This is a genomic window from Varibaculum prostatecancerukia (genome assembly GCF_943169825.2).
GTDB lineage: Bacteria > Actinomycetota > Actinomycetes > Actinomycetales > Actinomycetaceae > Varibaculum > Varibaculum prostatecancerukia.
Genome location: NZ_OW968402.1, coordinates 229,997 through 1,152,742 on the forward strand (window position 1 = coordinate 229,997; position 922,746 = coordinate 1,152,742).

Genomic DNA, 922,746 nt, shown 5'->3' on the forward strand with positions numbered 1-922,746 from the left:
TGGTAGTTGACGTGGTAGAAGAACGTAAGAAAGCGCAGGCAAGGCGGCAGGCAGCGGCGGCACCCGCACCTGCACCGGCACCCGAGCCGGCTTCAGCGCCACTTCCTGCAAGTTCACCAGCGCCACAGGCAGCTGTCCGCGAAAAAGAGCGTCCCGTATCCCGTCCGAGACTTTCTCGGGGACTACCGCTGACCGCCTACGGTGATGACCAGTTAGATGACCTGCTCGCTTGGATTCGTTCTGACGGTAAGAATCGATCCGCAGAGGAAGAGGTAGATTTACTCTTTGGTGAATTAGGTTTGCGCCGCAGGGATACCCAGGTAGAAACGATTCTGAAGAACGTAGTCACCCGGAACCGGTAACCGTGAAACACCCCGCGGCCCGTACCTACTCCCAGGTGGATTTGCAGCGCATCCAGGAAGGTAAACCCACTTCATGGCAGGAAAGCGCGGATCCAAGCCCGGATCAAGGTGGGCAGCAAGAAACTGCTAACCAGCGCCCCGAGGTGGATTACCTATCCGAACTCCCGCCCCATTGGCGCGAACATAACCAGTAGCCCTCATTTGGGTTTTTTCGGTAACACCGGGGTACGCGCGGGAGAAGTTTTTCCTCCTGCCCAAGAATTCGGAAAACGTAGCGGCGTTTTCCGAATTCTTATGCCCACCGCGCCTACTCGGATAAAACTTCTCCCCCGCGCAAGGGTCGCGGCCGGTAAAAGATACGAGAGGGGCTTGACCGGCGAAGCCGGTCACGGGGTCCCCGGAGTGCTTTTACCGAGCCAGACCCGTGACGAGGTTAGCTATTTTGGGCGGAAGATTTTTCGGATTGCAGCAGGTCGCGGATTTCGGTTAGCAGTTCTACCTGGGGATCTACTTCCGGTTCTTCTGCTTCCTCTTCGGCCTTTGCTTTAGCATCGCGTATGCGCATCAGCTTATTCATCGGCACAATGATGCAGGTGTAAATCGCTAGCGCCACCAGCAGGAAGTTCACTAGAGCGGTGATAATTGCTCCCGGTTGCACAATGGCGCTGCCCAGATGGAACTCTAAAACGTTATCGAAGTTCGGCTTGCCTACCAGTCCGGCGATCAGCGGGTTGATGAATTTGTCTACGATGGCAGTGACTACCGCTCCGAAGGCAGCACCAATAACTACTCCAACTGCCAGGTCGATCGCATTTCCCCGGGAAATAAACTCTTTGAATCCGGCAATGAATCCGGTTTTTTCTGCACTCATTAGTCCTCATTTAGTTGGTTTTATCCTGTCCTGGCTAATTGTAGCGGTTCAGCCTTGCTAGCTTGAACTAGCAGTGCTGCTTGCTGAGGTTGCACCGCCACCTCGATAGTTGCTGCTTTTTGTCCGCCAGTCAGTGACCCGCTGGCGGCACTGACCGATAAGACTCTGGCAGTTATCTGTGTGGAGAGTCCCTTACTCTCCGACAATTTGTTTTCTGCCTCCTGGCTACCTTCGGGAGGGTTATCGCCGCTAGTAGCGGTGTCATTGTCTGGGGATGCCGCTTGATCAGTAGGAGAGTTTCCGAGAAAGAAAATTACTTCATCCCCGGCGCTGGCCAAGCCCTGATCACTTTCTCGCAGGGGCAGCGCCAATATCACTTGCCCTTTATAAGATTCTCGCGCAAATGGGGAGGAGGAGAATAACGCTGGAAATAGGGCAGTGCCGGTAGCAATCGGAACCGCCGTCCGCTGCCCAACTACTTGGGAAACTTTTTGATACGCCTGGGGAGGTAGCGCCGCTACTGGAATCGATTTAACTGCCAGTTGATCAGGGGTAATAACTGTGCCGGGGGCAATGGTAGTGGCAGATACTATCATCGGTTTGGTGGCAATCTGAGGCAGCACTATTCGCAGCAAAGTGACTATCACTGCCACTGCCGCGGCTAGGGCGATGGTGCGTCGCCAGCGCCATAGAAACTCTCGCATAGCTAAATTCTCACCAGTTTTCTGGCAGTCAAAGAAAGCCTAGATAATCCGCCGGAAAACATTTTGGTTATTTCCCTCTGGGGACAGGCAAAGCACTACCTGGAATAACCATTAATCGAAGGGTTATTGTCACCCTTTGCAAACAAGTAAAACCCGGGAAAGCTTAGCCACGAAGCCAGCCGCCACAACAGGCCACTAAGGACCAAAAGAGCTCAGACTGCTCCTCGCCGCCCACCTCCGGCAGCGCCACCGAGCTAGTCGCTGCCTAGTTTTTGTAGCCGCCCTTCCGGAGTCAGCACCTGGTCAACGAGCTGGTCGTGAGGCTCCCGAGGCAGTGTCCCTGCCTGCAGCACCTCCCCCTCATGCACCAGAGCAATCAGCTGGGGACGGGTAGCACAAGTCGGGTCACAGTGCGCTAAGGCCTGGTCGTACCAGCCGGCTCCCCGCCCTAAGCGCACTCCCGTCCTATCCACCGCTAAGGCAGGTAAGAAAATAAATCTCAGCCCCAACTTCGCTAGCTCATCGCATAGCATTTCCCTAGCAAGCAGAGGAGGGTGCGGGTTGAAACGGCGGTAGAGGGCGCGAGTGTGCTGCACCGGATCCAGTTCCCCCCACCGTGACTGCTCCAGACCGCAAGGAACTATCAGTTTCAAACCGGCAGCTAGAATCGCTTCGTTGAGTAAGAAAGTAGGCACCTCGGTGTCGAAAGAAAGATAACTAGCCACTACCTCGCCAGGCTTTAAGGAATCCAAAAGTGGTTTCGCTGCTGCTAAGACCTGCGATTCTGCCTGGTGGCGCAGCGCGGGCGAAAATGACAGGCGGCGGCGATCTAAAAACTTTTGTCGCAGCGTCCGCTTGCTAGTCACTAAATCCATGAATCAATGATAGACGTTTACGCGTTTGACTCCAGTCGGCTTTTCATCGTTGCGGCTAGGGAGCGGGCAGGTAACCTGGAAACAGTACTAGACCTCAGGAGGGCGAATGCGCACTGTTGCGGAACATTTGAATACTTGTCTATCTCTAGTGGCACCGCTAGATCCACTAGATGTGCTGCTACCAGATGCAGTGGGGTGTGTCCTGGCCGAGGACGTGAGCGCGCCATTCGATTTGCCGGTCACCGATCAGGCAACTTTAGATGGATATGCGGTTCGTTCCCGAGATATCGGGGGCGCCGGGAAAATGCGCCAGGTACGCCTGGAGGTAATCGCCGAGGTGAAAGCGGGAGACGCGGAACCTTGCACCCTGGTGGAAAATAGTGCAGTCCGGATTGCCTCCGGGGCGCCGCTACCAGTCGGAGCCGATACCGTGGTTCCCCTGGAGGAAACCGACCAAGGCAGTGCCCAAGTACAGATACTGTCCGCTCCGACTAAAGGGAAAAACATTATCCGCCGGGGGCAAGACGTAAGTGCTGGTACCGTGATTTTGCGCGCAGGCTCACGGGTCGGTTCTAGGCAAGTAGCGCTGCTCGCGGGAGTAGGGCGTCTGCGGGTGACTGTGCGTCCTCGTCCTCGGGTAGTGATTTTGTCAATCGGTGACGAGCTGATTGAGCCGGGTGAGGCGATACGAGCCGGGGCAGTATTTGACGCTAACGGGCATGCGCTTTCCTCCGCGGTGGAAGATGCCCGGGCAGATACTTTCCGGGTCGCGGCGGTTCCCGATGAACAAAATGCCCTTTCCGAAACCATCGAAGACCAGCTGGTACGGGCAGATATTATTATCACCACCGGCGGTCTTTCCTACGGCAGTGCCGACACGGTTAAAGAGGTGCTAGCTCCCCTGGGTACCGCGCGTTTCGATAATGTGGCGATGACTCCCGGCAAACAGCTCGGCTACGGCACCGTAGGGGAAGGCACTCCGATTTTTTGCCTGCCTGGAAACCCGGTAGCTGCCCAAATCAGTTACGAGATTTTTGTGCGGCCTTGCCTGCGCCACCTGGCAGGTTGGGAAGAGCTTTATCGCCCTTCCCTGCGGGCGCGGGTAGATCGCGGGTGGCGTTCTCCGGCGGGTAGACGCCAGTTTGTGCCGGTAAAAATCGTGGGTGCCCCGGACAGCGGTTACCGCGCGCGCCTGACCGGGGAACCTGAAGACCTGTTACTTTCCAATATGGCCAGGGCAAACGCGCTAGCGGTTATCCCCGAGGCGGTCACTTCGGTTTCCGAAGGCGACTATTTTCACTGCATGGTGCTAGATTAGGGCGCTGTTTTGTTTTACAGGGCATCTGCTTCTCGTCTGCGTGCACGTTACCGAGCGCAGCTGGATAATCCGGTAGGCCTCGGCCTGATAAAACCGGGGAATCCGCCCATAAAACAGCTATTGGTTCAGGAAATGAACGCCCGGGATCATCGTTTAGCTGCGCAGGTGCGCGCCGATAATCACTGTTGGTTGGCGCCTTGGGAGGCGTCTGCGGCTCCCGGGTATCCCAGCGAAAATATGGAGCTGCGGGTTTTTATCAGACGTAGCGCCCGACTGACGCGGAAAGGACGCTACTATTCCTTCGCTGTTTGGGCTGATGGGAAGCTAGTAGGGCAGATAAGTATTGGCGATATTGCCCGGGGAGCTTCGCACTCAGGAAACTTGGGTTATTGGGTTGCCGAGAAATATAGCGGTCGGGGAGTGATCACTACCGCGGTGGCGATGGTGTTGGATTTGTGTTTGGGTGCGCCCGGTCTACATCGGGTAGAAATCAATCTGCGCCCTGAAAATAAGGCTTCGCGTCGGGTAGTAGAAAAGTTGGGGTTGCGTTTCGAGGGACGCAAACGCAATTTTTATTTCATCGCCGGACAGTGGGCTGACCATTTAGGGTATGCCGCGACTGCAGAGGAGATTCCCGCGGGTGGATACCTGGCACAACTAAAGAAACGGGCTCGCCTGAAAGCGGGGGAGTCGGTAGCTATAACCGACGAGGACGAGAGGTAGCTGAAGTATCCTGGGTTTTGTTCCGTTTCTTATACTGGGGTCAGTTGATTTACCTGGTGTTGATTATAGCTTGCGATAATCTGCTCTGGGGTGGCGTAGCCTAGGGATTCGTGGAGGCGGTGGTTGTTCCACCAATACACCCAGTTCAGGGTTGCCCGCTCTACCTGGTTACACGAGCGTCAGGTGTGAGAGTAGATCAACTCGGTCGTGTAAGCCCGCCCGCGGTTTCTGCTAGGGCGTTATCGTAGGAATCACCAACAGTTCCGGTCGATGATTTGATACCGGCTGTTGCCAGGCGTTCACTGTATTTAATGCTTGTGTATTGTGATCCGTGATCGCTGTGGTGTATCAAATCTTTAAAGCTTACCTTGGCGCATTGGATTGCCTGTTCTAAGGCCTCTAAGGGCAGCGCCTCAGTAGTTATGGTTGAACGGGTGGATCAGCCAATGATCTTTCGGCTAAACACATCGGTTACGAACGCTGTGTAAATAAAGCCCGATAAGGTTCTAACGTAGGTAATATCGGCTACCCATAGCTGGTTAGGTTCTGTAACGCTGAAATTACGGTTGACTAAATCAGGACGGTTATCAATCATTTTAGCGGGCCTTGTAGTTAAGGGTTTTCGACCCCTGACCACACCCTTCCACACCGGCTAGGCGCATTAGTCTGGCAACCTGGTCACGGCCAACCTCGGAGCAATCTCGCTAACAGCCCTCCACTGCGAACACGAGTTATCCTGGCTCAAACGATCACGAACCGTCTGAACCGCGCGATCCTTAAAACCCTACGAATACCTTCTAGGTATGTCCCCAAATCCTCTCAAAAACGGGAAGGAACAAAACCCAGGATTCTTCTATATTTGTCAAGCGGTTATGGAAAGCTCGTGTTGGGCATTGAGTGTGCGATAGACTCGGCGAGCGATATAGCGTTTGAGACAGCGTCGGATTTCTCGGTCTGTTTTTCCTTCTTCGCGTCTTCTCGCCACGTATTTTCTTGTTTCCTCGTCATGGGTCATTTTCACGATGGCAACCATGTGTAGAGCGCTGTTAAGCTTACGATCTCCTCCGCGATTGAGCCGGTGTCGAACCGTGTTGCCTGACGAGGCCGGGATTGGATTAACGCCTGCAAGTGACGCGAATTCTGCCTCCGTTCTTATTCTTCCGTAGTGAGACCAGGCCGCGAGACATTTCGCCGCACTCACGGCGCCAAATCCTGTCTCTTGAAGTAATGGTGCGGCTTCACTGATCTGGACCAGTCCAGCAAGATCACGCTCGTTGGCCCCCAGTTCGCAATCGAGTTCAAGAATCTGGTGAGCAAGTCTTTTCGCTTCGGTTCTAGCAACCCGTAACTCGATATCCTCCCCGCGCATTCGCCACGAGGCAATCTGTTCGATCTGAGTTCGTGATAACGAGCTACGCGCATCGATACCCAACGGGTTGCCACGCACAAGAGCAGTCAGCGCGTTTACTTTCCGGGTGCGTTCACCTGCCAGTAGTTCTCGAGAAGCGACAAGGATCCGGATTGCTTGACGAATACCTTTACCGAGGCGAGGCCGACGCAACTTATCCACCGGCAACCCCAGTGCTGCTCGCGCGATCCTTGCAGAGTCCAATTCATCAGTCTTCCCCACACCGGCACGATGCTGAGAATCAACACGGGGCGCTTCAGCGACCGAAAAATCACTCGCCAGCACCATGCCTGTCAGAACAGCATCATAAGAAGAAGTGCCTTCAATCACCCACAAAGCTTCCACATGTGAACGAGTGCGATGAACAACCCACCTCATCGCACGTTTCAGCCTTGCTTCCGTCGTGGGAAACTTCTGCGATCCTAAAAGTTCGCCCGTGGAAGAGACAAGAACTGAATACACGTGATGGCGAGCATGAGTATCAACACCCACAACATACGGGTGAACATGAGCAACAATAGACATAGCGGTAATACCTTCCCCATAAGTGGAAACCAACGACCGTCAGGCCGATACCGACCTAGGAAGGAATCACCTCGGAACATGTCTGTAAGGAGTCACGAATTCACACGGACAATCTTCTGATCAAGCTACCGACGTGGGCTAGGCGGTATCGGCCGCACCATCGAATAGCGGACAAATCCTGGGAAAGACAATCTTGTCAAACGCTTCAAGAGTCACACCACACGAGAGTAACGGCCAATACCAATCCTGCCAGCCAATCCCAGACCAGCCACCCCAAGACTTACATACGCTTCAAACAATCTATTTCGCGCTCAAACTAAATGAGGCACCACACCGCCTTCGCGCTCAAAATATGTAAGGTACGCCGGCCTATTGACGTGATTATTTGGTTTTGATAAACTTTGCCCATATTTAATACACAAAGGTGGAGTTCTGCTTCTGGCTGACTGCGAAATATCAGTTAGAAATGATTCCATAAGGCAAACTTTGCTAGACCTTGATGGGTAGTCGATGTCTTGTTTGAATGGTGAGCAAATACAATCTGGGTGTTGGACAAGCTGTATTGGAGGACGATGGTGTCCAGGGGTGTTGCATTAGCAGAGTCGTGGCTGCTTACTTTGATTTACGCGGCCAGCGCCTACGGCAAGTTTCTGCAAAGTAGCCATCAGCGAGTTGGTGATGTCCAGGGGTACCGTATATTGCCAATAAAATGGTCCAAGCCAGTTGCTATAGCTGTTCCAGTACTGGAAGCGATTTTAGCGCTTGGCTTGAATACTAAACAAACTAGGAAAGGTTCAGCAATAGCGTCGACTCTACTGATGCTAGTTTTTAGCGGTGCGATCGCTAGTGCTGTACTACGTGGCTTAACTAATGATTGCGGATGTTTCGGTGCGCTTAAAGCGTCGAGAGTATCTCTGAAGGTAGCTGTCAGAGACTTGGTCTTAGCAGCAGTATCAACGCACATTGCAATAAAAGCAGATTAGGGGAGTGAATATCATGTATATAAATCGTCGTAGTTTCTTAAGACTTAGTGCCCTCTCCACAGGAATTGCTGGGCTAGGTGGTTTTTTCCCGGAAGTCGCAGTAGCCAAAACGGCTATGCGCAGAAGGCTTGGTGAAGAGCTTCCGTGGTATGCGGAAGAACGGATAGAAGCGGTTTCAATCGGTGCTTCTGAGCAGGGTGCAAAAGTGTTGATGCAGGTTAAAAGTATTAGTGAAACTGCTAGGGATGAGCGACACTTTATGCTGACTACCAGGAGCGGACGTAAAATTGAGGCCACTAGCATAGCCTTGAACGATAGCTCATTCGCTTTGCATTATTCTGAGATTTTGGATGGTGGAAAAATAGGGAGGGTTGAGCAGCAACTTTGGTCTTACGATAGAGAATCTGATTCGATAATGCGAATCGATCTTCCTGTTGGGTTGAGAAGTGCTAAACATTGTCCAACAGGAACCTATCCTAAGCGAGTTTGTACAGCAGTATCTCGTTCCAAAGCATTATCTTGTTGTGGGAGTTGGGCTTTAACGCCACTTGGGTTTGCTGGTTGCGGGAGGACAGCGAACATTTGGTACAATGCTGGCTGCATAGCTGCTTTCATGGCGATATGTTCCGCCTGCCTGGAGTATGCTTGCACTTCGCACACTTATATCTGCGTCAATCCCTAGAGATTTGGTCAATTGAGTCATGGAAGCTGAAGAGCGAAATTCTGGCTACCTCAAGGTTGATAAGAGTGTGGGCACGAAAATTATTGAAATAAGTTTGCTGTTGTTAGTAAATTTTTTAATAGGAGTTTGTTTTATTTTCGCTGTCAAGTTTGCTCTTGATAAGGGACCAATCGAAAAACCTGTTGATCTTCTAAACTGGATTGTTCCGATACTTTTCATCGTGTCTAACGGGTTCTGGGAAGTTTTTCGTTATTTGCGTGGAGAAACTAAAAAGTCTTAGAGCCGCTTTGAGTAGTGAATCTTTCAGTGAAGCGTACTAGGTTTTGTTCCGTATGCGTCTAGCAGGTGTCAGAGGGAAGATGAAGGGCAAATGCCCGATAACTACCCGGAAAGCCGGTAGGGAAGATACCCGTCCTGATTTGGTAAAGCGTGACTTTAGAGCGCCAGCTCCGAATCGTTTGTGGGTAGCAGATATTACCTATGTTCGCACGGGTAAGGGATTTGTGTATGCAGCGTTCGTAACTGACGTGTTTTCCCGCAAAATTGTTGGTTGGGCGCTATCGGATTCGATGCGTACGAAATCCCTACCGTTGCAGGCACTCAATCATGCGGTCGTGTCAGCTAAGGAAACTGCGGGTCTGGTACATCAGTCAGATCATGGTTCCCAATACGTAAGCATACGTCTATAAAGGAACGCGCACCGATGCCGGGGATTAGGCCGTCAACCGGAACCATTGGTGATTCTTACGATAACGCGCTAGCAGAAAACGCTAACGGCTCGTATAAAAATGAGCTCATCCACCCCCGCCGGTGGAACGACGTAATAGAGGTAGAAATCGCGACAATTCAGTGGGTGTCATGGTGGAACGAACACCGCCTCCACCAGGTGCTAGGCTACCGCACACCCAGAGAAATAGAGACCGAATATTGGGATACACACAAACACCAAGCAATAATAGAAAACAAGGCAAACGCCTAGGAACAAAACCCAGGGCAGTTCACTGGGGACACATAGCCGACGAGGATTAACCTCACCTACACTCCTACTCGGATAGAACATGAAAAAATAACTAATGCCAGTACAGATGAATTAATTTTGTTAATCTTTATTCATGTCATCTCTATATATACTTGGCAATGGCTTTGACCTGAGCCATGGGTTACCAACCAAGTACGATCCCGATTTACGTCGTGTGATTGAGAAATACGGTACTAAAAATAGAACAGCTCAGTTAATTAAGCAAATGTATTTCAGCAAGACAGACTCATGTGACAACGCGAATCGCAGATATCTCTTGGACAGAGGTATTAGCGAAATACTGAACACAGAATTACAAGAAGATGAAGGTTTATGGCGTGTTTTTGAGTCACGCCTTGGCATCGTCAGTAAAGATGTATTAAATAAGTTGCAGGATGCACTTGAAAATAATGAAGATTGCTACAATGCGTGTGTTGGAGATTGGCAAAATCTGGCACCAAATTCTGATAATGAAGGTGAGGCATACGAGTGGGATACTGCCTATCAAAATCTAGAAAATACGCGGGATAGGTACATAGCCGATTTCAATGCACTTATCGATGACATAATTGATATCCCAGAAACTATCAATCAAGGCATTGAAGAAATGGTGAAGCTCGCGAATTCATTATTGCCAAATACCAGGCCAGAATTTAACTTTGAGCAAGATTCATATTTTTTGACCTTTAACTATACCGACACGTTAGAAACTCTTTACAATATTTCAGATAATCAGGTGCTCCATATTCATGGGCGCCTTAACCAAGAAAATCCAAATATAGTTTTTGGAAATATGCCAGACAGGATTACTGCCGTTAATAACATTGAACCTGCTAGAGGGTTTCACGAAATAGAAGATATATACGTAATAAACACAACGTGCATATTGCCCCAGACCCCGGAAGCTTGGCAAAAAGGCATGCAGGTGGATCACAATCAGCTTTACCAAGATTTGGTGCAAGCTTTTAATTGCACCAATAAGGAATTAATCAAACAAGTTACAGTGGAGGATCTAGAAACCTTTTTATGTGAAGCTAAGATTGACAAATTCATTATTATTGGACACTCGCTGAGTGAAGTTGATCTTAAGTATTTCCAATGGTTAATAGGAGAATTTCCATACGCTAAATGGCTGGTTTCATATCATCGCTGTAGTGAGCGCAAAGAATTTGCGCACAAGCTGGAAAGAATCGGCTTAACTAAACTCCAATATAAATTGATTTGCGTAGAAGAATTGAAATTGTGAACGGGTTAAGCGCAATCTTATAAAATGACATACAGTATCGGCCAAGATATTTCTGCCTACGCTTGACCCTGGGAAATATTTTTCACTTTGCGAATTGGTGCAATTTTCGGGTTAATACCCAAATGTTACTTAGCCCGAACTTCTTTTCTCATCTGAAAGAAGAAATGTTCAACAATGATTCATTTACTTCCATCAGTGAGCTACCCATAGCGGTTAATCAGTACATACATTGGTACAATACTGAGCGTATGCAAGAACGGCTCGCGGGGATGACCCCAAACGAATACCGCCAGCACGCGCTAGCCACCATGGGATAGAATCACACTGTCCAAGAATTGGGGTTCAGTGCATTCACCATATGGTATTGGTGAGAGTCCAAAGTGAAAGGTTCACTAATGAACATCAATAACATTAACAATTCCGGCGACTGGAACACTTTCAACCAAAATATTGGCGGTAGGACCGTAGAGGACATCTTTGATAAAGGCGAATTAGCTCAAGAGTGGTGTCACAAGAAAATGGTCAGAGACAACGCTTTTTCTGCACGAATGAAAAGATCATCAGTCGAGGTTGTTGTAGCGGCCATTCTGTTGGCTATTTACTGTTTCACCGCGAGGGCATCTGGAGATTTTGACAGTATGGACGCGTTCCTTAAATTCATAAGAGATGTACTTTCAGGGTCAATATTGCCACTTTTACGTACTGTTTTATTTGGGTTTGGCGGGTTCATAGCAGTGTTAGGTGGCGGAGGCTTCTTCCGCAGAGATGCCGTTGAGAGAAGAAACCATCAAGGTATGATGTTGATTGACCAGCGTGCCGAAGACCTTGGTTTCAAGAAAAAAGACTGGAACATTGCGAAGAGGCAGGCAAAGAGTATTAACTAGAATCTTTTCCAGATAATGGTAGGAATGTTTCTCAGCTTTACTATTTGTCTGGAGATTGAATCTTGCATCCAAATTACCCGCTTTGCACCCAAAACCGCACCTCTCCATCCAAAAAGACGGCTTGTATCAAAATGAGCGTCTAAACATCCACGCGAGAATGATTATTGCCGCGCGTCCAGGCTTTGACCCTGGTATTTTCCCCGTTAAGAGGAAGACCCCTATTGTCGGGAAGGCTGACTGTCGCCCCTGGGATTTAGTACCTGTGTGAGTAATAGTACAATATCGGTACTTTCTTATTTTATCAGGTAGTTCCCGACGTCGGTTTCTATGTGACCGCGTTTCAAACCTTTCGGTATTGATTTGAGCGGAAACGCCAGCACGAAGCAACTATAACGCAACCAAACCCACAGCAGACCCTTAGATGCCTGCTAAAAGCTAGCGTGAGATTGGTTAAAGAATAAGTCCTTCACGCGGGTAGCTGCGACCGAAATTAAAGAAAAAATGTGGCTATTGGTGCAATTGTTACGAATGTTGCATTTTGCTAAAAATTCCATAACTTTCCCTGCTCAACACGCCTTTATGGAGAGAGATTCTGGCAGCTAAATAGCCTATTTTTGATATGTGGAGTTTATAGGATTGGCCTTACCAATTTTGGTATTGATTCTCGGGGGAATATACCTTCCCCTTTTAATCGACACCAAACGGCGGCAAGCCCATTCCCACGGCGATGACCGTTTCAGCGCGAACCTGCGGGTGTTGGACACCCAGGCACACCCAGAAAAACGGCAGCGTTACAGCGTAAACCCCCCAGTCCTAGGAGGAACTATGCAGCGACCAGTAGCACCAACTCAGCGTGACCACAGTGAACTGATGGCCGCGAAGATTAACCGGGCTCAGCAGATTGAGCGTCGTGCGCAGGCTGCCCGTCGCCGCCTCACCCTGCTAACTGTGCAGTTTGCGGTGGGGATTGTGCTAGTAGCGGCAGCTGCGGTGACCTCTTTTTCCTGGTTATGGTCATTGATTCCCCTTGCTACTATGGGCGCTACCTTGTTCCTGGGGGCTCGTGCCGCGCAAGCTGGACGCGAAAACGATCAGCGCGCCCTCGAGCGGATTCGCGCGCTTGAAACCCGCCCCGCCAAGGGCCACCGCATGAGCGAGAGTGAAAAGAAGTATGCACAGCTCAGCGCGAAAGCAGAAGAGGACTTAAGCTCGCAGGCGAAAGCGGAAACTAAAGCTGAAAGCGAGAGCGTAAAAACCTCTGAACAGCTAGAAAAGACCAAAACCATTACTGCTGATACGGAAGCAGCGGATTCTGACCAGCAAACGAGCGGGAGCTTGGGACAGTCTGCCCTAGGTAAATTAGCGGCTGCTGCTCGCCGAGCCGCGAACTTCCGGGAATACTTTGTGCGCGGTGAAGCCGAAATCGCAGCTAAAGCCCAGGAAGAAACCGCCGAGACTACCTCGGAAGGCGAGGTAGCCAGCCAGCATCAGGCCGAAGCCCCAACGGAAACCGCGGCACCTGCAGTCGCGGTGAGTAAAGAAACTGACGCTCCCGAATCGAAGGCGAGCGAGATGGCCGAGGTAGTGGCGGAAACTGAAACCGAAGCCGCCGTGGAAATCACGGCTGATAAAGCAGATGTAGAACCGGCAAAGAGCGATGCGACCAGCGAAGCTGAAAGTACCTCGGCTGAGCGTAGCTGGACTCCCGCGCCCATGCCGAAACCGATTTACGCCCTCAAACCGCGGCTAGCTCGCCGGGACGTAGATGCCTCCGAGCTGCTCGCAGAACATTTAGCAGCGCGAGGTAGCGCACCCTATCGCCCTTCGCGTCCGCGCCCACACACCGAAGAATCTTTGACCACCGCCCAGTTGGTGGCGCAAAGCAAACCGGTAGATTTGGAAGCTATTTTGGACAGCCGGCGGATCGCCAACTAATAACTGGGCAGGTAAAAGCCTTAACGGTAATCCCGCGCGCCGAAAACATCGGTGCCAATACGCACCAGGGTTGCGCCCTCGCTGATGGCGATTTCTAGGTCCCCAGACATCCCCATCGACAGGTGGGTCGCGTCCTGTCCGCGTCCTCCGGCCCTAACTGTGCGATCGCGCAGCTCGCGCAAAATCCGGAAAGACTCGCGAATGCGTTGTTCATCAGGGCTAAGGGCTCCGATAGTCATAAATCCGCGCAGACTTAGCTGCTCCATTTGCAAAACTTGCTGAGTTAAGTCCCAGGCGTCTTCTGGGCTGATCCCCTCTTTGGAGGCTTCGCGCGAACAGTTCACCTCAATAAAACAAGGCAGAACACGTCCCGGATAGTTGGCCTCCAGGCGACGCACTAACCGCTGGGCAGTTTTCAGAGAATCTACCGTTTCCACCAGGTCACACACCTTGAGGGCGGCGGTTATCTTATTGCCCTGCAGACGACCAATAATATGCACTTCCGCATCTAAATCTGCTGCCCGCACTGCCTCATTGGTAGCTTGCGCCTCCTGAACGTGGTTATGGCCCAGCACTACCGGCAGGCCACGTATTTTCAGTTCGCGGCCAGCCGCAATAATCTGCTCACTAGTACGGGTTTTCACCGCCAACTCTAAAGTAACTTCGCTGCGCCCTCGTCCAGCCTGCTCACAAGCCTTAGTAATCCGCTGGTCTACTTTTTCAATCCCAGTAGCTATATCCATAACTCCCACTCTAGCGGGCACGGCAAATCTAGAAAGTTCCGCGTGCAGAGCCCTAGGTTAGATCCCCATAGGCAACCAGGTACGGTTGCAACTCCCTGCTCTCATCAGTTTTTGCAATATCCAAGGCAAATAGCATTCGCCATTCCCAAAGGCCGCTGCCGTCATCCACTTCTTGTAGCAGCGCCCAAACCTGCTTGCCGGCAAGTAGCTCGCTATCAGGATCAAGGTAGCGAGAAAGCAGTTCCCGCGCCTTTTCACCCTCGCTAATCACCGCATGACTACTGGCGCGCGCCCCCTGATCTAAAGTCAGGTCATCGTAGCGCTCCCAATAGTCATCCAACAGAGCCCCACGTTCCTCATCAGACCAGGCATTCCCCTCGGGATGTAAATCTTGACAGGCCTCCAGGCGGGGCAGACTATCGAAAGCTACTGCCTCCACGCGCTGCCAGGCAGCATTACGGAACTGGCGACGTAAAGCGAAAGGATTAGCACTGGGCAGCTGATTTTCGCCGCTCCCAAAGGCGGGTTCTTCCTCGGCTTCCTCCGGGCTGCCCTCACGCCGTTTCCCACTGGCCAATGCCTCCCACTCATCTAGCAGCGAGGAATCCACCCCTTTAACCGTGTTCCCCAACCAAATTAATAGCTGGTCGAAGTCCTCATTCCGGCGTTCCGGCGGCACGATTTGTCCCAGGGCGCGATAGGCGTCGGTCAGGTAGCGGAGCACCACGCCTTCGCTGCGCGCCAACTCGAACCGGGAAATGAATTGGGTAAAAGTCAGCGCATTTTCTACCAGGTAGCGCACTACCGATTTGGGGGAGGGGGTAGAACCGTAAACCCAGGGGTTGGAGTGGGCAAAAGTCTTAAACGCGCCCGCAATCAATTCTTTCAATGGCTGTGGCCAGGTAGTTTCTTCGAGGATTTCTTGACGCTGGTTGTACTCCACTCCTTCGGAACGCAACTTTTGATACACCTGGTCGCGCTGGGCTTTTTGCTGGGCGATCAGCACTTGGCGGGGATCCTCCAACACCGACTCCACAATCGAAACTAAATCCAAGGCGTAATCGGGGCTATCGGGATCCAATAAATCCAAAGCAGCCAGGGCAAAAGGCGATAAGGGCTGGTTAAGCGCAAAATCTTCCGGCAGGTCATGGGTGAGCACTAGGCGCCCGAGCTTCCCCGCCTGTTCAGAAGACAAATGCCGAACCACTTCCGCCTGTTTCAAAGAGGAATAAACCTGCCCTAAACGGCGTAAATGGGGGTTAGACTCCTGTGGAGCATCGTGGTTATTGCGTGCCAGCCACAGTAAATGCTCCCCGGCGTCGCGCTCACCGGAAAGCACATTGAGCGCCAAGGAATGGTCGATTCGGAAATGGGAGCGCAGCGGCTCCGGCTGGGCGGCGACCAGGCGTTCAAAAGTAGACCGCCCCCAGGAAATCTTCGGTTTTTGATTGTTTGTCGCCGGCGCGCTCTTGCGTTTTTGCCCCTTCGCCGCCAACTTCTTGGCCTCGATCACCTCGAGCGGTGCCTGCACCTCCACAAACCCCATAGTGTCGAACCCGGCGCGCCCGGCTCTGCCCGCAATCTGGTGGAACTCGCGCGCCGAAAGATGCCGCTGGCGGCGCCCATCGAACTTGACTAGGGAAGTAAATACCACGGTGCGGATAGGAACATTTATCCCCACCCCTAAAGTGTCAGTTCCGCAAATCACTGCCAAAAGACCTTGCTGAGCGAGCTGTTCCACCAACAGGCGGTAACGGGGTAGCATCCCTGCATGATGCACCCCCACGCCCAGGCGCAAAAGTCGCGACAGGGTTTGCCCGAATCCCTTGGTGAAATGGACTCCCTTTAACTGGGCAGCAATTTTTTCGCGTTTTTCGCGGTCCAGCAGATTAGCGGAAGCCAAGCCGGCTGCGGTTTTCACCGCATCATTTTGGGCGAAGTGCACCAAATATATCGGCCAGCGCCCCGCCTTAACCAGGCTTTCTAGCAAGTATTGGGGGTCGTCCTCGCTATATTCCATCTCTAGAGGCACCGGGCGCTCCGCCCCGTCCACCAATGCCACGTCCCGCCCGCTGCGTTCCTTTAAGTCCTGGAGGAAAAAATCGACGTTTCCCAAGGTTGCTGACATTAAGACGAATTGCACATTCGGTAGTTCCAGTAGCGGCACCTGCCAGGCCCAGCCGCGGTCAGGGTCACCGTAAAAGTGAAACTCATCCATGATGACTAATCCGGCATCCAGGTAGGAGCCATCGCGAAGCGACTGGTTAGCCAAAATCTCTGCGGTGCAACAAATGATCGGCGCCCCCGCATTTAGGGAAATATCGCCGGTAATCATCCCCACATTCCGAGCCCCAAATAGTTCCACCAGGTCAAAGAATTTCTCTGACACCAGGGCTTTTATAGGGGCGGTGTAGTAGGAACGCTGGTCTTTTGCCAGCGCTGCCAAGTGTCCCGCTAAGGCGATCATGGATTTGCCCGAACCAGTAGGAGTTGCCGCAATCACGTGGTTGCCAGAAAAAATTTCGGTGGCGGCCTGCTCTTGATGGGGATAGAGCGCCCGGCGGGTGGAAGCCGCCCAATTGGTGAAGCCGGCGAGGACTTCTAAAGGATCATTTAACTTCCCCGCGTCCTCTAAATCGTCCAACAGCTGATTTAGGGGGGCACTACTCATGCGGCTATTCTAACTAGCTTCCGCAGTATGGACACGTTTGCATAGAAACCTCCTTCCCGACTGTCCTAATAGGGGCGCCCAAAATAGTCTTGGGCGGATGAAAGGACAGAAATAACGTGGATCAAGCCGCCGAAATCGTCAAGCAAATAGCTGATGCCATCGCACTCTATGCCGAAATTTGGATCCTAATCGGATTGGGAATTTTCTACACGGTGATTACCCGGGGAGTGCAATTCCGCTTCTTCCGCCACATGTGGAAAGTGGTTTTTGCTTCCCGCCAGGGGGCGCAGGGAGGAATCTCCTCCTTCCAGGCTTTCACCATCTCCTTGGCGGCCCGGGTAGGGGTAGGCAACGTGTTTGGGGTGGCAGCGGCGCTAATCATCGGCGGTCCGGGCGCGATTTTCTGGATGTGGATAGTAGCGCTAGTGGGGATGGCTACCTCTTTTATGGAATCCACCCTGGCGCAGATTTTCAAAGTCAGGAACGCGGACGGTACTTTCCGAGGCGGCCCGGCCTACTATATGTGGCTAGGGCTGCGTAAACGTTGGTTTGGTTCCATCTTTGCGATCATTGCCATCATTACCTGCGGTTTCGTGATCACTTCCGTGCAGTCCAATGCGATTGCCGGCTCGATTATGGCCACTATGGGCACGACTGAAGCCCAGCAGGGCGCCCATTCGGCGATTATCGCGGTAATCCTGTTCGTTTTCGCAGCTCCGATTATTTTAGGAGGAATCCGTTCGGTAGCGCGAGTAACCGAATGGATGGCTCCGATTATGGCGGTGATTTACGTGATTATCGCCCTGATTATCCTGGTCATGAATATCGGGCAGATCCCGGCGATCTTGGCGTTAATCGTTAAAAGCGCCTTCACTGGCGGGGCGCTGGGAGGCGGCGTCGGCGGAGGAATCTTTGCTGCCCTCATCAACGGGGTACAGCGCGGCCTGTTTTCTAATGAGGCCGGGCAGGGTACTGCCCCCAACGCCGCGGCTACGGCTACGGTTTCCCATCCGGTGCGCCAGGGTCTGATTCAGTCGCTAGGGGTTTTCGTAGACACCATCATCGTTTGTTCCGCCACTGCCATCATCATCTTGAGTGCTCCCAAGTCGGTACTAACCGGTACTGATCCCTCCCAAGCGGCCTCTTTGACCAGCGTGGCGGTAGCCTCCCAACTGGGGGGCTGGTCAACCTACTTAATGTTGCTGATTATCTCAGTACTGGCCTTCTCGTCGATTATCGCCGCCTACGTTTATTCCGACGTAAATATGTCCTTCGTTACCACGAAGTCTTGGGCATCTTGGCTGGTGCGGATAGTTTCAGTGGCATCGGTGGTACTGGGAGCAGTGGTTTCTCTACCGCTGGTGTGGAATGCGGTCGATATCGCTATGGCAGCCATGACTATCACCAACTTGATTGCGATTACCTTGCTGTGGAAGTGGGGGGCGGGCGCCTTGAAAGATTACTCGGCCTCACGGCGGCGTGATAAGAACGTGGTACCAGTATTTGTGGCTAAGGACAATCCCTATTTACCTGGGGAATTACCCACCGATGTTTGGGATGATACCGATGATCAAACCGTTTCCACAGCCAAGGCCTAGCCTCCCTTGCCTGCCAGAAAAATAAGTGACTTAGTTTTCAGGTTTTCGCGTATTCGATGCCCTAAGGCAAAATAGTGGCTATGGAACAAACCCCAAAAACAGTCCATTCTGATTTCACGCGGCTAGACCATTTGAAAGCCTGGGCGGTACACGCTTTTACGGCCTCGGCAGTAATCTGGGCAGGCTGCGCGGTGTTGGCGTTGATGCGCCGCGACTACTTGCAGATGTGGGGCTGGTTGGCAATTAGTTTGGTTGTTGACGGCTTGGACGGCACCCTGGCTCGGCGTTGCCGGGTAAAAGAGGTGGTTCCCTGGTTTGATGGCTCCGCCCTCGATCTAATCGTTGACTATTTAACCTGGACGTTTATCCCCGCGATTTTCATGTCCCAAACCATAGTGTTTGCCCCGGGAACTCCCGGCAAAGGAATAGACCTTGTGGTGACGGAAGTGCTGATGGTAGCGGTTTGTGCGTCCTCTATGTTTTGTTACTGCAATAAGAAAGCAAAAAGCTCCGATAACTATTTCGTAGGGTTCCCCGCCGCCTGGAATATCGTAATCCTATATTTGTACCTGGTGGCGCTTCCCTGGTGGTTCAATCTGGCAATAGTGCTGCTGTTCATCGTGTTAACGCTCTCCCCGCTCACGTTCTGTCACCCCTTCCGGGTGGAAAAACTGCGCTGGCTCAATATCTTGTCGGTAGTTATCTGGCTGGCCTGCATCATTTGGCTCACCATCTACTTCCCGGAGCGCAACCCGCTGGTCTGGTGGGCATGGTGGATTAGCGGTATCTATTTCATAGGCAACGGGGTGGTGCGCACCTTCGTCGGTCCCCAAGCCGTGCGCAAGACAAAGTAGCTAACTAGCTGAATCGCTAGTGCCGCTAACGTGGTGTTAACAGGAAGTTCACTAGGTAACGTTCCCGTAAATATTTGGTGCCTTCTACCAGGAAACCGGAAATAATAAACAAGATTACGATCACTATTACATAGGTGGGGTAGTCTTTACCGGTCATCGCAAAATACACATAGGGAGCCGCGAAAGTAATCGCGGTGGTAAAGGTGCCTACCATCCGCACCCAGCGACGTTTGGCGGTGAACATAGCCAGCACCCCCCAGGTATAGGGGATGGCGGTAGCAATATCCATAGTCCACAGCACCAGCAGCGAACCGTGAAACTCTTTAACCAGGCTTACCGGTAAAACCCGCAAACTGGAATAGGTGATAACCACCAAATAGGCCAGCACTTTCGGGTCGGTACACCATTTCACTAGGCGGGAGCGGCGGGTTTGGGTAATTCCGCATGCCTTAAGCGCTCCCGAAAGTTCCGGGGGCATCCGGGTAGCATCGATTCCCTGGAAAGTTTGTCGCACCCGCTGCCTAGTGTTTTCGCTGAGGTCTTCCCAGCGGTCAATGATCGCTCCCATCAGGTTGCGCGGATCTAACATCCAGGGACGTTCGGGGTCTGTATCCTGCTCAGAAGCGGGAATCGCTCCCACTAGGCGTTTTCTATATTCCATGCCGTCAGGGTAGTGGGCAGCGTCCACTAAAGTGGAGCTACCGAGCAGGTGGGCGAGGCGTTCGGCCTGCGCGCCGCTGCCTCCTCCTAACCAGACAGAGAGGGGGCGTTGCAAGTCCCAGCGCAGTTCCCCCAAGAACCGCTCCCCGTCCTCAGAGGCTATAAAATCATCGAAACCTTGGTTTGGAAGGGTGAAAAGCCAGGAAACATCGCGGGTACTGCCCCTCCCCAATTCGGAAACCCGATGCAGACCAGTGCCACGACATAGAACTACCGGATCCACAGAATATTTAGATACCACGGCTAGATCGGTGAGCTTTCGCCCTTTATTCGAGGAGGATTCGATCGTCGCCACGGTCTCCAGTCTAGGAGAATTCCAGATTTTCCGGTCTTTTCATGGCGAGAAAGCGAAAAAATGGTCATACTAGAACTATGAAGGTTTTAGTAACTATCGCCTCCAAGCATGGAGCCACAGAAGAAGTCGGGAAAGTCATCGCCGAGGAACTGGAAAATGCGGGTCTGGAAGTAGACCTGGAAAAACCAGAAGAGGTCTACAGCCTAGATGGATACGGGGCAGTAATCATTGGGTCAGCTGTTTATCTAACCAAATGGATGGATAATGCCACCGACTTCTGCCGCCGCTTTGCATCGGAGCTGCGGCGCACCCCGCTCTGGGCATTTTCTGTGGGACTTTCGGGAGTGCCACAAGATAAAGTCCAAGATCCCTCTAGGGTAGGACCTGTGCTTTTGAACATTGAGCCCAAAGAATATGTGACTTTCCCCGGCAAGCTCGATCCCACAGAACTGTCTTTGCGTGAACGCACAGTAGCGCGTATGGGGGGAGCTGTTGAGGGCGACTTCCGCGATGACCAGATGGTTCGCGATTGGGCGCAAAAGATTATCAAAGAGATTAAGGCGTAACTTTTCTGTTAGGTTCCCAACTGGTGTGCGCAGACGACCAGTTGACCAGTCCCTAACCTGGTCAAGGTCATCTGCGCGCATTTAGTAGCTAATTGAGGCTTTGGTGACGCGCTAAGAATTTGTAGACGATCGCGTCATCTACTCCTGGGAAGGCTCCCGGTGGGACTGCCGCCAACAGGTGGGAATGGGTTTTCACTTCCGGATATGCTTTCCCATCCCATTCGCTGGCTAGGCGCGGATCCGCCAACCGGCAGCACCGAGGATCCGGGCAGGTAGAGGCAAGACGATTCTTGGTGTCGCGTCCGGCAAACCACTTAGACTCCGCGAAGGGAACCCCAATCCCGATGGAGTATTTCCCGGTGGATGTGGGGACTATCTGGGCGCTGCAAAAGAAGGTTCCCATTGGGGTGTCGGTATATTGCCGATAGGGTTTGCTCGCGTCCTCCTGCTTAAAAGCCTGCATAGAAGCATATTTACGGCATATAAGTTGCCCTTCGATAGCCCCGGAAACATCCTCAGGAAAACTAATCCCGTCATTGGCATAGATTTTGGTGAGCACCCCGGCAGGGGATACCCGGTCAAAATGCAGGCGGATTCCCAGATGCCGCGTTGCCAGATTGGTGAAGCGGTGGGCAGCGGTTTCATAACGCACCCCGTAGCGATCCACCAGCGCTCCCACTTCCAGTTCGCGCGCTTTCTTCGCTGCCTGCAACATGGCTACTGTCGGCTTTTCCGGTAGCAAAATAGCAGCCGCGAAATAGTTAGCGGCGATGCGTTGGCGCAAAAACTCTCCAAAACTGTGGGGGGTATCGTGTCCAAGTGCCACTCCGGCTATTGAACGCAGCCCCAAGGAGCGCACATATTTTTCCCCCGGCTGGTTGGGGCGTAAATAAATCCGCCGATTCTTCATATCCCGAATCGCGCGAGCGGCTGCCGGCAGATCATCGACGCGGATCAGGGTATATCCCAGGTGGCGGACTATACGTTCTAAATCGCCAGGGGCGCGCGGACCGTTTTCCATATCCAAGGCACCCAGAATATCCGCGGCCACCTGCTCGATCTCCGCTAGATAGTTATCGCGGGCGCGCATTTCCTCCCGTAACTTGCGATTTTCAGCGCGCGCTTTTTCCGGGGTTCCAGCGTGAACCCGTCGGGAGGACGCCAGCTCGCGTTGTAGACCCACGATTACTCGCAAAGCGTCGGTAGGCAGGCGGGAAGAAGGGTTAAGCCGGGGCAAGTCCAGTTTTTGATAGGAGGATTGTGCCTGGTAGCTGGCAAGTTCCAGTTCCAGTCGGGCGCGCTCGTCGGGCGCCTTGTCTTCTAGTAGGTATGAGGGAGTAACCGAGAGCGCCTCGGAAATCGCTTTCAGCAGGGAAAGCCGGGGTTCACGTTTGCCGTTTTCGATTTGAGAGATTAGCGAGGGTGCGCGATCAACCGCTTCTGCCAGTTGCTTTAAGGTGAGTTGCTTCTGTTTTCGCGCGTGCCGAATCCTCGCCCCCAGGATGGCGCTGGGGGAGAGCGCCAACTTTTCTTCATCACTAGCCATAGATTCCTCAAAAATTCGCAAATTGTGAATTATTTCAATAGTTTACAGCAAATTGCTAGACATCGAGAGATTTTATTGCGCAATACTCTAACTAAGGCCTCCAGCGAGGGGTTGGTCAGAAAAGGCTCAAGACTTAGAGGAGAACATCATGAGCACTGCAGAAGAAATCCAGAAGCGCGCAGCAGCAATTCAGAAGGAATGGGACACCAATCCCCGGTGGAAGGGCGTAGAGCGTCCTTACTCCGCACAGCGGGTAGCCGAACTGCAAGGCTCCATCGTTGAAGAACACACCCTGGCTAAGCGGGGCGCTGAGCGGCTATGGAAGTTGCTGCACGAGGAAGACTACATCAACGCTTTGGGTGCCATCACCGGTAACCAGGCAGTGCAGATGGTGCGGGCGGGTCTAAAAGCGATTTACCTGTCCGGTTGGCAGGTGGCCGCCGATGGCAACACCTCCGATAACACTTACCCCGACCAGTCCCTGTATCCCTATGATTCCGCCCCCAAGATGGTGCGCCGCATCAACAATGCGTTCAAGCGTGCCGACGAAATTACCTGGTCGGAACATCAGGATGTGGACTTTGATTGGTTCGCCCCGATCGTAGCCGATGCTGAGGCTGGATTCGGCGGCGCCCTCAACGCCTACGAATTAATGAAGAACATGATTAAGTCCGGTGCCTCCGGGGTTCACTACGAAGATCAGTTGGCGGCAGAAAAGAAATGCGGTCACCTGGGCGGGAAAGTTTTGATCCCCACTTCGCAGGCGATTCGCAACCTGGATGCGGCTCGTCTGGCTGCGGACGTGCAGAACACCTCCACTTTGATCGTGGCACGTACTGACTCGTTGGGCGCCAACCTAATTACCTCTGATGTTGACGAAATTGATCGCCAGTTCCTAACCGGTGAGCGTTCTGCCGAGGGTCACTACTACACCAAGGCTGGTAAAGAGGTAGTTATCGCTCGTCTACTCGCCTTTGCTCCCCACGCTGACCTGGTCTGGGTGGAAACCGCCACTCCGGATCCCGAGTTGGCTCGCGACGTGGCCGAAGCGGTTAAGGCAAAGTACCCGGACAAGATGCTGGCCTACAACTGCTCGCCCTCCTTCAACTGGAAAGCTAACCTGGATGATGCTCAGATTGCTTCCTTCCAGAAGGATTTGGCAGCTATGGGTTACTGCTTCCAGTTCATCACCCTGGCCGGATTCCACCAGATCAACTACGGTATGTTTGACCTGGCCAAGGGCTATGCACAGCACGACATGAGCGCCTTCGTAGAGCTGCAAGAAAAAGAGTTCGCAGCCGAGAAAGATGGTTACACTGCTCACCGTCACCAGCGCGAAGTGGGCGCCGGTTACTTTGACATGGTTTCCACCGCTATTAACCCCGAGTCGTCCACTCTGGCGATTAAAGGTTCCACCGAAGAAGCCCAGTTCTAAACCAAAAGGCATAGGAAAGAATGAATAACCATACTGATATAAGGGAAGGGAAGGTCGAGGTTCGCTACCCCCAGCATGAAGATCCGGGGACTAACCTCACCGACCGTTTCGATGAGATTTTAACTGATGAGGCTTTAGAGTTCTTGCGCCAGTTGCAGCTACGTTTTGGTGCTACCCGCGCAGAATTGCTAAAGGCACGCCATGATCGGCGTCAGCGCCTCACCAACGGCTACTTGCCGCACTTCCTAAAGGAAACCAAAGCTATTCGCGAGGACGATTCCTGGAAAGTAGCGTCATTTGCTCCCGGCTTGGAAGATCGCCGCGTGGAAATCACCGGTCCGACTGAACGGAAGATGACCATTAATGCCCTTAACTGTGGCGCTAAGTGCTGGTTGGCAGACCTAGAGGATGCCAACACCCCGCATTTCACCAATGTTATTGGCGGCCAGGTGAACCTCTATGACGCGATTCGTCGCACCATCGAGTACACCAACCCGGCCAATGGCAAGCACTACCAGTTAAATGAGGGCGAGCTGCCCACCATTATCGTGCGTCCGCGTGGGTGGCACCTGACGGAAAAGCACATCCGGATTGGGGGGCATTCCTCTTCCGGTTCGCTCACCGACTTTGGTCTCTACTTTTTCCACAATGCGAAAGAGCTGATCAAGCGGGGCAGCGGCCCCTACTTCTACCTGCCGAAGATGGAAAGCCATCTAGAGGCACGGCTGTGGGCGGACGTGTTTAACTTCTCGGAAGAATACCTGGGGATTCCGCACGGCACCATTCGGGCAACCTGCCTGATTGAAACCATTATGGGAGTCTTCGAGATGGAAGAAATCCTGTATGAACTGCGGGATTATTCTTCCGGTTTGAACGCGGGTCGTTGGGACTACATTTTCTCTGCGATTAAGAAGTTCCGTGACTCTGGCCCCAGCTGGGTGTTGCCGAATCGTTCCGACATCACTATGCAGGTTCCGTTTATGCACGCCTACACCGAGTTGCTGGTCAAGACCTGTCACAAGCGCGGCGCCCACGCGATCGGAGGAATGAGCGCCTTTATTCCCTCTAAAGATCCGGCAGTGAACGCCGAATCGGAACGCAAGGTGCGCGAGGACAAGACCCGCGAGGCCGAGGCCGGATTTGACGGTTCTTGGGTGGCTCACCCCGGGATGGTCAGCTATGTACGGGAAGTCTTTGATGGATACCTTAAGGATCGCCCCAACCAGGTAGATCGTCAGCGCGACGATGTAAACGTGACTGCCAAGGAGTTGCTGGACTTTGCTTCTACTCCGGGCGCTATCACCGAGGCGGGGGTGCGCACCAATGTGGCCGTAGGACTGCGTTACCTGTACTCCTGGTTAGGTGGAAATGGAGCCGCGGGCATTTATGGGTTGATGGAAGATGCCGCTACCGCGGAAATCTCTCGTTCCCAGATTTGGCAGTGGCTACGCTACCAGTGCGAACTAGATGATGGCCGCAAAGTTACCCAGCAGCTGGTAGAGGAACTATTTGCCGACGAATACGACAAGTTCCTCGCAGAGGTGGGCGAAGAAGGCAAAGAACGCGGGCAGCAATCTGCACGGATCTTCAAAGAGGTCTGTATGCAAGGGGAGTTCCCTACGTTCTTGACGGTTCCGGTCTATGCCAACGAGTTGGAATAGTCTGGCGCCAGAATTCACTAAGCGCCTGAATAATCTTGATTGATTGCTTCAGGAGTGGAGCCAATAAATAAATAGTTTACTGACCGGTGACCGGCGGGGAGATTTTCTCCCCGCCGGTCATTCCACAACTACTGCTCTTTCACGCGTTCTTTGGCGCCGACTGGAAAACTATCTGTGTTTTTAGCATCAGAGTTTCGTAGCTACATTCCGATTATCGCGCCAAGAAAAGTATCTCTAGTCACATGGAAGCCTTTCAGTTATGCATAACTATTCATTACTTGATATAAATATTCACTATGAAGGTTTCAATTATTGGTGCCAGCGGATTTGCCGGAGGAGAAATCCTGCGGATAGTTGCGGCGCACCCCGCCTTTGAGGTTGACCAGCTATGCGCGTCCTCCTCAGCGGGTAAAAAGCTAGGGGAGTTCCACCCCCAACTTCCTCAGTTAGCGCAGCGGAAACTAACAGCAGTAGACCCGGCAGCGCTAAAAGAAAGCGCCTCGATTTTCCTGGCGCTCCCGCACGGACAATCCGGCAAAATAGCGGGGCAGCTACGCGAAGCCGGGGTGGAAAGCCTGCTGGTAGATTGCGGAGCTGACCATCGCCTCACTTCCCAAGCAGCCTGGGATCACTACTATGGCGGGGAATACCACCAGGCCTGGACCTATGGGATGCCGGAACTGCAGAGCTTTAGCGGCCCGTCTCAGCGCGAGCAGCTGAAAAAAACTCAGCAGATTGCGGTTCCCGGATGTAACGTTACTGCTGTCACCTTGGCCTTTCAGCCGCTGGTAGCAGCCGGGTTAATAGATCCGGGCGATATTGTGGCCACCTTGGCGGTGGGGTATTCGGGAGCTGGAAAATCACTAAAACCGCATCTCTTGGCCACGGCCGCCCTGGGAAATGCCCAACCCTACGCGGTAGGAGGAACCCATCGGCATATCCCTGAAATCGCACAAAACTTTGCGGTTAGCAGCAAAAATGACGCCGAGGACTTTAAAATCACCCTCACCCCGGTCTTGGTGCCGATGTCCCGGGGAATTCTGGCAACCGTAACCGCCAGTGCCACCGAAAAAACTTCCACCGAGCAGCTGCACGCCCTCTATCAGGATTTTTACCAAGAAGAAAACCTTATCCAGGTACTTGAACTCGGCTCTTGGCCGCAAACCCAAGGGGTGACCGGGAGCGCAAACGTGCAGGTGCAAGTGGCGCTGGATCAGCGTTCCGGAAAGATTATTGCCCTCAGCGCCCTCGATAACTTGGGGAAAGGAACCGCGCAAGCGGCCGTGCAATCGGCCAACTTGGCGCTGGGACTACCCGAATATAGCGGCATTAACCAGATTGGAGTTGCCCCGTGAAAAAAGATGAAAGCCTGCAAGGCGTAACCAGCGTACCGGGGTTTAAAGCCTGCGGAATCGCCTCGGGAATGCGTAAAAACCAGCGCAAAGACTTAGCGCTCGTCCTTAATACCGGCGCAAATCCGGTGGCCGCCGGAGTGTTTACCTCTAATCGCTTCGCCGCCGCTCCCGTGCTTTACTCGCGGGCAATGCTCAGTAAAGGGGCGACCGGGATGCGTTCGGTAGTGCTTAACTCCGGCAGCGCCAATGCTTGCACCGGCAAAAGCGGGCTCAAAGATGCAGTTACCACCGCCAAGGCAGTCGGAGCCGCCCTGGCAATCGATCCGCGGCAAGTGCTAGTGTGCTCCACCGGGATGATCGGGGTGCCGCTGCCGATGGAGAAAATGTTATCCGGGATTGAAACTGCAGCCACCAGTCTTAGCGAAGAGGGCGGCGCGGATGCCTCCTGGGCGATTCTCACCACCGATAATGAACCGAAAACAGTTCACTACCAGGCAGAAGGCTACCAAATCGCCGGCATGGCAAAAGGGGCAGGAATGTTAGCGCCGGCCCTGGCCACTATGCTTTGTGTAATCACCACTGACGCTCTCCTAGATGCCGAAACCGCCCAAAAATCCCTAGAAGTTGCCTGCGCGAAAACCTTTAACCGTCTGGATTCCGATGGGTGCATGTCCACCAATGACACCGTAATTTTGTTGGCCTCCGGGGAAAGTGGGAAGGCGCCTAGCGGATTTACCGCGGCACTGACCGAAACCTGTGCCCAGTTGGCGCGGAAACTCGCTGATGACGCGGAAGGCGCACAGCACACTGTAGAGATTGCGGTTACCGAAGCCGAAAGCGAAGCCGGTGCATTGATCGCGGCGAAAACTATTTCCCGCTCAAACCTGGTTAAAACAGCTATCGCCGGGTGCGACCCCAATTGGGGAAGAATCGTTTCCGAACTGGGAACCGTCCCAGAAAGTGTTTGCCCCTATGACCCCGCGCAGGTATCGGTGCTGTTCAACGGGGTGCAGGTGTGTAAGGACGGTGCCGCTTGGGGGAACCGGGAAGACGTCCCCTTTGACAGTCGAGAGGTGCATTTAGAAGTGCGCCTGGGAGCTGGAAATGCCCAGGCCAGCGTACTTACCAACGACCTTACCCACGAATATATTCATATCAACGCGGACTATTCATCATGATTGTTAAAAACCTATCTGCCTGGGATAAAGCCGGGATACTGCTAGAAACCTTGCCGTGGCTACGCGAATATTCCGGCTCGCGGATTGTCATTAAGTACGGCGGCAACGCCATGATTTCGGAAGAGCTCAAGACTGCTTTTGCCCGGGATATTATTTTCCTGCACGAATGGGGGATTGAACCCGTAATTGTGCACGGCGGCGGTCCCCAAATCAGTTCTATGCTAGAAACTCTGGGAATCGAAACTCCGTTTGTTTCCGGTTTACGCGTCACCAGCCCGGAAGTAATGAAAGTGGTGCGGATGGTGCTCACCGGGATGGTGCAGCGCGAACTGGTTTCTTTGCTTAACGAAACTTCGATTGCGGCGATTGGGATGTCCGGGGAGGACGGAGCGTTCTTAAAGGCTGTTAAAAAGAGCGCTAGCGTAGAGGGAAAACCTGTTGACCTGGGGTTAGTTGGCGAAGTGACTGCAGTTGATCCCGGACCTATAGAAGATTTACTGCAGTCCGGACGCATCCCGGTAGTGTCCTCGATTGCGGTTAATCAAGATGACCCCACCCAGGTTTTGAACATTAACGCCGATTTAGCGGCTGCGGCAGTCGCGGGAGCTATTGGAGCGAAGAAACTTATCGTCCTCACCGACGTGAAAGGACTCTATCGCAACTGGCCAGACCCTGATACCCGGATTTCGCAGATAAAAGCCAGTGAGGCCGCCGAAATGCTGCCCACCATAGAAGCGGGAATGCGCCCCAAAGTGCAAGCCTGCATTCAGGCCTGTCAGCAAGGGGTACCCCGGGCAACTATTATTGACGGGCGGGTGCCGCACTCGATGCTGCTAGAAATCTTCACCGATACCGGATTTGGAACCATGGTGAAGGGAGATAACTATGAATAACGCCGAATGGATAAGCACCTACCAAGAAAACCTTCTAGGGGTTTTCGGGCAGCCTCAAGCCTGTTTCACCCATGGTAAAGGCACTAGGGTTTGGGACGCCGATGGTAAAGAATACCTGGATCTGCTGGCAGGGATCGCGGTAAACGCTCTCGGGTATGCCCATCCAGAAATAGTGAAGACTATCGGGGAGCAAGCCAGCCGCTTTACCCACGTCTCTAACTTTTTCACTACCCCGCAGCAGGTAGAGGCCGCGGCGGCAGTAAAGAAAATCTGCGCCGCCGGTTGGTCAAGTCAGACGAGCGAAAAAATCACTGCGCAGGCACGGGTGCTGTTCGTGAATTCGGGCACCGAAGCCAATGAGGCCGCCCTAAAAATGGCGCTAGCTGCCCAGCCGGGAGGGCGGGCGATTGCACTGAAAGGCGCATTTCACGGACGCACCCTGGGGTCGCTTTCACTGACCTATAAAGCTCCTTACCGTGAGCCCTTTGCTCCCTTCGTCGGCCCTACCGAGTTTGTGGAGGCCTCGGTAACAGGAATCGAGGCAGTAGATCCGAAAGGAATATCCGCGATTTTCCTGGAACCGCTGCAAGGCGAAGCGGGAGTAATCCCCCTAGCCCCCGAAGTTTTAGCCGCCGCGCGTAAGCTCGCCGACCAAACCGGCGCTTTGCTAATTTTTGACGAAGTGCAAACCGGGATGGGTAGATGCGGAAAATGGCTCGCCCACCAGGGGATTAGTCACGACGGAAAAGAAATAATCCCGGACGTGGTGACTCTGGCGAAAGGCCTAGGCGCCGGAGTGTCGGTAGGGGCTTGTGTGGCGATGAACCAGCGCGCCGCCAGCGCCCTAAAACCGGGAAGTCACGGCACCACTTTCGGGGGGAACCCGCTGGTAACCGCGGTAGTGGCGCGCAGCATCACCTTGATGGAGGAACTGGATTTACCGACTCACGCCGCCAAAGTTGGGGACGCCTGGATGCAGGCGATCGCAAATGCCCAAATCCCGGGGATCAAGACGACCCGGGGGCAAGGACTGCTACGCGGCCTCGTCCTCGAAAAAAATGTTGCCCCGCAACTAGCGAAGGCCCTGTTTAAGGCCGGGTTTATTGTAAATGCCCCGGCTGCCAACATTATTCGTTTGGCGCCGCCCCTAATTATTGAACTTGAAGAAGCAAAAACCCTGATACCGGCGTTAAAGGAAGCGCTCGCGCAGGTAGAACTAGACCTAGAAAAAGGAGAATAACCATGAGTAAAGATCGGGTAGTACTGGCATATTCGGGCGGATTGGACACTTCGGTGGCCATCGGCTGGATCGGGGAACAAACCGGCAAAGAGGTGATCGCCTGCGCCGTTGACGTAGGGCAAGGCGGGGAAGACCTGGAGGTAATCCGCCAACGCGCCCTCGATTGCGGGGCAGTCGATGCCTATGTGGCTGACGCGAAAGACGAATTCGCCGAAGAATATTGCCTGCCAGCAATCAAAGCTAATGGTCTTTACATGGATCAATATCCGCTGGTATCGGCGCTTTCTCGGCCGCTGATTTGTAAACACCTGGTGAAAGTAGCCAATAAGTTCGGCGCCGACACCGTCGCTCATGGTTGCACCGGGAAAGGCAACGACCAGGTACGTTTCGAGGTGTCGCTTACCAGCCAAAACCCGGAAATTAAATGTATATCGCCGGTACGGGATCTGGCGCTGACCCGGGACGTGGCGATTAAGTATGCCGAAGAACACGAGCTGCCGATCGAAACCACCAAACATAACCCCTTCTCCATTGACCAGAACGTGTGGGGGCGTGCGGTAGAAACCGGATACCTGGAGGATCTATGGAATCCGCCCACTAAAGACGTCTATGTTTACACCGATGACCCCGCCTATCCGCCAGTGCCGGATCAGGTAGTAATCAGTTTTAAGCAGGGCGTTCCGGTGGCATTGGACGGACAAAAAATGTCAGTTCTGCAGATTATTCAGGAAATGAATCGCCGGGCTGGTGCCCAGGGGATAGGGCGCCTAGATATGGTGGAAGATCGCCTGGTAGGGATTAAGTCGCGGGAAATCTATGAGGCGCCCGGCGCGGTTGCGCTGATCATTGCCCACCAGAATCTAGAAAATCTGACTTTGGAGCGCGAACAAGGACGCTTCAAACGGCAAGTGGAACAACGCTGGTCAGAACTGGTTTACGAAGGGCAATGGTATTCACCGCTGAAAGGCTCCCTCGATGCTTTCGTAGAAGACAGCCAAAAATACGTCACCGGCGATATTCGGATGATTCTGCACGGCGGGCGGGCAGTAGTTGATGGACGGCGCTCCGAAGTCGGCTTGTATGACTTCAACCTGGCGACCTACGATTCAGGAGACAGCTTTGACCAGTCTCTCTCGCGCGGATTCATCGGAATCTATGGGCTATCAACCCAGTTGGCAGCGGCGCGGGAACAAAAAGAAAGCAAGAAATAATATGAGCGAGCAGGTATCGCTATGGGGAGGCCGCTTTTCGGGCGGCCCTTCCCAGGCTTTAGCGGCACTTTCAGTATCCACCCAGTTCGATTGGCGCCTGGCGCTCTATGATATAGCCGGTTCGCGCGCCCATGCCCGGGCGCTCGCGGGAGCCGGTCTGCTAGACGCGGAAGAACTATCACAGATGCTGGCAGTATTAGGGCGGCTGGAAGAAAAAGTTAAAAGCGGTGCCTTTACCCCGGACCCCGGTGATGAGGACGTGCATACCGCCTTAGAGAGAGGACTCCTAGAGGAGGCCGGACCGCATTTAGGAGGGAAACTTCGCGCTGGACGCAGCCGCAACGACCAGATCGCCACCCTGATCCGGATGTACCTGCGAAACCAGGCACGCGCCCTCGCCGAGCGCATCATCGAGGTCGCAGAAGCCCTGCTGAGCCAGGCGAAAGCTGCCGGGGATACGGTCATGCCCGGGCGCACCCATATGCAGCACGCCCAGCCGGTATTGCTTGCCCATCAGCTCTTGGCTCACCTGTGGCCCCTGCTGCGGGAGATAGAGCGTTTTCAGGATTGGGATCGGCGCGCCGCCGCCAGTCCCTACGGATCCGGCGCGCTCGCAGGTAACACCCTGGGACTCGATCCGGTGCAAGTGGGGGAAGACCTGTCCTTTGATCGGGTAGTAGAAAACTCCATAGACGGAACCGCCACCCGCGACGTGGTAGCCGAGTTCGCGTTCATCTGTGCCATGACCGGGATCGATATTTCCTGTCTAGCGGAAGAAATAATTATTTGGAACACCAAAGAGTTCGGGTATGTCACTTTGGACGATGCGTTCTCCACGGGATCATCGATCATGCCGCAAAAGAAGAACCCGGATGTGGCAGAACTGGCGCGCGGCAAAGCCGGTCGCATGATTGGGGATTTAACCGGCTTGCTGGCAGTCCTAAAAGGACTCCCCTTCGCCTATGCGCGTGACCTGCAAGAAGACAAAGAACCGGTCTTTGACCAGATCGACACTTTAGAGGTGCTGCTGCCTGCCGTCAGCGGGATGGTAGCCACTATGAATATCGACTACGGCCGCCTAGAAGAACTCGCTCCCCAAGGGTTTTCGCTGGCCACCGATATAGCCGAATGGCTAGTGGCGCGAGGAATGCCCTTCCGGCAAGCACATGAAGTATCCGGAGCCTGCGTACGTAAATGTGAAGAAAACGGGATAGAACTGGCGGATTTGAGTGACGAGCAGTTCGCCGCTATCGATCCGCTGCTGACTCCCGAGGTGCGGGAAGTGCTCAGCCCCGCCGGTTCGGTGCGGGCTCGCGCTGGACACGGAGGTACGGCGCCCGCGCAGGTCGCGCGGCAGATCGAATCCGCGGAGCAGCAGATAGCGCGCATCCGCACCGATTTCGCCGGCAAACACCTGGAATTCAAATAGTTCCTTCCTCAGCGTTCGGTCTGGAAAAACCTATTTCCGCGCGTGCGGGCGGATTTTGCCTGCGTACGTTCCACGCGGAGGCTAGGTTTTTCCTCCTGCCCCGGGCTTACGTGCAGATTTTGCGCTTGTCAGGAAGGGCGGAGGATGGCGAAGGGGTCAGTTACCTGCAGGGTTTGCTTGGTGAAGCGGAAACGACGCGCGGGGCGGCCACCTTTGGTGCCGGGGGCTTTACGTTGACCGGTGGGGGCGAGCTGCCCGCGGCGAGTTAGAACCCGCTGCAGATTGGTGGGGGAGACTTCATGTCCCAAAGCGGCCTGGTAAAGACGGGTTAGCTCCGCCATAGTGAAATCCGGAGGCGCCAAGGCGAACGCAATATTGGTGTAGGAAAGTTTCGCCCGCAACCGGTCTACCCCCTCGGAAATAATATCGGCATGGTCATAAGCCATTGGCGGCAGGTCGTTTACCGGTACCCACTGGGCATGAGGAGGAATTGCGGTAGTCACGTCGGCAGGCACCAGCCCTAAATAGGCGGTGGCCACGGTACGTTGGCTGGGGTCACGGGAAGGATCGGAGCGAGTGCCGAGCTGTTCCATATAGGAAAGTGCCGCAATATCCATTTTTTCGGAAAGATGTCGAAAAGCGCTGGCACCTAGAGTTTCTTCCGGTTCTAAAGGGCCAGAGGGGAGGGCAGGTAAGCCCTGAAAAGGTGGGTGCTCTCGGCGCGCCACCAGCACCATTAGCTGCGGGGAATCTCCACGAATTTGCAAGACTACGCTCAGTGCCTCATGCCGGTAGACGGCAGCTCCTTCGGCGTCTCGCAATTGGGTTCTCACAAAATCTTATGGTAGCTTAAATTTCAGTTTTCGACTATTAGGCGAAAACTGAAGAAGTTACCTCGAGAAGGAAAGTCTCCAAGATGAAACAACGTATAAAAGGCTGGTTATCGCTATTTTTCATTGATGCGATGACCGGTATGGCACACGGGCTGTTCGCCTCCCTGATTATCGGCACCATCATGGTGCAAGTGGGTGGTTTCATTCCGGGAATCATCGGGCGGGGACTGGTGCTGATCGGCTCAGTGGCCTCGGTACTTACCGGTGCCGGCATCGGGATGGGGGTAGCTCATCGCCTGAAGGCCTCCACCTTTGTGGTAGTTGGAACCGGACTAGCTGGAATGATTGGGGCGCATGCCGCCAAAATCTTGAGCGGTGGAATCGTGGATGGTCTTTCTATGCAGCTGAAAGGACCGGGCGAGCCGCTGGGGGCGTTTATCGCCTCCTTCGTGGCAGTTGAGTTTGGCCTGCTGGTTTCAGGTAAAACTCCGGTAGATATCCTGGTTACACCCTTCGTTACGGTTACCAGCGGCACTATCGTAGGTCTAGCCATCGGGCCAGGTATCTCAGAGCTAATGACAGCTTTAGGAGCCATCATTAACTGGGGAACTGAGCGCCAGCCCTTCCTGATGGGCATTATTGTGTCGGTGCTGATGGGAATGATCTTGACGCTTCCGATTTCCTCGGCAGCCCTGGGAATCGTCTTGGGACTATCCGGCCTGGCAGCCGGGGCAGCCACTGTGGGCTGTAGCGCCCAGATGGTAGGTTTCGCCGTCGCGTCCTATCGAGAAAATAAAGTTTCCGGCCTAATCTCGCAGGGGATCGGTACTTCCATGTTGCAAGTGCCCAACATTATGCGGCATCCCTTAATCTGGATTCCCCCCACTTTAGCTTCCGCGATTCTCGGTCCCATCGCGACCATGGTGTTCAAGATGGAATCGAATGCGGCCGGCTCCGGAATGGGAACTTCCGGCCTGGTGGGACAGATAATGACCTGGAACGTTATGGGGCCGACCACCTCCTGGCCGGCGCTGCTGGGAATGATTCTGTTGCTGCACTTTATCGCCCCCGCCGTCCTCTCCCTGCTATTTGCCGAGTTTATGCGGAAGCAGGGTTGGATTAAGGCCGGAGATATGCTGCTCGAAAAATAGGGAGTATTCCGGATAGGAGGCAAACCCCCAGCCGTGTCCGTCGGTGGGTTAGACTGAGCCGAGAAGAGTAACACCGTATTCACCTCAGAGGGTGAGCGGCGGGTTTAACCTGCAGGAGAAAGGAATATCGTGGCCGATATTATTGATGAGCTGGAATGGCGGGGCTTACTTGCCCAGCACACCGATCTGGAAAAACTACGCCAGGCACTTGCCAGCGGGCCGGTCACCTTCTATTGCGGTTTCGATCCCACCGCAGCATCGCTGCACCACGGACACCTGGTGCAGCTGCTGATGATGCGGCATTTGCAAAAGGCCGGGCATCGTCCTATTGCCCTGGTAGGGGGCGCTACCGGCTTAATCGGGGATCCCCGGATGACCGCCGAGCGGCAGTTGCAGCCTAAAGAGGTAGTCGCGGGCTGGGTGGAACGCCTGCGCGGTCAGATCAGTCGCTTCCTCGATTTCGAGGGCGATAACCCGGCAATCATGGTTAACAATATGGATTGGATCCAGAACCTGGGAGCGATTGAGCTCCTGCGTGACCTGGGTAAAAACTTCCGGATGGGAACCATGCTGGCCAAAGATGCGGTGGCGCGACGCTTAAACTCCGAGGAAGGCATTTCCTACACTGAGTTCAGTTACCAAATCCTGCAAGCCTACGATTTCCTGCAGCTTTACCGCCGTTACGGCTGCACTCTGGAGACCGGAGGCAACGACCAGTGGGGCAACCTAGTGGGCGGCATGGATCTCATCCACAAGGTAGAGGGTAAAGACGTCCACGTAATGACCACTCCCTTGATCACCAAGGCTGATGGCTCCAAATTTGGAAAATCCGAGGGCGGGGCGATTTGGCTGGATCCGGAAATGCTTTCACCCTACGAGTTCTACCAGTTCTGGCTGGGAGCCGAGGATGCGGACGTAGTTCGGTTCTTGAAGGTATTCACTTTCCTGCCGCGTGAGGAAATCGAGGCGCTGGCGGTAGAGGTAGCTGAGCGTCCTCATAAACGGGAAGCCCAAAAGGCGCTGGCCGCCGAAGTTACCCGCCTGGTACATGGGCAGGAGGCTCTTGACCAGGTGTTAGCAGCTACCGCAGCCCTATGGGGTAGCGGGGATCTGCACCAGGTTGACGGTAAGACTTTAAAGGGAGCGACTGCGCATTTGCCCAGCGCCAAGGTCGAAATCGGGAAAACGAACTTGGTGGATCTGCTGATAGAAGCCGGTTTTGAAAAGGGTCGGGGTGCGGCCATGCGCACCATTAAGAACGGCGGCGCCTATCTGAACAATCAGAAAGTAACTGATCCGGATCGGATTATTACTTCCGAGGACGTGCTGCCGGGTTCTTTGGTGCTTTTCCGGAAGGGCAAGCGTAATCTAGCTGCCGCTCACCTGCAGTAATAGGGCATTTTTGGCAGTGTGTGAGAGCTCACCGCGTCTGAGTTTGAAGTTTTCTGAGCGCAGTGGGTAAGTTATTACCTGTTGCCTCGGCAAGGGACTTCGGTTCTTGGTCAGTGGGCTAGATTGTTTGACTTAGTATTTAACAGAAAAAACTGGTTTTATGGCCTGTTTCACTTAGAAATAGGTTGAAATCGGAAAATCGAATCTGTTAGACTGAGACTCGCGCGTTTTTCGCGCAGCAACCCTTATTGATCGTTTTTGGTTGGTTTGTGGTTTGGTTGTTTGTGTTCTCGATAGTGTGTTTTTTTGTTTTGTTTGTGTGGGATTGAACTGGGGTGCCTGGCTGTTTGGTTGGGTGTTTTGGTTTTTTCTTGTTTTTGTTTTTTTGATGCTGATGATTTTGGAACGTTTTGTTTTTATGATTGTTGGTGTTTGTTTTTGCTGGATTGTTTTCTGGCTTGAATCATTTTTTTGGTTTTTGTTGGAGAGTTTGATCCTGGCTCAGGATGAACGCTGGCGGCGTGCTTAACACATGCAAGTCGAACGGGATCCAGGGGTGCTTGCATCCTTGGTGAGAGTGGCGAACGGGTGAGTAACACGTGAGTAACCTGTCCTTTTCTTTGGGATAAGCATTCGAAAGGGTGTTTAATACCTTATGTTCTGTCTGCCTCGCATGGGGTGGGTGGGAAAGGCTTTGGCTGGATTTGGGTGGGCTCGCGGTCTATCAGCTTGTTGGTGGGGTGATGGCTTACCAAGGCTTTGACGGGTAGCCGGCCTGAGAGGGTGGTCGGTCACATTGGGACTGAGATACGGCCCAGACTCCTGCGGGAGGCAGCAGTGGGGGATATTGCACAATGGGCGAAAGCCTGATGCAGCGACGCCGCGTGGGGGATGAAGGCCTTCGGGTTGTAAACTTCTTTTGCTCTGAACAAGGCATGCCTGTGGGGTGTGTTGAGTGTAGGGGTTGATTAGCGCCGGCTAACTACGTGCCAGCAGCCGCGGTAATACGTAGGGCGCGAGCGTTGTCCGGAATTATTGGGCGTAAAGGGCTTGTAGGTGGCTGGTTGCGTCTGTCGTGAAAGCTCATGGCTTAACTGTGGGTTTGCGGTGGGTACGGGCTGGCTTGAGTGCAGTAGGGGAGGCTGGAATTCCTGGTGTAGCGGTGGAATGCGCAGATATCAGGAGGAATACCGGTGGCGAAGGCGGGTCTCTGGGCTGTTACTGACGCTGAGGAGCGAAAGCGTGGGGAGCGAACAGGATTAGATACCCTGGTAGTCCATGCTGTAAACGTTGGGAACTGGGTGTGGGGGGCTTTTTTGTCTTCTGCGTCGTAGCTAACGCGTTAAGTTCCCCGCCTGGGGAGTACGGTCGCAAGGCTAAAACTCAAAGGAATTGACGGGGGCCCGCACAAGCGGCGGAGCATGCGGATTAATTCGATGCAACGCGAAGAACCTTACCAAGGCTTGACATGCACTGGACCGGCCCAGAGATGGGTTTTCCTTTTTGGCTGGTGTGCAGGTGGTGCATGGTTGTCGTCAGCTCGTGTCGTGAGATGTTGGGTTAAGTCCCGCAACGAGCGCAACCCTTGTCCTATGTTGCCAGCAAGTTGTGTTGGGGACTCGTGGGAGACTGCCGGGGTTAACTCGGAGGAAGGTGGGGATGACGTCAAATCATCATGCCCCTTATGTCTTGGGCTTCACGCATGCTACATTGGCGTCTACAAAGGGTTGCGATACCGTAAGGTGGTGCGAATCTCTTAAAGGGCGTCTTGGTTCGGATCGGGGTCTGCAACTCGGCCCCGTGAAGGTGGAGTCGCTAGTAATCGCAGATCAGCAACGCTGCGGTGAATACGTTCTCGGGCCTTGTACACACCGCCCGTCACGTCACGAAAGTTGGTAACACTCGAAGCTTGTGGCCTATCCGTTTTACGGGGGGAGCGGGTGAAGGTGGGGCTAGCGATTGGGACGAAGTCGTAACAAGGTAGCCGTACCGGAAGGTGCGGCTGGATCACCTCCTTTCTAGGGAGAAATTATTTATTTAGCGCAAATAAAACGAGGAAACACTTTCCTCCCTTCTTTTTGGGGGGCTATCGGGTATAGGAACAATCAGGCCTTAAGGGTTTGTTTGTTTGGCTCATTCACTTTTGAAAGTTTGTTGCTTTTGGGGTTTTTTGGGTTGGTTGTTTGTTTTTTGGAGAGTGGATGTGAGTGTCTTTGTGATGCTTTTATTGTGAGAATCTTGTTCGTTGACCACCTTTGGGTGGTTGGTGTTTTTTTTGTTTATTGGTTTGTTTTTTGTTTTTGAGCGTTTGGTGGATGCCTTGGCATCGTGTGCCGATGAAGGACGTTGTGGCTGGCGATAGCCTCGGGGAGTTAGCGAGCGAGCGTTGATCCGGGGGTTTCCGAATGGGGTAACCTAACCATAGTTGTGTGTGGTTGGCGCGCACTGAAGTTTTTGTAGGTGTGTGTTGGTAGGGTGGGAAGTGAAACATCTTAGTACCGCCTTTTGTGAGATAGTCCGTGTGTAGTGGTGAGCGATAGCGGGTGTTGGCTAAACCGTTTGCGTGTGATACTCGGCAGGGGTTGCGCAGGCGGTGTTGTGGGACTGAATCGTCAAGCAACTGCCGTTGTTTGGAACGTTTTTGTGTGTGTGAGGTGAATAGGTTGGGATGCCTTACCGGAGACCGTGAGAGTCGGGTAGCTGGTTACATATGCAGTGCGTTGGGTTTTGTTCCCGAGTAGCGCGGGGCTCGTGGAATCTCGTGTGAATCTGCCCAGACCATTGGGTAAGCCTGGACGGGCGCGGTGACCGATAGTGGATTAGTACCGTGAGGGAATGGTGAAAAGTACCCCGGGAGGGGAGTGAAATAGTTCCTGAAACCAAGCGTTTTTAAGCCGTCAGAGCCGCGGGGCCTTCGGGTTGGTGTGGTGGTGGCGTGCCTATTGAAGAATGAGCCTGCGAGTTATGTTGCGTGGCGAGGTTAACCCGTTGTGGGGTAGTCGTAGGGAAACCGAGTCCTGGGGGCGTTTTAGTTGCGTGGTATAGACCCGAAGCGGGGTGATCTACCCATGGCCAGGATGAAGCGGCGGTAGAACGTCGTGGAGGTCCGCACCCACCAGGGTTGAAAACCTGGGGGATGAGTTGTGGGTAGGGGTGAAAGGCCAATCAAACTCCGTGATAGCTGGTTCTCCCCGAAATATATTTAGGTATAGCGTTCCATTTTTTGCTTGCGTGTGGTAGAGCTACTGGTTGGTTGATGGGCCTTGTTGGTTACTGAGATCTGCTAAACTCCGAATGCGCGTTAAGTTGGTGGGGCAGTCAGACAGCGGGGGATAAGCTTCGTTGTCGAGAGGGAAACAGCCCTGATCATCGGTTAAGGTCCCTAAGTGTGTGCTAAGTGGGAAAGGATGTGTAGTTGCGTTGACAGCCAGGAGGTTGGCTTAGAAGCAGCCACCCTTGAAAGAGTGCGTAATAGCTTACTGGTCGAGTGATTGTGCGCCGATAATGTAGTGGGGCTTAAGCATGCCACCGAAACTGTGACTACAGCATTTTTTGTGTTGTGGGGTAGGGGAGCGTCCTGCATTGTTGTAGCGGCCTGGTGATGGGTCGTGTGTGGTGTGGGAGTGAGAATGCAGGCATGAGTAGCGAGTCCAGCGTGAGAATCGCTGGCGCCGATAAACTAAGGGTTCCAGGGGAAGGTTTATCCGCCCTGGGTTAGTCGGGTCCTAAGGCGAGGCCGTCAGGCGTAGTCGATGGTTGAGCAGTTGATATTCTGCTACCGGGATGGGACCGTTTTTAGCGCTTTTTCTTTTAAGCTTGACGCCCTATTTAGGTGTTTGGCTTCCTTCGGGTTGCTGAGTGTCTTTGGGGTTTTGGGTTTTTGGTTTGAGTGTTTTAGCTTCGTGGTGACACAGTGAGATTGCCTGGCGCGGTGATGGTTTACCGTGTTCAAGCCTGCAGCCTGTCTTCTAGGTCAAATCCGGAAGACGTAAGGGTCAGAGGTGATGGTGGGGCCTGTTTGGGCCGATAACAGGGTTGGTCTGTGCTGTCTAGAAAAGCTGCGTTGTGAGGTGTTATTCCGCCCGTACCCTAAACCGACTCTGGTAGTTGGGTAGAGAATACTAAGGCGAGCGAGTGAATCGTGGTTAAGGAACTCGGCAAATTGCCTCCGTAACTTCGGGAGAAGGAGGCCCCACCCCTTGAAACCGCTTTGCGTGGTTAGGGGGTGTGGGGTGCAATAGCAAGATGGAAGCGACTGTTTATCAAAAACATAGGTGCGTGCGAAGCCGTAAGGCGAGGTATACGCACTGACGCCTGCCCGGTGCCGGAAGGTTAAGAGGAACTGTTAGCATTTTTGCGAAGCGGTGAATTTAAGCCCCGGTAAACGGCGGTGGTAACTATAACCATCCTAAGGTAGCGAAATTCCTTGTCGGGTAAGTTCCGACCTGCACGAATGGCGTAACGACTTCTGTGCTGTCTTGACCGCGAACTCGGCGAAATTGCATTACGAGTAAAGATGCTCGTTACGCGCAGCAGGACGGAAAGACCCCGGGACCTTTACTATAGCTTGGTATTGGTAGCTGGTTGTGTTTGTGTAGGATAGGTGGGAGACAAAGAAGCAGGAACGCTAGTTTTTGTGGAGTCGGCAAGTGAAATACCACTCTGATGTTGCTGGTTATCTGAACCTGGGCCCATTATCTGGGTTAGGGACAGTGCCTGGTGGGTAGTTTAACTGGGGCGGTTGCCTCCTAAATGGTAACGGAGGCGCTCAAAGGTTTCCTCATCCTGGTTGGTAATCAGGGTTTGAGTGTAAGTGCACAAGGAAGCTTGACTGTGACACTGACGGGTGGAGCAGGTACGAAAGTAGGAACTAGTGATCCGGCAATGGCTTATGGAAGCGTTGTCGCTCAACGGATAAAAGGTACCCCGGGGATAACAGGCTGATCTTGCCCAAGAGTCCATATCGACGGCATGGTTTGGCACCTCGATGTCGGCTCGTCGCATCCTGGGGCTGGAGTTGGTCCCAAGGGTTGGGCTGTTCGCCCATTAAAGCGGTACGCGAGCTGGGTTCAGAACGTCGTGAGACAGTTCGGTCGCTATCCGCTGCGCGCGTTAAGACTTGAGAAAGTCCTGTCCCTAGTACGAGAGGACCGGGATGGACGAACCTCTGGTGTGCCAGTTGTACCGCCAGGTGCATGGCTGGTTGGCTATGTTCGGAAAGGATAACCGCTGAAAGCATCTAAGCGGGAAGCCTGCTTTAAGATAAGGTCTTTTAGGTTCCCAGTAGACTACTGGGTTGATAGGCCAGAAGTGTACACGTTGTAAAACGCAAAGCTGACTGGTACTAAAGAACCATTAAAAAACAAACACAAAAAACACGCTAGTGTTCAAGCATCCACACAAAAATGTCGTCACGAAGACGCTCACACCCACTCTCCGAAACCCCCCTATACAAGACAGGGGACACACCCAAACAAAAATGGTGAACAGCCCTAACAAGGTAACACCAGAAAAACAAACCGGGTGTGGAATATATAGTCTTGTGGTGGTCATAGCGCCTAGGACACGCCCAGTCCCATCCCGAACCTGGAAGCTAAGCTAGGCAACGCTGATGGTACTACGCCCCAACGAGCGCGGGAGAGTAAGACACCACCACAACCACATTACAAGGAGGCCAAACCCCAAACGGGGCTTGGCCTCCTAACTTTTAAAAGACAGGCTACAAAAACTAATAACAGTTTTTATACCCTGCCTTGCTATATACAGACGGCAGGATAGGACAACCAAGATAGTTTCCCCTAACCAGCCTTGCTTTATACAGGCAGCTGAAAATGATCACCACCACCGCTTTTTGCTCCGGGTTTTAAAAAAATATGTAAAACCTTCAGGCAAGAGCTTAAAAGCAAAGGATCCTAGATTAATTCGTAACGAACATAGTGATTGGTCAAGCCCGGGGGTACTTGATCGATCTGGGTAATAACCGTATCTTTAAAGCAAGCCTAAGTGTGAGGCAATGCACATGACGGAAAAATCTGTGTATTTTCGCTGAAAAAGCGTAATTCAGGTACTTATCTTAATTATTTCCCAATTTTTAACTCTTAACGTAGGTCATATTTTTATTGCATACTACCAGTGAGGAAGAAGCGTTCCCCTTCTCTTGAGTGTGCATTTCTATTCTCGGGTGGTAGGTGCGTGACTTTCGGCTATTTAGGTTATTGGAGTAGGTACGCAAATGCTTTTCAAGTGTCGTCGTGAGGAATCATCTGCGGAGCAGATCAACGACGGCTTTTTCGCGGTTGATGAGGGATCTACCCTTGCGAAAAAGAACTTAAGGACGCGGATATCTTTTCGACGCTCCTTTCGTCCTTTCAAAACCGCAAAAACTTGGGTACGTCTACTGGGGGCATTTGTTGCTTACACCCTGATTGCTGGGGCATTAGTAGTCGGCGTGCAAACTGAGGGCGGGCAGCTATCTAAGGCGGGGGCTGCCCCATATTTAGGCTCAACGGATCCGGTAAGTGGGGAAAGTCAGCTCGACCTAAGCAAGCCCTATCAATCGATTGTGGGTGCAACGAATCCGCCAAAAGTATTGACATTTACCCCGGGGCCTCCCGATCCCTCGGTGATGGGAAAACCGCCCAAAGTATTGCCCGGAACCCAAAAGAAAATCGGGGGCAACGTCTTGTATCAACGGTGGGGTAGTTCCGAAGTTGGCAGGATCGATTGGCTGTTAAATGATGCCGGGACTGCCTATGCGGGATATGAAAAACCTACCGCCATGCCGATGGTGGGGGTGCGGGTCTATGCCCGTTACATGAAAACCTGTGGTCCACTTAAAGGGTACGTTTCCAACACTTACACTGCCGTCACCGATTATCGCGGTCACTATGAGATTCAGATGGGCGATGAGATTACCCCTGGCGGTTTAGTAACATTCGATGCCGATCCCACCGTTTCAGCGGGGTGCGAACGCTGGAAAGTCTGGGCCACGAACCCAGACCCGGACACCTACAGCACGCTATACACTCCCGGTTTCGGAAACTATTTCCCCTCTAACGTCGGTGGCAATGTTAATGATACGACTTGGGCAACCAACGATGTTGCCGCGGACCACCTGTACAACACCAAGATTGCCTATGGGGATCGCATCAAGAATCAGGCTATGCATATTACCGATATCCATGGGAATATCGTTGATACCACCTATGAGGAAAACCAGAAATACGATGACAAACAGGGCGGATATGTTAACTCGCGCGTGGGGTGGAACCTAAATAAGTCCAAAGGATCGGCAACCTGGGGGCCAATAACTGCGCTAGGAGATCCCGGTGACATAGGGGCAAAAGGGACTAAGGTGTACGCCTCCTACCTGTCTGACTATGCCGTGGATCAGATTTATAACGGGAGTGCCGCGCGGGACATTGGCTGGAACGCGAAGATTCGGCAGGATAGCGCGGGATGGAATAACGCGTGGGAAGCCAAACTACAAAACTGGATTAAGAAGAAAATAGCGAAAGAGACCCAGACCTACTTAGCACAAGTAGATCAAGGTAAGGATGTTGCGGCGTGCCAGGCATACCGGCACCAAGATGAAACCAGTATTGATGCGGAAACCTGTAAAAATCGGGCATTTATAGCCGCACAAAAGAAGTGGATTGCCGAGACCGTTTCCGCCTATACCAAACCTGCCGAAAACGGTCCTCCCCCGAATGCAACAGATTCTGGAACCCCCGGAACCTGGGCTAGGTTACAGTTTGCGGGCACCTATGGCAACACCTGGGATGCTTGTGGATTGGCTGCGGAAGTACAGTTTTCCTGTAAAAAAGAAAACGGGCAGTATAAGTATTGGCGTCGGGTCGCCGGCAGCAGAGAAGGGGATCCGATTGGTATCTGGCCGCAATCTAATGTAGTGGCGGCATCAAAACACGTTAATGGTGACTGGTTGTTTGTTTCCACCGAGACGATGCCGGGAGTTTCGGCGGCTTCACCATTCCACGCTAACTGGTACGGGGCGATAGATCCCCTGTCACGTCCCATTAAAATACCTGTTCCCTACCAAAATGGAGGTGGCGACAGTACAACTAATGGTGCTGGCTGGGTCGGAATCGATTGGGATCGCGAAGGTGACAGCACCAAGCGGGTAGACTTCGCGCTCTTCCCGGCGGAGCTCTACTTTGATGTTACCCCCTGGGACGACAATGAGCACCTGGCGGTAGCTACTGACACCGCGCATACCCGGGCCTCGGGGGTACCCAGCGTCGGATTCCAGGAAGGTACTTTCCAAATCGAGTGGTATGACGAGCAGGGAAACAATGTGAAGAATTGTAAAGGCTTGCGCCCCTTAGCTAATGGAACGCTGCCTTCCTGTGATCTGGACGTGCCCAAGGATCTCGCGCAACCAACCAGGTACTATGCGCATCTATATACGGTTAACGCTCTGGGAGCAAAGAGTAACGACCCAATCGGGTCTGACTCTTTTACCGCTGTGCCAGTATATATGCCGCGGATGACCTTGCATGATGTCTATCCCAGTGCCCCTCAGGATGATATTGCAAAAAATTACCCGTCTGGACAATATCCAGACGGCAAAACCAAGGTAAGTATCTATCCCAAGAAGATGGGGCCGGCAGGATGCGCGAATGTAGCTACCCAACTTTATGACCTCAACCGCACCGGTACCCTACCGAAGGGATTAAAGGTGGACAAGTGTGGGGTAATTTCTGGAGCACCAGAAGAGACGGGTATTTTCAGGCAAGAGATTTCCGCGGTACGAAAAGTTACCCAAGGTCGCACGACTTACGACATACCGATGAAATACTTCCTGGATATCACGGTTACAGATTCCTCCTTGCCAGTTATTAAAACCGAGAAAGGTACCGAATACCACGCGCAAGTTGGAAAAGCCTTTACCGTTGATTTTGCCAATGTGAAAGGCAAGGCGCTACCCCACGGGTTTGCTGGGGCAATGCACGCGAGCGATCCAAATGCAGAACCAGCACAGAAATGGCGGCTCAAAGGGATTAAGTCCATAGAACTTAGCCCGGAACTAACCCAAGCGGGTTTGACGGTAACGGGCAGCAAGATCACGGGCGTTCCCACCCAGGTAGTCGAGGCTCATCAAAAGGCACCACAGGCGAACGATGACCCCGCAACTGTGGATATCAACGAAACTAAAGGCCCCAATGTTTGGGTTACCTATGAGCTGGAGCGGGACGGCGCCCCTCTATATAAAACTGATTGCAAAACCGATGAATCCGGGGTTCAAAAATGTATGAATGTGCCCCAAACTGATGCGCAGGGCAATCAGCTTTACGGGAAAGAGACGGTGCAGTGGACTGATGCGATTCCGTTGGCTATCGCCAAGGTTAGCTACGTGTCAGCCATCGTGGAAGGGAAAAAAGAACTACGTGAGGGGAGTAAAACTGGTAAGCTGCTCAGTCCGAAAGCTTTGGACCAGCAAGATATTCCCTTCCGTTTCCAGCTGAAACAGGATACCACCAGCGCGGGATGCGCTGGTGGTGGGGACGGATTCGATCCCGAAAACTACTTTAATCTGACCCCGGGAGCAGATACTCCCTATACGAAGGTAACCGATCCTACTTTGGCGGCGGCAACTGGCATCTGGATAAAGACTCTCACCTACGGGGATCAGACAGATAATATCGGAGAGTTTGAGTTCCCGAAGATGCAGTTCTCGAAAGCGGGAACCTACTGTTTCACCCTGAGTGAGCTTGCCAGCAATAAGGGTTTCGTCAGTGATGACACTTTGGCTCGGCAAGTGAAAGTTACGGTTACCGAGGATGCAAACGGGCTGGTTACCGGAAATCCGACGGTGACGATCACGAAGGCGTCCTCGCCGGGTGCAGGGGGCGGAACCGAGCCCGGAGATACTTTCGTAAATGTCTGGAATGGAGTGCCCGTACCTAGCCTTCCGCTATCCGGGGGACTGGGGGCGTTTATCTTTTGGCTGCTGGGGGCATTAAGCTGCGTGGTCGGGTTAGTAGCAGCTAGTAGGAACTTCAATATGCACCCTGAGGTAGTCCGCGGAGCAGATTCAGCTGACGCGCGGCCAGTTAAGAGGAATGGGGTGGTGCGGTCATAAAAATAGTGTGCCGTTTCCCAGCCCTTACCGGCCGCATTACCGGCTGGAATAGAAGGAGCTAGTCGGTATGACGGCTGCGGGAAGGCAAATAAGAAGAATCAAAGTTTATTTTTAGATCTAATAAAAAACTAAAGGAATGAACCATGAAACTAAAGAAACTGATTGCGGTTTCGGCGGCTGCTGCCGTTAGCGTGCTAGGTTTGGCGGTTGCGCCAGCCTTCGCCGCTGAGCCAGCACCGGGAGATATCCCTGCCGGGAAAACCGGAACCTTAACTGTACATAAGTACGCAAACCCCGGTATTGCCGATGGCGCGAAAGCGGACGGGACAGAGACCAGTAAGTTTGAAAGCGCAACCCCTATTAAAGGCGTTAAGTTTAAGGTCACTAAACTGAAGATGGATCTGACCACGGTGGCGGGGTGGCAGGCTCTGCCTACCAGTGCTGACACGGTTACCGATGCGCAAAAAGATACCTTCACTGCCGAGATGACAACGGGAGATGACGGCTCTGCCAAGTTTGAAAACCTAGCAGTGGGTGCATATCTGGTAGAGGAAACCGATATTTCCGGTGCGGCACCTAAGGTAAAAGACGATGGTAAAGCGGCATCGTTTATTGTTACTGTGCCTTATAACAACAAGGATGCCGGGTGGCTCTACGATGTGCACGTCTACCCGAAGAATGATATTGAGAGCGGTACCGCCAGCAAGACCATTAAAGAGGTGCCCGGTGCCACCTATATGAAGGGCGATGTCATCCCCTGGAGTTTTGAACTACCGGTTAACCCCTTGGCAGCGGGTAAAACCAGAACCGCCTTTGGCGCCTGGGATGCGATTGCAAACTATCTAACGTTCAAGGATGTTACGGGAGCTAAGTTTATTTCTGCGGCGGGCGTAGAACAAGATATCTCGGTGTCCTGTGACGCAACTACCGACACCTGGGCAGCGGCTGGTTATGGTCATAAGCTCTATAAGTGTCTGGTGGCTGCAACCGATCTCCCCAAGCTGAAAGCTGGCGGGAAAGTAGTGTTCACCGTTAACACCACCTTGGGAGATATTCCCGCAGATAAGAGTGCGGTTGAACAGGCATTTACGCCTATCGATTCTACCGAACCGGGGGGCACCGTGCCCCCTCCGGGCCCCGGTGATAACCCGATTAGCCCGCAAAAAACCCCGTATGTAGGCGACTTGGAGTTCAGCAAAGTTGATGCCAAGACTGCTAACCTCGCCTTGGGGGGAGCCAAGTTCGAATTGCATAAGCTGGGTGGGGACGGTACCTGTGCAACACCTGGCGACAAGCTCACTGGAGCCGAGGCAACTTCGGAAAAGAGCACCGGTAAAGTGGTATTTAACAATGTATTCGTCAAGCTGGACACTCCCGGCCAAGATGCCACTGCGCAAAAAGGGATGAAAGCGGATTACTGCCTGGTGGAAACCGAGGCTCCGGCGGGGTATGTAAAGGCTAATGCTACGAAAGTGACTATCACTGCCGGTACTACCGCCACAGCTGGCGGATTGGCAAATAAAGTCTTTACCAACACCAAAGATAATTCCATAATCCCGAGCCTGCCCTTAACCGGTGCAGCCGGACGAGTATTGCTGGGTCTGCTCGGCGCAGCGGTAATCGCTCTCGGGATTGGATTTGGGATTCGCAGCGCCCGTAAACAATAGGGCCATCGCGATTGTTTATTCACTGCGAATAACTCAATAGGTGTTTAACCAAGTAGGCAGCGCGAACATGGCGGGAAAGCCGCGATGTTCGCGCTGCTTTTTGGGTGTCACCTGTCTGGGAACTTCTAGTTTTTCCGGATATTGTTCCCGGAGGTGAAATCACCATTCCTGCTCTGGTTGTCAACCGGTGCTCCCTCGATATAAGAAATTATGAAAAAACAACTCGTTAATGCAATCTTCGTTTCGCTAATGGTTTTCACGGGCGTGATGACTCTGCTGTACCCGTCAATCGCTAGTTGGCGGATGCAGCTGGCGCAAAACCAGGTTATAGCGCAAAGCTACAGCAAGATACCCGAGGCTAATCCGAAAAAAGAGGAACAGTTGAAGGCGGCGCGGCGTTACAATCAGGCACTGGCGGCGGGGGCATTGGTAAAAGCCCACGAACGTAAAGCGCTGGGCACTGGTTATATGCGGGCTGCAAGTGAGGAAATCTGGGACTATCAAGATCTTTTGCGGATGAGCCCGGACGGGATGATGGGCAGGATAAAAGTCAAGAGCGCCGATATTGACCTGCCGATCTATCACACTTCCTCTGACGAAGTGCTGCTTAAAGGGGCGGGACACCTGCAGGGAACCTCGTTGCCGGTGGGAGGTAAAGGAACCCGCGCAGTTATCACTGCGCACCGGGGTCTAGCATCAGCGAAAATGTTTACTGACTTGGATCAGGTGAAAAAGGGCGATGACGTGGTCTTGGAGATATTCGGTGACGTATATGCTTACCGAGTCTTTGAAACCCGAGTTATCGATCCGGGAGACACCCAGGCCATTAAGGCTGATCCGAACCGGGATTTGCTGACCCTGATTACCTGTACTCCGCTGGGAATCAATACTCAACGCATTATCGTTACCGGGGAGAGGATCTATCCCACCCCCAAAAATTATGCAGATCAGGCTGGGGGGCCTTCGGAGTTGCCGCGTTTTCCATGGTGGAGTCTGGTGATTGCCGGGACTCTATTATTGATTGCCATCTGGATGTGGTGGAACGTGCGGGTCTATAAACGCAAGAAGGCTGTAATCGCCCAGAATCCAGACCCGGAGGAAAAGAAAGCACCTGTCAAACCAAGGCGCAAGGCTAGAGGAAGACACAAGAAGCCCTGATTAGCATGAGGAAACAGCTAGTAGAGCACGCTCTTAGGCTGCCGCTGCGCGTTAAAGACACCGGTTAACAGGTTTAGATGTTACTAGGCGCGAAAGATAGAATGACTGGCATGCGTATCGGGATAGTTACAGATTGCTACCCCCCACATATGGGCGGAATCGAAACCCAAACCTATAACTTGGCGCAACGTCTAAAGGCCGCGGGGCATTCTCCAGAAGTTATAACCGCTACCCGCGATGGATCTTTCGTGGGGCGACGGATTGAAGATCAGATCCCGGTACATCGCTTAGGAATGCCCACAATCGGGTTTACCCCCATGAACCCGTTTGCAGCTCCGCTATTCCGGGCTATTTTTCCCCGCTTTGATTTGCTTCACGTACACGTGGGGGTACTATCCCCCTTTGCCCACCTGGCACTGCAGGTGGCAGCGCAAGGGAACATTCCTACTTTGGCTACTTTCCACTGTGAGCTTTCTACCTGGGCGCCGATTATGCGTGCCAGCGGATTTTTTGATCGCTGGGCAGAGGCGGGAGTTTTATTTTCCGGGGTATCCTCCCTAATGAACTCGCAAATCAACCAGGTGCTACAACCTCGAAATCGCCGGAACTGGCCAATAATCCCCAATGGAGTCGATACTAACTTTTGGGCGCCTAACGAGTCCGCTGCGCAAATAGATGGCAAAGCTCCACAGGAAAAAAACAGCGGAGGCATGCCCGCGGAAAGTTCAAATCTTGGCGGGGCTAGTAGCTTTGAAGCCGTGAGCGCTATTCGTCTGATGCCCCGGAAACGACCCTTAGCCCTGATCAAGTTCACCGAAACCATAAATGATCTGTTGGGTGAGCGTGGCAACTTTTCCCTGAAAGTTTTTGGCGAGGGCGCATTGCGACCTCTGCTGCGCCGCCAACCTGCAGTCACCGCTGGACAAGTCAGTTTACCCGGGCGCGAAGACGCTGCAGGTCTTTTAAAGACCTACCGACAGGCGGACTTGTTTATTACCCTGTGCTTGCACGAAAGTTTCGGAATCGCGGCCGCAGAAGCACGCGCCAGCGGATTACCGGTAATCGTGCGCTCTCAAAGCCCAATCACTGATTTTATTAACGATGGTATGACCGGCATTACCGCTGGTAGCGATCAGGAATTGGCGGAGAAAACTGCCGCCGCCCTCCTGGATGGAAGCATTAGGAAAATGCAAAAAAACTGTCAGCAGCAGCCCTGCCCAGTTTCCTGGGAGCGTTGCTTAGCGGCCACTTTTGCCGCCTATCGGGAAACCCAAAGCCGTTCGGCGCGCTGAAACTATTTACCTTCCGCTTGCTTGCGCTTTGCGGCGATAATCCCTTCCGCACGCCGCATAAAATCCGAGAGCCTAGTGGCGGCAGCCACCACCGCGGGGCCATGAACCCTGCCCGGTTGGCGCCCCATACGATCGATGGGGCCGGAAACACTAAGAGCTGCGACCACCTTGCCAGAAGCTAAGCGTACCGGAGCGGAAACCGAGGCTAACCCGGGTTCGCGTTCACCGATGGATTGGGCCCAACCCCGGCGGCGGACTACCGAAAGCTGGGTGGCGGTAAAAGAAGCCCCCTGTAAGCCGCGGTGCAGGCGGTCAGGTTCCTCCCAGGCCAGTAAAATCTGAGCCGCAGAACCGGCTTTCATGGACAGTGCCGAGCCGGTAGGCGTGGAGTCGCGTAGCCCCAAAGGGGACTCGCAACTGGCAACCACGATTCGCTGATCTCCCTGGCGGCGATACATTTGAGTAGATTCTTGGGTGTGTTCGCAAAGCGCTTTGAGAATCGGGCGTGCGGAAGCAAGCAGACGATCTTCACCAGCAGCTGAAGCCAGTTCCCCGATTCGCGGACCGAGAATAAAACGCCCATTAACATCGCGCGCCACAAAACGGTGATACTCCAAAGCAACCGCCAGGCGATGGGCAGTAGGACGTGCCAGACCGGTACTGGTGACTAGCTGAGCCAGAGTACCCGGCCCCGCCTCTAGCGCACTTAGGACGAGTGCGGCCTTGTCGAGAACCCCGACCCCGCTTCCTTCAGTTTGATTGTCCATGTTCTGATACTGCCATCTTAAAGCGTGGAATTCCAACTACACTTTCCGAAGATACAGCAAATCAGGGGCGTAAAACCTAGGAGGTGCGCATGGCTAAGACCTTGGCAGAAAAAGTTTGGGCTGCTCACGTGGTTAAACATGGCGAAAACGGAGCGCCTGACCTGCTATATATCGACCTACATTTATGCCATGAAGTAACTAGCCCCCAGGCCTTCGCGGGCTTGCGGATGGCGGGACGAAAAGTACGCCGGCCGGACCTGACTATTGCCACCGAGGATCACAACACCCCCACGGTGGATATCGATTTGCCGATAAAAGACCAGACTTCCGCCACCCAGATTCATACCTTGCGGGAAAATGCTAAAGAGTTTGGAATCCGCCTGCACTCTCTGGGGGATGCTGATCAAGGGATCGTGCACGTGGTGGGTCCGCAACTAGGACTGACCCAACCGGGGATGACGATCGTGTGCGGCGACTCCCACACCTCTACTCACGGAGCCTTCGGAGCCTTAGCTTTTGGGATTGGTACCTCTCAGGTAGAGCAAGTATTGGCCACCCAGACACTGCCGCTAAAACCTTTTAAAACTATGGCGGTTAATATCCCCGGGAAGCTCCGCCCGGGAGTGTTTGCCAAAGATATTATATTGGCGATTATCGCCAAGATTGGCACCGGCGGTGGACAGGGATACGTGATTGAATACCGCGGGGAAGCTATCGAAAACCTCTCGATGGAAGGCCGGATGACCGTGTGCAATATGTCGATTGAGGCGGGCGCGCGGGCAGGTATGATTGCCCCCGACCAAACCACTTTTGACTATATTAAAGGACGCCCGCACGCTTCCGAAGGCGAGCAGTGGGAAAAAGCCGTGCGCTACTGGCAGAGCCTGCGAAGTGACCCGGACGCCGAGTTTGACCGGGAAGTCACGATCCCCGCTGAAAGCATCGAACCCTTTGTCACCTGGGGAACTAATCCGGGGCAAGGGGTGGCGCTGAGCGGAAAAGTGCCCGACCCCGAGCAGATGCGCACCGATAGCGAGCGAGATTCCGCCCGGCGAGCCCTCGAATATATGGGGTTAACCCCGGGTACCCCGATGCGTGACATTCAAGTGGATACAGTGTTCATCGGCTCTTGCACCAACGGGCGAATCGAAGATTTACGCACCGTAGCCCAGGTTTGGCAGGGGCGTAAAAAATCTGAGGACGTTCGGGTATTGGTAGTTCCCGGTTCGGCGCGGGTGCGTCTGCAGGCCGCGGCCGAGGGGCTGGATAAAATCTTCACCAGCTTCGGGGCCGAGTGGCGCAACGCCGGATGCTCAATGTGTCTGGGAATGAATCCCGACAAACTGGGGGAGAAGGAGCGCTCCGCCTCCACCTCGAACCGTAACTTTGAGGGGCGGCAAGGAAAGAATTCGCGTACGCACCTGGTGTCGCCGGCGATTGCCGCTGCCACCGCAGTTACCGGACATCTAGCTAGTCCGCAGGAGTTACCGACAGTATCTACCAGGAAAGAGGTATAAGCGATGAAAAAGTTTATTTCCCATACCGGTATTGGGGTGCCGCTGCGGCGCTCGAATGTAGATACTGACCAGATTATTCCGGCGGTCTATCTAAAACGGGTGACCAAAACCGGCTTCGAGGACGGACTGTTTGCTGCCTGGCGGCAAGATAAAGACTTTGTACTAAATCTCGCTCCCTTTAGAAACGGATCGATTCTGGTGGCGGGCCCTGATTTTGGTACTGGATCCAGTCGCGAACACGCAGTTTGGGCATTGCGTGACTACGGATTCCGAGTAGTGTTGGCTCCCAAGTTTGCCGATATTTTCCGCGGTAATTGCGAAAAGGACGGGATGGTAGCGGCAGTTATTAGTCCGGAGGATTGCCAGGCCCTATGGAAAATGTTAGAGGCGGAGCCGGGCAAAGAAATCACAGTTGACTTAGAAAAACGACTGGTTACTTGCGGTTCTTTTAGCTGCAGTTTCCAAATTGACGACTACACTCGCTGGCGGCTGTTGGAAGGGCTAGACGATATCGACCTTACTTTGCGTGATGAGGAGGCGATTAGCGCCTATGAGGAAGCAAGGCCGGATTTCATGCCGCGTACCCTGCCCGCTAAGCATCTGCCCCCAGCTGAGGTAGTTTCTGCCCGGGAAGTTACCCTCGGGATTCCTGAGGTCAAGCGCTCTTAATCTCGTAGCGTAAAACCTGCTTTTGTCCAGGTGGCTTTCCCCAAGGTTTATCTTTGCTCTTAGCCTAGTTTTCTTGAAAACACCCTTGTTAATAGGGTATTTTCTCCCAGTTGTCTACTTGAAGTCGCGCAGGCAGGTAGACTGGGAACACTGGGAAAAGCGGAAAGGGAAGTAACACGTGGAACCGGTTCTAGAAGTGCAAGGCGGACATCCGCTGACAGGTCGTATTAAGGTGCGGGGGGCAAAGAATTTTGTACCTAAAGCGATGGTAGCGGCGCTGTTAGGGAAAACTCCTTCCGTCTTGAAAAATGTGCCACTTATTCGTGACGTAGATATTGTCTGCGGTTTGCTGGAACTGCACGGAGTGAAAACCGACTACGATTCCGCTAGTGGACAATTGTTTATTGACCCCTCTAATATCGAGGCTGCCCAGGTGGCCAGTATCGATACCCTGGCAGGTTCTTCGCGAATCCCGATCCTATTCTGTGGGCCACTCCTACACCGCCTCGGGGAAGCGATCATACCTGACCTGGGTGGGTGCGTAATCGGGACTCGTCCTATTGATTTCCACCTGTCGATTCTGCGTTCTTTTGGGGCGCAGGTAGACAAGATGCGTTCCGGCATTCATATCGCCGCTCCAGAAGGTTTGCGGGGAGCAGTCATCGAACTGCCCTACCCTTCAGTAGGCGCAACTGAACAGACCCTGCTGGCGGGGGTACAAGCCGAGGGGATTACGGAGCTGCGTGGTGCCGCCATTGAACCGGAAATCATGGATTTGATCAATGTGCTGCAAAAGATGGGCGCCATCATCAGCGTAGATACTGATCGCACTATCCAGATTGAAGGGGTCGAAAACCTGGAAGGTTTCACTCACACCGCCCTCTCCGATCGCATCGAGGCCGCCTCCTGGGGGTCAGCCGCCCTCGCCACCCACGGAGATATTTTTGTGGAGGGCGCCTCCCAGCCGGAAATGATTACCTTCCTTAATGTGTTCCGCAAGGTGGGGGGCGCATTCTCGGTGGAACGAGACGGGATTCGTTTCTATCATCCAGGCGGGGAACTAAAACCGATTGTGCTAGAAACCAATGTGCATCCCGGATTTATGACTGACTGGCAGCAACCCTTGGTGGTGGCGCTCACCCAGGCTCACGGACTGTCAATCGTGCATGAAACCGTCTATGAGCAGCGTTTTGGATTCACCACCGCCCTCAATAAGATGGGGGCGCAAATTCAACTGTATCGGGAATGTCTAACCGGATTGGCCTGCAGATTCGGGCAAAGAAACTATTATCATTCGGCGGCGATTTCCGGGCCGACCCCGCTGCACGGAGCCGATATTACCATCCCCGACCTGCGGGGAGGGTTCTCCCATTTAATTGCGGCGCTGGCCGCCGAAGGGAAATCTACAGTCCGCGGAATCGATATGATTAGCCGCGGGTACGAGCATTTCCTTACTAAACTGGGAACATTAGGTGCGCAAGTCAAGCTGGAAAAATAAGGGGTAAGCATGGCCGGTAAATTTTCTCGCTTCTATAAGTTTTGTGTACGCGTAGCGCGTATACCTGTAGGGGCGGTCACCCGCCGGCATTGGGAAGGGCAAGAAAACCTGCCTAAAGAGGGCGGGTTTGTGGCTGTTGTTAACCACATTTCCGAGTTCGATTCCATGACCATGATGCACTTTATGACCAGTGCGGGATATCCGGTGCGAGTTCTTTGTAAAGAGGAACTTTTCAAGGTTCCGGTGTTGGGTTCGATTTTGCGTGCTTGCGGGCAAATTCCGGTTTATCGGGAATCCACCCACTCCCGGGACGCGCTTTCTGCCGCGATTAAGGGGCTGCAAGCAGGCGAATGTATCACGGTTTACGGGGAAGGCACCTTGACTCGAGATCCCGATTTTTGGCCGATGCGGATGAAAACCGGGGCGGTGCGGATGGCGCTGCGTGCGCGAGTGCCGCTGGTTCCGGTGGTGCAGTGGGGGGCGCAGGATGTGCTGGATCGTTACGCTCGCCGTCCAGACTTGAAGGGTAAAAAGGATGTGTGGGTACATGCTCTGCCCGCCGTAGACCTATCTGACCTGTATGATCGGGCTGATGATCCTGAAGCTTGGTATCAGGCTACCGAAAGAATAGAAGCGGCGATTTGCCGCGGCCTGGAACAGATTCGAGGAATAAAAATGCCGCACCGTCCTCTAGATCGTAAATCTGCCCGGATGCCCTCAAAGAAACAATTAGGGGTAGCTGCGAAGGCATGGCGAGCAGATCACCCCGAAAAGCCGGTAACTGCGCGGGAACTAGGAGAGCTCGGCCCTTATCTTAAAGGCGGTTCTACCAGCACTAACCCTGAGTCTCAACAGGAGGGGTAGTTCGTTATGTCCGCCTCCTCCGTTCGCAAAGTCGCTGTGCTCGGCGCCGGAGCTTGGGGAACCGTATTTGCGCAAATACTTGCGGATGCTGGCAATGAGGTACGGATCTGGGCGCGGCGAGCAGAACTTGCCGAACAAATCAACGCGGGCGAAAATCCGCGGTACGTGCCGGGAATAAAACTGCATGGACTCAGTGCCGCTAGTGACCTGGAATGGGTTTGCCAAGGTGTCGGGATGGTAGTGGTGTCGATTCCTTCAAATGGGGTGCGCGCCCTCATGGAGCAAGTCCGTGACTTTCTTCCCCTAAATGCCACCGTGATTTCGCTGGTAAAAGGGTTAGAAGCAGGAACCTTGCAAGTAATGACGGAAGTTATCTCCGAGGCCGGACGGATACACCCTTCCCGGATAGTGGCGGTGTCGGGGCCGAACCTTTCTGGCGAGATTGCCCGACACGAACCCACCGGAGCCGCCGTTGCCGGGGAAGACTCTTGGCGCGCAGGCTTGGTGGCTTCGCGCATTCACACCCATTATTTCCGTCCCTATGTGGCAGAAGATGTAGTGGGGGTAGAAATCGGCGGGGTAGTCAAGAACATTGTCGCTATGGCGGTTGGCGCCGCTGAAGGTCTGGGACTGGGAGTCAACTCCCGTTCTTTCCTGATTACTCGCGGGCTGGCCGAAATGGTGCGTCTCGGGGTAGCGATGGGCGCAAAGTCAGATACCTTCCTGGGACTAGCGGGACTGGGCGACCTGGTAGCAACCTGCTCTTCCTCATCCTCCCGCAATTTTGCTTTCGGTTATCGACTAGGGCAGGGGATGGATATTTCCCAGGCGCTGGAGGCTTCGGCGGGCACGGTCGAGGGGGCACGCTCGTGTCCGGTAGTGCGCGAATTGGCGCATAAGAAGGGAGTTTCAATGCCGATTAACTCCGCCGCCTATCGGGTGATTAGTGGTAAACAGACTTTAGAAGAAGCGTTAGTATCTTTGAGTACTGGGCCGCGGGTAACTGATGGACCCAGCGCGCGAATGGTATAGAGAGGACAGGCCATGACGCCAAGCGATAAAAGTAAACCTCGGGTATTAGTGCTGTTCGGGGGAGAATCCGGGGAGCATGGGATTTCTTGTGCGACCGCGGCCGGGGTTGTCGAGGCGATCGACCATGACCGTTTCGAGGTAGTTACCGTAGGGATTACCCCGCAGGGACAGTGGGTACCGGTAGATTTTAGTTCCGACCAGTTCCAAATATCCGAGGAGGGAGTGGCTCAGGTTCCTGCCGCAAACCGGCAGCTTTTCTTGTCCCCTGGAGACGGTCATGTGGTGAGCTTGCCCACCCAGCTGGGACCAGAATTTTCCCTTGCTGATTTGGGCAGTTTTGATGTGGTGTTTCCCTTGCTGCACGGGCCTTTCGGTGAAGATGGAACTGTGCAGGGACTGCTAGAAATGATGCACTTGCCCTATGTGGGTTGCGGGGTATTAGCTTCGGCGGCTGCGATGGATAAACCCACCACTAAGATACTTTTACATGAGGCTAATCTGCCGGCCGGAAGATGGGAAACTGTGACCGCGAGTCAGTGGAGCCATGACCGTTCCGGGGTGCTGGAGCGGTTGGCACACCTGGGACTGCCGGTCTTTGTAAAACCCGCGCGCGCCGGCTCCTCTTTAGGGATTACTAAAGTGAGCAACGCAGACGCTATGGAAGCAGCAGTTATCAAGGCACAAGCGGTGGATCCCCGGGTGATTGTGGAACAGGAGCTAACCGGTTTTGAGGTGGAATGCGCGGTGTTGCAGGGAGCTGACGGGCGTCCTCGTACCACTGAGCCGGGGAAAATCGCTATGCGCGATGACGTGGTATTTTATGACTACAAAACCAAGTATTTCGGGGAAGACAGCGTCAGTTTAGAAATCCCGGCGAAGATACCCGAGCATTTGGCTACCCAGGTGCGCGAGATTGCCGCCAAGGCGTTCGAGGCGCTGGGGTGTGAAGGGTTAGCGCGGGTAGACTTTTTTGTCGATCCCGAGAAGGATTCGGTGGTAATTAACGAGGTGAACACCATGCCCGGGTTTACCCCGTTTTCTATGTACCCCAAATTATGGGAACATATGGGTATTGGGTATTCCCAGCTTATGGAGGAATTGATTTCTTTAGCGCTGGCGCGTCCGGTGGGGTTGAGATAACAAACATCGGAAAAATGGAGTTCATTTCCTGAGCTAACGAAGAACTAAACAATTAGGGTTGGAGATATGGCGAAGAAACGCGTGACCTTGGTAACTTGTGCACAGTATCCGAATTTATCTGAGGACGAGGCGGGACTGGTTGATGAATTAAACTCTCGCGGAGTCGATGCCCGGATTGCGATTTGGAATGATCCCGAGGTGGATTGGGAAGAAGCAGGGGTATGCGTAATCCGTTCGGTGCGCGACTATGCCGCTCACCAGGAGGAGTTCGTGCAGTGGGCACATCAGGTTCCCCGCTTGTTAAACCCGGCAGATGTTGTCAAATGGGCAACAGACAAACACTACCTGCTGCAGCTGGAGGAGCGGGGAGTTCCGGTGATTCCTACTACCTGGCTACAGCCGGAACAAAAGCTTAATAAACACCAGGTACATACCCGTTTTCCCGCTTCCGGTGAGTTCGTAGTTAAACCGGCGGTTTCTTCCGGGGGGCGCGAAATGGGACGTTACGACGCCAATAATGGGACGGCCCGGACGGCGGCCATCACTCACGCCTACAGCCTGTTACAAGAGGGACGTTCGGTGATGGTTCAGCGTTACCTCTCGCAGGTAGATGAACACGGCGAATACTCCCTGGTCTATATGAATGGAGTGTTGTCGCACTCGGTAGAAAAAGCCGCTATGCTCACTAACCCGAATACCACCGAAGTGCAGGCCGACGAGGAAGTCACCGGAAACCGGCAACCCAAACCGGAAGAATGGATGTTCGGGGAAAAGGTACGTTCCGCAATCCACTCGATGATTAAAGACCGCTTGGGACACGATCAGCACCTGCTGTTCTTGCGGATAGATATCGTTCCCGATGGCAAAGGTTCTTACTACCTGATGGAAGTTTCCCCGGTAGACGGTTCGCTATATCTACGTACGCGCGAGGACGGGATTGCTACTTTTGCCGACGCGATTTGTAACCGGGTCTTTTGGTAAGAACAGTATTTGACCTGCGCTAAGGGCAGGTGTGAGCGGATACATAGGCTAGCTTAGCGACAATAATTTTATCTGGAGCCTTTGGTTAGATAAAGTGGGTATTCGTTGCTATGCGATAAATGGTGGCTGTAGTTCAGTTGGTAGAACGCCTGGTTGTGGTCCAGGAGGTCGCGGGTTCGAGCCCCGTCAGCCACCCCATACGGCAGCTGTGTTGCAGTTTGCCGCAGAGGCGGTTCAAATGATTCCTTGGGCTTGCGGTGGCAGATAACACACTGTCTGGACAGGGATTTTGTTTGATAAACGCCGCTGGTATCGACTAGCCTAGTTAGTCGGTGCCGGTTGTTTGGAAGACCGGCTGGGTTCGGTTTTCCGGACAAAAGAAAATGTACGTGACTAAGGAAATGAGCAGCAAAGTGGTCTACGCGATCGTCAAGGCGGGCGGACGTCAAGAAAAGGTCTCCGTCGGGGATGTAGTCGTCGTCGACAAGCTGGCAGCAGAGGTTGGCGATACTGTCGATTTCAAGCCAGTGATGGTAGTTGACGGTGACAAGGTCACCTCCGACGCCGCTGATCTAGAGAAAATCAAGGTAACGGCAGAGGTCTTAGAACAGACCAAAGGACCGAAGATTCGGATTCAGAAGTTCAAGAATAAGACCGGTTATACTCGCCGCATGGGCCACCGCGCAAAGCTGACCCAGGTAAAGATCACCGAGATCGCCTAACCTCAGGCAAGAAAGGAAAAGAAAATGGCACATAAGAAAGGGCTGGGTTCCTCTTCTAACGGCCGTGACTCTAACCCGCAGTACCTGGGGATCAAGCGTTACGGTGGGGAAAACGTCAACGCCGGAGAAATCCTGGTTCGTCAACGGGGCAGCAAATACCACCCGGGAATGAACGTAGGGAAGGGTAAGGATGACACCCTCTTTGCTCTGGCCGCCGGATCGGTAGAGTTCGGTCGCCGGCGTGGCCGTAAAGTCGTAAACGTGGTTTCGGCTTAACGCAAAGCTAATAGCTTAGAGGTAGCGGGGTCGCCTAGCGACCCCGCTACACTTATATAGCAACAGGTGTGTGGTTAGTAATGGCTTTTCAGCCAGGGCGCTAAGGAGTAATCATGGCCAGTTTTGTAGATCGAGTAAAAATCGATGTTACCGCCGGGAATGGTGGTAATGGCTGCGTCAGCATCCGGCGCGAGAAATATAAACCGCTGGGTGGTCCCGATGGGGGAGATGGGGGACGTGGCGGCAGCGTTTTCTTAGAGGTTGATCCCCAGTCACATACCCTGCTCGACTACCACCATTTGCCGCATCGTAAAGCCACTAACGGCACTCCCGGAATGGGGGACAATCGCGAGGGCGCGAATGGCGAAGATCTGGTGTTGCCGGTTCCTCCCGGCACCGTGGTTAAAGCCGAAGATGGCGAAATCCTGGCTGACCTGCAAGGAGCGGGTTCTCGCCTGGAAGTTGCACGCGGAGGTGCTGGCGGGAAAGGCAATGCGGCACTGGCTACTCGCAAACGTAAAGCCCCTGGATTTGCTCTTTTGGGTGAGGAGGGTGAATCTTGCGTCCTCATCTTGGAACTAAAATCAATGGCCGATGTGGGACTGGTGGGGTTCCCCTCCTCCGGAAAGTCTTCTCTGATAGGAGCGATTTCCGAGGCTAAACCGAAGATTGCGGATTACCCGTTCACAACCTTGGTTCCGAATCTGGGAGTGGTCAAGGCTGGGGAGGAACGTTTTACGGTGGCGGATGTTCCGGGTCTGATTCCTGGTGCCTCTCAAGGTAAAGGGTTGGGTCTGGATTTCCTGCGCCATATTGAACGTTGCGCGGTGATTGCGCACGTGGTGGACTGCGCCAATATGGAAGCTGACCGTAATCCGGTCGACGATATCAAGGCTCTGGAAGCGGAGCTGGCAGCCTATGAAAGTGACCTGGACGAAGTTTCTGGTTATATTCCTTTAGCTGATCGACCTCGGGTGATCATCCTCAATAAGATGGATATTCCCGACGCCCTAGAGATGGCAAAATTGCAGGCAAAACAGCTTGCGGAGTTCGGGTGGCCGATGTATGCGGTTTCTGCGGTCAGTGGCCGTGGTTTGGAGGCCTTGGTATTCGCCCTGGCAGAAATGGTTATGGAACTGCGCCAGCGAGAGCCAGAAACTGAAGCCCAACCCTTGCAGGTACTGCGACCCCGTGCCGTGGGGGAAGCCGGGTTTACGGTCACACCCCAAAAAACTGGGCAGGGACTGGTATATCAAGTGCAGGGAGAAAAACCGGAACGCTGGGTTAAACAGACTGATTTTGCCAATGATGAGGCAATCGGATTTCTCGCGGACCGGCTTTACACTTTGGGAGTAGAAACCGAATTAATTAAAGTCGGTGCTACCAGTGGAGATACTGTGGTGATTGGTCCAATGGAGGGCGGAGTTATCTTTGACTTCGAGCCTTTCCAGTCGGCTGGTGCCGAACTATTGGGGGCACGGGGGCAAGATCTACGTCTTGAGGAATCGACCCGGCGCACTAACCAGGAACGGCGCGAACAATACCACCAGATGATGGACGGGAAAGAGGAAGCCCGCCAGAATCTGCGGGAGGAAGCGGAGGCCGGGCTATGGACGGATCCTTCCGCAGACTAAGGGATATCTTCCCCAAGACAGCTGTTTTGCAGACAAAATATTTACTTAAGTCAAGAAGCGCGATAAAGCATATTAGCACTGGCTCACTTTTGCTAGGATTGGAATAACCGGCCAAGCAGACAAGCTGGCAAGAAGGGGAACTCAATGACGGTAGGCGTCGGCGTCGACGGTAGACGCATTGGAGTAATGGGTGGAACCTTTGACCCTATTCATAATGGTCACTTGGTGGCTGCTTCCGAGGTGCAGCATCGCTACGGCCTGGATGAAGTAATTTTCGTGCCTACTGCCACTCAGCCTTTCAAGAGGGGGCGGCGGGTAACTATCCCGGAGCATCGCTATTTAATGACTTCCATTGCCACCGCTTCTAATCCGCGTTTTACAGTGTCACGGGTGGATATTGAACGCGGGGAAACTACTTACACGGTGGATACCCTGCGTGATTTGAAACGTGAAAGGCCGGGCTGTCATCTATTTTTTATTACTGGCGCCGATGCTTTGCGGCAAATCATGGATTGGAAAAATGCTGAGGAGCTATTTCAATTGGCGCGATTTGTGGGGGTAACTCGCCCTGGTCACCGCTGGGGCGATACTGATCAGTTACCTGCCGAACGGGTGTCACTGTTGGAGGTGCCCGCGATGGCGATTTCCTCTACCGATATTCGTCAGCGGGTGGCGTCCCGGGCGCCGATCTGGTATTTAACTCCGGATGGGGTGGTGCAATATATTGCGAAATATGGTCTCTATCGGAAGGAAGCCCAGCAATGAGTGAATCAGATTTTCCCACTCGTGTCCCTGGTGAACAGGCGTATTCGCCGATTTCGAAATATGGGCAGATTTCCATTGCCGAACAGCTGGCTCGTCTTGAGGAGATCCGCAATGGAGGACGCCGCCCAGCTTATCGCCCTCAGACCTCGTCCCAAGAGTCGCAATGGGGACAGATTCAAGAAGGTTTTAGCCAGGTAGAAAGCGATTTGTCCCGGCAGTTACGGCAGATGCCCCCGGAGAAGCCTAGCCATCCACAGCGCACCCTCAGTCCCGATCAGGATGGGCGTAGCTGGGTGCAGGAGTATCGCGAAAAGCAGCGGATGCGTAAAGTTGCACAGGAGGCGCGGGCACAGGCCGAAGCGGATTTGCAGCGACTACTTAAAGAACGCGAAGAAGCGCAAGCGCGGGCACAGGAACAAGAGCGTTTAGCCGCTGAGGCAGCGGAGCGTTTACGCAAGTTAGAAGAGGCCGAGCAAGAGGCTTTGCGCACTGCTGCCCGGGAGCAGCAACGCCGCGAACAGCGAGTTTTAGATGCCCAGGTGGCGGAAGAAAAAACTGAAGCCGAGAAAATGGCGGAGCTATTGGAGTCTTTCCAAAATCCCCCGGCTGCACCCGCGGTTCCAGATGTTGCTGAGCCCCCGGCTACGGCATTGCCGGCGGTGCCGATTGTGCACGCACCTGCACCTGAGCAGACGGTGGCAGCACCGGAGTCAGCCCCTGGTGTACCAGTGTCTGCTGAGGAAGTTACCCCACAAGCGCCTGCCATGCCAATGTCCGCCGCACCCCAAACCTTATCGCAGGTATCCGCCCGTCCGACGCCGCCCCCTGCAGTTTCCACACAACATTCGGGGATTACCCCACAGGCACAACCGGTTCCGGGTTCTGCTCAAACTCCTCCACGTATTTTCACTGATCAGCAAGGAGCTGCGGGACATAAACCAGCCGCGAGCTCTGCTGCTACCAGTGGTTTTGATCAACCCAGTGTACTAGCTGCCGGCTCGCCCGATGGTGACACCACCCAACCGATTAAAGTAACCCCCATTGATTCTTTAGCCGATGCCGCTGATGATCGGGCGTTGGCAGATCAGCTAGCTTTGGCCTCTGGAGGCAAACCGGTTTCTCCGCGGGGATCTGCGCCTACAGCTGCACCCGCGCCTTTCACGCCCGCCGCAGCGAGTAAGCCTGCTCCCAGCACGTTGCCCACCCAGTATGCGGCGCCGGCAGCGGAGCTTGCCCAGCAACGCGGCAGCACTCAGCAATATCCTGTCGGTTCGGCTGATAATCTTGATCGCCCGCAGCTGCCAGCTAGTGCAACTACCAGCGTAAATATGCCTGCCGGGATTGCATCTAAAGGTGGTGCGGCAAGCGGAGTTCCCTTAAATATAGCTGCGGCTGGGGCAGGATCTGCTGCCGAGTTATTCCAGCAGGCATTGGCACAAACCCGCCAGGCCGGGGCGACTACGGCCGCCCCTGCTGGTGCAGCTGCAGCAATTGCCTCGAACTTGGCGGCTCCGGCACCCGCGTCGCCCAGGGTTACACCAGCGCCGACGTCTCCCGATGTAACGACCTCTGCAAGTTCTTCCCAGGTAGCAGCGTCGCCGGCAATAGTCCCCACGGCAGCGCCGGTATCACCAGCTAAGCAGCAAGCGGCTCCTTTAGCAGCGCGCACTGGAAGTTTGGCGGAGCAAAGCGGCAACCAGGTTTCTCCGCGTCCGGCTCCGGCACCTCCGGTTACAACTATGCAGCCGTCACCGGGCGCAGCACTTGCTCCCGCTGCCGCGCAACCAGCGCCGACAGTGCAGCCGGCTTCTGCGCCAGCTCCTGTTGCCGGGCAGGCAGCACCGTTAGCTGAAATCGATTTGCCGGCGGCTGCTGCCGATAGGCAAACAGCTCCTGCAGCTCGACCGGTGGTTATGGCTCAACCAACGGCTCCTGCACAGCCCTATCATCCTGCCCCCTCGTCGGTAAAAGCCAGCCCTGCCGGGATTTATGGTGCGCAGGTAAGCCCGATGGCTGCGACTACTGCGGCTCCCGCGCCCTCTGTGCCTACTGTGGCGACTCCTGCAAGCCCGGCTCCTGCAGTGGCTGCTCCGGCGGCTGAGGTTGGGGCAGCTCCAGTACAGGAAGCTGTACCCACTCAGGCAGTTGCTCCGCCAATAACTACCGCGGCGCCCTCGGAAAGTGAAAAGAGTGCTCCGCCATCTACTTCCGAAAGCGAGGAGCCTCCGGAAGAAGAAAAAACCCGGTGGTGGCAGCGGAAGCGAAAAGCAAAAAAAGCTGAGGCCCCGGAGCCGGAGGATACTCGCTACGGGGCGTCGCTAGAATCCAGTGAAGACCAGGGCGAGGAAGAGCCGCTAACATTTATCCAAACGTTCTTGCGTTGGACGTTGCGGCTGTCAATCTTGCTGATTATCGCTTTGGGAATGGTATTGACCATGGATCGCCCGGTTATTTCTCAGACAATGGGGCAGGATATGGTGCAACCCGGTATCGTAGATGAGGTAAGCGTTTTACAGATATAGGAGTTCTTCTTGGTCGATAAGCCTGAACCGCGCCAACTGGCAGAGATAGCTGCCAAGGCTGCCGCCAGCAAACTGGCAACTGATGTGGTAGCCATCGATGTTCATGAGCAAACCATTATCACTGATATTTTCTTGATCTGTTCCGGGGATAATCCGCGGCAGGTGCGGGCAATTATGAACGAGATTGACCACGCCTGTCACGATTGCGGTGCCGACCCGATGACTATCGAGGGCAATGACGAGTTTCGCTGGGTGCTAATGGAATTACCGGGGGTAATCGTCCATATTTTCCTAGCTGAAGAGCGGGAATACTACGGTTTGGAGCGGCTGTGGAATGACTGTCCGCGAATCGATTTGCCGGATTTGGAGGAAGCCGCTCAGGTGGGGAGGGCGCAGGCTCAATCTCCGGACGCGCAGCAGGACGCTGAAAATCTGATTGTTGGTTTAGAGTAGGCGATTCATGGCTACTAAGATTATTTTTTGGCGACACGGTCAAACTGACTATAACCTGCAAGGACGGGTGCAAGGGCAGGTTGATATACCCCTTAACGAGACGGGTATTGCCCAAGCTGAGGCGGCGGCGAAAGAACTGGTGAAAGTAAATCCGGAACGGATTATCTGTTCGGATTTGCGACGCGCTCAGGCAACCGCGCAGGCGCTGGCCGATACTTGCAACCAGGAGATTGCACCGCTGCCGGATGAACGGTTACGAGAACGGGCATTCGGAGATTTTGAGGGACTGTCCGCGAAAGAACTAAAGGCAAGGTTTGCACCGCGTTATGAAGAGTGGCGAGCTACCGGAGAATGCCCGATGGCGGGAGTAGAGTCGCGCGCGGAAGTGGGCTCGCGGGTCGCTAAATGCGTACTTGAATATTTTGAGCAGGTTGAGGGGGTGCTAGTGGTGGTTTCCCACGGTTCGGCGCTTACTCAAGGGCTGGTGAAGATTCTGGGATTGGATCCTGTGGCCTGGCAGGGACTGCGCGGTTTAGATAACTGCCACTGGTCTACGTTGATTCCTTATTCGCGTGAGCCTGGATGGCGTCTGGTCTCCCATAATCTCGGGGTTGCCGATCCTGCCGGCTCGGCGCTGCCTTCCATGGCCTAGTCGCTTTCGGGGCGGTTTACGCTGGCTGAAGGCGGGTATGTCGCAATACACAGGCCAGAGATTTGAAGAAGAGGCACCCTGTTAGTTAGAGTTATTTGGTGCCTACCGAGCAGGATTGCTGCGGTAGAAATAGCTTGGGGCTATAGCGCAGTTGGTAGCGCGCTTCCATGGCATGGAAGAGGTCGCGGGTTCGATTCCCGCTAGCTCCACTAACTGCCTGCTGGAGTTGATACAATTTCGCGCCAGCAGGTTTTGTTTTGTCATTTTGCTCCAAAAATTGCTCGTTTGCTCCAAAATAGGGGTTACGCGAAATTGTTGTGTTGAGCTGGGTAAATAGAAAGCCAGCAACCGAAATGATCGGTGCTGGCTTTCTATTTGGGGAGCTTTCTGGCTATTGCGCTTGTGTGCTGGTTCCGTCTTTCCAGATCACGGTCGCTTTGCCACTTGGTGCTATCTCGATGCGTTGGCACAGGGCGTGGAAGGTGGCGGGGTTAAAGTCGCCTACACTGTCTAGTGTGGTGAGGGTGCGCCGGTAGTGGTTGAGTGTGGCTTTGATGCCTGTGCGCCGTTCAATCTCCGCCGTGGTTGCTTCGTAGGCGGTAATGGTTTCGCGCTGGCGGGTTTCGAGCTGGGTGAAGCGCTGGTGGTAGTCGTCTTGATTTTGGGAGTGATGCGCATTCGCGTTGATAGCTTGCTCGATCAGTTTCGTGGCGATTTCTACTTCAGCAGCTTGCTCAGCAGCTTGGGTTTCCAGCTCGCTAGTGTCGGTGAGTACAGCGGTGAGGAGTTTCCAGTCAATGAGGCCGCGTTGCTCAATGAGCTGGGCGAGCGCGCTCTGGAACATGGCTTGGAGCTGTTCATCGCGCAGGATCGGCATTTTACCTGGGTGAGGTGTAGAGAATTTGTGGTTGCATTGCCAGATGACGGCGCGATACTTGCTTGTGGAGTGCCACGTTTTGCTGCCATAGGCTGCGCCGCAGTGAGCACAGTAAACCTTGCCTGTGAACACTCGCTCGCGTCGGCCGTTACCTCGAGCCGCGAATTCCGCTTGGGTGAGTTCCCAGGTTTCAGGGTCGATGATGGCTGGGTGGGAGTCGGTCACGTAATACTGGGGCACTTCGCCCTCGTTGGTTTTTACAGCCTTGGTGAGGAAATCGACGGTGAAGGATTTTTGTAGCAGAGCATCACCCTTATATTTCTCGTTGGTGAGGATGGATTGGATGGTGGTGTGGCTCCATTTGTGTTTACGGCGAGGGGTCAGAATCCCGTCTGCATCCAATGCTGCGGCAATCTGCGGGATGCTCATGCCTTCGAGGTAGTGGCGGTAGATGCGGCGTACTGTTTCGGCCTGTTCGGGGTTAATGACGGGCTTGCCGCCTGGGCCGCGGTCGTAGCCGAGGAAGTTCTTGAATGGCATATTTACTTTCCCGTCGGCAAAGCGTTTGCGCTGACCCCACGTGACGTTCTCGGAGATGGATCTGGATTCTTCTTGGGCAAGGCTTGACATGATGGTGATGAGGAGTTCGCCTTTGGAGTCGAGGGTCCAGATGTTTTCTTTCTCGAAAAACACCTCCACGCCTTTATCCTTCAACTTCCTCACGGTTGTCAAGGAGTCGACGGTGTTGCGAGCAAACCGGGAGACGCTTTTGGTGACGATCAAGTCGATGCGACCAGCTAAGGCGTCGGAGATCATGCGGTTGAATCCCTCCCGGTGTTTCGTGGAAGTGCCAGAGATTCCTTCATCGGTGTAGATGTCGACGTATTGCCAGCCGTCGTGGTTTTTGATGTAGCGCTCGTAATAATCCACTTGCGCCTCATACGAGTTCGCCTGGTCAGCGTCATCGGTGGAGACGCGAGCATAGCCAGCTACGCGGCGAAGCGAGGGCAAAGCCGTGGGTGAGGTGTGTATCTTTTTGGTGGCAGGGATAGCGGTAATCCGTGGCATCAGGCAGTCACCTCCTCACCGTTGCGGTAGTCAACCGTGGCAGTGTTTCCACTACTGAGGTGGATGGTCAGGAGCCAGTTTGGGCTGGCCTCAATTCGCTCGATCCGATCAACCACCTGCTGGTCGTCCCAAGCATGAAGCCCAAGCAGGCGCTTGATGATGGCGTACAGGTGTTCTTCTCGTAGTTGATGAACATGGCAGGGGTTGCCCTTGCCCTTCGTGGCGGTTTCGCACCACCAGTATTTATAAGTCGAGTGCGCCAAGCGGCGGGTACGCCGATGATAGTTCCTGCCACAGATAGTGCAGGTGATACGGTGCGTAAGAGCGCTACTCCCACCGGTTGGGGTCAAGCCGCGTCCGCCCGTGGCACGCCGCCTAGCTAGCTCTGCCTGGACGGCATCAAAAACGCTACGCTCGATAATCGGTGGGTGGGAGTCTTCCACAATATATTTATCCAGCTCGCCACGATTCAGAGTCGGTGTGTTATCTCCGGCATGAGCACTGAAGTACTGTTGCAAGATTGCGGTACCGATATAGGTGGGGTTTTCCAGCCAATCCCGGGTCACCGAGGCGCGGAACTTGCCGCCAACACGTGAACGCAAACCCTCTTGGTTCATTTGTTTGCAGGTTTTCTCTGGGCTGATCCCTTCAAGAAACTCGCTGAATACACGCCGCACAATAACGGCTTCTTCTTCAACGATGTCGAGCTGGCCGTGGTGGTAGTGGTATCCGTAGAGTTGGCGCGAATGCAACAGCCCATCCTTGTACTTTTTTCTGATGCCCCACTTCGCATTAGCCGAGATAGATTCGGATTCGGCTTGCGCGAACGAGGCTAGTAAAGTGAGGAGGACTTCGCCCTCAGCGTTGGCGGTGTCGATGTTTTCACGTTCAAAACGCACGCTCACCCCAGCGGCTTTCAGGGCTCGCACAGTGGTGAGTAGGTCGACGGTGTTGCGGGCAAACCTGCTAATCGATTTGGTGAGAATAATGTCGATGCTCCCTGCGAGTGCTTGCTCGATCATCTGGTTGAACTCGCCGCGCCCCGAGATAGACGTACCTGTCGTTGCGTAGTCGCTGTAGACCCCGGCGTATTCCCAGCCTGGCGTTGAGCTGATCAGCTTGTTGTAGTAGGAGACCTGAGCAGAGAACGAGTGAGTGAGGCGCTCGGATTCGCGTGAGACCCGCACATACGCCGCCACCCGCGTGAGCTTCAACGCTGCTGGTTTGGGTGGTAGTTTGCGGATTTTCATGCGCGTCTCCTTGTATCACGTTCGGTGTGAACCTTTGCTTCTATACATCACTCTGAAGCCCAGATTTATCCAGCCGCTGCGGCAATAACAGCGCCATAATCGCAGGATGATACGAACCAATGAGAGTATCTCGTATCCGCTGATAATCACCCTGACAGATGGCACCAGCTACGCGGAGTTTTTCGGCAAGTGCGAGCGTGACCCTGCAGACTGCCTCATGTTTCATCTGAACCGCTTTCATGCCGTGCCTCTGTGGGTCACGTAGCAGGCATGGGAGCAATACTTGCGTTTCTTGTTGCCGTAGGCAGTGAATGTGGTTGCGCAGCCAGCGCAGGTGAAAGTATAGATAGCAGTGCGCCTTTTCGCCTCAGGGTGTGCTTTCCACCAGGCACGCCGATGCTCGCTACAACAGAATCGCTGCTTTTTGCCGTCAAGGCGTCGATATAGACGACCCCCACACCACGGGCACCAACCGAGCACATCATCAGGAACACGGGTGGTGCTTGCTGGAAGGTCATTAACAAAACGAAGAACCGATGTTGGTGGCAAACCCAGGATCTGGCTAATGCGCCGATATGGTACGTGGTCAGCGTGCAATCGGCGGATTGCCTTTTGCTCTCTGGTATCAAAACCCATAGCATGCTCCTAACTCGATGAACTTGCTTTCGCTTTAAGCCACCCCAGAAGCCCAATCCGGACGGTCTATTTCTGCGATGGCGCTATACGTCCGTGAAGAAGAGGCGAACCGGATGGGTAGAAACAAAAAAAGAGCCACCCCAGCAAGACGGTGACGTCTCGCCAGAGCGGCTCTTATTCAGCGTGGTTATTCAGTTGTTGCCTTCGGCTGGTTAGCCAAGGATTTGGTTGACTCGGTTTTGTACTTGTTGGTAGCTGTAGCCAGCATTGGTGAGGCGGTTGTAGCGTTCTTGCCCGTTACCCCAATCCCCACGAATCACCTCACGCGCCAGGGTCTCGATGGACTTGCCCGCAGGTTTGGATTTGAGCCCGAGGATTTCGTTGACGCGGGCTTGCACGGCGTCGTAGTTGAACCCGGCCGCGGTGAGTCGCTGGTGGCGGTCATTGCCGTTACCCCACGAACCATTGATGACTTCACGTGCGAGAGTGTCGATGCTCTTGCCACCAGTGGTGGTTGGCTTCGAGGCAGGTGCTGGCGTAGCGGATACTTTGCTGGAGGTCATTTGGTCGTACCAGTAGCCGGCTCTTGCCATGTAAGCGGCGTGTTGGGATCCGGCTATGGAGGCGGGGCATTCGGTTGCGGAAAAGTCGCGGTGTCCGAATATGTTTTTGCCCCAACAGGGTCGGCCGAGCTTGTAGTAGTGACACAGGGCGGCGACCAGGTGTGCCCCGTTTTCTAGGCAGGCATCGGAGATGCGGTAGGGGTGGGTGGATGCGTCTGCGTGTTCGATTCCAATCGAGGTGGTGTTGGCTACCCAATTTCCCGCGTGCCAGGCAGTATCCCGATCCCAGACGAGTTGGCCGATGCGGCCACTGGTTTCTACTTGGTAGTGCGCGGAGGCGGGTCGGGTTTGCCATACGTTCCAGCATCCTTGTATGGAAAGGTTTCCATCGTTGTGGTGCAGGATTATTTTGTTGATGGATCGGCCTTGTCTGCCTTTGGTGAAGTGTTTGTTCATCAAAAGGTTCAGGTCAGCTTCTAGAGTGTTCCAGTTCTTCATTTTGGGTTCTCCGTTTCTTTGTTGGTTGGTTTAGCCGGTGGCCAGGATAAAAAGTGCGAGCAGGTAGATAAGCGGGGTCAGTATCCATGAAAGGAATAAGGCGAAAAGGAGCCAGATCCCGGCGGTAAGTAGCGTTAAGACTGCTAGGAGTGCCAGGAATTTAAGAATTGTTTTCATGGTTTTTCTATTTCGTCGGGGAGGGCGTGTTGGGGCAGATATTTGCCCGGGCTGGTCTGGCCTGCCTGAGGGGTTGGCGGGGAGTATTTATCTGGACTGCTCGCCTTAGCGGGTGGTGTTGAGCTGGTTTTTAAGGCGGGCTGGTTTTGACCGGTTTGCTTGATTGTGTCTAATGCTTGTTTTAGTCCGCCCGGGATCGGCAGACCTAACAGTGCAGCGTTTTCGAGGACGGAGATGCCCTCGTTAGATAGGTAGAAGAAGATGGTGGCGGTGCGTAGCACTCCGGGGGTGCCAAGAATATGCACGTCTAATAAGTGGGCTAGTCCGATGAGGGCGAAGATTAGGATTTTGCGGGCGATACCGCGAAACCCTACCGAGCTGGATAGTTTGTGGGCGTTGATTGCGGCTAGTATTCCGGTGGCGTAGTCGATGATGGTGAAGGCTACGATGGCGTAGAGCAGGGAGTCGGTTCCACCGAGGAAGGCTCCTAGCCAAGCACCTATAGCGGTGATTACGCCTTGGAATAGCGTCCAAATGGTTTTGATAGACAAAATTCTTGCTGTCCTTTCAAAATAGTTAACGGGTTAGCACAAGCGTGGGGGATTGCGGATATAGGAAATGCCTGCACAAGGCAGGCATTGAAACTTCAAACAAGGCGGTGCTATTCGGTTTGTATATATGGGCGCTTTAGGGCTTGCAGCGTGAGGCGGGTGATATCCATAGTGTTTTTTCTAGGTATCACCATTATGGGATTGTCTGTGTTTTTTGTTTTTCCTGGCGGGGCTGGTTTTGGGTCAGAAGGGATCGGGATTATCGCTTGCTCAATCATGAGGTTTCTCCTTTGCTTATGGCTTGTTCTACTGCTTCGCTTAACGCGCAGAATGCTTCTGCTTGTTGCCCGGATAGCTCACCGTCATAGGTTTCTATGAGGCTTTTTACTTCTTGGAGATGGTTTTGGTAGGTAGGCCCAGATACTTCGGCCAGGGAATCGAATAGGCTTTGACGAGCGGCGAAGAATTCTTGGGCTTTTTCTGGGCATGCCAGGGTGAATGTTCCCCCAGCATCGATGCGGGGTTTGCCGTTTTCGTTTAGGGAGGCGTATTGGGTTACCAGTTCGTATTCGTCATCGCTAAAACGCTTGGTGGCCTGCCGTACTAGCTCGAGCAGTTTGGTTCTAGCTCTAGAAGGGCCAGGTTTAAGACTCATAGCGGCTAATAGTTCTGTTAGTCCGGTTAGGTGCTTGTTAGCTATCCAAATTTTCATGATGTATTCCTTTCTTGAATACAGCCTGGTTTAGGCAGTGTTGGTAGACATTGGTTGATACCCGGTGTTATGGAAGTAGGTCCAGGAGATGGTGCCATCCGCTTTGGAGGTTATGGTGCTGATCCATCCCTGGTTAAGCAGCCCGATGAGCCCGTTTACCCGGATCATAAGGTCTGAGAGCCGGTCGAAAAGTCGGGTCATGTTATAGAACGTGCCGTTGGTGACGATCATGACGTCATAGGTGTGGAATACTACTTTGGCTAGCTTTGTCGGCCCGACCCATCCTGGATGCGTGCCCCTATCGGTTAGTACACAATCTTCCAAGGTGACCGATCTGTTTTCGGTGGTATAGAACTTGTAACCATTCGTGCGCAGATCAGCCCCAAGGTGGATGCCAGCCGAATCATAAAACCGTCCCTTTGGGTCTAGGGTCAAACACGTGAAATAGTCCCCGTTTGGAGCGTCTTGGTAGGTCCAGGCAACATAGTCACCCTCGTTGGCTAGCGACGTGGAGATACCCTCTATTTCCTCATGATCCTTTTTATGGCCCCTGCCTAACTGTCCGATATATCGATTCCCGTACCAAAACTGCATCCCGGTACTAGCGATTTTTCCTTCCAGTTCCGAACCGTTATACCAAGAGATCTGGGTGGGGTTGATGCGAATATTACTTGTCCACCCGGCAAGACCAACCTGGATCGCGTTAGCGGAAAGCTTATCTGCCGTAATGGATGCCGCAGCGATCCGGTTGGCGTCAAGCAGACCAGTGGTGATCTTGCTGGCATCTATGTAAGCAATCTTCGCTGAAGTTATTGCAGCGTCGCTAATCATTACTGTTTGGATGTATCCGTTAGCAATCGTGAGCTTATCGCTAGTGATGCTCCCGGCAGCAATCCGCGCGGACGCTAGGGTACCGGTGGTTATTTTATCTGCGGACAGCTCACCGATTTTAGCGTTAGTGATAGCCGCATCGGCAATCATTGCGGTACCGATTACGGCGTCATCTATTGAGGTTTGCCCACTGATGTGTACTTTTGCTGCATCAATCAGCACGGTTTCATTCGACAGATTGATTTGGGTAATAATCTCGGCTCTTTTAACTCTCAGGTTCACGTTGTCTGAAACCATCGTCAAGGAGGAGTTAATGTTTTTGGTTTCATCTGCTACCTGCACTTTGAACGCTTCTAGAGCATTTTGAGTGCTGGTAGCATCCTGGAGAGCTTTTTCGGCTTGAGCTTTTGCAGTCGCTGTATCGCTACTGGTTTTTACTAGCTCGCTTTGGGTTTGTTTAAGGCTTGCTTGGACTTGCTCAACGCTAGCGTTTGCTTGCGCGATCTGGGTTTTAGCTGCTTGCAGGTTCGCCGCCAGTTCGGCTCCGTTCAAATCGGTGGCAAGACTTATCCATCCGGGCTGGCCAGTATCGGTGGCCTTATAGATCCAGATTCCTACTTGCTCACCATTTTCTTTAAACCACACATCCCCAAGCCGGGCGGATACTGGTTGGGTGGTGCCATAGTGGTTGGTGTTTTTCCCGTCCGCGCTAGCTAGCGCAATACTTGCCACCTGCTGGGCTTGGATAGCCTCGCTGCGGGCAGCGGTGATGGTGTGGGTGATGTCGGTGAATTTAGAGGCGGTGCTACCTAGCTCAATGCTTATATATTCTTGGCCAAGCGGGTTGTAGTCATAGGCCAGGACCCGCGAGGTTAACTCCACGCCTAAGTCGCTATGACGTACGGTCACGCTATCACCCAAGGCTAGGGTTTCTACCTCGCGCAGATCTGCGTATTCTTTGGCGGAGGTAAGGTCAACAAATGAAATCTTGTAGGCACAAGATGGCTGATCAACCAGGCCAAGTTTGTACTCGCTTTTGGCTAGGTCGCGCAGCCATGCGTGTGCTTGCTCTAGGGGCAGTTCGTCCTCACGTGGCTTGCCTGGGTCTTTGATGGCCTTGACTTGCCCATAGCGGATTACCTTGATACGCGGCGCAATATAGTCGCTGATGCGAGGGCTGTCCACGTACAGTTCAGGTAGGAGCAGACCGTCGTAACCAACCGGCAAAATCCGGGTAACTATGGTGGTGTAGTCCAGGCTCGATTCGTATCCGGACAGGTTTTTACGATCCCTTATAACCACGCCATGATTAGCACCTATGCGCGGCGCGTGGTGGATATGCCAGTTATCGAAAGTAAGCTCGCCGCCCCAACGCGAAATAAAACTGTTGTCGCTGTCACCTAACAAGGCCGCGCTGAGTGGGGTTCTAACTATGCGGGCAGAGGATCGATGGGAGTTATCAGAACTACTGGCGCTAAAACCGTGCGGGCTATTGGCCGCCCCTAGCAGCTGATCTAGGGCTGCTTTTGCGGTTTTATTTACCACATAGGTGTCAGCGATAAGGTTTGCAGAAAGGTCATAGAACAGGTGATGGGCAACTACTTCGAGCGTCCCGTCAAGGCTGGTGGTGACTTCGCTGATACGAAATCCTTGCCTACCGTTTATTCCTGGAACCGGGGCGGCCACGATGTTTTCTATTACCAACAGGTTCGCTGCTGGCCCATCAAGGGGGTAGGAAAACGTTAGGGAAAACTTTCCGTTTAGTTCCTGAGTGACTTTCGGGTCTATAAGGTGGCGATCTAGCACCGCTAACCCACTGGCAGTGAAATCGTTAGCGCTACGATCGTGAATCGTAATCATCTGGTTAGTCCTTTCTACAAGGTACGCCAGTTACCTTTAACTTCGATTCTTGAAATACCTGTGCCCAGCTCGATGTGGTTAGCACCAGGAGAAAGTTGCGGGAACGGCCCTGAAATCCCATCGGTTTGGGTTTTACCTGCAACGTGGGCTGTAAGCCGGGCAGTATCGATAGTTAATTGCCCGCTAGGAGCACAAACTATCAAAGCAGTATCGTTTATTTTTAGTTCCAACTCCCCGGTACCAAAAACAGTTATTACCGGATCGGAAGCTAAAAGACCAGGATTACTAATCGTGCCCGAAGCGCTCAAAGTTAGCTGTTTAAGCCCGGTTTCCAGGTAGGTAAACGGCTGGCAACAAAGCTCGGCTTCAAACATTACCCAAGTGGCCAGCGAGCCTAGCGCTGGTGATATTTTGACGTGTTTAAGATACCTGAACATGCCAGGCTCACCGCTAAACCCAATCGTGTGGGCCCCAGTCAGCGCGTGAGCGGCTTTGCGGTATGCTTCCAGCCCGCCACGCACCGCTAGTTTCAAAGTTATTTCACTGTCTTGCCACCCTTTAAAGCGGGTAAGAGTACCGGCCCGCCCTGACACCTCAATATCCTCTATCCCCATGGTGGCAGTAGGGATTTCTACAGGTGCGCAAAAACGGATACCCAGGCTTTTAGAGCTAACCTTATGGTCGAGAACAAACCCGTACATTGATTTACACCCCCGCAGCTAGCAGATTGGCTCGCCGAGATATCCGTGATAGTTGCTGATCAATTTTGGGTGCGAGTTTGCCGACCAGCGTCCCATCACTTAAAACAACCTTGATATCCAAACCCTTAAGAATCCGGGTAGCTGTAGCATCTGCTACCCCTTGAACATCAACGCTGCGAGTTTTAGTTTCCTTTTCAGTTTGCGATGTTTGGTTAACCGGGGCAGGGGTGAGATCGGTGCTTGGCAATGACAAATCCTTACTGACCTTGATAGGTACGTTAACCCCGTTAGTTAACTCGCCCATAGCGTCCATGGTGTCTTTTGCCATGTTCGCTGCCGCATCTACAGCCTTATGGCCGCGCGTGGTTATTGCTCCGGCTAGACCAGCAACTAGCATGTCACCAACCCACGCCATTTGCTTAGAAGGAGAATGGATACCGAAAAACCCGAGAATCCCATTCCAGATTGAAGACACCCAGTTAGCGACCCGGTTCCACAACCAGCCCGCTAGTGACTGAATACCCTGCCATAACCCAGAAACCAGGGATGCCCCAGCGTTAATCATCTGTCCGACCCCGCCCATCACTGCTCGAACAATGCCGTAAATAATCCTCGGGATAGCCGAAACGACAGTGCCGATAATGGTCGGTAAAGCCCGTATCAGGCTGGTTAATAGTTGGATGCCAGCTTGTACAAGAAGGGGGATAGCCCCACCAATAGCAGACAGTATGGCAGAGATGATTTGAGGTAAAGCCGCCACAATCGCGTTAATAATAGTTGGTAACGCCCCAATAAGAGCCGTCAACAATTGCACGCCCGCGTTAATCAACTGGGGGATTGCCTGGATGATCGCGCTAAGGATAGAGGTAATAATCAACGGCAAAGCCCCGGTGATAGCGGTAATAATTTCAGGCAAGGCACCAACCAGCGCGGTTAACAGCTGGATACCAGCTTGGATAATCTGGGGGACGGCTCCGATTACGAAAGAAATAATCGCACCAATCAACTCCGGTAGAGCCTCAACAAGCACCGGGATAGCCGCAATTAACCCCTCAGCAAGACCAGTAATTAACTGCAGGGCTGCATCCAAAATAAGTGGCAAATTATCGATGAGCCCCTGGATCATGGTCATCAGCATTTCTACCGCCGCCGGGATCAGTTCCGGTAGAGCCTCGCCGATACCAGCTACCAAGGTGGCGATAATCTGGACCGCTGCCTCCAACAGGCTCGGAAGTGCCTCAATAATTGCTTCCACCAATGCCACAATTAACGTCACGGCAGTGTCTGCCAAGGAAGGCAGAACAGCGATAATGCCCTCCAACAAAGAGGTGAGGATACTCATCCCGGTATCTACCACTTGCGGGAGCTGGCTAGAAATAAACTCCAGGGCTTCCTTCAAGATTTCTCCGAGGGTGTCGATAAAGGCCGGTGCGCCCCCGGTCTCGAACGCTTCGGTGAGTTCATCGACCCAACCATTAACCATCGGCATCACCGTGCCGGCCAAAGCCGTGGTCAAACCTCCAGCAAGTAGGCCTTTAAGGTTATCGACCCCGTCTTTTAGCGTAGCTAGTTGGCCAGAGAAGGTTTTGGATTGGGCATCCATCGCCCCATAAAACCGGCCACCCTCACTTGTGGCACTAGCAAACGCATCCGCAACCATATCCGCACTGATCGCGCCCTTAGCCATCTCTTCTTTGAGCTCACCGATACTTTTACCGGTCTTACGGGAAATCTCCTCTAAAGGGTTGAACCCCGCGTTAATCATCTGGTTCAAATCCTGACCCGTCAGCTTGCCAGTAGAGCTCATTTGAGCAAACGCCAACGTTAGGGATTCGAACTTTCCAGCATCCCCCTGGCTGATATCACCTAACTGTTTGAGGCGTACCTGGGATTCTTCAGCGCTCATGCCGAACCCCATCAACGTTTGGGTGGCCTTGGCTAGATCCTCCATCCCAAATGGAGTACGAGCCGCTTCCAACTTGAGGTTATTAACCAGTTTCTGAGCCTTGGCTTGATCACCCAGCATCGTGGTAAACGAGGTGGTGTATTGCTCCATCCGGGCGTTATAGTCCAAACCATCCTTCATCGCTGAGCCGAAGCCTTTAGCGATACCCGCGATGGCGTGCCCGATAGCTTTAACCCCACCAACAACAGCTTCCGCTGCCAGGCTGGCTTTAAGCACGTCACCAAAAATGCGGGTCTTCGAACTGGTACCGTCCATCTGAGAGCCCAGCTCATCTACAGCATTTTCTAGGTGTCCGGTGTCCTTAGCTGCAGTTTTCGCATCATCACCCGCACCGTCAGCCTCATCGGCAAACTTGGAAAGAGCAGAATTATTCTCTTTAAGCTCACCCTCAAGACCATTCAAAGTCGCCTGAGCGTTATTGAGCTGAATCTGCCAATTCTTCGTCCGAGAATCATTTTCCCCAAAACTGGTAGCAGAGTTATCAAGAGCACTCTTAAGGGTCTGGATCTTGGCTTTTTGCGCCTCAATCTCTTTGCCCAAAACCTGGTTACGAGAAGTCAACGCTGAAGCGGACTTATCGTTCTTATCGAACTGAGAAGCCACCAACTTCATCTCGGATCCCAAAACCCGCATCTCACGATTAATATCCGTGATCGCGCGCTTAAACTCCCGCTCACCCTCAAGGCCAATCTTCAAACCAAAAGACGAATCAGCCATGACGGGATGTCACCTCCTATGGGACACTGGAATTGTCTGGGTTAGCGGATGAAGGGATGAACCATGGAAACGAGTGCAGAAGACACCGAGGAAATGCGGGCGTATGAGCTCGCCGCAGTTCTCGGCGAGTTGGCAGATCATCTACCTCTATCGGACGCCCTCGAAGCAGCGACAATGCAGGAAAGTGGGCGCTGGTGGTTTTCTCAACGAACCCATTTGACAGGCTGTTTAGCAGGCACCGCCCTTAAGGAAAATTGGGAAGGTGCTATTGCTAAAAATATTTGGTGTAATCAGCAAAAGCTCAAGCGCGTGGATGCCAGGCTATGGGTCCTTGAGGCTCTCGGTCTCGTTACCGAAAACGATCGTTATATCCTCGAACACCTTTTGACCATGCATAAAGAAAGAACTGGCGGTCACCAATTCAACAAAAAAGCGTTCGAGTATTTGAATGAACTTTTCCCGTGGGACTTAATCGAGGCAAGAGCAAGAGAACATCAAAGAAATCTCAAGAAAACAGATAAGGCTAGATACCCGCTGGAATTACGTCGTCGATAAACCAGAGGCGAGCAGGTTTGGCTCTGCCTGTTTCGATGCGCCAGCAGTCCACCAGGTCCAATAGTTCACCGAATATGGTCAGGTCGATTTGTCTGCGGGTTAGTCCCAGGTGGGCGAGCCCGATATAGGTCAGGCGGGTAAAGATTGCCTCGTCACTATCTATTAGGTGTCCTTTTTCTTGGTTTGCCCTTTTGGGTCTGGGGTCTCGGTCATGATTGCTCGCCGGGTGCCGCGCTGTAATGCCTGGGCGATAGCCTCCCGATAGTCAGCTAAATCTGCAGGCACAGTTAGTAACTCTACTGCTTCTTCGGTCAGTTCTGGGCGCTTATCGTCTGGATGGGTGAGGTTGTGTATTTGTACGGACTGGTTAGCGAGCAGGGCGATAAGCCAGATTACCTCACCGAGTGACTTATCCATATCTTCGCTAGTTTCCAGGGATTGACCTAAATGTTCTAGCCCTCCGTAACGTTGAGCTATAAGGCGGGTCGCACGGGTAGTGAGGACGAGCTCGTATTCTTGACCTGCGATAGTGATTGTCGCGCTCTTTAAAGCGGAGCTACCTGTCGGGCTGGTTTGGGTTTTCGCTGTCATGGCTTACCTGCTGTTCTAGTTGTTTGTCGGTTTAATGCTGGTTGTAGCGGCAGGCTCATACACCTGCCTGTACCAGCTGGAGATAGTCTCAGCTTTCACGCCGGTGGCTCCTTCGGTGACTTCGGCTTTCCACGGGTGCTTGCCGGTAGCGTCTGGTTTATTACGCCGCAGAATCGTTCCCTCAATACTCGGGGTAGAGAACGTGATCGAATCAGCTTTGGTCGCCAGCGTGGTTCCCGGCAGAGCAAATTTGACGCGGTAAAGCCAAAAATACTGGTACTTCCCGTTAGAGCGTGCAGCTCTAAAACCAATAGCCACGGGTGTGCCACCATCCTCAGAAGTGCTGATAAGTACCCCGTTGGCGTCCAGTCTCGCACCAGTTAAGGCAGCTGCAGCCTCTGCCCCGAGATCATCAACCCCAAGAGTGAGCGTTCCAGATTTGAATTCCTTGACAATCTCGGATGCCCCGTCATCGGCATACAAAATCGCCTCAGCCACCTCCACAGACAATTCTGCAGATATTGCTTTAGCGAGCGGTTTAGGAACGGCATAGGTTTCCTCACCGCTAGTGGGATCCTCAGTGATGGTTGCGTAGTAGAGCTTGTCTAAACCAATAGTTGCCATGATGTTTCTCCTTTTGGGTAGTAATTTTCGTGACATGGGTGTCTTTAGATGTCATCGAGAGATAGAATTGGGGAATGAGAGAGAAAAAGCGATGCTTGACCTATGCGGTGTTCGGGATTTATCTGCTCTTGTTGTTGTGGATGGTGCTGTTCAAATTCGCCACCAGCGTTGACGACATACTGGGCATGCGGCATGGGCGCTACTTAAATCTGATCCCATTTACAGATTCTGCGAATCTTTACGGGTCGAACTTCTTTGATGAGATCGTGGTCAACTTCCTTATTTTCATCCCGTTTGGCTTGTACATGAGGATGTTGTTGAAACGGCGCTCATGGTTAATTCAATTGCTCCCACCGTTTTTAGCAAGCGTGGCATTCGAGGTCGTTCAGTACGTTTTCGCTATTGGGATCAGCGATATCACCGATGTCATAATGAACACTGCTGGAGCCGCTACTGGCTTAGCAGTTTTTGCTCTGCTAGCCAGATTCTGGCCTGAAAAGAGCGAAAAAGTCATTAACGTCATCGGGTTAGTCCTGGAGATCTTGTTCATCGGATTTTTGACTTTCCTGATCATTGCAAACTCTTAAGGACAGGCTCTAAAACTCGAAACATCGATGGAATAGTGGTGAAAACCGGTATCCGCCTCGTATCCGATATAGCGCCTGCCTGTAATAACCAGGCGAGCGCTGATTAGAGCTTTCGTGATCTGGTCTCTTAGTGCCAGGTAGTTGGTTTTCGTGAACAGGCTGATTCGGGCTTCTTCTATTTCGACGCCGGGGGTGTTGTCGGCGAAGATCTCGAAAGAATCTGTTAACGGGGTGAATACTAGATACGTGTCTGGGGCTGGGGAGGCGGTGTAGCAGCTGACTGCATAGGCGAGCCCAAGTTGTTTAGCGATTTGGCTTAGGTTTTCTAAAAGCCCGTTCATGGTTTCACCTGCTGAATTCGCGCGGCCAGGGTTTGTTTCATTGCGGTGATTGCGGCTCGCCTGGTTTGTGAACGCGTGGGGGCTAGGAAGGGTCTAGCGGGCTGGTTGGAGCGTCCGTGTTCTAGAACGTTAGCGATTAGTGCGTTAGCTCTACCATCGTCTCGGTTCTCGGCGAAACCAACTTTGACGTTGTAGTCTCCTCGGCTATTGACTTTTACTGGCGCGGTTCCTAACGCTTTGGCGAGCTGTCCGGTAGAGCGGGAGGGCTGTTTCGTTGAGCTGCCGATGGCGGCAGAAAGGTTAGAGCGCATACCCGGCTCCACTATGTTAGCCCCGGCTTTAAGTACTTGCTCAGCGGAGTTATCAATGAGGCTGCTGGCTGAGTCGAGTGCGTCAATGAAATCGTTGGGAAGCTTGATTTGTACTCTAGCCATCAGGGTGCTCCTTCTGCTTCGGTGCGGTGGGCGAGGATCTCGATATAGCGGCCGAGGTATTCGACAGCATCAATCACACACCTGCCACGTGCGGAGCTGATTTGCATTGCCTCGGTTATTTTTATGCCGGGTATTGCTCGGATCCTAAATAACAGGTCTGCTTTGGTGTAGGCGGCGCGGTTGACCCACGCACCACTTGCGTGCCGCACTTCCATATATGCGCGCACCGAAGCAATAATCTCGTTACCAGTAGTGGCGAACCCGGCAGCGTCTTTAGTAACCACTGGCTGTATCAGGTCGATGTGCTCGCTCATTTTGCCTAGCGTTGCCATGGGGCGCGTCTTTCTTTAGATTTTCCAGTCCCGATCCAGACGAAGCAGGGTGTTAACTGCGTTCCACACGGCGCGGGCAGCATCGGTTTTGTCTGCCCAAAACCCGGCGGTTGCTCCATCTCTGGATTCATAGAAATGGGTGGCGAGCATGATAATGCCTTGCCGGGTTGCCTGCGACATGGGCTCCGTTTGGTAGTAGCCCTCGGGCAGATGTTGATAAGCGGTAGCGTAGGAGATGGCAGCCAAAACAAACGAGGCAATCAAAGAATCATCCTCGCTATGGTCGACCAGCAGATTCTGCTTGACTAAAGCCATGAGTTCGTCTGTTTTCATGGCTGCCACCTCCTAACTATTTTTCTGGTTTACCCGGCGGTCTTCTGGGTAAGAACCTTGATCGCCTCGGGCAAGACGAGCTTGCCGTCTAGGCGTTGGGAGGCGAGGAACCCGATCTGCCCGGTGGTTGCAAATAGCTCGTTTAGGCGTTTGAAGGAGCGACCTTGCCGGTCAGCAATCCAATAAAAACCGAGGTCACCGAACGCTACTGTGCGCGCCCCGGCTTTGACCTCAGGTGCAAAAACACTGGTGTAGACGGGTCGGCCAAGGATCATGTCTGGAGTCCCAGCAGTTAGGGCTGGTTGCCACAGGTACTGCCCGTTACCGTCTTTGAGCTTGCGTACGGTCTTTACTGTTGCATCGTTCATCAGCCACACCGCGCGCGCCCGGTACGGGGCGCGCAAACTATAGTGCAGATCGATGAGTTCATCAGCGCTAATGTCGGTAGGCTTACTGGTGGTCACGCCTAAGTCTGCTCCGCCGGTGGGGTTGAAGATACCGGTGGGTTTACCTTTACCATCGCCAACCAGGAAGGCTTCTTCTTCAGCAGCTCCAATACGGCGAGCAAACTCGCTCGCTAGGTATTGTTCAACGTTAAATGCTGCGTCGTTGAGCAGTTCTTCGCTGATTTTGAGGAAGGTACCCAGCTTGAACGCCGACAGGGAGATTTGGGTGAAGGCTTCATCGGATTCGTTGTATGGTTTGCCTTCATCCAGCCAGGTAGCGGTGCCATGGGTAGACACGACCGGGATTTTACGATCCCCGCTAGTGGTCTGGATAACCTTGGCGAGGGTGCGCATGATGTTTTGGTCGGCTAAAGACTGCACTAGGGTGCGTTCGAACTCGTCAGGCACTAGGTATCCGCCCTCAGAATCCACCCCCTCGCTTAGCGCATTCCTTACTTCCATGGGGGAGGTGTTAAGCCGCATCGCATCCCAAAACGCCCGCTTGTAGGAAGCTGTAGCACGGGCAGGCTTGACCTTACTGTCTTCGCCCATGGCGCTTCCAGGAGCGGAAGTGATGGGATTACAGGTCGCCTTGGCAAGAGTGTTTTCTAGGTGTTCGGCTCGCTCACATCGAGCAATCTCGCCGCTAAGTGCCTCAATCTCGGCCTCCATTTTGGCGTAGGCCGCGTCATCTTCGGCGTTTAGACAGCCAGTCTCGCTATCGCGCCGCTCATCTAGAAACTTCTTAGCTTTATTCCAGGTTTGGGCACGGCGGGTATACAAATCAGTAACAGTAGTCATAATGGAATATTTCCTCTCTTAGTTAATGGGGTTGGTTGGTTAAATGGGCGTATAAATCAACAACCCGCCGACCACAAGAGGCAGCGGGCTTTAAACAAGGATGCTCACTTACAGGAGGCGGCGGCCCGGGAGGGGCAGCACTTTTACCGTGCATATCTAGTTGGGCAACAAGTTGTTGCTCTGAAACCTTTCTGGAAAACACCACGCCGCGCTCATTTTTCGCTCGCCCCGGTACTTTCTTGCTCGCGGATTCTTCATCCTCTCCATCACCAGGATCATCACCCTTGTCAGGATTGGCCTTATTGGGTTCGTCATCTTTGTCTGGAATAGAGCCCTGTTTACTGGTGAGGATTTTATTTGCGAACCCCAAGTCGATAGCAGCTGTTGCGTCCATCCATGTCTCCATATCCATGAGCTTGGACAGTTTCGCCCGGGACAGGCCAGTTTTTAGCTGGTAGGCGTTGATAATCGAGTCTTTGACCGATTCGAGCATGTCGAGGGCACGCGACAGCTCGGTTTTATCTCCCATAGCGAGCGTGGCGGGATTATGGATCATGAGCATCGAAACCGGGCTCATTGCCACCGTGGGCGCCGCCATAGCAATCACAGATGCCGCCGATGCCGCGATCCCGTCAATATTCACCGTGACTTTATCGGGATAATCCAGCAGCATGTTGTAGATACGAGCAGCTGCCACTACGTCACCGCCAGGGGAGTTCAGCCAGATAGTGACCGGCCCAGACCCCGCGTTTAACTCGGAGGCAAAAACCGCTGGGGTTATGTCCTCATCTAGCCATGATTCCTCAGCGATAACCCCGTTAATACGCAAAACCCTTTCACCCCCATCACTGTCCGGGCTGGTTTCCTCTGGGGTTAGCCAGTTCCAAAAACGCTTCACATTCTCCTCCTCAATAGTTGGTTCTCTCTAGGTTCATCACCAGACTCGCCTTCTTTAGCTTGTTGTGAGTCGGCATAAGCCCCAGCCATAGGAAGCGGGAGCATGTTCCCGTTCACCAGGTACAGATCCCCGCCATCAGCCGCCTCGATCCGGTCAAGGTTTTCTAACTCTCGGATATCGTTGGCGCTCATCCACCCGTTTTGGCGAGCTACCGCGTATCCCTCCATACGTGACTGGTAATCCCCGCGCAGTAGGCCCTCGACATTGAACTTCACAAACAACTGCTGCTTTTCACGCGGGTTCAAGAGAGTTTTCGTGATGGCTTGTTCCCAGCGGATTACCCACGGATCAAGCGTGTATTTCACAAACTCTAAAGACTGCTGTTCAATATTGGAAAACGAGGATTTTTCCAGGTCGCCAATCATGTGGGGCGGAATACGAAATATTCGGGCGATCTCATTGAGCTGAAACTTCCGTGTTTCTAAAAATTGTGCCTGCTCCGGGCTTACCGATATCGGCGTGTACTTCATACCCTCTTCCAAAACAGCGACTTTGTTGCCGTTACGAGCGCCACCGAAGGTTGCCTGCCAGGATTCGCGCACCCGAGAAGGGTCTTTGATCGTGCCTGGATGCTCTAACACCCCGCCAGGAGCCGCCCCATTAGCAAAAAATGAAGCACCGTAATCCTCGGTGGCCTGCGCGAGCCCGATAGCGTTTTTTGCCATCGCGATCGGGGAATAACCAACCAACCCATCAAAACCAAGACCTGGAACATGAAGCACATCGTTAGGGGTAAGACGGATGGTTTTATACTCTCCTGCGGGTTCGTCCCAGGAGGTCTGGTACTCGTAATACAAAGCCTTGCTGTCTAGATCCCTGCCTACGCTCATCCGATTCGGTTGCAGCGGATACAGTCCAATGACTTCGCCTAGACCGTTACGCACTACCTGAGCAAACGCATTACCCCACAACAACAGGTGCGTCATGAGGGTTTCTCTAAACACGAAGCTCGTCATCTCTGGGTTAGGTTCATCATGCAACAGCCGGTATAAGGGGTGGTCTAGGGCTTTTTTCTTGCCGCCACCGTCCTTGTAACGGTAGACGTGCAGTGGTAGCCCGGCTATCGCCTCAGCCAAGATCCGCACGCAGCCATAGACAGCAGTCATCTGCATCGCGCTACGTTCGGTCACCGGACGCCCAGCAGACGTCGGCCCAAACAAAAAGCTGTAGCTGGTGGACAGCTGGTGATTCTCGACTGGTTTCACTCTGCCGCGTAGCCAGTTGAATAGGCCCATGGTTTTTCCCTTCTGCTCATGAAAAAATGAGTGCATGCAAAGGTGGAAAAGACGCGGCACCTGCATGCGCTTTGGCGGGCTTTTCGCGTGCTATCTTTTACTGCCTGCTCTCATGACAGCCGCCATCGGAGTATTCAGCGCCCCTGATTCAGGAATGACGCTGTTTATCTTGATGCTGTTCATAGCGTTTCCACTCGCCACTATTGCGCTAGCCGCCTGGGACGCAGTCACGGAGGGATTCACGGTTTTATGGATAGTGATGCCGATACTGTTTTTCATGGTGCCCACGGTTATCTTTTTCAACGAATCCGCGCTCATCTACGGAGCCATCTATTCAGTGCTAGCAATAGTGGCCAATGGTGTCGGTAGCCTGTTTCACCCAAAATCTCACAGCACCAATAGTCCCCGCGAATCATAAACTGAGCTCGCCTCTGGGGTATTGCCGCACCTGATTGCCCGATCCAAGGCCATGATGGTTGCGACTACGCCGTCGATCTTCTCCGTGGACTTTTGCTTATCTGGCTTAATGTTGCCTGCCGGGTCGGTGCGCACGTGAATGTTATCGACCATCCAGGCCAGCACCGGGTGCCCTCCATGCGCCAACCGTCTTTCGAGGGCGAGTTTCATCAGTTCCTTTGATGGTGGGGACATGTCTTTGAAGCCTTGCCCAAACGGCACCACCGTAAACCCGGCATCCTCCAAATTCTGTGACATTTGGACAGCGCCCCACCGGTCGAAAGCGATTTCTCGGATATTGAATCGGGTGCCAAGATCCTCAATGAACTTCTCGATATACCCATAGTGCACCACGTTGCCTTCAGTCGTGAGTAGGTGGCCTTGCTGATGCCATAGGTCGTAGGGGACGTGATCCCTAGAAACTCTGAGTTTGAGGTTGTCTTCGGGTATCCAAAACCAGGGCGCGACCGTGTATTTGTCATCGTCATCCGTGGGTGGGAATACGAGAACGAAAGCAGTGATATCGGTGGTGGATGCCAGGTCGAGCCCGCCGTAACAAACACGTCCTTCTAACTCATCTAAGTGGACTGGGCCATCGTTTTTGTTCCAGGTGTTCATGGGCATCCACCGCACAGACTGTTTGACCCACTGGTTCAAACGCAATTGTCTGAAGGTGTTTTCTTCAGCCGGATTCTGCCTGGCACTATTACAAGCGTCCCTAACTTTCTGGATTGGCACCGTCACGTCCAAGGATGGGTTGGCTTTATGCCACACGGCTTCATTAGTCCAATCATCATCTTGCGCTGCCCCATATATGACTGGATAAAAGGTGGGGTCGTGCTTTTGTCATCTAGAATGTCTTGGGCTTTTGGTGTTGCTCGTAGCAGATGCTGTGGGTGTCGGTGCCGGCGGTTGTGATCAGGAAGTACAGCGGCTGGGTGCGAGCATCCCCACTGCCTTTGGTCATCACGTCGAAGAGCGCCCGGTTGGGTTGGGTGTGTAGCTCATCGAATACCACTCCGGAAATATTGAATCCGTGTTTGGAATAGGCCTCGGCGGATAGTACCTGGTAGAAGGAATTAGTAGGGGAGTAGATGATACGTTTTGGCTTCTAAGGATCTTTACCCGCTTGGCTAGTGGGGACACATTCTCACCATGTCGGCTGCCACTTCGAACACGATGGATGCTTGTTGCCGATCGGCAGCACACCCATAAACTTCAGCGCGTTCCTCGCCATCGCCGCAACACAGCAAGAGCGCGACGGCGGCGGCTAGTTCAGATTTCCCTTGCTTTTAGGGATCTCCACGTAAGCGGTAGTGAATGGCGAAACCCGTCAGGTTTGACCACCCCGAAAAGGTCGCGAATGATTTGTTCTTGCCAATCAATCAACTTAAAGGTTTTCCTGCCCACCGGCCTTTCGTATGCTTTAAGGCTTGGATGAACGCGACCGCAAAATCGGCTCGACGCTTGTCGTAGCGCGAGCTTTCAGCCATGAACCGTGTCGGTTGATATTCAGCTAGCTGACGCATACGAATCAGTTACCTTCTGTTGGTTAAAAGTCAGTTGCTACCGGCGATAGCAGGTGCCCTCATGCCCGGCGGACTAGGCTTCGGGCAGATTAGCTAACGCCCAGGCGATCGCATGTCCTGCGTCAGCGAAAAGGTGGTCTGACTCAGCGATGAGTTCGAGTTCGCATTCTCCGCGGCCTCGAGTTGGGCTGAACCCGCTGACGGGTTCTTCCATCAACCGGTAGATTTGGGCGTTATTGCCAAATCCTTCAGTCTTGGTCAGGTAGCAAAACTTGCTAGCGTGTAGCCTCCGTAGGCAAGAACCGTCCCGTAGGAATCAACGCTCATCTGGAGGGTTTCGCTGGTGACCTTTGTGCTGTTCATGGCTGGTGCCTTTCTGTTGTGTACCGTTTCGGTATGTATATACAGCCATAGACTTCGCTACTTATCCAGTCATTTTCCGCCTATTTTCAAGAAAACTTAGAGATGTACATCTCTAGGTCATAACGCTTCACGATAAAGGCAAACCCCACGCCAGGTGGGGTTTGCCTTTGTGTTTAGTTTTAACGGGTCAGGTGGTAGTTGACAACGTTTCCTGGTGTAGCATGCTCAAGTTCACGCACCATCGCTGCTGCCCGCCCGTATCCCTCGGTGACTTGTTCGATGTTGTCTAGGTTCAACGCTCCGTAGGCGGTGGTTTGCATCCGCCATTGATCGGTTTCAAAATCCCGGTCAAGCTCCGGGGTGTAGGGAACAGCGGGGAAGGAACAATAGAAATCGCGACCCGGCCAGGTTCAATCTCAATGCTGGTGATGGTGTATCCCAACCGGTTAGCACGTCCGATAAGGCGTTCGGTGTTTTCTTCCTCGACGCTGCATTCAGGTTCTTTGGTGTTCATGGCTGTTCTTATGTGTTGTGTACCGTTTCGGTATGTATATACAGCCATAGACTTGCCTACTTATCCAGTCATTTTGCCGCCTATTTTGCCTAATAAATAGTGGTTTACATCTCTTGGTTAGTGTTTACTTGTGGCGGGGTTTTCCATGCAGAATCACCGTTTAATGGTGCAAGTAAGATCTTGCGTACTTCCTTATTTTCTTTACCAGAAAGTCCGATGCGGTAAAGCAGGGAGCGCAGTTCATACTTCTCATTCACCACCTTGTCACTCGCGGCGCGGTGGGTGGTGAGCCCGATGCGTTTCGCATATGCGACCATTTTGCTTAGGAACTCGGTGTATGCCGTGATCTTCTCGAACTCTGGCAGCTCATCCCACCAAGGAAAACTCAGCCCCTCGCTACTGGTGGTGATGCTAAGCTGGCTCGCGCCGAGCGCTTTAGCGATCAAGTCTTTCTTGGCTGCGATAAGTTCATGCAGCCTTGCCAGCTCAGTCTCATCAAGCGTGGCGGGTAGGGTGACTACGAGTCCGTAGTTTTCAGCCTTTTTGGTGTTCACCATTGCTCATCCTCCTCACCATCAAATTCGATGCTTTGAACGTCCAGCCATGTGCGGATGAGGCGCATGAAGTCGTGCGGGAAGTTGGAGACAATCATTTCTACGTGCTCGTAGCCGTGGTCTTCGGCTGCATCCCACACCGCACCAATATCGGTCAGGTCGACTCCGAGGTTTTCGATTTCTTCTAGATCGGCGTATAGCTGTCCCATCATCACCAAACCCTCTCTTTCTTGCTGGTTGTTTGGTCATGTACATACAGCCATAGCTTCGCGGGCTTATCCAGTCATTTTCGCCTTAAAATCAAGGAGTTTTAGTGGTCTCGGCGACTATCTGAGTGAGCACGAGTTTGGCGCACGGCAAAGCTATCCCGTTTCCCCACAGCTTGTATAACGCCCGGTCAGTGACGGGATTGGCGAGCCATTTTTTCACTTGTGCTCTTGTTTTGGTTTCCTTCAAACCTGCCGCTACTGCCCACCTGGCCCAGACCTGCCACCAGTAATCCAACTGTGAATCTGTAGGATTGCTGATTGCTAAATCTCGTGTCCAATCGTCAGGGAAGCCTTGTAGGCGGGCGCACTCGGTGGGCGTAAGCCTGCGCACCCTATAACCGCTAGGTTGTGGCGCGGTGACAATAGGCGGATCAGTAAAATCCGAGGCAAGTAGAGGCCCGGTGAGGTTGTTGGTGCCCTTGCAAAAGAAATCACTCTTTGATGCCGAAACTACCGTGTCGACTATCGCGATCCCACCCTGATTACAGGTCGGGCAGATACCGCTTGTATCTAAAGTTTTTGCGACCTCGGTTTCGTAGCCGTACCTGCCAGTCCGGCTTTTACGCTTGGTATGTATAGCGTTGAAACCATAAGCGATCGGCTCAAAAATCCTCTGATCGTTATTACAACCAAGCCTGCCAGAAATATCGGTTTGGATAAGCGGGCCTTTACCACCTCCAGGTTTCCCGCCATGCATCCGCAACGTGAACGAGCGCGCTACACCATTTCTGCTGCTTGCTGTTTGAGGGCTTGATGCAGGATTGCTGGTAGCGGCTTGCCCCTGGTCGCAGCCCGCCTGAGTATTCCGGCGCAGGCTCGGGGGCTCAAAGAGTATGTGTCCGGCACGCTCGCTTGCAAAATCTGCGATAAGGAAGATCCGTTTGCGTCGTTGGGGCAGGCCGAAAAATTGCGCGTCCAATACTCGCCACGCAATACTCCATTGGTCTGCCACGATCGCTCCAGCTTTATGCCACTTTTGTACTCGAGGTAGGTCAGCCGCTGCCGTTTCGTCGACAACCGAGATGAGGTTTTGCAGGACGCTGTGGAAGTCTGCCCCTTTATTGCTTGAGAAGGCTCCGGGCACGTTTTCCCAAACAGCGAATCTTGGATATAGACCATGACTTGCCTTTCTCATTTCTCTGATGACTCTGACGGCTTGGTGGAATAGACCCGAGCGTTCGCCAGCTAAACCTGCCCTTTTACCTGCTACCGACAGGTCTTGGCAAGGAGAGCCAAACGTGACCACATCCACCGGCTCTAGCTGACTGCCGTCAATGTCGCAGATGTCGCCTAGGTGTTGCATTTGCGGAAGGCGCGTGGTGGTGACCAGGATCGGGAAGGGCTCAATCTCACTTGCCCACACCGGCACTATGCCAACCTTGGTGGCGGCGAGTGGGAAACCACCTGAGCCATCAAAAAGCGAGCCAAGCCTTAAAGTTTGTGTCAAGGGTTAGCCTTTCTGCTTGGGGCGGTCGACCTCTTTGACCAGATCCAGGTAGGCGTATTGCCCACCGCCTCGCTCACACGTGATCCCTGCTGCGTCTCCGGTTGCTTCGGCATAGCGGCGCACAATCACGGAAGCGTATTTCTCATCTAGCTCCATGCAATAGCAAGTGCGGTCTGTGGCTTCTGCAGCCATTAGCGTGGAACCAGAGCCAGCAAACGTATCTAGCACTATCGCGTTGGTTTGGGTGGAGTTACGAATCGGGTAAGCCAACAGGTCTAGTGGCTTCGAAGTCGGATGGTCACTGTTTTTGCGGGGCTTGGCGAAATTCCACACCGTGGTTTGTTTGCGGTCGGCATACCAAGCGTGAGAGCCGTCTTTCTTCCACCCATACAGCACCGGTTCGTGCTGCCACTGATATGGGGAACGACCAAGTACGAGGGAGTCTTTGACCCAAATACAACAGCCCGACAGGTAGAAACCAGCATCAAGAAACGCTTTACGGAAGTTGAGGCCTTCGGTGTCGGCGTGGAAAACATAGGCTGACCCTCCCTTATCTAGGGATGCCGCCATGTTGGTGAATGCAGCTAGTAGGAACTGGTAGAAGGTGTTGGCGTCTTGTTTGTCGCCTGCGATTTTCAGGCCGCTGTTCGATTTGAAGTCCACGTTGTAAGGCGGGTCTGTGACCACCAGATTAGCCTGTTTGCCATCCATCAAGGTTTCGACGTCGCTTGGGTTCGTGGCATCCGCGCACATTAGGCGATGCCTACCAATCCTCCAGATATCGCCTTTTTCGACAAAGGCTGCCGCTTCTAGGGCGGCGTTCAGGTCGAAGTTATCGTCCTCGATACTGTCGCCGTCAAGAGAACCTATTAACTGTTGTATTTCGGATTCGTCGAAACCGGTGAGTTCAACCTCGAAATCGGAAGCATCCAGGTCGGCTATAAGTAGGGCGAGTTTGGAATCATCCCAATCGCCACTGATCTTGTTTAGAGCAACGTTGAGCGATTTTTCGCGGGTTTCGTCTAGCTCGACGACCACGCAGTCCACGGTTTTATAGCCCAGATCAGCCAGTACTTTCAGACGCTGATGCCCACCCACAATATTTCCGGTGGTTTTGTTCCAGATGACTGGCTCCACATACCCAAACTCGCTCAGGGAGCGCCTTAACTTTTCGTAGTCCGCGTCCCCAGGTTGTAGGTCTTTGCGGGGGTTGTAGTCAGCTGGGGTGAGATCACTTATAGCTATTTGCTTGATGCGCATGGTTTTTCACCGCCTTGACAATTTCGCGGCTAGTAGTCCAGGTGTCTTCCCACTTGCGTGTGTAATCCCCGAAATGCCCATACGTCGAATAGCGCACATAGCCGGGTGCTCGCAGCCCAAACTGGTCGATGATTGCTGCTGGCCGAAGATTGAACACATCTCGAGCCGCAGCCGTGATTATTTCGTCGGTGTATTGGCCGGTGCCGAGCGTGTCAACACTGAAAGCAACCGGGTCGGCTTTACCAATCGCGTAACTAATCGCCACCTGGCACCGGGATGCAAGATCCGCATCCACCACGGTTTTCGCGATCAGCCGCGCCATATAAGCACCCGAGCGGTCAACCTTAGAAGGATCTTTACCACAGAAAGCTCCACCACCATGAGAAGCTAGCCCGCCATAGGTATCAACCATAAGTTTTCGACCAGTGAGTCCAGTGTCAGCTTTAGGGCCGCCCTCCACGAACCGCCCAGAAGGATTCACCAAAATAGTCGTGTTCTCATCGACAGGAAGATACGAAGAGCAAGCTGGACCGATAATCAGCGAAGTTATTTCACGGCGCAACACCTCGAAATCCTTGGATTTATCGTGCTGGACGGAAACCACCACCGTCTCTACGGCTTGCGGTTTTCCTGCGTCGTCGTAGCGCACCGAAACTTGTGCTTTACCATCCGAAAGGATCCCAGTGATGGTTCCTTGCTTGCGCGCATCATCTAGCCGCTTACAAATCTCGTGGGCTAAAACAAGAGGCAATGGTAAACGCTCAGGAGTATCAGTGCAGGCATAACCGTAGACCGTGCCTTGATCACCAGCACCCTGAAGACAATAAGCAGACTCATCACCATGGCGAGCCTCTAAAGATGTGGTCACCCCGCCGTTAATATCACTAGATTGACGCCTCACCCACACATACACCAAAAATCTCCACGGCTTATAGCCAGCCGCAGTCAGTGCAGTTCGTACGCAATCACGCAAGTCCACACGAGCATTAGTGCTGATTTCACCAGTAACAATAATCCGCCGCCCAGTAGCCATGACCTCTACCGCGACGCGGGCGTTGCGATCAGTGTAGAGAATCTCGTAGAGAATCTGATCAGCAATTAAATCGCACAGTTTATCGGGGTGACCGATACACACTGCTTAAGCACTGCGAACCATAGTCATAGGAATGCCCTTTCAGTAGAAAAATCAAAAGAAATAAAAACTCCCCACCATGTCAGCCAGGAGTGGGGAGCGAAGATAAAGAGGCGAACCCGAGTCAGGTGTTACACTGGAATACGTGCAAGACGAAACGAGTAAACCTAATCCGCCAGAGCCTTCCGGCGGCGATGGTAGGGCCGTGGTTTACGGGATGATTGCTGGGATGATGGCCGGCATTATCTTTGGGTTCATTATGAATAATATTGCCTTAGGGGTAGGTATTGGCACCGGAGTTGGAATCGCGCTAGGGGCAGGCTTTAGCGAAACAAAAGGCTCCAAATAGCCCCGGGAAACAAGTAGGACGCATCTACGAGCGTGCTTTCAACAACTGCTCCATAACCTCATCACCCGGAGCCGCACCCGAATAGTCACTAGTGCAGTTAGCCCGCACAATCTCAAAAATCTCATACCAATACACGTTTGCCTGTTTACCAAAAGACTGGGACATCGCAACGAACGGGGAAGCGATAGCAGCCCCAGTGGTCGGGTGCTTGCCGAGCAAACCGAACTTGGAAATCGCCTGCTCACACTGCACATAGCGGGCGAACGCCTGGGCGTAGGCCTCAATCAGACGCTTAGAAACAAACCTCGTGCAACCACGCTCATCCAACCACCGCCAGGTTTCTTTGTAGACAAGGTCAGCACCCAAGGGTTTGCCATCGCGCTGAACCTCCGACAGATACTCAGAAGGCTCCGGCATCACCTCACCAGCAAGCACCGCGCCATCACCAACATCTGCGCCCTCAAAATCAAAAGGGGTCGCTAGCGGATCTTCCAGGCGAGTAGCAGGCAGACCCTTGGCGAGTTTCTCATTGAGCGGGTCGGGTTTCGCGCCAGCCCTCACGCGGCGCCCACCGCGATTGGTTCCGTCTTTCGCCACGGCTATCAGCCTCCTATCTGACCTGCGGTGGCCAGAAAAAACGGCCTTCAAATATGCGCTAGGTTAATACCCTGTTTGATTCGGTCTTTTTGCGTACGGTTGGCCCCGCCCGCTGACCTTCGCCAAGGCTGTAGAGATTCGAGGCCCCCAACCCCTAACCGAATCCTCGACTGCTCCCGTAACGTGGCGTGGGAACAAGATCGATATTTTTAGGGTGGGGAAGTGCTTGGTGGTTATGTCGCGTTTTTCAAAAAATCTAGTAGGTGTAGACCTGAAGGGCTTGCCTCCATCTGTCACCGTCTAACGCGCTCTGCCTGGAGTGGCAGGGTTTGCACAGGCTGCGCAGGTTAGAAAAGTCGTGGCTGCCACCATGCTCTAAGGGCAGGACGTGGTGGACTTCCTGAACTGGGGTGGTCACTCCTTTTTCCAGGCAGTCTTCGCACAAAGGATGTTGCGCGATGTATGCGGCGCGAATCTTGCGCCAGCGCGCACCGTAACGCTTGTTGATTCTCGGGTCACGTTGAAACTTACGGTAGTTCTTGTCCGCCTCCTGGGCGTGGATCTCGCAGAATCTTTCGCGGGTCAGTTCGGGACAGCCAGGCGCAGAGCAGGGGTGTTTGGGTTTGCGTGGCATTCCCGTTATCTCCTGTGGTGATGGTAAAGCCCCGAGGGAATGTATCCGTTCGGGGCTTTGACCTTTTTCTAACTAGTTACACTATATCGGGTTTGATTCGGGAATGTCGTCCGGGTTTTGTCCAACCGGGTTTAGCGTCCGTAGAGGAGACTGGTGAGGTGGTCGAGGGCGGTTTTGCGCCGGTTGTAGGCGGTGGAGCGCTCCACATTCAGCCGCTCTTGCACCTCATAAATCGCATCAGTGGCGGACTCGTACCCGGAAAGGAAGCAAACCTCTAGCACGTCACGCTCCTCATCGGTGAGCGCTTGCCAGGCGGGGTTGAACCAGTCCATGTAATCCTTGGCTTGCAGGTACTTCCTCGTACGGTTATCGATCCGTTCCAAGTGGTTAAGGATTTTGTCCTCGGCCGCGGTGGGATTAAACGCACGGCGGCTGCCATCCAAGACGGGGGAGGACAGGCTGGGCAGGTCTGCTTCGATAGCTTTCAGGTCGTCGGGAGTGTTATCGATGATGGTTTCCATAGTGGCGTAGTCACGCAGCGCGTTGATAGCAGCGGCGCGGCGGTCAACGTAGCGCCAAGTGATGTCGGTTTCTTGATGCGTAACGCTCATTTGGTTTCTCCTTTCAAGGTCTGCGCTACCGCGTCGATGAGCGCCGACTGGGTCATGTTCTTCGATTCGAGTGCCGATAAGATCCGCTGATCTACCGAATCTTTGGTCGCAATATGCGTAATAGTCACCGGCTTGGTCTGGCCTTGCCGATACAGGCGGGCGTTGGTTTGCTGGTAGAGCTCAAGGCTCCAGGTGAGGGAATACCAGATGAGGATTGAGCTGCCTTGTTGGAGGTTGAGCCCATGCCCAGCGCTGGCTGGGTGAATCAACCCGAGTGGGATTTCACCGTCATTCCAAGCCTCAATATCCGCTGAAGTTTTTAACTGTCTGGCTTGCGGGAAGCGCTCACGGATGCGTGCTAGGTCGTGCTGCCACCAATATGCCACAAGCACGGGATTTCCATTCGCTGCTTCGATGAGGTCTTCGAGAGCGTCGAGTTTGCGGCCGTGTACCACAATGGGGTCGCCGGCTTCGGTGTAGATCGCGCCGGACGCTAGCTGGGTGAGCTTGCCAGCCAGGACGGCAGCATTGCTTGCGTCAATCACCTCATCGCCCAGCTCGACTACCATCTCTGCCGCTAGCTGGTTGTAGACCTTGCGCTCCCTGCCGTTCATGGTCACCTCGGTGGTCGTGACAGTCAGTGGTGGGAGGGTGAGGTAGTCGCTGGTTCGCATAGACAGCGTGATATCCGAGATTGCTCGGTAGATTTCGTCCTCAGCGCTAGGTTTGGGCTTGTAGGTGAACACCTGCATCCCACTGCGCTTATCGGGCACGAACCATCTAGCGCGGTAGTGGGAAATGTAGCGTCCGAGCCGCTCACCTAAATCGAGGAGTCGGAACTGGGCCCATAAATCCATCAACCCATTGCTGGCCGGAGTGCCGGTCAGGCCAATAATCCGCTTCACTTGGGGGCGGATCTTCATCAGCGCGACGTGGCGTTTGGCGCGGTGGTTTTTGAAGGAGGAGAGTTCGTCGATGATGACCATATCCCACTGCCACTTGATGCCACTATGGGTAATAAGCCAGTCAACGTTCTCCCGGTTCATCACTGTGATGTCTGCGCCTGAGTTGAGTGCTTGGCGGCGTTGGCGTTCGGTGCCGACAGCCACCGCCAGGCGTAGCTGGCGTAAGTGGCTCCACTTTGCCTGCTCAGCAGGCCACGTGTCTCTCGCTACGCGCAGCGGTGCGATAACCAGCACCTTGTGTATTTCAAAGCTGTCGAAGAGGAGATCTTGTATTGCTGTCAGGGTGATGACGGTCTTGCCAAGACCCATACCCAATAGCAGTGCTGCAACCGGGTGTTCCTCAATGAAGGTGGTGGCTAGGGTCTGATAATCATGCGGCTGATATTGCATGGCACACCTCCTCAACCTCATCAGGGTTATTGAGGACGAGTGCGGTGAAGCCTAGGTGCTTCAACTGCCTGAGCCTGTGTTTTTGGATTGCGCGAACTTTACCGCCGGGTGCCTTGACTTCCACGAAGCCGACATGCCCATCAGGTAACAGCACGATTCGGTCAGGTACACCGGCGGTTCCGGGGCTGACTAGTTTCCAGCAGACCCCGCCCAAAGCCTCAACGGTTTTTACGAGTGCTTGTTCTAAATGTTGTTCTTTCATCACGTGTTGCTTTCTGCTCACGTGGTGACGGTCTATGACGGTCGTCTACATAACCTTTTATAGAAAGAAGTAGTAAAAAATTGCTTCCTATGTAAGGACTAGTACACGACTGGCACTGACCGTCACCCGCTCACTGTTAGAGGTCGAATTCGCTCTTGAGCTGCAGGCCGTCAACGAAGCGCCCGCTCTTGGTGCGGCGACGGTTGAAGCCCATTTGTTCGAGTGCGGTGTAGAAATCGGAGGTGGATCTGGCGTACTCGCCAATCGAGAGCGCGAAAGCCCGATAGTCGGCATACAAGTCACCAGACTTCTGCTCAAAAGCCGGGTTTATATCGCAGCGCTCATCGAGAAAGTGCTGCAGCCAATCATTCGATGACTTATACGAATCAATCGCGGCCTGTACTCGCGGCGGTGGAGTCAGGTGGTAGTCCTCGGCGATAATCTTCTTGGCCCCGTCCACAATCCACTGCAAAATCGCGCCGCCAGCATCCTGCAATAGGAACTCTGCATAGTTTTTTACGTCAGAGTTGCCTTCGATTTTTGCCTCGAATGGGATCACAATCAGCCGCCTCCAGATGCCTGCGTCCATGGCACCAACCTTGGGTAGATGGTTGGTGTAGAGCACGAGCGTGTGGGTTGGCTGATAAGCAAACGGAGCCTTGAACTTCTTTTCCGCATATATCTCGTCAGTGGAAGAAAGCTGCTTCGCATTCGAAGTGGACAGCCTCATACCCTCTTCCATCTCCGCTGCAATCAGGAGCCTTTTGCCTTTAGCCTCGGCTAGTTCGGGTTTGACGTTCCTGCGGTTAGAAACCGTGAGCACATCAGCAGAAATATGACCCGCATACGAGCCCAACACCCTGGCGATCGTGTTCCAAAACGTGCTCTTACCGTTACGTCCATCCCCATAAGCGATGATGAGGGCTTCGACGTAGACTTTGCCGATAGCGGTCAGCCCCACGATTCGTTGCACATAGTCGATCAGCTCGCTATCGCCTTGGAAGAACACCTCGAGCGCAGCCAACCACGTGTCCATGCCTTTGGTGGCGGGGTCGGTGGTGGTTTGTTTGGTGATGAAATCCCCATAGTCGTGCTCGTACATTTGCCCGCTGGTGAGGTCAATGGTGCCACCAGGGGCGTTGAGAGCGAAAGGGTCTGCGTCAAGGTCCGCTTGGGTGACTTGCAACATCGGAGCTGCCTCCTTCAGTGACGCTGTAATCGCCTTGCTATCCCTGCGTTTGAGCACATATTTCTCATAGGCCTGAGCATCAGTGAGCTGCTCGTAAGCGGTCCACTGCTCGGTGGTAAATAGATTTTTCGCTTTGGTCAGGCTCATTGCCGACAGCAACTGAGTGACCCCAGTGGAATCACACGCCTCACGGGCTTTCTCCAACAGGTCTGTGGCTTGCTCTAACTGGCGCGTGGTGAGTTCTTGGGCGATGGCGCGCGAGCCGGGTCTGGTTTCTTCCCAAAACGAGCCGTTATACACCAGCCAATCTGTTGCCTCAGAGAATGCGAGTTTTTGTGCATATTCGTCTGCCAGGACGGTGGCTTGACCGACATCGGTGAAGTCGGTGGGACGCAGTCCTTGGATTTCGGCGTAGCGTTCGGGTGGAATATAACCCGGTGTTGCAGCTACTTTTGCACCAAACTTCAATGCCGAGGCCCAGATTGCCTCCAGCTCGGCATCGGGCAAGGGTGGCACGCAGGTGTGTGCTTTCGTCTCGAAAAGCTGGCGTGCTTGCTCAGTATTGCCAAAACGCACAATCACTCGCCCAGCGAAAGCGCTCATGGTCGCATTGCGTGCGCCTTCCCGAATCTCACCAGTAGCCATTTCGAGCGCGGCGAACGCGTCAGCATCAAGGAAATCGGTGATGGATAGGGCACCGTCTACCCAGGTGACCTCAGCTGTCGGGTTTCCGTAAATAAATCTGGCGGCATCGAGAGCGTTGCGGTCGAAGATTCCGGTGTAAGAGGCAAGCTTCTTCTTGATTCCCGTATAGACTCCAGAGTCGGTGACTGGCCTGATAGGGAAGTAGGCGTGGAAGCGCGGCCTGGCGGTCTTTTCGCCCTTCGGCTTTAAATGATTACGCGAAGTGGCGGTCGCTAGGGCAACGCCTGGGAATACGAGAGCCAAGGATTGTGGTGTAACCCAATCAGCCGGAGAGTTCGACTGGTCGTTATCGATGTCCATCACCACACACGCGGAGTTCAAGAACTTGTCGGTGGAACGGATATCGCCCTCATATTCGGCCGCCACATGGTCACGTGCCACAGCGTTTTTCAAATCAGCCGCGCTCGTGATGTGCCGGTGATTCGGGTATTTGAGGTTGCGTTGCGCGCTCACCAGATTAGTCGTGCACAAAATGAAGTCAGTCATGTAGTTCTACCTCCGCGAAGTTGTGGTCAAAATAGGTAATCGGGAGTTCGAGTTGGTGTGCCCAGGAAATTTCGGCTTTCATGCCTGGAGAGACGCGCGGCGTATACACCCACATTGCTTCGCACTTGGATAGCAGCACGCGACCCATGAACATGGCGAGGTCGCGATCCCACGGATCGGTATCATCCATAAACTGCGGAAACAGCAGGTGAGGTGCAAGTGGGATACGGCGACAGCGCACCGCATAAGCTGAGAAATTCCTTGCCAACTCCACATTCATCTGCACGTCCCCGGAGTAAGGTGAGCAGATATAGGTCAAGGGACGGTGGCCGAATTCGGATATTTCCAGAGCCCGCAGCGCCCTATATGCAGTCGGGTCTGCGTAGCCTTTGGAGTTACGCCACGGTGTTAGATCACTGATTAGTGGTCGGTCATCTTGGAGTGTGTTCATTTGGTTTCACCTGCTTGTCGTTCGATAACCGGCAGGATCTGGCAGCGGTTTTTCAACAGGTCATAGATGAACAGGCGGCCTTTCTGCGTCCAATACGTGTGCATCACCGTCTTGCCGCTCTCCAGCAGGTGGGTTTTGGATTGGGTGTAGCCACATTTCGCATACTCGGCATACAGATACCAGATGCCTGACTGTTTGAACTGGATATGTTCATCAGCTAACAGTCGGTTGAGTTTCTTCGCACTCAGCCCGTAGTCCTTGGCGATAGCAGTAATCGGCATCAACGACGGCGATTGCAACACGATATCGTAGTAGGAGAGCTTCGGTGCTGCCTCGAGTAGCGCCTGCTCGGCAGCAAGACGCTTGACACGCTCGGCACGTAGACGTGTGAGGGCTTGTTCGAGCAGATCATCGTTGTCGAGTAGTTCATCGATCGCGTACAGGCCGTGGTGGCGGATCGATGGCAGCACCTCATCAAACACCCAGGCTTCGAAGTTCTCTGCCGCTGGCAGGTGGCTGGAGACAATCAGCCGATAAACATCACCCTCGGTAATGAAGCGGGCTTGCTGGGTGCGCCCGAGGCTATCGACGATGGGGTGGTATTTTGCCACCCCACGGCAGTGCAGTTTGATCGCATTTACCGGGTCTTTGTAGCCGAGTGCGATGGCGACGTCTTTACCAGCAAACGTGGTGGTGCCATCCACGGTGATGGTGCGAATCTGCCCAAACACGGGATTGGTAAAAAACTGAAGGTCAGCAGCCATTCCTGGCTCCTTTCATGGACTCACAGAGAGCCACCTTGTGTGGATCTCGCTATAAGCCACGGCAGGAGCCCAATCCGGACGGGCGCGCCACAATTCGTTTTCCGGCAATGGCGCAATACGCCCACGGCAAGACCCAAAACCGGACGGGGTTGGAGAAAAAACGGACTGTTTCGAAGCGGTAGTATTTCGCTATTGCTGATGACGGTAGGGCTCTGGTATATTTACCTGTGGACGCATTTCGGTGCTCCACTTCCGAAGCCCGCGATTTCGCGGGCTTTCGTGTTCGTAGCGGGAGGTGACGTGTACGTCGGGTATTTCGATGAGTTTGGGCATAACGGCGCATACGTGAGTCGATTCGACCCGTCCTATAAGACTCACCCAGTATTCGGACTCGGCGGTTTCGTGATCCCAGCCCAGAACATTCGCAAGCTATCTGGTATTTTCCGTTTCGTTAAGGAGCGTGGGCTACGTGAAGAAATTGAGGCGAAAGTAATCTCGGCAGGTAAGCGCGTGGAGCATTGGGAAAAGAAAGGCTCAGCGCTGCTCACCACGAAGAATATCGAGAAGTATCGGGAAACTCGCCGCCTCATTTTCAGGGTTTTAGAAACGCTGAAATCGTTGGATGCTCGCGTGGTGTTTTATGGGCAGGAGAAACTGCGCGGTACTCCGATTGAGGCCCCTGAGACGAATGCTGAGCGTTACGACCATGCGATGAAGCAGCTGATTCAACGAGTGAATTGGGATTTGCCTGATGCTGAGAATCTGTTGATGGTGCTCGATAAACAGGGTGAGAAGGAACGACTGGAGATTTTCGCTGGCGCAGCAGCGTTCATGTTCAGCAGTGAAGATGCCACGAAACTTGTGGAGCCGCCGATGGAGGTGGAGAGTCATCTTTATCAAACGGTTCAATGCGCGGACTGGATATGTGCAATCCTTGGCCGCATTGCTGCATACAAGTATGATTCGAATTTTGCTGAATATAGGTGGGCACTCAAGTATTTTGGCGACCGGCTTAGCAAGATCACGAGCGAACACTCCAAAATCCGCGCCGCAAGCAGCGCCACGAAAGATCTCTACCCGAAATTCCTCGGCAACTACGCCACCTGCTACTAGATCGCGAGCCGTGCACTCAATCCTTCTGATAGAAGTCGCACTCGTACCCAGTAGCATCAATCGGTAAACCCTCAGCCCATTCGGGTAGCTCGTTCATGAGGGCGCATATGTCAGCAACGGTGATGTCAGAATTGATGGGTTCGTCGATGACGACCTCATCGTGAACATGCATCACAATCCGGTGCCCGGCACTCTCGATACGGGTGATGGCTTCTGCGAGGAGGTCTCTGGCAGTTGCTTGGACGATGTTTTCCACTAGCTTGCCGCCGTAGGTTTCGAGCTTCTGCCACTTCCGAGCAACACCTTGACCCCAATACGTGATCGCAGTGCCACCGAACCGATTTACCCCGATACCAGGTTTCACGTATGCCAAGCGTCTACCCGAGGATAGAGTAATGAACAGCATCCCGGATTTCTTCTCGAAGACGAGGTTCCGTAGGGTCACAGGTCTACCCGTGCTGATTACCCTGGTCGCAGCATCATCGACCTCTCGCCACAGCTGCACAATGTGCGGGTTTGCTTCTCGCCAAGCATCGACGATTAGCTGCAGCTCGTCTTCAGCAAGTCCCATCTTCAAAGCGCCCATAGCTTTGAGCGCACCCACGGAGCCGTTGTAGCCGCAGGCCAAAACGGCGATTTTGCCTTTCTGCCGAAGCTCACTATTGGCTCCGTGCTTTTCCACAGGTACACCAAACATCGCCGAAGCGGTAGCACAATACAAGTCCTCGCCGTTTTTGAACGCGGTGAGCGTGGTTTCCTCGTCAGCGAGCCACGCCAACACGCGCGCCTCGATTGCGCTGTAGTCGGCAACGATGAACCGATGCTCCTCGCTCGGGATGAATGCGGTGCGGATGAGTTGGCTAAGGGTATCGGGCACGGAGGGATAGAGCATATCCAGCGCCTCACCATTACCAGCACGCACCAAACTACGTGCCTGAGCGAGATCCGGCAGATAATTCCTCGGCAGGTTTTGCACTTGCACGAGACGTCCAGCCCACCTGCCGGTGCGGTTAGCCCCATAAAATTGCAGGAGCCCATGCGTGCGTTGGTCGGTGCAGGTAGCATCCATCATCTTCCTATATTTCGCCACAGATGAGCGCGATAACTCCTGGCGCAGTTCGAGAGCTTCTTTCACCTCGCCACTGGCATATGCCAGGGCATCATCGACTGATTCTTTAGCCATCGACTCTATCGGGCAGCCATGCTGGTTTAACCATTCTTGTAGCTGCAATGGTGAGGCAGGATTATCCAAGCCAGTGAGTTCTTGCGCACGGGCGAGTGCTTGCGCACGGTGTTCTTCGTCAATCGTTATAGCGTTTGCGGCCAGTGTGGTGTCTATACGGATACCACGGTCGTTAATCCGCTGATCCACCTCATACTGCTCCCAGAGGTAATCAGGTACTGGAAAGTTGGCGAGCTTTTGACGGATAGCCGTTTCTACCTGGACGTCGCGGGCGTTGTAGCTCTGAAAAAGTTTCCAGCCAGCCGGGTCGCTGCTGGGGAGCCGCCGCTGGCTGTTTTCATCCGGTACGCAGAAGTGCTTGATGAGTTCTTTACCTTCATCCATCTTTTGCGCGTCAAGATTCAGCACTTTGCCGACATCTTTAAGAGAAAGTGGCAGGCCAAGGGTTGCCGCCCACACCATGGAGCATCGCCACCCAGCTGGATCAAGTCGTCGTCCGAGGTAGGTGCTGAGACAGGTGCGTTCAAAAGCAGCGTTGTACGCCCACTTGGTGACGGCCGAATCATCTAACGCATCAAGAACGGCATCCGGGAGTGGCTCTCCAGATGCTAGATCCACGGTGCGCACCGTGCAACTGTCGATCGCGTAGGAGAAAAGGAGAATCTTGAAGTCAGGGTGGTTACAGTATTTGTAGACTCCGGCTTTGGCTAGGTTGATTGGTGAGTAGGTTTCGATGTCGATACTTAAGGTGCGCATAAGGTTCCTTAACGAGTGAGTGGGGCGGAGCCAACCGACTTGACTCCGCCCCTTGAGTGGATTGGTTTGCTTTAGGCGAGGAAGTCTTCGTCTGCATCCCAGGTATCGAACTCGGATGCCGCGCTCACGTGCCCGCCGAGTGGCTCACCATCACGGGTCTTTTGAATATTGCCAAGACCGCAGGCCACGCCACGGTTCCCGTTGGTGTTGAAAGCGTAGAAATTGATGGAAACTCGCCCGTAGCAGCCAGAATAGACTTCGGAGCGATCAAGGATGGGGTTTACGTCTTGATCCACGATCTGCGGAGCATTAATACTGTTGGCATTCACGAAATAATGTCCGGCATAAGCGTCATCGTCACGCTCAGTATCTCCATCACGTAGCGGCAGCTTCAGTGATGCGCGTGGCGGGATCTTCCCTCCGAACTTCCCAATACCCTCGGTGATTGCTGCCTCGATAGCAGCATTAATTGCATCGATAGTTGCAGCATCATCTTTAGGAATAAGAAGCGATACTGAGAACTTCGGTTTGCCGCCGTTAATGGATTTTGCTTCCCACACGTTCGCGTAGCTCAAGCGTATTTCGCCGGTAATAACCTTGGTCGGATTATTCTTCTTATTCTTGGTGTTCACGCGGTTCGACATTTTCGTTACCTTCTTTCTTTTCGTTATTTGTCGATGTTTGTGAAATCATCAGCCGCAGTACTAACCTGCAGTTCTGGGCGTTTGTCAGTGACGGGAACCAGAGTGGGTTTACCCTCGGGCTTGACCACTAGATTCCCGAGGATTTCGGAAAAGTTCTTCTTTCCCATGAGCTTTTCCATCGCGGTAATAGTGAGCAGTGATCGTTTATAGATATCGCGGTAGCCTGCAGCTTTCGCAGCCTCAGCCACCGCAGTCTCATCGGTGTATTTGCGGATCGAGCGGCCAGCAACCAACTTGAACCCCTCGTAGAGCTCACCGCTTAGGGCTTGACTGAGTGCATAGTCCTGCACGTCTGACGCCCACCGCGTGAGTTCTGGTATTTGCGCCAACACCTCAGCCACCTCATCAGCCGATAGTTCGGCGGGCGGGGTGAAATCGAATTTAGCCAGCTCAAGGTTCGCTTCAGCCCTGGCTCTACAGGTGGAGGCGATGCGGCAGAACTGACACCAGGTACCAGCACAAAACTCGCCTTCACCTTTCGCTGCTAGTTCGGCGGCAGGCTTGAGCGTCTGCTCGGCCCACTTGTTCAGTTCAGTGACGCTAATCGTCCAGGTGGATACGTTTGCGCGCCGTGGCTGAAAAACAGTTAATGCCACCTGCTCAATGTCGTAAAGAGCGTCGAATAAGGCAAGTGCACCGAGCGCGTAGAGCATCATTTGCGGGTTCCACTCAGCTTCTACCAGCACGCCCAAGCCATATTTCAAATCGATAACGTGCAAGGTGCCATCAGCCACGATGAGGCAGTCGCCAGTGCCGAAGCCACCAGGCACGACATAGCTGAAGTCGAGGCGCTGTTCGATATAAATTACCGCGCCAGGCGTCGCCTGTTTGGCTTGCTCGTATTGTTCGAGCACGTAGGAGACGTAATCATCGGTGTGGGCATTCATCTCGTCATCTTCGTATTTGGAGACGGGGCGTTTAGATTGCTGCTTGAGTGCTCGGCGCAGCTTATGTTCTGCCAGAGCGTGAGCCGCCGTACCTTGAAGGGCGGCTTCACTTGGAGCCTCTGTCACCCCAGCCGTGAGTTTCGCGGATGGGGGACAGTGCAACCATCGATGCGCCGACGAGGCGCTCAAGAGTGCGTGTTTTTGCGGTGGCATCAGGCACCACCAGCCTCAGCCTCAGCTGCGACGAGCACCGCGTTGGCCTGCTCCACCGTCAACTGCGAGAGCTTAGTGTGCCCATGCTCGCGGATCTGGGATTTGATGAAGTCGCTCAAGCCCGAGCGTGCATAATTCGCCAAGACTGCACGTACCTGCTCAATTGGCAACAGCTCAACGATCGGCTCGGGCTCGACTGTGGTCTGTTCTTCGTCGGGTTCGTCTTCGACGAGTTCTGTATCCAGAATGTCCTCATCCGCATAGGGGCTTTCGAGGCGCGCTGCCGTGATTGGGCGCTCGCCCGGCATTCCGGCGTGATCTTCGATACCGTCCCACGCGGCCTGCTCGACAATCGCGCTGAGGCGAGTCACATCCTCAGCAATCGAGTTCAACAGCCCAATAATGCTGTTCGCAGTACTAATATTCATTCCTGCTCACCGCCTTGGCGCTCGTAGCGCTCGGGGTAGAGGGCACGTGCCAGAGCCATCAAATCGTCATCGTTATCCACGAGGCTGACCGTTTCTGGCACGGGGCGGCGCATCGAGTGTTTCTCAATGGTGGTGCGTTCGGTGCGTCCAGTGATTCGCCGCATCAGTCGGCGCAACCGGCTTTCGTTTCGCTTATGTCGCATCGCAATTACTCCTTCACTTGATTCGGTTTTGTTGCTTCGCTCTATAAGCCACGCCAAAGCTCGATTCCGGACGGTCGGCCTCGAGAATTCTTCGTGCCCGCTTAATCGCACGGTTATAGGCATGACGAATAGCTGACTCGTCCTTGTTTTCGGCTCGCGCTATTTCAGCAAAGGAGTAGCCGTCTAAGACGACTGCTTCGATTAGGAAGCGTTGGCGCTCGGACAGTCCAGCGAATGCCGTAGCGACAGCCTGTTTGTTGATGAAGTCGCGTTCGATATCAATATCGGCAGCGAAATGCATACCCTCCTTGGGAAACTCGGATGGGGAGGAGTGCCGATCTCGGCGGGTGTCTGCTCGGTTTGTTTTCTTCCACCGCGCATCATGCTCAAGCAGCGCCTGCGTAATCGGGCTATCGGTTGGGAGTTGGACTTCGATGCGCTCGTCAGTGACGTAATCGAAGCTGAAAGTGACGTGATTTTGATTGTTGTCGGTCGTGCTCATGGCAGCGCCCTTTCTTTGTCAGAAAGAGCCGCATGAGCGAGCTGCCGTTATTCACTTGTGTCTGTAAACCGAAGTCGTCTTGAGCGCTGATAAAGAAGCGGCGGGCAACCCGTTCGGATTGCCCGCCAGCGTCAGCTCACTCAATTGGCTCCCTCGGTTTTACAGAGGAATCTGCCTGTGTAGCTTGCACCGGCATCAGTGGAGCCACACGCCGATGTTTGCAACCATCAGCGATCTAGCTGGGCGAACCTGCCACCAGCTTTGCGCACCAAGCGAGCTGAGCTATTTTTAGAGCCAATTTCGATAGAATTAACTCTGGAAATCTCTCGCACAACTTAGGCTTCGATTCGCTTGGCTTCTACGATAGAAAACAGACATTCGCCGATCGGTATGGTTTAGGACAGGGCAGGACAGGCAGGACAAAACTGATGGGGTGAGGTGAGCGATGAGCCTATTCACAGAGCTGATGAAAGCCGCTTACCCGCACCTTAGTGAGGGAATGAACGTTGCTCCTTACATGCGGAGCATGATTAGTCGACTTTGTTCTGTGCCCGAAGAACTCTGGTACACCTCACGAGACAAAACCCCAGACGTTGCCCGGTCGGATAGAACCCTAGAGCAGTACTACAAACGCGGAGCATCGAAGAAGTTAGCGCGGGAAATGCTGAACAATCCAACCCGCAGGGAGTTCGTTGATTCGCTCGATTATATTGAGGGCGTCCCAACTGAGGCCGCAGATGAGGTAAAAGCAGCACTTGCCGAATCCATCGCCCCATTTATCGACAAGGAAGTAAGCGTCGATAACGTTGGAGACGTATTCTTCGATCTGATTCAGGAATCGCTGCGTTTAACTGTCGATCCGTCTCTTGAAGCTGGTCGTAAGCTGCAGCGAGCCAAAACAGGCTCGATGGCAGCTATTAATAAATACGGGTCGCTTCTCCTCGAAGACTGTAAATACGTGTGCTCAAAACCCGGTTGCGGAGAATCTCTACAAAATGTTGCTCCTAGTGGGCAATCGCAGGCTGTATATGAAGCCGCACGTATCGCCGGAGATAAAGCCGAATACGGAAACCTCGTGGCTTTGTGCTCCAAGTGCTTCAATCAGTATGTTCTCGGCCATAAAAAGGCCGAGGAAAAAGAACTGAAAAAGATTAAAGAAATTCAAGAACGAAGCGCCAGAGCTAGGCAAACCCTCAGCGCTGTCCAGATTGAGCGTGGCATCACGAGGGTAGTAGAAAACCTGGCACGCGCGAATCCGAAAGACTTCGAACCACTTAACTTCGATCCCGTAGCGGTTAAAAGCAAAATAGACGAGGCCTCCGACTTTTTCCTTTTCGATGAGGTCATGCAGCACGTGACAAGATTCTTCAGATTCATCCAAAACCAACTAAAAGAACAGGCCCGTATTAAAACTTTCGATGAAGAACTCCTGCGCGCTCAAATAAAAGCTTCCTATCGAAAGCTCGCGGACAAGAAGTTCGACAAGCTCATCATTCACAGCGAACTATCAAAACGCCTGAGCCAAATCACGAAACAAGACCAAAGATACTGCGCCTACGTGATCTCCTATTTCGTTCAATCCTGCGAGGTGTTCGATGCTGCTACCAAGTAAACTCTTCGCCTACCAAGACAGCGTGCTACCACTGCTACCAGAAATCCTGCGCCACCTCGATACCCCCAAAACGCCCAACGAAATCGCTCAAGATCTTGCCAGCACCAATACTGATCCGACTAGGCTCATTGAAGCCCTAGATTGCCTGTATGCGCTTGGCCGGATTGCGCTCAGCGAAGAAGGGAAACTATACCGATGCTAAAACAAATCAGCTGCCGATTATTCCGTGAAGACGGACAACTACGCCCACCTATCAACTTCACTAAAGGCCTGAACACCATCCTCGGCGCGATCAAAGGCGAAGCAGGCTCTATCGGCAAATCAACCATGATGCTCATCATCGACTTCGCATTCGGCGGCAACACGTATGTTGGTAGTGATGCTGTCAAAGAACTGGACGACCACACGATTTACTTCACATTCGAATTCGCTGACGGGCAGTACCACTTCGCTAGGACTCCCACCGATCCAAAACTTGTCGCACAAGTCGATGAAAACCAAACCGTCATTGGAACAATGAAAATTGAAGAGTTCAACGCGTGGCTTGCTGCGAAATACCACATGGACCTGCCAGGACTGAAATACAGGAATACGCTCAGCCGCTTCTTCCGAATCTACGGCAAGAACAACCACAACGAACTCAAACCTCTCCAAACCCGAGGAGGAGACGAATCCCAAAAGGACGCAATTACCGTCCTAATCGCGCTATTCGGGTACTATGACGAAATCAAGGACTTCAAAGAACAACTGCAACAAGCCGAAAACAAAATCTCAGCGTTCAAAATGGCACGCCGCTATGAATTCATACCCTCAGCTGTAGATGGGATGACCAAATACAAGCAGAACGTAGTAGAAATCGCTGCTCTAGAGGAAGACCGTAGCAAACTCGCCCAATCCGATGAGACTGATGTAGAACCGGCAGAAATCGAGAAAGCGAACGAACGTAACGAGCTCAAGCGCCAGCTCAATGATCTGCGCCGCGAGATTACAAGCAAGAAAGACGAGCTACACCTGCTTGACCTGAATATTCACCACGGCGCATACCCAACCGAAGCTGACCTCAAAAGTCTGAAAGAATTCTTTCCAGGGGCGAACCTTGCAAAGCTCATGGAGATTGAAAAGTTCCATACGAAAATACAAGCAATCCTCGGTGAAGAACTTGAAGCCGCTCACACCCACGTTACCAGGCAACTCGCTACGCTCGAGGGGCAGGCCACCGAGCTACTATCTAGCATAGATTCCATACCAGCATCAAAAGCATTCACAGACGAGTTCCTGGATGCCTACACATCCTTAGACCGCCGTATCAATAAGCTGCAAGACGAAAACGATGCTTTTGATACTCGTGACAGGCTCCAAAAAGAAAAGCAAGAAGCGAACACACGCTACCAACAACAGCTCGATGCGGTGCTCTCGTCTATTGAAACTGCAATCGACAGCCAGATGGAAGCCATCAATGAAGAAGTAACCGGCGGCGAATACAACGCTCCAAGGCTCTCGCTTAGCGCGTTCAACAGCTACGACTTTGAAACCCCGAGAGATAAAGGCACTGGCACTAACCATCGTGGCGTCATCATTTACGATCTGGCGATAGCGCAGAACACAGCGCTTCCGGCCATCGCGCACGACTCGATCATGTTCGACTCCATGTCACGCACCGACCTCAGCAACCTCATCCGCGTATACAACGACCAGGTAGAAAAGCAGATCTTCATAGCCGTTGACAAAGTTAGTGACTGCACTGACGAAGCCAAAGCTATCATCAAGCGAACCATGGTGCTCAAGCTCGACAACAACGAGCACGCCCTGTTCGGGGAGAAGTGGAGCCGAAAGGAACGCCCGTGAAAATCAAATACAACAAACTCCGGAAAATCCTTTTAGGCAAGAACATGAACAGAGTACAGCTCCGTGAAGCAGCAGGCGTACGAGAGAAGCAGATACTTCGCAGGCGTTTTTCAATTACACGCCCTTGGAACTCTGGCTAATACCGGGTTAATACCTAAAAATGGGGGTGCGGATTGTTTTTTGGACAGTTACAGCCAGTAGGTGCAGGCTTCGAGGCAGGTGCCACTGCTGGGGTGGATGTAAAGAACCTCGGTTACTTATTCTTGACGAAGCTACCTCGGGGCTGGACCAGAGAACTGAGGCAAGTCTATACGAGTCGTTAAGTAGATTGGGTTGTGCCTTTGTGACAATTACGCACCGCCTCGAGACACGTGGAGACGGTGTGTTTGATGACGCGAGTGTAGTCGCGGAAAGCCTTGTTTATCAGGGGTTTTGCGTGATTTAATTTGAATGAGATTTGGTGGCGAGGGCTGATTGGATGTTCGGGGGAACTGGTCAACGGGTTTTCGGGGCGAATTGCTCAGAGGGTTGAGTAGTCGATTTTGCTTTTGTCGTTTTTGAGTGGGTGAGATTGATATTTCGGCTGCTGAGTGGGTGAGATTGATGAAGGCTGATGAAAAGATCGAATGCGAGGAAGAACAAATTTGAATTCATAGGAGGTAACGATGAACAAGATTACTTGTGTTTGTTTAGGTGTCAAAGATATGGAAAGGTCAATCAAGTTTTATAGAGATGGATTAGGATACAAAACTGATTGTAGAGAAGATAATCCGCCGGTATGCTTTTTTGATACTCCGGGAACTAAGTTTGAACTGTTTCCTTTGGAGCAATTAGCAAAAGATATTGATGAAAATAATCCACCAAAAGGAAGTGGATTTTCAGGAATTACCTTGGCTTACAATGTTGAACATAAAGAAGATGTAGATACCGTAATTGAATTAGTAAGAAAAGCAGGTGGAAAAATCGTAAAAGAGCCACAGGAAGTTTTCTGGGGTGGATATCACGCATATTTTTCAGATTTGGATGGATACTATTGGGAAGTATCATGGGGTTCAGATTTTCAATTTGATGAAAATGGATTGCTGAAATTTTAAGAGTGCGTGGGAAAAGATTATGGCATCTTCAAAGGACTACCTGGACTTCATTTTAGAACAGCTCGCTGGTTTGGATGAGATTTCTCATCGGGCAATGATGGGTGAATACATTCTCTATTGCCAAGGGAAAGTCTTTGGCGGGATTTATGACGACCGCTTTTTAGTTAAGCCAACCAAATCAGCCATAGCAATGATGCCGGATGCAAAGAAAGAGCTGTCCTATGAAGGAGCAAAAGCAATGCTCCTCGTAGAAAATGTAGATGATCGAGCGTTCTTGCAAAACTTAGTTCAGGCGATGATCACGGAATTACCGGCGGTTAAAAAAAGAAAACAGCTGATGGGTGGTAGAGAGATAAATTGAAAGTTGGAGGTGAATACGCGTGAAACGAATCTTCTTTGTCGAAGATGATTTGAGTTTAATAAATGGCCTGTCTTTTGCAATTAGGAAACAGGGCTATGAAGTTGATGTTGCTCGGACAAGTGTAGAAGCAGCAAATCTATGGAAGCAGGACAGGTATGACTTAGTCATATTAGATGTATCTTTGCCGGATGGCTCTGGTTATGATCTGTGTAAAAGAATCCGACAGACTTCAAGGATACCGATTATTTTTTTGACTGCAGCAGATGAAGAAACCGATATTATTATGGGCCTTGATATAGGTGCTGACGATTATATTACGAAGCCTTTCCAATTGGGCGTATTTTTATCAAGAATTAATGCTCTCCTCCGAAGATGCGAGAACTTCACTCAACTTAATACAGAGTTGAAATCTAATGGAATAACGGTGCATCTATTAAGGCATGAAGTTTACAAGGGTGATATTCCTATTGACTTAACAGCAGGAGAATACAAATTGCTATGCCTATTTATGGAAAATCCCAATATAGCATTATCGTCAGAGCAGATTTTAAGTAGACTCTGGGATTCTGAAGGAAACTACATCAACACTAGCACCCTAACGGTATACATCCGAAGATTACGAACTAAAATTGAAGACAATCCAGATTGTCCACAAAAGATCATCACTCTTCGTCGTGTGGGTTATAAGTGGAATGTGATAGCATAAGGCGCACGATGAGATTATTGGCAAACCGAAGAATTAAAAATCTCTTTATTTATATTCTGTTGATTATTGTTGGTTTTTCATCATTTTCTATTGCTGCTGTCATTATGCAGTGGGAGTTCGCAGTATTACATATATTGATCTCTACAATTTTAATGGGATTTTTGATTTTAATTTTTCTGTATTTCTATTTTAGAAAACAGGAGAAAATTATGGAAAATGCAGTGACACAGATACGAGAGTATATTTCGGGTAACCACAATGCCAGAATTAGCTGCGATGATGAGGGTGAACTGTACCAGCTATTCCATGAGATAAATACTTTGGCTACAATCTTAAATTCTCGCGCGGAAAATGAGGAAAAAGCAAAGATTTCTTTAAAAAATACTATATCAAATATTTCTCATCAACTAAAAACACCTCTTGCAGCGCTGAACATATACAATGGAATTCTAAAAGAAGAAACAGTGAATTCCCCGACAATTAAAAAATTTACAGATCTTTCTGAACAAGAGCTCTACCGTATAGAAATTCTCGTCAAAAATCTTTTAACGATTGCGAAATTAGATGCTGGAATAATTATTTTTGACAAAAGTAAACACTATATTGATGACATAATGAAGCAAATCCAGCAACGTTTTGCATTTCAAGCACAGCAACAAAATAAAATTTTAAATTTTATTGAACACGATACTGCTACCATCCTGCTTTGTGATCCATATTGGCTTATGGAGGCAATCAGTAATGTTGTTAAAAATGCTTTGGATCATACAACAGCAGGAAGTACCATCGAAATTTCATGGCGCAAGTCATTATCAATGGTGCAAATTATGATAAGAGATAACGGAAGTGGCATACACTCAGAAGATCTCCCCCACATTTTTAAGCGATTTTATCGTAGCCGCTTTTCAAAAGATACACAGGGTGTTGGATTAGGACTTCCTCTTACGAAAGCGATCATAGAAGCTCATAGCGGAACAATAGAAGTAGATAGTGACTTAGGCAAAGAAACAATATTCATAATCAATTTATTGATTCCTACAAATTTGTAGGAAAAAAGTCATTTAGCTGTAGGGTTCACGTAATACTCTTTCTATATGAAAGCAGAAAGGGGTGTTAATACAGTGAGCTTACTAGAAGTGCAAAACCTATCAAAAACCTATGGAAATGGTGAGACTGCTGTTCATGCATTAAAAGATGCTACTTTTTCCGTTCCAAAAGGTGAATTTGTTGCTGTGGTTGGTGAATCTGGCTCTGGCAAAAGTACTCTACTGAACCTGATTGGCGCGTTGGATACTCCAACTTCAGGCAAAGTGTTTATTGATGGCAAGGATATTTTTGCCATGAAAGACCGTAACTTGACTGTATTTCGTCGTAGAAATATCGGCTTTATTTTTCAAAGCTTCAACTTGATTCCAGAGTTAACAGTCGAACAGAATATCATTTTCCCAGTGTTGTTAGATTATCAAAAACCCGACAAAAATTTTCTGGAAGATTTGCTTTCGATATTAAAACTGTCTGCGCGGCGCGATCATCTTCCCAATCAACTTTCTGGTGGACAGCAACAACGTGTTGCTATTGGACGCGCGTTAATTACACGCCCTGCTCTTATACTAGCAGACGAGCCAACTGGAAATCTGGATACTCAAAACACTAGTGAAGTCATTGCTTTCTTGAAAGAAGCATCCAGAAAATATGAGCAAACAATTATCATGATTACTCACAGCAAAAGCATATCCCAGGTCGCAGACCGCATTTTACAGGTATCTGATGGTGCATTGACAGATTTTGGGAGGTGCCGTGAATGAAAAGTTATCTCAGTCTTATCCCGATCTCAGCCAAAGCGCACCACAGACGAAATCGCATGACACTATTTTGCATTGCTCTTGCAGTGTTTATGGTAACTGCTGTATTTAGCATGGTCGAAATGGGCTTACGAATGGAACAAGAAAGACTGTCTAGTAAGCATGGGAGTATCTCTGTTCTAGATATTCTTACCAGCTCAATGGGACAAACTCTTCTTTCTGTCGCGACTGTTCTGTTTCTGCTAATTTTAATTGCAGGCGTTTTGATGATTTCCAGCACAATGAGTAGTAGCGTCGCACAAAGAACCAAGTTTTTTGGAATGATGCGCTGTATTGGAATGAGTAAACAGCAGATTACACAGTTTGTCCGTTTGGAAGCTTTAAGCTGGTGCAAAAAGGCTATACCTATCGGACTTGCCTTAGGGGTTGTTGCTACATGGATACTATGCGCAGCCTTACACTTTATAGTGAGAGGAGAGTTCTCTCATATTCCTCTTTTTGGCATCAGCGTTTTGGGTATTGCCAGCGGTATTATTTTAGGCCTAACTACTGTACTTATCGCTGCGCATGCTCCGGCAAAATGCGCTGCAAAAGTATCGCCTATTACGGCAGTATCAGGAAATGCAAATCATGAGAAAACAACACGTTGTGCATCATATATAAGATGTAGAAAAATTGAAGCGGCTCTCGGGATTAATCATGCAATCACTAGGAAAAAGAATCTGTTCTTGATGACAAGCTCTTTTGCACTTAGCATCATCTTATTTTTAAGTTTCTCTGTCCTAGTCAGTTTTGTTAACTACCTGATACCTCAGTCAGCTGCCACATCAGATATTGATATCGCAAGCACTGATGGCAATTCTATTCCTAAAGAACTGCTCGCATCTATTCGTAGAATGGATGGGGTCAAGGAAGTTTACGGTCGTCGCAGTGCATTTGATATTCCTGCCAAAGTGAACGGCGATAGTCACTCTCTGAGTACAGTTGATTTGATTTCTTATGATAATTTTGATCTGCAATGTCTGAAAAAAGACAGTGCTTTAAAAACTGGGAGCGATCTATCAAAAGTATATGGAGACAGCGACTCTGTTTTAGCAACATCTGACCAGAACAGCACATGGAAAATCGGCGATACGGTTCAAATTGGAGAGAAAACTCTCACAATAGCTGGATTGTTAAAGAATGATCCATTTAGCGATAACGGATTGACAAACGGAAAACTCACGTTGATTACCTCTGATGATACGTTTGTTCGTCTAACAGGAAATGAAAAGTATTCTCTCGTGTTAATACAGACAACAGCAGATGCTACGGATAAGGATATTCAGACAATCCATAATTATGTAGGTAAGGCATACAGCTTTCAGGATAAGCGCAACGAACGCACCACGGGAACCTATGTAGCTTTTGTCTTTTGTATCTATGCGTTTTTGGCTGTTATTGCACTAGTAACAGTGATGAATATCATCAATAGTATTTCCATGAGCGTATCTGCTCGCACAAAACAGTATGGGATGATGCGTGCAGTAGGAATGGATGGACAGCAAATGACGAAAATGATTATTTTTGAAGCGCTCACTTATGCCCTTTTAGGGTGCCTATCCGGTTGTGTTTTTGGTTTGCCAATTAACAAAATGCTGTACGATTTCCTTATTATTCAGCATTTTCCATCTGCGGTATGGCAATTCCCAATTCTCTCTCTAGGCATCATTCTTTTGTTTGTCTCACTAGCGACAATTGCAGCTGTATATTCCCCGACAAAGCGGATTCGTGATATGTCAGTTACTGAAACGATTAATGAACTATAGCTCTATGATTGTCACATAGAAACTTTTTATAGGAGGCATATTTTGAAAGTCGCTTTTTTAGATAGAGATGGAACGTTAAATAAAGATTATCCTGATAATGAATGGTTTGATAAAAGGACTCCCGAAATCCTACCAGGCACAGTGGATGGACTAACTTATTTAAAAGAAAAAGGATATGAATTAATAATTATTACCAACCAATTATAGGGGAAGGGTATATTTCATATTCACATTATGAAGAATTTAATGATAAGTTAATAGCCGCATTGAGGAAAGAAAATATAGAAATATTAGATATATTTCGCTGCCCACATAGCAGGAAAAGTAAATGCAATTGCCATAAACCCTCACCGGGTTTGATCGTTCAAGCTCTTAATAAGTATCCTGATATTGATTTGGAAAGCTCTATTTATATTGGAAATTCTATATCTGATTTAGCTTTAGCCAATGAATTTAGGTTAGAATTTTTTAGGTTAGAATTCTATGGTATAAATTTTAATTGCAAAAATCAATTTGATAGTTTATCTCAAATTAGAAAGTATATTCTGTGAAGTAGATAAGCAGGTATTTTTAAAATGTACTACACACAGCAAATTCAACATATAGGCTGGAACTATTATGAGAATATAAAAGTTCCTGTATCATAAAAACTAGGGATTAAAGAATTGGATTCGTCAAGTCCAAATACCGAGATCCTCTTCTTCTTTATGCATAAATTTGCATGGTGTGTTCAATGCCTACAATGATGCCGGATGCAAAGAAAGAGCTGTCTTAGAAGGAACAAAAGCGAAGCTCCTCATAGACAATATAGTTGACCGCGAGTTCTTGCGAGACTCAGTTCAAGCGATGGTTTCAGAATTACAGGCGCTAAAAAAGAAGCATACTAGTAAGAGTCGATAATGCAGTAATTGACTTGAGTCGGCTATCTTTTAAATCTGATTGTTTATGCATTCATCTCCACCCCTGACTTGAACTGCACCTTGATTCTCCCCTCCTCGATGGTAATGCGCTCGATGAGGCGACCAACGAGGGCTTCGTCAAAGCCATCTTTTTTGGAGCTGCAATAATCGCCTACATTTGTGCCGAGTGGGGTTCTGGTTTTATCTATACCACTTTCGGGGCAAGTCGTCGACCTGCAAGGTTTATCGCATCTAAACTTTTTTGGCCACTAGCGTTTTCGCTATCAACATTCTTTGTAATTCTAATGGCGATTATTCCTCTCGAAGGCATCTTAGTATCACATGACACGCCATACACGATCACTCTAGCTGATGCTACAGTTTGGAGGCAGATCCTAGTCGCGTGTTTCAATTTGGCTACTAGTGTGTTGTTTGCGGGTGGATTGGCGTTTATCTTTCGCCATGCTGCTTCCGCGATCGGATCATATATTGCGATAAGCCTGATAGCTCCTATTGTATTTGGTCTTATACCGCTAGACATTTCAAAGACAATCAGTTCTTGGCTGCCCAACAATGTTTACGGATACTTGATTACACAAGATCCTGTGATGACAGGCACATTGAACTATCCACTCCTATTTTGTGCTGCTATAGCGTATCCCGTGATTTCGGTTTTGGTTGGATTTGTTAGATTCAAAAGGAACGTAGTCTAAGCCGGTGGTAGCGATTAAGAGCTTGCGGCGTGTTCTCCGCATGAAAAGTTCTCACTTGGGTGGTTTTAATCCGGTTACAAATTGCCTGGAAAATCAGAACGACCTGCTACTATGTTCCGCGACCGCAGCAGAAACCAGCGCTGCCAAGGAAAAACCGCCCTATACGACAAAACAAGAGAACACCCATTTTGGTACAGAGTGCTGGGCGGGTACAAAAGTCAATAGCCTGGGTACACAAATTTTTATTTCGAGAGAATATTCTAAAGCAGTGAACTTTAGATTTACCAGATTGGTTACACGTTTTTATACCACAAGTTTTCCGCTCTTTTCTTGGCATTCTTCCACTGTCTCGTTGAGAAATTAAGATCAATTACGCGACGTGCGATCAGATCCATAGTCTCCCTATTTCTTTTCTCAGCATCGCTGCGGTGGCAAGCATCTGAGCTTCCCACCAGCGTTGCAAAAGCTCCCACTATAAAAGTTAGTATTGTGATGATGGCTTCTTTTGACAGCTCTCCTAAGAAGGAAAAGAATGCTGGAATACTGTCGACGGCGCCTTCAGAAAAAGCAACGAAAAGACATACCCCCAGTAGAACCAAGCCGAGAACAATCTTCAAAATTGAACTTTTAACCCGTGATTTACGAGTCTTGGTAACAACATTTTTTCTGTGACACCATTCGTACGCTAGGTCATCAATATCAAAGAGGTCATATATGGATTTGCCACCAATATTTTGATTGAAAATGTTTCCATCGCCAGAGTTATTTATGTTATTGATGGACATTTTATGACTTCCTCCAAAATATATCTGACTGCTAATATAGCTTATACAAGCATCTATTCTTGCCCCAAGATAAACTGTCAACGAGCTTTGGGTTTGATGAAATACCAGACAATTGGCCAGGTAATGTGGATTATCGCCAGTCACGACCGTTGGCTGATTGACCACTGGCACGGTCATCGCCTTAATCTAAATCCTGTACTCCCGTCAGCTTCACCACGAGAATGACAATCCGTCACGGAAAGTGAATACAATGATGCCGTCTGCGTCTACTACGGAAGAATCAATGATCCGGCAGAAGAATGTGGAGCAACCTTTGCGCGGGAGGAGTAACTTTTTCGCGGCACGGCTTTCGCGGGGTAAAGCCCGCTCCAAAATTCGTAGACAGATAATCCATTAGTGATGTGCTCCGATCATTTGCGACCAAACCAATGCCTCCCGGCTCAGGTCCGTAATCGGCATTTTGGCTTGTTATCAGGCGGAAAAGCCTGCTTGCACCGTCGCCCTCGAGCCGAACATTTTGTATCATCTTCAGCAGCTACATAACTAAAATGTTGGAGCCCCAGGTTTATCCTGGGGCTCCAACATTTTATAAGCTGAGGGAATCGAACCCGCGAGGGCTGGCGCGGGGAGGTTGCGAACGCGGGTTGAGCATTCGCCCGCGCCAGTGGTTTTAAAGTGCGCTGCGGGTCTGGCACGGTAAAAGCACTCCGGGGACCCCGTGACCGGCTTCGCTGGTCAAGCCCCTCTCGTATCTTTTACCGGCCGCGCCCCTTGCTCACACCGTGAAGTCAGATTCCACGGCACCCATTCGGATAAAACCTAGCCCCCGCACCTCGGGGTCGAAGTTCGTGAAAGCATGTACAAAACCCTAAAAGCCCTAGCAAAACCACTAAAATCAGCGGCTAATGCCCATTTTGTGTATCTTTTTCCGGGCGCGTCGGTTTTTATTAGTGCGGGTGAGGAAACGGTGCGCAACACGAAGTGTTGCTGGCACGGCGAACCCGAACGGTGCGAAAACCGTTCGGGTTTTCGGTATTAACCCGAAATGCGTGAGGTATGTCAGATTATTGACACCAGGGAAGGAACATGCTTTAATCAAGTATTAAATCGAATGATTGAATATTCTTTGGTTAGAGTCCACCACCGCACCTCAACCACTCTTTGCTCGGATGTGGTGCGACCCAAATTTAGAAAGAAAGTCGTGGTTATGAGCTTTAGCGTACGAAAAATATTTTCTAGTCTCGTTGTCAGCGTAGCAATGATCTGTTCACTGGCCGGCTGCGGTGCTCCGGGAGGGAGCTCTTCTGCCTCTAAATCGGATCAGGCAACAACATCCGCGTCCCAAGGCGTAACTATCACGGATGTTACAGGCAATACTGTTAAATTGAAGAAACCGCTTGAGAAGGCGGCTATTCAATTGTCGGGCTCGGGCGGACCTCTCTTGACGATGGCGGCTCTCGACCGAGACAACTACACTTCTAAGATTGGCGCAATGGACAAGGGGCTGGAATCTAACCGCCAAGACCTCTGGTCACTCTTACTCAAGGCCAACCCGGAGTTAGCTGATATCCCGAAAATTGGTGATGCAACAAAGGATCAGCTCACCGCCGAGCAATTGCTGGCGGATAATGTCGATGGAATCATCGCTCCTGTTACCCAAAAAGCAAAGATGGACGTTATCGCTGATAAATCAGGGTTGCCAGTTATCTACATTGATTATCATGGGCAAGACCTGAAAAACCATATCAAATCCACGAAGATCATCGCGGAGGCAACCGGCCTAACTAAGAACGAAAAAGCAATCACAAAGTTCTATTCTGACATCGTCGGGGACATAGAAAAGCGTGCTGCGAAACTTAAAAAATCTGAATCAGTGTATTTTGAAACTACGTCGAGTGGGCCAAAGGAATTTGGAAACACCTATGGCTCAGGAACGATGTGGGGTGCAATCCTCGAGGATGTTGGCGCCGATAACATCGCAAAACAGTTTCTCGATGCAAAAGATGCGCAACCGCTTTCCGCTGAACAAGTGCTGGTAAGTAACCCAGACAAAATTATCTTCTCGGGTTCCCTGTGGGCGGATCAGCCGGATTCAGTGAAGATGGGTTTCTCCGTGTCGAAGGAAGAAGCGCGGGCATCTATCGCCCCCTTCCTGGAACGTGACGGCTGGGACAAACTAAAGGCAGTAAAGAACAAAGAGATATATGCGATCGGCCATCCGCTGACCCGTGACATGCTTGACTTTTACTCCTACGCAAGACTTGCCAAACTGTTCCATCCAAAGGAATTCGATGATCTCGATCCGGATGCGTTAATCAAGGAGTACTTCGACAAGTTCATGCCTATTAAGTACCAGGGGACATGGTTTATCAAGTATGAGTAGTGCGAAAGTGCGGCATCTTCCGCGCGGGCTGTGGATCGTACTTGCCGCTTTAGCGGTCATCGCTCTGTTTGTGGTTGACCTTTGTGTTGGCCCTGCGAAGATCACACTCTCGAATCTGGCCGTGGTGTTTGACCCTAATACAGTCGAGCATATTGCATTCTTCCGAATACGCATGCCCGCAGCTCTCATGGCAGTCGGGGTGGGCTTAAGTCTTGGGTTGGCCGGCGCGGTAATGCAAACAATATTGAACAACCCGCTGGCCTCTCCATTTACTCTCGGTGTTTCTTCCGCAGCGAGTTTGGGGGCGGCAATTGTATTTGTGATGGCAGTGCCGATGGTGTTCGTCACCGGTGGCGCGCTACTTGTGGCGCTCCTTTCGGTGTTCGTGATCTTCGCGGTGGGAAAGTACATTGCGATGAGCAACTCTTCGCTGGTACTCGCTGGTATTGCGCTGAATTTTCTATTCGACGCATTTTTGTCGTTGATTCAATACCGTGCCTCAGAAGAAAGCCTTTCGTATATTGTCTTCTGGACCATGGGTGGCCTCACTCGCGGCTCGTATACTCAAGGCTGGATAATGCTTTCAGTGTTCGTCATAGTATTTGCCGTGCTCTTGCGCAATGCATGGAATCTCACAGCGTTGAAGTTCGGTGAAGCACGTGCGGATGCGCTTGGGGTGCCAGTCCAACGAGTAAAAATTGTGTCGCTGATATCGGCATCAGTGCTCACAGCACTGGCGGTGAGTTTTTGCGGGAAAATTGGTTTTATCGGGCTGGCGGCGCCGCACTTGGCACGAAGGCTCGTGTCTGAGGATCAGCGATTCTATTTGACCGGTTCTGCGATTCTTGGCGCAATGATTCTGCTTTTCTCTTCGATTGTTTCCAAGCTGATTGTTCCCGGTGTGGTTGTGCCAATCGGCATCATCAGTTCCATTATCGGCATCCCATTCTTGGTGTATGCCCTAGTTAGCCAGCGGCGTCAACGATAGGTGTAGAACGTGATTAATGTCAGTGATTTCTCGTTTAACTATGGCAGTCGCCGAATCATCGATGGTATTAGTTTCCAGGCGAAACCTGGTCAGGTCACCGTATTTATGGGCCGCAATGGCGCTGGGAAAACCACGCTGATGAAGGCGATTGTGCATTCGAGCAGGGAGAAGCCGCGCCCGGGCACGGCAAAGTCGATTGAGGCCGTCGGTACGATGTCATATCTCAACCAGCATACCGAGGCCGATTTGCCGTTTTCGGTGTTCGAGACCGTGTTGATAGGAAAGGTAGCGAAACTCGGGTTGCGGACTGCGCAACAGGATGTTGACGATGTTAACGAGATCTTAGACATGCTTGAACTGCAGCCCCTCAAAAACGTTGCCATCAGAAACCTGTCCGGCGGTCAACGTCAAAAGGTATTCATAGGCCAGGCAATGGTGAAAAACCCTGATGTCCTTCTTCTTGACGAACCTACGTCAGCACTCGATCTAGAAAATCAGTACCGTATTCTGCAGCAGATAAAATCACTAACCGTGGCTCGGCACATCACAACTGTGGTTACCCTGCACCAGATCGACCTCATTGAGCGTTTTGCGGATCACATTGTCGTCCTCCACGAAGGCAAGATTTATGCGGAGGGCGCGCCCAACAAGGTTTTTACGAAGCAACTCTTCAGGGAAGTTTATACGGTGGACGCAATATTGGAGTCAGTTAAAGACCGGATTCTTTTCGGGTTCGACCTCTTGGACGACCCGCATAAGTAGGCCACTCAGCAGCACACCTCCAAGTGTTGCCAGAATTAGCGTTAACTGAGCAAGTTACATGGCCAACCCTGGCCAAAAATCATCACCTCGCCAAGTGTGTAACTTCTTCTTCTGGATAATCTGGCGCTCAACAAGGAAGTGCTCACTAGCTAGTTTTCAACATGTTTGCCTGCCCGAAACGATGGTGATCCGTTCCGTATCGCTTTGGAACCAATGCACCACCAGGTGTTTCCTACTCGACGAATACAAGTACCGTCCCTAGCGAGACTGCGGCGATTAGGACACTCAGGATTATTCCGAGGATGAGGGCGCGCCCTCCGGATTTTATAACGTTGCGTAAGTTTACCCCCGCCCCCATTGCGCCCATCGCTACGGTGAGCAACAAAGTAGCTACTGTGCCCCCTAGGATACTGAAAACGTTATTGACAGTGGAAATACCGGCAAACACTGAGGCCAGCGCGACTGCGACCAGAAACCCCACAACAAATCCGGGAATCAGCGGCGGGCGCTTGCCAGAGCTAGCTTTTTGTGCCTGTTCATGGCGTACTTGCACCACGCGCCGCTCGATAATCCCCACAATCGCCACTACGACCGCCAGGCAGGCCACGCGCCCAAGCTTGGTGGCCGTGGCCAAATCAGAGATCGCCGGGTCGTAAATATTTGCTGCCGCCACTACCTGGCCGACCTCATGAATGGAAGCACCCAGCCAGACGGCAGCTTGGGTGGGGGACAGGTGCAGTGCGTGGGCGGCAGCCGGCAAAGCAACGAGGGAAATCGTCCCAAATAGGGTAACGCAAGCGATAGCGGTGGCGACCGCGTCATCGGCGTCCTCGCGACTGCGGGCAGACACCACTGGGGAGATACCGGCAACGGCAGACGCTCCACAAATAGCCGTACCCGAGGTAGTGAGAATCCCAGTGGCGTGACTGACCCGCATAAAGTAAGTCAGCAAGTAACCCGCCACCATAGTTACCGCAACCGCGCAGATGATAGTCACAATCGCGCCAGTACCTAGCGCGGCAATAGCCGGTAGCGATAGTCGAAAACCAAGCAGCACCACCCCGGCGCGCAGAATAGTCTTCGCGGAAAAAGCGATTCCGGGTTCGCAGACAGCCGGAATTAGCTTAGTGTTACGGACTGCTACCCCCAGCAGGATCGCCACCAGCATCGATGACAGCAGGGGGATAAACAGGTTAATCAGCCAGGCGATACCGGCGACTACGCACGCGTAGGCTACTCCCGGCAACAAGCGTTTAAAGTTATTCCAAAAGTCCACTTGCCAGGTATACCACATGTTTTAGGCGATGGAGCTTAGTGAACCGGCAGAGAAAACCTCGATAGAGGCAGATAGTTGATAACCGGCAGTGAACAATTCGAAGAAAATAACTTTCAACTCGTCTGTCAGATATTTGGTGGCTATCACTAGAACTATGGAACCAGCTACCTGCTCCCTTGCTGTTTGTAGTACCCGCGCGAAAGTCCTTCAATAATCTGCTAATAAATCAAGGTGAATTCCTCGTTTGCCAAAGCTAAGTACGACCTTCTCGACGCGCTCAAAATAAGTGAGGCACCAGTCCCAGCATGCGTTCAATATACGTAGGGTACGTCGTTTATGGCTGTAGCTCTGAGAGAGCCGGGAACGATTGCTAATTCAAGGTAAGGTGACTGATAAGTAACAATTTCACCAAGAAGGGTATGCGGTGAGTGAAGTAGGCAGCCGGCGGCGGGCAGCGGAGCATTTCGTGCAACAGTGGACAGGTCGCGGCTACGAAAAGGGCGAAACCCACAGCTTTTGGCTCTCCCTGCTGCAAGACGTGCTGGGGATGCGCGAAGTTTCCACTAAGTGCCGTTTTGAGCAGCGCACCCGGACTCGCGGATTTATTGACGTGGTGATTCCATCAGCGCGCACCATCGTGGAACAAAAATCTTCTGGCGTAAACCTAGATGGGGGTGAGCTGCGTCAGGGGCAGATAGTTACCCCGTTTGAACAGGCTAAACGTTATGCCGATGCGCTGCCGAATCGGCAACGCCCAGACTTTATTATTGTTTGTAACTTCGAGCATTTCCGGATTCATGACCTCAATAAAGATGATCCGGCCGGCGATTTTATTGAATTTTCCTTAACGGAACTGCCTGAACAGTCCTATCTGCTGGATTTTTTGATTGACCCGGCATATTCTCGCACGGAGAAGGAACGCCAAGTTTCTATCCGTGCCGGGGAACTGATAGGAAAGCTGCATCGCGGGTTGCTGGTGCAATACCAAGACCCCGATTCTCCCTGGTCGCAGCACTGTCTGAATGTGCTGTGTGTGCGCTTGGTGTTCTGTCTTTTTGCCGAGGACGCGGGGCTTTTTGGTAAGGACGCGTTGCTGCGTTACCTGCGAGGTTTTACCGCCTCCCAAACTCGGGTGGCGCTGCAACGCCTGTTTAAAGTGCTAGATACTCCACTTGAGCAGCGGGATCCCTATCTGGAGGAAGAACTCGCGGTTTTCCCCTATGTGAATGGGGGACTGTTTCGGGACTCCGCTGCCGGCGCTCCTCACTTAAAGGGTGCTGGGGAAAGTTCGGATGAAGAAGGCGGGGAGAGCACATTTCCCTCTTCGTTTGCGGTTGAACCGGGACGAAGTTTAGAGATTCCGAACTTCACCGCGGAGTTACGCGACCTGCTGCTTAACGAGGTATCGCAAGGAACCGACTGGTCACAGATTTCTCCTACCGTTTTCGGGGGCGTATTTGAGTCGACTTTGAATCCGGAAACTCGCCGCAGCGGAGGGATGCACTACACCAGCCCAGAAAATATCCACCGGGTAATCGATCCGCTTTTCCTTGACGGTTTAAAGAATCAACTAGAGGGGATCCTGTCTGATCCCGGGATTTCCGATAGGTCACGGCGGGCGAAACTGCGGGCTTTCCAAAACCGTTTGGCCAGTTTGACCTGGATGGATAGCGCCTGCGGGTCCGGGAACTTCTTAACCGAAACCTATATTGAGGTGCGACGCCTGGAAAACCAGGTGATTGCGGAGCTAGAGCGGGGGCAACAGGCTTGGGAGTTCGAGCAGGAGGGCGCCACTACCAACCAGATAAAAGTGAATCTGGGACAGTTCTACGGGATTGAGATTAATGATTTTGCGGTCGCGGTGGCGCGTACCGCGCTGTGGATTGCCGAGCTGCAGGCTAATGGGGAAACAGCCGCGATTTTGCAGCGGGAAGTAGCGGATTTACCGCTGCACGATGACTCCAATATTGTGCTGGCAAACGCGGTCCGCATGGACTGGGAGCAGCTGCTACCTGCGGAAAAGTGTTCATATTTAATTAGTAACCCTCCCTTTATTGGCTATTCGAACCACACCGCGGAGCAAAAGCAGGATCGGGCAGACCTATTTGGTAAGCGGGGGGGGGTGCTGGACTATGTGGCCTGCTGGTACCAGAAAGCCGCCAATTATATGCAAGGCACCGAGATTCGGGCCGCCTTCGTATCTACCAACAGTATTTGCCAAGGACAGCAGGTTACCCCGCTATGGCGACCGCTATTTGAGCAAGGGATTCGCATTAACTTCGCCCATCGCAGTTTCGTCTGGGACAACGAAGCCGAGAATCAAGCCCATGTACACGTGGTGATTATCGGGTTTTCTTATCAGGATGACGAACCGAAATATCTTTTTGAGCACCCTAAAGAGGGAGAATCCCGCCGTCAGCAGGTAGGACATATTAACGGCTATCTGACAGACGCCCCGGATGTGTTTGTGGACAAACAGATGAAACCGCTTTCTGATGTGCCAGGAATGGCGCAGGGATTCAAACCTGCTGACGGCCAAAATCTATTGCTTTCTGCCCAGCAACGCGACGAGCTACTAGCTAAAGAGCCGGCAGCCGAAAAGTGGGTTCGTCCCTTTTCTATGGGAGCAGAATTTATTAAAGGCATCGACCGTTATTGCCTGTGGTTACCGCAGATTACCGGAGCGGAACTGAAAAAAGTGCCGGAAGTGCGCAAACATATTGAGGCTTGCCGCGCCTGGCGTGAACAGCAAATCCCGACGGGTGATGCCTATAAGTTGGCTGATCGTCCCCACCTGTTGCGTCCCTGTGGAAAATTCCGAGACGGAACCTATCTCGGGTTCCCAAAGGTGTCCTCAGAGCGTAGACACTATATACCGATTGGCTTTGTGACTGATGGGATGATTCCGGGAGACATGCTGTACTTCGTTCCCACCGCTGATATTTACCATTTCGGTATCCTCTCTTCCCAGTTCCATAACGCCTGGATGCGGGCAGTCGCAGGCCGTTTAGAGATGCGGTATCGCTATACGAATACTCTGGTTTATAACACTTTTATTTGGCCAGACCCTACGCCGCAGCAAAAACGAGCAATTGAGGAGGCCGCCGCCCTCGTCCTCGAAAAGCGGAAAGTCTATGCCCCAGCTACCTTGGCGGAGCTGTATGACCCGGACAATGATTTCCTCTATCCGGAGTTAACCCGGGCGCACGCCCAGCTAGATCGGGCAGTAGAAGCTGCCTACGGGGTGAACTTTGCCGGTGACGAAAGCAAAATCACCGCCCACCTGTTCACCCTCTACCAAGCCGCCACCACTTCCTGACCGCGGTAAAAACCTCAAGCCCGCAGGGGAGTCGCTAACTGCCACTAACCCTGGTACGCAGTAGAGACACCTGCCGCTCGCGACTTATATGTAAAGCAGTTTTACATATCGGGAAAACGAATAGGTTGACGTGAAGTCCCTTATAACCATAAGACATGTGTTTGGAATGGTTATTTCCACCAGTATCGCCTAGTTCTCTGGGTAGGAACTCTATTTTGCGCAAGTGTTGCGATATGCGATACATACGCAGTATATTGGTTGCGTGGGTGAAAGAAGGGGGATGGTCGCTGTGAAATCCGCAAGCGTGAATGTTCGTATTCAGGAAAACGTGAAGGCTAAGGCCGAAGAAATCTTGGATACTATGGGGGTTTCTCGCGCGACCGCGATTGATATGTTTTATCGGCAAATCATCATGCACAATGGGATTCCTTTTCCCCTTACTATCCCTAGTGAGCTCCCATCTCGTGATGCTCTGGACGAGAAAAAGTTTAACGCCCTGATGAGCGCGGGGTACTCCCAAGCTCTATCAGGTGACTCCTACGGTATTGACGAAGTATTCGACGATTTGGGCAAAAATCTGTGATGGATCAGTATGCAATCCGCTTTACCGCACAGGCGCGACAACACCTGAGGCTCATTAGGGACTATATTGCTGTAGACCTGCGAGAGCCTGAAATCGCGAAAAAACTATTGGAACTGTTGCAAAAAGAAATATCCACGCTGTCATTTATGCCCTATCGGGTGAAACTAATCGAAGAGAAGCCTTGGCGTGATATGGGTTTCCGCAAAATTCGGGTGAAAAATTATTACATTTACTTTTGGGTCAATGATGATACTAAGGAAGTCAATATCATTGCCGTAATTTATGTCAGACGCGACCAAGCCCAGCAATTGGAATCGCATATTTGGTGAAGCTCGTGAGCTTGTCTATCTGCGCCAACTCTAACAAGACGCTAGTTCGCTCAAATATGTAAAGCAGTTTTACATATCAAGGGAACGTGTAAAAAAATCGGCGAATTTTTTACACGTTCCCGATTTTACCCAGCCTGCGGGCAAGGTTTTGCAAGCTTTTATCGGCTTGGCGATACTTTAAGGGAAGATACCTAGATGCTTGAGAGGTTACCGATGCTCACTTGTCCCGAACCTGCGGAAAATCCCGTGCTTTGGCCTTGGGGAGCCAAGCGGGAGGATGATGGACAGCTATCTTTTGCCGGACAAAAAGTAACTGAGCTGGCTCAGGGTTTCGGCACCCCCTCCTACCTGTTTGACTTGGATGATTTTGCTGCCCGCGCCCAAACTATTGCCTCGGCGATGGCCGAAGAGTTTTGGGAAGGTTACGGATTTTCCGGTGCCAGCGTCTACTACGCGGGGAAGGCTTTCCTGTGCACCGCTTTAGGTGATGCCATCACCAGGGCGGGGATGGGAATCGACACCGCCAGCCTGGGAGAACTTACGGTGGCGCTTGATCCGGCGATGGGGGCTGAACCTAAGAAAATCGGGCTGCACGGGAACAATAAATCCCTTGAATGCTTGCGGCTGGCACTACGAAGCGGCATCGGACGGATCATCGTAGATTCCCTACCTGAAATCGACCTTTTGCAGTCTCTGAGCGAGAGCGAAAACATGACTGCTCCGGTGATGGTGCGGGTGACCACCGGTGTCCACGCTGGGGGGCACAGTTTTATCGCCACCGCCCACGAAGACCAAAAATTTGGCCTCTCCCTGGCATCTGGAGCTGCCCTCCAGGCGGTAAAGAAAATTATTGCCGCCCCAAATCTGCGCCTGGTGGGGCTGCATTCCCATATCGGCTCCCAAATCAAAGATTTAGAATCCTTCCAGGTGGCAGCGGAAAGACTGCTGGCATTCCGCGCCCAGGTGCAAAAACTAGGTGAGGCCGTCCCCGAAGTTGACCTGGGTGGGGGCTTAGCTATCTCCTATCAGGGGGAGGAAGTGCCTACCGCCAGTGAATATGCGCGCTCTCTGGCGGCCTCGGTAAAGAGAGCCTGCCAGCAGGCGGGCACCGATATTCCTCATATTTCGATTGAACCCGGACGTTGGTTGGCCGGTCCGGTATGCGTCAGTCTGTACCAGGTGGGGACGGTTAAAGACGTGCAGCTAGAGGACGGCAGCATCCGCAAATACGTGAGCGTAGATGGCGGCATGAGCGACAATATTCGCCCCGCCCTCTATGACGCCGGATATGTGGCCACTTTGGCCTCACGGGTGTCGGATGCGCCTGCGGTCAGCTGCCGGGTAGTGGGAATGCATTGCGAATCCGGGGATATTTTAGTGCCTGAGATTGCCCTGCCTGCTGATATTTGTGCTGGTGATTTACTGGTGATTCCGGCTACTGGAGCCTACGGGAGGGCGATGGCCTCGAACTACAATCTGGTGCCTCGCCCCGGGGTGGTGGGGCTTAGCTGTAAAACACCCCCGCGCTACATCATTGCGCGAGAAACCGTTGCTGACCTGCTGCGACTTGATACTGGAGCGCGCGGTCTATCTCAGTGAAAAATCTCGAACGCGCCCAGCCACAAATAACCGCTAGAGTAGAAAGCCCCGGCAGGAAAATACGCCCTGCTGGATGCGACGAAAAGGGTGAGAAATGAAGCAAGCGGTGAAAATAGCAGTCCTCGGGTGCGGAACCGTGGGCGCCCAGGTAGTGCGCCTACTGCAAGAGCGCGCTGCCGATTATCAGGCTAGGTGTGGAGCCAACCTGGAGATTATCGGTATTTGTGTAAATAATTTGGCTGCCCCGCGCCCCGATTTTATTAGCCGCGATCTGCTCACCGACCAGGCGGAACCCTTGATTGACCAAGCGGACCTGGTGATTGAACTAATCGGGGGAATCGAGCCGGCACGCACCTACATTACCCGCGCCCTCGAAGCCGGAAAATCCGTGGTCACCGGCAATAAAGCGCTGCTGGCGCAACACGGCCCGGAACTTTTTGATCTCTCTCGCGAGCGGGAAGCCGACCTTTACTATGAGGCCGCAGTAGCGGGCGCCATCCCGGTAGTCTATGGTCTGCGGGAATCTCTGGCGGGGGATCGCGTCGAGGTGGTGCAAGGAATCGTTAATGGCACCACCAACTACATGCTTGACCAGATGGAAAAGAAAGGATGGTCATTTGACCAGGCGCTTTCTACCGCACAAGAACTGGGCTATGCCGAAGCTGACCCGACTGCCGATATTGATGGGCTAGATGCCGCCGCCAAATGCGCCCTGCTTGCGCAGTTGGCTTTCCATACTCGGGTTTCCCTAGATCAAGTAGCGGTGAAGGGAATTCGCCATATCACCGCTGACGATATTCAAGATGCGAAGGAATCCGGGCACACTATTAAACTGCTGGCCATTGCGCAGTTGGCGCAAGATGAACAAGGACGCGAATGTGTATCTTGCCGGGTAGAGCCGGTATTGGTGAAACCAGAAAATCCGCTGGCAAACATCGCGGGAGCCTTTAACGCGATTGTGATTGATGCTGAGGCCGCGGGCAGACTAATGTTCTACGGTCAAGGCGCCGGCGGGGTACAGACCGCCTCGGCAGTGCTTTCGGACGTGGTCGCCGCCGCGTTCCACCTGGTATCTGGGGGTGCCGCACCCCGCGAATCTTCCTATGCCGACTTGCCGCAAATGCCGGCCGGACAAGTGCGTTCTAAGTACAGCATCCGCCTAGAGGTAGAGGACGCAACCGGGGTATTAGCCGAGGTAGCGGGGATTTTTGCCCGGCGCGGAATCTCGATAGAGCAGGTGCGTCAAAGCAATGACAGCGAATCCGGTAAAGCGGTAGTTTCCCTATCGACTGCCTGGGCGCGGGCGGACGCCATAGACTTAACAGTAAAAGATTTGGAAGCCGCACAGCCGGTGAGCCGGGTAATCCAAGTAATCAGTATGGAGGGCTAAAAAATGGCGCATCTTTGGCAGGGAATAATCAACGAATACCGTGATTGGCTCCCGGTAAAGGACGAAGAAGAAATCGTCACCTTACAGGAAGGTGGCACTCCGCTGGTTTATTCGGATGATCTGTCTAATGAAGTAGGGGCGAAAGTCTATATCAAAGTCGAGGGTGTGAACCCCACCGGCTCTTTTAAAGATCGCGGGATGACCATGGCCATCACCAAAGTGGTCTCTAGCGGGCAAAAAATGGTGGCCTGTGCCTCTACCGGAAACACTTCTGCTTCGGCGGCCGCCTATTCGGCGAAAGCCGGCTTGGAATGCGCGGTGATCCTACCTGCGGGGAAAATCGCTGCCGGTAAACTTGCCCAGGCGATTGTGCATGGCGCGCGGTTAGTGGCAGTAGACGGAAACTTTGACCAGTGCCTAACCATTACCCGCCAGCTCACCGAAAGCTATCCGGTAGCCCTGGTTAATTCGATTAATCCCTACCGCCTGCAGGGCCAAAAGACCGCGGCCTTCGAAATCGTTGACTTCCTGGGGGATGCCCCTGATATTCACGTACTACCAGTAGGAAACGCCGGAAACATCTCGGCCTATTGGATGGGGTACAACGAATACGCTGGTCGGCGCACCGCGGCCTCTTTAGAAAAAGAAACTAAACTCGGGCAGGCACGCGCTAGTAAAGTACCGCAAATGTGGGGTATCCAGGCCAAAGGGGCAGCTCCCTTCGTAGCCGGACACCCGATTGACAACCCGGAAACGGTAGCCACCGCCATCCGGATTGGTAACCCCGCCTCCTGGGATTATGCATCGGCGGCGCGGGATGATTCTCACGGTTTCATCACCGCAGTCACAGACGAAGCTATTTTGGCGGCACAGGCGCGGCTCGCGGCCAGTACCGGGATCTTCGTAGAGCCCGCCTCGGCGGCCTCGATAGCCGGACTTTTACAAGCTGCCAGCCAGGGGAAAGTGCCTGAGGACGCGACTATTGTTTGTACCGTTACCGGCAATGGTCTAAAGGACACTGCCACCGCGCTGGGGGAGCGGGATATCAATCCGCAGGTAATCGCGCCCACCCTCGAGGCTGCCCTGCATGCCCTCGACCTGAAATAGCGGGAACTAAAATAGCGATATGCGAATCGTAAAGGATGAAGCGGAAGTCAAAGTTCCCGCCACCTCGGCTAATTTAGGTCCCGGATACGACTGTATGGGGCTGGCGGTTTCCCTCTATGATCGAGTTGGTTTTCGGGCGACTGTGGGGAAAACCCAGGTTCATGTGCGCGGGCAAGGCAAAGATCAGTTGCCAGAGGACGAAAATCACCTGGTAGTGCGAGCAATCCGCCTGGGGCTAGACGCGGTAGGAGCATTCCAAGTGGGGGTATCCCTTTGGCAAGAAAACCAGATTCCCCAATCGCGAGGCCTGGGGTCTTCTGCCTCCGCGATCGTTAGCGGTTTGGCTATCGTGCGGGCGATTATTTCCGATCCCGAGGTTTTGGACGCCGATACTATGCTGCGAATCGCGACCTACCTGGAAGGACACCCCGATAACCTGGCGCCGGCAATTTACGGGGGAATCACCCTAGCGGGCATCCATCGCACTTCCAGTGAAGAGGCTGCCACTACCAAAGAACTCACCTCGCCCTTTTTAGAAATGGGGGAAGATGACGAAGCTGCGCAGGATACCAGCTCTGACCAGCCCGTCCTCAGCGGGGATTTTCCCAAGACCTGGGCAGTGAAAATCGAGAATCAATACGGATTGCGCCCCACGGTGTTTATCCCCGACTTCGAGTTGGATACTTCCCAGGCACGCGCCCTGCTGCCTGAACAGGTACCCCACGCAGATGCTGCCGCGAATGTGGCTAATGGAGCGCTTTTGGTGCGCGCTCTACAAGATCATCCTGAGCTATTGATGGCGGCAACCACCGATTATTTGCATCAAAACTATCGCCGTGCCGGCATGCCCGCCTCCTTGGATCTAATGTATTGGTTACGCGCCCAGCAGCTACCAGCAGTTATATCCGGAGCGGGACCGTGCGTGCTAGTGCTAGCAAACGTCGATGACCAGGTGAAATCACGAGCGGAAAAAGTGGGTTGGAAGGTGCGCACCTTGGAATTAGACACTCGCGGGGTGCGGGAACTCTAAGGAGCTATTGCCACCTTGACCTTTATTGTTAGCTCGACGCCAGATATGCCGATGGCGCCAGCAGCATGGTCAGGTTCACTAAGCGCAAGTTACCGACTGGCCGCAAATCCTGGTAAGCTAAATTCACGAAGGCAAAAGCACCTGGCGGCTTGAACGTTAGGAACGCTCAGTTCCAGCCTTCAAAATCGAGACCTATTTCTCTCGGTTCTTAATATCCAGGCGCGTCTGCGTCATACCTACATTCAGAAGGAAAGTTTGTGAGCACAAACGAGAACGCTAATGATCTTCGCACTATGAAGCTGGATGAGCTAAAAGCCCTAGCAGCAAAAATGCAGTTGCGAGGGATTTCCCGGCTGCGCAAGAACGAGCTAATCGAAAAAATATCCGAGGCTCGCCAATCCTCCGGCACTGTTGCTGAGGATACTCAGAAGGCTGCCGTCACGAAAGATGACTTACCTAAGCGGACTGCGGATGCGCGAGGACGCAAAGGACGCCGTCACGGTGCGGTGCGCCAAGATTCCGGCAGCAAAGAAGAAGCGAAGGAACAGCTAAAGCAAGACTTGGCGCAGCGCGCCAACAAGAATAATAAGCAAAATAAAGCTGGTAAAAGCAAGGCGGAGGCTCCGCATTCCGTTGATGAGATCGCTCTCCCCAGCGCAGAAGATGAGGAACGCGGGGAAGGTCGCGGACGCGGACGGCGTAATCGGCGCCGCGACCGTAATCGGCGCCGCGACGACAATTGGAATGACAATCGCGGAGAGCGCGGACGCGGCAAATTCGATAACGACGAAGACTCCAGCGAGGACAACGAGGAAGAACTCCTGCCGATTGCAGGGGTTCTGGACGTGCAAAGCAATCATGCTTTCGTGCGCACCTCGGGATATATTGCCGGTCCCAATGACGTTTATGTGACCCTCGGCCAGGTGCGCCGTTGGGGATTGCGTTCCGGGGACGCGGTACAGGGAGCGGTGCGTCCTCCCAAAGAGGGAGAAAATAATCGCCGGCAAAAATACAATGCCCTGGTGCGTTTAGACACCGTAAACGGCATGAGTGTCGAGGAGGCGCGGGCACGCACCCAGTTCAAAGATTTGGTCCCGCTGTATCCGAATGAACAGTTGCGCTTGGAGAACACTCCCAAGAACATTACTCAACGGATAATCGACTTGATTGCCCCTATAGGTAAGGGTCAGCGCGGGTTGATTGTTTCTCCGCCTAAAGCCGGTAAAACCATTATTTTGCAGCAGATTGCCAATGCGATCACTACGAATAATCCGGAATGTCACCTGATGGTGGTACTGGTAGATGAACGGCCCGAAGAGGTCACCGATATGCAGCGCACGGTGAAGGGGGAAGTTATTGCTTCTACCTTCGACCGGCCAGCTTCAGACCATGCTTCGGTAGCAGAACTAGCGATTGAACGAGCAAAACGCCTGGTAGAGCTAGGTCAAGACGTGGTGGTACTGCTGGATTCGATTACTCGCTTAGGGCGTGCCTATAACTTGGCGGCCCCGGCTTCGGGACGAATCCTCTCCGGTGGTGTGGATGCTTCGGCGCTTTATCCTCCCAAGAAGTTCTTCGGGGCGGCCCGCAACGTTGAAAACGGTGGTTCGCTAACTATTCTGGCTACTGCCTTGGTGGAAACTAACTCCAAGATGGATGAAGTTATTTTTGAAGAGTTCAAGGGCACCGGCAATATGGAGCTGCGCCTATCGCGGCAGCTGGCTGACAAGCGTCTGTTCCCGGCCGTAGATGTGAACGCTTCGGGTACTCGCCGGGAAGAACTGCTGCTAAACAAAGAAGAGTTGCAGGTCACCTGGAAGTTGCGGCGGATGCTTAGCGCCTTGGATTCTCAGCAGGCTACCGAGTTTGTGCTTTCGAAACTGAAGAATACTAACTCTAACGCCGAATTCTTGATGATGATCGCCAAGATGAGCACCCAAGTTTAGCTGCTAGCAGACTTAGTGTTTAGATAAATAGATAAAACATCAGGCGCCCCGCCGATTCTCGGCGGGGCGCTCTATTTTGTCTGCCCAAACTGTGGTAACGGCTACGAATATAACGATTTGGTAGCGAAAAGGTTGCGTATTGGTCTAAACTGATTTCTGCCTGGTTAAAACAGGCAGGTTATTGTGTCGACTGAATGGGATAATCGTGGGACGTCATTGCCAAAAGAAGAAACCATTCCGCCATTTGCTCTGGCAGGCCGGATTAGCCACCGCAGTGATCGCGGGGGCAGTCGGCACCTCAGGGGCGGTAGCTCTGCATACTTCCTCGCTGCCTGCCGGTCAGCCGGTACCGGAAGTTACCGCGCAAACTATTTCCGCCACCAACCCAGTTGCCCAAGCGGACGGTGATTTGGGGCTTCAGGTAATTAATGCGAAAGTGCTTACTGGCGCGGAAGCTGATCCTGCCGGTGGCGCCGCCTCACCCGGACAGTATTCTTTAGCTGCGCTGCGCAGTGCCGGGGTTATTAACTGGGGTGGATACAAGTTCACCTACTATTCCCAACAGGTTTTACCTGGTGGCGGTCTCAATATTCCGGGACGTCACGTAAATGGGGGCGGCTTTGTAGCCGATGGGGACGGATATATCGTGCTGGCAAACGATGCCCCCAAAGGTACGGTTATCAAAACTCCGTTTGGCGCTCCCGGCAAAGTCTATGACCGGGGTACCACAGGTAACCATTTCGACGTTTACACTTCCTAAGCCTCCGCCTTATGGCCAGGCGCATCCTCGAGAATGATTTTGCCCTGTTAAGCAGGCGAAGTGAACTAGCTAGCGCTCTCATCTAGGATATAAACGATGAGTTTGCAAGCCGTTGTAGAAGAAATTGCCAGTGAACCGGCAGCTAAAGAGTTCTTTTCTCACCCCGCCAGTGCCCAATCACTGTATTGCCCCGTGGGGCTACGACCGGCGCTAATCGCTGCAGCAGCGCAAACCAATGCGACTACCGGGAAATTTTCTCCTCTTTTCTCTCCTATACAGAAGCTCCCGGAAGCCTCTCAAAGTAAACAGATAACACCTGCGCACGGATTAATCCTGTATGTAACCGCGTCAGGACGCTCCGCGGAACAGGTAGAGGCAGAACTGGCAGGTTATCTGCCACGAGTTGCCCGTTTTCCCTCTTGGGAGACTCTGCCTCATGAACGTCTCTCGCCCCGCGCTGACACTATGTCGCAGCGGATAGCCGCCTTGCGTCGCCTGACCCATCCCGAAAAAAGCGGACCGGGGGAAACGATTTCTATATTGGTTGCTCCTATCAGGGCGCTATTACAGCCGGTAGTAGCAGGTCTAGCCGAGATTGAACCCCTAAAAATTTCCGAGGGTGAAGATTACCCCCTAGATAAACTGGCGGCGCGCCTGTTGGAGTTGGGATACGAGAAAACCGATTTGGTATCTAGCCGGGGACAGTTTGCGGTGCGAGGAGGAATCGTCGATGTCTTTGTTCCCGGGGAATCACATCCCCAGCGTCTAGATTTCTTTGGCGACACTCTCGAGGAAGTAACTTATTTTTCCCTCTCTGATCAGCGCAGCCTAGAAAAAAGTCCTTCCGGGGTATGGGCGCCGGCATGTCGGGAACTGTTACTGACCGACCAGGTGAAGAGTCGCGCTAGCGAGCTGCAATCCTCCTTGCCGGGTGTGGCAGATATGTTAGAACTGATCAGCCAGGGGATAGCAGTACAGGGGATGGAATCCTTAGCTCCGGTATTGGCGCCGGGGCTGCAAAGCGTGGTTTCTCTGCTGCCGGAAGATACCACCATCGTGATGGATGAGCCGGGGAAGATAGCGCGCCGGGCAGCAGACTTGCTAGCTACTTCCCATGAGTTTGAGCAGGCCGCCTGGCAAGCGGCCGCTGGCGGAGGAAAAATTCCTGTCCGAGCCTCCCGCGCCCTCCAAAGTCTCAATGATTTCAACCAAGAGGTGCGCGATAGAGGTTTAGGCTGGTGGGAGCTAAGCGGGCTGCCTGGCGCGGATATTTTGGCCACCGAAAGCGAGGAATCGGCGGGGGAGGAACTCGCGGATCTGGGGGGAGAAGCGGCAGAAAATACGGGGGAACTAACTGGCGGTGAAGAAGACAGAGGGTTGAGTGAAACCACCCGTCCTACCTATGTTTTTAGTGGTCAAAAGACCCTAGAAGCGCGGGCGGCTAAAGGCTATCGCGGACATATTGACCAGGCAGTTAAAGACTTAAATCAATATCTAAATGCTGGCTGGAAAGTGATTTTGTCTTGTTCTGGGCGCGGCCTGGCCAGCCGGTTTGCGTCCAATCTTTCCGAGGCAGGCCTGCCTGCCAAAGCGGTAGCAACCCTGGCTGCGTCCTCGGATATAGAAAAGGGAAGCGTACTGGTCACCCCCGGTAAAATCACCGGTGGCTTTGCCTTGAAAGCCTCGCACCTGCTGGTACTGGCCGAGGCGGATCTGACGGGACGGTCTCCGCGCCTAGCGCAAGCTCCCCGCAAATTGGCTAGTCGGCGCGGGAAATCGATAGTTGATCCCCTTTCTCTAAAACCCGGGGACTATGTGGTGCATAGCCAGCATGGGGTGGGGCGTTTCGTGCAGATGACCAAACGCACTATCGGTAAAGGTCAAGACGCGGTTACCCGCGAATACCTGGTGATTGAATATGCCCCTTCGCGGCGGGGACAAGCCGGTGACCGGCTCTATGTTCCTACCGACTCTTTGGATTTGGTGTCCCGCTATGCCGGGTCTGATACCCCGCAGCTCAATAAGATGGGGGGAGCGGATTGGGCGAAAACTAAGAATCGCGCCCGCAAAGCCACCCGGGAAATCGCGGCGGAGTTAATCCGCCTCTACGCGGCGCGGCAGGCTACTAAAGGTCACGCTTTCGGTCCCGATACTCCCTGGCAAAAGGAACTTGAGGACGCTTTTGAGTACCAGGAAACCCCCGACCAGCTCGCCACTATCGATGAGGTCAAGGCAGATATGGAAAAGCCTGCCCCTATGGATCGGCTGCTTAGCGGAGACGTGGGATTCGGGAAAACCGAAGTAGCGGTGCGCGCGGCGTTTAAAGCTATCCAAGAAGGTTATCAAGTCGCGGTACTGGTCCCGACCACGCTGCTAGTAAAACAACATTTTGAAACTTTCTCAGACCGCTTTGCCCCCTTCCCGGTGAAAATCGGGCAGCTTTCGCGCTTTTCCACTCCCGCCCAGGCGCGGGAAGTCAAAGACCAGTTGCGCGGCGGAGAAATTGATCTGGTGATTGGCACCCATAGCTTGATTACCGGGGAAGTGGGGTTTAAGAACCTGGGGCTGGTGGTAATCGATGAAGAGCAACGTTTTGGGGTCGAACACAAGGAAACCTTGAAAGCTCTGCGCACCAATGTGGATGTACTGTCTATGTCGGCCACCCCGATTCCGCGTACCTTAGAAATGGCGGTCACCGGGATTCGGGAACTATCTACCCTTTCGACTCCCCCGGAAGAACGCCACCCGGTACTAACCTTTGTTGGTCTCTACCAGGATAAACAGGTAAAAGCGGCGATTCGTCGCGAATTGCTACGTGATGGACAGGTCTTCTATGTCCACAACCGGGTGGAGTCTATCGACCGGGTGGCTGCCCATCTGGCAGAACTGGTGCCAGAAGCCCGGATCGCAGTGGCACACGGGAAAATGCATGAAAAACAACTGGAAGAGGTGATGATTGATTTCTGGAATCACCAGGCTGACGTGCTAGTTTGCACCACTATCGTGGAAACTGGGCTAGATATTTCCAATGCCAACACTCTGATTGTTTCCGGAGCCCATCGGATGGGTCTCTCTCAGCTACACCAACTGCGAGGACGAGTAGGGCGCGGGCGGGAACGCGCCTACGCCTACTTCTTCTATCCGGGCGATAAACCGCTGACGGAAACCGCGCAAGAACGCCTGCAAACCATTGCTACGAATACCGATTTAGGGGCAGGTACTGCGGTGGCGCAAAAAGATCTGGAGATTCGCGGCGCAGGGAATCTCCTGGGCGGTCAGCAGTCGGGCCATATCGCCGGGGTTGGTTTTGACCTCTATATCCGGATGGTGTCCGAGGCCGTGCGCGGCTTTAAAGAGGGCGCGGATCAGGAAGAAGAAGACAGCGAGGTTCGAATCGAACTGCCGATCGATGCCCATATTCCGCCTGAATATATGGATTCGGAGCGGTTGCGCCTAGAGATGTATCAAAAGCTCTCTAGCGTGCGTAAAGAAAAAGAGTTGGAGGCGGTGCGCGAAGAAATGACTGATCGCTACGGAGTGCCTCCGGCAAATGTTGAACTGCTGTTTACGGTGGCGAAGCTGCGGATGCAAGCGCGCGTCCTGGGAATCAAAGAAATTGTGGCGCAAGGGCGGTTCGTGCGCTTTTCCCCGATTAGTTTGGCGGATTCACAAATGCTGCGGATAAAGCGGTTACATCCGGGGACGGTGATTAAACCGGCGGTACGCCAAATCTTGCTGCCCGCTCCCAAAGGGGAAAAACTGGGTCAAGGCTCGCTCCATGATGAACCTTTAGCGCAGTGGGTATCGCAGTTGCTACAAAATGTGCTTACCCCCTTTGGGAAAGTAAAAACAGATGCCCAAAAATAGAGCTGGCCGCGCCCTCTTGATAAACTAACCCTAGCTATTAGCTTCAGAAAGACAGTCTTATGAATAACAAAGTTCTTCGCGTTATTGGTATTTGCGCCGGCACTGCCCTGTTAGGGGTGGGGCTTGGGGGATGTTCTTCCTCTGAAAAGGCGAAAGATAGTTTCCCCGTGGAACAGGTGGCTTCCGAGTTAAACGCTGTCACCCCTACTGACACGCAGCAAGCAGCCGGTATGCAGCAGATGCGGTTAGACGTGCAAAAACAGCTGGGAACCGGAGTGTATCCCCAAGCTGTTTGGGAGTCATTTGAAAGGGGAGAAATACCTACCCAATCCCTCGCCTCGTGGGCACCAGCGATGAAGGTTGCCAAGGAAGAACTGCGGGGCCAGCCCGGATACACCGATGCCGATATTAATAAGTGGCTTTCTGAACAGGTGAAACAAGGGGTTTTGCGGAAAGCAGATTTTTCTAAGGACACCCTAGATTTCTGGCGGCTGCAAAAATTATCTAGCGATCAGCAACAGGGGAAGTTAAACCCAGATTTAGCGAAACGAATTCAGCCGAAACTCCTGGCTGCTCAAAAAGAGGGTGCCAAACAGGCTGCGGGATTGAAAACCAACGCCCTATTAACTCAAGTGTTGTCGGCGTCAACCGGGACACCAGTGCTAGAACCTGACCTGGGTCCGGGAGTTAAACTACAGGGGTTTGCCAAAGCGGAGCAAGTAGTGCAAACCCAAATGCAGCAAGGCGCACAGCCCGCTAAATAAAAATTCCGTATTTCCCGTACAAGAACGGGACTTTTGCAACCTGCCGACTGGCTTTGCTTCCAGTAGACTGTAGTTAAGTCATCAACAAATCTATAAGGAGCATGACCGTGTCACTAATCATAGCTATTAATGCCCGTGAGATTCTGGATTCTCGCGGAAACCCCACAGTGGAAGTAGAAGTCCTTTTGGATTCCGGCGCTTCCAGCCGCGCCGCGGTTCCCTCCGGTGCTTCTACCGGTGCCTTTGAAGCAGTAGAACGTCGGGACGGCGATGAGCACCGCTACCAAGGCAAAGGCGTACAGGATGCCGTACAGGCAGTTATTGACGATATCGCCCCGGAGCTAATCGGTGAGGATGCTTGCGAGCAGCGCCGTATTGACGACATTATGATGCGTCTGGATGGCACCCCGAATAAGGGCAAACTGGGCGCCAACGCGATTTTGGGTGTTTCCCTAGCCGTCGCTCATGCAGCAGCGGAAGATTCCGATATGCCGTTGTTCAAGTACCTGGGTGGGCCAAACGCCCACGTACTGCCGGTTCCTATGATGAACATTTTGAACGGTGGATCCCACGCGGACTCCAATGTGGACATTCAAGAGTTCATGATTGCCCCCATTGGTGCCGAAACTTTCGCCGAAGCACTGCGGATGGGTGCCGAGGTCTACCACACTTTGAAGAGCGTTATTAAAGATCGTGGTCTTTCGACCGGTCTAGGTGACGAGGGCGGTTTCGCCCCCAACCTGGACTCCAACGCAGAAGCTTTGGATTTGATTTGCGAGGCTATCAAGAAGGCCGGATACGAACCGGGTAAGGATGTAGCTCTGGCACTGGATGTGGCGTCCACCGAGTTCTTCGAGGATGGCAAGTACAACTTCGAGGGCGAGGCGCGTGACACCGAATACATGGTGAAGTACTACGACGAGCTGGTTGCCAAGTATCCGATTGTATCCATTGAAGATCCCCTGTCGGAGGACGAATGGGATGCCTGGAAGGCTCTGACTGCCCATATTGGTGACAAAGTTCAGCTGGTGGGCGATGACCTGTTCGTGACTAACCCCGAGCGTTTGGCGCGTGGCATTAAAGAGGGTATCGCTAACTCTCTGTTGGTAAAGGTAAACCAGATTGGTAGCCTGACCGAAACTCTGCAGGCGGTAGAGGACGCGCACCGCGCCGGTTACACCACTATGACTTCGCACCGCAGCGGTGAGACCGAAGATGTAACTATCGCTGACCTTGCGGTAGCCACCAACTCTGGTCAGATCAAGACTGGCGCTCCGGCGCGCTCCGAGCGGGTCGCGAAGTACAACCAGCTGCTCCGGATTGAGGATGAGCTCGGTGAAGCCGCCGTCTATGCTGGGCGTAGCGCCTTCCCGCGCTTTAAGGCCTAGTAGCTGACGCAAATAATAACTTAATAAAAAAATGGGTGGGGGCGAAACTAAGTTTCGCCCCCACCCCTTTTATCCGTTCAAACTATTCGCTGTCGGCGTCAGCTTGGCTATCAGATAACTCTTGGGGCTCCTCATTTTCGGAATACTCGGGGAAATCCTCCTTAAAGCGGTGATAGAGATCTAGGCGGGAGGAAGCGGGTCTGCCTTGAGCCGCATAGGCGCGCCTAATGCGCTGTACATAGGTGTTCACCGTGTTGGTGGTGAGCCCTAGCTGGCGGGCAACCGTTTTCGCTGGCAGTCCCCGAAAACCGTAGAGTTCTAATACTCGCAGTTCATTAGGGCTAAGCAGTAAACAGTTAGGTTGGGGGGACTCTGAATTTTCATCGGCCTTGTTGCTTTGCCCCCGGTTCTTTTCTCCGTGGGGTTGACAGAGCGCAGTAAGCAAGTGTGCTAGCGGCTCACATTTGAAAACTGTTTTATTGCAGCAGGGGCGCTTGGTGACTGCGGGTACCAAGGCGGTTTCCTCTGATTGCAGGTAGGGCAGAACCGTAAAACCTAAGGCACATAGCCTGTCTAGGTTGTCCAGAAGTTGGGAGTCGTCAGCTAAATTACCGGCTAGGATGACCGCAATCGAGGAGTTTTCATCCGCTTTCTCTTCCGGAAAACTCTGTAAAAAACCATTTATAGTGTTGAAACTTCCCAAAAAGGTCATGGCGGTGTCCTCTAAAATCACCTCGCGAATCCCGAGGCCGATTGCGGGTTGTTCGTCCAATACCGCTACAGATTTAAGCATCTTCCTCTCCTGTCTTAAAAATTAGACACCCTTTATATAAGGGAGGAGTTGAATATCAGATTAGAGAAAATCACGTCTAATTTCCGGTGAATTCAGACTTAATACTTAGACAATGTACGGGCAGGTAGAAGCGATTTAAGTGGTTTATTTACCCTTAGGTTCGCACACAACCGACTCTGACCGAACCTTATTGTAAACCTAGAAAAAGCAGGACTTAGTGCCTATGGAAACCGCCTTATATGAGGAAGGGTAACGATTAGAATAAAAATAATCAGATTAAATCCTCACGAGTGTCACGATGTTAGAAATATATTCCTCTCAAGAATTGGCAGCTGTTTTAAATCAGGCCCGTCAGACGAAAGTGTCGGCGGGTGAAAAGGGCTACTCTATCCGTGACCTCGCTAAACGTCTTGATCTCGCACCTAGCACCCTGCAGGGGTGGCTACAGGGTGCGCATCTGCCCACCCTCGCCCTACGCGAGAAATTCTTGCAGCTGCTGGACGAGCTGGGATTATTAACCCCCGAGGACAATGAATCTTTCTGGCAGCGCACTCTAGATACACTTTCCCGCTCTAAACAGGGATGGATCGGCTGTCCCTACCAGGGGTTACTGCCTTATAGCGCACAGACTGAAAGCGTATTTTACGGGCGTGAACAGCTGCTGGGGGAACTGGAAAACGCGATCACCACCGCTCAAGGCAAACGTACAAAACTGGTAATAGTGCTCGGCGCTTCCGGTGCGGGAAAAACTTCTCTGCTTTCAGCCGGTTTAGTAGGTAAATCCTGTCAACCATCTGGGCGGCTCAGCCACTACCAACCCCGGACTCTGTCGGCGGGAGAAGTGATTAAACAGCTTCCGCAGCTATTAGCGCCTGCCGATAAAACTCAGTGGGCAAAATCCTTGCTGATAATCGATCAACTTGAAGACTTTCTGATTGCAAACCCGGATAAAGTTACTACCGCGCTGGATGCCCTCTATGAACTGGCAGAAACCCGGGTAGTAGTTTTGGGGGTGCGTTCAGATGCCCTGGATGCATTATTGCAGGATGTACGCTTTTCCCGAGCTCTTTCCAGTCCGCTGATCGTCACGGCTCCCAGCGTCGTTGAATATGGGGAAATTATTTCCCGTCCCGCCCTGGATGCGGGGCGAAAGATCACTCCTGAACTTAAAGAGCTGCTGCTTTCTCAAATCCAGGAATCTACTGCCGAGGACGCCAGCGTACTTCCGCAGCTGTCTAACTTGCTGTTGATGGTTTGGAAGTCCACCAATAACTCGCTTTTGACCGTTAGTGATTACCTGAAAGTAGGCGGATTGGCGGGTAGCCTGGAAAAACTAGCCGACCAGTTTTACCAAAAACTCTCGGCCTCTGAGCGCGAAAAATTACGTTCTCTGCTGCTTTCGCTGGTGGAAGTGGGCGAACATCGGGTTACGCGGCGAGTAATAGCTCTTAGCGATGTTCCTGAAGAGTATCTGGAACTACTGGAAAGTCTCAGCCGCGAACGCCTGGTGGTAATCGATGGAAATAACACTCAGATCAGCCACGATACCTTGCTTTCTAGCTGGAGAACTTTAAAAGGGTGGATTGAAGAATCCCGGATTGATTTGGGCTTGGTTCGCCAGATTCAGATTGCCGCCCAGCTGTGGGCGGAATCGGGGAACTCCGTAGAGGCCTTGCGCCCCTCCCTATTTTATGCGTGGGAAAACCGCAAAATAACGCGGCAGGTGGCTTTCACCAAGCAGGAAGAGGAGTTTTTAGCAGCATGTGCCCGGGAGGCCAACCGCCAGGAAGAAGAACAACAAAAGCGAATCGCAGATTTGCGCCATCGGAATCGGGTAGTGACCTTGATTGCGACGGTAGCGGGGGTGCTGCTGGTAGCAACGATTGCCGGTTTCTTTCAGGCATATCACTATCAAAAGCAGGCAACTGCCTCCAAAAAGGATGCAGAATCGCGGCAGATGGCGTTGATTTCGCGGGAAGTGCGTAACTCGGACACCAACTTGGCGGCGCAGTTTGCCTTGGCCGGGTTGAATATCGCTAACACCCGCGAGGCACGTTCAGCGCTGATTGAAACTACCTCGGTTCCGATTCCCGAACGGATCCTGGGTGAGGGCGGAACGGTACGGGTGGCCGGCACCAGTGATGGCAAAGTGATTGCCCGTGCTGACTCTAAAGGGGTAGTGAGCCTGTGGCGAGGAGGCAACATCAAAGAAAAGCCGGAAACCTTCTCGCCCAGTTCCGGTCAGCTTTTTACCCTGGCGGTACGTAAAAATGCCGGTAGAATCCTTTTGGCGGTCGGGGGACAAAAGACCGCTTCTCTGTGGGATGTGACTGCTAAGCCCCGCCGGATTGGCGAATATGGGGCAAATGACGTGGCCTATTCGGTAGCTTTAACCGATCGGTATTTGGGGTTTGGGTTCCTGAATGGGAAGGCGAGTCTGTGGGAGCTGGATCAGATCGATAAACCTCGCGCGGCCTCCTCCTTCCAGCTAGATACCCCCACGGCGGTGACTGCTTTAGCTATTTCCCCTGATCAAAGCCAGGTAGCTTATGGAGGGCAGCCGGGGAAACTCTATCTTTCCGACCTTAGTGGAAATAATAAAAAGCTACTTGATTTGGGAGAAGGCTCTGCGTTAGATGTGAAGTTTTCTCCCGATGGTCAGGAGCTAGGGGCGGCGCTGACCAGCAGGGAGGTTCGTCGCTGGCAGGCGCGTGGCGACAATGCTGCACTCTCCAGCCTTGGCGGCTTCTTTTCCTTCGTAAACACCCTGGAGTATGACCAGGATCAGATCATTGTGGGCTGCTCGGATACCACCACTACTATTTGGGATCGCGCGGGACGCAAACTGACTTCGCTGCCGGGTCGTGAAATTATCACTGCCGCCACCAAGGTCGGAAACCGAATTATTACCGGAAGTGTCGACGGGCAGCTGCGGCATTGGCCGCAATCTGTGCTTCCTTTAGTTAATGAGGACGGGTATCTGATTGATTCCCACACTGATCGCAAGAACTGGGTGTTTGTTTCCCGGCGCCTAAAAACTCCCGCGTTGTTGAAGACTGAAAAAGATGGTTTGCACCGGATGAAAGACCCGGTGATGCCGGCGAAATTTAAGTCTGCCACGCGCACCGAAATTGCCGAAGATGGAGAGTTCCTGGTTACCGGGACCCAAAGCGGGGAGCTAATCACCTGGCCGCTAGGTCAAAAGGGTGCAGGTAGCCCGATTGTTTCCAAGATTGGGGACGAGTTTCTGGGGGAAATTCGCCTCTCTAGTGACCATAAAACCGCGGCGGTAGCCAAGGCTGATGAACTGGGTGTTTATCTGCTCAACTGGGATGGCAAGGGCTGGAAACAGTATGGGGAACTACCGGGGCAGCATTACATAATGCGGATTTTAGGGAATCGGGGACTGATGGCGACCGCCGCTGAGGATGCTTCGGTGGCGATATATACCTTGGATGCCCACCCTAAACGGGTGGGGACTATAAAAACTGAATCTTTGGCTTCTGCGCTGCACTATGACGCTAAACGAAAATATCTATATGTGGGAGAAACCGGCGGCAGGATCACTATTAATGATGTGAAGAACCCGAAGAAGCCACGTCTGGTTGCCCAGTTGCGGGGATTGCAAGCCTCGGTCAATGAACTGGATGTTACTTTGAGCGACAAATACCTGTTCGGGATTTCGTCAGATAAGAAACTGTGGGTGTGGTCTCTGGAGCCGCTAAACCCCAACCCCTATCTATCTGTGCAAATCGACCAGATTCCTTATGCTATCGCGGACACGCCAGCGGGTTACCTGATTGGCGGGGATAAAGGAGTGGCAACCGTATATCCGCATTCGATTTTGGAAGCGCGCAAACAGGTTTGTAAAACTATCGGCGAACCAATCAGAAAGCAAGAGTGGGATGCGGTAGCCCCCGGGGTGCAGCCGGTTTCTGCTTGCAAGAATAAGTAACTAGTTTTCCGGCAGTAAACAGCGAATAGCGGCTGCCCTCAGAATGCCTGACTGCCAATCACTGATATCAATGGAATAATGAAGCCGTGAAGTCGCCGCAACCGCCAAAAAGTGTGCAAAGAGAGAACACCCGGAAGCAAGGGTCTGCTTTCCGGTCGGTATCGCCTTTGGTGCGCAGTGCGCGGCGTAATCGAGGACGCTCCCCGGTGGCCAAGGCAGCTAACCGGCGAGTAAAGCTAGGATCGCGGTTTTCGGTAACCGTAGGTACCATTCTGGTGGTGGCTTCCATCTTTTTGCTATTAGTAGGGGCGCCCCTATTTGACCTGGTAAGCCAGATAGAGCAACGCAATAAGGTACACGGGCAACTGGTTGCGGCGCAGCAGGAGAATCGAGAACTGCGTCGCCAATTAGAGCTATGGAATGATTCGGACTATTTAACCCAGCAGGCACGGGAACGGCTAGGTTACGTCAAACCCGGGGAAACCCGGTATGCGCTGGTTGATCCCGGCAAAGATTATCAGGCTCGCCGGGAGGCCCGCCTAGAAAAACTTCCGGAGCGCCCCTGGTATTTAGAGGTTACCCATTCGGTGAAAATGGCTGGTCAACGCGGGCAAGGTAAAGATGCGTCCGCGCAAAGCCGCCCAAAACCAGCACCGGGAGCCACTGCGCAAAGCGAAGAGGAAAACAAAAAGTGAGTTTACAACCTAACCAGGTTACAGATGCTGATCTTCAAACCCTGTCTTTACAGCTAGGGAGGGTTCCGCGAGGAGTGGTGAGAGTAGCCGCGCGCTGCGTATGTGGCGCTCCAGCGGTAGTAACTACCGCGCCGCGCCTAGAAGACGGATCTCCTTTTCCCACCACTTTTTATTTAACCCTCCCTTCTTTGGTACGCGTCCTCTCCGGCCTGGAAGCCTCCGGTAAAATGGTTGATTACCAGCAGTTACTATCTGAAGATGAGGATTTAGCGGCAGGGTATCGGCGCGCACACTTGGAGTATATTGCAGCTCGCCAGCGCGTAGGGCAGAAGGTAGGGATGGGCGAAGTTCCCGAAATTGCGGGAGTAAGCGCTGGCGGAATGCCAGAGCGGGTTAAATGCCTGCACGCCCTGGTCGGGCACGCGCTTGCAGCCGGTAAAGGAGTTAATCCCATCGGTGATTTGGTATTAGCCGACCTAGCGGCCAGCGGACTATGGAACAGCGAACACTGCCAATGCGAATAAGGCTGCACTTTCCTGGAACCCTTCCCGTTTAGATATATACGCCTCCTATTAGTTGCCAATCCTGATTCCGTGGAAATATAGGGGTATGGCATTAGTTGCAGGTATTGATTGTGGCACCAACTCCATTCGTTTAATCATTGCGCGCCGAGAAGCCCCGGACGCGCCCTTAGAGGTACTAACCCGGCAGATGCGGATAGTGCGCCTGGGAGAAGGCATCGATAAAACAGGGGAATTTGCCCCCGCTGCCCTGGAGCGCTGCTTTGCGGCGGCCGAAGAATATGCGCAGATCATCGCGGAATATGGGGTGGATAAAATCCGTTTCGTTGCCACTTCGGCTAGCCGGGATGCTAAGAATCGCGAAGACTTTTTCACCGGTATTAAGGAACGCCTGGGGGTAACCCCGGAAGTGATTTCGGGAGAGGAAGAAGCCACCCTATCTTTTAAGGGCGCCACTTCCTCCTTTAAAGACGAGGATGAACCGGTGTTGGTAGTCGATATCGGCGGAGGATCTACCGAGTTTGTTCTCGGGCAGCGCGGGAGGGTAATAGACACCATTTCCACCAATATGGGGTCGGTGCGGATTTTTGAGCGCTACTTGGCTCCGGTGATTTTGGCGGCAAAGGAAGGGGATGGCTCCCTGGATCCCCGCCAGACCCCCGGCATCGCTAAAGCCCTGATAAAAGCCTCTTTTGCGATTGATGGACTGATTGATGAGGCCGATAAGAAACTGGGGTTAGATCGGGCACGTACCTTGATTGGAGTGGCCGGAACGGTCACTACTATTACCGCTCACGCCCTCGGTTTAGAGGAGTACCAGCCCGAAAAAATTCACGGTTCGCGGATTACGCCCGCGCAAATGCTGCGTTCTTGTAACTGGATGATGAATCAGCCGGTATCCGTGCGCGCTGCCCTGGGCTATATGCCCACCGGGCGGGCAGATGTTATCGGAGCGGGCGCGCTAGTGTGGTCGCGGATTATTGAACGTGTCAATGGGGAAATAGAATTGGATGGCAGCGGCTTAAAAGAAATTTTGACTTCCGAAACCGATATTTTAGACGGTATTGCCCTCTCGCTTCTGCCCTAGCTACGTTTTCCTCCTCGCCTCCCTAATAGAAGACGAGAAGCATCCTAAATCCAGGAACTAAACCACATCCGCCAACCCCAGTGAGAATAGGGAATCGGCATTCCGCTCACAACCGGATAGAAGAAAATCGCGACTAGTAAAATCACAATTACCAGGGCAATCCCCATCGAAACCGCGATATCGGGAGTGCGTTGCGGTGGGGGAACCAGCTGATCTCGGCGAGCTAGCAACGGCTCAGGGAGGGGGAGCAGCAGCCCCAGTAAAAGCCCGATTAGATAGGTAACCGCTATGGCCAGGAAAGGGGTTAACACCACCATATAGAACATGAAAATGGTGCGGTACCAGTAAAGCATCCAGGGAGCCCAGAGCCCTAGGTAGCCGAGCAAGATTATTCCTGCACGCCAGTCACGGCGGATAAGAGTACAGTAAATAATCACTGCCAGGGCGATTACCCCCACCCACCACAGCATCGGGTTACCCAACGAAGACATGGCTTCTACCGTGAAATCTCCGTTATCACCATGCGGTTTTTCAAAAAGCATCGAGGTGGGACGCTGATTGATCAGCCATTGCCAAGGGTAAGACTGATAAGGATGTTTACTGGTTACCCCGGTATGGAACTTCATTACCTCACTCATATAGGTGACGTAATCAGAAATTGGGTCCAGCCAGGAGGTATGCCCGGCGGCGGTGGCGGTTTTTCCGTGACCCCAGGCGCGCGGGTGGGTAAACCAGTTCCACCAGTTCAGCAAATACACCCCGAAGGCCACCAACACCAGTTGCGCAAATGCCGGCAGTCCTCCCCGCACAATTGCTCCCAGCCAGGCGCGGCCCTGGCCTTTTACCCCGGGATATTGCTTGCTGAGGGAGCGCGGAGATATCCGCAGCGCCGAAAGCCTCAGGGTCAGATCCCGCAAGAACACAAAAATCCCGCATACTGCTAGCAGATAAAGCCCAGACCATTTCACTGCGCAAGCACAACCTAGCCAAATCCCGGCCGCGACCAGCCACCAGCGCACCCCCGCCAGGTCATTACCCAGCTCTGCTCCCAGTAGCCGGCGAGCCAGCGTCTGGCGCACCTGCAGCTGGTCATAAACTATACAAAGTACCCCCGCCAGGCAAAACGCAGCTAAAATTCCGTCCAGCAGTCCCACTCGAGAAAGAGAAATCGCCACGCCATCGGTGGCGATAAACATGCCGGCAATCCCAGTCAGGATCCACGAGTTAAATAGCGCCCAGGCCAGGCGGCAAGTCAGGTAGACCAAGATAATCCCGCAAATCGCGGTAGCGATCCGCCAACCGAAGGGGTTTGACCAGCCAAAAATCTTCATTCCCAGGCCGATGATCCATTTACCCAGGGGAGGATGCACTACGAATGCGGGATCCGCGGAAGCTAGCGCAAAATCACCCACCGCGAACTTAGAGTCGGCACTCTTAGGCCAGTTAGTTTCGTAACCAAAACGCCACAGGGAATAGGCATCCTTCACATAGTAGGTTTCATCGAAAATTAGCTTGCGGGTAGCTCCCAGTCGTACCAGGCGGGCGATCGCCGCAATCACGCAGACGATAACGGTAACTATCCAGGCGCGGCGGTTTTCGATTGCCTCCCTTTCCCGCTGCCCGCGCCATCCATGCAGGTAGAGACGAGATAGCGGGGTAACGGAGGTCCACAGAGGCGCGTGCGGACGGGGGCGACGGCGTGTAGTTTTCCGCCTATCGCCTTTCGTCAAAGTTTGCCGTGCCGCTGCCGGCGGGGGCGGAGCGGGACGTCCAGGCATTGCTTGCATATACTCGATATTAACCGGATAGGGCATAATTGTGAGAGTGGAACAGTTTTCCTGGGATACCGGCACCATCGCTTTAGCAGCTACCCCGATTGGTAATCTTGCTGATGCTACCCCCCGCCTAGTTAGCGCCTTCGAACAGGCAGATTTGATTGCAGCTGAAGATACCCGCCGCACCGGGTTGCTGCGCGAACGCCTCGGGGTAGGTAGGCGTGCCCCTTTAGTTTCGTGTCACGAACATAACGAGGCCGATAAAGCCGAACAAATAGTTTCTTGCGCGGCGGACGGTCAGCGAGTTCTGCTGGTATCTGACGCGGGTATGCCCACGGTCTCTGACCCGGGGTATGTGATTGTGCAGGCAGCGATTAAACGGGGGATCCCGCTGACAGTCCTGCCCGGCCCCTCGGCGCCCTTGCTCGCCCTCGCCCTCTCCGGACTTCCTACAGATCGTTTCTGCTTTGAAGGATTCTTGCCCCGCAAACAAGCGGCCCTCATGCGGCGTCTAGAGGAGCTTTCCGGCGAGGAGCGCACCATGATTTTCTTGGAATCTCCCCGCCGTCTAGCAGCCAGCTTGGGGGCACTCGCCCAGGTTTTTGGGCCTTCTCGCCCTGCTGCGGTCTGCCGGGAACTCACCAAGATGCACGAGGAAGTGTGGCGGGGAACCCTCGGTGAGCTTAAAGAAAAAGCTAAAGACGTACGCGGAGAAATCGTGATTGTAGTTGCCGGAGCCTCGCCGCAGGCTCCCCTGGAGGAATCGGAAGCGGTAAAGCTCGTCCTCAGCCGGGTGGAAAGCGGGGAAAGACTAAAGGATGCCGCCAAAGTGGTGGCAGCCAAAAATGGACTTAGCGCCAAGACGCTTTATAACCGGATACTCGCTGAGCGAAAATAACCGGGTCTTTAGGTATATTTTGCTCCCGGCAGCGGGGCATTAGGATAAAGGTATGACTCATGTTCTATCTGCTGTTGCTTGGCCCTACGCCAACGGCCCGCGCCATATTGGGCACGTAGCCGGTTTTGGCGTCCCCTCCGATGTTTTCAGCCGCTATATGCGGATGGCAGGCTACGAGGTGCTGATGGTTTCGGGAACCGATGAGCACGGCACCCCGATTTTGGTGCAGGCCGAAGCAGAGGGGATCTCTCCCCAAGAACTCGCTGATCGCAATAACCGGCTCATCGTCGAAGATTTGGTGAACCTGGGACTGTCCTACGACCTGTTCACCCGGACCACCACCGGCAATCACATTGCGGTCACTAAAGCCATGTTTGCGCAGGTGCGCGAGAACGGATACCTGATTGAAAAGCGGGCAATGGCCGCGATTAGCCCCTCTAGCGGCCGGGCGCTACCTGACCGCTATATCGAAGGTACCTGTCCGCTGTGCGGAGCCAGCGGCGCACGCGGGGATCAATGTGACAACTGCGGCAAGCAGCTAGACCCCATTGATTTGATTGACCCGGTTTCGAAGATCAATGGCGAAACCCCTAAATTTGAGGAAACCTCTCACTATTTCCTAGATTTGCCGGCTCTTGCCGATGCCTTAGCCAAGTGGCTAGATGAACGTGAGGCCTCTGGAACTTGGCGGCCCAATGTGATCCGTTTTTCCAAGAACATTTTGGCGGAAATCAAACCCCGCGCTATGACCCGCGATATTGACTGGGGGATTCCGGTTCCCGGGTGGGAAGATCAACCAAGCAAACGCCTCTACGTGTGGTTCGACGCAGTAGTGGGATACCTATCTGCCAGTATCGAATGGGCGCGGCGTATCGGCCAGCCGGAACGCTGGCGGGAATGGTGGAATGATCCTCAGGCTCGTTCCTACTACTTTATGGGCAAGGACAATATCGTTTTCCACTCCCAGGTTTGGCCGGCCGAGTTGCTTGGCTATAACGGTGAGGGCGACAAGGGTGGTGAGCCCGGAGACATGGGGCGGCTCAACCTGCCCACCGAAGTGGTTTCTTCGGAATTCCTAACCATGGAAGGTAAGAAGTTCTCTACCTCTAAATCCGTGGTGATTTATGTACGGGATATGCTTTCGCGCTACCAGGCCGACGCCTTGCGCTATTTTATTTCCGCAGCTGGCCCCGAAAATCAAGATGCCGATTTCACCTGGGCAGAGTTTGTACGCCGTACTAATGATGAACTGGTAGCCGCCTGGGGGAACCTGGTAAACCGGGTGGCCTCCATGATTCATAAGCGGGTCGGTTCCATTCCTCAGCCAGGGCAGTTACACCCCGAAGACCAACAGCTATTAGACCAGGTAGAAGTAGGTTTTGCTGAAGTTGGGGAACTGATTGAAACTCATCGGCAAAAGGCGGCGCTGCAGCAGGTTATGCACCTGGTGTCACTCGCTAATCAATATGTGGCTACTACCGAGCCTTTCAAGTTGAAAACTCCGGAAACCCAGGAGCGTCTCCACACTATTTTGTGGGTGTTAGCGCAGGTAATCGCGGATCTGAATCTAATGTTTTCGCCTTTCTTACCGTCTTCGTCGAATGCGGTTGACCGTGTGTTCGGGGGAGCGGGGGAGATTGCCCCTATGCCTCGTATTGAAGAAGTTACCGATTTAGACCAAACTAGAGAAGATGGTTCAGATTTCACCTATCCCATCATCACGGGTGATTACACCCAGGTTCCGCGGTGGGGAAGGCACGAAATTGAAATCGGAAGATCGGTTTCTAAACCTAAACCCGTGTTTATTAAGCTAGATTCTGAGATTATAGAAGAGGAATTAGCCAGGCTCGCATAGAGCTGAGGCATAAAGGAGAAGGTACGTGGCTGGGTTTTGGCAACGCTTGAAAAGACTCTTTCGGGGGTCTTCAGCTCGTGATGACGAGCGCGACTCCCGCCTGCCTTTAGCATTGGAAAGCGCTGATAAAGAAGCAGACAAAACCGAGGGTGAACGTAAAGTTTACGAATCCTCCGGGGTGGTGATTTTAGAAGGCGGCGCGGTCGAGGACTCGCCAAGCGAAGAAAAGCCTGCCGCTTCTCCCGCGCCTAATCCGCCGGAAGAAAAAACAGCTTCAGAGGTAGAAGAAAAGGTTAAAGATAGCGAAGCTAGCAATAAAGAGCAGATGCAGACTGCTCCGCCAGCAGTCCAAAGTCCTGAATCTGCTCAGCAAGAACCCGGGAAAGATGACTCCGCTTCCGAAGATGAAAGCTCTCAACCTCCAGCTGAACCGGTGGTGGAGCCCGACCGGAAACTTCCGGTACACGGGGTGAAAACTGCTGATATTTGTGCAGCTAGTGGCAATGAGATCTATGCTTCACCCGCCATTGACCGCACCCCGGGACGCAAACTGATTTTAGCTTTCGAAAAACGCACTCCCCAGGGGCGTTGCCAAGTGTGGTACACCCGCAGCAGCGACCACGGCATCAGCTGGGAAGAACCGCGCGTCCTCTTTGACCCGGAAACCTACACTGATTCTGGCGAATGTTTTACCTCCCCACAGATTATTATTTCCCAGGTGACTGGCCGGGTGTTCATCGCAGTCACTACCCGTACCGCTGGCGATGACTCCAAGAATCGGATCGCGGTGGCTTTCACCGATGATGAGGGCGACTCTTGGGGTTACCGGGATTTGACCAGCCTAGTAGACGGGGACCAGAACTGGGTGTCACGGCGCACCGCCCATGGACACGGGGTGCAGATGCGTCACGGAATTTGGACCGGTCGGCTGGCCTACGTGGCGGTAGCTACCGACAAAGAAGGCCGGCGCGGCGCAGTAGCGGTTTGTTCCGACGACCAGGGTATCTCCTGGTGGGCAGGTAAACTCACAGGTGAAAGGGTACTGCAAGCCACTATCACCGAGCTCACCAACGGTGAACTGGTTTTGGGCTGCGTTGAGGAAACCGACGAGGGGCTAACTTTTAACGCCTATGCCTCCGCTGACGGGGGACGCAGTTTCACCCGATCCTTAGAAAAGAAAGCTTTCGGGAAAGCCTTACCAGTAGCGGTCGAACGCGCTTTTTATTCCGCACCTGAGCATACTGAACAGTCTCGGGTGATGCTGGCGGTGGCACGCGATCAAAATGGGCAAGGAACTGTGCGCTCCATGTTCGATTTCGCCTCTGAGCTCTTAGGAATCGTACCGTTCACCTCCCATCCGGTGAATTCCCTTGACGTGGTGTCTTTGGAAGATATACGGATTGTATGCGTGGCCTATGAAACGGATTCCGGTATTTCAGTGGCAGTGTTCTGCATTGATTCTTTGTCTTTGAAATATCTAGCGGTCGGCTGGAACGCAACCGAGGCGGAACAGAACCAAGTCTTGCGTCGTGCCGGTCTGCTTTCTAGAAAATAATCTTCGATAACCAGGTTTAATGATCGATTTTAACGCTCTTTTTGCTGGCGATACCCCTGCGCCCCAAACCATGCTTCCCGGGGGAGTTTTTACCTCTCCTGACCCCACCTATGCAGATGCGCCCACAAACCCTGAAGAGATAGTTTCCGGGTTAAATGACCCGCAACGACAAGCAGTCGAACATCAAGGTAGCCCGCTGCTGGTAATGGCTGGCGCGGGATCCGGTAAGACCCGCGTCCTCACCCGCCGGATTGCCTATTTATTGGCCACCGGGAGGGCACGTCCTCAAGAAATCCTGGCGATTACTTTTACCAATAAAGCTGCCGCGGAAATGCGGGAACGAGTCAGCGCCCTAGTAGGGGCACAAGCTGGGCAAATGCTGGTCTCAACTTTTCACTCTGCCTGCGTGCGGATCTTGCGTCGCTATGCCGAGGCTGCCAATCTAAAATCCTCTTTCACTATTTATGACCAGAACGACGCCACTCGTTTGGTGTCGATGATTCTCAAAGAAGCCCAGCTTGACCCTAAGCGCTTTGCCGCGAAGAAAATCCAAAATCGGATCTCGGATTTAAAAAATTCCCTGATTGATCCCGATACTTTTGTCAGTTCTGCAGGGCCGGGTCCGGATGAGGAAGTACTGGCCAAGGTTTACCCGATTTACCAACGCCGCCTAATCGCCGCCAACGCCCTGGATTTTGATGACTTGATTATGCGCACGGTGCAGCTGTTCCGCAACAACCCCCTGGTGCAAGCCAGTTTCTGCCACCGTTTCCGCCACGTTCTGGTAGACGAGTATCAAGATACCAACCATGCCCAGTATGTGCTGGTAAAACTGCTGTCGGGAGTCGCAGGCGCGGCAGTTAATCACCCGGAGCAAGTATCGGGGGAATCGGTCACTCCGGCGGAACTTACGGTAGTTGGAGACTCTGACCAGTCTATCTATGCTTTCCGCGGTGCCACTGTGCGCAATATTGAAGAGTTCGAGAAAGATTTTCCCGGGGCGCGCACTATTTACCTAGAGCAGAACTATCGTTCCAGTGGAAATATTCTCGCGGCCGCTAACGCAGTGATTTCGCATAACCAGAGTCGGCATAAGAAAAGGTTATGGACTGATTCTGGCGAGGGCGAGAAAGTGGGGCTGCGGGTATCTTCGGCTGACCGCGACGAGGCGTTAGCGGTAGTGGAAGAAATAAACAAGCTAGTAGCCGGGGGATACACCTATGGCGATATTGCGGTTTTTTACCGGATAAACGCCCATTCGCGTCTCTTGGAAGAAACTTTGACACATGCGGGGATTCCCTACCGGATTATCGGCGGCACCAAGTTCTATGAGCGCAAGGAAATCAAAGACGCGATTGCCTATCTGCAGTTGGTGGTTAATCCCGATGACACCGTGTCTTTCACCCGAGTGATAAATACTCCCAAACGTTCTCTGGGAAACAAGTCGCAAGAGGCGCTGCAGGCCGCAGCCAACACCTATGATATTTCTCCAGGGCGGGCGGCTGCGTTGGTGTGGAAACAAGAGCTAGGGGAGGAACGCTCTTGCGCCGCCGCCGACCCCAATCTTTCAGGAATCAGCGAGGCAACTGCAGATTCCGCGCAGGTGCCAGGATTACCACCGCGGGCGCGTACCAATATCGCCAAATTCTGGGATTGTTTAGTTTCCGCACGTCAAGCCTATATCGAGGGTGCGCCGTTAAAAGATATTTTACAGACGGTACTGACCGAATCGGGATATTTGAAGTCTTTGGAGGGCTCTAAAGATCCCCAAGATGGGGTGCGCTTGGATAACCTTTCCGAGTTCTATAACGTGGCTTCTCAGTTCAGCGAAGATGAACCAGAAGGTACTTTGGTGGATTTCCTAGAGCGGGTCGCCCTGGTGGCAGACGCGGATCAACTTCCAGGTGACCAGCGCGGACAAGTTACTTTGATGACCGTACATATGGCTAAAGGGCTAGAGTTTCCGGTAGTTTTTGTTACCGGCCTGGAAGAAGGAACCTTCCCCCATTCGCGAGCTTTGGGTGAGGCTGGGGAAATGGCGGAGGAACGCCGTCTGGCCTATGTGGCGATTACACGCGCGAAGAAAAAAGTATATTTGACCGCCGCGCATAACCGACAGATGTGGGGGGAAACTCGCTGGCAGCCGCTGTCACCCTTCCTGCTAGATGTTCCTACTGAACTTTTGGATGAGCCTGAGCAATTGAGTAAGGACAGTGGGCAGTTGGATTTTTCCTCCGATACTTCCTCTTGGAGTTACGGAGGCAGTTGGGGAAGCAGTTCCCGCGGGCACACTGGCAGTTCCGGGTATCGCAGCCGCGGCCAGGGCTACGGACAGCGCCGCTCTGGCAGCTATCGGGATGAGGACGTCTCGGGTCCTGCTTTCGGAGCAGGCGGTACTGGGAAGGTGTCGCGGCGAGAGACCGGGAAAGTAAAACGTCTGGGTACCGAGCTGAACGCGCGCACCGATGCCAATGCTTCCATTGGTAAAGCCGCCGGGGTAGGAACCGGGGATCGGGTACGCCACGACAAGTTTGGTGAGGGCAGGGTGATTGCGATCGAGGGTCGCGGTCGTTCCCAGAGTGCCAAAGTGGAATTTGCTGGGGGAGTCACCAAACGCTTACTGCTGCGTCTAGCACCGATGGAAAAAATCTAGCGCACTTGCATTAGCTGCTAAATGATTATCTTGATTAGTTCTACTTAAAAATATTGGGGGGTTGGGCAAGAATGCCCAACCCCCCAATATTTTGTTCTCCCGTCCCCGCAGGGCGGGAAAACCGAAAAGGAGTTTAGAGGATTCCCAGTTCCTTAACGGTGGCGATTTCCTCTTGCGCAGCCTTCGCGTTCTTAGCAATATGCTGCTTGGTCTTTTCAGGTAGTTCTAGCCCTTCTACCACCTGGTACTTCCCATCTTTGCAGATGACGGGCATACCATAGATGAGGCCTTCCGGAACTCCGTATTCCCCATGAGAGGGGCCGGCGAAAGTAGACCAGTCGCCCTCGGGAGTTCCTAGTGCCCAGGTGTGCATATGGTCGATAGCCGCCGAAGCCGCCGAAGCCGCCGAAGAAGCGCCCCGTGCCTCGATAATGGCAGCGCCGCGCTTGGCTACCGTGGGTACGAAGTAGTCGTCCAGCCAAGCCTCGTCTACCAGTTCCGGAGCCGGCTTGCCGTCAACGGTAGCGAAGGTAAGGTCGGGATATTGATCAGCAGAGTGATTGCCCCACACAATCATCTTCTTAATGTCTTTGACCGCGGCGCCAGTCTTTTCTGCTAGCTGGGAGATAGCGCGGTTGTGATCCAGACGCATCATCGCGGTAAAGCGTTCTGCCGGCACATCCGGAGCTGACTTGCAAGCGATGTAGGCGTTGGTATTAGCGGGGTTGCCCACTACCAGTACCCGAATATCCTCTGCGGCATGGTCGTTAATGGCCTTGCCTTGCGGACCGAAAATACCACCATTGGCGGCCAGCAGGTCTGCGCGCTCCATACCTTTGCCGCGCGGACGAGCACCTACCAAAAGGCCGTAGGAGCAACCTTCAAACGCCTGGTTGGGGTCATCATAAATATCTACGCCTGCCAGTAGCGGGAAGGCGGAGTCGTTTAGTTCCATCGCAGTACCCTCGGCGGCCTTAACCGCTTGCGGGATTTCCAGCAGGTTCAACTTGACCGGCTGATCCGGTCCCAGCATAGCGCCCGAAGCGATGCGGAACAGTAGGGCATAGCCGATATTACCGGCAGCACCAGTAACGGTTACGGTAACGGGTTTCTTGCAGCAGCATTCTGCCATGTGATTCTCCTTCAGTGAGAAATTTTCTTACCGACCGCGCGCGGCCGGCCAAGCCAACTAGACTTATGCTTTAACCCTAGCGCTTTAAGGTGGCATCTGCCACTACTAATTTTTATTTACAGCAATAAAACTGCAGATAACATGGTGCGTCTCGATATCGAGAAATAATTTAGACCTTCGTTTATTCGGGCTGGTTGGATTTATCGTTCCTAAATTTTTCCCGAGGACGCGCAGGGGTATCCGCGCGTACGACTATTGCTTGACTCCGGTAAAAATAGTGTGTTCGTAGAGGAAAAAACGCAGAATAGTACCCAATACCAGCCCAATCACATTAGCGGATATATTATCAGCCAGCAGCGAGGTGAATCCCAATAAGTAGTGGCTGATCCCTAAACAGATAACTGCAGGTAGCATCCCCAGTACATTAACTACCGCGAATCCCAGGAATTCTTGCATCCGCCGGTTAGTTCGTTTATTGCGGAATGTCCAATAGCGATTAACCACCCAAGAAAAAATGGTAGCTACTGCCGCGGCCAACACTTTTGAAGTTAGCGGATGAGAAGATAAAATCCCGGTTCTTAATAGGTTGAATGCTGATACGTCTACTAGGTAGTTCATCCCGCCCACCAGGCAAAACTTAACTATTCGGCTGATGCGTCCCGGGGAGCGTAGATAGGCGTAAAGTTTTCCCACAGCTTAAGATTACAGGCGGGAATATACCGGAGTTAGTTGCGCGGTACGAGCATTTGAAAGCCGGTCGCTGCGCCGCCCATCTGCGAGCTGGCCTTGCGCCCAATTGCCCAGGCAATACATGCTGTTCTGTTTATCGAGCATACAGGTGAAGGTATTACCCATAAACAGAGTGGAACGGGCATTCGCCCCCAGGCGAGCATCTAAACCGCTGAGGGCGGGAGCAGCTCCAATAGCCGTTGAGCCATTGGCTGCAACCCGCTTGGTGAGACCGATACTGGGACCGAGTTGTCCAAAGTCATTGCGCCCCCAGCAGTAGGTGGCGCCGCCAGTGGTAACTGCGCATCCGCCATAAAATCCCAGGTAAACTTGCCCTACTTCCGGCAGCGAGCTGACCAGTTCCGGTTGGAGGATCCCCAGATTATTGGACATATTTCCGGGTTTTCCTGCCTGGCCGTCGCTGTTGATCCCCCAACAGTAAAGCCGTTTATTTTCGGCGATCGCGCAGCTGTAATCACCGGCTGCCCGCAAGGACACAAACTTCATATCGGATACTGCCGTCGGGCGAAGTTGGTAATCTACCACTAGCTCGTTATTCCAAGAATCTAGGCGAGACTTAACTCCCCAGCAATACACGGTGCCATCTTGTTTGAGGGCGCAGGTGTGGTCATTGCCCGCGGCGACCTCTTTCACATCGGTCATTACCGCTACTGGTTTCAGTTGATTTCCGATATTGGTACTGTTGCCCACTTGTGCCATTTCATTAGCGCCCCAGCAGGTAAGTACCCCGGAGTTTGAAAGGGCGCAGGCGTGACGTCCTCCAGCAGCAATCTGCACGGTATCTGCCGGTAGCGCCGTAACCCGCAACGGATTAAAAGAGCCGGAGAGCTGATTACGAGGGCGCGCCTGCCCCAACTGCCCATAGGCGTTATCGCCCCAACAGTAAACAAAGCTGTCGGTACCCAGGGCGCAGGTATATTCGCGTCCAGTGGAGATTTGGGTAAACTTCACTGGCTGGTTAGCGATAGTTTGGGGGGTAATCGCCGGTTGCCTGGTGATAGGAACCCCCAACTGGCCGGACTTGTTAACCCCCCAGCAGCGGGCAGTGCCATCGGTGCGCAGACCACAAGCGAAAGAACCAGATGCTGAGGCGCGCCGCAAATCCTGGGCGACCCCTACCGGTTGCACCGTTTCCGAGGGTGCAGGAGTTTGATTGAAGGTAGGAACCGGAGAAGGGCCAGGTTGTACTGGGCGCAGTGACAAGATGATGCGCGGCCCGTTAAAAGTAGGAGTCGGAGAAGGCCCGGGTAGCACCGGATCGTAATCAGAATCAGAACTAGGAGAAGCGGATGTAGGCTGAGGATTCACCGGGGTCAGAGTAATTTCATAGGTAGGTTTGGTATCTCCCGCAATCGAAAAAGTAGGGGAAATAACTAGAGCTCCCAAGGCCACTAGCAGCGCTAATACTGCCAGGGTTACTTGCAGACCAATGCGCCGTTTCGACGCTGCGTCACGCACCCCGCTCACCTCCCGTCCTACCTCGGGAATCCTACAATCCTTCTGAGTACATTCTAACCTATTTTTAACAAACTTTGAAGTTAAAAATAGGGGAAATCCAGGCTAAATTCTACTTCGAGGGTCGTTAACGATAGCAGGACTTACGCACTAGGGTAACCTGTCTATATGAGCATTTTAGTAGTAGGTGGCGCCGGTTATATTGGCGCGCACGTGGTTCGGCTCCTAGCTGAGCGCGGGGAAAAAGTAGTTGTTATCGACGATTTGTCTTATGGCACTCCAGATCGGATTGGTGACGCCAAACTGGTGCAACTAGACGTGGCCTCTTCCGGAGCGCGGAAGAAGATTTTCCAAACCCTGATTGATGAGGACGTAACGGCGGTTATTCACTTTGCGGCGCGCAAACAGGTCGGCGAATCCGTAGAAAAGCCGATGTGGTACTACCAACAGAACGTGGGAGGCCTAGCGAACGTGATGTCCGCTATGCGTGATGCCGGTACCCGGCAGATGATTTTCTCCTCTTCGGCAGCGGTTTATGGCCAGCCCGATGTGCCGGTGGTTCCCGAAGAATTAGCTGGTAAACCCATTAACCCCTACGGGGAAACCAAGCTGATTGGCGAATGGATGATGGCGGACTGTGAACGTGCCTGGGGTCTGCGCTGGATTGGTTTGCGTTACTTCAATGTAGCGGGTTCCGGTTGGGACGATCTGGGTGATCCCGCCCGGCTCAACCTGATTCCCATGGTGTTGGAGCGCCTATCCAAGGGGCAAAACCCCAAGATCTTCGGCACTGATTATGAGACTGCTGACGGTACCTGTGTCCGGGATTATATACACGTTCGCGACCTCGCCGATGCCCATCTGCATGCCCTCGACTATGTGGCGTCCGGCCAAGAAATGGAAAACCATGTTTTCAACGTGGGAACTGGGCAGGGAACTTCGGTACGGGAAATCGTTGAGGGAATCCATGAAGTTACCGGCATTGATTTTAAGATTGATGAGGAAGCGCGTCGAGCCGGAGACCCGGCGCAGCTAATCGGGGATACCACCCGGATTCGGGTAGAACTCGATTGGAAAGCGGAAAACGGGATTAAAGAAATCCTGGAGTCCGCCTGGAGTGCCTGGCAGGACGGCCCCGATAAAATCCCGGGAGTATAGGGCGGCTTTAGGAAAAACACTTTCTGTACCCTGGTAAAAGGTGGCTTTTGCAGGGTACGGGAGGGGAGGCAATTCTCCTTACCCGAAATATGCGAGGGATTCTTGAGCTGCTTGCCGCATGCCGCTTCCCTGTAGCTACTGAAACTGGTGATATTGACTAGGTTGCAGCGTACCCTTTTGGAAGGCAGACCAGAAACTCGGGGTCTTCTGTTTATCGAGGAGCACCATTGCCCCGTGCGCACCATCATAGTAGGCCATATTGGCGATCGGAGGTGCCCCAGTGAGTCTATTCTTAGCGGCGCTGCGGTAGGTGAGTAACAGTTTTCCGAGCGCCCAGGCACCTGAATCAGTATCGCAAGTAAGGTTTTGGGCGCCTGCGATTGCCAGGTCGCGCTGCTTAAAAGGATTCAAAAAGGTAGAGGGGGTAATCAGAGTATCTGCCAGTTTGGAAACTACCTGCCGCTGTCGCTCCGCCCTACCAATATCACCTTTAGGGTCTTGCTGGCGCATCCGGGAGAACGCTAGCGCGGTCGCCCCGTCTGCCTGATGGCAACCGCTTTGCCACTTCAAAGCAGAATCGGGGTCATCAACGTCATAGTCAAGGCAGAGTTCAATTCCTCCCACGACGTCTACTAGCTGAGTCACCGATCCCATAGTGACTTCCACATAGTGATCAACTTTTACTCCGCTTATCCCTTCGACCGTTTTTACCAGTAGTCTTGGTCCCCCGAAAGAGTAGGCGGCATTGAGTTTATTTTGGCCATATCCGGGGATAACTACTGCAGTGTCCCGGGGGAGGGATACGATTGCTGACATTGAATTTACTTTGCGTACCAGCATAATCGAGTCTGAGCGGGCTCCTATATCCGCTCCAGAAACGCCGCCATCGCTACCATCGGAACGTTTATCGGAGCCGGCAATCAGCCAAGTTTCGCCCTCGCCAGCCGGCAGAGTCGAAAGGGCCTCAACTCGGTTTAACTGTGAATTCGCCAGATGGCAAAGATAGAGTGGCCAGGCAATAACAAAAATAAGGGTCAGAGTCAGAACTGCTGCGAAAATGCGGCGGAATTTAAAATTGGGGCGAGAAATCCGACGTTCTTTAGTAGACGGAATTGGCTCTAAACGGCTAGGAGTTTTCGGGCTTTCCTGATCTACCCGTGATTTCTCTGCTCTTTCTTGGGGCAATACCCGGGTGCGCGAGGGGGCTGGACGTCTGGAAAATCGCGAACCAGTGCGTGATTGCACCGGAATTTCTTGGGCGTTAGCCAAGTGCGTTTCTTCTCGCCGCGTCGGAGTGCTTTCTAGCTTTCTTGAGATTGCAGGGCGAGCAGCATGCCCACCAGGGGTATGGGAGTGGTGACCTGCTTCCTGAATATTGCCAGGAGAGGAGGATGTTTGTTGATTAGTTTTGTTTGAGCCCCCTGGGCGGATTCTTCGTTCCTTAGGGGAATAGGAAGGAGGATTTTCCTGCCTGCGCTGGGGGCGAGGTCGTTTAGGCGGGGTGAATGACTCTGGCAGATCCTGCTGACTCAAGTTGCTTACTCCCTGATTAAAACTTGGGTATCTGACCTATTTTTTCGCTTCGCACTTCCTTTGCAGTTCGACTAGGTCATCGTTTGGTTTCTGAGAACTGGTGGCATCCCCGTTATTTTGGGAGCTCGAAGAACTGGTGGTAGGTTCAGGGCTCTTGGTGGCGCTTTCACCGCTGGAGCTGGTTGAGGGGGAAGTTGAGGTTTCCGCTTCAATAGTGTAAACCTTGCCATTAGCGTCACGAACTTCGATTCCTGCTGGTAGCGGGGTGTCATTGATAAAAGTATCCCAGATAGGTCTTATTTCATTCGCGTTTACAATCACCCGATTGGGGTCATTTGGTGCAGGATATACCGGCAGGGTAACGAAACGGAGATTCTCTGGCTTTAAGGATTGCAATGACCAGCCTAAACCAGCCATTTCGGACACGGAAGATATCCCGTCAGAAATGCTTAATGAGCTCAAGCCGCTACCGATAAAATCGTAAAGCTGATTGAGAGAGGTTAACATATTTTTTTGCAGGGCGGTGCGCATCATAATCCCCATGACCGCCTGTTGCCGTTCAATCCGTTGCAGGTCAGAACCGTCCGATCCTTGCACTCCGTGTCGGACGCGGGCATAACCTAATGCTTGCTTACCATCGAAATGGACGCATCCGGGTTCTAATTCTAGGCCAGAATTCCGCTGGTCATGAATCTCGGTGGGAATATAGACATTAATCCCTCCCAGGGCATCGATCATGGAAGCAAATCCGCTGAAATCGACCACTACTGATTCGTCAATCCGCATCCCAGAAAGCTTTTCTACGGTTTTCCAAGTGCAAAGAACCGCTGAAGTCCGGTCACCGTCTTCACCGCCAATGGAGTATGCCCAGTTAAACTGAACTCGTTGCGGTCGCGATTGTGTTCCGTCTTTATGTTCACAAGCGGGAACATCAACAATTAAATCCCGGGGTATCGAAACTACGTTTACATGGGAACGATCCTTGGAAATATGCATAACCATGGCAGTATCGGATCGCTCTCCCTCGCTGCCATCGTTGATTAGAGCCTGATTGTCTTCCCCGGTGCGAGAATCAGAACCAATAATCAAAATGTTGATAGGACGCCCACTATAAGAATCAGGCGGAGTACGTCCTAACTTCTTGGCAGTGCTGATATTGTTCACACGACTAGATAGGTCGTGGTAAACCAAGAAAGCCCCGGTGAGAGAGAAGGATAGGGCGAACACTAAGGCACTGATTACCCCCCGCAGCAGCCTACGCGGGTAGGGCGGATTAACAGCGTGACGGATGCGCCCTAGGTAGGTTTTTGCGCTTTTCTTGTGCGAACTCACGTGTGCCACTCTATACTGTCTTGACTAAATTGTAACGATTTGGATAACGAATTATGGAAGTTGCCAGTTAATGGGGCTTGTTCCCAGCTGTTGCAGCAAAGAATTAGTGCGCGAAAAAGGACGGGATCCGAAGAATCCGCGAGAGGCCGATAGGGGCGAGGGATGCGCTGACTGAACAATCGGAGTATTTCCAAGGGCGGGAGCTAGGGATTGAGCTTGTTTGCCCCAGAGAATAGCCACCAGCGGACGATCTCGCGCTACTAAAGTGGAAATGGCGCGGTCGGTTACCTCCTCCCATCCGCGTCCGCGGTGAGAGCCAGCTTCGTTAGGGGTAACCGTAAGAACCCTGTTTAGTAGCATTACCCCCTGCTCTGCCCAGGGGCGAAGATCTCCGCTGGTGGGGACGGAGCACCCTAAATCGTCATGGAGTTCCTTAAAAATATTGTTTAAAGATTTCGGGATAGCCACTCCCGGTTTTACCGAGAAGGATAGCCCCATCGCGTTCCCGGGAGTCGGATAGGGATCCTGCCCCACGATTAGCACTTTTACTTGATCAAAGGGGTAGGTGAAAGCGCGAAAAATATCCCCACCGGAGGGAAGGTAGTTGTTGCCTTCATGGCGCAGCATCTCGCCCATTTCGGAGATCTTCGGGGCGGCAGGATTCATTACCTCTGCCCAGGAAGGGTGCATGATCTTTTCCAGGTTGGTGCTCATAGTTTCATTTTAACCTGTTCGCCTAGCTAAGCTAACGCGGGTAAATACTGATTCTCGGCGTGGCAGTCGCCCCTTGACTGGTCGAATACGGTTAATCTGTCTTTGTGAGTAAACAAGAGTTTCCGGAAGATGAGTTCGATGCACTGGCCGAAGAAGGCCCTTCAGGTGCTCATCGCCGCCCTGTAAGGCGCTGGCAGGCGTTGCTACCTATTCTAGTGGTGCTGGTGCTAGGACCGGCTTTGGCCTGGGGTGGGGTGGCGCTGATGAAAGGTACCGGGCATACGCAAACTCCTGCTGCCACTAAAACTGCAACCACAACTACTGCAGCGACTCCTACTACTAGCCCTAAAAAAATTGCTAAACCCAGTGAGTCTTCCAAAAAGGAAACTGCCACCAGCCCCACTGCCAGTGCTTCGGCTACGAATAAGGCGGAGGCGCGAGTGCGGGTGTTGAATGCTTCTAATCGTTCTGGCTGGGCAAAAGAGGTCGCGGATAAACTGGCGGCTGACGGTTTCACCAACCCGAATGCCAGTAATTCTCAAGCTCGCGGATTAAAGGATTCCACGGTGCTTTATCGCGGTTCCCAGTTTGAAGCTGCTGCTAAAGAGGCCGCTAAGGTTGCAGGCATCAGCAATGTGCAGGACGCCGATAGCGGCGGATATCAAATCGGGGAAACCGATATTGCCATTTATCTAGTTCGCTGACGGTTGCTACTCTCGGATAGGAGTCAGGGCTGTTACTGCGGAAACCAGCTGCTTCAGCTAGCTTGATTCACTTTCATTCCCGATAACCTATTGCAAAATCTAGAAGTTTCACTCAGAGGGTATTTTCTATTCTGTTTTCGCCTGAAAGTTTGCACTTGCCTTAGGAGAGTGCCAAAATCATATTTAGCACTCGAACCTAGAGAGTGATAAAAACCGAGTCCTTGGTGAGGGGGCGACGTTCCGAGACAGGATCGGCGCGGAGTCCTCGTCCGTCGCGGGCATCAGGGCTGGGTCAAAGATCTAACCGCGTGACGCGAACGTGTCGCGATGGAGGGAATACAAGCATATGAGCAAGATTATTGCTTTTGATGAGGAAGCTCGTCGGGGAATGGAGCGGGGTCTGAACACCCTGGCTGACACGGTAAAAGTAACGCTGGGGCCGCGTGGTCGCAACGTAGTTTTGGAAAAGAAGTGGGGAGCTCCCACCATCACCAAAGATGGCGTGTCCGTAGCCAAGGAAATCGAACTCGAAGACCCTTACGAAAAGATTGGCGCAGAGCTAGTCAAAGAGGTCGCTAAGAAGACCGACGATGTAGCAGGTGACGGTACTACTACTGCTACCGTATTGGCGCAGGCGCTGGTACGCGAGGGGTTGCGCAACGTGGTGGCCGGGGCGAACCCGATTGCTCTAAAGCGCGGGATTGACAAGTCGGTAGAGGCAGTTGTGGATCAGCTGCACGCCGACGCCAAAGAAGTTGAGACTCGTGACGAGATCGCGGCTACCGCGTCTATCTCCGCAAATGACCCCGAGATTGGGGCTTTGATTGCGGACGCCATGGAAAAAGTGGGCAACGAAGGGGTTATCACCGTCGAGGATTCCAACTCTTTCGGCACTCACCTGGAAGTCACCGAGGGTATGCGCTTCGATAAAGGCTACATCTCTGGCTACTTCGTAACTGACGCCGATCGTCAGGAAGCGGTGCTCGAAGATCCCTACATTCTGCTGGTGGAATCGAAAGTTTCCCAGATTAAGGATCTGCTGCCGCTACTGGAAAAGGTAATGTCCACTGGCAAGCCGCTGCTGATTATTGCCGAGGACGTTGACGGAGAAGCGCTGACCACCCTGGTTCTGAACAAGATTCGTGGCACCTTCAAGACCGTAGCGGTTAAGGCTCCGGGATTCGGCGACCGCCGCAAAGCAATGCTCCAGGATATGGCGATTTTGACTGGCGGTCAGGTAATTTCCGAGACCGTGGGGCTCACCCTGGAAAACGCGGAACTGGATATGCTGGGCAAGGCGCGCAAAGTGGTTGTCACCAAGGACGAAACCACCATTGTAGAAGGCGCGGGAGCTGGCGAAGATATCGAGGCGCGTGTCAAGCAGATTCGTCAGGAAATCGAAAACACCGAATCTGATTACGATCGCGAGAAACTGCAAGAACGCCTAGCCAAGTTGGCTGGCGGAGTCGCAGTTATCAAGTCGGGTGCGGCCACTGAAGTGGAAATGAAGGAGCGCAAGCATCGGATTGAGGACGCGGTTCGTAACGCGAAAGCGGCAGTTGAAGAAGGCATTGTCGCTGGCGGCGGGGTTGCCCTGCTGCAGTCCGGTCTGAAGGCTTTGGACAGCTTAAAGCTAGAGGGCGACGAGGAAACTGGCGCTTCTATCGTGCGGGTGGCGCTGTCCTCCCCGATGCGTCAGATCGCCGAGAATGCCGGTCTGGAAGGCTCGGTAGTGGCTGAACGGGTAGCGCATCTGCCTGCTGGCCAGGGCCTAAACGCTGCCAATGGCGAGTACGAGGATCTGCTCAAGAGCAATATCGCTGATCCGGTGAAGGTGACTCGTTCCGCTTTGCAGAACGCGGCCTCTATCGCGGGGATGTTCTTGACCACCGAAGCTGTGGTAGCTGACAAGCCAGAACCTCCGGCTCCCGCTGGTGGCGATGATGCTGCAGCAGCCGGTATGGGCGGAATGTACTAAACCGGGTGTAGGCTGAGCGGTCTAGCCGCTATAAAGCTGATACCAAGAAGTGGGGGCGAACCGAAAGGTTCGCCCCCACTTTGTCTGCCATTTTGATTAACCCCGAAAGTAGGTTACGGCTATTTTTGATAGTTGTTGCCTGGTGTTTTGTTTGGGTTGGTTTATTTTCGGGTTGTGGTTTCTTTGGCTACTTCTAGGAAGGCTTTGGGTTCGTGTGCGAAGCGTCCTAGGAATAGTCCGTCGATGGTGTTGTCGAGTTTGGTTATTAGTCCTGGTCCTGCTGAGCCGCCGTAGAGAATGGTTAGTGAGGCTAGTTCGGGTAGGCCTTCTCGGATGTTTTGGCATATCTCAGAGACGTATTTTGGGCTTGCTGGCTGCGCGGCGCCGATAGCCCAGTAGGGTTCATATCCCAGCCATATTTCTGTGGGTGTGGCGTATCTTAATGCGGAGCGTACTTGTTGGATGCATAGTTTTGCTGCTTGTTTGGGGCTGGTTTTTTCGGGTTCGCCTATGCATAGCAAGGGAGTTATGTTGTTGCGTTTAGCTGCTGCAACTTTTTTGGCGATCATGTCGTCGTCTTCACGGAAAATGGTTCTACGTTCCGCGTGACCAATTTCTGCTACTTTGACACCGAAATTTGCTAGATCTGCTCCTGAAACTTCACCGGTAAAGGCTCCTCGGTCTTCATAGGCTAGATCTTGGGCACCTAGGATAATGTTAGTGTCTTTTAGAATTTCCGCCGCTTGGGGGATGGCTAAAAAGTCCGGCAGGATCGCCAGGCGTACATTATCGATTAAACCCTCTTCGCTGGCAATTAAACTTTTTAATTCACGACAATATTGTAAAGTACGCGATTGCGAAAAATACATTTTTAGGCTTACAGCAGCCACTGGTTTATTCATTTAATTCTCCCGAATAGGTGAATAGATAGCTAGTTATTCTGCTTCGTATTCACAGATTCGGGCAACCTTATCTTTGCTGCGCGAATTAGGATCGAAATCGTTTTTAAGATATTCCTCTAAAAACACTTCTGCAGATTTAATACCTACTACCTGGGAACCAATAGCAATCATGTTTGCATTATTGCTAAGGGTGGCTCGCTGTGCCTGGTACACATCAGCGATGCAAGCGCAATAAGCTCCTTTTACCTTGTTTGCCGCTATTGAAACCCCGATACCGGTACCACAAACCACTACGCCGCGATCATATTCACCAGCTGCCACGGCCTCGGCTACCGCTACCGCAACATTAGCGTAAATAGGATCATCGGAACCAAAATCTTTAACCTCATGCCCCAAATCCTCAGCCTTAGCCATAAGAGCCTGCTTAAGATCCGTAGCGTTTGGATCACAACCAAAAGCGAGTTTCATTATTCACCTAACCTTATTAAAAATAAATACTTACATTCTAGGTTACCTTATCTATAAGAAATTCATACCTTTTAGGTGTTATTTCTTCCTATTTAGGAGTAATAAAGACATCTATAGAGCACATTCGAGATACTTTAAGATTATGCTGGTTTGTGGTTCACAACTCGTCTAATATGGATGGTATGAAATATAGGCGGTTAGGTAATTCTGGTCTTCGCGTTTCTGTTTTGGGATATGGCGCAAATAATTTGGGTCGAAAGGGATCGGCTTCTGAAAATATCGCAGGTGCGAAGAAAGTTGTGGATGCGGCGTTGGATGTAGGCGTGACCTATTTTGACACCGCAAATGTTTACGGGCATGAACCGGGACTATCAGAGACCTTGCTGGGACAGGCACTAGGTAAGCGGCGTGGCGATGTCGTGATTGCAACGAAATTTGGGTTACCCATGGCAGGAGAGCCTAGGGAATTAGCGCGTGGATCGCGTAGATACATTATGAAGCAATGCGAAGCATCTTTGTCTCGACTAGGTACTGATTGGATTGATCTTTATTACTATCATTCCCCTGACACCCTCACCCCAATCGATGAAACCATCGATGCGTTGGACACTTTGGTAGATCAAGGAAAGATTCGTTACTACGGAGTGTCGAATACTACTGGATGGCAATTGGCGGATGCGTGGCATCATTCACGTCGAGGGCGACTTGTTGCGACGCAAAATCATTACAATCTTCTCGATCGCCGAGCCGAGCAGGAGATTGTTCCGGCAGCGCAAAATTTTCACTTAGGCCTCGTTCCGTATTATCCATTGGCGGCAGGTATATTGACAGGAAAATACACTCAGGGAGTGCCCAAAGACGCCCGATTGAAGCCGGGAGATCCAAAACTTGCTGCAGCCAATATTGAGGTCTTGCGTGAATACCAGGACTTTTGCTCTCAACGCGATATGCAACAGGCATCAGTAGCAATTGCGTGGCTTGCTTCGCAGTCTCCCGTGGCATCTATTATTGCAGGTGCTACCCGTCCTGAGCAGATTTGTGCAAACGCCCAAGCTGTTGAGCTTGAGTTGAGTGGGGATGATTTAGCTGCGCTAGACAGGATTTTCCCCCGTCCCGAAAAGGTAGCGTTGTTCTAATGGATGATGAGATTGAGGCAAAACTTGCTGTTCCACCAACAAAACAAGATTTGAGACGGGACGCTATTACTGAGCGCGTTCTTGAGATTGGATCTGTCCGCATCGATACGCTGGTTGATGAACTTGGCGTATCGAGGATGACGATTCACCGCGATCTGGATGCCTTGGAAGCAAGAGGCGTGCTGCGAAAATCTCGGGGTGTCGTAACTGCGGTCGCTTCGAGCCTATTTGAAGCGTCAACTGATTATCGTTTGCGGCAGCAGTCCGTTGAGAAACGTGCGATTGCCAAACTCGCCTTTGAGTTGATTGAACCCGGGGAAGCGATTGTGCTAGACGACTCGACGACAGGCTTAAATTTAGCCGAATTGTTGCCCCAGAAAGAACCTTTGACAGTTATTACTAATTTTGGGCGCGTACTCGACATGCTTGGTAGCAAGAGAGGCATCTCCCTTGTCTCTACGGGGGGAGAATATTACCAGCTGTGCGATGCCTATAAAGGTAACCTGTCGCTTTCGGCTTTGAGTCAATTGAGCGCAGACACCTATTTCATGTCGACACCTGCTATCAGTAATGGTGTGTGTTTTCATCAACAGCCTGAGTTAATCCAAGTTAAGCGCGCCATGTTCAAATGCGCGAAGAAGCGTGTGCTAATCGCTGACCATACGAAATTTTCTAAGCGAGCGTTGTATTCGATGATGCCAATCAGTGAATTTGACTTTGTAATTTCCGATGCAGCGTTAAGTCGCGAACATGTTACTGAACTTCGGCGAAGTGGTGTGCAACTAATTATTGCGAAGACGCGCTCGGGAAAAACTGAGATTAGTTAGTCCCGAACGCGTCTGCACTGGATTCGATGGCGTTCCTATTACAGTGTAGTCAGCTTATTGTTGAGAATTTTGTCGGAGAAATTATTATATTTTCCGATTTCCCATTCACCATTAATCATGTCCCACACTATGGTGTTCAACAGGTCAGCGAATTCTTCGTCAAGAATATGGTGATCTGTCCAGATGAGATCTACCACATTTGTATCGACCTTCGACCACATCCGCTTCAGCATGGCAGTTGCCCGGCGCGACCACTGTGGATGCTTCTCATCGGGTTCCCAAACCGGCCCGTCGCCATTCCCTTCTGCCCAGCCGCGCTCACGCGTACACAGGGCAGCTTCTTGGTCATAAGCGGACCAGCCGCGCATAGGAATTACGAATGCGCAGGGCCCCTTAGAACCATTCAAGGTATCGGCGAGAAAATCAGAGAGTTCGATAACTTCTGGAATGGTAGGAACCATCTCAGTGACGTTCTCATTGTGAATGTAAGGCTTACCTGTATCGCGGAAGCCTTTACGCTTGCCGGTGCGGAAGTCCTCTACATATTCTTCCTTCATGGTTTCAAACGCGCCATAGGCGCATTGATCCAAACCTCCAGGTACAACTACATTGGGGATACCCATATCCGGCGCAGCAGTCATACGTTCTCCCTGCCAAGTTTTCGGTGTTCCATAGACGGAGTCGTACATATTATTGGTTAATTCACCGGGCGTCATATCTACAACAGCAGTGATATCACCGGAGCGAATCAAATCTTCCATCGTGGCGCCAACTCCCACAGCGTGGAAAGTCGAGCAGTCCCATCCATGATCGTTGAAGAACTTAGTAATTCGCATCTGGGTAGGTGTCGTCGTTCCATAGCTAGTAACAGCGGCAAGCGGACGTCCAATCGGCGGGTCGTCAACCTTGGCCATGGCAACAATACCGGCGCAAGCTTGCGTGACAATCTTTGAGGTCACTGCAGTGATACCTTGTTCAGCGGTTGGCGAGACAATGAAAATATCTTTATTACCCAGCCATCCTGACACGTCAGATGATGCCATATCGGTCATCAGAATCTTGGGAACCCCAAATGGTAGCGCCCTCATCGCAATCGAAACGGTGGTGGATCCTACTGAACCCGCCCAACTAATGATACCGTCGCATCGTCCTTCATCATGTAGCTTGAGAGCCATTTGCGCGCCGGCTTCCCCAATTTTTTTAATCGCGTCAGCTCGCGGACCAGCAAAGACTTCATCCATGTCCAAAGAAGCCAACTCGCCAACCTCCTGGTTGGAAATGTCAGCAAAATCTACACTGCCACCAAGCGAAAGATCCATAATCAACGGTTCACCACCGTTGGCACGTACCTGTTCGGCAACGAATTGGATTTCCGTACCTTTTGTGTTGCACATCCCCGTACACAAGATGACGGGTTTATCTTTTTTATTCATCTGTTACTCCTTTGTCACAGGTGACTACTAGTCATTGAGTATGTTTTTGTATTCACGAGTAATTGCCAAAATTGCTTTTTCAATTGGCATGCGCTCCGCAGCAGAACCGCCGATGAAACCATGCGCAGAAGTATTTTTAATTACGTGCGCTGCTTCGGCGGGACCTTCGATGGGGCCGCCGTGTGCGAATAGGATGACATCCGGATTCTCTTGGAGAGCCGCGTCGAACATTTCTTGGCTGCGTTCGGTGGCTTCTTCGAGTGTCATATCAGATGCGGCGCCTTTGAGCCCACCGACTGTAGAACCAAAGTGAGTGGCGATGGAATGGGCACCGACGCTGGCCATCACTTTTGCCTCTTCGGGCGTAAAGGCATAAGCGAGGGTAAACATATCCATCTTTACAGCTGTTTCAATGAATTCGACTTCGCGCTTCCAGCCAATGCCGATCTTGTCCATCTGCGCTACCGTTTCATCTCCGTAAATCTTGATCATGAACGGGTTAATTCCGCTCACGCCGGCATCCCGCAGCCGCTCCAGATGCTCTTTATGCGGCAACAGCGGATTAAAGGCTCCAGATAGGGTCATGACCGGCGCTTCAGAAACATTGGCGACGATTTCGGGAAGTAAATCAAAAAGGACCTGGTTGATATCACTGTTCGGCATGAGTGCAGAGAGAGATCCTTGCCCCTTCATCCGCCAGTAGCTCGTCCCGGAGGCGATAATTAAATCAGCCCCGCCCATTTCCTGTAGTTTTGCAGATAGTCCGAATCCACAGTTCGGTGCGAATAACGGCCTGCCCGCGTCAATCTCTGCGCGTAAACGGGAGGTAACTTCTTTTGCCGTGTAGAGTTTTGCCATTGCATTCTCCTTTGAATAATCGGGACCGGTCATTAGGTTCCGGTCAGAGTTGGTAGCGATTCAAAAATGCAGACGAATTGACGTCACGAATTGCGACGACGTCGTCTGTTGAAATCACAGGATCGGGGGTCTCCTGCAACTCCGCAATAAGCAAGTCGAGGTTACCCAGTGTTTTTTCGTAACTATAGAGGGGCATATCAGATCCGAATAGAATTCGATCAACCGCCCCCGCCCACGTCTTGACCATCGTAATGAGATGGCGCAAGGGGTGGGTCTGGAAGTTTGGATCGCGTCCAATTACTGAGCTGATATCTACGTATACATTGGAGTGTTTCCGCAGTAATCCCGCCGTTCGAGAAAAGTCGATACGCCCCGCATGCCCCAGGATGGCTGGCATTTGCGGAAAATCGCAAAATACTGAGTCAAAGCGATTGACGCTCGTATACTGATCATTGAGCGGAAGGACGCCGATATCACCCGAGTGAAAAAGGACGGGTTTCTGTGCTTCTTCCAGAACTTTATAAATTGGCCACAGCTGCGGATCATCTACACCCATATTTTGAAATGCGCCGTGGAATTTTAAACCTTTATGGCCGTTCGCGAGTGCTTCCGCCACAATTTTCTCCGCATGTGGGCTGCGCGGATTCACACAACAAAACGGAATCAAACGCTCAGGATATTTGTTACATTCGCGTAAAACGAAATCATTGATGCGTCTAATATGTGCATCAGATAAATCTGGTTCATATGCAAGGGCGACCGCAATCGACAAATTAATGCCGTTTTTATCCATAGCAGCGATTAAAGCATCGGCATCGCAGGAAAGTGAACGGCTGGAGTCGTAGCCGCTAATCTGAGGTGGAATATCCGATTCTTCCCAAATATGGGAGTGGACGTCGACGCGTTTGCTCATTTGACTACTCCAAATACATCTAAAGCGGTTGCTAATTCGCTATGTTCGCGAGCTGCTTCTTCCAATGTCACACCATCCATGTAGGCGTCAATTGCTTGGCGCATCGCCCTAACGCCTGCCGCAGGTCCTTGGGGGTGTCCTTGAATGGCTCCACCTGATGCCAGAACGATATCTGTGCCTAAGTCCTCTAAATATCTGTATACGACCCCGGGCTTAACTCCCCCCCCAACGACCGGGAACGACGGCTGAAGGTTGCTCATTGGCGTGAGCATTTTGCGCGCGGTAGCTAGATATGCCGCTTTCCGCATGGGATAACCACTGTAGGGAGTGTTAATAACCGCCATGTCGGCACCCACGAGCCTTGGGAAAAACCCGAGCGCTAAGGCAGCTGACATGCCGGAGGAAGCGTTTTCGTAATAGGTATTAGCCGAGGCATAGTGGCCGAGAATTGGCACATCAAACTTTTCTCGCAATTCGACGACGCTGCCGTACCCGACCGCGGCATAGCACACCATGAGTGCGCGCGCTCCGGCATTGATAGCGCGCTTGGCATTTTCGAATAAAGCCGTGCCTTGCGCAGTGATATTAGGTACGTAGATGGTACGGTGGCCAGTTTCTTCAAAAGCTTGCTGTGCAGCTTTGTTATAAGCGGTAACACGCTGATCAATAGGAGAGAATTCGGGGTCTCCCATGAGTTCATCATCTTTGATTAGATCAGGGCCGCCTAATGCTGTCTCGCGGAAGATTTCACTTCCCTGAGCTGGGGTAAGACCAGTGCATGGTTTGATCATGTTGAGTAGAAGCGGGCGCGAAGGGATGCCGAGAAGCTTTCTGATCCCAGCCACACCATGCTTTGGACCTGGAAGCTTGCTTGTCATCGACGCAGGGAGCTGAACGTCAACGAGTTTTGCCGCCATGGAAGTCGAGGCGTCATTGCCCAGCAGCGAGGTAAAAAGCCTCGGTATGTCAGCTCCTATGCTCACCGCCGGCAAGGAAAGAGTTGCGGTGTACGTTGTGGTATTTCCGCCTTCGGTTACCAGATCGCTGGGATCCAGGGTTTTAATGTCGACGACTTCACCTTGGTAGTTGTCAACCATTTCTTGTGTTAGACCGGGAACATCAACCCAGGTTCCAATAGTTTGACCGATTGCGAAAGCGCGAACTTTTTCTAGGGGGTCAACATCGGCAGGGATGGAAAAGGTATATGTCGCAAGAACCGCGTCATTCTTGTTGGAAGCCTGTGGCATGTTGCTCCTTCGCATTGCTTAAAATGTTACATGTACATGATATATGAACCAATGCGGATGTTGCAAGTATGTATAAAAAATGTGATATTTTGGTATAGAGCCCATTTATTTTTAAGGATTAGAGCTATGCAAAAGGTTGACGCACGTATTATTCTTCTCGGTACAGCAGGTGGCGCAGTGACTTGGGGAAGTGCGGATTCGTCAGCTATGTGCCGCTACGGGACTTCAACGGCTCTAGTTATTGGTGGAAAGATTTACGTCGTCGATTTCGGTATGGGTGTTGCGCGGCAGTTAACTAGAGCGAACCCCCTAGGGCGTCCGGAATCACAAATATTCGAAGACTTGCAAACGTTGTTTATCACGCATATGCATTCTGATCACACATTAGATCTGTCAAACCTGTTGTTGTGCGGATATAACCAGGGGTGGCCGTCGCATCGAGTGGAAGTGTATGGTCCTTGGGACAGAGTTCTTAGCCCTAGTTTTTACTCGGATTTGCCAGAGTCGGATGTATGGACGCCAGGTGCTGAAAAATTCGTCAATGATCTACTGGTCGCATTTGAGGCCGAAACTTTAGACAGAGTCTATGGCGCAAAAAAACGCTCTCCGCAGGACATGATTGTCGGCGTTAATGTCCAACGTCCTGGGGTAATAGACCGCGACACTCATGGGAAGTTTTGCCAATCTGGGGAAGCTGACCCTGAGGTAAAACTTAACCACAATGAAGCGCCTGTGGATCCGTTCTTCGTTTACGAAGATGATCGCGTGTATGTGACCGCCACACTGGCGGAACATGGAACTATGTATCCTGCATTTGCCTACCGTTTTGACACGGATGAGGGATCCGTAGTCTTCTCTGGAGATACTGGTCCTTCTGAGAACCTAGTACGACTTGCTGCGGACGCAAATGTGCTGATTCATGAAGTAATTGATCCAAACTATGCGCGTTGGCAATTTGGGAATCCTCCATATACCCCCAAGCAGCAGCAAGCACTAGATGTCGTATTTAAGAAACACTGTTCGGTCGAAGTTGTGGGGACGATTGCCCAACGCTGCTCAGTGCAAACATTGGTGCTTAACCATTTTGTTCCGGGTAACCTGCCACAAGGATTATGGGCTTCGAAAGTGAAGGGATTCGATGGGCGCATTATCGAAGGTCGCGACCTGGACACCGTGTATCTTGCTAACGTTTAGCGGAACTACTGTGCGATCTAACCGTGTGCAGGTGTTTGGATACTAGAAGGCATTCTCTAACAGCAGAGAGCCTCAGTAACTAAGCAATATAAAATTTTAAAGATTGACCGTGCGTTGCTGAACTGCAAAATAGAGCTAGCTATTTCTGTAAGAGAGCAGATGAGGGCGATTACCCTCTACAAATAGTGACTTTGCGCAACCCAATTTTTTCGTAGCCACCCGCAAAGAATTTGAAATAAAAGAAGCCTAATAACTGGGCTGATATCCACTTTTGTTTTTATTTCACTATTCTTACGGGTGGCTACAGATAATTTGTGGTTTTTTAGCTTTTGGATAACTCACGCATATCCATAGCTGGTTCTGTCAGCAGGCAAACACTAAGGAGAGGAAAAGTAAGTTTCGACCAGGGTATTAACCAGCAAACATGGCGGCCGCGCCACTTTCGGCATCTTCATAACTGACGGAAGCAGCCTGCAAGGCTTGGCCGATGGAATCGAGTGCGGCTTCCATCTGAGCTTGGGCAGCGCGCCAACGGGTTGCACAATCGGCGAAGGAACTGGCGGCTGCCCCGGTCCAGGATCCTTGCAGGGACTGTACTTGTGCCATCATGGCTGCGGCGTCGGTGCGCAGTTGCCCGGCAATAGCGGCCGCCTGAGCTCCTGCTGCGGACACCTGACTAGAATCTACATTGAACTGTGCCATATTGCTTTCTCCTAAAAGTAGTTGATTGATTGGCTATCGCCCTCAATCTAGAAGCGAAGCAATAAAGACAGAATAGTTCCTATAACTTCTCCAGGAAATGACAGCATTAAGTGCTGCTGGGTACAAATCTACAAATCTAACTAGCACCAACAGGTTTATATCTGGCAGCGCCGTATCTAGATCTCGGTAAGCGAATCTTCATCGTCGGCCGAAGAATACATAGTTTCCTCTACTTCTTCTTCCTCTGGCTGCGGAAGGGATTCTTCATCTTCGGTTTCATCCATACTTTGAGCAGCACGGCGTTCAATTTTTGATAAATCGATCTTTCGCATGGTCAAGGTGGAGAACTGGTCAGCTACATTCTCCATTGAAGACAGCCCATTTTCGGTGGCGCTAGCAGCATTTTCTGCTTGAAGCTGCGCAGCGCGTTCTTCTAAGGCTTTTCTTTCGGTGGCCGACAGTTTCACTACCGGAATCTTGGTGGAAGTAGTTTTATCTTCCGGTGTCAAGATGGATTGGCGCGACACTGTGCGGTTAGGGGCAGCTTTAATCACCACAATTTCTGAGGTGTCGGCATCGGAATTTTTCGGTTTATTCTTAGTACGCGATGCAGTTTTTTCTTTCCCGGTGGGTTCTCCGGGAATCAGCGCCGAAAGTTTCGCGTATTCGCCCTCCAGATTCTGTCGTGCCGCACTCTCGTTTCCGCTGCCTAAGGGGGAATGGAAAATAGTGTCGCGCGCCAGTAGCTTCGAGATTAACGAGCGACGCAGCCGGGCGTAACGGAGTTGATCCATAGCAGCCATCTCCGCCCTCATTAGCTGGCAGTAACTGCGATAATCCTGAGGGGAGGCACCCAAATATGAAATAGCGGCATCTACAAAAACACAGGCGTCTAAATCGTCAGTAGGAGGCTGTCGCCCCTCCAACATCAAAATCAGTTCACCGACCCGAATCGTATTTTCTTTTTGCGCCCCCAGGTGCAAGAGACGATCCAGCGCAAAATCGGAAGAAGCAGGATAGTTTTCGTAGTTAGTGGTATTTTTAGCTCTCGTCTGTGACTGGGTAATTACCCCGTGATACCAGGCGGCGACGGTTAAAACTGCAGGTCGCTGCGATGTGTTAGTGAAGTGATCCAAACAGGTTAGTAAGCGAATCAAATGGGAAGTGGTGTGAAATTCGCGTCCGGACGACTGCCACATTTGTAGGAGTTTATCTGCTTCTTTTCGCAATAAGGCATCGTCGGTGACCCCTAGCTCCCGCATGGCTTTGACGAATCCCGTCTGCAGCCAAGATGGTGCACCTGGCATAGCCTCTGTACCCCCGACTAATGAATGTTGCAGTGGTTATCCTACGGCTAAAAGCTCAGGAGAGAAAATAAAACATAAAAATACTGCTCAAACTAGATAATATTAAAGCAGGTCTAGGCAAAATCTTTGCCCGGAATCTTTGGGGAGGGCTTATCTGCACCCTTCTTGAAGACCTTCCCCGTCTTTTTTCCCGCTTTTTTCTCGGAGCGCAAAGGGTCGATTGCGGGGAAAGATACCCGAATGGTAAGTCCGCCCCCCGCAGTTGCTAGCGCCCGGGCGGTTCCGCCGTGCACCGCGGCAATAGCTGCCACAATCGAGAGGCCAAGGCCGGTGCCACCGGTTTCTCGCGAACGGGAACCGTCCCGGCGATAGAAGCGCCCAAAAATCTCATCGAGTTGATCCTCGGGTACCCCCTCACCATGGTCACGCACCTCTAAAATGGCCTCCCCGGCGCTAATCCCCGCCAAGATTTCAACCGGGACTTGCGCGGAAGTATATCGTTCCACATTGCCAATTAGATTGGTCATCACCTGGGTTAGCTGATCGCGATCGGCTAGCACCAGTGCGCTTTCTCCCCGGTCTAACTCTAGGTTGGAACCGTTTAGGTGCAGGAGACTGATATCTCGCTCCGGCGAAAGTGCAGTTAAATCCAGGGCTCCCGCCGCGGCAATTCGATACAAATCGACTGCCTCCATTTTTATCTGTCGCCCCTCGTCCAAGCGCGCAAGTTTCAGCAGATCCTCTACCAGCAGCCCCATCCGGGTGGCTTCGGACTCGATGCGCCCCATTACCTCGTCAACCCGTTCCGGGGGTACCCCGCCCATTTTGTAAAGTTCCCCGTAACCGCGAATAGCAGCCAGGGGGGTGCGCAACTCATGAGAGGCATCAGATACGAATTGACGCACTTTTTGTTCACTGCGCTGCTGGGTGACAATAGTTTCCTCAATTCGAGAAAGCATAAAGTTTAGCGCTGACGCCAGGGATAGAACCTCGCCGGCGCGTACCTGGGATAAATCAATACGTTCATGCAGGTCACCGGAGGAAATCTTTCCGGCGACCTCCTCCATTTGCCGCAGTGGACGTAGGGAGACTTGCACCAACACGTAGGCTAAAACCCCGCCTATCAAAATAATGATGACGGAAGTACCCAAAACGTTAATTCCGGTGGCAGTAACTGTTTGGGTAACGGTTTGCAGCGGCAGTGCCACGATTAAAGTTCCGGTGATTTTAGCGTCTTGAGCGCTGCGAACCGGCAACATAATCGCACGCCAAGCCGAGGACGATTCGCCTGCAATTGTGAAAGGCTTTTCCCAAGAGATATCTCGCGATTTTTCTGCGAGTTCCAAGGCCTTAGGATCCGGGCGCCCCATATCTGCAGTTGCACTAGAGGAAGTAGCTTCCGCGACCTGCCCGGCGTAGTTGACCCTCACGAAATAGTTAGTGGGTTGATTGCCTTGGAAAGTGCCTTTATCCAGCAGATCCACCAGATCATTAGTTTTTATCCGCGAGGCGGTAGCTTTTAAATTGGAATCAATCTGCGCCGCCAAGTGGGAATGTAAAATCCCTAGCATCGCGGTTCCGGTTCCTCCCAACCCTCCAGCAAGGAGCGCCATAATAATTAACACTAAACGCCAGGTGAGTGGGATTCTTTGCCAGTAGGTGCGGTGCTGTTTACTTTCTTTAGGTGCCAGATTTTCCGCAGATTTTCCTGCTGCTTCACCGGCTTTCGGCAAGGTCATTAGCGCTTTCCAGAACGAATCATATAGCCGATACCGCGGCGGGTAGTAATAATATCCCCGCAAGATCCGGGCACATCTAGTTTGCGTCGCAGGTAGGAAATATAGGATTCCACGATGGCGGCCTCGCCGTTCCAGTCATATTCCCAAACGTGGTCAAGGATTTGAGCTTTAGAAACTACCCGCCCTTCGTTAATCATCAGGTAGCGCAGCAGCTTGAACTCGGTGGGAGAGAGATCTATTACTTGCCCGGCGCGGCGTACCTCGTGCGCGTCCTCGTCTAAAGCAATATCGGCCACCCGGATGACCGCATCTTCCCCGGCAATTCCCCGGGTGCGCCGCAAAATCGCGTTGATGCGTGCAACTACTTCTTCTAACCCGAAAGGTTTAGTTACGTAGTCGTCTCCACCTACGGTTAAGCCCTGGACTTTATCGCTCATATCGTCTTTTGCGGTCAGGAAGAGGATGGGGGTGGTGAAACCATTTTCGCGGAGGCGGCGGGTGACAGTGAAGCCGTCTACATCTGGAAGCATTACATCCAATACGATTAGATCCGGGTTGGCGGATTCGGCCTGTTTAATAGCTTCGGAGCCATTGGAGGCAGTGAAAACCTCGAATCCGGTATAGCGTAAAGAAGATGCGAGAAGATCACGGATATTAGGTTCATCGTCTACCACCAGCAGGCGGGCAGCGTCTTTAGTAGTCATGCGGTAATTATCCCTAAGAAACCTGAATGGTAGCTGAATGGGCTCTGGAAGGCGAGTGGGTAAAGTGTTAGAGAGTTCGGGTGTTAATCCTGCCCGCTCGCGGGTAGAATCAAGCCAGCAAGGAAAAGATAACTTGAGGGAAATAGCGTGAATAATCTGAAAGAACCGCTGGTAGTACATGACCGTCAGACCTTGGCGCGGGCAGAAAAAAACGCCGGAACCGTGGGGCTGATTGTTACCCGCGGTAACTGGCATTCTGGACATCAGGCTGCTTTTACTGAGGCTAGCGGGCGGGTAGATACCCTGGTGGCTTCGGTTTATACCGATCCGGTAGGGCCGGCCTTTGAAACTACTTCCGATATGATTAGTTCCGCCGATTTGCAGCTAGCGGCACGTAGTGGGGTAGATATTATTTTTGCGCCCTCAACCGAGGCTTTCTATCCTTTCGGGGCGGCGCAAACCGTGCTTGATCCGGGACAGATTATCCGGCAATACGAGGCTGCTCATCATCCGCAGCAGGCGCTGGATCGGCTAACCCAATTGGTGAAAATGTTGGGGATCGTCCGTCCTCATAAGGTGTTTATTGGACAGTGTGACGCCCAGTTATTAGCGGCAGTGCGCCTGGTGGTGCGGGATCTGGATATTCCGGTGACGGTAGAATCGGTTCCTACTTTCCGGGATTTAGATGGGCTTACAGTTTCCCAAACTACCCGGGCGCTTTCCCCTGCGCAGCGCGAGGATGCTGCTGTTTTTGCGAAAGCTCTCTTTGCGGGGGTGCGCCAGGCGGCGGCCACCGGATCTGGGGAGGCAGTAATTGCTGCTACCCGGGAAGCGCTCAATGATAGTGATGCCGAAATTGAGTACCTGGATTTGGTAGATCCGATTTCCTTTGAGCCCTGGCAGGCAGCTGCTCCTAGTACCGCCTGCCTAATCGCCGCGGTTAAGTTGGGCGAAGTGCGGCTGAGCGATAACCAGTTAGTGGTACTTTCCCGCCCCTAAACCAGGTCAAATCCCAGGGCGTAATAGCTTTAAAGCGGTTTGCGGGTCTTCCTGTAGTTTTAGGAAGACCCGCAAACCGGTTTTATTTGTTTATTTTCTAGCTGCTAGTTAGGGCGGCGGCGCAGTAGCGCGAATCCCACCAAGAACAGCACACTCGCCCCGAATCCCAAGATGGTGGTATCCACGGCTCCGGTTTTGACCAGGGAGTCGGGAATCGGAACTATCTCTGCCGTACCCGTTCCAGGTTTTCCTCCTCCCGGCTGAGTGCCCGGCTGGGTTCCCGGCCGCTGACCACCTGGCACGGCACCAGGATTACCGCAGGGTTTACAGGGTTTGCAGGGAGTATCCGGCTTTTCTGACCGTTCCTTGTAATCCAAAATCACAGTGAACTTAACGGTTCCGTCTTCCTGGAGTTCACAAAGCGTATCAGCCGGGCATTTCATCTTGGAAAAATTCTTTTTACCCTTTTCGGTAAGGGGAACCACTACTTCCGCTTTCTTCCCCCTACTTACCGGATCTTTGGGATTGAAAGGTTGTCCCGCATGGTTTAGATATTTTACATTGGCGAGATCATAGCTAAACATCCCCGCCAGCGGGTTCGGATTTCCCTCATCATCAGGGTCATAGGCAGGCATTACTAGCTCTTGCCAATTGCCTTCCTTGACCTGGTCATAATCTTGCGCGGTGGGAGTTTCCGGAGTAGCAATCGGCTCTACCGATACGGGAGCAATCGCGATGCGCTGCTTGATTCCCGCTTCATTAGAGCCGACTTTGGATTTCGCCTTAGTATCGGCGGGGAAAGCGGCATTAGCGTAAGACAGAGTAACCGGAATTTCCGCTCTATCGCCTTTCCTGGCATCTTTGTGCGGGGTTACGGTCAGTTCTCCGGTGGTGGCATCAATTGCCACCTTCCAGATTTTTCCGTTAACTTCTACCGTTTCTGGTGCGCTATAGGTGGCCGTGGTGGCGTTAGCAGCGTCCTTAGTGTAAGTAGTAGTTTTCACCGGGGATTTAACTTCCTTGCCGGGTTCGGTTTTTACTTCCTCGTATTTGGGAGGCAGCATCGATAGACGCCAGGCGTCTACCTTCTTTCCGGCTTCGTCAGCCACCCCCGGGTTCACTGCGCTTCCGGCGACTGGCAGGTAAACCCCGTACCCATCCGCAAAGTTGATGCCGCCGGTAGCTCTCAGCGAAGAACCAGTACTACCGAAGCCGATAACATCACCTGGTCCGGAGAAATTGGCGCTTCCGGACGCGGCAATAGCGCTTCCTTTTGGAGTGGTAATGGTGGTGTCTTTGGCGGTAGAAAAGTTGGCATTTGTCCTAGGCATAATACCAATCGGCGTCGATTCTTTCGATGTTGCGTTAATGGTTAGCTGCGACTTTTCGGTTACATTGACATTTTGGGCGCTATAAATTCCGATAGTGCCGGCCTTGCCAGGCCCTTTAAGATCGATATTTACCTGCGAGTTCCCCGCAATAGTGGTATCAGTTTTAGCGGGTGAAAACATGCCGATGACATTGGAGCCTTTAGATGCGGGATTCGGATTACTGTTGATATTCAACTTAACATCCCCGGAAATATTTAGCTTCCCGCCATCTTCGGACGGCTTGGGTCTGAAATCAATCCCGAAAATCTGTACAAACTTTCCGGAGCCGTTGTACCCAGGATTAACATTGACAGTGCCTTTACCTCCGATATTGAGCTGGGAAGCAAAACAGCGCAGTCCAGTTATCGTATTGGGGTTTTTACTGTCGGCAACGCCAGCATCTAGAGTCAGGGTTGAATCCGGTGTTTCCCCTTCTAGATTAAATGTGAGTGGGTCTCCTGCTTCGAGAGCTAATGCCAAACCGTCATCTAAGTTACTCTCGCCACCCTCGATGTGTTTAATCAGGTTATTTCCCTTGAATTTGACCGTAACCTTGTCAGTTCCTGGCTTATCAACATCGAATTTTATAAAAATGAGGCCAGCGGTTGAATGGGATTTAAAGTTGGTATCCACGAGCTCAAAGTTGTCGAAGGTGAAAACTTTGTTTTCGTTGTCCCAGTACCACCAGCCCTTTTGGCCTTTCCCCTTAATGTTGTCGGTCAAGCAGTAATGACTGTTCCCCATATACATATGGGGATTTTCGCCACATGCGCCGGTGTTTGTCCTGCCCACATCGGTCGCATCCTCGTATCCTGACGGGGGATCGGCTTGGGCTACCGGGGATAGTAGCACCCCGGTCAGGATCACAAATGCCGCGGCCAAGGCGGAGATTACTAGGCGTACAGTTTTCTTCATGTTTACCTTCTCTTAGTCGCGCGAAGAACTCTCAACTATCTATTGTTAGCACATAAAACATGGCTTTGACAAGGGAAAATAGGATAAAAAAGTCTGATGAAGTGTAAATCATAGGTTTCTCGGAATAGGGATCTTATAGAATGGTGATCGCGGCGAGGATTCTGAAGTAAAGCCGCTAACTTTCGCCCCTCGCCCTCGGCTAGCTAACATGGAGGGCGTGAGTGAAGCTAATAACCAGAGTGTGCCTGAACAGATTCGTATCCGCGCTGAGAAACGTCAGCGGCTGATTGACGCTGGACGCAACCCCTATCCCATTGCGGTTCCCATTACCCATACCCTGCGCCAGGTGCGGGAAAAATATCCAAACCTAGCTGCCGGGGAAGAAACTGAGGACTTTGTAGGGGTCGCCGGGCGGGTAGTGTTTTCCCGTAATACCGGCAAGCTCTGTTTCGTAACTTTGCAGCAAGGCGATGGTACTCGCCTGCAAGCTATGCTTTCTGCCGCCCAGGTAGGTAAAGAATCCCTAAGTGACTACAAGACCGATGTTGACCTGGGAGATCACCTCTTTGTCTATGGGCGGGTAATCGCCTCCAAACGCGGGGAACTGTCAGTAATGGCGCAGCCGGGCGCGGACGGTCAACCCGCCTGGCAACTCACCTCAAAATCTTTGCGTCCTCTGCCGAAAACTTTCAAAACCGAAGACGGACAGGAAGTTTCCCTCTCTGAAGACCAGCGGGTACGTCACCGGGAAGTTGACATGATTACCCGGGCAGCTGCTCGAGAAATGGTGCGCACCCGCGCGCAAGTGGTAGCTTCTCTGCGCGCTACCCTGAGTGGGGAAGACTTCATTGAGGTAGAAACCCCGATGCTGCAGACCCTGCACGGCGGGGCAGCCGCGCGCCCCTTCGTTACCCATATGAACGCCTATGACACTGACCTTTACCTGCGGATCGCTCCCGAGCTGTTCTTGAAGCGTTGCTTGGTGGGCGGGATTGACCGGGTTTTCGAAATCAACCGCAATTTCCGTAACGAGGGTGCAGACTCCTCCCATTCCCCCGAGTTCACCATGTTGGAGGCCTACCAGGCCTACGGGAATTATCGGCAGATCGCGGAACTGACCCGCCAGCTGGTGCAAAACGCGGCGCAGGCGGCCCTGGGAACCACCGTTGCTACTTTGCCGAACGGGGAATCCTATGATCTGGGGGGAGAGTGGGAATGGATTGACCTTTATGGGTCGCTGTCAAAGGCCTTGAACCAAGAAATCTCCCCGCGCACCCCGCGAGAGGAACTGGTGAAACTAGCGCAGGCGCGCGAGATTGAAGTGGAGAAGTTCTATACTCCTGGCAAGCTCGTGGAGCTGCTGTGGGAAGCGGAAGTAGGGGACGACCTCTACGCCCCCACTTTCGTAGCGGACTTCCCCGAAGACACCTCTCCGCTGGTGAAATCGCACCCCGAAAAACCGGGTCAGGTGCAAAAGTGGGATTTGTATGTGCGCGGATTTGAGCTGGCGACTGGCTATTCAGAGCTCAACGATCCGGTGATTCAGCGGGAACGTTTCGAAGCGCAATCCCTAGATGCCGCCAACGGCGATCCCGAAGCCATGCAAGTTGATGAAGAGTTCTTGCAGGCAATCGAAGCGGGAATGCCACCAGCCGGAGGTATGGGAATGGGCCTTGACCGCCTGCTAATGGCGATCACCGGTCTGGGAATTCGTGAAACTATTACATTCCCGCTGGTAAAGCGAATTTAAGTAACCTGGTCGCGCCGGAAAACCTAGCGCGTCCTCCAAAAGTTTTATTTCAGTAATTAGGAAGGGAAAAATAATGCCCGTAAAAACTACCCATGTGGGTTCCTTACCGCGAACTCCGGAACTGCTAGAAGCCAATAACCTGCTGTCCGCCGGGAAAATCAGCCCGGACCAGTTCGAGGAAATCATCGAACGTGCCGCGGCCGAAGTGGTGGCTAAGCAACGTGAAATCGGGATCGATATCGTCAACGAGGGCGAGTACGGACATATAACCTCGGGGGCAGTCGACTATGGCGCCTGGTGGAACTATTCCTTCTCCCGCCTTGGGGGGCTTACCCAAACCGATGAAGATCGCTGGGCCAAAACCGAGGTCATTCGCTCCGAACCCGGCAAAATTCGCCTCACCACCTTCACTGACCGGCGCGACCGCAACCTATTCCGCGAAGCCTATGAGGATCCGGATTCGGGAGTGCTTGGTAACCGCAACTCGGTAGGCAACCCGGTGATTACTGGCCCACTCAGCTATATTGGGGCTGACGCTGCCAGGCGAGATGTGAATCTATTGCTCAAAGGGCTGCAAGCTAATGGTCTAGATGCTTCCTCCGGTTTTATTGCTGCCCTGTCACCCGGATCTTGTGCGCGGGTAGATAACCGTTATTACCGCACCGATGAGGAAGTGGTTTGGGCGTGCGCGGATGCGATGCGCCAAGAATACAAGATCATCACCGATGCCGGGCTCACGGTGCAGATTGACGACCCTTCCATCGCGGAATCCTGGGATCAAATCAATCCGGAACCCTCCCTGGAGGACTACAAAAAGTTCATCGGGGTGCGCATTGAGGCTCTGAACTGGGCGTTAAAAGATATTCCCACCGAACTTACTCGATTCCACGTGTGTTGGGGTTCGTGGCACGGTCCGCACACCACCGATATTCCTTTCGCCGATATTGTGGAGGACGTGCTGCGGGTAGATGCCAAAGGCTACACTTTCGAAGCCTCTTCCCCGCGCCATGCCCACGAATGGCGCATCTGGCACGAATATCAATTGCCGGCGGACAAGGTGCTAATCCCGGGGGTGGTTTGCCATTCCACGAATATCGTGGAACATCCCCAGCTGGTAGCCGATAGGTTGTCGCGTTTCGTGGCGGCAGTTGGCCCCGAGCGGGTAATCGGTTCAACTGACTGCGGCTTGGGCGGGCGTCTGCATTCCTCAATCGCCTGGGCAAAACTGCAGTCCCTGGTGGACGGCGCACGGCTAGTTTAGGGCAGGGAAGGTTCGTAAAGTGCTGAGGCTTTCCGGGGCGGTCAAAGATTACGCTTGGGGATCAACCAGCGCTATCAGTGACTTTACCGGGATTGATTTTGGGGGCCGGCGGGTGGCCGAACTTTGGTTCGGTGCCCATAACGGAACCCAGGCCTTAGCGGGAGGACGTCCCCTTGCGGAAGTTATTGCCGCAGATCCAATCGGGATTTTAGGGGAGGACGTTTCGGCGCGTTTTGACGGGCAACTGCCGTTCCTACTGAAACTAATCGCTCCCGAACAACCACTATCCTTGCAGGTACATCCCGGTAAGGAACTGGCGGAGTCCGGTTTTCAGGCGGAAGAAGAAGCCGGGATTCCTCTGGATAGTCCCCGGCGAAACTATCGGGATCGTAACCATAAGCCGGAGATGATTTTCGCGCTTACCTGCTTCGAGGCTTTCGCCGGTTTTCGCGCACCTCGTCGGGCTATCGAGGTGTTAGAGAACCTAAATGCACCTTTAGCACGGGAAATGCGGGAAATCTTGCGGGCAAATCCCGGATATCGCGGTTTGCGGGCAGTGGCACGCAAACTTTTAGCGCCTTTGGATGAGGAACGTCAAACCCAAATAGAGGCAGTAATCACCGCCTGCCAAGATCGTCTGGATCGGGGAACTTCCCCCTCGCTTAGGGTTGATCGCCAAGCGGTCGCCCTCGCCCGCACCTATCCGTCCGATCCCGGAGCGGTGTTATCTTTGCTGCTTAACCCGGTTACATTGCGCCCCGGGGAGGCTTTATTTATCCCTACCGGTGCCGTTCATGCCTACGTTTCCGGTCTCGGTATTGAAGTGATGTCTTCCTCCGATAACGTGTTGCGTGCCGGGCTAACTCCCAAGCACATCGATGCCGGAGAAGCCCTGCGCTGTATGGATTTCCACGGCGCACCCCCGGTACGGATTGCCCCAGAGATGAACGGTCGCGGAACTGGGATCTACTATGCACCGGTGGATGATTTCGAACTTTCCGTATCTGAGATTACCGGCGAGGAATGGATTCCGATTCCCGGGCGCGGACCGCGAATCCTACTGGGAATCTCCGGGGATTTAGAAGTGGGGATTGGGGGCTCCATAGAAACTATCCGCACCGGTGAAGCCGTTTTTATTGCTGCTGCCGAGGGTGCAGTCCGCTCGCGCGGAAACGGAAAACTAGCACAGGCGGGAGTGCCCTAATGGAAACCAAATATTCCTGGGATAACCACTGGGTGAGCGCGCTTGCCGGGATCCCTTCCCCCCGCCTTACCTGGTATGGAGAACAACGCATAGAGCTATCTGGCCAGGTAGTTAGTAACTGGGTAATTAAAACCCAAAATCTTTTGGCCGGTGACCTAGCTGCCGAGCCCGGCGGAGTCTTGGCTCTAGAATTAGGGCTTTCTTGGCGAGATCTGCTCTGGCGAACCGCAGGCTGGGGACTGGGACTGACCGTTAAAAACCTGACAGATTCGGTGGCTGCTAACCAGGAGTTAGTCGCTAATCCGAATTTAGTTGCTTGCGCAGTTACGAGCCCAGAAACCGGTTCCTGTTTTCTGGATGCCGGAATCGAAACCTATCTGGTTAGCCTGTCCCCGCTAGCCTGGCGCTACCCTGGCTCCCTCCCGGCAGGATTCCTCGATGGCAACCGGGAAGTACTTTCCCAAGCTGACCAACTGCTGTATCCCTTACCTGGGGAAAATCTTGCGCTGGCGGATGCCGATTTCAAGGTACATGCAAACGGAAAAGCAATAGCTGATTTTCCTTGCTGGTGCGAACAAAACTGTCCGGGCGGCCGAATCCTAATCAAAGTAACCGCGGATTCGAATCCGCAAGCTTTAGCCCTAGTCATCGGGCAGATTTGGCGTTATCAGGGCGCCGCGGTAGTTCTGGAGCCAAATTGTGGTGAAATCGAGAAAATTTCTTCTCTAGAACATATTACTAAAATTATTGAACTAAACCGCAGGTAGATAGGCTTTTCTAGCCTTTAATAGGGGTAGAAACCATAAAAAATACATACCATTTTTTTAGCTGACTTCCCCGAATGACACGCATGTAGTTTATACTCGTAGAGAAACCTATTTTTGCGAGGAGAAAAGTATGTGGAACATATTCGGCGAGGGTCCCATCTCGTCTAATCCGCAGTCCTGGCAAATTGGGCAGGATGACCAAGGCCCCCTCTCCTGGCAGGAACAAGCACTATGTGCCCAAACCGACCCCGAAGCGTTCTTTCCTGAAAAAGGCGGTTCCACTCGGGAAGCAAAAGCGGTTTGTGAGCTCTGTGAAGTTCGCGATGAATGCCTCAGTTATGCCTTAGAAAATGATGAACGCTTTGGAATCTGGGGGGGCCTCTCAGAGCGGGAACGGCGCAGACTGCGGCGCAATGTAGGTTAGCGCAGTGGCTTCCGCCTCGGAAACTTCCGCTCCCTACCGGCACCCCAGCGTGCAGGTTTTTGTAGCCACGCGGGGACACACTCCCTATCTTGAGCAAACTTTAAAAGCGCTCCGCTCCAGCCGTTACTCGATAACTTCCCTGGTAATAGTGGATTCTGATCCCGCGAGTGACCTCACCCCTGATGACCTCCGTCCCTATGCACCCTTGCATTATTCGCAGGTAAAAGCCGCTAACCTGGGGCAAGCAGTAAGCGCTGCCCGCGCCGACAATTTGGAGGCAGTGGATTACCTGTGGCTCCTTCACGATGACTCTGCCCCCGATGCCTCTTGCCTGGGCGAACTTATCCAGGCTTTTGAAAACTCCACCACTTTAGGGGTCGCTGGCCCCAAAGCACTGGATTGGGATAAACCCGAAACTCTCGCCTCGGTAGGTATTCACGCCACACGCGGTGGCGAGCGCCTCGCCCCCTTCGATCCGGGCGAAGTTGATCAGGGGCAATATGACGGGATTAGCGATGTACTGGCCGTAGGTACCGCGGGACTGTTAATAAAAGCCCAGCTTTGGGATCGCTTGCGTGGAACCAATCCTCTGCTTGGTCCCTTTACCGAAGGCTTGGAACTTGGGCGCCGCGTACGCATGGCGGGCTACCGGGTTTGCCTGGTGCCGGCGGCACGGATTTACCACGCCCAAGCCGGCCTCTACCATCTGCGGAAATATCTGCAGAATCAAAACTCCGCTGCTGACGACAAAAAAGATACCGGAATTAAGGCGAAGCCGGGCGGGGAACAGCCCCTCGAGCCTAGTCCGCAGACGGATGAACAAGGAGAGCCGGCTTCGGACTCAGAAGAAATCCCGCAGGTAGAGGGGTTGTCCTCGCCCCCAGGGGTAGCCAGCGACCCCGAATATGCCGTATCTCAAGAGGATGCTTTACTAGCAGAGGAAAAAGACGCAGCGGAAACTGGTGACCAGGAGGAAACCGCGGGGGATTATCAGCCGGAAGATCCGGACGCTCCCGTTCCTCACCAGCCGGTTTACGTTTATGATCCGGTTCCGGTTACTCCGGTGGCTGCTCAGGCACTCCGGGAGAAAGAAAAATCCTGGGCGGCGCGACGCGCAGACAGCTATATTTATCGCGCCCTAACTATCAACTCCCTGCTGCTGCCGCTGTGGGTGCTATTTCTGCCTCTAAAATCGGTGCTGCTAGCCCTGTACTGGGGGCTGCGTTCACAAGGGCAGCGGGCAACGGTAGAGATAAACGCCGCTAACCGGGTGTGGGGATCATTAGGGAAGATACTTTCGGCGCGCCGGATTCAGCGGCGTCAATCCCAGATTTCCCGGCGGGAACTTTCCCGCTTGGAAGTACCCGCCAGTCAACTACGGAAAAACCGCCGCCTGATCCGGCGGGTAAATCGGGAACGCGGGCAGGCCGTCCTCAAACTAGGGGCGGTAGCAAAAACTCAACTCGAAAACATTACTTGGCGCGCTCAAATAATTACTTGGTCACTCGCCCTATTCTTCCTGGTAATCAGCCTTTTGGGGATGCGAGCATTCCTAGGCGGAATGCACGGCGGATTCTGGAGTGTCTTGCCCGGTAACTGGCACGACTTTTGGCTTTTGGCCACCAACTCTTGGCGTACCTTGTCTACCGGAGTAAGTGGTCCGGCTGATCCGATTGCCTATCCGTTGCTAGTTATCACCGCTCCCTTCGCTATCTTAGGGATAGCCCCCACCGCGGTTTTACGGTGGCTACTGATTTTGTCCCCACTGGGGGCAGCCATTAGCGCCTGGGTGGCATCAGCGGCACTCACCCGCGTGAACCCGCTGCGCGCCCTGATCGCGCTGAGTTGGGGAGCGGCGTTACCACTATTGCTTTCGATGCAGGCCGGTAATGTTTCCGCTGCCCTTAGCCACGTGTTTTTACCCCTGGCAGTTTGGGGTGTGCTTTCCTATTACGATTTGCGCCGCCCCTACTTTTTGGCGGGAGTTTTGGGTACCGAGGAGTACCTGCCTAACTATTCGCGCAGGTCTGCGGCAGGGATCGGGGCGCTCGCCCTAATAGTTGTAAGCGCCGGCGCCCCTTGGCTCTGGCTAGTGGCGTTAGCTTTGGTTTTAGTCTGTGCCCTCAGGGCGGCAATAAAGAACCATTTGCCTTGGCGGCGTAGCTGTTCGCAGCTAGGGGGCGGGATAGCGGTGCTGATACCCGCCCTGGTTACGCTCTTACCGTCTTTTATTTGGGCGCTGCGTACCCACAGTTTGCGGGCTTACCTATTCCTCACGCCCTCCTCGTTTACCCCGCTGTCAATGCGCTCGCAACTGCAGGTTATGGGGCAAGTATTATCGGGGGCGCCCCTATTTTTGGGGATAGGGGCCTTCGCCTGCGTACTTTTGGCTGCTGCCGGTGCCTTATTTACCGGACGGGAACTACTAGCTACTCGCGTGGCCTGGTTGTTTGCCCTTTTAGGCGTCTTAATAGGGGTGTTTTCTGCGGCGCAGATGGTGGCGCCCGGACAACGACCGTGGCCACTGCCGGCGTTTTCGCTGTTGCTGATAGGTTTATCGGGTGCGACGGCGCTGGGATGGAGTACAGTGCAACCAGCCAAACCGCTGCGCTATCTGCTAGGAAGCTTGCTGGCGGTGGCACTGATATTGCCACTGGCTACTGCAGCAACCTGGGCAGTTCCTGGCCCTAATACGCCGTTAAAGGCGGGTGCCGACCGCGCTCCGGTAGCTTTCTCGATATTATCCGCCTCAGAAAAAAGAACCCGGATGCTGCTAATAGATCGGCAAGGTCGCAGCTACCAGGTAGCGATGCGCCGAGACGCCGGACCCGGAATGCTGGCCACCAACTGGGTGATCAGGGCAAAATCACCCGGTCAGATTGCCGCTCCTGAAAGCCGGATTCTAGCGGCGCTAGTGGCCGGAAACGACCGGCAGGGCGCAACCCTCTGTGCCGATTTAGCGGTAGAGCAATTGTTGATCACCAAACAGGCGGCGGCTGATGGGCTAAATGCCAAACTAGCTGCCTCCAGTTATTTCCATCCGGTGTCCACCAATGCCGATTTCAGCGTGTGGCGCCTAGACACCTCCAAGTTTTCTCCGCCGCGTTCGGATGCGCGGGTGCGAATCGCCGCCGGCAAGCACCAGGAAACCGTACCGGCTGGGGTATTAAGTGCCGAAAAAAATATTTCCTCCTCCTCCGATCAGCGCAAACTGTTGCTGGCAGAATCTTTCTCTCCGGCTTGGAAAGCTCGGGTAGACGGGCGCGCTCTGCAATCTCGATCCGAGGGAGGACTGCAAGCCTTCACGATCCCAGCTGGGGTTTCAGGAAAACTTGAAGTGTATCTCGCGAATCCGGGGCGCTACCTGATGATAGGGCTGATCCTGCTGGTCTATCTGGGTGCTGTAGCCGCCTGTCTGCCGCTGGGAGAAAGGAGTGAGCGCAAATGAAGAAACCGGCTGCTAACTCCTTGATTTCGTTGTTAACCGCGTTAGTTATCCTCCTGGCTGCCGGGGGGCTCTCTGTGGTGCTAGTAAAGAATTTACCCGTCGCCTCCAGCTCAAAGAGCAGTGGGAGCGAGGTGGCGGTACCAGCAGCCATCCAGCAAATAGTGTGCCCGGGTTTGCCAGGTGAGAACGCTAAGGCTTGGGTGCAAGGGATCTCGGCAGCAGGATCCGCGCCAGCAACCGACACTTCCGGTAAAGCGTTGGGGGAGGGCAGCGCACAATCAGTGGGCAAATCCGGGTTGAAACTGCAGCTAAAACCGGTAGCAGGAAAAAATGCGGTCGCCGTGGGGTACGTCAGTGGCAGCGGGAAAGAGGGCGAAAATGGGTTCTTCGCAGACCATTGTGCTGCGCCTTCTAATCGTGAATATTTCCTTACCCCTGGAAGCACTACCGGGAATGCCTCTACTTTGCACCTGGTGAACCCGGCAGGAGCGCCGGTAACTGCCCGGATTCAAATCTGGACTGAGCAGGGGCCACTGGGAGCCAAAGTCACGCAAAAAGTTCCCGGGAAAGGCCACGCCTCCCTGGTGCTGGACGGCCAAGCCCCCGGTTTTACCCGCCTAGGAGTTTTAGTCGAGGCCGGTGGAGCCGGGTTGAACTCTTGGGTGGACTCCACTTTGGCTACCGGAGCTCAAAAAGCGGGAGCCGCGCATATGCCTTCCCTGGCTTCACCCGCCACTCAGGTGCTGATTCCCGCAGCTAAAATTACTGGTAAATCCAGTTTGCGGGTACTTAACCCCAGTTCCGCGGTGGCGACCCTCCAGGTGTCACTACTGGATACGAAGGGTGAAACCTCGGTGCCAACTTCAAAAAAGTTGCAGGTAGCTAGGGGAGCGATTTTTGATATCCCGCTGGGGGGAGTTAAAGACGGGGTAGTGGCAGTTAAACTTAAATCCAATCAGCCGGTGGTGGCCGCGGTTTTCGCGGAGGAAACCTTCGCCGATAAAGGAACTTTGGCGGTTTATCCCTCAGCCAAGCCAACTACTGCAGGGGCAGTGCTGGTTAACGAGCAAGCAGCCAACCTGGCATTTACAGGTGGTAGACCCCAAAAAATCGTTTTGATTTCCGGAGAGAAAACGCAAGAGATTACTGTCAAACCGGGAGTGTTATCGCAGGTGAAGTTGGGGAGCGGGGTTTGGCAGTGGCAAAGCGAAACCGAGAGCTACGCCGGGCAGTTAGTGGGGGATCCCTCCGGCACTTTCCGCACCATCGGAATCGGGAAGGCGGCTCGGGAAGTAGCCGCGATTCCGGTGAAAGTTAATCCCTAGCTCTGCATACCCGCATAAATAGGGTTGACGGCGTGCTGTAACAACTTGCCAAAGGACTATCCGAGAAAAAGTTTTTCGCCAGCCTAAAAATATTAACAGGCGGGAAACACATCTTCGGGTAAACAGCTAATTTCGCTGCTTAAATGCTCTGCGAGCACTGCTTTTACTGCCTGTTCTGTTTCTGCCAAGGTGTGGCAACGCCATTGGATTGGCAGCCGATAAACCACTATCCGGGTAGCGAGTTTCCCACTCTTATCTGCAGGAAATAGTCTGCCGAGCACTGCCCGCGTAGATTCCCATTCTGCCGGATCCGAGGGAGGAATATCCTCAACCCCGAATTCGATACGGTTAACCTCCGGGTGTTTGCGGGCAGCTAGGGTCGCCAGATCAACCACCAGTTGATCGAATTTTTCCCGTCGCGTCCTCCAGGACGGAACTGTCGGTAAAAAAGTAACTCCCCGCGCGCCTCGTCCGTGGCGATCTCGCCGGTTCCGTGTCAAACCCCTCACGAGAACGCACCTTACCGCGAGTTTGGTTTGGGTTTTATTTCCCGCGCCGCTAACGTGCAATTGTGCGGGTAACTAGGAAGTGTTCGAAAACGGGCTGTAACCAGGTGGCGGCAGCTACTTTGACCTACGTATATAAAGATTCCACAGCTGTTCTCGGTCCCTTGGCTACCCAGGCAGAACCCCACGCCTATGACCTTTGCGCTGAGCATGCCAATACTCTGACTGCTCCTAGAGGGTGGCAGGTAGTGCGGCTAGCTAGCGAGTTCAGTCCGGCGGAGCCCAGCGATGACGATTTAGAAGCCTTGGCGAATGTAGTGAGAGAAGCCTCCAAACGTCGACATCTTTCCACCTCCAAGGTAAATAAGAATTGGGACGGGCGGCTTAGCCCGGAAGCTACCAGCGGCGGAAGCGGACATCCAGGACACGAATATGACGTTAAGGCTAAGCAGGGAGTGCGCCCGGAATCTCGGCCAGCCCCGGAGCAGCGCCGCGGCCATCTGCGGCTGTTACCGGGGGGATTACCTGACCAGGCAGAGTAGACGAAGCTGAAATAGACTTTCCAGATTCCGATTAATGCGAGTAAGGGCGGCCAATGCCGCTAAAAACCGCTTGGGCATGGCAGAATAGAACCTATGACCGTGAAAATTTTGGTAGTGGACGACGATGAGGCGCTCGCGGAAATGGTGGGCATCGTAATGTCAACCGAAGGCTATAAATCTGTTTTCTGTCACCACGGTGACCAGGCGTTTGACGTTTTTCAGGAAAGCCAGCCAGATTTGGTGCTGCTCGACGTGATGTTGCCCGGCAAAGACGGGGTAGAAATCTGCCGGCAGATTCGGGGGGTGTCTGACTTGCCAATCATCATGTTGACTGCCAAGTCAGATACCGCTGATGTGGTGGCAGGTTTAGAAGCGGGAGCCGATGACTACATTCCTAAGCCTTTCAAACCTAAAGAACTGGTAGCCAGGATTAAGGCACGGTTGCGGGGGCGTACTAGCGAAGGGGAAGGCGAGGACGTTGACCTGGGTGATCTGCATATTGACGTTGCTGCCCATGAAGTTTTTCGGAGCGGGGAGCGCATTGATCTAACTCCTCTAGAGTTTGATCTCCTGTTAACCTTGGCGCGCTCACCTTGGAAAGCTTTTAGTCGCGAAGAATTGTTGGAAGAAATTTGGGGTTATCGTCATGCCAACACCGATACCCGCCTAGTTAATGTGCATGTGCAGCGGCTACGCGCCAAGATCGAAGAAGACCCCGAACATCCTAAGATTGTGCGTACCGTGCGCGGAGTTGGATACCGCGCCGGAGGCAACTAGGCGTAGATGGATACGCAAACCCCAACCCAGCCAGTAGCGCGCATAGAGGCGCCGAGTAGTTTTTGGGGATTGCTACGGCAAAAGCAGTGGCGACAGAGTCTGCAGCTTCTGGGTACTAAAACTGCTCAGTTGCCGGTCATCCGCTTCTTTCTTTCCTCGATTACTGCTCGGTTAACTGCTCTAATGGCGCTGGCTACCGCGATCATGATGGTGATTCTGATTGGTTCAGTGACCGCCCATGTTTCAAACGGTATTTTCCAAAAACGCCTCAATATTGTTTTGCAAGACGCCTCCTTGCGCACGCAAAGTTTGCAAACTTCTTTTGATTCCTTGGTAGTGGATTCGGTGGGGGGAGTCCAAGACGCGGCCTATACCCTGATTTCGGATCAGCGCGACGCTTCGGCAGGTGCCGGCGGAGTGGGGGCGATGCTGCTAAAAGACCCGCACGAAAACCGCGCCCTGGCGATTAACGAAATTATTGACCCGGAACAGCGATCCCTGATTACCAAGAATTTACGAAAAGCAGTACAGCAGGAGGGTGGCATTCACTGGCAGTCGGTTTCCCTAAGAAATTCGCAGGGAGATAAGGTGCCTGGAATTGTGGTCGGTACGCGAGTGGTGCTGCCGTTAGTAGGTAATTACGAAACCTATCTGGTCTATTCTTTAGACTACGAACAGCAAACTATTTATTTAGTTAATCAAGTGTTGTTCCTGGGGACTGCGGTACTGCTCGGGGTGTTGACAGTACTGATGGCGGCGGTTTCTTACTCTATTTTGACGCCGGCACGGCGGGCAGCGAAAGCAGCTCGGAAAGTTTCTGCCGGAGATTTTCAAATCAAGTTGCCGGTTCGGGGCACGGATGAGTTGGCTCAACTATCCCAAGCTCTGAACAATATGACCACCTATCTGCGGGAACAGATCAGTGACTATGAAGAGCTTTCTACTTTGCAGCAGCGATTTGTATCCGATGTTTCCCACGAACTGCGCACCCCTCTAGCTACCATCCGGATGGCGGCAGATTTAATCTACGATGAACGTGACCAGCTTTCGGAAACTAATGCCCGTTCCGCTACGATTTTGCATCGCCAAGTTGATCGCTTTGACAAGATGCTGGCGGATCTCATCGAAATTTCTCGGATAGATGCCTCCGTTGCGCAACTTTCGCTGTCGGAAGTCGATATCGCCTCACTGGTAGCAGGGGTGGTGGAATCAAATAAGGCACTGGCAGAAAGCCTGGGGGTGGAAGTTAAATTGGAAACTTTTGGCGACACCGTAGCGGAAGTTGATTCCACCCGCATTACCCGGATTGCCCAAAACCTAGTGGTAAACGCGATTGAGTTCGCCGAAAGTAAGCCGGTACAGATTAGCGTGGCCGGTTCAGCCACGGCAGTGGCCTTCCAAGTGCGCGATTACGGCCCAGGAATGACGGATATGGTAGCCCAACACGTTTTCGACCGGTTTTACCGCGCGGATCCCTCCCGCAAACGCACTACCGGGGGTACGGGATTGGGATTGGCAATATCTGCCGAGGATGCAGCGCTGCACTCCGGGTTGCTCACGGTTTTGTCCTGCCCCCACCAGGGATCCGCCTTTACCTTGCTATTGCCCCGCCACCAGGGAGAGGAAATCGATGACATCCCGGTGCAGGTAGAAAATCAGGATCTGGTCGCTGCCCGCCAGCTGTGGGCGAATGAGCATCCCGAGGATATTATTTTATCGGAGAACTTAGAGGAATCATCTTTGCAGGTGCATCAAGTTCGCACCGATGTTCCCTTAGGGGACGAGCCAATAATTGGGGATGAAGTGTTGCCGCGAATGCCAGCTGATTTACCTCCAGATATTTTAGAGGCGACCCCGGCGCATCCCTTGCCACGCCTGCCCGAAAATGACAGCGTTATTGACATCCAAGGACGAATTAAGAATCTGGAGTCTCCCGGAACAGAAATACCAGATAACGACGCTCAAGGAGAAACCTCATGAGCTGGATAGCTGGCCAGTTCAATAAACTGGAGATAGGAAAGGCAAGGGCGGAGAAAAATCAGTTAAATGCGCCCTCCGGACAGTTAGAATCTCCCGCCAGAACCAAAAAGATTAATCCTGTAAAGCGTATTTTTCTGGGAATATTGGCATTTTTTACCGCCTCTGTGCTCGCGGCTTGTGCAGCGCTACCTGATTCCGGGCCGGTTCATAAAGGTGAGGTAAACGTTGATTCTCGAAACCCATTGTCGCAGTTAGCCAGTGGCCCAGTGGATGGTTCCACTCCCGAAAAATTGCTGGCGGATTTTCAACAAGCCTGCGCTGCCGGTACCTACGATGAATATGGGATTGCCCGCCAATTTTTAACTACCTCGCAGCGGAGGCACTGGAAGCCTCAGGAGGAAGTTACGGTGCTTAACCCCAAGACGGAACTGAAGATAGGTTTTGACTCGGAAACAAATAGGGCTACCGGGACTGGTCAGCCAAGTTTGCGTCTTAATAAAGCAGGAATCAGTCAAAAATTCCGTACGGAAGAAACCGTCAGATATTCCTTAGCCAAGGAAAATGGGCAGTGGCGGATTAGCTCCCTTCCGGATGGGGTAGTGCTGACCAACTCGGCTTTTAAGAATGCTTTTGCAAAACGCAATGTGTATTTCTGGTCTAGTGATCATCGCTTTTTGGTTCCTGACCCCCGGTGGGTTCCCCGTAAAAATGGTGCTCAGAATCTTCTGGAATCTCTATTTTTCGGCCCTAGCGATGATCTTTCCCCAGCGGTTAGCTCTCCGGCAATAATGAAGAAAATTCCTTCTAGCCTGGTCGTTTTACAAAATAAAAAGGCGAGAGTAGAGCTGCCGGACACCGTCCATTTACGTTCTCAGCTGGAAGTGGATCAACTTTATCAACAGTTGCGTGCCACTTTGCTGGATGTGTCGGGTATTGATGAAGTGGTGCTCTCGCAAAATGGTTCATCGCTCGCAGGTTCTAATGAGCAGTCGGCGGCTTCGCCTAAACCTGTCATGCTCGGGGTGAAAAATGGTGAGGTAGTTGAGGAATCGGAGTCACGCAACGGCGTATTTACTGCGCAGACAAATGGAGATTACGATATCACCTGGCCGACTCCCAGCAATCCCACTACTGATTTCCACGTCGCAATCCGTGGTGGAAATGAGCTGGTGCGCCTGCAGCGAGGGAAAGCACCGGTGGTGCTGTATCGGGGAAATAATTTGCGTGCCCCGCAGGTAGATGCCTGGGGCTGGGCTTTCACCGGCGATTCAACTCAAGAAGGGGCTTTGGTAGCGGTTAACGCTCGAGGGGCAACTGTAGAATTAAAACTCCCTACTGATTCCAATTGGAAAATCCCGTTTTTCGCTTTGAGTTCCCCCGGGGTGCGCGGACTAGTGGTGTGGCAGGTAGGTTACAGTTTCCAGGCACAATTGGTGACGCTAGTACGCGGGGAAGATGGTACTCCTCGGCAGATTATCCCTGCTCAAGATAAAACCGAGGTTATGCGGGATGTGATTTCGGCTGCTTGGGTAAATCCAGGACAGGTGGCGGTTTTGCAAGGAGGCAGTTCCCCGAAGGTTCAGGTTTTCGGGGTTAATTCCTACGACGAATCTTTTGATGCTCCCGTAAATGCCGAATATCTGGTGCCGAATCCTCCTGATGGCAATGTAGAAGTAGTCAGTGATCGCGGTTCGCGTTTGGGGCATATCGAGCAGTCTTGGCGGGTACTCGGCTCTGATATTTTCTATCCCGCTTATTCTTCCTAATAATTAGGTATTTGGAGTCGCTGGGGGTTACATCGATTAAGCTTTGTACCCAAAGATAAATATTTAAACTTTTCCCCCGGTAATTATTTTTTAGGACGTAGATGGAGGTTTTTGGGACAAACTCTAGCTATGGGTGCCCACGCTTTATCCTCAAACTCCTCGGTATTTTCGGCGTTAGTCAGTGCCCCCGTGGCTAAATCTCTCCGAGCCTTCTCCACCATGCTTTTTCCTGAAACTTGCCCCGGCTGTGGGCAGTTAGACACCAGGCTCTGTGACCGCTGTCGAGGAGTGTTTTTACGTCCTCCTACCAGCGTTAATGCCGCTATGTCTGTGGACGTAAACCAAGTGTGGACACTGAGCCTCTACCAGGGGCAAGCGCGCAGAGTAGTGTTGGCGATGAAACATTCTCGATCCTACTACTACCAGCAACTTCCCTTCTTTTTTGGAGCGGTCGCCGGCAAGGCACTCGCTAGTTATCTTTCCCGCGCCCTCCTAGTATGTCCCGCGCCCTCTACCTTCCGGATAGGTAAAACTCCCATATCCTCTACCGCCGGCAAGCTGGCCGCCGGAATAGCAGCAGGGCTGATATCTCAGGGGCTGGATGTGCGTCTTTCCGGATTACTACAGTTAAAACCCGGCACCAAGAAGCAAGCAGGACGTAGCTTCCAGGAGCGGCTACGAGGTCGCGCCGGCAGTATGCAGCTAGGAACGGCAAAAGATTTGGATTTTAGTGGAGAAGTGCTGCTGGTTGATGACGTTATCACTACCGGTGCCACCATCCGGGAAGCAGTTCGGGTAATAAATGAGGCACAAGCACAGGTAAAGGCGGTGTTCTCGCTCAGCATAGCCGAACGCAACCTCAAAAGGGGTTAATGATAGGGCATTTTGAGGTAGAATTTTTGTTACTTGAAAAGCCCAAAGGTGGGCGAGAGGGGGTGGTAGCTGCAATCACCGCGACCGGAATGAGCCGGTACGCATAAACCTGGGATCTTTGATCCCCATACCGTGCCCTGGAGGACACTAATGGAAATTATCGTTGAAGCACGAAACGCCGAAATCCACCCCAATTTCCGCCAATATGCCGAGGAGAAAGTCGCTAAGGTTGAACAGTTTTATCCGCGAGTTCAGCGGGTAAATGTGGAGCTCACTCACGAACCGAACCAGCGGCAAGCAGACACCTCCGAGAAAGTGGAACTGACAGTTTTCGGTAAGGGACCGATTATTCGCGCCGAGGCCAGTTCCTCTGACCGTTACGCCTCAGTAGATATTGCTTGTGGAAAGCTCTATGAGCGTCTGCGTCGCGCCCGGGATCGAGCCAAAGATCACCGCCGGCACCGAGATTCACACCGCCACGAAGAGCCTTTAAAAATCGAGGAACTTAATTTGAGGGATGCCGCGAAGGCAGTTACTCCCGAAGATGACGAGTATTCTCCTGATATTCCTCGGGAACGAAAAATCGGGATAGCGGATGAAAGCCAGTTGGGAGACTCCCCGGTGATTGTGCGGCAAAAGCTGCATGAGGCATCGGTGATGACCGTTAGCGAGGCGCTATACCAAATGGAATTGGTGGGCCATCCGTTCTTTGTGTTTATCGATTCCGAAACCATGCAACCTTGCGCGGTGTATCACCGCCGCGGCTGGACATACGGGGTGATTCGCCTAGATGCTACGGCAACTCCCCGGGAAAGCTAAACACCAAAAGAGGGATTAAAACCTGAAAATATGTGGAGGGGGGAGCCTTAGATGAAAGTCAAAGGCTCCCCCCTTTAGCTAACGCATTTGGAAATCGTGTTGTTCATCGTTCCAGCCGGTTTTTTCCAATAGACCTGGCTGGGCGGTGTCCCGGTCGATTCTCCAACCCGGATCGGTAATCATCCGAGAAATCGCCAAGCCTACGCCGATAGAAAGAATCACAAAGAATACCTGGACTAAAGCGGCAGTAGCTTGCGGAATTTCACCGTTCGAAAGATGGGTAATCGCCGCATAGAGGGGAACTCCGGGAATCATGATGACTACGGCCGGAACCGTCAGAGAAGTGCGTGAGAAACGGAAATCGCTGAGCCGAGAAATAAAATGCGCCACGATCCCGATAGTAAGTGCCGCCAGACCTACTGCTGCCTGCGGCAGCATTCCTTGGGCTACTAGGAAAAGCCGTCCCACATTGACGCAGCCTGCAACTAGAGCAGCGCATAGCGCCACTTGGGGGCGAATAGAAAATAGTACCGCGAAGCCGAATGAAGCCACCAGTGAACAAATAAATTGCAGCAGGTAGAGACCAGCTCCGCTAACTGGGAACTCCGTGGGCGGGTCAATATGCCATTGAAATAAAGTGGCGATCATCCACACCGAAATCCCTGCCGATATAACCAGCATCACGACGTAGGTCATGCGAGACATCCCGGCTAAGAAATCCATTCTTACCAGGTCTAATATCGCGGTTACCAGCGGGAATCCCGGCACTAAGAACAGTACAGCGGAAATGATTCCCTGGGGGTGACCGACGGTTACCAATCCCGCGAGCAACAGAGCTTGGGTGATTCCCATATAGAGCAGAGAAGCTAAAAGTCCACAGAGCATCCACACCCCAAAATGATTGGCTTTGCGTTTTAACAAAAAGCGGCGCAAAATCTGTCCGCACAGCGCGGCAATCCCTACTACGCTGCATTCGACCACCCCGCCCCGGTTCAAAAAGCAGAATCCCGCGCAGGCAATACCGGATGCCAGGCAGTTGATTACCGCCGGATAGGGCGGTTTGCGGGCGATAATTTCATCGAGACTGCGCTCGGCGTCCTCAACCAGTAAACCTGGTTTTAGAGAGCGTACAAAGACCCGTAAATCATCTAGACGGGCCGCATTAGTACCAAAGGCGCGCTGCTCATGAGACTCGGTACGAAAAGTTCCATGCGCATAAACCGAGGTAACTATCTCGGAAAACGTAACTTGGGAATGCTGAGCCTCGATCCCGATGGCGTTAGCCAGTCTGGCCATCGAAAATTTGACCATATAGGCGCTGGCACCTGCAGCCAGCAGGGTGCGTCCCAGGCGAGTTACCACCCCAGATTGCGCCGCTAGGCGGTCACGTAAAACGCGTAGCTGTTCGTGTTCGCTACCGTGCGGATTAAGGATGTCGCCCTTAGATTGTCCGTCACTTAGCGAAGGTGGCACATAATCAGAGTCAGAGCTGCTGGCGAAAAAACTATCATCGGTAGGTGAAGGTGTCATAAAAGAATTATCCACCCTATTGGTGACCTTGCCCAGGACGAAGGGGTAAAACGGCCGCGATTTTTATTACACTGCGTCACCTATTTAAGGGGAACAAAGCCTTCTATCCCGCCTGCAGAATTACAGACCCCCGAGGATTTGTGCGATTAGGATTTTTCCGACCATCGCTAAGGGGTAGACGAGGGAATATCCCAACGCTACTCGGGGATCAAAGTTGGTGCGGTTATTGGCATAGGCGAGGACGGCCGGCTGGGTTTGGGCACCCGCCAGCAGACCAGACAGGCGGGTTCCACCCATCTTGAAGCCGTAGCGCATCACGAAATACAGTCCCAAACCAACGGTGAGAGTCACCGCCATTCCCACCAGTAAAATCCCTAGCCAGGCACCGGAAGTAAACGCTTTTTCGATCTGGCTGCCGGCGTTGTATCCCGCCTGTGCCAAGAAGATTAATAGACCTAGTTCCGAAAGTACCTGGCAAGCGGTGTAAGGCAGAGTCGTGGGGAACGGGCCAATGCGTCCAACCTTTCCGAAGATTAGTCCTACCAGCAAGGTGCCGGCTGCCGAACCAATCGTGAAGTATTCCCCAGTGGGTGTGAGGATGGGGAACTCACCAATCAAAAGACCGAGGACCATACCAACCCCGAGAGCTACGGGGTTAATCGAGGTTAAACCGGTGGAGGAGTCACCAAAGTATTTCGAAAGTTCCTTCAAGTGCTTGGTGGGGGCAACTACCCGCACCCGGTCTCCCAGCTGTAACACCAGGTCGGGGCGTCCTAGCATGTCGGTGTCGCCGCGGCGTACCCGAGAAACGGTAGCCTGGTAACGTTCCTCCAAGCCGAGCTCGCCCAGGGTGCGACCAGAAAGTTTGGGGTCAGAAATAGTGATTCGGCGATAGTCCCAATCGGTGCGATCGGCAGAAAGCGAAATAGAGGAGCCATGCCCCAGTTCGGAAACTACCTCTACCACTAGGTTTTGCGGGCCAACCACGGTGACTAGGGAACCTTTATCCAGTTTGGTGTCGGCAGTAGGACGCACGATTGGTCCGTCCTCGGTCTTGCGGAGCCGGGAAAAACGGACGTTTCCGTCTACGTGGGCGCGAATATCGCGCACCGAGGGCAGGTCATCGCGTTCCACCCGCACCGTGCGGGAAACTAGTGCAACCGGGCGGTCTTTATCGTTCTTGCCGTAGTTGAGCGCTAGGGTAGCCACGATTAGCATCCCGAAAACCCCAAAGAGGTAGGAGATCGAGTAGGCGACAGTTGCCGCTTGTTCATTACCCGCGGCTGCTCCCGCTGCTGCCAGGGCGGGAGTGTTAGTGATGGCGCCGGCGAAAGTGCCGCCGATAGTGGCTATATCCATCCCGGCAAGCTTGCCGAGTACGTAGGCGACTACACCCCCTCCGGCAAGAACCGCAAAGGTCGCCGCCATAATCCCCAGAGATTTCTTTAGGGAGGCGAAGAAAGAGTTTCCGGAGTTTATCCCGATAGCGAAGGCGAAGAGGGCGAGCCCCAGTTTGCCGAAAGCGTGCGGGAAATCTGCGACCATGTCTACGCCCGTGGAAGTACCCCAGGCGGAGATGCCAATAGCTAGGAAGAGTACGGCGGCTGCCCCCAGACCGATTCCCTTAATACGGAAATGTCCCAGGTACATGCCGATGCCGATCAATCCGAAAAGTACGAGTACAGGTTGTGCTGCCAGATATTGGAAGACTGTCTGCACGGTGCCTCCTTAAAAAAGCCTCAAGACTAACTCCATACTGTCACACTGCTTATTGGCACTCTCAGACCAAAGTCCATTTAGCGGTGAAAATAGCGAGGAATTTGTCACCATTTCATTCCGGTTCGGTTTTCCTAGCCGAAACTAAAGCAGAGCAAAATATCAGTATCTGAGATGGGTCTGCCCGAAATGGCGATGCCGCGTAGCGTGAAGCTTGTTATGACGAAACGAATTATTGAGCTAGTCGCCCTAGTACTGCTGGTACCGGGGAGGGCTAAACGCGTCTAAAATCGTTTCGAGACGTAGCAAGCCCTAGGTAAACACACCTGGGGCTTTTTTATTTATGAAAATCGAGGAAACATCTACCAGAACGGGGATAACGATGAGTAACAAGGAGCAGTCACCAGGCACGGCACCTCCTCCCAAAAGGATGAGTGGGGCTCGGGCAGTGGTCGCTACCCTGGAGCACCTGGGGGTGACCGATGTGTTCGGTTTACCCGGCGGGGCAATCATGCCGGTCTTCGATGCACTCTATGACTCGCCGATCAACCAGATCCTCGTGCGTCACGAACAAGCCGCGGGACATGCGGCGGAAGGTTACGCACTTTCAAGCGGGAAAACTGGAGTGGCAATAGTAACTTCGGGACCGGGGGCAACCAACCTGATGACCGCCCTCGCCGATGCGCATATGGATTCGGTGCCACTGGTGGCGATTTCCGGACAGGTATCTGCCAATGCAATCGGTACTGACGCTTTCCAGGAATCCGATGTGGTAGGGGTGTCCATGCCGATTACCAAACACAATTTCTTGGTAACCGACGCCGCAGAGATTCCTACTACCTTGGCGAAGGCCTTCCATTTGGCCTCTACCGGGCGCAAAGGACCGGTTCTGGTGGATATCGCCAAGAATGCCCAAAATGGTGAAGTCGATTTTTCTTGGCCGGTGAAAGTGGATTTACCCGGCTATAAAGTGCCGAGCAAACCCCATACCAAGCAATTAAAAGCGGCTGCCAAACTGATGGCGCAGGCAGAACGCCCCATTCTCTATGTAGGCGGTGGGGCTCTTGCGGCGGAGGCGACCGAGGAGCTGCGGCAACTGGTAGAAATAACCGATTTTCCGGTGGTGCTTACCTTGACCGCACAAGGCGCGTTCCCGTCCTCGGATCCCCACTGCCTGGGAATGCCAGGAATGCATGGCTCGGTGCCAGCAGTGACCGCGTTGCAACGCGCCGATGTGATGGTGGCGCTAGGAACGCGTTTTGATGACCGGGTAACTGGCCGTCTTGATGCTTTCGCTCCCGATGCCAAAGTGATTCACGCCGATATTGACCCCGCGGAAATCTCGAAGAACCGAGTGGCGGACATACCAATCGTGGGAGATCTACGGCAGACCCTACAGGGACTACTGCCGAAAGTTAAAGAGGAAATGCAGCGTAACCCGCGTGACATTTCCGGTTGGAAGCACCATTTGGATTACATCTGTGAGCGTTACCCGCTTGCCTATGATGAACCTGATGACGGTCTGCTCCCTGCCCAATATGTGGTTAAACGTATCGGGGAAATGGCAGGTAAGGACGCGATTTATTGCACTGGCGTGGGTCAACACCAGATGTGGTCGCAGCAATTCTTGCCGCACGAAAACCCACGGGGATTCCTCACTTCTGCCGGCCTGGGCACCATGGGGGTAGCGATTCCCGAGGCGATCGGGGCACAAGTAGCTAACCCCAAGGCTCAAGTCTGGGCGATTGACGGGGACGGTTGTTTCCAGATGACCAATCAAGAGCTCGCGGTCGCCACCTTAGAGAAGCTACCGATCAAAGTAGCGATTGTTAACAACTCGGTACTGGGCATGGTGCATCAGTGGCAAGAAATGTTCTTTGACGCGCGTTTTTCTAACACCCTGTTGCATGACGGTGAAGGTGGTCGGGATATTCCCGACTTTGTGAAACTGGCGGAAGCCTATGGAGCCCTGGGGTTGCGTGCTCGCACTAAAGAACAGGTTGACCAAGTAATTGCGCAGGCGATGGAAACCAACGATCGTCCGGTAGTGATCGACTTTCGAGTCTCTACCGATTCTCAAGTCTGGCCAATGGTACCGGCGGGGGATTCTAACAGCAACGTTATCTACGCAGCCGGGCAGGGTCCGGTCTGGGAAAGTGAGGACTGATCGTGATAGGCAATCGTCACACCCTTTCCATTTTGGTGGAAAATCGTCCCGGCGTCCTCGTGCGGGTAGCGGCTTTGTTTACCAGGAGAGCTTTCAACATTCATTCCCTGGCGGTAGGGGAAACCGAAGAAACTTCGATTTCCCGAATAACTGTTCAGGTAGATGCGGAAGATTTGCCTTTTGAGCAGGTAACTAAACAGTTAAATAAACTGGTAAACGTGTTGAAAGTGGTAGAGCTCCACCCTCAGGACTCAGTTACCCGCAAGTTTGTGCTTTTTAAAGTACAAGCTAACGCGGAAAACCGTTCTCAGGTGCTACAGATCGTGGATTTGTTCCGCGCTTCGGTAGTAGATGTACACCGCGAATCCCTGGTGATTCAAGCTGCCGGGGTGCAATCAAAACTGGAGGCACTGATGGAGACGTTAGAGCCTTATGGAATCAACGAAATCGTGCAATCGGGTGCGGTCGCCATTGGCCGTGGCCCCCGTTCAATCACAGATCAATTAAAGGAGAAGTAACAATGGCTGAAATCTTTTACGACACTGACGCGGATATGGCCGCACTTTCGGGCAAGAAGGTTGCCATTATCGGTTACGGCTCGCAAGGTCACGCCCACGCTCTGAACCTGCGCGATAGCGGGGTTGAGGTAGTCGTGGGGCTACGGGAAGGCTCGTCCTCGGTAGCTAAAGCTAAAGAGCAGGGCCTAGAGGTCAAATCGATTGAGCAGGCTACCTCCGAGGGAGATATCGTGGTAGTTCTTGCTCCTGACCAGGTGCAACGTATGGTATACGCCGAAAAAATTGCTCCGAATCTGAAACCGGATGCCGCGATTTTCTTTGCCCATGGTTTTAACATCCGTTTCGGTTATATTCAGCCGGGCGCCGGTCACGACGTGTGCATGGTGGCGCCTAAAGGCCCCGGTCACAAGGTACGCGCTTCCTATGAGGCGGGATATGGCACCCCGGCAGTAATCGCGGTGGAACAGGATGAAACCGGCAACGCCTGGCAGGTAACCAAAGCTTATGCGAAAGCCCTGGGGGCTACTCGCGCAGGGGTTATTAAGACTACCTTTACCGAGGAAACCGAAACCGATCTTTTCGGCGAACAGGCAGTACTTTGCGGCGGGGTATCACACCTGATTCAAGCAGGTTTTGATACTTTGACCGAGGCTGGTTATCAACCGGAGATCGCCTATTTCGAGGTTTGCCACGAGATGAAACAGATCGTGGATTTGATCAACGAGGGCGGAATTACCAAGCAGCGCTGGTCGTGTTCAGACACTGCCGAATACGGCGATTACGTATCCGGTCCGCGCGTGATTACCGAACAAACTCGCGAGGCTATGCGCGGCATTTTGTCCGATATTCGCGATGGTTCTTTCGCCAGGCGTTTCATCAATGATCAAGACAACGGAGCTCAGGAGTTCAAACAGATGCGTGCAGCAGAAGAAGCCCACCCCATCGAGAAAGTTGGGCGCGAACTGCGTGCCATGTTCTCGTGGAATCAAACTGACGATGACTACCAGGAAGGGCACGCCCAGCGCTAAGGGCGATAACTACGGAAATAGTTGCGGTTCGCAGTGCTGACCTGTGAAAAGCGCTCGGGGGACCCCGGTGAGCCTTGCTTCGCTCGGCTCAAGCCCCCTCTCGCATCTTTTCACAGGCCAGCGTCAACGTTGTCGATATTTATTTCAAAGCGACGAAGTCACTGCAGTCGCAGTCAGGTCTATTATCCACCCAGGTAGCGGGAGAAAAGGACAATAACAAGTATGGAAAAAACCATTAAACTCGCGGTTATTCCCGGGGACGGGATTGGCAAAGAGGTAGTGGCCGAAGGCCTAAAGGTCATGGACGCTGCCTTGGCAGGTAGCGGGGTCAGCGTACAAAAAACCGAGTTCAACCTGGGGGCTGCTCGCTACCGGGAAACCGGGGAGATCCTGCCGGAGGCCGAGCTGGAAAGCATTAAGAACCACGACGTGATTTTGTTGGGGGCAGTAGGTGATCCCTCGGTTCCCTCCGGAGTGCTAGAGCGAGGCCTACTACTCAAGCTGCGTTTTAGCCTGGATCACTACGTGAATCTGCGCCCCGCCCACTACTACCGGGGAGTTCCTACTCCGTTGGCGAATCCCGGCGAGATTGATTTCGTGGTAGTGCGGGAAGGCACCGAAGGCTTGTACTGCGGTAACGGCGGGGCGATTCGGGTGGGTACCGACCAAGAAATCGCTACTGAAGTTTCCGTCAACACCGCTTTTGGAGTCGAGCGGGTGGTGCGCTTTGCGTTTGCGCAGGCTGTCAAGCGACGCCGGCATGTAACTTTGGTGCATAAGCACAATGTGCTGGTCAACGCCGGACATCTGTGGCGGCGCCTAGTGGAGCGGGTCGCGGAAGAATACCCGGAGGTGACTTGGGATTATGCGCACGTAGATGCCGCCACTATCTACCTGGTGCAAGACCCGCAGCGTTTCGACGTGATCGTCACTGACAACCTGTTTGGCGATATTTTGACTGATGAAGCAGGAGCGATCACCGGGGGGATTGGGCTGGCGGCCTCAGGAAATATCAACCCAGATCGTACCTTCCCCTCCATGTTTGAGCCGGTACACGGCTCGGCACCCGATATCGCGGGGAAGGGAATCGCTGATCCCACAGCCACGATTTCTTCGGTAGCGATGCTGCTAGAAAACGAGGGCGTGACGCAAGCAGCGGAAAATATCCGCGCTGCAGTCACCGCCGATATGGAGGAGCGTGCCCTCGCCGCCGAGAACGGTGAACCGCTGAGGCGCAGCACCAGCCAGATCGGGGACGCGATTGCTGCCCGCCTCTAGGAGAAACGGATAATCGCTCCTACTAGCAAGAAAAGTAAATACGTGGCCACCCAGTGACCGAGAAACAGAGTTTAGGAAAAAATAGGCTCCCAGGAGCCGGAAAGAACACAATCATGAGCGAGAATGGTTTAACCCATGTGCCAACTAAGTTAGAGGCGGCATCGCAGGTTCCGCTGCCGAGCGCGGATGAATTGGCGGGACGCTTTACTTTGCAGCCTAACCAGCATCCAGCCAGTGAGGAAGAATACCGCGCGATTATGGATTCCTTGTCTTTTGGCAGAAAGTTCGGTGACCATATGGCGGGCGCTGACTGGAAAGCCGGTGAAGGGTGGAGCGGACACCGCGTGCAAGCCTTCGAAAACTTGAGCCTGTCTCCAGGAGCCGTAGTCTTTCATTACGGTCAAGAAGTTTTTGAAGGCTTAAAAGCCTATCGCCATAAAGACGGCTCTATCTGGGCTTTCCGTCCTCGCTACAATGCTGCCCGTCTGAACGCGTCTGCGCGCCGTCTAGCCCTACCGGAAATCCCGGAAGAGGACTTTGTGGCTTCGGTAGTAGACCTGGTACGTGCCGATAAACGTTGGGTGCCGACTGCCCCCAACACTTCCCTCTATGTTCGTCCCTTCCTAATCGGAACTGAGCCCTACCTGGGGGTACACTCCGCCAGTGAAGCGAAATATGTGGTGATTGGATCTCCATCTGGCTCCTATTTCTCAGGTGGGGAAGCCAAAGGAGTCTCCATCTGGGTTGACCGCCACTACCACCGGGCAGGTCCAGGCGGAACCGGAGAAGCTAAATGCGGAGGTAACTATGCGGCCTCGCTACTACCCCAAAATATGGCGGCCGAGAAGGGTTATGAGCAGGTCTGTTTCTTGGATACCACCCATACCAACCTGGAAGAACTGGGGGGTATGAACGTGTTCGTGGTGCGGGGGGATGGTTCGGTACATACCCCGCGTCTAACCGGCGTAATCCTGGAGGGCGGTACTCGCTCGGCGATCTGCCGCCTGCTGCGCGATAACGGCACCCCGGTGTTCGAACGCGATATTTCCCTAGAGTCGCTGGTAGCGGATATTCGCTCGGGCGAAGTGAGCGAAGTATTCGCCTGTGGAACCGCCGCGGTAGTAACCCCCATCGGGCGGCTAGGCTCCGATGATTTCGAGGTGGAAGTACCTTGCGGGCCGGTCACCGCCAGTATCCATAAACGCCTGGTAGACATCCAAAACGGGGAAGCGCCCGATCCCTACGGTTGGACTTATCACCTTTGTGACTAGCGGCGCTGAGGACGCGGGCGGAAAAATCTGCAGCGCTCGCGTTTAGGGCGCAGACCGGGATTCTGGTTTGCGCCTTCATTCTCGTAACCGCACCCCGCAACCACAGACAATTAATGTTGGGAGAGAAAATGGCTTATCCACTTCGTTCAAGAACTTCAACTGCCGGTCGCAATATGGCAGGCGCGCGCTCGCTGTGGCGGGCAACCGGCATGAGTGATAGTGATTTTGGGAAACCGATTATTGCCATTGCCAACTCCTTCACCCAGTTTGTGCCTGGTCACGTACACCTCAACCAGGTGTCGCCGCTGGTAGCGGAGGCTATTAAAGATGCGGGTGGGGTGGCGAAAGAGTTTAACACTATCGCCATTGATGACGGGATCGCCATGGGGCATCAGGGGATGCTCTACTCTTTGCCCAGCCGGGAAATCATCGCTGACAGCGTGGAATATATGGTGAATGCCCATTGTGCGGACGCCTTGGTTTGTATCTCTAACTGCGACAAAATCACTCCGGGAATGCTGATTGCCGCTATGCGCCTGAACATTCCTACGGTGTTTGTGTCTGGCGGTCCCATGGAGGCCGGGCGCGGCATCGACCCCGAAATGATTGTGGGGCCATCCCAAAGCGGGCACGGCAATCTGATTACGGTAATGAATGCTACCGCTGACCAGGATATTTCTGATCAGCAGCTGACCGAGATTGAAAAAGCGGTCTGCCCCACCTGCGGTTCTTGTTCGGGAATGTTCACCGCTAACTCCATGAATTGCTTAACCGAGGCGCTCGGATTGGCTCTGCCCGGAAATGGTTCCACTCTGGCAACTCACGTTGCGCGGCGCGAACTATTTACCCAGGCAGGCAAACTAATCGTGCAGCTGTGTCAGCGCTACTATGACCAGGAGGAAGACGCGGTTTTGCCGCGGCAAATCGCTTCGCGCGAGGCATTCCTGAACGCCATGAGCCTAGATATGGCGATGGGAGGTTCCTCAAATACGGTGCTACATCTGCTGGCGATTGCCCGGGAGGCGGGGGTGCGTTTTGACCTGGAAGATATTTCGAGTCTGGGGCGTAGCGTGCCTTGTCTGTGTAAGGCGGCTCCTAACCACAACGATTACCATATGGAGGACGTGCATCGCGCCGGCGGGATTCCGGCATTGCTGGGAGAACTTGACCGCGCTGGGCTACTAAACCGTGAGGTCTCTTCGATCCATGCTCCCTCGCTAGAAAAATGGCTGTCCGATTGGGACGTACGCGGCGGGTCCGCTACCGAGCAAGCTGAGCAATTGTTTAAGGCTGCGCCCGGAGGAGTGCGTACCACCGAGCCGTTCTCCACTGCTAACCGGTGGAAAGACCTGGATACCGATGCGACCAGCGGTTGTATCCGCGATACTGCCCACGCCTACTCGGCAAACGGGGGATTGACGGTTTTGCGGGGGAATCTGGCAGAAAAAGGCGCCATTATTAAAGCTGCCGGAATCGACAGCGACCTTTACCATTTCCGCGGTAAAGCCATTGTGATGGAATCCCAAGAAGAGGCCATCGAAAAAATTCTAGACCACAGCGTCAAGCCTGGTCACGTAGTAGTGATTCGCTACGAAGGGCCCGCGGGCGGGCCGGGAATGCAAGAAATGCTCTACCCGACCTCTTTCCTTAAAGGGCGGGGCCTGGGGAAGAAGTGCGCCCTCATTACCGATGGACGTTTTTCCGGGGGCACTTCCGGGATCTCGGTGGGGCATATTTCTCCCGAGGCCGCCGATGGGGGGTTGATTGCCTTGATCGAGGACGGAGATGAAATCACTATCGATGTCAACGCTGAATCCCTAACCCTAGAGGTTCCCGAGGCGGAACTGAATCGTCGCCGCGAACAGATGGAACAGCGTCCCCATCCTTACACTCCGCGCAGCCGCAAACGCACAGTGTCCGACGCCTTGAAACTCTATGCTGCCTGCGCCTTAAGTGCCGACCAAGGTGGCGCCCGCGATGTATCCCGCGTCACCGGGTAATAATCTCCGCGCCTAGTCAGGGTAGGGCGCAGATCCGGGCTGGCCGCAAAAAGCACTCGGGGGACCCCGGTGAGCCTTGCAAAAGTTAAGACAAGGGCAAAATTGGAATCTATCTAAAGGGAAACGTATCCGATTCAAAAGTTAATGATTGGTAGCGTGTCCCCTCGAGTATCTTTTTGCCAACCAGCCCTGGTGTCGGCGAGCTACTTACGTGCTAGGTCGTTGGTGTTTTCGGTGCCGCGGAACACTACCCACTTCCACCAGGCGAACTCGCCAATGAAGTTCAGCACCATGGTTACGCCCTTGACAATGAAATCATTGATGCCGGCGTTGGCGGCTAGCGCCCCTAGCCACATAGTGATGGGGATAAAGAAGGCGTAGAAAACCGCGACTTTTAGCATCGCGATTGGTACATTATTAGCGGATTTGAAGGTGTAACGCCGGTTGAGGGTGAAGTTGTAGATTACCGAAAGCGTGATGGAAATAAAGTGCGTCCAGGCATAGGGCAGGGGAGTCAGCCATTCTAAAAGTGAGAAGCTGGCGGCCTCCACTACTCCGGCGGAGATGGACAGCAAAGTGAACTTTAAGGCCTGGATGGCGGCGTCTTTACCTTTAGCGGCCTCGCCGGGAAGGGTTGGTTTTGCTAGCGCTGCGGGTTCGCCCTCTGCGTCCGAGGGGAGTTTTCCTTCCGCGGTCATCGAATCGCCTCCAATTGCGCGAAAATTTTCTTATTTGCCGGATAAATGTCTTTGAAAGCCGCGAACATTTGGTCGTAGCGGTCTTTATGTTCAGGATTCGGCTCGTAGGAGGCAGTAACCGGAACCAAGGAAGAAGCCTTAGCTAACGAAGGTATTTCCCCTAGTCCTGCTGCAATTACTAAAGCTGCTCCCACGGCTCCTACATCTTGCGGATTGGCTACTGTGTCTACCGGTTTGCCGGTAATGTCGGCAAGAATCTGGCAGGTAACTGGGCTAAGGGCGCCGCCGCCTACGAATCGTAGCCGAGGAGCGGTCTCGACCTTCTTTTCTTGCGTTTCCAGGAACCAGCGCACGTGGTAGCACACGCCCTCGACTACTGCGCGCAGCAGTTCAGTTTTCCCGGTTTCTAATCCGATCCCGATAAAAGCGCCGCGAGCGTTGGGGTCTTCAAAGGGGCAGCGATTGCCGTGCAACCAGGGCGCAAATAGCACTCCACCGGCTCCGGCGGGTGCGGAGTCAATTACTTTCGACATGTATTCGTAGAGGGAATGGAACTCGGATTCGGGGTCCTCCGCCACATCTTTCTGGTCCAGGTAAATATGGATTTCGTCTTTTGCCAGATGGTCGCGGACCCACTCGAGGCATTTTCCGGCAGTTTCCATTTCCGCGAAATAGTTGTAATTTCCACTGATGGCACCCACTACCGTGGCAATCATGGCAGAGGTGTCGATAGTAATCTTGTCGGTTACGGTCTCCACCCAGCCGGAAGTTCCCATATATACATGGGTATCGCCCTTCCCAGCGGCACCGGCGCCTACCGGAATCAGGGAGGCGTCCCCTCCTCCTGAAAAGACCGGTATTCCCGCTTTCAGGCCAAGCTCGCGGGCTTGCTGAGGACGCAAAGAGCCCACAATATCGGTCGAAGCCACAATCGGTGGCATCAAAGCTGGGTCTACCTGCATCATCTTTAGCATGGCGGGGCTGAAGCGCTTTTCTTTTGAGCGAATATCGTAAAGCAGGGTAGAGAAGGCGCTATCTTCACTCATATTAAATTCGCCGGTCATCCGGGCAATGATCGCATCTTTAACATCAAGCCATTTGTGGGCTTTGGATAGTTCCTCCGGTCGATTTTCTTTCATCCAATGGTATTTCCAGACCGGGTCTTTCACCGAGGCAGAAACCGCGCCGGTATGGTAGAGACTGCGCAACAGTTTCACCAGGTTGATCCCCGCGATCCGGGGAGCCTGACCGGCGATTTTCCGCAGCTGAACGCCGCCACGCTGATCCATATAGGACATCGAGGGATGTACCGGGCGGGCATTTTTATCTAGCAAAACCAGGGACTGCATCTGGGAGCAGAAGCTGATTCCTTTGATTTGTGCTAGTTCCGCCTCTGCCTGGGCTTTTATTTGGGCGGTAGCGCTGGCCATAGCCTGCCACCAGTCATCCGGGTTTTGCTCGATGCCGCCCCCGGCAACTACTTGTAGGCCGTAGCCTTCGCTGGCGCTAGCCAGGGGGCGAATCTGGTCACTGACCTCAAATAAACAGGTTTTAACGCCGGTAGTTCCCACGTCATAGGTTAAGCAATACACTGCTACCTCTTTTCTAGGACTGACCAGAGGATTTCTGTCATCTGTTCGGCAAACTCGCTGGGTGCCGCCACTTGGTAAAGCTGGGAGCGTCCTTTGAAATAAGGAGTAGACAGGGAATACTGCATCATCACCATCGCGTTATCCACGGTGAAGGCGAGGACTTCTGCAGGCAAATCGGTGCGGATATCCCCTTGTTGTTGTCCCTGCTTGATCAGTTCAACCAGTCCCGCGGCGGCATAACTTTCCAATTCACGGGCGATATCAACGATAAAATCCTGATTCCCGGTAGCGGTAATTTCATGGTAAAGCTGCTGGTATTCGGGGTATAGTTCGCAGGAGTTTACGGTTAGCAGCATCAGTTTATGGATTTTTTCCCGCCCGCTGATTTCCTCTTTTAATATCGCGCCGATATCGGTTTCGATAATCCCGGCCCCTAAATGAATCACATATCGGAATAGGTTTTCCTTAGTTTTAAAGTATTGAAACAGTGACCCGACTGAGATTTCGGCGGCTTTCGCAATCCGGTTGGTGTTTGCCGCCTCATAACCTTTTTCCGCAAACTCGCTGACTGCGGCATCAATAATCCGCTGTGCTTTTTCCGAATCTAACTGGCGGAACCGCTGCGTTGCCCATTCCATGTTGATTGCCTCTTGTCGAATAGCTCTTATCGGTGAGTGACACCTCACTCGCATGGCGCGATAGTAGCACGTCTGGGCGTCCTCTAAGTACAATTTCGGTATTTACGCAGGGAAATCGGGGATATTTTCTTACCAAAGCCCCCTGTCATCGCAGAGTAAAACGGTTTTGGGTAGGGAGAGCAAGGGTGGGAACCATTGACAGAATCGCCCCTAAAGATTAACCTAGGTCACATTGCTGTGAGTAAGCGCTCACACGGTCCAATGGGGGTCAAAATGGATATTAATCGTCCCGGAGCGCGGCAGGTAACGCGCGAGCTAGATGAACTAATTAAGCAGCCAATTTACTCGATTTCTCCTTCCGCTTTACGCGAATATGAGGACGAATATTTTGGAAAAAAATGCACCAAGTCGCGGCAGATGATCCGAGAAGCGCAAGAGGTAATCCCGGGCGGGGTGCAGCATAACTTGGCATTTAACCATCCCTTCCCCTTGGTGTTCACCGCCGCTAATGGCAATAAACTGACGGATCTGGACGGTAACGAATACCTGGACTTCCTGCAGGCGGGCGGACCGACAGTCCTGGGGTCGAACCCGCCGCAGGTGCGGGAAAAAGTTATTGACCTGCTCAATACTTGCGGTCCTTCCACCGGGCTTTTCCATGAATACGAGTACCGTCTGGGCGCCTTGGTACGCGACCTGATTCCCTCAGTCGATATGTTTAGGGCGTTTGGGTCAGGAACTGAAGCCTGTATGGCCTCCATCCGAGTGGCGCGCCTGGCTACTAAGCATCGCCACGTCCTAAAAATGGGCGGCGCCTATCATGGCTGGTCAGACCAGCTCGCCTATGGGATTCGGATTCCGGGATCAAAGTTTACCCAGGCCAGCGGAATTCCGTTACGTTGTATGTCGCTGACTGACGAGTTCTTCCCCGGCGACTTGGACGATCTGGAACGCAAACTGAAACACAAGAAACTTACCGGGGGTACCGCCGCGATTATGATCGAGCCCATCGGGCCGGAATCCGGTACTCGCCCGATTACCCAAGAATTTTTACGAGGGGCGAGGGCGTTGGCCAATAAATACGGAGCACTACTTATCTTTGACGAGGTCGTGACCGCCTTCCGGATTTCCGAACATGGGGCCCAAGGCTACTTCGGAGTAATGCCTGACCTGACCGTATTCGGTAAAGTGATCGCCGGTGGCTACCCCTCCGCTGGGGGACTGGGAGGACGCAAAGAATATATGCGCTACCTGGCGGCCGGTATCCAAACCGGAGATAAAGTAAAGAAAGCGCTGGTCGGGGGAACCATGACCGCGAATCCGCTGTCCTCGCTAGCCGGTTACTATACCATTAAAGAGATTGTGGAGACCTCGGCCTGTGACCGGGCTGCCAAGATGGGGGATCGCTTAACCGATGGGCTGCGCGCCCTCATTAAGCAGTACCGCCTGCCGTTTGTGGCGTTCAACCAGCGCAGCGTATGCCACCTAGAGACCGTGGGGACTATGCACTTTGCGATCAACTGGAAGAAGCCCTGGCAGATTCCGCACGTTTTGAAAGCCACCAGTGAGCGTAAGAAAGAAATGGAACATATGGGCGCGGCCTATATGGCGGAAGGGATCGTGACTTTGGCGGGTTCCCGGCTATATACCTCCGCTGCTTATAACGAAGAAGATATCGACCAGGCGCTTGCCGCCTTTGAGCGGGTATTCCAAAAGGTGGTAAAGCTGTGAACTGCGATGAAGATACCAAACGCGCAAAATTAGTTGAGCTGTCCCATCAGCTACTCTCCGACGGGTTAGTGGTGCGCACCTGGGGTAACTTTTCGGTACGAGGCAGCGCGGACGACTTTTTGATTACTCCCTCGGGGCGCCGCTACGAAACCATGACCGCGGAGGAACTGGCTTTATGCACCGGTCCTAAGGAATGGTCCGGCCTCTATAAGCCTTCCTCCGAGTATCCGATGCACGCCCTCACCTATCGGTTATTTCCGCAGGCGCGGTGGGTGATCCATACTCACCAGCCCTATGCGTCAGCTTTGTCGCTGGCGAAAAAGGATTTCGCGTTGGATGACGAAGCGCAGGCTGAGTTGGGGCAAGAGGTGTTGCCGGTGGCTCCCTACGGGTTGCCCTCGACCAAGAAGCTGCACCGCGGGGTGGAGAAAACTTTACAGCGCACCGGGGCGCAAGTGATTTTGATGAAAGCTCATGGTGCCATGATTTGGGCAGAAAGCGCCGACCAAGCACGGCGGCTCGCAAATGCTTTAGAAAAGGTGGCAAAAGATTTGTATCAGCGGGAGCTTTCCTGTTTGCCGCCTTTGCCGGCACGCTCGCTTACTTCTCAGCGTGAGGGGGAGGGGGATGCTCTGGTCTGGGTTGATGAACACGGCCGCCCCACCACGCCCGATGCGGCGACGCAAACGAATCACTTGCGGATCTATCGGGAGCGCCCGGATGTCGGCGCCATTATCACCTGCCACCACGCGCAGGTAGCGGACTTTTTTGGAGGAAAACTGCCTGCCTACTTGGACGATTTTGCGCAGATTATTGGACTGAAAGCTGATGACACCACACGCGGTAACGCGGTACTGACCAATAGCGCGGCCTACTGCATCGGGGCCGATCTGGATGCTGCTCACAGCGCTCAGATAGTGCTGGAAAAAAATGCGCTGGCGGCGCGCTATGCCCGAGTTTGCGGGGCGAAGCCTCTAAAGAAAGCGGAGGCGCTGTTAATGCGGGAAATCTATCGGCGAAAGTACTCTAAACAAGCTGGTTAATCGCAAAATAATAGGGAGCCCGGTAGGAAGTAGGTGCTCGCAAGGAGAAGGGAACAGTCTATGGGCAGCGCGCAAGAGCAAGCTATTAGGCTTGCGGTTGAGACGGCTCGTACCTGTTTTAACCGGGGAAGTACTATCCCGATAGCCGGGCGGCGAAAAAATCTAGCTGCCCTGTTACGGGAGATAGAAAATTCGCAAGCAGATATTTATCGCGCCCTCAAGCAAGATTTAAATAAGAGTCGCGCCGAAGCATATATGAGCGAGATCTCCCTGGTAAAGGCAGAAATAAAACATTTACGTCGCCGCCTACCCTGGCTGGCTCTGCCTCGCCCGAAACTGCCGGCACTTTCCCAGCTGCCCGGGTGTTTACAGGTGCGGCGCGAACCCTACGGGGTGGTATTGGTGATGAGCCCGTGGAATTATCCGTTCCAGCTCACGATGGAACCCATTGCCGCTGCTATAGCCGGGGGAAATACGGTGGTAGTCAAGCCCTCTGCCTACACACCTCATACCAGTGCCGTGATTGAAAAAATTTTGCGGCGCGCCCTCCCGCCCGGGATGGCGAGTGTTATCCATGGTGGCCGCGCCGAAAACACTGCCCTGTTAGAGCAGCGCTTTGACCATATTTTCTTTACTGGCTCCCCGGCGGTGGGACGCGTGGTAATGGAAGCGGCCTCTCGACACCTGACCCCGGTAACTTTGGAGCTGGGCGGCAAATCTCCCTGTTTTGTGGATCGCACTGCCAATATTGAAAAGACTGCGCGCAGGATTCTGTTTGGGAAACTGCTTAACGCTGGGCAAACCTGTGTAAGTATTGACTATGTTTATGTGCACGAGGACGTGCGTGCGCAGTTAATTGCGGCTTTGCAGGCGGGCATCTCCCGGGCTTTACCTAGTGAGCACTACCGAAAATCTTCGTTCGTAAAGATTATTTCTCCTAAACATTTTTCCCGACTGTCGGGGCTGCTCGCGGAGCAAACCCTTTTGGGACCTGATGGGGAAGGCCTCGTAGAAGATTTTCTTGACCCGCAAACCCAGCAGATCAAGCCGGTAATCGTGGATAATCTTTCTTGGGATTCCCCACTTATGGCTGAAGAGATTTTTGGTCCGATTTTGCCGGTTCTTCCCTTCACAGATTTGGAAACAACTTTGGTTGCCTACGAGGAGCGGGAACATCCGCTTGCACTTTATATTTTTACGAAAGATCGCAGGTTTGCCCGGCAGGTTATGGGCAAAGTCAACGCCGGGGGAGTCTGTATTAACGACACATTGCTGCATATGAGCTCTTCAAAGGCACCTTTTGGGGGTGTAGGTAACTCTGGGATGGGAAATTATCACGGAGACTGGTCGTTTAAAGCCATGACCCGGGAGCAAACGGTTCTCCGTAAATCTTGGCTTTTTGATATTCCGGTGCGCCACCACCCCTATGGAGAGAGGTCTTTGAAACTCCTGCACACCCTGTTGCGCTAGCGCTCAGGGGGTTGCACCGGATAGGAGAGATCTAACCTCCCACCCCTGCAGCAGATGGTGAAGTATTAGGGAAGTGGCCGCGTAGCTCTATAGGGTAACTTCCCGGAGTCCTCCATTCTTGACGTCCAAGACAAAGCCGCGAACCGTACCGCCCACGAAGGGACTGTCAAGCAGATTCTTCATACCGGCTTTAACCGATTCGTCCACGTCTTTGAACCCTCCGGGTCTCCAATCGGGACGCTGCCCGGTTTCTTTTTCGATTTGTGCGAGGAATTCTTCGTCATCGGTCCTAGACATGCCGCAATCTGTGTGTTGAATCAGCATCACGTACTGAGTTCCTAAGCTGCGCTGTGAAGCAGTGAGGGTGCGGATGGTATCCGGAGTTACCAAACCACCGGCATTGCGAATTACGTGGATTTGCCCAGGCTTTACTCCTAACATGGTTTCCACGTCGATCCGACAATCCATACAGGTGATGACCGCTACTTTCAATTCCGGTAGGTGGGGGGCTTCCCCTGGAAACTTTGCGGCGTAGGCAGCTTCATTTTCCAGTAACTTATCAATCGGATCCATGAGTTCTCCTTCTTTATGTGGTTAGTTAAATCGTAATAAATCTGTCTCGATGACGCTGAAGTAACCAAGTTATTTTTCTTGAGCGCAATCCCACAGCTTTATGGTTTGCAAATTTGGAGGTGACCCGCTTAGGCTTTTGAGAGTACCTAGGGGCTATGGCGCAGTTGGTAGCGCGTCTCGTTCGCAATGAGAAGGTCAGGGGTTCGAATCCCCTTAGCTCCACTAACCGCCCCGACCAACTCCGCGTTGGTCGGGGCTTTTTCTTATTTTAACCTCCCTAACCTGCACTGATAGCCCGCTGGCAGAGTGGAAACCGAAAGGCACGGACGGACAAAGAAAGACAAAAAAGGACTAAAGCGGGTAGAATCTAGTGGTACTTAAGTGGTAATCGAGTGGGACTCGTTTTGGTGGTGATGATCTTGAGCAAGCGGCGTGGCTTTGGTTCGGTAAAGACTCGGGAGCTTAAATCGGGCGCGCGTTCGTATCTCGCGTCATTTATTAATCCGGATACGGGTAAAAGAGTTTCGCGCTCTTTCCGCTCGAAGATGGAAGCGAACGCTTGGTTAGGGGAGAGGCGCCGCGATATCCGCTCTGGGGAGTTCCGCTCCCCAGAGGAACGTCAAGAGGTGGTTACTTTCGCTTACGCTACCCAAGAACACTTACAGCGTCTAAAGACCGCTGGACGTAAAGGCTCTACCCTCTACACCTATTCTTCGAAGCTGCGCTACCCCCTGGAAAAACTAGGAGAGAAGGATCTGGGGGAGCTTTCCTGTAGCGATATTGAAGCCTATTGCCTACAGACATCTAAGGATTTAAAGCCGGGCGCGGCTGCTAATGCCTTGAACGTAACCCGCGCGGTGCTGCGATGGGCAGCAAAACGCGGATACATGGACGCTTCGCAGCTGAACCGGGTTACCTGGCCAGTATTCGAACCGGTAAAAGACCCAGAGCGCCGCCAGGTAGCAACCCCCGAGGAAGTTAAGGGGATGGCTGCGGCTATGCCTGACCGTCTACGCCTAGCAGTCCTACTGGGCGCCTGGTGTTCTATGCGCATGGGGGAGGTTTGCGGCCTGCAGCGCGGCGATTTTACTAACCTAGATAACCCGCCCCTGGCAACGGTACGTATTGTTCGGCAGACTAATTCGAAAATGGGCGGGGCTTACACCGACTTGAAAACGAAGGCGGGGCGCCGTGAGATATCCATCCCGCCCGCCCTCGTACCAGTGATAAAGCAACACCTGTCTACTTGGGTAGGCAACGCTCCCACGGCTCCCGTATTCCCCAGAACTACCGACCCAGCTAAGCCGGTACATCACAACACGGTTCGTAGCGCATTCGAGCACGCTCGCGAACAACTCGCAATGGAATGGTTCGTGTTTCACGATCTGCGCCATACCGGTCTAACGACTTTCGCTCAGCAGGGCGCTACGCTCGCGGAACTGTTAGAGAGGGGCGGGCATGTGGATGTCGAGGTTGCTCTGCATTATCAGCACGCGACTATCGAGCGGGACAGAAAGCTGACTGCCAAAATGGATTCGCGTATCGAGGTTTAGAACTAGGCGTAGTCGATTTCTAAAAAATTAGGGAAATATGTGGGTAAATACTGTTGCTAGTAGATGGATATCATGTTATATATAAAGGGTGTTCGGGGAGAACACGTTGATTGATAACTAAAAAGGGGTGATGCCTATGAGGCTAGCCGATTGGGTGATGTCAGCCTTGATGCTTGCAAGCCTAACCCTGCAAGGGGTGGCTATATGGCAGCAGCGCAAACCGCGAAAACGCGGTAAGCACCGCAAGGGCTGACAAACAAAGGTGAGGGGTTCAAAATAATCGAACTATCTTGAACCCCTCACCGCCTAGCATCTCATGACTTACCCCTGGAAAGGAATATTATGGTGACCCGAAACATGACCGTATCGGCGCTTTCGCTGCTGATAATCGCTCTAGCAACACGGATAACCGGTTTACGCTGGTATACCTGGCTATTCATAGCAGCATGGATAGCCCTTACCGCCATCGGATACCGGCAGGATAAAGCCCGTGACTAAGCAACCTAAACGCTACCTATCCGCGCTGGACGTGGCTGAAAGAATCGGGATAAAACGCGGAACCCTGTACTCCTACCGCGCAAAAGGTATGCTCCCACCCCCGGATGTAATCGTTGGAACCACTACTAACGCTACTCACGGCTGGCTCCCCAAAACGATAGATGACTGGAACGCTGCTCGCCCTTCCCGCTCTAAAAAATAAGAGTGAAATATAAATAACATTTAGGGTTTTTAATGTTCACCGCTCTCAGCTAATGCTAGAGTAAATAAAAACAACAGGAGGTGAGCAAGATGGCAAAGGCAATCGATGTAGCTAAATATATTCTTGCCTATCGAGAAGCAAGATACCATATGACCACAGCTTTTGCGCTACAAAAACTCTTGTATTATTGCCAAGCTTGGATGCTCGTGGCTAAAGGTCGCCCCTTGTTCCCCGAACAGGTTATCGCCTGGAAACACGGACCGGTTGTTACCGAAGTATCCCCCTACTGCAAAGGTCGCCGCTTGGTTTTCCCTAGGGAAATCCCGGAGGCAAACACGAATAACCTAACCCTTAGCGAACGTTCTTTAATAGATCGGGTGCTGTCAATGTTCGATAAGGAAGAAGACGAAAACCTAGGGGATACTCTTGAAGAGATGAGCCACCAGGAGAAGCCCTGGGCTAGTGTTGCTATTAATCAAGTAATATCGCCCGAAAGCATGCTTAACTTTTATTCTTCTATTCAGGCTGACCCCTCAATATCCCATAGCGCCCCAATCCCTGACTTGGCAGACATATCGGATCGTACTTTCATAAGCGCCAGCGATGCGGATTTCCTTGAAGCCTTTTTAGCTGAATAGAGGAATCAAGTTATCTGTATGAGCGGTGAAGCATGGACGAGAGTCGTTAAACTTAGTTCAGGTTTAAGAATTGATGGTTTTATCAGTGGTGAACCATCAATAGATATGTGGTTTCAGCGTGACGGGCTAGATGAGCAAGAGCAAGGTGGCTGTACCGTCTATGTTGCGGTTGATGATGCTTACACAATCATCGGGTTCTTCTCCTTATCAATGCACAAGTTACAAAAGAACATAGTCCCTGGCTCTGTCAAGAACGATTTAACGATATCGGGAAATATTCCCTGCGTACTCCTGGGGCGCTTAGGCATAGACCACCATTTTCGAGGGAAAATTTTTAGACAATCTGGGGGCAAATCTCAAGGCCCTTTGTTGATCAAGCAAGCGATTAAGCAGGCTCAAAGTGTCGCGGAAATAATCGGCTGCAGACTTATGTTTGTCCAGGCGTTAAATGATGAGCTCATCGATTTTTATTCGCGGCAAGGATTCGTTTCGTTGCCCAGTAATCCTAGAAACATGGTGCTCGATTTGAGAAAATATCCCAGCTAGTTCCCCAAAGTGTATGTACAGGAGAAGGACACATTTTTCTTATCACCAAACATAAATCTCCCAATCTCAGACCCGTTACACAAAAGGTGCTGGTTCTTCCAAGTCCTCGCTGACTTTCCGGCTCTTACCGCGCCTACTCGGATAAAACCTAGCCCCCGCACCCTCGGCGCTCCAAGTTTTCGCCCTAATGGGAATTCGCTGGAGCCCTTTTGGTTTTTGTTGCTGAGCATATTTAGTTCGTGCGCTACTCTGCGTAGAAGGTTGCTGATAATCAAGGCAGATGCGGCTAGCGGCTCTAAGATGGCGGATATGGATTACCATGATGAGGATTTTTTGCCTAGTGAGGAAGAGCTCGATGAAATCTGGGACTTCCTTATTGCACAGTCTGAGTTAGATACACCTTTCGGCAGGATTGCTAAAGCGAAACTGGAGAGTTTACCTCCGGAACCTACAACTGTCTTTTATACCAGCCTTGTACGGGCAAGTAATAAAAAAGTTCCGGTTCCCAGGGATATTATTGAGTATTACCGGGGCTTTATGGATAAGAACCAAATAGACCACATGGATCTAAGCAAGCTTATTGTCGCTGACGACTAAGCAAGAAAAAATGATTGTTAAGGATTCGGAATTTTAGCCAGTTAAGGAGAGTCATCGAGATGGAGGATCGGCGTGAAGTCATGTCTGATGGTTCGGTGTATGTTGAGCCAACTCCCGAAGAGGAAAAAGACATGGAAAACATTGCTGTTCGTTGGAAGGAACTAGCTCCCGATTTTGCACAAACCATCGATGATATTCGGATGGAAGTGCACGGAGAACCAACCACTGTCCTAGAAGCGCTCTTAGGTTATTGTTATTGGCATAATGTCGAGGTTCCGCAAGAAATACGAGATAGATGCCAGCACTACATAGACCTGGAAATCTTAGAAGTCTAAAAATATAGCCCAAAAACTAACTCGCATGCCTGGTGGTGAATGCGGGGGGGGGGCGGCGCTAGGATGACGGTTATGGATTACCATGATGAGGATTTTTTGCCCAGTGAGGAAGAAATGGATGAAATCTGGGACTTCCTTATTCAACAGTCTGAGTTAGATACGCCTTTAGGCAGGATAGTTAAAGCGAAACTGGAGAGTTTTCCTCCAGAACCTACGACCATTTTCTGGGTTTGCCTTCTTCAGGCTGTTAATAGAAAAGTCCCGGTTCCCAGGGATATTATTGAGTATTACCGGGGCTTTATGGATAAGAACCAAATAGACCACATGGATCTGAGCAAGCTTATTGTCGCTGATGAATAAGAAAAAAATGATTCTCAAGTATCCGGATTTTTAGCCAGTGGAGGAGGGCGTACGGGATGGAGGATCGGCGTGAAGTCATGTCTGATGGTTCGGTTTATGTAGAACCAACTCCCGAAGAGGAAAAAGACATGGAAGATATTGCTTTTCGTTGGAAAGAGCTAGCCCCCGATTTTGCAAAGGTTGTCGATAACATTCGGATGGAAGCTCATGGCGAACCCACGACTGTCCTAGACATACTCATTGCTTATTGTTATTTGAACGAGATTGAGGTTCCTCAAGAAATACAAGATAGATGCCAGCACTATATCGACTTGGAAATCTTACAACCCTAAAAATAGAAAACTAAGTAAACCCGCAAGCCTAGTGATTAATGTGGGTGGCGTAGGCTAATGCGAAAAAGCGAGGTGAAAGATGACTTTTAAAGAAGCAGCTTTAATACCTAGTGAGGAAGAGCTAGATCAAATCTGGGACTTTATTATTAACCAGTCTGAAATAGATTCACCCTTTGGCAATATCGTTAAATCAGAACTAGAACTTTTACCTTCGGAACCGGATACCATTTTTATTTGCTCCATGATGGAGGCCATCAATCAAGACGCCCCGGTTCCCAGGGGAGTCATTGATTATTATCGTCATTTTATGGATCAAGACAAGCTAGATCGTATGGATTTAGAAGATCTAGTTGTCGCTGAGGATTGAGAAAAAATGATTCTTAAGGATGCGGATTATTTCCCGGTGAAGGGGGGTGAGCGGGATGGAGGATCGGCGTGAAGTCATGTCTGATGGTTCGGTGTATGTTGAGCCAACTCCCGAAGAGGAAAAAGACATGGAAGACATTATCCAAAGCTGGCGAGATCTCGACCCTCTAGCTTATGAAGAAATCCAGAACATAAGAATAGACCTGCAAGGAGACCCCATAGGAGTCCTTGAAGGAGCGATTGCAACTATGGGAAGAATTGGGTCTATCCCGGAAGAAATCTCCCGACGGTATCAAAAGTATATCGACCTGGAAATCTTACAACCCTAAAGAAGAAAACTACGCTACCAGTATCAACTATAGCCAGTACTGGTGAGCCGCTCTTTTACCTAGGAGCAGGGTGCAAAACCCGGTAACTGCTGAAGGTGCCCCGTGAGCGCTTACCCCCATTTAGGGCGCGGGTGAGGAAACTTACAGCACAAATAGGGTCACGAACTTTCTTTTAGCTGCGCATCTGCACTAAGCTAAAGGGGTTGCGTTCCGCCCTGGAAAGTCACGGCAGAGACCTGGTGACCTGCAAAAGCAGATCATTTTGAGTCTGCCACTTTCGTGGCCGACTGGGGAGCCGGCCTCGCCGGGCAACAGGAAGAAACAACCTAACGGGTGCATTGTGCCCAGGTTTTAGGAGAACACGATGATTCAACAAGAGTCGCGACTGAAGGTCGCCGACAATACCGGTGCAAAGGAACTGCTTTGTATTCGGGTGTTGGGCGGCTCCGGGCGGCGCTTTGCAGGTATTGGTGACACCATTGTTGCCACTGTAAAAGACGCTATTCCCGGCGGCAATGTCAAAAAAGGCGAAATTGTTAAAGCGGTAATCGTGCGCACTCGTAAAGAGCGTCGCCGTCAGGATGGTTCCTACATCCGCTTTGATGAAAACGCTGCAGTTATTTTGCAGCCAAGTGGAGAACCGCGTGGCACGCGTATTTTCGGCCCTATCGGCCGGGAACTGCGTGACAAGAAGTTCATGCGCATTATCTCTCTAGCTCCGGAGGTGCTGTAAATGGGAGCGAAAATAAAGAAAGGCGATCTGGTAGAGGTCATCGCTGGCCGTACCAGTGACGAAAAGAAACTGGCCAAGCGCAACGAGCGTCGCGCAGAAAAAGGCCTGCCCGCCCTCAAACCGGGGGATAAGGGCAAGCAGGGTCGGGTACTCGAGGTTTACCGTTCCAACGACCGGGTATTGGTCGAGGGCGTAAATATCCGTACTCACCACTCTCGTCAGGGTCAAAACCAGCAGGGACAGGCGACTGGCGGTATCGAATACCGCGAGGCACCGATTCACATTTCCAATGTGGCCCTGGTTGATCCCAAGACCAAGAAGCCTACACGGGTTGGTTTCCGTGAGGAACAGGCAGAGCGCGGAGGCCGTCTGCGTACGGTACGAGTGCGTTACGCGAAGCGTTCCGGGGAGGACATCTAATGGCAGAAGCAAAAACTGTGGCTCCGCGCCTAAAGGTGCGCTACCAGGAAGAAATCCGTAAATCCTTGGAAAAGGAGTTCGGATACAAGAACGTTAACCAGATTCCCGGCCTCGAAAAAGTGGTTGTGAATATGGGTGTAGGCGAAGCCTCGCACGACTCCAAACTAATGGAGGGCGCGATTCGCGACCTAACCGCGATTACCGGGCAAAAGCCGGTGGTTACTCGGGCACGTAAATCGATCGCGCAGTTCAAACTGCGTGCTGGGCAGCCGATTGGCGCGCACGTAACCATCCGCGGGGATCGCATGTGGGAGTTCGTAGACCGCTTGGTCTCCACTGCCCTGCCGCGTATCCGTGACTTTAGGGGACTCAGCCCCAAACAGTTTGATGGCCGCGGAAACTACACTTTCGGTTTGACCGAACAGGCCATGTTCCACGAAATCGATCAGGATTCGATCGATCGCGTGCGCGGCATGGATATCACTCTGGTTACCACTGCCAACAGTGACGAAGAGGGGCGGGCGCTGCTGCGCGCGCTGGGCTTCCCGTTTAAGGAGGAACGTTAATGGCGAAAACGGCGCTGAAGAATAAAGCGAAGCGTAAGCCGAAGTTCAAGGTGCGTGGCTACACTCGGTGCAACCGGTGTGGACGCCCTCGTTCGGTGTATCGCAAGTTCGGACTTTGCCGTGTCTGCCTACGTGAGCTCGCTCTACGGGGCGAACTCCCGGGCGTCACTAAGAGCAGTTGGTAAAACTACTACGTTGCAGGTCTGAAAAAGAAACCGCAGCGAGGAAGGGTTAGAACCCCAAAATGACTATGACAGATCCCATCGCAGATATGCTGACGCGTCTGCGTAACGCCAATGCGGCGCATCTGGACAAAGTGTCTATGCCTTCATCGAAAATGAAGGCGGGAATCGCAAAGATTCTTGAAAACGAAGGCTATATTGCCAAAAGTGAAGTGACTGATGCCCGCGTGGGCAAGACCCTCACTTTGACCCTAAAGTATGGAAGCAAACGCGAACGGGCGATCACCGGTTGCAAGCGTGTTTCCAAGCCGGGTCTGCGTAAATACGTAAAATCTACTCAATTGCCGAAGGTCATGGGAGGCCTCGGGGTAGCGATCTTGTCTACCTCCTCTGGTCTCATGACTGACCGTCAGGCACAGGACAAAGGTGTAGGCGGGGAAGTCCTTGCCTACATTTGGTAAGGGGGAATAAGGATGTCACGTATTGGCAAGAACCCGATCTCCCTACCTTCCGGGGTAGAAGTAAAGATCGACGGTCTGAAGGTTTCGGTTAAAGGCCCTAAAGGCCAGCTGGAACGTTCCTTTAGCGGACCGCTGAAGATTCGGGAAGAGGACGGCAAAATCCTGGTGGAGCGGGACGAAGATACCCGCGAAGCTCGCTCTTTGCACGGCCTCACCCGCTCGCTGATTTCCAATATGATCGAGGGCGTAACTAACGGTTACTCCAAAGAGATGGAAATCGTGGGTACTGGTTACCGCGTATTGACCCGCGGCAGCGATATTGAGCTGCAGCTAGGTTTCTCGCACCCGGTACCGTTTAAAGCTCCCGAAGGTATCGAATTTAAGGTTAATAGCGCGCTATCCTTCACTATCTCCGGCATTAGCAAGGAGCTAGTGGGCGAGACCGCCGCGAAGATCCGCAAGATTCGTCCTCCGGAACCCTATAAGGGCAAAGGTATTCGTTACAAGGGCGAATTCGTTCGTCGCAAGGCCGGAAAGGCGGGTAAGTAAATGTCGTATACCCCTAAAGGTAAAGGCAAATTCGTCGCTCGCAAACGCCGCCATATTCGCGTTCGTAAACGGGTATATGGTACGGCGCAGCGCCCTCGTCTGGTGGTTACTCGGTCTAACCGCCACATGGTTGCCCAGGTTGTCAATGACGATTTGGGGCACACCGTGGTTTCAGCTTCCACCTTGGAAGCGGAGCAGCGAGGCGAGAAGATGAAGAAAGTTGATGCGGCTCGCCAGGTTGGCGAACGTATCGCTAAGCGTGCCCTAGAGGCAGGCATCACGGCTGTCGTGTTTGATCGCGGTGGCAACAAGTATCATGGTCGCGTCGCCGCGGTGGCTGAAGGTGCCCGCGATGGCGGTCTGAAGCTGTAGAGGAGAGGGAAAATAATGGCTGAAGAAAATAAAAATGCCGATTCCCGGGAATCCCGTGGCAAAGGCCGCGAAGACCGGGGGCGTAAGGGCCGCCGCGACAATCGTCGTGAGCAGGAAAAGAATCAGTATTTAGAGCGCGTAGTTACCATTAACCGTGTTTCTAAAGTAGTTAAGGGCGGACGTCGTTTCGCTTTCACCGCGCTGGTAGTAGTCGGTGACGGCGAAGGTATGGTCGGTGTCGGATACGGCAAGGCTAAGGAAGTTCCCCAGGCTATTTCTAAGGGCGTCGAGGACGCAAAGAAGAACTTCTTCCAGGTGCCGATGATTGGGCGGACTATCACCCACTTGGTACAGGGTGAAGAGGCTGCCGGTGTGGTACTTTTACGTCCGGCTTCTCCCGGTACCGGTGTAATCGCCGGTGGCCCGGTGCGTGCAGTTATGGAATGTGCGGGTATTCATGACGTGCTAACCAAGTCTTTGGGTAGCGCCAACGCTTTGAATATCGTGCGGGCCACGGTAGCAGCTCTGAAGATGCTGCAGCGTCCGGAAGAGGTGGCAGCGCGCCGCGGACTCCCCGTTGAGCGGGTAGTTCCGGAAGCGATGCTGCGGGCTCAGGCAGAGGCACGGGCAGAAAAAGCCGAGAAAGCGAAGAAAGACGAGGCGGAAAAAGCCGCCGACGGTGTCGCTGAAGAGGTGAAGGCCTGATGAGTAAGCTCAAGATCACCCAGGTTAAAGGCCTGGTTAATACCAACCAGAATCAGCGGCGGGTTATGCAGTCGCTGGGTCTGCGCAAGATTCACCAGAGTGTGGAACACCAGGATAATCCGGCTGTTCGCGGCCAGATCCGCAAGGTTTCTCACCTGGTGCAGGTAGAGGAGATTGGTTAATGGCTGAAGATACTAAGGTAACCGAAGCAGAAGACACTGCGAAAGAGGACGTAATCCGGTTGCATGATTTGCGTCCGGCTCCCGGCTCCAATAAGCGCCGTAAGCGCGTGGGCCGTGGTGAAGGTTCGCAGGGTAAGACTGCCGGGCGGGGTACTAAAGGTACTGGCGCTCGCAAGAATGTTCATCCCCGTTTCGAAGGTGGTCAGATGCCATTGCATATGCGCCTGCCGAAGTTGCGTGGATTCAAGAACCCCTTCGCTACCGTCTATCAGGTAGTGAACCTGGATCGTCTGCAAGAACTGTTCCCCGAAGGGGGAGCGGTCACGGTTGATGATCTAGTTTCCAAGGGAGCGGTTCGTAAGAACTCTTTGGTGAAAGTTCTCGGCACCGGAGAAATCTCGGTGAAACTGGAACTGGTGGTGGACGCCTGGTCTGCCAGCGCCAAAGAAAAGATTGAAGCTGCCGGCGGTTCGCTGAGCAAGCGGGAGCAAGATTAGTTTGCACCTAGCTGCCGGAGGCAGCAGATAAATCTAGATAGCTAGATAATCCTGGGCGGGGAAAACATTTCCCCGCCCAGGATTTTATTTTTCGGCAACGCTCATTTACTGTGGCGCAGGCGGCAGTAGCGACGACTGTGACTTTGGCTAATCGGCGCCAAAAAACTTGACACCTGCGACCCCTAGCTCTTTATACTTGTAACATATTTGTTATGAAAACGTTATGAACCGTCTAGCTTGCTAGCGGCGCGACCGTCAGGAGATATTTTGCGTAAAACCTGGTTGATGGCACCAATCGTGGTTATGGCGTCCTTTGGTTTAGTGGCTGCGGATTCTGTCCACCCCTCCGCTGCAGCCAGTAAAGCAGGCGTCGATGTTTCAAAGATTGCCAGCACGATGCTGGAAGAAAATCTTTACAACCAAGCGATTTCGGTTGACGATGGGGTTAAGGTTTCCTCTAATAAGGTAACTGCAGTTTCTGCGGGGGCATCTACCGCAGTACTAACTAAGGCGGAAACCCCTAATTGCGCCACTCCCAGTGGCGACGCTGGTATACAGCCCTGGCCGCGGCAAGTGCGCACTATGGTCTCCCAGCGTTTCGGGGTGACCAATATCGGAGGTTTCCGTGCGGGTGACCCCCAAGATCACGGTAAAGGCTTAGCACTGGACGTCATGGTTCCAGTATCTAGCGCTTTGGGAGACTCCATCGCCGCATGGGCGATTGCTAATAGCGGGGATCTAAACATCAAATATGTGATTTGGAAACAGCGTATCTGGATGCCCGGACGTAGCTGGAAGGGTATGGAAGATCGCGGATCTACTACCCAAAATCATTACGATCACGTGCATCTCAGCTTCAACGGTGGCTCTGGTCGCTGCATCTAGAATTTTTCTTATATAGTTGGATGCTCGCTAGACTAGCGAGCATCCAACTGTTTTATTTTCCTCGTGCTAGTAATAGTAGTCGCTGTCTGGGATACTGCCGTTTTCTCGCGGCAATGCGTGCGTAGCATATACGCCAAGCTCATTTTGAATTTTTTAGGGAAAGCACGCCCCTAGAGCCACTTAGTGAACTATTTCATAATTGTCTAAAAGTTTCTAAACAGCTACAGCACATCTGAATTATAAGATTCAGTTGAATATATCTTCCCAGTTATGCAAGGCTAGCCTTGTGGTTGGTTTCAATAAGTAGATATATCAACTTGCCAACCCCCATCTTTCTAAGGGAAGGAATATTAAATATGAAGAAAACACGGAAACTTGCCACCGCTGTCGCCGCTTTTGCGCTTTCTTTCGCAATGGTGCCCTCGGCAATCGCGGCCGACTATTCGAACCCCGCTCCGGGGAACTACTCGAACCCCGCTCCGGGGAGTTATTCGAACCCTAATGGCGGTAGCAATGGGACTCTCGCTACGCAGGGAGATGTAACCCCCAATGGTACCTCTGCGAAATACGGTGACTACACCTTCAGTGGTGATTTGTCGGCTACCCGTGATGGGCAGACCGTCAGCTTGGATGCACTGAAATATGGCGACATTTTGGTACTGACCACCAAACCGGTTGTAACCACCGGTGCCAGTGGTAAATCATTTGACACCATCCAGAATGTCACTTTGCATTCAAATCCGGTGAATCTGGGTAACAAGTTTGTTCCCGCAGGTCAAACCACAACCTTCACCCACAGGTTGGGATGTGAACTTCAGGTTGGCAAACACACCGCAGAACTGACCGTCTATCCCAAAGGTGAAACCGCGGCCGTTGTTAATGATAAAGGTTTCTCCGCGTTCACCATCAAGGATAAAGCTGAAAACTGTGGCAAATTCGATAAAGGCTTCCAGGGACCAAAAACTGGTGCCGTGGCATCAGTAGCGGCTGTATCGGCGGGTGCTCTGGCAGCTGCTGGAGCCGGAATTGTTGCTCTCCGTCGCCGTTTTAGCTAATAGATTTTAGGTATTGCTAAATAACTAAGCAGTTTAATGGCTGAGGCACTCAGGTGCCTCAGCCATTAAATTTATGTCTATGACGATTTACTTTTCCGCCGTTACTGAAGATTCTTGTTATGTCTCCATCCTCACTTACTGCTAGACGCAAAAGATTTTTGATCGCTGCGCTGGTTGTGGCACTGGTTTTCGTGCTGCTACCGCTTATTGATCTGTTATTACTCTCCAAGCAGGTAGAAAAAGTTAATTTTGCTCAGCCCCTTGGTAAGGGATCTGATACCTGGCTTTTGGTTGCCAGTGATTCTCGCGCTGACGCGCCCAGTTACTTGCAATCTGATGAAGATGAACAGGCGCAGGGGGAACGGGCAGACTTAATCTTTTTAGCTCGCAGATCAGGAGCTAAGTTAATCCTGGCCGCATTGCCACGAGATATAGATGTGAACTATCAGAATAATCCCGCAACTAGGCTGACTTTGATGCTAGTTTTTGGCCCTACCCGTTTGAACGCATCCTTATGTAACGATATTGGGGTTCCGGCTGAGCACTATATGCAGATAGATATGAAGGGCTTCGTTAAGCTCACAGATGCTCTCGGGGGAGTGCAGATCGACGTAGCCCATTCTATGCGCGACCGGGACGCGAAATTGAATCTTAAGTCAGGGAGGCAGACTCTCCATGGTAAACAGTTGTTAGCCTTTGTCCGGGCTCGCAGTTACCAGGAACTTATTGATGGTAAATGGCAAACCATTAGTGCCGAAGAAGGCGCGAACATGAGGATGGAGCATTCCAAAATTGCGGTCAGGGAAATACAAGACAAGTTGGCTAACACAAAGAATCCTTTTGTTTGGAGAAAAGCGACCTGGAGCGTAGCCAAAGATATAAAGATTGATGAAAACAGCTCCTGGAGTGAGGTATTGGCTTTAACCAGAGGGAACTTAGAGTTTCATACTATTGATTCCAAAATAGTATCCTCCGACAAACTGCACCGGAAGCTGACCCCTAAAGGAGAGCAGCAGCTAAGAGATTTAGGTTTCAAAAAACCTTGCAAACTTTATCATCGTGAGACTACCGCCGAGGTCAACTTAAAAGACTAAAAATATTGGCAACCACGATGAGCATTGAAAATAGGAGAAAATGTTTTCTTTGCAAAAGTCGAAAAGGTTGATTGCAACAAAAGATGCCGGGATGCACATCTTCTAGCCTATGTGCCATTACCGGCTAAAATTGTGTAGGCTACTAAGGGTTATAGAATCAACTTTTCTGTGCTGTTAAAGAACATAGTGCTGGAGGCAGCTTGCTTAGCGTATTCGTACAGGCGTTTAAGACGCCCGATCTTAGGAAAAAGCTCCTGTTCACCTTGGCGATTATGGCGCTCTACCGGATCGGATCTCATATCCCCTCTCCGGGGGTTAACTATCCGAACCTACAGGCTTGCCTGAAGAATAATGAGCAAAACGGTCTCCTTGACCTGGTGAACCTGTTCTCAGGGGGAGCATTGCTTTCACTATCAGTGTTCGCCATGGGCATCATGCCCTACATTACGGCTTCGATTATTACCCAGCTGATGCGGGTAGTGATTCCTCGCTTCGAGGATTTGCATCGTGAAGGGCAAGCCGGAAAAGCCAAAATGACCCAATACACTCGGTATCTGACTATCGGACTCGGGGTATTGCAGTCGGTCACCATCATCTATATGGCGCGTTCGGGGCAGCTGTTGCAAGGGTGCGCTCCCAGCAAACCGATTATTCCTGACCAATCGGCGCTCAACTACCTCATCATGATGATTACTATGACCGCCGGTACCGGCCTGATTATGTGGCTAGCCGAGCTGATTACCGAAAACGGTATCGGCAACGGTATGTCCCTCCTGATCTTCACCGGGATTGTGGCAAATATGCCAGCACACCTGCAGTCGATTGGTGCTTCTGGTGGGGTCTGGAAGGTATTTATTATCATCGGCTTGGTTGCTTTGATTACCCTGGCAATCGTGTTCGTAGAGCAGGCCCAACGGCGCATCCCGGTACAGTATGCCAAACGGATGGTAGGCAGACGGATGTATGGCGGATCCACCACCTATATCCCCATGAAAATCAATATGTCGGGGGTTATCCCGGTGATTTTTGCGGCCTCGCTGCTAGCTATGCCGCAAATGGTTGCCCGTTTCGGCAAACCTACTGCCGGCTGGGTCAAATGGATTAACGACAACTTCCAACACGACTCCTTGCTGTACCTGATCTGCTATGCGTTGCTAGTTTTAGGTTTCGCCTTCTTCTACACCCAGATCACTTTCAATCCCGAGGAAATCGCCGACAATATGAAGAAGTACGGCGGCTTCATTCCCGGTATTCGTGCGGGGGCTCCCACCGCAGACTATCTACACTATGTGATTAGCCGGATTACCACTGCCGGCGCTCTCTACCTAGTAGTGGTGGCCATGGTGCCGATTGTGGCGCTGATTCCGCTGAAAGTCACCCAGATGCCGTTCGGAGGAACTACCCTGTTAATTATGGTGGGTGTGGGTCTGCAAACGGTACAGCAGATTGACGCTCAGCTTCAGCAACACCACTACGAGGGATTCCTTAAATGAAAAAACGCCTGTTGATTCTGGGCGCACCTGGTGCCGGCAAAGGTACGCAGGCGCGTAAGATTTGCGAACTGCTAGATATTCCTACTTTTTCTACTGGAGAGATGCTCCGCAGCCAGATGAAGGCGGGCACCGAGCTAGGGAAAAAAGCCAAAGAACTGATCGATCGGGGAGAGCTAGTACCCGATTCGGTGATTAGCTCCCTGGTAGAGGCAGAGCTACAGTCACCGCACTACCGCGAAGGTTTTCTCGCTGACGGTTATCCCCGCAACCTGGAACAGGCTCATTTCCTGGATCGGGTACTCAAAGATATGGGCACTAAGCTCGATGCGGTCATCAATTTGGATGTTCGTCTAGAGGACGTGGTGGGGCGGCTACTCAAACGCGCCGAGATTGAAAACCGTTCCGATGATACCGAACCGGTAATTCGTCGTCGCCTACAGGTCTATCAGGAACAAACCGAGCCCCTGGTACGTTACTATCGTGAGGCTGGTCTGCTAATAAATATCGATGGTAATGGCTCTATCGATCAGGTTTGGGATAGTATCGCCGCCCAGCTGCAGTAATTGAAAAACCGAATCGGGAAGAAGATAAGTAGCTATGCTATTTGGGCGCGGCATTGAAATAAAAAATCGACAGCAGCTTGGTTATATGCGGCAGGCGGCGTTGATTGTCAATCAAATCCATGAGGCCGTCTGGGAAAATGCGCGGACAGGGGTGACTCCCCGGGAAATCGACGAGATTTCGGCGCAGGTAATCGCGGATGGTGGCGCCCATTCCAACTTCTTGGGGTATTTTGATTACCCTGCGACCATTTGTATCTCAGTCAATGACACCGTGGTACATGGTATTCCTGGAGATGTTCCCTTCGAAACCGGCGACTTAGTTAGTTTCGATTGTGGCTGTTACCTGGAGCGAGATGGAAAACAGTGGCATGGGGATTCCGCGTTTTCCGTGATTATTGGAGAAGAACCAGCACCGAAGCCCCAGCCTTCTATTGCCGCTCATGAATACCCGACGTCCTCAGAAAAAGAGCAGCTGCTAGAAATTACTCGCTACAGTACCTGGGCGGGAGTAGCGGCGATAGCTGGCTCGCGTGCCCGGGTGAACGATATTGGTGCCGCGATCGAGGACGCAGTGGACTCTTTCGGTGAACGTTTCGGCTGGACGGCAGGAATCGTAGAAGAGTTCACTGGACATGGGATTGGTACTGCTATGCACCAGGCACCCGATGTGTTCAACTTCCGCGCCGCCGGGCGATCAGCGGCAATCAAACCCGGGATGGTGCTGTGCGTGGAGCCGATACTTACTCGCGGTTCCAATAAAGTTGCCACTATGGCCGATGAGTGGACAGTGAAAACCGTAGATCACGCCCTTGCCTGCCATTGGGAGGCGCAAGTCGCGGTGTTAGAAGACGGGATTTGCGTTCTCAACCAGCCAGATTTTGGTGCGGCAGCTCTAGCGCCTTTTGGAATAAAGCCGGTGTCGCTGTAAGTAGCTACCCAAGGTATCAACGCTGTAGCTGCCTTTAAAATCTCCGTTTCCAGTTGCGGCCGTACCTTTTTATTCAGCGCTCCTGCGCTCCCTCCTGGTACAGTCAGTTCTGAAAAGGAGGCGAGCCAATGCGTATTTCCTTTAGGAAACTTACCCGGATGCTATCGCAGCTAGGCGGCAGCCAGCTGGAGCAAGCGACCTCGCACCCCAATCGCCGTCGGCAGCAGAAAAAATCTGTGCACCCTTTTGGGCGGGCGCGTTATCTAACTAAAGGTGACAAGATTCCTCCCTTCGTTTATGACCCTAAAATCGGCAATGGAGCCGCCGACCCAGGCGAAGTGATTTGGTGTTGGGTTCCCTATGAAGAAGAGGATGGGCGTGGTAAAGATCGGCCCGTGCTGGTTATGGCCGCAACCGCTAACGCAGTTATCGGAACTCAGCTGACCAGCAAAGATCACGATAAAGACGCCGAACAGGAAGCACATTGGGGGCGCTATTGGATGGATATTGGCGCTGGAGCCTGGGACTCTAAAGGTCGCGAATCAGAAGCTCGCCTGGATCGGTTGTTGCTCATTCCTCGTCGAGAAGTGCGCCGGGAGGGTGCCCGCCTAGAACGTGAGCTGTTTACCCAGGTCGCGACGGCTATCCGTAAACGACAAAAACTCAAATAGCTAACCACCGGTATCCGGCTATGGATGGGGTGAAGGACCTACTTGTTGAAAACGTAAGGTGCGAGCTGCGACACGCTGATGATTGCGAAAAAGGCAAAGGCGTGACCGATTTAACCCTCTATCAGCTTTAGGTTTGTCCCGTTACTAACGTAAGGTTGACTATTGGGTTTGTGACTAGAGGGGCAAAGTGTACCTTCTGGTCATCCTATGTGGACAAGGTTAGTGAAGGATAGATGGCGAAAAAAGAAGGCGTTGTAGAGGTCGAAGGTACCGTAGCAGAGGCACTCCCGAATGCATATTTTCGGGTGGAACTCGAGAACGGTCATAAGGTGCTAGCGCACATTTCGGGCAAAATGCGTCAGCACTATATCCGAATCTTGCCCGAGGACCGCGTGGTCGTAGAGCTCAGTCCCTACGATCTATCGCGAGGTCGAATCGTTTACCGATACAAGTAAGACAGTATTGGCGGTGGGATAATCCGGCCGCAACTAGAGGAAAATTATGAAGGTTAAACCCAGCGTTAAGAAGATCTGTGAAAAATGCAAGGTGATTCGTCGCCACGGCGTTGTCATGGTGATCTGCGATAACCCTCGGCACAAACAGCGTCAGGGTTAGTCGAAAAATAAAATAGCGCACTATCGGCATCTTTGATTTTCAAAGGTGACCCCAGGTCCGGAGGCCTGGGCCGCAACAGCGGAAGATAGCGCGACGGCCTCCGGAAAAATGTGGAGAGAAAATTAATGGCAGCACGTATTGCCGGTGTTGATCTTCCGCGCGAGAAGCGTCTGGAAGTGGCACTTACTTACATTTATGGCGTCGGGCGCACGCGCGCTCAAAAAACGCTGAAAGAAACCGGAGTTTCTCCGGATGTGCGCGTAAAAGATATTTCGGAAGAAGATCTGATTAAAGTACGCGACTTTATTGAATCCAACTACAAGGTTGAAGGCGACCTTCGTCGTGAGGTCCAAGCCGATATTCGCCGCAAGATCGAGATCGGTTCCTACCAGGGACTGCGTCACCGCTTCCATTTGCCGGTGCACGGTCAGCGGACCAAGACCAACGCGCGTACCCGCAAGGGACCGAAGCGCACCGTTGCCGGTAAGAAGAAGGCTGTATAAGTAAGCGCAGGCACCACCTGCTGGATCTGAGGAAAAGAAGGAAGATATGGCTGCTAGTTCCATAAAGAGCCGTAAGCCGCGTCGGGCTGCGCGTAAGAACGTTATTCAGGGAAAAGCGTTCATTAAGTCCACATTCAATAACACTATCGTTTCGATCACCGATCCCTCCGGAGCTGTTATCTCCTGGTCATCTGCCGGTCAGATGGGGTTCAAAGGATCGCGTAAATCTACGCCGTTCGCTGCGCAGATGGCTGCGGAAGCTGCCGCTCGGCGCGCCCAAGAGCACGGCATGAAAAAAGTTGACGTGTTCGTTAAAGGACCGGGTTCTGGTCGCGAGACCGCTATCCGCTCCCTACAGGCTACCGGGCTCGAGGTGGGGTCCATTCAGGACGTCACCCCGCATGCCCACAATGGTTGCCGTCCTCCCAAGCGTCGTCGCGTCTAACGCGTCCTAACTGAAGCAGAAAAAAGAAGATAGTAAAACACTTCTGTGGGTCTCCAGGCCGTCATTTGGGAGATTTCGCAGTCTTGTCTAAGAAGCTGGCCTCAGGCCAGAACGTTCGTTCCAGTCATATGGCGGGCTGGGCGGCAGAAAGGACAACACGTTGCTTATTTCACAGCGACCCGTGCTATCGGAAGAAGTGGTCAGCGATCAGCGCTCCCGCTTCACCCTTGAACCCCTAGAACCCGGATTCGGGCACACCCTAGGAAACAGCTTGCGGCGTACCCTACTTTCCTCCATTCCCGGAGCCGCAGTTACCTCGATCCGGATCGAGGGGGTGCCGCATGAGTTCCGTACCATCCCGGGAGTGATGGAGGACGTCTCCGAGATCATTCTGAACATTAAGCAGATTGTGCTTTCTTCCGAGAATGACGAACCGGTGGTGATGTATCTGCGTAAAGCAGGTGCGGGACAGGTCACCGCAGGGGATATTACCCCTCCGGCGGGAGTAGAAATCCACAACCCGGATTTGTACCTGGCCACTCTTAACGAGTCTGGCAAGCTAGAAATCGAATTGACAGTAGAACGTGGTCGTGGCTATGTTTCCGCTGATCAGAACAAGTCGGATGGGCACGAGATTTCTCGGATTCCCATTGACTCTATCTACTCTCCGGTGGTGAAAGTCCGCTACAAGGTAGAGGCTACCCGCGTGGAACAGCGCACCGACTTTGACCGCTTGATTGTGGATGTGGAATGCAAACCGGGGCTAGCTCCTCGGGATGCGCTGGCTTCTGCAGGTAAAACCCTGGTGGAGCTATTCGGGCTGTGCCAGGAACTGAATATCGAGGCCGAGGGCATCGAGATTGGTGCTCCGCAAACCGATCAGGCGCTCGCCCAAGATTTGGCGCTCTCTATTGATGACCTGGGTCTGCAGTCGCGTTCTTATAACGCATTGACCCGCGAAGGGATCAACACGGTGGGGCAACTGGTTGCCCGTTCCGAGGCCGATCTCATGGATATCCGGAATTTCGGCGCCAAGTCAATCGAAGAGATTAAGGCGAAACTCGCCGAAATGGGGATGGCGTTGAAAGATTCTCCGCTGCCCACCCCGGTCAGCCTGGACGACCTGGCCACTCCCAGTTCGCTACAGTTCTCTGACGACTAAGTCGGGTTTTCTCGGCGCGAAAACAATAAAGTTTTTTAGGAAAGTAAAGGAAGAAAAATGCCTAAGCCAACTAAAGGTCCCCGGCTAGGAGCCGGCCCGGCACATGAGCGCAAAATTCTGGCTAACTTGGCGAAGTCACTGATTGAACATCGTTCGATTCGTACCACTGAAGCCAAAGCTCGTCGCCTGCAGCCTTATATCGAAAAGCTGATCACTAAGGCGAAGAAGGGTGATATCCACAATCGCCGTATGGTTGCCCGTAAGCTGGGTACCCAGGTTGATAAGTATACCCGCGGTTTTGATGCGGTCTACACTCTGTTTGATGAGGTAGTTCCGGATTTGGATCCCAACCGTCAGGGCGGTTACACCCGGATTGTGAAGCTGCCGACTCGCCGTGGAGATAACGCTCCTATGGCCGAGATTTCTTTGGTTACTGAAAAGGTAGAGGCGAAAGCCAAGGTGCAGCCCACCAAGGAAGAAGCAGCTAAGCCGGAGCCCGCTGAGGAAGCTAAAGAAGCCGAAAAGGTCGAAGAAACCGCGGAAGAAGCGGTAGAAACTTCGGACAACGGCGAAGAAAGCTCCGAAGCGGCAGAAGCTGAAGAGACTGAAGAAGCGGAAGATACCGAAGAAAAGTAACTCCGCTAGTATCGGCGGGTAACTCCGCTAGTATCGGCGGGTAACTCCGCTGGTATTTAACAGCTACTCGGTGCGGGCAGTTGGCAGCTAGTTGCCAACTGCCCGCATTATTTTTTGGCTCCTAGTTCAGGAAAATCATTCTTAGAATCGGCAAGTACAAATCTCCAGGTAAGCTAGGAATATGGGAAAACAGATGAAAAATCTCCTCACTTTATCGGTAGATTGTGGGGGCGGGGGAATCAAGGCCTCGGTACTCGATAAACGAGGCACCATGGTGGCACCTTCACTGCGAGTACCTACCCCTTACCCGTTGCCTCCAGAAAAGTTAATCGAAATTGTTGAGAGTTTTCGTTCCGAATTTCAAGTAGGTACCAACCGGATCACCGTGGGAATGCCGGGAATGATCCGCCACGGGGTAGTAATCTCCACCCCGCACTATGTGTGCCGATCTGGACCGCGCACCCGTGTGCTACCAGAAATGGTGCAAGCCTGGGAAAACTTTGACCTCGCCAGAGCCTTGGAAGAGGCAACAGCTCTACCTTCGCTGGTGTTAAATGATGCCGAAGTAGCTGGAGCTGGGGTGATCTCTGGTACCGGCATGGAAATGATTATTACCTTGGGTACCGGCTTGGGGAACTCGATTTGGGATGGGGGGCGTCTCGCTCCTCATATGGAGCTCTCTCATATGGTAGCCCGTTGGGGATTGCTATTCGATGACTATGTAGGCGAGCCCGAGCGGGTACGAATGGGGGATACTCACTGGTCACGGCGAGTTCGCCGGGTGGTAGGGGTTTTGCGGGAGGCGATCATGTGGGATCGGCTCTACCTGGGAGGGGGAAACTCGGCGCATATCGTGGAATCGGTGCGTAAGACCCTGGGAGAAGAAGTAATCATCGTACCTAATGATGCCGGTATCCGTGGCGGGGTGCGCGCCTGGGATTTGGTGACTTAATGAGTGCCCGGATACGTTTACGCCTAGACCTTGCCTATCGCGGACAGCCCTTTCACGGCTGGGCACGCCAACCTAATCTATTGACCGTTCAAGGTCGCCTGGAGGAAGCCTTAACCCTGATTACCCGCCAGCAGGCGCAACTCACAGTGGCGGGGCGTACCGATGTCGGGGTACATGCCCGGGGACAGGTAGCGCATCTGGATGTGCCCGCAGAGTTTTGGTTTTCCTTATCGCGAGGACGCGACGAGGACGACCAAGTGCGCGCCGCACGGCTGCGTGCCCGCCTAGAAGGCTTAGCGGGACGCGGTTTAAACGGTGCTTTGGCAGTCAAGCAGATCAGCGTAGTTGCAGGGGATTTTGATGCTCGATTTTCCGCGCTTTCCCGCAGCTATCGTTACCTCATTTGCGACGATCCCCGGGCGGTAGATCCTTGTCGCCTAGATATCGCGCGCGCGTCCTCGCCCTTAGACGCGAAAAAAATGCAGGTGTCGGCACAAACTCTTCGCGGTGAGCACGATTTCCTTCCCTTCGCTAAGCCTCGCGAGGGCGCCACTACCGTGCGCACCCTCCATTCCTTTACTATTTCGCGTCCCCAACCGGGAATCGTGCAGGCCTTGATTTGTGCGGATGCGTTTTGTCATTCCCAGGTGCGGTTCATGATGGGCGCCTTGATCGAAATCGGGCGAGGAAAATATGACCCTAACTGGATAGCGGAACTCTTAGCTGCCGGGGTGCGTGACCAACGAGTACCACTCGCCGATGGGAGGGGGCTAACCCTTTGGGAGGTTTCCTATCCACCTGCCAGTCAGTACGCTGCGCAAGCCCAAAAAGCTAAAGTAGTGCGCACCCTACCGCAGGGGAATAGCCGATAAAATCGGTGTCGCCAGGACAGAAAGAATGAGTGAATAAACCAGCTATTGATTATTTGGGTTGTTGCTAGCCATTTGACTGGCAATTTCCTTCACAGGAATAGATATCGGGGAAGATAAATTCTTCGTTGCGCCCACATCTTCTTTAAAGGGTTCCGCCCCGCAATAATCATCTACCCCCATTTTCAGCTTGACGAGGCTAAAGGCTCCAGCGACTTCCCCAGCATCTACATCTAGTTCGTACCCTTCCTCTATCAAGGCGCTATATATGGTAGACCCACGTTCTTGTTCCGATAGTTTCCCATAATCTTCACAGGTCATCGCCGATTTAGATGTAAAAAATCCGGTCGAGACTACAAACCAGATAATCGCCACAACTACTACGATTACCACTATCGCGATTAGACCGAGTAGCACCACGAATACTGGTGATAGCTTCTCTGATTCATCCGAGGAGGAATCATTGGGATTGTTATTTGCTGGATTGGGATAGTAATCAGGGTTTTCTTCGTTGATCATGTTGCCATGCTATCTGCGCATACCTGCCTTTACGCGGAGTTTGTTTGTATGAAATCTAAGGTATAAGCAACTCTTGAGGGTGTTTTCTTGATTAGATAACCTAAAGATGTTTTCTGAAAAAGCAGTTTGTTCAGTGTCTGTCAAAGTTGCAGTGTGCCAGGAATACTTTGGATAGCTGGTTCGGAAAGTTGCTGAGCGAATGCTCCAAAAAATCTTATATTGTCTATCCTCTGATATCAGAGAAAGGTACGAGCGATGACGCAAATCTCTAGTGACGGTGAAAATTCCCCGCTACCTGCTCAAGATAGCCCTGTGGGCGGTAATCCTTCAGGGATGCCGCCGAGCGGATATCCGCAATGCAACCCAGAAACTTATGGGGGTGGGAGCGCACCCCAGTATCCAGTGGGATACCCGCAGCCGCCAGCCTATCCACAACCACCGACCTATCAGCAGCCGCCCAGGCGCCCAGAGCCACCTTGGCAGGCTCAACCAACGAATCCTTTAGAGGAATCTTCGAGTAGCCTCTCACCCCAACTCCAGGATTATCAGCAGATGCCCGCGCCGGTACCACCCGAGTTTACACACCCTCCTCAGCCGAGTAGCATGCCTCGTATTTGGAAAGTTGCCCTGATTACCTTGGTGGTTGTAGCTGTTGTGGCTGTAGGGGTGTTTGTGGGGTTGAAAATATCGAAGGCAGACTCCAGCTCCGCCCTCAAATCAAAAACCGCAAGCAGCGCCGTGCCCAAATCGCCTAAAGCAAAGCAAACCACTTCGGTACCTGCTGATTACATCAAGAAGATTGATTTTGCCAACAGCTATTTGCCCAACTTTAGTGAATACAGTGCAGAAAAATGTAGCGAAAAGGAAAGTGAGGATACCGAAGTCCCTTTCATGAAAATGCCGGATAGTTCTGATCCTTGCTGGATTAAAATGAATGGCGGAGTTTCTGAGGATAAATTTTCTGAGAGTTTTGACCAGGGATATCGCCATATAAATGCCGGTGATCCGGTTAGTAAGTTAGGAGAAAACTCTTCTTATGCTGTTGGCTGGGAAGAATATACGCACCCCAGCGGCACTCCTTATTATCTAGCTGATATGAATGGTGATGGGTATTTAGATGCCATGACCGTGGGTGGGAATATCTCGGAAGGCACTTTTGCCAATCTGTGTATTTTAGATCCCGCAGATCCTGACCATCCCTATTGTCTGGCACGTTGGATTACTTTGGGGGGATCACAACGTTTTGACTTTAACGGTAATAACGAGATGGCTCGTGCGCTAAATAACGGCGAGGTCGAGAGTACTTTTACCGTCAGTATGAAGGATGGGAAACCATATCTTACGGAACATGCCTTAGATAACTAAAACCCTAGCTGCAGGTTAGGGCATAAAGTCTATTCCGGTCTTAAGGGAGTGCCTTCGCCCTTAGTTCTTGACCCAAAAACAGCAGGCGATGTGCTAAAAATAACAGGTAAAATTTTTGCCCCAGCATCACTACACCGGATATAGTCAAATAGTTGTGTGTCCTGGAACAATCCAGGCGCAGGTTATTTACCTGCAGCATTGGCAAATACGGGACGCTAGACGGAAAGAAATGCAAAGTCGGGTGGAAAACACTACGGCGGCGTCCGCAACATTTTAGGCACTTGTTGCCGTTTCTGTTGCCGCGCCCTCGCAGAATCTACCCCCAAGGAAGAAACGAAGGCTTAAGCCCGTGCGAACTTATAATCCGAAAGCCGGTGACACCCAAGATAAGAAGTGGTATGTCATCGACGCTGAAGACGTCGTTCTCGGACGACTGGCGGCCGTTGCCGCCAAGCTGCTGCGTGGCAAGCATAAGCCGACCTACACTCCCAACGAGGATATGGGCGATCACGTTATTATTGTGAACGCCGCCAAGGTCGGACTTACCGGCAATAAACGTGAGCAGAAACGCGCCTACCGTCACTCCGGGTATCCCGGTGGCTTGAAATCTCTAGCCTACGGTGACTTACTAGATAAGAAACCGGAAGTAGCAGTACAAAAAGCGGTGCGCGGCATGGTTCCCCACACTAAGTTGGGGCGTGCCCAAATGAAGAAGCTGCATGTATTCGCAGGTCCCGAACATGACCACGCGGCACAGCAGCCGGAACCTTACGAAATTAAGAAAATCGCCCAGTAGCCCTGAGCCAAGACCCTGAGGAGAATTGTGGCTGATACCACCGAAAACGAAGAGCTGTTGGAGGAGAACGCCCCCAGCTCTTACACCACGGAAACCCAGTCGGAGCCGACCGGCTCCGGACAGTCCGTGACAGCTCCCGGCATCGGGCTGGGACGCCGTAAAAGCGCAGTTGCGCGTGTCCGGTTGAATCCGGGCAGCGGCGAATGGAAGATTAACGGCCGGACTTTGGAAGACTATTTCCCGAACAAGCTGCATCAGCAGCTAGTACGGTCGCCGTTTACCCTACTAGACCTAGAGGGGCGCTTTGATGTTGTCGCTCGGGTATCTGGTGGGGGAAGCTCCGGTCAAGCCGGGGCAGTGCGTCTGGGCGTTGCCCGCGCACTAAACGAAATCGATCGGGAAGCGAACCGTCCTGCCCTGAAGAAGGCAGGATTCCTTACCCGCGATTCGCGCGCTGTTGAGCGCAAGAAGCCTGGCCTCAAGAAGGCGCGTAAGGCTTCGCAGTACTCCAAGCGCTAGTTTTTTACGCCTAGTTATTTGCCCGGTAAGGTCGGTTAGTCCGGCTTTACCGGGCAAAACTATATTTTGCCGCCAAGGTCGATGAAATCATGAATCGAGAGTATGGCATCTAATCAGATTTTGCGTAGGAACACGTTTTCTAGGCGGTGCTGGGCGTCTTTACGCAAGATTAGTGTCGCCCGCCCTCTGGTCGGACGAATCTGTTGCTCCAGATTGGGCAGGTTTATAGAGGTCCAAATATCTACGGCGATTTGGCGCGCCACCGAATCGGAGATCCCCGCGTAGACCTGGAAGTAAGATTCGGGATCTTTAAAAGCGGATTCTTTGAGCGATACGAAACGCTCCACGAACCATTGTTCAATATCGCGGGTCCGGGCATCTACGTAAATCGAAAAGTCAAAGAAGTCACTGACCGCCAAGGATTTATGATCATCGAGCCCGCTACGCCCATCATCTTGATCCAGCAGTTTTTCGAGGTTAGGCAGGTCTTGGTGACCCCGATAGAACCAGGCAGGTTGCAAGACGTTGATGCCCTCTAGAATCAAAATATCGGGGCTGGCAACCGTCACATATTTATCCGGCACTACGTCGTAAGTGACGTGCGAATAAACCGGCGCTTTTACTTCCGGCACTCCTGCTTTTACCTGGGTAACAAAATTTAGGAGCGCGCGGCGGTTATAGGATTCGGGGAATCCTTTTCGCGCCACCAGCCCGCGCCGCTCTAACTCTGCATTCGGATACAAGAATCCGTCAGTAGTAACCAAGGCGACCCGTGAGGTCTCTGGCCAGCGGCTAAGTAGATTCTGGAGGATGCGAGAAGTGGTTGATTTTCCGACCGCTACCGAACCAGCAACCCCAATGATGAAAGGAATTTTTCGCTCATAAGGACGCCCAAAAAAATCTTGTTGATCTTGGGCGAGGGCGCGCGAATGCAAAACCCGGTACCGGAGCAGTGCCGAGAGGGGACGATAGACCGCGTCGGCCTCCTCTAAATCAATCGGGTCCCCCAAAGCAGCCAGAGAACGCAAATCAGCTTCGGTTAGCGGCATCGGGGTTTTAGCGGCGAGGGCGCGCCAAGCATCCCGATCGAACTGTTCGTAAATGGATTTTGCCGCCATATCCTTAGACTCCGCTCAAAAGTTTCGCGCTGATTCTGATTCCCGGTTCCCGCCAGCGCCTAGATGAACAACGCTGGCGGGAGCAGAAAATCACCCTATAAAGACAAGCGATTCTTAACTTCGCCCGCCAGGCGCTGACAAACCGCGTCGGCTTGTTCTTGGGTAGCGGCCTCCACCATTACCCGCACCAGCGGTTCGGTTCCCGAGGCACGCAACACGACCCGCCCGGTATCGCCCAATTCTTCCTCGGCCTTAGCGATTTTTTCCCGCAGCCCGGCATCATCGGTACGCGTCTTGTCTACGTTCGGCACGTTAATCAAGGTTTGTGGCAAGCGTTTTACGAACTCGCAAATCTTTTCTAGCGGTTGGCCAGCATCTTTAACCGCACGCGCGATGCACAGGGCAGTAAGAATCCCATCCCCGGTAGTGGCGTGGTTGGCGTTAATCACGTGACCAGACTGTTCTCCGCCCAGCACGAATCCTTGCTCCCGCATCTTTTCTAGGACATAGCGGTCGCCCACCGCAGTCTGTACGGTATTAATCCCTTTTTCTTTCATCGCCAAAATCAAACCCAGGTTCGACATAATCGTAATCACCAGGGTGTTTCCGGTAAGCTCGCCCTTTTCCTTAAAATAGGCAGCCAGCATTCCCATGATTTTGTCACCGTCCACCAGGTTTCCTTGGGAATCTACCGCGAGGCAGCGGTCCGCGTCCCCATCGAAAGCTACCCCAAAGTCGCAGCCGGCAGCCACCACTTGGCTCTGTAACTGTTCTGGGTGAGTGGAACCGCAATTGTCATTGATATTGCGTCCATCCGGGGAAGCATTGATCACTACAGTGTCGATTCCGGCTTCCTGTAGCGCCTCTGGCCCCAGCTTGGAAGCCGCCCCATTCGCGCAATCGACCGCTACTCGCAGCCCAGAAAGATCCCCAACTGCTCTCACCAGGTGTTCAATATAAAGTTTCTCGGCGCTTTCCCGTTCTTCCTCGATCTCGCCGACCCCTTCACCGGTGGGACGGTCAGTTTCGTCCCCCAGGAGCTGCTCAATCTGGTCTTCAATCGCATCGGGCAACTTATAGCCACCGCGGGCAAAAAACTTGATTCCGTTATCGGGCATGGGATTGTGAGAGGCGGAAATCATTACTCCCAGGTCAACGTCAGCTTTGGCGGTGAGATAGGCAACGCAGGGGGTCGTAACAACCCCAATGCGGTTAACGTCTACGCCCTCGGACGCCAGACCCGCAGAAATCGCATGATCCAGAAAGTCACCGGACATTCGGGTATCACGGCCGACGATTGCCCGTAGGCGGTGGCCTTTCGGCGTGTCTTTGCGCACCTGTTTAGCGGCGGCTCGTCCCAATTCCAAAGCCAATTCCGGGGTTAATTCTTTATTCGCTAGACCGCGCACTCCGTCGGTTCCAAAAAGTCTGCCCATTTTACCTGTCTTTCAACTAGCAGAATCTGACTTTCTCAGCCTACCGCACCAAACGGTCTTAATTTTCCTTCGCCACCAGCTACCGGGGATATTTCCTATTTATGCTGCTTAGGCGAGCGAGATAGCAATGTGGCGGAACTCGTGGGAAAATCTATTCTATGTGTGGAATCTTAGGAATGGTAGGGCTGGCGCCCACTAAAGATGCAGAAGAAGTGATTATGGGGGGTCTGGCCCGCCTGGAGTATCGCGGCTATGACTCGGCGGGGATTGGGCTTTCTACCCCCGGTGGGATCCAAATCCGCAAGAAAAGCGGAAAACTAGCGAATTTGCGAGCAGTTTTGCAAGAAAATCCGCTGCCTGAGGCAATCGCGGGGATCGGACATACCCGCTGGGCCACTCATGGGGGGCCGACCGATATCAATGCTCATCCCCATGCTTCCTCCGATGGGCAACTCGCGGTAGTGCATAACGGCATTATCGAGAACGCCGATAATCTGCGCCGCGTCCTCGAACAGCAAGGTTTTAGTTTCGTTTCCGAAACCGACACCGAGGTAATTGCGAACCTGCTGGCAGCATCCTACTTAGCTGATGAGGGCGAAGGCACCACCCTGGGGGAGGGCGCATCTGAGGTGCCCGCTCCTGTCCTAGATAAGGCGCAGTTTTCTGCCGAAGTGGCTGAAGGAGCCCACCGGGCGGCAGCGCGGCTATCAAGGGCGCTACTGAAGACCATGGCGCAGCTGAAAGGAACTTTCACTATTTTGGCGATTCACCGGGACGCTCCCGGGATAGTGGTTGCTGCCCGACGTTCCTCCCCACTGGTTATTGGGGTGGGCCAGGATTGCAACTACCTGGGCTCCGATGTTTTAGCTTTCGCCGATCACACCAAACACTGCCTGGAGATCGGGCAAGACGAACTGGTGATGGTGACTGCCAAGCAGGTAAAAGTAGCCGACAGTGAAGGCCAAGCGGTTACCCCCAAGCAGTTCACCGTTGATTTTTCGGTAGACCGCACCTCTAAGGGTGGGTGGGGGACTTTCATGGAAAAAGAAATCCATGAACAACCCCAGGCGGTGACTGCCACTTTGCAAGACCGTACCGATGCGCAAGGCTACCTCACCCTCGATGAGCTGCGTATCAGCCAAGATGTGCTGCGGCAAGTAAACAAAATGGTGATTATCGCTTGCGGCACCTCCGCCTATGCCGGACAGATTGCCCGCTACGCGATTGAGCATTGGTGCCGCATCCCGGTAGAAGTCGAGCTGGCCAGCGAGTTCCGTTACCGCGACCCGGTAGTTGATCAGCGCACCCTGGTGGTGGCGATCAGCCAATCCGGGGAAACCATGGACACGATTATGGCGGTGCGGCACGCCCGCGAACAGGGCGCAAAGGTACTGGCGATCGTGAACACTCCCGGCTCGACGATTCCTCGCGAATCCGATGCCGTGCTGCTAACCCATGCCGGTCCCGAAATCGCCGTGGCCTCCACCAAAGCTTTCACCGCCCAAATCACTGCCTGCTATCTGCTGGGACTATATTTAGCGCAGGTGCGGGGCAATAAATTCATTGACGAAATCGCGGATTACCTGGAGAAACTGGCGGCGGTTCCCCACAAGATGCAGACTCTGCTCAATGAAATGGAGCCGGTAGTAGAGGTAGCTAAACGCTACGGGAAAGACCTGAAATCCACGATTTTCTTAGGACGTCACGTGGGTTATCCGGTAGCGATGGAAGGGGCGCTGAAACTTAAAGAAATCGCCTATGTACATGCGGAAGGTTTCGCGGCGGGCGAGCTCAAACACGGCCCGATCGCATTAATCGAGCCGGGACAGTTCGTGTTTATCGTGGTGCCTACCCCGCGCCGCCCCGAGCTGCACCAAAAGGTGATTTCGAACCTGCAAGAGGTGCGCGCTCGCGGCGCGATTACCCTGGTGGTAGCGGAAGAGGGCGACGATAAAGTCGATAAATATGCCGACCATATTTTCCGGGTACCGCGTACTCCTACCCTCTATATGCCCTTGCTAACCGTGATTCCCCTGCAGGTATTCGCATGTGAGGTCGCCAAGAGCAAAGGGTACGACGTCGACCAGCCGCGTAACCTGGCCAAATCAGTCACGGTAGAATAAAAGGCAAGGTCAAAGGGAACTAGCGGCATGATTGAGGCATTCGAGAAACAAACAGTTAGGCAAGCTGAAGCCAAAGTAGTAGCCGAGCATCCTCATGGAGCGTTAATGAAAAAGGCTGCTGGCGAAGTCAGCGACACCACTGTGGAATTCTTGCTTGCCCGGGATGCCAAAGTCGAGGAAACCCGGATTTTGGGGTTAGTCGGCGGCGGCGATAATGGTGGGGATTGTCTGTATGCTTTGTCCTATTTGGCGAAACTGGGATACCCCTGCCTCGCATTACTACTGTCGGGCAAACCTCATGAAAAAGCACTGGCGGCGGCGGAAAAAGCTGAGGTAACCATCGAGCGGGTGGATTTAGCCGGCAGTGCTCGCCAGATTGCGCGCCTGGCTGCCCGGCGGGCTCGCGCCGCCCAGGTGTGGATTGATGGCCTGGTAGGAACGGGTGTCAACGGCAAACTACGCGAACCATTAGCGCAGGTAGCAGCGGAGTTGACTCACCTGTATGAATCTAGGAGCTCCAAGGTGCTGCGAGTGGCCATCGATATTCCCTCCGGCATTTTCACCGATGATGGTCGCTTGCCCGGGCCTTTCCTGGGAGCTGACGTGACCGTCACTATGGGAGGACACAAATCCTCCTGCCTGCTGCCGCCGGCCGCCTATCATTTTGGGAAAGTACGGCTGGTAGACCTGGGTTTGCAGATGAAAGAACCCCGCTTAGCCCGCCTGGAGGCAGGGGATGTGGGTGCTCTTTGGCCGGTACCCGGTCCGGAAGACCATAAATATACTCGCGGGGTAGTGCAGGTAGTTGCCGGTTCCTCCGCCTTCCCCCTAACCGGAGTGATGTGCGTAGAAGGGGCGGGTCGAGCCGGAGCTGGAATGGTGCGCTATGTGGGGCCTGAGGACGCGGCTTTCGCGATTCTTTCTCGTTTCCCGGAAGCAGTTTCCGGTGTGGGCAAACATCAATGTCTGCTGGTAGGCCCGGGCATAGATCCCAAAGATTCCTCCCGAGTACGCGAAGCAGTCAACCAGGTAGTACAAGCTGCTACCAGCGGGATTCCTCTGGTGCTAGATGCGGGCGCCATCAATCTTTACACCGAAATTACTTCCCAAATCCCCGGCGGAACTCTCAATCACCGCACTGTGCTTACTCCCCACGCGGGAGAGGCGGCACGCCTGCTTTCGGCGCTCGGAGCCGGGGGAGGGCGCGGCGGAGTCAGCCGCGCAGAAGTAGAGGCATCGCCGGCGGCTTGGGTGCAGTATTTAGCGGATAAAACCGGTGCTACCGTGCTGCTAAAAGGAGCGGTCACCTTAATCGCCAGTGCTGGGGGAACGATGTTCAGCCAGGCCGGAGCGCCTTATTGGACTGGAACTGCCGGTTCCGGTGATGTGCTGGCGGGAATCACCGCGGCGGTGCTGGCTCAACATCAGGCGCGCGCAGAACAATCGGGACACCAGCTTTCTGCCTCTCGGGTCTCGGCAGCGGTTGCCTCCGCCGCCTGGGTACACGCTATGGCTGCCCGGAAAGCGGCGGGACTACCGTTTGCCTTATCAGACCCAGAAAGCGCTTATAGCCTGGGGGCACCGCTGGTGGCTACCGATATTGCCCGGGCGATTCCGCAGGCTATCGCCCATGCTTTGGAGCAAATCTAGGACGGTATAGTCATGGTCATGAATACTGATTTTCCGGCGCGCGCGATTATTGACTTGTCGGCCCTGGAAAAAAACTTGCAGCAGCTGCGCAAATGCGACCCGAATGTTCAAGCGATGGCGATTGTGAAAGCCAATGCCTATGGACATGGGGGCGCGCAGATCGCTCGTGCCGCCCTAGAGTTCGGGGTGAACTGGTTCGGAGTGGCGCAGCTGGCAGAAGCCATGCAGTTGCGGGAGGCACTGAAAGATTTTCCGGACGCCCGCATCTTCACCTGGATTTTCAGCCCAGACGCCAATCTGGATCCCGCGGTTAAAGCCGGCTTGGATATTGCGGTGTCTAATCCGGAAACCTTGTTACGCGTGGCTAGTGCCGCTCGCGCGGCAGAGAAGAAAGCCCGCATTCACCTGGCGGTCGATACTGGTATGGGGCGCGAGGGCGCCCTGCCCGAAAACTTAGCTCCCTTGCTTTCGGCAGCCGAGCTGGCCAGCGAAGAAGGAACGATTGAAGTCAGTGGAATCTGGTCGCATCTGGCGCGCGGAGATGAAGCGGGTGCAGGCGAACAGGCTACTGCCCGGCAACTTAAAGACTTCCAGAAAGCGTGCGAAGCAGCTGAACAGCGCGGATTTACCGGGCTGGTACGCCATCTATCGGCTTCCTCGGGACTGCTGTGGCATCCGCAGGCACATTTTGATTTGGCGCGCTATGGGATCGCCATGTACGGCCTTACCCCGAATCCCGGCCGCGCATCTACCGCTAGCTTGGGGCTAACCCCAATCATGCGCCTTGAAGCCGATCTGATCAGTGTAAAGAAACTTCCCGAGGGACACCCGGTTTCCTATGGGGGCACCTGGGTGGCGCCCCACGACACCTATATCGGAATCGTGCCGCTGGGGTATGCCGACGGGATTGACCGCCATGCCTCCGGAAAAATTTGGGTAGCGGCCAATGGACAAAAGTATCCGCAGGTAGGACGGATATGTATGGATCAGTTCATGGTGGATTTAGGTAGCGGTGAAGACGGGAAACCGCCGCTGGTGCCTGGAGCGACTGTGCGGGTATGGGGAGATGGCTCCCAGGGCGAACCTACCGCCGACGATTGGGCGAAGGCTGCTGAAACCATAAACTATACGATTGTTACCGACCTGAATCCTCGGGTGCCGCGGGTCTATATCTAGGAGGAAACGTGCCGATCACTATTACCGTTAACTCAGCTGACCAGACGCGGGCAGTCGGGCAGGCGCTGGCCACCCAGCTGCGTGCCGGAGATTTAGTAATGCTTTCTGGAGGGCTGGGAGCTGGGAAAACTACTCTTACCCAAGGGATTGGCGCCGGTTTGCAGGTAAAAGGACGAGTATCTTCCCCAACTTTTATTGTCGCCCGAGTACACCCTTCTCTGGTGGGAGGCGCCGATCTGATTCACGCCGACGCCTATCGGATCAAAGATTTAACCGATCTAGAAACCCTGGATTTGGATTCCACTTTAGAGCAGGCGATTACCGTCATCGAATGGGGAGAAGGAAAAACCGAGCAGCTGTCGGCAGACCGCCTGGAGATTGAGATTCACCGAGAAGAAGGAGGGGTCGCTACCAGCAGCAATGGGGTAGTTGACTTGGCGGACATGGATGACGGAAAACGCACGATTACTATTCGACCCCGGGGCAAGCGTTGGGAAAAAACTGACTGGAAACCGGTGTTTTCCGCGTTCGAGTAAAGCTAAGAAAAGTAGGTAAAAACATGCGGATTCTATGTATTGACACTTCGCTAGGCGCATCAGTTGCCCTTTGGGATAGTGAAGCTAAGGCGCAGGTGTTAGCCAGCCGATTCAGTCAGGACTCTCGCTCCCATGCCGAACACCTATCTGAGCTGATCGGTGCGGTAGTGCAGGAGGCTTGCGGGTGTGCGCTCGCTAAAGCGGGTATCGAAGCGGTGGCAGTAGGACGCGGACCGGCTCCCTTTACTGGTTTACGGGCGGGACTGGTTACTGCCCGCACTATCGGTTACGCGCTGGGAATCCCGGTTATGGGGATCAGCTCCCTAGACGCCCTCGCACGAGCAGTATTAGATCTGGTGCCCCCCACCAAGGAAGTCTTCATAGCTACCGATGCGCGGCGCAAAGAGGTTTATTGTGCCCAGTACCGCGCGGACGGCCCCGATGATGTTTGCTGCCTGTGGGGACCAGAGGTGGGAAGCCCGGCAGGTTTTGCGAATCGAGCGGCTAAACCCGGTTTGATGGTAGCCGGGGCGGGAGCGGCGTTATATCCCCAGGACTTTGCGTTAAATCCCGGACTTCCCACCGAGGTGGAGGCAGCAGTCTTGGGCAGAATCGCACGGGCGCGCCTAAATGGGCAAACGCCGGAAGATTTACTAGCCACCGTGTCGCCGCTTTATCTGCGGCGCCCGGACGTGCAGCCTCCTAGCCAGAAAAAATAGAGGTATCGTGACTGGCTGTGTTCCTTTAACTCTTGAGGACGTACCGGCGCTGCTTGCCCTAGAAAAATCCTGTTTTGGGGCGGAAGGATTTAGTGCCCCGCAGCTGCGGCAAATGCTAACCGCCCGCTACGGTTTGGCTTTAGGACTCTGGGAGGAGGAGCTACTGGTGGGGGCAGTGCTACTAGAAGTCTTAGTGCCGGAATCTGAGTTGCATTCCCTGGCAGTTCAGCCCGCTAAGCGCAGCCGCGGTCTGGGTAGCGTCCTATTAAAATCGGCGATTACTGAGGCCAGGAAGCTCGGAGCTAATGAAATGTTCCTAGAGGTGCGCAGCTCCAACCAAGCGGCAATTGCGCTTTACGAACGCGCGGGATTCACTCCTTTGAGCGTGCGCCGCGGCTATTATTCCCAACCTCGCGAAGACGCCCTAGTGATGCACATGCGGCTTTCGAGCCCCTCTCCCGGTCCGGTGGGGGCAGAAATATCTGCCTCATGAGAGCGCAAAAAGTATTTTGAAACTTTATGCTTTCTCAATTGAATAACAATTCTCAGATTCTATGCCCCGCGGATAAGGATTTTTTACCTAATCTTTGCGCCATCTTCTTTGAAAGTAGCTAATTAAAATCCCAGGTAGAGCCAGATTAACTTCGATTTTTTCTTTTTTCCGCTGGCTCGTTTCCTCCCTAGAGGCCAAAAATCTTAAGCTGAGTGAAAGCCGTGAGCTAGCCTGTAAAACGTGGCCAATACAAAAGAAATTCAAAAGAGGCGAAGCTGGAATACCCTAGTCTTCGCGAAACAGTGCATGGCCGTAACCGGCATATTCTTTGTACTGTTTGTGTTAATGCATTCCTACGGGAACCTGAAGATTCTAGCGGGGGCTGATGCCTATAACGGTTATGCTCACCACCTGCGGGTCTTTGGTGCCCCTATCCTGCCTTATGAAGGTCTGCTTTGGATCTTGCGTGTCGTGCTCCTGGCATGCGTGCTTATCCATATGATCTGCGCCTTTTATCTCTGGCACCGCGCTAGCGCGGGGCGAGGCAGCGAGAAGTACGTAGTCAAACAGAACATTGTGAACAACTACGCGACCCGAACCGTACGTGTCGGCTCGGTGCTGCTAGCGTTGTTTATCCTGTTCCACCTGCTACATTTTACGACTAAGACTTTCCAAATCGGATCATCCAGTGCATATAGCGCCGCTACCTGCGAGGTCGACGGGGAAATGATCCCGGTAGCACCCTGGAACATGATGGTAACCACGTTCTCACCAGCTAACTGGTGGACGCTGATTATTTACCTGGGTGCAGTCGCGATTGTGGCTTTGCATGTGGGACACGGCGTCTGGTCCGCCCTACAGACTATGGGATGGATCCGGGAAAACACCCATAAGGCAACCGTTTACATTTCCGGGATTGTGGGGCTACTGCTGTTCGCCATGTTCGCCATCCCCCCGCTTTATTTGGTAATCACCAACCCCGCTCCGGTGGCGTGTTAGTTAGGGAAGGATGCGAAAAATGACTGAACAAGAAAATCTAGTCGACGGTCTTTACACCGTTGGCGAACCGATTGCAGACAAGAAAGCACCTCTAGAGGTGCCGATTGAGAAATGCTGGAAACAACGCCAGTTCAATACGGCACTGGTGAACCCAGCTAACCGCCGTAAAATCAAAGTTATCGTAGTGGGTACCGGTCTAGCAGGGGGCGCAGCAGCCGCCTCGCTGGGTGAAATGGGGTACCACGTCGATGCCTTCTTCTATCAAGACTCTGCTCGTCGCGCGCACTCGATTGCGGCTCAGGGTGGTATCAACGCGGCCAAGAACTACCGCAATGACAATGACTCTGATTACCGGCTGTTCTATGACACGGTCAAAGGCGGGGACTATCGTGCCCGGGAAACTAACGTATACCGGCTAGCGGAAGTATCTGCCAATATCATTGACCAGTGCGTAGCCCAGGGCGTTCCTTTTGCTCGCGACTACGGTGGGCTGCTCGATAACCGTTCCTTCGGTGGCGTGCAGGTTTCCCGTACTTTCTATGCGCGTGGCCAGACGGGGCAGCAGCTGCTGATTGGCGCCTACCAGGCACTTCAGCGTCAAGTTAACGCAGGCACGGTGGTTGCTCACTCCCGTCACGAAATGGTGGAACTCATTGTTTCCGATGGTCGGGCACGCGGGATTATTGCTCGCAACCTGGAAACCGGGGAACTCGAAACCTACACCGCCTCCCTAGTTATTTTGGCTACTGGCGGATACGGTAACGTGTTCTTCCTATCTACCAATGCGATGGGTTCGAACGTGACGGCCTCTTGGCGGGCACACCGCAAGGGCGCTTACTTCGCGAATCCTTGCTACACGCAGATTCACCCCACCTGTATTCCCCAGCATGGCGATCAACAGTCGAAACTGACTTTGATGAGTGAGTCGCTGCGTAACGATGGGCGTATTTGGGTTCCTAAGAAGAAAGAAGACTGCAAGAAGGATCCCCGGGAAATCCCGGAGGAAGATCGCGACTACTACCTAGAGCGCATCTACCCCTCTTTCGGTAACCTGGTTCCGCGTGATATTGCATCGCGCCAAGCCAAGAATGTTTGCGACGAAGGTCGCGGCGTAGGACCGGAAATCAACGGGGTTGCTCGCGGGGTTTATTTGGACTTTGCTGAGGCTATTGAGCGCATGGGTAAAGAGGCGGTGTCGGCCAAGTACGGCAACCTCTTCGATATGTACCAGCGGATTACCGATGATAACCCCTACGAGGTGCCGATGCGGATTTACCCAGCGGTGCACTACACCATGGGTGGCCTGTGGGTTGACTACGATCTGGAATCCTCGATTCCGGGTCTATATATCGGCGGAGAAGCTAACTTCTCTGACCACGGCGCTAACCGTCTAGGGGCGTCTGCCCTGATGCAGGGGCTATCTGATGGCTACTTCGTGTTGCCGAATACGGTGAATGATTACCTGGCTCATACCTTGGATTGGCATGATTTGCCGGATGATCATCCCGATGTTTTGGCCGCGAAACAGCAGGCTCAAGAGCGCATTGATCGCATTATGGCGATTGAGGGTAGCCGTTCGGTGGATTCCATCCACAAAGAACTCGGTCACATTATGTGGGAGTACTGCGGTATGTCCCGCACCCGTGAGGGACTGAAGAAAGCCATCGGCATGATTCGGGAATTGCGTAAAGAGTTCTGGACCAATGTGCGCGTTCCGGGTAAGAAGACTGGCGAGATGAACCAGTCGCTCGAGCGCGCCGGTCGCTTGGCGGACTTCCTAGAGCTGGGCGAACTGATGTGTATCGATGCTTTGCATCGTGAAGAGTCCTGTGGCGGTCACTTCCGGGAAGAACACCAAACTCCGGAGGGCGAGGCACTACGTGACGATGAAAACTTCATGTATGTAGCCGCCTGGGAATGGAAAGGTGAAGATCAGCCCCCTGTCTTACACAAGGAGGATCTGATTTACAACAATATCGAGGTCAAGACAAGGAGCTACAAGTGAACATCACTTTGCGAATCTGGCGTCAGGCTGGCCCAGACGCCGAGGGGGCTATCCACGAATATAAGCTCCACGGAGTTAGCGAGGATTCCTCTTTCCTGGAAATGTTGGACATCCTCAACGAGGATCTATTTGCTCGCGGGGAAGAGCCGGTCGCATTCGACTCGGACTGCCGCGAGGGAATCTGCGGTATGTGTGGCCTGGTAGTTAATGGGGTTCCCCATGGCAACCATTCCCCGGATCCGAAAGATAACACCACTACCTGCCAGCTGCATATGCGTTCTTTCAAGGACGGAGACACCATCACCGTAGAGCCATGGCGCTCTAAGGCTTTCCCGATCATTAAGGATTTGGTGGTCAATCGTACGGCTTTGGATCGCATTATCCAGGCAGGAGGCTATATTTCGGTTAATACCGGTGCGGCTCCCGATGCCCACGCTACCCCGGTTCCCAAGAAGGATGCGGATCGGGCTTTCGAAGCTGCGACCTGCATCGGCTGTGGGGCGTGCGTGGCTGCCTGCCCGAACGGCTCGGCGATGCTATTTACCTCTGCGAAGGTGACCCACCTGGGTCTATTGCCGCAGGGTAAGCCGGAGAATCTGCAGCGGGTAACCCGCATGCTTAATCAGATGGGTGCCGAAGGTTTCGGCGGGTGCACCAACTTCGGTGAATGTGCAGCGGTTTGCCCCAAGCAGGTGCCGCTGGACTTCATTGCGGTGCTGAACCGGCAGCTAGGCAAGGCTGTTCTTGCTGGAGTATAAATCTGCAGCTAGCGGCTAAATAGCCAATCTTTTGTATGGTCAAGGCGGGCTTCGAGAATAATCTCGGAGCCCGCCTTCCGCGCTTTCCAGAATTAAAACGTCCTCTTGCAGCAAGGTTATTTCCCGATAAAGCCGAAAGCTCCATCCTCGCCCCGTAAATAATTCCGAGAAATAGCGATTAACTGTTGCAATTGTTGGGCAGTAGCCTACAAATGCAACATGAAGCCACGCTACTTCGGGGGGCGCAAAAAGTTAGTTAGCCCCGCCCTCGGGCTGAGGGGGAGTGAAACGGTACTTGCCTTTTCCTTTGCCTTTCACTTTGCTGATCAAGGAGGCATCCAGGAGTTTTCGCAATAGTTCAGAGGCCGGGGAGGGGGTTATCCCCAATATCTCCGTTACCTGAGAACGCGAGAAAATGCCCTCAGTCCCGAAGAAATCGTAGAGTTTTTGGGCGTGCCGAGCCGAGACCGGGCTCAGTCCCGCCCATTCAATGTCCTGATTTTTGACCCCAATATCCTGTTTTTCCAGTCCAATATCCTGTTTTTTAGATAAAATCCCATTGTCTGAGGAAGTAATGTACTGAGTTTCCGGGGGAACTTCCTGCCCATCAGACCCAATATCCGGATTTTTTGCCTGACTAACTAAACCGCTGATATGCAGGTACCGATTTTTCAACTCATTTTCTTCTCCTAGCAGCAAGTTCCGTAAGAACTTAACTAGGTATTCGTTAGTTTCGTGAATCCCGGCAGTTAGATTTTCGTAGTTGGCGCGCACCATCGCGTTTCGAAAATACCAAGCGTGTTTAGAGAAAAGGGTGTTATCGACAGTGAAACCCAAGGTGCGGAGATACTTGATGAAAAACACGGCGGTAGTGCGGGTGTTTCCCTCATCAAAGAGGTGAATCTGCCACAACCTAGCCACAAAAGAAGCCAGATGCTCAATGATTTCGGTGGCATTCAGTTCGCGGTAGCTAAACGCACGTTCAAAAGCCAAATCGTATTCCAAGGTTTCCATTAAATCGGCAGCATTCCCATAGGTAACGGTATCTCCGGCCAGTACCCACTCCTTCTTGGAGATATTGTAGGTACGAACTTTCCCGGCCTGGGGATAGATTCCTGCAAAAAGCCGGCGGTGTATCGCCAGATACTGCGCAGCCGAGAACACAAATCCGTCCTCAGATAATACTTGCGCAACCCGGGTAGCTACCTTATCTGCTTCCTCCGTTCGGTCTAAGCCCCGCTGAGGGTTTTGCTGATAGTAGGAATTAACCAGGCTTTGAGCTTCGTCTAAAGTGATTTCACCTTCGATAGAGCTCCTAGCGGTATTTATTAGATACGGTGAGGGCTCTAAACCATCGACAGCTTGTAAACCGATACCGGCCTGCCAAGCAGCAATCAGGGCGCGTTGAGACGGGGATCCTTGGCGCACATATTGGGCAAATGGATCCTCTTTAGGTTCTTCGAGCCCGCCTATATCTGTCATCGCACCTCCTGCTGCTAGTGCCATTTTATCTGAGACGGGCTCCGTCCAACCCATTCAATGTCCTGATTTTCTAGTCTAATATCCTGTTTTTTGACCTCAATGTCCTGTTTTTTCAATAAAGTCCCATTGTCTGAGTAAGTAATGTCCGGATGCTATTCCAAAAGAGTTATGCCAGCTGGGGGCGATATCGTTAGGTCGCTAATCCGGGGTGTGGGTAAAATAAGAATATGAGTGAACCGCTGATCCTGGGAATTGAGTCTACCTGCGACGAGACCGGTGTAGCGTTGGTGCGCGGGGGGAAGCTGCTGGCAGATTGCACAGCCACCTCCATGGATGAGCACGCCCGCTACGGGGGAATCATTCCCGAAATCGCTTCCCGGGCACACCTGGAATCTTTCCTGCCTACTTTGCAGGCTGCCTGCACGGAGGCCGGGGTTACTTTGAGCGAGGTAGATGCGATTGCGTGCGCGGCAGGCCCCGGCTTGGTGGGCTCGCTGACGGTAGGGATTTCTGCCGCTAAAGCTTTGGCGTTGGCGCTAGATAAACCGCTCTACGGGGTGAACCACGTAATCGGACACCTGGCTGTAGATGCCCTGGTAGAAGGGGAGTTTCATCCTCCATTTATTGGACTGATTTGCTCGGGTGGGCATTCGAACCTGGTGTTGGTGCGCGATCTGGCCAGCGATATTACCGAACTGGGGGGCACTCTCGATGACGCTGCCGGGGAAGCCTTCGATAAGGTAGGGCGGCTACTCGGCACCCCCTATCCAGGCGGTCCGCACGTAGACCGGCTGGCGCAAGCGGGGGATAAGAAAGCTATCCGTTTCCCGCGAGGGCTGGCCGCAGGTAAAGACAAAGAACGCCATCGCTACGACTTTTCATTTTCGGGTCTAAAAACCGCAGTTGCCCGCTATATCGAAGGGTTAGAGGCCGCCGGGAAAACCATTAATCGGGAAAACATCTGTGCCGGTTTTTCCGAGGCCGTAAACGATTCGCTGACTAAGAAAGCGGTGCAGGCTGCCCAAGACTTTGACTGCCACGAAATCGTAGTGGGCGGCGGTTTTTCTGCGAATTCGCGCCTGCGAGAACTTTTGGCACAGCGAGCTGAATCTGCGGGGATTAGCGTGCGCATCCCTCCGATCCGTTTTTGCACTGATAATGGTGCCCAGATCGCTGCCCTCGGTGAGGTGCTGGTGAAAGCGGGAATGCCGCCCTCGCCTACAGATTTTGGCCCAGATTCCCAGATGTCGCTCACCCAGATTTATATGGCGCCCAGCCTGGAAAATACCGGGAATCCACAGGATAATAGCAGTAATGCCCAAGAGAAAGAGGTAGATGCGGAAAGCATCTACCAGAAGGTGAAGGAAAATATGGCGAAATCATTTGACCAGATGCGTCCGGGTTTTGAAAAGGCCGCTGACCGGATTAAACCCCTGGTAGAGCAGGGGCGGGAGTACGCGGAAGAAACTGTGGAGAAGGCGCGGCCGTACGTAGAACAGGCGGTAGAAAAGTCTCGCCCCTACGTGGAGCAGGCTGCAGAGAAAAGCCGGGAGTACGCGGAAGAAACCATGGAAAAAGCCCGTCCCTACGTGGAACAAGCTGCAGAAAAAAGCCGGGAATACGCCGAGCAGGCGGTAGAGAAGGGGCGCGAATACGCTAAGCAAGCTCAACAGCGTTTACAGGAGCGTTCGCAGGCGCGGAAAACCGATCCCAATGAACCTTCGGTGACGGTGGAACCGCCCGATGACGTGGAGCCCCGCCTGTAACGCTAGCTAATCCTGTTTGCGGGGCATTACCGGAGTGCAGATTATTTAACTGCCACGAGCACCAGGCAGCGGTGCGCCCCACCTACCCGGGTCAGAGCCACGGTTATGGTGCGCGGTGACCAGTCGCGATTTCTCTTGGGCATCACCTTTTTTCGCCAAGCTGCGATGTCGAGGGCGACTCCGCGCTTTAGAACGTCAAGCCGCGTGACTTGCTGAGAACGTAGATAAGAGCTCACCTGCTTAGCTTTAAGTGGCAGATTTTCCACTATCTGATAGCAGTGGAACCCTAAGGAGTCTTGTTCGCTGGGAAGAGAATCCCCTGTCAGATAAGCAATCCCGGTAGATACTGGCGCTGCCCCTAATTCTTCGCAAAGATCTGGAATGATTCCGGCGCGAATAATTGCAGGATCAGGATCGAAAAAGTAACTGCCCAAGGTGGCTGCCTGCGGGATTTGCACATGGTCTTCTCCGGGATTGCAAGCAGTAGAGCAGCGATAATGTTTTACCTGCCTACCGCAGATAACCAGCGCAGATCGCCCCGCGCCCTCGGGAGCTAATCCCGGAGAGTAGAGGGCGCACTCCACCAGATTGCCGTCAACGCTTACCCATTGCGCGTGATAGCCGTCCGGTAGGTACGCCAAGTCAATCCCGGGCGCCATTTTCACCGCAAGCTGGGGCGAGCGCTTTTCCCATTCCAGAACTTTTCCGAGGGGAGGCGACCAGGAATCGGGGGAGAGGACGCGTCCGACGGCGGCGCGGCGAGCCGGATCTACAAATAGGGCGGGCAGAGTTTTCTGTGAGGTAAGGTTATCGGCGTTTTCGCAAAAAACTTTTGCGGTCGATATCTCAGACAGGTTGATTGCTGCGCAGGTAGCGGCTGCCGGGCTAATATCGACTGCTAAAAAATCTGGGCATAGGGGTGCCAGTTCCATAGAGTCGGATCCGATTCCGCAGCCGAGATCGATCATGCTGGTGACATCGGCTTTCGCAAAGCGTTTAGCACGCTGGGCGGCCACTATTTTCCGGGTAGCTTGTTCGAGGCCGTCGCGAGTAAAAAGTTTATTCTTGGCCTCGGAGTCTAATTTTTCTTGGGCTTTTTCTCGCAGATTCCATTGGGTTTGCAACGCTGCAACCAGATCTGCGGGGTGCTGCTTACGCAAGTGTTTAGCAATATCTGCGGCTTCAGAAGGTGACGGGCAAGGATATTCTTGCAGCAGGCGCCAGCCTTCCGGGGTGGTCAGTGCCGCAATCATTAAGTCTTCCGCAGGTGGAAAGGACGAAGTTAGCTGTTTCATCTGCTTAAAACTAAGTGCGACTTTTCGAGCTACCATCGATTTCTCCCCTGTCATTTTCAGTGTAACCGAGGATTTGCCAGGGGTTAGAGCGACGCTTTGGTTACCCAAAGAAGTATTCGCGGAGGGCGTAAGCGAAAACTAGCACTCAGCTTGATTGAGTGCCAGGATAGCTTTAAGCTAAATAGTGCATTTGGAGTCGCCAGACTCCAGACCGTATCGGAAATCTGACAACCCGCGACGTCAAGGTTCCGGTACTAAAACCGAAAATTTTGGAAAAAGAAAGGGAGGTCTGCAGTGTCAGTCTCCATTAAGCCGTTAGAAGATCGCGTCGTGATTCAGCAGGCAGAAGCGGAACAAAAGACTGCTTCCGGTCTGGTTATTCCCGACGCTGCCAAGGAAAAACCGCAGGAAGGCAAAGTAATCGCGGTGGGACCGGGTCGCATTGATGACCAGGGCAACCGGGTTCCGATGGATGTTGCCGAGGGCGACAGCGTGATTTACTCCAAGTATGGCGGCACCGAGGTCAAATACGGCGGCGAAGAATACTTGATTCTTTCCGCGCGTGACATCTTGGCAAAAGTTGAGCGCTAGAGAATAGCGCTGGCTGGGCGAGATTATCTCGCCATCAAAATAGCCATTAAGTGATTGGCGGGGTCGGAGAAATCCGACCCCGCCTTTTGCATATCTCTTCCTGCTACCATTCCGGCAGCCACGTGGTGGTTAAAAAGCTGGGGGCGAGATAATCTCGCCCCCAGCTCTAAAGCTATTTACCTGCTATTTTGCTGTTTGAATCTACTTTTCTCTCGGCGCCGGTAAAATCACGTCGCGTACCAGTTCCTGCAGATCAGTGTCGGACTTGAGGAATCCGCGAAGAGTACGCACGGTCGGACCGAAGGTGTCAAACTCTTCTTCGCTCATACCGTCAACCTCGTAGGCGCGGCGGAAATCTTCCACCTTCATCAAGGTTTCCATAACTTCCTCGGATACCGGATTGTCGAAGCGCGGCTCATACTGATAATCGGAGTCCTGAACCCGCTTTGCCCAAGCAAAGGGCGGAGAAATCACGATGTCGCCGCCAACCAGTTCGGTGTACTGCATGGTGTTACGGAAGGCTGCGGCCAGCATCCGGGAGCGTAGACCCCGCTTCTCGAACTCGGCAGCTGCCTTCTTGAATGCGGCGATTCCGGCCCATTCCAGGTGGCCAGGATTGAGAACCAGCCTGTCGCGGGTAGCGCAAATCTTCATCCAGTCATCAAGGCGACCGACCATCAAGGTTACAACCGGCCCCATCTTGGAAACATCTTTGCCTTCGGCTTCGCGCCGCTTGAGGCCGCGTTCGATGGCTTCCCCGGAGCTAACTGCCTGGGGAACCGAGAAAGATACGGTCACGTTCATAGACACGCCCCGGTAGGTGGCGTCCTCAATCGCTTCCATGCCGGTCTTGGTGGCCGGTACCTTTACTACGATGTTGGGAGCCATTTCGGAGAACTCTACTGCCTGGTCAGCCAATGCTTTGGCGTTTCGGTAGTAAGCCGGATTGGTCTGCACCGAGAGGCGACCGTTGCGACCATTTGAGGCTTCGAATGCCGGTTCTAGCAGCTTCGCGGCCTCAATCGACATGTCCTTTACAGCCTGCCAACCAATTTCCGACTCGGTGGCGGTGGGCATATTCTCAGCGATTTTTTTAATGCGAGGAGCCCAAATGTCCAAATTCTTAGAAAATGTGGTGTAAGCGATGGTCGGGTTGCAGGTCGCACCCACTGCGCCCCAAGAGATCGCTTGACGAAGCTCATTTAAATCAGAGGAATCGTTCCACAGCGCGGTCTTCGAATTCTTGGCTGCATCCAGCAGGGGACCGGGGGTCATCTTAATCTCGGTCATTGAGTCTCCTTCGTTATTTTTTTAAGCACCGTCTTCAGTGCGGGTTCTCTTCCAGGTTAAGGGGTAAGGAAGCCAACGTCAAGACTTTGACAGGACAATAGGGCAAAGATCGTATGACCTTAGTCACTAAAGGCTGATGGTGAACTTGTAGCGAGAGGCGCGGTAAATATGATCCCCGATTTCAATAGGCGCTCCTGATTGATTGTAGGAAATACGGCGCAAAGTCAAAATAGCTGCTCCTCGCGGTTCTTTCAGGGTTTCCGCTTCTTCGGTGCGGGCCTTGCGCGCGCAAATAGTTTGTTGGGCGCTGAAAACTTCGTGTCCGTGGCGCCGCATCGCATTATAAAGCCCCCCAGAGCGCAGTTCCTTTTCGCTGGGTGCTACTTCCAACGGTAGATAGTTAGTCATAAGCGCCAAGGGCTCGCCATTGGCCAGGCGCAGGCGAACAACTTTAATTACACTCGCATCTGTATCAAGGTGTAAATCTTCTGCGACGTCCTCATCAGGAGAAACTTCCTCATAAGAAATTACCTCAGTAGTGGGCTTTTGCCCGGTTTGTTTGAGGTCGTCATAAAGGGAAGACAGTTTGACTTGACGATGAATTTCTTTGGGGGCGACAATGGTGCCAACTGCGCGTTTGCGCACTACTAAACGTAGTTCAACCAGGGACTGGAGGGCGCGCCGGGCAGTAGGGCGCGATACCCCAAGGCGGGAAGCCATGGACAGTTCGTCCTCAAGCTTTGCGCCCGCCGGAATGGTGCCGTCCAAAATGAGCTCTTTTATGGGTTCGGAAATCTGGTGATACAGGGGAATTGGGGAGTCGTGGTCCAACTCTATATCTGCGACATAGGTTTTGGGGGTTGCCATCATTAGCTCCTTCTGAACGAGGGTGTTTGAGCCATTATAGCGCACAATGTCATATAAACATGACAATATGCAGAATGCTGCTAAATTTTCCACATCTGGCACTATGGGGGATCTCCGTATCTCTACGAATAATCCGCTAATTTTGTTGACTATAGATAGGGTTTTTATTTTTAGGAGCTTCCCCTCTTCTTAAATCTTTGCTAGAATGTAAGTACAAAGCACCAAAGGTGGGCGGTGGTGCCTACGGCTGGTGCTGACAGTGTAGTCAACAACGAATAAAAAGAGGGGAACGCTGCTGTGAATAGTTTCAAAATGCCCGCCGTGGATGTACTCACCATCGGGCGCTCGGGAGTGGATATCTATCCGCTGCAAACCGGAGTAGGGCTAGAAAAGGTAGAACAGTTTGGAAAATTCCTAGGGGGAAGCCCGATGAACGTGGCGGTAGCGGCGGCGAAGCTGCGCCACTCATCCGCGATTATCACCGGGGTAGGTAAAGATCCTTTCGGCAGATTTGTGCGTTCGGAGATGCGTTCCTTAGGTGTGTATGACACCTATGTAGTCGATAATCCGAGCTTTGCTACCCCGGTAACTTTCTGCGAAATTTTCCCGCCGGATGATTTCCCGCTCTACTTCTATCGGGAGCCATCTGCACCGGACCTGCAACTACGTGAAGAAGATATTCCTGTCGAGGCGGTAAGAGACGCCAAGATCTTTTGGATTTCCGTGACCGGTCTGTCCGAAGAACCCTCGCGCGGCGCTCACCACTACGCTCTAGACCAGCGGAACCTGGGAGACGAAGGCAAGTGGACGATCGCGGACTTGGACTACCGCTCGACTTTCTGGAGCGATGAGGAAACCGCTCACCGGGAAGTTGAACGAATGCTAGAAAAAGTCTCGGTCGCAGTCGGCAATAAAGAAGAATGCCGCATAGCCGTAGGGGAAACCGAGCCGGATCGCGCGGCCGATGCCTTGCTGGAGCGGGGAGTAGAAATCGCGGTAGTAAAACAAGGGCCGTTGGGCACTCTATGCAAAACCAAAGAGGAGCGGATTGAAGTTCCAGTGACCCCGGTAAAGGTAACTAACGGCCTGGGTGCAGGAGATTCTTTCGGAGGATCGCTTTGTCACGGATTGCTTTCCGGATGGGATTTGCCGCAGGTTATTTCTGCGGCCTCCACTGCCGGAGCTATCGTGAGTTCTCGTCTGGAATGTTCCACGGCGATGCCCTCTGAACCGGAAATTTTGGATATGATTTCCAAGAACCCTCAGTCCGCTCCGATTGTTACTAAGAGGTAGCGTCATGGGAAAACTGATTGCAAAGCTAGCGGAAATTCGCGCCTTTGAGCCCGAACGTATAACTGAAACCCTAAAGCAGCGTCCTCGACCCAGCCTTAGGGAAGCATTAAAGGATGAAGCAGGTAAGCCTCGCAAATTGATGGTGATTGCCTGTGACCACCCCGCGCGCGGTGCGCTGGCTGCGGGTGATGATCCCAGCGCGATGGCCGATCGGGAAGAGCTGCTGGCGCGCTGCGCCGAGGCCCTTTCGCGGCCCGGGGTAAACGGTTTCTTGGGAACCGCCGATATGATCGAGGATTTGGCTCTGTTGGGCGCCCTCGATAATAAAGTGGTTTTCGGGTCGATGAACCGCGCCGGACTAGCGGGGGCTACTTTTGGAATGGATGACCGTTTCAACTGCTACGATGCCCAAGGCGTGGAAGATGCGGGCCTGGCCGGGGGTAAGATGCTGACCCGGATCAACTATGAGGACGCCGGCACGGTAGCAACTTTGCAGGCAACTGCGCAGGCTATTGATGAACTGGCAGATCGGAAACTGATGGCAATGGTAGAGCCGTTCATTTCGGAAGGGCCTGCCGAGAAGGTCAGTAATGTTCTCACTCCGGAAGCGGTCATAAAGTCGATGGCGATTGCAGCTGGACTGGGTCGTACCAGTGCTTATACCTGGCTGAAACTTCCGTGCGTATCCGAGATGGAACGCGTTATGGAAGCCACCACCCTTCCCTCTTTGATCCTAGGGGGAGAAGTATCTAAGGATCCCGATGCCGCCATGGAGTCGTGGGGTAAGGCTTTGCGTCTTCCCAATGTCTTGGGGTTAGTCATCGGTCGTTCACTATTATTCCCGGCCGGTGGCGATGTGTCGCAGGCCGTAGACGAGACAGTAGGTTTGCTATGAGTGATAACGAAAATTATTTATTCCGCGATGGTCAGCTAAAAAATGGCCAGTTCGAGTTGGATTTGACTCCGGAAAAAGCCGGTTGGGAGTTCTCGGGATTGAAGGTCCTGAATCTGCCAGCCGGAGCCAGTCAGGAGGTTAGCTCCGGTAACAACGAGCTGCTGGTTTTGCCCTTTGAGGGCGGCTGCACGGTTACGGTAGATGGCGAAGAGTTTGAAATCAAAGGTCGTAAAGATATTTGGAGCGAAATCACCGATTATCTGTACGTGCCGATCAACAAGACCTTCACGGTCAGCAGCGAAAAAGGCGGGCGCTTTGCCCTGCCTAGCTCGAAGGCCAACAATGCGAAACCGCTGCGCTACTGCCCCAAAGATGAAGTTATCTCCATGATTCGCGGCAAGGGCGACTGCACTCGGGAAGTCCACAACTATACGATGGGCAATCCGGTAGAGGTAGACCATATACTGGTCACGGAGGTTATAACTCCCGGCGGTAATTGGTCTTCGTATCCTCCCCATAAGCACGATGAGCATTCCGAAACTGAACGGATTTTGGAAGAAATCTACTACTACCAGGTAAAACCGGCCGCAAACGGCACTACCGGGATGGCGCTGCAGCGCATTTATCCCTCTAAAGGACACACCATTGATGTGTGCGCCGAGGTACACAGCGGGGATGCAGTAGTGATGCCGCACGGTTGGCACGGTCCTTCGGTAGCCGCGCCTGGATACCACCTGTATTATTTGAACGTAATGGCCGGCCCGGCCGAGGACGCCGCCTGGTTAGTAACTATCGACCCGGACTATGTCTGGCTCACTGAGGATTGGGGCGGCGGCGATGCTGATCCCCGCCTACCCATGACCAACGCCACCATCAAGGAGGACTAAGGATGGCAAAATTTGAGACTGTTCGCCTAACTACTGCTCAGGCGACTATCCGCTTCTTAATCAACCAATATTCTGAGCGTGACGGTAAAGAATACCGTCTGATTCCCGGAACTTTCGGGATTTTCGGACATGGAAACGTGTGTGGCATCGGTCAGGCGCTGCTGCAAAACGAACTAGATTCCACCCCCGATGGGGGAGTGATGGAATACTATATGCCGCGTAACGAGCAGGGCGCGGTGCATGCGGCTGCGGCTTATGCTAAGGCCAAGAACCGGCTGCAGACCCTTGCGGTTACCACTTCGATTGGACCGGGTGCCTTGAATATGGTGACTGGCGCGGCGCTGGCCACCACTAACCGGGTGCCGGTATTGCTGCTGCCTTCTGACCAGTTCGCTACTCGCTACCCGGATCCGGTGCTCCAGCAGCTGGAAGATCCGCGTTCTTTGGACGTGACTGTGAATGATGCGTTCCGCTGTGTGTCGCGTTTCTTTGACCGGATTAACCGTCCCGAGCAGCTGATGCCTTCCTTGATGAATGCGATGCGCGTGCTAACTGACCCGGCAGAGACCGGTGCGGTGGTGCTGGCGATGCCGCAGGATGTGCAGGCTGAGGCCTTCGATTGGCCGGTAGAAATGTTTGAAAAGCGGGTTTGGCATGTGCGCCGCCCGGCAGTATCTGAGACCGAGATGGAGAGGGCTGCCGCGATTATTAAGTCGGCGAAGCGTCCTTTGATTGTTTCTGGTGGAGGCACGATTTATGCGGAAGCCTCTCAGGAGCTGCGCGATTTGGCGAGCGCCACCGGGATTCCGGTGTCTGACACCCAGGCGGGTAAGGGCGCTATCAACTATGACCACGAATGCGCCGTAGGTGGCGTGGGCTCTACCGGTGCTAATAGCGCGAACCATTTGGCAGATAAAGCAGATGTGGTAATCGGGGTGGGTACTCGCTACTCGGACTTCACTACCGCATCCCACACCCAGTTCAAGAACCCGGATGTACGTTTTGTAAACATCAACGTGAAAGCCTTCGATGCAGCTAAGCATGCGGGTGAAATGGTGGTGGCTGACGCCAAGTTGGCGCTGGCTGCTTTGAAAGAAGCACTCGGAGATTACCGGGTTGACGAGGCCTACACCAAGGAAATCGCTAGCGAGCGCGAGGAATGGTTCGAAAAGACCGCGGAGTGCTACGGTGCGCACGACCAAGAGCTGCCGGCGCAAACCGAGGTGTTCGGGGCGCTTAACGACATGATGGGCGACAACGATGTGGTGATTAACGCCGCCGGGTCAATGCCAGGTGATTTGCAGTGCCTATGGCAGGCAAAGACTCCGGTGCAATACCACGTAGAGTATGCCTTTAGCTGCATGGGATATGAGATTCCCGCGGCTATGGGTGTCAAGATGGCCTTGCCGGATTCGGAAGTGGTTGCGATTGTCGGTGATGGCACCTACCAGATGTTGCCGATGGAACTGGCCACCGTGGTACAGGAAAACATCAAGGTTATCTATGTTTTGTTGCAAAACTACGGATTCTCTTCGATCGGTTCGCTATCCGAGTCGCGTGGCTCCCAGCGTTTCGGTACTCGCTACCGGATGGGTGATGGCAATCCCCATAACCAGGACGGGGAACTGCTGCCGGTAGATATTGCCAAGAACGCGGAATCTTGGGGTCTGAAAGTGCTGAAAGTGCACACGATCGAAGAGTTCCGGGATGCTTATCGCCAGGCAGAGAAATCTGAGCGTGCGGTGATGATTCATATCGAAACCAACCTGTTTGGTCCGAACCCGCCGAACTGTTCTTATTGGGACGTAGTGGTGCCGGAAGTTTCTCGTATTGAATCCACGCAGCAGGCTCGTAAAGAATACGAGGAAGCACTGGTGGATCAGCGTCACTACTGGAAACAGTAAATAGATACTATCTAGTTAATAGTGAATGAGTTGGGCTAACGCCCAAAAGTTCCGGGGTGGGGATTTATTTCCCCACCCCGGAACTTTTTATTACCAGCTTTTTGTTGTTAGAAGCTATCTGTCTGCGCTGGTGTTGGTTAAAACTATCGGACGATTCCCTAGGCGAAGGGTTGTGACTTTTCGTCCAGGGTCGCAATCGCTTCCGCTGGTAGGCTCAGGCTGGCGGAAGCCACCAGGTCCTTTAGCTGCTGGGGATTACGCGCGGAGGCAATTGGGGCGGCTACGCCCTTGGCGCGCAGCCAGGCAAGGGAAACTGCCGTGGGCGTAGATTCAAGTTCTGCAGCTACCTTTACTAGGGCATCTACCAGCTCAAAAGATTCGGGTCGGTTATATTCTGACAGGAAGTTGCTGCGCTCTTTGCCGGCAAGGTCTTCTGCTTTGCGGTATTTTCCGGTCAGGAATCCGGATGCTAGCGAGAAGTAGCTGAACTCCGCAACTCCGAATTCTTTACAAATCGGCTGGTAGCTCTGTTCGAAATCTTTGCGGTAAAGCAGGTTGTATTGATTTTGGATCGCTACCGGTGTTGCCAGATTGGCTTCCGCGGCCACCTGGAACCATTCGCGCATCCGCTCGGGAGAAAAGTTAGACATGGCTACGTGGCGCACTTTTCCTGCCTTTACCAGGGAATCAAACGCGGCAGCCATATCCGCTATTGGGGTCTTATTGTCATCGAAATGCGCATAGTAGAGATCGATGTAATCGGTTTGTAGTCGTTTTAAGGACGCTTCACAAGCGGATTTAATATTTTCCGGGGCGAGACCGGGAAAGTCGGGGTGCTGGCTTACCTTGGTGGCGATTACTATCTGGTCGCGATTTTTTCGTTCGCTGAGCCAGTCACCGATTACCCCCTCAGATTCTCCGCCCTTTAGACCTTCGCCCCAGGCAGAGTAAACATCGGCAGTGTCGATGAAGTTTCCGCCCGCCTCGCAGTAAGCATCCATGACTGCAAACGAATCAGCTTTATCACTGGTCCAACCGAAAGTATTAGCTCCTAAAGCCAGTTCAAAAACTGAAAGCTCCGTGCCCTTAACCTGATACATTCTTCCTCCAAACGCATTTGTACTGTCAATTGACATGATACTAGATGGCTCCGAGTTAGGGGCGGCCAAGTATGGGAGCCAACAAGAGCCTCTCGCAAGCCAGCTGTATAGCGGTACGTTACCGGAAGTATCTTCCAGAAAATCGGCGCAGCTATAACCCCTAGAAGGTGGCGGTGTCGATTACGTAGCGGTAGCGCACCTTAGCGGCTACCACGTTGTCCCAGGCTTCATTGATTTGCTCGCCGGAAATGATCTCTATCTGGGGCGCGATATTTTTCTCGGCGCAAAAGTCCAGTACTTCCTGGGTGAGGGCGATGCCGCCGATATTGGAGCCGGCCAGCATCTTTTGGCTACCCACCAGGTTGCCCATGGCAAAGGACTGGCGATTCTCGGGCAGTCCCACAATCCCTACGATCCCTTCGGGTTTTACACAATCTAGCAACTGATCGATTTCCATTCCGTCAGACAGGGTGGATACCACCAGGTCGAACTGGGAGTGCAGGCTTTCCCAAGTCCCGTCCTCGGAAGTGGGGTGCAGCGCAACTGCCCCAAATCGTTTCGCGTCCTCTTCTTTCGCGCGAGTGCGGGAAATGACGTGGGTTTCGGCTCCCAGGGCGGCGGCGATCTGTACCCCCATATGACCGAGTCCTCCCATGCCCACGATGGCGACTTTCTTGCCCGGTCCTGCCCCTAGCCGTTTGAGTGGGGAATATAAGGTCACCCCGGCACACATAATCGGGGCGGCTTTTTCTAGAGGAATCGCGTCCGGTATCCGGCACACGTAGTCTTGTTCCACGGTGATCCCGGTGGAATAACCGCCGGCTGTGGGGACGCCGTCGCGCCCGATGCAGTTATAAGTCCAGATAGTCCCGCCCTCGCCATTACAGAATTGTTCGGTTCCTGCCTGGCACGCCTCGCATTTTCCGCAGGAATCCACGAAACAGCCGACCCCTACCCGGTCACCAACCGCAAACTTGGTTACTTTCGAGCCGATTTTGGTGACGATTCCCGCGATTTCATGACCGGGGGTGAGGGGGTAGATTACCTCTCCCCACTCCGCGCGTCCGGTGTGAATATCAGAGTGGCAGACCCCGGCATATTTGATCTCGAAGTAGATTTCGGTGGGCCCCGGTTCGCGCCGCTCTAAGGTTACGGGGTGGAAGGGCGAGGTGGCCGAATCCATCGCATAGGCTTTTACCTGGGTCATTGCTGCTCCTTGATTGCGAGGTTGATACTGCCAGAGGGATTGTTACTTTTGTTTGGGGTTGCATCTTCTCTTGGAAGTGCTACTGCGCGCAGGACTGTTACCGTTTGCAGTATTAACCCCTGTTTTCCACCATAGCTTGCCGTCTTGCTGGGCGCAGGAGTGGGGCAAGAACGGGAAAATAATTTTTATCTGCCAATACCGTACCAATAATGGTACGCTTTTGACAACGAAGGGGGGTGAATGTTTTGACCTATGCGCGGGATTTGTGGGAGGTAGCGGCTTATAACCACGGGGTATTAACCGTTTCGGAGGCAATTTCTGCCGGTGTACCTGCTGTTGAGGTGCGAAAATTAACGTATAGAGGCACGCTGCGTAGCTATGGTAACGGGGTATACGTACATCATGGGGTGCCGCTCACGCGTTTTACCCAGTTCGCCATAGCGGTGGCGTTAGCTGGTAAAGGCGGGTTTTTATGGGGAGATGCAGTCTTTTCTCTTTTGGAACTGGGGGATTTTAATCCGCGTTCGATCCGGGTTGCTACCCGTAGACGGGTACGGAGAAAGTTGCCGCAGTGGATGCAGCTTACCGATCGCGTTGACATTGTGGAAAAAGATATAACTGAGTACTGCAATCTGCCATCCACCTCGGTAAACGAGGCACTGACAGATGTTTTTCCCCAACTACCAAATGAAAAATGGCTGGCGTTAGTGCAGGAGTGCTACCGTAAAGATTTTGTTACCGCAAAGGAACTCAAGGCTAAGGAAGTGCTGTATGGGCGGGGTCATTCCTCCCAAAATCATTGCTCAACTTGAGCAACGACTGCAAGAAGTGTCCGCCGCTCGGGGGATTACGGTGGCGCGCTCCCGGCTAATGCTGTCTACCTTGGTTGTATCCCAGATGCTTCCAGAGTTCACAGTAATAAAAGGCGGTATGGGCATGAAGCTGCGCGCGGGCGAGCCTGGAACTCGCGCGACCTCGGATCTTGATGTTTTTATCTCTGAGCAAACCCGCAGATTCGAAGAAGCGCTGCGCGTTAAGTTGATGAAAGGCTGGGGTTTCGTCCCGCCATCAAAAGCACAGCTACGCAATAATCCAAACAGCGCGCCCCGAACAGCTTTCACGGGGGCTTTGGTTGCTTTACCGATCCATGACCCTGGGGTGAAGCTCCCTCAGTATTTGGTGCAACCGTACCGAGTTTCATTAAAATTTCTTGGGAAGCAGTGGTCTGCGCTCAAGGTGGAAGTGTCAGCACAAGAGATTGAGACGAGTATGTATGGGGGTACTCGTATAGACAGTGATTTGTATGATTTTAATGCCCGTTTCGGCTTTGGGGAGTTGAAGCCTGTAAGTTTGATTTCTCCTGAAGCTCAGTTTGCGCAGAAGCTTCATGCAGTTACTGATCTGACATATTCCAGAGCCCATGATTTGGTGGATCTGCAGGTGCTGTGGCGCATGCAGCTGGACTTGGTGGAACTTAAGCAATTATGTGTACGAACTTTTTCCTGGAGAAAAGCGCAAGCCTGGCCACCTCTACCTTTGCGCGATATGAGCGGTTGGGAAAGTGTATACCTGGAAGCGCGCGCTGAGACTCAGGTCAATGATGCTACGGACATACTGTCGTCACTTTCCGATGCGAGACAGTGGCTAGAACAAACTATTCGCACCATTGATAGAACGCAATGACCAGGTAATCGGAACTCTACCTTGGGCTTGAAGACTTGGATGGCTGCAAGTTTTCATAGCAAGCACTGCTTTCTTTAGGTTTAGAAAACCCCGGTATGATCTCATTCAAATTCATTAAGTTACCAGGGTTGAGCTGGTGTGTAGATTTTGAGGGAGGGGGAGGGCGTGCGGCGAGTGTCCGCAGGCGCCATGATCTTATTTAGAAGTAGTCAGGGTTTCTGCCACTAAAACAACTGCTAGAGCTGGATTTGAGGGAGGGTCCGTGAGGAGTCTCGCATTATAGAATAGAACTTTCCGATAATTCATTAACCATGATAAAGTGCGTGTTGTCGAATGGTATCTAGAGGCTTTAGTGCTAAGGAATCTAGATATTTTCTCAATAGTCGTGGGGGGGGGGGGCGTCCTAACCGCTGGATACCGGCAGTTTGAGTCGCTTCTTCCCGCATAAACCTTACGTACGGGGGAGCAATGACAAAAGTTAGCACTTCGAAGGCGGCCGGCTGGTCGCTTAGGTTCCAGAAAACATTTGGTGCGATTTTAGCGGCTGCGGCACTGGTACTTGTATTTTTGCCCGCGTTTACGCCCAGCACCGCTCACGCGGATGCCCCGATTTATTCCCCCGGCAAAGCCCTGAGGGAAAAAAAGAGTGTCAGCGGTAGGGTCTATTTTGATCGCGCCGGTAGCCGCTCATACATGGAGCCTAGGGATAAACAGGGTGCTTCCGATGGCGACATAGGGCTCTCCGGAGTTAAGGTCTATGCGCAATGGACTGATTACAACAATCGAAGGCAGAAAGGCTCATTGTCGCCGGTTTACTACACCACGTCTCGCTCTGACGGTACCTACGTTATCCAGCTGCCAGATTGGACAGATGCATTTGGGACGGTTCACAAGTGGGAGGCTTTGGCAGGTCAAACCTTGCGGATTTGGGCAGATAATCCAGATCCCAAAAAGTACACCCTTGCCTTTGTTGAAGGCGATTCTACCTTTGGCGGTCAGGGGGACCGCTATCGGGGTCTATGGAATGGAGCGATTGGGTCTAATCATGTTTATGACTACAACATCGCTTTCCAAGAACGTCCCCAGATTGCGCAGATGTTTCCGCCTGAAAACACCTGGAAGCAGAGTAATCGCCACGGGGGCGGCGGCGACGTTGTCGGTCGAGTCTGGTATGAAGAGCGGGAACTGTTAGGAAATTCTGAAGCCGTTCCAACTTTTAAATCTACATTGGGTGAAGTGCTAATTCCCGGGGTTAAGGTAGTTGGCGCTTATGTCCAGGATGAAGTTGCCCGCCGCTTCGACGCGTGGAAAAAAGCCCATAAAAACTATAAGCGCGACGAGTTCAAGGCAGCGCAACGCCAGATTATGAAAGACTATGAGGCTGAAACTGGAAAATCCGCGATTGCTGAAACCGTATACGACACCACGGATGCAAATGGTAAATATCATCTGCAGTTCCAGGGGTTGTGGGGAGACACCTACTGGCGCAAGGGAATTATGAATGCCGGTAACTGGGGAGAGTTGGTTCCCCCGGCTGATGATAAAAAAGGATCTCCTTGGACACCGGGTACCCTGCGCAGTCGCCACGTAAACAACGACTATATGTATGTGGCTCCGGAAATCCCGAATGGTGTCGGTGGTTCTCTCAATAACTTCCGGGACAATATGTACCAGAACGGCCTTAACTGGACTCCAAATGCGACAACTGCTTCGATCGCGAATGTGGAAAACGTGAACTTCGCCCTCCGGTTGGAGGGACGTGACTTCCATATTGAAACCTATGACCAGACCACAAATCCGGCAAAACCGGGCGATACCGCTCCTACCAAGGCTACCGGTTTCGTTCCGAACAATACCTATGACATTGTTTGGACTGATGGTGATGGTAAAGAGGTAAAGACTTGTACAGCACAGGCATCTAACCTGGGCGTTGTGGAATCCTGCCCCTTAACGGTTCCGGCTCTTCTTGACAAAGATGAGATTTATACCGCGTCTATCTACCCGGAGAAAACCCGTGACCGGGCGATGGCGAAAGATAGTTTCGCTGCCAAGGTTACGCCTGAGTATAAGGCAACGACCATTGATTTGGATAAGACAGCCACGGTAGCGGCACCGATTAACAAGGAGAACGCTACTACGCCTCCTGCTGATACAACTTATGCCGCTGCTGCTGCCAGTGATGTTCCTGCCTCCCTGCTTAAGGGAGTGGATAAGAACAAGGTGACAGTTGGTGCTCAACCCTGGGCGAAGGTTAACTCCGATGGCACTATTGCTCTGAGTCCGACGACTGGCAGCGTGACCCCAGGTAGCTACCTGATTCCGGTCAAGTTGACATATGGAAAAGGGAAAGACGCCTTTGAGAGGGTGATTCTGGCTCCGGTTACCGTCAAAGAGCCGGATGCTGATGGTGATGGTACTCCGGATGCTACTGATAAGTGTTTGAATGTTGCTGGTCCGACTACTAATAATGGTTGCCCGGCATGGGGCGACGGCAGCGGCAAGCCTGGCGCCGAGGTAACTCTGAATAAGGATGATGCCAATGGTAAGTTGCCGACCGGTACTTCCTGCACCGCTTCTACCGGCACTTGTACTGTTGGGGACGATGGCAATATTAAAGTAACTATTCCTCAGGACGCTAATGCTGGCGATAAGATTACGGTTACTGTTAAGGACGGGGACAAGACCTTTGATACGTCTACGGTGACTGTTACCAAACCCGACACCAAGGACGACGACGGTGATGGCATCCCTAACGATTCGGACAACTGCCCGAATATTGCTGGTGTCGCCAAAAACAACGGTTGCCCAACCTGGAGTGACGGCGAGGCTGATCCTGGTAAGGATGTGACGCTGGCTAAGGATCCGAAGAATGGTACTTTGCCGGACACGGTTAAGTGTTCTGCTGATAAAGGTGCGAAGTGTTCTATTGAGCCGGACGGTAGTGTCAAGGTTTCTGTTCCGAAGGATGCAAAGCCTGGCGATAAGATTACGGTCACTGTTAAGAACGGGGACAATATCTTGGATACTCCTAAGGTGACTGTTACTACTCCTGCTGATGGTGATGGTGATGGCACTCCGGATGCTTCTGATCAGTGTCCGAATGTTGCTGGTCCGACTAGTAATAATGGTTGCCCGGCTTGGGATGACGGCAGTGGTGATCCTGGTAAGGATGTGACGCTAGCCAAGGATCCGGCGAATGGCAAGCTACCGAATACGGTCAAGTGCGAGGCTTCTGCTGGTACTTGTACGGTTGGCGATGATGGTAATATCAAGGTTTCTGTTCCGAAGAATGCAAAGCCTGGCGATAAGATTACGGTTACTGTTAAGGACGGGGACAAGACCTTTGATACTTCTACGGTGACTGTTACCACGCCTGGTGTGAAGGATTATAACCCTGGCTATGGTAGGGCGAAGTTAGTTGAGCCTGGTGAGTCTAAGACCGCTACGCCGGTTTATACCGGTGAGGAGCCTCCTTCGGCTTCTTATAAGATCAAGGTTGGTTGGAAGGCTCCTGAGGGCTGGTCGGTGAGTGTTGATGCTGGAAATGGGAAGGTAACTGCTACGGCACCCGCTAAGCCCGATGTGAAGACCGCTGAGGAAGTTAAAGTTCCGGTGGTGGTTTCTTACCCGGATGGGGCTGCCAATGATGAAACCAGCGCTACCTTCCAGCTTGATACTGATGGTGATGGCATCCCGGACGTGACTGACGATGACGATGATGGTGATGGCATCCCGGACGAGGACGAGAAGGGCCATGGTACTGACCCGAAGAATCCTGACACCGATGGTGACGGGGTAAAGGATGGTCAAGAAGTCAAAGATGGTACTGACCCAACCAAGGTTGATACCGATGGTGACGGTATTTCTGATGGTGGGGAGAAGAAACTTGGTACCGACCCGAAGAATCCTGACACCGATGGTGACGGTCTGAAAGATGGTGAAGAGGCCGGTACCGATCTTGGTCCAGATGGTAAGGTCGTCAAGGATGAGAACGGTAAGCCGAAGGTTGATTATTCTAAGGCCACCAAGACTGACCCGACGGATCCTGATACTGATGGTGACGGAGTCTCCGATGGTCGAGAGATAAAACTTAAGACCGACCCGAATAAGGCTGACACTGATGGTGACGGTTTAACTGATGGTGAAGAGGCCGGTACCGACATTGGCCCAGATGGCAAGGTTGTCAAGAATGATGACGGTACTCCGAAGGTTGATGATTCTAAGGCGACCAATACCGACCCGACCAAACCTGACACTGATAATGACGGGGTAAACGAGGGTAAGGATGCTACCTCGGATAACTGCCCGCTTCTAGCTGGCCCGTCCGGTAATAAGGGATGCCCGGCTTGGGGTGATGGTTCTGGTAATCCTGGCTCCGAGGTGACTCTGACTAAGGATCCGGCGAATGGCAAGTTGCCGAAGACGGTCAAGTGTGAGGCTGATAACGGAGCGACCTGTGCTTTCGATAACGATGGCAACGTTAAGGTCACTGTTCCTGCCGGTGCTGCCTCTGGAACTACTATCACGGTTACCGTTAAGGATGGTGACAAGATCCTGGATAGCTCCACGGTGACGGTTACTAAGCCCAGTGCGGATGACACTGATGGTGACGGGGTTAGCGATGAGCGGGAAAAGGAACTTGGAACTGACCCGAATAATCCTGACACCGATGGTGACGGCTTGACTGATGGTCAAGAGGTCGGAAGCGACGTTGACAAAGATGGTAAAGCCGTCAAAGACGAGAACGGTAAGCCGAAGGTTGATGATTCTAAGGCCACCAAGACCGACCCGAAGAATCCTGACACCGATGGTGACGGGATTAATGATGGTGACGAGGTAAGTGGCGCTAAGAATCCGTTCAAGGGTGATAAGGCTGATCCGAACGGTAAACCCGGAAACACTGACCCGAACAATGCTGACACTGACGGTGACGGCATCAACGATGGTGACGAGGTGACCGGAGCTAAGAATGGTGGTAAAGCCACTAACCCGAACAGGGCTGATACTGATGGTGACGGCATCAATGATGGTCAAGAAATCAAAGATGGTACCGACCCTCTAGATCCGAACGATCCCGGCAAGAAGGGTGGAAACACCGGAAATAGCGGCAACAAGGGTAACAGCGTGTGGCAGAAACTCCCCAAGTCTGGTTCTGCGGGGATTCCGGCGCTGGCGCTAGGGCTGCTAGCCGTTGGCGCGGGTGCAGTCATGGTTCGCCGTCGTAAACAGCAGTAACCATTAAGAACAAGTAAATAACAGTTTGGGTCGCCCCTTAAAAAAGGGGCGACCCAAACTTTTTGATGTTCGCCTTCCTCTGCCCCATGTTTTTGCGTATTAACCCCCATTTTGGGGTGCGGACAGAATGTTGGAGAGTGTTTTATGAATGTTTCGTATTCCCGAGAGCAGCGTCGTGAGGCGTTGAGGGTGTATAGACGTACGGGGTCGGTATCTAAAAAAGATACTGCCGTCTAAGGTAACTCCTTGATAATAACTTTACTGTGCAGTTCCGGTAGTTTTTCCATGGTAGCGTAATGGAAAACCCTATTTGCCACAATATCGGCAGCTCTAATCAAAGGATCCCTCGCAGAGTCACGCAAGCAAAAGTTCACCCCACTCAATAAAGGTAGAATCGGGGGATAAAACTTATCCCACTGCAGATTATATGTACCGATTCTGTACTCAGCCTCTAATGCCTCTCTGAGCTCATAACGACCATCGGTAGCTGTTGTGTGCTCATCCATTCGCACATCAATAACTTCCGAATAGTCCGGAGGAATAACACCTTCGCTTATTTGCGTGACAATAGCGTGTTTGAGACCGATTTTAAAAGCATAGTCTAAGTAACGTTGTTTACTCTTCGGATGAGAAAAAATAGATTCAAGAATGCTTTGTTGCCTCACTACAACCGCAAACTTGCACACCTGGTTAAGGGAACGAAAAAGCCTACCTTTATGAGCGTTACTAAGCGTAGCTGCTTTCAACTCACCATTTTTTGAGCGGCGAGCATTTTTACCTAAATTTCGTTCAGCTTTTAAATATTTTCTCCCCATGATGTCACGCTGATCCTTAGAGTAAAGAAGAATACCGCCAAAAACGAAATAGTCATTATGTAAATGGTCAAATACGCCCGACTCGTCAGCGTAGACAAAAATACTCACAGTTATATTCTAATAGAGCCACCCCGCTGTGGGGTGGCTCCCCCAAGGCCGGCGACCTTACAGACCGCTTAAACGTTAATTCGGTTCCTTGAGTATACAGCGCACTCTAATGCCTGCATTTATAAATTTAACACCATAACCCCGCTACGCCAAGTAGTAATCTACTCTGTCTTAATTTTGGATAATAATCTGGCATTCATCCGCAAGTCCGTCTTAGTAGCTTCCACCTTAGTGGGTACGATGTGCAGCCTGCCCGAAGTTGATGCGAGCTAGTCCAAACCTAAAGCACTAAAACCTCACCAGAGAAAACTTTCGGCGAGTGCATTGGCGGAGGTAGGGGGATTCGAACCCCCGAGGGCTTGCACCCAACCCGCTTTCCAAGCGAGCGCCATAGGCCGCTAGGCGATACCTCCAGACACAAGTTTGAGTTTACCGAAATGCCCTAGCTAATGTCGATTTAGGAAATGAGTAGTCGAACACAGCCCGGCGCTACTGTGGCTAATCGCGAATGCTTCAACCCCGCCGCGTCCTCGCCCTCATGCCCGAATCCTCATTTCTCTCGCTCCCAGAAAAGCGTCCGCACCGTATTACTCTCCCGTTTCCAGATACCGCGCTCCTGGGCTAAACTAGGAGGGATCCTTCACGCGGCGATATCATTCGAACCTCCCCAGGGCCGGAAGGCAGCAAGGATAAGGGTGCGCTATCGGGTGCGTGAAGGGTCTTTTTTATCCCAATAACCCGGCATACACCCCGGAGATGGCTGGGCTTTAGTACAGTAGAGCCGTGAGCATCGCACTTTATCGCCGCTACCGGCCAGACACTTTCCAAGACGTGATCGGGCAAGATCACGTGGTCAAACCGTTGATGGCGGCGCTGCGTTCTGGACGGATTAGCCATGCGTATCTCTTTTCTGGGCCGCGCGGGTGCGGCAAAACCACCTCGGCGCGAATCATGGCGCGCTGCCTGAACTGTGCTGAAGGCCCCACCGACACTCCCTGCGGCAAATGCGAATCCTGCAAAGACTTAGCGACCGGAGGCTCCGGCTCCCTCGACGTAGTAGAAATCGACGCTGCCAGCCACAACGGGGTAGATGACGCCCGGGAGCTACGCGAGCGAGCAGGTTTCGCTCCGGTGCGTGACCGCTACAAAATTTTCATCCTGGACGAAGCCCATATGGTTACTCAACAGGGATTTAACGCCCTGCTGAAAATCGTGGAAGAACCCCCCGAACACGTAAAGTTTATTTTCGCGACCACCGAACCCGACAAAGTAATCGGCACGATTCGTTCCCGCACCCACCACTATCCGTTCCGCCTAGTACCGCCAGAAATCATGGAAAAATATATGGCGAAGCTCTGCGAGGCGGAAAATATCGAACCTGCCCCTGGGGTGCTGCAACTGGTGATGAGGGCGGGCGCAGGCTCAGTCCGTGACTCGCTTTCGGTATTAGACCAGCTAATGGCGGGTGCTGAGGACGGAAAACTAGCCTACGGAACCGCCTCTGCGCTGCTGGGATATACCGATAGTTCCATCCTGGAGCGCTCGGTAGATGCGATCATCGACCGGGATGGCGCGGCTTTATTCGAGGTAATCGCGAAAATGATTGAGGGCGGACATGACCCTCGCCGCTACCTGGAAGACCTATTGCTTCGCTTACGTGACCTGCTAGTACTCTCAGTTTCTTCTCCCGAGGACGCACAGGCAGCGTTGGCGGGCACCCCCGAAGATCAACTATCCGTCATGAACGCGCAGGCGCAGCGATGGGGAACTGCCGGGATTTCTCATGCCAGCGACCTCACCAACACTGCCTTGACAGAACTGACCGGAGCCACCGCCCCCCGTTTGCAAGTAGAGTTGCTGGCAGCGCGGCTATTGCTGCCCCCTGAAAACCCGGTGGCAATAGCCAGCGGACAGGGCGCTGTCCCAGCTGGTTCTCGTAGCGGGGCAGAGGCAGCAATCGCGGCCTTACATCGACCGGGGCGTCCTCAATCTCAAAAGAGCACCAATGCTCCCCGAACTAACCACGCCGCGCGCACTGTTAGCGCTCCGCGACCTGCCGCTAATGAAGATTCCAGCGTTAATGCCGCCCCGGCAGTATCTGCTGCTAGCGCGCAGCCTGTCGCCCCGCGAAGCAGCGTCCCGGAACTCGCAGCCCCTCGTCCCATGACAGCGGCGGACAAACAGGTTGCGCCCGCGGTTGCGGGCACCCCAGAACAGTCCCAAGAAACGCAAACTAACAGTAAAAATGAAGGGCAGACCGCGGCTGCAGCTCCTAAAGCAGACGCGCAGCCACCCGTGGCAACGAAAGTAGAAAAAGGTGAACAATACTGGCAGGTATTGCAGGCGTGGGGCAAAGTATCCGCGCGACTGAAAGAGGTAGATCCGCGACTGTGGTCGACTTGTAATCGGCACCTGCAGATTGGCGGGGCACAAGAGCAGAAAGTTACTTTGCTAGCCGATAGCCCCCAAACCGTTGAGTATTTAAAAGACAAATTAGCTCCCTTAGAAAAATGTCTAGCTGAGGAGCTTTCGGGAAGCTGGGAAGTAAAGCTGCTCCCCGGAAGTAATGATAGTCTCGCTCCCGCGCTCAGCGAAGCGTTATCGCAGGTAAAACTATTCTTACCGCCGGAAAGTGCGCCCGCGGTCGAGGATGAAGCCCCGCCGGAAGAAGAACTTTATCCTCCGGAACCAGAAGACTTAGGCGATAGCGGTGGGGGTGAAACCCCGCCCTCCCCGGTGGATAGTGCGCCGACGGCATCCCTAGAAACTACCGCAGACCCGGAAATTCCCACCCCTAAAAGCACAGATGAAGCTGTAAAAAAAGTTAACCCGGTAGGGGATCAAGATGGCTCTGCGCCCAGCGGTGGTAGCTGGATTATTGACCCTGCCGCGCCCACTGTGGAGGAGGTACCTCCCGAAATCCCTGATGCGGGTGATATGGAGCGCCAGGAGGCTCCCGAACTCTCCGCGCCTCGCCCCGGGAAAGAAATCGTTGCGCCCCGCGCTGAGGAAGAAATGGTTGCTCCGCGGGCAGTAAGTCCGCAAACACAAGCGGAGGCCCCTCGGGCTGAGGTAAACGAGACTCTAGTGGCTCCCCGAACCGGGAATAATCCTATTGCGGCCCCGCGTCCTCATGAAAGTGCTGCTCAAGTGGAAAACCCGGCCGCAGAACTCCCCGCAGAGCCCACAATCGAAGAAGACTTACCGGATATGTCCGATCCTGATGTGGGGGTCGATGATAGCGGTGGCCGCTGGGGAGTCGAGGTCGCGAAATCTTTGCTTGGTGGCAAGATAGTTGAGACAGCAGATAACGATTCCGCCAGCAACTAGAAAGAGAGCAGCTAAAAATCTATGTACGACGGTGCCTTGCAAGACCTGATTGACGCCCTGGGACGACTGCCGGGGATTGGTCCAAAATCAGCGCAACGCATCGCCTTTTATGTGCTTTCTCGTCCTAAAGATGAAGCGAAACTACTGGCGCAAGCCTTAATGGATGCCAAAGAAAAAATCCGGTTTTGCAGCCAGTGTGGCAACATTTCCCAAGAGGAACTCTGCACGATTTGCCGTAATCCCAAACGCGATCAGTCAGTAATCTGTGTGGTTGAAGAAGCCAAGGACGTAGGCGCGATTGAACGTACCCGCAGCTACCGCGGCTTATATCACGTGTTGGGCGGGGCGATCGATCCCATTAACGGAATCGGACCGGAACAGTTACGTCTGCGTGAACTGCTAAAACGCCTCAGTGGTGCGACTGTACAAGAAATTATTATTGCCACGAATCCCAATATCGAGGGCGAGGCCACGGCCACCTACCTGACCCGCACGATTTCTCCCTTGGGATTAAAAGTAACCCGCCTGGCTTCGGGACTGCCGGTAGGCGGCGACCTGGAATATGCTGATGAAGTTACTTTAGGGCGGGCTTTAGAAGGACGGCGCAGCGCCGAATAGCCGATATTTTCCGAACAGCTAATACCCTGGCAAAAGTCCCAGACAGGTGAATATCAGCAAAATTAATAGTGTGTGTTTGCTTACCGACCAGCAAATTTGAGACGCTAGGACTTCGATTAAGCTATCTTCCTACAATTGCAGAAGATAGCTAGATGGAAAGCAGATATACAAGGGGAACAAATGGCGCTGATTGTACAAAAGTACGGCGGATCCTCAGTTGCCGACACCCAGTCGTTGCAGCGGGTCGCGCGACGGATTGTGCAAACCCGCCGCGCCGGGCATCAGGTGGTGGTAGTGGTTTCCGCAATGGGGGACACCACCGATAATTTGATTGATATGGCGGCAGAACTAAACGCCCACGCCCCTGCGCGGGAAATGGATATCTTACTTTCTGCCGGGGAACGCATCTCGATGTCATTGCTGTCCATGGCGATATCTGCCCAGGGAGTACCGGCGATGGCGTTTACTGGCGCCCAAGCCGGAATCCGCACCGACGCCAAATATGGCAAAGCCCAGATTGTGGGGATGATACCGGAGCGAATCGCCCGGGCAATCCGCAAGAACAATGTGGCAATCGTAGCCGGATTCCAAGGAGTAAACGATGCCGACGATGTTACGACCTTAGGGCGCGGCGGATCTGATACTACTGCAGTGGCTCTAGCTGCGGCGCTGCACGCGGATGTATGTGAAATCTATACCGATGTTGACGGCCTATTTACCGCCGATCCCCGGGTGGTGCCTACCGCTCGCCGCCTGCACTCCCTTGACTATGAAGAAACTTTAGAACTGGCGGCTAATGGCGCCAAGATTTTACATCTGCGCGCGGTGGAGTTTGCTCGCCGCTACCGGGTGCCTCTACATGTGCGTTCTAGTTTTTCCGACAAGAACGGCACCTGGATTGCCCGGGGACCAGCTCCGAAATCATTGCAGGGAATAGTTCCTGCGGAAGCTCTCGAGGAGGAAAAAGTGGAAGCTCCAATTATTTCTGGTATCGCTCATGACCGTTCCCAGGACAAGCTGACGGTGGTGGGACTGCCTGACCGTCCGGGCGTGGCCGCTGACCTGTTCGCAGCGGTGGCCAAGGCTGGTGCCAATATCGATATGATTGTGCAGAACATTTCCGAGGCGCGGCCCGGACGTGCAAATATCTCCATCACTATGCCCGCAGAAGATATTTCCGCGGTAATCAACGAGCTCGAGCACGAAAAGCAGGCTTTGGATTTCATTCGCATCGACCACGACAGCAATGTGGGGAAAGTTTCCCTGGTCGGGGCAGGTATGCGCAATAATCCCGGGATTTCGGCGCGCTTCTTCCAAGCCCTCTCTAATGAAGGCATCAACGTAGACATTATTTCCACGTCCGAGGTGCGGATCTCGGTACTCATTAACCTGGATCGCCTGGATGATGCCGTCCTAGCAATCCACAAAGCCTTTGATCTAGATTCCGAAGAAACTGAAGCTGTGGTCTATGGAGGTACCGGACGATGATTAAGCAATTAACTGTAGCCCTAGTAGGAGCAACCGGCCAGGTAGGGCGGGTAATGCGTACCCTGCTAGAGGAAAGAAATTTCCCGGCAGCTAATATTCGTCTGTTTGCAACTTCGCGTAGCGCGGGCAAGCAGCTTTCTTTCCGCGGTCACGAAGTAACTGTCGAGGACGTTGAGGTCGCTGATCTGAGCGGTATTGATATCGCCATTTTTTCGGCTGGCGGTGCAGCTTCCCGCACCCATGCTCCCCGTTTCGCTGCTGCCGGGGCGGTAGTAGTCGATAACTCCTCGGCTTGGCGTAAAGACCCCCAGGTGCCTTTGGTGGTTTCGGAGGTAAATCCCGAAGATATTAAGGATCGTCGCAAAGGGATTATCGCTAACCCCAATTGCACCACCATGGCAGCCATGCCCACGGTGAAAGTGCTCCACGACCTGTTTGGATTGGAAACCTTAGTGGCGTCCTCCTATCAGGCAGTATCCGGTTCCGGAAGAGCCGGGGTAAAAGAACTTTCTTCCCAACTAGAAGCCAGCGTTGACCGCTGCGAAGAACTAGCCTTAGACGGGGCAGCTATCGAGTTTCCGCAGCCTAAAACCTATGTACGCCCGATTGCGTTTAACGCGGTTCCAGTGGCCGGAAACTTCGTTGACGACGGTTCCCATGAAACTGATGAGGAGCAAAAGCTGCGTAACGAGTCGCGGCGGATTTTGCATATCCCCGAGCTGGCGGCCTCCTGCACCTGCGTACGTATCCCGGTAATGACTGCGCATCTGCTGTCCTTGAATGCTCGCTTTACTCGCCCGGTTGATTTAGAACAGGCACAGGCGGCATTAGAGCAGGCTGAGGGAGTACAACTGGTAGATGTTCCTAATCCTTTGGATGCTGCTGGGCGCGATGGTACTTTCACCGGGCGTCTGCGCATCGACCAGTCAGTTCCGGGTGGCAAAGGTCTAGCCTTCATTTGCTGCGCCGATAACCTGCGTAAAGGGGCGGCGTTGAACGCCATCCAGATTGCGGAGTTAGTCGCCCAAGAACTGCTGGCTGCCTAAGTTAGCTGCTTTTTGCTTTAGGCTGATAGGCTTCGGCGCTGTTAATCGTCAGTTTCAGCCCGTTTCCGGTCTGCAGGTTCCAACAGTCAACCCCAGATCCCGAGGACTGGCAGGCATAGGCTCCCGAGGCAGCGGCGGCACCACTGGCGAGAACTGTTTGTGAGGTTTCCCGGTCTTTTACCCCTAAATCTTCCGGGGTCTTGGCGCCATCGGCTCCCAGGGTGAACTTGACTGTTGCCCCCGGATTTTGCCCGATATTTCCGGTAAAGCTAAACGCGGTGCAAACCACTTCGCTACCGATAGTGCATTTAATCGGGGCATCCGGCAAAGAGAATTCACTGACCTGGTAGGCGCCATCGGGTAGCCCTTTGGCTTCTCCAATGGCGCTGGTGGGAGCGGGCGCTATTTGGCGACCCTCGGTTTTTACGTCCAGTTGCGCTCCCGCATTGTTCTTGCCGCTTTTACCACCTTTACCAGCTGATTTACCGTCTTTGCCGTTCGCCGCCCCATTTTCTTGGGCATCGGGGATTCCGTTATTATTGCGATCCTTATTCAGGTCCGAATCCCCGAAAATCCGCGCAATCACCCCGTTTTTCCCGTACCAACTCTTGGAGCCGTCACCGCCGGTGAGCCGATCCGCTAGATTTCCTCCAATCGAAAGTACCAGCCCGATAAGCACGGCCACAATAATCACGAAAATCTTGCTTTTCTTGGAGGCAGTTTTTTCTTCCTGTGGGGAAAACTCCTCTAAATCAGCTTCATCAGCTAGTTTTAGTTTTTCTGCTTTGGTTTTTTGGGCAGCTGTGGTCTCGGGTGAGGCGTCAGCGCGCTTCTCGGTTAGTGGGGGGAACTTGGCTTTGGGGGAGGAGGCCGCGGGTTCGGGACTAGCCATATTTCTTGTTGGCTCGGTTTGCTGAGGCGAGGTAGCAGCCGCCAAAGCCTGGGTGTCGTCGGTTGCTTGCGCACGCTCAGATTTAGCGGCAATCTCAGCTGGTAATGCCGCTGACGGTGAGGTTTGCGCAGGCTGCGGGCTTTTTGTGGAAGCAGGCTGCGCGCTTTCTAAGCCGGCGGAAGCCAGTAGAGCTTTCCGGCGGGCAGCCCGGTTGATGCGGTTTTGGCGTCGCTGTAAAGCGGCCGCGATTTCGGGATCAGAAAATTCGCCTAACCACTCTAAAAGCGCTGGATAGGTGGAGGGATTTTCCGCGATAAGTGGACGTAAGGAGGGATGATTTTGAGCTAAGCTCTGCAGCTCTTCCAGCGGCGTTGCGGGATCGCTTGCCCGCTCGACCGGGTCAGTGCTCATAGTGCCTCCTTTAGTTTCCCTCTAGCGATTATAGATGACTCGGAGGCGAAAACAGTTTCCGCGCCGCCATAGTTGCCATTGCCAGAACTACTAGCTGTCTCTTGCGCTGGAAACAGAGTCTAAGGTGGGAGAAAAATCCCGACTTATCTGTAAAGAAAACAAAGGGAGTTTAACTGGCACGGTGGATGGGGCAGGCAGAAGTCGCCATTCCTTCGTCGCCTCGAGCAGAGAAAGGATTTTCATCCATATCTAAGGGGCGACCTAAGAAACGTTTCGCACTGGGTAGCGGCGCGATTTTATGGTCAGCTCCCAGGGAGCGTAGTACGTAGGCTTGCACGCAGTGGATCAAATATTCGCGGCGCATCGGGTCTTTCGGTAGAGATCTTCCCGCCAAGGAGGCATTAACCATAGAAATAGCAATCGGAAGATTCTGGGGAGGGAGCGTGCCCTCGCTGATTGCCCTACGTAGAATCTGCCGCAAGATATTTTCTACGATGCGTGCATGTTGGCGCAGTTCAGAACTGGTTTCATGCGATACTTGACGGCGCAAATCCAGTCCGGGAGCCAGATGATAGGACGATCCCAGGGTAAGTTGTTCCCGAATATAAATTCGCAGCATCTTGATTGGGGAACTAACTCCCTCCAATGCGTGGTTTAAACGCAGCGAATACTGTCCAGTTTCATAGGTGATAAACGCCAACAGCAGCGCTTCTTTATCTTGGAAATGGTTGTAGACCGCGGTGCGTCCCACCCCGGCTTCTTCCGCGATCTTCGCCATGGTTAATGACTCGAAAGTGCTGGTCTGCAAAAGACGTGATAGTGCATCAAAGAGTTGCTGGCGGGTTTTCTTACGATGTTCTTCCAGCGTTTCCCCGATGATTCTAGGCATAAGACCATTCTTTCATTTAGTGACACTTTTAGTCTAATCGTCTTGAAAAATGGGGTGGTGAGGGTGGTAACGAGGGGGATTTTAAAGATGTTAACGGATTGGGAATGCTGGTAATTTTAATCGGGGAGGTGCACTTGACTAACTTACTGCTGGCACTGATTTATCTCGCGTTTATCAGCTTGGGGCTGCCTGACGCTCTGCTGGGTTCTGCCTGGCCAGCGATTTATCCAGATTTTGAAGTTACGGTTTCCTACGCCGGCATTGTTTCAGTGATTATTTCTTTAGGAACCATCGTTTCCTCCCTACTATCAGATCGTTTGATATCCCGACTGGGAACCGGAAAAATTACGGTCATCTCAGTGGCGCTGACTGCGGCAGCTATCCTCGGTTTCGGGTTGGCACCCAATTTTTGGGTGCTGTGTATCTGGGCTATTCCTTACGGACTGGGAGCAGGCAGTATAGATGTGGCGCTAAATAATTATGTGGCGCTACATTTCAAGAGTAGTCATATGAACTGGCTGCATTGCTCGTGGGGAATTGGAGCCACTATCGGTCCTTACATTATGGGAGCGGCACTTTCTGGAGGTAGTGGCTGGCGAGGGGGCTACTGGTATGCAGCCTGCATACAGCTGGCCATAACCGCGATTTTGTTCCTAAGTTTGCCCCTGTGGAAACGCCGAGAGCAAGCCGATTCTGCCGCTGCCCGAAGCAGCAAAACGGATCCGGGTGCAGAAAACAATGCGCCCACAACTGTCGAGGAAGTGCTGGAACCGACAGTGCAGCCCACGCAGTCTGGGTATCTGAAACTTTCCGAAGTGGTACAGATTTGGGGAGTGAAAGCCATGATGGTCTGTTTCTTCTGTTATTCCGCGGTAGAACACACCATCGGGCTGTGGGCGGCGACCTACTTGCGGTTGTTTAAAAATATGGATGCGGCTGCGGCCGCCGCCTTCGCTAGCATGGTGTTCTTGGGGATAACCCTCGGGCGTGCCGTCAGCGGTTTTTTGGCTATGCGTTACTCAGATCAACAGATGATCCGTTTCGGAATGATACTGACAGGTTTGGGGTTACTAATCCTGATTATCCCGGGTCCAGCCACATTGGCAGTGTGCGGAATTATGACTATCGGACTGGGGTGCTCTCCCATTTACCCGGCGATGATCCATTCCACTCCGCAGATTTTTGGGAGGGAGCGCTCTCGGGCAATCACCGGGGTGCAAATGGCCTGTTTCTTTGTGGGAGTCCTGATAATGCCGCCGCTATTCGGTATAGTGGCTGATCATTTGTCAGTGGGGTTGCTGCCAGTATATTTGAGTATCGCCCTGGGGTTAATGGCATTTATGCAGTACCGTCTGGGGCGACTAGCCGATGTTTAAGCGGTTTTTCAAGCTATGTTTTGCTGCCGGATATCTAGCATCCTGTTTGCGCAAATATGCTTGGGGATTTAGGAACCAGAGAATCCGTGAATCGAGTCGAATTAGGGTTGTGGGTCAGGTAACATTTTTTATGTCTAAGTATTTGTTATCGCAATGACGCTGTTTATAGCAAAGAGAACCAAAACGCCTAATAGAAAAGAGTTGGCAATGTCCCAAAAAAGCTCCCCTCCCGTCCTCAGTGAAGAATCTGAAGAAAAATCCGCGATAGATGTGCTGGTAGAGGAGGCGCTACAGGCGCTTAAGGATTTTAAGAAACTCGATCAGCAAACCGTAGATCTGATTGTGGAAACCGCAGCCCGAAAGGCGCGGGAAGCCCATGCGGTGCTGGCCGCCGAGGCGGTCGCGGAAACCAAGCGCGGAAACTTCGAAGACAAAACGGTAAAAAATATCTTTGCCTCCGAAGTTATCGCCGATGACTTGGAAGGACAAAAAACCGTAGGAGTTATTTCCCGTGATGAGCTCTCGGGGATTGTGCAGGTAGCCGAACCCGTCGGGGTGGTGGCGGCGCTAACTCCAGTCACTAACCCCACCTCCACCACTATTTTTAAGGCTCTGATCTGCCTTAAAACCCGGAATCCGATTATTTTTGCTTTCCACCCTTACGCCCAAGATTGTTCGGCTCATGCCGCAAAAATTGTTTACGAGGCGGCGTTGGAAGCCGGGGCGCCTAAAGGCTGTGTACAGTGGATTTCCGCTCCCTCTATGCAAGCCACTGCTGACCTAATAAATCACCCCGGGGTGGCAGTTATTTTAGCGACCGGCGGTAATGCCATGGTTAAAAGCGCCTACTCATGTGGCAAACCTGCCTTGGGGGTGGGAGCTGGAAACTGCCCCGCCTACATTCACGAGAGCGCGGTAGTGAAAAACGCGGTCAATGACATTACCATTTCCAAGTCTTTCGACAACGGGATGATCTGCGCATCCGAACAGGCAGTGATTCTCGATGCCTCCATTGCTGACCAGGCGCTGGCAGAGTTCGAACATCTCGGGTGCCATCTGGCAAATGCAAAGGAAAAAGAGCAACTGGAAGACTTGCTATTCGGGGCGCGCGCCGGGAGTGAAGAATGTAAGACCGCCAAGTTGAATGCGGCGGTCGTGGGGCAGAGCGCAGCAAAAATAGCTGAAATGGCTGGATTTAGCGTACCCGAGGATACCCAGGCAATCCTAGTGCAATGCACGGAAGTGAGTTATGCCGAACCCTTGACCAGGGAAAAACTCTCGCCAGTGTTAGCGGTGCTCCGGGCAGAAAACTCCGCCGAAGGCATCGAATTGTCTCGCCAAATGGTGGAACAAGACGGGCTGGGTCATAGCGCCGCCATTCACTGTCGGGATCGTGAAGTTATTGACAAGTTCGCCACCGAAGTTAATACCGTACGCATAATAGAAAATTCTCCCAGTTCATTCGGAGCTATCGGCGGACTTTATAACGCGATGGTGCCCTCCTTGACCCTAGGTTGCGGCTCCTATGGACATAACTCAGTGTCGAACAATATCAGTGCGGTGAACTTGCTAAATATCAAACGGCTAGCCAGGAGGAACCCGGTAATGACGCCTTTCCAAATCCCCAATCAAATCTATCTTGGATCTGGCTATATCCGGCAGCTAGCCAACCTGGAGCTGGGAACGAAAATTACGGTGATTACCAACCAACGTGCCGCCAATAGCGGACAGTTGGATGTGGTGATGCAGCTGCTATATGCCCGCAGTGAAAAAATATCTGTGCAGGTTATCGAAGATGTAGAAGCTCATTTCACTACCGAGTATCTAAAGAAGAAGGTGCGGGAAGTTTCCGGTTACGGTCCGCAGACGATTTTAGCCGTGGGGGAGCGTGACGTCATTAATGTCGCTAAGTTCTTGCGGCTGTTGGTTGCTTGCCCCCAGCTGCCAATCAAAGAGGTCTGCGCCGGGCATATTGCGCTGCCTTCTCTCATTAATTCGCCGCAGCTGATCTGTGTGCCCACTATTACCGGAGGACGAGCTTCAGTAGCACCCTGGGCAGCGATCACCGATGTTAATACCGGCTTTGCTCGTCCGGTTAAATCCACCGCTTTTCTACCGCAAATCGTGGTTATGGATACCACTTTGGCGGTCTATTCCCGAAAAGATACCCTGCAGCGCGGTTTCCAAGCGATCGCCTATGGGATCGAGGGCTACACTTCTACGCAGGCCAGCGAATATACCAATTCTTTGGCGCTGCATGGTCTAGAAAATGTCTACAAGATCCTGCCCCAGGTAGTTAGCGCCTCGGAGAACAGTCAAGAATTCATTGATCTGCGAGAAAAGCTGATTGAAGGATCATTCTTGATTTCAACTGCCCAGGCGAATACCACTATGGGGTTGGCAGATTCCATCACTAAGACTTTCGCGGCCGTCTTTGGAGGACGCGCTCAGGACTATTTCTCCTCGGTACTGCCCAATACGGTGCGTTTCTTAGGAGGGCATCCCCGAAAGTTTGTGGCTTCCCCTAACTACCTGCGATTCCAGGCTCCCCAGCAATTAGCTGAGATCTGCAGGCGGCTGGGGATTAGCGCCCAGGAAGATAACGCAGGAGAGGCTCTGGCGCAGGCTCTAGAAAGCTTAGTAGTCGATTTCGGAGTGCCGCTAAAGGTGCAAGACTTCCAGGTATCGGAAGCCGATTTCTTGGAGCAGCTGCCGGAACTTGCCCAACGCACTTTCGATCGAGAGTCCTATACCGGTACTCCACGTAAAGCCACGATAGCGGAAGTAGAAAATATCCTTAGAGCCTGCTACTACGGACAAGAATTCGTTTCCTAGTTCGTTTCCTAGCAGTAAAAAGCCTGCGGGGCGTTACTTTAACACCCCGCAGGCCTTGCCATGCTGTCCTTAGTTCTAGGATGATCCTTTCCTAGAGGGTAGGATCACTCTCGCGTACCTTAGCGACCTCCGCCTGAGTAGGAGCATAGGCGCCTACCTTGCTTACCGTAATCCCTGAGGTGATAGTTGCCCGGTGCAGGGCGCCTTCAACATCGCTGAGTTGGGCTTGCTGTAGTCGCTGTTTGGCTTCTGCCGAGCCCAATAGCCCCGCATCCAGTAGCCCCGAAATCAGTCCCGCCATAAAAGAATCTCCGGCACCCACCGTGTCTTTGACCTCGATATTTAGGGGATCGACCGCCAACATATCCCGGTCATTGGCGCACACTGCATAGGTAGCCCACGGCCCGCGGGTAGCCACAATCAGACCCGGCCCCATAGCTTTCCATTTCCGCAACACTGCCTCTAAGGGAGTGTCTTCGCCATAGAGCCAAGCAATATCCTCGTCACTGGCTTTGACCACATCGGCTAGGCTGATCAGTTCTTCAATCCGCGGCCGTACCTCTTCGGGGGTACCCATCAAGGAGGGGCGCACATTCGGGTCGTAGCTGACGGTGCCTTGAGCCGCCATTGCCTTCACTGCCTCGGCCACTGCTGAGGCACCGGGTGCCAAGGTAGCGGCGAAACTACCGGTATGCAGGTGGCTAAGAGCAGAAACTTCGGGCAGGGACGGAACTTGCCACTCTAACTCGAAATCGTAGGTTGCTTGCCCGTTATCGTCGATATGGGCGTTAGCTATCGGAGTTTTCTGAGCGTTAGCGCTGCCAGGGACAACTTTAACCCCGGCGGTGGCTAATTTTTCTTCCAGGCTCTTTCCACGCGCGTCCTCGCCCCACCAAGAAGCTAGGGAGGTGGGATGCCCCAAACTGGCTACTCCACAGGCAACGTTAAAGACGCTGCCTCCTACTTTTTCTTCAATGTTTCCTGCACGTTCAATAACGTCGATCAGGGCTTCGCCCAGGCAAAGTACAGGATGATCGGTTGATTTCATTTCTGTCATGGTAGTTACTCCACACCTAGTTTCTCGGACATTTCTTCAAGCGGAATACCCTTGGTTTCCGGCATTACTTTCAGTACCCACAGTAGCTGACCGCACATACACAGGAAGAAGATTAGGAATGACCAGCCGCCCCCGAGGAACGCAATCATAGAGGGGAATACCCCGGAGGTGATTGCCGCAAAAGTCCAGTGAGTAGTCGACCCTACTGATTGTCCGGCACCACGTACCTTGTTCGGGAAGATTTCGGAGATGAACACCCAGATAACTGAGCCTTGGCCGAAGGCGTGCGCGGCGATAAATACCAGCAAACCAATCAAAACCAGCACCGAGGAACCGGAAGTAAAGTTGCCCTCAAAGCGGAACATCACGAAGGTTAAGAATCCCAAGCTGATTAGGTATCCGAAAGAGCCCACCAGCATTAGCGTACGGCGTCCCAACTTGTCGATTACCGTCAACGCGGTCATGGTGGCAACCAAGTTCATGAATCCGACCGCAATCGACATCAGGTAGGAGGCGTTTTCGCCGGCTCCTGCCTCTTGCATAACCATCGGTGCATAGTAAAGAATCGCGTTAATGCCGGAAAGCTGGTTGAAAGCGGCAATCGCGATCGCCATCAGCATTACTTTGCGGTAACGCTTGGAGAAGAAATTAACTTTGGTCTTGGACTGTTCCAAGTCGCGCTCAATCTGCTGCCTAATCTCGGTCAGCTCCTGGTCGGACTCCTCCTGGGAGGAACAGAGTTTCAGGCTAATAGTTTCTGCCTCATCATCGCGTCCTTGTGCCATTAGCCAACGGGGGGTTTCCGGCACCGTGAATAGCAATAGCAAAAACACTATGGAGGGAACGGCCATAATCCCGAGCATCCAACGCCAAGCGGTATCGGCGGGGGCAATACCGCGAATAATGGCATTGGAGGCGTAGGCCACCAAAATGCCTAACACAATATTGAATTGCACCAAGCCAACCAGACGGCCGCGTTGGCGGGCAGGGGCTATTTCCGCGATATAGATGGGGGCGCACACGCTGGCCATGCCGACGCCGACGCCTCCTAATAATCTAGAGGCTAGGAATAACCAATAGGCAGAGGCAGGTGCCAGGGCGGTCCCTAGGCTGCCTAATAGGAATAGAGCGCCGATAGCGAATAGTAGCTTTTTTCGTCCGTATTTATCGGCCAGACCCCCACCTGATAGCGCACCGACAATAGTGCCGATGGTTGCAGAGGCGACGGTGAAACCGAGCGACTGCGGGGTTAGCTCGAATACTTTTTCTAATGCGTGAGTGGTTCCCGAAATCACTGCGGTGTCAAAACCAAAAATCAAGCCGCCGACAGAGGCTACTACGGCACTGCGGATGACCAGACCATTGGCACGAGAGCGTTCCAGGGTATTTGTCTCGCTGGACATGATGGTTCCCTTCGTCTGTGGTTTTCCAAGAGAAAAACTTTGTTTTTGTGGTATTACTGTTGGATTGTGAGTATTCAATCGTTAGTAATGCCGTATTGATATAATATTCCCAAAGAATGCCACAATACCAGGAAATAAAAAATGTGAGGTGTATATTACTTTTTTGCTGGAACATTCGCTAAGTAATTCACGATTTCTTGCGGGCGTTTCTACTTTTTCTCCCTGCGTATACAAGTTTCCGCCCGCGCTCAGGGCACTGTTATAGCTCCCGGTAACCCTGGGGGGGGGTTACCGGGAGCGCCGTTAGCAACTATTTAGACTAAGCAGCAGTTATCTAGAGCGAGTGGCTACTTTTGTAACTCGTCAGTGGTAACCATGAAGCCTTCCACTGGCAGCTGGTTGCGGACAATCAATAGGTTGTTGGTGTCCGCAGGAAGGGTATATTCCCAAGTTGCCTCCGCCGGTTTATCCGTCCCGCAGGCCACTTTGGTTAACTGTCCTTTCCGGTCGGAACTGCTCTCATCGCTGTCCGGAGCAATCCACACATCGATAGTGGCTGGTTTTACCGTCTGGCAATAGAAACCAATTTTAAATTTACTCCCGGCTTTCCAGTCGCCATTGTGGTTGAGATATAGGCTGTAACTCTTGATTTCATCTTTGCTAAAGTTCGCGAAAGTCGGGTCAATGTTAAATGTCTGAATTCCCTTTTTCGCGGCAAATTCTTTACCTTTATCCTTCCACTTTTTCGCTAGGGCTTCCGCATCATCTACCTTTACCTCTTGCTGTTTTTCCTCCGGCTTTACCACATTCTCGGTGGTGGATATGAGCCCCACTTTCGTTTCGGGGGCTTTACCTTCCGGGGTAGCCTTCTTTTCCCCTCCGCTCCCTCCGCCCCCGCAGGCAGACAAGCTAATAGCTAGGGCGAATGCAACCGCTAAGGCAAATAATTTTCTCATGGTGGTTCCCTCCCGTTATCAAGACCGGTGGAGTTCCCTCGCCCCACTAACCTCAACCCTAGGAAGGTAGCTAGCGTAAGTAATCACCCAAAAGTACGTATTTTTTGCCTGCTAGTTAGTGGGAACGCGGCAGGCGCGCCCGCAGGGTAAAACCGGGGGTAGTTACAATCGTCAAGGAGCCGCCCGCAGATTCCAAACGAGCTTCCAAACCGCTCAGACCGGTACCGTAAGCCGGAGTAGTGGTGACCACCCCCGGATTGGAAACTTCCAGCCAGTAACTATGGGTGTCCTCCCACATACGCGCCGTCATTTCGGTGGAGGTGGTGTGGATCAATACGTTGGTAATCCCCTCCCGCAGTACCTGCACAAACAAGAGAGCGCGATTTTCTTCGACAGGCAACTCCCCAGAAATGTTCAAATCTAGCTGCGCGGCGGTTGCCAAGTCCTGCAAAGAATCCAGCCAAACCGTTGCGGGAATCATTGCCCGGTCATGGCTTAAATCAGTAGGTAGTTTCGCCAGCAGAGCCTGCAGTTGTGCCAGCCGCTGATCGTCTGAAACCCCATCCTCTAAGAAACGGTGTACGAAAGAGATCCGCTGGGAAACAGTGTCGTGAATAGAGGAACGGGTTCTTAACACTAGACGCTTGGTGAGGGCTTCATCGAGGCGAGCGGTTTCCTGGGCAAGCTGTTTTTGGCGCTCTTGGAAACTGTCAATTTCATCTGAAAGTTCCTGGCTCAATGACATATATTTGCTAACGTCCAGGGCAATCAATTGTGTCAAAATGTGTCCCTTATCAGCCAGTTGGGTGCGATTAAGCATCCAGGTTCGCCCCTGGGGGGCATTTATCCGGAAGTTAGCCGGGGTGTCGGTAGTTGTTTCCTCCTCGTTGGCACCTTCAGTAGTGGTGTAAGCAGGAATTATTTTGTCAGTTGCCAGCTGCCGGAGTTGGCTTGCCAAAGTGTCGTACCGAGTCAGAGAAGTCAGGTTTAAGGTATCTAGTAACCTTTCCATGCTGGAATTGGCGAGCTTATTGTGTCCTCGGGAATCAGAAAATAGTACCCCGTGTTCGGGACGATCCAAGGCTTCTTTGATGCTGAAAGGACTCAAGTCGTGCTGCAGCAGTTGCCATTCGCGCCACACCTGGACCCCTAGCCAAGTGGTGGAAAAAGTTCCGGCAGCTAGCAGCACCCACTTTCCCCCAAACCCCACAATGGGAGGAAGTAGCGCGGTTAAGAAAACCAGTAAAGGCGCCGCTGCAAAGCGGTAGGTGGTCTTAAGGAGCGCCAATCCCAAACCCAGGCAAATCACTACAAACCAGCCGAAATAATAATCGTAGAGGACAAAAATTCCGGCTTGCGAGTTGATAATAGTAACCGCAAATCCCCAGGTGTAAAAGGACATTAGCACCGCCACGCTCAATAGGAATCCGGTGGCTAAGGGGCGGCGGTGAATAAACCATTGGCTCATCGTCAATAGGCAGGCCTCCAGGGAACCGATAATCATCAGGGCGGTTCCGGCAGCTAACAGAGCCGGTGAAAGGCTATAAAATAAGGCACTCACTGACTCTGCTCCCCACTACTGTCTTCAGGGTCACCGGCAGCTTCCGAAAATTCTTGATTTTCCGCGCTGGGCGGTGCTAAGTCATTAGCGTCCTCATTAGGGCTTTTGAGTAGCATCTGCAGATTGACTACCCCGTCTTCTATGATTAGTTTGATTTTTGCTCGCGGCCAATCCAGAAGCGGCTGTAAAAGACCGATTTGGCTAACGGGAATATCTAAAATCCAGTTCATTTTGGCCGGCTGCCTGCCGGAGCTGACCGCCAGATTTATGAATACTGCTAAATCCGGCAGACTCACCACGCACCCCAGGCCGCGATGCAGAGCTTCTAGGTCCCAAAGTGCCTCCTCTAGACGGATACTTCCGCTGGTGGGACCGTGCAAGCCTGCTAAAGCATTGGCGTAAGAAAAATCCGTACAAGACTGGCTTAACAAAGTGGTTAAAACGTTGACCGAAACCTCTCCGTTCTCAAAATAGGATAAAGTGAGCAGACCTGCGCGTTTAGCGTAGCCGAGATCCATTTTTATGCTGCGCAAAAGTTCGGCAAGCTGATTGCTATCTAGGTGACTGCCCAGCCGGGCGCTATTGGATTGCACTCGGCTCAGCGCATTATTCATCAGTTCATCGAGCCGGTCGTAAAGCAGCGGCGCCTGGGAGGGCTGTTGCACCTGCTTTAAGGCTTCATATTCGGAGGAAAGTACCTTAGTTTGGTGAGCCTCCCGCTCTCGGAGGGCAGCCAAGGTTTTCTCTAACTCTTGAACGGCGCTAATATCGGTTTCCCAGATGACGTGTCCGGCGTTTATGGGCTGCGCCTGACAGTAGAGAGTACGCGGGAATTTACCGGAATTATCGGTTATCAACACCGGGGTGTTAGTTTCCCGCAGCTGGCGTTTAACCGAATCGTTCAGGTAGAGAGGGTTGGAGGTGACGTAGCGGGGTTCCCAGTCGCGATCGACGATTTCCATAGGGACGGTAGATTTCTTAAAGAACCGAGTGTAACCCCGGTTTTGGGGAATCAGACCGATAAAGAATAGTGCCTCCCAGGCCAATAAGAAAAAGATGCAGTAGATTTGCACATTTTCGCTGGCTCTAACCAGGGGAACCCGCCAGGTGTAGGCGAGCGAGTAGGTGACCGCAAAAGCAAAAAGCACCCCTAACGCCGCTAATAAGCGAGTGCGGTTGCCTTTGAAACTCCACAGCGCCACGTAAAGAATGGCGGCGAACAGCAGCAAGACTGAAAGATAATAAAGGTAATAGCCGGGACCATATTTATAGTCCACCCAAGATTGCCCCCGACCAAAGCGCAACAGCAGGTGGTGGAAATCGTTAGTAAATACCATCAACATTAGCGCCGTCCCCAGCGCTACTATAAAGGCGCGCAGGCTACGGTAGGCGGGTGGTAGGCGGCGCGAGGAGTGCGCGATTACAAAAAATAGGATGGTCAAGGTCGAATAAATCGGAACATAGTAGTAGTACCAGGCGTAACGCTCGTAGACTCCCGGCAAAGAGTGCTTGATTATGCGCGCTAAAATCCACAGTGCAAGCAAACTGGCTTGAATCAGTACCGCTCGGCGAACATAGGGGGAGACAGTGGTCCAAAAGCGCCAACCGGCCCAAAAACTTAGCAGGCACAGCAGGGCGATGAAGGAACCGATTTGGTAGGCCTCGTTGGTGTTTTTCCACTCCCAAGAAGCGCCAAAAGTATCATTGGACAGGCTTTGATCCCAGGTGAACTGCTTAAACTGTTCTAAGTTGTCAATCGGGGTGGCGTTAATATTTTTTTGAAAAGACGCTGACAAAGAGGGATAGGCAGCGGGATTCAGGAGATCAGTAGGCGGAGGTAGCAACCGGAAATCTGGGCTGGGACCTCCGGGGTGCCGCGACCAAAGCCCTTCCATAAAGGTCACTGTAGGGAACTTGGCGTAGTTTAGCTTTTCGGAGGGGGAACTGGCGACGCTGCGATTATCGGTGGTCAGGCAAAAGTAGCCATGAGCAAGGGCGTCCTTCAGCTCTTGAGGGGACGATCCGGTTGCTAGTCGTCCCTGCGCTTGAAGTTCCTCCAAAAGCTGGGAGGCCTGCTGGGAGGAGAAAGCTTGTGCGCCCTCGCTGCCGGGGGTAGTCGTTAGTGCCAAGGCGCTCAGCAGTTCCAGGCGTCCTACTCCTTGGTCTAAATAAACTTTTTCTTTCCCCGAAAGTAGTTTCTGAAGATTATTAACCGAGGCAACCTGGGGATTCGGGGAGGCTAGAACCACCGATTTTGGGTAAAGCGGCATGAAAGAGGCATTCGGCTCGGCGGTTATAGCGGCGTTTGCGGTGGTTTCGGTGGTGATTACAAAGTTTGCCCCGGAACGCAGTTGTCGCAAGAGCGACCATTCACTGTGGGGCTCGACCGCTAAACCCTGGGACTGAAAAAACTGGGTCAGACGCGGATCAAAATCATTAGGGACCGCCAGGGTATTGCTGGCTTGGAAAGAAACTGTACGTAAAGGAACAAAAATTAAGGTAAGTACCGCCACCCCCAAGAGCAGCGCAAACACCAAATGAGAAAACCAGTCCTGGATCCAGGTAGACCGCACCGATTCTACGGCAGGGGAACTGGGGAAGCGATTAGGAGGACGCTTCCAGGTAGTTGCGCTAGCCATAGAAACTCCGATTTTAGGCGGGAAAATCCGGGTCAGAGCGGTTTTCTTGGATGGCGACGTAGCCGTTAGACACTGCCCATAAAGCTAGGCGCGCCACCGAAGAAAAACCACTTTTGGCTAGCAATTGGGAGATATAAGACTTAATAGTGTTTTCGCTTAAGAACATTTTCTTCGCGATTTCTTTACGGGGGTACCCAGCGCATACCAGTCTTAGCACCTGCATTTCGCGGTCATTAAACTGGTTAGCCCCAAAACTAGGTCGAGCGGGGGAGTCGGGGAAACTGTTTTCCCCTTTTATGGTGGCCCGCAATAGAGTCAGTAAATCCGAGGTAGAGATATTTTTGTAGGTAAAAGCGTCGACTCCGGCCGTCTGCGCTTCCTCAACGAATGAGGCATCAGGCATCGCCGTAAACACCACTACTTTCACGCTGGGGTGTGCGGCTTTGAACTTGGCAGATTCTTTCAATCCTGAAGAGTTCTCGGTAACTACGTCCATTAGCACCAGGTCTGCCGGATGTAAACGCTGGGAGGCGTGAATATCGGCGGCATCGGAGAGTTTATCGACCACCATAAAATCTGCTTCCGCATCGATAGCAGCAGCTAAAGAATCCAGCAGAATGGTTTGATCCTCAACAATAGTGATCCGCGTCAACGGCTCGCCCTCCCGTGCCTCCCCCCGCCATTGGAGGTTTCGCTGCCTTCGTTAGAACTATTTTACCAAAGCAAGATTGTTTATTGGGGCGGGTAGAGAGGCTTTTCCTGGTGACCAGCCCCGGCCGCATACTGCTGGATCCCCGGGTATTTCCTAGAATTTGCCGCCTCCAGAACTAAACGAGGTACCCCCAGAACTAAAGGAACCGCTGCTAGAGCTTCCGCTTTTCTTCGGTCGCGCCACCTCGGTGACATAGGAGTTCACAAAGACTTCGTTACCTCCGGTTATCTGGTTTGATCCGGCAACAATATAGCTAGCGGCGCCGGCTTGTTGCTGGGCGGTGTGATGTTTGCGTTCAATCCGCCGCATCACCCCATACCCGCCTGCGCCGCCGAGTCCTAGCGCCACTGCCAGCCCCCAAAGGGTGGACTCCAGGGTCATCCGATAGGGTACCGGATGATTTTCGTTGTAGGGAGTGCCGGCCTTCCACTGCTCTAAGTAATCAGTGATTTGCTGCAGGTAAACCTCCATGCCCCCGTCCCAGTCGTCGTCACCTAGGGGCTTTTTTACGTGCTCATATAATCTGTCAACCCCGTAAGGGGTGAGTGCTTTCTCGCCCTCGCCATGACCTAAGAACCATAAATCCCTGGTAGAGGGGTTAATAATCATGATTACCCCGTTTGCTGACTTGAGATCCAGTCCGAGTTTGTTCGCGTTGTAGTAGTTAGCAGCGCATTGTTCGGGGGACAAATAATCGAAATCGTCAACTGTGACCACGTAGGGGGCTATCCCATATTTATTAGCTAGTGCCTGTAACTGTTTTTCCCAGGCAGGAAGTTTCGAGGCACTAAAAATTTTAGAGTGGTCGCGAATGAAGGGAGCTGCCGCGGATGCGTTCTCTTGACCGCCCTGGTACTGCACCTCTTGATCGTCAGGAAACTTGATAATGTCAGACAGGTCATCGCTGGCGGAAGCGAGAACGCTTGGCGCAGCCGGGTGGGAAAGTGCTACCGCCGCTGCCGGATTAGGCGTTGCTGCCTGTGCGTTAGCTAGGTTCAGTCCCATCAACGGGAATGCGGTCAAGGCGGTAGCAGCCAGGATATAGGCAAGTTTCTTGAAAATACTCATCATTCAATCCCCCTAATCGAGAAACCAAGGCATGATAAATGGGATAAATACCGATCCCACTACGGCGGCCAAAGCGGTAGCGATACCTATTAATCCGCCCCAGTACTTAGCTTTAGAAACGGGGAAGGTACCCACGAATTTTCCGGTTTGACCGTTCATGGCGTAGTTATAGTTTTTGCCTTGGAAATCCACGTTCAACAGCCAGACCGGCAAGAACACATATTCGAGCTCCCCGAAGGCCGGCTCGAAAGCTGAACTGGTCATTTTTACGCTGTCATAGCCGGTAACTGAGTCCCTTAGAACGTCCTTGGCAGAATTGCGCATCCTATCGAGGGCACGCGGGTTAGCTTCCTCGGCTTCTACATCGTATTTATTGGTCATAAACCCGGTTAAATATGCCGGTGAAAACCCTACGGAAGTGGAATAATCGAACGGCTCTATCGACTCGGTAAGATCCTCAGTTACTTTGGAAGTGCCGGAGACCGGAACATCTAGATAGGCGATATTGCCGCTGCGCGAAACTTGGTAAACATCATGTTCGGTATAGGTATAATCCGAATCAGACCAGCTTCTAGTGTGTTCACACTCGAACTCGGCCGTCCCGTAAACGCTGGCATCATAGAGCCAATAGGGGATATAGACACCTTGAATATCATCTACGCTAGCGTGCTGGAACGCATTGGGAGCCAGCTTCAAACGTGATGCTTCTTTTTTGAAAGCGGCTAGTGCCTGTTCTTTGGTCATCCCGAAAGGAATCATCCGGTCAGGAACCCGAGTACGCACCAACTGCCCGGTGGCAACAATATTGTTGTTACACCAGGGACACTTGGCGCTGACCATGTCGGGGGAGCCGATGATTTCTCCGCCACAAGAATCGCATTCAAATTGCGCCATTTGTTGCCCGGTCGCCTCATCCATATAGGTGGGTGGAGGCTCCACCCAACCGGTTTGAGGGACAGGGGCAACAGCGCCCGCGGGAGGAATCTGGGCGCCCTCGCTATCCGTTTGCGCCGCTAGCGTTGAATCTGCCTGCTGCCCCGGCGGCACCTGGGGTGGGGCCGGGGGCTGCGAGCCTGCCTTTTGCGCTTCGTAGGCGGCATTAAGCTCCTGGTTAGCGGCGGAAATCCCGTTAAACTGATTTACTTCTTCCACGGAAAACATGGCGCCGCAATAGTTGCACTTCATTTTCCCGCTGGGCACATCAAAATTAATGGGTGCCCCGCACGCCGGGCATTTTAGTTGCAGATCACTCACGATTAGTTCCCTTCCTTAATAAAAACGGTTCCCCAGTGCCGGGTTCTTAGTGGCGAGCCTCGCGCGCCAGATTTGAGGCTGCCAAGAACCCGGGTAGCGCTGGTTTAAGCGACTGGAGTTCCGCATTCGGGACAGAATTTTGGTTTGGGATCCGGTAGGGGCTTTCCGCAGTTGGAGCAAAAGCCTCCGGGGGTGGGGGTCGCCGGCCGTGGCTGACCGCAATTTCCACAAAACTTGCCGGTATTTTGGACACCGCACTGGCATCTCCAGGCTTCAGGCGAGGAACCAGCGTTTTCAGCCGCTCCTGCCTGCTGCTTTGCTTGTTGCTCAGCGGCCATTTGGGCTTGGTTGGAAGCGGAGGTAGATTGCATGAAGCCTCCGGCGGCGTTCATTCCCATACCTACGCCCATCATGGCGACTCCGGCTCCTGCCGGGTTGGAGCCAGCATTTTGAATGCCGGTACCTACTGCTCCCTGTACGAAACCTTCGCGGATGGAGGGATCTTGCAACATGGCGCCCTGGTTGCGCATATCGATCATCTTGCGCGACTGTTCATCGTAGGAGATGGAGGCGATACCTACGGCTTGCACCTCAATACCGCGCTGCTCGACCCATTCTTCATCCAGGGCATCGCGCATATAGCGGGATAGCTCGGTCATATGGGACTGGACTTGGGAGATCCGAATCCCGTCCAGGCTCATCTTGTTTAATGCCACCGAAAAGGCTTCTAAGAATTCGGATTGGTACTGTTCTTTGATGTCATCGATATGTACTCGCTCCGCATCCCGGGGGATAGCTTCCATATAGAACTTAATGGGGTCAACGATTCGCAGCGAGTAAGTGCCGTGCGACCTCAAGAAAAGTTCCGCGTTATAGAAATTGTCGAAATATTGAATGGCATTGGGAGTACCAAACTTTATGCCTTTTATTTCCTGCAGGTTTACAAAGAAGGCTTTTTGTTGCCCCGAGGGCGCCCCACCGAACTTGAAACGTTCCCAGGTATCTCGAAGGGCACCTTTAAAATTCCCATTAAATAGCGAGGGTGCAGTGGCAGAACTGTAAGTGTAGGCGCCGGGCTCGGTAGAAAAGTCCACGATTTTGCCGGAGTCAGTAATCAGCATGGCCTGTTTGTCGTAGACCAAGATTTTAGAACCGTCCGAAATAATGGCTCCGGTGCCAGTATTTTTTCCTCTAATCTGTTGGCCGCGTACAAAAACGATGCCTTCGCCCATGTCCTGAGCGCTAATCGCATCTAGCCATTGATCTTGGAGGGCGCCACCGATTGCCCCGCTAACTGCCTGAATCAAACCCATATCAATCTTCTTTTCTTTAGTAGTAGTTGTTTGTTGGCTGTTCCCGCTGCCGGCACAGATACCTAACAGCGGGACGCAGTCTCCTATAGGTGCACCATGCTGTTTTGGATTGCCGTTCCGATTCCGGTGGCGATAGACGGCAGGAAAATCACCACCAGGAAAATGATCAGCGGCATGGTCTTGGGACGGGACTTAATCAGGGCGATTAATCCCAGGATGAACGCCACCAAGTTCAAAATTGAAGCCAATCCCAAGAAAATAAGTCGCTTGGTGTCTGCAGCTTGAGCTGCGGCGACATCAAGGTTACTGAGGGCTGCGGCTCCTGCTTTCCCAGCCAGGAAAAATCCCAGGATGATTAGCAGAGAGGCGATAATCGTCATGATTAAAGCCGCCATTGCCATATTCTTCTTGACGCTAGGTACATCTGTACTTGGTACGTTTGTAATCGGAGGTCGACCAGTCATGATAGCTCCTTAGGGTCGGGGTAAAACTTATTCTTGGTGCAGTTTTTCTTCTTTGAAACCTGCATTTTCAAAGTAACAAGCAGGATTTTGCTAATGAATACCCAAAAGGGTGAAAACTATGCGAAAAATGGTGAAAGCTCCGGGAAAACTGCAATAGCTTTCCCGGAGCTTTCATTCTTGAGATGTTTCCCCGTCCTTAGGGCGCACTTGTTGAGTTAGATTCTTTATTCCCCCTAGTCATTAGCGCGTTGCTGCAGCAGACGTAAACGCCGATGCAGGGGGTGGCTAGCGAGAATTGAAGCGGCCGTAACCGCTAAACCGGCCAGCATTAACAGGCACATTTGGGTCACCGAATTCTCGGGGGTTTGTCCGGTTTGTTCCTTTAACATTTGCACCATCGGCATAGCGGCTACTAGTCCTAAGATGCCTCCTCCTAGCACGGATACTGCAAGTGGACCCAAGGTTTCCAGCCACATCGAGCGCAATTCGAAGCCGCGCGGGGCGCCCATTTTCGCCAGAGCCCGGGACTGCTCGGCATTTTCAATCACCGTTGCCGCTTGGGTAATCAACATGGCACAGGCACAAAGCGCGAAACTGACCGCCAAGGTAATCATGGCTCCAGTTTGGAAATCCCAACGGGTGGCTGTAATAAAGTTGTCAGCCAGGCGATCAGAATCTTCCCCATTGACCAGTACTGGCGACATGGCTACGAAACCCGCGAGAAAAGCTAAGAACCCCATACCGCTGACGCGCCGCCAAGTAGTCTTGGGGTCGGCCACTATTCGCCGAGACGCCAGTACCATCGCAGGAATCGGCACCTTTGCCAGCAAGCGGGCATTTAGTTGCAACAGGTAGGGTCCCAGCAAGTTAAACCCCAAAATAACTACCAGGACAACGGCGGAGACTATCGCTATCGTCCAGGTTTTTGATAACCCCAAGGTCGCCTGGCTGACAATAAAAGCGGCGATAAAAATAGCTACCGCAGCTACCAGTCGCCAAATGCGCAGCGCTGGTTGGCTCGCTCTGCGGGTTACTCCCAAGGGAGAAACTCTTACCTGCTGCATTCCCCACCAGGAAGAAAGCTGCCCCAGCAAGATAATTGCCGCTAGCACTATCAACAGCAGCCACCAGGGCAGCAGCATTTCTTTAACCGTTATATATTTGGCTTCTATTTCAAGAAATGTCCAGGCAGGCAGGGTTGCTAAATAAAGGGCAGTACCGATCAGGGAACCGATAGCTGCTTGGATCAGTGCATCTAGCAGGGTCATCTTGGTTACCTCCGCGGAGGACACACCCAACAGGCGTAGGGAGGCTAAACGCTTTTCGCGTCCTCGTGCCCCCAATACTGCCGCTTTAGTAGCAAGCGAGCTTAAAGGGGGGAGGATCAAGGTGCAGGCCAAAACGGCTAAGAGGAAATAGAACTTTAGAATGATTTCGAAACTCGCATCGGCTTTAAGTAGCTGGGCGGCAATTCCCGTTGGGGACATCCAGCGGTTATAAAACATATAGGTGCCGCCGGCAACCGTTAACGCCAATCCGGAACACACCGTATAGGCCAGGATTGACGCCAAATAAAGCAGAGATTCACCCTGGCGAGAGCGGAAACGGGCTTTGGTGAGATGAAAGGTTAACCAGTTGAGGTTTTGTGCGCGCGAGGAGGTTGCTGGGCTGGCTGTACTAGTGCTCGACATTTATGCCCTCCTGGATTGTGGCGCTAGAGCGCGATCGGAGTGGATTTGACCGTCCCGAATCTCGATTAGACGTGAACACCATTTCGCTACGTTAATATCGTGGGTTACCAGCACTAATGCTGCCCCGCAGCGTTGTGTTTCTCGGGTTAAAGTTTCCATCATTTCGTATCCGGTAGCTTGATCAAGAGCGCCAGAAGGTTCATCTGCAAAAACCACTTTCGGGTTGCCGATCAGGGCGCGGGCGATTGCTACCCGCTGTGCTTGACCCCCAGACATATCTCCGGGACGCCGCTTTTTCAGCTCAGAAAGTCCCAGTTGGGAGAGCAGTTGATCTGCGCGCTTTAAAGCTTTTGGCAGCAGGGTGCCAGTCAAGACCAGGGGGAGTGCCACGTTTTCGCGGGCAGGCAGCTCGGGGATGAGTTGCCCGTCTTGGAACACAAACCCGAACTGGCTAAGCCGCAGCCGGGAGCGCTTCACATCTTTTTGCGCCGCGATATCCTCGCCCCGGAATAAGACCTTTCCGGATTCGGGAACGAGGACGCCGGATAGGCAATGCAGCAGGGTCGATTTTCCTGACCCAGATGGCCCCATGATTGCCACCGACTCGCCCTCGTGAATTTGGAGAGAAACCCCGGAGAGGGCGCGAACGTTTCCGAAACTTTTTGTAATGTTATCGGTGCTGAGCACCTCTTTTTCTTGATATTGATTCATACTCTCTATTTCAGTCCGCCTGCCGGGCCCAGGGAACAGTGCTGAAACTAATTTTTAGGTATTGCTAAAAACGACCCGGAGGTAGAGCTGCCACTACCTAAAGGGGGAGTGCGCCCTCCCCGTGACACAACTTCTGGGTCAGGAGTTGGGGTAATGATTTACCGCGATTGCCTGGGAAAACCTATATAGATAGCTATTTGTTAGGGGGTTAGCTAAAATCAAGGTAGGTAACGCGCTAGGTGCTCGTTATGTTATCCAAGTGGGGAGCTAATTTCCGATGACATTGTAATCTCTACTCAGCTCAGCTGAGACGCCGCCCTTAATCGTTGCGTCCTGGAGATTATTATGCCTGCCATCATTCTCGAAAATATTTCTTTTTCATATTCCTCTAAACCGCTGCTCGAAAACATCAATTTGCAGGTAGGGGAGGGTGAGCGTGCCTGTTTGATTGGTCCCAATGGTTGCGGGAAAACCACCCTGCTTCGCATCGCTTCCCAGGATCTTTTGCCAGAACAAGGCAAGGTCAAGATCGAGGGAACAAACACTGAGTTCTTCCAGGTGCCGGCGATTGAACATTATCGTGGAAGTGCCAGAGATTACCTCGAATGCGCGTTGCGTCCTCTGCGAAATATCGATACCCAGTTTCAGGACGCGACCACCAAAATGAGCCAGGGTATTGATACTGACCAGGAGGGACAGCGCTATGACCAGATACTTGCCTTAATGAGCTGTTTTGATATTTGGTCGCTCGAGGCGCGGCTCAAGGAGGTTTTGGCGAGGCTGGGATTGAGGGGGGTCACAGGATCAGGACGTGACCGCAGTTTAAGCAGTATGTCCCCGGGGGAGCGGGGGAGGCTGCAACTGGTGGTCACGCTAATCATGAAGCCCGAGGTGTTGATTTTGGATGAACCCACCAACCATTTAGACGCGCGTGCAATCGATTTTCTAGTAGAAACCGTTAATAAGTGGAGAGGCGCGGTTTTGATGTCGAGTCACGACCGGGCGTTTATCGAGGACACTGCCACGGTTATTTACGATATGGACGTAGCACTATGGAATGAACTAGCTAAAGCTACTGGTAGTAGTCAGGTTATTGGTCTTTATCGCTGCGCGGGCGCCTACTCGAAATATTTAGCCGAAAAAACGAATGCCCGCCGCAAGCATCGGGAATTACATGCAGCTCAGCAGGCCGAGAAACGGTTACTGAGAAAACATCGCCAGGAAGCTAGCAAGATAGCTCGCGGGGGCGTACGCCTGGCGAGCGCTGAGGGGAAAGCCAAGAAGTTTTTTGCGGATCGCGCTGCTGCCACCGCGCAGCGCCGAATGCGAAATGACGATAAACGAGGCGAGCATCTTAGCAACCAGGAAGTGCGTAGACCCCGTAGCTACGACCTGTCTTTTGAGCTCAATCAACCCGCTGTAAGCACCGGAATCGCGGTGGCTGCCCGTCGTGCCACAGTTGCCGGCCGCTTGGCGCCGGTCAGTTTTGATCTTTCCTGCGGAGAGCATCTGCTGGTCACTGGCGCTAATGGGTCAGGTAAATCTACCTTATTGAACTGGATCTATAGTGGGCATCCACCCGAGGGTGCGCAAAGTAGCGGCACAATCACCGGCGACCGGAGGGTCGGGCTGGTTCCTCAGCAGCTTCCTAAGGAAAACGATCCCAGGTTTACTAGCCCCGTTTGGGAAAATGGTATTGGCGAGGCCGGCAAAGGCGTCCTCCATCCTTCCCTGTGGACTAAGCCCATCCCGGAGCTGTCGGCCGGAAACCAGCGGCGAGCCCAAATTGCGTTAGCGCTGGCCACCTCTCCCGCCTTGCTCATAATTGATGAGCCCACTAACTACCTGGACTTGGAGACGATGCAAGCGCTGGAAGAAGCCTTAAAGGAGTGGACGGGAACCCTAGTTGTAGCAAGCCATGACCGGTGGCTAATCAACCATTGGAAAGGTAGAAAAATTTATATTCACTAGCGCTTGCTATAGTTTTCATCTTTCATAGATATCGCGGCGGTGTCCCAAATCATTTTTTCCGTGCCATAGCGAGCCATAATTTTCTGACCTTTGCCGGCATGTGCAATTCTTGGCGGTGATTCCGTAAGGGAAGCAAGGGAAAGCTCTTGAATTTGTACTGACAGATATTTTAAAATGTATGTGCAAATGTTGAAAGGAGGGGCTGATGGGAGCTAGCACTTTAACTGTCAGAATTGATAGCGGGTTAAAAGAAGAAACAGCGAAAGTGGTGGAGAACTACGGTCTTGATTTGTCGTCGGTGATCCGCGCATTTTTCACTGAAATAGTGAACACTGAGTCCATCCCGCTATCCTTCGATTACCGGCGACCTAATGCCGAGAGTCTGGAAGCTATTCGTGAAACCGAGCAGATGATCGCGCGCGGTGAAGGTAAAACCTATGTAAGTGGTCGGGATGTTATCGAAGCAGCGTTAGCATGAATGGGAGGCTTACAGCCAAGTTCACTTCTGCTTTTAGTAGGGATCTAAAGAAAAAAGCTGCTAAAAGACAGTGGAATCTCGATGAACTGGAGGCTGTCATTGATCTGATTTTAGAAAACTCGCGTGAATCGCTCGGTGTCCTGAAGCAACGCCACAGAATGCATAAGCTCTCGGGCCAATGGGGTGGGAGCAATGAGTGCCACGTGGCTAATGCGGGTGATTGGTTGGTGATTTGGAGAACCTGCGGCCAGGTTGCCTATTTTCAACGAACCGGAACTCACGATGAACTTTTTCGTAGGTAAAGAAGGGATAGCGGGGGCAACTTAAAATGTGGGGGGGCAGCCACAAGTCATCTAAAACTGGGCGATGATTTTAATGGTTCCGCCGCATGAAAAGTTTCTTTAACTTGTACTGACGGTTACTAATGATTTACGCGCGAAAATCTTTAGAGGCGGGAAGTTGCTAGCTTTATCTATAAACCAGTTAGATTCTGATGCTTTCAATCTGTATTTATGTGGAGGTCATTTTCGAGAGCAAACTGGTAGATATCTCTGGTTAGTGATTGTGAATGCCAGCGGGCAAACTTTCCAGAGGTGTTTTGACGCATGGCTTGCAATGCAAAAGTTCTAGCACCTTGTAATATTTTTGGGTATTTTTGGCAGATTCTTTTTAAGTCACCGCTGGTAAACACCACTTGGTCGGCGGACGTGGACCTGTAGTCTACTTGGTCAACAAAAAACCCTCGGGTATAACGCTTCCAAGGTGTCGATAGGGAGAGCAGCCTGCTATGCGAAAACGTTCCGGCAGTAGTATTGAGACAGGAAAGTCCCGAGGCCTCCCTTCTCGGGAAGAAAAGAAGTTCCAGAGTCCCGGTATTTAGTGTTGCCCAACGACCTCCTGCAGTACTTGGATAATCTGAAATCGTCCAATACCTTCCTTCAAGCTTGATAGCTTCGGGAACCAGATTTGTTAAAGCAAAAACCAAATCAGCGAGAATGAGATCTCGGTATTCATCAGGAACCTGTTTTAGAAACTTCGAAGGTTCATTTCCCAAGGAAGGTAATTTTTCTTTCGTGCCGCACAAATCGTAGGGGCCATCCCCAAGTACCCAAGAATGCTGTTCCTCCACCGGTATCGCTTTATCCAGTTTTGAGGGTTGATTGTGACCTAAGTTCAGAGCACGATTCCGCAAAGGCTTACCAGATTCCCGAAATCTGCGAATTTCTCTATCTTCTATTTCCGTCAAGTTCAAGTCTTGGGGTACAGGCATAAACCATAACTTCTCTATGTCATCCCAAGCTTCATGGTGATTGGTGTGACCACGCCGGTGCTGAGCAAAACGCGTTACTACATTCTGTGCTTGACCGACATAAAACTCGCCGTTGAAAAATTGGAGCACATAGATACCCCGGCGTTGTTCTGGAATTAACGCGGAAATCGACTCCAGCTGGGATACATTAAAGCGCAAATACTTAAGGTTTGCTTTACCGGGATTTGTGCTATTAGAAGAGGTCATCGCGTGGTTCGGTTCGGGTTAGTGTCAACAGCAGCTCGCTTGCTCGACACAGTATATCAACAGCCAATCTGCCCCGAGGCGAATTTCGTGGAGCCCGGTTTCGAGTGGGTGTTCGCTCGCTGCGCTCTCTACGGCTCTTCTTCGCCTGTTTTTCCTTGGGTAGTACGGTCGAACGTCACTGGAAGATAATCGCCGATGATGCTTATTGGAATAGACTTTATCAGTGCAAATTACTGGCTTTCATTTGTCATAGATATCGCGGCGGTGTCCTAAATCGATTGCTAGGATTAGCAGCTCTGAGTCCATGATGTCGCAGATAACCCGGTAGTTTCCCACGCGATAACGCCAGTAGCCGGATAGTTCGCCTTTCAGGGCTCTACCTTTTGAGCGGGGGTTATCTAGCTGGCTAACAATATGGAGTTCTTTTAGGATTCGCTTCGCAGAGGTGGCATCAATCTTGCTGAGAGCCTTTTCTGCGCGCCGAGTGAAATCAATTCTCCATACCATAGCGAGACATCATTTCTTCTAGGCTGACGGTGTCGAGCTGTCCTGCGCGGTAGGCTGCCGAATCTCGATGTAAAGCGCGCGCGTAATCGGATACTGGTGCCGCCACTTCGAAGGGGATACGTCGTTCAGTCCCAACTTTTTTGGCAAAAATTGTAAAGGCGGCGGTCAGAGTCAACCCCATAGCTTTACAAGCATCTTCCATCGACTCTTTCACATCAGTATCGAGTTTAAAATTAACATTTGATGTTGTTGGTTTCATTACGTATCCTCCTTTTTTATAGTTATTGTCAGTGTACTTCATTATTTTATATTTGTAATCCATTGTTCTGTTGGTTGTTAAAAACGAAGGGGCTGACAAACTGTAAGCCGTCTAATTCCGGGCGGTGATTCTAAAAGCAGGACAAGAAAAATCGAGCTGCGGAATTTTCCGGTATTCTGACTGACAGATCTTAAGATTTTATGGGATGGGGGCAGTGGTCATGCGGTGGTACGAGAATCCCGATCTGTACTGGGTTATTGGTTGCTGCTTAGTGGGTTGTAGTGGAGTTTTCGCGGTACTACTGTTCTGCGGTGCAGTCAGCGTTATTACTGGGGTAGCTAATATTCTTTCTACTTTGGCTCTTGCTATTACCTGTTATGTTTTGTGCTATCGGTTTAAACAATCTACGTCTGACTCAGATAAAAACTAACTAAACCGTGCCACTAGAAGAGGTCATCGTGGGATTCGGTTCGGGTGACTAGCAGCAGCTCACTTTGAGCGGGTAGTTGCACCTGCGGTGCCTACCCTTCTTCGCTCGGATCAGAAATATGAAAGCAAGCTTTCATACTCACGATCCTCACTCAGAGCGGGTGTTCGGTCGCTGCGCTCCCTACGACCCTTCTTCACTCCGGTTACAAGCATTCAAACGCGTTCCGCGCTTGAGCTTGTACCTCCGTTCAGAGCGGGTGACGAGAATCGAACTCGCCTCTACAGCTTGGGAAGCTGTCGTTCTACCGATGAACTACACCCGCGTTGGCATCTAGCCGCCTTTAGAGTATAACCAGTACCGCCGCCCCACTCAAAACGAGCGATTAAAGTGAGAATAAATGACCGGCGACGATGTCCTAAGCGGCTAACTTGGACTCATCAACCCCAGGGAGGAACAAATGACTTTCGTAGTGGCGCTAGCGGCTATCTGCGATGGCAAACTACTGTGCGCGCAGCGTTCCTACCCGGAAAAACTACGCGGTAAATGGGAGCTACCGGGCGGAAAAGTGCGCGAGGGCGAGGAACCGGTAGCAGCGTTAGTGCGGGAAATAAAAGAGGAACTCGATTGGGAGATTCCTCCCTCTCAGTTGAAGCACATCTTACCCGGACCGCTCCCGGCGGGGAACTGGCCACTACTTAAAGGCGCCCAGATGCGAGTAATGATTTACCATCCCCGTGAGCTCCCGGCTCTGCAAGCTGGGGACTCTCATCTCAGCTTGCAGTGGAGTCCGGCAGAAAAAGTAACACAGCTAGACTGGCTAGAACCCGACTTGCCTATAGCCGAAGCTATAAGTCGCGTCCTGAAAAACCAGCCTAGCTGCGTCCTCAAAAATAGATATCCAGCAACCGGAGCCTAAACCCCGGTTAACTTAGTGTTAGCTATCTTTTAGCCCCATGGCCTCAAACAACAGATAGATTGGGTGGACAGCCGGCTTGCCGCCGCCCTTTGCCAGTTGCCAACGGCAAGTCTCGGTATCCGAAACTACCAGGTCAGAGTTGGTGCTCTTAATCTTGTCGAAGGCGGTCTTACCTACTGCCTGCGCAATATCGTACTTTTCGCGTTTCAACCCGTAGGTACCAGCAATCCCACAGCAGGTGGCTCCGGATTCGTGGACGGTCAGCCCAGGAATCTTGTCCAGCAGCTGCTTGCCTGGGGTACCAATGCCCGTGGATTTGAGCTGGCAAGGAGCGTGATAAGTAACCGTGAGATTAATCGGCTCCAGATTATCCAGGTCCAGTTCTCCCCGGTCGTAAAGATCCAGCAGGAACTCGGAAATATCCCAAATGCGCCGCGAAACCTGCTCGAGCTCCTCATCTTGAACTCCCAGAATCTCGCGGGCTTCATGTTTGACCATGCCCACGCAAGAACCGGAAGAACCGATGATTGTCAGGTCATCCCCGGGAACGTTCAAATCATGCGCCAGCTTGCGAATCAGCTTCTTTGCCCCGTCATAAAGACCGTTAGACTGCTGCGCTAGACCGCAGCAGCCATGAGGCGGTACCAGCACTTCGTATCCCAGGTGCTCGAGAATCTGCACCGAGCGTATAGAAGTGGTGGTTTCGAAGAACTCACCCGCGCAACCGTGGAAGAACACCACTTTGCCTTTAGTGGGGGCAGGAGCAGTGCGGGTATGCTTCTTGAACCATTTTTCAAAACTGAAACCATCCGCCACCGGCATCGGAGCTTCATGGTGAACCCCGAAAGTTTTCTCCACGATCTGTCGAATCGGCTTTTGCCGTAGCGCCCAGTTCGCGACCGGCGCCACCGGAGTCATTGCCTTACCCATAAACATGGTGTTGGAGATGAGCACATCGCGAAGCGGACGGCCGTTTTGTTGCTTCATCGCGGCGCGGGCCACGTTATTGAGCTCTGCAACCTTTACCCCTTGCGGGCAGACCAAAGTGCAGGTACCGCAGCTGGAACAGTAATCAATAGTGTGATCAACCGATAGCCCCTTACGGAAACGCTCCGCCTGCGGACCCACATATTTAGGTCCGGGGAACAGGGGAGTAACCGCTGCCACCGGGCATTGGGTTTCACAAATCGTACATTTGACGCAAGCATCCAAGCTGGCTCGCATCAGCGGATTAAACTCGGGTTTATTACGTAAATCCTTAGTCATTGGTATCTCCCAAAATCGTGTCACAAGCCCGCAAAGCGGAAGCTACAGCAATCCCGTCACCGGACTTTTCCCGCCACCGGGTGGCTCCCGCAAGCAATCCGCCAGTGGCATACAGGTTCTGATATAGCGGAGCCCCGGACGTGTCCAGTACCCGCATCTGGGAATCGACCCTTACTCCCACTTCGAACAGTGGTTGGTTTGGTCCCCAATAGTCTTCGTGAACTAGCGGTCCTTCCGGGATTACTAGCGGTAAATCAAAGGCGCGTTCTTTCACCTTCCAATAAGAGTCCACATTCAAAGTTCCCGATTCAAAGCCGCCACCAGCGTAGATGAAGTGTTTAGCCGTGATGATGGTGTCAGACCCCGCAGAGTTGATAGTAACCGATTCCACGCGGCCATCTCGGGCACTAAGCCCGGTCACTTCCGAGCCGATAATATAGCGTGCCCCCAGGTCACGTACCATTTGGGTTAGGGTCTCATTGATCCGCATCCCTGGAATAGAGGGCGGTAGCAGGGGAATCTCAAACACCTCATGGCTCAGGCGACGGGCAATATCTTTCCAAGCATCCCGGTCTTTTAGCCCCAGCACCGCCGGGAAACCAACCACTTCGCCCTCTTCTAAGTAGGGCTTGATAAGGTCACAGAACCTTGCCCGGAAATCTTCCCTATCGAGGGCGCGTGCGAAATTTAACCCGGAAGTGTCTGCTTCGCCCGGACGCACCGGAATATCTACCCAAATATGACGCGCACTAACACCGCCGCCACCAGGCAGTTCCCCTTTCTGCATATTTTCCGCCACCATCTGCGGATAAAAGTCCTTTAACTGGCGCAGCCCCACGATCACATATTTTTTGCCGTCCGCGGCTGCTCCCGCCAACATGGAAGGCTGCGGCAAACAGGTAGGACGCCAAGCGCCCAGGCAGGTAGGCAAAAAAACATTCTTATCGGGGTTGCCCACCAGCAAATCCGCTCCTAGCAGCTCCTTTAACCAGTTTGCTGAATCGGCAACTGCCTTTGCCCCCAACTTTCCATAGGGGTGGGATTCGGGTAACTGATCGATTGCCTCTAGGGGATTATCTACCCGCTCTGGGCTGTATCCGTATAGGTCAATAGTGCCTTGCCCGAGCTGGATACCCCCGATGCCTTTGGTGATTAAATCAACTTCCCGCCCGGCCTGAAGCAGCCGAACTGCAGCACTGAGTCCGGAAAGGCCAGCACCGATTACTACTACGTCTCTCACGCTAGTGCCTCCTTTACGGCTTCGCGTTCCCGTTTATCGCGTTCTTGTTCCACCGGGTTGAGTGCGACCTCGCTCAGTTGTCCTTTGCCAGGTGCATGCTCCAGGTCGAAAATTCCCTGCATAATCCAGTTATCGAGCGCGACTTCCCGGGCGGACTCCCCGAACAGGATGGGTTTGATCCCAATCCAACGATTCTTCATAAATAGGGAAATCATGTTGGTTGCCCGCTCAACGGAGGCAGCGCCTTGGTCATTGACAATCCCGGCACAACGCATGGAGCAGAACCCGCCCTGACATGGCCCCATCCCGATTCGGAGTTGCCGGCGCAGATCATCGAGGGAAGCATTGGGGAATTCCTGGATTTTTTCTTCCAGCATCCGTCGAGAAACCAGTTCGCATTCACAAATTATTTGGTCTTTATTCCACTGTTTTTCTCGCGCTTGCAAGCGGTCGGTGAGGCGATGCTCGCGGGAATCTTCCTGACCGGGTACTGCTTCCTGAGCGGTGCGACAGGGGCGTACGTCCTCCATCAGTTCGCACATGATGTTCACAGCGCGTTCGGCCATGAGCCGGCAGGTAGTTAGTTTTCCGCCCGCCACCGTGAGCATTCCTTTTACTCCGTCGCGCTCCTGGTGATCCATTATCGACATTCCTCGGGACATATGGCGCGAATCGGTAGCGGCGACCCGGTTGTCTTTAACCAAAGGACGCGCTCCCATCCATACGTGCAGAGGACGAGAATGACGGAATCCGGGCAGTAGAGCTTCCCCCGCGTCTAGCATTTGCTGGACTTCTTCGTCTTTTATCTCCAAAAAGTCGGCGCTGGGTGCCACCTGGTCGGTAGTACCGATAATGGCGACCTGATGGGCAGGCACAATCAAATCTCCATCCGAAGGGTAAACGCAGCGATTGATTACGTGCTGGCAGATGCGGTGATTCATGGCAATCATGATCCCGGCGCCGGGAACTACATCTACATCATGGCAACCTGCCAGGGCGGCGATTTCACCTGCCCAAGGCCCTGCGCAATTAATTACGAACTGGCAGTCGATGCGGACTTTTTCCCCACCATTCTTGTGATCTTCACAAATGACAGCACTAACAGCTCCGTCGGTAACCTCAATGTCGGTCACCCAGTGATAGGGGAGGATTTCCGCGCCGTACTCTTTAGCTGACTCAGCAAACCCCCACACCATTTTCCAGCCATCGATAGTGCCATCTTGTACTGCGAAAGCTCGCTTTAGTTTAGGGTCCAGGCGCGGTTCGCGTCGCAGAGCTTCGGCAACAGAAATCTCGTAGGCAGGCACTTTGGTCTTTTGTGCACATTCCAAAAAAATATCGGCGTGTTCTTCACTGTCTTGGGAAGTAGTTACAAATAGGCCGCCGGTGTCCTCTATCGCGTGGGGAACAACTTTCCGTAAAATAGCGTTTTCTTCCGCACATTCGGTGGCGGATTCGGGATCCGATTTTACGTAGCGTCCTCCGGAATGGAGTAGACCGTGGAATCTTGCAGTGGTACCTTGGGCTAGATCGACCCGATCTACCAGAGCGGTTTTAAATCCCCGCATAGCCACATCGCGCACCACGGCACTGCCGGTGGATCCGCCACCAATCACCACCACATCGACTTCAAGTTTTTTCACCCTATGCCTCCAGAATCTAACGCGGCCTCGCTGCCGCGCGTTCAGTAGTTGCCACAAGATCTCGCCCCTGCGGCTCTTTTTCAGCGTATATCGCACATCCATTTCTCGTCGGGCTTAGTGCGCACTTTGCACATATTCACACGCGATTTTTTGTTACTACACGTCCTCTCAAAAGCTAAAAGGTCTTTCGCTGCAATTAGTTCCCCCGACAGGTTTGCACAGATTTGCAAAACCGTCGGGGGAGAGATTAATTTCTGAACGAATCACTAGCTAGGGGAGGGGACAACAAAAAGTTTAGCCGTCTCTCAGTCTGTGTTTGGTGAAAGTTCAAGTTAACTGCTTTAAGTTCACTACACGGTTTTATTTTTCCGATTAACAAACTTCCGGAAGCGACAAAGATGCACTCTCGGATACGGCCTGCCCCGTAGCAGGATCGAAGAAGTAAAGTTCTTCTAAGTTGGGCTTCGTCCGATAGATCTCGCCACGATCAGGGAACACCCCTCGCTGCAATAACACCGCAGCTCGATCCGGGGTGGCAGCTACTTTTTCTGGGGGTTGCCCATATAGGAATGCCTGACTACCTAAGCGTTCGATGATGTGGGTAGTAAGGGAAAGTGCCGCCTCCTCCTTACTGGCGGGTAACCAGGATTCTGGGCGCACCCCTAATATGACTTCCTCTTTTAATTGGGCACGCACCGTCCTGGGAATTGGTACAGGCAAATCACCTAGCAGAGCTTGACCTTCAGAGTTAATAGGCAAAGTGAACAAGGTGATCGCCGGGGAACCTATGAAGGAAGCTACGAAAGTGTTTACCGGATTGCGGTAAAGGTCAGTAGGGGTAGCCACCTGTTGAAGTACCCCTGACTCCATCACCGCTACTCGATGACCCATAGTCATTGCTTCCACTTGATCATGGGTCACGTAAACAGTAGTGACTTCTAGTTCGCGCTGCAAAGATGCAATCTCTCCCCGCATGGAAACCCGCAGTTTCGCGTCCAGGTTAGATAGCGGCTCATCCATGCAAAAAACGGTGGGTTTGCGCACGATTGCGCGCCCCATAGCGACCCTTTGCCGTTGTCCGCCACTCAGGGCACTGGGTTTGCGATCCAAAAGATCCTCTAGCTGCAGTAGCTGGGCTGCCCACTGCACCTGTTCCTTAATTTTATCTTTCGGCATCCTATTGTTTTCCAAGGCGAATCCCATGTTTTGGGCAACCGTCATATTGGGATAGAGGGCGTAGCTTTGGAACACCATCGCCACGTCACGTGAACGCGGCCGGGCTCCGGTCATATCTTCACCGCCGATCAAGATTCGTCCGGAGGTGACCGGCTCCAGGCCGGCCACCATCCGCAGCGAAGTGGATTTGCCACAGCCAGACGGTCCGACTAAAACTACGCATTCACCGTCCTCAATATGCAGATTCAGGGAATCAACTGCCGGTTTGGCTGCTCCCGAGAACAGGCGGGATGCATTTTCAAAAGTCACGCTAGCCAAGGCATTTCCTTTCTTGTTGGCGCCAATACGCCCTAATAGTTACTTATTCTTATCGAGTTTCGGTTTAATCTGATTGTCGATAACCTTTTGCAAATCCTTCTGCAGGGCATCGAATGTGGCCTTCACGTCCTCACCTTGTGCAATCTTGTCCAAAGCGGCACCAATCTTTTGACCGCCACCAGAGACATAGGCGCGGGCGGCATCCTGTGCTTTGGTCATAGGCAACTGATCTAGAGCGGTCTGGAAGTTGGGGTGCTCTGTTACGTATGCTTTGGTTTCAGCGGAATCAACCGCCGAGGTGCGAACCGGCATATAGCCGGTAGCCTGCGAGAACTTCACGGTGTTCTCGGTGTTGGTGAGGAAAGCGATGAACTTGGCGGCTGCCTCTTGATTTTTGGATTTAGCGGGAATCGCTAAGCCGCTCCCTCCGGTAGAAACTCCCGGCACGCCCTCGGGAGAGGGCAGGAATGCGGTCCCCACATTGACCTTGCCGTCCTTTTCAACGCCCTGCAGCGAGCCGGTGGATTCAAGCATCGCGGCTGCTCGCCCGGTAGTGAACGGAACAGTGGCATCTTTAGTGGCTTTAAAGTAACCGTTTTTGAACTGATCTTGCAGGAACTTTCCAGCAGCCACGCCCTTCTCATCTGCCACGTTCACGGTCAGATCTTTCGAATAGGAACCGCCCATCGACCAAATCATGCCCTGGAAGTACCAATCCAGGTAGTTGGCGCCGTCAGGAATAGACAGGGGCAGTACCCCGGAGGCCTTCAGTTTAGGTGCGTAATCATTGTTCCACTCGTCCCAAGTCTTAGGACCGCGGTCGGGAACACCTGCTTTCTTGAACAAGTCTTTGTTGTAGTAGAAAAGCGGAGTTGAACGCGCATAGGGAACTGCATAGTGCTTACCATCGATGGTGTACTCATCGTAAAGCGACTTTACATAGTCGTCGGGTTTTGCATCCACCTTTTTCATCAGGTCATCTAGGGGAACAAAGTTATCGTTTAGTGCGAAGTTGTACCAGTTCACATCGGACGCAACGATTACATCAGGAGTTTGCCCACCGGTGAGAGCGGCATTGAACTTTTGCGCCACTTCCTCGTAATCTTTCCCAGCGTCGGTGAGCTTAATCTTGATATTGGGGTTTTCTTTCTCGAAAGCCGCAATAATTTCCTGTTCGGTAGCTTTCGAGCTAGCCGGGTGGTTTGACCACACGTCCAACGTCACCTTGCCGTTAGGGTCATTTTGCTCGACAGATCCCGAGGAGGAAGTGCCGGCGCATCCAGACAGTACCAGGGATGCAACTGCGGCTCCAGTGAGGAGCAATTTCCGTGTACGATTCATTTTTACCTTTCTGATTGTCCAGGTCAGCCCTTAACTGCCCCGGAAGTAAGTCCCTTAATCATGTTCTTCTGCAGTACCAGGAACACGATTAAGAGGGGGATGACGGCTAGCACGGTGCCAGCCATGACCGGGCCCCAGTTGGTGAGACCCTCGTTATTCTGTAAGAAAGTCAATCCGATTTGGATAGGGGCGGTGCGTTCGTCCTCAGACATAAGGAATGGCCACAGATATTCATTCCAGTCATTAACAATGGTGATCAGGGCGAACGCGGACAGGGTTGGCCACGACATGGGCAAAACTACTCTCCAAAGCAGTTTCAGGGGACCGGCTCCATCCATCCGAGCCGCTTCGATAACTTCGGTGGGTAGCGACATGAAATGGTTACGCATTAGGAAAGTGCCGAAAGCGGTACCTGCCAGGGGCAGAATAATCCCGGCAAAGGTATTGCGCATATTCATTCCCGCTACCAGCGAATAGTTAGAAATCACCGTAATCTGATTAGGTACCAGCAAGGACGCGATAATCAAGATGAAAACCAGGTTGCGGCCGGGGAAGCGCAGCAGCGCTAAGGCATAAGCGGAGAGCACACCCAGCAGGATTTTCACCGCTGAAAGCATGATGGTGATGATCAACGAGTTCCGCAGGTAGGCGCCCAGGGGTATCTCACTGCTTACTGCCCGGTAGTTCTCGGTGGTAAAGGGATTCGCGATATAGGTCGCTGGGTGAGTGTAAATATCTCCTTGGGTCTTAAAGGAAGTAAGCACAATCCAATAAATCGGGATCATGATTCCCAGGAAGGCAATCACCATGGCGATATACCCGATTACCTTGAACACGGTAGAGGGATGTGCCGTAGCTTCGCGAACGTCCTCGTCCCTATTGAGTTTTAGAAATGAAAGTTTGTTGCTCATTATTTATCCCTATCCATTACCCGCACTTGCAGCAGGGTTATTACCAGCAGAATCAAGAACATAATGGTGGCTACGGTGGCTCCATAGCCTGCCCGGGCGTTAACGAATGTTTCCTGGTAAATCTGGTAAACCATGGTGGTAGTGCCAGTACCCTGCGGGCCGCCGTGGGTCATCACATTGATGATGTCGAATACTTGCATTGAGTTGAGAAGTACGGTGATTGACAAGAAGAACGTAGTAGGACGTAGTTGCGGTAACAGCACTTTAGTGAAACGTCGCCATGGGGAGGCTCCATCTATCTCTGCCGCCTCGTCCAGGTCTATTCGCCTAGCTTGGAGGGCGGCTAGGTAGATTACGAAGGTGTAGCCCAGGTTCTTCCAGATATAGGTCATAGTCACCATGAACAGCGCCCAGTTGGGGTTTTGGTAGAACTCGGGGATGGAAGTGAATCCTAGGCGAACCATGATGTCTTGGATGAGACCGACGCTGGGGTCGAACACGAACTGGAACGCCACCCCGATGGCGGCGCCGGAAATAACGTAGGGCGCGAAAACCACTGAGCGCACTACATTCCGCCCAAAGAGCTTTTGATCCAGGATGATCGCCATAATAAGTCCCAGGAGTAGCGATCCGACCACGGTGGCGAAAGTGAAGATTAACGTGTTTAACAGGATTCGTCCGGTGGAATCTGCGTGGAACCATTCCACATAGTTTCCGAGACCGATGAAGGTGGCCTGCGGGGAGGAGATGTTCCAATCCATGAAGGATAGGCGAATGTTGTCAAGGAGAGGACGATAGGTGAAAACAAACAGCAGTATCAGGTTGGGGATAAGTAACGCTGCTGCTAACCATCCTTCCGCCCGGTCTGGTCTGTCGGAGCGTTTAGCGCTGTGAGTCGCGCTACTGCTGGGGTTATTGATCCTGGGTTTTGAGGAGGTCGGGGGCGTGGCGCCGGCGACCGCAGAAGAAAGTTTCTTAGCCACAACCCAAGTACTAAGAGATTCTCCTTAACTGAAGGGGAATAGGAGTTTACCGCTTGGCAGCTAATCGGTGAACACTTCCTGGCTAATAGGTTAATTTTTGATAACTCCCGCCGTTATTTACTCACTTTCAAAGACAGTTCCCCAGTCGCCAAAGTTTTAACTCTGCCGCCTGAGATGACAGACCCGCTTCAAAGGTGAACAAAAGTCCTAAAAGTGCCCTGCTCACACTATAATTGCCAGGTGCCAAAACCTCCGTCCTCGCCGCTAGTGCAGTTAACCCTGCCGCTCTATGCGCCCTCACTGACCTGGGGAATCGGACTGGGAACCTTAAATGCGGTTACGGTAATCACCGCCCTAGAACTGGGAATGCACGCGGCTTTAGCCTCGGCACTGGTAGGAATCGCGGGCGTTACTGCAGTGATCACCGGCCCGCTTATCGGGCGTTTCGTAGACCGGTTAGGAGATCGCAACGCCCTAATTACCGGCTCATTACTGGCAACCTCCGCTTTGGTTGCCACCCTGATTTCTTTGCGATTTCCTGGACAGAGTTTTGCGCAAATGATTTATCTAGGCGCAATAGTGGCTCTGGCACTTTCCAGCGGAATCTGGCAGCTAGGGCGGCAATCTTACGTAACCGAAACGGTTCCGATTACTTTTAGAGCCCGGGCAATGGCCATGTTAGGAGGGATCGCGCGGCTAGGGCGACTGGTAGGTCCGGCCATCGGTTCGGCAGTGATTGCCGCCTGGGGAATTGAAGGAGCGTTCTACTTACAGATAGTAACGGCGCTGCTAGCAGCAGTATTAGTGGCCGTATTTACCGCTCCTGATCCGCATATGTTGGAAGCCGGGCTGGCGGGGGCAATAACCGGCGATCGGGAATCAACAGGAAAGCAAACCACCCCCGCCACCACTCCCATTAAGCCAGGGGCACGATCCTCCGCCGACGCACCAGCCACCGCCCTGCTGGCGGTGTGCGCGATATTGCTGTCACTGGTGCGAGCAGGACAAATAGTGGTAGTACCACTGGTGGGGCGAACCCTAAGTGTGTCTAATGAAGTTATTTCCGCAACCTTCGCGGTTAGCGCCCTGCTGGATGTGGCGGTCTTCTATGCCTCCGGGCAGCTAATGGATCGGTTCGGACGCCGCGCCGCCATCATCCCTTCCCTAGCGATTATGGGCGCAGGATTCATTGCCTTAGGGCTTGCAGGTAGCCTGCTTCCCTATTTCATCTCTGCCTGCACCGTGGGGCTCGGCAACGGTTTGGCTGCCGGAATTCTGTTCACTATGGGAGCAGACCTATCTCCCGAGGTAGGACGCTCGCGATTCTTAGGCATCTGGCAATCCATTTCCCAAATCGGCCCCACCGTTGGCCCCTTCCTTACCTCCGCCATAGTGGGACTGGCTAGCGCGGCGGTAGCAGCCGAGATTACCGGGGCATTGGCATTTAGCGGATGTGTGTGGTCATTTTTCGCAATCCCGCGCGCCTACCGCCGGATTGGGATGGATGAGCGGGCGCGTCCTCTTTAAATAGCGGTTTTAGTAACCTGCGTAAGGAAAATAGCTACCCGCCCCTAACAAGTATGCGGGCTGCGCTAGACTGAAACCATGCTTTTATCTGACCGTGACATTGCCAAACTGTGTGCCTCCGGGGAAGTCGAGATTGACCCCTATGACCCCAAAATGATTCAGCCCGCCTCTATCGACGTGCGCCTGGATCGTTACTTTCGACTTTTCGATAACCATAAATACTCGGTAATCGACCCGGCGCTACCCCAAGACGACCTGACTCATCTAATTGATGTGGGGGAGAGCGCACCATTCGTCCTCCACCCCGGAGAGTTCGTGCTGGGATCCACCTTGGAAAGAGTGCGCCTAGCTGACAACATTGCTGCACGCCTGGAAGGAAAATCGTCACTGGGACGCCTGGGGTTATTAACCCACTCCACTGCCGGTTTCATCGACCCCGGTTTCAACGGTCACGTCACCTTGGAACTATCGAACACTGCGACTATGCCGATTCTGCTCTACCCGGGTATGAAAGTCGGTCAACTGTGTTTCTTCCAGTTGTCTTCGGCGGCGGAAAAACCCTACGGATCCCAGGAGCGAGGATCGCGCTACCAGGGGCAACGGGGACCGACTGCCTCCCGCTCCTACCTGCGCTTTAGTTGCAGCGAAGTACCGAAAATGGAAGAAACACAGTGAGCGATACTCCGCTTACCGATACCTCTACCTTTGCGCGGATAGAAACCGGGAAAATTCGTGCGGTACGCCTAACTGAGCAGGGAATACAAACTCAAAAGCAGGCGGCAGCTATTAACCCCGGAGCGTCCTATATGCGCTGCCAGGGACCCCTGGAAGCTGCTGACTTCACCCCGGTAGGTTGTCCGCAGCTGGTAGTTTTCCCCGCGGAAGTCACCCCGGAAGAGGTAGAGGCGCTAGCGGTTTCCCTTTGGGAGGACGCCGGATGGGTTGCTCCTGGCCGCTTGCGCCTGACGGGACAGGCCGAATTGAATGGTCCTTTTTCTCTTGACCAGCAAACTCGTGAAACCTTGCACTTGCCACCCTACTCCCAGGTTGCTTTTCGCCTGGATTGTCCGCGGCAGCGTAGCGGAGAGCTAGCGGAAGATTTGCGAGGAATCGACCTGCTCACCGATGCTTTTGCTGCCAGTGAGCCGATTGGTCTGGAATATGAAGCGCTCCGTGGCCTACTAGCGATTTGTCGCCGCCTAGGAGGGAGTCTGCGGGTGGGGCCGGGAAATAGTTCAAAAGACTCCGCTGCACAAATGCTTTCACCGGATCCGGACTCGGCGGTAAACTTGGCGGTTTATTCGCCCTATTGGATAGAAAAAAATGCCCTAAAGGATCTGCTAGAACCGGTCTTGGGAGAACTAAATACAGAACCGGGAGCTCCCGAGCGCCCCAGTCGTTCTCAGCAGCGTCTTAAGCGGGAGGCCGAAGCCTTGGTAACCGCCCAACTGGGAGCAGAAAAACTTGCCTGGATAGCGGCAGAGGCAGCAGCTTTTGATAAAGAAGTAGGTGGGCAGCTAAGTAACAGCAATGCGTTTGCTTTTTACGGCTCCCTGGGGTCGGGGGCAGATTTCTTTGTGGGAGTCGAAGCGAGTTTACAGGTGCCGGCCTCCTTGCGTTTTCACCCTAATCATGGAAAACCTTTCGCTATCTACCAGTTGCAATGGTTAGGGGAACCGTCGGGGAATAGGCGTCTTAGCCGCGTAGAGCGAGTGGCGCGGATGAAAGTAATAAACGCCTTTGAGGACGCGGCTCGCCTTTTGGCTCAGGTAGCTGCGGGAACGGTAGTAGACGAAGATTCCTTCCTAGTAACCTGGAATTAGTTTCCCTTCTCTTCAGTAGTTGCGGTAGGGGATGACCTCAGCCGCCTAAATCGCCAATAGCGAATGCAAATTTCTATATAAGTCGTTGTAGAAACTAGAAAACTTTTCCTGGCGGCGGCTAGAATTTAGCGGTAATCGCGAGGTGCAAGGATTTAAATGAACTCAAATAACAAGCTCGCTTCTCCTAGAGGGCACTCAGAGGTTATGCAAGTGCTATCAGGACTACTGATGGTGCTGTTCGTGGCGGTAATGTCAATAACTATCATCGGTACCGCACTCCCCACGATGATGGCGGCACTTAGCGGCAGCGAATCTCAATACACCTGGGTGGTTACCGCAGCGATGCTTTCGGCGACGGTAGCTACCCCGGTTTCGGGGAAACTCGCCGATATGTATGACTCCAAGAAACTACTAATCGGGGCCATCGGGCTGTTTACTTTTGGATCTTTGCTTTCTGGAGCAGTAAACGCTGCCTGGCAGCTGATTATTACCCGGATTGTGCAGGGCATCGGGATGGGCGCGATCATGTCTCTTTCCCAGGTGGTAATCGCCTTGGTGATCCCCCCGCGCGAACGCGGACGCTACAACGGCTATATCGGGGCAGTAATGGCGATTGCCAACATTTCCGGACCATTGGTTGGTGGTTTCATAGTAGCGACTCCCTGGATGGGATGGCGTTGGTGCCTGTGGATTTCTATCCCCTTCTCCCTGGCAGCCATGGCGGTGCTCTGGCGTTTCTTGAAGGTTCCGACACCTCAAATCACTAAACCGAGGATCGATTTTTTAGGTACTGCCCTGATTACTGCCTCGGTTTCCGGTACCTTAATTTGGCTGTCACTGGCCGGTAAAACTTTTGCTTTTGCCTCCTGGCAAACTGCGGTGATGCTCACTTTATCCGCGCTGTTCCTGGTGGTATTCGTGCTGTGGGAACTGCGTTTTCCGGAACCCATCATCCCCATGTGGATGTTTACTCAGCGCACCACCTTGCTGGCGATTTTAGGGTCAATCTCGGTGGGAACTGCAATGGTGGCTCCGCCCCTGTTCTTTACCCAGTTTTTTCAAATCTCGAAAGGGATGAATCCCGCACTGGCGGGAATGGCGCTGCTGCCGGGAATGATCGGTACTTTTATTGCGTCAACTTTGATAGGTCAGCTGGTTTCGCGGATAGGACGCTGGAAACGCTTCGTGGTCGGTGGCTTCGTGGTGATGTGCCTAGGTATTTTACTAATCACCCTGGTTGACCAAAAGACTCCCTACTGGTTCTGCGCCCTGGGGATGTTCCTGCTGGGAGCGGGGCAAGGTGCCAGTATGCAAAACCTGGTGTTGGCGGTGCAAAACGGGGTGAAACTACGCTACATGGGAGCTGCCACCTCTACGGTTACTTTCTGCCGGTCTATGGGAGGAGCTATCGGGATTCAAGTCTGTGGTTTCGTATTCACCTGGGAGATTGCTCGTCAGGTTAGGGAGGGGATGGCGAAATTAGGGCAAAAAGGTGCCACCATGGCCGAATCCTCTACGCTGGAGCTGGATAAATTAAACCCTGCTCAACAGCAGGTGATCCGCGCTGCCTATGCCGGCGCCTTGGGGGATATTTTTGTGCCCCTTCTGGTACTGTCGCTAATCGGATTGGTTTGCGTATCCCTAATGAAAGGTAGTGAACTGATTTCTGAATATGCAGAGCATGAACCCGACAGACACCAGGCGACCGAACATGAACGCGAATTGGTGCGCCGCGCCCTCGAAAAAGATCAGATAAGTAAAGATCTATCTGCCCTGGCCCAAAAAAGGAGGCAAGGGGTAGAAACCGGAGCGGATATTCCTGCCGAAGATTCCCAGTCTGCCAGTGAGGACGTGCCCGATTCAGCGGCCTGTGCTCGTCGAGATATGCCGCAGAACCCAGATGAAGATGAGCCAGATTTGGGATCAGCGAACCATAACCTAGGGTAGTTTAGAGATAACTAACAAGGCGGAAAGGTAAACCATGGATATTGGGTGGAAAGTAGCAAGTGCCGCCAGCTTGGCGGGTGCCGGACTGGTAGCAAACCTGGTGATTAACACCGGTTGGAAGCTGGTGACTGGCCATAAACCTCCTCAGGATGGGGAAGAAGCAGCACAATCTTCGCTACTGGAAGTAGTGTTGTTTGCCGCTATCTCGGGGATAGCAGTTACCCTGATTCAGCGAGCAGCCATGCGGCGTACTAATAGCTGGTATGGAGGACGCCAAAAGGACGTTCTTGATCTTGGTAACTAAATTTTCCTAGGATGCGGGTTTAACCAGTAAAAACATGCCTTTTTAGAGGCTAAAGAATAACTGGTGATAAGCTTTAGGTGACAGTAACGACAGGGGAGCCGAATAGGCTGAGAGTGTCCAGGTGGACAGACCCTCGCACCTGAACCAGGTAATGCTGGCGCAGGAAGTCGAGTCTCTTACTTGCGCCCGCAAGTCCCCTCCTGACAGATGGAGGGAAAAATGCGTAAATTCGCGCGATTTACCGCAACCTTAGCAATCGGAGCCTTAGCTCTGGGACTAAGTGGTTGTGGAAACGATAAAAGTGCCGCCCCTACCAAGGGTGATAGCAGCACGGTGACGATTGTTACCAATGGTAGCTGGACGCTGGGCAAAGAATCTTTGGCCAAAGCTAAAGCCGCTACCGGACAGGAAATTAAGCTGGTAAACGGGGAAGAATCAGGCACCCTCGATTCCAAATTGATCCTGCGTAAAGATTCTCCGCTGGGGGATATGGCGGTAGGATTGACCGCCAATAACGTAGTGAAGGTAGCTAAGGCCGGGGTGATTGCACCTTCGAAAGTAAAGGTTCCTAGCTCTGCGGAAAAATATTTGAATAAGGAGGCTGAGGGGGCGCTGCCTCTAGATCGCTCCGACGTATGCGCCAACTACGATATTGCCTATTTTAAAGATCATAATCTGACAGTGCCCGAAACCTTTGATGACCTACTGAAACCGGAATACAAGGGCTTGACGGTAATCGAGAATCCCGCCAAATCTGATACCGGATTGGGGATGCTACTGGCTACCGTGCAACAAAAGGGTAAAGACGGATACGTCAAGTACTGGAAAGACTTGATGGCTAATGGAACCAAAGCCGTAAATACCTGGGATGAAGCCTATAATCAAGAGTTTACCCAAGGCGAAGGAAAAGGAAAGTTCCCGATCGTGATGTCTTACTCCTCCTCCCCCTATTGGTCGGTTTCTGAGGACGGCAGTTCGGCTCCGACTGCCAATATCGCGGGTACCTGCTATCCGGCGGTCGAATATGGGGCGGTGCTCAAGGGCGCGAAGAACGCCGCTGGCGCCGAAAAGGTTTTGAACTGGCTTTACAGTGAGGAAGGTCAGAGCGCCATTATGAGTGAAAACATCACCTACCCCATTGATGAGCAAGTAAAACTAGATCCGAAGCTAGAGAAGTTCGCTCCCCGTCCTGAAAACGATAAGCAACTTGATCCGGTACAGATTGAGCAGAACCGTGGCGAGTGGATTCGCCAGGTACAGGCGGTACTGGGATAACGGCTTGACCAGCCTCTCTCAGCGTCGAATCCTACCGCCGGGACGGATATTTCTCGTCCTGGCGGTAGGAATTCCTGCCCTTTTCCTGGGGGTCTGCTTTTTTTATCCGGTGCTGGCACTCGCCTGGCTGGGAGTAGGGCAGGCCGGAGAAACCGGCTATTTTTCTACCTTTTGGCGAGTTTTATCTGATTCCTTCACTTGGCGGGCGATCCGTGACACTCTCATCTTGGCGCTGGGGGGAACTTTCTTCTCTACCCTGGTGGGGTTGCCCCTCGCCTGGGTGCTCTACTGCCTAAATTTTCGCTTTAGAACCGCCCTACGCGCGGCAATAACCATTCCCTTTGTCCTGCCGACCATCGGGGTGGCCGCTGCTTTTAAGGCGCTTCTTTCCGAGGATGGTTGGCTGTCAGCTTTGGGGCTGGACGGCACCTTTGGAGCCGTCATTTTAGCGATGGTCTTCTACAATGTTTCTCTAATAGTGCGCACCGTGGGGCCAGTCTGGGCGCGCCTCGATCACCGTGCCTACCAGGCGGCACGCACCCTGGGAGCCGCGCCTAGCCGAGCGTTTTTCACCGTCACCTTGCCGCAGCTGCTAGGGGCAATTGCTTCGGCAGCTTCCCTAGTGTTTCTTTACTGTTCTTCGTCCTATTCATTGGTGATGATTCTGGGAGGAATCGGGGTCGTAACTTTAGAGAGTCAGATTTATCAAACCACCTCCGTTGATTTAGATTTAGCGGCGGCGGCAGTCCTAGCGCTCCTGCAGGTAGTGATAGTTGCGGCGGCGCTGGCTGGATCTCAACATTTTCAAAATAAGGCGCGCGTTGGGGTAAAGCTGAAGACTATTGAGAGCTCCCGGCTGGCTCACGGCAGACAACGCTTCGCGGTCTGGGCGGCCGCCGCAGTGATTATAATTCTGATAGCCCTGCCCATGGCGCAGGTAGTGGCGCGCTCATTTCGCCGACGCGGACAATGGACCCTGCAAAACTATCTCGACCTCACCCGCCCGGATGCCTCTATTTTGATAGATCAACCGGTAATCAACTCTTTAGGGGTGTCGCTGCGGGCAGCTCTTATCGGTGCGGTGGTTTCCACTTTATTAGGAGCCTTGGTAGCAGCGGTAACTTCCCGGAATTTTCGTAATCCGCGGATGCGGCGTGCCGCAGAAATTTTTGATTCCATAAATATGTTGCCGCTAGGGGTTTCCAGCGTGGTGATTGGTCTGGGATTCTTAATCACTTTAGCGGCTCCCCCTTGGAATCTGGCTGACAGCCCCTTCCTGCTGCCTTTAGCCCAAGCATTGGGAGCATCGCCGCTGGTAATCAGGTTAATGCGTCCGATGCTGCAAACTATCAACCCGAAGCAAAGAGAAGCCGCTGCCACCTTGGGGGCACGTCCTTCACGTATTTTCTTAACTATCGACGGCCCCTATATTTGGGGAGCTGTGGTAGTGGCTTTCGGCTTTGCTTTCGCGGTTTGTTTCGGTGAGTTTGGGGCCGCATCCTTCTTGGTGATGCCAGAATCCTTAACTTTGCCGGTGATGATTTATAAACTTTCTGGCAGCGCGGGACCTGCCGAAAATGGAATGGCGATGGCAGCGGCCGTGATTCTCTGCTTAACCTGTTCCCTGGTGATGAGCGCAGTAGAAGCTCTGCGAAAAAGAAAAGTTGGTGAATACTGATGGACGGCTTAGCTATTTCCCAGGCACGCGTGCAATATGGACAGGTCGAGGCGGTTAAAGATCTCACTATCGAGGTTCCGCTGGGTACGGTAACTGCGCTACTGGGACCTTCCGGGTGCGGAAAGTCCTCGCTACTGCGCGCGATTGCGGGACTGGAACCTTTAGCGGCAGGCACTATTTCTTGGCGAGGACGCAATATGGAGCAGGTGCCGGTGCATCAGCGTCGATTCGGAATGATGTTCCAAGATGGACAGCTTTTTCCCAGCCGAAATGTAAGTGGCAATATCGCCTATGGAATTGCGCATCTTCCCAAGACGCAAAGACGGAAAAAAGTTAAAGAACTGCTGGATAACGTAGGTTTGAGTGGCTATGAAGATCGTAGTATCGATACCCTTTCAGGTGGGCAAGCCCAGCGGGTCGCCTTAGCTCGTTGCCTCGCGCCGCAACCGGAACTGTTGCTTTTAGATGAGCCGCTCTCTGCCCTTGATAGGGCGCTACGGGAAGAACTGGTGATTACCCTGCGCCAGATTATTCGAGATTTAGAATTAACGGTTGTCTATGTAACCCACGACCAAGATGAAGCGTTTTCACTGGCAGACCAGATTGTAATTATGGATCAGGGAGAAATATTGGCCGCGAACAGCGCGGAAGAAATCTGGGAAGCTCCCGGATCTCAAGCCGCAGCCTCTTTCCTTGGATATCGTCCTTTTCTCAGTGCCGGAGCAGCTGCAAAGTTTGGGATTGAAATTGGAGAGGGTGAACAGCTGGCAATAGCGCCAGGAGGATTAAAGATGTGTCCGGCTGGACAGGGGATTGCGGCTACCGCCCGCGATTTACGGGTGCGGCGTGGAAAATATTTGGCGGAGGTTTCTTGGCAGCAGGATAGTGAAGAATACGCCGGACAGGCAGAGTCAGGATTGGGTTTGCACCTATCGAAAAAGCAAACCCAGCAAGAAGTAGGTTTGCAGATTCAGCGTTCCGAAACCTGTGTGGTGCCAGTTCTTGGCTGACCACCTCGCTGATTAGGTTCTTTTTCAGCGTTTTCTGCTTTACCGGTGCATAGGGCAGAGATTTTTGGATCAGCGATGGCGCTGGTTACGGTAATAGCACTGGTGGCTGCGGGGTCATCCAGGCATTTATCCATATAATCTTTCGCCGGTTTCCCACGCTCGACCTCCCCGGTATCAATAACCCGGATAACCTTTTCGGCACCTTTCAGCTTGCAGGACACCCGGTCGAATTGAACCTGATAGGAGCTGCCGGAACCGCTGACATCGCGCACCCGAATACAGGAATCAACCGGGAAATTAAGACCAGGTTTCGCTTTGTTCATGGGGTTAGCCGCACCCTTGGCGACACCTTGATTCTCATCGTTTTGTTGCCCCCACGTCTTAAATGATTGCGGTGAAAAAGTATGTAGCTGCTTATCATCCCGGATGGGCGGGAATTTAATGCCAGCGGAATCGGTAAGAGACCACAAGGTGATTCCATCGGCGCTCGATACTGCTTTCAGCTCGCCCTGGTCAGTGGTGTAGAGCAAGATGTCTTGATGCAAACGTAAAGTATCCGGGTTTTCGCTGAATTCCCAGAGCCGTTTCCCATCCTGTCTGGAATAGCACCCCAACTGTCCGCCGCTAGCTATATATAAAAACTTTTTGGTCGGTAAAATCTGGGTTTCACTTCCCAGCTTGAAGTCGGATTCGGTAAAAACAGCCCGCAAAGATCGGGATGTTTCCCAATCCATCTGGAACAGCTTTCCTCCTTTTTGCACCATATTTAAAAGATGTCCGGTGTTATCGGTAGGGACCGTGGTGCCTTTGGGGAGGGGAGCGATATGAGCACGTTGTGGCTGAATATAGAACGAGCGTACGCATCCGTCATCAGTGCTTAGCGCCCACGCAGTGTCGTCGGAATTGCGGATAAGACGCCCGGGACTGGCAACTTGGATCTGATTAGTTTCCGGATTAATCAGGTAATTAATCCCGTTATGCCCGATCATCCATAGGGAATCGGAAAAAAGTTCAAAATTTTCCGGAGCCTGTTCAGTAGGTTGATCATCGAGGGAACAAGCAGTTAAATCAGGCTGCAACTGGGTATCGGAGGCCTTCTGGGACATTAATCCTTCCGATAGGTGTTCACCGGTCTGCGATATTCGCAGTAAGGAAAGATCTTCGCCTACCAGTACAATCTGGGAGTCGGTGGTGCCGATGTTGACGTAGGGATCTACTGATTCCCATACCCAATTGGCAGTCCCCATTTTCAGATCCACGAGTGCGACCCCGGAGCCGTTGCCAGATTGATAAAGGCAGGGTAAAAAGCGATTTTCTTCCTCGGAATCCCCGATGGCTTGCTGGGCGCAGGTCACCAGAGGAGCTCCTAAATCAACTGACCAGGCGGAAGTGCCGTCCTCAGCTAGTTGCATAATAACTGCGCTGCCAGAGCCGGTGACACCTGCGGCAACGCGGTAATCTCCATAGCTTACCGGTTCTACTAAATTCTGCTGGCCAAGCAGGGGTATGAACGAGTTTACGTGGTAGGCGCTGGCTTGGAAATCCGCCTGTAAAACCGGTTTATTTTTGAAGTAACCAGTAGCTTGTGCTTGGCGGGAGCTGTAACGTAGCCATAAAAAAGTTCCCCCGGCAATTATCGCCACTAAAGCCAGGGTGAGGATTAGAATGACCAGCCGGAAGAGTCGGCGTTTTATTCGCGTCGCGCGAGCCACCTGCTTCCTCCTTCCTGTAACTGGCAACCTAGTCAAGTTTAACCCGAGAACTTGTTTACCGCTGAGGGCGCGACCGAGTAGTACCGATCCCCAGCTCGGGGCAGTAGCTAGGGGTGCATACTCAAAATAGTTCAGAGTTCACTTATTTATGGTTAGAATAAAGCCATAAGTTTGAACCTTAAGGAATAGGTAAAACTGAGGCAAACCATGCATAGAGATCCAGGTAAACAGGCTAATCCGCGGGTTGCGGTAATTATTCCCGCCAAGGACGAGGCCGAACGAATCGGCACGACGGTTCGGGCAGTTAAAGCCCTCCCCTTTGTTGATCTGGAACTAATCGTAGTAGTAGATGACGGTTCCTCTGATGACACCCAAGATATTGCCCGTCAAGCAGGAGCCGTAACCGTGCGCCATACGGTTAACCGCGGCAAGGCTTCCTCGATGGAAACCGGAGCAAAAGTGGTGGCCATGCGGGCAGTCAAAGGGGAAGACCCGCCACTACTACTATTTTTAGACGCAGATCTAGGCGAAACTGCCGCCGAGGCTGCTCCACTGATAGAGCCGGTAATCAAGGGAGAAGCCGATTTTACAATCGCGGTATTGCCACGACCGGCAGGAGCAGGCGGGCACGGATTTGTGCTAGGACTTTCCAGGTGGGCAATTAGGCGCACTACCGGCTGGAATCCCCAGGCTCCGCTGTCGGGGCAACGTTGCCTAACTACTGCTGCTTTTCAAGCTGCTATACCTTTGGCTGCTGGCTGGGGGGTGGAAACCGATATGACTATCAGCCTGCTAAGTAAGGGATTTGCAGTTAAGGAAGTGCCAGTTAATTTCAAGCATCGTGTCAGCAGGCGGGATTTTGCATCGCAAATGCACCGTCTGCACCAGTTTATTGATGTTGTGAAAGCGATTTCTAAACTGCGGGCACGCAGAGTGCATATTAAGAAGCATAGGTTCTTTAAAGTGGCTTTAAAGCAAAAACCGGGGGAAGTTTACCGAGTTCCACTGGGTAAAGGTTCTGAAAGCTGAGTAAATACTGCCGAGCAATAGGCCAGAGCGGTCAGCAAAAACCCGATTGCGGGTAGCTGGGTGCCGGAATCGTTTAGTAGATAGGCGAAAAGCTGATTCACTGCAATGGCCGCGAGCCCTAACCGTAGACCTGTTTCCCTAGCTACTAGGGGTAGTTCGCCTAAGCGGGGACGCAAATAGCTACCCGAGTTGGTAATGGCAATTACCAGTTTGCGTGCTCGTGGTTTGACTTGCTGTCGCCAAGACCGTGGGGATTCATCTGCGGTTTCGGGGGAGGCAGAATCATTTAGGGGTAACGATAAGTCCCAAGACCCCACTAGGTTATAGGGGTGGTTTTCTTTGTCGAGAGCAGGGCGAAGAACCAGCGCGAAAACCAGTAGGCAGCATAGGAGTGACCAGACATAGGTGGTGAAACCCCAGCTGCCGAGGTTCGCTAATAGTTTCCGGGTGAGAATCTCTAGCAAATCTCCGTTCAAAATAGATTGCACGAAGTTACCTAAGTGGGTGCGTTGAGCCGCAGGTCGTAACCAGTCGGCGAGGGCGATTCCTCCGGAAGCAGTCCCCGCTATTACCAGGGCGACCAGCAGCCGTTTTACATTAACTCGTTTCCCATTAATCAGCAGTAACAGAACCAGGAAACCAGGTAGGAAAGAGATCGGACCGCCAAAATCAGCGCCAAAACGAGGCATCCCATCCACGACCATAAACGCCAAAGCAAGTACCACAATCAATAGATTTGATAGCCAAATTTGCCAGCGGGCAAACCCGTGCTTACCGAAAACTGCTCGGTTAGCTAGGGGGGTTAGGCAGGCGCAAAGCAGTAGCGTCCAAATTGCGCATACCGAGTAATACACATTTCCGAAGCCAAAGAAACGCGCTCCCAAAAGCGAGAACGATCCGAAGGGCGAATCCATGGAAATATGGGATCCCCAAGCCACATCCAGGCAGATTACAAAAACGCTGAAAACCCCCACAACTAGCGCCGGGCCGATGGGGCGCCCTCGCCAAGGACCGGTGCAGGCAGCCAAGGAGAGCACCCCGGCAATCAACAAGCTGAGCAGGGTGAACGTTGGGGTGGGGGATTCTGCCTCCCACCAAGGAAACATGGCTGCTACCAGGCAAGTTGCAGGAAGCGCTGCTATCGTCAGGCAGATAAAACGCCCTAAATAGCCCAGCTGGGAAAGTAGATAAGACCGACGTTGGGAAAAACGGATTCGCGGTATTTTTAGCAGCACCAGCCCTAGGAGCAATAGCGCATCCGCAGCGAAAATTACATAGGAACTGGGGGGAAAGCCCAAGCGAGAATAGCTGGCATCAGCTCTTTGCCCGTAACCGGCCAGGCGTTCGATCCGTTCTTTGGCGGAAGTGCCAGCTTGTTCGCTGACCGTTAACGGTGCCCCCGAGGTGCTGAGTTTACTATTGGAAGCGTTTAGCCAGTTCAGTACGGTTGCGCTCAGATCAGCGCTTTGGGCTATCCCCACTTGGTGTGTAGAGGAAGAATAGGCGATTCCTGCCTGCACGCCCTCCCCATAAATCACGCCTGCCTGCAGTTTTTGTTTAACCGAATCGGGGCTAGTGGAAACCACCAGGGCGCGAGTATCTTTAGGCAGAGCCGCTAGGGTGTCTTGTAGCGCTTTTAACTGCGCATCTTGCTGGTCAACAGAAATTCGCGCCGGCTGCATCCCTCGCAGTGCCTCGTAGGTGGAAATATTGGGGAATAGCCGGGCGTTAGCGTGCCGGGTTTTTGCTACATATTCTTGGTCATTACCCGGATCCGGCACTAGTAGTGCAGATAGGGAAGATATATGCAGGTTGCCTGGCTGGAAATAATTATCGGAATCCCCAAAAATACCGGGAGAGGAAGCCGGCGTGGGATTTTCTTGGGGATTCATTTCTGATTGTCGCAGCTCATTGCGATCTTGAGTGGGGACCGAGGCTACCTTCTGATCCGGAACTATGGCCCCAGCTTGCAGAGAGTTTCCAGAGAGGGAACCGCCGTGTTCTAAAAGCCAGATCGGATCCCAAACTTCGCTTTGCTCGGGAGTATCTGTTCCGGAGGAGGGATCAAGGAAAGAAAATATTTCCCCTTGCTGCGTCAGCACTTCTTGAGTTTGGCGGTTAGGATTGCGATTCAAGGGGGTAGCCTGCACGTCGATTAGGGTGAGGGCGTGCGTAGAAACCATCTTGCGCACCGCCTGAGAATATCCCTTTTGTCCTGGGCGAATAGCTTTTACTTGCCCCCGAACTATGCCGTCCTTGTCGGCTAGAGCCAGCCCGGCACTATTCCCAATAGCTGCCGCGCTCACCTGGCTTTCCCGTAGTTGCTCAGAGAGCATTCCCAGTCGAGCCGATAGGGAACTCTTCTTAGCGGCACGCTGGTAGTAGCTCCAAAGTTTGACCCGGCGGTTATTGTTTAAAGTTTCGGGGATGATACACAAGTTCCTGCCTGCGAGAGAAGATTTGCTGGGACTTTTACCAGCTGAAAACGCTAACCAGGCATCCTGGGGGCAAGCCATAGCTTTAATAGGAAAAGGTGCGAGAGAAAACAGGGCGCCAGAGTTAAGGGCGGCGGTACTTTCACTGTTTTGCGGGGAGGCTGTCAACAGATCCGTCCAGTTCAAGCCGGAGGTAAAAATTACGGCAACCGGAGTATTCCCGGGATTGGGTAGGGGTTTTATTTTACGAGGTTCCGCATCTGGGCTGACTCCAATCACCCCTACGCTGGCTGCGCAGAACATAGCAATTACTACCGTTAGCGAAGCGAGAGAAACTAGGCGTAACCGCGATTTGCTGACTACCTGAGGACGGGGAGAAGCTGCGGGGAGAGTCAGGGATACCAGGGCGATTGTTAGCGGGATTAGGAATAGTAGTGCAGCTAGCAGCGCCTCGAAGTTGCTAAACCAGTAAATCAGTCCAGATAAGACAGCGGCATAAAGTGCCAGGGATGCTACCTGGCGGCGTTGATTTTGCAAGAAAATGCGGCGAAGTGGCGTTAGCTGCACTAAGAAGCAGGCTATCGTGACTCCTAAGCAGCTAAGTAATAGTCCGAATGCCTCCGCGGATAACTTCATCAGCCAGGGGCCGTGCAATATTGAATAACCGAAAGGGGTTCCTATCAGGGTGTATTCGGGATTTTGACCTACCCACCACAGCACTCCCCAGGTAAGAGTGGAGGCGCCCAGTCCGGCTATTTGAGCCACAGCGCGGCTATTTAAGCTGAAGGTTTCCCGCATTGCCTGGATAAACAGGGATAACAGGGCAGTTAAGACCAGGGAGGTTAGAGAAATTACCGCAATCGCGGGCAGAAAAGAGGACGCTAGTGTCAGCCCTGACAAGTACAGCAGGCAATAGGAAGCCGGAGCTACCAAAGCGGTGAAGAAACCAGCGAAGCTGAGTGCTCTATTAACTTTTAAATGGGGTTTCCGGCTCCCTATTTGGGTGGCAAAAAATCCCAATACGGTTAATAGCAGGCCAAGGCTCCAGAGAAGGTAAAACCCGCTGTTAGCGTCTTTAGCGGAAGTTGAGCGGTAATACTGCTGGTCTAGGTAGTCCAGGCGTTCTTGTAAGTTTGTCTGCGCTGGACGGGATAAGGCTCCTGTCAGGTTTGTCAGAGCTTGGTCTTTACCGGGGATATTGCTAGCTTTAAAAGTTTTGCCGGAATTCTCAGCGCGGGATGGCAGCTGCAATTGGTAAAGAATCTGGGCATTAATATCTGCCAAAGTGACCAGACCAGGGATATTGGTGGTGGGGGAAGAAACCAATCCGGTGGCATCAACTGAGGAATAAGTGAGCAGGTAGGGGGCAGGGTTTTGAGTGGGCGCCGGGGTTAGGGAAACTGATATCAGGGCAGTTTCGGGGTTCAGAGAGGCAAGAGCGCCCTCAAACATGGTGAGAGCGGCAGCGGGTTCTTTGATACCGCTCAAATCAACCACTGTCAAAGCTGATTGCTTAGTTGCCGATTTAACCTGAGTTTGCAGTTGAGATGAGGTAGCGGGGAGGGGCTGATAATTTGCTATTTTTCCCTGGTTGTCCGCCAAAAGTAATCCTGCTTGGGGGCCGATGGCCTGGGATTTAAGCCCAAAGGCTTTTAAAATCCCCTGCAACTGTCCCCGGGAAGTAGGGTCAACCTGCTCTTTTTGGGAGCCTGCTTGACTAAAACCAGGGATACCGTCGACTTTTCCGCCTGTTATTTTTGTTTGAGGGCAAGTAGTAGATGCAGCCGGGGCGGCTCCATTTTGAATAGTTAGAACAGCTTGGCTCACGCAGGTGAAATCAGCCGTGGCAACCGTGCCTAGCATTCCCGCAGTGGCGTAACGTTTTAGATCCGAGTTCTTAGAGAACTCTGCCGAAACCTCCTGCCAGGAAATCCCCGAAGTTAGCACCACTAAGAGGGGCGCGCGCTTGCGCGGCGGGGTATAAGTTTCTAAATCGGGGTAAAAGACCTGTTGGGCAGGGGTAAGGGCTCTCGGGGCAGGTTCTGGCTCCCAGGTAGTAGCCCCGGCGGGGCTTAAAGGTAGAGTAAGTAGCGTAAAGAAAAGGCTAAATAGAAGGGTGCAGCTCGCGCGGACGAAGTGCTTAACCGTTCTTGCCATAGCCATATTCTACGGTCTTGATAGGGGTAAAGCGCATCTTTCCTAGTATCGTGAAAACAGTGAAAAAGGAAACGGAAATGAATACTGCGATAAAAAGCTATGCGTTCTTAGGGCCGGTGGGTACTTTCTGTCACCAGGCGCTGCTCCAAGTGGCACCCGCTGACGCGGAAATGATTCCCTGTGCTGGAGAGCGCCTGGCCATGGATATGGTGCGCACTGGCAAAGCTGATCGGGCTGTGGTACCCATCGAAAACTCTATCGAAGGGGGAGTTAGCGCCACCTTGGATTCTCTGGGGTGGGATAAACGCCTGCAGATAGTAGCGGAAATGATAGTTCCGGTCGGGTTTACTTTGGCGGTGCGCGAAGGTACGAAACTTTCCGATATTACCCGCATCGGTACCCACTCTCATGCTTGGGCGCAATGTCGTAATTGGGTGGCCGATCATCTGCCGGGAGCAGTCCACGTGGCTACCACTTCCACCGCCGAGTCTGCTCGGATGCTGGCTGAGGGCAATGCTGGTTTTCAAGCAGTTCTGGCCTCAACAGCGGCGGTAAGTACCTATGGACTTAAAGCTCTCTACCAGGACGTTGCCGACAATCCTGGAGCAGTTACCCGCTTTGTGGAAGTAGCGAACCCCGGTCAGGTTCCGGAAGCTTGTGGAGCCGACAAAACCACCATTCAAGTACGTTTACCCAATGACTATCGGTCTGGGGCGCTACTAGAAATGCTTCAGCAGTTCTCGGCACGCGGAATCAACCTCAGCCGTATTGAGTCGCGGCCGCTAGCCGGACAACCAGGACGGTATGTTTTCAGCATTGACCTGGACGGCCATATTAGGGAAGAACGAGTGCAATCCGCTTTGCGCGGTCTCTACCGTATCAGCGAGGACTTGCGTTTCTTAGGTTCCTACGCTCGCGCTGACCAAGTGCGAAACGACCATGCTCCCCGAACTGGGGACAGTGATTTCCAGCGAGCCAGAGGCTGGGTAGATTCTATTTTGCGAAAATAGCTGGCGAAGGCGGCTGTCGATTGTCGATGCCCTAAGGTACCCGTACCACGACGGCGCCGCGCTCTAAAGAGGCAGAAATCTCCCGGTAACTACCCACGGTATCGCCATCTACCTGGATCATCCGCGCCTCGCCGTGTACCTTGGCGCTCGCGGTGCGGGTACGGATTACGTCCGTTTTGGAAACTAGACCCGCAGTTAGTTTCTTTACTCCCAGAGTGACGCGAAATACCCCGCTGATTACCTCTAACAGTCCGATCAAGCCGCCGCGGACACTCAGCATTAACACTTCTAGCCAGCCATCATGGGGGCTCGCCTCCGGCAAGAGCGGAATCCCCCCTATTAACTCCCCACAGGAAGCAAATAGTAGGGTATTGACTTTGCGCGTGCGTGGATGCGACTGCCCCCCAAAAGATACATCCATGGTAATCGGGGGTTTGTTGGAGGCAGCAATCCCGGAAAGCACATAAGCTCCCCAACCGATCGATTCTTTCAGCTTGTCAGATACCCGGTTCATGACCTCTGCGTCATAACCAATCCCTGCCATCACTAAGAAAGGAAATTCTTCGCCAGTCTCAGTTTTCAGCGCCCCTAAATCGACCCCGGTGTTCTTACCCGTAAAAGCGATTTCGCAGGCGCGGGGTAAAGAATTAATCGGAATATTGAGGTTACGGGCTAAAAGATTCCCGGTGCCCAGCGGTAAAATCCCTAAAGGAATCCGGCTTTCGGACAGACTAGCCGCGATAATCCGCAAGGTACCGTCACCACCAGCAGAAATAACCAGACCTGCTTCTTGCCTGATTGCCTCTTGGGCTTGACTAGCTCCCAAAGATTCCTGGTCAGTTTCTAAGTAAATAGGTTCTTCATATCCGGTGGCTTGGGCGCGCTGGGTAACCGTGTTCCGAAAATCATCCAGATTCCCAATTTTCATTGGGTTATAGATGACTACCACCCGTCTAGAGGATTCATTGCTGCAGGTGGCGGTGGGCGCAGAAAATCCCTGTTTAATCGCGAGTTTCATTGCCCGGGTGGCAATGCGGCGGGCATTAACCGCCCAATAGAAAGCGATGATCCCTAAAAGTAGCGCCGCGATTACTAAAATCCAGAGCACAGTGGTCATAGCTTTCAGTCTAAAACAAAACCGGGATTGTCGGGGAAGGCCGATGGGGGGAGCGTCGAAGGGAAGATGATAGGGGGCTTTCTCGGGGGCAGATAAAACCTATAAACTAAATCCCCAGGTCAAGGCAAGATGAGAAGCGGTGCCGGGTGACGATATGATTAAAACATGATTGATATTCGTCAGCTGCGTGAAGATCCGCAGCCAGCTAAAGATTCGCTCATTGCCCGCGGGGACGATCCCGCCCGAATTGATGAGGTGCTTGCCGCCGATGCGCACCGGCTCAAGAAACAACAAGACTTTGAAACTATGCGCGCCGAGCAAAAGGCACTTTCTAAAAGTATCGGGCAAGCTGCTCCCGAAGACCGCGCCCAAGTACTGGCGCAGGCAAAAGAACTGGCGGGAAGGGTGAAAGAAGCCGAGGCAGAGGCGGGGGCAGCTTCCGAAGCGGCTCAGCAGCTGCTGGCAGCGCTGCCCAATATTATTATTCCCGGGATTCCCTCCGGAGGCGAGGATGACTATGAAGTTCTAGCCCACCGTGGCCCTAAGATTCGTGATTTTGCTGCTGAAGGCATTAAAGTCCGCGATCACCTAGAAATCGGGGAGGCGCTGCAAGCGATTGATGTTAAACGGGGCGCCAAAGTCTCGGGCTCACGTTTCTACTACTTACGGGGGATAGGGGCGCGTCTGGAACTGGCCTTGCTTACCTGCGCTTGGGATTTGGCGGAGCAGCATGGATTTATCCCCATGACCACTCCTACCTTGGTCACTCCCGACACCATGCGGGGAACCGGTTTCTTAACCGAGCATTCCGAAGAAATCTACTACCTACCCGCCGATGACCTCTACCTGGTAGGTACCTCCGAGGTCGCCCTCGGTGGTTACCATGGCGGGGAAATCCTGGAACTAGGGGAAGAGCCTCTGCGTTATTCTGGCTGGTCTGCCTGTTACCGGCGGGAGTCCGGGTCGCATGGAAAAGATGTCCGCGGCATTATTCGGGTCCACCAGTTCAACAAAGTGGAGATGTTCTCGTATTGTCTACCCCAGGTATCGCAAGAAGAACACCAGCGTTTGTTGGCTTTGGAAGAAGAAATGCTGACAAAGGTAGAGCTGCCCTATCGAGTAATTGATACTGCTGCAGGGGATTTAGGAACTTCGGCGGCTCGCAAGTTCGATTGCGAAGCCTGGTTGCCCAGCCAGGAGCGCTACCTAGAGCTGACCTCCACTTCGAACTGCACTACCTATCAGGCGCGCCGCCTGGGAATTCGCTATCGCGATGAAAATGGAAAAACCCAGCCGGTAGCTACTTTGAACGGCACCTTAGCCTGTACTCGCTGGCTGGTGGCTATCTTGGAAAACCACCAGCAGGCAGATGGTAGCGTGTATGTCCCGCAGGCGCTGCGTCCCTATCTGGGAGGTAAAGAGCTGCTAGAGCCAGTAGTGAACGCGAACGCCTAAATCTGGGGGCAAAGCGTGAAAAGATAGGGCACAGGCGGTCTCGAACACACCAATAGTTACCGACAGGACGGAGAAAATCAATGGCTGATCATCTGCAGTATCCTCAGGGAGATTATGTACCCACGGTAGTGGAGCGCGCTCTCGCCCTTTCGCGCAGCTATGGGGAAGATATCGCTACCGCGGCAGTGGTACCCGAAAATGACCGTACTCGGGTGCGTTTTATTGCCTCCCAAGATGGTGCTATCTGTGGAATACCGGTTGCCCGCGAGGTGCTAACGCAGGTGTTGGGCGAGTACGATTTGCATTTGCGGGTAGCTGATGGCACCAAAGTTACCGCGGGAACTCCGATTCTAGAGCTAAGTGGCAACACTCGCGGACTACTCGCAGCGGGGGATCTGTGTCTCTGGTTTTTGTCCCACCTATCTGGGATTACCACCAAGACCGCGCAGTGGGCAGAAGCGCTTTCGCAAACGAAACTGGTGGTGCGAGATACGCTTTCGGTTACTCCCGGTCTGGGAGAACTAGAAAAATATGCGGTGCGCGTGGGCGGAGGAATGACTTCCCGCTTGGGAATAGGGTCATTCCCCCTGGTAAGGGCTACCCATCTGCATTTAGGAAGTGGACTGGGGGACGTTATGAACCATGTGCGCGCTGCAGCAGCGGGAAGCCCCATCCAGGTAGAGATCGACCAAGTACAAGATCTTGATCCCCTGCTGAAAATGCGAGTAGAGTTGCTAACTTTGCGGGGATTTAGCCCCGAGCAGGCGACGCTAGCTGCTGATCATCGCGATACTCTAAACCCGGGAACTTTGTTGGAAGTGAGCGGGGACGTGAGCCTTGAGGAGGCGGCAGCCTATGGCGATTGCGGAGTCGATTACTTGGCGCTAGATGGTTTGACCGATTGCGTGACTCCCTTGCCAATCAAGATGGAATTCGTTTAGCCCGCCCTAAGAAAGAAAAACAAGGAGCTGAATAATGTTCTGGTTCGATTCACTCGAGCATAACCGCTGGCTGTCTGCCTGTTTGCAGGATCTGCTGGATTATGGGCGCAAATCGGAAGTGAAAACCGGGTTTGCCTGCCTAGACCGCGATGGCGAAATCGACTTGGAGCAGCCGATTCAGCTTTATTTGACCGCGCGGATGGTACATGTGTTTTCTTTGGGGGTGCTGCTGGGGATGCCCGGTTGTCGCCGGTTGGTAGAACACGGGATTCGCTGCCTCAACCAGTATTTCCGGGACCCGGAAAATGGGGGCTGGTTTGACGCGATTGAACACGAACTAGACGCGGACGGACGGGCGATTCCCTATGAAGGCCGCGACGATAAACGCTCCTATTCGCATGCATTCTTACTGTTAGGCGCAGCTTCGGCTACGGCCGCTGATCGCATAGGTGCCTATGAATTAATGCAAGAAGCTATCCGCGATAATGATTTGCACTGGTGGGATCCGGAATTTGGGATGGTGCGTGAAAGCTACAACCGGGATTATTCTGAGTGTGAAGATTACCGCGGCATCAACTCTAATATGCATATGGCAGAAGCCTATATGCTGGTGGCGCAGGTTACTAATGAAGGAGAATGGCTAGAGCGTACCCTGCGGATCCTGGAGCGAGTTGCCCAAGTTTCCCGCGAATATAGCTGGCGGCTTCCGGAGCATTTTGATCCCGACTGGAAACCCCTGCTCGGTTACAATCGTGAAAATCTGCAAGAAACCCATCGTGCCTACGGCAGTGACGTTGGGCATTCCTTTATGTTTTCTCGTTTGATCCTGGAAGCCAGAGCGATGCTAAAGCAAGCGGGCAAAGAGGTTCCCGAGTGGATGATGCCGGCGGCAACTGGAATGTTTGAGCGGGCTCGCGAGGACGCCTGGCGACGCGATGGGGCTCCCGGTTTTGCCTTCACCGTAGATTGGGAGGGCAAACCAGTGATCCGCGATCGTCAATCCTGGGTACAGTTTGAGGCAATAGGCGCGGCGGTTACTTTGTTGCGGGTGGCCCAAGAAGAAGACGCTGAGGCCGAAGACGTGGAACATTATGAACATTGCTACCGGGCATGGATTGATTTTGCCTACGAACATTTCCTGGTGCGTGGGGGGCGGATTGTCCATCGTCTTTCCCCAGAAAATAAGCCTCTAGATTTAGAGAATCAAAGACTACGGGACAGTGTCTATCATGCGGTGCAGGCAATGTTGTTGCCCCGATTGCCGCTAACTCCGGCATTTGCGATGGCTCTGGCGCAAGGACGGTTAGATAAGCCCCTCCCGCAAGAACCGCAGCGTAAAAAGAGGTTTGGAGGATTTTGATTCTCGGATGCTGCCTCGGTAGCATAAAGCTTGTGCTAGCGCTTTAGCGTAGGCCAGGAGAGTTGTCCGAGTGGCCGAAGGAGGCGGTCTTGAAAACCGCTGTACCGCAAGGTACCAGGGGTTCGAATCCCTTACTCTCCGCTGACCAGCAGTTATTGTGGGGTTCCGGCTATCTTCCTCCAGTAAACATCTTTGAGCATTTTGCAGGAAATATCCGATCAAATAGTAACTTCAAAGCCCAACTTGCCACCACTATGCCAAGAATTTGGAAAAGTTTGAGTGCAAAAGTTTCCAAATCGTTAAAGGGACCAAATGGGTTCAGTAGTGGAAGGATGAAAACTTCAAATCCTGGGATTAGTACAGGGTTGTGGATTGCGAATATGTAAAAAGCGCAATCGAAAAATTTCGGCATATCTTTCGTAAGCCACATGGAGTTAAGGGTTAGCCACATCCCTACCAGCTGCAGCAATCCATAAATCACTTCTGGTAACAGTGAGGGATAGACATGCCAAAGTAACATCGTGAATCCGGTAAGGAAAATACCTAATAGGACACAATAAATATTGTTTGTTTTTGGTTTCACTATTAGGTTTGGCCGAATCGCTCCGATATATGATCCCAGGACGTAGGTGGGTAGATAGTTAATCATATTTCCGTACCACCACCAGCGGTGGAAACTCCAAGGGACTGAGATATAACCGAGATAGCGAGCAAGCCAATATCCGATAATAGCTAGCGCAATTACTGTTAGCAGCGGTTTATTCTTGATTCGCACTACTAGAGGAGCTGGGAGCATTAGGATCAATAGCGCTAAACAATACCAGAGTGGTCCGGCTATCGGGGAACAGAAAAATAGATCCAAGGGGTTAAGATACTTTTTTGCTTCTTGAGGGCGAACCAGAGCTACTAAAACAAGAACGGTAACCTGCCAGAGCATGAATGGAATCAGTAGCGATCTGACTCGAGATTTCATTTTGCGCCCTATGGAGGAGGGAGAGGCATTGAAATAGAGTAAAAATCCGGAAGTAAAAAAGAAAAAACTCATTGAGGTGTAGCCCAGTTGATTCGCTAGGACCAAATAGGATTTCGTAAGGATTCCCCAGTTAGTTTCCGGACTGTTAAATGCAGCCAAGGAATTGGTGTGATAAATAACTATTCCCAGGGTAAATAGCCATCTATATAAATTAATCTTCCGGGAAACGGTTATATCCATCCTGCTCCCTCAACGAAAGTTATGGACCGGTCTAGTTTCTATAAGTAACGAATAAAACGTAGAAATAATATTACATTATGCCCGCTGGAACCTTACTAAGTACACCACTCAAACCTGATTAGGGTTCCCAAGGTTTGTAGATTGTTCCGTGGCAACACTGGCGGGAATTGCGCTTTCTTCACCTCTGGGGTGGGGCAGTGGTGGCGCGGACTATTAGCTCCGTGGGAATCGTCAGGTTCAGATTCTCAGTTTCCCCTTTTATCTGCCGGTCAATTAGGTTAACCATTTCCACTCCGGCCGTATAAAAGTCTTGTTTAACAGTAGTCAGGGGCGGGAATGAGAACTCAGAAAGTTCAATCCCATCGAAGCCCACCACCGACACGTCTTTAGGAACGCACACTTCTCTTTCGTGTAGCGCCCGGATTAGTCCCAAGGCGACCTCGTCATTAGCGCAAAATACTGCGGTGACTTCCGGGTTTTTCGCCAGCTGCTTACCGGCTTCAAAGCCCGCTTTAGCTGACCAATCACCGGGGATGACTGCCGGTATTTCCCGGTTTTCCTGGGCAAGCGTTTCTCGCCAAACCTTTTCGCGCACTCGCGCGGAACGAGAATGATCTGGACCGCTCACGTGATAAACGGTGCGATGTCCTAAATCTAATAGGTGGCGCATCGCCGCGCGTACTCCTCCTACCTGGTCAGCAGAAGCTGAAGGATAGATATCCACCAGGTTTGAATCCGAGGAGGCGACCGGAAGATTAGCGGGGAGGGAGAGTTGCTCGGCATCTGCATCCCCGGCTTGCACAATAACCAGGCCGTCAATATCTTCTTGAGAAAGCAGCGACATAGCCTGCTGGACTTGCGGAGAGTTCGGGTGCTCTACCTGTACCAGGCTTACTGAATAGCCCAGCTGACGAGCCCGATCAAATACTCCATTAGCAGTATGTGCTTCGCCGGTGCGCCGAATTTCTTGGGTCAGCAGCCCGATTACTTCATAAGAACCGGTGCGCAAAGCGCGGGCAGTGCGGTTAGGTTTATACCCGAGATCAGAAATCGCTTTCAGTACCCGCTCCCGGGTTTTGGGCGACACGTTTTGGTGCCCGCGCGCCACCCTCGAAACGGTCTGCGCGGACACTTTCGCTGCCCTCGCCACATCGTGTATGGAGGCAGTTCTAATCCCTCGCTTATTTTTTCCTGCCACGGGTGAAGCGTACCAGGTGAAAACAAATTCCATTTAGGACTTGCCCAGCTTCAACATGTGTTATCGTTACCAGTATTGTTGTCATCGATAACACCAAAGTCGGTGTGGACTGCAAACCGTAAAAATCGCATTCATAGGAGAAGTAAATGCAGTTAAAGGTTCACCACCAAGACCTAAAAGTCTTACACGAAAATACCCTCCCGGCGCGCGCCTACTATATTCCGATTTCACCATTGCAGGCCGCCGCGGTGACCAACCAAGGCCGCAACTTCAACTTGGAGCGCGAAGAATCTGAACGTTTCCAGCTGCTGAACGGGGAGTGGGACTTTGGCTTCTACCCGAACCTAGAGGCGGTACCGACCGATTTTTTTGCCCCCGCAGATCCCGCGCTCCCGGCGCGGATTCCGGTGCCCGGCTCCTGGCAGCATCATGGCTACGATCAGCATCAATACACCAATATCAACTATCCTTTCCCCCTTGACCCTCCTCATGTTCCCCATAACAATCCGGCCGGAGCTTATCGCCACACCTTTAACTATGAAAAAGACACGCAGGCACCTGCCGCCACCTTGGTTTTTGAGGGGGTGGATTCTTGCTTCTACCTGTGGGTAAACGGAAAATATGTGGGATATTCTCAGGTAGCGCACGCTCAATCTGCGTTTAACGTCACCGAATATCTGACAGAGGGCGAAAACACCCTGGCTGTGCTGGTATTTAAATGGTCAGACGGCTCCTATCTGGAAGACCAAGACAAGTTCCGCACTTCCGGGATTATTCGAGATGTTTACTTGCTTAAGCGCCCGACCTCGCATCTTAATGATTATTTTGTTACTACCGACCTTAAAGATAATCAGGCAGAAGTAACTGTGCGCGCCAACTTCAGCGGCGAAGCCCTGTCGGTTACCGCCACCCTGAGTGGCGCTGAGGGCGAGATAGGCAGCTGCGCCCTCGAACCCTTTGAGGATCCGCAAGGTATCTATACCCACTGCGCTACGTTCACTATCGAGAATCCCCGTCTGTGGCAACTCGGCGACCCTTATCTATATGACCTGGTGATGGCCAGCGAGGCGGAAGTTATCATCGAAAAAGTAGGGGTAAGGGAAGTTACTATCGAGGACGCGGTTCTAAAGTTTAACGGCAGCCCCATCAGAATTAAGGGGGTTAACCGCCACGATTCTGACCCCGATACCGGCCCGGTAGTATCTATCGAGCACATAAAGCGGGATCTAGAGATGATGCGGCGCCATAATATCAACGCGGTGCGCACTGCCCACTATCCCAATTGTCCCCAGTTCTATCACCTGTGTGACCAGGCGGGATTCTATGTGATGAGCGAGGCTGATAATGAGAGCCACGGTACCCGGAACCGCCTGCTAAAAGATGAATCTGAAGAAAATATTGTGGAGCATTGGAATCATCCGATTGCCAACAACCCCGATTGGATTGAATCCACGATGGATCGGATGCAACTGTGCGTGCATTCGGAAAAAAATCGCCCCAGCGTATTTTCTTGGTCAGCAGGCAATGAATGCGCCTTTGGATGCACGTTTGAAGAAAGCTTGGCTTGGACAAGGAAATTCGATCCCAGTCGAGTAACCCACTATGAAAGTGCGTTCTATCGGTCTACCGACCGCAAATATGACTACCAAAATATCGACCTGTATTCGCGGATGTATCCGTCGCTGTCTGATATTGACGATTACCTGGAAAAGTTGGGAGATAAACCCTTCCTCTTGGTCGAGTACTGTCACGCCATGGGGAACGGTCCGGGAGATTTAGAAGAGTTCTGGGAGAAAGTGCGTTCCGATGCCCGTATGTGTGGCGGTTTCATCTGGGAATGGTGTGACCACGCAGTACGCGATAGCGAAGGGCATCTACTCTATGGCGGCGATAGCGGCGAAGATCCCCACGATGGGAACTTCTGTGTAGACGGGTTGGTATCTCCAGAGCGGGTGCCTCATATCGGTCTGCTAGAAGCCAAAAATGTCTATCGTCCTTTGCGTTGCCAATATGATCAGGAAGACGGAAAACTACTGGTAACCAACACTGCCGACCATTTAAACGCTGCGGAGTTCACCTCCTTGCGCTGGGTGAAAGTGGTAGATGGACGCGAAGAAACCGGCACTTTGGAAGTACCCAATTTGCCGGCTCATGAAACGGTTAAGATTCCTTTGCAGCTAGACGTGCCCGCGCAGGGGCGCTGCTACCTGCGGGTAGAAACCTACTTGACCCAGCCCTTGGCATTCCTAGAAGCCGGACATTTGCTGGGGTTTGACGAGTTCGCCCTCGAGAATCCCAGCCCGCACACTCCGTGCGCCCTCGAGCTACTAAAAGTGGACAACCAGGAGGAGGGCGTGGCCGAGATAAAGGAAACTCCCCTAGAGATTTGCGTTTCTAGCGGGGATTACACTTACCGTTTCTCGCGTCATACCGGAATGCTGACCGGGATTGAGCTAGGCGGAAAAGAACTGCTGCAGCAGCCAGCAGAACTAAATATTTGGCGGGCGCCCACCGATAACGATATGTATATTCGCCCCCTCTGGGAGCGGGCGCGCTATGACCGCGCCTACCCCCACGCTTATGAGGTTCGTGCTGATAGCGAGGCTCGGGGCGCGGTGGTAAGTGCGAAAGTGGCGCTGGTGTCACCTAGCTTGCAGCCTTTACTGAAAGCCGATATCGAGTGGATTGTCAGGCCGGACGGAGCTTTGCAAGTAGACGCGAAGGTATGCCGGGACACCCAGTTCCCCGAGCTGCCCCGCCTAGGCTTGCGTTTCTTCCTGGATAAATCCCTACAGCAGGCTACTTGGGCAGGGCTTGGCCCGCACGAAAACTACGTCGACAAGCGCCGCTCCAGTTGGCACGGATATTTTGAATCTTCGGTGGGCAATTTGTTCCAAAACTATTTGCGTCCCCAAGAAAACGGAACCCGCTCGGACTGCGATTATCTGCGCCTTTGCGGGAAAGAACTAACGGTAGAAGTAGCAAGCGAGGAGACCTATTTCTTCAATGCTTCTTACTATAGTCAGGAGGAACTGACCGAAAAAACCCACGAATATCAGTTATCGGAAACCGATAGCACCATTTTGTGTCTCGATCATCTGATGGCAGGGATAGGTTCGGAAAGCTGCGGACCGAAACTCCTGGAAAAATATCGGGTTGATTTCGAGACCACCAAATTCTCTTTCACTATTAAATTTTCTAACTAATTAAAGGAAAAGATACCCCATGGAAGAAAAGAAATACCTTAAGTGGTACAACAAAGTAGGTTATGGCTCTGGTGATATCGCCGGTAACGTAGTCTATGCTTTCCTGTCGGCGTTCGTAATGATTTACCTTACGGACACTCTTGGTTTAAGCGCGGGAATCATCGGAACCCTGATTATGCTGTCGAAGTTCTTTGACGGATTTTCTGACATTATTTTCGGGCGGTTAATGGATAAAACCGATACAAAAATGGGTAAAGCGCGCCCCTGGATGTTCTATGCATTCTTTGGTTGTGCTGCGATGCTGATAGCGATTTACGCTATCCCCACCTCAATGGGTAAAACTGCCCAGTATGCTTGGTTCTTCATTGCCTACACCCTGTTGAATGCGGTGTTCTACACGGCGAATAACATTGCCTATGCGGCATTGACTGCGCTGATTACCAAGAACCGCTCAGAGCGGGTGCAGATGGGGTCGATTCGCTTCATGTTCGCCTTTGGCACCTCCCTCACGATTCAGACCATTACCGTAGGTTTGGTGCAATGGATGGGCGGCGGTGCCGCTGCCTGGCGAAATGTGGCGATTATTTACGCGATAATCGGTATCTTGTCCAACACTTTGGCGGTGTTCTCGGTTAAGGAACTTTCCCACACTGAACTGGACGATGGTGATGAAGAGGCGGCCAAGGATGACCAGGTTTCCTTCCTAGAAGCGCTGAAACTGATGGGTAACCGCTACTACGTGATTATCGTAGTTTGCTTTATCTTGATGCAGTTCTTCACCGCCACCCTGAATATGGGGATTTACTTTATGACCTATATTTTGGGGAATGCTAACTTGCTGGGCGTTTTTGCCTGGGCAATCAACATTCCGCTGATTGTGGGTCTGCTAGTGACCCCGCTGGTAGTCTCCAAGCTGGGACGGATGCAACCAGTAACGGTTGTAGGTTACATAGTGGCCGTCCTCGGGCGTCTCGGGGTGGTGCTGGGAGCCTCCATGGGGTCAATCCCGTTGATGCTGTTCTTCTCCGGGTTAGCTTCTCTGGGTATGAGCCCGTTGCAGGGAACCCTTAACGCCCTAATCGCAGAGATCAGTGAGAACACCTTCCTGCGCACCAAGAAACGCATTGACGGCATGATGTTCTCTTGTTCTTCTCTCGGGGTAAAGATCGGTAGCGGGGTAGGCACCGCAGTCGCCGGTTGGTTGCTAGAGGCCGGTGGCTATGTCGGGGGCGCCAAGGTGCAGGTTGAGTCCGCCCTGCAAATGATTAAGTTCATGTACCTGTGGGTGCCCACGATTGCTAACCTGTTGATCTTGGTATTGCTGTTCTTCTTGGACGTTGAAAAGAAGAACGAAGTATTGCTTGCTCAGCTCAAGGAGGAGGAAGCGGCCGCGCTTAAAGCTGCCTCTCCGAAAGTTAGCCCGGACGAAAGTACTGCAGAGAAAATAGCGCAAGGACATGCCATGGGCGGCTCGGGAGCGAAAGAATCCGAGGGGCTTAAACTAGCCGAGTTGGATGAGGAAAAACTCCCCAATCCAGATGAGTTACCGGATGTGGTAGACCCTGATGATAAGCAACCTAAGGGAGATGGATAACCACCAGTCGGCGGCACCGCCTAGAGTGCCGAGACGGCAGCTGGTTTAATAAACCGTAACATTCCGCCGGGTGAAACTAATAGGGTTTCACCCGGCGGAACTTATTTTTACGAAATATATTACTGGGTGGCGATATTTGCCTGTTTACAGCGGGAATGGCACGTTTAACCAGGTTTAGTTTTTTAGCACGCGGGTGCGGCAAAAACTAATATCTGAGCGAGAATTCCGCTCCTATTCCACTTTTCCGGCTGTTGGTGAAGGAGATACCGAGAGGAATCGGGGCTGGTTGAATCCGGCTTTGCTAAAGGCTTCCACCACGGCACTGGCAGTTGCTTCCACCTGATCGGTGGAAACTAGGGTAATCGCACATCCGCCGAAACCTCCTCCGGTCATCCGCGCACCATAGGCACCAGCTGTACGAGCAGCCGCTACCGCCACATCTAGCTCTTCGCAGGAAACTTCGTAGTCGCGCTGCAAAGAATCATGGGAAGCATCCAGCAGTTTACGCCATTCATCTAGGTCGGCTCCTGCCTCTAAAAGTTCGCATAGCCGCTGGCAGCGGGCAATCTCGGTTAGGACGTGCCGAACGCGCGAAACTTGCTCCGCATCCTCTAATTTATCCAGCTGCTGGCGAACCCAGGTGGGAGGATAGTCATCCGCATCCAGATCGGTGAGGTTATCGGTGGGGGAAATAGTCTGGGGAACCAGTTCACCCAGCTCCTTTACCCCCAAAATACGGGCAGCGTCTTCGCAAGTCGCTCGGCGCGCTCCGTACTGTCCATCTGCCAGGTCGTGGGAAGTGCAGGTATCTATTACCAGCAAAGATAATCCTAGAGCCGGCAAATCAAAGGGATGGGAGCGGGTTTGCCAAGTGGCACAATCTAGCTCCAAGACGCAGTCCTTTTCGCACAGCATAGAAGCCGATTGATCCAGGCCTCCGGTGGGGGCTCCCACGTAACGATTCTCGGCAAGTTTGCCGGCTGCAACTAGCAGCTTGCGCCCTTCGTTACTTCCCGCCAACCCGAGGCCGGCTAGTTCGTCAATCCCCACTGCGATTGCGCACTCTAAAGCGGCAGAGGAGGATAGCCCGGCACTAAGCGGCACGCTGGATGCCACCGCTACTTCCAGTCCGGGAATTTTTTCTTGCAGTTTTTGCGCCGCTTCTTCCTGATCATTGTCCCTCAGTACCTGCGCTAACCCCAAAATCACGCCGCCTACGAAGGCTCCAGGGCCGCTAGCGGGATAGTTTTTTTCTAAATCGGAAAGCTCTAGGACGCTAAGCTCTGGGAAATCTTCGGAAATAATTTTTAGTTGGTCATCTTCGCGAGCCCTAAGCGCAACGTAGATAGCGTGGGGGAGAGCTAACGGGAGGGCTTTGCCGCCGTTGTAGTCGGTGTGTTCCCCAATCACGTTCACCCGGCCGGGAGCGCGCCAGACACCTACGGGGGCCGCCGAAAAAGTTTTTTCGAAAAGTTCTCGGGCTCGTCGCGCACCCTCTTTAGGTTGGTAAGCAGAGATAAACTTGGGTTCCATGTTCACGTTAGCACCTCATTGTTATTACTGGTGAAAACTATTCTACCTTTTGTCTAGGACGCGAGTAGGGGCGTGTAGAAACAATTTTTTATTTCGCTAAAAGTATTAGCGAAAACAGTAAGAACTAAGCGTTTCCGTAGGCTCAGCAAAAGCTAAAACAGTAGGCGGGAGAGACGCTGGCGTGCCAGTTTCACTGCGTCAGGATTGCGCGAGAGGCGGAATAACTCCAGCAATCGCTGACGATACTCGTCGCGTTCCTCATCGGCGGACTTTGCGATTAGAGAAAGTAATAAGTCAAAAGCTTGCGGTTCATTACCGGCTTGGAAAAACTTATCAGCCAGGACTAGAGGATCAGAATCATCTTGACCTTCCTCCGCATGTAACCGCTGCGCCATGGAAACCTTGTCGACTAGCGCCTGGTAGCGTGCTGCCTCCTCGGGGGAGTTACGCAGCAGCTTTTGTGCCTGCTCCAGCGCCTCTTCAAGCTTTCCCGCCTCCATTAGTGCTTCGACTGCTTTTTCTTCTTCGGTGCGGGGATCTGCTTGACGGGCATCCGCCTCCCCGGCCATCTTTCCAGTTAGTCCCGCCTGCGCCGCAATCTGTAAAACTTGGTCGATAAGCGGTTTAATCTGGGCTTTCGGTTGGGCGCCTTGGAAAAGGGGAGCAGGACGCCCTCCGATTAGCGCCACCACCATAGGAATGGATTGCGCCTGAAAAGCTTGCGCCAACTGGGGAGATTCATCCACATTAATCTTCACCAGTTGGAATCGTCCATGGTATTCGCGGGCAAGCTCTTCTAATATCGGACCAAGCTGTTTACAAGGTCCGCACCACGGCGCCCATAAATCAATAATCACCGGCACTTTGAGGGAAGTTTCCGCTACCTGATCAAAAGTGTCCTCGCTGGCATCGCAAATAAACGGTCCGGGAACCACTTCGCTGCCCTCAGTTGCAGACATCGGTACTCCGGCGTTAGCAAAATCGTCGCTACCTGCAGGATCTACGTGTTGTCCCTCCCGGGGATTCTCAGAATTATTACTAGCGAACTGAGAAAGATCTACTGCTCCATGCGTTTGCGCCAATTGAAACCTTCCTTACTTTGAGGCTGCCGTCAATACTTCGGAGGCTGCCACGACCCGAATCTTCCCATCCTTAGTGTTCTTGGGAGGGATCTGCATCAATACACAGATGATCCGGTTCCAGGTAGCTTTTTCCGTAACCTTGCCATTATCCAGCAGATTAACCACATCTCCGCTGAGGGTAATGGGTTTATCTGAGGATACATCCGTCAGGTTAACTTCCTGGGTGTAGGTAGCAGCCACTAAGGCGCCATTTTTCGCGGGCAGGTCAATCGCTAAAGTATTATCTTTTATTTCTAAAGGACTAATCGAAGTTGCAACTTTCCCGGCACTGCCAACCCCATCTTTGAGGGATTTCAGTTCCTCGCGTTTGCCCTCAATCAAAGGATCGACAAACACCTTGTCCGCATTTTTTGCCTTCTCATCAAACACGGTAGCGGCCCAGGTGTTTATAGCCACTTCTGGAGAAAGCAGCAGTCCCGAATCGCTCTTTATATCCAGAGTTTTGGATCCGCGAGCCACCACGTCTGTTTCTGGTAGTGATGCTTTTGGTAGTAGCTGCATCCACTGCCACAACTGGTAGGGTTCTGTCGCTTTGCTCTGCCGGATGACCTCTACATATTTAGCGCCGTTTTTATCGGCACCAGTAACATTTATTAAGCTCCGTGGCCAGCTGTTTCCAGAAGTAACGGTGGCTAGTTCCGAGGAAGCAGGCAAAGTCGTTGGGGAGGAGCTGCTGTTTTTCTGGTGCATTTTGTATTGCGCACTGCGCATTTCTAATGCCGGTCCTGCCACTCGCCCGCCGAGATCTTTGGTGTCAAAACTCTTGTCTCCGGCCTCTAGGGCTGCGTTTACCGCTTTGAGCACCGGATCCACCTGCTCGGTTCGCAGCGCCGGATAAGATTGGGTTTTAGTAGGTTTAGGGACCTCTTTGCGTTGCGCATTAGTGGTACACCCGGAGAGGCTAGCCAATGCCAGGGTGCAGGCGATCGCCGTGCTCAATAGGATTCGTGTGCTTCTCATTGTTGCTGTCCTCCTTGGCTCTGGTCGAAAGTCGATTTCCCTTCAAAGTCGCCAATATCAGGGCCCTCGCCTAAACCGTCCAGGTCAAAGTCATCATTCTCGAACCATTCTTCGGAACCCCCAGCTGCGGGGGCTGATTGCTGTGGCTGCGGTACCGGTTGGTAGGACTGAGCGGGCTGATGGGAGTCAGCCGGGTTGTAGGAAGTCTTCGGCTGGTAAGAGGCTGCCGGATTATATGAAGCCTGGGGTTGGTAAGACTGCGCCGGTTGCGGCTCATAGGACTGCGCTGGTTGATAAGAATCCGCCGGGTTAAACGAAGCCTGCGGCTGGTAAGACTGCGCTGGCTGTGCAGATTGCGCCGGGTTGTACGAAGCCTGCGGCCGGTACGAATCGGCTGGGTTATAGGACACCTCTGGTTGGTACGACTGTGCGGCTTGCGGTTGCGCAGACTGAGCCGGTTGCGGCTCATAGGACTGTGCGGGATTGTAAGAAGCCTGGGGCTGATAGGAATCAGCCGGCTGGTAAGACTGCGCGGGTTGCGTCGACTGCGCCGGGTTGTACGAAGCCTCCGGCTGGTAAGAGGCTGCCGGATTATATGAAGCCTGCGGCTGTGGGGACTGTCCCGGCTGTGGGGACTGAGCCGACTGAATATCTGCTGTCGCTGCAATAGGAGCAGATGGCGTGGTTTCCGCAGGTGCCGGAAGTTCCACGTTGCTAACTGCAGGGCTTAAAGAAACCCGTTCAACGGGAGTTGGGGAGGCAGCGACCTCCGGATTTATCGCCGTCCCGTCCTCATCGGTGCGGATCACCGGCACCAAACCAGTGGGGAACTTAACCCCATCAACCTCAATAGTGGCTTCTCCGCGTTCGCGTGCTTTTCGTAAGGCCGCGCGCGAAGGAGGATGAGCAACCGCATTTAGCGAAGGCATTTGCACAGTTTGCGCTGCCTGTGCCGCAGCCGCCTGCTCAGCGCGCTGCTTGCGCCGCGCCCGTACCTGTTCCTCTTCCTTCGCTGCTGCCTTCGCCAAACGGTTGATAACAATCGCAACTACCGCCCCTATTAGTACTAAAAGCAGACCCGCAATAAGCAGAGGCCAGAACCAAGGAGTCGAAACCACCTGAGTCCATTGCAGGGTTAGCTGAACATTTCCTTCCTCAGAACAAGCAATCAGTGACCAGGCGCCCTCAGACCGATCCCAAGTTTCGGTAATCGGACCTCCCTTTACCTCTTTATATTTCACCCACATATCTTTGCCGGCTGCTTCACCTGGTTGGCGAGCTTTGCCTTTACCGGGGTGAGGTTCGGTTAATAAGGTGTCCTGATCTTTTTGTCCGGTAACTTCCACGTAATTTTGGTCAGCTGCCCAAGCAGTCACATCCGTAGAGCGACCAATTGCCAGTGCCACCTTTCCTTGGCCAGAAACGGTAATTTTGGTGGGGGAGTCATAAAGCTCAAACATTCCCGGGCGGGTAATTGCCATTGCTTGCTTACTAGCAGCAGTGGGTAAAGATGTTACAACCCGCGAAGACGGCTTCCAGATAGTGGCAGTCCCCACTCCGCACAACGCCACTATGGAACCTACAATTACTAGTACCAGCGGCAGCCAATATCTGCGTAATATTTTGTTCACTAGTTTCCCCCAAGCCGAATTTTGAGCAACTATATACACTGTACTTTCTTTGCCGCGTCCATGCTTAAACCTTGTGACGGGTGTGACTAGGGTCAATTTTAGATGAACGTTTGGTTTCAGGCCACAATAAGTGAAAGACTAGGCATTGATACGGGGTTTCGCGGTATCTAAGTTATGGAATAAAATGTTTCAGGTAATGCGTTATCTCAGCGGCTCATCTTTAGGGAGGACCAGGTGGAAGAACAAACTGATTTCCCGATCGTAATGCGCGGTTACGATCGCGTTCAGGTCGATTTGCAAATTCAGACTTTGAATAACCAGATTACCGAGTTGCAGCAGAAGCTCGACACGGTTGATCAGCGTAACGTGGATTTGGGTGAACAGTTGGCAGATGCGCAAAACCAATTGCGCTCCTCTGACCGCAGCTCCTATACCGGAATCGGCGCCCGGATAGAACAGTTGTTGCGCAGTGCGGAAGAACAATCAACAGCGGTGATTAACAAGGCCAATGCCGAGGCCGAGCAGCTGATGGATAAGACCCGCAAGAACGCCCAGGATATGGCAGAGCGGGCAGAGGCGGAAGCGGCATCTCTGATTTCAGAGGCGCGTCGTGAAGCCGAGGAACGCACCACTACTGCGGCAACCGAATCCGAGACGGTGTTGACCAACGCTCAGCATCGGGCGGACGAACTGGTGGCCGCGGCAGAGCGCGAAGCCTCTTCGCTGCGGGCTGAAACCAATACTCAAGTTTCTGACCTGAAAGCAACGGTTGACCGGGAAACTGAGCTGCAGCGCGCCCAGGCCGAGAAAGACTACGTAGAGATGCGAGTCAAGGCGGAGCAAGAAGCATCCCAGCTTCGCAACGATGCCACCGCAGAGGCGCAGGCACTGCGCGAATCTTCGCTGACAGAGGCCACTAAGACTCGGGAAGAAGCCAAGGCACAGGCAGAAAAGACTCTGGCTGATGCTCGCACCCAGTCCGAAAGCATTTTGAAAGAGGCACGGGAAAGCGCTGATAGCATCCGTGCCGAGATTCAGCAGATGCGGCAAGAGGCCGAAACTGAGATTGCGGCGGCGCGGGCGGCAGCTCGCGAAGCCGATGCCCAGGCGCATGAGCAGTCTCGCTCCGAAACCTCCGCTATGGTGGCGGCAGCAAAGGCTCAGGTTGCCGACGCAGAGAAACACTTGGGTGAAACCTTGCAGCGGGCAGAGCGTCTGTTGACCGACACTGACGCGGTTGTGCGTCGCCGTCAGGAAGACGCGCGGCGGGCGGCTGAAGCCACGATTGCAGCTGCCGAGGGCGAAGCCGAGCAGGTACGTGAAGCTGCCCGGATCGAAGCGCAGGCCGAGCGGGCTGCAGCGCAGCGCACTGTGGAGCGTTTGGAGCGTCAGCGCGAGTCCATTGCCGCATACCTCGAAGAGATGCGCGGCCTGCTAGGTACCGAAACTGCAACTGGGCTAGAGGGGCTAACTCCCATGCAGCAGTTGCCGGCGGTGCTGGCGCAGTCGGAAGAAGAAGCCGAATCTGAACAACCAGCTCCGGTAGCTCCGCCGGTAAATCCGGTTACTCCCGATGAAGAGTCGGCAGCAACTGATCTGTTTACCAGCGAGGACTAATAAGTTCACTTAATCGCATCTGGGCGGGTCTTTGGAAAACCAAAGACCCGCCCAGATGCTTATTGTCTTATTTCTTGAGGTCTTGCCGCTATCGGTCTGCGCAAGAACTCGCCCTATTGGTTAATCGAGTTTGAAGATTTCACGCGGCTGTTCATCGGTTAGCCGGTGAATCCAATACTTAGCCGAGGAGAGTGGCAAACGTCCTTCACCCACGTATCGAGCAAGGAAAGCCGCATCCAGTCGGCGATTCATATCGTGACGTCCCGGTATAGATAGAAATGCCCGAGTATCGTCAATAAAACCGGATAATCTGGAGAACCCGGCGGTTTCCGTAGTGGAGGCATGGAAGCGCAGAATCAAATCTGGCGAATCAATAAACCACCAGGGCGCACCGATGTACACGCTGGAATAATAGCCTGCCAAAGGCGCAATTTCGCGTGAGTACACCGTCTCATCCATGGTAAATAACACCAGATGCAAATCTTTTTCATTGCCGTAACGTTCTAAGAGCGGACGCAGCGACCGGGTGTATTCAGTGGCGACCGGAATATCATGTCCGGTATCCGCCCCGAATCGGTTGAATGCGGCCGTTGAATGATTTCTAAATACGCCCGGATGCACGGTCATCACTAAGCCGTCCTCCAGACTCATCTGGGCAAAGCGGGTCAGCATCGCCGCCTCGAAAGCAGCAGCTTGTTCGCTGCTGCCCTCCCCGGAAACCAGGAGCTTCAGCAAGCCCTCTAGCTCTGAATCATCTAGATCTAGGGCTGCCGGTTGTGCCACTCCAAAGTCTGCCGAAACTGCTCCGTGCTTAATAAACCGGCGGCGACTTTCCCGCAGGGCACGTAGATAATCGCTAAGACTATCGGGCGCTCCGCCAACGCTAGCGGTTAGCGCCAGCACTTTTTCACCAAACTCTGGTTTACGTGCGTCTACATAGACATCGGGACGCCAAGAGGGAGCGACACGCCCTCCTAACTCCCCTTGGGAAGTAAGTTTTGCGAGTTCCGCATGGGCGTCCAGAGGATCCAGAGGATCGTCCGTGGTAGCCAGAAAGGCAATCGGGAAGGAGTTGAAGAGGGCGCGGGGAGAGAAGTTCGCATCGTGTAGACGCTCTCCGATCTGGTCGTAGAGGGCATCAGCGCTTTGAGTACTCGGCTCCCGGTCGATGTTAAAAAGGGTGACGAACTCGTGGGTGAGCCAGTAACCCGAGGCGGTTCCGTCGAACAGGTGCCAGTTCTTGCAAAAAATCCGCCAGGCTTCACGCGGGTTGGTCATTGCTACTTTGCCCACGCCGATTTCATTTAAATCGATTCCCGCCGAGTTGAGCAGGCGAAACACGTAATGGTCGTAACGTAAAAACAGTTCCGAAGCGTTGGGGAAAGGTTCGTTATCTAGGAGTAGCTGGGGATTAACGTGCCCATGCGGGGAAATAATCGGCAAGTCTTTAACTGTTTCATAGAGTTCTCGAGCGATTTCCCGAGTGGAGGGTTCCACCGGGAATAGTCGGTCAGGATCTAGGGTTAAAGTTTCCATTCTTATCCTTTTATCTCCCCGCGATGGGTTTGTTATCTGTGGTTTGGCGGCTATCGCCTGACCCGTGCTGAACCCCCGGCGACTAGATTCTCAACTTCAGCCAGGCTTGCCATTGAGGTGTCACCTGCAGTGGTCATAGCCAGGGCGCCATGGGCAGCTCCGTAGTTCACCGCTTTTTCGATGTCACCGAACTCCATCAATCCGTAGATAAGCCCGGAGGCAAATGAATCGCCCCCGCCTACCCGGTCAAGAATCTCCAGGCCATCTCGTTGGGTAGCTTGGAAGAATCCCTGCTGGCGATCCCAGGCCACCGCGCCCCAATCATTGATAGTCGCAGTGCGGACCTGACGCATAGTCGTTCCGATGCATTGGAAATTCGGGAAGGTCTCCCTTGCCTGCTTAATCATTCCCTGGAAGGATTCGACTTCGAGATTGTCAAGATTTTCGTTTGCGCCCTCGATTTCAAAACCAAGAGAAGCCGTAAAGTCCTCTTCGTTACCAATCATGACATCTACGTATTGCGCCAAGTCTCGGTTGACTTCCTGACATTTCGCCTTGCCACCGCTATCGGCCCATAGGCTAGGACGGTAGTTCAAGTCGTAGGACACGATAGTGCCGTATTTCTTCGCCACCTGCATGGCGGTTTTTGCCACCGCTGCGGTACTTTCAGACAGAGCGGTAAACACTCCGCCGGTGTGTAGCCAGCGTACCCCCAGTTTCCCAAAGAGTAGTTCCCAATCGATATCCTCCGGCTGCATCTGGGAAGTCGCAGTGTTCCCGCGGTCACTGCAGCCAACAGCTCCCCGCACGCCATAGCCGCGTTCAGTAAAGTTGATACTGTTGCGCACGGTGCGTCCTACCCCATCAAAATCCACCCATTTGATGAAGGAGGTGTCCACGCCGCCTTGCAGAATTAAGTCCTCCAGCAGTAGCCCGATCTCGTTTTTAACCAGGGCAGTTACGATAGCGGTGCGCCGAGAAAAGGCTCGCCGAGAACCGCGTGCCACATTGTATTCCCCGCCACCTTCTGAGGCTCTAAAAACTCTGGAGGTGTGAATTCGTCCTTCGCCGGGGTCTAGCCGCAGCATAACCTCTCCTAAAGACACCACATCGTAGCGACATTCTGAGGCAGGACGTACTTTCAAGCCACTAGGCCTGTCCATTTTTAATCTCCTTTACTTTAGCGATAGCTTCTGCACTTAGCCGAGTAATCTCATCGAATTTTCCGGCGTTTATAAGTTTGGCGCTGGCCATCCACGAGCCCCCAACTGCCGGAATAAAGGGTGCACTAAGCCAATCACCCAGGTTCTCAAGGTTGATGCCACCAGTGGGCATAAACTCAATTTGGGGGAAGGGACCGGCGAAAGCCTTAAGTATTCCCAGGCCACCCAGAGCGGTTGCCGGGAAGAACTTCACGATTTTCATACCCAGATTTGCTGCCACCATAATATCCGTAGGGTTGGCAACTCCGGCGAGATAGGGCATTTGGGCTTCGTCGGCCGCTTCTGCAACTTCCTCGGAAATGCCCGGGGAAACTAGAAACTTTGCCCCCGCCGCGATCGCGGTTTTTGCCTGCTCCTTATTGATGACAGTGCCAGCACCGACAGTCATTTCCGGTACTTCCTTAGCGATAGCGGCAATGCAATCTGCCGCCACCGGGGTGCGGAAAGTTACTTCCGCCGACTTAATTCCTCCTGCTAGGAGGGCGCGCGCAGTCGGGATAGCATCCTCGACCCTGTCGAGCACCACTACCGGCACGATGGGGTTCTCTGCCAAAAGTGGCATTGCTGAAGGTATATTCATGTTCTTCTTTACCTCTATTTATCCTCGTGGCTTTTTACAATCGCTTCCCACAGCCCTCCGAGGTAAACCGCTCCCAGCGCCCGGTCATAGAGGGGGTATCCGGGGCGTCCAGTTTCACTCCAAATCATGCGACCATGATCGGGTCGGATATGGACGTCCGGGTTGGTTTCGTAGATAGCTTCCATAATGGCGTGCATGTCTAAGCTGCCCGTCGAAGATGGGTGGGGAGCTTCCCGGAATCGCTTGGGACCCAGGTACTTTACGTTGCGCACATGAGCAGCGTTCATCAAGCCACGTTTACCGAATTCGCGGAAAATCGCGGGAACATCATTATCAGGGTTAGACCCTAAAGAACCGGAACAGATACAGAAACCATTGAACTCGGAATCATACAGACCTGCTATCTTATCCATATCGTCGCGGTTCCGATAGATACGGGGCAACCCGAATAAATCCCAAGCCGGATCGTCCGGATGGCAGGCCATCTTGATGCCCACTTTTTCAGCAGTAGGAATAATGCCTTCCAAGAAATACCGGAAGTTTGCGCGCATCTGATCGTGGTCAACTTCCTCATACTTCGCCATTACCGAATCCAGGTGCGAGAGACGTTCGGGCTCCCATCCGGGCAAGGTTAATCCGCCGGATTCTTTGGCGGTGAGTTCCACAATGTCGCGCGGGGTCATCCCTTCAATCTGGGCGTGATCGTAGTAGAGACAGTTTGAACCGTCCTCAGTAACGTGTGCCAACTCCGTGCGTAACCAGTCAAATACGGGCATGAAGTTATAGATAACTACTTTTACCCCGAACTTTGCCAGGTTTTCTAGCGACTTGTTGTAGGCGTCTATGTATTTATCACGAGTGGGCAAGCCCAGTTTGATATCTTCGTGCACATTTACGGATTCAATAACTTCACACTCGAGCCCGGCGGCATGAACCCCGTCAATCAATTCTTTGATTTCGGGTTCTTCCCACACTTCCCCGGCAGCTTTGCCGCTCAAGACGCCCATAATCCCAGTCATCTCCGGGATTTGTTTAATATACTGCAGCGGAATTGGATCGTATCCTTCTCCGTACCAGCGGAATGTCATCTTCATTTGTTGAACTCCTTATCTAGGGTTGAACGCACGGCACCGGTGCCGGCGACTAATTCTTTAAAGTATTTTTCGGTCGCCTCCGCCAGTGGCGTGGCGTAGAGATCGGTGCGGAAAATATCAGTGTCAGACAGGATTGGCTGCAGTGCCTGGTGAATTTCTTCCGCAGAGTTGCTGCCATCCAGTTTAATTTCCGCAACGTGTTTGTGTAGTTCTTCGTACCTGGGGTCAGGTGCTGGTTCAAACGGGAGGCCGTCGTCACCGATGCCCATCAGGAAACGACACCAGAGAGCAAACACAAACGGGATTGCCCGCAAGGAATCTAGATCTAGATCGCGTTCCAGATACTTCTTGATAGTTTCCCCGAAACGGATGGGAATCTTTTGCGAAGTGTCCATGGCAATCCGAGCGGGATTATCTGGCAAATACACGTTTGGAAAACGTACTTCCACCACTTCCCGCAGAAAATCTTCCGGGTTTACCACCACCGGATCCGTAACTACCGGCAGACCTTCCTTAAAACCTAATTCGTTAACGAGGGCGCGCAGTGCGGGATCTTGCATTTCGGAATCGATAGTGGGCATACGTAACAGCGAACCAGCCACCGCTAGCGCAGTATGCAGGGGATTCAGGCAAGTTGTGACTTTCATATTTTCAAAGTCATCACAAACCTGACGCGCTACCACCTGCACTCCGAGATCATCCCAATTAGGACGTTTACCAGCGAACTTGTCTTCAATGATCAGGTATTCTACCGGTTCGGTATTCACAAATCCGGCTAGCGGAGTACGGCTTGGAGTTTCCACCGCCATATCGCTAAATCCGAGTTTTTCCAGTTTTTCGGCTATCCCTGGGTTGGGGCGAGGAGTGATTTTGTCGATAACCGTAATCGGGAAAGCCACTTTCTTCTCGTCTTGAAGCCATTCTAGGAAACCATCGGGCGCCGTACCCTGCTTCGACCAGCCCTGAGCAATTCTCAGTACCGATTCGCGTAACTTATCACCGTTATGCGAAAAGTTGTCGAAACTTAGCAAAGTAATAGGGGCTCCACCAGCAATAAAACGCTCCCGCAATAAGACGGCGGAAAGTACCATGGTAGAAGCTTGACACCCCTCTAATCCTCCGGGATTATCGGTTTCTATAGCAGCCTGAACGCCTGGCTGCAGGTTCCCGGAGCCATCTCCAATAACGTAGCCTTTCTCGGTGATGGTATAGCTCATGAGGGCGACGTTGGGGTCGCGGGCAACCTCAATCAACCGGGAGAGTTCCTCTTGGTCGCGAATCCCCACGGCTTCGCTAATCCCGGCCACCACTCGCAAATCCTGGGTGCCATCAGGATTCAAAGTAACTTTCAAAGTCATGAGATCATGGTCGCCCAACTGGGAATCCATATCTTCGGGGTCGCGAGGAGCAACTGCAGTAATCGGCCAATGTTCCCCGCGCTCCAACAAATCGGCCGCTACCCGCGCGGGATAGCACCTGAACAAGTTACCCGGCCCGATATGAATCCAGCGAGGACGCTTCTTGCCCTCCTGCTGCATTTTCGCCACGTCAAAGTGGGGACAACTAATCTCGGGGGTATTGGTTCCAATATCTTCCAGTCCTGCCAGGTTTAACTTCATATTTTCTCCTCAATCTATCCACTAATTCTCGTAATTCTGCACCGCCAACTGGGGCTTTACTGTCTATTATCCCCGGTTTCAGCGGGCAGTTATGAAAAATGCCATTAGTTGCCAACTGGGATTGCCAACATTAATTGATGGTTTTCCAGGGGGGAGTGGCCGGCAGCAGCTGGTTAAAGTCTGCTATCAACTGATCTTGATAGTCGCCGCGGAAAGTTCCTTCCAGGAAACGGGGTAAACCTACGTCGTGGAACTCTTGCCAGGACTCGGCCTCGTGTCCGGGGCGAATCGGGAACCATAAAGCATTATTATCGAATGCCGCCTGGCCATCACCGGGAGCATCTCCCAGCAATAAAATCCGATCCGGGTGATACTTTCCAACTGCCGCTTTTGCTAGCTGCTGCGATTTGGTACCCATTTCCTGTCCGGCAATCACCGACATATAGCGTTTTAGGTCATGTTCTTCCCATTCATGGTTGAGCATTTGCAGCGAGGCGGCGGAAACTACCATCGCATCCACTTTCCCCTGCATGGCCTCCAACGCTTCGCGAACCCCATGGAAAGGTGCGCAGTTTTTTACCATCCATGCCACCAGCTTGTTTACGGTTTCCCCCCACTTAATACAGCGTTCGATTTCCTCTGAAGGATGTTCGTCGGCCCATTGGTGGATTCCCGCTTCGCTAAGCGGCAATCCCGAGGTTACGAAACCATGGAGTTCCTTGCCCTCCGGAAGTTTTACCCCGGATTCGAGTACCTCGGGTCGCTGCTTGAGAAGATCAAACAGGAGATCAAGCCCTGACCAACGGTTAATGCCTCGATGAATCGAAAACAAGTTCATATAAATCGCAGTTTCGCGGGTTAGCGTGGAGATAGCTTGCAGGTCAAAGGCTTCGATATACGCCGGAGTAAAACACTCGAAGTGTTTAATATTCATCTGGTCGATGGCGCAACCATCAGAATCAACCCCGATAAAATACTCGGTCTTCGGTACGAATTCCTCTAGAATTTTTGCGTCGCTCACTAATGTTCCTCCTAGATGCGGGTATCCGCGAGCCCACAGAAGGCATCAACCGGACTGATCCCTTTAAACTCGGATTTACCTTCCAGTTTGTCTACCAGAGATTCCAAAGTGAAAGGTTTATCGTCGTAACAGTTGATATAGGTCCTGACCTGCGGTACGTCCACCAACGCATAGGGCGTAGCGGTAGAAACATAGATAGTGGGCAGTTCATAGACATACCAGGGAATATCCACCGTGCCTTTCGTCGCCGGCCACATCACTCTTTCTGTGGGCTGCATCATTCCATCAATCTTGGAAATCAGAAGCACCAGATCATAACGGTCAGTAAGGTCTGCAATCGGCGCTTTACCGGCATAGACATTCTTGACTGCTTCGCCCTGTTCCTCCGGGGTCATCTCGGCGAGTTTGTCCAAAAGAGATTCGTGACGATCCACTTCGTAGCCCCGTTCGCGCAGTATTTCTGCCACCCGATCTGCAGGGTGGGTAGCCTCTCCGCCACCTCCAAAAGCTCGCGAAATCGGATTTTGCGGCCCGGAAACCGAAACTACCAATACTCGCCGGTGGGTGGCGGGAGAAATCGGTAGCTTTTCGGGCTGCTTATGCTTGACCAAAGTAATGGAATCTTCGGCCAGCCGAGGCGCCACCGCCGTGTTTTCAGGCAATCCGATTCGGCTCAGCGCTTCTGCCTTGGGGGTGAGAATTTCTTCTCGGGGAGTGCGATGCAAGCCTAGACGAGCTTTCAACCCCAGAATGCGCTCAAGAGCATTCTGTAGGGTATCTTCACTGATGCGACCATCTTTTACGCCCTCCATCATCCAGGCGAAATCTTCGTCCGGATCGTTGAAGAACAAGAACAGGTCAATTCCGGCTGCAATAGCTGCCGGGAGGATATCTCTGCGCTTCATAGCCCCGGTCATCGCCACCATATGTGAGGCATCGGTGACCACCAGACCGTTGAATCCCAGCTTGCCACGCAGCAGTCCGGTTATTAATTCCGGGCTCAACGTTGCAGGTAACAGGTCGTCATCGCTCATTTCCGGGTTGAAATGCTTTTGATAGGCCGGCTGCATAATATGCCCCACCATAATGGAAGGCAGACCGTCATCAATCAGACCTTGGTACACCTTGCCAAAAGTCTGATCCCACTGCTCGCAGCTATAGGAGTTCACCGAATTCGACAGGTGCTGGTCGCGTTCGTCCAGACCATCGCCCGGGAAGTGCTTAGCTGCGGGCATAATGCCCGATTCCATAATGCCCCGCATATAGGCACGGGAAAGCGCTAACACCCGATCAGGATCCTCACTGAAGGCACGGTTAGACAGAATCGGGTTATGCCAGTTACGCATAATATCCACAATCGGGGCAAAGCTCCAGTTGCAGCCGATAGCTGCGGCCTCCACCCCGGAGACCCTGCCCATCTCGTAGGCGTACTCCTCGCCGAGTTCACCCGGTGCGGCTCCGATTTTGACCTCGTAACCCACATAGGTGCCATCCGTGCAGGCGCCGTTCCCACCCGCCTCAGTGTTAGCCGCAATCAGTAGAGGAATTTTGGATTTGGTTTGCAAAATGTAGTTTTGCTCCCAAACTTCCTCCGCGGTACCGGGGTTATAGCGTACGGCGCCAATATGGTAGCGATTGAGCACATCGGTGAGATATTCTTCAGTGCGCTCGGCTCCCATATTTACAAACAGCTGCCCGACTTTTTCTTCCAGGCTCATGCCGGCAATTGTGTCCCGCACCCACTTGGCGTCCTCATCGCTGAGGCTATAAGGTTTAGCGCTTAAATCAACCATGTTTTTCTTTCCTAGGATTTTCCTCTAATAGGGTCGCTTAGTCACTAGTAGGGAATTGAGGATCCTCATTAGCGAGTGCAGTTACATCCACTTCAGCAAGCGGTGGGATGCCCTCCGGGGAGATTGCTGCTGCGACCGAGGCACCATCTTGCTTAGCCTTTTCGGCCTTCTTGGCTGCGTGGCGCTGGTGCAGTGCCTCGGTATTGGCCATAACTTGTTTGCGGGTCAAGGGGTAGATGATCAGGAAGATCAGGCCTACAAGCAAAAGGATGATGGCGGGAATTAACAGGTAGAGAGTATAAATACCCTGCAGAGTGGCCTCCGATTGGTGGCCTCCGGCTTTTGCAATTTCTGCATCGTAACCCACCCAGGTGATTGCTAAGCCCACTAGCCAGCCAGCCAAGGCTTGTCCGAGTTTACGCGCCCAAGAGTAGATGGCGTAAACCGTGCCGTCATCGCGCTGTCCGCTCTTGAGTTCTTGATAGTCCAGCACGTCAGTTAGTACTGCCCAAATCAGGATATTGAAGGTATTGGGGCCCAACTGGATAAAGAAGAGGATTACCACGAAAATAACCGCGCTCTTGATACCGAGCATCCAGGTTACGAAGCAGAGAGCGGAAGTAAAGACCATGGCACCAACAATGATTTCTTTCTTCCCCAGTTTCATCGCCATTGGGGTGGCAATGATGGAGAGCAAGAATACCGGCGCAATCGAAACTATCTGACCGGTACTCATCATTCCAGCGTCTTGGAAGTAGTCCTTCCACAGGTAGGCCAGGGTGCCGCTCATTAAGAAGGTCGCCAGTAGGCACAGCAAAGCGCCTAGCACTAATGCCCACAGCGGACGGTTGGTCAGCAGGGTTTTTAGGAATCCTTGACCCTCGCCACCCTTAGCTTTTTCGGCAGCAATTTCTTCCCGAGTCTTGCGCTCAAAAACAATCCGTTCGGTGACCATAGAGTAGCAGGCCAAGTAGCAGAGAATTCCACAAATCCCGCAGACGATAGCGGCGATGGCCATACGGGTGGAATCGATCTTATTGTTTACAAAAATCACGTGGGGCAGCACGGCGGAAATCATTAGGAACGCCAACTGGCCACCCACAGAACGGAATACGGACAGCGAGGTGCGGTGCTTGGGATCGTCAGAGATAACCGCCGCCATAGATCCGTAGGGAATATTAATCGAGGTGTAGAAAATCGAACCCCAGATAAAGTAGGTGACTGCCATGTAGGTAACTCTCACCGAGTAGCTGGAGTTCACTACGAAAGGCATGTACATCATGGTGGAGGCCAGGGTTACCGGGATGCACATCCGCAAAATCCAGGGGCGGAAACGTCCTCTCTTGCCGGGCTTGAGCAGATCCAGCAAACGCCCCATACCCACATCGGTAAAGGCGTCCACAATTCGTGCTGCCAGGAATAATGTTCCCACGTGAGCCGGACTGATGCCCATAACATCGGTGTAAAACACCATGAAGAACATCATTTGCAACATAAAGGTGAAGTCGTTTCCAAAATCACCGAACATGTAGCCTAGCTTGTCCTTTATTCCGAATGGACGTTTTGTCGGTGCTGGTGCGGTTTGGGGTTGTGAATTCGTCATCGAAGTTCCTTTGTTCCTTTTGGTCTCACCGGGGTTAGCAGCGGTGCTAGCGTCCTCTGTGAGTTTCCCAAGCGGGATGCCTTAATCCTTACATGTAAATAGGGAACAAAATGACTGTTGCCAAAAATTGCCAAGAGCATTCCGGCGCACTGCAGGCAAAAGCACGTAAGTGAGCGTTTTGGCAACTTTTGGCAACTTCTGTGCTGGGGGTGGCTTTTCTGATTGCATTGAGGTTAGCAGGCAAAGCAGCCTGATTTGAACTCTAGCCCCCAATAATAAGCAGCAGTAAGGAGCCGCTAAATGTTAACAGTTCGCGAATCATCTTCCCGTAGTGTTTTTGACCTAGATGGGATCTGGGACTTTAAAATTGACAAAGACAACCAAGGCGTAGAGCAGGGTTGGTTTAACGCTCCGCTTTCGGAGGCTTCTACAATGCCCGTGCCGGCCTCGTACAATGATGTGGTAACGGATATTGACCAGCGCGACCACGTCGGATACCTGTGGTATCAACGGGAAGTAAGGGTTCCTCGCAAATTAGGAAGCGACCGTCTCGTGCTGCGTTTCGGATCTGCCACTCACAACGCTATTGTGTGGGTAGACGACACGGAAGTTATGCGTCACCAGGGGGGATATCTTCCCTTCGAAGCAGACATTACAGACAATATCGCTGGAAAAGAGACTTTCCGTTTAACCGTGGCGGTAGATAACCGTCTGGAGTGGACCAGCATTCCTCCGGGTTACATCACCACCGACTCCACCGGTAAGCGCGTCCAGACCTACTTCCACGACTTCTATAACTATGCCGGGATTCACCGCAGCGTGAAGCTTTATACCCGCCCCGAAACCTACGTTAAAGACATCACCGTGGTCACCGAGATTGAAGGAACCACTGGCATCGTGAAATATGACGTAGTGACCGGTGGTAGCGGGGAAGTCTCCGTAAACTTGAAGTGTGCCTGTGGCAAGGTCGTGGCCAGTGCTGACGGGGCGCAGGGTGAGCTCCGGGTAGAAGATGCGCATTTCTGGGCGCCGGGAGACGGATATCTCTACACCCTAGAGGTACACGCCGGAGAGGACGTGTATCCGCAAACCGTGGGGATCCGTACTGTAGAGGTCAAGGACTCTCAGTTCTTGATTAACGGTAAGCCTTTCTATTTCCGCGGCTATGGACGTCATGAAGACAACACGGTGCGCGGTAAAGCTCACGATGACGTGATGATGGTTCACGACTTTGAACTGATGAAGTGGCAGGGAGCTAACTCTTTCCGTACCTCTCACTATCCTTATGCTGAAGAAGTCATGGACTATGCCGACCGGATGGGCTTTGTAGTTATTGACGAGACTCCGGCAGTGGGTTTGAACACCGGGCTTGGTGGAGGAATCTTTGGGAGTCAAGGCTTCAAGACCTTCTCTCCGGAAACCGTTAACGAAAAAACTCAGGAAACACATCGCCGGGAGATTGAAGGCCTGATTGCTCGCGACAAGAACCATCCCTGTGTGGTGCTCTGGGCGATTGCGAATGAACCGGAAACTAACACGCCGGAATCACGGGAATATTTCGAGCCCCTGGCTGCCGCAGCCAAAGCAGCTGACCCCACCCGTCCAGTGGGATATGTGAACGTCATGCTCTCCCCACCAGAGCTTGAAAAAATCACCGATTTCTTCGATGTGATTATGCTAAACCGCTACTACGGTTGGTATGTCAATACCGGAAACTTGGCAGATGCCGAAAAAGCGCTGCGTGACGAGGTGAAAGGGTGGATCAAGGATTATCCGGGCAAGCCAATTCTCTTTACCGAGTACGGTCCGGACACTATGTCGGGTCAAGCCGACTTGTATCGTCGCCCCTGGTCGCAAGAATTCCAGATTGATATGCTCTCCATGTTCCACCGGGTATTTGACGATACTCCGGAGATCGTTGGCGAACAGATGTGGAACTTTGCTGACTTCATGACCATACCGGGAATCATGCGGGTAGGTGGCAATAAGAAGGGAATGTTCACTCGCGAACGCGATCCCAAGCCGGCTGCCTATGTAGTTAGGGAGCGTTGGTTAGCAAAGAAAAAGGAACAAGGCTGCTAATACTGCAGACTAGAGTGGAGTATAAATAGCAGAAAGTAACGCTGAAACAGTTAAACAAAAGAGGGGGGCAATGCCGCATCGCAAGAGAGTCACCATTTATGACATAGCTGCAGATGTAGGCGTTGCCCCCTCAACTGTTTCTCGCGCACTATCTCGCCCGGATCGGGTAAGTGTAGATACCGCAGCGCGTATCTTTGCTGCCGCAGAGCGTTTAGGTTATTCCAAGGCTGGTGCTGCCTACAGTGGAGAGGCGCATCTTGCTAAAACCCTGGTGTTTGTAGCGGCAGACTTAGCTAATCCGGTGTATGCCGAAATCTCTGCCGGATTTCAAAAGACCGCCAGTGAAGCTGGATATAGCACCCTGATTATCAACACTCAGGAAAGCGGGGCATTAGAGCACAGAACCATTCAAGGAATCATCGCTAAAGTTGGGGGAGTAGCCTTGGCAGCCTCTCGGCTGGATGCCGGTTCTATCAAGAAGATTGAAAAACAGCGACCCCTGGTGCTGCTCAATCGCTTCATGACCGGCTATACCAGTGTGATTCCGGAAACTGAGCGGGGAATGACCCATGTTTTCCGCTATTTAAGCGATTTGGGGCATCGCAGTGTTCTCTACATTTCGGGCCCCGAAATGTCCTGGGCGAATGCCATTCGCTGGCGAACCGCGACTCAAATCTCTGCCCAGTTCGGTCTTACCTTGACTCGCACAGATTACGCTGTTCCCGAGCCGGCATCCGGAGCCGCAGCTTTCAATGTTTGGAATAATAATCCAACTACCGCGGTTTTATCTTTTAACGATTTGATGGCTGCCGGTTTCATGCGTGAAGCGCGAATTAACCAGGTTCAAATCCCCGAGGACGTTTCGGTGGTCGGTATCGATAACTCGAGTTTGGCGTCACTGGTTACTCCGGAACTTTCTTCCTTGACTTCCGCGTCACTGGAAATTGGCAAGCGGGGTGCCGAGTCGCTAATTTGGCAGGTCACTCACCGTTCTATTCGAGAACGTAAACTTTTGCGGATACCAATTGATTTTATTCCCCGTGCCTCTACTGGGCCGGCGAAAAATGTCTGACAGACGGCGGGTAATGCCTTAGGGTCGGCGATTTAGTTCTTAAAGGAATGTACCGGGGCGGGGATACGCCCGCCGCGGGCGGCAAAGTTTGCAGAAGAAAACGGGGACACTTCCATAATCGGGGCCCATCCCAGCAGGCCGCCAAAATTGGCTCTATCTCCTACGCCCTTACCGGGTACCGGGATCACTCGCACCGCAGTGGTTTTTCCGTTGGCTACCCCGATTGCGGCCTCATCAGCAATTAATCCGGTAATCGTGGCGGCAGGAGTGTCACCGGGAATCGCGATCATATCCAGGCCCACTGAACAAATAGCGGTCATGGCCTCCAGCTTTGCCAGACCTAAGGAACCGCGCTGGACTGCCTGAATCATATTCGCGTCCTCGGACACGGGAATAAAAGACCCGGAAAGCCCGCCTACCAGGGAACAAGCCATCAGGCCGCCTTTTTTAACCGCGTCGTTTAGCAGTGCCAAAGCGGCCGTGGTGCCGGGAGCGCCCACAGTTTCTACGCCTAGCTCTTCTAAAATGGCGGCCACCGAATCTCCCACCGCCGGGGTAGGAGCCAGCGATAAATCCACAATCCCAAAATTCACACCCAAGCGTTTAGCCACGGTTTGTCCCACCAGTTGCCCCATCCGGGTAATTTTGAAAGCTGATTTCTTAATGGCTTCCGCGCATTCTTCAAAAGGACGTCCGCGCACTCCCTCGAGTGCCCTCTCGATTACTCCCGGACCAGAAATCCCCACTGACACCACCGTATCTGGTTGACTCACCCCATGGAAGGCGCCCGCCATAAAGGGATTATCGCCTACGGCGTTGGCAAACACCACCAGTTTTGCCGCTCCGATACCGTCTTGATCCGCGGTTTCCTGCGCGGCGGCAAGTACCTGCCCACCCATTTTGGCGGTTGCACTCATATTGATGCCAGTGCGGGTGGAACCGATATTGACCGAAGAACATACGATATCGGTACTGGCCAGCGCCTGAGGAATGGATTCAATCAACGCTAAATCGCTACGGGTCGCGCCCGCCTGGACTAGCGCGGAGTAGCCGCCTACGAAGTCAACCCCTACGGCTTTGCCTGCCCGATCAAGCGTCTGTGCAAAGGGTAGGGGATCAGCGGTGCGGCAAGCTGCTGCTATCAGGGAAATCGGGGTGACTGAGAGGCGCTTATTGATGATCGGCACCCCAAACTCGCCTGCTACTTCCTCGGCTACCTCCACCAAACGGGAGGCAGCGCTTAGAATCCGTTCTTCAATGCGCGCACAAGCTCGCTCGATATCGGCATCGGCACAATCCAGCAGGGACAGCCCCAAAGTGACGGTGCGTACGTCCAGGTTGTCCTCGGCAATCATCTGTATGGTTTCCAGGATTTCTCCGGTGGTATCCAGCCCCATTATTCTCCCTCGTGGTTACGGTGCTTTACCTAGGTCAGCGGCAAGCCGATTTAGAGTTTATGCATGGCGTTGAACAACGCCTCGGCCTGCACTTTAATAACCAGGCGTTCGGCTTCCTCTACTGGCGCCATCGCTGCCTGCACCTGCGCTAACCCGATCTGGGTCTCATCAAATTCCAGCTGCATAATCATAGTGAAATATTCATCCATCAGCGTCTGGGACACATTGGTGATATTCACTTGGTTTTGGGCCAGCGCCTGCGAAACTGCCGCGATGATCCCGGTGTGGTCGATTCCGGTAACTGTCATAATTGCTTTCACGTGCTTCAGCTTACGTTCTTTTCCATCCTTTTCGCGATTTCTTGACCCCGGTTTCTTCACTTGCGCGGTCTTTGGTAATAATGGCTGGGTGACTACCACTTTGATTGTTTCAACCTTCATCCAGGCGCTGGTGCTATTTGTAGCCACCAACATTGACCACTTGGCGTTACTGGCCTTGTGGTTTGTTCACGGACAGAATCGTCCGGGAACCACCGCACGTATCTGTGCCGGTCAGTATGTGGGTTTTGGAGCACTCCTGGGGATCACCCTGGTTCTCAGTACGATTTCTGGATTCGTGATTCCTCAGGAATACCTGCGGCTTTTAGGATTGATACCACTGGCCCTGGGAATAAAAGCCGGGATCGGTGAAATCCGCGAGCGCTGGCATTCAGAGGAATCCGAAGAGGAGGACGAGGCAGAGGCACAACTAAAAGGAAAAAAGATCAGTGTGGGCGCGGTTGCCTTGGTTACTATGGCTAACGGAGGCGATGAAATCGCGGCCTATCTGCCGGTTTTTGCACTATCTGCCTGGTGGCAAATCGCCCTGTTTTGCGCTGTGTTCTTAGTGCTTGCTGGGGTGCTGCTTGCTCTTGCCCGTTTCATCACTGGACGTATGGGGCTTGCAGAGGTCCTGGAACGTTTTGAAGCGATTATTTTCCCCAGCGTACTTATCCTGCTAGGAGTGCTAATCCTCGCGGATCTGCTTTAGGTGGATTGACTAGCTGCGGGAGATAGCAAACACGAGCTGCCGCCAAGAAAGAAGCGATTACCAATAGCGCGGGAGTAGATTTTATCCGAGCGGGCGCGGTGGGCATAAGAATTTGGAAAATGTCGCTGCGTTTTCCAAATTCTTGGGCAGGAGGAAAAATCTACTCCCGCGCTCCCACAGTTGCTTTTACTGAACCAGGGTAGTGGCTATTATCTTCGCCGATTAGCTTTAAGCGCGTCTACGCAGACGAGTGATTAGCATGGCGACGCCCCATAGCGCCAGCGTGAAAACCATCTGCACCCCGATGTTCTCCCAGAACTGCGAGGCGGAGGCGCCGCTAAAGCTAGCCATTTCCGCTAACGCATTGTTGTTGTCGATGTAGTAGAAGGTGGGTAGCGCCTTCCCGATGGCTACTACTGCATCGGGCATTAGTTCCCGGGGAATAAAAGCCCCACATAGGAAAGCACTGGCTAACGCCACCACGTTCACGATGGCGCTAAGGGCTTCCTTGTTATTGGTAATTTTTGCCATTAAGAAGCCTATGCCCAAGACGGGCAGCCCAAAGGCCGCAATATTAAGCGCATACAGTCCCTGTCGTCCGGTGTCCGCAATGCCGGGCAGTAGCAGTCGCACTAACAGCACATTGAGTGCCACGAGGAACGCTACGATCAGGGCGCATCCGGCTATCAAGCTCAGATCAATCCGGAAGGGATGGGCGGGGGAAACCAGAGTACGTTTACGTACGTTTACTACGGAAAAGGCCGCTAGCACCATAGTGATTACATAGGTGGCGCCGGCCATTAGGGTGTAGCTGCCAAAGTTATACAGGGCGGTCACGTTGTGGAGCGTTTTTTGATCTAAATGCGAAGTGAGCGTGACTTTACTATCCAGTTTCAGGCTAGAGTTTACCGCTTTGACCAGCTCGTCCTCGTCCGTTATATATTGCCCATATCCGCTAGCCAGCCGCAGGAACCGGCTAACTAATACCTCGGCAGAGGCGCTCTCGGAGCTGGCGCGGGATTTCACGTCTACGGTAGGTTTTTCGCCGTGAAGAATTTTAGAAGTGAAGTCGCTGGGCAGGTAAACAGCGTAAGAAAGCGATTGATAGTAGAGGGCGTCGTCAATCTCGCGTTCGCTAGTACCGGTGTCTGCTTTCTTGGTCTGCCCGGTCAAGTAGGAGTTAAAAGACCTGGTTAGGGCAGTTTCATTGCCTCGGTTGATAACTAAAACTGTAGGTTTTGAAGCGGTGAAATCACCGGAGGAGCTGGGGGTCGTCTGGAAAGCGGTCAGTCCCATGACCACCATGATGGTGGTAAAGAGAATAACAAAAGCAATATTGCGCAGTAATACCTGCAGGAAACCTTTAAAGACTGTCATAGCGCTGCTTCCTTAGGACGAGCAGGGAGGCACCCAGGAGCACTGCCGAAATAATCAGCAGCAAGGTGACGTCTTGCCAAAAACCATCGAACCCGGGGTGATAGTAGAGGTTATAGAAACCATCGGTGATTAGTGCGGTGGGATTTAGCTTATTTACTAGGGGAGCTTTTTGGTCTACCACGTAACGCATAGTTCCGCCCATCATGCCGGCCAGCACCGCCCCGAGCATGGTCACTGCAATCAAGACGCCAACTTTCATGTTTTCGCCGCCGGGAACGAGCGCGGAAATCGCTACCCCAAAGGACAATCCGACCAGGGCTCCGAGGGAAGTTAATAGGAAGGTTAATGCCCAATTGGAGCCAAAATCGATATTGAATAGGAAGTGGCACACTGCCACTAGGAGGATCAGCCCCACCAATTGCAGTAGGTAGCTGGAAATAATTCCGGAGATAATCAGTTTGGCTTTACTGGTAGGTGCCACCGCTACTCGTCTGCCGATTACCCCCAGGGGCGGCTGGGCATTGTTCATCACTGTCATGGAGAACAGCCCCCCGTAAAGGGCAGCCATAGCCAGCAGCGAGAAGAACTCTGCCATCAGCAAGTCCATAGATTTGGGGCTGCGGTCACGCAAAGTAAAACCGCTTTTAGCAAGTTTGTCTTGAACCGAGGCCGCCACTTGGGCGGGATCAAAGGCAGGAGGCTGGCCGGGCTGAACATTTTGAAAGCCAGGCGGGGAGTGAGCGCGAACTTTTGCCGCAATCTCGCGCTCGGTGAGATTACTTATCATATCGGTGCGTTGAGTGATTTCGTCAAGAATCGCTTTCAAGATGGTTTGTTCCATCCCGTTAGAGGCGAGGGTCAAATGTGCTTTGGCATCCCTGCTGATACCTGCCTGCGAGGTTCCGGTAATCTCGACTACTCCGGAAACTTCCTCGTCCTCCAGAAGCCTTTTTCCTTCCTCTAAGGTCTTGACCATTCGTAGTTTCAAAATGGGTTGGTTTTCAGAGCTGACGGGGGAGGAGTCTTCCTTACTTAAATCATCGAAAGCGATTTTAAAGGTGCTATCTTGGTAGACCTGGGAGTTTACGACCGCTACCGACACGGTGTCGAAGGCTTCTTTATTGACAATGTCCCCCAGCGCCCCTTTGAACAGCAGACCCAGCAGGATTGGAAAGACGAGCGTCCAAAAAACCAAGGTGCGGTTGGAAAGCAGCAGCTTTAGGTTGTAACCGATCAAGTGCCGCATAGTTAGTCTCGCAGTTCTTTGCCGGTGAGCTGCAAAAACACGTCATTTAGGGTTGGACGTTCGGAGTAGATAGACTCATAGGATACCCCGGTCTGGCTCAATTGGCTGATGAGGGTGGAAACATGGTTTTGTCCGTGCCGATAAACTAGTTGGACTGTACGATTTCTGCTGGTAACTGACTCAATTTGGGGATTGTTTTCCAGCTTTTCTTTGAGCTCTGGGGGTAGCTCCACCCCTTGCAAGGTAACTTTTTCTTCAATATCTGATAGCTGTTTCAGCTGGTTAATGGTACCTTGAGCGATGATTTCACCCTTGTCAAGAATGATGATGCGGTCGCAAATCTGTTCCACTTCCTCCATATAGTGGGTGGTGTAGACCACGGTCGCGCCGCGGTCACGCAAAGTGACGATCCCGTCCAAGATGTTATTGCGGCTTTGCGGATCGACTGCCACCGTCGGCTCGTCTAGGAAAATCAGATCTGGTTGATGGGCGATACCGCAAGCTAGGTTCAAGCGCCGCAACAGCCCTCCCGAGAGCTGCTTGGGGCGAAACTTCAAGTAGTCCTCGAGCCCCACCAACTTGACGGCCGCGTCAATTTTCTTCGCGCGTTCGGCTTTCTCAGAAATATAGAGTCCGCAAAAATACTCCAGATTTTGCGCCACGGTTAGCTCATCGAATACGGCTACATCTTGGAAGACCACCCCTAGGCGACGTTTAATGTCAAAAGCATCGGGACGCATTTCTTCACCGAAGATTTTCACGCTCCCGCTGCCAAAACGTAGCAGGGACAGCATGCAGTTGATGGCGGTTGATTTACCGGAGCCATTGGGGCCGAGCAGCCCCAGGATTTCGCCCTGGCGAACCTGAAAGGTCAGGTTATTGAGGGCACGCAATTGCTGGTAGTCCTTGGTTAGACCCTCTACTTCGATTACGTTGCTCACTATGGTTCTCTCGTTCTTAGAGTGGCTATCGGTGTAGCAATTTTATCAAGGCTAATCCCTTAGCTACCAGTAAACAGGGGGTGTTAATCAAGAATTAACCAAACGTTACAGCAGTTTTAGAAAGACCTTCGAGATAGAGGAAAGAAGAATTTTTCAATCGTAGTTTTACGGGGTCGGTTAAACTGGCAGAAAAAGCGCATGCAGAAGAACAGGTGAGCTTATGGGGAAGAAACACGTGAAAACTAACGCCATGCGCGCCCTCGAAAATGCGGGTATAGAAGCGCAAATGACGCAGGTTTCTTCTAAAGGGGAGTTTTTAGATGCCCTCACGGTAGCGCAGGCGCTGGGAGTGGATCCGAATCTGGTATATAAAACCCTAGTTTTAGAGGGCGGCCCCGGAGAACATTTCGTGGCGGTAGTACCAGCTACGCACGAGTTAGATTTGAAGGCTGTCGCCAGGTGCCTTGGGATAAAGCATGTGGCAATGTTGCCCCTAAAACAGTTAACCCCGCTCACTGGTTACTTGAAAGGGGCCTGTTCGCCTTTGGGAATGAAGAAAGACTTCCCAACTGTAATCGATGAATCCGCTTTTGGGCAAGAAAAAATCTATGTGTCTGCAGGTAAACGCGGGTATCAGATTCTAGTTGCTGCTGAGGATCTAGCGCGGGTTATCGGGGCCCAGCGCGGGGAAATCTCTCGCCCCTGAATTGCGTCCTCCGCACAATTTAAAAGACTTAGTGCGCAGTTTTTATTTTTAAAAAAATCAAGGTAAAGTTTCGGGTGTCCGAAACTTTGATAACGGGCGCCCGAAAATAAGGCGCTAAAGGGGGGAGAAAAGTCTTGATAGATGAAGTAGCTCCCTCGATTGCGAAAGGTAAAACTGCGCAGATGGCAAAACAAGTAACCCCAGATTCTCAGAACGCTCCCGATGGCAAGGCGGCGGCGAAGAAAGGGCTGTTGCCGCTACTAGGCCCGGCTTTCGTAGCGGCAGTTGCCTATGTGGATCCCGGGAATGTGGCCGCTAATATCACCGCCGGCGCCCGCTACGGTTACCTACTGGTGTGGGTATTGGTGCTGGCTAACCTGATGGCAGTGGTTATCCAATATCAAAGCGCCAAATTGGGGTTAGTTACCGGGAAATCTTTGCCAGAAATCTTGGGGGATAGGCTTCCGAAAGCCAAACGTATCGCTTTTTGGATCCAAGCGGAAATCATCGCGGCTGCCACCGATCTAGCCGAGATCGTGGGGGGCGCGATTGCCCTGCAACTACTTTTTGGTCTGCCGCTTTTGACAGGGGGCTTCATCGTCGGTTGTGTATCTTTGGCGCTGCTGATTTTTCAGAATGAACGCCGGCAAAGACAGTTCGAAACCATAGTAATCGGCCTGCTGGTGATTATTACCGTGGGATTCCTGTCGGGTCTGGTGATAAGTCCGCCAGATCCCGCAGGGGTGCTAGGGGGATTACTGCCGCGCTTCGCGGGTACCGACACCGTGCTAATCGCGGCCTCCATGCTGGGGGCAACGGTAATGCCCCACGCCATTTACCTACATTCTTCGCTGGTTAACCACCGGTTCTCCAAACGGGAGTCCCATGATGTTCCCCACCTGTTGCATGTCTCCAAACATGACGTGGTCTATGCGCTAGTAGTCGCGGGCGCAGTAAACATTGCGTTGCTGCTGCTGGCGGCCTCCGCGTTATCTGGAAAGAGTGGGACTGACACTATCGAGGGGGCGCACGCTGCCATCCAAAGCGCCCTGGGTAACGGCATCGGAATAATTTTTGCGATTGGACTGCTAGCCTCCGGTTTAGCTTCCACTTCGGTAGGCGCCTATGCGGGTTCGGAAATCATGGGCGGACTACTCCATATTCGGGTACCGCTATTTACCCGCCGCCTAGTCACCTTGATTCCAGCATTACTGATCTTGTGGCTTTACCCCAACCCCACCTGGGCGTTGGTTATTTCTCAAGTGGCATTATCCTTTGGGATTCCCTTGGCATTAGTGCCACTGGCGGCTTATACCCGCAAACGCGAACTGATGGGTCGCTACACTGACGGGCTAGGAATGCGTTGGATTATGGGCGTCATTGCGGGCTTGATAATCGCCTTGAACCTGCTGCTAGTAGTGCTTACTTTCATGGGAGTAGATGTCTAGCCTCCTGCGCCTGCAAAAAGTAAAGTTTCGGGGGAAAACTAGCTGCGTCCTCGAGATTTATTCATGGTGCGCTAACCCCAGAAATAGGGAAACGCCCCCGAGAACAATATCGCTCTCGAGGGCGCATCCGGGCAAAGCCCAAAGGTTAGGGTTTACCGATTTTAGTCCTGTTTGGGACGTAGCCAGAGGGCGCCCAAGGGCGGTACCCGCAGCTCTACTGAGTAGGGGCGACCATTCCATTCCATGGCTTCGGCGCTAACCTGTCCCAGGTTGGTGACTCCGGAGCCACCATACTTGGCGTCATCGGTGTTGAGAATCTCTTCCCATTCACCGCCCTCAGGTAGACCCACCCGGTATCCCTCGTGGGGATTACCGGCAAAGTTACAGATACAAACCATCTTGTGCTCTTCACCGTGATCATCGCGGTACTTACGTACATAAGAAATCACGTTGTGTTCGGAATCGTTAGACTCGATCCACTCAAACCCGGTATGGTCGTCATCCCAAAGTGCCGGTTCCGTGGTGTAAATATGGTTCATATCGCGTACTGCGGACTGTACTCCCTGGTTACGGGCATCATCTAGTAAGAACCAATCTAGCGAGCGATCCGCATCCCATTCGGCGCCCTGCGCGAACTCGCCACCCATGAACAGGAGCTGCTTGCCTGGATGTGACCATTGGTAAGCATAGAGGCAGCGCACTCCCGCCAATTGTCGCCAGTAGTCACCGGGCTGTTTCGCCAAAATCGATCCTTTGCCGTAGACGACCTCGTCATGAGATAGCGGCAAGATATAGTGTTCTGAGAAGGCGTACACCAGTGAGAATGTAAGTTCGCCGTGGTGCCAGGAACGGTTGACCGGATCTTCACGCAGGTAACGCAAAGTGTCGTTCATCCAGCCCATATTCCACTTCAAACCAAATCCCAGTCCTCCAGCATCGGTAGGAGCAGTTACCCCTGGCCACGCCGTGGACTCTTCAGCAATCATGCAGATACCGGGGTGCAGGCGGTAACAGGTGGCGTTGGCTTCTTGCAAGAAAGAAATCGCTTCTAGGTTCTCGCGCCCGCCGTACTGGTTAGGATGCCACTGGCCTTCCTCACGGGAGTAATCCAGGTAGAGCATGGAGGCTACCGCATCGACCCGCAAACCATCAATATGGAACTCTTCCAACCAGTAGAGGGCGTTGGCCACCAGGAAGTTACGCACCTCATTGCGCCCAAAGTTGAAGATTAGGGTACCCCAATCGGGTTGTTCCCCGCGGGTGGGATCCGGGTGTTCATAGAGTTTTGTGCCGTCAAAGTCTGCCAGTGCAAACTGGTCTTTGGGGAAGTGCCCGGGAACCCAGTCGAGGATTACCCCGATTCCTGCCTGGTGTAGCTTGTCTACCAGGTAGCGGAAATCATCTGGAGTTCCATAGCGGGCAGAAGGCGCATAGTAGCCACTTTGCTGGTAGCCCCAGGAGCCGTAGAAGGGATGTTCGGAAACCGGCATCATTTCTACGTGGGTAAAGCCCATATCTTTCACGTAGGCAACTAGATCCTCGGCCAAATCCCGGTAGTGGGTGTCATAAGACCAAGACCCGATATGCATCTCATAGACCGACATGGGGGAGTTGTGAGGATCAGTTTGTGCCCGCTTCTCCATCCATTCCTGATCTTCCCATTCGTGGTGTTCGTCGGTAACTACCGAGGCAGTCAACGGGGGAATCTCGCAGGCGCGCGCCATGGGGTCGGCCTTTTGCCGCCAGTTTCCGTCTGGCCCTAAAATCTCGAATTTATAGCGGGCTCCGATTTCGACGTTGGGGACAAACAACTCCCAGATCCCGGAAGATCCCAGGGAACGCATGGAGGCAGTTTCGCCTTCCCAATAGTTGAAGTCGCCGACCACCCGCACAGCTTGGGCATTGGGTGCCCACACCGCAAAGGATGCGCCTTTGGTTTGTCCCATTTCGGTGTCGTAGGTGCGCAGATGCGCTCCCAGAACTTCCCAAAGTTTTTCGTGGCGCCCTTCGCCAATCAAATAAAGGTCAAACTCGCCCACCGTAGGCAGGTAACGGTAGCCATCATCTAGCTCCGTGGTTTCCTCACCGTAGGTGGTGCGCACCCGGTAATCAGGGATTTCAGTGCCGTCAAGGACTGCCACCCAAATGCCATCTTGTTCATGGGTTGCCGGGAAAGTGCCCTTGGGGGTGACAATCTCGACTGCGTCCGCCAAATGGGCGACGGTACGGATAGTTACGGAATCGTCGCCAACGTGGGTGCCGAGCACCGAATGGGGGTCAAAATACCGCCCATGGGCAACGTTAGCAAGGACTTCTGGATCTACAGCTACAGGTTTTGCACTCATGTATCTAGCGTGTCACGAATCGCCCAAAAATTCTTTGGAATGCCGTCCCGATTTCCAAATTTTTCCGCCCCGAGTTCCAAGACCGTGCACAGCCTAAAGCTACGCGCGGGGAATAGTGTCCGCGCACAGGGGCGGATTTTGCCTCGCGCCCCGAAATCCGGAATTTTTCCGCCCCCCGAGTTCCGAGAACGTGCGCGCTTTAAAGCTACGCGCGGGAAATAGATTTTTCCTCCCGCCCAAGAAATTCGGAAAACGTAGCGGCGTTTTCCGAATTCTTATGCCCACCGCACCCACTCGGACAAAATCTATCCCCCGCGCTCGGGTGAGGAGTCACCCCACTAGGGGCGCGGCCTTCGCAGCGCACAGGGGCGTGAGGGAAAAATTGTTCTTGCATGCTCAGTGCGTATCTCCCAGGATTCTCGTACCAGCGCTGTTGCTAGCACGGGGAGAGAAGTTTTATCCGAGCAGGCTAGGCGGGCGTAAAACTCGAAAATGCCCAGGGGTATTTTCGAGTTTTTGGGCGGGAGGAAAAACTTCTCTCGCCGTGCATAGGGCGGGAGGAAAAATCTATCCCCCGCGCGTACCGATTATCCGTACACACAGGCGGATATTACCCGGTGGGGTTACCAATCGATGCTGAAGTATTGCACCTCTTGGAACTCCCGAATCCCTTCGCGGGCACCCTCGCGGCCGATACCGGATTGTTTGACTCCGCCAAAGGGGGCGGCGGGATCGGAAACCAGGCCGCGGTTCACTCCTACCATGCCGGCCTCGATCTTTTCCGCTAGATGTAGCGCCCAGTTCAGATCGCCGTAAACATAGGAGGCCAGACCCATTTCGGTGCCGTTTACCATTTCGAGGAGTTCGTCCTCGCAAGAATATTCCTTGATGGGGGCAAGGGGGCCGAAGATTTCGTTTTGCAGTAGGGGAGAGTCGGCGCGCGGCACCTCGATAACTGTGGGAGCCACGAAATATCCGGCTAAATCACTGGGTAGCGGCGCTTTAGCCAGCACCTTTGCCCCTTGCTCCAGGGCTGCTTCTAAAAGCTGGTTTATCCCCTTCATGGCTTTTTCGTTAACCACGGGGCCGATTTCGGTTTCCGGATCCAGTCCTGCCCCTACTCTCAAGGCCGCTACTCGTTGGCATAGCTTTTGTGTAAACTCTTCTTTAATATCTTTGTGCAGGTAGATGCGGTTAGCGGCGGTGCAGGCTTGACCGCCGTTACGGAACTTAGCGATCATTAGTCCTTCAATAGCGGCGTCTACATCGGCGGTGGCACCGACTACGAAGGCGGCGTTACCTCCTAGTTCCATGGCGGTATTTACTACCCGGGGAGCTGCGAGACCCAGCAGGGAGCGGCCAACTGGGGTAGAGCCGGTGAAAGATACTAGCCGCACCCGGGGATCGGCTAGCCAGGTCTCAGAAATATCGGCAGAGTGACGGGAGGGCACTAGATTGACCACTCCCGCTGGCACTCCGGCCTCTTTCAGGATTCGCATTACTCCCAGGGCGGTTAAGGGAGTTTCGGAGGCCGGTTTTAGCACTACCGCATTTCCGGCAGCGAGGGCGGGCGCGATTTTTCGGGTGGCCATAGCGGCGGGGAAATTCCAGGGGGTGATCAGCGCACATACCCCGACCGGGCGGGCGGTAACCAGGGTGCGTGAGCCTCCTGCAGGCGGGATTGCATAATCCCCGTCAGAGCGGACTGCTTCTTCGGAGAACCAGCGGAAGAATTCGGCGGCGTAGGAGGCTTCGCCCAGGGAATCCCCATAGGCTTTGCCATTTTCCCAGCTCATCAAGTTGGCGAGTTCCTTGCTGGAGGCTATCATCAGTTCCCAGGCGCGGCGCAAAATCTCGCCGCGTTCGCGCGGAGAGCGCGCTGCCCACCCCGGTTGGGCGCTGGCCGCAGCATCGAGTGCCGCGCGTGCATCGGCGGCGGTGCCCGAGCTAACTTCGGTAATCGGGGTGGTGGTGGCCGGATCTATCACCGGGAAAGTTTCCCCGCTAGCAGCTGCTCTGCCGGAGTTATTAATCCAAATGGCTTTCGCCGGTTCTAAATTTTCTACGTACTGTTTCAATGCTTGGCTGTCCATAACTGCATCACTTCGTTTTAAATACCGCTTTTTCTGCGCCTTCGCGCTAAGTCTATATCTCTAGCGTCAGCGGTGACAGAAAAGTATCTCCCCCGAGCGTCTGGTCCGCTCGGGGGAGAAAAGTGTCACCTCAACGGGCAGATTATCTGCCTAGGCGTCGATCACGGGTAGAGACCGCGCCGTTTGTGAGCCTGCAAGACGCGCTCCACCGCCAATACGGTAGCAGCGACGCGCAAGGTCACGCCCTTTTCTTCGGCGTAAGCCTCTACATCTTTCCAGGCTGCGGTGATTCGCTCTTCCTCTTCCTTTTGTACCCGCTCTAGCGGCCAGAAGAAGTTGTCGCGTCCTTGTACCCATTCGTAATAGGAGACGATCACGCCACCGGAGTTGGCCAGAATGTCGGGAACAATCATTACTCCCTTTTCGTTCAAAATCTTGTCGGCGGCGGAATCGGTGGGGCCGTTCGCGCCTTCCACAATGATCTTGGCTTTCACATCGGGAGCATTGTCCTTGGTGAGCACGCCTTCAATCGCGGCGGGCACCACTACGTCTACGTCGAGCAGCAGCAGTTCGGCGGCATCGAGCGGTTCAGCGCCGGGGAAGCCTACCACTTTGCCTTTTTCGTCCACGTATTCGCCTAGCGCCTTGGTGTCGATACCGTCGGCATTGTAGATGGCACCGAAGATATCGGAAATGGCGACTACTTTGCCGCCGCGACGCTGCGCGATTTCCGCGGCTCCGCGCCCTACTTTACCGAAACCTTGAACTGCCAGGGTGGCCTCTTCAAACTTGATGCCCTTTTTCTCCAGGGCAGCTTCCACCATGATTACTACGCCCAGGGAGGTGGCTTCCGCGCGACCTAGAGAGCCGCCCAGGGAAACCGGTTTACCGGTACAAATGCCGGGGACTGTATAGCCTTGGAACTGCGAATAGGTGTCCATGATCCAGGCCATGGTCTGTTCGTTAGTTCCCACATCGGGGGCGGGCACGTCCTTTTCCGGGCCGATAATCGGCAGAATCTCGGAAATGTAGCGACGAGTTACCCGCTCTAGTTCAGCCTGGGAATACTTGCTGGGGTCAATAGTCACCCCACCTTTAGCTCCGCCGTAGGGCAGATTCACTAGGGCGCATTTCCAGGTCATCCACATCGACAGGGCGCGGACTTCGTCAATATCGACGTGCTCGTTGTAACGGATGCCGCCTTTGGCAGGCCCGCGCGTCAAGTTGTGTTGTACTCGGTATCCGTGCAGCACCTCGTGGGTGCCGTCATCGCGACGAATCGGAATCGAAACGCTCATTTCGCGCCGAGGCGAAGCGAGCATATCGTAGTCCCCTTCGGAAAAACCCAGGATTTTCTGGGCTTCTCGCAGCTGACTCTTCGCGTCCTCATAGGGATTCGGTTTGTAATCCTCGGACATATATTTTGATCTCCTTTAAGGTTTTAAAATAGGGTCTGACCTTCGCTTTTTCCTGGTTAGCATGAAGCGCCAGCGGATTTTGCTCCGCAGGCTCAGGCGGTCAGCGCCCCATCTACCTCCGTTTTCGGGCGGCGGTAGCTTCAGTCTATCCGGGACTTAAGTCGGGGTAAATATGCAATATGCATAAAATCTAGAACTGGAATGTGCATAATGTACATATGATTACTGTGCAGGCACTCCTGGGGCGGCCGCATCTACATATCCAATCCCTGTGGTGCCCTAACCCCTTGGCGAAACTGCGCTGGGTGGCGACCTCGGAACAAATAAATCCCGCTGCTTTTTTAGAGGGAAACGAGCTGTTGCTGACCACTTCCGCGGGGAATCCGGAGGGTGAAGCAGGTTGGCTGGAGTATGCTCAGCGCCTGGTGGCCGGGGGGATTACTACCCTGGGATTCGGTCTGGGGTTCAGTCATGACAAGGTACCTCCGCTTTTAGTGCAAGCAGCCCGGGAAAGCGGTCTTAACCTGATTGAGGTGGCCGCCGACCAGTCTTTTGTGGCGCTTTCTCAAGAAGTGGCGCGGATGATCGAGACCGAAGCCACCTCGGGCAAATATAAACTGTCGGCTTTGCAACAGCGGCTGATTCGCGCGTCCGCGCAGCCGCGAGGAGCAGAAATAATCACCGCAGAGTTGGCGCGGGGGATTGGCGCGCGGGTGATCATCAGGGATAAGGCGGGCAGGACGATAGCGCAGTCAGTAGCCCCTACGGTAACTGTCGATTTAGAGGACTTAGCGGCAGAGGCTTGGGAGGGATTTTCCGCCAATACGGCGCAGCTTTCCTTTGAAACCGCGGAAGGATACTGTCTTTTCACTCCGATTAACGCTCTTGGGAAGGAAACCGCCTGGTTGCAAGCCTGTTGGAGCGTTTTTCCGCAGCCTTGGCAGCAGCAGGCGCTCTCCCAGGCTTCCCTGTTAATCGCTTCGGCCTTGGCTAACTCTCGGTTCGTTGCCTCCTATCAGGGGCGCCTGTTGCAGCGGGCATTTGAATTGTTGCTTTCTGGTGAGCTGGGGGCGGCGCAGATTCTAACCGAGATGGCGTTTCCTCTCTCTCGCGCCTTAAGCGGGCGGTATGTGCCGGTAGTAGTTACCGGGGAAGAGGGGGATCTGCGGGTCTTGACTGCTCGGGTGGAGCGGGCAGTGACAAAAAGTATGCCTCCACCGCTGTGGCGTTTTCACGCCTCCCATCTGGAGATGGCGATTCCGGTAGCGGCGTTGCCGCTGACTTTGTCCAACTTTTCCCGGAAAGAGTTTTCTGCTTTGCGAGCAGGCGTGGGGCAGGAGTACCCGATATCTCGTTTTAGTACGGGTCTTTCTGGGGCGCGGCAGGCGCTGCGGCACACCGGAAATACCCAGCAAGTCGCCCGGTGGGAAGAGATTTCCCGTTCCGGGCTAATGCAGGTGATAGGTAGGGAAACCGCGGCTGCTTTTTCTGGGCAGTTTCTGCGACCTTTGCGCGGAGAAACGGATCTGCTGGCGCTGCTGGAACAGTATGTCGCCACTAAAGGTAACCGGCAGCAGATGGCGCAAAACCTGGGACTGCATCGTAACACCGTGGCGACGCGGCTGGAAAAACTGCAGAACAAGTTAGGGATTAACCTGGCAGAAGCCGGTGCCCAAGCCTCCGCTTGGGTAGCCCTCCAAGGACGCGATTCCTAGTGGTCTTGGCGCAGTTTGCGAGCCGCGAGCAGTCCGGCACCGGCGAGGGCCAAGAGCGCGGAGATCAAAGCCAGGGTAGCTCCGTTCGCACCGGTCACCCGCAAAGAAGAGGGCGCCGGTCCCGCCGCAGAACTAGACCCCGTAGAAGAGCTACCGGTAATATAAGCACCGGAAGGTGCTTCGGTGGCTCCGCCAGTTTGGCCAGCTGACGGCTGCGTAGTAGCTCCACCGTTGTTACCCGGGTTGGGCTTAGTGCTGGGCTCAGTGCTGGGCGTGGTCGGCTCGGTAGTCGGATTATCAGTGGGCTCTGTAGTCGGAGGTACTACCGGGGCAGCCGGGTTAACGAATGGGGTCGCCGCGGCTTGCGACCATTTGCCGTCCGCTCCCTTATTGAAGGACAGCGTTTGTCGCGCTGCCAGTTTCAGACCTTCAGCGGTAGTTAGCTGCTTTAGCTGATACTTCAAGGACACGTCGCTGACCTTTACCCGATAGGCACCGGTAGCAGCATCTAGGTCAGTGGGTACCCCGAAGGTGGTAGTGCCACTGACAAAATCCGTGACCTTAAAGGCGGCCGCGGTATTGGGGTTATCATCTTTGCCCAGGGGAGTGATCTGGAAAGAAGTCCCGGCTACTGCCTTACCTTTAGAATCAACTACCTTCCAGGTGAGTTCCCCGCCAACCGGTCGTGTCGGGTTATCGGTAGCCTTCTTGGTATTGCTAATCACTAGCGTCCCATCAGTGAGGTCAACCCCAGTATCGTCTATCGAAACCTGGGCTTTCCCATTTTCAAAACTGATGCTGTAGGTTCGAGCATCTTTTTCATAACCTTCCGGAGCGGCGGTCTGCTGCAACTTATAGGTCTTAGCCTGATTCAAGGTGGCCTGGAAAGAAGCATCTGCCGCATTCTCAGTGATATTGACCTTTTCTGCGCAATTAGTCAGCGAGAAGCTGCCGCCGGATAAAGGCTTCGAATCTTTATCTACCAGTTTCCAAGTGAACTGCGCGGTCTTAATCACCGGGGTGTTTTCAAACTTGAGGCCGCTTCCTACTACGTTTTGGAGGTAGCGTCCATCATTTTGCAGCTTGAAAGTGACCTCCTGGGCGCCGGTCTTGGGAGCAAAATCAGCGCCAGCGGTTAGCTGCTCCACCTGGTACTTGCGGGAGCCATCCGGGACTATTACCCGGTACTGTCCCTCGCCCTTATTTAGATCCACACTGACCGTGGTAGTGGCGTCAGATACGGTGAAAGACTTGGTTTCATCTAAGGTCTTTCCATCTGCTTTAAACGCAGTCACCTTAAAAGAAGTTCCCGGTACATACTGGGAGGAATCCGCGGAAGAAACAACTTCCCAACGAATCTCTGCCTTGGTGGGTAGCTTAAGGTTCTTAATGACCAGCCCCTCAGCTGCCAAAGGCTTCCCGTTTATCTGCGGCTGGTAAGTGTCACCGTTGGCAACGAAAGTGAGCTTATAGCTAGCGGTATCGGCTTTGTAACCAGCGGGAGCGGCACTTTCCGTCAAAGTGTAGGTCTTCTTGGGATCCAGATTCGAAGCGCTGTAAACCCCGGGCTCGGCTGCATCCTGGGAGGTAATCTGGAGCGGAGAATCTCCGCCACTGAGAGTAAAGGTTGCTCCATTCAGCTTGTTACCGGCGGTGTCAGTTAGCTTCCAAGAGAACGAGGTAGTGGCCGGAGGCTTAGGTAGCGCCACGTTACTGAAGGTAACGTCGCTAGTTTCCTTACCGGCAACCACCGCTGCCCAAAGGCCGTTGGCCTTATCTTTTTCTACGAAACTAATTTCATAGGAAGTGACGTCCCCAAACTTGTAGCCTTCAGGGGCTGCAGTCTGGGTGAGGGTGCACGCTCCCTTAGTGGGATCTAAAGAAACGCTATAGGTGCCCGAGGCCGCGCCGGAAGCAGGAACCGGTACCTCTTGGGAACCACAAACCAGCTTGAAAGTGCCTCCGGGCAACAGATGCTTATCTACATCTTGCAGTTTCCAGTTGAAAGCTACCGGCTGGGGAGGCAGCGGGGTCTTGGCATTTTGCACCACAAAAGCATCGCCTGATACCGCCTGGCCGTCTACTTTCACCTGATACCCCTGAGAGGTCTTTTCGAAAGTAACGGTATGGGTGGTTTGCTCCGGCAGGTCATAGCCCGAGGGAGCAGCAGTTTGAGTAAGTACGTAGCTCTTTGCCGGATCCAGGTCACTGACGGTGAAAGTACCGGAGGAAGAATCCGGGACGGTAACTGCCGCGCCGCCCTTTTCGGTCAAAGTGAATTTTCCGCCACTTAATGCCTGACCTTTAGTATCTTGTAACTGCCAGGTGAAAGCCACTTTTTCTGGCTGCGGATCCGGGGGAGTGACCGTATCTTCGCACTTAGTCACCGCTTTCACCACGGTGTCGGCACTCAGCTTTGTCTGAGCCAGCTCGGCCTCACCGGTCGCGGTGCCGTTAAGCTCCCAATGATCCACCGCGCAGGTCTTATCCGGAACCGCAGGTAGGGTTACTGCTGGTAGCGCTCCGATAGCGGTATTCGGGGGCAAGTAGCGAGTAGAGGTATAAGCCTGGGGGAGGGATCCTCCCTCGCCAGCTACCTGGTACTTTAAGGAATATCCCGGCGCCCAGAGCAATCCGTCCTGGGAATAAATCTGACCGTTAACCGGGAAAATAAAGGCATCCGCCGCGTTCTTATCGCCGTGATAGGCAAACAGGCTGGGGGTTACCCCCGATTGCAGGTAGTAGTTTCCGGTCTTTGGTACTGAGAATGCCAGATTATTGTAAAGGGTGCTGGTCAGTGCGGAAGAAAGCACGGCTTCGCCTTCGGTATTAACCAGCGAGAATGGCACTGACTGTTTATTCTGGGTGAGTTTATCTACCGCAGTGGTCAGTCCCAAGGTTTGGGGATTGCCGGAGCCGTCTGCCTGGCCATCGGCAAAGCGCAGATTCAGAACCTGCCCCTTGCCTCCGGTGGTATCGAGGGGCATATTCTGCCCTTGAGCTAGGGCGTATTTACCGCGCTCAGCGCTGCCATCAGTGCGGGGAGAACCATCAGGCGAGGTGACGTGAATCTTAGCGCCCGCGTCCAAGTTAGCGGTAACGGTGTTACCCCCGCCCCTGCTCTGGAAACCAAGGCCTACGCCCGAGCTGGCTTGCCCGCCAATCAAATCAAGATTGGGGCTGCCCGAAAGAGTGATTTTAACTGGAACTTTACTCTGGTATCCGGAGCCAATTGCTGCCCCGAAACCGTATCCTAGTTTTTGAGTTTTTAACGTTACTGGCTGCACTACGGCCTGCAGAGTGGGAGAACCAGAAATCGTGACCTGGAAAGGTTCGGATACGTAAGTGTCGATGAAACCGGCACTGCCGATTACTGCTCCGTCGCGGCGCCCAAACACTTTCGCAGTCACATTCGCCTGATCGGTGATGCTGACCTGCCCGGAACGGTTTGAAGCTGAGCCAATAGCCCCGTTTACCGCCGATCCCTCTTTGCTGGGATTCGTTTCGCTACTTGGAGAGGTTTTGTCAGTTTCTGCATTTACCCGCGCGTTCCCAGAAATAACCACCTGGTTTTGTTCTGCCCCGCGGATTGTGTCCTCATTCAAACGTGAGTTTCCAGTAAAGATTTGTTCTGAGGGGAGGCCACCGGCTCCAATAGCGGGGGATTCACGTACCACCCCCAGCGCCTCTACCTGGGCATTATCCGAGATGGTGACCTTAGAGGTTCCGGAGGCGTAGCCCCCGCCAATCGCCGCACCGCGACCATTAGAATAGGCGGTTACCTGCGCTTTTCCGGAGATTTTCACGCTCAGATTCGCGCTGTCAGGGCCAGATCCGATGGCGGCGATATCCCCGGCCTTATTAAGGGTGGAATCAGCGGTTCCTACGTTCACTTTTCCGCCGCTAATCGCTACTTCGCAGCCCGGCGCCAGTGGCCAGTCTAGATTGGCAAAATTTTCATTCCAGTTACCGACCCCGCGGCAACCGATATTCATCGCGCTATTTCCGGTGTCAGTAGTAGCCGGGCTGACCTGCACTAGACCGCCGGAAATATTGACCCGCGCATAGGGTTGGGTGAAATTAGCGGTGACCTTACCTTCGGAATCTTGCAGCGGAGTAGTGAAACTGGCTGCTCCCAGGGCGGTGTGGTTGCCGCTGGCATTGATTTGCCCCCCGCTAACGTTGATGTTTACCGCCGCGTTTTGCTGTGCCCATTCAGCCCCGGCAGAAGCAGGCAGCTGCACAGCGCCGCGACCAGTACCGATGAAAGCCCCGCCATAGGTGCCGCTCCCAACCTTTGACAGGTTAATGGTGCCGCCCTTGACGTTAATAGTGCCCCCGGCGCTCCAAGGGGTTTCATCATAGTTGTTTAGCCAGCTGGGATTAGTATTCGGGTTGACTTCGTAAAAGGCACCACCGGAGCCAATCAGGGCCGCGGTTTGAGAAGATCCCTTCAGGTTCAGGTTGCCCCCCGCAATGTTGATAGTGCCGAAAGCCGAAAAGTGCTGGGTGCCGATAAGAGCTGCTTGGGAGCGGGGAGAATCCGGGTTAGACAGAATCAAACTTCCGGACCCATCCTGGCCAATATTTAGGGTGGTTCCCGCCTTTACCTGCACTAAGGGTAGCGGAACAGCATTGTCTTTAGAAGCATTTTCTGAGGAGGCACTCTGGCGGGTAAAGGTGTTTTTTCCGGTGAAAGCCAAACGGTTATTTCCGTTGTTGTCACCAGCGGTCACCATCGCCTGCTCTGGGAAATCGGAGTTGTCGATATTTAGGTTATTTAGCGTCAGAGTATGTCCTTCTCTGACGTCGAAAGATAGCCCCTTAAAAGTCTTATTTTCCGCGCCAGTCACGGTCACGTTGTCACCCACTGTAAGGGTGCGTCCCGAGGCATTTTCGGGCAAAGCGGAATCACTGAGGTCAATGTCCTGGGTGATGACGGTGCCGATCTGGTTCCAGGATTTGATGACCTTGCCGTTGGCAGCGTTAGCAACGCCCACCGCTAAAGCCGGTCCGATCAGGGCAATCATGTATCCGATTAGGGAGAGAGTGAGGACGAGTGCCGTTGGGCGCTTCGCGAAGGGATTGCGCATGAATACTCCTGCTACTTCCTCGAGGTTAAAAACATTACAATTCTGTAACAACCCTACCAGAAATTAGGGCGGAAACGCTAGTGTGTCCACCCTAAAAAATCAGCTATTTATGCTGGTTAATGCGACTGTGGCAGAAGTAGCATTAACGCTTCTAAGGGGATGGTTACCCAGTCGGGGCGTTGCTCCGCTTCATAGCGCACTTCATAGAGGGCTTTTTCCACTTCAAACGCCCGTAAAACCACCAGGGCGGGGGCGGGGCGTTGCTCCTCGCCAAAGTAGCCTTCCAGGAAAGCTAACCGCGCCCGATTAAGCCAATCGCCATCCGCGCCGCCTTCTACGCGGGCATAATCAAAAGAACGTAGCATTCCGGCGACATCCCGCTCCACCTGGTCGGGGGCAGTACGTTCTTCCAGAGGACGCAACGGCTCGCCCTCGAAATCAATCACGTACCAACTGTCGGAACTGTATAGACACTGCCCCAAGTGATAATCCCCGTGTACCCGCTGGGTAGGGGGAAGTCCCCCCATACCGGTTAAGGCCTGGGCGAGGCGATCGACTTCTTCCCCGATTTGGGGATGCTCCCGCAGCTGGGGATAGGTCGCCTCCGCCTGCTGATACTGGTGGCGCAAGCGAGTAGCCATCATAGTTCCGGAGGCAGGATCTTCTCCGGGGCCAAAGGCTTCTAGCAGGTGGCGATGCATATCTGCAGTGGTCTGGCCCAATTGACGAGCCAGCACCGTGGGATCTTCGCCGCTACTCGCCAAGGAACACATCAAGCGGAAACCATCCTGGGCTTCATCGAGGCGCACCGCAGCACAAGCAGTGGTGACCTGTTGGGGCTGGCCGTCCTGATCCCACAGGCTCAGCTGAGAGTATCCGCGTGGTTGCGGAACGCCTTGCCAACCGCTGCGAGCCAATGCCAGCGGTACGGTCACCTCCGGATTAGCGCCGGCAACCAGCACCCGGAAAAACTTAATAATCGTAGGATATTTCCCGCCCAAAAGCACCGAAGAATTGGATTGCTCACCGCTTAAAACTTTGCTGTCTAAACTCGCTGCTAGCAGGTTAGATATTAGGTCTTCGGATTCTGGAAGTAGCGGCAAGGTGCCGGCCTGGTAAGTGGAGCGAATCCAATGCTGAACAAAGGCGGGACAATAGGGGGCATCTATCAAATAGCCCGGGTTTTCAGGCGAGCCGTCGGTGCGTCCGATAATCCCCGCACCGCTCCAATCCGCAAATAGCGCCAAGGGTAGGTGATACCAAACGCCCTGCGCCTCCAAAATCAACAGCCGGAAACGAGGATCATCGAGTTCCCGATAATCCAGAACTCGCACCTCAGAGCGCTCCAAGTAGGAAGGAAACCAGCGTCGCTGGGTGATATAGTCCCAGACGGTGTCGATGATAGCGTCTCTGCCAGGCCATTTAAGCTGGCTATTAAGGGTTTCAGCGGTCATCTTCATGCTCCTTTAGCGCCGAGAAATCTAAGGCAGGGTAGGCGTCGGCCGCTCCCGTGCTCTCGGTATCTGACTGCGTAGGGGATACCGGGGTAGCGTTGGGCACAATCACCGGCAAAGAAGTAGTGGTGGCAGGAGGTTCCGCAGTTTCTTCCCGGGCCTGTTCTGCCTGCTCAGCAGGGAATAGTTCTAACCAATAAAAACCGTGACGGTTCATAGTGACGGTGACAGTTTCATCGGCACCCACCGTGGGGAACCATGCCCCGTTGAAAGCTTCGCGCAGACACCAAGTTGCCATGCCCGGCAAAGATAGCCGCGCCGCCACTGCGCCCTCACCCAAGTTATATACACAAAGCACCGTGGAGTTTTGGTCCCGGCGGATGAACGCCAGCACCGAGTCTTGATCCGAGCCTACCTGCGATAATGAGCCTTGCCCGAAACAGGTGAGGCGGCGGCGCAGGTGGATAGCGCTCCGCAGCCAATGCAGCAGGGAAGTGGGGCGTCCCAGAGATTCTTGCACATTGATGGTGCGATTATCCCAACCAGGAGCGTCAATCAAGGGCACTAGGAAAGTTTCCGGGTCGGCAGCAGAAAAACCAGCGCTCGCGGAAGTATCCCACTGCATCGGGGTGCGCACTCCGAAACGGTCAGGCAGCCAAATATTGTCACCCATTCCGATTTCGTCTCCGTAATAGAGGAAGGGGGAGCCCGGCATAGAAAGTAACAGGGCGTGGGCGAGCTCTATTTTGCGGCGCGAACCCCCCAAAAGCGGTGCCAGACGGCGGCGGATCCCCACATTTGCCCGCATTCGTGACTCGGGTGCATACCAGGAATACATGTCCTCACGTTCCTGGTCAGTCACCATTTCCAAGGTGAGCTCATCATGGTTCCGCAAGAAGGTACCCCATTGGGCACCTGCCGGCAGTTCCGGCAGCTCCGCCAGGATTTGCCGTAGCCCCTTCGAAGATCCGGTGCGCAAAGCCGCAAAAAGTTTTGGCATCAGGGGGAAGTGGAAACAGATGTGGCACTCCGGGTCGGTTTCGTTGCCGAAATAGTCAATCACATCCAAGGGAGGCTGATTGGCTTCGGCCACCATTAAGGTTCCCGGGAACTCCGCGTCCACCATTTTGCGCAGCTCGCTCACAAACCAGTGGGTTTTCGGAAGGTTTTCGCAGTTGGTGCCGTTTTCTTCAAAGAGATAGGGGATCGCGTCTAGACGGAAACCATCTACCCCGGTGCGACACCAATAGCGCACCACGTTCATCACTGCCGCCTGCACCTGGGGATTCTCAAAGTTCAAATCCGGTTGGTGCGAGAAGAAACGATGCCAATAGTATTGGCCGCGTACCTCATCGAAAGTCCAATTGGAGGTTTCGGTGTCGATGAAAATAATCCGCGCGTCCCGATACTCTTGGTCACTGTCACGCCAAACGTAGAAATCCCCGTATTCGCCCTCCGGATCTTTGCGAGAAGCCTCGAACCAAGGATGCTGGTCGGAAGTGTGGTTAACTACGATATCGACCAGGATCCGGATCCCGCGTTCGTGGGCGGCCTCCACCAGGGCGGTGAAGTCTTCCATAGAACCGAAAGCCGGGTTTACATCGGTGTAGGCGCTAATGTCGTAGCCACCGTCGCGCATTGGTGAAGGGTAAAAGGGTGGTAGCCACAGGCAGTCCACCCCTAGCCATGCCAGGTAATCCAGACGTGAAATTAATCCTTGAAAATCCCCAATGCCATCCCCGTTGGAATCTGAAAACGCCTGGATTAGCACCTCGTAGAAAACGGCGCTGCGATACCAGTTGGGAGACTCCGCGGGGGAAGTAACCGCCTGGGAAGTGGGAGGTGGCAGCAATAGTTTGCTCAGACTCTCGCTTTCCTCAGTTCGGTTTTGGCTCACCAGGACTCCTTAAATTATTTTTCTAAACCTCTAGGCAGATTCCACCGACATAATATGGGCAGGTCGTTCATAGGGGTTGAGCTCGAAGTAGTTAGCTGACCCCCAATCATAGACTTTCCCATCTAGCTCATCGCGTACCTTAAAGCAGGACGAGGAAGAACCACTGATCTTCAGAGCCGACAAGTCCAGGTGGATGGCACCAATCGCAGTTTCGTGAGGATCTAGATTCACTACCACGATTACGGTGTCAGCTTCCCCGGTGGGGGATTCCCAAGCATCCAAGTGACGCGAGAAGCAAACCACTCCCGGATGGGTAGTTTCATGAATCTTCAGGTTACGCAGACGCTGCAAGGCCGGGTGACGGCGGCGAATCCCGTTCAAAGTGGTCAGCAAAGCCATCATTTCTTGGGCGGTTTTCCCGGAGTAATCACGTGGCTTATACTCGTATTTCTCGTTATCGATCTGCTCTTCAAAACCGGGGCGCTGCACATTTTCTACCAGTTCATAGCCGTTATAGATGCCCCAGAGAGGAGAACCGGTAGCCGCTAAAACTGCCCGCATTTTGAACGCTCGCTTCCCGCCATCAACCATGATTTGGATCAAAATATCGTGGGTAGTCGGCCAGAATGAAGGCCGCATATAGGGGCAGGACTCCCAAGAAACCTCTTGGAAGTATTCTTCAATCTCTTTACGAGTATTGCGCCAAGCGAAATAGGTGTAGGACTGGTGGAATCCTACCTGTGCCAGGGTGCGCATCATCGCCGGGCGGGTAAAGGCCTCGGATAAGAACAGTACCTCGGGATGCTTCTGGTGGAACTCCGCCAAAATTTCTTGCCAGAACCGCACTGGCTTGGTGTGGGGATTATCCACCCGGAACATAGTTACTCCGTGGTCAATCCACTTTTGAATCACGTCTCGCACCGCGTTATAGAGGCCGCGGTAGTCCTGATCGAAAATCAGGGGATAAATATCTTGATACTTCTTGGGAGGATTCTCCGCGTAGGCGATCGTGCCGTCTGGGCGATGCTTGAACCATTCGGGATGTTCCTTTACCCAGGGGTGATCGGGAGAGCATTGCAGCGCCAAATCCAGCGCTACCTCCAGCCCTAGTCCCTTGGCCTTCTTAACGAAGTAGTCAAAGTCATCAAAATTGCCTAGATCAGGGTGAATAGCGTCGTGACCGCCATCGGGGCTGCCAATACCGTAAGGAGAGCCGGGATCATCCGGGGTTGCCTCCAAAGTGTTATTACGTCCTTTACGGAAAGTAGTTCCAATCGGATGAATCGGAGTCAAATAAGCGACATCAAAGCCCATAGAGGCAATCCGGGGCAAGTCAGAGGCTGCAGTCCGCAGGGTTCCGGAATGCCAATGTCCTTCCTTATCTTGATAGGCGCCAATAGAGCGGGGGAAAATCTCGTACCAGGAACCATAGAGTGCCTGTTCCCGGTCAACTCGCAGGGGATAGGTGCGGGAAGATTCCAGCAGGTCGCGCAGGGGGTGAGTCCGGAAAATTCCCCGGATTGAGGAATGCAGCCCCACCGAGAGCCGCTCTTGGGCGGGGCGCTTCTTATTGCGCATCGCCTTGGCGGCTTCGCGCAGGCGTTTGGCGCGTTCGGCATCCGGTGCTTTTTGAGTTGGATTATTGATGGCTTCTCCGGCGGCCGCACGCTCAAAAAGTCGCGCTCCCAGCTCGAACTCCATCTCCACGTCTTGGTCAGCTTGAATCTTAATAGAGGCTTCTTTAGTCCAGGTCTTATAGGGGTCGCAGAAGGTGTCTACTCTAAAGCTCCAATCCCCGACACTGGTGGGTTTAATCCAGGCCTCCAGGCGATCCAAACCTGGGGCGACATCGTACATCCGCGACCGCATGGTTTCTTTGCCCTGCGGGTCAATCAGCACCACTTCCGCCCCTAAAGCGTCGTGACCTTCGCGGAACACGGTGGCGCGTACCGGGAACGACTCATTTTCGACCGCTTTCGCTGGCCAGAGCCCATCCTCGATAACCGGTTCTAACTCGGTGACCGGAATCCGGGCTAGGCGAGCCTCGGGGGAAATCAGGTTTAGAGGCTTAGAGGAATCCGCTTTATGGGAAGTGGATTTGGGAGCCTTAGGGGCAGCAGTCTTTGCCCGAGTAGTCTTTTTAGCAGGCGCGCTGGTGGCATCTTTAGCTTTGTTAGCTGCAGCCGCGGCGGTTTTGGCTTTAGGAGTCGCTGCCGCTTTGGGTGCGGCTGTGGCTTTGGTGCTGACGTGCTTCCCCTTCGAACTAGCAGCGGCCGGACTGGAAGTTTTAGCTTTCTGACCAGCTGCGTTAGTAGTTGAGCGAGTTTTGCGGGAACGAGGTGTATCGCCGGCCATAGTGACTCCTTAATAGACGTGCTTATTCCCCTCCAGCCTAACAAAGAGGTATCGCGTCTCGCGTCCTTTCCGCTCCCAGCTAGCGCTAAAAAAGGGAGGGCAAATAAGAAACAGCTATCCAGAAATGCAGAAAATACTTTAACCGTCAGTAGCCGAGGCGGGGCCATCTAAAGAAATCTTGGGACCCAGATAGGTGGGCTTTTGTCCGGTAGTCACCCAGGCAACATCTTTGGTGCGTGCCAGATACTCGCGGAGGTTACGCTCGGTTTGCCCCGGATAGGCGTTACCGGCAGCACCTACTCCCCAAACTTCGATTCCGCGGCTTTGACAATCGTAGAGGGCGCGCGGCAAATGATAAGGCTGGGTTACAACTATCGCGCGTTGCACCGAAAAAATCGCTTCTGCACGGTAAGCCGACTCATAGGTAGAAAAACCAGCGTGATCAGCATAGATTACCTGGGCCGAGATGCCATGGTTAATCAACCAAGTTTTCATAGCCTTGATTTCGTCGTACTGTACCTGCCCGTGATCGCCAGTAATCAGGATTATCTTTGCTGCTCCCGCCTGATACAGATTCAAAGCGGTTTGCAGGCGGTGAGCCAGCATCGGCGAGGGAGAGCCATTCGGATTTACCCCCGCCCCTAAAACCATGATTACCTGGGCGTTCTTATCTTTAGCTTCGGAGAGAGAAATAATCTCATCCTTGGTGCGCTGCCATACGTAAAGATTGGTTCCCGCCACGATAATTACGGCGATAACCACCAGGGTAATCACTAGCCGAATCAGGCCTCTCAAAGCACGCATGAGGCTAGTAAACCATGTTCATCGCCTGGCGAACCTCCGCCAGGGTCTGGTCAGCGACTTCATTAGCGCGTTGATTTCCGCGCGCCAAAACCTGCCACAAATAGTCCGGGTCAGCCAACAGTTCGGCGCGCCGCGCCCTAATCGGAGACAAAGCCGCATCCAAAGCCTCCGTGAGCACCTGCTTTAGTTTTCCAGCACCCTGATCCCCGATTTCTTCGGCAATAGCGCGCGGATCCTGTCCGCTAGCCAGGCCGGCCAGCCGCAAAAGATTCGAAACCTCCGGGCGGTTCTCCGGGTCATAAGTAATCTGCCGTTCGGCATCAGTCTTGGCGCGTTTAATTAGCTTCGCAGTTTCATCACTGCTCATCCCCAACTCGACCGCGTTCCCTCGCGACTTCGACATTTTTTCTCCATCCAACCCCAAAATCAGGGCGCCATCACCCGAAAGCAGCCCCTCCGGGCGGGGGAAAACCCGATGTTTCAGGGAAGACTTCCGCCGGTAAACCCGCTCGAAACGGTCCGAAATCACCCGCGCCTGCTCCAAGTGGGGGAGTTGATCCTTACCCACCGGCACCAGGTTCGCTTTGCAGAACAAAATATCGGCTGCCTGATGCACCGGGTAAGTCAGCAACAACCCCGACATAGGCCGCTCTGAAGCCACCAGCTCCGCCTTCACCGTCGGGTTGCGATGCAACTCCGCCTCAGTAACTAGCGACAAAAACGGCAACATTAACTGGTTAGCTGCCGGCACCGATGAGTGCGTGAAAATCGTGGTTTTTTCCGGATCCAGACCGCAAGCAATATAGTCAGCCAGCATATTGAGGACGCGCTCGCGGATCGGGCCGGTACCCTCGCGGTCAGTGATTACCTGGTAGTCAGCAATCAGAATCCAGGTTTCCACCCCGCGCTTTTGGATCTCTACCCGATTCTTGATCGTCCCAAAATAATGCCCCAAATGGAGGGCGCCAGTCGGGCGATCCCCGGAGAGTACCCGGAACTTGGAAGGATCCTTATCGATCGCTTCCTCTATCTGTTTCGATACCCGCTCTGCTCGCTGCAAAGAAGCCGCATCGGTTGAATTTTCTAGTTTCTCGCCGCTATCGCTCATGGTTCCCAGTCTACGGTGCCGGTGATATTCCCGGAAAACCGCGTGCAATCCTGCAGTTTTTCTTGTTTACCTAAGCGGATTAATCTGATGCCTGTTGCGGGTCTGGCTCGGTAAAAGCACTCCGGGGACCCCGTGACCTGCTACGCAGGTCAAGCCCCTCTCGTATCTTTTACCGGCCGCGACCCGAAAAATCTTTATCCTATTAGCCGCATATGTATAAGAAATAGAAGCTGGAACGATTGCTTGCACGCGGGCTTTCGGGAATGAAGTTAAATAACAGGGTGTGTCACCTGGTAGTTGTTTGTGCAGTTGATTTTCTGTTGCCTTGGCAATCGGATGGTAGTTACGCGCGGGTAAAAGTTTTTCCTCCTGCCCAAGCTTGATTATCAGGCAACCTGCTGCGGGTCTGGCTCGGTAAAAGCACTCCGGGGACCCCATGACCTGCTGCGCAGGTCAAGCCCCTCTCGTATCTTTTACCGGCCGCGACCCGAATCTTGCAGTTACTTTGCGGGGGTGAAGTTTAGGAGTTGGTCGCGGTAATACTCGTACTGTTTACGCCGAGCTTCGATCTCTGCAGGTAAACCAGAAGAAAGATCGTTTACCAAAGCATCAAACTTGTCCAGAATCGCCACAATGCGTTCCTGTTCCGGAATAGGGGGAATCGGAAATTTGTAGTCCATAACTGCATTCTTATCACCGCGTGGCATTTTGGCGCCCCGTGCGAACCGATTGTTATATTCAAAAAAATTCTCGGAAGCTAAAACATGGTACAGAAATTTTGAAATTATTTCTTTTCGCTTTTCACTTTTAATTGTGATTACTAAAACGTCGCCACTGGCGCCCCCATTTAAATCGCTGTGCCATATTTTTCGTAAATACGGACGAATATTACCTATAAGAATGTCACCAGGTTGAAATCTAGACAATTTAGCTGTGTTTGGTGCGTAGTCTGACAATTTTTTGCCGCGTTTATTGGCTATCAAGTTATCAACACCGACATACGAACTATTATCAGTTAAAGAGGATGGAATCTTTTTCGCCGAATAACTTGCTATATCTTTTAGAAAAACCAATCGAACTGCGTTCCCTAGACGATTGGTGAGATTCTCCAAGCTGAGAAGCGAGTCGCGGTAGTATTCGTACTGCTTGCGACGAGCTTCTAGCTCCGCTTCTAGCTCCGCTTCTAGCTCCGCATCTAGCTTGGTGAAAGAATCTAGAATCCGTACGATTTCGTCTTGCACTTCCAGCGGCGGCACCGGAATCATAAGAGAATCGGTATCTCCTACTGACAACTGGGGAATTTTAACGGAAGTAGCACGAGCGTGATTTTGTAAACTCTCAGTTAATGTTTTGAGAAAGTAATAAAGAAATTTGGTGGAGATTAGGGAACTATCGCAGGTATAAGACCAGAGTTCAGATTTATGTGCGCACGGAATATTGCAATATTCAAAATCTATGTACCCTCTGGACTTAACGATTATGCACTCTTTTTTCAGTGTCCTGTTTTCAGGAACCAGTTTTGGATTGAAATAAGCCTTAGTATTACCAGCTCCAAATACGAGTATTCCCTCGTTGTTGGATTTTTGTTCGTTAATAAGTTTCGCAGTTACAGAAAACCCTTTGTTTCTCTTTGCGATTGAATCCAAGGATCTCCACTCAACGGCGCTGTTAGTCACATAAAACTCAAGTAAATCGTCTATTCGGCTCATAAGGTTACCTCGGTGTTTGGGGTGCTGCTGACGCTTTTGGGGCTTGGTGTTTGCGCTGTTGTAGCTTGCAAGGTAAACCTCCCGATAATCGCAGCCTCGCCCTCTATCGTACAAAGTAACTAACCAGCGAGCGATAAACTTGCCGTCACTGATCTACTTCACTGACAGACATTTACAGGTTTGCGCGGGAGAGAGATTTTATCCGAGTGGGTGCGGTGGGCATAAGAATTTGGAAAACGCCGCTACGTTTTCCGAATTCTTGGGCGGGAGGAAAAATCTCTCCCCCGCGCACATAGTAGATTCCTCGGTAAAGCTGTTCCGCCAGGTACGGGGGCTAGTTGAAGCGGTCTTTATTGACCCAATCGTAGAGCCATTGCAGGTTAATCAAGGGATCGTTTTGCGCGTCAATCACCGGCTGTACTGTGCGATAAATGTCTTTCTTCACCGCCAGAATATCCACGTTTTTGGAAACTGGTTCATAGGTATCGCAATCTCGCACTTCCACAAATTTAAATTTTTTATCGAAAACGTAAATTAAAGAATCGCCGTCGAAATATTCGTATTCCCGAGATGCCCAAAAGCCGAAGGAAGGTGCCTCTCGTTTCGCGTAGTTGTAGTTGTAGATAGTTCTGTTATTGTCGCGGTCGTACCTCATTCCCTTAACATCTGGGGCGTAGATCCAGTCAAAATTAAGTGCCACTTCCATGAGGACGGGTTCTGTTTGTTTATTGTGCGGGGTGTACTGGGCATAGTAGACGGATTCGGATTTGAGGTTGGTGAATGCGTATCCGAATGCCAACACAAAAACGATAAAGGCGATGAAAATCGTAAGGATAACTTTCTTTAACACGAGTATTCTCCTTACTTGCAAAGCCTTTTAAGTTTTTCCGCAGACCACGCGTCACTGGTTAAGAGAGTGGGTTTGGCTACTCTCCGGTGGAGTCAGCCAAGAAAAGTTTGATAGACAAAGGCTCTAGGAGGATATCGTCACCGGCGAGGTTCAGCGGGAGCGCTTCCTCCTCATCTCCTTCGATAACCGCAGAGTCCCAAATCTCGTGGTAGGCGGTTCCTCGTCCCGGAGCTAGCCGCACGTGTTTCGGAGACAGCGTCCCGTTGAACACCGCCAGTAAATCCTGATCCATGTAGGGACGCCCCGAACGCAGCATCTGGAAAACCCGGCTGGCGGGATCGTGCCATGCCCGATCGCCCATTAGCAGTCCTACCTGGTTATACCAGGAAACATCGGGGAGGGTATCTCCCGGATGCCGCTGGCCGCTCAAGTATTTTGCGGGTCGGAAAACCGGGTGTTCACGCCGCAAAGCAATCAGCTTGCGCACCGCGGTATACATGTCTTTTTGCCAATCCACCAGTTCCCAGTTCACCCAGGTAGTTTCATTGTCTTGGCAGTAGGCGTTATTGTTGCCGCCTTGCGTGCGCCCAAACTCATCACCCGCCAAAATCATCGGGGTGCCGGAAGAAATAAACATGGTGGTGAACATGTTAAGTACCGAACGCACCCGGGCAGAAAGTAGTTCTGCCAGCGGAGAATCCCCAGCTATGCCTGATTCCATCTCGCTGCCGAGTTGGAAGGCACGCCCCTCGCTACCATGATTCCAAGACAGGTTATGGGGGGAGCCGTCCCGGTTATTCTCCAGGTTTTCCTCGTTGTGTTTATGGTCGTAACTGACCAAGTCTCCCAGAGTAAAACCGTCGTGAGCGGTTACAAAGTTAATTGAACAGCGAGGAGGACGCACCGCGGGGATATTCCCGGCGCCATACATATCTTGGGAACCAGAAAGCCGGGAAGCCAGTTCAAAGGGGGGAGCCCCCCGTGACTCGCCGCGCGACTGGGCACGCCCATCGGCCACCCAAAAGCCGCGCACCGCATCCCGGTAACGATCATTCCAGGTAGAGAAAGGTAGCGGGAAATCGCTGGTGCGCCAACCATCCGGTCCCATATCCCAAGGCTCCGCGATCATCTTGGTGTGCCGCAAGACCGGGTCGTCCAGGCAGGCTTGGAAGAAAGGATGGAAGCGAGTGAAATGTTCCTCGCCTCGCCCACAGGTAACCCCCAGGTCAAAGCGGAAACCGTCGACTCCCACATCGCCAGCCCAATACCGCAAAGAATCCAGAATCATTTGGATTACTCGCGGGTGACCAGTATCCAAGGTGTTACCGCAACCGGAATAGTCGATACTGGCCCCTTGAGGATCCAGACGATAATACATGGCGTTATCGAGGGCGCGCCAAGATAGCGCCTGCCCATCGCCTCCGCCCTCACAAGTATGGTTATAAACCACATCTAGTAGCAGTTCGATGCCGTTTTGGTGCAAGATCGAAACCATGCCCCGGAACTCATCGAGGACTGCCATCGGCCCCAGATTGCGGGCATTCCTGGTGGCATAGGAAGGTTCGGGGGCGAAATAAGACAGGGTGGAGTACCCCCAATAGTTACTTAAGCCTCGCTCATTCAGGAATGCTTCTGAAAGTTTCGCGTGTACTGGCAGTAGTTCTACGGCAGTGACGCCCAAGTCTTTCAGGTAAGCGATAGTGGCCGGGTGTGCCAGCCCCGCATAGGTTCCCCGCAGTTCTTCGGGTACTCCCGGCAGCTGTTTGGTGAGTCCCTTTACATGTGCCTCGTAAATAACGGTGTTTTCCCAAGGGATAGCGGGTCCGGGTGCCACGGCGAATTCTTTACCGGTGACTACCCCGCGCACGGTATAGGGAGCCGAGTTGGTGGGATCTAGCTGGAAAGGATGCAGCGGGTAAAGCTGATCATCGGTTTTATGAGCGTAAGTTTGGCTAGAAAGCTGCACATTGCCGCTAATAGCACGGGAATAGGGATCGAGGGCGAGTTTATAGGGGTTAAAAACGTGTCCCCGTTCCGGATCCCAAGGCCCCCAGGCGCGAAAACCATAGTAGGTGCCGGCCAGTACCCCGGCAACATGTCCATGCCAGATGCCCTCTACCGGCCCGAGCAGCCGGTAGCGAGTTTCGGGAGCGGTAGGTTCAGCAGACGTGAAAAAACAGATTTCCACCGCAGAAGCATTAGGGGCGACCACCGCGATATCCACCCCGTTGCCTTGTAGGTGAACGCCCAACCGGCTGGGGTCGGCGGCGCCGCCATGCACATAGGGGCTGGACGGCCTGAAAAAGTCGTCTAATACTTGTCTTGACACGTCTGTCATCTTATCTGGTGCTACAAAATAGAGCCATTCCTCTATCTAAACCGGGTGGGCTGAACATTTAATTTCCTCCCTTAGCTAAGGGGTAGGGCTTCTCACTTTTTCGCCGCTAAACCTTATGGCAAGGTAGAACTATGAGGATTGTCGTAACTGTAAAGCATGTACCCAACCCGCAGTCTGAGCGGCGCATCGAAAATGGCCTCTTGGTACGCGGGGAAGAAGATACCCTGAATGACCTGGATGAGAACGCCATCGAGGCGGCGCTCAGCGCGAAACAGGCGGTACCGGAAGCCGAAATTATTGCTTTAACTATGGGACCAGAGGGAGCGAAGAAAGCCCTGCTGCGCGCCCTCCAGATGGGAGCAGATCAGGCTTATCACCTCTGTGACCCGGCGCTAGCTGGCTCGGATGTGACCGTGACTGCCCGGGTGCTGGCGCGGGCTATCGAAAAGATTGGGGACGTTGATTTGGTGGTTTGCGGAAGTTCCTCCCTGGACGGGATGACTTCCATGCTGCCGGGAGCCCTGGCCGCCACTTTGAACCTGCCGGTGATTAGCGATGCCTCTGAAGTTAGTTTCAGCGGCGAGGCCGTGGCAGCCACCTGTTATCAAGAGGGTACCGCCTTGAGCTTACGGGCGAAATATCCCCTGGTGGTTTCGGTAAATGATGAGGCCAACCGGCCGCACTATCCCGGGTTTAAAGAAATGTTGGCGGCGAAGAAGAAACCGATAGAGCAGTGGGATCTGGTGCAGCTAGAGCTGAGTGCCGAAGAAGTAGGGGCCGCTGATTCGGGAACCGAAGTGTTAGATGCTCAGCTATATCAGCAAACCAAGAACCAGGGAACCATCGTCACCGATTCCGCGAACGCTGGCGAAGCGCTAGCGAAGTACCTGGTTGAATCGGGATTTGCGCAGGAGAAGTAGGAGGAAATCGTGAGTGAAAAAATAGAAAAAGATGTCCTAGTTTTTGCCCATCCGGATGCGGCTCGTCCCCAGCATTTATCGGTGGCGGCGGCGCGACTGATTACTTTGGCGCGCGAAATCACCAGCGGTAAGGTAGTGGCGCTCGCGCCCTCCTCTATTGCCCCTCTACAATTTTCTCAGGTCGGGGTGGCAGCCGTACGTTATTTTGATCCGGCAGAAACCGGAACCTGGCAGGTGGGGGCAGTTTTGGCTGACCTGGTGGTCTCCGCGGCAAAAAGCGGCGACTTCGGGGCAGTGTTGCTGCCCTCGACCTCTTGGGGGCGTGATGGCGCCGCCCAAAGCGCGATTATCCTCGGCTCGGGAGCCAGCGTGGACGTGACCAGCCTAAAGGTAGCTGACGGAAAACTGATTGCCGGTAAATCGGTACTCGATGGTACTTGGGAAACCAGTTACTTTATTCGCCGCGGCGTTCCAGTGGTCGCCATGCGCACCACTTCCCTTTCGGCGGTACCGGTTGCGGAAGCCGGCGAAGTTGAAACTGAAAACCTGCAGGTAGAGCTGCGCGAATCCACTAAACGAATCCAAGTGGTCTCTCAGGAAGATACCGGATCTTCACATGCGGGACTAACTGAAGCACCAGTAGTGGTTTGCGCGGGTCGCGGGGTTAACGGCGATTTCGGGCCTGCCGAAGAACTGGCCGAGGTGTTGGGCGGATCCGTGGGGGCTACCCGCGTGGCTTGCGAACAAGGCTGGATTGACCGCGCTGCCCAAATCGGGCAATCCGGTATCTCTATTGCGCCTAACCTTTATATCGGCTTGGGGGTTTCCGGGGATCACCATCATGTGTGCGGGATTCGCGGAGCCAAGAAAATCGTGGCCATCTGTGATGATCCCGAGGCGCGCATTTTTGAAATGGCAGACTTCGGGGTAGTCGGGGACCTGTTCACCGTAGTTCCGGATGCCCTCTCTAGAATCAAGCCGCTGGACGCATAGTGGAGCTGGCCTACCTCGATAACGCCGCCTCCGAGCCGCTACGGCCGCAGGCACTAGCGGCGCTGAATGATACCGCCGCTAGCCTTGCCGGAATCGGAGCCAATCCTTCTTCCGCACACGCGGCGGGGCGCAAAGCCGCCGCGCTGCTAGAGACCGCGCGCGCCCGAGTAGCGAAGTCTCTGGGGGCGGATCCGGCGGAAGTTATTTTCACCGGAGGGGGTACTGATTCTTGTGCCCTGGCGCTGCGCGGCCTGGCGAGGGCGGCGCGCCGTCAGGATTCTCACCGCACCCAAATAGTAATCAGCCAGGTAGAACACGACGCGGTCAGGCTTAACGCCGCTGACTTGGAGGACGCAGGATTTCAGGTGCAGGTGTTGCCGGTAGATGCCGGCGGGGTAGTCGATCTGGAAGCCGTAGTTGCCCTCGATACCTCCCAAATCGCGGCGATATCGGTGATGAGCGTATGCAACGAAAACGGGGTCATACAGCCAGTTGCTGAGCTTTGCCGCCGGCTGCGCGAAAAAGCAGCAGCAGATACGCGGGATGCCCAGGGCGATAGTTCTACAGCTGCTAAAGGAACCGGGAGTGGTAGGGATAGCGGGTTCGCTATCCACACTGACGCGATTGCCGCTGCCGGACGCCAAGAAATAAACTTCGCAGAATCCCCGGTAGATGCGATTTCGTTAGCGTGTCACAAAGTAGGCGGCCCGGCAGCCCTCGGGGTGCTGCTGGCGCGCCGGGAAGTAAAAATCGCTAGTGACCGACGCGGGGGAGGCCAAGAACGGGCGCTGCGAGCCGGAACCCAAGACGTGATTGCCGCTGTAGGGGCAGCGGCAGCTTTTGAGGCAGCCCAGCAAGAACTAGTAGAAACTACCCGGCGTCACCAGGATTTACGGGAGAAACTGCTGCAAGGCGCACTGGCGATTCCGGGAGTAAAACTCGCCAGCAACGCGCCGGCAGTACCCGGAATCATCCAGTTTGCGCTGCAAGGCGCGGAGGCGGAAGGGCTGCTATTTGCCCTGGATCAGGCAGGAATCTGCGCCTCGGCAGGTTCTGCCTGCCACACCGGGGTAGCCCGTCCCTCCCCGGTACTCTTGGCGCAAGGCTATAGCGAGCAGGACGCCCTGGGATCTTTACGCATATCTTTCGGCTGGTCCACGCGGGAGAAGGACGTAGACCGGCTTTTACAGGCACTACCGTCAGCGCTGGATGCCTCCCGGAAACTAGCAGAGCGGGAGAGGAAATAAATGAAAGTATTAGCTGCCCTCTCCGGAGGAGTCGATTCCGCGGTCGCCGCCGCCCTCGCCAAAGAGGCCGGACACGACGTAACCGCGGTACATATGGCCCTGTCCGCTAACCAGGCACAAAACCGTTGCGGTTCGCGAGGCTGCTGCACCGTAGAAGATGCTTCCGATGCTCGCCTCGCCGCCTCCATGCTGGGGATTCCGTTTTACGTGTGGGATATGGCGGAAACCTTTGAGGAAACCGTAGTGGAAGATTTTCTGAACGAATACCGGCGCGGACGCACCCCCAACCCCTGTGTGCGCTGCAACGAATTCGTGAAATTTAGGGAACTTGCTACCCGCGCCGATGCCCTCGGATTCGATGCCGTATGTACCGGGCATTACGCGCGCGTATTGAGGGGACCAGGCGGAGTGGAACTGCACCGCGCCAAATGCATCGAAAAAGACCAATCCTATGTGCTGGCGGTAATGGGGCGTCAGGCTCTAGAGAAAGTGATTTTCCCGCTAGGAGAGTATGAATCGAAAAGCCAGGTACGCGCGGAAGCCGAGCGGCGCGGCCTGCCCATGTCAGCCAAACCTGATTCTTACGATATTTGTTTTATCGCTGATGGGGATACCCGCGGATTTTTACGTTCCCACCTCGGCAGTAAGGCCGGGAAAATCGTGGATACGGAGGGTGCGGAAGTGGGCACCCATTCCGGTGCCTATCAATTCACTATCGGACAGCGCAAAGGCCTGAACCTGGGCCGGCCCGCTGCCGATGGGCGTCCCCGCTACGTACTCGGTACCGATATGAAAACCAACACCGTAGTAGTCGGTGCCAGCGAGTTGCTGAGCGTAGACGGAATCACCGCTACCGACGCAGTTTTACTGACCGAACCTGATGATCCGGCATTATCTGGGCAGGTAGAGGTGACTTTGCAGTATCGGGCGCACGGACAACAAGTACCAGCGAAAGTTCACTTAGAGGCAGACGGTACTTTGCGCGCCCAGCTGCTCATCCCTACCCGCGCGGTCGCCTGCGGACAATCGTTAGTGGTCTATTCCGGGGATCGCGCCATCTGTGAGGCAACTATCGAACAGGCGTTTAAGCAGGAAAATGGGCAGTAGCCGATTCTGGGACTGGAAAGGGTAACCTGCCTTAGGTTAATATATTCAAGCCAGCGCGAGTGGCGGAATTGGTAGACGCGCTAGATTTAGGTTCTAGTGTCTTACGACGTGCGGGTTCAAGTCCCGCCTCGCGTACCAGATGTAGCGGCTCTGACCAGCCTAAATAAAGTGGTAGAGTTAAAATCAATACAGCGCCCGGGCGCTGCTATCTCTATGTTTAGCTATTTATGAGGGAGTTTCGATGTCAGAGTTAACCCCAGGTCAAAAGGCACCAGATTTCACTTTGCCCACCGATCAAGGCACAGAAGTTAGTTTGCGAGGGCTGTTGGAGGAATCCGAAAAGGGCGCGGTTGTCTACTTTTACCCCAAGGCTTCCACCCCGGGATGCACTACCCAGGCCTGCGATTTCCGTGACTCTATAAACTCGCTAAAGTCAGCCGGATACGCAGTGGTGGGAATCAGCCCCGATAAAATGCCAGCCCTGGAAAAGTTCCGGGACAAGCAAGACTTAAACTTTCCGCTAGCCTCCGATCCGGAACGGGAAGTAATGAGCGCCTGGGGAGCCTATGGGGAAAAGAACTCCTATGGACGCCTGATTAAGGGAGTTATCCGCTCTACCATCGTGGTCGGTAAAGATGGAAAAGTTGTGCTGGCGAAATATCGGGTACGCGCCAAAGGACATGTGGCTCGCTTGCGCAAAGAACTGGGAATCGATTAGCTCTGCAGAGGGAGATGGGGAACTTTAGGGTTAATACCTGAATGGGGGTGCGGATCTCTGCGAAGGCCTTTGCCAGCTTTCTGGCAGGCTGTGGCGAACTTGACGGCGCCGTAAAGCCCATCGCGATCGGTCAGCGCTTCTATCCAAAACCGTTGCACTGCACATATCTGCCAGTGGTTGCCTTGCCAGAAGAATCGTTTAGGCGGGGTGATCGTAGCCTCAAGGGTTTGCCTCATTCCGAACCTCCTAAAGTTATAGAACATTTGTTTGAATGTAGGAATACTTTAGAGCTCGGCAGTGACAATTTTTTGAGGTATGGCGAAAAATAGTCGGATAACTTGAGCGCGGCAGATTCGCGCCCCAGACCTTCTGCGTGCGAGCGGTAATGTGCGACGATGCAGATTTCTGGTTAGCTACGCGAAACGGCGTGGCAAATCCTGTTGCTAAGTATTGCTGTCGTTAGTCGGTGTTGATGGTGCCGCTTAATTTCTCATGAATTTTAGTGGTCGGCCTATTCATGCCGATGAACTCAACGCTCTTGCCTAGTTTGCGATATTTTTCTTGGACTGCGTCTAGCGCACCCACGCTGGAGGCGTCCCAAATGTGGGAGTCGGTAAAATCGATGATGACATGTTTGGGATCTTTGGTGTATTCAAACATTGTTGTCAGGTCGTGACTGGACGCAAATAGTAACGGCCCGTCAACCTTGTAAAGTGCGACTTCCTCGCCGTCCACCTCATCAGATCTGCGATGAACTTCAACCAAGTGGGCAATGTCGCGGACGAAGAACACTGACGCTACCAGGACACCAATAATTACGCCGATAGCTAAGTTGTTGGTTGCCAGTACGAAGATGACGGTGATGACCATGGTGATCGTTTCGCTCTTTGGCAAGCGCTTTATGGTGCTTGGCTGAATCGAGTGCCAGTTGAAAGTGTCAATAGATACCGTGATCATCACAGCTACCAGGGCAGCCATCGGCAGTTTCGCCACAATATCCCCGAACCCGAGCAACAGAATGCAGAGAAATACCCCTGCCAGGAAGGTCGATATTCTGGTGCGTGCTCGCGAAGCCTTAACGTTAATCATGGTTTGACCGATTACTGCACATCCGCCCATGCCGCCGAATAGTGCAGAGGCGATATTGGCGATACCTTGGCCGATACCTTCGCGAGTCTTATTTGAGTGAGTGTCGGTGATGTCGTCAACCAGCTTGGCTGTCATCAAAGTTTCCATTAAACCGACGAGGGCAACAGCTATCGCGTAAGGCCCGATAAGGGTCAAAGTATCCCAAGTGAACGGGATGTTAAGGAAGAAAAATTTCGGCATTACCGTTGGCAGAGCGCCTTTGTCGCCGACAGTTGCCACGTTTACGGACGAAAAAATCACGATTGCCGTCAGCACCACGATTGATACGAGTGGAGCCGGAATGACTGTGGTGATTTTAGGCATAAGGAGGATAATGATGACGCCAATTGCTACCAGTAAGTAGGTTGCCCACGGCACCGAGATCAGCTCGGGCAATTGTGCAACCAATAGCATGATGGCCAGCGCGTTTACGAACCCTGTCATTACGCTTTGGGGGATGAAACGCATAAGTTTTGCGACGCCGAAAACAGATAGCAATATTTGAATAATTCCGGCCAGAATTATCGTCGCCACCAGATAGTGCATTCCGTACTCTTGGGAAAGTGGTGCGACGACTAGCACTACCGCACCTGTGGCTGAGGTGATCATTGCTGGCCGACCGCCGGTGATAGCAATCGTTACGGGCATGATAAATGCTGAGACCAGCCCAACTTTGGGGTCAACACCGGCAATAATCGAGAATGCAATCGCCTCGGGGATCAACGCCAAACTAACGACAAGACCCGCCAGAGCCTCGCGCAGTAAGGTTTTAGGGCTTTTCAGTGCGGCTAGCACTGTCTGTTCTGAGTGATAACGAACCGTTGGGTCTGTCAGGTTAGCGGATGGCATTGAAAAACTCCTGATCTAATGAACCTTATCTTATCTTAGTAGAATGTTGCCGGTTGTGGGTGCGGCAGCCGGTTAGATGAAATAAAAAATTTTAAGTCCAAGGGTGGGCTTTTGTGTTTCGTTCTTTGGCGCGCCTCGGCGGCAAAAGCTAGCTAAGAAACCAAGTTGCCGCCGCAACTTGCACCCAGTAAGGCTACTTAGGCTATGCTAAGTTCTGCTTTGGTACGCCACCGGGGACTCGAACCCCGAACCCTCTGATTAAGAGTCAGATGCTCTAGCCAGTTGAGCTAGTGGCGCATCTTGAAAGGAAAATCGTGAGATTTTCGTACGCCACCGGGGACTCGAACCCCGAACCCTCTGATTAAGAGTCAGATGCTCTAGCCAGTTGAGCTAGTGGCGCATCGTTGCATAAGGCAACGGAATAAACTCTAACCCGACCGGCACGTCCTTGGGAAACCAATGCCGGCATTGGGAGCAGTTTCACACGTGGAAGAAACAAGGTCGGCGCCAGGCTAAACTGGGGGGCATGGCGCCAGCGAAAGATTTTGTTCATCTTCATGTTCATACCGACTATTCCATGTTGGATGGGGCGGCTCGGATCGGGAAACTGGTGGAGCGGGCAGTCGAGATCGGTCAACCAGCAGTTGCCATCACCGATCACGGCTACCTTTTTGGTGCCTATGAGTTTTATGCTGCGGCGCGCAAAGCGGGAATTAAACCCATAATCGGTCTGGAAGCCTATATCACCCCCGGCACCTCCCGTTTTGACCAGACCCGGCAGCTGTGGGGAGAAGAAAGCCAGAGAGGCGATGACGTTTCTGCCCGCGGCGCCTATACCCATATGACTTTGCTTTCGCGCACCACGGAAGGGATGCATAACCTGTTTCGGCTAGGTTCACTGGCCTCCATTGATGGGCAAATGCAAAAATGGCCGCGCGCCGACCGGGATCTGTTGGAACGCTATTCCACCGGGTTGATCGGCACCAGCGGTTGCCCCTCCGGAGAAATCCAAACCCGCCTGCGCCTAGGGCAATGGGAAGAAGCCAAAAAGGCCGCCGGGGAACTGCAAGATATTTTCGGGAAAGAAAACTTCTTTATCGAACTGATGGATCACGGCCTGCAAATCGAGCGACGAGTGCGTAACGATTTGCTGAAACTCGCGAAAGTAATCGATGCACCCCTGGTGGCCACCAACGACTCGCACTACGTCCTCAAGAGCGATCAGCCTACCCAAGACGCCTTGCTTTGTATTAACTCGGGTTCGCGCCTTGACGATGAAAATCGTTTCAAATTTGAAGGCTCCGGATACTACCTGAAAACCGCAGAAGAGATGCGGGAACTATTCTCTGACTTCCCCGAGGCCTGCGATAATACCTTGAAGATTGCGGAAATGTGCGAGGTGCATTTTCAAACCACCGCTGAGGGTGCCGACTATATGCCTCAGTTCGAGGTGCCTTCCGGGGAAGACGCCACCAGTTGGTTCGTGAAAGAAGTCCAGCGGGGATTACATAAGCGCTACCCGCAAGGGATTCCCGAAAAATCACAGCAACAGGCCGACTACGAATGCGGGATTATCACCCAGATGGGGTTCCCCGGGTACTTCCTGGTGGTCGCCGACTATATTAACTGGGCGAAAGAACGCGGAATCCGGGTAGGGCCGGGGCGTGGATCGGGAGCCGGATCCATCGTGGCCTACGCGATGGGCATTACCGAACTAGACCCCCTAGAACATGGGCTAATGTTCGAACGTTTCCTCAACCCCGAACGGGTGTCTATGCCCGATATTGACGTGGACTTTGATGAGCGTCGCCGCGGAGAAGTCATCGATTACGTGACCGAAAAATACGGGAAAGACCGGGTCGCGCAGGTAGTCACTTACGGCAAAATCAAAGCTAAGCAGGCGTTAAAAGACTCTTGCCGAATCATGGATAAACCCTATGCCCTGGGTGACCAGCTCACCAAGAAAATGCCGCCGGCGATTATGGGGAAAGATATTCCCCTTTCCGGTATTTACGACCCCAAACATCCGCGCTACGGGGAAGCCAGCGAGTTTCGGCAATACGTTTCCGATAACGAGGGCGAAGTAAAGCCAGTTATCAAAACGGCGCAAGGCCTGGAGGGACTTACCCGCCAATGGGGAGTACATGCCTGCGCGGTGATCATGTCCAGCCATGATTTAACCGATATTGTGCCCATGATGAAACGCCTGGCAGACGGGGCAATTATCACCCAATTCGACTATCCCACCTGCGAAACCTTGGGATTGTTGAAAATGGATTTTTTGGGGCTGCGCAACTTGACGGTCATCTCGGATGCCCTCGACAATATCGTTGCTAACGGGAAAGAGCCCCTGGATCTAGAGCACGTTCCCCTTGATGATCGCCCCACCTATGAGCTGCTATCGCGCGCGGAAACCCTAGGGGTATTTCAGCTAGATTCACCGGGGATGCGCTCGCTGATGCGACTAATGAAACCCACCGAGTTCTCGGATATCTCCGCGGTCGGTGCTCTTTATCGCCCTGGTCCTATGGGGGCGAACTCGCACACCAACTATGCTTTGCGCAAAAATGGGCGTCAAGAAATCGAACCTATCCATCCCGCGCTTTCCGAGGCCCTCGCCGATATTTTGGATGAAACCTACGGGTTGATTGTCTACCAAGAGCAGGTAATGGCGATCGCCCAGAAGGTTGCAGGCTATTCCCTGGGGCAGGCAGATATTTTGCGGCGTGCCATGGGCAAGAAAAAGAAAAAGGAGATGGATAAACAATATTCGCGCTTCCACGATGGGATGATTGAGCGCGGATATCCCGAAGACGCGGTCAGTAAACTGTGGGAAATTCTGGTGCCCTTCTCGTCCTACGCGTTCAATAAATCGCACTCCGCCGCCTACGGCTTAGTCTCGTATTGGACCGCCTATCTGAAAGCCAACTATCCCACCGAATATATGGCGGCACTGTTGACCTCCACCAAAGATAATAAAGATAAACTCGCGCTTTACCTGCGAGAATGCCGCCGGATGAATATTGCGGTACTACCGCCGGACGTCAACGCCTCCGCCTCTGATTTCACCGCGGTCGGCGAATCTATTCGTTTTGGACTTTCCGCCGTGCGTAACGTGGGTACCAATGTGGTGGCCGAAATCGTGAACACCCGAAAAGAAAAGGGTAGTTATACTTCGTTCCACGACTTCCTGGACAAAGTTCCCATCGAAGTTTGCAATAAACGGGTAGTGGAATCCCTGATTAAAGCCGGGGCATTCGATTCCCTAGGGCATGCCCGCCGCCCCCTCGAATCTATCCATATCGAGGCTGTGGACTCCGTTATTGACGTGAAAAGAAACGCGGCGATGGGGCAAGAAGACCTCTTCGGGATGATGGACGCAGACGAGGCAGTTACTTTTACCGTGCAAATCCCGGATCTACCCGAATGGGATAAGCGCCAAAAACTCAAGTTCGAGCGCGATATGTTAGGGCTTTACGTTTCGGATCACCCCCTACAGGGGATGGAAACGATTCTTGCACACAATAGCGATACCGAAATCGTGGATCTTTCAGCCGAAGATGGAGTCAGGGATGGGCAAAAAATCCAGATTTGCGGCCTAGTCACCGGGCTGCAGCGCAAAACTACTAAACGTGACGGAAACCTGTGGGCAATCGCCACCATCGAAGACATTTCTGGTTCCACCGATGTTTTATTCTTCCCGCAGACCTACCAAAAATATTCACAAGACCTGGTAGAAGACGAAATCGTGAGTGTGAGCGGGAGGGTCAGGATTCGCGACGAAGAAGCCTCCCTGCACGCGCAAGAAATGACCCTGCCCGACATTAGTCAGGTAGCAACCGGGCCATTAAATATCTATATCGCCGCCAATCGCCTTACCGAGGAGGTGGCGGAGCAGCTGCGGGAGATCCTGGCTTCTAGTCCGGGGCAAAGTGAAGTTAGGATGCATCTGCGCAGCTCCAGGGGTACTACCATCGTGCAGCTGGGCGATGATTTGCGGGTAAATCGCGGCTCGGGTTTGGCGGCGCAGCTGAAAACTCTGCTCGGCCTCCACTGCCTAGAAAACCGCAAATAGCTTTCCTTACATCGCAGGTTAATCGGTACCCTACGGTGCGGGTCAAGCCGTAAAAGCGCTCGGGGGACCCCGGTGATTCTCGCTTCGCTCGACTCAAGCCCCCTCTCGCATCTTTTACGGCTTGACCCTTGTGCGCGGGGGAGAAGTTTTATCCGAATAGGCTAGGCGGGCGTAAAAATCGGACAAAGCTTCGTAGCTTTGTCCGATTTTTTGGGCGGGAGGAAAAACTTCGCCCCCGCGCTCAACCGAGCGCTTTTACCGGCCGCAACCCGTCATTTGCGGGGGAGATTAATGGGAAACTTGGGCACCCGTAGCGCCATTCGGGAGGTTGATCTGCACGATATCGCCGGGGGAGAGGGCGCTGCCGCGGCGGGTTTCTACCTCGCCGTTGACGGTAACGTCACCGGATTGGATGAACACCCGCGCCTCCGCTCCGTCCTCGACCAAGTTCGCCAGCTTTAAGAACTGTCCCAGTTTGATGGTTCCGCGCACCGGAATAGCCGGTAGAGACGTGCTGTTATTATCTGCCACGCAGTAAATGATACTAAACTGGTGGAAGCATGACTTTATTAAAGCAACTTGGAGGAGCTAAATGAGCAACCCCGAACCGCAAGGATTCCCACAAAGTAGTCCTCGCAGCGGAGCTAACTGGCCTTTTACCTCGTCTCAGGGGCAGGCAGCGCCTGGGCAGGAACCGGCTCCGGCATTCCCGGCTCCGGCAACTCCGCCAGCTCAAAATGTTCCTCAATACAGTCAGCATCCGGTGCAATCATCACAGTATCCACTGGCTGGTGGGACGCCGCTGCCCGCCGCAGCGAAACCGGCACTGTCGCAGCCTGACCCGGCTTTTGCCAATCCGGAACTAGCTCAGCCGCAGTCGGTAGCGACGGGTAATCCTTTGCCCGCGGCTCAACCTGCATCTGCGCCGGTAGAACAGCTGTCGGCCTCGCCCGTTTCCGATCCGCTGCCCGAAGATCGGTCGGTGGAAGACCCCACCGGGGAAACTCCAATTGCTGACTCTCAGGCAGCAGCTAGCGGTGTCACTGAACCTGATGTGGCAAGCGAAGAGGTAGAAAAAGACACCGGGTCTGCAGCGAAGGGGATTCAGGAATCTTTGCATCAACAGGCCTTAACCCCCTGGTGGCTAGACTGTTTAATGGCGCTGTCTCTAGCTGGAGTGATGGTGTTTAACGGGTTCGGAATGTCTATGTGGCTGCGGATCGGTTCTCTGATTGTCATGGTGATTGCGCTGATTTTGCTCACCTGGTATCAGGGGGATGCGCAAGAAAAATCCAATACTTTCCTAACGGCTACGCTGCTAGGGGTGGTATGCGGTTTCCTGGCCGGACTAATCGTAGTTGCCGCTTCGCTATATATGGTGGCGCCGATTCCCGCCTGGTATCCCTGGGTTCTATGGCTGGTAAGCGGGGTTTTACTCTTCTTAACTTATCGCGGATTCCGCGACTGGGTAATACAGAACCTGCAAAAGAAATCTCACCGGAAGTCCACTAAGTAAGTCAAAACATTTTATCTACTGGACGAAATCTCAAAGAACAGGTAGTAAAAACTAATATATCCTCATGCTCTCAATTACTGATTTTCGCGCAAACATGCCCAGTGGTCTGGAACTACGCCAGGCGCTGCCGCGCGCCCAAATGAACATAGAGGAGGCGGCAGAGAAAATCCGTCCGGTTATGCGGGACGTTAAAGACCGCGGTGCCGCCGCCCTCCGGGAACTTTCCGAAAAGTTCGATGGGGTGCGGCCCGAACATTTGCGAGTTCCAGAGCAAGAACTCTCCCAAGCATTAGAGCAGCTTGATCCCGCAGTTCGCGAAGCGATGGAGCTATCTATCGAACATAACCGCGCCGGTCACCGCGCACAGGTGCCTAGCGAGCGGGTAACCGAGATAATGCCCGGGGGCATCGTTAAACAGCGTTGGATTCCAGTAGAGCGAGTGGGTCTTTACGTTCCTGGAGGCTTGGCCGTCTATCCGTCCTCGGTAATTATGAACGTGGTGGCCGCTCAAGAAGCCGGCGTCAGCGAGATCGCAGTTACCTCCCCGCCACAAGCCCGTTTTGGAGGCCGGGTCCACCCCACGATTTTGGCTGCTTGCCAGTTGCTGGGGGTTAAAGAAGTTTACGCGGTAGGCGGGGCGCAAGCGATTGCCATGTTTGCCTATGGGGCTAGCGGGGAAGAGGGGTTAGACCCCAATCCGCTCTGCCAGCCAGTAGATGTAATCACCGGTCCCGGTAATATTTTCGTGGCCGCCGCTAAACGTCTGGTACGGGCGGTTTGCGGAATCGATGCCGAGGCTGGTCCCACCGAGATTGGGGTTATTGCAGACAGCAGCGCCGACCCTGTCCTGGTGGCTGCGGATATGATTTCTCAGGCCGAACATGATCCTAACGCCGCTTCGGTACTTTTCACCGACTCTGAGGAACTTGCACGCGAAGTCGAAAAGGAAATCGTTCCGGCCGCGCAGGCTACCAAACACTCCCAGCGGATTTGCCAGGCACTAAGTGGTCCTCAATCTGGAATCATCCTGGTGGCTGATATAGCTAGCGCCATCGAGGCCGCTAATGCCTACGCGCCTGAACACTTAGAGATTCACACCGCCAACGCCAATGAAGTTGCAGAGAAAATCCGTAACGCGGGCGCGATTTTCATCGGTTCATACACCCCGGTTCCTCTCGGGGATTACCTGGCAGGCTCTAACCACGTCCTCCCCACTGGAGGAACCGGACGCTATGAGGGCGGACTGTCAGTGATGGCATATCTCAAACCCGTGCAACAGGTCGAGTACCAGCGCGATGCCCTCGAAAAAATGGCGCGTCCGCTCACCGCGTTTGCCCGCGCCGAAGATCTTCCGGCACACGAAGAAGCCGTGAACTGCCGATTTAGATAGATAACAGATAGGAATAACTATGGCAGAAAACAATGTACGTATCCCCGCTGTTTTTAGGCAGCTGCTGTTCTGGGTATTGGTAGCAATTGTGGCTGGGGCTTTGATTGGTATGATCCCGGGCCTGCCCAAAGGATTCATCGCGCCCTTCGCTACTTTCAACGACATTTTCGGCAAATTCTTGAGTTTTTGTATCCCCCTAATCATCTTGGGGTTGGTGGGGCCGGCATTAGCAGATCTAGGGCGAGGAGCCGGTAAATGGTTACTGGCCACCGTAGCGATCGCTTATGGTTCCACCCTGTTCGCCGGTTTCGGTACCTACGGGATTGCCTCAGTGATTTTCCCGCGGATTCTCACCGAGTCGGCTCCCGAACTAAAAGAACCTAAGAACGCGGTGGGATCCCTGCTGGGAGATAACCTGAACATTACTCCGGTACTGGATGTGACTGGTGCCTTGATTTTGGCGTTTATCCTGGGTATTTGCATGGCAGCCTTGAATACCCCCACTTTGCATCGCGCCTATGGGGAGTTCCGGGAAATCACCATGCTGATGATTAAACGGGCGATTGTTCCTCTGCTGCCGTTGTTCATTTTCGGCACCTTCTTAAATATGTCCTATTCTGGGCAGATTGCGCTGGTCATAAAGGTAATGATCAAAGTTATTTTGGTGTCGGTAATCCTGACCATTGTCTTGCTGCTAATCCAGTACACGGTGGCGGGTGCGATTGCGAAAGTTAACCCCTTTGTGGCACTCGGGAGGATGGCGAGAGCCTACTTCACCGCCCTGGGTACTTCTTCTTCTGCGGCCACCATTCCGGTTACCTACCAGTGCGCCCGCAACAATGGAGTATCTGAGGAGATCGCGGGCTTTACAATTCCGTTGTGCGCTACCATTCACCTGGGTGGTTCCACGGTTAAAATCACCGCTTTTGCCCTGGCAGTCATGCAGATGACCGGGCAATCCATTACCTTCGGGAAGATGGCGATGGCCATCATTATTCTGGGGATCACTATGGTGGCGGCACCGGGCGTTCCCGGCGGCGCCATCGCGGCTGCCCAAGGCGTGCTGATGGGCTTCCTCGGGTTCTCGCCGGAGCTTTACTCCCTGATGGTGGCGCTCTATGTAGCAATCGACTCCATTGGGACTGCCACTAACGTGACTGGTGACGGCGCTATCGCCCTGGTAGTTAACAAGTTGGCCGGTGGCTCGCTTGGCAGCGAAAAAGGTCATGCCATGGCCACCGCGGAAACCATTGTTTCAGCCACTGACTAGCAGCTGACCCCGGTTTTCCCCCGCCGCACGCAGCTTTCGGTTTTCGTCCTCAGAAAAACCGAGACCAGCTGATCGGCGGGGGCGAAACATTGTCTGGGTAATCCCCTTAGAATGGGAGCAAGAAAGGAACGAGCATCTATGGAACAGTCCCCCTTGCTGCCGTTGCGGGAAGAACTCGCGCAGGTTACCCCCTATGGGGCGCCGCAATTGGACGTGGCTGCCCGGCTGAATGTTAACGAAAATCCCTATCCGCCCAGCCCCGGGATGATCGCCGACATTACTCAGGCGGTTGCGCGCGCAGCGGAGGGCTTAAACCGCTATCCGGATCGGGATTTCACCGCCCTGCGGAAGGCTTTAGCCGGTTATGTGCGCCGCGAATCGGGGCTCAGTTTCCCGGTCGAGCAAATCTGGGCTGCGAATGGCTCTAATGAGGTAATGGCGCAACTGTTGGGCGCCTATGCCGGTCCCGGCCGTACGGTTTTGGGAACAGAATATTCCTACTCGATGTATCCCGAGTACGTGCGGGGCGCGCACTCCCGCTATGTTAGGGTTCCGCGGCGCAGCGACTATAACGTAGATGTGGATGCTCTACTCCAGGGGCTGCGGGAAGTTAGCCCTAGCGTGTTGCTGCTGGCAAACCCAAATAATCCGACCGGTACCGCTAGCAGCGAAGCGGAACTAATACAGATTTTGCAGCAAGCTAGAGAAACCGGGCCGGTTATCGATGACAGACGCACCGCTACCGTGGTGGTAGTTGACGAGGCCTACGCAGAGTTTCGCAGCCCGGGTCAGCCCAGCGCCCTCGCCCTCTTGGAAAAATTCCCTCACCTGGTAGTTTCCCGTACCATGTCGAAATCTTTTGGAATGGCAGGGCTGCGCCTAGGCTACCTGGTGGCGGCACCAGAGGTGATTGCCGATATTATGCGGGTACGTTTGCCCTATCACCTCTCGGCGCTGACTCAGGCGGCCGCGATTGCGGCTTTAGGGCACGCGGAGGAGCAGCTACGTCAGTTGGCCGAGCTGCGCGAGCGCCGCGACAACTTGGCGTCTTGGCTGGAGAGTAAAGGCTACACCGTGCCTCGAACCCAAGCTAACTTTGTGCTTTTTGGACCGTTCCCGGATCGACACCAAATATTTAGTGATTTATTGGATCGCGGAGTCCTGATCCGAGAAGTCGGTCCGGAAGGATTTTTACGGGTAAGTATCGGCACCAGCCAAGAAGACCAGGCATTTCGCCAGGCACTAGAGGAGGTAACCAGATGAGTCGCAGCGGAAAAATAACGCGCAAAACCGCGGAATCGGAAATCACGGTCGAGATCAACCTAGATGGCACCGGTAAAAGCGAGATTAGTACCGGGGTTCCGTTCTATGACCATATGCTCACCGCCCTTTCAAAACATTCCTTGATTGATATGAACATTGCCGCTCGCGGGGATATTGACGTCGATGTGCACCACACGGTAGAAGATACTGCTATTTGCCTCGGCGCCGCGCTGCGCCAAGCCCTGGGGAACAAGGCCGGGATTCGCCGCTTTGCCGATGCCACCGTGCCCCTAGATGAGGCGCTAGCCCGGGCGGTAGTAGATGTGGCCGGACGCCCCTATTGCGTACATAGCGGAGAGCCAGCCGGCCAAGAATATCACCTGATAGGCGGACACTTTACCGGGTCAATGACCCGTCATGTGTGGGAATCTTTCGCCTATAACGCCGGGATTTGTCTGCACGTTGAGGTAATTGCGGGGCGCGATCCGCACCATATCGTAGAAGCACAGTTCAAAGCAGTCGCCCGGGCGCTGCGGGGAGCGGTGGAAACCGATCCTCGGGTTAGCGGGATTCCTTCCACTAAGGGCGCTCTGTGAACGCCGGGAAACTTCCGGAAGAGGACGATCCGCGCGATAAAGATCCGCGCGAGGAAGAGCCTTTGCGGGATAAAGAATCTAAGCCGGAGGACTACTTCGACCAAGTAATCGCGCAGTCGGGGATTAGGGGCGAAGACGTAGACGGTTTCGGTAAAGAGGTTGACCAGGATTTGCAGGCCTGGCAGCATTTAGAGGCGCTATCTCCGGAAGCCGGGGATGTGGCACTGGTATTAACGAACTTGCTAGAGCCGGTGCCGCTGGCCACTATGATGGCGGCTCATGAGATTGATGCCCGGATCGTGGAAACCGAGTCTGGGTGTGTAGTGTGGAAACGCCTAACTCCCACCCCCGATGATGAGCTAGAGGCACTGCTCGGTGACGAACGTCCAGTATCGCCCGAGGCCGAAGAACTGGCGCTCGCGGTATCAAAAATCACCCCCTATGGGGCGGTCCTATTTGTGTCTACTTTGCGTTCGGACTCCGATGATGATCCCGGCGTGCAGGGACAAATCACGGCGCGCGTCTACTATGACGGGCATTTTGACCGCACTATTCCCGCTGGCCCCCTGGTGTCATGTGCTGATGAACGCGTAGAAGATCTGTTGCTGGGGCGGACTTCTCCCGAGGACTATCCCCAGATTCGTCCGCCTCGCCTGCGGGATTTACCGGGACTTTTGCTGCGGCAACTACGCGAACTGCAAGAGGACTATAACCGTCGGGACGATAGGGGAAGCCAGGAGGATAAAAGCAGTGACTAAGCGGGTAGCGGTGTTTGACTATGGCTCGGGGAACGTGCGTTCGGCGGTTAACGCCCTCCGCCGCCTCGGGGTCGATGCCAACCTGACCAGTGATTTTTCCAGCTGCCTGGACGCTGAAGGGCTGTTAGTGCCAGGGGTGGGGGCTTTTGCCGCGGTGATGAAGGATCTGCATGCTCGCCGTGGTGACACCATTATCGACCGGCGTTTAGCTGGTGGCAGGCCGGTGCTGGGAATCTGTGTCGGGATGCAAGTGATGTTTGAACGCGGCTTGGAACACGGTGAAGACACTGCGGGGATGGGGGAATGGCCGGGAACAGTCGAGAAGTTGCGCGCCCCGATTCTACCCCATATGGGGTGGTCAAAAATCCAGGTAGGTCAGGGTTCTCAGCTATTTTCCGGGATTGAGGATCAGCGTTTTTACTTCGTACATTCCTACGGGGTAACCGCCGATCCTGCCGGGCATTATCGGCAATCTTCTCGCATGAAACCCCCGATTTTTTCTTGGGGAACCCACGGCGAGCGTTTCATTGCCGCGGTAGAGAACGGGCCGCTAGCGGCCACCCAGTTCCATCCTGAAAAGTCAGGTGACGCCGGTATGGAACTCCTTCGTAACTGGACACAAACCTTCTAAGGGAGAAAAATGTTAGAACTTTTACCGGCCGTAGATATAGTCGCAGGTCAAGCCGTACGCCTACATCAAGGCAAAGCGGGCAGCGAAAAAGTTTACGGAGTTCCCCTGGAGGTAGCGCGCACTTTTGAGGCAGCAGGGGCCCGCTGGCTACACCTGGTGGATTTGGATGCCGCCTTTGGACGGGGAAACAACACCCAAGTGGTGCAAGAAATCGTTGAGCAGGCAGGTTTGCAGGTAGAAGTGTCGGGGGGAATCCGCGACGATGAATCTTTGGAACGCGTGCTTTCGGCAGGGGCACGCCGAGTAAACCTGGGAACCGCTGCGATTGAAAAACCGGAGTGGACCTGCCAGGTAATTGCCAAATACGGTGATCAGATCGCAGTAGGGCTGGACGTGCGCGGACATACTCTTTCTACCCACGGTTGGACCAAAGATGCGGGAAATCTTTTTGAAATGATTACCCGCCTAGATGAAGCCGGTTGCGTATGCTACGTAGTAACCGATGTGATGCGGGATGGTACTTTGACCGGCCCGAACACCCAGTTGCTCCAAGAAGTATGCAAAGCCACCTCCGCGAAAGTAGTAGCCAGCGGGGGAGTTAGCACCCTGGATGATTTACGCACTTTGCGCGAGCTCACCAGCATCGGGGTGGAGGGCGCGATTGTAGGCCAAGCCCTGTATTCCGGACAGTTCACTATCGAGCAGGCGCTGGCGGTCGCCAGCGGGAGAGAATAATTTGTTCGTTTCTAACCCTAAAAACTCGGAGTTTTCCGGCGGGCAATCCCTATCCCCTGATCGAGAAAACGCGATTTTACGCGCCCTGAGACGCAACGTTAATCCCGCTGATTGCGGGGATTTAGAACCGAGAATGGCGGCGGCGTTGAACCGCGGTGACCTGGGGGAGCGGCTGAAAGCGATAGCGGAGGCTTTACCGGAAGGGCGGGTCATCTTGCCGGTACTTCCGCACGGAATCTCTAGCGAGGATGCTTGCCCCAGCGGACAACTTCCGCAAGTTAGCCTAAAAGGCGTGAGACCTGCGCGGGCAGTCCCTATTTTTTCTTCGCTGTCAGTATTTGAGGAGGCCGTAAAGGCTGGTTTAGCTGCCCAGATAGCAACGAGCGGCGAAAGTCACCAACAAGTGCGCCCGTTGCCGGTTAGTGGCCGCGCCCTCGCCCTCGCCGCCCTAGATTCGCCCGGCCGCCTGCTCTTGGATGGCCGCTACCTCTTGCCGCGACCGCTGCTTAATGCTTTGGCCTGCGCTGATACTTGGGTGCCTAGCTGGGAAAATCAGCATTTCTTAACTCTACTAACGCGGCTTTTTAAGGAAAATCTGCCTACGGCTACCTGGAAAATCATCCCTCAAGAAGCAGCACCCGACCGGCTAATAGTGTGGGTAGATCCCGCTACGCCTGCTCTTGCTCAGTCCCTAAATGCTTTACAAAAGGGAATAAATTCCCTGGATAACCTGGAGGCTGCTGCCGACTTATTGGAGGTAACTCCGGTGCCTGCGGCAGGATAACGGGTAGCAAACCCCAGGGATTCGCGCGCTAAACGTTAACCCGGGAAGCCTCCCTAGCGGTCCACATAAATCATGCGTTTATCGGCAGGCACAGTTTTCTCGGGCAAGACGCTGTCGCCTTTGGTCTTCAGAGGTTTATTGGTTTTGGGGAAGGCTTTGACTAACGCCTGAGAGAAATGTAGGGAACGCTGGGTGTTGCCCTCTGGGTTGTAGTGAACTCCGTCGCCCTGCAGGAACCAGCTTTGGTCAACTTCCTGATCCCACCGGTAAACCCACAGGTTGGGATAGGTTGACATCGCGGCGAACAAGGATTCGTTCCAATGCTGCATCCGGGGAACCTCGTACCAGCGGGGAGCCATAGTAGCGGAGGTGGTGGGGGCAATCCACAATACCGGGTAGTTGGAGCCTAAAATCGCCATGGTGGCATTGATTTCATCTGCGGCATCGTCTCGTCCGGCCGCTGCCATATTGGCGGCATTATTTACCCCGAGGGCGATCACCCAGCAGGTTTGTGGATCTACGCCCTCGTTAAGAACTCTCTGAATGGAATCATTGCCGGTGGGGTTATCACCGAGTGACGCATTGGTGGCTCGTGCCCCTAAACTGCTGTTAATCACAGTTTCGGCGCCCACCGCCCGATAGGCGGCCTCCCCGGTTTGTTCTGGGCTGTTGACGGAACCAGCATTAAACATCCCCAGCGAAGTGGAGTCACCAATATGAACCACTTCCCGGCAACGTGTCTGCGTGTACTTCTCTCCCTCAGAAGTTCCCTGTTCAGAGGCTGCTTTCTCTTTAGCGGCTTTAAGTTTTTGTGCCGCGAGTTTTTGCTGAGCTAAATCTTGTTTTTGATAGTAGTCCTCAGCTGCGTAGGCTGGGGCTCCCAAGAGGGCAATCGCACAGCCTAAGGCCACCGGAAGCGACCAGAGAGGACGCGGGATCCGCCTACGTCGGTTGGTCATATACTCCCAGGTAGGCTTAAACAGACCTTTGCGCCTGATTGGATCCTCCACTAAAGACCAGGACAAAGAAGCCAGAATAATAGAAACCGCCATCACTATCAGAGTTGCGGCCCAAACCGGCAGGTCATGTAGCGGGCGGGATAAGAACGCAATCAAGGGAATATGCCACAGGTAGAGGGCGTACGAACGTTCCCCGATCCAGGCAAACGGACGCAATCCGAAGACTTTATAAACCAGAGTTTTTTTATTGCTCACCCCCATGAGTAGCAAAGTGGAGAATCCCGTGAGGGCAAGTATTCCTCCGTGGTAGAGCAGGGGAGAGTTGTCGGGGATCAATATGAAGGAAGCGATAATCCCAGCTGTCCCCACCAGGCCGGCTATCTCGGCCCATAGGCGGGGAGAACCGGTTTTATTACGGTTGCTGTAATAGATGGCCAGCGCCGCCCCGACCAGTAGACCACCTGCCCGGGTATCGGTACCCTCATAGACGCGAGTGGGGTCGGCTCCCGGAGTAAATAAGTACCACATCCAGGCGAAGGAGGCGGCCGCTAACAGCAGGGTGAAGACAGTTACCAGGAATCGTTTCTTGCGGAATAGCACCAGTAACAGCAGTAAGATCAGTGGCCAGAAAACGTAGAACTGTTCTTCAATCGACAAGGACCACATATGTTCTAGCGGACTGGTTTGGAACTGGTCGAAATAGGAATTCCCCGAGAGGATAGTCGTCCAGTTGTTGACATAGAAAATCGCCGCCAGCCCGGCAAAAAGATTTAGTCTAAAGTCGTCGGGTTTGAAAAACGCGGTTAGCATCCAGACAGCCAATACCGTGACGATTACTGCCGGCATTAGGCGGCGGATACGTCGCAGCCAGAAGTTCCCCAAGCGTAGGGTTCCTTTCCGATCCCAGCTGCGCATTAGGTTTCCGGTAATAAGGAAACCCGAGATAGTGAAGAATACCCCCACACCTAGCAGGCCGCCGGGTATGAAGTTGATCTTCATGTGGTACAAGACCACTCCCACAACTGCGAGAGTACGAATTCCGTCTAATGCGGGGTTATAGCGAGATGAGTCTCCGATTGGCTTAGGCACTGTTAGTTAATCCTTGGGGTTGAATTACAGGCTGTTCGGTCAGTATACGCTTCCCGGCAGGTGCCTTCGTTCCGCTGTTCGCCGGTTATCCGTCCTCAGAAATAGCGATTTTATTCTTAAAAAGGCTGATAAAAGGCGGTTAGATAGCCGTGTTGCTTCGAAGTGTTCGCCAAATGTTTAGTGATGCTCACAATTTGCTATTTCTTGGGGAGTGCGCAGGTGCCGGCGGTAAACCAGAGGCCGCAGCGCGGCTGCCAGGGCATAGAGGGTGATGAGCCCCATGACAATAGCCGAACCGGAGGCGGCGGCGGTGAAATAGGAAAACACCAGTCCCGCGATACACATCACTACCCCCAACGCCATTGCCCATCCCATAGTGGAGCTAAAAGAGCGGGCATAAATCTGGGAGATAGCTACCGGTACGATCATTAGCGCCGAAACTAGCAGCACTCCCACCACCCGCATCGCGGTAGAAACGGTTAGAGCGCTGACTACCGCTAAACAAATCGTCAGCAGCCGTACCGGAATCCCGGAAGCTAAAGCGAATTCCTCGTCGTTACAGATAGAAAAGAGTTCCCGGCGCAGCCCCAGACCGAAAACCAGAATTAACACCGATAGGGCAATAGTTAGGTACACATCTGACCACGAAACTGCGGCAATGGAGCCAAACAAGTAAGAGTTTAATTGGTTGGTAGTGCCGCCTGCCAGGGAAATCACTAACACCCCGGAGGCGATCCCTCCGTAAAATAACAGCGCCATCGCTACGTCACCGCTGGCTCCCCCCTTGGCACGTACCAATTCAATAATCACCGCCCCTACAATCGAGGCGATTACCGCTCCGGGGACTGCGAGGGCGTCTCCTCCGGCTACTTCCGTTAGATTACCGACTACCCAACCGAGCGCCACCCCAGTCAGGGCGACGTGACCGATGCCGTCTCCTAGTAGGGATAGGCGGCGTTGTACCAGGTAGGTTCCAATAATCGGGGCACTAAGGCCTACCAGCACCGCCACTATTAGGGAACGCAAGAAGAAAGGGGAGGCCAATAAACTGTTCCAGTCAGCTTCGAAGCTGGGCAGGGAGCCAACGAAAGTGGAAGAAAGGCCGAGGCTGGGCTGGGGGCTGATCGTGGCAACTGACAGGGGCGTGCTGGTAACGGTAATAATCATTTTTCCGCTGCCTCCTCGTGCAACTCGGGCCGTGAATTCTGGTTAGTGCTGTCTCCGGTCAACTGCCCGGACACCAAAGTGATAGTCCGGTCGATCAGGGGTGCTAGGAAACCTTGTTCGTGCAGCACAATCAGCATGGTTTTGCCGGCGTCTTTAGCTTGACCAATGGTGTTAGCTAGGCTTTGGGCGCTTTGACGATCCATACCGGCCATGGGTTCATCCATAATCAGGAATTCAGGCTGGCGCACCAGAGCGCGAGCAATCAGTACTCGCTGTTGTTGGCCTCCCGACATAAACTGAAACTTTTTGCCGGCGGCCTGAGCTAACCCCACTTTTTCTAGAGCGTTTAGGGCACGTTCCCGGTCGGAGCGTTTCGGTCCGAGGCGTCCTCGTCGCAGCAACCCGGAGCGCACTACCTCCAGGGCGGTTGCCGGAACCGTTCCTAGATTGCTTTTACGTTGGGGAACGTACCCCACCCTGGACAGGGCTTGAGGATAATTTTTCTCTCCGGGACGGGCACCAAAAATTTCTAAGCTGCCGGAACTGACTGGGTTTAGCCCTACCGCTGCTCTAACCAGCGTCGATTTTCCGGAGCCATTTTCTCCGCATAGCGCCACCGTGGTGCCCGAGGTAATCTGCAAGTTAATATTGTTCAGGATCAAATTGCCTTGAAGGGCGACAGATAACCCTGCCGCCCTAAAAGGTAGAGATCCTTTAGTCTCGGTTACTGGCATTTCATCGCTTTACTTAGTTTTCCCAGATTGTCCTGCATTACCTGCAGGTAATCTCGGTTCTTATCTACTTGGATTTCCAAGGGGTCAAGTACCTCGGACTTAATCCCCAGCTGCTCGGCTAAAGTCTTGGTGTCTTTATCGCCGAGGGCGCTCTCCGAAAACAATACGTTGACTTTTTTGGCTTTCGCAATGTTGGCAACTTCCTGTAGGCGAGTGAGCGAAGTTTCGGCTTCGGGATCGACCCCTTTTACCCCCACCTGCTCGAATCCGTAACGATCCGCCAGATATCCGTAGGCTTCGTGGGCAGTAACTGCGGTGGGGGTGGCGCATTTAGTCAGGCCAGCGCGGTATTCCTTATCTAGGACAGCCAGTTTATCTTGCAGTGCCTTCCCATTTTTCTTAAAAGTATCACTGTGTTTGGGGTCGGCCTTGCTGAGGATGGCAACCACCTGGGGTACCACTTGGGATAGCCGCTGGGGATCTAACCAAAAGTGCGGATCAAAAGCGCCGTGGTGGTGCTGGTCGTGACCGGCTTCTTCCTGGTGCTCGCCCTCGTGGTCAGCTTCATGCTTGTCCTCGTGTTTATGTTCGTGTTCTTCTTCGTGCTCGGCGGCTTCTTTGGCTGAAAGTTTCTTGAGTTGGGCGGCTTTGGCTACATCCAAAGTATTCTTGGGAGCCGCTTCTTTTACCGCGTCATCGACGGCTGCCTGGAATCCGGACAGATAGATCAGGGCGTCGGCACGAGACATAGTGGTCAGGTCTTTCGCGGATAGCTCTACTTCGTGGGCTTCTCCCGAGGGCGTCAGGTTAGTTACCTGCACCAAATCCCCACCAACTTGGCTGGTTACGTAGGCCAGAGGATAGAAAGAGGCGACGGCATCGACTTTTCCACTTTGCTCGCCTTTTGCACCTGCAGAACAACCCGTTAGTGCTAAAGCGCCGATCGCAGCGGCGCAGATTATTTTTCGCATTCCTTTTTTCATAGCCAAAAATATAAACGATAACCGTTCTCAAAAGCAAAATGTTGGGCACCACGACAGTAATGAGAAAAACTCCAGGTGAACCCGGAAAAACTGATTTTTTCTAGGTCGCTACCTTCTTTTTAGAGTTGTAAGTCACGCTCTGCCGTTCCGGTTCTGGGAAAGCATAGGCAACCCGGTAGAATCTGGGGTGGTAGCGCCTTGGCGCGGCAAGTTGAGCTTAAGGAGAAATACAGTGGCTGAAACGCCCTCGAATTTGGATAGTGTTATCAATCTGGCAAAGCGACGCGGCTTTGTGTACCCCTGCGGTGAAATCTATGGTGGAACCCGCTCTGCCTGGGACTATGGCCCCTTAGGGGTAGAGCTCAAGGAAAACATCAAGCGACAGTGGTGGAACCGGATAGTGCGTTCGCGCGCCGATGTGGTGGGCCTGGATTCCTCGGTTATTTTGCCGACCAAAGTCTGGGAAGCCTCCGGTCACCTCAAAGCTTTCACTGATCCTTTGATTGAATGCACTGCTTGTCATACTCGCCACCGCCAGGATGACCTGCAGGAAGCCTATGCGGAAAAGCATCAGCTGCCCTCCGCCGACGAGGTTTCGATGGAGGATGTTCCTTGTCCTGCTTGTGGAAAGCGGGGACAGTGGACGGAGCCGCGCGCCTTCTCGGGATTGCTGAAAACTTTCCTGGGGCCGGTTGACGATGAAAAGGGTCTGCACTTCCTGCGTCCGGAAACCGCGCAAGGTATTTTTATTAACTTTGCGAACGTGATGTCCTCTGCCCGAATGAAACCACCCTTTGGAATCGGACAGATTGGCAAATCCTTCCGTAACGAGATCACACCGGGCAACTTCATTTTCCGTACCCGCGAGTTTGAGCAGATGGAACTGGAGTTCTTCGTAGAACCGGGAACCGATGAAGAATGGCATCAATACTGGATCGATGAACGTCTCGATTGGTACCAGAACTTGGGGATAAGCAGAGATAACTTGCGTCTATACGAACACCCCAAAGAAAAACTTTCTCACTACTCCAAGCGCACTGTCGATATCGAATATGCCTTCGGATTCCAGGGATCCAAGTGGGGTGAACTAGAGGGTATCGCTAACCGTACCGACTATGACCTGGGTGTTCATCAGCAGGTTTCGGGTAAGAATCTGGACTACTTCGACCAGACAAAGGGAGAGCGCTGGATACCCTACGTGATAGAGCCTTCAGCGGGACTTACTCGTTCTCTGATGGCGTTTATGGTGGAAGCCTATTGTGAAGATGAAGCACCCAATGCCAAGGGGGGAGTGGATAAGCGCACGGTGCTGCGCCTGGATCCGCGTCTTGCCCCGGTGAAGGTCGCAGTTCTGCCCCTTTCCCGCAAGGATGAGCTAACTGGACCGGCTCAAGAGATTGCCCAAGATTTGCGAGCCAACTGGAATATCGAGTATGACCAGGCCGGACAGGTAGGCCGGAGGTACCGCCGTCAAGACGAAATCGGTACCCCCTTCTGTGTCACCTATGACTTCCAGTCGGGCGAGGACCAGTGCGTGACCGTGCGTGACCGTGACTCCATGGAGCAAGAACGGGTAAAGATTGCGGAGCTAACCAACTACTTAGCAACCCGCCTGGTGGGCTGCTAAAGGCGGCACGCGTTTGCATCAGCACCTCCGTCGTTCCGGCCATTCTCGTCCGGATCCGCAGTCTCTACGCCGTGCGCGTCGCGTACTAACTGCACTGATAGTGCCGGTTTTACTGGCGATTATTATCGGTATCGTAACGCTTTACAGTCCGAAACCCTTAGGGGATGCCTCGCAGGACTGGTCTCAGCAGGGGACTAACCGTTTGAGTGGTCAGGTGACGGGCTTGGATGGAAAGAAATGTCTGATTCCGGGACTGAAAATGCCCAAGGGAGCAGCTGACCCCACTAACGGCATGCCGGAAACCCAGCCCTTGGTGTGTGTGAAAGTGCTGGAAGGGCAATGGAAGGACAAGATTGTCCCCGTTAGGGTTCCCGAAGAATCCAAGTCGGCGATTCGAGTAGGGACTGCGGTGTGGATGCTCTATGACACCGAAGCTATGGCCACCGGTACGCCCTTCCTGTTTACCGATATTAAACGGGGGAACGCCTTGGCGATTATGGCGGTCCTGTACGTGATAATTGTGGTGGCGGTAGCCGGCAGGCGCGGCTTCTTGGCGCTACTGGGGCTGCTGGCCTCGACCCTGGTGATTGTGTTTTTTATGCTACCGGCGCTAATGGCTGGGCAACCTCCGATGCTGGTTACCTTGGCGGGGGTAGGGGCGATAATGTTCCTATCGGTCTACCTGGCGCACGGGATTACCATTCGCACCACCACCGCGCTGCTAGGTACCATCTTGGGGCTGGTAGTTACGGTTTTATTGGCTTACGCGGGTACGCGAGCGGCGGGACTTACCGGAGCTAGCGATGAGGATGCGTTGATTCTTGGCACCCAGCTGCCGGCTCTAGCACTGCCTTCCCTGTTTATGTGTGGAATCGTAGTGGCTGGTTTAGGCGCTCTAAATGACGTGACCATTACCCAGGCATCGGCGGTTTGGGAACTCGATGAGGCTAATCCCCAAATGCCGCGGCGAAAACTATTTTCCCGGGCAATGCGGATTGGACGCGACCACATTGCCTCTACGGTGTATACGTTGGCTTTCGCCTATGTAGGAACTGCGCTGCCTACTTTGATTTTGGCGATGTTATCGCAGCGTCCCTTCTTAGAACTGCTCACGGTCTCCCAGATAGCCGAGGAAATCGTGCGTACCCTGGTGGCTTCCATCGGATTAGTGCTGGCGATCCCCGCGACTACCGTGGTGGGGACTTTCCTCGTAAAATTCGTGCGGGCTTCCTCTGGGTCAGTCGCGGATTTACATTCGTCTTCCGCGAAAGATTCACGAGTGAAGGAGCAGGTAGAGCCGCAGACGTTAGGTGGGGACGCAACAACGGTAGTGCGTACAGGAGGCGGTCGGCATGCCCACTAAGCTCGGGGAAATTACGGTTGCTACTCCTATCGCTTTGGCGCCGATGGCGGGAGTAACCAACGCGCCTTTTCGCCGGATTTGCCGGGAGCAAGCAGTCCAAGCGCTCAAAGATTTAGGGATTACCTCTACTGATGGCCCGGCCAGCGGGCTTTATGTTTGTGAAATGATTACCGCCCGCGCCCTGGTGGAAGGCAACTCCCGCACTCTGGATTTGATTAAGCCAGACACGGAAGAGACGTTTCGTTCGGTGCAGCTACACGGGGTGGATCCGGAAACTATGTATCAAGGCGCCCGGATGTTGGTGCGCGAAGGTTTGGCCGATCACCTGGATATTAACTTTGGCTGTCCGGTTCCGAAAGTGACCCGTAAAGGTGCCGGGGCGGCTTTGCCTTGGAAAATAGAACGCTTTGGGCAAATAGTGGCGGCAGTGGTAGCTGGAGCAAAGACCGGAGAAAAAGATTCTCCGCGTGATCATCCCGTGCCGGTGACCGCAAAAATTCGTATTGGTATCGATGCCGAGCATGAAACCTATCGCGATGCTGGCAAATTGGCGCAGAAGGTAGGGGCGAGTGCGGTGGTGCTACACGGTCGCAGCGCCAATCAATACTATTCCGGCAGCGCCAACTGGGAGGCGATCGCCCAGTTGAAACAGGATTTAGAGATTCCAGTGTGGGGGAATGGGGATATTTTTTCTGCCGAGGACGCCTTGGCGATGCTGGAGCAAACCGGTTGCGCGGGAGTGGAGATCGGTCGCGGATGCCAGGGGAGACCGTGGCTTTTCTATGACCTGGCCAGCGCGCTTAACGGTTCGGATAACCGGGCTCGCCCCAACTTGGGACAGGTATGCGAAATGGCGTTGCGACACACCCAGATGCTGAGCTCCTGGATGGGAAACCAGGAACGGGCTTTGCGGGATATGCGGAAGCACCTGGGGTGGTATTTTCGGGGATTTGCAGTGGGGGGAGACTTCCGCCGCGCCCTCACCAGTGCTAATAGTTTGCAAGAGTTAGAGCAACTGTTTTCGACCCTAGATCCTGCTTTACCTTACCCTCCGGCAGCGGAGGGTAAGCGTGGCCGGAGGGGCAATCCCCGCAAGACCCACTTACCGGAGGGTTGGCTAGCAACCAGAGAGGTAGATGCGGCAGCTGCCCGGATTTTGGAAGCTGCAAAGCTGGATACTTCTCTAGACCAAGGCGGCTATTAGGGGGCGAAACCCCCGATAAAGGCTAGAGTGAAATATATGGAAACCGCGCCCTATTCTCCCCGTGACCGCGAGCGCTTCAAAACGGAGCCCACGAAATCTTCGCATCGCACCGATTTTGCCCGGGATCGGGCGCGGATTATGTATTCTTCGGCGCTGAGGCGGCTAGGGGCGAAAACCCAGGTTTTAGGGCCGGCGACTGATTCTTTTATCCGCACCCGGCTTACTCATTCCATCGAAGTTTCGCAGGTAGGCAGGTCGATCGCCCAAGAAATGGGGTGTGACCCCGATATCGTTGATGCCGCTTGCCAAGCCCATGACCTGGGGCATCCACCTTTCGGGCATAATGGGGAGCGGGCACTCGACGAAGTTGCCAAAGATATTGGCGGTTTTGAGGGGAACGCCCAAACCTTCCGCCTGCTTACCCGCCTCGAGCCGAAGGTTCTCAGCGCGACAGGCAGCCCTCTGGGGCTAAATCTCACCCGCGCCACTCTAGATGCGGTTTGTAAATATCCTTGGCTCAAAGGGGAGGGCGCTAATAGCGAATATTCGCGCAAAAAATACAATTGCTACCGCGAAGATGCCGAAGTTTTTAATTGGATGCGCAGGTTTTCGCCCCCGCACCAGCGCTGTCTAGAAGCGCAAATCATGGATATTTCCGACGATATTGCCTATTCGGTGCACGATGTAGAGGACGGTATTCAAACCGGGGAGCTAGACCCGGCTACCTTGGGGGAGAGCAAATCTTTAGAGTTGGTGTTTAAAACCGCGACTGAATGGTACGGAGCCGCGCAGGGTGACGAATTAGAAGAGGCCTGGAAACGGATACATACCCTACCGGGGTGGCTATCTAGTTTCGATGGCTCCTATCGCGATATGGCGCGGCTGAAAAATATGACTTCCCAACTGATAGGGTGCTTTTGCTCGGCAGTATCTTCCGCTACTTTGCAGGCGGCAGGAACCGGTCCCTTGCATCGCTACGATGCAGATCTTGTTATTCCGGATGCTACCCTCGCCGAAATTAAGCTCTTAAAAGGAATCGCTGCCGCCTATATGATGGCGCCGCGAGAAACTGAACCTATTTATTTAGCGCAACGCACCACTATCTATGAACTAGCCGATGCTCTCTGGGAACGGCCGGATGAGTTGGAAGAGCCCCATCTTAGCGCTTGGCGTCAGGCCACTGACGATGACGGCAGGTTGCGAGCCCTAGTTGATCAAATCGCCTCTTTGACCGACACTAGCGCTAACCAGTGGCACGCTCGCCTCTGTGGCATGTTCCGTTCAGTTTAGTATCTAAAATGAAATAACTGCTATTTAAGAAACTTTAGCGAGCGGTAGCGTAAAAATATTTTGTAATTACTCGGCGTGGCTTGCTCTGCCCATTTATAGAAACGGTGATCGCTGCTTAGCAATCAGCAGCTGGAATTCGTCTAGCCTCTGCAAGCAAGTGCCGTAGGCAATAATTTGTGGACGGTTAATATCTCTAAACTTCCTCTAGGTTCTTGACAATACCGCGGGGGGGTGGGGGCAGACTTACAAAGAATCTCTTTATTTTTTAGCCCCTGGAGGAGGAGCAATGGAAGAAAAGAAAAAGAAACGCTGGCCCTGGATAGTAGGCGCTATCGTCCTGGTAGTGGCGATTGCAGGCTTTTTTGGCGGCAATAAGGGTGACAGCGGAAACTCGGCTCAAACCGATTCGGCTGCGCAGACTCAAAACAGCAAGGCTGCTGAAACAAAGGAAGATGAGTCCTACTCTCTAGGAAAAGAATTCAAAGTCGGAGATTGGACTGTCACAGTTGTTTCGGTTGATGAACCGGTATCTGACGTGGGTAAAAATGAGTTTGCTGAAGGAGCCAAAGCTCAGGGGCATTTTATTCCGGTTAAAATGAAAGCCAAAAATGATGGCTCTAAGTCCGCTACTTTTTTTGCCGACAGTGTGAAGCTAAAAGATAGTGATGGTAAAGAGTTTTCCTACAGCAGCGACGCCGCAATTTGGGGAACTGAGCAGGGTGGAATGATCCTAGAAGATGTTAACCCCGGAAATACGGTTGAGGGAGTGCTTTGGTTTGATACTCCAACTGATGCAACTATCTCGGAAGTTGTTTTCAGTGGCGGGTTGCTAGATAAGTCTGTGAGTGTCCCCGTCAAATAGTAATAGTTTCTAAAGAATTAGATTTTGCCTTCGCCGCGAAAAGTCGCGGCGAAGGCATTTTATTTTTATTGTTATCTTTCCGTACTCACCACTAGCAACTATCGTTTTCTTAATGGTTAATACTCAGATAGGGAGCGTCCTCGTTCCGAGTAATCAGCCAAATGTGAATTGGCTCGACTAAGCACAAAAATCGATCGGCTATCAAATCGCCTCTTTGACCGACACTAGCGCTAACCAGTGGCACGCTCGCCTCTGTGGCATGCTCCGCTCGGTTTAAAGGCTGATAAAACTTTTCCCGTTTTAAGAAGCTGAGATTTAACATTAGGGTGTTGTCTCAAGTAATACGACTAAAATAGTTTCTTTACCAAGATTAATTAGCGCTTTCTTGATTGCTTCTCAGATTAGCTTTATCCACCATTTCTAGGAGCGGATCTTTCAGCTTTTTTCTGATTTATCTTTTTCTGATTCATCATCGTCCGATATCCCGTGTGCCAGATTATAGAGTTCTTTCCGGGGATTATCAGAGAGTATTGCCGCTATATAAGGTATGAGCAGGTAGAAAAGGGCATATAGTATCCCGCCAATCATAAAAACTGTTGTCCAGCGAATCTCAATCAAAGGAACAACAAGTATTGTGGAAGAGTAATTCTCCTCGAAATAGTATGAGATTAAGCCGAAGAGAAAGCCTCCCCACCCAGGTAGTCCCACAAATAGGCCTCTCCCGGTGAGCTTGAGGAAGTCCAGCGGTGTAAGCGGATATTCCTCATGGTTTTTGTTGAATAGGTTTGGTATACCTGCAGTTGGAGAAGGTTTAGAGCCGTTATAGGGTTGCGGCGATCCGTAAGGTTGCGGGGACTGGTATCCCTGCGGAGGCTGCGGGCTTTGGAATGGTTGGGGAGGTTGATACCCTCCCGGCGGCTGCGGGGGTTGGTATCCCTGCGGAGGTTGAGGAGGTTGCGGCGAACCGTAGGGTTGCGGAGGCTGATACCCTCCCGGCGGTTGCGGAGGCTGGTAGGGTTGCGGTGGTTGCGAGCCTTGCCACGGTTGGGAAGGCTGTGCAGGGCTGTAAGGCGCTTTAGGTGGGTATGGCTGGCGCGGTTGCGAGCCTTGCGGAGGCTGTGGGCTCTGGAATGGTTGGGGAGGCTGATACCCTCCCGGCGGTTGCGGCGGTTGGTATCCCTGTGGGGGCTGGGGTGGTTGTGCAGAATTGTTGGGTTGCGGGGGCTGGTATCCCCGTGGCGGCTGCGGAGGTGTATTTGGAGGAATCATCGTTGATCCTTGCTTTCTCGTTAGGAACTGTGGTTAGCAAAAGTAGGGCGATTAGTGTTTAAACTAGACGCTGCTTCTACCGCTAGATTACTGGGGCATTCTCGTCTTTGGGAGCCAAATTAACATCTGAGTTATGATACATTTTGCCGAAAATAATATCGACTAAAAGGTGATTTAAAGTAACAAAGTATTAAAGTGTAGCACCTTGTTAACTGGGGTTTCTTTTGTGGAAGATCTAATGTTTGCTAAAAATAAAATGAATAAAATAAATTATTTTTTGCCCCATTTACCCGTTTTTCTTTTATGCATACTGAAAGCTATTTCTTAAATGAATCTCTGAGATATTAGCCAAAAATCCACAAGATAAGAAGCAACCGTAGATGCACCCGCCCGTCCTCACCTATGATGAAGATATGGCGGGGTTAATTCGACGTGAAGATATCGATCAGGTGCGTGAGCGTGCCCGGATTGATGAAATCGTGGGGGAACACGTAGCTTTGCGTCCGGCCGGAGTCGGTGCCCTGAAAGGGCTTTGCCCCTTCCACGATGAACGCACCCCCTCATTTCATGTGCGCCCGGCTCAGGGATACTATCACTGCTTCGGATGTGGTGAGGGCGGAGACGTAATCAAGTTCGTTGAGAACATTCATCACCTTTCTTTTACCGAAGCGGTGCAATACCTGGCAGATAAAACTGGTGTTACCTTGCATTATGAAGAAAGCGGGGGAGGTAGCAGGAAAGATCCCAACCAGGTTTCGCGCGCGCGAATTATGGAAGCAAACCGCAACGCAGCGCAGTTTTTCCGCTCCCAGCTAGGGAGCAAAGAGGGAGAGGCGGCACGTAATTTTTTAAGCGCTCGCGGATTCGACTCCGATGCAGCCGCCAAGTTTTCTTTGGGATATGCCCCCAATTCCTGGGACGCGCTGCTTACTTATCTGCGAAAACGAGGGTTTACCGAACCGGAGTTAGCAGCGTCGGGTCTGTTCTCCCGGGGGCAACGCGGTCCCTATGACCGGTTTAGAGGGCGACTGATATGGCCAATATCGAACCTGACGGGAGAAGTAGTAGGTTTTGGAGCCCGCCGGTTATCGGACGAAGATAAAGGGCCAAAATACTTAAACACCCCCGAAACTGCGGCTTATAAGAAATCGCAGGTACTTTACGGTATCGAGATGGCTAAAAAGGCAATCAGTAAGCAGCGGCGGATAGTAGTAGTCGAAGGCTATACCGATGTAATGGCCGCCCATCTATCCGGGGTGGAATGTGCAGTCGCTACTTGCGGAACTGCTTTTTCCGCCGGACACGTGCAGATTGTTCGTCGCCTCCTGGGCGATAGCGCTGATCCAGCGGCCGGGGTCTTGCTTTCTTCCGGAAAAGCTCGCGGTGGGGAAGTAATATTTACTTTCGATGGCGATGCGGCCGGGCAAAAGGCGGCTCTGCACGCTTTTGGAGAAGACCAAGCCTTTGCTTCTCAAACTTTCGTGGCGATTGAGCCTTCGGGCAAAGACCCCTGCGATTTGTGGCAGGCACAAGGAGCCAGCGCGGTACGGGCGCTGGTGGATTCACGGCGTCCGCTTTTTGAGTTTGTTTTACGCACTATCCTAAAAGCTCACAACCTGGATACTTCCGAAGGTCGAGTGACCGGTTTACGAGCTGCTGCCCCCGTAGTGGGACGGATTCGGGATGTGGCACTGCGTTCGGAATATACCCGGCGTCTGGCCGGCTGGGTGGGGATGCCTGAGGACGAAGTACGCCAGATAGTGCAAAATACTTCCCGTATGCAATCCAGATCTACCTCTGTCCCAGGAAATATCCCCTCAGCTAGCCCCTACGCATCCGCGGCGCCTGGTCAAAGCGGAAACTCTGCCGCGCCGGGCGCGCCCGCGGCAATTACTTTGCCGGACAGCTCCGATCCGGTTGCCAATCTAGAGCAGCAAGCCTTGGAATGCCTATTGCAGCTCCCGGCCAGCCTTTTCGGCCTCGGAGTTGAGACGGTTTCCCCGGCAGCCTTTCGAGTTCCTATGTTTAGCGCCCTCTTTTCTGCCATTTCCAGCTTGGGAGGATTAGACAAATACGCGGAGTTGTGGCGAGGAGCCGAGGATGAACTGGGGAGAAAAGGGAAACGTGCGGTAATCCTGGCGAATAAACGTTGGGTTGAACTACTAAATGAACAGGTAGGGCAACAGTTACAAAGTTTGCTGTCCGCGCTGGTGGTTTCCCCGCTCCCGCAAGATGATTCCGCGCGTCTAAATGATTACGCGCGGGGAGTTTGGGGAGCGATGATTCGCGGTGACATCTCCCGCCAAATGGCGGAGACACGGGCGCGCCTGCAAAGATGCGACCCTGAAGATGAGCAGTATCAACAGATTTTTTCTAAATTAATGAACCTAGAAAATACCCGCCGTAACCTGCAAGAATCCAAATAAGCAACAACTTAGGTACGCAATACTAATTTAAGTAATAGTGCTATTGCTATTTAAATTTAGGGAATGCTATTTTAATTATTAGAGCATAAAAGGTTTTCTACCAGGGGTTATGTTCTTCTTTTTGTGGGTGCGACATTTGCAAATTTATTTCCTTTTCTTTCAGATATTCCTTTTGTAGATTGAAATTGTCTTAATAAGAAATCTTCAAAGGAGGAACTCAAATGGCAATGCCAGGAGTAAATTGTTCAGCTAGTGATTGTGCCTTTAACGACAATGGTTGCAACGCTTACGCGGTAACCATCGCAAAAGGTGGATGCGCAACCTTTATTTCTCTGGATGAAAAGGGCGGCCTTGGGAAAGTTAATTCCCAGGTTGGTGCTTGCCAGCTTGCAGATTGCAAGTTCAACAAACACCTGCTCTGCCAAGCTGATTCCGTTAAAGTTGGCGCCGATGAAAAGTGCCTGACCTTTGCCACTGCCTAGGTAATCAGGGCAGGCAACAACAAAGAACCCGGATTCTTACATAAACAGTAAGGATCGCAGGTTAAAGGGGCTGAGGAGTGATACTACTCCTCAGCCCCTTTAACTATCTGTAGTACCTGGAAGGCAGCGCGTAGCTGAGGTGTTTGCAGACCTGAAGCTTGCGGGCTAATGGTGTCGATAGCTGCGGATAGACGAGTTAGCTATAGCAATTCGGCGCGCAGCTGCTCCGGGGAGAGCGGAGAATACCAGGCGGGAGGCAGATCCAGGACACTGGCGGCTCCGCGGTGGCCATGCTCATGCAGACGCACCAAAGCGCGGGCGCTGGCAGTCACCATAGAGCCGGTGAAATCGGGGTTGGAGTCCAGCTGCAGCTGGAAACGCGCCAAGTGTTTGATTCCCTCGCGGGTATGTCCCACCCGAATCACTTCCCCGCCGTGCGGCATACCCGAATGATCACGCGCCAGTTCCTCAGCGGAAATAAAGTTAACGGTGGTCTCATAGTCTGCAAAATACTTAGGCATTTGCTTGATTTCGCGGGCAATCGCTTCTTTATCGGCGTCGGGAGCAGCCACTACGTAGCAGAGCCGAGTATGTTTATCTGCCGTAGTTAGCTGAGGATTCTCACCGCTTTCAACCGCGCGCATCGCCTCTTGGTTGGGGACAGTGTATTGCACTGCGCCCTCAACACCCTCAATGCGGCGAATAGCGTCCGAGTGACCCTGGGAAACTCCGCGTCCCCAGAAAGTCTGGGTGTAGCCGTCCGGGAGGACTGCTCCGGTGAGGGCGCGGGCAATCGAGAATAAACCGGGATCCCAGCCGGTAGAAATCAGAGCAGAATGACCGGCTTTCTTGGCGGCGGCATCCATATCCGCGAAATAGGCGGGAATATCGGCATGGGTGTCAAAAGAATCTACGGTATTAAAGTAGGCGACGGCGGCCGGGCCTTGGGTGCGCAAATCGGTGGCACTGCCTCCACAGCAAATACATACGTCTACTTTCCCCTCAAAATCAGCCATTTTTGAGAGAGAATAAACCGGAGTGCCGGCAGTTTTCAGACTCTTTGGATCGCGGCGGGTAAACACCGCTACCGCTTCCATATCGCTGGCGGCATTGACTGCTCTTTCGACTGCCCGCCCCAGGTTGCCATATCCGTTTATTGCTACTTTTATTGTCATAGCCAGATATTACAATCTGGGGTTGGTTCCATGTAAAAACTGCCCAAAACCTAGACAGTCTAGATCTTGGGCAGCTTTAGGGGACTATATCTATGCACCTAGGGGTAAGTTCGGGTATTTGGACTGCCAGGTTTCGCGATAGTAATCGGCCAGCTGTAGTTTGCTGGCGGCAGCGTCATCTACAATCACCACTACGTCCAGGTGATATTGCAAAATCGAGGCGGGGCAAAAAGCGCTGACAGCGCCCTCTACCGTACCGACCACCGCATCGGCTTTCTGCTCTCCGAAAGCTAACAGGATGGCTTGGCGTGAACGCATAATGGTTGCCAGACCCTGAGTAATGGCGCGGCGGGGAACCTTGTTCTCGTCACCATCAAAGAAACGAGCATTATCGATAATAGTGCGAGGAGCCAGGGTAACCACATTAGTAGGGTTGACTAGGCAGCCAGAGGGCTCATTAAAACCGATGTGCCCATCGGCGCCAATACCTAGAATCTGCAGGTCAACACCGGAGGTAATCGCTTCTTCATAGCGGCGCGCCGACTCTTCAGGATCGGGGGAGAGGCCATCCGGGGTCTTTAGGTTTGCGTCCTTGAGGCCGGTTTTATCTTCGCCTACCAGTTCGCGGCGAAGCACATTGCGGTAGCGTTCCGGGTGATCAGGGGCGATCCCTACATATTCATCTAGCGCCCAACCGGTGCAGTTCTCCAAAGTGAAATCTGTTTCTGCATGGGCTTTGCGCAGCTGCGCGTAAAGACCTTCGGGGGTGGAGCCAGTGGCTAGCCCCAAACGAAACCCCGGTTTTACCTGGGGAATAATTAGTTTGGCGGCCAGCTGGGAGCCAGCTTCCGGAGTGGGGGTAATCGCGATTCGCATCTAAATCTCCTTTGCTAGGATTTTCCGTCGTTGGTTAGCGAAAGTCGTTGCTATTTTCTCACGCCAACGCGCGCTTGTAGCTAGGGCGCGCGTTAAACGCAAAAATGTTTCCCCATGAAAATAAATAAATGCGGGTGGGGAAAAGTTCCCCCACCCGCATTTGGCTTTTATTGTTTAGCTAGGAATCCGCCAATAATCATTGGAAAATCCTGCTAGAAACCGCTGTTTAGCCTGGAAATACCGAGCTTCGCGGCTAGATTTTTTGAGGCTCAAGCATCCATACTTGATTCGCGTAGTCACTGATGGTGCGATCGGCGCTAAAACGTCCGGATTCACAAATATTGATCCAGCATTTACGTGCCCATTCCATCTGGTCAGCGTAGTCCAAAGCCGCCCGGTCACGCACTTTACGATAGTCGGCGAAATCGCCCAGTACATAGTAGACGTCAGCCGGTTCATACCCGTTAGAATCCAAAAGCGAACCCAACAGGTCATGGAACAGACCGGTACCTTCATCATCCAAAGTGCCGTCAACCAGCGCATCCAGAGCCCGTTTAAGGCCCGGCACGGTTTCATACAGGTGCCGAGGATCGTAAGTGCGCCGCAGCTCCGGCAGTTCTTCCTCTTTCGCCCCGAAAATATAGGCGTTCTCTTCCCCGACCGAATCCACAATCTCGACATTGGCACCGTCTAAAGTGCCTAGGCAAAGCGCCCCGTTCATCATGAACTTCATATTGGAAGTCCCCGAAGCCTCTTTACCGGCAGTAGAAATCTGTTCGTGAATATCGGCAGCCGGAATAATATGTTCCGCCGGGGAGACGTTGTAGTTTTCGACAAACACCACTTGGATGATCTTCGAAACCTCGGGATCTCCGGCAATCAGTTCCCCGATAGTGTTAATCAATTTGATGATGGCCTTAGCGCGTACATACCCGGGAGCGGCTTTCGCCCCGAAAATAAATACCCGATGCGGCCACGGTTTTTGCGGATTTTCTTTGATCCGGAAATACAAATCTAAAATATAAAGCGCGTTTAACAACTGGCGTTTATATTCGTGCAAACGCTTAATCTGCACATCAAAAATCGCCGCAGGATCAATCTTTTCTCCGGAGCGTTGCTCCAGCCATTTGGCAAAATCCCGTTTATTATCGGCCTTTACCCCCAGCAACTGCGCCATCACATCGGAGTCATCTACCAGGTGCCGCAGAGATTTGAGTTCATCCATATCGGTAACCCAGTCGGTTGACCCCAGCTTCTCAGTCAGCAAACTAGCCAGACGGGGGTTGCACTGCTTCAGCCAGCGCCGGGGAGTGACCCCATTAGTCTTGTTATTAAACTTTTGCGGCCAAATCTCGTACCAGTCTTTCAGAGTCTGGCGCTTAATGATCTCGGTATGCAGGGCTGCCACCCCGTTAATCGAAAACGCTGCGTAGCAGGCAATCCACGCCATGTGGATCCGTCCGCCATGAATCGGTGACATGTAGTCGATGCGGGCAGCATCAAAGCCGAGGGCCTCTAGCTCCATGCGGAAACGGCGGTCAATTTCGGCTACGATCTCCAGAATTCGCGGGAATAGCCGCTGGAAAATGGCGTATTCCCAGGTTTCGAGGGCTTCGGCAAGAACCGTGTGGTTGGTGTAGGCAAAAGTCTTCTGTACGATCTGCCAGGCGCTTTCCCAATCCATCTCGTGCTCGTCAAGCAAGATTCGCATCAGTTCCGGAATTGCCAGTACCGGGTGAGTGTCATTTAGCTGAATGCAATTGTACTTAGCAAAATCATGCAGGTCGTCGCCGTGATGCTGAATGTAGTTATCTACCATGTCCTGCAGGGATGCAGATACAAAGAAGTATTGTTGGCGCACCCGCAGCACTTTGCCTTCAAAAGTAGTGTCGTTGGGGTAGAGCACTCGGCAAAGGTCCGCAACCCGTTCCCGCTCGATAATCGCATCGGTGAAACGCTGAGAGTTAAAAGCCTCGTAGTCAAACTCTTCGATGGGTTCTGACTTCCATAGCCGCAAATTATTTACGTTATCGGTTCCGTAACCGGTAATCGGCATGTCATAGGGGACCGCCCGCACTTCCATATCCGCAAAGTGCACAAAGCGGGGTTGTTCCTCGCGGCGAATAACGAAGGGGTAGCCTTCTTCCATCCAGGGATCCGGATGTTCGCGCTGGCTGCCGTGCTCAAAGGATTGTTTGAAAAGTCCGTAACGGTACAAGATACCGTACCCGCGTACCGGCAGGTTCATGGTGGCACAAGAATCCAAGAAACAGGCTGCTAGGCGCCCCAGGCCTCCGTTACCGAGGGAGGCGTCGTGTTCAGCCTCTAGTACATCGCTAAGGTTCATCCCGAAGGCGTTAGTAGCCTTTTTCGCTTCCTCTAAAAGCTCTAGGTTATCTAGGTTGTTGAGCAAAGCTCTGCCCATTAGAAACTCTGCCGAGAAGTAATGCTCTTGGCGTCCAGCCGCATACTTGTCGGTAGTTTCTTCCCAGTTATCAGCGATACGCTCCACGATCGCTTGTGACATTCCCGTCCAAAACTCCATCGGGGTGGAATCTTCGGCGCGACGTCCAGAAATAGAACGGGTAAATGAACCTAAAGAATGTGTAAGGTTGTCTGCCATATTCAATCTCCTTGCAAAACTACCATTCCAGGCTATCGGGTAAAGATAAAATGACCGACCTAAAACCAGGTTTTTGGTAGTGGCATTAGTTACACCTGTTTCATAGGGGGTGTAAAAACTGTTGACCTGGTAATTTCAGGGCATAATTAAGTGGTTTATAACATAGAAACTCTAGACTTCAATCCACAAAGTTTGCCCCGGCGCGATTTGGTTTTTTGCCCTATCATGCGAAGCCGAGGGAGTGATAATCCCCGGGGTAGCTAACACAGTTTTTACCGTATCTTCCACAGCTTGCGGCGGCAGCGGGCGGAAGTCCACTCCCAGGTTTGTTACAACCACCACTTGGCGGCCGCCTGCCCCGGTAACTCGCAAAGCCAGTACCTCCGGGTCGCTTTCTAGCCAGCTAGATTCCCCCATTCCTAGTTCGAGGTCGCGCCGGACAGCAAGCATTTTGCGGTAAAAGTTTAAGGGGGAGTCGGGGTCAGCTTCCTGAGCCTGTACCGATAATGCGCCCCAATCATCTGGTTGCGGCAGCCAGGCGGGGCTGGATTCCGCAGGGGAAAACCCGAAGTTAGAGCCTGGATCATTAGACCAGGGGAGCGGTACCCGGCAGCCGTCGCGTCCTCGTACCCTAAAACCAGAACGTTTCCAGGTGGGATCTTGACGGGCATCATCAGGAAGTTTGCTGGCTTCTGGTAGCCCCAGTTCTTCCCCGTTATAGAGGTAGATAGAGCCGGGTAGACCCGCCAGGAAGGCGGTTGCCGCTAGCGCTCGGGTCAAACCGATTTCCCGATCTGGTTGTGGATCGCTTGCCCCAATTCCGTTTTCGGTATTTGCGCCCGTCGGGTAACCCAAACGGGTGGAGTGGCGAACCTTGTCGTGGTTAGAAAGTACCCAGGTGGGAGGGGCGCCTACGGAGGCAGATGCCTCTTGGGTACGGCGGATTACTTTTCGCAGGGCGGCCGGCTCCCAGGGGCAGTTAAGTACCGAAAAGTTGAAGGCCTGCGACATCTCGTCTTCGCGCACATACATAGCTTCTTGCTCCGGAGTATTCACCCAGGCCTCAGCCACTAACATCCGGTCGCGGCCATATTCATCCAGCACCGCGCGCCATTCGCGATAGACGTCATGGACTCTCGGCTGGTTAAAGAAGGGACCGTCATCAGGGGCGTGACCACTGGTATTATCTGCGCCCTCAAAATGCAGGCGATCCGGACCAACTTCATCATCGGGTAGAGCAGGATCTTTTACCAGGGCATGCGCGACATCGACTCGGAAACCATCTACGCCGCGGTCTAGCCAAAAACGCAGGAAGGAGCGGAAGAAGTCGTGGACTTTCGGATTTTCCCAGTTGAAGTCAGGTTGGGAGGCGTCGAAAATATGTAGGTACCACCAGTCCCGGTCGCTGGCTTTGCCGCTCAGAGGCTCCACTTTCGACCAGGCCGATCCGCCGAACATAGAACCCCAGTTGTTAGGAGCACCATCTTCACACTTGCGGAACATGTACATATCGCGTGCCGGATCGCCCGGCTCGGCAGCTAACGCCTGCTTGAACAGGGGATGATCCCAGGAGGAGTGATTAGGGACCAAGTCGATGATGGCTTTCATTCCCCGGGCATGCAGCTCAGCGAGAACTTTATCGAAAGTTTCCAGGTCGCCGTACTCGGGGTTAATGTCCAGGTAATCAGCTACGTCATAGCCAGTGTCATGTTGCGGAGAAGGATAAAAAGGAGAAAACCACACCGCGTCGATTCCCAGTTTTTCCAGGTAATCGATTTTTTCCAAAACCCCAGTTAGATCGCCAATCCCATCTCCGTTGGAATCGGCAAAAGAACGGGGATAAATCTGGTAGATAGCGGCGCTGCGCCACCACTGATTCCAGTCACATCGTTGAACGCGGCTCATATACTTCTCCTATGCAGTCATCTAAACAGCCTTGGTTGGAACTCCTGGCTGGGGATATTTTCCTGTACTTCTGTAAAGGTCTAATCGTTGAAATTCTATGAAATTCCCTAACGCTTAGCGACTTATTCGCGCCGCTGTAAGGGCTTAGGCAATTTCTCTTAACCAAAAGCTAGTTTTGCTAGCTCCCTTATTTAGCAGGAACTTCCCGGTTATTTAATGAAGACGTATCTAGTCTTCGCTACCTTTACGACGGCGGCGACGTGCCCGCCGCGGACGCGGCTGGCGCTGCGTCCCCGCTCCTTGGTGACTATCGCGTTCCCGGCGTCGATCACGTCCGCCACGGGAGCCTTTACCGCGCCCAGAGCGACCACGAGCATTCTGCCTGCGACCAGATTGACCGCGTCCCCGCCCACGACCGCCGGTTTCCCCGAGATCTTCTAGTTTTTCAGCGGCTAAACCGGCACGTTTACGCATAGAAAGCGGGAGCCGCCCGCCGGCGTCCTCGGGAATATCTAAGTCAGTAAATAGGTGCGCACTGGTGTGATAGGTTTCCACCGGCTCCTCTTTCCCCAGGGACAGCTCTTTGTTAATTAGCTTCCAACGAGGAACATCATCCCAGTCCACAAAAGTAATTGCAGTTCCGGAATTTCCGGCGCGACCGGTACGTCCGATGCGGTGAATATAGGTTTTAGCGTCTTCGGGGCACTGATAGTTAATCACGTGGGTAACGTCATCAACATCAATGCCACGGGCAGCCACATCGGTAGCTACCAACACATCGACTTTTCCATGCCTAAAAGCCCTTAGTGCCTGTTCGCGGGCCCCTTGCTTCAGGTCGCCATGCAGGGAGGCAGATGCGAATCCGCGTTTCTCCAGATCTTCGGCTACTCGGGCGGCGGTACGTTTAGTGCGCGTGAAAATAATGCTGAGACCGCGCTCGCGCGCCTGCAGAATCCGCGCTAATACCTCAATTTTATTGAGGGCGTGGCAGCGGTAAATAACTTGCCGGGTAGTTTTTACTGTCGCCCCCTGGTCGTCGGGATCCTGCGCCCGAATATGGGTGGGGTGCGACATGTAACGCCTGGCTAAAGCCACTACTTCGCCGGGCATAGTGGCTGAAAATAGCATGGTGTGGCGATTTGCCGGGGTGCGCGAAAGTAGCACCTCTACATCGGGGAGGAAGCCCAGGTCAAGCATTTCATCTGCTTCGTCCAGCACCATAGTGCGTACTGAGGACAAACTCAGATGCCCCTGTTTCATGAGGTCAATCAGGCGACCGGGGGTACCGACCACAATTTCGACTCCCCGCTTTAGGTCAGCAATCTGGGGTTCGAAGGCACGTCCACCGTAGATTTCGCAAATACGCACGCTGCGGTGCGCGGCTGCCTGCGCGGTTTCCCGCGCCACCTGGATAGCCAGCTCTCTGGTGGGCAACACGATTAGGGCTTGCGGATGACCAGGATCTAGTAGCTCGTCGAAGCCATCCTCACCCGGACCAATCACGTTCTCAAGTGCTGGCAGAGCAAACCCCAGGGTTTTGCCGGTGCCGGTCTTAGCTTGCCCGATAATATCGTGGCGCTCCAGGGCCACCGGTAAAGTCAGTGCCTGGATCGGGAAGGGGTGAACGATTCCCCCATCTTCAAGAGCCTGACAAAGCGGAGCCGAAACCCCAAAATCAGCAAAGGTTTTTTCAGAAAGATCCATGGAGGATTCGCCCACCACGTCGGCCTCCGCCTGCTCAATCTGAGGCTCGTGTGCCGCGGATGTATCGGCAATTCCACTGGTTGCTTGGATATTTTCTTCAGTTGTCAATCGAATACCTTTCACGGGGAGTTGTCCCCTGGAACTATGGAGGTAGCCGATCGTGAAAAATCTTGGGTCTCCGCTGAGGAGACCGAGGCGAGGCGCCCGGAAAAAATACTTCGTTTACAAAAACGATCGGTCAACCCGTTGTCTTCCCTTTCATCCTAACCTAAGTGTGCACGCGGCAAACAATGGGGGTAATGCAGCTTACATCTTGTTGAAAGGCTGGTATTTTTACTGCAGGTCCCGCTATACCCTCTCAAAAGCGAGAATCGAACCTCCCGGCGGGTTAATCTAAAAGGGTGAGTGACGCACAAAGACTAGGACTTATTGGATACTTCACCTTGGCGATGCAACAGCGCCTGGCGAAAGATGCTTCGCTGTGCCCCACGGTAGATCAAGAAATCGCTTTAGGGCAGATGTCGGCACGGGCGTGGAGCAACTACCAAAAAGTAGCGCAGATCAGTGAAAACATTGGTGTTGATCTGCCGCAAGAGATGAAACAGTATATGGGCCTGACCGTCCAGCTAGAGGAGCGTTTGCGTCCTACTGACTGGTATGAACGTCTGGTTAAGAGCTACGTCACTATTGGGGCGATGGCGGACTTTAACCGCAGCTTGACCGGGGGCCTGTCCCCACAGCTGCAGGCGGAGCTGGCCGAGGTTCCTTGGGATTGCGGGCAGGAAGAATGGGCGGTACCAGTCATTACTCAGGCGTGCGCCACCCAGGCCACCGTTCCGGCGAGGCTTTCTTTATGGGGTAGGCGAGTACTCGGAGATGTGCGGTCTACTATGCGTCAGGCAGTTTTGGGGTACCCGGAACTAATTGGTGAGGACGCGCAAGATATTCCAGAAGAAATCAAGGATCATCACCGCGCGCGTATGGAACGCACTGGCCTAAAAGCCTAGCGCTAAGGTTTGCCCTCAGGTAGTAAAGTCCTTACCCGCGGCCTCCAAAATCGAGATTCCGGGCCTACAGGGGTTATTAGTAGGGCTGACGGGGTTACCCGATTCCAAATCCCACGCGCTGCGGCTGGGACTCGCTTATCTGACAGTAGGCGATTACTCGCGGGTTGATCAGGATCTGTTGTCCTTGCTTATTGGTGAGCGAGAGCAACTCTTCGGGTTTATCTAAAGCTGCCTGCAGGGTAGCTTTGATCTGTTCAGCTTCCATTGCTACTTCCAGATCCAAAGTTTTGGCCACACCTTTAAGCCCCAGTGAGATATTCACATTTCCCTCCGTTTATCTATTTACTAGCCTTATCCTACCTGCTCGCTGCCGAGCTTTGTCCGCTTGCTTGCTAATAGCAAAAACGGCTGTCTTTTCCGGTAATACCACTGGTTTCGCTCTGGTCGAGAAGGAAAACGGCAAATGCCTGCAGGTAATGGGGTTGGATTCTTACAATAGTCTTTATGGCTACTTTGAAACTGCGATACGCTTCTTCTCCACCTGAACTGGAATTACCTGACATTACTGGTGAGGGCGCGAAAATCCTTTCTCGCCTGCAAAACGGTGAATCTTTGGTGGTAAACGGGGTAGCAGGTAGCGGTAAAACTACTTTGGCGCTCGCAGCCATGCAGCTGCTGCATGATCAGGACAATGAGGTCATGGGAATCACCCCTTCGCGGGTAAGAGCAGATTATTTAAATACCGCGACGACGATCCGCCATCTCCCCATAGCTCGTCCGTTTATTACCCCCACCGCCTTGGCTTTCCGGGTGCTGAAACAGTTTGCCAGCAATCGGCGCCAACAGCTTCCGGAACCGGAAATGCTAACGGGTTCTCAAGAAGAGGAACGAATCCAGGAACTTTTAGAGCAGGTTCAAGACGTAGAGTGGCCAGATTACATCAGCCCCGAGGTGAGGCAAACAGACTATTTTCGTTCTGAACTGCGCATACTTTTTGCCACCTGCGCCCAATGGGGAATAAGTGCTCAGGATCTGGATGCCCTAGGTAGTGAGCACCAGGTTCCAGAATGGCGCGCTGCCGCAGCTCTGCTTAGCCATTATGAACCTTCCTTTACCGATAACCGCTGGGATGTTTCTCGGATGCAAGATCGTGCGGGTCAGGTGTTGGGAGAGTGGGGCGAAGACGCTGCCTTGCTCTCACCACCGCATCTCCCAGATTGGTTAATCGTTGATGACCTGCAAGATTGCCCGGCTTCTACCGTGAGGCTTTTGCTTAAGATGGCTGAGGAAGGAACAAAAATATTTGCCCTCTACAACCCGCAAGTAGCGGTAGAAACCTTCCGCGGCGGGTATCCGCAAGGTGCTGAGGATCTAGTAAGAGAGCTAGGCTGCGCGCAGAGCACCCTAAGAAATTCTTTCCGCGAAACTTCAGGAGGTCTGGAACTTTTAGACCCGTTAGGGAAAGAAACCGATATAGACAGTGAGCGCCAACAAAAATTTGCAATTTTTTCCAGCTTGTCGTCTCAGGCGCACACCATCGCGGAGTATCTTCGGTATCGGCATCTAAAAGAAGGCATTGCCTGGAAAGACATGGCGATTATTGCCCGTAACCGCGCGCAACTAGATGAAATAGCGTCGATGCTGCAAGGACAAGAAATCCCAACTTTCGAAGGCGACAGATCCCCTCTGTTCAGAGATAACCCCATAACAGCTTCGCTACTTTCTATTTTTAATCTACCTGGACAAAGCGAATTGGCTACCTATCGGGCAAGTTTAGACGCGGCGCAGCTAGGCGACGAAGATGGGGAAAACTCCTGGTCGCCCAGTGAATATCTATTAGATGAAAAGCTAGCCTCCCTTCGGGGAAAGACGGTTCGACGTCTGCTGCTTTCTGCGTTGTTTGGCATCGATTCTTTGCAACTTGTCCGCCTAGAACGCTCGCTGGTTACGGCGGGGGTCGCGTTAGATACCAAAATCGGAGAGTTTTACAGTTCCATCGGCACCCCTCGTTTTCCCTTAACCCAGGTAGAGATGATAGCGGGAGGACAGATTTATATCCTTTGCCACCGGGTTCTAACCACCGGGGTTTCCTGTTTATCGCTTCCTCCCTTACAAGCTTTAGAGAAGATCTGGATACTACTTGATTTGCAAGAAAGATGGCGTGATCGGGCTCTAAACGGGGAAGACTTCGCTGATAACGCTTTAGATGTGGTAACCCTTCTTGTGGGACACGCACAGCTTTGGTCGCGCCGTCACCTCAACAAAGATATGCATACCTATTGCAGAGCGCTCGCTAATCAGATGCAACCAGAAGATGTGAATACCGGAAAGCGGGGGCGCCGTCCGGCGGTAGCTTTAGAAACCGTGTTTTCAGCGGCGGGACGCACTTGGGATACCTGCGTAGTTATCGGAATGCAGGACGGGCAATGGCCGGTGCTTTCCGAGCGGGGATCGATGTTGCGCTCCGGGGAGATTTCTGACCTCCTCCATGCGAATGCTTTACTTAGCCCGAGTGGAAAGCTGCAGATAGTTCCGGGGGAATCTCGTAGTCGTGCCCTCGAGATAGAGCGTTCCTTAGCCAGGTGTGCGCTTAGTCGTGCCCGTAAGAATATGCTGGTTACCGCCCGCTTAGCTTCGGAGGAAGCGCCTTCGGTATTTTTCGACAATCTTTGTACACGAATAGAAAAAGGGAATTTTGAGGCTGCCCGGTATCTGGGCAGTGATTGGGATCAGCTCGCAGAGTCTGCTTCTGAACTTACCGGTGAAAACTCCCTGCAGGAAGAACTCTTTCCCTCTCTGCGTTCTCTGGTGGGGCACCTGCGAGCAGTGCTAGCCAGAGAAACGGATGAAGAACGTCGCCAGCAGGCGCTGGAGACTTTAGCGTATCTAAGTTCCCAGGGAGTCCGGTTTGCTAACCCGGATACTTGGCGGCAAGTGGGCAGAGATAAAACCTGGTGGACGAATCCCGCAGGATTGAAACCTGCAGGTAGGAGGGTAGGAATCTCGCCCTCTGGCTTAGAACAGCTGAACAGATGTGAACTTCGCTGGCTACTAGGTAAGAGGGGCGGCGAAGCGGTGAATGCGACCGGCGGTCTTGCCTGGGGAACGCTAGTACATACCATCGCGGAAAAAATGACCGATAGTACTTTAGAAGAACGCTTAAAGTACTTTTATGAGAACTGGCCACAAGATACACAGTCGTTCTTCTCTCGCAAAGCGCAAAAGGAAAAGGAAAAAATGGTGGAGCGCCTCAGCCACTATTTAGATGATCATCAAACGGTGGCGATAACCGAGCTAAGTTCTTATATCTTCGTACAGGATGCGGCGGTGCTTGCTGCCCGGATAGATCGCTTAGAACCTGGTGAGGAGGGAATCAGGATTATTGATTTCAAAACAGGTACTGGGACTCCCACAAAAAAAGAGGTGCCTAAACATTTGCAGCTGGCCTGCTACCAGTTAGTGCTGGAAGCAATCCTGGCGGGGGAGGATAAAGAAGCAGCTGAAAAGATAGGGCCGCTATTGGCGGAGACGGAAGCTAAAATTCAAAACGCCAGTTTAGTTTTCGTGTCCAAGCCTGAAGGAAAAAATAAACCGGACGTTCCCAAAGTGTTTTCCCAGTATCCCCTAACTAATGAAACGAAATCGGAAGTAACAGACAATATCCTGCAGGCGGCACAGGTAGTTTCGGGAGCAGAATTTAAGGCGATAGAGAACGGCAAATGTCGTAGCTGTTCCCTGCGTTCTTGTTGCCCGCTAATGAATGAGGGAGAACAAGTGCTATGAGTAACGGTCAGAAAATTAAGTATTCTCCAGCGCGGATTGCCGACGCAATAGGGCAATATAGCCCTAACGCAGATCAGGAAAAAGTCATTACTGCACCCATTGATCAGCCGATGATGGCGATTGCGGGGGCAGGAGCCGGGAAAACTGCCACTATGGCGTTTCGAGTAGTGTACTTGGTGGCAAACGGGCTGGTGGCTCCAGATCGGGTGCTGGGGCTGACGTTTTCGGTGAAAGCGGATCGGGAGCTGGCCAGCCGCCTAAGTAACTATCTGCAGGCTTTAGCGGATAACCCTGATTTTCCGGAGGTGGCGGAATATCTCACTGACAGTGAAACTGGGGGGCTGATCCTACCCGAAACTGCAACCTATAACGCTTTTGCTAACCAGATTGTGCATCAATACGGCTCTCGCTTGGGAGTTTCCCCGAATTGTGTGCTCCTAGATGAAGCGCGACGCTGGCAGACTATGTATGAAATTGTCAGCAACTGGCCTGACGAGCTCAGCACCGATAATGCTCTTTCCAAAGTGGTGGAGAGGGCGCTAGGCATAGGTTCCCAGCTGCGCGATCAGCTGGTAGATGTCGAGTGGTTGCGCGCTAAGTTATCGCAGATGCAGGAGCTATATGGCGCGGACCGAACTGGCGAAGACGATAATTCCAATGCCACGATTAGAGACTTTGTGAAGTCTATGAAGCTTAGGGGCGAATTACTAAATATCTGTGCCGAGTACGAAAAATATAAGAAACAAAATGGATACATAGAATATGCAGATCAGATCTATTACGCGGCGGAGCTAGTTGAAAAGTTCTCCGATATTCGAGCCCAGCTTAGTGAGCGCTATGACGTAATTTTATTGGATGAGTTCCAAGACACTTCCGTGGCGCAGCTAAAACTATTTTCTAGAATTTTCACTGGCAAAGGAGCAATGGCGGTCGGTGACCCCAACCAGGCAATTTATGGATGGCGGGGAGCCTCCGAGCTTTCCATGCGAGATTTCTTAACCGAATTCGGAGTTTCGCCCGGAGACGCTGAAGGACACGTTCAAGATATGCCGGTTACCTACCGTAACCGGGAGAATATTTTAAAGGTTGCAAACCAGATAGTGCAGCCAATCAGGAACTTGGCGGAGGGGCACAGCGCGGCGGAAGTGGAAGCCCAGGTGCGCGAACAGCTTGAGTCCCCAAAGGTCGATTACGGTTCAGGCCCGGCTCCCTCTCCGTCAGCTTTTGCTGCCCCTGCTGCCTCTGTCAAAGCAAAAGAGCTGGTTACCTGCGACCAAAAGGGGGACGATCCCGGGAAAGTTCATTTTTATTTTGTGGAAGATTCTGAGCAGGAAGCGAAACGAATCGCTGATTTTTTTGCGGAACGGTGGGAGCAGCGGGAGCAAATAATCGCCCGGAATGAGCAGTTAGCACCAGAAGACCAAGAGAAGCTTCCTACCGGAGCAATTTTGGTGCGGAAGCATTCCCAAAAACCACTGATTATCCAGGAATTACGCAAACGCGGACTCCCGGTAGAGATCACTGGGGTGGCGGGACTGATCTACGACCCGGCAGTTGCCGATGTAATCGCGGCACTGCAGGTGTCGGCGGATGCCGGACGGGGAGATTCCTTGATGCGCCTAATTACCGGGTGTGGCATTAGCCCGGCGGACATTGATCTTCTGTGGCGCTGGGCGCGGCATTTGGCTAACCCGGAGGATAACCCGGATATTAATCCGCAAGCTTATTTAATGGACGCCCTCGATAACCTGCCCGAGCCGGGCTGGAAACCTCAAGGAACAGCTAGCGGCTTCAGTGCGGAAGCCTACCGCCGCCTAAATATTTTGCGCTCCCAACTAGCTAAGCTGCGTCGCCATATCCATGACCCGCTAGGATCCCTGGTACAATGCACTATTTTTACCTTACGTCTGGACTTAGATGTTAAGGCCCGTCCGGCGGGGGAGCTTTCTGCCCGCTGTCTGGAAACTTTCGTAAGAGTTGCCCGTGAGTACCAGTCCACCGGAGTGAGCGAAAACCTAATCAGTTTCTTAGACTGGCTGAAACTTGCCGATAAAGAGGGGGGCGGCCTGGATATGCCCCTGGAGGAACCAGATCCGGATGCTATTCAACTGATGACTATTCACGCAGCAAAGGGCTTGGAATGGACTTGGGTGGCAGTACCGGGCCTAGATGAACTTCGCAGTGGGGGAGGCACTCTCCCTGACCATGCGATCTCTGCTAGCAAAGGCATATGCTCGGATACTGCCTGGATCAGTGATATCGGGATGCTTCCCTATGATTTGCGCAGTGATCGAGAAGTGCTTCCCACTATTGAACGCGGGCTGGAAGCAACGGGATATGACTTCGAAGCCAATACTTTTGCCGATAACGCGAAAGTTATTGGGAATTACCAGGCAGCCCTGGGGTTCCATTCGCAACTTGCTGACCGACGTCTAGCCTACGTGGCCTTTACCCGTGCCGAGTCCGAACTTTTAGTTGGAGGCAGCGAGCACTCGGGGACAAGTAAGAGTACCCGGGTACCCTCCCAGTTCCTGGCGGAGATAGATTCCACTGGGGAAATGCGTAAACTGCGTAACCAGGAGCCGGTAAAAAATGACGGATGGGAGCCTAAGGTTCGTGACCTGCCTTGGCCGGGTAACCCTTCTAACGAGCTAGCGCGACTTTCTGCGGCGGCAGGTGAACTTAGTGAACTGATTGATAATATCCATTCCAAGCCTTTCTTACAGCGGTTGTTAGCCACTTCCGACGAAAAAGGGACACTGCAAATGGCGGGCTTCCATTCCTCTTGGTTACAGCAGGCGGTGCAGCTGATTCGCGACCAGAAGGCTGAACAACTATCTCCCAATGAGGTGGAGATACCGATTTCAATCGCTGTCACCAAGGCGCGTTTACTACAGGAAGACCCCGAAGGTTTCGCTTCAGATCAGCGGAGGCCTATTCCGCAGTTTCCCAATGAGGGAAGCAATTTGGGAACTCTATTCCACGAATGGGTTGATCAGGAGCTTCGAGGTAGAGAGTATCCGCTGCCTAGGGAAATAGAAAAAGATACGCTCGGAAAACTGCAAGATTTACAGAAGAAATGGAAAACTGGGAAGTTACATCCAGATAAGGGCTGGGAGTATGTAGATTCCGAAGTGGAATTTGCCGCTCCGATGGATGATAACAAGCTGGTGGCGCGAATCGACGCGATTATGCGCAACCCCAAGACCGGCAAGCTCACCATTATTGACTGGAAAACTGATTCTTTGAAACTGGATAGCTCAGGCAGAGTGAGTGGCAACAGTAACGAAGTAGTTGCAAAGTATCTACAGCAAATCAATACCTATCGTCTGGTCTATGCGTTTTCTAAAGGGATACGACTGGAAGATATCGACGCCGCACTATATTTTGTGCGCTACGATTTGCTGTGTCCTCTAGATGAGTGTCGCGAGCAGGTGCACCTTCCGCAAAAACTAGAGGAACTCTTTCCCTACCTAGTTTAATTTCGGAGTTTCCCGGGCATTTATATAGGGAAAGCCGCGCTGGTTTTCCCGCGTGAATAACGCAACCCTTAATTACTGGGGTCTACTTGCGCGTCCTCACAATCGGTCGAGGGAGTATCGCCGTCGGTTGTTGGACCATCTTCGGGGGCTAGTTCCGCGGTGCTTTCACCAGGTTCAGGGGAGTTATCCGTGCTTGATTCAGCCAGCTTATCCGCATTCTTGGAGGCAAAATCCTCGCGGAGGGCGGGCAGCAGCCCAGTGCTATCCAAAGTGTCAGCCAATTGCGCAATCAACTCGCGGGCATCGGCAATGATTTCTTCGTTGTTTTCTCGTACCCCATGTAGCAGCCACTCCAGCAGCACCAGTTCAGAGTTGAGTTCGATTCGCGCGTTTAATTTGGGGTCTTCACTTAGCCGCAGCTTGCGGTAGGTATCCAGTACCCCCTTAGCGAACTCATCGGAAGAGGAGGAAACTACCCAGGCCAGGTCGCGGGCAGGGTCACCGAATTGGGCATCGCCAAACCCGGTGATACCGGTAATCGCCTCGTCCTCTGTATATAGGTATGGCTCTTGTAAATCTGCGTGGATAAAAGCCGGCGAAAAACGCCACAAAGAAACATCCTCGAGGCGTTCCTCCCAGCGCTGCCACAGGCGCGGCGGAATGGCGCGGGTAGGTGCACTCTCATCCAAAAGGCTTAGCCAACGGCGGCGAATCTGATCCGCGCTAAATGCGGGGCGATCAGCGGCTTGTAGAATCCGCACGGGCAGATCATGCAAAGAAGCCAAGGCACTCCCTAAAGATTCCGCGAGTTTGTCGGAGACGGTTAAATCTTCTTGGCTCAACGGTCTGCCCGGGAAGGCCACATGAACTAGGGCGTGCTTTCCTCCTACAATCCGCACCGAGTGCGCCGGCCAGGGGAGGGCAAAAGGTAAACACGCTCCGTCATGGGTGAGCGCCTGCATTATCCGGCTTTGGATTTGCAGTTCTTCGTCTCGGTGCTGGGTGCGGGGGCAGTTGACTAGCCATTTGCGTCCAGCTGCGTCTTTCACTGCGCATACGCGCAAGTCTTCGGTTTCAAAACGCGGCGAGCAAAGCGATACAAAGTCGTTATCGGGCATCGCAGCAGCCGCCATCGCGGCTAGGGGAAGAAAATCGTCCGTGTCATTCACGGTTTTAGGTTATCAAGTAGGGCGCGTTTCCGGGTTCAAGTAGTAGAAATAGTCTGGCTTCCGTGCTGTTTTCTTAAGAGATACTAGGTTGCTCACTGCCGGCGGTGGTTTATGACTAGCTATTAGCGGCTACGCGACAAAGCTGGCGCGGTTTATGTGGGTTAGGGCACTAAAAGATTTGAAGTGATGAAAAAGTTATTAAATGACAGACATAAAACGGGTGTTTCGGGGCCTAAAACCCTTAAAATACCCAATACTTACCACCTGTTAAGTATTGGGGTAATACTTCACCTAAAATCTTTAAAGTGCACATCTGCGCTGGTAAACACATTTTTATGAAAACTTACCTACTTTCCACCCAATAAGCTTTTACAAAATGTGACGTAGATCACGCATAAATTAGGCTTATTAGCTTGCTTTCATTTGACCGAGTGGTAACATTAATACCAACAAGAAAGAATTCAGGTCATGAGGGAGACTGAAATGAACAAGGGAACTTCGATCAAGAAGATGGCTGCTTGCGGGATCGCTGCCGCGGCTTTGATTCCTGCTGGCGTGCTCACCGCACAGGCTGCCGAAGGGCTGTCCAACGACGGTGTGCAGACCTCCGTTCAGATTCAGGCTCGCACGACCGAGGTTAGCGGAAACCTAGCCGCTAACGATGTAGATGCTTCGGCTTATGCGGCCAACAATCTCTCCGCGATTGACCGCATGGGCGGCGCCGGCTCCCTTGCCGGAATCGTTATCTTGGGTGGTATCGGCGCGGCCGGTGCTATCAGCCTTACACGTTCCTTCATGATCGGGTAGATCCTCTTACTACCTGATAAAAACCCCGGGCACCCCTCAACTGCCCGGGGTTTTTTGTACCCTTTTTTGCTGCCTGGAAAAAGCAAGTCAAGACCGGGGGAAGGCGCTGATAATATAAAAGCAAAAAAAGGACTATCAATGTCTTCTTCTCAGTTAGATCCATTTGCGCCGGTAGGGGTGAAGTTCCGGCCAGTTTCTTTGGAGCTTATAAAGGTGCGCCTGGCAGCAGTGGCATTTTTCTTGCTGTGCTCAGCTGCAGTGGCGATTATTTTATTTTTCTTACTTCCGCAAAAGTGGATTGGTCTGCTGTTAATCGCGGTGGTGGTGGCAATTGCGCTGTGGCTGCTGTGGCTGATTCCGCGGCAAGTGCGCGCTATGGGGTGGGCAGTTACCGGAACTGACCTGCAGATTCGCAAGGGAATAATGTTTAAATCCCTAACCGTGGTGCCTCTGGGCAGGCTGCAATATGTAGACGTTGAAGAAGGCCCGATTGCCCGTCATTTTGGAATTGCGCAGGTAAAACTGCATACTGCTTCCGCATCGACGGACGCAGAGTTGCCGGGCATTCCCCGCGAGCAAGCCGCCCAGCTGCGCGAACAAATCGCAGATTTAGCTGAAAGTAACCTCGAGGGAATTTAAATGGGCGATCAGAACCTGAACTTTGAAGTCCCAAAATCACCGCCAGTATCCGCAGATTTTTCCGCTCCTATTCTGGGGGGAGGCCAATCGCTAGCAGAAACTACCGGTGTTGGCGCTATCGATACTAGGAAGAAAAACTCCACCTGGCGGCGAGTGCATTGGTTGACCCCACTACTGCAAGTCTGGCAGGCGCTGGTAATTATCGTGGTGGTGGCACTAACCCAATCGCTAAATAACCTGATTATGTTGGTTCGCAACCTCCGGGAAAACTTGCCAGGGCATCCCGCACTATTATTGCTGGTGATAGTGGTGCCGCTGGCGATTTTCTTCCTGCTCGGCCTCTACCTTTATTTTGCCTGGCGAGCGACCTCCTGGAAAATAACCGCTGAGGACGTGCAATATCGGCGGGGTATTTTCTTTAAGAAACACCGCAAGATTCCCCTAGATCGGGTACAGTCCGTGGACGTGTACCGTCCCTTCTTGGCCCGGCTTTGTGGCGTGGGGGAGCTGCGAATCGAGTCGGCAGGGGGCAGTGGATCTCGGGTGCAAATCCAGTTCCTAGCCAATAAGTATTTAGATGGTGCGCGCCGGGAAGTAGTAGCCCGTATCGCCGGACGGCAGAGCGCCGAACCGCAGATACTGGGGGAGCGTTCAAAGGGCATAGCTGGAACCGAGCTGTTTGCGGAGGACGATTACCATCTAGACCGCGATGAGTATGAAGTTTATCGGGTTTCACCAGGTCGTTTGATCGCCTCCGTGCTGTTGACTTCGCAAACGGTCTGGTTGCTGATAATGGCGCTGATTGTGGCGATTGGCGCTATCGTAGTGTTCATCATGGCGGATCTAACTGTGCAGGGGTTAGTCGCGGGAAGCCTTATCCCCACCATTATTTCCATTGGAATTATTCCCCTGATGATACTGTCTTATGCCTGGTCACGTTTTAACTCCGGTTTCAATTTCAGCGCCAATATCACTCACGATGGGATTCGGATTACTTCGGGTCTGCTCGCTCTAAAATCCCAGACCTTGCCGCCCGGACGTATTCATGCCATCCGGTTTATCCAACCGCTACTGTGGAGACCTTTCGGCTGGTGGCAAGCAGAAGTTACCCTCGCCGGGCATGGGGTGGAAACCAGCGGTAACCAAAAGAAACAAGCTGCCGACAATCTACTTTTGCCAGTGGGAACCTTGGAACAGGCAAAAGTTATTTTGCAGATGGCGATCCGAGATTTAGGGGCCAGTGAGGGCGCAGCAGCCGACAGGCTACTGCAGGCGGCTTTTAACGGCAAGAACTCAGGTTCGGAATCGAAAGTTATATTCACTCCTTGCAGCGAAAAAGCCAAGATTCTAGATCCCCTTGCGCGCTTTCGTCGCGCCTTTGCTGCCACCGCGACCGTGCTTATCTACCGTGACGGGTGGCTGCGGCGCAAAGTTACCTTCGCACCCCACGAACGCGCCCAATCGGTTACTACCAGCGCCGGTCCCCTCCAGCGAAGCCTAGGACTGGCGGGTGTGCGCCTAGATTTAGTACCCGGTACCGCCCAGATGAAAGTTCCACACCTAGATGCAACGCTGGCAGCTCAACTTGCTGAACATGAACTGGCGGTCTCAAAAATACGTTCCCAAGTGGAGCCGAATGCCCAGTGGGCAGAGCGTATGCTACAAACCCTCCGCCCTACCGGACAATAATTGCGACGTGCTTGCGTGCGGGGCTGGCTCGATAAAAGTACTCCAGGGAACCCCATTTTTCTCGCTTCAGCGTGAATGGAGATTGATAACAGGAGGCTAAAAAGCGTGTTTCCGACTAAAAAAGATGGTGACAACGCGTGTGCCTCTGACCTGAATCAGGCGGTGAACGCGCAAAACTTAGGCATACCCGGATTCTTCCGCGCAGTATTTCAAATGGGTAACAACATGCATTGTCAGAACTTCAACACAAGGTTATGATTACAGGGTGAAAGATAGCTGGCGGGTGCTGACTCGTGATGTAAAGCGGATTTTTTCGGTTCCGCGATCGCTGATTATCATCATCGGTATCTTGGTCACTCCAGCCCTATACACTTGGCTAAATATTTTGGCCTTTTGGAACCCCTATAACGCGACAGAAAACCTGCCCATAGCAGTAGTGAATAACGATGTGGGGACGGAATCCGCACTGACTGGTGAGCTCAATGTTGGCGACTTGGTAGTCGACAAATTATCAGATAATAAGCAGCTCGGCTGGCAGTTTACAGATCAAGCCACAGCCAATCACAAAATCAGAACCGGGGAAGTTTATGCGACTTTTGTCATCCCCAAGACCTTTAGTAAAGACTTAGTTGATATTTTCAGTGGCAAACTCGATCAGCCGACCATCGAATACAACGTGAATGAAAAGAAAGGCGCTATTGCGCCAAAAATTACTGATGTGGGAGCAAATGAACTCGATATTCAAATCACGTCAACTTTCCGGGGTCAGGTTGGAGAAGCCATTGCGCAGGCTTTACGCGACGGTGCCTTAGAGATTGACGCTAATGTTGTTGGTGCTCAGGGCAGCGCTTTAGATGCTTTGAGCGGTATTAACCGGGATCTGACCGATGCGCAAGGCACCTTGGATTCCGCCAGTGCATCTTTGACGGGTTCCTTACAGACTATGAAAAAAGTCCGGGCTACGCTGGCTGCAGCTGACCCGGCATTGGCTGATGTTTCCGCGGCTTTGAGCGATGCGCAAGACATTTTAAGGACGGTCGTCTCTGATGCTTCCGAATTTGCTGCAATGGCGGGGCAAGCCAGTATTAACGCCCAAAAAGCACTCAATGAATCCTCGGCGGCGGCAGATTCGGCGGTGTCAAATGCGACAAATAAACTCACCGAAATAGACTCACAGCTGGAATCCGGCATTAAACGGGCGAATACTTCGATAGAAAAAATGCGGGATCAGATTGCGGTTTTGGAAGGATTCCCGCAAACACAAAAGCTCGCTGCGGAGTTGAAAACCCAGCTGAACGAGATGCAGGACCTGCTCAACAAGATCGGGAAAACTGGGTCAGATGCGGCAAAGGCTAGCCAGGATTTGCAGGCACTGATGAAATCCTTTGATCAGGCTCTGACCAACGCGCAACAGGCTGCCACTAATCTGCGCGAACAGTCTACTCGAACCGCATCTCAGTTAAATGCCCAGGTAACGCAGCTTTCGGCGCAGCTGGGAGCCATCAAATCTGCGGTGAGTACCGCGCGGATTTCCCTTAAGGAAATTTCGGCGCTGACCCACGGAATCGATGATCAGATTGTAGACACACAAAATGTGCTTGATCAGGTGCAGAGCAATCTCAACGCGCTGTCCAATATAACCAGCGGAGCTCAAACCGATGTGGCAACTCTCGCTACCGCGCTCCGGACGGGGAGCTTGAAAACAATCATTGGGTTGGATCCGACCAATATCGGACGTTACCTGACCTCACCAGTAAAGTTCGACCAACAGACGCTTTTTCCCATCAACTCTTATGGTTCGGGAATGGCTGCCATGTTCATCAATCTCTCCCTGTGGATTGGTGCGCTTATCCTGGTCATTATTTTCCGAGTAGAAGTCGATAAAGAAGGCTTTGACTGGTTGAGTTTGCGCTCGGCTTATCTGGGGCGATTCATGCTCTCCGGGGTGCTTTCTATAGGGCAGGGGTTGATAGTCAGCGTGGGCAGTTTGCTGCTGGGAGTGCAGGCGGCAAATGTTCCCGCTTTCATCGCTACTTCCATGCTGATCGGACCGTGTTATTTGGCAATTATCTATGCCTTGGCAGCCGCATTCAGTCACGTGGGGCGCGCCCTGGCAATATTGCTGGTGGTGTTGCAGATTCCCGGTGCCTCGGGTATCTATCCGATTGAACTCATGCCCAGATTTTTCCGCCAGCTTTCCCCGGTGCTCCCGTTTTCTTACGGCATCGACGCGATCCGAGAAACTATCGGTGGGTTCTATCACGGGCGTTTCTGGCATGTTATGACGGTTTTATTGCTTATGAGCGTCGCTGTGTTCCTTCTGGGGTTTGTGGGGAGACGTCGTTTCGGTTACTTCACCCAGCTGTTCTATGATGATTTGGCTCGCACTGAACTGGTCGTGAATGAAGACGTTCAGCTGCAAAGTCGCGGTTACCGCTTGAGCAACATCATTGCGCTGCTGGCGAACCGGAAAGAATTTTCCACCCGTATCCGGCAACGTCAAGAAGAATTCAATGCCCGCTATCACGCTTTGATTAATGGAGTGAGCAGCGTGGGGATTTTGGGACTGGTTGTACTCGGGATGATTTCCTGGCTCACCTCCGCCAGTAAGCCACTGCTCCTGGGGATACTAGCGATTTGGGGAGTGGCCATCATGGGGACTCTGGTTGGCGTAGTGGTACTAAAGAGTTCCATCGAACGAGCCGAGAGCTTATCATATCTGACGGAAGATGAACTTTTCGAGAGCCTAGCTCGCCAGCGAGAAACGAATGTTGCTAAAACCGAAAATCGATCGGAGAGCCAAAGCAGCGGAGATTACCGCAGCCGCAGTAAACGTCACCTCATTAGCGCGTCTGTGCGGGCAGACGCTGTGGATGAAAGTACTGAGAAGCCGGCTGGCGAAACCGATGCCTCCGCAACTAGCGAGGAGCCCCGATGAACGAAGTACTTTTCATCATCCGAGACGATTTCCGTCAGATTCGCGGCAGTATCATGGTTCGGATTTCCATGGTTCTGTTGATTGCCGTGCCCTTGTTCTTCACCTGGTTCAACGTGCTGGCGACCTGGGATCCCTTCTCAAATTCGGGACGGCTGAAGATTGCCGTGGCTAACACCGATGAGGGTTACACCAGTAAAATACTGAACGTCAAAGTCAATGTGGGGAATACGGTGCTAAAGGAACTGGCAGTAAATGACCAGTTTGATTGGGTAATAACCAGCAAAGATAAGGCTTTGGAGGGTGCGCGTTCGGGGGAATATTACGCGACAATTGTGTTACCACCGGATTTTTCACGGTCCATGTTTACCTTCTATGCCGGCGGAGCTGCCCCGGCAAATATCACGCTGCACACCAATGAAAAAAAGAACCCGCTTTCAGCTAATCTCACTACGCAAGGCGCTCAGGGGGTCACCGCGCAAATCAACACGACTTTTTCGCGAACCTTGGCAGAAGTGGCCGTAGGTATTGCTGAGGACGTGTCCTCTTATATAGACACTGCTGACACTCAGGCAGCTCTGGATCGGCTGAGTAACCACCTCGAAACCCTATCTGCGGAACTGAATTCCGGGGCGAATACCGTTAGTGCTCTGTCAACTTTGATAGGTTCGGCGGTGCCGCTAGCCACCGGAGCAAAACAGTTGGCTGCGGGGGTACAGGACTCCTTCGAGGGGGCTGTTGACTCCACATTTGATTCCAGAGGAAAAGGCGCCGCCGGAACAACCAATCCCTTCACATCCGTCTCTTCTCGGCTCGATGATGCTGTGCGACTGGCTGAAAACAATATTTCCGACCTGCAAAAGCAGTTAGACAAATTGCTGAATTCGGTCAATAGCGCCAGCCAAAGCAGTGCGGACACAGTCGAACAGCTTAAGACCTTGTTGGATAAGCAAAACGCTGGCTTCCAACAGACGCGGGACGCGCTCGAGCGTGCTCTGGGGTCGGAAGGGGCGGATTTAGTAGGGAAGGATCCGGCTGTCGACCGATTCTTGGCCGAGATGGATGCGGCGATTGCTCGTCAACAAATCCTGGCGGAGCGACTGGGAAGTATTGCGGCTGACCTGCGCAGGGGAGTAACTGTAGATTCTGACCTGAGAAAGAAAGCCCGCCAAGCCATAGCAGATGCGCAAAAAGCTATTGACACCGCTCGGTCCAATTTTGAGAAAAACTTACAGCCAAAGATTGAAGGTCTGCGTAAAAATCTGGATTCTGCCGGAGAAAATGTGAAGGTTTTCCGTTCCTATCTGCAGCAGGTGCAAGCCGATCTTTCGGACAGTGCGGGCGGGATGATTGCGAGTATGCGTCGCTCCCAAAAAACCCTGGACAATACCGCAAAACGGATGCGTGACGGAGCCCGCCGCTTGAATCAGGCTCGGGAACAGATTTCGTCTGCCCAGGCGAAAGGGGACTTGAAAAAAATCGCCACCACGCTGGGAGCTGACCCCAAAGATTTTGCCCGCCTAATTTCTTCCCCCATAGCGGTAAAACGCAATGCGGTGTTCCCCGTAGCCACCTTTGGGGTGGGGATGACTCCGCTATTCACCGTTATAGCCCTGTGGGTTGGGGCGCTGCTGGCGGGGGTTTTCCTGCGCACTGACGTTTCTGAGAATGTGGCTAAACGCTACCTGGCCAGCAGGGGAGCCCGGAAAGATCCTGACGCAGCTACTGGTGCGGATGCGAATGCGGAGGAATCTTCCCGGTTGGAAGGGGCGGAAACGGAACCTAGCGAAACAGTATCGACTCCATCCGCAGAAAAAAAGCCTATATTTACCGGGGCTCAAGAGTACCTGGGCCGTTACCTTATGTTCTGGGTAATTGGGATGGCGCAATCCACATTGCTGATGGTCGGGCTAATTGTGTTTGTGGAGATTGAACCAGCCCATCCCTTCCTGCTGATTTTGGCAGGCTGGGTTATTTCCACTGTGTTTACCGTTATTGTTTATACACTCGTCGTGGCACTTGCTAATGCGGGTAAAGCCTTAGCAGTGCTGTTGCTGGTGTTACAGATTTCTGCTGCTGGCGGAGCCTATCCGTTGGAACTGCTACCGCAATGGTTCCAAAACATCAGTCCCTGGCTGCCCGCCACCTATGCGATTAACTTGATGCGTTCGGCTATCGCCGGGATTTACGCAGGGGATTTTGCCTATAACCTGGTGATAATCCTGCTATTCCTGATTCCGAACCTGGTGCTCGGACTGGTTTTACGGCGTACGATAGCCGGGCGGATCCACGATATGGCTAAAGAGGTTGAAAAAACGAAAGTCATGTAGCCAAAGTGGAGTGAGCGAGGAGGCTAGGTTTTTCCCCGCCCCTACTTGAACGGGAGGAAAAACCCAGCCTCCCGTGCCTAGCCCTCGCCAGCCCCGCACTAACTTGCAATCAGTTACGCAGGTTTTCTTTGGCTTGGCGGGTGCGCTGGTCGAAATCTTCTACGCTGTTGTTGGAATCCCCACCTAAGGGGGAAGACACCAGCGGGACTTTCTTGAAAGTCAGTGCCGGATCGTAGGGCATGGGGCGCTGACCTTTACGGCGTGCCGCTGCGATGAAGCTGACTATCCAGGAAATCACTGTCCAGATTGCCAAAACTATTAGCGCTTTGCCTAAGTGCAGTTCCCCGCCGGCAATGGCCGCGCGAATAGTGCGCGCCACATGGGTCATGGGGAAGAGCGGGCTGAGGAACTGGAAGAACTTAGGGGCAGTTTCTACCGGGAAAGTAGCCCCAGTGGAAGTGATTTGCAAGCACAGCAAGATTACTGAAAGGGCGCGCCCGCGGTATCCGAGAGCAGCCACGCAAGCCTGGTTTACCGCCACGTATCCGATAGAAGCTAATACTGCTATCAAGATTAAGGCTCCGAAGTTTTGGGCATCTAGCTTCAGGAATAGCTGCAGGCCGGTCACTACTGTGATTGCTTGCAGTGCGCCAAAGAGCGCCCCGATAGACATGGAACGGAAACCACAGCGCCAGAAACTTTCTTCCGGGCGGCGCCGCAAATCTAGGGCGGGGAAAATCAGGAAGATGGCGATCCCGCCGATCCATAAACACAGAGCCATAAAGAAGGGCGCGAATCCGGCACCGTTATCATGCACTGGGTTTTCTCGTACCGATTTTACGTCTGCCACCCCGCTCGCGGCTTTAGAGACTTTTTCTGCCTGTCCCCGGTCAACGGTGGGAACCTGCTGGGCGCCATCGCGCAGCCCTTCTTCCAAGCTAGAGGCCCCTTCGGTCAGCTTACCGATTCCGCCAGAAAGTTGTTTTCCGCCCTCGGAGGCTTTACCCGCACCCCGGGAAAGAGAATCGAGGCCGCCGCTGAGAGCATTAGCCCCCGTGCGTAACTGTCCGGAATTCTTATCTAGGGTAGAGGCTCCGGCAGAAAGTTTCTGAACCCCCCGTTGTGCCTGGTCTAATCCGTTCGCCAAGGCATAAGTGCCATCTTTTAGAGTCGGTTTTTGCTTTCCGGCTTGAGCCTGTGGGGTAAGGGCGGTTTGCCGACTAAGTTCCTTAACTCCTTGATCTGCTGCGTTCAGCTTCGCCTTCATTTCTTGTGGATCAGCCTGGGAAAGTTTGTCCGCGATCGTCAGCAGGCCTTGACCCTTGGTGATATTTTCGGACAGCTGCTGCAGGGTGATGCCCTGTTTGTTCGCTAGTTCAGTAAGCAACTGGCAGTGGGGGAATGACGGAAGTGCCGCCGGGGGCACCTGGGCGCATTTGTCCGCTGCTTGTTTAAGTTCGTTCAACAATTGGTTGATTTTGGCGGTATCGATGTCGGCTTGCGAAAGTGGGGCTAAAAGATCCACCAAGTCATTTCCGCTTTTAGCTAGTTTACTAACTTCGGGTTGCATGGCAGCTACCTGCTGGTGAATCTGGTCGACACCGCCATCTACTTGCTTGGCACCAGCAGCTAGTTTCGGCATATTGCTATTTAGCTGCCCCAGACCGGAATTGAGGCTGGAAACCCCACCGGTATAGGCGGTGATTCCATCCCGCAGCTTCAGGGCGCCATTGCGGATTTTAACACTGCCATCAGCGAGATCTCCCAATCCCACCACTAGCGTGTCGGCCCCAGTACCTAACTGTTCTCCCCCTGCGGCCAGTTGGTCAGCTCCCGAGGCCGCATCTAGAAATCCCTCTTTTAGCGGACCGGTCGACAGTAAAAGTTGATCAATATATCCGGCAGCGCCCTCATGAGATAAAGCGGCCTGCAGTGCTAAAGCAGCGGAAGTTGCCATCGTTCCCTGCAGATAGTTCACCGCGTCATCGGTGCGCAGTTCTAGCTGAGCTTTCTTGCCTGGAACCTGTGACTGGGGGTCGGCGAGTTTCGCGTAAGAGCTGGATAGATTATTGGGAATCAGCAATAGGGCTTTATAGGTTCCGTCTTCTAGACCTGATTTAGCCTGGGGGAGGGAAGCTTTAGTCCAGTCGAAGCCGGGGGCATCATCCTTATAGAGTTCTTTTTCCAGACTTTCCCCCAGATTAAGGGTTTTTTCGCCATTTGCACTGGTGGCGGTAGCTGGCTGATCTAGGTTCACCACCGCTGCTTTTAGGACGTTAACCCGTTGCATCGGATCTTCATACGCCCAGGTAAACAGGCCGGAATACATTAACGGAATCACCAGGATACCGAGAATTACTATCACGTTGGAAAGAGTGTTCCAACGGTATTTCTTCTCCATCGTGCCTCCGAAATTTCTAGACTTATATCTTTTACTAAACGGTTACGATACACCAGTGTATCCAGCGGCGTTAATTGCCGGTAGAATCTTTTTTCTTATAGTAAACAAGCTGCCAGCGACAATCCCCGGAGATAGGGCGAAACTCACTATCGGAGCGTGCCGTATCCACCTGCCAAAGCTGCGGACGAATCTGGGGAGCGTGGGCGTAGTCGGGCTGGTCACCCACATCTAAATCCAGATAGGTAACCACCAGTTCATCAGCTACCTTCATTCCTTCTTGATACAGGCGCGCCCCGCCAGTAATCCAACATTTTGCTGCCCCGGAATCCTCGGCTAGCTGCAGAGCCCCTGAAAACGAGGAAGCTACCTGTACGCCCTCGGCCGGGTAGCCCTCCTGAGAAGTTAAAACGATATTTAACCGGCCGGGTAAAGGCTGTTTCCCTAAGGCTTCAAAGGAGCGGCGCCCCATAATAATCGGGCTACCCATAGTAGTGGCTTTGAAATGCTTAAAATCAGCGGGAACATGCCACAGCATGCCCTGGCCATCGCCGATAACTCGGTGCGCTGCCTGCGCCCAGATCATGCCAATCTTCATCGCCTTCCTCCTAAACTGCTATCGGCGCTTTAATAGTCGGGTGGTGGCGATAGTTTTCGATCTCGATATCTTCCCACTTATAGGCGTAAAGATTATCAGCGTGGTTAAGATGCAAAGTAGGGAAGGGGTAGGGCTCGCGGGATAGCTGCTCGCGCACCTGCTCCACATGGTTGTTGTAAATATGGCAATCCCCGCCGGTCCAAATCAAATCCCCGACTTCCAGCCCGCTTTGCTGAGCCAGCATATGGGTGAGCAAAGAATAGGAAGCGATGTTGAAAGGAACCCCCAGGAACATATCGCAGGAGCGTTGATAAACCTGTAATGAGAGACGACCGTCTGCCACATAGGCTTGAAATAGCAGGTGACAGGGGGCAAGCGCCATTTTATCTAGTTCCGATACGTTCCAGGCCGATACCAGCATCCGGCGCGAGGAGGGATCATTCTTAATGGTGTCAAGCAGGTTTTCGATCTGGTCGATATTGCCCTTTGGGCTGGGCCAAGAACGCCACTGGACCCCGTAGACCGGTCCCAGCTCGCCCTCGGCATCCGCCCAATCATCCCAAATATGTACTTTCTTTTCCTGTAGCGGCCCTACGTTAGAGGTGCCGGATAAGAACCAGAACAGTTCCTCGGCAACTCCCCGCATAAATACTCGCTTAGTGGTAATTAAGGGGAAAGATTCTGCCAGGTTGTAGCGCAGCTGGGCTCCGAACAGTGAGCGGGTACCGGTTCCGGTACGATCTTGCTTCTCGCTGCCAGTTTCTAAAATTTTGGCCAGTAAATCCTCGTATTGCCTGTCCGTCACGCGCCCTCACCTTTCGCTAGTCCTTGTCCATATTCTAGCCGGGCAGCGGCACTTTTTGTTTGGTGGCGGGCGCACCGGGGCAATAACTGGCGCTATTTAGGGCAGTTTTGAGGACACGCGCCGGTATCCGTCCTCACTCAGCGAAAAAATCTTCTCCGGTGCCTGCGTGGGCAGGTTCTTGGGTGAGGTCAATGACCGGAGCCAGCTCCACCATTAGATCGCTAACAGAGGCATCCCGGGAGTCTCCGAGGGCAGCCTGCACTCCCTTGACGGTGCGTCGCGCAACTGCCTTCCCGGATAGATAACCTACTCCGGCACCGATCCCGAAGGGGATTAGCCGTCCGACCATTCTTCCAGCAGTGCGGTGAGCAAGTTTCTTCGAGGCATATTTCATCAGCGCCTTATTTACCTGCCCCAAAGTAGGGGAGGAAAGATTCTTTAGGGAAGCGCGCGCCCAACTAAGCGTCCGCAGCCCCAACTGGTCAGAAACAATCTCTGCACCTTTCTCTCCTAGCAGGCTAGATAGCACCAAAGCGCGGCGCTGCTCGCGGTCTTTAGGGCGCACCCCATGCAGACGCGAAACCCCCAGGATATAGCTGGTAGTCTGTACTGCGTAGACTGCCAGCTCTCCGGCGGTTAGCCCCAGGGCGATCCCAGTTCCGGTACCCGGCACTGCTGCTCCCGCCCCCACTGCTGAAGAGGCGTAAGCGGTGCGCTTAATGTACTGTTTGGTTAAAATATCCTCCAGTTCACGCAGGTCAGCATGGGGATGGGTTTTAGCTAGCCGCAACAGCTTATTGTCAATGTATTCGCTAGGAATATCCAGGACTGCGTCTATTACTTCCCCAAAGTTAGATGCTTGGCGCGCTTTTGCTACTGATTCTTTCAGTGCCGTGGCCATTTGTTTTTGAGAGCTGCGCTTAGCGGGCTGGAAAAACTTAGGAACTTTACGCTCGAACATTTGGGGTTTTCTCCTGGTTGTGCTGGTAATTGAAACTGGTTAGAATCAAAATTACTTGTTGTTATTAGGTTAGCCGCCTCGGCTGTAAGTGGCGACCCTCGAGAAAAAATAGGTCGAAAGAAAGGGATAAGGATTGCGTGATTTCGAGCTATTGATTCACTATCCATCCTCGCCAGAGCAGGTTTTGCAGCTGCTAAATGATCCGGGTTTTTTGGAATTTCGCTGGACGCAAATGCCGAAAATCCACTGCCAAGTCCAGGTGAAACCGGCGGGGGTGGGAACTTTTGTGTCGCGAGCAAAAGTGAATATTGCAGATGTGAAAACATCTTCTCCTTACGGGAAGCTGCTCCCGGACCAGTTAATAATCGAAATGGTTGAGAACTGGCAGGATAATCCGGTTCCGGGGCTGTTTGCCCAAGGCGGTTTCCAGATGCGGATGGAAAAAGTTCCCCTGCGAGTGCAGGCAGAAAGCACGCTAGAGTCCGCTGGAGCAGACGGAAGTAAGACTTTGCGACGCGTAACCGGAAATCTGAGCGTAGATATTCCCTTTATTGGCGGTAAAGTGGAACGAGAAATCCTCTCTCACCTGCAGGATTTGGCTCGCGGGGAAGAGGACGCGGCTAAGCGTTGGCTGGCGAAATAATTCAGCTTAAACATCTCTATGGATACCCCTGCCCGAGCTGAGGCGCGCCTAGCATAGACTATTAGCGTGAGCGGCATGCGGGAACTGATCCACCGATATGGAAAGGATCTATCAGAAAGCGATATAGCACACCTCCATATGCTGGTGGGTGACTGGCAGGTGTTATCCGATATTGCCAGCGCCGACCTAATTTTATGGATTCCTGATGGTGAGGGACGTTTCTTAGCGGTAGCCCACACTCGCCCGGCCTCCGGTTTTACTATTCACCTCGATGACGTGGTGGGTTTGGCAGCTTCCCCAATGCGCTCAGGCATGTTGACCGCCGCTTTTGCCCCCGATTCGCGACCTGAGGTTCCCGAGGTGCGCTGGGCAGGATCCTATTCGGTGATTGCTAGTGCGCTGCCAGTCAGGCACGAAGGTCGAGTAGTGGCGGCGTTGACCCTAGAGATTAATATTCAATCACTGCGGGTTTTTGAACAGCAAGAACAATGGTTCCATCAGACCGCGAACTTGATTTGCAACATGATTTCCCAAGGTTCTTTCCCCTCCGCGTCCGTTCCTCCAACAAGTATGCATGGGATGCCACGTCTGATTGACGGTGCCATTAACCTAGATGCCGAGGGGCGAGTATTGGACTTGACCCCGAACGCTCGTTCCTGTTTGCGCCGCTTAGGGTTACGTGAAGAGGTCAACGGTGCGGTGCTAGCGGAGTTAATAACCGAGGTAGTCCAGGATCAATCCCAAGTCGATGAAGCTTTGCCCGTAGTAATCATGGGGAAAGCCTCTTGGGTAGCGGAAGTGGAGTCACCGGCAGGAACGGTATCTTTCCGGGCGTTGCCGCTAGAAGATAATGGCGAACGGGTGGGCGCTCTCCTACTGTGCCGGGATGTAAGTGAGATGCGCCGACGGGAACGCGAGTTAATGACCAAGGATGCCACTATTCGCGAGATTCACCATCGGGTAAAAAATAATTTGCAAACGGTTTCTGCGCTTCTGCGGATGCAGATTCGGCGCTCAGATTCCCCGGAAGTTAAGGCCGCGCTGGGGGAGGCGGAGCGGCGGGTGGCCTCGATTGCGCGGGTACACGAAGAACTATCACAAACGGCCAGCGAAACCGTGGACTTCGACAATATGATTTCCCGTCTGCTACGCATGTCAGCGGCGATGGCGGCAACGGATCAACTAGTGGAAACCGATTTCGTGGGTAGCTTCGGGGTAATAGATGCCGATACCGCCTCGGTGCTGGCAGTGGTGATTTCCGAGTTGGTAGCTAATGGGGTTGAACACGGCCTAGCCGATCATGGCGGCAAAGTTACTCTGGAGGCCAAAAGAGAGGGAACTGAACTTGATGTGTGGGTGCGCGATGATGGCGTAGGACTGGGCGATAAGCCGCTTTCTGGTTTGGGAACTTCGATTGTGCGCACTTTAGTGCGCGGTAACTTGAAAGGTGCGATTGATTGGAGCAGCCCAGAAGAGGGAGGAACTCAGGCACATATTCATGCCCACATAGAGGAGGAAGCAAACTAGATGGGGAAATCACGTCGGCGGCGCGGCTGGCCGGAGGTGCCGACGCCTCTAGCCGGTAAAGTCATTGACAATCACACCCATTTACCGCTGTGGGAAAAACAGATTCCCCTGGTAGAGGGGGTACGGCTCAGCTTAGCTGAACAATTGGAACGTGCCCGCCAGGTGGGGGTAAGCGCCATGATTACTTCGGGTTGTCAAGTGGACGAGCTAGCACCTACGGTGCAATTGACTGCGGAAAATCCCGCGGTATTTTGCGCACTGGCGATTCATCCCAATGAGGCGGCTTTGCACGAAAAAGTGGTGGCTACTGCCCCGGATGGGCAAACCTATCAGCTGCAGGAATGGCATCAACGTTATTCTTTAGAGCAGGCAGTCCAGCAGGTTTATGAAGCGGCGACCTCCTCGGAAAAAACCGTAGCGATTGGGGAGACCGGCCTGGACTATTTTCGAACTTCCCCTCAGGGACGGCAGGCGCAGCAGCGCGGATTCCGGATGCATATTTCTCTAGCTAAAGAGATGGGGCTACCGTTGCAGATCCATGACCGGGAGGCGCACGCCGACACTATCCGGATTCTGCTGGAGGAGGGCGCCCCGGAGCGGACTATTTTCCACTGTTTTAGCGGCGATAAAGAAATGGCTCAGGTGCTGGCTAAGCAGGGGTGGTATGCCTCGATTGCCGGACCGGTTACCTATAACGCCAATCAGTGGCAGCGAGAGGCGGCAGCGGCAATGCCTCTTTCGCTGTTGCTGGTAGAAACCGATGCCCCCTATTTGACCCCCCATCCACATCGGGGGCAGCCGAATGCCTCCTATATGACGGTATGGACAGTGCGGAAACTGGCGGAAATCACTGGACGGAGCGAAAGCGAAATGGCCGATCAGCTGGTAAAAAATACCCGTGAGATTTACGGCGAGAAAGTCGCGGCCTTAGCCGAATAGCAGCCGGTAAATACCGGGCTATAAACCCGGGTTGAGCTACAAAATAGGGTGTCCTGTTCCACCTGAGAAATTGTTCCAAAGGGGTAGCTATTTGGTAACAATCGGGTTACAGTTGTGGTTATTGAGGAATTTGCTAATGATTTCACAGCTAAAACCGGAGCAGTGAGGGTGGAAATGGGCAAGAAACATCGGCGCACCAGCGCGAAAATTACGGCGATATTCGCCGGGATTTCCGCCGCCATTGTGTTAGGTGGGGGAGTTGCCGTAGCCAGCGAATACAAGACAGTTTCGGTTACTGTCGATGGCGCCACCCGGCAGGTGCAAACTATGAATCGCACCGTTGAGCAAGTAATTTCCGATATGGGGATCAAGGTTGGGCAATATGACCAAGTGACTCCCGCCCTCGGCACCCAGATGTCTCGCAATCAACAGATCAAGATTGTGCACGCCCGTCCAGTGGTTTTGCAGGGAACCAAAGACGCAAAAATTGGATGGGGAGTAACCGATCAAGACGCTCCCAAGTTGCAGGCAACTTTTAGGGTTGACGGGCAGGAAGTTAGCGGCTCCTATAAAGAGGGCGCGGATCCGCGGGTAGCGGCGCAGGCAGCCGGCATTCAACTTTCTACCCTTGACCGAGTAACTGTAGAAAAAACCAGTGCGGACGCGGCTACCATTCGGGTTTCGCGGGTAGAGCGGGATCTTTCTAAACAAGAAGAAGTGACCGCCCCTCCGGTTAAAGAAGTTGAGGACAAGAACCTGGAGCCGGGCAAGAAAGTAGTTGAGGACGAGGGTAAAGAAGAAGTCGTCGCAAAAAGTACTTTCGTGGAAACCGTAGATGGGGAAGTGGCGTTCAAGTCCCCCGAACAGGTGACTACTGTGGTTAAAGCCGAGCCCAAAATTGTGCGGGTAGGCCCAGATAGCTCTGCAAACTTTGACTATGGGCCGGTAGTGCCCGCGGGGGAAGCCCAAGAAATGGCTCACGAGATGGTAGTTTCGCGCGGCTGGTCAGAAGGACAGTTTACCTGTCTAGTGAAACTGTGGAACCGTGAGTCAGGTTGGAATAGCCGCGCGGAAAATCGCAGTTCCGGCGCCTATGGGATCCCGCAGTCCCTGCCGGGAAACAAAATGGCCTCTGCCGGGGCAGATTGGCGCACTAATCCAGCCACCCAAATCAGGTGGGGGCTTGGATATATTGCGGGACGTTACACTGACCCCTGCGGTGCCTGGGATCATTCTCAGAAACGGGGCTGGTATTAGTAGGCTAGAGGGGTGGAAGAAAACCCTGCAGTTACCCTGCTGACTCCCAGCGTAATTCACCGGCTATGCCGCCAGCTGGATATCCGCCCTACTAAACAGTTGGGACAAAACTTTGTTACTGAGCCCAGTGCTATTCGAAAAATCGTGCGCGAAGCCGGGATAAAAGCCGGTGACCAGGTACTAGAAGTCGGTCCCGGACTGGGATCGCTAACTTTGGGGCTGCTAGAGGCGGGCGCCTGCGTGACCGCCTGCGAGATTGACCCCCGTCTAGCCCGGTTCTTACCGGCAACTATTCTCAGTCACGCTTCCGGTGCTGCCGGTCAGATGTATCTGATTCAAAAAGACGCCTTAAAGCTGTTACCTGCAGATTTAGTGGGATTGAAAAGCATTGCGCCGGACGCAGAAAAAACAGTGAGCGAGAGGGAAGATCTTTCCCGGGAGTTTTCCCCGGAAGTTTTAGTTTCTAACTTGCCCTATAACGTGGCGGTTCCGGTGTTGTTGCATTTATTTGCGGCTTTCCCTTCTCTTAAACGCGCGTTAGTAATGGTGCAAAAAGAGGTGGCACTGCGCCTGTGCGCCACTCCGGGCAGCAAAGTCTACGGGGTGCCCAGCGTAAAAATTGCCTGGTACGGCAAGGCACGGATGGGATCAGAGATTTCGCGGCGAGTATTTTACCCGCAACCCAACGTAGATTCGGCCTTAGTAGAGATCACCCGGGAAACCAAAACCCCTGTTAGAAGGGTATTCGAGGGCAGGCAAAGCAACTTAGCTCCGGGAACGGCACCTGCAGGGGAGCCAACAGAAGAAGAACGCCAAGCGGTTTTTAAACTAATCGACCAGGCGTTTGCTTCCCGGAGAAAGATGCTGCGGGCGGGGCTAAAATCTTGGGCGCAGCCCCTGGCCGCCGCGCCCCTCTTACAAGCCTGCGGAATCGATCCCACTGCCCGCGCCGAAAACCTGAGTGTGGAGCACTTTACGGCGCTGGCCAGGCTGAGGGGCGCTCTCCTTTCCGGTTTTGAAAACTCGCAACCGGATCCTAGCGAGCAAAATGCATCTGGTGAAGGCGCGCCTCAGGATTGTGAAAACCTGCCAGTAGGAGGGGAAACTTCGACAGGGAAATCCCCGCTCAAGGCGCGCGCGAGCGCCCACGGGAAAATAAATCTGTTGTTAGCCGCCGGGGAAGCTGAAGACGGTTACCACCGCCTATCCATTGTTTTCCAAGCAGTCAGCCTCAAAGAAACCGTAGAGATAACCCTGCAACCAGAGGGTTTTGACCTTGAAGTTTCCTTCAGCGCCCCGCCCGGCGCGGTTGGCTACGATTCTAGCCGCGACCAACAGGCAATGTCGGGGCTAGATCCGCAGAATAACCTGGCTATCCGAGCATTTGTGCTGGTATCCGCGCATTGTGGTTACGAGGGAGGCGCGCAGATAAAGATTAACAAACAGGTGCCGGTAGCGGCCGGCATGGCAGGCGGCTCTGCCGATGGGGCAGCGGCATTGCTCGCCGCTAACCAGGTACTGCAAGCCGGGCTCTCCCTGGGGGAATTGGCCGAACTGGGAGCTAGCCTGGGCGCGGATGTGCCCTTTGGGCTTTACGGGGGAACCAGTTTCGCGGATCGGCGCGGTGACCGGATTACCCCCCTGCCGCCAGCAAAACCCTTGCATCTGGTGGTGGCAGTTTCCCCGGAAACCCTGCCCACTCCAAAGGTGTTTCAACAGTTTGACCAGTCAGGCGTGGCATCGACCGCCTTGCCGACTATAGCGGATATAACTGCCCTGCTAGAAGCACTTTATTCTGGAAATTTGGACGCCTTAGCAAAGTTAATCCGTAACGATTTACAAGCCCCGGCGCTTGCCTTACTTCCGCAGCTGGAGGCGACTATAGAGACCGCTAAAGAGCAGGAAGCGATTCCTTTTATTACTGGTTCTGGCCCCAGCGTTATTTGCCTAGTTGACAGCGCTGAGAAGGCAGAAGAACTGGCCGCTAGGCTGGCGCAACTAGAACAAGTTGCCTACACCTTGCCGCTGACTTTTTCTGCCTCCGACATAGAGTTAGCCAGAAAGCAGTGGTTGGCGTGAGTATCTTCTTAGCTGGAACCCACGAAGCCGGCGCTCTCGCCGGCCCGCGCCGTCTACTGTCAGGAATAACCGTCAGCCTCGCTCCCTGCGACCGGATCGGAATCTTAGGTCCCAATGGCGCCGGAAAATCTACGCTGCTGCGTCTGCTGAGCGGAACCCAAGAACCCGATAGTGGCACTGTTACCTATGCGCCTGGGATAAGTTTTGCCTGCCTATCCCAGCAGCAAACCCTGGATCCTGCCCTGAACGTAAAAGAAGAAGTCCACGGGAACATCCCCGACTATCAGTGGGCATCACAGCCACATCTACGCCAAATCGATGAGGGACTCCTGCCGGATATAGATTTGTCCACAAAGTGTGGGGAGCTGTCTGGGGGACAGGAGCGCCGGGTAGCCCTGGCGCGCACCCTGGGCAAAGATGCCCCCATTTTGGCGTTAGACGAGCCCACTAACCATTTAGATGTGGAGGGAGTAGCCTGGCTAGCCTGCTACCTCAATAACCGTTTTAGCTCTGGAAACGGAGCTTTAGTGGTGATTACCCACGACCGCTGGTTCTTGGATGCGGTTTGTAACCGGATTTGGGAGGTAGTGCCCGGAGTTGATCCCGGATTTGGGCGCGAACAAATTCCCGGACACGTGGAAGAATACGAGGGTTCGTACGCTGCCTATGTACTTGCCCGGATGGAGCGGGCGCGGCAAGCCCAGGTGGCGGAAGAAAAACGTCAAAACCAGTTGCGCAAAGAACTTGCCTGGTTGCGGCGAGGCGCCCCGGCGCGTACCTCCAAACCAAAATTTCGCATTGACGCCGCTGAAGCCCTGATCAGTGATGTTCCCCCGCTGCGTGACAGCGTAGAGTTAGTGCGCCTGGCCTCGGCGCGCCTAGGGAAACGAGTAATCGAGTTAGAGGACGTGTCCTTTTCTTATCCGGGGTCAAGCCGAAAAATCTTGAACCAGGTGACTTGGCGGTTAAATCCCGGTCAGCGGGTAGGGATTATCGGGGTTAATGGTGCTGGTAAATCCACTTTGTTGGGGATTATGAGTGGGAAACTCACCCCGAGTGCCGGCAAAGTCAAACGGGGGAAAACCGTGCAGCTAGCCACCTTAGAGCAAACTCCCCACATCCAAGGGATGAATCCCGATTTGCGGGTGGTAGAAGCGATTTCCCAGATCAAGGAACGAATCCAGTGGGGGGAACAAGAGATAACCGCCGCCAAACTGGTAGAAAAACTGGGGTTTAGCAAAGAACGCGCCTGGACTAGGGTAAGTGATCTTTCGGGTGGGGAAATGCGGCGTCTGCAGATTGCCTCCCAGCTGCTGGCAGAACCTAATGTGTTGATTCTGGATGAGCCCACGAACGACCTGGATACCGACACTTTGGCGCAGTTAGAGGATCTGCTAGATTCTTTCCCCGGCACCTTGGTGGTGGTCAGTCACGACCGCTACCTGCTACAAAGGGTAACTGATTCGCAGGTGGCGCTGCTGGCTGATGGCACTTTGGCGGCGCTGCCCGGCGGAGTAGAACAGTATTTAGAGCTGCGGGCAACCGGGGAGATTCCCGCCGACAATGACCGTGAGGATGCTGCCGATAAAACTACCGGTGAGGATAGCGGGAAAACCGGGAAGCAGCCGCAAAAAAGCGGGGCGGAAATATACCGGGCGCGTAAGGAACTTTCGGCTACTGAAAAGAAACTCGATAAGCTACATCAACAGCTGAAACAGGTAGACCAGGAGTTAAGCGAAGGTGCCGCCGATACTTCCCCGGAAGGCTTGGAGTACCTGCAAAGGCTTAATCAGCGCCGCGCCCAACTGGTTAGTGACGAGGAGACGCTAGAAGAAAACTGGTTGCGCCTGTCAGAAATCATGGAGTAGACCCGGACAACCTCCGGAGCTCAAACCGGATGACTATCAGTGCAAAAACGGGGTAGCCTGCAGGGAATTAACGCAGAGGACGCACCGGGGTGCCTTCGAAAGGTAACAATAGGCGCCGCAGCAGTCCCGAGAGTACCTTCTGTTCCTCCTCATCTAAGGGAGATACTAAGTCTGACTCCCGTCGCAACAGTTCCTTGAGAGCCGCATCAACTCGGGCAACTCCCTTGTCGGTGAGGGTCACCAACACCGCGCGGCGGTCATGAGGGGAAGGGGTGCGTTTGACTAACCCCTTCTTTTCTAGACGATCAATCCGGTTAGTCATGGTGCCGGAAGAAACCAGCAGCTCCTGCAGCAGGGTGCCGGGGGTTAAAGAATAGGGGGCGGCGGCGCGGCGTAGCACCGACAGCACATCGAACTCCCAAGGCTCCATTCCTTGCGCGCTGAAGGCCTCTTTACGAGCCAAATCTAGGTGGCGAGCCAAGCGGGCAACCCGGGAATAAACCTCCATCGGAGAAACGTCAAGATCCGGGCGTTCAATCTGCCAAGCGAGAATGATGCGATCAACTTCGTCAGTAGCATCAGAGGAAATATTCTGTGGAATCACAAGCTAAGTTTACTCGATGTCGAGACAACGGTCTATGTCTTATTCTCATTATGGGCACTACGAAGCTAGGTTTACCGAAAATATGGATCTGGACACACAGCTAAGCTGGCTGTCCCGCTGAGCACCCCGAATATGCGTAGCCTGCCAGCTCCTCCGCCATAGCATTTTTGCTCCCGCGTGGGCATATGCGTTTCCTGATTAACAAAAAATTTTATGAGTGAAAGCGGGGTGGTTGCTCTCGTTAATACATTCCGGTTTAGGAAACTTATTTGCCCTGTGTAATATAGAGGAGTATTCCGCCCTGGTGTATAGGTAACACGCGGGCTTTTGGTGCCTTGAGAGCCGGGTTCGAATCCTGGGGGCGGAACTGGCAGTTAAGTGCCTATTCTTTCCAATCCGGCTACCTACAAAGGGGTCAAATAATGGAAAATACGCCCGCTGCAGCGATTATTTTGGCTGCTGGTAAAGGCACTCGTATGAAATCTGCTCGCCCCAAAGTGCTGCACCCCCTAGCGGGCAAAGCGCTGCTGGGACATGCTATCGATGCGGTCGCCGCCCTGAAACCAGGGGCGTTGTGCGTGGTTATTCGCCATGAACGCGAAGCGGTAGCCCAGTATGTAAACAGCTACTGTCCGCAAGCAATTTTGGCTGACCAAGATGAAATCCCGGGAACCGGGAGGGCAGTGCAATGCGCCCTCCAAAAACTGGGTGAGCAAGGCCAGCTCAGCGGAACCGTGGTGATTACCTCCGGAGACGTGCCACTTCTGGAAAGCTCCACCCTCGAGAGAATGCTGCAAACCCATCAGGGAGCCGGAAATCAGGTAACTATTTTGACTACCCAAGTACCGGATCCCACTGGCTATGGCCGGATAATCCGCTCCGAAAATGGCGCGGTCAGCGCCATTGTAGAAGACCGCGACTGCCAGGAAAACCAGCGACAAATCCGGGAAATTAACGCAGGCATCTATGCTTTCGATGCCCAGTTCCTGACCCAGGCTCTTTCGGGACTGGATACCGATAATGACCAGGGCGAGGTTTACCTGACGGACACCATTGCGATAGCGGCCGGAAACGGGCGCGCCGGAGCCTATCTGCTCGATGACTATATGCAGGCCGAAGGCTGTAATGACCGGATACAGCTGGCGGGGTTGCACCGGGAATATAACCGGCGGATTCTTAACCAATTGATGAAGGATGGGGTTAGCATTATTGACCCCGAAACCACGTGGATTGAAAAAAGCGTAACTATTGCGGCTGACGCCGTGATTTTGCCGGGATGCGATTTCCACGGCGACACGGTGATTGGCGCTGATGCCGAGGTCGGTCCCTTTACTTCTCTTCGTGATGTAAAGGTAGGGGAGGGCGCTCAGGTGCGGCGCTGTGATTTGCAGGCAGTAAATATCGCTAATGGTTCCAACCATTGTTGCGAAACCAACCTGTAGGGCGCTTCATGACTTGTAGAATCAAAATAACGGCAGGGCGAATCTGGCCAAAAATGAAAGGTAACACGCAATGACGGGGATTAAATCCGCAGGTCAAAAACACCTTCTGATTGTACCGGGACGAGCATACCCCGAACTTGCACAGGGGATAGCCGAGGAACTACATACCGAGGTGCTGCCCACTGTCGCCTACGATTTTGCCAATGGCGAGATTTATGTACGGTTTTCAGAGTCAGTACGCGGGGCAGACTGCTATGTAGTGCAATCCCATACTGCTCCTTTGAACAAGTGGGTAATGGAGCAAATGATTATGGTAGATGCCCTCAAACGGGCATCCGCGGCTCGCATTACCGTAGTCGCGCCCTTCTTCCCCTATGCCCGCCAGGATAAGAAACACCAAGGACGCGAACCCATCTCTGCCCGCCTGATTGCCGATTTGTTCAAAACTGCTGGTGCTGACCGGTTAATGAGCGTGGATTTGCATGCCGCTCAAGAACAAGGATTCTTTGATGGCCCCTGGGATCACCTCTATGCCCAACCGGTCCTGATCGACTATGTAAAAAGGCGGGTTGATCAAAGTAATCTCACGATTGTTTCCCCCGATGCGGGCCGTATCCGGGTGGCAGAGAAATGGGCAAATAAGCTGGGTGGTTGCGAACTAGCCTTCGTGCACAAAACCCGGGACACCACCCGCCCCAATGTGGCGGTTGCCCACCGGGTAGTGGGTACGGTAGAAGGTCGCACTTGCGTACTGGTCGATGACCTGATTGATACCGGGGGTACTATCGCCGAAGCGGTTAAGGTGCTGCTACATTCGGGAGCAAAAGACGTGATTGTGGCCGCCACTCACGGGGTACTTTCTCCGCCAGCCGCCGAGCGCCTGTCTACCTGTGGGGCTCGCGAAATCATTGTCACGGACACTTTGCCGATTTCAGCGGATAAACGTTTCCCGCAGCTGACGGTACTACCAATCGCGCCTCTACTGGCTAGCGCGATCCGGACCGTTTTTGATGATGGCTCCGTTACCGCCCTCTTTGACCAAGATTAGGTAAAAACTCCTGGCTTTAAATGTGAGTTGCCAGACCTTTTCCTACTTCCGGTTTTACCTGGCCGGATCGGGACTATATCCTGAAAGCAGGTTGCCTCGGCGAGGGCGCATTTGCGCCGTTATCGACGTGGCCGTGGGGAAACCCACGTCCTCCGGGGTTCCGTAAATATCCGTAATCCTAAGGAGGAACATAGAAATGGCGGCAGAACTTTCCGCACAAGTACGCAAAGAAACCGGCAAAGGCGCAGCGCGTCGCGCTCGCCGCGCGGGACAGATTCCGGCAGTTCTCTACGGTCACACTGTAGAAGAAAACCTGCACCTGAATCTGCCAGGTCACGAGACTTTCCTGATTGTAAAAGATAACCCGAACGCGATTATCAACCTGGATGTGGATGGGGAAAAGCACCTGGTGCTGCTAAAGGAAATCCAGCGTCACCCGGTACGCCGCGACATTCTCCACATTGACCTGTTAGCGGTTAGCCGCGACGAAAAAGTCGAGGTCGAAGTACCAGTCTCGGTGGTTGGCGAGCCTACACCTGGCACCGTGGTCAACCTGGAAATCTTCAACTTGCCGGTGGAAGTATCCCCCTTGGAGATCCCCGAAGAAATCGTTATCAACGTGGAAGGCTGGGAAGAAGGCCGCGTCTTGCGTGCTAGCGAGCTAGAACTACCTGCCGGGGTAACCACCACTCTGGACGACAATCACGACGTACTCTCCATTACTCTGCCGGAAGAGATGCCGGAAGAGCCCGTTGCTGAAGAGAGCGAAGAGGGCGAAGAGGATTCCGAGGAAGAAGCTACGGAAGAATCAGCAGAGTAACCACTGGTTATACTTTTCGGGGAGGGCGCAGGCCCTCCCCGAAATCAATTTTTAGGGAAAAGATTTAAACGATATAAAGGGGTAGAAAGTGGCAGAATCCTGGCTGGTGATTGGCCTGGGTAATCCGGGCGATAAATATGCAGGTACCCGCCATAATGCCGGGCACCTGGTGATTTCCCATCTGGCGCAAACCCAAGGAGAGCAGCTGCGGCGCCACAAAACTGGCAGCCAGGTAGCCACTATGCGTCTGGGAATGCCCGGAATCCAAACCCCCGCTGTGCAGCTAGCCATCTTGGATTCCTTTATGAACACTTCTGGGATTCCTACCGCGAAACTGGTGAAGTTTTTCGGGATTGATCCTGCTGAACGTTTACTGGTAATCCATGATGACCTGGATTTGCCGGCCTTCGATTTACGACTTAAACGCGGAGGCGGCGAAGGCGGTCATAACGGCCTGCGTTCCATCAGTCAGAACCTGGGAACCAGAGACTATGCGCGCCTGCGTATCGGGATCGGACGTCCGCACCCGCGGCAAGATCCGGCAGACTACGTACTTTCGCGCTTTCCTCGGGGGGAACAAGCCGCCCTCGAAGATGCCCTGGATCGAGCCTGCGAAGCCGTAACCGAAGTAGTAACCGAGGGATTTACTCGCGCCCAACAGCGCCTAAACACTCACGCCAGTTAGGATGCTGCAGCCAGTTAAGGTTTGACCCCCACCCTAGCGGTTTTTACCTTCGCGTCCTTAGCACTTAACCCGGGTAGACTTCCCGCATCCTGCCCTAGCTTTCCTCGCAAGTCCGTCAGGCCGCTCAGGGTTTGGGCAATCAGAGCCTTTTGAGCATCCGGCACTACTGTCAACAAATTCATCTCTACTTCAGAAGCGATTTTTAACCCATCGGCGGCGGCCTGCTTGTCGCTGCCGCTCAGATCGGCAAAAGGCTGATAAACCGCTTCCCGCGGATCTGTCCCCAACTGGGTAACCAACTCCTGTAGCTGCCGACGCAACAGGGGAGTGATCTCTTCCGAAACCAGCTCTTTCAGCTCGGAATCGCGACCTTGCGCCGCATTTTTTTCGATATTGTAGCGCAGGGCATCTAGCTGTCTAATCCCTTTGCTCAGTTCTTTCTTTTGCTGATCGCTAAGAGGAGTTTTCTCCTCTTTTCCTTTGCGATTTTCCTCCGTTTTATCAGGGCGCCACTTGCCATCCTGGTAGCGCAAGGCGGACAGCTGGCTAGGATTAGCAGGCGGTAAGGTTAAAGAAGCAGCCGCCGCAATCTGCTTATTTTCACGCTCCATGGCCACGCCCGTAGCCACCAGTACCTTCGCGAGAGCCGCGGTCTGTTTTAACTGTGCTACTTCGTCCTTATCGCCCTGGGAAGATTCTTGGCTCTCCCTAGCCACGGCAGCTAGAGTCAACCCATCATTTAAGGCATTTACCTGGCAATCTACTAGCTTTTGCATCAGAGCTTCACTGTTTCCCGGAATCCGATAGGGTTGCGGTTCCGGCAGGTTCTCCGGTTTTTCTTTCCCCGCTATCTTTACCTGGGGACTGGGCCAACGCGGCCCCAGCACTTTACCGCGCGCCTCGAAACCATCTTTAAAAGCTAAAAGATCGGGACTACCGGCAAATACCTGTTCGATACCGGCACCGATTGCCTCTTGACAGGCACTAGCTCGTTGGCGTGCCACCTGCGTCTGATCCGCACGCACCGCATCTCCGCTGCCATCATCGATGCGAACCCCGCATCCGGCAAGACTCAGGGAGGCGCTTAGTAATAAGGTAAGGGGAACAATCCAAGTTTTCTTCATCAAAGTTAAGTTTGCCACGGGTAACATGTTTTTAGAAATAAATAATTAGCGAGGGGAAGAAATGAGCAAAGCAAAAACTAAACTAGAAGATGAACTCTACGAGTTATTAACCGGGGATTGCGAAGATGCTGGACTTTTTCTCGAAGACGTGTCTTTAAAACGTGCCGGAAAATATACCCGCCTAGTGGTAACGGTAGATTTACCCCGCGGACCGGGTGCGGTGCGTGAAGATCAGCTTTCTCAGGCGACCTTAGAGATTTCTCGACACCTGGATGAGGTTGACCCGATTAACGGCACCTATAACCTGGAGGTCACTACCCCTGGAATTGAGCGTCCTCTAAGGGATGAACGCCAGTTTTCCAGGGCGATTGGGCATCAGATCTTGGTGAAGAGGTGTGAGGGCACCAACGAAGAGGGTAAGCTGGTGGCTACGACAACTGAAGAAATCGAACTGGAAACTGCCGCGGGCCAGCGCACCGTCCCCCTAAAAGATATTGCGCAAGCCCAGATGGTAGTGAAGTTCTAAAGCTCGTAAGGAGCATCATGGATATTGATATGGCCGCGTTACGCATGGTAGAAGCGGAAAAGGGTGTCAGCTTAGATACCCTGATGGCTGCTATCGAGGACGCCCTCTTGAAGGCCTACCATAACGCCCCCGGTGCGCTCGATGACGCACGAGTAGAAGTTAATCGCAAGAACGGTCACGTAATCGTGATGGCATCCGAGATCGACGAGAACGGCAACAAGATCGGCGAGTTCGATGACACCCCCTCGGGTTTTGGGCGCATCGCCACTACTACCGCCCGCTCTATCATTATGCAACGGCTGCGGGAAGCTGAGGACGACCAGGTGTTGGGGTCTTTCCGAGATAAGCAAGGCGAAGTGATCTCGGGAATTATCCAGCAGAGCCGGGAAAAAGATGCAGTAGTGGTCAAGGTTGGCGATTTTGAAGCAATTTTGCCGAAAGCTGAGCAGGTTCCCGGGGAACAGTATCGTCACGGACAGTGGATACGCGCGGTGGTGGTGAAAACTATGCGCGGGGAAAAGGGCGCCCGGATTGAGATATCGCGCCGCCACCCTGACCTGGTGCGGGGACTATTTGCGCGAGAAGTCCCGGAGATTACCTCCGGAGAAGTGGTTATTGAATCAGTGGCGCGCGAGGCCGGATACCGTACCAAGATAGCGGTACGTTCTACTCGCCCCAATATCAACGCCAAGGGAGCCTGTATCGGACCTATGGGTAGGCGCGTGCGAGCGGTGATGAATGAGCTCAACCACGAAAAAATTGACATCATCGATTATTCCGAGGACGTGGCCACTTTTGTCGCTAATGCCCTCTCACCTGCACGTGTTACCTCTGTCACGGTGGAACCGGCAGAACATGTACTTGCACACGTGGTGGTACCGGATTTCCAGCTCTCTCTCGCGATTGGTAAAGAGGGGCAAAATGCTCGTTTAGCTGCTCGTTTAACCGGGGCGAAGATCGATATTCATTCCGATATCGACCAGGAATCTGCCGCGGAGGAATCCGAAAACCTTTAGTTTAGGTCTGCGCCAGCTTCCTCCGGCTTCGGCTTATTTCCGCTAAAGCGCTAGTATAGAAGGTGGAACCTATCTTTGGTTGCAATGGATGCGTCGGTTCTGGGCTTTTGCCTTGGCCGGTGCTTTATTGTGAGCGGTGTAGGAACTTTTCAGTAAGGTTACCGGCATTTACACCCAGTAGATGCCCGATACAGGAAAGCAGGGTTGGAAGCTGATGGTCACCCGATGAGCAACCAGCGATGATCTGCCAATTAAACCAATAGCCTGCTCCTCGCTGGGCAGGCCAGCAAGGAGAATTGTGGCGAAACTTAGAGTTCATGAGCTAGCTAAAGAGCTCGGAACCACTTCGAAAATTGTGCTGCAGGCACTAAAGGACTCGGGGGAGTTCGTAAAAAGCGCGTCCTCAACTATTGAGGCTCCGGTTGCGCGGAAAATGCGTGAGCATTTTGCCAAGCTAGCCGAAGAACAAGAGGCGGCGGCTCCCAAAGCTAAAGCGGAGAAACAGAAGGCGGCTCCCAAGACCGCTAAAGCCAAGGCGGGGGCGAAAGCTGGCGCTAGCAAGGCAGCTGGAAGCAAAGCCGCAGCTAGCAAGGATACAGAAGCTAAGGCTGAACCCCAGTCCAAGGCTAAGCCGGCCGCTAAAGGCGCCAAGAAAACTGCCGCTAGTAAAGCAGCGCCGAAGCCTGGCCCGAAACCGGCCGTTAAAGAAACTGAGGCGAAGCCGCAGAAAAAGGCAGCGAAACCGGAGGCTAAACCCGGTAGGTCAGCGGCGAAACCTGGCCCGAAACCGGCTCCGCGTCCCGGCGGTCCGCGCCCGGGGAACAATCCTTTTGCATCTTCGCAGGGAATGCCGCGTCCCGGCGGTCCGCGCCCGGGGAACAACCCCTTCGCATCCTCCCAGGGAATGCCACGCCCCGGAGGCAGCTCCGGGCAGCGTAAAAACGCTGGTCGTGGACGTCCCGGACGGGGGAATAGACGGGGTACGGGGGCAACTCCTAATGTGATGCCCACTCATTCAGCATCTGCGCCTATGATGGATCAGCCGGCTCCTTCGCGCGGTCAACGGCGCGGTGGCGGCGGGCAAGGCGGTCCAGGAGGTTCCGGTGGTCCGGGTCGTCCCGGCGGTCACCGGATGAATAACCGTGGTCGCGGTGGTTTTGGCGCCACTCAAGGGGCGTTTGGTCGCGGCGGTTCTTCTAAAGCGAAGCGGCGTAAATCGAAACGCGCTAAACGCGCCGAGTACGAGCAAACAGCACCCAAGATTGGTGGCGTGCAGGTACCTCACGGCGATGGCTCCACGCCCTTACGCTTGCGTTCGGGTGCGTCCCTGGCCGATATGGCAGATCGGATCGACTGCGATCCCGCATCCTTGGTCACCGTATTGATGACCTTGGGCGAGATGGCGACTTCTAACCAGTCTTTGGATGAAGACACCTTGGTCACTTTAGGCTCTGAACTGGGCTACCAGGTTGAAGTAGTTTCCCCAGAGGACGAAGATCGCGAACTGCTGGAATCCTTCGATATTGATTTGAAGGAAGAAGAACAAAGCGATGAGGAAGATGCTAAGCCTCGTCCTCCGGTGGTTACGGTTATGGGTCACGTTGACCACGGTAAAACCAAGCTGCTGGATGCGGTGCGCGATACCGATGTGGTTGGTGGCGAGCACGGCGGAATCACCCAGCATATTGGTGCCTACCAGGTAAACATCGATATGGATGAGGTTCGCCGCGCGATTACCTTTATCGATACCCCCGGTCACGAGGCGTTCACCGCTATGCGTGCGCGCGGGGCGGAAGTTACCGATATCGCGATTTTGGTGGTGGCTGCTGATGACGGGGTTATGCCCCAGACAGTGGAAGCGATCAACCATGCGCAGGCTGCGAATGTACCGATCGTGGTGGCGGTCAACAAGGTTGATAAACCTGAAGCCAACCCGGATAAGGTTCGCGCTCAACTCACTGAATACGGTTTGGTAGCCGAGGAATACGGCGGCGACGTAATGTTCGTTGACGTCTCGGCTAAGCAGCGTAAAGGTATTCATGAATTGTTAGAGGCAGTGCTGCTAACTGCAGATGCTGCCTTAGAACTGAAAGCTAATCCGGATGCTCCTGCCCGCGGGGTGGCTATTGAAACTCGCCTAGATAAAGGACGGGGCGCGGTGGCTACTATCTTGGTGCAGCGCGGTACCTTGCGCGTTGGTGACTCGATTGTGGTGGGTTCGGCGCATGGCCGGGTTCGCGCCATGCTTGACGAGTACGGTAATACGGTTGAGGAAGCCGGTCCTTCTTTCCCCACGGCGGTGCTGGGGCTTACCAGCGTGCCGGGAGCAGGAGACTCCCTGCTGGTAGCCGAAGATGAACGCACTGCTCGCCAGATTGCCGATAAGCGGCAGGCACAGCAGCGCGCTGCCCAACTGGGCAAACGCCGCAAGCGGATTTCGCTGGAAGATTTCAATGCCGCTTTGGAACAGGGCAAGGTAGATACTTTGAACCTGATTTTGAAGGGCGATGTTTCCGGTGCCGTCGAGGCCTTGGAAGATTCACTACTCAAGATCGATGTGGGCGAAGAAGTGCAGCTGCGGATTATTCACCGCGGGGTTGGCGCTATCACCCAAAACGATATCAACTTGGCCAGCGTAGACAACGCGGTAGTGATTGGATTCAACGTGCGCCCGGCGCAGCGAGTGGCCGAATACGCCGATGCTGAAGGCGTAGATATGCGCTTCTACAACGTCATCTATCAGGCGATTGAAGATGTTGAGAACGCTATGAAGGGCATGCTCAAACCCATTTATGAAGAAAAACAGATGGGTACCGCCGAGATCTTGCAGGTGTTCCGTTCCTCCAAGTTCGGTAATATCGCTGGTTCGCTGGTGCGTGAGGGTCTGATCAAGCGTGGTGCTAAAGCCCGCTTGGTGCGTGACGGCGTAGTAGTTGAGCCGGAACTGCAGATTTCTTCTCTGCGTCGCGAAAAAGACGATGTTACCGAGGTTCGCGAAGGCTACGAATGTGGTATTTCGCTGGGCGTCAAGGACATCAAGGTTGGCGACCAGATCGAAACCTGGGAAATGGTAGAGAAACCGCGCGAATAGCGTTACTTGTCGGCTTTTCGGGCGCGAGTGTGTTGCGCCCGAAAAGCCGCATTAGGTGAAGGAGTTTTTCATGGCCGATCAGGCCCGCAGGCGCAAAGTTGAAGAGCGGATTCAAAACACGGTGGCGCGGCTTTTAGAGCGTCGCATCAAAGATCCGCGCATCGGTTTCACTACGATTACCGATTGCAAAGTCACCGGAGATCTGCAACATGCCACTGTTTTTTACACGGTTTTTGGAGACGAGGACGACCGCAAGAAAACTGCGCGTGCTTTGAAAAGCGCTAAAGGTTTGATTCGCTCCGAGGTGGGTAAGGCACTAGGGATTCGCCTTACCCCCACCATTGAGTTCACCCTCGATGCTCTGCCGGAGCAAGCCGCCAGTTTTGAAGAAAAACTGGCTAGCGCTTTGCATTCTGACCAGCAGCTACGTGGAGTTTCCCAGGCGGCCTCCTATGCCGGAGAGGAAGATCCCTATCGTAAACCCCGGGAAAAGAAGGTTTACGAAGACGCTCCTGCTGCGCCGGCTTTCACCGAGTGGACTGGTGAGGACGATATTTTGGGTGAGGACGCAGAGGGCGACGCTCCCGCAGAATCACCGGAACCTGGCGAGATAGAAATATCCGGCGATGATAACCACTTCGAAAGTTAAGTAGCTGCAGTTATGGACACTGCTAAAGGGGCTCCGGATTTTTCTCCGGCAGGGGCAGAACTGGAAGTTCCTCGTGCCGCAAGAACTGCTCCTGATGGGGTGCTGGCGGTAGATAAACCCCTGGGGGTTACTAGTCATGACGTGGTTTCCCGTTTGCGCCGCTTGGCGGCAACCCGCAAAGTTGGACACGCGGGAACCCTAGATCCGGCGGCCTCGGGTGTATTAGTGGCCGGTATTGGGCGGGGAACTAAATTGCTGCAGTACCTGCAAGGACAAAGAAAAACCTATGCCACTCGGGTCTGTTTCGGGGTGGAAACCGATAGTGAGGACGCTGAAGGGACTATTACGGCTAAGCGCGGAGCTATCCGGGAAGACCTAGAGAACCTGGAAAGCGTGCTAGCTACTTGGCGCGGGCAGGTAATGCAGGTGCCGAGCGCTTTTTCTGCTCTGAAAATCCGCGGGCGGCGGGCAGCAGACCGGATTCGCGCGGGCGAAGAAGTGAAGCTGGAACCGCGTCCGATTACTATCTATGAACTTTGCGCCCTGGGGGAGCCGCAAGCGGGCGAGCATGCAGGGACACCGGTGGTTTACCAAGATTTAAAAGTTATTTGTTCCGCGGGTACCTATATTCGTGCCCTCGGGCGAGATCTGGGAAAGCAACTGGGAGTGGGGGCGCACCTAGTAGCCTTGCGCCGCCTCCAGGTCGGCTCCTTTGACGCTAGCGGTAGTGATAACCCCAATGAGTCCTTACCGGCTTATTCTTTGCAAGAATTATCGCAGGTGGTAGCGGCGGGAGAAGAACTGCCGCTAGTTAGCCTAGACGCGGTCTGTCGCGACCTCTTCCCCAGCTGTCAGGTAACCCCGGAAGTGTTAACTGCGTTAGGTTATGGTCAGCGTCCAGAAATCAGCTCTCAAATTGGCGGTGACCTCGGGAAAGAAGACTCGGATAAACTCGAAAAAATCTACGCCCTGCATCTTCCTGCCCAAGAAATATCGCTATTGGCGTCGCCAGTGGAGGGCAAGTGGCGATCTGTACTAAGTTTACAAAGTAGGTAAAAGGAGAAACATGAGCGAAGAAAAGCAAAGCTCCGGCGGTTGCGGTTGTGGATGCGGCTGCGGTGGCAAAGGCAAAGGTAGAAAAACAGCGGAAGAAAAACGTACCGGCGAGCTAGGAGTGCCGGCGAACGGCAGGCCGGAACTGGGCGTGCGGCAAAGCGAAAAGTAAACCGTGGAAATCTGGACTTCCCCTCCGCAACTGGACAAAGAGCAGCGCACTGTCGCCACTATCGGAATTTTCGATGGGGTGCATAAAGGCCATACCCGGATTTTGAAAACCGTGGTAGAGAGGGCGCGACGGGCGGGGCTAAAAGCGGTAGCAATTACGTTCTCACCCCACCCTTCCCAGCTGCATAATCCCGAAAATCCTACCCTCTTAATCCAACCGCTTCCCGACCGGCTGGACGCTATGGCGGCCCTGGGACTCGATGCCACCTGGGTAGTGCCTTACACCTGGGAACTGGCCAATCAAAGTCCGCAAAGCTTTATCGACCACTACTTTGTGGAGAGTCTGCACCTTAAAGAACTGGTGGTGGGCCAAGATGTCCAATTTGGGCAGGGGAATCGTGGCGATATAGAAACTTTGCGCCAGGCGGGACTGGCCCAAGATTTTCAGGTAATCGAGGTTGCCGATATTACCGACCAGGATGCGCGCCGCTATTCATCTACCCGGGTGAGAGAATGCCTAGCCAGAGGAGATGTCCAGGGAGCTGCCCGTATTTTAGGGCGCAGCTATCGGTTGCGCGGAGTGGTGGAGCGCGGTTTTCGGCGCGGACGGATGCTGGGTTTCCCCACTGCCAATCTGGGAGGAACCGAAGGCCTGGCGATTCCTGCCGATGGGGTATATGCCGGGCATTTGGTGCGTTCGGTGCCGGGAACTAATGCAGTCGAGCATCTACCGGCGGCGATTTCGGTAGGCACTAATCCGCAGTTTTCAGGAAAGAAAACTACGGTAGAAGCCCATGTACTGGGGCGCGCTGACCTGGATCTTTATGATGAACCAATAGCGATTGATTTTATTGCCCGCCTACGGGAGATGCTCAAATTAGAAAGCGTCGAAAAGCTACAGGCACAAATGGATGAAGATTTGCGTTCCTGCAGCGAAATACTGGGGGTTCCGCCGGCAGGAAGGGTTAATCCTGACGAGGTAACCGCGCTTTAGGTTTGCTAACCGGTAGCCACTCGGCATCTCTGGCGGTAACTGGTTACTGGAGCAGACGGCAACCAAAAAACCTATTGCCGCACATTCGAATCCTGAGAAGAGCTATATTTTTAGTGGTGGGACTCGCACTATCAAGACTGAAAATAAAAGGCTAGGGAGGATACGGAATGGAAACTTTACACTTTGCAGTTGTCGCCTTGAGCTCTGTGTTACTTTCGTCAGTCCTCGACCAGATGATTTCCCGCGTCTCCCTGCCTTTGGTGCAAATCGGGATTGGTTTGCTAATGGCCGTTTTTATCAGCGGCCCTCTTGAATTTAGTTTAGATCCCGAGCTGTTCTTGGTGCTCTTTATCGCTCCCTTACTCTATGATGAATCCCGAAATGTATCTAAACGATTGCTATATCGGCATCTTTCGGCAGTGCTTAATTTGGCAATCAGCTTGGTTATTTGCAGTTGCTTAGCTGTAGGCTTCCTCTTGAACTTTTTACAGCCGTCAATCCCGTTAACGGCGGCTTTTGCTTTGGGGGCGGCGTTAGGTCCGACCGACGCGGTTGCGGTAGGAGCCTTGTCGGGTACGGTAAAACTTAATTCGCGGCAAAGCGCTTTACTAGCTGGTGAATCGCTGATTAATGATGCTTCCGGAATTGTTTCTTTTCAATTCGCGGTGGCGGCTGCCGTCACTGGTGCTTTTTCTTTAACCAATGCGGCGGGAGCTTTTGCCGTGTCGTTTTTGGGGGGACTATCCCTAGGGGTATTACTGGGGATTATATCTTTGCTGATACTAAAGGCAGTGCGGGGGATTGGGCTCGAGTCCACGGTTTTCCACGTGACTTTTGAACTGCTCTCACCTTTGGTTTTCTTTATTATTGCTGAAGAGCTGCACGTTTCCGGGATTTTAGCGGTAGTTGCCGCTGGTCTTGTGGTTACTTTAGTTCCGCAGAGGACGAGTGCTTTTGCTGCTCGGGTACGTCTGGTGTCCGGTTCGGTTTGGGAAGTTGTCGCGTTTATTCTCAACGGGATTGTGTTCATCATGTTGGGTACGCAAATCCCGGGGGTGTTTAACAGTACTTGGCATGAAAATTTGAATCCGTTATCCCTGATTGGGTTGGTTTTTGCGATAACTGCCTTAAGCGTAGTTTTTCGTTTTGTATGGGTATTGCTTTTAGATTGGCGTTACTATCGACGTTTGCAGCGAAAGGACAAGTTCTCTAACGAGCTTAAAGAGGCTTTTCCAAGCGGCAAGGTTCGCGCCCTTAAACTTATTCAAAATGCCCTGGTCACTACTTTAGCTGGACCTAAAGGGGCAGTTACCTTATCGATTGCTTTTACTTTGCCGCTGGTGACGGCGGGAGGTAAAGAGTTTCCTGCCCGCGGCGAGTTAATCTTTATTGCTTCCGGCGTTATTCTATTGACTTTGTTGATGGCTAATTTCTTGACCCCCTTACTTACTCCTACTCCGGAAATACCTGATGATACCGAGCTTCATCAGGCACGTGCCCGGGTAAAGAAGCAGGTAATAAAGGTTTTGCGGGAACAGTTCGCGTCTCGTTCCCCTTTGGCGGTCACGGTGGTTTGTACGCGTTTGACCCGCCAAATTAATGAGGATTTGGATTCTTCTCATTCCCATAATCTTTTCCGCGAGATTCGGATTGATACTATTCGTCACCAGATGCGTCTACTTGATGAAATCGCGGATTCTGGGCAGGCAGATAAAGCGGTAGTAGCGGCTATGCGCAAAGTTTTACGTCGCTCCTTACTGTTATCCGGTTCGCAGTCTACCGCCCATCATCCTGGGAAAAGCTTGCGCGGTGTTGGTCAGTTTCTGCGTAACCGTTTAGGGGACTGGTTTAGGAAGATGCGGTTAAAGTCCGGTTCTACCCCGGTAATTGAAAATTCTAATGAGATGCATGCTATGCGGGTACGGATGGAAGAGGAAGCCATCAAGTATTTGCGTGCCCGCCAAAGCACCACCGATGATTTGGAGCGTCAAGTTGCTGCTTATCTGCTAGAGGGCCACCAGGAGATAATGGAGTTTTTGAAGAATTATTCTCGCTCCCATCCGAATAATTTGCAGGTAAAAGTAGATCAGTTAGAAGAAGAGTCCTTGCGGCTGCAACTGGGGTGTATTCAGGATTTACGGGAGGACGGTATTCTCAGTGATGATTTGGCTGATGCGCTGCGGCAGGAAGTTTACCTGTTACAAATGAATTATGCTGATGCTGGTCATTAAGCTAAATCACCATTACGATCTGTACTAATACGATTTTCGCGATGATCCCGAGGGCGAAGGTCGCAGAATATCCAGATTCGCAACGCTCATCCGGGATAGTGGTCTGCACGTGACTGAGGATTGCCGGTTGCCCCACGAAACCGGCTATTGCTCCGGCCATGCGGGCAGTAGAAAGTCCCAAGAATTTTCCGAGTAGCCACAGTGCCACTAGTACTGGGACCATCCCGACAGCTGACAGCAACCCAATTTTTATGCCGGTCAAGGAAAATGCCTTGGCGGCAAAGGCCTGCCCGGAAGAGAGACCCACTGCTGCCAGGAATAGCACCAGTCCCATTTGTCGCAACATATTATTTGCCGAGGGCGCCAGGGAAAATACTAACGGCCCCAGCCGGTCAATGCGTCCTAATATTAACCCCACCACCAGTGGTCCGGCAGCGGCTCCCAGCGCGAGGGAGCCGAGGGATCCGAGCGGGATGGTGATTAATCCGAGCGCCACCCCTGCGGCAATCCCCAGCCCGAACGGCAGATAATCTATGGCAGAGATTTTATGTTCTGAATCCCCGAAAGTTTTCGCGATATCGCGTTCGCGTTCTACCGGGTAAACCACCAGCACCCGATCTCCCAATTGCAAGCGAGTAGCCGCCGTGGCCAACATATCGGTGTCGCCGCGACGCACCCGGGTAAGCAGTGATTGAAAACGAGCCGGTAAGAACAAATTCGCGACTGGTTTTCCTACCAGGCGGCTATTAGAAACTGTAAAGCGCCCAAAGTTAACGGCGGTGCGGTCATTGGAAATATCTTCTTCAATCGGCTTGCCCAATGCTTGTCCCGCAGTTTTCACCGCATTTGGGATTCCCACTAGGAACGCTAAATCCCCAGATTTTAGTTCCCCATCGGGATGGGCAACCCGCATTTTGCCGTCCCGCAGCAGATAAGAAACCCGCAGCCCGCCCTCGGCAGAGCCTACGACCTCGGCAATCCCAGGTATTTCCTGGATTCGCATCGGGTTTTCTACCCTGATGGTTTGCGTAGCTAGCCCGGCTGCAGAAGCCGGATCAGGATCATTTTTTGCTGGGAGTTTTATCCGCATTAGTGCCGTCACTACCACCATGGTTACGATCACCCCCACCGGGTAGGCAATCGCGTATCCCACTGCCGGCTGGGCGCTTCCTCCCGCAGCATCGGTGGCTGCGGCCAGGGCGGGGGTGGTAGTGAGCGATCCCGCGAACATTCCCCCCAATAGCGGAGAGGTGAGCCCCAAGGCTTTGCCACCAAAAGCTACAATCAGGGCGTATACGGCTAGCAATGCAACTGCCCCAATTAATAGAGGAGCTTGCTTGCGCAGGTCGCGGAAGAAGGAGGCGCCCGCGGCCAAACCGATGGTGTAGACAAATAGTGCCAGTCCGATGGCCGATACCAGGGAGAGATTTTCTCCGAGTGCCGGATCGAGGGCTCCGGCTGCCAGACCTACGAATAAGGCTCCGGCTGCTCCAAACTTTAGGGGGCCGAAAGGAATCGAACCGAATAGGGTGCCGAGGGCAATAACTAGAAATAGAGTCAACAGAGGAGAAGAGGCGAGTATTTGCATCACCTCTTTAGGATAGCGAGGGGAATACTTCGTGTGCCAGATTCTCGATTTGGGTTTGTAGAATCGGGGCGAGGAAGTTTTGTAGCTGGCTGCGAGGCATGGAGGCTACCGGTTCTAGCTGCACGATATAGCGCATGGTGGCCACTCCATAGATCATGGACATCAAAATTTCGACCAGCATATGAAAACGCGCCTCAACTACCCGTTTCTTGCGAGGATCTAGCTTGGGATCTACCGCGTCCAATAATTGGGCAACCCCTTTTAACAGGTTGTCACTAATATAGGCGCGAAAGCGTTGGGTGGTTTCCGCATCGGTTATTAGCGCGCGCATCAGGGCTTTCATTCGATCCTTGGTGAGGCGCTCTTCGTAAAGGGTAAAAGCAAAATCTAAAAGCCGATCAGCTGCCCCCTCCAGTCCCGGTTCCCATAACTGCAAAATTTGTTCCAGGGGATCAAGGGGTAAATCAAAGCATTCACGAAAAAGTCGCTGCTTAGAACCGAAATAATAGCTAACCATTGCCGGGTCGCAGCCCGCCTCTTTAGCAATCGAACGCATGGTGGTGCCGTCGTATCCGCGGGTAATGAACAGGGTTTCGGCGACCTGTTTGATTTGTTCCCGCATTTTTCCGCGCGCTCCCCGCGGTCCGCGCCCAGGCGCCGCCAAGGTTGCTGCGCTGTCTTTGGGGGAGGGCGGATTCTGGGGGCTAAGTTCCGCGGTATTCTGTTCGCCGCTCTTTTTGCCGCGGGGGTGAAACTCTTGCCGCGGTTTCTGGCCGGAGACTTGGCCGCCCTCTGCTTCCTGGTTTTCCGAGTTTATTCCTGGGCGCAATGAATTAGGAAACATTTTACTTTCGTAATTCTTTGCCGCTAATTCATCGCTATTGAAACTCTCGCTGCTTTCGTTTTTTCGTATCTCTGAGCGTTCCTGCTGATTGGCGCGCTTTTTATCTTTTCTTATGCCCATAGTCCTATCCTAATTTCAACACCCTGTGAATTTAGCGTTTTCAACCTAGTTTGAGGGGTGAAAACAACTCCGGGAGGTGCCATGAGTGAAACCACTGCCGCCTTTGATTTTGCGGGCGGCAAAAATGCTGCCTTTAGTCAAGGTGGTCAGGTGCTCAGGCTAGGCATCGATATTGGTTCCACCACGGTAAAAGCGGTGCTACTTGACGGGCGGCAGGTAATCTTTTCCGACTATCGCCGCCACCACGCGGACGTGCGCGGAGAACTGGCCGGCCTGCTGCGCGATATCAACGCAGAGCATCCGGGAATTACCGTAAAAGCGGCGGTGACCGGTTCGGGCGGACTCTCGGTTGCCGGAGCTATGAAAGTTCCGTTCGTACAAGAAGTTATCGCCGGCACTAAAGCGGTCGGCGACACTCACCCGCAAACCGATGTGATTATCGAGCTGGGCGGGGAAGACGCCAAAATCACTTATCTGCATCCCACCCCGGAGCAGCGCATGAATGGCACCTGCGCCGGAGGTACTGGCGCCTTTATCGACCAGATGGCCACCTTGCTGCACACCGATGCCTCGGGGCTCGATAAACTTGCTGCGCGTGCCAGTCAGCTCTATCCGATTGCCTCCCGCTGCGGGGTGTTCGCTAAAACCGATTTGCAGCCTTTACTGAATGAGGGTGCCGCGCACGAAGACCTCGCGGCCTCGATATTTACCGCGGTCGCCACCCAAACCATTGCGGGACTGGCCTGTGGGCGCCCGATTCGCGGAAACGTTATGTTCTTGGGCGGCCCGCTGCACTTCCTCCCGAATCTGCGCAAAGCCTATGAGGAGCTGCTACCTAAAGCCGATAGTTTCTTCACCCCGGAGCACGCCGAACTTTATGTGGCGCTGGGGGCAGCGCTTAGTGCTGATAAAGGGGAGCCGCGCCCCCTGGAACAGTTAATAACTGACCTGACCACCGGGAAAATCGATACTGATTCCCAGCGGATGCGCCCCCTATTTGCTAACGAAGAAGAATTGGCACAGTTCCGCGCCCGTCACGATAAAGAAGTAATCCCGCAGTTGCCATTGTCTGAGGCGCGGGGGCGCTGCTTCCTGGGGGTAGATTCCGGATCCACCACTATTAAAGCGGTCGTGATTGACCAGGATAAACGGATCGTATTCACCCACTATGCCTCTAACGAGGGCGACCCGGTTTCGGCGGCAGTGGAGATTGTGCGCCGCATCCGCACTGAACTGCCCGCGGGCGCCTATATTGGGCGTGCCTGCTCCACTGGTTATGGGGAGGGGCTGGTAAAAACCGCCCTCAACCTCGAGCAAGGTGAAGTGGAAACGATGGCGCATTTCCGCGCCGCCGAGGACCTGCTGCCGGGGGTGTCTTCGGTAATCGATATCGGCGGGCAAGATATGAAGTATCTGAAGATTCGCGCCGGAGCCGTGGATTCTATCTCGGTGAACGAGGCCTGCTCGTCGGGGTGTGGATCTTTCCTGCAGACTTTTGCGGCCACTATGGGTACCAGTGTTCAGGCTTTCGCCGCGGACGCGGTGGCTGCGAAATCCCCGGTGGATTTGGGTACTCGCTGCACGGTGTTTATGAACTCTTCGGTCAAGCAGGCACAAAAGGAGGGGGCGAGCCCGAAAGATATTGCTGCCGGGCTTTCCTATTCGGTGGTGCGCAACGCCCTCTATAAAGTTATTAAACTCAAAACCCCCGAGGAGCTGGGGGAAAAGGTAGTTGTCCAGGGGGGAACTTTCCTTAACGATGCGGTGCTGCGGGCTTTCGAGCTGCTGACTGAGCGGGAAGTGGTGCGTCCTAATATCGCCGGTTTAATGGGTGCCTATGGGGCGGCTTTGATTGCCAAGCAAAGTGATGATGGGCAAGGAGAATCCACCCTGGCAACCTTGGAAGACCTGGAGAACTTCCAGGTAGAGACTACCCGCAAGACCTGTAGGCTGTGCCAAAACCACTGCCAAATGACCATTTCTACCTTCTCTAATGGGGAGCGGCACGTGTCGGGGAACCGCTGCGAACGCGGGGCTTCCTTAGAGAAAGTGCCGAAGAAGTCGGCGCTACCGAACCTGTTCGACTGGAAATATAAACGGATTTTCGGGTATCGCCGCTTGACCGAAAAGAAAGCTTTCCGCGGGGATATTGGGATTCCCCGGGTGCTGAATATGTACGAAAACTATCCGCTGTGGTTCACCATGCTCACCAAGTTGGGATTCCGGGTGATGGTTTCGGGGCGCTCCAACCACGACCTGTTTGAAACCGGGATGGAGTCGATTCCGTCCGAAAATATCTGTTACCCGGCGAAACTGGTACATGGCCATATCGAATCGCTGCTGAAGAAAGGGATAAAAACTATTTTTTATCCCTCGGTGATTTATGAACAACAACTGGTGGAAGGCACCGACAACTGCTTTAACTGCCCGGTGGTGGGTACCTATCCTGAGGTTATCCGCAACAATATGGAGTCGGTGCAAGACAGCGACGTGCGCCTGATCAGCCCGTTCTTAAACCTGGGGAATCGAGAGTTTCTGCCTAAGCGGATCGCGGAAGTATTCGCAGATTGGAACGTGACCGAGGCGGAAGCCAAAGCCGCCCTGGATGCGGCTTGGGAAGAGGACGCCGCCGTCAAAGCGGAGATCCGGGAGAAAGGCCGGGAAGCCTTAGCGTGGATTCGCGAAAACGGGGTGCGCGGGATTGTGTTGGCTGGGCGCCCCTATCACCTGGATCCGGAAGTCAACCACGGGATTCCGGAGCTGATTATCGGCTTGGGAATGGCAGTGTTTACCGAAGATTCGGTGCTTGATGGCCGCTTGGAGCGCCCCTTGCGGGTGCGTGACCAGTGGGCTTATCACTCGCGGCTCTATGAGGCCGCCGCTCGGGTGGGCGACGAGCCCGATTTGGAACTGGTGCAACTGAACTCTTTTGGTTGCGGCGTGGACGCGATTACCGCAGACCAGGTACAAGAGATTTTGGAGGGGCGCGGAGACGTTCACACCGTCCTCAAGATTGATGAGGTTTCCAATCTGGGAGCCGCCCGGATTCGGTTGCGTTCCCTGGATGCGGCTACGCGGGAGCGGCAAAGCTCCACGGTGCTTACCTATCCCAGTGCGGATCGTATCGGCGACCCCGATGCCGCGCCAGGAGAGCCAGAGGAAGCGGCAGTTCCTACCCGCATAGATCCGGCAGCCGAAGCCGCCGCGGAAGAAGCTCGCCTGGCGAAAGCCGGACATGTGCAGGTACACGCCCAGTTCACCGAGCAGATGCGCAAGGATGGTTGGGAGATTCTGGTTCCCCAAATGGCGCCTATCCAGTTCCGCCTGGCGCAGCCGGTGGTGCGCCGCGCCGGGTTGAATGTGCGGTTGCTGGAACATACTTCCCGCGAATCGATGGAAACTGGCCTCAAGTTCGTGAATAACGATTCTTGTTACCCCGCGATTGTGGTGATTGGGCAGTTAATCGAGGAGTTTACTTCCGGGCGCTCCAACCCAGATAAAACGGCGGTGGCGATTTCGCAGACCGGAGGAATGTGCCGGGCAACCAACTATGCGTCCCTGTTGCGTAAAGGGTTGCGTGATGCCGGGTATCCGCAGGTGCCGGTGATTGCGGCCTCCGTGCAAGGCATTGAAGAAAATCCGGGATTCCAGCTTTCTTGGCCGGCAATCCACCGGATTTTGCAAGCTATCTGCTTAGGGGATATGTTGCAAGCCATGCTTTTGCGGGTGCGTCCTTATGAGCTGGTGAAAGGCTCGGCGATGGAGCTGTATCGGCGTTGGGATCAGATTATTCAGGAATGGTTTGCGGCTGGAAAATACTCGGCCACCTGGGGCGGTCGCCTCAGCTATTCCCGCCTGATTAGGGAATGTGTCAAAGAGTTCGATGCTTTTGAGTTGAATGATGAGCCGCGCCGCCCCCGGGTTGGTTTGGTGGGAGAAATCCTGGTGAAGTTCCACCCGGATGCTAATAATCACGCGGTTCGGGTGATTGAGGAAGAAGGCTGCGAAGCCGAACTGCCCACCCTAATCCAGTTCTTCCACTACTCCCTGGCCAGCGGAAACTTTGAACGGGATGAAATGGGCAATTCCCGCAAAGTTAAGTTAGGGATGGATGCGGGTCTGTGGGCCTTAGAGCGCTATGAGGACGCAATTCGCCGGGCTTTTGCCAAAACTAACGGCAAGTTCGAGATGCATCGACGAATCAAAGATATGGCAGCACGTTCTGTCGATATTGCGGGAATGGGTAATCAGGCTGGTGAAGGCTGGTATTTGACCGCGGAAATGGTGGACATGATTGAGCATGGCTGCCCCAACATTATTTGTGCCCAGCCTTTCGGCTGCTTGCCGAACCATGTGATTGGCAAAGGCATGTTCCGCGCCCTGCGCAACCGCTACCCGGAAGCCAATGTGGTGGCAGTCGATTATGATCCGGGTGCCTCGGAAGTTAATCAGCTAAACCGGATCAAGTTGATGATTGCGACTGCCCTGCGCGGTGAAGAAGTGGCTGATGATTTCGAGGATATGCCCGAGGAAGCGACCGGGGCAGGCTGCGGATGCGGCACCTCTTGCAGTAGCGGAGTGCAATGGAATTCTGAGATGCAAGTCAGCCCTGCAGGTAGGCGTTCCCTGCCGATTACCCCGGTGAGTGCCGCGCGCTAAAACTGGCGAACTACTAGCCGAGGACACCCCATTGTGACCCCGGTAATACTGATATTAACCCCTACGCCCGCAGCGCGCAGGGGTGCGTCCAGTCTTTCTGAAGATACCGGGAACAGCGGGAAGAACGCGGGCTGGTTATTCCCTAATCCCAGCTTTCACGGCGGTAATGGCCAGTTCGCCGCGGGTTGCGCAACCGGTGTGGCTGAGGATATCGGAAACATAGGATCGCACGGTGGCTTCTTTGAGCTTTGTTTGCCGGGAAATGTTCTTGTTGGTCAAAGCCTTAAGTAAAAGCCGAAATGTGGGGCGCAGATGAGCTGGCAGAGTAGCAACCGCATCAATAAAATCGGCGTATTGTTCCCGGTTGTCTTGGGTTTGCGCGTATGCGGCTGTCAGGATTTCGGTGGGGCGCGGCGCCATTACCTGCTGACCGGCGTGGGCTTTCCGAATTAGCTCTGCGAGTTCTGGGGCGGGAATGTCTTTGGTGAGGAACCCGCGTACTCTGGCTCCGATTGCTTGCCCTAAAGATTCTTCGTGTTCGAAGGCGGTGAGCATAACAATCGTGATTTCTGGGTGTTCGCGGCTGATGCGGCGAGCTGCTTCGATTCCGCTAATCACCGGCATATCCACATCCAGTAGGGCGACATCTATCCGGTGTAAAGCTAATAGCGAGAACACTTCAGCTCCGTTTTCGGCAGTGGCGACTACTTGCAATCCGTCTTGGGCGTTCAATAAATGAGCGAGGCCGTCCCGGATAATCTGGTCATCATCGGCTAGCAGGATTCGGATTTCGTTTTTACTGTTCACTAGGGGCTCCCTCGTCGCTGGTGTTTTGCACTGATAGGTTTTTAGGTTTGTGCTTTTGGGCAGGTAAAACGATGTAGGTTAGCCACTGGCCGCCCAGGTTAGTTATTTCCATCGTTCCCCCTTCCTCTCGAATCTTGCTGTCGAGGTTCGCAAGGCCGTAACCGCTGCTGATCCCGGTAGTAGCCGGGGTGTCTGCAATCTCGTTACTCAGTGAGATGGTGAGTTCTTTCTGCTCGGCTTGTAGCTCGATGATCAGGTTTGCCTCCGAAGCTGCAGGTGCATATTTCAAGATATTTGAGGAACATTCTCTGATTGCCAATGCTCCGGTGAGGAGCTGTTGCCGGCTTAGTGCATTATCTAAATTTTCGGGTAACACCGTATCGAGAGTGATGCTGCGAGTTTGCAACATTCTTTTTACTTGTTGAACTACTTCAGATAGGGGAGTTTTGCTGGCAGCAGTGTCAATCGAGAGGATCATGGGACGAATTCTTCTTGAAGCCTTAGTGGCGGCTTGCACTAGCGGATTCATCTCGCTGCTCAGCTCGGGGTGACGTACCGCAATATCTTGGGCGAGTACGGTCACATGGGCCAGGTCTTTGGCAGTAGTATCGTGCAGTTGGCGAGCTAGTTCTTTACGGGTTTGAACAGTGCTTTTACGTATTTGCTCTCTGTCGTGTTCTGCCAGAATCCGGCGCGTGTTTTGCCACCGTAACGCCAATCCAATCACCAAAACCATAACCGCGATTAATGCGGAGCTAAACGCTTGGAGGCTGGGCGTAGCACTGACCGCTACGGAAATTACTCCCTCTAGTAACAGTACTAAGACTGCTGGGGCAATCCAGGAGCGTATCAGCCAAAACACCAGTAAAATATCAAGATCAAAAACCACCATCGCGTAACCATCAATCAGATCCAGCAGGTTGAAAAGGAGATAGCAGGCGATAAAAATGAACTCACATGGCTGAAACCACCCTGCAGCCATAAACACGGCAATCAGGATGAGGGTGAAACAGATACTTTTTGTGGAAATTGATTGCTGCCCCATTAGCACCGAAATTGTGTCCAGTATCAGCAGGAAAACTGACGATAACCCAAAAACCAGTGGCTGTATCACCGGGTAATGTCGATAGCTGGGAAATAAGGAAGCAAGCATGCCTCAAAAATATATTAAATGCTTAGCGAGGTCGATACTTTTCGCATCTAGATATTCCCAATGCACGCAATACCGACGAATGTCGGTATAACTGACCGACAATCGTCGGTATCTATATTTAGGTTTGTGTGGGTAGGTTGGACAAAGGTGTGTAGCTAGCAAAGAAAGTGCAGGAAAACATGACAGCCAGACTTGTCGTAGCGAAAAATGCAACCCCAGGTTAGTTAGCTCTTTGAAGGATATCCCGGGAGCGGGTTATTGATGTGCATAAAGTCCGTGTTCAATACTCTTGTATCTAAAAGACCGAAAAACCTATTGCTCAAATATTGTTACCGTGTATTTTCTCGGCTATTAAGCGAGGCAAAAGGATTATTTTTTAGGCGGCTTTGGAGATAGGGAGTGTACTTGTGTTAAAAAGATTAGTCCTCACGGTTTTTATTGGGTTCATTGTTGTTGTTTTAGCGCTGGGGTCTGTGCTTTTTAATTTGAAAAACAACTCGGTTTATTATGCTCAAAATACTCCACACAAAAAGGGTGTGGAGCCGGTTCTTATGGAACTAGTGCGTAATTTACGTTGGGTTTCGAATCCCGATATTGAGGGAATAAAGTACGATTTTGATGGAAATAATGTAATTAAAAATACTAATTCCGCCGGGCGGACGACAGCTCTTGCATATTATTATGATGAAACCTATAGATATTATGATGGTGGCGGAGCTAATGCTTATAAATTTGATAAACAATTTAGATTTATAAGTATATGGAATAGAAAAACCAGAAAATATGTAACTAAAATTAGCGATCTTTCACAAGTGAAAAGGGATATTTATCGTACTGTTCAGCCGGTGATTGATGCCCAGCCGGAGCCGTTGATTAATCTGCAGTGGATTTACGATTGGGTTAATAAAGACAGATTTAACTAATAATCGTCACGATTTTATTTTGTAGTTTAGCTTTTTAAGGACCGCGGTAGGGAGGTGGGGTGCCTGTGCTGAAGAAAGTTGTGCTTTCGGTTTTTATTGGGTTTATTGTTGTTGTTTTAGCGCTGGGGTTTGTGTTTTTTAATTTGAAATCTAACTCGGTTTATTATGCTCAGCGCACTCCTCATAGTGAGGAGGTGGAGCCGGTGCTTATGGAAGTAACGAGTAACCTTGACTGGATCTACGCTCCAGATATTAAAGGGATAAAGTATGATTACGACGGCTATAGAAATATCTACAATAATAAATATGGGAAGGATGAAGCTGCTTCCCTTGCCTATTACTTCTCGGAAGAATGGTCGTATGATGATGGCAATTTTTTTCTCTATAGGTTTGATAAAAGATTTAGATTGATATCGGTGTGGAATGTGAAAACTCTAGAGTTCACTTCTAAACCTGTCGATGTTTCAGCGGTGAAGAGGGATATTTATCGTGTTGTTCAGCCGGTGATTGATGCGCAGCCGGAGCCGTTGATTAATCTGCAATGGATTTATGATTGGGTTAATAAAGACCGATTTAATTAGAAGTCTGCGGGGTTTTATTGCATATTTGCGATTTTCAAGGATGCCGTAGGGAGGTGGGTGCTTGTGTTGAAGAAGGTTGTTCTTGGCGTTTTTATTGGGTTTATGGTTTTTGTGCTGGCGCTGGGGTTTGTGTTTTTTAATTTGAAATCAGACTCGGTGTACTATGCGCAACGTACTCCGCATAAAGCCGGGATGGAGCCGGTTCTTATGGAACTAGTGCGTAATTTACGTTGGGTTTCGAATCCCGATATTGAGGGAATAAAGTACGATTTTGATGGAAATAATATAATTCACAATTTTAATTATGCTGGGAGGGATTATGCGTTTACTTATTACCCTGATGAAAGATATAGATATTATGACGGTGGGAGAGATTTAGCTTATAATTTTAATAAAGATTTTAGGCTCATAAGTGTATGGCAAATCGGAATTGGGGAATTTTCTTCTAAACCTGTTGATCTATTAGCGGTCAAAAGGGATATTTATCGTACTGTTCAGCCGGTGATTGATGCGCAGCAGGAGCCATTGGTTAATTTGCAGTGGATTTACGATTGGGTTAATAAAGATAGATTTAACTAAATCTCGGTAGGAGTTTATTTCGTACTTGCGATTTTCAAGGATGTCGTAGGGAGGTGGGGTGCCTGTGTTAAAGAAGGTTATTTTTGGCGTTTTTATTGGATTTATTGTTGTTGTTTTAGCGCTGGGGTTTGTGTTTTTTAATTTGAAATCAAACTCGGTTTATTATGCGCAACGTACTCCGCATAAAGCCGGGATGGAGCCAGTTGTTATGGAACTGGTGCGTAATTTACGCTGGGTTTCGAATCCTGACATTAAGGGAATAAAGTACGATTTTGATGGAAATAACATAATTCATAATATTGATTCCGCTGGAAGGGATAACGCTTTTACTTATTATCCTCGTGGGGTTTACAAATATTATTATGATAGCGGCGCTTTAGCTTATTATTTTGATAAACATTTTAAGTTTATAGGTACTTTCAATGGGAAAACACTAAAATATTCTACTAAACCTGTTAATCTATCAGCGGTGAAGAGGGATATTTATCGTGTTGTTCAGCCGGTGATTGATGCGCAGCCGGAGCCGTTGATTAATTTGCAGTGGATTTACGATTGGGTCAATAAAGACAGATTTAACTAGCGACATCCTCACGGCTTTTGGAATGCATGATTAGGCGCGGTTGCTTTTTATCCCCGATACTGCCGCAGAAAAAATCTTTACTTCTTACGGCAAGAAAGCAGCAAAAAGTAAAGATTTTAAGGGTACGAGGTAAAGATATGGGTCTACGTTATGTTCTGGCGGTCAAAAATGATTTTCATGCTAAAGAATCCAGAAAATCTGCCGCCTGGTTTGCGTCCTCAAAAACTGCCCCATCTTCGGGATCTTTACCTTCGATAACTCTTTGTGCGTGTGTCAGGGCGCGAGCTGTCTGCGCCTTAGGTACTGGGCGGCGCGGGGCAGAGGCCAGGGTATCCCACTGGGTGGAGGCAAGGCGACGTTCACTGCCACTGATCAGGTCAAACAAATCTGGTTGCCACCAGCCGCGTTGCCCACGCCCGATACTAAGCGGCGCCACTATTCCCGCCGCAACTAAATCTTTGGCAGCGTTCTCGATAGCGGGGCGAGAAACCTTTAAGGTTTGAGCGGCAGAAGCGATAGTGAACATCGGCAGGTTAGGCAGTTTCTCCCGCAAACGGTTAGCGGCCGCATCAATGCGCAAGGAGCGGTGGTGCTCACTGAGGTACCAGGAATCTAGCCGCGCCTTCCAATCGGTTTGCAGCTCCTCGACTTGGTTCTTGAGGCTTTCGGAAATGGTGAGCGCAATCTGGCAAGCATCCAAGAATACTTTGATCCAACGATTCTCCGCTGATATTGCCTGTTCGCTGCGGGGGACGGCGAGGTGGCGGTAGGAAGAAAGCGCGTCCTCGTAAAGGTCAGTTCTAGTGGCGAGCGCCAAAGATAGCGGCAGGGTAGCCCCCTGGGTGAGGCCGCGGCGAGTTAAAACAATATGGATCAGCGCCCGCCCGATGCGGCCATTGCCATCGGGGAAGGGATGGATGGATTCGAACTGCGCGTGCACCAGCGCCGCCTGTAGCAGCGGGCCGTGCTCCGCCCCATTTAAATATTTTACCAGGTCATTTAATAAGGCATCGAGGTGTTCGGGGGAGGGTGGGATATAGCTGGCGGCTAGGGGATGGTAGGAGCTGCCCCCTAACCAGTTTTGGCTGCTGCGGATCCCTTGCCAAGTTTCCTCGTGGATTAGCTTCTGCTGCAAATCCACAATGTCGAGAAGTGAAACCGTCTCGGCGCTAGCTAATTTGTTGGTTGCGTCCTCCAATATCTGGATATTGCGGATGACGTCCCCAGCGGTGCTGCGCGGATCGGTGCCGCTTTTTTCCTTCAGCTCGGCGCGAGCCAGTTCGCGCGGAGCAACCTGTAATCCCTCGATATTACTGGAGGCGATAGCTTCACCGCGCAAGATTAGCCGTGCCAAAGACTCCATCCCTAGCTGGGAGATTAGCGGGGAAAACGCCAGGATTTTTTGCTCCAAAATAGCTGCGGTAGCGGAGTTTTCTTCGGTAATCACAATATTTCCCGCCAGCAGGTCAGGGACGTAGGAGCGGTAATCGCCGCTGCGCCGCCCTTCCCGAGAAAACGCAGACAAATTCGCTGGCCAATGACGCTTTTCGTAATGTCCCATGCGTTTCGCCTCCCCAGGACTTAGTTTCCCGCCACCTTTGCGGCGGCGCTGCCGTATTGTGGGTGTTTCCGGTATTGCTGAAAGTTCTTACTTTATTTTCGCACTTTAAAGTAGGTGATTGCAAGGATAAGACTTATCCTTACAAAAGTGAGGGGCGGGTGAAAGGATAAACGCTATCCTTACAAAACTTGCCGGTGGGTGTAAGGATAAGCATTAAGTTTGCGCTAGGAGGGCAGACTTAGGAGATAGCCGAATTAGGGGTAACCGAGTTCGCCCACCTATTTGGATCCTTTGGAAAAGCCGGTTTCAGCTCACGCTAGACTTTAACCATGGCAAATAATGAATGTTCCCCGCTAGCATTGCCTGAAAACAGGCAGTCAGCAGGGAAAGCCCTTCCTCGGAGGCTCCCAAGCACAAGGATCAAAGCACTGGACGGGATGCGCGCGTTAGCAATAGTGGCGGTAGTTCTCTACCACCTGCGCCCCAGCGTGTTACCCGGCGGATTCATCGGGGTGACCGTATTCTTCGTGCTCTCCGGGTTCTTGATTACTCGCAGCGTTATCAGCGCCCTGGATAAGAGAACTTTTTCTTACCGGCGCTACCTGCTGCGGCGTTTCTGGCGCCTATTTTTCCCGATAGTTATCACTATTGCGCTTGCCGCCGTCCTGACCTATCTATTCGCCCCCAGCCTGCTGCTGAAAGTGCAAAGCGACTGCCTACCGGCGACTTTATTTGTCAGCAACTGGTTCTATATTTTTCGCAACGTCCCCTATTTCGCGGCGGCGGGGCTGCCGTCCCCGCTCACCCACCTCTGGTTCCTGGGGGTACTCGCGCAGTTCTATGTAATCTGGCCGCTGATTGTTTACTTGTTGCAAAAAATCAGGCGCGCGGCTCCGGCGATTACCGCGGTCTTGATTCTGGCGTCTACGGCGGCCATGGCCTTCTTCTGGCTGCAGGGAAACGGCGTTACTCACGCGTACTACGGCCTGGATACTCGCGCAGGGGAACTGCTGGTGGGCGCATTTTTAGCGTTTATTTTCCCGCAGGTTTCTTCACCGGGTTCCGGTTCTGTTTCTCAGGCGAAGACCGGTAAGAGCGCGCTGCTGCAGGTGCTGGCAGTCGGGAGCCTAGTGGGGTTAATAGTCTTCAGCATCTTGGGAAATGGGGAACTCGCGGCGATTTATCTCGGCGGTTTCTTGCTGGCGGCAATCCTCAGTGCAGTGATAATCGGGGCGGCGGCCTCCGCTGGCTCTCTAATTTCAAAACTGCTAAGCAACCCAGTATTCAACTACCTGGGTTCCCGCTCCTTCGCCCTCTACCTAGTGCATTTTCCAATCCTGCTGATACTGAATCCGGCTACCCGCACAGTTCCGCCCTCCTGGTGGCAGCAACTCTTGCAGCTACTGATAGTGGCAGTTGCCGCGGAAGTTTTCTATCACCTGGCAGAAGCGCCCGCCACCTTGCTGAGTTCTCTTTGGAAAAAACCAGGAGAAAAGAAACGCGCGAAACTTCGGGCGCAGGGCTGGCTGCGTAAAGTGCAGCTAACTGTGTTTGCGGTACTGGCGGCGCTATCACTGGTGGTAGCGGGGACGCTGGCTTTTTATCCTGCGAACTGGCAGCAGATAGCTAAAGACCGAGCCGTACAGTTGCGCCCAGAACTTGCCTCCGTCTCGTCCTCGAAATCAGAAAAGCAAGAAAATAAGGATAAAGACAGCCGCGCGAAAGAAGATAAAGCCCCCAAAGGGATGAAACCGGTGGCGAAGAAGATTCCCCGTAACCTGGATACCACCGGGTGGCAGATCGATCCCGAAACCGGCAGCTGCAACGCAGATGTGCTGATTATTGGCGATTCGATAACCGAGGGGGCAAGCGCCGCCATCAAGAAAGTGTTGCCACAGGCGGTAGTGGATGGGGCAGTTAGCCGCCAGATTCAAAGCGGCCCGGAGATACTTGCCAACTACCACAACCAGGGGATTCATCCTCGCGTCCTGGTGTATGCCCTGGGAACTAATGCGGCGCTGCGCGGTGATTTGCTGGCGCAAAACCTGATCGACAGTGCCGAGGGCGAGCCCATGTATATAGTGACCATCCGCAATCCGTATCCTTTGCAAGATATGAATAATGAAGTGTTTAACCGGCTATCTAAGGACAATCCGAATGTGGGAATCATTGACTGGTGGGCGGCCACCGAGGGGCATCCGGAATACCTGGTAGATGATGGAACCCATCCCACCGCTGCCGGCAACGAGGTGCTCGCGAACCTGTACAAGCAAGCCCTGTGTGGGCGGTAGGGGGCTTCGGCGCATCTAGGAAGTGTTTTAGCTTCAGCGGGTGATAAGTGTGGCTATACCAGAGAGAATGGCTGCCAAAACTGCCACCCCGACCGTGCCGAATAGCCATTTGATGACCTTGTCGCGGAGTCTAATGTAGGGCTGTAAGTCCTCGGTACCAGGGATAACCCACGCCCTGGTGTGTCCCACCCAGTATTCGTCTACCAAGAAACGGTCGATGAGGTTAGTGATGAATAAAATTGCCGCTATCTGCCAAAAGCCTGCCAGGAACCCCCGGGTGTCATTTATCGCATAAACACAGACCAGCGTGTAAATAATGTAGCCGGGAATGCAAATTGCTTTGAAAATCGCGCGGCCGCGTTTGATTTTATTATGCGTGGTCAATCCCAACTTTACGCACCGTTCCTGCACCTGGGAAGGGTAAAGATACACCATATTAACCGGGCTTTTGCGGATGCCGATGGCGCAGAGCAGAATCAGCAGCGCGCCCAGCACCAGTCCTTCCAGGACAACTCGTAAAATCATCGTTCCCTTTCCCCTGAAACGCCAGCCGGATCGGGCTTTGAACTCAAGAAAGTAGCCCTTTGACCTGGCAAACTCCACTTTTCGACTTAAATAGTTTCGCTCATTTTCCCTAAATTTAAAAGGTACCGGATTTGCTCAATCCCTTTGTTCGCGCCCCGGGCTTTATTGGCGTTAAGGACGTTAGCGTTGAGGTATCTTTCGAGGGCGAGGCAGAGGGGTTACCTTAGGGGACTGCTACGTCTTGGGCAGCGCTGCGGCGCTCCGCGATCAGTTCCTCAACAAGGCTGCTCGCCCCAATTTGTCTCTTTATCAGCTCTTTAGCCTGCTCCACAGTCATGGTGATAACTCCGTGCGGCGTTTCCATCATCAGCAGCTGGGTGCCTGGTTCCCATTTTTGTTTCCGGCGCAGCTTAGAGGGGATAACCAACCGCCCTCGGTCTTTCATAACAGCCGTATAGGTGGTGCTCATAACTTGAGTTTGCCACATTGAGAATGCGCGAGTTTACTCCGCGGGGAAGTCGGGAAGAGTACCGGGGACCTGGGTGCGCTGGATACGGGGTGTGTTTTATCCGAAGATATTAATTATTACTAATTGCTTCTACCAGCAAGAAAGCCTTAAATTTGTGTAAATATTTGAATTCTTGTCCCAAATTACTTGCATATGTTCCAAATTGTACCTATGCTTGCGGGTAACGAAAGGGGACGGCTTGAAGAAACGCAATGTTATCAATCTGATTAGGTATCACGAAGATAAAAATGAATCGGCCTTCCGCGCCGAGGCGTCAGAAATCGCTCGTGACTTTGAGGTTGCCGGTGACGTGGAGTTAGCCGCGTATATTATGGCTCTTATTTCGGACGCTAACGCTTTTGTTCCACAAACGCTAGGGGAGGGCGGAAAAGATTTTCTCCGGCCTCTGGAGTCTGCCTCAGCGCCATTGCCTCTTCCGGACGCTATAGCCATGGACGTGACCGGTGTATGCAATGCAATATCCCACAATATTGGGGTGAATAAGTTTTTGTTCCAAGGCCCCCCGGGCTCGGGGAAGACCCAAACGTCTCGTCAAATCGCCAGAATAACTAATCGTGACCTTTATCTGGTCGATTTTAACGCGGTTATTGATAGCAAACTTGGGCAAACGGGCAAGAATATTGGTCGCCTTTTTGCAGAAATAAACGAGATGCGGCATCCCGATAAAGCAGTGGTCTTGTTCGATGAAATAGATGCATTAGCGCTCGACCGGGTAAACCACCATGATGTCCGGGAAATGGGGAGAGCTACTTCGGCATTATTAAAGGAACTCGACTCTCTAAATGAACAGGTGGTATTGATAGCCACTACAAATCTTTATGAGGAGCTAGATAAAGCCCTCGTCAGAAGATTTGATTCCATTATTGATTTTGGTCGCTACAGCCGGGATGACCTGTTAGAAATTTCCGAAGTGATGCTGAGTGGATTGTTGGACAAGTTCAAAAATGTGGCACGCAATATGCGCTTGTTCCGAAAAATCATGAATCAAATGCCAGAGATTCCCTATCCGGGAGAACTTGAGAATATGCTGCGAACTTCGCTTGCCTTCAGTAAACCGGGTGATCTCTACGATTATCTGCGCCGTCTTTACTCTCAGGCTTGTCCAGATACTTCTATTAGAGATTATGCAAAACTGAGTCAGCAGGGTTTCACGTTGCGAGAAATTGAAGTGCTTTCCCAGGTGCCAAAGACAACTATTTCCCGGGAACTACGGGAGGTGCGTGGTGAATAACCTGCTTCAGCTTAAAGGCCAGTTCCAAACCAAAGGTGCTCGCGGACCGGGTTTGCCTCAACTACCCAAGAATGGGGAAGTTACTGCCAAGCACCTGCTAGATTTGCGTCAACAGCTGATGGAAATAAAGGAGTATTGGCATAAAAAGCAGATACCCTTCGATCCCTTGATCAGCGTTTACTATAAAAAAATAACGGCTAAAAGTAACCGGATTCGCCGCCTACTCGGCGGAGGTAGCTCTAGGGCTAGTAATTCCATTGTAGGAGCCTGCTTCGAGGGGAACTACCAGAACACCCACCATGTGATTACTTATTGTGTCAGCGAAACCACGGTTGATGATTCCATCGATGTTTTGGATAGTTGCGCAGCAATTGTTGAGCAACACGGTGGCACTATCAATTATGAAATACTGGAGCAAATAAAAAAGACTTCCAAAAATAAGTGGATTTATAAACTGCCGAAGAGCAGCTTTTTCCAGGTAATCAGGGATGCTTATTTCGCTGAGCGTTTCGGCATACGTGCTCAGCAGGAGGCAGTTGACGGCTGGGTAGTTGTAAATCTTTACGATACCGGCTACAGCGATGTTCGCGATTTTCTAGATGGTTTGGGTTTAAGAGTCACGCCTGACCAGGTGTTGGGAAGCGCTCTCCGGCTGAGCCCGGAGCAATACAGTGTATTGATAGGGAAATATCCCTTCCTGGTATCGATGGCGATTTCCGATATCTCCGAATTGACCCCCGAAGAGTTCGATGAGGCGGGTATCAATCCTTTGGATATACCTAAAGCTGGTAATGAACCCATTATCGGAGTTATTGATACCCCGTTTGATGAAAATGCGTATTTCTGCGATTGGGTGGAGTCAATAAATCGGATTCCCCCTGAAATTGAAATACGACCGGAGGATTATGCTCACGGGACAAAAGTTACATCGCTTATTGTCGACGGTCCGAGTCTAGTACCGGACTTGGATGACGGTTGTGGTCGTTTCCGGGTGCGACACTTCGGGGTCGCTACCGGGTCGCGGTCGGATTCGTTTGCATTCATGAGGCGCGTGAAAAGTATCGTGGAACAGAACCGTGACATTAAAGTATGGAACATTTCTCAGGGTTCTGTGCGAGAGGTAGCGCGTAACTTTGTATCTCCCGAGGGTGCTATTCTGGACGAATTGCAGTCTCGCTTTGATGACATTGTTTTTGTAGTGGCGGGTACTAATCAAACCCATGAAAAGCAGCAGAAAATTGGGGCTCCTGCTGATTCAATTAATTCCTTAGTTGTAAATGCAACCTCATTTTCAGGTGAAACTGCTAGTTATTCTCGAAGTGGTCCCGTCTTGGAATTTTTCAAAAAACCTGACGTCTGCGCAGTTGGTGGAGATACCGGTGGTCTCATGTATGTCTATGCAGGAAACGGGGGTTCTTGGGTACAGGGAACTTCTTTCGCGGCACCGTGGATAACACGGAAAATGACGTATTTGATGCAGGTAATGGGATTTAATCGTGAAGTAGCCAAAGCACTGGTAATTGACGCGGCTGCGGGATGGGATTTTCTTGAGGATTCTAAGCGAGGCTATGGTCAGGTTCCTATTCGTATAGAGGACGTGGTTCAGTCTAAAGATGATGAAATTAAATTTGTCTTGACTGGGGTTGCTGATTCCTACGAGACTTATAACTTTGGTATTCCAGTGCCGGTCGTAAACAGCAAGCACCCGTATATTGCCCGTGCCACCTTGTGCTATTTTCCCCCGTGTGACCGTCGTCAAGGCGTGGACTATACCAGTACTGAATTGGATTTACACTTTGGGCGTATTGACGACAAGGGTAGTTTGATAGCACTTAACAATAATCGCCAAGGTGAAAATGATGATTACACTACTGAGGCTACGGCGCGTAATAGCTACCGCAAGTGGGATAACGTCAAACATATCGGTGAGGTTTTTCGTAACGGTCAGCGCGGTAGGAAGGCATACGGAACACAGATGTGGGGTTTGAAAATCCGCAAGACCAGCCGGTGGGATAATCCTGCGAGTGCCCCATTTGGAAATCTGCGGTTTGGGATAGTGGTTACTTTGTGGGAAATGGATGGCGTGAACCGTATAGATGAGTTCATTCAAAAGTGTTCACTGCGTGGTTGGATTGTGAACAAGGTGGATATACAAAACCGCTTGGATATCTACAACGCCGCCGAGGTCGAGATAGATTTTAAAGAATAGCTTTTATCTTTACAGGAGAAATGTGCCACCGGAACCCATTTTGCTATCGGAAACAATCCTTTGGATTTAGTGGGGGAGGGTGAGAACCGCGCGGCGCGAACAGTCGGTTCAGACTCAGAAGTGACGGTTTGCGAGTTAGTGATGATTTGCGAATGGAAAACCTCAATCGAAGGATGGTTAAGAAAAACGGTATGACGAAGAATAGTAAAGCTGAAAAAAGCCTTGGAAAGGCCAGTTCTCGGACGATAATTAAGCATGATTCCGGGCAGGTTCTGATATTTACCGCTCAGTCCGGTGTAGGTGTGGAAGTGCGCTATGAGGACGGCACTATCTGGTTAACGCAAGCCCTGATGGCTGAGCTGTTTGGCGTAGAAAGCAACACAGTCACCTATCATCTGCAACAGATTTTCGAGTCCGGCGAGCTGGCGGAAGAGGCAACTACTCGAATTTTTCGAGTAGTTCGCCAAGAAGGCTCTCGCCAGGTAACTCGCCAAATCCAACATTACAACCTAGACGCGATTATCTCGGTCGGCTACCGCGTAAACTCTATTCGCGCCACCCAGTTCCGGCAGTGGGCAACCGCAGTGCTTCGCGACTTTACTCTGCGCGGCTATATTATTGACCGCGACCGTATGGAGTCGGGGAAGATACTGGGGCACGACTATTTCGAGGAACTACTCCAAGAAGTACGCGAAATTCGTCTCTCCGAGCGCCGCTTTTACCAAAAAATAACCGACATCTACGCCACTGCAGTCGACTACAACCCCAACGCCCCCACAACAAAAACATTCTTTGCTGCCGTTCAAAACAAACTGCATTACGCGGTGCATGGTCATACCGCTGCCGAGTTGATTACCCAGCGAGCTGATGCCGCCAAACCACATATGGGGTTAACGACTTGGAAAAACTCCCCGGAAGGGAAAGTTCTAGCCAGCGATGTTACCGTCGCCAAAAACTACCTCACGAAAGACGAATTGGCCGATTTAGGACGAATCGTTGAAGCCTATCTAAACCTGGCAGAATCACGTGCCAAGCGGCATATTCGCACCACCATGGAAGAATGGGAAGAATTCCTGAACCAAGTACTCACTCTTGATAGTCGCGAACTCCTAGACAGCGCCGGGAAAATCTCCAAGAAAATCGCTGACCAGAGAGCCAAAGAAGAACTGGAAAAATATCGAGTAATCCAAGACGTGGAATATCAATCCGATTTTGACAAGTTCGCTGCGAGAGCCCTGGAGGCCACCAGGCACCACGATGAAGCTAGATGATACACGGTAGAGCGTGTAAACCGGCAGGGAGCTTAGGAGTGGGGTTCTTGGGGCGGTAATATCAGGGTATCTGGGAAGTGTTTTCATTGGCGCGCAAGGGAGAGGGCTATTAGATGTCGCAACAACGCCTGCAACTTACTTGGTACAACAAGGACAAGGCTCTGATTCCTACCGAGACCGGCAAATACGGCTATACCTGGGTTGATCCTGCGGATCCGCGTTACTGTGAAACCCACACCCTGGTCTATGACGAATACGTTGAGGGTAAGCAAACTCAAAAGAGTGAGGAGTTTGAGTATTCTGAGCGTGCCGACCTAGAGCCACAAGACGATAACCTGCTGATTTTGGGAGAGAGCGGGGACGTGCTGGAGGCGCTTACCCGGGTGCCAGAGCTGGCGGAAAAATATGTGGGCAAAGTGAAGCTGATCTATATTGACCCGCCGTTTAACACCGCGCAGACTTTCGCCAATTACGAGGACAACCTGGAACACTCCGTGTGGCTGACGATGATGCGTGACCGGTTGCTGCATTTAAAGAAACTCTTGAGTGAGGACGGATCTATTTGGGTGCACCTAGACGATGTCGAGGTACACAGGATGAGACTGCTGATGGACGAGGTGTTCGGTGCTGGGAATTTCGTGGCTGAAATATATTGGCAAAATACCTACAGCCCCAAAAATAATGGATCAGGAGTATCGATTGATTCAGACGTTATTCTTATCTACCGAAAGTCATCATCGTTTGAGGTAAATAGGCTTCCTAGAACAAGTTCAATGAATTCTGCCTATCAGAATCCGGATGATGATCCAGCAGGATCGTGGGCTAACGACAATCCGCACGCGCGTCATGCAGCTGGTAAATATCAGCACCCTGGCGTGTATGGGATTCAGCATCCGATTACCGGTAAAATGCTTTATCCCTCAACATCTGCAAATTGGTGTTACGCGCAATCAACAGTTCTAGAAATTATGCAAGGGTGGGGTGACTATGTCTATGGGGATAACACTCCTGAGGAAATGGCAAAAAGACGCGAAATAGAACCCCCTGGTGTGCAACTACGTGATGATGTGCATCCACTTGTTTTGCGGAACTTTAACTCGTCCAGCGTGAAACGCGCACAGGAAATTCAAGATGGTGGACCTTGGCCAGTTTTTTGGCTTACTAGGGACGGTAAGGGAGCTATTAGGCGCAAAACCTATCTGTCTAATGTTGCTGGGCGTATTCCGCAAAGTATCTGGCCGTATAGCGAAGTCGGACACACTGACGAAGCGAAAAAGGAAAACCAATCTCTTTTCCCAGATGAAACTCCTTTCTCTACCCCTAAGCCGGAGCGTCTTTTGGAGCGGATTATTCATATTGGTTCTAATCCGGGGGATATTGTTTTGGATTGTTTTGCTGGCTCGGGTACTACGGCGGCGGTGGCGCAGAAGATGGGGCGGCGTTGGGTGACCTGTGAGCTGGTTGAGGATACTTTTAACCGTTTCACGAAGCCTCGTTTAGAGAAAGTAGTTAGCGACAGCGATCCGGGTGGTATCACTCGCACTAAAGGGCAGCGGGTGGATGCTACCGATGAGGGTTTACCTGAGGGGTTAAGTGCTGATGATGCGCAGAAGCTAACTTCGCTGCTCAATAAGGCAATTAGTGAAAGTCCTGATCTGAAGAAGTCAGCGGATATTCGGGCAGTTAAGCAGATGGTGAAGACTCGCCGCTCGAAAGACGTGGTTAATTGGCGTGGGGGTGGCGGTTTTCAGGTGGCGCACTTATCGCCGGCTTGCTTTGATTACGATCCGCAGTTGGGTCGGGTGATGCTGACGGCGGCGGCGACTGGGCAGGTGTTGATTGAGTCGGTAGCGGCGAATCTGGGGTTCTCTTTGTTGCATCCCGATGATGATTATGTGTTTGACGGTCGGCGCGGCAATTCTTTATTGAAAGTGGTTGAAGGGGTAGCAACCGTTGAAATCGTGCATTGGTTGGCTTCGCAGGTGCGGCCGGGTGAGACGATTGTGTTGGCTGCTACCAGCGTGATGGATGGGGTGCGACAGCATTTACGGAAAGCGGTGAAAGGTTCACGGGTGGTTGCCGTGCCGGATGATGTTTTTCCTTACAGCGCAGGGGGTGAGCGGTAATGGCGGATCGGCTTAATATTGGTTTTGATTCCGACATGCTGGAAGAAATTAGCGCCCAGTTTGATTTGCGGGCTCCTAATAAAGAGGCACTGCGCAAGCTGGTGTTTACTCTCGATGGGGATTATGACCCGGCGGTGATGCAGGTGTTGAACCTGGCGACCGGGGTGGGGAAGACCTATTTGATGGCGGCGTTTGTGGAGTATTTACGCCGGCAGGGTGTGGGTAACGTGATGATTGTTACCCCTGGTAAGACGGTGCAGGCGAAGACGGTACAGAATTTCTCGCCGGGATCGCCGCGTTATATCGCTGGTTCTGGGGTACCTCCGCAGGTGGTTACGCCCCAGGATTATTCGGCGTGGGTGGCTCGCCAGAATGGCCCGGCGCAGCTGGCTTTTGGGCGCGAGGTGCCTTTGTTGGCGTTTATTTTCAATATCCAGCAGTTGATTGCGCCTAAGTCTGTGGATGGGGATACTCATGGTGGCACTCAGGATGCGATGCGGCGCAAGCCTCGCAGGTTTGATGAGAGTGCGGGGGTGCTTTTTGATTACCTTAAGAATCTTGATGACCTGGTGGTGATTGCTGATGAGTCGCATCTTTACGGTGCGAGCGCGGTAGCGTTTAACGCGGCTCTTAAAGAGTTGGATCCGGCAGCGGCTATTGGTTTGACTGCCTCGGTAGACAGGAAGACAGATAAGGTTATTTTTGAGTATCCCTTGTATAAAGCTATTCAGGATAAGTATGTGAAGGCTCCGGTGTTGGCGTTCCGCAAGAATGGCTATGGCGCGGATGAGGCATCTGAGGAGCAGCAGTTGCGGGATGCCTTGCAGCTTCGCCAGATTAAACAGACCTGTTACGATGCTTACGCGAAGAAGCAAGAGCGCGCTCATGTGAATGCGGTGGCGTTCGTGGTGTGCTCGGATGTGGAGCACGCGACCCAAGTAGCTGATTTGTTGCGTACCCCGGAATACCTGGGTAAGGCTGATGCGGTGTTGCAGGTGGATTCTAAGCATGAGGACGAAGCAACTCAGCGCCTGCTTGATGAGTTGGATCGGCCTTATTCGCCGGTGTTGGCGGTGGTTAGTGTTAATAAGCTTAAAGAGGGTTGGGATGTTAAGAATATTGCCGTGGTGGTAACGCTGCGGGCGATGGCTTCGGAGGTTTTGACCCAGCAGACCATGGGGCGCGGGTTGCGTTTGCCGTTCGGCAAGTATACGGGGATAGGGCAGATTGACCAGTTGGATATTATCGCTCACCAGTCGTTTAAGGAGTTGTTGGCTGCCGAGAATGTGTTGCAGCAATTTGGTTTGGAAGAAGCGGTAGCCAGCCAAGATGTAGGTAGGGTGCGTGTGGCTATTGGAAGTGCTGGTGGCGAAAACTCTGCCGTTCCTGCCGGCGTTGGCGGTGATAGCGCCAGCCAGTCTACCGGGGTGCCGGTGGATACTACTTTCTCGTTTGGGGAGGGTGCGGGCGTGTTTGCAGGGCAGGAAGGTTCGGTGCCAGTTGGTGAGCCTGGGGAGCCTGGGGTGAGAGTTCGCACTATTAGTGAATCTGGGGTAGATGAAGGCCCGGTGTTGGAGTCAGTTACGATTACACGTAACCCTGAGTTTGCTGGAGTGAGTTACCAGTTCCCGGTGACCACCATTTCTGTTTGCCCAACCCCTATTCACCTGTCAGAGATTAGTGCTGAGCAGATCGAGCAGGCAGCACGGCGGGTTACTTCTACTGGTGACGTGTTATTTCGTCAGGAAATCGTTGCCGTGTTAGGTAAGAAACTAAAGGCTGAAGATCGGGAAAGCGCGGAAGTAGACTCGCTTCATGTTGATGATGCTGATGCCCAAGAAGGCCTGGTTAAACTGGTGATGGACATGCCGCTTGTCCCCAAGACAAAACAAGACGTTCTCTACGTATCTGAGTTGCTGGTTCCAACGTTTATGAAAGGCGTGACTTTCACGGGCTGGACGGTGAAATCGCTGGCATCTGCACGCGATGAGTTATACAACCTGGTGAAAGAGTATGTAGATACAACCTCGCGCGCCGCTCCTACAGAGTTAGAAATACACCCCAAAACGATGCCGGGTAGTGGATACACCTTGGAGCCAGGTGAAATAGTTTATGACCAGATTGATAGCCGTGAACAGTTCGTACAGAGACGGGTTTATAGGGGCTGGTTCAAGTCCCTTTTCGCTGAGGAATCTTTTGATTCTTACAGTGGCGAATATGTACTGGCCAAGCTGCTAAATACTTCACCAGGGATCAAGTGGTGGCACCGTTTGCACCGGCAAGATGAGGCTTTTGTGCACTACAACTCTAAAGATCGGTATTTCCCAGACTTTGTTGCCCGCGACAGTGATGGCGTGTACTGGATTATCGAAGGCAAATCAGAACGTGGTCACGATGATGAGCAGGTGCAAGACAAACGGAAAGCAGCAGAATCATTAGTGCGGCGTTTGATTGCCGAGGACGCCTACGAGGGGCAAAAGTGGGGATACTTAATCGCCTACGAAAATGACACCGCCCGCGCAGATTCCTGGGAAGACCTCAAAGCCTACAGCCAACCAGTCACCAACGTTATATAACTACGGCAGAACCTCCGTCTAGGCGACTTCCAGCCCAACAGGGTAACGCCGTTTTTAACCACTGAAAACATGTCAATATCAGCGGAAAACACCTAAAGAATATAGAGTTTAGAACATGAATGTTCCGGTGCAGTATCGATCTTTGCTCGCTCCTCCTGAACCGCGCGAACAGCGCTATAAATACGGGCGTTCGCTGCGCGAAACCGTCCCCTTTAGTTCCCTGGCGGCCTGGGTGCCGTCACCGGATCGTGACCCTATCGCCCTGATTCAAGACTCCCACCAGGGCAGAGTAGAAAATCTGGTTCCGATTCGGGTAGGGCGGATGGCGTCCTCGCCCTACGGTTTCTTGCGGGGAGCCGCCGTAGTCCAAGCCGCCGACTCTGCCGCTCTGCCTGCCACCGGTATCCAACCGGTAGTTTGCGGGGACTCCCACCTGGGAAACTTCGGTTTTTACCGTTCCCCCGAAGGGGAACTGGTAATGGATCTCAACGACTTCGATGAGGCGCATACCGGCAGTTGGGAGTGGGATCTGCGCCGCCTAACCGCTTCGATTCACGTGGCGGGGCGCGAAAATAATCTTTCCGAACCCAAATGCAGTGATGCCGTAATCGCCTGTGTAAATGCCTACCGGGACGAAATCTCTTACCTGGCGGGGCGTCCCCTCTTTGAGCGTGCCTTCAACCGCATTGACCTGGATAATCTCAACTCAAGAGAGCTGAACCCGAAACTGGTAAAAGAAATAGAACGCGCCGCTGCTAAAGCCGTGAAGCGCACCTCGGATCGGGTGCTCCCCAAGTTTGCGCAAGAAGAAAAAGGAAGCCTGCGGATTACCCCCGAACCTCCGCTGACCACCAGAATCTCTCAAGATGATTGGGATGCTTTGGCACGCGCCCTCGACGGATACCTGCACACGATTTCAAACCAGTGGGCGCGGATGCTGGGCGGATACACCCTGGTAGATATCGCGCAACGGGTAGTAGGCGTAGGGTCAGTAGGGCTGCGCGCCTATATTGCGCTGCTACAAGGATCCACTCCCACGGACGTAATCTTCTTGCAGCTCAAACAGGCGCGCCGCTCCGTGTTGGCGCAATATGTGCATGGCTCCAAAGAATGGCACTCTCACCAGGGTGAACGAGTCGTGGAATACCAGCGAGCGCTGCAAACCGTGTCGGATCCGCTGCTGGGCTGGGCGAGCGTAGGCGAACGCCAATACTATGTGCGCCAGTTCCGCAATATGAAAGGAACCGTGCCTTTAGATCGCCTGGGCGCCAAATCCCTATGCGACTATGCGGGAATCGTGGGGCTGCTGCTAGCGAAAGGACACGCGCGCACCCACGGAGCCGCTATGATTGCCGGCTACCTGGGTAAATCCGATAAACCGGGGCAGGCTTTAGCTGATTTTGCCCGCGCTTACGCCGACCAGACCGAGGCCGACCACGCCGAATTCTTGCGGGCAATCAAAGACGGACGGATGCCCCAACCGGAGGGCGAAATGTCCAGTGCCTTCCGCGCGGGCTAGGGCGTACCACCTGCCGCGCGTGTCCTAGTTCACCAGCGTCAAAATAGCATAGCGAGCTGCGGTGATGTTAGGCTAGTAGAGCCGTTACAAGCCGGCCACGGATGCGTCATGCCCGGGTGAAACTGCCCCGGTGCTCCGTGCAACAAGTAGAAGTAAAGGAGAACCCAGTGGCACTGAGTAAAGAAGAAAAAGCCAAGATTATGGAAGAATATGCGACCCATCCCGGTGATACGGGTTCGCCTGAGGTTCAGATCGCGCTGCTTTCCAAGCGGATCTCGGATCTAACTGAGCATTTCCAATCTCACCAGCATGATCACCACTCCCGTAGGGGACTAATGCTGCTGGTGGGGCAGCGGCGCCGCCTGCTAGGCTACCTAAAAGACATCGACATCGAACGTTACCGTTCTTTGATCGCCCGTCTAGGTTTGCGTCACTAATATAGAAATATCGGCCCGGTTTACGCCGGGCCGAATTGCTATCACCCAGGTTTCGGTCTTCGGTGGTGGCCTCCGGATAGGGCGCTGCAGTTTCTAGTCGCTAATCTCCGTGGGTCTCGATCGTTGACCGCCCATCGCAAGGTGATAGCTCTCAGGAGGGCATAGGCCCTAGAAGATGGAATACAAGGAGTAAATAAAAGAAAATGATGGACGATCCAGAAGTGATTGCCTCCGAGGCAATCATCGATAACGGTCGTTTCGGACAGCGCACGGTGCGCTTCGAAACTGGCCTACTCGCCCAACAGGCTGCCGGCAGTGCGCTGGCTTACCTGGATGATCAAACCACGGTTTTATCTGCCACTACGGTAGGTAAAAGCCCGCGCGACCAGTTTGATTTCTTCCCGCTGACTGTTGATGTGGAAGAACGTCAATACGCGGCCGGACGTATCCCCGGAAACTTCTTCCGGCGTGAAGGCCGTCCCGGCACCGAAGCGATTCTCGCTGCTCGCCAAATTGACCGTCCGCTGCGCCCCTCGTTCGTAAAAGGGCTGCGCAACGAAGTACAGGTAGTGGAAACTATCCTGACCGTACACCCGGACGACGCCTACGATGTGCTGGCCATTAACGCCGCCAGCATGTCCACCCAGATTTCCGGTCTGCCCTTCTCTGGGCCGATCGGCGGTACCCGCATCTCCCTAATCGATGGACAGTGGGTAGCTTTCCCGCGGTTCAGCGAAATGGAACGCGCCACCTTCAACATGGTGGTTGCCGGACGGGTTATTCAGACCGCTGACGGCGGCGAAGACGTCGCCATTATGATGGTCGAGGCCGGTGGCGGCGAAGGTACCTGGGATCTTATCCAGCAGGGACAGACCGCGCCTACCGAAGATGTAGTAGCTGAAGGCCTGGAGGCCGCCAAGCCCTTCATCAAAGAACTGTGCCGCGCACAGGCGCAGGTAGCAGCCAAGTGTCAGAAGGAAACCCTAGAGTTCCCGCTGTTCAAAGACTTCGAGGACGAACACTGGGATGCCGTGGCCGAAAACTGCCGTGAACAGCTCGACCAGGCTGTACAGATTGCTGAAAAACTCGAGCGGCAAGACCGGGTTGATGAAATCAAAGACAAAATGCTCGCCGATCTGGAAGAGCGTTTCCCCGAAGGCGAGAAAGAGCTAAAAGCTGCTTTCCGCGCCCTCGAAAAAGAGCTAATCCGTACCCGCACCCTGAACGAGGGTGTACGTATGGACGGACGCCAGCCGAACCAGATTCGCTCGCTATATGCGCGCGCCGGAGTGCTGCCCCGCCTGCATGGATCCGCGATTTTCCGTCGCGGCGAAACCCAGGTGCTGGGGGTAACCACCCTGAATATGCTGCGCATGGAGCAGCAGCTGGACAACCTGGGGCCGGAGACTCGCAAACGCTATATGCACCAGTACAACTTCCCGCCCTATTGCACCGGTGAAACCGGGCGCGTAGGCAGCCCCAAGCGGCGGGAAATCGGGCATGGTCACCTCGCAGAAATGGCGCTAGAGCCGGTACTTCCCTCCAAGGAAGAGTTCCCCTACGCTATCCGCCAGGTATCCGAAGTTATGGGTTCGAACGGATCCTCCTCAATGGGTTCAGCCTGTGCCTCCACGATTTCGCTGCTGAACGCGGGCGTGCCGCTGAAAGCGCCGGTCGCAGGGATTGCCATGGGGCTAATGAGCGAACCGAACGAGGACGGCACCACCAAGTACATGACCCTCACCGATATTTTGGGAGCCGAGGACGGCTTCGGGGATATGGACTTCAAGGTCACTGGTACTCGCGATTTCATTACCGCCCTACAGCTGGATACCAAACTAGACGGTATCCCCTCTGACGTGCTGAAAGGCGCGCTAGCGCAGGCGAAGGAAGCTCGCCTAGAGATCTTGAACCTGATCGAACAGGCGATTCCGGAACCGGACGAAATGAGCCCCTATGCGCCGCGCATCATCACCGTACAGGTGCCGGTAGACAAGATCGGTGAAGTCATCGGGCCCAAGGGCAAGATGATCAACCAGATCCAAGAGGACACCGGAGCCGAAGTTGTGATTGAAGACGATGGCACCGTTTATATTTCCTCCTCCGAGGCCGAATCTGCCGAGGCCGCCCGGGCAGCCGTCAATGCGATTGCTAACCCGCAAATGCCCGAGGTAGGGGAACGTTTCGTAGGAACGGTGGTTAAGACCACCTCCTTCGGGGCTTTCGTTTCTCTGACCCCCGGCAAGGACGGACTACTGCACATTTCGCAGATCCGCCGCCTGGTAGGGGGCAAGCGCATCAACCAGGTTGAAGACGTGCTAAACGTTGGCGACCAGGTGCAGGTAGAGATCGAGGAGATCGACGAGCGCGGCAAACTTTCGCTAGGCGCAGTCCTCAGCGAAGAGCAAGAAGCCGAACTAGCCGAAAATGAGGCTAAGCAGGAATCTCGCCGCTCCGAGGACGGAGATCGTCCTCGTCGCTCGCGGAATCGTACCCGTCGTCACCGCAACAATCGTCGCGACGACCGTCGCGACGAGCAAGCAGATAATGACGGCGAATAATCGCTAAGAACAGTTGGCGAGGGCGAGAATATCTCGCCCTCGCCTGCTTTTATAATCTAGAAAGTCATTAATAATGCGTAGATTCTTAGACCTGGTAGTCGCCGGGGTGGGACTGTTTCTTTGTCTGTTTTCTGCCCTTGCCTTAGTGGCAGTTTCTGCCCATAGCGAGGCGGGACTGTTGCAGATATTAACCGTATTCCTGGCGTTAATCTTCGCTGCGGTAGCCTGCGCGTTTCTACTGGTGTTTGCAGGTCTGCGCCTAGTCTTTAAACTTGCTCCCCGCCGCTTTTGGGGGAGGGCGCTGCTAGTGGCGCTAATAGTCACCCTAGTCATCTTGATTTATGCGTTTGCTAGCGGGAGTTCCCAAGCACAGCTACTGACCTTGGCGCTGGGGATTTTTAGCGCTCTTACCCTGCTGCAGTTTGTTTGTTCTTTCGCAATAATCCCTGCTAGCAGCCAGAAAACCACGAAAGCTAAAGCCAGTGCCGCTCGGAGCCATAAAGAAAAACCGGGACGCTAAAGCGAATAGACTCCAAACATATTTAGGGGACAAATTGCCTGAAAAAAATTATTATGAACTGCCGCTGTCAGCTAAAGCGCCGCGCCTGCGCATTAACGAAGGTGAAACCCTGATTGAGCGTTCGGTACTTGCGGGCGGTATTCGCCTGATTACTCAACAGGTACCGGCTTCGCCCTCGGTAGTGCTGGGATTTTGGATACCGGCAGGTTCACGCGATGAAGGCCCCGACCATTTGGGATCCACCCACTACCTCGAGCATCTACTGTTTAAAGGGTCAGCTACTCGTGATGCCCGGGAAATTTCGCGCGCATTCGACGCGGTAGGCGGGGAACTAAACGCTGCCACTGCCAAAGAATCCACTCACTATTACTGCCGGGTGCTCTCCCGCGATTTGCCGATGGCGGTGGAAGTGCTTACCGAAATGTTGGCGCGCCCCACTTTGGCGCCCGCAGATTTCGAACTGGAACGGGCAGTTATCCTGGACGAACTGGCCATGTCACAAGATGATCCCCAGGACGTGTGTTATGAAAAATTCCTGGGGCAGCTTTACCCCACCTCTCCTTTGGGACTGCCGGTAGGTGGGACTGCGCAAACCGTGGCTGCCACCCCCTTAGAGGCGGTAAAAGCCCACCATCAGCGCTGGTACCAGCCCCAACATTTGACAGTGGCGGCGGCAGGCGACATTGAACATGATCGCTTGGCGCAGTTGATTTTAGCGGCGGCCGAGAAAAACGGATGGGAACTGCCCGAACAAACAGATCCCAAAATTCCCCAGCGTACCCGGCCGGAGCCAGGCGCTCACTCAAGCTGCACCGTAGAAAAAACCGTGGAACAGGGGCAAATAATTTTGGGAACCCGTTCCTTGCCTGCAAACGACCCGCAACGTGACGCCCTAAGTTTGCTGCTTACGGTACTTTCTGGGGGAATGTCCTCTCGACTTTTCCAAGAAATCCGGGAAAAACGGGGACTGGCCTACTCTACCTATGCCTTTGACTCCGCTTATAGCGATAGCGGAGCATTCGGCCTCTACGCCGGGTGCGCGCCTACAAATCTAGCGCAAGTAGGACAGTTGCTAGCGGCGGAACTAGAAAAACTCGCTGATAATCCCGTCGGTGAGCAAGAACTTTCTGAGGCTTTAGGCCAGCTCAGCGGGGGAGTGCTGCTGGGCATGGACGATAACCGCGCTCGGATGGCGCGCCTGGGACGCTCCGAAGTCAACGGAGGGCGCCTGCGCACTATTGAGCAGCTAAATAGGGCGCTTCGGGAAGTAACCGGAGCTGATATTGCTGTTTTGGCAGGGCAATTCCTCGGCTCACCACAGGTAAAAGTCGTGGTAAGTCCGGCGGTGGCATAAGCTGAACGGGTGAAACTAAAGAAACTTTTTCCGATTATTGCCGCCGCGGCGCTGTTGAGCGCTTGTTCGCCCTCCGCGCAGTCGCCCTCCACCCATGAGAAAAGCACCAATCCCAAGGTGACCAGTTCGGTATCTAAACCGGTGACTACCCCTGCCACTCCGGAAACCCCGACGGTGGCGTTCACCCCCAAAGATAACCTCAGCGAAACGCAGAACTCTTTCGTAAAACAGGTTATGGAAAAGAACCACTATGACCAACGCACTGCGGAACTGGTGCTAGGTCCGGTGCAGTCGCTGTGCGGTTTGCTAGATACCAAGCAGCCAGATTCTGCCGCCAATAAACAGACTTTGTCCGATATCTACACCAAGGTTGATTCTGCTGATCTGCGGCAAGAATGGTACAACAATCTGCAAATAGCGGGGCAAACGATTTGCCCCGATAAAGCGGAGATTATTAACGCCAATAAACCCGAGGGCGTGAACTAGATGGCAGCAAAAATCGCGGTTGCAGTAGTGGGTGCTACCGGGCGGATGGGGCAGACTACCTGTGAAGCCATTGAGGACTCCGATGACCTGCAGTTAGTGGCGCGCTTGGGCAGTAAAGACCAGATCACTGCCGAAAGTTTGGCGGGAGCCGAGGTGGCAGTGGAGTTCACCGTCCCCAGCGCCAGCTTTGCTAATACCGCGGCGATTTTGCGCGCCGGAGCCCATGCGGTGGTCGGTACTTCCGGGTGGGACGAGGATGCACAGGTAAAAATCCTGGAAGTGGCGCGCGAAACTGGACGTAACGTGCTGATTGCCCCTAACTTTGCGCTCTCAGCGGTGTTAGTGATGGCGTTTTCTCGACTGGCAGCACCGTTCTTTGCCTCTAATGAAATCGTGGAAACCCATCATCCTGAGAAATTGGATGCTCCCAGTGGAACCGCCCTGGCAACCGCGCAAGAAATGGCGGCGGCGCGGCAAAAAGCGGGTGTGCCTACAGCTCCCGATGCTACTACCACCGACCCGGAGGGTGCGCGGGGTATGAAAGTTGGTGACGTGGGGATTCATTCTCTGCGGGTATTGGGCGCCAATGCCCACCAGGAAGTAATCTTGGGTAATCCCGGCGAGCAGCTGCGGCTGCGCACCGACTGTTTTGATCGTTACTCCTTTATGCCGGGAGTGCTGCTGGCTGTCCGCAAAGTCGGCTCCGCCCAGCCGCTGACAGTCGGGCTGGATAAAGTCATGGAGTTAGGGATCTAAAGTGACGCTGTCACCTGCCGCTCAAGACGCAGTGCGTTTGGCGAAAAGTGAAGATATGCCAGCGTGGGGGCAAATCCAGGCACAAGCCATGCACGCGGATCTGCAATCTCATCTAGGACAGGTCGGCCCACAAACCCTAGCGCTGATTGATCCCGGTGAAATCGCTAGAGCCTGGCAGCAGGCGCTGGAAAACCCGCCCTCCCCAAAACATCACCTGTTATCGGCAGTATCCGGAACTCAGGTAGTGGGGCTGGCAGCGTTGGCGCCTGCCCCCAAAATGCTGTTTAAACCGAAGCAGTCGCCCCTGGCTGACAAGAATGCCGATGCCGAAATCGTGGCTTTAGAGGTCGCCGATTGGGAAAACAATCTGGCAGATGCCTCCCGCCTAGTAAATGCGGTTGCCGATATGCTGCGCCTATCCGGGGCTAGCCGAGTACAGATTTGGTTAGCGGCCGAGGCAGCCGAAAAGATCCGTTTCTTTTCCGAATGTGGATTCGCGCCTGCGGGGCTGCGTCAAGGTTTACAAGTAGGACACGAATCTATGGTGCAGCACCTGTGGTTCACTGATCTTTAACCCTTTCCGCCCGTTTCCTGGACGGAAGCATAATCGCCAAGTGGGGGCAGGTAGAGTAGAACCATGAGTAATGCAGAGCACACTTTTCGGTTAGCAGGTCAGGTCGGGGTAGCGATGGCTACCCCTTTTCACCCAGATGGCAGCGTAGACTATGATGCCGCCGGAAACCTGGCAAAACACCTGGTAGACCAGGGTGTTAATAACCTGGTGCTGTCTGGTACTACCGGAGAATCACCCACCACCCACCTAGATGAAAAAGAGCAACTGATTAAGGTTGCCCGGCAGGCAGTGGGGGACGATGTTTTCATTACCGCCGGTGCCGGCTCTAATGACACCGAACATTCGGTGCGGATGGCGCGTAGTGCCCAGGAGGCGGGGGCAGATGGAATCTTGCTGGTCAGCCCCTACTATTCGCGTCCCTCCCAAGAAGGTCTCTATCAACATTTCGCGAAAGTGGCCTCCCAGGTTGAGCTACCGGTAACCCTTTACGATATTCCCGGACGCACCGGGGTGGCTATCAGTGATGACCTGCTGAAACGTATAGCTGAAATCGAAAACATCGTGGCGGTCAAAGACGCCACCGGCAAAGTAGAAGTAGGCGCCCGTCGCATGAATGAAACCGGGCTGGCTTATTACTCCGGTGATGACGGCCTCAACTATTCCTGGCTCACCCATGGCGCGGTGGGGGTAATCAGCGTGGTTGGTCACGTAGCCGCCCCCAGCTACCAAAAAATGGTGCAGCTGGTAGAAAACGGCGACTACCAGGGAGCATTACAGCTTTCCCTAGAACTAGAACCCCTGGTGAAAGCGCTAATGGGAGGGGGACAAGGGGCAGTCATGGTCAAGCACGCCCTCGCCCTGCAAAAAGTGATCCCCTCCGACACCCTGCGCCTGCCGCTCGCTCCGGCCAGCGAAGAGGAAATCGCGCAGCTACGTGCCACCCTGGACCGCTTCGGTCTGCTTTAAAGTTTTTTGGGACGCCCTCCTCACCACCCTTAGCGCATAGGACGTTCGGTAGAGCTTACCCTTAGGGCTTCTTCCCGGCTACCTGCCACCAAAGGACTATTCCAGTCCTAGTGCGCGCGCAAGTTTGCCATAGGGGCGCAAAGCCGGAACAATTAGAAACGTGAATCCGCTTTATCCTGAACTTCCTTTACCGCCGAAGCTGAAAGCTGGCACCATCCGCGTTGTTCCCCTGGGAGGTCTGGGGGAAGTCGGACGGAATATGACCGTAATCGAGCTGAATGGCAAAATCCTGATTGTCGACTGCGGGGTGCTTTTCCCGGAAGAAATCCAACCCGGAGTTGACCTGATCCTGCCGGACTTTTCCTATCTAAAAGGACGCATGGATGACGTAGTCGCGCTGGTGCTCACCCACGGTCACGAAGACCATATCGGGGCGGTGCCCTACCTGCTGCGTCTGCGCGAAGACATCCCCATCTACGGATCTAAACTGACCCTAGATTTCCTGCGCCCCAAACTGGAAGAACATCGCCTAAGTGCGGCTCATCTGCATCAAGTCAGCGAGGGTGAGCGTATAGAACTAGATATTTTCGCTTGCGAATTCTTGGCAGTCACCCACTCGATTCCCGATGCCTTGGCGGTCATGATCCGCACCAAAGCCGGAAACCTGCTGGTCACCGGGGACTACAAAATGGATCAGCTGCCTCTAGATAAAAGAATCACCGACCTGCGCGGTTTTGCGCGCATGGGTGAAGAAGGCGTGGATTTATTCTTAGTGGACTCCACTAACGCGGAAGTTCCCGGCTTTATCGCACCCGAACGCAAAATCGGTCCGGTCATCCGCCAGGTGCTATCCGAATCTACCGGGCAAGTAATCGTGGCCTCCTTCGCTTCCCATGTGCACCGAGTGCAACAGGTGCTAGATGCTGCTCGCGCAGTAGGGCGCAAAGTGTGTCTATCGGGGCGTTCTATGGAACGCAATATGAACATCGCCGCCCAAGCCGGATACCTGGATTTGGATCCCGAAGTAGTAGTGGGCATCGATGAAATGAAACAGCTGCCCCCTAAGAAGCGGGTGTGGATGGTAACCGGTTCCCAAGGCGAACCCATGGCGGCGCTCTCGCGGATTGCCCAAGGTGAGCACCGGTTTGTGACCTTGGAACCAGACGACACAGTGCTGTTGGCTTCTTCCCTGATTCCCGGGAATGAAAACTCGGTTTACCGGGTGATTAACGCGCTGATGCGCCAAGGGGCAAATGTTGTACATAAAGGTAACCGCGCAGTACATGTTTCCGGGCATGCCGCCGAAGGGGAACTGCTCTATACCTACAACATTGTGCAACCCAAGAACGTGATGCCGATTCACGGAGAAATCCGGCACCTAATCGCGAACGGACGGATTGCGCAAGCCACCGGGGTGCCAGAAGAAAACGTGGCTCTGGCCGAGGACGGGGTAGTAGTCGACCTCAAAGACGGGAAAGCCCAGGTAGTCGGGCAAGTCGATTGTGAATACGTATATGTAGATGGCGGATCCATCGGGGAGATTGATGAAGATCAGCTAAAAGATCGGATGACTTTGGGAGAGGAAGGCTTCGTTTCCGTATTTGCGGCCGTGGATCTGCCCACCAAGATTATTGCGGCCGGTCCCCATATCACTGCTCGGGGAATGGCTGAGGACGAGGGGGTATTCCGCGAGGTGCTCCCGGACGTGACCGAGGCGCTGCAACGAGCATTAAATCAGGGCGATAGCGATCCCTATCGTCTGCAACAGGCCATGCGCCGCGCGCTGGGGCGTTGGGTGGCGCGCCGACTGCGCCGCCGCCCCATGATTGTGCCCGTAGTGGTGGAGATCTAAATGGTATTAGCTAGCAAAGAAAAACTGAATAGTTCGTGGCGTCAGCGAGTTCCCGCCTGGATAGGTTGGGTCTATACCATTGCGGCTCTGTTCTGCCTAGTAATGATTCCTCTACGCTATACCGCAGGTAGTGGCTTCGGGCAATTTTCGTTTCTGGTACTAACTACTCTCGGGGTGCCATCCACCGCCACGTTAAGCACTGCGGTGCTATTGGCTTTCTTGGGTCTGCTCTGTTTTTCTCGCAAGCGAATCGGAGTTATCGTCCTCATCGCGCTGCATGCCCTGCACGCCTTGCTGTATCTAGTCGCTCTCATATTTTCTTTTTCCGACCCGGATTCTGGCCCGACAGACCAGATAATCTTCGGGTTGCATGTGGTGATAGGCGCGCTGATTCTAGCTATCTTATTCGCATCAGCGCGCAGTTTCTGGGGAAAAATCAACTTCCAATCCGCCTGGAAAGCCATTGTTATTTTGTTAAGCGGACAACTGCTGGTGTTCGGGATTGGGTTCGCCGTAGCTCGGATTATCGCCCCCAGGAGCTGGGTAAATAGCCCGCTGGCGCTATGGGTTTACGGGCGCATGTCCGGGGTGCCTTTACATCGCGGCCTCAATATCCACTTCGCCTTTGCCCATCAGGGAGATTTCCGCGTCCTCGGTTTCTTCATCATGATGCTTTCTGGCCTGGTGATGCTGGTTGCGGCCAATCGTTTCATCCTGGGGCAACGGGCAAAAGCCCGCACGCGCAGCGAAGATCTGGCTCTCCGCGCCCTGCTAGTAAAATGGGGTAAAGATGATTCTTTAAGTTACTACGCGACCCGCGATAACCGGGCGGTGGTTTTCAGTGACGATGGTGAGGCAGCAGTTTCCTACGGGGTGGCGTTGGGGGTGGCGCTGGCTGCCGGAGATCCTATTGGAGATCCCTCCGAATGGGATAACGCGGTTAAACGCTGGAAAGAATACTGTTATCGCCAAGGTTGGGTGCCCGCAGTAATCTCGGTCAGCGCCCAAGGCGCACGCGTCTATCGCCGCCAAGGTCTAAAGGTTCGCAAAATGGGGGATGAAGCCATCATCAGTCCCGACCGTTTTGAACGAAACTCCAGTGCCGGACGCGCCCTTGCCGCCGCACAAAGAAGAGTGGCGCGTGCAGGAGTTGAAATCGAGATTAGGCGACAAAAAGAGCTTTCTCCCGCCGAATTACGCGAAGTAGCCATGAGCGCGGAGCTGTTCCGCCGGGGCGATGAGCGCGGTTTTTCCATGAGCCTAGATAGAATGTTTGCACCCCAAGAGGGCGAACAACTAATCGTGACTGCCCGCGGCAAAGATGGAAATTTGCAATGCCTGCTTACTTTCGTTCCCTGGGGGCAGCGGGCGGTATCACTCAACTTGATGCGCCGGGCAGAAAATGCCGTTAACGGGGTAGTAGAAGCCATGGTTTTAACCCTGCTGCAACAGGGTTCGGAACAAGGCATCGAACGTTTTTCCTTGAACTTCGCCATGTTTAGGGAAGTTTTTGTGGAGGGCGAGGCAGTAGACGCTACCATTAACCGCCGGCTCAAGCGGGCAATCTTTGTGAAAGCCTCGCGGGTATGGCAGCTAGAGTCCCTCTATGAATCCAATGCCCGCTACAACCCTAAATGGTTGCCGCGTTACTTCTGTTTCCTCTCCGATCCCATGGTGCCTTTAGTGTTGATAGCGGCGGGAATGCTGGAGGGATTCGTGCCGGCTCCCGCTGCCGCCTTGCAGGGGGAACCCTTCGATTGGGAAGTAAATAGTAAGTATCTGGCCGAGTTGGAAGCACTGCGCAGCGAATATACGGCCGCCAAGTTACAGGTGAAGCTGAGCGAACAGCAGCGCTCCCGGCGCGTCAAAGCTGAAAAACTTAGTGCGGCAGGAATAGAGCCCTTCCCGGCAGGTTTTGATTTAGGGATCCCCTTACAACAGGCAAAAACCCAGGTAGATACGGCTCAGGCGGGGGGAGAGCGCAAAGAGATTCGCACATTCGGAAGGATTGTGGCCCGGCGAAATCACGGAGGCGTGGTTTTTTGGGATTTGTACTCCCAAGGCAGCTACCTGCAGGTGGTGCTAGAAAAACAGCATCTTAGCCCGCAGCAATTTGCAGCTTTACGCCTGCTTGACCTGGGAGATTTGCTAGTAGTTAGCGGCAATACTGGAGCTTCCCGCAACGGCACCCCCTCTTTAATTGCCCAAAGTTGGACGCTGGCCGCCAAAGCGCTGCGCCCTATGCCGCACCCTGCTGCCCGCCTGGACAGTGCTACTCGCACCCGCGAACGCACTATGACTTTGCTGAATGATGCTACCGATTTGCGCCGCCTGCAGGCGCGTTCCCGGGCATTGAGTACGGTACGTAAAGAACTGATTGACCGGGGATTCCTCGAGGTAGAAACCCCTATGTTGCAGGCAGTGCAGGGAGGAGCCAATGCTCGCCCCTTCATCACTCATTCCAATGCCTACCAGGTGAACATGTTCTTGCGGATTGCCCCGGAACTGTATCTAAAACGGCTGGCAATAGCGGGTATGGGCGCGATTTTCGAGATGGGACGCTCTTTCCGTAATGAGGGCGCAGACGCCACTCACAACCCCGAATTCACCTCCCTGGAGGTCTATAAAGCTGGCTCTGACTATCGGGAAATGATGACCCTAACGCGCGAGCTTTACCAGGCCGCAGCCCGAGCAATCCACGGTAAAGAAATCGCTTTGCGTCCGGTAAACGCGGAAGGCGCCGCAGCTAGCAGTAATGACCCGGAATTAGTGGAGGTGGATATCTCCGGTGAGTGGCGGGTGATCTCGGTTTTCGAGGCAGTGTCCCAGGCAGTAGGCACCTCGGTTACCCCCGACACCGATGAGGAAACTTTGCGGGCATTATGCGCCCAGCACCACCTCACCCCGCCTCCCGGTGCCACCAGCGGGACTCTAATCGGCAGTCTCTACGACGAGTTAGTAGAGGCGCGCACGGTAGAACCTACTTTCTACTGCGATTTTCCGGTAGATTCTTCTCCGCTTACTCGCCGGCACCGCAAAGACCCCCGCCTAGCTGAACGCTGGGATTTGGTGGCTTTCGGGATGGAACTGGGAACTGCCTATTCCGAACTGACCGACCCTCGTGACCAGCGGGAACGCTTTACTCAGCAGTCCTTAGCGGCGGCCGCAGGTGACCCGGAAGCGATGAGCCTGGATGAAGACTTCTTGAACTGCTTGGAACTAGGAATGGCGCCCCTGGGCGGATTGGGACTAGGAATGGATCGCATGGCAATGATGCTGATGGGATGCGATATCCGCCAGGTGCTAGCGTTCCCGTTCGTTAAACCGCGAAATTAATAAATGGTTTAAGGTGGAACAGATGGCAGCAGAAAATAACAAGTTAGTTTCGGTAGCAGCGGTGGTGCTGACCCTGCCCTTAACCATGGCGCAGCTACCCGAGCGGGGCACCACCGTCTTGGGTACCGCGCAGCGTCCAGGAGTAGGGGAGGCCGCCGAAGTAATGCTGGCTGCTGCCCGCCAGGGAGTGTCGGTAGTTAATATGTCCTGCCTGGGGACTGGCCCCAACTCCACCCAGGCGCGAAAAGTGCTCAGAGAAGCAAATATCAGAACCGAAACGGTAGAAGTAGTCGGCGATATCGGGATGAAAATCCAGATGATTGAAGCCGCTGGCTACTATGCATCGGTGCTTACTGCCGGGGTAGAAGTGGATATTTCCAGTCGGGAACTCAGCAAGGTTGCCATGAACCCCGGGGACGTGGTTTATATTTCAGCGGGGGATCTGGCACACGCCTCCTATCGCACGGCGCTGGCCAATTGGTTTCCCACTTTGCCCGAGCAGGTAAAGGTAGTTATGGCAGCAACTCCCCAGATTTCACAAATCGAACCGCGCCACGTTTCCGAGGTTTTGCCCCATGTGGATGTGCTGACTTGCAATGAACACGAGGCTCGCTTCCTACCAGGATCAGTTGGCTACCTTAGCTGCGGGTATGTGGCGGAAAAACTACCTGAATCTGCCTGGGTAGTAGAGAGAATCGGATCGTACGGTGCCAAGTTAATTGATGCTCAGCGGGAAACCATGGTTCCCTCTATCAGTGTGAAAGTCGCTGACACTTTAGGGGTGGGTTCTGCCCATACCGGGGTGTTGTTGGCGGAACTGGTTAAAGGACAAGAACCCACCCAGGCACTTGCCAGAGCCAATGTGGCGGGGGCGTTGGCAGCCGGGAAAATCGGAAACGATACCTGTCCGACTATTGAAGAAATCGATCGGCGTATTAGCGAAGTTAACATTTATCGCTAGGTGAATCAGTTAAGAGCTAAACTGCGTTGAACAGCTATTTTAGGTGGTTACGGCGTGGCTGTCGGCCTCTTTTAACCCTGGAAAGGTAAAGTGCCAGTGTTATGGTAGCGAGAAAAAATAGCAAGAAACAGAACTCCGGCGCCCCGCTGAATGATAGTTCGCGGGTGCGCGATGGGGTAGCTTTCTTACTTATTGCCCTGGCCACTATGTCGGCGCTAACCGAATGGTTCTCTATGGACGCCCTCGCTACTCGCGCTTTGCATCACCTAGCGGCGGGACTACTGGGCATTTACAGTATTATTGCTCCTCTACTTTTAGTTTGGGCGGCGATTAGCCTATTTCGTAACCGGGATCCGGAAAACTCCCAGCTGCATATTTTACTGGGCGCAATCGGGATAGGAGCCGCGTTAACCGGAATCACCCATGTAGCCTGTTCTAGCCCGGCTATCAGCGATTTTATGACGATCGAAAAATCGGGCGGTATCTTGGGGTGGCTATTTGGGCACCCGCTGCAGATTCTAGTTTCCCCGGTAGGCGCGGTAATCCTGCTGCTATTGTTGGGACTATATTCTTTGCTGATTGCTACTAATACTTCTCTGGCCAGTGCTTTCGAGGCGGTGCGTGCCCTGAGCAAGCGAATTAAAGACAAGATTTCTACGGGTGAAGACGATTCCTCGAGCGAAGAGGACGCCGCCGGAACGGGCAGTGAAAGCCCGGAGGACGAGGCACCTCCCACCCGGCGGCTGAAGCGTTGGGAACGGATGGCGGCGGCTACAGAAAATCAAGACCAAGAAGAAACCGAGCCCGCTACCAGCGTTTTAACCCCGCAAGACGCGTCCTCGAAACCGAAAACAAATGGGCGAACCAGCCGCTTGAAACTGCCTGCTGACGCGGAAGAAACCGAGGTGTTAAGTCAGGGCAAACCCGCAGCTACCGGGAAAGATAATAAAGACCAGTCCAACGAGCAAACCGCACTGTTATTGCCGGGTGCCGGTAACAGCGGCATGAAACTGGCTGATGGACAAACCTATGAGCTTCCCGGGGAGGAACTGCTGGTCAAGGGGAAGCCTCATAAGGTACGTTCTCAAGCTAATGACCGGGTCGTATCTGCCCTTGAGGAAGTGTTCGCCGAGTTCGGGGTGGATGTGGAAGTTACCGGGTTCTCTCGCGGACCTACGGTTACCCGCTACGAGCTGGAACTGGGGCCAGGGGTAAAAGTAGAGAAAATTACTAACCTCAAAAACAATATTGCCTACGCGGTGGCCAGCGCGGATGTACGGATTTTATCTCCGATTCCCGGAAAGAGCGCCATCGGAATCGAGATTCCCAATACTGACCGGGAAATCGTGGCGCTCGGCGACGTGTTGCGCTCGGCGGCGGCACACCACTCCACCCATCCGTTAATGGTAGGGGTAGGCAAAGACGTAGAGGGTGGATATGTAGTTACCAACCTGGCGAAGACCCCGCACCTGTTAGTGGCGGGAGCAACCGGGTCTGGTAAATCGTCCTTCGTAAACGCCATGATTACTTCCCTGTTGATGCGAGCCACCCCCGAGCAGGTGCGCTTGATCCTAGTAGACCCCAAGCGGGTGGAACTCAGTATTTACCAGGGGATTCCTCATCTAATTACCCCGATTATTACCGATCCCAAGAAAGCGGCAGAAGCCCTGGAGTGGGCGGTTAAAGAAATGGATCACCGCTACAACGATATGGCCAACTTTGGGCATAAACATATCGATTCTTTCAATCAGGCCGTGCGGGAAGGGGCAGTAGTGCCCCCTCCGGGATCTGAAAGGGAAATCAACCCCTACCCCTACCTGTTAATCGTGGTGGACGAGTTGGCCGATATGATGATGGTCGCTCCCCGCGATGTAGAGGCTTCTATCCAGCGCATCACCCAGTTGGGGCGGGCAGCCGGAATTCACTTGGTAGTGGCTACCCAGCGCCCCTCAGTAGACGTGGTTACCGGCATTATTAAAGCCAATATTCCCTCTCGGCTGGCCTTCGCCACCTCTTCAATCACGGATTCGCGCACGATTTTGGATCAAGGTGGCGCCGAAGCCTTAATCGGTCAAGGTGACTCCCTCTATCTGCCGGCCGGAACCCCTAAACCGATGCGTATCCAAGGCGCCTGGGTGGGCGAGGACGAAATTCAACGGGTCGTGGACGCGGTGAAAGCGCAGGCCAGTCCGGAATATCGCGAGGATGTAATCGTTAAAGAAGAAGATAAGCCGAAAGTTGCTGAAGATATTGGCGACGACCTGGATGACCTGTTGGAGGCAGCACAACTGGTGATAAATACCCAGTTGGGTTCGACTTCCATGCTGCAGCGTAAACTGCGGGTGGGATTTGCCCGTGCCGGCAGGTTAATGGATCTGCTGGAATCTCGGGAAATCGTAGGGCCTTCTCAGGGTTCTAAAGCCCGAGAAGTGCTGGTATCGCCGGAAGAATTACCTAAAGTGTTGGCCATGTTGCGAGGAGAAACCCCGGCGGCACCGGCAGTGGATTCTTCTGTAGACGATGGCGCCGGGAGTGCAGAAGAACCTCCGTTAGAGGAAGTGGAAGCCGACAGTGATGAGGACGCCTGGGAGCTAACCGGACGCTAAGCACCTATAATCCGTTTTAAGAGCGCAGAAATCTATTAGGGTAGTAGTTGATGGAAAGCAAAGAGAAACCCGCAGCTTCTTCGGAAACTTGGCGGAAAAAAATCCCGAACCTGCTTACAGTGTTGCGCATTATCCTGGTGCCGGTATTTATCGCCTTGATGATCGCGCAGTTTCTGCAGGGGACAGTAACCTTACTGATTATTGCGCTAGTGGTATTTTGCGTGGCCGCCTATACCGATCATTTAGACGGCAAATTGGCTCGCCGCTGGGGGGTGGTCAGCGATTTCGGGAAACTGGTTGACCCGATTGCCGATAAAGCCCTGATGATTTCGGCTTTCGTTTTACTTTCTCTTTTTCAGAATCTGTGGTGGTGGTTTACCGCAGTAGTAATTTTGCGAGAGGTAGCGGTTACCCTGCTACGGATGTATCTGCTGCGTTCAGGAGTGGTATTACCTGCCTCTAAGGGCGGGAAAATCAAAACCAGTCTACAGATTTTAATGGTCTTCTTGTGGATGCTGGCCGGAATTTGCTACCCCTTCAATACTCAGGTGGGCGTAGTGGTTATGTATTTGGCGATAGCCGCCCTAATCGCCGCGTTTGTCGCCACGGTTCTTTCCGGAATGGTCTATTTCCTGGACGCCCATGACAACCATAAAGAGCAAGCGAAAACTGCCGACGATCAGGATAAGTCTGCAGAGGCAGACGAATCCGCAGCGGAGGAGGACTCCGAAGAAACGGACAAATCTGCTGAAGCAGACCTTGCTGCGGAAAAGGACGAGCAGGCTGCGGAAAAGCCCCTAAAGCGGCGGCGTAGAAGGAAAAACCGTGCCCACAAGCACGCCAAGATCGGTAAAGGCGCGGCAGAGCTCAAATCGAAGGAGAAAGCCGCGGCAGTGGACGCAGACGGGGAAACTGACTCTAGTGATGAGGGCGCAGAAGAAGACCAAGACCTGATCGATGACTTCGCAGGTTTTAAAAAGACCTGGATCCCTCGGAAGAAACCGGGTGAAGTCAAGCCCGAGACCGATAAAGCGGCGGAAGAAACCGCCACGGTAGAGCCGGTTTCAGTAGCAGAAAAATCTGCGGACGATAGCAAAAACGCCCCCAAAGTCACTAAGAGTGCTGAGAGTGCAGAAAAGACCTCGGTAACAGCGGGCGGGGAGCATAAAGCTAAGTTCCCCTCGCGCAGACAACGGCGCGAGCAGCAAAAAGTCCAGGAAAATAAGGACGCAGAAGCAGAGGGAGACTTAGCCGAGGAATCCTCGAAAAGTTCTATCCCGCAGGCAGTGGTAAATATCCCGGATCCAGCTGCCAGTGGCGCTGCAGCTAAGAATAGTGAAGACATCCTCGCAGATGAGAATAATCCGGAGGAAGAAGCCGATATCGAAAAAAGTCCCGAGCTGAAAGATAAGGCCGAGGGGTCCCGTTTTGCTTTTAGTCGCTCCGAGATGCGGCGACGGAAGAAAGAATAATAGGGTAGCCAAATAGGTCACTAGGGTGTGAACACCCGCACTTTTTTCGCTTAAGGGAATGAAAAAATGGGTAGCGGTGTTGAAATAAGCGTGAATGGAAGAGAGTATCGAAGGAAGAGCTCGGTGGGCAGTTCCAAGCCTGTGGGTGTCCAGCCAAGAGGGGGATATGCTATGGATATGACGGAAAAGAACGCAGGGAACAAGACTCCCTTGCTACGCGAAGAGATCGGACAAGTTTTGCGGATGGTGCGCCGATCCCAGGGGCGTACTTTGCGGGAAGTTTCTACCAGTGCCCAGGTGTCTTTGGGGTATCTATCCGAGGTTGAGCGGGGACAAAAAGAGGCATCTTCGGAACTGCTGTCTGCTATTTGTAAAGCCCTAGAGGTGCCGATGGCGATGGTACTGCGGGAAGTGTCTTTGCGGGTAGCTGTGGCCGAAGGTCTATCAGTGCGCCGCCAGGTTCCGGAAGTACCGGTACATTCGGTAGTTTAGCCAGGTGAAACGGTCTGAATTCAACAACGCCCTGAAAGCTGTCTTTGGGCAGGCTTTCGGGGCGTCACTACTTTCTGATCTTTATTTACCAGATTTGCATGCTACTCCGGTCGAAGCTTTAGCCCAGGGGAAAGATCCCCAGCAGGTTTGGGATTTATTGCTTGTGCAAACAGATAGTGATCCCGACTTGCGTTTCATTCACCGCGCTGACCGGCGCGCTTTAAATGAACTAATGCGAAAAGGGCTGCTCAGAGGGGATGCTGGCGAATTTAACTCCGGGAAGTAATTCGGGGATGCCGGGATTTTTGGGGAGGGCGCAAGCAGCTTAGCGCTTCGTTTATCTTCGTTTTGTTCTTTCCCGGTGTTTCATTTGTCGAACATCTGTTCGCTAGGTAGAGTTGTACCCAGACGCGCAGTAAACGATATTTCCCCAAGGGATTATCGCCAAACTGTAAAGCGTATTTGGCCATACGTAGCGTTAGCTTGGCTCCTCGGAGAGGGGAACCCCAAGCCAGAAAACCAGGCCAGCCTATTAACCGTTCGGAGAGAACCAGAGAGGATCGAAACCATGGCAAAGAAGACCGCAAAACGGCAGGTAAATGCAGGCGGAAATCGCGAGCAAGCTCTAGATATGGCGCTAGCGGCGATAGATAAACAGTTCGGAAAAGGCTCAGTGATGCGCCTGGGGGAAAACACCCATCGCCAGGTAGAGGTGATCTCTACTGGTTCAGTGGCGCTAGACATTGCCTTAGGGGTAGGTGGCTTGCCGCGCGGACGCATTGTAGAAATTTATGGCCCGGAATCCTCCGGTAAAACTACGGTGGCTTTGCATGCGGTAGCAGCGGCGCAAAAAGCCGGGGGGAATGCCGCTTTTATTGACGCCGAGCACGCCCTGGATCCCGAATATGCCAAGAAGCTCGGGGTAAACACCGATGAGCTGCTAGTTGCTCAGCCAGACACTGGGGAGCAAGCACTGGAAATCGCCGATATGCTGGTGCGTTCCGGGGGAATCGATATTTTAGTTATCGACTCGGTAGCAGCCCTAGTTCCCAAAGCGGAAATCGATGGGGAAATGGGGGACTCCCACGTGGGACTGCAGGCTCGGTTAATGAGCCAGGCGCTGCGGAAAATGACTGGGGCGCTTTCTGCCACCGGCACCACCGCAATTTTCATTAACCAGCTACGGGAAAAGATCGGAGTTTTCTTCGGATCCCCGGAGACCACCACCGGTGGTAAAGCGCTCAAGTTCTATGCCTCAGTCCGGATCGATGTGCGACGCATTGAAACCTTGAAAGACTCCTCGGGACCGATTGGTTCGCGTACCCGGGCGAAAGTGGTAAAGAACAAGATGGCTCCACCTTTCAAGACCGCCGAATTTGACTTGATGTATGGAGAGGGAATTTCTCGCGAAGCCTCCATAATTGACTTGGCTACCGATCTGGGGATTATCCGCAAGTCGGGCGCCTGGTACACCTACGAGGGTGACCAACTGGGGCAAGGTAAAGAAAACGTGCGGCAATATCTGAAAGATAATACGGAACTTGCCAATGAAATCGAAGAGAAAATCCTCAAAGCGGTGGGCATTATTCAAGAGGATGATGCTGAGGACGCCGGGGAATCAGCTGGAGATATCGCCAAGTAACCTGGGCTAAGTCAAGATGGTTAAATATCTCGATCCCGAAAGTGATTTTGGAGCCCCTCGCCGCCGGAAACCAAACCAGAATCTGGCGGCGAGGCGGCAAAAAAATGCGGAGCTTCCTCGCTCAGAAGCCCTCGAAGCGGCCAGGGAATCCGCATTGCGGGTGCTAGATCATACCGCTGCCTCTAGCGGGCAGATTCGCGAAAAACTCACCAAGGCGGGTTTCTTGCCGGAGATTACCGAAGAAATTGTCACTCGTTTTCTTGAAGTGGGGTTGCTAGATGACCGCGAATATGCGGCAATGCTGGTGCGTACCCGTTTTCGGGAACGGGGATTAGTGGGGCGAGCCCTCGTCCAAGAGCTAAATCGGAAAGGGATCGCCCCCAATCTGCAGCAAGAAGCATTAGCGCAGATTACCCCTGAGCAAGAGGTGGAAAGTGTCCAGATGTTGGCGGAAAAGAAAGCTCGTTCGCTGGGCAATGCTACCTATCCGCAGGCAATGCGGCGGATAGGTTCTTTCTTAGCGCGCAAAGGCTACTCGCCGGCTCAATGTCGCAGCGCAACCAATGCCGCCTTGGCCGATAGAGATTTTGAAACCGAATAGACAGCCGGCACTCGTGCCATGATGGAAGTATGAATCAAGAACTAGATGCGCTGGCGCGCCGCCTACAAGAAATTCTCCGTGAAAACAGCTATACGATTGCCTGTGCGGAATCCTTAACCGCCGGGCTGGTCTGCGCTACTCTCTGCGATATTGCGGGCGCCTCTGAGGTGGTAGCCGGGGGAGTCACCACCTACCAGACTCGCACTAAGAGCGAAGTGTTAGGGGTTTCGCGTTCCCGCTTACAGGAAACCGGAGCGGTAGATCCGGTGGTAGCGGAACAGATGGCACAAGGAGCCGCGAAATTATTTTCCGCCGACGTCGCCCTCGCTACTACCGGGGTGGCCGGCCCCGGCAGTCAAGATGGGCATAGCGCCGGTACCGTGTTTATCTCGGTAACTACCCCTGCCGGAGGCGCAACCACGGAACTGTCGCTATCCGGGGATCGTAACCAGATTCGCCTGCAAACGGTGGCGGCAGTGCTAGAACTGGCTATTGGGGCTTTAAGCTAAGCGCTTATTTATGCTGGGGATTCCTCAGGTAACCTAGAAGCGTGGCATACGATTACGAAGAGCAACTCGGCAAGGCGCAAACTACCCTAGAGAAGATTCGGGCGGTTACGGATCCCGAAAAGTTAGGTGCTCAAATAAAAGAGCTTGAAAAAGCCAGTGTAGATCCTAACCTGTGGGATGATCCCGAGCATGCTCAGCAAGTAACTTCGCAGCTTTCGCATCTAAAATCTCGGCTCGACCAGGTTGAACGCTTGGATCAAAGTGTTGAGGACGCCCAAACCCTAAAAGCTATGGCGGGGGAAGAGTTGGGTAGCGACCGGGAAGAAGTATTAAGTGAACTGCGCTCTCTGCTAGAGAAATTAAATAAAGAATTAGCCGACCTAGAAGTGCAAACCCTGCTTTCCGGTGAATATGATGAGCGCCGCGCAGTGGTCAGCATTCGCTCCGGAGTAGGCGGAGTTGACGCCGCCGATTTTGCGGAAATGCTGCTGCGGATGTATCTACGCTGGGCAGAACGCCACGGCTACCCCACTCAGGTTATGGATACCTCCTATGCGGAAGAAGCGGGGATAAAATCAGCTACTTTCCAGGTAGACGCGCCCTACGCCTATGGCACTTTATCGGTAGAGGCAGGCACCCACCGTTTGGTACGGCAAAGTCCTTTCGATAACCAGGCCCGGCGGCAAACTTCCTTTGCCGCGGTGGAAGTGATTCCCCTGATTGAATCCGATGACCATATTGAGATTCCGGAATCAGATTTGCGGATCGATGTGTTTCGCTCATCTGGTCCGGGTGGACAGTCGGTAAATACTACCGACTCGGCGGTGCGGATGACCCATATTCCCACTGGAATCGTGGTCAGTATGCAAAACGAGAAATCCCAGATTCAAAACCGGGCAGCGGCGCTTAGGGTGCTGCAGTCCCGATTATTGCAGTTGCGACACGAGGAAGAACAGGCGAAGAAAAAGGAACTCGCCGGAGAAGTAAAAGCCTCCTGGGGGGACCAAATGCGTTCCTATGTGCTGCACCCTTATAAGATGGTGAAAGATTTACGCACTTTAGAGGAATCCTCACAGGTAGACGCAGTTCTGGATGGAGATATTGATGCTTTCTTGGATGCGGGGATTCGCTGGCGAAAAGCTCAGGAAGAAAGTGAGAACTAGCACGTCAAGGCACTAAGCCCCCCTTAATCGGCGTGTGAGCGCAAATGGCAAGCCCCTAGGCGCTAAGTTGGTCAGTGCCGGAAGCTTCCAACACATAGTAGGGGATGCATGATTACTTTTGACGACGTGTCGATGGTGTACAAGCGGGGAGCCCGCCCTGCTCTAGACCATGTGAGCACCAATATCGAACGGGGAGAGTTTGTGTTCCTGGTGGGTAAATCAGGTTCCGGGAAATCAACTTTCCTGACCATGATTTATCGGGAGAATCGTCCTACCCATGGAAAAGTGACGGTACTAGGTAAGGACGTGGGCAGGCTGTCCCGCTGGAAGGTACCAAAGCTGCGGCGCCAGATTGGGACTGTGTTCCAAGACTTCCGCTTACTTGACAACAAATCGGTGCAGGCGAATGTGGCCTTGGCGATGCAGGTGATTGGGCGGCCGCGTCATGCTATAAAAACCGAAGTGCCTCAGGTGTTATCACTGGTGGGGTTGGAAGGCAAAGAAAAACGGATGCCCTATGAACTATCTGGTGGTGAGCAACAGCGAGTCGCGATTGCCCGCGCGATGGTCAATCGGCCTGAGATATTGCTAGCCGATGAGCCCACCGGAAACCTAGATCCTAAAACTTCTCTAGGAATTATGCGGCTGCTGGACCGGATTAATCGCGCCGGTACCACCGTGGTGATGGCAACTCACGATGATGAAATCGTTGACCAGCTGCGCAAACGAGTAATCGAGTTGGTAGATGGGAAAGTAGTGCGCGACCAGGATCGCGGCGTGTACGGATCGAGTCGTAGCTAGGAGAAAAAATGCGTTTGCGGTTTATTCTCGGCCGAGTATTTTCCGGTCTGGGACACAATATGGCGATGACCATTTCGGTGGTGCTGGTAACTTTCATTTCCCTGCTGTTTGTAGGGGTGGGCGGCCTGGCGCAAATGCAGGTGGCCGCGATGCAAAAGGAATGGTACGCCAAGGTCGAAGTGAGCGTATATATGTGCGCTCAGGATGACCAAGTAGCGAACTGTAATGGTCAGGCGGCTACTAAGCGGCAGATTCAAGATGTCAAAGACGAATTAGATCGGGGTACCCTGTCCCAATACGTTGACCATTACGAGTTCCAAAATCACCACCAGGTGTACGCGGATTTCCAAAAGCAATATGGCGACACCACTTTGGGGGAGGCCACTAAACCCGAGATGTTGCCGCAAGCCTTCCGGATAAAAATGAAAGACCCCTCTCAGTACGAGATCGTTTCTGCCCAGTTATCGGGGCAACCTGGGGTAGAACAGGTACAGGATCAGTCGCAGCTAGTAAAACCGTTAATGAATCTTTTCAGTCAATCGATGCGGATTTCCTGGGGACTGGCTGGGGTAATGGCGATTGCGGCCATCCTGCTGATTGTCACTACTATTCGGCTTTCCGCCATGTCGCGGCAGAAAGAAACCGAGATTATGCGGATGGAGGGGGCTTCCGGGCTGTTTATCCAGCTGCCCTTTATGATTGAGGGCGCCCTCTGTGCCCTTGTCGGTGCGCTGCTGGCCTGCGGAGCCTTATTCGCGGGGGTGAAATACCTGGTGCAGGGATGGCTGCAAAAAACTATTCCCTTTATCCAGTTCGTGAACCTGCGGGAGGTGGCGATTCTTTCCGGAATGATTGTCGCTGCTGCCTTGATTATTTCGATCGTTGCTTCCATTGCTTCTCTAGCTAAATACGCGAAGGTGTAACCATGTTTTTTAGGAATCGCTTTGGAAAAGTAGCCGGCACCGCCCTGTTGACGGGGGCGCTAGTGTTCGCCGGTGCCGCCGGCACTACCATGGCTTCTGATCGCAGCGACCAGGTTAGTAAAGAAAAGGCAGCCTCCGATAAAGCAGCCAAGTTACGCTCTTCCTTGGAGGGAGTAAGCGCTGATTTAGCCAACTCGGTAATCGCCCTCGAAAATGCGAAAGACGCCCAAAAGAGCGCTCAGGGAGCCTATGATGAGGCCGTGCGGGTACAAGCTGGTGCAGCGCGGGAACAAGCCCAGGCGCAAGACCAGTTGGAAGTAGCCACTGCCCAGCTGAAACAGGTAGAAAAAGCCTTAGCGGCTTCGCAGGAAAGAGAGAGCGAAAACCTTAGCAATATCGGCAAGGTAGCACGCGAAACCTATACCAATCCTTCCTTGGGCGGTACTTTTGAGTTCTTTATTTCCGATAAGAATAGCGGTGATTTAAGCACCTACGCGCGCAATGCGCAGCTGGCTGCCCAGATGCAATCTGATTCCTTGAAATCGGTACAAAACCAGATTGTGGGACAAAAGAATTCCCAAGCGGAACAACGGGAATTAACCTCTCAGGTCAGGAAGTTAAAAGAACAGGCAGACGCGGCTCTGCAGGCTGCCGATGGTGCTAAGGCGGATAAAGAGACCAAACTTGAGGAGTTAAATCAAACTCTGGAAGAAAAGAAAAAGCAAGAAGCCGAACTAGATGCCAAGAAGGGCGAGATTTCTAAACAGCTAGCGGAAGCTGAAAAAGATCAGCAGGCGGCGCGTGAGCGAATTATGCAGATTGATGCCCAAAACCGCAGTTCTCAAGCTGCTAGTAGTTCCAGCAGTGCCAGTAGCGGCAGCGCCAGTAGCGGAAACGCGGGTAGCAGTAGCGCTGGCTATATGGCGGGAGGAATCTTCCAAGCTCCGATTAAAGGCCCCTTGCACCTAACGTCACCGTTCGGATACCGAATTCACCCGGTGACCGGACAGCGTCGTCTACATATGGGAGCTGATATTGCGGCTGGCTGCGGATTACCACAATACGCGGCGGCTAATGGCACGGTGGTTTCTACCCGCTATGAAGGCACTGGGGGAAACACGGTCACTATTAACCATGGGATGCTGGGAGGCAGTTCCTGGATCAGTGTTTACCGTCACATGACGCAGTTCGCTACCAGTCCCGGGGCGCAGGTTTCCAAGGGGCAACTCATCGGCTATACCGGGGCTACCGGCAGGGTTACCGGGTGCCACGTGCATTTCGAGCTCTGGAAGAATGGAACGGTAATAAATCCCATACCTTTGCCGTAGTTTTTTGCGATAGCGTAGGAACGCTATGAGTAAGAAAGATAAGAGTCGCGGCACCCAAGGTAAAAGTAATGCCGGGGTGCAGATGATTGCGCGCAATAAAAAGGCGCTGCATGACTTTTTTATCGAAGATACCTATGAGGCCGGGTTGGTGCTTACCGGCACCGAAGTTAAGTCTTTGCGCATGGGCAGGGCTTCTTTAAGAGAGTCCTGGGTAGAGATTGATCGCGGGGAAGCCTGGCTGCAGCACGCCCACATCCCCATGTACATTAACGGTACCTGGTCGAACCATGCCCCGCTACGTAAACGTAAGCTGTTGCTGCACCGTCGGGAAATCGACAAACTCGCAGCTGATTCCGCGGCGAAAGGCTACACCATCATGCCTTTAGAACTGTATTTTTCCGGTGGGCGGGTAAAAGTAAAAATTGCGCTTGCCCGCGGCAAACAAGAGTGGGATAAGCGCCAGACCCTACGTGAGCAGCAAGATAAACGCGAAGCTCAAAGGGCGATGAAAAATTGGAATCGGCGCTCGCCCCTTAGCTAGGGTGCAGGATACTTTGGTAACCCGATAACCAGGGAAAGAAGCTTAGCTATTTTCCGTGGCACCGCGGGCAAAGCCGAGAAGACATACAAATAACTCTCTGTTACTCGCTTCCGGGAACGGGCAACAGAGAGTTATTAGTTTTGGTCTTTTAGCTTAGAAGGTGCGGCGGGCACGAGCCTTCCGGCGGCGCATGCTGCGACGCTCATCTTCGTTTTTACCGCCCCACACTCCGGCGTCCTGGTTGTTGTCGAGGGCCCACGCCAGGCAAATCGACTCTACCTCGCAGCGGGCGCACACCATTTTTGCGCGCTCAGCTTGGGCAATAGCCGGACCGGTGTTTCCGATTGGGAAGAAGAGCTCGGGGTCTTCTTCTAGGCAGGCAGCGCGTGAACGCCAATCCATCTGCGTCTCCTTTGCAGGTTAACAATAAGTATCGTGTTTGCGGGTAACTGCCCGCACAGAACGCTGTCTTGGCGGGCAGCTCCTTTGCTACTTACTATTTTTTTAGTTAACGGCAGATAAATCAAGGGTTTTAACAGATCAGAGTTGAGTTTTCGCGTGCAACGTGTCACAAAAGAAGAAAATTTTAGCAAGGTTTAGCAAAAATAGCCATTTGGATGGCTAAACCTTTACCATCTTTGACCAGCATTCCTCGTCCGGGAATTAACCCTACCTGGTCGGGGAGCGCCTGGTAATCAACGCCTTTCAAGAAAGGACGACACTGGGAAGCACTACCTAGAACTATCAAAATCGCTCGCTGTCGCAGTTCCGCCAGAGGACCGGAAAAAGTTGTCTGCAGCACCTGGGGACTGACGCTGGCAAGCACCATTGACGATTCTGTGCTATCTCTTCCTGGCTCTAGGTTGGAAGCTACATCCGGCATCGATATATCAAAGGACAGCTCCGGATCCGCAGTTAGCTGGCTCCAGCGGGAATCGTGGGAGCTTAAGTCCTCCAGCACTTGATGCTGAGGCATAAAGGCGTTAAGTAACTGGACGGCATTGGTTTTCCCGGTGCCGCTTTCCCCGATAACTAACCAATCGCGCTGTAAATCGGATTCCTCCAGGCCTATTGCTCCCGTTAACCCCTGGGCAAAAATGCTTGCCAGCTTGCCAGACTTTAGGGGAGGTGGAAGCGAAAAACAAGAGGGGAGGGCGCGAAGACGAAGATTAGGAAGCTTCACAAATTTTTCTGGGCAGGGGGCAGGCGCCTCGGCTGCCCGGAAGGGAGTAGCTTTCCCACCAGGAGAAAACACAAAAACTCCTGCTCCGCTAATCTGTTCCAAAGCTTGTGGGCTGAAACCGGCCTGCGCTGCCTGGATACTATCGCGGATCCCTCCTACTACCTGGGTTTTTAACCCCTGGAAAATACGCGAAGACGCCCCGGCGGGCCCGGACACTATCAGCAGGGAAATCCCTAGAGCTTCACTTTGTCGACACAGCCCCGCTAGCAGATCACTACCGGAGAGCGGGCCATAGGCGCGTTCTAAAGCATCGAGCCAGTCTTCACAGTCATCAATAATCAGGGTTCCACTTAACCGACCGCTGCTGGCGCGTTTTAGCACCTCGAAGCTCACTTGTGGGCTCCTGGCGATAGTCCCTGGCCAGGTTTTTTCATGATGAGCCTGAAAAGAAGGGCCGAAAAACTGGCGGGCAGAACGGCAAATAACGTGGACTTCCCGGGCGCTATTGGCCAGCTGTAGCGCTAACATTAAAGCTAAGGAGGTTCTACCAGACCCCACTGAACCTACTAGGTGCACAGAAAATGGTAACGGCAGGGTCAAAGGTGCGGTTTTCTGGCGACGCGGATAATCACCTAACCCCAAAACAACTTTTCCCGCTCCTGCTGGCAACTGCGATAACCCGATTCGGGCAGGGAGCGGCGGAGCCCAAGGAAAATGCGGCAGGCAGGTAGGCTTCCAAGCCGCTCGACACCATTTGGCAATCCGTTCTGCCTGACTTACCTGCGGAATCCAAGCAAATTGCACCAGTTTTCCGCTGGCGTCGAGGGCTGATTTTATCCAGGCACGGCCAGGAATAGCCGGCAGCTCTGCGCAACGCCCATCGCCTACCACATCGCAAGAATCGGCTGCTTCCAACACTCGCAAACAAATCCGCAGCGCCATATTCGACTTGATCTGTCCATCAACTATGCCCGCAGGGCGTTGAGTAGCCAAAATTAGATGAATCCCCAGCGAGCGTCCCAAAGTTGCCAATCGAATCAAAGAATCAAGCAAATCCGGGTGATCGGTCGCCAGCACCCGGAATTCATCCACCACCACTACAATTCGGGGATGCGGCAGGTTTTTGTGCTGCTCCCGGTACTTGATCTCGGCGTTAAGCGACAAGATGGCTCGCCTGGTGAGCGCCGGTTCCAGGTCAGTTAAAATCCCCAGCACATGCGGCAGAGCTTGCAATTTGCTAAAAGCATCCCCGCCCTTATAGTCCACCAGCACATATTGCAGTTTGCTGGGTGGATGAGATAGCGCCATAGAAAGCAGCCAGGTAGTCAGCGCCGCCGATTTTCCGGCTCCCGTGGTTCCTGCCAGTAGGGCGTGCGGCCCGTCCTTGATTAAATCCAGATAGCTGATTCCGTGGGCGTCCCGTGCCACCGGAGCTCGCAGAGACTGAGACTGTTTCCAGTTCGCAGCAATACTTACTAAAGGATTGCCAGCTTCCATGAATTTTGGCCATAGCTGCTCAAAAGTAACTTCATCAGCTAGTTGCGCCTGCCTGGAGGTTTTTCCGGAGTCAGCAAGGAGGTGGCACCAGGCCAAGGAGGGTAAATCCGCGTGGCGAGTAGCGCGCCTATGGGACGGGACTTGCACAATCCGATTCGCCCACACCGCCGCCTCGCCGGGGGTGTCTGCCCAGGTGATGCAAATATCGTTCCCGTTTGCTTGCGGTTTTTTCGAGGGGGAAACCACGATTACTCTCGGAGATTGCTGGTTGCTTTCCGAAGCACTAAAGTCTTGGGAACTCCCCGAAACGAAAAGGTCCTCCTTAAGGTTCTGATCTTTAGCTTTATCGGCATCATCAACAAGATGGTCGCTGTCGACGGTTAAATCGGTCGGATGCAGCTGCAAATCTAGGTGATAGCGGGAGCTCTCCTGCCACGCCAGTTGTGCCGCCCACCATAGGGCACGCTCGCGGGCATAGATACCGGTAAAGCAAAGTTTATCTCCCGGGAGGGCGCGCACTACTTTATGGGGGCTAATCCAGGCTGCAACCTCCCGGGATGCGGGTTCGGTGGCTGCTAGGGATGCAGCGGAACGTTTTGGCTGGCTGGCTACCAGTAATAGTTGTGCAGGAGTCACCGGGCGGGGGCGGCGATACAGCCAGATACCCACAGCACCGGCAGCTAAGGCTACTATCAAAATCAGTCCCCAAATCCGGGGAATCCGCAGCAGCGAAGCAAGAGAAATAGGTAAGAAAATCAGCATTGGCAAGAACAGCCACTGTCTCCAAGAGGAAACTCCCGATCTTGGATGCGGGGAGGGCACGGTTAGGCGGTGAGGCCGGGGTGAAACCTTTAGAACAGTGTTACCTGCTCTAATACGTGAGGAAGTACCGATTTCTTGTTCAAATCGCAGCCGAGAAAAGACCGTGGCGGTTTTGCCGCGGAAACTGCCATTGCGAGAACCCAGATCCCTAACCCGCAGTCGGCCGTTCCTGGAGATAAAAAGTAGATGATCGCGCGACACCTCTCGATCGGCAAGTTGTTGGCGACCGATACTGCAATAGCTACCTTTCAGGGGCAGCACCAAGCCGGCAGCAGGGCCGCGCTCGACCTGCAAATGGCAGGGAGCTGCCAGGGCTTGCCGCACCGATTCCAAACTCACCTGGTTAACCTAGCCTTAAAGGCAGCGCGGTTGCGAAAGTTTCTGGTCACCTGTGGAAAACTTTTGCGGCGCGGATGCTTTTTCTTTTCTGAATAAAAAGGGGAAAATGAAGCCATGGCGAGCGAATACGAAGAGGCATTGGCACAGGCGCAAAAGCAGTGGGAAGACCTGGTTGCTCAGATTAACCAGGCGCGGGTTCTCTACTATGACCGCGATCGTCCCACGCTTTCTGATGCTGCCTATGACCAGTTGTTTCGCCAGCTAGAAGAACTGGAGGGACGTTTTCCGCAGCTAATAAACCCCGATTCGCCTACTCAAACTGTAGGGGGGAGCGCGCAAAAAACGTTTTCTGCGGTCACTCACCTGGAGCGGATGGCTTCTCTCGATGATGTGTTCGATACTGAAGAGGTCTCTAGCTGGTATCAGCGGATGGCGCAGGCAACCGGGGAAGAAAATCCGCAGGTGAGCGCGGAAGTAAAAATCGATGGTTTGGCGGTCAATCTTACTTACCGGAACGGGAACCTGGCCATCGGAGCCACTCGCGGGGACGGGAGCGTGGGTGAGGACGTGACTGCCAATATCCGCACTATCGCTAACATTCCCCAAAAACTAAGCGGAAAGGTCGTGCCCGAGCTTTGCGAGATCCGGGGGGAAATCTATTTTCCGCTGGCAGATTTTCACCGCTTAAATGAACAGCGAGCTGGCTGGTGGGAGGACTATAGCGAAGCTAAGAAAGCGGGGGAACTGCCTGCTTGGCGCGCGCAGCGACAAAAAGCGGGACTGCCCACCAAGGTGGAGCCCCCTTTCGTTAATCCCCGCAATGCTGCCGCCGGGTCGCTGCGGCAAAAAGATGCCCGGATAACTGCGGCTCGCCCGTTAGCGTTGATTGCCCATGGAATCGGGAAAGTGCAGTGGAAAGAGGCAGATTTAACTGCCGGTTTTACCCCGCCCACCACCCAATTGCAGTGGTATCACCAGCTTTCCGAGTGGGGGCTGCCAGTCAGCGAATATACCCGCCCGCTGCGGGGTTTGGATAAAATCCAGGAGTTTATTACCCATATCGGTAAAATCCGTCCCGAGATTAGCCACGAAATCGATGGGGTAGTGCTAAAGATTGAAGACCTGAAAACTCAGGGGGACCTCGGCTTTACTGCCCGCGCCCCCCGTTGGGCAGTCGCTTACAAGTTCCCGCCCCAAGAAGTCCACACCAAGCTGCTAGATATCCGGGTAGGGGTAGGGCGCACCGGCAGGATAACCCCCTACGGAGTAATGGAAAAAGTACTGGTAGATGGCTCGAATGTGGAGCGGGCAACCCTCCATAATCCCTTCGAGGTACGCCGCAAAGGCGTAAAAATCGGGGATACGGTGGTGCTGCGTAAAGCCGGGGATGTGATCCCCGAAATCGTCTGCCCGGTAGTGGATTTGCGGGACGGCAGCGAACAAGATTGGGAAATGCCGGGGCACTGTCCCTCCTGCGGGAGCGAGATTCGCCCTGAAAAAGAGGGGGACAAGGATCTACGCTGCCCCAATCAGAGACATTGCCCCGCACAGATCAAAGAACGTCTTATTTTCTTAGCTTCGCGCGGCGCCCTCGATATTGAAGGTCTGGGGGAGCAGTCCGCGGCGGCGCTCACTATGCCTGAGGCTGAGCGCGAACGGGTGGCGCTTGCCCTCACCCAAGGTGCAGCAGCAGCGGTAGCGGGCAAATATGTTTATTGTTCCGAAGCGGACCCGGCTGCTACCGAGCCATCGGAAGAGGCCAAGTCGCTGCTACCGGCGCCCGCTGCTCCCGCGCTCCCGCTAGAGGCCGGGGTATTCGATTTAGATGCTGGGCAGCTATTACAGGTAAGAATCTGGAACCAAAAACAGGTGACCAAGGGGGACCGGGAGACGCTTACAGCTCAGCTAGTGGCCGCCGGCAAAAATAAAAAAGAGGCAGCAGCCCTTAGCCGCAAGCTGCTGCAGAGTGGCCAAATCTGGGCTTATGCTGCCTATTTCGGATCTGGAGACCCGCAGGCCGCCACCTTGGGGGCACGCGGAAAACTCTTGTTGGAGGAATTAGAAAAAGCGAAAACCCAGCCGCTGTGGCGGATTTTAGTGGCGCTTTCAATTAGGCATCTCGGTCCGCAAGCCTCCCGGGCATTAGCGGCGCGGTTTGGTTCCCTGCAGGCGATAGCTAGCGCCAGTGAAAATGAGTTAACCAGCGTAGACGATATTGGCGCCGAAATTGCCTCCTCCATAAAGAGCTGGTTCGCGATTGATTGGCATCAAGAAATCGTAGCTGCCTGGGAAAAAGCGGGGGTAGTTATGCGCGAGGAGGGCGCCGCAAGCGGAGAGCAAACCCTTTCCGGGCTAAACGTGGTGGTTTCGGGACGGGTAGAGGGTTTTACCCGGGACGAGGCTAAAGAAGCGGTTATGCGGGCGGGTGGAAAATCGGCGTCCTCGGTATCGAAAAATACTGACCTTTTGGTTTACGGCGAAAAGGCGGGGTCTAAACTGACCAAAGCCCGCGAACTTGGGGTTGCCTGCCTGCCGCAAGAGTATTTTTCGCAGCTTATTGAGCAGGGACTGGAGGCTACGCTTGCCCAAGCCGGGCAAGGAGGCGGGCAAGCTCTGGAAACCCCGAACTCCTCCTCGTCGGTGAAAATCTCACCTTCTGGGGAAGAAGAATTTACGGAGAGTGCTGATAGCCTTTTCTAGCGTTTGTTCTGCGAAGCGCCTCGGCTACGCGCTAGAGTTGTTACCATGTTCCGGATCCCGAAGAAAACGATCCCGCCGCTGCTGCGAGGTTTGAAAATCGCAAGTGCGGTGATTGCAACGCTGCAGGCCATTACGATTTCGGTCATCGTGTCGATTGACCAGCTGCGTAAACTGCGGCAAACGGGTAAACCGGGTGGTTATCCTCAGGTTGATAATGAACCGCTACGCGTGGATCGTTCCCGTCTAAAAACCTATACGGATGGGGAAACTCTTTACCGCGATATGCTGGCGGCCATTGATGGCGCTAAAGAGCGGATATTTTTTGAAACTTTTATTTGGAAATCAGACGAAATTGGTCAGCAGTTCAAAGAGGCGCTGATTCGGGCAGCTAAGCGTGGCGCCGAGGTCTACATCATTTGGGATCACTTTGGTAACCTGGTCGTCAGTCCGCGTTTCTTCCGCTTTCCTCGCCTAAAAAACCTGCACGTCCTGCGGTATTCGCTGAAGCACACGGCGCGTGACCACCGTAAAATCATGGTAGTGGACTCCAAGGTGGGATTCGTAGGCGGATATAACATCGGCTCCTATTATCTGGAGAACCAGTGGCGAGATACCCACCTGCGGATCAGTGGCCCTAACGTGTGGGAGCTAGAGAGCGCGTTCCTCGACTTTTGGAACTATGCTCAAAAATGGCATTTACGGCTAAAGAAAGTGCGAGACCCGCGCGCCAAGTCTTGGAATTCAAAAATCCAAGCCTGCGTTAATGACCCGAAACGCCTGCTATTTCCGGTACGCGGAATGTACGTGAACGCCTTGGATAAAGCGCAAGAATCCGCCTATATAACTTCGGCGTATTTCGTTCCCGATCGGGTAATTCAGCGTTCCCTCATCGATGCTGCCCGCCGCGGGGTAGATGTAAAAGTACTGGTACCAGCAAAATCAAACCATATTATTGCGGACTGGATTTCCCGTTCCTATCTGACCGACCTGCTCGATAACCAGGTGGAACTGTGGCTGTACGACAATGTGATGATCCACGCCAAGACCGCAGTTATCGACGGATACTGGTCCACTATTGGCACTGCAAATATCGACCGGCTATCGATGACCGGGAACCACGAAATAAATATGTCAATTACTTCCCGCCCGTTAGCGGCAACTATGGAGAATATTTTCTTTACTGACCTTTTAAATGCCCGCTCGATTAGCCGCCACGAGTGGAATCAGCGTCCCTTTATCGCCCGGATAGCGGAACGACTTTTACGTCCCTTGGCCTTCTTCGTTTAGGCGGGACGCACCCGGGCTCCGGGGCGTAATATGACCGGGAGTGCCGCGGGCATTAGACTGGGGCTATGTCGACAATTGATAGGGATGAAGTAGTGCGCGTAGCCGCTTTGGCGCGGATCGCACTCACTGATGAAGAAATAGACCAGTTCGCGGGGGAGCTGGGGCAGATTGCGGCGGCGGTTGCCACCGTGTCCGAGGCTGTAGGTCCAGATACCAAAGCCACCTCCCACCCGATTGAAATGAGCAATGTGCTCCGCCCGGATGTGCCAGGAAAATGCCTTGACCGGGAGGAACTATTGGCCGGGGCGCCTTTGGCCGAGGATGGCCAGTTCCGGGTACCGCAAATCATTGGGGAGGAGTAACCGTGGAAGACTTTTTGAAACTTTCAGCGCTGCAGCTAGCAGAAAAGCTGCGTGGCGGAGAACTAACCTCCGAGCAGCTAACCCAGGCTTGCCTGGATCGGATTGAACAGTTAAACCCGGAGCTAAACGTATTTGTGCATCTAGATCCGGAGGGCGCCCTAGAAACTGCCCGCCGCGTGGATCAGGCTCGTAAGAACGGGGAAGAACTCCATCCCCTGGCAGGGCTGCCGATTGCCTTGAAAGACAATATGGTTACTCGCGGCCAGGAAACTACTTGTTCCTCGAAGATTTTGGCTGGTTGGAAGCCTCCCTATGATGCCACGGTAGTTGTAAAAATCAAGGATGCGGGGCTGCCGATTATCGGCAAAACCAATATGGACGAGTTCGCGATGGGATCTTCCACCGAACATTCTGCCTTCGGCCCCACCCACAACCCTTGGGATCCATCTCGGATTCCCGGTGGCTCCGGGGGCGGCTCAGCTGCGGCAGTCGCCTCCTTCATGGTTCCTTTAGCCTTAGGTTCCGACACCGGCGGCTCAATTCGCCAGCCCGGTTCGGTCACCGGCACCGTAGGCGCCAAACCCACCTATGGGGCGGTTTCCCGTTACGGTCTGGTAGCCATGGCCTCCTCCCTAGACCAGATTGGTCCGGTGACCCGTACGGTTGCGGATGCCGCCGCGCTACAAGAACTTGTGGGCGGGCATGACCCCTTTGACTCCACCTCTTTGGATGAGCCGGTTCCGGCTTTGCTAGAGGCGGTTAAGGAATACCAAGGTAAAACTGATCTATCCGGGCTGCGCCTAGGGGTAGTTAAACAAGCCGGTGGAGACGGCTACGAAGAGGACGTGACCCGCGCCTTTAACGACACGGTTGCGGCTTTGAAAGAGCGGGGAGCTACGGTTACTGAAATCGATATGCCTTCCTTTAAAGATGCCCTCGCCGCCTACTATTTGATTATGCCGGCGGAAGTTTCTTCTAATATGGCACGCTTTGACGGTATTCGTTTCGGAATCCGGGTGGAGCCGACCTCGGGGCCGGTGACTGCGGAAACCGTAATGGCTGCTACCCGGGAAGCCGGGTTCGGGGCGGAAGTGAAACGCCGGATTATTTTGGGTACTCACGTATTGTCTGCCGGATACTTTGACGCCTATTACGGCAGCGCCCAAAAGGTACGCACTTTGGTGCAAGAAGACTATGCCAAGGCGTTCTCGCAGGTAGATGCGTTGGTGCTGCCCACTTCGCCCACCGTAGCCTTCAAACTGGGGGAGAAGATTGGTGACCCCCTGACCATGTATAACTGCGATATTGCCACTATTCCTGCGAACCTAGCGGGGATCCCGGCGATTAGCGTGCCCATCGGGCTGGATCATCAGGGATTGCCGATTGGATTCCAGGTGATGGCACCCCAGCGCGCCGACGCCCTGATGTATCAGGTAGCCCAAGCTGCAGTTGATGCCTGCGGCACCGACGTTCCGGCTGCTTGCCCGGTGAAGTAGAGGAGAAGCAATGAGCGACTTAATGAAATACGAAGATGCAGTAGCCGAGTTTGATCCGGTATTGGGGCTGGAAGTCCACGTCGAGCTAGGCACCAAAACCAAAATGTTTGATAGCGCCCCCAATTCTTCGCTGGGTGAACCCAACACCCGGGTAACCCCAGTTTCGGTGGGGTTGCCCGGATCCCTGCCGGTAGCCAATGAGCGGGCAGTGGAATACGCGATTAAAATCGGGCTGGCACTGAACTGCGAGATTGCACCTTTCTGTCGGTTCGCGCGCAAAAACTATTTCTATCCCGACCTGGCGAAGGCCTACCAGATTTCCCAATACGATGAGCCCATAGCCCATGACGGATACGTGGATGTAGAACTCGAGGATGGGGAAATCTTCCGGGTCAATATTGAACGCGCCCATATGGAAGAGGATGCCGGCAAGAACACCCATATCGGGGGAGAAGCCGGCCGTATCCAAGGCGCCGCCTATTCCCTGGTCGACTATAACCGCGCCGGGGTACCGCTGGTAGAAATCGTTTCGCGTCCTATCGAGGGCGCAGGAGCTAAAACCCCGCAGGTAGCGGCGGCTTATGTGCGCACTTTGCGGGATATTTTCCGGGCTTTGGACGTTTCGGAGGCGCGGATGGAACGCGGAAACGTGCGCGCTGACGTGAATGTGTCTTTGCGACCCAGCCCCGATGCGCCGCTAGGAACCCGGACTGAGACCAAGAACGTGAACTCGTTTAAGGCCATCGAAAAGGCGGTTACCTTTGAGATTCGCCGCCAGGCGAAGATTCTTTCTGAAGGCGGTAAAGTAATCCAGGAAACTCGTCACTGGCACGAGGATAGCTCCTCTACCTCTGCCGGGCGGGAAAAATCCGATGCCGAAGATTACCGTTACTTCCCGGAACCGGATTTAGTGCCGGTGGCTCCCGCGAAAGAATGGGTTGAAGAGTTGCGTGCCAACCTGCCGGAACTGCCGGTAGCCAGACGCCGCCGCCTGCGCGAAGAATACGGTTTTTCCGATATGGAAATGCGGGATGTAGTAAACGCTGACGCATTAGATATTATCGAGGCCACGGTAGCAGCGGGTGCCGCGCCGCAGGCTGCGCGCAAATGGTGGATGGGGGAGATTTCCCGCATCGCTAAAGAAAAGAATCTGGAGCTCGAAAAGGTAGCGGCCACTCCCTCCGATGTAGCGCAGCTACAAGACCTGGTAGACCAGGGCAAACTCAACGACAAATTAGCCCGTAAAGTCATTGCCGGAGTACTTGAAGGCGAAGGCACCCCCGCAGAAGTAATGAAAGCGCGGGGACTCGAAATCGTGCGGGACACCGCTGCCCTCCAGGCCGCAGTTGCCCAAGTGATTGCGGATAACCCGAAAGTGGTAGAGCAAATCAAAGGCGGCAAAGTCAAGGCGATTGGCGCCCTCATGGGGGGCGTTATGCGTGCCACCAAGGGGCAGGCTGACGCCGGTGAAGCTCGCGAAATGATTCTTAAGCAAATCAACGGCTAATTCCCGTATTTTGCGCGGGTACTACTTGCGGGGTATGCGCCGGGGCGGATTTCGCCTCCCGCCCTAAAAACTGGATGTAGATACTACGTACGCGCGGGGGAGAGATTTTTCCTCCCGCCCAAGAATTCGGAAAACGTAGCGACGTTTTCCGAATTCTTATGCCCACCGCACCCACTCGGATAAAATCTCTCCCCCGCGCTTATTTCGGATTATTCTCGCCGTCCGCATCCTCTTGCTAAGACCGGTCTGCAGGGTTCACTCGGATAAAGTCTTTTCTCCGCGCTACAAAGGCAAACACAACCGTAATTTTGGACTAAATGAGGCTCGTTTCCGCGGTAATCCCCGCTTCATAAGGCATGGGTAACTGGCGTAAATTTCCTGCACATGAAACGCAAACGCGCGAGGGCGGATTTATGCCGAGCAGACAGACTTCACATCGATAGCTGTCAGATTCGGAAACTCAGTCTTCAGTTCTTGAAACCTATAAGTCTCCGGGCGTAAAACTCGTAAAAGACCCTGGTCTTTTGCGAGTTTTTGGGCAGGAGGCGAAATCCGCCCTCGTGCGTACGTATCTACACGGAGTTTGGGCGGGAGGAAAAATCTCTCCTTCGCGCATAAATCCGCCCCCGCGCCTTCGAGAACCTCGCTGCTACTGGGCGATTGCTGTTAACGCCTGTTGGTAGACTTGCTGGTCTTCTGGGCTGAAACAGCAGATAATGACGGATTTTAGGGTGGAGGGGGAGGCGGAGAAGTCTTCGATTTCCTTGAGGGCAATCGCGGCGGCCTGATCTATGGGGAAGCGGTAGACCCCGGTTGAAATCGAGGGGAACGCGATAGAACGGCAGTGATTTTCCGCGGCCAGGTGTAAGCAGTTGCGCCAACAGGATGCTAGCTGATCGGCTTCTCGGCTACCTCCTCCATGCCAAACCGGGCCGGGAGTGTGAATCACGTATTTGGCGGGCAAGTTGTAGCCCCCAGTAATCTTGGCTTCCCCGGTGCGCGCCCCACCCAGCGTCCGGCATTCTTGCAGCAGACCGGGGCCGGCTGCGCGGTGAATAGCGCCGTCTACGCCTCCTCCTCCCAAGAGGGAAGTATTAGCTGCGTTTACAATTACGTCTACTTCTAAGGTAGTGATATCGGATAAAATTACCTCTACCTGCAGTTTTCCTAGTTGCATTTCATTAGTCCATTATCTTTGATTGAGCAGTACCCAAAGGGATTCTTTTCTAGGTAGCGTTGATGATATTCCTCAGCCGGGTAAAAGACGGGAAGCTGAGTGGCAGTCGAGATTTGGGTGACTGGCTCGGCGCCGTAGAGGTCTAAGATTCGGTGTTTGAATTCTAAACGCACTGCCTGAGCTGCATGTTCTTGAGCCGCAGTAGTTGGGAAAATCTGGGAGCGGTATTGGGAACCAACATCGCCGCCCTGACGGTTACGGGTGGTGGGGTTGTGGTGGGAGAAAAATATCTCGAGCAACTGGAGGTAACCGACTTGCGCAGGGTCAAAATCTACGCGTACCGTTTCCGCATGACCGGTAGTGTCAGTACAAACCTGCTGGTAGCTGGGATTCTCGGTACTTCCTCCCATATAGCCGACCGCGGTTTGGATAACCCCGGGGATGCGCGCAAACAGGCGCTCTGCTCCCCAAAAACACCCCATCGCGAAATAAGCAGTCTCGGTAGTTGCCATAGTTTCAGTATAGGGGGAGAGAAGTCGCTACTTCCGGTAGTAGTCAGGTATTTATTCCAAAAAGTCGTCGGTAACCGGAATTAGCTGCGGGTATTTGGGGCTGCGCCCGTCTCCGGAGGAGCGTCCTCGAGAATGGCGTTTTACCCAAGGCCAGAGATGATCCTTTGCCCAAGCAATATTTTCCGAGGCAGCAAAACGGTCTTTGCCCGCAGCAGCCGGGGTTTGGTAGTCCGGATCAGCAACCGACTGCCCTAATGCTTCTAGGGCGGCGTTCATCATTATCCGGTGTCCTTCTCCGGTTAGATGTAAGCGATCGGGCGCCCACAGGGCAGTATCGCGAAGCGAGCGGAGCCCCCATTGATCTATCACATAGCATCCGTGGCGACGCGCAAGCGACCAAAGATTAGAGTTGAAGACAGCCACCGTAGACCTAGTAAGCCCCAATATCGGGGAGTGATGCGGATCGTATTGGGCGCAAAGTATTACTTCGATCCCCTGCGAACGAGCCTTGACCACCATTTCTTCTAACAGCTCCGTCACTTTATCTGCCGAAGAACCGGGACGAATCATATCGTTACCACCGGCAACAATAGATAACAGCGCCGGTTTCATCGCGATGGCGACGTCTAATTGTTCCTGGTTTACCTGGCCAATAAGTTTTCCCCGCACCGCCAAGTTAGCATATTTCAGAGGCTCCCGGCCGGCGGAAATTCGGCGTTGAGAGAGTTCCATAGCCAAGCGGTCAGCCCACCCTACGTAGAGGGGGTCGTCGCTGTCATCTTCCAGGGGGTCAGTCATTCCCTCGGTGAAAGAATCCCCAATCGCTACAAAACTATCCCAAGGAGGAATCACCGGGGATGCTGCTTTATTGTCCTTATCAGTTGTCTTCACGCTTCCAGCCTAAGCGCCAAGAAAACTATCTGCAATGGTTACGTAGAACTCGAAAATGGGCATTAGCCACCCGAAACCATCAGGGCGGGGAATAAAAAATATCCCACTACCTGGGGCAGTGAGATATTTTTTCCGGCAACGCACCTTAAAGTGTCGCTGCCAGGAAGTTAAACGCTAGAAAAGCGGTTACTTCTCCATGGAGTTAACCAGCTTCGCCAGTTTCGACTTGCGGTTAGCCGCCTGGTTACGGTGGATAATCTTCTTTTGCGCGGCGCGATCCATTTTCTGGCTGGTCACGCGCAATTCAGATTCTGCCAACTGGACATCGCCAGCTGCCACCGCTTCGCGGGTACGACGTACCAGCGTCTTCAGCTCGGACTTTACCGAGCGGTTACGCAAACGGCGCTTTTCGTTAGTACGATTACGCTTCTTCTGAGACTTAATATTTGCCAATTTTTCACTCTCTATGAGTACTAATATTCGGTCCAGAGGGCTGAGCCGGATTCGGACTGGCGTGTGGGGCACGCTGGCAAGAAACCGGCAAGACTAAAGCCGACCGGGGCTAAAGTCCGCAAATCAGTCTAACAGGCACGCAGCCGCTAGCGCTAAAAAAATCGGCGGTGGTAATCAAGTTCACTTCCCCAGCCGTCTCCAAAGCTAGTTTTTGCGCCTTTAGTGAGGATTGCGGCGTCCTCGCTAACGGTTCTTGACCGCTAAACCTGACTAAACTATCCCTCCAACGCTTCTTAACGCCGTCCCTGATTAGGGTTGCGTCCGCGCAGCCGATCCAACTGGCGCCGTTCTTTCTTGGTCGGCCGCCCACTGCCGGCATCGCGGCGAGGCAAAGCCGGCAGGGAAAGTTTCGGAAGCCGCTGCGGAGTTAAATCCTCATAGGCTAAACGTGCCAAAGGATAGCTCACCCTGCGTTCCAGCAGTTGTTTGACCTGCAAAATATGGTCAAAGCCCCCGATACGCACCACTACCTGGTCACCTAGCCGTACCGGAGAAGATGCCTTGGCGCTTTTTCCATTGATTTTCACGTGTCCGGCTTTACAAGCCTTGGCCGCTGCGGAACGGGTTTTATATTTGCGTACTGACCACACCCAAATATCGGCACGCACAGAGCCAGCATTAGCAGTTCCGGCGACTTCGCCCTCGCCGCGTTCTTCGGTTCCCATCTGGTTTCCGCCGCTCCTCAAGTCACTAAGTCCTAAATCTCCCGGTTTTTACGGTAGTTTTCTATTTTTCATTCTAGAGGTTAGCGCTTCTACTCCCCGCCGTGGGCGCAAATGGCGTAACCTTAGAGGAGAGGATTATTGCCCCATAGGGGTGTTGAGGAAAGGAATAAATTGGTACCGAATCCAATTCCCGCTGCCAAGTTGCCCAATGGGCGGGTTCCTTTGAACATTTTGGAGCTTGCTCCGCTGTCTACCGGGATGACCCGCAAAGAGGCGCTGGATACTTCCCTAAACCTGGCGAAGAACGCTGACCGTTTGGGTTACACCCGACTATGGGTGGCAGAACACCATGGTTCCCAAGTCTTTATGTGTTCGGCTTCGTCGGTTATCATCACCCGCGCCTTGGAAAACACTACTCGCCTGCGGGTAGGTGCCGGCGGGGTAATGCTGCCCAACTGGGCGCCGCTGACAGTGGCAGAAACCTACGGAACGCTTTACACCATCTATGACGGGCGCGTGGATCTGGGACTAGGGCGCGCTCCCGGCACCGATCCGGCTACGGCCAGAGCGCTACACCGGGGTTCCAGTGAGCCTGCCTATTTCGAGGAAGACCTAGAGGAGCTCGCCACCTATCTTTCGGATCAAAAATCGGTGGTTCACTCCGGGGTAGTTTCCGGGGCAGAAGCCTCGATACTCGGGATTGAAGTTATCGGTGTGGATCGCCCCTATACTCGGGTACGCGCGATTCCCGGTGAAGGTACCGCCATTCCCATGTGGATGCTTTCCTCATCTTCGGCCGGGGCTAAAGTAGCTGCTGACCTGGGGATGCCCTATGTGTTCGGCGGGCATTTCGCCCCCTACAACGTCGATGAGGCGATCGAGATTTATCGGCGTGAGTTCAACGCCCAAGCCCCCACCGCCATGGTGGATCATCCGGTAGTGATGATGGGAATGAACGTGATGTGCAACGAGGACGAGGCGGAAGCCAAGTACCAGTTCAGCACTACCCAACAGGTGCAGGGCAATGTGCTTTCAGGTCGTCCCGGTACTCTCACTCCGCCTACCGATGATCTGGATGCTACTTTGGGTGAAAAACTAGCTAATCGGGTGCGGGCGCTGCCTTCTATTCACGCGGTCGGTACCCCGGAGCAAGTAGTCGAAAAGATGGATTGGGTATCCCGTAAGTACATGGTGGACGAGATTATCACCGTTACTCACGCCTATGATCCCCAGGTGCGCATTCACTCTCTAGAGTTGGTGGCTAAAGAATGGGGACTGCCGATTTTGCCAGAAAACGGCGAAGAAGAGGCCGCAGAACCAGCCTCCCAAACCCCGGAACCCGAAGTGGTAGAGGTTAAAGAGGAAAAGCCGGAAGAAAAATCGGAGCCGCGAGCTGCTTCTCGCAATCGTCCTGCCGTCTACGGGCCGGTGCATCGCAGCGAGCGCAAGAAGCCTGTGCTCAAGGGTACGGCCACTTCTGCAGCTAAAACTGCAGCTAGTGGTGAGGATGCGGAAAAAGCTCCCGTAAAGAAAGCTCCCGCCAAGAAAACTACTGCCCGCAAGAAACCCGCTACCCGGAAACCGGCAGCAAAAACCACTACTAAGGCAAAGCCGGCAGCAAAAACTGCCGCCAAGGCCGGGGCAGACACCGACAAGACGACTGCCTCAGGTAAGAGCACCGCTCGCACCCGTACTCGGCGCAAACCGAGTGCTCGCAGTTAGCGTTCGGTGTCCCTAGGCAATAGGATGGCGCCGACAAGGCACCCAGATTTAATAGGAAGAAAATAGGATTGGCTAATAGCGATCGGGATTTAGGAATCGCCCCCGCTAATACGGATCCCCAGCGGATTCGTAACTTTTGCATCATTGCCCATATCGATCACGGGAAATCTACTCTTGCTGACCGGATGTTGGGGGATACCGGGGTAGTTTCCGAACGGGAGATGCGCGAACAGTATCTGGATCGTATGGATATTGAGCGCGAACGGGGAATCACCATTAAATCCCAGGCAGTGCGGATGCCTTGGCAGGTGGGTGATACCCATTATGTCCTGAATATGATTGACACCCCCGGTCACGTGGATTTTTCCTATGAGGTATCCCGCTCCCTAGCTGCTTGCGAGGGCGCGATTCTGCTGATTGATGCTTCCCAGGGGATTGAGGCGCAAACCCTCGCCAACCTGTATATGGCGATGGAACATGACCTGGTGATTATTCCGGTGCTTAACAAGATTGACCTTCCAGCGGCGCAACCAGAGCGTTGCGCCGAGGAAATCGCGGGCCTGCTCGGGGGCTCTCCTGAGGACTGCCTGCGAGTTTCTGCGAAGACCGGGGAGGGTGTGCCAGAGCTACTTGACCGGATTGTGGCCGAGGTTCCCGCACCGAAATCTGATAGCAGCCAGGCGCGCGCCCTGATTTTCGATTCCATCTATGACACCTATCGCGGGGTTGTTACCTATGTGCGAATGATGGATGGCAATCTCAAAAAGGGGCAGCGGGTCAAGATGATGGCCACTGGATCCGAACATGAACTTTTGGAGATCGGGGTGATTTCCCCGGAGCCCACCCCGGCGGAGGGTCTGGGGCCGGGAGAGGTCGGCTACCTGATTACCGGCGCCAAAGATGTGCGGCTGTCTAAAGTCGGTGATACGGTAACCAGCGCTAAAGACCCGGCTAGCGAGATTCTTCCCGGCTATCAAGAACCTAAACCTATGGTTTATTCTGGGATTTATCCGGTAGATGGGGATGATTTTCCGGATTTACGCGAGGCGCTAGACCGTTTGCAGCTAAACGATGCCGCGATTACTTTTGAACCCGAAACCTCCGTGGCCTTGGGGTTTGGTTTCCGTTGCGGATTTTTAGGGCTACTGCACCTAGAGATTGTTAAAGAGCGCCTGGAGCGGGAAGCGGGACTGTCGATTATCGCCACCGCGCCCTCGGTGATTTATCAAGTCACCCAGGAGGACGGCACGGAACTGGAAGTCACTAACCCTTCCGAATACCCGGACGGAAAAGTCCTGGACGTGCAAGAACCAGTGGTAGAAGCTACCGTTTTAACCCCGAATGATTATGTGGGGCGGGTAATGGAGCTGTGCCAGGGACGGCGGGGCACCCTGGGGAAAATGGAGTATCTGTCCTCTGATCGGGTAGAGATGCATTACCGATTGCCGCTAGCGGAAATCGTGTTTGACTTCTTTGACCAGTTGAAATCAAAAACGCGGGGCTTTGCCTCTTTGGACTATCACGAGGCCGGTACCCAATCCGCTGACCTGGTGAAAGTCGATGTTTTACTAAATGGTGATGTCGTTGATGCCTTCAGTGCGATCGTGCATCGGGACGCGGCCTATTCCTACGGGGATAAGATGACGCGGCGGCTAAAAGAGTTGATTCCTCGTCAGCAGTTTGAGATTCCGGTGCAGGCAGCGGTAGGTTCGCGGATTATTGCCCGGCAAACCATCCGGGCACTGCGCAAAGATATGCTCGCGAAATGCTACGGCGGAGATATCTCCCGTAAACGCAAGCTTCTAGAAAAACAGAAGGCCGGAAAGAAACGGATGAAAGCGGTGGGCGCGGTGGAAATCCCGAACTCGGCTTTCATCGAGGCCATAACCCAAGATACTCCCACGGGAAAGGGGTAAATCATGAGTGAGGAAATATCTGATCGCGAAGATGCGATCGCAGATTTGGATTCGGGGGAGGAACTGGTAGCTGGCGACAATGGTGACAGTGCCGCTGATTTTGACCTGTCCTCTCCGGAAGGGCGCTATATGGCTCGGTCAAAGTCGTTTGTGTCGCGGGCGCGGCAGCTTAGCGATTCCCTACAACATACTTGGGATGCGCATGCCAGTGAATATGTCCTAGAGGTACCGACTGGGGCGGGCTATACGGCGGTGGCTGAGGACGCCAAACCGCTATCGTTTAAGCGAATTTTTGACCGCAACTCGGTGGTGCGCCTAGAAATCGGAACTGGCAATGGGGATCAGATTGTGTCTGCGGCAGTTTCCCACCCCGATCGTGACTATATCGGGTTCGAGGTTTACCGCCCGGGAGTAGCCCAAACCGTATCGAAGGCGGTTAAGGCGGGGGTCGGTAACCTGCGGATTATCGAGGCGGATGCGGCGCAAGCGTTGCCGATTCTGTTTCCGGAAGGCTCCCTCGATGAGGTTTGGACTTTCTTCCCGGATCCCTGGCGGAAAACTAAGCACCATAAACGCCGCCTAGTGCAGGCTCCGTTTGCGGAAACTGTGGCGCGGGTGCTGCGTCCCGGCGGAATCTGGCGGCTGGCCACCGACTGGTCGGACTATGCGTTCCAGATGCGGGACGTAATCGAAAGCTCCCCCTATTTCGAGAATCCCTATGCGGGCGTTAATCCCCATGAGGAAGATCCGGATCCGGGTCGCGGCGGCTTCGCACCTCGTTGGGAAGGTCGAGTAATGACCAAGTTTGAGCGGCGCGCCCTAGATGCGGGACGCGAAGTATTTGACCTGGTGGCGCAGCGGCTTTCGTGAGCGGAACCGCCAAGTTACAGGAACTGTTTTCGGCTGCTAGTGCCGGCGAAAGCTCGCAGTCTTCCCCGATAGCGAGGGAGGGCGCGGCGCGCTCTGATTTGGTTCAGCCGGCACTAGGCTTCGCGGTCTATATTCATGTACCCTTTTGCCGGGTACGCTGCGGGTACTGTGACTTCAACACCTATGTGAACGGTTTTGGAGCTGGCGCAGACCGGGAAAGTTACCACGATTCCGCGCGTAAAGAGCTGGCGCTGGCCGCGGGGTTTTTAGATGAAAATGAGTTAGTTCCGCCCCCGGCGTCCTCGGTTTATTTTGGCGGCGGTACTCCCACCATGTTGAGCGTGGGAGCGCTGCGGGCAATCCTGGAGGAAGTCGCGGACGCCTGGGGAATAGCTCCGGGGGCAGAAATATCCACCGAAGCTAACCCGGACACTATAACTGACCAGGTAGCGCAGGATTTAGCGGCCAGCGGATTTACCCGAGTGTCCTTGGGGATGCAATCGGCACTGCCGCAGGTTCTGGCGACTTTGGAGCGTACTCACCGCCCAGAAAATGTCCCGCAAGCAGTGGCGGCGCTGCGCCGAGCCGGACTCGCAGTTTCTTTAGATCTGATTTATGGCACTCCGGGAGAATCCCTGGCCGATTGGGAAGTATCCTTGCGCGCCGCCTTAGCCTTGGAAGTGGATCATATTAGCGCCTATTCTTTGGTGATTGAGCCCGGCACCAAAATGCACGCCCTGGTGGAGAGGGGGAAACTACCTCCGATTAATCCCGATAGCCAGGCGGAAAAATATCAGGTGGCAGACGCACTACTCAGCCAGGCAGGTTTTGAATGGTACGAAATCTCAAACTGGGCGCGGCGGCTAGACAGCGAAAAACTTCCTAGCCGGGAAATCCCGGACGCAACTTTTCTGGCGAATGTATCCCGGCATAACCTGGCTTATTGGCGGGACTGGAATTGGTGGGGGATCGGGCCGGGCGCACATTCTCATCTTGGTCAGGTGCGTTGGTGGAACTGCAAACATCCCCGCGCCTACGCTAGCCGCGTAGCCGCGGGAGAGCTTCCAGTTCAAGACGGGGAAGTGGTAGCTGCTGCCAGCCGGGAACTGGAGCGGATTATGTTGGGGCTGCGCACCGCTTCGGGGGTAAAGCATTTGACGCCAGCGGAAGGAACCCGGCTATCCCGCCTGGTGGAAAAGGGATATTTGCAGGCAGAGGCAGCAAAGAACGGTCAGGCGGTATTGACTTTGCAGGGTCGCTTGATGGCAGATTATGTTACCCGTGAACTGCTGGGCTGGTAACTAGATAGCGACTGAATCTGAAAGTTAAAAGATGAAATCCGGAAGCTAACCCGGTTAAGCTGAAAGCGATGAATCATTTTTAACTTTAAGGATCTTCCCATGAATAAGGCCGCTAGTTCCCCCACAGGAAAACCAGCTGAGCAAGCTCCCGCGAGTTATCCAGTTCAACTGGTTCCTTCACCGGAATGCGCCCGGAACCACCAAACACCTCCCGATTATTTACGGTTCTTGACGCAGTTCCCGCATCTGCATGCAGATTTAGCTTTGAATCCGGCATTGCCGCCAGATTTAGAACAGTGGATTAAGGGACACCCGGATCCGCGGGTGCAAACGAACCTGCGGATCCGGGTGCAAAATCCTGTGGCTCCGGCTGCTGCGAACAATAGTCCGCTAAAAAGTGCTGGTTCCTCGGGGACAGCTTCAGAAGAACAGAAAGATGAAGATAAATTTGATGCGACTTCGCTTGCGGGTTCGGTGCCACCAGTAACCAAGTCAATGCCTCCGGAAAAAGAAACCCCACCGCAGGCTAAAGCACCATTTTCCCCAGCTGCAGTGCCCGCAGCGCCGGGGAACCCCTCATCGGTACCGTCTACCCAGGTTCTGCCGCAACCCTCGGCGTATCCGCAGAGGATGCCTGCCGCTGCTTACCCGCCCCCCGCTTCCTATCCGCAGAGCTTTCCCCCGGCTGGTTCCCCGGGATATCAGCCGCTTCCGGGACAGTATCCGCGACCCCGCCGTAAGCGCCGGTGGTTAATTCCGTTGATTGCTGTAATAGCGGTGCTGGCGATTATTGGGGGAGGGATAGGCGCTTATTTTGCTTTCGCGGGGTTTAAGCACGTGGGTTACGATTCCCCAGAAGAGCTGGCTGATGCCTTGAAAGCTTCGCTTGATGAATCTGATTTGATAGGGATTGCCCAGATGAGCGCGCCTAGCGAGGATGTCATCGTTGAGGACGCTTTACAGCTTGACGAAGATCTACAGAAATATATTTCTACTGCTGATTCAAAGTCACAGGGAGAAAGTGGAAGTTTGATGGATAAGGTTTCCGACCTGACCAGCGTGATGCAGAATCTGGAACTAGATACTTCCGGTTTAAGTAGCAAGGTCGACAATCTGAGTGATGATATTTCCCGGCTTAATTATTCGGGAAGAATTGATGTAAAAATAAAAGATAGAGATAAGTTAAAAGCTAGCTTAGATAAACTATTTTTTGATAATCAAAGTGCTCCGGAAAAAGAAAAGAATTTAAATGGGATTTTAGACAAGTTTAAGGACATGGAAAAAGATGGTATCGAGCTAAAATCGAGATATCCCTATAGAGTGATGGCAGTTAAGGAAGATGGTAAGTGGTATTACTCGGTTCCCATGACTTTTTTTGATAGCAAGAATTACAGTCCTGATGATAGTCGCTACGAGAACCCACACTATGATGTCAACTGGGTCGATCCGGGGGAGACACCTAGCGATAGTGGGCAGTTTGCGAAAGAGCTTTCGGGAGCTATTACCCGGGTAAGTAACCTTGATGAGCTAACTTCTGAAGACTGCATGCGTTTCCTTGATATGCCGGAACGTCGCATAGTGATGGTTTATGCTTCCCCGGAGGCTAAAGGAGATATGAGCCCGGGGATGGATCTTAAAATTAGTTTATCCGAAGATAAAAAGAGTTCCTATGGCTTCGCTTTTGATTTAGATAATTTAACTATTGATGTAGATGACATGGGGTGGGAGATTACATCGGGAGAGGGAACCTATTCCGATCAAGATGGCAAGCAAACATTAGATTTTGGGGATTATGTTAAAAATGGCAAGTTGCAACTGGTAGCTAAATCAACAAAGCAGGGACTAAAACTATCATTTTCCGGTAGTCTTGCCAACTTTTTTAATAACCTAGATTATGATTTGGGGAATGAGTATTTCCAGGAAAATAAGGACGAATACGATAGAGATTACGAGAGGCAAATAGAGGAAGATCCTTTCCAGAGGCCCTATAAAAAACTCATTCTGGGATACCGTGGTTTGGGTAAAAAAGTAGATGCAGAGACGGATCGCGAAGAATACAACTACGATTAGGGCTACGACTACGGCGACTAGGACAGTTAGCGGGTGCCGGCGGCGGTAACGAAATCAATTAGTGATTCCACCGGCCCTAAAAGACCGGGTTCCAGGTCGCGCCAGTCGCGTACTTTCCGCAATATATGTTTCCAACCCTGAGCAATATCGGCCTGGGTTTTAGCCGGCAAGCCTAGCGCCTGCAGGCTTCCCACTTTAATATCGGTGCCTCGGGGCACTTGCGGCCAAGACGCTAGCCCCACTCGCTGCGGTTTTACTGCCTGCCACACGTCTACGAAGGGATGCCCTGCAATCGCGACTGCGTCCTCCCCAAAAGTAGCGATACAACGCTGGGCAATGCGAGATTCTTTAGAGCCGGTCACCAGGTGATCCACCAGGGCTCCGATCCTTTCGCGCGGGGTGGGAGCAAACTCTGCCAGCCGTTCTTCCAGATGGTCTACCCCCTCAAGAATCTCTACCACTACCCCCAGCTCTCGTAAATCATCGCCCCAAACGTGTTCTACTAGCTCCGCGTCGTGGCGTCCTTCTACCCAAATCCGAGAAGCCCGTGCCACTCGCGCCCGCCGTTTACCATCTTGCGGCGTGCGGCGAGAACCGGAGTTAGTAGCGGCGCGACCGCTCGCCAACGTAGGCGCCTGGTCATTCCTGCTAGCAGGCGAAGGAACTCGCAGCTCTACCGGCTGCCCGTCAATCCAAAAACCGGCTCCCAGGGGGAAAGCTCGCACTTTGCCGCGGCGATCCTCCAGCTCCACCAGGTACATGCCGCCAGCTTTATAGCAGCGCAGCACCGCTCCTACAAAACCGGTCATCACGTCCTCAACTACCAGGCCGCGGGTAGCGGCAACCGGGCGAGAAGCAGGAAGTTTCCGCCAATCATCATTAGCGAGGACGTCTTTTCCGTAGCGATCAAACACGCCCTAACTATAAGGGAAGAGCCTAGGCACTACAGGCTACCGCCCCGGCAGAGTCTGCAGATTCGCCGCTGCCGGAATAATTAGGATCCAAGGCTGCCGCCTCTTCGGGACTCACCCAAGCCGGCAATTTGCTCAAGCGAGAAAGATACTCGCTAATGGCCGCGAAATCACTCAAAATCTGGGGATTCACAGAAGATGTCACCTGGAAAACCACAAAGGCGCGGATATCGCTTTCGACGGGCTGCTCGCCAGTAAGGAACGGATTTTCCCGCAGCATCTCGTCCAGGCGCCGCAGAGTCCGCGAAAATTCTTCACGCGTTTGTGCATCCGCTTCCCCATGAGAAACCAACCAGGAAGGCGCGACCAGCTGCTTATTAAGCCAGGCATCAAGGTCATCTAGTTTTTCCCGTTCCGCCGCCGGATACAGGTCAGGGGCTTCAAAATGGCAGAAAGGTTTCCAGGCGGTGCAAAAATCTAGCAGCATATCGGCAGACTCGGTAGCCACAATCTGGTTATCCCGCTGCGAATCCAAAATCACCGGCACAGTTTGGGGATCATCGGGCTCAAAAGTGGGCTGGCGGCGATAAAGTTCACGCGCGGAACGCACCATCAGCACCGGGTCATAGGAATAGCCCTCTCGAATAAACTCGAAACCATCCGGGCCAGAGCCAGTAGCATAACGAACCCCAATCGCGGCCTCTAAACCTAAAAGTCGGCGCGCAATCGTCACCCGGCGGCAATAAGGGCAAAGGGGAGAAACTACTAGCAGGTAGCGGCCGGCCTGTACCGGTAACTCATCGCTACCAAAACGATAATTCGGGATCATGGACAACTCCTGTTCCGGGTTCAACCCTCATTATCGCAAATGCGGAGCGCCCTCGCTGGCTAAGCGAAGGTAGTGAAAATGTGGCATAATGAACGAGTGCTCCGGGGTCGGTGAAAATCCGAACCGGCGGTAAAGTCCGCGACCCGCCCGCTTTGGGTGGCTGAACCGGTGAAATTCCGGTACCGACGGTTACAGTCCGGATGAGAGGCAGCACGGGCAGTCATGCCCGCGTGGCGCGTTCGCGCGCCCAGCTCTCCTCGGAACACCTGTGTTCGCGAGGAGGTTTTTTTATTGGCACACTCGATGCCCCCAAAGTCAGCGCTCACTCATGCGCTGGCGGCCGCCAGTAAAGCCGCTCTACAAGGCCCGCGAACCGGAGGGAATCCCCAGGTAGGCTGCGCTATCCTTTCTCCGGCAGGACGGATTCTAGCGATGGGGTATCACCGGGGAGCAGGAAGTGCCCACGCCGAAGCAGATGCCCTCACTAACTTGAAAGAAGACACCGGCTCCGCCCCGCTTACCGCAGTAGTAACCCTGGAGCCTTGCAACCATAGCGGTAAAACTCCTCCCTGTACCCGCGCCCTCATCGAAGCCGGGATCAAAAATGTTATTTGGGCAGTCGATGATCCTAACCCGAAAGCTGCTGGCGGAGGGGAATACCTAAAACAACAGGGGATTAACGCCCGGCGCGCCGATGAACTAGGGGTTGACGAAAGCGTCCTAGCCAGCGCCCGGGCAGTTAGCGCTCATTGGGTTCAGGCAGTCAGGTGCGGCCGGGCCTGGACGATCGCAAAAGTGGCACAGACCCTCGATGGGTATTGCGCCGCCCAGGACGGGTCTAGCCAGTGGATTACCAATCGACTGTCGCGTGCCTATGCGCACCGCATTCGCTCCCGGGTAGATGTGATTATTGCCGGTACCGGTACAGTGCTTGCCGATAATCCCCAGCTGACAGCCCGTCTAGCCGATGGACGGAAATTCCCGCAACAGCCGCGCCCCCTCATCATTGGCAACCGCGAGATTCCTGCAGATTTTTACCTGGCGGGCAAAGCCGAGCAGGCGCGCACCCATGACCTCAAGGCGGTACTAGAAAGCTGCTACCAGCGGGGAGAGATTTTTGCGCTGCTGGAGGGCGGACCGACTTTAATAACTGCTGCGCTAAAGGCGGGCTTGGTTGATGAACTGCATGTTTATCTCGCTCCGCGTCTGTTGGGAGCCGGGCATAAAGGGATTGGCGATCTGGGGATTACCACTTTGACCAACTCGCTGGATTTCAGTTTGCAACAAGTAAAAGAGCTAGGCGGAGATGTTTTCTTGGGATTAGAAAAAGAAGGTGCGTCGTGTTTACCGGGCTAATTCAAGAGGTAGGGCGCATTAAGGTCCTAAAAATGCAGGAAAAAGATCTCGAGATCGGGGTGTCTTGCAGTTTCGCTGGTAAACTTAGCCTGGGAGAATCTGTGGCGACCTCCGGGATCTGTTTGACAGTGACCCGGGTAGAGGGCGATACCTTTTTTGCCTATGCGATGCCGGAAACCGTAAAGCTCACCACCTTGGGACAAAAGCGCCTTGGCGACCCGCTGAACCTGGAGCGCGCCCTCCTACCTACAGATCGCCTAGGGGGACACCTAGTCGCTGGGCATATCGATGGTACTGGCACAGTTACTTCCCTAGAGGACAGCGAGCGCTGGCTGGAGCTGCAGATTTCGACTCCGGCATCGCTGCTTCCCCAGATTGCTCGCAAGGGCTCGATCGCGATTGACGGAGTGTCTTTGACGGTAACCGCGGTGGGTGCCGATTACTTTAGGGTGGCGCTGATTCCCGTCACCCGCGATAACACTACTTTAGGGACGCTGCAGGTTGGCTCGAAAGTCAACTTAGAGACTGACCAAATAGCTAAATATGTGGAACGTTTACTGGAGGGTAATAAAACCAATGAGTGACTTGGTGCAGTTATTTGAACGGGTGAGCGCCGCGCTGCGAGCCGGAAAGCCCGTCCTGGTTGCCGATTCCAAAGACCGAGAAAACGAGGTCGATGCGATCGTTAGCGCCCAAAAGGTGACTCCCGAGTGGATGGGGTGGATGGTGCGCTACACCTCTGGCTATATCTGCGCCCCCATGCCTGCCAAACGCGCGGAACTGCTAGGACTGCCCATCCAGTGGCCCGCCAATCAAGACCAGTTGCGCACCTGTTATACGGTTTCCTGCGACGCGGCCCACGGGGTGACTACCGGAATCTCAGCTGCGGATCGCCGAACCACTTTGCGGGCTCTTGCAAATCCCCTTTCTCGCAGTGAAGATTTGGTGCGACCGGGACATATTTTGCCGCTGCGAGCCCGCAGCGGTGGGGTGTTTACCCGGGCAGGACATACCGAATCGGCAGTGGATCTAATGAATCTGGCAGGCCTGGAGCCGGTAGCGGCGATCGGGGAAATGGTGCACGATGACGGCTCCATGATTCGCTATCATGACTGCCCGGCGATTGTCGAAAAATTCGATTTGGAACTAATCACGGTTGCCGAACTAAAAGAATATCTCACCCAGGTGAAACCGCAGGCAGATACAGCAGAGATTCCTCGGGTTACCCAGATAGCAACCGCCAAGTTACCCACCAAGTTTGGGGATTTTACGGTGCGCGCCTATCGGGATGCGGAACTGGGGGCAGTTCATATCGCTTTGATTTCGGAAAAGACCCCGGAGGCGAGTGCACTGGTGCGAGTGCATTCCGAATGCCTCACCGGAGAGTCTTTTGGCTCCCTACGCTGTGATTGCGGTCCCCAACTGCACCAAGCTATGAAGAAAATAGCTGGTGAAGGCGGCGCGATTATTTACCTGCGAGGGCAAGAAGGACGCGGGATTGGGCTTAGCGAAAAAATCAAAGCCTATGCTCTTCAAGACCAAGGACGCGATACCGCTCAGGCAAATCTTGACCTGGGATGGCCGGTAGACCTGCGTGAATACGGGGCGGCGGCCGCGATTTTGCAGGATCTAAAGATGACTAATATTCGTTTGCTGACCAATAATCCGCAAAAGGCGCTTTTGACCCGAGACGGGATCCAGGTAGAGGAAACCGTGCCTTTGGAAGTGGGTATCGACCCGCACAATATCGAGTATTTGCGCACGAAACAGCGGCTGGGGCATACCTTCCACAATCTGGATAAATTCGTGGCTGAAAAATAGCGGTCACGTCCTAGTTATAAATAATCGACACGCGTTAAGGAGAAAGAAATGGCTGGAGCCGGAGTTCCCGACCTACATACTTCCGCTGCGGGGAAAAAGGTGGTAATCATTGCTACCCGCTGGCATGAACAGGTAATGGATGGTCTGGTAGCGGGGGCAAAACGCGCCTGCCAGGATGCGAAAGCTGACTTTGAAGTCGTACGGGTTCCGGGTTCCTTCGAACTTCCCTTAGCGGCGAAAGCCTACGCCGAGGGCGGTAAGGCCGACGCGCTGGTGTGCCTGGGGGTGGTTATCCGCGGAGGTACTCCTCATTTTGATTACGTATGTGACGCCGCCACCTACGGCCTTACCAAAGTATCGGTGGAATCCCAGATTCCCCTAGGGTTTGGGCTGCTCACCTGCGATAACGTGGAGCAAGCCCTGGATCGGGCAGGACTGGAATCTTCCCATGAAGATAAAGGCTACGAGGCGATGCAGGCAGCGCTAGCGATGGTGCAGGTCTTAACGGAGGCTAAAAACTAGGTGCGAGTACCTTTTGCTTTGCGCGAATCACAGGTTCCGGGTTAATAACTAGCTACCAATCAGGGTAGAGTTAGCAGTCGAGGCGGTCGAGTGCTTAAAATTTTCAGATGGTGATTCGCGCTGCCACAGTCCGAGAACAGTGAGGAGAAATGAGCCAGGCAAGTATCCGTCGCGATGACGTTTTGCGAGCTATCGTCACCGATTATGTGGAAACCGGTGAACCTGTGGGCTCTAAAGCGTTGGTTGATCGGCATGATTTGCGGGTTTCACCGGCTACTGTGCGCAACGATATGTCAGTGTTGGAAGAAAAGGGCTATCTTTATCAGCCGCACACTTCCGCGGGGCGAGTGCCTACTGAAAAAGGCTACCGTGCCTTTGTAGACCGGATTTCTGAGCTGCGTCCCATCACCAGTTCCCAGCGTCGCGCTATCGAAGCTTTTGTGCTGGGATCTGCCGATTTTGATGAGGTAGTCGAACGGACTGTTCGGGTATTAGCCCAGCTCACTCAACAATTGGCGATTGTGCAGTATCCGCATTTTGAACGCAGCGGTCTGCGTCATATCGAACTGATTCCGGTTGCCGAATACAAACTGTTAGTAATCGTGATTACCAATAGCGCGCGGGTGCAGCAAACTACGATTGATACTCGCTACGAGGTCGATGCTGCGAGCGCTCGCTCCCTGGCTATGCTGTTAAACTCCGCTTTGGAGGGGATGGAAGAAACTCAAATAGCCCAGCTAGAGCCAGTTTTAATTGCAGGAGCCCGCCCCGAACAACTGGAACTAATCGCCCAAATCATGCCGATTATTCGCGAAGCCCTAACCGGGGAACAAACCGAAAGAATCGTGATGGTGGGAGCGGGAAATCTGGTGCGTTCTAGCCCCGAGTTTTCTCGTTCCATCGGCTCCATTTTGGATGCCTTGGAAGAACAGGTAACTCTGCTGCGCCTGTTTTCCGAGATTGATCAACAAGATTCGCCAGTTACGGTGACGATTGGGTCGGAATCGGGGGAGCATTCCCTCTCAGAAACTTCCATCGTGACCGGTGCCTATGGAGACAAGGAAAGCGGGGTCGCCCACGTGGGGATAGTAGGCCCGCAAAGGATGGACTATCCGCGCGCTATGAGCATAGTGCGCGCGGTTTCCCGATATTTATCACGCATGATGACCAGGTAGGTAAAGGAAAGAGGAAAAAATACCGTTGGCTGATTATTACGAGATTCTAGGGGTTTCCCGGGATGCCACCGAGGCGGAAATCCGTCGAGCATACCGCCGTAAAGCCCGCAAATTGCATCCCGACGTAGCCGGGCCAGAATCAGAGGAGGCTTTCAAAGAAGTCTCTATGGCACACGAAGTCCTCTCTGATCCCGACAAGCGGCGTCGCTACGATATGGGAGGCGATTCCGGGTTTGCCAGCTCCGGTATGGGGGACTTTTCAATGTTCTCCGATATTTTCGAATCCTTCTTCGGAGCCGAGCCCGGCGGCGGACCTACTCCCAGAGGGCGGAGAGGCGAAGACCTGCGTCAACGCCTAGAGATCTCTTTAGAAGAAGCAGTTTTTGGGGCAAAGAAAGAAGTTCAGGTGCGTACCGCGGTAGTCTGTCCTACCTGTGAGGGTAGCTGTTGCGCTCCCGGAACTTCCCCGCGCACCTGCCAGGTTTGTAACGGACGCGGCTCAGTAACCCGCTCCACCCGCACCTTCCTGGGGCAAATGCAATCCACGGTTCCCTGCAGTGCTTGCGCCGGTCACGGTACTACTATCCCGGATCCTTGCCCCGAATGTTCCGGTGAAGGAAGGGTGCGCACCACCGCCACCATGCAGATAGAGATTCCTTCCGGGGTACAAACCGGTCATAAAGTGCAACTGCGCGGTAAAGGGGCTGTAGGGCCTGGCGGCGGTCCCAATGGAGATTTGTATTTAGAGATCAAAGTCAGCGCCCATCGGGTATTTTCCCGGCACGGAGATAACCTGGAGACCACTTTGCGGGTGCCGATGACGGCCGCCATTTTAGGAACCCAAGTCGACCTGGAAACCTTCGATGGCTCCCAAGAGATAACCATTGCGGCAGGTACCCAGCCAGGGCAACAGATTCGCCTGCCAGGTCTAGGCGTAGGACGTCTGCAGCGCGAAGGTCGCGGCGACCTAATCGTAAACATCATGGTGCAGGTACCTACCAACCTTGATAATGCCCAGCGTGAACTAATCGAGCAGTTAGCAGATCTGCGAAAAGAAGACCGGGTAGAACCCGAACCCCTCGAGGACGGTGGGGTCTTCTCTCGCCTGCGGGAACGATTTGCAGGTCACTAATGTTTCTTCCGGTATTTCTAGGTGACGAATCCTGCCCGCCGCTTTCTTGCTTGCAGGAAGGAGGACGCGGATCCCTCAAAGGAGCAGAAGCCGCCCACGCAGTAGGTTCGCTGCGACTGGGAATAGGGGATCCCCTGGACCTGGTCGACGGTAAGGGATTGCGCCTGCGCTGCCAGATATTGGCGACCGACAAAAACTATTTAGAGTTCGAAGTGCTTCAGGTAATGCACCTATCCTTACCTGATACCCAGTTTGGGCTGATTCAGGCGCTTTCTAAAGGTGGGCGCGACGAACAGGCGGTAGAGTCGGCAGTCGAGTTAGGGGTAAGCCGGGTGCGTCCCTGGGCGGCGCAGCGTTCCATTGTGCAGTGGAAAGGACAAAAGCTGCAGCGGGGAAGCAAGAAGTGGCTATCGCTGCTGCAAGCGGCGGCCAAGCAATCACGGCGCGCTAACTGGCCATTGCTGGATCCCCTAGCTGATTCCCGGCAGTTGCGGGAAATAATTGCGGCCGGGAGCATTGAAGAAAAGTTTCTGCTGCTAGATCCGGATTCCTCCCTGCCTCTCTCTGAAGCCTGGGAGCAGGTAAGCCAGGCTAAAATGATACATGTGATAGTCGGGCCAGAGGGCGGGGTGAGCCCGCAGGAAACTGCAGACTTTAGCGCTGCGGGCGCCATAGCAGCCAGGCTAGGGCCGACAGTTTTACGTTCTTCTAGTGCTGGACCAGCAGCTTTGGCGGCACTAGGGCTTTGCAGTGGCCTGTGGGGTCGGAAGGAATCTCTTTAAATGAGCGATGAACAAACCCAGGTGCTATTGCCTGAAGACTTAGATCCGGTACTGGTTTTTGGTCCCGGCGACCAGGTGTTACGGGCGATGCAAGACAACCTGCCAGGGGTGCGGATTAACTCTCGCGGCGGGATAGTGACTTTTCAAGGTAATCCTGGCGAGGCACGCATGGGGGCGGATCTGCTGAGCGAGTTGATTGCGGCCGCCCGCCACGGTAATCCCTTATCCGCGTCGGCAGTCCAGCAAGCCTTAACCCTAATGTCTACCCAGGAAACCCTCCCGGTGCTACGTACCAAACGTCGGCAGATTCGGGCAAAAACTCCTGGTCAGCAAAGTTATTTAGAGGCGATTACCAATAATCGTATCGTTTTCGGGGTGGGGCCGGCCGGTACTGGGAAAACCTATCTGGCGATGGCCAAAGCAGTGGAAGCCTTGGAATCTGGGGCAGTGTCCCGAATAGTGTTGACGCGCCCGGCAGTAGAGGCCGGCGAATCCCTAGGTTTCTTGCCGGGCTCTCTAACCGAAAAAATCGATCCCTATCTACGTCCTCTTTATGATGCCCTCAGAGAAATGCTGGAACCTGCAGAACTTGCCCAGCTTTTAGAATCGGGAACTATCGAGGTAGCTCCGCTCGCCTATATGCGCGGCCGCACCATTTCGCATGCGTTTATCGTGCTGGATGAAGCCCAAAACACTACTACTCAGCAGATGAAAATGTTCCTCACCCGCCTGGGAGAAGGCTCCACCATGGTGGTGACCGGTGATATTACCCAAATCGATTTACCACGAGGAAAACTTTCGGGACTAAAAGACGCTCGCAACGTCCTCACCGGAGTTAAAGATATAGAATTTTGCTATTTGACCAGCGAGGACGTGGTGCGCGATAAGCTGGTGGGAATGATTATTGACGCCTACGAACAATCCGCGAAAACTCGAGGTGACCAGGGGGAGGAATACCGATGAGCGTAGAGGTTCTCAACGAGACTGAATACCCAATCGACGGGGTAGAATTCCAAGAAATTGCCGACTATGTGTTGCGGGCGATGCACGTATCATCTGCGGCGGAAATGTCGGTGATTTTTGTAGAACCGGATGCCATCGCCGCCCTCCATAAGCGTTGGTTAGATCTGGAAGGCCCCACTGATGTGATGAGTTTTCCCATAGACGAGCTCCGTCCCGGGGCTGCGGATGCCCCGACGGAGGCGGGAGTCTTAGGCGATGTAGTGATTTGTCCCCAGGTGGCGCAGACCCAAGCTGCCAGTGCCGGTCATTCCACTACCGAAGAAATGTTACTGCTCGCGGTGCATGGAATCTTGCATCTACTGGGATATGATCACGCTGAAAAAGACGAAGAAAAAGAAATGTTCGCTTTGCAGCGCAAACTCCTGCTGACTTTCTTGGCCGAGCGGGGCTGACCGTGTTCTCCCAGATACCTGCCGCCGGGCTACTCGTTTTAGCGATTGTGCTAGTGGGGGTAGACGCTGCCTGGACGGCAGCTTTGGGAGCTTTTCAAACTCTGTCTCACGCTCGCGCCCAAGACCTGGTGGAGGAAGGACATCGCCGTGCCCGCCTGGTGCGTTCACTGGTTGAAGACCGGGCACGCACCGTGGCTATTTGCCAGTCCTGGCGCCTATTCGCGCAAGTCTTAGCAGCTACTTGTATGACCTTAGCTATGCTCGGCTTCGGTCTGGTCTGGTGGGTGGCGCTATTAGTGTCACTACTGGTATTGGGAGCGTTGCTGCTGATTTTTGCCACATTTGCGGGTATGCGGATAGGGCATTACCGCCCCGAAGCCACTGCCCTGTGGCTCAGTAAATTGGTGAGTTTTGGGCTGAAAATCTCGGTTCTATATCGCCCCATAGAGTGGATCGCGCACAAAATAGCGCCACTTTCCCCAGTAGATGAGGCCGTCTCTCGCGCGGAAATCGCCGAAGATTTTCGGGAAATGGTCGATGAAATGGCCGAGGAAGAAAACCTGGATTTCGAGGACGAAGATCGTCAGATTGTGCGTTCCGCTCTGGAACTAGGCACCACTTTGGTGCGCGAAATTATTGTGCCGCGCACCGATATGGTGTCGGTGGAGACCACCACCCTTGCCCGGGAAGCCTTTGAAATTTTTATCCAATCCGGGTTTTCTCGGATTCCGGTTCTTGGTGACGATGCCGATGATGTGCGCGGAATGCTCTACCTAAAAGATGTGGTTTCCCGCTGTTTTTCCCGTCCCGAGCTAATGGATCACCCGGTTCCGGAGATGATGCGCGAAGCATTCTTTGTTCCTGAAGTAATGCTCGCCGACGACTTGATGCGCCAAATGCAAGCCGATGCCCCTCATATTGCGGTGGTAGTGGATGAATGGGGTGGCACCGTAGGCCTGGTAACGATAGAAGATATCCTAGAAGAGCTGGTGGGAGAGGTAACTGACGAGCATGATCGCGCCGAACAAGAACCCGAGCAAATCGACGCCGATACTTGGGTGGTGCCTGCCCGCTTAGGTTTGGACGATTTGGCCGAACTGGTAGATCTGGAAATAGATGATGACGAAGTAGATACTGTCGGCGGGCTGCTGGCCAAAGCGCTGGGCAAAGTGCCACTGCTCGGCTCTTATGCCCGGGTCAAAGGGCTGGAGCTAACTGTAAAAACGGTTGCCGGTCGCCGCCGGCAGATGGATACCCTATTGGTAAAACGCCTAGAGACAGAAACGGACGAGGAATGAGCGAGCAAGAAAAAACCGAGCCTAAAAATCATCGCGCGGGATTCGTTTCAATCGTGGGACGACCCAATGTAGGAAAATCCACGCTAACAAATGCGCTGGTAGGGCAGAAAGTGGCGATTACTTCTTCTCGCCCGGAAACTACCCGTCACAATGTGCGGGGAGTAGTCCAGGGAGAGGATTACCAGATTGTGTTGGTGGATACTCCCGGGTTGCACCGACCCCGTACGCTGCTAGGTAAGCGCCTTAACGATATGGTGCGCGAAGCTCTGGTAGATGTAGATGCGGTGGTATTTTGCGTGCCGGCAGATCAAAAGATTGGTCCGGGGGATCGCTATATTGCAGCGGAACTGAAAGACCTGAAAATTCCGGTGATTTTGGCGGTTACCAAAGCAGATCTGGTTTCTAAAGAACGCATGGTAGCGGCACTGGTAGCTGCGGGGGAACTGGGGGATTGGAAAGAGATTGTTCCCCTCAGCGCCCTAGAGGGGGAGGTATCGGTGCTGGCTGATCAGATTGCCAAATACCTGCCGTCCTCCCCGCCTCTATATCCCCGCGATCAGGTTAGCGATGAATCGGTAGAAAAAATGATTGCCGAGTTTGTGCGCGAGGCCGCCTTAGAAGGGGTGCGGGAAGAACTTCCACACTCGATTGCGGTACAGGTAGAAGAGATTCTCTACCAAGGGGAAGATAGCGGCCCCCGCTTGGGATACGGAACGCACCACGCCCCGCAAAGTAAGCAGGGTGCCACCGCGGACACCGGGGATGCTGCCGGTTCCGAGAGTGCGACCTCGCCTAAAGTTGCTGTTGCCGAGGGCGCATCCTCGTCATCTCAAGAGGAAACCAAACCCCTAGATGTACACGTTAACGTATTCGTGGAACGCGATTCTCAAAAGGGAATTTTGATTGGTAAAGGAGGCAGCCATATTCGGCGGGTACGGATCAAATCTAAGCGGCAGATTCAAAAACTGTTAGGAAAACCGGTGCAATTACATCTGCATGTGCGGGTGGCGAAGAACTGGCAGTCGGATACCAAAATGCTGGGGCGCCTGGGATTCTAGCTCACCAGCAGGGATATCTCTTAGAGACTGGAGCTTGGAAAAATAAGGTTTTCCGCCACTCTTAGCAACAGCACAATCTTGTAAACGTTTCCCTAGTCAGGAATTTTCTTGCTAGGATTTTAACGATAAAACACTTACGCGAGGAGGCGTTTTCTGTGGCAACCATCCGTGACGTGGCTAAAGCCGCCGGAGTTTCAATTGCCACCGTTTCGCGCGCCCTCAATGGAAGTACCCATTTAGCGCCTGCTACCCGAGTTAAAGTAGTAGCCGCCGCCGAGGAACTCGGCTATCAAAAAGACCGCCTAGCAGCGGCGATGCGGACCGGACGCACCGGAGCTATCGGACTGGTGCTGGGGGACGTGATGAACCCGTTTTATGCGATGCTAGCGCATTGCGTGGAGCGGGCGGTGCATTCCCACAAGACCTCCCTGGTGCTTTCAAATGCCCATGAGGACGGGCAAAGCTACGAAAACGGAATTCGATCGCTGGTAAAACAGGGGGTTGATGGACTTTTAGTGGTGCCTCCCTCGCGGATTAAGCCTGGCTGGAAGCATCCGGCTCCTCCCGAGGGAATAGCAATGGTGGCTCTAGATCGGGAAGCTCCGGGAACCAAGATTCCCTCGGTACTTATTGACTCCACCCAGGCGATGCGAGATATGGCTGAGCATTTACGGGAAGTCGGTTATCACCGTCCCGCCTACCTGGCGGGTCCAGAGTTTTGTTTATCGGGGCAAAGGCGCACAGAAAAGCTACAGGAAGCTTTGGCCAGTTGTGGTTTTGGAAAGCTAGAAGTGGAGTATTGCCCCCATGAGGCAGTTTCGGCTGCCAGCGCTACCCGGGCGCTGCTGGCGCTTTACCGTCCAGATATTATTATTTGCGCCTCTAATCAGATTGCCCTGGGAGTATTGATGATTGCCAAGAGCATGGGGATGCAGCTAGGTTCCGATTTAGGATTAGTAGCGATTGATGACATTCCCTGGTTCTCGGTGATGTCCCCGGCGATCACCGTGATTGACCAACCCGTAGACAAGCTGGCTAATCTAGGGGTAACTGTACTGATGAAACAGATTTTCGGGGCGGCCTATGTACCTAAGGCAGGGGATGTTTTAGTGGCGGGTGAAGGTGCCTTTATTCCCCGAGAGTCCACCCAGGGGCCAAGCCTGTCCGCTCAATATGCGGGACGTTGGTTACCAGAAAGTGGAAAAACTGTTTAGAGTAGGTATATGCGCGCATTGATTCTGCTGCTAGGCTGCCGCGACGAAGTCCAGTAAAACTGGTCGAGACTCGTCGCGGGATTCTTTGCTGTCCTCGGCCAGCCACTTAAAAAGCAGAAAGAAATCTTAGAATGCGAACTACTGGTAAAGCTCCTCGTCAACAACCGTCCGGGATGCCGTTTCAAAAGTATGCCCACTTTTGGGATACTTCCCTAAAACTGCCGGATCGTACCTGGCCAGATAAAAATGTTACCCAGGCTCCTCGCTGGCTATCTACGGATTTGCGAGACGGCAACCAGGCCTTGATTGACCCTATGGATCCGCTGCGTAAACGAAAAATGTTCGATCTGTTGGTACAGATAGGGATGAAAGAAATCGAAATCGGGTTTCCGGCGGCCTCACAGGTAGATTTTGACTTCGTGCGCTCACTAGTTGAAGATGACGCGATTCCCGAAGACGTCTGCGTTTCAGTCCTCACCCAGGCGCGCGAAGACCTAATCGGACGCACCGTGGAATCCCTAGTGGGGGTGCCGCGTGCCAATGTGCATATCTATAACGCCACCTCACCCACTTTTCGGGAAGTAGTATTCCACAACGATAAGGCGGCCACCGTAGAACTGGCGGTGAGCGGGGTACGCGAAGTAATCGCGCAAGCGGAAAAGCAATTGGATGATTCTACGGTTTTTGGTCTGCAATATTCCCCCGAGATTTTCGTGGATACCGAAGCTGAGTTTGCCCTGGAAATCTGTGAAGCGGTCATGGATATCTGGCAGCCCGATGAGGATCGCGAAATTATTTTGAACCTGCCGGCTACCGTAGAGCGTTACACCCCGGACTCCTATGCAGATCAGATTGAATGGATGAGCCGTAACCTTAGCCGCCGCGAACACGTATGCCTGTCGGTACATAACCATAATGACCGCGGCACCGGGATCGCAGCCGCGGAACTTTCTATGAAAGCAGGCGCTGACCGGGTAGAAGGCTGCCTCTTGGGGCAAGGCGAGCGGACTGGCAACGTAGATTTGATTACCTTGGCGATGAATCTTTATTCCCAAGGCATCGACCCCATGCTGGATTTATCTAACCTGGATAAGGTGCGCGAAACGGTCGAGCACTGTACTCGCATGGAAACCAATCCCCGCCAACCCTATACCGGCGATTTGGTTTACACCTCCTTCTCCGGTTCCCACCAAGACGCCATCAAGAAAGGCTTCGATAAGCGTGCCCGGGAGGTTAAAGCTGCCGGTGGCGACCAAAACCAAGTTATCTGGACAGTACCTTACTTACCGATAGACCCGGGCGATATCGGGCGCGACTACCAGGCAGTGGTTCGGGTGAACTCCCAGTCCGGCAAGGGCGGAATCGCATTCATGATGAAACGGGATTATTCCTTGGATTTGCCACGCCGCCTGCAGGTGGAGTTCTATCGTCACGTTCAGGACTACACAGAAGAGTTCGGGGGCGAGGTCGACTCGCAGCATTTGTGGAAGATTTTTGCCGATGAATATTTGCCCGGCGAAGAACACAGCCTCACGCCTTGGGGCCGCTTTAAGCTGCGGGATTCTCGCGCCGATACCAACCACGAAACTGGGGAAGTGTCCCTGCGGGCTCAGGTAAGCGATAACGGTACTATGCGGACTTTAGAAGCGGTGGCGCCCGGACCTATCGAGGCTTTCATTACTGCTTTCCAAGGGCTAGGGCTGGATATCAAAGTTCTGGACTATGTCGAGCACGCGATGGAAACCGGCGAAAGTTCGCGGGCAGCAGCCTATGTCGAGGCCGAGATTGCCGGTCAGGTGCTGTGGGGAGTAGGTATCGATCCATCGATTACCCGCGCTACCTATAAGGCAGTCATCAGCGCCCTCAACCGCGCGGAACGCTAAGGCGTGGATTTTTTCGAATAGTGTTTTGAACTCGATTAATAGATGCTAAAAGTCGTTTTTCAGGAAGTCTAGCAATCGTTTTGTAGGTTTTACGTGGCTGCTGGCATTAGTATTTGCGGAGGCGGCCGCTAGCTCTCGCCCGTAAGCGCCCTTTGAACTGTGTCAAAGCTGAACTAGCAAGTAGATGTGAGATAATAACCGGGTGCTGCGAACCTATACCGACCAGGCGATTGTCCTGCGAACCACCAAGCTAGGGGAAGCAGACATGATTTTGACCCTGCTCACCCTCGAGCACGGGCAAGTGCGGGCAGTAGCTAAAGGACTGCGCCGCACCTCCTCGAAATTCGGGGCGCGTCTCAGTCCCTTTAATCGGGTAAAACTGCAGCTGCACCTGGGGAGAAATCTGGATACCGTCACCCAAGCCGAGTCGCTCAGCCTGAATGCCCCGGCGATTGCCGCCGATTATGAACGTTACCTATCCGGGCAGGTAATGTTAGAAACCGCGGAAAAACTTTCTGAGGGCGAGGCTTCGCGCAGCCAATACCGTCTGCTTGCTGGAGCAATACCAGCCTTAGCGAACCGCGCGCACCGCCCCGGCATGGTGCTATCCTCGTATCTTTTGCGCACCCTTGCGATTGCCGGATGGGCTCCGGCTTTAAGCGCGTGTTCCCTCTGCGGATCTGACGGCCCCTTTAAAGTATTCTCGGCGCCAGCAGGTGGGGTGGTATGCGCAGATTGCCAGCTCAGCGGAGGAATACGCATCTCAGATCCAGTAACCAAGCTGCTTACTTTGCTGCTTGCCGGGCAATGGCCACAGGTTTACCAGGCAGATGCTCTAACCCAGGGCATCGCAGAAGAAGTGGTTACTGCCTATACCGAGTGGGTTTTAGAGAGAAAACTAAAATCCCTGTCGGTCAGGGAACGCAAGGCATAATAAGAACATGAGCGATAAAGACTTGGTAGCAACTATTCCCCCCGGGCAGGGCGCCTCCATACCTCCGTTATCGCAGGTTCCCACCCACGTGGCGCTAATCATGGATGGCAATGGACGCTGGGCTAATCAACAGGGTTTGCCGCGCACGGCAGGGCATCAAGCCGGAGAACTGTCGCTGATGGACACCCTGGCAGGAGCAGTCGAGGCTGGGGTGAAAATGGTGAGCGTCTATGCTTTTTCCACCGAGAATTGGAAACGCTCCCCGGCGGAAGTGCGTTTCCTTATGGGGTATTCGCGAGACGTGATTCGCCGGCGCTCCCGCGAACTCAACGACTGGAACGTGCGCATAGTGTGGTCGGGGCGGCGCGGGCGCCTCTGGAAGTCAGTTATCAAAGAATTAGAAGCTGCCGCCGATTTGACCAGGAAAAACACCGGGATGGTGTTCAATATGTGTATAAATTACGGAGGACGCGCGGAACTGGTGGACGCTGCCCGCGCAGTTGCCCGCCGGGTAGCGGCCGGGGAAATCAGCGAAAACCATATCCGCGAGGACACCTTAGCGCGAGAAATGTATCTAGGAGGAATGCCGGATGTGGATTTACTGATCCGCACCTCCGGGGAACAGCGCCTGTCTAATTTCTTGCTGTGGCAATGTGCCTATGCGGAACTTAGCTTTGTTCCCGAGATGTGGCCAGATTTTAAACGGGAACAACTCTGGCGGGAACTAGCAGCTTTTGGAGGGCGCAATCGGCGTTTTGGAGGAGCCAAAGATCAGCCCCAAGGCTCCTAAGTACCCTGTTAGCAGCCTTTTGCAGCCGACACAACCGGGCCCTTGAAAATCCCGAAGTGCGCCCTGGTAAAAATAAGGATGATTAACCCCGGTATTACTAATCCCAGAGAGGATGGGCAAACAGGCCACTGCCCAGTTTCGGCTCGAACCAAGTGGACTTAGGGGGCATGATTTTATCGGCATCTGCCACTTCCATCACTTGGTCAATCTGGGTGGGATACATATAGAAGGCACACGCCGCGCCATTATCTACCGCTGCTTTCAGCTCGCCATCCCCGCGAATCCCGCCTACGAAATCGATGCGCTCGCTGGTGCGGGGATCTTTAATTCCCAGTAGGGGAGAAAGCACTTTTTCTTGCAGCAAAGATACGTCTAAGGAATCGGGCAGCTTTTTACCAGCTATAACCCCGGGATGGAAACTGCATGCATACCATTTGCCGCCCAGATACATACTGAACGAGCCGGCATTTTCTGGGGGAGCGAACTTTCCTAGTTCAGTTATCGCCGCTACCTGCGCTAAGTCGTTCAAGAACTGCGCGGGGTTAGTATCTCCCCAATCAAGCACTAGCCGGTTATAGGGAAGGCAGCGCAAGTCGTGGTCGGGAACCGCTACCACTAAAAACTCATTCCAGGGAGCTTCGGGGCGCTGCGGGCGAGTAAGTCCCACTTTTGCCGCCGATGCGGAGCGGTGATGCCCATCGGCAATATAGAAGTAGTCCAGCGCCTCTAGGGCGCGAGCAGCCGAGGCGGTATCTTCATCCGATAAGGGCCAAAGCTCATGGCGGGTACCATCTAAAGTTTTGCCCTCAAGCAGTGGTGTTTCTTTGGTTACCCTCGCGGTGATCTCGTCGATTTCTTGATTGGCTCGATAGGTGAGAAACACCGGTTCCGTGTGGGCATTTACCCGGTCGAAATGTTTAATTCGGTCGGACTCTTTGATTGCCAAAGTTTTTTCGTGCCGCTTAATAGTTCCGTTTTGATAATCGACTACCTGGGCGCACCCGACGATTCCCACCTGGGCGGCGCCTCGCCAAGTCTCCCGGTACAGATACAGGCAGGGGCGGTCTTCACGGACCAGCACCCCACGGTCAATAAAATCGGCCAGATTGGCGGCGGCCTGCTCGTGCACCTGGTCAGCGTGTTGATCCACGCTTGAGGGTAAATCAATCTCCGCGCGGGTGATATGTAGATAGGAATCGGGGTCTTTGCCCTGTTCTGCCGCCTCCTCCCGGTTCATGACGTCATAGGGCAGTGCCACTACTCGCGGGGCGGCCTCGCTAGTGGGACGCAGAGCGCGAAAAGGACGCAACTTCGGCATCAAAATCTCCTTAAAGCTATTACCTTTGCCTCCAGTTTATCGGCTGAGCCTAGGTTTCGTAGTTGCGCGCCAACTATTAGCCGGCGGAAAGATAGAATCCTGGACTGGTGTAGAAGGAATTGGTTTCCTGTCCTGGTTACGTAGGGAAAATATTTGGCTTCCTCTGGCTATTTACGGAAGTAGGCATAAACATCGGGGTTGAATACCCAGTCGAACTGCCCGATCATTTCTAATAGACCGCCCTCGCCACAAAATGCTTTTTTGAAGCTGTAGAGTCCGCCGGAGTTATCCACCTCGTAGATTGCTCCCATATCGTATTGGGTATATCCCTGTTCAATAGCGTCCTTAATCGCTTCATTGTTCATTTGATAGTTGGGTCGCAGATTTCGTTTTTCATTGGAACTAGCAGCGTAAATATAAAAACATTTCCGGTTAAATCCCAAAGTGATAGCGCAGGAGAGTACCTCATGCTCGGCGGTGCGAGTTTCATAGAGAGTTACTGCTTCCGGTGGGAATGCATTAAATAGGCGCACGAAATAATCTTTAGGGCGATAGGTGATTCCCTGCCGCTCCGCCATTATCTTGGTTAGTTCATAAAATTTATCGAGAGTTTCCTCGAACTGCGGATCACCGCGATGGAAGCGTAAAGTTTCTAGACCATGTTTGTAAGGAACCTTTATTTTGCTTTTATTTTTTGATTTTACGGTCTTCAAAAACCCTTCATGCGATCCCATGGAAATGTCCGCAATCATATTCATCCTGGGATTAGAAAAGTTGTGTTCATCGGCTCCGCGGGTAGTAATCTCCAGATTATCTATGCCGGCATTCCGATAGCTTGCAAGCACCTCTTCGTCGTAGGCAAACTCGGGGTCCATCCTTAAAACAAAACCGTTGCGTTTTTCAATCACCGGGGCGGCCTCGTTTACCAGCGCTTTCACCGTGTCAATATCCTTAAAATTGCAGACGGGACCGCGGGGGGCATACATAAAAGCATGCTCGCCATGGTTCCTGATAGAAAGTATTGACAGGGCAGCAGTAATATTTCCCGCATCGTCTTGCAGATATACGTAGTCACTATCCCAGTTATTCTTTGCTTTTGCCCAGTTTAAGGATTGCATGACGTGACCGTAGGGACTGGAAGCAACGAATTCTTCATAGCGAGCTACTGCTTCACTATTAGATAAATCCAAAATGGGCACGATAATGCTCCTCGCTTATCTGGGATAACCACATATATTCCCGGAATGAAATCATTGCTTAGGATACATTACTCCTGGAGTGCGGTAGTGATCCCATTTATCAGCTACTTTGAACGGGATTCTAGGGAGGAGCTATCCCGGTATCTTCTTGCCCTAAAGTAATGGTATCCGCTCCAAACAGCATATTCCTTGGGGGAGTTCTTTGTCGGGCTTTAGAATGTCTACATGACCCAAAGTGCGTTCCTACCGTTGAAAAACTGTCTCGCTACGCTTACTGATACTCGCGCTGAAGATTGGTTCTTATTTATGCGCGCCCGCCACGGGATGGCAACCGTCTACCAAACCTTGCACCAATGCTTTGGCCAGGGAACGGTAACCACTCAGGCGTATACCTGTGTCACTGCGATTAACCCCATCTTGGTGGCTGGTCTTAAACCCGAATACGGGGATATTGATCCCGATTCCATCGCTTTAGTCCCCGACTTCGCGCCCCTCCATGAGCAGACGCGGGCGGTGGTGTGGCAGAACACTTTCGGAATTCTCGCGGACAGCAAGGCGGCGCTGTTGCGTTCGCGGGTTCAGAGCACCCCGGCGATTTTTCTGGAAGACTCCGCTCACTGCGTCGGATCAATGCTTCGCGATAACCAGGGAGAACCACTGGCGGATATTTCGGTGCACTCTTTCGGGGTAGAAAAACTTCTGCCTACCAAGTTTGGGGGTGCTATCTGGATTAATCCGCGCCTGAAGGAGCGCAGCCCGCAGCACCAACGCTTTGTGGAAGAGCTTAAGACCGCTTGCGCCGGGGTGCGCGCTCCCCAGGGGCGCGAAGAAAAAGCCATGCGCCGCTATTTTAACCAAGTGCGGGTACTCAACCATTTACCGCAGATGCTCTCGGCTCCCCTGCGGAAAACTCTAATAAAAACCGATAGATTTTTAGCCCCGATTATTCCCCTGGAGCAGCAGGGAAAGTTAGACCGTGCCCCCGCTTTGCCCTCCAAGTGGGTGGCAGATCAGGCGCTTTCGCAATTGAATAAGATTGAAGCTACTCGGCGGCGACGCCAGCAAGTGCAGCACGTTTATCAAGAAAAGCTCAGGCGGCGGCTGCAAATACCGGCAGATATCAGTGATTCCCAGGCTCTAGTGCGTTTCCCGATATTTGTTGAGGGCGCTACCTCGGCCAATGGGGCGGAAAGCCTCTTTTCTTTCTTGCACGCGCGCGGCTATTACCCGGGACGCTGGTATCGACCGGCACTATTTCCTGGGGTAAAAGACTACGAGCTCTACAACCTAGATCCTGAGCTTTCCGACTTGCCCAATACCGAGCGCCTGATAGAAAGCGCCATTAACCTTCCCACGCAGGAAAGCGTTCCGCGAGCCCAAGAAATCGTCTCCCTGGTAAACCAGTGGGTAGGCGATAACTCCTAACAGCCACTTTTTCAGGCCGGACGGGGAAGCGAACAAGTAACTACGGCAGAGAGCCCTCGGTCACAGTAGTTTTCGCCCCTGACAGCTTGCCTATTAGACTAGGCGCGATGACAAGCAACGATAAAATGCCCCGAACCTACCATGTGCGCACCCTGGGGTGCCAGATGAACGAGCATGACTCCGAACGCATGGCGGGTCTGCTAGAAGCTGACGGCCTGGTGCCAGTAGAGCTGGTGCCGGCCGCCGCCGCGCGCGCCACCAATGCAGGTGACGGGGGAGCAGATGTAGTCGTAATCAACACCTGTTCGGTGCGGGAAGCTGCAGCTAACCGCCTGTTCGGGAACCTGGGGCAACTAGCCAGCGTGAAGCGGGAGCGCCCCGGAATGCAGATCGCGGTCGGGGGTTGCCTAGCGCAACAGATGCGCGAGAAAATCATTGAAAAAGCCCCCTACGTGGACGCGGTTTTCGGTACCCACAATATTGACGTCCTCCCCGCCCTGCTGCGCAGATCCGCCCATAACCGGCAGGCAGCGGTAGAAATCGCAGAATCTCTAAAGGTATTTCCCTCCACTTTGCCTACCCGCCGCGAATCCGCCTATTCCGCCTGGGTATCCATCTCGGTGGGTTGTAATAACACCTGTACTTTCTGCATTGTTCCTTCTTTGCGAGGGCGCGAACGCGATCGGCGTCCTGGGGAAGTACTCGCGGAAGTTGAGGCCGTGGTGGCACAGGGAGCTTTGGAGGTTACCTTACTGGGGCAAAACGTGAACTCTTATGGAGCCGGATTTGGTGATCGCGGAGCCTTCGCTAAGCTGCTGCGTGCCTGCGGAAATGTTGAAGATTTAGAGCGGGTACGCTTCACTTCCCCCCATCCGGCAGCCTTTAGTGATGACGTGATTTGGGCGATGGCGGAAACTGAAAACGTGATGCCCACTTTGCATATGCCGTTGCAGTCGGGTTCCGATACTATTTTGCGCGCGATGCGCCGCTCCTACCGGCAAAAACGTTTCCTAGGGATACTAGATAAGGTACGTCAGGCCATGCCTGAGGCCGCGATTTCAACTGATATTATTGTCGGCTTCCCGGGGGAAACCGAGGAAGACTTCCAACAAACCCTAGAGGTAGTGGAGCAGGCCCGTTTTGCTTCTGCCTTCACTTTCCTGTATTCGCCGCGTCCGGGCACTCCGGCGGCCGATCGCGAGGATCAGATTCCTCACCAGGTCAAGCTAGAGCGTTACAACCGTTTGATTGCCTTGCAGGAAAAGATTTGCCTGGCAGAAAACCAAAAGTTGGAAGGAAGCACCGTTGAAGTTTTAGTGGCTGAGGGCGAGGGTCGAAAAGATCAAGAAACTCACCGGGTGTCAGGCAGGGCGCGCGATGGTCGCCTAGTCCACGTGGCGCTACCTGCCGGACAGAAAGCTCCACGACCTGGAGATATCGTGACTGCGAAAGTTACTTACGGCGCGCCTCATAACCTGATTGCGGATTCCGCCCTCAACGGGGGAATGTTCTCGGTGCGCGCTACTAGAGCCGGAGATGCCTGGGAAGCGCGCCAAAGTAAAGAAGAAGAATACTCCCAGCAGGTGTCTCTGGGAATTCCCGCTATTCGTCCTCGTGGGTAGGTAGCTTAATGGATGCTTCCAAACTTCCTCTCGTTGCGGTAGTTGGGCTAACAGCCAGTGGAAAATCCGGTTTTTCCCTGCAGCTAGCCCGGGCGTTAGGAGAGCGTGGCATTACCTGCGAGATTATTTCTGCTGATGCCTTCCAGCTCTACCGGGGAATGGATATCGGGACCGCGAAAGTTCCTCTAGAGGAGCGCGGAGGGATTCCCCACCATCTACTGGATGTTCTGGAACTAGCGGAAAAAGCCTCAGTAGCTGCCTATCAGCGCAGTTGCCGCCCGGTGATTAACGAACTTCGCGCGCGGAAAGCCCTGCCGATGCTGGTGGGAGGGAGCGGGCTCTATGTGCGCGCCGCCTTGGATGAAATCGAGTTTCCCGGAACTGATAGCGCTGTCAGGGAACGGATTACCGCCCAGGCAGTGCAACTGGGGGCAGAAAAAATGCATCAACGCCTTGCCGAAGTAGATCCGGAGTCCGCTGCCAGAATCTTGCCCAGCAATGTACGCCGAGTTATCCGCGCGCTGGAAGTATATGAGATAACCGGCAAAAAATTTTCTGCCACTATGCCGCGGCGGGAATATTTTCAGCCTACTTTGCAGTTGGGAATCAACTGGCCACTAGCAGTGCTCGATGAGCGCATTAGCCAGCGCACCGCCCAAATGTTGGCACACGGATTTATCCAAGAAGTTGCGCAGCTAGAAAAACAGGGACTGGCCCATACCCCCACGGCTTGCCGCGCCACCGGCTACCAGGCGGTTATGGATTTGCTGGCCGGAAAAATCACCCGCGAAGAGGCCGCAGAGCAAATCTCGCTACATACCCGGCAGTTAGCCCGCAAACAGCGTAAATGGTTCCGCAAAGACCCGAGAATCCATTGGCTAGACGGCGAAGCAGGCACGTCGGCCAACCTAGACCAAGCCCTAACTCTCCTCGAAATCGAGCATTAGCCACAATATTACGAGGGGGCGAGATTTTTCCTCCCGCCCAAGAATTCGGAAAACGTGGCGACGTTTTCCGAATTCTTATGCCCACCGCGCCCACTCGGATAAAATCTCGTCCCCTCGTTTAGGACGCTTTCTCGTACCAAACCGGCTTCATGTGGGGACAAGGGTCGCGGCCGGTAAAAGATGCGAGAGGGGCTCGTTCCGCTTGCTCCAAGCGGAACGCGGGGTCCCCGGAGCGCTTTTACCGAGCCAGACCTGATCAGATCTGTAGCTATTTCTTGACTTCGGTTCCACCCCATTCGATGACTGTGAATCCGGTGCGCTTCGGGGCTTTCAGAGTTTGCGGCTTAACCTTGATCGGCTTGTCTAGCGCCTTGAACGCCATATAAACCCGGATAGTGGTTTTTGGCTTCGGGGATACCTGCAACTTGGCGTTGTCAGTGTAGTTCTTGCCTTGGAAAGAAATCAGATTCCACTTATTAGCCTCCATCTTGGGTAGCCAATAGACAATGAACTCATTAGCTTCACGCCGGTTCAGCCCCAGTTTGGGTAGCGACTTTTCTAAGAACTTGGCTGAGTCAGAGCCTTTGACTACAAAACCGTGAGAGAAATCCCAGGGGAACTTATAAGACAGCCCTTCCCAATAGAGGTAGTTGTAGGTGTTTCCGTAGCCACTTAATAAACCGTTGGGATTCGCCATGACGTTCCAGCCACCTTTTGCCGGATACTTCGGATAGGTAGTGGTGAGTGCTCCGAGGTCAGGATTGATTTTAATCTTGACGTTCACCTTGGTTTTCTTAGTGGGGTACAGATAGATAACCGGTTTTCCCATCCCATCTGCTATGGTTGGTGGCGGTTCTTGAGCCTGCTGGCGCTGGGCGCGGGCGGCGGCTTCTCGAGCTGCTTGCGCGGCGGCGGCTTGGCGAGCGGCTTCCTCCTGGCGGGCTTGTTCTTCCGCCTCGGCCATGGCAATCTCGTCTTTTTTAGCTTGGCGGGCGTCGGTTACCACTTCGACTTGCTTGGTGATTTCCTCATCTTTCATCCCATACTCGCCGTAAACCTTCTTTAACTGCTCAAGCTGCTCGTCGGTAACGTTTTCCGGTTCGATCGGCTCCAGGGGGATATTTAGCTGGGGAGCAGGGCAGGAAGTACACTCCTCAGAGTTATTCTCAGTATCTGGGGAATCGGTGGCCTCGCTATTTTCCTGACTATCTGAGGATTCAGGGGCTTCGCTAGGTTCCTGACTATCTGAGGATTCAGGGGCTCCGCTAGTTTCCTCACTTTCTGGGGTACTAGCAGGCGCATCTTTCTTTTCAGGCGGAGTTACCTTGATATGAAACTCATTTTTCGGGATGTTATAGATGCGTCCATCGTTTTGGATGGGGGAGGCTTCTACCTTCAGGGTGTAGCTTCCTCGCAAAAGTTTAACCTTGGTTCTCTTGGGGTAAAACTTGATCCGTTTATCTACTTTTTTCTTATCTAAATCTGTTCCTTGGACGCGGATAGGTACGAAAGTAGCTTTCTCGGGAGTGTAGTCCGAGCCAGTCACGTCAATCTTTACCGCTTGATACTGATGGGCGGCTTGCCAGGCAGCGTTTTCAGCCTGTTGCTTCCTGAAAATCCATAAACCACCGATGCAGCTAAAAATCAGCACGATGGCCAGGATGCAAGAAATAATGAGCAGTTTTTTCCGACTCTTCTCACCGGAGTTGTTTTCCCCCGTGGGATTCGGGTAGCCCCCGGGATAACCGCCATTGGGAGGAAACCCAGCAGGGGCAGGCGAGGCCATAGGCTGCGGGGAATAGCCACCGGGATTACCTGGGTAGTTATATCCATTGTTACCCATCGGCGGTTGGGGAGACATACTCGGGGACATACTGAAAACTCCTTGATAAAGAGATAAAAACTACCGCAACGCCAGTAGCCGTTTCTTTTGGGAAACCCTTTACCAAAAAAGTTTAGACCTCCTAAACCCACCGAAATTTAAAACTGCCAGAATGAAAATTCAGACAAAACCCCGCCAACCCGCAGAATGAATTAGTCGTACGAGGGGGCGAGATTTTTCCTCCCGCCCAAGAATTCGGAAAACGTAGCGACGTTTCCCGAATTCTTATGCCCACCGCGCCTGCTCGGATAAAATCTCGCCCCCTCGTTTAGGAGGCATTCTCGTACCGAAGCCTCTTCATGCGGGGGATAGTTTTTATCCGATAGGTTAGGCGGGCGTAAATCCCTATTTGCCACAGGCAAATAGGGATTTTGGGCAGGAGGAAAAAACTATCCCCCGCATGTTTAGTGCTTTTCCGCGTATGACTGACTAACGGTACAGCTTGCTTCAGAGGAGGAAAAATCTCGCCCCCGTGTGTTGATCCAGACCCGATTGGATGCGTAGCAGTATTTGCAGGAGGAAAAATCTTGCCCCCGCGTGTTCAGCCAGACCCGTGATAGGGAAGTTTAATCTTCGATGACGATGGCGTGGGCAGTTTCCCGGTCAATGCGGCCGAAGTTATAGAAGGCCGCACATGCGCCCTCGGGGGAAACCATACAGGTACCAATGGGTTTCTCCGGGGAACAGGCGGTACCGAACACTTTACATTCCCAAGGCTTAATCCGCCCGGTAAGTACTGATCCGCATTCGCAGGCCGGGGGATCGGGAACCCGCACTCCCGGCACGTTATACAGCCGCTCAGCATCCCAGGGGGCAAATTCCTCGGAAATCCCCATCCCGGAGTAAGGCATCCAGCCTAGACCGCGCCACTCGAAGGTGTCACGGGTAGAAAATACCCGATCCAGGAGCCTGAGAGCAGCGAGATTACCTTCGTGACGTACTACCCGTGAGTATTGATTTTCTACTCGCGCTTCTCCACGTGCTACTGCTCCCGACAGATATTGGTCAATTAGCATCGCTACCGACTGCAAAATATCGAGCGGCTCAAACCCGGTGACTACCACCGGTTTGTTATATTCCTTTGGCAAGAACTTGAAAGCATCCGAGCCGACTACCGTGGCCACATGCCCGGGACCAATAAAACCGTCGATCCGGGTTTCATCAGCGCCCACAATCGCGCGCAGCGGCGGTTCAATCTTCACGTGATTAGAAAACACAGAAAAGTTCTTTACCTGTTGTTTCTTCGCGGCTACCAGAGTAACTGCGGTGGAGGGGGCAGTGGTTTCGAACCCAATCGCAAAGAAAATTACCTTCTTATCTGGATTTTCTTTCGCAATTTTTAAAGCATCCAAGGGCGAATATACGAAACGGACGTCGCGCCCGCGCGCCCTCGCCTGCAGCAGAGATTCTTTAGATCCCGGCACCCGCATCATGTCCCCGAAAGTCGTCAAAATGACATCCGGCTGATTAGCTAGCCACAGCGCGTCATCTACCCGTCCCATGGGGATGACGCACACTGGGCAGCCCGGACCGTGAATGAACTGCACGTTTTCTGGTAAAAGATGTTCTAGACCATGCCGGTAAATAGTGTGGGTGTGTCCTCCGCAAATCTCCATAAATGCTAGCGGGCGCTCAAAGTGTTTGGCCTCCGAATTGATGCGTTCTACCAGTTTGCGCGCAAACTCGGGGTCGCGGAATTCGTCAACATACTTCATTTGTTTGGTCTCTTTTCGCGGTTGAAAGATTTGGGTAGGGTGAGCTGGTTAGACCGAGGTGGTCTTAAATTGCTCTAGTTCGCTTTCGAACTGCCCCAGTTTTCTGATCTGATCCAAAGTGGTGGCGGCCTCTTCCGCGTCGATCTGTGACATCGCAAATCCCACATGTACCAGCACCCAATCACCAACTTTCAAACCCTCGTCTGCCAGCAGATCTGTGGAAATCATCCGTTCAACCCCGGATAGCGAAACCTTGGCGCGGCCGCTCTCATTTTCATCGAATGCCACAATTTCGGCAGGAACTCCCAAACACATAGAACCCTCCTTGAGCTAATTGCTTTCCAGGTTACTTGCAATTGTCAGCGCTATCAAAGATGAAAATCACCGCCGGTTTGTGCGATTATCAAAGAGTGGATCCTAAAAACCGCCTAAATGATGACGAACTCAAAGTAAATTCCAATATTGCGCGGGTACGCAGCCGCGGAATGAAACTCAAAGACGACTACGTGACGCTCTCGCACGGCGCGGGCGGGAAGGCCTCTGCTGCCCTAGTTGAGCAGGTTTTCGTTTCCGGTTACGGCAACGAAGTCCTAGAGGAACTCACCGATGCCGGGGTGCTGCCCCTAGCAGAACTTCTGGGCGCGGATAGCGAGGGCGAGGACGCTTTCAAGGATCTCGCCGGCTACAAACTGGCAATGTCCACCGATTCCTATGTGGTGAACCCTACGGTATTCCCTGGGGGGTCTATCGGGGAGCTGGCGGTTAACGGTACCGTCAATGACCTGGCAGTCTCGGGCGCTATCCCCAAGGTAATTAGCGCCGGTTTTATTTTGGAGGAAGGACTGCCGATCGCGGAATTACGCCGGGAAGTACAGGCGATGCGTGAGGCCGCCGAGAAAGCTGGGGTACGGATCGTTACCGGCGACACTAAAGTGGTTCCTCAAGGTAGCGGTGACAAACTGTTCATTAACACCGCAGGGGTCGGGATAGTGCCAGGTGAGCGCCGCCTGGGTGCCTCACAGGTGCAGCGCGGAGACCGGATTATTGTTTCCGGAGCAATCGCAGATCACGGCATGTCAGTGATGATGGCGCGCGGTGATCTCGCGATTGAAGCCCCCATTAAATCCGATACTCGCGCGGTTAATCACCTGGTAGAAGCGCTAATGGCGGCGGTGTCGGATACCCGCTGGATGCGTGATGCTACACGCGGCGGTCTGGGAACGGTACTGAACGAACTAGCGGTGGCTACCGGGTGGGGGATAGCTATCGAGGACGAATCTATTCCGGTACACGATATGACTCGCGGTGCCTGCGATATGTTGGGCATCGACCCCATCTATGTGGCGAACGAAGGTATGTTCTGCGCGGTAGTTCCTGCCGATCAGGTTGATAGCGCACTGGCAGCGCTGCGAGCACTGCCCGGCGGGGAAGAAGCCGCTAATATCGGGCGGGTAGTTTCTAAACCGGAGTCATCGGTAGTGATGGTGACGGCTTTCGGGGGTACCCGGATGATTGATATGTTGGTGGGCGATCCGCTTCCGCGAATCTGCTAGCCGGTTGGAAGTCAGCAAGTAAGGGGTCAATTCGTAGGCGCGAAAATCACCCTTAGCAAGCGCCCAAAACTGCTGCCCACGCCTGCCCTAGGCAGAGGCCGCCATCATTGGGAGGCACGGCTTTATGAGTTAATACTTCATAGCCGCCTTCGTGCAGCATACAGATAAAATTGCTGCTAAATAAACGATTGAGGGCAACTCCACCGGTTAGCCCCAGGGTTTTTATGCCTGCTTTGTCAGCGGATTCTCTAGCCTGGTCGCCCAAGAGCTGCGCCAATCCCAGATGGAACTGCCAGGCGCGTTCGCCTACTTCCCGATCGTCCTCACCCAGCATTTCAAAAAGTTCCCGGTAGCTATTAACGCGCAAAGACGGTGCGCCTATATGCCTGTTTGCCCAGCTGGTAGCGGCGTACTCTAGTTCCATTGCTGCTTGCGCCTCATAGGTGACTGAGGTGCAGATTCCTAATATGGCGGCTGCCGCGTCAAATAATCTGCCGCAACTGGTGGTCGCCACTACGCCAAAGCCGCTGTTTAACTGACTTTTTACTAGCTCTAACTCGGCGTTCTTTCCCTGCCGATCCCCAATTTCAGCGCTTATTTTCTGGGTAATCCAATCCAGATTCCAATCGTGTGCAATCCCCAAAGCTACCCGCCAGGGGTAACGCACTGCGCGATCTCCTCCCACCAGGCTAAAGGAGGGGAGGTGAGCGCGGCGATGCCAATCTGAACCTGCAATCTCTAGGATTTCTCCGCCCCAAATAGTGCTATCCGTGCCATACCCGGTGCCATCCACGGCTACTATTACCGCCGGATCCCGGCGGGAATGTTCTGCCAGCAGACTATAGGCGTGCGCCACGTGGTGCTGTACCTGCACTAATTCAATGCCGTGCTGGTCGGCAAAACGCGAAGCCCAACTGACGGTGGAATAAGACGGGTGCAGGTCACAAACCACTTTTTTTGGTTGTTGGTGCTGAAAATTCAGCATCTGCGCTACCGCCCGATCCAAAGCCTCCTGGCTGGCGAGGGTTCCCATATCGCCTATATGCCCTGAAATATGCGCCCAGTTTCCACTGGCAAGGCAAAATGTATTCTTCAGTTCTCCGCCTACCGCCAAGATCGGTGTCGTGGCTGCATGAGGCAATGCCACCGGCAACGGTGCATAACCGCGCGAACGCCGCGAAGGGATCATTACCTGCGCGCTTGCTAAGAAAACCGAGTCCTCCATCGGCAGGTGAATATCGCGATCATGGAACACGAAAGCGTCCGCTATCCGTGATAGCCGTTCGAATGCGTCCTCGTTCGTAAAACACAGTGGTTCGCCCGCCAGATTCCCGGAAGTCGCCACCAACGCCATCTCGGTGCATTCGGCGCTTAAAAGTTCTAAGTGCAAAGGGGCGTAGGGCAATAAAATCCCTACGTCGCCTAAGCCAGGAGCCACCGCAGGCGCCAAATCGTACCCTTTGCCAAAGGGAGCAATCACAATGGGACGCGCCGGGGAAGATAGCTCTGTAACCTGTTTAGCATTTAGTTGTGCTAGCGCTTGAGCAGCTTTAACACTGGGAGCCATCACTGCAAATGGTTTATCCCCGCGGTTCTTGCGCTTACGTAGCCGGGCGACCGCCTCCTGATTGCGGGCATCACACATTAAATGAAAACCGCCGATACCTTTAACCGCCAGGATTTCTCCCCGCCGCAAACTCGCGCGTGCCTGGGATAAAGCAGCCGAAATCAAGGAACGGCGATCTCCTGCCGGAGGGCGCAACTGGGGGTTTTTAGTATCGCTCACCCACAGCACCGGGCCACAATCGAAGCAACTAACCGGTTGCGCATGGTAGCGCCGATTTTTCGGATCGGTATATTCTGCCTGGCAGGCCGGACACATTGGGAACTTAACCATAGTGGTGGTGTCCCGATCATAGGGTAAATCCCGCATAATCGTTGCCCGCGGCCCACAGTTCGTGCAGGTGATAAAAGGATAGTGGTAGCGCCGATTATTCGGATCTACCATTTCTTGTCGGCAATCTGGACAGGTGGCGGTGTCGGGAGGAATCAAGGTGCGCGTGCCGGAGCGCCGCCGCGAGGAGACAATCCTAAATCCGTCTTCGCCCTCTATTTCGGGAATATCTTGGCAGGCACTATGGAGGACGCGTGCCAGGGGAGGCAAAGTCGCCAGCATTTTCGTCATAAAGTTTTCAATATCGCTGGCGGCGCCTTGAGCTTCGATAAATACCGATTCATCATCATTACCCACGAAACCGCTGATAGCGAAAGCGGCGGCGACTTTAGCTACATGGGGGCGAAAACCCACCCCTTGCACTACGCCGCGCAGCCGATAGGCTCGCCGCATTCCGACCTCCCCGATTAGTGAAACCTCAACATTCTAAGCCTAGTGGTAAGCGGAAGGGAGGGAACAAGGTAAAGTTGGTAGCGCCCTCGCGGCGGCTCCCACCAGACCAATGAAGGAGAAGCAATGCATGAAGTTTCGCTTGCGCGCCAGCTTGCCCGCATTGTTTCCCGGCACGCGGCTGGACGAGAGGTTTTAGAGGTAGAGCTAGAGGTCGGGCATTTACGGCAAGTGGTGCCGGAGGCTTTGCAGTTTGCGTGGAGTGCCGTTCGTAAAAACACTTTGTCAGGTTCTGCCCGGCTCAATATCACCGAGATACCTGCGGTAATTGTCTGCGAGAATTGCGGAGCAAAAACCCAAATGGGGGAAGTTTTAGATTTCCGTTGCTCCCAATGCCACGCTCGAGAAGTAGCGACCATTAGCGGAGAAGAGTTTAGAGTAGTGTCCATAGAGGTCACACCAGAGAGGAAACAATAAGATGGGACGTTTTCATCGTCACGACGACGGCACTGTTCATGCGCACGATCACGGGGATCATGCCCACCACCACGATCACGGTGACTATATAGCCGATCCGGAAGTGATTGGGGATCATTCGGGATACGACACCGAGAAAGAACGCATTGAAATCCTAGAAGATATCTATGCGGAAAACGACCACTTGGCAGCACATAACCGCCAGGCTTTCGCAGAAAATAACGTGAAAGTGGTTAATCTGATGAGCTCGCCCGGATCTGGGAAAACCACTCTGCTAGAGCACACTTTGGCGAAACTGCAAGGTCAGCTGCGAGTAGGCATTATCGAGGGCGATATTGAAACTCCTTTAGATGCCGAGCGCCTCAATGGCTACGGTGCCCAGATATCCCTGCTGAACACCGGACAGGGTTTCGGAGGTGAATGCCACCTGGACGCGCCAATGGTGCACCACACTTTAGAAGGTCTAGATTTAAGCCAGCTTGACCTAGTGATTATTGAGAACGTGGGCAACTTGGTGTGTCCGGCCGAGTTTGATGTGGGCGAAAACGCCAAAGCGATGGTGTTTTCTATTACCGAGGGCGAGGATAAGCCCCTCAAATATCCGGTGATGTTCCGCTCGGTGGAAATCGTGGTGGTTAACAAGATGGATCTAGCGCCCTATCTGAAGTTCGATATGGACAGGTTCCGCGGATACTTAGAGCAGGTTAACCCCGGGGTGAAAGTGATTGAAATGTCGGCGCTAAACGGGGAAGGAATTGACCCCTGGATCCAGTGGTTAAAGCAACTATAAATACGAAATTTTTTTTTGCGAAATAAAATAGGTGTTTCAGCAGCTTAACCGGATATAAAAAAGGTAACTGAGTACAATAATCCCGAGAGACGTTGTGGTCTAACTTCAATATCAGTGAGGAACCGGAAATGAGCTATGAGATAAAACCGTGGCGGGAGGGAACCCTCGCCGATAACCTCGCCAGTGCCGGGGTAAGTCGACGGGATTTTGTTAAATACTGTGCTGGTCTGGCAGCTATTTTCGCGGTAGGCACCCCGGAGTTGGCACACGCTGCTCCGGCTCAGCGTGCAGCCGAGGAACTGGCTGACAAAATGGGCGCGATTACTAAACCGAATGTGGTGTGGTTGCAGCTCCAAGAATGTACCGGCTGTATGGAATCCGCTTTGCGTAGTGGGGGAACCACTGTGGAAGAAGTGGTGCTGAACCTACTTTCGGTGAACTACAACGAGTTGGTAATGGCGGCTGCGGGTGAGGCCGCTGAAAAGGCGCTGGCCGACACTAACGCCAAAGAACATATCTTGGTGGTCAATGGCTCTATTCCAGTTAAAGATGGCGGTATTTACTGCACTATCGGTGGTAAATCTGCCGAACAGGTGCTACGGGAATCAGCGGAAAACGCCACTATGATTTTGGCAGTCGGGGCATGTGCAGTCTTTGGTTCCGTGCAAGCGGCCAAACCTAACCCCACCGGCGCCGTCGGCGTGGATGAAATCATCAAAGACAAACAGGTTATTAACGTTTCTGGTTGCCCCCCAATTGGGGAAGTAATCACCGCCTCCTTAACCTATATTTTGACTCACGGTAAAGCTCCCGAGCTTGATTCGGAAGGACGCCCCCTATTCGCCTATGGCCAGCGTATTCACGACTCCTGCCCGCGCCGGCCGCACTTCGATGCCGGCCAGTACGTGCGTACCTTCGACGATGCCGGAGCTCGTGAAGGCTGGTGTCTATACGATGTGGGATGTAAAGGGCCTTCCACTTTCAGTCCTTGCCCGATAGTGCAGTGGAACCTGAAGTCTGGCTGGCCGATCGGTGCCGGTCACCCCTGTATTGGTTGTACTGAACGCGACTTTTATGATCGCTTCACCCCCTTCTATCAGAAGCTGCCCACAGTACCGGGCTTTGGGGTAGAGGCAACCGCTGAAAAGGTGGGTCTGGGGCTTACCGGGGCAGTTGCTGCCGGCGTTGCCGTGCATGCGGGGATAACCGCTGCTAGAGCCGCAGCTGACCGGAAAGCAACCAAGAATTCGCCGATGTCGGCGTTTGGTGACGCCACTGCTATCGATACCGAACCATCTCCATCCAGCGAAGAACCTATGGCGCAAACACCCGAGGCAACCACCGAGAAGAACAGTGAGGCTAAATAATGGCTGAAAAAGTAGTTATCGACCCGTTGACTCGTATTGAGGGTCACCTGCGCATCGAGATGGAAACCGCTGGGAACCAGATTAAGAAAGCCTGGAGCGTTAGCACCCAGTTTCGAGGAATTGAAACTATTGTCCAGCATCGCGACCCCCGGGATGTGTGGGCATTTGTCCAGCGTATTTGCGGGGTGTGTACTTCGGTTCACGCGATTGCTTCGATTACCGCAGTCGAGAACGCGATTGGTTCCAATCCCCCCGAAAACGCACGTTTAATCCGCGGTTTAGTTTTGGGGTCACAAGAAATCCAAGACCACGTGATTCACTTCTATCACTTGCACGCTTTGGACTTCGTGAATGTTCCGAACGCGGCTAAGGCAGATCCCGCCAAAGCTATGGAGTTTGCACACTCCATAGGTTCCAAATGGCGGGGCAATAACCTAAAGCGCTTCACCGAAGTGCGGGACACTATTCAACAGGTGCTTGATTCCGGACAGCTGTCGGTGTTTACCGGCGGGTATTGGGATCATCCTGATTACCGTCTTCCTCCTGAAGCTGATTTGATGTGCGTGGCGCACTATCTGGATGCCTTAGAATTCCAACGCTCGATGATTCGTATCAACACCGTCTTCGGGGGCAAGAACCCGCACCCGAACTTCCTGGTAGGCGGGATGGCATGTTCGATTGATCCGAATTCTTCGGAATCTATCAACCAGGTACAGCTCGACCAGGTGAAGGCGTGGATTGATGAAATTATCGAGTTCGTCAATGACTGCTATTACCCCGATGTGATTGCCCTGGCAGGCGTCTATAAAGACTATTTCGATATTGGCGCCACTCACCCGAACTACTTGGCAGTAGGATTGGCGGGAGCCACCTTCAGTGGCGATCCCAATGATTCCCGACTGAAATCTCCGCATATGGCTATCAAACCGGGGGTAGTAGTCAATGGGGATTTGAGCAAGGCTTTGCCCTTCGATCCGCACAAGATTGAAGAGTTCGTCACCTCCGCCTGGTATGAATACTCGGTGGGCGACAAGAAGGGGCTAACTCCTGACAAGGGCGAAACCACAGTAAAATATACCGGCCCCCAGCCGCCTTTTGAATGGCTAGCCGATCACGATAAATACACCTGGTCTAAGGCTCCTCGTTATGACGGGAAACCAATGCAGGTTGGTCCGGTAGCGCGGATGGTTGTGGCTTATGCCCAAGGGTATGAACCGGTTAAGAAACTGGTTGACGGGGCTATTGAAACCCTGGGAATTACCCCCGATCAAATTAACTCCACGATGGGACGCACTTTTGCGCGCGCAGCGGAAGCCCGGGTTTCCGCTGACTTGTTGCGAGAGGATTACAACGCTTTGGTGAATAACATCAAGCAAGGTAATATTGACGTTTTCGACGCCAGCAAGTGGGAACCCTCCAGCTGGCCAGAAACCGGCCAAGGGTACTCGTTTGTAGAGGTTGCGCGGGGTAATCTATCGCACTGGGTAACCATTAAGAACGGGAAGGTGGATCGCTATCAAGCAGTGGTACCCACCACCTGGTTGGCGGGAGGACGCGACGCTAAAGGCGTTCCCGGTCCCTACGAACAGTCACTGATGGGAACCGGAACCCATCCGCTGGTCAATCCCAAGGCTCCGCTAGAGCCGATGCGAACCATCCACTCCTATGATCCCTGCATGTCCTGCGGGGTTCATATTCTAGATCCTGACGGAAATCTCCTGGGCGAGGCGGTGACCTCATGAGTACCCCCGACACTCCCTCCTCGAAGGCGACCCTAACAGCTGAAACTGACCCGGCTGGGGCACAGGCAGCTGCAGCTGCCACGGCCACAAAGGATCATGGAATCGAGTTCTTTGGAGACGGCAGCCATAAAACGCGAGGGATCGAGGTAGGGGGCGGTTTTAGCTGCTCCGATATCTCGATGCGACGCCTTTTACTAATGGCAGCGGTTTCCCCGGCAGGTAGCACTGATCCGGTAGATGTCGCCCTAAAAGATTCTCTTCGCTATCGATTTAAACACGGCGCTCCCAATGCTGATATTCCGGCAGAGAACTTCGATCCCGCTAAAGAGCGGCGTTATTCTCTGGCGCGGATTAACGATATGAAGCGCACCAAGATGGGCGAGTCCAAAAACACTCTGATTGCGCGGGGTGACTTGGAATCGGTCATGAACGTGGCCAAACCAGAGCGGGCGCTGCGTACCCTTCTGCGGAAGAACGCACAGATGGCGGGTTCGCGCGGTTACCGCTGCTTAGGGGTAGCTACCGCCACTGTCGATGAAAACGGCAAGGTTAGCCCCTTCCAGATGGAGGGATTTGTCAATGTACGTCCGGTGGGTACCGGTTTGCAAGGCGATGACCTCACTCCCACCACTGAAGACTGGGTTCGCCTTAGTGTTTGGTCAGGCAGTCTGCGTTTCTTGCACTGGCTGAATGTATTGCTGATTGTAACCTTGTCAGTCACCGGATACTACATTATGGATCCGTTCTTCGGGGATACTTTTTTCCGCGGTATCGACATCGGCTACCTGATGGGGATAATGCGTTTTATCCACTTCACAGCCGGTTTCACCTGGATAGCTATCGGAGCTGTGCGGGTGGTGATTGCCTTTGTATCTAAAGACCGTTACCTACGCTGGGAAACTTTCTGGCCATTTAAGAAGAAAGAAGACTGGACTTATCTAAAGGAGACTTTGGGATTCTACCTGTTCCTAAGGAAAGAAAGCCCTCTTTATGTGGCGCATAACCCCTTACAGCAACTGACCTACACTTCGGTTTATGTTATGGGTGCTTTCCAAATGGGGATCGGAATGGCGCTTTACGCCCTGCCGCATAAGAACAGCAGCCTCTTCTGGGCGATTATGGCAGCTCCCAATGACTGGTTCGGTATCCCCTTTATGCGGCTAGTTCACGCGATGATTATGTTCCTGTTCTGGGGTTTCGTGATTGCCCACATCTATTTGGCATTCCGTGCAGATTCTCTGGAACGCCACGGAGGTATTTCGGCGATGATTTCTGGAGGCGTATGGATGCGTCGCACTTCAAAGCCGATTGACGCCCCCGAACTATAATTTGAAAGGCTTCAATGACCCCAGGTGAAAAATTGCCTGCAACCCCTGTCGCAAGCATTGATCCCGATAACGTAGCGGGTTTTGCGAAAAGTGCCATCGATTCGGACGGCAATAGGGCATTACCTGATCTATCTGCGGTAGATGGTAGTGGTTGGGCGGGCAGCCGTTTCACAGTCCTGGCAGTCGGTAACCCGATTATGGGCGACGATGGTATCGGACTTGAAATCCTGGCGCAGCTGCAACAGCTTTTGCCTCAGCGTCCCGTCTGGCAAGCAGCCATAGCCAGGGGAGAACTGGCACTGCTGGAAGGCGGGACAAACGGTATGGAGCTGGTTCCGGTAGTCCAAGAAGCCGAGCGGCTGTTAATCCTGGATTCGGTAGCCCCGGGCAATGGGCGTGAGCCCGGACAAGCCCTCCGTATGAGCGGGGATCATGTGCCACGGCTGCTTTCGATGAAGATGTCGCCCCACCAGGTGGGGTTGCTGGATGTTTTAAGTTCCGCGCGCCTGACCGGGAAAGAGCCTACTGTTTTGGAGGTCGTGGGAGTAGTTAGCGAAAAAGTAGATTTAAATTTGGGGCTGACCCCCACAGCCGCCTCGGGAATTAAAGCGGCGACCGATTTGGCAGCCGAAGTCCTAGATTCTTGGCTTAAATAGCTGCAGCGGTTTCGAAATACTTTGCGGTTCTAGCCAGCCGCGGTGAAGACCGCGGGCGCTCCCTAGTTAATCTTTATCCCACTCCACCCAGGAGATTTCGAACTCGCGCCCATGACTAAGGCTGCCGGTGGGCATTCCGCATTTAGGGCACAGCAGCGCAAAGAACTCGTCGATTTCTACGTCCTCACCACAGCCTGGGCAATAGACGCTGGCGGTAATGGTATTGACCTCGAGTTCGGCAGAGTCACAAATGGTGCCTGCCCGGGCGATTGGCCAAGAACCGTAGAGAGCCTCGGGGATAGCGCCCGACATGGTGCCTACATTTAGCGCCACTTTTTCAACTCGGGTAACCTGATAGTTAGCGTCAGCGGCTGCTTTTTCTACCGCTGCCACTACCGAAGTTAATAGCCCGAGTTCATGCATATACTCATTTTTCCCAGGAGAGCCATGAAAATCAACCTTGATGAAATCATCGATCCTATGGAAGGGCGGGTAGTGGTATCCCATGATTCCGCAGGCCAGGAACATGCTCGCTTTGATCTGCAGGGACTTCCGCGAGTTGACGGAATGTTACGAGGAAAATCCGCCCGGGAAGCCTTGAAAATGACCGAGCATTTGTGCGGGATCTGCCCGGTAGCGCATCACCTGGCGGGAAACCGCGCCTTAGACGTGCTGAGTAATAACGCTCCGGTATCCGTGGCGGCTGAGCTCACCCGCCGGCTTTTGCATTACGGATCTGTAGTGGAAACCCATTCGCTACGGTTCTTGCTACAAGAGCGAGATAGTGGAGTGGTTTTAAAGAAAATCTCCAAAAAAATGCTGGTAGCTGCGGGATCTCCGGGGCATTTTCCAGTGACCGCTGTCCCCGGTGGAGTGAGTCATTGGCCGGAAGTAGAAAACTTAAAAATTGTGAAGGAAGAGTTACCCGCTGCCCTGCAAGTGGCGCAAAAACTCTGTGACCAGGGATTTAAAAACCAAGCGCAGCCTAGTGGATTCGGAGAATTCACCGGGGCAGAGCTAGCTTTAATTGATGAGGACGGGAATCCAGATGTTTTCGGAACTCGGGTGAGGGTTGCGCGCCAGGGAACAACTGTAAACGAGTTTGAGTTCTCGCAGTGGAACGAGCAGGTGGCGGAAGAAAATCCGGGTGAGGCTGCTCCGCATCCTTATCTACGCGGAAGTGATCCTAGCGATGGGCGTTACCGGGTGGGGCCGGTAGCCCAGCTTTCGGTGGGAACTTTGCCCAGTGACCTGGCAGGCGCTGCCCAAGAACGCTGGTTAACGGGCAGTCGAGATGCCGCTAGTGCGCGCGCAATCATTACCTTGCACGTGCTGGAAAGAACCGGGGAAGTTGTAGACCAATTATTGCAGATCCTGGAATCCGCAAGCCTCGAACCCTGTCCGCAAGTGGGGCAGATACGTTTTCAACCCGGGTCTGCCACCGGGCTGGTGGATGGTCCGCGGGGGATTCTTGCCCACACCTACTCCACTGATCCCCAGGGAATGATTAGCGCGGCTACGATTCTTACCCCAACCGCCCAAAATGAGCCCTGGCTGGCCGAGCTACTTACTCAAGCAGTCAGCCTGCAGGACGCAGGTAGGGCAGCTGCCCTGGAACAATCGATTCGGGAGGCCGACCCTTGCCTGCCAATTAGCTCCGCCCCGGCCGGTCAAATGGGGCTAAAAGTTGATAATCTCTAAAGGCAGCGGGGATATCCTGGGGTTAGAGGACGATCCTATTTTCCGCAAGAAAGGATGTAAGACATGTGCGTGGGAGTACCGTGCAAGATCTTATCGATTGAGCCGGGGGTAATGCCCATGGGGCGCATTGATGTGGCGGGACAAGTGCAAGATGCTTGTATGGCTTATCTTCCTGAGGCGCGTGTGGGTGACTATGTGCTGATTCAAAACGGTTTCGCTATGAACCTTTTAACTGCCGAAGAGGCTGAGGAGTCGCTGGACACTTGGCGGGATTTAGGGATGATTTCCTAACTGCAGCCAGAGAAAAACTGTAACAAGTGGCAATCCTTTCAATATGGTATTAAATTGAATAATTGAATACGCAGCCTATTCAAAGGAGTTATCATGGCGTGTTTTATAGTTCCCACCACGGAAGCAATTGTTGTAACGGCGGCTAAGAAGCAAATTGCGAGGAAAGCAAAGAATGGTGCCTCTCCCGAGAGCACCCAGCGCTCGCTGAACCTAGTTCGCAAGCTGACCTGGCTAACCAACCTGCTATGGGGCGGAGCCTTGTTGCTGGCTTTTGAGCACTTATGGCATGGCGAAGTGGTTCCCTATTTCCCGTTCCTAACAGCTTTGACTGAGCGTTCAACCACCCAGCAGATGCTATTTGAAATGGGAACCACCGGTGTAGGAATGGCAGTGATAGTGACTGTGGTTTGGGGTGTAGGAGTAGCCCTGATCCGCGCCAACGAACGTCGCACCAGTCCCGCCCCTGAAAAGATCGAGGCCTAAAGGATTAGCAATGACCCTAGTAATTACGCTTTTTGCAGCAATTTGTTCCACCGCCTGGTGGTATTCCCACGCTCCCCAGTCAAAGATGCGCGTAGACCTGCTTTGCTGGATGTATTGGGGTGCCGCCCTGATGTGGACGGCTGACCTGGTCAGCGAATATATCGCAGAGGGCGCGGATGTTTTCGTGCCTCCAGTCAAAGATATGCTCAACGACACCTATCTAGGTCTGTTCGTGGTAGCCCTGGCCGGCATCGTCTGGATCGGTTACCTAATTGTCAAGGATCCACGGGGAGTACGCACCGCACAGCTTGCCCAGCGTGACAGTGAGGCCAGCATCGATGCGAAAGAGTTAGTGGCTTCCCGCTAACCCGTAAGCAGCTTCCCCAAAAGGGAAACTTGCGGAATAAATAAATAAACCCAATAACTGCGCGGGCAGATACTGATAAAGTATCTGCCCGCGCTTTGTTATATCTGCAGTAGCTAATGAACAGGCACTAGCTCTAATAAACGCGGGGAGTTGATTTTTCCTCTCGCATTGGGTCGGGTCGTAAAAGCGCTCGGGGGCCCCGGTGATCCTCGCTGCGCTCGGCTCAAGTCCCCTCTCGCATCTTTTACGGCTCGACCCTTACGTAGGTGGCACCAGCGAGCGCGGGGGATAACTTTTATCCGAGTGGGTGCGGTGGGCATAAGAATTCGGAAAATGCCTGCGGTCTTTTTCCGAATTCTTGGGCAGGAGGAAAAAGTTATCCCCCGTGATCGCTATCTGCAGTCGCCTAACTAAGCAGGGGAAACGGCTAACAGGCGGAAACCTTTCTTCGAGGCGAGGCGGCGAGTGGGGAATCCCTGCGCGCACAGCCACTTTTGCATCGAATCTGCTCCCAGGTTCTTCCCCATTACCAAAATCGCCTTTCCATCGGGTTTTAGAAGCGGTAACCAGGTGAGCAGCAGCTCTTGCAGCGGCTTTTTCCCGATTCTAACTGGAGGATTAGACCAGATCAGATCGAGTCCTCCAGCAGCTTTTGCGGCCGCCAGTATCTGATCAGGCGAGCCTACCTGCAGTGATACCCCCGCGCGCTGGGCGTTAGTGCGGGTAAGATCACGGGCGCGTTCGTTTACGTCGACTGCTAAGACCTGCGCGGCTGGACTTAAAAGTCCCAAAGTGATCGCTAACGGCCCCCAGCCGCAACCTAGATCTAAAAAAGTCCCGGCAGCAGGGGGAGTAGAGGCACCTGCCAGTAGAACCGCACTTGCCTTATCTAGGTGGCGGGCAGAAAAAACTCCTTCCGCACCCTCCAAAATTAGTTCTTTGCCCGCGAGCGATACTTTGATCTTGGTGCGTTCCTCAGCATTAGCTGCCGGTTGATCCGAAAAATACTGTTCCATCACCTCTAGACTATTGTTTTTGCCTTCTTAATGCGCGGAGGTCATATTATAGGGCTAGCAAAGGTTGCCAGGTACCTAACTAACCTGGCAGATCCAGGTAGGTGTTAGCTGAAAGGAAGGCGGTGCCGGGTGGAAACTGAACCCACGCAAATCGACAGCGTGCTCAACCAGTACGTCACCGCCTATGCTCGGATTGATCCTTTTAAGGCAACCGAATGGGGAATCTCTGGTTATGATGCTTTCTTGCCAGATTATTCCCCTCCCGGAATCTCCGAACGCTACAACCTGCGTAAAGATACTTTGGCGCGAGTGGCAAAAACCCCGAAGCCTACGCCTCGCGAACAGCGAGAAGCCGAAGGTTTCACCCTGCTCGCCCGCACCGAACAGGAAAAGTTTGAAGCCGGTTTCTTAGCCTCTGAAATCAGTGGCACTAGCTCTCCTATTCAGGTCTTTGCGGAAACATTCAAACTGATGGATGTGACCTCGGAGGCGGGGGTGGGCAACTTGACCCGCAGGTTCCTGGCGCTGCCGCAAGCCTTTGAGGGGCTGAGAACCACCATGCGGGAATCTCGAGATCGCGGTTATGCTTTTCCGCAAGAAGCCTTGGAGATGGTGCTGGGGCAAGCACAGATACTTTCTGCCCCCGAGCATGGTATTTATCAGGGTAAACGCGCGGAAATGGCCGATACCCGACTCTCACAAATGGGGGAGCGTGCCTTTGAACGGGGAATAGCCACCGCCCAAGCTGCTTTTTCCGAAATGGCAAGCTTTTTGCAGCAGGAAATCTTGCCCACCTGCTCGCCAATCGGAGGGATAGATCCCCACTCTTATTTCATTTCACTGCTTTGCGTGGGGGTGAGCGAACCTGATCCGGCTGAGTTTTTCAAGACAGCTAGTGAAGATTTAGTTCGCCTGAGAGCCCAACGCGACCAGTTGCGCAGTGAACTGGGGGATAAACACGCCTATCGTCTCTCAGACCTAGAAGTTGCTGATGGGTTTAACGTGCTGACCTGGGCGATGGAGGATGCGTGGGATGCTTTTCGCATTAATGTAGACCCGGAGCTAGCTCAGCTAGTTAATCCCCAGGATGCTCCGTTAAAGTGGGAAAACGATCCGCACGGCTGCCTTGTTCACCCCTATTATCCAGCGGGAGTTAGCCTATCCAGCAGTTCGCGGGTTCTTCCCCGCAAGTGTGCTGCCAGTCGGGCGCCGCACGCCTACGAAAGCGGTGAAAATCCGGCGGCTATTAGCGGCAGCGCTTTCGATTCTTTCCTAGAAATAGAAGATACCTATTACGCACTCGCCGCCCTGGAAAAGGGAATCCCTGGCAGCCACCTGTATTCGCGGGCGCGGGAAGCCTATGGAACGAATCTATTTACCCGGATTGCCGCCCATTTGCCTGCCTCCAACCTGGGCTGGGATCTTTTCGCCCTAGAAATGGCGCCAGAACTTTGGGATATACCCGCAGAGATTAGTTTGTTGATCCAGGAACGGATTATGCGATATGTGGCTTTGGCCTTAGCTGATCTGCAATTATATGGCGGTCAAGGGGAGGGCGAATCAGCTTGGGGATTGCCGGAGGCGATCGCCTACCTGAATGATACGGTTTCAGGTCCCTGGAACCAGGTACTCTTGCGGCAGCGCTACCTGGGGATTCCCGCCTTGAGCCTGGCTCCCTGGTACGGTTGGCGCCGTTGGAGAGAAACCTACCACCAGTTCCAAGCCGCAGGCGGCAGTGGATTCGCTGACTTTGTGCGGAAAGTGACACCTGCGGGGGCAGTACATTTTAAGGTTATCCAGCAGATGCTCTGACCCCGAAAACCTAATCTAAGCTGTGCTTTTATTAGCGCTAACCGGGAAAGATAATGTTGCGTTCGCCGGGTTGAAAAGTTTTTCGGAAAAAATGCCGCCGATAGAGAAAATAAGAGATTATTTCTGCTTATTTTGGAAAAATAATAGCCAAACACGCAAAATATAAACTAATAGTAATAAATCGGTATTATTAAAGTTAACAATTTTGGTTTTCAGAAAGGCTGAGGATGACTATGCGCAGTCGTTGGCTTCCCCTGGCAGTCCTGGCAGCAGCTCTGCTCGCCGGCGGGACTTTGACCGCTTGCAGCAGTAATAACTCGCAAGAAAACGCAGTAGACCGGGTATTGATTAATGGCGAGGAACCTGCGCGGGGACTAATTCCCGCCGCTGCCGATGATGACGCCGGAATCAAGATCATCGATTTACTATTTGCCGGCCTGGTTACCTATGACCAGCAAGGGAAAGTAGTAAATGACGTGGCGCGGGAGATCACTGATTCTCCCGACCACAAAACCTGGACTATTCAGATGAACACCGACCGGAAGTTTTCAGATGGCACCCCGGTGCTAGCCAAGAACTACGTGCGCGCCTGGAAAGCATCTGCTGCCCAAAAACTGGGAGCGACCACCGCTTTTGAGGCAATCGAAGGAGCCAGTGAAGATGGTACTGGAAACCTCAGCGGAGTAATGGCTAACGGCGACTACAAAATAACTATCAAACTGAAACGACCAGTGGCTGATTTTTCGAATCGTTTGGGAATCAACGGCTTTTACCCGCTACCCGATAGCGCGTTTGACGAGAACGGGAAGATCAAAAAAGAGTTTGGGCAAAAGCCGGTGGGGAACGGCCCCTATACTTTGGTTAGTTGGGAGCCCTCCAGTCGGATACAGCTGGATAAATCCACCACCTACCGCGGTCCGCGCCAGGCAGATAATGCGGGGATTGAAGTGAAGATCTATGCGGATTTTTCTGCCGCCTACCAAGATTTATTGGCTGGAAATCTGGATGTGCTCGATCAGATCCCAGATGGGGAACTCCCCAATGCCAAGAAAGATTTAGGGAAAAACCGTACCAGCGCAGTACAAGCTACTATGCAAACCTTGGATATTGACTACCAGACCAAGCACTTTTCTGGGGAAGAAGGCAAACTGCGTCGCCAGGCCATTTCTCAGGCGATAAACCGGGAAGAGATAATCAAAACCATCTTTTATGGCACCCGGAAAGCGGCTACTGATTTCTTACCGCCGCAAATCTTGGGGCATATGGATGCTGGCCCTAAGAACCAGGTGCTTAAATTTGATGCCACGGCCGCCCAGCAGGCTTGGAAGGCTGCCGATGAGATTAGCCCTTGGCAGGGGGAGTTAAAAATTACTTATAACTCCAACGAGTCCAATCAACCCTGGGTAGATGCAATTTGTAACCAGCTGTCTAACACCTTGGGGATTAAAGCCGTGGGTGACCCCAAACCGGATTTCAAGACGCTTATGGAAATGATGGACGAACATTCCTTTACCGGACCGTTCCGGATGGGCTGGTCGATGGGCTATCCCTCCCCGAATAATTTGCTAGCCGGACGCTACGTCAAGGGTGGCAATGGTAATAAAATGAGCTACGCAAACCCCGAATATGCCGAGCTTTTGACGAGGGCGCAGGCTGCCGATAGTCCCGAAGCTGCAGGAAAGCTCTATGAACAGGCGCAAACGCTGCTGTTGGCAGATTTGCCCTCGATTCCGCTCTGGTCTCCCAGCTCCAACATCGGTTTTAGCCAGCATGTGGGCAATGTGACCACCGATTGGAAAGGTGGGGTAGCTTTTCATAAAGTTACGAAGAAATAACTAACTCGGAGGTTACAGTGGCCAACAACCAGGTTTCTTCAGATGGCAACGAACAACAGGAAGAAGCCCCGCAGCTTCACCGTAAGCTAAAGGCGCGTCACCTAAACATGATCGCCATCGGGGGAGCGATCGGTACCGGACTTTTCGTAGCCTCCGGTGGCACCATTACCGGAGCCGGTCCCGGCGGCGCCCTAGTAGCCTATGGAGCTATCGGCATCATGGTGTTCTTCCTAATGCAATCGCTAGGGGAAATGGCCACCTATTGCCCTACCTCAGGTGCATTTGAAGTTTTCGCCACCCGCTATGTCTCTAAGTCTTTTGGCTTCGCGCAGGGTTGGAACTATTGGTATAACTGGGCAATCACGGTAGCAGCCGAACTGGTTGCCGCCACCATTGTGATGCAATACTGGTTCCCGGAGTCGGTGGTTCCCGCTTGGGTTTGGTCACTGTTATTCCTGGTAATCCTATTTGTTCTCAACGCCTTCACGGTGCGCGGTTTCGGGGAATCAGAGTTCTGGTTCGCCTCCATCAAAGTAATAACTGTAATCATCTTCCTGGCGCTGGGCATTTTGATGGTGATGGGGATTTTGGGGGGTAAGTCCCCCGGATTTACCAACTTTACCCGCGGGGATGCTCCCTTCGTGAACGGTTTTTGGGGCATTATGGGGGTCTTCATGATTGCCGGTTTCTCGTTCCAAGGCACCGAGATGATTGGGATTGCCGCAGGTGAAACCCAAGATCCGGAAACCAACGTTCCCCGCGCTACTCGTGCGGTATTCGTGCGGATCTTACTGTTCTATATCGGCGCGATTGCGGTTATCTCCTTCCTGATTCCCTACACTGATCCTGCCCTTTTACAAGGGGCAAGTGCGGACTCAGATACCGCCCAAGGCTTCACTGAGGCCGTCACCAAGTCTCCCTTCACCTTGCTATTTGAACGAGCAGGGATTGCGATTGCGGCGGGAGTGATGAACGCCGTGATTCTAACTTCGATTCTGTCTGCCGGTAACTCCGGGATGTATGTGGCCACCCGGATGCTCTACTCGTTGGCCAAAGAAAAGAAAGCTCCTGCGATTTTTGGTCGTCTGACCAAGCACGGAGTTCCGATTGTGGCGCTGATTTTCACTTCCTTGATGGGGGCACTCTGCTTCGCGACTTCGCGGGTAGGTACCGGTCAGGTATATGTGTGGCTGGTAAATGCTTCCGGGCTTGCTGGTTTTATTACCTGGATGGGGATTGCCTGGTCTCACTATTGTTTCCGCCGCGCCTATAGAGCGCAGGGTAAACCGGTGGAGGAGCTACCCTATAAAGCGTTGTTCTATCCCGCCGGCCCGCTTATTGCTCTGGCAATGTGTGCCATCGTGGTGGTGGGGCAATCCCTAACTGTGATTACCGGAGAGTTCTCTATTTTGGGTTTCTTAGGGATTTACATTGGTTTGATTTTCTTCTTGGCGCTGTGGATCGGGCATAAACTGGTTACCCGCTGCCCCGCAGTTAAACCGGAAGAAGCTGATTTATCTCGTCACGTGTAGGCGTTAATAGTAAAATTAACGTTCTGTTTTAGCTGAGGGTTTCCAGGGAAGTAGTTTCATAAACGCTGACTAATTACTATTTTAACCGTTATTACTTAGCCAAGCCTAAGTCGAGAAAATCTTGGGATATTGTAAAAAAACTAACTTTCAATGCTATATTTGGCTGTGATCGTGTTAACGATTTTGCTGATACATCAGCTTTCAAATATAAGCAACAAGCTTGGAGGCAATAGTGAAACGACGGGGCGCATTAGCCCTTGCATCTGCACTTGCTCTTTCCCTGGGACTAGCCGGCTGCTCTGCTGGCTCTGATTCCAAGGGCGCTGACGAAGGTTCAGCGGCAAATGCGGATAGCAAAGGGATTATTACCGTAAACACTGTAGAACCACAAAATCCCCTGATTCCGACTTCTACCAATGAAACTGGTGGTGGGCGTGTCCTGGACGCGCTCTTCTCCGGTCTGGTCTACTACGAACCTAAGACTGGCGAGGCCAAGAACGAACTGGCCGATTCGATTGTTTCTAAAGATCAGGTAGTTTGGACCATTAAGTTAAAGAAGGATGCCAAGTTCTCGGATGGCTCGCCGATTAAGGCCGATAACTACATCAAGGCCTGGAACTACGGGGCAAACCCGAAGAACGCTCAGATGTCTTCCTCTTTCTTTGAGGCAATTAAAGGCTTTACTCCCGGTCCGGAAGAAGAAGGAGCCCCGGCTCCCGATGTTCCCGAACTGTCGGGATTAAAGAAAGTTGACGACTATACCTTCCGGGTAACTTTGAATCAGCCTACTTCTGACTTTGCGCTGCGCCTGGGCTACTCCGCCTACGTGCCGCTGCCGGATGTGGCTTTCAAAGATATGAAGGCCTATGGCCAGAACCCCACGGTTACCTCCGGTCCTTACACCCTCAAGGATAAGGGCTGGCACCACAACGAATCTATTGAGCTGGTAAAGAACGACAAGTACGCTGGCCCGCGCGAAGCCAAGAACGGTGGACTCACTTTCAAGATTTACACCAAGTCTGAAGCCGCCTATGCCGATGTACAGTCCGGTCAGCTGGACGTACTCGATGATGTTCCAGCTGCTTCTATGAGCAACTTCGAGTCTGATTTCCCAGATTCAAGCATCAACCAGCCAGTGGCTATCTTCCAGTCATTCACCATTCCGGATCGGCTAGAGCACTTCGGCATGAATGAGGAAGGTCGCCTGCGTCGTCAAGCGCTTTCTTACGCTATTGATCGCGAGAGCATCTGTGAAAAGATTTTCCAGAAGACTCGGGTACCGGCGAAAGATTTCACTTCTCCGGCCATGCCTAACTACAAGAAAGTCTTGAAGCAAGTTAAAGGCACCGAGGTTTTGAAGTTCGATAAAGCCAAGGCTAAGGAACTGTGGACGAAGGCGGACGCTATTTCCAAGTTTGATGGCAAGTTTACTATTGGCTACAACTCGGACTCCTCCCATAAAGACTGGGTAGACGCGGTTACCAACCAGCTCAAGACCAACCTGGGTATTGATGCGGTCGGCGATCCTTACCCAGACTTCAAGGGACTGCGCGATGCCATTACCCAGGAAACCATTAAGGGTGCTTTCCGGTCTGGTTGGCAAGCTGACTACCCGGGCATGAGCAACTTCTTGGAGCCCCTATACTCCAAGAACGGTAACTCCAATGATGGTAAGTACGACAACGAGAAGTTCAACAAGCTGATGCTGGAGATCGCGAAACTGCCGGTAGGTGACGCACAGGACAAGAAGTTTGCGGAAGCGCAATCGATTCTGTTCACCGATCTGCCCGCCATCCCGCTGTGGTACTCCAATGTTCTAGGCGTTTGGAACAAGGATAATGTTTCCAACGTTGCCTTCAACTGGAAGAGTGAACCGGTTTACTACCAGATCACTAAGAACGCCAAATAAGGTGAAAACCGCAAACAAACTGTTATAAACACAGTTAATGGGCGGGTCGAAAGGTAATAAATACTTTTCGACCCGCCTGTGGTTTTTTATCGAGGGCTTTAACGCGATAAGGTTTAACACAGCTTATAGTCAAGGAGAGACCTATGCTCAGATACATAGGGCATCGTCTACTACAGATGGTCCCGGTATTCTTTGGGGCAACGTTGCTGATTTTCGCGATGGTGTATGCCATGCCGGGAGATCCGGTGCAGGCACTGGGCGGAGATAAGGGACTGCCCCCTTCAGTAGCCGCCCAGATTCGCGCGGAATATAACCTCGATAAGCCGCTTTGGATGCAGTACCTGCTATATCTAAAAGGAATCGTAACCCTAGACTTCGGAAAGACCTTCTCCGGAAGAGAAGTTACGGAAGTAATGGCCAACGCCTTCCCGGTAACTATCAAATTGGCTTTTATGGCGATCATTTTTGAGGCCGTAATTGGGATTTTCTTTGGGTTCTTCGCCGGACTCAAAAAAGGCAAACTTTTTGACTCTACCGTGCTAGTGATTTCCCTGGTAGTAATCGCGGTGCCGACCTTCGTGATCGGCTTCTTGCTGCAGTTCCTCCTAGGAGTAAAACTGGGGTGGCTGCCCACTACAGTAGGGGCAAACGTTAGTTTCGAATCCTTGCTAATGCCGGCGCTAGTGTTGGGGGCAGTTTCTTGTGCCTACGTCATCCGTCTTACTCGTCAAGAGGTTTCGGAAAACCTGACCGCTGACTTCGTGCGGACTGCCCGGGCAAAGGGAATTCCCGAATCTCGGGTAATGACCCACCACGTGCTGCGGAACTCCCTGATTCCAGTGGCTACCTTCCTAGGTGGAGACCTGGGAGCTCTAATGACCGGCGCGATTGTGACTGAAGGTATTTTCGCGATTAACGGCGTAGGAGGTACCCTCTACCAGGCTATTTTACGTGGCGAAGCCGCCACCGTGGTTTCCATTACTACTGTGCTGGTGCTGGTCTATATCGTCGCAAACCTGCTAGTAGACCTGTTATACGCTGTACTAGACCCGAGGATTCGCTATGAGTAACCAACTACTTCCCGGACAAAAACATTTCGTTAACAAGGTCGATGAAACCGGCCTGGGGGCAGTCGATGCGGTAGCCGATGAATCGGCGCCCTCCTCGGTGTGGGGCGAAGCCTGGAAACAGTTGCGCCGCCGCCCCCTCTTTTGGGTGGCATTGGTGATTATTGTCTTGGCAGTGCTGATGGCCATCGTGCCCCAGCTGTTTACTTCTCAAGATCCCACTTACTGCACCCTGGAGAATTCGATTGAGGGGCCGACTAAAGGTCATATTTTTGGATTCGATAAGCAGGGCTGCGATCTCTATTCCCGGATTATTTACGGGGCGCGCGCCTCGATCGCAGTAGGGATTTTCTCGACCCTTACGGCCACTATTATCGGGGTAGTATTCGGCGCCCTGGCAGGGTACTTCGGGGGAATCCTGGACGCGATTCTGTCGCGGATAGTGGATATCTTCTTTGCCATCCCCATGGTGCTGGCCGCCATCGTGATTATGCAAATGTTTAAAGAACACCGTTCGATCTGGATGGTGGTAATCGTGCTGGGGGTCTTTGGATGGACCCAAATCGCCCGTATTACCCGGGGCGCGGTGCTTTCGATTAAGAACGAGGAATACGTAACTGCGGCGCGCACCCTAGGGGTATCCAATATCCGGATTCTACTGCGCCATATTTTGCCGAATGCGGCCGCGCCGGTAATCGTCTACGCGACTGTGGCGCTGGGAACCTTTATCGTGGCGGAGGCGACCCTATCCTTCATGGGAATCGGCTTGCCGTCCTCCATCGTTTCTTGGGGTGGAGACATCTCTACTGCCCAGCAACAGCTACGGACTGCGCCTATGATTTTGTTCTTGCCGTCAATCGCCTTGGCGCTGACGGTATTGAGCTTCATCATGATGGGAGACGTAATTCGTGACGCGCTCGACCCGAACCAGAGGAAACATTAATCGTGAATCAAAATAACCAAAAGGATCAGATTATGGCAGCTGACTCGGATCAGACTCTTGCCGACCTTAGCGTAGCTAACGCTGGTAACCCTGCTGCGCCCGTACCCCTGCTGGAAGTAAAAGACCTAGAGGTTAACTTTCAATCCACTACCGGTGTGGTTCCGGCGGTGCGCAAAGCCAATCTCACTCTCTACCGGGGACAGACGGTGGCGATTGTGGGGGAGTCCGGGTCTGGTAAATCTACCTTGGCCATGGCAATCATCGGACTATTGCCCGGCACCGGGAAAGTTGCCGGGGGATCCATTAAATTCGATGGTCGCGAACTGACCAGCCTGACTGAAAAAGAGATGCAACAGGTGCGGGGAGCCCAGATTGGGATGGTTCCGCAAGACCCGATGTCGAACCTGAATCCGGTTTGGAAAATCGGTTCCCAGGTGGCAGAGGCTTTGAAATATAACGAAGCTACCAAGGGCGGGAATATCCACGAGCAAGCGATGAAAGCACTGGCAGATGCAGGTCTGCCAGATGCAGAGGCACGCTCCAAGCAATATCCGCATGAGTTTTCGGGGGGTATGCGCCAACGTGCCCTCATTGCCATCGGTTTGGCGGCTGGTCCCAAACTTTTAATCGCTGATGAGCCCACTAGCGCCCTGGATGTGACTGTTCAGCGGCGCATCTTGGATCACCTGGAAAAAGAAACTCAAGATCTAGGCACATCCACCCTGTTTATCACTCACGACCTGGGACTGGCGGCGGAACGCGCCTCTCACCTGGTGGTTATGCACCGTGGTCGGGTAGTAGAATCCGGACCCGCGCGGGAAATTTTGAATGATCCCCGCCATCCCTATACCAGGCGTTTGGTTAATGCGGCGCCCTCGCTGGCTTCCCGGCGGATTGAAATCGATTATTCTCCGCAAAAAGCAGAGGAAATGCCGGACACTATTGACTCGCGCACTTCCGCAGATGTGAATCTGGCGGTGGCCGCATCTAAGGATTCCGGGAAAAAGGTGATGGGCACCAATGTCTTGGGAGAACCCTTAGAAAAACACCTTGGTGACGAGGTGATTCGGGTCGAGCATCTGGTTAAAGAGTTTGATATTCGGGGGCAAAAGGGAAAGAAGAAGACCTTCCGGGCAGTGGATGACGTGTCTTTTCAGGTGCGCCGGGGTTCGACTTTGGCATTGGTAGGGGAGTCTGGCTCCGGTAAATCTACGGTTGCCAATATGATATTGAACCTGCTGGATCCCACCTCGGGGAAGGTTTATTACGAGGGAATCGACCTGTCCACTTTGCGACGTAAGCAGCTATTTGCGCTTTGCCGCAAGATGCAGGTGGTTTTCCAGAATCCTTACGGATCCCTAGATCCCATGTTCTCGGTTTATCGCTGCATTGAAGAGCCGCTGCGCACCCACCACATCGGGGATCGCGCCAAGCGAGAAAAGCGGGTAGCAGATTTGCTGGATATGGTGGCGCTGCCCCGCAGCGCTATGCGGCGTTTCCCAAATGAGCTGTCTGGTGGTCAACGGCAAAGGGTAGCGATTGCTCGCGCCTTGGCGCTGCGCCCAGAACTGGTAGTGCTGGACGAAGCAGTTTCCGCTTTGGATGTGCTGGTACAGGATCAGATTCTGCATTTGCTTAATGAGTTGCAAGGACGGCTCGGACTGACCTATTTGTTTATCACCCACGATTTAGCGGTCGTGCGTGAAAACGCTGACGATATCGCGGTGATGGAGCAGGGCAAACTGGTTGAGTACGGCAAAGCTGACGATATCTTCGCCAATCCCCAAAAGGAATACACTCGCGAACTTATCGAAGCCGTCCCCGGTGGCGATTTACTCAAGGCTCGCACCGGATACCAGGTCGAATAATCTGCTTTTTCCGGCAGGTTTCTGCCGAGAAAACCGGGCAGACTCGAAAGCCCGGGTGCTTTATACCTAAAAGCTGGCAGCTCCAAAACGTTTTGCACTTTGAGATGAGGATAGGCGTTTAAAAGGTTCCGTTAGGTGCTCTGTTAAACTCGAGGTATCTTGCAGGTTCGACCTAGAGAAAGATTCCCAATGAAGCTGAAGAAAACGCTATTAATGCTAACCGGCCTGGTAATGGCCCTATCGCTTTCCGCATGTGCAGGAGGCTCAGGCTCCGCAGATGCGGTAAAAGCTAAAGGTGATGACTTCACCGTAGGCTTTGACGCCAACTTTCCGCCCTATGGATATAAAGATAAAAGCGGTGAATATGTAGGTTTCGACTTGGATCTTGCTGCCGAGGTGGCCAAACGCAACGACTGGAAACTGCAAAAGCGGGCAATTGATTGGGATTCTAAAGATATGGAACTCAAGTCGGGTACCATCGACTGCATTTGGAATGGGTTCACCATGAACGGGCGGGAAAAGCAATACACTTTTTCGAAACCGTATGTAGATAACTCGATTGTGTTCGTTACTAAAGCCGGATCGGGGATTAATTCCACTGCAGATTTGAAAGGCAAAACCGTGCTGGTACAGGTAGATTCTTCCGGTCTGGCCGCGCTGCAAGATAAGAAGAACGCGGATTTGGTAGCCAGCTTCAAGGAATTAACCCAGGTCCCGGACTACAATAACGCGTTTATGACCCTAGAGGCGGGAGCTGCAGATGCGGTTGCAGTAGATATTGGGGTAGCGGATTACCAACTGGAGCAACGCGGGAAAGACAAATTCCAGATTATGGAACCGCCCTTCCATACCGAGCAGTACGGCATCGGTTTTAAGAAGGGTAACCAAGCCTTGCGTGACCAGGTGCAAAAGACCTTGGACGAAATGAAGAAAGACGGCACTTTCCTGAAGATCGCTAAGAAGTACCAGCTAGAAAAAGCGATTGTTACTGATTAGTTCACTGCGTAAAACATGACACGCTAACGCAGGGAGCTTAGGGGTAATGGATTTATCGTTCTTGCCGGAACTAGCCGGCGGTATGCTACAAACCTTCATCATCTTCGCGCTCACCCTAGTTTTATCGCTGCCCCTTGGGCTGGTGGTTTACGGCGGGAGAGTGAGCCGTTTTAAGCCGCTGGCCTGGTTTATACAGTTCTATATCTCGGTTATGCGGGGTACCCCCTTAATGCTGCAGCTGCTGGTGGTGTATTTCGGTCCCTTCTTCCTCTTTGGAATGGAAATTGGAGCGGCCTACCGTTTTAGCGCCGTGATTATTGCTTTCGCGATTAACTACGCGGCCTATTTTGCGGAAATCTACCGCGGCGGTTTCCAAGCGATTCCGGTGGGGCAGTCGGAGGCCGCCTTTGTCCTGGGCTATTCCCCGGCGCGCACTTTCCTGACCATCAAGTTGCCGCAAATGTTTCGTACGGTGTTACCTTCGATCACTAACGAGGTAATCACCCTGGTAAAAGATACTTCCTTAGCTTTTGCGATTGCCTACGCAGAGATGTTTACGATTGCGAAGCAACAGGCCGCCGCCAGTGCTTCTATGCTTCCCTTTGTGGCAGCCGGGATCTTCTACTGGGTGTTTAACCTGGTGGTAGCGGTAGTGATGGAACGGATTGAAAAACGCATGGGAAGCTACAAGATTAGGTGAAATTATGGAAGCACTAAAAGTCACCGGTATGGAAAAAAGTTTTGGCACTAATCAGGTGCTGAAAGGGGTGTCCCTGACTGTCAATACCGGTGAAGTGCTAGCAATTCTGGGGCCTTCAGGTTCTGGAAAATCTACGCTTTTGCGTTGCTGCACTTTCTTAGAAGAAATGGATAGCGGAGAAATCTGCTATTTCGGGAAGCAGGCGTTAAAGAAAGAGGACGGAGTCAAGGTTTCCTCTGGTGACGAGCGTGAGTTTCGGCGCGACTTTGGGTTGGTTTTCCAAGACTTTAACTTATTTCCACACTGGACAGTGCTGCGAAATCTCACTGATGCCCCGATAAAGGTACAGGGAAAAGGACACGAAGAAGCCCAAGAAACAGCGCTGCAACTGTTGAAAAGAATGAACCTAGCCGATAAGGGGCAGGCCTACCCCTCTGAGCTATCCGGTGGTCAGCAACAGCGGGTAGCCATTGCCCGGGCGTTAGCGTTAAAACCCAGGATGCTGTATTTCGATGAGCCCACTTCGGCCTTAGATCCGGAACTAACCGGAGAAATCCTACAGATCATTCGCTCTTTGGCAGCGGAGGATATGACGATGGTAATCGTGACTCACGAAATGGAGTTCGCTGCCGAAGTCGCTGATCGCGCCCTCTTTATCGATAACGGGGTGGTATTGGAATCTGGGGATGCCAAGCAGCTAATCCGCAATCCTTCCCAGGACCGTACCCGCCAGTTCCTAAATAAACTACGCGGACAAAATTCCTCTGGTATTTAGTATTCCCCGGACTCAGCAGGTTTTAGGCAAGGAGATAGCAAGGTGAGTGAACCTAAAGATAGCAATCAAGAAAATCTGCCGCAAAACCCGGATTTGGCCTCCCCAGCTGGCAGCGATTACCCGGTAGTTTATCCTCCCGATCCGCCGACTGTGCCCTTCGCGCCAGTGCCTGCCCCCGGGCAAGGACAACCCGGGGATTATTCCTATCCGGGAGGATACCCGCCCGCACCTTCTGCTTACCCGGGCGCCTATCCGACCCCGGGAGTAAATCAGGCAGCACCGGTTCCACCTAGTTATTCGGGCAACCCCGGTTTTTCTCCGCAGCCAAATTTCGTGCAGAACCCTCCCTATCCGCCGGAACCGCCTGCTCCCTATCCCTCAAACAGTCAGTTCCCTCCGGTACCTCCCCAGCGAAAAAAACCGGGAAAAAACGCTGTAATCATGATGTTGGTTGCCTTAGTCGTGGTGTTGGTAGCGGCGTTGACTCTGGGCGGTATCTGGGTGTACCGGCAGCATTCCACTTCTGCTTTAGAAAATGGAATTGTGCCTACTGTAACTAAAACAGTAGTGGTGATAAAAAAGGTGGAGATACCGGAAGATGCTGCCAGTGATGCCCCGGAAAATCCCCTCTGGTATCCGCTTAGAATAGATGATCGCTACACATTGGTAATTTGGTATAAATTTACGAATCAGCAGCTTAAAGGGCTGAGCTACCAGGCGGTTTCGAGTGAAAATGGCAAAAAAGTTGCTATTGCCGATACCGGAATAACTCTGCCGGTGAAAGACGGGGAAAATCTGCCGAAATGCCCAGATTCCCAACGCTACCAGATAAAAGATAAAACCTTACAGTGCGCTGCAGTAAAAACAGTTAAAAAGGATAGTTTTTCTATTCCCCAAGCCGGGAAAGAGAGCGGCGACAAAGATTCCTCCTCCACCGCTAAAGACAGCACCGATAGCGTAAGCGGAGAAACCCTGGGCACGGTGGGCAATGTCCGGATAGTCGCCTCCCCTTCCGCGTTGCAGACTAATACCATTTTCGGGATAGATTCGGACGATAACTTGCTTTGGTCAAAAACTTTAAAGCAACCCGGACGCAGCGTTTTATCCGGTGAAAAACTCTCGATTTTTAACTGGAACGAGGACGGTAAAGTTACCAACACCATCTACATTGGAGCTAAGAACGCCGATAAGTCAGACAGCAGCTCCGCTGGCGCCACTACCAAGAAAGATGCCATCAAGAGTTTTGATTTCGCCAATACCCAATGGTCGCTGCCACGCAAATATAGCTCTCCAGAGTGCCAAATCTATCATGAAGATAAAAAGAGCGAATGTGCCCAACGCGAAAACTACCAGTTTGAGGACGGGAAGTATTTTCTCACTAGTGAGCAGGAGCAACAGATAAAGCAGGAGTTGGATATCGACAGTTCAACTCATGAAACCGATCCCATCCACCGGCTGTGGTACGGGCAGGTGGATGAGGATAATAATCCTACCGGAGATTACAGTGTCGAATATCTAGATATCAATGATGATGGATACTTGGATGCGGTCGTGCCGGTGGTTTCTATATCACCTTTCAATAGCCAAATGGATATTTCTTTTAGCTATTACGTCTGGGTAATGAATCCCGTTACCGGGGTGCCAGAGCAAACAAATACTCCGATTTATTTCGGGGGTCGTTGTTCTGAAACTTATGAGAACGTGGAAATCAAAAAAGATGGAGCTACTCCACGACTAATCGTAAATACCATGACCTGGGGCGGGGATCCTTGCTGCGGATGTGATCGGGATGTTCCCAAACAACGCAGCACCTGGCATTATGATGCCAAGCGTCACGACATGGTGTGTGACCAGGATGATGGCGATAAAGTCGATGGCTAGAGCAGGCGAGCTCTTAGCACCCTCGGAATCCCTAAGTCCGTAGCTAACAGCCGGGTAGCTTCGCAGCTATTTGAGTTACCAGGTTTAGCTAGTCTGCTTGTACCTGCGCCATCCAGGCTTCTACGTCCTCAATAGTGCGGGGGATATCTTCCGACAAGCGGCGTACGCTGCCATCAGCTTCCACTAGCACATCGTCCTCAATCCTCGCTCCGATGCCGCGCAGTTCCTCGGGTAAGAGTTGATCGTCCTGGTGGAAATAAAGACCGGGCTCAATGGTGAAACACATTCCTGGCTCTAGCAGGGCGTCCATATACATATCCCGGGCAGCTAAGGCACAATCATGGACGTCTAGCCCTAAGTGGTGGGAGACCCCATGTGGCATCCAGCGCCGGTATTCCCCGCCGTCCTTTGACAGGGTCTGCTCGGCACTTACTGGCAGCACCCCCCAGGCATCCAAGTGTTTAACTAAAGCCGCTACTGCCGCATCATGTACATCTTTAAACTTGCATCCGGGTTTATTTGCTTGCGCTAAGCCCGCTTCACAGGCATCGAGTACCGCGTTATAGACCTTGGCCTGCACCGGGTTGAACTTGCCATTTACCGGCAGGGTGCGGGTGATATCCGCGGTATAGAGAGAATCAGCTTCCACTCCGGCATCAATTAAAATCAGGTCGCCTTCGCGTACTGGACCGTCATTGTCAATCCAGTGCAAAGTATTTGCGTGATTACCCGAGGCCGCGATGGTGTCATATCCCAGACCGTTGCCTTCTTCGCGGGCTCGAGCCTGGAAGGCTCCTTCTATTACCCGTTCGCCGCGGTGGTGCTGGGTTGCGCGCGGCAGCGCCCTAATCATGGCTTCAAACCCCGATTTAGTAACCGCAATCGCGTGTTCTAGTTCTTTGACTTCGGCTGCATCTTTTTGCAGGCGCAGCACTGAGGCGGCCTCTTCGAGTTTTTCGTCCAGGCCTCGCGCGTCCTCTCCAGTTGGCAACCCGGCTTCGCTACGTACTTTTTCTACCGCCGCCTGCAGGGAAGTATCGACTTCGCGAATTACTCGCAACTGCACTAGACCAGCGTCTTTAGCCAGTTGATCGGGCAGAGTATCTAGGGGGCGCGCCTCCAGTCCAGTCACCGCTTCCATCTGCGAAAGCGTCATCCGTGGTCCCACCCAAAACTCGCCATAGGTGGAGTCGGCATAAAATTCTTCGCTACTGCGCGGAGCTTGGGGACGGAAAAATACGATCCCGCGATGGGTGGCTGCGCCGGTATTTTCGGGGGCGTTCTCTAGGGGCGTGCCTTCTTTATCGGTGAGCGGTTCCAGGACTAGAGCCGCGTCGGGTTCTAGTTCCCCGCCCAATCCGGTCAGATGAGCAAATGCGGAGTGTGCCCGGAAACGATAGTCGCAATCATTGGAGCGTACCTTGTAGTTCCCGGCCGGAATCACTAGGCGTTCCCCTCGGAACTGGGCACCTAGTTTTTGATAACGAGCAGCGAGGAAGTCTCGAGCGTGACTGGGAATAGGATCGGGATCTTTGCGTTCCCCCCAGCCGCTGCCAATAAATTCCCGAAAAGCGGGGGTGCCGATGCGGCGAGAACGGTTATTTACCCGGTCTTTTAAGGGTTGATCTTCTGCTGCTGCTATTTTTTCTTCCATACTTCCATCATGCCATGGTGACTTAAAATAGTCCTATGGCGGTTGCGCGGATTGATTTACATACTCATTCTTCCTGTTCAGATGGCACTGATGCCCCTGCGGAGTTAATGACACTGGCCGCGCGTGCGGGTTTAGACGCTATCGCTCTCACCGATCATGACACCTTTGCGGGGATAGCTGACGCCAGCAAAATGGTTCCAGAATGTGGAGTTACCCTGATTCCAGGGGTGGAGATATCTACCTCCCATCAGGGAATCACTGCCCATCTGCTGGCCTATTTGCCTGATCTTAACAGCCCCTCGCTTCCGGATTTATTTGAAAAAACATTACAGGCGCGCCAGCAGCGGATGCGGCAAATGGTGCAGCGTTTATCTGCAGATTTTGATATTTCTTATCAGGAGGTTGCCCAGCAGGCTGGCTCGAGCCCCATCGGGCGACCACACGTTGCTGATGTTTTGGTGAAGGCCGGGTATTTTCCGAATCGCTCTGCCGCATTCGAGCAGGTGCTAGCTACTTCCAGTAAATACTATGTGCACTATCAGGCTCCCGATACTATCTACGCGGTCCAGCAGGTAATAAAAGCCGGGGGAGTTCCGGTTCTGGCGCATCCGCGAGCCGGCGGCCGGCAGCGCAGGTTCTTATCGGTAGGCACCATTTCTCAGCTAAAAGAGGCGGGATTATTTGCCCTGGAGGCTTTCCATCCCGAACAAAATCCGATTGAACAGGCCGAGGTTAGTGAAATAGCGAAGCTGTTGGGACTGGCAATCACCGGGTCTTCGGATTATCACGGCAGCGGCAAGCCCAATCAACTGGGACAGTGCCTCACCGATCCCGAAGTATTCGCTGAAGTCTGTGAAAAAGGAGCAGGAACACCGTTGCGTCCTTGAGAAAAGATAGGAGGGAGCTCTCACTCTCTTTATCGCCGGGGAGGGGTTGCTACTAGAGTAGAGGTCATGACAGTAACTTTTCGAGATTTTCGTCCGCAAAATATTGCTCCGGTTTCATTGGCGTCTCTAGTGGAGGGCTTTGCCACCCAAATTGATCCCGCCTGGGAGAATGTTCAGGTGCGGGGAGTGTCAATGGCTTCGGATGAGATCCTTGCGGAAGAGGCCTTTATCGCCGTAGGCGGAGCGAATGTGCATGCCGCCAAGTTTTCCGGCGAGGTAGAATCCCTGGGGGCAGCAGCGATTATTACTGATGCCAAAGGTACGGAAATCGCCAGTTCTCAAGGGCTAAAAATACCGGTGGTAACGGTAGCGGATCCGCGCGAAGCCGCCTCGCCCCTAGCAATCAGGGCTTTCGATAATCCGGCAGGGAAAATGAAAACCGTAGCGGTGACCGGAACCAATGGCAAAACCACCACTTGTTTTGCTGGCAAAGCCGCTTTTGAAGCCGCCGGTATGCCCACTATGATTCTTTCCACTGCGGAAACTCAGGTAGGGGATTTACGGATTCAATCTGCGCGCACTACATTTGAAGGTCCCATGTTGCAGAGAATCTTGGCTTACGGGGTAGAGCAGGGGATGCAGGCCGCAGTAGTGGAAGTCTCGGCCCATGCCTTGGCTTTAGGGCGAGTCGCAGGCATGAAGTTTGATGCCACTGCCTTTACCAATCTGCAGCATGATCATCTGGATTATTTTCACACCATGGAAAACTATCTGGCAGCTAAAGCGCGGCTGTGTTCTAAAGAATTTACGGATTATAGCGTGATCTGCACTGATGATAAGTGGGGGCAGCAGCTAGCTGCCAATTGCGACACCAATAAGGTGACGGTATCTGCCTACGATCCGGCGGCGCAAGCCGATTGGGTAGTAACCCGAAAAGTTAACAATATTGCCCACGCAGCCTGCGATTTTACTTTAACCGCCAAGACGGAACCGAATATTGGCCGCGAGGAAGAAATCACCGTTGCCTTGCCCGGGGAGGTTAATGTACAGGACGCCGCGATCGCCTATCTCATGGTTACCGGAATTGGGATTCCTGCGAAGGCTGCGAAAGCGGGCTTAGCGAGCCTGGCCGTTCCCGGGCGCCTGGAAATCGTCAGCCGGCGTAATGAAGGAACTCCGCTGGTGATCAATGATTACGCCCACACACCCGAGGCCTTAGCTTCGATTCTGCGCACCATGCAAGAGTTCACGCCCGGAAAACTACACCTGGTGTTCGGTACCGATGGGGATCGCGATGCCACCAAACGGGTGCCGCTAGCAAAAGTGGCTGCTCAAGAGGCAGATATGCTCTGGGTGACTGATGAAAATCCTCGTACCGAAGATGCGGAAAGTATTCGTACTCAGCTGCTATCTGGGATTAAAGAGGAACGCCCCGGGATGGAGGACGTTTGCGAGATTACTACCTGCCGGCGGGATGCAATCCGTAAAGCCATTTTGGCGGCCGGCTTGGACGACACGGTAATAATTACCGGTAAAGGCGCAGAGCCCTATCAAGAAATTGAGGGAGTTTTCCACGCTTTTAATGACACTCCCGTGGCTCGCGACTGCCTAGCTGCCTATAAGAACCGCGCTCACATTAAAGGGTAATGCCTTTAGGCTATTCCCCCTCTGCGTTTAGCGTTTCTCGAGGGTGCAGTCAGATTTCCCGCACTCTTGGGCGGGCTCATCCCTACTTGAAGTGGCTATTCTGATACCAAGTCAAAGTCGTAGCTGGCACCATCATCTAAGGTATGGCCTACGGTGCAGTATTTATCGATTGCTTCTTGGGATTTTTGTCGCAGCTGTGCTACTTGCTCCTGGCTGAGAATAGATAGATCAGCCACCATTTCTACTGTCAGATGCGAATACGAATCACGGCGGTCATCTTTATCAGCAGCTACCCCCACGGCGGCCTCAAAATCCTTCCCTAAAGCGGCAGCGAATACGTGATCGGCGGAAAAAGTGTGGCAGGTAGCCAGTGCCAGTTGCAGCAGCTCCCCGGGAGTGAACTGGTTTTCGCCCATTCCTATTTCTACTGTTGCGCCCCGCTCATTTTGTCCTACGTAGTGCTTCTTGCCTTTTCGCTGTGCCCACAGAATCTTACTCATGCCTATATTCTGACAGGAAAAAGCAGTACGTGCAGCCAAGATAAAAAATCCTGCAACCTTTTGGTTACAGGATCTTCCTTAGTAGCGGGGGCTGGATTTGAACCAACGACCTCCGGGTTATGAGCCCGGCGAGCTACCGAACTGCTCCACCCCGCGTCGGCTTGTCTATGGTAAGCAGGCGAGGCGGATAAACGCAAAAAAATTCACTGTCGAAGAGGTCACGTTGGAAAGCTACGAGCCTAAAAGGGCAGTTCAAGGGGGAATATGCGAAAAAGACAGCGCCAATTAAGGCTATAAAAACTGGCAGGTGGAGATTAATATCGGGGCAATAACCGTAGAGATTAAAGAAACGGTTATTTTATAGCGCCCGCAAGACAGTAACGACTTTTCCTAAAATAGTGGCATTGTCACCGGGAATCGGGTCAAATGTCGGGTTGTGGGGGAGGAGCCAAATATGTCCCTCGCGACGTGCCAGGGTTTTCACCGTGGCTTCGCCATCGATCATGGCGGCGACGATTTCACCGAGTTCTGCCACGTTTTGGCGGCGCACAATCACCCAGTCGCCATCGCAGATGGCGGCCTCGATCATAGAGTCACCGTGCACCTTGAGCATAAAGAGTTCGCCGTCTCCGGTAAAACGGGTAGGGATAGTGAAAACGTCCTCTATATCTTGTTGCGCATCAATGGGGGTACCGGCGGCGATTTGTCCAACCAAAGGAACCGCATGATGGTTTAGGGGGGTTACTTCCCCTAGTTGTGCAGGTGCTGAGGCAGGAGCCGGTTCACTGGACGAAAGTACCGAAAATTGCGGGTTGACCTCGAGGGCGCGACTGCGTCCAGCGGCGCGCACCAGGAAACCCTGGCTGACTAAATTGTCCAGGTGATGTTTGACCGTTGAGGAAGAAGAAAGACCCACTGCAGTCGCAATCTCCCGTACTGAGGGTGGATAGCCTTGAGCCCGAATCCCGGCACAGACCGCTTCGAAAATAGAGCGTGCGCGCGGACGTAAAGTTCCTATATCTAAGACGTGATCTTGCTGTTTGCTCATGTTCCCTCCCACTAATAACTCGATCATAAGAAATTGTGACCCATTATGCAAACATTTGTTCGATAAATTTGCATTTTTCGCTTGATTTCCTGATGTCTACTCGCTACTATATCAAACAGATGTTCGACGAACGTTTGTTCGAGAAAGGTGTAGCCATGTCCACACAGCTTTCCTTTGATTTGGAAGAACTCGCTCAAAAGCGGGTAGTGGGATTGGGGGACTACCAGTTGCTAAAGCAGGCAGCGGTAAAACCCTCGCGTCCCCGTCTGCAATTGGTGGACGCCACCTATATAGAACGTGCACGGGCAAAGACCCGGCATCCTGCGGGCTCAAAATTGCCTTGCCCGCCCGCCGTCGGTAGGGAGAACCGTACGGCAGGAGCGGCAGCAGCTTTTGACTCGCTTCCACAGTGGGCGCGCCGGACGCCTCACGCTGATAGCGATCACTCCGTTTCTTTGGCAGCGGTTCCTCCCGTTGCTAGGGTGGAACAGCTATCGGCGGTGCGGCGTCCGGCTCCCCAAAAGGCTATTCCTCGCGGCGCCCCGGTTCCCGCGATTAGTGGCCGGTTAGCCAAAGTTTCTTTAGTCCTGCTTTTTGCTGCCGGGGCACTTATTGCCGGTGCTGGGATCGGAAGTTTTTGGGATTCTGTGACCTCCAGTAACGGGGAAATTTCACAGGTGTCGGAGGTCGGCGCCTCTGCAGGTAACAGTGCTTCGTCGGCCGATCTACTTCTAGGGCAGTAAGCGGATTACTGCTCGCGAAGTCCGACCCACAGTTTTTTCCGGGTCTAGGCGGGTACTTTTTAAGTCTGATTTATAGTTTCGTCATCGCCGTTCTGAGGGCATTGGTGCGAGAGTGTCATATGTTGCGATAAGCTAGACCTCCAGGTTGTTTATTCATGGGGGAAGCCTTGCACTGTCCGTTCTGTCATAACGATGATTCCCGGGTGATTGATTCACGCACTGCTGAAGACGGGAATGCTATCCGGCGACGTCGGGAGTGTACCTCCTGTAATAAACGATTTACCACCATAGAGTCTGCGGCTCTTTCAGTACGCAAGCGTTCGGGGATTCTGGAGCCTTTTTCGCGCGAAAAAGTAGTTAGCGGAGTAAAAAAAGCCTGCCAAGGGCGCCCAGTTAGCAACGATGACCTCGCAAAGTTAGCGCAGCAGGTAGAAGAAGACCTGCGGGCTACTGGGAAATCCCAAATCGATAGCCATTCGATTGGACGCGCTATCCTCAGGCCACTTAGAGAACTCGACGTGGTCGCCTATTTACGTTTCGCTTCGGTATATTCCTCATTCGATGATCTGGATGATTTCCAGGCCGCCATCGACGAAATCCGAGCGGAGCAAAATGAAGCTAGCTCAGAGACAAAACCCGCAGACCGATAGCCTCCGGCATTGAACGGATCTCGGCTACCGCCGAGACCGGAAGCTCAGAAGCAATATCGGTCAGTGCGTAGCCAACTTCCCCTTCCGTTCCCAGGATCTGGCCGTTAATATTTACGTTTTGATCCGCAAAAACCTGGTTAACCCGACCGAGAACACCAGGAATGTTGCGGTGTAAAAATGCCAGACGATACAGAGAATTATCGTGGGTCGAAAGATTTAGATTCGGCATATTAACGCTCATCTCAGTGCTACCCAAACGCCAGTAGTCAGCGATTTTATGCGACACGAACTGCCCAATATCGAACTGGGCTTCCAAAGTGGAGCCCCCGATATGCGGGGTCAAAATAGTGTTTGGCAGCCCTAGAAGCGGGGAGTGGAACTCGTTTCCATTCTTCTTCGGTTCTTCGGGATAAACATCTATCGCAGCTCCCGAAATCTTCCCGGAACGTATATTTTCTGCGAGGGCGTCCACGTCTACTACTAAACCGCGCGACAGGTTAATGAAGATTGCGCCCTCTTTCATTAGTTCAAACTGGCGTTTCCCGATTAGACCGTCATTGGATTTGCGTCCGTCGACGTGAACCGAAATAAAATCGGCAGTTTTAAGTACCTGATCCATAGATGGCAAAGCCCTAGCATTGCCCATTGCTAGCCGCTGGGCGCAGTCGTAAAAGACTACGTTCATCCCCATAGCTTCGGCTAATACCGAAAGTTGAGTACCGATATTGCCGTAACCAATGATTCCTAGAGTTTTACCACGTACCTCGTGAGAACCGGAGGCGCTCTTGTTCCAGATTCCCTGCTGTAAATCTTGGTTACGGGTTTCAATATGGCGTGCCAAGTTAATAATGTGTCCGATGGCCAGTTCCACTACCGAACGGGTATTGGAATAGGGAGCGTTGAAAACGGTAACTCCGCTCTTGGTGGCAGCATCTAAATCCACTTGGTTAGTGCCAATGCAAAAACAGCCCACTACTTGCAGACGCGGGCAAGAAGAAATCACCCGCGAAGTGACGTGAGTTTTCGAGCGGATCCCCACGATATCAGCATCCTGGAGGCGCTCAATCAGGGCGTCCTCATCCAAAGAACCTTTGATCCGCTCTACTTCGATGTTGTGATTGGAAAAAACTTCATCCGCCACTTGGTGCGGATCTTCAAGTAATACTGCCTTTGTCATGTTTCTATCTTTTCAGCGTCACCAGCAGTTAGCAAAACCGTCCGACTAACGGTATTTCCCGGCTCGCTATCGAGGGTTATTCCCATCCGGAAGGGAGATCTTGAGAATGTAAAGTTACTAGACGGCGGGTGGGGCGGGTCATGGCTACGAACAGATTGCCGACGCTTTGGACGCCAATATGGGCTGGTTCTAGCAAAATCACGCTGTCGAACTCCAGCCCTTTGGAAGTAACCGGGTCTAAAAGACAAACCCGATCGCTAACCGGGTCAGTTCCCACGTTGGAGGAAAGCTGGGAAGATAGTTGGCAGAAAGTGGACAAATCACTTTGGCTACAAATCAAAGCAATCCGTCCTCTACCTTTTCCGAGACAACCATCAAGGTAATCCACTTCCGCCTTAAGAGCTTTTTCTAAGGTAGCAGCGTCAATCGCCGTGACCTTTTGAGTTAGCAGCGAGTCCGGATCTTGCCTAACCGCCTGTACTGGATAGGGGGAGGGGCGCCCTGCGGCAGCAGTCACCGCTTCCGCCAAATCCATTATTTCCTTTGGGGTGCGATAACACACCGTTAAATAGGCTTCTTCCTCCAGGGCGTCACCGGCTGGTCCCAGTAGCTGGCGCCACGAAGAACCTCCCGAAGAAATTCGCTGAGCTAAGTCACCTACCACAGTAAACGAGCGGGAGGGGCAGCGGCGTAGTAGGCTACGCCAATCCATGGGGGAAAGCTCTTGGGCTTCATCCACCACCACGTGCCCGTAGGTCCAAGTCCGATCCTGATAGGCCATTTCCGCCAAAGAAGATTGTTCAGCGCTGGAGTCAGCCCGGCTGGCTAGCATTTCAGCAGACACAATTCCCCCTCCCAGACTTTGTCCTTCGATAGCAGCTTGGGCGCGTGACTGCTCCTGCTGGCGGGCAAGCGCCCTAGCTTTGCGGGAACTGGGGGAGGAGGCGTCGGGAAGCTCCCCCAACAGTTCAGCAAGCTCATCCAACAAAGGCACATCCGCGGGGGTGAAACCCTCCTGCTTGGGACGATAAAGAATTTCTTGCTCCGCATCGCTGAACTCGCTGGCAAAGCGGGAAAGAAATGCCGGATATGCATAAAGACGCCGCAAAAGATTCTGGGCAGAGTAAGGCAACCAACAAAGATTGACTGCCCGGCGCACATTGAGGTTAGAACGCAAATCTTCACGTACCAGGGCACGTTCAGAAAGCGAATCGCGATCGGTATCGATTTTACCCAGGCCAGCTGCGCTAGCTGCCGCAGCTAGTTCGACTTCTTGCCTGCGATTTTCCGTGTCTAAATATTGGTCAGTTAGGGAATCTAAGACGTGAGTAACGAAAATTTCGCGTGCCTGGTTATGGGGTTTTCCACTCAAGCGCGCCCGGCGGATTGCTTCTTTAACTATTCTCGGACGCAGTATCAGTTTGCTGGCTCCCACCGGAATTATCTGGTCGTCCTGCGGAACCCGTTGTAGGGAACGCACCGCCTGCTTAATCAACTTTACCCAGCGGAGATCGCCTTTGAGAGCAGAGACTGCGGGGTGCTCTTTTCCTGCGGCGTGGATTCCCGGCAACAAGGTTGCCATGGTGGTAGAAACTACCCCGGTTTCCCCCAGCGCTGGAAGCACTTGCTCAATGTAGCGCAAGAAGGCTGAGGAGGGGCCGACTACCAAAACCCCGGATTTAGCTAGACGCTCTGCCTGTTCATAGAGTAGAAAGGCAGCTCGATGCAGGGCTACGGCAGTCTTACCGGTACCGGGGCCGCCTTGGATTACCAGAATCTGGGAGGTAGCTGCTCGAATTATGCGGTCTTGTTCGCCTTGGATAGTGGCGACAATATCGCCCATGTGTCCAGAACGTCCTGCTTGTAATGCCGCGAGCAGGGCGCCCTCGCCTTGTAACTCAATCCCTTCTTCACGAGCATGAGATAGATCGAAGGCTTCATCTTCCAGCGAAATCACCTGCCGGCGATGTAACCCGATATGACGCCGGCTCGCCATTCCCAAAGGGTGACGCGCGGTAGCTTGGTAGAAGGGAGTGGCTGCCCGGGCACGCCAATCCATTAACACCTGCGCGTGATTATCGTCTTGCAACCCCACTCTGCCGATATAGAAGTTCTCACCCTGGAGCGGTGTTAGCCGTCCGAATACTAAATGTTCTTCCACTTGCTCGAGCCGGGCAGCTTGATCTCCCAGGTGAGCAGCCATTACGTCACGTTCCGAGCGGTTTTGGGGAGAACCGGTCGCTCCATGCGCCTGAATCTGGCGTTGGCGTTGGCGGTAGCGGCTACGGGCAGCATCGAGAATCTGGTAGATGCCGTCAACCGCCGCTTGCTCACGCGCCAGTTCTGCTGGATCGTTCAAGAAGCGCCCCTTCCATGAAAAAAAGTAGGCATCTATTCTAGCGGTTTAAGCTGAAAAGCTCATAGTGGGGCGGGCGGCGGGTGCGTACCAAACACTATCCAGGTAGGCTGGGATAGAGATGGAGGGTAGATGACCAAGCGAAGCCGTTTTATTATTCCCGGTCCTGCATATGAGGATACGCAGGCCGAAGTGCTGCTCTATGCCTTTTCGGGGGCCATAGATTCTGGCGATATTGGGGGAATGATTATCGAACAGCTCTTGCACGCCCTCCCGCATGAAGAAGTTGCCCGGTTTGCCCTAGAAACCGTGCTGGATTATCGGGCGCGTCGTCCGCGAATCACTATTGAAAACTGGACGATGACCGATATGCGTTATCCCGGCTGCACCCTGGAACGCATCACCGATTATTCTGGGCGCAACATCTTGCTGTTGCGCGGCCTGGAACCGGACATTAACTGGGAAGATTTTTCTCTGGCAATCTTTGAGGTTTGCCAGAAAATGGGGGTTAAGCAGGCGGTTGACCTAATGGGCATAGCCGCCAATATTCCCCATACCCGGATTCCGTTTATTAACCAAACCTCCCCGAATCCCGACCTATTGCCTCCACAAACTGAGATGCCGGGTACTTTCATCATTACCGCCTCTTTTGGGCAGTATCTGCAAATGCTGTTCAAAATGATTTCCGTGCAGGCGCGAGGAATCGTGGTGGGGGTGCCTTACTACTTGGCTGATGGGCAATTTCCGCCGGGAGCCGTCAGCGCTATCCAGTACCTGTCGGAAACTATGAATCTGGATTTACCGATGGGAGATTTGGAAGCGGCCAGCACCCAAATGACCCAGGAAATCAACCAACAGTTAGAGGGAAATCCCGAGGCCAAAGAACTCGTGGAAAAAATGGAGCAACATTACGACGAAGCGCTAACCCAACCCTGGGGGGAGTTACATCCTAAGTCCTTAGCAGAGTCGGTAGATTCTCGCTCCGGGGATGCCATTGCTGAACGCATCGAAAGGTTCTTAGCGCAGGTAAATCCACAAGATTCCCAGGAAGAGGTCGCCGACGGGCTCTTAGGGGGGCGCGATGATCTTTTAGCCCATCTGGCTCAAAAGGTGGCTTCCCGTCAGTTGCCTGATAGTGACTCCAAAATCCCAGAAACGCTAGCCCCTCCGGCTAAAGGGAAAAAAGAAACTATTTCCGAGGGTGAAGGTCGTCCCATAGATTCTGGGCGAACTGGCGTAATCGGACCACAAAGCCCGGTCACATCGGGAAAAAAGGTGCAAGATGACGCCCCTCAGGGCAGACACTTTCCGCCGCGACGTTCCCGCCTAAAGGCGAGGCAAACAGAAAATGATTCTCAGCCCGCTCGGGCAGAAATGCCTGCCTCACCACCGCCGCCTCCTGGTGAAGAAAATCCGGATTCCCAGAAGCATGAGCCGGGTGCACCTGATGATTTTGGGGACAGCGGAAAGAACTGACCCATGAGTAAAGCGCCCCAGGCTGCCGCCGCCAAACGCGATTGGGGCAGCGACGATAGCGGCACAAACATCCTCCATGTGGATATGGATGCTTTCTTTGTAGAGGCCGAGATTCTGCGCAACCCCGCGTTGCGAGGAAAACCGGTAATCGTGGGGGGAAAAAGTAATCGGGGAGTAGTGTCTTCGGCCTCCTACGAGGCCAGAGCCCACGGGGTACACGCCGCGATGCCCGTTTCCCAGGCTAAACGATTGTGTCCGCAAGCGATAGTGGTTGCCTCGGGACACGGATACTATTCGGCGCTTTCTAAAAAAGTGATGGCGATTCTAGGCGAAATTACCCCGGTTATGGAACAAATCTCGATTGATGAGGCTTTCTTAGATGTTTCCGGTGCGCGACGCCGTCTGGGTACTCCTCTGCAGATTGCGCAGTTGCTGCGTGCCCGAGTGCGGGGAAAGCTTTCCCTGCCGGCCTCAGTAGGCATAGGGCGCAATAAACTAGTGGCAAAAATTGCCTCGGCTCATGCCAAACCAGATGGCATCTTACTGGTGCCGGCAGACAGAACTACTGACTTTTTACGAATCCTCCCGGTGGGAGCCATCCCCGGGATTGGAGCCAGTGCGGGTGAGAAACTGCAGCGCAAAGGAATATCAACAGTCGGTCAGCTAGCTGCCTTAGATATTTCTCAAATGAATTCTTTGTTTGGGAAAGCTATGGGGGTGCGCTTGTACCAGATGGCGCGGGGACATGATTCCCGCAAAGTCGGTGAGGGTAGCAAGGAAAAATCCATCGGCACTGAAATAACTTTCCTCCAAGATGTGCATTCTCGGGAGACAGTGGCCGCTACTTTACTGGATCAATCTCATCAATGCGCGGCTCGGCTACGAGCCAATAATCTTCTAGCCGGTAATGTCACCATTAAGCTGCGAGCGGCAGATTTTCGCACTTGGACCCGCTCGCGAACCTTGCGTCAGCCCACCGATGTGGCTAGGGATATCGCCCAGGCAGCTTTGGGGTTGTTTGCTAAAGAAAAACTTCCGACAGGCGGGATTCGCCTAGTGGGAGTAACTACCAAGGATCTGACTTCCGCGATATCAGGCGTGCAAATGGCGTGGGGGAGCGACAGTCGCGGGCGGGCAACCGAAGTTGCGATGGATAAAATCCATAAAAAATTTGGCGATATCTCCCTGCGCCCCGCTACGCTAGTTACACCGGGAAATGTAGATGAGGTGTCCGGTTATGAAACCGAATCTCACTGAAATAGAGTTTTGTTTTATGCTGGAAGCACTGACGCGGAAAGGAGTGAACTACCATGGGGCTATCTGAAAAAGAAAAACAGATTTTGGCAGAGATGGAACGCCAGTTTTCCGATGTCCGCGTAGCAAAACCTCCAGTTGAAAGCAGTTCAAGCGAGGAAAAGACGCAAAAGCTCAATCTTTCGCCGCGGCTGCTCGCCACCATGATTTTACTGGTTCTGGTAGGGATAGCCCTACTGGTGGTGGGGATTTCTGTTTGGACGATTTCAAAATTTTTAGCAGTCGCCGTGGCAGTAATTGGTTTCGTAGTGGTGCTCTTTTCGGTCACCATGCCGATGAACTCGCGTTTCGCTAGCTTTGGAGTTAACCTCCACAAATCCGTGGACAAACGTAAGCCTTCCTCTAAAGGTTCTTCCTCCGGTCGCAGTTTTAAACAGCGCCAAGCAGATAAATGGGATCGCCGTAACGGCGACCGCTAGCTGATAACTAGATTTTCTTCCTCTCGATTTTCCGATTACTTTTCTGGTTTAGGTTTCCCGCTTTTTTCCGGTAGTTTCCCTGAGTATTTTTCTTCTTAGTTCCCTTCCGTTTTCTGAAAGCCGTTTTTCCCGGGCCTATTCTGCCCGCGCCCAAGGAAGATGTTTTTGACGCTCCCTCCTCAGAAAATCCTTAACAGTAATTGCAAACTTTTACTCCACTTATCTAAAACCCAGTCAGCGCAGGTTAACTGGGTAATTTTTCTCTAGTTTTTCGTAAAAACTCCGCGATTTGGTACTCAAGTGGGGGAAAGTGGGGTAAAGTGGAGTTATCTGGCTGGAAAGGAGGAAGCGCGTATGTTCTTAGGAACCTATGAACCGAAAATGGACGATAAAGGGCGCTTAATTCTTCCGGCAAAATTCCGGGAACAACTAGCCGCTGGTTTAGTGATTACCCGAGGTCAAGACCGTTGTCTCTACGTTTTTCCTGCGCGCGAGTTCGAGGAGATGTATCAAGAACTACGCCGAGCTCCACTTTCCTCCCGCCAGGGGCGCGACTATGTTCGCGTGATGCTTTCGGGGGCATCCGATGAAATCCCCGATAAACAAGGACGAATAGTGATCCCGCCGCAGCTGCGCAGCTATGCCGATCTGGGTAAACAATTGGCAGTTATCGGCGCAGGCGCACGGGTAGAAATTTGGAATGCTGCGTCTTGGAATCAGTATCTGGCTGAACAAGAGGAAGCCTTCTCCCAAACCGGAGAGGAAGTGATTCCTGGAATGTTCTGACTTGGAGAGCCTGGTCTTTTCCCGAATGCTCTGAGGCCTCTTCCCCGGTAGCAGATCTTCGGGGAAAGCCCTGGTTTTCCAAAAATCTTCACTGACAAATCCCGAATCTCCCTAAGGAAAAACATGTCCCAAAGCGCTACTTTAACCCACCAGCCGGTGCTGGCTGAGCGCTGTATCGCGCTCTTAGGAGAGGGGATTAAGCAGGTAGGATCAGAGGGACGCGCCCTAGTCATTGATGCCACTTTGGGGCTGGGGGGACATAGCGAACTTATTTTACAGACCTATCCCCAGGTGCATCTGGTAGGCATTGACCGAGATAAACAGGCGTTAGCGAATGCTACAAGACGCCTGCGGGACTATTCTGCGCGCTTCACGGCAGTACATGCCACCTATGACGCTATTGATCAAGTCGCCGCCGCCTACAGTAGTGAGGAATATCCACTGGCTGGAGTGCTAATGGATTTAGGGGTTTCCTCTATGCAGCTCGACGATACTGCTCGCGGTTTTAGTTATGCCCGCGAGGCCGACCTGGATATGCGCATGGATCAAAGTAGCGGGAAAACGGCCGCTGACTTATTAGCTGAGCTGCCAACTGCCGAGTTGACCGAGATTTTGCGTCAATGGGGAGAAGAACGCTTTGCTTCCCGGATAGCCCGAGAAATAGTACGTGCGCGGGAAAAAAGTCCAATCACCTCCTCTACCCAATTGGTAGATATCGTGCGGGAAGCTATTCCGGCTCCTGCCCGACGCAGCGGGGGAAATCCCGCAAAACGCACATTCCAAGCCCTGCGGATAGCGGTTAACCAGGAACTCAGTATCCTCAGTGACGCCCTGCCGAAAGCGCTACAAGCGCTAGCTCCGGGGGGAGTCCTGGTGGTTGAGGCTTACCAATCTCTAGAGGATCGGATAGTTAAACGCGCCTTTCAGCAGGCAGTAGCACCGGCAATCCTAGAGGGGATTCCGCTAGCTGAACCAAAAACTTTCCAATTGTTGATTAATGGAGCAGAAAAAGCCCCAGAAGCTGAAGTAGAAAATAATCCTCGCTCCGCATCGGTGCGGCTGCGAGCAATCCGCAAATTAAGTGCGCAAGCAGAAAGGAACGGGGAATAAAATGGCCAATTCCGCCGCCCTACGACAAGTATCGCCACCTAGCAGAAGACCAGTTCGCACCCCGAAGGTTCGACACTTGCGAGTAGTGGGGGAAAACCAAACGCTTAAGAAGCATTCCCCGCTAGTGGTGAAAATCTTTGCTGCTGCTTTAACCCTGGTTGCCCTGATTATTTCCCCGTTGTTGATTAACACGCAGTTGGCAGTTATTTCTTACCAAATTCACGATGATCAGGTGCAACTAGCGCAATTGCAAGAAGATAACCAAAAGTTGCATTCTCAGGTTGACTCGCAATCAAGTCCAGAAAAAGTACGGGAAGCTGCTTTAGCTGATGGCTATGTCCCAGCCGGGGAAACTGGATACGTTACTCTAAAGACAGGAAAGATTGAGGGAGGAGCTCCTCCAACAGAGCAACCTAAGGAATAATAGGTAGTGATGGTTCAGAAGAAGCGGAACTACCCGCGCGGCGAGAGCGCTTCTTCGCGGGGGAAGACAGTAAAAAGTCGTGGCAAATCGACTGGACTTGCTGCGAGTAGTTCATCTAAACATCAATCTTCCAAAGAACAATTAACCGCGGAAGTAGCCAAAAAGCGGGGAAGATTGCTGTTGGTGCTGGTGGGGGTAATTTCTCTGATTTGTGCCGGTCGGTTATTTGATTTACAGGTAGTTCAAGGGCCGTCTCTGGCTGATGCGGCTACCCAGGCTCGTACCTCTTCTGCCACGATTGTGGCGAAGCGGGGTGACATAGTTGACCGTAAGGGAACGGTCTTAGCCACTTCGATTGAGGTGTACAACATTGCTGTAAATCAGCTATTAGTAAAGGACTATATCCACCGAGAGGTGTTCGATAGCTCTGGCAAGATTGTTACTGATAAAGCCAAACTGCGTGACCCCAGAAATCATGAAAAAATAGTAGGAACTGGAGCGGCGGAAGCGGCTCGTCAACTCGCGCCCATCTTGAAAATGAATCCCGCAGAGCTGGGCGGAAAAATGGTAGGGAAACGCGGATTCGTTTATCTTGCCAAGAATGTTAGTGCGCAAGACTGGAGAAAAATTCGGAAGTTAGGGATAGATGGGATTGATGCGGAGCGTCGTTACCAACGCGAATATCCTAACGGAGCGACCGCTTCCTCGATTTTAGGGTTTACCGATTACGAGGGAGTCGGTCAGGCTGGTGTCGAGGCTACCCAAAATAAACTCTTAGAAGGAATCCCCGGTAAACGCTCCACGGAGATATCCCCCTCGGGTCAGATTATTCCGGGCGGAACCGATATTTTAGAGGCCGCAAAACCAGGTAAAACCCTGAGGTTAACTATCGATGCTGATCTACAAAACAGTGCCGAAAATATCCTGAACAAACAGGTTTCTGATTTTGGTGCTGCCTGGGGTGCGGCTATTGTGCAAAGGGTCGGTAGTGGCCAGATCCTGGCGCTAGCTGATTCTGGGAATGAGCCCCCAGAAGAAGTGCGAAAACGAACCTCCGGCACCACCGGATCACGGGCAATACAATATACCTACGAGCCGGGTTCTAGCGGAAAGCTGGTTACTTTTGCTACCGCTTTGGAGCAAAAGAAAATAACTCCTTTAACCCCGGTGAGTGCCCCCTACGAAATCACTCTCGCCGGGCAGTCATTCCGGGATTCTCATTCTCACCCCACTTTGGCGCTAACCGCTTCTGGGGTGTTGGCAGAATCTTCTAACACCGGCACCGTGCAAATTGGGCAAATGGTTACTGACAAGCAGCGTTATCAGATGATGACCGGATTGGGGATGGGACAAAAAACTGGTATCGAAATGCCCGGAGAGTCCGCAGGATTAATCGGCAGTCCGGACAAATGGGATGGTCGCCAGCGGATGACCACCATGTTTGGGCAGGGAATGGCCTGCACTCCGATTCAGATTTCTTCGCTAATCTCCACTATTGCTAACCATGGGGTGCGGCTGAAACCTCATCTGGTCGAGGGATACGAAGATTTGCAGGGGGTATTGCATAAAGCTAAGCAACCGGCAGCCGCGCAAAAAGTAGACCAAAATACCGCGGCTACCCTGGTACGAATGATGGAATCGGTTACTACTGATGAAGGAACAGCCCGCAAGGCGCAGGTTTCTGGTTATCGAACGGCCGGGAAAACTGGAACCAGTGAGATTTTATCGGGGTCGGGTGCCTCCGAGGGGGTGGTGGCATCATTTGTGGGACTAGCGCCGGCCGAAAATCCCGAGATAGCGGTATCGATTATTATCTATAAGCCCACAACCGGGACTTATGGTGGGGTAGTGGCTGGTCCGGTATTCTCCCAGGTTACTGCGCAAGCACTGACGTTATTAGATGTTCCTCCCTCTGCTACTAAGCCTAAGCTTTATCCGATCGAAGCTCACTAGGTATTCTTAGAACAGACGTCTTTTAGGAGTGAAAATATGTGGACACTGGGCTGGATTGCCGACGCCCTTAACCGGTCTTGTAAAGACCCAGATATTGAGGTTACCGGACGGGTAGTCACCGATTCTCGCGAGGTTAAACCAGGGGATTTGTATGTGGCGCGTCGCGGTGAAAACTCCGACGGTCACAGTTTCCTAGCTGCTGCAAAAAACGCGGGAGCAGCGGCCGCACTCGTTGAACGCCCGGAAGAAGCCGAAAAAGCGGGAATTCCCTATGTGCAAGTTCTGGAAGCTACTCGGGCATTAGGATGGTTGGCACACGCGCACTTAGCGGATTTACGAGCTAAAGGAGCCGGGAAAAAACCTGTCTGTGTAGGGATTACCGGATCTGCGGGTAAAACTACCACTAAAGATTTGTTGTCTTCCTTATTACAGTTGCGCGGAGAGGTAGTGGCTCCTGAAAAGTCCTACAACAACGAGGTGGGGGTGCCCTTAACCATTCTGCGCGCGGATGAAACTACTGACTTTCTGGTGCTAGAGATGGGAGCTTCCGGACCCGGACACTTGTCGCTACTTACCGAAATTGCCCCTCTGGATATGGCGATTGAGCTAATGGTAGGGCACGCCCACCTGGGCGGATTCGGAAGTATAGAGGGGCTGGCGCAGGCCAAAGCGGAACTGCTTTGGGGGCTGCGAAACTTCCCGGGAAAGCGTTATTGGCCGCTAAGTGATCCCGCTTTGCAAGCAAAAGAAGTTTTCCAGCAAGACGGTTATAGCGATGCTTTTCCAGTTGTTTCCGCTGCGACCTCACTAGCTATCCTGAATCTTGACGATGGAAGAGTGAGTCAAATGGCTTCCGGCCAGGGAATACGTTATTTTGGGGAGTTGGAAACTGCTGATAGCAAAAAAACTGGTCAGAATTCCCCTGGCGTCTATGCCTCCCAGGTAAAGATAGACGGTCAGGGCCGAGCAGAATTTTTGATGACTCGCGGGCAAGAAACTATCGAAGTGAGGTTAGGGCTAGTAGGCCGACATAATGTCAATAATGCCTTGGCGGCAGTTACTGCTGCTACCGAGTTGGGGGTTTCCCTGCCCGAGGCCGCCCGCGTCCTCGAAAATGCTCATCCGTTATCGCAGCACCGCCTGGACGTGCAGGAAGTCGAATCTGATATTACCGTGATCGACGATTCCTATAACGCGAACTTGGATTCGATGCGTTCGGGGATAAAAACCCTGCAAACTTTAGCTAAAGCTAAGGGGCGAGGACGGGCAATAGCAGTACTAGGGGAGATGCTGGAACTGGGGGCAGATTCCAGCAACCATCACCGCCTGGTTGGCCAGGCTTGTGTGCAGGCAGATTTAGACCTAGTTATCACTGTGGGCAAAGAGGCAGAGCCGATTTATCAGACAGTTTCCGACCACGCCGAGGCTCAACACTGCGAAAATGCCGAACAGGCGCTTAAAGTGATTAGGCAGGTTCTAACTCCCGGCGATACGGTATTGATTAAAGGATCTAACGGATCTGGGGTCTGGAAAATTGCAGACGCCCTGACAGGAGGTGGCGAGGGCTAATGGTGCCTTTGGGAATAGCGCTTTTAACCTCTCTAGTTGTCTCATTAGGGGGGACGCCGGTGCTGATACGGCTCCTCCGTAAGCATCAATATGGGCAGTTCATCCGGAAAGATGGCCCTACCGCACATTACACCAAGCGGGGCACCCCCACTATGGGCGGGATAGTAATCATCTTGGCTACGGTTTGTGGTTGGATTGCCGCGCATATTGCTTCTTGGACCTTCCCCTCGGCCTCGGGATGGCTGCTAATGCTATTGATTTTGGGGCTGGGACTAATCGGGTTCCTCGATGACTATATTAAAATCTCTCGGCAACGATCTTTAGGTTTGACCGGATGGGCTAAAATAGTAGGCCAGTTGGCGATAGGCACCACTTTCGGGGTATTAGCTCTACTGTTTCCGCGCCGGGAGGAAACCGGGATTGCGATTACTCCCGCCTCTACCAAAATTTCGGTGGTGCGCGACGTATCCGGCCTGGATCTTGCTTTTGCGGGCACAGTAGTGGCTATTATCCTGTTCGCAATCTGGGCAAACTTTCTGATTGCGGCCTGGTCAAACGGAGTAAATCTTATCGACGGTCTTGATGGCCTTTCCTCCGGATCTTGCCTATTTGCCTTTGGTGCCTATACCGGGGTGGCTACCTGGCAGTATTATCAGCGCTGCCCGCTTCGGGAAGTTGCTCCTCAGGTGGCGGATGCTTGCTACGAGGTACGTGACCCGGCAGATTTAGCCATTATTTCCTTGGCAATAGTGGGTGCCTGTTTTGGCTTCTTGTGGTGGAATACTTCTCCTGCCCAGATTTTCATGGGGGACACTGGTTCCCTAGCTTTAGGCGGGGCTTTTGCGGGGCTTTCCATTCTGACTCGCACCGAGTTTCTGGCAGTCATCATCGGCGGGCTGTTCGTTATGATCGTGATGTCGGACGTTATCCAAGTAGGGGTATTTAAACTGACTGGTAAAAGGGTGTTTAAGATGGCGCCCTTGCATCACCATTTCGAGTTAAAGGGATGGAAAGAAGTAACCATCGTAGTTAGGTTCTGGATTATAGCTGGCCTGTTTGCGATTGCGGGGGTGGCTCTGTTCTATGCCGAATGGGTGGTTGCAACCAGGTGACAAACCAAAAGTGGGCAGACCGCCGAGTTTGCATTATCGGTTTAGGTTCTTCAGGTAGCGCTTGCGCTGAAGTGCTAGCCACTTTGGGGGCGAAAGTATCCGGAATTGATAGCCAGGAAGAGGCGGTAGAGCGCTGCTGCCAGGAATACCCACAAGGCCGGTTCTTCCAGGGGGATCAGGATAGCTGTGGAGCCCTCCTCGACAAGATTGAGCCTTCGCTAATAGTTGTTAGTCCCGGGGTTCCTCCTCGTCACCGCGCGTTTTCCTGGGCGGTAGAACACCAGGTAGAGCTGTGGGGTGAGGTGGAGTTAGCCTGGCAGATTCAAAAAACTGCAACTTCACGTCCCGATACCCCTTGGCTGACCATTACCGGTACTAATGGCAAAACCACCACCGTGGGGATGACGCGTTCAATTTTGCAGGCTGCAGGCTACCAGGCGCTCGCGGTCGGGAATGTTGGTTCTCCGGTGGTGTTGGCGGCGGCTAATGCCAAAGCCCAGGTGCTAGCGGTGGAGTTATCTAGCTTCCAACTGCACACCATTAGGACGCTATCGCCACTGGCGGCAGTATGTTTGAATCTCGATGCTGATCACCTTGATTGGCATGGTAGTCAGCAGGCCTACGCGGCGGCGAAAGCGCGGGTTTATGAACGTGCCCAGAAAGCCGCCCTCTATAACCAGCAAGATCCCCAGACTTTAAAGATGGTGTTGGACGCTGACGTAACCGAGGGCTGCCGGGCAATCGGTTTTACTACCGGTACTCCCGATATTTACCAACTGGGTATCGTAGAGGATATACTGGTAGATCGGGCTTATAGCGCCAATCCCTATAAAGAGGCAGTAGCGTTAGTGGGCAGGGGAGATTTCCGCTACTACCAGGCGGAACCGGGGATTACCGTCCTCCAAGATGCACTGGCAGCTGCTGGTCTCACCCGGGCATTCGGGGTAGAAGCCGAAGCAGTACGCGATGGGATACGCGAGTTTGTTCCCCAGGCGCATCGCCGGGTAACGGTTGGTCGGGCAGCTGACGTTACCTGGATAGATGACTCGAAAGCTACCAATACTCATGCAGCGGCGGCTTCCCTTGCAGGTTCCTCCCCGAATTCAGTGGTCTGGATTGCCGGCGGGGACGCCAAGGGACAGTCCTTTGACCAGCTGGTTCAAGAAGTAGTCTCCTGTTTGCGGGGGGTAGTTCTGATTGGCAAAGATCGCTCCGCACTGCGCCAGGCCTTAGCCAAGCACGCACCTAAGGTGCCGGTGGTGGAAGTCAGCAACCCCGATGACATGATGTTTTCCGTGGTAAACGAGGCGGTGGCGCTGTCTCGTCCCGGGGATCAAGTAATCCTGGCTCCCGCTTGCGCATCCTGGGATCAGTTCGAGAACTATTCCCAGCGAGGGGAAGCTTTTGCTGAGGCCGTGTCCCGTTTGGAGGGCTAAGATGGCCAAAGGTAAACCGGTGAAGAACAAACAGAAAGCTCGTAGCGGGGTTACCGGGAAAGTAAAAGCAAAACTTCCCCGCATCAAAGTGGAACGTGCTCCCAGTTTTCGTTCGGATAATCCCGAGGATAAACGCCGCATATTGAACTTGTGGCGTTCTATAACCCGCAATCCGGTCTTCGACTACCAGATGCTGTGGTTCCTGGTTATCGCGCTGTCGCTAATCGGATTACTAATGCAGTTTTCGGCCTCGGTGATCCTGGAACTTTCAGCCGGAATTAACCCTTACTGGGGAATCATTCGCCCTCTGGTCATTATGGGCTTGGGATTCGCGGCGATGATTTTCATTTCGCGTCTACCCGCCGGCCGGCTAGAAAACTATACCCTTATTTTAATCTTTCCCCTGGCGGTAGCGGGACAGTTAGCTGTTTTCACCGGCCTAGGTAGATCCCAAGGCGGTAACCGCAACTGGGTATATGTTCCCGGCATTAACCAAGTATTCCAACCCTCGGAGTTCTTAAAAGTTGCTTTTATTCTGCTTTTAATAACGGTGTTTGTTAGTGGCAGATGCCAAATAGATTCGCTTAGTTCCCTTTCAAAATGGGTGGGAATACCGTTCCTGATCATCGTAGCCACGGTAATGGGTGGTCACGACATGGGAACCTTGTTGATCTTTGTTTCTATTCTGCTGTGTGTACTGCTGGTAGTGGGGATTTCCATGCGTTGGTTCAGCATGGGAATTGCTTTGCTCGCCTTGGGTGCAGTCGGCGCAGTATTGGCTTCTTCTTCGCGGCGGCGCCGGGTACTTTCCTTCTTAAAACCCTCACAGGCAGACCCTATGGGATCGGGGTTGCAGCCACTGCGCGCCAAATGGGGTCTAGGAACCGGAGGACTGACCGGGGTAGGACCGGGGGCTTCTCGGCAAAAATGGAACTACTTGCCCGAAGCGCACACTGACTTTATCTATGCCATCTTGGGAGAAGAGTTCGGGCTGGTGGGAACGCTGCTAGTGCTATTACTCTTCGGGTTGCTGGCTTGGGTACTTTGCCGGCTAATAATTCATTCCGCGAATCCCGCTACCCGGATATGCGCGGGGGGAACTTTGGGTTGGATAATCGCCCAAGCCCTAATAAACATCCTAGTAGTGATTGGATTCTTGCCAGTAGTAGGGGTACCTTTACCGCTGGTTTCTTCGGGGGGATCCACTGCCTTAGCAACCCTGATACAAATGGGAGTGCTCTTAAGCTACGTGCGTGCAGAGCCGGGGGTAGCCGAGGCGGCGGCGCGCAGACCAAAATATCTACGTGCCACTAGAGCCGTGAGATTGGGGAAACGCAATGCAAAATAAGAAATCGGTACTCTTAGCCGGAGGGGGAACCGCCGGTCACGTCAATCCGCTACTCGCAGCCGCACGCTGCCTGCGAGATAAAGACTGGCAGGTAACGATTGTTGGCACCAGAGAAGGTAAAGAAGCCGAGCTAGTGCCAGCAGCCGGCTTTGAGCTGAACACCATCCCACGAATCCCGTTGCCACGTCGTCCCTCCCTGCAGTTTTTTACTATCCCCACTCGGATGCGCGCGACCGTACAAAAAATCGAATCCCTAATCCGGGAGAAAAAGGTGAGCGTAGTGGTTGGGTTTGGAGGCTACGTATCAACCCCCGCCTATTTCGCTGCCCGGCGCGCGCAAGTCCCGCTGGTTATTCACGAACAAAATGCCCGCCCCGGCTTGGCTAACCGTTTGGGGGCGCGCTGGGCAAAAGTTGTTTCTCTAACTTTTCCCTCCACGAAGCTGCAGGCTAAGCGAGGGAAAACAGTTTGTATTGGTTTGCCTCTGCGACCGGAAATAGCGGCGCTGGCCAAGAAACGCCAAGAGCTCCAGGAACAAAAACGTGAGCGTCAGGTGGCGCTAGAATCTTTTGATCTTGATCCTCAGTTACCAACTTTGCTGGTAACTGGGGGATCTTTGGGGGCGCTTTCCCTGAATCAAGCAATGCAGGAGGCGCTGGAACAGCTGCCGGAAAATATCCAGGTAATTCACTTAACCGGTAAAGGTAAAGATGATACGGTGCGGCGCGCCCTGCCCGAATCCCTAAAAGCTCGTTACCGAATCTTGGATTATTTAGTAGATATGGAGCGAGCTCTAGCTGCTAGCGACCTGGTGGTTTGTCGTTCCGGAGCGGGAACGGTTGCGGAGATGACCGCGTTAGGGCTGCCCGCTATTTACGTTCCGCTTCCGATTGGAAACGGTGAGCAACGCCTTAACGCCGTGGATGCGGTGAGAAGCGGGGGAGCGCTGTTGGTAGATAACTCCAAGTTTGACGCCGCTTTCGTAACAGAAAAGGTTATTCCCTTGCTTTTGGCGCCTGAACGCCGTGCCCAAATGGCAGCTGCTCTGCCAGAAGAAGGGATAGATGCCGCTGGAAAACTGGCGAAAATCGCTGAGGAAGTAAGCAAATGAGCGAAAAAAGATATCATTTTATTGGGGTAGGTGGAGCCGGAATGTCGGTGGTAGCGCAGCTATTTTTCGCGCGCGGCTGGGAACTGACCGGCTCAGATCAAAACGATTCCGCTAATTTAAATAAACTGCGGAAAATGGGGATTAACTGTTGGGTGGGTACCAGACCACAGCTGATTACCGCGGACATGATTATTGTTTATTCCAGCGCGATTCACCCGGACAATCCGGAATTTGCGGCCGCTAAAGCCGCCGGCTGTAAGTTCATGCATCGCTCCCAGGCACTGGCGCTGGCGGCTGCGGACCGCAAGTTTGTGGCGGTCGCGGGTGCCCATGGCAAAACCACCACCTCGGGAATGTTGGCGCAAACTTTTTCGCAACTAGGAGCCGACCCTTCCTTCGCAGTCGGCGGGGTAGTCCGCCACTATCAAACTGGTGCTCATCTGGGTAAAGGTGACTATTTTATTGCCGAAGCCGATGAATCAGATGCCTCTTTCCTTAACTATCGCCCGCAGCTAGCAATAATTACTAATATCGAGCCTGATCATCTGGATAACTATGGTTCCCCCGAAAAATTTGAGCAGGCATTTTTTGACTTTGCAAATTGCATAAAACCTGGTGGAACCCTAATTGTGTGTACCGATGATCCCGGTTGCTGCCACTTAGTGGAGCGGCTACGCACCCCGGGGGCGGCGACAGCAGACAAGCAAAATAGCATCCAGATACTGGGGTATGGAATCGAAAATCCTCCCGCCAATCTTGATCAGTTTTGCTTGGTTAAACCGCAGGGAGAAGACCCCGGTTCCGTGTCTGCAGATTTTATAGTCGGTGAAGAAAATACCGCGGTGCGCCTACCGATGCCGGGACGCCACAACTTATTAAACGCGGCAGCTGTGTTCCTAGCTGCGCAGGTAGCAGGTTTTTCCGCTACCGACACTGCTCAGGCCTTAGGGGAGTTTTCGGGAACCTCTCGTCGCTTTGAGACCAGAGGAGAAATCGAACAAATCCGGGTGATTGATGACTACGCCCACCACCCCACCGAGGTAGAAGCACTCATGCGCCAGGCAAGAGAAGCTGCCGCCGGAGGGAAAGTGTTGGCGCTGTTCCAGCCACATTTATTCTCGCGCACCCGCAACTTTGCTTCCCGTTTTGCCTCCGCCCTCGATTTAGCGGACCAGGTAATAGTTTGTGACATTTACGGGGCGCGCGAAGACCCCATTCCCGGGGTCACCTCCCAAATCATTACCGAAAAAATGCAGCGTGGCTCCTACCTGGGAAATCGAGATGAAGCTGCCCGTGTCCTCGCCAAAGCTGCACAGCCAGGGGATTTAATCCTAACCGTGGGAGCCGGGGACGTAACCGCGGCGGGAGCAGTTATTCTGCAGGCTTTAGAGCAAAGGTTCGCCCAGTGAACACTCGTAAATCTTCCTTTTCGCGCCGCTCAAAAGCTACCGAAGTGTCGAAAGATACTCGTGCGGGTAAAAACCGCAGGAAGACGGGTCATAAAAGCGAAAAGGCAGTTTCGAAGCCTCGGGTAAGGCAGGTAACTTTAGCCTCCAAGGATCGGGCAGTAGTTTCTAGTGGTCTTGCCCAGCGACGCCAGGAAATAGCCCAGGTTAAACGGCGACAGCAGCTGCGGCGGACCGTTATAGGTGTCCTTATCGTAGTGGTAGTGGCGGCATTGGGATACCTGTTCTGGTTTTCCCCTGTTTTTGCCTTTGACCCTACGCAAACTCGGGTAATGGGAGCTAGCGCGCAAGCGCCTGCTAAAGCGGTTAAAGAAGAAGTATCCGCCTATGCCGGGAAACCTTTGCTACGTTTGCCTACCCGCCAGGTAGCTTCTTCGCTACAAAAAGAAAATCCCTGGATCAAAGATATCCAGGTAAAACGGGAGTTCCCGCGAGGATTAGCCGTTTATCTGACCTTGCGTAAACCGGTAGCCAAAACTGCGCAAGGGGCTGTGGTCGACCAGCAAGGGAAGATCGTACCGGCGAACGGATTTGATGCCGCAAATCTGGCAGAAGTGAGTACTAGCTGTCCGCAGGCGCGGACTACCGATTGCTTAAAGTCGGTTGCCCAGGTGCTGGTGTCCCTACCACCAGAAATTAAAGAAAAGGTGGCTACTGCCCAGGCTGCGCGGTTAGATAACGTAGAGCTGCAGCTTAAATCGGGAGCCAAAGTGATTTGGGGTGCCAGCAGCGATAACCAGAAAAAAGCGCAGGTACTGACGGTACTTTTGCAGCGTGAAGGTAGTGTCTATAACGTCACCGATTACGCTCACCCCACGATTACCGGTTAGGACGAGGCCGGGGTAGAGCTTTAAAGCCCAGCTAGCAGAGGAAAACAAGACTTTAAAGGCAGATTTCACCTGGGCGCCCTGAAAATAGAGTAGCGGACTATTTGGGGTAGGCTTTGAAGGAGTAATGAAGGGAGAAAATAGTCCATGAGCAACAGCGCCAGCGACATACCGGCATATCGGTACACCGCCAAGATGGCAGGAGAAATCGAAGAAAAATGGCAAAAATACTGGTCAGAGCAGGGTACTTTTAATGCCGATAACCCGGTGGGTTCTCTAGCTGGTCCTCTGGCAAAGAAAGAGTCTTTCTTCGTGATGGATATGTTCCCCTATCCATCGGGCAAAGGTCTGCACGTAGGACACCCCCTCGGCTATATTTCCACCGATGTCACTGGGCGTTTCCAGCGGATGCAAGGCAAGAATGTCCTCTACACCATGGGGTACGACGCTTTTGGTTTGCCAGCGGAACAGTACGCGGTAACCACTGGGCAACATCCGCGTAAGACTACCCGGGAAAATATCGCCACTATGCATCGCCAGTTAGCGCGTATTGGTCTTTCTCACGATCAGCGACGTTCGTTCGCCACTATCGATCAGGATTATTACCGCTGGACACAGTGGATTTTCTTGCAGATTTTCAACTCTTGGTATGACCCGGAGGCTACGCGCCCAGACGGAGGACGGGGAGCAGCTCGTCCTATTAACGAGCTAATTGAAAAGTTTGCCAGCGGGGAAAAAGCTCTGCCCGAGGATGCGAAGTGGAGTGAACTAACACCGAAGCAGCGTGAGGACATCCTCGAAGACTATCGCTTAGCCTATTTGTCTTATGCCCCGGTTAACTGGTGTCCAGGATTGGGTACGGTGTTAGCGGATGAGGAAGTAACCTCCGAAGGACGCTCCGAACGGGGAAACTTTCCGGTATTCCGCTCTCACTTGCGTCAATGGATGATGCGGATTACCGCCTATGGTGACCGCCTAATCCAGGATCTAGCCACTTTGGATTGGCCGGAAAAAGTTCGCACTATGCAGGAAAACTGGATTGGACGCTCCCACGGCGCCACGGTCTCTTTCCAAACCGAGGGAGACAGCCTGCAGGTTTACACTACCCGCCCCGATACCCTTTTTGGCGCCACCTTTATGGTGGTGGCGCCGGAACACCCGCTGCTTTCTGCACTGGGACAAAGCGAACTTCCTCAGGGCGCCGCCCAGATTCCTGCGCAGTGGCCGACCGGTACCCGGCAGGCCTGGACCGGGGGTTATGAAAATCCCCAGCAGGCAGTGCGCGCTTACCAAAAGCAAGCGGCAGCCCGCAGCGAGCTTGAACGCGGGGAAGATGCCCGCGAAAAGACCGGGGTATTTACGGGTTTATTTGCTACCAACCCGGTTAATAATCGCCCGATTCCTATTTTCACCGCTGACTACGTGATGATGGGCTACGGTACTGGCGCGATTATGGCGGTTCCCGCCCATGACCAGCGTGACTGGGATTTCGCCAAGAAATTTGATCTGGACATTATCTACACCATTACTCCCGAGCCGGATGCAGATGAAGACGCTGCTTGGATTGGGGACGGGGTTATTCAGAACTCGGCTAATGACCAGATTTCCCTTAACGGGCTAGGTAAAGCCGAGGCTATTAAGAAGATAACTGCCTGGCTAGAAGCTGCGGGACTGGGAGAGGCTACCACTACTTACCGGCTACGCGATTGGTTATTCTCACGCCAGCGCTACTGGGGAGAACCGTTCCCGGTGGTCTATGACGAGGAGGGAGTAGTACACGCCCTCCCCGAATCAATGCTGCCCCTGGATCTGCCGGAAGTAGATAATTTCTCGCCGCGCACTTTTGCCCCCGATGATGCTGACTCTTCACCCGAGGCGCCACTAGGGCGCGCCGAAGATTGGATAAAAGTTGAGCTAGATCTGGGAGAGGGCAAACAAACCTATTACCGGGACACCAATGTGATGCCTAACTGGGCGGGGTCTTGCTGCTATGAGCTGCGCTACCTCGACCCGCAGGAAAAGAATTTCCTGGCTAACCCGGAAAATGAACGCTACTGGATGGGGCCGCGCGAGGGCGCGTCCTCGGGAGGTACCGATCTATATGTAGGTGGGGTAGAACACGCGGTTTTGCACTTGCTCTATGCACGTTTCTGGCACAAAGTTCTCTATGACCTGGGGCATTTATCCAGTCTTGAGCCGTTCCACAAGCTGTTTAACCAAGGCTATATCCAGGCCTACGCCTATACGGATAAGCGGGGAGCCTATGTTCCGGCCTCCGAAGTAGCAGGCGATGAGGCCAGCGGATTTAGCTATCAGGGAGAGCCAGTCAAGCGTGAATACGGCAAGATGGGTAAATCTTTGAAGAATATTGTCACTCCTGACGATATTTGTGCCGAATACGGGGCGGACACTTTCCGGGTTTACGAAATGTCGATGGGACCCCTGGATATGTCGCGGCCTTGGGAAACTCGGGCAGTGGTCGGTTCTCAGCGCTTCTTGCAGCGCCTGTGGCGCAACGTGGTTGATGAAAATACTGGTGAAGTTATTGTTAGCGGGGACGCTCCCGATTTGGAAACTCAACGCGCGCTAGCAAAGGCGATTGCGGCGGTAACCGAGGATTACCGGGAAATGCGCCTGAACCTGGTAGTTTCGCATCTGATTGTGCTGAATAACCATTTGACTTCGCTAAAAGCGGTTCCCCGCGAAGTAGCGGAGGCGCTGGTGCTAATGATTTCGCCGCTCGCTCCTCATATTGCCGAGGAGCTTTGGAACAGACTCGGGCACTCCTCGTCACTTGCGCGCGAACCTTTCCCGATAGTAACCGATGAATCTTTACTGGTAGAAGAGAAAATCACTGCGGTGGTACAGATTAACGGGAAAGTGAAATATCGGCTGCAAGTCCCGCAGTCAATTTCTGCGGAGGATCTGGAAAAGCAAGCATTAGCGACCGAGGTTGTACAACGCAATCTTGACGGCGGCGAGCCTTTGAAAGTGATCGTTCGGGAACCCAAATTGGTGAACGTAGTAATCAGAAAGAAGAAGTAATCCCTACTGAAAACTAATGGGAGCGAGCTCTTCTCCTTTCCAATAGTTTTAGTGCTTTACCTTTGAGATATTTTTAAGGAGCAAACTTGAGCCAAGAAATCTGGACGCTCAAAGCGGGAAACGATTCGGTATCGATCGCTAAAATCGGGGCAACGGTTTTAGATTGGCAGGTTGAAGATCTGTTTGAGGAGCCCGCTGAGGATCCCACGCCTTTAGATGAACCTCGGGAGTTAGAAAAGCGTACCGTCCGCGTCATCGACGGCTATCGTGACCCGGCAGAGGCGCGAGAGCTGGATGGGTTTCGCAGCGCGGTGTTGGCGCCTTGGTCGAATCGTATTCGGGGCGGCAAATACACTTTCCAAGGACAAGAATACGATTTTCAGGGCAAAACCATTGGGGGGCCACTGGCTTTGCATGGTCTAGTGACAGATCAGCCTTTTGAACTGATTGAGTCTGGTGAAGATTTCCTGCGGGCAAAAGTGCAGGTACCAAAGCTAGACGCCTATCCTTTCGAGGTGGAAGTAGAAATTACTTACCGTCTAAGCAGTGACCCACACCGGCTGTCACTAGATCTGGTGGCCAGGAATAACGGCGAGGGTGATGCCCCCATTACTTTAGGTTGGCATCCTTATCTGGTGTGCCAAGGGGGCAACGTAGAAAATACTAGAGTTACCGTGCCTGCCCAGATTCGCGTGCAAACCGATAAGGATCTGATTCCTCTGCCGGGAATAAATGGATTCTCCTCGCAGACATACCCGGTTACTTTGGTGAACCGCAACGACATTGATTGGGGTTTGACTTCCCTGGTTGAGGATGAAGGCGTTGCTACTGCGGTAGTTGATCATGCGGACGGCTCCCAGACTGCGGTATCCATAATTGGTGCTCGGCAAGGCTTAGGTTTAGCGACACTTCATGTCTACACCGGTCAAGATTTGGCCTATCGCCGGGGATTGTCGGTAGCGGTCGAACCTCTACTGGCGATGACGGATGCTTTTAATCGTTCCGAGTGTGAAGATCTGATTACGGTACCTGCCGGTGGAATCCAAGAATTGCATGCCGCGCTAGAACACCGTAGTCCCCGACAGCTGGCTTAGTTTGAGTAGGGGACTGGATAGCTGACTTAGTTGTCAGCTATCCTGGTACTTTTTGAAGCCCGCCGCAACCGCCTGTAAACACGCGGTTGCGGCGGTTTTATCTATTAGAAAACCTGAGTTTACGCAGGTGAATACGCTATTTTTTAAAAGTTTATGTGGCTTCGCTTACTTTTAGTGAATCTGGTTTGACGCTGGGCACTAAGGACGGTAACTTTGTATTCGTTGCCGAGCGCAGAGGCCGGCGGGAGAAAAACTTTCCCGCCGCTTATTTTTTGCTCGCGACGAATCCTGACCGGCCAGTTTTGGTTGGTTTGTGGTTTGGTTGTTTGTGTTCTCGATAGTGTGTTTTTTTGTTTTGTTTGTGTGGGATTGAACTGGGGTGCCTGGCGTTTTGTTGGGTGTTTTGGTTTTTTCTTGTTTTTGTTTTTTTGATGCTGATGATTTTGGAACGTTTTGTTTTTTGATTGTTGGTGTTTGTTTTTGCTGGATTGTTTTCTGGCTTGAATCATTTTTTTGGTTTTTGTTGGAGAGTTTGATCCTGGCTCAGGATGAACGCTGGCGGCGTGCTTAACACATGCAAGTCGAACGGGATCCAGGGGTGCTTGCATCCTTGGTGAGAGTGGCGAACGGGTGAGTAACACGTGAGTAACCTGTCCTTTTCTTTGGGATAAGCATTCGAAAGGGTGTTTAATACCTTATGTTCTGTCTGCCTCGCATGGGGTGGGTGGGAAAGGCTTTGGCTGGATTTGGGTGGGCTCGCGGTCTATCAGCTTGTTGGTGGGGTGATGGCTTACCAAGGCTTTGACGGGTAGCCGGCCTGAGAGGGTGGTCGGTCACATTGGGACTGAGATACGGCCCAGACTCCTGCGGGAGGCAGCAGTGGGGGATATTGCACAATGGGCGAAAGCCTGATGCAGCGACGCCGCGTGGGGGATGAAGGCCTTCGGGTTGTAAACTTCTTTTGCTCTGAACAAGGCATGCCTGTGGGGTGTGTTGAGTGTAGGGGTTGATTAGCGCCGGCTAACTACGTGCCAGCAGCCGCGGTAATACGTAGGGCGCGAGCGTTGTCCGGAATTATTGGGCGTAAAGGGCTTGTAGGTGGCTGGTTGCGTCTGTCGTGAAAGCTCATGGCTTAACTGTGGGTTTGCGGTGGGTACGGGCTGGCTTGAGTGCAGTAGGGGAGGCTGGAATTCCTGGTGTAGCGGTGGAATGCGCAGATATCAGGAGGAATACCGGTGGCGAAGGCGGGTCTCTGGGCTGTTACTGACGCTGAGGAGCGAAAGCGTGGGGAGCGAACAGGATTAGATACCCTGGTAGTCCATGCTGTAAACGTTGGGAACTGGGTGTGGGGGGCTTTTTTGTCTTCTGCGTCGTAGCTAACGCGTTAAGTTCCCCGCCTGGGGAGTACGGTCGCAAGGCTAAAACTCAAAGGAATTGACGGGGGCCCGCACAAGCGGCGGAGCATGCGGATTAATTCGATGCAACGCGAAGAACCTTACCAAGGCTTGACATGCACTGGACCGGCCCAGAGATGGGTTTTCCTTTTTGGCTGGTGTGCAGGTGGTGCATGGTTGTCGTCAGCTCGTGTCGTGAGATGTTGGGTTAAGTCCCGCAACGAGCGCAACCCTTGTCCTATGTTGCCAGCAAGTTGTGTTGGGGACTCGTGGGAGACTGCCGGGGTTAACTCGGAGGAAGGTGGGGATGACGTCAAATCATCATGCCCCTTATGTCTTGGGCTTCACGCATGCTACATTGGCGTCTACAAAGGGTTGCGATACCGTAAGGTGGTGCGAATCTCTTAAAGGGCGTCTTGGTTCGGATCGGGGTCTGCAACTCGGCCCCGTGAAGGTGGAGTCGCTAGTAATCGCAGATCAGCAACGCTGCGGTGAATACGTTCTCGGGCCTTGTACACACCGCCCGTCACGTCACGAAAGTTGGTAACACTCGAAGCTTGTGGCCTATCCGTTTTACGGGGGGAGCGGGTGAAGGTGGGGCTAGCGATTGGGACGAAGTCGTAACAAGGTAGCCGTACCGGAAGGTGCGGCTGGATCACCTCCTTTCTAGGGAGAAATTATTTATTTAGCGCAAATAAAACGAGGAAACACTTTCCTCCCTTCTTTTTGGGGGGCTATCGGGTATAGGAACAATCAGGCCTTAAGGGTTTGTTTGTTTGGCTCATTCACTTTTGAAAGTTTGTTGCTTTTGGGGTTTTTTGGGTTGGTTGTTTGTTTTTTGGAGAGTGGATGTGAGTGTCTTTGTGATGCTTTTATTGTGAGAATCTTGTTCGTTGACCACCTTTGGGTGGTTGGTGTTTTTTTTGTTTATTGGTTTGTTTTTTGTTTTTGAGCGTTTGGTGGATGCCTTGGCATCGTGTGCCGATGAAGGACGTTGTGGCTGGCGATAGCCTCGGGGAGTTAGCGAGCGAGCGTTGATCCGGGGGTTTCCGAATGGGGTAACCTAACCATAGTTGTGTGTGGTTGGCGCGCACTGAAGTTTTTGTAGGTGTGTGTTGGTAGGGTGGGAAGTGAAACATCTTAGTACCGCCTTTTGTGAGATAGTCCGTGTGTAGTGGTGAGCGATAGCGGGTGTTGGCTAAACCGTTTGCGTGTGATACTCGGCAGGGGTTGCGCAGGCGGTGTTGTGGGACTGAATCGTCAAGCAACTGCCGTTGTTTGGAACGTTTTTGTGTGTGTGAGGTGAATAGGTTGGGATGCCTTACCGGAGACCGTGAGAGTCGGGTAGCTGGTTACATATGCAGTGCGTTGGGTTTTGTTCCCGAGTAGCGCGGGGCTCGTGGAATCTCGTGTGAATCTGCCCAGACCATTGGGTAAGCCTGGACGGGCGCGGTGACCGATAGTGGATTAGTACCGTGAGGGAATGGTGAAAAGTACCCCGGGAGGGGAGTGAAATAGTTCCTGAAACCAAGCGTTTTTAAGCCGTCAGAGCCGCGGGGCCTTCGGGTTGGTGTGGTGGTGGCGTGCCTATTGAAGAATGAGCCTGCGAGTTATGTTGCGTGGCGAGGTTAACCCGTTGTGGGGTAGTCGTAGGGAAACCGAGTCCTGGGGGCGTTTTAGTTGCGTGGTATAGACCCGAAGCGGGGTGATCTACCCATGGCCAGGATGAAGCGGCGGTAGAACGTCGTGGAGGTCCGCACCCACCAGGGTTGAAAACCTGGGGGATGAGTTGTGGGTAGGGGTGAAAGGCCAATCAAACTCCGTGATAGCTGGTTCTCCCCGAAATATATTTAGGTATAGCGTTCCATTTTTTGCTTGCGTGTGGTAGAGCTACTGGTTGGTTGATGGGCCTTGTTGGTTACTGAGATCTGCTAAACTCCGAATGCGCGTTAAGTTGGTGGGGCAGTCAGACAGCGGGGGATAAGCTTCGTTGTCGAGAGGGAAACAGCCCTGATCATCGGTTAAGGTCCCTAAGTGTGTGCTAAGTGGGAAAGGATGTGTAGTTGCGTTGACAGCCAGGAGGTTGGCTTAGAAGCAGCCACCCTTGAAAGAGTGCGTAATAGCTTACTGGTCGAGTGATTGTGCGCCGATAATGTAGTGGGGCTTAAGCATGCCACCGAAACTGTGACTACAGCATTTTTTGTGTTGTGGGGTAGGGGAGCGTCCTGCATTGTTGTAGCGGCCTGGTGATGGGTCGTGTGTGGTGTGGGAGTGAGAATGCAGGCATGAGTAGCGAGTCCAGCGTGAGAATCGCTGGCGCCGATAAACTAAGGGTTCCAGGGGAAGGTTTATCCGCCCTGGGTTAGTCGGGTCCTAAGGCGAGGCCGTCAGGCGTAGTCGATGGTTGAGCAGTTGATATTCTGCTACCGGGATGGGACCGTTTTTAGCGCTTTTTCTTTTAAGCTTGACGCCCTATTTAGGTGTTTGGCTTCCTTCGGGTTGCTGAGTGTCTTTGGGGTTTTGGGTTTTTGGTTTGAGTGTTTTAGCTTCGTGGTGACACAGTGAGATTGCCTGGCGCGGTGATGGTTTACCGTGTTCAAGCCTGCAGCCTGTCTTCTAGGTCAAATCCGGAAGACGTAAGGGTCAGAGGTGATGGTGGGGCCTGTTTGGGCCGATAACAGGGTTGGTCTGTGCTGTCTAGAAAAGCTGCGTTGTGAGGTGTTATTCCGCCCGTACCCTAAACCGACTCTGGTAGTTGGGTAGAGAATACTAAGGCGAGCGAGTGAATCGTGGTTAAGGAACTCGGCAAATTGCCTCCGTAACTTCGGGAGAAGGAGGCCCCACCCCTTGAAACCGCTTTGCGTGGTTAGGGGGTGTGGGGTGCAATAGCAAGATGGAAGCGACTGTTTATCAAAAACATAGGTGCGTGCGAAGCCGTAAGGCGAGGTATACGCACTGACGCCTGCCCGGTGCCGGAAGGTTAAGAGGAACTGTTAGCATTTTTGCGAAGCGGTGAATTTAAGCCCCGGTAAACGGCGGTGGTAACTATAACCATCCTAAGGTAGCGAAATTCCTTGTCGGGTAAGTTCCGACCTGCACGAATGGCGTAACGACTTCTGTGCTGTCTTGACCGCGAACTCGGCGAAATTGCATTACGAGTAAAGATGCTCGTTACGCGCAGCAGGACGGAAAGACCCCGGGACCTTTACTATAGCTTGGTATTGGTAGCTGGTTGTGTTTGTGTAGGATAGGTGGGAGACAAAGAAGCAGGAACGCTAGTTTTTGTGGAGTCGGCAAGTGAAATACCACTCTGATGTTGCTGGTTATCTGAACCTGGGCCCATTATCTGGGTTAGGGACAGTGCCTGGTGGGTAGTTTAACTGGGGCGGTTGCCTCCTAAATGGTAACGGAGGCGCTCAAAGGTTTCCTCATCCTGGTTGGTAATCAGGGTTTGAGTGTAAGTGCACAAGGAAGCTTGACTGTGACACTGACGGGTGGAGCAGGTACGAAAGTAGGAACTAGTGATCCGGCAATGGCTTATGGAAGCGTTGTCGCTCAACGGATAAAAGGTACCCCGGGGATAACAGGCTGATCTTGCCCAAGAGTCCATATCGACGGCATGGTTTGGCACCTCGATGTCGGCTCGTCGCATCCTGGGGCTGGAGTTGGTCCCAAGGGTTGGGCTGTTCGCCCATTAAAGCGGTACGCGAGCTGGGTTCAGAACGTCGTGAGACAGTTCGGTCCCTATCCGCTGCGCGCGTTAAGACTTGAGAAAGTCCTGTCCCTAGTACGAGAGGACCGGGATGGACGAACCTCTGGTGTGCCAGTTGTACCGCCAGGTGCATGGCTGGTTGGCTATGTTCGGAAAGGATAACCGCTGAAAGCATCTAAGCGGGAAGCCTGCTTTAAGATAAGGTCTTTTAGGTTCCCAGTAGACTACTGGGTTGATAGGCCAGAAGTGTACACGTTGTAAAACGCAAAGCTGACTGGTACTAAAGAACCATTAAAAAACAAACACAAAAAACACGCTAGTGTTCAAGCATCCACACAAAAATGTCGTCACGAAGACGCTCACACCCACTCTCCTAGAACCGTCATACAAGAACGGTGCCCCCAAAAGTAGTAACCAGATTCAATGGTTACCAGTGATAAAAATAGCGGGGGTTGAACACATAGTCTTGTGGTGGTCATAGCGCCTAGGACACGCCCAGTCCCATCCCGAACCTGGAAGCTAAGCTAGGCAGCGCTAATGGTACTACGCCCCAACGAGCGCGGGAGAGTAAGACACCACCACAACCAATTTAATAAGGCAGGGTACAGAAACTGAGATCAGTTTTTGTACCCTGCTTTTTTATAATTTTAGTTAACACCAACGAGGTTGATCTGGAAATGAGCTTTATCAGGGAAACTAACCTTTAAAAGGCTACTCCTTGGCCCATACAGTACAGAGGTCCTCAAAACGGGGCAGGAAATGTTCTATCTGCCAGTTGCGCGCTTCTGCTGTTTCTAGCAGGGTTTGCAGATCTTTACCAGGTTCCCAATACGCGGCTACCTGCCGGGTAGCACTAGGAGAAAGCGCAAACTCTGCCCAAACCTGATTTTCCTGCGCCCAGGTAGAAACGTTCTGTTTAAGTGTTCGGTAAAGTTCAGCCCGAGCTGGATCTATCTTTTCCCAGGTTGCCACGGATGCTATTTCATGCAACCGTCGCAGCGGTGCTTTGCCTGGCAATTGCTTACTGGGTAAGCCCCGTACTTTCTTTATTGCCTGCCACCAGCGTCGGCAGTGGCGACGCAGCTGCGGACGAGACGCAAAAGGACGCTTAGATAGCTCCTGGTAGGAGTGGGGTGTTTTCAACACCAAATCTATTAAATCCCGATTAGGTAGCACCCGGCTGGGGGCTAAATCGCGTTCCTTTGCAATCTGGTCACGCTGATAATAAAGTTCACGCAACAAACCTAGTTGCTGAGGGGACTTCGCTTTTCCGGCACCTTTCAAATGTCGCCAGGGTTCGGGGTCGCTTTGGCGACGATAGTGAGTTAAAGTATAGGCAAATTCTTGCTCCGCCCACGGCAGACGCCCCGCTGCTACTAGCTGTTTTTTGAGCGCGACTGCCAACTCCACCAGGTATTCCACATCGAGGGCAGCGTAATCGAGCCAAGATTGTTTGAGGGGACGCCGGGACCAGTTCTCTCGTGTATGGTTCTTTGCCAGCTTCACGCCGAGCACATCTTCAGTGAGTGGCCCCAGTCCCACTTGGGTTTTCCCCAGTAGCTTGGCTGCGATTTGAGTATCAAATAAGTGGGGAGCCTGCAGCCCTGCCCACTCCATACACTCTAAATCTTCTTTTGCGGCGTGCAGCACCCAGGTGCTATTTTTGCAGGCGGCGCTAAAATCAGACAGCTCAGGTAAAGCTAACGGATCGAGTAAACTCAGGGGCGCACTCTGGCCTTTGGCCTGAATCAAATAGGCTTTGTCCTGATAGCGAATACCGCTGGCGCGTTCGGTGTCAAAAGCTACGTATTCTCCGGGACTTCGATATTCACGCAGACACTCCTGGTATTTCTGCTCGCTATCAGTGAGGGGAACCGAGCCCTGACGAGGACGGTAAAGGGTTTCACTCATACCAGTTTGACCTGTCCCAGACGGGATATTCCGGCGCTAACCTCCACTGAATATCCCGACATCATCGCTAAGAGGCGAGAGATTGCCCCCGCGTGGGGCGCCAAATCGTTTTCTAGGGGTGTCCAGGAGGCGCGCAGCTCCATTTCTGCAGATTCAGAGCGTTTTTCTAACTCGCCAAAGCTCGCCGAATGGGAGCGAGTAACCGATCCGGCAGCCTGGAAAAAACTAGCATCTGATTGAGTTAAAAAATCGGTGAGCCAAGACCAACAAACCTGGTCAGCTAGCGGTTCGGTAACTAAATCTACATCTACATGTGCGCCTAGCATCGTCACTAGGCGAAAACGCCCCTGCCAGCCAGGTTGTTCCTGGGGATCGTAAAGAATCACTAGCCGCCCCGACCCTCCACTATTGGAGTTATCCTCCAAGGCGCCACAGTCCATGCGAATCGCTGCAGAAAAAGGAGCGATTCCGCGGGGAGCCGGAATCTCGCTGACTTCCACGTGCGAATCATAGGCGGCATCACGCAAGGTGAGCAGAGCATCGGTAAACTCTGTAGGCGTCTTTTGATTCACTATTTCAGCGTAAGCAGGAAACCTTTCCTAAAGCCGCTGCCACGCCGATAATCAGCCGCTATAGTAAAAAGTAATGTGTAAGACCTTTGTATATAAGGCTCTACTATCCTTGTATGTCGGCGACCCTAACAGGAGTGATATGGACAAAGATATTTCCGATATTGAAATATGCGTGGCTAACAAACACGCGAAAAACTCCTGGAGATCTGAGGTTTATTATTTGCTTAGCAACGCAGATAAGGAATTTCTCCCTCCGTTGTCAGCCCGTAACTCGACTTCGCAAAAGGAATTAAAAACTAGGAAATTCCTAGAAGACGGAGTTGAAAACTATTTTCAAGAAATGTGGGCTCAAGAATTTCTACTAGCTACTGTCGGTGCTAAGGAAAAACAATTAGCCGGCTTTATGTCTTATAAAAACGGATACGAAGTGAGTCTGTCAGGTGGCTCTATTAAGAGTTGGTATGTTTCAACTGTAGTAGTAGCACCCGAGTTCCGAGGGCAAGGAATTACAACACGGTTCTACACTGAGTTGCAAAAGCGGGCAAAAATAGCAAAATATCCGATCGTTACCCGTACTTGGTCAACCAATCATGCTCACCTAAAAATATTGCACCAGCTAGGGTTCAAGATGGTAATGAGGCTACCTGACGATCGGGGCGAAGGTATCGATACGCTGTATTACAAGTGGGGGGAAAATGTTTGAACACTTAAGTCTGTGGAAACGAATTAAGGCATATAAACTGGCGATCAATGTTTGGGTAGTTTTACTTTTAACATTTCTTGGAATCGTTAGCGTATTTATTTATTATTTAGCTGATTATTCTGGGTTTATTGGCAACTTGGCAATCGCGGCATCAACCTCATTCTTTGCTTCAGTATTGGTATTAATTAGCGAAACTTACCTTAAATTTCGTTCCCATGAAAACGATATTTTTCTTGAGGGAATAGAAAAGCTAGGAATATCTAACCTCCATTTTCAGAAATCTGAACTGCTGCGTTCACTGATGCGTAGATGCGAAGAAGATTTTTGGGCTGTGGGGTATAGGCAGATTTTAACTGCTTCTCTTTCAGACCAGATAGAAGAGATGGCTAGTAGGAATATTAAAATGAGATTTTTGCTTGTGCCACCCTGGGAAGAAGCATATCAGCTAGTTTACGGTTCACAAGATCGGGTAATGAGTAATTATCTAAAGGTATTCGATGCGATTCTTTTTGGTAGTTCTTCCTCGGCGAATCATTGCGAAGTGCGATTCTGTGATAAGCCGCTATTTAACGACACCTACCGGGTAGATGCAGATTTTATTACTGGACCGTATATGCACAATCGGGATAAGCACAATAAGAAAATATCAGCGCAAGATTTTTTCACTTATGAACTCAAACGAGAAAGTGGTTTACATGGCCTTGTAAAGGATGAGTTCACCGCTTTATGGGATGAATGTGATACCCAACTTGATTGGGAAAAATATCGAATAATATCGGAAAAGATTCATAACTCGGATTTAAATGATGCGGAAATCCAAGAAAACATTAGGGAAGCAATAGTAGAAATTTCGGAGACGCAGAAAGAAGAAACAATTTCAGAAGTGGTGCCAGCAAAGCCATAGTCCCTACAATATTTGCCTGACGTGAAAGAAACTATAACCTATCTTTTTGAAAGTTATTACATAATGACCATTCTTGAAGATAGGGAAGATTTGATAGCATTGAGTGGCTCAAATCTTAGGGAGGTACTGTGGAAGACCATCAGGATATAGCGTTTCAACCAGTTATTTTAGGTACCGATATTGGTACCTATGCGTTGGCAGTATCCTTCCATCAGAGGTGGAAAGTAAAACCTACCATCGTCACCACCCAAATCCTGGGGCCAATAATGTTTTCCGGCATTATCGACACTCGCGTAGTTGACCCACAGACTCTGCCCGATCCGGACTCGGAAATCCCCCTAATTGATGGCTTGATTGCACTCGCTCCGAAACTGCAAAAAGATTATTCGGGGAAGAAACTGCTGCTAATTGCAAATATTGATTCCAATGTGCGCGATATTATGCGACGCGAGGAAGAGCTGCGTAAATATTATGCATTTGCTTTCCCCTCCCTAAAAATTATTGAGGATACCTCCGATAAAGTGAAGTTTCCGAGGCTCGCTGCCGAACATGGTTTGAACGTTCCCAAAACTTTGGAGATCGACTTTTCCGGTTCCTTAGAGGGAGAGCTAGCCAAACTTGAGCAAGTAGGCGAGCCTTTCCCTTGGATTATTAAACCAGCTACTAGTGCCGGTTATGAACGTCTTAAATGGCCAGGCAAAGCCAAGGTTTACACGGTTTCCAATAAAGAGGAAGCTCAAAAGCTACTAGCTGACCTGTATCAGCACACTCATGAAAATCCGCACGCCCGCCGCTTCGTGCTGCAGCCTCGGGTGGAAGGCAATGATAGTTTTAATCTCTCGGTGACCGCTTACGTTGATCAAAATGCCCGGGTGACTATGCTGGGATCAGCCCAGGTGTTACTGGAGGATCATTCTCCCACTGCTCTCGGGAATCCAGTAGCGATGATTACCGAGCCCTACCCGCGTCTATATGAGCAGGTGAGCAGCTTTCTAAAGGGAGTAGGGTGGCACGGTTTCGCCAACTTTGACTTTAAAGTAGATTCGCGCACCGGGATTGCCTACTGCTTCGAGGTAAACCCCCGTATTGGACGGAACTCGTATTACAACACTTCTGCTGGCATGAATCCGATGAGGTTCTTTGTTGAGGACGTAGTTGAGGGGAAAGCGGTTTCCCCTCAACGTTTAGCAAAGCGGGTCTATTACTCAATCCTGCCGAAACGTTTAGTCTTGCGTTATGTAGATAAACAGATGGGTAAGAAGATCAAAACCCTATACCGTCAAAAGAAAAACCATGATCCTCTGTTCTACCCGGCGGATTTTGGTTTTAGTCTGCGCGGCCTGAAACGTTTTGGGTACGTAATGATTGCCCGGGAAAATCATTGGAGAAAATATCACCATAACTATCCGGTCGCTAGATTCCGCGAAGGGGAAACGCGTTCCCTCGACACGTCTGCGCTAACCCAACCCTAGTTGCCCGATTCCGGACGATCGATGGAGCTCCGCAGTTTTAAAGAAACAAAGGCTAACAGATAACGCTACTCTAAGCGATGATTAGCAGGGTGTCTTCGCCCAAGATTTTCGCGGGCGAACTTTCCAGTTTCCCGGAGGTAAAGGAAAAGTAGGTTCCGTCCTCTACCTCTGCAAGCAAATCTTTGATGTTAGCGGAGCTGCTATGCAAGTTCACTATTACCCGAGCGCCTTCCGTTTTTAAGATCAGTAGCTTTCGCTGACGTTCAAGAGCAATAAAATCAGCGAAGACGCCCTCGCGGCGCAACGCGATTAAGTGCCGATACCAGGCGAGCATCTTTTTATGTTCGGTCTCAGAAAGCTCCTGCCAGAGCAGCTTGGAGTTTAAAAACGTGGAAAGGGCTTGCGGAGAGGGAACTTCCACCTCGCCGCCGTAAATTTTATCCCAGTCATGAGAAGCGAACTCTAGTTTGCGTCCCTCATCCACCGCTTTACCGATGCCCTCATCGGCATAGTCGGTAAAGAATTGGAAACGGGAGCGACTTCCCCATTCTTCGCCTTGGAAGAGCATCGGGGTAAAGGGGGAAGCTAAAATTAAAGCAGCTTGACCAGCCAGAAGCCCCGGTGAAAGTTTCTCGCTGGGGCGATCCCCTAAAGCGCGATTCCCTACCTGATCGTGGTTAGACGCAAAGCCAAAGAAACGGTTGCGCTCCATATCTGCCGGAACTGGAGCCCCCCAGTTCTTGCCGCGGAAACTAGAGAGGGTGCCGTTATGGTAAAAGACCTGCGAATATATCTTGGTTAGGGCCTCGGGGTCTGCGAAATCTTCGTAATACCCTTGGGTTTCTCCGGTAAAAGCTACGTGAATACCGTGGTGGATATCGTCATCCCATTGCCCATCCATTCCGTAGCCGCCCTCATCAACGGCAGTGACCATTAGGGGATCGTTGAGATCAGATTCAGCCACTAGGGTTAATGGCCTCCCCAGTTCTTCAGAAAGGTTCTCGACTTCTTGGGAAAGTTCGGCTAAAAGATGCAGCTCGGAATCGTCTTGGATTTCGTGAACCGCATCTAGGCGCAGGCCGTCGAACCCATAGTCAGCCAGTAAAGCCAAAGCTGAGCCGATCAAGAAATCGCGTACCGGGGCGCTATCGGGGCCATCTAAGTTGTAGCCATCACCCCAGGGAGTTTCGTGGCGACCGGAGAAGTAAGGAGCGAACTGACTTAAATAGTTTCCGGAGGAGCCCAAATGGTTCAAGACCAGGTCTTGGGCTACCGCGATTCCCAGGTTGTGCGCCTCATCGATAAACGCCACCAAATCTTCCGGGGTGCCATAAGGGTTGAAGAGGGCGTATAAACCGACCCCGTCATATCCCCACCCGCGCTCGCCAGGGAACACTGCGATGGGCATTAGTTCGATGACTTCGACTCCCAAATCGGCGAGATAGGGGAGTTTTTCTATGGCTGCCCGCAGGGTTCCCTGGGCGGTGAAAGTCCCTATATGCAATTCGTACCAGACCTTGCCCAGTAGTTTTTCACTGGGTTGCCAGCTAGAGGTGTGTTTAATAGCGGCAATATCAGCGGTCTTTACCCAAAGTTCACTGCCGGGAATATACAAGCGTGCCCGCGGATCAGGGAAGGGGCCGTTTCCGTCTACTTCAAATGCATAGGTGGTCCCGTTGGGCAGTGGTCGCGGAGCTAGCCACCACTGCCCATATCTAATCATGGAAGTTTTCCGGGGATTATCCGGCGAGCCTACCAGTAGGTTTACCTGCTTTTTATCCGGTGCCCACAATGGTACCCGCCCGCATCCAGCGGTCAGTTCCCAGGGAGGAACCCCCTCAAAATCCCAGTCACAGGAATCTAGATTCATTTATTCCACCCGTTCTAGTATCCGCGCGCCGCGTTTGGCTAACAGTTCCTCCAAGCTCTGCATTCCCCCGGAGAAAACCTCATTTGAACAAATATCTTTCCACGATCCTTCCGGTAGAACCACGGTATGTTCCGGGCTGAAATCACCTTGATAACGGGCGAGGACGCCGGAAAGGCGACGGGCAAGAGTCACGATTTGTGGCCCGGTACTTTCGGTTCCTCGCGCAAAAGCTACTGCGTAGCCAGTAGAGAGGGCGAGCGCCTCATAGGTGGCGGAGGCAGAAACGAAACAGTCTGGGCGGCGGCGCCGCAGCCGCAAAATAGCGGCTGTCAAGTTCAGTTTCAAATCATCTATGGTGGGACTCCCAGCATGATCTAGACCTTCACGATCAAGGCGCGAAAGTGCCTCCGCCAGCGCCGTGAAATCAACCGGGCGGCGATTATCTGGGTCTACCAGGGAAGTTTGCGTGATTTCTGAGCCTTGATAGACATCAGCAACCCCCGGCATGGTTAGTTGCAAAGCCTTATTAGCCACGATGGTATAGCGGGTAGCCAGGCCGGTTTCGCTCTGCCAGCGGGAAACAATCTCGGCTACCTGCGGATCAGCCAGGATCTTTTCTGCATAATCAAGCAGTTCATTTTCCCGGGTTATATCCGGGGCTGTCCAAGTAGTCCAAGTTTTTTGTTCCCTAATCGCTTTAACTAAATACTCTCGCAAACGGGAAGGCGTAATCGGGCCGTTGTCATCCCAGGTGCCGATAAGTGTTTGCCACAGCATATTTTCGCTGCGCCCATCCAGGTCATTAGGACAATACGGTTGGGTGACCGCACGCAGATTTGAAACTACCTCGGCCCACAGTGTGGGGTATTGGCTGATAACTGCCAGACGCATCCGCACATCCTCACAACGTTTGGTGTCGTGAGTGGAGTTGGTGGTCATAGTGGCTGGCCAGTTAGTTTGAATATCGCGGGCAAACAAATGCAGGCTATCGGAAGAAATCCCGAATGCTTGCGGGCTGGAACCTACTTCATTTAGACACAGCAGGTGGGTCCAACGATAGAAGGTAGTATCTTCTACTCCTTTAGCCATCACTGCTCCGCAAACCTGCTGGAAGCGGACTAGGAATTCTTTTCGGTCCAGGTCGCTTTCTTTCAAAGCTGCGGATCCGATTTCATCCCCGAGTACCAGGGCAATCACCACCGCCATAGTGTCAGAGTGCTCCGGTTCCAGGTGGCGCAGGGCGCGCCCCGCTGCGGCCTCTACAATTTCCCGCGAGAGTGCGGGGGCGGGTTCTCCTACGGTTACATAGGCGCGGTAACAGGGCATTTCGATAATTAGTTCCCGCAAGCAATCCACTAGATAACGGAAAGTGTAATCACGCAGGCGGAAATCATTTTGACAAATTTTCCAAACTAATTGCCCGATGCGCCGCACTTCCGCGGCCAGGGAAGTGTCAATAATCTGCGCCTTAGCTTCGCGCTGCATTTGCGGATAAGAGGAGGGCGAATCTGCGGTCAAAGTCTGCATCAGGGTTCCCAGCGGCAAGGATGCACGCGGGTCTACCTGCAGGGCGGTCAGTCTCCAAGAGGTGTCATAGCCGGTAGTGCCGGCAATTGGCCAGTCGTTAGGAAGTCGCTCGGCGCCCTCAAGGATCTTTTCTCCCGCTATCCAAGCGCCCCCGGTAGCTTCCGACAGCCAGTGGAAATAGCCGGCGGGGTCAGCCAGTCCATCGGGGTGATCAATCCGGAAGGCATCGATATATCCCTGGTTGAAAAGTTCCAGAAGTAGGGCGTGGGTGGAGTCAAACACGTCGCGTTCTTCTACCCGCAACGCTGCCAGGGTGTCTACGTCGAAAAAGCGGCGATAGTTAAGTTCTTCATCGGCTACTTTCCAATGCGCCAGACGGTAGTGTTGCCGCTCCACCAAGACTTCTAGGGGCAGGGCTTCGGTGCCGGCTGCCACCGGGAAATAGTGGTCATAGTAGCGCAGAATCCATTGCTCGCCCCGTTCGGGTTCGGTAGGGATTACCATTTGCTCGAGTTTGAGCTCTTGATCAGCTAATACTTGCCCGATCCGCTTACCCAGGATGGGCATCAGAATCGGCTGGTCAATATCAATATCGAACCAGTGCGCGTAAGGAGAATCCTTCCCGCGTTTGAGCACGGACCACATGGGGCGATTAAGCCACACCGGGGTCGGCACTGCCATATGGTTAGGTACCAGGTCAACTACAATTCCAAAGCCTGCCTGGTGGGCATCAGCGGCTAGTTTTTCAAATTGGGCGCGCCCCCCAAGTTCTTTGGAGATATGTTTATGGTCTACTACGTCATAGCCGTGCATAGAGCCGGGAACTGCTTGCAAAATGGGGGAGAGGAACAGATCGGTGATCCCTAGATCACGCCAATATCCCAGGTGCTTGCGCGCGTCTTCGAAAGTGAACTCAGAACTTAGTTGCAGACGATAAGTGCTGATGGGAGTGTGCCTATCGCCTGACGGCAAGTGGGAATGTTGGCCGGTCATTTGAATCTCCTTAATTTATTCCTCCGCCACTTCGCGGATTAGTACCACTACCGAGCGATCTAGTAGCTCTAGTTGGTCGTTTTCGCTGTACTCAGTTTCGCTGTCTGGGACGTCCTCCATAGTGGAAATCGCAATCTTCCAGCCCGAACCGTAGCCTTCGGGAATCTGGAAAGTACAGGGCTCCGGGTCAGCGTTAAATAGCAACAGGAAGGAATCATCAACAATGCGTTTTCCGCGAGAATCTGGCTCCCGAATAGCCTCGCCGTTTAGGAAAATCATTAGGGAACGCGCTTCTTCGTTATTCCAGGCTTCCTCGGTCATATTTTGCCCATCGGGTGCAAACCATTCAATCTCTCCCAGCTCGGATTGCCCGCCGCGTGAAGGAGCACCCGCGAAGAAACGTCGCCGATGGAACACCGGGTGATCGTTACGGAATTTAATCAGGTGTTTAGTGAACCCGAGGAGCCTATTTCGATAGTCGTCCTCTTCAGCCTCTTCGAATGACCAATCCATCCAGGAAAGTTCATTGTCCTGGCAATAGGTGTTGTTGTTTCCTTTTTGAGTACGGGCAATCTCGTCTCCCATAGGCAACATCGGTACCCCTTGGGAGAGGAAGAGAGTAGTGAGGAAGTTACGGTGTTGACGCGCCCTAAGTTTAATAATTTCTGGGTCATCGGTCGGGCCTTCCACCCCGCAGTTCCAGGACCGGTTATGGGACTCCCCATCGCCTCCGCCCTCACCGTTGGCCTCGTTATGTTTCTCGTTATAGGAAACCAGGTCGTTCATGGTGAAGCCGTCGTGGGCGGTTACGAAGTTGATAGAAGCATTTGGGCGGCGTCCGCTTTGTTCATACAAATCGGGACTGCCGCAGAAGCGGGAGGCAAACTCGGGCAAAGTGGCGTAGTTGCCGCGCCAAAAGTCCCGGACGGTGTCCCGATATTTGCCGTTCCATTCGCTCCACATGGAGGGGAAACCGCCCACCTGGTAGCCGCCATCGCCAACATCCCAGGGTTCGGCGATTAGTTTTAGCTGGGAAAGTACCGGATCCTGGTGGATAATATCGAAAAATGCGGACAGCTTATCCACGTCGTGGAGTTCGCGAGCCAAAGTAGAGGCCAGATCGAAACGGAAACCATCCACGTGCATCTCGATTGCCCAGTAACGCAAAGAATCCATAATCAGTTGGAGCACTGCCGGAGAGCGCATCAGCAGAGAATTCCCCGTTCCGGTGGTGTCGAAATAGTGCGCTTTATCGTCCTCTACCAGGCGATAGTAGGAGGCGTTGTCTAACCCTTTAAAAGAGAGAGTCGGCCCCATATGGTTACCTTCCGCGGTGTGGTTATAGACCACGTCTAGGATTACTTCGATCCCCGCCTGATGCAGGTTTTTCACCATTTGCTTGAACTCTTGAACTTGCCCATCAACCACGTCTTGGGAGCGGTATTCGGCGTGGGGAGCAAAAAAACCGATGGTGTTATAGCCCCAATAGTTTGATAGACCCCGCTCTTGCAGGGTGGAGTCGTTAACGAACTGGTGTACCGGCATCAGTTCGAGGGCGTTTACTCCCAGATTCTTCAGATATTCGATAGTCACCGGGTTAGCAATCCCCGCATAGGTACCGCGTTCCTTTTCTGGGATCTGCTCATTTAGCTTGGTGAACCCTTTGACGTGCGCCTCGTAAATAACCAGTTTATGCAGGTCATGTCCGGGTGGCCGATCATTTCCCCAATCGAAATAGGGAGTGGTTACTACCGAAACCGCCATATCCGGCAAGGAATCATCATGGTTAGGTTCACTGGGGTCGTTCCACTCGTAGGAATACAAAGACTGTTTTGCTCCCACGACTCCATCAGTTGCTCTCGCATAAGGGTCGAGCAAAAACTTATTTATGTCGCAGCGGTGGCCTTGCTCTGGATCGTAGGGGCCTTCCACCCGGAAACCATAGCGCTGTTCATCGCGCAGTCCCGGAATATAGCAATGCCACACGTGGTGGTCGACTTCGCGCAGTTCGATGCGTTCCTCGCTGCCGTCTTCTGCTATTAAGCAAAGATAGACTTCGGTTGCGACCTCGCTAAATACTGCAAAGTTCACCCCGGCTCCGTCATAGGTAGCGCCGAGCGGATACGGTTTTCCTGGCCAAATCTCCATACATCTAGGTTGTCATAAAATGCGATTTTTGGCAGTCACTCGCGCCTATTAACTGATCCTGGGGTAATTCCCACATCTAGCCATCAATATATCTGCTAGGTAAAATCGGTGCTTTCACTCCGGATTTGCACCTACTTTGCTACAATTTACGGGAACTCTCTGTTTCATTGAAAAGGATAAAATCATGCCGGATACTCCCACTAATCCGTTTCCTGCGGTTTCGCCGATGCCGAATGCTTGGTCGGGAGATACCGGAGGGAACTTTGCTTCTCCTTATCCACCACCAGGAGCAGTAAGCCCGACCCCCGGGGGCTTCTATCCGGTAAATAGCCCCTATCCAGGATCTCCGCCACCAGGAGAGGCGCCCTCAGAACAAAAAACCTCTACTCCCGTCATGATTGGCCTGATAGCCGGGGTTTTAGTGGTGGTCTTAGCGACCCTGGGATTTCTAATTTGGTATATAACTGGGAATAACAAGAGCGAAGCGCAGAGTACAGCAAGTCCGGAGACTACCACCCAGACCAGCACTATCGTCGAACGAGCGCAGCCGCAGCGGCCGGCACCCCGGGTTAGTACCCGAGCTGCCTGGTCTCCTCCGGCAGGAGTAGCAGCCTGCTCCGGTATGGGGGGCGATGTTTTAGTCAATGGGGTTACCAGCTGCGAATTCGCTGCAAATGTTACTTCTGATTATTATTCGTCGGGGGGATCGTCCGTGCTTTATGATGTTTATTCCCCAGTGACCGGACAGTATTACGATATGAGTTGCTCCGGAGTAGGAAGTGACTCTAGCGGAGATTCCTGGGCGCTGTGTACCGGAGGAAAAAACGCCCAAGTGTATATTCGTCGCTGATTTCCAAGCCTAGTGACATCTTATGTTTGAACAGGATTCTCCCCAGCGCTGGCGCTCCCTGAAAATCGGTGCCGCGGCAGCTTTAACCGTGATTGCTGCTGCGGCTCTAATCCTAGCTTTGGTGGTTTCGGCGCGCGCCTATATTAATTTGGTTTCTCCCGCTAGTTCCTTGCCGTCTTCCTCGCCCGCCTCCTCCCGTACTAGTACGAACCCTCCGGTGTCTGCCTCCAGCGCACCCACCACTAGCGCTTCGGCAGATACTAGCGGTCAAGGAAAAGAAAAGATCGCGGGCGAGGTTTCGCGGATTGAGCAAAGCCGGGGAGCGCGGATCCAGGTGTCCTGGCTAGAAGGAGGGCAAATCCAGACCGCGGGTAGCCTGCAGGATTTACCGGCTTGGTCGACTTCAAAAGTACCGGTGGCGATGGCAATCTATGCACAGGGGAAAGCGGATGCTAATAGCGGGAATATTAGCGCGGCTATCCGGGCTTCTGATAACGCAGCCGCCGAGGCTTTATGGCAAGGGCTAGGATCATCCGACGCCCAGCGTGCCCAGGCGGTTACCGCGATTTTGCGGCAGGCAGGAGATGGACACACCACGGTTCCCAGTACCCGCCTGCGCAGCGGTTTCACTATTTTCGGGCAAACTCAATGGAGTACCACCGATCAGCTGCAATTTCTACAAAACTTTAATTCGTTGCCGGGGGCGGCGCAGTTAAAGTCCCATATGTATGCGGCTTATGGTAACCAACGCTGGGGGATAGGGCGCCTACCGAATTCCGCAGTAAAAGGAGGGTGGGGACCGACTTTGAGCGGCGGCTACACTGCCCGGCAAATAGGCTGGTTCCAGTCGGAAGGCAAGGAAACTCCGATCGCAATTGCCGCGCAAGCCAGTTCTTTTGGGGCGGCAACCGCCGTGGTTGACGAGGTAGCCAAACTGTTCTATTAGGAGCTACCTGCACTTTTTAACTGGCAAGCGGACGCAGAGGCAGCTTAAACCAAGGGCGGCCTCTCATTGCGTCCCTAAGATAGGGGCCTGCGAAGCCTAAACGACCTGGCTAAAGCTGTTAGCTACGTTAGCTGCTGTTTGGGCTCAGCCTTGCTGACGGCGCTTGATGAGCACGCCAGATCCGATGATTACCGTGGCCAGGAGAGCTAACCAAGCAACCGGGGTACCGGTCTTAGTTATTTCTTCTGGGGGAGTGGGCGGCTCGTGCGGGGGCGGCGGGGTAGTAGATAGCTTATTTACTACCGTTACTTCCCGGCGGATTACCCCGTCTTTATCCGTCTTGATCTTTCCAGTTTCGCTTTCATACTTAGCGAAGGGAACGGCTTTAATCGTCCCGTCGCCTCCGATTTCACGCACCCCATAGTAGTAGCGCTGCTTGGCCTGGTTGCTAAACGGCAGTCCCTGAAGGGTCTTAGTCCACCCCTCGGCCTTAGTGACGTCAAACTTTTTGACCTTCTTGGCATCGCTAAACTTGGCGTCGGTTGCTTGCAGCAGCTCAAAACTGACTTTGTCAGGGGTTTTTGCATCCGGTACCGGTTTTCCGGAATCCTGCCATAGCCAGTGTTTATTAACCGTAATATCTACCGGATTAGGTACCGGGTTAACAACCGTGGCTACTAGCCAAGTTTCGGGCAGCTGCTTAGAACGATCCAAAGCTGGCCGCTGCGGCACTTTGCCATCTTCTTGTTCGACTACCTGCCAGGGTTTTAACTGCAAGGTTTTAATCACTTTGCCCTTTGCGTTTAGTTCCTGGACACCGTAGTAGTAGAAGTTCCCACTTTCATCCTTAATCGGCAGGTCGTTGAAGGTTTTACGCCAGTTTTCCTCCGGATTATTTGAGGGAGCGAGCTTGAAGTCGGCAACTTTTTCAGCTTTGCCAATCTTTTCTGCCTGAGTGAAATCCTTGTCGGTACTGCGAATAAACCGCATCTTTAGTTCTTTGACCGGGATATCGCTGGCGCGGGCAGGTAGTTCGGGAGCTTCATTGGTTTCCTTCCCGGCATCTCCGGCAGAGGTATCGTCACCAGCGGGTTCCGCGTCCTGGTCATAGAGCCAAGCCTTCTCTACGGTGGCCTGCGCATATCCCCAATCACCGAAAATTACCCCACCATTGGTACCAATGCCGCCCCCAAGTTGAGCGCTATTGTCTTGGATCAGGAGTTTTGCTGCAGCTTTGGCATTTTCCTTAGCGGCATCGTTGATGGGCACGGTTTGGAATCCCTCATTTTGAATACTCATGTATTTCAGAGGCAAGCGTTTGGGACGTTCTTTTTCTGGCTTGTTCAGGGATGCCGGGTCAAAACGCGCATCTTTTTGGTCGAAGTAGTAATCAACGCGGCCTCCCCCGAGCATATAGTCAGATACCCAGATGGGAGCTTTACCAGCAGAGCCCAGATTGATATGGGCAAGATCGTTACCCAGGGTGTCGGCAGTATTGTCAAAGACCGCGCCCCCGTTGTGGATGCGCAACTCAATCGAGCCGGTAGGACATGACCAAATGCCACCCCCAGCGGCTCCATTATCGGAGGTTGCCTTATTTTGGGTTACCAGTACGTCGTGTAGATGCAGGTTATAGGAGGCCGTAGCAACGTAAATGCCTCCCCCCATTTGATGGGATTTGTTATTCAAGATTTTTCCGGCATTTATCTCCACTTGATTAGAAACCACGTTAACTCCGCCGCCGGTACGTAAAGCTTCATTATTCGAGATAGTGCCGCCATTGAAAATAAAGGAAGCGGGGGAGAGCTTGCCCCACTCTTCCTTGGTTAGTCCCCACTCTCTACCTAACCCATCAATCTCCTTAAAAGTGCGGTCTGCGCCCCATACATAGAGGTCTAGGGTGCCGATTCCGCCCCCGTTGCCAGTGGTGAAGTTAGAATCGACCAGGCCGCCGTTCATAGTGATGACGGCATTCCCGAAAGCGAAAGCGCCACCACCCGAGAAGTAGGCATCATTGTTTTGGATTTTTCCGCCGTTAATAGTGATGTAGTTCCGGGTTTCTAGAGCCTTTTGCAGGTTGGTAGCCGAGGCTTTATCCGTGTTGAAGTCGTATCCCAACAGGCCTCCGGTCCAGCCTTTATTATGGGAGATTTCGCCGCCGTTTATGGTTACTGAGCCACCTTGGTAAACGCCAATCCCACCTACTTCGCCGTAGGCTCCATGCTCATATGAGGTTTCGCCGTAGCTGACTTCGCCGCCATTCATGACAAACTGAGCGCCTTCAGTTATTGCGATATTTGCGGCCCCGGATTGTGTGGTTGTGGCGCTGCCAATCTTACGTTTATTGTCGGTAACTTTACCGCCGTTGAGGACGAACTTCGCCTCTTTCCCCCTAACCGTAATCGCCCCATAACGCTGACCGGTGCCGTCACGAACGCCCTCATAGGTGCCGCCGTTGATGGTCAGTGAGCCTTCGTTATAGATCAGTTCCCCGCCGCCGGGTACCCACTCTCCACGGCTGCGCAGATAAAACTTTCCGCCTTTCTCGTTATTACCCATGGTCAGGGAGGCGCCTTTATTGATCTGCACTATGAACCCGGTGAAACCGTCCTCGCGTACCAGGCCGCCCTCGGATGAAGCGGCTCCCCAAGGGGCGATCCCGTTTACGAGCTCAATATCGGCGCCGGCAGGGATGACCACCGTAGAAGTGATCATGGTGTCGGCCATTCCACTCACCACAATCCGGGTGGGGGTGGTGCCGGCATCCTTGATTAATTGACGAAGTGTTGCCTCCTCACAGTAGGTGCCGCATTCCACTACTGTGCGCCCGGCAGCTTGCGCAGAGGTGGACTTTATTTTTTCCGGAGCTGCCAGCCAGGCTATTGCCAAGGCGGCAGTCAGAATTAGCGCCACTGCCTCGGCTATTAAACGTCCAGTTATTCTGCGGTTTCGCATGGTAGACCTCAAGATTAGGAGGGATGTTGGTCAGGCTCAACCAATAGTGATGAGTTACCTTTCATCCTACCTTACTGTCGTCTATGAATCCGAACAGGAAATTTTTCTCCTGACAGCTGCTACTGAATTACCTGGTTGCTAACAGTCTCCGAGACCAGTGAAATCGCTGTCCAAATCTATAATTTCCTGCAAGCCTAGCGCTGGATCTTTTGTTAGAAGATCTTCAATAAATCCCCGTTTATCTTTATATTTATCTTTGTGAGCATTGAAAAAATCGAGAATCTTTTCAATCAATCCCAGCAGCTCCCCGTTGCGGGCAGCATCAGCGATTACTCCCTCCTGGATTCTTTCCAGATTCCATAAAGCTAATAGCTTAGAAAATAGCCAATCGACGTCAGCTTCTTCCACAGGTACTTTCTTTCCATGCAAAGCTTCTTGGAAATGCTTTTCGTCATCTGCGTCTAGTTCATCTTCTAGAAATTCGAGAGCATCGAATACTCCCTGATAAAGCCACAGAGAATCTTCAGGGGGAAAGAGCAATAAAGAACCGTCATCTTCCCGTTGCCGGGAACGCAACTCACCAAAATCTCCGGCTAGCAGCCGGTCGCGAAATTTTGTCATCGCTCGGCGTCTATTTCTCCAGGCCCGGTCATCTTTAAAAGCTTCTAGGGTTTTTACTCGGGTAGCTGCAGCATCTTTCGGCCAGTTTCCCACCCAGGTGGCATCGACAAAATCAGAAAAGTTCAGCGAAACCTTTTGCACGGCGCCATAGTATTTTTCAACTACCAGGAACTCGCAGGTTCTTATCCAAGTGAGGTCGCCACCGTAAAAAATATGGGGATAGGTAAAGGGAAGCCGCCGATCTTCTATTACCGGAACCCACACCGAATCCATATCGTAGCCGTAGTCATGCAGAACCAAGTTCGGATTGCCTGCTATTTGTTCGCCAATAGTAGCTAGTGCCTGCGCCAAGGGTACTTCCATTCCTTCCGGAGGTTCTAACCCATCTAAATCGTCCAGGCAGTCGACACCTTCCCAAAGCTCCTCCACCAGGTCACGAGGGATTTTTATCTTTTGCTCTTTCAGAGCATTAAGAATCAGCATGAGCGCGCACCCAGGCTCTCCAACCTCTAAGAGCTCTTCCGCATTGCTATGTAGCACCGCGTCGTACCTGCCTTTTTCTAGCAACAACCTCCACAAAGATTCGGTGCACGAATAATTAACTGGCTCGTCACGCTTAGGGTCTTTCAGCCGGTAGCTACCCGGCCACTCGAAACTGGTATCAAACCTTGCTTCATAAGAGGCAACGTACGCATGTAAGTCTTCGGGGAAATAGCGGAGTGCTGATTGCGCCATAAACCTCATGCGCTCATCAATCCCGTACAGGGTGGAATAGTATGCCCAGGCGATAGCGCCGGTGATTGCCCCCATCGTGTCCGCATCGCCCCCTAACCAAATGGTGTTGCGAATAGCGTCCTCAAAACTAATCGACTCTGTAAACGCCCTGATAGCTTGAGGTACGGTACCTTGGCAGGATTCATCAAAATGGTAGTTAGCCTTGATTTCAGCAAGCGATTGGTTAAGAGGATAGAAATGCTCCGAAATGTAGTATTCGATTTCCTGCTTGCTTCGGCTCTTGCGCGCTAAATAGATCGCCGCGGCCACCGCCTGTGCGCCTTTGATACCTTCGGGGTGGTTGTGAGTGACTGCCGCACTTATTTCCGCAAATTTGAGGGCTTCCTCTAGGCTCTTAGCGCATTCAGCGGCAGCCGATACCCGCATGGCGCTGCCGTTTCCCCAAGAGTTATAAGGGTGCGGGTTATCTTCAAATAGCCAAGCTGCAAAACGTCCTCCATAGGAGCCCATAGGCTCGGGGAAGCGCCGCCCTATTTCCTGCATACGTTGGACCAGAAGCCCGGAGAGGCGCTGCTCAGTGCGCTCGGAATCTTTAAGGTTTAGCCACCTTAAAAATGCCATTCCCTGAGCGATAGTCATCAAAGAGTCATCGGTGTAGTTAGCCCCATAGGGAAACAGCTCAAAATCACGGCAATCTACCGGTGAGAACTCTCGGGTTGAGCCAATAACATCCCCGATAATTGCGCCGATCATAACTGCTCCTCCCGTAAGTGGATTACTGCTGTATTTACTATTATGTGCTCCTGTTGTATATACCGGCAGGAAACTTCCGGTTTTCTGTTAATTCGAGAGGTTAAGGGGAGGATCCTGCTTACTATGCTTAGCGCTTAGCTATAGCTGCTGGGGTTAAGTGCGCTGCTTAAAGGGTATAAGCTCTCCGGATTTTCATATTTTGGGCAGGCAAACGCGGAAACTGTAGCGGCAATGCGGGGGAGCAGCTCGCCGTCATAGAGTAGGAGCGATGCATTTTTCACAGCGAGTTAGCCTTTCGCAGCCCAACGCCATCACCTTGGCGGCGGGGAAACTGCGCGCCCAGGGACAGAAACTGGTAAATATCTCTGACTCGAATCCCACTCGGCATGGGTTAGGGGAAGCAGGCAACCCCTACCAGGCAGATCCGCGCGGTCAGCGCGAAGCCCGCCGCGCCCTCGCCGATTTTCTTTCCCAGAGGGATGGACGCAGTGTCAGTCCCGATAACCTTTATCTGCTTAGTTCGACTTCCCAAGGCTACTCCTGGCTGATGAAACTGCTGTGTGATCCTGGCGAGGAAGTGCTGGCTCCGACGCCTGGATATCCGCTGATAGAAGCCTTAGCAAACTTAGAAAATGTACAGGTGGCGTCCTATAGTTTTGCTTGGCTAGGACGAAAATGGGAACTAGATCCGCTCTCGCTGCCAGCTGCGGGTGTTTCCCTGCGTCCGCGTGCCCTAGTGGTCATCAATCCGGGTAACCCCACCGGCGCCTATCTAGATAGGGGAGAGCGAGAGAGGGTGCAAGAATACTGCGTCGCAAATAATCTGCCCCTGATCGCCGATGAAGTGTTCTATGACTTCCCCTTGGCTGCGGCTCCGGAATCTCGTGCCCGCTTGGCCGGTTGCCCTGAAATCCTCACTTTCGCCCTCGACGGGTTATCAAAGAATCTGTGTGCCCCCGGTTTCAAGATTGCTTGGCTAGAGGTGTCGGGACCGGAGGTGCTGGTGGAGGAGGCGAAAGCCCGTTTAGATATCATCGCGGATGCGTTCTTGCCCTTTAGTGATATTTTGGCCGCGCACCTGCCTGGTTTCTTGAAGAAAATCCCGCCGCAGTTGGCGCAAACTCGCGGGCGGTGCGCCGCCAACCTGGCCATGTTGCAAGACTTAATAGGGGAGGATCCGGCCAGCCCGGTTACGGTGATGCCCCCGCAAGGCGGCTGGAACGTGCTCGTGCGTTTCCCCGCGCATATCGATGAGGACGAGCTGGTGGAAAAACTCTTGCAAGATTTTGGGATTTATTGCCAGCCCGGCTACTTTTTTGATTTGCCCTTCGCTGGCACCATTAGCCTGTCCCTGCTGCTAGAAGAAGATTCTTTCCGCGAAAATGCCGCCAAAGTAATGCGTACCATCATGACCTTGAGCTAGGGGAGCAGCCGGTTTTCTAGTCCTGCTCCAAGCGATTAGCGGGCGTATTTTGATTAATTTGCATTTACTCGAATGCTTCTAGAGCTTCTGGTTCCAGATCGCCGCCAGCAACCCATTCCCTAACTGTTTCCTCAATCTCTTTGGATAAATGCACGTTATAGTAAGAAGCCCAATCGAGTGCTAACTCGATATTGATACCATCATGACGCTCAATTTCTAGTAAATCATTCACTACAGATACAAGCCCTACCTCAGATATGGCAGCCAGGATGCCCTCCCACAAGTCTTCAGAATATTGCATGTTATAAATCGCCCCTGCCGAGATAGAAGATTGCTGTATCGCTATGACTGCTAGCTTATTGCTGGCGACCTTGCCTGCAAAGCAAGCGCAACTACCGTAAATCTGCGAAAAGAGTTGCGGAAGAAATCTGCCGTTTACGAATCTGCCCCAGTATCGTTACAAATATGGCAAACAGATCCGCATCGGGATCTAATATAAATGCCAGGGTTGAAAGGAGGGAGTCACCGACGGCTCTAGTGATGAAGGCTCGCGATTCGCGTGCCTCTGTCAATCAGGACGGCAGGGGATTACCCTGCCATTGGTTCACAGATTGACATGGAATTTGCCACGTCGTGGCAAAAGAAAGCCCTAGGCTGACAGTAGATCGTTATGGAACTTCCTCCTTTCAACCCCATAGTGAAACCGGCAAAAGTCGCGCCCGCGCAGATTAACTCGCTTAGGCATCTTCTGCGTTTGCATAACCTAGAGAATCCAGAAGAATCGATTCTGTATCCGTCTGCACATGTAGCAATCAGCAGCCATAATACGGCAGAAATTTGGCTCGATCACGATAAAACTACACCGCTGCGTAAAGTCCCCTTGTACTACAGATATCGAAGTGTCCCCAAGCATTCTGGGGGCAGGCGGATATTGTCGGAACCAAGTTCCAGTTTGAAAAGTCTACAGCGATGGATACTGCGGCATTGCTTCACCGACGATATGGTTTCCCCTGCCGCCTACGCATATCGCCCGGGACGTTCAATTCAAGATTGCGCAGCCGTACATATTGGCGCTAAATGGCTCCTTAAGTTCGACCTCAAGGATTTCTTTGGGGGAATTTCCGAGGCTCGGGTATATGAACTCTTTAGAGCGATTGGGTATAAAGAACTTGTCGCGTTTGAACTAGCGCGTCTGACAACTTTCCTGCCGGATAAAAATCTAAGACGCAATATTCAAGCGCTATATAACGAAAAGTTCGGAATAACCCCGGCGGCGCGGAACTACACGAAGCTCGAAATAACAAGAGATAGCAGCGACGGCCCCTACCCAAGGTATCGAGACGGCGCGGGGAAGATCATACGGGGGGTGCTTCCGCAAGGAGCCCCCACGTCGGGGATTATCGCCAATATCTGTGCTGGCGAACTCGATAAAGAGCTTGCGTCTTTAGCGCTGTATAGCGGTTTAAGATATTCGCGGTACTGTGATGACTTGTTTTTCTCCCCGCGGCCTGACCATGAACATTTTGACCGCAGTTTCGCAGGATTAATCATCCGTGACGTTAATCGAGCCGTACTAAAACATGGTTTTCGGATAAACCAAGGCAAAACCAGGGTAGTGCCACCCGGGTCTAAGAAGCTGATTTTGGGTCTGCAAGTGGACGACAGCGTTCGTCTCGATACCGCGTTTAAGAAAAATATTGACTACCACATACGCGGAATTGCTAAATTTGGTCTCCAGCAGCACGTAGCTCACGCCAAAGGCACTCCACCCCCGGTATTGAGTTTCCTAAACCATCTGCAAGGTCTAATCGCTTTCGCGAAAGGAATTGAGCATTGGTACGGGGAAACACGGGAAACAAACCTGAGAAAGGCATTATCGATTGGTGAAGTAACGCGATAATTCCCGTAAAAATCCTACTGACGCGGGCTGAGCGCGTAGTAACGGCACCAGTGTAGATTCATAAATTTAGGGGTACAGTATCCATATTTTTATGATTAGAGCCGCACTATTTTTAGCACTATAGATGCCATAATTTAAGGACTATGTTGCATTGTGCCTGCTAGATTAGCTTTTACTTAATTAACTTATTGAGAGAAACTGCCAGCTTCTTTCAAGCGGAGATACCAAGTAGTAGAGGGGGTAGGCCGGCATCTGCTGTTGCTTTTTGTGGTGTGCTCTCTTTGGATAGCGTCTCGGATACGGTGTGCAATCCAAAGATTAGGAATATTGTTGTTCATATGGAAAGCGCCCGCTAACAAGCCGAAGAAGAAAACAACCAACCCTAAGCTATGAAAAACCCAAACCTGAAAGCCTACGGCGAAACATTTGCCAAAAACATAGGGCTAGTCTTACGCGGGAAGATCGTCCAGCGCGGCAACGACATTAAAACCATCGCGCCGCTTGCTGGTCACGCGCCTTCGGTCATTTCCAACTGGCTAAACCCCAAGCGTTCACCAATTCCTTTATCTGCTCTAGCACATATATGCGAGATCATCGGAGAAAAACCTCAAGACGTAGTAGCAGAAGCATACAAAATGGGAGAGCGTCAGTCGTGATCTATCCGGACTGGTGGGGAAGTACACCGCCTACTATTGAGACGCTTACCTCATGGTGTGAGACCACCCAGGTTGAGTTATACATGGACTCGCAGCTCCTAGCTCACGAAACTTTCCACGCAGCAGCACAGCATGACGGACACCAGACCGCAGCAGTTGAATCCCGTATAGATGAAGCCGTAGCGCAAGCGGTAATCAACGCTGCCGATTATCGTTTCTGGGAATCACGATACGGATGGTCTACAGGTGGTATAGCCGCCGCGCTAGGTGTCCCCGCCGGATCATTGGAGCCTACCGGCGAAAACTCGCCCAACAGCAACCGAAAATAGTAATGAAATAGTTAGGAGAAAAAGTAATGACAGATATTGAAGATCGCGTCAGTAACCTTTCGGACAAGCTCGCCAAAACACGCGAGTATATAAAAACTGAAGAAGCCACCAAAACCGCGTTAATCATGCCGTTCATAAGCGATGTCCTCGGATACGACACTACAAACCCGGCAGAGGTGATCCCCGAATATCGCTCCTCCTACTCGTACAAGAAAAATGAAAAAGTTGATTATGCCATCAAGCGCGGTGACCAGATAAGAATATTGATCGAAGCGAAACCCTACGGGATTCCAATCTCACGGGATAACGCCGCGCAGCTTGCCTTCTATTTTCAAGCAGTACAAGCCAAAATCGGGATTCTAACCAACGGACAAATCTACCAGTTTTACACTGACTTAGACGCCCTACACGTCATGGACAAAACCCCATTTATGACCCTCGACCTAGACAACGTAGATGAAAAGCTACTCCCGGAAATAGACAAGCTAACTAAGAGCCGGTTCGAGATTGATTCCGTGCTTTCTTCTGCGGAGAACCTAAAGCAAGTGACCGCTGTGAGGAAGTATCTGGGAGTTATTTTTGAAAATCCCGATAAGGACTTTTTGCAGTTGATGGCAGGTGTTATTAAGCCCGGGGCGGTGAAAACCACGAAGCTGCTAGAGGCTATAGAGCCGTCAGTGCGTACCGGTATGGCACGGTTTATAGGCGATAGGGTGGCGGCCAAGCTGAAAACCGCTATGGAAGTCAATAGTACGGAGACTGATATTAGTGAAGCGCCTGCAGCGGCGGTTAAAGAATCTAAAATTGAGACTACTGACGATGAGCTTCAAGGGTTCTTTATCGTGCAAGCTATTTGCGCGGAAGTAACCAATCCTGCCAGGGTGCATATACGTGACCAGCAGTCCTATTGTGGGATCCTGTTAGATGATAATAACCGTAAACCCCTGGTTCGTCTGCTATTTAATGGGAAGCAGAAGCGGGTTATGTTTTTCGATCAGGACGATAACGAAAGAATTGATATTGATACCCCAACTGACTTGTATCAATATGCGCAGCGCATCAAGGATACGGTACAAAAATACGGTTAACGGTTGGCAGTTAATCTTGCTATCCATTTTGGATGTCAGCTTCTGGTTTCGCTTTATTGCGTCGCCAACGAGCCTGGCGAAAAAGAATCGGCGGTGCTGCGCACCAGCAAGGGTTTTCGGAGCACAGCCTCCGAAAACCACTGGCGCGGGCGAACGCTCAGCCCGCGTTCGCGACCTCCCCGTGCCAGCCCTCACGGGTTCGATTCCCCGCGGCTCCATATTTCATTAAGAGATTCGGGTTAGTAGCTCTCTTACGCGCTTGGTAATTTCGTCGCGGATTTCGCGTACGACCTCTACGGGTTTCCCTGACGGATCAGCGACCTCCCAGTCTTCATAGTGGGTTCCGGGGAAAATTGGGCATGATTCGCCACATCCCATCGTGATTACCCAATCTGCCATCTTCACTTTCGCCGGATCAAGTTTTTCTGGCTGCGCAAACGGCTCTAACCCTATTTCGGCGAGGGCGTCGCGCACCTCGGGGTGTACTTCTTCGGCCGGTTCGGTGCCCGCACTCATGATGGTCACGTCAGATCTGGCTAGTTCTTGCGCAATGGCAGCTGCCATTTGTGAGCGACCAGCGTTTTGTCTGCAGGCAAAAAGGATTCTGGTCTCGGTGGCTCCCTTTCGGCTTGTGGGTTGTTGAGGCACGTGTTTAGCGACAAGGTCAAGGAGTCGAGTATCAAAATCCGGGGCGATCGAATAGTAGGCCCACTTACCCTGCTGTTCGCGGCCTAATATGCCAGCATTTACCAGCCTGGTGAGATGGTGCGAAATGGTTGACCGACTGATATTGAAAACCTCAGGAAATGAGCATGCACACACCGGGTTCGGTGAACAGCGATATATGAACAGAGCCAGTTGCAGCCGCGTGACATCACTAAGTGCCGCAAAAATGTTTGCCGCTTCCTGACATTGACCTTCGCCGGCGATTGCAGGTGCGGGGCAGCAATTTGGAGCGTGTTGACTGTTCATACAAGAACTCTATCACACGTTTCGACGTCCATCGAAACGTGTGATAGAGTTTGTGTCGATTCGACAATCATCGAAATGTAAGGAGTTAACTGTGCGTCAAATCGATATCTATGAACCGGCTTTGTGTTGTTCTTCTGGAGTCTGCGGAACCGACGTAGATCAGGCTCTCGTTGATTTCAACGCGGCGCTGACCGCCCTGGATAAAGAGGGCATTACCGTAACCCGGCATAATTTGGCTTCTGCCCCTACTGATTTTGCGGCTTGCGAACCGGTTCGCGCCTATATGGAGGTAGCTGGCACAGACGGCCTACCAGTTACTGTGGTTGATGGCATTATCATCGCGACTGGTTCCTATCCCGAAGCCGATCAGCTTCGTCAATTCGCGGGGGCATCCCTGGAGGGAAAGACAACTTTGCCCGTAGTTGAGTCTGGTTGTTGTGGCGGAAGTGGGTGCTGCTAATGTCCCTTCCTGAACTGAGCACCAAGTTTGCGTTTTTCACCGGTAAAGGCGGGGTCGGAAAGACTACGGTTGCTTGCTCTTTAGCTACCCGCGCGGCAGGTGTAGGTAAGCGAGTGCTGCTAGTATCCACTGATCCAGCCTCGAACATTGGGCAGGTATTCGGCCGTGAGATCGGATCGGGCGGAGCAGAGCTAACCGACCTTGTGCCCGGCGCTATCAGTTTTGATGCGGTAGAGATTGATCCGGAGGCAGAAGCGGAGCGGTATCGCGAGTCTATCCTGGGTCCGGTTCGCGGCCTGCTGCCACCCGAGGTGCTAGCAACAACCGAAGAAACCTTGTCCGGTTCCTGCACGGTTGAAGTCGCTAGTTTTAATCGATTCGTCGACTATCTAACCAACGAAGACATTACTAGCCACTATGACCACATCATTTTCGATACCGCCCCGACCGGACACACCCTGCGGTTACTGTCCTTACCCGGTGATTGGTCTAGTTTCATTGATAAAGGCGCGGGTGACGCCTCATGTCTGGGTCCGATGTCGGGGCTAGAGAAGAACCGGCAAACCTATCACGAGGCGGTAGCTGCTCTGTCTGACCCGGCACAAACTTCACTGGTGCTGGTGGCCAGGGCTCAAATCTCGACCCTGCAAGAAGCTAACCGTTCCACCGGTGAACTACTTGAGATGGGAATCAAACCCGCACTGTTGGTGATCAACGGGATCCTGCCAGTGAGCGCCGCTACCGATCAGCTTTCGGAGTCTATTTATGCCCGCGAACAGGCACTACTTGATGGCCTTGCCACGAATACACAGCTGAGCGCGATCAATAGTGTTCCAACGGTACGGATCGAGTTGAATGCTAACCCGGTGATGGGGGTAGATGGCCTGTTACATCTGGGCGAGGCTGACGGCGACGCAACTTCGAGCGCGGATCCCACACTAGAGCCGGGCCCTGCGCAGTCCAATTCCGAGCTGCACGTCGGTTTATCCCATCTGGTGGATGAGCTAGCAGAGGGGAAACCGAAACTCGTCTTGTGTATGGGCAAAGGTGGGGTTGGGAAAACCACCGTGGCGCAAATGCTGGCATTGGAGCTCGCTAAGCGCGGCAAGCCAGTGCATCTGTCCACCACGGATCCCGCGAATCACCTCGATGTTTCCCTCGAAGATCGCATCAAAGGTTTGACTGTGTCATCTATCGATCCTGACGCGGTGACGGCTAGCTACCGTGAAGAAGTGCTCGCCACCAAAGGCGCTTCTCTCGATGCCGACGGGTACGCACAGTTAGAGGAAGACCTGCGCTCCCCATGTACGGAAGAAGTGGCCGTTTTCAAAGCATTTTCTGAGGTCGTAGCAACGGTCCAAAACCAGTGGGTCGTCCTCGACACCGCCCCCACCGGGCACACCCTGCTATTACTGGACGCCACTGGGTCCTACCACCGCGAACTCATGCGCCAATCCGGACGTGACGATTCCGCGACCACGCTCCAACACCTGCAAGATACGGAAGTGACCCGGCCAATCCTCGTGACACTGCCAGAAACCACGCCAATGCTTGAGGCACAATCCCTTGCAGCCGACCTGTCGCGAGCAGGTATTGAGCCGTGGGCATGGGTGATCAACCAGTCGCTCCCGGCAACCGAAACGTCATCGCCGTTCCTGCTACGACGAGCCAATGCGCAACAGGAGATAATTAACTCGGTCGCTGATCAGGCAGGGGTACAAGTGGTTCAACTGCCCGTCATGCTCGACCATGAACTACGTGAATAGCGATTTACCGAAGCTAAGTCATATAGGTCACCTCGTCTCGTCCGCCAGTTTTAAATGGTTGGACAGACGAGGTGTCCGTTTTTATTCTGAGACTTAAATGGCTTGAATCCTTGTTATTGCGACCAGGCGATATGCACCGCTCATCCAGATCCTCACGCCACTGAGCCCCAAGTGCCATCCGTTGCACCCAACCGTCAGTCAGCAACCTCCCCGAGTGAATGGCTTGGGTGCAATCCGGGGTGGTTAGGCTTGATCTTTGAAGATGATGTTGATGGTGCCGTCTGTGTCTACGGCGGCTTGTTTGACTAGGGTGTTCCAGGCTTGATCGCTGTATTCCAGTGGTGGCTGGCATGCTAGGTAGTCTCGGATTTCTTTGGCTTGTGTTTGGCGGGTGGTGAGGTCTGCGATCTTGTTTGTGATTGTTTGGTGTTCTTTTTCTTGCTGTTGGTAGCGTTGTTCGAGTTGTTGGTAGCGCTGGTCGTATTCGTCGGGGTCGTGTGCTGTGGTGGCGTTTTCGGTGATGAGCTGGTTTATTAACGCCATGGTTTCTTCCATCTTTTTAGCGATTTTGGTTTGCCGAGTTTCGAGTTCTGTTGTGTCGTATACCGTGTCGTCAAGTAGCTGTATCACGTGATCGAGGGTGGCGTTATCTTTGACTCGTTTGGTTAGGGCTTGGGTGAAGGCTTCTTTGATTTGTTGTCCGGTGACGTGTGGGGTTGTGCAGTGGTAGCCGGGCTTGTATTTGTTGTTGCAGCGCCAGATGTGGCGGCGGTATTTGCTGGTTGAGTGCCAGACTTTGCGTCCGTACCAGCCGCCGCAGTCGGCGCATTTGATCCGGGTGGCGAACGGGTGCGTGGAGGCGGTTCCTTTTCCTGATCTTCGTGCTAGTTCTGCTTGCACGATTTCCCAGGTAGCGGGTTCGATGATCGGCTCGTGAGGCAGGTCCGGATCAGCGTCCACCGACAGGGGGCGTCCACCGCGCTCATCCACGTCGCCGATGACGGCGAGGGCATCCCACCTGACCAGCTCGGACACATCTTCGAACGCTTCTACCGGGGGGATGCCGCCCGCAGCCGGGACAACGGCGGGGCGGTATCGGTCTGACCATCTCCAAGGCATTGATCGAGGCCCACGGCGGCACTCTCACCGCCCCCGGACCCGGTCGCGGAGCGGTGTTTGCCCTCCGCCTCCCGCTGTCCCCTCCCGACAGTGAGGAGGCTGCTCGGTGACCACACCCTGCCCCGCGTGAGGGCCGTGCCCTCCACCCATTGAAAATATACCCCCCCGGGGGGTATAAGCTAGAGAGTAGCATCGCCGTATCCCACCGACCCGTAGGAGCTTTCCCATGATCGCCTCCCCGCCCCGCCTCTTGCCGATGGCCTCCCACGGCTGCAGCTGTTGCGGACCTGCCTCACGTGCCGACACCGCCTCCATCCCTGCCGCCAGCGACTCGTCAGCAAGAGGGTCCTCCCTTAGCTACCAGGTCACCGGCCTGACCTGCGGGCACTGCGCGAAAAGCGTGACCCAGGCCCTTCAGGCCCTCCCTCAGGTCGACGACGTCCAGATTGATCTCGCTGCTGGTGGTGTTTCCACCGTCACGGTCACCGGTGTCGTACCTCCGGAGATGGTTCGCCGGGCCATCGAGGAGGCCGGCTACACCGCCTTATCCTGATTAGTTTTACCCATCATCTCGACCCCGACCGGGTTGAGCGAAAGGAACGTCATGAGCACTCCCCACCATTCCGGTTATCACCATGGTGATCACCCCGCTCCGGAAACAGACCACACCTACCACCCGGATCATGCCAGCCACGAACACCACGCAGATGCCGACACCCACGGCCAGGCGATGCCTCACGATCACCCGCACTCCGCCCTGGACGAAGACCACCACGTTCATGGTCACGGCGAACACGCCGGACACAGCACCGCAATGTTTCGGGACCGCTTCTGGTGGTCGCTGATTCTGTCCATTCCCGTCGTTATTTTCAGCCCCATGGTCGCCCACCTGCTCGGCTACCACCTCCCGGCATTCCCCGGATCCACCTGGATTCCCCCGGTGCTGGGCACGATCATCTTCGTCTACGGCGGAACGCCTTTCCTCAAGGGCGGATGGAAAGAACTGAAATCCCGCCAACCCGGGATGATGCTCCTGATCGCCATGGCCATCACCGTGGCGTTTGTCGCCTCCTGGGTCACCACTCTGGGACTGGGCGGTTTTGACCTGGACTTCTGGTGGGAGCTGGCCCTGCTGGTGACCATCATGCTGCTGGGCCACTGGCTCGAGATGCGCGCTCTCGGGGCCGCGTCCTCCGCGCTTGACGCGCTGGCTGCCCTGCTGCCGGATGAGGCCGAGAAAGTCATCGACGGAACCACCCGCACCGTGGCCATCTCCGAGCTGGTCGTCGACGACGTCGTGCTGGTGAGGGCCGGTGCCCGGGTGCCGGCCGACGGAACCATCCTCGACGGAGCCGCCGAATTCGATGAGGCGATGATCACCGGCGAATCCCGTCCCGTCTTCCGCGACACCGGTGACAAGGTGGTCGCCGGTACCGTGGCCACCGACAACACCGTCCGCATCCGGGTGGAGGCTACCGGCGGGGACACCGCCCTGGCCGGGATCCAACGCATGGTTGCCGACGCCCAGGAGTCCTCCTCCCGGGCCCAGGCCCTGGCGGATCGGGCGGCGGCGTTGTTGTTCTGGTTCGCGCTGATCTCCGCTCTGATCACCGCGGTGGTGTGGACCATCATCGGCAGCCCGGACGATGCCGTGGTGCGCACGGTCACGGTGCTGGTCATTGCCTGTCCGCACGCCCTGGGCCTGGCGATTCCGCTGGTCATTGCGATCTCCAGCGAGCGGGCCGCGAAGTCCGGGGTGCTCATCAAGGACCGAATGGCGCTCGAGCGGATGCGCACCATCGACGTGGTGCTCTTCGACAAAACCGGCACCTTGACCGAGGGTGCGCACGCGGTCACCGGTGTCGCGGCAGCTGTCGGCGTCACCGAGGGCGAGCTGCTGGCCCTGGCCGCCGCCGCGGAGGCCGACAGCGAGCACCCCGTGGCCCGCGCCATCGTGGCGGCCGCGGCCGCCCATCCCGAGGCCTCCCGTCGACAAATCCGTGCAACTGGTTTCAGGGCTGCCTCCGGCCGGGGGGTCCGGGCCACTGTTGATGGCGCTGAGATCCTCGTGGGCGGGCCGAACATGCTGCGCGAGTTCAACCTCACCACCCCGGCCGAGCTCACCGACACCACCAGCGCCTGGACCGGGCGTGGGGCCGGTGTGCTCCATATTGTCCGCGACGGTCAAATCATCGGTGCGGTGGCCGTCGAGGACAAGATCCGCCCCGAATCCCGCGCCGCCGTGAAAGCCCTGCAGGACCGCGGGGTGAAAGTTGCAATGATCACCGGCGACGCCCAGCAGGTGGCCCACGCTGTCGGTCAGGACTTAGGCATTGATGAGGTCTTCGCCGAGGTCCTGCCCCAGGACAAGGACACCAAGGTCACCCAGTTACAGGAGCGTGGCCTGAGCGTGGCCATGGTCGGTGACGGTGTCAATGACGCCCCCGCTCTGACCCGCGCGGAGGTCGGTATCGCCATCGGTGCCGGCACGGATGTGGCCATGGAATCTGCCGGGGTGGTCCTAGCCAGTGATGACCCGCGGGCAGTGCTGTCGATGATTGAGCTGTCCCAGGCCAGCTACCGCAAGATGATCCAGAACCTGATCTGGGCCTCTGGCTACAACATCCTCGCCGTGCCGCTGGCTGCCGGAGTACTCGCCTCGATCGGGTTCGTGCTGTCCCCGGCCGTGGGCGCGATCTTGATGTCTGCCTCGACCATCGTGGTGGCTCTGAACGCCCAGCTGTTGCGCCACATTGATCTGGATCCGGCTCACCTGGCTCCGACCGAGTCGAAGGAGGAACACACCACGCCTACTCCGGCATCCACCGCCGTCCACTGATCCGCCACTTCTCTCCACTGCCCCCATACGACCCTGAAAGGCTGGTGCTGTTGCAAAGTTGTGGCAGTAGGAAGAGCGACGTGAACTAATCACAGCCATGGGTATCTTCTCCGGTCGCAATTTTTCCCCGTGACATCATTCTGTGGGCAGTGCGGTGGTACTGCCGCTACGGGGTGAGCTACCGCGATCTGGAGGAAATGATGACCGAGCGGGGCGTGCCAGTCGATCACACCACGATCTACCGCTGGGTCCAGAAATACGCCCCTGAGCTGGACAAGCAAACACGGTGGTACCGACAGTTACCTGACTGGCAGGCCAGTTCCTGGCGGGTGGATGAGACCTATATCCGGGTCGGCGGCAGGTGGTGCTACCTCTATCGGGCGATCACCGCCGGTGGCCAGACCCTGGACTTTTACCTCTCTCCGAAGCGGAACGTGGCCGCAGCGAAGCGTTTCCTGACCAAGGCCCTCAGATCCAATGCGTCAGCCGGGTATCCCAGAGTGATCAACACCGATAAAGCACCCTCCCTAGCCAGGGCAATCGCCGAGTTGAAGTCAGAGGGAATCTGCCCGCCAACAGTGGAACACCGGCAGGTGAAATACCTCAACAACATCCTAGAAGGCGACCATGGTCGTCTGAAGCGGATCCTCGGGCCGAAAGGCGCGTTTAAGAACCGGACATCTGCATATCGGACGTTGAAAGGGATGGAGGCGATGCACTCATTGCGGAAAGGGCAAGGCACAATGTTTGCCTATGGGCAACCGAACCCGGACGCGGTGATCGTCAACCGGGTCTTCGAGACGGCCTAACAACGCCCACACGCAGCGGCGATCAGGGAATGAGAAACTGAGTCTTCGCTGCTCTCCGCCCAATTTTGCAACAGCACCCGACGAACTCCATTGAGTCGTTTAACAATGAACTGCGTAAAGCTACTCGCAATAGGGTGCAGTTCACTAACGATGAATCAGCACCCGCCACAGGAAATAATAGAAATCAAGGCAAATGCCTAGGAGCAAAACTCGGGGCACTTCAGTGGTATCCACAGAAATCCACGTTGGTTGCAGTGTTCGATAGCATTTAGGCGGGCATGTCGGTATGGGCCTCTTGGCTTAAGGCCATGGGCTTTTTAGAAAACCTCCTCAACCGCTACACCCCACGCATGCCGGGCAAATGAAATCATAAGTACATACAACCACGCTGTCCAAGGAAGATTTAGTAAGAATCAGACCTAACTAGAGTTCAAAAAACAAGTAGCCCGCGTTCGTCATAGACACTGCCACCTATTTGACCGCTTCCTTTTCGGATGGCTCGGTCTAGGGCCATGATGGTGGCTACTACGCCGTCGATCTTCTCGGTGGATTTTTGTTTGTCGGGTTTGATGTTTCCTGCTGGGTCGGTGCGCACGTGAATGTTATCGACCATCCAGGCCAGCACCGGGTGCCCTCCATGCGCCAACCGTCTTTCGAGGGCGAGTTTCATCAGTTCCTTTGATGGTGGGGACATGTCTTTGAAGCCTTGCCCAAACGGCACCACCGTAAACCCGGCATCCTCCAAATTCTGTGACATTTGGACAGCGCCCCACCGGTCGAAAGCGATTTCTCGGATATTGAATCGGGTGCCAAGATCCTCAATGAACTTCTCGATATACCCATAGTGCACCACGTTGCCTTCAGTCGTGAGTAGGTGGCCTTGCTGATGCCATAGGTCGTAGGGGACGTGATCCCTAGAAACTCTGAGTTTGAGGTTGTCTTCGGGTATCCAAAACCAGGGCGCGACCGTGTATTTGTCATCGTCATCCGTGGGTGGGAATACGAGAACGAAAGCAGTGATATCGGTGGTGGATGCCAGGTCGAGCCCGCCGTAACAAACACGTCCTTCTAACTCATCTAAGTGGACTGGGCCATCGTTTTTGTTCCAGGTGTTCATGGGCATCCACCGCACAGACTGTTTGACCCACTGGTTCAAACGCAATTGTCTGAAGGTGTTTTCTTCAGCCGGATTCTGCCTGGCACTATTACAAGCGTCCCTAACTTTCTGGATTGGCACCGTCACGTCCAAGGATGGGTTGGCTTTATGCCACACGGCTTCATTAGTCCAATCATCATCTTGCGCTGCCCCATATATGACTGGATAAAAGGTGGGGTCGTGCTTTTTGTCATCTAGAATGTCTTGGGCTTTTTGGTGTTGCTCGTAGCAGATGCTGTGGGTGTCGGTGCCGGCGGTTGTGATCAGGAAGTACAGCGGCTGGGTGCGAGCATCCCCACTGCCTTTGGTCATCACGTCGAAGAGCGCCCGGTTGGGTTGGGTGTGTAGCTCATCGAATACCACTCCGGAAATATTGAATCCGTGTTTGGAATAGGCCTCGGCGGATAGTACCTGGTAGAAGGAATTAGTAGGGGAGTAGATGATACGTTTTTGGCTTCTAAGGATCTTTACCCGCTTGGCTAGTGGGGGACACATTCTCACCATGTCGGCTGCCACTTCGAACACGATGGATGCTTGTTGCCGATCGGCAGCACACCCATAAACTTCAGCGCGTTCCTCGCCATCGCCGCAACACAGCAAGAGCGCGACGGCGGCGGCTAGTTCAGATTTCCCTTGCTTTTTAGGGATCTCCACGTAAGCGGTAGTGAATTGGCGAAACCCGTCAGGTTTGACCACCCCGAAAAGGTCGCGAATGATTTGTTCTTGCCAATCAATCAACTTAAAAGGTTTTCCTGCCCACCGGCCTTTCGTATGCTTTAAGGCTTGGATGAACGCGACCGCAAAATCGGCTCGACGCTTGTCGTAGCGCGAGCTTTCAGCCATGAACCGTGTCGGTTGATATTCAGCTAGCTGACGCATACGAATCAGTTACCTTCTGTTGGTTAAAAAGTCAGTTGCTACCGGCGATAGCAGGTGCCCTCATGCCCGGCGGACTAGGCTTCGGGCAGATTAGCTAACGCCCAGGCGATCGCATGTCCTGCGTCAGCGAAAAGGTGGTCTGACTCAGCGATGAGTTCGAGTTCGCATTCTCCGCGGCCCCTCGAGTTAGGCCCGAACCCGCTGACGGGTTCTTCCATCAACCGGTAGATTTGGGCGTTATTGCCAAATCCTTCAGTCTTGGTCCAGGTAGCAAAACTTGCTAGCGTGTAGCCTCCGTAGGCAAGAACCGTCCCGTAGGAATCAACGCTCATCTGGAGGGTTTCGCTGGTGACCTTTGTGCTGTTCATGGCTGGTGCCTTTCTGTTGTGTACCGTTTCGGTATGTATATACAGCCATAGACTTCGCTACTTATCCAGTCATTTTCCGCCTATTTTCAAGAAAACTTAGAGATGTACATCTCTAGGTCATAACGCTTCACGATAAAGGCAAACCCCACGCCAGGTGGGGTTTGCCTTTGTGTTTAGTTTTAACGGGTCAGGTGGTAGTTGACAACGTTTCCTGGTGTAGCATGCTCAAGTTCACGCACCATCGCTGCTGCCCGCCCGTATCCCTCGGTGACTTGTTCGATGTTGTCTAGGTTCAACGCTCCGTAGGCGGTGGTTTGCATCCGCCATTGATCGGTTTCAAAATCCCGGTCAAGCTCCGGGGTGTAGGGGAACAGCGGGGAAGGAACAATAGAAATCGCGACCCGGCCAGGTTCAATCTCAATGCTGGTGATGGTGTATCCCAACCGGTTAGCACGTCCGATAAGGCGTTCGGTGTTTTCTTCCTCGACGCTGCATTCAGGTTCTTTGGTGTTCATGGCTGTTTCCTTATGTGTTGTGTACCGTTTCGGTATGTATATACAGCCATAGACTTGCCTACTTATCCAGTCATTTTGCCGCCTATTTTGCCTAATAAATAGTGGTTTACATCTCTTGGTTAGTGTTTACTTGTGGCGGGGTTTTCCATGCAGAATCACCGTTTAATGGTGCAAGTAAGATCTTGCGTACTTCCTTATTTTCTTTACCAGAAAGTCCGATGCGGTAAAGCAGGGAGCGCAGTTCATACTTCTCATTCACCACCTTGTCACTCGCGGCGCGGTGGGTGGTGAGCCCGATGCGTTTCGCATATGCGACCATTTTGCTTAGGAACTCGGTGTATGCCGTGATCTTCTCGAACTCTGGCAGCTCATCCCACCAAGGAAAACTCAGCCCCTCGCTACTGGTGGTGATGCTAAGCTGGCTCGCGCCGAGCGCTTTAGCGATCAAGTCTTTCTTGGCTGCGATAAGTTCATGCAGCCTTGCCAGCTCAGTCTCATCAAGCGTGGCGGGTAGGGTGACTACGAGTCCGTAGTTTTCAGCCTTTTTGGTGTTCACCATTGCTCATCCTCCTCACCATCAAATTCGATGCTTTGAACGTCCATCCATGTGCGGATGAGGCGCAGGTAGTTGTCTGGAAAGTTGGAGACAATCATTTCTACGTGCTCGTAGCCGTGGTCTTCGGCTGCATCCCACACCGCACCAATATCGGTCAGGTCGACTCCGAGGTTTTCGATTTCTTCTAGATCGGCGTATAGCTGTCCCATCATCACCAAACCCTCTCTTTCTTGCTGGTTGTTTGGTCATGTACATACAGCCATAGCTTCGCGGGCTTATCCAGTCATTTTCGCCTTAAAATCAAGGAGTTTTAGTGGTCTCGGCGACTATCTGAGTGAGCACGAGTTTGGCGCACGGCAAAGCTATCCCGTTTCCCCACAGCTTGTATAACGCCCGGTCAGTGACGGGATTGGCGAGCCATTTTTTCACTTGTGCTCTTGTTTTGGTTTCCTTCAAACCTGCCGCTACTGCCCACCTGGCCCAGACCTGCCACCAGTAATCCAACTGTGAATCTGTAGGATTGCTGATTGCTAAATCTCGTGTCCAATCGTCAGGGAAGCCTTGTAGGCGGGCGCACTCGGTGGGCGTAAGCCTGCGCACCCTATAACCGCTAGGTTGTGGCGCGGTGACAATAGGCGGATCAGTAAAATCCGAGGCAAGTAGAGGCCCGGTGAGGTTGTTGGTGCCCTTGCAAAAGAAATCACTCTTTGATGCCGAAACTACCGTGTCGACTATCGCAATCCCACCCTGATTACAGGTCGGGCAGATACCGCTCGTATCTAAAGTTTTTGCGACCTCGGTTTCGTAGCCGTACCTGCCAGTCCGGCTTTTACGCTTGGTATGTATAGCGTTGAAACCATAAGCGATGGGCTCAAAAATCCTCTGATCGTTATTACAACCAAGCCTGCCAGAAATATCGGTTTGGATAAGCGGGTCTTTACCACCTCCAGTTTTTCCGCCCCTCATGCGTGGCGCGAACGGGACTGCTAGAGATTCTTTTTCGGGTTCGTTGCTTGTTGGGCGAGAGCCTTGTGCAAGATTGGAGGTAGCGGCTTGCCTCTTACCGCAGCCCTGCGCAAGATCATTCGTCCATCGGTAAAACCGCCTGTTGGAATTGAAGTCTGCCCTGTCCGCTATGCGTATCTGCTCAATGGTCACTTCATCAACGCCGCACTCACGCAGCAGCTTTTCCTCCGCTTCTTTCCAGATACGCCATTTCCTGTCCTCCCGTCCGTGGTTGTATGCCATTCTTTCTTCCTCCAATCAGAATTGATTGAGAGGGCAGAGAAAAGCCCCCTCATTTTCCCAAAGGAAAAAACAAGGGGGCTGAACGCCTTAAATTTTAATTTTCTATTATCTTTCTTAGTTTTCTTAGGATTCTGGCTTTGCGTTTGTTCACAACGCTCTGGGTTATGCCTAACCTCGCCCCGACTTCACGCTCGGAAAGTCCGTCAAAAAAGATTGCCTGTATCAACTCCTGCTCACTATCCGACAACAAAGGCAGGGCGGCTTTCAGCCTGTCCACCATAACAGCATTGACAACGGTTTCCGCAATGTCCGCCGCTTCATCAGCGATAAAGTCCAGAGGATTCCCCTCGCTGTCCGTAAATCCGTCCAGAGATAGCAGGCTGTTCCTCGCATCTAATTTTTGCAGGTAACGCCACCGCTCCCTGTCACGGTAGAAGTCCGCATATTGCTCCCTTACGACTTCAAGCAGACAACCTTGGACGGGGATAAACAGCTTGTCCATATATCCCTTGTCGGCTTGCCTGCGGCGGCAGAAATCCGTATAGGACAGTTCCACATAGCCGCCGCTTTCTTTGATATATACTTTTCTTGGTGCGTATTTCACCGCTAATACCTCCAATCTGAATTTTTGAAATGTAAAAATCCAGATGGAGAGGCGGGGAGCGGCAACGCACACCAGAAACAGCCCTGCGGCACTTTCCAACAAAAAACGACAAAAGAAAAACCGCAAAGGCTCTGTGACCTTCACGGTTATGGGAAATACAAATTCTGTTGTATGGAGATTGTACTTCCACTTTCAAGGTGAGAAGTACCGCTGCACTGGCAGAAATTTTTTTAACTGGTTTCCTGCCATTCTCTGATATGCTATGTATTGATAAATTTTACTTCGTATGAGCAGATGAATAACCGCCCGAAAAAAGAACATAAAAAAATCCCTCCAAATTTAAAAACAAATTCAGAGGGTAATTTAGGGTATAACAAAATAACCCACCCGAATATCGTTTTTTTTATTTGGTGAGTTTGTTCTTTCAAATACGAAACAAAAAGAGCCGATGATTCGTGAATTGTTCCACAATTTCATCGGCTCTGCGTCTTAAGCGTCTGGCTCTTTGATGACAGTTATCTTCAAGTTGTCAACTTTAATCAAGCTTTCTTGTCTGCATTTTGGACAATAAAGGGGATAATTCTCCAAAACAGTGTCCTTCCTAATTTTATTACGGGTTTTGCTCCCACAAACAGGACACAATATCCATTCGCATTTCATCATAATTAGTCTCTAATCCTTTCAAATCTCATTTTATATGACTTTTGCAAGCTGTTAAGCTAACTTGTGGAACATATGCCGAACCTTATCTATACGGCTATTCGGGCGGCGGGGTTGGCAAATAAATTTACCAATAGCTGGCTGGTATCCTTTTAACTCTGTCAAGCAGACTCCCTGCCCATTTGTGAAATAAGTTAAATCGTTCCTGTATTCTTGAATACATCTGGCAGGGATTTCTCCTTTCAGAATGACCTCGTCATTCTTTACCTGAGTACTTACAATATCTGCACAATACCTTGGGGCATCATGATACGCCCGTGAGAGATATTCCTGCGGTGCATAAATTTCAAAGTGGAGATATGGCTCTAATAGTTCTGTCCCTGCTTTTTTTAAAGCCTGCTCCAATACGATAGGGGAAAGCAGCCGAAAGTCTGCGGGGGTACTTACAGGACTATAATACAATCCATATTCAAAACAGATTTTACAGTCTGTCACTTTCCATCCATACAGCCCCTGCTCGCAGCCATAAAGAACCCCCTCCATAACCGCATTTTGGAACGATTGGTTTAAATATCCAAGTGAAACTCTGCTTTCATACTGCACTCCGCTTCCAATAGGGAGCGGCTCTATGGACAACCCGACAGAAGCCCAGAAAGGATTTGGCGGGACTTCTATGTGGATGGTATATTCTGCTTTTCTAAGCGGTCTTTCCATATATATAACAGTAGGCTCTTTTATTTCTGCCTCCACATGGTATTTTTCCTCAAGGATGGCACAAATGACTTCCATCTGCACATTCCCCAAAAAAGAAAGTATAATCTCATGCGTTGTAGTATCCACATAATATTTTAAAAGAGGGTCGCCATCTGAAATTTCTGTAAGTGCCCCAAGCAATATTTCCCGCTGTTCAGATTTCTTTACTGCAATCGTTGTTTGGAGCATAGGGAGAGGATTTTCAATAAATTTTCTCTGCGGCAACAGCATTTCGTTCCCCAAAATACTGTTTAGCTGCAAAACATCATTTGGTAAAATTACAATATCACCAGAGCAGGCTGTATCGGATGAATATAATTCACCGTTTGTCGGAACACACATCTCTGTGATTTTTATTTTCTCTTTTTCAGATATTTTAATAACATCCCTCAAATGCAATGTTCCGCTATATATACGCACATAAACAAAACGCCGCCTTTTCTCTGAATATTCAATCTTAAAAACCTGCCCGCATAGTTCAGATTGACCTTCAGGCGTTGATGAATAAAACTTACTGGCAATCACTTCTATAAGCTGCCGAATCCCCAGATTGTTTTTAGCACTTCCGTGATAAACGGGAAATAACGTTCCGTTTTGGAATCTCCTGTTTTCTTCCTGTTCCAGTTCTGACATTTTAAACGGTTTCCCTGACATATATTTCTCTAATAGTTCATCGTTTCCCATAATTACCGCATCCCACTGTTCCATATCGTCATTGTCCGTTACATTTATATGGGGATGCTGCCCAACCTTTTGCTTCACTATAATTTCCGAAGAAAGCTTTGCTTTCATTTCTTGATATACCATTGGCAAATCAATCCCCTCTTGGTCAATTTTATTGATGAAAAAAATTGTCGGAATCTTCATTGTCTGTAGTGCATGAAACAGTATACGGGTCTGTGCCTGTATGCCATCCTTTGCAGAAACTAATAATACTGCTCCGTCTAATACGGATAAAGAACGGTATACTTCCGCCAAAAAATCCATATGGCCTGGCGTATCTATAATGTTGACTTTTACATCCTCCCACTGAAAAGATGTCACTGCTGTCTGGATAGTGATTCCCCTTTGACGCTCCAAATTCATTGTATCTGTCCTTGTTGTGCCTTTATCTACGCTCCCTGGTTCTGCAATTGCACCACTGGTATACAATAAACTCTCCGTTAATGTTGTCTTTCCTGCGTCAACGTGAGCCAGAATGCCTAAGTTAATTATTTTCATGTGATTTTCCTCCTATCAACACCCAAAAAAGGGCATAAAAATACCCAGTGATAAATACTCCTATCACTGGGTAAATAACTCCAATAGCCCCAAAACACTTATATGTTTTCGGGCATATAAAATTACATGATAAAAGTATTCTTAAACTGGGTACAAAAAACTAAGCCCCATATTAAAAGTGAAACGGGACTGCTACTTTTTGTTCCCACTATCAAATTGACAGTTTATTTAAGAATACCTTGCCGCATATTTATTAACTCCTTGTATAATACTGAATCTAATTATATTCCTTAACCCTTTATTTGTCAAGCTGACAAACTAAAGCAGAAAAAGCGGCAGGATTTCCCCCTGCCACTAATCATCTGTTTATGCAAAAATAATTTCCTTTTCCACAATCTCCCTCGCACAAGCCCTTATGTTATTGAGGCATCCTGTCCATTCCAAGGCGTTTTCTGCCTTTAGCTGTTCCGTTATGCCCTGTGCCTGTTTCATACCCTCTATGAGCCTTTCAAAGCGTTCCTGTGCCTGTCTGTCAATGTCGGCAAGGTAAGCGTTAAGTCTGCCGCTTGTAAGAAGATTGGTGTATGTAACTTTGCAGTGATGCTTCAGATAATCCAAATGCCGCTGTCCCCAGATGCCTATCGGCTGTTCTTCTTCGGCGGGTACAGTTAAGCACGGTATTAAATAATCGCCTTGCCTTTCGTATTTGCCGCCCATTTCCTCAAAAATTGTCTTTGCCATTGTCTGTTACCTCCACATTCTTTTTTATTTTGAATGTCCGCAAAATCCGTCCTACATTCCTTGAGCTGCACGAGGGCTCAAAGAGTATGTGTCCGGCACGCCCGCTTGCAAAATCTGCGACAAGGAAGATCCGTTTGCGTCGTTGGGGTACTCCGAAAAATTGCGCGTGCAATACTCGCCACGCAATACTCCATTGGTCTGCCACGATCGCTCCAGCTTTTTGCCACTTTTGTACTCGAGGTAGGTTAGCTGCTGCTTGTTCGTCCGTGACGCTGATGAGTTCGCGTAGGACTTGATGGAAATCATTGCCTTTGTTGGAGGAGAAAGCTCCGGGCACGTTTTCCCAAACAGCGAATCTTGGATACCGTCCACTACTTGCCTTTCTCATTTCCTTAATAAGGCGCACCACTTGATGAAACAAACCCGAACGCTCGCCAGCTAAACCCGCCCTTTTACCTGCCACCGACAGGTCTTGGCAAGGAGAACCAAACGTGACCACATCCACCGGCTCTAGCTGACTGCCACTAATATCGCAGATGTCGCCCAGGTGTTGCATTTGTGGCAAACGCGTGGTGGTGACCAGGATCGGGAAGGGCTCAATCTCGCTCGCCCACACAGGTTCGATACCAACCTTGGTTGCCGCTAGTGGGAAACCACCTGAGCCATCAAAAAGCGAGCCAAGCCTTAAAGTTTGTCTCACGAGTTAGCCTTTCTCCTTGGGACGCTCAACCTCTTTCACCAGATCCAGGTAGGCATACTGCTTGCCACCACGCTCACACGTGATCCCTGCTGCGTCTCCGGTTGCTTGGGCATAGCGGCGCAGGATCACCGAGGCGTATTTCTCGTCGAGCTCCATGCAGTAGGCGATGCGGTCGGTGGCCTCGCACGCCATGAGCGTGGACCCTGAGCCTGCGAAGGTGTCGAGCACGATCGCATTCGCCTGGGTGGAGTTTCCGATCGGATACGCCAACAAGTCCAGTGGCTTGCTGGTTGGGTGGTCGGTGTTGCGGCGCGGCTTGGTGAAGTTCCAGATCGTGGTCTGCTTGCGATCCGCATACCAGCGATGCTTACCGGTCTTGACCCATCCGTAGAGCACGGGTTCGTGTTGCCATTGGTAGGGAGAGCGTCCGAGGACGAGGGAGTCTTTGACCCAGATGCAACATCCGGAGAGATAGAAGCCTGCGTCTTGGAAGGCGCGGCGGAAATTCAAACCTTCGGTGTCGGCGTGGAAAACATAGGCGCTCGCACCTTTCTCACAAACCCCGACCATGCTCGAAAACGCGGCGAGCAGGAAGTCGTAGAACTTATTGCCATCCATCTTGTCATTCTTGATCGACAAGCCCGAGCCGGATTCAAAGGCGACATTGTATGGCGGGTCCGTGAGCACAAGGTTCGCGCGCTTCCCATCCATCAAAGCCTCAACGTCGGTTTGTGAGGTGGCGTCGCCGCACACCAGTCGGTGGCGGCCAAGCGTCCAGATATCCCCGCGCTCAACGAAAGCGGCCGCTTCGAGTGCGGCGGTGAGGTCGAAATCATCATCCTCCACCTCACCCTCATCCAATGAGCCGATAAGCTGCGCGATTTCGGCGTCGTCAAAACCGGTCAGTTCAGCATCGAAATCGGAAGCATCCAGGTCGGCTATGAGTAGGGCGAGTTTGGAATTATCCCAATCGCCACTGATCTTGTTTAGAGCAACGTTGAGCGCTTTTTCGCGGGTTTCGTCGAGTTCGACGACCACGCAGTCCACGGTTTTATAGCCCAGATCAGCCAGTACTTTCAGACGCTGATGCCCACCTACAATATTTCCGGTGGTTTTGTTCCAGATGACTGGCTCCACATACCCAAACTCACTTAGCGAGCGTTTGAGTTTGTCGTAGTCCGCGTCCCCAGGTTGTAGGTCTTTGCGGGGGTTGTAGTCAGCTGGGGTGAGATCACTTATGGCTATTTGCTTGATGCGCATGGTTTTTCACCGCCTTGACAAGCTCACGGCTAGTAGTCCAGGTGTCTTCCCACTTGCGTGTGTAATCCCCGAAATGCCCATACGTCGAATAGCGCACATAGCCGGGTGCTCGCAGCCCAAACTGGTCGATGATTGCTGCTGGCCGAAGATTGAACACATCTCGAGCCGCAGCCGTGAGAATCTGGTCGGTGTATTGGCCGGTGCCGAGCGTGTCCACACTGAAAGCAACCGGGTCGGCTTTGCCAATCGCGTAACTAATCGCCACCTGGCACTGGGATGCAAGATCCGCATCCACCACGGTTTTCGCGATTAGCCGCGCCATATAAGCACCCGACCGGTCAACCTTAGAAGCATCTTTACCACAGAAAGCTCCACCACCATGAGAAGCCAGCCCGCCATAGGTGTCAACCATCAACTTCCTACCGGTGAGTCCGGTGTCGGCTTTAGGGCCGCCCTCCACGAACCGCCCAGAAGGATTCACCAAAATAGTCGTGTTCTCATCGACAGGAAGATACGAAGAGCAAGCTGGACCGATAATCATCGAGGTGATTTCACGGCGCAACACCTCGAAATCCTTGGATTTATCGTGCTGGACGGAAACCACCACCGTCTCTACGGCTTGCGGTTTTCCTGCGTCGTTGTAGCGCACCGAAACTTGTGCTTTACCATCCGAAAGGATCCCAGTGATGGTTCCTTGCTTGCGCGCGTCATCTAGCCGCTTACAAATCTCGTGGGCTAAAACAAGAGGCAATGGTAAGCGCTGTGGTGTATCAGTGCAGGCATAGCCGTAGACCGTGCCTTGATCACCAGCACCCTGAAGACAATAAGCGGACTCATCGCCATGGCGAGCCTCTAAAGATGTGGTCACGCCGTCGTTAATATCGTTAGATTGACGCCTCACCCATACGTATACCAAAAATCTCCACGGCTTATAGCCAGCTGCAGTAAGTGCTGTGCGTACGCAATCACGCAAGTCCACACGAGCATTAGTGCTGATTTCACCAGTGACAATAATGCGTCGCCCAGTAGCCATGACCTCTACCGCGACGCGGGCGTTGGGATCGGCGTAGAGAATTTCGTCGAGAATCTGATCAGCAATTAGATCGCACAGTTTATCGGGGTGACCGATACACACTGCTTCAGCGCTGCGAACCATAGTCATAGGAATGCCCTTTCAGTAGAAAAATCAAAAGAAACAAAAACTCCCCACCATCAGCCAGGAGTGGGGAGCGAAGAAAATGAGGAAAACCCGAATCGTGTGTGATACTGGAATACGTGGAAGACGAAACGAGTAAACCTAATCCGCAGGAGCAGGAGCCTTCTGGTGGCGATGGTAAAGCCGTGGCTTACGGAATGATTGCCGGGATAATGACCGCCATAATTTTTCGGTTCATTATGGACGATAATGCCTTAGCGATAACTATTGGCACGGGAGTCGGAATCGCGCTAGGGGCAGGCTTCAGCGCAACAAAACGCCCCAAATAAGCTCAAAAACACTAGGACGCATCTAGGAGCGTGCTTTCAACAACTGCTCCATAACCTCATCACCCGGGGCCGCACCCGAATAGTCACTGGTGCAGTTCGCCCGCACAATCTCAAAAATCTCATACCAGTACACGTTTGCTTGCTTACCAAAAGATTGGCTCATCGCAACGAACGGGGAAGCGATAGCAGCTCCCGTGGTCGGGTGCTTGCCGAGCAAACCGAACTTGGAGATTGCCTGCTCGCACTGCACATACCGGGCGAAAGCCTGGGCGTAGGCCTCAATGAGACGCTTAGAAACAAACTTCGTGCAGCCGCGCTCATCAAGCCAGCGCCACGTCTCCCGATACACAATGTCCGCGCCCAAGGGTTTGCCATCGCGCTGAACCTCCGACAGATACTCGCCAGGCTCAGGCATCACCTCACCAGCAAGCACCGCGCCCGCGCCAACATCTGCGCCCTCGAAATCGAAAGGGGTCGCTAGCGGATCTTCCAGGCGAGTAGCAGGCAGACCCTTGGCGAGTTTCTCATTGAGCGGGTCGGGTTTCGCGCCAGCCCTCACGCGGCGGCCGCCACGGTTAGTGCCATCTTTCGCCACTGAAGTAAGCCTTACTGTTAAAATATGATTTTGAAAATGGTTCGAGAGATTTTGGTAAGTATGCGGACAAATCGTACGTATTTCAATCGCAGCGCTGTATGGCTGTGTTTTCTGTTTGCCTCACTACTGGGTCTCCTCATGTTTCTAGCGCAGATTTATTATTCAAAAGATAGTGTGGTACGGGGCGCGCCTTTCCTGCTACTAGGAAAACCTGTCAATATTTTGCTACTTCCTGCCGCTATTTACCTAGTTGTGTCAGTTTTAGCTTTAATCTTGTTTATCGCTACGCTGAAGCAAACTAATAGTGACATTAAAAAGAGATGGGTAAAAGCAATTCTCATGGTTGCGTTTCTAACAGGCACAGTAGCTTGTGTAGGGACTGTCATTAACATGGACAGTTACGGCATAGTTCCCTCTAAGCAAGACGATACCAATTGTCGGGTTATCTATTCGTGGGGAAATAGCGCGATGTATCACAGGTTTGGGCGATTCTATACCGTGTCGAACAATTTTCATCTTGGCGTTAAAACGCCGTATTCGTGGTCAGCCAAAGGCTCAGGAAAAATAGATGACACCGCTTGGGAAGTGCGCTGGGAATCAGGAGTCGGGACACTCCGCACTTATTCGAGTATCGGAATAGACCCTGACACAGATATCCCAGCGCACTTCACCTGCGACGAGTGAATGCGCTTTAGCCTTTACTTAGACATGTTGCATAGATGTATGCAAGACGATTCGCTTCGCTTTGATTGGGCAAACGATCAGCATGAGCAGCCATAGTGAGTGGGCCTCCCAAAACTGGAACTGTGGTTCCAGCCCAACTATCGATCAGATTCCAGAAAGCCTTTTTCAGATTATCTGGTGAAGAAGCAAACCGGATTTGATAAAACTCAAGAATCCGAATCGATTGCGATTTACTACGAAGCTGCTGCAAAGCAGAAGAAAGCTCTTCCGAATTCTCCCAATAGCGACGCATCAAGAGATAAGCATCAGCATCAGCGAGAACATCTTCTCGTCCGAATCCTTTAATGTCGTTTGCAACTCCAATATGCCTGCCCATCCACGTTTCCATAGAATCAGACGTTCCGGATTTAAGGAATGCTCCCCAGATTTGCAGTAAGTCTAAGGCCCATCCACCCAAATCTCCAAGACCGCATTCTTGTACTGACGCATCAGATCCATGCGAAGAATACCCTAAACATGTTGCGGCAAAATGAGCTATATCTTCTCCAGAAATCTGAGTACGTATATCAGTCGGCATCGATGAGCAGATTCTCTCAGCAGAAGCGCGATGAATATTGTTCTCAGGAACAGTAGTGGGCTCGGGGGTATATAGTTGCCACATTGCACCTGACCAGTATCCATCTGACCAATATTTTGGTTTTCTCAACCAGCCTAAGGCGTAGTGACCAGCTTCACCTGCCGGAGGAGTCTTAAAAACAAGAGAAGCATAATCGTCAGCGTATTGTTTTTCCACAGATGCGATCCATCTAGCAAAAGGATCCGTTATCTCGCTGCTAGAGCTATCGCTAGATTCCTTAACTGACACGGCGCTTACCGCTGGTATGCGTCCTGAGTAAGCGACTCTGTCTAAGTCCCATTTACCTTTGTAGCCGTGTATTTCGTGGAATTGGTCGAACACCCAATTCTTGGGAATAGAAAAACCAAGATTTCCTGAAAAACCGGTGGACATATCGGAAACGAACGACGCAACCGAATACCCTGCTTCAGCCACACGAGCACAAATATTACGCGAAGCATAAATACCTACACGATACCCGCCACCGAGGTTCGCGTTCACTGCGCGGAAGTACGGGAGAATATTGCTAGTGACTTCAGGGTCGGTGGCGTCGTAATCTACGGCGAAGTAGATGATGGTGGGTGGCACCCCGAGGCGCTGTGCGGCTGCTCGTGCTTTACGGGCATGGCGAGCACCATTTTCTGCACTAAAATGTCTCAGTTTAGTCGAGTACTCTTGGAATATTGGGAAATATTTTAATCCGTGACGAACAATTCGCTCTAACTCTCCAGTACGTAAGGCCTTAAAATAGTCAGCCTCAGCAGTGTTCTCTTGACCTGGCTCGCTCAGGTAGCGTCCCACGATCTGGTAGCCGTCTGCTTTCAAATGCTTGGCTAACTCGTCAGTGATCTCGAACCTTGTGTCACACGCTACGCACGCGCGGTTCGGGTCACCTTTAGAGGTCAGTAGGCTCATCCACGTGGTTGGATCAACCATACCGCTGACAGGTAATGCTAAATCATTCTGGAACGTACGGACTTTTGAAGCAATCGTAGAATTCCATGTTGATGTAGGGCTAACAGAATACCCGTTGCACACTAAAGCCACCGATGCTAGCCATACCCACTGGCTCGAGCCACCGCTAATCGTTTGTAGGCGTGAGCGGGTGCCGTTACCAAAGTTACCGGTCGCCTCCGCAGGGCTGAATCCCTCGATAGCTTGCAACACTTGGATCAGGGCAGTGTTCATTTCACGCCCGTACAAACCATCAGTTGGAACGATACCCGTGTATGCCTTGTACTGGCGATTTACTTTTTGCTGCGCCGTTCGAATAGCACTCTTACCGCCATAGGCAGACAACAGTTTGAACTGCTTCATTGATAGCAATGCCATCATCAGCTCCAGATCAATCGTAGAAGATGATGACGATAACCCGATATCGCTCTTCAAATCCCGAATCGAAGAAGCAACATTATCAGTAAACTTAGTTGTGATACCTCCGTATTCTGCTGGGTATCCTTTACACCACAAGGCACCTTGGATAATGCCATGCACGTTACTGCTAGAATCATTTTTGCTGATCCCGTTCGGCCAACGATTCTTAAAACGTGACTGCGTCCCGGCACCGAAGTTATTCGCTGTGGCTGTGATACCCAGCTCGATTTGCAGGGCACGAATCAAAGCGTTGATCGTGTCCCATCCGGTTCGACCGTTCTCTGAGACTGAACCGAACCCTGTTTTTGTTTTATATGTGGTATTTAGCCACTGCTGGGTTTTTAGCACCATCTGATCCATGAGAAAACTCCTCACTCGATTTATTGATATAAAAACCCGGCACCCACACCCCTTCAATAATGAGAAAGACGTGAATGCTGGGAGCCTAAATAAACTCGCGTAAACCCTTGTCCCGCCGCCGATACACAGCCAAGGCTTCGAAACAGGTAAAACCGTAGGTCGGTTAATACCCTGTTTGATTCGGTCTTTTTGCGTACGGTTGGCCCCGCCCGCTGACCTTCGCCAAGGCTGTAGAGATTCGAGGCCCCAACCCCCTAACCGAATCCTCGACTTGTCCTGTAACTTCCGGTGGGAACAAGGTCAATATTTTTAGGGTGGGGAAGTACCGGTGGTTATTTCGCGTTTTTCAAAAAATCTAGTAGGTGTAGACCTGAAGGGCTTGTCTCCATCTGTCACCGTCTAACGCGCTCTGCCTGGAGTGGCAGGGTTTGCACAGGCTGCGCAGGTTAGAAAAGTCGTGGCTGCCGCCATGGTCTAAGGGTAGGACGTGGTGGACTTCCTGAACTGGGGTGGTCACTCCTTTTTCCAGGCAGTCTTCGCACAAAGGATGCTGCGCGATGTAAGCAGCGCGGATCTTGCGCCAGCGCGCACCGTAACGCTTGTTGATTCTCGGGTCACGTTGAAACTTACGGTAGTTCTTGTCTGCCTTTTTGGCGTGGAGCTGGCAGAACCTTTCGCGGGTTAGTTCGGGACAGCCAGGCGCAGAGCAGGGACGTTTTGGTTTGCTTGGCACCAGCCTCACCGTCCTTTGCTGGCCAAGACGAAACCCTCCGGGCAGTGATAACTGTTTGCCGGAGGGTTCGTTCCTATATTTTCAACTACCTACAGTATTTCAGGGTTAAGTAACGATTTCCATAGCGGGGTTCGGATACTTGCTAACGCATGGGTGCAAGTTAGCGTCTGCCATATAGTGCTACTGCCAGGCGATCTAATGCTCGGTTCTTTCGCCGGTAGACACTGTCTCGTTCAATATAGAAGTGGTCACCGATCATTTGGACTCGTTCGTCTTGATTGCCTTGGCCGAGGAAGAAGTTTTCCAACACGAACTGGTCATCGGTGTTGAGTGCTTGCCAGGCGGGCAGGAACCAGTCCAGGTACTCTTGGGCTTGTTGGCTGCGGGCGGCGAGCAGATCAATCTTGTCGAGGGTGGCAGCTATGCGGCGTTCACCAGCGTGGGGGTCGCGTGAGCGGGGCATGCCAGTGATTTTGGGGCTAGGGGGGCTGGCGAGGTCTTCGCGTAGCTGGTTTGCCTCAGCTTGCGTGTCTTGGCTGGCTGCTTGTTCCATCAGTGGGTAGTCCTCTAGGGCGCTGATTGCTGCCTTGCGGGTATCTAAGTATTTCGTCATCACATGCATCATGATTTCTCCTTATCTAGAGTGGTTTGCCAGTTGTGTTTTGATTGCCTCGATCAAGGCGGTCTGGGTGAGGTTCTTGGCGTCTAGGGCTGTAAGTACTGCTTCATCGAGGGTTTTTTCAGCGACCAGGTGAGTGATCGTTACCGGCTGGGTTTGGCCTTGCCGGTAAAGCCGGGCGTTGGTTTGTTGATACAGCTCCAGACTCCAGGTCAGGGAGAACCAGATGAGTAGGTGCCCGCCTGCTTGTAGATTCAGGCCATGGCCGGCACAGGCCGGGTGAATCAAACCGAGATTGATCTCTCCGTTGTTCCAAGCTGCTATATCCTCAGCGGTCTTTAGGAGCCGGGCTTGCGGGAAGCGCTCGATGATGCGTTCCAGGTCGTGTTTGTACCAGTAGGCAACGAGGAGGTTTTGCCCGTTCGCCGCCTCAACCAAATCTTCGAGTGCATCCAGCTTCGCGTCATGAACAGCAATGGCATCTCCGTTTTCGTCGTAGATAGCCCCGCTTGCCAGTTGTAGGAGTTTTCCAGATAGGACTGCCGCGTTAGCCGCATCCACTACTTGCCCGTCTAGCTCAATCATTAAATCCTGCTCTAGACGCTCATATGCTGCCGACTCTTGATCGGCGAGTTTTACCTTCGTGGTTGTTAGCGTCAGCTCAGGCAAAGTGAGGTGGTCAGTGGTGCGCATCGACAATGTCATGTCCGAGATGGCCTCATAGATCTCGTCCTCAGCGCCTGCTCGCGGTTTATAGGTAAACACTTGCATGCCGCCGCGTTTATCAGGTACGAACCAGCGATCCCTAAACCGGGTGATATAGCGCCCTAAACGGCTACCGCCATCTAGGAGTCGGAACTGTGCCCATAGATCCATCAAGCCATTAGAGGCTGGGGTTCCGGTTAACCCAACCCAACGGCTTACATAGGGTCGCATCTTCACCAGCGTGGCGAAGCGCTTTGCACGGTGGTTTTTGAAGCTGGAGAGTTCGTCAATGACGACCATGTCGAAAGGCCAGGCCGCGCCGTAGTGGGCAACCAGCCAGGGCACGTTTTCCCGGTTAATCACCGTCACCATTGCTAACTTAGCTAACGCGTGAAGGCGGTCTTGTTTTGATCCGACGGCTACCGCCAACGTCAGCCCCGTAAGGTGATCCCACTTGGCTGCTTCTTGTGGCCAGGTATCGCGTGCCACGCGTAGCGGCGCGATTACTAGCACTCGCTGTACGAGGAAGTAGTCGAGGACAAGCTGCCAGATCGCGGTCAGCGCAATGACGCTTTTTCCTAAACCCATACCTAAGAACACTGCGGCTTCGTCATGGTTGATGATGAAACCCGTTGCCTGGGTTTGGTAGTTATGCGGCTTGTAGCGCATTTGCCACCTCCGCAATCCCATCCACGCTGTCTACCACGAAGACTTGGAAGCCTTGACCTTGCAGCTGCTTGATACGGCGATTCTGGATTGGTCTAGGTTTGGCTCCTGGTGCTTTTACTTCAGCGAAAACAACTCGTCCGCTCTTCAGACAGATCCGATCTGGGACACCAGTGACGCCGGGGCACACGAGTTTCCAGCAGATCCCGCCGATGCTTTCGACTGATTTCTTCAGTTCGTTTTCTAGGTGTTTTTCTTTCATGTCACGTCTTTCATAAGATCTGTGACACTCGTGTCGGTCTGTCCCTAAAACCCTATATAGGACTGTATTTTTTATTTTCCTATAGAAAGGGCTAGTAACGACTGACACGACTGTCACTATTGGCCGGTTACAGGTCGAATTCGCTGATCAAGGCGAGCCCGTCTACGAATCGTGCCCGAGCTGTTCGTCTCCGCTTATATCCGCCTTTATCGACGGCAGCATAAAAATCGCTAGTGGAGCGCACATACTCGCCCCTGCCTATTGCCCAAGACCGGTACGCGTCGTAGAGATCCTTGGACTGCTCTGATAGGCCTTGACCTACCTGGCAGCAGTCCTCAAGGAAGTGAGCGAACCAGTCGTTAGCAGCCCGGTACGCCTCCGATGCGGCAACGACTTGTTTAGGTGGAGCCAGGTGGTAGTTCTCAGAGTGAATTAAGCGAGCACCTTCCATAATCCACGCCAAGACCGCTCCGCCAGCTTTGACGTATAGATGGTCAGCATAATTTTTGATGTCCTGTTTTGGGGTGATGGTTTGCTCGAACGGAATCACAATCAATCTGCGCCAGATGCCGGTATCCATAGCTCCCACTCGCGGTAGATGGTTCGTGTACAAAACCAAGGTGTGGGAAGGGGTGAAGGAGAAGGGGTCTTTGTATTTCTTCTCTGCGGCGATCTTGTCAGTCGAAGCTAATTGTTTGGTTGATGAGGTTGATAGGCGCACGCCTTCATCATTTTCGCCGGCAATCAACAAGCGTCTAGCCCTGGTTTCTGCCATCTCGTGTTTGGCGTTGTTTTTCTTACCAGCGATCAGCACCTCAGAGGAGATAGTCTCCGCGTAAGAGCCCAACACGCGGGCGATGGTATTCCAGAACGTGGATTTGCCGTTGTTTCCATCCCCGTAGGCGATAATCAGGGCTTCGATGAGGACTTTGCCGATTGCTGCTAGCCCGCATACCCTTTGCACATACCCAATCAACTCCTTATCTGCCCCGAAAGTGACGGCGAGGCTGTCTAGCCATATCTGCATCCCCTCATCGGATGGGTCAAGGGCAGTTTGTTTAGTCAACATGTCAGCGGGGCTGTGTTCGTGCCGGGAGGTATCGCGCAAATCAAAGGTGGCGCTTGGGGTGTTGAGCAGATAAGGGTCGGCATCGAGCACCTGCGGGTTAATCAACGCTAACGGGCGTGCTTGGCGCATGACCGCCAAGATTGTGCGATCTGAGCGGCACTTGTATATGAACTTTAACCATTCTTGCGCTGCCATCATTTCCTGGTAGACCTGGGATTGCTCCCGGGTGAATGCAGAGAGGGCTTTGGCCTTGCTCATCGCTACCAGCATTGCTGTTACTCCCAGCCGGCTTGCTTGCTGGGTGGCTGTATCCAGTTCTTTTTGGGCTTGTTCTATTTGCCGGGAGGTGAGTTCTTGGACAACATGCTGGGCTTTAGGTTCGTTTTCCTCCCATACACCCTTGTCGTAGGCCATCCACGCGGTAGCAGGCGAATAACAAATCCTGTCAGCATACTCACCAGCAAGAATCGTCGCCTGACCAACATCGGTAAAATCATCAGGGCGCAGACTGGTCAGCTGCTCATAAACCTCCGGCGGCACATAACCCGGCTCGGCGGCAACCTTGGCAGCGAACTTACACGCGCTATCCCAAATCAGGCCCAACTCTGCATCTGGTAATGGCGGGTCACAAAGGGTGGCTTTACGATCAAATAACTCCCGCGCCTGGGCGGTGTTGCCGTAGCGGATCAAGACCCTGCCCGCGAAGCGAGAAAGCGTGGCATTACGAGAGCCCTCGCCGATAGCAATCGTTGCGGCATCAAAGGCAGCAAACATGTCCTGCTCATCAGCCGCCGCGATCCATTCATCCAGTAGCTGTCCACCCTCGAAAACATGCACTTCGGCGGTGGGGTTTCCGTAGATGAACCTACCCGCGTCCAGCGCGTTATGGTCAAAGAAATCAAAACGAGCAGCCAGGCGTTTCTTCATCCCTGCATACTCGCTAGCGTCACCGATCTTGCTTATTGGGTAGTAGACATGGAAACGCGGTCTAGCGCACTCGCCGCCCTTGATTCTCATATGGTTGCGGGAGGTTGCGGTCATAAACTCGACCCCTGCCATCACCTCAGACAAAGATTCGGGCGTGACCCATTCGTTCGGGTTTTCGGTGTGGTCGTTGTCGATATCCATCACCACGCAATCCGAAACCAGGAAGTTCGCGCTCGAGCGATGATTACCCTTGTAGGTGGCTGCGACATGATCAAAACACACCGCCATTTCTAAGTCGGGTCCGCTGGTGATCTCGTGGCGGTTAGGGTAGTGGCTGTTGGTTTGCTTGCCTGCCATGTCAGTGGCGTAAAGCGTGAAGGGATGCATCAAAAGGTAACGTCCTGGAAATCAGCGTTGAAATAGTGGATGGGTAGTTCAAGTTCGCGGCCCCACTCGATCTCGGCGCGCATCCCGCGGCTAACGCGGCCGGTGTAAACCCAGATCTCCTCACACTTGGTCAGCAGAATCCGGTTGAAAAACATCGCTAACTCACGCTCATCAGGATCGTCGTCATTCAAGAACTGCGGATACAGCAAATGCGGAGTCAGCGGAATCACCCGCTGGCCGACAGCGAACGCAGAAAACTCCCGTGCCAGCACAACATTGGACTCCACGTCCCCTGAGTAGGGTGAGCAGATGTAGACCAGTGGCCGGTAACCGAACTCGGTGCGCTGGACGCTTTGCAGTGCTTTGAAACTAGTCGGATCGAGATAGCCCTCAGCGTTCTTCTTCGAGATCCCAAACTCGACCGTCGACATAGCTGGGCTTGTCATTAGGAGTCCTGCCCTTCACGCTCGATAATGGGCAACAGGCCATGCTGGTTCTTCAACAAGTCATAGATAAACAAGCGACCTTTCTGCGTCCAATACATATGAGTGCGAGTTTTACCGCCATCAAACTCATGCGTCTTGGACTGGGTATAACCCTGCTCCGCGTATCTGGCGTAAAGGAACCAGCGCCCCGACTGTTTAAACTGAACCCTCGAATCGAGCAAGATCTGGTTCAACCGTTTCGCGCTCAACCCGTAGTCTTTGGCGATCTCGGTCGTTGTCAACAATGAGTCGGATTGCAGAACAATGTCGTAGTACGAGATTTTCGGTGCAGCCTCAAGCAAAGCCTGTTCGGCGGCGAGACGTTTAGCTCGCTCACGACGCAAATGAACAATCGCCTGCTCAAGAAACTCGTCATTCTCTAGCAGATCATCGATGGCGTAGATGCCGTGGCGGCGGATCGAGGGCAACACCTCATCGAATACCCATGCTTCAAACCGGACAGCGGCAGGCAACTTCGAGGATGCAATCAACCGATACAGATCACCTTCGGTAATGAACCTGACCTGCTGGATACCACCGGGCGTTTCAAGGGGGTAGCGTTTCACGACCCCCTTGCAATGCCTAGCCAGAGCGTCTTTCGTGTTCGCGTAGCCAAGTGCGGTAGCGATGTCACGACCGCAAAACAGTACAGTCCCGTCGGCGGTGATCGTGCGGATCGTTCCGAACGTTTGATTTGTGAAAGTCTGTAGTCCGGTTCCCATGACCGGCTCCCTTCTGAGAACCGGGATATATGACTCGTCACCGGGTGCGCCGAGACTGCGGCTCTCAGTAGAAGGCCAGAAACCCGCCAGGAGTTAACCCCTCTGGGATTCATCAATGAATGTGTCGCGAAACAAGCTAGCAACCACAAATACTGCCGGCACGTCCTTAGATCTGTATTTGCATAAGATTGATAGACTAATTGCCGGGATGTCTGGATTTTTCTAGTTATTCTTGTCAGATTCACTTAAACACGCACGAGCTTACGATTCTCTTGGGAGGTATCGCTTGTCTTCACTGAATATCTATTGTGATGAGAGTACTCACCTTCCCAACGATGGGCAGCCGTTTATGGTCTTGGGGGCTATCGCTTGCCCTTCCTCGCTCTCGCGAGAAGTCAATGTACGGTTACGGGAAATTAGAGCTAAGCATAGAATTCAGCCCAGTTTCGAACTGAAGTGGACAAAGGTTTCTCCAGCGCAAATTGATTTCTACCTAGACGTAGTTGATTACTTTTTCGACGATGATGACCTGAACTTCCGTGCTGTTGTCGCTTATAAAAAGGGTCTCGATCATTACCGTTTCAATCAGACGCATGATGACTGGTATTACAAAATGATGTTCTACCTCATTCGTAATGTGATACCAGCCCAGGGTGAAGCATTCATTTATTTAGATAAGAAAGACACAAACGGGCAAGAAAAGATTGATCGGCTTCGTACAGTTATCGCTAATGCGGAATTCGATTTTGATCGAAATAATATCCGCCGACTCCAAATCGTTGAATCCCACCATGTTGGTTTGCTTCAGCTTGCCGATTTGCTGATCGGCGCCGTGAATTATGCCAACAGACAAGATACGGAAAGCGAAGCCAAACTGCGTCTAATAGAACGAATCCGGCAACGTTCTGGCGTGAGCCTAACTAGAACCACGTTGTTGTCGGAAACAAAAATGAATATTTTTCGGTGGCAGCCCCAAAAATGATGCCTCATCAACGCTTCACCATCGACCCGGTACCTGATCTTCGCTCCTTGGAGGAAGGTAATTATGTCGAAATTTTGTATCAAAAATTTTTAGATGATTTAGTATTTCGTGATCTGCCGTGGAAAAAAGACGGTCTTCAGGTGAGTCTTCGTCGTCACCCAGAAATTGATGGGCGTCACGCGATCTTTTGGCACATTATCTCGGGCGGGACTGGATCGGAACACTCTCGTAGCCTAGAGCCGGGGCGATGCGCCCGGATTCATTGGATACGTATTCTTGTTGAAATATTTAACTCAGAGTTCCCTGAAGAAAAAGAAATTCGGTGGTGGATTGATAATAAGCGCGCTTCTAAACCGCGCTACGTTATAACGAGACCCGAATTCGATTACATCGTAGTTATCGAGCAACGTGATAATTACGCTCTTCTCGTGACCGCATACTATGCAGAGCAAGAACATCGCCGTCGAAGACTCAAGCGAGAACACGACAACTTCTGGATACAGCAAGAGCCGCCCACTAGGTGAACGGCTCCAGATACTCCTTCAACACCTGGTTGATGAGCTAAGACTAGTCTAACAGCAAATCTTGAAAAATGGGCAATAGAAAGCCAAACAGTTACATTTTCTTATAAAAATCACACTCATATCCGTCTGCGCTCAAGGGCAAACCTTTAGCCCAGCCTGGTAGGCGTGACATCAGCTGGCAGGCGTCTTTTACCGTGAAGTCGGAATCTGGTGGCTCGTCGATGACGATTTCGTCGTGAACGTGCATCACGATCTGGTGGCCGGCTTCAGCAACGTTTTTCATGCCGGTAACGAGTAGATCGCGGGCTATGGCTTGAACGATATTCTCTGTGAGTTTGCCGCCATAGGTTTCCAGGCGTCCCCACTTTTGGCCGGTGCTGATTCCCCAGTAGGTGATGGAGGTGCCACCGAACCGGTTTTGACCCAAACCTGGTTTCACATACGCCAACCTTCGACCGGACGGCAAGGTGATGAACAAGATGCCCGATTCGAGCGCAAAGGTGAGGTTGCGCAGCCGAACAGGCTGTCTAGTGGTGATGGCTTGGTTGGCTGCTTCTTCTACTTCTTGCCACAACCAGACAATATGGGGGTTAGCTGTTCGCCAAGCGTCCACGATGGGTTTGAGCTCGTCCTCGGACAGTCCCATGCGCAACGCGCCCATCGCTTTGAGCGCGCCGACGGAGCCGCCGTATCCGCAAGCCAGTACCGCTATTTTGCCTTTCTGTCGTAGCTTGCCGTTTGCGCCGTGTTTTTCAACTGGAACTTTGAACATGCGACTAGCAGTCTCACAATATAGATCCTTGCCGTCACGGAAGGCCTCGAGGGTGGATTTTTCACCTGCGAGCCAGGCAATCACGCGGGCCTCAATAGCGCTGTAGTCAGCGACAATAAACCGGTTACCCGAGGTGGGTATGAAAGCGGTGCGAATCAACTGAGAGAGCGTGTCTGACACCGAATCGTAGAGCAACTCCAGCGCCTCAAGATTCCCGGTCCTTACAAGGGTACGAGCTTCATCGAGGTCAGGCAGATAATTGCGAGGTAGATTCTGCACTTGAACTAACCTGCCTGCAAAACGTCCGGTACGTCCTGCTCCATAAAACTGTAGGAGTCCGCGCGCTCGCCCGTCCGCCCCGGAGACGTTTAGCATGGCCTTATACTTCTTAACGGAAGATTTTGCGAGATCCCCGCGCAGCTGAAGTATTTCTTTAACTACGCCACTAGCATCCTCGAGGGCGATTTCCACCTCAGTTTTCGTGAGCGAATCGAGAGGACAACCGTTTTTAGCCAGCCAGTCTTTAAGCTGTATAGGTGAGTTCGGATTCTCCAAACCAGTCAGCTCTTGGGCACGAGCCAGAGTTGTCTCGCGGTGTTTTTCATCGAGGGTAACGGCGGCATCCACAAGGGTCGCATCGAGCTTGATCCCAGCATCGTTAATGCGCTGATCCAAGGCATAGGCTTCCCACTCCTCATCCAGTACGGGAAACTTCGCCAGGCGGGTGTGGATGGCTTGTTCTACTTCTACATCACGGCGGTTATATTTGATGAATGCCTTCCAACCTTCCGGATCCGAGGACGGTAGATTACGGCACGCGCCCTTGTTGATGAGGTTTGGGGCAGCTGGGGTGCAAAACTGGCGGATCAGTTTCTTACCGGCCGTGTCTTTCTTTACTGGTAAATTCAGTACTTTTGCTACTTGGTCTAGGCTCATTGGCATCCCAAGATACGCGGCCCAGATCATGGAGCAGCGCCACTGAGCAGGATCCAGGAAACTGCCTTGAGGTAATAGTTCTGGGTGGTAGCGGTGTAGCCAGGCGGACAGACAGATGCGTTCGAAGGATGCGTTGAACGCCCACTTAACCACACCAGGATCCATCAGAGCAGCAAGTATCTCATCGGGTAGTTTTTCTCCGCTCGCCAGGTCGACCACCTGCACTGGGTCATCATCTACGGCATAACCAAACAATAAAATCTCAAAGTCAGGATGAGCGGAATAGGGGTAGACCCCGGTCTTGGAGAGATTAAGGGGGCTATAAGTTTCCAGATCAATACTTAGATATTTCAAGGTTTAATCCTTCAAAATCAGGTGTGGTGGGCAGCAACCATACAGCTACTGCCCACCACCGGTGTGTACTTTTCTGCTAGTTAAGGAAGTCCTCGTTAGCAGTGGAAAACGCAGCGAAGTCTTCCTCAGCGCTGACGTGTCCGCCACCGAGCGGTTCACCATCCCGAATTTTTTGGATGTTGCCCAGTCCGCAGGCGATTCCCTTATTGCCATTGGTGTTGAATGCATAGAAGGTAATGCTCGCGCGGGCGTAGCATCCGGAGTAGACCTGGGAGCGATCCAAGATTGGGGAGAGTGACTCGTCTACCACTTGAGGTGGGGTAGTGGAGTTAGCGTTGACAAACATCGAGTTCGCGTAAGCTTCGTCATCGCGCTCTGTATCCCCGTCACGCAAGGGTAACTTCAGTGCGGCCTTGTTAGGACGTTTACCGCCGAACTTGGCGATACCTGCTTCAATGGCTGCATCGATAGCAGCCTCAATCTTCGCCAGCGTCACTTTGTCAGACTTCGGGATGATCAGGCTTACCGAATATTTCGGTTTGGATCCTTGGATGGATTTTGCCTCGAAAAGATTCGCGTAGGAAAGACGTACTTCGTCGGTGATGACTCGAGTTGGATTCTTTACTGACATGGTTATTTACCTTCTTTCTGTATTTTTCTTGGTTTCAATTTTTTGAAATTCTTCAGCCGCACTCAGCGCTAGCGCGGGTCGTTTATCGGTTTCAGGCACCAGTGCAGGTTTACCGGGCGGCTTGATAACCAACTCGCCCAGGAGCTGGCCAAAGCGCCGCTTACCCAACTGCTTTTCCAACGCCGTAATCGTCTTGAGCTTGCGCTCGAAAATGTCGTTAATCCCGGCAGCCTGGGCTGTCTCTACGACTTTGGTTTCGTCGGCATATTTGCGGATACTTCTGCCTTCGACGAGTTTGAAACCAGCCCAGGTCTTGCCTTGATTGACCGCAAGCGAAAGGGCGTAGGACTCTACATCGGATGCCCAGCTCTTTAGCTCAGGTAGTTTCGCGAGCACCTGGGCAATCTCCGAATCGGAGAGTTGGGGTGGGGGAGCGAACTCGAGTTTGGCTAACTCCAGATTCTCTTTAGCTCTCGTGCGGCAGGTAGGGGCTATTTTGCAGAAACGACACCAGCTACCTGCAGCAAAAGAGCCTTCGCCTTTCCCGGCCAGCTTCGCTGTCGGTCGCACAACCTCTTCAGCCCAGGTTTGAAGATCAGCTACGCTAACATGCCAGGTCGCTACGTTGGATCGTCTGGGCTGGAAGATTGTCACCGCCACCTCGCTAATCTCGTAGAGAGCATCGAAAGCATGAAGCGCACCGAGAGCATACAATGCGAGCTGCGGATTTTTCTCAGCCTGAACCAGTACGCCTTGCCCGTACTTGAAATCAATAATCTGCAACAAAGGCTCGGCAATAAGCACGCAGTCCCCGGTACCAAACCCGCCAGGCACCAGATGAGAGAAATCCAGTCGCTGCTCGATGAGGGTCACGGGATCCCTGCACGTCTTGCGCGCCTCACGCAGGCGCTCTTGGACGAAAGTAAGATAATCGTCGGTGAGAGTCTCCATTTCATTATCAATCCAGTCCGAGACCGGTTTCATGGTTGGTGAAAGGTGTAGAGCGCGACGTAGCTTCCACTCCGCTAGAGCGTGAGCGATGGTGCCTTGTTCGGCAGCGGCCGAAGTAGAATCCGGCAAGCCCGCCTCCACTAGGGCTGATGGCGGGCAATTCAGCCACCGGTGCGCCCCAGAAGCCGATAAGAGGGCATGTTGATCAGGCATCAGCAAGTCCCTTCGCCCGCGTAAGCAACCATCCATAATTAGCTGGATCTACATCCGAGAGACGATCAGCCCCCGCATCCAAAATCAGCTGACGTACCTGCTTGGTCAGTCCTTGACTGGACAGGTCAGAAAGGACTGCGCGTACATCTTCAAGTGAAAGCGCTAAACCTGTAGTTTCAGCCGGAGCCGAATTCTCTGCTTGCGCCTGGTTATGTTCAGCTGCTGCAGCCTCAAGGGCTGGCTGAGCTAGCTGGGCAGCAGCAATAGGCCGCGTACCTGGCATGCCAACATGATCCTCGAGGCCTTGCCAGGCAGCCGATTCCACATCAGCCGCTAAAGCCGTCACCAACTCAGCAACACGATTAAGAACAGCAATAACGCTGTTTGCTTGCGTGATGTTCACTTCGGCTCACCGCCTTTAGCCGCGCCCACAGCTTCGGCTAGTGCCATCAGCGACTCATCGGGTTTTTCACACACTTGGACTTCCACGCTGTCGGCATCGTCGCCTGGGAGCAGAATCGCCATCTTGTGACGAGGACGGCTCCTTCCGAACACCTTCCGCAGCAAATACCGTGAGGGACGAATCTGGCGAGTAGCAAGCAGCGCGTCCGGGTCGGGGCGGCGAGCAATTTTGATCTTGAGTTTCGAAGTCATTTATTTTGTTCCTTTCTGAGCGCTGCCTTGTGCCTCGCTCAAAAGAAGGCCAGAAATATCCGCAGAGTTAACCCCTACTGCGATTAGTGCTTGTCGTAATCGCTTCTTGGCTTTCTTCAAGGTTTTAGAGATCGCTGCTTTTGACACGCCCCGCTCGGCTGCCACTTCGACCGCTGGACGCCCTTCGATAAGAACCGCGATTACAACCGAGCGCTGCACTTGGGGTAGGTTCGCGATTGCGTCGAGCAGTATCTTTCCCACTACACGGATAGCGTTTTCTTTCTCTTCGATAGTTTCCTTGTCACAAATGATGTCTTCGGGAGATGGGCTGGCTCCAGCCTTTTGCGAGTCGTAGGCGTTGTAGACCTCCCAAGAGCAGAACCTGACGCCTTTGCGGTCTTGACGGTGATAGCCGTGTTCGTTGTTGTATTCCTGGCGGTCGAGCTCAGTGACGATTTCAACCCAACGGTCTTCGGCTTCAACAACAATCGGATCACCAGCGACGGACTGGTAAGTAATGAATCCCATGAGTGGGGTTCCCTTCTTCTAAAGGGAGACCCGCTCGAGGAAGCAAGCTCGCGTGTCAACGAATCTAGGCATGACGGGGTAGAGAAACGAGAAGGCAGGCACCCAGATGGATGCCTGCCACTTGCTTCTCTTACGCGTCTCCTTGACAGTTGACGGCCTTGTGTGATCAGCACGCGGCACCTTGTAGGAGCACCGGCCACGGACGCGGCTGGTTCACCTCATCGGGTTCACGCCGTCGACTGTGTGAACCCTGCTCTCCGGAGCATCGCGTCGAGGTCGTGCTCGTGTCGTGTCGATCATCTGCCACATCCTGTAGTAGAATGTGAAGAAGTTCTTCACGAACGTGATTCGGTGCAGTGTTGTCCGAAGAGCTGTTTTCAGGCTACGAACATGGCTGTTCGTAGCCGTGAGAAACCGTGAGGGGCTTTCGTGAGAAACCGTGAGACTTTTTCGAGGGTAGGAGGGCGATGAAGTTCTTTGAACTCGCTGACGCGCTCCACCCTCTCGTGCCCGGAGGTCTTGCTCGTGCACCGTATCTGCGGGAACTGATCTCGATGTTTACGACCGTGACCGAAGCCGATTGGGCAACGCGTGCTGATCCTTCCACGTTGCCCAGTGATGCGACGCTGGAGCGAATGGCTTCGACCGACAAGGCTTTCACGAAGAAGCTCGCCAAGGCGATTACTGCCCGCTGGGGGGTCAACAATTTCGTCACCGTACTTGATGATCTTGAGCTTGAAACTCAGCAGCTGATTACTGACAACATTGCCGCCTACGGCGAGCAGGTACGGCTCGATCATTTTCCTGAAGATGTTGCACGCCTCCTTGTTGAGATCGTTCACGAAAAGGCGGGCACCGATAACGGGAAGGCCAAAGTGCTTGCCGAGATCGCTGTGCAAGCAGCTCGGGTGCGATACGAAAAGCTTCTCCTCGCACGCTCACGCGGATGTACGAACTGTGGCAGACCGCTGGGAATCTCATCCCACGGACAGCAAGCCGACTCGTATGCGATCGTCTTCCTCGACTGTGAAGAGGACGAATACTCCGCTGATGATTTCGCGGTCGTGTGTAAGCCTTGCGGGGAGAAATACGAGCTCAGTCACACGGCACAAGATGTAACCAAATTGCGCCAATCCAATAAGGCGCTGTCATTGAGTGACCGGGTTGATGAGGGTCTTGTTCCACTCGGCTTGGATCAGAAAATCACGAAGTTGCTCATCGCGATCCATAACCTTCCGATTGAGGATCTCGCCCCGGGCGTGACCTATGACGTGATGCCGATGCAAGCGAAACTTGATGATGTGAAACTTGTGCGGCGGGTGCGTGACCACATGAGCATTTACGAGTCGGTTGTGCGAAAGAAAGCTAAAGCCCTGGAAGAAGCCGGGAAACTCGATTTTGAGCGGATGCGGGATGATATTTGGGGTGCGTGGCGTGTTCTGGTTGATGCAGGGCTGAGCCAAGATGAGGTGTGGGCACGCCTGACCGAGTGGATCGACCAGCACACGCAGGTTGATGAATACGCCTGCGGTGTTGTGGTGTCGTTCCTGACCCAGATCTGTGAACTGTTCAAGCCTGGGAGGCAGATACTGTGATCCGTCTGCCGAACAAGCTCTACCGTTTCAACGAATCCGTGCTCGCTGACTTCGTCACGATTCTCAAAGCCTTAGACGATGAACCGATCTCGGTGCTGGAACTCCAACGAATCCTCGCACAAGACCTACACACTGAAGACCTCATCGAGGCTCTGACACTGCTACTCACACTCGGCACCCTTGACATTGATGTCAGCAAAGGAGTGATTCGTCGTGCTCACTAGATTATGGTCACCTGCGTTCAAGAAGGACGGCAAACCCCGCCCTGTCATCGACCTGCATGCCGGGTTGAACATCGTTGAAGGCGCAGACGAGGCACAAAACTCCATCGGCAAGTCCACGCTGCTACAGATCATCGATTTCGTTTACGCAGGAGGCGACTTCCTCAAATCCGACGCGGTACTTCTCCCGCAAGCCGTCGGCCACCACACCATCTACTTCTCACTTCACCTGTCTGGCAAAGATCACCATTTCAGTCGAACAACCGACCGACATGGTTTCGTCACCCGCTACCGCGACCCGATGTGGAAGCAGGCAGAAGAAGAACTCAGCCTCTACGACTACCAGAGCTTTCTTCTTGAGCAGTACGCGCTGCAGCAGACGGGTGGGACATGGCGTGAACTCGTCGGCAGATTCAGCCGTTATGATGAGCGAGACATAGCGTTGCTGGATCGGCCGTTGGCTGCTGCCGCTGGAGCGAGCGATACCGACGGAGCCAAAGCGTTACTGGAGCTTTTCGGTGCATACGACGAGATCGAGCACCTTCAGTCTCGCTACGACCAGGTGAACAAAGAAGTCTCCACACTCAACGCCATGGCCAAGGGCAAGTACTCCAGCTACATCAAGCTCACTACGAAGAAAGAACGCGACACAGCTCAGCGAGAACTCCTTGAAGCGAGAATCGAAGCTAAACAACTGCGTACCCACGCCGACCTAGACTTATTCCAGACCGAGCAAAAGGCACGACAAGAACAAGCGCTCAAACGTGCGCGGATGCGTCCGCTGGTTCAAGAACTCGATGCAATCAATAGTCGCCTGGCCATCGTGGAGGCCACGCTTTCGGGCCAGACCCGCATCACCACCCGTGACCTTGAAGAGTTCTACGAATTCTTTCCCAACTCTAACCGAGAGTCTCTCGAAACGATCGAGTACTACCACCACCAGCTCACCGGTATTCTTGAAGAACAACTCCACGAACAGCAACGCCACTACCTCGCTCAGGTCACAAAATTGAAATTGGCCATCGACAATTTCAAAGCGCAGATCTTGGCGTTGGGTGAATCAGTCTCACTCGATGATGAAACCTACGACCAATCCGCCCGAATACAGGCCCGAATCGACCGCCTCGATGAGCAAATCCGCACCTTCGACCATAACGAGGAACTCAAAGCTGAACGCAAGAAGCTCAAGCACGATATTGCCGAAGTTATCCCAAGACTCCTCGGGGAACTGACTGACACGATCAATGCTCAGATGAAAACCATCAACGATGCGCTCTACCCGAACAAGCATCGCAAGAGTCCGCTGTTTTCATTCAAGGCAGCAACAAAAGGTGTGTCCTACAGCTTCGATCATAACGGCGATCGAGGATCGGGAGCCAAGGCCAAGAACCTCATAGTTTTCGACCTTGCTGTGCTCACCACCACGCCGTTGCCGTTTGTCATTCACGACTCAGCAATCATCAAACCAGTGGCCTTCGCGCCGGTACGCGAACTACTCAACGTCTACGCCCACACTTCCGCCTTGACTAGCGGAGCGCACGAACCCAAACAAGTGTTCTTCTCCTTCGACGCCACCAAGGCATACGGTACTGGAGCAGAACACACCGTTGCAGAAAACCAGATCATTCACCTCGGCGAAGACGCCGAAGCGCTCTACGGATTCACATGGAATACCGAGGAAGAAGGAGAGCAAACAAAGTGACCATCACCTTCAAACCCTTATGGAAACTCCTCATCGACCGCGACATGACCCGCGAAGACCTACGGCACCAAACCAGGCTATCACCAGCGACCATCGCCAAGCTCGGACGTGATGGTAACGTCACCACCGACGTGCTTGCCCGAATCTGTACCGCACTTGAGTGCGATGTTGCCGACATTTGTGCCGCAGTTGCGCTGAACGAGGACGGGGTCAATGACTAACAGCTTTGACTTCGGCCACGCGAACGCAGGACAACGTAAAGCAATCGAAACAACCATAATGTCAACCAAACCTACAGCAGACCCTAGCAAAGGAAGACACACTCAAGTCGAATGGCTCGAAAAACCCAGCCCACACCAATACACGTCAGCAACGGTTCCGCCCTGGCCAAGAATAGTCTTGGCGCGTTCAAGCCCCAAACGATTTGCCCAGGGCTCTGATAATTACGTGATTTACTCGTCACAAGTTCCATTCTGCCCGACCAACACCAGCCAGGCAGTTAGAACTCTCTCATTTCAACTGGCCCTAATAATTGGGAGCAGGTCATGAATTGCAGTAGGGAAAGATGCCCCTGTATCAAAGTTACCTATGCGTAGCCTCTTTGCGCATGAAACATCTCAGAATAAAACTGACAAGATGTGAGGAGGGTCTTATGATCGCCATTCCCAACCACTCGTCCGTTATCAAGTACGATAATCTTTTCAGCGTGGCAAATCGTCGTGAAACGGTGTGCTACGAGCAAGATAGTCAAGTTGTAGTCAATTTCATCCAACGCTTCGAACATTGCCTTCTCTGATACCGCATCGACAGAAGCAGTAGGTTCGTCCAGAACCAAAAGAGCAGGCTTTTTATATAAAGCCCGCGCAGTAGCTAAACGCTGCCACTGTCCAATAGATAATTGCCTACCACCTGCAAAACGTCTGCCAAGGACTGTGCTTAATCCTTCCGGTAGGATATCTCCCAAATGATCAAGCGAGACCATTCTTAAAGAGTGCTCAACATCCTCATAATCGATAAATGGGTCGAATTCCTTTCCCGAACCGAAAGCTACATTATCGCCCAGGGAACGTTCAAATTTGGCAAAGTCTTGAAAGAGAGCAGAAAAACAACTATATAGGGACTCTCTACTATACTGAGCTATATCGATGCCGTTTATTAAAATAACTCCACTAGAAGGCTCATAGAAACGTAGAAGCAATTTACATATTGTGGTCTTACCAGAACCATTCAATCCGACAATCGCCGTAGTGGAACCTGCATCAACTTTAAACGAAACCCCGTTGAGAACGACCTGTTCCGTCCCTGGGTAGATAAAACTAACATCCCTGAACTCTATCTCAATGCCCCTAGACTCTGTTATTGACAAAGTTTCATCCGAAAATTCGCGCGTACCCTCAAGAATCGGAGAGGGTTCCATCTCCATCACGGCTACCCAGTTCGACACGTAGAGGAGATGTTGATATATACCTGTCAGACCCAGAAATGCAGCCAAAACTAATCCGTTCATCTGAGACGAAGCTGAAATGAAACCAGCGAGTTCGCCTACTCGTCCATCGCTGGAAGCAAGAATTGTGGCAAAAATAATCGAACCCACATTTGCGCAAACTGAAATTAAACCAAGAGATCCAGCCTTTGTTAAATTGAACCGAATTAGCAAAGCATCCTGCTTCAGAAAGCTACTCCTAAGCTTCGTATACTTGTCCTCAAACAATTCTGCAAGACGGAATACTTTAATTTCTTTTCTTGTTGAATCTGAGGTGAGTAAGGCTCTAAAGTATCCAGCAAGTCTGGATTTCGGTGCCCGTGCAAACTCAATATCATACGCCTTTGTTTGCAGCTGAAACGTGGCGATAGCCGCTGGAATAGGAGCAACCAAAAGAACCAAAGCAATCCACAAGTTCCAGGCCGCAATGACGCTGACAATACCACAGATGGAAATTACAGCCTGAACAGCTGAACGAGCAGCATCAAACAAAGAAAATATGTGTTCGCCAGTATTCGAATCAACACGCTGAATAGCATCATAGGTTCGTGAACTCTCAAAATCTTGCACCTCTAGTGATCGAAGCTTACGAACGACATCAATGTCAGTCTTATAGGACAGTTTTAGTGTCAATTTATCGCCCGCATACTTAAGTAGGTTATCGAGTGCATAAGCACCAACGAGCGAGAAAGATAACTGTGCGAGTGCCCATATACTACTTTGGCTAAACCCTGTATTTAAATCGGCGATGTTCGAAACTAAGCTGCCTATGGCTGCCACTTGAACAGCAGGAAGTACGCCCCGTAGCAAGGTCATCGTAACAATAGCGAATAAAGCGTACCGACCGGTACTATACAAAATAGTTATGGCTTTCTTAAAAGAAACACCAAGGGGGGCCGCGCGCATCCCAGCTGAAATTGACAAACCCTCAAGTTCGCTCGCAGTCTCTTCCAGATTATCCATTCAAAAACTCCCTCCTCCGAAGTGCTTGACGCATTAGCCAGTAACAGCTATCTTCAAATGAACCACCTGAAGATCGAAGCCGATTAATATGCATATGCAACAGATCAAGCAGGATTTGTGCTACTTGATTACACTGGGTTCGCATCCAGTTTAGGCGATGCCCGTCGGCTTAAGCATTTTTTGCCCCCACCCACGGCCTAAGAACACGCGTAAACAAAAGAAAAAGTAGCGTAATGCTTAAAAAGAAAACAACGTCAAGAAAAACTGAAGCCCACAATTCCTCTCCACTATTTAAATCTACAATCCGAGCGGCTACTCCTCTTTGGACAACAAATGGAATCAACCGTTCAACAGCAGGCTGAAGTAATATTGAATAAAGAAGTATAGAAATTGTCGATAATACTCCATTATTAAACGCACGGCCTATTGCACAACCCAAGACGCTCACTGCAAGTGCTTCAACAAAAACAACAACTATAATTTTAGGATTATAAAAAAGATCCATATTCCCTATAATTAGCAGCTCAAAATATGCAATAGCGACGTTACCTATTCCAAACAATCCATGAACTATTAGAGGCACAATATCCTCAAAAATAATTCCTTTATTAAGTACTACTCTACGTATCTCCTTGTCGAAATTATTACAATTAACTCCAGACATCCAACACGAAGATAGAAGTACAACATAAACCAGAGAGGGCAAAAGCGAAGAAGGAGTAGCAGATATTTTTATCCCATTTATCTCTGCATCAGCACTAGATAACGACACAAAAAACGGTACTATGAGCGCAGGTAACGCCAACGCAAACCAGTTTAAAGGTAAAGTTACAGTTGCTATCAAGTAGCTCCACAACGAACGCATCATCACCGACGCCTTCCCACAGCGAGTGCTATGTACCCTACCAAGGAAACAGCTATCCACGATAAAAGTAGCACGACGGCACCGCTAATTGAGTATGGACCCTCAGCAGGATCCCAAAACGCGAAGGACTTACCACCAATCAAAGGCAGAGAATTATGAAGAATAGGGATTGACTGAAGAATTCCTGAAAGGGATATAAAGAGCAATAAGACAAAAACGATAACCGAAACAAATAGACGACGTGTTAACGCAGTCACAAACAACGCCAGCACAGAGAAAAGAATCGCAAAAACCGCAACACGGGTGAATACTATAAACGCTGACAGAATTGATAAGGAAGCTTCATCCTTTAAATCGAGTTGTAGCACACAAACGACATAGTTCGCGATAGCAGCAACAAAAGCGGCTCCAACAGCCCAAGATATTCCACATAGAATCGTACCTATTCGCCGCATGAGGAGAGATCTCGATACTAGTAAAACAGATTCATGTTCTCCATGCGCATACTCCAGATTAAACAAGTAAGCAGCAGCTATTGGAATAAATATCACCGAAGCTTGATATACAGGACCAAGGTAGCCTTCCAAAAGAAGGTCAGAAATGGGTTTCTGAGCTAGTGAAGGGTCTAAATCATGTCCTGAAAGATCTCCAGACAAAATTGCATTCATTATCTCGCCATTTATTATTGAAAAAACAATACTTAATAGCAACACAGGAATCATTGCAAGAAATGCCTCGCGCATAGACCAGAATCTAATAAATTCAGATCGGATATCACGCATCAGCTCACTCTCCTAAAGCCGACTGATTAATGCGGAAGTACGCTTCTTCCAAAGAGCTATAGGCACCATGTAACTGATCTTGACTTAATTGCTCTACCACAGTACCTTCACGAAGAAATACAAATGATGTAGCTAGCTGTTCCAGCTCGTTCATCAAGTGACTCGTAATCAAAACAGTCTTCCCGGCTTCCACAAATTCCTTCAAGAGAATTCTTAGCCACAGTATTCCTTCTGGGTCAAGACCATTCACCGGTTCATCAAGCACCAAAACATCTGGGTCAGCCAATAATGCAGCGGCTATTCTTAACCGCTGTTTCATTCCCAATGAAAAACCTTTGATGCGACGTTTTGACGCCTTAGCTAGGCCAACCTGCTCAAGTGTATTAAAACACGTTCCTTTTGGGATTCCCTTCGCTGCGGCAACCCACAACAATTGGTCAATTGCTCTTCTCGACGGGTGCGGAATCATTGTATCTAGCGAAACGCCAACCTCGTGCTCCAAGGAAAAAATAGAATAAGGTTTTCCATCAAAATGAGCCGTTCCAGAGGTTGCTGATTCTAGATTTAGCAGAATTCGCAAAAGCGTAGATTTTCCGGAACCATTCGGACCAACTAGGCTGACGATGGAACCGTTGGGCACATCAAATGAGACATCACGCAGCGCCTGAGTCGCACCAAAAACCTTAGAAACGCTAGTAAAACTAATCATCGTTCGCTCCTACAGCACGGCTGATATGAAAATCTGTACGGTTTTTTACGCATGACACGCTTTGGCGTCACGCATCTTCACGATACTGCCACCACAGGAGCTGTGACAAGAGAAGGTGCCAGATTGATTAAGAGTGGAAAATTTCACATCCGGCAACCCTCGTTGCGAAAATACCCAAACATATTACGTTTCTCATCAGCGTCGCGCTTCGACCACAAGCTCTTGCTGCTCCTAAGAGTATGCAAACACTCGATATTAATTCCACGTTCTTGAGAGGTAAACCAGCACTCTGACGAAGCGACTCCATAGGCACTCTAGCGTGAGTTCTACCACGTAGTTCTAGCTACACCCCACTATCTGGGGTTAGCAGCCAAAAGCTCCTTGTAACGCGCCCTTGCAAATATATCTCGCTTTCGTCCCCATCTCTTAGATATGTAACTTCAGCGGCCAAACGGGTCGAAGTACTCTACAACCGCACGCAGATCCACTCTTCCCAACGGTCACTCACCACTAGAATACGAACTAAAGATTACATCTCCACAACTGGGATCAGCATGAGCTACCAACGGATTGCAAATAAGGCTCAAGCCAACATCTAATGAAGCCCGTACCTTTTAGCGCCAGCAACACTTTTTAGCGGCTACTCCCAGGCACGCACCCACTAGCTGAAATCAGCCTCAGGCGCATCACCTCGGCGACCCCCGCAGACGCATATAGACAAGCGAGTAAAATCCAGAAACCTGCGCTGACAAGCCAAACCGCCCCTCCGCGCAACATAAAAATAGGACGCTCACTTTGTATCAAAATGAGCGTCTAAATGGTGGAGCCGCGGGGAATCGAACCCCGGTCCAACTGGTACTCCTGCATTCTTCTCCGTGCGCAGTTTGCCTGAGCTTTTTCTCAGCCTGAATCTACTTGGCAAACTAGAGATTCTATAGGCTCAGTCACTGTAAAGTGTCGCTGCAATCCCATTGACGAAAACTGCAGCCAGTGGCTCCTGAAAAACGACGCCAGGAACCGAGGTAGAAGCACCCTCGGAGCTGACGGACTTTTAAAGGCTCTGCTTAAGCAGCTAGAGCGAAGTCAGTGCGGTTATGTTTAGCACTTATTGTTTTGTGAAGGACGTTAGCGAGATGACTTCACATTCTCGGCACGCTTCTCTGCAACCAATACCAGCTGTCGAAACCGATCGACCCCTATTAAGTTGAAAAACAACCGGCGCGAACGCCATCTACAATTGTCGAAAATTTTTCCCCAATAGTCAATAGGTGCGGTAATACCTCACATTTTCGAGGCCGATGATCCCCAGCTCCACGAGCTCTTCAATAAAACTCTACACAGTGCGCCCCAAGAACTGAATCACCGTCTGTACCTAGCTATGCTTTCGCGCTTAGCAAATATCTACGTCTCAGCGCTGCTAATTTCCACAGCTAGCCACGATTTTTAGCTACTTAGCCTAAGATGGAGGGTATGGATATGCGCAGCGGTTTATCAGATCCAGACAGTGGGCAGAGTGAGGGCGGCCTGGGAGTTCTGGAGCGTCCGGAAACTCGCCGGCAAGAGCCCGGGGACAAAGACCGTTATGCGCATTATGTTTCGGCGCACCGCCTAGCAGCTTCGCGCCTGACTGGACAGCCAGTAGTCGCCCTTTGCGGCAAGGTGTGGGTTCCCACCCGCGAGGTTCGTAATCACCCAATATGCCCGCGCTGCGTAGAAATCAAGAAAGAAATGGATGCCTCCGGCGGTCCCGACTGGCCATTCCGCGGTCCGGGAGGATCCCGCTAAAACCTTATTGCCAGGTATCACCGCGTACTGTCCCCAGAAAACGCCGGCTAACGATTCCTAAACTATGAGGGCGCGAAGGCCTAGTACACCCAACCTCCAAGGCTCGGTGGTCTTCCGAGCCCGCTACTCAGCAATAACCGGTTAGCGACGGGGCTCTGGTTTGCTACTAGGAGCCTCGACTTCGTCCTCGCGCTCAGTTAAATCAATAATCTCGGTAGGAATTGCCGCTTCCCCTGCCGAAAGCCTCCAGCCGGGGTAGGGGAGTTCGTTACGCGCCTGCACATGGTGGTCCTGAGCATCTTGCAAAGCCTGCTTGCCAACGTAACGTGGATTAGGCTGTCCATCAGTAACCAAATCAACTAGCAGCGGACGGGCATTGCGGCGCTCAAACTCGACCTCAGCCTGCTGGGCATCATCGGCCACCACTACCAACTCTGCATTAGCGTATCCGTCTTCGCCACGGGCGCGCCCCGCAAACTTGCGTCCCCCTAAAGTAGATTTAGAGGTCGAACGCTTGGCGACATCGTGAATCGAGCCATCTTCATTCACCCGCTGTACCAGTTTATAAACTAAAGCGGCAGTGGGAATACCAGAACCAGTCACCATCTTGGTACCCACCCCGTAGGAATCCACCGGAGCGGCACCGAGAGCCGCAATTGCGTATTCGTCCAGGTCATTCGTAACCGTAATCTTGGTGCTTTGGGCATCCAAGGAATCCAGTAGTGCCCGGACTTTGAAAGCCTCGGCCACCAGATCCCCAGAATCCAAGCGCACGCATCCCAGTTCGCCACCGGCTTCCCGTGCCAGTTTTACCCCGCGCTCGACTGCGCGGGCAACATCATAGGTGTCCACCAGCAAAGTGGTGCCTGGCCCCAAGCTAGCCAGTTGCGCCCGGAAGGCGTCCTCTTCAGAGTCGTGAATCAAAGTGAAAGAGTGCGCCGCGGTACCGATAGTGGGAATCCCGTAGCGTTTGCCGGCCTCCAGACAAGAAGTTCCCCTAAAACCAGCGATATAGGAGGCACGCGCGGCAGAGACTGCGCTGCGTTCGTGGGTGCGTCGGGCGCCCATATCCACACATGGCCTCCCGTGAGCCGCGATAGTCATCCGCGAGGCCGCGCTAGCGACCGCACAATCGTGATTTAGAATCGACAATAACAGGGTTTCCAATAAAACGCATTCGGCAAAAGTGCCTTCTACCTGCAGTAGGGGAGAGGACTCGAAATAGCATTCCCCCTCGGTGTAACCGCGAATATTGCCCTTGAATTTATAGCTTTTCAGGTAATCCAGGCAGTCATCACTAACTATTTTTTCCCTTGATAGGTAGTCAATCTCGTCAGCTGAAAATTCGAAACGCTCCAGGGCTTCGATTACGCGGGCATTGCCAGCCATCACCCCGAAACGACGCGCTGCTGGCAGTCGTCGACCGAATAGTTCAAAAATGGAGCCGCGGTTCCAGGTGCCAGATTTCAAAGCGGCATCCACCATGGTCAGCTCGTACATATCGGTTAACAAAGAAGTGGTTACTGAAGAACTCATGTTTTTAGCATACTCAAAAACGGCTTATATTCCAGTTTTCGCCTTGCGGGCGAAAACAAAAATTCTGGGAAGTAAGTAACCGCGCCAATAAAATCATCTTTCAAAACAGCCCCTTGTCGGCATCGTTTTTAATACCCTGAATATATGGTTAATCATCTGGCTTCTGACCCGGGTACTCCTGCGTATTCGGGCAGTACTCGCCTGAAGCAATGGCGGGTTACTATCTCTCGAGATCCGGTTAACCAGCCGCGCTACGTGGAACAAGTTTTAGCCAACCAGTTTTCCATGTCCTCAGAAGAAGCCAGGCGCACCCGGCAAGAGATCTTCAACCAGGGGAAAACTGAGGTAGCGGTGGGTACTCGCGAAAGAATGGAAGCCTTAGTGCAGGCACTGCACGCTTATGGTTTGCGCGCCACCTTGGATGGACCGGACGTAAAATGAACGCTTTCCGTCCCGTCCCCGGGGGATGGGAATGCCCAATTGGAGAAGTTGAGCGCGACCTCTTTCTAAAAGCAATTTCAGAAGTACGCACCCTGTTGGATCCACCGGTATTACCTTTTGAAATCACCACTATGCTCGGGGAGGACGATAGCGAGGACGCGGCTAAAGACATCCATCTTCAGAATGCTTCATTAGATCGGCTCTTGCCCCCGGGAGCAGCTGACGAGCGAACCGCCCAAACTATGCGGGAGTTGACTGATTCGCAGCTACGTACCCAAAAATCCGAACGCTTAGAACGGCTATACCAACTACTTTCCGAGCAGACCGGTTCGGTGTTGCTGATCGAAAGTGGACAAGAATGGGATTGGCTAGGCGGAATAAACGATGTGCGTCTTGCCATATCCGGCAAACTCAGTCCCGAAGACTACAGCGTTGATCCCCAAGACAATAGACAGGTATCTTCGCAGGTAAACCCGAAAACCGGAAACGAAAAATTTGAGGAAGCCCTAGTTACTTCCTTCTATGAATGGCTCTCTGGGTGGCAAGATTCACTCTTGCAGGCGATAGATAGCTGGCCGCAGCCTAGCTAGGCTGTTTTTGTGACTAATGAATCGGCTATCGGTATTTTCGACTCGGGAGTCGGAGGGCTGACGGTCGCGCGCGCAGTTTTGGATGTGTTGCCGCGCGAAGAAATCCGTTATGTGGGGGATACTGCCCATACCCCTTATGGAGAAAAAGACCTCGACACCGTGCGTTACTTTTCCCTCTCAATCATGGACTCCCTGGTGGAGTCGGGAGTAAAAATGTTGGTTATCGCCTGCAACACTGCCTCCTGTGCGGTGCTGGATGAGGCGCGGCATCGCTACCAGGACGAACAGGGGATTCCGGTAGTAGAAGTAGTACAACCGGCAGTTGAACACGCGGTTACCCGTTCTCGTAACGGCAAGATCGGGGTTATCGGCACCCGAGCCACGATTGAATCCGGCGTTTATCAGCGTAAACTCTCTCGCATGGGGGCGGAGATTTTTACTCAAGCCTGTCCGCGTTTCGTAGAGTTCGCGGAGGAAGGCATCACCGCCTCCCAGGAACTTTTTGACGTTACCGAAGAATATCTAACTCCCCTAAAAGAGGCGGGAGTAGATACTTTAGTTCTCGGTTGTACTCACTATCCGCTGCTCGAAGGGCCAATCTCTTATTTCATGGGAGAAAACGTGTCCCTGATTTCTTCATCTTCGGCGGCGGCACGAAAAGTCTATGGGGAACTGGTGGAAGAAAAAATGTTGCGCCCGTTCGGGGCGGAAAAAGCAGAGCACCACTTTATTTGTACCGAAGCTAAAGATTCTTTCACCGCCCTGGCCTCCCGAATAATGGGGGCAAACTTTACCGGAATCAAAAAGGAGAGCATTACTTCATGAAAGTGACAGTGGTAGGGGTTACCGGCTCTATGTCCGGGCCGGACTCCCCAGCTTCCTGCTACCTAGTGCAGGCTGAAGGAACTGACCCCCTGGGGCTTCCCCATACCTATTCGGTGGTTTTTGATTTAGGGCCCGGATCTTTCGGGCAACTTTGGAACTATACGGATCCCACCAAGCTAGACGCGGTAGTGCTTTCACACCTACACGCTGACCACTGCTCAGATATCGTGTCTATGCAGGTGCATAGGCGTTGGCACCCACGCGGCGCCCTCGGCCCCATCCCGGTCTACGCACCCAAGGGAGTCAAGGACCGGGTGCGAGGCCTAGACGGTTTTAGTCCCCGCGATGACTTTAGCGGCGAGTTCGATTTTCATCATCTAAAGCAGGGACGAGCTTTTAGCGTTGGCCCCTTGCAGATTAAACCTTTCGCCGCCTGGCATTCAGTTCCCGCATTTTCTTTCCGGGTAACCGGTCCCGGTAAGAATGGCGAGACAGTCTTCACCTACTCGGGTGATTCGGACGAGTGCGATACTTTGGTGCAAGCCGCTGCGAACTCGGATCTATTTTTCTCTGAATGCGGGTTTACTAAGGAGGACGAGGTGCGCGGGATCCATATGACGGGGGAGCGCGCCGGCCGGGTAGCCCAAAATGCGGGAACCAAGAAACTGGTACTCACCCATATTCAACCTTGGACCGACCCCGACGTCCCCCTACAGGAAGCGAAAACCACCTGGCGGGGAGAACTGGAAATCGCCCGCTCCGGGATGAGCTTCGAGATTTAGCTTTAGTGTTAGGGGCGTGCCTGATCAGGGGTAACGTTACCCCCTAGCTCGATAGTGGCCGCGATCGCGGGGGCGAGGGCGCGGAAGGCTTTTCCTCGATGAGAAAGGGCGTTCTTTTCTTCCGGGCTTAATTCCGCATTAGTGCGTTCTTGCCCTTCGGCTAGGAAAATCGGATCGTAACCAAAGCCACCATCGCCACGCGGGGCATCAAGCAGCTTTCCACTCATTTTCCCTAGACAGTGCCGTTCCAAGCCAGCCGGTGAAACCAGCACCGCCGCACAAACGAAACTGGCTCCCCGGTTTTCTTCGGGAACGTCGCGCAGTTGGTCAAGTAATAATTGCAGGTTAGCGCGGTCATCACCATGATGTCCGCACCAGCGTGCCGAGAAAATCCCGGGCGCGCCTCCCATAATGTCTACGCATAACCCCGAATCATCGGCAACCGTAGGCAGCCCGGTTCTTTGTGCCACCAAACGTGCCTTAATCAGTGCATTTTCAGTGAAACTAACCCCGTCCTCGACAGGTTCTTCGATTCCTAATCCGCCTGCTCCCACAATCATTTCCGGGGAAAAACCGGCGATTAAGGGAGAGAGGATATCGGCTAGTTCTTGCACCTTATGAGGGTTATGGGTGGCCAGAATCAAGCGCGCCCCAGATGGTATCTTCATGACAGTGCCTCCGCCTGGATGGCAGAAATTTCTTGGATCCCTTTTCCGGCCAGATCCAGCAGCTCATTCAGCTGGGTGCGATCGAAAGTCTGTCCCTCGGCGGTGCCTTGGATTTCTACAAACTTGCCGGAACCGGTCGCCACAATATTCATATCAACATCGGCGCGCGAATCCTCTTCATAAGGCAGATCTAGCAGGGCGTTTCCCTCCAGAAAACCAACCGAGACTGCGCATAGGGAATCCGAAAGCACTTTTCCGGGCCGTATCCACCCTTTTTCTTGCCCCACTTTGATGGCATCTACCAGGGCAACATAGGCACCGGTAATCGAAGTAGTGCGGGTGCCGCCGTCAGCGCTAAGTACATCACAGTCCAGCACAATCGTGTTTTCCCCTAGGGCGCTCATATCTACGATTGAGCGCAGGGAGCGGCCGATTAAACGCGAGATTTCATGGGTGCGGCCTCCGATTTTTCCCCTTACCGATTCGCGCCCCGAACGGGTAGAGGTGGCGCGGGGCAGCATCGCATACTCGGCAGTTACCCATCCCAGACCGGAATCTTGCCGCCAGCGCGGTACCCCTTGGGTCAGGGAAGCATTGCAGAGCACGCGGGTATTTCCGCAGTCAATCAGCACGGAACCTTCGGCCTGCTTTGCCCAGCCTCGGGTAATTTTTAACGGTCGCATCTGGTCAAAAGCGCGTCCATCGGCGCGCACAAACTTTTCATTACTCACGTTGCCGATTATATGATGAGGCGCTGCTTTAACGGCATTTAAATATTTCAGGCAGCTGCTATCAGTAAAGCTGCCCGTAGCTTTCCTAAAAAATCTGCGCCAATTTTAACGCTTTATCAGGAAAAATATGGCTCGGATGATTTGGGTAAAACCGATAGCAGATGCCGCAAAGTCACAAAGCCGATAGGTTAGAGATTATGGATACTCCCGCACTTTCGCGTTGCCGCATCGATCTGGATACTGGGTGTCGCCAGTTTGTACACGTACCCAGTTTATTGCGGGACGGTGACACGGAAGTTTTTGCGGTCGCTGATCGCCGCCGGGTGTTACTGCCGCTTACCAAGGGAGTTAGTGCGGGTCCCGAAATGGCTGCTTCACGTTCCCATGTAGATGCCCCCGCAGGAAGCGGACGTCTTTACCGCCTAGGCAGCGCGGAACGACAAATGTTAGGACAAATTGAGTCCTGGGACGAGCGCTACCAAGCAGGTAAAGCCTGGTATCTAGGCAGAGATGGCGCTACTAGCCGGGTTGCCCTGTTTATTAGTGACCATGAACTGGCGGGAATCGCCGAACATACCACCACCTCCCTGGGGTTAATCCCGCTGCGTCAAGTAGGGGCGTTCCTCGGAGGTGAGGATGCGGCTATTGCCACCCATGCGGCCTGTCTAGCTCTGTGGCATGGCGACACCAGCTATTGTTCACGCTGTGCCACGGCGCTCAAGGTGTCTGCTGGCGGGTGGGAACTGCACTGCCCGGGATGCTCTACCATTGTGTATCCGCGCCAAGACCCCTCGGTTATCGTGGCTATCTGCGACGAGTCAGACCGTTTACTATTGGCACACAACACTGCTTGGGAAAGTAACTTTTATTCCCTGATTGCCGGCTACCTGGAAACCGGGGAGTCCCTAGAAGCGGCGGTTCACCGCGAAATTGAGGAAGAAGTCGGACTAGAAGTCGATGAAGTGCGTTACCTGACCTCCCAGCCGTGGCCGTATCCCCGTTCGCTAATGCTGGGATTTTTTGCTCGCTCGCGAAACTCCTATTTTATGTTGGATGAAACCGAAATCGACCGCGCCATGTGGGTAACGCGTTCCGAATTTATGCAGCTAGTGGCCGGAAAAGAAATTAGTCCCCCCGGACCGGCAACTATTGCCGCCAATCTGATCGAAAAATGGCTGGGGTATCCGATTGAGCGTCCCGAAGACCATAACTTTTAAGGTAATTGATGTGGAGCAGGCAGAAGAACTACTAAAACATTTAGATCCCGATCAGGCTAGCGCTGCCCGGGCTTTACGTGGTCCGGTATGTATCCGAGCTGGGGCAGGTACTGGTAAAACCCGAGCAATCACCTATCGCATTGCCTATGGGGTGCGCAGCGGCATCTATACCCCTACCTCGGTATTGGCGGTTACTTTCACCGTGCGGGCGGCCTCGGAAATGGCGGCTAGGCTGCGCGCCCTAGGGGTAGAGGGGGTACAGGCGCGTACCTTCCACTCGGCAGCATTACGCCAGCTTAGATATTTTTGGCCTACTGCCATCGGCGGCGAGTTACCGAAAATAATGAAAACTAAATCTTCCCTGATAGGAGCGGTAGCTTCTCGTCTAGGGTTGCCTCATGATCGGGCAGCCCTGCGTGACTATGCGGCAGCCATCGAAATGGCGGCGGTGAGCATGGTTGACCCCGATAACTATGGCAAGTGGGCAAAGGGCGGAGGTCAGCAACCCCCGGCCGGGATTTCCACCTACGATATGGCTGATATTATGCGCGGATACGCGGAAGCCAAACGGGAGCGTTCCGTTATAGATTTCGAGGATGTACTCGCTTTGACCTGCGGGATGATTGAGGAACGCCCAGATATTGCTGGGCAGATTCGCTCTCAATATCGCTTCTTCGTGGTAGACGAGTATCAAGATATTTCCCCGCTGCAAAAACACCTGCTAGAACTGTGGTTGGGGCCGGGAAATCGAGATCTTTGCGTAGTCGGGGACGCGGCACAAACCATTTATTCTTTTGCGGGAGCCAGCCCCCAGTATTTAGGTAACTTCGCCAGCGAATATGCCGGTGCTCAAGTGGTGACTCTTTCCCGAGATTATCGCTCTACTCCGCAAATAGTTTCTTTGGCAAACGGGATTGTTACCCGCGATAAAGAAACCAAGAAGCAGGCGGTCCGGCTCACTTCCATGCGTGAATCTGGGAAAGCGGTGCGTTTTGAGCGCTACCCGGATGACGAGGCAGAGGCAAGCGCGATTGCAAAAATGATTAAAGAACGAATCGCAGGCGGCACCCGCCCTAGTGAAATCGCAGTCCTGTTTCGGACTAACGCGCAGTCCAGTCAATTTGAGGCAGCTTTGGCACATTTGGACGTGAAATATTGCGTGCGCGGAGCAGAAGGGTTCTTTAAACTTCCCGAAGTTGCTGCTGTCTTGCGGCAAGCTGGCGCGCTGGCGCAGCGGGGAGCCAAAGGAGATATCGGGGAAATCATCTCGGAGCTGGCACGTCCTTTGGGCTGGTCAGTGAAAGCTCCAGCTACCCAAGGCGCGATCCTAGAACGTTGGGAATCTCTAAATACCCTGGTGGAACAGGCGCAGTTGAAGCAGGCGGCCGGATGGTCTTTGAGTTCGTTAGTGCGCGAATGGCAAGAGCTGGCTGAGGCGCAACTAGACCCCTCGGGTGGGGGAGTTACCTTGGCTTCTATTCATTCCGCCAAGGGCTTGGAATGGAAAATAGTTTTCTTGGCGGGAGTTAGCGAAGGGTTATTGCCTATCGCCCAGGCGAAATCCCCTAAAGAGCTGGCAGAAGAACGCCGCCTAGCCTATGTGGCAGTCACCCGTGCCCGTGATGAACTGGTTGTTAGCTACGGGGTAAAACGCTCCCTAGACCGCAAAGCCACCCGTGCCTGCTCGCGGTTCTTCTCTCCGGTTTGGCCCCGAAAGACTAAGGCCGTGAAAACTACGCGCACCCCCAGCGCGCGCGGGGAAACTAAGCGTTTCTTACTTGCAGCTAGTGAGGAAGAACAAGAACTTTTTGAGCACCTGCGGCACTGGCGACTAGAAGTAGCTAACGGGCTGGATAAACCGGCCTATACCGTGTTTTCCGATACTGCTTTGCGGGATATCGCCACCGTAGCTCCCAAAAACCTCAAGCAACTTTCACTGCTTAGAGGAATCGGGCCGGTCAAACTAGAAAAGTTCGGGGCAGCGATTTTGAAAATCATTGGAGGGGCGGATCCGGTGCAGGTAGCTGGCGAGAACCTGAAGGTTTTAGAGAATTAGACGTTCACGCAGCCACATTTTGGATGTGGCTGCCATTGGCGCACCTGTGGCAGAGGATCGGCAGGATTGAAAACCCAAGAGGCTCCCACCAGCGAGACTGGCAGGCCTGATAGGTAGCTTAAAACCTCTCGGACGGCAAAAGCACTGGCATATTCGGACAGAGAAGTATCTGCCATTACCGGATCGGCGCACGCTAGTTGGGCAGCGAGCTGCGGCCACTCCGGATCCGCGTCGCGCTTCGCTAAATGTTGACAGTGCAGACATAAGGTACGTCCTGGAACGAACAGGGGGCCGACCTCGATCTCGGTTTCCCGTTTGATAATCGGCAGATGGGGTAGTCCCTTCTTGATGCAGGCTTTCGCCCACGCCGGGTTGGTCAGGTAGGAACAGATCGCTATTTCCAAAGTAACTGGTCGGTTGGGCAGTTGCTTATTTACTCCTAGCACCAAGGGTGCGACATCTTGGCGAACCGCACCCAAGTGCTCATCGCTATAGACGCACAGGTCGCGGGTTTTTACCTGTTCCTGATCGCGCAAAATCAAAGACGTGAGCCCGCAGGCGATTAACTTCCGGGTTAGCGTGATTCCCAAAGAACCCAATCCGCTGACTCCGATGAGTGCCTCTTTCCGGGCTTTAATCGGGGCATCTGAGCCGTAGAGGTGATAGGCGCAGGCAGAATCCCCGTCCGGCACCTGATGCTTCGCGGTCAGACCTCCATCGGAAAGCATTTTTAGGATATCGCTAACTTCTTTCTTATTTTCGGGGAAGCGGCGCTCTAGGTGAGAGTTGTACCAGTTTTGTTTGTCAAATATCCATTTCAGGATGGCTATATGGGAGGGAGTAAGTCCTTTTACCAGGAATCCATTGCGTTCCCCGGTACCGAATTGGGCTTTCCCGCCCGAGCGCAGCAACATTACTGAACCGTTTATTAATCGCATAAAAATAAGCATCCCAGGGTGCCGCTTTCGAAACTAGAGCGACTCTAAAAGTGTGGATAACCTATTTTAAAAATCTATTTACCTGCTACCTCTTTAGGTAATCGTTTCCATTAGGACTCGTCCGAAGAGGGTGAATCTGGGGCGCTGTCCTCAGGAGGAGTTTCCCCGTCCTCACTATGGTCGTGGGGGTGGGGATTGCCCATCATTTGATCACCTTGAGAATCAACTTCCGGGGTTAGTCCTTGCGCCCAACCTAAAGTTCCGGAAAGCAAAGAATCTAGATCCTGGTCTACCTGGTCTTTCTCTGGTTCTTTGCTGCTTTCAGCCACAAAGTTTTCGGGGTCAGTTAAGTCTTGCAAAGTTGGAATCATATCCGGGTGTGACCAGAGTTGGTCACGTTTTTGCATTCCCTGCTCGCTGAGCAGCGCGGACCAAAGATTAGCGGCCTGGCGAGAATACTTGGGGCTAAGTTCCATTCCGATCAGTGGTTTTAGCACCTTCTCGATTGGGGAAGTAGTAGCCCGGCGCCGCCGCATTAACTCGCGCAACTGGATTACATGCTCCAAGTTAGGCATACACGCCCGAGTGGAAACTTCATCAACCCAGCCTTCAATCAACGCCAATACGGTTTGCAAATCTTCCATCGCTTGCCGTTGGGTGTCAGTTTCTTCAGCCGCGAAAATATCGGCGGGTATTCCAATCCCCAGGTTGGAGGGGTCGAAGTTTCCAAGCGGGAAACCAATCGCGCCTTCGCCCTCCCCAAATTGTTCTTGGAGGCGGTCTTGTAAATCTCTGACCGAACGATCAATCGCCTCCCCGTCGACCCGAATTTCTTGCGCATAGCGGCCAATAAGCTGCGATAACTTATGGCGCAGCCAAGGTACCGAATGGAAAAGGCGGGCATGAGCGGCCTCGCGTACCGCGATATATTGACTGACCTCGGATTCAGTAATATCTAAATCCTTAGCAAAGGCGGCGATATTTACCGGCACCAACCCCATGATTTTTTCTTTTGCCAAAGGAATCCCGATGTCGGTAGAACCAAAAGCAGCTTGCGCTATTTGCCCCATAGCCTGCCCAATCTGGACTGCAAAAAGTCCGGCAGCCAGGTTTTTCAGTAAAGAATCTGGATCCATAGGGCCGAGAATCTGCCCGACTCCCGGAATGGCCGCTGAAGCCTTCATTTCTTCGCGGTCAATGCCTTGGCGCTCTAGTTGCTCCCCGATAGCCTCGGTAAATGCTCGCACTACGTTAGTGATGACCGGCTCGGTAAGGCGCTGCCATGCCGGCAAAGTCGCCTGTATCCATTCTTTAGGCGTCCAGGCCACTCGGGTGGTGACGGTGGGACTCAAAGTGGTAACCGCATCTAACCATAAATCCGCCACCGAAAGCTGTTCGCGAATCCTTTGCGCTTGGGCAGCGCTGGTGGGGGCGCTACTGGGGAGGCGGGAAGAAGCCACTTCCGTGGCTGCCTGCCAGTTAACGGCGCCCTCGTGGGGAGCGAAGAAATGTTTTAGCTGGCTGGCAGCATTGGAACCGCCAGCAGAGAACGGGAGCGGAATCGTGCCTCCCGTCAGTTTTTCGGGGTCGATACCGTGCTCTTGTAACTGGCGATAGGCGTCCTCAGCAGCCTCTTCTCCTAGCATCTGTTTAAGCATTTTGAACCATTCCGGTCGCTGCTCACCGCCGCTATGCTCCTCCAAGTGCTGCACACCCCCTAAAAATTGACTACTGTCTTTAAGAGTATCGGTATTGCTGGCTAAGGACTAGGTAGCAGTGCTAGTTTCGCCTTGGGCGGAGCATAATTGAGACCTAAAGAAGGAGGGATCGTGGCCGGGAAACAGTCGAAAAAAGCTCGCCGACAGGGGAGAATCGGTAAAGCCATGATGACCTTGTCATTGGTCGGTTTCCTGGTTCTTGGTTTTGCCATTCGCGCACCCTTCGTAATCGAATCCCCAGGTCCCACCTTCGATGTTCTCGGCTCCCAGTCTGGGCAGGGGCGAATTATTAAAGTTGAGGGCGCGAAAACCTATCCCACTGAAGGGCAGCTGCGGATGGTAACGGTTTCGATGCGAGGCGGACCAGGAACCCACGTAAGTTACGCGGAAGTGTTGCTGGCGAAAATGCGTTCTTTCACCGAGGTTTTACCCGAATCTTCGGTTTATCCGGAAGGTGCTACTGAAAAACAGGTGGAGCAGGTTTCACAAGCGCAGATGGAGGATTCGCAGCTCAGCGCCAAAGTGGCGGCGCTTAGCGAACTTGGATACAAGATTCCGGCAAAGTTCAAAGTCACTGGAATAGCCGAGGATTCCGATTTCGCGGGCAAACTGAAGGAAAACGATATTCTGCGGACGGTTACCTCCCGGGGGGAAACCCAGGATTTAGAGCTCGCCAACTCACTTTTTGATGTTTTAGAGCAGACCCCGCCGGGAACTTCACTGACCTTCAGCGTCCAGCGGAAGGATAAAAACATCTCGGTTACTGGGAAAACTCGCAAACCTAGCGATGGCCGCCAAGGATCCCAACTGGGAATTTTCCTGAATCCCCAGGCCAAACTACCGGTGGATATCAATATCGCTTTGCAGGAAGTGGGGGGACCATCGGCGGGAACCATGTTTGCGCTCGGGATTGTTGACCGCATGAGCGCGGACTCTTTGACCGGTGGAAAAGAGATAGCGGGAACCGGCGCGATTTCCTATGGGGGACAGGTGCTGGCGATTTCGGGGATCCCCCAAAAGATGGCGGGTGCCAAGAAAGATGGCGCCCAGTGGTTTTTAATGCCGAAAGCGAATTGCCCGCAGGTGAAACCGATTAAAGGAATCCGGGCGGTTCCGGTACAAGATCTGCATCAGGCACGCCAGGTCGCCTCGCAAATTGCTGCTAATCAGCGTCAGAAACTCCCGCGCTGTCCGGCTCGCTAGCCAGCTGGGCTAGTTCCTCGTCACTAACCAGCATGGCTTTTAGCGCCTCTAGGAGTTCCGGAACAATATTTTCCCCTTGCGCCACCATCTCGTCGCTATCTTCGGCGCGGGCGCGACTCGCACACCAGGTGTTTCCATCGCGGGTAGCGCCGGCTACAATCCGTACGTCTTGGCGAGAGGGATGGGCAAGTAAGAACTTTTCGCGCTCCCGCGGATCCGCAGGGGCATCGGCATCCGCTTGCGGGGAAACCAGGAAACGTTCCATAGAGACCGCGACTCCCGCCACGTCCTCACCGAAAACTAGATGCCCCAGAGTGTCCATTAAATCTGCAGGAGGAAGGTGGTCTTGGAGGACTGCGGTCAGGTGTAGGGGATTTTCAGCTAGGGCCGCGCGTAGCTGATCTGCCTCGATCGGATCCATCTCACCCGCTAGCTGCGGGAAAATCGACTTGGTATAGACAAAGGCAAAAAGACTCGGGGAACGGTCCCATCCCAGCTGAGCTACGTCTTTTTCTAAAGAGGAAACCGCTAGGCGCAGTGACAGCCCCGCGTCAGATAGATCCGGTGAAGTAGTCATGGTGTTATGTTGCCATCTTCTACAGCGTGGCGGCTAGTTACGCTTTCCGGGGTGAGTAAAAACCCTAAACGTGAAAGAATGCGTACAGGCAGATATCGAGAAAAACCCGGAGGGGCTCGTGAGTAACGATTTATTTGGAAATCTTGGCTTCGGCGGCGGTAAAGGCGGTGGTTTCCGTGGCTTTCCTGGCGGATTTGGAGCCGGCAGAGGTGGCGGAAACAGTAGCGGCGGTTCCCAGGGAGCCGGAGGCGGCGGACGTGCGCCCTTGCCGCAAATAAAGTTTAAGAAACCCGGGCCACTCGGTATCGCTATTGGCGTAATCGTCGCGCTAGTTGTTTTACTGCTGGTGGCTTCGCAGGTGTGGACGGAGATTCTCTGGTATTGCCAGACCGGGTATTTGCGGGTACTGCTCACCCAGTGGATTGCTGCCGGAGGCATGTTCTTGGCATCGTTCTTGATTGCTTGGGCGATTGTGGCACTCAACTTGCAGATTGCCTATCGTAATCGCCCCGAGATGGGGACCATTGCCGCCTCTATTAGGTCTTATCGGTCTACTCTTACCCGTCATCGTCGGGGAATCTTCTTGGGGATTCCCGCCCTAATCGCTATATTCCTGGCAACGGGGATGGCGGCTAGTTGGCGGCAAGTGCTGGTGGCGTTCACCGGTGGTTCCTTCGGGAAAAAAGATCCCCAATTTGGGTTTGATGTTTCTTTCTTCGTTTTCCGTCTGCCGCTAATCGATATGGCGGTAACTTTCCTGCTCACTTTGTTAGGGATTTCCCTAGTTGCCTGTTTGATTGCCTACTACCTATTGGGGTCAATGACGGTAACTCCCAAGGCGAAAGCTACTAAGCCTGCGCGTATCCATATGGGGATCCTGCTGGCGATTTCTTCGGTGATGGTCGGCGTGACCTATTTCGTTGATCGCTGGACCATGGTTTATGGGCAAAACTCGCCAACTGATGGCGCCATGTACACCGATGTGCACGCGATTATTCCGGCTCGCACGATTTTGGCGGTTATTGCCCTAATTGTGGCGGCGCTATTTGTATTCGCGTCCTTTAGAGGCGGCTGGTACCTGCCGGCAGCGGGTATCGCGGTAACCGTGGTATCTGCCCTAGTTATTGGGGCAGGCTATCCGTTTATTATTCAGCAGTTCCGGGTACGCCCCAACGAGAGGGAACTGGAAAGTCAATATATTGACCGCAATATCAAGGCCACTTTGGATGCCTTCGGCATGAAGGATCTGGACCTGATTTCCTATGATCAGGTCACCAATGAAACTAGCGCCAATCAGTTGCGTAAGGACGCGGACTCCACCCAGCAGATTCGGCTTTTAGATCCGGAGATTATTTCCCCGGCAGTTCGGCAGATGAAGCAGTCGCGTCCTTACTATTCTTTCCCGGATCAGTTCGCGGTTGACCGCTATAACTTCCCGGATAAGGACGGAAAGATGGAAAAGCGGGACACCGTGATTGCGGTGCGTGATATTAACCTGGATGGTTTGGCTAATTCCCAGCGTAACTGGGTTAATGACCACACGGTGTACACGCACGGTTTCGGGGTGGTTGCCGCCTACGGTAACCAAGTAACTTCCGAGGGGTTGCCTTCCTATTGGGAATCTTCCCTCTCGGCTAAAGAATATGGTGAAATCGGGGATTACGAGAAGCGAATCTACTTCTCGCAGGCCTCTCCGTTGTATTCCATCGTGGGAGCCCCTAAAGGCGCGGATCCTAAAGAGCTGGATTACCAAGACGCCAAGAATAACCAGCAGGTTTACACCACTTTTGATGGTAATGGTGGCCCCCAGGTCGGGAACTTCTTAAACAAGGTACTGTTTGCCTTGAAGTTCCGCTCTACTGATCTGTTCTTCTCAGATCAAATCAACCCTAAGTCTCAGATTCTTTATGATCGTGATCCAGCGTTGCGGGTAGCGAAAGTCGCCCCCTATTTAACTTTGGATTCGCGTGTCTATCCCGCGATTGTAAATATGGATGCCAAGAAGGGTGCGAAGAAACGGTTGGTGTGGATCGTTGATGCCTACACCACCACTGATTCCTATCCTTATTCCCAGCATCTTAACCTCACGGATGCGACTGCAGATACGGCTACTGCCAAAACCGCGCAGTTCGCGGTGCAAAATAACGTGAACTATATGCGCAACTCGGTTAAGGCCGTAGTTGACGCCTATGACGGTTCGGTGCAGCTGTATCAGTGGGATAAACAGGATCCGGTTCTGAAGGCTTGGCAAAAGATTTATCCCGGCCAGATAAAGCCCATGTCTGAGATCAGTGGGGATTTGATGAGTCACTTGCGTTACCCGGAGGATTACTTCAAGGCTCAGCGTGCACTATTGGCTAACTACCACGTCACTAACCCTTCGGAGTTCTACACCGGTGGTGACCAGTGGAAACTCTCAGAAGACCCCACTGCCACTTCGCGTGACCTGGAAGGATCGGGCAAACTGCAGCCGCCCTATTACCTGACCATGAATATGCCTACCGGCAAGAACACCGATCAAGGCAGCGCCGAATTCTCTTTGACTTCAGTGTTTATTCCTGGCGGTGAAGGTCGGCGCGCGGCCATGGCCGGCTTCCTAGCGGTTGACTCTGAAACCGGTAATGAGAAAGGTAAAGTTCGCAAAGGCTACGGCAAGATGCGACTTTTGGCTTTGCCATCGGATACCACTGTGCCCGGCCCCGGTCAGGTGCAAAACACGTTTAACTCTGACCCGGAAGTTAACCGGGAGCTGAACCTGCAAGATCAACAGGGATCCCGGGTTATCCGTGGCAACCTGCTGACTTTGCCAGTAGGTGGCGGTCTGCTCTATGTGCAGCCGGTGTATGTACAATCCACCGGTACTACCCAGTATCCGCAGCTTAGAAGTGTATTGGTTGGCTTCGGCGATAAGGTTGGGTTCGCGCCTACCCTTAAAGAAGCCCTGGATCAGGTATTCGGGGGAGATTCCGGGGCGGTTACTGCCTCCAATGACGGCAATAAGAAGGCTCCGGCTGCTAAAGGTAAAGCGGGAGAACCTTCCGCTAAAGCCCCCAGCGCGCAAGAGAAGCTAAACACCGCTCTGCAGGACGCCAAGAAAGCGATGGCAGATGCGGACAGTGCCATGAAGGCGGGCGACTGGGCGAAGTACGGCGAAGCCCAAAAGTCCCTGGATGACGCGATTTCGCGGGCGGTTTCTGCTCAGGACGAGGGCGCTAAGGCAGCCAAATAACTGCAAGTAGCACGAAAGTGCCATAGTTAGGGGGCTAGGTCGCCAGGTAAAACTGGCAGCCTAGCCCTTTAGCTTTTGTCTAAACCGGGATTAACTTAGCGCTTTACTTATTCCTAAACCAGGATCTTGAAGATCTGGGAGGAAGGATCGATTTCCTGCACCTGCAGGGGAGAGGCCGCCATCCGGCGCCGCAGCCCCTTAATATCGGTGGGATCCGGCAGTTCAATCCCCACCAGTGCTGGTCCGGTATCGCGGTTATTTTTCTTGGTGTACTGGAAGTAAATGATGTCTTCACCTTCGCTGAGCACGTCATTTAAAAATGCCCGTAAAGCCCCCGGCTCCTGATTGAAGGTCACCAGGAAGTAGTGGCGTAAACCTTCGTAACGCCCAGAACGCTCGGTTACCTCTGCGTAGCGCGAGAGGTCATTATTGCCGCCAGAGACCAGGCAGACCACTGAGCCGTTGGGAATTTGCGGTAAGAAGCTACGCGCCGCCGCAGAAGCTAGCGCTCCGGCCGGCTCCGCAATCACCCCTTCGGAATGGTAAAGGTCGAGCATTTCGGTACAAACCGCACCCTCAGGCACCACCACCAGGTCATCGACCAGTTCCCGCACAATCTGATAGGTTAAATCCCCGGCCCTGCCTACAGCGGTACCATCTACGAAAGAGTCTACGTGTTCTAAGGAAACCGGATTCCCCGCCTGAACCGCCGCTTTCATCGAGGCCGCGCCTTCAGATTCCACCCCTACAATCCGGATACCGGGGCGATGGGCTTTCAGCCAAGTGGCCATTCCGGCAATCAAACCGCCGCCTCCCACTGGAATCAAAATCATATCGGTATCATCCGGCAGCTGGGAATCTAAATCCACCGCAATACTGCCTTGACCAGCAATTGTGTAGGGATCATCGTAGGGGTGCACATAAACCTTGCCCCCGTCCTTAGCGGCCTCGGCGGCCACCCGATTAGCTTCATCGAAGTCGCCGCCTACAATTACCGGTTCTACCCATTTACCGCCGATAGTGGCGATCCGTTTGCGCTTTTGCCGGGGAGTGGAGGCCGGTAAGAAAATCGTGCCGTGTATTCCCAGGTGTGCGCAGGCATAGGCAACTCCTTGGGCATGGTTACCCGCCGATGCACACACCACCCCGGCCTCGCGTTCTTCTTCATCCATGGCTGCCATCCGCACATAGGCGCCGCGCACTTTAAACGAGCGGCAAATCTGCAGATCTTCGCGCTTGAGATAAACTGGACGGCCTACTTCTGCGCTCAAACGATCGCTCTTTTGCAGCGGAGTTTTGGTAGCTACCTTGGCTAATACCCCGGCAGCCACCTCTATATCCTTCGCGGTAACTGTGCTCATTGTTCCTCCAAAAAATCGATAGTTAATAACCTATCGAGAATTGGCTTGCGGGTGCTTTTGCTTTTCGCTATCTGGCATCCAAAGCCGATGGACTAGGCTAAAGGTATGACAAATAATCTGAAAGATCCTTTAGTGTGGATCGATTGCGAAATGACCGGCCTGGATTTAGAGCAGGATTGCCTGGTAGAGGTGGCGGTGATCATCACTGACGGGCAAACCAATATTGTGGATGAAGGTATCGACCTGCTGATTAAACCCAAAGCGGGCGCCTTAGAAAATATAGGGGATTTTGTGCGCGAAATGCACACCAAGTCCGGTTTGCTGGAGGAACTGGAATCTCCGGCGGCGCTAGAGCTGGAGGAGGCCGAAAAACAGGTTTTGGAATATATTAAGCGTTTTGTGCCTGGTCAGGGACAGGCGCTGCTGGCCGGCAATTCGGTAGGGACTGATAAACAGTTCCTGGAAAAAGAAATGCCGCAGGTAATCTCGCATTTGCATTACCGCTTAGTGGATGTTTCTTCGGTGAAAGAGTTGGCGAAGCGTTGGTATCCGCGCGCCTTTTATAACGCCCCAGAAAAGCATGGGGGACACCGCGCCCTCGCCGATATTCGCGAATCTATCCAGGAGCTGCGCTACTACCGCAAGGTACTTTGGCCGGCAGGGGAAGGGCCGAGCAGTGAGGAATGCGAGGCGGCCGCGAAAGAGGTTTTAGCGCAAGGGCTGGGAGCCTAGCTGGTTTCGGGACGAAAAATCTCGGATCATCTACGGCCTAAAGTTTTAGAAATCGGGGATTTAGCTGCCACAAATTTCGCAGGTAAACGGATTTACCTGCGGTTTGGCGCCCCCGACAGGAATCGAACCTGCAACCTCGGGATTAGAAGGCCCTTGCTCTATCCTTTGAGCTACGGGGGCTGGTTGTTCCTCAAGTTTAGCTGGAAATCTCCCGCGTCCTAATTCCTTGTCCTCAGAGGTAGATAATCACGCTTTTTCCTGGTGGCGCAGATTTATTTTTTAAAAATCTCAAAGCCGATTTGCATCATGGTGAGGTAATCAACACCAGGAGGAATCATGAGCAAAGCCAATATTGAGGTTACCTTTACCGGCTGGGTAGCGACCGCACCCACCTTTCACCGTCCCGATCCCGCGAAACCCGAAAAGGCGCTTAGCACTTTTCGGGTGATGCATACCCCGTACTCTCGCGATAGCCAGGGGAACTGGCAGAAAGGGGAGTCATTGACGGTCCGGGTAAAAGTTTGGGGGTGGGGCGCGCACTATGTGTCCCGCTCCATTCGGGTGGGGGATCCGATTATTGCGAGCGGGCGGTTGATCCGTTCTAAATGGCAGGACAAAGAGCAGGTTACCCACTACGGGCTAGAGCTAACCGCATCTTCTTTGGGGCATGACCTGACCATGGGGGAATCTAACTTTGTGCGAATGGTAGGTGCGCTCCCTAAACGGGGAAATTTTGCTTCCCCTGGCAAAGAAGGTAGCGGTTCGCTGGCCGATCCCGAGGGCGAGTTCGAGACTTCCCCGGGAACAGAACCGGCAGGGAAACAAGCTGCGGAGGGCCAGGCAGCTGCAGAAACGGTAGATCCTGACACCGGGGAAATCATCGCTTCGGGGGCAAAAACTGCTTCCGGGAACAATCCGCCTGCGTCCTCGGAAGCAAGCACCGCGGAAAGCGCCCTCGACCCGGAAGGGGAGTATATTTTAGAAACTACCTTCAGCGGAGAGGCTGCCTAGTCGCCACCTAGTCGCCACCTAGTCGCGCGGGGGTTCGCTTTGCGTTTTTAACTCCACTATTCTGGGTATTAGAAACAATACCCGTCTGGCAGAAAGTGGCAGCAGTGGCAGAATTCATTTACCAAATGATCCGCACCCGTAAAGCTCTAGGTGACAAGGTCATTTTGGACGATGTAACTATGGCTTTCCTTCCGGGAGCCAAAATCGGCATGGTCGGCCCTAACGGAGCCGGTAAATCCTCGATCCTCAAAATTATGGCGGGTCTAGATGAGCCCTCCAATGGGGAGGCGCGGCTTACCCCCGGCTATACCGTCGGCATCTTGATGCAAGAGCCAGAATTGGACGATGATCTCACGGTTAAAGAAAACGTGGAGCAAGGTGTCGGCCCCCTAAAGGCCAAACTTGATCGCTTCAACGAGATCTCTGCGCAAATGGCGGATCCGGATGCCGACTTCGATGCCCTCATGGAGGAAATGGGTACTCTGCAGGCAGAGATTGATGCCGCCGATGGCTGGGATGTGGATTCTCAACTGGAGCAGGCGATGGATGCCTTGCGTTGCCCGCCTCCGGAAACTCCGGTTTCGGTGCTTTCTGGTGGGGAGCGCCGCCGGGTCGCCCTCTGCCAGCTGCTGCTAAAAGCACCTGACCTGCTGTTACTGGATGAGCCTACTAACCATCTGGATGCGGAATCTATCCTGTGGCTAGAAAAGCATCTGCACTCCTATAAGGGGGCAGTTATCGCTATTACCCACGACCGTTATTTCTTGGATCACGTGGCGGAATGGATTGCGGAAGTTGATCGCGGGCGTCTTTATCCTTATGAGGGTAACTATTCCACCTACCTGGAAAAGAAGCAGGAACGCCTGGAAGTCCAGGGACGCAAGGATGCGAAACTAGCTAAGCGTCTAAAAGAGGAACTGCAGTGGGTGCGTTCTTCAGCTAAGGGGCGCCAAGCGAAATCTAAGGCACGTTTGCAGCGCTACGAGGAAATGCAGGCAGAAGCCAAACACGCCAAGAAACTGGACTTTGAAGAAATCCAGATTCCGCCCGGTCCCCGCCTAGGAACCGTGGTTTTGCGTGCCGATAAACTCTGTAAAGGGTTTGGGGATCGCGAACTGATCAAGGATCTGTCCTTCAATCTGCCACCCAACGGAATCGTAGGAATTATCGGTCCGAACGGGGTCGGAAAAACCACTTTGTTCAAGACGATTGTGGGGCTCGAGGAACTCGATTCCGGAACTCTCGATATTGGGGAGACCGTAAAAGTCAGTTATGTGGATCAGAACCGTGCCGGGATTGATCCCGATAAGACCTTGTGGGAAGTAGTTTCGGACGGTCTGGACTTCTTGGACGTGGGGGGCGTGACTATTCCTTCGCGCGCTTATGTGGCCTCGTTTGGTTTTAAAGGCCCGGATCAGCAAAAACCTGCCGGGGTGCTTTCTGGTGGGGAGCGTAACCGTTTGAACCTGGCGCTTACCCTCAAGCAGGGCGGAAACCTGCTGCTGCTGGACGAGCCCACTAACGACCTGGATGTGGAAACTTTAGCCAGCCTGGAAAATGCGCTCCTGGAGTTCCCGGGTTGTGCAGTGGTAATCACGCACGACCGCTGGTTCCTCGACCGGGTCGCCACCCATATTCTGGCGTGGGAAGGAACCGAAGAAAACCCCGCGAACTGGTACTGGTTCGAGGGCAACTTCGAGTCCTATGAAAAGAATAAGGTTGACCGCCTGGGGGCGGAGGCTGCGCGTCCGCATCGGGTAACTCACCGCCGTTTACGCCGCGCCTAACGGATGTAAAATAGCTGATAAACAAGGTTACAAGGGCTGGGGTAACAAATGAGCGATAGTCAAGAGGATCTTAAAGAACTGGCGAACGCCTACGGAATTGCGATTGATTACTGGGACTATTCCGGGGTTCACCGCATAGTTTCCGATGAAACTCTGCGCGCAGTCCTCAAGGCGATGGATATTGACGCGGATACGCCTGCGCAGGTGGCGGCCTCGCTAAAAATGGTTGAGGAGCGTCCTTGGCGGCGCGTCCTCCCCGAATGTGTGGTTACCCGCAACGATGACAACTATTGGGTGCGGGTACACGTTCCGCACGGTAAAGCGGTAACCGTAACCATGCATTTTGAGGAGGGCGGGTCTTGGGATTTGCCCCAGTTGGATGTGTTAGTGGCTCCCCGCGAAATCAATGGGGTGCTCACCGGGGAAGCTACTTTCAATATTCCTCCCGGGCAGCCTTTGGGTTGGCATCGTTTAACCGCCCAGGTAGAAGGGGATGAACGCCCCTATACTTGCCCAGTAGCGGTCACTCCGGCGCGTCTGGGAATGCCGAATTTGCGTGATGGGCGTGCCTGGGGAGTAATGAGCCAGTTCTATGCCAACCCTTCCCGGAATTCTTGGGGGATCGGGGACGCGGCAGATTTGGCGAAGATCTGTAAATGGGTGGCCTCCAAGGGCGCGGATTTCTTGCTGATTAACCCGGTGCATGCTTCCCAGGTGACTTCGCCCCTAGAAAACTCTCCCTATTTGCCTTGTTCGCGTCGCTTTTGGAATCCGATTTATATTCGCCCCGATGCGATTGTTGAAGCTAAGGAACTCCCGAAGAAGAAGCGGGAAAAGCTGGCGGAGCTGCGGCGTAAAGCCCAACGCTCCCTTAGTGAAGCGATGCCCGCCGATCATCCCGGAGTTTGCGGAGCCGGAGCTCACTTCTTTAGTGGCGATTTAGTCAAACGCGACCCCGTCTGGAAACGGAAACTGCGCGCCCTAGAGATTATTTACCAGGTTCCACGCTCGCAGGAACGAGAAGCCGACTATCAGCAGTTCCTCACCGAACAGGGCGCGGCTCTGGAACAGTTTGCAACCTGGTGTGCTTTGACCGAAAAATATGGTTTAGAGCTGCCTGAGAAGTGGCAACGTCCAGATGCTTCCCAATTTGAAAAATGTGGGGAGAAGTTACGAAAGCGAGCCGAATTCTTTAAATGGTTGCAATGGCTTTGCTACCGGCAGCTACGGCAGGCGCACCAAGTGGCCGTCGATTCCGGAATGAAGATCGGGGTCATGCACGACTTGGCGGTAGGGGTTCACCATTTGGGTGCTGACCATTGGACCGACCCGGCGGTCTACGCGCAGGGCATCTCGGTGGGTGCTCCTGCCGATATGTATAACCAGTTGGGGCAGAACTGGTCGCAGCCACCTTGGCGCCCAGACCGCCTAGAACAGCAGGCCTATGAACCTTTACGACGCACGGTCGAGGCGGCCGCCAAAATGGGGGGCGCGCTGCGTATCGACCATATTATGGGGCTGTTGCGCCTGTGGTGGATTCCCGAAGGGATGCTCCCGAAAGATGGCACCTACGTGCGCTATAACCATCAAGCGATGGTGGGGGTACTGCTGCTTGAGGCTTACCGAAATAATCTGGTGGTAGTCGGCGAAGATTTGGGTACCGTAGAGCCTTGGGTGCGCGACTACCTGCGCTACCGGGGGATTTTAGGTACCGGGGTGCTGTTCTTTGAGTTCGATGCTCCGGACCATTTGGTACCGCCCGCGGATTATCGGCGAGAGCAATTGGCGGCGGTCAATACCCACGATATGCCGCCAGTGGCGGGCTACCTTACCGGCGAAGACTTGCGGGTTAGGGAATCTTTGGATCTTTTGGATTCTTCGCGCGCAGAGGCTGAAGCCAACCAGGAGCGAGTTTTTGGGGCGGTACGCCGCGCGCTGATTGAACACGCGGGTCTGGCGGAAGATGAGACCGATATGGGCGAGATGATTCGCGCCCTCTACCGTTATATCGCCGCTACCCCCGCGCAGCTGGTGGTCTTGACCTTGGCGGATGCAGTGCAAGAACAGCTAACCGAAAATCAGCCCGGTACCGAGTATGAATACCCGAACTGGTGCGTACCGTTGCGTGACCAAGAGGGGAAAACTAGGTTCTTAGAGGACGTTACCGCTGATCAGTTCGCTAATCAGCTTTTGGAGATGCTAGAGAGCGCAGTGCATCCTAACTAGGGCTGCGTCTGCACGCTCGCAAGCCGCTGTTAGGACGAGGTTTCGCCGCCGAGGTAGGGCAGTAGCCCCTCTAGACTATCGCTTACTAGGTCGGCTCCCGCGCTTTGCAGTACTTCGCGGCTTTGACTGGTGGTAACCGCATAGATTCTGCCGGCTCCGGCCTCGCGCGCCGAGATAACTCCGCTGGTAGTGTCTTCGATGACGATGCAGGAGGACGCGGGCAGCTTCAGGGTTTTCGCTCCCACTAGGTAGGGTTCCGGGTCGGGTTTGCCGGCACTAATATCTTCTTGGCTAATCACTTTCAGGCTGGCCGGGGCTTTGAGTAGCTGGGCGGCTAACTGCGCCCACTGCCTCCAGGCGGAAGTAACTAAACATTTTGGCATCTCAAGTTGCATGATTTCGCGGGCGCCAGTAAAAATCCGTGGGGGATCGCGCCGGGTATCAACGTAGGAGCGAGCCTCCAGGCCGAGAGCTTCCGGGTCGAGGCCGTTCCAAGGGCCGGGTTCGCTTTGGAACACTTCCGGGCCAGGGCGCCCCTTGAAAATCTCCATTTCTTCCTCTGCTATTCGCCATCCTTTCGCCGCAAACATGCGCCGATAGGCGGCCAGGTGAGTGTGTTCAGAGTCGATCAGGGTGCCGTCCAGGTCGAGTAGTAACCCTTTCAAAGAGCCGTAAGTTTTCCGCTCATCAATGTTTACGCTGTTGGTGTTGATATCTGCGCTCATATTGGGATTTATGGTGTGCCTGCTTTCTAATGTGCGCCCTCGGCGTCGGCGAGCGCGTCCTAGTGTCCGGTCGCGCTATTCATCTGGGCATTAAAAACTTAAAGGAGCGCCCTCGAAAAGGAAGCCCGGCGTTTTAGCGCAGTTTTTCAATTTCGGCAGCCAGTTCATCTGCCACGGGACCTACCACCACTTGAATACAGCGACCGGTTTTCACCACGCCTAGGGCTCCACCAGCAGCTAATACTTCCTCATCTATCTGCTGTGGGTCTTTTACATCTACCCGCAGGCGGGTGATGCACGGTTCAATCTCGGTAATGTTTTCGGTGCCACCTAGCCCTGCCAGCAGCTGTTTTGCCTTTTCCATGAGTTTCTCCCTGCATCTAAACCTTTAAGAATGTGCCTGTTCAATAGTGAGATTACCATCAATCTACAAGTAGCTTAGAGGGAATCTAGATGAGCATTGCTCTGACCTGTACTAACGATAAATATGTGTCTAGTGGATTTTCGGTAACAATGATACGATTGTTAAGTAAAAGTCATGAGTAACAGCAAGTTATGGGAAGGTCCTATGCTTAACTTCAATAATCAACCTGGCACCTTGTCAGCAGAGAAATCAGGTGGCGCGATTCAGCAGTCTGCCAGTTTCCTTAAGAGGCTGCTGATCGTCACCCTATTTTGTGCCTTGAGCTTCATGCTCTCAGCGCCTTCCTTGGTGCAGGCCGAGGATTTGCAGGAGGGGACGCCGGCGGAGCAACCAAGCACTAATGTGCAGCCAGTAAACACCGCAGACCCTGCCAAGCTTATAACCAGTGCAGCACCGGAAAACAAGGCGCCTGCCAAAGCGAATACCCAGGCGGACGATGGCCTGGAGATCGGACCGGAGAATATTGGGCAACCCGTGGGTGCTGCCGCAAAACCGAAGGTCAATCCTGTATTTGCTGGAAATAAAACTGTTTCTGGATCATTAACTATCGGAGCCGGACAACGGAAGTCAAAAAAGCTAGATGTGACTATTCACGTGACCGTGAGTCGTCAAGCAGGTGGAACCGAAGAAAAAACGGTCACTATTCCATACACGGACAAAAGTCAGGACTGGACGGTTAATTTAGGTAGTGAGCTTGCGGAGGGCGATAAAGTCACTGTAAAGCAAGAGTATAATAACGAAATTTCTGAAGCTGTCGTTCTGGAAGTTAAGAAATCTTTAGCGGATCAGCATAAAGATGAGTTAAAAATGCCATCCGGAGAAATCTGGATTGAACACACGAACTCCAACCAGATAAATAACGATGAGCAAGCAGAAGCTGTTCAAATGTTAAAAGATGCAAACACTGCAATAGCTGGTGATATTAAATCAGTTAAGTTTTCTATTGATGGCACGGAACATGCATACTATGAAGTGACCTATACCGATGGATCAACCTCCGGAAAAATTGAAGCTCCGGACCTAAAAATCAAAACGGTAACGGAAACATCTGCTGCTCCGACAATAGAAAAAGTACAGGTAACAGACGGACAGATTATCGTTACATTTGCTAACGCGGTTGCCGCAGGTACGAAATTTCAATTTGTCAAAGAATTTAGGGATGGAGAGGACAGGAATTTTTCCCCAAAGGGAAGCTGTATAGTGGACAAATCTGACTCAAAAGAGATGTCTCAAGCAGTAATCGTTAACGGCACAACAGTTACTTTCCCAATTACGGATAAGGTTAACGATTTAAAACTCGGAACAGAGTTCGGTATCATTGTCAAAGAGCCACATAAATTCCGTTCTTGCGCGAAGTCTGAGCCGGTAATAACAACCCCCGACAAAGTCGCCGTGAGAGATCCTCACAAATTAACGGATGCGGATAAAAAAGCCATCGATAAAGCTATTCGAGATGCCAATACGGTAAATGGCGTATCTAAACTCCCCGATGGAACTGGATATTTAACCGATCCTGCGTTTATCGAGTTTGATAAAGATGGAAACGTTACAATAATCAGTCCTAATGATGTGGAAGTTGATTGGGATAATGCCGGCAATCCGATATATCAAAAAAATGCCGATGGAACCTATAAAGTAAACAATGGAGCCAAAGTCACTAAATTCCCGGCGAAAGATCTAGTGAAAAATATTGCCCCTGAATCTCCGGCGATTGCGGTAGATACGGATAAGGGTGAAGTAACCATTACCCCACCGGCTTATAAAGATCCCGGTGATGATACCGACTTGGCGTCTTACACCGTCAGTTATAAGGATGCTGATGGTAAGGATAAAACCATAACCGCAACGCGAGATTTGAAAACCAATAAATGGAGCGGATCGGGTGTTGATGAGAACACCGGTGTGATTACTCTGAAAGTTGGAGACATCGAAGTTGGTGGAACCATCACGGCAAAAGCGAAAGACAAAGGCGGTCTTGAGGGTGATACTGAAGAGCTTGAATCAGCTCCGGCCAGTGAGACGCTTGAAACGGTTGAGGTAACCTACGATGCGGGCGGCGGTAGGGGAACCATGACCGATGGGAAACTCAAGGACGGTAAGAAGCTGAATAAGGGCTCAAAGTACACGATTTTGGATAATGCTTTCACTGCTCCTGATGACACCCAAGAGTTTAAAGCCTGGGAAGTTGACGGCAAAGAGGTACCTGCGGGTACCGAGATCACCGTTAAAGCCAACACGGTCGTAAAGGCCGTTTGGAAGAAAATCCAGGTGAAAGTGACCTATGACGGTAACGGCGGCGAAGGAAACATGGAAGGTAAGACCCTAGACAAGGGCAGCAAGTATACCTTGGCCGCTAACGGCTTCACCGCCCCGGAGAACCAAGAGTTTAAGACTTGGGAGATTGATGGGAAAGAGGTAGCCCCTGATACCGAAATCACGGTCAACAAAAACACCACGGTGAAAGCCGTCTGGAAAGACATCATGGTTGATATCAACTTTGAACCAGGTGAAGGCGGCTCCGGCACCATGGACAAGGAGACCGTCAAGAAAGGTAGCACTTTTAAGTTGCCTCCTAGCAAGTTCAAGGCGCCTAAGAATATGGAGTTCAAAGGCTGGAAGATAGGTGATGAGGAAAAGGCTGTCGGTGACGAGATCACCGTCAACGATAACACCACTGTCACCGCCATCTGGAAGAAGATCCCGGTTACCGTTACTTACGACGGAAACGGTGGCAAAGGAACTATGAAAGAAAGTAAGACCCTATACAAGGGGGATACCTACAAGGTGCTTGCTTCTACGTTCACTGCCCCGGAGAACCAAGAGTTCGATACCTGGGAAATTGACGGCGAAAAAGTTGCAGCGGATACCGAGATCACTCTCACCAAAGACACCGTGGTGAAAGCTATCTGGAAAGACATCATGGTTGACGTCAACTTTGAACCAGGTGAAGGCTCCGGCAATATGGACAAGAAGTCTGTAAAGAAAGGTAGCACTTTCAAACTGCCTGCTAGCACGTTCAAGGCCCCTAAGGATAAGGAGTTGAAAGGCTGGAAGATAGGTGATAAGGAATACCAGGTCGGTGACGAAATCACCGTCGAAGGTAACACTACTATCACCGCCATCTGGAAGGACAAGCCAGCTTCTTCCTCGACTACTCCGGGTAATCAAAAGCCTGGTAACCAGGCGAAGCCACAGAAACAGCACCCGAGTGCAGCTGGGGAGCTGTCAAGGACGGGGGCTAATGGGATGTATTCCGTGTATTCCGCAATGATTATGCTGGCAGCCGGCAGTCTGTTCGTGATTAGCCGCCGGCGGCGCGCTCAGCGCTAATCTCAGCGAAACACCATAACTAAATAACTAAAAGCCGCTCATAAGCAAACCGCTTATGAGCGGTTTTTAGTTTCCCTAACCTGCAGACGCGAACCCACCCCAAAATGCGCACTTTCAAACTTTCGCCTTCTGCTGCGCCCTCGCCCTCGATCCTGCGACTTTCCTACGTCAACAGCTCTACCTCAGGGGTTGGGGGATATGCAGGGCTGCGGTTAGAACCTTTCATATTTTACGTTCTACCCGCGGTATCGACACGCTGAAAAAAGTATTTATTATTTTATTATCGCTGGTCAAACCCTAAACTTGCTACAAATTTTCGGGAATTTTTAAAAAACGCTCGCTTAAAAAGTATTCATAGTGTATAGTGATTCCTGAATCCAGATGGATGACCACGCTTTGAGCGTAATGTCCTTCGACAGGTCTCCAGGCAACCGGATCAATCGTAAGTCGGTGCCCTCGAAGGAAGATTCGCCCTCTCGGGAATGCCGGGTTGGGAACAACGATTTTTAGGAGGCCATCATGGCTCTTGATACTAATAACACTGTAACTGAGGTTCTCGCGCGCGCTGCTGCCTTTCGCGATCCGCTTCCTGCCGAGGCTCCCACTCAGGCGCCTACTCCGGTAGAAGCCCCAGCGGAGGAATCTCCGCTTGCTGATCCCTGGGAAATGGAACGCACCGGTATCCAGTGGTGCGACTGCGGGGAAGACCACGAGCTAGATCGCATCGATGCGGAAATCGACCTGGAAGAACTAGGATTCTTCGAAGGTGACCTGGTACCGCATCTGGCAGTCTGTGCAGAATGCCAGAAGATGTGGAACTACGTGGAGGTTTGTGAATTCTTCTACGACCACGTTGCCTGTAGCGCGAAAAAGGTAAACGGCGAAGTCGCCGAAGCCTACCCCTACCCGGTGGCAGTCGATATTGTCGGCTACTTTTACAAAACCTGGCAGGGTTGTCCCCGCGAGGTTTGCGAGGGCGGCTACGATCCGCTCAGCGACCTAGCAGAAGGCCTAGATTCCTGACTCTCGCCTCCTGCTTACTGCAAGCGAGCAGGAGATCCGAGGAAAAGCTTTCCGGCAGCGGCCCGTCCTTCCGCGCTGGAAGCCTGGGTGCTCTGGCTTGGCACCCGCCCTTGCAGCTCCCGCCACCACGCCCTTACAGACGGTGGCGGGAGCATTCCTTTGTCACAGCACCCGTTTTTTAGAACTGAGCTGTCAGCGCTAAGTATTATTTCCGATAAACGCGATTTTCAGAAGTCTGCGCTAGCGCAATGGCAGGTAAGAGCCCGAGCGGTGTACCTAGGAGAGCGGGGCAGGGGGTAGTGGAGCTCCCGCGGGTGGAAGCACTTTGGGATACTTAGTTTTTGTCCCCACTACCGGTTGGGATTTGTCTGCGGAAACGGCGGAATTACTAACCGGAACTGGGCGATGAGGAGTGGGATCCCAATGGGTGTTTACCAACTTCTTTTGACTAAATAGTCCCGCTCCGAAAATTGCCAGTCCCACCAGGGAAAGTAATATTAGTCCGAGTATTCCTCCAGCCTTGGTAGACCAACCCAACAGTAAACCTATCCAACCGAAATCGGCGTCACCAAAGGTGGTATTAGCTTTTCCGAAGGAACCGAGAACATCCAAAAGAAATGCTGGGAGGAAGGTAATTACCAGACCATTAGCGAAGGCGCCCAGAATAGCTCCGCGCCGTCCTCCAGTGGCATTACCATAGACTCCTGCGGCACCGCCAGTAAAGAAATGAGGAACCAGACCCGGCATGATTAATGCCACGCCGAACATTGGGTTTAGCCAGATGGAAAGGACTGCTAGGCTCACTAAACCTCCCACGAAAGAGGAAAGGAAACCTATTAGCACTGCGTTTTGGGCATAGGGGAAAACAATAGGCGCGTCCAGCGCAGGTATAGCGCCGGGAACAACTTTGGCGGCAATCCCCTGGAAGGCGGGTACCAGTTCACCTAAGATGGTGCGAACCCCGAACAGTATGACTGCTACTGCCACCCCGAACTCGAGCCCCTGGGTGACCGCCTGCATTAGGTAGTTGCCCACGTTGGCGGCACCATTCGGGAACGCTTTAAAGGCTTCTTGGGAACCTGCACGGGCGATGAAAAGTACCGCCAGAATTACGTACATTAATGCCATAGAAAGCGCGGTGGCCACCATCGAATCTCGTAGGAATCGCAGCCCTTCGGGAAGTTTCAGTTCTTCGGAGGAAGCCGACATCTTCTTTCCCTTGCCACCTACGAGTTTGCCAACGCATCCAGAAACTACATACCCCGCAGTACCGAAGTGACCAATGGCGATAGAGTCATCGCCGGTGATACGACGTGTCCAGGGATGAGCAATTGCTGGCAGAGAAACCATTGCTATTCCCAACAATGCCGCTCCAAAAACAATTACGACCCAGGTGGGGTAGCCAGATGGTGCTAACACCATGGTTAACAAGGTTGCCATGAATAGCACGTGATGACCGGTGAGAAATACGTAACTGAGCGGGGTAAATCTGGCCAACACTAGCGAAACCACGAATCCCAGGATCATGATCCAGGCTACTTGTCCACCGAATTCATTTTGCGCGATACCTACGATTGCTTCATTGGTGGGTACCACTCCTTTGGCTCCGGTGGCGCCAGTTATCATTGCGCCTAGAGGCTCCAATGAGCTAGAAACTAACCCAGCACCGGCACCAATCAGCAGGAAACCCAAAGTCGCTTTAATTGCGCCACCAACAACTTTTCCAGCACCACGTTTCATCGCCGCCAAACCGACTGCGGTGATAATCCCGATTAAGAATGCCGGTACAGACAGAATCTCATTTACCAGGAAGTTTGCGATTGTAAGAACGGTATTCATAAGGAATCTCCTCGGTGGTCAAAGGTTAAATATCGTAAAGCTCGCGTAGGGCTTTATCGATTTCCGGCATGGAAGTAAAGTCTTGGATTACATGTACCGGCACCCCAACATCACCCAGAGTGGCGGCTATTTCCCCCGAGGTGAGCAGGAAGTCTGCTTCTTTGGCTCGTCCCTTTGCAGAGATAGTGTCGGTGGCCTCAACATTCAGATAGGGACTCCATCCCCATTCATCTAATACTTGATCCAGGGTGTTTTTCAGGAATAAAGAGGTTCCTAGGCCATTGCCGCACACGGTGAGTATTTTCCCTTTAGACGGAACTGAGTCGCTAGCTGTTTTCCTTGCGCTAGCTGCTCGATCAGGTTTCTTGGCGCTGGGAGTCTTATCTTGACCTTTCGGCTTTGCAGTCTGCGAGTCGAAGATTTCGCGTAGTTCTTCCTCACTGTTTGCTGCACTAAGCGAGTCTCTTTTAGAAGCCAACAGTTTGGCTAGCTCTTTCATCGCCTCTAGATGGGAAGAGGTGTCGGTAGCAGCGAAAGCCACTAACAGGTCAACCGGATCATTAGATTTATGGTTAAACGCTACTGGGGGATCCAGTCGCACCCAGGAAAAGGAAGTTTCTTTTACTGCCGCCGATGGCCGTGCATGAGCGAATGCAAACCCCGGTGCTATTACGATGTAGGGGCCTTTTTCCTCAACTGATTCGATCATAGCCTCTGTATATTCGGGAGTGATTTTTCCGGCCGATTCCAAAAGCTGCCCAGCATGGCGAATCGCTGAGCGCCAATCGCTCTCTGAGCTGTGTAAATCAACTGCCCCAGTTGCCAGTAATCTATTTAGAGTTGACATGCATCCCCCTTGAAAGACACTAGAAATTGTTGCTGAATCGGGTCAGCGCTATTTTTTATCCTACGGTAAGAAGAGCTATTATCGTGTCCTTTTAAAAGTTTCTGCTCGGCATCCTAGATTAGGCACCACACCGCCTTGGCGCTAAAAACACATGAGGCACACTGAGGTATTGCGAACGTATTGCGTCTGTAATATATTTTCTTTGTGCGAGTTTTTATTTTGGATCGCGTATCGCAACGACATCCAGAGTTACTGAAAGAAGACGTCCTGCACGCTTTCGAAAATCATTTCTTGCATGCTCAAAGAGATAACGGCTCCTGGCTGGGGGTAGGTGCAGATTCAAATGGTAGAAATATAGAAATGCTTTATCGGATGAGTGGTAATGAGGTGCTTATCTACCATGCAATGACTCCGCCTACCAGGAAATTTACTCGAGAAATTCGAAATCTACAAAGGAGGAAATAATGGCTAAACCTGACGAGCTGTTTACCGGTACCCGCAGCGATGAAGAAGTTGTTTCCCGATTTGGAATGACTCTTGATGAGGTTGAATCAGAGGCAAAACAAGTTGAGGACGAAAATGCTGACGACGGTCTTACCGGAGTTTTCTACTATGGTTCTCCGTTAGACCGGATTAAAGATGATGAGCCCATGCGTAATATCAGCGTGCGTTTTAGCGTCAGTGAAATAAATGCAATCGGGGAACTCGCCAAGAAGTTTCACGTCACCAGAAGTGAATATATTCGTCGTAAGGTTCTCGGCTGAACGTATTTCAAAACTAGCAAAGTCAAGTTACGTCCTGATTTTAGCCAGAAAGTGCGAAAGTAAGGACATACTTTCGCATAATTGTGTCAAAATCAGGACATAACCGCTAAGCGCGCACTTTTCGCGCCTCTGTGGTTTTGAAAAAAGATTTTTTAGACCGGTATGAAGCACTTTTCGGGCAGTTAAAGCGAGTGCGTTAGGGGGTTGAGGCAAACGGCTACGGACACCTTCATCCAGTTCTATGATTCCCCGCTGGGCGAGCTTGCCATGCGCAGCGATGGCAGCGCACTGATCGGGTTAGGGCTAGCATCACAGCAGGCCGCGGTGGCAACTGCTGCCGGTACCCGCCCTCAGGAAAAATCTTTGCCCATATTCCAAGAAACCGCCCGCTGGTTAGATAGCTATTTTCGAGGACGCGCCCCCTCCTTTACCCCAAAGCTAAAACTGAGCGGCTCAGACTTTCAGAAACGGGTTTGCGAAATCATGCTTACCATCCCCTTCGGGGAAACCGTCACCTATGGGGAAATCGCTGCCCGGATCGCGCGGGAGCGAGGTATCCCGCGAATGTCAGCGCAGGCAGTTGGGGGAGCGGTAGGGGCAAATCCGATTTTGATAATTGTTCCTTGTCACCGGGTAATTGGTGCGGGCGGTAACCTCACCGGCTATGGCGCCGGGATGGAGCGAAAAATCCAGCTGCTGAAACTAGAAAACGTTGATATGACGAGTCTGTTTGTGCCAAAGAAAAACTCGGTAGCAAAGAAACATCCGCTACCAAATAAGCTGCGCCCTCGCCCCCTAAATAAAATAGGTGTTTCGTAGGCAGCCCTATATCGCTACCTCGAAGCTGGTGGCGCTATCTTTATGTAGCCTTTAGCGGGGCTGGAGGGCGAGGTCGAAGCCCTGGGCGCGCACCGTGTTCAACATTCCGCGGCGCAGGGGCGCCTCCCGCAGCATGATCCGAGTGAGGCTATCGGTGAAAGTATCCGAGCGTTTGCCATGTGCCCGAGTGTCATAGTAGGTAGTCATTTCCTGGTCATAATCCGCAAACGCTTCCAGATAGGATCCGTCAAAGCAGTTATAGGAGTCCTCAAACATACGCAGCTCCATGGGCATCCGTGGCTTGAGCTGCGGCTGTTGCCCCGGGTAGCCAAACATTACCCCCAGGGCAGGGAAAGTCAGTTTCGGCAGTTGCAAAATCTCAATCATCCGCGCTGGGTCGTTCAAGATTGACCCTAAGAAACAGGTGCCTAACCCCAGGGATTCGGCGGCATTCACCAAATTTTGCGCCATCAGTACCGCATCGGTAAAGCCCTGAAAAAAACCGTCCATACCGCGCACGCAGCTATTATCCTCACCTTTTTCCTCCACAATCCGGTAGGAACGGTACAGGTCAGTGAGGAAAATCCACAGCTGCGGAGCATCGGCAATATAGTCCTGATTAGAAACCAGAGAAATCTGCCGCTTCTTTTCCGGATCGTTCACCTGAATAATCGAAGCCATTTGCACCCCGCAGGAGGTGGCGGTGCGTCGGGTAGCCTCTTTTAGCTGCGCTAATACCTCTGGCGAGATTGGCTGAGAATCAAAACGACGCACCGAGCGGTGTGCTAACTGGTGTTCGATAGTTTCAGACATGAGCTCTCCTTAAATCTTCGCCGATATTGCGTGCGGTTTAGCCGGTTTCTTGTCGTTAAGTTTAACCTACCTGCTGGTTAACTTGCAGCGGTGACCAGATGGGTAATATAGGCGAGGACGCTAACGGGCAGGGGGATTCATGATTAGACCAATAAGAAACTTTCAAAGAGCCGCGATTGACCATCCTCATGCGCAAAGCCTAGCCGGTCCCCTGGGAGATTTTTCTTTGTCCGACACCTGGTCGCTATCGCAACATTTAGTGCTTTACCTGCAAGAACAGGGAATAGTTAGCGGGGATCGGGTGGCAATCTGCAGTGCCAACAGCGAATACCATCTATTGCTGTGGATCGCTTGTGACCAGATAGGGGCGGTATTCGTTCCGCTGGCTAAAGCTGCCGCGCCTGCTGATTTACGAGCGATGGTGAGTGACTGTGCCCCGCGTCTGCTATTTAGCGATCAAGAAGGGGAGATACAGATAGATAGCGCCGCCCGTTCTGCCGCGGAAACTGCGCCCTCACAGGGGAGCGCCCTCGATAAGCCGTTAGTTATAAACCTGGCTCACCTGCATGAACGTATCTTGAATGCCCATAGGGAGCATCCGTTTTCGCCTGGGGAACTAGCCAGTGAGATTGCCCCGGTAGCCGAGGGCGAGCTGGCCGCAATTATCTATACCTCCGGGACTTCCGGGCGGCCGCTGGGGGTGGAGCATTCCCGCGAAACCATGTATTGGGCGTGGGCGAACTATCGTGACGCCTTCGATTACCGCAACTCTGATACCGGGTTGGCACTCGCACCCTTGTCCCATATCGGCGGGTTTAACGGCACCACCAACGATATTTTTTGTCACGGCGGAAAAGTGGTAGTGATTGCGGGGTTTTCTCCGCTTGCCGCTGCCCGGATTATTCGCGACGAGCAAGTCACTATCGGGTTCGCGGTTCCCACCATGTTCACCGGGATGCTAGATGCCCTCGAAAAAGAAAAAGGCGAGTCGCTCACGGAAAATCCGTTTCCGCATTGGCGCCGTCCCCTGATTGGAGGCGCACCCCTACCTGCAGCTTTAGCGCGGCGGATGGAAAAACTACAGCTGCGTCCGATCCAAGTGTGGGGGATGACCGAAACCGGAGGGGCTGGTTGCTACCTGGGAATAAACGAATCCTTAGCGCACCCGGAGGCCGCTGGTCGTCCCTTCACCTATTCTCAGGTGGCGGTGCGCGATGCGGATGGCAAGGTGCTACCCGCAGGTAGCCAAGGGCAAGTAACCATCGGCGGCCCGCAGGTATGTAAAACCAACTACCCGGGCAAAGCCATCAGTGCTATCGAGGGGCAAATTGAAACCGGAGATATTGGCTTTATCGGCGAGGACGGATTGCTGCGCCTGAGCGGACGGGCAAGCGATGTAATCATCAGCGGTGGGGAACACGTTTTCCCCGCGCAGGTTGAGGACGCGCTCTCAACTTTTCCCGGTATCGGGCAGGTCGCCGTAATTGGCCTGGAGGACGAATATTGGGGACAGCGAGTCTGTGCAGTAATCACCGGAACCGCCGCCCTCGAGGATATTAAACCGTTCCTAGCCGGCAAATTAGCCGCCTACAAGATTCCCAAGCAAATAATCAAAGTAGAAAACTTACCCCTAAACAGTGCCGGAAAACTATCCCGCCAAACCCTCCGAGAATCATTTGGCAACGAGGGTCGCGGGAAGTAAGTCTTCGTAGGGAGCAGGGAGTAAGTTTTATCCGAGTGGGCGCGGTGGGCATAAGAATTCGGAAAATGCCTGCGGTCTTTTTCCGAATTCTTGGGCGGGAGGAAAAACTTACTCCCTGCGCTACACACGCATATTAGGAAGTACGAGACGCTAGCAGGACGGAGGCTTCTCGGCGCGCCCTGCACATTCCTAAACGTAACTTAGACCCCAAGAGAGCTGTGGTGGTTCGGTGCCGCTGCTACAAATTTGATAGCCACTAATGCTTGACTAAGGTTTACCTTAGTTATTAGGATTTTGGTATGGAAAATGCGTCTTCATTGCCACAATCTGATCGTTCAACCAGTACTGCTGCCGGACATTGGGTGCTTGCTCGTGCCGGAAAGCGGGTGCTTCGCCCCGGCGGATTGAAATTGACGAAACGGATGTTGAGTGCAGCCAATATGCAGGGAAAAGAAATCGTTGAGTTCGCTCCAGGGCTGGGTCGTACTGCGCAATTAATCATCACCGAAGGTGTAGCCTCCTATGTTGGTGTTGATCAGGATCCGGCGGCAGTCGCACGGGTAGAAGCCATCGTTAAACCCTCCGGTGGAACAGTCATTAACGCCAAAGCGCAAGACACCGGGTTGAGTAGTGAAAGCGCTGAGGTAGTGGTCGGTGAAGCGATGCTAACAATGCAAGGTGAGAAAGCTAAAGCCGAAATCGTTGCTGAGGCATTTCGTCTCCTGGAACCAGGGGGTCGTTACGCCATCCACGAGCTCGGGCTCACCCCAAATGATATTGACCCAAAGTTGGCTGACGGGTTACGCAAGCAATTAGCCCGGACGATTCGAGTTAACGCGCGCCCGCTGACCGAGAATGAATGGCGAGCGGTACTCACGAATGCGGGTTTTGAGGTGGAATGGATAGGTTTTGCGCCGATGGCGTTACTATCGCCCAGGCGCAACTTGGCAGATGAAGGCCTCTTGGGGGTAGCCCGGATTATCCGTAACCTAATCCGGGATAAAGACCTACGAGCCCGGGTTCTTCAGATGCGATCCACTTTCAACAAATACCGCGACCACCTGACCGGAATCGCTATAGTAGCTAAGAAGCCATCCAAGTAATTTATCTCCTTAATCACCTGAAAGGTAACCGTTATGAGCGCTGAAACTCCAGCATCCCCAGCCCTAGGTTTTATCAACACTCTAGCTAATGAAATCGAGTACGCGGCAGGCTCAACTGTCTCAAAAACCTTGCTGCGCGCAGAGGGCGTCAACGTTGTGCTATTTTCCTTCGATGCCGGCGAGGAGCTTTCCGAGCACACGGCTGCGATGCCGGTGCTCGTCGAAACCCTAGAAGGTGAACTCGAAATTACCGCCGAAGGTAAAACTGTAACCCTATTACCTGGTGGTTTAGTACATTTCACCACCCGATTGCCGCATGCCGTTAAAGCCATCAAGCCATCAAAAATGGTGCTCTACATGCTGGCAAGACCGCAAACCCAAAGTAACGACTAGTCAAAAAAGCAATCACACAGTTTAGTTTTATCGTTCTGGCCGGATAGCGCCCGCTAAACTAGCAGCAACTTAAACATGCGAAGAAGTTATCGCTGGGAGAAGTGAGAAGTATCCGCCCAGCAGGATAGGGCTCAGTAAGATAAGTCTTCCGGGAGCGTGCGAGGAATTTTTGCAAGGAGCAGGGAGTAAGTTTTATCCGAGTGGGCGCGGTGGGCATAAGAATTCGGAAAATGCCTACGGTCTTTTTCCGAATTCTTGGGCGGGAGGAAAAACTTACTCCCTGCGCTACCCACGCATATTAGGAAGTACGGGACGCTAGCAGGGCGGAGGCCTCTTGGCGCGCGGTGCCTTCCTCCGCTAGTTGCGCCAGATTAGCGGGCAACTCCCGGCCTTTCGCCTGCATGGCGCGCGCCCACAGCCGCCCTGCCCGATAGGAAGAACGCACGAGCGGCCCGGCCATAACCGCCGAAAATCCCAGGTTATAGGCATATTTTGAAAGTTCCACAAACTCGGTTGGTTTTACCCAGCGATCGATGGGGTGATGCAGAGGGGAAGGACGCAGATACTGGGTGATGGTCATAATATCGACTTTGGCATCTTTCAAGGCGCGCAGGGCGGCCTCGATTTCCTCGCGGGTTTCTCCCATCCCTAAAATTAGGTTCGATTTGGTAATCAAACCGGCATCTGAGGCGGCTTCTAAAACCTCTAGGGAACGCTCATAGCGGAAGGCGGGGCGAATCTGCCGGAAAATCCGGGGTACGGTTTCCAGATTGTGTCCGAATACTTCGGGGTTAGACGAGAATACTTCCTCAAGGGCACCTTGGTGTCCGCGAAAGTCATCTACAAGTAGTTCTACCCCGGTATTGGGGGATTTAGCGTGAATCTGGCGGGCAGTTTCCGCATACAGCCAGGAGGCTCCATCAGGCAGGTCATCGCGGGAAACTCCAGTGACCGTAGCGTAACGCAGACCTAGTTCGGCAACCGAGTCCGCGACCCTGCTAGGTTCCTCGCGGTCATATTCGCTGGGGCGCCCGGTAGCAATATCGCAAAAGTCGCAGCGCCGGGTACAGACCGCGCCGCCAATCAGGAAGGTGGCTTCGCGATCCTGCCAACATTCATAGATATTCGGACAATTGGCTTCCGCACAGACCGTGTTTAGCCCGGAGCGGCGCACCAGGTGCCGCATATCCATATAGTTCTTACCCGAAACTACCTTGGTTTTTATCCAGTCTGGCTTGTTTTCGATGGGGCTGAGGGCGTTCCGTGCCTCTACCCGCAATAGCTTGCGGTCTCCCACCTCAGGAAGTGTAGACATTTTCGTCCTCCCCGCGTTGTCCTTCCCCTCTAAAGTAAGGGGTATCTAAGATGCGCTGCAAACTAGCTATTACCGGGGCGCGCATGGAGGTCACGGTTTCCTGGCAGCCTTGTTCGCTCATAGAAGTTACCCAAGCATCGGCGAGACCGCAGGGAATTATCCGGGCAAAATCACTAAAAGTGGGGTTCACGTTGAGGGCGAAACCATGCATAGAAGCACCCCGAGCAGTATGAATCCCGATGGCGGCAATCTTCTTATCGATTTCACCCGGCCGCACAATCCAGGCACCTGCCCGACCCTTAATCCGCTGCGCATGAATCCCATAGGGGTCTAAGGTATCGATAACTACCTGTTCCACGGCGCGAATAAAGCGAATAACATCTAGAGGCTGCGGTAGCTTCACTATCGGGTAGCAAACTAGTTGCCCGGGGCCATGCCAAGTAACCGATCCCCCGCGGTTAACCTCAATCACCGGTACATCTTTATTGGGCACATCTTCCGGTTTGGTGTTGCGGCCGACGGTGAAAGTAGGGGAGTACTGCACCAAGAGAGCAGTATTTTCTCGCGTTCCCGCTGCTACCTCGCCGTGTACCTGTTTATGTAGATTATCCAGAGTGCGGTAGTCCTGCAGCTCGGTGGTTAAATCCAAAATTTGCACGCCTTACAGCCTACCTGCTTTAGGTAGATCCGGTCGTCTCAAATAGGGTTTTCGGAGGTGCTATAAGCCAGCAACGAAATCGCCCAAGATTTCTTCCACTTGTCGGGTTTCCACTAAGAAACCGTCGTGACCGGAAGAAGAAGTGACTTGCCGATACTGGGCACCCGGAATCTGACGCGCCAGTTCCGCACATTCTTCCACCGGAAATAGGCGGTCGGAATCTACTCCGATAACTAGGGTGAGCGCGGAGATTGAGCCGGCGGCGCGGCGGGTACCGCCACGTCCGCGCCCAATATCGTGAGTTATCATCGCGCGAGTTAACGCCCGATAAGAACCAGGATCAAAACGCCGCGTCAGTTTCTTACCGTGATAATCCAGGTACGATTCCACCGCATAACGTCCACCTGCCAGAGGATTTTCACCGCATTGGGGATTATGCCCAAAACGGGTGTTTAACTCGGTGCTGGTGCGGTAGGTGGCGTGTGCGATTTGTCGAGCCAGCGCCATTCCGGGGTTACCCGCTTCTTTATCGGCCGCTAAATAGTAGTCGCCACCATCAAAGGTGGGATCTAGCTCTTGGGCACGAACCTGCATATGCGCCCAACCGGTCTGGTCAGCGCTGGTCGCTTCGGCGGTAGCGACCAGCGCCAAGGCCCGTACGCGCTGCGGATATAGGCACGCCCACTCCAGGGCACGGAATCCTCCTGCCGAAGGCCCGACTATCAATGCCCACGACAACACCCCCAGATGTACCCGCAACTTGTTTTCCGCGCGCACCTGGTCACGAGTAGTGATTTCTGGAAACCGTGAACCCCAGGGTAGACCATCGGGGGCGGGCCAGGCCGGGCCAGTAGATCCTTGGCATCCCCCTAGACAATTGGGAGCCACCACAAAGTAGCGATCCGTATCGATTGGTTTGCCTGGGCCTACTACCCGCTCCCACCAGCCAGCAGTGGGATGCGCCGTGGTTTGCGACCCAATCACATGGGAGTCACCAGTTAGCGCATGCTCAATCAAAATTGCATTAGAGGCATCCGCGTTCAGCGTACCCCAGGTTTCATACGCCAGGTAGCCTCCCGGCAGGCTGCCCCCATTTTCTAGAGGCAGTTCTCCCAGGGCAACAAACTGGCGGTTACCGGGGTCATCTCCGGGTAGCCAGGCGGGATTATTTGCCCAGTTAGTGCCGGGATACTGTTGGCGGGGATTAATCCCAGCCCTTTGAACGTTATCCTTAGTTACCGTTTGCATTTTTTTCTTCCTTCAACTGCTATTAGCTGCAGCTACCGAGGGTCACTTCTTAATTGCCGCGAATCCCGCTTCAAGATCAGCGATTATGTCATCTACGTCCTCTAGACCAACCGAAACCCGGATAGTGGATTGGCTGATTCCCGCCGCCGCCAACTCTTGCTCATTAGCTTGCGAATGGGTAGTAGAAGCCGGGTGAATAACTTGGGAACGCAAATCTCCCAGGTTCGCCACATTAGTTAGCAACCCCAAAGCGTCCACGAACGCCTCCCCATCTGCGCGGTCGCCCTCTAAATCGAAAGCCAAAACCGCGCCGGCACCGCCGGGAGCATATTTTTGCTGCAAATCATGGGTGGGAGAAGATGCTAGCCCCGAATAGTTAACCGATGCTACCTGCGGGTGCGCCTCCAAGAACTCCGCCACTTTCTGGGCGTTCTCTACATGGCGTTGCACCCGCAGCGAAAGGGTTTCAATCCCGATATTTACTAGGAAAGAGTTAAAGGGGCTAGCCGCAAACCCAAAGTCGCGTAGTCCCTGCACTCGGGCTTTCAGGATGAATGCGCTTTCCCCTAGGTCTTTATAGACCAGGCCGTGATAGGAGGGATCCGGCTGGTTGAACTGGGGAAAACGCTCCGGGTCGGCGCCCCAATCGAAGGAGCCACCATCAACAATCACCCCTTGGATAGAGTTTCCGTGTCCGCACAGATATTTCGAGGCCGAATGCACCACAATATCGGCTCCCCACTCTAGGGGGCGGGTCAAATAGGGGGTAGCTACCGTGTTATCCACGATAAAAGGAACCCCGACGCGGTGAGCGGTCTGTGCCACGGCCTCAATATCCAGAAAATCATTCTTCGGGTTGGGAATAGTTTCCCCAAAGAAAGCAATCGTGCGGTCATCGGCGGCTGCCTCCCATTGCGCGGCGTCGGTAGGGTCGGCAACGAAAGTGGTGGTGATGCCATAACGCGGCAGGTTGTTGGCCAGGAACGCGATGGTGCCTCCGTATAGCGAAGGGGAGGCGACAATATTGTCGCCAGCTTCGGCAATCGTCAAAATAGTTAGGGCAATCGCGGCGGCTCCCGAAGAAGTCGAAAGCGCCCCCACTCCGCCCTCTAAGGAGTTCACCCGCTCCTCGAAAACCTCATTAGTGGGGTTATTGAGGCGAGTGTAGATGGGGCCGGGTTCTTTTAGGGCGAAGCGATCGGCGCCCTGTTTCGCGTCCTTAAAAACATAGCCGTTGGTTTGATAAAGGGGTGGTACCGGGGATCCCACTTCTTTATCGGGGCGGTATCCGGCGTGAATCTGGCGGGTATTGAAACCCCAGTTTTGCTTAGTCATTTTCTTTTATCCTTTTAAAAAGTAGATTTGGGTTTTATAAAACGTTTGCCAATAGTCCACTTCGGATAAAGAAAAAGCCCGGCAAGGCAGTCCAAAGGGACTTTCTTTGCACGGGCAAACGCGTCGCCGCCTAGGGGCGGACTGAGAAGAGCTGACCGTGCGGGTCAGCTGAACATTCGACGTGTCATGCACCTAAGATAACCCAGTATTCCCCGAATAATACAAGCTATTTTCAAACTTTGAGAACTAAGTCACTATTTCGGTAAAAGAAAATTCTTAGCTACAAAGCGCTCTAATGGCTGAAAAAGCGCCTCTCAGCGGTTAATCTGGAGGAAGGAATAACCGTAAAGGAGAAATTATGAGCCAAGACAGCTTGCCAAGCGTGGACGCCAATGCTGACCCGGTAGTTTCCTGGAATGTTCAAGAGGGAGCGATGGTAGCTGCCAAACTGGATCCCACTGCGGTTTGTCAGTTCTTCCAGGAACAAAACATCGTTGCTGAGGCTGACTGGTTCCCGGACACTCCCCACTTGTTGGGGATAAATATGCTGCGCAACCAAGCTGATGGTCTGGCTTCCCTGGATGAAGCAGACGAACCCCTGAGAGTAGGGGCGGCGCTTCCAGAAGTAGTAGAGAAACTGGCAGAGAAGTTTGAGGCCGATGTGCTAATCGGCGAATATCATGCCAATAAACTGCCGGCTGATAAACCAATGCCTTCACGCAACGCCGATTCCACCCAGCGGGTGCGGGTAGTGGAGATTTCGCAAATGCCGGTTTCTTCAGTGCCATTTTGCGCCGCCTCAGAAGGTAAAACCCTAGGCTGTATCACCCTTCCGGAGGGTCGGATTGCGTTATTCTATGAAACTATCCGGGCTGACCTCGTAGAAGGCTCCCTGATTTCTCGAATCCCGGCTCTGGGACTCTATGTTTCTGACCATGACCAGCGGATAGTGGCAGTGACTTCCGATGAAAGTGCCGACCCAGAAAAACTGGCGATTCACTCCTGGTTGCTACAAAATCAAGTGGTTCCGGGAGCAGTCGAAAATCCGGATCCAGTCCTACTAGAGGCGGTTCGCGAATACCTCGGCCATTCTTCTTCCCCGAAGCATATTGCCGAAACCGATGGTTGCGATGCTGAGCAGTTAGCAGAAACATTCAAAATACCAGGTCAAGATGGTATGGTGCGGGCAATCGAAGTCCTGGGACTACCAGCTGAAGCCGCTGCCTTCCTCTATGGGCGTCTGGAATTAGAAGACGTACCTGGAATCGAAATCTTCCATGAACCTGGTTGGGCGGCTGCCATGGGGCACAGCGTGGATATGCGGATTCTGTATTCTGATGAGGACGCGAAAACGCCTTTCGGTATCTTGCGGAAGATGGAAATAGAGCATCCCACTTTGATGAAGGCTGCGAACATTGCGCAGTTGGTGGTAGGAGTTTGCCTGCTGGGAGCAGGTTTGGTGGGAGTCGCCGGAAAGAAGCGTTTTTCCAAACTTTCACTGTTGGGTGGGGCGATGCTCTCCCTTGATGGGGGACTGCGCTCATCGATGATTCACCATATGAAGAACCGGATTGTAGGAGATTACTAACGCAGGTGTTTCCTCTGGCGTCCGGCTTTTAAATGGTAGTTGGGGTCTAGGGGTATTTGCGTGCGCTAGTGAGGATCGCGTCGCGAGTCTTTAAGAGAGTGCAGGAAAGCTATTCGCTTTTCCTGCCGGGCAATCAGACGGTCGATATAGGCAGAAACTTTTCCTTGCCAGGGTTTCCCAGTTTCAGTAACCAGGCGCGAACGCCACTTTCTCCCCGTTCTTAGCGTTGACTGCTCGGGCAAAGTAGTGTCAGCGGGCTCATCCAAATCAACCTTTCCGCTCAATCGGTGGTGCGCCCAATCCAACGTGAGTGGTGAAGATAGGGAAACATAGTTAGGCGTTTCGGTGCCATGCACGTCCTCAGCTTCTGTAACTTTGAGTGCCTTAGGAGGATTAGCGATAAACGAGCAACAGATCAGCATTACTCGCGAAAGCAAGTTAATCCACAGCAGCAAAGTGGCGATAGCCGCAAAGGAAGCAAGTAGGGGATTATCAACCGCTCCCACTACCGAGGTTCCCAGGGATCTAATCAGGGTGGATAGCATCCCGAAGATTGCTAAACCGCAGAGAAGATCAATTTTTGGGACTCTGACTAGAGCCACAAAACGAATCAAAATCCACAGGACTAACCCGTCAATAGCGGCACTAATAAAGAAAGATCCGGATCGAATTAGCAGCGAAGCAAACGCAGATTCCACCCCGATTGCCAGCAATATTTCCTTCCCAACAATCGAATTCATCAAGGTTAAAATCCCGGTGGCGCCCACTCCCAAAGCAATAACCACAAACCCCAGCAGGTCTCGCAGTTTCTCCATTGCCGCCCCGGCAGGTACCTGATCTATTCCGAACATGGCGCGGATAGAAGATTTCATAGCCCGCATTACCCCGGTAGCGGAAAATAGCAGCACTACTATCGCCACTATTCCGGTGATTGAAAAAGAGGTGGAAAGTACCAGATCTGAGGGACTCAAGATTCCAGAAGAACCGTTCCATTCCAGCACTCCCGGTAGGGAAGTAGCAATCGAGGAAAATACGGCATCCTGCAGGCGAGGACTACGCCCGAGGGCTCCTAGCAAGACCGTGACCCCAATTGTGAGGGCGGCAGCGAGCGAAAAAATCGCGGAATAAGCAATTCCGCCAGCCAGCAGCGCTCCCCGTCCATTGCTGTAACGCATGAGCGAACGCACGATCCGGGTGCGCTGAATCCAGAGGGCAAATGTTTTAGCTTTTTCTGCTATCCCTGCTTGTGCTCTCACCTCGGAAAAAGTAGGTGAAAATTGTTCAGGGTGGCGAGCGCGCACCGATAGCTGCGGCGAGCTGTTGATTTCTTGCATAGTTTCAATCTAGCGGTTTCAGATTGCGAAAGCATTCTTGAAACGAACAAAAACGCTCGGAAAAAAAGACAATTAGGAACATTTGGGGTAGTCTAGGGGAAAGATTTTCCCAGACATGGAGTAGCTCATGCTAGCGCACCAGCGGCACGATGAAATTTTACGGCAAGTAAATCAAAACGGATCAGTGCGGGTAACTGACCTGGTAACGCTGTTGGACGTATCAGAAATGACGGTGCGGCGTGATATCCGGGTATTGGCGGAAAAAGGGCTACTCGAGCGGGTTCATGGCGGTGCGGTTAGGCTCGAGGTAGAACCGGGGCGCGCAAACCTGCCTGCTAGCGCTCCTAGCGGGGAAGAAAAACTACTCGCACAAGCCGCACTAGAAACTATCCGGCCAGGCTCTAGTGTGTTTATCGGAGGCGGAGGCTGCGGCTCCATTCTGGCTAAACTAATAACCGAGAGCGAATTTTTTTCCTCGCTTACAGTAGCAACTAACTTTTTGCCAGTCGCAAAGATTCTCGACGATGCCCAACAAAAGCAGCGCGACAACGGCACTGTCCCTGCCCAAATAATTATTTTTGGAGGACAACCGGAAAACTATGAAAATCTAGGCTCGCTCACCTTGGCAAATGCCGCTAATTTTTATTTCCATTCGGTATTCATAGAGGCAGAAGGAATAGATAAAGAAACCGGCTTGAGCTGTGAAAATCTTGATAAAGCAGCTTTGGAACGAGTATTGGTTCGCAATTGTGAATTTGCTACCGTAATGGTGCCTACCCGCAGTTGGGGGCGCACGGCGTTAAACGTAGTTTGCCCCCTGAAGCAACTCTCGCGGGTGGTATCGGCCACGGAGCCGCCTACAGAAATAGCGGAGGCTTTGACCCAGGCGCAAATAATGCTGGACCTGCGCGAGCCCTAATCGGATCAGTAAAGATAGGTAAAGTCATGAGCCTGCACCTAATAATTCCCGCTGGAGGCCCCGGAAGCCGGCTCTGGCCGCTCTCGCGGGCAGGGCAACCCAAATTTCTACTTGACTTGCTGGGTCAGGGGTCTAGCCTTCTGCAAGCGACTGTGGATCGACTTCGCCCTCTAGCTGCGTCCTTAACGGTGGTAACCGGTGCCGATCACGCCGCAGCTGTAGCCTCCCAAAACCTAGCCGAACGTTTAAACCCCGAGGTGAGCAGTAACTATGTGGCGCTACTTGAGCCCAGCCGGAAAAACTCTCTCGGAGCAATTGCCTGGGCAGCGGCGCGGCTGCAAGCAAAATATGGCTCCGTGATAGCCGGATCTTTTGCGGCTGACCATGCGATCAAAGACGTAGCTGCATTTCGCAGCGCAGTAGCTGCGGCAGTTAAAGCCGCCGAGGGCGGAAAAATCGTAACTATTGGGATAGCCCCTACCCACCCTTCCACTGCCTACGGCTATATCTGTGCTTCCGATACAGTTTTGAGTTCGGAAAGTGAGCAGCCAGCAGTTCTGGTAGCGAAAAGTTTTCAAGAAAAACCCTCTGAGCGTCAGGCCAGAAGCTACCTAGAAGCCGGGGGCTACTTTTGGAATGCAGGAATGTTCGTTTTCAACACCGAGATCCTGCTCTCTCACCTGCAAAAACTGCTCCCTGATTACTTTGAAACCATCCAAGAGATGCTCAACTATGAGGAAGGAAGTCCCCAGTTCAAAGAGCTGTGGAACTCCCTACCTTCCTATCCCATCGATACCGCAATAGCGGAACCGGTAGCCGCAGCCGGTGGGGTAGCCGTAGTCGCTGCTGCGGATTTTGGTTGGTCAGATGTGGGAGATTTTGATTCCCTACATGCTGCGCTAGCGGGTGACAATCTGCAAACCCCGATAGTGAGAGGAGACGGACGAACTCAGGTTCTTGCTAGTCCCGGTGCCTTTATTGATCACCAGGGCGAAGAAAAACTGGTAGTTCTAGGAGTTCCTAACGCGGTAGTGATCCGCCGCGGGGACGTAACTTTGGTGACCACCGCAGACAATGCCCAAAAAATAGGGGACATGGCCAGTGAACAAGGGGAACTAGCTTGAGGTTCTTAAGACAGGCGATAGCGCTGTTTGTAGCGACTTTGACTCTCGCGGGTTGTGCAGGCACCAATGTGGCACCCACGGGTTATATAAATGCCGCAGATTTTCGCACCTGCCTGCTGACCTTGGGGAAAGACAAGGTGGGCTCGATTAACTCCAGTGCCATCAGCGCTTTAAATGACGGCAAGAAACGGCTGGGGGTGGCCGCCCATCGCAGCATGGTTGATTCCCCGGAAAAGATAGAGAAGGCTATCGCTCGCGATATTTCTATCAACTGCTCCTTGATCATTGGGGTGGGGGAGGCCTTTGTGGAACCCCTGATGAATCAGGCAAAATATCATCGAGCGCGTCATTTTGCTCTGCTGCTGCCACCGGGAGCTACTGCTCAAGCCACCCGAGATAACGTCGCAATAGTTACCTATGACCTGAGTCAGCCCGCCTATGTAGCTGGGTTTATTGCGGCGGGTACTTCTGCAAGTGGGCAGGTAGCGGCAATTGCGGGGGCGAAAAACCGGACTAATCAAACTTTGCTGGCAGCTTTTGCTAAAGGGGTTGCCCGCTACAACACCGAACAAGCCGAAAAAAATTCCCAAGCGGTGAAAGTTAATGCGAAAGCCAATGGAAATGGCTTATATCTGGGGGAGAAGACTACTGCTCCCCAGGTAAAAGGCGAAGTAGAAACCCTAATAAAGCAGGGTGCGGATGTGATTTTCTTTGCTGAAGGAGCGCAGAGCCCAGCAGGGTTATCAGCGATTAGTAAGGAAAATCAGGATCGGGGAAAAGCCGCTAAAGCTGCTGCTGAAGCCCGCGAAAGTGCGCAGCCAGATGGCGAGCCCGCCAGCAATAGCCCCTCTGAAAGCACCGGAGAATCTAATCCTTCCTCAGAGCCGACCGCGGTTGTGCCGGAAAATGATGCTGTAGGTTCGGTTACTGCGATTTGGTATTTAACTGATGGTCACCAAACCCAGTCAAGCCCGGCGGGAAAGACCCCTCCCGTTTTAACGTCGATTGTTCCAGATCTTTCGCAGGCGATGATTTCTTTGATTGAACAGGCACGCAAAGACCGATATGCCGCTAACTCGACTCAGATTTTGGGAACCTATAAGAACGGCTGGGTGGGACTTACCCCATTCTATGAATATGACTCTACGGTGCCTAATGGGGTTAAGAAAAAGTCGCAAACCATTGAGGAGGAGTTCCGGCAAGGAACTTTAAAACTGTAGCGTTATTCTTCCTGCTAGTTAGGGTTTTGAAAGAGAAAATCGGCGATGTTCCTGTTATCAGTGGGTAGATTAGCCCCTGAGATTAGGCTTCGTCGGGATAGAGCTGATGAATAGCTGCTGCTAAATCGATGACTTCTTTTTTACTCATCTCGATTACTAGGCGCCCGCCGCCTAAAGCCGGTAGGCGCAATACCACTTCCCGACCTTCTTCCGTGCGAGCTCCGTCCTCGGCTACTTCTAACGGACCATCTCCGGTTCGCGGTTTCATTGCTGCCATGCTGACCCCCAGAGAGCTAGATAAATACCAGTAAAATTAGTGCTAACTCAGCCAATTATAGCAGATGAAAGCCCTAGTGCCGGGGAGGTGTTTGTCACTTACCTGCTATTTGTTGCTATTGATATTATTCCTGTCCAACTTTAGATACTTGAAACTGATAGTTTCTAAATAGCGTGGGTGTTAGTGTAAAAAAGTGACTGTGAAACTTTTCCCCAGTTTTGTTGGATTTTTCCCCACTCTCTTCTGGGGTACCGGGCACCCAGCTTCTCCGGTCACTTTGATTGTTTTGACGATTGTTATCGCGGTGCTGCTGCTCGCTGAGGGACAACTTAAAGAATAGGGCGTATGTACTACTTCTTATCGGTACTAGCGCTCTCCCTGGTGATGAACCTCCTGATCACCTGGTTTTTTGAGCTGGTGGTAGCGCTCACCTGGGGGTTGCGCACCTGGCGTGCCCTGTTCATAGTAGCTTTGGTAAACGCAGCTACTAATCCGCCGGTATCTGCGTTGATGGTTTTCCTTAGTTTCACCACTCTAGGGCGCAGTAGTCTGTGGTTATTACTAATCCTTGAGCCCCTGATTGTGCTGATAGAAGGCTGGATTTATCAACGTGCCCTGCCGCAGTTAGCTCGTCCCTATTTATTCTCATTGGTTGCAAATCTGGCCTCAGCAGTCCTAGGGATGTTGATATGATTAGAGGGCATAATCCCCTAGGAGCCAAATATGTCTGATTCCCCTGCAGTTTTGAAAAAGTTCCGAATTTTTATTGTCACTTTATTCCTGGCGGCGCTATCCTTAATAGTTGCCCCCAGTTCCGCCAGGGGAGATGATGCTAAGCCGTGGAGTGCTATGACGTCCGAAGATTATTACGTTATTGTGTCTGCCTGGGACGGGGTAAATATCCGAGAATATCCTGGTGTCAACTACGATAAATTGGCGTTTGCCTCTCAGGGAACCCGCCTACACGTAATCGGATCCGTAACTAATGAGAATGGCAAGCCTTGGCTGAGAATAGACTATCCTTCCGGATGGGCGGCTGCCAGTGAGGTAACAAACGAACGGTATTATACGCCGCCAGCTCCGGCTATCACTGAATCTGCTCCGGTGGCTCCGAAAACTACGCCCACGCAAACCGCCACTAAGACTGTAACCGCCACCGCGAAGGCCCCGGATGCGGAGCAATCTTCGCAAAAGTCAGGTATCAGTAAGGGATTGGTTATCGCCCTGGTGGCGATAGTGGCGGTTATCTGCATAATCTCGATTCTGTTGCTTTACATGCTATTTATTAGAGGCAAGAAGAACTTGCCCGGCTCCCCGGCCACGCCTTGGTAGTTCCGCTTAAGAAGCTTCGGGAGCCTGACCGATAATTTCTAGGGCCTGGGCAGGGGTATCAACCAGTTGCACCGCCGCTAGCTCCGTCTCAGTAATAGTTCCCGCGCTTAATAGTTGATCTTTTAGCCAGGAAATCAGCCCGCTCCAATAGTCGCGTCCTACCAATACGACAGGGAAGGACTTAATCTTTCCGGTTTCCGCCAAGGTTACGGCCTCAAAAAGCTCATCTAAAGTACCAAATCCTCCCGGAAGGACTACGAAGCCCTGGGCGTATTTAACAAACATGGTTTTGCGAGCAAAGAAATACCGGAAATAGATCCCCAGCGAAACCCAATCATTGAACATTTGCTCATGGGGTAGCTCGATTCCTAGTCCCACCGAAATCCCTCCGGCTTCGGTACAGCCTTTGCAGGTGGCCTCCATTTGCCCGGGGCCTCCACCGGTAATCACCGACCAGCCGGATTCAGCCAGCAATTTCCCGGTTTCTTCCCCCAGGGCGTACTCGGGGCTATCTTGGGGAGTGCGAGCTGAGCCAAAAACCGAAATCGCCGGCCCTAGTTCGGCCAGGGCTCCAAAACCCTCAATAAACTCACTTTGAATCCGCAGCACCCGCCAAGTGTCTTCATGTAACCAATCAGTATCCTTTTGCGGACCCAACAAACGCTGTTCGGAAGTCTCCGTGGGTCTTAAGGGGCTCCGCATCTGAATAGGGCCACTACGGTAAACACCTTTATTCGTAAAACTTCTCACTCGCGCAGCATATCAGGACGCAGGTTAAGCCTTAGTTAACCCCGCCGAAACATTAGGTAGCGAGGTGTTAGAGCCGAAACGAAAGTGCAGGCAGGGCTGGGATAAAAACCAATAAATACCCGTAAAAAGTGAGAAAAATATTTGTGTTTTATTCTTGCGGGCAGTAAACCCCGACTGCTAGTCCATCTCCACAGGTCAGCACATTGGCAATGAAACGCTCATCTTCAAGCAGGGAAGTGACCGCCTGCCGCATATGGGTAGTTTCCATTTCTCGACGGGCGGGATCGCCAACTTGATCCATCCAGAGGGCGTGCACGATTGCTACCATGCCACCCGGGCGTAATATCCGGGTAGCCTGTTCGATATAGCTAGCAATTTCCCGCACATCACCGTCAATCACCACCAGATCGTAGGCGGCGCCTGCCATCCGGGGCAATACTTCCAGGGCATGACCGTTAATCAAGCGGGTACGGTTCGATTTTTGGGCAGCAGCTCGAAAAGCGCTGCGAGCGGCCGCCTGGAACTCTGACTCCGAGTCAATAGTGGTCAGCACTCCGTTTTCGGACATTCCTGCTAGCAGGTAGAGGCCAGAAACTCCCGCTCCAGTCCCAATCTCAAAAATGGCTTTAGCTCCGCAAGCAGCCGAAAGCATCCGGAGAGCTGCTCCAGTGGCGGGCGAAACCGGAGCCGCTCCCATTTCTACAGCTGCGGCGCGCGCTGCCACGGTGACTTCGTCCTCTACCACCTGAGACTCGGTCCAGTCCCAACTTAAAGCCTTGTTGTTATTCATGAAGATTTCCTTGCTAGCGGATTTGCGCTTTTTACCAGTTTATGAAACCTGCGAGGCCGCTTACAGTGGTTTGACACCCAGATTGCGTCCTGCCAGGGAACGGGTGCGTTTAGTAAGCGCCTTAGCCACCTGGTTAATAGCTTGCGAGGCCGGAGAATCTGGGTGCATGGCTACCACCGGAGTTCCCTGGTCAGAGCCTTCCCGCAAGGTGATATCCAGCGGTACCTGCGCCAAAACCGGAACCTGATAACCCAGTTGCGCGCTAAGGCGTCCGGCTACCATTTCTCCGCCACCGGTACCAAACAGGTTCAACTTGCTGCCGTCCGGCTGGGACAGGTAAGACATATTTTCTATTACCCCGATTACTCGCTGATCAGTTTGCGCTCCGATAACTCCGGCGCGTTCAGCAACTTCTGCTGCCGCTACCTGCGGAGTAGTCACCACCAAAATCTCTGATCGGGGTAGCAGCTGGGAAATCGAGATTGCCACGTCACCGGTTCCCGGCGGTAGATCCAGTAGTAAAACATCCAGGTCGCCCCAGTACACATCGGCTAAAAATTGCTGCAGTGCACGGTGCAACATAGGACCGCGCCAAATCACCGGCTGCCCTTCCGGGACGAACATTCCGATAGAGATGACTTTGACCCCGCCGGCAACCGGGGGAACGATCATGCCGTCGATAACCGTAGGTTCTTCCGCTACCCCTAGCATCCGGGGAATGGAAAAACCATAAATATCGGCGTCTAACACTCCAACTTTGAGTCCTTGTGCCGCTAAAGCCAGTGCCAGGTTAGCGGTCATCGAAGATTTTCCTACCCCGCCTTTACCGGAGGTAATCGCGTAGACGCGGGTGAGCGAATCTGGCTGGGCGAAAGGAATAACATTTTGCGGTCCCGAAAGTTTTTCCTTTAAGGCTGCCCGCTGGGCTTCATCCATCACGCCCATCTGCACCGTGACTTCCTTAACGCCGGGAACTTTAGCCGCTTCTTCACGGACATCTTTTTCGATGGTGGCCTGTAACGGACAACCGGCGATGGTTAAATCAACCCCGACACTAACCGCACCGTCCTCGCCGATAGAAACTTCCCGCACCATATCCAGGTCGGTGATAGCCCGCCCCAGTTCGGGATCGATTACCCGGGATAGTGCCTGCCTTACTGCCTCTTCATTTAACTGACTCATGCCCTCTATCCTATATGGCGCGTGCCGCGTCCTCACTTTTGGCTGCGCTGCCCTTCCGAAAGCAAAATCAGGAGTTTAACTATTTTTTACTTTATTCACGAGGTGACGGCGGGGGATTATCCTCTCCGCGCGCATGTTTTCCCCGCTCAGGATGATTTATGTCTTCCTCTATCTCGCGGCGTGCCTTTTGGTACTCCTCTTCGCGGAGCTCATCTAGAAGGTCGCGGAGTTCGCCACGAACGAAGTCTCGGGTGGCCACCTCTGACATTGACAGCCGCAAAGAAGCAATCTCGCGGGTGAGATACTCAATCTCGGCATGATTCTTTTCCGCGCGCCGTCGGTCTTGTTCCGCGGAAACTCGGTCACGGTCGTCTTGCCGGTTTTGTGCCAACAAAATCAGGGGAGAAGCATAGGAAGCCTGCAAAGATAGCATCAAAGTGAGGGCGGTAAAGCCGATAGCTGAGCTGTCAAAACGCCAGGCATCGGGAGCCCAAGAGTTCCAACCTAACCACAAAACTACGAATACCGTCAGGTAGACCAAGAATTGCGGGGTTCCCTGGAAACGCGCAAAAGATTCTGAAACTCGTCCCACGCCCTCGGACTGTAAATTTATGCGCGGAAGTCGAAAACGACGCCTTCTTTCGCGGGGAGTATCAAGCCTGTCCGCCATCTTCGCTCCTTTCCCTGTCCATCGCTAGGTCGGTTACATCCTCGTCAGCGTCGCGCCAATCTGCAGGTAAGAGGTGATCAAGGACGTCATCAACCGAGACCGCACCCAGCAGGTGACGATTCTTATCAACAACCGGTACTGCGGTTAGATTATAGGTAGCCAGCAGCCTGGTTACCGTCCCAATTCCGGCAGTGGGATCCACCCCCTTAAGATCATCATCAAGGATTTGACCCAGCAAGGTTTGAGGCGGCTCCCGCAGAGCTTTCTGGATATGGACAGCCCCTAAGAATCGACCGGTGGGAGTTTCGGTGGGCGGGCGGCAAACACACACCATCGCGGCCAGGGCGGGAGGTATATCTTGCCGGCGCACATGAGCCAGCAAAGTGGCCACGTCGGCATCGGGGGGTAAAACCACCGGGGTGGTGGTCATCAAACCACCAGCGGTGCGTTCCCCGTACACCATCAGGCGGCGAACGTCGGCGGCCTCCTCCGGTTCCATCTCAGCCAGCAGGATTTGCGCTTGTTTTTCTGGCAGTTCTTTCACCAAGTCGGTAGCATCATCTGGCTGCATCACATCTAAAACATCGGCGGCGCGGGCAATATCTAAGGAAGTGAGGATGGAAACGCGATCTTCTTGTCCTAGTTCTTCCAATACGTCCGCTAGCCGTTCATCACCCAGCTGAGCAGCCACTTCTAGGCGGCGTTTTTCCGGCAAATCGGCCAGTACATCTGCCACGTCTGCCGCTTTCGCATCTTCTAACTTAGCCAACAGGGTAGTGGCTTCCTGCGGGAGCACCGATTTGCGCAGATGAGTTACCTCTGAAGGATCAACCAGCATAGTTTCTCCGCGGCTAAGTGCCAGCGCGGAAGTTACCCGCTGTACATAGAGCTTGGTGATATACCAGTCGCGACGGTCATCTTGCTCCATGCACATGTCTTGGATTTTCACGTCCCCGGAACCATCGCGCATAGATAGGACGCGATCCATCAGTTCGCCCATCACCATGGTTTCCGCTACCCGCTGCTGGAACTGACGGATATTAACCAATCCGGTAGTGATTACTTGTCCCGGTTGAATGGCCACAATCCGAGTTACCGGCACAAACACCCGGCGGTGTCCGGCAACCTCAACTACCAAGCCCACCACCGTGGGCAGCCCGGTAAAACGCAAAACGATAATCACATCGGTTACCCGGCCGATTTCGTCTCCTACCGGGTCAAATACCCGAGTGCCCGCCAGTTTTCCAATAAAAACACGGGAACCGATGGGTTTGATTGAGTGCTTGGCATGCTCCATAAATCTAACTTTACGTGAAGATTGGCATTATTTTGCCGCAGCTTCTCTTGGAGACGCTCATTCATATAGGTTTCGTAGGTTTAGGACGAGGCAAAAGGGTGGAAAACAGATTCGCCGAAGGCTAAATCAGCAGGGGCAAGCGCAGATGATTTTGCATTGCCAGCAGGTAACGTACACACTGAAGCTATGGCTTTATTCCAAAATCACCCGGAGACCGCCGCCCCCAGCGGGCAGGATCTAGCGACTTTTCCTTCCAGAGAAAGCGCGGAAGAAGCCATTAATTACTTGCAGTCCAAAGACTTTCCGGTGCGTCAACTACTGGTACAAGAGCGGGGGCTGACCCGCTCCAATCAAGTAGTCGGGGTGGTCACCTGGCCAAAAGCCCTGCTTTCTGGTTTTACCCGTGGCTTGATGATGGGACTTTTCTTAGCTTTACTCTTTGTGCTTTGGAAACCGGCATGGGCGGTTTTTGCGCCCCTAATAATCGGAGCCTTCGCTATTTTTCGAGCTATTGAACGCCTAGTTGCCTGGGCGATTCGGTCTTCCTCCGCCGGTTATCCCATCGCTTTTTCATCTTCCCTGACCGCCGAGAAACACGTCCTAATGACCAGCGAGGATTACTACACTGCCCGGCGTCTCCTCTTAGATGATTCCCGTTTCCAATCGGCAGTAGTTGAGCAAGACGCTCCGAGTAATGTCACAAGCGGCCCCACCGAGTTTGGTTCGGGTTCAGATGAACAGCCGCGCTACGGGGTACGCCTTACTCCGGATGCGCGTCGCCAATTGCGTGCTCAACAGGAACAGCTAAAAGGGCAAGCTCCTGCGGCATCGGCGCCCAACCTGCCTCCTGCAGTTTCGCAAACTCCAGAAAAGAAGCAGGAAAACTCTCCTGGACGGGAAGAAAACGGAGAAGTTTCGGAGGAAACGTCTCCAAACAGTGACCTAAATGACGCCCGTTAGCACTGGTCGTGACGTCAGGGGTATATTTAAGGAAGTTCCGGCGCAGCGACCCTAATCCCGCCGGTTTTTTCATGCTCGAGCTAATACTCAGAACGGCTGTAAGGAGGCGCGGATGAAGGTTCGCCAGGATTTGCGAAATGTGGCAATCGTTGCCCACGTAGACCACGGAAAAACTACCCTAGTGGATAAAATGCTTTGGGAATCGGGAGCCTTCGGCGATCATGCCAGCGTAGAAAAAACCGGTGAACGGGTGATGGATTCTGGCGATTTGGAACGCGAAAAGGGGATTACTATCCTCGCGAAAAATACTGCCGTCCATTATGCGGGGAAAGCTGCCCAAAACGTAGGGGTTAGCGAAGGGATCACCATTAACGTGGTGGACACCCCTGGACACGCCGATTTTGGAGGAGAAGTTGAGCGCGCCCTCTCTATGGTGGATGGGGTAGTGCTGCTGGTAGATGCCGCCGAAGGACCGCTGCCACAGACCCGGTTTGTGTTGCGCAAAGCGCTTGCTGCCCGGCTGCCGGTAATCGTGGTGATTAATAAAGTCGATCGCCCAGATTCGCGGATTGAAGAAGTAGAAGCCGAGACCGTTGACCTGCTGCTAGCTTTGGCGCAAGACCTGGTAGACGAGGGCGAAGAAGTAGATTTAGATTCTTTGCTCGATGTTCCGGTGCTTTATTGTTCGGCAAAAGCTGGCTGCTGCTCCTGGGAAAAACCTGCCCGAGGCGAGCTGCCTGGCAGCGACCTCCACGACCTCTTTGATGCGATTATCAACCGGATTCCCGGGCCTGAATATGACCCGGATGCTCCCTTGGGCGCCCACGTAACCAACCTGGATTCTTCTCCTTTCCTAGGGCGCCTGGCCTTGCTCCGTATCCACAACGGCACTTTGCGGCAGGGTGAACACGTAGGTTGGGCGCGTCATGACGGCTCAATTACTGACGTGAAGCTCACCGAGCTGCTGGCCACTTTCGGTTTGGAACGAAAAAGCGTAGAGGAAGCCCACGCCGGAGATATCGTGGCGGTAGCCGGAATCCCGGAAATCACTATCGGGGAATCCCTGGTGGATTTAGAGGATCCCCGTCCTCTGCCACTGATTAAAGTAGATGATCCCGCTATTTCTATGACCATCGGTACCAACACTTCTCCGCTGGCCGGCAGGGTTAAAGGGCATAAACTCACGGCTCGCCAAGTTAAAGACCGCCTAGATCGCGAACTGATCGGGAACGTGTCCTTAAAAGTGTTGCCTACTGAGCGCCCAGATGCCTGGGAGGTGCAAGGACGCGGGGAATTAGCCTTGGCGATCCTAATTGAACAGATGCGCCGGGAAGGGTTCGAGTTAACCGCCGGGAAACCCCAGGTAGTAACCAAAGAGATTGACGGGAAAACCTGTGAGCCGATGGAGCTAATGACTATCGATGTTCCCGAAGATTATCTGGGTAAAGTCACCGAACTAATGGCGGCTCGCAAAGGTAAGCTCCAAACCATGTCTAATCATGGCACCGGCTGGGTGCGCCTGATTTTCCGGGTACCGGCGCGTGGCCTGATTTCTTTCCGTTCCAAGTTCCTGACCGATACTCGCGGTTCGGGGATCGCTTCTTCCATTGCTGACGGCTATGCACCCTGGCAAGGAACCATTACCCGCCGGCAAAGCGGCTCGTTGGTTTCGGATCGCGCCGGGAAATCCACCCCCTACGCCCTGATTCAGCTGCAAGAACGGGGCAGTTTTATTATTCAACCCGGTAGTGAAGTCTACGAGGGGCAAGTGGTAGCCGAAAACCCCCGCGGGGAAGATATGGATGTCAACATCACCCGGGAGAAGAAACAAACGAATATGCGTTCTTCCACTGCCGATGCCTTCGAGGGGCTAGTTCCTCCCCGGGTGCTGACTCTGGAAGAATCCCTAGAGTTTGCAGCCGAGGACGAATGCGTCGAGGTTACCCCGGAAGAAATCCGGATCCGCAAAGTGGTATTAAGTGCGCAAGACCGTTTCAAAATTGCTTCGCGTCGGCGCCGTCAAGAACGCGGAGAATAAGAGATTTCTGAAGAGCCCGCGGCAGTCAGATTTTTGGTGGGGGAGGAACTCGTTTCCCGGTAACCATCTTTTCTGCCGGTACTGTGACCGGGCCTTTGCGGGTCATAATAGTGACGCTAGCAGGGCTTACCGCTAATACTTCCCCCAGGGCGTCATAGAGACCATCGGCTTCCCGGCGACGTAACACTACCCGTTCGCCTACTTTCCATGACAGCCACGGAAGACGCGGCGGCGGTTTCGGATTGCCTACAGACTTCATAGTGAGATACTAGCAATATCAAGATCAAGGAGAATCTATGACTTACGTAATCGCTGAACCCTGCGTAGATGTTAAGGATCGTGCCTGCGTCGATGAATGCCCTGTAGATTGCATCTACGAGGGTAAACGCACGCTCTATATTCATCCTGAAGAATGCGTAGACTGTGGGGCTTGCGAACCGGTGTGCCCGGTTGAAGCTATCTTCTATGAAGATGACCTGCCCGAAGAATGGGCGGACTACTATCGCGCCAACGTGGACTTCTTTGAACTTAAGGGTTTGGGATCTCCGGGGGGAGCCTCCAGCGTGGGGGCCACCGGCTATGATGATCCCATGATTGAAAAACTACCTCCCCGCGAAGAATAATTTTCACCAAGTCCATTTCCGCTTAACTGGACGGAAACAACGGTAGCAGATGGTGTCGGTGCCTTAGGCTGAGAACATGAAAAACACCGATCTTCCGCGCCCGCTGAATTTACCAGTTTTCCCTTGGGACTTACTTGACCCTTATCGGGAAAAAGCGGCAGCAGTTTCGGGTGGAGCTGTAGATTTATCTATCGGCACTCCCGTCGATAGTTGCCCCCAAAGTGCGCAAAGCGCACTGGCAGCCGCCGCAAATAGTCCAGGCTATCCTACAGTTATCGGCAGCCCCCAGCTGCGCCGCGCGATTGTCAGCTGGGCGCGTAAGAGGGGAATTACCTGCCTGACCGAAGACTCTTGCCTGCCAACTGTGGGGTCTAAGGAACTGGTCGCTAACCTGGGGTGGCAGCTGGGGATAGGGGCTGGTGACAAAATTCTGTTCCCCGAAATTGCCTACCCTACCTACGATATTTGTGCCCGGCTTGCCGGTGCTCAAGGGATTCCGGTTTCCAATGACATTTCAACTTGGCCCCGCGATGCCGCGTTGGTGTGGATCAATACCCCTGCTAATCCCACCGGCTGGGTGGCGAGTAAGCATTGGTTGCGAGAAGTGGTTTCTTGGGCGCGGGAAGTAGGTGCCGTGGTAGCTAGCGACGAATGCTACGCCGAGCTCACCTATGGGGGATCTGATCCGGCGCCCTCATTACTGCAAGAGGACGTGTGTGGGGATAGCCCGGAAAATCTACTGTTGGTGTATTCAGTTTCTAAAGAATCGAATTTGGCAGGTTACCGTGCCGCTTTTATAGCCGGCGATCCGCAGCTTATTCCAGCGCTGGTAGCAGTGCGCAAGCATAGCGGACAAATGATGCCCGCTCCAGTACAGTCCGCATTAACCCAAGTGCTTTCAGAACGCTCCCACGTGGGTGAACAAGTGGAGCGGTATGCTCGGCGGCGAAAAATTCTTGCGGCAGCGCTAGAAAATGCGGGTCTTAAGATTGCTAAAGAATGCCAAGCCGGTCTTTACCTTTGGGTTTTTGATCCTAAAGACCCTGCTGATGAGCAGAAAGTAAGCTTTGATAGCGGAGCCGATTGGCGTTTACTAGATAGATTTGCGCAGGTAGGACTGGTGGTAGCGCCGGAAAGCTTCTACAATTCTTCTCCCGGTTCGCACGTGCGAGTAGCGTTATGTGTCAGCGATCAGGAAATAAATAAAGCTGCCAATTATTTAGCGACATTTGCCTAAGAATGGTGAAGTCTTTAAGAAACTGTTATAGTCTTGAGGGTAATAAGTCCTACATATCAAAAACGGGATGGCTTCAAGTCACCCCCTTTCGGGAAGGTCGTCGAAATGGCTGAGAATCTCCAAAACACCCAAGCACCAGATAGTTTCGGCCGCCAACCGGGTGTGCTGCAAGTTGACGGTAAAACTATTGAATTTCCGCCCGTGCAGGCAACCTGCGGTGACCAAGGTATTGATGTTTCTAAACTCCGTAATCAAACCGGATTGGTGGCGCTAGATCCTGGTTTTTCCACCACTGCCTCTTGTACTTCTAAAGTAACCTTCATTGATGGCGGCAAAGGGATTTTGCGCTATCGCGGTTACCCGATTGATCAGCTGGCTAACCACTCCAGTTTCCTGGAAGTTGCTTATTTGCTGATCAGGGGAGAATTGCCTACGCCTTCGCAATTGGACGAGTTCGTGCGGCGAGTAAAGCGGCAACGCCTGTTGCACGAAGACTTCCGAGCATTCTTTACTGCCTTCCCCTCCGATGGTCACCCCATGGCTATTTTGCAGGGTGGCATCGCTGGGATGGCTACCTATTACGAGGATACTTTCGCCGATGTACATGACCCCGAGTTGCAAGATATTCAGGCGGTGCAGCTGCTGGCGAAAGTACCAACCATGATTTCCTATATCGCTAAACGGGCTGCCGGCCTGCCGCTGCTGTACCCGGATAACGAGCGCTCCTATGTAGAGGACTTTATTCGCTTGACCTTCGGTTTACCCTACCAGTCCTACGATATTGATCCCGCAATTGTGCGCGCCCTGGAAGTGTTGTTCATCTTGCATGCTGACCACGAACAAAACTGTTCTACCTCCACAGTTCGCTTAGTGGGATCCTCTAACGCCAATATGTATGCTTCGATTGCCTCTGGCGTAGGAGCGCTATCGGGGCCGCTGCACGGGGGCGCTAACGAGGCAGTGCTGCGGATGCTGATCAATATTCGCGACACCAATATGTCGATTAAGGATTTCGTGAATAAGGTCAAGAATAAGGAAAAAGGCGTTAAGCTGATGGGCTTCGGCCACCGCGTCTACAAGAACTATGACCCCCGTGCTGCGATTGTGCGGGAACAAGCTCACAACGTCCTTGATCGCATGGGCAAGAACAACGATTTGTTTGATCTAGCCATGGAGCTAGAGCAGGTGGCGCTGTCTGATGATTACTTCATTGAACGCAAGCTTTATCCGAACGTTGACTTCTACACCGGTCTGATCTATTCGGCGATGGGTTTCCCCACCAAGATGTTCACCCCGCTATTCGCGCTCGGGCGCCTGCCCGGCTGGATTTCTCAATACATCGAAATGCTTCATGACCCCATGACCCGTATCGGTCGTCCCCGTCAGGTTTACCAAGGTGCTCCCCAGCGTGACTATGTCCCGCTGCGGATGCGGGAAGCAAAATAGTTATCCCCACTAGCTAGGATGCGGGTGAGGTCGCTCGGCGGCCTCACCCGTTCTATTTGCACGCACTATGCTAGGTTATGGACAGATGTTTTCCAGCAAGAAGGGGGAAGGATGCAGGACGTTCAGGAAAGTTTATCTGCAGGTGAACTAACCTTTAACACCGATCCGCTTTCTCCGCCTCCAGCTATGCGCTCCGGGCGTATACCTCGCCTTTCTAGCCTGTGGATTATTTTATTTTCGCTGTTGGGATTGCTAGCTTCTCTAGAACTTTGGCGCACCGAAATGCTTCACCGCGCCCAGCCGGGACGCGGCTTAGGTTGTTCGCTAAACAACGTGGTCGATTGTCGCGGAGCTATGGAATCTGCAGCCGGTCACCTGCTTTTCGGGATTCCCAATTCGATTTTTGGCATGCTGGCGTTTGCGGCTCTCTTAGCGGCAGGTATCTATCTAATAGCTGGGGGGCGGGTGCCGAAATGGGGACTGTTTCTCTTTATCATCGGAACCAGCGCCGGGCTAGTAGCAGTGATTTTCTTCTTGGCAACCTCGGTATTCCAACTACATTCTCTATGTCCCTACTGTTTCTTGACCTGGGTGGCCACGATTTTCTTAGCCTGGCTATCCTATGCGCTTTGGGTGCGAGCAGCGGCTACGCCCCTTCGCCCGCTAGGCGGGGCGCGGCGCGTTCTGGTGGGCTATTGGTGGCTGGGCGCCATCTTGAGCGTTGCAGTTATCGTAGCGGTGCTATTTACAGTTTTCGGGTTAGAGATTTTCCGCCTGTAACTTTAGAGGTAACGCGATGAACAGGAAAACCATGGGCGAACCAGCAGACCCTGAAGGAGCCACCTCTCGGGTAGTACAAGACTATTTAAAGCACCTTCTGGGAGCTACCGAATGGGGAGGAAGTACCCTTTCAGTATCGGGACTGGCGCAAAGAATGGGGGTAGCGGTCTCCACCGCCTCTGAGAATGTGCGGCGTCTGGACAAGTTAGGGCTGATTACCCACGTTCCTTACCGGGGGATCACTCTGACTGCAGAGGGTAAAAAGTTAGCTTTGAAGATGGTGCGCAAGCATCGCATCCTCGAGACCTATCTGCATCAATAATTGGGGTATCCGTGGGATCAGGTTCATGTCGAGGCCGATGTTTTAGAGCACGCGGCCTCCGATAAGTTGATTGCGGCTATGGACCAGGCGCTGGGGACTCCGAAGGTTGATCCTCATGGAGACCCGATTCCCACCGCGGATGGCCATCTTCCGAAAGTTTCCACCTTGCCCCTAGCTGAAGCTCCGATAAATACTCTCGCCACCGTGGCACGAATAAAAGACTCCAATGCCCAGCTGTTGCGCTTCTTAGAATCGGTAGGAATTGTACCTGGCTGCTCCCTATCGCCTTTAGAAAAAATCCCTGAAGCCGGAATTATGCGGATAGAGGTAGACGGGCGAGAAATTACCCTGGGTAAACCGGCAGTCGCCGCGATCTGGGTAACTGCCTAACGCGGGCAAGGTAATAACTGCTGATTACGGTAGGTACCGGCTCCTAGTTGCCAGTAATTTTGAGGGTAGAGCCCTGTCCCTTAGTGGCAATCACCTCAATCTGGTCAGAAATTTCGCCACGCAGTGAAGCCACGTGGCTAATTAACCCTACGGTTCTGCCCGAGGCTGAGGTTTTCTTCAAAGCCTGCATAACCTCCGCCCGTTTAGTGTCATCAAGAGTGCCAAAGCCCTCATCAATAAACATAGAAGAGATCTCGACCCCGCCCGCCTCGGCGGTTACCACTTCTGATAATCCCAAGGCTAAAGACAAGGAACAATAAAATAGTTCCCCGCCAGAAAGCGCAGAAATCTCCCGAGTTTTGTCGGAAAATTTATCGGTGACGGCTAAAGATAAAGCCTGATTACGACGACGGGAAGACTCGGTATCGGTGCGAGAAAGCTGGTAGCGCCCTCCGGAAATACCCGTTAGATAAGGATTTGCAGCATTTAGCACTTCTTCGAAGCGATCGAGCAATACCCAGGTAGCCAGAGGCGCTCTTAGCGCGGACCCTTCTTCGCCTTTCGCCAAATTAGCGAATGTAATCAGCATGGAGGTGTCCCGGATGGACTCCAAATACCGGGCGGTCTCTGCCTGCAGGTCACTTACGGTCATCTCCACTGTTTTTAGCTGCTCTTTAACCTTGGCTAGCTTCTCTTGCTTCTTTTGGAAAATCTCTGCTTCCTCGTTCGCCTTGGTCTCTAAAGCTTCTAAATCCGGCAGTACAAAGTCCGCTTGTTTTACCTTCTGAATCCGGTCGGACTGCAGCTTTACCTGGTTGGCTTTAAACGCATCCTCCCAGGTTTGTACCTCGCGCTTTAGTTCTTGGTATTTCTCATCTTCCAAGAGGGCGCTCTGTACTGCCGAGGCATCGGGAAACTGTTGTTCCCGTAAGGACTGCTCTAAACGGGTTTGCGCTTGTGCCAAGTTGCTCAAGGCATCTTTGGTCTCTCGCAGCGCTTTTATCAAAGAAGAAAGTTTTTCTTGCTCCCGTTTGAGGGTTTGTTGGCGAGCCACCAGGTCGTTAGATTCTCCCGAAGCAGCAATCGCCGCTTTTATCTCCCGGATCTGCTCCAGCGCAGTGGTGACCTTATTTTTTTCAAGTTTCGCAGCATTAGCCGACTTTTGGATCGCGTCCCGATACTTTTGAGCCTGCTTTTCTAACTCTGCTAGCCGCTTTCGTAGTTTCTTTAGTTTTTCAGCCTGTTCCTGCAAGTAGGCAACCCGGCGATCAATGCTGTGCGCATTTCCCGGATACTTTTCCCGTAGCTGCTTGATTTCGCCCCGTAGCCGATTCCGCTCATTTGTTACCTGCTCCTGTTTTTCCTTCAAAGTGGTCTTTGCGCTGGTGAGCTGGTTTCTGAGTTTGGTCAGCTGACTGAGAGAATGCTTGCCACTAGCGGTGCCGTGAGCCGGATGGGGATGGGTGGGTGATCCACAAACCGGGCAGGGTTCCTCCGCTTGCAGGCGGTCAGCTAAAAGAATCGAAGAGTCCACGAAAAACTCGCGCTCGTATTCGGCGGCTGCTGCCTGTGCCTTCGTCACCTTTTTCTCTAAGGCCGGAAGTTTACTTGTCTCGTCCTGAAAACGCTGGAAATCCTGCAAGAAATGTTGGCGTTCCCCCTCATATTTACGCAACTCCAGTTGTTTTTGTCGCGCCTGCTCTAAATGGAGTTGTTCCTTTTCTAGGCATGCCTGCTGCCTTAGCAGCGCCCTAAGATTCGGCAGTAACTGTGTAAACTCTTTTGCGGCTTGGGCAGCAGCTTTGGAATGTTCGACATACCCCTGGCGGGCTTTTTTGGCCTCATTTTCCAGGCTCTCGAGTTTTTTCTGCCGCTCGATTAGAGGAGCCAGTGCCCCCAGGTCATTATCGTTTTTCCGCTGTTGCCCGGTTATCTTTTCTTCTAGGTCAGCTAACCCGCTGGTATCGGCTGGCGGCTGGCAAGTGGTAAAAGGTGCGGGAGCAGCTTGTAAATTTTTTGACAGCCGCTCCTGGGTTTTAACCAATTTCTCTTGGTACTGCTGTTTTGCTTTTATTTCCGTATGCACTCGGGTAGCGCGTTCATGAAGCGCTATTTTTTCGCGATGGCTTTTTACCTGATCCTGGCGTTCTCGAAGCTGTTTTTCTGCGGCTAACAGGCGAGTTAGTTCCTGGAAGTCTTGGGTTAAAGTCTTTGCCTTTTCCTTTTTTTCCAAGGCGGCCTGATATTTTTCTCGAGCCGCGTCTACTTGCTGAGTATGTTCTGCTATCCACTCGCTAGAGTGCGCGGAAGGCAACAGATAGTAAGGTTCCCAAGATTTGATCAAATCTTCATCTAAAACTTCTGGTAAAGAGGCTTGGGTATCGCGTAAAGTTTCTAACTCGCTGCGGGAACTAGCAACCGACTTCGCCAAGTTACTCCAGTTCTCGGTAAACAGCTTAAGCTGGCTGATAATTGTCCGTGACTCTGTTTTGGCGCTAGTTTGTGCCTGGTGGGCGCGGTCGATGAATTCTTTTTGCATCCGCTCGAAAATCTGGGTGCCAAAAATCTGTTGCAAAATCTCTTGCCGTTCATCCGAGGACGCCCGCAAAAAGCGGGAGAATGCTCCTTGCGGCAAAATCACGGTTTGCAAGAACTGCGACTTCGTCAACGGGAGGATTCTGGAAACTAGCTCCTCATTGACAGTTCTAGGTTGGGAGGCAATCGCGTCCCCGGGATCTACATCTTCACTGCTGAGACGCCAGAGACTTGCCTGCGCCGGTTGGGAGGTAGTACCTGAACCGCGCCGTTTGGGGCGATCATATGTCGGGGTGCGCCAAACTCGATAAAGTTGTCCGCGTGCCTCGAAATCTAGTTGCACCCAGCTAACTTGATTATCTCCGGCATAGTCGGAGCGTAGACGGCTTTTCGAAGAGTTAGATTCCAGGGCTACGTCGTTATAGAGGGCGAAAACAATCGCATCCAGAATCGTAGATTTCCCGGAACCAGTGGGGCCATGAATCAAAAACACCCCGGAGCCGGTACCGAGTTTGGTGAAATCAATAGTTTCTTTGCCCCCAAAAGACCCCACGGCCTCAAAGCTGAGTTTTAAAATCCGCATCTAACTCTCCTCGCGAACCTGTTCGTAAACCTGCTCTACCAGCTGGTTTTCCTCTTCATCTAGCTCCTTGCCTAGGCGGGCTTGGCAAAAGAAATCTTTGGCAAGTGCGTCGGGGCGAAAACGATTGATTCGCAGCGCCTGGCGTTGATCCTCCATGCTGGTGGTGGTGACCTCATGCAAGAACGATAAGGCTTTCGGGAAACGCTGCTTTAACTTGGAGACCATAAAATTGGGGCGCTCTAGGTCGGTTACCGTTATTTCCAGCCAATATCGGGCGTATTCCTGGTAGGAGGGACTAGACATTAAGTTTTCAAAAGAATCCTTAATGCGTCCTACAGGCCGGTAAACCGGGGTGGGTATTAGCTGGAGATCCATATCCGGGGCGGCAGTATCTAAAAGCACCAAAGATTTGGGAGTATGGCATTCCGAAAATGAGAAAGTTATTGGGGATCCACTATAGCGTCCTGAAGACTGCTTAGTATGTAGTTTTTGCGGCACGTGTAAATGACCCAGCGCCAAATAATCTGGAGCCGGCAAATCGGGGGAAGCTGCAGGTTCGGTTTCCCCATATTTTTCAAAAACTTGGAGGGGAACAGATTGCACCGTACCGACGGTGATATCCCGTTCGCTATCACTGGCAGCACCCCCGACTGCGAAAGCGTGGGCCATTACTATAGTGCGGTTGACTGCAGGTAACAGGCGCTGGGCTTTGCCGACCCGGCGCATAGCCGCCGCTACCACTGCTTCATGAGAACGGGGTAGGCAAGGAAGTGAATCTTCATCCGAATCGTCCACTGCCGATTCTTGGTTTTCGTCAGGTAGCGGTCCGTCATAAAGACTGGTGCGCACCATATCGGGGTTGAGATAGGGCAGCCCCCAAACCCGCACGGTTTCGCCGGCTGCCGAGATCTCTACTGGAGAGGAAATGTCGGTTAGAGAAGTGCGTAAATGCAGGTTGCCGCGCACATAGGGGGCTAAAAATCCCAGTCTTTCTGCGGAATCATGATTGCCGGGGGTTAAAATCACTGCGGTTAGCTCAGTTAGTTCCGCGAGCGCCTGGGAAACGATTTCTAAAGATTCCAGCGAGGGAATTGCGCGATCGAAAACATCCCCAGAAACCATTACTGCTTGGATGTTTTCCTCACGAACCAGCTGGGTGAGAAAGGCGAAAAATTGGCGATGAGCCGCAGATAAATCTTCCCCATAGAGAGTGCGTCCCACATGCCAGTCGGAGGTGTGGATTAACTTCATACAATCTATTTTACTTATTTACCGGCTGGGCACCGGAGCTTTAAGGTGCGATATGTTTAAAGATAGCAATACTTCCAGGAGGCGAAGGGATGGAACAGGAGTCACTGTTTTCGCCCGGTAGACCGGCGTTGATTGTTCCGCTGACCGGCACGAATCAGACTGAACTACGGGGGCAAATTTCTCGGATTCCGCGGGTAGCTGACCTAGTGGAGTGGCGTCTTGACCAGCTTCGTGACTACCATAACCCCGCCTACTTGCGCGAAATTGTGGGTCAGGTGGCTCCGGCTATCAAACTTCCTTGGCTAGCAACCTGTCGCAGCACCCGGCAGGGAGGAGGCTCGCGGATGGTACCCACCCACCAGCTGGAAACCTTGAAGATGCTGGTGAAGGCGGGAGCTAGCGCCCTCGACATAGAGGATGACTTTACTTTGGCAACTGAGGCTTTAGACTACGCCCGTGCCCACGGGGTAGTGAGTGTGCTTTCTCGTCATTATTTTGGAGCAGAAGAAGCCCAAAAGATGAATCAAGAAAGCATCTATAACTGGCTAGATGCTGCCCATGAACGGGGGGCGCAAGTCGCCAAACTGGCCTTGACTATTAACGATGCCTCGCACCTTTTAGAAGTGTTCTCGGCAATGGAAAAATACTATAAAGAAACCGCTGGTAATCGCCGGTTTATGGTTATCGGTATGGGAACTATTGGCACCGCGACTCGCTTGATGGGGGGAGTCTTCGGCAATTGCGCCACCTTCGCGGCGCTTCCGGGATCTGATCCCAGCGCTCCTGGGCAAGTTAGTGCTTCTTTACAGGCAGAGGTGTTATCCGTCCTCGGAAAGGAAGAATCATAATATGCGAAATATTGGCGAAGACGTAGGGCTCCTGTTAGAAATCGCCGATCAGGTAGATCGGTATACCTTGCAGCATTTTAGCCAGCGCGACTATCAGGTGTATGAAAAAGCAGATATGACCCCGGTATCGGATATTGATCGGGGCGCCGAGCAGATGATTCGCCAGGCGCTGGCGGCTGCCCGCCCCGATGACTTGATTTATGGGGAAGAATACGGGGGAAAAACCAGAGAAGTTGGCCGTGCTCGTTGGATAATCGACCCAATTGATGGCACTAAAAATTTTGTGCGGGGAGTGCCGGTTTGGGCAACTCTGATCGGTCTGGAAGTTGCCGGAGAAATGGTGGCTTCGATAGTTAGCGCCCCAGCTTTGGCGCGGCGCTGGTGGGCAGGACGTGGTCTCGGATCGTGGCGCTCGTTTAATGGCGGGGAGCCGCAACCAAACAAAGTATCAAAAATATCAGAACTAAAAGATGCCTCTTTGAGTTATTCCTCCCTGTCAGGGTGGGAAGAACGGGGCAAGTTACCGGCATTCTTGGAGCTGACCCGAAAAGTTTGGCGCACCCGCGCCTATGGGGACTTTTATTCCTATATGTTGGTGGCCGAAGGGGTAGTGGACGCCGCGGCAGAACCAGAACTGGAAATCTACGATATGGCGGCGCTAGTACCGATTGTGGAAGAAGCCGGAGGACGTTTCACCTCTTTGCAGGGTGAACCTGGATGTCAAGGTGGTAACGCCCTAGCAACTAACTCCCATCTACACCAGCGGATTTTGACTATGTTGGGAGGCAAGTAAGCGCCGGAAAGATTCTACTCGCCGCAGCTGCGCCGGATCGGTTTCTTCTAAGGCGCTCAGCTGACATCCCGGCGAGGATGCTAAGTGACGGCAAAGTTTCGGGCAGCCGGTGGCTACCTCCGCTAGATCCGGGAAAGCGGCCAGCAGATCTTCTTCGCCAATATGTGCCAGCCCGAAGGAACGAATCCCGGGAGTATCAATCATCCATCCGCCCCGGAAGGGGAGTGCCATAACCGAGGTGGAAGTGTGGCGGCCGCGTCCGGTTACCTGATTAACTTGCCCAATGTTGCGTTCTGCCTGAGGAATAAGCGCATTCATCAGTGAAGATTTACCGACTCCTGAGTGTCCCACCAGCACGCTTACCCGTCCAGATAGCAGATCAGCTGCCTTATCAACACCTTGCCCGCTCTCTATACTGGTTACCACGCTGGGAACCTCCAATGGTCTGAAAAGTTCTAGTAGCGGCTCTGGAGAGGTGAGATCCGATTTAGTAACTAGCAGCAAAGGTTCTATTCCTGCGCAATAGGCAGCTACCAATAGTCGATCTATCATTCCCGGGCGAGGCGGAGGATCAGCGCAGGCGGTAACAATCGCCATTTGATCAGCGTTTGCCACCATGGGTTTTTCTTTAGCTCCCGGGCTATCTTCCGCGGAGCGAGTCAGCTCTGTTTTGCGTGGTAAAACCTCCACGATTCGCGCCAGGGAACCACTTTTACCGCTCAAATCACCGGTGACGCGCACTTGGTCACCGACTATGATTCCGTGACGTCCTAAAGCCCGAGCCTTTACCCCCACTAGCTTGGTTTGCCCCATTTGTACGTGAATGCGACCGCGATCTACTGCATAAACAAAAGCTGTGGGACTAGCAGAATAGTCGACTTGTTTTTTTGAGCGGCGCGGTTTGGAACGAGCAGGACGAACCCTTACTCGAGGATCGTCAGTTCCGATATCACGCCAAGCCATTAGCACCGGCCAGCATGGCTTCCCAAGTTGCAGTGAAATCCGGGAAAGTCTTACTTACACACTCAATATCTGCAATCTGTACCCCGGGAACTTGCAGTCCGATTAAGGCAGCAAACATCGCCATTCGGTGATCGCCGTAGGTTTTTACCAAATCGCCGTGCAAAGGCGTGGGAGAAATCGTCAGAGAGTTTTCACCGGCATGAGCCTTTCCACCCAAGCGGTTAATTTCGGTTTCGAGGGCGTGTAAGCGGTCAGTTTCGTGTCCGCGTAAATGCCCGATACCAGTTAGTTTGGAGGGAGAAACCGCCAAGGCACAAAGCGCCGCCAAGGTGGGAGTGAGCTCCCCGAGAGCTTCCAGGTCGCTGCGGGTTCCCCCTATTACGCCCTGCCCCTGACATACCAAGGTTCCTTCCGGGGTGCGGTAGATACGAGCCCCCATAGGGGATAGTAGTTGCCGCCAAGCATCGCCGGGTTGGAAAGTTTTTTCTGGCCAGTTCGGGATACTAACCTGCCCCCCGCACACCAAAGCGGCTCCCAGGAAAGGCCCCGCATTAGTCAGATCGGGCTCTATGGTCTGCTCTCCACCGCTGAGTTGCGCTGGTTTACAGCGCCAAAGGTGCCGAAGCTGGCGAGTGTTCCAGTCCCCGGATTCACCCCCAATATTTTCAATCGCCCCGCCCCGGGCATTTACTTCCGCAACCGTCATTTCTACGTGACGAATAGAGGGTAAAACCGAGTCCACCTCGACTTGCATTTCAAAGGGAAGCGCCGCGGAGACAAGTAGGAGAGCCGATACAAACTGGGAAGAGGCAGCGGCATCTATCTTCACCTGCTGCAGCTGATCACTGGGAGTTACCTGCCCGCTTATAGTAAACGGTAAATGTCCCGGCACGGGCATATCAGTAATTTCGGCTCCTAGCTGGGTAAGCGCATCTAAGAGACCTTTCATGGGGCGTGCGCTGGCAGCCGCGTCCCCTTGAAAACGTACCGCTTGGCCACTAAGGAGCGCTACCGGCGCCAAAAAACGCATCACCGTGCCTGCCAGACCGCATTCGATTACCCCAGTTTGGGGGCAGAGCTTAGCAGGCGGAGTGATTAATATTCCGCCGGATTGGTCTTCAACCTGCGCGCCAAACTCCTTGATACCCGCAATCATTAGCTCGGTGTCGCGGCAGTGCAAGGGATTAGTTAAGAAAGTTGGTTCTTTAGCCAACAGCGCTAAAACCAGGGCACGGGCAGTTAGGGATTTAGAGGGAGGAAGAGAAATTACCGCATCTAGGGGTTTGTTTTGAGCAGGGGCGTTCCAAATAGTCACAAGTTACTCCTGCCTGCGGGGAAAAATCTCGGAAGTTAGACCGGCGTGGAGGGCGAGCCCTTGGGCGATCCTAAAGACATCAACTTTGTCTCGCTGCCAGCCGTTTACAATGGTGGCTGCACCATTAGCCAACACTAGAGCGGCAGTAGTTAGAGGAGAGCGACGGGTGGTTGCCATCCGCAGTGCCAACAGAGTCACTGCCACTCCACACACTTTCGCCATGGTTTTAACATCGCTCATGGTTAAGGGAGGAAATCCGTTTTTCTCTATAAGTTCCAGGTGATATTGGGCAAGCTGCGCATGTTTATCGCTGTTACGCACCGCATCGATTCCCTCAATAATTAAAGGCGCGGCAATCAGCGCGCGCGAAAATGCATACCCATTAGCCATATTTCTATTCTTACTCATTACCGGGGCTTATTTCTAGCTTCCTAGGTTTTCTTATCCGAAACTAGCAGGGCGGAAACTGGACTAGACTGGAAGGTAATGGAAACCGATACCTTAGCTGAGAAGTTGGCGGATGCCTCTTTGCCTGCTGATATAGGTGATTTTACCCGGCAAGCGGCACCGGAAAATGAAGGCATTACAGCTAGCGCAGGGGATGAGCGGACGCACGAAGAGGAAAAATCTGCTTTAGCTGAACGTTTTTCTGCTGAAGCCTTACCGCTGCTAGATCAGCTCTATGCGGGGGCGCTTAGGCTTACTCGCAAACCGGCTGATGCCGAAGATCTGGTACAAGAAACTTATATGCAGGCTTTCCGCAAGTTCAACCAGTACCAGCCAGGTACTAATCTCAAAGCCTGGATGTACCGGATTATGACGAATACTTTGCTCAACCAGTACCGTTCGAAGAGCCGCAGGCCACAAGAGGACGGAACCGGTGAGATCTCTGATCAGGCACAGGTAGCTCAGTCGTTGCATCATCAGGTGGGAATGCCTTCGGCGGAAACCATTGCTTTGGAGCGCTTGCCTAATGAAACCATCCAAGAGGCCTTTGAGAAGCTTTCAGATGAGAACCGTACTGCGGTGTATTTAGCGGATGTGGAACAGTTCAGCTACAAGGAAATATCCGAGATCCTGGGGATTCCTCTGGGTACAGTGATGTCTAGACTGCATCGCGGGCGTAGTCAGTTGCGAGAAGAACTAGCCGAATATGCCCGGGAATATGGAATCGGGGTGAAACGATGAGCGAGCAACCATGTCAGCGTGATCCTTTCCGGCGTGCTGCCGAAGAGTGCCGCGAACTAAGCGAGGAAGAGGCTCGTCACATTTCCCGCTGCCCTTGTTGTCAAAAACTGCTCGAGGGCGAAGCCGCCGGTATTTCCTTATCTTTACGGCGTTGCCTGTGTCATGGAACCGTGGCGCCTGCTACTTTGCGCACTCGGATTGTGCAGAGTCTAGCGGTATATATGCAATCAGACGGGATGCAAGTGTCTTATAGGGAAGAACGTTTTCGCGAAGACCTGTAAATATTGCATTAGCTGTTTTTAGAGAGGGTGAAAAGCGCCTGCTTGATCCTTAGTTTTAGGGCGTCAGTTTCCAAAACCATGGGATGGTGTGTAAAACTAGGGACGTTGATTTTTATTTGGGAAGGTGTTTGAGATGTCTAAACGTGGACGTAAACGTAAGAGTCGCCGTACCAGTGCCGCCAATCACGGCAAACGGCCCAATTGCTAAGCAAAAGCATTTAACTACCGCTAAATCCTAGCGGTAGAAACTTTTGGGGGGTTGGATGACTTTTAGTCATCCAACCCCCCAAGGAGTTTTTTGGTACTGAACTAGGCGAAAGCCTTCTCCATTAGTTCGGCGTTCTCGGCTTTATGCAACTTGGCATTGCCTGCAGCGGGAGAGGCGGCTTCGCCGCGCGACACCACCTGCAGACTCTTGCCGATTGCTGCCGGAAGATGCAGAGCCATGAACGGCCAGGCACCCTGATTTTCCGGTTCATCTTGTACCCAGGTGAGCGGTAAATCACCCCAGGCGCCCAGAACTTCCTGGAGCTCGGCTACCGGCAGCGGATAAAGCTGCTCGAGACGGACAATCGCGGTATCAAAACGATCTCGCTTTGCCCGCTCTTTCACCAGGTCATAGTAAACGCGACCGGTGCACAAGATCACTCGCGAAGGCTGGCTGACCCGCTCATCGACTTCGCCAATAACCGGTTGGAATTGTCCGGAAATGAAGTCCTCGACCGGGGAAGCCGCTGCCGCTAGTCGCAACAGTTGTTTCGGTTCAAAGGCAATCAACGGTTTGCGCGGGCGCCGGTAAGCGTGAGTACGCAGCATATGGAAGTTGTTCGCAGGATTCGAAGGCTGGCATACCCACATATTGTCTTGGGCGCATAGTTGCAGGTAGCGCTCAATACGTGCCGAGGAATGGTCAGGGCCTTGACCCTCGTAACCGTGTGGCAGCAGCATCACTACTCCGGAACGCTCATTCCACTTTTGGAAAGAAGAAGAAACGAACTCGTCAGTGACTGCTTGTGCACAGTTCGCAAAGTCCCCGAACTGTGCCTCCCAAAGTACGAGGGTTTCCGGAGACTCTACCGAGTAGCCGTACTCGAAAGCCAGGGGAGCATATTCGGACAGTGGAGAGTTATAGACCCGGAACGTGGCCTGATCTTCGGTTAGGAAGTTCAACGGCGTCCATTCGCGACCATTCTGGTAATCATGAATTACGGCGTGGCGGTGGGAGAAGGTGCCGCGGCGGGAATCTTGCCCGCCCAGGCGCACATTGGTGCCCTCCATTAACAAGGAACCGTAGGCGAGCATCTCGCCCATACCCCAGTCAATCTTGCCCTCCCGAGACATGGTTTCCCGCTTTTGCAGTACCTTCATAATCTTGGGGTGGGGAGTGAATTTCTCGGGTATCCGCACCTGCGAATCTCCGATTCTTTCGACTTCTTCACGGCTAATCGCGGAGGTCCAGCCAATCATCATCCCCTGTCCGGGCTGTTGCGAGGAGGGCATTACCCAGCGGGTATCTCCACCAGGGTTGGCAGTATCGTCATGTTCTTCGGCGTCGAACTCTTTCTTTTCCCGGGTTTCCTGGAAAATCTTGTTCAAATCATCATGGTATTCCTGCAGTGCTTCCTCTGCCTTTTCTTCACTCAATTCCCCGCGCCCAATCAGGTTGCGAGTATAAACCTCGCGCGTGGTCGGTAGCCGATCAATCAAGGAATACAACACCGGCTGGGTCATCGAGGGATCATCGCCTTCGTTGTGTCCACGCCGCCGGTAGCAGACCATATCGATGATTACATCTTTATGGAACTCTTGCCTAAACTCGAAGGCCAGCTTCGCCACCTTCACCACGTCCTGCGGGAAATCCCCGTTAACGTGGAAAATCGGAACCTGAAGCCCCTTAGCCAAGTCGGTGCAGTAGCGGGTAGAACGTCCCGAGGTAGGCCCGGTAGTGAACCCGATCTGGTTGTTGACAATAATGTGTACGGTTCCCCCGGTGCGGTAGCCGCGCAATTGGGACATGTTCAGGGTTTCTTGGACTACGCCCTCACCGATAAAGGCGGCATCGCCGTGAATCAGAATCGGCATTACCTGGTCTTCTGCCTCTTTACCTCCACCCATGCGATCCTGTTTGGCGCGGGTGATTCCTTCGGTCACTCCATTAGCGGCCTCCAGGTGGGAGGGGTTAGCAGTGAGGGATATTAGTACGCCCTCGCCCTCCTCAGCGGAATAAATACCCTCGGTACCCAGGTGATATTTGACGTCTCCAGAACCCTGGGTAGAGTTCGGATCCAGGTAGCCTTCAAATTCGGAGAAAATTTGTCCATAGGATTTACCCGCAATATTTGAGAGGACATTTAAGCGTCCGCGGTGAGCCATCCCGATGGTGATATCTTTCAACCCTGCGTGGGAAGCGTTAAACAGAATATTGTCCAGCAGCGGAATCAGAGATTCTGCTCCCTCTAGCGAGAAACGCTTTTGTCCCACATATTTGGTTTGCAGGAAAGTTTCGAAGGCTTCTGCATGGTTCAACATACTGAGAACATGCATCTGCTCATTCTTCGAAAACTTCTTAGCCGGCTTCTCAATCCGGTTTTGCACCCAGCGGCGTTGCACCGGATCTTGAATATGCATATATTCGATGCCGACCGCCTGAGTATAGGTGGCGCGCAGGTGTTCTAGCAGGTCACGCAAGTTCATAGTGTCGCGACCGGCAAATCCACCCGTGGGGAAGACACGATCTAGATCCCATACGCTCAGTCCGTAAGAACCAATAGACAGGTCGGGGTGACGGCGCAGAATCTGCTGCAGCGGATCCGTGTTGGCGGCCAAGTGACCCCGGGAACGATAGGCGTGAATTAGTTCAGCAATCCGGGCGGGCTTACCTTTCTCAGTTACCGCGTCATAGCTGAAATCTCGCTCCCACTGATAGGGCTCGTGGGCGACTCCCAAAGTTGAAAATACCCGCTCATAGAACCCGTCGTGGCCAGCTAGTTTTTGCTCGACAATCCGCAGAAACTCCCCGGACCCTGCGCCTTGAATAACCCGGTGATCATAGGTGGAAGTCATAGTCATAATCTGACCGACTCCCGCATTAGCAAGTTGCGAGGGGGAGGCTCCAGCCCATTCGGCGGGGAAGGAGGTAGCACCCACCCCAATAATTGCGCCCTGACCGGCCATAAGGCGAGGTACCGAATGTTTAGTACCCAAAGTACCCGGGTTGGTTAAAGTGACGGTGCCGCCGGCAAAATCAGCAGGTTTGAGGGCGCCCGCGCGTGCCCTCTTAACCAGGTCCTCGTAAGCATCAATGAACTGTTTAAAGTTCAAAGTGTCGGCATCGTGAACGACTGGAACCATCAGTGAACGGGAACCGTCCTCCTTGGGAAGGTCAATGGCTAGCCCGAAGCCCACGTGTGCGAACTTGCGGATGCAGTCCCGCCCGTCTTCGTCCTTTTCGAAGCGAACATTCATGGACGGCATTTCTACCAGCGCCTCAATAATGGCGTAGCCAATCAGGTGGGTAAATGAGACCTTGCCACCGGTGGTGGCTGCCAAATGGGTATTAATTACCTTTCGGTTTTCAATCAGCAACTTGGCGGGAATCTCGCGGGCAGAGGTAGCGGTAGGAATCTTCAGCGATTCATCCATATTCTTGACCACTGCTTTGGCTACTCCGCGTAACCGTTCGACCTGGTCTTCCTCCCCGCCAGGACCGCCGGGTCCTAAGTCGAGGGCAGTTTCCCGCGCTACGTAGGGAGAAGTTGGCTCCGAGGCTGCCACTGGGGGAGCCGGAGGCAAGTCTGAGCGGGTAACATCTCGCCCGCTAACTGCGGAACCCGTAGGGGTTACCTGGTGAGGTTCAGCTGTTTTGGATTCCGGATCCTTGATTTGTGCATTGCGAGCCTCTAGAGCGGCGAAATATTCTCGCCAATCCTCTGGAACCGACAGGGGGTCGGCGCAGTATTTGTCATAGAGTTCATCAATGATCTCCTGGTTGATCGGGCTTACCGACTGATCCATTTGATCTTCCGAATTGGGCATGGCGCTTCCTTTTCTGGATGGTGACAAAGTGTCCACTAAGATACTAAGCCTAAATAGTTCTAAAGTCCTAGCGTTTCTCTTGATATTGAGAGAGTTTATTTAGGCTTTACTAATATTGGTGGATTGCTATTAAAATAGCTTACGGATTGCCTACTTGAAGAGGTGTTTGTTGTGCGCCCTAACCCCAACTATCGGGTAATGGTGGTGTAGTTGCCTGCGAGCATTTACTACCTGCTAATGGTGCTTTTGGGCGTGTTGCTCACCATCGGAACCGCCCTATTTGTGGCGGCTGAATTCTCGATGGTGGCTTTAGATCCTGCCCAGGTGGAAGGGCGAGCCAAACGTAAAGAAAAAGGCGCTGCGGGAGTGTTGAAATCTCTTCGTCACTTGTCCACCCAGCTTTCCGGGGCACAGGTCGGAATCACTCTCACCACTATTCTTTTGGGATATACCACCCAAAATGCGCTCACTGCGTTATTTGCTGAGCTATTGCAGGACGTTAAAATGGCGGCTTCCCTGGCCACAGCGATTGCAGTGGTGGTGGCGTTGGTACTGGTCAATGCCTTTTCTATGGTGTTCGGGGAGCTGTTCCCCAAGAATCTGGCGCTAGCGAAACCTTTCGAAGTGGCGCGGAGGGTTACTCCGCTGCAACGAGGGTTTACCTTTTTATTTAAACCAATAATCACGGTGTTGAACGGGCTTTCCAACCACGTCGTGCGCGCCCTGGGGGTAGAGCCAATGGAGCAGCTGTCTTCGGCACGGTCGGCCTCGGAATTGGCGGCGATGGTGCGTCACAGCGCAGAAGAAGGTACCCTCGATCTTTCAACTGCCACGATTTTTACCCGCTCGGTGGGCTTGGGCAAACTTTGCGCCCGGGATGTGATGACCGATCGGCGCCGGATGGATTCTTTAGAAGCCGGACAAAGCGCCGAGGACGTGGTGGAACTTTCGCGGAGCACGGGACATTCTCGTTTCCCGGTACTGGGGGAGGATGCGGACGATATCCTCGGCCTGGTGCATTTACGTCGGGCAGTAGCGGTGCCTTTTGCTAAGCGGAAAAATGTGCCGGTCACTGCCCAACCCCTGCTGGTAGAAGCACTTCGAGTTCCGGAAACCGTACGCTTGGCGCCGCTTTTAGTGCAGCTGCGAGCCGCTAATTTGCAAATGGCGATTGTTGTCGACGAGTACGGCGGTACCTGCGGAATCGTTTCCCTAGAGGACGTAGTTGAAGAAATCGTAGGCGAAGTGGCGGACGAACATGATCTGCGGCGGCGCGGAATCCGGCTGGAAGGAAAGAATAAGTGGCTGGTCGATGGGGATCTGCGCCCCGATGAAATCGCTGACCAAATCGATGTATTGTTACCTGATGATGGCCCTTATGAAACCGTAGCCGGGTTAATGCTAGTTATTTTGGGGAAGATTCCCCAGGTGGGGGAGAGCGTTAAAGTGCGTTCGCACACTTTGACAGTGGCGCGGATGGAAGGACGTCGTATAGAAAAAGTTTTAATAACTGCGGCAGCCCAGCCAACTACTTCTGAAAATGCGCAAATTCCGAGAAATCTTCGCCGGATTAAAGGCGGCGAACAGGATGTCTGATTGGCTGGCTTTATTAGTGGCTTTGATCTTGCTGGCAGCTAACGCATTCTTTGTTGCCGGAGAATTTGCAGTCACCTCAACCCGGCGCTCACAAATCGAGCCCCTTGCCGCGCAAGGGAAACGAGGAGCCAAGGCAGCTCTATGGGCGGTAGAACACGTTTCGCTAGTATTAGCGGTAACCCAATTGGGGATCACTTTGGCTTCCACCGGCTTGGGAGCGGTTGCGGAACCTGCCCTTGCCCATTTGATTGTACGATCTCTGAAATTCTTCGGGGTGCCTTCTTCGCTCACCCACCCGATTGCCTTTGTGTTTGCGCTAGTGCTAGTGGTCTTTCTCCATATTTTATTAGGGGAAATGATTCCGAAGAATCTCACAGTGGCAGCTGCGGTGCGGGTTTGCTTGGTAATCTCCCCGCATATGGTGCGGATTGCCCGCGCGGTGCGTCCGATTGTGCATGCGTTGGATTCCACCGCTAACTGGTTCGTGAAACTGGTGGGGGTTACTCCCCGCTCCGAGGTTGCTCAATCTTTCACGGTTGAAGAGGTAGCCGCGATTGTCGAGAAATCCACGGCGGCAGGGACTTTGCGGGATGACTTAGGGCTGCTATCTGGCACTTTGGAGTTTTCTAAAGAGGACGTACGTTCGGCAATGATTCCCCGCAACCGCTTGGTTACTTTGACCTGGCCACTTTCGGCGGCTGATTTTGAGGCCGAGGTGGCGAAAACCGGGTTTTCTCGTTTCCCAATCAGCGATGAATCCGGGACTCTGCTGGGGTATTTGCATATTAAAGACGTGATTTTTGCTGATTCTGTTGCCGCGCGCGAGGCTCCCCTAGAATCCTGGCGGATTCGCGTCCTACCTGAAGTTGCCCCGGATGAAGAGGTGGAGGACGCCCTGAGAGTAATGCAGAAAACCGGGGTTCACTTGGCGAAGGTAATGGAAAACGGTGAAACCTTGGGGGCTATTTTCCTTGAAGACATCCTGGAAGAGCTGGTGGGGGAAGTCCGCGACATTATGCAGCGTAACGATAACTAGCTAAAAGACCTTAGCATTTAGTTAAAAATCGTAATGCAGATATCTGTCCCTCGTTATACTGGGTAATCATATTGTTTTCCCATCAATAGAAAGTCTGTGGCTATGGATAGGTGTCCCCGTTGTCAGAGTGTGTTTTCAGCCGAAAGTGGTTATTGCCAAAACTGCGGATATCGTCCAGATAGCCAGTTTTCGCCAGGAAATGATCAGACGAGAATGGTGGGGCAAAACAGTGCAGGAGCCTCTGCCTCACCTGTGGGGAGTGGTCAGCCTGTGGGCTCTCCGGTACCGCCGGTAGCTCCCGTACCGCCGGTGGCTCCTCCAGCAAGTTCTGCCCCGGGCTATGAATCACAGTCGTGGCAGCAGCCGGTTTACCCGGGGGCAAATCCCGGGAAAAGCGGGGGCGCTCCAAGTTATTATCCGCCTTCTCCCAATGGGGGTAACGCCGGTGGGGATGGGAACTTGCCGGAAAAGTGGTATCGCAATAAAAAGACTTTATTGACGGTGATTATTGGGGCGGTAGCGGCTATTGCTTTGGTTTCCGGGATTGCCTGGGCGGTTAGTGGTTCCCCTAAACCGAAACCCACCGTCGCCAGCAGCCCCAGCAGCGAAACCACCAGCGAAACCCCTACTCCCGAGATTACGCGAGTGGAGCTGCCTGCGGAATTCACGGGTGGAGAGAATAAATATGATTCCAATTGGCGATGGCAGGGGGGAGCCATGGTTACAAAGATTGAGCACCAAGGGGAGGTAAAGAGTCGCAAGTTTTATTTTCAAGTGTGGACTCCACAGTTGAAAGAGGGAGCAGCGGCATGCGAATTTTCGCCCGCTCAAGGTGGAGAAAAGACAACCGACAACGATATTACGGTAACTGCCACCTACGGGGATAAACCGACGGTTTTTGTGGTTTATACGATCCTTACCAAGGCGGTGGGAACTTCTCCGGAAACTGTTCACCTCTATGCCCAAGAACTAGAGTTGCCGTCGTGTACGGCTAAGCCCCGCATAGACCTGCAAACCGAGGCCGATAACGTGGTAAATGATCGACAAGATTATGACTACGAAGTGTTAGGTAGGTCAGAAAAAAGTATTGCGGTAGCCAAGAGATGGATTACTCAGCAACCATCTGATACCGATGAGACAAATCTATATCATATACAAGTTATGGCGATAACTGAGGGGCAGGCTAAAGCTACCGCGCTACAGGAAGCCTCTGGCAGTATATATACGCTCGTTGTTCGTACCAGCAATACCAATGATATCTATGCCATTGCTACGGATAAACGTCGTTTTTATTCAATTGATAATAATAAAGTTATATTCGAACTTCCCTTAGATTTTGAAAATGGGATGACGAGTTGCAATTTTGAGACATCACCCCCTGATGGTGACCTCGCTTTATTTAGGCTCAGCTCTGAACTGTATTTATATAGCTGTGAGGGCGAACTAGATGGTGATAATTACGTTGGGGGTACGTATATCGTTAACTCCACTAACGCGAAAATGACTCCTCTTACTAGTTTGACTAAGTTTTCTTCCGATGTGGACTACCAGAAGGCGCGTTTTCGGCAGTTTAAAGATGGATCCGTACTAGTTACCAGTTCTGATTTTATCCAAGCATTTTTAGTGGGTACCGACGGGAAGGTAAGTGAGATATTAGACCACGCCCAGTGGGAACGGCTTTTGCATAACCAAGACAGTCACTTCGGAGATGTTAACTACCTAAACAACCAGTTCTATGTACAAACTACCGATGAAATTTTAGCGATGGATTTGACCGGCAAAAGCTTGAAAACCCTAACGATGGAGCCAAATATAGCTTCTCTAAAGATCGATGCAACTAAGGTTAAATGGATTGCCTGGCAAAGCCCGGATGATAAATATAAAAACTCTGTGACCCTAACCACCGGCGCTTTGCCTGATGAATCGGAGGATACAGACTAGCTGGGCTATGTCCTAGGGATAGGTGATGCCCTCCCAATCAAACTTTCTGTTTTCTAGAAAGCTCTCTTCTGTGCAGCGTGCCTTAACGCCATTGTTGGGGGCGGTAAAACGGTTAGAGCATGCTTTCGGTTTTGAATATGGCGCAATAGTAATTGCCCGTTCTGGATAAAATGTTACAAATTCGTTATCATTTCAGGGTTGGTTAATTTTCCCGGAGGAAGTACGTATGGTGCAATCGGCTACGCCTAGAGGTTCTCGCCGTGCAGAACGCGTACGCCGGCGGCGGCTGCAGCGCTTTGCAGCCATTCCCCGCGCCCTGGTGATTTTAGGGTTAGCCACCGTTACTATCGTTGCTCCGCTCACCGGATTTGTGCAGGCTCAAAAACCCGGACTGATGACCGCGCATGTGCTCTCCGTTGGAGACGGCTCTAAGAGCTGGGCAGAGAGCCCGAATAAGTTGGCCAGTGGAGACCTAGAGACCGGGTTGATACCTGATCCCGCGGCCAATACTCGCGCGCGTATTTTGAGCGCGGATCCTCAGTGCCAATTCTCTAACGTAGGTTCTGGTAATAAAGGCTCCGAACTAATGGCGAACGAGGGCGCAATCCTATTTCCCCTGGAGCGCGGAACCTTCCAGCAAACCTCTCCCTTTGGGGAGCGTATCCATCCGATTTCTGGAATCCGCAAGCTGCATACCGGAACCGATTTTGCCGCGCCCGCCGGCACCACTATCCACGCTATGACCGATGGGGAAGTAGTCTTTGTCGGTCCTTTAGGTGGAGGCGGAAACGCAGTCCGAGTTAAACATTCAATTAATGGCAAGATTGTTTATTCACAGTACAAACATATGTTGAATGGATCGTTTAGGGTCGCGGTAGGGCAAAAAGTAAAAGCTGGCGACCCTCTCGGTTCAGTAGGGTCAACTGGAAATTCCACCGGTAACCATCTGCACTTTGAAATAATGCCAGATCAGGAAGAAAACTACATAGATGCCGTTCCCTGGCTAGAATCCCACAACTTCCGGTATATAGGGCAAAAATGCAATTAAAACCGCAGGTGATTGCCCATCGAGGCGGCGGTGGGGAAACCGTTGAGAACACCCGGGAATCTATTCTTTATGCGGCCTCTTTGAAAGTTAGCCGTTTTGAAACGGATGTGCGCGCCCTCAAAGACGGAACCGTAGTCCTGCAACATGACGTGCAGCTGAAAAATCCCTGGGGGGATTCGCGTGAAGTTGGGGAACTTACCTCCCGCGAATACTTTGATCTTCGCGGCCCACAAGGTCAGCGTCCGATTTCGCTAAAAAGCGCTCTGGAAGATTTCCCAACCCTCGCCTATAACGTCGATATTAAAGAGCCTCGCGCCCTACCGGGGGCTTTGCAAGCAGTTAATGATGCGGACGCTTGGGAGCGGGTAGTTTTTTCTTCATTTTCTACTAAGACCCTGCGCGAAGTACGAAAACGGCATCCCTATGCACAAACTTCCCTGTCGCCGTGTGAAGTCTTAAAAGCAGTTATCGCTGCCCGCACTGCTGATACCCAGTTACTTCAAATTTCGGGAGCCTTTGCTCAGGTACCCCTGAAGTGGCGGGGAATCACTATTGTTGACCGGGCATTTGTTGCCTGGAACCATAAGCGAGGAATTCGGGTAGAGCCCTGGACTGTTAACGATGAGCAAGAAATGCGGAAGCTGGCGCGCCTGGGTGTAGACGCGATTATGACTGACTATCCGACGCGTCTAAAAGCGGTGCTTTCCACGATGTAGTTAGCCGCGCCCTGGTAGAGTTGAGGCATGAGAATTCATGTAGCCTGCGATCACGCAGCATTTGACCTAAAAGAAGCATTGGTTACTCATCTTCAAGATCAAGGTCTTGAGGTAATCGACCACGGGGCTAAAGAATATGATGCCCAAGATGACTACCCCAACACCTGTATTCCCTGTGCCGAAGCCGTCCTCGCAGATGAGGGCTCCCTGGGAGTGGTACTCGGGGGATCAGGCAACGGAGAACAGATAGCAGCAAACTGCGTTAAGGGAATCCGGGCAGCTCTGGCTTGGAGTCTGGAAACCGCTAAGCTAGCCCGCCAACACAATAACGCTCAGATTGTGGCTGTGGGAGCGCGAATGCATGAAACCTCCCAGGCGCTGGCCATAATTGATGCTTTCATTGCGGAACCATTCTCCGGGGATGAGCGTCATCAGCGGCGCATTGATTTAATGACCCAATATGAACAGGAAAAATAGTTCCCCAGTCAAGCATCTAGAAATCCCCAGGGCGTGTCTGAACGAGGTTTATTACCCTGGGGATAAAAGCAGGGAACCGCTGCTGGCGGGGGTAACATTCACGGTTAGGCCGGGTGAGATGCTGGCAGTTATTGCCTCAGCTCCCGTCAATACCGCCTTAGTAAACTTGATTTCCGGTCTGGATAATCTCCAATCGGGCAGTATTGAAATCGAGGGACAAGATCTAGGGGAAATGAGTCCCCAGCAGCGAGCTTGGTTGCGGCGAGAAAAGGTCGGCATAGTAATGCCCTCGGGAAACCTAGTGGGTGGGTTAACTGTCGCCGAAAATATAGCGCTGGTTTATGAACTTTCTGGGATTCATCACCAACAGGCGCTTTCACGCGCTGGGGTAGCTTTAGCAAATGTTCGCGCCTCTGAAATTGGGGATCACTATCCCCATCAACTAGGGGTTTTCAACCAGCAAAAAGTGGCGATAGCCAGAGCCGGACTCGGGGGAGCGAAACTGATATTAGCTTTCGACCCAGATTTAGAACTAGAACCTGAAAAGGGAGAGCAGATTTTGGATCTGCTGCGCAAGCAAGTGGAAAAGGGCGGTTCTTGCTTGCTGCTTACCGAACGAGAATCACTAGCAAGTTTCGCTGATCGCTCCTTGAAAATTCAGTCCGCAACGGTAGCTGTAGGGGAGCAGGATAATGACTAGAGCCGGTTTGACTTGGAGATTGGCTTACAAAGGTCTCAGCCGTAATGCTCGCTATACCTGGTTAGTATTTACTCTGGTTGCAATAGCTTCTTGTCTCATGACTGTGGTCACGATCTCGCAGGTCACCCGGGATCCGATGGTGGCTTCTCCTCAAGAGGCTGTTTTTCCGGCGGCCAGCGCCGCGGTGGTGTACCGTCCGAAGCTCACTTGGCAACAAGTGGACGGTCTCGAGTTTTCAACTGTAGACGGACAGCGGCAATGGGAAATCGGGGAAGGGGCAAATCCTTTTATTCCCGACAATCAAGATCTCGTAAATGTTCTAGGCAAAACTCGGCTGGAACCTCTGATTTTCGCCTCGGGAAAGTTTATGCCTGCCAGCTCTCAGGCAGATCGCGCAGATCTTGCGGGGCTGGCTGGAAACTGGCAACTTTTAGATCCGCTTGCAGATACGGTGGTAAAAGGGAAAAATCCGGTTAAAATTGACGAAATTTCCTTAAGTCGCAAAACCGCGAAACAGTTGTCCTTAAAAGTGGGGGAGGAAACTTTCGGCAGTAAAATCTGCTCTGCTAACACTTGCCTAAAGGATAGAAAATATCGGGTGGTGGGGATTTTTTCGGCACCGCACAGCCATTGGCAACAGTTTCGATTGGCGACAAACGCAAAAAATAGTTTCCTTAAATCCTCCGCTGGCTCAGAAAATCAGGAAGTTAGACCTAGCTGGCCATTCGCTAAACTTAACGACCAGGAAAAGAAATACCCTTACTTTATTTACTCCTTCCAGGTATTAGCGGATACTGATATATCTCCAGAACAAAGAAGCAGGTTGAATACTGCGCATTTGCGGGTTATCAACATTTACGATCAGCCATATTGGGATTTTGAAGCGATTAGTTTCGCCCAGCGCACCTTGCTTTTCTTACCCGCGGTGGCAGTCTACCTACTGGGACTATTCTTCCTTAACCTGCCGGCCATGAACCGTCTGGTGTTTAGACAACGCGAGAGTTTTCAAGTGCTACGACGTGTTGGCGCTTACCCTCATCTAATTCCCCAAGTTTTAGCAGCTCAAGCTATATTACTGGGGATAGGTGGAAGTGCCGCGGGCGTTATAGTTGGCTACGCTCTGCAACAAATCATCATTAGTCCCGATACTGGTGCGCCTCATATCGTATTATTCTTCCTAGCTTTAGCGGCTGCCCTCGGGGTTTTGTGCTGCGTATTAGCAATGCTCCGGGCGTTGAAAAATACCCGGAAAAGTCAGCGGCCGATAATAGGTAGATAGAGAATAAACCCGGGATTAAAACCTTTATACCTGGCGCTATAAGAGAGGGCGGGGATAGCAAACGCCCCATCCCCGCCCTCTAGAACAGCTAGAGTTTTTTTGGTTATAACTTAACTAGCGAGTACACCTGTTGTGCAATCGCAAGCTCCTCATTAGTGGGAACTACCAGTACCTTTACCGTTGAATCGGGGGTAGAGATGATTGCTTCGCGGGAGAAATGTTCTTTATTGACTTCCGGGTCAATTTTCACTCCCATAAAGGCGAGGCTATCGCACAGTCCGGCGCGAACCCCGGGATCGTTTTCGCCAACTCCGGCAGTAAAAGTGAGAGCATCTAGCCCGCCCATGACTGCCCAATAGGCACCTACGTACTTGACCAGACGATGCAGATAGATTTCCATCGCCATTGAGGCCTGCTCATCTCCCTCTTTGATTAGCTTCCAGATCTCACGCATATCGTTATGGCCGGTGAGGCCTTTCATACCGGAGCGCCGGTTGAAGAGTTCATCGATTTCATCGATACTCATCTTGCCTTCCCGGTACAGGTGGAACACTGCTGCCGGGTCGATATCGCCGGTGCGTCCTCCCATGACTAGTCCCTCTAACGGGGTTAGTCCCATGGATGTTTCCACCGGGTGATGACCGATAATCGCCGATGCTGACGCCCCGTTTCCAAGGTGTAAAACAATCTGTTTTAGATCGGAGGTGCCCAAGATAGAACGCACTCGGTGGGCAACGTATTGGTGGGAAGTACCGTGCGCACCGTACCGACGAATCCGGTATTTTTCGGCAACCGATCGTTTCAGGGCGTAGGTGTAGGCCTTTTCTGGGAGGTGATTAAAGAAGGCGGTATCGAATACCGCCACGTGCGGAACTTTGGGCAGGATTCGTTTAGCAGCATCAATCCCTTTCAAATGCGCGGGATTATGCAAGGGGCCAAGGGGGCAGAGTTCCTCAATCAGGGAGTACACGGTCTTATCGATGACGGCTGGTCCAGAAAAATAGGGGCCGCCTTGCACGATGCGGTGACCTACCCCGACTACCTGGGAATCTTCAAGGGAGGGACCGATTTTTTCAAAAAGGTCTTCGACAACCGCCATTCCCTCTAGGTGGTCACGGACTGGCTGGCGCATTTTCTTTTCTTTATCCTGATAGACGTGCTTGATGCGACTGCGATCCTCGCCAATTTGTTCGACGACTCCGTAAGCTATTTCTTCCCCGCTTTCCGGGTTAATCAGCTTGTATTTAATTGATGACGAACCCGAGTTAATCACCAGGATGGTATCGTTTTCCATACTTTCCTCCTCCTTTAGGGGATTATTCCTGCGCCTGGATGGCAGTAATAATGATGGTATTAACAATATCGGCAACCAATGCTCCGCGCGAGAGGTCATTGACCGGTTTATTTAATCCCTGCAAAATAGGTCCGACTGCGACGGCTCCGGCGGTGCGCTGCACGGCCTTGTATACGCAGTTTCCAACATCAAGATGGTTGAACACGAATACGCTGGCCTGCCCAGCTACCGGAGAGTCGGGGCGCTTTGTGGCGGCAACTTTCCGGTCGATAGCGGCATCAAATTGCAAGGGGCCATCCACCGCCAGCTCGGGGTGATTTTCTTTCACCAATTTGACGGCCTCAGCCACTTTAGTAACGGTTTCTCCACTGCCAGAATCTCCGGTGGAATAGGAAATCAGGGCGACTTTAGGGTCAATACCAAATTGGGCAGCGGTTTTGGCGCTAGAAGCGGCGATATCGGCTAACTGATTGCAATCAGGGTTAATCGAAACCGCACAATCGGCATATAGATCCGCATGATCAGAAAACAGCATTAGGAAAGCCCCGGACACGGTGGAAACCTCGGGCTTAGTCTTAATAATCTGGAGGGCGGGACGGATGGTATTTGCGGTGGTGTGGCAGGCTCCCGACACCATGCCATCGGCGTCGCCGCATTCGATCATCATAGTGCCAAAGTAGGCTGAGTCTTTTAGCAGTTCGCGTGCTTTTTCCGGGGTAACTCCCTTGTCGGATCTTAATTCGCTTAGGCGTTGACCATAGCGTTCAATCAGGGATTCATCACTTAAAGAAACTACTTTAGCGCCACTTAAATCAAGCTTGAGTTTTTGAGCGCGGGCGGCCACCTCGCCCTCTTCACCCAGAAGGATTATTTTCGCGGCTGACAGTTTTAGAATCTGCGCAGCTGCCTGCAGTACCCGATCGTCTTCAGATTCGGGCAGCACAATAGTGCGCGGGGCAGCTTTAGCCCGCTCGGTAAGCATCCCCTGATAGGCAAGTGGAGGGATGGCAACACGCGGCGGATTTTGCAGTATCGGGCGGAGGTTTTCCAGGTCAGCGGCGTCTACTTTCGATCCGCTTACCGTGGCTACCGGAGCATGCTCCAAGCCTACCGAAGGGGTGAAAGTGGCGTTGATTAAAATTGTTCCCGCAGGAGTGCCCCCGTGACGAGAAGCAGTTAACGCCATAATACGGCTGGCATTGATGGCGGCTTCCTCATCCATCCCGGAAGCGTCGATCAATAAAATCATGGGTGCCAGCAGGTGAGCGGCGGCGTGGGCGTGAACCTCGGTGATATCTAGACTGGCTGATGTAGCCGAGTAGGTACCGTCATAGAGGACATCCCCAGCGTTACTAAAAGTATCAATTACTTGCTGCGCCGATTGTTCAGATTTGAGAATCCATTCTTCTGGCGAAGGTAATCCTTCTTTAAAAACTTGATGGATCGGGGAATTTCCCAGAAGCTGCGCTAAGGATTTAGCGACACTCTCGGTATCAGTATCTGCCTGTAAAGGAGCTAGATAATAGGATTTGTTCATTGGTGACCTTCCCCTTCTGCTACTTTTTCAGTATCTCCACAGCCAGGCTATCAGGTAAAGTGATAGTAAACAATCAGTATATAACAAGAATTTCTAGATTTTTTGGTTAAAAGTTCAGCGATCTGTTGAAGACCCCTACCTTCAAAAATCCCGGTATGCTGGGATACGTGAATGAATCAAGTCCTAATTGGGTTCGTCCTGTCCTCGTTTTCGATATGGGTGCGCAAACCGCCCAGTTGATTGCGCGGCGGGTACGGGAAGCCCATATGTATTCTGAAATTGTTTCTCCGAAGCTATCTGCCGAACAGATTTTGGCAAGAAAACCCCTGGCATTAATCGTTTCCGGGGGGCCGAATTCTGCATATGTAGACGATTCTCCGCATATCGATCCGCAGCTTTTAGATAGCGGAGTTCCAGTTTTAGGAATCTGCTACGGATTCCAGATGCTCACCCAGATGTTGGGGGGCAAGGTCGCGAGCGCGGGGCGTCATGAATACGGCAAGGCCGAAGCTAAAGTCGCTACTGACTGTCCCTTGTTTGCGGATACGCCCGCCCAGCAAGTGGTGTGGATGTCGCATAATGATGAGGCCAAGGCGCTGCCCCCAGAGGCCCAGGTAGTGGCCAGTTCACCGGGGGCACAGATTGCGGCGTTCGAAGTTAAAGGACGTCCCATTTGGGGGGTGCAGTGGCATCCCGAGGTGCGTCATAGTGAATACGGTAGCCAGCTAATCAAGAACTTCCTGTTCAAAGCAGCCGGTCTGGAGCCTAACTGGGATTCGCACTCTATCCAAGAGCATCAGATTGAGCAGATTCGCCAGCGGGTTGGAAATGCGCGGGTGATATGTGGGCTGTCCGGGGGAGTGGATTCCTCAGTTGCCGCCGCCCTAGTGCACCGGGCAGTAGGCGATCAACTGACCTGTATTTTCGTAGACCACGGTTTGCTGCGGGCTGGCGAGCGGGAACAAGTAGAACGTGACTACGCGGCCTCTAGCGGGGTAAAAATCGTCACCGTTGACGAATCGGAACGCTTCCTCAAAGCTCTGGTTGGGGTAAAGGATCCGGAAGAAAAACGCAAGATTATTGGGCGGGAATTTATTCGCGCCTTCGAGGATGCCCAGCGCGCCCTGGTTAAAGAAGCTGGCGAAGCCGGAGAAGAAATAAAGTTCCTGGTGCAAGGAACTTTATATCCAGATGTCGTGGAATCTGGCGGGGGAGAAGGCGCCGCCAATATCAAGTCCCACCACAACGTAGGGGGATTGCCCGATGATCTGTCTTTCGAGTTGATTGAACCGCTACGTAGCCTGTTTAAAGATGAGGTACGCGCCCTGGGAACGGAGCTGGGGTTGCCGGATAATCTGGTGTGGCGCCAACCTTTCCCCGGTCCGGGCTTGGGAGTGCGAATCCTTGGGGAGCTGACCAAAGAGAACCTGGATATTTTACGTGCCGCTGACCTGATAGTTCGTGAGGAATTGACCGCTGCTGGGCTAGATCGCCAGATTTGGCAATGCCCGGTGGTCTTGCTGGCAGATGTGCGCAGCGTAGGCGTGCAAGGCGATGCCCGTACCTATGGGCATCCGATTGTGATTCGCCCAGTCGTTACCGAGGACGCGATGACCGCCGACTGGTTCCGACTGCCTTACGAGGTGTTAGAGCGGATTACTAACCGGATCACCGGGGATGTTCCCGAGATTAATCGGGTGGTGTTGGATTGCACCTCCAAGCCCCCGGGGACCATCGAGTGGGAATAGCTAGAACTGGCTTCTGGAATCGCGTTTTGGTGCCGATACAGGAGATTCATCCGTTCTAGACAGCAAACGGCCGAGCGGTTCGATTTCGCTCGGCCGTTATTTCTCTAACCTGACTGACGTTAATTCAGGAAGAAATCGTCGACCTCCTCCCGCGTGTGCAGGATTTCGCCGTCCGGGACATTAAGGCTTGTCGCCAACTCAATAGAGCCGGAGAAAGCCATCGCGAGATTCGGGGAGAAAGCCTTTCCGAGGAGGCTGATGTATGTGCTCATATTCTCACGAAGATCATCGATGCATGCGGCGTATTCGCCATCGAGCTTCTCGTCGAGGGCCTCCAGCTCCTGAGCGTAATGCGCGAGGATCTCCGCCTCTTGTTTGCTGTAGAAGTCTTTTCCTAGCTCGTACATAGTCGTGCCTACGGCGTTGCCGATAAGGGCGCCCAGGATTGGGATCGGGATAATAGTCTGACCCAGGAAGCTTGAGAACGCGCTCACGGACGCATCGAGGCACGCGATTTCGGAGCTTTCTATAAACTCGATCTCCGTAAGCTCGCCGTTACGGAACCTGTGAGCGCAGTCAGCAACACCGAAAGATGCCGTTACCAGTGCGCTTGCGACAGCTGAGGGTGTTGCCGTGTAGTTGTTTAGCCCGTAAACAGCTCCGCCGCGAACCCCGCCCTTGACGAGCCCCATGCCGGAATCTTTGGCAATCTCATCCCAGTCCTCTTGGGTCAAGTCGCCGATACGCTTCCCGTTCCTAAGGTGGCGCTTCACTGAGAGGACGAATGTCATTCCTGCCTCCAGAACGGCGCCAGCCGCCGCAGCCTTCGCACCCTCTTTGGGCGTAGGCTTGTGATCCTCGTAGATGCCCTTCTTTATTCGTTCGCTCTCGTCCGCTAGCTTGCTCTTCTCCTCGGCCATCTTGTCGGCGATAACGTTCTTCTGGACCTCCGAGTACTCGAATTTAGAGGCTTCCAGATCATCGATGCTGAACCCGCTTGAGTCGAAGAACTCATGAATGCTCTTCCAAGTTGAGTAGGATGGACCGCCATCCGAGGACACCAACTTGGCTGCTTCCTCCTTGGGCATCTCGTACAGGAAGCGCACTGCCTCGAGATGGTCCTTCGGGATTTGGTAGACGCCGTTTTTGTCGAGGAAATCGGGATACTTTCTCAAATGGGCGGCCACTGCGTCCAGGGAAAACTTGCCGCCGGCGTTCACGAACTTGACCTGTATGGGGACGCCGTTGCGCACAAGGTCGGCGGGTCCGTTGTCGTTCACCCATTCCATTACCGGTTTATCGCCGCGGACGAGGCTCTGCGCATTCTCTAATCCGCATTCGGCCACCTCGGCGATGAAGCCATGGACGCCCTTGCCGCCGCCCCTGTTGGCAACGACGAGGTTCTCGATCTTCTCGAGCGCCCAGTTCATGGACCCCATTGCGGAATCGAGGTTTTTATTTTGCCGGTTGAGCCCCTCGATAAGGTCATCGATTCTCAACTGGTTGATCAATCCGACCCATGCGGCTATGGCCTGCTCCTGGGAGCTCTTGAGTACCTTCTCTGCGTTCATGGCTATTCACCGTCCCGGGCGGCCACCCTCTCGACGATGAGGCTGCCCAGGGACTTTGCGTTGTTTACCAAGGCACCCAGGGCCAGTTTCTCGTCGTCGGAGATGGAAAGGTAGTCGGCGCCGTACATGCGGCATGAGGACATAAAGGACCCGGACAGCTCTTCTCGAAGGGTATTGGTCTTTATCTTAAGTGCCCCGATTGCTGCGGACGTCTCCCTGAGAGCCTCGTTGTTCCGCTTCACCGACAGGAGCTCTTCGTGCTTTTCCCTGGCAATCTCGTGCTGCTTTTTCACAAAGAGAGCGATGGAGGTCAGCAACGTGGCGCCTGCGACGCCCCATCCGATGGGGCCCGCCATTGCCAGGAAAGCGCTGCCGCCGGCCATTCCGCCGCCTCCGGCGGCCAATGCGCCTCCGCCGAGCCAGGCCATCGCCGCATTTGTCGCGGCAGCGCCCGATAGCGTAGAGATCGCGGCGCCCGTGGAGGCGGTACCGAAAGTTGTGGCAACCCACATGGCGGCGGATGGGGCGATGCTGGCAACGGCCATACCTGCCGCGACGCCGGCGCCAGCGCTGGCTGCCGATTTCCGTGCCGAGTCCAGCTCTTCGCGGGCGAAGGACCCCGACTCTTTGAAGCTTCGCTTTTTGTGTGACACCTCTTCGATATCTTCCACGAACGACTTCGGCGTGTTCGCAATCGAGTTCACCAGGTCGGTAACGAGATCCAGCAGGTCGATGCTCCTCAGCCTAGACTGGTAGAGCTCGATCCCTCCCGATTTCAGATCGGTATAGGTTTGGTTGTATTCGATGACGGCGAGCTCGTACTCATCCGGTTCTTTCGCCCTTGCATTCTCGACGCCTTGCCTGACCCCATCGGCGATTTCCCCCGCTTTACCTGCGACGGCGGCGACAGCGCCTTGGGCACCGGCCGCTGCCACGCTTGCAGCGTTTGCGGCTCCTTCAGCCACATCTCCAAGCATTTTCGCCATATGTTCCGGAGCTAGCCTTTGAGATTGGGGCGATCCGTCAACGTTTCGCTCATCGGCAAACTCAGTGTTGTATTTGAAGCTCTTCGGCTCCGGGACGTCCTTGATCGCATCCCCAATGCTCTGAACAGCGCCCTTTGCCTTGCCTGCAATGTCCCCGATAGCCTGCCCCGTCTGCTCGACGGCGCTTTGAGCGGCATTCGATGCCTGTTCGGCAACGCTTGCGATTCCTTTTCCTGCAGCGGCTGCAGCTTTCTGTACCTCTTTTATTGGGTCGGAGCCGTTATCGAACAAGCCCATCGTCCCGCCTTTCTCCACTCGTAATCCATGGTGATTATCCCACAATGGATAGGGTTCTGAGCAGCTTTCTGACCGCAAGTCATTCTAAATTCGGAATGACTGACCGTTGTCGCGTCCGGCGTAAAAACTGCTGCGAAGGTCCTATTGAAAAAGGGCTAAGTATTTATCTTCCGCATTGATTGCATCGACGAAAATAGTGCGAGCGGAGAGCCGGGGAATGAGTAGCGTACAAGCTGACCTAGGGAGAGTGGACTAATATTTGCAAGTGCTCTGCTCGATGAAATTTACGATGCTAGAATTTGGGTATTGCAATAGTATGAAAGGAAATACATTGAGTAATTCACCCCATTTTCAGCCTGATGAACAAGCTCAGGAACCGGACGAATCCCAAACTAGGCTTGCCTCCGGTGCTAACTCTGGTCCTGCGAACAGCTCTTTTTCTCCGTTTCCGGGGGCTCCGCAGGGATCAGCGCCAGCTAGGGGAATGAATCCTCCACTTCCGCCCGCTCCACCAGCAGGAATGAATCCTCAATTTCCGCAGGGAAATTATCAGCAACCGATTCCGCCCGCTGGGTATCCGCCTTACCCGCCACAAGGGGTAGCCGGAATGCCACAGCCTCTTCCTCCGTCAGCTTCGGCACCCCAGGGAGAAATGGTGAGGTATCCGCAGGCGGGCTATCCGTCCGCAACCCCGGCCGGGGTCCAGTCACCTTACGCAGCCAACTTTCCCGGTTATCCGCAGCCCCGGAAATCCTCTAACGATTTTGTCCTCGCGTTAAAAGCTATTTGGCCTACTTTTGTGGGACTGCACAAATCTGAAGGCCAAGTCCGGGTAAAAGCCAACTTCCAGTTGAAACACTGGTGGTGGGTAATGATGCTGCTATTTTCCCTGCTCGCGGGACTTAGCTCTTCGGTGTTATTAGCCCGTAGCGCCGATATTTTTTCTTTTGGATTGCTAGGTTCCTCGGGGTATGGAACTTATAGCATCCTATATTTTGGGTATTGGTTGCTTTGCTTTGTGGTGTTTACCCTCGTGGCATTCGCGGTAGTAATTCTGCGGGCGGCCTTAGCATTTGCAGCAGCCCGCAACAAGCCCACTGCAATTTCATTTACCCAGGTAGCTTCGATAGTGGCAACGGGTCTGGTGATGCCCTCCTTCGCGTTGGCATTAATGTTTTTGATTTCCCTGCTACCGATCCCAGTTTTGACTTTCGTATTAATAGCGGTCCTACAGGTGCTGCTATCGGCCTCCTTCCTGATTATGGAGCTGTTGATTTTCGGAAGCTTAAAAGAGCTATATCCGCAAGATAAAAGTCCGGAGATGCGGCACGCCGTTTTCTTTACTATCTGGGCGCTATGTGCCTCCCTAGTAATTGGGATGTTGGCGGCTCCTACCGGGACTTATGCCGTCAAAGAGAGCGCAAAGGCTGCCGTGGAGGACAGTATCCAAAATCAGGTCGATGACCTACAGGAGCTAAAGCGGCTTTTCGATAACTAAACTCGCTAGTTTTCCAGTAATTATCAGATACCCTCACCTACCCGGATAGCGTAATGCTAGCGCCTAGTTGTATTCGGAATAATTGGTGATTTCAAATCCTTGTATCGACATTTCCGATACTAATTCCGGGCTTCCTGACCCGGTAATGGGATCAGATCCGTAGATATTCACCCTGCCGGGGCTAACTATTTTCACTACTCCGTCTTGCATAGCTGGTCCGATTACCGACAAATAGGGGTGATCGGGGTCGTCGGGATCGAAAATCGCTAGGGCGAACTCGGTTGTTTCATAGTCGTTTAAAACCAGCAGCGCGTCCAAGTAGCCATCAGCATTAACGTCCCCATATCCCACTGCATAAGATTTTGTTGGATCCGGTTTGAAGCTTGCAGAATCGAAAAGATCGCTAATTTGTTGGTCCGCTAGTTTTATCGCGTCGAGCTCGGTCTCTGGATGCTGGGGCGAGAAACGAAACTTTTCCACCGAGGACCCGTTTTTCATAGTTGCCCAACATGCACTCGTTCCTTCAGGCATTTTATTGGCAACCGGAGTTCTATCCGATTTTTGCCAGAAGTTTTCGTTCGGACACTTTTGGTCGCTAAAGAAGGGGAGGTAGGCGTTGGCGAAGTCGATGTTTTTGATGGCGTCTTTGGCTACTTGAGGTTCGCTTGGTTGGGTATCGACTTTACTTAGCTGTTTCTCGGGAGCCGCTTGTGCCTGGGAGCTGCCGTCAAGTGCCATTACCTCCAGTTCCGTCTGTTCGTCCTCTTCGTCATCTTCTGCATTTTCGGGTTCCGGATTCTCGGCATCCTCGTCCACATCTTGGTTAGCATCCAGGGAGGAATCACCAACAACACTGGTGGTATAAACTGCTTTGCCATTGCAGGTTACGGAGGCAGGTTTTTTCAGGTTTTGCACCCACAATAGTTTGCTGGTTTTGGGGCTGTAAGCCACGATCTGCGTAGCATTAGTCGCTGAAGGGCTGGCGCCGACTACCAGATGCGCGTTGATAAATATTTCTTCTTTGAACTGGTATTTCTTATTCGTATTGGCTTTTATTATTTCCTTAGTAGCGCATACAATTTTTCCGCCCTTTATCTGGTAGGGGTATTTTAGAGAGTTATCGCATTTTGGCAGCGTAATAGGCCTTCCGCTTTTGGCTCCGGTTTTAGGATCAAGCATTTGGGCGGTGCCGGTTCCGTCCTTAAAAGGTTGCAGTAAAATCAGCTTGCCTTTTTCGGGTGAGTAAAGCGTATAGGCTAAGCCGGGTTCGCCCTTGGTCTCTAGTTGAACTTTTGCCGGTTTTTCCCAAGCTGGTTTTACCCCCACCGCTAGAGAATCATCGCGACTAAGCACCTTGTAAAGTACTGTGCCCAAGGCACACAGCGCGACCACTAATACCACGCATAAAACTATGATCGGCACCCGATAGGATTTATTGTTTTTTATCGGCTTTCCTCCCGGCTGAGGTACGGATGCCCCAGGAGCTGGCTGTTCCGGGTAATTAGGAGGCACCTGCTGTGCAGCGGGATAGGACGGCGGTAGCTGCCTACCCGGGATATTAGTTGCAATCGGCTGTCCCGGATAGTTGCCAGCAGGTTGCCCCGGGTAAACCGGAGTGACTGGTGGGTTTGCCGGGGGATAGGCTCCCGGGGATACAGGCGCTCCGGCAGGATATTGCGGATAAGTTTGCGCATTACCTGAACCTTGCGGGGAGGGAGAATAGGACGCGCCTTTATTTCCTGACATCCCCTTAGGGGCACCCGCCCGCTGAGGAGCTAACCCGGAATCAGGAGTTCGAGTAGGCTCAGAAGATCCGTCATTTGCACCTTTATCCGGGGAAAACTTCGACATAACCCCACTCTAACAAGCTCCAGCGTTCCTTAACTTGAAATCTGAACAGTTAACTAAAAGGCGCTAATCTTGCGACAGCAATCCTTGTTTAGCTGAATCGGTACAGCATTGGTGAACTAGCTAAAACTGCTAAGCAAACCGCGCCAATAATCAATCGCTTAGCCAGCAAATATCTCGAGGAAATCTCCGATACTACCCGGCATTAGGATAGGAAGATATAAAGTCGGTTACTTCGTGTCCTTTAATCGTTGTTTGTGTTTGGATTTTATCCATTTTGCCCGATGAAGGGTTTGGTTCAAAGACGGTTATCGTTCCCGGAGGTGTTAGCTCAATTCGAGCGCCTTGTTGTGTACCCCCTATTACTGTCATATAGGGGTGTTCGGGGTCTTCCGGATCAAAAAGTGCCAAGATAAAACTCGCTGCTTCGCCATCATAGGCTACTACGAGGGCATCTAAGTAACCATCGTTGTTTACATCGGCGTATCCGACTCCATAAGGCTTGTTATCATCGCCAATAAAACTATTTTCTGAGTCGAAAAGCTCTCCAATTTCATTGCGGGGCGTCAGCTTAACGTCGCTGCTCAATTCTCCTAAATCGAAGGGGTCACTCTTTTCACTCGATTCTCCGTTTTGCATAGTTGCCCAACAGTGGCTAGTTTCGTCAGGCATCTTATTGATTATTGGAGTACGGTCAGATTCTTGCCAGATATTCTCCTCGAAGCAGCCGTAACTGACCATGGGTAGGTAGGCGTTGGCGAAGTCGATGTTTTTGATGGCGTCTTTGGCTACCTGGGGTTTGGTTTCCTTTGGCTTGCTTTTTTGGGGTTGCCCGAGTTGTTTATCGGGGGATTTTTGTGCCTGGGAGCTGCCGGTATAAACCATGACATCTAGCTTCTGTTTGCCAGTGGTGTTTGAGTTTGCAGAGGTGCTGGTGGTGTAGATTCCTTTGCCGTTACAGGTAACGGAGGAGGGCTTTTTCAGGTTTTGTACCCAAAGGAGTTTTGAGGTTTTGGGGTTGTAGGCCACGATTTGCCGAGCGTTAGTGGCCGAAGGGCTGGCACCTACTATTAACCGTTTATCGGCATAGATTCGTTCCTTGAAATGGTATTTTTTATTCGAGTTGGCTCTAAAGTTTTCTTTGGTGGCGCAAACAATTTTCTCATTCTTTATCTGGTAGGGGTATTTAAGAGAGCTTACGCATTTAGGAAGGACGATAGGGGATCCGGTTTTGGCTCCGGTTTTAGGGTCGAGCATTTGGGCGATGCCACTTCCATCTTTTGATGGCTGTATCAAGATTAGTTTGTCTTTGCCAGACCAATAGAGGGTGTAGGCCAAGGCGGGTTCACCTTCGGGTTCTAATTCGACTGTTGCCGCGTTGTCCCACGCTGGTTTTACCCCTACCGCTAGAGAGTCTTCGCCGGTGAATACTTTGAACAAAGTTATTCCCAGGACGCACAGTGCGAGTACTAAGATCACGCAGAGAGTAACTATCAAACCTCGCCGCGACTTACCCTTCCCGCTAGGAACCGGCTGCCCCGGATAAACAGGAGGCACGGTTTTTCCCGGAATGTTAGGAGGCATCGGTTGCGATACAGGGTAAGCAGGAGGCACCGGCCCAGATCCTCCTGGCATCGGTTGTCCCGGATAGGCAGGAGGAATCGGCGGAGTTACCGGCGGATAGGCGCCCGGGGCTGCGGGTGTCGCGGTGGGGTATTGCGGGTAGGTTTGCGTATAAACCGTGTCTTGCGGATTAGGTGAATAAGGCGCGTTTTCCCCTCCAGGCATAACCCCCGGGGCTGCTGGTTCCGCAGAGACAGGGCTGGTTTCCGGCAAACCCACAGTATTAGCAGCAATAGTGTCCGGGGAGGGCTCAGAATCAGGTGAAAAACGAGAATCGCCAGACCCGTCCGGCTCAGAACTGGAACTATTTACTTCTTCGTCAGGGGAAAAATTCGACATATTCCCACTCTAACAAGCCCCGGCCGTCCTCAAGTGAAAATTTGAACAGTTAAACGAACGCACTAATCTCCTTGAATCAATCCCTCTTTAGCTCAATCTGTATAACCTCTGGAAACAGGTAAAACTTCTAAACAAGCCGCGCTAATAGTCTCTTAAACCCAGTAAATATTCCGAGCAAATTCAGGACAAATTTGGCATTAATTCACACTAGGAATTGTGAGTGACACCAGTAAAATCATGCCCTTCGATCTCGTAGGTGGTATGGATGGCATCTGAAGAACCGCCTTTACTGTAGAAGCCAAGTTTTCCAGGAGCCACAATTTTTGCTACATCTGGAGCTTGCATCCCGTGGAAGGTTGAGAGGTAGGGGTGCTCGGGGTCTTCGGGATCAAACAGAGCCAAGCTAAACGCTTCCGCTTCGGTGATGGTAGTTAAAAACATGGCGTCTAGGTAGCCGTCACCGTTAACGTCTGCGTATACGGCGTCATAGGTCTTGCTGGTATCCGCTGTAAAAGACGTCGAATCAAAGAAATTAAAAGGCTCGCCCCCGTTTATGAGTCCTACTATCGGTTCTTGCACACCATCTGGCCAGGGGGCATGAGTCTCGACAGATTTTCCGTTTTGCATTTTGACCCAGCAGTGGCTAGTTTCGCCTGGCATTTTCCTAGATATGGGAGTCTCATCGGATTCTTCCCAAAAGTTTTCATCCATGCATTCCTGCAGACTAAATGCGGGTAGGTAGGTGTTGGCGAAGTCGATGTTTTTGATGGCGTCTTTAGCTACCTGGGGTTTGGTTTCTTTTGGTTTGCTTTCTTGGGGTTGTCCGAGTTGTTTTTCGGGGGATTTTTGTGCCTGGGAGCTGCCGGTATAAACCATGAGCTTTAGCTTCTGTTTGTTAGCGGTACTGGATTGCTTCGGTGCGAAGGTGGTGTAGATTCCTTTACCATTACAGGTGACGGTGGCAGGCTGCTTCAGGTTTTGTACCCACAGGAGCTTTGAGGTTTTGGGGTTGTAGGCCACGATCTGCCGAGCGTTAGCGGCCGAGGGGCTGGCACCTACTATTAGGCGTTTATCGGTATAGATTCGTTCCTTGAAATGGTATTTCTTATTCGAGTTAGCTCTAAAGTTTTCTTTGGTGGCGCAAACAATTTTCTCATTCTTTATCTGGTAGGGATATTTAAGAGAGCTTACACATTTAGGAAGGACGATAGGGAATCCGGTTTTAGCTCCGGTCTTAGGATCTAGTAGTTGTCCGATACCACTTCCGTCTTTTGATGGTTGTATCAAGATTAGTTTGTCTTTGCCAGACCAATAGAGGGTGTAGGCCATTCCGGGCTCGCCCTCAGGTTCTAATTCGACTGTTGCCGCGTTATCCCACGCTGGTTTTACCCCCACCGCTAAAGAGTCCTCACCTGTGAATACTTTGAACAAAGTTATTCCCAGGATGCACAGTGCGAGTACTAAGATTACGCAGAGAGTAACTATCAAACCCCGCCGCGATTTACCTTTCCCACCAGCAGATGGCCGCCCTGGAAAAGTAGGAGGTACCGGTTGCGATACAGGATAAGCAGGAGGCACCGGCCCAGATCCCCCTGGCATCGGCTGCCCCGGATAGTTAGCAGGCGCCGGCTGTCCCGGATAAACCGGAGGAACCTGCGGAGTTACCGGCGGATAGGCGCCCGGGGCTACGGGTGTCGCGGTGGGGTATTGCGGGTAGGTTTGCGCATAAACCGTGTCTTGCGGATTAGGTGAATAAGGCGCGTTTTCCCCTCCAGGCATAACCCCCGGGGCTGCTGGTTCCGCAGAGACAGGGCTTGTTTCCGGCAAACCCACAGTATTAGCAGCAATAGTGTCCGGGGAGGGCTCAGAATCAGGTGAAAAACCAGAATCGCCAGACCCGGCCGGCTCAGAACTGGAACTATTTACATCTTCATCAGGGGAAAACTTCGACATATTCCCACTCTAACAAGCGCGGTACATAGCAAAACGAAAAACTTAAAAAATCAGACCAGGGTGACTGAAGAACCTATTGATATTTCAAGAATAAATAAATCCGGTTTCAACGCTGGTAGCGATATTTTCAGCGAAGTGCTGCGACCTGCTATCACCCTGGCTAGCATGGAAGAGGACAATCTGAACGGCGACCAACGAAAGGAAAATACTCATGACAGTTCATGACAATGGACCGGAGCCCTATAGCTTCGATCTGGAAACCGAAACCAAAGAAAACACCAACTATCGCACCACCGCCTGGACCGGGAAATACCTGCAGGTAACCCTGATGTCTATTCCGGTAGGCGAATCCATCGGGTTGGAAGTCCACCCTGATAACGACCAATTCCTGCGCCTGGACGCTGGGAAAGGCAAGGTGGTAATGGGAGATGCGGAAGATAATCTCACCTTCGAACAAGAGGTCTCTGACGGCTGGGCAGTAATGGTACCCGCCGGGAAATGGCATGACATTATCAATGTCGGGGATGAGCCGATGAAGGTTTATGCAATCTATTCTCCCTCCCACCACGCGAAGGGAATTGTACAAGCGACTTTCGCGGAGGCTGAAAAGGACGAGGAATCCGGTAAGGATGTACCTCCCGAATGGACCGTACAGCTGGGTAAATAGTTTACCGATGCTGAGGATGCTCTAGTAACAACCGTGGATCTGGCGGTTATTAGGGCGAACCTTCGGTAGCAGATGAAGGTGGCGCGGCTCCCAAATTTTAAGGGGCCGCGCCACTCTTGCTATCAGATGTTTTTGAAAATGCTGTTTAAGGTTCTATTTTTTCGAGCGCGGCATCGAGACGGGTAAGTTTCGCGGTCATTTCCCCACTACGACCTGGTCGGATATCGGCTTTAAGAATCAGAGCTACTCGTGGCGCAAAGCGGGAAACCGCTTCACAAGCGTCCTTAACTACCTGCATACACTCATCCCATTCACCTTCGATAGTGGTAAACATAGGATCGGTGCGGTTAGGCAGTCCCGAATCTCGAATCACCTTGACTGCGGCAGCGACTGCGTCACGAACTCCACCCTCAGCGTCGGAGGTGGAAGGCGTAATAGAAAATGCAACTAACATGCTTTTACTTTAGCTCGCCGGGTACCCGAAAGGATTAGCAAAAGTACTACAAAAATAACTATTGACTAAAGTTGTGAATCTAAAGGGCTCAGTTTTGAAAGATCAGAGTCTTTTCCCTCGGCAGTGGGAGCCGCAGTAAACGTGACGAATAATGCTCGCCATTCCTGTTATCTGATTGGTACGCCGGGCGCTTACCCTGCTAGGCTTAAAGGGTAGTTACTTACTCTTGGCTTTCTCCAAGAAGGCAAGAGCAGGCAGCTAACAGGCTCCTCGGGCGGCTAGTGAAACCAGTGGTCAGGGGGATGCGGTTGGGCAGTGGGTGAGAATTCAGACGACTTCCCGAATCTGCGCGCAAAATTTCATACCAGGCAGCTATTTCATATAAGGGAAGACTTTGAATAAGCGGATTTTCGTAAGGAAAAAGAACGATACTACCCAGTTCAATGTCTATGACATTTTCGGTCTCGACGCGGCTGCATTAGAAAAAGCCAAGTACACGGTGTTTGCCGAGGTTAATCAGGATGTTGTGCTTGATCAGATTGATATCGAAGACTATTACGTCCTCGAATATTTGCCCGGCCAATTTGATCAGCGCGCAGATGCCGCCGAAAAGTGCCTAGAGTTGCAAGGTTATACAGCTACTGTCAAATGCGGATACGGACATACCGGCGAGGTTAAGTTCAACCCCATCGAGATGCGCCTCAAAGACATGACGGTGCTGGAAAACGAGAGCTATGTTCCCAACCGGCAGTTGCCGCCCAGCGTTGAAATCACTGAAGATTACTACGAGCAAGCCTCCTTGGCGATGACCAAGGAGGATTTGCTTTTCATTAAAGAATATTTCGATAGCATCGGGCGTCTGCCCACCGAAACTGAAATCAAAGTAATCGATACCTACTGGTCAGACCATTGTAGGCACACCACTTTTGAAACTGAACTGACAGATGCCACTTTTACCGGCCCCTACGCGGATCGCCTACAGGAAGAATGGGATCAATACCTGGCGGAACGCAACAGCAAAAAACCAATTACCCTGATGGATTTGGCGACCTTGTCTGCCAAACGGGAAAAGGTAAAAAACCAGGAAGTCTCCAACGAGATAAACGCCTGCTCGGTATATGTAACCGTGGGCGGTGAGCGCTATATTCTGCAGTTTAAGAACGAAACTCACAACCATCCCACCGAGATTGAACCCTTTGGTGGCGCCTCCACCTGTATCGGGGGAGCCATCCGGGACCCCTTATCGGGACGTACCTTCGTTTACCAGGCGATGCGTATTTCCGGCAGCGCCGATCCGCGAATAGATGACCCGATAGCAGGTAAACTTTCCAGTAAAGAAATCACTCAGCGGGCAGCCGCCGGATATTCCTCCTATGGTAACCAGATCGGTCTGACCACCAACTATGTGAAGGAACTCTATCATCCGGGTTACCGCGCAAAACGCCTAGAACTTGGGTTTGTAGTGGGGGCTGCTCCCGCAGAAAATATTATTCGCGAAGAGCCTGCTCCCGGCGACTTGATTTTGCTGATTGGAGGACGCACTGGGCGTGACGGGATCGGGGGAGCCACTGGATCTTCCAAAACTCACACTCGAGACTCCTCCCAAACCTGCGGAGCGGAAGTACAAAAAGGTAACCCGATTATTGAACGCAAGATTCAGCGACTGTTCCGTCGGGACGAGGTCGCGAAGCGGATCAAGAAATGTAACGACTTTGGCGCTGGGGGAGTATCGGTTGCCATCGGGGAACTCGCTCCCGGACTGGAAATTGAACTTGACCGAGTGCCGGTCAAATACCAAGGGCTGAACGGTACCGAACTGGCAATCTCGGAATCCCAAGAGCGGATGGCGGTGTGTATAGATCCGGCAGACCTGCAGTTCTTCTATGATGCGTGCGCCAGTGAAGACGTAGAAGTGACCCATGTGGCTACCGTGACTGCCGAGAGGCGCCTGGTGATGCATTATTTGGGAGAAACTATCGTCAACATTTCCCGGGACTTCTTGGACACCAATGGGGTGCGTTCCCACGCTAAATTCACGGCAGCATCTAGCGGGCAGATCACTCCCGAACGCACTGTGACCGGCTCCGAGCTGCAGGAAAAACTGGAAAATAACCTGAGCGACTTAAACATTTGTTCTCAGCGAGGACTAAACGAAATCTTTGATTCCTCCATTGGTGCCACCACTTTGACCCTGCCCTACGGAGGTAAGTTCCAACGCACTCCCTCCCAAGTTAGTGCCCAGCTGGTTTCAGTTGAGGACGGGCAGGCCGATGTAGCCTCGGTAGCGGCCTACGGTTTTGAACCTTCGCTGGCGGAACTGAGCCCTTATCACAGCGCTATCGTCTCGGTAGTGCAATCCATGTCGCGCTTGGCCGCTGCCGGGGTGGATTACCGGGATCTGTATTTCAGTTTCCAAGAATACTTCCCGCGCCTAGGGGATGACCCCGAAAAATGGGGAACTGTGGTGGAAGCCCTTCTCGGAGCAAACCGGGTGCTGCGCCACTTCCATCTAGCCTCCATCGGGGGCAAAGATTCCATGTCTGGCACTTTCGAAGATATGAATGTGCCGCCCACCCTGGTTAGCTTCGCTATCGGGATGCAAGACGCGACTAAGCTTAGAACCCCCGAATTTAAAGCCCGTAATCACCGGCTCTACCTGTTGAAAGCTGAAACAGATGAGCTGGGAGCAGTGGATTTGGAATCCTTCCAAGCAGCCCTAGACAAACTGCAAGAGATTGATCCGCTCTCGACCTATGCCCTCGGGTATGGAGGAATCGCAGAGGCGCTAGCAAAAATGGCTTTCGGGAATCGGATTGGTTTTGAAATCAAAACTGAAGAAGACCTGTTTGCTTCTCGCTATGGCAGTTTCCTGATTGAAACTGACCAGCACCTGGATTTGCCACTGCTGGGATATACCGGCCGCTGGGCAGAAAGTGTCATTAACGGACAGCAGGTAGATTTGGACGCTTTACAGCAGGCCTGGGAACAGCCCCTAGCGGAGATCTTCCCCACCGCCGGTAAGCGTATCAGCCAGAAAAAAGTGACACGAGTGAGCGAAACTTGTTTAACTAAAACCCACCACGCGCCCTATCGAAAGCACACCCCCCAGGTTTTTATTCCTATCTTCCCTGGCACTAACTGTGAATACGATATGACTCGGGCTTTTACCCGCGAGGGCGCGCAGGTAGTAACCGAGGTTTATCGGAGCGCCGCCTCCTATGCTCGCCAAATCGAGCAAGCCGATATTCTGGCACTTCCGGGCGGATTCTCCGTGGGAGATGAACCGGATGGATCTGCAAAGTTCATTGTTTCCGTACTGCGGCAAGTAGAAGTTAAAGAGGCCGTGCATTCGCTGCTGCGTAAAGGGGGCCTAATCCTGGGGATCTGTAACGGGTTCCAGGCGCTGATCAAATCAGGTTTGCTGCCCTACGGGCAGATTCGGGATCTAGAACCCGATTCCCCCACCCTGGCAGCAAACGATAGCGGGCATCACGTCGCTAAAATTGTGCATACCTCGGTATCTTCCGTGGCTTCCCCCTGGATGAGTTCCTTTGACGTGGGAGAAGTTCACCAGATACCGATTTCTCACGGTGAGGGAAGGGTAGTGATGAGCCAGGAGGACTACCACAAGTACCTGGCATCTGGACAGATAGCTACCCAATATCTGGGGGAGAACCCCAATGGATCTTCCTTCGCAATCGAAGGGCTGTTGGCTCATCAGGGACAAATCCTGGGAAAGATGGGCCATTCAGAAAGGAGCGGTAGCGGTTTATACCTCAACTACTGTCCCGAAATAGAACAAAACCTATTTAGAAACGGGGTTAATTATTTCCGATGGATGTAGCAATCATTTTTGGTTCCGCCTCCGATAAAGAAAAAATGGCGGGCGCCGCTAAATGTTTAGACGAGTTCGGATTGGAATATAAAGCGTTTATCGCTTCGGCGCACCGGGTTCCAGAACTATTGGAGCAAATTCTAAAAGAGGCCGTGGACTCGGGGGCAAAAGCCATTATCGCGGGAGCAGGACTAGCGGCACACCTGCCCGGGGTTATCGCTTCTAAAGTCACGATTCCAGTAATCGGAGTACCGCTAGATGCAGCTCTAGGGGGACAAGACGCCCTCTATTCAATCGTGCAGATGCCCAAAGGAATCCCGGTTTCTACGGTAGGGATAAACAATTCCTATAACGCTGCTATGACCGCGGTGCAGATTATTGGCACCAGTAATGAGCAGGTTGCGGAGCAGCTAAAAGAATACCGCGCCAATATGAAGAAAAAGTTTACTGCCGACCCAGTTAGTTTTTAAGAGAAAATTTCAAGTAAAAGAAGGCAAATAATGGAGAAAAAAGAATTCCTGTACGAGGGTAAAGCCAAGAAAATCTATGCCACCGATGACCCCGACAAGGTCATTGTTTACTACAAGGATGATGCCACTGCCGGAAACGGCGAAAAGAAAGGCACCATCAAAGATAAGGGCGTCATCAACAATGAACTAACCAGCTACCTGTTCGAGATGCTGGCTTCTCAGGGAGTGAAAACCCACTTTATCGAGAAGCTAAACGATCGCGAACAGTTGTGCTGGAAACTGGATATTGTTCCTCTAGAGGTGATTACCCGCAACATTATCGCCGGTTCTATGGCCAAACGTCTGGGACTAGAAGAGGGCACTATCCCGAAGAAAATGATCCAAGAGTTCTCCTATAAGGACGACGACTTGGGCGACCCCTTGATTAACTCGGATCACGCGGTTGCCATCGGGGCCGCCACCGAAGAGGAAGTTGCAGAAATCTTGGAGGTCACTGCCAAGATTAACCAGATTCTTTCGGACGCCTTTAAGAAGGAAGGCATCCTCCTGGTTGACTTCAAGATCGAATTTGGACGGGACAAGGACGGGAATCTGCTGCTAGCAGACGAAATTACTCCCGACACTTGCCGGCTGTGGGACGCGGAGACCAAGAAGAAACTGGATAAGGATCGTTTCCGGCGGGATATGGGTGGAATCGAAGAAGCCTATAAAGAAATCCTGCACCGCATTACCAAGAAATAGTTATTAGTGCTGGTTCCTGGGGGCGGAGATAAAGCTTCCGCCCCCAGGAAGAAACCACTACTTAGGGCAAGGGAAACACAGATTATGGTCAGCTATAAAGATGCCGGTGTTGATAAAGAGGCAGGCTACGAGCATGTCCGCCGGTTAAAGGAAATGGTCGCCTCCACTCAAAACGAACAGGTTTTGGGGTCACTGGGATCATTTGCTGCCCTATATGAACTCGGCAAATACCAGCAGCCAGTCTTGGTTTCCGGTACTGACGGGGTAGGCACCAAGCTGAAAATTGCTTTCGCCCTAAAAAAGTACGACACCGTAGGCATCGACCTGGTGGCGATGTGCGTAAACGATGTACTTTGTCACGGGGCAAAGCCGCTGTTTTTCCTGGATTATCTGGCCTGTTCTGAGCTTGATGCCGAGGTATCTTCCCAGCTAGTTTCGGGAGTGGTCACCGGGTGCAAACAGGCGGGTGCGGCCCTAATCGGGGGCGAAACCGCGGAGATGCCCGGTTTTTACCAAAGCGGCGAATACGATATGGCCGGGTTTACCGTGGGAGTGGTAGAAAAGTCCGAGATTATCGATGGCTCGGCGATTAAAGACGGCGATGTAGTGGTAGCCCTACCTTCCTCCGGACTGCATTCAAATGGGTTTTCACTGGTGAGGGCGCTCTTTAAAGAGCCTTTTCCCGAGGAACTGTTGACCCCTACTAAAATCTACGTTCCCGAAATCCTCTCGTTGCTGGACCAAAAAATCGAGATCCACGGGCTGGCCAATATTACCGGGGGCGGGCTAGAAGAAAACGTACCTCGGATTATTCCTGAGGGTCTTTGCGCACGGATCGAAAAAGAAAAAGTTCGGATTCCCGCCATCTTTAAACGCGAAGAATTCTCGGCGGTACCTGAAAGCGAGATGTGGGGAACTTTCAATATGGGAGTGGGATTCACCATGGTGATACCGCCTGCAGAACTACCGAAAGTAACTGCCGCGCTGCCTCAGGCTTACCAAATCGGAGAAGTCCTAACTAAAGATCAATGCGGCTCTTCTGCGGAAACTCGGATATGCCTGCGATAACGGTTTGTTGTTCCGGGTCGGGAACTAATCTACAAGCTCTCATCAATGCCGGATGCCATATTCGGCAGGTGATTTGCAACCGCGAATGCCCCGCCGCAAACCGGGCGCGGGCTGCGAATATTCCCACCTTGATTACCGAATCGATAGCGGTACAAGATATTGATCCCCAAAGTGAACTGATAGTGTTAGCCGGGTATCTAAAGATCCTTTCGCCACAGTTCGTAGCGGCTTTTGAAGGACGAATTATTAATACCCATCCCGCATTGCTACCCCGGTTCGGCGGAAAAGGAATGTATGGGATGCACGTGCATGAAGCAGTATTGGCCTCAAAAGAAAAAGAATCTGGGTGCAGCGTACACCTGGTAACTAACCAAGTGGACGCGGGAAAGATTTTAGCGCAACGAAAAGTTCCGGTACTCCCGGACGATACCGCCAAGTCCTTGCAGCAGCGCGTGATGAGCCAAGAACACCAGTTGCTAGTGGAAATAGTGAAAAACTGGGACAAATACTGCCCGAAAGAGGAGAGGGAAAACTAATGGCAAAAATTTTGATAGTAGGCAACGGGGGACGCGAAAATGCGATTAAGCGTGCCCTCGCCGACCACGAGATTGCCCAAACTACTTCCTCGGATATACAGGAAATTTTGCGCACTGCTCAGGAGTTCGCTGCGGATCTAACTATTGTTGGCTCCGAGGATCTGCTGGTAGCCGGGATTGGGGATTTGTTTTCCCAGGCAGGGATGAAACTATTCGGCCCTGGTAAAGCCGCAGCCCGTCTGGAAGGTTCCAAAGCCTATGCCAAAGACTTTATGCGCAAATACGGGGTGAAAACTGCCCGCTACGAAACCTTCACTGATCCGCAAGCCGCGATTGAGGGGCTTGCTGATTTCAACTTGCCGGTAGTAGTCAAAGCCTCCGGGCTAGCCGCGGGCAAAGGGGTGATTATCTGCCAGACTACCGAGGAAGCGCAGGCTGCCGTCTTAGAAATCATGGTGGATCAGCGCTTCGGCCAGGCCGGAGAAAAAGTAGTGCTGGAAGAATTCCTGGTGGGTAAAGAAGCCTCGATTCTTAGTCTCGCTAATGAAAAGGGAATTTTTCCGCTAGTTTCCGCCAAAGACCACAAGAAAATAGGGGAGGGGGAGACCGGCCCCAATACCGGAGGGATGGGTACTTTTGCCCCCAACCCCTTCTACACGGCGGAGCGAAAAGCACAGTTTGAACGTGACATTTTGGCGCCGACCTTAAAAGGAATTCAAGCTGAAGGTCTAGAGTTTGCCGGATGTATTTTCTTTGGGCTGATGCTGACTGATAACGGCACTTACCTGCTGGAATACAATATGCGTTTTGGGGACCCGGAAACCCAGGTGGTATTGCCCTTAGTGGAGGGCGATTTTTATGAATTGCTTACCGCCTGTATGGAGCGGCGCCTAGATGCTTCCGCCATAAAAATTCGCGACCAGAAAGCCATCTGCCTGGTGCTAGCTTCGGGAGGCTACCCGGGTAGCTATGAAAAAGGCAAAGAGATTACCGGACTAGCAGGCGTGGACTATCTCGAAGCCGGGGTGCGCCACGAAAATGGGAAAGCCTATACCAATGGGGGGCGGGTACTTAACTTAGTGGCTCGCGCCGACACTTTAGAAGCAGCCCGCAAGGTAGTTTATAAAAATGCCCAGAAAGTAGATTTTTCAGGTAAAACCTACCGTAAAGATATCGGCGCGGACGCGATTTAGGGAGCGAAAATTGAAGGCACAAATCGTAAATAACCTAGGGGACGAGTGCGGAGTTTTCGGGGTCTATGGTTCTCCCGATGCCTCTAGCCTGATTTACTACGGTCTGCATGCTTTGCAGCATCGCGGGCAAGAGGGCGCGGGAATAGCGGTCTCCGATGGCGAAACTATTCGAGTCAAGAAAGCTAAAGGACTGGTCACCGAAGTTTTTGACGATCCCATACGTCTCAGTAAGTTGAAAGGTTCTTGCGGTATCGGGCATGTGCGTTACTCGACTTCCGGCAATAATTGGAGCTGTAATCTGCAGCCCTTCGTATTTCATATGCATAACGGGAATATTGCCCTAGCACATAACGGCAACCTGGTGAATTCCCCGGATCTAAAAATTGAGTTAGAACGACAAGGATCTTTATTTAACTCCAACTCGGATTCTGAAGTCTTGATGCACCTGATAATGCGAGAGCAGGGTAGCTTCTATGAACGGCTCTGCGCCGCCTTACAGCGCTTGCGGGGAGGTTTCAGCTACCTGATTATGAATGACGACACCATGTACGGGATTGTGGATCCCCACTGCCTGCGCCCTCTGGTGATCGGAAAAATGAAGACTCGGAATGGCTGGGTGATAGCCAGCGAAACCTGTGCCTTGGATCTAATCGGGGCCGAGTTCTATCGGGATCTACGCGGCGGGGAAATCGCGATCATCAATGAGGACGGGCTAAAAATTGAACGCTACTGCCCGCCGGCCGATACTTGCGTAGCCGCGATGGAATATATTTATTTTGCTCGTCCCGATTCCAATATCCTAGGTAAAAACGTTCATGCGGTGCGCAAACAGTGCGGGATGACTTTAGCGCAGGAACAGCCTACTCCGGGTGCCGATATCGTGATCGGGGTTCCTAACTCCTCACTTTCCGCGGCCTCGGGCTATGCGGAGGCTGCACACCTGCCCTATGAGATGGGTTTGGTAAAGAACCAATACGTGACCCGCACCTTTATCCAGCCGAAACAGTCGCTGCGAGAAAAGGGCGTGCTGATGAAGCTGTCTGCGGTCAAAGGGATTGTGGAAGGTAAATCGGTGGTGATGGTAGATGACTCCATTGTTCGCGGCACCACTTCCCGCAGAATCGTGCAGCTCCTCAAAGATGCTGGTGCCCGCGAGGTACATGTGCGGATCGCTTCACCGGAGTTTATTTTCCCCAGTTTTTATGGGATAGATGTTTCTAATTCTGCAGAACTAATTAGCGCTCATATGGATGTTGAGGAGCTGCAAGTCCATTTAGGGGCTGATTCCCTGGGATATCTATCGATACCCGGGTTGGTGGCATCAGTCGGTCTGGATCTGCCCGGTGCTTACGGCGGTCTTTGTATGGATTCTTTCGCCGGTCACTACCCAGCAGGGCTAGGTAGTTACGAAAAAGAATACCTAGAGACCCAAACCGAGATTCAAAAGAACTTTTCTGTCTAGAACTCTAGTTTTACCTGGTTGATATTTCAGCATTCGCCGCTGCTAAAGGGTGCTTTCGGGGTTCGCTTCTTTAGCTGCGCGAATTTTATCGCGGGCACGATAGGCGGGGATTAATTCGGTTGCGAGCATAGCGGAAACTACTAGGGCGCCCCCGATGACCATTCGCAAAGTCACGTCCTCGCCCCCAAAAAGGACTGCAAAGGCGGCAGCAAATACCGGTTCCATAGTCATTACTACCGCTGCCTTGGTAGGACGAATGTGTCGCTGTGCCCAGGTCTGCATAATCAAGGCTCCAATGGCCGCGAACACTACCGTGTACAGCAACACGGTCCATTGTCTAGCGCCTCGCGGTAATTGCACTCCAAAGGGTAGTGCAGCTGCAAAGCAGAAAACTCCAATGGCGATTAATTGGATGGCTGCCAAGGTTATGGGGTCGTCTTTGGCGGCCCAGCGGGCGGTGAGCACGATGTGGAGGGCAAAAAGAGCTGCTCCTGCCAAAGTTAATAGTTCCCCGAAGCCAATAGAGAGACCGTTTAGACTCAAAACCATTAGCCCCGCCATTGCCACTAGGGCAGCTACCAGGTTCACGGGTTTAATTTTTTCTCTAAAAAGTAGCCATACCAGCAGGGGGGTTATTACTACATATAGTCCGGTAATGAAACCCACTACGGAGGCATCGGCAGTCTCTAAACCCTTGGTTTGTAAGACTTGTGCCGCGGAATACACTGCCCCTAGAGAAAAAGCATGTTGCCAGACTTTTCGGTTTGCTCTTTTTAAGCGAGGAAAAAATATCACTGCCGAAAGCGCACCGGCTATTACGAATCTCACCCCTAGGAAAGATAGCGTAGTCATAGAGGTTAAAAGGTCTTTGATCAGGAAAAAGGTAGACCCCCAAAAAGCGGTGGTTAGTATCAGCGCTAAAACTGCTAAAGACTGCAGATAGTAGCGATTGAGTCCCTTCACTTTTCCCCCTAGATTTTGACCGTCACTCGATTCTAGGAGCCAAAGCGGGACTAAATCTATTTGCAGCGGTGTGTACTCGAGCACCTTGAAATAAGTGACAGGGAGAAAGAAAACACAAAATCTACCACGAGCTGGGTTGTAGGAGCCGGCGAGGCCAGCGGTGTGCTATTCTTCCCTTCAGGAAAACGTTAGGAGCGTGATGGGAACCAGACGGTGCCGGCAACTACCTGAGGTTTCTGTTTCCAATTCCACCCCGCTGCGGCGGGGTATTTTTTTATCAAAAACACTCATGGAAAGGGCAATAATATGCCGGAAGACTATGATTTCCCGCGTTTCGGGGTAGGTCAACACCTGATTTCGGTGGGACAGTTCGATCGTGAAAACCTAGGGGAACTTTTTGATCTCGCAGAGTTCTTACGCCCGATTGCTCAGCGCAAACAAATCTGCACCGTCCTCGATGGGGCAGTGCTGTGCTCCCTGTTCTTCGAGCCCTCCACCCGTACCCGACTCTCTTTTGAATCTGCCTTCCTGCGTCTAGGCGGAGAAGTAGAAACGACTACCGGTTTTACTTTTTCTTCCATGGCGAAAGGAGAATCCATTGCCGATACTTCCCGGGTGGTTTCCGGATTCACAGATGTTTTAGTGGTGCGCCACCCCGATGCTGGTTCGGTAGCAGAGTTTGCCCGCCACTCGGTAGTACCGGTGTTAAACGCGGGAGATGGCTCCGGGGAACACCCCTCCCAAGCGCTCCTAGATGTGTTTACGATGCGCAAGGAGCTGCGTAAACGGGATAAATCCCTGGACGGTTGCACCATTGCGATTATGGGGGATTTGAAATACGGACGTACCGTCCATTCCCTCATGAAACTGATGAGCCTGTACGAGGGAGTAACTTTCCGCTTGTTTTCTCCGCCTTCGCTAGAACTTCCCGACGAAATCGCCGAATATGCGCTTAGTCGCGGCGGTGAGGTGATCTATTGCAATAATCAGATTGAGGCTTTGGAGGGCGCGGATACGGTTTATGCCACTCGGGTGCAGCGTGAACGCATGACTAAGGAAATGGCTAAGTCCACCCAGCTGCAAGGCTGCCTTTTAGATAAAGCCATGTTGGAAGAGGCCGGAGCCAGCGAGATTATTATTTGCCACCCGTTGCCTCGAGATTCACGCCCCAACGCCCTTGACCTCTCGACTGATGTAGACGATTTGCCCGGACTATCGATCTTCAAACAAACCGATAATGGGGTTTTGGTGCGGATGGCGATGTTCCTAACCACTATGGGGGTTGGCAAAGAACTTGTGCAGGCCAAAACTAAACAAAAAATCTGGAAAGTTAGCCCTGAAGGTTAAGCGAAAGCTTTTCTCAGATAACAACCGGAGTTTAGCTTCCGGTTTCTTACCCGCGTAACCTGAAAACATGGCAGGAGTAATCCAGGGGTTAGCGGCGATTTGCGCGGTAGTAGCTATTGGATGGTTGCTGCGGATCCGACACATTATGAACCGCGAGGTGATTGACGCACTCGCGTTGATTGTTTACTGGGTGGCAACTCCCGCGCTGATTTTCCGTACGGTTTCTAGCTCTCCTTTGGCGGGAGCTATCGGAAAACCCCTGGTAGTTGCCGCTAGTTCCGGGTGCACGGTGGCCTTAATATTTGCGGTTTTGGCGTTGATTGCCCGAATGCAGAGAGTTGAACGAGCCGTGGCCACTATGAGCTCTTCGGTAACTAATGCCGCTCATATTGGGATCCCGGTGGCTGCCTACGTTCTGGGTAATACTTCCGCAGTGGCGCCGGTAATCATTTTTCAACTCTGCTTCCTAACTCCTTTTTCTTTTGTGATGATTGACCTGGCGGCCAGTAAGAAAAAGCTTTCGATTGGCTTGGCAACCAAAATGGTTTTCACCAATCCCATGGTGATTGCGGTGATGCTGGCCTTGGCAGTAAATGCTACGCAGATTCCCGTTCCTAGCCTGATTTCATCTTTAGCCGATCTGGTGGGATCAGCCGCACCGGCGATGGTGTTGCTGGCTTTCGGGGCGTCCCTAAAAGATATGCGTCCCAAAGAACTCAATTGGAAAACCGTTAGCCTGGTGGCGGTCTGCAAAGAAGTCCTGCATCCCCTGCTAGCTTGGAGCGTAGGAACGATGCTGGGGCTAAGCGGACACGCACTGCTAGCAGTAACCGTCATGGCGGCTATGCCCTCGGCGCAAAACTGTTTCGTAGCGGCTACTCGCGCGAAAGCTGGTGAGCAGGTTGCCCAAGGGGGCATCATGGTCACCACCGCCCTATTTGTGCCGGCGGTAGTAGTCATAGCGGCGCTTTTAACCTAAAGCTATGCGGATGCCCTACTTTTTAAATAAGGTTTTGCGGGCATAAACCGGTTCCGAAGTTACCTGCAACCCTAGATTTCGAAAAATCTCGGTGTCTACCGAACCCAAAATGGTGGTGGTATGCACTTCACTGCCACGCAAATGCACCAGTTCATCTAGGGCTTTGCGAGCATTTTCATCGGTGTCAGCCGAAACTGATAGCGCAATCAAAACCTCATCAGTATGCAGCCGCGGATTACGTGCCCCGAGATGTTCAACTTTTAAGGTCTGAATTGGTTTGATTGACGAAGGCGCCAGCAGTTGTACCTCGTCGTCAATACCCGCCAAAAACTTCAAAGCATTAAGCAACATGGCAGAACAGCATCCCAACAGGGGAGAAGTCTTACCGGTAATAATCCGCCCATCGCTCAGCTGCATAGCTGCCGCCGGAGCTCCGGTTTCGGCCTCCAGATTTAAAGCAGGTCGTACCACGTAACGATACTCTTTAGTGATCCCCAGTTTTGCCATAGTCATCGCAATCCGGTGCGATTCGATGGGATCGGCATGCGTGGCTTCCTCATTACCCAAGGCGTGATAGTAACGGCGCACCACTTCTTGTTTGGCGGCCTCCTGGCAAACTAAATCATCGCTGATACAAAAGCCCACCATATTAACGCCCATATCGGTGGGCGACTGATAGGGGCAAGAACCTGCCAGTTGCTGCAGCAGGGAGCGTAGTAGCGGGAAAACTTCTACATCCCGGTTATAGTTAACTGCCTGTTTTCCGTAGGCCTGCAGGTGGAAGGGGTCAATCATATTGACATCGTCCAGGTCAGCAGTGGCCGCCTCATAGGCGAGATTCACCGGATGGTCTAGAGGTAGATTCCAAATTGGGAAAGTTTCAAACTTGGCGTAGCCAGCTTTTATACCCCGTTTATATTCGTGGTAAATCTGCGAGAGACAAGTTGCCAGTTTTCCAGATCCTGGTCCCGGAGCAGTTACTACCACCAAGTCACGGGTAGTTTCTACATATTCATTGCGTCCGAAACCGTCCTCAGAAACAATCAGCCCAGTATTGGAGGGGTAACCGGGAATCGGGTAGTGCTGTGCAACTTTTAGTCCTGAACGCTCTAGACGTTCTTTGAATAACTTGGCGTTGTGGTTATCTTCTTCCATCTGGGTCAAAACAATGTTTTCGACTAGGAAGCCGCGTTCGCGAAATACATCAACTAGGCGGAGAACATCTTGCTCATAGGGAATCCCGAGATCGGCGCGAATTTTCTGGCGATTGAGATCTTTGGCGTTAATCGCCACAATGATCTCCATTTCGTCCCGCAGACGTTCCAACATCGAAATTTTGTTATCGGGGGTAAATCCCGGTAGCACCCGAGAGGCATGGAAGTCGTCGAAAAGCTTTCCGCCCATCTCCAGGTACAGCTTGCCGCCTATATGTTTGCGGCGCTCATCAATATGCTCCGATTGCGAAGAAATATACCGCTCTGAATCAAAACCAATACGCATTGCGCCCTTCCTGTCTTACAAGTTAGCGGGGAGCAAGGCGCCCTTACCCATAATAGTGTCTGCAGGCGCCGGGGGTAAACCTAGAAGAGAACAGCGTTTCCTAACTTTTTGCTTTTCAGAGTGCGTTTGAGAAAACTGCTCTATAAAATGTTTGTATGACAAATAACAATAACCCCCAGTTTCCCTCAGAAGATCCTCGAAGCGGCTTTGACCAGGAGAATTCCCCATTTCCCTCCTCAGACTCTCCCGCTAGCTCCTCCTTTAATCAGGGATCCGCTCAGGAGGGATCTTTCCAAGGTGGACAGTCCTACTCGTTGAACGGCGAACCGCCAAATAACTCGTTTGGGGAATCCTGGCAGCAGCCGGCAAGCCCACAGGGTTTTAACCAGTGGGAGGGGGAAGCTAAATCTGCCAAAAAATCTAGACCTGGTTTGGTGGTTGGCATCTTAGCAGCGGTGATCGCACTGTTAGGGGTAGTTTTAGCGATCGGGATTGGGATCGGGATTAACTCTGCTTCCAGGAGTGTCACGAGTACCTCGAGCAGCGTTTCCACTTCAGCATCCAGTGATGAGGGGGAAAGCAAGAGCGATTCCATGCCGAAAGTTGAATATATTGTGACTGCTGACTTTCCGGTAAAAATCAGATTTTCCGATAATCTTGGTAGCCATCAAGAAAAATTTGCCGGTGGCGAGAGCGCCTGGACCAAGAGCTATAACCTCGAGGACGATTTTGCATATTTGCAAGTTTCAGTGACTCCCGAAAAAGATGATTTTGAAAACACGCATATTATGACCTGCGAAATTAAAATTGATGGTAAAACCGTTAAAAAGAGCGACGGTGAGTACTCAGTTTCTTGCGATGAAGACTATGAGGCAGATTAGGCGAAATAAAGATTGCTTGGTAACGGGGCGCGAGGTTCGTCCTCAACGTTCCCCTTCGTCTATTAGACTCGAGATGTGAGTATTAAATTAAGCAGTATTGTGGAGCGTCTGGAGGAAGTTTATCCTCCTGATTTAGCCGAAGATTGGGACCGCGTAGGTTTAATCGTAGGGCGACCGTCTTCCCAGATAGATAAGGTTTTAGTGGCAGTTGATCCGGTGGAGAAGGTACTCGCGGAAGCAATTGAGCACGGAGCGCAGCTGATTGTTACCCACCACCCGCTCTACTTGCGGGGAACTTCTTTTGTGGCAGCTACCGACCCGAAGGGAAGCCTGGTACACCGGTTAATTGAAAATGGGATTGCGCTGTTTAACGCCCACACGAATGCTGATTCTGCTGCCGGCGGGGTAGCCGATTGCCTAGCACGAACAGTGGGGCTCGAAGATACCCGTCCGCTAATTCCGCTTAGCGAAAATACTGGTAGCGGACGGATCGGGCGCTTACCTGTCCCTATGCCTCTAAAAGAATTTGCTAAAAAAGTGGCGCAGAGCCTTCCTGCCTGTCCGGCAGGAATCCTAGTTGGGGGAGATCTAGATGCCCTAGTAAGCACTATCGCGGTTAGCGGAGGTAGCGGGGATTCTTTCTTAGGGGATGCGCGTCACGCGGGCGCGGATGTTTACATTTGTGCGGATTTGCGACATCATCCGGCCTCAGAGCATTTAGAAGGCGGGAAACCTTATCTGATTTGTGCTACTCACTGGGCCAGTGAATGGCCATGGGTGCCGGGGTGCGCGCGCATGCTACAGGAGAGTTTCCCGGAGGAAATTGAAGTAATGATTTCCCGGATTTGCACCGACCCGTGGGCGGCGCGGATTAGCCCGGACAATGAGGATCGCTAAAGGAGATGGTGATGGAAGCACCCTGGAAAGATCAGCTGGCTCTACTGGATTTACAAGAGCTAGATAGTAAAATCGCCAAGTTGCAGTTTCGGTTAAAGAAAATGCCGCAGCTCGCCCAGTTAGCAGAGCTGAAAGAAAAAGACCGGATACTGGACACTAAGAAAACTAAGCTGTCGGCGCTGCAAGCCGATAAGAAGAGGGAAATTACGGGTCTAGAAAATGATTTGGCGGCTATTGAGAACCGCCAAAAAATCCAGCAGGAGCGCTTGGATAATGGACAGGGCTCACCCAAAGAGTTGGTTAATTTGCAAGAAGAAATCCAGCAGATGAAAAACCGCTCTCACGACCTAGAAGAGCAAATGTTAACCGTAATGGACGGGATGGAACAGCTGGAGAGCATCGAGGAAGAAATCGCCCAACGCAAAGCCGAGTATGCCCGGGAAATCACCCGGCTTGAGGGTGAAGTAGGGGCGGAAAACTCCCAGATTAGTGCTCAGCTAGAGCAGCTAGTAAGCGAGCGAGCCCAGAAAGCTGCTGGTTTGGATGCGGACCTTCTAGATCTATATGAACATATTCGCGAGCGAACCGGCGGGGTGGGGGCCGTTAAGGTAGTTGCTGGCCGGCCAGTAGGATACGACTTGTCTTTTTCGGTAGCCGAAACCGCGCACTTGCGGGCAGCTAAACCAGAAGAAGTTATTACCTCCGAAGATGAAGGCTATCTGCTGATCCGCTGCCCGCAGTAGTCGCTATTTTTATTTATTAGACGATGCCTTGTTCCGTCATGGCGTTCGCAACCTTGAGGAAGCTGTTGATATTTGCGCCGACTACGTAGTTGCCAGCCTGCCCATATTCTTCGGCAGTTTGCGCACATTCGTCATGAATGGTGTGCATGATCTTGGTGAGTTCTTTTTCGACCTTTTCAAAGCTCCAAGAGGCACGCGCCGCGTTTTGGCTCATCTCCAAGGCCGAGGTGGCCACCCCGCCGGCGTTGGCCGCTTTACCGGGAGCAAATAGGACTCCGGCATCTTGGAACAGCTCAGTGGCGTTGGGGGTGCAGGGCATATTCGCGCCCTCGGCAACCACTTTGACCCCGCCATCTAGCAGCCGCTTAGCATCTTTAGAGGTCAGTTCATTTTGGGTGGCGCAAGGTAGCGCGACTGTTCCCCCAACTGCCCAGGGCTTGGAACCAGAATGATAGCTGACCCCAGGTTTGCGATCTGCATATTCAGTGAGCCGGCCGCGCTCGACCTCTTTAATTTGCTTGAGTAGCTGGACGTCGATTCCGTCCTCATCAAGTACCCAGCCAGAGGAATCCGAAACAGTCACAACCTTCGCGCCTAGCTGCTCAGCTTTTTCAACCGCATAAATGGCGACGTTACCCGCCCCGGAAATCATGACTCGTTGGCCTTCCATATCGGCACCGCGAGTTTGCAACATTCTTTGAGCAAATAGCACGGTGCCATAGCCGGTAGCTTCCGGGCGTGCTTGCGATCCGCCCCAGGACAGGGATTTGCCGGTTAAGACTCCGGTTTCAAAGCGGTTGGTTAGCCGCTTATACATTCCGAAGAGGTAACCAATTTCGCGCCCGCCAACTCCGATGTCACCAGCGGGAATATCGGTGTATTCGCCGATGTGGCGGTAAAGCTCGGTCATGAATTGCTGACAAAAACGCATCACTTCGGTGTCGGAGCGACCGTGGGGATCAAAGTCCGAGCCCCCCTTGCCACCCCCGATACCTTGACCGGTGAGGGCGTTCTTGAAAATTTGTTCAAAGCCTAAGAACTTCAGAATCGAACGGTTGACGGAGCGGTGGAAACGTAAACCGCCCTTATAGGGGCCAAGCGCAGAATTGAACTCGATGCGGTAACCTCGATTTACTTGGACTTCTCCATTGTCATCTACCCAGGGAACTCGGAAAAGAATCTGGCGTTCTGGCTCCACCAGGCGATCCAAAAGCTTAGTTTCAACGAACTCGGGATGTTTTTCTACCGCCGGTCCAATCGATTCCAGGATTTCCCTAACTGCCTGGTGAAACTCGGGTTCATTGGGGTTACGATCAAGAACCTCGTCGTAAACGGCTTCCACAACACTGCTCATCAGCGGCTCCTTACTTTGTCGGTGAGCCTCGTTCGCCTTTACGGAACGAAGCGCGCTACTCCTTTAGGGTTTCATTTTTCGCCGAAGCTTTACCACCGCTATCCACATTTTGACTAAAGCATTAACTTTTTTGCCTTTCTCACATTTTTTAAAGAGGATAGTAGGACTTAGGGCGCAGATTTTAGCTTCAAAGCTCCTATTGCTTTGAGGTGAACAGTGTCGAGGCGCTTAACCAGCAGTCTTAAGGCAGGTATCCTGGAAAACATGGCTGATCCTGCATCTTACCGGCCAAATCCGGCAGATATTCCTCCCAGTCCCGGGGTCTATCGTTTTCTAGATAAAAACGGCAGGGTTATCTATGTAGGTAAAGCTGTTAACCTACGCAATCGGCTAGCTAACTATTTTCAACCCCTAGATTCTCTGCATCCGCGCACCCGGAAAATGGTGACTACTGGGGCAGCGGTTAAATGGATCACGGTTGATAATGAACTCGAGGCGCTGTCTCTGGAATATTCCTGGATCAAAGAGTTCGCTCCTCGTTTCAACGTGATGTATCGGGATGATAAATCCTATCCCTACCTGGCCTTAACTATGGGGGAAGACTTTCCCCGTATACACATAACCCGGGAACGCCGACGAGCTAACTCGCGTTATTTTGGCCCTTACACCCAAGTCTGGGCGATTCGAGAAACTATGGATTTATTGCGCAAAGTTTTCCCTTTGCGTTCATGTACCAAAGGAGTTTTCAACCGCGCCCAGGCATTGGGGCGTCCCTGCCTAGAGGGATATATCGATAAATGCGCTGCCCCCTGTGTAGGACGGATTTCTATCGAAGATTACCGAAACTTAGCCGAGCAGGTCAGCGCTTTTTTAGACGGAAAAACTGAGCCCTTTACTTCCCACCTTCGACACGAAATGGAGGCGGCTGCCTCTCGCCTGGACTTTGAACAGGCAGCGAAAGTACGAGACCAGTTGCGCGCCCTCGAAAAAGTTAGAGAAAAAAATACGGTAGTACTGGACGAGAGTGTTGACGCGGATGTATATGCCTTCGCCAAAGATGACCTGGAAATGATTGTGCAGGTGTTTTATGTACGTGCCGGCAGAATCCGAGGTGAACGCGGCTGGGTGGTAGACACCCCGGAAGATAGCGATTTGCCGGAAATGCTAGAGAGTTTTTTAGAGCAGATTTACGGTGAATACCGGCAGTTAAATAAAGCGGTAGCTCCCGCCAAAAGCGTAGACGATGTGGAACATACCCCCACCCAAGCGATTCCCTCCGAGATATTGATGCCGATGATGCCGGCGAACGCACCAACCCTGGCTGCCTGGCTAAGTGAGATCCGGGGTAAGAAGGTCCAGATACGGGTGCCCAAACGGGGAGCTAAACACTCGCTGATGAAAACTGTGGCCGAAAATGCTGCGCAAGCTTTGCGACTACATAAAACCAAACGGGTTGGAGATTTAACTCAGCGTTCCGAAGCCTTGCGTGAGCTGCAAGAATATTTAGATTTAGCCGATGCTCCTCTCAGGATAGAAGGTTACGATATTTCCCATACCCAAGGTGCTCACCAGGTGGGATCAATGGTGGTATTCGAGGACGGAGCGCCCCTAAAACGTGCCTACCGCAGCTTTAACATCCAAAGCACCCCCGCGGATTCCGCCGACGATACTAAAGCCATGAATGAAGTGCTTACGCGGCGGTTTGCTAGGTTGCGCCAAGAACAAGAGCAGGCACAAAAAGAGCTAGTGAGCGCAGAAAGCCCCGGGGAACTAAGTTTGCGACGTTTTTCCTATCCTCCGGATTTAATCGTGGTAGACGGGGGAGCCCCCCAGGTGAACGCGGCTCAAAAGGCGTTGGAAGAAGCAGGCGCCAATGTGAGCGTAATTGGATTAGCTAAACGCCTAGAAGAAGTGTGGCTCCCGGGAGCCGATTTCCCAGTTATTTTGCCTCGTACCTCGCCTGCGCTTTATCTTTTGCAGTATTTGCGCGATGAGTCCCATCGCTTTGCGATTACTGCGCATCGGAAAAAACGGGGAAAAACCGTGCGAAAATCATTGTTGGATACGGTTCCGGGTTTAGGGCCAGTGCGACAAAAAGCCTTGTTAAAACACTTTGGCTCCCTAAAGCGTCTCAAGGCGGCCGAGGAGAGTGAAATCGCGGAAGTAACCGGCATCGGAGAGGTAATGGCGAAGCAGATTTTCCAATCCCTCGCCGATAGCCGGTAACTGGGCGCGCTTCGTAGCATACTTAGAGCATGGATGAAGCTCAGCCACACTACGAATCTTCCCCGCCTACTGTGCCCGAGGGAGTGCCCATACTTGATGAAATTGCTCCGCCGCGGGAGGCCAATGTTCCCGAGATGATTATTATTACCGGGATGTCGGGAGCTGGCCGCTCACGAGCCGGAAAGGCCCTAGAGGATCTGGACTGGTACGTGGTCGACAATCTGCCACCTGCCATGTTGTTGCCCTTTGCCGACATGATGACCCCGGAAGGTGAAGGTATTCACCGACTAGCCGCCATAGTAGATGTGCGTAGCGGGGAACTGTTCTCTAAGTTTCAACGTGCCCTGGACGAACTTTCGCGGCGGAATATCCGCTACCAGCTAGTGTTCCTAGATGCCGATGAGCGTGTCCTGGTGCGCCGCTACGAGTCGAATCGCCGTCCTCACCCCTTGCAAGAGGGAGGGCGGATCCTGGATGGAATTCGAGCAGAACGGCGGATATTGGCTCCGATTCGTACTCGCGCCGATGCTTTAATCGACACCACCAATATGAACGTCCATGATCTGAACCGCCATATGCGCGATGTGGTGGCCGGCGAAGGCGATCGTCCCATGAAGCTGACCGTAATGTCCTTCGGATTTAAGAACGGGATCCCCCTAGATGCCGATTGGGTATGCGACGTACGTTTCTTGGCTAACCCTTATTGGGTAAACGAATTGCGCCATCTCACGGGCAAGGACGCGCCAGTCGCTAAATATGTTCTAGAACAGCCGGGAGCTGCGGAATTTGCGGAAAAAATGGTGAACCTGTTGACCCCGATTTTCGACGGTTATCTCACGGAACTAAAACCATTTGTTACTATTGCGGTCGGCTGCACCGGCGGTCAGCATCGTTCGGTAGCCTTAACGGAAAAAATGAGTGAACTCTTCCGCGCCCAAGGATTGCCGGTGCGTACCGTACATAGAGATCTGGGGTTGGAATGAGAACGTTACTAGATTCAGATGGTTGGATGACTCGCGGCTGGACCGGCCCCAATATTGTGGCTCTCGGAGGCGGGCATGGTCTTTCGGCCACTTTGCGCGCTCTCCGGCATATTACGCGGCAACTAACCGCGGTGGTGACCGTAGCTGATGATGGAGGTTCTTCGGGACGTTTGCGGGAAGAACTAGGAGTGCTTCCTCCCGGAGATTTGCGCATGGCGCTAGCAGCGCTATGCGACGACACTGACTGGGGTCTTACCTGGCGTGATGCTATGCAACATCGTTTCAGTTCCGACGGTCCTCTCGATAACCACGCCCTGGGAAATCTTTTAATCGTGACCATGTGGGATTTATTAGGGGACGCGGTTGAAGGTCTAGATTGGGTGGCGAGGCTGCTTAATTGTGAGGGGAAAGTACTCCCGATGTGCGCTGATCCCATGGAGATTGAGGCCGATTTAGTCCTGGATGGCAAAAAACGGACTGTGCATGGGCAGGCAAAGACAGCTAAAGCTCCGGGGAAAGTGGTCGATGTGCGTCTTAGCCCTGCACATCCGCGGGTGTGTCCCCAAACTATCCAGGCTATCCAGGAGGCAGAGGGAATCGTCCTTGGCCCCGGATCCTGGTACACCTCGGTGATTCCCCATCTGTTGGTTCCCGAACTTGCCGAGGCGTTGCAACAGTCTGAGGCCGGGAAAGTAATGGTGATGAATCTTGAGCCCCATACCGATGAAACTGAAGATTTGACGCTATCGGGACACATAGACGCGTTCCGGCATTTCGCGCCCGAGATGAAAATCGATGTGGTGATTGTGGATCCCACTGCGATTGACGATGACGATGAATTAGAACGCGCTGCAGAATCTGTGGGCGCTAAATTGGTAATACGGCAAGTCAGGGCAGGATCCGCCTCGGAGCAACATGATCCCTTGCGGCTAGCAGCCGCCTTGCGGGACGCATTTCAGGGGTATTTATCGGAAGTGGGCGTACCCGAGATCTAGTTAGAATGACGGTTAGAAAGAAACCAAATCACTATTTAGGGCGGAAAGGGAAGCCGAGATGTCTTTGACCTCAGATATTAAAAATGAGCTAGCGGAAAAACCCATAGCTAAGCAGTCTGAGGCGCAAGCGCAAACGGCTAGTATTTTGCGTTTCGCGGGCGGGATTCACCTGATTAACCGCAATATCGTGGTGGAAGCAGAAGTTGACAACGTAAAGGTAATGAAACAGCTGGTCGACAGTCTGGAAAATTTATTTGATGCCCATCCCGATGTGGTGCGGGTAGGGGCCGGCGGGATTCGCGCCGATGACCGTTACGTGGTTCGCATAGTGGAAAATGCCGGAAACCTAGCACGCCTTACCGGTCTAATAGATCGTGCCGGGCGCCCTATCCGCGGTTTGTCTCCGCGGCTGGTTTCGGGCGATCTTGGAGTCGCCAAGGCTACTTGGCGGGGCGCATTTATGGCCCGCGGATCCTTATCGCAGCCGGGACGTTCCGGTTCTTTAGAAGTTACCTGCCCCGGTCCCGAGGCCGCCTTAGCTTTGGTAGGTGCCGCGCGTCGGTTGGGAGTCAGCGCCAAATCTCGCCAGGTACGCGGACAAGACCGGGTAGTGGTGCGTGATGGGGAGCAAATCTCAAAACTACTAACCGCTATGGGAGCATTGCGCGCTCAGGAAATCTGGGAAAAGAATCGGGAAACCAATCAGGTACGGGGATCCGTTAATCGCCTGGCTAATTTCGATGACGCGAACTTGCGACGCAGCGCCCGGGCCGCAGTGGCGGCAGGGGCCCGAGTACGACGTGCCTTTGAAATCCTGGGAGAAGATATCCCAGCGCACCTTTTGCAAGCCGGCCAATTGCGCTTGCAGCATAAGGAAGCATCCTTGGAAGAATTGGGGCAAAAGGCGGATCCGCCGCTGACTAAAGATGCGGTAGCCGGTCGGATCCGGCGGCTGCTAGCGATGGCAGACAAGGCTGCACATGAGCAGGGAATACCCTCCACCCAGGATGCGGTGGACGCAGAAGATGCACAATAATCAATGGTAAAAGTCACTATTACAGCCTCCACTGCCCAAAATCTGGGTAAATAACGACAATAGACCTAAGCGGAAGGGCGTCACCCCGTGTAAAGTAGAGGTTAAGAGGGCGGCTCAAGATGATCGCCCCCAAGATTGAGGCTGCTGGTTCTTACCGGTTGGCCAAGAATCTTGACCTAGTAAGTAGACTCCGCTGGTTAAACCAGCAGTTCAGGAGGATAATAGTGACCATCCGCGTAGGAATCAATGGCTTTGGCCGTATCGGCCGTAACTTTTTCCGGGCTATTCGGGCTCAGGGCGCCGATATCGAGGTTGTGGCCGTTAACGACCTAACCGACAATAAGACTCTAGCTCACCTGCTAAAGTACGATTCGATCCTGGGGCGTCTCGATGCCGAGGTAACCTTCGATGAAAAGTCGATTACCGTAGGCGACCACAAGATTGTAACTTTCGAAGAGCGCGATCCCGCGAACTTGCCCTGGAGCGAAGTGGGAGCAGATATCGTAATTGAATCCACTGGCTTCTTCACCGATGCCACCAAGGCAAAGGCACACCTGGAAGGGGGAGCGAAGAAGGTTATTATTTCAGCTCCCGGCAAGAACGTTGATGCTACTTTCGTAATGGGCGTAAACCACACCGATTACGATCCCGAGAAGCACAACATTGTTTCTAATGCTTCTTGCACCACCAACTGCCTGGCTCCCATGGCAAAAGTGCTAAATGACAACTTCGGGATTGAGCGTGGCCTGATGACCACGATTCACGCCTACACCGGCGATCAGCGTCTGCACGATGCTCCGCACAAGGATCTGCGTCGCGCCCGCGCTGCTGCGCTAAACATTGTGCCCACCACCACCGGTGCTGCCAAGGCAGTATCGCTGGTGCTACCGGAACTGAAAGGCAAGCTGGACGGCTACGCCCTACGGGTACCGGTACCTACCGGCTCGGTTACTGACCTGACCTTCACCCCCTCCAAGCCCTGCACCGCCGAAGAAATCAACGCGGCGATGAAGAAAGCTGCTGAGGGTGAGCTCAAAGGGGTGCTGGCGTACTCCAATGACGAGCCGCTAGTATCCACCGATATTGTGACCGATCCGCACACCTCGATCTTCGATTCCGCTTTAACCAAGGTTATCGATGGCCAGGTGAAAGTGGTTTCTTGGTACGACAATGAATGGGGCTACTCCAACTCCTTGGTCAACCTGACCAAACTGGTAGGAGAAAAGCTCTAAACTAATGCGACGTAATGCATAAGGTATGCCCGCCTGCCTGTTCCAGGCAGGCGGGCATAATCTTCTTATCCACTCACTTCATGCCCTACGTGGCAGAAAGGTAAAGCAAATAATGGCTCTAAGAGGTATTGAGTCTTTAGGAGACTTAGCCGGACGTAAAGTTCTGGTGCGCTCCGACTTTAACGTACCGTTGAAAGACGGTAAAATCACTGATGACGGGCGTATTCGTGCCGCATTGCCTACGTTAAAGGCATTGGTAGATGCCGGGGCGAAAGTAGTGGTAATGGCGCACCTAGGTCGCCCTAAGGGACAGGTTAACCCGGAGTTTTCTTTGGCCCCGGTTGCCAAGCGACTAGGCGAACTGCTGGGGCAGGACGTAGTCCTGGCGAAAGATACGGTAGGCGAGGATGCCAAAGCACAGGCAGCCGCGCTTAAAGATGGACAGGTATTACTGCTCGAAAATGTGCGTTTTGACCCCCGCGAAAACTCCAAAGATGATGCCGAGCGCGAGGATCTAGCTAAAGAATATTCTCAATTGGCTGATTGCTTTGTCTCTGATGGTTTTGGGGTAGTGCACCGCAAACAAGCTTCGGTTTATGACATTGCTAAGCTCTTGCCTTCCGCGGCGGGGTACCTGGTGGAAAAAGAAATCGAGTCTTTACGCCGGGCAACTGACAACCCTGAGCGTCCCTATGGCGTTATCCTGGGTGGCTCTAAGGTTTCGGACAAGTTGGGCGTTATTGCCAACCTGTTGGAAAAGGCTGACTTCTTAGCTATAGGTGGCGGCATGGCCTACACCTTCCTGGCCGCTAAAGGCTACGAAGTAGGTAACTCGCTACTGGAAACCGACCAGATAGAAACGGTTAAAGGCTATATGCAAAAAGCTGAAGACCGCGGGGTCGATCTGTTACTTCCGGTTGACACCTTGGTCGCCCCGGAGTTTGCGGCAGACGCGCCCGCCACTCTGGTGGATTGCGACAATATGCCCACCGGTCAAATGGGTCTCGATATCGGCCCGAAGACCGCCCAGTTGTTTGCGGATAAGATTAAAGCCGCTAAAACGGTAGCCTGGAACGGCCCCATGGGGGTGTTCGAATTTGCGGCCTTTAGCGAAGGTACCAAAGCGGTAGCGCAAGCACTTGCCGACTCAGAATGCTTTAGCGTGATTGGCGGGGGAGATTCCGCCGCTGCGGTGCGCACCTTGGGATTTGATGAAACTAAGTTCAGCCATATTTCCACTGGTGGCGGAGCTTCTTTGGAACTATTAGAAGGTAAAACCCTACCGGGTATTGCCGTATTGGAGGATTAAATAATGACTCGTACCCCATTGCTAGCTGGCAACTGGAAAATGAATATGAACCATTTGGAGGCAACTCGTTTGGTTCAAGAACTGGCTCTAGATCTGCAAGATCACCGCTTCGACTATCGCAATGATGTGGTAGTAATTCCGCCTTTCACCGATATTCGTTCGGTGCAGACCGTGGTGGAATCAGACAACCTGAAGATCACCTACGGTGCGCAAGATGTGTCTGTGCATGAATCCGGCGCATACACCGGTGAAATTTCGGCCTCGATGCTAACCAAGCTGGGATGCTCTTGGGTGGTAGTCGGACACTCTGAACGGCGTGAATACCACAACGAGAGTGACGAACTGGTGGGGCAAAAAGCTGCGGTCGCTTTAGAGGCCGGGATGACCCCGATTATCTGCTGCGGTGAAGGTCTGGAAGTACGGAAAGCCGGCCAGCATGTAACCCACGTAGTAAAACAGATTGAAGGTGCTTACCAAGATATTTCCGCCGATGATGCGGTTAATACCGTGGTTGCCTACGAACCGATCTGGGCGATTGGTACTGGTGAAACCGCCACTCCGGAGGACGCTGAGGAAGTTTGTGGAGCGATTCGGGAGAAACTGGCTGAGCTATATTCAGCTGACGTGGCCGAGTCGATTCGGGTACTCTACGGTGGTTCGGTGAAATCAGCAAACGTAGCCGAGATTATGGCCAAACCGAATGTGGACGGTGCCCTGGTAGGGGGAGCCTCCTTGAAGGCTGAAGAGTTCTCTAAGATTGCTCGTTTTGACGACTAGAAGATTTTTTAGGTAGAAATTAACCGCCTCTGAGCGGTGAAGTTGCTAACGTATTGGCGGCGGGTCGAATATGACCTGCCGCCAATACGCTATAGTTAGGGCTGTTCATATATTTTTGGGAGAAGACTTTAGTGCAAACCGTAATCGAGATTATCGCGCAAGTAGTGCTGGTGCTATCCAGTTTGTTTCTGATTCTCACCATTTTGATGCATAAAGGATCAGGTGGAGGTTTATCCGATATGTTCGGAGGAGGGCTCACTTCTAGTGCTGGCTCTTCCGGAGTCGCCATGCGTAACCTTAACCGCATCACTATTGTGACCGCCATTATTTGGCTAATTAGCGTCATTGTTCTGGGGCTTTTGCCTCGAATATTTTCATAAATTCTAACCGGATAAAACGATTTCCAGATAAAGGTGTTCCCCATGACCCGTGAAAATGAAACCAGTTCTTCTCACCGCCGGCGCTCTAAATTTTCTTGGAAGAAAGTTCTAGCAGCTTTAGGTGCCTTTACCCTGATCGCATTGATTGCGGTGGGGGGAGTCTTCGGATACTCCATGTATCAAGCGGGCAAAGTTAATCAGCCCCAAGCCACCGCTACTGCGAAAGCGCCGGTAAAGAAGACTGCGACCCCCGCTCCTAAAAAAGAGGTGCAAATAACCCTAGCCGCCACTGGGGACGTGCTATCCCACGAACCGGTAGTGGCCAGCAGCTGGAAAGAGGGTACTACCCGCTACACCAGGGAAGTAGAAAAGATCCGTCCTTGGATAGCGGGGGCAGATATTGCCCTGTGCCACCAGGAAATCCCCTTTGGAAAATCTGATCAAGATTCTCGCGGATATCCCGTATTTAAGGCGCCCTTGAGTTGGGCGCAAGATTCCAAAGATTTTGGATATGACGGCTGTTCCACCGCCTCTAATCACACTTTTGATCAGGGATCCGAAGGCATTGCGCATACCATCGACACCATGCGTAATGCCGGCTTGGGGGTAACCGGTTCTGCCAAAAGCGCAGATGAAAAACGTTACCAAATGTATGAGATCACCAAAGAGGGGCGTTCCTTCAAACTTGCCCATATTTCTGCTGCCTATGGCCTAAATCAAGGTACTCCGGCGGAATATGTGAATAATCCTTGGTTAGTTAATGTAACTAGCGACGGAAAAATAATCGTAGATATCGCGCGGCAGGCACGGGCTGATGGTGCCGATTTCGTGGTAGCTTCTGTGCATTCTGGCGCTGAATACAACTCACCACCTTCACCGGAGCAGGATCTAATCTCTAAAACGCTTGCTGACTCAGGGCAAGTGGACCTTTACATTGGGCACCATGTACACGTTCCCCAGCCGATCAGGAAATTGCCCGGCGGGGTAGATGGGAAAGGGCTTTGGGTTTACTACGGGATAGGGAACTTGCTTTCGGCAATGCATGCATCGCAAGGTATTGGCACTCAGGTGGGACAGATTGCCTTCCCCACGATTACCTTGCCTGCCAAGGGACATCCCTATGTTTCCGCTGCCGGTTGGGTACCTCTAGTCATGGATCGCTCAACCCTGCAAGTAGTTCCGGGATACCTCTACGAAAGTTCCGAGGGCGCGGGCACTTCGCTCAGCACTCAGACCGCCGCGAGTTACCTGGCGCATCTGCGGGAAGTCACTGAAGGCCAAGCTACTGAGCTGAAAGATCCACCAACCGCTGATTCAACTACTAAAGTGCAGCCTTTAAATAGTTAATTTTTCTTAGCTGTTTAGAGGAAATGACTGTGTTTTTTTAGTTGCGCCAAATCAGAGGTGGGTACGCTAGCTCACATCCATGGGTTATCATTTCCTGAAAGTCGCGCAGTGCCCTAAGATTATCAGCGTTGCAATTTATTCGAACAGGTGAATCCTGCCGTAAACAGGTGGGACACCGCAGACAAGCCGCGGGAGCGTATTTGTGAAAACAGACGTGGAAAAACTGGAAGAAACCAGGGCTAAACTAACCGTCCAGGTACCTTATGAAGATCTCAAACCGGAAATCGACAAGGTATATAAGCAACTAGGGAAGCAGGTTTCAATTCCTGGCTTCCGTCCCGGTCACGTTCCGAACCAAATAATTGATCAGCGGATTGGACGCGGCTATGTACTGGAACAGGCCATCAACGAGCGTTTAGGGGACTTCTATGGCCGCGCTTTAAACGAAGCGAAAGTGACCCCCCTGGGGCAGCCAGAAGTCGAGGTCGTAGAAACTCCCGCAGTTGAGGGCAAACCCGGCGGTGACCTCAAGTTCACCGCAGAGGTAGATATCGTTCCTGATTTCGAGCTACCGTCCCTCGAGGACGTGTCCCTAGAGGTATCGAAGCTGGAAGTAAGCGATGAGGACGTAGAAAAGGAACTAGACCAGCTACGTGATCGTTTCGCCTCCCTAAAGACTGTAGAGCGTGCAGCTCAAGACGGTGACTTCACTTCCATCGATATGGTTGCCAAGATTGGGGATGAGGAAGTTGACTCCGTTTCCGGAGTTTCCTACCAGATTGGTTCCCAGTCGATGCTCGAAGGCATGGATGAAGCACTAAGTGGCATGCAGGCCGAGGAAACCACCGAATTCAAATCCACTTTGAAGGGTGGAGAGCACGAGGGTGAAGAAGCCGATGTTACTCTCACTTTGCACAAGGTAAAAGAGCGGGAACTGCCCGAGGCTGATGATGATTTCGCTCAGATGGCGTCGGAATTCGACACTATTGGGGAATTGCGCACCGATTTGCGTGGCAATGTAGAGAAGATGCGGCGCCAGCAGCAGGCTTTGGAAGCTCGCGAGAAACTCCAAGACTACCTGGTAGAAAACACTGATTTCCCGCTTCCGCAGAAGTTTATCGATAGCGAGGTTGATCGCCTTGCTGAGGGACAAGAAGACGCTGACCGCGAGGAACTGACTGAGTCAGTTAAGAAACAGGCCAAGCAACAGATTGTGGTTGATCGCATCGCTAATGAACGCGAGGTGGAGATTGACCCCAATGAGCTCTACCAGTCCATCTTCGAGATTGCGCAGATGTACGGGGTTGATCCTATGCAGATGTTGCAGGATCAGAACCAGGTAGCCGCGATGGGGCAAGATTTGCGCCGTAACCGCGCCTTGGTATCGGCTCTACGGGAAGTAACCGTCAAGGACGAGGACGGCACCGAGATTGACCTTTCAGAGTTCACCAAGGATCCGGCAGAGGCGCGGGCAGAGCAGGCGGCAGCTGCCGCCGCTGAGGCTGCCGAAGGCGATAGTGATGCCGAGGCTAGCGAAGAGGAAAACTAGCCGCTAGAGGTATCAGTAATTCTTAAAGCCAGTGGGGCGGACAGTGAGAGCTTTCCGCCCCACCAGCATTTACCCCTAGCTAAACGCTTTTCAGGGGTGTATACCCCCAGGTTTCATGCGCTGAAAGCGTAAAAGGGCATGGCAGAGAAGAAAACCGTCTCCAAAGACGGTAGTTTGATAGAGAACCATTTTTAAGTCCCACAGATAAGGAACAACCGTGCAAACTGCGGCAGTAAAAAATGAGGGAGATCAGCTTAGCTCCCTAGCTTTAGGTGACCATGTTTTCAATAAGCTGTTAAAAGAACGGATTATTTGGCTGGGGTCAGAAGTGGCCGAGGATAACGCCAACCAGATTTGTGCCCAGATGATGTTGCTAGCGGCGCAGGATCCGGAAAAGCCGATTTTTCTCTACATCAACTCTCCGGGCGGGTCGGTAACTGCCGGTATGGCCATTTACGACACCATGCAATATATTCAGCCAGAAGTAGTAACCGTGGCTTTGGGCATGGCAGCTTCTATGGGACAGCTGCTGCTCACTGCTGGCACTCCCGGTAAACGCTATGCGACCCCGCATGCCCGGATTTTGATGCACCAACCCTCGGGGGGCGTAGGCGGCACCGCCTCGGATATTCGCATTAACGCTAACTTGATTTTGCAGATGAAACAGGAACTGGCCGAGATAAATGCCCAACGCACCGGGAAATCGGTGGAAAAGATCCGGGAAGATTCGGAACGTGACCACTGGTTCACTGCTCAAGAGGCCCTGGAATACGGATTCATTGACCACGTAATTGAGTCGGCTCGTAACCTCGGCGCTGATGGAAAGGAACTCTAGTAACCATGGCTTTTTCACCTTTATATCCAGCGGGAGCTCCGCGTCTGGCTGCAAATATGCCGATTGACCGCTACGTGCTCCCCGAGTTCGAGGAACGTACCTCCTACGGTTTCAAACGCCAAAACCCCTACACCAAACTCTTTGATGAGCGGATTATTTTCTTGGGGGTGCAGGTAGATGATTCCTCAGCCGATGATGTGATGGCACAGCTTTTAGTATTGGAATCTCAAGATCCGGATTCCCTCATCACCATGTACATTAACTCTCCAGGTGGTTCCTTTACCGCGATGACCGCGATCTACGACACTATGCAGTACGTAAAGCCGCAGATTCAGACAGTTTGCCTGGGTCAAGCAGCTTCCGCAGCAGCAGTGCTACTTGCCGGAGGTTCTGCCGGCAGCCGTTTGGCTCTACCGAACGCACGGATCGTTATTCACCAGCCCTCGATGCAGGGCTCTCAGGGGCAAGCCACCGATATTGAGATTATTGCGGAAGAAATCGATCGGATGCGTACTTGGTTAGAGGAAACTATCGCGAAGCATTCTGGGCAGACCCCTGAGCAGGTACGCAAAGATATCGAACGCGATAAGATCCTGACTGCTCCTGCCGCCAAAGAGTACGGCCTGATTGACCAGGTTTTGGAGTCCCGCAAAAGCCCGTCAAAACCATAGGATCAGCTAGCTAGCGTGTTGCCGCAAGCTAGCTGCAAAAATACCTTTAGGCTAAGAGGTGCAGGTCTGATTTAGGAGGAAACGGGTGGAGGAAGAGGCCGAGCTGCTCAAGTGCTCGTTTTGCGGTAAGACCCAACGGCAGGTGCGCAAACTTATTGCCGGGCCAGCAGTCTATATCTGTAATGAGTGCGTTGATCTTTGTAACGAGATCATGGAAGAGGATACCGCCAAGCATTCGGGCGAGAAATCTAAGCCCCTGCCTAAACCTAAAGAAATCTATAGCTTCCTTAATAGCTATGTAATTGGTCAGGATCACGCAAAACGGGCTCTTTCAGTCGCAGTCTATAACCATTACAAACGGGTGCAGGCCAAAGAGCGCGGACAGAATATCGATATGTCCTTGACGAAATCGAATATCTTGTTGCTAGGTCCCACCGGTTGCGGCAAAACGCATTTAGCGCGTTCCTTAGCGAAATTGTTGAATGTGCCGTTTGCGATTGTGGATGCTACTGCCTTAACTGAGGCTGGATACGTGGGCGAGGACGTGGAAAACATCCTGCTCAAATTGATTAATGCTGCCGATGGAGATATTAAACGCGCAGAGCGCGGCATTATCTATATTGACGAGATCGATAAAATCTCCCGCAAAGCGGAGAACGCCTCTATTACCCGGGACGTATCAGGGGAGGGCGTGCAGCAGGCACTGCTAAAAATTATTGAAGGCACGGTAGCCTCGGTACCTCCGCAGGGGGGACGTAAACACCCGCACCAACAGTATCTAGAGATCGACACTAATTCGATTTTATTTATCGCGGCGGGTGCTTTTGCCGGGATTGATGAGATTGTTAAGTCTCGGTTGGGGCGGCATTCCACCGGGTTCGGATCTTCTTTGAAATCTACAGCCGAACACGGTGACCTTTATGAACAGGTCACTGCGGATGATCTGCATCGCTTTGGCCTGATCCCCGAATTTATTGGGCGCTTGCCAGTCTTGACTTCGGTGAAGGAACTTACTGAATCTGACCTAGTGCGGGTATTGGTAGAGCCGGAGAACTCTCTGGTTGCTCAATATGCTTCCCTGTTTGAGCTAGATGGGATAGACCTGCATTTTACCGATGGAGCGATCCGGGCGATTGCCCGCATGGCACAAGAACGAGGTACCGGAGCCCGGGCTCTTTCTTCCATTATGGAGGCAGTGCTAAAAGAAACCATGTTCGAAGTGCCCTCACAGCCCGATGTCCGTTCGGTTACTATCACGGAGGAAGTCGTGAACCAGGGAGCAAAACCTACTCTCCTGGAGTCGGTTTCCTGCTCTAAGACCGCTTAGCTTGGACAGTTCTCGCTCTCGTCCTCGCCCTCGTTTATCCTTAGTCTATGAGCAGTGAACAGGGTAAACCGGCCGGTAATGTGATTCCCCCAGAGTTATTGCAGGCACGCGCCACAATCGATAATATCGATGCCGCTTTAATTCATATCTTGGCGGAACGTTTTAAATGTACCCAAAAGGTGGGGTATCTTAAGGCACGGCTGGGACTTAACCCTGAAGATAAGGGCAGGGAAAAACAGCAAGTGGCACGACTACGAACGCTAGCTGAGGAGGCCGGCCTGGATCCGGTTTTTGCGGAAAAATTCTTGAACTTTATCGTAGAGGAAGTTATCCGCCACCATATCGATATAGCTGAACAGCAGGGGAACTAGCCGCGCAACCAAACCACGCGACCAGGGTAAGCACTAGGGTTCCCGTTGGTTGTTAGTCTTCTTCCAGGGGACCGCCGTATATCGCGTTAATTTCGTTCTCAAAGCGCTTTAGCACTACCGAACGTTTGACCTTGAGTGAGGGGGTCATAGTTCCGTTTTCTAAAGTAAAATCAGTGGTTAGCACCCGAATCTTACGAATAGATTCCGCGCGGGAAACCTTTTGATTGGTGCGTGCTACCGCCCGCTCAAGCGCCTTTAATACTGCCGGGTGGCGGGCAGCGTCTGAAATATCCATAGGAGGAAGGTTGTGGTTGCGCAACCACCCGGGTAGCATCTCGGCATCCAAGGTTACTAGGGCGGCGATAAACGGACGACGATCCCCAACTACCACCACATTCGATATGAGGGGGTGTCCGCGCAGGCCGTCCTCCAGAATTTCTGGAGAAACATTCTTGCCACCAGCGGTAACAATAATTTCTTTCATGCGACCGGTGATGTGGACGAAACCATCGGAATCAATCCAGCCCTTATCTTCGGTGCGTAGCCAACCGTCCTCAGTATAAAGCTCAGCAGTTTCTTCCTTTAGATTAAGGTAGCCAGGAGACATGGGATCTCCCTTGAACTGCACTTCACCCTGTGTAGATACGCGGACTGCAATCCCGGGTACTGGCTGCCCCACCGAACCGATTTTCGCGCGGTCAGGTGCGTTCACGGTGGCCGGTCCTAAGGTTTCAGTCAAACCGTAGCCTTCGCAAACCGTGACTCCAATGCCGCGGAAGAAATGCCCAAGACGCACTGAGAGGGGACCGCCTCCAGAAATAATATATTTGGCGTTTCCGCCCAAAAGACTGGTCAACCGAGATAACACCAGTTGGTAAAATACTTGCCGACGTACTTTTAAGGCTCGCGATGGCCCTTCAGGAGTGTCTAGGGCTTTGGAGTAGTCAATCGCAGATTTGGCCGCCAGGCGGAATAAACGCAATTTTATCCCGGTTCCTGCCGAGGCGTCAGCGGCATTATAGATTTTTTCCAGGACGCGGGGAACGGCCAGCAGATAGGAAGGCCTGAACGAAGCCAAATCTGCCAGCAGGTTCTTGGTGTCCGGCACTAGTCCTACCACTCCGGGTCCGAGTAAGGCTCCCCAGGAAACTAAACGAGCTAGTGCGTGGGCTACCGGTAAAAATAATAGGCAGCGGGTAGTTTTTTGCATCCCAATCTCTGCCAAATAATCCAGAAGATTAGGTAGCAAGGCCGTGGCGTTACGCTGGGTGATAATAGTGCCTTTGGGGCGACCGGTGGTTCCGGAAGTGTAAATAATGGTGGCAATAGTGTCGCCGGTGATTTGGGCGTTGTAGGAGTCAATGACTGCCGGTGCAATCTGGCGTCCCGCCTCAATAATGGTCAGTAGATCCCCGGCAGCCAGGGAAAATATCCGGCATTTACGATCTGCCCGTGCGGCTACTGCCTGCATTAGTTCCTGAGAGGATTGATTAGAAGCTATCGCGTAGCGAATATCAGAATCTTGCAGAATCCATTCGATTTGGGCGGCGGAATCGGTTTCGTAGATCGGAACGGTGACAATTCCGATTGCCAGCGCAGCCATATCGATCAGCGTCCACTCATAAGAGGTGGGACCGTGCAAAGCGAGGCGGTCGCCGGGTTTTAAGCCGATACCGAGCAGGCCCCGCGAAACCGAACTGATTTCATCCCAAAATTCCCCGGCAGAAACTTTGCGCCACTGTTCCCCGAGCATTGTTTTTTGCTCAATAACCGTTTGCGTGGGATCTTGAGTGACGCGGCGGCGAAACAGGGACACAATATTGTCATGTTTAGAGCGGATCTTGGTCGCCGGCATCGAGAACTCTTTCAAGGTACCCGGAGTTTTTCCGGCCACCGCAATGGTTCCTGGCGGAAAAGTAATGCCGTCGTCTGCGTTTGCTTCTTGTTTATCTTTGAACCAGTTAGTCACGCTTTTAGCCTACCTTACAGTTATTTGCGCGGTTTCTTTGGCGGAGGGGTGCCTAACACTGCATCCTGAGTCATAACCTGCGCCTCGGCCTCTTTATTAACCTCGACTGTTACTATTCCAGTTAGTGAAGCAGCCGCATCTAAATCCGCACGCACTGCCGGCAGGTTCTCTGCGGACCAATCATCGGAGTAAACAATAGTTACCTGCTCGAACGGGGTGCGCTGTCCGACTTTCGCTTCGGACTTTACCTTGCGTAGGACGCTCAGCGTGTCGCCCGCCAGTTTCAGCAGATCTGCGTCCCCCGCTGCCGTCTGCAAAGCGGAGGTAACCTGTGGCCAAGGAGCAGTGTGAACACTGCCAGTGCGGTACCAGGACCAAACTTCCTCTGCCGCGTAGGGCAGGAAGGGGGCTAGCATCCGGGTCACGTTATCAACCACGAGGGCAAGGGCGGTGCGTGCCGAATCCTGCACGTCCTTGTCCCAATTCCCGGCGAAGTTGTGGGCGCGATCCTTAACCAGCTCCAGGTAGTTGTCACAAAAATCCCAGAAGAAAGACTCGGTTTGCTCTAATGCCCGCGTGTGATCATAGTTTTCAAACGCGTTAGTAGCGGCGATAATAACTTCATTCAGGCGGGCGATTACCGCTTTATCTAAGGGAGTAGTTACCTTTGCGGGATCTAGACACAGGCCCGCGTCCTCGGTCATCGACAAAGCAAACTTGGAGGCATTGAGCAGTTTCATTGCTAGCCGCCGCCCGATCTTCATTTGGGCTTCTTCAAAAGCAGTGTCGGTACCCAGGCGAGCCGCAGCCGCCCAATAGCGCACTGAATCTGAGCCGTGTTTTTCTAGCAGCCCCATAGGGGTAACCACATTGCCTTTGGATTTAGACATTTTTTTGCGATCCGGATCTAAAATCCAGCCGGAAATCGCGGCGTTCTCAAAGGGGAGAGCGCCGAACTCAAGATGCGCACGTACCACGGTAGAAAACAGCCAGGTGCGGATAATATCTTGGCCTTGCGGACGCACGTCCATGGGGTAAACCCGCTTAAAGAGATCCTCATCTCGCAGCCAGCCGCCCGCAATTTGGGGGGTGAGCGAAGAGGTCGCCCAAGTGTCTAAAATATCGACTTCGGCAGCAAAACCGCCGGGTTCACCGCGTTGCTCCTCCGTAAAACCTTGAGGAACATCGCTGGTGGGATCAATCGGCAAGGTTTCTTCGGCGGGCATAATTACCTGGTCGTAATCGACTTCGCCGTTCTGGTCAATGTGATACCAAAGCGGAATCGGCACCCCAAAGAAGCGCTGGCGGGAAACCAACCAGTCATTATGGAGGCCATGCACCCAGTTGGAGTAGCGCACCTTCATGAAGTCCGGGTGGAACTTTAGTTCTTCCCCACGCGCTAGCAGCTCACTATTGAGGTTGTCGCGGTGTCCGCTCAGCGTGTAGTCGCTGCCGCCATTGCGGATATACCATTGCCGCGACATTACGATTTCTAGGGGCCGGTCACCTTTTTCAAAGAAGTTGGTTTGCCGCATGGTTTTTTGGGGTTCTCCCTGCAGCTCCCCGCTTTCTTTGAGGGCTTCCACTACGATTTGCCGCGCCGAAAACGTGGTTTTACCGCGGATAGCATCCATAAGTTCTTTACCTGCCGGATCGGTGATCCAATCGGTAGCTTCGTGAGTGATCCGTCCATCTTTAGCCAAAATGACCCGGGTGGGTAGCTCTAGGTCACGCCACCATTCCACGTCGGTAACATCACCGAAAGTACAGCACATGGCGATGCCGGCGCCCTTATCCATTTCCGCTGCCGGGTGCGCGAGTACCGGAACTTCAACGTTAAATCCGGGGCTGGTTACGGTTTTACCAAATAGATGCTGGTAGCGTTGGTCGTCAGGGTGCGCCACCAGGCAGCAGCAGGCTGCTAGTAGTTCGGGACGGGTGGTTTCAATGATCACGTCCTGCCCATCCGGAAGGTGGAAAGCGAGCGCGTGATAAAAACCAGGATAGTCACGCGCCTCTAGTTCAGCTTGCGCCACCGCGGTTTGGAAAGTTACATCCCATAGACCCGGTGCTGCCGATTGATAGGCTTCGCCGCGTTTTAAGTTCCGCAAAAAAGCGGTTTGCGCAACTTTTTGGGAATCCTTAGAAATGGTTTGGTACTGATGTTTCCAATCCACGCTTAGCCCCAGGCGCCGCCAGAGTGCCTCAAAAGACTTCTCGTCCTCTTTGGTCAGCTCTTCACACAGCTCAATAAAGTTCTTACGGGAAATCGGCACCTGATCGCGAGCCTTAACCGACTTGGAATCTCCGTGATGAGGCGGCACAAAATCTGGGTCGTAGGGCAGCGTAGGATCGCAGCGGACTCCGTAATAGTTTTGGGCACGCCGCTCAGTAGGCAGCCCATTATCGTCCCAGCCCATAGGATAGAACACCGCTTTACCCTGCATCCGCTGATACCGAGCCAGACAATCGGTGTGGGTATAGGAAAACACGTGTCCTACGTGCAAAGAACCAGAGGCCGTGGGCGGGGGAGTATCAATCGAGAACACCTGCTCGCGTTCCGCCTCGCGGTCAAAAGCATAGACCTGTTGTTCTTCCCAGGTCTGACCCCAGCGTTCTTCGAGGCCGTCTACGCTTACTCGCTGTGGAACCTGAGGTGCGGGTAGGTGTAGATCTGCTAAATCCCGGTGATCGTGGGGATTACTCATCGGCCATCTCCTATTTTATTCTTTTCCCTGTCTACCGCCTGTTCTTCTATATCGCAGGACAGTAACTGGCGTTTATATACCCTACTAAACTACTCGGTTTCGCAGACCAACCCCAAAATCTAGCCCTATGCCCTCGAGGAGCCAAAAGCATTGAAAACGCAGCTGTTTTAAGAAAAGCCCGCCACCCGGAATCTTCAATCAAGACTAAAACCGGGTGGCAGGCTCTTCTGCGAACGCCTCAATAAGAAGCTGCTAACTATTTTGCGTTTCCCCTCCGTTTTCGCGGGCAATCTGCAAGTTATAGGGGGTGTCCCAATAAACTTCCTACTTAAAGGGATTACGCCCGGTGGAGCGCACCTTATAAAGGTGATACCCGAACACCACCACATTGGCCACTAGCGCTGCTGCCGAAAGCAAAAACATAGCAGTGGGGTTGTGAGCGCTGCGGTGGGCGAATATGGAATCTTGCATAAAGTGCGGGAAAGTTAGCACTATCGCTGACCAGAAGGTCAAGGTGTAGGCCCGGTATTGAATCCAGGCACCTTTCCCGAAGGCCAGGAAGGCCGGGATAGTACAGGAGGCTAATAGGGCTACCCCCGAATACCAGGCGCGGTCAGCTAGGCAGTTGTAAACGTAGGCAACATTCCACAGATCGTAGGCAATAATCCAACCAATAGTCAGATCGCCCCAAATAATCTGTTTGTTTTTGCCTTTGGACACGTAAATACCCATCCAGCCTGAAATCATCAGGAAGTTTAGGATTCCGGCAATGCCATTCATGATATTCCAGGGGCCACCCCAGGTCACCATCCCTTGGGAGGGATCCACCCCGTGGATGCCGTAACACTGGAAATCGCGAATCACGGCCTCGATAATGTTTATCGCCAAGATAAACGGGGGAATACATAGATACCAGCGTTTATCACGCAGCTTCGGGAGATATTGTAGAGCCACCAGCGATAACGACCCGATTAGCGCGGAGTATTGTTTCACTATCGGGAACCAGCCATCAGAGTTAGTGCCGGCGCGCGAATAGGGCCACCAAAAAATAGTGAGCGCCACCGGGATCACGATGAATACTGCAATCGCGACCCATTTGTAGCGGATTGCTAGCCAAGCCAATACCGCGAGTCCCGCGATGACTACCACTAGCATCAAATAGTCATACCACTGGCCTAACTCAAAAAAGAACAGAGTGGGATAGTCCGGTTTCATCAGTTACTGCGCCGCCTTCTTTCCCCAGCCAGGAAGATAGGTTTTTTCTTTCTTTTGGCGAATCTGTTCCTCCCAGGAAAACTCGGGTTGTTCCCAATCGGTGAAATAGTCACTATCGATCTCCTGTGCCCAGGGGGAATCGGAGGAAGTAGGAGGCCAGGCCGGGTTATCGGTGACCGGAGGACGTACCTCGTTTACGGCCGGATCTTGACGACCGTAGCGCAGCCACTGGTTGTGGGTGTCTTCGTAGAGTTCGGTGCCGTCCCAGCGTCCCGCGGGAGTGTCGTATCCGGAGAGCTTGCCTCCAAGGACTGCCCGTTTAATCCGACCTTGCCATTGCGGTTTCTTCCGGAATTCCGCTACCCGCTTCACGTAGAGGTTCTGCAGGTGCGCCATGCATCCGCCGATCAGTTCAATGTTTATCCAGTTGATGGCGGCCGCAAATTTGGTATCGGGTTCAAAACCGATACGCCAATGGTTGATTAAGCGGCAGCGTTCTCCTTTGAGGGGAATCAGGTAAAAACACCAGGCGGCCGCGTAGTGTTTCATTCCTGGGTAGCGGAATGCGAAGGATCCGGGAGCGCGCGGTGGGTGCTTGGTGTCAACCCATTGGGAAAGGTACTTCCCTGGCACCACATCCGCCCACTCCATTGACATCCCGGTAAAGTCGAATCCGGCGATATCTCCGGGTTTCAAAGCGTCTTCGCCTTGCCACTGTTCTTGAATTTCGTAAGAGTTGAAGAAAGGTAACCGCGCAAAAGTGCGTTCCAAGAATTCAGAAGAATAAGAACCCGCCTTATCGCAACCCAACTGCTTTAAATGCCGATAAACCGCATAGGCGGGAGCATCAATGTTGATGGCATAGGTAGAGGAACGACCATTGGAATAGCAACGGTCGATTAAATCATCTGAAGGATAGTGCCACTCGTTTTCCTCTTTGGTGGCTTTACCCGAAAACTGACTGAAGCCCAGCATTCCGCCGAGGGCAGCGCTGCCCCCGAAAGCGCCGAGGCGCAATACTTTTCCAATTCGACTGTGGTTAGCAGACATTGATCTTCTCCGTAGGTTATTTTTTTTAAAACAGGCAACATCGTTGTCATCCGTGCGTTAACATATAATACACTAGTGTATTAAGAATAATGACCTCTTTTGAAAAGAAAATCATTAGAGTCATACTCGCAGATAGTAGGCAAATTAAAAGATAATATCTAAGCTCAAAACGACCGGGCAGCGTCGCTCGGTTTAAAAGGAACAATTATGGGATTTTTATGGGAAGTCGGCCCAATCTGGGTCTACCTTTTCTGGATTCTAATTTTCGCTCTCCAAATGTTAGTGGCAGAAATGCATCGCCGCTGGACTTGGACTGCTTTCGCCCTCTGGACAGTAGGTGGGGTGCTAGCGATTCCCTACGTCATCATTCACGGGGTTCCCATGGTGGGATGGTTCCCCTTCGGCAAATTCATCATCATGCTAGCCACCGCCACTATGACCGCCTTCCTGCTGCACTGGGGCAAACGTAACCCCCTAAAAGCTCGCCGCTATGCTATGTGGTTTGGCGTTGCCCTCTGGATCGGTCTGGCAGTAAACATTATGGAAGCCAATATTCGCGACCTAACCATCTACTTTGAAGCCGACAGCTACCGCGCCTGTGCCACCAACTTTCAATGCCTGATGGATATTGATTCCTCGCGCTCGATCTCGATGATTGAGGGGCTACCCGAAACCCGCGGAATCACCGCTGCCAGCGGCTCAGTCGCCTGGTATCAAGCAGCAGCTGATGCTTTTAAAGCCAGTGGAGTAGGCATCGACCCGGCCACCGGGTTCCGCACCATCGGCGGATACTGGAATCTGCTGTCCGCTGCTGCCGGGGTGCTAAATATTATTACCATCACCGGTCTGGGCAAAATCTTTATTTCTTCCGCAAAGAAAGGGAAAGTACAAGGCCTGATTTGGGCAGATATGGCCTGGCCGTGGATTATTGCCTATGACCTGTGGAACCATTCCTTCCTATATAACTCACTCGCGGACTACACCTGGTACTGCACCTTGGCATTGCTGCTCGCGTGTACGGTTCCCGCTTTTACTTGGGCGAAAGGGCAATGGATCTGGTTCCGCTGTTTCACCTTGATGTTCTGGATAGCAGCTAACAATATCCTCCCGGAACTACTGGTGCGACCCTCAATAATGACCAACTACGCCACGATGAACCCGATGGCGAATATCGTTTGTGCTTGGCTGGCACTGATATCAAACGTGGCGCTGTTTATCTATTGGCTGTACAAGATGACCAAACATCACCGCAATCCCTGGACGAACTGTCTCTTCTTCGAGCTGGGAGCCTTTAGGAAAGTAGTAAAGCTCTACGCAGACGATAAAGACAAGTACTTCTTGACCGACTTTATTCCCGAGACTCCCACGCAGCTAGGTTTCGAACCCAAATCTACGACCCCGCCGGTAGACGGATATGTGGGATGGGTGCCCTGGTGGAAAAAAGACAAACGCTATCCAAAACCGCGCACTCCACTGTCTGCCGACCCCAAGCTGGTGGAAAAAGGGATCAAATCTGATCCCCGCTGGGACGTTACCAAGTCAAAGGAAGCGTAACCGTCTGCAGAAATGCAAAATAGAACGTTTGTTCGTAGGATAGGAATGTGGATGAAAAACTAGTAGTTAAAGGGGCAAGAGAACACAACCTGCGCAACGTGGGCATTGAGATTCCCCGCGACAAGATGGTGGTGTTCACCGGGCTTTCTGGCTCCGGGAAGTCCTCGCTGGCTTTCGACACGATTTTTGCCGAGGGGCAACGCCGCTATGTTGAATCGCTGTCCTCCTATGCGCGCCAGTTTCTCGGGCGCCTGGACAAACCGGATGTGGATTTTATTGCCGGGCTGTCTCCGGCGGTTTCTATAGATCAAAAATCTACCTCCCGAAACCCCCGTTCTACCGTGGGAACTATCACCGAGGTCTACGACTATTTACGTTTGCTGTATGCGCGTGCCGGGCAGGCCTACTGCCCGATTTGCGGTGAAAAGATCCAGGCTCAGACCGCCCAGCAAATCGTGGATCGCCTGCTAACCCTGCCTGAAAAGACCCGATTCCAGATTTTGGCTCCGGTGGTGCGCGGGCGCAAAGGCGAATACACCGAACTTTTTGCGGACCTGGTTACCCAGGGATTCTCAGCGGCAGTGGTGGACGGGGAAACTGTGCGCCTTACCCAGCCCCCCAAGCTGGAACGCAAAATCAAACACGATATTAATGTGCGCGTCGATCGCCTAGTTATGAAAGAGGGGGTACGTACCCGGCTCTCCGACTCGATTGAGACCGCCCTTAAACTTGCAGACGGCCTGGTAGTGGTCGATTTTGTGGACCGAGATGAATCGGATCCCGAACGTTCCCGCCGTTTTTCTGAAAACCGTGCCTGTCCCAATGATCACCCGCTACAACTCGAGGAAATCGAGCCGCGTACTTTTTCCTTCAATGCCCCCTATGGGGCTTGCCCAGATTGCTCCGGCCTCGGCTCCCATCTGGAAGTAGACCCCGAATTGGTGGTTCCCAACCCGGAACTCTCTATCTCTGAGGGGGCGATTCGCCCTTGGTCGACAAAAAATAAATACCTAATGCATATGGTTGCGGGCCTGGGGGAGGAACTGGGATTCGACCTAGATACTCCCTTCCGCAAGCTCTCGGCCTCCCAAAAGAAAGCCCTTTTAAGAGGGCGCGATTACCGGGTGAAAGTAAAGTTCCGGAATCGCTGGGGGCGGATGCGCACCTATTCTTCCGGATTCGAGGGCGCGATTCCTTGGATCATGCGCAAACGGGAGGAAACCGAATCCGAGGTAATGAGGGCGCGTTACGAGGGCTATATGCGGCAAGTTCCCTGTTCCACCTGCCACGGCGACCGCCTAAAACCAGAAGTACTTGCGGTAAAAATCGGGGAACTAAATATCGCGGAGCTAACTAAACTTTCGATTTCCGCCAGTGGCAAATACTTGGCGGAAGTAGCACTGACCGGCCCGGCGAAAAAGATCGCCGAACCTATTTTGAAAGAAGTGCAGGTGCGGCTGCAGTTCCTACAAGACGTAGGCTTGGGATATTTAACCCTAGCGCGGGGAGCTGCCACTTTATCTGGGGGTGAAGCCCAACGGATTCGCCTGGCCACCCAAATAGGATCCGGGCTAGTCGGGGTACTTTATGTACTCGATGAGCCCTCGATCGGGTTACATCAGCGCGACAATCACAAATTAATTGAAACTCTAAAGAAGCTGCGCGATTTAGGGAACACTTTGCTGGTGGTCGAACATGACGAAGACACCATTCGTGCCAGCGACTGGATAGTCGATATCGGTCCGGCCGCCGGGGAAAACGGGGGAGAAGTCCTCTATTCGGGTCCGGTACCGGGGATAGCTGATTGTGAGCGCTCCCTTACTGGACAGTATTTGTCGGGTAAAAAGCAGATTGCAGTCCCTAAAAAACGACGCAAGATTGAGAAAGATCGGCAGCTAAAAATTATTGGGGCGCGAGAAAACAATCTAAAGAATCTAAATGTTTCGATTCCTTTAGGTAAGTTAGTGCTGGTCACCGGAGTTTCAGGTTCGGGAAAATCTACTCTAATCAACCAGGTGATGTACCAGGCTTTAGCGGCAAAGCTACAGCGAAAAAGAGTGGTTCCCGGGCGCCATAAAGCTATCGAGGGACTGGAACATCTGGACAAGGTAGTACACGTAGATCAAAGCCCGATTGGACGCAATCCTCGCTCTAACCCGGCAACCTATACCGGGGTGTGGGATGCAGTCCGTGCTCTCTTTGCCCAAACTCAAGAGGCACAGCTCCGAGGCTACGGGCCGGGGCGTTTTTCCTTCAATGTTAAAGGTGGGCGCTGCGAGGCTTGTAAGGGAGATGGCACCCTCAAAATCGAGATGAACTTCCTGCCGGATGTTTATGTGCCCTGCGAGGTTTGCGGAGGCGCGCGCTATAACCAGGAAACCCTACAGGTCAAATATCGGGGTAAATCGGTAGCCGATGTGCTTGATATGCCGATCAGTGAAGCGGCAGAGTTTTTCGCTCCCATCGGTAAAATCTCGCGTCATCTGAACACCTTGGTAGAAGTGGGTCTCGGTTATCTGCGGCTAGGGCAAAGTGCTACCACTCTTTCCGGGGGAGAAGCCCAGCGAGTGAAACTGGCTAGCGAGCTGCAGCGTCGCTCCAATGGACGCACCATTTATGTGCTAGATGAACCCACCACCGGGCTACATCTGGAAGATATCCGCAAATTAATGCTGGTTTTGCAGTCGCTAGTCGACAAAGGTAACTCGGTAATCGTGATCGAGCATAATCTGGATGTAATCAAGTGCGCCGACTGGGTGATTGATTTAGGTCCCGAGGGCGGCGACGGCGGCGGAACCCTGGTCGCGCAGGGAACCCCCGAGCAAGTGGCCAAAGTGAAAGCCTCCTACACCGGGCAGTATCTGCATAAGATTCTGAAGTGACCTCAGCTTAGATAACTATGCAAGCAAGCCCGCACCACGAGGATAAGCCGTTTTTGGCTTTTGCCCTGTGCTAACCTACGGGAAAGAGAAAACTATTTTGAATTGGAGATTCGCCAATGGGAGCTCCCCTCATCGATCTAATGCAATTCACTTCGGTGGCCGCAGCGGTGCTGGATCGCGCCCGCAGGCGTCCTCGACAAATAGCGGTTGAACGTCCCTCCGCGCTTGGGGCTGCTTGGGAAAAAATCCCTGCATCCTCGCTAGGAGCCGATATTCGCGCCGCCGGATTAGGGTGGATCGGTCTGGGGTTCAAACCGGGAGATGCGGTTTCTATCCTGGGATCCACCTCCTACGAGTGGATGGTTATGGATCTGGGAGCGCAAGCAGCCGGGCTAGTTACCGTTCCGATTTATGAAACTGACTCTTATGAACAGGTAAAGTGGATTGCGCAAAAAGCCCAGGTAAAGGCGGTAATTACCGATTCTACGGTGCAGGCGAATATGGTGCGCCAACTGGATAAGGAACCTGAACTTGCCGGTCAAATCTCGGTAGTCTTTTCCTTAGACGATTCGGGCTTTACCCGTCTTCTAGAACACGGACGCGCTATTTCTGCTGCCGAATTAGATGAGCGCCTAGAGCAGATAAACACTGATGACCTTTGCACCATTGTGTTTACTTCCGGAACTACTGGGCGCCCCAAAGGGGTAGAAATCACCCACGGAAACTTCCTGCGCCCCCTAAATGCCGTCATCGAGCGGCGCAGTTGGAACGAATGGATCTATGACCCTGGAGCCCGGGTAATTTACTTTTTGCCGGTAGCCCACGTACTTGCCCGTTTCTTGGGGTATCAGCAACTGGTAGGTCACGGTACCGCCGCTTTCTTGCCTAACGCCAAAACTATTGTTAAAGATATTCAGACTTTCAAGCCCAATGCTTTGCTGGTGGTGCCGCGGGTGTTGGAAAAAATCTATAACGCCGCTGATGCGACTGCCGGATCCGGGATTAAGCTGCGAATTTTCCGTTTAGCTGCCCATACCGCTGAGCAGTGGGCGCGCGCGCAAGAGTCCGGGAAAGAATTTTCCTTTGGGCAAAAGCTAAAGATTTCTTTAGCTCGGAAGCTAGTTCTTAATAAGATCAAAAAACTTATGGGTGGCAACCTGCAGGGGATCGTATCTGGGGGAGCACCCATGGCCGAGCGGCTCGGCCGCTTCTTTATTGGATGCGGAATCGAAGTCTTGCAAGGATACGGAGCCACTGAAACTACAGGACCGCTGACAATGTCAGACCGAATTGGCAATAAAACCGGATACGTGGGGCATGCGCTGTTATGCAACGAAGTGCGTCTGGGCAAGGGTGGCGAGTTGCAGGCACGCGGCGGCTCGATTATGCGGGGCTACTACGGGGAACCAGACCTGACTCGGGAAGCTTTCACCGAGGACGGCTGGTTGAAAACCGGAGATATTGCGCAGATTGATGCGGACGGGAACGTTAAAATCACCGGGCGCGCCAAAGAAATCATTGTGACCGCTGGCGGGAAAAACGTAGCTCCCGAATACCTCGAGGAACGTTTGAAAGGACATCCCCTAATCTCACAGGTAATGGTGGTAGGAGATAACAAGCCTTTTGTCGCGGCGCTAGTTACCCTCGATAAAGAAATGTTGCCCACCTGGCTGAAGAATCACGGGATGGAACAGATGGATATTACCCGGGCAGCTCGCGATCCGCGGGTACTGGAAGCTTTGCAGCGGGCAGTCCAGCGCACCAACCGGGCAGTCTCCCGGGCGGAATCCATCCGTAAAATCAAAGTTATTACTACTGATTGGACTACCGAAAACGGGATGCTGACCCCCTCGCTGAAAATTAAACGGAATCAAATTCGCGCCGTTTACGGGGAACAAATCGAAGATTTATTTACTAAGCGGGAAGAAAAATAGTAGATCAGCCGGCCTATAAGCCGGGTTCTGTACTGGCGAAGCCAGCGGCGACCATCTATCTACGACGTACGTTACCGCACGCCTGTAGCAACCTACCCGCAAGTTAAAGGCGGACCACCCAACTCGCTGCTTGGTCTTGCTCCGGATGGGGTTTACCTAGCTGGCCAAGTCACCTTGACCACTGGTGGTCTCTTACACCGCCTTTTCACCCTTACCAACGCGAGAACGTGGCGGTTTGTTTTCTGCGGCACTAGCCCGCGGGTCACCCCGGGTGGCTGTTAGCCATCATCCTGTCCTGTGGAGCCCGGACTTTCCTCGACTATTACTAGCCGCGGCCGCCCGGCCGACTGATCCGGGTCAATAATACCTAAAGGCATCCTCTCACCGAAAAGCAAAGCGCTATTTTATGAATCTAAATCGGCAAGAGGGCTGCTGATTTTCTGGAGGTTGGTAGACTAAAGACATGGTTGCCTATATAGATATTCACCCAGTTAATCCGCAAGCACGGCTGATCACGAAAGCCGCTGACATTATTCGTGACGGAGGCGTAATCGCCTATCCCACGGATTCGGGATATGCCCTCGGATGCAAACTTGGAAACAAAGCGGGACTAGAACGGATACAAACTATCCGCAAGCTGCCTAAAACCCACAACTTCACCCTGATCTGCCATGATTTTAAGCAACTGGGGAAGCTAGTAATTGTCGACAATTCGGCGTTTAAGCTGATAAATCGGCTCACACCCGGGCCTTTTACCTTCATTATGAAGGGGGATAAGGCGGTGCCCCGGATTATGGTTAATCCCAAGAAAAAGACCGTGGGGGCCCGGATTCCCAATCATGTAACTACCTTGGCGCTGGTAGAAGAATTGGGGGAGCCCCTGATGTCCTCTACTTTGATTTTGCCGGATAAGGATGTGCCGGAATCTAACGGGTGGGAAATCCGTGACGAAATCGGTTACCTGCTAGATGCGGTGATTGAAGGGCCGGTAGAAGAAGCTCGTCCCACCACGGTCATTGATCTCACCGGAGAAGTTCCCGAGGTAGTACGCCAGGGCGCCGGTGATCTTTCGGATGTAATGCTCTAGTGGATCTTTTCCAGCAAGCCGCGCTGAGTGAGCAGGGAATACCGGCGTTCTCAGATTCTGCGCCCCTGGCGGTGCGGATGCGGCCGCTCAGTATCGATGAGGTGGTAGGGCAAAGTCATCTGCTCGAGCCCGGTTCTCCTTTGCGCAGGCTATTGGAGCCTCAAGGTAGCGCGGGGGCAGTGAGTTCCATAATTTTTTGGGGTCCGCCGGGCACTGGTAAAACTACCCTTGCCTATTTGGTAGCCACCGCCTCGAAGCGAAATTTTGTGGAGGTCAGCGCGGTTTCGGCCGGGGTAAAAGAGGTGCGGGCAGTTATTAAAGAGGCGCGCGAGCAACTGCGCGCTACTGGGAAACAAACCGTGCTCTTTGTGGATGAGGTACATCGTTTTTCTAAGTCCCAGCAAGACGCTTTGCTGCCGGCAGTAGAAAACTCCTGGGTAATCCTGGTGGCGGCCACTACCGAAAATCCCTCCTTTTCAATAGTGTCTCCGCTGCTGTCACGATCTTTACTGCTGACTTTAAACCCTCTAAATAGTGAGGACGTGAAACAGTTGCTGCGCCGCGCCCTCGTCGATGAACGTGGGCTAAAAGGCAAGGTAACGGCCGATGAGGAAGCGCTGACCCGCCTAGCAGATTTAGGAGGCGCAGACGCCCGCAAGGCGCTGACCTTACTTGAGGCAGCCTCCGAAGGTGCGCTATCTGCGGGACGCAGCGCCCTCACCACCGAAGATATTGCGCGCGCTGCCGATAGCGCAGTTGTGAAATATGACCGTGATGATCACTACGACGTGATTAGTGCTTTTATTAAATCCATGCGCGGCTCCGATGTGGATGCTACTTTGCATTATTTGGCGCGCATGATCGAAGGGGGAGAAGACCCCCGCTTTATCGCCCGCCGAATCATGATTTGCGCCAGCGAAGACGTGGGGATGGCAGATCCTAAAGCCTTAGAAATCGCGGTGGCCGCCGCGCAGGCAGTGCAAATGATCGGTATGCCCGAAGGGCGGATTATCCTAGCGCAAGCGGCCGTGGCAGTAGCCACCGCCCCGAAATCGAATGCCTCCTATCTGGGAATCGAAGCCGCGATTAAAGATGTACGGGCGGGAAAAAGCGACGCGGTACCCGCCCCGCTGCGTGATTCTCATTACCCTGGCGCAGAGAATCTGGGAGTGTCCGGATACAAGTATGCTCACGACTATCCGCACCATATTGTTAAACAAACCTATCTACCTGCAGCTTTAGTTGGAACTGAGTATTATCATCCCACCGATAACGGATATGAGGAGCTGGTAGCTAAGCGACTGCACACCATTCGCGGCATCTTGGCCGATGGCAAAGGCGAACCAAAATAGGCTAATCTAAAACCTGTTGTCTACAGGCAACCCTGGGGTCTTAGCCCGCGTGGTGACCCCACCGGCCTCGCCGGTGAAATGAAAAATGAAGAACACATACAGGAGAAAAACTAAATGGGAAATAAGCGTTCGCGTAAACAGGTTCGTCTATCTCGCGCTTTGGGGATTGCTTTAACCCCCAAAGCTCAGCGTTACTTCGATCGGCGTCCCTACGGGCCCGGTGAACATGGACGGGCTCGTCGCCGCAGCGAATCCGACTACGCTATCCGTTTGAAGGAAAAGCAACGTCTTCGCGCCCAATACAATATTCGTGAGGCGCAGATGCATCGCCTATTCGAAGAGGCGCAGAGCATTAAAGGCATGACCGGTGACAACCTAATTGTGTTGCTGGAGTCGCGTCTAGATGCCCTGGTATTGCGCTCGGGTTTTGCTCGCACTATGCCCCAGGCTCGCCAGACGGTAGTTCACCGTCACGTCCTCGTAGATGGCAAACCGGTCGATCGTCCCTCTTACCGGGTAAAGCCGGGTCAGGTTATCCAGATTCGTCCCAAGTCCCAGACTAAGGATCCCTTTATCGTAGCGGCCGCGGGTTCCCACCGCGACGTGCTACCGGATGTGCCGGCATATTTGGATGTCAACTTGGAACAGCTCCAGGCCACCTATGTGCGTCTGCCTCAGCGCGATGAAATCCCGGTCGTTTGCGACCTGCAGATGGTCGTCGAGCACTACTCGCGTTAATCTTAAAAATTTTCGCCTGATGCCTCCTGATTTTTCGGGAGGCATCAGTCATATTTGCCTCGGTTCGGGGCTTTGGGCGCGGTAGGGTAAAATTTAGCGATATAAGCATTTCTTAGGGAAGGAAAAACTATGAGCGTCGGTGAGATAGCTTCACTAATCGCAGCGGTAGCTTTTTTGCTGCTGGTACTGTTCTTGGCAATACCACTATGGAAACTAGGGAAAGTTTTCGACCAGCTACAAGGCTCTATTAAACAGGTTGCCTCCGATACCGGCGATACCGTCAAAGAAGTTTCACAGACGGTTCGGGATGCTAACGCCCAGTTGGTACGGGTAGATGCGGTTACCACTTCGGCCGCGCAAGTTGCTCAAGACGTCTCTGCGGTTTCGACCCTGGTTTCTTCCACCTTCGCCGGTCCGTTGATCAAACTCTCGGCCTTTTCCTACGCGGCTCGCAAAATGTTTAACCGGAAAGGTCAGTAACCATGAAGAAACTGGTAAAACTGGGGATTGCGGCAGCACTGGTAGGCGCTATCGCCTACTCGATTCCGCCGGTACGGGAGCGGATGCAGGCAGCCTGCGCCTCTTTCCAAGAGGACTTTGAGAATAGGGAAAGGCAGCTGCGCGCGGCTTTAATGCCCGAAACCACCCCCTTAAGTTAACCGCTTTTCAACCAGGAGGTTTTTCCTCCTCATAAAGATTTAGAGGCATAATGCAAACTTCTGAAATTCGTTCCCGCTGGCTAGACTATTTTGCGAAGCAGGGACACCACTTGGCGCCTTCAGTTCCCCTGGTGTCTCCCGATAAGTCGATTCTGTTTACGATTGCGGGAATGGTGCCGTTCATTCCCTATATTGTAGGTACCGAACCGGCACCTTGGCCGCGAGCTGCCAGTGTGCAAAAGTGCATCCGCACTAACGATATTGAAGAGGTCGGCAAAACCACCAGGCACGGAACTTTCTTCCAGATGTGTGGAAACTTCAGTTTCGGCGACTATTTCAAGCAGGGTGCCTCCAAAATGGCCTGGGATCTGCTTACCGGGTCTGTGGACGAAGGCAAATACGGCCTGGACGGGGACAAACTGTGGGTAACGATTTGGGAACAGGATGACGAGGCCGAGGACGTATGGCTAAACCAAATCGGCCTCGACCCCTTGCACCTACAAAAACTGCCGCGAGAAGAAATCTTTTGGGATACCGGACAGCCGGGACCGGCCGGTCCTTGCGCAGAAATCCACTTTGATCGCGGTAGCGCCTATGGCCCGGAGGGCGGCCCAGAAGTAGATACCGGCGGTGATCGCTATCTGGAGCTGTGGAACCTGGTATTCGACCAGTACCTGCGAGGCGAAGGGACCGGCAAAGACTACCCGCTGCTAGGCGAACTAGACAAGAAATGTATCGATACCGGGTTGGGATTAGAGCGACTAGCGTTTTTGCTGCAAGGCAAGGACAATATGTACGAGATTGACCAGGTGTTCCCGGTAATTGAGAAAGCCCAGGAACTGTCCGGAAAGCAGTACACCCAGGGTAAAACTTCAAAAGATCCTAACGACATCAGGATGCGAGTAGTCGCCGATCACGTACGCAGTGCCCTGATGCTGATTGGAGACGGGGTGCGTCCCGGAAACGATGGTCGCGGATACGTTTTGCGTCGCCTGATTCGCCGAGTAGTACGCGCCATGCGTCTGCTGGGAGTAACCAAGCCGGTGTTCCCGGATCTGCTCCCAGTCTCCAAGCAGGTGATGGCGGCCTCCTATCCAGAATTGGATCAGGATTGGAAAACTATTTCTACGGTTGCCTACGAGGAGGAGGACGCTTTTAGACGCACCCTCGAGTCAGGAACTTTGATTTTTGACCAGGCAGTTAGCCAGGTTAAGAAACGCCACGAAACCCAGCTGTCTGGTAAAGATGCTTTTACTTTGCACGACACCTATGGATTCCCGATTGACCTAACTATCGAGATGGCCGGGGAGCACGGCATCAAGGTTGATCGCGAGAAGTTTACCCAGCTAATGCAGGAGCAAAAGAACCGAGCCCGCGAAGATGCCCGTGCCAAGAAGACCGGGCACGTAGACGCCCGCATCTACCATGAACTCGAAGCCGAGCTCGGTCACGAAGTCGAATTCGTGGGCTATACCGAAGATAGCTGCAACGCCAAGATTATCGGGCTACTAGCTGATGGCCAAGCGGTACCCACCGCCTCGGCAGGCAGCAATGTCGAAGTCGTCTTAGACACCACGCCTTTCTATGCCGAAATGGGTGGCCAGCTGGCTGATCACGGAATAATCCGCTCCTTCCAGGGCGCCAAATTTAAGGTCGAGGACGTGCAAAGCCCAGTGGCTGGGTTGCGGGTCCACCGGGGAACCTTAGAGCAAGGACAGTTAACCGTAGGTGATGAAGTAGTGGCGGCTATCGACACTGCCCGCCGGAAAGCAATCGCCCGCGCTCATACTGCTACTCACATGTTGCATAAAGCCCTGCAAGAGAACTTGGGGGCACAGGCTACCCAGGCGGGTTCCGAAAACAATGAAAACCGACTGCGTTTCGACTTCCACCACACCCGCGCCCTTAATGCAGAGCAACTAGGGTCGATTTCAGATCGGATAAACGATCGTTTGCGGGATAACCTGGAAGTAAATACCGAGGTTATGCCGATTGAAGAAGCCAAGAAATCGGGAGCTACCGCCCTGTTTGGAGAAAAATATGGCTCCATGGTGCGGGTAGTAGATATTGGTGATGGCTGGGATCGTGAATTTTGCGGTGGTACCCATATGCCTTCTACCGGGTACCTGGGACAAGTAGTCCTGATGGGGGAAAACTCCATCGGATCCGGGGTTCGCCGAATTGAAGCCTTGGTGGCTGATGAAGCCAATGAATTCCAAGCCAAAGAACACGCCCTGGTATCGCAAGTCGCCTCGATTATGGGGACTAAGCCGGAGGAAATTCCGGCACGCATCGATGATGCCTTGAAGCGTTTGAAACAGGCACAGAAAAAACTTGCGAAACTGCAGGAACAATCGCTGCTGTCACGAATCGGAGAAATCGCTGCCTCGGCTAAAGATATTCACGGCATCCGAGTGATTACTTTTAATGCCGGAGAGGTATCTGCTGATTCTTTGCGTATCCTCGCCCAATCGCTCTGTGAGCATCTAAAAGAGGCAAACGCGGTGATTAGCGTAGGGGGAGTTTCGAAAGATCGCCCTCAGGTGATCGTAGCTACCACCCAACAAGCCCGCGACCAGGGAATAAAAGCCGGTGACCTGGTTAAAATAGCGGCGCAAACCATGGGAGGCGGCGGAGGCGGTCGCCCGGATTTGGCACAAGGCGGGGGTAAAGATGCCAGTAAACTCGCTGATGCTCTTCAGGCGATAGCTAGTAAGATCGCAGCGAGATAATGCGCAACGGGGTACGGATCAGTATCGACTTAGGTACTCGCCGGATTGGGGTGGCTCGCTCCGATGCGGCGGGAACTTTAGCGTTTCCGGTGGAGACCATTTATCGCGATGGGGGACAAGAACTTTTCCAGATCGCCGAACTAGTAGCTGAGTATGAGGCTAAAGAGATCATTATTGGTTTGCCGCGTCTGCTCAGCGGAAAAGAAGGCAAAAACGCTGCTGACGTGCGCTCCTGGGGTGCCGAATTGGAACAGCTGTTACCAACTTGTAACATAAGACTTGTAGATGAGCGTCTTACCAGCGTCAGCGCTCACCAACAGTTGCGTTCTGCCGGACTTGGTGGACGCCAACATAAGAACGTCGTAGACCAACAGGCTGCGGTGCTGATACTGGAGCATGCACTGGAAACAGAGAGGCAAACCGGGCAGATTCCCGGAGTGCCACTGGGCAGCGGACCTGAAAGCGAGGAAGCCTGATGAGCCGGGAGCCTAACACCACCCCTCCAACGCGACATTTTCCCTCCCGTCGCGCCGATAAATCAGGGGCCGCCAGTCCTGAATCAGGCGATGGTCAGGCCAGCCTCGATAACTATTGGGAAGAGGAGGCTCCGCAGACTAAGCCGCCTGCTGCTGCGGCTTCAGGACGGGCTGCGCGCAGCAAAGCCCGGCGGAAGAAACGCACTATCGCGGCAATCGTTATTTTGGTGGTTATTGGGTTAATCGCCGGGGCTTCCATAATCGCCACCAGGGAACTCGGGGGGATCAGCACTATTTTATCTGGTGGTAAGGACTACGAGGGTAAAGGCTCCGGGGAAGTAATTATTGAAGTTCCTGAGGGCGCCTCCGGGAAAGCTATTGGTGCGATCCTCCAGAAAAAGGGCGTAATCGCGGATGCTGAAGTATTTGCCGATATTTTCAAGAAGAACTCCCTAGCGCAAGGGGTGCAGGCGGGACGCTTTAGGCTTCATAAACGGATGTCTTCACGCGAAGCCTTGGCGATGTTGCTGGATCCAGCTTCGAAAGCAGATATTAAAGTAACCATTCCCCCCGGGTTTACAGTCAAACAGATTAAGGCTCGTTTTCAAGAATCGATCGGCTTTAGCGCTGATCAAGTGGCAGAAGCTTTTGCGGATCCGGCAGATTATGGGATTCCCGGTCAAAGCGAAGAAAGCTTTGAGGGCTGGCTGGCACCTGACACCTATACAGTGGCCACCAATCAAAGTGCTAAAGACCTAGTAAAAACCATGGTTGATACCCAGATTAAGCGGCTGGATGATGCCGGGGTGGCAGCTGACCAACGCGCAACGGTACTGATTAAGGCTTCGATCCTGGAAAAAGAAGTCAATGTGGAAAAATACTATCCACAGGTAGCGCGGGTGATCGAAAACCGTATGCAAGATAATAGCGATACCCACGGTTACTTGCAGATGGATTCTACTGTCGTTTATGGTCAAGGACGCTCAGGCGGGATTCCTAGTTCCGAAGATTTGGAAGAAGATACCCCCTACAACACCTATAAACATAAGGGGTTACCGCCTACCGCGATTGGTACAGTGGGCGAGGCGGCCTTGAAAGCTGCTGTGAAACCCGCAGATGGCAAATGGCTTTACTTCACCACAGTTAACCTGGACAGCGGGGAAACTAAGTTCGCCCTCACTTTAGAGGAACAAACTAAGAATGTGGAAGAACTAAAGCAGTGGTGCCAGCAGAACCAAGGCAAATGCAAACGATAAAGCCCTGGGCGGCGGTAATCGGATCACCGATTACGCATTCCCTTTCTCCGGCTCTGCATCTGGCGGCCTATCGAGATTTAGGCCTAGAGATCGATTACCGGCGGATAGAGGTCAAAAAAGACGAGGTGGAATCCTTCCTCGAATCCTGGCCAGAGGAGCTGGCGGGACTGTCGGTGACTATGCCCCTAAAACAGGTGATTATTCCCTTGCTTTCCCAAGTTGACGGTTTAGCCAAAGCAGTGGGGGCAGTAAATACCGTAGTGCCGTTTCCGGGAGGAATCACTGCCGGATTCAACACCGATGTTTACGGCATAGTGGCGGCGATCAAAGAAGTAAAAGGACGGGACTGGTCTCCCAAAAAAGCGGTGATTATAGGGTCAGGAGCAACCGCGTCCTCGGCTTTAGCCGCCCTGGTGGAACTGGGTACGGGGCAGATTAACCTGGTGGCACGGCGGGTTTCGGGCGCTGGCAACGCGGTGCAGGCGGCTACCCGACTAGGGATCGATCCGGGATATGTTCCTTTAGCAGCTCCCGATAAAGCCCGGGAAATCCTGGAAACTGCGGATTTGATTATTTCTACTGTTCCCCGGGAAGTCCTCGACGATTTTTATAAAACTATTTCTTTTGGCCCAGATCAAACCGTGCTAGATATTGTGTACGATCCTTGGCCGAGTGTGCTGGTAAAAAGGGTTACGAACATTGGCGGTAGCATTATTTCCGGGAAGTTAATGTTGCTGCACCAGGCAGTAATGCAGGTGAAACTATTTACTTCCCGCACCCCGAACCTGGAAGTAATGCGGGCGGCTATTATTAAGAAATAAAGGCGGGATCATGCATATTCTTGTATTTTTAGCGGCGCTGTTATTCGCCGGAGTCGGAAACCTGCTTTACGGTTTGCCGAAGGTAAAGAAATATTTTCGTCTGGCGGGCCGGCAGCGAGCTTTTTGGAATCAGCCCTGGGCAATCGCAGTAGTTGCGGGACTGGCGGTGTGCGCGGCAGTAATCGCGCGTTTCGGATCCATCAACCTCTTGCTAATGTTTCCGCTATTGACCCTAGGTACGGCACTGACGGTAATCGATGCGGGTACCCAACGGCTTCCGCGCTCGATGACCGCAGTCTTTCTGGTGCTAGTTGTGGTGGCGGTAATTTTGGCTGGTTTCATTACTGGACAGTGGGTAAAACCGGCATACGCCCTGATCGTAGCTTTAGGAACCTTTATTTTGCTGTTACCAGGAACCTTTGTGCGTCACGGTATTGGGGTAGGGGATTTGCGACTAGCCCCCCTGCTAGTTGGTTTAGCAACTTGCTCTTCTTGGCACTGTCTGCTGGCTATGGGGATTTTTACGGTTTTAGGAGCTGGCTGCTGGGCGATTTATTTGGTGATCGTGAAAAAAGCCAGTCGCAGCACTCGTTTTGCATTCGGGCCGTGGCTATTAACCGCGACCTATATTGCGCTTGTGCTAGTTCCCCGCTAAACGCGAAAAGCAGCTAGAGGCAGGAGCGTTTTCTAGAAGTGGAAAGCTAAACCACGAAAAACCGTTCCATGACACAATAAAGCCATGTTGAAATGGATGAGCGCTGGGGAATCCCATGGACGCGCCCTCGTAGGAATCCTAGAAGGTCTGCCCGCCGGAGTTGAGATTAGCACCGCTAAGGTAGGGGAGTATTTGGCTGCCCGGCGCGCCGGATACGGACGCGGGGCGCGGCAAAAGTTCGAACAGGATCTAGCACACCTGGTGGGTGGGGTAATTAGAGGAAAAACTACCGGAGCTCCGATTGCCCTACTGATCGAAAATAGTGAATGGCCAAAATGGGAAACGGTGATGAGCCCGGATCCGGTGGATCCGGAGGCACTAAAAATTAATGCCGGCAAAGGTGATGAGCGGGAAGTTGCCCGCAACCAGCCGCTTACCCGTCCGCGCCCCGGACACGCTGATCTGGCGGGAATGCTTGCCTACGATTTGGAAGAAGCGCGCCCGGTCTTAGAACGCGCCAGTGCCCGCGAAACCGCTATGCGAGTAGGACTGGGTGCATTTGCGCAAGAGTTCTTAAAACAAGCTGGCGGAATCGAATTGGTTTCTTACGTAACCCAAATTGGCCAGGTAGCCCTCGAGGACGGTCACCCGATTCCTCCGTTAAGCGAGCAGCAAAAACTGGCAGAAAACCCGGTGCGTTGCCCGGACGAAAAAGTCAGTCAGCAAATGATTGCCCAGATCGATGCAGCGAAGAAAAACGGAGACACTATCGGAGGTAGCGTAGAAGTAGCCGCCTATGGGGTGCCGATCGGACTGGGGAGTCATGTGGCGGCAGATCGTCGCTTAGATGCTCGCCTCGCCGCAGCTTTAATGTCGATTCCGGCGGTAAAAACCGTGAAAGTAGGGGATGGCACTCAGCCGTACCTGCCGGGCTCTGCCGCCCATGACGAGATTATTCGCGCCGCTAACGGGGAAATAACTCGCGGCTCTAATCATGCCGGCGGGATAGAAGGGGGAATGTCCAACGGGCAAATCATCCAGGTAAGCTGCGAATTTAAACCAATCTCTACCGTGCCCCGCGCGTTGCGCACCATAGATTTAGCGAATGGGGAGGAAAGCCGCGCGAACCACCAACGGTCCGATACCTGCGCGGTGATTCCAGGAGCAGTTATTGCCCAGGCGCAGGTGGCGTTGGTACTGGCCGATGCACTTCTAGAGCATGTAGGCGGATATTCGCTGGCGCAGGTGCGCGAAAATCTAAAGGCATATCAGCAGCGAGTGGAGGCACGGCTATGACTGTCGAAAAGCAAATAGTGTTTATCGGTCTGCCGGGCAGTGGAAAAACCTCGGTAGGACGTCTAGTGGCAGCGCGTTTAGGACGTACTTTTTGCGATGCCGACCAGGAAATTTCCCGGCAGGCGGCGATGACCATACCAGAGATATTTTCTACTCGCGGTGAGGACTACTTTAGAGATTTAGAAGTCGATGTTATTGCCCAGCTTCTGCACGGTAATGCGGGAGTGATTGCCTTGGGAGGAGGGGCCCTTACCCGCCCAGAAACCGTCGCGGCTATCGCCGATAAAGAGGTGGTTTTTCTAAATGTGTCACCCGCTACCGCCGGGGCAAGAATAGGTGAAGATTCCGCGCGCCCCCTCTTAAAGGGAAGTGAAAATCCCAGCCAAAAAATCGCGCAACTAGAAAAGCAACGACGGGCTAACTACCTGGCAGCAGCCACTTTAAGTGTGCCTGCAGATGGCAGCCTCAGCGAGGTAGCCACTGCCGTAATTCGAGGTTTGAAACTAGCAGAAACCCGACCGCTATCTCACTACGATTTAAGTTCCCTGGGTGTCTTGTCGAAACAAACTCCAGAAAAAATCCGGCAGATTCCGGTGACTTCTGGAAATGGATACCAGGTTAGCGTAGGCAGCAGTCTTAGTTCGCGAATCGGCCAGATACTGCAGGAGCGCCCTCGCAACCTCTTTTTGATCTGTCCAGCGCCCCTGGAGCAAGCGGCTCGTCACTTGGCGCAATCCTTGACTCAAGCCGGGCAGGTGGTCAAAATTTTTCCGCATCCTGACGGGGAAGCGGCAAAAAATATTCGGGTAGTTGAAGATGCTTGGCGGATTCTGGGAGAAAACCACTTTTCGCGCGAGGATGCAGTAGTAACCCTAGGAGGTGGGGCAACTACCGATATGGGAGGTTTCGTGGCCGCCACTTGGCTGCGGGGGATCGAACTGATAAATGTCCCCACCTCCTTATTAGCAATGGTAGATGCGGCAGTCGGCGGGAAAACCGGAATAAATACTTCCCTGGGAAAGAATCTAGTGGGGTCTTTTTATCCGCCTAGCGCAGTAATTTGCGACCTCGATTATCTACGCACTTTACCCCTTCGTCAGCTGCGCACCGGCTTGGCGGAAGTCATAAAATGCGGTTTTATCGCTGACCATAAGATCTTGGAGCTACTGTCGAAGTGCAGCGCGGAAGAGTTGCTTGCCTCCCCGGCGATATTAGAAGAAGTGATTAGTCGCGCTATCCAAGTAAAAGCCGCTGTGGTCAGCCAAGACCTACGCGAAAGTGGATTGCGGGAATGCCTTAACTATGGGCACACCCTGGCACACGCAATCGAAAAAGCCTCCTCCTATCAAGTGCTGCATGGGGAAGCAGTGGCGATCGGGATGGTGTTTGCTGCCCAGGTGGCAGTAGAAATGCAGCTACTTACCCCCTCGCAAATGGAAAGCCAGCGCCGCCAGATTGCCGCGCTGGGGTTGCCGACAAGCTGCCCGCAATATTCTTTCGATCAGCTAGTAAAAATTATGGCCTCGGATAAGAAAGTGCGCGGAGGAATAATCCGGATGGTACTCACAGCCGGTAGTGGGCAAGTGCATGTGGTTCCCATTAGCGACTACCAGCTACTGCAAAGTGCTTTCAACGCCATAAATCAAGACGAGGATGCCGGTGGCGGCACCGTAAATCCTAGCGGTGGAAAGGACGAAGTTGGCTAGGAAAGTTTTCTTAATCGGTCTGCCGGGCAGTGGAAAATCGAGTATTGCTGCCGCTTTAGCCAAAAGATTTGGGTGGAAACTGGTAGATACGGACGTACTGGTAGCCGAGAAGTTGGGAGTGCCGCTAGCTACTGCGGTGATTAGCGCCGGTGAAAAAAGCTATCGTCAGGCAGAACAGGAAGTCCTGGGCGCCCTCTTAAAAGAAATGCCCGCTAAAGACACTATCGTTGCTATGGGTTCCGGGGCGTTAGATAACCCCCAAACCCGGCAAAAGCTAGCTGAACTTCCTGGTAAAGAAATAATAGAACTGGTGATAGATCTGTCTACTATGGCTGATCGCGCCGGTCTCAATCGTCCTCGCTCCCTAGGATTGGGGATGCCGAGGGCGTGGCTGCGACAGATGGGGCAAGAGCGGCGAGAACGTTGGCAGATTCTGAATCCCCTGGCGCTAGAAGTTTCAGATTTAACGCTGGAGCAGGCTGTCGAAAAAGTTGCCCGCGTCCTGGTAGCGTGACCAAAAACGCAGCTCACTGGCACTTATTTTCATGCTTAGCTTGATTAAAGTAAAGTAGAAGCGATTTATTTTGACTTGGGGGTATTAAGTTGGCGACAACAAATGATTTGAAAAATGGTCTGGTGCTAAAGCTGGATAACCAGTTGTGGCAGGTGGTTGAGTTTCAGCACGTGAAACCGGGTAAAGGCCCGGCGTTTGTGCGCACCAAGATCAAGAATGTACTTAGCGGCAAAACTGTGGATCGCACCTTCAATGCAGGAGTGAAAGTAGAAACCGCTACGGTCGATCGCCGGGACATGACCTACCTGTATCAAGACGGCTCAGATTTCGTGTTCATGGACGATGACACCTATGAACAGGTGATGATCACCGCGGAAATCGTGGGAGACGCCAAGAACTTCCTGATTGAAAACCAGCGCGCGGTAGTAGCTTTCCATGACGGACAAGTATTGTTCCTAGAACTGCCTGCCTCAGTTATTATGCAGATTACGCACACGGAGCCTTGGCTACAGGGCAACCGGTCTTCGGCGGGAACTAAGCCGGCGACTGTAGAGACCGGGTATGAAGTGCAGGTTCCGCTGTTTGTGGAAGATGGCGAAAAGATTAAGGTCGATACTCGCAGCGGCGATTACATATCTCGGGTTAAGGAATAACCGAAGGTGTCCAAAAATCGACTTTCGCGGCGTACTAAAGCGCGGCGGCGGGCAGTTGATACCCTCTACGAAGCTAATCTCAAAGGTCTAGATCAGAACCCGGAGGATATACGGGAACTGATAGCGCAGCGGCAACGTTTAAGTACTGCCCAAACTACTTTGCCCGACTATGCGGCGGAAATCGCCCAGGGGGTGGCTGAGCATCTTTTCGACATCGATATGACGCTCAGCCAATATTCCCAGGCGTGGGCACTTGATCGTATGCCGAAACCGGATTTAGCCATTTTGCGCTGCGCACTCTGGGAAATCCTCTACAATGACGATGTTCCCTGGAAGATTGCGGTAGATGAAGCGGTAGGCACTGCGCGCGCGATTTCAACTCCGGAATCTCCGGATTTTATTAACGGAGTGCTAGATGCTATCGGGCGCTCCAGTGAAAATAACTCAAGCGAGCAGTAGCGAAAGCCGCCAGCTTAGGGTGCGCCCTTGCCACCTCGACTGCTCACGGATTTTAGGAGGCAGTCATGAGTGCAATCGTTTTTCGCGGCGCCAAAATCCTGGGGGAAAGCCCCGCGGACATTCTGGTGGAGGACCATGAAATCCGCCAGGTAGGCGCGGACTTAGCGCTAAGTCCTGGCAGCGGAATTCAAGAAGTAGATGCCCACGGGATGGTGGCACTACCGGGACTGGTGGATCTACATACTCATTTGCGCGAGCCAGGCGGATCTGATGCCGAAACTGTAGACACCGGCACCGCTGCCGCGGCCAAAGGGGGATATACCTGTGTTTTCGCAATGGCAAATACGACTCCTACCCAAGATTGCCCGCAGATAGTAGAGCAAGTCCTTGATCTGGGACGCCAGGCGGGTCGGGTAGATGTACATCCGGTAGGGGCAGTCACTAAGAACCTAGCCGGTAAAGAGCTTTCTGATCTACGGGGAATGCATGAATCGCGGGCAGCCGTAAATGTGTTTAGTGATGACGGTAAATGCGTTTTTGATCCGCTACTGATGCGGCAAGCTCTAGAGATTGTCCGTGATTTTGATGGGGTAATCGCCCAGCATTCCCAAGAGCCGCGTCTAACCGAAGATTCGCAAATGAACGAATCTTACCTGGCGAAAGAGCTGGGGCTCAAGGGCTGGCCGACGGTTGCAGAAGAAATGATTATTGCCCGCGATATTTTGCTTTCTCTCTACTTGGATGTGCGGGTTCATGTTTGTCACCTTTCGAGTGCGACTGCGGTGGAACTGGTGCGTTGGGGCAAGTCCCAAGGCGCGCGGATCAGCGCGGAAGTTACCCCGCATCACCTGTTCCTCACTCAGGAAGAACTACGAGGGCGGGATCCGCTGTTCAAAGTAAACCCCCCGCTGCGCTCACAAAAAGACGTCGAGGCGGTGCAGGCAGGATTAGCAGACGGCACGATTGACCTGGTGGGGACGGATCATGCCCCTCACCCCCGCAAACTTAAAGACTGTGATTTTGAGTGTGGCGCTTTCGGGATGATTGGGCTGGAAACCGCGCTGCCAGTGGTTGCCACCACTATGGTGCAAAGCGGAAAAATGACTTGGCAGGATCTGGCACGGGTAATGTCGGTTACCCCGGCAAAAATCGGGAAAGCGAAGGGTCAAGGTGAGGAGATCGCTCCTGGCTCTACCGCGAATCTTTGTTTCATGGCTCCCGATGCCTCTTGGATAGTTAACCGCGAGAGCCAAGTTTCGCGTTCTGATAACACCCCCTTTGCGGGCAAGGAATTGGTGGGGCAGGTGCGTCACACCTGCTACCGCGGGAAACTGACGGTACTTGATGGACAGTTGCAGTTTTAAGGAGGAGCTAAAGGTTTTATGAATCGCTACGGTGTGCGCCTGGCAGAGGCGATGGAAAAGTTCGGCAATGTGTGCGTAGGTATTGACCCCCATCCCTCACAGCTGAAAGTCTGGGGACTCAATGACAATATTCAAGACCTCCGCACTTTTTCGCTAACTTTGGTGGAAGCTATGGCCGGCCAGGTGCCGGTAGTTAAACCCCAATCCGCGTTTTTCGAGCGTTTCGGATCTAGCGGGATCAAGGTGCTGGAGGAAGTGCTGGCAGCCTGTCGCCAAGCGGGGCTGCTTGTCATCTTGGATGTTAAACGCGGTGATATCGGTTCTACGATGGCCGGCTATGCGCAGGCATATTTAAGCCCCGATTCTCCCTTGGCTGCCGATGCGATTACGCTTTCTCCCTACCTGGGTTTCGGTTCACTGAAGCCTGCTCTCGAGCTCGCCAGGAAGCATGGCAGGGGAGTCTATGTGCTGGCACTTACCTCCAATCCGGAGGGATTCGAGGTGCAGCATGCCAAAAATGCGAGCGGCAAAAGCGTGGCGGCCGACATAATTTCGCAGGCAGAGCAGATAAATAAAACCTGCGGTGATGAAGGTCACATCGCAGATATTGGTTTGGTTGTCGGCGCTACCACCGGAAATGCTGCAAAAAACTTGAGGATTGATTTTTCGGAATTTTCCGGATCTATTTTATCGCCAGGAATTGGAGCGCAAGGGGCGCAACCAGCGGATATACAAAGAATCTTTGGTAAAAGTGCTTGCCGAGTCCTGGCATCAACTTCGCGGGGAATCTCCTCTGCCGGTCCGGACGTCTCTTCCTTACAAGCCGCGGCAAGACAAATAACCGAGCAAATGAGTGATATTTTTCGCAACTGAACTGGCAAAACTTCGCGAATGGGTTGGCTTAAATAGAAGAAAGCAACTAATCTTTTTCGTGTTGTTAACCCGTAAATCTAGATGAAGAGGTAAATATTAAATGGCACTTCCTTCCTTAACTCCCGAACAGCGCGCACAGGCTCTGGAGAAAGCCGCTCAGGCTCGCAAGGCTCGCGCGGAAGTCAAAGCTAAGCTGAAGAACCGGGAACTGACCCTTTCTGAGGTCATCAAGAATGCTCAAGATGATCCTTACTTGGGCAAGATGAAGGTTCAGGCTCTGCTAGAGGCTCTGCCTCGCGTAGGCGCCACCACTGCCGCCGCGGTAATGGAAGAGATTGGCATCGCCAAGTCTCGCCGCATTCGCGGTCTAGGCGAGCACCAGCGCGCCGAGCTGATTCGCCGCTTCGGCTAAATAAAACCGAAAAGCTATAAAATACAGTATGGGACCTGAGAAATTGGGTCCCATACTGTTATTTTCTACTGGCTCAAAAGGTGGAAACTTTGCCGAACTCACGTTTATATGTACTAGCTGGCCCCTCCGGAGTGGGCAAAGGAACTGTGGTTAACGCCCTGAGAAAAATGTATCCGCAGGTAAAAGTGGCAGTTTCTGCTACTACCCGCGCTCCGCGCCCCGGGGAACGCGACGGCATCGACTACTATTTCCTCAGCGAAGAACGCTTCGATAAGCTACTTGCTGCCGACGGATTTCTAGAATGGGCGCAAGTGCACGGGCGGGCTCGCTATGGCACTTTACGCTCCGAAGTGGAGGAACACTCTAGTCGGGGCGAAGACGTGATTTTAGAGATTGACCTAGCGGGAGCGCGGCAGATTCGGCGCACGCATCCAGATGCCCACTTTATTTTCCTGCTTCCTCCCAGCCAACAAGCCCTAGAAGAGCGGTTGCGGGGCAGGGGTACCGAGGATGACGCAGAGGTCGCTCGGCGCCTAGAAACCGCTAAAATCGAGCTGGCAGCGGCAAAGGAATTTGAGCACCAGCTAATTAACGATCACCCTGAACAGGCGGCGCGCGAACTAGCCGCCTTAATGGGAATAGCGTAAACTTTTTGTGAAGATGCGGCGCTGCGCCGCTAGTTTAGAAATGAGAGGACAACATGTCGGGTACTGTTGCTAGCCCCGAGGGGATTACCAACCCCCCAATAGATGATCTATTGGAAAAGGTAGAGTCCAAATACGCCCTTGTGGTCTACGCGGCCAAACGGGCACGGCAGATCAATACTTATAATCTGGAAATCGCGGAGGGAATGTTTTCTACTCCTGGTCCGCTGATCGACTGCAATCCCGAAGATAAGGCATTGAGCATTGCTTTACGCGAAATCGATCAAGACGCCCTCAATCTGAAAGAACATGACGAGTCGGTAAAGGACTAACCCATCATGTCTGAGCGTCGCCGGATCATTCTTGGGGTGGGTGCGGGTATCGCCGCCTATAAAACCACTAGCGTGGTGCGCGCCCTGGTTAAATCCGGCTTCGATGTATGGGTGATTCCTACTCCTGCCTCTTTGAAAATGGTGGGGGAGGTTACCTGGCAAGCGCTTTCGGGCAATCCGGTTTATTCGCAAGTGGATGAACCTCCAAGCGGGGTCGGACATATTGAGCTGGCTCGTGATGCTAGTGCAATCCTGGTAGCTCCCGCCACCGCGGATCTTTTGGCGCGGATAGCGCACGGGATTGCCGACGATATGCTCACCAATGTAATTTTGGCAGCAAGCTGTCCCTTACTGCTCGCACCAGCGATGCACACCAATATGTGGGAAAATGGGGCTACCAAGGATAATGTGCAAATCTTGCGGCAGCGGGGAGCCCGGTTCATTGGTCCGGCTACAGGAGCGCTTTCCAGCGGGGACCAGGGAATAGGCCGCATGGCGCCGGAAGATGAAATCGTATCCCAGACGTTGGCGGTGCTGGGTTCTGGCAGTTGGCAAGATCAGAAAGTCATGGTTAGTGCGGGAGGCACCCGGGAACCGCTAGATCCAGTACGTTTCTTAGGAAATCGTTCCTCGGGGCGCTTCGGAATAGAAATTGCCCGCAACTTTGCCCTTCAAGGGGCGCAAGTTACTTTGTTGGCAGCCAATATCGATTCGGCACTGTTAGCGTCACTACCCGCAAACATCGCGGTTATTTCCACGCCCACCGCTGCCCAGATGCACCGAGCAGCTTTAGAACAGTTCCCCAAAATGCAGGTAGCAGTGATGGCGGCGGCAGTAGCCGACTATCAGCCAGCAGAATTCCAAGCCCAAAAAATCAAGAAAATCCCCGGTCAAAACGAGTTTTCTTTACAGCTGCGTCCCACTGCCGATATTTTGGCGGATTTGGCCTCCAAGAAATCTGATCAGCAACTGGTGGCGGGATTTGCTGCCGAAACTGGATCTTGGGATCAGGTTGTGCAGCTAGGGCAGGAAAAAGCTCGCCGCAAAGGTGCCGATATTATTTTCATTAACCAGGTGGGGGAGAGCTCTGGATTCGGGGATGTGACTACGCGGGTCAGTGCAGTCGACCAGCAGGGCAGCGAAATTGGGCAGTTCGCGGGGGATAAAAGCCAGCTGGCAGCCCAGATAGTGGCGCTGATTCGCCGGCAAGTCCAGTGAATGACCAAATGCCGCGATGGAGCGGCGTAGACCCCCTGCTCAAGATCCGCTCTCTCAAACAGGGCGAGCAGGAAAACGGTCAGCAACAAGAACTACTTGTGGCACCGGAAAAACCTTTGCCGAAATGGGAAAATCAGGATTCAATTGCCACGGTTATTCCCGATACGCCCTTGTTTCATTTAGCTAGGGGATTAGACTATACGGTTCCTGCGCGCTTGGCTGGGAAGATTCAGCCCGGATGCCTAGTGAGCATAAAGATAGGGGAGCAGACGCTACGTGCTTGGGTGAAAAGTATTCGCCCCGCCGAGCCGACCCAGCAACGTTTACGCGCCATTAGCCGGGTACTTAGCCCCCATCCTTTAGTTTCTGTCGCTAGTTTCGAACTAGCAGAACAGGTGGCCTCCCGCTATGCGGGGAACGTTTCCCAAGTTTTAACTCACGCGATTCCCAAACGCCATGCCAGTAGCGAAAAAGAGTTTTTTGCCTCCGTTAGCAAAAAATCTGCAGCCGAAGCCGCGCAGAAGGTTGCTACCGATCTTTCCAGCTCCTTCGCGAGGGCGAAACCGCTGATAGCCAGCTACCCGAGCGGAAAGGAACTGCTGGAATCACTGGGGAAAGCAAAAGCCTGCAAAGTGGTGTGGTCAGCGCTGCCCGAACCCGATAAGCCCGCGCCCTTTAACCAGATCTCCCAGCTAATAGCCTCCGCTCTCAAAGCTCCGGGCAGCGTACTTTGCCTATTTCCAACCGGGCAGTTAACCAAAGCGTTTAGTTCTTATTGGGAGAAAAACTCCCCGGCAGGGGCGCCCTCAGCCCTGGAATATCACTTTGATTTGGGAGTTAGTGAGCGTTACCGCGCCTACTTAAAGTGCCGTTTTAACCAGCCTCGCCTGGTAGTGGGCACTCGCTCCGCCGTATTTGCGCCTTTAAAGAAACTATCCTTGCTTTTGATTTGGGATGAGGGAGCCGAGACTTTCCAAGAAAAAGCTGCCCCCTATTGGCATAGCCGGCAAGTAGGAATGCTACGGGTTGGAAGTGAAAAATGTTCGTTAATTTTAGGGAGTTTTTCGCGATCTCCGCAGGCACAAGCGCTAGTAATGTCTACTTGGGCTCACGATTTAACCCCTCGTAAACACCAAATCCAGCTGCCTAAGATTTTCACCCCCGAATATGAAGATCGCGATGACCCCAGTATCGGACGGGTTGAGTTATCCTCTACCGCTCTACAATTTGTGCATCGTTCTTTAAAACACGGTCCGGTACTAATCCAAACCGCCCGCAAAGGTGGTCGTCTCGGTTTAAGCTGCGCAAACTGCCTAGCACCGGTGCGCTGTCCGCAATGCTTCGGCACCGTGCAGCAACTGCGGGTCGAATTTATTTGTAATAGTTGCGCTCATCATTTTGAGTTCCGTTGCTCGCGTTGCGGTAAGCAGGAAACTAGGGCAGCGGTGCGCGGGAATAAACGCATTGGGGAAGAAATCGCGGCGGCCTTCCCGAAAGTATCCGTGATTAACTGTGATGCTGATAATCCCTTGAACCATATCGGTTCCCAGTCGGCATTGGTGGTAGCGACCAATGAACAGGAACCGGTAGCTGAATCCGGATATGCGGGAGCGTTGCTGCTGGATGCCGGAATGCTGCTGAGCTTGGATCGAATTTGGACCGCCGAAGAAGCCTTGAGGCGGTGGGCGAATGCTGCCGCCAAGGTGGCTCCCGGAGGCCAAGTAATGCTGAGCGGAGATCCCGGTGAACGTTTAGCTTTAACTTTTAAGCAACGCGCATTTAGCCAGTGGGCAAGGCAGGAACTGCGAGAGCGAGCAGAAGTAGGAATTCCTCCTACCGCTGCTTTGGCTACTATCCGCGGCAGTCAGACAGCCGTGGATAAAATCAATCACCTCGCCGACTTTGGGGATGCGCAAGTAATCGGGCCAACCAGAAATGGCGAACAGTTTCAGTTACTAGTACGCTCCCGCCTAGATCAGGGGCAGGCGCTGCGCCGCGAACTTCAACGCATTCAAGCGGTGGCTTCCCGTAAGAAGTGGGGCTCCCTTAAAGTGCAGGTAGACCCGATAGATCTTTAATGTTCCAGGTGATGGAAACAGTAAACTGATACGATTGTGCTATGCGTGTCTTATTTGCCGGTACCCCCGATTCTGCGGTACCAGTCCTCAAATATTTGCTCGAATCCGAGCATGAAGTAGTCGGGGTACTTACTCGCCGCCCTGCCCACTCGGGCAGAGGCCGCCGGCTTTGTCCTTCTCCGGTAGCCCAAGCAGCTGAAGCAGCAGGAATCACCGTTTACACCCCCTCATCTTTGAAGGACACGCAGCAACGCCCGGATTTTGCGGCACTCAATGCCGACGTGGCAGTAGTGGTAGCCTACGGCCTGCTGATTCCCAAAGACCTACTCAATGTGTTTCCTCATGGCTGGATTAACCTCCACTATTCGCTGCTTCCTAAATGGCGCGGCGCCTCTCCCGTACAACATTCGCGTATGGCCGGGGAAGAAATCACCGGGGTCAGTATTTTCCGCATTGACGAAGGAATGGACACGGGACCGATTTTTGCGGTTGACCCTATCCGGGTTGCTCCCCAAACAACCGCCGATTTACTGTTGCAACGGCTAACCGATACCGGGATTGGTTTATTGCCACACGTTTTAGGGGCGTTGGAGGCCGGAAGGGCCAAGGCTCATCCCCAGGCCAGCGAAGGAGCCAGCTACGCACCCTTGCTACGGAAGGCAGATGCCCAGATACCTTGGGAGAAAAGTGCCGAAGAGGTCGCTAATCTGATTTGCGCCTTTACCTCCCAACCGGGAGCCTGGACAGTGCTTCCCGACGGGAAACGGCTGAGTGTCTATCCGGTGATCGAAATGAAAGACCATGACACACTGCAGCCCGGCCAGGTACTGGTTACTAAACATGAAGTCACCGTGGGAACCGGCAGCAACGATGTAAAACTCACCTTTGTGACCCCGGCTGGGAAACGGGAAATGACTGCTGACGCCTGGGGACGCGGGCAACATTATGGCGAAGAATTTTATTTTGGGTTGCCCAGCCAAAATGAGGAGAACCAGTGCGAGTAGAACGGAGCCAAAAAAAATACTCGGCGCCAAAGTCGCCTCGCCCTAACCGGCGGCGAGAACGGGGGGAATCGCGCGATCAAAACGAGCAGTGGCGTCCGCAAACTGACCGGGTACGTACCTTGGTTTTTCAGGTACTGCTGGCAGTAGAAACTAAAGATTCCTATGCTAACCTGCTGCTTCCTCCGCGGCTTACCCGCGCCCGGATTGAGGGGCGGGATGCCGGTTTTGCCACCGAACTCACCTATGGGACGCTGCGCTCTCAAGGCTACTATGACTGGTTAATCGATCAGTTTTCTTCCCGTCCGGTGGCTGCCCTAGAAAAAGAAGTATTGATTATTTTGCGGATGGGGCTACACCAGCTGCTAAATATGCGGGTACCTACTCATGCGGCGGTCAGTGAGTCGGTGAACCTCACTAAGCAGGAAGTTAATGAGGGGGCAGCCGGCCTGGTAAACGGAGTTTTACGGCAGGTAGCAAGGCTAGGAGAGGGCGAGCTGGAAGCTCGGTTAAACCGGCTTAGCCCCCAGCGCCGCCTCGCTATCAAATATTCGCATCCCGCCTGGATTATTGCCGCCTATCGCGCGGCACTTAGGGAACAAGAAAAACTAGGGGCTCAGATTCCCAGTGACGATGATTCTCTAGCGGCGTTACTGGCGGAAAATAACTGTGCCCCCTATATAAATCTGGTGGCCAGACCCGGCCTGGTTGACCGGGAGGAACTTGCAGATGCAGTGGAGGAAAACGGGCAAGACGTAGCCTATTCAACGATTAGCCCCTGGGGTTTGATTGTTTCTGGGGGCGACCCCGCTGATTTAGCAGCGGTTGCTTCCGCTCGCGCCGGGGTGGAAGATCAAGGATCCCAGCTGGTGGCAGGGCTGGCCGCGCAATACCCCCTGGAAGGTAGAGATCAAATCTGGCTAGATTTATGTGCCGGACCGGGCGGGAAAGCAGCCTTAATGGCTGCCCTGGGGCGCCAGCGCGGCGCAGAGCTAATAGCGAATGAGATCAGCGATCACCGGGCAAAACTGGTAGAGGACTCAGTTAAAGCCCTAGATAATGTGCAGGTAGTTTGTAAAGATGGCACCAAGTTTCCGCTTCGTGAAGGCGGATACGACCGGGTGCTAGTCGATGCCCCCTGCACCGGGCTAGGGGCGTTACGCCGTCACCCAGAATCTCGTTATCGCTCCCGCAATGAAACCATTCCCGATATCACCGGGCTACAGGCAAGTCTGCTGAACCGTGCCCTAGAACTTTGCCGCCCCGGCGGTCTGGTTACTTATGCCACCTGTTCCCCTCACCCGGCAGAAACCACCTTCCTAGTCCAGCGGGTCCTAAAAGAGCATCAGGACGCGCGTTTGATGGATTTATCAGAAACTTTAGAACAGCTAGTTGACGCACAATCCTGGTCTGAAGGCTTGGGCTGCGCACCTAAATACCTGCAACTATGGCCCCATATTCACAGTTCGGACGCGATGTTTGCTGTGGTGATCGCCAAAGAACAGAAAGGAAACTAATCATGGGCGTAACTATTTCTCCTTCCATTCTTAACTGCGATATCGCTAACTTAGCTAGCGAAATCAAAAAGATTACCAACGCTGACTACGCGCACGTGGACGTAATGGATAATCACTTTGTCCCTAATCTTTCCTGGGGACTGCCGGTGGTGGAAGCAGTGATCCGTCAAAACATTTTGCCGGTGGACGCACATTTGATGATTGAGGACGCTGACCGGTGGGCACCTGCCTATGCCGAGGTCGGTTGTGACTCGGTTACTTTCCATGCGGAAGCGGCAGTGGCGCCGATTCGTTTGGCGCGCGAAATTCATCGTCAAGGAGCAAAAGTGGGGATGGCACTGCGCCCGGCCACCGATATCACCCCCTATATTGAGTTACTGCCCGAAATCGATATGTTGTTGGTGATGACCGTAGAACCTGGCTTTGGAGGACAAAGTTTCCTGGAGTCTATGCTGCCAAAAATTCGGCGTACCCGCGACGCGATTTCCGCGGCGAATCTACAGGTAACTGTGCAGGTAGATGGGGGAATCAGTCGCGATACTATTGCTTTGGCTGCCGAAGCCGGGGCGGATGTGTTTGTGGCGGGCTCGGCGGTTTTCAAAGCCGAAGATGCCTATAACGAGGTAGAAGCGCTACGCCAGCTTGCTAAAGCTCACTGCTAAAAGCGCTAGCGGTTCTGCTATTAGATTCCGGCAATCCTCCTGATTTCTAGATAGGTTCCGGGGGTATCTGCTATCCGCAAGTGGAACGGCAAGGCAAGATTTTTCAAAACCAACTAACCTTAAGGCTATGAAGAGTTTTGAAGAGTTATTTGCGGAGCTGCAAGAAAAGGCGGCTACCCGTCCGGAGGGATCCGGCACCGTTCAAGAACTAGATGCCGGGGTACACGCGATCGGGAAGAAAATCGTAGAAGAGGCGGCAGAAACCTGGATGGCCGCCGAATATGAAAGCCATGATGATTTTTGTTTAGAGGTGTCCCAGCTGCTTTATCACGCCCAAGTGATGATGATTGCTAAAGGGGTCAGCCTTGAAGATGTCTACCGCAAACTCTAGGGGAAAAATGTTACGAATCGCGATTCCAAATAAAGGTGGTCTTTCGGAGCCTGCCATAAAAATGCTTTCTGAGGCCGGGTATCGCACCCGGCGACGCGGGCGGGAACTGTATATCACCGATGAAAATAACCAGGTAGAGATATTTTTTCTACGTCCCGCCGATATTGCCCAATACGTGGGTGCCGGATTTATTCAAGCTGGGATTACCGGTCGAGATTTACTGGCCGACTCGGGGGTAAAAGCACAAGAGTTATTGCCGCTAGAATTTGGAAAGTCTACTTTCCGGTTTGCGGCTCCCCAGGACACTATCAGCACCATTCAGGATTTAGAGGGCAAGCGCATCGCTACTTCCTTTGACCGAATCGTCCAGGATTATCTAGCGGGACAGCAGATAGAGGCGACTACGGTTCACCTGGAGGGGGCAGTAGAGTCTGCGGTGCGTCTGGGAGTTGCGGATGCGATCGCGGACGTAGTGGAAACCGGAAACACTTTGCGCGCTGCCGGCCTAGAAGTTTTCGGGGAGCCGCTGATGAAATCAGAGGCGGTGCTAATCGCTAATCCTCAGGCATCTAACCCCGGGCTAGAAGTTTTAAAGCAGCGTTTAAGGGGAGTGCTCAATGCCCGCAACTATGTTTTGCTGGACTACAATGTGCGCCGTGACCTGTTAGATCAGGCAGTGCGTTACACACCGGGAATATCTTCCCCTACCATTTCTTCGCTGCAAGATAGCAATTGGTTTGCAGTGCGTGCCATGTGTAAACGCTCTGAGGTTCACGGGGTGGTCGATAATCTCCACGCCCTGGGGGCAGAGGGGATCTTGGTTACCCAATTGCTATCCGCTCGGATCTAGGCAACTGCCTGGCGCGCCGGACACCGGTTTATCGCCTGAACAGTAGAGTAGCCGCGGCTCAGCGCCGCCTGGCGAGATTTCGCCGTTAGTCTTCGTCTAGAGCATTTGCGCTGCTAGACGCCCAGCAACCGCAGCTGCTAGGAAAGGCGCAGCATCTTCATCAAGAGAACGGCGCATAGTAGAAAGCCGTACCGGGCACTGACTTAATGCCTGATAGAGGCCGGCAGTTGAACATTTTTGTACCCGGTGCCGAGAACTAATCTGCTTCACCTGCGAATCCACTATCTGGGTAAAGTCACTGGTTAAAAGCGGTTTTTGCCCTTCGCCCTCATCGGTAAACTCTGGAACTGGCACCGTAATGGGAACCGGAACAAAACTGGAGATAATCCGCAGGCTGTGGTGGGATATTCCCTGGTGGCGGGGGCGTAAATCTGCTGCCGACATTCGCAGGGCGCAAATGGCTTTACCGCCCCCTAAAGCCGCTTGGGTTAAAAACGCCCCGAGGTCGAAACCGGAATACCCATAAGGGGTGCCGGAACCGGCGTTTCCAGGGCCTTGTCCCATAATCGCGATATCAGCTTTTAAAACCTGGCGGGCAGCGAGCAGGCCGGAAAAAGTGTTGATAGCCTCTAGATCACCCCCGAAGGATTGACCCGCGGTAATCACTGAATCCAGCCATCCTTTTTCGCGCAAAGTGGTAATGTTACGCGAGAAAAATGCCGGTACGGCTCCGCCATCGGTATAGATATAGACAATCTTTGCTTGGCGGTTTTCTGCTCTAATCCCGACAATGACTGCGGGGAGCTGAGAGTGTAGATCCATACCCACTACCGGCATTCCATCCAGGTTTTCTGCCTGCCGCATCTGCTCGTGGAAGGGAGATTCTTGTTCCTCAACCGAAGAAACCATGTATTGGCTGGGGGTATAGCGGGCCTTCATAATGTGACCGCCGTGAGTGGGAAGTTGGTCTTCCGGTAGGCGCCCACAAAGCGCGGTCACCAGCGCGAATCCGCCGGTACCTAGGTTTTTCTGCAGGGGCGAGCAGTCAAAACGTACTTCATCGCCTTCACTAACTTCCCCGTTCAGGGCGGGATAGTTTAAGGCGCGCAGGTTTTCCCCGGTTAAAAATTGTTTTGCGCCCGCGGGGTGAGCAGAGATCTTTACTGTAAGTTCTTGTGTAGATTCAAAGTTGCGGACAGCTTCTACGTGTCCTTCCCGTAACATCATGTCTTTATTCTAGCCAAGCGTGAGGGTGACCGCCGGGCTAATAAACAGGTAGGCTAGAGGTATGTATTGGTTTTTGTTTGCGCTTTGGACGCTGGGGATTCTAGCGGCGATTATTTGCCCGATCGTGATGTTCATCTGGCTGTTTCGCAAAGCCAATGCAACTTTCAAGGTTTTCGGGGATCAGGTAGAGGCAGTAACCGCTCCCTTGGATAACCTGGGGGAGGCTTCGCTACTTCCGGAGCTACGGCCAGCGGGAGCCAGCGGTGATCCCCAGGTACTGGCGCAGGCTCGTCAGGTTCGCGCTGAGGTGGCTGCAACTCGTCGTACTCGCCGCTATGCCCGCCTCAATGCCGCCAAACAGCGCTGGGAGAAACTGGGGCTGGTATAGGTGCCGCGAAGGCGTAAACGAAAAAAATCTGCTGCTACCGCGAGCGGAAACGATTGGGAATCTCTGTCAGCGGCGGAAAAGTTAGCAACTTTCAAACGAAACCAGATAACCGGCGAGGCGGGACGTTTCGCTGCTCGTTTCGATTTTCCTTTTGATGATTTTCAACAGCGCGCCCTGGGAGCTCTCGAGGACGGAAAATCGGTGTTGGTGGCAGCTCCTACCGGATCCGGTAAAACTTTAGTGGGGGAGTTCGCTCTTTTCTTAGCACTAAAACGGGGGGTACGAGCTTTCTATACCACTCCAATTAAGGCGCTTTCTAACCAAAAGTTTCGGGACTTTTGTGCCGCCTACGGCAGTGAAAATGTAGGGCTTTTGACCGGCGATGTTTCGGTTAATCCGGGTGCTTCCCTGGTGGTGATGACTACCGAAGTGCTGCGCAATATGCTTTACCGTCAGGACGGTCGCCTAGATGATTTAGGTTTCGTAGTCCTCGATGAGGTTCACTACCTTGCGGATCGCTACCGCGGACCGGTGTGGGAAGAAGTTATTTTGCATCTGGATCCGGCCGTGAAAGTTATCGCCTTATCTGCCACAGTTTCTAATGCTGAAGAGTTTGGACAGTGGCTTCGGCAGGTGCGCGGGGATGTTTCGATTGTGGTTTCCGAAAAGCGTCCGGTTCCGCTTTACCAGCATATGTTGGTAGGTGGGCGCCTATTTGACCTGGAAGTAAAATCTTCTGGGGGTAAAAAGAAACTTAACCCAGCGCTGCTAGCACAAACTCGACGCTTTCTGGGGGAGCCGCGGCGCGGTAGTCACACTTCTTTGCCGGCCGCAGTGGGGGAGTTAAACGCTAAAGGTCTGCTGCCAGCGATCGTTTTTATTTTTTCTCGCGCCCGTTGCTTGGAGGGGCAAAAACAACTTGTGGCAGCGGGAATAGACTTAACTACTCCGGAGGAAAAACGCCAGATTCAGGCGCGCCTCGATGAAATCAGTGAGAACATTCCCGCCGGTGACGTCTTCACCTTGGGATTCGACTCTCTGTTTGCGGGACTACTGCGCGGCATAGCGGTGCATCACGCCGGGCTGCTGCCGGTAGTTAAAGAAGCAGTCGAAAAAATGTTTGCGGCGGGTTTACTCAAAGTAGTTTTAGCGACTGAAACCTTGGCGCTGGGAATCAATATGCCTGCCCGCTCGGTAGTTATCGAATCCTTGCGTAAATGGGATGGTCACGAGTTCGTTATGCTTTCTGCGGGGCAATATACCCAGCTGACGGGGAGAGCGGGCCGACGCGGGATCGACACCTTAGGTCACGGAATCGTAATCTTCCGTCCGGGCATGGATCCGGCTATGGTGGCGGCGCTAGCTTCAAAACGCACCTACCCCTTGAAATCAGCTTTTAGCCCCACCTATAACATGGCGGTTAATCTGCTGGAGCGAGGCTCCCTCGCAGATACCCGCGATGTTCTGCGGCGCTCCTTTGCCCAGTTTCAGGCCGACCGATCGGTGGTGGGGAAGGCGCAGCAAGCAGCAGAAAAGCAACGCACAGCTGACAAAATAGTAGCCGCAAAAACTCTGGAATGCTCCTTTGGCGACATTTACGAATATGTGCGGCTTAAAAGCGAGCTAGAGGCACGTGATGCTCGCCGCGCGCAGCTGCTTGCCCGCGAGCAGGCTAGGCAGCGCAACGAACTTTTTAGTTCCCTAAAACGCGGGGATGTTTTGGCCTATCAGGATGGACGCCGCGCGCGTCATGGAATCGTGATGAAAAAATCGCATACTCGCACCGGGGAAACCACTTTGACGGTGCTTGCAGACAACGCCAAACTGCGTGATTTTTCTAGTAATACGCTCACTGGCGGCCTGGCCCTGGTGGGACAAATGTGGGTAAAAGATTACTCGGAACGTAAACCTCGCGACCGGCAACGTCTAGCTTCTAAGCTGCGGTCGGCACTTCGCGACGGCCTATTTACCGATCCGGAAACCTCCTCACAAGACCGCGCGGATGCGGCGCCTTCCCCCCTAAAACCCAAGGTTTCGACTCAGAAAACCCAGCAAAATAGGGCGCAGCTGGCTGATACCGGCCGAGAGCTAACGGAGCTCAGTGCTCTGGAGTTAACCGAGATGATCGCGGAGCATCCGGTAGCTAGCTGTCCGCATCTAAATAGCCACTTAAAGAAAGCTTCCCATTGGGCGCGCCTGGAGCGGCAGGCAGCCCGGCTGCGTAGGCGGGTTGATATTTCCGAGGGCGCCTTAGTAGACACTTTCGACCGGGTAGTGAAAGTGCTAACTCGCTTAGGCTATCTGAACAGGCAGGGTGAGGTCAGTGAATCCGGAGCGGTATTGTGCCGGATTTACAGTGAATATGACCTGCTGATTGCGCAATGCGTGCTCAAAAATGTTTTCGCGGGGCTAACTCCGGCGCAGCTGGCGGCGGCGTGTTCGGCGGCCAGTTATGAACCCCGGCGACAGGAGAGTGGGGCGCCGGTGCCTTCTCCGCTGAAGTCGGTGGTTAGCCAGATTGAGTATTTGGCAACTGAACTGCGGGAGCTGCAAACTAAGCTGAAAGCTCCCGAAATCCCGGAGGCCTCTTCTGCACTGGTGGCAGCTACTTATGCCTGGGCTCGGGGTAAACCGCTGGCGGTGGCTTTAGAGGCCGGCGATTTTGTGCGTGCTATGAAGCAACTGCTGGATGTGTTGCGACAACTAGAAATGGTGGCCAGTGTGGAAACTTCCGCTACCGCCCGGAAAGCTCAAAAATTGATTTTACGCGGAGTGGTGGCATGGTCGGACGTTTAATCAAAGGCTTTTGGGCGGTGGTGGCTGCCGCCGCCATCGCTTTAGGTTTGCTGCTGGCTTTCCCTTCTGCTTGGGGATCATATTGGCTGTGCGCTTGGTTAGCTATGGGGCTCTGGTTGCTGATCTTGCGGCGGGTACGCCGCCGCTACGCCCTGGCGATTTCCGCCCTGGCCGCCCTGATATTTTTCCTGGTGCTCTTCCGTTGGGTGTCCGTATCGCTCGGTTTTTCTACCCCTTGGATTGCGCTTGCCCTTTGTGAAACCTTGTTTTTAACCCTGTGGGCAGGGTCGGTACTGGCAGTGCGACGCTTAACTAGTCCCCTCTGGACTTTATGGACGGCGTTTTCTTTTGCCGGGATCGAGGCTTGGCGCGCCGCCTTTCCTTGGACGGGTATGCCTTGGGGAATGCTGGGATTCTCGCAGGTAGATAGCCCTATTAAGGGCTGGATACCGCTGCTGGGAGAAAACGGGATGGCTTTCTTGATGGTGGGGATACTGGCGGCGCTAGTAAGCGTCACCTGGAAAATCTCGATGCCTAATTTGGTGACTGCCGGTCTGGCGCTGCTGGTAGTGATTGCCTCGGGATCGGGTCTTCCTTCCCTTCCCAGCTCAAAAGATTCCCCAAAGCTGCAGGTAGCTGCCATGCAAGGGGGAGTGTCCTGGCCGATTGGTTCTACCTATTCCCGCCCCGGCACTATTTTGGCAGGCCATTTAGCGCAGGCGCGTAACAGTGATTTAAGCGGTACCCAACTAGTTTTATGGGGTGAGCAAGCCGCAGATATTGATCCCCGCTCGGATGCGGCATGGGGTAAGGAGCTGCGCGCTTGGCAAGCCGGGCAGCAAATCCCGCTACTTTTTGGCACCCTGGTTTACCAAGAGAAAACTACCTCTAACCAGGTGCTAAAACTGGAGGACGGCAGCTTCTCGCAGGTTTATTCCAAGCGGGAACCAGTACCTTTTGGGGAGTTCTTGCCCGCCCGTCCGGTTATTTCTAAGATCTTCCCCGAGCAGGTAAAGATGCTGCCGCGCGATATGATACCGGGGAAAAAGCCTGGTGTTGCTGCAGTTGGGGATGCTCGCGTGGGGGCGAATATCTGTTTTGAGGTGGCGCTGGATTCCCTGGTGCGCGATACGGTAAATGCGGGGGCGAACCTGCTATATTTCCCCACTAATAATTCTTCTTTCGGGTACTCTTATCAGTCCCGGCAGCAGCTGCAAATAGCTCGGTTTCGCGCCCTCGAATATGATCGCTCTTCCGCCCAGGTTGCCGTGGGGGGAGTGAGCGCCCTAGTTAATCCGGAAGGGCAGGTTTTAGCGGGGTCCGGACTGTTCCGGGCCGACACTTTGAAGGCGGCGCTGCCGCTGCGAGATACGCTTACCTTTCAGGCGCGTTTTGGCTCCGGTCTAAACGCTTTCTTCCGTTTCGGGGTGATAGTAGGGCTATTGCTAGTTGGGGGAGCTCTTATTTTCTTGAAGGTACAAAAACGTAGTTTCCAACATTTAGAAACAGCTGCCCGCAGCAGGCGAAAAGCTAACCGTAAAACTGGGCGCGGGCGCCTAAAGAGCGGTTCAAAAGGAAAAGGAAAGAAATGACAGATACGGTAATTGCCATTCCCACCTATAACGAAGCGGAAACCTTGCCGCGTCAGGTGGCGAAATTGCGCGCTGAGGTTCCGCAGGCAGATTTGGTGATTGTTGACGATAACTCTCCCGATGGTACCGGTCAGCTGGCAGAGGAGTTAGCGGCTCAAGATAGGGGAGTGAAAGTAGTGCACCGGGCAGAAAAAGCCGGGCTGGGTCCTGCCTATCTGGAAGCGTTTTCTTGGGCGGCCGAAGCCGGATACACCTGGGTGGTGCAGATGGATGCGGATGGTTCCCATCGGGTGCGAGATTTGAAAAAACTGCTGGCGCGTCGGCTGTGGCCAAGTGAGCCGGATTTAGTGATTGGTTCCCGTTGGATTAGGGGAGGGCGCCTGCAGGGCTGGTCCCGGCTCCGAGAAGCGCTTTCGCGGGCAGGTAATGCCTATATCGGAGCCTGGCTGCGTCTAGGCATCGGGGATGCTACCGCCGGTTTTCGGGTTTACCGACTAGACTTCCTTAGTCGCCTGGGGCTGGAGGATCTGGATTCCCGGGGATATTGCTTTCAGATTGATATGACCCGCCGCGCGGTGAGAGCCGGGGGCAAGATTGTGGAAGTGCCGATTACTTTTCAAGAACGGGCTGCCGGAGCCTCTAAAATGTCCAGTGCCATTATTTTGGAGGCCCTAGCTAAAGTTACCCGTTGGGGACTAAGCGACCTGATAAAAGACCAGAAATAACCCTGGCTACCGGGTATCTTTCAGGCGTCTTAGCTGTAGTGTACTCCGTCCATTAGTGCTCCGGAGTGAAGTACCTCTAGCTGCTCTTCTAGCAGTTCCTGCAGTTCTTCTTCACTGCGGCGCTCCAAGAGCATATCCCAGTGGGTGCGCTGGGGGCGTACTGGTTTCGCGTCCTCTTCTACGGCCGGTTCTTCGTATTGCAGTTCCCCCATTTCACCGCATTTGCATTCCCACTCGGCGGGAGCGGGAACTTCCGCGGCAAAGGTCATGTGGAAACGGTGTCCCTGGGGGCAAATGTAGAGGCTTTCGCGTCTTTCCGCGAATACTACGCCGTCCTCTGTCTCTAGGCTCTTTGAACCGATACTTGTTCCGCGTAGTGCGCGCTCTGCCATAGTAAAACCCTTCCTTGCCACCTGTGCTAGCTACCCAGCAAATACCGCCCTATTCTAACAGGTGGCTTCGCACAGTTCGACTTTTATTCTCTGCAGCTTGCTGAACCGATTATTGAAAATCGTATTAGGAACGTACCCGTGCTAGAGACCGCTTAGCCGCAGCAACTACATGCTCACTGTCTAGTCCGTAGTGCGCAAATAGCTCAGCGGCAGCGCCTGGCAGACCGAAGTCATCTAAACCAATACTTTCTCCATTGTCTCCAACTAGGTCGCGCCAAGGATCGACCAAACCAGCCTCAATCGAAACTCTGGCCTTGACCGCTGAAGGAAGTACCTGTTCGCGATAGGCAGCATCTTGCGCCTTAAACCATTCCATACAGGGAACCGACACTACCCGGGCAGCAATCGATTCCTTCGCCAGCGCAGCACGTGCCTCGAGGGCGCATTGCACCTCGGATCCTGAAGCCAGCAAGATTACCTCCGGCTCGCCCTCGCTATCAGCGAGAACATAAGCACCCTTGCTGACATTCTTGGCGCTGGCCAAAGCATCAGCTCCGGCGCCTTCCATATCTTCGCGCTGATATACGGGCAGAGCTTGGCGGGTTAAAATCAGGCCAGCCGGACCGTGCTGACGCAAAACTGCCAGCCACGCCGCCGCGGTTTCATTAGCATCCATAGGACGCACCATCGCCAGATTAGGGATAGCGCGGTAGGCGCTTAAATGCTCTACCGGCTGGTGGGTGGGACCGTCCTCGCCAACTCCAATGGAATCGTGGGTCCACACATAGGTGACCGGGATATTCATTAGAGCGGCCAGGCGCACAGCACCCCGCATATAGTCGCTGAACACAAAGAAGGTACCCCCGAATACTCGGGTGAGTCCGTCAATGGCGATGCCATTCATAATCCCGCCCATGCCGTGTTCGCGCACCCCAAAGTGCAGCACCCGACCAAAGGGGTTCCCTTTCCACATATCAGTTTGTGCGGATTCCGGAATAAAGCTGTCCGCACCGGCAATCGTAGTGTTATTGGAACCAGCTAGGTCGGCGGAACCACCCCAATATTCGGGCATGACTGCTCCGATTGCGGAAATAACTTTTCCAGAGGCCGCCCTGGTAGCCAGGGATTCTCCGGCGGGAAATACCGGTAGCGCTTCCTCGATACCTTCGGGAAGTTTACCAGCTAAAATCCGTTCTAAGAGCTTACTCTTGTCCGGGTTTGTTTGTTTCCATTGTTCAAAGCGGGGATCCCAATCGCCATGAGCTGCCTGAGCGCGCGCAGCCGCATTGTCCCGAGCATGCTGGAGCGCTTCTTGATCAACAGCAAACATTTTCTCGGGATCCATACCCAGAGCTTCTTTTAATCCTTTTAGTTCAGTTTCACCCAGCTTCGCACCGTGAATAGCGCCAGTGTTCTGCATAGTGGGCGAAGGCCAGCCGATAATCGTGCGCAAAGCGATAATCGAAGGACGGTGCTTTTCTGCCTTGGCGGCATTTATAGCCTGGTCAAGGGCATCTACATCTTCACGGTAGCTGCCGTCTTCCTGCAACCAATTGACCCGTTGGGTATGCCAACCATAGGACTGATAGCGGGCAAGCACGTCCTCTTGGAAGGAAACGTCGGTATCGTCCTCAATAGAAATATGGTTATCATCCCAAATCACAATCAGGTTACCCAGGTCTTGTACGCCTGCCAGCGAAGAAACTTCTCCCGAAATTCCTTCTTGTAAACAGCCGTCACCAGCAATTACGTAAATATTGTGGTCAAAAGGACTTTCACCTAGGGGAGTATCTGGATCCAACATCCCGTGCGCACGCCGCGATGCCATCGCAAACCCTACGGCAGCGGCAAATCCGGAGCCCAGCGGCCCGGTAGTTACCTCTACGCCCTTGGTGTGACGGTATTCGGGGTGACCGGGAGTGTAGGAGTTGAAGGTGCGGAATTTCTTTAGATCTTCCAGCTCCATACTTTGACCGGCTAGATACAGTTGAAGATATTGCAGCAAGGAGGCATGCCCGGCTGAAAGCACGAAGCGATCGCGCCCTAACCAATCGGAATCTTGAGGATCGAAACGCAAGTGACGCTGATACAGCAAGTAGGCGACCGCTGCTAGGGATATCGGAGTTCCCGGGTGTCCGCTACCGGCTTTTTCTACTGCATCGCCGGATAATGCTTTCGCCATATTAACTGCGCGCTGATCAAGTTCATTCCAATCGGTAGCCATTTTTGTTCCTTCTAACCTCGGTTTACTTGGGAATATATCTTGCCTCCTATGCTAGCAGTTTTCTCAGAGAGGGATGCGGCTATGAATTATTTTTTATAAAGCGCTACCGATTTTAGATTTTCCTCGAAACCGCAATCCGATAATGTACATTATGTCAACTAAAGGGTATGGAGACGAACCTGCCCCCATCCCCTCCCACACGTGTTACTTCCAGCCGTTTTGAGTTTGCGGGCTCCAAGGGTTTGAATTGCAAGCGAAGTTCTTCCCGATTACTAATAAGGAGAGTTTGCACCATGGCAGCTGATGAGCCGCTGAACCCACCGCTAAAGGCTTTAGGTGATTCCCTAGAAGCCGAAATAAAGCTAAAAGATATAAAGAAACACCCGGTTAATCAGGTACCTTCGGCTCCGCGGACTGCGCTGCTCTCAGTGCAGCATGTGCTGGCGTTTTACGCCGGTGCGGTGGTCGTTCCTTTGATTGTCGCCGGCGGACTTAAACTTGATGCGGCCACCACGGTGCACCTAATTAACGCTGACTTGTTCACTTGCGGAATCGCTACCCTGATTCAGTCAATTGGTTTTTGGCGTATCGGAGTCCGTCTGCCGATTGTGCAAGGGGTAACCACGATGGCGATCTCTCCAATGATCGCTATTGGGCTGGCAGTAAATCAAAACGGCGGCACCGAGGTACTGCCCACTATTTATGGTGCGGTTATCGTAGCCGGGCTATTTACCTTCTTCGCGGCTCCACTCTTTGCCAAACTGATCCGCTTTTTCCCGCCACTGGTGATCGGGATTGTACTGACCACTATGGGCACCACCTTGTTGGGAGTATCCGCCGCCGACGTTATCGGACGAGTTGACGAACAGGTACCACCGATGCCGATAACTTTGCGTTCTCTAGCCTATGGCCTGGGAACTTTAG

773 protein-coding genes, 12 tRNA genes, 6 rRNA genes, 3 other RNA genes, 7 pseudogenes and 2 riboswitches (2 of these 803 only partly in view) are annotated in these 922,746 nt (G+C 52.9%); of the genes and pseudogenes, 503 read left to right on the plus strand and 298 right to left on the minus strand.

Going from position 1 to position 922,746, the window contains the following annotated elements:
* Both KO216_RS00975 and KO216_RS00980 read left to right on the plus strand, forming a co-directional pair.
* Window positions 1–362, plus strand: partial view of a DNA helicase gene (locus KO216_RS00975; RefSeq protein ID WP_215522399.1) — the 3' end only. 3,814 nt of this gene lie to the left of the window's left edge; the window shows 362 of its 4,176 coding nt (coding positions 3,815–4,176); its start codon lies off the left edge, out of view; the stop codon is at window positions 360–362.
* 2 nt (window positions 363–364) lie between these two features.
* Window positions 365–556, plus strand: coding sequence for a hypothetical protein (locus KO216_RS00980; protein WP_215522401.1), 192 nt, complete (start codon window positions 365–367; stop codon window positions 554–556).
* A gap of 239 nt (window positions 557–795) precedes the next feature.
* On the opposite strand, the gene mscL is transcribed toward KO216_RS00980, so the two are convergent.
* The 3 genes from mscL to KO216_RS00995 all read right to left on the minus strand — a co-directional run bounded on the left by mscL (window position 796) and on the right by KO216_RS00995 (window position 2,803).
* Entirely contained in the window at window positions 796–1,233 is a 438-nt protein-coding gene (mscL, locus tag KO216_RS00985) for a large conductance mechanosensitive channel protein MscL (protein WP_215522403.1), read from the minus strand.
* Between the two features lie 20 nt (window positions 1,234–1,253).
* A complete protein-coding gene (locus tag KO216_RS00990) occupies window positions 1,254–1,937 on the minus strand; it encodes an SAF domain-containing protein (RefSeq protein ID WP_215522407.1) in 684 nt (227 codons plus the stop codon).
* A 254-nt stretch (window positions 1,938–2,191) separates the two neighbouring features.
* Complete coding sequence (locus KO216_RS00995; RefSeq protein WP_309547319.1) at window positions 2,192–2,803, minus strand: 5-formyltetrahydrofolate cyclo-ligase; 612 nt, start codon at window positions 2,801–2,803, stop codon at window positions 2,192–2,194.
* Window positions 2,804–2,918: 115 nt separating this feature from the next.
* Between KO216_RS00995 and KO216_RS01000 the strand changes: the two genes are divergently transcribed.
* Window positions 2,919–4,130 carry a molybdopterin molybdotransferase MoeA gene (locus KO216_RS01000; protein WP_215522409.1) on the plus strand — a complete coding sequence of 404 codons (1,212 nt, stop codon included), beginning with the start codon at window positions 2,919–2,921 and terminating at the stop codon, window positions 4,128–4,130.
* A gap of 9 nt (window positions 4,131–4,139) precedes the next feature.
* Window positions 4,140–4,853: a GNAT family N-acetyltransferase gene (locus KO216_RS01005; RefSeq protein ID WP_215522410.1), complete on the plus strand. Its 714-nt coding sequence runs from the start codon at window positions 4,140–4,142 to the stop codon at window positions 4,851–4,853.
* Between the two features lie 29 nt (window positions 4,854–4,882).
* On the opposite strand, the pseudogene KO216_RS01010 reads toward KO216_RS01005, so the two are convergent.
* Both KO216_RS01010 and KO216_RS01015 read right to left on the minus strand, forming a co-directional pair.
* Window positions 4,883–5,557, minus strand: a pseudogene (locus KO216_RS01010) (IS3 family transposase); the annotation flags it as partial.
* Between the two features lie 158 nt (window positions 5,558–5,715).
* Entirely contained in the window at window positions 5,716–6,786 is a 1,071-nt protein-coding gene (locus tag KO216_RS01015) for an IS110 family RNA-guided transposase (RefSeq protein ID WP_215522412.1), read from the minus strand.
* A 572-nt stretch (window positions 6,787–7,358) separates the two neighbouring features.
* Here KO216_RS01015 and KO216_RS09635 point away from each other — a divergent pair.
* From KO216_RS09635 to KO216_RS01050, 9 genes are all read left to right on the plus strand, one after another.
* Window positions 7,359–7,769, plus strand: coding sequence for a MauE/DoxX family redox-associated membrane protein (locus KO216_RS09635; protein ID WP_374047518.1), 411 nt, complete (start codon window positions 7,359–7,361; stop codon window positions 7,767–7,769).
* A gap of 13 nt (window positions 7,770–7,782) precedes the next feature.
* Window positions 7,783–8,451 carry a twin-arginine translocation signal domain-containing protein gene (locus tag KO216_RS01020; RefSeq protein ID WP_215522416.1) on the plus strand — a complete coding sequence of 223 codons (669 nt, stop codon included), beginning with the start codon at window positions 7,783–7,785 and terminating at the stop codon, window positions 8,449–8,451.
* Window positions 8,452–8,470: 19 nt separating this feature from the next.
* A complete protein-coding gene (locus KO216_RS01025; protein WP_215522417.1) occupies window positions 8,471–8,731 on the plus strand; it encodes a hypothetical protein in 261 nt (86 codons plus the stop codon).
* Between the two features lie 79 nt (window positions 8,732–8,810).
* Entirely contained in the window at window positions 8,811–9,140 is a 330-nt protein-coding gene (locus KO216_RS01030) for a DDE-type integrase/transposase/recombinase (RefSeq protein ID WP_215522418.1), read from the plus strand.
* A 14-nt stretch (window positions 9,141–9,154) separates the two neighbouring features.
* Window positions 9,155–9,430: an integrase core domain-containing protein gene (locus KO216_RS09640; protein WP_215522420.1), complete on the plus strand. Its 276-nt coding sequence runs from the start codon at window positions 9,155–9,157 to the stop codon at window positions 9,428–9,430.
* 133 nt (window positions 9,431–9,563) lie between these two features.
* A complete protein-coding gene (locus KO216_RS01035; protein ID WP_215522421.1) occupies window positions 9,564–10,715 on the plus strand; it encodes an AbiH family protein in 1,152 nt (383 codons plus the stop codon).
* A gap of 122 nt (window positions 10,716–10,837) precedes the next feature.
* Window positions 10,838–11,032: an IS3 family transposase gene (locus tag KO216_RS01040; RefSeq protein ID WP_215522422.1), complete on the plus strand. Its 195-nt coding sequence runs from the start codon at window positions 10,838–10,840 to the stop codon at window positions 11,030–11,032.
* 78 nt (window positions 11,033–11,110) lie between these two features.
* Complete coding sequence (locus KO216_RS01045; RefSeq protein ID WP_215522424.1) at window positions 11,111–11,599, plus strand: hypothetical protein; 489 nt, start codon at window positions 11,111–11,113, stop codon at window positions 11,597–11,599.
* Between the two features lie 636 nt (window positions 11,600–12,235).
* Window positions 12,236–13,534 carry a hypothetical protein gene (locus tag KO216_RS01050; protein WP_215522425.1) on the plus strand — a complete coding sequence of 433 codons (1,299 nt, stop codon included), beginning with the start codon at window positions 12,236–12,238 and terminating at the stop codon, window positions 13,532–13,534.
* 20 nt (window positions 13,535–13,554) lie between these two features.
* Here KO216_RS01050 and KO216_RS01055 read toward each other — a convergent pair whose 3' ends face one another.
* Both KO216_RS01055 and KO216_RS01060 read right to left on the minus strand, forming a co-directional pair.
* Window positions 13,555–14,277, minus strand: coding sequence for a YggS family pyridoxal phosphate-dependent enzyme (locus KO216_RS01055; RefSeq protein ID WP_215522427.1), 723 nt, complete (start codon window positions 14,275–14,277; stop codon window positions 13,555–13,557).
* Window positions 14,278–14,329: 52 nt separating this feature from the next.
* Window positions 14,330–16,948 (minus strand): DEAD/DEAH box helicase, encoded by a 2,619-nt coding sequence (locus KO216_RS01060; protein ID WP_215522429.1) that lies wholly within the window; start codon window positions 16,946–16,948, stop codon window positions 14,330–14,332.
* Window positions 16,949–17,064: 116 nt separating this feature from the next.
* Here KO216_RS01060 and KO216_RS01065 point away from each other — a divergent pair, with 116 nt between their 5' ends.
* Both KO216_RS01065 and KO216_RS01070 read left to right on the plus strand, forming a co-directional pair.
* The gene (locus KO216_RS01065) at window positions 17,065–18,546 is read left to right on the plus strand and encodes an alanine/glycine:cation symporter family protein (protein WP_215522430.1); all 1,482 of its coding nucleotides are present in this window, start codon (window positions 17,065–17,067) and stop codon (window positions 18,544–18,546) included.
* A gap of 80 nt (window positions 18,547–18,626) precedes the next feature.
* Entirely contained in the window at window positions 18,627–19,400 is a 774-nt protein-coding gene (locus KO216_RS01070; RefSeq protein WP_215522432.1) for a CDP-alcohol phosphatidyltransferase family protein, read from the plus strand.
* 25 nt (window positions 19,401–19,425) lie between these two features.
* On the opposite strand, the gene KO216_RS01075 is transcribed toward KO216_RS01070, so the two are convergent.
* Window positions 19,426–20,415 carry a hypothetical protein gene (locus KO216_RS01075; RefSeq protein WP_215522433.1) on the minus strand — a complete coding sequence of 330 codons (990 nt, stop codon included), beginning with the start codon at window positions 20,413–20,415 and terminating at the stop codon, window positions 19,426–19,428.
* A 77-nt stretch (window positions 20,416–20,492) separates the two neighbouring features.
* Here KO216_RS01075 and KO216_RS01080 point away from each other — a divergent pair, with 77 nt between their 5' ends.
* Window positions 20,493–20,981, plus strand: coding sequence for a flavodoxin domain-containing protein (locus tag KO216_RS01080; protein WP_215522435.1), 489 nt, complete (start codon window positions 20,493–20,495; stop codon window positions 20,979–20,981).
* Window positions 20,982–21,069: 88 nt separating this feature from the next.
* On the opposite strand, the gene KO216_RS01085 is transcribed toward KO216_RS01080, so the two are convergent.
* Window positions 21,070–22,527 carry a helix-turn-helix transcriptional regulator gene (locus KO216_RS01085; protein ID WP_215522437.1) on the minus strand — a complete coding sequence of 486 codons (1,458 nt, stop codon included), beginning with the start codon at window positions 22,525–22,527 and terminating at the stop codon, window positions 21,070–21,072.
* A gap of 148 nt (window positions 22,528–22,675) precedes the next feature.
* Between KO216_RS01085 and aceA the strand changes: the two genes are divergently transcribed.
* The 8 genes from aceA (at window position 22,676) to argH (ending at window position 32,929) form a co-directional block, all read left to right on the plus strand.
* The gene (gene aceA, locus KO216_RS01090) at window positions 22,676–23,962 is read left to right on the plus strand and encodes an isocitrate lyase (protein ID WP_215522439.1); all 1,287 of its coding nucleotides are present in this window, start codon (window positions 22,676–22,678) and stop codon (window positions 23,960–23,962) included.
* A gap of 20 nt (window positions 23,963–23,982) precedes the next feature.
* On the plus strand, window positions 23,983–25,623 hold the full coding sequence (gene aceB / locus KO216_RS01095; protein ID WP_215522440.1) for a malate synthase A: 1,641 nt from the start codon (window positions 23,983–23,985) through the stop codon (window positions 25,621–25,623).
* Window positions 25,624–25,919: 296 nt separating this feature from the next.
* Entirely contained in the window at window positions 25,920–26,978 is a 1,059-nt protein-coding gene (gene argC, locus KO216_RS01100; RefSeq protein ID WP_215522441.1) for an N-acetyl-gamma-glutamyl-phosphate reductase, read from the plus strand.
* A gap of 68 nt (window positions 26,979–27,046) precedes the next feature.
* Window positions 27,047–28,156: a bifunctional glutamate N-acetyltransferase/amino-acid acetyltransferase ArgJ gene (gene argJ, locus KO216_RS01105; protein WP_251452057.1), complete on the plus strand. Its 1,110-nt coding sequence runs from the start codon at window positions 27,047–27,049 to the stop codon at window positions 28,154–28,156.
* Entirely contained in the window at window positions 28,153–29,049 is an 897-nt protein-coding gene (argB, locus tag KO216_RS01110) for an acetylglutamate kinase (RefSeq protein ID WP_215522443.1), read from the plus strand. Before argJ ends, argB begins: the two co-directional genes overlap by 4 nt.
* On the plus strand, window positions 29,042–30,289 hold the full coding sequence (locus KO216_RS01115) for an aspartate aminotransferase family protein (RefSeq protein WP_215522445.1): 1,248 nt from the start codon (window positions 29,042–29,044) through the stop codon (window positions 30,287–30,289). The genes argB and KO216_RS01115 overlap by 8 nt, the downstream gene beginning before the upstream one ends.
* On the plus strand, window positions 30,286–31,500 hold the full coding sequence (locus tag KO216_RS01120) for an argininosuccinate synthase (RefSeq protein WP_309547359.1): 1,215 nt from the start codon (window positions 30,286–30,288) through the stop codon (window positions 31,498–31,500). Before KO216_RS01115 ends, KO216_RS01120 begins: the two co-directional genes overlap by 4 nt.
* Window position 31,501: 1 nt before the next feature.
* The gene (argH, locus tag KO216_RS01125) at window positions 31,502–32,929 is read left to right on the plus strand and encodes an argininosuccinate lyase (RefSeq protein ID WP_251451710.1); all 1,428 of its coding nucleotides are present in this window, start codon (window positions 31,502–31,504) and stop codon (window positions 32,927–32,929) included.
* 128 nt (window positions 32,930–33,057) lie between these two features.
* Here argH and KO216_RS01130 read toward each other — a convergent pair whose 3' ends face one another.
* The gene (locus tag KO216_RS01130) at window positions 33,058–33,762 is read right to left on the minus strand and encodes an NUDIX hydrolase (protein WP_215522448.1); all 705 of its coding nucleotides are present in this window, start codon (window positions 33,760–33,762) and stop codon (window positions 33,058–33,060) included.
* 83 nt (window positions 33,763–33,845) lie between these two features.
* Here KO216_RS01130 and KO216_RS01135 point away from each other — a divergent pair, with 83 nt between their 5' ends.
* The 9 genes from KO216_RS01135 to KO216_RS01175 all read left to right on the plus strand — a co-directional run bounded on the left by KO216_RS01135 (window position 33,846) and on the right by KO216_RS01175 (window position 50,524).
* Window positions 33,846–34,913 (plus strand): PTS sugar transporter subunit IIC, encoded by a 1,068-nt coding sequence (locus tag KO216_RS01135; RefSeq protein WP_215522449.1) that lies wholly within the window; start codon window positions 33,846–33,848, stop codon window positions 34,911–34,913.
* A 129-nt stretch (window positions 34,914–35,042) separates the two neighbouring features.
* A complete protein-coding gene (gene tyrS / locus KO216_RS01140) occupies window positions 35,043–36,305 on the plus strand; it encodes a tyrosine--tRNA ligase (RefSeq protein ID WP_215522451.1) in 1,263 nt (420 codons plus the stop codon).
* 478 nt (window positions 36,306–36,783) lie between these two features.
* Window positions 36,784–38,323: ribosomal RNA gene (locus KO216_RS01145) — 16S ribosomal RNA — on the plus strand.
* A gap of 270 nt (window positions 38,324–38,593) precedes the next feature.
* Window positions 38,594–41,672: ribosomal RNA gene (locus tag KO216_RS01150) — 23S ribosomal RNA — on the plus strand.
* 174 nt (window positions 41,673–41,846) lie between these two features.
* Window positions 41,847–41,963 (plus strand): 5S ribosomal RNA (gene rrf / locus KO216_RS01155).
* The 16S, 23S and 5S rRNA genes sit together here, the layout of an rRNA operon.
* 574 nt (window positions 41,964–42,537) lie before the next feature.
* The gene (locus tag KO216_RS01160; protein WP_215522452.1) at window positions 42,538–46,407 is read left to right on the plus strand and encodes a Spy0128 family protein; all 3,870 of its coding nucleotides are present in this window, start codon (window positions 42,538–42,540) and stop codon (window positions 46,405–46,407) included.
* Window positions 46,408–46,550: 143 nt separating this feature from the next.
* Entirely contained in the window at window positions 46,551–48,074 is a 1,524-nt protein-coding gene (locus KO216_RS01165; protein ID WP_215522453.1) for a SpaH/EbpB family LPXTG-anchored major pilin, read from the plus strand.
* Window positions 48,075–48,284: 210 nt separating this feature from the next.
* Window positions 48,285–49,232, plus strand: coding sequence for a class C sortase (locus tag KO216_RS01170; RefSeq protein WP_215522454.1), 948 nt, complete (start codon window positions 48,285–48,287; stop codon window positions 49,230–49,232).
* Window positions 49,233–49,333: 101 nt separating this feature from the next.
* The gene (locus KO216_RS01175; protein WP_309547321.1) at window positions 49,334–50,524 is read left to right on the plus strand and encodes a glycosyltransferase family 4 protein; all 1,191 of its coding nucleotides are present in this window, start codon (window positions 49,334–49,336) and stop codon (window positions 50,522–50,524) included.
* A gap of 2 nt (window positions 50,525–50,526) precedes the next feature.
* On the opposite strand, the gene KO216_RS01180 is transcribed toward KO216_RS01175, so the two are convergent.
* Window positions 50,527–51,291, minus strand: coding sequence for an IclR family transcriptional regulator (locus KO216_RS01180; protein WP_215522456.1), 765 nt, complete (start codon window positions 51,289–51,291; stop codon window positions 50,527–50,529).
* A gap of 89 nt (window positions 51,292–51,380) precedes the next feature.
* On the opposite strand from KO216_RS01180, the gene leuC reads away from it, so the two are divergent.
* The 16 genes from leuC to KO216_RS01260 all read left to right on the plus strand — a co-directional run bounded on the left by leuC (window position 51,381) and on the right by KO216_RS01260 (window position 66,225).
* The gene (gene leuC / locus KO216_RS01185) at window positions 51,381–52,808 is read left to right on the plus strand and encodes a 3-isopropylmalate dehydratase large subunit (RefSeq protein ID WP_215522457.1); all 1,428 of its coding nucleotides are present in this window, start codon (window positions 51,381–51,383) and stop codon (window positions 52,806–52,808) included.
* A gap of 3 nt (window positions 52,809–52,811) precedes the next feature.
* Window positions 52,812–53,477, plus strand: coding sequence for a 3-isopropylmalate dehydratase small subunit (gene leuD / locus KO216_RS01190; RefSeq protein WP_215522460.1), 666 nt, complete (start codon window positions 52,812–52,814; stop codon window positions 53,475–53,477).
* A 178-nt stretch (window positions 53,478–53,655) separates the two neighbouring features.
* On the plus strand, window positions 53,656–54,975 hold the full coding sequence (gene murA / locus KO216_RS01195; RefSeq protein WP_215522464.1) for a UDP-N-acetylglucosamine 1-carboxyvinyltransferase: 1,320 nt from the start codon (window positions 53,656–53,658) through the stop codon (window positions 54,973–54,975).
* Window positions 54,976–54,984: 9 nt separating this feature from the next.
* Window positions 54,985–55,839 (plus strand): lysophospholipid acyltransferase family protein, encoded by an 855-nt coding sequence (locus tag KO216_RS01200; protein ID WP_215522465.1) that lies wholly within the window; start codon window positions 54,985–54,987, stop codon window positions 55,837–55,839.
* Between the two features lie 6 nt (window positions 55,840–55,845).
* Window positions 55,846–56,871: an NAD(P)H-dependent glycerol-3-phosphate dehydrogenase gene (locus KO216_RS01205; RefSeq protein WP_215522467.1), complete on the plus strand. Its 1,026-nt coding sequence runs from the start codon at window positions 55,846–55,848 to the stop codon at window positions 56,869–56,871.
* A 12-nt stretch (window positions 56,872–56,883) separates the two neighbouring features.
* Window positions 56,884–58,011: a D-alanine--D-alanine ligase family protein gene (locus tag KO216_RS01210; RefSeq protein ID WP_215522468.1), complete on the plus strand. Its 1,128-nt coding sequence runs from the start codon at window positions 56,884–56,886 to the stop codon at window positions 58,009–58,011.
* A gap of 66 nt (window positions 58,012–58,077) precedes the next feature.
* Window positions 58,078–58,992 (plus strand): ATP-grasp domain-containing protein, encoded by a 915-nt coding sequence (locus KO216_RS01215; RefSeq protein WP_215522469.1) that lies wholly within the window; start codon window positions 58,078–58,080, stop codon window positions 58,990–58,992.
* Between the two features lie 122 nt (window positions 58,993–59,114).
* Window positions 59,115–59,190, plus strand: a tRNA-His gene (locus tag KO216_RS01220).
* Window positions 59,191–59,393: 203 nt separating this feature from the next.
* Window positions 59,394–59,714 (plus strand): 50S ribosomal protein L21, encoded by a 321-nt coding sequence (gene rplU / locus KO216_RS01225; protein WP_215523997.1) that lies wholly within the window; start codon window positions 59,394–59,396, stop codon window positions 59,712–59,714.
* 24 nt (window positions 59,715–59,738) lie between these two features.
* A complete protein-coding gene (gene rpmA / locus KO216_RS01230) occupies window positions 59,739–59,990 on the plus strand; it encodes a 50S ribosomal protein L27 (protein ID WP_215522470.1) in 252 nt (83 codons plus the stop codon).
* 113 nt (window positions 59,991–60,103) lie between these two features.
* Window positions 60,104–61,624 (plus strand): GTPase ObgE, encoded by a 1,521-nt coding sequence (obgE, locus tag KO216_RS01235; protein ID WP_215522472.1) that lies wholly within the window; start codon window positions 60,104–60,106, stop codon window positions 61,622–61,624.
* 144 nt (window positions 61,625–61,768) lie between these two features.
* Window positions 61,769–62,389, plus strand: a complete 621-nt coding sequence (gene nadD, locus KO216_RS01240) for a nicotinate-nucleotide adenylyltransferase (RefSeq protein WP_215522474.1) — start codon at window positions 61,769–61,771, stop codon at window positions 62,387–62,389.
* Window positions 62,386–64,911, plus strand: a complete 2,526-nt coding sequence (locus KO216_RS01245; protein ID WP_215522475.1) for a hypothetical protein — start codon at window positions 62,386–62,388, stop codon at window positions 64,909–64,911. Before nadD ends, KO216_RS01245 begins: the two co-directional genes overlap by 4 nt.
* Window positions 64,912–64,920: 9 nt before the next feature.
* Window positions 64,921–65,364 carry a ribosome silencing factor gene (gene rsfS / locus KO216_RS01250; RefSeq protein ID WP_215522477.1) on the plus strand — a complete coding sequence of 148 codons (444 nt, stop codon included), beginning with the start codon at window positions 64,921–64,923 and terminating at the stop codon, window positions 65,362–65,364.
* Between the two features lie 7 nt (window positions 65,365–65,371).
* Window positions 65,372–66,016 carry a histidine phosphatase family protein gene (locus KO216_RS01255; RefSeq protein ID WP_215522479.1) on the plus strand — a complete coding sequence of 215 codons (645 nt, stop codon included), beginning with the start codon at window positions 65,372–65,374 and terminating at the stop codon, window positions 66,014–66,016.
* Window positions 66,017–66,152: 136 nt separating this feature from the next.
* A tRNA-Ala gene (locus KO216_RS01260) sits at window positions 66,153–66,225 on the plus strand.
* 182 nt (window positions 66,226–66,407) lie between these two features.
* On the opposite strand, the gene KO216_RS01265 is transcribed toward KO216_RS01260, so the two are convergent.
* The 9 genes from KO216_RS01265 to KO216_RS01305 form a co-directional block, all read right to left on the minus strand.
* Window positions 66,408–67,961 carry a recombinase family protein gene (locus KO216_RS01265; RefSeq protein WP_215522481.1) on the minus strand — a complete coding sequence of 518 codons (1,554 nt, stop codon included), beginning with the start codon at window positions 67,959–67,961 and terminating at the stop codon, window positions 66,408–66,410.
* Window positions 67,961–69,148, minus strand: coding sequence for a recombinase family protein (locus KO216_RS01270; protein ID WP_251451711.1), 1,188 nt, complete (start codon window positions 69,146–69,148; stop codon window positions 67,961–67,963). The genes KO216_RS01265 and KO216_RS01270 overlap by 1 nt, the downstream gene beginning before the upstream one ends.
* A gap of 103 nt (window positions 69,149–69,251) precedes the next feature.
* Window positions 69,252–69,452 carry an SHOCT domain-containing protein gene (locus KO216_RS01275; protein WP_309547322.1) on the minus strand — a complete coding sequence of 67 codons (201 nt, stop codon included), beginning with the start codon at window positions 69,450–69,452 and terminating at the stop codon, window positions 69,252–69,254.
* Between the two features lie 607 nt (window positions 69,453–70,059).
* Window positions 70,060–70,908, minus strand: a complete 849-nt coding sequence (locus tag KO216_RS01280; RefSeq protein WP_215522486.1) for an N-acetylmuramoyl-L-alanine amidase — start codon at window positions 70,906–70,908, stop codon at window positions 70,060–70,062.
* Between the two features lie 173 nt (window positions 70,909–71,081).
* A complete protein-coding gene (locus tag KO216_RS01285; RefSeq protein ID WP_215522487.1) occupies window positions 71,082–71,636 on the minus strand; it encodes a phage holin family protein in 555 nt (184 codons plus the stop codon).
* 274 nt (window positions 71,637–71,910) lie between these two features.
* Entirely contained in the window at window positions 71,911–72,348 is a 438-nt protein-coding gene (locus KO216_RS01290) for a DUF1617 family protein (RefSeq protein ID WP_215522488.1), read from the minus strand.
* Window positions 72,349–72,378: 30 nt separating this feature from the next.
* Window positions 72,379–75,039 (minus strand): phage tail spike protein, encoded by a 2,661-nt coding sequence (locus KO216_RS01295; protein WP_215522489.1) that lies wholly within the window; start codon window positions 75,037–75,039, stop codon window positions 72,379–72,381.
* Between the two features lie 14 nt (window positions 75,040–75,053).
* Entirely contained in the window at window positions 75,054–75,740 is a 687-nt protein-coding gene (locus KO216_RS01300; protein ID WP_215522491.1) for a hypothetical protein, read from the minus strand.
* 4 nt (window positions 75,741–75,744) lie between these two features.
* On the minus strand, window positions 75,745–78,423 hold the full coding sequence (locus tag KO216_RS01305; RefSeq protein ID WP_215522493.1) for a phage tail protein: 2,679 nt from the start codon (window positions 78,421–78,423) through the stop codon (window positions 75,745–75,747).
* 63 nt (window positions 78,424–78,486) lie between these two features.
* On the opposite strand from KO216_RS01305, the gene KO216_RS01310 reads away from it, so the two are divergent.
* The gene (locus KO216_RS01310; protein ID WP_215522495.1) at window positions 78,487–78,978 is read left to right on the plus strand and encodes a hypothetical protein; all 492 of its coding nucleotides are present in this window, start codon (window positions 78,487–78,489) and stop codon (window positions 78,976–78,978) included.
* A gap of 162 nt (window positions 78,979–79,140) precedes the next feature.
* On the opposite strand, the gene KO216_RS01315 is transcribed toward KO216_RS01310, so the two are convergent.
* On the minus strand, window positions 79,141–79,569 hold the full coding sequence (locus tag KO216_RS01315; protein ID WP_215522496.1) for a polysaccharide deacetylase family protein: 429 nt from the start codon (window positions 79,567–79,569) through the stop codon (window positions 79,141–79,143).
* A gap of 15 nt (window positions 79,570–79,584) precedes the next feature.
* Window positions 79,585–80,193, minus strand: a complete 609-nt coding sequence (locus KO216_RS01320) for a major tail protein (protein ID WP_215522497.1) — start codon at window positions 80,191–80,193, stop codon at window positions 79,585–79,587.
* Between the two features lie 74 nt (window positions 80,194–80,267).
* Between KO216_RS01320 and KO216_RS01325 the strand changes: the two genes are divergently transcribed.
* Complete coding sequence (locus tag KO216_RS01325) at window positions 80,268–80,780, plus strand: VanZ family protein (protein ID WP_215522498.1); 513 nt, start codon at window positions 80,268–80,270, stop codon at window positions 80,778–80,780.
* Here KO216_RS01325 and KO216_RS01330 read toward each other — a convergent pair.
* From KO216_RS01330 to KO216_RS01360, 7 genes are read right to left on the minus strand one after another with little or no spacing between them, the layout of a single operon-like run.
* Entirely contained in the window at window positions 80,777–81,121 is a 345-nt protein-coding gene (locus KO216_RS01330; protein WP_215522499.1) for a hypothetical protein, read from the minus strand. The genes KO216_RS01325 and KO216_RS01330 overlap by 4 nt on opposite strands.
* Window positions 81,118–81,555: an HK97-gp10 family putative phage morphogenesis protein gene (locus KO216_RS01335; protein ID WP_215522500.1), complete on the minus strand. Its 438-nt coding sequence runs from the start codon at window positions 81,553–81,555 to the stop codon at window positions 81,118–81,120. Before KO216_RS01335 ends, KO216_RS01330 begins: the two co-directional genes overlap by 4 nt.
* Window positions 81,555–81,887 (minus strand): phage head completion protein, encoded by a 333-nt coding sequence (locus KO216_RS01340; protein WP_215522501.1) that lies wholly within the window; start codon window positions 81,885–81,887, stop codon window positions 81,555–81,557. The genes KO216_RS01335 and KO216_RS01340 overlap by 1 nt, the downstream gene beginning before the upstream one ends.
* Window positions 81,888–81,902: 15 nt before the next feature.
* Window positions 81,903–82,220 carry a head-tail connector protein gene (locus KO216_RS01345; protein ID WP_048707971.1) on the minus strand — a complete coding sequence of 106 codons (318 nt, stop codon included), beginning with the start codon at window positions 82,218–82,220 and terminating at the stop codon, window positions 81,903–81,905.
* 29 nt (window positions 82,221–82,249) lie between these two features.
* Entirely contained in the window at window positions 82,250–83,467 is a 1,218-nt protein-coding gene (locus KO216_RS01350) for a phage major capsid protein (RefSeq protein WP_215522503.1), read from the minus strand.
* 22 nt (window positions 83,468–83,489) lie between these two features.
* A complete protein-coding gene (locus KO216_RS01355; RefSeq protein ID WP_215522505.1) occupies window positions 83,490–84,365 on the minus strand; it encodes a head maturation protease, ClpP-related in 876 nt (291 codons plus the stop codon).
* Window positions 84,362–85,660, minus strand: a complete 1,299-nt coding sequence (locus tag KO216_RS01360) for a phage portal protein (RefSeq protein WP_215522506.1) — start codon at window positions 85,658–85,660, stop codon at window positions 84,362–84,364. The genes KO216_RS01355 and KO216_RS01360 overlap by 4 nt, the downstream gene beginning before the upstream one ends.
* A 34-nt stretch (window positions 85,661–85,694) precedes the next feature.
* Here KO216_RS01360 and KO216_RS01365 point away from each other — a divergent pair, with 34 nt between their 5' ends.
* Complete coding sequence (locus KO216_RS01365) at window positions 85,695–86,078, plus strand: hypothetical protein (RefSeq protein ID WP_251451713.1); 384 nt, start codon at window positions 85,695–85,697, stop codon at window positions 86,076–86,078.
* Here KO216_RS01365 and KO216_RS01370 read toward each other — a convergent pair.
* From KO216_RS01370 to metK (KO216_RS01410), 9 genes and pseudogenes are all read right to left on the minus strand, one after another.
* Window positions 86,048–87,645 (minus strand): annotated as a pseudogene (locus KO216_RS01370) (terminase large subunit). The gene KO216_RS01365 and the pseudogene KO216_RS01370 overlap by 31 nt on opposite strands.
* Window positions 87,646–87,718: 73 nt before the next feature.
* Window positions 87,719–87,859, minus strand: a complete 141-nt coding sequence (locus KO216_RS09695) for an Nmad4 family putative nucleotide modification protein (RefSeq protein ID WP_508162240.1) — start codon at window positions 87,857–87,859, stop codon at window positions 87,719–87,721.
* Window positions 87,860–88,187: 328 nt separating this feature from the next.
* Entirely contained in the window at window positions 88,188–88,328 is a 141-nt protein-coding gene (locus KO216_RS01380) for a hypothetical protein (protein WP_251451715.1), read from the minus strand.
* On the minus strand, window positions 88,301–88,522 hold the full coding sequence (locus tag KO216_RS01385) for a hypothetical protein (protein ID WP_251451717.1): 222 nt from the start codon (window positions 88,520–88,522) through the stop codon (window positions 88,301–88,303). Before KO216_RS01385 ends, KO216_RS01380 begins: the two co-directional genes overlap by 28 nt.
* Before the next feature lie 104 nt (window positions 88,523–88,626).
* Window positions 88,627–89,079: a virulence protein gene (locus KO216_RS01390; protein WP_215522507.1), complete on the minus strand. Its 453-nt coding sequence runs from the start codon at window positions 89,077–89,079 to the stop codon at window positions 88,627–88,629.
* A complete protein-coding gene (locus tag KO216_RS01395; protein ID WP_169756763.1) occupies window positions 89,073–89,288 on the minus strand; it encodes a hypothetical protein in 216 nt (71 codons plus the stop codon). The genes KO216_RS01390 and KO216_RS01395 overlap by 7 nt, the downstream gene beginning before the upstream one ends.
* Before the next feature lie 88 nt (window positions 89,289–89,376).
* Entirely contained in the window at window positions 89,377–90,792 is a 1,416-nt protein-coding gene (locus tag KO216_RS01400; protein WP_215522508.1) for a DNA cytosine methyltransferase, read from the minus strand.
* 3 nt (window positions 90,793–90,795) lie between these two features.
* Complete coding sequence (locus KO216_RS01405) at window positions 90,796–92,052, minus strand: site-specific DNA-methyltransferase (RefSeq protein WP_215522509.1); 1,257 nt, start codon at window positions 92,050–92,052, stop codon at window positions 90,796–90,798.
* The gene (metK, locus tag KO216_RS01410) at window positions 92,024–93,187 is read right to left on the minus strand and encodes a methionine adenosyltransferase (protein WP_251451719.1); all 1,164 of its coding nucleotides are present in this window, start codon (window positions 93,185–93,187) and stop codon (window positions 92,024–92,026) included. Before metK (KO216_RS01410) ends, KO216_RS01405 begins: the two co-directional genes overlap by 29 nt.
* 142 nt (window positions 93,188–93,329) lie before the next feature.
* Between metK (KO216_RS01410) and KO216_RS01415 the strand changes: the two genes are divergently transcribed.
* The gene (locus KO216_RS01415; RefSeq protein WP_235858507.1) at window positions 93,330–93,533 is read left to right on the plus strand and encodes a hypothetical protein; all 204 of its coding nucleotides are present in this window, start codon (window positions 93,330–93,332) and stop codon (window positions 93,531–93,533) included.
* Window positions 93,534–93,557: 24 nt separating this feature from the next.
* On the opposite strand, the gene KO216_RS01420 is transcribed toward KO216_RS01415, so the two are convergent.
* The 8 genes from KO216_RS01420 to KO216_RS01455 all read right to left on the minus strand — a co-directional run bounded on the left by KO216_RS01420 (window position 93,558) and on the right by KO216_RS01455 (window position 100,587).
* Window positions 93,558–94,130: a P27 family phage terminase small subunit gene (locus KO216_RS01420; RefSeq protein ID WP_215522510.1), complete on the minus strand. Its 573-nt coding sequence runs from the start codon at window positions 94,128–94,130 to the stop codon at window positions 93,558–93,560.
* A 256-nt stretch (window positions 94,131–94,386) separates the two neighbouring features.
* Complete coding sequence (locus tag KO216_RS01425; protein ID WP_215522512.1) at window positions 94,387–94,764, minus strand: HNH endonuclease; 378 nt, start codon at window positions 94,762–94,764, stop codon at window positions 94,387–94,389.
* 131 nt (window positions 94,765–94,895) lie between these two features.
* A complete protein-coding gene (locus KO216_RS01430; RefSeq protein WP_076388563.1) occupies window positions 94,896–95,375 on the minus strand; it encodes a hypothetical protein in 480 nt (159 codons plus the stop codon).
* Complete coding sequence (locus KO216_RS01435) at window positions 95,372–96,730, minus strand: SNF2-related protein (protein ID WP_215522513.1); 1,359 nt, start codon at window positions 96,728–96,730, stop codon at window positions 95,372–95,374. Before KO216_RS01435 ends, KO216_RS01430 begins: the two co-directional genes overlap by 4 nt.
* A complete protein-coding gene (locus KO216_RS01440; protein WP_215523999.1) occupies window positions 96,711–96,992 on the minus strand; it encodes a VRR-NUC domain-containing protein in 282 nt (93 codons plus the stop codon). Before KO216_RS01440 ends, KO216_RS01435 begins: the two co-directional genes overlap by 20 nt.
* 136 nt (window positions 96,993–97,128) lie before the next feature.
* Entirely contained in the window at window positions 97,129–99,372 is a 2,244-nt protein-coding gene (locus KO216_RS01445; protein ID WP_215522514.1) for a phage/plasmid primase, P4 family, read from the minus strand.
* Window positions 99,365–99,823, minus strand: coding sequence for a DUF7768 domain-containing protein (locus KO216_RS01450; RefSeq protein WP_215522515.1), 459 nt, complete (start codon window positions 99,821–99,823; stop codon window positions 99,365–99,367). The genes KO216_RS01445 and KO216_RS01450 overlap by 8 nt, the downstream gene beginning before the upstream one ends.
* Window positions 99,820–100,587, minus strand: a complete 768-nt coding sequence (locus tag KO216_RS01455; RefSeq protein ID WP_215522516.1) for a phage antirepressor — start codon at window positions 100,585–100,587, stop codon at window positions 99,820–99,822. Before KO216_RS01455 ends, KO216_RS01450 begins: the two co-directional genes overlap by 4 nt.
* 300 nt (window positions 100,588–100,887) lie before the next feature.
* Between KO216_RS01455 and KO216_RS01460 the strand changes: the two genes are divergently transcribed.
* Entirely contained in the window at window positions 100,888–101,700 is an 813-nt protein-coding gene (locus KO216_RS01460; RefSeq protein ID WP_215524000.1) for a DUF3800 domain-containing protein, read from the plus strand.
* Window positions 101,701–101,716: 16 nt separating this feature from the next.
* Here the strand turns inward: KO216_RS01460 and KO216_RS01465 are convergent, their stop codons facing one another.
* From KO216_RS01465 to KO216_RS01490, 6 genes are all read right to left on the minus strand, one after another.
* The gene (locus KO216_RS01465; protein WP_215522517.1) at window positions 101,717–103,639 is read right to left on the minus strand and encodes a DNA polymerase; all 1,923 of its coding nucleotides are present in this window, start codon (window positions 103,637–103,639) and stop codon (window positions 101,717–101,719) included.
* Window positions 103,640–103,710: 71 nt separating this feature from the next.
* Window positions 103,711–104,283, minus strand: a complete 573-nt coding sequence (locus KO216_RS01470; RefSeq protein ID WP_215522518.1) for a DUF2815 family protein — start codon at window positions 104,281–104,283, stop codon at window positions 103,711–103,713.
* Between the two features lie 23 nt (window positions 104,284–104,306).
* Window positions 104,307–105,443 carry a DUF2800 domain-containing protein gene (locus KO216_RS01475; protein WP_215522519.1) on the minus strand — a complete coding sequence of 379 codons (1,137 nt, stop codon included), beginning with the start codon at window positions 105,441–105,443 and terminating at the stop codon, window positions 104,307–104,309.
* Complete coding sequence (locus KO216_RS01480; RefSeq protein WP_215522520.1) at window positions 105,443–105,871, minus strand: hypothetical protein; 429 nt, start codon at window positions 105,869–105,871, stop codon at window positions 105,443–105,445. Before KO216_RS01480 ends, KO216_RS01475 begins: the two co-directional genes overlap by 1 nt.
* Complete coding sequence (locus KO216_RS01485; protein WP_215522521.1) at window positions 105,868–106,074, minus strand: hypothetical protein; 207 nt, start codon at window positions 106,072–106,074, stop codon at window positions 105,868–105,870. The genes KO216_RS01480 and KO216_RS01485 overlap by 4 nt, the downstream gene beginning before the upstream one ends.
* Before the next feature lie 13 nt (window positions 106,075–106,087).
* Window positions 106,088–106,576, minus strand: coding sequence for an RNA polymerase sigma factor (locus KO216_RS01490; protein ID WP_215522522.1), 489 nt, complete (start codon window positions 106,574–106,576; stop codon window positions 106,088–106,090).
* A gap of 547 nt (window positions 106,577–107,123) precedes the next feature.
* On the opposite strand from KO216_RS01490, the gene KO216_RS01495 reads away from it, so the two are divergent.
* The 11 genes from KO216_RS01495 to KO216_RS09650 all read left to right on the plus strand — a co-directional run bounded on the left by KO216_RS01495 (window position 107,124) and on the right by KO216_RS09650 (window position 116,355).
* Window positions 107,124–108,188 (plus strand): ABC-three component system protein, encoded by a 1,065-nt coding sequence (locus KO216_RS01495; protein ID WP_251451721.1) that lies wholly within the window; start codon window positions 107,124–107,126, stop codon window positions 108,186–108,188.
* Window positions 108,172–108,390: an ABC-three component system middle component 7 gene (locus tag KO216_RS09645; protein WP_215522524.1), complete on the plus strand. Its 219-nt coding sequence runs from the start codon at window positions 108,172–108,174 to the stop codon at window positions 108,388–108,390. The genes KO216_RS01495 and KO216_RS09645 overlap by 17 nt, the downstream gene beginning before the upstream one ends.
* Window positions 108,384–110,033, plus strand: a complete 1,650-nt coding sequence (locus KO216_RS01500) for a DUF2326 domain-containing protein (RefSeq protein ID WP_215522526.1) — start codon at window positions 108,384–108,386, stop codon at window positions 110,031–110,033. Before KO216_RS09645 ends, KO216_RS01500 begins: the two co-directional genes overlap by 7 nt.
* Window positions 110,034–110,698: 665 nt before the next feature.
* Window positions 110,699–111,127 (plus strand): VOC family protein, encoded by a 429-nt coding sequence (locus KO216_RS01505; RefSeq protein WP_215522528.1) that lies wholly within the window; start codon window positions 110,699–110,701, stop codon window positions 111,125–111,127.
* 19 nt (window positions 111,128–111,146) lie between these two features.
* Window positions 111,147–111,488, plus strand: coding sequence for a TfoX/Sxy family protein (locus KO216_RS01510; RefSeq protein WP_215522529.1), 342 nt, complete (start codon window positions 111,147–111,149; stop codon window positions 111,486–111,488).
* A 19-nt stretch (window positions 111,489–111,507) separates the two neighbouring features.
* Window positions 111,508–112,194: a response regulator transcription factor gene (locus KO216_RS01515; protein WP_215522530.1), complete on the plus strand. Its 687-nt coding sequence runs from the start codon at window positions 111,508–111,510 to the stop codon at window positions 112,192–112,194.
* A gap of 209 nt (window positions 112,195–112,403) precedes the next feature.
* A complete protein-coding gene (locus KO216_RS01520; protein WP_215522531.1) occupies window positions 112,404–113,243 on the plus strand; it encodes a sensor histidine kinase in 840 nt (279 codons plus the stop codon).
* Window positions 113,244–113,315: 72 nt separating this feature from the next.
* Entirely contained in the window at window positions 113,316–113,999 is a 684-nt protein-coding gene (locus tag KO216_RS01525) for an ABC transporter ATP-binding protein (protein ID WP_215524001.1), read from the plus strand.
* On the plus strand, window positions 113,996–115,804 hold the full coding sequence (locus KO216_RS01530; protein WP_215522532.1) for an ABC transporter permease: 1,809 nt from the start codon (window positions 113,996–113,998) through the stop codon (window positions 115,802–115,804). Before KO216_RS01525 ends, KO216_RS01530 begins: the two co-directional genes overlap by 4 nt.
* Window positions 115,805–115,846: 42 nt before the next feature.
* A complete protein-coding gene (locus tag KO216_RS01535) occupies window positions 115,847–116,011 on the plus strand; it encodes an HAD family hydrolase (protein ID WP_215522533.1) in 165 nt (54 codons plus the stop codon).
* Window positions 116,012–116,061: 50 nt separating this feature from the next.
* Window positions 116,062–116,355 (plus strand): hypothetical protein, encoded by a 294-nt coding sequence (locus KO216_RS09650; protein WP_374047507.1) that lies wholly within the window; start codon window positions 116,062–116,064, stop codon window positions 116,353–116,355.
* Window positions 116,356–117,709: 1,354 nt separating this feature from the next.
* Here KO216_RS09650 and KO216_RS01540 read toward each other — a convergent pair.
* Window positions 117,710–118,372 carry a hypothetical protein gene (locus KO216_RS01540; protein WP_215522534.1) on the minus strand — a complete coding sequence of 221 codons (663 nt, stop codon included), beginning with the start codon at window positions 118,370–118,372 and terminating at the stop codon, window positions 117,710–117,712.
* A gap of 1,036 nt (window positions 118,373–119,408) precedes the next feature.
* Between KO216_RS01540 and KO216_RS01545 the strand changes: the two genes are divergently transcribed.
* The 3 genes from KO216_RS01545 to KO216_RS01555 are packed head-to-tail and all read left to right on the plus strand — an operon-like array spanning window position 119,409 to window position 122,334.
* Entirely contained in the window at window positions 119,409–120,584 is a 1,176-nt protein-coding gene (locus KO216_RS01545; RefSeq protein ID WP_309547323.1) for an ABC transporter substrate-binding protein, read from the plus strand.
* Window positions 120,577–121,572 carry a FecCD family ABC transporter permease gene (locus tag KO216_RS01550; protein ID WP_215522537.1) on the plus strand — a complete coding sequence of 332 codons (996 nt, stop codon included), beginning with the start codon at window positions 120,577–120,579 and terminating at the stop codon, window positions 121,570–121,572. Before KO216_RS01545 ends, KO216_RS01550 begins: the two co-directional genes overlap by 8 nt.
* A gap of 9 nt (window positions 121,573–121,581) precedes the next feature.
* Window positions 121,582–122,334: an ABC transporter ATP-binding protein gene (locus tag KO216_RS01555; protein WP_215522538.1), complete on the plus strand. Its 753-nt coding sequence runs from the start codon at window positions 121,582–121,584 to the stop codon at window positions 122,332–122,334.
* Window positions 122,335–122,566: 232 nt separating this feature from the next.
* On the opposite strand, the gene KO216_RS01560 is transcribed toward KO216_RS01555, so the two are convergent.
* A complete protein-coding gene (locus KO216_RS01560) occupies window positions 122,567–123,610 on the minus strand; it encodes a YeiH family protein (protein ID WP_309547324.1) in 1,044 nt (347 codons plus the stop codon).
* A 424-nt stretch (window positions 123,611–124,034) separates the two neighbouring features.
* On the opposite strand from KO216_RS01560, the gene KO216_RS01565 reads away from it, so the two are divergent.
* The 12 genes from KO216_RS01565 (at window position 124,035) to eno (ending at window position 141,692) form a co-directional block, all read left to right on the plus strand.
* Window positions 124,035–126,929: a DNA methyltransferase gene (locus KO216_RS01565; RefSeq protein WP_215522542.1), complete on the plus strand. Its 2,895-nt coding sequence runs from the start codon at window positions 124,035–124,037 to the stop codon at window positions 126,927–126,929.
* Between the two features lie 289 nt (window positions 126,930–127,218).
* Window positions 127,219–127,512, plus strand: a complete 294-nt coding sequence (locus tag KO216_RS01570; protein WP_374047492.1) for a type II toxin-antitoxin system RelB/DinJ family antitoxin — start codon at window positions 127,219–127,221, stop codon at window positions 127,510–127,512.
* Window positions 127,512–127,841: a type II toxin-antitoxin system RelE/ParE family toxin gene (locus KO216_RS01575; RefSeq protein ID WP_215522544.1), complete on the plus strand. Its 330-nt coding sequence runs from the start codon at window positions 127,512–127,514 to the stop codon at window positions 127,839–127,841. Before KO216_RS01570 ends, KO216_RS01575 begins: the two co-directional genes overlap by 1 nt.
* Window positions 127,842–128,036: 195 nt before the next feature.
* The gene (lysA, locus tag KO216_RS01580; RefSeq protein WP_215522545.1) at window positions 128,037–129,440 is read left to right on the plus strand and encodes a diaminopimelate decarboxylase; all 1,404 of its coding nucleotides are present in this window, start codon (window positions 128,037–128,039) and stop codon (window positions 129,438–129,440) included.
* Window positions 129,441–129,534: 94 nt separating this feature from the next.
* A complete protein-coding gene (locus tag KO216_RS01585; RefSeq protein WP_215522546.1) occupies window positions 129,535–130,830 on the plus strand; it encodes a homoserine dehydrogenase in 1,296 nt (431 codons plus the stop codon).
* 3 nt (window positions 130,831–130,833) lie between these two features.
* Complete coding sequence (gene thrC / locus KO216_RS01590; protein ID WP_215522547.1) at window positions 130,834–131,937, plus strand: threonine synthase; 1,104 nt, start codon at window positions 130,834–130,836, stop codon at window positions 131,935–131,937.
* A gap of 19 nt (window positions 131,938–131,956) precedes the next feature.
* Window positions 131,957–132,967, plus strand: coding sequence for a homoserine kinase (gene thrB / locus KO216_RS01595; RefSeq protein WP_215522549.1), 1,011 nt, complete (start codon window positions 131,957–131,959; stop codon window positions 132,965–132,967).
* A 293-nt stretch (window positions 132,968–133,260) separates the two neighbouring features.
* Window positions 133,261–134,913: a transcription termination factor Rho gene (gene rho, locus KO216_RS01600; protein WP_251452062.1), complete on the plus strand. Its 1,653-nt coding sequence runs from the start codon at window positions 133,261–133,263 to the stop codon at window positions 134,911–134,913.
* A gap of 181 nt (window positions 134,914–135,094) precedes the next feature.
* Complete coding sequence (locus KO216_RS01605) at window positions 135,095–135,673, plus strand: hypothetical protein (protein ID WP_215522551.1); 579 nt, start codon at window positions 135,095–135,097, stop codon at window positions 135,671–135,673.
* 96 nt (window positions 135,674–135,769) lie between these two features.
* The gene (gene mfd, locus KO216_RS01610; protein ID WP_215522552.1) at window positions 135,770–139,540 is read left to right on the plus strand and encodes a transcription-repair coupling factor; all 3,771 of its coding nucleotides are present in this window, start codon (window positions 135,770–135,772) and stop codon (window positions 139,538–139,540) included.
* A gap of 59 nt (window positions 139,541–139,599) precedes the next feature.
* On the plus strand, window positions 139,600–140,304 hold the full coding sequence (locus KO216_RS01615; RefSeq protein ID WP_215522553.1) for a hypothetical protein: 705 nt from the start codon (window positions 139,600–139,602) through the stop codon (window positions 140,302–140,304).
* 101 nt (window positions 140,305–140,405) lie between these two features.
* Window positions 140,406–141,692, plus strand: a complete 1,287-nt coding sequence (gene eno, locus KO216_RS01620; RefSeq protein WP_215522554.1) for a phosphopyruvate hydratase — start codon at window positions 140,406–140,408, stop codon at window positions 141,690–141,692.
* 82 nt (window positions 141,693–141,774) lie between these two features.
* Here eno and KO216_RS01625 read toward each other — a convergent pair whose 3' ends face one another.
* Entirely contained in the window at window positions 141,775–142,485 is a 711-nt protein-coding gene (locus KO216_RS01625; protein WP_215522555.1) for a helix-turn-helix transcriptional regulator, read from the minus strand.
* A gap of 298 nt (window positions 142,486–142,783) precedes the next feature.
* Between KO216_RS01625 and KO216_RS01630 the strand changes: the two genes are divergently transcribed.
* The 4 genes from KO216_RS01630 (at window position 142,784) to KO216_RS01645 (ending at window position 148,743) form a co-directional block, all read left to right on the plus strand.
* Complete coding sequence (locus tag KO216_RS01630) at window positions 142,784–146,440, plus strand: nSTAND1 domain-containing NTPase (protein WP_215522557.1); 3,657 nt, start codon at window positions 142,784–142,786, stop codon at window positions 146,438–146,440.
* A gap of 113 nt (window positions 146,441–146,553) precedes the next feature.
* Window positions 146,554–147,135, plus strand: coding sequence for an FtsB family cell division protein (locus KO216_RS01635; RefSeq protein ID WP_309547325.1), 582 nt, complete (start codon window positions 146,554–146,556; stop codon window positions 147,133–147,135).
* Entirely contained in the window at window positions 147,132–147,659 is a 528-nt protein-coding gene (locus tag KO216_RS01640; protein WP_215522559.1) for a DUF501 domain-containing protein, read from the plus strand. The genes KO216_RS01635 and KO216_RS01640 overlap by 4 nt, the downstream gene beginning before the upstream one ends.
* Window positions 147,660–147,744: 85 nt before the next feature.
* Complete coding sequence (locus KO216_RS01645; protein WP_215522560.1) at window positions 147,745–148,743, plus strand: Ppx/GppA phosphatase family protein; 999 nt, start codon at window positions 147,745–147,747, stop codon at window positions 148,741–148,743.
* Between the two features lie 44 nt (window positions 148,744–148,787).
* On the opposite strand, the gene KO216_RS01650 is transcribed toward KO216_RS01645, so the two are convergent.
* A complete protein-coding gene (locus KO216_RS01650) occupies window positions 148,788–150,599 on the minus strand; it encodes a dolichyl-phosphate-mannose--protein mannosyltransferase (RefSeq protein WP_309547326.1) in 1,812 nt (603 codons plus the stop codon).
* On the opposite strand from KO216_RS01650, the gene rsmI reads away from it, so the two are divergent.
* From rsmI to KO216_RS01670, 4 genes are read left to right on the plus strand one after another with little or no spacing between them, the layout of a single operon-like run.
* Entirely contained in the window at window positions 150,562–151,416 is an 855-nt protein-coding gene (rsmI, locus tag KO216_RS01655; RefSeq protein WP_309547327.1) for a 16S rRNA (cytidine(1402)-2'-O)-methyltransferase, read from the plus strand. The two genes, KO216_RS01650 and rsmI, sit on opposite strands and share 38 nt — an antisense overlap.
* Before the next feature lie 52 nt (window positions 151,417–151,468).
* Window positions 151,469–153,271 (plus strand): methionine--tRNA ligase, encoded by a 1,803-nt coding sequence (gene metG, locus KO216_RS01660; RefSeq protein ID WP_215522562.1) that lies wholly within the window; start codon window positions 151,469–151,471, stop codon window positions 153,269–153,271.
* Between the two features lie 25 nt (window positions 153,272–153,296).
* The gene (locus KO216_RS01665) at window positions 153,297–154,826 is read left to right on the plus strand and encodes a sialidase family protein (protein ID WP_215522564.1); all 1,530 of its coding nucleotides are present in this window, start codon (window positions 153,297–153,299) and stop codon (window positions 154,824–154,826) included.
* Window positions 154,827–154,845: 19 nt separating this feature from the next.
* On the plus strand, window positions 154,846–157,479 hold the full coding sequence (locus KO216_RS01670) for an ATP-dependent helicase (RefSeq protein WP_215522566.1): 2,634 nt from the start codon (window positions 154,846–154,848) through the stop codon (window positions 157,477–157,479).
* A 133-nt stretch (window positions 157,480–157,612) separates the two neighbouring features.
* On the opposite strand, the gene KO216_RS01675 is transcribed toward KO216_RS01670, so the two are convergent.
* From KO216_RS01675 to KO216_RS01685, 3 genes are all read right to left on the minus strand, one after another.
* Entirely contained in the window at window positions 157,613–158,611 is a 999-nt protein-coding gene (locus tag KO216_RS01675; protein ID WP_215522568.1) for a malate dehydrogenase, read from the minus strand.
* Between the two features lie 252 nt (window positions 158,612–158,863).
* Window positions 158,864–159,304: a GtrA family protein gene (locus tag KO216_RS01680; RefSeq protein ID WP_215522570.1), complete on the minus strand. Its 441-nt coding sequence runs from the start codon at window positions 159,302–159,304 to the stop codon at window positions 158,864–158,866.
* Between the two features lie 9 nt (window positions 159,305–159,313).
* Window positions 159,314–160,819, minus strand: a complete 1,506-nt coding sequence (locus tag KO216_RS01685; protein ID WP_215522572.1) for an RCC1 domain-containing protein — start codon at window positions 160,817–160,819, stop codon at window positions 159,314–159,316.
* A 165-nt stretch (window positions 160,820–160,984) separates the two neighbouring features.
* Between KO216_RS01685 and galE the strand changes: the two genes are divergently transcribed.
* Window positions 160,985–161,974 carry a UDP-glucose 4-epimerase GalE gene (galE, locus tag KO216_RS01690; protein ID WP_215522573.1) on the plus strand — a complete coding sequence of 330 codons (990 nt, stop codon included), beginning with the start codon at window positions 160,985–160,987 and terminating at the stop codon, window positions 161,972–161,974.
* Window positions 161,975–162,109: 135 nt separating this feature from the next.
* Here the strand turns inward: galE and KO216_RS01695 are convergent, their stop codons facing one another.
* The 3 genes from KO216_RS01695 to KO216_RS01705 all read right to left on the minus strand — a co-directional run bounded on the left by KO216_RS01695 (window position 162,110) and on the right by KO216_RS01705 (window position 165,553).
* Complete coding sequence (locus KO216_RS01695) at window positions 162,110–163,243, minus strand: LCP family protein (protein WP_215522574.1); 1,134 nt, start codon at window positions 163,241–163,243, stop codon at window positions 162,110–162,112.
* 300 nt (window positions 163,244–163,543) lie between these two features.
* Window positions 163,544–164,839 (minus strand): LCP family protein, encoded by a 1,296-nt coding sequence (locus tag KO216_RS01700; RefSeq protein WP_215522575.1) that lies wholly within the window; start codon window positions 164,837–164,839, stop codon window positions 163,544–163,546.
* Between the two features lie 51 nt (window positions 164,840–164,890).
* A complete protein-coding gene (locus KO216_RS01705) occupies window positions 164,891–165,553 on the minus strand; it encodes a uracil-DNA glycosylase (protein WP_215522576.1) in 663 nt (220 codons plus the stop codon).
* 104 nt (window positions 165,554–165,657) lie between these two features.
* On the opposite strand from KO216_RS01705, the gene KO216_RS01710 reads away from it, so the two are divergent.
* The gene (locus KO216_RS01710; protein ID WP_215522577.1) at window positions 165,658–166,257 is read left to right on the plus strand and encodes a LytR C-terminal domain-containing protein; all 600 of its coding nucleotides are present in this window, start codon (window positions 165,658–165,660) and stop codon (window positions 166,255–166,257) included.
* 346 nt (window positions 166,258–166,603) lie between these two features.
* Entirely contained in the window at window positions 166,604–168,235 is a 1,632-nt protein-coding gene (gene groL / locus KO216_RS01715) for a chaperonin GroEL (RefSeq protein WP_215522578.1), read from the plus strand.
* A 161-nt stretch (window positions 168,236–168,396) separates the two neighbouring features.
* Here the strand turns inward: groL and KO216_RS01720 are convergent, their stop codons facing one another.
* Both KO216_RS01720 and KO216_RS01725 read right to left on the minus strand, forming a co-directional pair.
* On the minus strand, window positions 168,397–169,137 hold the full coding sequence (locus tag KO216_RS01720) for a triose-phosphate isomerase family protein (RefSeq protein WP_215522580.1): 741 nt from the start codon (window positions 169,135–169,137) through the stop codon (window positions 168,397–168,399).
* 33 nt (window positions 169,138–169,170) lie between these two features.
* Window positions 169,171–169,551, minus strand: a complete 381-nt coding sequence (locus KO216_RS01725) for an RpiB/LacA/LacB family sugar-phosphate isomerase (RefSeq protein WP_251451730.1) — start codon at window positions 169,549–169,551, stop codon at window positions 169,171–169,173.
* Between the two features lie 236 nt (window positions 169,552–169,787).
* On the opposite strand from KO216_RS01725, the gene KO216_RS01730 reads away from it, so the two are divergent.
* Both KO216_RS01730 and KO216_RS01735 read left to right on the plus strand, forming a co-directional pair.
* The gene (locus tag KO216_RS01730; RefSeq protein WP_215522582.1) at window positions 169,788–170,741 is read left to right on the plus strand and encodes an aldo/keto reductase; all 954 of its coding nucleotides are present in this window, start codon (window positions 169,788–169,790) and stop codon (window positions 170,739–170,741) included.
* Complete coding sequence (locus KO216_RS01735; protein ID WP_215522583.1) at window positions 170,741–171,568, plus strand: DeoR/GlpR family DNA-binding transcription regulator; 828 nt, start codon at window positions 170,741–170,743, stop codon at window positions 171,566–171,568. Before KO216_RS01730 ends, KO216_RS01735 begins: the two co-directional genes overlap by 1 nt.
* A gap of 38 nt (window positions 171,569–171,606) precedes the next feature.
* Here KO216_RS01735 and KO216_RS01740 read toward each other — a convergent pair whose 3' ends face one another.
* Genes KO216_RS01740 through KO216_RS01755 form a run of 4 tightly spaced genes read right to left on the minus strand, consistent with a single transcriptional unit; the run spans window position 171,607 to window position 176,019 of the window.
* Complete coding sequence (locus KO216_RS01740) at window positions 171,607–173,001, minus strand: Tm-1-like ATP-binding domain-containing protein (protein ID WP_215522584.1); 1,395 nt, start codon at window positions 172,999–173,001, stop codon at window positions 171,607–171,609.
* A 27-nt stretch (window positions 173,002–173,028) separates the two neighbouring features.
* Window positions 173,029–173,859: a phosphoenolpyruvate hydrolase family protein gene (locus tag KO216_RS01745; protein WP_215522585.1), complete on the minus strand. Its 831-nt coding sequence runs from the start codon at window positions 173,857–173,859 to the stop codon at window positions 173,029–173,031.
* A gap of 43 nt (window positions 173,860–173,902) precedes the next feature.
* Window positions 173,903–174,772: an amidohydrolase family protein gene (locus tag KO216_RS01750; protein ID WP_215522586.1), complete on the minus strand. Its 870-nt coding sequence runs from the start codon at window positions 174,770–174,772 to the stop codon at window positions 173,903–173,905.
* Complete coding sequence (locus KO216_RS01755; RefSeq protein ID WP_215522588.1) at window positions 174,769–176,019, minus strand: RuBisCO large subunit C-terminal-like domain-containing protein; 1,251 nt, start codon at window positions 176,017–176,019, stop codon at window positions 174,769–174,771. Before KO216_RS01755 ends, KO216_RS01750 begins: the two co-directional genes overlap by 4 nt.
* A gap of 273 nt (window positions 176,020–176,292) precedes the next feature.
* On the opposite strand from KO216_RS01755, the gene KO216_RS01760 reads away from it, so the two are divergent.
* Window positions 176,293–177,213, plus strand: a complete 921-nt coding sequence (locus KO216_RS01760) for an MBL fold metallo-hydrolase (protein WP_374047509.1) — start codon at window positions 176,293–176,295, stop codon at window positions 177,211–177,213.
* A 411-nt stretch (window positions 177,214–177,624) separates the two neighbouring features.
* Here the strand turns inward: KO216_RS01760 and KO216_RS01765 are convergent, their stop codons facing one another.
* The 4 genes from KO216_RS01765 to KO216_RS01780 all read right to left on the minus strand — a co-directional run bounded on the left by KO216_RS01765 (window position 177,625) and on the right by KO216_RS01780 (window position 181,665).
* Window positions 177,625–177,915: a WXG100 family type VII secretion target gene (locus KO216_RS01765; protein WP_215522591.1), complete on the minus strand. Its 291-nt coding sequence runs from the start codon at window positions 177,913–177,915 to the stop codon at window positions 177,625–177,627.
* Window positions 177,916–178,091: 176 nt separating this feature from the next.
* Entirely contained in the window at window positions 178,092–179,222 is a 1,131-nt protein-coding gene (locus KO216_RS01770) for an HD domain-containing protein (RefSeq protein WP_215522593.1), read from the minus strand.
* 113 nt (window positions 179,223–179,335) lie between these two features.
* The gene (locus tag KO216_RS01775) at window positions 179,336–180,961 is read right to left on the minus strand and encodes a sensor histidine kinase (RefSeq protein ID WP_215522595.1); all 1,626 of its coding nucleotides are present in this window, start codon (window positions 180,959–180,961) and stop codon (window positions 179,336–179,338) included.
* A complete protein-coding gene (locus KO216_RS01780) occupies window positions 180,961–181,665 on the minus strand; it encodes a response regulator transcription factor (protein WP_215522597.1) in 705 nt (234 codons plus the stop codon). The genes KO216_RS01775 and KO216_RS01780 overlap by 1 nt, the downstream gene beginning before the upstream one ends.
* Window positions 181,666–181,812: 147 nt before the next feature.
* Here KO216_RS01780 and KO216_RS01785 point away from each other — a divergent pair, with 147 nt between their 5' ends.
* Entirely contained in the window at window positions 181,813–182,664 is an 852-nt protein-coding gene (locus tag KO216_RS01785) for a pantoate--beta-alanine ligase (RefSeq protein WP_215522599.1), read from the plus strand.
* Window positions 182,665–182,768: 104 nt separating this feature from the next.
* On the opposite strand, the gene KO216_RS01790 is transcribed toward KO216_RS01785, so the two are convergent.
* A complete protein-coding gene (locus KO216_RS01790) occupies window positions 182,769–184,949 on the minus strand; it encodes a YPDG domain-containing protein (protein ID WP_215522600.1) in 2,181 nt (726 codons plus the stop codon).
* Window positions 184,950–185,157: 208 nt separating this feature from the next.
* Here KO216_RS01790 and lysS point away from each other — a divergent pair, with 208 nt between their 5' ends.
* The 7 genes from lysS to KO216_RS01825 all read left to right on the plus strand — a co-directional run bounded on the left by lysS (window position 185,158) and on the right by KO216_RS01825 (window position 195,128).
* Window positions 185,158–186,699 (plus strand): lysine--tRNA ligase, encoded by a 1,542-nt coding sequence (gene lysS, locus KO216_RS01795; RefSeq protein WP_215522601.1) that lies wholly within the window; start codon window positions 185,158–185,160, stop codon window positions 186,697–186,699.
* Between the two features lie 73 nt (window positions 186,700–186,772).
* On the plus strand, window positions 186,773–187,960 hold the full coding sequence (locus tag KO216_RS01800) for a cobalamin-independent methionine synthase II family protein (protein ID WP_215522602.1): 1,188 nt from the start codon (window positions 186,773–186,775) through the stop codon (window positions 187,958–187,960).
* A gap of 19 nt (window positions 187,961–187,979) precedes the next feature.
* Entirely contained in the window at window positions 187,980–189,164 is a 1,185-nt protein-coding gene (gene manA / locus KO216_RS01805) for a mannose-6-phosphate isomerase, class I (protein WP_215522603.1), read from the plus strand.
* Window positions 189,164–189,931, plus strand: a complete 768-nt coding sequence (locus KO216_RS01810; RefSeq protein WP_215522604.1) for a TIGR03089 family protein — start codon at window positions 189,164–189,166, stop codon at window positions 189,929–189,931. Before manA ends, KO216_RS01810 begins: the two co-directional genes overlap by 1 nt.
* Window positions 189,932–190,061: 130 nt before the next feature.
* Window positions 190,062–190,355 carry a WhiB family transcriptional regulator gene (locus KO216_RS01815; protein ID WP_022864340.1) on the plus strand — a complete coding sequence of 98 codons (294 nt, stop codon included), beginning with the start codon at window positions 190,062–190,064 and terminating at the stop codon, window positions 190,353–190,355.
* Window positions 190,356–190,359: 4 nt separating this feature from the next.
* Complete coding sequence (locus KO216_RS01820; protein ID WP_215522606.1) at window positions 190,360–193,803, plus strand: glycosyltransferase; 3,444 nt, start codon at window positions 190,360–190,362, stop codon at window positions 193,801–193,803.
* Window positions 193,800–195,128, plus strand: a complete 1,329-nt coding sequence (locus KO216_RS01825) for a DUF5719 family protein (protein ID WP_215522608.1) — start codon at window positions 193,800–193,802, stop codon at window positions 195,126–195,128. Before KO216_RS01820 ends, KO216_RS01825 begins: the two co-directional genes overlap by 4 nt.
* A 92-nt stretch (window positions 195,129–195,220) precedes the next feature.
* Here the strand turns inward: KO216_RS01825 and KO216_RS01830 are convergent, their stop codons facing one another.
* Complete coding sequence (locus KO216_RS01830) at window positions 195,221–195,628, minus strand: metallopeptidase family protein (protein ID WP_309547328.1); 408 nt, start codon at window positions 195,626–195,628, stop codon at window positions 195,221–195,223.
* Window positions 195,629–195,699: 71 nt separating this feature from the next.
* On the opposite strand from KO216_RS01830, the gene KO216_RS01835 reads away from it, so the two are divergent.
* The 6 genes from KO216_RS01835 (at window position 195,700) to hpf (ending at window position 202,391) form a co-directional block, all read left to right on the plus strand.
* Window positions 195,700–196,176, plus strand: coding sequence for a DUF3499 domain-containing protein (locus KO216_RS01835; protein WP_215522611.1), 477 nt, complete (start codon window positions 195,700–195,702; stop codon window positions 196,174–196,176).
* A gap of 93 nt (window positions 196,177–196,269) precedes the next feature.
* Window positions 196,270–196,953: an MtrAB system response regulator MtrA gene (gene mtrA, locus KO216_RS01840; protein ID WP_215522612.1), complete on the plus strand. Its 684-nt coding sequence runs from the start codon at window positions 196,270–196,272 to the stop codon at window positions 196,951–196,953.
* Between the two features lie 6 nt (window positions 196,954–196,959).
* On the plus strand, window positions 196,960–198,933 hold the full coding sequence (gene mtrB, locus KO216_RS01845) for an MtrAB system histidine kinase MtrB (protein WP_215522613.1): 1,974 nt from the start codon (window positions 196,960–196,962) through the stop codon (window positions 198,931–198,933).
* Window positions 198,930–200,699 (plus strand): LpqB family beta-propeller domain-containing protein, encoded by a 1,770-nt coding sequence (locus tag KO216_RS01850; protein WP_215522614.1) that lies wholly within the window; start codon window positions 198,930–198,932, stop codon window positions 200,697–200,699. The genes mtrB and KO216_RS01850 overlap by 4 nt, the downstream gene beginning before the upstream one ends.
* A 111-nt stretch (window positions 200,700–200,810) precedes the next feature.
* Window positions 200,811–201,572 carry a ComF family protein gene (locus KO216_RS01855; RefSeq protein ID WP_309547329.1) on the plus strand — a complete coding sequence of 254 codons (762 nt, stop codon included), beginning with the start codon at window positions 200,811–200,813 and terminating at the stop codon, window positions 201,570–201,572.
* A 150-nt stretch (window positions 201,573–201,722) separates the two neighbouring features.
* Window positions 201,723–202,391 carry a ribosome hibernation-promoting factor, HPF/YfiA family gene (hpf, locus tag KO216_RS01860; RefSeq protein WP_215522618.1) on the plus strand — a complete coding sequence of 223 codons (669 nt, stop codon included), beginning with the start codon at window positions 201,723–201,725 and terminating at the stop codon, window positions 202,389–202,391.
* A gap of 78 nt (window positions 202,392–202,469) precedes the next feature.
* Here hpf and KO216_RS01865 read toward each other — a convergent pair whose 3' ends face one another.
* Window positions 202,470–203,921, minus strand: coding sequence for a threonine/serine exporter family protein (locus KO216_RS01865; protein ID WP_215522620.1), 1,452 nt, complete (start codon window positions 203,919–203,921; stop codon window positions 202,470–202,472).
* Between the two features lie 120 nt (window positions 203,922–204,041).
* A complete protein-coding gene (locus tag KO216_RS01870) occupies window positions 204,042–205,640 on the minus strand; it encodes an aspartate:alanine exchanger family transporter (protein ID WP_215522622.1) in 1,599 nt (532 codons plus the stop codon).
* A 379-nt stretch (window positions 205,641–206,019) separates the two neighbouring features.
* Here KO216_RS01870 and KO216_RS01875 point away from each other — a divergent pair, with 379 nt between their 5' ends.
* The 6 genes from KO216_RS01875 (at window position 206,020) to ilvD (ending at window position 213,899) form a co-directional block, all read left to right on the plus strand.
* Window positions 206,020–207,804 (plus strand): acetolactate synthase large subunit, encoded by a 1,785-nt coding sequence (locus KO216_RS01875; RefSeq protein ID WP_215522624.1) that lies wholly within the window; start codon window positions 206,020–206,022, stop codon window positions 207,802–207,804.
* A 5-nt stretch (window positions 207,805–207,809) separates the two neighbouring features.
* A complete protein-coding gene (gene ilvN / locus KO216_RS01880; RefSeq protein WP_215524004.1) occupies window positions 207,810–208,322 on the plus strand; it encodes an acetolactate synthase small subunit in 513 nt (170 codons plus the stop codon).
* Window positions 208,323–208,324: 2 nt separating this feature from the next.
* Window positions 208,325–209,350: a ketol-acid reductoisomerase gene (gene ilvC, locus KO216_RS01885; protein ID WP_215522626.1), complete on the plus strand. Its 1,026-nt coding sequence runs from the start codon at window positions 208,325–208,327 to the stop codon at window positions 209,348–209,350.
* Between the two features lie 222 nt (window positions 209,351–209,572).
* Window positions 209,573–210,628: a 3-isopropylmalate dehydrogenase gene (locus tag KO216_RS01890; RefSeq protein WP_215522627.1), complete on the plus strand. Its 1,056-nt coding sequence runs from the start codon at window positions 209,573–209,575 to the stop codon at window positions 210,626–210,628.
* A 113-nt stretch (window positions 210,629–210,741) separates the two neighbouring features.
* A complete protein-coding gene (locus KO216_RS01895; RefSeq protein WP_215522629.1) occupies window positions 210,742–211,899 on the plus strand; it encodes a branched-chain amino acid aminotransferase in 1,158 nt (385 codons plus the stop codon).
* Window positions 211,900–212,027: 128 nt separating this feature from the next.
* Window positions 212,028–213,899, plus strand: coding sequence for a dihydroxy-acid dehydratase (gene ilvD / locus KO216_RS01900; protein WP_215522630.1), 1,872 nt, complete (start codon window positions 212,028–212,030; stop codon window positions 213,897–213,899).
* 203 nt (window positions 213,900–214,102) lie between these two features.
* On the opposite strand, the gene KO216_RS01905 is transcribed toward ilvD, so the two are convergent.
* The 3 genes from KO216_RS01905 to KO216_RS01915 are packed head-to-tail and all read right to left on the minus strand — an operon-like array spanning window position 214,103 to window position 216,827.
* Entirely contained in the window at window positions 214,103–214,597 is a 495-nt protein-coding gene (locus KO216_RS01905) for a GtrA family protein (protein ID WP_215522631.1), read from the minus strand.
* Complete coding sequence (locus KO216_RS01910) at window positions 214,594–216,189, minus strand: xylulokinase (protein ID WP_215522632.1); 1,596 nt, start codon at window positions 216,187–216,189, stop codon at window positions 214,594–214,596. The genes KO216_RS01905 and KO216_RS01910 overlap by 4 nt, the downstream gene beginning before the upstream one ends.
* 2 nt (window positions 216,190–216,191) lie before the next feature.
* Window positions 216,192–216,827 (minus strand): TetR/AcrR family transcriptional regulator, encoded by a 636-nt coding sequence (locus tag KO216_RS01915; RefSeq protein ID WP_215522633.1) that lies wholly within the window; start codon window positions 216,825–216,827, stop codon window positions 216,192–216,194.
* A gap of 273 nt (window positions 216,828–217,100) precedes the next feature.
* Between KO216_RS01915 and KO216_RS01920 the strand changes: the two genes are divergently transcribed.
* Genes KO216_RS01920 through KO216_RS01930 form a run of 3 tightly spaced genes read left to right on the plus strand, consistent with a single transcriptional unit; the run spans window position 217,101 to window position 221,071 of the window.
* Entirely contained in the window at window positions 217,101–218,558 is a 1,458-nt protein-coding gene (locus KO216_RS01920) for an aspartate aminotransferase family protein (protein WP_215522634.1), read from the plus strand.
* A complete protein-coding gene (locus tag KO216_RS01925; RefSeq protein ID WP_215522635.1) occupies window positions 218,555–219,601 on the plus strand; it encodes a class II aldolase/adducin family protein in 1,047 nt (348 codons plus the stop codon). Before KO216_RS01920 ends, KO216_RS01925 begins: the two co-directional genes overlap by 4 nt.
* A 60-nt stretch (window positions 219,602–219,661) precedes the next feature.
* Entirely contained in the window at window positions 219,662–221,071 is a 1,410-nt protein-coding gene (locus KO216_RS01930; RefSeq protein ID WP_215522636.1) for an aldehyde dehydrogenase family protein, read from the plus strand.
* Between the two features lie 87 nt (window positions 221,072–221,158).
* On the opposite strand, the gene KO216_RS01935 is transcribed toward KO216_RS01930, so the two are convergent.
* Window positions 221,159–221,644 (minus strand): beta-class carbonic anhydrase, encoded by a 486-nt coding sequence (locus KO216_RS01935; protein WP_215522637.1) that lies wholly within the window; start codon window positions 221,642–221,644, stop codon window positions 221,159–221,161.
* 149 nt (window positions 221,645–221,793) lie between these two features.
* On the opposite strand from KO216_RS01935, the gene KO216_RS01940 reads away from it, so the two are divergent.
* The 37 genes from KO216_RS01940 (at window position 221,794) to truA (ending at window position 243,941) form a co-directional block, all read left to right on the plus strand.
* Window positions 221,794–221,866, plus strand: a tRNA-Ala gene (locus tag KO216_RS01940).
* A gap of 170 nt (window positions 221,867–222,036) precedes the next feature.
* The gene (locus KO216_RS01945) at window positions 222,037–223,197 is read left to right on the plus strand and encodes a tyrosine-type recombinase/integrase (RefSeq protein WP_215522638.1); all 1,161 of its coding nucleotides are present in this window, start codon (window positions 222,037–222,039) and stop codon (window positions 223,195–223,197) included.
* Between the two features lie 342 nt (window positions 223,198–223,539).
* The gene (locus KO216_RS01950) at window positions 223,540–223,695 is read left to right on the plus strand and encodes a hypothetical protein (RefSeq protein ID WP_215522639.1); all 156 of its coding nucleotides are present in this window, start codon (window positions 223,540–223,542) and stop codon (window positions 223,693–223,695) included.
* On the plus strand, window positions 223,688–223,897 hold the full coding sequence (locus KO216_RS01955; RefSeq protein WP_215522640.1) for a helix-turn-helix transcriptional regulator: 210 nt from the start codon (window positions 223,688–223,690) through the stop codon (window positions 223,895–223,897). The genes KO216_RS01950 and KO216_RS01955 overlap by 8 nt, the downstream gene beginning before the upstream one ends.
* A gap of 89 nt (window positions 223,898–223,986) precedes the next feature.
* Window positions 223,987–224,535 carry a Panacea domain-containing protein gene (locus tag KO216_RS01960; RefSeq protein WP_215522641.1) on the plus strand — a complete coding sequence of 183 codons (549 nt, stop codon included), beginning with the start codon at window positions 223,987–223,989 and terminating at the stop codon, window positions 224,533–224,535.
* A gap of 18 nt (window positions 224,536–224,553) precedes the next feature.
* On the plus strand, window positions 224,554–225,081 hold the full coding sequence (locus tag KO216_RS01965; protein ID WP_215522643.1) for a GNAT family N-acetyltransferase: 528 nt from the start codon (window positions 224,554–224,556) through the stop codon (window positions 225,079–225,081).
* A 261-nt stretch (window positions 225,082–225,342) separates the two neighbouring features.
* The gene (locus KO216_RS01970) at window positions 225,343–225,678 is read left to right on the plus strand and encodes a hypothetical protein (RefSeq protein ID WP_309547331.1); all 336 of its coding nucleotides are present in this window, start codon (window positions 225,343–225,345) and stop codon (window positions 225,676–225,678) included.
* A 59-nt stretch (window positions 225,679–225,737) separates the two neighbouring features.
* Window positions 225,738–226,013 carry a hypothetical protein gene (locus tag KO216_RS01975; RefSeq protein ID WP_215522645.1) on the plus strand — a complete coding sequence of 92 codons (276 nt, stop codon included), beginning with the start codon at window positions 225,738–225,740 and terminating at the stop codon, window positions 226,011–226,013.
* Window positions 226,014–226,085: 72 nt separating this feature from the next.
* Window positions 226,086–226,373 (plus strand): hypothetical protein, encoded by a 288-nt coding sequence (locus KO216_RS01980; RefSeq protein ID WP_215522646.1) that lies wholly within the window; start codon window positions 226,086–226,088, stop codon window positions 226,371–226,373.
* Between the two features lie 56 nt (window positions 226,374–226,429).
* Window positions 226,430–226,705 (plus strand): hypothetical protein, encoded by a 276-nt coding sequence (locus KO216_RS01985; protein WP_215522647.1) that lies wholly within the window; start codon window positions 226,430–226,432, stop codon window positions 226,703–226,705.
* 79 nt (window positions 226,706–226,784) lie between these two features.
* Window positions 226,785–227,072, plus strand: coding sequence for a hypothetical protein (locus tag KO216_RS01990; protein ID WP_215522648.1), 288 nt, complete (start codon window positions 226,785–226,787; stop codon window positions 227,070–227,072).
* A 55-nt stretch (window positions 227,073–227,127) separates the two neighbouring features.
* The gene (locus KO216_RS01995; RefSeq protein WP_215522649.1) at window positions 227,128–227,400 is read left to right on the plus strand and encodes a hypothetical protein; all 273 of its coding nucleotides are present in this window, start codon (window positions 227,128–227,130) and stop codon (window positions 227,398–227,400) included.
* 364 nt (window positions 227,401–227,764) lie between these two features.
* On the plus strand, window positions 227,765–228,133 hold the full coding sequence (gene rplN / locus KO216_RS02000) for a 50S ribosomal protein L14 (protein WP_022864701.1): 369 nt from the start codon (window positions 227,765–227,767) through the stop codon (window positions 228,131–228,133).
* Window positions 228,134–228,553 (plus strand): 50S ribosomal protein L24, encoded by a 420-nt coding sequence (gene rplX, locus KO216_RS02005; protein ID WP_215522650.1) that lies wholly within the window; start codon window positions 228,134–228,136, stop codon window positions 228,551–228,553. It begins immediately after the preceding gene.
* The gene (gene rplE / locus KO216_RS02010) at window positions 228,553–229,119 is read left to right on the plus strand and encodes a 50S ribosomal protein L5 (protein WP_071129413.1); all 567 of its coding nucleotides are present in this window, start codon (window positions 228,553–228,555) and stop codon (window positions 229,117–229,119) included. The genes rplX and rplE overlap by 1 nt, the downstream gene beginning before the upstream one ends.
* Window positions 229,119–229,304 (plus strand): type Z 30S ribosomal protein S14, encoded by a 186-nt coding sequence (locus tag KO216_RS02015; protein WP_071129414.1) that lies wholly within the window; start codon window positions 229,119–229,121, stop codon window positions 229,302–229,304. Before rplE ends, KO216_RS02015 begins: the two co-directional genes overlap by 1 nt.
* Window positions 229,305–229,363: 59 nt before the next feature.
* A complete protein-coding gene (gene rpsH, locus KO216_RS02020) occupies window positions 229,364–229,762 on the plus strand; it encodes a 30S ribosomal protein S8 (RefSeq protein WP_215522651.1) in 399 nt (132 codons plus the stop codon).
* A gap of 12 nt (window positions 229,763–229,774) precedes the next feature.
* Window positions 229,775–230,311, plus strand: a complete 537-nt coding sequence (rplF, locus tag KO216_RS02025; protein WP_215522652.1) for a 50S ribosomal protein L6 — start codon at window positions 229,775–229,777, stop codon at window positions 230,309–230,311.
* On the plus strand, window positions 230,312–230,683 hold the full coding sequence (gene rplR / locus KO216_RS02030; RefSeq protein WP_215522653.1) for a 50S ribosomal protein L18: 372 nt from the start codon (window positions 230,312–230,314) through the stop codon (window positions 230,681–230,683). It begins immediately after the preceding gene.
* Between the two features lie 15 nt (window positions 230,684–230,698).
* Window positions 230,699–231,388: a 30S ribosomal protein S5 gene (rpsE, locus tag KO216_RS02035; RefSeq protein WP_215522654.1), complete on the plus strand. Its 690-nt coding sequence runs from the start codon at window positions 230,699–230,701 to the stop codon at window positions 231,386–231,388.
* On the plus strand, window positions 231,388–231,570 hold the full coding sequence (rpmD, locus tag KO216_RS02040) for a 50S ribosomal protein L30 (protein WP_215522656.1): 183 nt from the start codon (window positions 231,388–231,390) through the stop codon (window positions 231,568–231,570). Before rpsE ends, rpmD begins: the two co-directional genes overlap by 1 nt.
* A complete protein-coding gene (gene rplO / locus KO216_RS02045; RefSeq protein WP_215522658.1) occupies window positions 231,570–232,067 on the plus strand; it encodes a 50S ribosomal protein L15 in 498 nt (165 codons plus the stop codon). The genes rpmD and rplO overlap by 1 nt, the downstream gene beginning before the upstream one ends.
* 267 nt (window positions 232,068–232,334) lie before the next feature.
* Entirely contained in the window at window positions 232,335–232,952 is a 618-nt protein-coding gene (locus KO216_RS02050; protein ID WP_215522660.1) for a VldE C-terminal domain-containing protein, read from the plus strand.
* 356 nt (window positions 232,953–233,308) lie between these two features.
* Window positions 233,309–234,007, plus strand: coding sequence for an LPXTG cell wall anchor domain-containing protein (locus KO216_RS02055; RefSeq protein WP_215522661.1), 699 nt, complete (start codon window positions 233,309–233,311; stop codon window positions 234,005–234,007).
* 119 nt (window positions 234,008–234,126) lie between these two features.
* The gene (locus tag KO216_RS02060; protein WP_215522662.1) at window positions 234,127–235,101 is read left to right on the plus strand and encodes an LCP family protein; all 975 of its coding nucleotides are present in this window, start codon (window positions 234,127–234,129) and stop codon (window positions 235,099–235,101) included.
* Window positions 235,102–235,301: 200 nt separating this feature from the next.
* Window positions 235,302–236,594 carry a preprotein translocase subunit SecY gene (gene secY, locus KO216_RS02065; protein ID WP_215522663.1) on the plus strand — a complete coding sequence of 431 codons (1,293 nt, stop codon included), beginning with the start codon at window positions 235,302–235,304 and terminating at the stop codon, window positions 236,592–236,594.
* A complete protein-coding gene (locus KO216_RS02070; RefSeq protein WP_215522664.1) occupies window positions 236,591–237,157 on the plus strand; it encodes an adenylate kinase in 567 nt (188 codons plus the stop codon). The genes secY and KO216_RS02070 overlap by 4 nt, the downstream gene beginning before the upstream one ends.
* A gap of 34 nt (window positions 237,158–237,191) precedes the next feature.
* Window positions 237,192–238,085 (plus strand): type I methionyl aminopeptidase, encoded by an 894-nt coding sequence (map, locus tag KO216_RS02075; RefSeq protein ID WP_215522665.1) that lies wholly within the window; start codon window positions 237,192–237,194, stop codon window positions 238,083–238,085.
* A gap of 128 nt (window positions 238,086–238,213) precedes the next feature.
* Entirely contained in the window at window positions 238,214–238,756 is a 543-nt protein-coding gene (locus tag KO216_RS02080; protein WP_215522667.1) for a type II toxin-antitoxin system PemK/MazF family toxin, read from the plus strand.
* Between the two features lie 233 nt (window positions 238,757–238,989).
* On the plus strand, window positions 238,990–239,211 hold the full coding sequence (infA, locus tag KO216_RS02085) for a translation initiation factor IF-1 (protein WP_022864716.1): 222 nt from the start codon (window positions 238,990–238,992) through the stop codon (window positions 239,209–239,211).
* Window positions 239,212–239,257: 46 nt separating this feature from the next.
* A complete protein-coding gene (gene rpmJ / locus KO216_RS02090; RefSeq protein WP_083378428.1) occupies window positions 239,258–239,371 on the plus strand; it encodes a 50S ribosomal protein L36 in 114 nt (37 codons plus the stop codon).
* Between the two features lie 125 nt (window positions 239,372–239,496).
* The gene (rpsM, locus tag KO216_RS02095) at window positions 239,497–239,874 is read left to right on the plus strand and encodes a 30S ribosomal protein S13 (protein ID WP_071129424.1); all 378 of its coding nucleotides are present in this window, start codon (window positions 239,497–239,499) and stop codon (window positions 239,872–239,874) included.
* Window positions 239,875–239,920: 46 nt separating this feature from the next.
* A complete protein-coding gene (gene rpsK, locus KO216_RS02100; protein ID WP_022864718.1) occupies window positions 239,921–240,319 on the plus strand; it encodes a 30S ribosomal protein S11 in 399 nt (132 codons plus the stop codon).
* Window positions 240,320–240,479: 160 nt separating this feature from the next.
* Entirely contained in the window at window positions 240,480–241,481 is a 1,002-nt protein-coding gene (locus KO216_RS02105) for a DNA-directed RNA polymerase subunit alpha (RefSeq protein ID WP_215522669.1), read from the plus strand.
* Between the two features lie 57 nt (window positions 241,482–241,538).
* Window positions 241,539–242,117 carry a 50S ribosomal protein L17 gene (gene rplQ / locus KO216_RS02110; protein ID WP_215522670.1) on the plus strand — a complete coding sequence of 193 codons (579 nt, stop codon included), beginning with the start codon at window positions 241,539–241,541 and terminating at the stop codon, window positions 242,115–242,117.
* A 193-nt stretch (window positions 242,118–242,310) separates the two neighbouring features.
* On the plus strand, window positions 242,311–243,069 hold the full coding sequence (locus KO216_RS02115) for an ROK family protein (RefSeq protein ID WP_215524005.1): 759 nt from the start codon (window positions 242,311–242,313) through the stop codon (window positions 243,067–243,069).
* A complete protein-coding gene (gene truA / locus KO216_RS02120) occupies window positions 243,069–243,941 on the plus strand; it encodes a tRNA pseudouridine(38-40) synthase TruA (RefSeq protein ID WP_215522671.1) in 873 nt (290 codons plus the stop codon). The genes KO216_RS02115 and truA overlap by 1 nt, the downstream gene beginning before the upstream one ends.
* Before the next feature lie 42 nt (window positions 243,942–243,983).
* Here truA and KO216_RS02125 read toward each other — a convergent pair whose 3' ends face one another.
* Together KO216_RS02125 and KO216_RS02130 are read right to left on the minus strand one after the other, a co-directional pair.
* On the minus strand, window positions 243,984–244,457 hold the full coding sequence (locus KO216_RS02125) for a hypothetical protein (protein WP_215522672.1): 474 nt from the start codon (window positions 244,455–244,457) through the stop codon (window positions 243,984–243,986).
* Between the two features lie 268 nt (window positions 244,458–244,725).
* Window positions 244,726–244,986: a hypothetical protein gene (locus KO216_RS02130; protein ID WP_215522673.1), complete on the minus strand. Its 261-nt coding sequence runs from the start codon at window positions 244,984–244,986 to the stop codon at window positions 244,726–244,728.
* A 23-nt stretch (window positions 244,987–245,009) separates the two neighbouring features.
* Here KO216_RS02130 and KO216_RS02135 point away from each other — a divergent pair, with 23 nt between their 5' ends.
* From KO216_RS02135 to rpsI, 3 genes are all read left to right on the plus strand, one after another.
* Window positions 245,010–245,822, plus strand: coding sequence for a hypothetical protein (locus KO216_RS02135; RefSeq protein ID WP_215522674.1), 813 nt, complete (start codon window positions 245,010–245,012; stop codon window positions 245,820–245,822).
* Between the two features lie 349 nt (window positions 245,823–246,171).
* Window positions 246,172–246,618, plus strand: a complete 447-nt coding sequence (gene rplM, locus KO216_RS02140) for a 50S ribosomal protein L13 (RefSeq protein WP_215522675.1) — start codon at window positions 246,172–246,174, stop codon at window positions 246,616–246,618.
* 27 nt (window positions 246,619–246,645) lie between these two features.
* On the plus strand, window positions 246,646–247,137 hold the full coding sequence (gene rpsI / locus KO216_RS02145) for a 30S ribosomal protein S9 (RefSeq protein WP_215522677.1): 492 nt from the start codon (window positions 246,646–246,648) through the stop codon (window positions 247,135–247,137).
* Window positions 247,138–247,250: 113 nt separating this feature from the next.
* Here the strand turns inward: rpsI and coaA are convergent, their stop codons facing one another.
* Entirely contained in the window at window positions 247,251–248,255 is a 1,005-nt protein-coding gene (coaA, locus tag KO216_RS02150; protein ID WP_215522678.1) for a type I pantothenate kinase, read from the minus strand.
* 95 nt (window positions 248,256–248,350) lie between these two features.
* Entirely contained in the window at window positions 248,351–249,691 is a 1,341-nt protein-coding gene (gene glmM / locus KO216_RS02155; RefSeq protein ID WP_215522679.1) for a phosphoglucosamine mutase, read from the minus strand.
* A 158-nt stretch (window positions 249,692–249,849) separates the two neighbouring features.
* Here glmM and glmS point away from each other — a divergent pair, with 158 nt between their 5' ends.
* The 9 genes from glmS (at window position 249,850) to KO216_RS02200 (ending at window position 260,150) form a co-directional block, all read left to right on the plus strand.
* Entirely contained in the window at window positions 249,850–251,814 is a 1,965-nt protein-coding gene (glmS, locus tag KO216_RS02160; protein WP_215522680.1) for a glutamine--fructose-6-phosphate transaminase (isomerizing), read from the plus strand.
* 27 nt (window positions 251,815–251,841) lie between these two features.
* Window positions 251,842–253,464 carry a bifunctional ADP-dependent NAD(P)H-hydrate dehydratase/NAD(P)H-hydrate epimerase gene (locus KO216_RS02165; RefSeq protein ID WP_215522681.1) on the plus strand — a complete coding sequence of 541 codons (1,623 nt, stop codon included), beginning with the start codon at window positions 251,842–251,844 and terminating at the stop codon, window positions 253,462–253,464.
* 18 nt (window positions 253,465–253,482) lie between these two features.
* Window positions 253,483–254,640: an alanine racemase gene (gene alr, locus KO216_RS02170; protein WP_215522682.1), complete on the plus strand. Its 1,158-nt coding sequence runs from the start codon at window positions 253,483–253,485 to the stop codon at window positions 254,638–254,640.
* Between the two features lie 8 nt (window positions 254,641–254,648).
* Window positions 254,649–255,176: a tRNA (adenosine(37)-N6)-threonylcarbamoyltransferase complex ATPase subunit type 1 TsaE gene (gene tsaE / locus KO216_RS02175; RefSeq protein ID WP_215522684.1), complete on the plus strand. Its 528-nt coding sequence runs from the start codon at window positions 254,649–254,651 to the stop codon at window positions 255,174–255,176.
* A gap of 23 nt (window positions 255,177–255,199) precedes the next feature.
* Complete coding sequence (gene tsaB, locus KO216_RS02180; RefSeq protein ID WP_215522686.1) at window positions 255,200–255,895, plus strand: tRNA (adenosine(37)-N6)-threonylcarbamoyltransferase complex dimerization subunit type 1 TsaB; 696 nt, start codon at window positions 255,200–255,202, stop codon at window positions 255,893–255,895.
* 7 nt (window positions 255,896–255,902) lie between these two features.
* Complete coding sequence (gene rimI, locus KO216_RS02185; RefSeq protein ID WP_215522687.1) at window positions 255,903–256,388, plus strand: ribosomal protein S18-alanine N-acetyltransferase; 486 nt, start codon at window positions 255,903–255,905, stop codon at window positions 256,386–256,388.
* 240 nt (window positions 256,389–256,628) lie between these two features.
* A complete protein-coding gene (locus KO216_RS02190) occupies window positions 256,629–257,387 on the plus strand; it encodes a succinate dehydrogenase cytochrome b subunit (protein ID WP_251451733.1) in 759 nt (252 codons plus the stop codon).
* Window positions 257,388–257,406: 19 nt separating this feature from the next.
* A complete protein-coding gene (locus KO216_RS02195; RefSeq protein ID WP_215522689.1) occupies window positions 257,407–259,392 on the plus strand; it encodes a fumarate reductase/succinate dehydrogenase flavoprotein subunit in 1,986 nt (661 codons plus the stop codon).
* Window positions 259,389–260,150, plus strand: coding sequence for a succinate dehydrogenase/fumarate reductase iron-sulfur subunit (locus KO216_RS02200; protein WP_215522690.1), 762 nt, complete (start codon window positions 259,389–259,391; stop codon window positions 260,148–260,150). The genes KO216_RS02195 and KO216_RS02200 overlap by 4 nt, the downstream gene beginning before the upstream one ends.
* Window positions 260,151–260,402: 252 nt before the next feature.
* Here KO216_RS02200 and KO216_RS02205 read toward each other — a convergent pair whose 3' ends face one another.
* A complete protein-coding gene (locus KO216_RS02205) occupies window positions 260,403–261,632 on the minus strand; it encodes a Fic family protein (protein WP_215522691.1) in 1,230 nt (409 codons plus the stop codon).
* A 227-nt stretch (window positions 261,633–261,859) separates the two neighbouring features.
* Between KO216_RS02205 and tsaD the strand changes: the two are divergent.
* Window positions 261,860–262,906: pseudogene (gene tsaD, locus KO216_RS02210) on the plus strand (tRNA (adenosine(37)-N6)-threonylcarbamoyltransferase complex transferase subunit TsaD); the annotation flags it as partial.
* 533 nt (window positions 262,907–263,439) lie between these two features.
* Here tsaD and KO216_RS02215 read toward each other — a convergent pair.
* Complete coding sequence (locus KO216_RS02215) at window positions 263,440–264,729, minus strand: class I SAM-dependent methyltransferase (RefSeq protein ID WP_215522693.1); 1,290 nt, start codon at window positions 264,727–264,729, stop codon at window positions 263,440–263,442.
* A gap of 258 nt (window positions 264,730–264,987) precedes the next feature.
* Here KO216_RS02215 and groES point away from each other — a divergent pair, with 258 nt between their 5' ends.
* Entirely contained in the window at window positions 264,988–265,284 is a 297-nt protein-coding gene (groES, locus tag KO216_RS02220; protein ID WP_122820632.1) for a co-chaperone GroES, read from the plus strand.
* 201 nt (window positions 265,285–265,485) lie between these two features.
* Here the strand turns inward: groES and KO216_RS02225 are convergent, their stop codons facing one another.
* Together KO216_RS02225 and KO216_RS02230 are read right to left on the minus strand one after the other, a co-directional pair.
* Complete coding sequence (locus KO216_RS02225) at window positions 265,486–266,574, minus strand: transaldolase family protein (protein ID WP_215522694.1); 1,089 nt, start codon at window positions 266,572–266,574, stop codon at window positions 265,486–265,488.
* Window positions 266,575–266,700: 126 nt separating this feature from the next.
* The gene (locus KO216_RS02230; RefSeq protein ID WP_251451736.1) at window positions 266,701–267,441 is read right to left on the minus strand and encodes a GntR family transcriptional regulator; all 741 of its coding nucleotides are present in this window, start codon (window positions 267,439–267,441) and stop codon (window positions 266,701–266,703) included.
* A gap of 312 nt (window positions 267,442–267,753) precedes the next feature.
* On the opposite strand from KO216_RS02230, the gene iolC reads away from it, so the two are divergent.
* The 4 genes from iolC to iolD are packed head-to-tail and all read left to right on the plus strand — an operon-like array spanning window position 267,754 to window position 272,420.
* Window positions 267,754–268,734, plus strand: coding sequence for a 5-dehydro-2-deoxygluconokinase (gene iolC, locus KO216_RS02235; protein ID WP_215524007.1), 981 nt, complete (start codon window positions 267,754–267,756; stop codon window positions 268,732–268,734).
* Between the two features lie 4 nt (window positions 268,735–268,738).
* Window positions 268,739–269,629 (plus strand): Cgl0159 family (beta/alpha)8-fold protein, encoded by an 891-nt coding sequence (locus tag KO216_RS02240; RefSeq protein WP_215522698.1) that lies wholly within the window; start codon window positions 268,739–268,741, stop codon window positions 269,627–269,629.
* Window positions 269,626–270,516, plus strand: a complete 891-nt coding sequence (iolB, locus tag KO216_RS02245; RefSeq protein WP_215522700.1) for a 5-deoxy-glucuronate isomerase — start codon at window positions 269,626–269,628, stop codon at window positions 270,514–270,516. The genes KO216_RS02240 and iolB overlap by 4 nt, the downstream gene beginning before the upstream one ends.
* Before the next feature lie 2 nt (window positions 270,517–270,518).
* Window positions 270,519–272,420, plus strand: a complete 1,902-nt coding sequence (gene iolD, locus KO216_RS02250) for a 3D-(3,5/4)-trihydroxycyclohexane-1,2-dione acylhydrolase (decyclizing) (protein WP_215522701.1) — start codon at window positions 270,519–270,521, stop codon at window positions 272,418–272,420.
* Window positions 272,421–272,578: 158 nt separating this feature from the next.
* Here iolD and KO216_RS02255 read toward each other — a convergent pair whose 3' ends face one another.
* Window positions 272,579–273,520, minus strand: a complete 942-nt coding sequence (locus KO216_RS02255) for an aldo/keto reductase (RefSeq protein WP_215522702.1) — start codon at window positions 273,518–273,520, stop codon at window positions 272,579–272,581.
* A gap of 160 nt (window positions 273,521–273,680) precedes the next feature.
* Window positions 273,681–274,727 (minus strand): NAD(P)-dependent alcohol dehydrogenase, encoded by a 1,047-nt coding sequence (locus KO216_RS02260; RefSeq protein ID WP_215522703.1) that lies wholly within the window; start codon window positions 274,725–274,727, stop codon window positions 273,681–273,683.
* A 236-nt stretch (window positions 274,728–274,963) separates the two neighbouring features.
* Between KO216_RS02260 and KO216_RS02265 the strand changes: the two genes are divergently transcribed.
* From KO216_RS02265 to KO216_RS02275, 3 genes are all read left to right on the plus strand, one after another.
* Window positions 274,964–275,539: a type IV toxin-antitoxin system AbiEi family antitoxin domain-containing protein gene (locus KO216_RS02265; protein ID WP_215522704.1), complete on the plus strand. Its 576-nt coding sequence runs from the start codon at window positions 274,964–274,966 to the stop codon at window positions 275,537–275,539.
* Window positions 275,499–276,410: a nucleotidyl transferase AbiEii/AbiGii toxin family protein gene (locus tag KO216_RS02270; protein ID WP_215522705.1), complete on the plus strand. Its 912-nt coding sequence runs from the start codon at window positions 275,499–275,501 to the stop codon at window positions 276,408–276,410. Before KO216_RS02265 ends, KO216_RS02270 begins: the two co-directional genes overlap by 41 nt.
* A gap of 468 nt (window positions 276,411–276,878) precedes the next feature.
* Window positions 276,879–281,645 (plus strand): YPDG domain-containing protein, encoded by a 4,767-nt coding sequence (locus KO216_RS02275; protein WP_215522707.1) that lies wholly within the window; start codon window positions 276,879–276,881, stop codon window positions 281,643–281,645.
* A 233-nt stretch (window positions 281,646–281,878) separates the two neighbouring features.
* Here the strand turns inward: KO216_RS02275 and KO216_RS02280 are convergent, their stop codons facing one another.
* Entirely contained in the window at window positions 281,879–282,568 is a 690-nt protein-coding gene (locus KO216_RS02280) for a DUF3800 domain-containing protein (RefSeq protein WP_215522709.1), read from the minus strand.
* Window positions 282,569–282,893: 325 nt separating this feature from the next.
* Window positions 282,894–282,981 (minus strand) — tRNA-Ser (locus KO216_RS02285).
* 218 nt (window positions 282,982–283,199) lie between these two features.
* Here KO216_RS02285 and ffs point away from each other — a divergent pair.
* From ffs to KO216_RS02310, 5 genes are all read left to right on the plus strand, one after another.
* An RNA gene (gene ffs / locus KO216_RS02290) (signal recognition particle sRNA small type) lies at window positions 283,200–283,295 on the plus strand.
* Window positions 283,296–283,351: 56 nt separating this feature from the next.
* Window positions 283,352–285,898 (plus strand): DNA polymerase III subunit gamma and tau, encoded by a 2,547-nt coding sequence (locus KO216_RS02295; RefSeq protein ID WP_215522710.1) that lies wholly within the window; start codon window positions 283,352–283,354, stop codon window positions 285,896–285,898.
* Between the two features lie 21 nt (window positions 285,899–285,919).
* Complete coding sequence (gene recR / locus KO216_RS02300; RefSeq protein WP_215522711.1) at window positions 285,920–286,516, plus strand: recombination mediator RecR; 597 nt, start codon at window positions 285,920–285,922, stop codon at window positions 286,514–286,516.
* Between the two features lie 180 nt (window positions 286,517–286,696).
* Window positions 286,697–288,004 carry an aspartate kinase gene (locus tag KO216_RS02305; RefSeq protein WP_215522712.1) on the plus strand — a complete coding sequence of 436 codons (1,308 nt, stop codon included), beginning with the start codon at window positions 286,697–286,699 and terminating at the stop codon, window positions 288,002–288,004.
* Window positions 288,001–289,050 (plus strand): aspartate-semialdehyde dehydrogenase, encoded by a 1,050-nt coding sequence (locus tag KO216_RS02310; protein ID WP_215522713.1) that lies wholly within the window; start codon window positions 288,001–288,003, stop codon window positions 289,048–289,050. The genes KO216_RS02305 and KO216_RS02310 overlap by 4 nt, the downstream gene beginning before the upstream one ends.
* A 1-nt stretch (window position 289,051) precedes the next feature.
* Here KO216_RS02310 and KO216_RS02315 read toward each other — a convergent pair whose 3' ends face one another.
* Window positions 289,052–290,353, minus strand: coding sequence for a variant leucine-rich repeat-containing protein (locus tag KO216_RS02315; protein ID WP_215522714.1), 1,302 nt, complete (start codon window positions 290,351–290,353; stop codon window positions 289,052–289,054).
* Between the two features lie 169 nt (window positions 290,354–290,522).
* Window positions 290,523–291,242, minus strand: coding sequence for a TetR/AcrR family transcriptional regulator (locus KO216_RS02320; RefSeq protein ID WP_215522715.1), 720 nt, complete (start codon window positions 291,240–291,242; stop codon window positions 290,523–290,525).
* Window positions 291,243–291,376: 134 nt separating this feature from the next.
* Here KO216_RS02320 and KO216_RS02325 point away from each other — a divergent pair, with 134 nt between their 5' ends.
* Together KO216_RS02325 and KO216_RS02330 are read left to right on the plus strand one after the other, a co-directional pair.
* Entirely contained in the window at window positions 291,377–292,618 is a 1,242-nt protein-coding gene (locus KO216_RS02325; protein ID WP_215522716.1) for an MFS transporter, read from the plus strand.
* Between the two features lie 207 nt (window positions 292,619–292,825).
* Window positions 292,826–295,453, plus strand: a complete 2,628-nt coding sequence (locus KO216_RS02330; protein WP_215522717.1) for an aldehyde dehydrogenase family protein — start codon at window positions 292,826–292,828, stop codon at window positions 295,451–295,453.
* Between the two features lie 91 nt (window positions 295,454–295,544).
* Here the strand turns inward: KO216_RS02330 and KO216_RS02335 are convergent, their stop codons facing one another.
* From KO216_RS02335 to KO216_RS02390, 12 genes are all read right to left on the minus strand, one after another.
* Entirely contained in the window at window positions 295,545–296,510 is a 966-nt protein-coding gene (locus tag KO216_RS02335) for a carbohydrate kinase family protein (protein WP_215522718.1), read from the minus strand.
* 5 nt (window positions 296,511–296,515) lie between these two features.
* A complete protein-coding gene (locus tag KO216_RS02340) occupies window positions 296,516–297,913 on the minus strand; it encodes a sugar porter family MFS transporter (RefSeq protein WP_215522719.1) in 1,398 nt (465 codons plus the stop codon).
* 347 nt (window positions 297,914–298,260) lie between these two features.
* Window positions 298,261–298,869, minus strand: a complete 609-nt coding sequence (locus tag KO216_RS02345) for a hypothetical protein (protein ID WP_215522720.1) — start codon at window positions 298,867–298,869, stop codon at window positions 298,261–298,263.
* 115 nt (window positions 298,870–298,984) lie between these two features.
* Window positions 298,985–300,430: a sensor histidine kinase gene (locus KO216_RS02350; protein WP_215522721.1), complete on the minus strand. Its 1,446-nt coding sequence runs from the start codon at window positions 300,428–300,430 to the stop codon at window positions 298,985–298,987.
* Window positions 300,427–303,069: a histidine kinase N-terminal 7TM domain-containing protein gene (locus KO216_RS02355; protein WP_215522722.1), complete on the minus strand. Its 2,643-nt coding sequence runs from the start codon at window positions 303,067–303,069 to the stop codon at window positions 300,427–300,429. The genes KO216_RS02350 and KO216_RS02355 overlap by 4 nt, the downstream gene beginning before the upstream one ends.
* A 13-nt stretch (window positions 303,070–303,082) precedes the next feature.
* Entirely contained in the window at window positions 303,083–303,721 is a 639-nt protein-coding gene (locus KO216_RS02360) for a response regulator transcription factor (RefSeq protein WP_215522723.1), read from the minus strand.
* 153 nt (window positions 303,722–303,874) lie between these two features.
* Window positions 303,875–304,852, minus strand: coding sequence for a TPM domain-containing protein (locus KO216_RS02365; RefSeq protein WP_251451738.1), 978 nt, complete (start codon window positions 304,850–304,852; stop codon window positions 303,875–303,877).
* A gap of 9 nt (window positions 304,853–304,861) precedes the next feature.
* Window positions 304,862–306,103, minus strand: coding sequence for a TFIIB-type zinc ribbon-containing protein (locus KO216_RS02370; RefSeq protein ID WP_215522724.1), 1,242 nt, complete (start codon window positions 306,101–306,103; stop codon window positions 304,862–304,864).
* A gap of 104 nt (window positions 306,104–306,207) precedes the next feature.
* Window positions 306,208–307,416, minus strand: coding sequence for an SPFH domain-containing protein (locus KO216_RS02375; RefSeq protein WP_215522725.1), 1,209 nt, complete (start codon window positions 307,414–307,416; stop codon window positions 306,208–306,210).
* Window positions 307,417–307,499: 83 nt separating this feature from the next.
* Window positions 307,500–307,880, minus strand: a complete 381-nt coding sequence (locus KO216_RS02380; RefSeq protein WP_215522726.1) for a hypothetical protein — start codon at window positions 307,878–307,880, stop codon at window positions 307,500–307,502.
* Window positions 307,881–308,113: 233 nt separating this feature from the next.
* On the minus strand, window positions 308,114–309,571 hold the full coding sequence (locus tag KO216_RS02385) for an FtsX-like permease family protein (protein WP_215522727.1): 1,458 nt from the start codon (window positions 309,569–309,571) through the stop codon (window positions 308,114–308,116).
* On the minus strand, window positions 309,572–310,282 hold the full coding sequence (locus KO216_RS02390; protein ID WP_215522728.1) for an ABC transporter ATP-binding protein: 711 nt from the start codon (window positions 310,280–310,282) through the stop codon (window positions 309,572–309,574).
* A 345-nt stretch (window positions 310,283–310,627) separates the two neighbouring features.
* Between KO216_RS02390 and KO216_RS02395 the strand changes: the two genes are divergently transcribed.
* The 3 genes from KO216_RS02395 to KO216_RS02405 all read left to right on the plus strand — a co-directional run bounded on the left by KO216_RS02395 (window position 310,628) and on the right by KO216_RS02405 (window position 313,033).
* The gene (locus tag KO216_RS02395) at window positions 310,628–312,253 is read left to right on the plus strand and encodes an ABC-F family ATP-binding cassette domain-containing protein (RefSeq protein WP_215522729.1); all 1,626 of its coding nucleotides are present in this window, start codon (window positions 310,628–310,630) and stop codon (window positions 312,251–312,253) included.
* A 205-nt stretch (window positions 312,254–312,458) separates the two neighbouring features.
* Window positions 312,459–312,731, plus strand: coding sequence for a type II toxin-antitoxin system RelB/DinJ family antitoxin (locus tag KO216_RS02400; RefSeq protein ID WP_071129481.1), 273 nt, complete (start codon window positions 312,459–312,461; stop codon window positions 312,729–312,731).
* Window positions 312,728–313,033 carry a type II toxin-antitoxin system YafQ family toxin gene (locus KO216_RS02405; protein ID WP_215522730.1) on the plus strand — a complete coding sequence of 102 codons (306 nt, stop codon included), beginning with the start codon at window positions 312,728–312,730 and terminating at the stop codon, window positions 313,031–313,033. The genes KO216_RS02400 and KO216_RS02405 overlap by 4 nt, the downstream gene beginning before the upstream one ends.
* 197 nt (window positions 313,034–313,230) lie before the next feature.
* On the opposite strand, the gene KO216_RS02410 is transcribed toward KO216_RS02405, so the two are convergent.
* From KO216_RS02410 to KO216_RS02425, 4 genes are all read right to left on the minus strand, one after another.
* Window positions 313,231–314,247 carry a GIY-YIG nuclease family protein gene (locus KO216_RS02410; protein WP_215522731.1) on the minus strand — a complete coding sequence of 339 codons (1,017 nt, stop codon included), beginning with the start codon at window positions 314,245–314,247 and terminating at the stop codon, window positions 313,231–313,233.
* Window positions 314,248–314,487: 240 nt separating this feature from the next.
* The gene (locus tag KO216_RS02415) at window positions 314,488–314,754 is read right to left on the minus strand and encodes a type II toxin-antitoxin system RelE family toxin (RefSeq protein ID WP_215522732.1); all 267 of its coding nucleotides are present in this window, start codon (window positions 314,752–314,754) and stop codon (window positions 314,488–314,490) included.
* The gene (locus KO216_RS02420; RefSeq protein ID WP_215524009.1) at window positions 314,738–315,013 is read right to left on the minus strand and encodes a type II toxin-antitoxin system RelB/DinJ family antitoxin; all 276 of its coding nucleotides are present in this window, start codon (window positions 315,011–315,013) and stop codon (window positions 314,738–314,740) included. Before KO216_RS02420 ends, KO216_RS02415 begins: the two co-directional genes overlap by 17 nt.
* Window positions 315,014–315,694: 681 nt before the next feature.
* Window positions 315,695–315,765, minus strand: a tRNA-Gly gene (locus KO216_RS02425).
* Between the two features lie 135 nt (window positions 315,766–315,900).
* On the opposite strand from KO216_RS02425, the gene KO216_RS02430 reads away from it, so the two are divergent.
* The gene (locus KO216_RS02430; protein ID WP_215522733.1) at window positions 315,901–316,359 is read left to right on the plus strand and encodes an NUDIX domain-containing protein; all 459 of its coding nucleotides are present in this window, start codon (window positions 315,901–315,903) and stop codon (window positions 316,357–316,359) included.
* An 18-nt stretch (window positions 316,360–316,377) separates the two neighbouring features.
* Here KO216_RS02430 and KO216_RS02435 read toward each other — a convergent pair whose 3' ends face one another.
* The 7 genes from KO216_RS02435 to KO216_RS02465 all read right to left on the minus strand — a co-directional run bounded on the left by KO216_RS02435 (window position 316,378) and on the right by KO216_RS02465 (window position 325,237).
* Entirely contained in the window at window positions 316,378–317,625 is a 1,248-nt protein-coding gene (locus KO216_RS02435; protein WP_215522734.1) for an anaerobic glycerol-3-phosphate dehydrogenase subunit C, read from the minus strand.
* Window positions 317,618–318,865 carry a glycerol-3-phosphate dehydrogenase subunit GlpB gene (gene glpB / locus KO216_RS02440; protein ID WP_215522735.1) on the minus strand — a complete coding sequence of 416 codons (1,248 nt, stop codon included), beginning with the start codon at window positions 318,863–318,865 and terminating at the stop codon, window positions 317,618–317,620. The genes KO216_RS02435 and glpB overlap by 8 nt, the downstream gene beginning before the upstream one ends.
* Window positions 318,862–320,508 carry an anaerobic glycerol-3-phosphate dehydrogenase subunit GlpA gene (gene glpA, locus KO216_RS02445; RefSeq protein ID WP_215522736.1) on the minus strand — a complete coding sequence of 549 codons (1,647 nt, stop codon included), beginning with the start codon at window positions 320,506–320,508 and terminating at the stop codon, window positions 318,862–318,864. The genes glpB and glpA overlap by 4 nt, the downstream gene beginning before the upstream one ends.
* Window positions 320,509–320,880: 372 nt before the next feature.
* Window positions 320,881–322,002 carry an ABC transporter ATP-binding protein gene (locus tag KO216_RS02450; protein ID WP_215522737.1) on the minus strand — a complete coding sequence of 374 codons (1,122 nt, stop codon included), beginning with the start codon at window positions 322,000–322,002 and terminating at the stop codon, window positions 320,881–320,883.
* Window positions 322,003–322,041: 39 nt separating this feature from the next.
* Window positions 322,042–323,343 carry an ABC transporter substrate-binding protein gene (locus KO216_RS02455; RefSeq protein ID WP_215522738.1) on the minus strand — a complete coding sequence of 434 codons (1,302 nt, stop codon included), beginning with the start codon at window positions 323,341–323,343 and terminating at the stop codon, window positions 322,042–322,044.
* Window positions 323,344–323,366: 23 nt separating this feature from the next.
* The gene (locus KO216_RS02460) at window positions 323,367–324,254 is read right to left on the minus strand and encodes a carbohydrate ABC transporter permease (RefSeq protein ID WP_215522739.1); all 888 of its coding nucleotides are present in this window, start codon (window positions 324,252–324,254) and stop codon (window positions 323,367–323,369) included.
* Window positions 324,254–325,237 (minus strand): carbohydrate ABC transporter permease, encoded by a 984-nt coding sequence (locus tag KO216_RS02465; protein WP_251451742.1) that lies wholly within the window; start codon window positions 325,235–325,237, stop codon window positions 324,254–324,256. The genes KO216_RS02460 and KO216_RS02465 overlap by 1 nt, the downstream gene beginning before the upstream one ends.
* A 240-nt stretch (window positions 325,238–325,477) precedes the next feature.
* Here KO216_RS02465 and KO216_RS02470 point away from each other — a divergent pair, with 240 nt between their 5' ends.
* The 8 genes from KO216_RS02470 (at window position 325,478) to KO216_RS02505 (ending at window position 334,801) form a co-directional block, all read left to right on the plus strand.
* Entirely contained in the window at window positions 325,478–326,764 is a 1,287-nt protein-coding gene (locus KO216_RS02470) for an MFS transporter (RefSeq protein ID WP_215522740.1), read from the plus strand.
* A 78-nt stretch (window positions 326,765–326,842) separates the two neighbouring features.
* On the plus strand, window positions 326,843–327,439 hold the full coding sequence (gene dcd, locus KO216_RS02475; RefSeq protein WP_215522741.1) for a dCTP deaminase: 597 nt from the start codon (window positions 326,843–326,845) through the stop codon (window positions 327,437–327,439).
* A complete protein-coding gene (locus KO216_RS02480) occupies window positions 327,436–328,587 on the plus strand; it encodes a beta/alpha barrel domain-containing protein (RefSeq protein WP_215522742.1) in 1,152 nt (383 codons plus the stop codon). The genes dcd and KO216_RS02480 overlap by 4 nt, the downstream gene beginning before the upstream one ends.
* A 156-nt stretch (window positions 328,588–328,743) precedes the next feature.
* Window positions 328,744–330,534, plus strand: a complete 1,791-nt coding sequence (locus KO216_RS02485; protein ID WP_215522743.1) for an MDR family MFS transporter — start codon at window positions 328,744–328,746, stop codon at window positions 330,532–330,534.
* A 34-nt stretch (window positions 330,535–330,568) separates the two neighbouring features.
* Window positions 330,569–330,838: a DUF4235 domain-containing protein gene (locus KO216_RS02490; protein ID WP_215522744.1), complete on the plus strand. Its 270-nt coding sequence runs from the start codon at window positions 330,569–330,571 to the stop codon at window positions 330,836–330,838.
* Between the two features lie 81 nt (window positions 330,839–330,919).
* A riboswitch (TPP riboswitch) is annotated at window positions 330,920–331,021 on the plus strand.
* 36 nt (window positions 331,022–331,057) lie between these two features.
* On the plus strand, window positions 331,058–332,113 hold the full coding sequence (locus tag KO216_RS02495) for a thiamine ABC transporter substrate-binding protein (protein WP_215522745.1): 1,056 nt from the start codon (window positions 331,058–331,060) through the stop codon (window positions 332,111–332,113).
* Window positions 332,114–332,117: 4 nt separating this feature from the next.
* Window positions 332,118–333,791 (plus strand): ABC transporter permease, encoded by a 1,674-nt coding sequence (locus KO216_RS02500; protein WP_215522746.1) that lies wholly within the window; start codon window positions 332,118–332,120, stop codon window positions 333,789–333,791.
* Complete coding sequence (locus KO216_RS02505; RefSeq protein WP_215522747.1) at window positions 333,791–334,801, plus strand: ABC transporter ATP-binding protein; 1,011 nt, start codon at window positions 333,791–333,793, stop codon at window positions 334,799–334,801. Before KO216_RS02500 ends, KO216_RS02505 begins: the two co-directional genes overlap by 1 nt.
* On the opposite strand, the gene KO216_RS02510 is transcribed toward KO216_RS02505, so the two are convergent.
* A complete protein-coding gene (locus KO216_RS02510) occupies window positions 334,762–336,513 on the minus strand; it encodes an outer membrane protein assembly factor BamB family protein (protein WP_215522748.1) in 1,752 nt (583 codons plus the stop codon). The two genes, KO216_RS02505 and KO216_RS02510, sit on opposite strands and share 40 nt — an antisense overlap.
* Before the next feature lie 207 nt (window positions 336,514–336,720).
* On the opposite strand from KO216_RS02510, the gene KO216_RS02515 reads away from it, so the two are divergent.
* Window positions 336,721–337,542, plus strand: a complete 822-nt coding sequence (locus KO216_RS02515) for a glycosyltransferase family 2 protein (protein WP_215522749.1) — start codon at window positions 336,721–336,723, stop codon at window positions 337,540–337,542.
* On the opposite strand, the gene KO216_RS02520 is transcribed toward KO216_RS02515, so the two are convergent.
* Window positions 337,506–342,134 carry a hypothetical protein gene (locus tag KO216_RS02520; protein ID WP_215522750.1) on the minus strand — a complete coding sequence of 1,543 codons (4,629 nt, stop codon included), beginning with the start codon at window positions 342,132–342,134 and terminating at the stop codon, window positions 337,506–337,508. The genes KO216_RS02515 and KO216_RS02520 overlap by 37 nt on opposite strands.
* A 77-nt stretch (window positions 342,135–342,211) precedes the next feature.
* Between KO216_RS02520 and pheA the strand changes: the two genes are divergently transcribed.
* Entirely contained in the window at window positions 342,212–343,144 is a 933-nt protein-coding gene (pheA, locus tag KO216_RS02525; RefSeq protein WP_215522751.1) for a prephenate dehydratase, read from the plus strand.
* 31 nt (window positions 343,145–343,175) lie between these two features.
* Here pheA and KO216_RS02530 read toward each other — a convergent pair whose 3' ends face one another.
* Window positions 343,176–344,261 (minus strand): diacylglycerol/lipid kinase family protein, encoded by a 1,086-nt coding sequence (locus KO216_RS02530; protein WP_215522752.1) that lies wholly within the window; start codon window positions 344,259–344,261, stop codon window positions 343,176–343,178.
* A 165-nt stretch (window positions 344,262–344,426) separates the two neighbouring features.
* Here KO216_RS02530 and serS point away from each other — a divergent pair, with 165 nt between their 5' ends.
* From serS to KO216_RS02550, 4 genes are all read left to right on the plus strand, one after another.
* A complete protein-coding gene (serS, locus tag KO216_RS02535; protein ID WP_215522753.1) occupies window positions 344,427–345,716 on the plus strand; it encodes a serine--tRNA ligase in 1,290 nt (429 codons plus the stop codon).
* An 80-nt stretch (window positions 345,717–345,796) separates the two neighbouring features.
* Window positions 345,797–346,657 (plus strand): nicotinate-nucleotide diphosphorylase, encoded by an 861-nt coding sequence (locus KO216_RS02540; protein WP_215522754.1) that lies wholly within the window; start codon window positions 345,797–345,799, stop codon window positions 346,655–346,657.
* 34 nt (window positions 346,658–346,691) lie between these two features.
* Window positions 346,692–348,017 carry an AGE family epimerase/isomerase gene (locus KO216_RS02545; protein WP_215522755.1) on the plus strand — a complete coding sequence of 442 codons (1,326 nt, stop codon included), beginning with the start codon at window positions 346,692–346,694 and terminating at the stop codon, window positions 348,015–348,017.
* Between the two features lie 56 nt (window positions 348,018–348,073).
* Window positions 348,074–348,158 (plus strand) — tRNA-Ser (locus KO216_RS02550).
* 28 nt (window positions 348,159–348,186) lie between these two features.
* Here KO216_RS02550 and KO216_RS02555 read toward each other — a convergent pair.
* Both KO216_RS02555 and KO216_RS02560 read right to left on the minus strand, forming a co-directional pair.
* Window positions 348,187–349,230, minus strand: coding sequence for an acyltransferase family protein (locus KO216_RS02555; RefSeq protein ID WP_215522756.1), 1,044 nt, complete (start codon window positions 349,228–349,230; stop codon window positions 348,187–348,189).
* Between the two features lie 178 nt (window positions 349,231–349,408).
* Window positions 349,409–350,461: a LacI family DNA-binding transcriptional regulator gene (locus tag KO216_RS02560; RefSeq protein WP_374047496.1), complete on the minus strand. Its 1,053-nt coding sequence runs from the start codon at window positions 350,459–350,461 to the stop codon at window positions 349,409–349,411.
* A 113-nt stretch (window positions 350,462–350,574) separates the two neighbouring features.
* On the opposite strand from KO216_RS02560, the gene KO216_RS02565 reads away from it, so the two are divergent.
* The gene (locus tag KO216_RS02565) at window positions 350,575–353,634 is read left to right on the plus strand and encodes a glycoside hydrolase family 2 TIM barrel-domain containing protein (RefSeq protein ID WP_215522757.1); all 3,060 of its coding nucleotides are present in this window, start codon (window positions 350,575–350,577) and stop codon (window positions 353,632–353,634) included.
* 19 nt (window positions 353,635–353,653) lie between these two features.
* The gene (locus tag KO216_RS02570; protein WP_215522758.1) at window positions 353,654–355,228 is read left to right on the plus strand and encodes an MFS transporter; all 1,575 of its coding nucleotides are present in this window, start codon (window positions 353,654–353,656) and stop codon (window positions 355,226–355,228) included.
* A gap of 231 nt (window positions 355,229–355,459) precedes the next feature.
* Here the strand turns inward: KO216_RS02570 and galK are convergent, their stop codons facing one another.
* The 4 genes from galK to KO216_RS02590 form a co-directional block, all read right to left on the minus strand.
* Window positions 355,460–356,761: a galactokinase gene (gene galK / locus KO216_RS02575; RefSeq protein ID WP_215524012.1), complete on the minus strand. Its 1,302-nt coding sequence runs from the start codon at window positions 356,759–356,761 to the stop codon at window positions 355,460–355,462.
* A 152-nt stretch (window positions 356,762–356,913) separates the two neighbouring features.
* The gene (locus KO216_RS02580) at window positions 356,914–357,843 is read right to left on the minus strand and encodes a tetratricopeptide repeat protein (RefSeq protein ID WP_215522759.1); all 930 of its coding nucleotides are present in this window, start codon (window positions 357,841–357,843) and stop codon (window positions 356,914–356,916) included.
* Window positions 357,844–357,855: 12 nt separating this feature from the next.
* On the minus strand, window positions 357,856–358,863 hold the full coding sequence (locus KO216_RS02585) for a hypothetical protein (protein WP_215522760.1): 1,008 nt from the start codon (window positions 358,861–358,863) through the stop codon (window positions 357,856–357,858).
* Window positions 358,860–360,494 (minus strand): hypothetical protein, encoded by a 1,635-nt coding sequence (locus KO216_RS02590; RefSeq protein ID WP_215522761.1) that lies wholly within the window; start codon window positions 360,492–360,494, stop codon window positions 358,860–358,862. The genes KO216_RS02585 and KO216_RS02590 overlap by 4 nt, the downstream gene beginning before the upstream one ends.
* A gap of 264 nt (window positions 360,495–360,758) precedes the next feature.
* Here KO216_RS02590 and KO216_RS02595 point away from each other — a divergent pair, with 264 nt between their 5' ends.
* Window positions 360,759–362,111, plus strand: coding sequence for a coiled-coil domain-containing protein (locus KO216_RS02595; protein WP_309547353.1), 1,353 nt, complete (start codon window positions 360,759–360,761; stop codon window positions 362,109–362,111).
* 120 nt (window positions 362,112–362,231) lie between these two features.
* Here KO216_RS02595 and uxaC read toward each other — a convergent pair whose 3' ends face one another.
* From uxaC to KO216_RS02635, 8 genes are all read right to left on the minus strand, one after another.
* Window positions 362,232–363,647: a glucuronate isomerase gene (gene uxaC / locus KO216_RS02600; protein ID WP_215522762.1), complete on the minus strand. Its 1,416-nt coding sequence runs from the start codon at window positions 363,645–363,647 to the stop codon at window positions 362,232–362,234.
* A 50-nt stretch (window positions 363,648–363,697) separates the two neighbouring features.
* Window positions 363,698–364,810 (minus strand): sugar kinase, encoded by a 1,113-nt coding sequence (locus KO216_RS02605; RefSeq protein WP_215522763.1) that lies wholly within the window; start codon window positions 364,808–364,810, stop codon window positions 363,698–363,700.
* Window positions 364,797–365,450 carry a bifunctional 4-hydroxy-2-oxoglutarate aldolase/2-dehydro-3-deoxy-phosphogluconate aldolase gene (gene eda / locus KO216_RS02610; RefSeq protein WP_215522764.1) on the minus strand — a complete coding sequence of 218 codons (654 nt, stop codon included), beginning with the start codon at window positions 365,448–365,450 and terminating at the stop codon, window positions 364,797–364,799. The genes KO216_RS02605 and eda overlap by 14 nt, the downstream gene beginning before the upstream one ends.
* A gap of 14 nt (window positions 365,451–365,464) precedes the next feature.
* Window positions 365,465–366,544 (minus strand): mannonate dehydratase, encoded by a 1,080-nt coding sequence (locus KO216_RS02615; RefSeq protein WP_215522765.1) that lies wholly within the window; start codon window positions 366,542–366,544, stop codon window positions 365,465–365,467.
* The gene (locus KO216_RS02620; RefSeq protein WP_215522766.1) at window positions 366,541–368,163 is read right to left on the minus strand and encodes a mannitol dehydrogenase family protein; all 1,623 of its coding nucleotides are present in this window, start codon (window positions 368,161–368,163) and stop codon (window positions 366,541–366,543) included. Before KO216_RS02620 ends, KO216_RS02615 begins: the two co-directional genes overlap by 4 nt.
* 130 nt (window positions 368,164–368,293) lie before the next feature.
* Window positions 368,294–369,184: an HAD family hydrolase gene (locus tag KO216_RS02625; RefSeq protein ID WP_215522767.1), complete on the minus strand. Its 891-nt coding sequence runs from the start codon at window positions 369,182–369,184 to the stop codon at window positions 368,294–368,296.
* An 11-nt stretch (window positions 369,185–369,195) separates the two neighbouring features.
* The gene (locus KO216_RS02630) at window positions 369,196–370,977 is read right to left on the minus strand and encodes a glycoside hydrolase family 3 protein (protein ID WP_215522768.1); all 1,782 of its coding nucleotides are present in this window, start codon (window positions 370,975–370,977) and stop codon (window positions 369,196–369,198) included.
* A gap of 37 nt (window positions 370,978–371,014) precedes the next feature.
* The gene (locus KO216_RS02635) at window positions 371,015–372,580 is read right to left on the minus strand and encodes an MFS transporter (protein WP_215522769.1); all 1,566 of its coding nucleotides are present in this window, start codon (window positions 372,578–372,580) and stop codon (window positions 371,015–371,017) included.
* A gap of 300 nt (window positions 372,581–372,880) precedes the next feature.
* Between KO216_RS02635 and uidA the strand changes: the two genes are divergently transcribed.
* Window positions 372,881–374,662: a beta-glucuronidase gene (gene uidA, locus KO216_RS02640; protein WP_215522770.1), complete on the plus strand. Its 1,782-nt coding sequence runs from the start codon at window positions 372,881–372,883 to the stop codon at window positions 374,660–374,662.
* Between the two features lie 70 nt (window positions 374,663–374,732).
* Window positions 374,733–375,734, plus strand: coding sequence for a LacI family DNA-binding transcriptional regulator (locus KO216_RS02645; RefSeq protein ID WP_215522771.1), 1,002 nt, complete (start codon window positions 374,733–374,735; stop codon window positions 375,732–375,734).
* A gap of 32 nt (window positions 375,735–375,766) precedes the next feature.
* Here KO216_RS02645 and KO216_RS02650 read toward each other — a convergent pair whose 3' ends face one another.
* Window positions 375,767–377,131 (minus strand): PFL family protein, encoded by a 1,365-nt coding sequence (locus KO216_RS02650; RefSeq protein WP_215522773.1) that lies wholly within the window; start codon window positions 377,129–377,131, stop codon window positions 375,767–375,769.
* A 50-nt stretch (window positions 377,132–377,181) separates the two neighbouring features.
* Entirely contained in the window at window positions 377,182–377,571 is a 390-nt protein-coding gene (locus KO216_RS02655; RefSeq protein WP_251451750.1) for an ACT domain-containing protein, read from the minus strand.
* Between KO216_RS02655 and KO216_RS02660 the strand changes: the two genes are divergently transcribed.
* On the plus strand, window positions 377,540–378,160 hold the full coding sequence (locus KO216_RS02660; RefSeq protein WP_215522774.1) for a cadmium resistance transporter: 621 nt from the start codon (window positions 377,540–377,542) through the stop codon (window positions 378,158–378,160). The genes KO216_RS02655 and KO216_RS02660 overlap by 32 nt on opposite strands.
* Window positions 378,161–378,388: 228 nt before the next feature.
* Here KO216_RS02660 and KO216_RS02665 read toward each other — a convergent pair whose 3' ends face one another.
* From KO216_RS02665 to KO216_RS02675, 3 genes are read right to left on the minus strand one after another with little or no spacing between them, the layout of a single operon-like run.
* The gene (locus KO216_RS02665; RefSeq protein ID WP_215522775.1) at window positions 378,389–379,537 is read right to left on the minus strand and encodes an ABC transporter permease; all 1,149 of its coding nucleotides are present in this window, start codon (window positions 379,535–379,537) and stop codon (window positions 378,389–378,391) included.
* Entirely contained in the window at window positions 379,524–380,783 is a 1,260-nt protein-coding gene (locus tag KO216_RS02670) for an ABC transporter permease (RefSeq protein ID WP_215522777.1), read from the minus strand. Before KO216_RS02670 ends, KO216_RS02665 begins: the two co-directional genes overlap by 14 nt.
* Window positions 380,784–380,785: 2 nt before the next feature.
* Window positions 380,786–381,724 (minus strand): ABC transporter ATP-binding protein, encoded by a 939-nt coding sequence (locus KO216_RS02675; protein WP_215522779.1) that lies wholly within the window; start codon window positions 381,722–381,724, stop codon window positions 380,786–380,788.
* Between the two features lie 220 nt (window positions 381,725–381,944).
* Between KO216_RS02675 and ybaK the strand changes: the two genes are divergently transcribed.
* Together ybaK and KO216_RS02685 are read left to right on the plus strand one after the other, a co-directional pair.
* Window positions 381,945–382,430, plus strand: a complete 486-nt coding sequence (gene ybaK / locus KO216_RS02680) for a Cys-tRNA(Pro) deacylase (RefSeq protein WP_215522781.1) — start codon at window positions 381,945–381,947, stop codon at window positions 382,428–382,430.
* A gap of 182 nt (window positions 382,431–382,612) precedes the next feature.
* Window positions 382,613–383,878 (plus strand): Nramp family divalent metal transporter, encoded by a 1,266-nt coding sequence (locus KO216_RS02685; RefSeq protein ID WP_215524014.1) that lies wholly within the window; start codon window positions 382,613–382,615, stop codon window positions 383,876–383,878.
* Window positions 383,879–384,039: 161 nt separating this feature from the next.
* Here the strand turns inward: KO216_RS02685 and glgB are convergent, their stop codons facing one another.
* The 3 genes from glgB to KO216_RS02700 all read right to left on the minus strand — a co-directional run bounded on the left by glgB (window position 384,040) and on the right by KO216_RS02700 (window position 389,734).
* Window positions 384,040–386,223 carry a 1,4-alpha-glucan branching protein GlgB gene (glgB, locus tag KO216_RS02690; protein ID WP_215522783.1) on the minus strand — a complete coding sequence of 728 codons (2,184 nt, stop codon included), beginning with the start codon at window positions 386,221–386,223 and terminating at the stop codon, window positions 384,040–384,042.
* Window positions 386,224–386,846: 623 nt separating this feature from the next.
* The gene (locus KO216_RS02695) at window positions 386,847–388,316 is read right to left on the minus strand and encodes an NAD-dependent succinate-semialdehyde dehydrogenase (RefSeq protein WP_215522784.1); all 1,470 of its coding nucleotides are present in this window, start codon (window positions 388,314–388,316) and stop codon (window positions 386,847–386,849) included.
* A 161-nt stretch (window positions 388,317–388,477) separates the two neighbouring features.
* Window positions 388,478–389,734 carry a Glu/Leu/Phe/Val family dehydrogenase gene (locus KO216_RS02700; protein ID WP_215522785.1) on the minus strand — a complete coding sequence of 419 codons (1,257 nt, stop codon included), beginning with the start codon at window positions 389,732–389,734 and terminating at the stop codon, window positions 388,478–388,480.
* A gap of 203 nt (window positions 389,735–389,937) precedes the next feature.
* On the opposite strand from KO216_RS02700, the gene KO216_RS02705 reads away from it, so the two are divergent.
* A complete protein-coding gene (locus tag KO216_RS02705; protein ID WP_215522786.1) occupies window positions 389,938–391,449 on the plus strand; it encodes a PucR family transcriptional regulator in 1,512 nt (503 codons plus the stop codon).
* Here the strand turns inward: KO216_RS02705 and KO216_RS02710 are convergent.
* The 9 genes from KO216_RS02710 to glgX (KO216_RS02750) form a co-directional block, all read right to left on the minus strand.
* Window positions 391,446–396,542: a SpaA isopeptide-forming pilin-related protein gene (locus tag KO216_RS02710; RefSeq protein ID WP_215522787.1), complete on the minus strand. Its 5,097-nt coding sequence runs from the start codon at window positions 396,540–396,542 to the stop codon at window positions 391,446–391,448. The two genes, KO216_RS02705 and KO216_RS02710, sit on opposite strands and share 4 nt — an antisense overlap.
* A gap of 116 nt (window positions 396,543–396,658) precedes the next feature.
* Complete coding sequence (locus KO216_RS02715; protein WP_215522788.1) at window positions 396,659–397,996, minus strand: phosphotransferase; 1,338 nt, start codon at window positions 397,994–397,996, stop codon at window positions 396,659–396,661.
* Window positions 397,986–399,893, minus strand: coding sequence for a maltose alpha-D-glucosyltransferase (gene treS / locus KO216_RS02720; RefSeq protein WP_374047498.1), 1,908 nt, complete (start codon window positions 399,891–399,893; stop codon window positions 397,986–397,988). The genes KO216_RS02715 and treS overlap by 11 nt, the downstream gene beginning before the upstream one ends.
* Before the next feature lie 30 nt (window positions 399,894–399,923).
* Window positions 399,924–402,248 carry an alpha-1,4-glucan--maltose-1-phosphate maltosyltransferase gene (locus KO216_RS02725; protein WP_215522790.1) on the minus strand — a complete coding sequence of 775 codons (2,325 nt, stop codon included), beginning with the start codon at window positions 402,246–402,248 and terminating at the stop codon, window positions 399,924–399,926.
* 138 nt (window positions 402,249–402,386) lie between these two features.
* Window positions 402,387–403,052, minus strand: a complete 666-nt coding sequence (locus KO216_RS02730) for a SanA/YdcF family protein (RefSeq protein WP_215522792.1) — start codon at window positions 403,050–403,052, stop codon at window positions 402,387–402,389.
* 4 nt (window positions 403,053–403,056) lie between these two features.
* On the minus strand, window positions 403,057–404,160 hold the full coding sequence (gene trpS, locus KO216_RS02735; protein WP_215522794.1) for a tryptophan--tRNA ligase: 1,104 nt from the start codon (window positions 404,158–404,160) through the stop codon (window positions 403,057–403,059).
* Window positions 404,161–404,660: 500 nt separating this feature from the next.
* The gene (locus KO216_RS02740; protein ID WP_215522795.1) at window positions 404,661–405,869 is read right to left on the minus strand and encodes a restriction endonuclease subunit S; all 1,209 of its coding nucleotides are present in this window, start codon (window positions 405,867–405,869) and stop codon (window positions 404,661–404,663) included.
* Between the two features lie 334 nt (window positions 405,870–406,203).
* Window positions 406,204–406,719: a hypothetical protein gene (locus KO216_RS02745; protein WP_215522796.1), complete on the minus strand. Its 516-nt coding sequence runs from the start codon at window positions 406,717–406,719 to the stop codon at window positions 406,204–406,206.
* 76 nt (window positions 406,720–406,795) lie between these two features.
* Entirely contained in the window at window positions 406,796–409,048 is a 2,253-nt protein-coding gene (gene glgX, locus KO216_RS02750; RefSeq protein WP_251451754.1) for a glycogen debranching protein GlgX, read from the minus strand.
* A gap of 140 nt (window positions 409,049–409,188) precedes the next feature.
* Here glgX (KO216_RS02750) and KO216_RS02755 point away from each other — a divergent pair, with 140 nt between their 5' ends.
* The 6 genes from KO216_RS02755 (at window position 409,189) to KO216_RS02780 (ending at window position 414,042) form a co-directional block, all read left to right on the plus strand.
* Window positions 409,189–409,977, plus strand: a complete 789-nt coding sequence (locus KO216_RS02755; RefSeq protein WP_215522798.1) for an electron transfer flavoprotein subunit beta/FixA family protein — start codon at window positions 409,189–409,191, stop codon at window positions 409,975–409,977.
* Between the two features lie 9 nt (window positions 409,978–409,986).
* A complete protein-coding gene (locus tag KO216_RS02760; RefSeq protein WP_215522799.1) occupies window positions 409,987–410,970 on the plus strand; it encodes an electron transfer flavoprotein subunit alpha/FixB family protein in 984 nt (327 codons plus the stop codon).
* A complete protein-coding gene (locus KO216_RS02765; protein ID WP_215522800.1) occupies window positions 410,970–412,217 on the plus strand; it encodes a cysteine desulfurase family protein in 1,248 nt (415 codons plus the stop codon). Before KO216_RS02760 ends, KO216_RS02765 begins: the two co-directional genes overlap by 1 nt.
* Window positions 412,218–413,324 carry a tRNA 2-thiouridine(34) synthase MnmA gene (mnmA, locus tag KO216_RS02770; protein WP_215522801.1) on the plus strand — a complete coding sequence of 369 codons (1,107 nt, stop codon included), beginning with the start codon at window positions 412,218–412,220 and terminating at the stop codon, window positions 413,322–413,324.
* Window positions 413,325–413,377: 53 nt separating this feature from the next.
* Window positions 413,378–413,462, plus strand: a tRNA-Leu gene (locus tag KO216_RS02775).
* Window positions 413,463–413,565: 103 nt separating this feature from the next.
* A complete protein-coding gene (locus tag KO216_RS02780; protein ID WP_215522803.1) occupies window positions 413,566–414,042 on the plus strand; it encodes a peroxiredoxin in 477 nt (158 codons plus the stop codon).
* Between the two features lie 459 nt (window positions 414,043–414,501).
* Here the strand turns inward: KO216_RS02780 and KO216_RS02785 are convergent, their stop codons facing one another.
* From KO216_RS02785 to KO216_RS02795, 3 genes are all read right to left on the minus strand, one after another.
* A complete protein-coding gene (locus KO216_RS02785; protein ID WP_215522805.1) occupies window positions 414,502–416,019 on the minus strand; it encodes a SulP family inorganic anion transporter in 1,518 nt (505 codons plus the stop codon).
* A gap of 220 nt (window positions 416,020–416,239) precedes the next feature.
* Window positions 416,240–416,316: transfer RNA gene (locus KO216_RS02790), tRNA-Lys, on the minus strand.
* A gap of 29 nt (window positions 416,317–416,345) precedes the next feature.
* Window positions 416,346–416,419, minus strand: a tRNA-Lys gene (locus tag KO216_RS02795).
* Between the two features lie 126 nt (window positions 416,420–416,545).
* Between KO216_RS02795 and dnaE the strand changes: the two genes are divergently transcribed.
* Entirely contained in the window at window positions 416,546–420,094 is a 3,549-nt protein-coding gene (dnaE, locus tag KO216_RS02800) for a DNA polymerase III subunit alpha (RefSeq protein ID WP_215522806.1), read from the plus strand.
* Between the two features lie 288 nt (window positions 420,095–420,382).
* Here dnaE and KO216_RS02805 read toward each other — a convergent pair whose 3' ends face one another.
* Entirely contained in the window at window positions 420,383–420,625 is a 243-nt protein-coding gene (locus KO216_RS02805) for an RNA-binding S4 domain-containing protein (protein WP_251451757.1), read from the minus strand.
* 61 nt (window positions 420,626–420,686) lie between these two features.
* On the opposite strand from KO216_RS02805, the gene KO216_RS02810 reads away from it, so the two are divergent.
* The 9 genes from KO216_RS02810 (at window position 420,687) to KO216_RS02850 (ending at window position 429,037) form a co-directional block, all read left to right on the plus strand.
* Complete coding sequence (locus KO216_RS02810) at window positions 420,687–421,610, plus strand: hypothetical protein (protein ID WP_215522807.1); 924 nt, start codon at window positions 420,687–420,689, stop codon at window positions 421,608–421,610.
* A 64-nt stretch (window positions 421,611–421,674) separates the two neighbouring features.
* On the plus strand, window positions 421,675–423,000 hold the full coding sequence (gene hisD, locus KO216_RS02815) for a histidinol dehydrogenase (protein WP_215522808.1): 1,326 nt from the start codon (window positions 421,675–421,677) through the stop codon (window positions 422,998–423,000).
* A gap of 19 nt (window positions 423,001–423,019) precedes the next feature.
* Complete coding sequence (locus tag KO216_RS02820; protein WP_215522809.1) at window positions 423,020–424,270, plus strand: dicarboxylate/amino acid:cation symporter; 1,251 nt, start codon at window positions 423,020–423,022, stop codon at window positions 424,268–424,270.
* Between the two features lie 111 nt (window positions 424,271–424,381).
* Window positions 424,382–425,533, plus strand: coding sequence for a histidinol-phosphate transaminase (locus tag KO216_RS02825; RefSeq protein WP_309547332.1), 1,152 nt, complete (start codon window positions 424,382–424,384; stop codon window positions 425,531–425,533).
* Entirely contained in the window at window positions 425,530–426,129 is a 600-nt protein-coding gene (gene hisB / locus KO216_RS02830) for an imidazoleglycerol-phosphate dehydratase HisB (protein WP_215522812.1), read from the plus strand. Before KO216_RS02825 ends, hisB begins: the two co-directional genes overlap by 4 nt.
* On the plus strand, window positions 426,126–426,887 hold the full coding sequence (locus KO216_RS02835; protein ID WP_215522813.1) for a hypothetical protein: 762 nt from the start codon (window positions 426,126–426,128) through the stop codon (window positions 426,885–426,887). Before hisB ends, KO216_RS02835 begins: the two co-directional genes overlap by 4 nt.
* Window positions 426,880–427,518, plus strand: coding sequence for an imidazole glycerol phosphate synthase subunit HisH (gene hisH, locus KO216_RS02840; RefSeq protein WP_215522814.1), 639 nt, complete (start codon window positions 426,880–426,882; stop codon window positions 427,516–427,518). Before KO216_RS02835 ends, hisH begins: the two co-directional genes overlap by 8 nt.
* Window positions 427,519–427,527: 9 nt before the next feature.
* Window positions 427,528–428,253 (plus strand): bifunctional 1-(5-phosphoribosyl)-5-((5-phosphoribosylamino)methylideneamino)imidazole-4-carboxamide isomerase/phosphoribosylanthranilate isomerase PriA, encoded by a 726-nt coding sequence (gene priA, locus KO216_RS02845; protein WP_215522815.1) that lies wholly within the window; start codon window positions 427,528–427,530, stop codon window positions 428,251–428,253.
* A 1-nt stretch (window position 428,254) separates the two neighbouring features.
* Complete coding sequence (locus KO216_RS02850) at window positions 428,255–429,037, plus strand: SseB family protein (protein WP_215522816.1); 783 nt, start codon at window positions 428,255–428,257, stop codon at window positions 429,035–429,037.
* Between the two features lie 53 nt (window positions 429,038–429,090).
* Here the strand turns inward: KO216_RS02850 and KO216_RS02855 are convergent, their stop codons facing one another.
* From KO216_RS02855 to KO216_RS02870, 4 genes are all read right to left on the minus strand, one after another.
* On the minus strand, window positions 429,091–431,085 hold the full coding sequence (locus KO216_RS02855) for an acyltransferase family protein (RefSeq protein ID WP_215522818.1): 1,995 nt from the start codon (window positions 431,083–431,085) through the stop codon (window positions 429,091–429,093).
* 177 nt (window positions 431,086–431,262) lie between these two features.
* Complete coding sequence (locus KO216_RS02860) at window positions 431,263–432,252, minus strand: metal ABC transporter permease (RefSeq protein WP_215522819.1); 990 nt, start codon at window positions 432,250–432,252, stop codon at window positions 431,263–431,265.
* Window positions 432,249–432,986, minus strand: a complete 738-nt coding sequence (locus tag KO216_RS02865; RefSeq protein ID WP_215522820.1) for a metal ABC transporter ATP-binding protein — start codon at window positions 432,984–432,986, stop codon at window positions 432,249–432,251. The genes KO216_RS02860 and KO216_RS02865 overlap by 4 nt, the downstream gene beginning before the upstream one ends.
* Window positions 432,977–433,957 (minus strand): metal ABC transporter substrate-binding protein, encoded by a 981-nt coding sequence (locus KO216_RS02870; RefSeq protein ID WP_309547333.1) that lies wholly within the window; start codon window positions 433,955–433,957, stop codon window positions 432,977–432,979. Before KO216_RS02870 ends, KO216_RS02865 begins: the two co-directional genes overlap by 10 nt.
* A gap of 244 nt (window positions 433,958–434,201) precedes the next feature.
* On the opposite strand from KO216_RS02870, the gene KO216_RS02875 reads away from it, so the two are divergent.
* The 5 genes from KO216_RS02875 to KO216_RS02895 all read left to right on the plus strand — a co-directional run bounded on the left by KO216_RS02875 (window position 434,202) and on the right by KO216_RS02895 (window position 440,315).
* On the plus strand, window positions 434,202–435,596 hold the full coding sequence (locus KO216_RS02875) for a glycine--tRNA ligase (protein WP_215522822.1): 1,395 nt from the start codon (window positions 434,202–434,204) through the stop codon (window positions 435,594–435,596).
* A gap of 13 nt (window positions 435,597–435,609) precedes the next feature.
* Window positions 435,610–436,959: a YibE/F family protein gene (locus tag KO216_RS02880; RefSeq protein ID WP_215522823.1), complete on the plus strand. Its 1,350-nt coding sequence runs from the start codon at window positions 435,610–435,612 to the stop codon at window positions 436,957–436,959.
* Window positions 436,949–438,163 (plus strand): tRNA dihydrouridine synthase DusB, encoded by a 1,215-nt coding sequence (dusB, locus tag KO216_RS02885; protein WP_215522824.1) that lies wholly within the window; start codon window positions 436,949–436,951, stop codon window positions 438,161–438,163. The genes KO216_RS02880 and dusB overlap by 11 nt, the downstream gene beginning before the upstream one ends.
* Before the next feature lie 36 nt (window positions 438,164–438,199).
* Window positions 438,200–439,453, plus strand: coding sequence for a deoxyguanosinetriphosphate triphosphohydrolase (locus tag KO216_RS02890; protein WP_215522826.1), 1,254 nt, complete (start codon window positions 438,200–438,202; stop codon window positions 439,451–439,453).
* A 286-nt stretch (window positions 439,454–439,739) separates the two neighbouring features.
* Window positions 439,740–440,315, plus strand: coding sequence for a DUF4352 domain-containing protein (locus KO216_RS02895; protein WP_215522827.1), 576 nt, complete (start codon window positions 439,740–439,742; stop codon window positions 440,313–440,315).
* 435 nt (window positions 440,316–440,750) lie between these two features.
* On the opposite strand, the gene KO216_RS02900 is transcribed toward KO216_RS02895, so the two are convergent.
* Window positions 440,751–441,023: a hypothetical protein gene (locus KO216_RS02900; protein ID WP_215522828.1), complete on the minus strand. Its 273-nt coding sequence runs from the start codon at window positions 441,021–441,023 to the stop codon at window positions 440,751–440,753.
* A gap of 974 nt (window positions 441,024–441,997) precedes the next feature.
* Between KO216_RS02900 and dnaG the strand changes: the two genes are divergently transcribed.
* Both dnaG and KO216_RS02910 read left to right on the plus strand, forming a co-directional pair.
* Complete coding sequence (gene dnaG / locus KO216_RS02905) at window positions 441,998–444,010, plus strand: DNA primase (protein ID WP_215524017.1); 2,013 nt, start codon at window positions 441,998–442,000, stop codon at window positions 444,008–444,010.
* 227 nt (window positions 444,011–444,237) lie between these two features.
* On the plus strand, window positions 444,238–444,492 hold the full coding sequence (locus KO216_RS02910; RefSeq protein ID WP_309547334.1) for a DUF1540 domain-containing protein: 255 nt from the start codon (window positions 444,238–444,240) through the stop codon (window positions 444,490–444,492).
* Between the two features lie 200 nt (window positions 444,493–444,692).
* Here the strand turns inward: KO216_RS02910 and KO216_RS02915 are convergent, their stop codons facing one another.
* From KO216_RS02915 to KO216_RS02935, 5 genes are all read right to left on the minus strand, one after another.
* The gene (locus tag KO216_RS02915) at window positions 444,693–445,667 is read right to left on the minus strand and encodes a diaminopimelate dehydrogenase (protein WP_215522831.1); all 975 of its coding nucleotides are present in this window, start codon (window positions 445,665–445,667) and stop codon (window positions 444,693–444,695) included.
* A 90-nt stretch (window positions 445,668–445,757) separates the two neighbouring features.
* A complete protein-coding gene (locus KO216_RS02920; RefSeq protein WP_215522833.1) occupies window positions 445,758–446,543 on the minus strand; it encodes a glucosamine-6-phosphate deaminase in 786 nt (261 codons plus the stop codon).
* A gap of 253 nt (window positions 446,544–446,796) precedes the next feature.
* Window positions 446,797–449,166, minus strand: coding sequence for a glycogen/starch/alpha-glucan phosphorylase (locus KO216_RS02925; protein ID WP_215522835.1), 2,370 nt, complete (start codon window positions 449,164–449,166; stop codon window positions 446,797–446,799).
* A 171-nt stretch (window positions 449,167–449,337) separates the two neighbouring features.
* On the minus strand, window positions 449,338–451,071 hold the full coding sequence (locus KO216_RS02930) for a glycoside hydrolase family 13 protein (RefSeq protein ID WP_215522836.1): 1,734 nt from the start codon (window positions 451,069–451,071) through the stop codon (window positions 449,338–449,340).
* Window positions 451,072–451,299: 228 nt separating this feature from the next.
* Complete coding sequence (locus KO216_RS02935; protein WP_445081976.1) at window positions 451,300–452,865, minus strand: DEAD/DEAH box helicase; 1,566 nt, start codon at window positions 452,863–452,865, stop codon at window positions 451,300–451,302.
* A gap of 311 nt (window positions 452,866–453,176) precedes the next feature.
* Here KO216_RS02935 and KO216_RS02940 point away from each other — a divergent pair, with 311 nt between their 5' ends.
* Window positions 453,177–453,782, plus strand: coding sequence for a ferritin-like fold-containing protein (locus KO216_RS02940; RefSeq protein ID WP_215522837.1), 606 nt, complete (start codon window positions 453,177–453,179; stop codon window positions 453,780–453,782).
* Between the two features lie 94 nt (window positions 453,783–453,876).
* Here KO216_RS02940 and KO216_RS02945 read toward each other — a convergent pair whose 3' ends face one another.
* Window positions 453,877–454,104, minus strand: a complete 228-nt coding sequence (locus KO216_RS02945) for a DUF3107 domain-containing protein (protein ID WP_215522838.1) — start codon at window positions 454,102–454,104, stop codon at window positions 453,877–453,879.
* 182 nt (window positions 454,105–454,286) lie between these two features.
* Between KO216_RS02945 and KO216_RS02950 the strand changes: the two genes are divergently transcribed.
* Window positions 454,287–457,565, plus strand: coding sequence for a PD-(D/E)XK nuclease family protein (locus KO216_RS02950; RefSeq protein ID WP_215522839.1), 3,279 nt, complete (start codon window positions 454,287–454,289; stop codon window positions 457,563–457,565).
* A complete protein-coding gene (locus KO216_RS02955; protein ID WP_215522840.1) occupies window positions 457,562–461,047 on the plus strand; it encodes an ATP-dependent DNA helicase in 3,486 nt (1,161 codons plus the stop codon). The genes KO216_RS02950 and KO216_RS02955 overlap by 4 nt, the downstream gene beginning before the upstream one ends.
* A gap of 68 nt (window positions 461,048–461,115) precedes the next feature.
* Here the strand turns inward: KO216_RS02955 and KO216_RS02960 are convergent, their stop codons facing one another.
* The gene (locus KO216_RS02960; RefSeq protein WP_215522841.1) at window positions 461,116–462,216 is read right to left on the minus strand and encodes a phosphotransferase; all 1,101 of its coding nucleotides are present in this window, start codon (window positions 462,214–462,216) and stop codon (window positions 461,116–461,118) included.
* A gap of 483 nt (window positions 462,217–462,699) precedes the next feature.
* Here KO216_RS02960 and KO216_RS02965 point away from each other — a divergent pair, with 483 nt between their 5' ends.
* From KO216_RS02965 to KO216_RS02985, 5 genes are all read left to right on the plus strand, one after another.
* Window positions 462,700–463,023 carry a hypothetical protein gene (locus tag KO216_RS02965; protein WP_215522843.1) on the plus strand — a complete coding sequence of 108 codons (324 nt, stop codon included), beginning with the start codon at window positions 462,700–462,702 and terminating at the stop codon, window positions 463,021–463,023.
* 138 nt (window positions 463,024–463,161) lie between these two features.
* Window positions 463,162–463,662 carry a PH domain-containing protein gene (locus KO216_RS02970; RefSeq protein ID WP_215522844.1) on the plus strand — a complete coding sequence of 167 codons (501 nt, stop codon included), beginning with the start codon at window positions 463,162–463,164 and terminating at the stop codon, window positions 463,660–463,662.
* Window positions 463,663–465,351, plus strand: coding sequence for a PH domain-containing protein (locus KO216_RS02975; RefSeq protein WP_215522846.1), 1,689 nt, complete (start codon window positions 463,663–463,665; stop codon window positions 465,349–465,351).
* 265 nt (window positions 465,352–465,616) lie between these two features.
* On the plus strand, window positions 465,617–468,289 hold the full coding sequence (locus KO216_RS02980; protein WP_215522847.1) for a YhgE/Pip domain-containing protein: 2,673 nt from the start codon (window positions 465,617–465,619) through the stop codon (window positions 468,287–468,289).
* The gene (locus KO216_RS02985) at window positions 468,286–470,616 is read left to right on the plus strand and encodes a YhgE/Pip domain-containing protein (RefSeq protein WP_215522848.1); all 2,331 of its coding nucleotides are present in this window, start codon (window positions 468,286–468,288) and stop codon (window positions 470,614–470,616) included. The genes KO216_RS02980 and KO216_RS02985 overlap by 4 nt, the downstream gene beginning before the upstream one ends.
* Window positions 470,617–470,725: 109 nt before the next feature.
* On the opposite strand, the gene KO216_RS02990 is transcribed toward KO216_RS02985, so the two are convergent.
* From KO216_RS02990 to KO216_RS03005, 4 genes are all read right to left on the minus strand, one after another.
* Entirely contained in the window at window positions 470,726–473,017 is a 2,292-nt protein-coding gene (locus tag KO216_RS02990) for a YhgE/Pip family protein (RefSeq protein ID WP_215522849.1), read from the minus strand.
* A gap of 70 nt (window positions 473,018–473,087) precedes the next feature.
* On the minus strand, window positions 473,088–473,612 hold the full coding sequence (locus tag KO216_RS02995) for a dihydrofolate reductase (RefSeq protein ID WP_251451765.1): 525 nt from the start codon (window positions 473,610–473,612) through the stop codon (window positions 473,088–473,090).
* Between the two features lie 10 nt (window positions 473,613–473,622).
* Entirely contained in the window at window positions 473,623–474,417 is a 795-nt protein-coding gene (locus KO216_RS03000) for a thymidylate synthase (RefSeq protein WP_215522850.1), read from the minus strand.
* A gap of 133 nt (window positions 474,418–474,550) precedes the next feature.
* Window positions 474,551–475,378, minus strand: a complete 828-nt coding sequence (locus KO216_RS03005; RefSeq protein WP_215522851.1) for a hypothetical protein — start codon at window positions 475,376–475,378, stop codon at window positions 474,551–474,553.
* Between the two features lie 133 nt (window positions 475,379–475,511).
* Here KO216_RS03005 and KO216_RS03010 point away from each other — a divergent pair, with 133 nt between their 5' ends.
* From KO216_RS03010 to KO216_RS03035, 6 genes are all read left to right on the plus strand, one after another.
* Window positions 475,512–476,021, plus strand: a complete 510-nt coding sequence (locus tag KO216_RS03010; RefSeq protein WP_215522852.1) for a DUF2505 domain-containing protein — start codon at window positions 475,512–475,514, stop codon at window positions 476,019–476,021.
* 75 nt (window positions 476,022–476,096) lie between these two features.
* On the plus strand, window positions 476,097–477,548 hold the full coding sequence (locus tag KO216_RS03015) for a sensor histidine kinase (protein ID WP_215524020.1): 1,452 nt from the start codon (window positions 476,097–476,099) through the stop codon (window positions 477,546–477,548).
* Entirely contained in the window at window positions 477,549–478,487 is a 939-nt protein-coding gene (locus KO216_RS03020) for a TatD family hydrolase (RefSeq protein WP_215522853.1), read from the plus strand. It abuts the gene before it with no gap.
* Between the two features lie 114 nt (window positions 478,488–478,601).
* Window positions 478,602–479,744, plus strand: coding sequence for a resuscitation-promoting factor (locus KO216_RS03025; protein WP_215522854.1), 1,143 nt, complete (start codon window positions 478,602–478,604; stop codon window positions 479,742–479,744).
* Between the two features lie 12 nt (window positions 479,745–479,756).
* Complete coding sequence (gene rsmA, locus KO216_RS03030; RefSeq protein WP_215522855.1) at window positions 479,757–481,823, plus strand: 16S rRNA (adenine(1518)-N(6)/adenine(1519)-N(6))-dimethyltransferase RsmA; 2,067 nt, start codon at window positions 479,757–479,759, stop codon at window positions 481,821–481,823.
* Window positions 481,820–483,691: an ABC-F family ATP-binding cassette domain-containing protein gene (locus KO216_RS03035; RefSeq protein ID WP_251451768.1), complete on the plus strand. Its 1,872-nt coding sequence runs from the start codon at window positions 481,820–481,822 to the stop codon at window positions 483,689–483,691. The genes rsmA and KO216_RS03035 overlap by 4 nt, the downstream gene beginning before the upstream one ends.
* A gap of 67 nt (window positions 483,692–483,758) precedes the next feature.
* Here the strand turns inward: KO216_RS03035 and KO216_RS03040 are convergent, their stop codons facing one another.
* On the minus strand, window positions 483,759–484,295 hold the full coding sequence (locus tag KO216_RS03040) for a MarR family winged helix-turn-helix transcriptional regulator (RefSeq protein WP_309547335.1): 537 nt from the start codon (window positions 484,293–484,295) through the stop codon (window positions 483,759–483,761).
* Window positions 484,296–484,590: 295 nt separating this feature from the next.
* Between KO216_RS03040 and KO216_RS03045 the strand changes: the two genes are divergently transcribed.
* The 5 genes from KO216_RS03045 to pth all read left to right on the plus strand — a co-directional run bounded on the left by KO216_RS03045 (window position 484,591) and on the right by pth (window position 488,290).
* Window positions 484,591–484,662, plus strand: a tRNA-Gln gene (locus tag KO216_RS03045).
* Between the two features lie 55 nt (window positions 484,663–484,717).
* A complete protein-coding gene (locus tag KO216_RS03050) occupies window positions 484,718–485,737 on the plus strand; it encodes a bifunctional UDP-N-acetylglucosamine diphosphorylase/glucosamine-1-phosphate N-acetyltransferase GlmU (RefSeq protein ID WP_215522856.1) in 1,020 nt (339 codons plus the stop codon).
* A 70-nt stretch (window positions 485,738–485,807) separates the two neighbouring features.
* Window positions 485,808–486,785: a ribose-phosphate diphosphokinase gene (locus KO216_RS03055; RefSeq protein ID WP_122820256.1), complete on the plus strand. Its 978-nt coding sequence runs from the start codon at window positions 485,808–485,810 to the stop codon at window positions 486,783–486,785.
* Window positions 486,786–486,981: 196 nt separating this feature from the next.
* Window positions 486,982–487,605 carry a 50S ribosomal protein L25/general stress protein Ctc gene (locus KO216_RS03060; RefSeq protein ID WP_215522857.1) on the plus strand — a complete coding sequence of 208 codons (624 nt, stop codon included), beginning with the start codon at window positions 486,982–486,984 and terminating at the stop codon, window positions 487,603–487,605.
* An 88-nt stretch (window positions 487,606–487,693) separates the two neighbouring features.
* Window positions 487,694–488,290 carry an aminoacyl-tRNA hydrolase gene (gene pth, locus KO216_RS03065; RefSeq protein WP_215522858.1) on the plus strand — a complete coding sequence of 199 codons (597 nt, stop codon included), beginning with the start codon at window positions 487,694–487,696 and terminating at the stop codon, window positions 488,288–488,290.
* 14 nt (window positions 488,291–488,304) lie between these two features.
* On the opposite strand, the gene KO216_RS03070 is transcribed toward pth, so the two are convergent.
* A complete protein-coding gene (locus KO216_RS03070) occupies window positions 488,305–489,432 on the minus strand; it encodes a hypothetical protein (protein ID WP_215522859.1) in 1,128 nt (375 codons plus the stop codon).
* A 43-nt stretch (window positions 489,433–489,475) separates the two neighbouring features.
* Here KO216_RS03070 and rimP point away from each other — a divergent pair, with 43 nt between their 5' ends.
* The 8 genes from rimP (at window position 489,476) to KO216_RS03110 (ending at window position 499,145) form a co-directional block, all read left to right on the plus strand.
* The gene (rimP, locus tag KO216_RS03075; RefSeq protein WP_215522860.1) at window positions 489,476–489,940 is read left to right on the plus strand and encodes a ribosome maturation factor RimP; all 465 of its coding nucleotides are present in this window, start codon (window positions 489,476–489,478) and stop codon (window positions 489,938–489,940) included.
* 17 nt (window positions 489,941–489,957) lie between these two features.
* Window positions 489,958–490,956, plus strand: coding sequence for a transcription termination factor NusA (gene nusA / locus KO216_RS03080; RefSeq protein WP_215522861.1), 999 nt, complete (start codon window positions 489,958–489,960; stop codon window positions 490,954–490,956).
* 298 nt (window positions 490,957–491,254) lie between these two features.
* Entirely contained in the window at window positions 491,255–494,047 is a 2,793-nt protein-coding gene (gene infB, locus KO216_RS03085) for a translation initiation factor IF-2 (protein ID WP_215522862.1), read from the plus strand.
* Window positions 494,048–494,117: 70 nt separating this feature from the next.
* Window positions 494,118–494,696, plus strand: coding sequence for a 30S ribosome-binding factor RbfA (rbfA, locus tag KO216_RS03090; RefSeq protein WP_215522863.1), 579 nt, complete (start codon window positions 494,118–494,120; stop codon window positions 494,694–494,696).
* A 12-nt stretch (window positions 494,697–494,708) separates the two neighbouring features.
* Complete coding sequence (gene truB, locus KO216_RS03095; RefSeq protein ID WP_215522864.1) at window positions 494,709–495,752, plus strand: tRNA pseudouridine(55) synthase TruB; 1,044 nt, start codon at window positions 494,709–494,711, stop codon at window positions 495,750–495,752.
* A gap of 10 nt (window positions 495,753–495,762) precedes the next feature.
* A complete protein-coding gene (locus tag KO216_RS03100) occupies window positions 495,763–495,921 on the plus strand; it encodes a hypothetical protein (RefSeq protein WP_215522865.1) in 159 nt (52 codons plus the stop codon).
* Between the two features lie 3 nt (window positions 495,922–495,924).
* A complete protein-coding gene (locus KO216_RS03105) occupies window positions 495,925–496,914 on the plus strand; it encodes a bifunctional riboflavin kinase/FAD synthetase (RefSeq protein WP_215522866.1) in 990 nt (329 codons plus the stop codon).
* Between the two features lie 167 nt (window positions 496,915–497,081).
* On the plus strand, window positions 497,082–499,145 hold the full coding sequence (locus tag KO216_RS03110) for a Na+/H+ antiporter (protein WP_215522867.1): 2,064 nt from the start codon (window positions 497,082–497,084) through the stop codon (window positions 499,143–499,145).
* A 1-nt stretch (window position 499,146) separates the two neighbouring features.
* Here the strand turns inward: KO216_RS03110 and KO216_RS03115 are convergent, their stop codons facing one another.
* Together KO216_RS03115 and KO216_RS03120 are read right to left on the minus strand one after the other, a co-directional pair.
* Window positions 499,147–500,733, minus strand: coding sequence for an aspartate:alanine exchanger family transporter (locus KO216_RS03115; RefSeq protein ID WP_215524023.1), 1,587 nt, complete (start codon window positions 500,731–500,733; stop codon window positions 499,147–499,149).
* 7 nt (window positions 500,734–500,740) lie between these two features.
* Window positions 500,741–501,697: a TetR/AcrR family transcriptional regulator gene (locus KO216_RS03120; RefSeq protein WP_251451771.1), complete on the minus strand. Its 957-nt coding sequence runs from the start codon at window positions 501,695–501,697 to the stop codon at window positions 500,741–500,743.
* Between the two features lie 81 nt (window positions 501,698–501,778).
* On the opposite strand from KO216_RS03120, the gene KO216_RS03125 reads away from it, so the two are divergent.
* Window positions 501,779–506,356, plus strand: coding sequence for an acyl-CoA dehydratase activase-related protein (locus KO216_RS03125; RefSeq protein ID WP_215522868.1), 4,578 nt, complete (start codon window positions 501,779–501,781; stop codon window positions 506,354–506,356).
* Between the two features lie 135 nt (window positions 506,357–506,491).
* Here the strand turns inward: KO216_RS03125 and KO216_RS03130 are convergent, their stop codons facing one another.
* Both KO216_RS03130 and KO216_RS03135 read right to left on the minus strand, forming a co-directional pair.
* Window positions 506,492–507,163 (minus strand): response regulator transcription factor, encoded by a 672-nt coding sequence (locus tag KO216_RS03130; RefSeq protein WP_215522869.1) that lies wholly within the window; start codon window positions 507,161–507,163, stop codon window positions 506,492–506,494.
* On the minus strand, window positions 507,153–508,208 hold the full coding sequence (locus KO216_RS03135) for a sensor histidine kinase (RefSeq protein WP_309547336.1): 1,056 nt from the start codon (window positions 508,206–508,208) through the stop codon (window positions 507,153–507,155). The genes KO216_RS03130 and KO216_RS03135 overlap by 11 nt, the downstream gene beginning before the upstream one ends.
* Before the next feature lie 515 nt (window positions 508,209–508,723).
* Here KO216_RS03135 and KO216_RS03140 point away from each other — a divergent pair.
* From KO216_RS03140 to KO216_RS03155, 4 genes are all read left to right on the plus strand, one after another.
* Window positions 508,724–509,239, plus strand: a complete 516-nt coding sequence (locus KO216_RS03140) for a hypothetical protein (RefSeq protein WP_215522871.1) — start codon at window positions 508,724–508,726, stop codon at window positions 509,237–509,239.
* 59 nt (window positions 509,240–509,298) lie between these two features.
* Window positions 509,299–509,820, plus strand: a complete 522-nt coding sequence (locus tag KO216_RS03145; RefSeq protein WP_215522872.1) for a hypothetical protein — start codon at window positions 509,299–509,301, stop codon at window positions 509,818–509,820.
* A 63-nt stretch (window positions 509,821–509,883) separates the two neighbouring features.
* Window positions 509,884–510,399 carry a hypothetical protein gene (locus KO216_RS03150; RefSeq protein WP_215522873.1) on the plus strand — a complete coding sequence of 172 codons (516 nt, stop codon included), beginning with the start codon at window positions 509,884–509,886 and terminating at the stop codon, window positions 510,397–510,399.
* A 64-nt stretch (window positions 510,400–510,463) separates the two neighbouring features.
* Entirely contained in the window at window positions 510,464–510,979 is a 516-nt protein-coding gene (locus tag KO216_RS03155) for a hypothetical protein (protein WP_215522874.1), read from the plus strand.
* Window positions 510,980–511,154: 175 nt separating this feature from the next.
* Here the strand turns inward: KO216_RS03155 and KO216_RS03160 are convergent, their stop codons facing one another.
* A complete protein-coding gene (locus KO216_RS03160; protein WP_215522875.1) occupies window positions 511,155–512,540 on the minus strand; it encodes a Fic family protein in 1,386 nt (461 codons plus the stop codon).
* A gap of 437 nt (window positions 512,541–512,977) precedes the next feature.
* On the opposite strand from KO216_RS03160, the gene KO216_RS03165 reads away from it, so the two are divergent.
* Entirely contained in the window at window positions 512,978–514,831 is a 1,854-nt protein-coding gene (locus tag KO216_RS03165) for an acyltransferase family protein (protein WP_374047500.1), read from the plus strand.
* Between the two features lie 33 nt (window positions 514,832–514,864).
* Here KO216_RS03165 and KO216_RS03170 read toward each other — a convergent pair whose 3' ends face one another.
* Together KO216_RS03170 and KO216_RS03175 are read right to left on the minus strand one after the other, a co-directional pair.
* Window positions 514,865–515,356 carry a hypothetical protein gene (locus KO216_RS03170; RefSeq protein ID WP_215522877.1) on the minus strand — a complete coding sequence of 164 codons (492 nt, stop codon included), beginning with the start codon at window positions 515,354–515,356 and terminating at the stop codon, window positions 514,865–514,867.
* Between the two features lie 223 nt (window positions 515,357–515,579).
* Window positions 515,580–515,825: an AbrB/MazE/SpoVT family DNA-binding domain-containing protein gene (locus tag KO216_RS03175; RefSeq protein ID WP_215522878.1), complete on the minus strand. Its 246-nt coding sequence runs from the start codon at window positions 515,823–515,825 to the stop codon at window positions 515,580–515,582.
* Between the two features lie 238 nt (window positions 515,826–516,063).
* Between KO216_RS03175 and KO216_RS03180 the strand changes: the two genes are divergently transcribed.
* From KO216_RS03180 to smpB, 29 genes are all read left to right on the plus strand, one after another.
* Window positions 516,064–517,116, plus strand: a complete 1,053-nt coding sequence (locus KO216_RS03180) for an ATP-binding protein (protein ID WP_215522879.1) — start codon at window positions 516,064–516,066, stop codon at window positions 517,114–517,116.
* Window positions 517,109–519,325, plus strand: a complete 2,217-nt coding sequence (locus KO216_RS03185; RefSeq protein WP_215522880.1) for a S8 family peptidase — start codon at window positions 517,109–517,111, stop codon at window positions 519,323–519,325. Before KO216_RS03180 ends, KO216_RS03185 begins: the two co-directional genes overlap by 8 nt.
* Before the next feature lie 191 nt (window positions 519,326–519,516).
* Window positions 519,517–520,596: a virulence RhuM family protein gene (locus tag KO216_RS03190; RefSeq protein ID WP_215522881.1), complete on the plus strand. Its 1,080-nt coding sequence runs from the start codon at window positions 519,517–519,519 to the stop codon at window positions 520,594–520,596.
* A 113-nt stretch (window positions 520,597–520,709) separates the two neighbouring features.
* Complete coding sequence (locus KO216_RS03195) at window positions 520,710–522,722, plus strand: site-specific DNA-methyltransferase (RefSeq protein WP_251451774.1); 2,013 nt, start codon at window positions 520,710–520,712, stop codon at window positions 522,720–522,722.
* A complete protein-coding gene (locus KO216_RS03200; RefSeq protein WP_215522882.1) occupies window positions 522,722–525,298 on the plus strand; it encodes a DEAD/DEAH box helicase in 2,577 nt (858 codons plus the stop codon). The genes KO216_RS03195 and KO216_RS03200 overlap by 1 nt, the downstream gene beginning before the upstream one ends.
* Before the next feature lie 115 nt (window positions 525,299–525,413).
* Window positions 525,414–526,817 carry a DUF2252 domain-containing protein gene (locus tag KO216_RS03205; protein ID WP_215522883.1) on the plus strand — a complete coding sequence of 468 codons (1,404 nt, stop codon included), beginning with the start codon at window positions 525,414–525,416 and terminating at the stop codon, window positions 526,815–526,817.
* Between the two features lie 167 nt (window positions 526,818–526,984).
* The gene (gene rpsO / locus KO216_RS03210) at window positions 526,985–527,254 is read left to right on the plus strand and encodes a 30S ribosomal protein S15 (protein WP_071129636.1); all 270 of its coding nucleotides are present in this window, start codon (window positions 526,985–526,987) and stop codon (window positions 527,252–527,254) included.
* A 206-nt stretch (window positions 527,255–527,460) separates the two neighbouring features.
* On the plus strand, window positions 527,461–529,815 hold the full coding sequence (locus KO216_RS03215) for a polyribonucleotide nucleotidyltransferase (protein ID WP_374047510.1): 2,355 nt from the start codon (window positions 527,461–527,463) through the stop codon (window positions 529,813–529,815).
* A gap of 73 nt (window positions 529,816–529,888) precedes the next feature.
* Window positions 529,889–530,335 carry a hypothetical protein gene (locus KO216_RS03220; protein ID WP_215522885.1) on the plus strand — a complete coding sequence of 149 codons (447 nt, stop codon included), beginning with the start codon at window positions 529,889–529,891 and terminating at the stop codon, window positions 530,333–530,335.
* 34 nt (window positions 530,336–530,369) lie between these two features.
* Window positions 530,370–531,689, plus strand: coding sequence for a M16 family metallopeptidase (locus KO216_RS03225; RefSeq protein ID WP_215522886.1), 1,320 nt, complete (start codon window positions 530,370–530,372; stop codon window positions 531,687–531,689).
* A gap of 9 nt (window positions 531,690–531,698) precedes the next feature.
* Window positions 531,699–532,175 carry a hypothetical protein gene (locus tag KO216_RS03230; RefSeq protein WP_215522887.1) on the plus strand — a complete coding sequence of 159 codons (477 nt, stop codon included), beginning with the start codon at window positions 531,699–531,701 and terminating at the stop codon, window positions 532,173–532,175.
* Complete coding sequence (dapB, locus tag KO216_RS03235; RefSeq protein ID WP_215522888.1) at window positions 532,176–532,931, plus strand: 4-hydroxy-tetrahydrodipicolinate reductase; 756 nt, start codon at window positions 532,176–532,178, stop codon at window positions 532,929–532,931. It begins immediately after the preceding gene.
* Window position 532,932: 1 nt separating this feature from the next.
* Window positions 532,933–533,505, plus strand: a complete 573-nt coding sequence (locus tag KO216_RS03240; protein WP_215522889.1) for a GNAT family N-acetyltransferase — start codon at window positions 532,933–532,935, stop codon at window positions 533,503–533,505.
* Between the two features lie 63 nt (window positions 533,506–533,568).
* Window positions 533,569–534,471 (plus strand): 4-hydroxy-tetrahydrodipicolinate synthase, encoded by a 903-nt coding sequence (dapA, locus tag KO216_RS03245; protein WP_215522890.1) that lies wholly within the window; start codon window positions 533,569–533,571, stop codon window positions 534,469–534,471.
* A 160-nt stretch (window positions 534,472–534,631) separates the two neighbouring features.
* Window positions 534,632–536,323 (plus strand): ribonuclease J, encoded by a 1,692-nt coding sequence (locus KO216_RS03250; RefSeq protein ID WP_215522891.1) that lies wholly within the window; start codon window positions 534,632–534,634, stop codon window positions 536,321–536,323.
* Window positions 536,324–539,659 (plus strand): bifunctional lysylphosphatidylglycerol synthetase/lysine--tRNA ligase LysX, encoded by a 3,336-nt coding sequence (gene lysX / locus KO216_RS03255; protein ID WP_215522892.1) that lies wholly within the window; start codon window positions 536,324–536,326, stop codon window positions 539,657–539,659.
* A gap of 22 nt (window positions 539,660–539,681) precedes the next feature.
* A complete protein-coding gene (locus tag KO216_RS03260) occupies window positions 539,682–540,620 on the plus strand; it encodes a PfkB family carbohydrate kinase (protein WP_215522893.1) in 939 nt (312 codons plus the stop codon).
* Between the two features lie 101 nt (window positions 540,621–540,721).
* Window positions 540,722–543,226 (plus strand): FtsK/SpoIIIE family DNA translocase, encoded by a 2,505-nt coding sequence (locus KO216_RS03265; protein WP_251451777.1) that lies wholly within the window; start codon window positions 540,722–540,724, stop codon window positions 543,224–543,226.
* A gap of 50 nt (window positions 543,227–543,276) precedes the next feature.
* Window positions 543,277–544,698 carry a CDP-diacylglycerol--glycerol-3-phosphate 3-phosphatidyltransferase gene (gene pgsA / locus KO216_RS03270; RefSeq protein WP_215522894.1) on the plus strand — a complete coding sequence of 474 codons (1,422 nt, stop codon included), beginning with the start codon at window positions 543,277–543,279 and terminating at the stop codon, window positions 544,696–544,698.
* A gap of 171 nt (window positions 544,699–544,869) precedes the next feature.
* Window positions 544,870–545,190 (plus strand): helix-turn-helix domain-containing protein, encoded by a 321-nt coding sequence (locus KO216_RS03275; RefSeq protein ID WP_215522895.1) that lies wholly within the window; start codon window positions 544,870–544,872, stop codon window positions 545,188–545,190.
* A gap of 4 nt (window positions 545,191–545,194) precedes the next feature.
* Window positions 545,195–545,476 (plus strand): DUF3046 domain-containing protein, encoded by a 282-nt coding sequence (locus KO216_RS03280; RefSeq protein ID WP_215522896.1) that lies wholly within the window; start codon window positions 545,195–545,197, stop codon window positions 545,474–545,476.
* Between the two features lie 282 nt (window positions 545,477–545,758).
* Window positions 545,759–546,832, plus strand: a complete 1,074-nt coding sequence (recA, locus tag KO216_RS03285; protein WP_215522897.1) for a recombinase RecA — start codon at window positions 545,759–545,761, stop codon at window positions 546,830–546,832.
* Between the two features lie 16 nt (window positions 546,833–546,848).
* Window positions 546,849–547,433, plus strand: coding sequence for a regulatory protein RecX (locus KO216_RS03290; RefSeq protein WP_215522898.1), 585 nt, complete (start codon window positions 546,849–546,851; stop codon window positions 547,431–547,433).
* A gap of 29 nt (window positions 547,434–547,462) precedes the next feature.
* On the plus strand, window positions 547,463–547,942 hold the full coding sequence (locus tag KO216_RS03295; RefSeq protein ID WP_215522899.1) for a CinA family protein: 480 nt from the start codon (window positions 547,463–547,465) through the stop codon (window positions 547,940–547,942).
* A gap of 41 nt (window positions 547,943–547,983) precedes the next feature.
* The gene (gene prfB / locus KO216_RS03300) at window positions 547,984–549,105 is read left to right on the plus strand and encodes a peptide chain release factor 2 (protein WP_215522900.1); all 1,122 of its coding nucleotides are present in this window, start codon (window positions 547,984–547,986) and stop codon (window positions 549,103–549,105) included.
* Between the two features lie 108 nt (window positions 549,106–549,213).
* The gene (gene ftsE / locus KO216_RS03305; RefSeq protein WP_215522901.1) at window positions 549,214–549,906 is read left to right on the plus strand and encodes a cell division ATP-binding protein FtsE; all 693 of its coding nucleotides are present in this window, start codon (window positions 549,214–549,216) and stop codon (window positions 549,904–549,906) included.
* Window positions 549,907–549,914: 8 nt separating this feature from the next.
* Window positions 549,915–550,829: a permease-like cell division protein FtsX gene (ftsX, locus tag KO216_RS03310; protein ID WP_215522902.1), complete on the plus strand. Its 915-nt coding sequence runs from the start codon at window positions 549,915–549,917 to the stop codon at window positions 550,827–550,829.
* Window positions 550,830–550,831: 2 nt separating this feature from the next.
* Complete coding sequence (locus KO216_RS03315; RefSeq protein ID WP_215522903.1) at window positions 550,832–552,157, plus strand: M23 family metallopeptidase; 1,326 nt, start codon at window positions 550,832–550,834, stop codon at window positions 552,155–552,157.
* 25 nt (window positions 552,158–552,182) lie between these two features.
* Window positions 552,183–552,698 (plus strand): SsrA-binding protein SmpB, encoded by a 516-nt coding sequence (smpB, locus tag KO216_RS03320; protein ID WP_215522904.1) that lies wholly within the window; start codon window positions 552,183–552,185, stop codon window positions 552,696–552,698.
* Window positions 552,699–552,851: 153 nt separating this feature from the next.
* Here smpB and KO216_RS03325 read toward each other — a convergent pair whose 3' ends face one another.
* Both KO216_RS03325 and KO216_RS03330 read right to left on the minus strand, forming a co-directional pair.
* On the minus strand, window positions 552,852–553,100 hold the full coding sequence (locus KO216_RS03325; RefSeq protein ID WP_215522905.1) for a WhiB family transcriptional regulator: 249 nt from the start codon (window positions 553,098–553,100) through the stop codon (window positions 552,852–552,854).
* Between the two features lie 184 nt (window positions 553,101–553,284).
* A complete protein-coding gene (locus KO216_RS03330) occupies window positions 553,285–556,539 on the minus strand; it encodes a type VII secretion EssC family protein (protein WP_215522906.1) in 3,255 nt (1,084 codons plus the stop codon).
* 114 nt (window positions 556,540–556,653) lie between these two features.
* Here KO216_RS03330 and ligA point away from each other — a divergent pair, with 114 nt between their 5' ends.
* The 5 genes from ligA (at window position 556,654) to gatB (ending at window position 563,891) form a co-directional block, all read left to right on the plus strand.
* The gene (ligA, locus tag KO216_RS03335) at window positions 556,654–559,239 is read left to right on the plus strand and encodes an NAD-dependent DNA ligase LigA (RefSeq protein WP_215522907.1); all 2,586 of its coding nucleotides are present in this window, start codon (window positions 556,654–556,656) and stop codon (window positions 559,237–559,239) included.
* 45 nt (window positions 559,240–559,284) lie between these two features.
* On the plus strand, window positions 559,285–560,526 hold the full coding sequence (locus tag KO216_RS03340) for a phospholipase D-like domain-containing protein (RefSeq protein WP_215522908.1): 1,242 nt from the start codon (window positions 559,285–559,287) through the stop codon (window positions 560,524–560,526).
* A gap of 65 nt (window positions 560,527–560,591) precedes the next feature.
* Entirely contained in the window at window positions 560,592–560,888 is a 297-nt protein-coding gene (gene gatC / locus KO216_RS03345) for an Asp-tRNA(Asn)/Glu-tRNA(Gln) amidotransferase subunit GatC (RefSeq protein ID WP_215522909.1), read from the plus strand.
* Between the two features lie 2 nt (window positions 560,889–560,890).
* Complete coding sequence (gene gatA, locus KO216_RS03350) at window positions 560,891–562,384, plus strand: Asp-tRNA(Asn)/Glu-tRNA(Gln) amidotransferase subunit GatA (RefSeq protein ID WP_215522910.1); 1,494 nt, start codon at window positions 560,891–560,893, stop codon at window positions 562,382–562,384.
* A 10-nt stretch (window positions 562,385–562,394) separates the two neighbouring features.
* Window positions 562,395–563,891: an Asp-tRNA(Asn)/Glu-tRNA(Gln) amidotransferase subunit GatB gene (gene gatB, locus KO216_RS03355; protein WP_215522911.1), complete on the plus strand. Its 1,497-nt coding sequence runs from the start codon at window positions 562,395–562,397 to the stop codon at window positions 563,889–563,891.
* A 649-nt stretch (window positions 563,892–564,540) separates the two neighbouring features.
* Here gatB and KO216_RS03360 read toward each other — a convergent pair.
* From KO216_RS03360 to KO216_RS03380, 5 genes are all read right to left on the minus strand, one after another.
* Window positions 564,541–565,068 carry an O-acetyl-ADP-ribose deacetylase gene (locus tag KO216_RS03360; protein WP_251451780.1) on the minus strand — a complete coding sequence of 176 codons (528 nt, stop codon included), beginning with the start codon at window positions 565,066–565,068 and terminating at the stop codon, window positions 564,541–564,543.
* Window positions 565,059–565,580 (minus strand): peptide-methionine (S)-S-oxide reductase MsrA, encoded by a 522-nt coding sequence (gene msrA / locus KO216_RS03365; protein ID WP_215522912.1) that lies wholly within the window; start codon window positions 565,578–565,580, stop codon window positions 565,059–565,061. Before msrA ends, KO216_RS03360 begins: the two co-directional genes overlap by 10 nt.
* A 51-nt stretch (window positions 565,581–565,631) precedes the next feature.
* On the minus strand, window positions 565,632–566,471 hold the full coding sequence (locus tag KO216_RS03370) for an SGNH/GDSL hydrolase family protein (RefSeq protein WP_251451783.1): 840 nt from the start codon (window positions 566,469–566,471) through the stop codon (window positions 565,632–565,634).
* Window positions 566,472–566,657: 186 nt separating this feature from the next.
* A complete protein-coding gene (gene rpsT / locus KO216_RS03375) occupies window positions 566,658–566,924 on the minus strand; it encodes a 30S ribosomal protein S20 (protein WP_215522913.1) in 267 nt (88 codons plus the stop codon).
* A 293-nt stretch (window positions 566,925–567,217) separates the two neighbouring features.
* Window positions 567,218–567,649 (minus strand): RNA-binding S4 domain-containing protein, encoded by a 432-nt coding sequence (locus tag KO216_RS03380; protein WP_215522914.1) that lies wholly within the window; start codon window positions 567,647–567,649, stop codon window positions 567,218–567,220.
* Between the two features lie 171 nt (window positions 567,650–567,820).
* On the opposite strand from KO216_RS03380, the gene KO216_RS03385 reads away from it, so the two are divergent.
* The 5 genes from KO216_RS03385 to KO216_RS03405 all read left to right on the plus strand — a co-directional run bounded on the left by KO216_RS03385 (window position 567,821) and on the right by KO216_RS03405 (window position 575,528).
* Complete coding sequence (locus tag KO216_RS03385) at window positions 567,821–569,371, plus strand: LLM class flavin-dependent oxidoreductase (protein WP_251451785.1); 1,551 nt, start codon at window positions 567,821–567,823, stop codon at window positions 569,369–569,371.
* Between the two features lie 68 nt (window positions 569,372–569,439).
* Window positions 569,440–571,287: a translation elongation factor 4 gene (lepA, locus tag KO216_RS03390; protein WP_251451788.1), complete on the plus strand. Its 1,848-nt coding sequence runs from the start codon at window positions 569,440–569,442 to the stop codon at window positions 571,285–571,287.
* A 3-nt stretch (window positions 571,288–571,290) separates the two neighbouring features.
* Window positions 571,291–572,157 carry a tRNA (guanosine(46)-N7)-methyltransferase TrmB gene (gene trmB / locus KO216_RS03395; RefSeq protein ID WP_309547337.1) on the plus strand — a complete coding sequence of 289 codons (867 nt, stop codon included), beginning with the start codon at window positions 571,291–571,293 and terminating at the stop codon, window positions 572,155–572,157.
* Complete coding sequence (hemW, locus tag KO216_RS03400) at window positions 572,154–573,458, plus strand: radical SAM family heme chaperone HemW (RefSeq protein ID WP_251451791.1); 1,305 nt, start codon at window positions 572,154–572,156, stop codon at window positions 573,456–573,458. The genes trmB and hemW overlap by 4 nt, the downstream gene beginning before the upstream one ends.
* A gap of 99 nt (window positions 573,459–573,557) precedes the next feature.
* Window positions 573,558–575,528, plus strand: coding sequence for a variant leucine-rich repeat-containing protein (locus KO216_RS03405; protein ID WP_215522915.1), 1,971 nt, complete (start codon window positions 573,558–573,560; stop codon window positions 575,526–575,528).
* 26 nt (window positions 575,529–575,554) lie between these two features.
* Here the strand turns inward: KO216_RS03405 and KO216_RS03410 are convergent, their stop codons facing one another.
* Together KO216_RS03410 and KO216_RS03415 are read right to left on the minus strand one after the other, a co-directional pair.
* Window positions 575,555–576,442 (minus strand): DUF3097 family protein, encoded by an 888-nt coding sequence (locus KO216_RS03410; protein ID WP_215522916.1) that lies wholly within the window; start codon window positions 576,440–576,442, stop codon window positions 575,555–575,557.
* Window positions 576,443–576,464: 22 nt separating this feature from the next.
* The gene (locus tag KO216_RS03415) at window positions 576,465–577,268 is read right to left on the minus strand and encodes a glutathione S-transferase family protein (RefSeq protein WP_215522917.1); all 804 of its coding nucleotides are present in this window, start codon (window positions 577,266–577,268) and stop codon (window positions 576,465–576,467) included.
* A gap of 94 nt (window positions 577,269–577,362) precedes the next feature.
* Window positions 577,363–577,484, plus strand: a riboswitch (FMN riboswitch).
* 75 nt (window positions 577,485–577,559) lie between these two features.
* Here KO216_RS03415 and ribD point away from each other — a divergent pair.
* The 15 genes from ribD (at window position 577,560) to uppS (ending at window position 592,648) form a co-directional block, all read left to right on the plus strand.
* Window positions 577,560–578,624 (plus strand): bifunctional diaminohydroxyphosphoribosylaminopyrimidine deaminase/5-amino-6-(5-phosphoribosylamino)uracil reductase RibD, encoded by a 1,065-nt coding sequence (ribD, locus tag KO216_RS03420; RefSeq protein WP_215522918.1) that lies wholly within the window; start codon window positions 577,560–577,562, stop codon window positions 578,622–578,624.
* A complete protein-coding gene (locus KO216_RS03425; protein WP_215522919.1) occupies window positions 578,609–579,208 on the plus strand; it encodes a riboflavin synthase in 600 nt (199 codons plus the stop codon). Before ribD ends, KO216_RS03425 begins: the two co-directional genes overlap by 16 nt.
* Window positions 579,201–580,445: a GTP cyclohydrolase II gene (gene ribA, locus KO216_RS03430; protein ID WP_215522920.1), complete on the plus strand. Its 1,245-nt coding sequence runs from the start codon at window positions 579,201–579,203 to the stop codon at window positions 580,443–580,445. The genes KO216_RS03425 and ribA overlap by 8 nt, the downstream gene beginning before the upstream one ends.
* A gap of 48 nt (window positions 580,446–580,493) precedes the next feature.
* Window positions 580,494–580,967 carry a 6,7-dimethyl-8-ribityllumazine synthase gene (ribH, locus tag KO216_RS03435; RefSeq protein WP_215522921.1) on the plus strand — a complete coding sequence of 158 codons (474 nt, stop codon included), beginning with the start codon at window positions 580,494–580,496 and terminating at the stop codon, window positions 580,965–580,967.
* A gap of 149 nt (window positions 580,968–581,116) precedes the next feature.
* Window positions 581,117–582,142, plus strand: a complete 1,026-nt coding sequence (gene hrcA / locus KO216_RS03440; RefSeq protein ID WP_215522922.1) for a heat-inducible transcriptional repressor HrcA — start codon at window positions 581,117–581,119, stop codon at window positions 582,140–582,142.
* Between the two features lie 25 nt (window positions 582,143–582,167).
* Window positions 582,168–583,274 carry a molecular chaperone DnaJ gene (gene dnaJ / locus KO216_RS03445; RefSeq protein WP_215522923.1) on the plus strand — a complete coding sequence of 369 codons (1,107 nt, stop codon included), beginning with the start codon at window positions 582,168–582,170 and terminating at the stop codon, window positions 583,272–583,274.
* Window positions 583,274–584,056 (plus strand): 16S rRNA (uracil(1498)-N(3))-methyltransferase, encoded by a 783-nt coding sequence (locus KO216_RS03450; protein WP_215522924.1) that lies wholly within the window; start codon window positions 583,274–583,276, stop codon window positions 584,054–584,056. Before dnaJ ends, KO216_RS03450 begins: the two co-directional genes overlap by 1 nt.
* The gene (locus tag KO216_RS03455; protein ID WP_215522925.1) at window positions 584,057–585,019 is read left to right on the plus strand and encodes a PhoH family protein; all 963 of its coding nucleotides are present in this window, start codon (window positions 584,057–584,059) and stop codon (window positions 585,017–585,019) included.
* The gene (ybeY, locus tag KO216_RS03460) at window positions 585,016–585,471 is read left to right on the plus strand and encodes an rRNA maturation RNase YbeY (RefSeq protein ID WP_215522926.1); all 456 of its coding nucleotides are present in this window, start codon (window positions 585,016–585,018) and stop codon (window positions 585,469–585,471) included. The genes KO216_RS03455 and ybeY overlap by 4 nt, the downstream gene beginning before the upstream one ends.
* Before the next feature lie 2 nt (window positions 585,472–585,473).
* The gene (locus tag KO216_RS03465; RefSeq protein WP_215522927.1) at window positions 585,474–586,769 is read left to right on the plus strand and encodes a hemolysin family protein; all 1,296 of its coding nucleotides are present in this window, start codon (window positions 585,474–585,476) and stop codon (window positions 586,767–586,769) included.
* Window positions 586,766–587,827 (plus strand): GTPase Era, encoded by a 1,062-nt coding sequence (gene era / locus KO216_RS03470; RefSeq protein WP_251451797.1) that lies wholly within the window; start codon window positions 586,766–586,768, stop codon window positions 587,825–587,827. The genes KO216_RS03465 and era overlap by 4 nt, the downstream gene beginning before the upstream one ends.
* 155 nt (window positions 587,828–587,982) lie before the next feature.
* Window positions 587,983–589,041, plus strand: a complete 1,059-nt coding sequence (locus tag KO216_RS03475; protein ID WP_215522928.1) for a LacI family DNA-binding transcriptional regulator — start codon at window positions 587,983–587,985, stop codon at window positions 589,039–589,041.
* Between the two features lie 131 nt (window positions 589,042–589,172).
* Entirely contained in the window at window positions 589,173–590,924 is a 1,752-nt protein-coding gene (leuA, locus tag KO216_RS03480) for a 2-isopropylmalate synthase (protein WP_215522929.1), read from the plus strand.
* Between the two features lie 205 nt (window positions 590,925–591,129).
* On the plus strand, window positions 591,130–591,858 hold the full coding sequence (gene recO, locus KO216_RS03485) for a DNA repair protein RecO (RefSeq protein ID WP_215524033.1): 729 nt from the start codon (window positions 591,130–591,132) through the stop codon (window positions 591,856–591,858).
* 7 nt (window positions 591,859–591,865) lie between these two features.
* Window positions 591,866–592,648 carry a polyprenyl diphosphate synthase gene (gene uppS, locus KO216_RS03490; RefSeq protein WP_215522930.1) on the plus strand — a complete coding sequence of 261 codons (783 nt, stop codon included), beginning with the start codon at window positions 591,866–591,868 and terminating at the stop codon, window positions 592,646–592,648.
* A 97-nt stretch (window positions 592,649–592,745) separates the two neighbouring features.
* On the opposite strand, the gene KO216_RS03495 is transcribed toward uppS, so the two are convergent.
* Both KO216_RS03495 and KO216_RS03500 read right to left on the minus strand, forming a co-directional pair.
* Window positions 592,746–593,966, minus strand: a complete 1,221-nt coding sequence (locus KO216_RS03495) for a DUF1015 domain-containing protein (RefSeq protein ID WP_215522931.1) — start codon at window positions 593,964–593,966, stop codon at window positions 592,746–592,748.
* A gap of 167 nt (window positions 593,967–594,133) precedes the next feature.
* Window positions 594,134–595,165, minus strand: coding sequence for a lipid II:glycine glycyltransferase FemX (locus tag KO216_RS03500; RefSeq protein ID WP_215522932.1), 1,032 nt, complete (start codon window positions 595,163–595,165; stop codon window positions 594,134–594,136).
* 225 nt (window positions 595,166–595,390) lie between these two features.
* Between KO216_RS03500 and KO216_RS03505 the strand changes: the two genes are divergently transcribed.
* The 3 genes from KO216_RS03505 (at window position 595,391) to miaA (ending at window position 599,159) form a co-directional block, all read left to right on the plus strand.
* On the plus strand, window positions 595,391–596,590 hold the full coding sequence (locus KO216_RS03505) for a DegT/DnrJ/EryC1/StrS family aminotransferase (RefSeq protein WP_215522933.1): 1,200 nt from the start codon (window positions 595,391–595,393) through the stop codon (window positions 596,588–596,590).
* A gap of 107 nt (window positions 596,591–596,697) precedes the next feature.
* Entirely contained in the window at window positions 596,698–598,212 is a 1,515-nt protein-coding gene (gene miaB, locus KO216_RS03510; protein WP_215522934.1) for a tRNA (N6-isopentenyl adenosine(37)-C2)-methylthiotransferase MiaB, read from the plus strand.
* Between the two features lie 8 nt (window positions 598,213–598,220).
* Window positions 598,221–599,159: a tRNA (adenosine(37)-N6)-dimethylallyltransferase MiaA gene (gene miaA / locus KO216_RS03515; protein WP_215522935.1), complete on the plus strand. Its 939-nt coding sequence runs from the start codon at window positions 598,221–598,223 to the stop codon at window positions 599,157–599,159.
* Window positions 599,160–599,427: 268 nt separating this feature from the next.
* Here the strand turns inward: miaA and KO216_RS03520 are convergent, their stop codons facing one another.
* The 3 genes from KO216_RS03520 to KO216_RS03530 all read right to left on the minus strand — a co-directional run bounded on the left by KO216_RS03520 (window position 599,428) and on the right by KO216_RS03530 (window position 603,071).
* Complete coding sequence (locus KO216_RS03520; protein WP_309547338.1) at window positions 599,428–601,020, minus strand: hypothetical protein; 1,593 nt, start codon at window positions 601,018–601,020, stop codon at window positions 599,428–599,430.
* Window positions 601,021–601,607: 587 nt separating this feature from the next.
* Complete coding sequence (gene hypD / locus KO216_RS03525; protein WP_215522937.1) at window positions 601,608–602,756, minus strand: hydrogenase formation protein HypD; 1,149 nt, start codon at window positions 602,754–602,756, stop codon at window positions 601,608–601,610.
* A 48-nt stretch (window positions 602,757–602,804) separates the two neighbouring features.
* The gene (locus KO216_RS03530) at window positions 602,805–603,071 is read right to left on the minus strand and encodes a HypC/HybG/HupF family hydrogenase formation chaperone (RefSeq protein ID WP_215522938.1); all 267 of its coding nucleotides are present in this window, start codon (window positions 603,069–603,071) and stop codon (window positions 602,805–602,807) included.
* A 41-nt stretch (window positions 603,072–603,112) separates the two neighbouring features.
* Here KO216_RS03530 and hypE point away from each other — a divergent pair, with 41 nt between their 5' ends.
* Window positions 603,113–604,309 (plus strand): hydrogenase expression/formation protein HypE, encoded by a 1,197-nt coding sequence (gene hypE, locus KO216_RS03535; RefSeq protein WP_309547339.1) that lies wholly within the window; start codon window positions 603,113–603,115, stop codon window positions 604,307–604,309.
* Window positions 604,310–604,361: 52 nt separating this feature from the next.
* On the opposite strand, the gene hypF is transcribed toward hypE, so the two are convergent.
* Entirely contained in the window at window positions 604,362–606,656 is a 2,295-nt protein-coding gene (gene hypF / locus KO216_RS03540; protein WP_215522939.1) for a carbamoyltransferase HypF, read from the minus strand.
* A gap of 123 nt (window positions 606,657–606,779) precedes the next feature.
* Between hypF and KO216_RS03545 the strand changes: the two genes are divergently transcribed.
* The 6 genes from KO216_RS03545 (at window position 606,780) to KO216_RS03570 (ending at window position 613,013) form a co-directional block, all read left to right on the plus strand.
* Entirely contained in the window at window positions 606,780–607,130 is a 351-nt protein-coding gene (locus KO216_RS03545) for a hydrogenase maturation nickel metallochaperone HypA (protein ID WP_215522940.1), read from the plus strand.
* Between the two features lies 1 nt (window position 607,131).
* Window positions 607,132–607,920, plus strand: a complete 789-nt coding sequence (gene hypB / locus KO216_RS03550; RefSeq protein ID WP_215522941.1) for a hydrogenase nickel incorporation protein HypB — start codon at window positions 607,132–607,134, stop codon at window positions 607,918–607,920.
* Between the two features lie 128 nt (window positions 607,921–608,048).
* Window positions 608,049–609,287, plus strand: coding sequence for a hydrogenase small subunit (locus tag KO216_RS03555; RefSeq protein WP_251451803.1), 1,239 nt, complete (start codon window positions 608,049–608,051; stop codon window positions 609,285–609,287).
* Window positions 609,287–611,029, plus strand: coding sequence for a nickel-dependent hydrogenase large subunit (locus KO216_RS03560; protein WP_215522942.1), 1,743 nt, complete (start codon window positions 609,287–609,289; stop codon window positions 611,027–611,029). Before KO216_RS03555 ends, KO216_RS03560 begins: the two co-directional genes overlap by 1 nt.
* Window positions 611,026–612,357 carry a Ni/Fe-hydrogenase, b-type cytochrome subunit gene (gene cybH / locus KO216_RS03565; RefSeq protein WP_215522943.1) on the plus strand — a complete coding sequence of 444 codons (1,332 nt, stop codon included), beginning with the start codon at window positions 611,026–611,028 and terminating at the stop codon, window positions 612,355–612,357. The genes KO216_RS03560 and cybH overlap by 4 nt, the downstream gene beginning before the upstream one ends.
* 32 nt (window positions 612,358–612,389) lie before the next feature.
* A complete protein-coding gene (locus KO216_RS03570) occupies window positions 612,390–613,013 on the plus strand; it encodes a hydrogenase maturation protease (protein WP_251451806.1) in 624 nt (207 codons plus the stop codon).
* A 66-nt stretch (window positions 613,014–613,079) separates the two neighbouring features.
* On the opposite strand, the gene KO216_RS03575 is transcribed toward KO216_RS03570, so the two are convergent.
* The gene (locus KO216_RS03575) at window positions 613,080–613,436 is read right to left on the minus strand and encodes a hydrogenase maturation nickel metallochaperone HypA/HybF (RefSeq protein WP_215522945.1); all 357 of its coding nucleotides are present in this window, start codon (window positions 613,434–613,436) and stop codon (window positions 613,080–613,082) included.
* Window positions 613,437–613,460: 24 nt separating this feature from the next.
* Here KO216_RS03575 and KO216_RS03580 point away from each other — a divergent pair, with 24 nt between their 5' ends.
* The 4 genes from KO216_RS03580 to KO216_RS03595 all read left to right on the plus strand — a co-directional run bounded on the left by KO216_RS03580 (window position 613,461) and on the right by KO216_RS03595 (window position 615,855).
* Window positions 613,461–614,714 (plus strand): nickel-dependent hydrogenase large subunit, encoded by a 1,254-nt coding sequence (locus KO216_RS03580; protein WP_215522946.1) that lies wholly within the window; start codon window positions 613,461–613,463, stop codon window positions 614,712–614,714.
* Window positions 614,715–614,777: 63 nt separating this feature from the next.
* Entirely contained in the window at window positions 614,778–615,005 is a 228-nt protein-coding gene (locus tag KO216_RS03585; protein WP_215522947.1) for a HypC/HybG/HupF family hydrogenase formation chaperone, read from the plus strand.
* Window positions 615,006–615,098: 93 nt separating this feature from the next.
* Window positions 615,099–615,488 (plus strand): hypothetical protein, encoded by a 390-nt coding sequence (locus tag KO216_RS03590; protein WP_215522948.1) that lies wholly within the window; start codon window positions 615,099–615,101, stop codon window positions 615,486–615,488.
* A 10-nt stretch (window positions 615,489–615,498) separates the two neighbouring features.
* Complete coding sequence (locus KO216_RS03595; RefSeq protein ID WP_251451810.1) at window positions 615,499–615,855, plus strand: NinB/YbcN family protein; 357 nt, start codon at window positions 615,499–615,501, stop codon at window positions 615,853–615,855.
* Between the two features lie 410 nt (window positions 615,856–616,265).
* On the opposite strand, the gene KO216_RS03600 is transcribed toward KO216_RS03595, so the two are convergent.
* The gene (locus KO216_RS03600; RefSeq protein ID WP_309547340.1) at window positions 616,266–616,871 is read right to left on the minus strand and encodes a class I SAM-dependent methyltransferase; all 606 of its coding nucleotides are present in this window, start codon (window positions 616,869–616,871) and stop codon (window positions 616,266–616,268) included.
* Between the two features lie 129 nt (window positions 616,872–617,000).
* On the opposite strand from KO216_RS03600, the gene KO216_RS03605 reads away from it, so the two are divergent.
* The 11 genes from KO216_RS03605 (at window position 617,001) to KO216_RS03655 (ending at window position 632,189) form a co-directional block, all read left to right on the plus strand.
* On the plus strand, window positions 617,001–618,683 hold the full coding sequence (locus tag KO216_RS03605; RefSeq protein ID WP_215522950.1) for a DUF885 family protein: 1,683 nt from the start codon (window positions 617,001–617,003) through the stop codon (window positions 618,681–618,683).
* Between the two features lie 227 nt (window positions 618,684–618,910).
* Window positions 618,911–620,518, plus strand: a complete 1,608-nt coding sequence (locus KO216_RS03610) for a peptide ABC transporter substrate-binding protein (RefSeq protein WP_215522951.1) — start codon at window positions 618,911–618,913, stop codon at window positions 620,516–620,518.
* 17 nt (window positions 620,519–620,535) lie between these two features.
* A complete protein-coding gene (locus KO216_RS03615) occupies window positions 620,536–622,050 on the plus strand; it encodes an amino acid permease (protein ID WP_445081973.1) in 1,515 nt (504 codons plus the stop codon).
* 232 nt (window positions 622,051–622,282) lie between these two features.
* Window positions 622,283–623,959, plus strand: a complete 1,677-nt coding sequence (locus tag KO216_RS03620) for a peptide ABC transporter substrate-binding protein (protein WP_251451812.1) — start codon at window positions 622,283–622,285, stop codon at window positions 623,957–623,959.
* Between the two features lie 143 nt (window positions 623,960–624,102).
* Window positions 624,103–625,029 carry an ABC transporter permease gene (locus tag KO216_RS03625; protein WP_215522952.1) on the plus strand — a complete coding sequence of 309 codons (927 nt, stop codon included), beginning with the start codon at window positions 624,103–624,105 and terminating at the stop codon, window positions 625,027–625,029.
* Window positions 625,022–625,969 carry an ABC transporter permease gene (locus KO216_RS03630; protein ID WP_215522953.1) on the plus strand — a complete coding sequence of 316 codons (948 nt, stop codon included), beginning with the start codon at window positions 625,022–625,024 and terminating at the stop codon, window positions 625,967–625,969. The genes KO216_RS03625 and KO216_RS03630 overlap by 8 nt, the downstream gene beginning before the upstream one ends.
* Before the next feature lie 32 nt (window positions 625,970–626,001).
* Window positions 626,002–627,837 carry a dipeptide ABC transporter ATP-binding protein gene (locus KO216_RS03635; RefSeq protein WP_215524037.1) on the plus strand — a complete coding sequence of 612 codons (1,836 nt, stop codon included), beginning with the start codon at window positions 626,002–626,004 and terminating at the stop codon, window positions 627,835–627,837.
* A 189-nt stretch (window positions 627,838–628,026) separates the two neighbouring features.
* Window positions 628,027–628,833: an amino acid ABC transporter substrate-binding protein gene (locus tag KO216_RS03640; protein WP_215522954.1), complete on the plus strand. Its 807-nt coding sequence runs from the start codon at window positions 628,027–628,029 to the stop codon at window positions 628,831–628,833.
* A 46-nt stretch (window positions 628,834–628,879) separates the two neighbouring features.
* The gene (locus KO216_RS03645; protein ID WP_215522955.1) at window positions 628,880–629,533 is read left to right on the plus strand and encodes an amino acid ABC transporter permease; all 654 of its coding nucleotides are present in this window, start codon (window positions 628,880–628,882) and stop codon (window positions 629,531–629,533) included.
* 4 nt (window positions 629,534–629,537) lie between these two features.
* Complete coding sequence (locus KO216_RS03650; RefSeq protein ID WP_215522956.1) at window positions 629,538–630,308, plus strand: amino acid ABC transporter ATP-binding protein; 771 nt, start codon at window positions 629,538–629,540, stop codon at window positions 630,306–630,308.
* Window positions 630,309–630,350: 42 nt separating this feature from the next.
* The gene (locus KO216_RS03655) at window positions 630,351–632,189 is read left to right on the plus strand and encodes a hypothetical protein (protein WP_215522957.1); all 1,839 of its coding nucleotides are present in this window, start codon (window positions 630,351–630,353) and stop codon (window positions 632,187–632,189) included.
* Between the two features lie 88 nt (window positions 632,190–632,277).
* Here KO216_RS03655 and KO216_RS03660 read toward each other — a convergent pair whose 3' ends face one another.
* Window positions 632,278–633,843 (minus strand): aminopeptidase P family protein, encoded by a 1,566-nt coding sequence (locus tag KO216_RS03660; protein ID WP_215522958.1) that lies wholly within the window; start codon window positions 633,841–633,843, stop codon window positions 632,278–632,280.
* A gap of 35 nt (window positions 633,844–633,878) precedes the next feature.
* Between KO216_RS03660 and KO216_RS03665 the strand changes: the two genes are divergently transcribed.
* Both KO216_RS03665 and KO216_RS03670 read left to right on the plus strand, forming a co-directional pair.
* Entirely contained in the window at window positions 633,879–634,730 is an 852-nt protein-coding gene (locus KO216_RS03665; protein WP_215522959.1) for a PHP domain-containing protein, read from the plus strand.
* Between the two features lie 66 nt (window positions 634,731–634,796).
* The gene (locus tag KO216_RS03670; RefSeq protein WP_215522960.1) at window positions 634,797–636,377 is read left to right on the plus strand and encodes a UDP-N-acetylmuramoyl-L-alanyl-D-glutamate--2,6-diaminopimelate ligase; all 1,581 of its coding nucleotides are present in this window, start codon (window positions 634,797–634,799) and stop codon (window positions 636,375–636,377) included.
* A 95-nt stretch (window positions 636,378–636,472) separates the two neighbouring features.
* On the opposite strand, the gene KO216_RS03675 is transcribed toward KO216_RS03670, so the two are convergent.
* From KO216_RS03675 to lexA, 3 genes are all read right to left on the minus strand, one after another.
* Entirely contained in the window at window positions 636,473–636,877 is a 405-nt protein-coding gene (locus KO216_RS03675) for an OsmC family protein (protein WP_215522961.1), read from the minus strand.
* 82 nt (window positions 636,878–636,959) lie between these two features.
* Window positions 636,960–637,033: transfer RNA gene (locus tag KO216_RS03680), tRNA-Met, on the minus strand.
* Between the two features lie 202 nt (window positions 637,034–637,235).
* On the minus strand, window positions 637,236–637,925 hold the full coding sequence (gene lexA / locus KO216_RS03685; RefSeq protein ID WP_215522962.1) for a transcriptional repressor LexA: 690 nt from the start codon (window positions 637,923–637,925) through the stop codon (window positions 637,236–637,238).
* A gap of 155 nt (window positions 637,926–638,080) precedes the next feature.
* Between lexA and KO216_RS03690 the strand changes: the two genes are divergently transcribed.
* Both KO216_RS03690 and nrdR read left to right on the plus strand, forming a co-directional pair.
* A complete protein-coding gene (locus KO216_RS03690) occupies window positions 638,081–638,668 on the plus strand; it encodes a hypothetical protein (protein WP_215522963.1) in 588 nt (195 codons plus the stop codon).
* A gap of 155 nt (window positions 638,669–638,823) precedes the next feature.
* Complete coding sequence (nrdR, locus tag KO216_RS03695; RefSeq protein WP_215522964.1) at window positions 638,824–639,318, plus strand: transcriptional regulator NrdR; 495 nt, start codon at window positions 638,824–638,826, stop codon at window positions 639,316–639,318.
* Here the strand turns inward: nrdR and serA are convergent.
* Window positions 639,287–640,495 (minus strand): phosphoglycerate dehydrogenase, encoded by a 1,209-nt coding sequence (serA, locus tag KO216_RS03700; protein WP_215522965.1) that lies wholly within the window; start codon window positions 640,493–640,495, stop codon window positions 639,287–639,289. The two genes, nrdR and serA, sit on opposite strands and share 32 nt — an antisense overlap.
* A 76-nt stretch (window positions 640,496–640,571) precedes the next feature.
* Window positions 640,572–642,854 (minus strand): HelD family protein, encoded by a 2,283-nt coding sequence (locus KO216_RS03705; RefSeq protein ID WP_215522966.1) that lies wholly within the window; start codon window positions 642,852–642,854, stop codon window positions 640,572–640,574.
* A 129-nt stretch (window positions 642,855–642,983) separates the two neighbouring features.
* Between KO216_RS03705 and KO216_RS03710 the strand changes: the two genes are divergently transcribed.
* The 16 genes from KO216_RS03710 (at window position 642,984) to KO216_RS03785 (ending at window position 663,341) form a co-directional block, all read left to right on the plus strand.
* Window positions 642,984–644,327 (plus strand): PAC2 family protein, encoded by a 1,344-nt coding sequence (locus KO216_RS03710; RefSeq protein WP_215522967.1) that lies wholly within the window; start codon window positions 642,984–642,986, stop codon window positions 644,325–644,327.
* A 3-nt stretch (window positions 644,328–644,330) separates the two neighbouring features.
* Window positions 644,331–645,584, plus strand: coding sequence for a DNA polymerase IV (gene dinB / locus KO216_RS03715; protein ID WP_215522968.1), 1,254 nt, complete (start codon window positions 644,331–644,333; stop codon window positions 645,582–645,584).
* Between the two features lie 53 nt (window positions 645,585–645,637).
* Window positions 645,638–646,060: a DUF3040 domain-containing protein gene (locus tag KO216_RS03720; RefSeq protein ID WP_215522969.1), complete on the plus strand. Its 423-nt coding sequence runs from the start codon at window positions 645,638–645,640 to the stop codon at window positions 646,058–646,060.
* 354 nt (window positions 646,061–646,414) lie between these two features.
* Window positions 646,415–646,846 carry a division/cell wall cluster transcriptional repressor MraZ gene (gene mraZ / locus KO216_RS03725; protein ID WP_215522970.1) on the plus strand — a complete coding sequence of 144 codons (432 nt, stop codon included), beginning with the start codon at window positions 646,415–646,417 and terminating at the stop codon, window positions 646,844–646,846.
* Between the two features lie 123 nt (window positions 646,847–646,969).
* Complete coding sequence (gene rsmH / locus KO216_RS03730) at window positions 646,970–647,956, plus strand: 16S rRNA (cytosine(1402)-N(4))-methyltransferase RsmH (protein ID WP_215522971.1); 987 nt, start codon at window positions 646,970–646,972, stop codon at window positions 647,954–647,956.
* A gap of 1 nt (window position 647,957) precedes the next feature.
* Window positions 647,958–648,380: a cell division protein FtsL gene (gene ftsL / locus KO216_RS03735; RefSeq protein ID WP_215522972.1), complete on the plus strand. Its 423-nt coding sequence runs from the start codon at window positions 647,958–647,960 to the stop codon at window positions 648,378–648,380.
* A 9-nt stretch (window positions 648,381–648,389) separates the two neighbouring features.
* Window positions 648,390–650,333, plus strand: coding sequence for a peptidoglycan D,D-transpeptidase FtsI family protein (locus KO216_RS03740; protein WP_215522973.1), 1,944 nt, complete (start codon window positions 648,390–648,392; stop codon window positions 650,331–650,333).
* A 36-nt stretch (window positions 650,334–650,369) separates the two neighbouring features.
* Entirely contained in the window at window positions 650,370–651,902 is a 1,533-nt protein-coding gene (locus tag KO216_RS03745; protein ID WP_215522974.1) for a UDP-N-acetylmuramoyl-tripeptide--D-alanyl-D-alanine ligase, read from the plus strand.
* Window positions 651,902–653,014 carry a phospho-N-acetylmuramoyl-pentapeptide-transferase gene (gene mraY / locus KO216_RS03750; protein ID WP_215522975.1) on the plus strand — a complete coding sequence of 371 codons (1,113 nt, stop codon included), beginning with the start codon at window positions 651,902–651,904 and terminating at the stop codon, window positions 653,012–653,014. Before KO216_RS03745 ends, mraY begins: the two co-directional genes overlap by 1 nt.
* Entirely contained in the window at window positions 653,011–654,450 is a 1,440-nt protein-coding gene (murD, locus tag KO216_RS03755; RefSeq protein ID WP_251451814.1) for a UDP-N-acetylmuramoyl-L-alanine--D-glutamate ligase, read from the plus strand. The genes mraY and murD overlap by 4 nt, the downstream gene beginning before the upstream one ends.
* 19 nt (window positions 654,451–654,469) lie before the next feature.
* A complete protein-coding gene (locus KO216_RS03760; RefSeq protein ID WP_215522977.1) occupies window positions 654,470–655,798 on the plus strand; it encodes an FtsW/RodA/SpoVE family cell cycle protein in 1,329 nt (442 codons plus the stop codon).
* Entirely contained in the window at window positions 655,788–656,909 is a 1,122-nt protein-coding gene (gene murG / locus KO216_RS03765) for an undecaprenyldiphospho-muramoylpentapeptide beta-N-acetylglucosaminyltransferase (RefSeq protein ID WP_215522978.1), read from the plus strand. Before KO216_RS03760 ends, murG begins: the two co-directional genes overlap by 11 nt.
* On the plus strand, window positions 656,906–658,318 hold the full coding sequence (gene murC, locus KO216_RS03770; RefSeq protein WP_215522979.1) for a UDP-N-acetylmuramate--L-alanine ligase: 1,413 nt from the start codon (window positions 656,906–656,908) through the stop codon (window positions 658,316–658,318). Before murG ends, murC begins: the two co-directional genes overlap by 4 nt.
* Window positions 658,315–659,205, plus strand: a complete 891-nt coding sequence (locus KO216_RS03775; protein ID WP_215522980.1) for a cell division protein FtsQ/DivIB — start codon at window positions 658,315–658,317, stop codon at window positions 659,203–659,205. Before murC ends, KO216_RS03775 begins: the two co-directional genes overlap by 4 nt.
* A 144-nt stretch (window positions 659,206–659,349) precedes the next feature.
* Window positions 659,350–662,247, plus strand: coding sequence for a leucine--tRNA ligase (locus KO216_RS03780; RefSeq protein WP_215522981.1), 2,898 nt, complete (start codon window positions 659,350–659,352; stop codon window positions 662,245–662,247).
* Between the two features lie 86 nt (window positions 662,248–662,333).
* Window positions 662,334–663,341 carry an aldose 1-epimerase gene (locus KO216_RS03785; protein WP_215522982.1) on the plus strand — a complete coding sequence of 336 codons (1,008 nt, stop codon included), beginning with the start codon at window positions 662,334–662,336 and terminating at the stop codon, window positions 663,339–663,341.
* A 143-nt stretch (window positions 663,342–663,484) separates the two neighbouring features.
* On the opposite strand, the gene KO216_RS03790 is transcribed toward KO216_RS03785, so the two are convergent.
* Window positions 663,485–663,850, minus strand: coding sequence for a hypothetical protein (locus KO216_RS03790; protein WP_215522983.1), 366 nt, complete (start codon window positions 663,848–663,850; stop codon window positions 663,485–663,487).
* An 11-nt stretch (window positions 663,851–663,861) separates the two neighbouring features.
* Here KO216_RS03790 and KO216_RS03795 point away from each other — a divergent pair.
* The 3 genes from KO216_RS03795 (at window position 663,862) to rrf (KO216_RS03805) (ending at window position 669,031) form a co-directional block, all read left to right on the plus strand.
* Window positions 663,862–665,401, plus strand: a 16S ribosomal RNA gene (locus KO216_RS03795).
* A 270-nt stretch (window positions 665,402–665,671) separates the two neighbouring features.
* A 23S ribosomal RNA gene (locus KO216_RS03800) occupies window positions 665,672–668,750 on the plus strand.
* 164 nt (window positions 668,751–668,914) lie between these two features.
* Window positions 668,915–669,031 (plus strand): 5S ribosomal RNA (gene rrf / locus KO216_RS03805).
* Window positions 669,032–669,158: 127 nt separating this feature from the next.
* Here the strand turns inward: rrf (KO216_RS03805) and KO216_RS03810 are convergent.
* Window positions 669,159–670,358 carry a ribonuclease D gene (locus KO216_RS03810; RefSeq protein ID WP_215522984.1) on the minus strand — a complete coding sequence of 400 codons (1,200 nt, stop codon included), beginning with the start codon at window positions 670,356–670,358 and terminating at the stop codon, window positions 669,159–669,161.
* Window positions 670,355–670,930: a DUF3000 family protein gene (locus KO216_RS03815; protein ID WP_215522985.1), complete on the minus strand. Its 576-nt coding sequence runs from the start codon at window positions 670,928–670,930 to the stop codon at window positions 670,355–670,357. The genes KO216_RS03810 and KO216_RS03815 overlap by 4 nt, the downstream gene beginning before the upstream one ends.
* Before the next feature lie 139 nt (window positions 670,931–671,069).
* Between KO216_RS03815 and KO216_RS03820 the strand changes: the two genes are divergently transcribed.
* From KO216_RS03820 to KO216_RS03830, 3 genes are all read left to right on the plus strand, one after another.
* Window positions 671,070–671,633, plus strand: a complete 564-nt coding sequence (locus KO216_RS03820) for a GNAT family N-acetyltransferase (RefSeq protein ID WP_215522986.1) — start codon at window positions 671,070–671,072, stop codon at window positions 671,631–671,633.
* Entirely contained in the window at window positions 671,626–672,537 is a 912-nt protein-coding gene (locus KO216_RS03825) for a hypothetical protein (protein ID WP_215522987.1), read from the plus strand. The genes KO216_RS03820 and KO216_RS03825 overlap by 8 nt, the downstream gene beginning before the upstream one ends.
* Before the next feature lie 128 nt (window positions 672,538–672,665).
* A complete protein-coding gene (locus KO216_RS03830) occupies window positions 672,666–674,009 on the plus strand; it encodes a carboxylate--amine ligase (protein ID WP_215522988.1) in 1,344 nt (447 codons plus the stop codon).
* A gap of 70 nt (window positions 674,010–674,079) precedes the next feature.
* Here the strand turns inward: KO216_RS03830 and treZ are convergent, their stop codons facing one another.
* The 3 genes from treZ to glgX (KO216_RS03845) are packed head-to-tail and all read right to left on the minus strand — an operon-like array spanning window position 674,080 to window position 680,547.
* Complete coding sequence (treZ, locus tag KO216_RS03835) at window positions 674,080–675,879, minus strand: malto-oligosyltrehalose trehalohydrolase (RefSeq protein WP_215522989.1); 1,800 nt, start codon at window positions 675,877–675,879, stop codon at window positions 674,080–674,082.
* Window positions 675,880–678,399 (minus strand): malto-oligosyltrehalose synthase, encoded by a 2,520-nt coding sequence (treY, locus tag KO216_RS03840; protein ID WP_215522990.1) that lies wholly within the window; start codon window positions 678,397–678,399, stop codon window positions 675,880–675,882.
* 15 nt (window positions 678,400–678,414) lie between these two features.
* Window positions 678,415–680,547, minus strand: coding sequence for a glycogen debranching protein GlgX (glgX, locus tag KO216_RS03845; protein WP_215522991.1), 2,133 nt, complete (start codon window positions 680,545–680,547; stop codon window positions 678,415–678,417).
* 184 nt (window positions 680,548–680,731) lie between these two features.
* Between glgX (KO216_RS03845) and KO216_RS03850 the strand changes: the two genes are divergently transcribed.
* Window positions 680,732–681,397 carry a flagellar basal body-associated FliL family protein gene (locus tag KO216_RS03850; RefSeq protein ID WP_215522992.1) on the plus strand — a complete coding sequence of 222 codons (666 nt, stop codon included), beginning with the start codon at window positions 680,732–680,734 and terminating at the stop codon, window positions 681,395–681,397.
* 22 nt (window positions 681,398–681,419) lie between these two features.
* Complete coding sequence (locus KO216_RS03855; RefSeq protein ID WP_215522993.1) at window positions 681,420–682,343, plus strand: serine hydrolase; 924 nt, start codon at window positions 681,420–681,422, stop codon at window positions 682,341–682,343.
* Between the two features lie 144 nt (window positions 682,344–682,487).
* Here the strand turns inward: KO216_RS03855 and KO216_RS03860 are convergent, their stop codons facing one another.
* Together KO216_RS03860 and KO216_RS03865 are read right to left on the minus strand one after the other, a co-directional pair.
* A complete protein-coding gene (locus KO216_RS03860) occupies window positions 682,488–685,298 on the minus strand; it encodes a Cna B-type domain-containing protein (RefSeq protein WP_215522994.1) in 2,811 nt (936 codons plus the stop codon).
* 138 nt (window positions 685,299–685,436) lie between these two features.
* Window positions 685,437–687,407 (minus strand): ADP-ribosylglycohydrolase family protein, encoded by a 1,971-nt coding sequence (locus KO216_RS03865; RefSeq protein WP_215522995.1) that lies wholly within the window; start codon window positions 687,405–687,407, stop codon window positions 685,437–685,439.
* A gap of 268 nt (window positions 687,408–687,675) precedes the next feature.
* On the opposite strand from KO216_RS03865, the gene KO216_RS03870 reads away from it, so the two are divergent.
* Window positions 687,676–688,830, plus strand: a complete 1,155-nt coding sequence (locus KO216_RS03870) for a pyridoxal phosphate-dependent aminotransferase (RefSeq protein ID WP_215522996.1) — start codon at window positions 687,676–687,678, stop codon at window positions 688,828–688,830.
* A gap of 64 nt (window positions 688,831–688,894) precedes the next feature.
* Here the strand turns inward: KO216_RS03870 and KO216_RS03875 are convergent, their stop codons facing one another.
* Window positions 688,895–689,131 (minus strand): hypothetical protein, encoded by a 237-nt coding sequence (locus tag KO216_RS03875; protein ID WP_215522997.1) that lies wholly within the window; start codon window positions 689,129–689,131, stop codon window positions 688,895–688,897.
* 369 nt (window positions 689,132–689,500) lie between these two features.
* Here KO216_RS03875 and KO216_RS03880 point away from each other — a divergent pair, with 369 nt between their 5' ends.
* The 4 genes from KO216_RS03880 to KO216_RS03895 all read left to right on the plus strand — a co-directional run bounded on the left by KO216_RS03880 (window position 689,501) and on the right by KO216_RS03895 (window position 692,803).
* Window positions 689,501–690,730, plus strand: coding sequence for a reverse transcriptase family protein (locus KO216_RS03880; RefSeq protein WP_215522998.1), 1,230 nt, complete (start codon window positions 689,501–689,503; stop codon window positions 690,728–690,730).
* 389 nt (window positions 690,731–691,119) lie between these two features.
* Window positions 691,120–691,386 (plus strand): helix-turn-helix transcriptional regulator, encoded by a 267-nt coding sequence (locus KO216_RS03885; RefSeq protein ID WP_215522999.1) that lies wholly within the window; start codon window positions 691,120–691,122, stop codon window positions 691,384–691,386.
* 83 nt (window positions 691,387–691,469) lie between these two features.
* On the plus strand, window positions 691,470–691,715 hold the full coding sequence (locus KO216_RS03890; protein ID WP_309547341.1) for a hypothetical protein: 246 nt from the start codon (window positions 691,470–691,472) through the stop codon (window positions 691,713–691,715).
* Window positions 691,716–691,741: 26 nt separating this feature from the next.
* Window positions 691,742–692,803 (plus strand): type I restriction enzyme HsdR N-terminal domain-containing protein, encoded by a 1,062-nt coding sequence (locus tag KO216_RS03895; protein WP_215523001.1) that lies wholly within the window; start codon window positions 691,742–691,744, stop codon window positions 692,801–692,803.
* A gap of 225 nt (window positions 692,804–693,028) precedes the next feature.
* Here the strand turns inward: KO216_RS03895 and KO216_RS03900 are convergent, their stop codons facing one another.
* A complete protein-coding gene (locus KO216_RS03900; protein ID WP_251451816.1) occupies window positions 693,029–693,367 on the minus strand; it encodes an arsenate-mycothiol transferase ArsC in 339 nt (112 codons plus the stop codon).
* A 180-nt stretch (window positions 693,368–693,547) separates the two neighbouring features.
* A pseudogene (locus KO216_RS09655) lies at window positions 693,548–693,775 on the minus strand (ArsR/SmtB family transcription factor); the annotation flags it as partial.
* Between the two features lie 91 nt (window positions 693,776–693,866).
* Here KO216_RS09655 and arsD point away from each other — a divergent pair.
* Both arsD and arsA read left to right on the plus strand, forming a co-directional pair.
* Window positions 693,867–694,235: an arsenite efflux transporter metallochaperone ArsD gene (gene arsD / locus KO216_RS03905; protein WP_215523003.1), complete on the plus strand. Its 369-nt coding sequence runs from the start codon at window positions 693,867–693,869 to the stop codon at window positions 694,233–694,235.
* On the plus strand, window positions 694,235–696,001 hold the full coding sequence (arsA, locus tag KO216_RS03910; protein ID WP_215523004.1) for an arsenical pump-driving ATPase: 1,767 nt from the start codon (window positions 694,235–694,237) through the stop codon (window positions 695,999–696,001). The genes arsD and arsA overlap by 1 nt, the downstream gene beginning before the upstream one ends.
* Before the next feature lie 243 nt (window positions 696,002–696,244).
* On the opposite strand, the gene KO216_RS03915 is transcribed toward arsA, so the two are convergent.
* Window positions 696,245–697,036 (minus strand): recombinase zinc beta ribbon domain-containing protein, encoded by a 792-nt coding sequence (locus KO216_RS03915; RefSeq protein WP_215523005.1) that lies wholly within the window; start codon window positions 697,034–697,036, stop codon window positions 696,245–696,247.
* Here KO216_RS03915 and KO216_RS09660 point away from each other — a divergent pair.
* The 4 genes and pseudogenes from KO216_RS09660 (at window position 696,935) to KO216_RS03935 (ending at window position 700,768) form a co-directional block, all read left to right on the plus strand.
* A pseudogene (locus KO216_RS09660) lies at window positions 696,935–697,230 on the plus strand (ATP-binding protein). The gene KO216_RS03915 and the pseudogene KO216_RS09660 overlap by 102 nt on opposite strands.
* Window positions 697,231–697,376: 146 nt before the next feature.
* Window positions 697,377–697,673: a heavy-metal-associated domain-containing protein gene (locus KO216_RS03925; RefSeq protein WP_215524038.1), complete on the plus strand. Its 297-nt coding sequence runs from the start codon at window positions 697,377–697,379 to the stop codon at window positions 697,671–697,673.
* A gap of 261 nt (window positions 697,674–697,934) precedes the next feature.
* Entirely contained in the window at window positions 697,935–699,959 is a 2,025-nt protein-coding gene (locus KO216_RS03930) for a copper-translocating P-type ATPase (RefSeq protein ID WP_215524039.1), read from the plus strand.
* A gap of 97 nt (window positions 699,960–700,056) precedes the next feature.
* Window positions 700,057–700,768, plus strand: a pseudogene (locus KO216_RS03935) (IS6 family transposase).
* A 430-nt stretch (window positions 700,769–701,198) separates the two neighbouring features.
* Here KO216_RS03935 and KO216_RS03940 read toward each other — a convergent pair.
* The 13 genes from KO216_RS03940 to metK (KO216_RS04005) form a co-directional block, all read right to left on the minus strand.
* Window positions 701,199–702,803, minus strand: a complete 1,605-nt coding sequence (locus KO216_RS03940; RefSeq protein ID WP_215523006.1) for a terminase large subunit — start codon at window positions 702,801–702,803, stop codon at window positions 701,199–701,201.
* Window positions 702,804–702,877: 74 nt separating this feature from the next.
* A complete protein-coding gene (locus KO216_RS03945; protein WP_215523007.1) occupies window positions 702,878–703,171 on the minus strand; it encodes an Nmad4 family putative nucleotide modification protein in 294 nt (97 codons plus the stop codon).
* A 179-nt stretch (window positions 703,172–703,350) separates the two neighbouring features.
* Window positions 703,351–703,686, minus strand: a complete 336-nt coding sequence (locus tag KO216_RS03950; protein ID WP_215523008.1) for a hypothetical protein — start codon at window positions 703,684–703,686, stop codon at window positions 703,351–703,353.
* A 106-nt stretch (window positions 703,687–703,792) separates the two neighbouring features.
* Window positions 703,793–704,245 (minus strand): virulence protein, encoded by a 453-nt coding sequence (locus KO216_RS03955; protein ID WP_215522507.1) that lies wholly within the window; start codon window positions 704,243–704,245, stop codon window positions 703,793–703,795.
* Window positions 704,239–704,451: a hypothetical protein gene (locus KO216_RS03960; protein ID WP_251451825.1), complete on the minus strand. Its 213-nt coding sequence runs from the start codon at window positions 704,449–704,451 to the stop codon at window positions 704,239–704,241. Before KO216_RS03960 ends, KO216_RS03955 begins: the two co-directional genes overlap by 7 nt.
* A gap of 91 nt (window positions 704,452–704,542) precedes the next feature.
* Entirely contained in the window at window positions 704,543–705,490 is a 948-nt protein-coding gene (locus KO216_RS03965) for a DNA cytosine methyltransferase (RefSeq protein ID WP_445081974.1), read from the minus strand.
* 94 nt (window positions 705,491–705,584) lie between these two features.
* Window positions 705,585–706,238: a sigma-70 family RNA polymerase sigma factor gene (locus KO216_RS03975; RefSeq protein WP_004852858.1), complete on the minus strand. Its 654-nt coding sequence runs from the start codon at window positions 706,236–706,238 to the stop codon at window positions 705,585–705,587.
* A gap of 345 nt (window positions 706,239–706,583) precedes the next feature.
* Window positions 706,584–706,757 (minus strand): cysteine-rich KTR domain-containing protein, encoded by a 174-nt coding sequence (locus tag KO216_RS03980; protein WP_011528024.1) that lies wholly within the window; start codon window positions 706,755–706,757, stop codon window positions 706,584–706,586.
* A 51-nt stretch (window positions 706,758–706,808) separates the two neighbouring features.
* Window positions 706,809–708,728, minus strand: a complete 1,920-nt coding sequence (tet(O), locus tag KO216_RS03985) for a tetracycline resistance ribosomal protection protein Tet(O) (RefSeq protein WP_000691759.1) — start codon at window positions 708,726–708,728, stop codon at window positions 706,809–706,811.
* A gap of 366 nt (window positions 708,729–709,094) precedes the next feature.
* A complete protein-coding gene (locus KO216_RS03990; RefSeq protein ID WP_001140406.1) occupies window positions 709,095–709,469 on the minus strand; it encodes a TnpV protein in 375 nt (124 codons plus the stop codon).
* A complete protein-coding gene (locus KO216_RS03995) occupies window positions 709,450–710,169 on the minus strand; it encodes a DNA cytosine methyltransferase (protein WP_251451828.1) in 720 nt (239 codons plus the stop codon). The genes KO216_RS03990 and KO216_RS03995 overlap by 20 nt, the downstream gene beginning before the upstream one ends.
* A gap of 3 nt (window positions 710,170–710,172) precedes the next feature.
* Window positions 710,173–711,429: a site-specific DNA-methyltransferase gene (locus KO216_RS04000; protein ID WP_215523010.1), complete on the minus strand. Its 1,257-nt coding sequence runs from the start codon at window positions 711,427–711,429 to the stop codon at window positions 710,173–710,175.
* Window positions 711,401–712,591, minus strand: coding sequence for a methionine adenosyltransferase (gene metK / locus KO216_RS04005; RefSeq protein WP_215523011.1), 1,191 nt, complete (start codon window positions 712,589–712,591; stop codon window positions 711,401–711,403). Before metK (KO216_RS04005) ends, KO216_RS04000 begins: the two co-directional genes overlap by 29 nt.
* A gap of 98 nt (window positions 712,592–712,689) precedes the next feature.
* Here metK (KO216_RS04005) and KO216_RS04010 point away from each other — a divergent pair, with 98 nt between their 5' ends.
* A complete protein-coding gene (locus KO216_RS04010; RefSeq protein WP_215523012.1) occupies window positions 712,690–712,914 on the plus strand; it encodes a hypothetical protein in 225 nt (74 codons plus the stop codon).
* 22 nt (window positions 712,915–712,936) lie between these two features.
* Here the strand turns inward: KO216_RS04010 and KO216_RS04015 are convergent, their stop codons facing one another.
* Window positions 712,937–713,509 carry a P27 family phage terminase small subunit gene (locus tag KO216_RS04015; RefSeq protein ID WP_215523013.1) on the minus strand — a complete coding sequence of 191 codons (573 nt, stop codon included), beginning with the start codon at window positions 713,507–713,509 and terminating at the stop codon, window positions 712,937–712,939.
* 138 nt (window positions 713,510–713,647) lie between these two features.
* On the opposite strand from KO216_RS04015, the gene KO216_RS04020 reads away from it, so the two are divergent.
* Complete coding sequence (locus KO216_RS04020) at window positions 713,648–714,193, plus strand: hypothetical protein (RefSeq protein WP_309547343.1); 546 nt, start codon at window positions 713,648–713,650, stop codon at window positions 714,191–714,193.
* Between the two features lie 7 nt (window positions 714,194–714,200).
* Here KO216_RS04020 and KO216_RS04025 read toward each other — a convergent pair whose 3' ends face one another.
* From KO216_RS04025 to KO216_RS04060, 8 genes are all read right to left on the minus strand, one after another.
* The gene (locus KO216_RS04025) at window positions 714,201–716,543 is read right to left on the minus strand and encodes a glycoside hydrolase domain-containing protein (RefSeq protein ID WP_251451834.1); all 2,343 of its coding nucleotides are present in this window, start codon (window positions 716,541–716,543) and stop codon (window positions 714,201–714,203) included.
* A gap of 355 nt (window positions 716,544–716,898) precedes the next feature.
* Window positions 716,899–717,276, minus strand: coding sequence for an HNH endonuclease (locus KO216_RS04030; protein ID WP_215523015.1), 378 nt, complete (start codon window positions 717,274–717,276; stop codon window positions 716,899–716,901).
* 160 nt (window positions 717,277–717,436) lie between these two features.
* Window positions 717,437–717,901 carry a hypothetical protein gene (locus KO216_RS04035; protein WP_251451838.1) on the minus strand — a complete coding sequence of 155 codons (465 nt, stop codon included), beginning with the start codon at window positions 717,899–717,901 and terminating at the stop codon, window positions 717,437–717,439.
* Between the two features lie 9 nt (window positions 717,902–717,910).
* A complete protein-coding gene (locus tag KO216_RS04040) occupies window positions 717,911–719,269 on the minus strand; it encodes an SNF2-related protein (RefSeq protein WP_215523016.1) in 1,359 nt (452 codons plus the stop codon).
* On the minus strand, window positions 719,250–719,528 hold the full coding sequence (locus KO216_RS04045; RefSeq protein WP_122820572.1) for a VRR-NUC domain-containing protein: 279 nt from the start codon (window positions 719,526–719,528) through the stop codon (window positions 719,250–719,252). Before KO216_RS04045 ends, KO216_RS04040 begins: the two co-directional genes overlap by 20 nt.
* A gap of 127 nt (window positions 719,529–719,655) precedes the next feature.
* A complete protein-coding gene (locus KO216_RS04050; RefSeq protein WP_215524044.1) occupies window positions 719,656–721,911 on the minus strand; it encodes a phage/plasmid primase, P4 family in 2,256 nt (751 codons plus the stop codon).
* Window positions 721,911–722,342, minus strand: coding sequence for a DUF7768 domain-containing protein (locus KO216_RS04055; protein ID WP_479681646.1), 432 nt, complete (start codon window positions 722,340–722,342; stop codon window positions 721,911–721,913). The genes KO216_RS04050 and KO216_RS04055 overlap by 1 nt, the downstream gene beginning before the upstream one ends.
* 14 nt (window positions 722,343–722,356) lie before the next feature.
* Window positions 722,357–723,118, minus strand: coding sequence for a phage antirepressor (locus tag KO216_RS04060; protein WP_215523018.1), 762 nt, complete (start codon window positions 723,116–723,118; stop codon window positions 722,357–722,359).
* A gap of 286 nt (window positions 723,119–723,404) precedes the next feature.
* Here KO216_RS04060 and KO216_RS04065 point away from each other — a divergent pair, with 286 nt between their 5' ends.
* The gene (locus KO216_RS04065) at window positions 723,405–724,100 is read left to right on the plus strand and encodes a DUF3800 domain-containing protein (RefSeq protein ID WP_215523019.1); all 696 of its coding nucleotides are present in this window, start codon (window positions 723,405–723,407) and stop codon (window positions 724,098–724,100) included.
* Window positions 724,082–724,624 carry a hypothetical protein gene (locus KO216_RS04070; RefSeq protein WP_215523020.1) on the plus strand — a complete coding sequence of 181 codons (543 nt, stop codon included), beginning with the start codon at window positions 724,082–724,084 and terminating at the stop codon, window positions 724,622–724,624. The genes KO216_RS04065 and KO216_RS04070 overlap by 19 nt, the downstream gene beginning before the upstream one ends.
* Window positions 724,625–724,715: 91 nt before the next feature.
* Here KO216_RS04070 and KO216_RS04075 read toward each other — a convergent pair whose 3' ends face one another.
* The 6 genes from KO216_RS04075 to KO216_RS04100 all read right to left on the minus strand — a co-directional run bounded on the left by KO216_RS04075 (window position 724,716) and on the right by KO216_RS04100 (window position 729,663).
* Window positions 724,716–726,686 (minus strand): DNA polymerase, encoded by a 1,971-nt coding sequence (locus KO216_RS04075; RefSeq protein WP_215523021.1) that lies wholly within the window; start codon window positions 726,684–726,686, stop codon window positions 724,716–724,718.
* Window positions 726,687–726,762: 76 nt separating this feature from the next.
* Window positions 726,763–727,317 (minus strand): DUF2815 family protein, encoded by a 555-nt coding sequence (locus KO216_RS04080; protein WP_215523022.1) that lies wholly within the window; start codon window positions 727,315–727,317, stop codon window positions 726,763–726,765.
* Window positions 727,318–727,323: 6 nt separating this feature from the next.
* Window positions 727,324–728,517: a DUF2800 domain-containing protein gene (locus tag KO216_RS04085; protein WP_445081975.1), complete on the minus strand. Its 1,194-nt coding sequence runs from the start codon at window positions 728,515–728,517 to the stop codon at window positions 727,324–727,326.
* Window positions 728,474–728,884, minus strand: a complete 411-nt coding sequence (locus KO216_RS04090) for a hypothetical protein (protein WP_215523023.1) — start codon at window positions 728,882–728,884, stop codon at window positions 728,474–728,476. Before KO216_RS04090 ends, KO216_RS04085 begins: the two co-directional genes overlap by 44 nt.
* A complete protein-coding gene (locus tag KO216_RS04095) occupies window positions 728,881–729,135 on the minus strand; it encodes a hypothetical protein (protein WP_215523024.1) in 255 nt (84 codons plus the stop codon). The genes KO216_RS04090 and KO216_RS04095 overlap by 4 nt, the downstream gene beginning before the upstream one ends.
* A complete protein-coding gene (locus tag KO216_RS04100) occupies window positions 729,136–729,663 on the minus strand; it encodes an RNA polymerase sigma factor (protein WP_215523025.1) in 528 nt (175 codons plus the stop codon).
* A gap of 467 nt (window positions 729,664–730,130) precedes the next feature.
* Between KO216_RS04100 and KO216_RS04105 the strand changes: the two genes are divergently transcribed.
* Genes KO216_RS04105 through KO216_RS04120 form a run of 4 tightly spaced genes read left to right on the plus strand, consistent with a single transcriptional unit; the run spans window position 730,131 to window position 733,402 of the window.
* Window positions 730,131–731,258, plus strand: coding sequence for an ABC-three component system protein (locus tag KO216_RS04105; RefSeq protein WP_215523026.1), 1,128 nt, complete (start codon window positions 730,131–730,133; stop codon window positions 731,256–731,258).
* Entirely contained in the window at window positions 731,255–731,482 is a 228-nt protein-coding gene (locus KO216_RS04110) for an ABC-three component system middle component 7 (RefSeq protein ID WP_215523027.1), read from the plus strand. The genes KO216_RS04105 and KO216_RS04110 overlap by 4 nt, the downstream gene beginning before the upstream one ends.
* Entirely contained in the window at window positions 731,472–733,181 is a 1,710-nt protein-coding gene (locus KO216_RS04115; RefSeq protein ID WP_251451842.1) for a DUF2326 domain-containing protein, read from the plus strand. The genes KO216_RS04110 and KO216_RS04115 overlap by 11 nt, the downstream gene beginning before the upstream one ends.
* A complete protein-coding gene (locus KO216_RS04120; RefSeq protein ID WP_309547345.1) occupies window positions 733,178–733,402 on the plus strand; it encodes a helix-turn-helix domain-containing protein in 225 nt (74 codons plus the stop codon). Before KO216_RS04115 ends, KO216_RS04120 begins: the two co-directional genes overlap by 4 nt.
* 365 nt (window positions 733,403–733,767) lie before the next feature.
* Here the strand turns inward: KO216_RS04120 and KO216_RS04125 are convergent, their stop codons facing one another.
* The 5 genes from KO216_RS04125 to ssrA form a co-directional block, all read right to left on the minus strand.
* Window positions 733,768–735,627: an ABC transporter ATP-binding protein gene (locus KO216_RS04125; protein ID WP_215523029.1), complete on the minus strand. Its 1,860-nt coding sequence runs from the start codon at window positions 735,625–735,627 to the stop codon at window positions 733,768–733,770.
* A 169-nt stretch (window positions 735,628–735,796) separates the two neighbouring features.
* Window positions 735,797–736,498 carry a hypothetical protein gene (locus KO216_RS04130; RefSeq protein WP_215523030.1) on the minus strand — a complete coding sequence of 234 codons (702 nt, stop codon included), beginning with the start codon at window positions 736,496–736,498 and terminating at the stop codon, window positions 735,797–735,799.
* On the minus strand, window positions 736,495–737,274 hold the full coding sequence (locus KO216_RS04135; protein WP_215523031.1) for a hypothetical protein: 780 nt from the start codon (window positions 737,272–737,274) through the stop codon (window positions 736,495–736,497). Before KO216_RS04135 ends, KO216_RS04130 begins: the two co-directional genes overlap by 4 nt.
* A gap of 4 nt (window positions 737,275–737,278) precedes the next feature.
* On the minus strand, window positions 737,279–737,983 hold the full coding sequence (locus KO216_RS04140) for an ABC transporter ATP-binding protein (RefSeq protein ID WP_215523032.1): 705 nt from the start codon (window positions 737,981–737,983) through the stop codon (window positions 737,279–737,281).
* Between the two features lie 818 nt (window positions 737,984–738,801).
* Window positions 738,802–739,180: a transfer-messenger RNA gene (gene ssrA, locus KO216_RS04145) on the minus strand.
* A 273-nt stretch (window positions 739,181–739,453) separates the two neighbouring features.
* Between ssrA and KO216_RS04150 the strand changes: the two genes are divergently transcribed.
* Entirely contained in the window at window positions 739,454–739,768 is a 315-nt protein-coding gene (locus KO216_RS04150) for a DUF3039 domain-containing protein (protein WP_235858573.1), read from the plus strand.
* Between the two features lie 141 nt (window positions 739,769–739,909).
* Here the strand turns inward: KO216_RS04150 and KO216_RS04155 are convergent, their stop codons facing one another.
* Window positions 739,910–741,304 (minus strand): nicotinate phosphoribosyltransferase, encoded by a 1,395-nt coding sequence (locus tag KO216_RS04155; protein ID WP_215523033.1) that lies wholly within the window; start codon window positions 741,302–741,304, stop codon window positions 739,910–739,912.
* Between the two features lie 144 nt (window positions 741,305–741,448).
* Here KO216_RS04155 and KO216_RS04160 point away from each other — a divergent pair, with 144 nt between their 5' ends.
* The 4 genes from KO216_RS04160 to KO216_RS04175 are packed head-to-tail and all read left to right on the plus strand — an operon-like array spanning window position 741,449 to window position 743,942.
* On the plus strand, window positions 741,449–741,745 hold the full coding sequence (locus KO216_RS04160; RefSeq protein WP_215523034.1) for an ATP-dependent Clp protease adaptor ClpS: 297 nt from the start codon (window positions 741,449–741,451) through the stop codon (window positions 741,743–741,745).
* Window positions 741,742–742,335, plus strand: coding sequence for a DUF2017 family protein (locus KO216_RS04165; RefSeq protein WP_215523035.1), 594 nt, complete (start codon window positions 741,742–741,744; stop codon window positions 742,333–742,335). The genes KO216_RS04160 and KO216_RS04165 overlap by 4 nt, the downstream gene beginning before the upstream one ends.
* A gap of 9 nt (window positions 742,336–742,344) precedes the next feature.
* Window positions 742,345–743,160: a glutamate racemase gene (murI, locus tag KO216_RS04170; RefSeq protein WP_251451845.1), complete on the plus strand. Its 816-nt coding sequence runs from the start codon at window positions 742,345–742,347 to the stop codon at window positions 743,158–743,160.
* Window positions 743,157–743,942, plus strand: coding sequence for an MBL fold metallo-hydrolase (locus tag KO216_RS04175; RefSeq protein WP_215523036.1), 786 nt, complete (start codon window positions 743,157–743,159; stop codon window positions 743,940–743,942). Before murI ends, KO216_RS04175 begins: the two co-directional genes overlap by 4 nt.
* Before the next feature lie 8 nt (window positions 743,943–743,950).
* On the opposite strand, the gene rdgB is transcribed toward KO216_RS04175, so the two are convergent.
* Window positions 743,951–744,610, minus strand: a complete 660-nt coding sequence (gene rdgB / locus KO216_RS04180) for an RdgB/HAM1 family non-canonical purine NTP pyrophosphatase (protein WP_215523037.1) — start codon at window positions 744,608–744,610, stop codon at window positions 743,951–743,953.
* On the minus strand, window positions 744,607–745,341 hold the full coding sequence (gene rph / locus KO216_RS04185; protein ID WP_309547346.1) for a ribonuclease PH: 735 nt from the start codon (window positions 745,339–745,341) through the stop codon (window positions 744,607–744,609). The genes rdgB and rph overlap by 4 nt, the downstream gene beginning before the upstream one ends.
* A gap of 197 nt (window positions 745,342–745,538) precedes the next feature.
* Here rph and nudC point away from each other — a divergent pair, with 197 nt between their 5' ends.
* Window positions 745,539–746,558, plus strand: a complete 1,020-nt coding sequence (gene nudC / locus KO216_RS04190; protein ID WP_309547347.1) for an NAD(+) diphosphatase — start codon at window positions 745,539–745,541, stop codon at window positions 746,556–746,558.
* Window positions 746,530–748,614 carry an ATP-dependent DNA helicase UvrD2 gene (locus tag KO216_RS04195; RefSeq protein ID WP_251451848.1) on the plus strand — a complete coding sequence of 695 codons (2,085 nt, stop codon included), beginning with the start codon at window positions 746,530–746,532 and terminating at the stop codon, window positions 748,612–748,614. The genes nudC and KO216_RS04195 overlap by 29 nt, the downstream gene beginning before the upstream one ends.
* Here the strand turns inward: KO216_RS04195 and KO216_RS04200 are convergent.
* A complete protein-coding gene (locus KO216_RS04200; RefSeq protein ID WP_215523039.1) occupies window positions 748,611–749,552 on the minus strand; it encodes a ThiF family adenylyltransferase in 942 nt (313 codons plus the stop codon). The genes KO216_RS04195 and KO216_RS04200 overlap by 4 nt on opposite strands.
* A gap of 110 nt (window positions 749,553–749,662) precedes the next feature.
* Window positions 749,663–751,255 (minus strand): zinc-dependent metalloprotease, encoded by a 1,593-nt coding sequence (locus tag KO216_RS04205; protein ID WP_215523040.1) that lies wholly within the window; start codon window positions 751,253–751,255, stop codon window positions 749,663–749,665.
* A 126-nt stretch (window positions 751,256–751,381) separates the two neighbouring features.
* On the opposite strand from KO216_RS04205, the gene KO216_RS04210 reads away from it, so the two are divergent.
* Complete coding sequence (locus KO216_RS04210; protein ID WP_215523041.1) at window positions 751,382–752,473, plus strand: YlbL family protein; 1,092 nt, start codon at window positions 751,382–751,384, stop codon at window positions 752,471–752,473.
* Here KO216_RS04210 and KO216_RS04215 read toward each other — a convergent pair.
* Window positions 752,433–753,050, minus strand: coding sequence for a PPA1309 family protein (locus KO216_RS04215; RefSeq protein ID WP_215523042.1), 618 nt, complete (start codon window positions 753,048–753,050; stop codon window positions 752,433–752,435). The genes KO216_RS04210 and KO216_RS04215 overlap by 41 nt on opposite strands.
* A gap of 118 nt (window positions 753,051–753,168) precedes the next feature.
* Here KO216_RS04215 and KO216_RS04220 point away from each other — a divergent pair, with 118 nt between their 5' ends.
* Window positions 753,169–756,279 carry a UPF0182 family membrane protein gene (locus tag KO216_RS04220; protein ID WP_215523043.1) on the plus strand — a complete coding sequence of 1,037 codons (3,111 nt, stop codon included), beginning with the start codon at window positions 753,169–753,171 and terminating at the stop codon, window positions 756,277–756,279.
* 113 nt (window positions 756,280–756,392) lie between these two features.
* Here KO216_RS04220 and ilvA read toward each other — a convergent pair whose 3' ends face one another.
* Complete coding sequence (gene ilvA / locus KO216_RS04225; RefSeq protein WP_215523044.1) at window positions 756,393–757,640, minus strand: threonine ammonia-lyase IlvA; 1,248 nt, start codon at window positions 757,638–757,640, stop codon at window positions 756,393–756,395.
* Between the two features lie 105 nt (window positions 757,641–757,745).
* Between ilvA and orn the strand changes: the two genes are divergently transcribed.
* Window positions 757,746–758,372 carry an oligoribonuclease gene (gene orn / locus KO216_RS04230; RefSeq protein WP_215523045.1) on the plus strand — a complete coding sequence of 209 codons (627 nt, stop codon included), beginning with the start codon at window positions 757,746–757,748 and terminating at the stop codon, window positions 758,370–758,372.
* A 104-nt stretch (window positions 758,373–758,476) separates the two neighbouring features.
* On the opposite strand, the gene KO216_RS04235 is transcribed toward orn, so the two are convergent.
* A tRNA-Arg gene (locus KO216_RS04235) sits at window positions 758,477–758,552 on the minus strand.
* Between the two features lie 156 nt (window positions 758,553–758,708).
* On the opposite strand from KO216_RS04235, the gene KO216_RS04240 reads away from it, so the two are divergent.
* The 3 genes from KO216_RS04240 (at window position 758,709) to malQ (ending at window position 763,396) form a co-directional block, all read left to right on the plus strand.
* Window positions 758,709–759,383, plus strand: coding sequence for a single-stranded DNA-binding protein (locus KO216_RS04240; protein WP_215523046.1), 675 nt, complete (start codon window positions 758,709–758,711; stop codon window positions 759,381–759,383).
* Window positions 759,384–759,487: 104 nt separating this feature from the next.
* Entirely contained in the window at window positions 759,488–761,170 is a 1,683-nt protein-coding gene (ettA, locus tag KO216_RS04245) for an energy-dependent translational throttle protein EttA (protein ID WP_215523047.1), read from the plus strand.
* 48 nt (window positions 761,171–761,218) lie between these two features.
* On the plus strand, window positions 761,219–763,396 hold the full coding sequence (malQ, locus tag KO216_RS04250) for a 4-alpha-glucanotransferase (protein WP_215523048.1): 2,178 nt from the start codon (window positions 761,219–761,221) through the stop codon (window positions 763,394–763,396).
* A 29-nt stretch (window positions 763,397–763,425) separates the two neighbouring features.
* On the opposite strand, the gene KO216_RS04255 is transcribed toward malQ, so the two are convergent.
* A complete protein-coding gene (locus KO216_RS04255) occupies window positions 763,426–764,121 on the minus strand; it encodes an HAD family hydrolase (RefSeq protein WP_215523049.1) in 696 nt (231 codons plus the stop codon).
* Between the two features lie 133 nt (window positions 764,122–764,254).
* Window positions 764,255–764,485 carry a PTS sugar transporter subunit IIB gene (locus KO216_RS04260; RefSeq protein ID WP_215523050.1) on the minus strand — a complete coding sequence of 77 codons (231 nt, stop codon included), beginning with the start codon at window positions 764,483–764,485 and terminating at the stop codon, window positions 764,255–764,257.
* 174 nt (window positions 764,486–764,659) lie between these two features.
* On the opposite strand from KO216_RS04260, the gene KO216_RS04265 reads away from it, so the two are divergent.
* Both KO216_RS04265 and KO216_RS04270 read left to right on the plus strand, forming a co-directional pair.
* Window positions 764,660–767,875, plus strand: coding sequence for an InlB B-repeat-containing protein (locus KO216_RS04265; RefSeq protein ID WP_215523051.1), 3,216 nt, complete (start codon window positions 764,660–764,662; stop codon window positions 767,873–767,875).
* A gap of 519 nt (window positions 767,876–768,394) precedes the next feature.
* Complete coding sequence (locus KO216_RS04270; RefSeq protein WP_215523052.1) at window positions 768,395–768,898, plus strand: hypothetical protein; 504 nt, start codon at window positions 768,395–768,397, stop codon at window positions 768,896–768,898.
* Between the two features lie 276 nt (window positions 768,899–769,174).
* On the opposite strand, the gene ulaA is transcribed toward KO216_RS04270, so the two are convergent.
* Both ulaA and KO216_RS04280 read right to left on the minus strand, forming a co-directional pair.
* Window positions 769,175–770,737 carry a PTS ascorbate transporter subunit IIC gene (ulaA, locus tag KO216_RS04275; protein WP_215523053.1) on the minus strand — a complete coding sequence of 521 codons (1,563 nt, stop codon included), beginning with the start codon at window positions 770,735–770,737 and terminating at the stop codon, window positions 769,175–769,177.
* Between the two features lie 25 nt (window positions 770,738–770,762).
* Entirely contained in the window at window positions 770,763–771,584 is an 822-nt protein-coding gene (locus KO216_RS04280; RefSeq protein ID WP_215523054.1) for a PTS sugar transporter subunit IIA, read from the minus strand.
* 464 nt (window positions 771,585–772,048) lie between these two features.
* Between KO216_RS04280 and KO216_RS04285 the strand changes: the two genes are divergently transcribed.
* Window positions 772,049–772,348 (plus strand): hypothetical protein, encoded by a 300-nt coding sequence (locus KO216_RS04285; RefSeq protein WP_215523055.1) that lies wholly within the window; start codon window positions 772,049–772,051, stop codon window positions 772,346–772,348.
* 204 nt (window positions 772,349–772,552) lie between these two features.
* Window positions 772,553–773,167 carry a methylated-DNA--[protein]-cysteine S-methyltransferase gene (locus KO216_RS04290; protein WP_309547348.1) on the plus strand — a complete coding sequence of 205 codons (615 nt, stop codon included), beginning with the start codon at window positions 772,553–772,555 and terminating at the stop codon, window positions 773,165–773,167.
* Window positions 773,168–773,218: 51 nt separating this feature from the next.
* On the opposite strand, the gene KO216_RS04295 is transcribed toward KO216_RS04290, so the two are convergent.
* Window positions 773,219–773,980 carry an NADPH-dependent oxidoreductase gene (locus KO216_RS04295; protein WP_215523056.1) on the minus strand — a complete coding sequence of 254 codons (762 nt, stop codon included), beginning with the start codon at window positions 773,978–773,980 and terminating at the stop codon, window positions 773,219–773,221.
* Window positions 773,981–774,119: 139 nt separating this feature from the next.
* Between KO216_RS04295 and KO216_RS04300 the strand changes: the two genes are divergently transcribed.
* The 3 genes from KO216_RS04300 to KO216_RS04310 all read left to right on the plus strand — a co-directional run bounded on the left by KO216_RS04300 (window position 774,120) and on the right by KO216_RS04310 (window position 777,178).
* Window positions 774,120–775,682: a class I adenylate-forming enzyme family protein gene (locus KO216_RS04300; RefSeq protein WP_215523057.1), complete on the plus strand. Its 1,563-nt coding sequence runs from the start codon at window positions 774,120–774,122 to the stop codon at window positions 775,680–775,682.
* A gap of 299 nt (window positions 775,683–775,981) precedes the next feature.
* A complete protein-coding gene (locus KO216_RS04305; protein WP_215523058.1) occupies window positions 775,982–776,785 on the plus strand; it encodes a class I SAM-dependent methyltransferase in 804 nt (267 codons plus the stop codon).
* 33 nt (window positions 776,786–776,818) lie between these two features.
* On the plus strand, window positions 776,819–777,178 hold the full coding sequence (locus KO216_RS04310; RefSeq protein ID WP_215523059.1) for a cupin domain-containing protein: 360 nt from the start codon (window positions 776,819–776,821) through the stop codon (window positions 777,176–777,178).
* A gap of 298 nt (window positions 777,179–777,476) precedes the next feature.
* Here the strand turns inward: KO216_RS04310 and lipA are convergent, their stop codons facing one another.
* Genes lipA through KO216_RS04330 form a run of 4 tightly spaced genes read right to left on the minus strand, consistent with a single transcriptional unit; the run spans window position 777,477 to window position 781,734 of the window.
* Window positions 777,477–778,493, minus strand: coding sequence for a lipoyl synthase (gene lipA, locus KO216_RS04315; protein ID WP_215523060.1), 1,017 nt, complete (start codon window positions 778,491–778,493; stop codon window positions 777,477–777,479).
* On the minus strand, window positions 778,477–779,151 hold the full coding sequence (lipB, locus tag KO216_RS04320) for a lipoyl(octanoyl) transferase LipB (protein WP_215523061.1): 675 nt from the start codon (window positions 779,149–779,151) through the stop codon (window positions 778,477–778,479). Before lipB ends, lipA begins: the two co-directional genes overlap by 17 nt.
* A gap of 60 nt (window positions 779,152–779,211) precedes the next feature.
* A complete protein-coding gene (metX, locus tag KO216_RS04325) occupies window positions 779,212–780,399 on the minus strand; it encodes a homoserine O-acetyltransferase MetX (protein WP_215523062.1) in 1,188 nt (395 codons plus the stop codon).
* Between the two features lie 42 nt (window positions 780,400–780,441).
* Complete coding sequence (locus KO216_RS04330; RefSeq protein WP_215523063.1) at window positions 780,442–781,734, minus strand: O-acetylhomoserine aminocarboxypropyltransferase/cysteine synthase family protein; 1,293 nt, start codon at window positions 781,732–781,734, stop codon at window positions 780,442–780,444.
* 358 nt (window positions 781,735–782,092) lie between these two features.
* Between KO216_RS04330 and KO216_RS04335 the strand changes: the two genes are divergently transcribed.
* Window positions 782,093–783,322 (plus strand): hypothetical protein, encoded by a 1,230-nt coding sequence (locus KO216_RS04335; protein ID WP_215523064.1) that lies wholly within the window; start codon window positions 782,093–782,095, stop codon window positions 783,320–783,322.
* A gap of 65 nt (window positions 783,323–783,387) precedes the next feature.
* On the opposite strand, the gene KO216_RS04340 is transcribed toward KO216_RS04335, so the two are convergent.
* The gene (locus KO216_RS04340; protein WP_215523065.1) at window positions 783,388–784,656 is read right to left on the minus strand and encodes a YihY/virulence factor BrkB family protein; all 1,269 of its coding nucleotides are present in this window, start codon (window positions 784,654–784,656) and stop codon (window positions 783,388–783,390) included.
* 127 nt (window positions 784,657–784,783) lie between these two features.
* On the opposite strand from KO216_RS04340, the gene KO216_RS04345 reads away from it, so the two are divergent.
* The 3 genes from KO216_RS04345 to KO216_RS04355 are packed head-to-tail and all read left to right on the plus strand — an operon-like array spanning window position 784,784 to window position 787,919.
* Entirely contained in the window at window positions 784,784–785,575 is a 792-nt protein-coding gene (locus KO216_RS04345) for a DeoR/GlpR family DNA-binding transcription regulator (RefSeq protein ID WP_215523066.1), read from the plus strand.
* Between the two features lie 26 nt (window positions 785,576–785,601).
* Window positions 785,602–786,699 (plus strand): mannose-1-phosphate guanylyltransferase, encoded by a 1,098-nt coding sequence (locus KO216_RS04350; protein ID WP_215523067.1) that lies wholly within the window; start codon window positions 785,602–785,604, stop codon window positions 786,697–786,699.
* Window positions 786,696–787,919 carry a BMP family lipoprotein gene (locus KO216_RS04355; RefSeq protein ID WP_215523068.1) on the plus strand — a complete coding sequence of 408 codons (1,224 nt, stop codon included), beginning with the start codon at window positions 786,696–786,698 and terminating at the stop codon, window positions 787,917–787,919. Before KO216_RS04350 ends, KO216_RS04355 begins: the two co-directional genes overlap by 4 nt.
* Before the next feature lie 82 nt (window positions 787,920–788,001).
* Here the strand turns inward: KO216_RS04355 and KO216_RS04360 are convergent, their stop codons facing one another.
* Window positions 788,002–788,196, minus strand: coding sequence for a DUF3117 domain-containing protein (locus KO216_RS04360; RefSeq protein ID WP_215523069.1), 195 nt, complete (start codon window positions 788,194–788,196; stop codon window positions 788,002–788,004).
* A 193-nt stretch (window positions 788,197–788,389) separates the two neighbouring features.
* Here KO216_RS04360 and KO216_RS04365 point away from each other — a divergent pair, with 193 nt between their 5' ends.
* From KO216_RS04365 to KO216_RS04375, 3 genes are read left to right on the plus strand one after another with little or no spacing between them, the layout of a single operon-like run.
* A complete protein-coding gene (locus KO216_RS04365) occupies window positions 788,390–788,536 on the plus strand; it encodes a hypothetical protein (protein ID WP_215523070.1) in 147 nt (48 codons plus the stop codon).
* A gap of 5 nt (window positions 788,537–788,541) precedes the next feature.
* The gene (locus KO216_RS04370; RefSeq protein ID WP_215523071.1) at window positions 788,542–788,889 is read left to right on the plus strand and encodes a hypothetical protein; all 348 of its coding nucleotides are present in this window, start codon (window positions 788,542–788,544) and stop codon (window positions 788,887–788,889) included.
* 30 nt (window positions 788,890–788,919) lie between these two features.
* The gene (locus KO216_RS04375; protein WP_215523072.1) at window positions 788,920–789,528 is read left to right on the plus strand and encodes an SH3 domain-containing protein; all 609 of its coding nucleotides are present in this window, start codon (window positions 788,920–788,922) and stop codon (window positions 789,526–789,528) included.
* A gap of 6 nt (window positions 789,529–789,534) precedes the next feature.
* Here the strand turns inward: KO216_RS04375 and KO216_RS04380 are convergent, their stop codons facing one another.
* The 5 genes from KO216_RS04380 to KO216_RS04400 form a co-directional block, all read right to left on the minus strand.
* A complete protein-coding gene (locus KO216_RS04380) occupies window positions 789,535–790,230 on the minus strand; it encodes an LOG family protein (RefSeq protein ID WP_215523073.1) in 696 nt (231 codons plus the stop codon).
* Between the two features lie 196 nt (window positions 790,231–790,426).
* A complete protein-coding gene (locus KO216_RS04385) occupies window positions 790,427–791,068 on the minus strand; it encodes an O-methyltransferase (protein WP_215523074.1) in 642 nt (213 codons plus the stop codon).
* 60 nt (window positions 791,069–791,128) lie between these two features.
* Window positions 791,129–792,250: a P-loop NTPase gene (locus KO216_RS04390; protein ID WP_215523075.1), complete on the minus strand. Its 1,122-nt coding sequence runs from the start codon at window positions 792,248–792,250 to the stop codon at window positions 791,129–791,131.
* A 91-nt stretch (window positions 792,251–792,341) separates the two neighbouring features.
* On the minus strand, window positions 792,342–792,920 hold the full coding sequence (locus KO216_RS04395; RefSeq protein ID WP_215523076.1) for a DUF1003 domain-containing protein: 579 nt from the start codon (window positions 792,918–792,920) through the stop codon (window positions 792,342–792,344).
* Window positions 792,904–794,217 carry a magnesium transporter MgtE N-terminal domain-containing protein gene (locus tag KO216_RS04400; protein ID WP_215523077.1) on the minus strand — a complete coding sequence of 438 codons (1,314 nt, stop codon included), beginning with the start codon at window positions 794,215–794,217 and terminating at the stop codon, window positions 792,904–792,906. The genes KO216_RS04395 and KO216_RS04400 overlap by 17 nt, the downstream gene beginning before the upstream one ends.
* 186 nt (window positions 794,218–794,403) lie before the next feature.
* Between KO216_RS04400 and KO216_RS04405 the strand changes: the two genes are divergently transcribed.
* Together KO216_RS04405 and typA are read left to right on the plus strand one after the other, a co-directional pair.
* Window positions 794,404–795,177, plus strand: a complete 774-nt coding sequence (locus KO216_RS04405; RefSeq protein WP_215523078.1) for a general stress protein — start codon at window positions 794,404–794,406, stop codon at window positions 795,175–795,177.
* A gap of 112 nt (window positions 795,178–795,289) precedes the next feature.
* The gene (typA, locus tag KO216_RS04410) at window positions 795,290–797,215 is read left to right on the plus strand and encodes a translational GTPase TypA (RefSeq protein ID WP_215523079.1); all 1,926 of its coding nucleotides are present in this window, start codon (window positions 795,290–795,292) and stop codon (window positions 797,213–797,215) included.
* Window positions 797,216–797,240: 25 nt separating this feature from the next.
* On the opposite strand, the gene KO216_RS04415 is transcribed toward typA, so the two are convergent.
* Window positions 797,241–797,474, minus strand: coding sequence for a hypothetical protein (locus tag KO216_RS04415; protein ID WP_215523080.1), 234 nt, complete (start codon window positions 797,472–797,474; stop codon window positions 797,241–797,243).
* Window positions 797,475–797,511: 37 nt separating this feature from the next.
* Between KO216_RS04415 and fdxA the strand changes: the two genes are divergently transcribed.
* The 5 genes and pseudogenes from fdxA to KO216_RS09665 all read left to right on the plus strand — a co-directional run bounded on the left by fdxA (window position 797,512) and on the right by KO216_RS09665 (window position 802,013).
* Entirely contained in the window at window positions 797,512–797,838 is a 327-nt protein-coding gene (gene fdxA / locus KO216_RS04420; protein ID WP_215523081.1) for a ferredoxin, read from the plus strand.
* 76 nt (window positions 797,839–797,914) lie between these two features.
* Window positions 797,915–799,075: a succinyldiaminopimelate transaminase gene (gene dapC, locus KO216_RS04425; RefSeq protein ID WP_215523082.1), complete on the plus strand. Its 1,161-nt coding sequence runs from the start codon at window positions 797,915–797,917 to the stop codon at window positions 799,073–799,075.
* A 105-nt stretch (window positions 799,076–799,180) separates the two neighbouring features.
* Window positions 799,181–800,521: a citrate synthase gene (locus KO216_RS04430; RefSeq protein WP_215523083.1), complete on the plus strand. Its 1,341-nt coding sequence runs from the start codon at window positions 799,181–799,183 to the stop codon at window positions 800,519–800,521.
* Between the two features lie 111 nt (window positions 800,522–800,632).
* Window positions 800,633–801,301 (plus strand): vitamin K epoxide reductase family protein, encoded by a 669-nt coding sequence (locus KO216_RS04435; protein WP_215523084.1) that lies wholly within the window; start codon window positions 800,633–800,635, stop codon window positions 801,299–801,301.
* A 31-nt stretch (window positions 801,302–801,332) separates the two neighbouring features.
* Window positions 801,333–802,013: pseudogene (locus KO216_RS09665) on the plus strand (metal-dependent transcriptional regulator).
* 43 nt (window positions 802,014–802,056) lie between these two features.
* Here the strand turns inward: KO216_RS09665 and KO216_RS04450 are convergent.
* Both KO216_RS04450 and KO216_RS04455 read right to left on the minus strand, forming a co-directional pair.
* Entirely contained in the window at window positions 802,057–805,131 is a 3,075-nt protein-coding gene (locus tag KO216_RS04450; protein WP_215523087.1) for an AAA family ATPase, read from the minus strand.
* Window positions 805,132–806,382, minus strand: coding sequence for a metallophosphoesterase family protein (locus KO216_RS04455; protein WP_215523088.1), 1,251 nt, complete (start codon window positions 806,380–806,382; stop codon window positions 805,132–805,134).
* 89 nt (window positions 806,383–806,471) lie between these two features.
* Here KO216_RS04455 and KO216_RS04460 point away from each other — a divergent pair, with 89 nt between their 5' ends.
* Entirely contained in the window at window positions 806,472–807,230 is a 759-nt protein-coding gene (locus KO216_RS04460; protein WP_215523089.1) for a type I 3-dehydroquinate dehydratase, read from the plus strand.
* Between the two features lies 1 nt (window position 807,231).
* Window positions 807,232–808,023, plus strand: coding sequence for a histidinol-phosphatase (gene hisN / locus KO216_RS04465; protein ID WP_215523090.1), 792 nt, complete (start codon window positions 807,232–807,234; stop codon window positions 808,021–808,023).
* Here hisN and rsgA read toward each other — a convergent pair.
* The 3 genes from rsgA to KO216_RS04480 are packed head-to-tail and all read right to left on the minus strand — an operon-like array spanning window position 807,985 to window position 810,691.
* Window positions 807,985–808,986: a ribosome small subunit-dependent GTPase A gene (gene rsgA, locus KO216_RS04470; protein WP_215523091.1), complete on the minus strand. Its 1,002-nt coding sequence runs from the start codon at window positions 808,984–808,986 to the stop codon at window positions 807,985–807,987. The two genes, hisN and rsgA, sit on opposite strands and share 39 nt — an antisense overlap.
* Window positions 808,973–810,301, minus strand: coding sequence for a 3-phosphoshikimate 1-carboxyvinyltransferase (gene aroA / locus KO216_RS04475; protein WP_215523092.1), 1,329 nt, complete (start codon window positions 810,299–810,301; stop codon window positions 808,973–808,975). The genes rsgA and aroA overlap by 14 nt, the downstream gene beginning before the upstream one ends.
* 3 nt (window positions 810,302–810,304) lie before the next feature.
* Complete coding sequence (locus KO216_RS04480) at window positions 810,305–810,691, minus strand: hypothetical protein (protein WP_309547349.1); 387 nt, start codon at window positions 810,689–810,691, stop codon at window positions 810,305–810,307.
* A 96-nt stretch (window positions 810,692–810,787) separates the two neighbouring features.
* Here KO216_RS04480 and KO216_RS04485 point away from each other — a divergent pair, with 96 nt between their 5' ends.
* From KO216_RS04485 to KO216_RS09670, 3 genes are all read left to right on the plus strand, one after another.
* Window positions 810,788–811,489, plus strand: a complete 702-nt coding sequence (locus KO216_RS04485) for a sigma-70 family RNA polymerase sigma factor (RefSeq protein ID WP_215523094.1) — start codon at window positions 810,788–810,790, stop codon at window positions 811,487–811,489.
* A complete protein-coding gene (locus KO216_RS04490; RefSeq protein WP_215523095.1) occupies window positions 811,486–811,770 on the plus strand; it encodes a hypothetical protein in 285 nt (94 codons plus the stop codon). Before KO216_RS04485 ends, KO216_RS04490 begins: the two co-directional genes overlap by 4 nt.
* Window positions 811,771–811,903: 133 nt before the next feature.
* Window positions 811,904–811,978, plus strand: a complete 75-nt coding sequence (locus tag KO216_RS09670; RefSeq protein WP_373277209.1) for a 50S ribosomal protein bL37 — start codon at window positions 811,904–811,906, stop codon at window positions 811,976–811,978.
* 101 nt (window positions 811,979–812,079) lie between these two features.
* Here KO216_RS09670 and KO216_RS04495 read toward each other — a convergent pair whose 3' ends face one another.
* Complete coding sequence (locus tag KO216_RS04495; RefSeq protein ID WP_215523096.1) at window positions 812,080–815,805, minus strand: multifunctional oxoglutarate decarboxylase/oxoglutarate dehydrogenase thiamine pyrophosphate-binding subunit/dihydrolipoyllysine-residue succinyltransferase subunit; 3,726 nt, start codon at window positions 815,803–815,805, stop codon at window positions 812,080–812,082.
* 237 nt (window positions 815,806–816,042) lie between these two features.
* Between KO216_RS04495 and KO216_RS04500 the strand changes: the two genes are divergently transcribed.
* From KO216_RS04500 to KO216_RS04535, 8 genes are all read left to right on the plus strand, one after another.
* Window positions 816,043–817,401 (plus strand): hemolysin family protein, encoded by a 1,359-nt coding sequence (locus KO216_RS04500; protein WP_215524051.1) that lies wholly within the window; start codon window positions 816,043–816,045, stop codon window positions 817,399–817,401.
* Window positions 817,394–818,437 carry a hemolysin family protein gene (locus KO216_RS04505; protein WP_215523097.1) on the plus strand — a complete coding sequence of 348 codons (1,044 nt, stop codon included), beginning with the start codon at window positions 817,394–817,396 and terminating at the stop codon, window positions 818,435–818,437. The genes KO216_RS04500 and KO216_RS04505 overlap by 8 nt, the downstream gene beginning before the upstream one ends.
* A gap of 270 nt (window positions 818,438–818,707) precedes the next feature.
* Window positions 818,708–820,378, plus strand: a complete 1,671-nt coding sequence (locus KO216_RS04510) for a hypothetical protein (protein WP_215523098.1) — start codon at window positions 818,708–818,710, stop codon at window positions 820,376–820,378.
* 226 nt (window positions 820,379–820,604) lie between these two features.
* On the plus strand, window positions 820,605–821,426 hold the full coding sequence (locus tag KO216_RS04515; protein WP_215523099.1) for a M23 family metallopeptidase: 822 nt from the start codon (window positions 820,605–820,607) through the stop codon (window positions 821,424–821,426).
* Complete coding sequence (locus KO216_RS04520) at window positions 821,417–822,142, plus strand: glycerophosphodiester phosphodiesterase family protein (protein WP_215523100.1); 726 nt, start codon at window positions 821,417–821,419, stop codon at window positions 822,140–822,142. Before KO216_RS04515 ends, KO216_RS04520 begins: the two co-directional genes overlap by 10 nt.
* A gap of 27 nt (window positions 822,143–822,169) precedes the next feature.
* Entirely contained in the window at window positions 822,170–822,619 is a 450-nt protein-coding gene (locus KO216_RS04525; protein ID WP_215523101.1) for a ribose-5-phosphate isomerase, read from the plus strand.
* Window positions 822,603–823,319 carry an ATP-binding cassette domain-containing protein gene (locus KO216_RS04530; RefSeq protein WP_215523102.1) on the plus strand — a complete coding sequence of 239 codons (717 nt, stop codon included), beginning with the start codon at window positions 822,603–822,605 and terminating at the stop codon, window positions 823,317–823,319. Before KO216_RS04525 ends, KO216_RS04530 begins: the two co-directional genes overlap by 17 nt.
* Window positions 823,312–824,598: an FtsX-like permease family protein gene (locus tag KO216_RS04535; RefSeq protein ID WP_215523103.1), complete on the plus strand. Its 1,287-nt coding sequence runs from the start codon at window positions 823,312–823,314 to the stop codon at window positions 824,596–824,598. The genes KO216_RS04530 and KO216_RS04535 overlap by 8 nt, the downstream gene beginning before the upstream one ends.
* 103 nt (window positions 824,599–824,701) lie before the next feature.
* Here the strand turns inward: KO216_RS04535 and KO216_RS04540 are convergent, their stop codons facing one another.
* Window positions 824,702–825,892: an acetate/propionate family kinase gene (locus KO216_RS04540; RefSeq protein ID WP_215523104.1), complete on the minus strand. Its 1,191-nt coding sequence runs from the start codon at window positions 825,890–825,892 to the stop codon at window positions 824,702–824,704.
* A gap of 22 nt (window positions 825,893–825,914) precedes the next feature.
* A complete protein-coding gene (gene pta / locus KO216_RS04545) occupies window positions 825,915–827,429 on the minus strand; it encodes a phosphate acetyltransferase (protein WP_251451855.1) in 1,515 nt (504 codons plus the stop codon).
* A 155-nt stretch (window positions 827,430–827,584) separates the two neighbouring features.
* On the opposite strand from pta, the gene guaA reads away from it, so the two are divergent.
* Complete coding sequence (gene guaA, locus KO216_RS04550) at window positions 827,585–829,177, plus strand: glutamine-hydrolyzing GMP synthase (RefSeq protein ID WP_215523105.1); 1,593 nt, start codon at window positions 827,585–827,587, stop codon at window positions 829,175–829,177.
* Window positions 829,178–829,296: 119 nt separating this feature from the next.
* On the opposite strand, the gene KO216_RS04555 is transcribed toward guaA, so the two are convergent.
* Together KO216_RS04555 and KO216_RS04560 are read right to left on the minus strand one after the other, a co-directional pair.
* Complete coding sequence (locus KO216_RS04555) at window positions 829,297–830,748, minus strand: hypothetical protein (protein WP_215523106.1); 1,452 nt, start codon at window positions 830,746–830,748, stop codon at window positions 829,297–829,299.
* A gap of 2 nt (window positions 830,749–830,750) precedes the next feature.
* Window positions 830,751–832,031 carry a hypothetical protein gene (locus tag KO216_RS04560; RefSeq protein WP_215523107.1) on the minus strand — a complete coding sequence of 427 codons (1,281 nt, stop codon included), beginning with the start codon at window positions 832,029–832,031 and terminating at the stop codon, window positions 830,751–830,753.
* Window positions 832,032–832,551: 520 nt separating this feature from the next.
* On the opposite strand from KO216_RS04560, the gene KO216_RS04565 reads away from it, so the two are divergent.
* Window positions 832,552–833,529 (plus strand): hypothetical protein, encoded by a 978-nt coding sequence (locus tag KO216_RS04565; RefSeq protein WP_309547350.1) that lies wholly within the window; start codon window positions 832,552–832,554, stop codon window positions 833,527–833,529.
* A 63-nt stretch (window positions 833,530–833,592) separates the two neighbouring features.
* Here KO216_RS04565 and KO216_RS04570 read toward each other — a convergent pair whose 3' ends face one another.
* The 3 genes from KO216_RS04570 to KO216_RS04580 form a co-directional block, all read right to left on the minus strand.
* Window positions 833,593–835,380 (minus strand): hypothetical protein, encoded by a 1,788-nt coding sequence (locus KO216_RS04570; protein ID WP_215523109.1) that lies wholly within the window; start codon window positions 835,378–835,380, stop codon window positions 833,593–833,595.
* 192 nt (window positions 835,381–835,572) lie between these two features.
* Window positions 835,573–837,339 carry an FG-GAP repeat domain-containing protein gene (locus KO216_RS04575; RefSeq protein WP_215523110.1) on the minus strand — a complete coding sequence of 589 codons (1,767 nt, stop codon included), beginning with the start codon at window positions 837,337–837,339 and terminating at the stop codon, window positions 835,573–835,575.
* Between the two features lie 207 nt (window positions 837,340–837,546).
* Window positions 837,547–839,292 carry a hypothetical protein gene (locus KO216_RS04580; RefSeq protein ID WP_215523111.1) on the minus strand — a complete coding sequence of 582 codons (1,746 nt, stop codon included), beginning with the start codon at window positions 839,290–839,292 and terminating at the stop codon, window positions 837,547–837,549.
* A 60-nt stretch (window positions 839,293–839,352) separates the two neighbouring features.
* Here KO216_RS04580 and KO216_RS04585 point away from each other — a divergent pair, with 60 nt between their 5' ends.
* The gene (locus KO216_RS04585; protein WP_215523112.1) at window positions 839,353–839,517 is read left to right on the plus strand and encodes a hypothetical protein; all 165 of its coding nucleotides are present in this window, start codon (window positions 839,353–839,355) and stop codon (window positions 839,515–839,517) included.
* Window positions 839,504–839,959, plus strand: a complete 456-nt coding sequence (locus tag KO216_RS04590) for a cupin domain-containing protein (protein ID WP_215523113.1) — start codon at window positions 839,504–839,506, stop codon at window positions 839,957–839,959. The genes KO216_RS04585 and KO216_RS04590 overlap by 14 nt, the downstream gene beginning before the upstream one ends.
* Before the next feature lie 145 nt (window positions 839,960–840,104).
* On the opposite strand, the gene KO216_RS04595 is transcribed toward KO216_RS04590, so the two are convergent.
* Window positions 840,105–840,413, minus strand: a complete 309-nt coding sequence (locus KO216_RS04595; RefSeq protein ID WP_215523114.1) for a thiamine-binding protein — start codon at window positions 840,411–840,413, stop codon at window positions 840,105–840,107.
* Between the two features lie 394 nt (window positions 840,414–840,807).
* On the opposite strand from KO216_RS04595, the gene KO216_RS04600 reads away from it, so the two are divergent.
* The 7 genes from KO216_RS04600 to purF all read left to right on the plus strand — a co-directional run bounded on the left by KO216_RS04600 (window position 840,808) and on the right by purF (window position 849,718).
* The gene (locus KO216_RS04600) at window positions 840,808–844,257 is read left to right on the plus strand and encodes a phosphoribosylformylglycinamidine synthase (RefSeq protein WP_215523115.1); all 3,450 of its coding nucleotides are present in this window, start codon (window positions 840,808–840,810) and stop codon (window positions 844,255–844,257) included.
* Window positions 844,248–844,718 (plus strand): 5-(carboxyamino)imidazole ribonucleotide mutase, encoded by a 471-nt coding sequence (purE, locus tag KO216_RS04605; RefSeq protein WP_215523116.1) that lies wholly within the window; start codon window positions 844,248–844,250, stop codon window positions 844,716–844,718. The genes KO216_RS04600 and purE overlap by 10 nt, the downstream gene beginning before the upstream one ends.
* Before the next feature lie 30 nt (window positions 844,719–844,748).
* Window positions 844,749–845,459 (plus strand): phosphoribosylaminoimidazolesuccinocarboxamide synthase, encoded by a 711-nt coding sequence (gene purC / locus KO216_RS04610; protein ID WP_215523117.1) that lies wholly within the window; start codon window positions 844,749–844,751, stop codon window positions 845,457–845,459.
* An 84-nt stretch (window positions 845,460–845,543) separates the two neighbouring features.
* The gene (gene purM / locus KO216_RS04615) at window positions 845,544–846,527 is read left to right on the plus strand and encodes a phosphoribosylformylglycinamidine cyclo-ligase (RefSeq protein ID WP_215523118.1); all 984 of its coding nucleotides are present in this window, start codon (window positions 845,544–845,546) and stop codon (window positions 846,525–846,527) included.
* Window positions 846,515–847,063 carry a phosphoribosylglycinamide formyltransferase gene (gene purN, locus KO216_RS04620; RefSeq protein WP_215523119.1) on the plus strand — a complete coding sequence of 183 codons (549 nt, stop codon included), beginning with the start codon at window positions 846,515–846,517 and terminating at the stop codon, window positions 847,061–847,063. Before purM ends, purN begins: the two co-directional genes overlap by 13 nt.
* Window positions 847,063–848,256 carry a phosphoribosylamine--glycine ligase gene (gene purD / locus KO216_RS04625; protein ID WP_215523120.1) on the plus strand — a complete coding sequence of 398 codons (1,194 nt, stop codon included), beginning with the start codon at window positions 847,063–847,065 and terminating at the stop codon, window positions 848,254–848,256. The genes purN and purD overlap by 1 nt, the downstream gene beginning before the upstream one ends.
* 10 nt (window positions 848,257–848,266) lie before the next feature.
* Window positions 848,267–849,718: an amidophosphoribosyltransferase gene (gene purF / locus KO216_RS04630; protein WP_215523121.1), complete on the plus strand. Its 1,452-nt coding sequence runs from the start codon at window positions 848,267–848,269 to the stop codon at window positions 849,716–849,718.
* 42 nt (window positions 849,719–849,760) lie between these two features.
* On the opposite strand, the gene KO216_RS04635 is transcribed toward purF, so the two are convergent.
* Window positions 849,761–850,681 (minus strand): DMT family transporter, encoded by a 921-nt coding sequence (locus KO216_RS04635; RefSeq protein ID WP_251451858.1) that lies wholly within the window; start codon window positions 850,679–850,681, stop codon window positions 849,761–849,763.
* Window positions 850,682–850,987: 306 nt separating this feature from the next.
* On the opposite strand from KO216_RS04635, the gene pyrB reads away from it, so the two are divergent.
* Together pyrB and KO216_RS04645 are read left to right on the plus strand one after the other, a co-directional pair.
* Complete coding sequence (pyrB, locus tag KO216_RS04640; protein ID WP_215523122.1) at window positions 850,988–852,028, plus strand: aspartate carbamoyltransferase; 1,041 nt, start codon at window positions 850,988–850,990, stop codon at window positions 852,026–852,028.
* A 67-nt stretch (window positions 852,029–852,095) separates the two neighbouring features.
* Window positions 852,096–853,007, plus strand: coding sequence for an AEC family transporter (locus KO216_RS04645; protein ID WP_215523123.1), 912 nt, complete (start codon window positions 852,096–852,098; stop codon window positions 853,005–853,007).
* Between the two features lie 15 nt (window positions 853,008–853,022).
* Here the strand turns inward: KO216_RS04645 and KO216_RS04650 are convergent, their stop codons facing one another.
* Window positions 853,023–854,507, minus strand: coding sequence for a DUF1846 domain-containing protein (locus KO216_RS04650; protein ID WP_215523124.1), 1,485 nt, complete (start codon window positions 854,505–854,507; stop codon window positions 853,023–853,025).
* 155 nt (window positions 854,508–854,662) lie between these two features.
* On the opposite strand from KO216_RS04650, the gene KO216_RS04655 reads away from it, so the two are divergent.
* The 3 genes from KO216_RS04655 to KO216_RS04665 all read left to right on the plus strand — a co-directional run bounded on the left by KO216_RS04655 (window position 854,663) and on the right by KO216_RS04665 (window position 857,028).
* Complete coding sequence (locus KO216_RS04655) at window positions 854,663–855,388, plus strand: Rv2576c family protein (protein WP_215523125.1); 726 nt, start codon at window positions 854,663–854,665, stop codon at window positions 855,386–855,388.
* Window positions 855,389–855,463: 75 nt separating this feature from the next.
* Window positions 855,464–856,285: a Nif3-like dinuclear metal center hexameric protein gene (locus tag KO216_RS04660; protein ID WP_309547351.1), complete on the plus strand. Its 822-nt coding sequence runs from the start codon at window positions 855,464–855,466 to the stop codon at window positions 856,283–856,285.
* A gap of 11 nt (window positions 856,286–856,296) precedes the next feature.
* A complete protein-coding gene (locus KO216_RS04665; protein WP_215523126.1) occupies window positions 856,297–857,028 on the plus strand; it encodes a zinc ribbon domain-containing protein in 732 nt (243 codons plus the stop codon).
* 16 nt (window positions 857,029–857,044) lie between these two features.
* Here the strand turns inward: KO216_RS04665 and gdhA are convergent, their stop codons facing one another.
* Window positions 857,045–858,382, minus strand: a complete 1,338-nt coding sequence (gene gdhA / locus KO216_RS04670) for an NADP-specific glutamate dehydrogenase (protein ID WP_215523127.1) — start codon at window positions 858,380–858,382, stop codon at window positions 857,045–857,047.
* A 264-nt stretch (window positions 858,383–858,646) separates the two neighbouring features.
* Here gdhA and uvrC point away from each other — a divergent pair, with 264 nt between their 5' ends.
* From uvrC to KO216_RS04740, 14 genes are all read left to right on the plus strand, one after another.
* Window positions 858,647–860,608 (plus strand): excinuclease ABC subunit UvrC, encoded by a 1,962-nt coding sequence (gene uvrC, locus KO216_RS04675; protein WP_215523128.1) that lies wholly within the window; start codon window positions 858,647–858,649, stop codon window positions 860,606–860,608.
* A gap of 29 nt (window positions 860,609–860,637) precedes the next feature.
* A complete protein-coding gene (gene rapZ / locus KO216_RS04680; RefSeq protein WP_215523129.1) occupies window positions 860,638–861,591 on the plus strand; it encodes an RNase adapter RapZ in 954 nt (317 codons plus the stop codon).
* Entirely contained in the window at window positions 861,588–862,586 is a 999-nt protein-coding gene (locus KO216_RS04685; RefSeq protein WP_215523130.1) for a gluconeogenesis factor YvcK family protein, read from the plus strand. Before rapZ ends, KO216_RS04685 begins: the two co-directional genes overlap by 4 nt.
* Window positions 862,587–862,644: 58 nt before the next feature.
* Window positions 862,645–863,622, plus strand: a complete 978-nt coding sequence (whiA, locus tag KO216_RS04690; protein WP_215523131.1) for a DNA-binding protein WhiA — start codon at window positions 862,645–862,647, stop codon at window positions 863,620–863,622.
* 224 nt (window positions 863,623–863,846) lie between these two features.
* Complete coding sequence (gene gap / locus KO216_RS04695) at window positions 863,847–864,854, plus strand: type I glyceraldehyde-3-phosphate dehydrogenase (protein WP_215523132.1); 1,008 nt, start codon at window positions 863,847–863,849, stop codon at window positions 864,852–864,854.
* A gap of 112 nt (window positions 864,855–864,966) precedes the next feature.
* On the plus strand, window positions 864,967–866,163 hold the full coding sequence (locus KO216_RS04700; protein ID WP_215523133.1) for a phosphoglycerate kinase: 1,197 nt from the start codon (window positions 864,967–864,969) through the stop codon (window positions 866,161–866,163).
* Between the two features lie 3 nt (window positions 866,164–866,166).
* Window positions 866,167–866,940: a triose-phosphate isomerase gene (gene tpiA, locus KO216_RS04705; protein ID WP_215523134.1), complete on the plus strand. Its 774-nt coding sequence runs from the start codon at window positions 866,167–866,169 to the stop codon at window positions 866,938–866,940.
* 131 nt (window positions 866,941–867,071) lie between these two features.
* The gene (gene secG, locus KO216_RS04710; protein WP_215523135.1) at window positions 867,072–867,320 is read left to right on the plus strand and encodes a preprotein translocase subunit SecG; all 249 of its coding nucleotides are present in this window, start codon (window positions 867,072–867,074) and stop codon (window positions 867,318–867,320) included.
* Window positions 867,321–867,362: 42 nt separating this feature from the next.
* Window positions 867,363–868,667 (plus strand): CapA family protein, encoded by a 1,305-nt coding sequence (locus KO216_RS04715; RefSeq protein WP_215523136.1) that lies wholly within the window; start codon window positions 867,363–867,365, stop codon window positions 868,665–868,667.
* Between the two features lie 202 nt (window positions 868,668–868,869).
* Entirely contained in the window at window positions 868,870–870,216 is a 1,347-nt protein-coding gene (gene tig / locus KO216_RS04720; RefSeq protein ID WP_215523137.1) for a trigger factor, read from the plus strand.
* A gap of 217 nt (window positions 870,217–870,433) precedes the next feature.
* Window positions 870,434–871,051, plus strand: a complete 618-nt coding sequence (locus KO216_RS04725; protein WP_215523138.1) for an ATP-dependent Clp protease proteolytic subunit — start codon at window positions 870,434–870,436, stop codon at window positions 871,049–871,051.
* Between the two features lie 5 nt (window positions 871,052–871,056).
* A complete protein-coding gene (locus tag KO216_RS04730) occupies window positions 871,057–871,722 on the plus strand; it encodes an ATP-dependent Clp protease proteolytic subunit (RefSeq protein WP_374047504.1) in 666 nt (221 codons plus the stop codon).
* 85 nt (window positions 871,723–871,807) lie between these two features.
* Window positions 871,808–873,049 (plus strand): ATP-dependent Clp protease ATP-binding subunit ClpX, encoded by a 1,242-nt coding sequence (gene clpX / locus KO216_RS04735; protein WP_215523139.1) that lies wholly within the window; start codon window positions 871,808–871,810, stop codon window positions 873,047–873,049.
* Between the two features lie 47 nt (window positions 873,050–873,096).
* A complete protein-coding gene (locus tag KO216_RS04740; RefSeq protein ID WP_215523140.1) occupies window positions 873,097–873,420 on the plus strand; it encodes a chorismate mutase in 324 nt (107 codons plus the stop codon).
* Between the two features lie 52 nt (window positions 873,421–873,472).
* Here KO216_RS04740 and KO216_RS04745 read toward each other — a convergent pair whose 3' ends face one another.
* The 4 genes from KO216_RS04745 to KO216_RS04760 form a co-directional block, all read right to left on the minus strand.
* Entirely contained in the window at window positions 873,473–875,389 is a 1,917-nt protein-coding gene (locus KO216_RS04745) for an AMP-dependent synthetase/ligase (RefSeq protein WP_251451861.1), read from the minus strand.
* Window positions 875,390–875,409: 20 nt separating this feature from the next.
* Complete coding sequence (gene valS / locus KO216_RS04750; protein WP_215523141.1) at window positions 875,410–878,097, minus strand: valine--tRNA ligase; 2,688 nt, start codon at window positions 878,095–878,097, stop codon at window positions 875,410–875,412.
* A 324-nt stretch (window positions 878,098–878,421) separates the two neighbouring features.
* A complete protein-coding gene (locus KO216_RS04755) occupies window positions 878,422–879,312 on the minus strand; it encodes a DUF5692 family protein (RefSeq protein WP_251451864.1) in 891 nt (296 codons plus the stop codon).
* Window positions 879,313–879,315: 3 nt separating this feature from the next.
* Window positions 879,316–880,362 (minus strand): hypothetical protein, encoded by a 1,047-nt coding sequence (locus KO216_RS04760; RefSeq protein WP_215523142.1) that lies wholly within the window; start codon window positions 880,360–880,362, stop codon window positions 879,316–879,318.
* Between the two features lie 207 nt (window positions 880,363–880,569).
* On the opposite strand from KO216_RS04760, the gene KO216_RS04765 reads away from it, so the two are divergent.
* From KO216_RS04765 to KO216_RS04775, 3 genes are all read left to right on the plus strand, one after another.
* Window positions 880,570–881,916 (plus strand): DUF5692 family protein, encoded by a 1,347-nt coding sequence (locus KO216_RS04765; RefSeq protein WP_215523143.1) that lies wholly within the window; start codon window positions 880,570–880,572, stop codon window positions 881,914–881,916.
* 47 nt (window positions 881,917–881,963) lie between these two features.
* Window positions 881,964–884,798 carry an excinuclease ABC subunit UvrA gene (gene uvrA, locus KO216_RS04770; RefSeq protein WP_215523144.1) on the plus strand — a complete coding sequence of 945 codons (2,835 nt, stop codon included), beginning with the start codon at window positions 881,964–881,966 and terminating at the stop codon, window positions 884,796–884,798.
* A 116-nt stretch (window positions 884,799–884,914) separates the two neighbouring features.
* Window positions 884,915–886,732, plus strand: coding sequence for an AMP-dependent synthetase/ligase (locus KO216_RS04775; protein ID WP_215523145.1), 1,818 nt, complete (start codon window positions 884,915–884,917; stop codon window positions 886,730–886,732).
* On the opposite strand, the gene rnpB is transcribed toward KO216_RS04775, so the two are convergent.
* Window positions 886,733–887,083, minus strand: an RNA gene (gene rnpB / locus KO216_RS04780) — RNase P RNA component class A.
* Window positions 887,084–887,195: 112 nt separating this feature from the next.
* On the opposite strand from rnpB, the gene KO216_RS04785 reads away from it, so the two are divergent.
* The 27 genes from KO216_RS04785 (at window position 887,196) to hisG (ending at window position 912,478) form a co-directional block, all read left to right on the plus strand.
* Window positions 887,196–887,819 (plus strand): L-threonylcarbamoyladenylate synthase, encoded by a 624-nt coding sequence (locus KO216_RS04785; protein WP_215523146.1) that lies wholly within the window; start codon window positions 887,196–887,198, stop codon window positions 887,817–887,819.
* Window positions 887,819–889,171 (plus strand): replication-associated recombination protein A, encoded by a 1,353-nt coding sequence (locus tag KO216_RS04790; protein ID WP_215523147.1) that lies wholly within the window; start codon window positions 887,819–887,821, stop codon window positions 889,169–889,171. Before KO216_RS04785 ends, KO216_RS04790 begins: the two co-directional genes overlap by 1 nt.
* 114 nt (window positions 889,172–889,285) lie before the next feature.
* Window positions 889,286–889,909, plus strand: a complete 624-nt coding sequence (rpsD, locus tag KO216_RS04795; protein ID WP_215523148.1) for a 30S ribosomal protein S4 — start codon at window positions 889,286–889,288, stop codon at window positions 889,907–889,909.
* A 129-nt stretch (window positions 889,910–890,038) separates the two neighbouring features.
* Window positions 890,039–890,389, plus strand: a complete 351-nt coding sequence (locus tag KO216_RS04800; protein WP_215523149.1) for a DUF948 domain-containing protein — start codon at window positions 890,039–890,041, stop codon at window positions 890,387–890,389.
* A 2-nt stretch (window positions 890,390–890,391) separates the two neighbouring features.
* Window positions 890,392–890,568, plus strand: coding sequence for a hypothetical protein (locus KO216_RS04805; protein ID WP_215523150.1), 177 nt, complete (start codon window positions 890,392–890,394; stop codon window positions 890,566–890,568).
* 50 nt (window positions 890,569–890,618) lie between these two features.
* Window positions 890,619–893,300 carry an alanine--tRNA ligase gene (gene alaS, locus KO216_RS04810; RefSeq protein WP_215523151.1) on the plus strand — a complete coding sequence of 894 codons (2,682 nt, stop codon included), beginning with the start codon at window positions 890,619–890,621 and terminating at the stop codon, window positions 893,298–893,300.
* Entirely contained in the window at window positions 893,300–893,776 is a 477-nt protein-coding gene (gene ruvX, locus KO216_RS04815) for a Holliday junction resolvase RuvX (RefSeq protein ID WP_215523152.1), read from the plus strand. Before alaS ends, ruvX begins: the two co-directional genes overlap by 1 nt.
* Window positions 893,776–895,032 carry an endolytic transglycosylase MltG gene (mltG, locus tag KO216_RS04820; RefSeq protein ID WP_215523153.1) on the plus strand — a complete coding sequence of 419 codons (1,257 nt, stop codon included), beginning with the start codon at window positions 893,776–893,778 and terminating at the stop codon, window positions 895,030–895,032. Before ruvX ends, mltG begins: the two co-directional genes overlap by 1 nt.
* Complete coding sequence (locus KO216_RS04825; protein ID WP_215523154.1) at window positions 895,020–895,853, plus strand: shikimate dehydrogenase; 834 nt, start codon at window positions 895,020–895,022, stop codon at window positions 895,851–895,853. Before mltG ends, KO216_RS04825 begins: the two co-directional genes overlap by 13 nt.
* 10 nt (window positions 895,854–895,863) lie before the next feature.
* Entirely contained in the window at window positions 895,864–896,508 is a 645-nt protein-coding gene (locus tag KO216_RS04830; protein ID WP_215523155.1) for a prepilin peptidase, read from the plus strand.
* Window positions 896,509–896,592: 84 nt separating this feature from the next.
* Window positions 896,593–897,804 (plus strand): chorismate synthase, encoded by a 1,212-nt coding sequence (aroC, locus tag KO216_RS04835; protein WP_215523156.1) that lies wholly within the window; start codon window positions 896,593–896,595, stop codon window positions 897,802–897,804.
* Window positions 897,801–899,510 carry a 3-dehydroquinate synthase gene (gene aroB, locus KO216_RS04840; protein WP_215523157.1) on the plus strand — a complete coding sequence of 570 codons (1,710 nt, stop codon included), beginning with the start codon at window positions 897,801–897,803 and terminating at the stop codon, window positions 899,508–899,510. The genes aroC and aroB overlap by 4 nt, the downstream gene beginning before the upstream one ends.
* A complete protein-coding gene (locus tag KO216_RS04845) occupies window positions 899,503–900,024 on the plus strand; it encodes a shikimate kinase (protein ID WP_215523158.1) in 522 nt (173 codons plus the stop codon). The genes aroB and KO216_RS04845 overlap by 8 nt, the downstream gene beginning before the upstream one ends.
* A gap of 89 nt (window positions 900,025–900,113) precedes the next feature.
* Window positions 900,114–900,677 (plus strand): elongation factor P, encoded by a 564-nt coding sequence (efp, locus tag KO216_RS04850; RefSeq protein ID WP_215523159.1) that lies wholly within the window; start codon window positions 900,114–900,116, stop codon window positions 900,675–900,677.
* A gap of 6 nt (window positions 900,678–900,683) precedes the next feature.
* Window positions 900,684–901,136: a transcription antitermination factor NusB gene (gene nusB, locus KO216_RS04855; RefSeq protein WP_215523160.1), complete on the plus strand. Its 453-nt coding sequence runs from the start codon at window positions 900,684–900,686 to the stop codon at window positions 901,134–901,136.
* Between the two features lie 65 nt (window positions 901,137–901,201).
* The gene (locus KO216_RS04860; protein WP_215523161.1) at window positions 901,202–902,500 is read left to right on the plus strand and encodes a dihydroorotase; all 1,299 of its coding nucleotides are present in this window, start codon (window positions 901,202–901,204) and stop codon (window positions 902,498–902,500) included.
* A gap of 18 nt (window positions 902,501–902,518) precedes the next feature.
* On the plus strand, window positions 902,519–903,373 hold the full coding sequence (gene pyrF, locus KO216_RS04865) for an orotidine-5'-phosphate decarboxylase (RefSeq protein ID WP_215523162.1): 855 nt from the start codon (window positions 902,519–902,521) through the stop codon (window positions 903,371–903,373).
* Window positions 903,374–903,473: 100 nt separating this feature from the next.
* Window positions 903,474–903,785: an integration host factor, actinobacterial type gene (gene mihF, locus KO216_RS04870; RefSeq protein ID WP_215523163.1), complete on the plus strand. Its 312-nt coding sequence runs from the start codon at window positions 903,474–903,476 to the stop codon at window positions 903,783–903,785.
* A gap of 89 nt (window positions 903,786–903,874) precedes the next feature.
* Window positions 903,875–904,432, plus strand: a complete 558-nt coding sequence (gene gmk / locus KO216_RS04875) for a guanylate kinase (protein WP_215523164.1) — start codon at window positions 903,875–903,877, stop codon at window positions 904,430–904,432.
* Window positions 904,433–904,485: 53 nt separating this feature from the next.
* Window positions 904,486–904,761, plus strand: coding sequence for a DNA-directed RNA polymerase subunit omega (gene rpoZ, locus KO216_RS04880; protein ID WP_215523165.1), 276 nt, complete (start codon window positions 904,486–904,488; stop codon window positions 904,759–904,761).
* Window positions 904,762–904,767: 6 nt separating this feature from the next.
* Window positions 904,768–905,979, plus strand: coding sequence for a bifunctional phosphopantothenoylcysteine decarboxylase/phosphopantothenate--cysteine ligase CoaBC (gene coaBC, locus KO216_RS04885; RefSeq protein WP_215523166.1), 1,212 nt, complete (start codon window positions 904,768–904,770; stop codon window positions 905,977–905,979).
* Between the two features lie 8 nt (window positions 905,980–905,987).
* Window positions 905,988–908,057: a primosomal protein N' family DNA-binding protein gene (locus KO216_RS04890; RefSeq protein WP_215523167.1), complete on the plus strand. Its 2,070-nt coding sequence runs from the start codon at window positions 905,988–905,990 to the stop codon at window positions 908,055–908,057.
* A gap of 41 nt (window positions 908,058–908,098) precedes the next feature.
* Window positions 908,099–909,061, plus strand: a complete 963-nt coding sequence (gene fmt, locus KO216_RS04895; protein WP_215523168.1) for a methionyl-tRNA formyltransferase — start codon at window positions 908,099–908,101, stop codon at window positions 909,059–909,061.
* On the plus strand, window positions 909,052–910,575 hold the full coding sequence (locus KO216_RS04900) for an RsmB/NOP family class I SAM-dependent RNA methyltransferase (RefSeq protein WP_215523169.1): 1,524 nt from the start codon (window positions 909,052–909,054) through the stop codon (window positions 910,573–910,575). The genes fmt and KO216_RS04900 overlap by 10 nt, the downstream gene beginning before the upstream one ends.
* A 2-nt stretch (window positions 910,576–910,577) precedes the next feature.
* Complete coding sequence (rpe, locus tag KO216_RS04905) at window positions 910,578–911,237, plus strand: ribulose-phosphate 3-epimerase (protein ID WP_215523170.1); 660 nt, start codon at window positions 910,578–910,580, stop codon at window positions 911,235–911,237.
* 127 nt (window positions 911,238–911,364) lie between these two features.
* Window positions 911,365–911,628, plus strand: a complete 264-nt coding sequence (locus tag KO216_RS04910) for a phosphoribosyl-ATP diphosphatase (protein WP_215523171.1) — start codon at window positions 911,365–911,367, stop codon at window positions 911,626–911,628.
* A gap of 7 nt (window positions 911,629–911,635) precedes the next feature.
* Window positions 911,636–912,478 (plus strand): ATP phosphoribosyltransferase, encoded by an 843-nt coding sequence (hisG, locus tag KO216_RS04915; RefSeq protein WP_215523172.1) that lies wholly within the window; start codon window positions 911,636–911,638, stop codon window positions 912,476–912,478.
* 96 nt (window positions 912,479–912,574) lie between these two features.
* On the opposite strand, the gene KO216_RS04920 is transcribed toward hisG, so the two are convergent.
* Window positions 912,575–913,705, minus strand: a complete 1,131-nt coding sequence (locus KO216_RS04920; RefSeq protein ID WP_215523173.1) for a DUF3866 family protein — start codon at window positions 913,703–913,705, stop codon at window positions 912,575–912,577.
* Window positions 913,706–913,766: 61 nt separating this feature from the next.
* Here KO216_RS04920 and KO216_RS04925 point away from each other — a divergent pair, with 61 nt between their 5' ends.
* The 4 genes from KO216_RS04925 to KO216_RS04940 are packed head-to-tail and all read left to right on the plus strand — an operon-like array spanning window position 913,767 to window position 919,206.
* Entirely contained in the window at window positions 913,767–914,093 is a 327-nt protein-coding gene (locus tag KO216_RS04925) for a hypothetical protein (protein WP_215523174.1), read from the plus strand.
* Window positions 914,094–916,889, plus strand: coding sequence for a DEAD/DEAH box helicase (locus tag KO216_RS04930; RefSeq protein WP_215523175.1), 2,796 nt, complete (start codon window positions 914,094–914,096; stop codon window positions 916,887–916,889). It abuts the gene before it with no gap.
* Window positions 916,874–918,481: an apolipoprotein N-acyltransferase gene (gene lnt, locus KO216_RS04935; RefSeq protein ID WP_215523176.1), complete on the plus strand. Its 1,608-nt coding sequence runs from the start codon at window positions 916,874–916,876 to the stop codon at window positions 918,479–918,481. Before KO216_RS04930 ends, lnt begins: the two co-directional genes overlap by 16 nt.
* On the plus strand, window positions 918,478–919,206 hold the full coding sequence (locus tag KO216_RS04940) for a polyprenol monophosphomannose synthase (RefSeq protein ID WP_215523177.1): 729 nt from the start codon (window positions 918,478–918,480) through the stop codon (window positions 919,204–919,206). The genes lnt and KO216_RS04940 overlap by 4 nt, the downstream gene beginning before the upstream one ends.
* Window positions 919,207–919,235: 29 nt before the next feature.
* Here the strand turns inward: KO216_RS04940 and KO216_RS04945 are convergent, their stop codons facing one another.
* Window positions 919,236–919,598 (minus strand): RNA polymerase-binding protein RbpA, encoded by a 363-nt coding sequence (locus KO216_RS04945; protein WP_215523178.1) that lies wholly within the window; start codon window positions 919,596–919,598, stop codon window positions 919,236–919,238.
* Window positions 919,599–919,722: 124 nt separating this feature from the next.
* The gene (gene tkt / locus KO216_RS04950; protein ID WP_215523179.1) at window positions 919,723–921,822 is read right to left on the minus strand and encodes a transketolase; all 2,100 of its coding nucleotides are present in this window, start codon (window positions 921,820–921,822) and stop codon (window positions 919,723–919,725) included.
* A 293-nt stretch (window positions 921,823–922,115) separates the two neighbouring features.
* Between tkt and KO216_RS04955 the strand changes: the two genes are divergently transcribed.
* A protein-coding gene (locus tag KO216_RS04955; protein ID WP_215523180.1) for a solute carrier family 23 protein crosses the window boundary here: on the plus strand, window positions 922,116–922,746 show its start. It continues 1,364 nt past the right edge of the window; only the first 631 of its 1,995 coding nucleotides appear in the window; its start codon is at window positions 922,116–922,118; the stop codon falls past the right edge of the window.

Coding starts and splice junctions, on each gene's coding strand:
- mscL (WP_215522403.1), bottom strand. CDS start 1,233: ATGAGTGCAGAAAAAACCGGATTCATTGCCGGATTCAAAGAGTTTATT.
- KO216_RS00990 (WP_215522407.1), bottom strand. CDS start 1,937: ATGCGAGAGTTTCTATGGCGCTGGCGACGCACCATCGCCCTAGCCGCG.
- KO216_RS01000 (WP_215522409.1), top strand. CDS start 2,919: ATGCGCACTGTTGCGGAACATTTGAATACTTGTCTATCTCTAGTGGCA.
- KO216_RS01015 (WP_215522412.1), bottom strand. CDS start 6,786: ATGTCTATTGTTGCTCATGTTCACCCGTATGTTGTGGGTGTTGATACT.
- KO216_RS09635 (WP_374047518.1), top strand. CDS start 7,359: ATGGTGTCCAGGGGTGTTGCATTAGCAGAGTCGTGGCTGCTTACTTTG.
- KO216_RS01020 (WP_215522416.1), top strand. CDS start 7,783: ATGTATATAAATCGTCGTAGTTTCTTAAGACTTAGTGCCCTCTCCACA.
- KO216_RS01025 (WP_215522417.1), top strand. CDS start 8,471: ATGGAAGCTGAAGAGCGAAATTCTGGCTACCTCAAGGTTGATAAGAGT.
- KO216_RS01030 (WP_215522418.1), top strand. CDS start 8,811: ATGAAGGGCAAATGCCCGATAACTACCCGGAAAGCCGGTAGGGAAGAT.
- KO216_RS09640 (WP_215522420.1), top strand. CDS start 9,155: ATGCCGGGGATTAGGCCGTCAACCGGAACCATTGGTGATTCTTACGAT.
- KO216_RS01035 (WP_215522421.1), top strand. CDS start 9,564: ATGTCATCTCTATATATACTTGGCAATGGCTTTGACCTGAGCCATGGG.
- KO216_RS01040 (WP_215522422.1), top strand. CDS start 10,838: ATGTTACTTAGCCCGAACTTCTTTTCTCATCTGAAAGAAGAAATGTTC.
- KO216_RS01045 (WP_215522424.1), top strand. CDS start 11,111: ATGAACATCAATAACATTAACAATTCCGGCGACTGGAACACTTTCAAC.
- KO216_RS01055 (WP_215522427.1), bottom strand. CDS start 14,277: ATGGATATAGCTACTGGGATTGAAAAAGTAGACCAGCGGATTACTAAG.
- KO216_RS01060 (WP_215522429.1), bottom strand. CDS start 16,948: ATGAGTAGTGCCCCCCTAAATCAGCTGTTGGACGATTTAGAGGACGCG.
- KO216_RS01070 (WP_215522432.1), top strand. CDS start 18,627: ATGGAACAAACCCCAAAAACAGTCCATTCTGATTTCACGCGGCTAGAC.
- KO216_RS01080 (WP_215522435.1), top strand. CDS start 20,493: ATGAAGGTTTTAGTAACTATCGCCTCCAAGCATGGAGCCACAGAAGAA.
- KO216_RS01085 (WP_215522437.1), bottom strand. CDS start 22,527: ATGGCTAGTGATGAAGAAAAGTTGGCGCTCTCCCCCAGCGCCATCCTG.
- aceA (WP_215522439.1), top strand. CDS start 22,676: ATGAGCACTGCAGAAGAAATCCAGAAGCGCGCAGCAGCAATTCAGAAG.
- aceB (WP_215522440.1), top strand. CDS start 23,983: ATGAATAACCATACTGATATAAGGGAAGGGAAGGTCGAGGTTCGCTAC.
- argC (WP_215522441.1), top strand. CDS start 25,920: ATGAAGGTTTCAATTATTGGTGCCAGCGGATTTGCCGGAGGAGAAATC.
- argJ (WP_251452057.1), top strand. CDS start 27,047: ATGCGTAAAAACCAGCGCAAAGACTTAGCGCTCGTCCTTAATACCGGC.
- argB (WP_215522443.1), top strand. CDS start 28,153: ATGATTGTTAAAAACCTATCTGCCTGGGATAAAGCCGGGATACTGCTA.
- KO216_RS01115 (WP_215522445.1), top strand. CDS start 29,042: ATGAATAACGCCGAATGGATAAGCACCTACCAAGAAAACCTTCTAGGG.
- argH (WP_251451710.1), top strand. CDS start 31,502: ATGAGCGAGCAGGTATCGCTATGGGGAGGCCGCTTTTCGGGCGGCCCT.
- KO216_RS01135 (WP_215522449.1), top strand. CDS start 33,846: ATGAAACAACGTATAAAAGGCTGGTTATCGCTATTTTTCATTGATGCG.
- KO216_RS01160 (WP_215522452.1), top strand. CDS start 42,538: ATGCTTTTCAAGTGTCGTCGTGAGGAATCATCTGCGGAGCAGATCAAC.
- KO216_RS01165 (WP_215522453.1), top strand. CDS start 46,551: ATGAAACTAAAGAAACTGATTGCGGTTTCGGCGGCTGCTGCCGTTAGC.
- KO216_RS01170 (WP_215522454.1), top strand. CDS start 48,285: ATGAAAAAACAACTCGTTAATGCAATCTTCGTTTCGCTAATGGTTTTC.
- KO216_RS01175 (WP_309547321.1), top strand. CDS start 49,334: ATGACTGGCATGCGTATCGGGATAGTTACAGATTGCTACCCCCCACAT.
- KO216_RS01180 (WP_215522456.1), bottom strand. CDS start 51,291: ATGGACAATCAAACTGAAGGAAGCGGGGTCGGGGTTCTCGACAAGGCC.
- leuC (WP_215522457.1), top strand. CDS start 51,381: ATGGCTAAGACCTTGGCAGAAAAAGTTTGGGCTGCTCACGTGGTTAAA.
- leuD (WP_215522460.1), top strand. CDS start 52,812: ATGAAAAAGTTTATTTCCCATACCGGTATTGGGGTGCCGCTGCGGCGC.
- KO216_RS01200 (WP_215522465.1), top strand. CDS start 54,985: ATGGCCGGTAAATTTTCTCGCTTCTATAAGTTTTGTGTACGCGTAGCG.
- KO216_RS01205 (WP_215522467.1), top strand. CDS start 55,846: ATGTCCGCCTCCTCCGTTCGCAAAGTCGCTGTGCTCGGCGCCGGAGCT.
- KO216_RS01210 (WP_215522468.1), top strand. CDS start 56,884: ATGACGCCAAGCGATAAAAGTAAACCTCGGGTATTAGTGCTGTTCGGG.
- KO216_RS01215 (WP_215522469.1), top strand. CDS start 58,078: ATGGCGAAGAAACGCGTGACCTTGGTAACTTGTGCACAGTATCCGAAT.
- rplU (WP_215523997.1), top strand. CDS start 59,394: ATGAGCAGCAAAGTGGTCTACGCGATCGTCAAGGCGGGCGGACGTCAA.
- rpmA (WP_215522470.1), top strand. CDS start 59,739: ATGGCACATAAGAAAGGGCTGGGTTCCTCTTCTAACGGCCGTGACTCT.
- obgE (WP_215522472.1), top strand. CDS start 60,104: ATGGCCAGTTTTGTAGATCGAGTAAAAATCGATGTTACCGCCGGGAAT.
- nadD (WP_215522474.1), top strand. CDS start 61,769: ATGACGGTAGGCGTCGGCGTCGACGGTAGACGCATTGGAGTAATGGGT.
- KO216_RS01245 (WP_215522475.1), top strand. CDS start 62,386: ATGAGTGAATCAGATTTTCCCACTCGTGTCCCTGGTGAACAGGCGTAT.
- KO216_RS01255 (WP_215522479.1), top strand. CDS start 65,372: ATGGCTACTAAGATTATTTTTTGGCGACACGGTCAAACTGACTATAAC.
- KO216_RS01265 (WP_215522481.1), bottom strand. CDS start 67,961: ATGCCACGGATTACCGCTATCCCTGCCACCAAAAAGATACACACCTCA.
- KO216_RS01275 (WP_309547322.1), bottom strand. CDS start 69,452: ATGAAAGCGGTTCAGATGAAACATGAGGCAGTCTGCAGGGTCACGCTC.
- KO216_RS01280 (WP_215522486.1), bottom strand. CDS start 70,908: ATGAAGAACTGGAACACTCTAGAAGCTGACCTGAACCTTTTGATGAAC.
- KO216_RS01290 (WP_215522488.1), bottom strand. CDS start 72,348: ATGAAAATTTGGATAGCTAACAAGCACCTAACCGGACTAACAGAACTA.
- KO216_RS01295 (WP_215522489.1), bottom strand. CDS start 75,039: ATGATTACGATTCACGATCGTAGCGCTAACGATTTCACTGCCAGTGGG.
- KO216_RS01300 (WP_215522491.1), bottom strand. CDS start 75,740: ATGTACGGGTTTGTTCTCGACCATAAGGTTAGCTCTAAAAGCCTGGGT.
- KO216_RS01305 (WP_215522493.1), bottom strand. CDS start 78,423: ATGGCTGATTCGTCTTTTGGTTTGAAGATTGGCCTTGAGGGTGAGCGG.
- KO216_RS01310 (WP_215522495.1), top strand. CDS start 78,487: ATGGAAACGAGTGCAGAAGACACCGAGGAAATGCGGGCGTATGAGCTC.
- KO216_RS01315 (WP_215522496.1), bottom strand. CDS start 79,569: ATGACAGCGAAAACCCAAACCAGCCCGACAGGTAGCTCCGCTTTAAAG.
- KO216_RS01320 (WP_215522497.1), bottom strand. CDS start 80,193: ATGGCAACTATTGGTTTAGACAAGCTCTACTACGCAACCATCACTGAG.
- KO216_RS01325 (WP_215522498.1), top strand. CDS start 80,268: ATGAGAGAGAAAAAGCGATGCTTGACCTATGCGGTGTTCGGGATTTAT.
- KO216_RS01330 (WP_215522499.1), bottom strand. CDS start 81,121: ATGAACGGGCTTTTAGAAAACCTAAGCCAAATCGCTAAACAACTTGGG.
- KO216_RS01335 (WP_215522500.1), bottom strand. CDS start 81,555: ATGGCTAGAGTACAAATCAAGCTTCCCAACGATTTCATTGACGCACTC.
- KO216_RS01340 (WP_215522501.1), bottom strand. CDS start 81,887: ATGGCAACGCTAGGCAAAATGAGCGAGCACATCGACCTGATACAGCCA.
- KO216_RS01345 (WP_048707971.1), bottom strand. CDS start 82,220: ATGAAAACAGACGAACTCATGGCTTTAGTCAAGCAGAATCTGCTGGTC.
- KO216_RS01350 (WP_215522503.1), bottom strand. CDS start 83,467: ATGACTACTGTTACTGATTTGTATACCCGCCGTGCCCAAACCTGGAAT.
- KO216_RS01360 (WP_215522506.1), bottom strand. CDS start 85,660: ATGGGCCTATTCAACTGGCTACGCGGCAGAGTGAAACCAGTCGAGAAT.
- KO216_RS01365 (WP_251451713.1), top strand. CDS start 85,695: ATGCAAAGGTGGAAAAGACGCGGCACCTGCATGCGCTTTGGCGGGCTT.
- KO216_RS09695 (WP_508162240.1), bottom strand. CDS start 87,859: ATGGAAGAACCCGTCAGCGGGTTCAGCCCAACTCGAGGCCGCGGAGAA.
- KO216_RS01380 (WP_251451715.1), bottom strand. CDS start 88,328: ATGCAAACCACCGCCTACGGAGCGTTGAACCTAGACAACATCGAACAA.
- KO216_RS01385 (WP_251451717.1), bottom strand. CDS start 88,522: ATGAACACCAAAGAACCTGAATGCAGCGTCGAGGAAGAAAACACCGAA.
- KO216_RS01390 (WP_215522507.1), bottom strand. CDS start 89,079: ATGGTGAACACCAAAAAGGCTGAAAACTACGGACTCGTAGTCACCCTA.
- KO216_RS01395 (WP_169756763.1), bottom strand. CDS start 89,288: ATGATGGGACAGCTATACGCCGATCTAGAAGAAATCGAAAACCTCGGA.
- KO216_RS01405 (WP_215522509.1), bottom strand. CDS start 92,052: ATGCGCATCAAGCAAATAGCTATAAGTGATCTCACCCCAGCTGACTAC.
- KO216_RS01425 (WP_215522512.1), bottom strand. CDS start 94,764: ATGCCACGCAAACCCAAACACCCCTGCTCTGCGCCTGGCTGTCCCGAA.
- KO216_RS01430 (WP_076388563.1), bottom strand. CDS start 95,375: ATGAGCGTTACGCATCAAGAAACCGACATCACTTGGCGCTACGTTGAC.
- KO216_RS01435 (WP_215522513.1), bottom strand. CDS start 96,730: ATGCAATATCAGCCGCATGATTATCAGACCCTAGCCACCACCTTCATT.
- KO216_RS01440 (WP_215523999.1), bottom strand. CDS start 96,992: ATGAAAGAACAACATTTAGAACAAGCACTCGTAAAAACCGTTGAGGCT.
- KO216_RS01445 (WP_215522514.1), bottom strand. CDS start 99,372: ATGACTGACTTCATTTTGTGCACGACTAATCTGGTGAGCGCGCAACGC.
- KO216_RS01450 (WP_215522515.1), bottom strand. CDS start 99,823: ATGAACACACTCCAAGATGACCGACCACTAATCAGTGATCTAACACCG.
- KO216_RS01455 (WP_215522516.1), bottom strand. CDS start 100,587: ATGGCTGCTGACCTTCAGTTTTTTACCAATCCCGTGTTTGGGCAGATT.
- KO216_RS01465 (WP_215522517.1), bottom strand. CDS start 103,639: ATGCGCACCTTAAGTATCGACATCGAAACCTACTCACCAATCAACCTA.
- KO216_RS01470 (WP_215522518.1), bottom strand. CDS start 104,283: ATGTCGAACCGCGTGAACACCAAGAATAAGAAGAATAATCCGACCAAG.
- KO216_RS01475 (WP_215522519.1), bottom strand. CDS start 105,443: ATGCCACCGCAAAAACACGCACTCTTGAGCGCCTCGTCGGCGCATCGA.
- KO216_RS01480 (WP_215522520.1), bottom strand. CDS start 105,871: ATGAATATTAGTACTGCGAACAGCATTATTGGGCTGTTGAACTCGATT.
- KO216_RS01485 (WP_215522521.1), bottom strand. CDS start 106,074: ATGCGACATAAGCGAAACGAAAGCCGGTTGCGCCGACTGATGCGGCGA.
- KO216_RS01490 (WP_215522522.1), bottom strand. CDS start 106,576: ATGAGCACGACCGACAACAATCAAAATCACGTCACTTTCAGCTTCGAT.
- KO216_RS09645 (WP_215522524.1), top strand. CDS start 108,172: ATGCTGCTACCAAGTAAACTCTTCGCCTACCAAGACAGCGTGCTACCA.
- KO216_RS01500 (WP_215522526.1), top strand. CDS start 108,384: ATGCTAAAACAAATCAGCTGCCGATTATTCCGTGAAGACGGACAACTA.
- KO216_RS01505 (WP_215522528.1), top strand. CDS start 110,699: ATGAACAAGATTACTTGTGTTTGTTTAGGTGTCAAAGATATGGAAAGG.
- KO216_RS01510 (WP_215522529.1), top strand. CDS start 111,147: ATGGCATCTTCAAAGGACTACCTGGACTTCATTTTAGAACAGCTCGCT.
- KO216_RS01520 (WP_215522531.1), top strand. CDS start 112,404: ATGGAAAATGCAGTGACACAGATACGAGAGTATATTTCGGGTAACCAC.
- KO216_RS01530 (WP_215522532.1), top strand. CDS start 113,996: ATGAAAAGTTATCTCAGTCTTATCCCGATCTCAGCCAAAGCGCACCAC.
- KO216_RS01545 (WP_309547323.1), top strand. CDS start 119,409: ATGAGCTTTAGCGTACGAAAAATATTTTCTAGTCTCGTTGTCAGCGTA.
- KO216_RS01550 (WP_215522537.1), top strand. CDS start 120,577: ATGAGTAGTGCGAAAGTGCGGCATCTTCCGCGCGGGCTGTGGATCGTA.
- KO216_RS01575 (WP_215522544.1), top strand. CDS start 127,512: ATGGATCAGTATGCAATCCGCTTTACCGCACAGGCGCGACAACACCTG.
- lysA (WP_215522545.1), top strand. CDS start 128,037: ATGCTTGAGAGGTTACCGATGCTCACTTGTCCCGAACCTGCGGAAAAT.
- KO216_RS01585 (WP_215522546.1), top strand. CDS start 129,535: ATGAAGCAAGCGGTGAAAATAGCAGTCCTCGGGTGCGGAACCGTGGGC.
- thrC (WP_215522547.1), top strand. CDS start 130,834: ATGGCGCATCTTTGGCAGGGAATAATCAACGAATACCGTGATTGGCTC.
- thrB (WP_215522549.1), top strand. CDS start 131,957: ATGCGAATCGTAAAGGATGAAGCGGAAGTCAAAGTTCCCGCCACCTCG.
- rho (WP_251452062.1), top strand. CDS start 133,261: ATGAAGCTGGATGAGCTAAAAGCCCTAGCAGCAAAAATGCAGTTGCGA.
- mfd (WP_215522552.1), top strand. CDS start 135,770: ATGAGTTTGCAAGCCGTTGTAGAAGAAATTGCCAGTGAACCGGCAGCT.
- KO216_RS01615 (WP_215522553.1), top strand. CDS start 139,600: ATGAATAACAAAGTTCTTCGCGTTATTGGTATTTGCGCCGGCACTGCC.
- eno (WP_215522554.1), top strand. CDS start 140,406: ATGACCGTGTCACTAATCATAGCTATTAATGCCCGTGAGATTCTGGAT.
- KO216_RS01625 (WP_215522555.1), bottom strand. CDS start 142,485: ATGCTTAAATCTGTAGCGGTATTGGACGAACAACCCGCAATCGGCCTC.
- KO216_RS01630 (WP_215522557.1), top strand. CDS start 142,784: ATGTTAGAAATATATTCCTCTCAAGAATTGGCAGCTGTTTTAAATCAG.
- KO216_RS01645 (WP_215522560.1), top strand. CDS start 147,745: ATGGCATTAGTTGCAGGTATTGATTGTGGCACCAACTCCATTCGTTTA.
- KO216_RS01650 (WP_309547326.1), bottom strand. CDS start 150,599: ATGGTGCCGGTATCCCAGGAAAACTGTTCCACTCTCACAATTATGCCC.
- metG (WP_215522562.1), top strand. CDS start 151,469: ATGACTCATGTTCTATCTGCTGTTGCTTGGCCCTACGCCAACGGCCCG.
- KO216_RS01670 (WP_215522566.1), top strand. CDS start 154,846: ATGATCGATTTTAACGCTCTTTTTGCTGGCGATACCCCTGCGCCCCAA.
- KO216_RS01675 (WP_215522568.1), bottom strand. CDS start 158,611: ATGGCAGAATGCTGCTGCAAGAAACCCGTTACCGTAACCGTTACTGGT.
- galE (WP_215522573.1), top strand. CDS start 160,985: ATGAGCATTTTAGTAGTAGGTGGCGCCGGTTATATTGGCGCGCACGTG.
- KO216_RS01705 (WP_215522576.1), bottom strand. CDS start 165,553: ATGAGCACCAACCTGGAAAAGATCATGCACCCTTCCTGGGCAGAGGTA.
- groL (WP_215522578.1), top strand. CDS start 166,604: ATGAGCAAGATTATTGCTTTTGATGAGGAAGCTCGTCGGGGAATGGAG.
- KO216_RS01720 (WP_215522580.1), bottom strand. CDS start 169,137: ATGAATAAACCAGTGGCTGCTGTAAGCCTAAAAATGTATTTTTCGCAA.
- KO216_RS01725 (WP_251451730.1), bottom strand. CDS start 169,551: ATGGCTAAGGCTGAGGATTTGGGGCATGAGGTTAAAGATTTTGGTTCC.
- KO216_RS01730 (WP_215522582.1), top strand. CDS start 169,788: ATGAAATATAGGCGGTTAGGTAATTCTGGTCTTCGCGTTTCTGTTTTG.
- KO216_RS01735 (WP_215522583.1), top strand. CDS start 170,741: ATGGATGATGAGATTGAGGCAAAACTTGCTGTTCCACCAACAAAACAA.
- KO216_RS01740 (WP_215522584.1), bottom strand. CDS start 173,001: ATGAATAAAAAAGATAAACCCGTCATCTTGTGTACGGGGATGTGCAAC.
- KO216_RS01745 (WP_215522585.1), bottom strand. CDS start 173,859: ATGGCAAAACTCTACACGGCAAAAGAAGTTACCTCCCGTTTACGCGCA.
- KO216_RS01750 (WP_215522586.1), bottom strand. CDS start 174,772: ATGAGCAAACGCGTCGACGTCCACTCCCATATTTGGGAAGAATCGGAT.
- KO216_RS01755 (WP_215522588.1), bottom strand. CDS start 176,019: ATGCCACAGGCTTCCAACAAGAATGACGCGGTTCTTGCGACATATACC.
- KO216_RS01760 (WP_374047509.1), top strand. CDS start 176,293: ATGGGTGTTGCGCGGCAGTTAACTAGAGCGAACCCCCTAGGGCGTCCG.
- KO216_RS01765 (WP_215522591.1), bottom strand. CDS start 177,915: ATGGCACAGTTCAATGTAGATTCTAGTCAGGTGTCCGCAGCAGGAGCT.
- KO216_RS01770 (WP_215522593.1), bottom strand. CDS start 179,222: ATGCCAGGTGCACCATCTTGGCTGCAGACGGGATTCGTCAAAGCCATG.
- KO216_RS01775 (WP_215522595.1), bottom strand. CDS start 180,961: ATGACCTTGCCGAAAGCCGGTGAAGCAGCAGGAAAATCTGCGGAAAAT.
- KO216_RS01780 (WP_215522597.1), bottom strand. CDS start 181,665: ATGACTACTAAAGACGCTGCCCGCCTGCTGGTGGTAGACGATGAACCT.
- KO216_RS01790 (WP_215522600.1), bottom strand. CDS start 184,949: ATGAAGAAAACTGTACGCCTAGTAATCTCCGCCTTGGCCGCGGCATTT.
- lysS (WP_215522601.1), top strand. CDS start 185,158: ATGGAGGGCGTGAGTGAAGCTAATAACCAGAGTGTGCCTGAACAGATT.
- KO216_RS01800 (WP_215522602.1), top strand. CDS start 186,773: ATGCCCGTAAAAACTACCCATGTGGGTTCCTTACCGCGAACTCCGGAA.
- KO216_RS01810 (WP_215522604.1), top strand. CDS start 189,164: ATGGAAACCAAATATTCCTGGGATAACCACTGGGTGAGCGCGCTTGCC.
- KO216_RS01815 (WP_022864340.1), top strand. CDS start 190,062: ATGTGGAACATATTCGGCGAGGGTCCCATCTCGTCTAATCCGCAGTCC.
- KO216_RS01825 (WP_215522608.1), top strand. CDS start 193,800: ATGAAGAAACCGGCTGCTAACTCCTTGATTTCGTTGTTAACCGCGTTA.
- mtrA (WP_215522612.1), top strand. CDS start 196,270: ATGACCGTGAAAATTTTGGTAGTGGACGACGATGAGGCGCTCGCGGAA.
- mtrB (WP_215522613.1), top strand. CDS start 196,960: ATGGATACGCAAACCCCAACCCAGCCAGTAGCGCGCATAGAGGCGCCG.
- KO216_RS01850 (WP_215522614.1), top strand. CDS start 198,930: ATGAGCTGGATAGCTGGCCAGTTCAATAAACTGGAGATAGGAAAGGCA.
- hpf (WP_215522618.1), top strand. CDS start 201,723: ATGGAAATTATCGTTGAAGCACGAAACGCCGAAATCCACCCCAATTTC.
- KO216_RS01865 (WP_215522620.1), bottom strand. CDS start 203,921: ATGACACCTTCACCTACCGATGATAGTTTTTTCGCCAGCAGCTCTGAC.
- KO216_RS01875 (WP_215522624.1), top strand. CDS start 206,020: ATGAGTAACAAGGAGCAGTCACCAGGCACGGCACCTCCTCCCAAAAGG.
- ilvC (WP_215522626.1), top strand. CDS start 208,325: ATGGCTGAAATCTTTTACGACACTGACGCGGATATGGCCGCACTTTCG.
- KO216_RS01890 (WP_215522627.1), top strand. CDS start 209,573: ATGGAAAAAACCATTAAACTCGCGGTTATTCCCGGGGACGGGATTGGC.
- KO216_RS01895 (WP_215522629.1), top strand. CDS start 210,742: ATGAGCGAGAATGGTTTAACCCATGTGCCAACTAAGTTAGAGGCGGCA.
- ilvD (WP_215522630.1), top strand. CDS start 212,028: ATGGCTTATCCACTTCGTTCAAGAACTTCAACTGCCGGTCGCAATATG.
- KO216_RS01905 (WP_215522631.1), bottom strand. CDS start 214,597: ATGACCGCGGAAGGAAAACTCCCCTCGGACGCAGAGGGCGAACCCGCA.
- KO216_RS01915 (WP_215522633.1), bottom strand. CDS start 216,827: ATGGAATGGGCAACGCAGCGGTTCCGCCAGTTAGATTCGGAAAAAGCA.
- KO216_RS01920 (WP_215522634.1), top strand. CDS start 217,101: ATGGATATTAATCGTCCCGGAGCGCGGCAGGTAACGCGCGAGCTAGAT.
- KO216_RS01930 (WP_215522636.1), top strand. CDS start 219,662: ATGGGCAGCGCGCAAGAGCAAGCTATTAGGCTTGCGGTTGAGACGGCT.
- KO216_RS01935 (WP_215522637.1), bottom strand. CDS start 221,644: ATGGATCCGATTGATAAGTTACTGGAAAATGAAGCTGCCTACGCCGCA.
- KO216_RS01950 (WP_215522639.1), top strand. CDS start 223,540: ATGGTGACCCGAAACATGACCGTATCGGCGCTTTCGCTGCTGATAATC.
- KO216_RS01960 (WP_215522641.1), top strand. CDS start 223,987: ATGGCAAAGGCAATCGATGTAGCTAAATATATTCTTGCCTATCGAGAA.
- KO216_RS01965 (WP_215522643.1), top strand. CDS start 224,554: ATGAGCGGTGAAGCATGGACGAGAGTCGTTAAACTTAGTTCAGGTTTA.
- KO216_RS01975 (WP_215522645.1), top strand. CDS start 225,738: ATGGAGGATCGGCGTGAAGTCATGTCTGATGGTTCGGTGTATGTTGAG.
- KO216_RS01980 (WP_215522646.1), top strand. CDS start 226,086: ATGGATTACCATGATGAGGATTTTTTGCCCAGTGAGGAAGAAATGGAT.
- KO216_RS01985 (WP_215522647.1), top strand. CDS start 226,430: ATGGAGGATCGGCGTGAAGTCATGTCTGATGGTTCGGTTTATGTAGAA.
- KO216_RS01990 (WP_215522648.1), top strand. CDS start 226,785: ATGACTTTTAAAGAAGCAGCTTTAATACCTAGTGAGGAAGAGCTAGAT.
- KO216_RS01995 (WP_215522649.1), top strand. CDS start 227,128: ATGGAGGATCGGCGTGAAGTCATGTCTGATGGTTCGGTGTATGTTGAG.
- rplN (WP_022864701.1), top strand. CDS start 227,765: ATGATTCAACAAGAGTCGCGACTGAAGGTCGCCGACAATACCGGTGCA.
- rplX (WP_215522650.1), top strand. CDS start 228,134: ATGGGAGCGAAAATAAAGAAAGGCGATCTGGTAGAGGTCATCGCTGGC.
- rplE (WP_071129413.1), top strand. CDS start 228,553: ATGGCAGAAGCAAAAACTGTGGCTCCGCGCCTAAAGGTGCGCTACCAG.
- KO216_RS02015 (WP_071129414.1), top strand. CDS start 229,119: ATGGCGAAAACGGCGCTGAAGAATAAAGCGAAGCGTAAGCCGAAGTTC.
- rpsH (WP_215522651.1), top strand. CDS start 229,364: ATGACTATGACAGATCCCATCGCAGATATGCTGACGCGTCTGCGTAAC.
- rplF (WP_215522652.1), top strand. CDS start 229,775: ATGTCACGTATTGGCAAGAACCCGATCTCCCTACCTTCCGGGGTAGAA.
- rplR (WP_215522653.1), top strand. CDS start 230,312: ATGTCGTATACCCCTAAAGGTAAAGGCAAATTCGTCGCTCGCAAACGC.
- rpsE (WP_215522654.1), top strand. CDS start 230,699: ATGGCTGAAGAAAATAAAAATGCCGATTCCCGGGAATCCCGTGGCAAA.
- rpmD (WP_215522656.1), top strand. CDS start 231,388: ATGAGTAAGCTCAAGATCACCCAGGTTAAAGGCCTGGTTAATACCAAC.
- rplO (WP_215522658.1), top strand. CDS start 231,570: ATGGCTGAAGATACTAAGGTAACCGAAGCAGAAGACACTGCGAAAGAG.
- KO216_RS02055 (WP_215522661.1), top strand. CDS start 233,309: ATGAAGAAAACACGGAAACTTGCCACCGCTGTCGCCGCTTTTGCGCTT.
- KO216_RS02060 (WP_215522662.1), top strand. CDS start 234,127: ATGTCTCCATCCTCACTTACTGCTAGACGCAAAAGATTTTTGATCGCT.
- KO216_RS02070 (WP_215522664.1), top strand. CDS start 236,591: ATGAAAAAACGCCTGTTGATTCTGGGCGCACCTGGTGCCGGCAAAGGT.
- map (WP_215522665.1), top strand. CDS start 237,192: ATGCTATTTGGGCGCGGCATTGAAATAAAAAATCGACAGCAGCTTGGT.
- KO216_RS02080 (WP_215522667.1), top strand. CDS start 238,214: ATGCGTATTTCCTTTAGGAAACTTACCCGGATGCTATCGCAGCTAGGC.
- infA (WP_022864716.1), top strand. CDS start 238,990: ATGGCGAAAAAAGAAGGCGTTGTAGAGGTCGAAGGTACCGTAGCAGAG.
- rpmJ (WP_083378428.1), top strand. CDS start 239,258: ATGAAGGTTAAACCCAGCGTTAAGAAGATCTGTGAAAAATGCAAGGTG.
- rpsM (WP_071129424.1), top strand. CDS start 239,497: ATGGCAGCACGTATTGCCGGTGTTGATCTTCCGCGCGAGAAGCGTCTG.
- rpsK (WP_022864718.1), top strand. CDS start 239,921: ATGGCTGCTAGTTCCATAAAGAGCCGTAAGCCGCGTCGGGCTGCGCGT.
- rplQ (WP_215522670.1), top strand. CDS start 241,539: ATGCCTAAGCCAACTAAAGGTCCCCGGCTAGGAGCCGGCCCGGCACAT.
- KO216_RS02115 (WP_215524005.1), top strand. CDS start 242,311: ATGAAAAATCTCCTCACTTTATCGGTAGATTGTGGGGGCGGGGGAATC.
- truA (WP_215522671.1), top strand. CDS start 243,069: ATGAGTGCCCGGATACGTTTACGCCTAGACCTTGCCTATCGCGGACAG.
- KO216_RS02125 (WP_215522672.1), bottom strand. CDS start 244,457: ATGATCAACGAAGAAAACCCTGATTACTATCCCAATCCAGCAAATAAC.
- KO216_RS02135 (WP_215522674.1), top strand. CDS start 245,010: ATGCCCGCGCCGGTACCACCCGAGTTTACACACCCTCCTCAGCCGAGT.
- coaA (WP_215522678.1), bottom strand. CDS start 248,255: ATGGCGGCAAAATCCATTTACGAACAGTTCGATCGGGATGCTTGGCGC.
- glmM (WP_215522679.1), bottom strand. CDS start 249,691: ATGGGCAGACTTTTTGGAACCGACGGAGTGCGCGGTCTAGCGAATAAA.
- glmS (WP_215522680.1), top strand. CDS start 249,850: ATGTGTGGAATCTTAGGAATGGTAGGGCTGGCGCCCACTAAAGATGCA.
- KO216_RS02165 (WP_215522681.1), top strand. CDS start 251,842: ATGATTGAGGCATTCGAGAAACAAACAGTTAGGCAAGCTGAAGCCAAA.
- alr (WP_215522682.1), top strand. CDS start 253,483: ATGAATACTGATTTTCCGGCGCGCGCGATTATTGACTTGTCGGCCCTG.
- tsaB (WP_215522686.1), top strand. CDS start 255,200: ATGCGGATTCTATGTATTGACACTTCGCTAGGCGCATCAGTTGCCCTT.
- KO216_RS02195 (WP_215522689.1), top strand. CDS start 257,407: ATGACTGAACAAGAAAATCTAGTCGACGGTCTTTACACCGTTGGCGAA.
- KO216_RS02205 (WP_215522691.1), bottom strand. CDS start 261,632: ATGACAGATATAGGCGGGCTCGAAGAACCTAAAGAGGATCCATTTGCC.
- KO216_RS02215 (WP_215522693.1), bottom strand. CDS start 264,729: ATGGTAGCTCGAAAAGTCGCACTTAGTTTTAAGCAGATGAAACAGCTA.
- KO216_RS02225 (WP_215522694.1), bottom strand. CDS start 266,574: ATGACCGAGATTAAGATGACCCCCGGTCCCCTGCTGGATGCAGCCAAG.
- KO216_RS02230 (WP_251451736.1), bottom strand. CDS start 267,441: ATGGCAACCCCCAAAACCTATGTCGCAGATATAGAGTTGGACCACGAC.
- iolC (WP_215524007.1), top strand. CDS start 267,754: ATGCCCGCCGTGGATGTACTCACCATCGGGCGCTCGGGAGTGGATATC.
- KO216_RS02240 (WP_215522698.1), top strand. CDS start 268,739: ATGGGAAAACTGATTGCAAAGCTAGCGGAAATTCGCGCCTTTGAGCCC.
- iolB (WP_215522700.1), top strand. CDS start 269,626: ATGAGTGATAACGAAAATTATTTATTCCGCGATGGTCAGCTAAAAAAT.
- iolD (WP_215522701.1), top strand. CDS start 270,519: ATGGCAAAATTTGAGACTGTTCGCCTAACTACTGCTCAGGCGACTATC.
- KO216_RS02255 (WP_215522702.1), bottom strand. CDS start 273,520: ATGTATCAGGTTAAGGGCACGGAGCTTTCAGTTTTTGAACTGGCTTTA.
- KO216_RS02260 (WP_215522703.1), bottom strand. CDS start 274,727: ATGACCCAGGTAAAAGCCTATGCGATGGATTCGGCCACCTCGCCCTTC.
- KO216_RS02270 (WP_215522705.1), top strand. CDS start 275,499: ATGGGCGGGGTCATTCCTCCCAAAATCATTGCTCAACTTGAGCAACGA.
- KO216_RS02275 (WP_215522707.1), top strand. CDS start 276,879: ATGACAAAAGTTAGCACTTCGAAGGCGGCCGGCTGGTCGCTTAGGTTC.
- recR (WP_215522711.1), top strand. CDS start 285,920: ATGTACGACGGTGCCTTGCAAGACCTGATTGACGCCCTGGGACGACTG.
- KO216_RS02305 (WP_215522712.1), top strand. CDS start 286,697: ATGGCGCTGATTGTACAAAAGTACGGCGGATCCTCAGTTGCCGACACC.
- KO216_RS02310 (WP_215522713.1), top strand. CDS start 288,001: ATGATTAAGCAATTAACTGTAGCCCTAGTAGGAGCAACCGGCCAGGTA.
- KO216_RS02315 (WP_215522714.1), bottom strand. CDS start 290,353: ATGAGCACTGACCCGGTCGAGCGGGCAAGCGATCCCGCAACGCCGCTG.
- KO216_RS02320 (WP_215522715.1), bottom strand. CDS start 291,242: ATGCCTAGAATCATCGGGGAAACGCTGGAAGAACATCGTAAGAAAACC.
- KO216_RS02330 (WP_215522717.1), top strand. CDS start 292,826: ATGTCCCAAAAAAGCTCCCCTCCCGTCCTCAGTGAAGAATCTGAAGAA.
- KO216_RS02335 (WP_215522718.1), bottom strand. CDS start 296,510: ATGACAGAAATGAAATCAACCGATCATCCTGTACTTTGCCTGGGCGAA.
- KO216_RS02340 (WP_215522719.1), bottom strand. CDS start 297,913: ATGTCCAGCGAGACAAATACCCTGGAACGCTCTCGTGCCAATGGTCTG.
- KO216_RS02345 (WP_215522720.1), bottom strand. CDS start 298,869: ATGAGAAAATTATTTGCCTTAGCGGTTGCATTCGCCCTAGCTATTAGC.
- KO216_RS02355 (WP_215522722.1), bottom strand. CDS start 303,069: ATGGCTAGCGCAACTACCTGGAAGCGTCCTCCTAATCGCTTCCCCAGT.
- KO216_RS02365 (WP_251451738.1), bottom strand. CDS start 304,852: ATGATGAGTATTTTCAAGAAACTTGCCTATATCCTGGCTGCTACCGCC.
- KO216_RS02375 (WP_215522725.1), bottom strand. CDS start 307,416: ATGGGTTTGATTCAGGCAGTTAGCGGGGCAATCGGTGGCGCCCTCCAA.
- KO216_RS02380 (WP_215522726.1), bottom strand. CDS start 307,880: ATGACTGGTCGACCTCCGATTACAAACGTACCAAGTACAGATGTACCT.
- KO216_RS02385 (WP_215522727.1), bottom strand. CDS start 309,571: ATGTCGAGCACTAGTACAGCCAGCCCAGCAACCTCCTCGCGCGCACAA.
- KO216_RS02390 (WP_215522728.1), bottom strand. CDS start 310,282: ATGAATCAATATCAAGAAAAAGAGGTGCTCAGCACCGATAACATTACA.
- KO216_RS02395 (WP_215522729.1), top strand. CDS start 310,628: ATGCCTGCCATCATTCTCGAAAATATTTCTTTTTCATATTCCTCTAAA.
- KO216_RS02400 (WP_071129481.1), top strand. CDS start 312,459: ATGGGAGCTAGCACTTTAACTGTCAGAATTGATAGCGGGTTAAAAGAA.
- KO216_RS02405 (WP_215522730.1), top strand. CDS start 312,728: ATGAATGGGAGGCTTACAGCCAAGTTCACTTCTGCTTTTAGTAGGGAT.
- KO216_RS02410 (WP_215522731.1), bottom strand. CDS start 314,247: ATGACCTCTTCTAATAGCACAAATCCCGGTAAAGCAAACCTTAAGTAT.
- KO216_RS02415 (WP_215522732.1), bottom strand. CDS start 314,754: ATGGTATGGAGAATTGATTTCACTCGGCGCGCAGAAAAGGCTCTCAGC.
- KO216_RS02420 (WP_215524009.1), bottom strand. CDS start 315,013: ATGAAACCAACAACATCAAATGTTAATTTTAAACTCGATACTGATGTG.
- KO216_RS02430 (WP_215522733.1), top strand. CDS start 315,901: ATGACTTTCGTAGTGGCGCTAGCGGCTATCTGCGATGGCAAACTACTG.
- KO216_RS02435 (WP_215522734.1), bottom strand. CDS start 317,625: ATGACTAAGGATTTACGTAATAAACCCGAGTTTAATCCGCTGATGCGA.
- KO216_RS02455 (WP_215522738.1), bottom strand. CDS start 323,343: ATGAATCGTACACGGAAATTGCTCCTCACTGGAGCCGCAGTTGCATCC.
- KO216_RS02460 (WP_215522739.1), bottom strand. CDS start 324,254: ATGAGCAACAAACTTTCATTTCTAAAACTCAATAGGGACGAGGACGTT.
- dcd (WP_215522741.1), top strand. CDS start 326,843: ATGCTTTTATCTGACCGTGACATTGCCAAACTGTGTGCCTCCGGGGAA.
- KO216_RS02485 (WP_215522743.1), top strand. CDS start 328,744: ATGAACTCAAATAACAAGCTCGCTTCTCCTAGAGGGCACTCAGAGGTT.
- KO216_RS02490 (WP_215522744.1), top strand. CDS start 330,569: ATGGATATTGGGTGGAAAGTAGCAAGTGCCGCCAGCTTGGCGGGTGCC.
- KO216_RS02495 (WP_215522745.1), top strand. CDS start 331,058: ATGCGTAAATTCGCGCGATTTACCGCAACCTTAGCAATCGGAGCCTTA.
- KO216_RS02505 (WP_215522747.1), top strand. CDS start 333,791: ATGGACGGCTTAGCTATTTCCCAGGCACGCGTGCAATATGGACAGGTC.
- KO216_RS02515 (WP_215522749.1), top strand. CDS start 336,721: ATGCATAGAGATCCAGGTAAACAGGCTAATCCGCGGGTTGCGGTAATT.
- KO216_RS02520 (WP_215522750.1), bottom strand. CDS start 342,134: ATGGCAAGAACGGTTAAGCACTTCGTCCGCGCGAGCTGCACCCTTCTA.
- pheA (WP_215522751.1), top strand. CDS start 342,212: ATGAATACTGCGATAAAAAGCTATGCGTTCTTAGGGCCGGTGGGTACT.
- KO216_RS02530 (WP_215522752.1), bottom strand. CDS start 344,261: ATGACCACTGTGCTCTGGATTTTAGTAATCGCGGCGCTACTTTTAGGG.
- serS (WP_215522753.1), top strand. CDS start 344,427: ATGATTGATATTCGTCAGCTGCGTGAAGATCCGCAGCCAGCTAAAGAT.
- KO216_RS02540 (WP_215522754.1), top strand. CDS start 345,797: ATGGCTGATCATCTGCAGTATCCTCAGGGAGATTATGTACCCACGGTA.
- KO216_RS02545 (WP_215522755.1), top strand. CDS start 346,692: ATGTTCTGGTTCGATTCACTCGAGCATAACCGCTGGCTGTCTGCCTGT.
- KO216_RS02555 (WP_215522756.1), bottom strand. CDS start 349,230: ATGGATATAACCGTTTCCCGGAAGATTAATTTATATAGATGGCTATTT.
- KO216_RS02560 (WP_374047496.1), bottom strand. CDS start 350,461: ATGGAATTTGTTTTCACCTGGTACGCTTCACCCGTGGCAGGAAAAAAT.
- KO216_RS02565 (WP_215522757.1), top strand. CDS start 350,575: ATGCAGTTAAAGGTTCACCACCAAGACCTAAAAGTCTTACACGAAAAT.
- KO216_RS02570 (WP_215522758.1), top strand. CDS start 353,654: ATGGAAGAAAAGAAATACCTTAAGTGGTACAACAAAGTAGGTTATGGC.
- galK (WP_215524012.1), bottom strand. CDS start 356,761: ATGGAACCCAAGTTTATCTCTGCTTACCAACCTAAAGAGGGTGCGCGA.
- KO216_RS02585 (WP_215522760.1), bottom strand. CDS start 358,863: ATGAGAAGCACACGAATCCTATTGAGCACGGCGATCGCCTGCACCCTG.
- KO216_RS02595 (WP_309547353.1), top strand. CDS start 360,759: ATGCGCGGTTACGATCGCGTTCAGGTCGATTTGCAAATTCAGACTTTG.
- uxaC (WP_215522762.1), bottom strand. CDS start 363,647: ATGGAAACTTTAACCCTAGATCCTGACCGACTATTCCCGGTGGAACCC.
- KO216_RS02605 (WP_215522763.1), bottom strand. CDS start 364,810: ATGGACAGGCCTAGTGGCTTGAAAGTACGTCCTGCCTCAGAATGTCGC.
- eda (WP_215522764.1), bottom strand. CDS start 365,450: ATGAATATACCTTCAGCAATGCCACTTTTGGCAGAGAACCCCATCGTG.
- KO216_RS02615 (WP_215522765.1), bottom strand. CDS start 366,544: ATGAAGATGACATTCCGCTGGTACGGAGAAGGATACGATCCAATTCCG.
- KO216_RS02620 (WP_215522766.1), bottom strand. CDS start 368,163: ATGAAGTTAAACCTGGCAGGACTGGAAGATATTGGAACCAATACCCCC.
- KO216_RS02630 (WP_215522768.1), bottom strand. CDS start 370,977: ATGGTTGATTTAAGCGCTAAACCTTATAGCCTCAGCGATGAGGACGCC.
- KO216_RS02635 (WP_215522769.1), bottom strand. CDS start 372,580: ATGACGAATTCACAACCCCAAACCGCACCAGCACCGACAAAACGTCCA.
- uidA (WP_215522770.1), top strand. CDS start 372,881: ATGTTAACAGTTCGCGAATCATCTTCCCGTAGTGTTTTTGACCTAGAT.
- KO216_RS02645 (WP_215522771.1), top strand. CDS start 374,733: ATGCCGCATCGCAAGAGAGTCACCATTTATGACATAGCTGCAGATGTA.
- KO216_RS02650 (WP_215522773.1), bottom strand. CDS start 377,131: ATGGGGCTGGATACCACCGGAGAAATCCTGGAAACCATACAGATGATT.
- KO216_RS02655 (WP_251451750.1), bottom strand. CDS start 377,571: ATGAAGGTTGAAACAATCAAAGTGGTAGTCACCCAGCCATTATTACCA.
- KO216_RS02665 (WP_215522775.1), bottom strand. CDS start 379,537: ATGACAGTCTTTAAAGGTTTCCTGCAGGTATTACTGCGCAATATTGCT.
- KO216_RS02670 (WP_215522777.1), bottom strand. CDS start 380,783: ATGCGGCACTTGATCGGTTACAACCTAAAGCTGCTGCTTTCCAACCGC.
- ybaK (WP_215522781.1), top strand. CDS start 381,945: ATGGGGAAGAAACACGTGAAAACTAACGCCATGCGCGCCCTCGAAAAT.
- KO216_RS02685 (WP_215524014.1), top strand. CDS start 382,613: ATGGCAAAACAAGTAACCCCAGATTCTCAGAACGCTCCCGATGGCAAG.
- glgB (WP_215522783.1), bottom strand. CDS start 386,223: ATGAGTGCAAAACCTGTAGCTGTAGATCCAGAAGTCCTTGCTAACGTT.
- KO216_RS02695 (WP_215522784.1), bottom strand. CDS start 388,316: ATGGACAGCCAAGCATTGAAACAGTACGTAGAAAATTTAGAACCGGCG.
- KO216_RS02700 (WP_215522785.1), bottom strand. CDS start 389,734: ATGTCCGAGGATTACAAACCGAATCCCTATGAGGACGCGAAGAGTCAG.
- KO216_RS02710 (WP_215522787.1), bottom strand. CDS start 396,542: ATGCGCAATCCCTTCGCGAAGCGCCCAACGGCACTCGTCCTCACTCTC.
- KO216_RS02715 (WP_215522788.1), bottom strand. CDS start 397,996: ATGACCGCTGAAACCCTTAATAGCCAGCTTAAATGGCCTGGCAGAGAC.
- KO216_RS02725 (WP_215522790.1), bottom strand. CDS start 402,248: ATGGCCGGCGATACACCTCGTTCCCGCAAAACTCGCTCAACTACTAAC.
- KO216_RS02730 (WP_215522792.1), bottom strand. CDS start 403,052: ATGCGTGCTTTGAGAGGCCTGATTCGGCTAGTGATTACCCTGGTGGTT.
- trpS (WP_215522794.1), bottom strand. CDS start 404,160: ATGAGCGATAGCGGCGAGAAACTAGAAAATTCAACCGATGCGGCTTCT.
- KO216_RS02740 (WP_215522795.1), bottom strand. CDS start 405,869: ATGAGCCGAATAGACGATTTACTTGAGTTTTATGTGACTAACAGCGCC.
- KO216_RS02755 (WP_215522798.1), top strand. CDS start 409,189: ATGAGGATTGTCGTAACTGTAAAGCATGTACCCAACCCGCAGTCTGAG.
- mnmA (WP_215522801.1), top strand. CDS start 412,218: ATGAAAGTATTAGCTGCCCTCTCCGGAGGAGTCGATTCCGCGGTCGCC.
- KO216_RS02780 (WP_215522803.1), top strand. CDS start 413,566: ATGTCAGAGTTAACCCCAGGTCAAAAGGCACCAGATTTCACTTTGCCC.
- KO216_RS02785 (WP_215522805.1), bottom strand. CDS start 416,019: ATGCCATCCGCTAACCTGACAGACCCAACGGTTCGTTATCACTCAGAA.
- dnaE (WP_215522806.1), top strand. CDS start 416,546: ATGGCGCCAGCGAAAGATTTTGTTCATCTTCATGTTCATACCGACTAT.
- KO216_RS02810 (WP_215522807.1), top strand. CDS start 420,687: ATGAGCAACCCCGAACCGCAAGGATTCCCACAAAGTAGTCCTCGCAGC.
- hisD (WP_215522808.1), top strand. CDS start 421,675: ATGCTCTCAATTACTGATTTTCGCGCAAACATGCCCAGTGGTCTGGAA.
- KO216_RS02820 (WP_215522809.1), top strand. CDS start 423,020: ATGGCAGAAAACAATGTACGTATCCCCGCTGTTTTTAGGCAGCTGCTG.
- KO216_RS02825 (WP_309547332.1), top strand. CDS start 424,382: ATGGGAGCAAGAAAGGAACGAGCATCTATGGAACAGTCCCCCTTGCTG.
- hisB (WP_215522812.1), top strand. CDS start 425,530: ATGAGTCGCAGCGGAAAAATAACGCGCAAAACCGCGGAATCGGAAATC.
- priA (WP_215522815.1), top strand. CDS start 427,528: ATGTTAGAACTTTTACCGGCCGTAGATATAGTCGCAGGTCAAGCCGTA.
- KO216_RS02860 (WP_215522819.1), bottom strand. CDS start 432,252: ATGATTATTACCGTTACCAGCACGCCCCTGTCAGTTGCCACGATCAGC.
- KO216_RS02865 (WP_215522820.1), bottom strand. CDS start 432,986: ATGCCAGTAACCGAGACTAAAGGATCTCTACCTTTTAGGGCGGCAGGG.
- KO216_RS02870 (WP_309547333.1), bottom strand. CDS start 433,957: ATGCGAAAAATAATCTGCGCCGCTGCGATCGGCGCTTTAGCACTAACG.
- dusB (WP_215522824.1), top strand. CDS start 436,949: ATGCCCACTAAGCTCGGGGAAATTACGGTTGCTACTCCTATCGCTTTG.
- KO216_RS02890 (WP_215522826.1), top strand. CDS start 438,200: ATGGAAACCGCGCCCTATTCTCCCCGTGACCGCGAGCGCTTCAAAACG.
- KO216_RS02895 (WP_215522827.1), top strand. CDS start 439,740: ATGGAAGAAAAGAAAAAGAAACGCTGGCCCTGGATAGTAGGCGCTATC.
- dnaG (WP_215524017.1), top strand. CDS start 441,998: ATGGCGGGGTTAATTCGACGTGAAGATATCGATCAGGTGCGTGAGCGT.
- KO216_RS02910 (WP_309547334.1), top strand. CDS start 444,238: ATGCCAGGAGTAAATTGTTCAGCTAGTGATTGTGCCTTTAACGACAAT.
- KO216_RS02915 (WP_215522831.1), bottom strand. CDS start 445,667: ATGACAATAAAAGTAGCAATAAACGGATATGGCAACCTGGGGCGGGCA.
- KO216_RS02920 (WP_215522833.1), bottom strand. CDS start 446,543: ATGCGAATCGCGATTACCCCCACTCCGGAAGCTGGCTCCCAGCTGGCC.
- KO216_RS02925 (WP_215522835.1), bottom strand. CDS start 449,166: ATGGCAGACAACCTTACACATTCTTTAGGTTCATTTACCCGTTCTATT.
- KO216_RS02930 (WP_215522836.1), bottom strand. CDS start 451,071: ATGAGCCGCGTTCAACGATGTGACTGGAATCAGTGGTGGCGCAGCGCC.
- KO216_RS02950 (WP_215522839.1), top strand. CDS start 454,287: ATGGCTACTTTGAAACTGCGATACGCTTCTTCTCCACCTGAACTGGAA.
- KO216_RS02955 (WP_215522840.1), top strand. CDS start 457,562: ATGAGTAACGGTCAGAAAATTAAGTATTCTCCAGCGCGGATTGCCGAC.
- KO216_RS02965 (WP_215522843.1), top strand. CDS start 462,700: ATGAACAAGGGAACTTCGATCAAGAAGATGGCTGCTTGCGGGATCGCT.
- KO216_RS02970 (WP_215522844.1), top strand. CDS start 463,162: ATGTCTTCTTCTCAGTTAGATCCATTTGCGCCGGTAGGGGTGAAGTTC.
- KO216_RS02975 (WP_215522846.1), top strand. CDS start 463,663: ATGGGCGATCAGAACCTGAACTTTGAAGTCCCAAAATCACCGCCAGTA.
- KO216_RS02985 (WP_215522848.1), top strand. CDS start 468,286: ATGAACGAAGTACTTTTCATCATCCGAGACGATTTCCGTCAGATTCGC.
- KO216_RS02990 (WP_215522849.1), bottom strand. CDS start 473,017: ATGGAGAAGAAATACCGTTGGAACACTCTTTCCAACGTGATAGTAATT.
- KO216_RS02995 (WP_251451765.1), bottom strand. CDS start 473,612: ATGAAGATTGGCATGATCTGGGCGCAGGCAGCGCACCGAGTTATCGGC.
- KO216_RS03005 (WP_215522851.1), bottom strand. CDS start 475,378: ATGTTCGAGCGTAAAGTTCCTAAGTTTTTCCAGCCCGCTAAGCGCAGC.
- KO216_RS03015 (WP_215524020.1), top strand. CDS start 476,097: ATGCGGGAACTGATCCACCGATATGGAAAGGATCTATCAGAAAGCGAT.
- KO216_RS03020 (WP_215522853.1), top strand. CDS start 477,549: ATGGGGAAATCACGTCGGCGGCGCGGCTGGCCGGAGGTGCCGACGCCT.
- KO216_RS03050 (WP_215522856.1), top strand. CDS start 484,718: ATGGAAAATACGCCCGCTGCAGCGATTATTTTGGCTGCTGGTAAAGGC.
- KO216_RS03055 (WP_122820256.1), top strand. CDS start 485,808: ATGACGGGGATTAAATCCGCAGGTCAAAAACACCTTCTGATTGTACCG.
- KO216_RS03060 (WP_215522857.1), top strand. CDS start 486,982: ATGGCGGCAGAACTTTCCGCACAAGTACGCAAAGAAACCGGCAAAGGC.
- rimP (WP_215522860.1), top strand. CDS start 489,476: ATGAGCAAAGCAAAAACTAAACTAGAAGATGAACTCTACGAGTTATTA.
- nusA (WP_215522861.1), top strand. CDS start 489,958: ATGGATATTGATATGGCCGCGTTACGCATGGTAGAAGCGGAAAAGGGT.
- rbfA (WP_215522863.1), top strand. CDS start 494,118: ATGGCCGATCAGGCCCGCAGGCGCAAAGTTGAAGAGCGGATTCAAAAC.
- truB (WP_215522864.1), top strand. CDS start 494,709: ATGGACACTGCTAAAGGGGCTCCGGATTTTTCTCCGGCAGGGGCAGAA.
- KO216_RS03100 (WP_215522865.1), top strand. CDS start 495,763: ATGAGCGAAGAAAAGCAAAGCTCCGGCGGTTGCGGTTGTGGATGCGGC.
- KO216_RS03110 (WP_215522867.1), top strand. CDS start 497,082: ATGGAAACTTTACACTTTGCAGTTGTCGCCTTGAGCTCTGTGTTACTT.
- KO216_RS03115 (WP_215524023.1), bottom strand. CDS start 500,733: ATGCAAATACTCGCCTCTTCTCCTCTGTTGACTCTATTTCTAGTTATT.
- KO216_RS03120 (WP_251451771.1), bottom strand. CDS start 501,697: ATGGGCATAAGAAAAGATAAAAAGCGCGCCAATCAGCAGGAACGCTCA.
- KO216_RS03125 (WP_215522868.1), top strand. CDS start 501,779: ATGAGTGAAACCACTGCCGCCTTTGATTTTGCGGGCGGCAAAAATGCT.
- KO216_RS03135 (WP_309547336.1), bottom strand. CDS start 508,208: ATGGGGCAGCAATCAATTTCCACAAAAAGTATCTGTTTCACCCTCATC.
- KO216_RS03160 (WP_215522875.1), bottom strand. CDS start 512,540: ATGGGACATTACGAAAAGCGTCATTGGCCAGCGAATTTGTCTGCGTTT.
- KO216_RS03165 (WP_374047500.1), top strand. CDS start 512,978: ATGCGCGCGTTAGCAATAGTGGCGGTAGTTCTCTACCACCTGCGCCCC.
- KO216_RS03170 (WP_215522877.1), bottom strand. CDS start 515,356: ATGATTTTACGAGTTGTCCTGGAAGGACTGGTGCTGGGCGCGCTGCTG.
- KO216_RS03175 (WP_215522878.1), bottom strand. CDS start 515,825: ATGAGCACCACCTATACGGCTGTTATGAAAGACCGAGGGCGGTTGGTT.
- KO216_RS03190 (WP_215522881.1), top strand. CDS start 519,517: ATGACGAAGAATAGTAAAGCTGAAAAAAGCCTTGGAAAGGCCAGTTCT.
- KO216_RS03195 (WP_251451774.1), top strand. CDS start 520,710: ATGTCGCAACAACGCCTGCAACTTACTTGGTACAACAAGGACAAGGCT.
- KO216_RS03200 (WP_215522882.1), top strand. CDS start 522,722: ATGGCGGATCGGCTTAATATTGGTTTTGATTCCGACATGCTGGAAGAA.
- KO216_RS03205 (WP_215522883.1), top strand. CDS start 525,414: ATGAATGTTCCGGTGCAGTATCGATCTTTGCTCGCTCCTCCTGAACCG.
- KO216_RS03215 (WP_374047510.1), top strand. CDS start 527,461: ATGGACGATCCAGAAGTGATTGCCTCCGAGGCAATCATCGATAACGGT.
- KO216_RS03220 (WP_215522885.1), top strand. CDS start 529,889: ATGCGTAGATTCTTAGACCTGGTAGTCGCCGGGGTGGGACTGTTTCTT.
- dapB (WP_215522888.1), top strand. CDS start 532,176: ATGGCAGCAAAAATCGCGGTTGCAGTAGTGGGTGCTACCGGGCGGATG.
- dapA (WP_215522890.1), top strand. CDS start 533,569: ATGAGTAATGCAGAGCACACTTTTCGGTTAGCAGGTCAGGTCGGGGTA.
- lysX (WP_215522892.1), top strand. CDS start 536,324: ATGGTATTAGCTAGCAAAGAAAAACTGAATAGTTCGTGGCGTCAGCGA.
- KO216_RS03260 (WP_215522893.1), top strand. CDS start 539,682: ATGGCAGCAGAAAATAACAAGTTAGTTTCGGTAGCAGCGGTGGTGCTG.
- KO216_RS03265 (WP_251451777.1), top strand. CDS start 540,722: ATGGTAGCGAGAAAAAATAGCAAGAAACAGAACTCCGGCGCCCCGCTG.
- pgsA (WP_215522894.1), top strand. CDS start 543,277: ATGGAAAGCAAAGAGAAACCCGCAGCTTCTTCGGAAACTTGGCGGAAA.
- KO216_RS03275 (WP_215522895.1), top strand. CDS start 544,870: ATGGATATGACGGAAAAGAACGCAGGGAACAAGACTCCCTTGCTACGC.
- recA (WP_215522897.1), top strand. CDS start 545,759: ATGGCAAAGAAGACCGCAAAACGGCAGGTAAATGCAGGCGGAAATCGC.
- KO216_RS03290 (WP_215522898.1), top strand. CDS start 546,849: ATGGTTAAATATCTCGATCCCGAAAGTGATTTTGGAGCCCCTCGCCGC.
- KO216_RS03295 (WP_215522899.1), top strand. CDS start 547,463: ATGAATCAAGAACTAGATGCGCTGGCGCGCCGCCTACAAGAAATTCTC.
- ftsE (WP_215522901.1), top strand. CDS start 549,214: ATGATTACTTTTGACGACGTGTCGATGGTGTACAAGCGGGGAGCCCGC.
- ftsX (WP_215522902.1), top strand. CDS start 549,915: ATGCGTTTGCGGTTTATTCTCGGCCGAGTATTTTCCGGTCTGGGACAC.
- KO216_RS03315 (WP_215522903.1), top strand. CDS start 550,832: ATGTTTTTTAGGAATCGCTTTGGAAAAGTAGCCGGCACCGCCCTGTTG.
- smpB (WP_215522904.1), top strand. CDS start 552,183: ATGAGTAAGAAAGATAAGAGTCGCGGCACCCAAGGTAAAAGTAATGCC.
- KO216_RS03325 (WP_215522905.1), bottom strand. CDS start 553,100: ATGGATTGGCGTTCACGCGCTGCCTGCCTAGAAGAAGACCCCGAGCTC.
- ligA (WP_215522907.1), top strand. CDS start 556,654: ATGGCGAGCGAATACGAAGAGGCATTGGCACAGGCGCAAAAGCAGTGG.
- KO216_RS03340 (WP_215522908.1), top strand. CDS start 559,285: ATGTTCCGGATCCCGAAGAAAACGATCCCGCCGCTGCTGCGAGGTTTG.
- gatC (WP_215522909.1), top strand. CDS start 560,592: ATGTCGACAATTGATAGGGATGAAGTAGTGCGCGTAGCCGCTTTGGCG.
- gatB (WP_215522911.1), top strand. CDS start 562,395: ATGAGCGACTTAATGAAATACGAAGATGCAGTAGCCGAGTTTGATCCG.
- KO216_RS03360 (WP_251451780.1), bottom strand. CDS start 565,068: ATGCAACTAGGAAAACTGCAGGTAGAGGTAATTTTATCCGATATCACT.
- msrA (WP_215522912.1), bottom strand. CDS start 565,580: ATGGCAACTACCGAGACTGCTTATTTCGCGATGGGGTGTTTTTGGGGA.
- KO216_RS03380 (WP_215522914.1), bottom strand. CDS start 567,649: ATGGGAACCGAAGAACGCGGCGAGGGCGAAGTCGCCGGAACTGCTAAT.
- trmB (WP_309547337.1), top strand. CDS start 571,291: ATGAGTGAGGAAATATCTGATCGCGAAGATGCGATCGCAGATTTGGAT.
- KO216_RS03405 (WP_215522915.1), top strand. CDS start 573,558: ATGAATAAGGCCGCTAGTTCCCCCACAGGAAAACCAGCTGAGCAAGCT.
- KO216_RS03415 (WP_215522917.1), bottom strand. CDS start 577,268: ATGATCCCGAATTATCGTTTTGGTAGCGATGAGTTACCGGTACAGGCC.
- ribA (WP_215522920.1), top strand. CDS start 579,201: ATGAGTGACTTGGTGCAGTTATTTGAACGGGTGAGCGCCGCGCTGCGA.
- ribH (WP_215522921.1), top strand. CDS start 580,494: ATGGCTGGAGCCGGAGTTCCCGACCTACATACTTCCGCTGCGGGGAAA.
- hrcA (WP_215522922.1), top strand. CDS start 581,117: ATGAGCCAGGCAAGTATCCGTCGCGATGACGTTTTGCGAGCTATCGTC.
- KO216_RS03450 (WP_215522924.1), top strand. CDS start 583,274: ATGTTTCTTCCGGTATTTCTAGGTGACGAATCCTGCCCGCCGCTTTCT.
- KO216_RS03455 (WP_215522925.1), top strand. CDS start 584,057: ATGAGCGATGAACAAACCCAGGTGCTATTGCCTGAAGACTTAGATCCG.
- ybeY (WP_215522926.1), top strand. CDS start 585,016: ATGAGCGTAGAGGTTCTCAACGAGACTGAATACCCAATCGACGGGGTA.
- era (WP_251451797.1), top strand. CDS start 586,766: ATGAGCGAGCAAGAAAAAACCGAGCCTAAAAATCATCGCGCGGGATTC.
- leuA (WP_215522929.1), top strand. CDS start 589,173: ATGCGAACTACTGGTAAAGCTCCTCGTCAACAACCGTCCGGGATGCCG.
- uppS (WP_215522930.1), top strand. CDS start 591,866: ATGAGCGATAAAGACTTGGTAGCAACTATTCCCCCCGGGCAGGGCGCC.
- KO216_RS03495 (WP_215522931.1), bottom strand. CDS start 593,966: ATGCCGAAGTTGCGTCCTTTTCGCGCTCTGCGTCCCACTAGCGAGGCC.
- KO216_RS03505 (WP_215522933.1), top strand. CDS start 595,391: ATGACCCAAAGTGCGTTCCTACCGTTGAAAAACTGTCTCGCTACGCTT.
- miaB (WP_215522934.1), top strand. CDS start 596,698: ATGACAAGCAACGATAAAATGCCCCGAACCTACCATGTGCGCACCCTG.
- miaA (WP_215522935.1), top strand. CDS start 598,221: ATGGATGCTTCCAAACTTCCTCTCGTTGCGGTAGTTGGGCTAACAGCC.
- KO216_RS03520 (WP_309547338.1), bottom strand. CDS start 601,020: ATGTCTCCCCAACCGCCGATGGGTAACAATGGATATAACTACCCAGGT.
- hypD (WP_215522937.1), bottom strand. CDS start 602,756: ATGAAGTATGTTGACGAATTCCGCGACCCCGAGTTTGCGCGCAAACTG.
- KO216_RS03530 (WP_215522938.1), bottom strand. CDS start 603,071: ATGTGTTTGGGAGTTCCTGCCGAAATTGTGGCATTCGATGAAAATGAG.
- hypF (WP_215522939.1), bottom strand. CDS start 606,656: ATGCGGCGAGCCTATCGGCTGCGCGGCGTAGTGCAAGGGGTGGGTTTT.
- KO216_RS03545 (WP_215522940.1), top strand. CDS start 606,780: ATGCATGAAGTTTCGCTTGCGCGCCAGCTTGCCCGCATTGTTTCCCGG.
- hypB (WP_215522941.1), top strand. CDS start 607,132: ATGGGACGTTTTCATCGTCACGACGACGGCACTGTTCATGCGCACGAT.
- KO216_RS03555 (WP_251451803.1), top strand. CDS start 608,049: ATGAGCTATGAGATAAAACCGTGGCGGGAGGGAACCCTCGCCGATAAC.
- KO216_RS03560 (WP_215522942.1), top strand. CDS start 609,287: ATGGCTGAAAAAGTAGTTATCGACCCGTTGACTCGTATTGAGGGTCAC.
- cybH (WP_215522943.1), top strand. CDS start 611,026: ATGAGTACCCCCGACACTCCCTCCTCGAAGGCGACCCTAACAGCTGAA.
- KO216_RS03575 (WP_215522945.1), bottom strand. CDS start 613,436: ATGCATGAACTCGGGCTATTAACTTCGGTAGTGGCAGCGGTAGAAAAA.
- KO216_RS03580 (WP_215522946.1), top strand. CDS start 613,461: ATGAAAATCAACCTTGATGAAATCATCGATCCTATGGAAGGGCGGGTA.
- KO216_RS03585 (WP_215522947.1), top strand. CDS start 614,778: ATGTGCGTGGGAGTACCGTGCAAGATCTTATCGATTGAGCCGGGGGTA.
- KO216_RS03590 (WP_215522948.1), top strand. CDS start 615,099: ATGGCGTGTTTTATAGTTCCCACCACGGAAGCAATTGTTGTAACGGCG.
- KO216_RS03595 (WP_251451810.1), top strand. CDS start 615,499: ATGACCCTAGTAATTACGCTTTTTGCAGCAATTTGTTCCACCGCCTGG.
- KO216_RS03600 (WP_309547340.1), bottom strand. CDS start 616,871: ATGGAACAGTATTTTTCGGATCAACCGGCAGCTAATGCTGAGGAACGC.
- KO216_RS03610 (WP_215522951.1), top strand. CDS start 618,911: ATGACTATGCGCAGTCGTTGGCTTCCCCTGGCAGTCCTGGCAGCAGCT.
- KO216_RS03625 (WP_215522952.1), top strand. CDS start 624,103: ATGCTCAGATACATAGGGCATCGTCTACTACAGATGGTCCCGGTATTC.
- KO216_RS03630 (WP_215522953.1), top strand. CDS start 625,022: ATGAGTAACCAACTACTTCCCGGACAAAAACATTTCGTTAACAAGGTC.
- KO216_RS03635 (WP_215524037.1), top strand. CDS start 626,002: ATGGCAGCTGACTCGGATCAGACTCTTGCCGACCTTAGCGTAGCTAAC.
- KO216_RS03640 (WP_215522954.1), top strand. CDS start 628,027: ATGAAGCTGAAGAAAACGCTATTAATGCTAACCGGCCTGGTAATGGCC.
- KO216_RS03645 (WP_215522955.1), top strand. CDS start 628,880: ATGGATTTATCGTTCTTGCCGGAACTAGCCGGCGGTATGCTACAAACC.
- KO216_RS03650 (WP_215522956.1), top strand. CDS start 629,538: ATGGAAGCACTAAAAGTCACCGGTATGGAAAAAAGTTTTGGCACTAAT.
- KO216_RS03660 (WP_215522958.1), bottom strand. CDS start 633,843: ATGGAAGAAAAAATAGCAGCAGCAGAAGATCAACCCTTAAAAGACCGG.
- KO216_RS03665 (WP_215522959.1), top strand. CDS start 633,879: ATGGCGGTTGCGCGGATTGATTTACATACTCATTCTTCCTGTTCAGAT.
- KO216_RS03670 (WP_215522960.1), top strand. CDS start 634,797: ATGACAGTAACTTTTCGAGATTTTCGTCCGCAAAATATTGCTCCGGTT.
- KO216_RS03675 (WP_215522961.1), bottom strand. CDS start 636,877: ATGAGTAAGATTCTGTGGGCACAGCGAAAAGGCAAGAAGCACTACGTA.
- lexA (WP_215522962.1), bottom strand. CDS start 637,925: ATGAGCAAACAGCAAGATCACGTCTTAGATATAGGAACTTTACGTCCG.
- KO216_RS03690 (WP_215522963.1), top strand. CDS start 638,081: ATGTCCACACAGCTTTCCTTTGATTTGGAAGAACTCGCTCAAAAGCGG.
- nrdR (WP_215522964.1), top strand. CDS start 638,824: ATGGGGGAAGCCTTGCACTGTCCGTTCTGTCATAACGATGATTCCCGG.
- serA (WP_215522965.1), bottom strand. CDS start 640,495: ATGACAAAGGCAGTATTACTTGAAGATCCGCACCAAGTGGCGGATGAA.
- KO216_RS03710 (WP_215522967.1), top strand. CDS start 642,984: ATGACCAAGCGAAGCCGTTTTATTATTCCCGGTCCTGCATATGAGGAT.
- dinB (WP_215522968.1), top strand. CDS start 644,331: ATGAGTAAAGCGCCCCAGGCTGCCGCCGCCAAACGCGATTGGGGCAGC.
- KO216_RS03720 (WP_215522969.1), top strand. CDS start 645,638: ATGGGGCTATCTGAAAAAGAAAAACAGATTTTGGCAGAGATGGAACGC.
- mraZ (WP_215522970.1), top strand. CDS start 646,415: ATGTTCTTAGGAACCTATGAACCGAAAATGGACGATAAAGGGCGCTTA.
- rsmH (WP_215522971.1), top strand. CDS start 646,970: ATGTCCCAAAGCGCTACTTTAACCCACCAGCCGGTGCTGGCTGAGCGC.
- ftsL (WP_215522972.1), top strand. CDS start 647,958: ATGGCCAATTCCGCCGCCCTACGACAAGTATCGCCACCTAGCAGAAGA.
- KO216_RS03740 (WP_215522973.1), top strand. CDS start 648,390: ATGGTTCAGAAGAAGCGGAACTACCCGCGCGGCGAGAGCGCTTCTTCG.
- KO216_RS03745 (WP_215522974.1), top strand. CDS start 650,370: ATGTGGACACTGGGCTGGATTGCCGACGCCCTTAACCGGTCTTGTAAA.
- mraY (WP_215522975.1), top strand. CDS start 651,902: ATGGTGCCTTTGGGAATAGCGCTTTTAACCTCTCTAGTTGTCTCATTA.
- murG (WP_215522978.1), top strand. CDS start 655,788: ATGCAAAATAAGAAATCGGTACTCTTAGCCGGAGGGGGAACCGCCGGT.
- murC (WP_215522979.1), top strand. CDS start 656,906: ATGAGCGAAAAAAGATATCATTTTATTGGGGTAGGTGGAGCCGGAATG.
- KO216_RS03780 (WP_215522981.1), top strand. CDS start 659,350: ATGAGCAACAGCGCCAGCGACATACCGGCATATCGGTACACCGCCAAG.
- KO216_RS03790 (WP_215522983.1), bottom strand. CDS start 663,850: ATGATTCAAGCCAGAAAACAATCCAGCAAAAACAAACACCAACAATCA.
- KO216_RS03810 (WP_215522984.1), bottom strand. CDS start 670,358: ATGAGTGAAACCCTTTACCGTCCTCGTCAGGGCTCGGTTCCCCTCACT.
- KO216_RS03820 (WP_215522986.1), top strand. CDS start 671,070: ATGGACAAAGATATTTCCGATATTGAAATATGCGTGGCTAACAAACAC.
- KO216_RS03825 (WP_215522987.1), top strand. CDS start 671,626: ATGTTTGAACACTTAAGTCTGTGGAAACGAATTAAGGCATATAAACTG.
- treZ (WP_215522989.1), bottom strand. CDS start 675,879: ATGAATCTAGATTCCTGTGACTGGGATTTTGAGGGGGTTCCTCCCTGG.
- treY (WP_215522990.1), bottom strand. CDS start 678,399: ATGACCGGCCAACATTCCCACTTGCCGTCAGGCGATAGGCACACTCCC.
- glgX (WP_215522991.1), bottom strand. CDS start 680,547: ATGGAGATTTGGCCAGGAAAACCGTATCCGCTCGGCGCTACCTATGAC.
- KO216_RS03850 (WP_215522992.1), top strand. CDS start 680,732: ATGCCGGATACTCCCACTAATCCGTTTCCTGCGGTTTCGCCGATGCCG.
- KO216_RS03855 (WP_215522993.1), top strand. CDS start 681,420: ATGTTTGAACAGGATTCTCCCCAGCGCTGGCGCTCCCTGAAAATCGGT.
- KO216_RS03860 (WP_215522994.1), bottom strand. CDS start 685,298: ATGCGAAACCGCAGAATAACTGGACGTTTAATAGCCGAGGCAGTGGCG.
- KO216_RS03865 (WP_215522995.1), bottom strand. CDS start 687,407: ATGATCGGCGCAATTATCGGGGATGTTATTGGCTCAACCCGAGAGTTC.
- KO216_RS03870 (WP_215522996.1), top strand. CDS start 687,676: ATGCATTTTTCACAGCGAGTTAGCCTTTCGCAGCCCAACGCCATCACC.
- KO216_RS03875 (WP_215522997.1), bottom strand. CDS start 689,131: ATGCAATATTCTGAAGACTTGTGGGAGGGCATCCTGGCTGCCATATCT.
- KO216_RS03880 (WP_215522998.1), top strand. CDS start 689,501: ATGGAACTTCCTCCTTTCAACCCCATAGTGAAACCGGCAAAAGTCGCG.
- KO216_RS03885 (WP_215522999.1), top strand. CDS start 691,120: ATGAAAAACCCAAACCTGAAAGCCTACGGCGAAACATTTGCCAAAAAC.
- KO216_RS03890 (WP_309547341.1), top strand. CDS start 691,470: ATGGACTCGCAGCTCCTAGCTCACGAAACTTTCCACGCAGCAGCACAG.
- KO216_RS03895 (WP_215523001.1), top strand. CDS start 691,742: ATGACAGATATTGAAGATCGCGTCAGTAACCTTTCGGACAAGCTCGCC.
- KO216_RS03900 (WP_251451816.1), bottom strand. CDS start 693,367: ATGGCAGCTGCCATTGCGCAAGAACTAGCCAGATCTGACGTGACCATC.
- arsA (WP_215523004.1), top strand. CDS start 694,235: ATGTCCCTTCCTGAACTGAGCACCAAGTTTGCGTTTTTCACCGGTAAA.
- KO216_RS03925 (WP_215524038.1), top strand. CDS start 697,377: ATGGCCTCCCACGGCTGCAGCTGTTGCGGACCTGCCTCACGTGCCGAC.
- KO216_RS03930 (WP_215524039.1), top strand. CDS start 697,935: ATGTTTCGGGACCGCTTCTGGTGGTCGCTGATTCTGTCCATTCCCGTC.
- KO216_RS03940 (WP_215523006.1), bottom strand. CDS start 702,803: ATGCGTCAGCTAGCTGAATATCAACCGACACGGTTCATGGCTGAAAGC.
- KO216_RS03945 (WP_215523007.1), bottom strand. CDS start 703,171: ATGAACAGCACAAAGGTCACCAGCGAAACCCTCCAGATGAGCGTTGAT.
- KO216_RS03950 (WP_215523008.1), bottom strand. CDS start 703,686: ATGAACACCAAAGAACCTGAATGCAGCGTCGAGGAAGAAAACACCGAA.
- KO216_RS03955 (WP_215522507.1), bottom strand. CDS start 704,245: ATGGTGAACACCAAAAAGGCTGAAAACTACGGACTCGTAGTCACCCTA.
- KO216_RS03960 (WP_251451825.1), bottom strand. CDS start 704,451: ATGGGACAGCTATACGCCGATCTAGAAGAAATCGAAAACCTCGGAGTC.
- KO216_RS03965 (WP_445081974.1), bottom strand. CDS start 705,490: ATGGCATACAACCACGGACGGGAGGACAGGAAATGGCGTATCTGGAAA.
- KO216_RS03980 (WP_011528024.1), bottom strand. CDS start 706,757: ATGATGAAATGCGAATGGATATTGTGTCCTGTTTGTGGGAGCAAAACC.
- KO216_RS03990 (WP_001140406.1), bottom strand. CDS start 709,469: ATGGCAAAGACAATTTTTGAGGAAATGGGCGGCAAATACGAAAGGCAA.
- KO216_RS04000 (WP_215523010.1), bottom strand. CDS start 711,429: ATGCGCATCAAGCAAATAGCCATAAGTGATCTCACCCCAGCTGACTAC.
- metK (WP_215523011.1), bottom strand. CDS start 712,591: ATGACTATGGTTCGCAGCGCTGAAGCAGTGTGTATCGGTCACCCCGAT.
- KO216_RS04020 (WP_309547343.1), top strand. CDS start 713,648: ATGTTTCTAGCGCAGATTTATTATTCAAAAGATAGTGTGGTACGGGGC.
- KO216_RS04025 (WP_251451834.1), bottom strand. CDS start 716,543: ATGGATCAGATGGTGCTAAAAACCCAGCAGTGGCTAAATACCACATAT.
- KO216_RS04035 (WP_251451838.1), bottom strand. CDS start 717,901: ATGATGCATGTGATGACGAAATACTTAGATACCCGCAAGGCAGCAATC.
- KO216_RS04040 (WP_215523016.1), bottom strand. CDS start 719,269: ATGCGCTACAAGCCGCATAACTACCAAACCCAGGCAACGGGTTTCATC.
- KO216_RS04045 (WP_122820572.1), bottom strand. CDS start 719,528: ATGAAAGAAAAACACCTAGAAAACGAACTGAAGAAATCAGTCGAAAGC.
- KO216_RS04050 (WP_215524044.1), bottom strand. CDS start 721,911: ATGCATCCCTTCACGCTTTACGCCACTGACATGGCAGGCAAGCAAACC.
- KO216_RS04055 (WP_479681646.1), bottom strand. CDS start 722,342: ATGTCGACGGTCGAGTTTGGGATCTCGAAGAAGAACGCTGAGGGCTAT.
- KO216_RS04060 (WP_215523018.1), bottom strand. CDS start 723,118: ATGGGAACCGGACTACAGACTTTCACAAATCAAACGTTCGGAACGATC.
- KO216_RS04080 (WP_215523022.1), bottom strand. CDS start 727,317: ATGTCAGTAAAGAATCCAACTCGAGTCATCACCGACGAAGTACGTCTT.
- KO216_RS04085 (WP_445081975.1), bottom strand. CDS start 728,517: ATGGATGGTTGCTTACGCGGGCGAAGGGACTTGCTGATGCCTGATCAA.
- KO216_RS04095 (WP_215523024.1), bottom strand. CDS start 729,135: ATGACTTCGAAACTCAAGATCAAAATTGCTCGCCGCCCCGACCCGGAC.
- KO216_RS04100 (WP_215523025.1), bottom strand. CDS start 729,663: ATGGGATTCATTACTTACCAGTCCGTCGCTGGTGATCCGATTGTTGTT.
- KO216_RS04105 (WP_215523026.1), top strand. CDS start 730,131: ATGAAGTTCTTTGAACTCGCTGACGCGCTCCACCCTCTCGTGCCCGGA.
- KO216_RS04125 (WP_215523029.1), bottom strand. CDS start 735,627: ATGGATAATCTGGAAGAGACTGCGAGCGAACTTGAGGGTTTGTCAATT.
- KO216_RS04135 (WP_215523031.1), bottom strand. CDS start 737,274: ATGCGTGATATCCGATCTGAATTTATTAGATTCTGGTCTATGCGCGAG.
- KO216_RS04140 (WP_215523032.1), bottom strand. CDS start 737,983: ATGATTAGTTTTACTAGCGTTTCTAAGGTTTTTGGTGCGACTCAGGCG.
- KO216_RS04150 (WP_235858573.1), top strand. CDS start 739,454: ATGGATATGCGCAGCGGTTTATCAGATCCAGACAGTGGGCAGAGTGAG.
- KO216_RS04155 (WP_215523033.1), bottom strand. CDS start 741,304: ATGAGTTCTTCAGTAACCACTTCTTTGTTAACCGATATGTACGAGCTG.
- KO216_RS04160 (WP_215523034.1), top strand. CDS start 741,449: ATGGTTAATCATCTGGCTTCTGACCCGGGTACTCCTGCGTATTCGGGC.
- KO216_RS04165 (WP_215523035.1), top strand. CDS start 741,742: ATGAACGCTTTCCGTCCCGTCCCCGGGGGATGGGAATGCCCAATTGGA.
- KO216_RS04175 (WP_215523036.1), top strand. CDS start 743,157: ATGAAAGTGACAGTGGTAGGGGTTACCGGCTCTATGTCCGGGCCGGAC.
- rdgB (WP_215523037.1), bottom strand. CDS start 744,610: ATGAAGATACCATCTGGGGCGCGCTTGATTCTGGCCACCCATAACCCT.
- nudC (WP_309547347.1), top strand. CDS start 745,539: ATGGATACTCCCGCACTTTCGCGTTGCCGCATCGATCTGGATACTGGG.
- KO216_RS04200 (WP_215523039.1), bottom strand. CDS start 749,552: ATGCGATTAATAAACGGTTCAGTAATGTTGCTGCGCTCGGGCGGGAAA.
- KO216_RS04215 (WP_215523042.1), bottom strand. CDS start 753,050: ATGACTACTTCACCGGATCTATCTGACGCGGGGCTGTCACTGCGCCTA.
- ilvA (WP_215523044.1), bottom strand. CDS start 757,640: ATGAGCACAGTTACCGCGAAGGATATAGAGGTGGCTGCCGGGGTATTA.
- orn (WP_215523045.1), top strand. CDS start 757,746: ATGACAAATAATCTGAAAGATCCTTTAGTGTGGATCGATTGCGAAATG.
- KO216_RS04240 (WP_215523046.1), top strand. CDS start 758,709: ATGAGCAAAGCCAATATTGAGGTTACCTTTACCGGCTGGGTAGCGACC.
- malQ (WP_215523048.1), top strand. CDS start 761,219: ATGAGCGATAGTCAAGAGGATCTTAAAGAACTGGCGAACGCCTACGGA.
- KO216_RS04255 (WP_215523049.1), bottom strand. CDS start 764,121: ATGAGCGCAGATATCAACACCAACAGCGTAAACATTGATGAGCGGAAA.
- KO216_RS04260 (WP_215523050.1), bottom strand. CDS start 764,485: ATGGAAAAGGCAAAACAGCTGCTGGCAGGGCTAGGTGGCACCGAAAAC.
- KO216_RS04265 (WP_215523051.1), top strand. CDS start 764,660: ATGAGTAACAGCAAGTTATGGGAAGGTCCTATGCTTAACTTCAATAAT.
- KO216_RS04270 (WP_215523052.1), top strand. CDS start 768,395: ATGGCTCTTGATACTAATAACACTGTAACTGAGGTTCTCGCGCGCGCT.
- ulaA (WP_215523053.1), bottom strand. CDS start 770,737: ATGAATACCGTTCTTACAATCGCAAACTTCCTGGTAAATGAGATTCTG.
- KO216_RS04280 (WP_215523054.1), bottom strand. CDS start 771,584: ATGTCAACTCTAAATAGATTACTGGCAACTGGGGCAGTTGATTTACAC.
- KO216_RS04285 (WP_215523055.1), top strand. CDS start 772,049: ATGGCTAAACCTGACGAGCTGTTTACCGGTACCCGCAGCGATGAAGAA.
- KO216_RS04295 (WP_215523056.1), bottom strand. CDS start 773,980: ATGTCTGAAACTATCGAACACCAGTTAGCACACCGCTCGGTGCGTCGT.
- KO216_RS04300 (WP_215523057.1), top strand. CDS start 774,120: ATGATTAGACCAATAAGAAACTTTCAAAGAGCCGCGATTGACCATCCT.
- KO216_RS04305 (WP_215523058.1), top strand. CDS start 775,982: ATGGAAAATGCGTCTTCATTGCCACAATCTGATCGTTCAACCAGTACT.
- KO216_RS04310 (WP_215523059.1), top strand. CDS start 776,819: ATGAGCGCTGAAACTCCAGCATCCCCAGCCCTAGGTTTTATCAACACT.
- lipA (WP_215523060.1), bottom strand. CDS start 778,493: ATGTCTACACTTCCTGAGGTGGGAGACCGCAAGCTATTGCGGGTAGAG.
- metX (WP_215523062.1), bottom strand. CDS start 780,399: ATGCAAACGGTAACTAAGGATAACGTTCAAAGGGCTGGGATTAATCCC.
- KO216_RS04330 (WP_215523063.1), bottom strand. CDS start 781,734: ATGACTAAGCAAAACTGGGGTTTCAATACCCGCCAGATTCACGCCGGA.
- KO216_RS04335 (WP_215523064.1), top strand. CDS start 782,093: ATGAGCCAAGACAGCTTGCCAAGCGTGGACGCCAATGCTGACCCGGTA.
- KO216_RS04340 (WP_215523065.1), bottom strand. CDS start 784,656: ATGCAAGAAATCAACAGCTCGCCGCAGCTATCGGTGCGCGCTCGCCAC.
- KO216_RS04345 (WP_215523066.1), top strand. CDS start 784,784: ATGCTAGCGCACCAGCGGCACGATGAAATTTTACGGCAAGTAAATCAA.
- KO216_RS04350 (WP_215523067.1), top strand. CDS start 785,602: ATGAGCCTGCACCTAATAATTCCCGCTGGAGGCCCCGGAAGCCGGCTC.
- KO216_RS04360 (WP_215523069.1), bottom strand. CDS start 788,196: ATGGCAGCAATGAAACCGCGAACCGGAGATGGTCCGTTAGAAGTAGCC.
- KO216_RS04370 (WP_215523071.1), top strand. CDS start 788,542: ATGTACTACTTCTTATCGGTACTAGCGCTCTCCCTGGTGATGAACCTC.
- KO216_RS04375 (WP_215523072.1), top strand. CDS start 788,920: ATGTCTGATTCCCCTGCAGTTTTGAAAAAGTTCCGAATTTTTATTGTC.
- KO216_RS04380 (WP_215523073.1), bottom strand. CDS start 790,230: ATGCGGAGCCCCTTAAGACCCACGGAGACTTCCGAACAGCGTTTGTTG.
- KO216_RS04385 (WP_215523074.1), bottom strand. CDS start 791,068: ATGAATAACAACAAGGCTTTAAGTTGGGACTGGACCGAGTCTCAGGTG.
- KO216_RS04390 (WP_215523075.1), bottom strand. CDS start 792,250: ATGAGTCAGTTAAATGAAGAGGCAGTAAGGCAGGCACTATCCCGGGTA.
- KO216_RS04395 (WP_215523076.1), bottom strand. CDS start 792,920: ATGGCGGACAGGCTTGATACTCCCCGCGAAAGAAGGCGTCGTTTTCGA.
- KO216_RS04400 (WP_215523077.1), bottom strand. CDS start 794,217: ATGGAGCATGCCAAGCACTCAATCAAACCCATCGGTTCCCGTGTTTTT.
- KO216_RS04405 (WP_215523078.1), top strand. CDS start 794,404: ATGGCTTTATTCCAAAATCACCCGGAGACCGCCGCCCCCAGCGGGCAG.
- typA (WP_215523079.1), top strand. CDS start 795,290: ATGAAGGTTCGCCAGGATTTGCGAAATGTGGCAATCGTTGCCCACGTA.
- KO216_RS04415 (WP_215523080.1), bottom strand. CDS start 797,474: ATGAAGTCTGTAGGCAATCCGAAACCGCCGCCGCGTCTTCCGTGGCTG.
- fdxA (WP_215523081.1), top strand. CDS start 797,512: ATGACTTACGTAATCGCTGAACCCTGCGTAGATGTTAAGGATCGTGCC.
- dapC (WP_215523082.1), top strand. CDS start 797,915: ATGAAAAACACCGATCTTCCGCGCCCGCTGAATTTACCAGTTTTCCCT.
- KO216_RS04430 (WP_215523083.1), top strand. CDS start 799,181: ATGGCTGAGAATCTCCAAAACACCCAAGCACCAGATAGTTTCGGCCGC.
- KO216_RS04435 (WP_215523084.1), top strand. CDS start 800,633: ATGCAGGACGTTCAGGAAAGTTTATCTGCAGGTGAACTAACCTTTAAC.
- KO216_RS04450 (WP_215523087.1), bottom strand. CDS start 805,131: ATGCGGATTTTAAAACTCAGCTTTGAGGCCGTGGGGTCTTTTGGGGGC.
- KO216_RS04455 (WP_215523088.1), bottom strand. CDS start 806,382: ATGAAGTTAATCCACACCTCCGACTGGCATGTGGGACGCACTCTCTAT.
- KO216_RS04460 (WP_215523089.1), top strand. CDS start 806,472: ATGGAACAGGAGTCACTGTTTTCGCCCGGTAGACCGGCGTTGATTGTT.
- hisN (WP_215523090.1), top strand. CDS start 807,232: ATGCGAAATATTGGCGAAGACGTAGGGCTCCTGTTAGAAATCGCCGAT.
- rsgA (WP_215523091.1), bottom strand. CDS start 808,986: ATGGCTTGGCGTGATATCGGAACTGACGATCCTCGAGTAAGGGTTCGT.
- KO216_RS04480 (WP_309547349.1), bottom strand. CDS start 810,691: ATGGCTAATGGGTATGCATTTTCGCGCGCGCTGATTGCCGCGCCTTTA.
- KO216_RS04485 (WP_215523094.1), top strand. CDS start 810,788: ATGGAAACCGATACCTTAGCTGAGAAGTTGGCGGATGCCTCTTTGCCT.
- KO216_RS04490 (WP_215523095.1), top strand. CDS start 811,486: ATGAGCGAGCAACCATGTCAGCGTGATCCTTTCCGGCGTGCTGCCGAA.
- KO216_RS04495 (WP_215523096.1), bottom strand. CDS start 815,805: ATGCCCAATTCGGAAGATCAAATGGATCAGTCGGTAAGCCCGATCAAC.
- KO216_RS04500 (WP_215524051.1), top strand. CDS start 816,043: ATGGTGCTTTTGGGCGTGTTGCTCACCATCGGAACCGCCCTATTTGTG.
- KO216_RS04505 (WP_215523097.1), top strand. CDS start 817,394: ATGTCTGATTGGCTGGCTTTATTAGTGGCTTTGATCTTGCTGGCAGCT.
- KO216_RS04515 (WP_215523099.1), top strand. CDS start 820,605: ATGGTGCAATCGGCTACGCCTAGAGGTTCTCGCCGTGCAGAACGCGTA.
- KO216_RS04520 (WP_215523100.1), top strand. CDS start 821,417: ATGCAATTAAAACCGCAGGTGATTGCCCATCGAGGCGGCGGTGGGGAA.
- KO216_RS04525 (WP_215523101.1), top strand. CDS start 822,170: ATGAGAATTCATGTAGCCTGCGATCACGCAGCATTTGACCTAAAAGAA.
- KO216_RS04530 (WP_215523102.1), top strand. CDS start 822,603: ATGAACAGGAAAAATAGTTCCCCAGTCAAGCATCTAGAAATCCCCAGG.
- KO216_RS04535 (WP_215523103.1), top strand. CDS start 823,312: ATGACTAGAGCCGGTTTGACTTGGAGATTGGCTTACAAAGGTCTCAGC.
- KO216_RS04540 (WP_215523104.1), bottom strand. CDS start 825,892: ATGGAAAACGATACCATCCTGGTGATTAACTCGGGTTCGTCATCAATT.
- pta (WP_251451855.1), bottom strand. CDS start 827,429: ATGAACAAATCCTATTATCTAGCTCCTTTACAGGCAGATACTGATACC.
- guaA (WP_215523105.1), top strand. CDS start 827,585: ATGCTGGGATACGTGAATGAATCAAGTCCTAATTGGGTTCGTCCTGTC.
- KO216_RS04555 (WP_215523106.1), bottom strand. CDS start 830,748: ATGAACGCAGAGAAGGTACTCAAGAGCTCCCAGGAGCAGGCCATAGCC.
- KO216_RS04560 (WP_215523107.1), bottom strand. CDS start 832,031: ATGGGCTTGTTCGATAACGGCTCCGACCCAATAAAAGAGGTACAGAAA.
- KO216_RS04565 (WP_309547350.1), top strand. CDS start 832,552: ATGAATCCTCAATTTCCGCAGGGAAATTATCAGCAACCGATTCCGCCC.
- KO216_RS04570 (WP_215523109.1), bottom strand. CDS start 835,380: ATGTCGAAGTTTTCCCCGGATAAAGGTGCAAATGACGGATCTTCTGAG.
- KO216_RS04575 (WP_215523110.1), bottom strand. CDS start 837,339: ATGTCGAATTTTTCCCCTGACGAAGAAGTAAATAGTTCCAGTTCTGAG.
- KO216_RS04580 (WP_215523111.1), bottom strand. CDS start 839,292: ATGTCGAAGTTTTCCCCTGATGAAGATGTAAATAGTTCCAGTTCTGAG.
- KO216_RS04590 (WP_215523113.1), top strand. CDS start 839,504: ATGACAGTTCATGACAATGGACCGGAGCCCTATAGCTTCGATCTGGAA.
- KO216_RS04595 (WP_215523114.1), bottom strand. CDS start 840,413: ATGTTAGTTGCATTTTCTATTACGCCTTCCACCTCCGACGCTGAGGGT.
- purE (WP_215523116.1), top strand. CDS start 844,248: ATGGATGTAGCAATCATTTTTGGTTCCGCCTCCGATAAAGAAAAAATG.
- purC (WP_215523117.1), top strand. CDS start 844,749: ATGGAGAAAAAAGAATTCCTGTACGAGGGTAAAGCCAAGAAAATCTAT.
- purM (WP_215523118.1), top strand. CDS start 845,544: ATGGTCAGCTATAAAGATGCCGGTGTTGATAAAGAGGCAGGCTACGAG.
- purN (WP_215523119.1), top strand. CDS start 846,515: ATGCCTGCGATAACGGTTTGTTGTTCCGGGTCGGGAACTAATCTACAA.
- purD (WP_215523120.1), top strand. CDS start 847,063: ATGGCAAAAATTTTGATAGTAGGCAACGGGGGACGCGAAAATGCGATT.
- pyrB (WP_215523122.1), top strand. CDS start 850,988: ATGCCGGAAGACTATGATTTCCCGCGTTTCGGGGTAGGTCAACACCTG.
- KO216_RS04645 (WP_215523123.1), top strand. CDS start 852,096: ATGGCAGGAGTAATCCAGGGGTTAGCGGCGATTTGCGCGGTAGTAGCT.
- KO216_RS04650 (WP_215523124.1), bottom strand. CDS start 854,507: ATGCGTATTGGTTTTGATTCAGAGCGGTATATTTCTTCGCAATCGGAG.
- KO216_RS04655 (WP_215523125.1), top strand. CDS start 854,663: ATGACAAATAACAATAACCCCCAGTTTCCCTCAGAAGATCCTCGAAGC.
- KO216_RS04665 (WP_215523126.1), top strand. CDS start 856,297: ATGGAAGCACCCTGGAAAGATCAGCTGGCTCTACTGGATTTACAAGAG.
- gdhA (WP_215523127.1), bottom strand. CDS start 858,382: ATGAGCAGTGTTGTGGAAGCCGTTTACGACGAGGTTCTTGATCGTAAC.
- uvrC (WP_215523128.1), top strand. CDS start 858,647: ATGGCTGATCCTGCATCTTACCGGCCAAATCCGGCAGATATTCCTCCC.
- rapZ (WP_215523129.1), top strand. CDS start 860,638: ATGGATGAAGCTCAGCCACACTACGAATCTTCCCCGCCTACTGTGCCC.
- KO216_RS04685 (WP_215523130.1), top strand. CDS start 861,588: ATGAGAACGTTACTAGATTCAGATGGTTGGATGACTCGCGGCTGGACC.
- whiA (WP_215523131.1), top strand. CDS start 862,645: ATGTCTTTGACCTCAGATATTAAAAATGAGCTAGCGGAAAAACCCATA.
- KO216_RS04700 (WP_215523133.1), top strand. CDS start 864,967: ATGGCTCTAAGAGGTATTGAGTCTTTAGGAGACTTAGCCGGACGTAAA.
- tpiA (WP_215523134.1), top strand. CDS start 866,167: ATGACTCGTACCCCATTGCTAGCTGGCAACTGGAAAATGAATATGAAC.
- KO216_RS04715 (WP_215523136.1), top strand. CDS start 867,363: ATGACCCGTGAAAATGAAACCAGTTCTTCTCACCGCCGGCGCTCTAAA.
- KO216_RS04730 (WP_374047504.1), top strand. CDS start 871,057: ATGGCTTTTTCACCTTTATATCCAGCGGGAGCTCCGCGTCTGGCTGCA.
- KO216_RS04740 (WP_215523140.1), top strand. CDS start 873,097: ATGAGCAGTGAACAGGGTAAACCGGCCGGTAATGTGATTCCCCCAGAG.
- valS (WP_215523141.1), bottom strand. CDS start 878,097: ATGAGTAATCCCCACGATCACCGGGATTTAGCAGATCTACACCTACCC.
- KO216_RS04755 (WP_251451864.1), bottom strand. CDS start 879,312: ATGAAACCGGACTATCCCACTCTGTTCTTTTTTGAGTTAGGCCAGTGG.
- KO216_RS04760 (WP_215523142.1), bottom strand. CDS start 880,362: ATGTCTGCTAACCACAGTCGAATTGGAAAAGTATTGCGCCTCGGCGCT.
- KO216_RS04765 (WP_215523143.1), top strand. CDS start 880,570: ATGGGATTTTTATGGGAAGTCGGCCCAATCTGGGTCTACCTTTTCTGG.
- KO216_RS04775 (WP_215523145.1), top strand. CDS start 884,915: ATGGGAGCTCCCCTCATCGATCTAATGCAATTCACTTCGGTGGCCGCA.
- KO216_RS04785 (WP_215523146.1), top strand. CDS start 887,196: ATGGTTGCCTATATAGATATTCACCCAGTTAATCCGCAAGCACGGCTG.
- rpsD (WP_215523148.1), top strand. CDS start 889,286: ATGGGAAATAAGCGTTCGCGTAAACAGGTTCGTCTATCTCGCGCTTTG.
- KO216_RS04800 (WP_215523149.1), top strand. CDS start 890,039: ATGAGCGTCGGTGAGATAGCTTCACTAATCGCAGCGGTAGCTTTTTTG.
- KO216_RS04805 (WP_215523150.1), top strand. CDS start 890,392: ATGAAGAAACTGGTAAAACTGGGGATTGCGGCAGCACTGGTAGGCGCT.
- alaS (WP_215523151.1), top strand. CDS start 890,619: ATGCAAACTTCTGAAATTCGTTCCCGCTGGCTAGACTATTTTGCGAAG.
- ruvX (WP_215523152.1), top strand. CDS start 893,300: ATGCGCAACGGGGTACGGATCAGTATCGACTTAGGTACTCGCCGGATT.
- mltG (WP_215523153.1), top strand. CDS start 893,776: ATGAGCCGGGAGCCTAACACCACCCCTCCAACGCGACATTTTCCCTCC.
- KO216_RS04825 (WP_215523154.1), top strand. CDS start 895,020: ATGCAAACGATAAAGCCCTGGGCGGCGGTAATCGGATCACCGATTACG.
- KO216_RS04830 (WP_215523155.1), top strand. CDS start 895,864: ATGCATATTCTTGTATTTTTAGCGGCGCTGTTATTCGCCGGAGTCGGA.
- aroC (WP_215523156.1), top strand. CDS start 896,593: ATGTTGAAATGGATGAGCGCTGGGGAATCCCATGGACGCGCCCTCGTA.
- aroB (WP_215523157.1), top strand. CDS start 897,801: ATGACTGTCGAAAAGCAAATAGTGTTTATCGGTCTGCCGGGCAGTGGA.
- KO216_RS04860 (WP_215523161.1), top strand. CDS start 901,202: ATGAGTGCAATCGTTTTTCGCGGCGCCAAAATCCTGGGGGAAAGCCCC.
- pyrF (WP_215523162.1), top strand. CDS start 902,519: ATGAATCGCTACGGTGTGCGCCTGGCAGAGGCGATGGAAAAGTTCGGC.
- mihF (WP_215523163.1), top strand. CDS start 903,474: ATGGCACTTCCTTCCTTAACTCCCGAACAGCGCGCACAGGCTCTGGAG.
- rpoZ (WP_215523165.1), top strand. CDS start 904,486: ATGTCGGGTACTGTTGCTAGCCCCGAGGGGATTACCAACCCCCCAATA.
- coaBC (WP_215523166.1), top strand. CDS start 904,768: ATGTCTGAGCGTCGCCGGATCATTCTTGGGGTGGGTGCGGGTATCGCC.
- KO216_RS04890 (WP_215523167.1), top strand. CDS start 905,988: ATGCCGCGATGGAGCGGCGTAGACCCCCTGCTCAAGATCCGCTCTCTC.
- fmt (WP_215523168.1), top strand. CDS start 908,099: ATGCGTGTCTTATTTGCCGGTACCCCCGATTCTGCGGTACCAGTCCTC.
- rpe (WP_215523170.1), top strand. CDS start 910,578: ATGGGCGTAACTATTTCTCCTTCCATTCTTAACTGCGATATCGCTAAC.
- KO216_RS04910 (WP_215523171.1), top strand. CDS start 911,365: ATGAAGAGTTTTGAAGAGTTATTTGCGGAGCTGCAAGAAAAGGCGGCT.
- hisG (WP_215523172.1), top strand. CDS start 911,636: ATGTTACGAATCGCGATTCCAAATAAAGGTGGTCTTTCGGAGCCTGCC.
- KO216_RS04920 (WP_215523173.1), bottom strand. CDS start 913,705: ATGATGTTACGGGAAGGACACGTAGAAGCTGTCCGCAACTTTGAATCT.
- KO216_RS04925 (WP_215523174.1), top strand. CDS start 913,767: ATGTATTGGTTTTTGTTTGCGCTTTGGACGCTGGGGATTCTAGCGGCG.
- lnt (WP_215523176.1), top strand. CDS start 916,874: ATGGTCGGACGTTTAATCAAAGGCTTTTGGGCGGTGGTGGCTGCCGCC.
- KO216_RS04940 (WP_215523177.1), top strand. CDS start 918,478: ATGACAGATACGGTAATTGCCATTCCCACCTATAACGAAGCGGAAACC.
- KO216_RS04945 (WP_215523178.1), bottom strand. CDS start 919,598: ATGGCAGAGCGCGCACTACGCGGAACAAGTATCGGTTCAAAGAGCCTA.
- tkt (WP_215523179.1), bottom strand. CDS start 921,822: ATGGCTACCGATTGGAATGAACTTGATCAGCGCGCAGTTAATATGGCG.